796 protein-coding genes, 17 tRNA genes, 1 other RNA gene, 12 pseudogenes, 1 riboswitch and 2 other annotated features (2 of these 829 cut by a window edge) are annotated in these 899,139 nt (G+C 66.5%); of the genes and pseudogenes, 477 read left to right on the plus strand and 349 right to left on the minus strand.

All coding sequences use genetic code 11. From position 1 onward, the window contains the following. The 6 genes from ACFOPH_RS00775 to xseA all read right to left on the minus strand — a co-directional run. Positions 1 to 781, minus strand: partial view of a glycosyltransferase family 2 protein gene (locus ACFOPH_RS00775; protein WP_312550173.1) — the 5' portion only. The gene continues 47 nt to the left of window position 1, outside the view; only the first 781 of its 828 coding nucleotides appear in the window; the start codon lies at positions 779 to 781; its stop codon lies beyond the left edge, outside the window. After that, entirely contained in the window at positions 778 to 1,611 is an 834-nt protein-coding gene (locus ACFOPH_RS00780; protein WP_379732865.1) for a glycosyltransferase family 32 protein, read from the minus strand. The genes ACFOPH_RS00775 and ACFOPH_RS00780 overlap by 4 nt, the downstream gene beginning before the upstream one ends. Then, positions 1,608 to 2,804 carry a glycosyltransferase gene (locus ACFOPH_RS00785; RefSeq protein WP_312550171.1) on the minus strand — a complete coding sequence of 399 codons (1,197 nt, stop codon included), beginning with the start codon at positions 2,802 to 2,804 and terminating at the stop codon, positions 1,608 to 1,610. Before ACFOPH_RS00785 ends, ACFOPH_RS00780 begins: the two co-directional genes overlap by 4 nt. Then, positions 2,801 to 3,925: a glycosyltransferase family 32 protein gene (locus tag ACFOPH_RS00790; protein WP_312550170.1), complete on the minus strand. Its 1,125-nt coding sequence runs from the start codon at positions 3,923 to 3,925 to the stop codon at positions 2,801 to 2,803. The genes ACFOPH_RS00785 and ACFOPH_RS00790 overlap by 4 nt, the downstream gene beginning before the upstream one ends. Before the next feature lie 174 nt (positions 3,926 to 4,099). Beyond that, positions 4,100 to 4,678 carry a superoxide dismutase gene (locus ACFOPH_RS00795; RefSeq protein WP_312550169.1) on the minus strand — a complete coding sequence of 193 codons (579 nt, stop codon included), beginning with the start codon at positions 4,676 to 4,678 and terminating at the stop codon, positions 4,100 to 4,102. Between the two features lie 119 nt (positions 4,679 to 4,797). Then, entirely contained in the window at positions 4,798 to 6,159 is a 1,362-nt protein-coding gene (gene xseA / locus ACFOPH_RS00800) for an exodeoxyribonuclease VII large subunit (RefSeq protein ID WP_379732868.1), read from the minus strand. 1,325 nt (positions 6,160 to 7,484) lie between these two features. Here xseA and ACFOPH_RS00805 point away from each other — a divergent pair. The 7 genes from ACFOPH_RS00805 to ACFOPH_RS00835 all read left to right on the plus strand — a co-directional run bounded on the left by ACFOPH_RS00805 (position 7,485) and on the right by ACFOPH_RS00835 (position 14,029). After that, positions 7,485 to 8,090: a MotA/TolQ/ExbB proton channel family protein gene (locus ACFOPH_RS00805; protein ID WP_312550167.1), complete on the plus strand. Its 606-nt coding sequence runs from the start codon at positions 7,485 to 7,487 to the stop codon at positions 8,088 to 8,090. After that, positions 8,090 to 8,530 (plus strand): ExbD/TolR family protein, encoded by a 441-nt coding sequence (locus ACFOPH_RS00810; protein ID WP_312550176.1) that lies wholly within the window; start codon positions 8,090 to 8,092, stop codon positions 8,528 to 8,530. The genes ACFOPH_RS00805 and ACFOPH_RS00810 overlap by 1 nt, the downstream gene beginning before the upstream one ends. A 73-nt stretch (positions 8,531 to 8,603) precedes the next feature. Beyond that, positions 8,604 to 9,650, plus strand: coding sequence for a tetraacyldisaccharide 4'-kinase (lpxK, locus tag ACFOPH_RS00815; RefSeq protein WP_312550166.1), 1,047 nt, complete (start codon positions 8,604 to 8,606; stop codon positions 9,648 to 9,650). Beyond that, the gene (locus ACFOPH_RS00820) at positions 9,631 to 9,801 is read left to right on the plus strand and encodes a Trm112 family protein (protein WP_312550165.1); all 171 of its coding nucleotides are present in this window, start codon (positions 9,631 to 9,633) and stop codon (positions 9,799 to 9,801) included. The genes lpxK and ACFOPH_RS00820 overlap by 20 nt, the downstream gene beginning before the upstream one ends. Positions 9,802 to 9,809: 8 nt before the next feature. Further along, positions 9,810 to 10,574, plus strand: coding sequence for a 3-deoxy-manno-octulosonate cytidylyltransferase (gene kdsB, locus ACFOPH_RS00825; RefSeq protein WP_312550164.1), 765 nt, complete (start codon positions 9,810 to 9,812; stop codon positions 10,572 to 10,574). Between the two features lie 196 nt (positions 10,575 to 10,770). Further along, positions 10,771 to 11,427, plus strand: a complete 657-nt coding sequence (adk, locus tag ACFOPH_RS00830) for an adenylate kinase (protein WP_312550163.1) — start codon at positions 10,771 to 10,773, stop codon at positions 11,425 to 11,427. 298 nt (positions 11,428 to 11,725) lie between these two features. Next, positions 11,726 to 14,029, plus strand: a complete 2,304-nt coding sequence (locus ACFOPH_RS00835) for a sodium-translocating pyrophosphatase (protein ID WP_379732871.1) — start codon at positions 11,726 to 11,728, stop codon at positions 14,027 to 14,029. 10 nt (positions 14,030 to 14,039) lie between these two features. Here ACFOPH_RS00835 and ACFOPH_RS00840 read toward each other — a convergent pair whose 3' ends face one another. Next, a complete protein-coding gene (locus ACFOPH_RS00840) occupies positions 14,040 to 14,567 on the minus strand; it encodes a DsbA family protein (protein WP_312550161.1) in 528 nt (175 codons plus the stop codon). 120 nt (positions 14,568 to 14,687) lie between these two features. Beyond that, entirely contained in the window at positions 14,688 to 15,986 is a 1,299-nt protein-coding gene (locus ACFOPH_RS00845; RefSeq protein ID WP_312550160.1) for an acetyl-CoA hydrolase/transferase family protein, read from the minus strand. 235 nt (positions 15,987 to 16,221) lie between these two features. Between ACFOPH_RS00845 and ACFOPH_RS00850 the strand changes: the two genes are divergently transcribed. From ACFOPH_RS00850 to ACFOPH_RS00880, 7 genes are all read left to right on the plus strand, one after another. Continuing rightward, a complete protein-coding gene (locus tag ACFOPH_RS00850; protein ID WP_379732873.1) occupies positions 16,222 to 16,914 on the plus strand; it encodes a hypothetical protein in 693 nt (230 codons plus the stop codon). A 105-nt stretch (positions 16,915 to 17,019) separates the two neighbouring features. Continuing rightward, on the plus strand, positions 17,020 to 17,778 hold the full coding sequence (locus ACFOPH_RS00855) for a 3-hydroxyacyl-CoA dehydrogenase (RefSeq protein ID WP_312553973.1): 759 nt from the start codon (positions 17,020 to 17,022) through the stop codon (positions 17,776 to 17,778). A gap of 126 nt (positions 17,779 to 17,904) precedes the next feature. Beyond that, positions 17,905 to 19,722 (plus strand): gamma-glutamyltransferase, encoded by a 1,818-nt coding sequence (ggt, locus tag ACFOPH_RS00860; protein WP_312553975.1) that lies wholly within the window; start codon positions 17,905 to 17,907, stop codon positions 19,720 to 19,722. Positions 19,723 to 19,889: 167 nt separating this feature from the next. Beyond that, positions 19,890 to 24,155, plus strand: a complete 4,266-nt coding sequence (locus ACFOPH_RS00865; protein ID WP_379732876.1) for a two-component regulator propeller domain-containing protein — start codon at positions 19,890 to 19,892, stop codon at positions 24,153 to 24,155. 20 nt (positions 24,156 to 24,175) lie between these two features. After that, on the plus strand, positions 24,176 to 24,898 hold the full coding sequence (locus ACFOPH_RS00870) for a response regulator (protein WP_379732878.1): 723 nt from the start codon (positions 24,176 to 24,178) through the stop codon (positions 24,896 to 24,898). Between the two features lie 89 nt (positions 24,899 to 24,987). After that, complete coding sequence (locus ACFOPH_RS00875) at positions 24,988 to 26,664, plus strand: AMP-binding protein (protein ID WP_312551895.1); 1,677 nt, start codon at positions 24,988 to 24,990, stop codon at positions 26,662 to 26,664. Positions 26,665 to 26,670: 6 nt separating this feature from the next. Continuing rightward, positions 26,671 to 27,180 carry a MarR family winged helix-turn-helix transcriptional regulator gene (locus ACFOPH_RS00880; RefSeq protein WP_312551894.1) on the plus strand — a complete coding sequence of 170 codons (510 nt, stop codon included), beginning with the start codon at positions 26,671 to 26,673 and terminating at the stop codon, positions 27,178 to 27,180. Positions 27,181 to 27,228: 48 nt separating this feature from the next. Here ACFOPH_RS00880 and ACFOPH_RS00885 read toward each other — a convergent pair whose 3' ends face one another. Next, on the minus strand, positions 27,229 to 27,867 hold the full coding sequence (locus ACFOPH_RS00885; RefSeq protein ID WP_312551893.1) for a DedA family protein: 639 nt from the start codon (positions 27,865 to 27,867) through the stop codon (positions 27,229 to 27,231). A 226-nt stretch (positions 27,868 to 28,093) separates the two neighbouring features. Here ACFOPH_RS00885 and ACFOPH_RS00890 point away from each other — a divergent pair, with 226 nt between their 5' ends. Together ACFOPH_RS00890 and ACFOPH_RS00895 are read left to right on the plus strand one after the other, a co-directional pair. Beyond that, positions 28,094 to 28,657, plus strand: a complete 564-nt coding sequence (locus tag ACFOPH_RS00890) for a hypothetical protein (RefSeq protein WP_379732881.1) — start codon at positions 28,094 to 28,096, stop codon at positions 28,655 to 28,657. A gap of 20 nt (positions 28,658 to 28,677) precedes the next feature. Further along, positions 28,678 to 29,142, plus strand: coding sequence for a sugar-transfer associated ATP-grasp domain-containing protein (locus ACFOPH_RS00895; protein ID WP_379732883.1), 465 nt, complete (start codon positions 28,678 to 28,680; stop codon positions 29,140 to 29,142). A gap of 121 nt (positions 29,143 to 29,263) precedes the next feature. Here ACFOPH_RS00895 and ACFOPH_RS00900 read toward each other — a convergent pair. Continuing rightward, positions 29,264 to 29,338, minus strand: a tRNA-Arg gene (locus ACFOPH_RS00900). Positions 29,339 to 29,547: 209 nt separating this feature from the next. Here ACFOPH_RS00900 and ACFOPH_RS00905 point away from each other — a divergent pair. From ACFOPH_RS00905 to ACFOPH_RS01045, 29 genes and pseudogenes are all read left to right on the plus strand, one after another. Then, a complete protein-coding gene (locus ACFOPH_RS00905; protein WP_312551890.1) occupies positions 29,548 to 31,464 on the plus strand; it encodes an ATP-binding cassette domain-containing protein in 1,917 nt (638 codons plus the stop codon). Positions 31,465 to 31,727: 263 nt separating this feature from the next. Continuing rightward, complete coding sequence (gene epsL / locus ACFOPH_RS00910) at positions 31,728 to 32,936, plus strand: XrtB/PEP-CTERM-associated polysaccharide biosynthesis outer membrane protein EpsL (RefSeq protein WP_312551888.1); 1,209 nt, start codon at positions 31,728 to 31,730, stop codon at positions 32,934 to 32,936. 10 nt (positions 32,937 to 32,946) lie between these two features. Further along, positions 32,947 to 34,329, plus strand: a complete 1,383-nt coding sequence (locus ACFOPH_RS00915; RefSeq protein ID WP_312551886.1) for an undecaprenyl-phosphate glucose phosphotransferase — start codon at positions 32,947 to 32,949, stop codon at positions 34,327 to 34,329. A 366-nt stretch (positions 34,330 to 34,695) separates the two neighbouring features. Beyond that, the gene (gene fcl, locus ACFOPH_RS00920) at positions 34,696 to 35,670 is read left to right on the plus strand and encodes a GDP-L-fucose synthase (RefSeq protein ID WP_312551884.1); all 975 of its coding nucleotides are present in this window, start codon (positions 34,696 to 34,698) and stop codon (positions 35,668 to 35,670) included. A 79-nt stretch (positions 35,671 to 35,749) separates the two neighbouring features. Continuing rightward, entirely contained in the window at positions 35,750 to 36,874 is a 1,125-nt protein-coding gene (locus ACFOPH_RS00925; protein ID WP_379732886.1) for an EpsD family peptidyl-prolyl cis-trans isomerase, read from the plus strand. 55 nt (positions 36,875 to 36,929) lie between these two features. Beyond that, positions 36,930 to 37,529, plus strand: a pseudogene (locus ACFOPH_RS00930) (polysaccharide biosynthesis/export family protein); the annotation flags it as partial. 139 nt (positions 37,530 to 37,668) lie between these two features. Next, complete coding sequence (gene epsF / locus ACFOPH_RS00935) at positions 37,669 to 39,078, plus strand: chain length determinant protein EpsF (RefSeq protein WP_379732888.1); 1,410 nt, start codon at positions 37,669 to 37,671, stop codon at positions 39,076 to 39,078. An 8-nt stretch (positions 39,079 to 39,086) separates the two neighbouring features. Continuing rightward, positions 39,087 to 39,980, plus strand: a complete 894-nt coding sequence (epsG, locus tag ACFOPH_RS00940) for a chain length determinant protein tyrosine kinase EpsG (RefSeq protein ID WP_379737838.1) — start codon at positions 39,087 to 39,089, stop codon at positions 39,978 to 39,980. Further along, a complete protein-coding gene (xrtB, locus tag ACFOPH_RS00945) occupies positions 39,981 to 40,916 on the plus strand; it encodes an exosortase B (protein WP_379732890.1) in 936 nt (311 codons plus the stop codon). Then, a complete protein-coding gene (epsI, locus tag ACFOPH_RS00950) occupies positions 40,913 to 41,605 on the plus strand; it encodes an exosortase-associated protein EpsI, B-type (RefSeq protein WP_312554400.1) in 693 nt (230 codons plus the stop codon). The genes xrtB and epsI overlap by 4 nt, the downstream gene beginning before the upstream one ends. Before the next feature lie 13 nt (positions 41,606 to 41,618). Beyond that, complete coding sequence (locus ACFOPH_RS00955; RefSeq protein WP_379732892.1) at positions 41,619 to 43,127, plus strand: O-antigen ligase family protein; 1,509 nt, start codon at positions 41,619 to 41,621, stop codon at positions 43,125 to 43,127. 8 nt (positions 43,128 to 43,135) lie between these two features. Next, complete coding sequence (locus ACFOPH_RS00960) at positions 43,136 to 44,641, plus strand: oligosaccharide flippase family protein (RefSeq protein WP_379732894.1); 1,506 nt, start codon at positions 43,136 to 43,138, stop codon at positions 44,639 to 44,641. After that, the gene (locus ACFOPH_RS00965; protein WP_379732896.1) at positions 44,641 to 45,849 is read left to right on the plus strand and encodes a glycosyltransferase family 4 protein; all 1,209 of its coding nucleotides are present in this window, start codon (positions 44,641 to 44,643) and stop codon (positions 45,847 to 45,849) included. Before ACFOPH_RS00960 ends, ACFOPH_RS00965 begins: the two co-directional genes overlap by 1 nt. Beyond that, positions 45,839 to 46,588, plus strand: a complete 750-nt coding sequence (locus ACFOPH_RS00970; protein ID WP_379732898.1) for a glycosyltransferase — start codon at positions 45,839 to 45,841, stop codon at positions 46,586 to 46,588. The genes ACFOPH_RS00965 and ACFOPH_RS00970 overlap by 11 nt, the downstream gene beginning before the upstream one ends. Before the next feature lie 282 nt (positions 46,589 to 46,870). Then, positions 46,871 to 49,108 carry a DUF4962 domain-containing protein gene (locus ACFOPH_RS00975; RefSeq protein ID WP_379732900.1) on the plus strand — a complete coding sequence of 746 codons (2,238 nt, stop codon included), beginning with the start codon at positions 46,871 to 46,873 and terminating at the stop codon, positions 49,106 to 49,108. A 135-nt stretch (positions 49,109 to 49,243) separates the two neighbouring features. Continuing rightward, positions 49,244 to 50,128, plus strand: a complete 885-nt coding sequence (locus ACFOPH_RS00980; protein WP_312552343.1) for a beta-1,6-N-acetylglucosaminyltransferase — start codon at positions 49,244 to 49,246, stop codon at positions 50,126 to 50,128. A 126-nt stretch (positions 50,129 to 50,254) separates the two neighbouring features. After that, the gene (locus ACFOPH_RS00985; protein ID WP_379732902.1) at positions 50,255 to 51,484 is read left to right on the plus strand and encodes a glycosyltransferase; all 1,230 of its coding nucleotides are present in this window, start codon (positions 50,255 to 50,257) and stop codon (positions 51,482 to 51,484) included. Beyond that, the gene (locus tag ACFOPH_RS00990) at positions 51,481 to 52,749 is read left to right on the plus strand and encodes a phenylacetate--CoA ligase family protein (RefSeq protein ID WP_379732904.1); all 1,269 of its coding nucleotides are present in this window, start codon (positions 51,481 to 51,483) and stop codon (positions 52,747 to 52,749) included. Before ACFOPH_RS00985 ends, ACFOPH_RS00990 begins: the two co-directional genes overlap by 4 nt. Before the next feature lie 124 nt (positions 52,750 to 52,873). Beyond that, positions 52,874 to 53,944, plus strand: a complete 1,071-nt coding sequence (locus tag ACFOPH_RS00995; protein ID WP_379732906.1) for a glycosyltransferase family 4 protein — start codon at positions 52,874 to 52,876, stop codon at positions 53,942 to 53,944. Beyond that, on the plus strand, positions 53,941 to 55,902 hold the full coding sequence (locus ACFOPH_RS01000) for a heparinase II/III family protein (protein WP_379732908.1): 1,962 nt from the start codon (positions 53,941 to 53,943) through the stop codon (positions 55,900 to 55,902). Before ACFOPH_RS00995 ends, ACFOPH_RS01000 begins: the two co-directional genes overlap by 4 nt. Positions 55,903 to 55,941: 39 nt before the next feature. Continuing rightward, a complete protein-coding gene (gene wecB, locus ACFOPH_RS01005) occupies positions 55,942 to 57,075 on the plus strand; it encodes a non-hydrolyzing UDP-N-acetylglucosamine 2-epimerase (protein ID WP_312550127.1) in 1,134 nt (377 codons plus the stop codon). A 6-nt stretch (positions 57,076 to 57,081) separates the two neighbouring features. Continuing rightward, entirely contained in the window at positions 57,082 to 57,825 is a 744-nt protein-coding gene (locus ACFOPH_RS01010) for a WecB/TagA/CpsF family glycosyltransferase (protein WP_312550128.1), read from the plus strand. A 130-nt stretch (positions 57,826 to 57,955) separates the two neighbouring features. After that, the gene (galE, locus tag ACFOPH_RS01015; RefSeq protein ID WP_312550129.1) at positions 57,956 to 58,954 is read left to right on the plus strand and encodes a UDP-glucose 4-epimerase GalE; all 999 of its coding nucleotides are present in this window, start codon (positions 57,956 to 57,958) and stop codon (positions 58,952 to 58,954) included. A gap of 149 nt (positions 58,955 to 59,103) precedes the next feature. Further along, positions 59,104 to 60,273 carry an NDP-sugar synthase gene (locus ACFOPH_RS01020; protein ID WP_312550130.1) on the plus strand — a complete coding sequence of 390 codons (1,170 nt, stop codon included), beginning with the start codon at positions 59,104 to 59,106 and terminating at the stop codon, positions 60,271 to 60,273. After that, positions 60,270 to 61,688 carry a mannose-1-phosphate guanylyltransferase/mannose-6-phosphate isomerase gene (locus ACFOPH_RS01025; RefSeq protein ID WP_312550131.1) on the plus strand — a complete coding sequence of 473 codons (1,419 nt, stop codon included), beginning with the start codon at positions 60,270 to 60,272 and terminating at the stop codon, positions 61,686 to 61,688. The genes ACFOPH_RS01020 and ACFOPH_RS01025 overlap by 4 nt, the downstream gene beginning before the upstream one ends. Positions 61,689 to 62,017: 329 nt before the next feature. Further along, a complete protein-coding gene (locus ACFOPH_RS01030) occupies positions 62,018 to 62,743 on the plus strand; it encodes a PEP_CTERM-anchored TLD domain-containing protein (RefSeq protein WP_379732911.1) in 726 nt (241 codons plus the stop codon). A 9-nt stretch (positions 62,744 to 62,752) separates the two neighbouring features. After that, complete coding sequence (locus ACFOPH_RS01035) at positions 62,753 to 63,847, plus strand: TIGR03790 family protein (protein WP_379732913.1); 1,095 nt, start codon at positions 62,753 to 62,755, stop codon at positions 63,845 to 63,847. 193 nt (positions 63,848 to 64,040) lie between these two features. Further along, positions 64,041 to 67,019, plus strand: coding sequence for an ExeM/NucH family extracellular endonuclease (locus ACFOPH_RS01040; RefSeq protein ID WP_379732915.1), 2,979 nt, complete (start codon positions 64,041 to 64,043; stop codon positions 67,017 to 67,019). 11 nt (positions 67,020 to 67,030) lie between these two features. Continuing rightward, positions 67,031 to 67,624 carry an NF038129 family PEP-CTERM protein gene (locus ACFOPH_RS01045; protein ID WP_312550135.1) on the plus strand — a complete coding sequence of 198 codons (594 nt, stop codon included), beginning with the start codon at positions 67,031 to 67,033 and terminating at the stop codon, positions 67,622 to 67,624. A gap of 92 nt (positions 67,625 to 67,716) precedes the next feature. Here the strand turns inward: ACFOPH_RS01045 and ACFOPH_RS01050 are convergent, their stop codons facing one another. Next, on the minus strand, positions 67,717 to 68,001 hold the full coding sequence (locus ACFOPH_RS01050) for a hypothetical protein (RefSeq protein WP_312550136.1): 285 nt from the start codon (positions 67,999 to 68,001) through the stop codon (positions 67,717 to 67,719). A gap of 318 nt (positions 68,002 to 68,319) precedes the next feature. Between ACFOPH_RS01050 and ACFOPH_RS01055 the strand changes: the two genes are divergently transcribed. From ACFOPH_RS01055 to ACFOPH_RS01120, 14 genes are all read left to right on the plus strand, one after another. After that, positions 68,320 to 68,742 carry a hypothetical protein gene (locus ACFOPH_RS01055; RefSeq protein WP_312550137.1) on the plus strand — a complete coding sequence of 141 codons (423 nt, stop codon included), beginning with the start codon at positions 68,320 to 68,322 and terminating at the stop codon, positions 68,740 to 68,742. 463 nt (positions 68,743 to 69,205) lie between these two features. Continuing rightward, positions 69,206 to 69,949 (plus strand): NF038120 family PEP-CTERM protein, encoded by a 744-nt coding sequence (locus ACFOPH_RS01060; RefSeq protein WP_312550138.1) that lies wholly within the window; start codon positions 69,206 to 69,208, stop codon positions 69,947 to 69,949. 35 nt (positions 69,950 to 69,984) lie between these two features. Beyond that, a complete protein-coding gene (locus ACFOPH_RS01065; RefSeq protein ID WP_312550139.1) occupies positions 69,985 to 73,149 on the plus strand; it encodes a S8 family serine peptidase in 3,165 nt (1,054 codons plus the stop codon). Positions 73,150 to 73,419: 270 nt separating this feature from the next. Continuing rightward, positions 73,420 to 73,863 (plus strand): type II secretion system major pseudopilin GspG, encoded by a 444-nt coding sequence (gene gspG / locus ACFOPH_RS01070; RefSeq protein WP_379732918.1) that lies wholly within the window; start codon positions 73,420 to 73,422, stop codon positions 73,861 to 73,863. A 30-nt stretch (positions 73,864 to 73,893) separates the two neighbouring features. Beyond that, entirely contained in the window at positions 73,894 to 75,093 is a 1,200-nt protein-coding gene (locus ACFOPH_RS01075) for a type II secretion system F family protein (RefSeq protein WP_379732920.1), read from the plus strand. Beyond that, positions 75,090 to 76,769: a GspE/PulE family protein gene (locus tag ACFOPH_RS01080; RefSeq protein ID WP_379732922.1), complete on the plus strand. Its 1,680-nt coding sequence runs from the start codon at positions 75,090 to 75,092 to the stop codon at positions 76,767 to 76,769. The genes ACFOPH_RS01075 and ACFOPH_RS01080 overlap by 4 nt, the downstream gene beginning before the upstream one ends. Continuing rightward, the gene (locus ACFOPH_RS01085; protein WP_379732924.1) at positions 76,762 to 77,613 is read left to right on the plus strand and encodes a hypothetical protein; all 852 of its coding nucleotides are present in this window, start codon (positions 76,762 to 76,764) and stop codon (positions 77,611 to 77,613) included. The genes ACFOPH_RS01080 and ACFOPH_RS01085 overlap by 8 nt, the downstream gene beginning before the upstream one ends. Continuing rightward, complete coding sequence (locus tag ACFOPH_RS01090) at positions 77,610 to 78,155, plus strand: PilN domain-containing protein (protein WP_379732926.1); 546 nt, start codon at positions 77,610 to 77,612, stop codon at positions 78,153 to 78,155. Before ACFOPH_RS01085 ends, ACFOPH_RS01090 begins: the two co-directional genes overlap by 4 nt. Beyond that, a complete protein-coding gene (locus ACFOPH_RS01095; RefSeq protein ID WP_379732928.1) occupies positions 78,152 to 78,721 on the plus strand; it encodes a hypothetical protein in 570 nt (189 codons plus the stop codon). The genes ACFOPH_RS01090 and ACFOPH_RS01095 overlap by 4 nt, the downstream gene beginning before the upstream one ends. Next, the gene (locus ACFOPH_RS01100; RefSeq protein WP_379732930.1) at positions 78,718 to 79,242 is read left to right on the plus strand and encodes a hypothetical protein; all 525 of its coding nucleotides are present in this window, start codon (positions 78,718 to 78,720) and stop codon (positions 79,240 to 79,242) included. The genes ACFOPH_RS01095 and ACFOPH_RS01100 overlap by 4 nt, the downstream gene beginning before the upstream one ends. Before the next feature lie 26 nt (positions 79,243 to 79,268). Beyond that, the gene (locus ACFOPH_RS01105; protein WP_379732932.1) at positions 79,269 to 81,278 is read left to right on the plus strand and encodes a secretin and TonB N-terminal domain-containing protein; all 2,010 of its coding nucleotides are present in this window, start codon (positions 79,269 to 79,271) and stop codon (positions 81,276 to 81,278) included. A 2-nt stretch (positions 81,279 to 81,280) separates the two neighbouring features. After that, entirely contained in the window at positions 81,281 to 81,814 is a 534-nt protein-coding gene (locus ACFOPH_RS01110) for a prepilin-type N-terminal cleavage/methylation domain-containing protein (RefSeq protein WP_379737840.1), read from the plus strand. Positions 81,815 to 81,842: 28 nt separating this feature from the next. Further along, complete coding sequence (locus ACFOPH_RS01115; RefSeq protein WP_312553884.1) at positions 81,843 to 82,220, plus strand: type II secretion system protein; 378 nt, start codon at positions 81,843 to 81,845, stop codon at positions 82,218 to 82,220. Next, positions 82,214 to 83,017 (plus strand): type II secretion system protein, encoded by an 804-nt coding sequence (locus ACFOPH_RS01120; RefSeq protein WP_312553887.1) that lies wholly within the window; start codon positions 82,214 to 82,216, stop codon positions 83,015 to 83,017. The genes ACFOPH_RS01115 and ACFOPH_RS01120 overlap by 7 nt, the downstream gene beginning before the upstream one ends. Here the strand turns inward: ACFOPH_RS01120 and murJ are convergent, their stop codons facing one another. Continuing rightward, positions 83,018 to 84,568 (minus strand): murein biosynthesis integral membrane protein MurJ, encoded by a 1,551-nt coding sequence (murJ, locus tag ACFOPH_RS01125; RefSeq protein ID WP_312553890.1) that lies wholly within the window; start codon positions 84,566 to 84,568, stop codon positions 83,018 to 83,020. It abuts the gene before it with no gap. A gap of 209 nt (positions 84,569 to 84,777) precedes the next feature. On the opposite strand from murJ, the gene rpsT reads away from it, so the two are divergent. Then, on the plus strand, positions 84,778 to 85,044 hold the full coding sequence (gene rpsT / locus ACFOPH_RS01130; RefSeq protein ID WP_036216299.1) for a 30S ribosomal protein S20: 267 nt from the start codon (positions 84,778 to 84,780) through the stop codon (positions 85,042 to 85,044). 952 nt (positions 85,045 to 85,996) lie between these two features. Here the strand turns inward: rpsT and ACFOPH_RS01135 are convergent. Further along, positions 85,997 to 86,815, minus strand: a complete 819-nt coding sequence (locus ACFOPH_RS01135; RefSeq protein WP_379732935.1) for a DUF2243 domain-containing protein — start codon at positions 86,813 to 86,815, stop codon at positions 85,997 to 85,999. A 370-nt stretch (positions 86,816 to 87,185) separates the two neighbouring features. Between ACFOPH_RS01135 and ACFOPH_RS01140 the strand changes: the two genes are divergently transcribed. After that, entirely contained in the window at positions 87,186 to 89,417 is a 2,232-nt protein-coding gene (locus tag ACFOPH_RS01140; RefSeq protein ID WP_379732937.1) for an NADP-dependent isocitrate dehydrogenase, read from the plus strand. A gap of 332 nt (positions 89,418 to 89,749) precedes the next feature. Here the strand turns inward: ACFOPH_RS01140 and ACFOPH_RS01145 are convergent, their stop codons facing one another. Further along, a complete protein-coding gene (locus ACFOPH_RS01145; protein ID WP_312549972.1) occupies positions 89,750 to 90,310 on the minus strand; it encodes a pseudouridine synthase in 561 nt (186 codons plus the stop codon). 183 nt (positions 90,311 to 90,493) lie between these two features. Between ACFOPH_RS01145 and icd the strand changes: the two genes are divergently transcribed. After that, complete coding sequence (gene icd, locus ACFOPH_RS01150; RefSeq protein WP_379732939.1) at positions 90,494 to 91,750, plus strand: NADP-dependent isocitrate dehydrogenase; 1,257 nt, start codon at positions 90,494 to 90,496, stop codon at positions 91,748 to 91,750. 159 nt (positions 91,751 to 91,909) lie between these two features. Here icd and cspE read toward each other — a convergent pair whose 3' ends face one another. Beyond that, positions 91,910 to 92,113 carry a transcription antiterminator/RNA stability regulator CspE gene (gene cspE / locus ACFOPH_RS01155; protein ID WP_020653506.1) on the minus strand — a complete coding sequence of 68 codons (204 nt, stop codon included), beginning with the start codon at positions 92,111 to 92,113 and terminating at the stop codon, positions 91,910 to 91,912. Positions 92,114 to 92,446: 333 nt separating this feature from the next. Between cspE and clpS the strand changes: the two genes are divergently transcribed. The 4 genes from clpS to ACFOPH_RS01175 all read left to right on the plus strand — a co-directional run bounded on the left by clpS (position 92,447) and on the right by ACFOPH_RS01175 (position 100,443). After that, positions 92,447 to 92,749, plus strand: coding sequence for an ATP-dependent Clp protease adapter ClpS (clpS, locus tag ACFOPH_RS01160; RefSeq protein WP_312549969.1), 303 nt, complete (start codon positions 92,447 to 92,449; stop codon positions 92,747 to 92,749). Next, positions 92,746 to 95,046, plus strand: coding sequence for an ATP-dependent Clp protease ATP-binding subunit ClpA (gene clpA, locus ACFOPH_RS01165; RefSeq protein WP_312549968.1), 2,301 nt, complete (start codon positions 92,746 to 92,748; stop codon positions 95,044 to 95,046). Before clpS ends, clpA begins: the two co-directional genes overlap by 4 nt. Before the next feature lie 206 nt (positions 95,047 to 95,252). Beyond that, positions 95,253 to 98,603, plus strand: coding sequence for a S41 family peptidase (locus tag ACFOPH_RS01170; protein ID WP_379732942.1), 3,351 nt, complete (start codon positions 95,253 to 95,255; stop codon positions 98,601 to 98,603). Between the two features lie 223 nt (positions 98,604 to 98,826). Continuing rightward, positions 98,827 to 100,443 carry a methyl-accepting chemotaxis protein gene (locus tag ACFOPH_RS01175; protein ID WP_379732944.1) on the plus strand — a complete coding sequence of 539 codons (1,617 nt, stop codon included), beginning with the start codon at positions 98,827 to 98,829 and terminating at the stop codon, positions 100,441 to 100,443. Between the two features lie 11 nt (positions 100,444 to 100,454). Here ACFOPH_RS01175 and ACFOPH_RS01180 read toward each other — a convergent pair whose 3' ends face one another. Together ACFOPH_RS01180 and ACFOPH_RS01185 are read right to left on the minus strand one after the other, a co-directional pair. Then, on the minus strand, positions 100,455 to 101,645 hold the full coding sequence (locus tag ACFOPH_RS01180; protein ID WP_312549964.1) for a trans-sulfuration enzyme family protein: 1,191 nt from the start codon (positions 101,643 to 101,645) through the stop codon (positions 100,455 to 100,457). Continuing rightward, the gene (locus ACFOPH_RS01185) at positions 101,642 to 103,066 is read right to left on the minus strand and encodes a pyridoxal-phosphate dependent enzyme (protein WP_379732946.1); all 1,425 of its coding nucleotides are present in this window, start codon (positions 103,064 to 103,066) and stop codon (positions 101,642 to 101,644) included. The genes ACFOPH_RS01180 and ACFOPH_RS01185 overlap by 4 nt, the downstream gene beginning before the upstream one ends. A gap of 365 nt (positions 103,067 to 103,431) precedes the next feature. On the opposite strand from ACFOPH_RS01185, the gene ACFOPH_RS01190 reads away from it, so the two are divergent. The 5 genes from ACFOPH_RS01190 to ACFOPH_RS01210 all read left to right on the plus strand — a co-directional run bounded on the left by ACFOPH_RS01190 (position 103,432) and on the right by ACFOPH_RS01210 (position 107,398). After that, entirely contained in the window at positions 103,432 to 104,115 is a 684-nt protein-coding gene (locus tag ACFOPH_RS01190; RefSeq protein WP_379732948.1) for an Lcl domain-containing protein, read from the plus strand. A gap of 90 nt (positions 104,116 to 104,205) precedes the next feature. Then, positions 104,206 to 104,742 carry a YybH family protein gene (locus ACFOPH_RS01195; RefSeq protein ID WP_379732950.1) on the plus strand — a complete coding sequence of 179 codons (537 nt, stop codon included), beginning with the start codon at positions 104,206 to 104,208 and terminating at the stop codon, positions 104,740 to 104,742. 17 nt (positions 104,743 to 104,759) lie between these two features. Further along, positions 104,760 to 105,224, plus strand: coding sequence for a DUF2127 domain-containing protein (locus tag ACFOPH_RS01200; RefSeq protein ID WP_379732952.1), 465 nt, complete (start codon positions 104,760 to 104,762; stop codon positions 105,222 to 105,224). An 88-nt stretch (positions 105,225 to 105,312) separates the two neighbouring features. Further along, positions 105,313 to 106,620: a family 1 glycosylhydrolase gene (locus tag ACFOPH_RS01205; protein ID WP_379732954.1), complete on the plus strand. Its 1,308-nt coding sequence runs from the start codon at positions 105,313 to 105,315 to the stop codon at positions 106,618 to 106,620. 40 nt (positions 106,621 to 106,660) lie between these two features. Continuing rightward, on the plus strand, positions 106,661 to 107,398 hold the full coding sequence (locus ACFOPH_RS01210) for an SDR family NAD(P)-dependent oxidoreductase (RefSeq protein WP_312549958.1): 738 nt from the start codon (positions 106,661 to 106,663) through the stop codon (positions 107,396 to 107,398). 9 nt (positions 107,399 to 107,407) lie between these two features. On the opposite strand, the gene prpR is transcribed toward ACFOPH_RS01210, so the two are convergent. Further along, positions 107,408 to 109,027, minus strand: a complete 1,620-nt coding sequence (prpR, locus tag ACFOPH_RS01215) for a propionate catabolism operon regulatory protein PrpR (protein ID WP_312549957.1) — start codon at positions 109,025 to 109,027, stop codon at positions 107,408 to 107,410. A 199-nt stretch (positions 109,028 to 109,226) separates the two neighbouring features. Between prpR and prpB the strand changes: the two genes are divergently transcribed. The 5 genes from prpB (at position 109,227) to ACFOPH_RS01240 (ending at position 118,266) form a co-directional block, all read left to right on the plus strand. Next, on the plus strand, positions 109,227 to 110,111 hold the full coding sequence (prpB, locus tag ACFOPH_RS01220) for a methylisocitrate lyase (protein ID WP_312549955.1): 885 nt from the start codon (positions 109,227 to 109,229) through the stop codon (positions 110,109 to 110,111). Positions 110,112 to 110,135: 24 nt separating this feature from the next. Next, a complete protein-coding gene (gene prpC / locus ACFOPH_RS01225; protein WP_312549953.1) occupies positions 110,136 to 111,287 on the plus strand; it encodes a bifunctional 2-methylcitrate synthase/citrate synthase in 1,152 nt (383 codons plus the stop codon). An 11-nt stretch (positions 111,288 to 111,298) separates the two neighbouring features. Next, positions 111,299 to 113,899, plus strand: a complete 2,601-nt coding sequence (gene acnD, locus ACFOPH_RS01230; RefSeq protein ID WP_312549951.1) for a Fe/S-dependent 2-methylisocitrate dehydratase AcnD — start codon at positions 111,299 to 111,301, stop codon at positions 113,897 to 113,899. A gap of 151 nt (positions 113,900 to 114,050) precedes the next feature. Next, positions 114,051 to 115,241 (plus strand): 2-methylaconitate cis-trans isomerase PrpF, encoded by a 1,191-nt coding sequence (gene prpF / locus ACFOPH_RS01235; RefSeq protein ID WP_379732957.1) that lies wholly within the window; start codon positions 114,051 to 114,053, stop codon positions 115,239 to 115,241. A gap of 166 nt (positions 115,242 to 115,407) precedes the next feature. Next, the gene (locus ACFOPH_RS01240) at positions 115,408 to 118,266 is read left to right on the plus strand and encodes a sensor domain-containing protein (RefSeq protein WP_379732959.1); all 2,859 of its coding nucleotides are present in this window, start codon (positions 115,408 to 115,410) and stop codon (positions 118,264 to 118,266) included. 258 nt (positions 118,267 to 118,524) lie between these two features. Here the strand turns inward: ACFOPH_RS01240 and xth are convergent, their stop codons facing one another. Continuing rightward, the gene (gene xth, locus ACFOPH_RS01245) at positions 118,525 to 119,289 is read right to left on the minus strand and encodes an exodeoxyribonuclease III (RefSeq protein WP_312552085.1); all 765 of its coding nucleotides are present in this window, start codon (positions 119,287 to 119,289) and stop codon (positions 118,525 to 118,527) included. A gap of 462 nt (positions 119,290 to 119,751) precedes the next feature. Between xth and ACFOPH_RS01250 the strand changes: the two genes are divergently transcribed. Further along, a complete protein-coding gene (locus tag ACFOPH_RS01250; protein WP_379732961.1) occupies positions 119,752 to 120,096 on the plus strand; it encodes a hypothetical protein in 345 nt (114 codons plus the stop codon). After that, positions 120,096 to 120,284: a DUF1653 domain-containing protein gene (locus tag ACFOPH_RS01255; protein WP_379732963.1), complete on the plus strand. Its 189-nt coding sequence runs from the start codon at positions 120,096 to 120,098 to the stop codon at positions 120,282 to 120,284. The genes ACFOPH_RS01250 and ACFOPH_RS01255 overlap by 1 nt, the downstream gene beginning before the upstream one ends. 458 nt (positions 120,285 to 120,742) lie before the next feature. On the opposite strand, the gene ACFOPH_RS01260 is transcribed toward ACFOPH_RS01255, so the two are convergent. Further along, complete coding sequence (locus ACFOPH_RS01260) at positions 120,743 to 122,239, minus strand: leucyl aminopeptidase (protein ID WP_312552088.1); 1,497 nt, start codon at positions 122,237 to 122,239, stop codon at positions 120,743 to 120,745. Positions 122,240 to 122,318: 79 nt separating this feature from the next. On the opposite strand from ACFOPH_RS01260, the gene lptF reads away from it, so the two are divergent. From lptF to ACFOPH_RS01275, 3 genes are read left to right on the plus strand one after another with little or no spacing between them, the layout of a single operon-like run. Beyond that, positions 122,319 to 123,470 (plus strand): LPS export ABC transporter permease LptF, encoded by a 1,152-nt coding sequence (lptF, locus tag ACFOPH_RS01265; protein ID WP_312552089.1) that lies wholly within the window; start codon positions 122,319 to 122,321, stop codon positions 123,468 to 123,470. Then, a complete protein-coding gene (gene lptG / locus ACFOPH_RS01270) occupies positions 123,467 to 124,660 on the plus strand; it encodes an LPS export ABC transporter permease LptG (protein ID WP_379732965.1) in 1,194 nt (397 codons plus the stop codon). Before lptF ends, lptG begins: the two co-directional genes overlap by 4 nt. Next, entirely contained in the window at positions 124,660 to 125,052 is a 393-nt protein-coding gene (locus tag ACFOPH_RS01275; RefSeq protein WP_312552092.1) for a sirohydrochlorin chelatase, read from the plus strand. The genes lptG and ACFOPH_RS01275 overlap by 1 nt, the downstream gene beginning before the upstream one ends. A 21-nt stretch (positions 125,053 to 125,073) precedes the next feature. Here the strand turns inward: ACFOPH_RS01275 and ACFOPH_RS01280 are convergent, their stop codons facing one another. Then, a complete protein-coding gene (locus ACFOPH_RS01280) occupies positions 125,074 to 126,054 on the minus strand; it encodes an alpha/beta hydrolase fold domain-containing protein (RefSeq protein ID WP_379732967.1) in 981 nt (326 codons plus the stop codon). A gap of 265 nt (positions 126,055 to 126,319) precedes the next feature. On the opposite strand from ACFOPH_RS01280, the gene ACFOPH_RS01285 reads away from it, so the two are divergent. Both ACFOPH_RS01285 and ACFOPH_RS01290 read left to right on the plus strand, forming a co-directional pair. Further along, a complete protein-coding gene (locus ACFOPH_RS01285) occupies positions 126,320 to 126,766 on the plus strand; it encodes a hypothetical protein (protein WP_312554457.1) in 447 nt (148 codons plus the stop codon). 91 nt (positions 126,767 to 126,857) lie between these two features. After that, a complete protein-coding gene (locus ACFOPH_RS01290) occupies positions 126,858 to 128,297 on the plus strand; it encodes an App1 family protein (protein ID WP_379732969.1) in 1,440 nt (479 codons plus the stop codon). Positions 128,298 to 128,680: 383 nt separating this feature from the next. Here the strand turns inward: ACFOPH_RS01290 and cobA are convergent, their stop codons facing one another. The 6 genes from cobA to ACFOPH_RS01320 are packed head-to-tail and all read right to left on the minus strand — an operon-like array spanning position 128,681 to position 134,707. Beyond that, positions 128,681 to 129,421, minus strand: a complete 741-nt coding sequence (gene cobA, locus ACFOPH_RS01295) for a uroporphyrinogen-III C-methyltransferase (protein ID WP_379732971.1) — start codon at positions 129,419 to 129,421, stop codon at positions 128,681 to 128,683. Between the two features lie 14 nt (positions 129,422 to 129,435). Then, complete coding sequence (locus ACFOPH_RS01300; protein WP_379732973.1) at positions 129,436 to 130,767, minus strand: sulfate adenylyltransferase subunit 1; 1,332 nt, start codon at positions 130,765 to 130,767, stop codon at positions 129,436 to 129,438. Continuing rightward, positions 130,767 to 131,705, minus strand: a complete 939-nt coding sequence (gene cysD / locus ACFOPH_RS01305; RefSeq protein WP_379732975.1) for a sulfate adenylyltransferase subunit CysD — start codon at positions 131,703 to 131,705, stop codon at positions 130,767 to 130,769. Before cysD ends, ACFOPH_RS01300 begins: the two co-directional genes overlap by 1 nt. 36 nt (positions 131,706 to 131,741) lie before the next feature. Continuing rightward, positions 131,742 to 132,458 (minus strand): phosphoadenylyl-sulfate reductase, encoded by a 717-nt coding sequence (locus ACFOPH_RS01310; protein WP_312550190.1) that lies wholly within the window; start codon positions 132,456 to 132,458, stop codon positions 131,742 to 131,744. Between the two features lie 10 nt (positions 132,459 to 132,468). After that, positions 132,469 to 133,029, minus strand: a complete 561-nt coding sequence (locus ACFOPH_RS01315; RefSeq protein ID WP_312550189.1) for a DUF934 domain-containing protein — start codon at positions 133,027 to 133,029, stop codon at positions 132,469 to 132,471. Beyond that, the gene (locus tag ACFOPH_RS01320) at positions 133,022 to 134,707 is read right to left on the minus strand and encodes a nitrite/sulfite reductase (RefSeq protein ID WP_312550188.1); all 1,686 of its coding nucleotides are present in this window, start codon (positions 134,705 to 134,707) and stop codon (positions 133,022 to 133,024) included. The genes ACFOPH_RS01315 and ACFOPH_RS01320 overlap by 8 nt, the downstream gene beginning before the upstream one ends. A gap of 171 nt (positions 134,708 to 134,878) precedes the next feature. Here ACFOPH_RS01320 and ACFOPH_RS01325 point away from each other — a divergent pair, with 171 nt between their 5' ends. Then, positions 134,879 to 135,817, plus strand: a complete 939-nt coding sequence (locus ACFOPH_RS01325) for a CysB family HTH-type transcriptional regulator (protein ID WP_379732977.1) — start codon at positions 134,879 to 134,881, stop codon at positions 135,815 to 135,817. Between the two features lie 12 nt (positions 135,818 to 135,829). Next, positions 135,830 to 136,480 (plus strand): class I SAM-dependent methyltransferase, encoded by a 651-nt coding sequence (locus ACFOPH_RS01330; RefSeq protein WP_312550186.1) that lies wholly within the window; start codon positions 135,830 to 135,832, stop codon positions 136,478 to 136,480. 269 nt (positions 136,481 to 136,749) lie between these two features. Here the strand turns inward: ACFOPH_RS01330 and ACFOPH_RS01335 are convergent, their stop codons facing one another. From ACFOPH_RS01335 to ACFOPH_RS01350, 4 genes are all read right to left on the minus strand, one after another. After that, positions 136,750 to 137,763: a porin gene (locus tag ACFOPH_RS01335; protein WP_312550185.1), complete on the minus strand. Its 1,014-nt coding sequence runs from the start codon at positions 137,761 to 137,763 to the stop codon at positions 136,750 to 136,752. Positions 137,764 to 137,907: 144 nt separating this feature from the next. After that, positions 137,908 to 139,065, minus strand: coding sequence for a PAS domain-containing sensor histidine kinase (locus ACFOPH_RS01340; protein ID WP_312550184.1), 1,158 nt, complete (start codon positions 139,063 to 139,065; stop codon positions 137,908 to 137,910). 263 nt (positions 139,066 to 139,328) lie between these two features. After that, positions 139,329 to 140,102, minus strand: a complete 774-nt coding sequence (locus ACFOPH_RS01345; protein ID WP_312550183.1) for a LytR/AlgR family response regulator transcription factor — start codon at positions 140,100 to 140,102, stop codon at positions 139,329 to 139,331. A 105-nt stretch (positions 140,103 to 140,207) separates the two neighbouring features. Continuing rightward, positions 140,208 to 141,485, minus strand: a complete 1,278-nt coding sequence (locus tag ACFOPH_RS01350; protein ID WP_379737842.1) for a sensor histidine kinase — start codon at positions 141,483 to 141,485, stop codon at positions 140,208 to 140,210. Positions 141,486 to 141,819: 334 nt separating this feature from the next. Between ACFOPH_RS01350 and ACFOPH_RS01355 the strand changes: the two genes are divergently transcribed. Beyond that, entirely contained in the window at positions 141,820 to 142,758 is a 939-nt protein-coding gene (locus ACFOPH_RS01355) for an exopolyphosphatase (RefSeq protein WP_312550182.1), read from the plus strand. Positions 142,759 to 142,946: 188 nt separating this feature from the next. Here the strand turns inward: ACFOPH_RS01355 and ACFOPH_RS01360 are convergent, their stop codons facing one another. From ACFOPH_RS01360 to ACFOPH_RS01370, 3 genes are all read right to left on the minus strand, one after another. Further along, positions 142,947 to 145,391, minus strand: coding sequence for a sensor domain-containing protein (locus ACFOPH_RS01360; RefSeq protein WP_379732980.1), 2,445 nt, complete (start codon positions 145,389 to 145,391; stop codon positions 142,947 to 142,949). Between the two features lie 166 nt (positions 145,392 to 145,557). Next, positions 145,558 to 146,823: a nitronate monooxygenase gene (locus ACFOPH_RS01365; RefSeq protein ID WP_379732982.1), complete on the minus strand. Its 1,266-nt coding sequence runs from the start codon at positions 146,821 to 146,823 to the stop codon at positions 145,558 to 145,560. A gap of 141 nt (positions 146,824 to 146,964) precedes the next feature. Further along, positions 146,965 to 147,450, minus strand: a complete 486-nt coding sequence (locus ACFOPH_RS01370; RefSeq protein WP_312550179.1) for a YajQ family cyclic di-GMP-binding protein — start codon at positions 147,448 to 147,450, stop codon at positions 146,965 to 146,967. Between the two features lie 145 nt (positions 147,451 to 147,595). On the opposite strand from ACFOPH_RS01370, the gene murB reads away from it, so the two are divergent. After that, positions 147,596 to 148,624 carry a UDP-N-acetylmuramate dehydrogenase gene (gene murB, locus ACFOPH_RS01375; protein WP_379732984.1) on the plus strand — a complete coding sequence of 343 codons (1,029 nt, stop codon included), beginning with the start codon at positions 147,596 to 147,598 and terminating at the stop codon, positions 148,622 to 148,624. Positions 148,625 to 148,924: 300 nt separating this feature from the next. On the opposite strand, the gene ACFOPH_RS01380 is transcribed toward murB, so the two are convergent. Continuing rightward, a complete protein-coding gene (locus ACFOPH_RS01380; protein WP_312550177.1) occupies positions 148,925 to 149,914 on the minus strand; it encodes a diguanylate cyclase domain-containing protein in 990 nt (329 codons plus the stop codon). Positions 149,915 to 150,063: 149 nt separating this feature from the next. Here ACFOPH_RS01380 and ACFOPH_RS01385 point away from each other — a divergent pair, with 149 nt between their 5' ends. After that, the gene (locus tag ACFOPH_RS01385) at positions 150,064 to 150,789 is read left to right on the plus strand and encodes an SDR family oxidoreductase (protein WP_379732987.1); all 726 of its coding nucleotides are present in this window, start codon (positions 150,064 to 150,066) and stop codon (positions 150,787 to 150,789) included. Between the two features lie 233 nt (positions 150,790 to 151,022). On the opposite strand, the gene ACFOPH_RS01390 is transcribed toward ACFOPH_RS01385, so the two are convergent. From ACFOPH_RS01390 to ACFOPH_RS01410, 5 genes are all read right to left on the minus strand, one after another. Then, complete coding sequence (locus tag ACFOPH_RS01390) at positions 151,023 to 152,255, minus strand: argininosuccinate synthase (RefSeq protein ID WP_312551487.1); 1,233 nt, start codon at positions 152,253 to 152,255, stop codon at positions 151,023 to 151,025. A gap of 209 nt (positions 152,256 to 152,464) precedes the next feature. Further along, on the minus strand, positions 152,465 to 153,391 hold the full coding sequence (gene argF, locus ACFOPH_RS01395) for an ornithine carbamoyltransferase (protein WP_379732989.1): 927 nt from the start codon (positions 153,389 to 153,391) through the stop codon (positions 152,465 to 152,467). Between the two features lie 133 nt (positions 153,392 to 153,524). Further along, complete coding sequence (gene rsgA / locus ACFOPH_RS01400; RefSeq protein ID WP_312551483.1) at positions 153,525 to 154,412, minus strand: ribosome small subunit-dependent GTPase A; 888 nt, start codon at positions 154,410 to 154,412, stop codon at positions 153,525 to 153,527. Next, complete coding sequence (locus ACFOPH_RS01405; RefSeq protein ID WP_312551482.1) at positions 154,409 to 154,738, minus strand: 4a-hydroxytetrahydrobiopterin dehydratase; 330 nt, start codon at positions 154,736 to 154,738, stop codon at positions 154,409 to 154,411. The genes rsgA and ACFOPH_RS01405 overlap by 4 nt, the downstream gene beginning before the upstream one ends. Then, positions 154,735 to 156,012 (minus strand): M48 family metallopeptidase, encoded by a 1,278-nt coding sequence (locus ACFOPH_RS01410; RefSeq protein WP_379732992.1) that lies wholly within the window; start codon positions 156,010 to 156,012, stop codon positions 154,735 to 154,737. Before ACFOPH_RS01410 ends, ACFOPH_RS01405 begins: the two co-directional genes overlap by 4 nt. Positions 156,013 to 156,059: 47 nt before the next feature. On the opposite strand from ACFOPH_RS01410, the gene orn reads away from it, so the two are divergent. The 3 genes from orn to ACFOPH_RS01425 are packed head-to-tail and all read left to right on the plus strand — an operon-like array spanning position 156,060 to position 159,184. Then, positions 156,060 to 156,665 (plus strand): oligoribonuclease, encoded by a 606-nt coding sequence (gene orn, locus ACFOPH_RS01415; protein WP_312551480.1) that lies wholly within the window; start codon positions 156,060 to 156,062, stop codon positions 156,663 to 156,665. A 54-nt stretch (positions 156,666 to 156,719) separates the two neighbouring features. After that, positions 156,720 to 158,237 (plus strand): PAS domain-containing protein, encoded by a 1,518-nt coding sequence (locus ACFOPH_RS01420; RefSeq protein ID WP_379732994.1) that lies wholly within the window; start codon positions 156,720 to 156,722, stop codon positions 158,235 to 158,237. Beyond that, positions 158,174 to 159,184 (plus strand): hybrid sensor histidine kinase/response regulator, encoded by a 1,011-nt coding sequence (locus ACFOPH_RS01425; protein ID WP_312551478.1) that lies wholly within the window; start codon positions 158,174 to 158,176, stop codon positions 159,182 to 159,184. The genes ACFOPH_RS01420 and ACFOPH_RS01425 overlap by 64 nt, the downstream gene beginning before the upstream one ends. 917 nt (positions 159,185 to 160,101) lie before the next feature. On the opposite strand, the gene ACFOPH_RS01430 is transcribed toward ACFOPH_RS01425, so the two are convergent. Both ACFOPH_RS01430 and ACFOPH_RS01435 read right to left on the minus strand, forming a co-directional pair. Further along, positions 160,102 to 160,938 (minus strand): MBL fold metallo-hydrolase, encoded by an 837-nt coding sequence (locus ACFOPH_RS01430; RefSeq protein WP_379732997.1) that lies wholly within the window; start codon positions 160,936 to 160,938, stop codon positions 160,102 to 160,104. Then, positions 160,938 to 161,066 (minus strand): hypothetical protein, encoded by a 129-nt coding sequence (locus ACFOPH_RS01435; protein WP_379732999.1) that lies wholly within the window; start codon positions 161,064 to 161,066, stop codon positions 160,938 to 160,940. The genes ACFOPH_RS01430 and ACFOPH_RS01435 overlap by 1 nt, the downstream gene beginning before the upstream one ends. Before the next feature lie 149 nt (positions 161,067 to 161,215). On the opposite strand from ACFOPH_RS01435, the gene ACFOPH_RS01440 reads away from it, so the two are divergent. Further along, positions 161,216 to 162,346, plus strand: a complete 1,131-nt coding sequence (locus tag ACFOPH_RS01440) for an HPP family protein (protein ID WP_312551476.1) — start codon at positions 161,216 to 161,218, stop codon at positions 162,344 to 162,346. Positions 162,347 to 162,444: 98 nt separating this feature from the next. Beyond that, on the plus strand, positions 162,445 to 163,587 hold the full coding sequence (locus tag ACFOPH_RS01445; protein ID WP_312551475.1) for a sensor histidine kinase: 1,143 nt from the start codon (positions 162,445 to 162,447) through the stop codon (positions 163,585 to 163,587). Positions 163,588 to 163,630: 43 nt separating this feature from the next. Here ACFOPH_RS01445 and ACFOPH_RS01450 read toward each other — a convergent pair whose 3' ends face one another. Further along, entirely contained in the window at positions 163,631 to 164,323 is a 693-nt protein-coding gene (locus tag ACFOPH_RS01450) for a UPF0149 family protein (RefSeq protein WP_379733001.1), read from the minus strand. 87 nt (positions 164,324 to 164,410) lie between these two features. Here ACFOPH_RS01450 and ACFOPH_RS01455 point away from each other — a divergent pair, with 87 nt between their 5' ends. After that, entirely contained in the window at positions 164,411 to 165,421 is a 1,011-nt protein-coding gene (locus ACFOPH_RS01455; RefSeq protein ID WP_312551472.1) for a serine/threonine protein kinase, read from the plus strand. Between the two features lie 216 nt (positions 165,422 to 165,637). Beyond that, positions 165,638 to 167,962: a hypothetical protein gene (locus ACFOPH_RS01460; RefSeq protein ID WP_379733003.1), complete on the plus strand. Its 2,325-nt coding sequence runs from the start codon at positions 165,638 to 165,640 to the stop codon at positions 167,960 to 167,962. Positions 167,963 to 168,188: 226 nt separating this feature from the next. Here the strand turns inward: ACFOPH_RS01460 and ACFOPH_RS01465 are convergent, their stop codons facing one another. Together ACFOPH_RS01465 and ACFOPH_RS01470 are read right to left on the minus strand one after the other, a co-directional pair. Further along, positions 168,189 to 168,608 carry a hypothetical protein gene (locus ACFOPH_RS01465; protein WP_379733005.1) on the minus strand — a complete coding sequence of 140 codons (420 nt, stop codon included), beginning with the start codon at positions 168,606 to 168,608 and terminating at the stop codon, positions 168,189 to 168,191. 107 nt (positions 168,609 to 168,715) lie between these two features. Further along, a complete protein-coding gene (locus ACFOPH_RS01470) occupies positions 168,716 to 169,774 on the minus strand; it encodes a DUF475 domain-containing protein (RefSeq protein ID WP_312552643.1) in 1,059 nt (352 codons plus the stop codon). A 212-nt stretch (positions 169,775 to 169,986) separates the two neighbouring features. Between ACFOPH_RS01470 and ACFOPH_RS01475 the strand changes: the two genes are divergently transcribed. The 3 genes from ACFOPH_RS01475 (at position 169,987) to ACFOPH_RS01485 (ending at position 175,113) form a co-directional block, all read left to right on the plus strand. Further along, a complete protein-coding gene (locus tag ACFOPH_RS01475) occupies positions 169,987 to 170,406 on the plus strand; it encodes a divergent PAP2 family protein (RefSeq protein ID WP_312552645.1) in 420 nt (139 codons plus the stop codon). A gap of 255 nt (positions 170,407 to 170,661) precedes the next feature. After that, positions 170,662 to 171,849, plus strand: coding sequence for an efflux RND transporter periplasmic adaptor subunit (locus tag ACFOPH_RS01480; protein WP_379733008.1), 1,188 nt, complete (start codon positions 170,662 to 170,664; stop codon positions 171,847 to 171,849). Between the two features lie 3 nt (positions 171,850 to 171,852). Continuing rightward, complete coding sequence (locus ACFOPH_RS01485; protein WP_379733010.1) at positions 171,853 to 175,113, plus strand: efflux RND transporter permease subunit; 3,261 nt, start codon at positions 171,853 to 171,855, stop codon at positions 175,111 to 175,113. Positions 175,114 to 175,313: 200 nt separating this feature from the next. On the opposite strand, the gene ACFOPH_RS01490 is transcribed toward ACFOPH_RS01485, so the two are convergent. The 6 genes from ACFOPH_RS01490 to ACFOPH_RS01515 form a co-directional block, all read right to left on the minus strand. Then, complete coding sequence (locus ACFOPH_RS01490; RefSeq protein WP_379733012.1) at positions 175,314 to 175,802, minus strand: hypothetical protein; 489 nt, start codon at positions 175,800 to 175,802, stop codon at positions 175,314 to 175,316. A 64-nt stretch (positions 175,803 to 175,866) separates the two neighbouring features. Continuing rightward, positions 175,867 to 176,328, minus strand: coding sequence for a hypothetical protein (locus ACFOPH_RS01495; RefSeq protein WP_379733014.1), 462 nt, complete (start codon positions 176,326 to 176,328; stop codon positions 175,867 to 175,869). Positions 176,329 to 176,741: 413 nt separating this feature from the next. Further along, complete coding sequence (locus ACFOPH_RS01500; RefSeq protein WP_379733016.1) at positions 176,742 to 177,203, minus strand: hypothetical protein; 462 nt, start codon at positions 177,201 to 177,203, stop codon at positions 176,742 to 176,744. 269 nt (positions 177,204 to 177,472) lie between these two features. Then, positions 177,473 to 178,465 (minus strand): NAD(P)H-hydrate dehydratase, encoded by a 993-nt coding sequence (locus tag ACFOPH_RS01505; RefSeq protein ID WP_379733018.1) that lies wholly within the window; start codon positions 178,463 to 178,465, stop codon positions 177,473 to 177,475. A gap of 20 nt (positions 178,466 to 178,485) precedes the next feature. Next, complete coding sequence (locus ACFOPH_RS01510; protein ID WP_379733020.1) at positions 178,486 to 179,250, minus strand: histidine phosphatase family protein; 765 nt, start codon at positions 179,248 to 179,250, stop codon at positions 178,486 to 178,488. A 124-nt stretch (positions 179,251 to 179,374) separates the two neighbouring features. Further along, positions 179,375 to 180,775, minus strand: a complete 1,401-nt coding sequence (locus tag ACFOPH_RS01515; protein ID WP_312552956.1) for an L-cystine transporter — start codon at positions 180,773 to 180,775, stop codon at positions 179,375 to 179,377. A gap of 289 nt (positions 180,776 to 181,064) precedes the next feature. Here ACFOPH_RS01515 and ACFOPH_RS01520 point away from each other — a divergent pair, with 289 nt between their 5' ends. From ACFOPH_RS01520 to ACFOPH_RS01540, 5 genes are all read left to right on the plus strand, one after another. Beyond that, positions 181,065 to 182,765 carry a methyl-accepting chemotaxis protein gene (locus tag ACFOPH_RS01520; protein WP_379733022.1) on the plus strand — a complete coding sequence of 567 codons (1,701 nt, stop codon included), beginning with the start codon at positions 181,065 to 181,067 and terminating at the stop codon, positions 182,763 to 182,765. A 265-nt stretch (positions 182,766 to 183,030) separates the two neighbouring features. After that, the gene (locus tag ACFOPH_RS01525; RefSeq protein ID WP_379733024.1) at positions 183,031 to 188,811 is read left to right on the plus strand and encodes an alpha-2-macroglobulin family protein; all 5,781 of its coding nucleotides are present in this window, start codon (positions 183,031 to 183,033) and stop codon (positions 188,809 to 188,811) included. Next, a complete protein-coding gene (gene pbpC, locus ACFOPH_RS01530) occupies positions 188,811 to 190,925 on the plus strand; it encodes a penicillin-binding protein 1C (RefSeq protein ID WP_379733026.1) in 2,115 nt (704 codons plus the stop codon). The genes ACFOPH_RS01525 and pbpC overlap by 1 nt, the downstream gene beginning before the upstream one ends. A gap of 275 nt (positions 190,926 to 191,200) precedes the next feature. Then, complete coding sequence (locus tag ACFOPH_RS01535) at positions 191,201 to 192,838, plus strand: methyl-accepting chemotaxis protein (RefSeq protein ID WP_312551644.1); 1,638 nt, start codon at positions 191,201 to 191,203, stop codon at positions 192,836 to 192,838. Positions 192,839 to 192,860: 22 nt separating this feature from the next. Continuing rightward, positions 192,861 to 194,594: a bifunctional metallophosphatase/5'-nucleotidase gene (locus ACFOPH_RS01540; RefSeq protein WP_312551642.1), complete on the plus strand. Its 1,734-nt coding sequence runs from the start codon at positions 192,861 to 192,863 to the stop codon at positions 194,592 to 194,594. A gap of 89 nt (positions 194,595 to 194,683) precedes the next feature. Here the strand turns inward: ACFOPH_RS01540 and ACFOPH_RS01545 are convergent, their stop codons facing one another. Beyond that, positions 194,684 to 195,028: a hypothetical protein gene (locus tag ACFOPH_RS01545; protein ID WP_379733028.1), complete on the minus strand. Its 345-nt coding sequence runs from the start codon at positions 195,026 to 195,028 to the stop codon at positions 194,684 to 194,686. 402 nt (positions 195,029 to 195,430) lie between these two features. After that, the gene (locus ACFOPH_RS01550) at positions 195,431 to 196,462 is read right to left on the minus strand and encodes an OmpA family protein (RefSeq protein WP_379733030.1); all 1,032 of its coding nucleotides are present in this window, start codon (positions 196,460 to 196,462) and stop codon (positions 195,431 to 195,433) included. A 581-nt stretch (positions 196,463 to 197,043) separates the two neighbouring features. Between ACFOPH_RS01550 and ACFOPH_RS01555 the strand changes: the two genes are divergently transcribed. Continuing rightward, positions 197,044 to 197,742 (plus strand): hypothetical protein, encoded by a 699-nt coding sequence (locus tag ACFOPH_RS01555; RefSeq protein ID WP_379733032.1) that lies wholly within the window; start codon positions 197,044 to 197,046, stop codon positions 197,740 to 197,742. Positions 197,743 to 197,815: 73 nt separating this feature from the next. Here the strand turns inward: ACFOPH_RS01555 and ACFOPH_RS01560 are convergent. From ACFOPH_RS01560 to ACFOPH_RS01600, 9 genes are all read right to left on the minus strand, one after another. Next, positions 197,816 to 197,891, minus strand: a tRNA-Lys gene (locus ACFOPH_RS01560). 71 nt (positions 197,892 to 197,962) lie between these two features. Beyond that, positions 197,963 to 198,718, minus strand: coding sequence for a tol-pal system protein YbgF (gene ybgF, locus ACFOPH_RS01565; protein WP_379733034.1), 756 nt, complete (start codon positions 198,716 to 198,718; stop codon positions 197,963 to 197,965). Positions 198,719 to 198,836: 118 nt separating this feature from the next. Next, a complete protein-coding gene (gene pal / locus ACFOPH_RS01570) occupies positions 198,837 to 199,361 on the minus strand; it encodes a peptidoglycan-associated lipoprotein Pal (protein ID WP_312551637.1) in 525 nt (174 codons plus the stop codon). A 36-nt stretch (positions 199,362 to 199,397) separates the two neighbouring features. After that, complete coding sequence (tolB, locus tag ACFOPH_RS01575) at positions 199,398 to 200,666, minus strand: Tol-Pal system beta propeller repeat protein TolB (RefSeq protein ID WP_312551635.1); 1,269 nt, start codon at positions 200,664 to 200,666, stop codon at positions 199,398 to 199,400. A gap of 33 nt (positions 200,667 to 200,699) precedes the next feature. Further along, the gene (gene tolA / locus ACFOPH_RS01580) at positions 200,700 to 201,707 is read right to left on the minus strand and encodes a cell envelope integrity protein TolA (RefSeq protein WP_379733036.1); all 1,008 of its coding nucleotides are present in this window, start codon (positions 201,705 to 201,707) and stop codon (positions 200,700 to 200,702) included. Between the two features lie 15 nt (positions 201,708 to 201,722). Then, positions 201,723 to 202,154 carry a biopolymer transporter ExbD gene (locus ACFOPH_RS01585; RefSeq protein WP_312551632.1) on the minus strand — a complete coding sequence of 144 codons (432 nt, stop codon included), beginning with the start codon at positions 202,152 to 202,154 and terminating at the stop codon, positions 201,723 to 201,725. A 17-nt stretch (positions 202,155 to 202,171) separates the two neighbouring features. Then, positions 202,172 to 202,855 (minus strand): protein TolQ, encoded by a 684-nt coding sequence (gene tolQ / locus ACFOPH_RS01590; protein WP_312551630.1) that lies wholly within the window; start codon positions 202,853 to 202,855, stop codon positions 202,172 to 202,174. Positions 202,856 to 202,880: 25 nt separating this feature from the next. Continuing rightward, a complete protein-coding gene (ybgC, locus tag ACFOPH_RS01595) occupies positions 202,881 to 203,285 on the minus strand; it encodes a tol-pal system-associated acyl-CoA thioesterase (protein WP_312551628.1) in 405 nt (134 codons plus the stop codon). Positions 203,286 to 203,539: 254 nt separating this feature from the next. After that, positions 203,540 to 204,286, minus strand: a complete 747-nt coding sequence (locus ACFOPH_RS01600) for an SDR family oxidoreductase (protein ID WP_312553648.1) — start codon at positions 204,284 to 204,286, stop codon at positions 203,540 to 203,542. Between the two features lie 137 nt (positions 204,287 to 204,423). Then, positions 204,424 to 204,530, plus strand: a riboswitch (ZMP/ZTP riboswitch). Between the two features lie 259 nt (positions 204,531 to 204,789). Here ACFOPH_RS01600 and glyA point away from each other — a divergent pair. The 9 genes from glyA (at position 204,790) to ACFOPH_RS01645 (ending at position 211,906) form a co-directional block, all read left to right on the plus strand. Next, positions 204,790 to 206,037, plus strand: a complete 1,248-nt coding sequence (gene glyA, locus ACFOPH_RS01605; protein WP_312553649.1) for a serine hydroxymethyltransferase — start codon at positions 204,790 to 204,792, stop codon at positions 206,035 to 206,037. Positions 206,038 to 206,129: 92 nt separating this feature from the next. Next, positions 206,130 to 206,582, plus strand: a complete 453-nt coding sequence (gene nrdR / locus ACFOPH_RS01610; protein ID WP_312553651.1) for a transcriptional regulator NrdR — start codon at positions 206,130 to 206,132, stop codon at positions 206,580 to 206,582. Positions 206,583 to 206,784: 202 nt separating this feature from the next. Continuing rightward, a complete protein-coding gene (pilV, locus tag ACFOPH_RS01615) occupies positions 206,785 to 207,336 on the plus strand; it encodes a type IV pilus modification protein PilV (protein ID WP_379733040.1) in 552 nt (183 codons plus the stop codon). Next, positions 207,333 to 208,274 (plus strand): PilW family protein, encoded by a 942-nt coding sequence (locus ACFOPH_RS01620; protein WP_379733042.1) that lies wholly within the window; start codon positions 207,333 to 207,335, stop codon positions 208,272 to 208,274. Before pilV ends, ACFOPH_RS01620 begins: the two co-directional genes overlap by 4 nt. 7 nt (positions 208,275 to 208,281) lie before the next feature. Next, on the plus strand, positions 208,282 to 209,055 hold the full coding sequence (locus ACFOPH_RS01625; protein ID WP_379733044.1) for a pilus assembly PilX family protein: 774 nt from the start codon (positions 208,282 to 208,284) through the stop codon (positions 209,053 to 209,055). A gap of 35 nt (positions 209,056 to 209,090) precedes the next feature. Beyond that, positions 209,091 to 209,531 (plus strand): type IV pilin protein, encoded by a 441-nt coding sequence (locus ACFOPH_RS01630; RefSeq protein ID WP_312553659.1) that lies wholly within the window; start codon positions 209,091 to 209,093, stop codon positions 209,529 to 209,531. Continuing rightward, positions 209,519 to 210,121 carry a GspH/FimT family pseudopilin gene (locus ACFOPH_RS01635; RefSeq protein ID WP_379733046.1) on the plus strand — a complete coding sequence of 201 codons (603 nt, stop codon included), beginning with the start codon at positions 209,519 to 209,521 and terminating at the stop codon, positions 210,119 to 210,121. Before ACFOPH_RS01630 ends, ACFOPH_RS01635 begins: the two co-directional genes overlap by 13 nt. A 17-nt stretch (positions 210,122 to 210,138) precedes the next feature. Further along, on the plus strand, positions 210,139 to 211,263 hold the full coding sequence (gene ribD / locus ACFOPH_RS01640) for a bifunctional diaminohydroxyphosphoribosylaminopyrimidine deaminase/5-amino-6-(5-phosphoribosylamino)uracil reductase RibD (protein ID WP_379733048.1): 1,125 nt from the start codon (positions 210,139 to 210,141) through the stop codon (positions 211,261 to 211,263). A gap of 13 nt (positions 211,264 to 211,276) precedes the next feature. Next, positions 211,277 to 211,906: a riboflavin synthase gene (locus ACFOPH_RS01645; RefSeq protein ID WP_312553663.1), complete on the plus strand. Its 630-nt coding sequence runs from the start codon at positions 211,277 to 211,279 to the stop codon at positions 211,904 to 211,906. Between the two features lie 34 nt (positions 211,907 to 211,940). Here the strand turns inward: ACFOPH_RS01645 and ACFOPH_RS01650 are convergent, their stop codons facing one another. After that, positions 211,941 to 212,699 carry a nuclease-related domain-containing protein gene (locus tag ACFOPH_RS01650; RefSeq protein ID WP_312553665.1) on the minus strand — a complete coding sequence of 253 codons (759 nt, stop codon included), beginning with the start codon at positions 212,697 to 212,699 and terminating at the stop codon, positions 211,941 to 211,943. Positions 212,700 to 212,909: 210 nt separating this feature from the next. On the opposite strand from ACFOPH_RS01650, the gene ACFOPH_RS01655 reads away from it, so the two are divergent. Further along, positions 212,910 to 214,850: a S9 family peptidase gene (locus tag ACFOPH_RS01655; RefSeq protein WP_379733050.1), complete on the plus strand. Its 1,941-nt coding sequence runs from the start codon at positions 212,910 to 212,912 to the stop codon at positions 214,848 to 214,850. A gap of 209 nt (positions 214,851 to 215,059) precedes the next feature. Here the strand turns inward: ACFOPH_RS01655 and ACFOPH_RS01660 are convergent, their stop codons facing one another. Continuing rightward, entirely contained in the window at positions 215,060 to 217,909 is a 2,850-nt protein-coding gene (locus ACFOPH_RS01660; RefSeq protein WP_379733052.1) for a M16 family metallopeptidase, read from the minus strand. Between the two features lie 49 nt (positions 217,910 to 217,958). Further along, positions 217,959 to 220,667, minus strand: a complete 2,709-nt coding sequence (locus ACFOPH_RS01665; RefSeq protein WP_379733054.1) for a two-component system response regulator — start codon at positions 220,665 to 220,667, stop codon at positions 217,959 to 217,961. A gap of 364 nt (positions 220,668 to 221,031) precedes the next feature. Here ACFOPH_RS01665 and ribBA point away from each other — a divergent pair, with 364 nt between their 5' ends. The 3 genes from ribBA to nusB all read left to right on the plus strand — a co-directional run bounded on the left by ribBA (position 221,032) and on the right by nusB (position 223,282). Beyond that, positions 221,032 to 222,144 carry a bifunctional 3,4-dihydroxy-2-butanone-4-phosphate synthase/GTP cyclohydrolase II gene (gene ribBA / locus ACFOPH_RS01670; protein ID WP_312552544.1) on the plus strand — a complete coding sequence of 371 codons (1,113 nt, stop codon included), beginning with the start codon at positions 221,032 to 221,034 and terminating at the stop codon, positions 222,142 to 222,144. Positions 222,145 to 222,315: 171 nt separating this feature from the next. After that, on the plus strand, positions 222,316 to 222,798 hold the full coding sequence (ribH, locus tag ACFOPH_RS01675) for a 6,7-dimethyl-8-ribityllumazine synthase (RefSeq protein ID WP_312552543.1): 483 nt from the start codon (positions 222,316 to 222,318) through the stop codon (positions 222,796 to 222,798). Positions 222,799 to 222,811: 13 nt separating this feature from the next. Beyond that, entirely contained in the window at positions 222,812 to 223,282 is a 471-nt protein-coding gene (gene nusB, locus ACFOPH_RS01680) for a transcription antitermination factor NusB (protein WP_312552541.1), read from the plus strand. 376 nt (positions 223,283 to 223,658) lie between these two features. Here the strand turns inward: nusB and ACFOPH_RS01685 are convergent, their stop codons facing one another. Next, entirely contained in the window at positions 223,659 to 224,525 is an 867-nt protein-coding gene (locus ACFOPH_RS01685) for a transglycosylase SLT domain-containing protein (protein ID WP_379737844.1), read from the minus strand. A 529-nt stretch (positions 224,526 to 225,054) separates the two neighbouring features. Here ACFOPH_RS01685 and ubiD point away from each other — a divergent pair. The 9 genes from ubiD to ACFOPH_RS01730 all read left to right on the plus strand — a co-directional run bounded on the left by ubiD (position 225,055) and on the right by ACFOPH_RS01730 (position 234,579). Continuing rightward, positions 225,055 to 226,554 carry a 4-hydroxy-3-polyprenylbenzoate decarboxylase gene (gene ubiD, locus ACFOPH_RS01690; protein WP_312552539.1) on the plus strand — a complete coding sequence of 500 codons (1,500 nt, stop codon included), beginning with the start codon at positions 225,055 to 225,057 and terminating at the stop codon, positions 226,552 to 226,554. Positions 226,555 to 226,646: 92 nt separating this feature from the next. Beyond that, on the plus strand, positions 226,647 to 227,333 hold the full coding sequence (locus tag ACFOPH_RS01695; protein WP_379733056.1) for a type 1 glutamine amidotransferase domain-containing protein: 687 nt from the start codon (positions 226,647 to 226,649) through the stop codon (positions 227,331 to 227,333). A gap of 52 nt (positions 227,334 to 227,385) precedes the next feature. Further along, an RNA gene (gene ffs / locus ACFOPH_RS01700) (signal recognition particle sRNA small type) lies at positions 227,386 to 227,484 on the plus strand. 225 nt (positions 227,485 to 227,709) lie between these two features. Then, on the plus strand, positions 227,710 to 229,167 hold the full coding sequence (locus tag ACFOPH_RS01705; protein ID WP_379733058.1) for a methyl-accepting chemotaxis protein: 1,458 nt from the start codon (positions 227,710 to 227,712) through the stop codon (positions 229,165 to 229,167). Positions 229,168 to 229,284: 117 nt separating this feature from the next. After that, the gene (locus tag ACFOPH_RS01710; protein ID WP_379733060.1) at positions 229,285 to 231,522 is read left to right on the plus strand and encodes a DNA polymerase III subunit gamma/tau; all 2,238 of its coding nucleotides are present in this window, start codon (positions 229,285 to 229,287) and stop codon (positions 231,520 to 231,522) included. Positions 231,523 to 231,567: 45 nt separating this feature from the next. Then, positions 231,568 to 231,894, plus strand: coding sequence for a YbaB/EbfC family nucleoid-associated protein (locus ACFOPH_RS01715; RefSeq protein WP_379733062.1), 327 nt, complete (start codon positions 231,568 to 231,570; stop codon positions 231,892 to 231,894). A 21-nt stretch (positions 231,895 to 231,915) separates the two neighbouring features. Next, positions 231,916 to 232,506, plus strand: a complete 591-nt coding sequence (gene recR, locus ACFOPH_RS01720; protein ID WP_312553755.1) for a recombination mediator RecR — start codon at positions 231,916 to 231,918, stop codon at positions 232,504 to 232,506. Positions 232,507 to 232,619: 113 nt separating this feature from the next. Beyond that, positions 232,620 to 233,756 (plus strand): glycosyltransferase family 4 protein, encoded by a 1,137-nt coding sequence (locus ACFOPH_RS01725; RefSeq protein ID WP_379733064.1) that lies wholly within the window; start codon positions 232,620 to 232,622, stop codon positions 233,754 to 233,756. A gap of 10 nt (positions 233,757 to 233,766) precedes the next feature. After that, positions 233,767 to 234,579 (plus strand): DUF2334 domain-containing protein, encoded by an 813-nt coding sequence (locus tag ACFOPH_RS01730; RefSeq protein WP_379733066.1) that lies wholly within the window; start codon positions 233,767 to 233,769, stop codon positions 234,577 to 234,579. Here the strand turns inward: ACFOPH_RS01730 and ACFOPH_RS01735 are convergent. Beyond that, entirely contained in the window at positions 234,558 to 234,839 is a 282-nt protein-coding gene (locus ACFOPH_RS01735) for a hypothetical protein (protein ID WP_312553746.1), read from the minus strand. The two genes, ACFOPH_RS01730 and ACFOPH_RS01735, sit on opposite strands and share 22 nt — an antisense overlap. A gap of 206 nt (positions 234,840 to 235,045) precedes the next feature. Here ACFOPH_RS01735 and ACFOPH_RS01740 point away from each other — a divergent pair, with 206 nt between their 5' ends. Continuing rightward, positions 235,046 to 237,457 (plus strand): penicillin acylase family protein, encoded by a 2,412-nt coding sequence (locus tag ACFOPH_RS01740; RefSeq protein WP_379733068.1) that lies wholly within the window; start codon positions 235,046 to 235,048, stop codon positions 237,455 to 237,457. A gap of 208 nt (positions 237,458 to 237,665) precedes the next feature. On the opposite strand, the gene ACFOPH_RS01745 is transcribed toward ACFOPH_RS01740, so the two are convergent. The 4 genes from ACFOPH_RS01745 to ACFOPH_RS01760 form a co-directional block, all read right to left on the minus strand. Continuing rightward, a complete protein-coding gene (locus tag ACFOPH_RS01745) occupies positions 237,666 to 239,903 on the minus strand; it encodes a putative bifunctional diguanylate cyclase/phosphodiesterase (protein WP_379733070.1) in 2,238 nt (745 codons plus the stop codon). A 1-nt stretch (position 239,904) separates the two neighbouring features. Continuing rightward, on the minus strand, positions 239,905 to 242,745 hold the full coding sequence (locus tag ACFOPH_RS01750; RefSeq protein WP_379733072.1) for a response regulator: 2,841 nt from the start codon (positions 242,743 to 242,745) through the stop codon (positions 239,905 to 239,907). Positions 242,746 to 243,020: 275 nt separating this feature from the next. Next, positions 243,021 to 243,218, minus strand: a complete 198-nt coding sequence (locus tag ACFOPH_RS01755; protein ID WP_312553521.1) for a YbdD/YjiX family protein — start codon at positions 243,216 to 243,218, stop codon at positions 243,021 to 243,023. Beyond that, positions 243,218 to 245,284, minus strand: coding sequence for a carbon starvation CstA family protein (locus ACFOPH_RS01760; RefSeq protein ID WP_312553519.1), 2,067 nt, complete (start codon positions 245,282 to 245,284; stop codon positions 243,218 to 243,220). The genes ACFOPH_RS01755 and ACFOPH_RS01760 overlap by 1 nt, the downstream gene beginning before the upstream one ends. A gap of 265 nt (positions 245,285 to 245,549) precedes the next feature. Between ACFOPH_RS01760 and ACFOPH_RS01765 the strand changes: the two genes are divergently transcribed. From ACFOPH_RS01765 to ACFOPH_RS01790, 6 genes are all read left to right on the plus strand, one after another. After that, positions 245,550 to 246,731 carry an HDOD domain-containing protein gene (locus tag ACFOPH_RS01765; RefSeq protein WP_379733074.1) on the plus strand — a complete coding sequence of 394 codons (1,182 nt, stop codon included), beginning with the start codon at positions 245,550 to 245,552 and terminating at the stop codon, positions 246,729 to 246,731. Then, positions 246,724 to 248,796, plus strand: coding sequence for a putative bifunctional diguanylate cyclase/phosphodiesterase (locus ACFOPH_RS01770; protein ID WP_379733076.1), 2,073 nt, complete (start codon positions 246,724 to 246,726; stop codon positions 248,794 to 248,796). Before ACFOPH_RS01765 ends, ACFOPH_RS01770 begins: the two co-directional genes overlap by 8 nt. A 68-nt stretch (positions 248,797 to 248,864) precedes the next feature. Next, positions 248,865 to 248,954: transfer RNA gene (locus tag ACFOPH_RS01775), tRNA-Ser, on the plus strand. Positions 248,955 to 249,057: 103 nt separating this feature from the next. Beyond that, positions 249,058 to 250,800 carry a DUF6538 domain-containing protein gene (locus tag ACFOPH_RS01780; RefSeq protein ID WP_379733078.1) on the plus strand — a complete coding sequence of 581 codons (1,743 nt, stop codon included), beginning with the start codon at positions 249,058 to 249,060 and terminating at the stop codon, positions 250,798 to 250,800. Positions 250,801 to 251,217: 417 nt separating this feature from the next. Beyond that, positions 251,218 to 251,847 (plus strand): hypothetical protein, encoded by a 630-nt coding sequence (locus tag ACFOPH_RS01785; RefSeq protein WP_379733080.1) that lies wholly within the window; start codon positions 251,218 to 251,220, stop codon positions 251,845 to 251,847. Further along, entirely contained in the window at positions 251,844 to 252,104 is a 261-nt protein-coding gene (locus ACFOPH_RS01790; protein ID WP_379733082.1) for a hypothetical protein, read from the plus strand. Before ACFOPH_RS01785 ends, ACFOPH_RS01790 begins: the two co-directional genes overlap by 4 nt. A 193-nt stretch (positions 252,105 to 252,297) precedes the next feature. On the opposite strand, the gene ACFOPH_RS01795 is transcribed toward ACFOPH_RS01790, so the two are convergent. Together ACFOPH_RS01795 and ACFOPH_RS01800 are read right to left on the minus strand one after the other, a co-directional pair. Further along, complete coding sequence (locus tag ACFOPH_RS01795) at positions 252,298 to 252,750, minus strand: hypothetical protein (RefSeq protein ID WP_379733084.1); 453 nt, start codon at positions 252,748 to 252,750, stop codon at positions 252,298 to 252,300. 328 nt (positions 252,751 to 253,078) lie between these two features. Continuing rightward, positions 253,079 to 254,302 carry a hypothetical protein gene (locus tag ACFOPH_RS01800; protein ID WP_379733086.1) on the minus strand — a complete coding sequence of 408 codons (1,224 nt, stop codon included), beginning with the start codon at positions 254,300 to 254,302 and terminating at the stop codon, positions 253,079 to 253,081. A 635-nt stretch (positions 254,303 to 254,937) separates the two neighbouring features. Here ACFOPH_RS01800 and ACFOPH_RS01805 point away from each other — a divergent pair. After that, a complete protein-coding gene (locus ACFOPH_RS01805; RefSeq protein WP_379733088.1) occupies positions 254,938 to 256,056 on the plus strand; it encodes a DUF4238 domain-containing protein in 1,119 nt (372 codons plus the stop codon). Positions 256,057 to 257,428: 1,372 nt separating this feature from the next. Here ACFOPH_RS01805 and ACFOPH_RS01810 read toward each other — a convergent pair. Further along, positions 257,429 to 258,319, minus strand: coding sequence for a hypothetical protein (locus tag ACFOPH_RS01810; RefSeq protein ID WP_379733090.1), 891 nt, complete (start codon positions 258,317 to 258,319; stop codon positions 257,429 to 257,431). Between the two features lie 449 nt (positions 258,320 to 258,768). Between ACFOPH_RS01810 and ACFOPH_RS01815 the strand changes: the two genes are divergently transcribed. Next, positions 258,769 to 264,084, plus strand: coding sequence for a hypothetical protein (locus ACFOPH_RS01815; RefSeq protein ID WP_379733092.1), 5,316 nt, complete (start codon positions 258,769 to 258,771; stop codon positions 264,082 to 264,084). A gap of 2,196 nt (positions 264,085 to 266,280) precedes the next feature. Here the strand turns inward: ACFOPH_RS01815 and ACFOPH_RS01820 are convergent. The 4 genes from ACFOPH_RS01820 to ACFOPH_RS01835 all read right to left on the minus strand — a co-directional run bounded on the left by ACFOPH_RS01820 (position 266,281) and on the right by ACFOPH_RS01835 (position 269,650). Further along, positions 266,281 to 266,664: a hypothetical protein gene (locus ACFOPH_RS01820; protein ID WP_379733094.1), complete on the minus strand. Its 384-nt coding sequence runs from the start codon at positions 266,662 to 266,664 to the stop codon at positions 266,281 to 266,283. 73 nt (positions 266,665 to 266,737) lie between these two features. Beyond that, positions 266,738 to 267,960 (minus strand): IS3 family transposase gene (locus ACFOPH_RS01825; RefSeq protein ID WP_379733096.1). Its coding sequence is split into 2 segments (ribosomal slippage): positions 266,738 to 267,672 and positions 267,672 to 267,960, totalling 1,224 coding nucleotides; the frame shifts between segments, so codons are not numbered across the junction. After that, positions 267,566 to 267,682, minus strand: a sequence feature (AL1L pseudoknot). It overlaps the preceding gene by 117 nt. Before the next feature lie 28 nt (positions 267,961 to 267,988). Continuing rightward, positions 267,989 to 268,384, minus strand: a complete 396-nt coding sequence (locus ACFOPH_RS01830; protein WP_379733098.1) for a hypothetical protein — start codon at positions 268,382 to 268,384, stop codon at positions 267,989 to 267,991. A gap of 558 nt (positions 268,385 to 268,942) precedes the next feature. Further along, positions 268,943 to 269,650: an Nmad3 family putative nucleotide modification protein gene (locus tag ACFOPH_RS01835; RefSeq protein ID WP_379733100.1), complete on the minus strand. Its 708-nt coding sequence runs from the start codon at positions 269,648 to 269,650 to the stop codon at positions 268,943 to 268,945. Between the two features lie 1,168 nt (positions 269,651 to 270,818). On the opposite strand from ACFOPH_RS01835, the gene ACFOPH_RS01840 reads away from it, so the two are divergent. Then, the gene (locus ACFOPH_RS01840) at positions 270,819 to 272,030 is read left to right on the plus strand and encodes an ISL3 family transposase (protein ID WP_379733102.1); all 1,212 of its coding nucleotides are present in this window, start codon (positions 270,819 to 270,821) and stop codon (positions 272,028 to 272,030) included. A gap of 912 nt (positions 272,031 to 272,942) precedes the next feature. Here ACFOPH_RS01840 and ACFOPH_RS01845 read toward each other — a convergent pair. From ACFOPH_RS01845 to ACFOPH_RS01870, 6 genes and pseudogenes are all read right to left on the minus strand, one after another. After that, the gene (locus ACFOPH_RS01845) at positions 272,943 to 273,545 is read right to left on the minus strand and encodes a hypothetical protein (protein ID WP_379733104.1); all 603 of its coding nucleotides are present in this window, start codon (positions 273,543 to 273,545) and stop codon (positions 272,943 to 272,945) included. Positions 273,546 to 273,731: 186 nt separating this feature from the next. Beyond that, positions 273,732 to 275,735: pseudogene (locus tag ACFOPH_RS01850) on the minus strand (UvrD-helicase domain-containing protein); the annotation flags it as partial. 15 nt (positions 275,736 to 275,750) lie between these two features. After that, positions 275,751 to 276,901 (minus strand): IS3 family transposase gene (locus ACFOPH_RS01855; RefSeq protein ID WP_379733106.1). Its coding sequence is split into 2 segments (ribosomal slippage): positions 275,751 to 276,661 and positions 276,661 to 276,901, totalling 1,152 coding nucleotides; the frame shifts between segments, so codons are not numbered across the junction. A 61-nt stretch (positions 276,902 to 276,962) separates the two neighbouring features. Continuing rightward, a pseudogene (locus ACFOPH_RS01860) lies at positions 276,963 to 277,876 on the minus strand (IS3 family transposase); the annotation flags it as partial. Next, positions 277,482 to 277,598 (minus strand) — a sequence feature (AL1L pseudoknot). It overlaps the preceding pseudogene by 117 nt. A gap of 419 nt (positions 277,877 to 278,295) precedes the next feature. Next, on the minus strand, positions 278,296 to 278,943 hold the full coding sequence (locus ACFOPH_RS01865) for a PEP-CTERM sorting domain-containing protein (protein WP_379733108.1): 648 nt from the start codon (positions 278,941 to 278,943) through the stop codon (positions 278,296 to 278,298). A 172-nt stretch (positions 278,944 to 279,115) separates the two neighbouring features. Further along, positions 279,116 to 279,730 carry a PEP-CTERM sorting domain-containing protein gene (locus ACFOPH_RS01870; RefSeq protein WP_379733110.1) on the minus strand — a complete coding sequence of 205 codons (615 nt, stop codon included), beginning with the start codon at positions 279,728 to 279,730 and terminating at the stop codon, positions 279,116 to 279,118. A 347-nt stretch (positions 279,731 to 280,077) separates the two neighbouring features. Between ACFOPH_RS01870 and ACFOPH_RS01875 the strand changes: the two genes are divergently transcribed. Both ACFOPH_RS01875 and ACFOPH_RS01880 read left to right on the plus strand, forming a co-directional pair. Further along, positions 280,078 to 281,163: a porin gene (locus tag ACFOPH_RS01875; protein ID WP_379733112.1), complete on the plus strand. Its 1,086-nt coding sequence runs from the start codon at positions 280,078 to 280,080 to the stop codon at positions 281,161 to 281,163. 48 nt (positions 281,164 to 281,211) lie between these two features. Beyond that, complete coding sequence (locus ACFOPH_RS01880) at positions 281,212 to 281,646, plus strand: hypothetical protein (protein ID WP_312551620.1); 435 nt, start codon at positions 281,212 to 281,214, stop codon at positions 281,644 to 281,646. Here ACFOPH_RS01880 and ACFOPH_RS01885 read toward each other — a convergent pair. Both ACFOPH_RS01885 and ACFOPH_RS01890 read right to left on the minus strand, forming a co-directional pair. After that, on the minus strand, positions 281,605 to 282,642 hold the full coding sequence (locus tag ACFOPH_RS01885; RefSeq protein WP_379733114.1) for an SDR family oxidoreductase: 1,038 nt from the start codon (positions 282,640 to 282,642) through the stop codon (positions 281,605 to 281,607). The two genes, ACFOPH_RS01880 and ACFOPH_RS01885, sit on opposite strands and share 42 nt — an antisense overlap. Positions 282,643 to 283,037: 395 nt before the next feature. Then, on the minus strand, positions 283,038 to 283,250 hold the full coding sequence (locus ACFOPH_RS01890; protein ID WP_312551618.1) for a hypothetical protein: 213 nt from the start codon (positions 283,248 to 283,250) through the stop codon (positions 283,038 to 283,040). A gap of 146 nt (positions 283,251 to 283,396) precedes the next feature. Here ACFOPH_RS01890 and ACFOPH_RS01895 point away from each other — a divergent pair, with 146 nt between their 5' ends. From ACFOPH_RS01895 to ACFOPH_RS01905, 3 genes are all read left to right on the plus strand, one after another. Beyond that, the gene (locus ACFOPH_RS01895) at positions 283,397 to 284,146 is read left to right on the plus strand and encodes a phosphatase PAP2 family protein (protein WP_312551617.1); all 750 of its coding nucleotides are present in this window, start codon (positions 283,397 to 283,399) and stop codon (positions 284,144 to 284,146) included. Next, complete coding sequence (locus ACFOPH_RS01900; protein WP_312551616.1) at positions 284,146 to 284,982, plus strand: metallophosphoesterase family protein; 837 nt, start codon at positions 284,146 to 284,148, stop codon at positions 284,980 to 284,982. The genes ACFOPH_RS01895 and ACFOPH_RS01900 overlap by 1 nt, the downstream gene beginning before the upstream one ends. 61 nt (positions 284,983 to 285,043) lie before the next feature. Further along, positions 285,044 to 285,400, plus strand: coding sequence for a translation initiation factor Sui1 (locus ACFOPH_RS01905; RefSeq protein ID WP_379733116.1), 357 nt, complete (start codon positions 285,044 to 285,046; stop codon positions 285,398 to 285,400). A gap of 126 nt (positions 285,401 to 285,526) precedes the next feature. Here ACFOPH_RS01905 and cls read toward each other — a convergent pair whose 3' ends face one another. From cls to ACFOPH_RS01945, 8 genes are all read right to left on the minus strand, one after another. After that, a complete protein-coding gene (gene cls / locus ACFOPH_RS01910; RefSeq protein WP_312551614.1) occupies positions 285,527 to 286,915 on the minus strand; it encodes a cardiolipin synthase in 1,389 nt (462 codons plus the stop codon). Then, a complete protein-coding gene (locus ACFOPH_RS01915) occupies positions 286,912 to 289,077 on the minus strand; it encodes a site-specific recombinase (protein ID WP_379733118.1) in 2,166 nt (721 codons plus the stop codon). Before ACFOPH_RS01915 ends, cls begins: the two co-directional genes overlap by 4 nt. A gap of 165 nt (positions 289,078 to 289,242) precedes the next feature. Then, positions 289,243 to 289,737, minus strand: a complete 495-nt coding sequence (locus tag ACFOPH_RS01920; protein ID WP_379733120.1) for a hypothetical protein — start codon at positions 289,735 to 289,737, stop codon at positions 289,243 to 289,245. 129 nt (positions 289,738 to 289,866) lie between these two features. Beyond that, positions 289,867 to 290,454: an NUDIX domain-containing protein gene (locus tag ACFOPH_RS01925; protein WP_379733122.1), complete on the minus strand. Its 588-nt coding sequence runs from the start codon at positions 290,452 to 290,454 to the stop codon at positions 289,867 to 289,869. 203 nt (positions 290,455 to 290,657) lie between these two features. After that, the gene (locus ACFOPH_RS01930) at positions 290,658 to 291,326 is read right to left on the minus strand and encodes an OmpA family protein (RefSeq protein WP_379733124.1); all 669 of its coding nucleotides are present in this window, start codon (positions 291,324 to 291,326) and stop codon (positions 290,658 to 290,660) included. 143 nt (positions 291,327 to 291,469) lie between these two features. Then, the gene (locus tag ACFOPH_RS01935) at positions 291,470 to 291,616 is read right to left on the minus strand and encodes a lmo0937 family membrane protein (RefSeq protein WP_136223041.1); all 147 of its coding nucleotides are present in this window, start codon (positions 291,614 to 291,616) and stop codon (positions 291,470 to 291,472) included. Between the two features lie 88 nt (positions 291,617 to 291,704). Beyond that, on the minus strand, positions 291,705 to 291,932 hold the full coding sequence (locus ACFOPH_RS01940; protein WP_312552286.1) for a hypothetical protein: 228 nt from the start codon (positions 291,930 to 291,932) through the stop codon (positions 291,705 to 291,707). A 183-nt stretch (positions 291,933 to 292,115) separates the two neighbouring features. Further along, on the minus strand, positions 292,116 to 292,871 hold the full coding sequence (locus ACFOPH_RS01945) for an outer membrane lipoprotein (protein WP_379733126.1): 756 nt from the start codon (positions 292,869 to 292,871) through the stop codon (positions 292,116 to 292,118). 225 nt (positions 292,872 to 293,096) lie between these two features. On the opposite strand from ACFOPH_RS01945, the gene ACFOPH_RS01950 reads away from it, so the two are divergent. Beyond that, the gene (locus tag ACFOPH_RS01950; RefSeq protein WP_379733128.1) at positions 293,097 to 293,828 is read left to right on the plus strand and encodes a Crp/Fnr family transcriptional regulator; all 732 of its coding nucleotides are present in this window, start codon (positions 293,097 to 293,099) and stop codon (positions 293,826 to 293,828) included. A gap of 214 nt (positions 293,829 to 294,042) precedes the next feature. Here ACFOPH_RS01950 and ACFOPH_RS01955 read toward each other — a convergent pair whose 3' ends face one another. From ACFOPH_RS01955 to ACFOPH_RS01965, 3 genes are all read right to left on the minus strand, one after another. Further along, positions 294,043 to 294,264 carry a glycine zipper 2TM domain-containing protein gene (locus ACFOPH_RS01955; RefSeq protein WP_312552280.1) on the minus strand — a complete coding sequence of 74 codons (222 nt, stop codon included), beginning with the start codon at positions 294,262 to 294,264 and terminating at the stop codon, positions 294,043 to 294,045. Between the two features lie 29 nt (positions 294,265 to 294,293). Further along, positions 294,294 to 294,608, minus strand: a complete 315-nt coding sequence (locus tag ACFOPH_RS01960; RefSeq protein ID WP_312552277.1) for a BON domain-containing protein — start codon at positions 294,606 to 294,608, stop codon at positions 294,294 to 294,296. Between the two features lie 152 nt (positions 294,609 to 294,760). After that, entirely contained in the window at positions 294,761 to 296,827 is a 2,067-nt protein-coding gene (locus ACFOPH_RS01965) for an AsmA family protein (RefSeq protein WP_379733130.1), read from the minus strand. A 188-nt stretch (positions 296,828 to 297,015) separates the two neighbouring features. Between ACFOPH_RS01965 and ACFOPH_RS01970 the strand changes: the two genes are divergently transcribed. From ACFOPH_RS01970 to ACFOPH_RS01995, 6 genes are all read left to right on the plus strand, one after another. Further along, complete coding sequence (locus tag ACFOPH_RS01970; RefSeq protein WP_312552271.1) at positions 297,016 to 297,402, plus strand: DUF4398 domain-containing protein; 387 nt, start codon at positions 297,016 to 297,018, stop codon at positions 297,400 to 297,402. A gap of 200 nt (positions 297,403 to 297,602) precedes the next feature. Next, positions 297,603 to 298,505 (plus strand): OmpA family protein, encoded by a 903-nt coding sequence (locus ACFOPH_RS01975; protein WP_379733132.1) that lies wholly within the window; start codon positions 297,603 to 297,605, stop codon positions 298,503 to 298,505. A 65-nt stretch (positions 298,506 to 298,570) separates the two neighbouring features. After that, entirely contained in the window at positions 298,571 to 299,110 is a 540-nt protein-coding gene (locus tag ACFOPH_RS01980; protein WP_379733134.1) for a ferritin-like domain-containing protein, read from the plus strand. A 36-nt stretch (positions 299,111 to 299,146) separates the two neighbouring features. Further along, entirely contained in the window at positions 299,147 to 299,482 is a 336-nt protein-coding gene (locus ACFOPH_RS01985; protein WP_312552267.1) for a DUF883 family protein, read from the plus strand. 17 nt (positions 299,483 to 299,499) lie between these two features. Then, positions 299,500 to 299,886, plus strand: a complete 387-nt coding sequence (locus ACFOPH_RS01990; protein ID WP_312552265.1) for a phage holin family protein — start codon at positions 299,500 to 299,502, stop codon at positions 299,884 to 299,886. A gap of 21 nt (positions 299,887 to 299,907) precedes the next feature. Beyond that, positions 299,908 to 300,300, plus strand: coding sequence for a hypothetical protein (locus ACFOPH_RS01995; RefSeq protein ID WP_312552263.1), 393 nt, complete (start codon positions 299,908 to 299,910; stop codon positions 300,298 to 300,300). Positions 300,301 to 300,861: 561 nt separating this feature from the next. Here the strand turns inward: ACFOPH_RS01995 and ACFOPH_RS02000 are convergent. Next, positions 300,862 to 301,230, minus strand: a complete 369-nt coding sequence (locus ACFOPH_RS02000; RefSeq protein ID WP_379733136.1) for a hypothetical protein — start codon at positions 301,228 to 301,230, stop codon at positions 300,862 to 300,864. Positions 301,231 to 301,338: 108 nt separating this feature from the next. Next, the gene (locus tag ACFOPH_RS02005; RefSeq protein WP_379733138.1) at positions 301,339 to 301,800 is read right to left on the minus strand and encodes an outer membrane lipoprotein; all 462 of its coding nucleotides are present in this window, start codon (positions 301,798 to 301,800) and stop codon (positions 301,339 to 301,341) included. 202 nt (positions 301,801 to 302,002) lie between these two features. On the opposite strand from ACFOPH_RS02005, the gene ACFOPH_RS02010 reads away from it, so the two are divergent. The 3 genes from ACFOPH_RS02010 to ACFOPH_RS02020 all read left to right on the plus strand — a co-directional run bounded on the left by ACFOPH_RS02010 (position 302,003) and on the right by ACFOPH_RS02020 (position 304,293). Further along, the gene (locus ACFOPH_RS02010) at positions 302,003 to 302,605 is read left to right on the plus strand and encodes a hypothetical protein (protein WP_312552531.1); all 603 of its coding nucleotides are present in this window, start codon (positions 302,003 to 302,005) and stop codon (positions 302,603 to 302,605) included. Between the two features lie 79 nt (positions 302,606 to 302,684). Further along, positions 302,685 to 302,999, plus strand: a complete 315-nt coding sequence (locus ACFOPH_RS02015; RefSeq protein ID WP_379733140.1) for a BON domain-containing protein — start codon at positions 302,685 to 302,687, stop codon at positions 302,997 to 302,999. Between the two features lie 49 nt (positions 303,000 to 303,048). Then, entirely contained in the window at positions 303,049 to 304,293 is a 1,245-nt protein-coding gene (locus tag ACFOPH_RS02020; RefSeq protein ID WP_312552529.1) for an AI-2E family transporter, read from the plus strand. A 66-nt stretch (positions 304,294 to 304,359) separates the two neighbouring features. On the opposite strand, the gene ACFOPH_RS02025 is transcribed toward ACFOPH_RS02020, so the two are convergent. Then, a complete protein-coding gene (locus ACFOPH_RS02025; protein ID WP_312552527.1) occupies positions 304,360 to 305,274 on the minus strand; it encodes a YihY/virulence factor BrkB family protein in 915 nt (304 codons plus the stop codon). Between the two features lie 105 nt (positions 305,275 to 305,379). Beyond that, entirely contained in the window at positions 305,380 to 306,420 is a 1,041-nt protein-coding gene (locus ACFOPH_RS02030) for an OmpA family protein (RefSeq protein WP_312552526.1), read from the minus strand. A 462-nt stretch (positions 306,421 to 306,882) separates the two neighbouring features. On the opposite strand from ACFOPH_RS02030, the gene ACFOPH_RS02035 reads away from it, so the two are divergent. From ACFOPH_RS02035 to phbB, 5 genes are all read left to right on the plus strand, one after another. Beyond that, positions 306,883 to 307,497, plus strand: a complete 615-nt coding sequence (locus ACFOPH_RS02035) for a winged helix-turn-helix domain-containing protein (RefSeq protein WP_312552525.1) — start codon at positions 306,883 to 306,885, stop codon at positions 307,495 to 307,497. Positions 307,498 to 307,755: 258 nt separating this feature from the next. Further along, positions 307,756 to 308,511: a glutathione peroxidase gene (locus ACFOPH_RS02040; RefSeq protein ID WP_312552524.1), complete on the plus strand. Its 756-nt coding sequence runs from the start codon at positions 307,756 to 307,758 to the stop codon at positions 308,509 to 308,511. Positions 308,512 to 308,542: 31 nt separating this feature from the next. Then, the gene (locus ACFOPH_RS02045) at positions 308,543 to 309,412 is read left to right on the plus strand and encodes a M90 family metallopeptidase (RefSeq protein ID WP_379733143.1); all 870 of its coding nucleotides are present in this window, start codon (positions 308,543 to 308,545) and stop codon (positions 309,410 to 309,412) included. A 76-nt stretch (positions 309,413 to 309,488) separates the two neighbouring features. Next, positions 309,489 to 310,043 carry a hypothetical protein gene (locus tag ACFOPH_RS02050; protein ID WP_379733145.1) on the plus strand — a complete coding sequence of 185 codons (555 nt, stop codon included), beginning with the start codon at positions 309,489 to 309,491 and terminating at the stop codon, positions 310,041 to 310,043. Between the two features lie 144 nt (positions 310,044 to 310,187). Next, a complete protein-coding gene (phbB, locus tag ACFOPH_RS02055) occupies positions 310,188 to 310,934 on the plus strand; it encodes an acetoacetyl-CoA reductase (RefSeq protein ID WP_379733147.1) in 747 nt (248 codons plus the stop codon). A 129-nt stretch (positions 310,935 to 311,063) separates the two neighbouring features. Here the strand turns inward: phbB and ACFOPH_RS02060 are convergent, their stop codons facing one another. From ACFOPH_RS02060 to ACFOPH_RS02090, 7 genes are all read right to left on the minus strand, one after another. Beyond that, the gene (locus tag ACFOPH_RS02060) at positions 311,064 to 311,438 is read right to left on the minus strand and encodes a TraR/DksA family transcriptional regulator (protein WP_312553558.1); all 375 of its coding nucleotides are present in this window, start codon (positions 311,436 to 311,438) and stop codon (positions 311,064 to 311,066) included. 167 nt (positions 311,439 to 311,605) lie between these two features. Next, positions 311,606 to 312,160 carry a hypothetical protein gene (locus ACFOPH_RS02065; protein WP_312553557.1) on the minus strand — a complete coding sequence of 185 codons (555 nt, stop codon included), beginning with the start codon at positions 312,158 to 312,160 and terminating at the stop codon, positions 311,606 to 311,608. 16 nt (positions 312,161 to 312,176) lie between these two features. After that, positions 312,177 to 313,037 (minus strand): hypothetical protein, encoded by an 861-nt coding sequence (locus tag ACFOPH_RS02070; protein WP_312553554.1) that lies wholly within the window; start codon positions 313,035 to 313,037, stop codon positions 312,177 to 312,179. A gap of 86 nt (positions 313,038 to 313,123) precedes the next feature. Then, positions 313,124 to 313,489, minus strand: coding sequence for a VOC family protein (locus ACFOPH_RS02075; protein ID WP_379733149.1), 366 nt, complete (start codon positions 313,487 to 313,489; stop codon positions 313,124 to 313,126). A 54-nt stretch (positions 313,490 to 313,543) separates the two neighbouring features. Beyond that, positions 313,544 to 314,347 carry a hydroxypyruvate isomerase gene (gene hyi, locus ACFOPH_RS02080; protein ID WP_312553549.1) on the minus strand — a complete coding sequence of 268 codons (804 nt, stop codon included), beginning with the start codon at positions 314,345 to 314,347 and terminating at the stop codon, positions 313,544 to 313,546. A 377-nt stretch (positions 314,348 to 314,724) separates the two neighbouring features. Next, a complete protein-coding gene (locus tag ACFOPH_RS02085) occupies positions 314,725 to 316,131 on the minus strand; it encodes a DEAD/DEAH box helicase (protein ID WP_379733151.1) in 1,407 nt (468 codons plus the stop codon). Between the two features lie 210 nt (positions 316,132 to 316,341). Next, on the minus strand, positions 316,342 to 317,121 hold the full coding sequence (locus tag ACFOPH_RS02090; RefSeq protein ID WP_312552790.1) for an inositol monophosphatase family protein: 780 nt from the start codon (positions 317,119 to 317,121) through the stop codon (positions 316,342 to 316,344). Between the two features lie 176 nt (positions 317,122 to 317,297). Here ACFOPH_RS02090 and ACFOPH_RS02095 point away from each other — a divergent pair, with 176 nt between their 5' ends. Then, entirely contained in the window at positions 317,298 to 318,047 is a 750-nt protein-coding gene (locus ACFOPH_RS02095; RefSeq protein ID WP_379733153.1) for an RNA methyltransferase, read from the plus strand. A gap of 25 nt (positions 318,048 to 318,072) precedes the next feature. Here ACFOPH_RS02095 and ACFOPH_RS02100 read toward each other — a convergent pair whose 3' ends face one another. Continuing rightward, positions 318,073 to 318,552 (minus strand): VOC family protein, encoded by a 480-nt coding sequence (locus ACFOPH_RS02100; protein ID WP_379733155.1) that lies wholly within the window; start codon positions 318,550 to 318,552, stop codon positions 318,073 to 318,075. Between the two features lie 325 nt (positions 318,553 to 318,877). On the opposite strand from ACFOPH_RS02100, the gene yedE reads away from it, so the two are divergent. Together yedE and yedF are read left to right on the plus strand one after the other, a co-directional pair. Then, positions 318,878 to 320,119 carry a selenium metabolism membrane protein YedE/FdhT gene (gene yedE / locus ACFOPH_RS02105; protein WP_312552783.1) on the plus strand — a complete coding sequence of 414 codons (1,242 nt, stop codon included), beginning with the start codon at positions 318,878 to 318,880 and terminating at the stop codon, positions 320,117 to 320,119. Further along, a complete protein-coding gene (gene yedF / locus ACFOPH_RS02110) occupies positions 320,116 to 320,355 on the plus strand; it encodes a sulfurtransferase-like selenium metabolism protein YedF (RefSeq protein WP_312552785.1) in 240 nt (79 codons plus the stop codon). The genes yedE and yedF overlap by 4 nt, the downstream gene beginning before the upstream one ends. A 41-nt stretch (positions 320,356 to 320,396) precedes the next feature. On the opposite strand, the gene ACFOPH_RS02115 is transcribed toward yedF, so the two are convergent. Both ACFOPH_RS02115 and ACFOPH_RS02120 read right to left on the minus strand, forming a co-directional pair. Then, positions 320,397 to 321,308 (minus strand): DUF2145 domain-containing protein, encoded by a 912-nt coding sequence (locus ACFOPH_RS02115; protein ID WP_379733158.1) that lies wholly within the window; start codon positions 321,306 to 321,308, stop codon positions 320,397 to 320,399. Then, positions 321,308 to 321,766: a hypothetical protein gene (locus ACFOPH_RS02120; RefSeq protein WP_312552789.1), complete on the minus strand. Its 459-nt coding sequence runs from the start codon at positions 321,764 to 321,766 to the stop codon at positions 321,308 to 321,310. The genes ACFOPH_RS02115 and ACFOPH_RS02120 overlap by 1 nt, the downstream gene beginning before the upstream one ends. A gap of 333 nt (positions 321,767 to 322,099) precedes the next feature. On the opposite strand from ACFOPH_RS02120, the gene ACFOPH_RS02125 reads away from it, so the two are divergent. From ACFOPH_RS02125 to ACFOPH_RS02155, 7 genes are all read left to right on the plus strand, one after another. Next, positions 322,100 to 322,630 carry a twin-arginine translocation signal domain-containing protein gene (locus tag ACFOPH_RS02125; RefSeq protein WP_379733160.1) on the plus strand — a complete coding sequence of 177 codons (531 nt, stop codon included), beginning with the start codon at positions 322,100 to 322,102 and terminating at the stop codon, positions 322,628 to 322,630. A gap of 10 nt (positions 322,631 to 322,640) precedes the next feature. Further along, positions 322,641 to 324,284, plus strand: coding sequence for a GMC family oxidoreductase N-terminal domain-containing protein (locus ACFOPH_RS02130; RefSeq protein ID WP_379733162.1), 1,644 nt, complete (start codon positions 322,641 to 322,643; stop codon positions 324,282 to 324,284). Positions 324,285 to 324,315: 31 nt separating this feature from the next. Next, positions 324,316 to 325,257: an esterase/lipase family protein gene (locus tag ACFOPH_RS02135; protein WP_379733164.1), complete on the plus strand. Its 942-nt coding sequence runs from the start codon at positions 324,316 to 324,318 to the stop codon at positions 325,255 to 325,257. Between the two features lie 45 nt (positions 325,258 to 325,302). Beyond that, on the plus strand, positions 325,303 to 326,043 hold the full coding sequence (locus tag ACFOPH_RS02140) for a response regulator (protein ID WP_379733166.1): 741 nt from the start codon (positions 325,303 to 325,305) through the stop codon (positions 326,041 to 326,043). Between the two features lie 55 nt (positions 326,044 to 326,098). Continuing rightward, a complete protein-coding gene (locus ACFOPH_RS02145; RefSeq protein ID WP_312553638.1) occupies positions 326,099 to 326,575 on the plus strand; it encodes a phasin family protein in 477 nt (158 codons plus the stop codon). Between the two features lie 76 nt (positions 326,576 to 326,651). Next, positions 326,652 to 327,341, plus strand: coding sequence for a TetR/AcrR family transcriptional regulator (locus ACFOPH_RS02150; protein ID WP_312553640.1), 690 nt, complete (start codon positions 326,652 to 326,654; stop codon positions 327,339 to 327,341). Between the two features lie 98 nt (positions 327,342 to 327,439). Beyond that, positions 327,440 to 327,994: an LOG family protein gene (locus ACFOPH_RS02155; RefSeq protein WP_312553643.1), complete on the plus strand. Its 555-nt coding sequence runs from the start codon at positions 327,440 to 327,442 to the stop codon at positions 327,992 to 327,994. 374 nt (positions 327,995 to 328,368) lie between these two features. Here the strand turns inward: ACFOPH_RS02155 and ACFOPH_RS02160 are convergent, their stop codons facing one another. Genes ACFOPH_RS02160 through ACFOPH_RS02170 form a run of 3 tightly spaced genes read right to left on the minus strand, consistent with a single transcriptional unit; the run spans position 328,369 to position 332,901 of the window. Then, positions 328,369 to 331,179 carry a bifunctional diguanylate cyclase/phosphodiesterase gene (locus tag ACFOPH_RS02160; protein ID WP_379733168.1) on the minus strand — a complete coding sequence of 937 codons (2,811 nt, stop codon included), beginning with the start codon at positions 331,177 to 331,179 and terminating at the stop codon, positions 328,369 to 328,371. A gap of 8 nt (positions 331,180 to 331,187) precedes the next feature. After that, on the minus strand, positions 331,188 to 331,628 hold the full coding sequence (locus ACFOPH_RS02165) for a phosphate ABC transporter substrate-binding protein (protein ID WP_379733170.1): 441 nt from the start codon (positions 331,626 to 331,628) through the stop codon (positions 331,188 to 331,190). Positions 331,629 to 331,635: 7 nt separating this feature from the next. Beyond that, positions 331,636 to 332,901, minus strand: coding sequence for a hypothetical protein (locus ACFOPH_RS02170; RefSeq protein WP_379733172.1), 1,266 nt, complete (start codon positions 332,899 to 332,901; stop codon positions 331,636 to 331,638). A 497-nt stretch (positions 332,902 to 333,398) separates the two neighbouring features. Between ACFOPH_RS02170 and ACFOPH_RS02175 the strand changes: the two genes are divergently transcribed. From ACFOPH_RS02175 to ACFOPH_RS02190, 4 genes are all read left to right on the plus strand, one after another. Further along, on the plus strand, positions 333,399 to 333,752 hold the full coding sequence (locus ACFOPH_RS02175) for a hypothetical protein (RefSeq protein ID WP_379733174.1): 354 nt from the start codon (positions 333,399 to 333,401) through the stop codon (positions 333,750 to 333,752). A gap of 82 nt (positions 333,753 to 333,834) precedes the next feature. After that, positions 333,835 to 335,115, plus strand: a complete 1,281-nt coding sequence (locus ACFOPH_RS02180) for a TolC family protein (protein WP_379733176.1) — start codon at positions 333,835 to 333,837, stop codon at positions 335,113 to 335,115. Positions 335,116 to 335,122: 7 nt separating this feature from the next. Next, positions 335,123 to 336,343 (plus strand): efflux RND transporter periplasmic adaptor subunit, encoded by a 1,221-nt coding sequence (locus ACFOPH_RS02185; RefSeq protein ID WP_379733178.1) that lies wholly within the window; start codon positions 335,123 to 335,125, stop codon positions 336,341 to 336,343. 10 nt (positions 336,344 to 336,353) lie between these two features. After that, the gene (locus ACFOPH_RS02190) at positions 336,354 to 339,488 is read left to right on the plus strand and encodes an efflux RND transporter permease subunit (RefSeq protein ID WP_379733180.1); all 3,135 of its coding nucleotides are present in this window, start codon (positions 336,354 to 336,356) and stop codon (positions 339,486 to 339,488) included. Here the strand turns inward: ACFOPH_RS02190 and ACFOPH_RS02195 are convergent. The 4 genes from ACFOPH_RS02195 to ACFOPH_RS02210 all read right to left on the minus strand — a co-directional run bounded on the left by ACFOPH_RS02195 (position 339,476) and on the right by ACFOPH_RS02210 (position 340,967). Then, positions 339,476 to 339,703 (minus strand): hypothetical protein, encoded by a 228-nt coding sequence (locus ACFOPH_RS02195; RefSeq protein ID WP_379733182.1) that lies wholly within the window; start codon positions 339,701 to 339,703, stop codon positions 339,476 to 339,478. The genes ACFOPH_RS02190 and ACFOPH_RS02195 overlap by 13 nt on opposite strands. Positions 339,704 to 339,841: 138 nt before the next feature. Beyond that, positions 339,842 to 340,018 (minus strand): DUF1289 domain-containing protein, encoded by a 177-nt coding sequence (locus ACFOPH_RS02200; RefSeq protein ID WP_312552829.1) that lies wholly within the window; start codon positions 340,016 to 340,018, stop codon positions 339,842 to 339,844. Between the two features lie 4 nt (positions 340,019 to 340,022). After that, a complete protein-coding gene (locus ACFOPH_RS02205; RefSeq protein WP_312552831.1) occupies positions 340,023 to 340,298 on the minus strand; it encodes a metal/formaldehyde-sensitive transcriptional repressor in 276 nt (91 codons plus the stop codon). Between the two features lie 150 nt (positions 340,299 to 340,448). Next, positions 340,449 to 340,967 carry a YgjP-like metallopeptidase domain-containing protein gene (locus tag ACFOPH_RS02210; RefSeq protein ID WP_312552833.1) on the minus strand — a complete coding sequence of 173 codons (519 nt, stop codon included), beginning with the start codon at positions 340,965 to 340,967 and terminating at the stop codon, positions 340,449 to 340,451. A 146-nt stretch (positions 340,968 to 341,113) separates the two neighbouring features. On the opposite strand from ACFOPH_RS02210, the gene ACFOPH_RS02215 reads away from it, so the two are divergent. Further along, positions 341,114 to 341,452, plus strand: a complete 339-nt coding sequence (locus ACFOPH_RS02215; RefSeq protein ID WP_379733185.1) for a four-helix bundle copper-binding protein — start codon at positions 341,114 to 341,116, stop codon at positions 341,450 to 341,452. Between the two features lie 148 nt (positions 341,453 to 341,600). On the opposite strand, the gene ACFOPH_RS02220 is transcribed toward ACFOPH_RS02215, so the two are convergent. The 4 genes from ACFOPH_RS02220 to ACFOPH_RS02235 all read right to left on the minus strand — a co-directional run bounded on the left by ACFOPH_RS02220 (position 341,601) and on the right by ACFOPH_RS02235 (position 344,366). Continuing rightward, positions 341,601 to 341,960 (minus strand): KGG domain-containing protein, encoded by a 360-nt coding sequence (locus tag ACFOPH_RS02220; RefSeq protein WP_312552835.1) that lies wholly within the window; start codon positions 341,958 to 341,960, stop codon positions 341,601 to 341,603. A gap of 205 nt (positions 341,961 to 342,165) precedes the next feature. Next, positions 342,166 to 342,723: a hemerythrin domain-containing protein gene (locus ACFOPH_RS02225; RefSeq protein WP_379733187.1), complete on the minus strand. Its 558-nt coding sequence runs from the start codon at positions 342,721 to 342,723 to the stop codon at positions 342,166 to 342,168. Between the two features lie 27 nt (positions 342,724 to 342,750). Further along, a complete protein-coding gene (locus ACFOPH_RS02230; RefSeq protein ID WP_379733189.1) occupies positions 342,751 to 343,167 on the minus strand; it encodes a phasin family protein in 417 nt (138 codons plus the stop codon). 173 nt (positions 343,168 to 343,340) lie between these two features. After that, positions 343,341 to 344,366, minus strand: coding sequence for an NADP-dependent oxidoreductase (locus tag ACFOPH_RS02235; protein ID WP_379733191.1), 1,026 nt, complete (start codon positions 344,364 to 344,366; stop codon positions 343,341 to 343,343). Positions 344,367 to 344,508: 142 nt separating this feature from the next. Here ACFOPH_RS02235 and purU point away from each other — a divergent pair, with 142 nt between their 5' ends. Genes purU through ACFOPH_RS02250 form a run of 3 tightly spaced genes read left to right on the plus strand, consistent with a single transcriptional unit; the run spans position 344,509 to position 346,485 of the window. Continuing rightward, positions 344,509 to 345,378 carry a formyltetrahydrofolate deformylase gene (purU, locus tag ACFOPH_RS02240; RefSeq protein WP_379733193.1) on the plus strand — a complete coding sequence of 290 codons (870 nt, stop codon included), beginning with the start codon at positions 344,509 to 344,511 and terminating at the stop codon, positions 345,376 to 345,378. A 29-nt stretch (positions 345,379 to 345,407) separates the two neighbouring features. Next, positions 345,408 to 345,950 (plus strand): YaeQ family protein, encoded by a 543-nt coding sequence (locus ACFOPH_RS02245; RefSeq protein ID WP_379733195.1) that lies wholly within the window; start codon positions 345,408 to 345,410, stop codon positions 345,948 to 345,950. A gap of 49 nt (positions 345,951 to 345,999) precedes the next feature. After that, complete coding sequence (locus tag ACFOPH_RS02250) at positions 346,000 to 346,485, plus strand: copper chaperone PCu(A)C (RefSeq protein WP_379733197.1); 486 nt, start codon at positions 346,000 to 346,002, stop codon at positions 346,483 to 346,485. A 239-nt stretch (positions 346,486 to 346,724) separates the two neighbouring features. On the opposite strand, the gene ACFOPH_RS02255 is transcribed toward ACFOPH_RS02250, so the two are convergent. Together ACFOPH_RS02255 and ACFOPH_RS02260 are read right to left on the minus strand one after the other, a co-directional pair. Next, positions 346,725 to 347,504, minus strand: coding sequence for a head GIN domain-containing protein (locus ACFOPH_RS02255; RefSeq protein WP_379733199.1), 780 nt, complete (start codon positions 347,502 to 347,504; stop codon positions 346,725 to 346,727). Between the two features lie 140 nt (positions 347,505 to 347,644). After that, positions 347,645 to 347,806, minus strand: a complete 162-nt coding sequence (locus ACFOPH_RS02260; RefSeq protein WP_379733201.1) for a hypothetical protein — start codon at positions 347,804 to 347,806, stop codon at positions 347,645 to 347,647. On the opposite strand from ACFOPH_RS02260, the gene ACFOPH_RS02265 reads away from it, so the two are divergent. Together ACFOPH_RS02265 and ACFOPH_RS02270 are read left to right on the plus strand one after the other, a co-directional pair. Continuing rightward, complete coding sequence (locus ACFOPH_RS02265; protein WP_312553814.1) at positions 347,805 to 348,278, plus strand: DMT family transporter; 474 nt, start codon at positions 347,805 to 347,807, stop codon at positions 348,276 to 348,278. The two genes, ACFOPH_RS02260 and ACFOPH_RS02265, sit on opposite strands and share 2 nt — an antisense overlap. A gap of 98 nt (positions 348,279 to 348,376) precedes the next feature. Continuing rightward, positions 348,377 to 349,498: a type IV pilus twitching motility protein PilT gene (locus ACFOPH_RS02270; protein ID WP_312553820.1), complete on the plus strand. Its 1,122-nt coding sequence runs from the start codon at positions 348,377 to 348,379 to the stop codon at positions 349,496 to 349,498. Between the two features lie 53 nt (positions 349,499 to 349,551). Here the strand turns inward: ACFOPH_RS02270 and ACFOPH_RS02275 are convergent, their stop codons facing one another. From ACFOPH_RS02275 to ACFOPH_RS02305, 7 genes are all read right to left on the minus strand, one after another. Continuing rightward, the gene (locus tag ACFOPH_RS02275) at positions 349,552 to 349,959 is read right to left on the minus strand and encodes an OsmC family protein (protein WP_312553816.1); all 408 of its coding nucleotides are present in this window, start codon (positions 349,957 to 349,959) and stop codon (positions 349,552 to 349,554) included. Positions 349,960 to 350,264: 305 nt separating this feature from the next. Further along, a complete protein-coding gene (locus ACFOPH_RS02280) occupies positions 350,265 to 351,530 on the minus strand; it encodes a c-type cytochrome (protein WP_379737847.1) in 1,266 nt (421 codons plus the stop codon). After that, positions 351,530 to 352,246: a c-type cytochrome gene (locus tag ACFOPH_RS02285; RefSeq protein WP_379733204.1), complete on the minus strand. Its 717-nt coding sequence runs from the start codon at positions 352,244 to 352,246 to the stop codon at positions 351,530 to 351,532. Before ACFOPH_RS02285 ends, ACFOPH_RS02280 begins: the two co-directional genes overlap by 1 nt. 121 nt (positions 352,247 to 352,367) lie before the next feature. After that, positions 352,368 to 352,523, minus strand: a complete 156-nt coding sequence (locus ACFOPH_RS02290) for a hypothetical protein (RefSeq protein WP_312552019.1) — start codon at positions 352,521 to 352,523, stop codon at positions 352,368 to 352,370. Positions 352,524 to 352,685: 162 nt separating this feature from the next. Continuing rightward, positions 352,686 to 353,093, minus strand: coding sequence for a glutaredoxin family protein (locus ACFOPH_RS02295; RefSeq protein WP_312552018.1), 408 nt, complete (start codon positions 353,091 to 353,093; stop codon positions 352,686 to 352,688). A gap of 150 nt (positions 353,094 to 353,243) precedes the next feature. Next, complete coding sequence (locus ACFOPH_RS02300) at positions 353,244 to 353,840, minus strand: 3'-5' exonuclease (protein WP_379733206.1); 597 nt, start codon at positions 353,838 to 353,840, stop codon at positions 353,244 to 353,246. Between the two features lie 10 nt (positions 353,841 to 353,850). Continuing rightward, the gene (locus ACFOPH_RS02305; RefSeq protein ID WP_379733208.1) at positions 353,851 to 354,408 is read right to left on the minus strand and encodes a ProQ/FINO family protein; all 558 of its coding nucleotides are present in this window, start codon (positions 354,406 to 354,408) and stop codon (positions 353,851 to 353,853) included. Between the two features lie 615 nt (positions 354,409 to 355,023). On the opposite strand from ACFOPH_RS02305, the gene rpoD reads away from it, so the two are divergent. The 5 genes from rpoD to ACFOPH_RS02330 all read left to right on the plus strand — a co-directional run bounded on the left by rpoD (position 355,024) and on the right by ACFOPH_RS02330 (position 365,426). Then, complete coding sequence (gene rpoD, locus ACFOPH_RS02310) at positions 355,024 to 357,762, plus strand: RNA polymerase sigma factor RpoD (RefSeq protein ID WP_379733210.1); 2,739 nt, start codon at positions 355,024 to 355,026, stop codon at positions 357,760 to 357,762. A 194-nt stretch (positions 357,763 to 357,956) separates the two neighbouring features. Continuing rightward, positions 357,957 to 359,897: a methyl-accepting chemotaxis protein gene (locus ACFOPH_RS02315; protein ID WP_379733212.1), complete on the plus strand. Its 1,941-nt coding sequence runs from the start codon at positions 357,957 to 357,959 to the stop codon at positions 359,895 to 359,897. A gap of 136 nt (positions 359,898 to 360,033) precedes the next feature. Further along, entirely contained in the window at positions 360,034 to 360,870 is an 837-nt protein-coding gene (locus ACFOPH_RS02320) for a transporter (RefSeq protein WP_379733214.1), read from the plus strand. 212 nt (positions 360,871 to 361,082) lie between these two features. Next, positions 361,083 to 363,284 (plus strand): family 10 glycosylhydrolase, encoded by a 2,202-nt coding sequence (locus ACFOPH_RS02325; RefSeq protein ID WP_379733216.1) that lies wholly within the window; start codon positions 361,083 to 361,085, stop codon positions 363,282 to 363,284. A 174-nt stretch (positions 363,285 to 363,458) separates the two neighbouring features. Next, entirely contained in the window at positions 363,459 to 365,426 is a 1,968-nt protein-coding gene (locus ACFOPH_RS02330; protein WP_379733218.1) for a histone H1-like repetitive region-containing protein, read from the plus strand. A 72-nt stretch (positions 365,427 to 365,498) separates the two neighbouring features. Here ACFOPH_RS02330 and ppc read toward each other — a convergent pair whose 3' ends face one another. Then, positions 365,499 to 368,306 carry a phosphoenolpyruvate carboxylase gene (gene ppc / locus ACFOPH_RS02335; RefSeq protein ID WP_379733220.1) on the minus strand — a complete coding sequence of 936 codons (2,808 nt, stop codon included), beginning with the start codon at positions 368,304 to 368,306 and terminating at the stop codon, positions 365,499 to 365,501. A 168-nt stretch (positions 368,307 to 368,474) separates the two neighbouring features. Here ppc and hemC point away from each other — a divergent pair, with 168 nt between their 5' ends. From hemC to ppa, 5 genes are all read left to right on the plus strand, one after another. Beyond that, positions 368,475 to 369,446, plus strand: a complete 972-nt coding sequence (gene hemC / locus ACFOPH_RS02340) for a hydroxymethylbilane synthase (protein WP_312552770.1) — start codon at positions 368,475 to 368,477, stop codon at positions 369,444 to 369,446. Beyond that, positions 369,439 to 370,206: a uroporphyrinogen-III synthase gene (locus ACFOPH_RS02345; RefSeq protein WP_312552767.1), complete on the plus strand. Its 768-nt coding sequence runs from the start codon at positions 369,439 to 369,441 to the stop codon at positions 370,204 to 370,206. The genes hemC and ACFOPH_RS02345 overlap by 8 nt, the downstream gene beginning before the upstream one ends. Further along, a complete protein-coding gene (locus ACFOPH_RS02350) occupies positions 370,203 to 371,360 on the plus strand; it encodes a uroporphyrinogen-III C-methyltransferase (protein ID WP_312552769.1) in 1,158 nt (385 codons plus the stop codon). Before ACFOPH_RS02345 ends, ACFOPH_RS02350 begins: the two co-directional genes overlap by 4 nt. A 3-nt stretch (positions 371,361 to 371,363) precedes the next feature. Next, positions 371,364 to 372,560, plus strand: a complete 1,197-nt coding sequence (locus ACFOPH_RS02355) for a heme biosynthesis HemY N-terminal domain-containing protein (RefSeq protein ID WP_379733222.1) — start codon at positions 371,364 to 371,366, stop codon at positions 372,558 to 372,560. 179 nt (positions 372,561 to 372,739) lie between these two features. Further along, positions 372,740 to 373,279: an inorganic diphosphatase gene (gene ppa / locus ACFOPH_RS02360; RefSeq protein WP_312549487.1), complete on the plus strand. Its 540-nt coding sequence runs from the start codon at positions 372,740 to 372,742 to the stop codon at positions 373,277 to 373,279. Positions 373,280 to 373,389: 110 nt separating this feature from the next. On the opposite strand, the gene ACFOPH_RS02365 is transcribed toward ppa, so the two are convergent. From ACFOPH_RS02365 to ACFOPH_RS02405, 9 genes are all read right to left on the minus strand, one after another. Next, the gene (locus ACFOPH_RS02365) at positions 373,390 to 374,814 is read right to left on the minus strand and encodes a PA domain-containing protein (RefSeq protein ID WP_379733225.1); all 1,425 of its coding nucleotides are present in this window, start codon (positions 374,812 to 374,814) and stop codon (positions 373,390 to 373,392) included. Beyond that, entirely contained in the window at positions 374,801 to 375,229 is a 429-nt protein-coding gene (locus ACFOPH_RS02370; protein WP_312549485.1) for a post-PEP-CTERM-1 domain-containing protein, read from the minus strand. Before ACFOPH_RS02370 ends, ACFOPH_RS02365 begins: the two co-directional genes overlap by 14 nt. A gap of 477 nt (positions 375,230 to 375,706) precedes the next feature. Continuing rightward, positions 375,707 to 376,780, minus strand: coding sequence for a branched-chain amino acid ABC transporter permease (locus ACFOPH_RS02375; protein WP_312549492.1), 1,074 nt, complete (start codon positions 376,778 to 376,780; stop codon positions 375,707 to 375,709). Positions 376,781 to 376,796: 16 nt separating this feature from the next. Next, positions 376,797 to 377,852, minus strand: coding sequence for a branched-chain amino acid ABC transporter permease (locus tag ACFOPH_RS02380; RefSeq protein WP_312549484.1), 1,056 nt, complete (start codon positions 377,850 to 377,852; stop codon positions 376,797 to 376,799). 10 nt (positions 377,853 to 377,862) lie between these two features. Next, the gene (locus ACFOPH_RS02385; RefSeq protein ID WP_379733227.1) at positions 377,863 to 378,633 is read right to left on the minus strand and encodes an ABC transporter ATP-binding protein; all 771 of its coding nucleotides are present in this window, start codon (positions 378,631 to 378,633) and stop codon (positions 377,863 to 377,865) included. Next, on the minus strand, positions 378,593 to 379,387 hold the full coding sequence (locus ACFOPH_RS02390; RefSeq protein ID WP_312549482.1) for an ABC transporter ATP-binding protein: 795 nt from the start codon (positions 379,385 to 379,387) through the stop codon (positions 378,593 to 378,595). The genes ACFOPH_RS02385 and ACFOPH_RS02390 overlap by 41 nt, the downstream gene beginning before the upstream one ends. Before the next feature lies 1 nt (position 379,388). Continuing rightward, on the minus strand, positions 379,389 to 380,612 hold the full coding sequence (locus ACFOPH_RS02395; RefSeq protein ID WP_379733229.1) for a substrate-binding domain-containing protein: 1,224 nt from the start codon (positions 380,610 to 380,612) through the stop codon (positions 379,389 to 379,391). Positions 380,613 to 380,643: 31 nt separating this feature from the next. Next, on the minus strand, positions 380,644 to 381,540 hold the full coding sequence (locus ACFOPH_RS02400) for an alpha/beta fold hydrolase (RefSeq protein ID WP_312549480.1): 897 nt from the start codon (positions 381,538 to 381,540) through the stop codon (positions 380,644 to 380,646). Between the two features lie 115 nt (positions 381,541 to 381,655). Beyond that, complete coding sequence (locus ACFOPH_RS02405) at positions 381,656 to 383,944, minus strand: TonB-dependent receptor (RefSeq protein WP_379733231.1); 2,289 nt, start codon at positions 383,942 to 383,944, stop codon at positions 381,656 to 381,658. A gap of 305 nt (positions 383,945 to 384,249) precedes the next feature. Here ACFOPH_RS02405 and ACFOPH_RS02410 point away from each other — a divergent pair, with 305 nt between their 5' ends. Continuing rightward, complete coding sequence (locus ACFOPH_RS02410; RefSeq protein ID WP_379733233.1) at positions 384,250 to 385,143, plus strand: LysR family transcriptional regulator; 894 nt, start codon at positions 384,250 to 384,252, stop codon at positions 385,141 to 385,143. An 81-nt stretch (positions 385,144 to 385,224) separates the two neighbouring features. On the opposite strand, the gene ACFOPH_RS02415 is transcribed toward ACFOPH_RS02410, so the two are convergent. Continuing rightward, the gene (locus tag ACFOPH_RS02415; RefSeq protein ID WP_379733235.1) at positions 385,225 to 386,388 is read right to left on the minus strand and encodes a GNAT family N-acetyltransferase; all 1,164 of its coding nucleotides are present in this window, start codon (positions 386,386 to 386,388) and stop codon (positions 385,225 to 385,227) included. 62 nt (positions 386,389 to 386,450) lie between these two features. Between ACFOPH_RS02415 and ACFOPH_RS02420 the strand changes: the two genes are divergently transcribed. Both ACFOPH_RS02420 and ACFOPH_RS02425 read left to right on the plus strand, forming a co-directional pair. Next, positions 386,451 to 388,499, plus strand: coding sequence for an NAD(+) synthase (locus tag ACFOPH_RS02420; RefSeq protein ID WP_379733237.1), 2,049 nt, complete (start codon positions 386,451 to 386,453; stop codon positions 388,497 to 388,499). A 26-nt stretch (positions 388,500 to 388,525) separates the two neighbouring features. After that, positions 388,526 to 388,864, plus strand: coding sequence for a P-II family nitrogen regulator (locus ACFOPH_RS02425; RefSeq protein WP_312549471.1), 339 nt, complete (start codon positions 388,526 to 388,528; stop codon positions 388,862 to 388,864). A 171-nt stretch (positions 388,865 to 389,035) separates the two neighbouring features. On the opposite strand, the gene ACFOPH_RS02430 is transcribed toward ACFOPH_RS02425, so the two are convergent. The 4 genes from ACFOPH_RS02430 to trxB all read right to left on the minus strand — a co-directional run bounded on the left by ACFOPH_RS02430 (position 389,036) and on the right by trxB (position 393,682). Continuing rightward, positions 389,036 to 389,644 (minus strand): trimeric intracellular cation channel family protein, encoded by a 609-nt coding sequence (locus ACFOPH_RS02430; RefSeq protein WP_312549489.1) that lies wholly within the window; start codon positions 389,642 to 389,644, stop codon positions 389,036 to 389,038. A gap of 86 nt (positions 389,645 to 389,730) precedes the next feature. Then, positions 389,731 to 391,938 (minus strand): ATP-binding protein, encoded by a 2,208-nt coding sequence (locus tag ACFOPH_RS02435; protein WP_379733239.1) that lies wholly within the window; start codon positions 391,936 to 391,938, stop codon positions 389,731 to 389,733. A 108-nt stretch (positions 391,939 to 392,046) separates the two neighbouring features. Then, on the minus strand, positions 392,047 to 392,715 hold the full coding sequence (locus ACFOPH_RS02440) for a Smr/MutS family protein (protein ID WP_312549467.1): 669 nt from the start codon (positions 392,713 to 392,715) through the stop codon (positions 392,047 to 392,049). Between the two features lie 10 nt (positions 392,716 to 392,725). Further along, on the minus strand, positions 392,726 to 393,682 hold the full coding sequence (gene trxB, locus ACFOPH_RS02445; RefSeq protein ID WP_312549466.1) for a thioredoxin-disulfide reductase: 957 nt from the start codon (positions 393,680 to 393,682) through the stop codon (positions 392,726 to 392,728). Between the two features lie 185 nt (positions 393,683 to 393,867). Here trxB and ACFOPH_RS02450 point away from each other — a divergent pair, with 185 nt between their 5' ends. The 11 genes and pseudogenes from ACFOPH_RS02450 (at position 393,868) to ACFOPH_RS02495 (ending at position 404,621) form a co-directional block, all read left to right on the plus strand. After that, positions 393,868 to 396,402: a DNA translocase FtsK gene (locus ACFOPH_RS02450; protein WP_379733242.1), complete on the plus strand. Its 2,535-nt coding sequence runs from the start codon at positions 393,868 to 393,870 to the stop codon at positions 396,400 to 396,402. 95 nt (positions 396,403 to 396,497) lie between these two features. Further along, complete coding sequence (gene lolA, locus ACFOPH_RS02455) at positions 396,498 to 397,133, plus strand: outer membrane lipoprotein chaperone LolA (protein WP_379733244.1); 636 nt, start codon at positions 396,498 to 396,500, stop codon at positions 397,131 to 397,133. 123 nt (positions 397,134 to 397,256) lie between these two features. Beyond that, positions 397,257 to 398,192, plus strand: a complete 936-nt coding sequence (locus ACFOPH_RS02460) for an NADP-dependent oxidoreductase (RefSeq protein ID WP_312549462.1) — start codon at positions 397,257 to 397,259, stop codon at positions 398,190 to 398,192. Positions 398,193 to 398,363: 171 nt separating this feature from the next. Then, a complete protein-coding gene (locus tag ACFOPH_RS02465) occupies positions 398,364 to 399,677 on the plus strand; it encodes a replication-associated recombination protein A (protein ID WP_312549460.1) in 1,314 nt (437 codons plus the stop codon). A gap of 114 nt (positions 399,678 to 399,791) precedes the next feature. After that, positions 399,792 to 401,087, plus strand: a complete 1,296-nt coding sequence (serS, locus tag ACFOPH_RS02470; protein WP_312549458.1) for a serine--tRNA ligase — start codon at positions 399,792 to 399,794, stop codon at positions 401,085 to 401,087. 107 nt (positions 401,088 to 401,194) lie between these two features. Then, positions 401,195 to 401,284 (plus strand) — tRNA-Ser (locus ACFOPH_RS02475). Between the two features lie 377 nt (positions 401,285 to 401,661). Further along, a tRNA-Ser gene (locus tag ACFOPH_RS02480) sits at positions 401,662 to 401,751 on the plus strand. A gap of 86 nt (positions 401,752 to 401,837) precedes the next feature. After that, on the plus strand, positions 401,838 to 402,644 hold the full coding sequence (locus tag ACFOPH_RS02485) for a sulfite exporter TauE/SafE family protein (RefSeq protein ID WP_379733247.1): 807 nt from the start codon (positions 401,838 to 401,840) through the stop codon (positions 402,642 to 402,644). 52 nt (positions 402,645 to 402,696) lie between these two features. After that, positions 402,697 to 402,864 (plus strand): annotated as a pseudogene (locus tag ACFOPH_RS25525) (IS481 family transposase); the annotation flags it as partial. Between the two features lie 438 nt (positions 402,865 to 403,302). After that, a pseudogene (locus ACFOPH_RS02490) lies at positions 403,303 to 404,453 on the plus strand (IS3 family transposase). 18 nt (positions 404,454 to 404,471) lie between these two features. Beyond that, complete coding sequence (locus ACFOPH_RS02495) at positions 404,472 to 404,621, plus strand: hypothetical protein (protein WP_312550672.1); 150 nt, start codon at positions 404,472 to 404,474, stop codon at positions 404,619 to 404,621. A 66-nt stretch (positions 404,622 to 404,687) separates the two neighbouring features. Here the strand turns inward: ACFOPH_RS02495 and ACFOPH_RS02500 are convergent, their stop codons facing one another. Next, positions 404,688 to 405,629: a class I SAM-dependent methyltransferase gene (locus tag ACFOPH_RS02500; protein ID WP_312550671.1), complete on the minus strand. Its 942-nt coding sequence runs from the start codon at positions 405,627 to 405,629 to the stop codon at positions 404,688 to 404,690. A 186-nt stretch (positions 405,630 to 405,815) separates the two neighbouring features. Between ACFOPH_RS02500 and ACFOPH_RS02505 the strand changes: the two genes are divergently transcribed. The 6 genes from ACFOPH_RS02505 (at position 405,816) to ACFOPH_RS02530 (ending at position 411,645) form a co-directional block, all read left to right on the plus strand. Then, positions 405,816 to 405,992, plus strand: coding sequence for a hypothetical protein (locus ACFOPH_RS02505; RefSeq protein ID WP_312550670.1), 177 nt, complete (start codon positions 405,816 to 405,818; stop codon positions 405,990 to 405,992). Then, a complete protein-coding gene (gene ypfJ, locus ACFOPH_RS02510; RefSeq protein WP_312550669.1) occupies positions 405,989 to 406,873 on the plus strand; it encodes a KPN_02809 family neutral zinc metallopeptidase in 885 nt (294 codons plus the stop codon). Before ACFOPH_RS02505 ends, ypfJ begins: the two co-directional genes overlap by 4 nt. Positions 406,874 to 407,060: 187 nt before the next feature. Continuing rightward, the gene (locus ACFOPH_RS02515) at positions 407,061 to 408,245 is read left to right on the plus strand and encodes a zinc-dependent alcohol dehydrogenase (protein ID WP_312550668.1); all 1,185 of its coding nucleotides are present in this window, start codon (positions 407,061 to 407,063) and stop codon (positions 408,243 to 408,245) included. A gap of 10 nt (positions 408,246 to 408,255) precedes the next feature. Further along, positions 408,256 to 408,858 (plus strand): hypothetical protein, encoded by a 603-nt coding sequence (locus ACFOPH_RS02520; RefSeq protein ID WP_379733250.1) that lies wholly within the window; start codon positions 408,256 to 408,258, stop codon positions 408,856 to 408,858. Between the two features lie 167 nt (positions 408,859 to 409,025). Further along, positions 409,026 to 410,810: a M4 family metallopeptidase gene (locus ACFOPH_RS02525; protein WP_379733253.1), complete on the plus strand. Its 1,785-nt coding sequence runs from the start codon at positions 409,026 to 409,028 to the stop codon at positions 410,808 to 410,810. 250 nt (positions 410,811 to 411,060) lie between these two features. Beyond that, positions 411,061 to 411,645: a hypothetical protein gene (locus tag ACFOPH_RS02530; protein WP_312550665.1), complete on the plus strand. Its 585-nt coding sequence runs from the start codon at positions 411,061 to 411,063 to the stop codon at positions 411,643 to 411,645. Positions 411,646 to 411,740: 95 nt separating this feature from the next. Here the strand turns inward: ACFOPH_RS02530 and ACFOPH_RS02535 are convergent, their stop codons facing one another. Both ACFOPH_RS02535 and ACFOPH_RS02540 read right to left on the minus strand, forming a co-directional pair. After that, the gene (locus ACFOPH_RS02535; RefSeq protein WP_379733256.1) at positions 411,741 to 412,439 is read right to left on the minus strand and encodes a M23 family metallopeptidase; all 699 of its coding nucleotides are present in this window, start codon (positions 412,437 to 412,439) and stop codon (positions 411,741 to 411,743) included. A 33-nt stretch (positions 412,440 to 412,472) separates the two neighbouring features. Next, on the minus strand, positions 412,473 to 413,498 hold the full coding sequence (locus ACFOPH_RS02540; RefSeq protein ID WP_379733259.1) for a L,D-transpeptidase family protein: 1,026 nt from the start codon (positions 413,496 to 413,498) through the stop codon (positions 412,473 to 412,475). A 139-nt stretch (positions 413,499 to 413,637) separates the two neighbouring features. On the opposite strand from ACFOPH_RS02540, the gene ACFOPH_RS02545 reads away from it, so the two are divergent. After that, entirely contained in the window at positions 413,638 to 413,940 is a 303-nt protein-coding gene (locus ACFOPH_RS02545) for a 2Fe-2S iron-sulfur cluster-binding protein (protein WP_312550662.1), read from the plus strand. Here ACFOPH_RS02545 and ACFOPH_RS02550 read toward each other — a convergent pair. Next, on the minus strand, positions 413,906 to 414,817 hold the full coding sequence (locus ACFOPH_RS02550) for an alpha/beta hydrolase (protein WP_379733262.1): 912 nt from the start codon (positions 414,815 to 414,817) through the stop codon (positions 413,906 to 413,908). The genes ACFOPH_RS02545 and ACFOPH_RS02550 overlap by 35 nt on opposite strands. A 147-nt stretch (positions 414,818 to 414,964) precedes the next feature. On the opposite strand from ACFOPH_RS02550, the gene ACFOPH_RS02555 reads away from it, so the two are divergent. Both ACFOPH_RS02555 and ACFOPH_RS02560 read left to right on the plus strand, forming a co-directional pair. Further along, positions 414,965 to 415,147, plus strand: a complete 183-nt coding sequence (locus ACFOPH_RS02555; protein WP_379733265.1) for a hypothetical protein — start codon at positions 414,965 to 414,967, stop codon at positions 415,145 to 415,147. A 105-nt stretch (positions 415,148 to 415,252) separates the two neighbouring features. Further along, entirely contained in the window at positions 415,253 to 415,426 is a 174-nt protein-coding gene (locus ACFOPH_RS02560) for a hypothetical protein (protein WP_312550659.1), read from the plus strand. Between the two features lie 139 nt (positions 415,427 to 415,565). Here the strand turns inward: ACFOPH_RS02560 and ACFOPH_RS02565 are convergent, their stop codons facing one another. Next, positions 415,566 to 415,742 carry a hypothetical protein gene (locus tag ACFOPH_RS02565; RefSeq protein ID WP_312550658.1) on the minus strand — a complete coding sequence of 59 codons (177 nt, stop codon included), beginning with the start codon at positions 415,740 to 415,742 and terminating at the stop codon, positions 415,566 to 415,568. A 188-nt stretch (positions 415,743 to 415,930) separates the two neighbouring features. Between ACFOPH_RS02565 and ACFOPH_RS02570 the strand changes: the two genes are divergently transcribed. Both ACFOPH_RS02570 and ACFOPH_RS02575 read left to right on the plus strand, forming a co-directional pair. Further along, positions 415,931 to 416,068 (plus strand): hypothetical protein, encoded by a 138-nt coding sequence (locus ACFOPH_RS02570; protein WP_312550657.1) that lies wholly within the window; start codon positions 415,931 to 415,933, stop codon positions 416,066 to 416,068. A 126-nt stretch (positions 416,069 to 416,194) separates the two neighbouring features. Further along, on the plus strand, positions 416,195 to 416,566 hold the full coding sequence (locus tag ACFOPH_RS02575; RefSeq protein ID WP_312550656.1) for a hypothetical protein: 372 nt from the start codon (positions 416,195 to 416,197) through the stop codon (positions 416,564 to 416,566). A gap of 70 nt (positions 416,567 to 416,636) precedes the next feature. Here ACFOPH_RS02575 and ACFOPH_RS02580 read toward each other — a convergent pair whose 3' ends face one another. The 3 genes from ACFOPH_RS02580 to ACFOPH_RS02590 form a co-directional block, all read right to left on the minus strand. Continuing rightward, entirely contained in the window at positions 416,637 to 416,846 is a 210-nt protein-coding gene (locus ACFOPH_RS02580; RefSeq protein ID WP_312550655.1) for a hypothetical protein, read from the minus strand. A gap of 90 nt (positions 416,847 to 416,936) precedes the next feature. After that, complete coding sequence (locus ACFOPH_RS02585) at positions 416,937 to 419,786, minus strand: bifunctional diguanylate cyclase/phosphodiesterase (RefSeq protein WP_379733270.1); 2,850 nt, start codon at positions 419,784 to 419,786, stop codon at positions 416,937 to 416,939. 126 nt (positions 419,787 to 419,912) lie between these two features. Then, entirely contained in the window at positions 419,913 to 420,755 is an 843-nt protein-coding gene (locus ACFOPH_RS02590; RefSeq protein ID WP_312550653.1) for a fused MFS/spermidine synthase, read from the minus strand. A 131-nt stretch (positions 420,756 to 420,886) separates the two neighbouring features. Between ACFOPH_RS02590 and ACFOPH_RS02595 the strand changes: the two genes are divergently transcribed. The 4 genes from ACFOPH_RS02595 (at position 420,887) to ACFOPH_RS02610 (ending at position 424,196) form a co-directional block, all read left to right on the plus strand. Next, a complete protein-coding gene (locus tag ACFOPH_RS02595) occupies positions 420,887 to 421,162 on the plus strand; it encodes a hypothetical protein (RefSeq protein ID WP_312550652.1) in 276 nt (91 codons plus the stop codon). A gap of 11 nt (positions 421,163 to 421,173) precedes the next feature. Next, complete coding sequence (locus ACFOPH_RS02600) at positions 421,174 to 422,349, plus strand: GGDEF domain-containing protein (protein WP_379733275.1); 1,176 nt, start codon at positions 421,174 to 421,176, stop codon at positions 422,347 to 422,349. Between the two features lie 78 nt (positions 422,350 to 422,427). Next, the gene (locus ACFOPH_RS02605) at positions 422,428 to 423,405 is read left to right on the plus strand and encodes a Ppx/GppA phosphatase family protein (protein WP_312550650.1); all 978 of its coding nucleotides are present in this window, start codon (positions 422,428 to 422,430) and stop codon (positions 423,403 to 423,405) included. A gap of 41 nt (positions 423,406 to 423,446) precedes the next feature. Continuing rightward, a complete protein-coding gene (locus ACFOPH_RS02610) occupies positions 423,447 to 424,196 on the plus strand; it encodes a hypothetical protein (protein ID WP_379733278.1) in 750 nt (249 codons plus the stop codon). Between the two features lie 73 nt (positions 424,197 to 424,269). Here ACFOPH_RS02610 and ACFOPH_RS02615 read toward each other — a convergent pair whose 3' ends face one another. From ACFOPH_RS02615 to ACFOPH_RS02640, 6 genes and pseudogenes are all read right to left on the minus strand, one after another. Continuing rightward, a complete protein-coding gene (locus ACFOPH_RS02615; RefSeq protein ID WP_312554416.1) occupies positions 424,270 to 424,563 on the minus strand; it encodes a hypothetical protein in 294 nt (97 codons plus the stop codon). Positions 424,564 to 424,887: 324 nt separating this feature from the next. Next, positions 424,888 to 425,442: pseudogene (locus ACFOPH_RS02620) on the minus strand (ABC transporter ATP-binding protein); the annotation flags it as partial. Further along, entirely contained in the window at positions 425,402 to 426,220 is an 819-nt protein-coding gene (phnE, locus tag ACFOPH_RS02625) for a phosphonate ABC transporter, permease protein PhnE (RefSeq protein WP_379733282.1), read from the minus strand. The gene phnE and the pseudogene ACFOPH_RS02620, both read right to left, overlap by 41 nt. Then, entirely contained in the window at positions 426,217 to 427,044 is an 828-nt protein-coding gene (locus tag ACFOPH_RS02630; protein WP_312554423.1) for a PhnE/PtxC family ABC transporter permease, read from the minus strand. Before ACFOPH_RS02630 ends, phnE begins: the two co-directional genes overlap by 4 nt. Positions 427,045 to 427,059: 15 nt before the next feature. Continuing rightward, a complete protein-coding gene (locus tag ACFOPH_RS02635) occupies positions 427,060 to 427,872 on the minus strand; it encodes a phosphonate ABC transporter ATP-binding protein (RefSeq protein WP_379733285.1) in 813 nt (270 codons plus the stop codon). A gap of 28 nt (positions 427,873 to 427,900) precedes the next feature. Then, positions 427,901 to 428,779 (minus strand): putative selenate ABC transporter substrate-binding protein, encoded by an 879-nt coding sequence (locus ACFOPH_RS02640; protein ID WP_312550235.1) that lies wholly within the window; start codon positions 428,777 to 428,779, stop codon positions 427,901 to 427,903. Positions 428,780 to 428,939: 160 nt separating this feature from the next. Here ACFOPH_RS02640 and egtD point away from each other — a divergent pair, with 160 nt between their 5' ends. The 4 genes from egtD to ACFOPH_RS02660 all read left to right on the plus strand — a co-directional run bounded on the left by egtD (position 428,940) and on the right by ACFOPH_RS02660 (position 432,464). Further along, complete coding sequence (gene egtD, locus ACFOPH_RS02645) at positions 428,940 to 429,911, plus strand: L-histidine N(alpha)-methyltransferase (RefSeq protein ID WP_312550234.1); 972 nt, start codon at positions 428,940 to 428,942, stop codon at positions 429,909 to 429,911. Between the two features lie 9 nt (positions 429,912 to 429,920). After that, positions 429,921 to 431,144 carry an ergothioneine biosynthesis protein EgtB gene (egtB, locus tag ACFOPH_RS02650; RefSeq protein WP_312550233.1) on the plus strand — a complete coding sequence of 408 codons (1,224 nt, stop codon included), beginning with the start codon at positions 429,921 to 429,923 and terminating at the stop codon, positions 431,142 to 431,144. Next, complete coding sequence (locus ACFOPH_RS02655) at positions 431,141 to 432,082, plus strand: YihY/virulence factor BrkB family protein (RefSeq protein ID WP_379733289.1); 942 nt, start codon at positions 431,141 to 431,143, stop codon at positions 432,080 to 432,082. The genes egtB and ACFOPH_RS02655 overlap by 4 nt, the downstream gene beginning before the upstream one ends. Positions 432,083 to 432,290: 208 nt before the next feature. Then, positions 432,291 to 432,464 (plus strand): hypothetical protein, encoded by a 174-nt coding sequence (locus tag ACFOPH_RS02660; RefSeq protein ID WP_379733292.1) that lies wholly within the window; start codon positions 432,291 to 432,293, stop codon positions 432,462 to 432,464. A gap of 6 nt (positions 432,465 to 432,470) precedes the next feature. On the opposite strand, the gene ACFOPH_RS02665 is transcribed toward ACFOPH_RS02660, so the two are convergent. The 5 genes from ACFOPH_RS02665 to ACFOPH_RS02685 all read right to left on the minus strand — a co-directional run bounded on the left by ACFOPH_RS02665 (position 432,471) and on the right by ACFOPH_RS02685 (position 439,312). Then, the gene (locus ACFOPH_RS02665; RefSeq protein WP_312550230.1) at positions 432,471 to 433,628 is read right to left on the minus strand and encodes a GGDEF domain-containing protein; all 1,158 of its coding nucleotides are present in this window, start codon (positions 433,626 to 433,628) and stop codon (positions 432,471 to 432,473) included. Positions 433,629 to 433,757: 129 nt separating this feature from the next. Beyond that, positions 433,758 to 434,819 carry a selenide, water dikinase SelD gene (gene selD / locus ACFOPH_RS02670; RefSeq protein WP_379737850.1) on the minus strand — a complete coding sequence of 354 codons (1,062 nt, stop codon included), beginning with the start codon at positions 434,817 to 434,819 and terminating at the stop codon, positions 433,758 to 433,760. A gap of 23 nt (positions 434,820 to 434,842) precedes the next feature. Further along, complete coding sequence (senB, locus tag ACFOPH_RS02675) at positions 434,843 to 435,832, minus strand: selenoneine biosynthesis selenosugar synthase SenB (protein WP_312550229.1); 990 nt, start codon at positions 435,830 to 435,832, stop codon at positions 434,843 to 434,845. A gap of 144 nt (positions 435,833 to 435,976) precedes the next feature. Next, positions 435,977 to 437,566 (minus strand): DEAD/DEAH box helicase, encoded by a 1,590-nt coding sequence (locus ACFOPH_RS02680; protein ID WP_379733295.1) that lies wholly within the window; start codon positions 437,564 to 437,566, stop codon positions 435,977 to 435,979. A 426-nt stretch (positions 437,567 to 437,992) separates the two neighbouring features. Next, a complete protein-coding gene (locus ACFOPH_RS02685; protein WP_379733298.1) occupies positions 437,993 to 439,312 on the minus strand; it encodes a transglycosylase SLT domain-containing protein in 1,320 nt (439 codons plus the stop codon). Positions 439,313 to 439,748: 436 nt separating this feature from the next. Between ACFOPH_RS02685 and ACFOPH_RS02690 the strand changes: the two genes are divergently transcribed. The 4 genes from ACFOPH_RS02690 (at position 439,749) to ACFOPH_RS02705 (ending at position 446,221) form a co-directional block, all read left to right on the plus strand. Then, a complete protein-coding gene (locus ACFOPH_RS02690; protein WP_312550226.1) occupies positions 439,749 to 440,318 on the plus strand; it encodes a DUF1415 domain-containing protein in 570 nt (189 codons plus the stop codon). Then, complete coding sequence (locus ACFOPH_RS02695; RefSeq protein ID WP_379733301.1) at positions 440,299 to 440,529, plus strand: DUF1289 domain-containing protein; 231 nt, start codon at positions 440,299 to 440,301, stop codon at positions 440,527 to 440,529. Before ACFOPH_RS02690 ends, ACFOPH_RS02695 begins: the two co-directional genes overlap by 20 nt. A 255-nt stretch (positions 440,530 to 440,784) precedes the next feature. Next, positions 440,785 to 443,934: an EAL domain-containing protein gene (locus ACFOPH_RS02700; protein ID WP_379733304.1), complete on the plus strand. Its 3,150-nt coding sequence runs from the start codon at positions 440,785 to 440,787 to the stop codon at positions 443,932 to 443,934. Then, positions 443,900 to 446,221 (plus strand): xanthine dehydrogenase family protein molybdopterin-binding subunit, encoded by a 2,322-nt coding sequence (locus tag ACFOPH_RS02705; RefSeq protein ID WP_379733307.1) that lies wholly within the window; start codon positions 443,900 to 443,902, stop codon positions 446,219 to 446,221. The genes ACFOPH_RS02700 and ACFOPH_RS02705 overlap by 35 nt, the downstream gene beginning before the upstream one ends. A gap of 53 nt (positions 446,222 to 446,274) precedes the next feature. Here ACFOPH_RS02705 and ACFOPH_RS02710 read toward each other — a convergent pair whose 3' ends face one another. The 4 genes from ACFOPH_RS02710 to ACFOPH_RS02725 form a co-directional block, all read right to left on the minus strand. Continuing rightward, a complete protein-coding gene (locus ACFOPH_RS02710; RefSeq protein WP_379733310.1) occupies positions 446,275 to 446,832 on the minus strand; it encodes a dihydrofolate reductase family protein in 558 nt (185 codons plus the stop codon). A 129-nt stretch (positions 446,833 to 446,961) separates the two neighbouring features. Further along, complete coding sequence (locus ACFOPH_RS02715; protein ID WP_379733313.1) at positions 446,962 to 447,276, minus strand: hypothetical protein; 315 nt, start codon at positions 447,274 to 447,276, stop codon at positions 446,962 to 446,964. A 121-nt stretch (positions 447,277 to 447,397) separates the two neighbouring features. Next, positions 447,398 to 448,564 (minus strand): putative sulfate/molybdate transporter, encoded by a 1,167-nt coding sequence (locus tag ACFOPH_RS02720; protein ID WP_379733316.1) that lies wholly within the window; start codon positions 448,562 to 448,564, stop codon positions 447,398 to 447,400. Between the two features lie 8 nt (positions 448,565 to 448,572). Next, positions 448,573 to 449,667, minus strand: coding sequence for a substrate-binding domain-containing protein (locus ACFOPH_RS02725; RefSeq protein WP_379733319.1), 1,095 nt, complete (start codon positions 449,665 to 449,667; stop codon positions 448,573 to 448,575). A 133-nt stretch (positions 449,668 to 449,800) separates the two neighbouring features. Here ACFOPH_RS02725 and modA point away from each other — a divergent pair, with 133 nt between their 5' ends. The 5 genes from modA to ACFOPH_RS02750 all read left to right on the plus strand — a co-directional run bounded on the left by modA (position 449,801) and on the right by ACFOPH_RS02750 (position 453,363). Next, the gene (modA, locus tag ACFOPH_RS02730; RefSeq protein WP_379733322.1) at positions 449,801 to 450,604 is read left to right on the plus strand and encodes a molybdate ABC transporter substrate-binding protein; all 804 of its coding nucleotides are present in this window, start codon (positions 449,801 to 449,803) and stop codon (positions 450,602 to 450,604) included. Positions 450,605 to 450,615: 11 nt separating this feature from the next. Beyond that, positions 450,616 to 451,437 (plus strand): extracellular solute-binding protein, encoded by an 822-nt coding sequence (locus ACFOPH_RS02735; protein ID WP_379733325.1) that lies wholly within the window; start codon positions 450,616 to 450,618, stop codon positions 451,435 to 451,437. A 1-nt stretch (position 451,438) separates the two neighbouring features. After that, complete coding sequence (locus tag ACFOPH_RS02740; protein WP_312553410.1) at positions 451,439 to 451,948, plus strand: molybdopterin-dependent oxidoreductase; 510 nt, start codon at positions 451,439 to 451,441, stop codon at positions 451,946 to 451,948. An 87-nt stretch (positions 451,949 to 452,035) separates the two neighbouring features. Further along, complete coding sequence (locus ACFOPH_RS02745) at positions 452,036 to 452,278, plus strand: hypothetical protein (RefSeq protein ID WP_312553408.1); 243 nt, start codon at positions 452,036 to 452,038, stop codon at positions 452,276 to 452,278. 83 nt (positions 452,279 to 452,361) lie between these two features. Next, positions 452,362 to 453,363 (plus strand): HDOD domain-containing protein, encoded by a 1,002-nt coding sequence (locus ACFOPH_RS02750; RefSeq protein ID WP_379733328.1) that lies wholly within the window; start codon positions 452,362 to 452,364, stop codon positions 453,361 to 453,363. Between the two features lie 34 nt (positions 453,364 to 453,397). Here the strand turns inward: ACFOPH_RS02750 and ACFOPH_RS02755 are convergent, their stop codons facing one another. Then, entirely contained in the window at positions 453,398 to 453,823 is a 426-nt protein-coding gene (locus ACFOPH_RS02755; RefSeq protein ID WP_312553403.1) for a thioredoxin family protein, read from the minus strand. A 105-nt stretch (positions 453,824 to 453,928) separates the two neighbouring features. Between ACFOPH_RS02755 and tsaB the strand changes: the two genes are divergently transcribed. From tsaB to ACFOPH_RS02775, 4 genes are read left to right on the plus strand one after another with little or no spacing between them, the layout of a single operon-like run. Next, positions 453,929 to 454,636: a tRNA (adenosine(37)-N6)-threonylcarbamoyltransferase complex dimerization subunit type 1 TsaB gene (gene tsaB, locus ACFOPH_RS02760; protein ID WP_312553400.1), complete on the plus strand. Its 708-nt coding sequence runs from the start codon at positions 453,929 to 453,931 to the stop codon at positions 454,634 to 454,636. Next, positions 454,633 to 455,103 carry a ribosomal protein S18-alanine N-acetyltransferase gene (gene rimI, locus ACFOPH_RS02765; RefSeq protein WP_312553398.1) on the plus strand — a complete coding sequence of 157 codons (471 nt, stop codon included), beginning with the start codon at positions 454,633 to 454,635 and terminating at the stop codon, positions 455,101 to 455,103. Before tsaB ends, rimI begins: the two co-directional genes overlap by 4 nt. Beyond that, entirely contained in the window at positions 455,100 to 456,044 is a 945-nt protein-coding gene (locus tag ACFOPH_RS02770) for a uracil-DNA glycosylase (RefSeq protein WP_379733333.1), read from the plus strand. Before rimI ends, ACFOPH_RS02770 begins: the two co-directional genes overlap by 4 nt. Beyond that, positions 456,025 to 456,993 (plus strand): DUF1853 family protein, encoded by a 969-nt coding sequence (locus ACFOPH_RS02775; protein ID WP_379733336.1) that lies wholly within the window; start codon positions 456,025 to 456,027, stop codon positions 456,991 to 456,993. Before ACFOPH_RS02770 ends, ACFOPH_RS02775 begins: the two co-directional genes overlap by 20 nt. Positions 456,994 to 457,218: 225 nt before the next feature. Here ACFOPH_RS02775 and lplT read toward each other — a convergent pair whose 3' ends face one another. Beyond that, on the minus strand, positions 457,219 to 458,469 hold the full coding sequence (gene lplT, locus ACFOPH_RS02780; protein WP_379733339.1) for a lysophospholipid transporter LplT: 1,251 nt from the start codon (positions 458,467 to 458,469) through the stop codon (positions 457,219 to 457,221). A 171-nt stretch (positions 458,470 to 458,640) separates the two neighbouring features. On the opposite strand from lplT, the gene alr reads away from it, so the two are divergent. The 16 genes from alr (at position 458,641) to ACFOPH_RS02860 (ending at position 476,179) form a co-directional block, all read left to right on the plus strand. Continuing rightward, positions 458,641 to 459,750, plus strand: a complete 1,110-nt coding sequence (alr, locus tag ACFOPH_RS02785) for an alanine racemase (protein WP_379733342.1) — start codon at positions 458,641 to 458,643, stop codon at positions 459,748 to 459,750. Beyond that, on the plus strand, positions 459,743 to 461,122 hold the full coding sequence (gene radA / locus ACFOPH_RS02790; RefSeq protein WP_312547661.1) for a DNA repair protein RadA: 1,380 nt from the start codon (positions 459,743 to 459,745) through the stop codon (positions 461,120 to 461,122). Before alr ends, radA begins: the two co-directional genes overlap by 8 nt. Positions 461,123 to 461,205: 83 nt before the next feature. Next, positions 461,206 to 461,526, plus strand: a complete 321-nt coding sequence (locus tag ACFOPH_RS02795; RefSeq protein ID WP_312547660.1) for a PilZ domain-containing protein — start codon at positions 461,206 to 461,208, stop codon at positions 461,524 to 461,526. A 654-nt stretch (positions 461,527 to 462,180) separates the two neighbouring features. Then, on the plus strand, positions 462,181 to 463,221 hold the full coding sequence (gene pstS, locus ACFOPH_RS02800) for a phosphate ABC transporter substrate-binding protein PstS (RefSeq protein ID WP_379733346.1): 1,041 nt from the start codon (positions 462,181 to 462,183) through the stop codon (positions 463,219 to 463,221). 102 nt (positions 463,222 to 463,323) lie between these two features. Then, entirely contained in the window at positions 463,324 to 464,340 is a 1,017-nt protein-coding gene (gene pstC / locus ACFOPH_RS02805; RefSeq protein WP_312547656.1) for a phosphate ABC transporter permease subunit PstC, read from the plus strand. After that, the gene (gene pstA / locus ACFOPH_RS02810) at positions 464,337 to 465,194 is read left to right on the plus strand and encodes a phosphate ABC transporter permease PstA (RefSeq protein ID WP_312547655.1); all 858 of its coding nucleotides are present in this window, start codon (positions 464,337 to 464,339) and stop codon (positions 465,192 to 465,194) included. Before pstC ends, pstA begins: the two co-directional genes overlap by 4 nt. A gap of 27 nt (positions 465,195 to 465,221) precedes the next feature. Further along, positions 465,222 to 466,013, plus strand: a complete 792-nt coding sequence (gene pstB / locus ACFOPH_RS02815) for a phosphate ABC transporter ATP-binding protein PstB (protein WP_379733350.1) — start codon at positions 465,222 to 465,224, stop codon at positions 466,011 to 466,013. 40 nt (positions 466,014 to 466,053) lie between these two features. Then, positions 466,054 to 466,746, plus strand: a complete 693-nt coding sequence (phoU, locus tag ACFOPH_RS02820; RefSeq protein WP_379733353.1) for a phosphate signaling complex protein PhoU — start codon at positions 466,054 to 466,056, stop codon at positions 466,744 to 466,746. A gap of 4 nt (positions 466,747 to 466,750) precedes the next feature. Continuing rightward, positions 466,751 to 467,434, plus strand: coding sequence for a response regulator (locus ACFOPH_RS02825; RefSeq protein WP_379733356.1), 684 nt, complete (start codon positions 466,751 to 466,753; stop codon positions 467,432 to 467,434). Between the two features lie 15 nt (positions 467,435 to 467,449). Then, positions 467,450 to 468,742: a phosphate regulon sensor histidine kinase PhoR gene (gene phoR, locus ACFOPH_RS02830; protein WP_379733359.1), complete on the plus strand. Its 1,293-nt coding sequence runs from the start codon at positions 467,450 to 467,452 to the stop codon at positions 468,740 to 468,742. Between the two features lie 234 nt (positions 468,743 to 468,976). Beyond that, positions 468,977 to 469,879 carry a patatin-like phospholipase family protein gene (locus tag ACFOPH_RS02835; RefSeq protein WP_312547650.1) on the plus strand — a complete coding sequence of 301 codons (903 nt, stop codon included), beginning with the start codon at positions 468,977 to 468,979 and terminating at the stop codon, positions 469,877 to 469,879. A gap of 27 nt (positions 469,880 to 469,906) precedes the next feature. Next, entirely contained in the window at positions 469,907 to 470,320 is a 414-nt protein-coding gene (locus ACFOPH_RS02840) for a GlcG/HbpS family heme-binding protein (protein WP_379733362.1), read from the plus strand. 388 nt (positions 470,321 to 470,708) lie between these two features. Beyond that, positions 470,709 to 471,872 (plus strand): glutamine-hydrolyzing carbamoyl-phosphate synthase small subunit, encoded by a 1,164-nt coding sequence (carA, locus tag ACFOPH_RS02845; RefSeq protein WP_379733365.1) that lies wholly within the window; start codon positions 470,709 to 470,711, stop codon positions 471,870 to 471,872. Continuing rightward, positions 471,873 to 475,103 (plus strand): carbamoyl-phosphate synthase large subunit, encoded by a 3,231-nt coding sequence (carB, locus tag ACFOPH_RS02850; protein WP_312547644.1) that lies wholly within the window; start codon positions 471,873 to 471,875, stop codon positions 475,101 to 475,103. A 138-nt stretch (positions 475,104 to 475,241) separates the two neighbouring features. After that, complete coding sequence (gene greA / locus ACFOPH_RS02855) at positions 475,242 to 475,721, plus strand: transcription elongation factor GreA (protein ID WP_312547642.1); 480 nt, start codon at positions 475,242 to 475,244, stop codon at positions 475,719 to 475,721. Beyond that, a complete protein-coding gene (locus ACFOPH_RS02860; protein WP_379733370.1) occupies positions 475,721 to 476,179 on the plus strand; it encodes a DUF4149 domain-containing protein in 459 nt (152 codons plus the stop codon). Before greA ends, ACFOPH_RS02860 begins: the two co-directional genes overlap by 1 nt. A 267-nt stretch (positions 476,180 to 476,446) precedes the next feature. On the opposite strand, the gene yhbY is transcribed toward ACFOPH_RS02860, so the two are convergent. Beyond that, positions 476,447 to 476,917, minus strand: a complete 471-nt coding sequence (gene yhbY / locus ACFOPH_RS02865; RefSeq protein WP_312547639.1) for a ribosome assembly RNA-binding protein YhbY — start codon at positions 476,915 to 476,917, stop codon at positions 476,447 to 476,449. A 42-nt stretch (positions 476,918 to 476,959) separates the two neighbouring features. Here yhbY and ACFOPH_RS02870 point away from each other — a divergent pair, with 42 nt between their 5' ends. From ACFOPH_RS02870 to ACFOPH_RS02895, 6 genes are all read left to right on the plus strand, one after another. After that, positions 476,960 to 477,646, plus strand: coding sequence for an RlmE family RNA methyltransferase (locus tag ACFOPH_RS02870; RefSeq protein ID WP_379733374.1), 687 nt, complete (start codon positions 476,960 to 476,962; stop codon positions 477,644 to 477,646). 189 nt (positions 477,647 to 477,835) lie between these two features. Continuing rightward, entirely contained in the window at positions 477,836 to 479,722 is a 1,887-nt protein-coding gene (gene ftsH, locus ACFOPH_RS02875) for an ATP-dependent zinc metalloprotease FtsH (protein ID WP_312547637.1), read from the plus strand. A 103-nt stretch (positions 479,723 to 479,825) separates the two neighbouring features. Next, positions 479,826 to 480,662, plus strand: coding sequence for a dihydropteroate synthase (folP, locus tag ACFOPH_RS02880; protein WP_312547636.1), 837 nt, complete (start codon positions 479,826 to 479,828; stop codon positions 480,660 to 480,662). A gap of 22 nt (positions 480,663 to 480,684) precedes the next feature. Continuing rightward, complete coding sequence (gene glmM / locus ACFOPH_RS02885) at positions 480,685 to 482,034, plus strand: phosphoglucosamine mutase (protein WP_312547635.1); 1,350 nt, start codon at positions 480,685 to 480,687, stop codon at positions 482,032 to 482,034. A 73-nt stretch (positions 482,035 to 482,107) separates the two neighbouring features. Next, positions 482,108 to 482,184, plus strand: a tRNA-Pro gene (locus ACFOPH_RS02890). 80 nt (positions 482,185 to 482,264) lie between these two features. Beyond that, positions 482,265 to 482,341: transfer RNA gene (locus ACFOPH_RS02895), tRNA-Arg, on the plus strand. Between the two features lie 85 nt (positions 482,342 to 482,426). On the opposite strand, the gene ACFOPH_RS02900 is transcribed toward ACFOPH_RS02895, so the two are convergent. The 13 genes from ACFOPH_RS02900 to ACFOPH_RS02960 form a co-directional block, all read right to left on the minus strand. Continuing rightward, positions 482,427 to 483,491 (minus strand): tyrosine-type recombinase/integrase, encoded by a 1,065-nt coding sequence (locus tag ACFOPH_RS02900; protein WP_312547634.1) that lies wholly within the window; start codon positions 483,489 to 483,491, stop codon positions 482,427 to 482,429. After that, entirely contained in the window at positions 483,484 to 483,711 is a 228-nt protein-coding gene (locus tag ACFOPH_RS02905) for a DUF4224 domain-containing protein (protein ID WP_312547633.1), read from the minus strand. The genes ACFOPH_RS02900 and ACFOPH_RS02905 overlap by 8 nt, the downstream gene beginning before the upstream one ends. Before the next feature lie 42 nt (positions 483,712 to 483,753). Continuing rightward, complete coding sequence (locus ACFOPH_RS02910) at positions 483,754 to 484,074, minus strand: hypothetical protein (protein ID WP_312547632.1); 321 nt, start codon at positions 484,072 to 484,074, stop codon at positions 483,754 to 483,756. Positions 484,075 to 484,083: 9 nt separating this feature from the next. Then, positions 484,084 to 484,290 carry a hypothetical protein gene (locus ACFOPH_RS02915; protein ID WP_379733380.1) on the minus strand — a complete coding sequence of 69 codons (207 nt, stop codon included), beginning with the start codon at positions 484,288 to 484,290 and terminating at the stop codon, positions 484,084 to 484,086. Between the two features lies 1 nt (position 484,291). After that, positions 484,292 to 485,491, minus strand: coding sequence for a hypothetical protein (locus ACFOPH_RS02920; RefSeq protein ID WP_379733383.1), 1,200 nt, complete (start codon positions 485,489 to 485,491; stop codon positions 484,292 to 484,294). Between the two features lie 3 nt (positions 485,492 to 485,494). Then, positions 485,495 to 486,040, minus strand: coding sequence for a hypothetical protein (locus tag ACFOPH_RS02925; protein WP_379733386.1), 546 nt, complete (start codon positions 486,038 to 486,040; stop codon positions 485,495 to 485,497). After that, positions 486,037 to 487,092, minus strand: coding sequence for a hypothetical protein (locus ACFOPH_RS02930; RefSeq protein ID WP_379733389.1), 1,056 nt, complete (start codon positions 487,090 to 487,092; stop codon positions 486,037 to 486,039). The genes ACFOPH_RS02925 and ACFOPH_RS02930 overlap by 4 nt, the downstream gene beginning before the upstream one ends. A 26-nt stretch (positions 487,093 to 487,118) precedes the next feature. Beyond that, a complete protein-coding gene (locus ACFOPH_RS02935) occupies positions 487,119 to 487,283 on the minus strand; it encodes a hypothetical protein (protein WP_379733392.1) in 165 nt (54 codons plus the stop codon). A gap of 38 nt (positions 487,284 to 487,321) precedes the next feature. Then, positions 487,322 to 488,218, minus strand: a complete 897-nt coding sequence (locus ACFOPH_RS02940) for a recombination-associated protein RdgC (RefSeq protein ID WP_379733395.1) — start codon at positions 488,216 to 488,218, stop codon at positions 487,322 to 487,324. 136 nt (positions 488,219 to 488,354) lie between these two features. Next, positions 488,355 to 488,489: a hypothetical protein gene (locus tag ACFOPH_RS02945; RefSeq protein ID WP_379733398.1), complete on the minus strand. Its 135-nt coding sequence runs from the start codon at positions 488,487 to 488,489 to the stop codon at positions 488,355 to 488,357. Positions 488,490 to 488,585: 96 nt separating this feature from the next. After that, the gene (locus ACFOPH_RS02950) at positions 488,586 to 489,011 is read right to left on the minus strand and encodes a hypothetical protein (protein WP_379733401.1); all 426 of its coding nucleotides are present in this window, start codon (positions 489,009 to 489,011) and stop codon (positions 488,586 to 488,588) included. 70 nt (positions 489,012 to 489,081) lie between these two features. Further along, positions 489,082 to 489,504 (minus strand): hypothetical protein, encoded by a 423-nt coding sequence (locus ACFOPH_RS02955; RefSeq protein ID WP_379733403.1) that lies wholly within the window; start codon positions 489,502 to 489,504, stop codon positions 489,082 to 489,084. Positions 489,505 to 489,514: 10 nt separating this feature from the next. Beyond that, positions 489,515 to 489,712: a hypothetical protein gene (locus tag ACFOPH_RS02960; RefSeq protein WP_379733406.1), complete on the minus strand. Its 198-nt coding sequence runs from the start codon at positions 489,710 to 489,712 to the stop codon at positions 489,515 to 489,517. Positions 489,713 to 490,347: 635 nt separating this feature from the next. Here ACFOPH_RS02960 and ACFOPH_RS02965 point away from each other — a divergent pair. Further along, positions 490,348 to 490,725 (plus strand): hypothetical protein, encoded by a 378-nt coding sequence (locus ACFOPH_RS02965; protein WP_379733409.1) that lies wholly within the window; start codon positions 490,348 to 490,350, stop codon positions 490,723 to 490,725. A gap of 24 nt (positions 490,726 to 490,749) precedes the next feature. On the opposite strand, the gene ACFOPH_RS02970 is transcribed toward ACFOPH_RS02965, so the two are convergent. The 3 genes from ACFOPH_RS02970 to ACFOPH_RS02980 all read right to left on the minus strand — a co-directional run bounded on the left by ACFOPH_RS02970 (position 490,750) and on the right by ACFOPH_RS02980 (position 494,369). Beyond that, positions 490,750 to 491,610: a DUF3037 domain-containing protein gene (locus tag ACFOPH_RS02970; protein WP_379733412.1), complete on the minus strand. Its 861-nt coding sequence runs from the start codon at positions 491,608 to 491,610 to the stop codon at positions 490,750 to 490,752. After that, entirely contained in the window at positions 491,595 to 492,326 is a 732-nt protein-coding gene (locus tag ACFOPH_RS02975; RefSeq protein ID WP_379733415.1) for a HipA family kinase, read from the minus strand. The genes ACFOPH_RS02970 and ACFOPH_RS02975 overlap by 16 nt, the downstream gene beginning before the upstream one ends. A gap of 1,275 nt (positions 492,327 to 493,601) precedes the next feature. Further along, positions 493,602 to 494,369 (minus strand): LexA family protein, encoded by a 768-nt coding sequence (locus ACFOPH_RS02980; RefSeq protein ID WP_379733418.1) that lies wholly within the window; start codon positions 494,367 to 494,369, stop codon positions 493,602 to 493,604. A 58-nt stretch (positions 494,370 to 494,427) separates the two neighbouring features. Between ACFOPH_RS02980 and ACFOPH_RS02985 the strand changes: the two genes are divergently transcribed. From ACFOPH_RS02985 to ACFOPH_RS03020, 8 genes are all read left to right on the plus strand, one after another. Then, a complete protein-coding gene (locus ACFOPH_RS02985; protein ID WP_379733421.1) occupies positions 494,428 to 494,694 on the plus strand; it encodes a hypothetical protein in 267 nt (88 codons plus the stop codon). Between the two features lie 137 nt (positions 494,695 to 494,831). After that, positions 494,832 to 495,284 (plus strand): phage regulatory CII family protein, encoded by a 453-nt coding sequence (locus ACFOPH_RS02990; RefSeq protein WP_312547607.1) that lies wholly within the window; start codon positions 494,832 to 494,834, stop codon positions 495,282 to 495,284. A gap of 59 nt (positions 495,285 to 495,343) precedes the next feature. Beyond that, positions 495,344 to 495,646 carry a hypothetical protein gene (locus ACFOPH_RS02995; protein ID WP_379733424.1) on the plus strand — a complete coding sequence of 101 codons (303 nt, stop codon included), beginning with the start codon at positions 495,344 to 495,346 and terminating at the stop codon, positions 495,644 to 495,646. A 229-nt stretch (positions 495,647 to 495,875) separates the two neighbouring features. Next, the gene (locus ACFOPH_RS03000) at positions 495,876 to 496,136 is read left to right on the plus strand and encodes a hypothetical protein (RefSeq protein ID WP_379733427.1); all 261 of its coding nucleotides are present in this window, start codon (positions 495,876 to 495,878) and stop codon (positions 496,134 to 496,136) included. Then, positions 496,133 to 496,849: a hypothetical protein gene (locus tag ACFOPH_RS03005; RefSeq protein WP_379733430.1), complete on the plus strand. Its 717-nt coding sequence runs from the start codon at positions 496,133 to 496,135 to the stop codon at positions 496,847 to 496,849. The genes ACFOPH_RS03000 and ACFOPH_RS03005 overlap by 4 nt, the downstream gene beginning before the upstream one ends. Then, a complete protein-coding gene (locus ACFOPH_RS03010) occupies positions 496,846 to 497,322 on the plus strand; it encodes an ArsR family transcriptional regulator (RefSeq protein ID WP_379733433.1) in 477 nt (158 codons plus the stop codon). The genes ACFOPH_RS03005 and ACFOPH_RS03010 overlap by 4 nt, the downstream gene beginning before the upstream one ends. After that, positions 497,319 to 499,607, plus strand: coding sequence for a DNA cytosine methyltransferase (locus ACFOPH_RS03015; RefSeq protein ID WP_379733436.1), 2,289 nt, complete (start codon positions 497,319 to 497,321; stop codon positions 499,605 to 499,607). Before ACFOPH_RS03010 ends, ACFOPH_RS03015 begins: the two co-directional genes overlap by 4 nt. A gap of 109 nt (positions 499,608 to 499,716) precedes the next feature. Beyond that, positions 499,717 to 500,148: a hypothetical protein gene (locus ACFOPH_RS03020; protein ID WP_379733439.1), complete on the plus strand. Its 432-nt coding sequence runs from the start codon at positions 499,717 to 499,719 to the stop codon at positions 500,146 to 500,148. 26 nt (positions 500,149 to 500,174) lie between these two features. Here the strand turns inward: ACFOPH_RS03020 and ACFOPH_RS03025 are convergent, their stop codons facing one another. Then, complete coding sequence (locus ACFOPH_RS03025; RefSeq protein WP_379733442.1) at positions 500,175 to 500,831, minus strand: hypothetical protein; 657 nt, start codon at positions 500,829 to 500,831, stop codon at positions 500,175 to 500,177. Positions 500,832 to 500,845: 14 nt separating this feature from the next. Between ACFOPH_RS03025 and ACFOPH_RS03030 the strand changes: the two genes are divergently transcribed. The 7 genes from ACFOPH_RS03030 to ACFOPH_RS03060 are packed head-to-tail and all read left to right on the plus strand — an operon-like array spanning position 500,846 to position 504,992. Next, positions 500,846 to 501,382 (plus strand): Ref family recombination enhancement nuclease, encoded by a 537-nt coding sequence (locus ACFOPH_RS03030; protein ID WP_379733445.1) that lies wholly within the window; start codon positions 500,846 to 500,848, stop codon positions 501,380 to 501,382. Continuing rightward, on the plus strand, positions 501,367 to 502,623 hold the full coding sequence (locus ACFOPH_RS03035; RefSeq protein ID WP_379733448.1) for a DNA-methyltransferase: 1,257 nt from the start codon (positions 501,367 to 501,369) through the stop codon (positions 502,621 to 502,623). The genes ACFOPH_RS03030 and ACFOPH_RS03035 overlap by 16 nt, the downstream gene beginning before the upstream one ends. Before the next feature lie 29 nt (positions 502,624 to 502,652). Further along, on the plus strand, positions 502,653 to 503,381 hold the full coding sequence (locus ACFOPH_RS03040) for a phage antirepressor KilAC domain-containing protein (protein WP_379733451.1): 729 nt from the start codon (positions 502,653 to 502,655) through the stop codon (positions 503,379 to 503,381). Continuing rightward, on the plus strand, positions 503,374 to 504,054 hold the full coding sequence (locus ACFOPH_RS03045; RefSeq protein WP_379733454.1) for a hypothetical protein: 681 nt from the start codon (positions 503,374 to 503,376) through the stop codon (positions 504,052 to 504,054). Before ACFOPH_RS03040 ends, ACFOPH_RS03045 begins: the two co-directional genes overlap by 8 nt. Then, positions 504,051 to 504,302: a hypothetical protein gene (locus ACFOPH_RS03050; RefSeq protein ID WP_379733457.1), complete on the plus strand. Its 252-nt coding sequence runs from the start codon at positions 504,051 to 504,053 to the stop codon at positions 504,300 to 504,302. The genes ACFOPH_RS03045 and ACFOPH_RS03050 overlap by 4 nt, the downstream gene beginning before the upstream one ends. A gap of 1 nt (position 504,303) precedes the next feature. Beyond that, positions 504,304 to 504,651, plus strand: coding sequence for a hypothetical protein (locus tag ACFOPH_RS03055; protein WP_379733460.1), 348 nt, complete (start codon positions 504,304 to 504,306; stop codon positions 504,649 to 504,651). After that, positions 504,648 to 504,992, plus strand: a complete 345-nt coding sequence (locus tag ACFOPH_RS03060) for a DUF1064 domain-containing protein (protein WP_379733463.1) — start codon at positions 504,648 to 504,650, stop codon at positions 504,990 to 504,992. The genes ACFOPH_RS03055 and ACFOPH_RS03060 overlap by 4 nt, the downstream gene beginning before the upstream one ends. 35 nt (positions 504,993 to 505,027) lie before the next feature. Here the strand turns inward: ACFOPH_RS03060 and ACFOPH_RS03065 are convergent, their stop codons facing one another. Both ACFOPH_RS03065 and ACFOPH_RS03070 read right to left on the minus strand, forming a co-directional pair. Beyond that, positions 505,028 to 505,468, minus strand: a complete 441-nt coding sequence (locus ACFOPH_RS03065) for a hypothetical protein (protein ID WP_379733467.1) — start codon at positions 505,466 to 505,468, stop codon at positions 505,028 to 505,030. Continuing rightward, the gene (locus tag ACFOPH_RS03070; RefSeq protein WP_379733102.1) at positions 505,465 to 506,676 is read right to left on the minus strand and encodes an ISL3 family transposase; all 1,212 of its coding nucleotides are present in this window, start codon (positions 506,674 to 506,676) and stop codon (positions 505,465 to 505,467) included. The genes ACFOPH_RS03065 and ACFOPH_RS03070 overlap by 4 nt, the downstream gene beginning before the upstream one ends. A gap of 532 nt (positions 506,677 to 507,208) precedes the next feature. On the opposite strand from ACFOPH_RS03070, the gene ACFOPH_RS03075 reads away from it, so the two are divergent. From ACFOPH_RS03075 to ACFOPH_RS03270, 40 genes are all read left to right on the plus strand, one after another. Next, positions 507,209 to 507,502 (plus strand): type II toxin-antitoxin system RelE/ParE family toxin, encoded by a 294-nt coding sequence (locus ACFOPH_RS03075; protein WP_379733470.1) that lies wholly within the window; start codon positions 507,209 to 507,211, stop codon positions 507,500 to 507,502. A gap of 98 nt (positions 507,503 to 507,600) precedes the next feature. Further along, complete coding sequence (locus ACFOPH_RS03080; RefSeq protein ID WP_379733473.1) at positions 507,601 to 507,981, plus strand: addiction module antidote protein; 381 nt, start codon at positions 507,601 to 507,603, stop codon at positions 507,979 to 507,981. 174 nt (positions 507,982 to 508,155) lie between these two features. Then, positions 508,156 to 508,584 carry a hypothetical protein gene (locus ACFOPH_RS03085; protein WP_379733475.1) on the plus strand — a complete coding sequence of 143 codons (429 nt, stop codon included), beginning with the start codon at positions 508,156 to 508,158 and terminating at the stop codon, positions 508,582 to 508,584. A 383-nt stretch (positions 508,585 to 508,967) separates the two neighbouring features. Next, positions 508,968 to 509,105 (plus strand): hypothetical protein, encoded by a 138-nt coding sequence (locus ACFOPH_RS03090; RefSeq protein WP_379733477.1) that lies wholly within the window; start codon positions 508,968 to 508,970, stop codon positions 509,103 to 509,105. Between the two features lie 314 nt (positions 509,106 to 509,419). Further along, the gene (locus ACFOPH_RS03095; protein ID WP_379733479.1) at positions 509,420 to 509,731 is read left to right on the plus strand and encodes a hypothetical protein; all 312 of its coding nucleotides are present in this window, start codon (positions 509,420 to 509,422) and stop codon (positions 509,729 to 509,731) included. Between the two features lie 128 nt (positions 509,732 to 509,859). Next, complete coding sequence (locus ACFOPH_RS03100) at positions 509,860 to 510,264, plus strand: hypothetical protein (protein WP_379733481.1); 405 nt, start codon at positions 509,860 to 509,862, stop codon at positions 510,262 to 510,264. Beyond that, positions 510,261 to 510,515: a hypothetical protein gene (locus tag ACFOPH_RS03105; protein WP_379733483.1), complete on the plus strand. Its 255-nt coding sequence runs from the start codon at positions 510,261 to 510,263 to the stop codon at positions 510,513 to 510,515. Before ACFOPH_RS03100 ends, ACFOPH_RS03105 begins: the two co-directional genes overlap by 4 nt. Further along, a complete protein-coding gene (locus ACFOPH_RS03110; protein WP_379733485.1) occupies positions 510,512 to 510,754 on the plus strand; it encodes a hypothetical protein in 243 nt (80 codons plus the stop codon). Before ACFOPH_RS03105 ends, ACFOPH_RS03110 begins: the two co-directional genes overlap by 4 nt. Further along, entirely contained in the window at positions 510,754 to 510,912 is a 159-nt protein-coding gene (locus ACFOPH_RS03115; RefSeq protein WP_379733487.1) for a hypothetical protein, read from the plus strand. Before ACFOPH_RS03110 ends, ACFOPH_RS03115 begins: the two co-directional genes overlap by 1 nt. Then, positions 510,912 to 511,241, plus strand: coding sequence for an HNH endonuclease (locus ACFOPH_RS03120; protein ID WP_379733489.1), 330 nt, complete (start codon positions 510,912 to 510,914; stop codon positions 511,239 to 511,241). The genes ACFOPH_RS03115 and ACFOPH_RS03120 overlap by 1 nt, the downstream gene beginning before the upstream one ends. Before the next feature lie 14 nt (positions 511,242 to 511,255). Next, positions 511,256 to 511,525, plus strand: coding sequence for a hypothetical protein (locus ACFOPH_RS03125; RefSeq protein ID WP_379733491.1), 270 nt, complete (start codon positions 511,256 to 511,258; stop codon positions 511,523 to 511,525). A gap of 102 nt (positions 511,526 to 511,627) precedes the next feature. Then, entirely contained in the window at positions 511,628 to 512,092 is a 465-nt protein-coding gene (locus tag ACFOPH_RS03130; RefSeq protein WP_312547567.1) for a terminase small subunit, read from the plus strand. Then, positions 512,092 to 513,822, plus strand: a complete 1,731-nt coding sequence (locus ACFOPH_RS03135; protein ID WP_312547566.1) for a terminase large subunit — start codon at positions 512,092 to 512,094, stop codon at positions 513,820 to 513,822. The genes ACFOPH_RS03130 and ACFOPH_RS03135 overlap by 1 nt, the downstream gene beginning before the upstream one ends. After that, positions 513,819 to 513,980, plus strand: a complete 162-nt coding sequence (locus tag ACFOPH_RS03140; protein WP_312547565.1) for a hypothetical protein — start codon at positions 513,819 to 513,821, stop codon at positions 513,978 to 513,980. The genes ACFOPH_RS03135 and ACFOPH_RS03140 overlap by 4 nt, the downstream gene beginning before the upstream one ends. A gap of 2 nt (positions 513,981 to 513,982) precedes the next feature. Beyond that, positions 513,983 to 515,245: a phage portal protein gene (locus ACFOPH_RS03145; protein ID WP_312547564.1), complete on the plus strand. Its 1,263-nt coding sequence runs from the start codon at positions 513,983 to 513,985 to the stop codon at positions 515,243 to 515,245. After that, the gene (locus ACFOPH_RS03150) at positions 515,242 to 516,201 is read left to right on the plus strand and encodes a S49 family peptidase (protein WP_379733494.1); all 960 of its coding nucleotides are present in this window, start codon (positions 515,242 to 515,244) and stop codon (positions 516,199 to 516,201) included. Before ACFOPH_RS03145 ends, ACFOPH_RS03150 begins: the two co-directional genes overlap by 4 nt. Before the next feature lie 65 nt (positions 516,202 to 516,266). Continuing rightward, positions 516,267 to 517,598 (plus strand): phage major capsid protein, encoded by a 1,332-nt coding sequence (locus ACFOPH_RS03155; protein WP_312547562.1) that lies wholly within the window; start codon positions 516,267 to 516,269, stop codon positions 517,596 to 517,598. 62 nt (positions 517,599 to 517,660) lie between these two features. Then, complete coding sequence (locus ACFOPH_RS03160; protein WP_312547561.1) at positions 517,661 to 517,807, plus strand: hypothetical protein; 147 nt, start codon at positions 517,661 to 517,663, stop codon at positions 517,805 to 517,807. A gap of 3 nt (positions 517,808 to 517,810) precedes the next feature. Continuing rightward, a complete protein-coding gene (locus tag ACFOPH_RS03165) occupies positions 517,811 to 517,990 on the plus strand; it encodes a hypothetical protein (protein WP_312547560.1) in 180 nt (59 codons plus the stop codon). A gap of 10 nt (positions 517,991 to 518,000) precedes the next feature. Then, complete coding sequence (locus ACFOPH_RS03170; RefSeq protein WP_312547559.1) at positions 518,001 to 518,414, plus strand: hypothetical protein; 414 nt, start codon at positions 518,001 to 518,003, stop codon at positions 518,412 to 518,414. 2 nt (positions 518,415 to 518,416) lie between these two features. After that, complete coding sequence (locus tag ACFOPH_RS03175; RefSeq protein ID WP_312547558.1) at positions 518,417 to 518,842, plus strand: hypothetical protein; 426 nt, start codon at positions 518,417 to 518,419, stop codon at positions 518,840 to 518,842. Continuing rightward, complete coding sequence (locus ACFOPH_RS03180) at positions 518,839 to 519,213, plus strand: hypothetical protein (RefSeq protein ID WP_312547557.1); 375 nt, start codon at positions 518,839 to 518,841, stop codon at positions 519,211 to 519,213. The genes ACFOPH_RS03175 and ACFOPH_RS03180 overlap by 4 nt, the downstream gene beginning before the upstream one ends. Position 519,214: 1 nt before the next feature. After that, positions 519,215 to 520,729 carry a hypothetical protein gene (locus tag ACFOPH_RS03185; RefSeq protein WP_312547556.1) on the plus strand — a complete coding sequence of 505 codons (1,515 nt, stop codon included), beginning with the start codon at positions 519,215 to 519,217 and terminating at the stop codon, positions 520,727 to 520,729. Further along, a complete protein-coding gene (locus ACFOPH_RS03190; protein WP_312547555.1) occupies positions 520,726 to 521,268 on the plus strand; it encodes a head-tail connector protein in 543 nt (180 codons plus the stop codon). Before ACFOPH_RS03185 ends, ACFOPH_RS03190 begins: the two co-directional genes overlap by 4 nt. Further along, complete coding sequence (locus tag ACFOPH_RS03195; protein ID WP_312547553.1) at positions 521,268 to 521,582, plus strand: phage head closure protein; 315 nt, start codon at positions 521,268 to 521,270, stop codon at positions 521,580 to 521,582. The genes ACFOPH_RS03190 and ACFOPH_RS03195 overlap by 1 nt, the downstream gene beginning before the upstream one ends. Next, positions 521,582 to 522,094: an HK97-gp10 family putative phage morphogenesis protein gene (locus ACFOPH_RS03200; protein ID WP_312547552.1), complete on the plus strand. Its 513-nt coding sequence runs from the start codon at positions 521,582 to 521,584 to the stop codon at positions 522,092 to 522,094. Before ACFOPH_RS03195 ends, ACFOPH_RS03200 begins: the two co-directional genes overlap by 1 nt. After that, positions 522,091 to 522,441: a DUF3168 domain-containing protein gene (locus ACFOPH_RS03205; RefSeq protein ID WP_312547551.1), complete on the plus strand. Its 351-nt coding sequence runs from the start codon at positions 522,091 to 522,093 to the stop codon at positions 522,439 to 522,441. Before ACFOPH_RS03200 ends, ACFOPH_RS03205 begins: the two co-directional genes overlap by 4 nt. A gap of 88 nt (positions 522,442 to 522,529) precedes the next feature. Then, complete coding sequence (locus tag ACFOPH_RS03210; RefSeq protein ID WP_312547549.1) at positions 522,530 to 523,162, plus strand: phage tail tube protein; 633 nt, start codon at positions 522,530 to 522,532, stop codon at positions 523,160 to 523,162. A 106-nt stretch (positions 523,163 to 523,268) separates the two neighbouring features. Next, complete coding sequence (locus ACFOPH_RS03215) at positions 523,269 to 523,724, plus strand: phage tail assembly chaperone (RefSeq protein WP_312547548.1); 456 nt, start codon at positions 523,269 to 523,271, stop codon at positions 523,722 to 523,724. Positions 523,725 to 523,774: 50 nt separating this feature from the next. After that, entirely contained in the window at positions 523,775 to 524,041 is a 267-nt protein-coding gene (locus ACFOPH_RS03220) for a DUF1799 domain-containing protein (protein WP_312547546.1), read from the plus strand. A gap of 161 nt (positions 524,042 to 524,202) precedes the next feature. Beyond that, a complete protein-coding gene (locus ACFOPH_RS03225; protein ID WP_312547545.1) occupies positions 524,203 to 530,157 on the plus strand; it encodes a phage tail length tape measure family protein in 5,955 nt (1,984 codons plus the stop codon). Continuing rightward, a complete protein-coding gene (locus ACFOPH_RS03230) occupies positions 530,154 to 531,638 on the plus strand; it encodes a hypothetical protein (protein ID WP_379733499.1) in 1,485 nt (494 codons plus the stop codon). Before ACFOPH_RS03225 ends, ACFOPH_RS03230 begins: the two co-directional genes overlap by 4 nt. Continuing rightward, the gene (locus ACFOPH_RS03235; RefSeq protein ID WP_379733501.1) at positions 531,635 to 535,132 is read left to right on the plus strand and encodes a hypothetical protein; all 3,498 of its coding nucleotides are present in this window, start codon (positions 531,635 to 531,637) and stop codon (positions 535,130 to 535,132) included. Before ACFOPH_RS03230 ends, ACFOPH_RS03235 begins: the two co-directional genes overlap by 4 nt. Continuing rightward, the gene (locus ACFOPH_RS03240) at positions 535,132 to 535,761 is read left to right on the plus strand and encodes a hypothetical protein (protein WP_379733503.1); all 630 of its coding nucleotides are present in this window, start codon (positions 535,132 to 535,134) and stop codon (positions 535,759 to 535,761) included. Before ACFOPH_RS03235 ends, ACFOPH_RS03240 begins: the two co-directional genes overlap by 1 nt. A 1-nt stretch (position 535,762) precedes the next feature. Beyond that, positions 535,763 to 536,584, plus strand: a complete 822-nt coding sequence (locus ACFOPH_RS03245; protein WP_312552412.1) for a hypothetical protein — start codon at positions 535,763 to 535,765, stop codon at positions 536,582 to 536,584. Beyond that, positions 536,584 to 537,072 (plus strand): hypothetical protein, encoded by a 489-nt coding sequence (locus ACFOPH_RS03250; protein WP_312552413.1) that lies wholly within the window; start codon positions 536,584 to 536,586, stop codon positions 537,070 to 537,072. Before ACFOPH_RS03245 ends, ACFOPH_RS03250 begins: the two co-directional genes overlap by 1 nt. 63 nt (positions 537,073 to 537,135) lie before the next feature. Further along, positions 537,136 to 537,387 (plus strand): HP1 family phage holin, encoded by a 252-nt coding sequence (locus tag ACFOPH_RS03255; protein ID WP_312552415.1) that lies wholly within the window; start codon positions 537,136 to 537,138, stop codon positions 537,385 to 537,387. Continuing rightward, positions 537,384 to 537,941, plus strand: a complete 558-nt coding sequence (locus ACFOPH_RS03260; RefSeq protein ID WP_312552417.1) for a lysozyme — start codon at positions 537,384 to 537,386, stop codon at positions 537,939 to 537,941. The genes ACFOPH_RS03255 and ACFOPH_RS03260 overlap by 4 nt, the downstream gene beginning before the upstream one ends. Continuing rightward, positions 537,920 to 538,303, plus strand: a complete 384-nt coding sequence (locus ACFOPH_RS03265) for a hypothetical protein (protein WP_379733506.1) — start codon at positions 537,920 to 537,922, stop codon at positions 538,301 to 538,303. Before ACFOPH_RS03260 ends, ACFOPH_RS03265 begins: the two co-directional genes overlap by 22 nt. Beyond that, positions 538,300 to 538,536, plus strand: a complete 237-nt coding sequence (locus ACFOPH_RS03270) for a hypothetical protein (RefSeq protein ID WP_312552420.1) — start codon at positions 538,300 to 538,302, stop codon at positions 538,534 to 538,536. Before ACFOPH_RS03265 ends, ACFOPH_RS03270 begins: the two co-directional genes overlap by 4 nt. Before the next feature lie 414 nt (positions 538,537 to 538,950). Here ACFOPH_RS03270 and ACFOPH_RS03275 read toward each other — a convergent pair whose 3' ends face one another. After that, a complete protein-coding gene (locus tag ACFOPH_RS03275; protein ID WP_312552422.1) occupies positions 538,951 to 539,199 on the minus strand; it encodes a hypothetical protein in 249 nt (82 codons plus the stop codon). A gap of 136 nt (positions 539,200 to 539,335) precedes the next feature. Between ACFOPH_RS03275 and ACFOPH_RS03280 the strand changes: the two genes are divergently transcribed. Then, positions 539,336 to 539,587 carry a hypothetical protein gene (locus tag ACFOPH_RS03280; RefSeq protein WP_312552423.1) on the plus strand — a complete coding sequence of 84 codons (252 nt, stop codon included), beginning with the start codon at positions 539,336 to 539,338 and terminating at the stop codon, positions 539,585 to 539,587. A 226-nt stretch (positions 539,588 to 539,813) separates the two neighbouring features. Here the strand turns inward: ACFOPH_RS03280 and ACFOPH_RS03285 are convergent, their stop codons facing one another. Beyond that, on the minus strand, positions 539,814 to 540,434 hold the full coding sequence (locus ACFOPH_RS03285) for a hypothetical protein (protein ID WP_379733509.1): 621 nt from the start codon (positions 540,432 to 540,434) through the stop codon (positions 539,814 to 539,816). Positions 540,435 to 540,453: 19 nt separating this feature from the next. Next, on the minus strand, positions 540,454 to 541,539 hold the full coding sequence (locus ACFOPH_RS03290; protein WP_379733511.1) for a M28 family peptidase: 1,086 nt from the start codon (positions 541,537 to 541,539) through the stop codon (positions 540,454 to 540,456). 210 nt (positions 541,540 to 541,749) lie between these two features. Between ACFOPH_RS03290 and ACFOPH_RS03295 the strand changes: the two genes are divergently transcribed. Next, the gene (locus ACFOPH_RS03295) at positions 541,750 to 542,703 is read left to right on the plus strand and encodes an MBL fold metallo-hydrolase (RefSeq protein WP_379733513.1); all 954 of its coding nucleotides are present in this window, start codon (positions 541,750 to 541,752) and stop codon (positions 542,701 to 542,703) included. A 142-nt stretch (positions 542,704 to 542,845) separates the two neighbouring features. On the opposite strand, the gene ACFOPH_RS03300 is transcribed toward ACFOPH_RS03295, so the two are convergent. After that, the gene (locus ACFOPH_RS03300) at positions 542,846 to 544,129 is read right to left on the minus strand and encodes a family 1 glycosylhydrolase (RefSeq protein ID WP_312552430.1); all 1,284 of its coding nucleotides are present in this window, start codon (positions 544,127 to 544,129) and stop codon (positions 542,846 to 542,848) included. Between the two features lie 120 nt (positions 544,130 to 544,249). Between ACFOPH_RS03300 and ACFOPH_RS03305 the strand changes: the two genes are divergently transcribed. The 3 genes from ACFOPH_RS03305 (at position 544,250) to ACFOPH_RS03315 (ending at position 547,632) form a co-directional block, all read left to right on the plus strand. Continuing rightward, complete coding sequence (locus tag ACFOPH_RS03305; RefSeq protein WP_379733515.1) at positions 544,250 to 546,142, plus strand: TonB C-terminal domain-containing protein; 1,893 nt, start codon at positions 544,250 to 544,252, stop codon at positions 546,140 to 546,142. A gap of 208 nt (positions 546,143 to 546,350) precedes the next feature. Beyond that, positions 546,351 to 547,430, plus strand: coding sequence for a polysaccharide biosynthesis/export family protein (locus tag ACFOPH_RS03310; protein WP_379733517.1), 1,080 nt, complete (start codon positions 546,351 to 546,353; stop codon positions 547,428 to 547,430). Between the two features lie 58 nt (positions 547,431 to 547,488). Then, positions 547,489 to 547,632: a hypothetical protein gene (locus ACFOPH_RS03315; protein WP_379733519.1), complete on the plus strand. Its 144-nt coding sequence runs from the start codon at positions 547,489 to 547,491 to the stop codon at positions 547,630 to 547,632. 143 nt (positions 547,633 to 547,775) lie between these two features. Here ACFOPH_RS03315 and ACFOPH_RS03320 read toward each other — a convergent pair whose 3' ends face one another. Both ACFOPH_RS03320 and ACFOPH_RS03325 read right to left on the minus strand, forming a co-directional pair. After that, on the minus strand, positions 547,776 to 549,662 hold the full coding sequence (locus ACFOPH_RS03320; RefSeq protein ID WP_379733521.1) for a polysaccharide biosynthesis protein: 1,887 nt from the start codon (positions 549,660 to 549,662) through the stop codon (positions 547,776 to 547,778). Between the two features lie 609 nt (positions 549,663 to 550,271). Beyond that, the gene (locus ACFOPH_RS03325; protein WP_312548269.1) at positions 550,272 to 551,210 is read right to left on the minus strand and encodes an N-acetylmuramoyl-L-alanine amidase-like domain-containing protein; all 939 of its coding nucleotides are present in this window, start codon (positions 551,208 to 551,210) and stop codon (positions 550,272 to 550,274) included. A gap of 232 nt (positions 551,211 to 551,442) precedes the next feature. Here ACFOPH_RS03325 and ACFOPH_RS03330 point away from each other — a divergent pair, with 232 nt between their 5' ends. From ACFOPH_RS03330 to ACFOPH_RS03365, 8 genes and pseudogenes are all read left to right on the plus strand, one after another. Next, positions 551,443 to 551,808 carry a TonB-dependent receptor plug domain-containing protein gene (locus ACFOPH_RS03330; RefSeq protein ID WP_379733523.1) on the plus strand — a complete coding sequence of 122 codons (366 nt, stop codon included), beginning with the start codon at positions 551,443 to 551,445 and terminating at the stop codon, positions 551,806 to 551,808. 27 nt (positions 551,809 to 551,835) lie between these two features. Further along, positions 551,836 to 554,448 (plus strand): annotated as a pseudogene (locus ACFOPH_RS03335) (TonB-dependent receptor); the annotation flags it as partial. 271 nt (positions 554,449 to 554,719) lie between these two features. Further along, positions 554,720 to 554,884, plus strand: coding sequence for a hypothetical protein (locus ACFOPH_RS03340; RefSeq protein WP_379733525.1), 165 nt, complete (start codon positions 554,720 to 554,722; stop codon positions 554,882 to 554,884). Positions 554,885 to 554,918: 34 nt separating this feature from the next. Then, positions 554,919 to 555,095 carry a hypothetical protein gene (locus tag ACFOPH_RS03345; protein ID WP_312548272.1) on the plus strand — a complete coding sequence of 59 codons (177 nt, stop codon included), beginning with the start codon at positions 554,919 to 554,921 and terminating at the stop codon, positions 555,093 to 555,095. Positions 555,096 to 555,324: 229 nt separating this feature from the next. After that, positions 555,325 to 555,696: a LiaI-LiaF-like domain-containing protein gene (locus tag ACFOPH_RS03350; RefSeq protein ID WP_312548273.1), complete on the plus strand. Its 372-nt coding sequence runs from the start codon at positions 555,325 to 555,327 to the stop codon at positions 555,694 to 555,696. Beyond that, the gene (locus ACFOPH_RS03355) at positions 555,689 to 556,453 is read left to right on the plus strand and encodes a LiaI-LiaF-like domain-containing protein (RefSeq protein WP_312548274.1); all 765 of its coding nucleotides are present in this window, start codon (positions 555,689 to 555,691) and stop codon (positions 556,451 to 556,453) included. Before ACFOPH_RS03350 ends, ACFOPH_RS03355 begins: the two co-directional genes overlap by 8 nt. Then, complete coding sequence (locus tag ACFOPH_RS03360) at positions 556,453 to 557,526, plus strand: sensor histidine kinase (protein WP_379733528.1); 1,074 nt, start codon at positions 556,453 to 556,455, stop codon at positions 557,524 to 557,526. Before ACFOPH_RS03355 ends, ACFOPH_RS03360 begins: the two co-directional genes overlap by 1 nt. Positions 557,527 to 557,535: 9 nt before the next feature. Further along, complete coding sequence (locus ACFOPH_RS03365) at positions 557,536 to 558,264, plus strand: LytR/AlgR family response regulator transcription factor (RefSeq protein WP_379733530.1); 729 nt, start codon at positions 557,536 to 557,538, stop codon at positions 558,262 to 558,264. 16 nt (positions 558,265 to 558,280) lie between these two features. On the opposite strand, the gene ACFOPH_RS03370 is transcribed toward ACFOPH_RS03365, so the two are convergent. The 3 genes from ACFOPH_RS03370 to ACFOPH_RS03380 form a co-directional block, all read right to left on the minus strand. Then, complete coding sequence (locus ACFOPH_RS03370; protein ID WP_379733531.1) at positions 558,281 to 560,548, minus strand: ATP-dependent DNA helicase; 2,268 nt, start codon at positions 560,546 to 560,548, stop codon at positions 558,281 to 558,283. After that, positions 560,545 to 562,191: a VRR-NUC domain-containing protein gene (locus tag ACFOPH_RS03375; RefSeq protein WP_379733533.1), complete on the minus strand. Its 1,647-nt coding sequence runs from the start codon at positions 562,189 to 562,191 to the stop codon at positions 560,545 to 560,547. The genes ACFOPH_RS03370 and ACFOPH_RS03375 overlap by 4 nt, the downstream gene beginning before the upstream one ends. A 102-nt stretch (positions 562,192 to 562,293) precedes the next feature. After that, entirely contained in the window at positions 562,294 to 563,010 is a 717-nt protein-coding gene (locus ACFOPH_RS03380) for a hypothetical protein (RefSeq protein WP_379733535.1), read from the minus strand. 146 nt (positions 563,011 to 563,156) lie between these two features. On the opposite strand from ACFOPH_RS03380, the gene ACFOPH_RS03385 reads away from it, so the two are divergent. From ACFOPH_RS03385 to ACFOPH_RS03400, 4 genes are all read left to right on the plus strand, one after another. Further along, a complete protein-coding gene (locus ACFOPH_RS03385; RefSeq protein ID WP_379733537.1) occupies positions 563,157 to 564,002 on the plus strand; it encodes a M15 family metallopeptidase in 846 nt (281 codons plus the stop codon). A gap of 101 nt (positions 564,003 to 564,103) precedes the next feature. Continuing rightward, complete coding sequence (gene tssM / locus ACFOPH_RS03390; RefSeq protein WP_379733539.1) at positions 564,104 to 567,880, plus strand: type VI secretion system membrane subunit TssM; 3,777 nt, start codon at positions 564,104 to 564,106, stop codon at positions 567,878 to 567,880. Continuing rightward, positions 567,877 to 568,845 (plus strand): type VI secretion system-associated protein TagF, encoded by a 969-nt coding sequence (gene tagF, locus ACFOPH_RS03395; RefSeq protein ID WP_312548282.1) that lies wholly within the window; start codon positions 567,877 to 567,879, stop codon positions 568,843 to 568,845. The genes tssM and tagF overlap by 4 nt, the downstream gene beginning before the upstream one ends. Then, entirely contained in the window at positions 568,842 to 569,642 is an 801-nt protein-coding gene (locus ACFOPH_RS03400; protein WP_379733541.1) for an OmpA family protein, read from the plus strand. The genes tagF and ACFOPH_RS03400 overlap by 4 nt, the downstream gene beginning before the upstream one ends. A gap of 63 nt (positions 569,643 to 569,705) precedes the next feature. On the opposite strand, the gene icmH is transcribed toward ACFOPH_RS03400, so the two are convergent. The 3 genes from icmH to tssJ are packed head-to-tail and all read right to left on the minus strand — an operon-like array spanning position 569,706 to position 572,431. Next, positions 569,706 to 570,470, minus strand: a complete 765-nt coding sequence (gene icmH / locus ACFOPH_RS03405; RefSeq protein ID WP_312548283.1) for a type IVB secretion system protein IcmH/DotU — start codon at positions 570,468 to 570,470, stop codon at positions 569,706 to 569,708. Beyond that, positions 570,467 to 571,813 carry a type VI secretion system baseplate subunit TssK gene (gene tssK, locus ACFOPH_RS03410; protein WP_379733544.1) on the minus strand — a complete coding sequence of 449 codons (1,347 nt, stop codon included), beginning with the start codon at positions 571,811 to 571,813 and terminating at the stop codon, positions 570,467 to 570,469. The genes icmH and tssK overlap by 4 nt, the downstream gene beginning before the upstream one ends. Positions 571,814 to 571,873: 60 nt before the next feature. Continuing rightward, positions 571,874 to 572,431 carry a type VI secretion system lipoprotein TssJ gene (tssJ, locus tag ACFOPH_RS03415; protein ID WP_312548286.1) on the minus strand — a complete coding sequence of 186 codons (558 nt, stop codon included), beginning with the start codon at positions 572,429 to 572,431 and terminating at the stop codon, positions 571,874 to 571,876. Between the two features lie 200 nt (positions 572,432 to 572,631). Between tssJ and ACFOPH_RS03420 the strand changes: the two genes are divergently transcribed. From ACFOPH_RS03420 to tssA, 7 genes are all read left to right on the plus strand, one after another. After that, positions 572,632 to 573,207 (plus strand): tetratricopeptide repeat protein, encoded by a 576-nt coding sequence (locus tag ACFOPH_RS03420; protein ID WP_312548287.1) that lies wholly within the window; start codon positions 572,632 to 572,634, stop codon positions 573,205 to 573,207. 51 nt (positions 573,208 to 573,258) lie between these two features. Then, on the plus strand, positions 573,259 to 573,759 hold the full coding sequence (tssB, locus tag ACFOPH_RS03425) for a type VI secretion system contractile sheath small subunit (RefSeq protein ID WP_312548288.1): 501 nt from the start codon (positions 573,259 to 573,261) through the stop codon (positions 573,757 to 573,759). Beyond that, on the plus strand, positions 573,760 to 575,250 hold the full coding sequence (gene tssC, locus ACFOPH_RS03430; RefSeq protein WP_312548289.1) for a type VI secretion system contractile sheath large subunit: 1,491 nt from the start codon (positions 573,760 to 573,762) through the stop codon (positions 575,248 to 575,250). Between the two features lie 34 nt (positions 575,251 to 575,284). Then, positions 575,285 to 575,776, plus strand: coding sequence for an Hcp family type VI secretion system effector (locus ACFOPH_RS03435; RefSeq protein ID WP_312548290.1), 492 nt, complete (start codon positions 575,285 to 575,287; stop codon positions 575,774 to 575,776). Between the two features lie 102 nt (positions 575,777 to 575,878). Beyond that, entirely contained in the window at positions 575,879 to 576,370 is a 492-nt protein-coding gene (tssE, locus tag ACFOPH_RS03440; RefSeq protein WP_379733548.1) for a type VI secretion system baseplate subunit TssE, read from the plus strand. Positions 576,371 to 576,402: 32 nt separating this feature from the next. Then, positions 576,403 to 579,039, plus strand: coding sequence for a type VI secretion system ATPase TssH (tssH, locus tag ACFOPH_RS03445; protein ID WP_379733550.1), 2,637 nt, complete (start codon positions 576,403 to 576,405; stop codon positions 579,037 to 579,039). Positions 579,040 to 579,048: 9 nt separating this feature from the next. Beyond that, positions 579,049 to 580,068 (plus strand): type VI secretion system protein TssA, encoded by a 1,020-nt coding sequence (tssA, locus tag ACFOPH_RS03450; RefSeq protein ID WP_379733552.1) that lies wholly within the window; start codon positions 579,049 to 579,051, stop codon positions 580,066 to 580,068. A gap of 99 nt (positions 580,069 to 580,167) precedes the next feature. Here the strand turns inward: tssA and phaP are convergent, their stop codons facing one another. After that, on the minus strand, positions 580,168 to 580,740 hold the full coding sequence (gene phaP / locus ACFOPH_RS03455) for a TIGR01841 family phasin (protein WP_312553353.1): 573 nt from the start codon (positions 580,738 to 580,740) through the stop codon (positions 580,168 to 580,170). Between the two features lie 57 nt (positions 580,741 to 580,797). Next, positions 580,798 to 581,016 (minus strand): hypothetical protein, encoded by a 219-nt coding sequence (locus ACFOPH_RS03460; RefSeq protein WP_312553356.1) that lies wholly within the window; start codon positions 581,014 to 581,016, stop codon positions 580,798 to 580,800. A gap of 135 nt (positions 581,017 to 581,151) precedes the next feature. Here ACFOPH_RS03460 and cueR point away from each other — a divergent pair, with 135 nt between their 5' ends. After that, positions 581,152 to 581,541 carry a Cu(I)-responsive transcriptional regulator gene (cueR, locus tag ACFOPH_RS03465; protein WP_312553357.1) on the plus strand — a complete coding sequence of 130 codons (390 nt, stop codon included), beginning with the start codon at positions 581,152 to 581,154 and terminating at the stop codon, positions 581,539 to 581,541. Positions 581,542 to 581,622: 81 nt separating this feature from the next. On the opposite strand, the gene ACFOPH_RS03470 is transcribed toward cueR, so the two are convergent. The 4 genes from ACFOPH_RS03470 to ACFOPH_RS03485 all read right to left on the minus strand — a co-directional run bounded on the left by ACFOPH_RS03470 (position 581,623) and on the right by ACFOPH_RS03485 (position 582,295). Next, a tRNA-Leu gene (locus tag ACFOPH_RS03470) sits at positions 581,623 to 581,707 on the minus strand. A 113-nt stretch (positions 581,708 to 581,820) separates the two neighbouring features. Then, a tRNA-Leu gene (locus ACFOPH_RS03475) sits at positions 581,821 to 581,905 on the minus strand. 110 nt (positions 581,906 to 582,015) lie between these two features. Beyond that, positions 582,016 to 582,100 (minus strand) — tRNA-Leu (locus ACFOPH_RS03480). Positions 582,101 to 582,210: 110 nt separating this feature from the next. Beyond that, a tRNA-Leu gene (locus ACFOPH_RS03485) sits at positions 582,211 to 582,295 on the minus strand. Between the two features lie 364 nt (positions 582,296 to 582,659). On the opposite strand from ACFOPH_RS03485, the pseudogene rnr reads away from it, so the two are divergent. From rnr to ACFOPH_RS03505, 4 genes and pseudogenes are all read left to right on the plus strand, one after another. Further along, positions 582,660 to 585,218, plus strand: a pseudogene (gene rnr, locus ACFOPH_RS03490) (ribonuclease R); the annotation flags it as partial. Between the two features lie 707 nt (positions 585,219 to 585,925). Next, positions 585,926 to 586,666, plus strand: a complete 741-nt coding sequence (gene rlmB / locus ACFOPH_RS03495) for a 23S rRNA (guanosine(2251)-2'-O)-methyltransferase RlmB (protein ID WP_379733554.1) — start codon at positions 585,926 to 585,928, stop codon at positions 586,664 to 586,666. A gap of 260 nt (positions 586,667 to 586,926) precedes the next feature. After that, positions 586,927 to 587,664, plus strand: coding sequence for a serine O-acetyltransferase (cysE, locus tag ACFOPH_RS03500; protein WP_312550545.1), 738 nt, complete (start codon positions 586,927 to 586,929; stop codon positions 587,662 to 587,664). An 8-nt stretch (positions 587,665 to 587,672) separates the two neighbouring features. Continuing rightward, positions 587,673 to 588,359 carry a YceH family protein gene (locus ACFOPH_RS03505; protein ID WP_312550544.1) on the plus strand — a complete coding sequence of 229 codons (687 nt, stop codon included), beginning with the start codon at positions 587,673 to 587,675 and terminating at the stop codon, positions 588,357 to 588,359. An 85-nt stretch (positions 588,360 to 588,444) separates the two neighbouring features. Here ACFOPH_RS03505 and ACFOPH_RS03510 read toward each other — a convergent pair whose 3' ends face one another. The 5 genes from ACFOPH_RS03510 to ACFOPH_RS03530 are packed head-to-tail and all read right to left on the minus strand — an operon-like array spanning position 588,445 to position 591,726. Next, positions 588,445 to 588,681, minus strand: coding sequence for a hypothetical protein (locus tag ACFOPH_RS03510; RefSeq protein WP_379733557.1), 237 nt, complete (start codon positions 588,679 to 588,681; stop codon positions 588,445 to 588,447). 36 nt (positions 588,682 to 588,717) lie between these two features. Continuing rightward, complete coding sequence (locus ACFOPH_RS03515; RefSeq protein ID WP_379733558.1) at positions 588,718 to 589,509, minus strand: hypothetical protein; 792 nt, start codon at positions 589,507 to 589,509, stop codon at positions 588,718 to 588,720. 2 nt (positions 589,510 to 589,511) lie between these two features. After that, positions 589,512 to 590,507, minus strand: coding sequence for a hypothetical protein (locus ACFOPH_RS03520; RefSeq protein ID WP_379733559.1), 996 nt, complete (start codon positions 590,505 to 590,507; stop codon positions 589,512 to 589,514). Next, the gene (locus ACFOPH_RS03525) at positions 590,504 to 591,361 is read right to left on the minus strand and encodes an ABC transporter ATP-binding protein (protein WP_379733561.1); all 858 of its coding nucleotides are present in this window, start codon (positions 591,359 to 591,361) and stop codon (positions 590,504 to 590,506) included. The genes ACFOPH_RS03520 and ACFOPH_RS03525 overlap by 4 nt, the downstream gene beginning before the upstream one ends. Further along, the gene (locus ACFOPH_RS03530) at positions 591,358 to 591,726 is read right to left on the minus strand and encodes a GntR family transcriptional regulator (RefSeq protein ID WP_312550539.1); all 369 of its coding nucleotides are present in this window, start codon (positions 591,724 to 591,726) and stop codon (positions 591,358 to 591,360) included. Before ACFOPH_RS03530 ends, ACFOPH_RS03525 begins: the two co-directional genes overlap by 4 nt. A gap of 580 nt (positions 591,727 to 592,306) precedes the next feature. On the opposite strand from ACFOPH_RS03530, the gene pepA reads away from it, so the two are divergent. After that, complete coding sequence (gene pepA / locus ACFOPH_RS03535) at positions 592,307 to 593,179, plus strand: flocculation-associated PEP-CTERM protein PepA (protein ID WP_312550538.1); 873 nt, start codon at positions 592,307 to 592,309, stop codon at positions 593,177 to 593,179. Positions 593,180 to 593,251: 72 nt separating this feature from the next. Here pepA and ACFOPH_RS03540 read toward each other — a convergent pair whose 3' ends face one another. The 3 genes from ACFOPH_RS03540 to ACFOPH_RS03550 form a co-directional block, all read right to left on the minus strand. Further along, entirely contained in the window at positions 593,252 to 594,010 is a 759-nt protein-coding gene (locus tag ACFOPH_RS03540; protein WP_312550537.1) for a UDP-2,3-diacylglucosamine diphosphatase, read from the minus strand. Positions 594,011 to 594,064: 54 nt separating this feature from the next. After that, positions 594,065 to 594,559 carry a peptidylprolyl isomerase gene (locus ACFOPH_RS03545; RefSeq protein WP_312550536.1) on the minus strand — a complete coding sequence of 165 codons (495 nt, stop codon included), beginning with the start codon at positions 594,557 to 594,559 and terminating at the stop codon, positions 594,065 to 594,067. A 61-nt stretch (positions 594,560 to 594,620) separates the two neighbouring features. Then, a complete protein-coding gene (locus ACFOPH_RS03550) occupies positions 594,621 to 595,199 on the minus strand; it encodes a peptidylprolyl isomerase (RefSeq protein WP_312550547.1) in 579 nt (192 codons plus the stop codon). 293 nt (positions 595,200 to 595,492) lie between these two features. On the opposite strand from ACFOPH_RS03550, the gene cysS reads away from it, so the two are divergent. The 4 genes from cysS (at position 595,493) to tilS (ending at position 600,066) form a co-directional block, all read left to right on the plus strand. Next, positions 595,493 to 596,899, plus strand: coding sequence for a cysteine--tRNA ligase (cysS, locus tag ACFOPH_RS03555; protein ID WP_312550535.1), 1,407 nt, complete (start codon positions 595,493 to 595,495; stop codon positions 596,897 to 596,899). Beyond that, entirely contained in the window at positions 596,899 to 597,579 is a 681-nt protein-coding gene (locus ACFOPH_RS03560; protein ID WP_312550534.1) for a DNA-3-methyladenine glycosylase family protein, read from the plus strand. Before cysS ends, ACFOPH_RS03560 begins: the two co-directional genes overlap by 1 nt. Positions 597,580 to 597,654: 75 nt before the next feature. Next, entirely contained in the window at positions 597,655 to 598,632 is a 978-nt protein-coding gene (locus ACFOPH_RS03565) for an acetyl-CoA carboxylase carboxyltransferase subunit alpha (RefSeq protein ID WP_312550533.1), read from the plus strand. Between the two features lie 24 nt (positions 598,633 to 598,656). Beyond that, positions 598,657 to 600,066, plus strand: coding sequence for a tRNA lysidine(34) synthetase TilS (gene tilS / locus ACFOPH_RS03570; protein WP_379733565.1), 1,410 nt, complete (start codon positions 598,657 to 598,659; stop codon positions 600,064 to 600,066). Positions 600,067 to 600,265: 199 nt separating this feature from the next. Here the strand turns inward: tilS and ACFOPH_RS03575 are convergent. Together ACFOPH_RS03575 and ACFOPH_RS03580 are read right to left on the minus strand one after the other, a co-directional pair. Next, positions 600,266 to 600,532, minus strand: a pseudogene (locus tag ACFOPH_RS03575) (transposase); the annotation flags it as partial. Between the two features lie 102 nt (positions 600,533 to 600,634). Next, on the minus strand, positions 600,635 to 601,609 hold the full coding sequence (locus ACFOPH_RS03580) for an IS1595 family transposase (RefSeq protein WP_379733567.1): 975 nt from the start codon (positions 601,607 to 601,609) through the stop codon (positions 600,635 to 600,637). Between the two features lie 227 nt (positions 601,610 to 601,836). On the opposite strand from ACFOPH_RS03580, the gene ACFOPH_RS03585 reads away from it, so the two are divergent. Together ACFOPH_RS03585 and ACFOPH_RS03590 are read left to right on the plus strand one after the other, a co-directional pair. Then, positions 601,837 to 603,084, plus strand: a complete 1,248-nt coding sequence (locus tag ACFOPH_RS03585; protein ID WP_312550531.1) for an aspartate kinase — start codon at positions 601,837 to 601,839, stop codon at positions 603,082 to 603,084. Positions 603,085 to 603,184: 100 nt separating this feature from the next. Beyond that, positions 603,185 to 603,278: transfer RNA gene (locus ACFOPH_RS03590), tRNA-Ser, on the plus strand. A 137-nt stretch (positions 603,279 to 603,415) separates the two neighbouring features. Here ACFOPH_RS03590 and ACFOPH_RS03595 read toward each other — a convergent pair. The 3 genes from ACFOPH_RS03595 to ACFOPH_RS03605 are packed head-to-tail and all read right to left on the minus strand — an operon-like array spanning position 603,416 to position 605,986. Continuing rightward, positions 603,416 to 603,982, minus strand: coding sequence for a TadE/TadG family type IV pilus assembly protein (locus ACFOPH_RS03595; RefSeq protein ID WP_312550530.1), 567 nt, complete (start codon positions 603,980 to 603,982; stop codon positions 603,416 to 603,418). Between the two features lie 31 nt (positions 603,983 to 604,013). Then, positions 604,014 to 604,517: a TadE/TadG family type IV pilus assembly protein gene (locus ACFOPH_RS03600; RefSeq protein WP_312550529.1), complete on the minus strand. Its 504-nt coding sequence runs from the start codon at positions 604,515 to 604,517 to the stop codon at positions 604,014 to 604,016. Then, positions 604,514 to 605,986, minus strand: coding sequence for a pilus assembly protein TadG-related protein (locus ACFOPH_RS03605; RefSeq protein ID WP_379733570.1), 1,473 nt, complete (start codon positions 605,984 to 605,986; stop codon positions 604,514 to 604,516). The genes ACFOPH_RS03600 and ACFOPH_RS03605 overlap by 4 nt, the downstream gene beginning before the upstream one ends. Before the next feature lie 394 nt (positions 605,987 to 606,380). On the opposite strand from ACFOPH_RS03605, the gene tssF reads away from it, so the two are divergent. Beyond that, positions 606,381 to 608,267: a type VI secretion system baseplate subunit TssF gene (gene tssF, locus ACFOPH_RS03610; RefSeq protein WP_379733572.1), complete on the plus strand. Its 1,887-nt coding sequence runs from the start codon at positions 606,381 to 606,383 to the stop codon at positions 608,265 to 608,267. Continuing rightward, positions 608,231 to 609,400 (plus strand): type VI secretion system baseplate subunit TssG, encoded by a 1,170-nt coding sequence (tssG, locus tag ACFOPH_RS03615; RefSeq protein WP_379733574.1) that lies wholly within the window; start codon positions 608,231 to 608,233, stop codon positions 609,398 to 609,400. The genes tssF and tssG overlap by 37 nt, the downstream gene beginning before the upstream one ends. Before the next feature lie 12 nt (positions 609,401 to 609,412). Here tssG and ACFOPH_RS03620 read toward each other — a convergent pair whose 3' ends face one another. Further along, positions 609,413 to 610,927, minus strand: coding sequence for an aryl-sulfate sulfotransferase (locus tag ACFOPH_RS03620; RefSeq protein WP_379733576.1), 1,515 nt, complete (start codon positions 610,925 to 610,927; stop codon positions 609,413 to 609,415). 208 nt (positions 610,928 to 611,135) lie between these two features. On the opposite strand from ACFOPH_RS03620, the gene ACFOPH_RS03625 reads away from it, so the two are divergent. The 3 genes from ACFOPH_RS03625 (at position 611,136) to ACFOPH_RS03635 (ending at position 615,132) form a co-directional block, all read left to right on the plus strand. Further along, positions 611,136 to 613,634: a heavy metal translocating P-type ATPase gene (locus ACFOPH_RS03625; protein ID WP_379733578.1), complete on the plus strand. Its 2,499-nt coding sequence runs from the start codon at positions 611,136 to 611,138 to the stop codon at positions 613,632 to 613,634. A gap of 124 nt (positions 613,635 to 613,758) precedes the next feature. Continuing rightward, on the plus strand, positions 613,759 to 614,529 hold the full coding sequence (locus ACFOPH_RS03630) for a hypothetical protein (protein ID WP_379733580.1): 771 nt from the start codon (positions 613,759 to 613,761) through the stop codon (positions 614,527 to 614,529). 198 nt (positions 614,530 to 614,727) lie between these two features. Beyond that, positions 614,728 to 615,132 carry a hypothetical protein gene (locus ACFOPH_RS03635; protein WP_379733582.1) on the plus strand — a complete coding sequence of 135 codons (405 nt, stop codon included), beginning with the start codon at positions 614,728 to 614,730 and terminating at the stop codon, positions 615,130 to 615,132. Here the strand turns inward: ACFOPH_RS03635 and ACFOPH_RS03640 are convergent. Beyond that, on the minus strand, positions 615,093 to 616,073 hold the full coding sequence (locus ACFOPH_RS03640; RefSeq protein WP_379733584.1) for a cation diffusion facilitator family transporter: 981 nt from the start codon (positions 616,071 to 616,073) through the stop codon (positions 615,093 to 615,095). The two genes, ACFOPH_RS03635 and ACFOPH_RS03640, sit on opposite strands and share 40 nt — an antisense overlap. Before the next feature lie 151 nt (positions 616,074 to 616,224). Between ACFOPH_RS03640 and ACFOPH_RS03645 the strand changes: the two genes are divergently transcribed. Continuing rightward, positions 616,225 to 618,927, plus strand: a complete 2,703-nt coding sequence (locus tag ACFOPH_RS03645) for a bifunctional acetate--CoA ligase family protein/GNAT family N-acetyltransferase (RefSeq protein WP_312551171.1) — start codon at positions 616,225 to 616,227, stop codon at positions 618,925 to 618,927. A gap of 58 nt (positions 618,928 to 618,985) precedes the next feature. Here the strand turns inward: ACFOPH_RS03645 and ACFOPH_RS03650 are convergent, their stop codons facing one another. The 3 genes from ACFOPH_RS03650 to ACFOPH_RS03660 all read right to left on the minus strand — a co-directional run bounded on the left by ACFOPH_RS03650 (position 618,986) and on the right by ACFOPH_RS03660 (position 621,196). Then, a complete protein-coding gene (locus tag ACFOPH_RS03650) occupies positions 618,986 to 620,233 on the minus strand; it encodes a DEAD/DEAH box helicase (RefSeq protein ID WP_379733586.1) in 1,248 nt (415 codons plus the stop codon). Positions 620,234 to 620,329: 96 nt separating this feature from the next. Beyond that, positions 620,330 to 620,452 carry a hypothetical protein gene (locus ACFOPH_RS03655; protein ID WP_312551173.1) on the minus strand — a complete coding sequence of 41 codons (123 nt, stop codon included), beginning with the start codon at positions 620,450 to 620,452 and terminating at the stop codon, positions 620,330 to 620,332. 60 nt (positions 620,453 to 620,512) lie between these two features. Continuing rightward, positions 620,513 to 621,196 (minus strand): hypothetical protein, encoded by a 684-nt coding sequence (locus ACFOPH_RS03660; protein ID WP_379733588.1) that lies wholly within the window; start codon positions 621,194 to 621,196, stop codon positions 620,513 to 620,515. Between the two features lie 168 nt (positions 621,197 to 621,364). Between ACFOPH_RS03660 and ACFOPH_RS03665 the strand changes: the two genes are divergently transcribed. Beyond that, the gene (locus tag ACFOPH_RS03665) at positions 621,365 to 621,826 is read left to right on the plus strand and encodes a hypothetical protein (RefSeq protein WP_379733590.1); all 462 of its coding nucleotides are present in this window, start codon (positions 621,365 to 621,367) and stop codon (positions 621,824 to 621,826) included. A 113-nt stretch (positions 621,827 to 621,939) separates the two neighbouring features. Continuing rightward, positions 621,940 to 623,244 (plus strand): NAD(P)/FAD-dependent oxidoreductase, encoded by a 1,305-nt coding sequence (locus ACFOPH_RS03670; protein WP_379733591.1) that lies wholly within the window; start codon positions 621,940 to 621,942, stop codon positions 623,242 to 623,244. Between the two features lie 86 nt (positions 623,245 to 623,330). Here ACFOPH_RS03670 and ACFOPH_RS03675 read toward each other — a convergent pair whose 3' ends face one another. Beyond that, positions 623,331 to 624,050 carry a sensor histidine kinase gene (locus ACFOPH_RS03675; protein WP_312551177.1) on the minus strand — a complete coding sequence of 240 codons (720 nt, stop codon included), beginning with the start codon at positions 624,048 to 624,050 and terminating at the stop codon, positions 623,331 to 623,333. Positions 624,051 to 624,209: 159 nt separating this feature from the next. Between ACFOPH_RS03675 and ACFOPH_RS03680 the strand changes: the two genes are divergently transcribed. Next, a complete protein-coding gene (locus ACFOPH_RS03680; protein WP_312551178.1) occupies positions 624,210 to 624,698 on the plus strand; it encodes a hemerythrin domain-containing protein in 489 nt (162 codons plus the stop codon). Between the two features lie 55 nt (positions 624,699 to 624,753). Here the strand turns inward: ACFOPH_RS03680 and ACFOPH_RS03685 are convergent, their stop codons facing one another. After that, on the minus strand, positions 624,754 to 626,391 hold the full coding sequence (locus ACFOPH_RS03685; protein ID WP_379733594.1) for a response regulator: 1,638 nt from the start codon (positions 626,389 to 626,391) through the stop codon (positions 624,754 to 624,756). 299 nt (positions 626,392 to 626,690) lie between these two features. Here ACFOPH_RS03685 and ACFOPH_RS03690 point away from each other — a divergent pair, with 299 nt between their 5' ends. Beyond that, on the plus strand, positions 626,691 to 627,137 hold the full coding sequence (locus ACFOPH_RS03690; protein WP_379733596.1) for a hypothetical protein: 447 nt from the start codon (positions 626,691 to 626,693) through the stop codon (positions 627,135 to 627,137). Positions 627,138 to 627,488: 351 nt separating this feature from the next. Here the strand turns inward: ACFOPH_RS03690 and ACFOPH_RS03695 are convergent, their stop codons facing one another. From ACFOPH_RS03695 to ACFOPH_RS03710, 4 genes are all read right to left on the minus strand, one after another. Further along, on the minus strand, positions 627,489 to 628,484 hold the full coding sequence (locus tag ACFOPH_RS03695) for a GGDEF domain-containing response regulator (RefSeq protein WP_312551182.1): 996 nt from the start codon (positions 628,482 to 628,484) through the stop codon (positions 627,489 to 627,491). A gap of 131 nt (positions 628,485 to 628,615) precedes the next feature. After that, the gene (locus ACFOPH_RS03700; protein ID WP_379733598.1) at positions 628,616 to 631,627 is read right to left on the minus strand and encodes a PAS domain-containing hybrid sensor histidine kinase/response regulator; all 3,012 of its coding nucleotides are present in this window, start codon (positions 631,625 to 631,627) and stop codon (positions 628,616 to 628,618) included. A gap of 230 nt (positions 631,628 to 631,857) precedes the next feature. Then, the gene (locus ACFOPH_RS03705; RefSeq protein ID WP_379733600.1) at positions 631,858 to 632,685 is read right to left on the minus strand and encodes a response regulator; all 828 of its coding nucleotides are present in this window, start codon (positions 632,683 to 632,685) and stop codon (positions 631,858 to 631,860) included. 94 nt (positions 632,686 to 632,779) lie between these two features. Continuing rightward, positions 632,780 to 633,406, minus strand: a complete 627-nt coding sequence (locus tag ACFOPH_RS03710) for a 2-hydroxychromene-2-carboxylate isomerase (protein ID WP_379733602.1) — start codon at positions 633,404 to 633,406, stop codon at positions 632,780 to 632,782. A gap of 356 nt (positions 633,407 to 633,762) precedes the next feature. On the opposite strand from ACFOPH_RS03710, the gene ACFOPH_RS03715 reads away from it, so the two are divergent. The 3 genes from ACFOPH_RS03715 to ACFOPH_RS03725 are packed head-to-tail and all read left to right on the plus strand — an operon-like array spanning position 633,763 to position 638,156. Continuing rightward, positions 633,763 to 635,637: a TonB-dependent receptor plug domain-containing protein gene (locus ACFOPH_RS03715; RefSeq protein ID WP_379733604.1), complete on the plus strand. Its 1,875-nt coding sequence runs from the start codon at positions 633,763 to 633,765 to the stop codon at positions 635,635 to 635,637. 9 nt (positions 635,638 to 635,646) lie between these two features. Beyond that, positions 635,647 to 636,267, plus strand: coding sequence for a YfiR family protein (locus ACFOPH_RS03720; protein ID WP_379733606.1), 621 nt, complete (start codon positions 635,647 to 635,649; stop codon positions 636,265 to 636,267). Further along, positions 636,264 to 638,156, plus strand: coding sequence for a hybrid sensor histidine kinase/response regulator (locus tag ACFOPH_RS03725; RefSeq protein ID WP_379733608.1), 1,893 nt, complete (start codon positions 636,264 to 636,266; stop codon positions 638,154 to 638,156). The genes ACFOPH_RS03720 and ACFOPH_RS03725 overlap by 4 nt, the downstream gene beginning before the upstream one ends. Positions 638,157 to 638,282: 126 nt before the next feature. On the opposite strand, the gene ACFOPH_RS03730 is transcribed toward ACFOPH_RS03725, so the two are convergent. The 5 genes from ACFOPH_RS03730 to ACFOPH_RS03750 all read right to left on the minus strand — a co-directional run bounded on the left by ACFOPH_RS03730 (position 638,283) and on the right by ACFOPH_RS03750 (position 640,221). Continuing rightward, a complete protein-coding gene (locus ACFOPH_RS03730; protein WP_312552668.1) occupies positions 638,283 to 638,828 on the minus strand; it encodes an FxDxF family PEP-CTERM protein in 546 nt (181 codons plus the stop codon). A 421-nt stretch (positions 638,829 to 639,249) separates the two neighbouring features. Further along, a tRNA-Arg gene (locus ACFOPH_RS03735) sits at positions 639,250 to 639,326 on the minus strand. Positions 639,327 to 639,543: 217 nt separating this feature from the next. Further along, a tRNA-Arg gene (locus ACFOPH_RS03740) sits at positions 639,544 to 639,620 on the minus strand. 252 nt (positions 639,621 to 639,872) lie between these two features. After that, positions 639,873 to 639,949, minus strand: a tRNA-Arg gene (locus ACFOPH_RS03745). A 195-nt stretch (positions 639,950 to 640,144) separates the two neighbouring features. Next, positions 640,145 to 640,221 (minus strand) — tRNA-Arg (locus ACFOPH_RS03750). A gap of 290 nt (positions 640,222 to 640,511) precedes the next feature. Between ACFOPH_RS03750 and ACFOPH_RS03755 the strand changes: the two are divergent. From ACFOPH_RS03755 to ACFOPH_RS03765, 3 genes and pseudogenes are all read left to right on the plus strand, one after another. Then, a pseudogene (locus ACFOPH_RS03755) lies at positions 640,512 to 641,966 on the plus strand (ligand-binding sensor domain-containing protein); the annotation flags it as partial. A 502-nt stretch (positions 641,967 to 642,468) separates the two neighbouring features. Then, positions 642,469 to 644,349: an ATP-binding protein gene (locus tag ACFOPH_RS03760; RefSeq protein ID WP_379733610.1), complete on the plus strand. Its 1,881-nt coding sequence runs from the start codon at positions 642,469 to 642,471 to the stop codon at positions 644,347 to 644,349. Then, the gene (locus tag ACFOPH_RS03765) at positions 644,346 to 645,491 is read left to right on the plus strand and encodes an alpha-hydroxy acid oxidase (protein ID WP_312552041.1); all 1,146 of its coding nucleotides are present in this window, start codon (positions 644,346 to 644,348) and stop codon (positions 645,489 to 645,491) included. Before ACFOPH_RS03760 ends, ACFOPH_RS03765 begins: the two co-directional genes overlap by 4 nt. Before the next feature lie 239 nt (positions 645,492 to 645,730). On the opposite strand, the gene ACFOPH_RS03770 is transcribed toward ACFOPH_RS03765, so the two are convergent. Next, on the minus strand, positions 645,731 to 646,678 hold the full coding sequence (locus ACFOPH_RS03770; protein ID WP_312552043.1) for a D-2-hydroxyacid dehydrogenase: 948 nt from the start codon (positions 646,676 to 646,678) through the stop codon (positions 645,731 to 645,733). 166 nt (positions 646,679 to 646,844) lie between these two features. Next, on the minus strand, positions 646,845 to 647,180 hold the full coding sequence (locus ACFOPH_RS03775) for a hypothetical protein (RefSeq protein WP_312552045.1): 336 nt from the start codon (positions 647,178 to 647,180) through the stop codon (positions 646,845 to 646,847). A gap of 221 nt (positions 647,181 to 647,401) precedes the next feature. On the opposite strand from ACFOPH_RS03775, the gene ligD reads away from it, so the two are divergent. Next, positions 647,402 to 650,017 (plus strand): DNA ligase D, encoded by a 2,616-nt coding sequence (gene ligD / locus ACFOPH_RS03780; protein WP_379733613.1) that lies wholly within the window; start codon positions 647,402 to 647,404, stop codon positions 650,015 to 650,017. A gap of 101 nt (positions 650,018 to 650,118) precedes the next feature. Further along, a complete protein-coding gene (locus ACFOPH_RS03785) occupies positions 650,119 to 651,663 on the plus strand; it encodes a catalase (protein WP_379733615.1) in 1,545 nt (514 codons plus the stop codon). A gap of 132 nt (positions 651,664 to 651,795) precedes the next feature. Here the strand turns inward: ACFOPH_RS03785 and ACFOPH_RS03790 are convergent, their stop codons facing one another. From ACFOPH_RS03790 to ACFOPH_RS03840, 11 genes are all read right to left on the minus strand, one after another. Then, on the minus strand, positions 651,796 to 652,236 hold the full coding sequence (locus ACFOPH_RS03790) for an acetyltransferase (protein ID WP_379733617.1): 441 nt from the start codon (positions 652,234 to 652,236) through the stop codon (positions 651,796 to 651,798). Between the two features lie 86 nt (positions 652,237 to 652,322). Continuing rightward, positions 652,323 to 653,078 carry a hypothetical protein gene (locus ACFOPH_RS03795; protein WP_379733618.1) on the minus strand — a complete coding sequence of 252 codons (756 nt, stop codon included), beginning with the start codon at positions 653,076 to 653,078 and terminating at the stop codon, positions 652,323 to 652,325. A gap of 117 nt (positions 653,079 to 653,195) precedes the next feature. Next, positions 653,196 to 654,149: a hypothetical protein gene (locus ACFOPH_RS03800; RefSeq protein ID WP_379733620.1), complete on the minus strand. Its 954-nt coding sequence runs from the start codon at positions 654,147 to 654,149 to the stop codon at positions 653,196 to 653,198. A gap of 9 nt (positions 654,150 to 654,158) precedes the next feature. After that, complete coding sequence (locus tag ACFOPH_RS03805; protein WP_379733622.1) at positions 654,159 to 655,580, minus strand: hypothetical protein; 1,422 nt, start codon at positions 655,578 to 655,580, stop codon at positions 654,159 to 654,161. Between the two features lie 21 nt (positions 655,581 to 655,601). After that, entirely contained in the window at positions 655,602 to 658,436 is a 2,835-nt protein-coding gene (locus ACFOPH_RS03810; RefSeq protein WP_379733624.1) for a type VI secretion system Vgr family protein, read from the minus strand. A gap of 404 nt (positions 658,437 to 658,840) precedes the next feature. Further along, positions 658,841 to 659,392: a hypothetical protein gene (locus tag ACFOPH_RS03815; RefSeq protein WP_379733626.1), complete on the minus strand. Its 552-nt coding sequence runs from the start codon at positions 659,390 to 659,392 to the stop codon at positions 658,841 to 658,843. Positions 659,393 to 659,550: 158 nt separating this feature from the next. Further along, on the minus strand, positions 659,551 to 660,183 hold the full coding sequence (locus ACFOPH_RS03820; RefSeq protein ID WP_379733628.1) for a DUF1294 domain-containing protein: 633 nt from the start codon (positions 660,181 to 660,183) through the stop codon (positions 659,551 to 659,553). 166 nt (positions 660,184 to 660,349) lie between these two features. Further along, positions 660,350 to 661,813, minus strand: coding sequence for a catalase (locus tag ACFOPH_RS03825; RefSeq protein ID WP_379733630.1), 1,464 nt, complete (start codon positions 661,811 to 661,813; stop codon positions 660,350 to 660,352). Between the two features lie 310 nt (positions 661,814 to 662,123). Next, entirely contained in the window at positions 662,124 to 662,441 is a 318-nt protein-coding gene (locus ACFOPH_RS03830; RefSeq protein ID WP_379733632.1) for a hypothetical protein, read from the minus strand. A 6-nt stretch (positions 662,442 to 662,447) separates the two neighbouring features. Beyond that, positions 662,448 to 663,542, minus strand: a complete 1,095-nt coding sequence (gene ku / locus ACFOPH_RS03835) for a non-homologous end joining protein Ku (RefSeq protein WP_379733634.1) — start codon at positions 663,540 to 663,542, stop codon at positions 662,448 to 662,450. 37 nt (positions 663,543 to 663,579) lie between these two features. Continuing rightward, complete coding sequence (locus ACFOPH_RS03840; protein WP_312552112.1) at positions 663,580 to 664,545, minus strand: SDR family oxidoreductase; 966 nt, start codon at positions 664,543 to 664,545, stop codon at positions 663,580 to 663,582. Positions 664,546 to 664,713: 168 nt separating this feature from the next. On the opposite strand from ACFOPH_RS03840, the gene ACFOPH_RS03845 reads away from it, so the two are divergent. The 5 genes from ACFOPH_RS03845 to ACFOPH_RS03865 all read left to right on the plus strand — a co-directional run bounded on the left by ACFOPH_RS03845 (position 664,714) and on the right by ACFOPH_RS03865 (position 670,769). Continuing rightward, entirely contained in the window at positions 664,714 to 666,198 is a 1,485-nt protein-coding gene (locus tag ACFOPH_RS03845; RefSeq protein ID WP_379733636.1) for a GGDEF domain-containing protein, read from the plus strand. A gap of 213 nt (positions 666,199 to 666,411) precedes the next feature. After that, complete coding sequence (locus ACFOPH_RS03850; RefSeq protein WP_379733638.1) at positions 666,412 to 668,055, plus strand: SulP family inorganic anion transporter; 1,644 nt, start codon at positions 666,412 to 666,414, stop codon at positions 668,053 to 668,055. Between the two features lie 69 nt (positions 668,056 to 668,124). After that, a complete protein-coding gene (locus ACFOPH_RS03855; protein WP_312554057.1) occupies positions 668,125 to 668,274 on the plus strand; it encodes a hypothetical protein in 150 nt (49 codons plus the stop codon). A gap of 12 nt (positions 668,275 to 668,286) precedes the next feature. Then, positions 668,287 to 670,101, plus strand: coding sequence for a DUF1302 domain-containing protein (locus ACFOPH_RS03860; RefSeq protein WP_379733640.1), 1,815 nt, complete (start codon positions 668,287 to 668,289; stop codon positions 670,099 to 670,101). A gap of 119 nt (positions 670,102 to 670,220) precedes the next feature. Continuing rightward, positions 670,221 to 670,769 carry a GNAT family N-acetyltransferase gene (locus tag ACFOPH_RS03865; protein WP_379733642.1) on the plus strand — a complete coding sequence of 183 codons (549 nt, stop codon included), beginning with the start codon at positions 670,221 to 670,223 and terminating at the stop codon, positions 670,767 to 670,769. Between the two features lie 26 nt (positions 670,770 to 670,795). Here ACFOPH_RS03865 and ACFOPH_RS03870 read toward each other — a convergent pair whose 3' ends face one another. Further along, positions 670,796 to 671,425 (minus strand): 1-acyl-sn-glycerol-3-phosphate acyltransferase, encoded by a 630-nt coding sequence (locus ACFOPH_RS03870; RefSeq protein WP_379733644.1) that lies wholly within the window; start codon positions 671,423 to 671,425, stop codon positions 670,796 to 670,798. Between the two features lie 233 nt (positions 671,426 to 671,658). Here ACFOPH_RS03870 and arsC point away from each other — a divergent pair. Both arsC and ACFOPH_RS03880 read left to right on the plus strand, forming a co-directional pair. Next, positions 671,659 to 672,003: pseudogene (arsC, locus tag ACFOPH_RS03875) on the plus strand (arsenate reductase (glutaredoxin)); the annotation flags it as partial. A 160-nt stretch (positions 672,004 to 672,163) separates the two neighbouring features. Beyond that, the gene (locus ACFOPH_RS03880) at positions 672,164 to 673,732 is read left to right on the plus strand and encodes a S41 family peptidase (RefSeq protein WP_379733646.1); all 1,569 of its coding nucleotides are present in this window, start codon (positions 672,164 to 672,166) and stop codon (positions 673,730 to 673,732) included. A gap of 52 nt (positions 673,733 to 673,784) precedes the next feature. On the opposite strand, the gene ACFOPH_RS03885 is transcribed toward ACFOPH_RS03880, so the two are convergent. The 3 genes from ACFOPH_RS03885 to ACFOPH_RS03895 form a co-directional block, all read right to left on the minus strand. Further along, complete coding sequence (locus ACFOPH_RS03885) at positions 673,785 to 674,966, minus strand: DUF1565 domain-containing protein (protein WP_379733648.1); 1,182 nt, start codon at positions 674,964 to 674,966, stop codon at positions 673,785 to 673,787. A 282-nt stretch (positions 674,967 to 675,248) separates the two neighbouring features. After that, positions 675,249 to 675,683, minus strand: a complete 435-nt coding sequence (locus ACFOPH_RS03890; RefSeq protein WP_312550942.1) for an acyl-CoA thioesterase — start codon at positions 675,681 to 675,683, stop codon at positions 675,249 to 675,251. Between the two features lie 104 nt (positions 675,684 to 675,787). Next, complete coding sequence (locus tag ACFOPH_RS03895; RefSeq protein WP_379733650.1) at positions 675,788 to 676,642, minus strand: endonuclease/exonuclease/phosphatase family protein; 855 nt, start codon at positions 676,640 to 676,642, stop codon at positions 675,788 to 675,790. Between the two features lie 108 nt (positions 676,643 to 676,750). Between ACFOPH_RS03895 and ACFOPH_RS03900 the strand changes: the two genes are divergently transcribed. Beyond that, the gene (locus ACFOPH_RS03900) at positions 676,751 to 677,080 is read left to right on the plus strand and encodes a hypothetical protein (RefSeq protein ID WP_312550938.1); all 330 of its coding nucleotides are present in this window, start codon (positions 676,751 to 676,753) and stop codon (positions 677,078 to 677,080) included. 59 nt (positions 677,081 to 677,139) lie between these two features. Here ACFOPH_RS03900 and ACFOPH_RS03905 read toward each other — a convergent pair whose 3' ends face one another. The 3 genes from ACFOPH_RS03905 to ACFOPH_RS03915 all read right to left on the minus strand — a co-directional run bounded on the left by ACFOPH_RS03905 (position 677,140) and on the right by ACFOPH_RS03915 (position 681,731). Beyond that, the gene (locus tag ACFOPH_RS03905) at positions 677,140 to 677,805 is read right to left on the minus strand and encodes a hypothetical protein (protein ID WP_379733652.1); all 666 of its coding nucleotides are present in this window, start codon (positions 677,803 to 677,805) and stop codon (positions 677,140 to 677,142) included. A gap of 37 nt (positions 677,806 to 677,842) precedes the next feature. Then, a complete protein-coding gene (pepN, locus tag ACFOPH_RS03910; RefSeq protein ID WP_379733654.1) occupies positions 677,843 to 680,497 on the minus strand; it encodes an aminopeptidase N in 2,655 nt (884 codons plus the stop codon). Between the two features lie 175 nt (positions 680,498 to 680,672). After that, complete coding sequence (locus ACFOPH_RS03915; protein ID WP_312550933.1) at positions 680,673 to 681,731, minus strand: alkene reductase; 1,059 nt, start codon at positions 681,729 to 681,731, stop codon at positions 680,673 to 680,675. A gap of 168 nt (positions 681,732 to 681,899) precedes the next feature. On the opposite strand from ACFOPH_RS03915, the gene sugE reads away from it, so the two are divergent. Continuing rightward, positions 681,900 to 682,217, plus strand: coding sequence for a quaternary ammonium compound efflux SMR transporter SugE (gene sugE / locus ACFOPH_RS03920; RefSeq protein ID WP_312550931.1), 318 nt, complete (start codon positions 681,900 to 681,902; stop codon positions 682,215 to 682,217). Between the two features lie 168 nt (positions 682,218 to 682,385). Here the strand turns inward: sugE and ACFOPH_RS03925 are convergent, their stop codons facing one another. The 3 genes from ACFOPH_RS03925 to mrdA all read right to left on the minus strand — a co-directional run bounded on the left by ACFOPH_RS03925 (position 682,386) and on the right by mrdA (position 686,361). After that, positions 682,386 to 682,634: a DUF3297 family protein gene (locus tag ACFOPH_RS03925; protein WP_312550929.1), complete on the minus strand. Its 249-nt coding sequence runs from the start codon at positions 682,632 to 682,634 to the stop codon at positions 682,386 to 682,388. Positions 682,635 to 682,712: 78 nt separating this feature from the next. Then, positions 682,713 to 684,503 (minus strand): peptidoglycan D,D-transpeptidase FtsI family protein, encoded by a 1,791-nt coding sequence (locus ACFOPH_RS03930; protein ID WP_312550927.1) that lies wholly within the window; start codon positions 684,501 to 684,503, stop codon positions 682,713 to 682,715. 1 nt (position 684,504) lies between these two features. Then, entirely contained in the window at positions 684,505 to 686,361 is a 1,857-nt protein-coding gene (gene mrdA, locus ACFOPH_RS03935; protein WP_379733657.1) for a penicillin-binding protein 2, read from the minus strand. A 175-nt stretch (positions 686,362 to 686,536) separates the two neighbouring features. On the opposite strand from mrdA, the gene ACFOPH_RS03940 reads away from it, so the two are divergent. Next, on the plus strand, positions 686,537 to 687,358 hold the full coding sequence (locus tag ACFOPH_RS03940) for an AraC family transcriptional regulator (RefSeq protein ID WP_379733659.1): 822 nt from the start codon (positions 686,537 to 686,539) through the stop codon (positions 687,356 to 687,358). A gap of 18 nt (positions 687,359 to 687,376) precedes the next feature. Here the strand turns inward: ACFOPH_RS03940 and ACFOPH_RS03945 are convergent, their stop codons facing one another. After that, positions 687,377 to 687,781 (minus strand): RidA family protein, encoded by a 405-nt coding sequence (locus tag ACFOPH_RS03945; RefSeq protein ID WP_312553301.1) that lies wholly within the window; start codon positions 687,779 to 687,781, stop codon positions 687,377 to 687,379. 126 nt (positions 687,782 to 687,907) lie between these two features. Here ACFOPH_RS03945 and ACFOPH_RS03950 point away from each other — a divergent pair, with 126 nt between their 5' ends. From ACFOPH_RS03950 to ACFOPH_RS03965, 4 genes are all read left to right on the plus strand, one after another. Beyond that, positions 687,908 to 688,846 (plus strand): LysR family transcriptional regulator, encoded by a 939-nt coding sequence (locus ACFOPH_RS03950; RefSeq protein WP_379733661.1) that lies wholly within the window; start codon positions 687,908 to 687,910, stop codon positions 688,844 to 688,846. A 56-nt stretch (positions 688,847 to 688,902) separates the two neighbouring features. Beyond that, the gene (locus ACFOPH_RS03955) at positions 688,903 to 689,448 is read left to right on the plus strand and encodes a DUF421 domain-containing protein (RefSeq protein WP_379733663.1); all 546 of its coding nucleotides are present in this window, start codon (positions 688,903 to 688,905) and stop codon (positions 689,446 to 689,448) included. Positions 689,449 to 689,849: 401 nt separating this feature from the next. Then, complete coding sequence (locus tag ACFOPH_RS03960; RefSeq protein WP_379733665.1) at positions 689,850 to 690,296, plus strand: GreA/GreB family elongation factor; 447 nt, start codon at positions 689,850 to 689,852, stop codon at positions 690,294 to 690,296. 107 nt (positions 690,297 to 690,403) lie between these two features. Beyond that, positions 690,404 to 691,360 carry a universal stress protein gene (locus ACFOPH_RS03965; protein ID WP_312553310.1) on the plus strand — a complete coding sequence of 319 codons (957 nt, stop codon included), beginning with the start codon at positions 690,404 to 690,406 and terminating at the stop codon, positions 691,358 to 691,360. Positions 691,361 to 691,378: 18 nt separating this feature from the next. Here the strand turns inward: ACFOPH_RS03965 and ACFOPH_RS03970 are convergent, their stop codons facing one another. Beyond that, a complete protein-coding gene (locus ACFOPH_RS03970) occupies positions 691,379 to 692,005 on the minus strand; it encodes a response regulator transcription factor (protein WP_379733667.1) in 627 nt (208 codons plus the stop codon). Further along, the gene (locus ACFOPH_RS03975) at positions 691,995 to 693,602 is read right to left on the minus strand and encodes an ATP-binding protein (RefSeq protein ID WP_379733669.1); all 1,608 of its coding nucleotides are present in this window, start codon (positions 693,600 to 693,602) and stop codon (positions 691,995 to 691,997) included. The genes ACFOPH_RS03970 and ACFOPH_RS03975 overlap by 11 nt, the downstream gene beginning before the upstream one ends. Before the next feature lie 194 nt (positions 693,603 to 693,796). On the opposite strand from ACFOPH_RS03975, the gene ACFOPH_RS03980 reads away from it, so the two are divergent. From ACFOPH_RS03980 to ACFOPH_RS04005, 6 genes are all read left to right on the plus strand, one after another. Continuing rightward, positions 693,797 to 693,955, plus strand: coding sequence for a hypothetical protein (locus ACFOPH_RS03980; protein ID WP_379733671.1), 159 nt, complete (start codon positions 693,797 to 693,799; stop codon positions 693,953 to 693,955). Between the two features lie 16 nt (positions 693,956 to 693,971). Beyond that, on the plus strand, positions 693,972 to 694,835 hold the full coding sequence (locus ACFOPH_RS03985; RefSeq protein ID WP_379733673.1) for a hypothetical protein: 864 nt from the start codon (positions 693,972 to 693,974) through the stop codon (positions 694,833 to 694,835). Continuing rightward, positions 694,835 to 695,521, plus strand: a complete 687-nt coding sequence (locus ACFOPH_RS03990) for an N-acetyltransferase (protein WP_379737853.1) — start codon at positions 694,835 to 694,837, stop codon at positions 695,519 to 695,521. Before ACFOPH_RS03985 ends, ACFOPH_RS03990 begins: the two co-directional genes overlap by 1 nt. Before the next feature lie 123 nt (positions 695,522 to 695,644). After that, on the plus strand, positions 695,645 to 697,579 hold the full coding sequence (locus ACFOPH_RS03995; protein WP_379733675.1) for a PAS domain-containing hybrid sensor histidine kinase/response regulator: 1,935 nt from the start codon (positions 695,645 to 695,647) through the stop codon (positions 697,577 to 697,579). Positions 697,580 to 697,818: 239 nt separating this feature from the next. After that, positions 697,819 to 700,713, plus strand: a complete 2,895-nt coding sequence (locus ACFOPH_RS04000) for a PAS domain S-box protein (RefSeq protein ID WP_379733677.1) — start codon at positions 697,819 to 697,821, stop codon at positions 700,711 to 700,713. A gap of 85 nt (positions 700,714 to 700,798) precedes the next feature. Next, complete coding sequence (locus ACFOPH_RS04005; RefSeq protein WP_379733679.1) at positions 700,799 to 701,767, plus strand: PEP-CTERM sorting domain-containing protein; 969 nt, start codon at positions 700,799 to 700,801, stop codon at positions 701,765 to 701,767. 51 nt (positions 701,768 to 701,818) lie between these two features. Here the strand turns inward: ACFOPH_RS04005 and yghU are convergent, their stop codons facing one another. The 4 genes from yghU to ACFOPH_RS04025 all read right to left on the minus strand — a co-directional run bounded on the left by yghU (position 701,819) and on the right by ACFOPH_RS04025 (position 705,669). Continuing rightward, positions 701,819 to 702,667 carry a glutathione-dependent disulfide-bond oxidoreductase gene (yghU, locus tag ACFOPH_RS04010; RefSeq protein ID WP_312549775.1) on the minus strand — a complete coding sequence of 283 codons (849 nt, stop codon included), beginning with the start codon at positions 702,665 to 702,667 and terminating at the stop codon, positions 701,819 to 701,821. 97 nt (positions 702,668 to 702,764) lie between these two features. After that, complete coding sequence (locus tag ACFOPH_RS04015) at positions 702,765 to 703,625, minus strand: DMT family transporter (protein ID WP_379733681.1); 861 nt, start codon at positions 703,623 to 703,625, stop codon at positions 702,765 to 702,767. Between the two features lie 94 nt (positions 703,626 to 703,719). After that, positions 703,720 to 704,601, minus strand: coding sequence for a class A beta-lactamase (gene bla, locus ACFOPH_RS04020; protein WP_379733683.1), 882 nt, complete (start codon positions 704,599 to 704,601; stop codon positions 703,720 to 703,722). A gap of 93 nt (positions 704,602 to 704,694) precedes the next feature. Beyond that, complete coding sequence (locus ACFOPH_RS04025; protein ID WP_379733685.1) at positions 704,695 to 705,669, minus strand: succinylglutamate desuccinylase/aspartoacylase family protein; 975 nt, start codon at positions 705,667 to 705,669, stop codon at positions 704,695 to 704,697. A gap of 140 nt (positions 705,670 to 705,809) precedes the next feature. On the opposite strand from ACFOPH_RS04025, the gene ACFOPH_RS04030 reads away from it, so the two are divergent. Next, positions 705,810 to 706,943, plus strand: coding sequence for an acyltransferase family protein (locus ACFOPH_RS04030; RefSeq protein WP_312549782.1), 1,134 nt, complete (start codon positions 705,810 to 705,812; stop codon positions 706,941 to 706,943). 83 nt (positions 706,944 to 707,026) lie between these two features. Continuing rightward, the gene (locus ACFOPH_RS04035) at positions 707,027 to 707,551 is read left to right on the plus strand and encodes a hypothetical protein (protein ID WP_312549784.1); all 525 of its coding nucleotides are present in this window, start codon (positions 707,027 to 707,029) and stop codon (positions 707,549 to 707,551) included. Positions 707,552 to 707,601: 50 nt separating this feature from the next. Here ACFOPH_RS04035 and ACFOPH_RS04040 read toward each other — a convergent pair whose 3' ends face one another. The 3 genes from ACFOPH_RS04040 to ACFOPH_RS04050 form a co-directional block, all read right to left on the minus strand. Then, entirely contained in the window at positions 707,602 to 708,075 is a 474-nt protein-coding gene (locus ACFOPH_RS04040; RefSeq protein WP_312549786.1) for a hypothetical protein, read from the minus strand. Between the two features lie 124 nt (positions 708,076 to 708,199). Continuing rightward, the gene (locus ACFOPH_RS04045; protein WP_312549804.1) at positions 708,200 to 709,069 is read right to left on the minus strand and encodes a pirin family protein; all 870 of its coding nucleotides are present in this window, start codon (positions 709,067 to 709,069) and stop codon (positions 708,200 to 708,202) included. 47 nt (positions 709,070 to 709,116) lie between these two features. Then, a complete protein-coding gene (locus ACFOPH_RS04050; protein ID WP_312549787.1) occupies positions 709,117 to 709,713 on the minus strand; it encodes an FMN-dependent NADH-azoreductase in 597 nt (198 codons plus the stop codon). Positions 709,714 to 709,828: 115 nt separating this feature from the next. On the opposite strand from ACFOPH_RS04050, the gene ACFOPH_RS04055 reads away from it, so the two are divergent. Continuing rightward, on the plus strand, positions 709,829 to 710,746 hold the full coding sequence (locus tag ACFOPH_RS04055; protein WP_312549789.1) for a LysR family transcriptional regulator: 918 nt from the start codon (positions 709,829 to 709,831) through the stop codon (positions 710,744 to 710,746). Between the two features lie 4 nt (positions 710,747 to 710,750). Here ACFOPH_RS04055 and ACFOPH_RS04060 read toward each other — a convergent pair whose 3' ends face one another. Continuing rightward, positions 710,751 to 711,422 carry a cupin domain-containing protein gene (locus ACFOPH_RS04060; protein ID WP_312549790.1) on the minus strand — a complete coding sequence of 224 codons (672 nt, stop codon included), beginning with the start codon at positions 711,420 to 711,422 and terminating at the stop codon, positions 710,751 to 710,753. 190 nt (positions 711,423 to 711,612) lie between these two features. Here ACFOPH_RS04060 and ACFOPH_RS04065 point away from each other — a divergent pair, with 190 nt between their 5' ends. The 4 genes from ACFOPH_RS04065 (at position 711,613) to ACFOPH_RS04080 (ending at position 714,269) form a co-directional block, all read left to right on the plus strand. After that, the gene (locus ACFOPH_RS04065; RefSeq protein ID WP_379733689.1) at positions 711,613 to 712,314 is read left to right on the plus strand and encodes a YjjG family noncanonical pyrimidine nucleotidase; all 702 of its coding nucleotides are present in this window, start codon (positions 711,613 to 711,615) and stop codon (positions 712,312 to 712,314) included. Positions 712,315 to 712,399: 85 nt separating this feature from the next. Then, positions 712,400 to 712,792, plus strand: a complete 393-nt coding sequence (locus ACFOPH_RS04070) for a VOC family protein (protein WP_312549792.1) — start codon at positions 712,400 to 712,402, stop codon at positions 712,790 to 712,792. Positions 712,793 to 712,898: 106 nt separating this feature from the next. Beyond that, the gene (locus ACFOPH_RS04075; protein ID WP_312549793.1) at positions 712,899 to 713,522 is read left to right on the plus strand and encodes an exopolysaccharide biosynthesis protein; all 624 of its coding nucleotides are present in this window, start codon (positions 712,899 to 712,901) and stop codon (positions 713,520 to 713,522) included. Between the two features lie 42 nt (positions 713,523 to 713,564). Beyond that, on the plus strand, positions 713,565 to 714,269 hold the full coding sequence (locus ACFOPH_RS04080; protein WP_379733692.1) for an NAD(P)H-binding protein: 705 nt from the start codon (positions 713,565 to 713,567) through the stop codon (positions 714,267 to 714,269). A gap of 44 nt (positions 714,270 to 714,313) precedes the next feature. On the opposite strand, the gene ACFOPH_RS04085 is transcribed toward ACFOPH_RS04080, so the two are convergent. Continuing rightward, positions 714,314 to 714,811 (minus strand): hypothetical protein, encoded by a 498-nt coding sequence (locus ACFOPH_RS04085; protein WP_379733694.1) that lies wholly within the window; start codon positions 714,809 to 714,811, stop codon positions 714,314 to 714,316. 87 nt (positions 714,812 to 714,898) lie between these two features. Beyond that, a complete protein-coding gene (asd, locus tag ACFOPH_RS04090) occupies positions 714,899 to 715,759 on the minus strand; it encodes an archaetidylserine decarboxylase (RefSeq protein WP_379733696.1) in 861 nt (286 codons plus the stop codon). Positions 715,760 to 715,986: 227 nt separating this feature from the next. Between asd and ACFOPH_RS04095 the strand changes: the two genes are divergently transcribed. Then, on the plus strand, positions 715,987 to 718,194 hold the full coding sequence (locus tag ACFOPH_RS04095; RefSeq protein ID WP_379733698.1) for a TonB-dependent receptor plug domain-containing protein: 2,208 nt from the start codon (positions 715,987 to 715,989) through the stop codon (positions 718,192 to 718,194). A 165-nt stretch (positions 718,195 to 718,359) separates the two neighbouring features. Here ACFOPH_RS04095 and ACFOPH_RS04100 read toward each other — a convergent pair whose 3' ends face one another. The 10 genes from ACFOPH_RS04100 to hcaE form a co-directional block, all read right to left on the minus strand. Next, positions 718,360 to 719,229 carry an alpha/beta fold hydrolase gene (locus tag ACFOPH_RS04100; RefSeq protein WP_379733700.1) on the minus strand — a complete coding sequence of 290 codons (870 nt, stop codon included), beginning with the start codon at positions 719,227 to 719,229 and terminating at the stop codon, positions 718,360 to 718,362. Positions 719,230 to 719,248: 19 nt separating this feature from the next. After that, positions 719,249 to 720,286 (minus strand): 4-hydroxy-2-oxovalerate aldolase, encoded by a 1,038-nt coding sequence (dmpG, locus tag ACFOPH_RS04105; protein ID WP_379733702.1) that lies wholly within the window; start codon positions 720,284 to 720,286, stop codon positions 719,249 to 719,251. 15 nt (positions 720,287 to 720,301) lie between these two features. Next, positions 720,302 to 721,246: an acetaldehyde dehydrogenase (acetylating) gene (locus tag ACFOPH_RS04110; RefSeq protein ID WP_379733704.1), complete on the minus strand. Its 945-nt coding sequence runs from the start codon at positions 721,244 to 721,246 to the stop codon at positions 720,302 to 720,304. Between the two features lie 17 nt (positions 721,247 to 721,263). Beyond that, complete coding sequence (locus ACFOPH_RS04115; RefSeq protein WP_379733706.1) at positions 721,264 to 722,049, minus strand: 2-keto-4-pentenoate hydratase; 786 nt, start codon at positions 722,047 to 722,049, stop codon at positions 721,264 to 721,266. A gap of 18 nt (positions 722,050 to 722,067) precedes the next feature. Then, positions 722,068 to 723,012 carry a 3-carboxyethylcatechol 2,3-dioxygenase gene (locus ACFOPH_RS04120; protein ID WP_379733708.1) on the minus strand — a complete coding sequence of 315 codons (945 nt, stop codon included), beginning with the start codon at positions 723,010 to 723,012 and terminating at the stop codon, positions 722,068 to 722,070. A gap of 87 nt (positions 723,013 to 723,099) precedes the next feature. After that, entirely contained in the window at positions 723,100 to 724,374 is a 1,275-nt protein-coding gene (gene hcaD / locus ACFOPH_RS04125; RefSeq protein ID WP_379733710.1) for a 3-phenylpropionate/cinnamic acid dioxygenase ferredoxin--NAD(+) reductase subunit, read from the minus strand. A 40-nt stretch (positions 724,375 to 724,414) separates the two neighbouring features. Continuing rightward, entirely contained in the window at positions 724,415 to 725,254 is an 840-nt protein-coding gene (gene hcaB / locus ACFOPH_RS04130) for a 3-phenylpropionate-dihydrodiol/cinnamic acid-dihydrodiol dehydrogenase (protein ID WP_379733712.1), read from the minus strand. Continuing rightward, positions 725,251 to 725,571, minus strand: a complete 321-nt coding sequence (hcaC, locus tag ACFOPH_RS04135; protein ID WP_312552497.1) for a 3-phenylpropionate/cinnamic acid dioxygenase ferredoxin subunit — start codon at positions 725,569 to 725,571, stop codon at positions 725,251 to 725,253. Before hcaC ends, hcaB begins: the two co-directional genes overlap by 4 nt. A gap of 5 nt (positions 725,572 to 725,576) precedes the next feature. Next, positions 725,577 to 726,119, minus strand: a complete 543-nt coding sequence (gene hcaF, locus ACFOPH_RS04140) for a 3-phenylpropionate/cinnamic acid dioxygenase subunit beta (RefSeq protein ID WP_312552499.1) — start codon at positions 726,117 to 726,119, stop codon at positions 725,577 to 725,579. Further along, entirely contained in the window at positions 726,112 to 727,476 is a 1,365-nt protein-coding gene (gene hcaE, locus ACFOPH_RS04145; RefSeq protein ID WP_379733714.1) for a 3-phenylpropionate/cinnamic acid dioxygenase subunit alpha, read from the minus strand. The genes hcaF and hcaE overlap by 8 nt, the downstream gene beginning before the upstream one ends. A gap of 204 nt (positions 727,477 to 727,680) precedes the next feature. On the opposite strand from hcaE, the gene hcaR reads away from it, so the two are divergent. Then, positions 727,681 to 728,589 (plus strand): DNA-binding transcriptional regulator HcaR, encoded by a 909-nt coding sequence (gene hcaR, locus ACFOPH_RS04150; protein WP_379733716.1) that lies wholly within the window; start codon positions 727,681 to 727,683, stop codon positions 728,587 to 728,589. A gap of 16 nt (positions 728,590 to 728,605) precedes the next feature. Here the strand turns inward: hcaR and ACFOPH_RS04155 are convergent, their stop codons facing one another. The 4 genes from ACFOPH_RS04155 to ACFOPH_RS04170 form a co-directional block, all read right to left on the minus strand. Continuing rightward, positions 728,606 to 729,463: an EamA family transporter gene (locus ACFOPH_RS04155; RefSeq protein ID WP_379733718.1), complete on the minus strand. Its 858-nt coding sequence runs from the start codon at positions 729,461 to 729,463 to the stop codon at positions 728,606 to 728,608. Then, a complete protein-coding gene (locus ACFOPH_RS04160; protein ID WP_312552504.1) occupies positions 729,460 to 730,695 on the minus strand; it encodes a TCR/Tet family MFS transporter in 1,236 nt (411 codons plus the stop codon). The genes ACFOPH_RS04155 and ACFOPH_RS04160 overlap by 4 nt, the downstream gene beginning before the upstream one ends. Before the next feature lie 62 nt (positions 730,696 to 730,757). After that, positions 730,758 to 731,411, minus strand: a complete 654-nt coding sequence (locus ACFOPH_RS04165; RefSeq protein ID WP_379733720.1) for an HD domain-containing protein — start codon at positions 731,409 to 731,411, stop codon at positions 730,758 to 730,760. Beyond that, entirely contained in the window at positions 731,395 to 732,078 is a 684-nt protein-coding gene (locus ACFOPH_RS04170) for a ribonuclease HI family protein (protein WP_379733722.1), read from the minus strand. The genes ACFOPH_RS04165 and ACFOPH_RS04170 overlap by 17 nt, the downstream gene beginning before the upstream one ends. 156 nt (positions 732,079 to 732,234) lie before the next feature. Between ACFOPH_RS04170 and ACFOPH_RS04175 the strand changes: the two genes are divergently transcribed. Then, positions 732,235 to 734,115 carry a S9 family peptidase gene (locus ACFOPH_RS04175; protein ID WP_379733723.1) on the plus strand — a complete coding sequence of 627 codons (1,881 nt, stop codon included), beginning with the start codon at positions 732,235 to 732,237 and terminating at the stop codon, positions 734,113 to 734,115. Positions 734,116 to 734,288: 173 nt separating this feature from the next. Here the strand turns inward: ACFOPH_RS04175 and ACFOPH_RS04180 are convergent, their stop codons facing one another. Beyond that, complete coding sequence (locus tag ACFOPH_RS04180; RefSeq protein WP_379733725.1) at positions 734,289 to 734,861, minus strand: YXWGXW repeat-containing protein; 573 nt, start codon at positions 734,859 to 734,861, stop codon at positions 734,289 to 734,291. 265 nt (positions 734,862 to 735,126) lie between these two features. Further along, on the minus strand, positions 735,127 to 735,366 hold the full coding sequence (locus ACFOPH_RS04185; RefSeq protein ID WP_312554560.1) for a hypothetical protein: 240 nt from the start codon (positions 735,364 to 735,366) through the stop codon (positions 735,127 to 735,129). A gap of 236 nt (positions 735,367 to 735,602) precedes the next feature. Here ACFOPH_RS04185 and ACFOPH_RS04190 point away from each other — a divergent pair, with 236 nt between their 5' ends. From ACFOPH_RS04190 to ACFOPH_RS04220, 7 genes are all read left to right on the plus strand, one after another. Further along, the gene (locus tag ACFOPH_RS04190) at positions 735,603 to 738,806 is read left to right on the plus strand and encodes a penicillin-binding transpeptidase domain-containing protein (RefSeq protein ID WP_379733727.1); all 3,204 of its coding nucleotides are present in this window, start codon (positions 735,603 to 735,605) and stop codon (positions 738,804 to 738,806) included. A gap of 102 nt (positions 738,807 to 738,908) precedes the next feature. Further along, the gene (locus tag ACFOPH_RS04195; RefSeq protein WP_379733729.1) at positions 738,909 to 740,228 is read left to right on the plus strand and encodes a hypothetical protein; all 1,320 of its coding nucleotides are present in this window, start codon (positions 738,909 to 738,911) and stop codon (positions 740,226 to 740,228) included. Beyond that, positions 740,225 to 740,779 (plus strand): hypothetical protein, encoded by a 555-nt coding sequence (locus ACFOPH_RS04200; protein WP_379733731.1) that lies wholly within the window; start codon positions 740,225 to 740,227, stop codon positions 740,777 to 740,779. The genes ACFOPH_RS04195 and ACFOPH_RS04200 overlap by 4 nt, the downstream gene beginning before the upstream one ends. A gap of 2 nt (positions 740,780 to 740,781) precedes the next feature. Continuing rightward, complete coding sequence (locus ACFOPH_RS04205) at positions 740,782 to 741,885, plus strand: hypothetical protein (RefSeq protein ID WP_379733733.1); 1,104 nt, start codon at positions 740,782 to 740,784, stop codon at positions 741,883 to 741,885. Next, a complete protein-coding gene (locus ACFOPH_RS04210; protein WP_312554273.1) occupies positions 741,882 to 742,898 on the plus strand; it encodes a hypothetical protein in 1,017 nt (338 codons plus the stop codon). The genes ACFOPH_RS04205 and ACFOPH_RS04210 overlap by 4 nt, the downstream gene beginning before the upstream one ends. An 80-nt stretch (positions 742,899 to 742,978) precedes the next feature. After that, a complete protein-coding gene (locus ACFOPH_RS04215) occupies positions 742,979 to 745,180 on the plus strand; it encodes a hypothetical protein (RefSeq protein WP_379733735.1) in 2,202 nt (733 codons plus the stop codon). Between the two features lie 6 nt (positions 745,181 to 745,186). Next, the gene (locus ACFOPH_RS04220; RefSeq protein ID WP_379733737.1) at positions 745,187 to 747,544 is read left to right on the plus strand and encodes an SUMF1/EgtB/PvdO family nonheme iron enzyme; all 2,358 of its coding nucleotides are present in this window, start codon (positions 745,187 to 745,189) and stop codon (positions 747,542 to 747,544) included. Between the two features lie 374 nt (positions 747,545 to 747,918). On the opposite strand, the gene ACFOPH_RS04225 is transcribed toward ACFOPH_RS04220, so the two are convergent. Then, entirely contained in the window at positions 747,919 to 749,388 is a 1,470-nt protein-coding gene (locus ACFOPH_RS04225) for an FHA domain-containing protein (RefSeq protein WP_379733739.1), read from the minus strand. Positions 749,389 to 749,495: 107 nt separating this feature from the next. After that, the gene (locus ACFOPH_RS04230) at positions 749,496 to 750,449 is read right to left on the minus strand and encodes a PP2C family protein-serine/threonine phosphatase (RefSeq protein WP_379733741.1); all 954 of its coding nucleotides are present in this window, start codon (positions 750,447 to 750,449) and stop codon (positions 749,496 to 749,498) included. Between the two features lie 125 nt (positions 750,450 to 750,574). Here ACFOPH_RS04230 and ACFOPH_RS04235 point away from each other — a divergent pair, with 125 nt between their 5' ends. Beyond that, a complete protein-coding gene (locus ACFOPH_RS04235; RefSeq protein ID WP_379733743.1) occupies positions 750,575 to 751,033 on the plus strand; it encodes a GNAT family N-acetyltransferase in 459 nt (152 codons plus the stop codon). A gap of 8 nt (positions 751,034 to 751,041) precedes the next feature. On the opposite strand, the gene ACFOPH_RS04240 is transcribed toward ACFOPH_RS04235, so the two are convergent. From ACFOPH_RS04240 to ACFOPH_RS04260, 5 genes are all read right to left on the minus strand, one after another. Next, a complete protein-coding gene (locus ACFOPH_RS04240; RefSeq protein WP_379733745.1) occupies positions 751,042 to 751,485 on the minus strand; it encodes an SH3 domain-containing protein in 444 nt (147 codons plus the stop codon). 5 nt (positions 751,486 to 751,490) lie between these two features. After that, a complete protein-coding gene (locus tag ACFOPH_RS04245) occupies positions 751,491 to 753,113 on the minus strand; it encodes a hypothetical protein (RefSeq protein ID WP_379733747.1) in 1,623 nt (540 codons plus the stop codon). 2 nt (positions 753,114 to 753,115) lie between these two features. Continuing rightward, entirely contained in the window at positions 753,116 to 755,476 is a 2,361-nt protein-coding gene (locus ACFOPH_RS04250; protein WP_379733749.1) for an FtsW/RodA/SpoVE family cell cycle protein, read from the minus strand. 20 nt (positions 755,477 to 755,496) lie between these two features. Further along, positions 755,497 to 756,486 (minus strand): protein kinase domain-containing protein, encoded by a 990-nt coding sequence (locus tag ACFOPH_RS04255; protein WP_379733751.1) that lies wholly within the window; start codon positions 756,484 to 756,486, stop codon positions 755,497 to 755,499. 263 nt (positions 756,487 to 756,749) lie between these two features. Continuing rightward, complete coding sequence (locus ACFOPH_RS04260) at positions 756,750 to 757,208, minus strand: glycine zipper domain-containing protein (protein ID WP_312553480.1); 459 nt, start codon at positions 757,206 to 757,208, stop codon at positions 756,750 to 756,752. Positions 757,209 to 757,425: 217 nt separating this feature from the next. Between ACFOPH_RS04260 and ACFOPH_RS04265 the strand changes: the two genes are divergently transcribed. Continuing rightward, on the plus strand, positions 757,426 to 758,562 hold the full coding sequence (locus tag ACFOPH_RS04265) for a metallophosphoesterase (protein ID WP_312553477.1): 1,137 nt from the start codon (positions 757,426 to 757,428) through the stop codon (positions 758,560 to 758,562). A gap of 67 nt (positions 758,563 to 758,629) precedes the next feature. Further along, positions 758,630 to 760,063, plus strand: coding sequence for a M20/M25/M40 family metallo-hydrolase (locus ACFOPH_RS04270; RefSeq protein ID WP_379733754.1), 1,434 nt, complete (start codon positions 758,630 to 758,632; stop codon positions 760,061 to 760,063). A gap of 9 nt (positions 760,064 to 760,072) precedes the next feature. Here ACFOPH_RS04270 and ACFOPH_RS04275 read toward each other — a convergent pair whose 3' ends face one another. Continuing rightward, a complete protein-coding gene (locus ACFOPH_RS04275) occupies positions 760,073 to 761,047 on the minus strand; it encodes an IS1595 family transposase (RefSeq protein ID WP_379733756.1) in 975 nt (324 codons plus the stop codon). Between the two features lie 238 nt (positions 761,048 to 761,285). On the opposite strand from ACFOPH_RS04275, the gene ACFOPH_RS04280 reads away from it, so the two are divergent. Beyond that, positions 761,286 to 762,044, plus strand: coding sequence for a type 1 glutamine amidotransferase domain-containing protein (locus tag ACFOPH_RS04280; protein WP_312550587.1), 759 nt, complete (start codon positions 761,286 to 761,288; stop codon positions 762,042 to 762,044). A 179-nt stretch (positions 762,045 to 762,223) separates the two neighbouring features. On the opposite strand, the gene ACFOPH_RS04285 is transcribed toward ACFOPH_RS04280, so the two are convergent. Further along, a complete protein-coding gene (locus tag ACFOPH_RS04285; RefSeq protein WP_379733758.1) occupies positions 762,224 to 762,583 on the minus strand; it encodes a DUF1566 domain-containing protein in 360 nt (119 codons plus the stop codon). 678 nt (positions 762,584 to 763,261) lie between these two features. Between ACFOPH_RS04285 and ACFOPH_RS04290 the strand changes: the two genes are divergently transcribed. Next, the gene (locus ACFOPH_RS04290; protein WP_312550585.1) at positions 763,262 to 763,438 is read left to right on the plus strand and encodes a hypothetical protein; all 177 of its coding nucleotides are present in this window, start codon (positions 763,262 to 763,264) and stop codon (positions 763,436 to 763,438) included. 29 nt (positions 763,439 to 763,467) lie between these two features. On the opposite strand, the gene ACFOPH_RS04295 is transcribed toward ACFOPH_RS04290, so the two are convergent. After that, positions 763,468 to 764,139 (minus strand): SOS response-associated peptidase, encoded by a 672-nt coding sequence (locus ACFOPH_RS04295; protein ID WP_379733760.1) that lies wholly within the window; start codon positions 764,137 to 764,139, stop codon positions 763,468 to 763,470. A 120-nt stretch (positions 764,140 to 764,259) separates the two neighbouring features. On the opposite strand from ACFOPH_RS04295, the gene ACFOPH_RS04300 reads away from it, so the two are divergent. Then, positions 764,260 to 764,676, plus strand: a complete 417-nt coding sequence (locus tag ACFOPH_RS04300) for a hypothetical protein (protein ID WP_312550583.1) — start codon at positions 764,260 to 764,262, stop codon at positions 764,674 to 764,676. Between the two features lie 9 nt (positions 764,677 to 764,685). Next, a complete protein-coding gene (locus ACFOPH_RS04305; RefSeq protein WP_379733762.1) occupies positions 764,686 to 764,883 on the plus strand; it encodes a hypothetical protein in 198 nt (65 codons plus the stop codon). Here the strand turns inward: ACFOPH_RS04305 and ACFOPH_RS04310 are convergent. After that, positions 764,868 to 765,935: a GNAT family N-acetyltransferase gene (locus ACFOPH_RS04310; protein ID WP_312550581.1), complete on the minus strand. Its 1,068-nt coding sequence runs from the start codon at positions 765,933 to 765,935 to the stop codon at positions 764,868 to 764,870. The two genes, ACFOPH_RS04305 and ACFOPH_RS04310, sit on opposite strands and share 16 nt — an antisense overlap. A 299-nt stretch (positions 765,936 to 766,234) precedes the next feature. On the opposite strand from ACFOPH_RS04310, the gene ACFOPH_RS04315 reads away from it, so the two are divergent. The 12 genes from ACFOPH_RS04315 to ACFOPH_RS04370 all read left to right on the plus strand — a co-directional run bounded on the left by ACFOPH_RS04315 (position 766,235) and on the right by ACFOPH_RS04370 (position 778,510). Then, positions 766,235 to 766,321 (plus strand) — tRNA-Leu (locus ACFOPH_RS04315). 280 nt (positions 766,322 to 766,601) lie between these two features. Next, on the plus strand, positions 766,602 to 767,390 hold the full coding sequence (locus tag ACFOPH_RS04320) for a hypothetical protein (protein WP_312550580.1): 789 nt from the start codon (positions 766,602 to 766,604) through the stop codon (positions 767,388 to 767,390). Between the two features lie 31 nt (positions 767,391 to 767,421). Next, positions 767,422 to 769,674: a penicillin acylase family protein gene (locus ACFOPH_RS04325; RefSeq protein ID WP_379733764.1), complete on the plus strand. Its 2,253-nt coding sequence runs from the start codon at positions 767,422 to 767,424 to the stop codon at positions 769,672 to 769,674. Between the two features lie 28 nt (positions 769,675 to 769,702). After that, on the plus strand, positions 769,703 to 770,266 hold the full coding sequence (locus ACFOPH_RS04330) for a sugar O-acetyltransferase (RefSeq protein ID WP_312550578.1): 564 nt from the start codon (positions 769,703 to 769,705) through the stop codon (positions 770,264 to 770,266). A gap of 157 nt (positions 770,267 to 770,423) precedes the next feature. Next, positions 770,424 to 771,047, plus strand: a complete 624-nt coding sequence (locus tag ACFOPH_RS04335; RefSeq protein ID WP_379733766.1) for a PEP-CTERM sorting domain-containing protein — start codon at positions 770,424 to 770,426, stop codon at positions 771,045 to 771,047. Between the two features lie 127 nt (positions 771,048 to 771,174). Next, complete coding sequence (locus tag ACFOPH_RS04340) at positions 771,175 to 771,726, plus strand: thymidine kinase (protein WP_312550576.1); 552 nt, start codon at positions 771,175 to 771,177, stop codon at positions 771,724 to 771,726. Between the two features lie 13 nt (positions 771,727 to 771,739). After that, positions 771,740 to 772,288 (plus strand): hypothetical protein, encoded by a 549-nt coding sequence (locus ACFOPH_RS04345; protein WP_312550575.1) that lies wholly within the window; start codon positions 771,740 to 771,742, stop codon positions 772,286 to 772,288. A 186-nt stretch (positions 772,289 to 772,474) separates the two neighbouring features. Then, the gene (locus ACFOPH_RS04350) at positions 772,475 to 774,712 is read left to right on the plus strand and encodes a carboxy terminal-processing peptidase (protein WP_312550574.1); all 2,238 of its coding nucleotides are present in this window, start codon (positions 772,475 to 772,477) and stop codon (positions 774,710 to 774,712) included. 352 nt (positions 774,713 to 775,064) lie between these two features. Continuing rightward, the gene (locus ACFOPH_RS04355; protein WP_312550573.1) at positions 775,065 to 775,379 is read left to right on the plus strand and encodes a PEP-CTERM sorting domain-containing protein; all 315 of its coding nucleotides are present in this window, start codon (positions 775,065 to 775,067) and stop codon (positions 775,377 to 775,379) included. A gap of 324 nt (positions 775,380 to 775,703) precedes the next feature. Next, the gene (locus ACFOPH_RS04360) at positions 775,704 to 776,894 is read left to right on the plus strand and encodes an acyl-CoA dehydrogenase family protein (protein WP_379733768.1); all 1,191 of its coding nucleotides are present in this window, start codon (positions 775,704 to 775,706) and stop codon (positions 776,892 to 776,894) included. A 9-nt stretch (positions 776,895 to 776,903) separates the two neighbouring features. Continuing rightward, a complete protein-coding gene (locus ACFOPH_RS04365) occupies positions 776,904 to 778,049 on the plus strand; it encodes an acyl-CoA dehydrogenase family protein (RefSeq protein WP_379733770.1) in 1,146 nt (381 codons plus the stop codon). Beyond that, the gene (locus ACFOPH_RS04370) at positions 778,046 to 778,510 is read left to right on the plus strand and encodes a MaoC family dehydratase (RefSeq protein ID WP_312550570.1); all 465 of its coding nucleotides are present in this window, start codon (positions 778,046 to 778,048) and stop codon (positions 778,508 to 778,510) included. Before ACFOPH_RS04365 ends, ACFOPH_RS04370 begins: the two co-directional genes overlap by 4 nt. A gap of 74 nt (positions 778,511 to 778,584) precedes the next feature. Here ACFOPH_RS04370 and ACFOPH_RS04375 read toward each other — a convergent pair whose 3' ends face one another. The 5 genes from ACFOPH_RS04375 to ACFOPH_RS04395 form a co-directional block, all read right to left on the minus strand. Beyond that, on the minus strand, positions 778,585 to 779,508 hold the full coding sequence (locus ACFOPH_RS04375) for a diguanylate cyclase (RefSeq protein ID WP_312550569.1): 924 nt from the start codon (positions 779,506 to 779,508) through the stop codon (positions 778,585 to 778,587). Then, complete coding sequence (locus ACFOPH_RS04380) at positions 779,505 to 784,043, minus strand: response regulator (RefSeq protein ID WP_379733772.1); 4,539 nt, start codon at positions 784,041 to 784,043, stop codon at positions 779,505 to 779,507. The genes ACFOPH_RS04375 and ACFOPH_RS04380 overlap by 4 nt, the downstream gene beginning before the upstream one ends. A gap of 120 nt (positions 784,044 to 784,163) precedes the next feature. Further along, entirely contained in the window at positions 784,164 to 785,381 is a 1,218-nt protein-coding gene (locus ACFOPH_RS04385; protein ID WP_312552312.1) for an acyl-CoA dehydrogenase family protein, read from the minus strand. Between the two features lie 19 nt (positions 785,382 to 785,400). Next, the gene (locus ACFOPH_RS04390; RefSeq protein ID WP_312552314.1) at positions 785,401 to 786,444 is read right to left on the minus strand and encodes a phosphotransferase; all 1,044 of its coding nucleotides are present in this window, start codon (positions 786,442 to 786,444) and stop codon (positions 785,401 to 785,403) included. A 142-nt stretch (positions 786,445 to 786,586) separates the two neighbouring features. Beyond that, entirely contained in the window at positions 786,587 to 787,291 is a 705-nt protein-coding gene (locus ACFOPH_RS04395) for a histidine phosphatase family protein (RefSeq protein ID WP_379733774.1), read from the minus strand. 346 nt (positions 787,292 to 787,637) lie between these two features. Here ACFOPH_RS04395 and ACFOPH_RS04400 point away from each other — a divergent pair, with 346 nt between their 5' ends. The 16 genes from ACFOPH_RS04400 to ACFOPH_RS04475 all read left to right on the plus strand — a co-directional run bounded on the left by ACFOPH_RS04400 (position 787,638) and on the right by ACFOPH_RS04475 (position 804,153). Further along, complete coding sequence (locus ACFOPH_RS04400) at positions 787,638 to 789,341, plus strand: GspE/PulE family protein (protein ID WP_312552308.1); 1,704 nt, start codon at positions 787,638 to 787,640, stop codon at positions 789,339 to 789,341. Next, positions 789,341 to 790,579, plus strand: coding sequence for a type II secretion system F family protein (locus ACFOPH_RS04405; RefSeq protein WP_312552306.1), 1,239 nt, complete (start codon positions 789,341 to 789,343; stop codon positions 790,577 to 790,579). Before ACFOPH_RS04400 ends, ACFOPH_RS04405 begins: the two co-directional genes overlap by 1 nt. Then, positions 790,576 to 791,157: a hypothetical protein gene (locus tag ACFOPH_RS04410; RefSeq protein WP_312552305.1), complete on the plus strand. Its 582-nt coding sequence runs from the start codon at positions 790,576 to 790,578 to the stop codon at positions 791,155 to 791,157. The genes ACFOPH_RS04405 and ACFOPH_RS04410 overlap by 4 nt, the downstream gene beginning before the upstream one ends. Then, a complete protein-coding gene (locus tag ACFOPH_RS04415) occupies positions 791,157 to 791,651 on the plus strand; it encodes a type II secretion system protein (protein ID WP_379733776.1) in 495 nt (164 codons plus the stop codon). Before ACFOPH_RS04410 ends, ACFOPH_RS04415 begins: the two co-directional genes overlap by 1 nt. Positions 791,652 to 791,712: 61 nt before the next feature. Next, complete coding sequence (locus tag ACFOPH_RS04420) at positions 791,713 to 792,228, plus strand: pilus assembly FimT family protein (RefSeq protein ID WP_379733778.1); 516 nt, start codon at positions 791,713 to 791,715, stop codon at positions 792,226 to 792,228. Beyond that, positions 792,218 to 792,817, plus strand: coding sequence for a type II secretion system protein (locus tag ACFOPH_RS04425; protein ID WP_312552299.1), 600 nt, complete (start codon positions 792,218 to 792,220; stop codon positions 792,815 to 792,817). The genes ACFOPH_RS04420 and ACFOPH_RS04425 overlap by 11 nt, the downstream gene beginning before the upstream one ends. Continuing rightward, positions 792,817 to 793,689 (plus strand): type II secretion system protein, encoded by an 873-nt coding sequence (locus ACFOPH_RS04430; RefSeq protein ID WP_379733780.1) that lies wholly within the window; start codon positions 792,817 to 792,819, stop codon positions 793,687 to 793,689. Before ACFOPH_RS04425 ends, ACFOPH_RS04430 begins: the two co-directional genes overlap by 1 nt. Continuing rightward, positions 793,686 to 794,174, plus strand: a complete 489-nt coding sequence (locus ACFOPH_RS04435) for an agglutinin biogenesis protein MshP (protein ID WP_379733782.1) — start codon at positions 793,686 to 793,688, stop codon at positions 794,172 to 794,174. The genes ACFOPH_RS04430 and ACFOPH_RS04435 overlap by 4 nt, the downstream gene beginning before the upstream one ends. Next, positions 794,174 to 797,245, plus strand: coding sequence for a DUF6701 domain-containing protein (locus ACFOPH_RS04440; RefSeq protein WP_379733784.1), 3,072 nt, complete (start codon positions 794,174 to 794,176; stop codon positions 797,243 to 797,245). The genes ACFOPH_RS04435 and ACFOPH_RS04440 overlap by 1 nt, the downstream gene beginning before the upstream one ends. Before the next feature lie 136 nt (positions 797,246 to 797,381). Next, positions 797,382 to 798,323 carry an agglutinin biogenesis protein MshI gene (locus tag ACFOPH_RS04445; protein ID WP_312552938.1) on the plus strand — a complete coding sequence of 314 codons (942 nt, stop codon included), beginning with the start codon at positions 797,382 to 797,384 and terminating at the stop codon, positions 798,321 to 798,323. Further along, entirely contained in the window at positions 798,320 to 798,967 is a 648-nt protein-coding gene (locus ACFOPH_RS04450; RefSeq protein WP_379733786.1) for a PilN domain-containing protein, read from the plus strand. The genes ACFOPH_RS04445 and ACFOPH_RS04450 overlap by 4 nt, the downstream gene beginning before the upstream one ends. Further along, positions 798,964 to 799,683 (plus strand): hypothetical protein, encoded by a 720-nt coding sequence (locus ACFOPH_RS04455; protein ID WP_379733788.1) that lies wholly within the window; start codon positions 798,964 to 798,966, stop codon positions 799,681 to 799,683. Before ACFOPH_RS04450 ends, ACFOPH_RS04455 begins: the two co-directional genes overlap by 4 nt. Next, the gene (locus ACFOPH_RS04460; RefSeq protein ID WP_379733790.1) at positions 799,668 to 800,084 is read left to right on the plus strand and encodes a hypothetical protein; all 417 of its coding nucleotides are present in this window, start codon (positions 799,668 to 799,670) and stop codon (positions 800,082 to 800,084) included. The genes ACFOPH_RS04455 and ACFOPH_RS04460 overlap by 16 nt, the downstream gene beginning before the upstream one ends. 15 nt (positions 800,085 to 800,099) lie before the next feature. Beyond that, the gene (gene mshL, locus ACFOPH_RS04465; protein WP_379733792.1) at positions 800,100 to 801,896 is read left to right on the plus strand and encodes a pilus (MSHA type) biogenesis protein MshL; all 1,797 of its coding nucleotides are present in this window, start codon (positions 800,100 to 800,102) and stop codon (positions 801,894 to 801,896) included. After that, complete coding sequence (locus ACFOPH_RS04470) at positions 801,896 to 802,783, plus strand: ExeA family protein (RefSeq protein ID WP_379733794.1); 888 nt, start codon at positions 801,896 to 801,898, stop codon at positions 802,781 to 802,783. Before mshL ends, ACFOPH_RS04470 begins: the two co-directional genes overlap by 1 nt. Next, positions 802,780 to 804,153, plus strand: a complete 1,374-nt coding sequence (locus ACFOPH_RS04475) for a tetratricopeptide repeat protein (protein ID WP_379733796.1) — start codon at positions 802,780 to 802,782, stop codon at positions 804,151 to 804,153. The genes ACFOPH_RS04470 and ACFOPH_RS04475 overlap by 4 nt, the downstream gene beginning before the upstream one ends. A gap of 86 nt (positions 804,154 to 804,239) precedes the next feature. Here the strand turns inward: ACFOPH_RS04475 and ACFOPH_RS04480 are convergent, their stop codons facing one another. The 3 genes from ACFOPH_RS04480 to ACFOPH_RS04490 all read right to left on the minus strand — a co-directional run bounded on the left by ACFOPH_RS04480 (position 804,240) and on the right by ACFOPH_RS04490 (position 808,030). Continuing rightward, positions 804,240 to 805,862 carry an OmpA family protein gene (locus tag ACFOPH_RS04480; RefSeq protein ID WP_379733798.1) on the minus strand — a complete coding sequence of 541 codons (1,623 nt, stop codon included), beginning with the start codon at positions 805,860 to 805,862 and terminating at the stop codon, positions 804,240 to 804,242. Between the two features lie 94 nt (positions 805,863 to 805,956). Next, positions 805,957 to 807,585 carry an OmpA family protein gene (locus tag ACFOPH_RS04485; protein WP_379733800.1) on the minus strand — a complete coding sequence of 543 codons (1,629 nt, stop codon included), beginning with the start codon at positions 807,583 to 807,585 and terminating at the stop codon, positions 805,957 to 805,959. A 46-nt stretch (positions 807,586 to 807,631) separates the two neighbouring features. Continuing rightward, positions 807,632 to 808,030 (minus strand): hypothetical protein, encoded by a 399-nt coding sequence (locus ACFOPH_RS04490; protein WP_312552191.1) that lies wholly within the window; start codon positions 808,028 to 808,030, stop codon positions 807,632 to 807,634. 618 nt (positions 808,031 to 808,648) lie between these two features. Between ACFOPH_RS04490 and ACFOPH_RS04495 the strand changes: the two genes are divergently transcribed. From ACFOPH_RS04495 to lnt, 17 genes are all read left to right on the plus strand, one after another. Continuing rightward, entirely contained in the window at positions 808,649 to 808,921 is a 273-nt protein-coding gene (locus ACFOPH_RS04495; protein WP_312552190.1) for a Flp family type IVb pilin, read from the plus strand. 94 nt (positions 808,922 to 809,015) lie between these two features. After that, positions 809,016 to 810,392, plus strand: coding sequence for a pilus assembly protein TadG-related protein (locus ACFOPH_RS04500; protein WP_379733803.1), 1,377 nt, complete (start codon positions 809,016 to 809,018; stop codon positions 810,390 to 810,392). Continuing rightward, a complete protein-coding gene (locus ACFOPH_RS04505) occupies positions 810,383 to 811,150 on the plus strand; it encodes a hypothetical protein (protein WP_379733805.1) in 768 nt (255 codons plus the stop codon). Before ACFOPH_RS04500 ends, ACFOPH_RS04505 begins: the two co-directional genes overlap by 10 nt. After that, on the plus strand, positions 811,147 to 811,965 hold the full coding sequence (locus ACFOPH_RS04510; protein WP_379733807.1) for a TadE/TadG family type IV pilus assembly protein: 819 nt from the start codon (positions 811,147 to 811,149) through the stop codon (positions 811,963 to 811,965). Before ACFOPH_RS04505 ends, ACFOPH_RS04510 begins: the two co-directional genes overlap by 4 nt. Next, positions 811,953 to 812,624: a hypothetical protein gene (locus ACFOPH_RS04515; RefSeq protein WP_312552184.1), complete on the plus strand. Its 672-nt coding sequence runs from the start codon at positions 811,953 to 811,955 to the stop codon at positions 812,622 to 812,624. Before ACFOPH_RS04510 ends, ACFOPH_RS04515 begins: the two co-directional genes overlap by 13 nt. A gap of 57 nt (positions 812,625 to 812,681) precedes the next feature. Next, a complete protein-coding gene (locus tag ACFOPH_RS04520; RefSeq protein ID WP_312552182.1) occupies positions 812,682 to 812,831 on the plus strand; it encodes a hypothetical protein in 150 nt (49 codons plus the stop codon). Positions 812,832 to 812,873: 42 nt separating this feature from the next. Beyond that, complete coding sequence (gene cpaB / locus ACFOPH_RS04525) at positions 812,874 to 813,917, plus strand: Flp pilus assembly protein CpaB (protein WP_379733809.1); 1,044 nt, start codon at positions 812,874 to 812,876, stop codon at positions 813,915 to 813,917. A 6-nt stretch (positions 813,918 to 813,923) separates the two neighbouring features. Further along, complete coding sequence (locus tag ACFOPH_RS04530) at positions 813,924 to 815,315, plus strand: type II and III secretion system protein family protein (protein WP_312549162.1); 1,392 nt, start codon at positions 813,924 to 813,926, stop codon at positions 815,313 to 815,315. Positions 815,316 to 815,320: 5 nt separating this feature from the next. Continuing rightward, positions 815,321 to 817,102, plus strand: a complete 1,782-nt coding sequence (locus tag ACFOPH_RS04535; RefSeq protein WP_312549165.1) for an ATPase, T2SS/T4P/T4SS family — start codon at positions 815,321 to 815,323, stop codon at positions 817,100 to 817,102. Then, on the plus strand, positions 817,095 to 817,955 hold the full coding sequence (locus ACFOPH_RS04540) for a type II secretion system F family protein (RefSeq protein ID WP_379733811.1): 861 nt from the start codon (positions 817,095 to 817,097) through the stop codon (positions 817,953 to 817,955). Before ACFOPH_RS04535 ends, ACFOPH_RS04540 begins: the two co-directional genes overlap by 8 nt. 12 nt (positions 817,956 to 817,967) lie before the next feature. Further along, positions 817,968 to 818,849, plus strand: a complete 882-nt coding sequence (locus ACFOPH_RS04545; RefSeq protein ID WP_379733813.1) for a type II secretion system F family protein — start codon at positions 817,968 to 817,970, stop codon at positions 818,847 to 818,849. A gap of 102 nt (positions 818,850 to 818,951) precedes the next feature. After that, positions 818,952 to 819,398, plus strand: coding sequence for a tetratricopeptide repeat protein (locus ACFOPH_RS04550; RefSeq protein WP_312549170.1), 447 nt, complete (start codon positions 818,952 to 818,954; stop codon positions 819,396 to 819,398). Beyond that, on the plus strand, positions 819,395 to 820,075 hold the full coding sequence (locus tag ACFOPH_RS04555) for a TadE family protein (RefSeq protein WP_312549171.1): 681 nt from the start codon (positions 819,395 to 819,397) through the stop codon (positions 820,073 to 820,075). The genes ACFOPH_RS04550 and ACFOPH_RS04555 overlap by 4 nt, the downstream gene beginning before the upstream one ends. Continuing rightward, on the plus strand, positions 820,072 to 820,440 hold the full coding sequence (locus ACFOPH_RS04560) for a DUF192 domain-containing protein (protein ID WP_312549172.1): 369 nt from the start codon (positions 820,072 to 820,074) through the stop codon (positions 820,438 to 820,440). The genes ACFOPH_RS04555 and ACFOPH_RS04560 overlap by 4 nt, the downstream gene beginning before the upstream one ends. Next, positions 820,433 to 820,825, plus strand: coding sequence for a hypothetical protein (locus tag ACFOPH_RS04565; protein ID WP_312549174.1), 393 nt, complete (start codon positions 820,433 to 820,435; stop codon positions 820,823 to 820,825). The genes ACFOPH_RS04560 and ACFOPH_RS04565 overlap by 8 nt, the downstream gene beginning before the upstream one ends. A 250-nt stretch (positions 820,826 to 821,075) precedes the next feature. Further along, positions 821,076 to 822,809: a hypothetical protein gene (locus ACFOPH_RS04570; protein WP_379733815.1), complete on the plus strand. Its 1,734-nt coding sequence runs from the start codon at positions 821,076 to 821,078 to the stop codon at positions 822,807 to 822,809. After that, positions 822,806 to 824,410 (plus strand): apolipoprotein N-acyltransferase, encoded by a 1,605-nt coding sequence (lnt, locus tag ACFOPH_RS04575; protein ID WP_379733817.1) that lies wholly within the window; start codon positions 822,806 to 822,808, stop codon positions 824,408 to 824,410. The genes ACFOPH_RS04570 and lnt overlap by 4 nt, the downstream gene beginning before the upstream one ends. Before the next feature lie 2 nt (positions 824,411 to 824,412). Here lnt and ACFOPH_RS04580 read toward each other — a convergent pair whose 3' ends face one another. Together ACFOPH_RS04580 and ACFOPH_RS04585 are read right to left on the minus strand one after the other, a co-directional pair. After that, positions 824,413 to 825,570, minus strand: coding sequence for a pyridoxal phosphate-dependent aminotransferase (locus tag ACFOPH_RS04580; protein ID WP_379733819.1), 1,158 nt, complete (start codon positions 825,568 to 825,570; stop codon positions 824,413 to 824,415). Positions 825,571 to 825,607: 37 nt separating this feature from the next. Continuing rightward, positions 825,608 to 826,063: a putative toxin-antitoxin system toxin component, PIN family gene (locus tag ACFOPH_RS04585; protein WP_379733821.1), complete on the minus strand. Its 456-nt coding sequence runs from the start codon at positions 826,061 to 826,063 to the stop codon at positions 825,608 to 825,610. A 29-nt stretch (positions 826,064 to 826,092) separates the two neighbouring features. On the opposite strand from ACFOPH_RS04585, the gene yaaA reads away from it, so the two are divergent. Further along, complete coding sequence (gene yaaA / locus ACFOPH_RS04590; protein ID WP_379733823.1) at positions 826,093 to 826,860, plus strand: peroxide stress protein YaaA; 768 nt, start codon at positions 826,093 to 826,095, stop codon at positions 826,858 to 826,860. 144 nt (positions 826,861 to 827,004) lie between these two features. Here the strand turns inward: yaaA and ACFOPH_RS04595 are convergent, their stop codons facing one another. Then, entirely contained in the window at positions 827,005 to 827,850 is an 846-nt protein-coding gene (locus ACFOPH_RS04595) for an outer membrane protein assembly factor BamD (protein ID WP_312549183.1), read from the minus strand. A 64-nt stretch (positions 827,851 to 827,914) separates the two neighbouring features. Here ACFOPH_RS04595 and ACFOPH_RS04600 point away from each other — a divergent pair, with 64 nt between their 5' ends. Continuing rightward, complete coding sequence (locus ACFOPH_RS04600) at positions 827,915 to 828,949, plus strand: RluA family pseudouridine synthase (RefSeq protein WP_312549184.1); 1,035 nt, start codon at positions 827,915 to 827,917, stop codon at positions 828,947 to 828,949. Next, positions 828,949 to 829,725 carry a peptidoglycan editing factor PgeF gene (pgeF, locus tag ACFOPH_RS04605; protein ID WP_379733825.1) on the plus strand — a complete coding sequence of 259 codons (777 nt, stop codon included), beginning with the start codon at positions 828,949 to 828,951 and terminating at the stop codon, positions 829,723 to 829,725. The genes ACFOPH_RS04600 and pgeF overlap by 1 nt, the downstream gene beginning before the upstream one ends. A 25-nt stretch (positions 829,726 to 829,750) precedes the next feature. Here the strand turns inward: pgeF and ACFOPH_RS04610 are convergent, their stop codons facing one another. Beyond that, positions 829,751 to 830,062: a hypothetical protein gene (locus ACFOPH_RS04610; protein ID WP_312549186.1), complete on the minus strand. Its 312-nt coding sequence runs from the start codon at positions 830,060 to 830,062 to the stop codon at positions 829,751 to 829,753. 44 nt (positions 830,063 to 830,106) lie between these two features. On the opposite strand from ACFOPH_RS04610, the gene phaC reads away from it, so the two are divergent. The 4 genes from phaC (at position 830,107) to ACFOPH_RS04630 (ending at position 835,550) form a co-directional block, all read left to right on the plus strand. Next, positions 830,107 to 831,897, plus strand: coding sequence for a class I poly(R)-hydroxyalkanoic acid synthase (gene phaC / locus ACFOPH_RS04615; protein WP_379733827.1), 1,791 nt, complete (start codon positions 830,107 to 830,109; stop codon positions 831,895 to 831,897). 183 nt (positions 831,898 to 832,080) lie between these two features. Beyond that, positions 832,081 to 832,641, plus strand: a complete 561-nt coding sequence (gene phaR, locus ACFOPH_RS04620) for a polyhydroxyalkanoate synthesis repressor PhaR (protein WP_312549189.1) — start codon at positions 832,081 to 832,083, stop codon at positions 832,639 to 832,641. A 206-nt stretch (positions 832,642 to 832,847) separates the two neighbouring features. Then, entirely contained in the window at positions 832,848 to 834,257 is a 1,410-nt protein-coding gene (gene rimO, locus ACFOPH_RS04625) for a 30S ribosomal protein S12 methylthiotransferase RimO (protein WP_312549191.1), read from the plus strand. A 129-nt stretch (positions 834,258 to 834,386) separates the two neighbouring features. Continuing rightward, a complete protein-coding gene (locus ACFOPH_RS04630) occupies positions 834,387 to 835,550 on the plus strand; it encodes a cystathionine beta-lyase (protein ID WP_312549193.1) in 1,164 nt (387 codons plus the stop codon). Between the two features lie 229 nt (positions 835,551 to 835,779). On the opposite strand, the gene ACFOPH_RS04635 is transcribed toward ACFOPH_RS04630, so the two are convergent. The 3 genes from ACFOPH_RS04635 to trxC form a co-directional block, all read right to left on the minus strand. After that, positions 835,780 to 836,748, minus strand: coding sequence for a chemotaxis protein (locus ACFOPH_RS04635; protein WP_379733830.1), 969 nt, complete (start codon positions 836,746 to 836,748; stop codon positions 835,780 to 835,782). 75 nt (positions 836,749 to 836,823) lie between these two features. After that, entirely contained in the window at positions 836,824 to 837,186 is a 363-nt protein-coding gene (locus ACFOPH_RS04640; protein WP_312549197.1) for a DUF4870 family protein, read from the minus strand. 120 nt (positions 837,187 to 837,306) lie between these two features. Continuing rightward, on the minus strand, positions 837,307 to 837,741 hold the full coding sequence (gene trxC, locus ACFOPH_RS04645) for a thioredoxin TrxC (protein WP_379733832.1): 435 nt from the start codon (positions 837,739 to 837,741) through the stop codon (positions 837,307 to 837,309). A gap of 163 nt (positions 837,742 to 837,904) precedes the next feature. Between trxC and ACFOPH_RS04650 the strand changes: the two genes are divergently transcribed. The 5 genes from ACFOPH_RS04650 to ACFOPH_RS04670 all read left to right on the plus strand — a co-directional run bounded on the left by ACFOPH_RS04650 (position 837,905) and on the right by ACFOPH_RS04670 (position 844,776). After that, complete coding sequence (locus ACFOPH_RS04650; protein ID WP_379733834.1) at positions 837,905 to 838,651, plus strand: DUF72 domain-containing protein; 747 nt, start codon at positions 837,905 to 837,907, stop codon at positions 838,649 to 838,651. A 153-nt stretch (positions 838,652 to 838,804) separates the two neighbouring features. Further along, the gene (locus ACFOPH_RS04655) at positions 838,805 to 840,130 is read left to right on the plus strand and encodes a tyrosine-type recombinase/integrase (RefSeq protein ID WP_379733836.1); all 1,326 of its coding nucleotides are present in this window, start codon (positions 838,805 to 838,807) and stop codon (positions 840,128 to 840,130) included. Continuing rightward, complete coding sequence (locus tag ACFOPH_RS04660; protein WP_379733838.1) at positions 840,096 to 842,003, plus strand: hypothetical protein; 1,908 nt, start codon at positions 840,096 to 840,098, stop codon at positions 842,001 to 842,003. Before ACFOPH_RS04655 ends, ACFOPH_RS04660 begins: the two co-directional genes overlap by 35 nt. 360 nt (positions 842,004 to 842,363) lie before the next feature. After that, positions 842,364 to 844,244, plus strand: a complete 1,881-nt coding sequence (locus tag ACFOPH_RS04665; protein ID WP_379733840.1) for a hypothetical protein — start codon at positions 842,364 to 842,366, stop codon at positions 844,242 to 844,244. Beyond that, positions 844,237 to 844,776 (plus strand): hypothetical protein, encoded by a 540-nt coding sequence (locus tag ACFOPH_RS04670; protein WP_379733842.1) that lies wholly within the window; start codon positions 844,237 to 844,239, stop codon positions 844,774 to 844,776. The genes ACFOPH_RS04665 and ACFOPH_RS04670 overlap by 8 nt, the downstream gene beginning before the upstream one ends. Before the next feature lie 87 nt (positions 844,777 to 844,863). Here the strand turns inward: ACFOPH_RS04670 and ACFOPH_RS04675 are convergent, their stop codons facing one another. Then, positions 844,864 to 846,204, minus strand: coding sequence for a hypothetical protein (locus ACFOPH_RS04675; protein WP_379733844.1), 1,341 nt, complete (start codon positions 846,202 to 846,204; stop codon positions 844,864 to 844,866). A gap of 235 nt (positions 846,205 to 846,439) precedes the next feature. After that, on the minus strand, positions 846,440 to 847,378 hold the full coding sequence (locus ACFOPH_RS04680) for a hypothetical protein (RefSeq protein WP_379733846.1): 939 nt from the start codon (positions 847,376 to 847,378) through the stop codon (positions 846,440 to 846,442). Positions 847,379 to 848,112: 734 nt separating this feature from the next. Here ACFOPH_RS04680 and ACFOPH_RS04685 point away from each other — a divergent pair. Next, a complete protein-coding gene (locus ACFOPH_RS04685) occupies positions 848,113 to 848,919 on the plus strand; it encodes a Mut7-C RNAse domain-containing protein (protein ID WP_379733848.1) in 807 nt (268 codons plus the stop codon). A 4-nt stretch (positions 848,920 to 848,923) separates the two neighbouring features. Continuing rightward, positions 848,924 to 849,340, plus strand: coding sequence for a hypothetical protein (locus ACFOPH_RS04690; protein ID WP_379733850.1), 417 nt, complete (start codon positions 848,924 to 848,926; stop codon positions 849,338 to 849,340). Positions 849,341 to 849,357: 17 nt separating this feature from the next. On the opposite strand, the gene ACFOPH_RS04695 is transcribed toward ACFOPH_RS04690, so the two are convergent. The 11 genes from ACFOPH_RS04695 to ACFOPH_RS04745 form a co-directional block, all read right to left on the minus strand. Next, the gene (locus ACFOPH_RS04695; RefSeq protein ID WP_312549205.1) at positions 849,358 to 849,678 is read right to left on the minus strand and encodes a hypothetical protein; all 321 of its coding nucleotides are present in this window, start codon (positions 849,676 to 849,678) and stop codon (positions 849,358 to 849,360) included. 31 nt (positions 849,679 to 849,709) lie between these two features. Beyond that, the gene (locus ACFOPH_RS04700) at positions 849,710 to 850,606 is read right to left on the minus strand and encodes an EamA family transporter (RefSeq protein ID WP_379737855.1); all 897 of its coding nucleotides are present in this window, start codon (positions 850,604 to 850,606) and stop codon (positions 849,710 to 849,712) included. A gap of 40 nt (positions 850,607 to 850,646) precedes the next feature. Beyond that, positions 850,647 to 851,375 (minus strand): ABC transporter ATP-binding protein, encoded by a 729-nt coding sequence (locus ACFOPH_RS04705; protein WP_379733852.1) that lies wholly within the window; start codon positions 851,373 to 851,375, stop codon positions 850,647 to 850,649. Positions 851,376 to 851,383: 8 nt separating this feature from the next. Next, on the minus strand, positions 851,384 to 853,342 hold the full coding sequence (locus tag ACFOPH_RS04710; protein WP_379733854.1) for a branched-chain amino acid ABC transporter ATP-binding protein/permease: 1,959 nt from the start codon (positions 853,340 to 853,342) through the stop codon (positions 851,384 to 851,386). A 2-nt stretch (positions 853,343 to 853,344) separates the two neighbouring features. Further along, the gene (locus ACFOPH_RS04715) at positions 853,345 to 854,235 is read right to left on the minus strand and encodes a branched-chain amino acid ABC transporter permease (protein ID WP_312549208.1); all 891 of its coding nucleotides are present in this window, start codon (positions 854,233 to 854,235) and stop codon (positions 853,345 to 853,347) included. A gap of 167 nt (positions 854,236 to 854,402) precedes the next feature. Beyond that, the gene (locus ACFOPH_RS04720; RefSeq protein WP_379733856.1) at positions 854,403 to 855,560 is read right to left on the minus strand and encodes an ABC transporter substrate-binding protein; all 1,158 of its coding nucleotides are present in this window, start codon (positions 855,558 to 855,560) and stop codon (positions 854,403 to 854,405) included. A gap of 303 nt (positions 855,561 to 855,863) precedes the next feature. After that, entirely contained in the window at positions 855,864 to 856,274 is a 411-nt protein-coding gene (locus ACFOPH_RS04725; RefSeq protein ID WP_379733858.1) for a hypothetical protein, read from the minus strand. 139 nt (positions 856,275 to 856,413) lie between these two features. Then, complete coding sequence (locus ACFOPH_RS04730; protein WP_379733860.1) at positions 856,414 to 857,748, minus strand: SGNH/GDSL hydrolase family protein; 1,335 nt, start codon at positions 857,746 to 857,748, stop codon at positions 856,414 to 856,416. A gap of 346 nt (positions 857,749 to 858,094) precedes the next feature. Continuing rightward, positions 858,095 to 858,943: a phosphoserine phosphatase SerB gene (gene serB / locus ACFOPH_RS04735; RefSeq protein ID WP_312551138.1), complete on the minus strand. Its 849-nt coding sequence runs from the start codon at positions 858,941 to 858,943 to the stop codon at positions 858,095 to 858,097. A 16-nt stretch (positions 858,944 to 858,959) separates the two neighbouring features. Then, entirely contained in the window at positions 858,960 to 862,406 is a 3,447-nt protein-coding gene (gene mfd / locus ACFOPH_RS04740; RefSeq protein ID WP_379733862.1) for a transcription-repair coupling factor, read from the minus strand. Positions 862,407 to 862,499: 93 nt separating this feature from the next. Next, positions 862,500 to 863,435, minus strand: a complete 936-nt coding sequence (locus ACFOPH_RS04745; protein WP_379733864.1) for a DMT family transporter — start codon at positions 863,433 to 863,435, stop codon at positions 862,500 to 862,502. Positions 863,436 to 863,670: 235 nt separating this feature from the next. Here ACFOPH_RS04745 and ACFOPH_RS04750 point away from each other — a divergent pair, with 235 nt between their 5' ends. Next, positions 863,671 to 864,141, plus strand: coding sequence for an Lrp/AsnC family transcriptional regulator (locus ACFOPH_RS04750; RefSeq protein WP_312551144.1), 471 nt, complete (start codon positions 863,671 to 863,673; stop codon positions 864,139 to 864,141). A 202-nt stretch (positions 864,142 to 864,343) separates the two neighbouring features. Here ACFOPH_RS04750 and ACFOPH_RS04755 read toward each other — a convergent pair whose 3' ends face one another. Next, positions 864,344 to 865,429 carry an endonuclease/exonuclease/phosphatase family protein gene (locus ACFOPH_RS04755; protein ID WP_379733866.1) on the minus strand — a complete coding sequence of 362 codons (1,086 nt, stop codon included), beginning with the start codon at positions 865,427 to 865,429 and terminating at the stop codon, positions 864,344 to 864,346. Between the two features lie 95 nt (positions 865,430 to 865,524). On the opposite strand from ACFOPH_RS04755, the gene ACFOPH_RS04760 reads away from it, so the two are divergent. Further along, positions 865,525 to 866,949, plus strand: coding sequence for a serine hydrolase domain-containing protein (locus ACFOPH_RS04760; protein ID WP_379733868.1), 1,425 nt, complete (start codon positions 865,525 to 865,527; stop codon positions 866,947 to 866,949). Here the strand turns inward: ACFOPH_RS04760 and ACFOPH_RS04765 are convergent. From ACFOPH_RS04765 to ACFOPH_RS04785, 5 genes are all read right to left on the minus strand, one after another. Continuing rightward, positions 866,946 to 867,938 carry a 5'-nucleotidase gene (locus tag ACFOPH_RS04765; protein ID WP_379733870.1) on the minus strand — a complete coding sequence of 331 codons (993 nt, stop codon included), beginning with the start codon at positions 867,936 to 867,938 and terminating at the stop codon, positions 866,946 to 866,948. The two genes, ACFOPH_RS04760 and ACFOPH_RS04765, sit on opposite strands and share 4 nt — an antisense overlap. Before the next feature lie 181 nt (positions 867,939 to 868,119). Further along, a complete protein-coding gene (locus ACFOPH_RS04770; protein ID WP_379733872.1) occupies positions 868,120 to 868,449 on the minus strand; it encodes a hypothetical protein in 330 nt (109 codons plus the stop codon). Between the two features lie 162 nt (positions 868,450 to 868,611). Continuing rightward, positions 868,612 to 870,417 carry a putative bifunctional diguanylate cyclase/phosphodiesterase gene (locus ACFOPH_RS04775; RefSeq protein ID WP_379733874.1) on the minus strand — a complete coding sequence of 602 codons (1,806 nt, stop codon included), beginning with the start codon at positions 870,415 to 870,417 and terminating at the stop codon, positions 868,612 to 868,614. Beyond that, on the minus strand, positions 870,380 to 871,777 hold the full coding sequence (locus tag ACFOPH_RS04780; RefSeq protein WP_379733876.1) for a sensor domain-containing diguanylate cyclase: 1,398 nt from the start codon (positions 871,775 to 871,777) through the stop codon (positions 870,380 to 870,382). The genes ACFOPH_RS04775 and ACFOPH_RS04780 overlap by 38 nt, the downstream gene beginning before the upstream one ends. Positions 871,778 to 871,782: 5 nt before the next feature. Further along, positions 871,783 to 872,169 (minus strand): PAS domain-containing protein, encoded by a 387-nt coding sequence (locus ACFOPH_RS04785; protein ID WP_312551158.1) that lies wholly within the window; start codon positions 872,167 to 872,169, stop codon positions 871,783 to 871,785. 191 nt (positions 872,170 to 872,360) lie between these two features. Here ACFOPH_RS04785 and ACFOPH_RS04790 point away from each other — a divergent pair, with 191 nt between their 5' ends. Then, positions 872,361 to 873,587, plus strand: a complete 1,227-nt coding sequence (locus ACFOPH_RS04790) for an AMP-binding enzyme (RefSeq protein ID WP_312551160.1) — start codon at positions 872,361 to 872,363, stop codon at positions 873,585 to 873,587. A gap of 109 nt (positions 873,588 to 873,696) precedes the next feature. On the opposite strand, the gene ACFOPH_RS04795 is transcribed toward ACFOPH_RS04790, so the two are convergent. The 3 genes and pseudogenes from ACFOPH_RS04795 to ACFOPH_RS04805 form a co-directional block, all read right to left on the minus strand. Then, complete coding sequence (locus ACFOPH_RS04795; protein ID WP_312551162.1) at positions 873,697 to 874,368, minus strand: hypothetical protein; 672 nt, start codon at positions 874,366 to 874,368, stop codon at positions 873,697 to 873,699. Positions 874,369 to 874,474: 106 nt separating this feature from the next. After that, positions 874,475 to 875,113, minus strand: a complete 639-nt coding sequence (locus tag ACFOPH_RS04800; protein WP_379733879.1) for a hypothetical protein — start codon at positions 875,111 to 875,113, stop codon at positions 874,475 to 874,477. Between the two features lie 148 nt (positions 875,114 to 875,261). Beyond that, positions 875,262 to 877,646, minus strand: a pseudogene (locus ACFOPH_RS04805) (penicillin-binding protein 1A). Between the two features lie 146 nt (positions 877,647 to 877,792). Between ACFOPH_RS04805 and ACFOPH_RS04810 the strand changes: the two are divergent. Next, positions 877,793 to 880,066, plus strand: coding sequence for an OPT family oligopeptide transporter (locus tag ACFOPH_RS04810; RefSeq protein ID WP_379733880.1), 2,274 nt, complete (start codon positions 877,793 to 877,795; stop codon positions 880,064 to 880,066). Between the two features lie 166 nt (positions 880,067 to 880,232). On the opposite strand, the gene ACFOPH_RS04815 is transcribed toward ACFOPH_RS04810, so the two are convergent. Next, on the minus strand, positions 880,233 to 881,153 hold the full coding sequence (locus ACFOPH_RS04815) for an NAD-dependent epimerase/dehydratase family protein (protein WP_312550589.1): 921 nt from the start codon (positions 881,151 to 881,153) through the stop codon (positions 880,233 to 880,235). 104 nt (positions 881,154 to 881,257) lie between these two features. Here ACFOPH_RS04815 and ACFOPH_RS04820 point away from each other — a divergent pair, with 104 nt between their 5' ends. Then, on the plus strand, positions 881,258 to 882,166 hold the full coding sequence (locus tag ACFOPH_RS04820) for a LysR substrate-binding domain-containing protein (protein WP_312550590.1): 909 nt from the start codon (positions 881,258 to 881,260) through the stop codon (positions 882,164 to 882,166). A gap of 134 nt (positions 882,167 to 882,300) precedes the next feature. Here ACFOPH_RS04820 and ACFOPH_RS04825 read toward each other — a convergent pair whose 3' ends face one another. After that, complete coding sequence (locus ACFOPH_RS04825) at positions 882,301 to 883,806, minus strand: peptide MFS transporter (protein WP_312550591.1); 1,506 nt, start codon at positions 883,804 to 883,806, stop codon at positions 882,301 to 882,303. A 345-nt stretch (positions 883,807 to 884,151) separates the two neighbouring features. On the opposite strand from ACFOPH_RS04825, the gene ppnN reads away from it, so the two are divergent. Continuing rightward, positions 884,152 to 885,522 (plus strand): nucleotide 5'-monophosphate nucleosidase PpnN, encoded by a 1,371-nt coding sequence (gene ppnN, locus ACFOPH_RS04830; protein ID WP_312550592.1) that lies wholly within the window; start codon positions 884,152 to 884,154, stop codon positions 885,520 to 885,522. Between the two features lie 675 nt (positions 885,523 to 886,197). Here the strand turns inward: ppnN and lysS are convergent. The 3 genes from lysS to prfB form a co-directional block, all read right to left on the minus strand. Then, on the minus strand, positions 886,198 to 887,733 hold the full coding sequence (gene lysS, locus ACFOPH_RS04835; RefSeq protein WP_312550593.1) for a lysine--tRNA ligase: 1,536 nt from the start codon (positions 887,731 to 887,733) through the stop codon (positions 886,198 to 886,200). A 26-nt stretch (positions 887,734 to 887,759) separates the two neighbouring features. Then, positions 887,760 to 888,422 (minus strand): HAD family hydrolase, encoded by a 663-nt coding sequence (locus tag ACFOPH_RS04840; protein WP_379733883.1) that lies wholly within the window; start codon positions 888,420 to 888,422, stop codon positions 887,760 to 887,762. Positions 888,423 to 888,425: 3 nt separating this feature from the next. Next, positions 888,426 to 889,530, minus strand: a protein-coding gene (gene prfB, locus ACFOPH_RS04845) for a peptide chain release factor 2 (protein ID WP_312550595.1) whose coding sequence is annotated in 2 segments (ribosomal slippage) — positions 888,426 to 889,448 and positions 889,450 to 889,530 — 1,104 coding nt in all. Because the reading frame shifts where the segments join, the coding sequence is not laid out codon by codon here. A 163-nt stretch (positions 889,531 to 889,693) separates the two neighbouring features. Between prfB and ACFOPH_RS04850 the strand changes: the two genes are divergently transcribed. Next, a complete protein-coding gene (locus ACFOPH_RS04850; RefSeq protein ID WP_379733886.1) occupies positions 889,694 to 891,712 on the plus strand; it encodes a bifunctional 2',3'-cyclic-nucleotide 2'-phosphodiesterase/3'-nucleotidase in 2,019 nt (672 codons plus the stop codon). Then, a complete protein-coding gene (locus ACFOPH_RS04855) occupies positions 891,709 to 892,143 on the plus strand; it encodes a tetratricopeptide repeat protein (RefSeq protein ID WP_379733888.1) in 435 nt (144 codons plus the stop codon). The genes ACFOPH_RS04850 and ACFOPH_RS04855 overlap by 4 nt, the downstream gene beginning before the upstream one ends. A 228-nt stretch (positions 892,144 to 892,371) precedes the next feature. On the opposite strand, the gene ACFOPH_RS04860 is transcribed toward ACFOPH_RS04855, so the two are convergent. Next, positions 892,372 to 893,121 carry a GAF domain-containing protein gene (locus tag ACFOPH_RS04860; RefSeq protein WP_379733890.1) on the minus strand — a complete coding sequence of 250 codons (750 nt, stop codon included), beginning with the start codon at positions 893,119 to 893,121 and terminating at the stop codon, positions 892,372 to 892,374. A gap of 197 nt (positions 893,122 to 893,318) precedes the next feature. Here ACFOPH_RS04860 and ACFOPH_RS04865 point away from each other — a divergent pair, with 197 nt between their 5' ends. Continuing rightward, positions 893,319 to 894,917, plus strand: a complete 1,599-nt coding sequence (locus ACFOPH_RS04865) for a methyl-accepting chemotaxis protein (RefSeq protein WP_379733892.1) — start codon at positions 893,319 to 893,321, stop codon at positions 894,915 to 894,917. 192 nt (positions 894,918 to 895,109) lie between these two features. Here ACFOPH_RS04865 and ACFOPH_RS04870 read toward each other — a convergent pair whose 3' ends face one another. The 4 genes from ACFOPH_RS04870 to ACFOPH_RS04885 all read right to left on the minus strand — a co-directional run bounded on the left by ACFOPH_RS04870 (position 895,110) and on the right by ACFOPH_RS04885 (position 898,478). Next, positions 895,110 to 896,729, minus strand: a complete 1,620-nt coding sequence (locus ACFOPH_RS04870) for a methyl-accepting chemotaxis protein (protein ID WP_379733894.1) — start codon at positions 896,727 to 896,729, stop codon at positions 895,110 to 895,112. Between the two features lie 288 nt (positions 896,730 to 897,017). After that, positions 897,018 to 897,338 (minus strand): DUF2288 domain-containing protein, encoded by a 321-nt coding sequence (locus tag ACFOPH_RS04875; RefSeq protein WP_312552925.1) that lies wholly within the window; start codon positions 897,336 to 897,338, stop codon positions 897,018 to 897,020. Then, complete coding sequence (locus tag ACFOPH_RS04880) at positions 897,322 to 898,038, minus strand: RES family NAD+ phosphorylase (RefSeq protein ID WP_312552923.1); 717 nt, start codon at positions 898,036 to 898,038, stop codon at positions 897,322 to 897,324. Before ACFOPH_RS04880 ends, ACFOPH_RS04875 begins: the two co-directional genes overlap by 17 nt. A 2-nt stretch (positions 898,039 to 898,040) precedes the next feature. Further along, positions 898,041 to 898,478: an antitoxin Xre/MbcA/ParS toxin-binding domain-containing protein gene (locus ACFOPH_RS04885; RefSeq protein WP_312552920.1), complete on the minus strand. Its 438-nt coding sequence runs from the start codon at positions 898,476 to 898,478 to the stop codon at positions 898,041 to 898,043. Positions 898,479 to 898,601: 123 nt separating this feature from the next. Between ACFOPH_RS04885 and ACFOPH_RS04890 the strand changes: the two genes are divergently transcribed. Further along, positions 898,602 to 899,057, plus strand: a complete 456-nt coding sequence (locus ACFOPH_RS04890; protein WP_379733897.1) for a YybH family protein — start codon at positions 898,602 to 898,604, stop codon at positions 899,055 to 899,057. Positions 899,058 to 899,136: 79 nt separating this feature from the next. Here ACFOPH_RS04890 and recJ read toward each other — a convergent pair whose 3' ends face one another. Then, on the minus strand, positions 899,137 to 899,139 hold the final stretch of the coding sequence (gene recJ / locus ACFOPH_RS04895; protein ID WP_312552917.1) for a single-stranded-DNA-specific exonuclease RecJ. It continues 1,695 nt past the right edge of the window; only the last 3 of its 1,698 coding nucleotides appear in the window; the start codon falls outside the window, past its right edge; the stop codon is at positions 899,137 to 899,139.

The following is an 899,139-nucleotide window of genomic DNA, read 5'->3' on the forward strand; positions in this document are numbered from 1 at the left end:
CGAGGGCGGCGAGGGAGGCATCGTAGCGCTGCGGCGGCTCGACCAGGCTGGCCGCGGCCCAGATGGCCTCGAAATGCGTGGCGGTCCAGGTGTTGGCGCCGGTCTGGATGTAGGTATAGAGCCAGGGGGCGTCGAGCAGGGCCACGCGCCCGCGCCCGAGCATGGCGTGCAGCACGGCCGTGTCTTCGCCGCGCGCCAGGGCCGGATACGGCGGCACGCAGGCGCGCCGCGCCAGCATCGATCCCTCCCATTCGCGCGCGCCGGACACGCCGATACGGCGCGCCTGCGGCGACCACAGCATCCAGCGGCTCAGGAACATGGCGTCCGCCCGCATCGATTGCAGCAGCAGCATGCCCAGTTCCAGGCGCTGCGGATGATACAGGTCGTCGTCGTCCCACTGACAGACATACTCGCCGCGCGCGGCGCGCAGCGACAGGTTGCGCAGCTCGCCCAGGCTGGTGGTGGGGCCGTCCGGCGTCACCACGCGGATGCGCGCGTCGCCCAGCGTCCGGCAATACGCCTCGACCGGCGTGCCCGGCGCGTCGCACACCAGCACCAGTTCGCGTTCGGACCAGCTCTGGCGGCGGAAGCAGTCGACGGCGAAACGCGCGGGAAACAGGCGCCCGCGCGTGACCATCAGGCAGGACACCAGCGGGCGGCGCGCCGGAAAGGCCAGCAGTTGCAGGTTGCCTTGCTGTACCAGCACGCCGTCCTCGCCCAGCTTGAAGTCGACGCCGCGTCCCGCGCGCGGCAGGAAATCGAGGAGGCCGGCGTCGTTCATGGCAGGTAGGGACGCGCCAGCATGGCGTAGGTGGTGGCGCCGGCGCGCACATACTCCTCGGTGAGGAGGCCAGCGTGGAAGGCGGTGAAGTCGGTGCGTCCGGCGTCCCACCACAGGTGGCTGCACAGGTGCAGGCTGAACACGTCGCGGGTATCTGGATCGAGCCGCTCGAACAGGTTGCGCATGCCGGCCGGGGTCCAGGGATGGCGATAGAAGTACTGGCGCGGCACCACGTGTACCAGTTCCGGATGCGCTTCCCACAGACGGCTGGCGAGCTGGCACGAGTGGCTGGTCCACCTGCCGTCGAAGGCGTCGCGCGAGCCGTCGAGCCAGCGTTCGACGAAGGCGGAACCGGGCGTTGCCATGATCAGCGCGTTGCACAGGGACGGACGCAGGATGCCGCGCTCGTCGGGCAGGGCGCCCTCGTCGCCGAGCACGCAATCGTACCCGTACAGGTGGTCCGGCAGCGGCGCCACGAACAGGGTGTCGATGTCCGCGTAGACGCCGCCGTGCTCGTGCAGCACCCGCAGGCGGATGAAGTCGGCCTCGTGGGCGTAGCTCCAGCCTTCGGCCGCGATGCGCCGTCCTTCCTCGGAGTCGCCGTAGGCCGCGGCAGGCAGCGCTTCGCGTACGACCGGACGCAGGCTCAGGTGCGGCTTGATGCGCTCCCACAGCGGACCGTAGGGCTCGTTGGCGTAGTGGAACCAGATCGCGTCCGGTCGGTTCAGGCGGCGGCAGGATTCCAGGCAGAGGTAATGGGCCAGGTGGAAGGGCTCGGTCTGCTCCTTGAGCCCGAAGATGAAATGGAACACGCGCGGGACCATGGTCATGCTCCGATGGCTTGCCGGAACTGGCGCATGACGGCGCCCTCGGCATAGCGGTTGGCGATGGTTTCGCTGAGGCGGCGCGCATGCTGGTCCGGTTCGTCCCGGTGCATGAAGCGGTAGCGCATCTTGCTGCGCGCGTCGGCAATGTCGGCAATCGCCCACTGCTGGTCCGGTCCGTAGGAGGTGCCCGGCCAGTCGATCGGCGCGAGCGTGCCGCCGATCAGGCCCGGGTGGTCGTGACCGAGGAAGTCGAGCTGGCCGCTCCAGCCGGTCATCAGGACCGGGCGCCCGAGTGCGGCGGCGTCGAATGCCCCCATGCCCCAGCCTTCGGCGCGGGTGAGCGAGACATAGGTGTCGCCTACCTGGTGCAGGCGGTCGATCCAGGCGCCGCTGACGCCGTCGCCGGCCAGCACCCCGACCGTGGGCAGGTGCGAACGGCCATGCGCGCCGCGAAACGCCGCCATGGTCTCCTGCACCAGTTGCAGCGAGGTCTTGCCCGCTTCGTGCGGCAGCGGGAAGTGCACCGGCTTGCTCGAGGTCTTGATGCACAGTGCGACCGCTTCGTCGTGCCTGAATTCCAGCAGGAAGGCCTCGATGAGGCGCGGCAGGTCCTTGCGCAGCATCCAGGCGCCGATCGTGTAGAAGACGAAGGCGTCGGCGCCGATGCCGAGCTGGCGCCGCACCTCGGCGCGTTCCTGCGGCGTGACGTCGTCGTGCGCATGGCGGCGGATGTGCGGAACCACGTGCAGCGGCACGGTGACGCCGCCGGCGCGGAACACCTCGGCATTGAAGCGCGACGGCACCAGCACGGCGTCGTAGCGGTTCAGGATGGCCGGCCAGTGCGCCGGTATGCGGTCCGACTCCCAGGTGCAGTAGGCGAAGTTGGCCTTGCCCGGTTCCAGGCAGGCCGGCAGGTATTCGGGCACCAGGTGCGCGACCACGATGCGATAGTCGCGCGCGGCGCTGGTGTGCGCCAGGATCGCGGGCAGGTCGCGCAGGCTGGGGTCGTCGGCCGCCGCGCGCACCGCTTCGAGCAGCTGCGGCGCCATCCCGGGCGCCCAGCGCTGCAAGCCTTGCGCGCCCCAGAACACCGGTTGCCACTGGACGTCGAAGCCGAGATTCAGGAGGCCGCGCAGGTAGGCCAGGCCGGACAGGCCGTAGCCGGTGGTGTCGCCGTGAGAGATGTATTTGATCATGTTGCGGTGGTTGCGGTGCCTGCCATGTCGTGCGGAAGGCACTCGACCAGCAGTTCGGCGATGCGCAGGCATGCGCCGTCGCCCGCAAGTATACCGACAAGGACATCCTTGCGGCTCACGGCAAGCTCGAGCGGGAGCGCCAGGGTCACCGGGCCGCCGTCGATGCGGCCGTGCGCTTCGGCGACCGTTTCGCCGCTGCCGTGCAGCGTTGCGCGCAGGGCCAGCGGGCCGATCGAGCCCGCGGCCAGCACCAGCACCAGGCGGTACCTGCCTGCGGAAAATGGGATCGGCAGATGGCACAGGACCTTGCCCGACCCGCCGCGCAGCACCAGCTGCCCGTTCTCGAGCGCGCCGTCGCCGACGCCATGCCGGGCCAGGTAGCCGGCGCCCACGCGCGCCGGATAGTCGGAGGCATACACGAGGCGGGCGTAATAGAAGTCGTTGTAGTTGTTGACGCCTTCGCGCAGGCCCAGCTGGTCCAGTCCCGCGGCCGACTTGGTACGGTAGCCGATCATGCGTCCGTCGGTCGCATCGACGAAGGCCAGCGCCTCGGTACTGTCGCGCTGGGCCACGTTGACGACCTCGCCCAGGTGGATCTGCTCGGGCTCGCAGTGCATGGCGATCGCCTTGCCGAACAGGACCGGGCCGGTCGGGCACAGCGAAGACACGCCGCGATGGCGGCTACGGCAGTTGGCGACGATCATGCGGATCGCCGCTTCGAATGCGGGCAGGCGCGCCGGCGCGGCGATGATCGTGTTGCTGACGATCCAGGGAGCGTGCACGGCGCGGTCGCGAAAGACGACCAGCTTGCCCGAGTCGACCGGCAGGGCCGCGTGGAAAAATACCGACAGGTCGGCATACGCGCCGCCGAATTCGTGCAGCAGGCACAGGCGCGCCAGGTCGGCGCGGTAGGCATAGGGCAGCAGCTCCTCGAACGCCCATGCGACGTCCGCTTCCATGTGGCGGCGCAGGAAATCGCGAATGGTGTCGCGGTCATAGAGACGGTGCGGCAGGCCGGGATGGTGTTCGCGGAAGGAGGCGACATTGCGCGCTGCCGTCGGCGGCAGGTTGGCGGGATCGATTGCCTGCCGGTCCGCGATCAGGATGCTGAACAGATTCATGGGTCGCGCAAGCGCAGGCTTGCCGCATAAAAAGAACGACGGCCCGGGCGAGCCGGGCCGTAAGATCGGAAACGCCGTTCCGATCCGTTCGTCGAGGCGCGTTGTACTGCCACCTCTATCGTTCAGTCTTCATCAAGTCGTGCCGACCTGATCATGACGAAACAAACGCAGGCATCAAGCCATGTTCTGGTTCACGAATTCCCAGTTGACCAGGTTCCAGAACGCTTCCACGAACTTGGCGCGGGCGTTGCGGTAGTCGATGTAGTAGGCGTGTTCCCAGACGTCGCAGGTCAGCAGCGCCTTGTCGTCGGATGCCAGCGGGGTGTGGGCGTTCGAGGTGTTGACGATGTCGACACCGCCGTCGGCCTTCTGCACCAGCCAGGTCCAGCCCGAACCGAAGTTGCCGACTGCCGACTTGGTGAATTCTTCCTTGAACTTGTCGAACGAACCCCACTTGGCGTTGATGGCGTCAGCGACCTTGCCGGTCGGGGCGCCGCCGCCGTTCGGGCTCATGCAGTTCCAGAAGAAGGTGTGGTTCCACACCTGGGCCGAGTTGTTGAACACGCCGCCCGAGGATTTCTTGACGATCTCTTCCAGCGACATGTTTTCGAACTCGGTGCCCTTGATCAGGTTGTTCAGGTTCGTCACGTAGGCCTGGTGGTGCTTGCCGTAGTGGTATTCCAGCGTCTCGGCGGAGATGTGTGGCTGGAGTGCGTCTTTAGCGTACGGCAGCGGCGGCAGAGTATGTTCCATGTCTTATTCCTTGATTGGTTGGAAACGAAGTGGTTCTTCCGAAACGGCATATTCTAAACCGGATGGGCGGACGTTGCATGTTTGCTGCGTAGTCGTCTATCTATCCACCCTAACAATTGTCATTCGAGCACGGACTGCACGCTCGACACCCGCACCTCGGCGCTGCCTTCGGCCAGGCGTACCGTCAACGCCGAGCGCGCCTTGATCTGGCCGGGCGCGCGCAGCGCCTGGCCCTGGGCGTTGCTGACGATGGCATAGCCGCGCTCGAGCGTACGTTGCGGGTTCAGCAATTCGAGCTGGGCCGCCAGCGCCGTCAGGGCGTCGCGCCGCTGTTTGACCTGGCTGCACACGCTGGCGTTCAGGTGGCGTTGCTCGGACATGATCTGGGCCCGCAGGGTGCGCAGGTCGGGACGGTGCCGCGCCCAACGCTGTTGCAGCTGGGCCAGGGTCACGCCGCCGCGGTTGATCGGCACCCGCAACGCATGGGTGAGCGAGGCGGCCATCGCGCGCAGCTTCAGGCGCTGGTGGGCGATCTGGGCGGTCGGGCTGAGCAGGCGCCGGCTGAGGTTGTCCAGGCCCTGGTTGGCCTCGGACAGTTGGCGCCGCATGGCGCGCCGCAGGTCGAGCGCGTCGGCCGACAGCGAGGCCAGCCAGTCCTCGCGTGGCGTGGCGGCCAGTTCCGCCGCGGCCGTCGGCGTGGCGGCGCGCATGTCGGCGGCAAAGTCGGCGATCGTGACGTCGGTCTCGTGACCGACGCCGGCAATGACGGGGATGGCGCAGGCGGCGATCGCGCGCGCCACGCATTCCTCGTTAAAACTCCACAGATCCTCGATCGAACCGCCGCCGCGCACCACCAGCAGCACGTCGACCTCGGCGCGGGTGGATGCCGTCATGATGGCCTCGGCGATCTTGTCGGCGGCAAACTGTCCCTGCACCGGGGCAGGGTAGAGCACGATGTTCACGTGCGGCGCGCGGCGCTTCAGCGCCGTCAGCACGTCGCGCAGGGCGGCCGCCTGCGGGCTGGTGACGATGCCGATGCTGCGCGTGAACAGCGGCAGGGCGCGCTTGCGCTCCTGGTCGAACAGGCCCTGGTTCGCGAGCTTCTCCTTCAGGCGCAGGAAGGCTTCGTAGAGCTGGCCGACGCCGGCGCGGCGGATCGCCTCGACATTGATCTGGTAGTCGCCGCGCGCGCCGTACAGCGTCACCAGCGCGCGCACCTCGACCTTGTCGCCTTCGCGCGGCACGAACCCGGCATACTGCGCGCGGCTGCGGAACATCACGGCGCGCACCTGGGCCGCGTCGTCCTTGAGCGTGAAGTACCAGTGGCCCGAGCTGGCGCGGGTGAAGTTCGAGATTTCCCCGCCGATCCACACCAGCGGAAAGGAACGCTCGAGCAGGCGCGCGACCTGCTGGTTCAGCGCGGTGACGGACAGCACGGGCGGCGCGGCGTAGGCGGTGTCGGAGTCGTTATCGTTGAGCATGGTTGAAGTCCTGATGCATAAGCCGAGAAGCTTATGGCACATCCATGACGGTCCGACAAGAGGTTTTTGAATCGAATCGCGCCGCCTTATTTGCGGGCAGCGGAGGGTGATTTGTTTTAAATCAATGACTTAGATGGGGCGATATGCACTTGGGCACAATGTTATCCACAAAAAATGTGAGGAACTCGGCAGTAAGCGCATGGACCTGCCAAAATTCCGGGCATGCAGAACTATTCCCTTATAAATCAAGTGCTTGGTAGTTATCCACCGGCCTTGCGCACATCTTTTTCCACAGTTTATGTGAAAAGTTCATGCTACGGCCGAGCTGGTGGACAGGGGTTGTGGGAAAAACTTCGTCTCACTCCCCTTCGTCGCGTGGGAGCGATGGGCTGGAATGGTCGTGCTAAAAAATCGTGCAGGAGAATTTTTCTATTTAAAATCAATGGTCTTGCGCTATCGCAAGGCGCTTCCTCACAATTTTGTCCACAGAAAATGTGAAGAAGCGCAAACCTGCTCGGTCTGGGCGCCGGTTGGCCGAGCTACCGGCATCCCGCGCAGCGTCAAGCGTCGGCGGCGGGAGTAGTGCATAACGATCAGGGGGCCGCATGGATTCGTCCATTTTCCCAGCTTAAACCGAGCGCTACAGTATTTCGCACGGCTTAATGTTGTGCTTGCTCAAAAATCAGGCGGTTGGAAAATGCGACGTATATTCAAACACTTAAGCTGTCGTGGAAGGCCTTGCTCACATTCTTTTCCACAGAAAGTGTGCATAGTCCCCAGCTTGCCTTCATCGCGCCAAGTCCGCTAATGCATCGCTTCCCCCAGCGAACGAAGTCGGTGTGGACAAGTCGTACTGCTTACTTTCCTTGCAGAGGCACTTTCTCCTTTGAAATCAATGATGTTGACGTGTATCAATACTCTTGCTCACAATTTTGTCCACAAAAAATGTGGGGAAATGCGTTGGCGCCAGATGACGCGAGCATGGGGAGTGCATGCCGCATTCTTCAGCAGCAAAACATTATTGAGACAAATCAATGGCTTAGCGTGGATGCAGTCTCATTGCGCACATTTTTATCCACAGAAAATGTTCAAAAGTGGGTAAGGCAGTGGCTCCGCTCAGTCTCTCGGCCTGCCGCGAACCCCGAGCTGCCAACCCTGCCGTTTTCTTGCGCAAGGGAAAAATTCCCTTAAGAATCAACGGCATCCCAACATGGGGAGGCGCTTGCGCACAATTTTATCCACAGAACTTGTGCAGAACTGTACTTGCCGCAGCGGCGGCAACTTGTTACATTGCCGAATTCGTTACTGTTCTGTCAGGAGTTCACTTGCTCGCCATTATCCAAGCCGCAGGCTGGCCCATCTGGCCATTGTTGATTGCCTCGATCATTGCCTTGGCCCTCATCATTGAACGCTTGATTTACCTGCGCCGCGAGAAGATCCTTCCGAAGCAGTTGCTGGGCGAAGTCATCAACGTCTACCGCAGCAGGAAAGTAACGCCCGAGATCGTGGCCACGCTGGAAAACAATTCGCCGCTCGGCGCCGTGCTGGCCGCCGCGCTGCGCAATGTCGACGCCCCGCGCGAGGTCATGAAGGAGTCGATCGAGGAGGCAGGTCGCGGCGTCGCCCACGTGCTCGAGCGTTTCCTGACCACGCTCGGCACCATCGCCTCGCTGGCGCCGCTGATGGGCCTGTTCGGCACCGTGGTCGGCATGATCGAGATCTTCGGTTCGCAGAACGCCGCCGGCGCCAATCCGGCCCAACTCGCGCACGGCATCTCGGTGGCCCTGTATAACACCGGCTTCGGCCTGGCGATCGCCATGCCGGCCCTGGTGTTCTACCGCCACTTCCGCGCCCTGGTCGACAGCTTCATCATCGACATGGAGCTGCAGGCCGTGAAATTCGTCGACGTCGTCCACGGTGACCGCAAATGATCGATTTCCGCCGCGGCCGCAAGCGCGAGGACCCGGAGATCAACCTGATCCCCTTCATCGACGTGCTGCTGGTCGTGCTGATCTTCCTGATGGTGTCGACTACCTACAGCAAGTTCACCGAGCTGCAGATCACGCTGCCGACGGCCGACGCCGAGAAGGCGGCGGAGAAGCCGTTCGAGATCAACGTCACCATCGACGCCAAGGGTAACTACACGGTGAACAACACGCCGGTGTCCTTCCACGGCGTGGCCGGCCTGGCCGACGACCTGAAGGCGGCGGCCCGCTCCGGTCCGAACGGCCAGCCGGTGGCGGACCCGGTCGTCATCGTGAATGCCGACCAGTTCGCGATGCACCAGATGGTCATCAACGTGCTGGAGGCGGCGCGCCTGGCCGGCTATGACAAGCTGACCTTCGCCGCCCAGACCGGCGGCAAGAAGTAAACCCGGGCGGTCCCGGCGTCCACGCGATCGCAGCAGGCGGACACCGGCGCCGCTGCTGCGATCCAGGCCTTTCATGTCCAAGAATAATTCCCTCGAATCGACCCTGACCCGCGCCTGGCTGCGCCGCGGCCCGCTGGCCTGCGCGCTGTGGCCGCTGTCGCTGCTGTTCCGTGCGCTTGCCGCGCTGCGCGCCGCCCTGTTCCGCGCAGGCGTCCTGAAGTCCGGGCGCCTGCCGGTGCCGGTCGTCGTGGTCGGCAATATCTTTATCGGCGGTACGGGCAAGACGCCGCTGACCATCTGGCTGGCCGAGGCCCTGCGCCAGGCCGGGATGCGCCCCGGCGTGATCTCGCGCGGCCACGGCAGCGCAGAAGAGGGTGGCGGCGACAGCCCGCGCGCGGTGACGGTCGATTCCGATGCGCGCGCCGTCGGCGACGAGCCGCTCCTGATCGCGCGCCGCGCCAGGGTGCCGGTGTTCGTCGGCCGCAAGCGCTTCGAGGCGGGCAGGGCGCTGCTGGCGGCGCATCCGGAAGTCGATGTCCTCCTGACCGATGACGGCCTGCAGCATTACGCCCTGGCGCGCGACGTCGAGGTGATCCTGTTCGACGGACGCGGCGTCGGCAACGGCTGGCTGCTGCCGGCCGGCCCCTTGCGCGAGCCGCCCGCGCGCCGGCGCGACTTCACGGTGGTCAACGCGCCCGACGTCACGCCGCAGCTGGCGCGCGCCGTCGGCGGACAGCCCTTCCGCATGCAGCTGGCGGGCGACATCGCCGAGCGCCTGCGCGACCCCGCCGAGCGCGTGCCGCTGGCGAGTCTTGCCGGCCGGCGCATCCTGGCCGCGGCCGGGATCGGCAATCCGGGCCGCTTCTTTGCCATGCTGCGCAATGCGGGACTGACCTTCGCGGAGCTGGCGCTGCCCGATCATTACGACTTTCGCGAAGACCCGTTTGCGCGTGTGGATGCCGATGTCATCCTGATCACCGAGAAGGATGCAGTAAAATGTGGGCAACTTGAAAACCTGAAGCACGATCCGCGCCTGTGGGTCGTGCCGGTCAGCGCGCGCATCGATGCCGCGCTGGCCGAACAAATTGTGGAGAAATGTCGTGGACGCTCGACTGCTTGATATCCTGGTCTGCCCGCTGTGCAAGGGACCGCTCGAATACGATAAGAAGGCCCAGGAACTGACCTGCCGCCCGGACCGCCTGGCATACCCGATCCGCGACGGCATTCCGATCATGTGGGCCGACCAGGCGCGCAAGATCGAGGCGCTCTGAGTATCGACATGACGTTCACTGTCATCATTCCGGCGCGGCTCGCGTCGACCCGCCTGCCGAACAAGCCGCTGGCCGACCTCGGCGGCAAGCCGATGGTCGTGCGCGTGGCCGAGCGCGCCCGTGCGTCGGGCGCGACCCGCATCGTGGTCGCCACCGACCATGCCGATATCCTGGCGGCCTGCGCCGCCCACGGCGTCGAGGCCGTGATGACGCGCGCCGACCATCCGTCGGGCACCGACCGCATCGCCGAAGTGGCGCGCGCGCTCGGCCTCGGTCCGGAGGAGGTCGTGGTCAACCTGCAGGGCGACGAGCCGCTGATCGATCCCGCGCTGCTGGCCGCCTGCGCCGCCCGCATCGAGGCCGGGTTGCCGATGGCCACCTGCGCGCATCCGCTGCATGCGGTTGCCGACGTGTTCAACCCGAACGTGGTCAAGGTGGTGCTCGACCGGCAGGGGCGGGCCTTGTATTTTTCGCGCGCCACCATTCCCTGGGCGCGCGACGCCTTTGCCGCCTCGCGCCATACGCTGCCGGCCGCGCTGCCGGTCGATTACGCGCCGCTGCGCCACATCGGCCTCTACGCCTACAGCAACGCCTTCCTGCAGGCCTATCCGGCCCTCGAGGTGTCGCCGCTGGAGCAGGTCGAGGCCCTGGAACAACTGCGCGTGCTGTGGCACGGGCATCCGATCGCGGTCCACGTCACCGACAGCGCGCCCGAAGCGGGCGTCGACACCCCGGAAGACCTGGCGCGCGTGCGCCTGCATTATCCGTCTTGATCTCCGCAGAAATTGATTTGCGGAGCGTCTGCGGCGCCTCAAAAATTTCAGGTTTTCGACCCCGACGCTACCCGCCGGGGTTGGCGTTGACGCTGACTTTTGTGGTAAGTTTCGTGTCAAGCTAGTCAGATATGCATCAATCCCGATTGTTTGCCAACACATTTACAGTTATCAACATCCGTCTTAGGAATTCTTCATGCGTCTCATTCTGTTAGGAGCGCCCGGCGCCGGCAAAGGCACCCAGGCTAACTACATCAAGGAAAAATACAACATCCCGCAGATCTCCACCGGCGACATGCTGCGTGCGGCGATCAAGGCCGGCACCGAGCTGGGCCTGGCGGCGAAAAAGGTCATGGACGCGGGCGGCCTGGTCTCGGACGACATCATGATCGGCCTGGTGAAGAACCGCCTGCAGGAAGCCGATTGCGCCAACGGCTACCTGTTCGACGGCTTCCCGCGCACCATCGCCCAGGCCGACGCCATGAAGGACAACGGCATCAACGTCGACTACGTGCTGGAAATCGACGTGCCCGACGAACTGATCGTCGAGCGCATGAGCGGCCGCCGCACCCACCAGGCGTCGGGCCGCGTGTACCACACCAAGTTCAACCCGCCGAAGGTCGCCGACATCGACGACGTCACCGGCGAGCCGCTGGTCCAGCGCGACGACGACAAGGAAGAAACCGTCAAGAAGCGCCTGTCGGTCTACCACAACCAGACCGAAGTGCTGCTCGGCTACTACAACAAATGGGCCCAGTCGGGCCTGCCCGGCGCCCCGAAGTATCGCAAGATCTCGGGCGTGGGCCCGGTCGAACAAGTCAGAGACGCGGCCTTCGCCGCACTCTCCGAGTAAGACAGAAAGCGGACGCAAGCGTCCGCTTTTTTTTCGGGGTTACGTTCATATCCCATCCCCCCGAGCGTGTAAAAAAGCCTCCAGGGCAAGGCGCACCGCCGCAGCGGCGGACCGCGAAGACAGTACGCTAGTACGGCGAGACGAGTGCAACGCTGCCATGGAGGTTTTTTTACACGCTCGGGAGTACTAATGGTTTGAATCAAAGGATTGCAGTACGCAGTGAGGCAGACTGCTCCGCCAAAGGGCTGGGCATTCTTTCAATGTGTGGTGTTACTTGATCAAAAACTAAGGGGACGATATGGCAGCAAACCTGATCACGTTTGCCGTGGCGTGTGGTGTCATCGCGGTCATCTACGGACTCTGGGCGCGCGCCTGGATCCTGCGCCAGGATGCGGGCAACGCCCGCATGCAGGAAATCTCGCTCGCGATCCAGGAGGGCGCCGCCGCCTACCTGGGACGCCAGTACCGCACCATCGGCATCGTCGGCCTGGTGTTGCTCGTTGCCATCTACTTCCTGCTCGGTGCCTGGACCGCCATCGGCTTCCTGGCCGGCGCGGTGCTGTCCGGCGCCTGCGGCTTCATCGGCATGAACGTCTCGGTGCGCGCCAACGTGCGCACCGCCCAGGCGGCCAGCAAGGGCATGAACGAAGCGCTCGACGTCGCCTTCAAGGGCGGCGCGATCACCGGCATGCTGGTGGTCGGCCTGGGCCTGCTCGGCGTTACCCTGTTCTACTGGGCGCTCACGTCCAACGGCGACAGTGCGCTGTCGCGCCACGACGTGATCAAGCCCCTGATCGGCCTGGCCTTCGGCGCCTCGCTGATCTCCATCTTCGCGCGCCTGGGCGGCGGCATCTTCACCAAGGGCGCCGACGTCGGCGCCGACCTGGTCGGCAAGGTCGAGGCTGGCATTCCCGAGGACGATCCGCGCAATCCGGCCGTGATTGCCGACAATGTCGGCGACAACGTCGGCGACTGCGCCGGCATGGCGGCCGACCTGTTCGAGACCTACGTCGTGACACTGATCGCCACCATGCTGCTGGGCGCGCTGATGATCGACGCCGGCGCCGGCGACGCGGTGCTCTACCCGCTGCTGCTGGGCGCGGTGTCGATCATCGGCTCGATCATCGGCTGCGCGATGGTGCGGGCCCGTCCCGGACGCAAGATCATGTCGGCGCTGTACACCGGCCTGTGGTGGGCGGCGGGGCTGTCGCTGATCGGGTTCGCCGTCGTCACCTGGATGGTCTGGGGGGACCCGGAAATGCGCGCCAGCATGCTCGGCTGCGCGATCGTCGGCATCGTGCTGACCGGGCTCATGGTCTACATCACCGAGTACTACACCGGCACCGAGTTCAAGCCGGTGCGCCACATCGCCGAAGCCTCGACCACCGGGCACGGCACCAACATCATCGCCGGGCTGGGGGTGTCGATGAAGTCGACCGCCTACCCGGTGCTGGTGGTGTGCATCGCGATCCTGGTCGCTTTCCAGCTGGGCGGGCTGTACGGGATCGCGGTGGCGGCCACGGCGATGCTGTCGATGGCCGGCATCATCGTCGCGCTCGACGCCTACGGGCCGATCACCGACAACGCCGGCGGCATCGCCGAGATGAGCGGCATGCCCGATTCGGTGCGCGCGATCACCGACCCGCTCGACGCGGTCGGCAATACCACCAAGGCCGTCACGAAGGGCTATGCGATCGGCTCGGCGGGCCTGGCCGCGCTGGTGCTGTTCGCCGATTACACTCATGCCCTCGATTCGGTCGGCAAGTCGGTGGTGTTCGAACTGTCGAACCCGATGGTGATCGTCGGCCTGTTCATCGGCGGCCTGATTCCCTACCTGTTCGGGGCGATGGCGATGGAAGCGGTGGGGCGCGCGGCCGGCGCGGTGGTGGTCGAGGTGCGGCGCCAGTTCCGCGACATCGTCGGCATCATGGCCGGCACCGGCAAGCCCGAGTATGACAAGGCGGTCGACATGCTGACCGCCTCGGCGATCCGCGAGATGATCCTTCCCTCGCTGCTGCCGGTGGTGGTGCCGATCCTGGTCGGCATGCTGCTCGGACCGGCGGCCCTGGGCGGCATGCTGATGGGCACCATCATCACCGGCCTGTTCGTGGCGATCTCGATGACCACCGGCGGCGGCGCCTGGGACAACGCCAAGAAATACATCGAGGACGGCAACTACGGCGGCAAGGGCTCGGACAGCCACAAGGCGGCGGTGACCGGCGACACCGTGGGCGATCCCTACAAGGACACGGCCGGCCCGGCGGTCAATCCGCTCATCAAGATCATCAATATCGTGGCGCTGCTGCTGGTGCCGCTGCTGCCGGCGGCCGGATGGATGTCGGTCTCGGCGCCGCAGATCGCGGGCATGCGCGACGTGTCGCAGGGAGCGGTGCATACGCCGGCAGCGAGCGCGGCGCACCGGGCGCCGCAAGGGCAGGTAACCGTGCCGATGAGCGTGCCGATGAGCGTGCCGGTGAGTGCGCCGGTGAGTGCGTCCGATGCGGCACCGCTTGCAGCGCCGGGCGCCGCGTCGGCTACCGGCGTCCCCGCCGGGACCGCCGAGGCAAGGCTGGCGCCGGATGCGCGCCCGCCCGGCGGCTGAACGTCCGCGCTCAGGTTGCGGCGAGCGCCTTGTCGACCGCCGCCGACAGCGAGGCGTGATCCGAGTCGCCCAGGTAGCGCTCGCCGTTGATGAAGAAGGTGGGCGTGCCGTGCACGCCGAGCGCGCGCGCCTGTTCGGCGTGGACGTCGACGCGGTCGCGATAGCGTGCGTCTTCGACCTCGTCGTCGAAACGGTCCACGTCCAGGCCCAGGGTGTCGGCGATCGCCGACAGCGCGCCGGCGTCGAGCTTGGCCTGGTTGGCGAACAGCGTGTCGTGCATTTCCCAGAACTTGCCCTGGGCGCCGGCCGCTTCCGCCGCCTGGGCGGCCGCCTCGGCGAACGGATGCTTGTCGGCCAGCGGCAGGTGCCGGAACACCAGGGCCAGGCGTTCGCCATGGCGCGCTTGCAGTTCGCTCAGCGCCGCATGCGCGCGGGCGCAAAACGGACACTGGAAATCGGCGTACTCGATCAGGGTGACGGCCGCATTCCTGCTGCCGCGCAGGTGATCGTCGTCCGAGATGCTCAGTTCTGTGCTCATCCATGCCTCCACGGTGATGCCGGCGATGCCGGCGCGGCAACATGATGGCACGAGGCGTCGGGAGCGCGCCGCAGGTTTCCGCGCGTCACCCCCCTCACGGTCTCAGCGCGCCGCGCCTGGTCAGAACACGCACATCTTGTTTGCCTCCTCGCGCAGCCAGCCGCGGAAATCCGGATGGGCAATCGCGATCAGTTCCTGGGCCCGCTGCTTGGCCGACTTGCCGCGCAGCTGGGCCACGCCGTATTCGGTGACCACGTAGTTGACGTCGTTCTTGCTGGTGGTGGCGTGGGTGCCGGGCGTAAGCGTGGGCACGATGCGCGAGATGGTCCCGTCCTTCGCGGTGGACGGCAACACGATGAAGGACTTGCCGCCGCGCGAGCGATTCGCGGCGCGCACGAAGTCGACCTGGCCGCCGGTGCCGGAATAGGGCAGGTGGGCGATGCTCTCGCTGCCGCACTGTCCCAGCAGGTCCACCTGCAGGCTGGCGTTGATCGAGACCAGCTTGTCGTTCTGCCCGGCGATGTACGGGTCGTTGGTGAAGTTCGACGGGTGCATCTCGAGCATCGGGTTCTGGTGCATGAACTCGTACAGGCGGCGCGAGCCGAGGGCGAAGGTCGCCACCATCTTGCCCGGCAGCAGGGTCTTGCGCCGGTTGGTGACGGCGCCGCACTCGACCAGCTTGAGGATGCCGTCGCCGATCATCTCGGTGTGGATGCCGAGGTCCTGCTTGTGGGTCAGCTGCATCACCACCGCGTCGGGAATGCCGCCGTAGCCGATCTGCAGGGTCGAGCCGTCCTCGATCATGTCGGCGACGTGCTTGCCGATGGCTTCCTGCACCGGGCCGATGGTGGGCAGGCCGACTTCCATGATCGGATCCTCGCTCTCGACCAGCGCCGTGACCTGCGACACGTGCACGTGGCACTGGCCGTGTGCGAACGGCACATTGGGGTTTACCTCCAGCACCACCACGCGCGCCTTGGCCACGGCCGCCATGGTGTAGTCGGTGCCCAGGCTGAGCGAAAAATAGCCCTGCGGGCTCATGCTCGAGGCCATGGCGAACACCACGTCGGCCGGCATCAGGCCGCGCTCGATGAGGGCCGGGATCTCGGAAAAATAATTCGGGATGAAATCGCACCAGCCGCCCTGGCCGCCGCCGCGCGAGGCGCCGCCGAAGAACAGGGCGGCGTGGCGTACGTGACGCGCGGTGTCCTGCTCAAAATAACCGTACTTGCGCATCGCCAGGATCTGGGCCACGCGAATGTCCTGCCAGCGGGTACGCCCCTCGGACAGCGCGGTGAGCAGGGTGGGCGGCTCGCCGACACCGGTCGGCACGATGATCATGTCCTTGTCGCGCAGGTGCGCCAGCGCATCCGCGGCGCTCGTGCGCCGGGCCTGGTAAAGCTCTTGAACCGTCTGCATTGCCGTCTCCATCTTGTGGTTTTTAGGTAACTTCGAGGTAACTTCGAGGTAACCTTCGGGGTCACCTTCGGGGTTGCTTTCGTGGCCGCCGCCGTGCTGCCGCAGGCGTGTCCCTGCCGCCAGCGTAACGCCGGTTCCTGACGTGGACTTGACGGCGGCGCGGAAGCGCGCGCCCCTGTCCACCATGGCGGAAGATAATTGCCTTATCGGTCAAGCTGTCGCATGGAGGTCCACCATGAAACGCGCCAAACACTCGAAACCTTACCGCGCCGCCCAGATCGCCCTGGCCCTGGTGGTGGCCCTGGCGGCCGCCGCGGCCGCGCACGCGGCCCAGCCGCAGGCGGCTCAGTCCCAGGCGGGGACGTCCCAGTCGGGCCAAACCCAGTCGGGCCAAACCCAGTCGGGCCAGCCGCAATCGAGCCAGTCGCCACCGCAGCTGACGCCGGTGCCGGCGGCGACCGGACCGCGCTACGGCCCGGAGCTGCATCCGCAGGCGCCCAGGTCCGAGCCTGGCGCCCAACCCGAGCAGACCCCGCAGGCGCAGGAAGAAAAAGCCGGCGGCATGCCCCAGCAGCCCCGCCACCAGGAGGTCGACCCCTCGGCGCGGCCGGCGCCTCAGCAGACGGATCCGGCCAGGAGCAAGGGCAAACAAGACCCGAACAAGCAGGCCAGGACGGCGCCGCGCCGTTCGGTGCAGGTCAACGTGGCGCGGGTGCCCGAGGTCCAGCCCGCGCCGGGCCTGCCGATGGCCGCGCCGCCGCCCGCGCAGCCGGTGCCCCTGCGCCCCGCTCCAGCCCAGGTCAATTGTGTCGGCAACACCTGCAACGACGCGGCCGGCACCACCTACCAAACCGGCGTGGGCAATGCGGCGCTCACCAGCCAGGGCCGTCTATGCACCCAGCATGGCAGCACGATGCAATGCTTTTAATGCATGGCATTTAATGCGGACGTGGTTTTTCCCGTCAAAAGTTCGCTACAATCTCGCGGGTTGACGTTAACGTAAACGTCAAAAAGAACGCGAAAAGGAAAAACCATGCAAATTCAGAATAATGTGTTCATCGTCACCGGCGGCGCGTCGGGCCTGGGAGCAGCTACTGCGCGCATGATCACCGAAGCCGGCGGCAAGGTCGTCATCGCCGACGTGCAGGCCGAGGCGGGCGCCGCCCTGGCGGCCGAGCTCGGCGGCCAGTTCGTCAAGTGCGACGTCACCCAGGAAGCGGACGGCCAAGCCGTGGTCGCGGCGGCGGTGGCCCTCGGCACCCTGCGCGGCCTGGTCAACTGCGCCGGCGTGGCGCCGGCCGTCAAGACCGTCGGCAAGGATGGTCCGCACCCGCTGGACGTGTTCCAGCGCGCGGTGAACATCAACCTGGTCGGCACCTTCAACATGGCGCGCCTGGCGGCGGAAGCGATGGGCAATACCGAAGCGGCCGAATACGGCGAGCGCGGCATCATCATCAACACGGCCTCGGTCGCGGCCTTCGACGGCCAGATCGGCCAGGCGGCCTATGGCTCGTCGAAAGCGGCCGTGGCCGGCATGACCCTGCCGATGGCGCGCGACCTGGCGCGCAGCGGCATCCGCGTGATGACCATCGCCCCGGGCATCTTCGAGACCCCGATGCTGATGGGCATGCCGCAGGAAGTGCGCGATTCGCTGGGCAAGATGGTCCCGTTCCCGCCGCGCCTCGGCATGCCGAAGGAATACGCGCACCTGGCCAAGGCGATCATCGAGAACGTGATGCTGAATGGCGAGACCATCCGTCTCGACGGTGCCATCCGCATGCAACCGAAATAAGGCAGCTGGACACCTGTCACATTAGAGCGTGGCATGAGCCATCTGACAATTTGATGTAGGATGCCAGACGATGTTGGGCGTGCACGGCCGCTGGCCGGTCACGCCCTTCCTTCTTTTGGAGAACCCATGATCAAGTTGAAGATGCTCGCCAGTGCCGCCGCCCTGGCCATCCTGGCCGGCGCCATGCCGGTCGGCCACGTGTTCGCCCAGGAGGCGGCCCAGGCGACGGCCAACGACAGCGCCCAGCGCGCCCCCGAGATCGCGACCGGCTATACCGAGAAGGCCGGCTGGGCCGCGCGCAAATACATGGTGGCCGCCGCCAATCCGCTGGCGGTCGAAGCCGGTTACGAGATGTTGAAAAAAGGCGGCAGCGCGATCGATGCCGCGATCGCCACCCAGATGGTGCTTACCCTGGTCGAGCCGCAAAGCTCGGGCATCGGCGGCGGCGCCTTCCTGGTGCACTACGACGGCAAGAAGACCCAGGCCTTCGACGGCCGCGAGACCGCGCCCGCCGCCGCCGACGAGCACCTGTTCGAAAAGCCCGACGGCACGCCGCTCTCGCGCACCGCCGGCGTCGTCGGCGGCCGCTCGGTGGGCGCGCCGGGCGTGCTGCGCATGCTCGAACTGGCCCACAAGCAGCACGGCAAGCTGCCCTGGAAAACCCTGTTCGCGCCGGCGATCCGCCTGTCCGAACAGGGCTTCCCGGTCAGCGCCCGCCTGAACGGCATGCTGATGTGGGACGCCCACCTTCGCAAGGACCCGACCGCGGCCAGCTACTTCTACGACAAGGAGGGCCAGCCCTGGCCGGTCGGCCACGTGCTGAAGAACCCGGCGCTGGCGAAGACGCTGCGCGAGATCGCGGCCAAGGGGGCCGATGCCTTCTACCAGGGCCGCATCGCACGCGACATCGCGCACAAGGTCAGGTCGCATCCGACCAACCCGGGCCTGCTCACGACCAGGGACATCGCCGCTTACCGCCCCAAGGTGCGCGAACCGGTCTGCAGCGACTACCGCGTCTACACCGTCTGCGGCATGCCGCCGCCGTCCTCGGGCGGCATCGCGGTGGCCCAGATGCTGGGCATGTTCGAGACGCGCGACATGGCGAAACTGGCGCCGGCCGACGGCGTGCCGGGACCGGATGCGGTGCACCTGTTCTCCGAAGTGGGGCGCCTGGCCTATGCCGACCGCAACCGCTACGCCGCCGATACCGACTTCGTGCCGCTGCCCGGGCGCGGCCTGCCGGCGCTGATCGACAAGGATTATCTCGCACGTCGCGCCGCGCTGATCGGGGAACGCTCGATGGGCGAGGCGCCGGCCGGCAATCCGCCCAGCATGGAAATGGCGTGGAACTGGGGCAGGGACAACGCCATCGAGACCCCCTCCACCTCGCACCTGGTGGTGGTCGACGGCCACGGCGCCGGCCTGTCGATGACCACCACCGTCGAGGATGCCTTCGGCTCGCGCCAGATGGTCGACGGCTTCATCCTGAACAACCAGCTGACCGACTTCTCCTTCGCCGCGCGCGACAAGGACGGTCCGGTGGCGAACCGTGTCCAGCCGGGCAAGCGTCCGAGGAGCGCAATGTCGCCGACCATCGTGTTCGACAAGCAGACCGGCAAGCTGGTGCTGGCGGTCGGCTCGCCCGGCGGACCGGCGATCATCAATTATGTCGCCAAGACCCTGGTCGGCACCCTCGACTGGGGCCTGAACATGCAGCAGGCGATCGCCTTGCCGAATTTCGGCAGCCGCAACGGTCCGACCGAGATCGAGGCGGGACGCTTCCCCCAGGCGACGGTTGACGCCCTCAAGGCGCGCGGCCACAAGGTCCAGCAGACCGAACAGAACTCCGGCCTGCACGGCATCATGCGAATGTCCATCCACGGCGAGCCCTGGTGGTTCGGTGGTGCGGATCCGCGACGCGAAGGCGTTGCAAAGGGTGATTAAGCAACAATAATTTCCCTTTGGCTCCAGATTGTTTGTTACCCTTGTGGGGTGAATACGGAACAGACAAGCGGAGCGATGTTGATCAGGCAAGGTGCGCAGCCAGCGCGCCTTGCCGCATTCCCGTTCGCCCAAGCAGCGGCGGGAGCGGCGGGAGCGGTGACGCGGGCATGAAGGCGCTGCTGTTCGTCCTGCTGCTGGCGCTGGCCGGCGGGTTCGTCATGCCGGCCGGCGCCGCGCCCGCGCCCACGCTGCGCTTCGAGCACCTCAGCGTCGACGATGGCCTGGCCCAGGAGTCGGTGCTGGCCATGGCCCAGGATGCCGACGGCTTCATGTGGTTCGGTACCCAGAACGGCCTGTCGCGCTTCGACGGCTACCGCTTCGTCAACTTCCGCAACGCCGTCGGCGATCCGACCACCCTGGCCAGCAACTGGGTGCGGGTGCTGCACGTCGACCCGCAGCGCCGGCTCTGGATCGGCACCGACGGTGGCCTGGCGCGCTACGATGCCGCGGCCCAGGCTTTCCAGCACTTCCTGCCGGACGAGCCGGCACGGCGCGGCAACGGCAACCGCCACGTGCGCGCCATCGTCGACGACGGCAAGGGCGGCCTGTGGATCGGCACCGGCGACGGCTTGCAGCACTTCGACATCGCCAGCGGCAGCTTCACGACCTGGCACCACGTGCCGGGCGACCCCGACAGCCTGGCCAGCGACGACATCACCTCGCTCGCGCTCGACCGCACGGGCCGGCTGTGGGTCGGCACCGCTGCCGGCGTCGACAGCTTCGCGCCCGCGAGCGGGCGGTTCGCGCATCACCGCAGCGGCCCCCAGGGCCGGCGCGATGCCGTGCAGGCGCTGCTGCTCGATGGCGCCGGCGCGCTGTGGATCGGGTCCCTGGGCGGGCTGGAGCGCATGTCGCTGGCCGGACCGGACGCCGGCCGGCGCCGCTACTTCGGGCCGGACGACGGTATCCCGCGCGCCTGGATCAGCGCGCTCTACGAGGATGCCGTGGGCCAGGTCTGGGTCGGCGCGCACGACGAGGGGCTGTACCGCTGGGACGCCGCGCGCGCGCGCTTCGAGGCCCACCGCCAGGTCATCACCGACAGCCACAGCCTGGCCGACAACCACATCGCCGCCCTGTACCGCGACCGCGTCGGCACCTTCTGGGTCGGCACCTGGTATGCCGGCGTGTCGCGGGTGGACCTGGGCAGCGGCGGCTTCGCGCGCATCGTGCGCGAGCGCGACGGCGCGGTCAGCGCCGACAACCGCGTCAAGGGCATCGAGAACGACGGCAACGGCAAGATCTGGCTTGCCGCCACCACCAGCCTGCAGTTGTACGATCCCGCATCGAGCGCGCCGAACCGCATCTGGCGCCACGAACCGGGCAATCCGAACAGCCTGATCGACGCCGCCGTGAACGCGGTCGTGCGCGACCGCCAGGGCCTGGTGTGGATCGGCGGGCGCACCGGCATCACCAGCTTCGACCCGAAGAGCGGCCGCTTCGTGCGCCAGGTGCTGGTGCCGGGCGAGTCCAATGCGAACACGGTGCGCGCGATGTTCCTGGGGCGCGACGGCATGCTCTGGATCGCCACCCGCGGCGGCCTGCACATGCTGGACCCGGCCACGCGCCGCCTCGTCAGCTACCGCCACGATCCGGCGCGCCAGGCCAGCCTGTCCGACAACACGGTGCGCCCGGTGCTGGAAGACCGGCGCGGCCGGCTGTGGGTCGGCACCTTCCACGGCCTCGACCTGCTCGACCGCGCCAGCGGGCGCTTCCGCCATTTCCGCCACGACCAGTACGATCCGACCAGCATCAGCAACGACGAGGTCCACTACCTGATGGAAGACCGCGTCGGCAACGTCTGGGTCGGCACTGCGGTCGGCCTGAACAAGATGGTGACGGCCGCCGACGGCTCGGTCAGCTTCGTGCGCTACACCATGCGCGATGGCCTGGTCGACGACGCCGTGGCCGCCATGCTCGAGGACGAGGACGGCGCGATCTGGGTCAGCACCACCAACGGCCTGTCGCGCTTCGATCCCGCCAGCGGCACCTGGCGCAGCTACATGGCGGCCGACGGCACCATCGACGGCGCCTACTTCGACGCCTCGGCCGCGCGCGCGCCCGACGGGACCCTGTATTTCGGCGGCTTCAACGGCATCACCGCCTTCGATCCGCGCGCGCTGCGCTACAACCGCATCGCCCCGCGCGCCGTCATCACCGGCTTCCAGATCTTCAACCGCCCGGTGCAGCAGGCCTGGCCGGAGCTGCTCGACGGACCGGTGGAGGAGATGCGCGCGATCACGCTGTCGTCGAAGCACTCGGTGTTCTCGATCGAATTCTCGGCCCTGCATTACGCGGCGCCCAAGCGCAACCGTTTCGCCTACAAGCTGGAGGGCTTCGACCGGCAGTGGGTCAACGCCGACGCCGGCAAGCGCTTCGCCACCTATACCAACCTCGACCCCGGCCAGTACGTGTTCCGGGTGCGCGCGGCGAACAAGGACGGGGTCTGGAGCGAGACCCCGGCCACCTTGACGATCACGATCGAGCCGCCGGTGTGGGGCACCTGGTGGTTCCGCGTCACCGCGCTGGCGTTCCTCGCCAGCGTCGCCATCGGCGGCTACCGCCTGCGCACGCGCCGCCTGCGCCGCCAGCAGCTGCGCCTGGAGCGCCTGGTCAGCAGCCGCACCGAGGAGATCGCGCTGCAGAACCGCCTGCTCGAACGCCAGACCGAGGAACTGCGCGCGCGCGAGCAGGAGGTGCGCCGCAATACCCTCGAGCTGGCCGACGCCAACCAGGCGCTGCACGAGAACGAGCAGCGCCTGCAGCTGGCCGCACGCCGCGCGGAAGACGCGGCGCGCCAGAAGTCCGAGTTCCTGGCCAACATGAGCCACGAGATGCGCACCCCGCTGGCGGGCGTGATCGGCATGCTCGGCTTCGCGCTGCGCGACGGCCGGCTGCGCGAGTCCACCCGCGAGCAGATCGAGCGCGGCCAGGCGAATGCGCAGTCGCTGCTGGCGATCATCAACGACCTGCTCGACTTCTCGAAGATCGAGGCCGGCAAGCTGACGATCGAGAACATCGACTTCGCGCTCGACGCGGCGATCGGCAATGTCGCCGCCCTGTTCGAGGAGCAGGCCGCGGCGCACAGCGTGGGCTTCGCCATCGCGCTGGCGCCGGACCTGCCGCGCTTCGTGGTGGGCGATCCGACCCGCCTGCGCCAGGTGCTGGTCAACCTGGTCGGCAACGCCTTCAAGTTCACGCCGGCCGGACAGGTCAGCCTGCACGTCGAGCGCCGCGACGAGGACCAGCCGCCGGCGACGCGCAAGGGCATGCACATGATCCGTTTTTCGGTGCACGACACCGGCATCGGCATCGCGCCCGACGCGCTGCCGCGCCTGTTCCAGAAATTCGAGCAGGCCGACGCCACCACCACGCGCCGCTACGGCGGCACCGGCCTGGGGCTGGCGATCTGCCGCCAGCTGGTCGAGCTGATGGGCGGCGCCATCGAGGCGCGCAGCGAGCAGGGCAAGGGCAGCACCTTCAGTTTCGTGCTGCCCTTGCCGGAAGGCGCCGAGCCGAGCCGCCCGCAAGTTGCGCCGCGCCTGCCGCACAGCCACCGCCTGCGCGTCCTGTGCGCCGAGGACTTCGCCACCAACCAGATCATCGCCCGCATGCTGGTCGAGGACATGGGCCACGAGATCGAGGTCGTCGAGAACGGCGCGCTGGCGGTGGCGGCCTGCGCCCGCACGCGCTTCGACATCGTGCTGATGGACGGGCGCATGCCCGAGATCGATGGCGCCACCGCCACGCGCCTGATCCGCGCCGGCGGCACGTTCGATGCGCCGGTGCTGGACCCGCAGCTGATGATCGTCGCGCTCACGGCCAATGCCAGCGACGAGGACCGCGACCGCTACCTGGCCTGCGGCATGGACGGCTTCCTGGCCAAGCCGATCGACGAGGCGGCGCTGCACCAGCAACTGAGCCTGGCGATCGAGCGCCAGCTGGGGCGCGGGATCGCGCTGCCGCCGATGCCCGCCGCGCCCCCGCTGGCCGCGCCCATGCCTGCGCCCACGCCGATCTCCACGCCGACCACGGCCGAACTCGATGCCATGTTCGGTGTGGCGCCCACGGCCGCGCCCACGCCGGCGCCGCGCGCCGCCGCCTTCCAGGCGCGCCTGCGCGCCGCCTTTGCCGCCGACCTGCCGCGCCGCCGCGCCGACCTGCGCGCCGCCCTCGACGCCGGCGACGACGATGCCTGCGGCCGCGTGCTACACGGCCTGCGCGGCAGCGCCGCCCACCTGGGCGCCGTCGAACTGGCGGTCCTGTGCGCGCAGCTGGAGAAGGCCGCCGACGCCGGCCGCCGCGACGAGCTGGCCGCCGGCCTGCCGCGTCTGGAAACCTTGCTCGAGGCCTTCGATATCATTTCGCCGGCCTGATTTTTTGCTAACAATGTATAATGTTTATTCAAAGCAATAAATGCCTGGGAGGGGCGATGCAGGTGCTGGTGGTCGACGACGATGTGGTCTCGCGCATGATGCTGATGCACCTGGTGGACAGTTGCGGGCGCTACGACATCCTGGAGGCGGAGGACGGCGCAGACGCCTGGCGCCAGCTCGAGGCCGGCCTGCGGCCGGCGCTGGTGTTCTGCGACCTGCGCATGCCGCACCTGTCGGGCACCGAATTGCTGGGGCGCGTGAAGGCCGATCCGGCATTGCGCGCCACGCCCTTCGTGCTGGTCTCGGCCGCGAACGACGCCGAGACGATGGGCGAGGCCGCCGCGCTCGGCGCCGACGGCTACGTCGTCAAGCCGTTCCGGGTCGAGCAACTGCGCCCGCACCTGGCGGCGCTGGCGCCTGACGAAACCCTGGACGAGAGCGCGCGCCGGCTCGGCATCGACCTGGCGCGCCTGCAGCTCTACCTCGGCGGCCTGGAGCGCCAGCTGCGCGATGCCGCCGCCAGTCTCGGCGCCTGGCTGGTCCCCGGCGATGCCGAGGGCGCGCGGGCACGCCTGGCGCGCCTGGGCGAGGGCTGCAGCACCCTTGGCCTGCACGCCGCGGCGGCATGCCTGGCGCGCGCCCAGGGCATGCTGGCGCCGGAGCCCATCGGCGCGGGGCTGCACGAAGCCGCTACGCTGGTGCGGCGCCAGCTCGAGCGCACCGGAGAACGCGCAAGCACCTGAACGCGGCCCCGACAATTCGCTTGTCGAGCAGATTGTTTAGATTTAAAGTATCTCCCGGATAGTCGGCTGACACCACTTTCGGGACGACCATGACAAGCTCGCACGCCGCAGCATTGAGTCCTTCCTCGCACGTCGACGGGTTCGCCCGCGACCATCTCCCGCCGCCTGACGAGTGGCCGGAATTCCTGTTCGAACTTCCTTCCTTGCACTACCCGCGGCGCATCAATTGCGCTGCCGAGCTGGTGGACGCGGCGCTGGCGCGCGGCTGGGGCGAACGCACCGCCCTGGTCGGCGCCCGCGAGCGCCTCAGTTACGCCGCGCTGGCCGCGCGGGTCGACCGCATCGCCCACGTCCTGCGGCGCGACCTGCAACTGGTTCCCGGCAACCGCGTGCTGCTGCGCGGCGCCAACTGCCCGACCATGGCCGCCGCCATCCTGGCCGTGTTCAAGGCGGGCTGCATCGCGCTGCCCACCATGCCGCTGCTGCGGGCGCGCGAACTCGGTGCGATCGTCGACAAGGCGCGGGTGGACGCGGTGCTGTGCGCCGCCTCGCTGCGCACCGAGATCGACGCGCTGCGCGAAACGCCGGGCGCGGCCTGCCCGCCGGTGACGCTGTTCGATCTGCCCGACCACGCGCATGGCGACCCCGCCGGCCCGGCCGATCCGGCCTCCCTTGAAGCGTTGATGGCGCGTCACGACCAGCCGTTCGAGGCGGTCGACACCGCCGCCGACGACGTCTGCCTGATCAGCTTCACCTCGGGCACCACCGGCATCCCGAAGGGCACCATGCACTTCCACCGCGACGTGCTGGCGATCTGCGACTGCTTCCCGGTGCATACGCTGCGTTCGACCATCGACGACGTCTTCATCGGCACGCCGCCGCTGGCCTTTACCTTCGGCCTGGGCGGATTGCTGCTGTTCCCGCTGCGGGTGGGCGCGGCCGGCGTGGTAATCGAAAAGCTCACGCCCGAGACCCTGCTCGATGCGATTGCGCGGCACCGCGCCACGGTCTGCTTCACCGCGCCCACCTTCTACCGCCAGATGGCCCAGCTGGCTTCCCGCTTCGACCTGTCCAGCCTGAGCCGCAGCGTCTCGGCCGGCGAAGCGCTGCCGCTGGCCACGCGCGACGCCTGGCAGGAGGCGACCGGCCTGGCCATGATCGACGGCATCGGCGCCACCGAAATGCTGCACATCTTTATTTCGGCCGCCGGCGACGCCATCCGGCCCGGCGCCACCGGCAAGCCGGTGCCCGGCTACCGCGCCTGCATCCTCGGCGAGGACGGCGAGCCGCTCGGGCCGGGCGTGATCGGGCGCCTGGCGGTGAAAGGGCCGACCGGTTGCCGCTACCTCGCCGATCCGCGCCAGCGCGACTATGTGCAGGATGGCTGGAACCTTACCGGCGACGCCTACGAAATGGATGGCGACGGTTATTTCTACTATCGTTCGCGCCTCGACGACATGATCATCTCGGCCGGCTACAACATCGCCGGCGTCGAGGTCGAGGAGGCGCTGCTGCGTCATCCGGCAGTGGCCGAATGCGCCGTCATCGGCCGCCCGGACGAGGAGCGCGGGCAGGTGGTCGAGGCCCATGTCGTCGTACGCGGCGGCCACGCGCCGGGCGATGCGCTGGCGGCCGAACTGCAGGCGTTCGCCAAGACCCAGATCGCGCCCTACAAGTATCCGCGCCGGATCGTGTTCCGCGCATCGCTGCCGCGCACCGAAACCGGTAAACTGCAGAGGTTCAAACTACGCGCCGAAGCGCTTTAGACCAGGATGCAGGATTTCGAAGGGGAAGACGACCAGCGCGACGCGCTCGACCTGGCAACGCGCCTGACCGGGGACCACCACCAGTCGCTCAAGCTGTGGCTGCGCATGCTCTCTTGCACCGTGCGCATCGAGAACGAGATTCGTACGCGCCTGCGCGCCGGTTTCGGCATCACCCTGCCGCGTTTCGACCTGATGGCCCAGCTCGAGCGCCATCCGGACGGCTTGCGCATGGGCGAGCTGTCGCGGCGCATGATGGTCACCGGCGGCAACATCACCGGCATCACCGACCAGCTCGAACGCGAGGGCCTGGTCGCGCGCGTGCCCGATCCCCAGGACAAGCGCGCCTTTGCCGTCAGGCTCACCCCGGCCGGCCGCGACGCCTTCGCGGCGATGGCGAAGGTGCACGAAGGCTGGGTCGAGGAATTGCTGGGGCATGTGCCCGCCGAGGACAAGGAGCGCCTGATCGGGCTCCTGGACGGCATGAAGGCGGGCCTGGACGGGCGGGGCAGGGCCTAGCCGCCGGGCCGTATGCCGGGCCGTATCTTTGCTGCGGCTGGCTGCGGCTTAGCCGCGCTCGTGCTCCTTGCGTGGCGTGGATGCTTCCTTGGCCGCTGGCTTGTAGGTGATCACCCGGTAGATGTACCAGGCCAGCAGGATGCCGAAGATCACTTTCGACACCGGATCGATGTACTTCGAGACTTCCTTGTAATTATCCTCGAGCAGATAGCCGGCGGCAGTCAGCAGCCCGGTCCAGGCCAGCGAACCGACGCTCGAGTACAGCAAGAACTGGCCGAGCGACATGTTCGACAGGCCCGCCGGGACCGAGATCAGTGTGCGCACCGCCGGCACCAGGCGCCCGAACAGCACCGCCTTGCGGCCATGCTTGCGGAAGGCATCGAGCGACTTGTCGATGTCTTCCGAGTTGAGCGTCAGCCAGCGTGCCTTGCGGTCGGCCAGTTTCCGCAGCCGCTCGCAACCATACACCTTGGCCGCGTAATACCAGGGCAGGGCGCCCACGACCGAGCCGGCCGTGCCGGCGATCAGCACGCCGACCACGTTCAGGTCGCCGCGCGCGGCAACGAAGCCGGCGAAGGGCATGATCATCTCCGACGGAATCGGCGGAAAGATATTTTCGAGCGCCATCAGCGCGAACACGCCGAGGTAGCCGCTTTTCTCGAGAAATTCAGTGATGAATTCGAACATGGGGCCATCCTGTCTGCCGGTAGTCCGGACATCGTAACCGGGACGGTGGCGCCTTTATGTTCGGCAGGGCACGCTTGACGCTATTTGGTCTGCTATCCGAAGAGTTTATAGGTGACCAAATATATTTCCTGTTCAGTTGGATATTGGTATTCGTATGGACAAAAGTGAATACCTTGGATTAGCATGAATATTTATTAAGAACAGTGCTTTCCGGATCCAGACGAAAATGAAACGACAAATTGAAATGGCGCAACTACGCCGCCCACCCAACCGCCTGACATCGGCCGAATATGCGATGTACAAGTTGGAAGGCTTATCTTGGGAAGAGAAATCCGCGTTTCTCGGGGAAAATTCCGGTACCGCCATCAATACGAATAATGATCTGCGAGCACAATACCTTACCCTAGATAAACTTATTACCTATGGTATTTTGCGGTTTCATCAATTTCCATTTCCGGAAATTAAGGCAATTGGTCACCCAACGCGTAATTTCCCTGGTGCCATTTCTCTGCGCTCGGTGGACGAAGTCGCAGCCTATCTCGCGACGCAGGTTGATTTTCCTATTTTCATGAAGCCGATCGCCGGCAATGCCGGCGCCGGCTCGGTCTGGGTCGAGGCTTTCGAGGATGGCATGCTGCGGCTTCGTAACGGCAAGACGGTGGCGGTCAAGGAGTATTTCGAGCGCTGGCTCGGCAAGGAAGGCATCCTGCTCCAGGTGGCGGCGCGTCCACACCCGAGATCGCCCTGCGCTTCGGTCCGCGGCTGGCCACGGCGCGGGTGGTCGTCCTGATGAGCAATAGCGGACCCATCGTGCACCGCGCCGTCCTGCGCATTCCCGTGGGGCAGAACATGATCGACAACTTCCAGCATGGTGCCTCGGGCAACCTGCTGGGCGCGATCGATATCGACACCGGCATCATCTCGAACGTAATCGGGAAGAAAAACATGGGACTGGAAACCATCCCCGCGCATCCCGATACCGGCGAGCAGATCATCGGTTGCGCCGTGCCCGACTGGCAGCAGGCCAAGGAGATGTGCATCGCGGCTGCGCCATTGTTCCCAGGTATCAAATACCAGTCATGGGACATCGCCTTCACGGACCAAGGGCCGCAAACCATGGAGGTCAATTCCGGCGGCGACGTCGACGTGCTCCAGCTCGCTTCCGGACGCGGCATTGCCGACGCCACCTGGTGGAAACTGATGCGCGAACCGGCACCGCGCAATTTCCTGCGCCGTTTGCTGGTTCGCAATGGGCCTTGGAGTCAAGGTTTCTGAAGCAGGACTTGGCGCCCCGAGGTCGCTCGGGGCGAAGGGCGTTCGCGGGAATGTCGTAGGCGCCCAGGGACCGTACCTGAACCGAGGTGCCGCCCGGCGGCGGCCTGGCAGGAGAAGAGTTTGGTCCCCCCGACTGGAATCGAACCAGTATCCCACGCTTAGGAGGCATGTGCACTATCCATTGTGCTACGGGGAGGACACCTGTGCCGCGCAGGGCGGCACCGTGGTTCGGCGAGCGGACCCTGCGCGCGGCAGGCCGGTATCGTGAACCGAACGCAATTATAGCCGAGGAAAGCGGCATCATTGGAAGTGTATGCGCCGCAGTCGGTACAATGGGTGCTTCGTTCACTCAATTTTCCGCCGCGCCCGGTGTCGACGCGACCCCGGGCGGGCCGCATACAGAATATGGCTGTCATTTCCCTCACGTCCGCGCAACTTGCGTTCGGTCACGTCGCGCTGCTCGATCACGCGGATTTTTCCCTCGAAGCCGGCGAACGCGTCGGCTTGATTGGCCGTAACGGCACCGGCAAGTCTTCCCTGCTCAAGATTATTTCCGGCCGTTCGAAACTGGACGACGGCCTGCTCGTCATGCAGCAGGGCCTCAAGATCGCCTACGTCGAGCAGGAACCGGTGTTCGACCCGGAGTCGACCGTGTTCGACGCCGTGGCCGCCGGCATGGGCGAGCAGCAGGCGATGCTGGCCGAGTACGAGGCGCTGACCGGCCAGTTCGGCCAGGGCAATGACGAGGCGCTGATGGAGCGCATGCACGTGCTGCAGGGCAAGCTCGACGCCACCGATGGCTGGAACCTGGCCAACAAGGTCGACACCACGCTCGACCGCCTGGGCCTGGCGCGCGAAGCGAAGATGGGCACGTTGTCGGGCGGCATGCAGAAGCGCGTCGCGCTGGCGGTGGCCCTGGTTTCGGCGCCGGACGTGCTGCTGCTCGACGAACCGACCAACCACCTCGACTTCAAGTCGATCATGTGGCTGGAAGGCTTGCTGCGCGAGTTCCGCGGTTCGGTGCTGTTCATCACCCACGACCGCAGCTTCCTCGACAACGTGGCCACCCGCATCATCGAGCTCGACCGCGGCAAGCTCTTGTCCTTCCCGGGTAATTTCTCGACCTACCAGGAGCGCAAGCGCGAGCTGCTGGCCAACGAGGAAGTCGAGAACGCGAAGTTCGACAAGTTCCTGGCGCAGGAAGAAGTGTGGATCCGCAAGGGCGTGCAGGCGCGCCGCACCCGCGACGAAGGCCGGGTCCGGCGCCTGGAGGCGCTGCGCCTGCAACGCCAGGCACGCCGCGAGACGCAAGGCCAGATCAAGCTCGACGTGGCGACCGGCGAGCGCTCGGGCAAGATCGTCGCGGAACTCGACAACGTGTCGAAGAGCTTCGGCGAGAAAGTCATCATCAGCAACTTCACCGGCACGATCCTGCGTGGCGACAAGGTCGGCCTGATCGGTCCGAACGGCGCCGGCAAGACCACGCTGCTGAAGATCATCCTGGGCGAGGAAAAGGCCGACAGCGGCACCACCCGCCTCGGCACCAAACTGAACGTGGCCTACTTCGACCAGATGCGCGCCCAGCTCAACGAGGAAGCCAGCCTGGCCGATACCATCGCGCCGGGCAGCGACTGGGTCGAGATCAATGGTCAGCGCAAGCACGTCATGACCTACCTCAGCGACTTCCTGTTCGCGCCCGAGCGCGCCCGCTCGCCGGTCAAGTCGCTCTCCGGCGGCGAACGCAACCGCCTGTTGCTGGCGCGCCTGTTCGCCAAGCCGGCCAACTGCCTGGTGCTGGACGAACCGACCAACGACCTCGACATCGACACCCTGGAACTGCTGGAAGAGCTGCTGGAAGACTACAGCGGCACCGTGTTCCTGGTCAGCCACGACCGTACCTTCCTCGATAACGTGGTAACCCAGGTGATCGTCGCGGAAGGGCAGGGACTGTGGCGCGAATACGTCGGCGGCTACAGCGACTGGGAGCGCGTCAAGGCGAACGAGCCGAAGCAGGCGCCTGCCGCGTCCAAGGCCGCGCCGGTCAAGCCTGCCGAGGCCGCAGTCGAGGCGGCTGCGCCGGCCAAGAAGGTGAAGCTCAGCTACAAGGAGCAGCGCGAGCTGGAAGAGCTGCCCAAGCTCATCGCCTCGCTCGAGGACGAGCAGTCGGCCATCACGGCCCAGCTGAACGCTCCCGACTTCTACAAGACCAATCCGGCCGATGCGCGCCGCATCAACGCCCGCTACAGCGAGATCGAGGACCAGCTGCTCGAGGCGCTCGAGCGCTGGGAACAGATCGAGGCACGCGCCCGCGGCGACGCCTGAGCGCGTCATGGTCCGTAACGCGGCCGGGACAACCCCGGTCGCGTTGATCCAGCACAGATCGAGGCTTGCGGTTTTCGTCAGTATCGGCTTTGGCGTTTCGGATCGCCGCTGCTCCGGTCCGCGCCGGAACCGTGCACCTTGCGTGCATGTTGCGTGCATTTTGCGTAGCGCCCGCGCGCCGTCCCGCACGCGCGCGCCGCCGGCGCTTCGCCCGCAGCGGCGCGGTTCCCCATCGAGCCAGCGCTTTCGATATGACCAAGGACATGTCGCGACTTCGCCTGCATCCGCCGGTGTTCCTGGCCGGCGCGCTCGTCTGCGCTCCCGCACTCGCCGTCCCCGGCACGGCGCTCGACCTCTACGGCCGTATCGGCTGGGCACGCGACGACAACCTGCTGCGCATCCCCGATGACCAGCCGGCCTTCGACAACCAGCGCTCGGACTCGTGGACGACGCTGGAGGCCGGCGCCGTCTACGACCGCACGATCAGCCGCCAGCGCTTCAGTGCCCATGCCAAGCTGTCGAAAGTCGAGTTCGACCATTTCCGCCAGCTCGACTACGACGGCCGCGACATCCAGGGCACCTGGTACTGGCAGGTCGGCAACCGTTTCGAAGGCCGGCTCGGCGGCAGCTATGCGCGCACGCTGGCGCCGTACACCGACTTTCGCAGCGACGAGCGCAACCTGCGCGAGCAACGCCGCGGCTTCTTCGAGGGCGGCTGGAAACTCCACCCGCGCTGGGAAGCACGCCTGGCGCTCTCGCGCGACAAGTTCGAATACGAATTGGCCGCCCAGGCGTACAACGACCGGACCGAAGACGTCGTCGAGCTCGAAGGGCGCTACCTGGCGTCCAGCGGCAGCGCGGTGGGCCTGGTGCTGCGCCGCATCGAGGGCGATTATCCGAACCGGCGTCCGTTTTCGCTTAGCACCCTGACCGACGACTTCACCCAGGACGAACTGAAGGCGCGGGTCGACTGGAAGCTGAGCGGCGCCACCACGCTGCAGGCGCTGGCCGGCTATGCGCGCCGCGAGCAGCCGTCCTATGGCTCCGGGCGCACCAGCGGCGTCAACGGCCGCGCCACGGTGCTGCACGAGCCGACCGGGAAGATCCGCTACCGGGCCTCGGTATGGCGCGACTTCGCGCCGATCGAGAGCTACACCGTCAGCTACACGTTGAACAAGGGCGTCAGCGCCGGCGCGACCTGGGATGCCAGCGCCAAGCTCAGGGTGGAAGCGGACGCCAGCTACGAGAAGCGCGACTACGAGCCGCGTGCCGGCGCCAGCCCGCCGGGCACGCCGGGCGGCACGCTGGACGACGCGCTGCGCAGCGCCAGCCTCAAGGCGACCTGGACGGTGCGGCAGAAAATCACCTTGTCGGCGGCATACATCTACCAGGCCCGCACCGGCTCGCCCGCGCTCGGGATCGGCAAGTTCACGTCCAACATCTTCGCCATCGACGCCAGCGGACAGTTCTGAAGACCCAGCGATGACGGTCAACGACATCCCGATCATCTCGTTTTTCCAGCGCGTGCTTGATCCGCTGATCATCATGGGGTCCCTGTACGTGTCGTCGCTGGCGTTCGGGCAGCCGTTCTCGGGCTACGCGCTGGTCCTGATGATCCTGGCCTTCTTCATCTCGTCGGCCGTCTACCAGCATATCGATCCCTACCGTACCTGGCGCAGCGGGCGCATGCTGGCCTATGCGCGCGACATCGTCTTCGGCTGGTGCCTGACCATCGGGGTACTGTACTTCCTCGGCTCGGCCAGCGGCCTGAAATACTATTACGACGAACGCGTGCTGCTGGCCTGGGCCATCGCCGCGCCCGCGACCCTGCTGGCCAGCCACATCGCGGTACGGCTGGCGGCCGGCAGGCCCGATCGCAGCCGCGAAGTGCGCTCGGTGGTGGTGGTCGGCGCCAACGACGTGGGTCTCAAGTTCGCCACCATCTGCGACCGGCACCCGAACCTCTTCATGCAGGTACGCGGCTTCTTCGACGACCGTGCCGGCGAGCGTCATCCGACCGGGCTGCGCCACCCGATGCTGGGCAAGATGTCCGAGCTGAGCCAGCACGTACGCGCCCACAACATCAAGCTCATCTTCATCAGCCAGCCGTTGTCGGCCCAGCCGCGCATCCGGCGCCTGATCGACGAGCTGCAGGACACCACGGCGTCGATCTACTTCCTGCCCGACGTCTACGTCTTCGACCTGATGCAGGCGCGCTTCGACAACGTCGGCGGCATGCCGGTGATCGCGATCCGCGAGACGCCCTTCATGGGCCTGAACGGCATGATCAAGCGCGCCAGCGACATCGCGCTCGCCAGTGCGATCCTGCTGGCGCTGGCCCCGCTGATGCTGGCTATCGGGCTGACGGTGAAGTGGACCTCGCCCGGCCCGGTCATTTTCAAGCAGCGCCGCTACGGGCTGTATGGCGAGGAAATCTGGGTCTACAAGTTCCGCTCGATGCACGTGCTCGACGACGGCGGCGACATCGTCCAGGCGCGCCGCGACGACGGCCGCGTGACGCCGATCGGCGGCTTCCTGCGCCGCACGTCGCTCGACGAACTGCCGCAGTTCGTCAACGTGCTGCAGGGTCGCATGAGCATCGTCGGGCCGCGGCCACATGCGGTCGCGCACAACGAGCAGTACCGGAAACTGATCAAGGGCTACATGTTGCGCCACAAGGTCAAGCCGGGCATCACCGGCTGGGCCCAGGTGAACGGACTGCGCGGCGAGACGGCGACGCTGGACAAGATGGAAGCGCGCATCGCCTACGACCTCGACTACCTGCGCAACTGGTCGCTCTGGCTGGACCTGTGGATCATTTTAAAGACAGTGAAGGTCGTTTTGACGCGTGAGAACGCCTTCTGAGACGAATCGCTGAAGCCTGGCTTAAACCGACCGTCATGGGCGGGTGAGGGCGCTTGCCAGCCTGGCCGGATTGCGTGAGGCTGAGAACCGGCGTTCGCGCGTGGCGGATGCCCCGGGACAGAAGCGGCCCTGCATAGCGAGAACTGGAGCGTCGGCAAGACCCGCATACCTACTCAGGGCGCGAGACCACGGAAGAGGTTTCAGGTTCGGTTTTTGGCCTGTGCGTGCTTCGATTCTAGTCAAGGAATGTGCTGCGTGTGACAGGTACGCTTGCAACGGCGTTCTGCCCGACCGCACGCGCTTCGCGGTGGTGGGCAATGGCGCCGCCGCATCGATCACGCAGGCGCATCCGCATGGGAGGGAAGCTTGAATAATCCGGATTCTCGCATCTACGTCGCCGGCCACCGCGGCCTGGTCGGCTCGGCCATCGTCCGCGCGCTGCGCGCCCGCGGCTACGCACACATCGTCACCCGCACCCACGACGAGCTGGAGCTGACGGACCAGGCGCAGGTGCGCGCATTCTTCCGCGCCGAACGCATCGACCAGGTCTACCTGGCGGCGGCGCGGGTCGGCGGCATCCATGCGAACAACACCTACCCGGCGGAATTCATCTACGACAATCTGCTGGTGGAAACCAATGTCGTCCACGAAGCCTGGCGCGCCGGCATCAGGAAACTGCTGTTCCTCGGTTCGTCCTGCATCTACCCGCGCCTGGCCCAGCAGCCGATCCGCGAGGACTATCTGATGTCCGGCGCGCTGGAGCCGACCAACGAGCCGTATGCGATCGCCAAGATCGCCGGCATCAAGCTGTGCGAAAGCTACAACCGCCAGTACGGCACGGATTACCGCAGCGTCATGCCGACCAACCTGTATGGGCCGGGCGACAACTATCACCCCGAGAACAGCCACGTGATCCCGGCCATGATCCGGCGCTTTCACGAAGCGAAGACGCAAGGCGTACCGGAGGTGGTCATTTGGGGCAGCGGCAAGCCGATGCGCGAATTCCTCTACGTCGACGACATGGCCGCCGCCAGCGTGCACGTAATGGAGCTGGCGCCCGCGGTGTATGCCGACATCACGGACCCGATGCATTCGCATATCAACGTCGGGGCCGGCGTCGACGTCAGCATCGCCGAACTGGCCCGGCTGGTGGGCGAGGTGGTTGGCTATGGCGGGCGCATCGTCTTCGACAGCAGTCGTCCGGACGGCACGCCGCGCAAGCTGCTCGACGTCTCCAAGCTGCATGCGCTGGGCTGGCGCGCCAGCACGCCCTTGCCGGAAGGCCTGCGGCGCGCCCACGCAGCTTTCCTCCAGGCCGAAACAACCGAGGCGGCGGCCTGAACGGCGGCGCACAGCCTGAACTGCGCATCACCCACAAGGAGCGATCTTGAAGAACGTGTACCAGGTAGGCGCGGGATCGATGAGGGCCGCAACCGTATTGGCAGCGGCGCTGGCGGCGGCGCTGGCCGGATGCGGCGAGGGCGCCAAGGAATCGAAGCCCGGCCAGGCCCTCGCCAGTGTGAACGGCGAGGAAATCACGGTGCTCCAGCTGAACGAGGAAATCCAGCGTGCCGGCGTGCCGGCCTCGCGCCAGCAGGAAGCGAGCAAGCAGCTGCTGCAGGCGCTGATCGACCGCCAGCTGCTCGAGCATGCGGCGGTGCAGGAAAAGCTCGACCGCGACCCCAAGGTGTTGCAGGCGATCGAAAGGGCACGTTCGCTGATCGTCGCCCAGGCCTACATGCAGAGGCGCCTGGCCAACCTCGCGCGTCCCACGCCGGCCGAGGTCGAAGAGTATTTCAACAAGCATCCCGAATTCTTCTCCAACCGCAAGCAGTTCCGGATGGACCAGCTGGTCCTGGCCGCGAAGGACCTGACGCCGGAGGCGCGCGCCGCCGCCGATGCCGCCCGTTCGCTGGAGGAGGTGGCGGTGTGGCTGGACGCCCGCCAGGTCAAGTACGGGCGGGCCGAGGTCACGCGCAGCACGTCCGAGCTCAACCCCGAGCTGTCGAAGAAACTGCTGGGGATGCCGAAGGGCCAGCTGTTCAGCGTGCGCGAGGGCGAGCGGGCCATGCTGCTGGCGGTCGCCGAAGTGCGCGAAGCGCCCGTGTCGCTGGAGGTAGCAGGGCCCCAGATCGAAAAATACCTGATGAACAGCAAGAGCAAGGAACTGGCCGCCGCCGAGGTTGCACGCCTGCGCCAGCAGGCCAGGATCGAATACCTGAACAAGGACCTGGCGCTCGGCGCGCAGGCGGCGCCGGCCAGCATGACGGCACCGGCCGCGGATGCGCCCGGAGAGCCGGGCGGGCCGGCGGCAGGGCAGGGCGCCGGGGCGGCGCACGGACAGCAGGGCGCCGCGGCGGAACCCGGGCAGGAAGGCGCCGGCCTTGCATCGGCTAGCCCCTCAGCCAGCCCCGCGGCCAGCCCCTCGGCCAGCACCCTGGCCAAAGCACCGGCCAACGCACCGGCCAGCACCCAGGCCACCAGCGACGCCGAAGGCGCGCCCGACCATGCCGCGGTCGACCGCGGCGTCGCCGGCCTGAAATGAATCCTTACCATCGATGGCGACAGGAGAACGGACGATGAAACCACTTGCACACTGGATGGCGGCGGCCGTGCTGGCGGTAGGCGCCGGGGTTGCCGGCGCCGCCGAAGTCCTGCTCGGACCGGGCGACGTGGTGCGTTTGTCGGTCTACGGCAGTCCCGACCTGTCGATCGAGACGCGCGTCAGCGAAAGCGGCGCCATCACTTTCCCGCTGCTGGGACAGGTCGGCGTCGGCGGCCTGTCGGTGGCCGCCGCCGAGAAGAAGATCGGCAAGCTGCTGGAGAAGGGCGGCTACCTGAAAAAAGCCGAGGTCAACATGATCATCACGACCCTGGCCAGCCAGCAGGTGTCGGTGCTGGGCCAGGTCAACCGCCCGGGGCGCTACCCGGTCGAAGGGCGGCGCAAGGTGCTCGACCTGCTGGCGATGGCCGGCGGCGTCAACGCCGATGGCGGCGACCTGATCAGCCTGGTGCGCACGCGCGACGGCAAGACCACGCGCGAAACCATCGACGTCGTCGACATGGTGCGCAAGGGCGAGCTGGACAAGGACTACGAGGTGGCCGGCGGCGACATCATCTACGTCGAGCGGGCGCCGCGCGCCTACGTCACCGGCGAAGTGCAGCGGCCCGGCGCCTTCCGCCTCGAGCGCGGCATGACGGTGCAGCAGGCCATTTCGGCAGGCGGAGGACTGACCCCGCGCGGCAGCGCGCGCCAGCGACCCGGTCCAGGTCGACGACGTCATCACGGTGCGCGAGAGCTGGTTCTAGGCAATCGAGCACGACGAACCGGAGCCCGCCATGAACCTGCATCAGTTCTTCCTGCTGCTGCGCGCCCGTCGGAAGCTCATCCTGTCGACGCTGCTGGCCACGATCCTGCTGGCGCTGGGCTGGAGCCTGGTCCAGAGCAAGACCTATACCGCGACCACCTCGGTGCTGTTGAACTACAAGGGCGTCGATCCGCTGACCGGGCTGACCATGCCCGGTCAATTGCTGCCCGGCTACATGGCGACCCAGATCGACATCATCAGCAGCAAGAACGTGGCGCTGCGCGTGGTCGATCGCCTGCGCCTGGCGACCAACCCGACCGTCATCGCCCAGTTCCAGGACGCGACCGAGGGACGCGGCAGCGTGCGCGACTGGCTCGCCGACCTGCTGCTGCGCAAGCTCGACATCAAGCCTTCGCGCGAGTCGAGCGTGGTGGAGATCAGCTTCAAGGGCGCCGACCCGGGCTTCGCGGCGGCGGTGGCGAACGCCTTCGCCGAGGAATACCAGAACGCCAGCGTGCGCCTGAAGACCGACCCGATGAAGAAGGCCTCGGCCTACTTCAACGAACAGACCCGACAGCTGCGCGACAACGTCGAGACGGCGCAGGCGCGCCTCTCGAAGTACCAGCAGGAAAAGGGCATCGTCAGCCTCGACAACAACCGTGTCGACGTCGAGCTGGCGCGCCTGAACGACCTGTCCTCGCAACTGGTGGCGGCCCAGGCGATGGCGCTGGAAGCGACCTCGCGCGAGCGCATGGCCGGGAGCGGCAACGCCCAGTCGCCGGACGTGACCAACAATCCCCTGATCCAGAACCTGCGCGTGGCGTTGTCCGCGGCCGAGGCCAAGCTGGCCGACAGCGCGTCGCGCTACGGCCGCAACCACCCGACCTGGCAGGCCGCCAGCGCCGAAGTGGGCAAGATGCGCGCCGACCTGAACGCGGCGCTGGCCACGGTGTCGCGCAGCGTCGGCGGCAATGCCCAGGTGCTGCGCCAGCGCGAGGAGGAATTGCGGGCGGCGCTGGCGGCGCAGAAGACGCGCGTGCTCGAGCTGAACCGCACCCGCGACGAGCTCGGCGTGCTGCTGAAGGACCTCGACAGCGCCCAGCGCGCTTTCGACGCCGCCAGCCAGCGTTTCTCGCAGACCCGCATCGAGGCCCAGTCCGAACAGTCCGACATCGCCGTACTCAATCCGGCGGTGGCGCCGAGCGAGCCCTCCGGCCCGCGGGTACTGCTCAATACCCTGGTGGCGGTGTTGCTCGGTACCGTGCTCGGGGTCGGTGCGGCGTTGCTGCTCGAACTGCTCAACCGCCCGGTGCGCTCCAGTGCCGATGTCCAGGAGTTGCTCGGTATTCCCGTGCTCGGCACGATTGCCTGGCAAGCGGCGCGTCCGCGCGGCGCCCTGCGTGCGTTGATGGCGCCGCGCCGCCTGCTGCGCCTGAACTAGGAGGCTCCATGAATTCACCGATCCTGTCGTCGCTGCCGGCCGATTCGGCCGAGCTGGCCGAATCGGCCGACGCCGCCGAATCGAACATGGGCACGCTGCTGCAGGGTGCCGGCAAACTCACGCCGGAAGGCGCCGAGCGTGCGCTGCGCATGCAGAAGGACCTCGGGATCCGCTTCGGCGAGGCCGCTGTGCGCCTGGGCCTGGTAAGCGAAGACGACGTCCAGCAGGCGCTGGCGCGCCAGTTCGCCTATCCCTACCTGCCGAAAGGGCAGGCGCAGCTGTCGCCGCGGCTGCTGGCTGCCTACGATCCGTTCTCGCCCCAGGTCGAAGCGCTGCGCGCAATCCGCAGCCAGCTGATGCTGCGCTGGTTCGCGCGTGGCCGGCGCGCGCTCGGCGTGCTCGGCGCCGATCCCGAGGACGGCGCCGCGCTGTTCGCGGCCAACCTGGCCGTGGTGTTTTCCCAGCTCGGCGAACAGACTTTGCTGGTCGACACCAACCTGCGTACGCCGCGCCAGCACGAGGTGTTCGGATTGCGTCCGCGCCAGGGTTTGTCCGACCTGCTGGCCGGGCGTGCCGACCTCGACGTCGTGGTGCGCGTGCCCGGTTTTGTCGACCTGTCGGTGCTGCCGGCCGGGACGTTGCCGCCGAATCCGCAGGAGCTGCTCAGCCGCGACACCTTCCTCGTCCTCGATGCCTCGCTGGCGGGCCGCTACGACGTCGTGCTCTACGACCTGGCGCCGTTCGGCGCCGGCGCCGACGCGCTGGCGGTGGCCGGCCGGGCCGGCGGCGTGCTGCTGGCGGTGCGCAAGGACCACACCCGGGTGGCCCAGCTCGCCCGCATGGCCGAGCAACTGGCCGAAGGCGGCGCCGAGGTCGTCGGCGCCGTCGTGATGGAGTTCTGAATGACGGCCCAGGTGCGCCCCGGTCCTTCGCCGCAGGCCGCATCCGGCGCGGCGGGCGCGCCCCTGCGCTCCGGCCTGCGTGCCGCACTGCGCGCCGCGCTGCCCGAGTGGTGGCCGGTGATGCTCGGGCTGGCCGCGCTGTTCCTGCCCACCATGGTGTCGCTGTTCACCGGCGCGTGGATCGGCGAGGAGCAGGCGCACGGGCCGATGATCTTCGGCCTGGCCTTGTGGCTGATCTACCGCAAGTGGCCGGAAGTGCAGGCCGCGCCGGCCAGGCCAAGCTGGATGGGGTGGCCGCTGCTGGCCCTCGGCCTCGCGCTGCACCTGCTGGGACGTTCGCAGCACATCCTGATGTTCGAGATCGGCTCCATCATCGTGGTGCTGGCGGCGATCGTGCTGGCCAAGCTGGGCAGTCGCGCCTTGCACGTGCTGTGGTTCCCGTTCTTCTTCATGCTGTTCATGGTGCCGCTGCCGAGCGAATTCGTGGCCGTCGTCACCATGCCGATGAAGATGGCGGTGTCCTGGGCCACCGAACACATCCTGTTCGCGGCGGGCTACCCGATCGCGCGCTCCGGCGTGATCCTGCAGATCGGCCAGTACCAGCTGCTGGTGGCGGACGCCTGCGCCGGCCTGCAAACCCTGCTCACGCTCGAAGCGCTCGGCCTGTTCTACCTGAACCTGATGCGCCACCCCTCGGCCTTCCGCAACATCGGCCTCGCCATCCTGATCATCCCGATTTCGCTCTCGGCCAACGTGATCCGCGTGATCGTGCTGACCCTGGTCACCTACTACCTGGGCGACGCCGCCGGCCAGGGCTTCCTGCACGGCTTTGCCGGCATGGTGCTGTTCCTGACCGCCCTGGTCCTGATCCTGGCGGTGGACTCCAGCCTGCAATGGTATGCCGGACGCCGCCGGCCGCCGGGGGAGGCGGCATGAACCGGCGCTTCCTCGCCAGCGTGCTGCTCGGCGCGGCGATGGCCGGCACCTCGGCCCTGACCGGCGCGCTCACGCCCACCGTCAGGGTGGCGCAGGCGCAGGCGCCGTTCCGGCTCGAGACCATGATCCCGCAACGCTTCGGCGCCTGGCGGGTCGATCCCAGCGTGGTGCCGCTCACGCCCGACCCCGAGCAGCAGGGGCTGTTGCGCAAGCTCTACGACCAGACCCTGTCGCGCACCTACATCGACGGCACCGGGCGGCGCGTGATGCTGTCGATCGCCTACGGCGGCGACCAGAGCAAGGCATTGCAGCTGCACCTGCCCGAGGTCTGCTACGTGGCCCAGGGCTTCCAGCTGGTGCGCGACGGCGCCGGCAGCCTGGCCACGCCGTATGGTGCGCTGCCGGTCAAGCGCCTGGTGGCGCGCCAGCAGCAGCGCAACGAGCCGATCACCTACTGGATCACGATCGGCGACAAGGCGACCCGCTCCGGCATCGAGCAAAAACTGCGGCGCCTGGCCTATGGCCTGTCGGGCGAGATCCCGGACGGCATGCTGGTGCGCGTGTCGAGCATCGGCACCGACGAAGCCGGCGCCTACGCGCTGCAGGACCGCTTCGTGACCGAGCTGCTGGACGCGCTTGCCGCCCCCGACCGCGCGCGCCTGATCGGCGCCCAGGACCCCGCGACCTGACCGGTTGGCTGCGATGAGCGATACCCTGCTGCAGTACCTGTTCACCTCGCTGCCCTTCATCGTCGTCGTGCTGCTGGCCGTGCTCGCGGTGCTCGGCATCGGATGCGGGATGGTGTGGCCGCGCCTGCTGGTCTATCCCTACCTGTGCATCTTCTTCTGGATGAACTCGACCAGCTACGGCAGCCTGTCCGTGTTCGCCTCGCCCGGCGTCTACAGCCGCGGTTCCGGCATGCTGTTCTTCCCGCTGGTGCTGTGGTACGTGCTCGGCGCCTGGTGCTGCGCGCGCGTGGCGGCCGGCTTCGGGCAGGCGATGGGGCCGACGACAGGCCAGGCCGGAGGGCAGGGCGGGCGGCGCGACGGGATGCCGGCGGCAGCGCCGCCCTGCAACCTGCGCCCCTGGTTCTGGGGCTGGGCCGTGCTGCTGGCGGCGCACGCCGGCGCCGCCTTCCTCGCCGGCGTCGAGATCAAGGACGCGCTGGCCCCGTCCGGTTTCTCGAACATCGTCTGGATGGGTCCGCTGATCGGGCTGGTGCTGCTGTCCTTTCGTACGCGTGAGCATGCGGTCGAGCTGGCGCGTTTCGTCATGCTTGCCGGGCTGGGGCGCGCGTTGTTCGGCCTGGGGCGTTGGGCGGCCTTTGGCGGTGATCCGAACAATATCTACGCGAATATGAACGCGATCCGGATCCGCCTGACCTTCTTCGACATCAACGACAGCCTGCTGTGCATGCTCGCCTTTGCGATCGCCGCCGTGCAGCTGTTCCAGGCGGCCCAGGTGCGCCGCGCCACGTTCTGGCGCGTGCTCGAGTGGCTGACGCTGGCCGCGACCGCCGCCTGCATCGTCCTGTCCTACCGGCGCAGCGCCTGGTTCGGCTTCATGCTCGGTTTTGCCGTCCTGATGCTGCGCTTTCCGCTGCGGCGCCGGGTGCAGCTGGCGCTGGTCGCGCTGCCGCTGGTCGGCTCGGCGCTCGCCTACGCCGCCCTGCGCCGGCTCGGCCAGACCCGTGGCGGCAGCGGCCTGTTCTACGACATGCAGTCGGGCCGCTTCGGCCCCGAGAGCGAGCGCGTGCTCGAACTCAAGCTGGTGCTGGGCGACATCCTGGCGCGGCCCTTCACCGGGATCGGTTCCTGGGGGCGCTATTCGGGCTACGAGCAGATCACCTGGCAGGCCAACCCGGACGGCGGACTGTTCCTGCACAGCGGCGTCTTGCACGTCGCCCTCAAGTGCGGCCTGCCCGGGATCGCGCTGCTGGCCGGCACCATCTGCGCCTTCGTGGTCGCCGCGCGGCGCGCCCTGCGCACGCTGCCGCCCGAGCTGCTGCCGCTGGGAACGGCCGGCGCCGCCGCGCTGGCCTTCATGATCCCCGACGTACTGATCGGTACGCCCTTTCCCCAGGTGCGCACCACGCAGATGCTGGCCTTCGCCATGGCCTTGCCCTACGTGGCGCTGGCGGCCAGTGCCGCCGCGCAAGCGCCCGTGCGCGCGCCGCGCCGGCGCTTGCGCGCGTATCCGTTGCCGGCTTGAACAGCATCATGGAACTGCGCCTGTTCCGCAATGCCTGGTCGAACCTGCTCGGCGCCGCGGTGCCGGCGCTGGCGGCGCTGGCCACCGTTCCCCTGATCGTGGCCGGCCTGGGCGAAGCCAACTACGGCGTGTATGCGCTGGTCACCGCCATCGTCGGCTACTTCGCCGTCATCGACATCAACGTCACCGCCGGCTCGGTGAAGTACATCGCGGCCCAGCATGCGCGCGCCGAGCCCGAGCGCATCGCCGAAACGCTGTGCTTCGGCAGCGCAATCTACGCGCTGATCGGTGTCGTTGGCGGCCTTGGCCTGTTCTTCGGTGCGCACTTCTTTGTCGCCGACGTGTTTACGGTGCCGCCGCGCCTGACCGGCGAGGCGGTGGCCAGTCTGCAATGGGCGGCGCTCGGCTTCTTCTTCGGCCAGTTGCAAAGCTACCTGAACAGCGTGCCCCAGGCCCTGATGCGCTTCGACGTGTCGGCGCGCCTGGAGATGGTGTTCGGCACGCTGGTGCCCCTGGCCACCGTCGGCGTGCTGATGTTGGGACATGGCCTGGTCGAGGTCATCGCGCTGCGGGTGCTGGCCAGCGCCCTGCATTGCCTGGTGCTGTGGCGCGGCATCCGGCTGCTGTTGCCGCACCTGCGCTGGCGCTGGCCGCAACCGAGCCTGCGCTCCGGCATCCTCGGTTTCTCGGCCTATTCCTTCCTGTCGCGCTTTGCCGCGCTGTCCTATGCGCATGCCGACAAACTGATCATCGGCGCCCTGGTCGGCGTCACCGGGCTGGCCTATTTCACGGTCGCCGCCACGCTCGCCAACCGGGTGCTCGGCCTGACATTTCGCCTGTCGAGCGTGTTCTTTCCGGCGGCAAGCATGCTGGCCGCCGGCGGCGAACTGGCGCGCCTCGACCACGCCTACCTGAAGGCGACCCGCTACGTGGTCTACCTGAACGCGGCCATGCTGGTGCTGCTGGCCGTGTTCGCCTACCCGCTGCTGGCCTACTGGATGGACGAGCAGTTCGCGCGCAACGGCGCCGTCGTGCTGGCGCTGATGGCGCTGTCGCAGTTCGTCGATTCGCTCACCAGCCTGCCGTCGCTGGTCAACGACGGCATGGGGCATCCGCGCGTGACCGGCCTGTTCGCGGTGACGCGGGCGCTGGCCGGCGTCCTGATCGTCTACGTGGGCGTCGCGGGCTGGGGCATCGCCGGCGCGGCCTGGGGCCACCTGGGCGCATCGGTCCTGTTCACGCTGGCTTTCCTGGCCTACGTGCATGGGCGCACGGTGCCGACCTCGCTGCTGCGCCTGTGCACCCGGGCCTACCTGCCCGGCATGATGGGGGCGGCCGGGGTGGCGCTGGCAGCGAGCCTGGCCGAGCACTGGTTCCACCGCGGCGCGCTCGACTTCGCGCTGATCCTCGTATCCACGCTGGCCCTGCTGGGGCTGGCGGGCATGCTGTTCGTGGTCGAGCGCGACGACCGGCGCTGGGCCTGGGCGCGCGTCAAGGCGCTGGGGGGAGGCTAGTGCGTATCCTGCTGGTGTCGGAAGACTTGCCGGGCGAGCAGATCGGCGGCCTGGGCAAGCACGTGGTCACGCTCGGCAACGCGCTGCTGGCGCGCGGGCACGCGGTACGCATCCTCGGCCGCAACGACCGCGGCGCAGGCGCCGCCGGCCAGATCGGCTTCGGGGGCGAATTCGTGCCCGGCTTCGACTATGCCCATCCCGGCTGGAAGGAACGCCAGCTCGGCGTCTTCAATCCGCTCAAGCGGCCCTTCTTTGCGCGCAAGGTCGGCGCCGCCATCGACCGCCATGCCGGCAATGCCGACGTCGTGCATTACCACGGCCACCTGCCCATGGTCGGCCTGCACGTGGCTGCCCGCCTGAATTACGTCCAGACCCGCCACGACCAGGGCAGCGAATGCCTGACCCACCTGCGTTTTCGCGAGGGCGCGGTATGCACCACGGTGGCGCCGCACGACTGCTCGGCCTGCATCTGCGCCAGCGCCGGCACCTTGCGCAGGACGGTGACCGCGATTGCCGTGCACGGCTACCGCCAGGACAGCGCGCGCGCCTTTGCCTTGCACAAGACCGTGTTCGTCTCGCACTTCCTGCAGCGCCAGTTCCTGCGCGCCGTGCCGCATGCCGACCTGTCGCGCTGCCGGGTGATCCCGAACTTCGTCGACTACCCGCGCCTGGCGGCCGTCGCCGCGGCCGCACCGGCGCCCAGGGCAGGGCAGGTGGCGCTGGTCGGCCGTGTCGACGCCGGCAAGGGTTTCGGCGAGTTCTTGCGCGCCTGCGCCGGGCGCCTGCCGGAAGGCGCGCAGGTGGTGGTCGCCGGCGACGGCCCGGAACGCGCCGCGCTGGCGAAACGCTACGCCGGGCGGCAAGTGCGTTTCCTCGGCTGGCAGGATTACCCGGAGGCGCTGGCCCTGGCCGCCGGCGCCCACCTGTGCGTCGTGCCCTCGGTCTGCGAGGAGGCCTGCAGCACCACCGTGCTGGAGGCGCTGGCGCTGGGCCGGCCCTGCCTGGCGCTGGCGCGCGGCGGCACGCCGGAACTGTGCGCCTACGAACTCTATCCGGGCCAGCTGCAGCTGGCCGACACGATGCCGGAACTGGTGGAAAGGCTGCGCGCCCAACTCGCCGTCGCTCCCCGGCGGGCGCAGCTCCCCGCCGCTTTCGGCGCCGACGCCAACCTCATCCTTCCACGCCTGGTCGACCTGTATGCCGAATGAACCGCGCTTCTCGATCGTCACCTGCACCTGGAACAGCGCCGCCCTGCTTCCCGACACGCTGGCCTCGGTGCGCGCCCAATCCTGCCGCGACATCGAGCACGTCTTCGTCGACGGCGGCTCGGTCGACGGCACGCTCGCGCTGGTCGATGCCCATCCGCTGCCGAAACGCGTACTGCGCGACGTCGGCGGCGGCATCAGCCGCGCCATGAACCAGGGCATCCTGGCGGCGCGCGGCGAATTCGTCGCCCACCTGCACTCGGACGACTACTACGCCGCGCCCGACGTGCTGAAACAGGTGGCGCGCTGCTTCGACGAGACCGGCGCCGCCTGGGTGGTCGGCCAGGTACAGGTGCTGAAGGACGGCCACCTGCTGGCGCCGCATCCGATGCATCCGTTCAGCTACCGCGCCTATGCCGCGGGGCGGGCGGCGATCGCGCATCCGGCGGTGTTCCTGCGGCGCGCGGTTTTCGCCCAGGTCGGCATGTTCGACGAGCGCCTGCGCTATGCGATGGACATCGACCTCTGGTTGCGCCTGGGCGAGCGCATGGCGCCGGTGCAGATCGAACGGCCGCTGACGGTGTTCCGGGAACACCCCGGCAGCGCCTCTTCGGCCAACAAGATCCTGGCGCGGCGGGAAGAGTTCGCGGTGCGGCGCCGCTACATGGGCAAGGCGCCGCTGGCGTTCACGATCTATTGCCTGCGCTACCTGAAACGCATGGGCGCGCTGCGCCTTGCTTGACTATGTGGAAACGAACGTAATGGAACGTCTTTGCGAACACAACACGCTTGTTATAGGAGTGAAAATGCAGATAAAACAAGCTTAATGTTTCGGCGTTGGATTTCTGCGGTGCAAACAAAAAAAGGATGTTTTTGGGAAAAAAGTTGCCTCTGTTCAATTTCTTGGTGAGGTAACATCAGTTCATCTCGATCGACACTTGTTCCAAGTGCCTGTCGCATGCAAGACCAGGCCGCTCTCCCGGGCGGCCTCCGGAAAGTCATCCCACGTCTCGGAGCATCATTCATGAAATTCAACCGACAGGGCCTGCTGCAGGCCCTCGCCCTGGCATCCCTGTGTGCGCTGTCGCTGAACGCGCGGGCCGACTGGGCCCAGTCGGCCGATCCGCTGGTTGTCCAGCCCGGGCCGACCAACAATGCCATCCAGGCCCAGAACCCGCCGGGCTTCACGTGGGCGCGCCACCCGACCGGGCCGGCCGCCTACGAAATCGAGATCACGCCCGTCGGCGGAACGCCGATCAAGGCCGTCGTCGAACGCAACTGGTACCTGCCGACGGAGGCCCTGCCATTGGGCAGCTATACCTGGCGCGTGCGCCCGATCAACGGCAGCGAATGGTCGACCGCGCGCAGCTTCCAGCTGGCCGCGCGCTCGACCGTCTTCGAAGTGCCCGACAACGACACCCTGCGCAAGCGCATCGCCGCCAAGCCGCGTCCGCGCGCGCTGCCGCCCTCGTTCACCCCCTACTCGACCTGGAGCGGCGGCAAGAAGGCCGATCTCGACCCCTACGTCAGCCGCATGACCAACGAGATCAAGCTGCAGATCAATGCGCTGCCGGTCCTGAACGACGCCCGCTGGCCGGTCGCGATCGCCACGCCCCTGACCGCCGCCATGGCCGCGCAGCAGACCGACATCCGCCAGCGCATCAACGAAGCGAGCCGCCAGCTCGAGGCCGCCGCGATCATGTGGCGCATGAAGCGCGACCCGATGTTCCTGAACGAAGCGCTGCGCAAGGGCGACCAGCTGGCCAGCCTGAATCCGAAAGGACCGACCAGCTACGCCAACCAGGACCAGGCCACGCGCCAGATCTCGGTGTCCCTGATCAAGGCCATCGACAGCCTGGCAGGCGACCTCGACGCGACCCGCAAGGCCAAGTGGCTCGAGACCGTGCGCGTGCGCACCGAGGAAATCTATAGCAACCTGGCCGGCGACAACGGCCGCCTGGACCAGTATCCGTTCGACTCGCACGGCAATACCAACCTGGTGTTCCTGGTCCTGATCTCCTCGCTGTCGCTGGGCGACATTCCCGAGGCGCAGAAATGGTTCGACTTCTCGTTCCGCGCCTACGCCAACGCGCCGTCGCCCTGGGCCGGCCCGGAAGGCGGTTTCGCCAATGGCACCGCCTATGCCGAATACGCGGCCGGCTACCTGGTGTCGCTGTGGGATCCGCTGACCCAGGCTACGGGCGTGAACTTCTACGCCAAGCCCTGGTCGCTGGGCTTCCTCGATTTCGCGATCCAGTTCACGCCGCCGGGCTCGAAGGTCCACGCCTTCGGCGACGGTTCCGAGACCAAGCCCGACACCCGCGTGTTCCACGCCTTCGGCTCGCGCATGGTCTCGCCGCGCGCCGCCTGGTACGTGGCCAAGCTCGGCGGCACCGAGGACACGCTGTCGCTGTTGCAGGCGCCTTACCCGATGCCGGTGGCCGACACCAAGGTCCAGCTGCCGCCGTCGAGCACGGCCTACTACCCGAGCACCGGCTGGGTCTCGATGCACAGCGATATCGGCTCCACCGCGCGCAGCTCGCTCTACTTCAAGTCCAGCCCCTACGGCTCCTTCAGCCACAGCCACGGCGACCAGAACGGCCTGCTGCTGTCGGTGGCCGGCCAGCCGCTGCTGGTCAAGGCCGGCTGGTACGACTGGTACGGCTCGCCCTACTGGACCGACTGGTACCACCAGACCCGCTCGCAGAACGCGATCACCTTCGACGGCGGCAAGGGGCAGCTGGTGAACGGCTACCGCGAGCAGTTGCAGCGCAACGGCAGGATCACCGCCTACGCGGCCCAGCCGAGCTACGACTATGCCGAAGGCGATGCGACCCCGTCCTACGGCGGCCAGCTGACGATGGCCAAGCGCCAGGTCTGGCACCTGCGCAATGCCGGCAATGCGATCCTGGTGCGCGACAGGCTGGCAGCAAGCGTGCCGCACACCTACGAGTTCAACCTGCACGCGCCGGTGATCATGACGGTGGAAAGCCCGAGCGCGGTGAAGATTGCCGTCAACGGCCAATCGGTCTGCGTGCGTTCGCTGAACGCGGACGCCAAGTTCGCCAAGTGGATCGGCCCCGGCGCCAAGCCGAACGTGGTCGAGGACCATGGCGCCTTCTACCTGCCGAACGACGGCAAGTCGGTCGCCGAGTTCCTGGTGCTGCTCGACGTCGGCTGCCAGCGTCCGGCCGTGCAGGTCGGCGCTTCCGGCACCGTTCGTACCGTCACTGTCGCCGGACAAACTGTCACGCTGAACTGAACGCAGGCCGGCTGCACCCCTGCGCTATATTGGCTGCGCCTTCCGGCGCGGCGGACGTCCCCGCGGCCGCGCGCTCCGGGGACGTTTGTTTTTGCTTGAACGTTTTGGCGCCGGCGCGCCGTCGTGGGGGGCAGCATGAGGCAGGTTTTCCTGATCCACGCGCACAAGGACCTCGAGCAGCTGAACGACCTGGTGGCGCAACTGTGCGACCCTGACTTCGCCGTCTACGTCCACCTCGACCGCAAGTGGCGGCTCGATACCAACCTGGTCCATCCACTGGCGCAGCAGGTCGAACCGCGCATCGACGTGCGCTGGGGCGGCTTCAGCCAGGTCCAGGCCATGCTCGGCTCCTTGCGCCGCGTGCTGGCCGCCGAACCCGACTTCGACAAGCTGGTGTTCCTCTCGGCCCAGGATTTTCCGGTGCTCTCGAACAGCGGTCTCAAGCGCGAGCTGGCCCGCCTCGAAGGGCGCGAGCTGATCGAGGCCGCGCCGGTCGGACCGCATGGCTGGCAGGTCGCTTTCCGCTACCAGTATTTCCACCGCGAGGGTGGCGGCCGCGCGGCGCGCTATGCCTGTGCGCTGCTGAACCGTGCGCTGCGCCTGGCCGGCCGCACGCGCCGCATGCCGGGTGCGCTCGCGCCCTGGGGCGGCTCGGCCTGGTGGAGCCTGTCGCGTGCCTGCATCGCCGAACTGCTGGCCGAATGCGACAGGCGGCCCGCGCTGCCGCGCTTCTTTCGCAGCGTGCTGTGCCCGGACGAGATGTTCTTCCACACCCTGTTGATGAATTCGCGTTTCCGCGACCGGGTGCTCGCCAATCATTTCCGCTACGTGCAGTGGCCGCAGGGCGGAGGGCGCAATCCGGCGGTGCTGACGGAAAGCGATGTCGAGCGGATTCTCGCGTCCGGCGCGCATTTCTGCCGCAAGCTCGACAGCGCCGCCAGCGCCGGACTGCGCGCGCAATTGCTGGCGCACCAGGCGCGCGAGGGCAGCGAAGGGCCGCGCGCTTCGGGTGTTCCGTAGCTTTCCTGTCCCAGCCGACGCCGCGCTTGATCGGGCTCAAACGCGCCGCCCGCGCGCTTGCCCGGCCGGGACGAGCGCCACCCCTGTACGCTAGTATCGATCGGCCACCAACTCGACGCTGACCCCATGCGCTCCACGCCGCTTTCCATCGCCTTTATCGTGCGCGACCCGCTCCCGCCGCGCCGCGCCGACGTGCTGACCCTGTTCGGCGCCGAGATGCAGCGCCACGGCGTGCACACCGAACTGGTGGGGCAGGCCGGCATGGATGCGCCCGTGCCCTGGAACGCAGGCGGCATGCACGTCGTCGGCAACCTGGGCAGCCGCTTTGCCGCCGTCTGCGCGCCGTTCTGGGACCTGCTCGGCCTGCTGCGCGCCTGGCGCCGCGCCCGCCCGGGCTGCATCCAGGTGCGCGACAAGGTCGCCAGCGCGGTCCTGGCCTGGCTGGCGGCGCGCTGCCTGGGCGTGCCCTTCGTCTACTGGATGTCCTTTCCCATCGTCGAAGGCTTCGAGGTGCGGCGCGACGCCCTGGCCGAGGGCGGCAAGAGCCTGCTGTGGCTGGCGCATGCGTTGCGCGCCCGCGCCTCGCGCCTGGCCGTCTACCGCCTGGTGCTGCCCAGGGCCGACCACGTCTTCGTGCAGAGCGAGGCCATGCGCGCCTGGCTGGCGGGGCAGGGCATCGCGCAGCAGCGCATGACGGCGGTGCCGATGGGCGTCGACGTCGACCTGTTCGAGCGCGCCGCGATCGTCCCGAGCGCGGATCCGCGGCTGGACGGGCGCCGCGTGGTCGTCTATCTCGGCAGCGTCGCGCAGTCGCGCCGCTCGGATTTCCTGCTCGAGGTCGCGGACCTGCTGCGTGCGCAGGTGCCCGAGGTGCTGCTGGTGATCGCGGGGGATGCGCCCTCGCCGGACGAAATGGCCTGGATGCGGCGCGAGATCGCCGGCCGCGGCCTGGGCCGGCACGTGCTGCTGACCGGCTGGCTGCCCCAGCGCGCAGCGCTTGGCTACGCGGTGCGCGCCGAGGTCGGGCTTTCGCCGATCCCACGCGGGCCGCTGTTCGACGTGTCCTCGCCGACCAAGCTGGTCGAATACCTGGCGCTCGGCATCCCGGGCGTGGCCAACGACATTCCCGACCAGGCCCAGGTCATCGAGGCGAGCGCGGCGGGGCTGTGCGTGCCGATGCAGGCGCAGGCCTTTGCCGCGGCCACGCTGCGCCTGCTCGCCGCCCCCGCGCTGGCGGCGCGCCTGGGCGAGCGCGGCCCGGGCTGGGTGCGGGCCCATCGCAGCTACGGCATCCTGGCGCGCCGCGTCGCCCGGGCCTACGGCGACATCTGTCCGCCATGTGGACCTATTCGGTGAAATACACGCTGCGTTCCGTCGGCCGCGAACTGCTGCGCGGCTTCTGGGGACGCTACCTGGTCTACCCGCGCCTGGCGGCGCGGGAACGCTCGCCAGGCCTGCTCAACGCCGCCATCGCGCGCCGCGCGCGCCGTATCGGCGTCGCGGTCGATGCCGACGGTACCCGCCTGCGCCGGCTCGACCCCGGCGCGCCCCTGCTCACCAAGGGCGAGCTGCAGCGCCACCCGGAGCGCTTCCTGCGCCCGCGCAGCCTCCAGACCCTGCTGCGCAGCACGATCCGCACCAGCGGCACCTCCGGCACCCCGCTGGCGCTGGTGCAGACGCTCGGCGCCGTGATCCGCGAAGAAGGCTTCGTCCAGCGCCAGCTGAGCTGGATCGGCTACCGCCACGGCCAGCGCCGCGCCTGGATCCGCGGCGACATCGTCTGCCCCGACCGCCCCAGGGATGGGCGCTACTGGTGCCACGACTGGTTCGGCAGGATCCTCATGATGTCCTCCTACCACCTGTCGAACGCCACCATGGGCGCCTACATCGGCGCGCTCGAACGCTACGACCCGGTGGTGATCCATGCATATCCGTCTTCGGTCGGCGCGCTCGCGGCCTGGCTGGTCGCGAACGGCCGGCGCTACCGCGGTGCGACGCTGCGCGGCGTGTTCACATCGTCCGAGACGCTCGAGCCCGACGTGCGCGGCGCCGTCGAGGCCGCCTTCGGCGTGCCCGTCTACGACTGGTACGGGCAGGCCGAGCGGGTGGTGGCGATCGGCACCTGCGAGCGCGGCAACTACCACGTGCTGACCGACTACGGCGGCGTCGAGCTGCTAGACCTGGACGACGGCAGCTGCGAGCTGGTCGGCACGACGCTGAACAACCCGGCCATGCCGCTGTCGCGCTACCGCACCGGAGACCGGGTGATTCCGGGCAGTGGCGCGCCCTGCGCCTGCGGCCGCGTGTTTCCCACGGTGAAGGCCGTGATCGGGCGCCAGGAACAGAGCGTGATCCTGCCGGACGGGCGCATCGTGGCCCGTCTCGACCGGATATTCCAGGGGCATGAACAGAGCCTGCTCGAAGGCCAGGTGTTGTATCGCGGCGACGGCCGCTTCCTGTTGCGCGTGGTCGCCACCGAGGCCTTCGGGGCCGCCGACGAAGCGGCCCTGATCGACAAGTTCCTCCTGCGCGTGCCGGGCGTGGAAGTGCAGGTGGAACGCGTGCCCGCGATTGCCCGCGGACCCAACGGCAAATATGAATTTATTGCATTTGAGATGTGAACCGTGCGCGGCAGGGGAAACAGTTGATGTATGATCGAAATATTGTGCCTTTACTAATAAACGTGAACCGCTTGTCCTTCACCAGATTGGCCAGATTGGCGTTCAAGCCTGCCGGAGCCCGCGCATGAAAGCGCGCGCGCCGCGCATCCTGATGGTCGGCACGGCCCTCGACGGGCACGGCGGGGTGGCGGCGGTGGTATCGGTGCTGCGCGCGAGCGGCCTGTTCGAGCGCGAGGCGGTGCGTTACGTGAGCACCCACCGCGAAGGCGGGGTGCCGGCCAAGCTCGGCCAGGCGGGCGCGGGCCTGTGCGCCACCATCGGCGCCTGCTTGCGGCAGCGGCCGGCCATCGTGCATGCGCACGCGTCCACCGGCGCCAGCTTCCTGCGCAAGTCGCTGGTGTTGCTGGTGGCGCGTGCCAGCGGCTGCAAGACCATCTTCCACCTGCACGGCGGCGCCTTTCGCCAGTACGCGCTGGAGCGCTCGGGCGCCCTGATGCGGCGCTGGATCCGCCACACCCTGGAGCGCAGTTCGCTCGTCATCGCCCTGTCCGACAGCTGGGCCGCCTTCCTGCGCGGTTTCGCGCCGAACGCGCGCGTGGCCGTGGTGCCGAACGCCGTGCCCCTGCCGTTGCTGCGCGAGGGCGCGGAGCCGGGACGCGTGCTCTTCCTCGGGCGCATCGAGGCGGCCAAGGGCATCCATGAGCTGATCGAGTCGGCCGCGCTGCTGGCGCCGCGTTTTCCGCAGCTGCGCCTGGTGCTGGGCGGCAGCGGCGACGTCGGGGCTGTCCGCCAGGCCGCCGCCGCGCGCGGCGTCCTGGATCGCATCGAACTGCCCGGCTGGCTCGACGCGCAGGCGCGCGACGCCGAACTGGCGCGCGCCCGCGTTTTCTGCCTGCCTTCGCATGCCGAGGGCTTGCCGATGGCCCTGCTGGAAGCGATGGCGGCCGGCAAGGCCGTGGTCGCCAGCGCGGTGGGCGGCATTCCCGAGCTGGTGCGGGACGGCGAGAACGGCCTGCTGGTGCCGCCGCACGACGGCGCCGCCCTGGCCGCGGCGCTGGCGCGCCTGCTCGGCGACCAGGGCCTGTGCCGGCAACTGGGCGCGCGCGCCCGCGCAACGGTGGAAACGGGTTATTCGACGCAGTCAGTCTGCGGCCGCCTGGCCGCGATCTACAACGATTTGGCGGGGACGCGATGAACGCAACAGTACGCATGGTTTGGCTGGTCAACCGGCTGCGCTGCATGTCGGTGGCCGAGATCGGATACCGGGTGCGCCAGGCAGCGAGCAGGAGGATGTCCCGCGGCGCGGCCCGACGTGCGGCGCCGGCGCCCTTGCCGCGTGCGCGCAGCTTCGACGTGCACGGCGCTCCCGCGCTCGACCCGCTCCAGATCGATGCCCTGCTGGCCGAGGCCGACCGCGTCTGCGCCGGCCACGTGGTGCTGTTCGCCGACCGCAGCTTCGACGTCGGCGTGCCGACCGTCTGGAACCGCGACCCCGACAGCGGCATCACCGGTCCCGCGGTCTTCGCCGGCGACATCGCCATCGACAACCAGGAGCTGGTGGGCGACATCAAGCACGTCTGGGAACTGAACCGCCACCTGCACCTGGTGCGCCTGGCCCAGGCCTGGAGCGTGTCCGGCGAAGTGCGCTGGCTGCATGCGCTCGAGCAGCAGCTGCGCAGCTGGCTCGACCAGTGTCCGCCGCTGCTCGGCCCGAACTGGACCAGCCCGCTGGAAATGGGCATCCGCCTGGTCAACTGGGCCCTGCTGTGGCAACTGGTCGGCGGCGAGGGCAGCAGCCTGTTCGCCGGCGAATCGGGCCAGCGCCTGCGCGCCGACTGGTTGGACAGCATCCACGCGCACTGCCGCACGATCGCACGCAACCTGTCGCGCCACTCCTCGGCCAACAACCACCTGATCGGGGAACTGACCGGCCTGTTCGTCGGGGCCTCGGTCTGGCCCTGCTGGAAGGAATCCGGCGCCTGGATGGAGCAGGCGCGGCGCGAACTGGAGCAGCAGGCGCGATTGCAGTATTCGCTCGACGGCGTGAACCGCGAGCAGGCCTTCGCCTACCACGTGTTCTCGGCCGAGTTCCTGTTCGTCGCCGGCCTGGCCGGCCAGGCCACCGGCGTGCCATTCTCGCGCAACTACTGGGGCGTGCTGCAGCGCGCGCTGCGCTTCCTGCGCTCGGTGCGCGACGTGGGCGGCCACCTGACCATGGTCGGCGACGCCGACGACGGCATCGTGTTCCGCCTGGACGCCGCCGGCAGCGACCGCGCCGCGCAACTGCTGGCGCTGGGCGACACCGTCTTCGGCGGCGCGCCCGACAAGCACCCCGGCGTACGCTGGCTGCTGCACGCGCTGCCCGGGCGCCGCCCGGACGCCGACACCCACGAGCCCGACACCGCCTGGGCCTTCCCGGACGGCGGCTATTTCCTGTTCGGCTCGCACTTCGGCGCGCCCGACGAGATCAAGGGCATGCTCGATTGCGGTCCGCTCGGCTACCTCGGGATCGCCGCCCACGGCCATGCCGACGCGCTGTCGATGACGCTGTCGGTGGCGGGCGAGGAAGTGCTGGTCGATCCCGGTACCTACTCCTACTGGCAGGACCAGAAGTGGCGCGACTACTTCCGCGGCACCTCGGCCCACAATACGGTGCGCATCGACGGGCGCGACCAGTCGGTCTCGGGCGGGCGCTTCATCTGGCTGCGCAAGGCGCGCGCCAGCATCGAGCGCATGCCGACGTCCCCCCACGAATTCGATTTCCGCGGCTCGCACGACGGCTATGCCCGCCTGTCCGACCCGGTGCGCCACGTGCGCAGCGTGCGCTTCGACGCCGCCAGCTCCACGCTCACGGTGCGCGACGAGGTCGCCGGCAAGAAGCCGCATCCGCTGGAACTGTTCTGGCATTTTGCGCCGGAACTGAACGTGCGCCTGACCAGCACCGGCCTGCACGTGCGCGGCAAGCGCTTCGCCCTGCAGATGCAGGCCAGCGGCGCCGACCTCAAGCTCGAGCTGGTGCGCGGCGCCGAAAATCCGCCGCTGGGCTGGTATTCGCGCTGCTACGAATCGAAGCAGCCATGCGACGTATTGCGTATCACGACCGTATCGTCCGCCGTTCCAGTCGAATGCAGGTTTACAATAACGTTTTTCTAACTAGTTTTAATAATTACTACAGTGCAGGATAGTCCAAACATGCTCATTTACCTGGTCGCGGGCGCAAGGCCCAATTTCATGAAGATCGCCCCGATCGTGCGTGCACTGCAGGCGCAGGACAAGCTGACGTTCAAGATCATCCACACCGGACAGCATTACGACCGCGAGATGAACGACGTGTTCTTCGAAGAACTCGGCATTCCCCAGCCGGACGTGTTCATGGCGGCCGGCGGCGGCAGCCATGCCCAGCAGACCGCGAAGATCATGGTCGGCTTCGAGGAACTGTGCGTGGCCGAGCGTCCGGCGGCCGTGCTGGTGGTCGGCGACGTCAATTCCACACTGGCCTGCTCGATCGTCGCCAAGAAACTCAATATCCCGGTGGCCCACGTCGAGGCCGGCCTGCGCAGCGGCGACATGTCCATGCCGGAAGAAATCAACCGCCTGGTCACCGACAGCATTTCGGACTGGTTCTTCGCCACCGAGCCGGCGGCGGTCGAGCACCTGCGCCGCGAGGGCAAGCCGGATTCGGCGGTACACTACGTCGGCCACGTGATGGTCGACAACGTGCTCTACCAGGCGGACAAACTGACCCGCGCCGACACCTCGGGCTTCGAAACCGCCGCCTTCAAGGCGCGCGTCCAGGAAAGCGGCGGCCGTTACGGCGTGGTCACCATGCACCGTCCGAGCAACGTCGACGAGCCGGAAACCTTTGCCCGCATTGCCGGCGCGCTGAAGGAGATCGCGGACGAATTGCCGCTGATCTTCCCGGTGCACCCGCGCACCCGCGCCAACATCGAGAAATTCGGCATCGACCTGGGCCCGAACGTCACCCTGGCCGGCCCGCAGGCCTACATGGCCTTCCTCAACCTGTGGAAGGACGCGGCCGTGGTGCTGACCGATTCCGGCGGCCTGCAGGAAGAAACGACGGCGCTGGGCGTGCCCTGCGTGACCATCCGCGAGAACACCGAGCGTCCGGTCACGGTGGAAGAGGGCTCGAACGTGCTGGCCGGCACCGATCCGCACAAGATCCTGCAGGAAGCGCGCAAGGTGCTGCGCGGCGAAGGCAAGCAGGGCCGCCGCCCGCAGCTGTGGGACGGCAAGGCGGCGGAACGCATCGTCGCGATCCTCGCTCGCGAACTCGACAAACCCGGCGAACGCGGCGCACTTGGATAAATTCCGATGAACGCTGCCATCACCATGATGGGCTGCAGGATCGACAACCTGTCGATGGGGGAAACCCTCGTTCGCATCGAGGAATTCATCCGCTCCGGCAAGCCCCATCAGCACGTGGTGGTCAACGTCGACAAGCTGGTCAAGGCCAGCCGCGACCCCGAGCTGCGCCGCATCGTCAACGACTGCGCCCTGGTCAACGCCGACGGCATGCCGGTGGTGTGGGCCTCGCGCCTGCTGGGCAAGCCCCTGAAGGAGCGGGTGGCCGGCGTCGACCTGTTCGAGGCCCTGATGCGCCGCGCCGGCGAGAAGGGCTGGCGCGTGTTCCTGCTGGGCGCGCGCGCGGACGTGGTGGCGCTTGTCGCCGACACCTACAGCCGGCGCTATCCGCAGCTGGCGATCGCCGGCTGGCGCGACGGCTACTGGAAGGCCGGCGAGGAAGCCAAGGTCGCCGAGCAGGTGCGCGCCAGCGGCGCCGACCTGCTGTTCGTGGCGATCAGCTCGCCGAAGAAGGAACAATTCCTCGGCCGCTGGCAGGCCGACATGCGGATTCCGTTCGCCATGGGGGTCGGCGGCACCTTCGACGTCGCGATCGGCCGCGTGAAGCGCGCGCCGCGCTGGATGCAGCGCGCGGGCCTGGAATGGTTCTACCGCTTCCTGCAGGAGCCGCGCCGCATGTTCCGGCGCTACTTCATCGACGACATGGCTTTCATCTGGCTGTTCATCAAGGAAGCGGCGGGACGCAAAGTTTAGGTTCTCCCGGAACCAAAAACATAGGGAAGTGCGGCCATAGAATGCCGCGAAAGACACGAGGGGGGACGGCGCTGCGCCGTCCTTGGAGCGCCGAGACAGGCGCGCATCAACAGTAAAGAGAGTAACGACAATGAAGATTCTGGTTACGGGCGGCGTGGGCTATATCGGTTCCCACACCGTCGTCGAGTTGCAAAATGCCGGGTACGACGTGGTCGTGGTCGACAATCTCTCGAATGCCCAGCGTTCCGTGCAGGAGCGCGTGCAGACAATCACCGGCAAGCCGTTCGAGCTGATCGAAGCCGACATCCGCGACCGCGCGGCCATGGAAGCGGCGTTTGCCAAGCACAAGGTGGACGCCGTCGTCCACTTCGCCGGCCTGAAAGCGGTCGGCGAATCGGTGGCCCAGCCGCTGCGCTACTACGACAACAACGTCTCCGGCAGCGTGGTGCTGTTCGAGACCATGGCCAAGTTCGGGGTCAAGACGCTGGTGTTCTCCTCGTCGGCGACCGTCTACGGCGATCCGGCCTCGGTGCCGATCCTGGAGGACTTCCCGCTGTCTGCGACCAATCCCTATGGCCGCAGCAAGCTGATGATCGAGGACATCCTGCGCGACCTGTTCAAGGCCGAGCCGGACTGGCGCATCGCACTGCTGCGCTACTTCAATCCGGTCGGCGCCCATGAAAGCGGCCTGATCGGCGAAGAACCTTCGGGCATTCCGAACAACCTGGTGCCCTACATCGCCCAGGTCGCCACCGGCCAGCGCGAGAAGCTGTCGGTGTTCGGCGGCGACTACCCGACCCCGGACGGCACCGGGATGCGCGACTACATCCACGTGGTCGACCTGTCGATCGGCCACGTCAAGACCCTGGAAAAGCTGGCGCAGGGGCCGGGTCTCCTGACCTACAACCTCGGCACCGGCCGCGGCAACAGCGTGCTGGAAATGGTGCGTGCCTTCGAGCAGGCCAGCGGCCGCGCTATCCCTTACCAGATCGTGGACCGCCGTCCGGGCGACATCGCCAAGTGCTATGCCGACCCGGCGCGTGCGCGCGAGGAACTGGGCTGGGTTGCCACGCGCGACGTCGCCCAGATGTGCGCCGACACTTGGCGCTACCAGAATTCCAATCATTAACGTAAACGTAACAGGGCCTTGAGAAACCGTAGCGAGCGGAAGGGCTGTTGGCCGAGAAGCGCAGTCGTACGAACATGTACGACGAGCATCGCAGGCCGACAGACCGACGCGCAGTAGGTTTATCAAGACCCCCACCAAAGGACGGTTCAATGAAAGCTATGATTCTCGCGGCAGGCAAGGGCACGCGCGTTCGCCCGCTCACGTACGACCTTCCGAAACCGATGATTCCACTTCTCGGCAAACCAGTGATGGCTTACCTGGTCGAACACCTGAAGAAGCACGGGATCACGGAAATCATGGTCAACGTCAGCTGGCTGCACGAAAAGATCGAAGAGTATTTCGGCGAGGGCGAGCAGTTCGGCGTCCAGATCGGCTATTCCTTCGAAGGTTACCTGAGGGATGACGGCACCGTCGTGCCTGAGCCGATCGGTTCGGCCGGCGGCATGAAGAAGATCCAGGAATTCGGCGGATTTTTCGACGACACCACGATCGTGCTGTGCGGCGACGCCCTGATCGACCTCGACCTGAAGGCCGCGTTGCTCGAGCACCGCAAGAAGGGCGCGATGGCATCGGTCATCACCAAGGAAGTCCCGTGGGACAAGGTGTCGTCCTATGGCGTGGTCGTGACCGACGAGGAAGGCCGCATCAAGCAGTTCCAGGAAAAGCCGAGCCAGGAAGAAGCGCTGTCGAACTACATCAGCACCGGCATCTACATCTTCGAGCCGGAAGTGATCGACCTGATTCCGGCCGGTGTGCCGTTCGACATCGGCTCCGAGCTGTTCCCGCTGCTGGCCGAGCGCGGCCTGCCGTTCTATGCCCAGCGCCGCCCGTTCAACTGGCTCGACATCGGCACCATGTCCGACTACTGGGAAGTGCTGCAGACCGTGCTCACGGGCGAGGTCAACCACATGGACGTGCCGGGCACCCAGATCGAGCCGGGCCTGTGGGTCGGGCTGAACACCAGCATCGACTGGAGCGGCGGCACCAGGATCGAAGGACCGGTCTACATCGGCTCCGGCGTGCGCATCGAAGCCGGCGCCCATATCGTCGGCCCGACCTGGATCGGGCACGGCAGCCACATCTGCGAAGGCGCGGAGATCGTGCGCAGCGTATTGTTTGAATATACTCGAGTGTTGCATGATGTAACATTGCATGAAATGATAGTTTTCAAGGAATACAGTGTCGACCGCGCAGGGGAGATGAAGCACGCTTCCGAATACAGCTCCGAAGAATGGCTGAATGCACGCGACCGCCGCCGCAGCAGCCGCAAAGAAATCGCAAGTCAGAAAAGTAACAACCTAGAGAAAGCGAACGCATGAAGATTTACCCAGTGATCCTCTCCGGCGGTGCCGGTACCCGCCTGTGGCCACTCTCGCGCGCGGTGCTGCCCAAGCAGCTGCTGCCGCTGGTGGCCGACAAGACCATGCTGCAGGAAACCGCGCTGCGTGTTTCCGGCCTGCCTGGCCTGATGGCGCCGCTCGTCGTCTGCGGCAACGATCACCGCTTCATGGTGGCCGAGCAGCTGCGCGCGGCCGGCATCACGCCCCTGGGGATCCTGCTCGAGCCGGTCGGCCGCAACACCGCGCCGGCCGTCGCCGCGGCGGCGCACTACCTGAAGTCCGTCGATCCGGAAGCGGTCATGCTGGTGCTGCCGGCCGACCACGTGATCGAGAACCGCGAAGCCTTCAAGGACGCGGTGCTGCGCGCCGCCGAGATGGTGAAGGGCGGCGGCCTGGCGACCTTCGGCATCGTGCCGAAGTCGCCCGAGACCGGCTACGGCTACATCCGCCGCGGCGCGGCGCTGGCGGCCCGTGACGATTGCTACCAGGTCGAGCGCTTCGTCGAGAAGCCGGACCTGGCAACCGCCCAGGCCTTCCTCGCCGACGGCGGCTACTACTGGAACAGCGGCATGTTCATGTTCGCCGCCGAGCGTTATCTCGCGGAGCTGGCCAAGTTTGCTCCGGAAATCGCCGCCGCCGCCGACAAGGCGGTCAACACCGGCTACCGCGACCTCGACTTCTGCCGCCTCGACGAAGCGGCCTTCACGGCCTGCCCGTCGGACTCGATCGACTACGCGGTCATGGAGCACACCCAGGACGCGGTCGTGGTGCCGGCCGACATCGGCTGGAGCGACGTCGGCTCGTGGTCGGCGCTGTGGGAAGTGCAGCAGCACGACGAGAACGGCAACGCCAAGCGCGGCGACGTCTACCTCGACGGCGTCAAGAATTCGCTGGTGCGCGCCGAGAGCCGCATCGTCGCCGTGGTCGGCGTCGAGGACATCGTCGTCGTCGAGACCCAGGACGCGGTGCTGGTCGCCCACAAGGACCAGGTCCAGCGCGTCAAGCAGGTGGTCGATCACCTGAAGTCGAAGGAGCGCACCGAGCACCTGCACCACACCCGCGTCTACCGCCCCTGGGGCCACTACGAGGGCATCGACGCGGGCGACCGCTTCCAGGTCAAGCGCATCACGGTCAAGCCGGGCGAGAAGCTGTCGCTGCAGATGCACCACCACCGTGCCGAGCACTGGGTAGTCGTTTCCGGCACCGCGCGCGTCACCTGCGGCGACAAGGTCAGCCTGCTGTCGGAAAACGAATCGACCTACATCCCGATCGGCATGAACCACCGCCTGGAAAACCCGGGCAAGCTGCCGCTGCACATCATCGAAGTGCAGTCGGGCAGCTACCTCGGCGAGGACGACATCGTCCGCTTCGAGGACATCTACAAGCGTTCGTAAGCACGCGCATTCGCAGGAATGGAAACGGGCCGCAAGGCCCGTTTTTTTGCGACTGCGGCGGGGCTGCTTTTCGTAGGGTGGGTTCTTGAACCCACGCGGTGCAACCGAGCTGTAGTCGTGGCGTGCCGGGTGTCGTTAACCGTGGCTCGACGCGATATCGGTGCCCCGCGAAATTGTGCGAGGCGCCGCCGCCGTACCGCGTGGGTTCAAGAACCCACCCTTCAAAACCCCGTCATCGTTCAGCGCAACATCCTTAAGTCAACAGTGTGAGACCCTCCACGGGCCAGGCATACAATGACCCGGTCAGTGAACCCCATCAGGAGGTGATCATGAAGACGCTCCTTGCAGCCGGCGCGCTGGCGCTGGCCCTTGCCGTTCCACAGGCGTCGGCGCAAACCGGCGACCCGCCCCTGGATCCCGTACTCGAAGGCCAGCTCGAGCGCTGGCTCGGCGCCGGCGACCAGGTCTTCGCCAATCTGTATACCCGCCAGGCGGGCGACACCTCGCTCGACTTCCACGCAGCCGTCGACGAGCGCGGGCCAACCTTCACGCTGATGCGCGTCAGCGACCCCGCGGGAAACAGCTACCTGATCGGCGGCTACAACCCGCAGGATTGGGAATTCGACAGCGGCTGGAACCTGACCCCGCGCGACTTCCAGCGCACCGCCTTCCTGTTCAACTACACGGTGCCCGCCGTCTACCGCCAGGTGCTGACCGGCTTCGAGCTGCCCAGCCAGGGCTCGTTCCAGACCTATAACGCGCCGAACCAGGGACCCTCGTTCGGCGCCGGCCCCGACCTGTTCGTCAACGACCGGCTCGACACGACCCTGTCCTGGCGCTTAAGCTACGGCGACCCTGCCGGCGAGGGTCGCAGCATCATCGACCAGAGCGTCGGCGGACAGCTGTTCAGCATCGATGCGATGGAACTGTATGCGGTGTCGCCGATTCCCGAACCGGCGCACGCGGCCATGCTGGCGGCGGGGCTGGGGCTGGTCGTGCTGGTGCATCGGCGGGGGCTGCGCCGCGGGCGCCCACCACGGCTCGGGCGCGCCTGACGGCCGGTCATGCCCAGGCTCCTGTGCGCGGCGCTGGTGCTGGCCCTGCTGCACGGCGCCGCCGCGGCGCAGGTGCAGCCCCCGCAGTTGCAGCCGAGGTTGCAGCCGCAGTTGCAGCCGAGGTTGCTGCCCCATCGCGCGTTCCAGTTGCAGGAACGGGGCGGCCTGCGTGCGGCGCAGCTGGCCATCGTCATCAACGACGATGACCCGGCCAGCGTCGCCGTCGGCGACTACTACCGGCGCCGGCGCGCCATCCCCGCCGCCAACGTGGTGCACGTGCGCATACCCGGCAAGCCGCGCAGCCTGGAGCCGGAACGCTTTGCGACGCTGAAGGACGAGATCGACCGCCAGCTCGGGCCGGACATCCAGGCCGTGCTGATGGTCTGGACCGCGCCCTATGCCGTGGCCTGCAACTCCATCACCGGCGCCTATACCCTGGGTTTCGATGCCGCGCTGTGCCGCGACACCTGCGCCGCCGGCCGGCCCAGCGCCTACTTCAACGCCGACAGCACGCGACCCCATGCCACTCACGGCATGCGCTTGTCGATGCTGCTGCCGACCGAATCGGTGGCCGCCGCCAGGGCCCTGGTCGACCGCGGCGTCGCCAGCGGCTTCCGGCTGGCGCCGGCCAGCGCCTACTACCTGACCACGCGCGAGACGCCGCGCAACAGCCGCACGGTGTTCTTTCCGCCGGCAGGCCGCATCGAGGCGAAGAAGCTGGCGACCCGCCCGCTGCGCGCCGAGGCGCTGGAGAACGCGCGCGACATCATGATCTACCAGCTCGGCAAGGCCAGTGTCGACAAGCTCGACACCCTGCATTTCCTGCCCGGCGCGCTGGCCGACCACCTGACCTCGCACGGCGGCGATCTGCTCGGCACGCGCCAGATGAGCAGCCTGCGCTGGCTGGAGGCGGGCGCCACCGCCAGCTACGGCACCGTCAGCGAGCCCTGCAACCACTGGCAGAAATTCCCGAACCCGGCCGTGCTCCTGCGCCACTACGTGCAGGGCAACAGCGCCATCGAGGCCTACTGGAAGAGCGTGGCCTGGCCGGCCCAGGGCCTGTTCATCGGCGAGCCGCTGGCGGCACCCTACCGGCGGCGCTGATGGCCAGGTCCGCGCCGCGCCCCGCCGGGGTGCCGTTCACGTGCAGATGTTGTCCGCATACCTCATCGGCCGCACCGAAACGGGGATTGCTCGTCATTATCCTGTCAAATTGTGGATTTATTATCGTTTCCGATAATAAAATGCCTACCTGTAATAACAACTGTTACCTCCAATTCCTTCACTTAGGATGCCCATGAAAATGCACGTTGCAACACAAGCTCCAGCCGGGCGGCTGACTGTCCTGGCCGCACTGCTGGCCGGACTGGCGGCGCCGGCCTTCGCCACCCCGGGCGATGTCGTGATCAGCCAGGTCTACGGCGGCGCCGGCAGCGGCGGCGCGCTGTGGAACCGCGACTTCATCGAGCTGTTCAACCGCAGCGGCGGCCCGGTCAGCCTGAAGGGCTGGAGCGTGCAGTATCAATCGGCAACGGGCACCACCTGGCAGGCCACGGCGCTGCCGGACGTCAGCCTGCAACCGGGGCAATACTTCCTGGTGACGGGGCAGGGCGCCGCCACCGGCAGCGACGTCGGCGTGGCCGACCAGGCCGGCGGCCTGAGCCTGTCGGCCACGACCGGCAAGGTCGCGCTGGCCAGCGTGGCCAAGCCGATGGCCACGCCGGAAGGCGAAGCAGTGGTCGACATGGTGGGTTTCGGCACCGCCAACCGCTACGAGACCGCGGGCGCGCCGGCGCCGTCGATCGTCAACTCGATCCAGCGCGCGGAACTTGGCTGCGTCGATACCGACAACAATGCCCTCGACTTCACGGCCGCGCCGGTCGCCGGCCCACGCCGTTCGACCTCGCCGCTGAACAGCTGCAATGCCGGCCCGGTGGTGCAGCCCATCGTCCTGAACTGCCCGGCCAGCGTGCAGGCCGAGCAAGGCCAGGGCGCCGTGGTAGCACTCTCGGCCAGCGACGCCGACAGCATCGTTAACAGCGCCGCCATCGAATCGGGCGCCGTACCCGGCATAGTGCTGACCGGTTTCGTGCCGGCCGGCGCCACCGGCGGCAGCGCAAATGCGACCCTGTCGGTTGGCGCTTCTGTCGCCGCCGGCAACTATCCGCTGCGCGTCACCTTCGCCAACAACGATGGCCAGAACGCCAGCTGCAACATCGCCGTAAGCGTCGCCGGCCAGCTCACCATCCCGCAGATCCAGGGCAGCGGCCCGACCAGCGCCTACAACAACACCGTGCAGACCACCCAGGGCGTGATCACCGCCAAGGTCGGCAGCGGCTTCTTCCTGCAGGACCGTAACGGCGACGGCGATCCGGCCACCTCGGATGCGATCTTCGTGTTCGGCAGCGCCGGCGCGGCGAATGTCGGCGACCAGGTGCGCATCACCGGCACCGTCACCGAGTACAAGCCGAGCGGCGCCACTCGTACCTATACCGAATTCAAGGACCTGACGAACGTCACGAAACTCGGCAGCGGCTACAGCATCGCCCCGACCAATGTCGAGATGCCGAACGCCGACCTGGCCCGCTTCGAAGGCATGCTGGTACGCTTCACCACGCCGCTCACCGTCAACGGCAACGCTTACCTGGGCGATCGCGGCGAACTGAGCTTGTCGTATGGCCGCCGCGAGATCCCGACCAACCGTTACCCGGCCGGCTCGCCGGAAGCGAAGGCGCTGGCGCAGGAGAACGCCGCCAACATGATCGTGCTGGACGACGGCATTTTTGTTGCGCCGACCACGATTCCCTACCTGGCCGACGACGGCACCGTGCGCACGGGCGACACCGTGACCGACCTCACCGGCGTGCTCGATTTCGGCGCAATCGGCGGCGGCGGCGCGGCCTTCAAGGTGCAGCCGACCGTCACCCCGGTGTTCTCGCGCACCAACGAGCGCCTGCCCGCCCCGCTGCTGGCCGCCGGCAACGTGAAGGTCGCCAGCGCCAATGTGCTCAATTTCTTCACCACCTTCACCAACGGCGACGACGCCTGGGGCCGTACCGGCCAGGGCTGCACCATCGGAGGCACCACCCGCGCCTCGAACTGCCGCGGCGCCGACAACATGGCCGAATTCGTGCGCCAGCGCGACAAGATCGTCGAGTCCCTCAGCGCCGTGAATGCGGACGTGGTCGGCCTGATGGAAATCCAGAACAACGGCGACATCGCCGCTTCCTACCTGGTCGACCAGCTGAATGCGAAGATGGGCGCCGGCACCTATGCCGTCGTGCCGAAACCGGCGGCCACCGGCACCGACGCGATCCGCGTGGCGATGATCTACAAGCCGGCCGCGGTCAGCCTGGCCGGCGCCGCGCTGTCGGACGGCGACGCCGTCAACAACCGTCCGCCCATGGCCCAGACCTTCAAGGCGGCGAACGGCGGCGGCAGGTTCTCGCTGGTCGTGAACCACCTGAAGTCGAAGGGCAGTTGCGGCGGCGCCAGCGGCGGCGACAGCGACAGGGGCGACGGCCAGGGCTGCTGGAACGCCACCCGCGTCGAACAGGCGGCGCGCCTGCGCGACTACTTCCTGCCGCAGGTGGTGGCCGCGGCCAACGACCCGGACGTGCTGGTGGTGGGCGACATGAACGCCTACGGCATGGAAGATCCGATCCGCCTGCTGAACGCCGCCGGTTACGTCAACGAGATCGAGCGCTTCGTGCGTCCGACCGGCATTCCGTATTCCTACGTGTTCGGCGCCGAGAGCGGCTACCTCGACCACGCGCTGGCCAGCACCAGTCTGTCGGCCCAGGTCGCGGGCGTGACCGAGTGGCACAACAACGCCGACGAACCGGATGCGATCGACTACAACCTGAACGACACCGCCGAGGACCCGTACGTGAAGAACGCCTACCGTGCCTCGGACCACGATCCGGTGGTGGTGAGCCTGGCGCTGGCGCCGGCCTTCAGCGACGTGACCGCCTCGGCGAAGATCGCCAAGTCGGGCTTCACCATGAACCGCCTCACGGGCAAGACCAGCGGCACCGTGACCATCACCAACACCAGCGGCGCGACGCTCAACGGCCCGCTGCACCTGGTGCTGCAGGGCCTGACGGCCGGCGTCACGCTCGACGGCAAGAGCGGCGACCAGAACGGCGCGCCTTATCTGACGCTGCCGGGCGGCTCGCTTGCCGCCGGCGCCTCCGTGACCGTCACCACCGTCTTTACCAACCCAGCGAAAACCGGCATTGGCTACACCGCCAAGCTGTTCTCCGGCACCTTCTGAGGAATCGAACCATGTTCAACCTGAAAAACCTGTTCACCCGTGCGCTGCTGGCGCTGATGCTCGCCACCGGCGCCGGGGCCGCCTCGGCCGGCCCGATCTACCACGTGACGATCGATACCCAGGGCATGACCGGCACCGGCTTCCTCGACTTCCTGTTCCTGGGCGACGCCAGCACGGCCGCGCCAGCGACCTTCACGCTGAGCAATTTCACCGGCCTGTACGGCCTGGGCGTGACGGATGGCGATGCCAGCGGCAACGTCGAATCGAACGTTCTCATGGGGAATGCCGAGGGCTACGCCCACCTGCTGCAGGCGGTAACCCTGGGCGGCGTGTTCGGCTTCAACCTGGAGTTTGCCGTCGGTCTCGAGGGCGACGCTTCCGTGCTGGGAATCGCGCTCATCAACGAAGCGATGGATGCGTATCTCGGCATGGACGGTGACCTGGCACAGTTCGAAGTCGCGCCGGGCAGCCTGGCGATTTCGCCGGATAACGCCTTTGTCACGATCTCGACCGTAAGCGAGGTGCCCGAGCCGGCAGCGCTGGCCCTGTTGGCGCTGGGCCTGATGATGGTGGGCTGGACCCTGCGCCAGCGCCGCATGCGCTAAGCGCCAGCGCTCCTGGCGAGGCACACCCGGCTGCGGCCCGGTGTGCCTTTTTCATTCTGGCGCGGCGGACCGGGAAGAGGGGAGTTGCCGGCTCAGGCGCCGGCGCCGCCTTCCTGGGCAGCGCCCCGCATGGCGTCGATGCGGAAGGCTTCGGCATTGCCGTCGATGATGCGCAGTCCGGCGCAGCCCTCGGCGGCGCAGTCCGGCGCCGGTGTCTGGCCGACAGAGGCCGGGTCGACCGACAGGTCAACGACGGTGGTGGTGGCGGCGGTCTCGACCGGCATCGCCGGGGTGTCGAGGTCGGCGCCGCCGCAGGCGCACAGCGCGGCGGCGATCAGCGAAATACCGAGAAGGTTACGAAGGCGTAGCGTGTTCATGATGTTTGAAGCGGGCTCGTCAATGATGCAGGCCATTGTAGCGAGAATTTTTTCCAAGCATCAATTTATTTATGTAAAGATGAGCGAAGTTAAAAGATATTGAACGTTAAATGAATGTAAGATAGGTGAAGTTGAATGCTGATAGTAAGATATATCCTACGAGAAACAAGACATTCTTCAAAGTAACTTGTTGTGACGCCCGTCGCTTTGCAGCCACAGCCGCGCGTAAGCGATCGAGCGCTGCCGGCGCGGCATCGAAAAACTTGCCGCAATGGCTTGCACGCTTGACCACAGGCGCGGCAAGCGTATGATGAGCTGATGCGAAAACTTGTCCTTCTTTCACTGCTGGCCTGCGCGGCCTGCACCACCCGGGCCGATGCTCCGGCCACGCCAGCGGCCCAGCCCGCGCCTCCTTTGGCAACCGCGCCGGCGCCAGCCCAGTCGGACACGCTCGCCCAGATCAAGAGCCTGATCGGCAAGGCGGAATGCTCGTCCGATAGCCAGTGCCAGATCCTGCCCATCGGTGCGCGCCCCTGCGGCGGCCCGGCCGGCTACCTGGCCTGGTCCACCGCCAAGACGCCCGTCAGCGATGTCCAGGCCCTGGCCGACCGCTACCGCGGCGAACAGCAGGAGCGTAATACCCGTTCCGGCATGCTCTCGGACTGCCGCGCCATTGCGCCGCCGGCCGTCAGCTGCCGCGCCGGCAGCTGCCAGCTGGGCGACGCCCTGGATGCCCGTTAAACCCTGGCGCTGACACTGCGGTCCATCTGCGACCCGCGCTTCAGGCGCTGCCAACTTCTTCTCGCATAGCCGGGGCCTGCTTGGCCGCGCGCCTCGACGTGTCGCGCCTTTTTCCCGTGGTGCCCTGCCAGGCCCTGTCGCGGCAGGGCGCGATCCTGCACGTCCGTTTCCCGGTCTGCCGTGTTTTTCCCGGTCGCTTTCCTCCCTCCAGCATCCCCCTGCTGAGCCTGCACGCCCAGAAACGCAGTCGAAAAATCTTACAGATTTTTACAAATAAAAATTTGATCGTAGCAAGTCATTGAAATTCATGAACTAAATTTTCTGGCATGCATCATGCTTCCCGCTTATTGCCGAGTTGCTTGTCAAGCCATCGACGGGGCGACGGGGCGCACGCTGGGCGTCATCCGGTTGCAGGGGGTTCCGGGTATTGCCTAATTTTTGGTTTATCTGAACTGGGGAAATCGTGGCTTACACATCACGGAAGCATGCGCGCAATGCGCAAGGACTCATCAAGAACATCATCGGCGCCGTAGCGCTTGGCACCTGCGGCTTTGCGCAAGCCGGCGTGCTCAACTTCGAAACGGCGCTCGACAGCCCGTTCCTGTTCAGCGGCGGTTACGTCGAGATGGGGAACTACTGGGTGGAAACCTATGGCGGCACCCTGGCCAGCGACCTCGCCGGCGCGATCGTCGACGGCCGCGACCGGGATACCTGCTTCTCGGTGTCCTGCCCGGTCAACAACCCGTCGAATTATCTCTCGATGTTGAACGACGGCTATTTCTACTTCGGCCTGAACAGCGGTTCCACCTTCCGCCTGCAGGGCTTCCAGGCCAGCTTCATCGGCGCCGGCCAGCAAAGCTTCCCGTCCACCAGCGGCCTGCTGGTGCTGCAGGGCTTCGACCAGTATGGTTACGCCGTCGGCGCGGCGACCCAGTACGGCCTGTCCGGCCCCACCGGCGGCGCGTTCAACTTCGCCAGCTACAGCACCGATTACCTGAGCAGCCTGGATGTCGCCTTCGTGCGCGTGCTGGGTTATGCCTGCGACGCCACCGGCAGCTGCAACCGCAACTCGAACCTGGCCAATTTTGCAATCGACAACATCGTGACGGTCTCCGCGGATGACGTCGAGGTGCCGGAACCGGGCAGCCTGGCACTGCTGGGCCTGGGCCTGCTGGGCTTTGCCTATTCCCGCCGCCGCGCCGCCTGACCCGCGCCCCATCCGACCAGACCTGTGAGAACAACATGATGCCAAGCCTACGTCCCATTTCGGTCGCGGTGCTCCTGTTGCTGGCTGCCAGCGCCAGCGCCCAGCAAACCCGTCGCCCTTATATCGTCCAGCTGCAGGACCAGCCGGCCGCCACCTACGTCGGCGGCGTCGCCGGACTGGCGCCGACCCAGCCCGCCCCCGGCGTCGCTTTCGATTACCGCGCCCAGAACGTCCAGGATTACGTGCGCTACCTGGGCGACCGCAAGAACGCCGTGCTCGCCACCATCGGCGGCGCCCAGGTGATCGCCGACTACGACGTCGTCCTGAACGGCTTCGCCGCCCTGCTGACCGACGACGAAGTGCTCGCCCTGCGCAACAACGCCGACGTCGCCGACGTGCAGGCCGACCAGCCGCGCCACCTCGATACCATCTCGACCGCGCGTTTCCTGGGCCTTAGCGCCAGCGGCGGCCTGTGGTCGCAATACGCGGGCGGCTCGCTCGTCAAGGGCGAGAACATGGTCGTCGGCATCGTCGACGGCGGCATCTGGCCGGAGAACCCGTCCTTTGCCGACCGCGTCGACGCCAACGGCAAGCCGACCTTCGACCCGGCCGGTTCGCTCGCCTACACCAGCCCGCCGATCAGCTTCCTCGGCGGCTGCCAGAGCGGGGAGGGCTTCGATCCGGTGATTCATTGCAACAACAAGCTGGTCGGCGCGAAGTATTTCAACGCCGGCTTCCTGGCCTCGGGCCGGACCATGAACTGGACCGACTTCGTCTCGCCGCGCGACTCGAACGTCGGCAGCGACGGCTTCAGCTCGGGCCACGGCGGCCATGGCGACCACACGGCATCGACCGCCGCCGGCAATGCCAATGTCGACCTCGTCATCGACGGCATCACCCTGGGCCAGGCCTCGGGCATCGCTCCGCGCGCCCGCGTCGCTTCCTACAAGGTCTGCTGGACCTACAACGACCCAACCAACGAAGACGGCAGCAACTCGCGCAACAGCTGCTACAACTCGGATTCCGTCAAGGCGATCGACGAGGCGGTGAAGGATGGCGTCAACGTCATCAACTATTCGATCAGCGGTTCCCAGACCTCGGTCGCCGACGCGGTCGAGCAGGCTTTCTACCGCGCCTCGCTGGCCAACGTCTTCGTCGCGGCCTCGGCCGGCAACAGCGGCCCGGCCAACGCCGTGGCCCACATCAGCCCCTGGCTGACCACGGTTGCCGCCTCGACCCACGACCGCAGCTTCCAGGCCGACGTGGTGCTGGGCAATGGTGTGAGGTACACCGGCGCTTCGACCAACCCGGAGCCGCTGCCGCAGACCGCGCTGATCCGCGCGGAAGACGCCGGCCTGGGCGGCGGCAATGCCACCCTGTGCTTCAGCGACCCGGTTGCCGCCGCTGCCGCCGGCCAGGTCCTGCTGGATCCGGCCAAGGTCGCCGGCAAGATCGTGATCTGCACCCGCGGCAATAATGCCCGCGTCGACAAGAGCCTGGCGGTGAAGAATGCCGGCGGCGTCGGCATGATCCAGGTCGACACCGGCGCCGGCCTCGTTGCCGAAACGCACTCGGTGCCGAGCGTGCACGTGAGCGCGGCCGACGGCGCGGCGATCAAAGCCTATGCGGCAGCCCAGCAGCAGGCGGCGACCTCGGCGCTGAGCAAGTTCGTCGTCGGCACCAAGCCGGCGCCGATCATGGCCGGCTTCTCCTCGCGCGGCCCGAACATGGGCGACAGCAACATCCTCAAGCCCGACCTGACCGCGCCCGGCGTCGACATCCTGGCCAGCGTCACGCCGGCCCTGACCCCGGCCCAGCATGCCGCCGTCGTCAGCGGCGAACTGGTGCCGCCGGCCGCCTACGCGTCCTACCAGGGCACCTCGATGTCCAGCCCGCACGTGGCCGGCCTCGCGCTGCTGCTGCGCCAGGCGCATCCGGACTGGTCGCCGGCCGCGATCAAGTCGGCACTGATGACCACCGGCTACAGCACCCTGAACGACAACCTGCCGGGCGCACAGAACGGCCTGTTGCCGTGGGCGCAAGGAGCCGGCCACGTCGACCCGAACAAGGCCGTCAACCCCGGCCTGGTGTACGACGCCGGCAAGGCCGACTTCGTTGCCTACCAGTGCAAGGTGAACAAGGCGGCCGTCTCGCCGGCGTCCGATTGCACCACCTACGGCACCCTAGACGAGACCTATAACCTGAACCTGCCATCGATCACGGTCAGCGGCGTGCAGGGCAACGTCACGGTGCGCCGCACGGTCACCAACGTCGGCGGCGCCAGCGCCACCTATAACGCCGTCGCCTCGGTGCCGGGCTTCACCGCCCAGGTCACCCCGGCCAGCCTGACGCTGGCGCCGGGCGCGCGCGGCAGTTTCACGGTGAAGCTGACCGCGACCACCGCACAGCGCGATGTCTGGCAGTTCGGCAACCTGACCTGGACCGGCGCCGGCAATACGGTGCGCATCCCGGTGCAGGCGAAAGTCGGGCAGGCGATCATCGCCCCAGCCGAGATGACCAGCGAGAAGGTCACGGGCAGCAAACTGTTCCCGGTCAAGACCGGCTTCTCGGGGCGCATGGGCTACATCAAGGGCGGCCTGAAGCCGGTCACCCTGGGTGACATGGCGTCGCTGGTGCCGCAGCCGCTGAGTTCGGCGAACCTGCGCACGGTCTGCGCTGCCGGCGAAAGCACGCCTTCGGTGAAGGTCTACAGCGTCGCGGTCCCGGCCGGGACGATCGTGGCCCGCTTCGCCCTGCGCCAGGCCGACGTCAGCGCGCCGGACGACGACCACGACATGGGCGTGCTGGCGCCGAACGGCAGCTGGGCCTACTCGGGCAACGAGGGCAGCGGCGAGGCGGTCCAGGTGAGCGCGCCCGCAGCCGGTACCTACCGGGTCTGCGTGGTCGCCTACGGTGGCCTGCCGGTGATGACCCACAAGCTGTCCTCGTGGGTGGTGACGCCGTCCGACAGCGGCGGCAAGTTCACCGTCGCCGTGCCGGGTAAAGTGGTAGCCGGCAACAACACGACGGTGGGCATGAGCTGGTCGGGCCTGGCGGAGAACCAGACCTACCTCGGCGGCGCCCAGTTCCTCGATGCGGGCGGCGTGGTGCAGGCAACGACCGTGCTGCGCGTGGCGACCGGCGCAGCCGGGGTGCCGACCGTCGAGGCCCAGCGCGCCACCAGCAAGCTGCAGGACTGAGCCGCGATCGATGCGGCGCCGGCTGGACCGCGGGCATGCGGTCCAGCCACCGCGGTCGTGCCGGCTTGCCGGCGCGGCCGTTTTTTTTGAAAGACGGGAACGAGACACGCGGGGTGCTGTTTCCATTCCTTTCTTGAAAGAGTTATTGTCGAGGCGCGAAGCGGCATGGTAGCCTTGCTGCGTTGAGCATTGTCGTGTTCGCTTGGCGGTGCGCGCGCCTTGGAAGGCGCCCGTATCGCTCCGGATGTCGGTTTTCGAGGAGTTGGTCGGATGCATGCAGTTTTGTCACAACGTCGTTCCTGGCGCACCGGCGCGCGCGGCTTCACGCTGCTCGAACTGCTGGTGGTCATCGTGATCATCGGCCTGCTCGCGGCCTATGTCGGCCCGAAGTATTTTTCCCAGCTCGGCAAGTCGGAAATCACGATCGCCAAGGCCCAGATCGAGGCATTCGAGAAGTCGCTCGACACCTACCGCCTCGACGTCGGCCGCTATCCGACCGGCGAAGAAGGCCTGGCCGCGCTGATGACGGCCCCGGGGAGCGCCGGCGCCAAGTGGAACGGCCCCTACCTGAAGAAGGGCGTGCCGATGGACCCGTGGGGCCATCCGTATCAATACCGTTCGCCTTCCGCCAAGGGAGAATACGAGATCGTCTCGTTCGGCAAGGACGGGCAGCCAGGCGGTACCGGCGACAACGCCGATATCTCCTCGCTCTGATCCACCCCTCATCCACCCGGGCACGTCCACATGCAGTTTGCGGTTCGCACCCTCGCGCCCGATCTCTCGATCACCAGTCTCGTCGTCGACGCGCTCGATGAAGCCGACGCGCGCCGCCAGGTCGAGGCGCGCGGCCTGTTCGTCAGCGCGGTAGAACCGGCGGCGCGTTTCGCACTGGATGCGCGCCTGGCGCGCCAGCGCGGCGGCAAGCTCTCGCTGGTCCTGTTCAGCCAGGAGCTGCTGGCCCTGCTCAACGCGGGCCTGGGCATCGTCGAGGGCCTGGAAGCCCTGCTGGAAAAGGAAGCCAATCCGGCCTCGCGCACGGTGCTCGAACGCCTGCTCGCCGGCCTGCGCGAAGGCAAGCGCTTCTCCAGCGTGCTGGCCGCCCAGCCGTCGCTGTTCCCGCCGCTGTACATCGGCATCGTGCGCGCCGCCGAAGGCACCAGCGACCTGCCGCGCGCCCTGTCGCGCTACATCGAATACCAGCAGCGCGTCGATACCGTGCGCTCGAAAATCGTCAGCGCCTCGATCTATCCGGTGATCCTGCTCGGTGTCGGTGGCGGCGTCAGCGCCTTCCTGATCGGCTACGTGGTGCCGCGTTTCGCCGAGGTCTACCAGGGGGCAGGGCGCAACCTGCCGTGGATGTCGCAACTGCTGCTCGAATGGGGCCAGTTCGCGGCCGGCCACGGCATGGCGATCCTGCTCTGCGCCGCGGCTCTGGTGGCGCTGCTGATTGCCGGCGTGCGCCGCGCGATCAGGAGCGGTGGCATCGCCCGCCTGCTCGCGCGCCTGCCCGGCATCGGCGAGCGCGCCCGCATCTATGAACTCTCGCGCCTGTATCTCACGCTCGGCATGCTGACCGAGGGCGGCATCACCATCGTCAACGCCATCGAGACCGTGCAGCCGATGGTCTCGACCACGCTGCGCCAGTCGTTGGCGGGCGCCCGCGCCGCGATCGAATCGGGCCGCCCGCTGTCAAGCGCCTTCGAGGCCCACGGCCTGACGACCCCGATCTCGCTGCGCATGCTGCGCGTGGGCGAACGCACCGGCGAGATGGGGCCGATGCTGACGCAGTCCGCCGCCTTCTACGACGGCGAGATCAGCCGCTGGATCGACCGCTTCACGCGCACCTTCGAACCGCTCTTGATGGCGGCCATCGGCCTGGTGGTCGGCGCCATCGTGGTGCTGCTGTACATGCCGATCTTTGACCTGGCGGGGGACATGTCGTGAGCGTCATCGATTCCGCGCTCCTGACACGCGCCCGCGCCCAGAGCCGCCAGTCGCAGCGCTCGCTGGTGGCCGAGCTGGAAGCCTTGACCGGCCTCGATCCGCGCCAGCTGGTCGCCGCGCTGGCCGAGCCCTTCGGCCTGACGGTGATGGAAACGGCCGAAATGCTCAGCCAGGAGCCGGCCTTCGACCTCCTGCCGCTGGCCCAGGCCATGTCGCGCCACTGCGTGCTGCTGCGCGGCCCCGGCGGCCAGGTCACGGGCGTGATCGCCGACCCCTTCGATCTCGACCAGCAGACCTGGCTCTCGAGCCAGGCCGGCGCCACGCCGCGCGCGCCGCTGCACCTGCGCCTGGCGCTGCAGTCCGACATCCAGGCCTACCTGTCGCGCCAGGAAGCCTCGGCGCGCGCGGTCGACACCCTGGCCACCAGCAACGGCGAAGCCCGGCGCGACGGCAAGACCGCCGCCGTGCTGTCCTTCGCCTCGGTGTCGGAGGCCGGCAGCCCGGCCGTCAAGCTGGTCAACTCCACGCTCTACGATGCGCTCAAGGCCGGGGCGTCGGACATCCACCTGGAAAGTACGGCGTCCGGCCTGGCAGTGAAATACCGCGTCGACGGCGTGCTCGATCACGCCACCACGGTGGGCGGCATCGAGCTGGCCGAGCACATCATCTCGCGCCTGAAGGTGCTGGCCGAACTCGACATCGCCGAGCGCCGCATTCCGCAGGACGGCAGCTTTCGCGTCGAGGCGGGCGGGCGCGAGATCGACCTGCGCGTCTCGATCATGCCGAGCATCCATGGCGAGGACGCGGTCATCCGTATCCTCGACAAGCGCGCCATGATCGAGGCCTACGGTTCGCTGACGCTGGAAGCGCTCGGCTTCGACGCGCCGTCGCTGGCCACGCTGCGCACCCTGGCCCAGGAAGCCTACGGCATGCTGCTGGTGACCGGGCCCACCGGCTCGGGCAAGACCACGACCCTGTACGCGGCGCTCACGGAAATCCACAACGGCCGCGAGAAGATCATCACCATCGAGGACCCGGTCGAGTACCAGCTGCCCGGCATCCTGCAGATCCCGGTGAACGAGAAGAAGGGCCTGACCTTCGCGAAAGGCTTGCGGTCCATCTTGCGCCACGACCCGGACAAGATCATGGTCGGCGAGATCCGCGACCGCGAGACCGCCGAGATCGCGGTGCAGTCCGCGCTCACCGGCCACCTGGTGCTGACCACGGTCCACGCCAACAACGTGTTCGACGTGTTCGGGCGCTTCACCCACATGGGCATCGATCCCTACGCCTTCGTGTCGGCGCTGAACGGCATCTGGGCCCAGCGCCTGGTGCGCATGAACTGCCCGCACTGCGCGACCCAGTACGTGCCGAGCGACGGGGAACTGCTGGCGGTGCGGCTGGAGCGCGACGCCGTCGAGGACTATGTTTTCATGCGCGGCAAGGGTTGCGGCGACTGCCGCGGCACCGGCTACAAGGGCCGCCGCTCGATCGCCGAGATCCTGACCCTGAACGACGAGATCCGCGAGCTGATCGTCGACAAGCAGCCGATCCGCCGCATCAAGGCCGCGGCCCACGCCAACGGCACGCGCAGCCTGCGCCTGGCCGCGCTCGACCTGGTGCGGCGCGGCGCCACGACGCTCGACGAAATCAAACGGGTGACCCAGCATGCCTAGACCTGGACGACTCAGACTGCCCGGGCAAGCGCTGCGGCTCGGCATCGGCCACGACAGCCTGGCGCTGGTGCGCACCAGCCGCGTGTTCGCGCGCGGCACGGCCGTGCTGGCCGAGGCGCGCTGCGCCGACGCCAACGATCCGCAGGCCCTGGGCGCCGCCCTGCGCGCGCTGCTGGCCGAGGCCGGGGCAGAGGTCGCCGGCTGGCCGGTCAGCGTGGTGCTGGCCGACGAACTGGCGCGCATGTGGCAGGTCGCGCCGCCGCCCGGCGCGGCGCAGCTGGCCGACCTCGAAGCGGCCGCCGCGATGCGCTTCCAATCCCTGTTCGGCGCGCCGCCTGGCGGCTGGAAGATCGCCGCCGACTGGCAGGCCACGCGGCCCTTCCTGGCCGCGGCCCTGCCGGCCGCGCTGCTCGACGTGCTGGAGCAGGCCGCGCGCGAGGCGCGCTGCCACCTGGTCGAGATCGTGCCGCAGTTCGTGGTCGCGATGAACCACTGGCGCAAGCGGCACCGTCCCGGTGCCTGGTTCGGCCTGATGCACGGCCAGGTGCTGACGCTGGCCGCCTACGACGGCGCGGCGCTGGCGGCGCTGCGCACAGCCGTGGTGCCGCCCGGCGCCGACCGCGACTGGCTGGAAAGCCATGTGGCGCGCGAGGCGCTGCGCGTCGGGGTAGGGCGGCCGGAACGGGTGCAGGTGTGCGGCCCGGCGCCGCGCAGCTGGGCGAGCCACGAAGGGCGCCTGAAGTTCGGCTGCACCCTGCTCGAGGACGAGGATGAGGGCGAGCAGGCGGTCGATCAGGTGCGCTCCGCCGCCGTGCGGCTGGCCTGCACCGGGAGCGCGGCATGAAGCGCGTGCGTCTCGATTTTGCCCGCCCCAGCCTGCGCCGCACCCTGTTCCACGCGCCGCGCCCGGCCTGGGGCCTGGTCCTGGGTGCGCTGCCGCTGTGCTTCGCGGTGCTCGTCAACGTGTCGAATTACGACGAAGCGCGGGAAGAGGTCGAGGCGCTGCAGGCGGCCCTGCGCACGCGCGCCGGCGCGCCCGCGGCCCAGCCGGTGGCGCAGCGCCTGCCGCCGGTGGGCGAGCAGCAGGCCGCGGCGGTGAATGCCGCCGTGATGCAGTTGAACCTGCCGTGGCGGGCGCTGCACGACGCCGTGCGCGCGGCGACGCCGCCGTCGGTCGCGCTGCTCTCGCTCGAACCGGACGCGAAGAAGCGCGTGCTGCGCATCACCGCCGAAGCGCGCGGCAGCGACGACATGATCGCCTACGTCGAAGCGCTCCAGAAACAGGAATGGTTCGGTGCCGTCACGCTGGTGCGCCACGAGATCGGCGAGCAGGATCCGAACCGGCCGATCCGCTTCCAGCTCGACGCCTTGTGGGGCGCGCCATGAAGAACGCCGCCCTCGCGCCGCTGGTCTTGCGCCTGCGCCTGGTCCTGGGGCGCCTCAGCCCGCTGCTGTTCCTGGCCGCGCTGCTGTACGCGGCCGCTTTCGCCACCCTGGCCTGGCTGGTGCCGGCGCGCGACGCCCTCGAGCACGAGCGTGCCCTGGCGCGCCGCGCAGCCGCGCAGCCGCCGCCGGCGCCCCAGGCGGCACCGGTGGCCAGCGCCGATGCCAACCTGGCGCTGTTCTACGATTCCCTGGGCCAGAAGCGCTACGTCGAGCAGCAGGTGAAAACCCTGTTCGGCATCGCCGCCAAAACCGGCCTGGTGCTGCGCCAGGGCGAATACAAGAGCGGCTACGACCGCAACGCCAAGCTCTACACCTACCAGGTCAACCTGCCGGTGCAGGGCAGCTACGGCCAGGTGTGGCAGTTCGCGCTGCTCTCGCTGCGCGCGATTCCCTTCGCTTCGCTCGACGACATCAGCTTCCGGCGCGACACCATCGGCCAGGCCAATGTCGAGGCGCGGCTGCGCCTGACGCTGTACGTGCTCGAGACTCCGGGAGTGCCGCGATGAAGCCGCGCCACATCGCGCTGGGCCTGGCGCTGGCGATTGCCGCCGCGCTGGCCGCCTTCGGCGACAAGGCCCCGGAGGCGGAGGTGGCCGAGGCGGTCGAGCGTCCGGCGGCTGTGCCTGTCGCCGCGAATGCGCAACGCCCGTCCTCCGGCGCGCGTGAACCGGTGATTTTGCGCCTGCAGCCGCGCGACGAACTGGTCGGCGACGCCGGCAAGGCGGACGGGGACGCGCTGTTCGCCCGCCAGGACTGGACGCCGCCGCCCCCGCCGCCCCCGCCGCAGGAATCCGGCCCGCCGCCACCGCCGGTCGCCCCGCGCCTGCCCTACAGCTTCATCGGCAAGTCGCTGGAAGAGGGCAAGTGGGAGGTCTACCTGGCCAGCGGCGAGCGCACCCACATCGCGGTCGAGGGCGGCGTGATCGACGGCGCCTGGCGCGTCGAGCGCATCGCGCCGCCGCTCTTGACCCTGACTTACCTGCCGCTGAACCAGGTTCAGCAGCTCAACATTGGAGCATTCGACTAATGGTTCGTTCCCGGATTCGAGCGATCGTGGTAGCCGCGCTGGCCGGCGCACTGCTGGCCGGTTGCGCCGCCCAGCGCGCTTACCAGGAGGGCAATGCGCTGGTCGCCCAGGAGCAGGTCGGCGCCGGCCTGGCCAAGTACCGCGAAGCGGTGGCGGCCGACCCCGGCAATCCGCTCTACCGCGCCGCCTTCCTGCGCGCGCGCGACGCCACCGCCACGCGCCTGGTCGAGCAGGCCGAGCGCGACCTGGCCGAGGGCCGCGCCGACGATGCCGCCGCCGGCTACCTGCGCGTGCTGGAAGTCGATCCGGCCAACGAGCGCGGCCGCGCCGGCATGCGCCAGGTCGAGGCCGACCGCCGCCACAGCGCGATGCTCGATGCCGCCACGGCCGACGTCGAGAAGAAGGACTACGAGGCCGCGCGCCAGAAGCTGTCCGCGATCCTGACCGAGCGCCCGGGCCACGAGCGCGCGCGCCTGATGCTGAACGAGGTCGACGAGAAGGCGGTCGCGCCGACGCCCGACACCGCGCTCGCCGCGTCCTTCAGGAAGCCGATCAGCCTGGAATTTCGCGAGGCGCCGCTGCGCCAGGTCTTCGAAATCATCGCGCGCCATTCGGGCCTGAACTTCGTCTTCGACAAGGACGTGCGCGCGGACCAGCGCACCTCGATCTTCCTGAAGAACAGCACGGTGGAGGCGGCGGTGCACTTCCTGCTGGTGACCAACCAGCTCGAGCGCCAGGTCATGGACGGCAACACCATCCTGATCTACCCGAACGTGGCGGTAAAGCTCAAGGAATACCAGGAGATGACGGTCAAGACCTTCTTTCTCGCCAATGCCGAAGCGAAGAGCATCGCCAACACCTTCAAGACCATCCTGAAGTCGCGCGACGTGGTCGTCGACGAGAAGCTGAACCTGGTGATCCTGCGCGACAGCCCGGAGGCGATCAAGCTTGCCACCCAGCTGGTGGCGCTGCAGGACGTGCCCGAGCCGGAAGTCATGCTCGAGGTCGAGGTGCTGGAGATCAAGCGCAGCCGCCTGATGGACCTGGGCGTGAGCTGGCCGGGCAGCCTGAGCTTCTCGCCGCTGGTCGCGGCGGCGGGCGGTCCGATCTCGATCAACGAGCTGCGCGGCCTGAACAGCGACACCATCGGCGTGAGCGGCATTGGCGCCGTGGTCAACGCCAACAAGACCGACACCGACTCGAACACCCTGGCCAACCCGCGCATCCGCGTGCGCAACAAGGAAAAGGCCAAGGTCGTGATCGGCGACCGGGTGCCGAACATCACCACCACCGTGTCGCCGGGCGCCGGCGGCTTCGCCTCGGAGTCGATCAACTACGTGGACGTGGGCCTGACGCTGAACGTCGAGCCGACCATCTACCTGAACAACGAGGTCGGCATCCGCATCTCGCTCGAGGTGAGCAACCTGATCGACTCGATCAAGACCAATTCCGGCTCGGTCGCCTACCGCATCGGCACCCGTTCGGCCCAGACCCTGCTGCAGCTGAAGGATGGCGAGAACCAGGTGCTGGCCGGCCTGATCAGCAGCGAGGACCGCAGCAGCGGCAGCAAGGTGCCCGGCGTCGGCCAGCTGCCGATCGTGGGCCGCCTGTTCGGCAGCACGCGCGACTCGAACGACAAGACCGAGATCGTGCTGTCGATCACGCCGCACCTGATCCGCACCATCCAGCGTCCGCCGGCCGGGGCCTCCGAATTCGGCGCCGGCACCGAAGCCAGCTTCCGCCGCCGTCCCGACACGGCGGTGCGCCAGCCGGTGGCGATGCCGGCGGTACAGGGCGCCCGTCCGGCGCTCCCGGGCAACGGCGCGCCCGCTGCCCAGCCGCTCAACGGCACGCCGGTCGCGCCGCCGGTTGGCCAGCCGCCAGTCACGCCAACCGTGCCGCCGGTGACCGGCATGCCGCTGTCGCAGCCGATCGGCACCACGGCGCCGGCCGCGCCGCCGCCTGACGCGCCACCCGCGAACGTGCCGAGCGCGCCGCCGCCGGCCGTCCAGGTCACCCCGATCCCGAACCCATGATGCTGACCCGTAGGGTGGGCGGCTCCGCCGCCCACGCGTTCAACCCACGCCTGCGCGCCGCCGACGCGCGCCCCCGCGGCTTCACCCTGATCGAACTCCTGGTCACGCTCGCCATCCTGGCGCTGCTGGCCACCCTGGTGATCCCGGTCGGCCAGACCGTGGTCCAGCGCCGCAACGAACAGCAGTTGCGCCAGTCGCTGCGCGAGATTCGCCTGGCGATCGACGCCTACAAGCGCGCCAGCGACGAAGGCCGCATCAAGAAGAGCGCCGGCGCCACCGGCTATCCGGCCCGACTCGAACTGCTGGTCGAGGGCGTGCCCGACCTGCGCAGCCCGAAGCAGGCCAAGATCTACTTCCTGCGCCGCCTGCCGCGCGATCCCTTCAACCCCGATCCTGAACTGGCGGACGCGCAGACCTGGGGCAAGCGCAGCTATGCCAGCGAAGCCGAGGAGCCGAAAGAGGGCGACGACGTCTACGACGTCCATTCGACCTCGCCAAGGATCGGCCTGAACGGCATTCCCTACAGGCGCTGGTGACACGATGCGAAACTTGGTGAGTACATGGATGCGCAAGCGGCGCGGCTTCACCCTGATCGAACTGCTGGTGGTGCTCGGCATCGTCGCCTTGCTGCTGACGCTGGCGGTGCCGCGCTTTTTCCCGAGCGTCGACAAGACGAAGGAAACCATCCTGCTCGATAACCTGCGCAACACGCGCGCCGTGATCGACCAGTTCCACGCCGACACCGGCCGCTACCCGGATTCGCTGGAGCAGCTGGTCGAGAAAAAATACCTGGCGCGGGTGCCGGTCGACCCGATCACCGAAAGCGAGACCACCTGGGTCCTGGTGCCGCCCGCGGAAGACGGGGCGCCGGGCGCGGTCTACGACATCCGCAGCGGCGCACCGGGAAATGGCCGCGACGGCCGGCCCTACGCCGAATGGTAGCGCGGCGCGTACGCTCGCCCGATGCCGGCTTTACCTACGTCGGCCTGGTGATCTTCGTCGCGATCCTGGGGCTGGTGGGCGCGGCGACGCTGAAGGTCGATTCCCTGCTGCGCCGGGTAGCCGCCGAACAGGAGCTGCTCGAGATCGGCGCGGAGTACAGCGAAGCGCTGCGCAGCTATGCCGCCGCCACGCCGCGCGGTTATCCGACCGCGCCGCCGACCATGCAGGAGCTGCTCAAGGACCCGCGCTTTCCCGGCACGCGCCGCCACCTGCGCAAGATCTACGTCGATCCGCTCACGGGCAAGCAGGAGTGGGGCATCGTGTACCAGGGCGACAACGTGGGTGTGCTGGCGGTGTACAGCCTGTCGCAGGCGCAGCCGCTGAAGCTGGCGAATTTCGACGCCCGCTTCCAGAATTTCGAGAACAAGCAGCACCTGTCGGAATGGAAGTTCACGGCCAGCGGCACCGGCGCCAGCGCCAGCGGGTCGGCGGTGGCGAACGGTCAGCCGCCGGCGCTGCAGCCGAACACGCCGAACACGCCGAATCCGCAGCCGGCGTCCCTGTTCCCCGCGCCGGAAGCGGCGCCGCCGACCGTCCCGCCGGCGCCGGAACCAGCCGAATCACAGGCTAAACCGCAGGATGAAACGGCAGACAAAGCGGAGGACGCGCCGCCGGAGAACGATGCCGAGCCGCCGCGGGAGCCCGAGGAGCCGCCGGCCCGGTCCGAGCCGGCCGAAGCCGAACCGGCGCCGCCCGCCGAGCCGCCGGCGGAGGAAGGGCGGCCGGGCGGTCGCTGATTACTTGGCGCGGCGCTTGAAGTCGCGCGGGCGGAAGCCCAGGGCGCCGAGCACGCCGAAATAGCAGATGCCGCAGACGGCGATGATGCCGAGCAGGGCGCCGCCGCGCAGCAGCGGATGGGCGCGCAGCGCGAGCCAGTCGAACTGGATCTGGCAGAACCAGGCGACCGCGCCCATGACCGACACGGCCACCATCAGCTTCAGGAAGAAGACGCCCCAGCCCGGCTGCGGTACGTAGATATTGCGGCGGCGCAGCCCGCGGTAGAGCAGGGCGGCGTTGAGGCAGGCGGCGACGCCGATCGACAGCGCCAGTCCGGCGACGCCGAACAGCGGTACGAAGACCAGGTTCATCAGCTGCGTCGCGACCAGCACGCCGACCGCGATCTTGACCGGGGTGCGCACTTCCTGGCGCGCGAAGAAGGCCGGGGCCAGGGTCTTGACCAGGATGAAGCCGAGCAGGCCGGCGCTGTAGGCCATCAGCGGCAGCGACGAGGCGTTCACGTCGGCGGCGTCGAAGGCGCCATAGTGGAACAGCGTGGCGATCATCGGCGTGGCCAGCGTCGCCAGGCCGACTGCCGCCGGGATCGACAGCAGGAAGGTCAGGCGCAGGCCCCAGTCCAGCAGGGACGAGTATTCCTGGGTGTCGCCTTCGGTGTTGGCTTTCGCCAGGCCCGGCAGCAAAATCGTACCGAGCGCCACGCCGAGCAGGGCGGTCGGCAGCTCCATCAACCGGTCCGCATACTGCAGCGCCGTGACTGCGCCCGCGGCCAGGCTGGCGGCGATCGTCGTGTTGATCAGCAGGCTGATCTGGGCCGCGGCGACGGCGAACACGGCCGGACCCATCTTGCCCAGCATGCGGCGCACGCCGGCGTCGCGCAGGCCGGTGAACGGGTTGGCCGACAGGCGAGGCAGCATGCCGAGCTTGATCAGCGGCGGCAGCTGCAGCGCCACCTGCAGGATGCCGCCGATGCACACGCCGACCGCCATCGCATAGATCGGCTGGGCAAAATAGTCCGACAGCACGACGGCGGCGAAGATGAAGGACAGGTTCAGCAGCACCGGGGTAAAGGCCGGGATCTTGAACTGGCGCCAGGTATTCAGCACGCCGCTGGCCATGGCCACAAAAGCCATGCAGGCGATGTAGGGGAACATCAGGCGGGTCATGACGACCGCCGCGTCGAACGCCTCCGGCTCGCGCTGCAGGCCGCCGCCGATCCAGTAGATCAGCACCGGCGCGGCCAGGATGCCGACCACGCTGGTCAGCATGGTGGCCCAGATCAGCACGGTCGCCACGTGGTCGACCAGGGTCTTGGTCGCTTCCTGGCCGTGTTTCGTCTTGTATTCGGTCAGGATCGGTACGAAGGCCTGCGAGAAGGCGCCTTCGGCAAACAGGCGCCGCAGCAGGTTCGGCAGGCGGAAGGCGATATTGAAGGCGTCGGTGAAGTTCGAGGCGCCGAAGGTGGCGGCGAACAGACTTTCGCGCAGCAGGCCCGTGATGCGGGACACCATGGTCATGCTGGAGATTGCAGCGAGGGTCTTGAGCAGATTCATGGGGCGTAATTATAGCTGGGCAACACCCTGCACACGGCTCATCTGGCGAGAATAGTGAATTATGAATTGCTAGGCGTGGATTCCTTCGCTATAATCGTGGGCTGTACTGAATTCTGTTAGCAGACACTTATGTTTGGCAGGCACTGGAATGGGCCAGTTTGACTCGCTAATGTTTGCAAACGCAACTTGACCCCGATTTAGGAAATTCCATGGCAAATACCGCACAAGCGCGCAAACGCGCTCGTCAAGCAGTTAAGCAAAACGCACACAACAGCGCTCAGCGTTCGACCCTGCGTACCGCAATCAAGGCCGTCCGCAAAGCCATCCAGGCTGGCGACAAGGCCGCTGCAACCACCATCTTCCAGCAGTCCGTGTCGACCATCGACAGCATCGCTGACAAGAAGATCATCCACAAGAACAAGGCCGCTCGCCACAAGAGCCGCCTGGCTGCTGCTCTGAAAGCCCTGTCGGCCTAATAGACCGGTTGGCGCGCGGCCTTGGCCGCGCAGGCAGTACAGTGGAAGAAAGACCCGCCCGACTTTGGTCCCGGCGGGTTTTTCCGCTTCTGCGCTCGGGTTTGTAGGGTGGGTACTCGTACCCACCGCCTGTTCGCGCGATGAAGATGGTGGGTTCGAGAACCCACCCTACGCCCCTGCGCTCGGGTTTGTAGGGTGGACACCTGTGTCCACGCTGTCGTGCCGCCGCATGCCGCACCGCGTCTATTCAACCGGTGAGACCGCGTGGGCACGGGTGCCCACCCTACGGGAACCGGTTCGTAGGGTGGGTACTCGTACCCACCGCTTGTTCGCACGATGAAGATGGTGGGTTCGAGAACCCACCCTACGCTCCTGCGCTCGGGTTTGTAGGGTGGACACCTGTGCCCACGCTGTCGTGCCGTTGCGTGCCGCACCGCGTCTATTCAACCGGTGAGACCGCGTGGGCACGGGTGCCCACCCTACGGGAACCGGTTCGTAGGGTGGGTACTCGTACCCACCGCTTGTTCGCGCGATGAAGATGGTGGGTTCGAGAACCCACCCTACGCCCCTGCGCTCGGGTTTGTAGGGTGGACACCTGTGTCCACGCTGTCGTGCCGCTGCGTGCCGCACCGCGTCTATTCAACCGGTGAGACCGCGTGGGCACGGGTGCCCACCCTGCGGGAACCGGTTCGTAGGGTGGGTACTCGTACCCACCGCTTGTTCGCGCGATGAAGATGGTGGGTTCGAGAACCCACCCTACGCTCATGCGCTCGGGTTTGTAGGGTGGACACCTGTGCCCACGCTGTCGTGCCGTTGCGTGCCGCACCGCGTCTATTCAACCGGTGAGACCGCGTGGGCACGGGTGCCCACCCTACGGGAACCGGTTCGTAGGGTGGGTACTCGTACCCACCGCTTGTTCGCGCGATGAGGATGGTGGGTTCGAGAACCCACCCTACGACCCCTTCGCCGAGGTCCAGGCCAGGCACCCCACCGCCAGCATCGAATTGCTGACCAGGAAAGCCCCGTGCCGGTAGAGCAGGGGCGTCTTCCCCTGGTCGGCCACGTCCAGCGCCCAGACATCCCCCGACGGCGCCGACCACAGGATGCGCCCGTCCACCGCCTCGATCCCGGCAAACACCTGGTTCGGCGTCGTGCCCGGCTTGAAGAACACCATCACCGTATTCACCCCGGGCGGAGGCAACGCGGCCACAGGGCCGCCGACCAGCACCGCCAGCACCAGCGCCGTGGCGCCGGCCTTGCCGCCGAGCGTGCCCGAGCCGTTCATCGAGCCATTGCTGCGGCGCAGCCACCAGCCCAGCGCGGCCACCGCCACCCCGAACACGACAAACCACAGCAGGTCCCAGAACAGCACGTTGTCGCTGTCGAGGCGGATGCGGTGGATGCCGAGTATCCAGTGCGAGAGCACGCCGTCGATCATGTGCCAGGCGCCGAAACCGATCGCCGCGTTCGCCAGCAGCAGCCGGTCGCCGCCCGGGGCGCCGAAGCTGTGCCGACCCTTCCAGAGTTTCCACAGTCCGGCGAACGCGATCACGTACATCAATAAATGGAACAGGCCGTCGGCCATGATCTGCACCCGGATGTCCTGGAAGGGCGGGCGCGTGACCAGCGACAGCAGGTGATGCCACTGCAGGATCTGGTGCAGCAGGATGCCGTCGAAAAAGCCGCCGAGCGCGAAGCCGAGCAGGAAGCCGGCCCAGCCGAGGGCACGTAGAGCGGGAATGGCGTGGGCGTCGGACTGGCGGACGGTCATGGCGGCTCCTGTCGAATAAACCTGGAAATACAGGCGGATGCCACATGCTAGCGCGTTCGCGCGGCCGGGTGCGCAGGCCTGGAGACAGGCCCCCGGATCGCTAAACCGGTAGCGCAGCGTAAAATACTGGTGCATAATGTGAAACGCGCGTCTTATGTCTTATAGAAGACTTGGGGCGCGGCCGGGAGAATGCCAAGCGCGCCGAGCGGCCGGGAACACCTCTTCGCGCTCTGTCCATCGCGTTCTGGGCGGAGTAGTATCGGAGTAGTATGATCCAGCGAGCGCGCCGCATACCGTGCGGGCGCGGGCAGGCGTTACTTATCAAGTTTTACACATCGCGAGATCTTCGCGATAACCGAGGAAATAGTGCATGAGCAGTGATCCGACCATCATCTACACCCTGACCGACGAGGCGCCGCTGCTGGCGACCCACGCCTTCCTGCCTGTCGTCAGCACCTTCACCAAGGCTGCGGGTATCCGCGTCGAGCAGGCCGATATCTCGGTCGCCGCACGTATCCTGGCCCAGTTCCCGGAACGCCTGACCCCGGAACAGCGCGTCCCCGACGTCCTGAGCGAGCTGGGCAAGAAGACCCTGGAACCGGACGCGAACATCATCAAGCTGCCGAACATCTCCGCATCGGTCGGCCAGCTGGTCGCCGCGATCAAGGAACTGCAGGGCAAGGGCTACGACCTGCCGGACTACCCGGCCGATCCGAAGACCGACGAGGAAAAGGCGATCAAGGCCAAGTATGCCAAGTGCATCGGCTCGTCCGTGAACCCGGTCCTGCGCGAAGGTAACTCGGACCGCCGCGCACCGAAGGCGGTCAAGGAATACGCCCGCAAGAACCCGCACTCGATGGGCGAATGGTCGCCGGCCTCGCGCACCCACGTGTCGCACATGACCCACGGCGACTTCTACCACGGCGAAAAGTCGATGACCCTCGACCGCGCCCGTGAAGTCAAGATGGAACTGGTCACCAAGAGCGGCCAGACCATCGTCCTGAAACCGAAGGTCGCGCTGCAGGACGGCGAGATCATCGACTCGATGTTCATGAGCCGCAAGGCCCTGCTCGAGTTCTACGAAAAGCAGATCGAAGACGCGAAGAACACCGGCGTGCTGTTCTCGCTGCACGTGAAGGCGACGATGATGAAGGTCTCGCATCCGATCGTCTTCGGCCACTGCGTGCGCATGTTCTACAAGGACGCGTTCGCCAAGCACGGCGCGCTGTTCGACAGCCTCGGCATCAACGTCAACAACGGCATGGCCGACCTGTACAACAAGATCGCCGACCTGCCGGCCTCGCAGCGCGAAGAAATCGAGCGCGACCTGCACGCCTGCCAGGAACACCGTCCGGCGCTGGCCATGGTCGACTCGGCCAAGGGCATCACCAACTTCCACTCGCCGAACGACGTCATCGTCGACGCCTCGATGCCTGCGATGATCCGCGCCGGCGGCAAGATGTACGGCGCCGATGGCCGCCTGAAGGAAGTCAAGGCCGTCATCCCTGAATCGACCTTCGCCCGCATCTACCAGGAAGTCATCAACTTCTGCAAGTGGCATGGCGCCTTCGATCCGAAGACCATGGGCACCGTCCCGAACGTGGGCCTGATGGCCCAGCAGGCCGAGGAATACGGTTCGCACGACAAGACCTTCGAGATCAGCGAAGACGGCGTGGCCAACATCACCGACATCGCCACCGGCGAAGTCCTGATGAGCCAGAACGTCGAGCAGGGCGACATCTGGCGCATGTGCCAGGTGAAGGATGCCCCGATCCGCGACTGGGTCAAGCTGGCGGTCACCCGCGCGCGCAACTCGGGCATGCCGGCCGTGTTCTGGCTGGACCCGTACCGTCCGCACGAGAACGAACTGATCAAGAAGGTCAAGACCTACCTGAAGGATCACGACACGACCGGCCTGGACATCCAGATCATGTCGCAGGTGCGCGCGATGCGCTACACCCTGGAGCGCGTCAAGCGCGGCCTGGACACCATCTCGGTGACCGGCAACATCCTGCGCGACTACCTGACCGACCTGTTCCCGATCCTGGAACTGGGCACCAGCGCCAAGATGCTGTCGATCGTTCCGCTGATGGCCGGCGGCGGCATGTACGAAACCGGCGCCGGCGGCTCGGCGCCGAAGCACGTGCAGCAGCTGACGGAAGAGAACCACCTGCGTTGGGACTCGCTGGGCGAATTCCTGGCGCTGGCCGTCTCGCTGGAAGACCTCGGCATCAAGACCGGCAACAACAAGGCCAAGGTCCTGGCCAAGACGCTCGACGCCGCTACCGGCAAGCTGCTGGACAACCGCAAGTCGCCGTCGCCGAAGACCGGCGAGCTCGACAACCGCGGCAGCCAGTTCTACCTGTCGCTGTTCTGGGCCCAGGAACTGGCCGCGCAGACCGAGGACGCCGAACTGGCGGCCCACTTCGCGCCGCTGGCCAAGACCCTGCTTGATAACGAGCAGAAGATCGTCGCCGAACTTCTGGAAGTGCAGGGCAAGCCGGCCGACATCGGCGGCTACTACAAGCTTGAGGACGCCAAGGTGAAAGCCGTGATGCGTCCTAGCGCGACCTTCAACAGCGCGCTGGACACCATCGCCTGATAGTGCCCGTTTGCGCGGCGTTGCCGCGCAGCTTGGAGCAAAAGAAAACCCGCCGGTCCTTACGGACCCGGCGGGTTTTTTATTTCGAATACGAATTCACGAGGCGGGCTCGTAGCGTTGGCGCTGACCGTAGGGTGGGCCGGGCCGCGCTAGGCACCCCGTGCCCACGCGAAACGCCGCGCAGTGTGGCGCATCAAGCACGGTGGAGCATGCGCCGCGGCTACGCATCATGAAGCGCTAACGCAGCGCGTGCTGTATGGTTCACATGCCGCCAAGGCGATGCCGGCGTCCGCGTGGGCACGGGGTGCCCACCCTACGGGAACCGCCGCGTCTTACTTACGCAACTCCGCCACCGGCACCTCCACATATTCCCCCGGCATCAGGGGATGGGTCGCCAGCGAAAACGGCCCGATGCTGCTGCGCACCAGCCGCAGCGTCGGCAGCCCGACCGCCGCCGTCATCCGGCGCACCTGCCGGTTCTTGCCTTCCTCGAGCGTGATCGCGATCCAGCTGGTCGGCTTGTCGGCCCGCGCGCGGATCGGCGGGTTGCGCGGCCACAGCCATTCCGGCTCGGCGATGCGCACCGCGCGGCAGGGCTTGGTGACGAAGTCGCCCAGGTCGAGCGGCGCCTGCAGGCGCGCCAACGCGGCGGCGTCGGCGACGCCGTCCACCTGCACCAGGTAGGTCTTGGCTTCCTTGTGGTCGGGGTGGGCGATCTTGTGCTGCAGCTTGCCGTCGTCGGTGAGGAGCATCAGGCCCTCGCTGTCGGCATCGAGGCGGCCGGCCGGGTAGACGTTGGGAATCTTGACGTAATCGGCGAGCGATTCGCGGCCTTCCTGCGGGCTGAACTGGCATAGCACCTGGAAGGGTTTGTTGAAGAGGATGAGGGCCATGGGAGAGGGTGAGGGAATCGGGACTGGGTGCCGGGCGTGGCGCGGGGCACGATACTGGTGCATAATGCAAGAGACAACATGATGTCTTATACAAGACTTGCAACCACTATTGTAATGTAGTTCGCAGGCGATGCCTGAGGCTGTGGCATTGCAGAGCGCCGTGCGACCATTTTGGAGAACACGATGTACCAGCATATCAACGTACCCGCAGACGGCCAGAAGATCACCGTCAACGCCGACTTCTCGCTGAATGTACCGGACCATCCGATCATTCCCTACATCGAGGGCGACGGCATCGGGATCGACATCAGCCCGGTGATGCTCAAAGTGGTCGACGCGGCGGTGGCCAAGGCCTACGGCGGCCAGCGCAAGATCCATTGGATGGAAATCTATGCCGGCGAGAAGTCGACCAATGTCTATGGTCCGGACGTATGGCTGCCGGCCGAGACCCTGGATGCGGTGAAGGATTACGTGGTCTCGATCAAGGGTCCGCTGACCACGCCGGTCGGCGGCGGCATCCGTTCGCTCAACGTGGCGCTGCGCCAGGAGCTCGACCTCTACGTCTGCCTGCGTCCGGTACGCTATTTCGCCGGCGTTCCCTCGCCGCTGAAGCAGCCGGAAAAGACCGACATGGTCATCTTCCGCGAGAACTCGGAAGACATCTACGCCGGCATCGAATGGGCCGAAGGTTCGGAAGGCGTCAAGAAACTGATCGATTTCCTGACCAATGAAATGGGCGTCAGGAAGATCCGCTTCCCGGAGACCTCCGGCCTGGGCATCAAGCCGGTCTCGCGCGAAGGCACCGAGCGCCTGGTGCGCAAGGCGATCCAGTACGCGATCGACAACGACAAGCCCTCGGTGACGCTGGTTCACAAGGGCAATATCATGAAATACACCGAAGGCGGTTTCCGCGACTGGGGCTATGCCCTGGCGCAGCGCGAATTCGGCGCCGAGCTGATCGACGGCGGTCCATGGTGCAAGTTCAAGAACCCGAAGACCGGACGCGACATCATCATCAAGGATTCGATCGCCGACGCCTTCCTGCAGCAGATCCTGTTGCGTCCGGCCGAATATAGCGTGATTGCCACCCTGAATTTGAATGGCGACTATATCTCAGACGCATTGGCGGCCCAGGTTGGCGGCATCGGCATTGCGCCGGGCGCCAACATGTCGGATTCGGTCGCAATGTTCGAGGCCACCCACGGCACCGCGCCGAAGTATGCCGGCAAGGATTACGTGAATCCGGGTTCGCTGATCCTGTCCGCCGAAATGATGCTGCGCCATATGGGCTGGACCGAGGCAGCCGACCTGATCATTTCGGCGATGGAAAAGGCGATCCAGTCGAAACGCGTCACCTATGACTTTGCGCGCCTGATGGAAGGCGCCACCCAGGTATCGTGCTCGGGCTTTGGCGAAGTGATGATCGAGCAGATGGGGTAATCGCGTATTAATTGCGCCGGATCGAAAGCCCCGCCGTGAAAGGTGGGGCTTTTGTTCTAAAGGGCAGGGCGCATATGCCGGGAGAATGGCCCTATCTAAATGGATAAGCGAAAAAAAACCCCGCCTGGGCGGGGTTCTTAGCGTCTTCCGCGGGGCTGATTACATGCCCTGGATGTTGGAAGCTTGCTTGCCTTTAGGGCCTTGCGTGACTTCGAATTGGACTTTCTGACCTTCTTTGAGGGTCTTAAAACCGTTCATGTTGATTGCGGAGAAGTGTGCAAACAGATCCTCGCCGCCGTCATCTGGAGTGATGAAGCCAAAGCCTTTGGAATCATTGAACCACTTAACAGTACCAGTTGCCATAAAAGAACTTTCAAATTTAAACAAATCACACGAGCCATAAAAGCAAGAAGCTTCTTGCCCCCTCCTCAGCCTGCTCACTTCTTATCAACAAGTACATAAGTACATGTCAATGTTTGCATTGTTGATGGACTAATCTTGTAAGTCAAGCCCTTTGATCGTTGTGTTGCTAAATTCTTCACACGATCTGCAAAGCCAGCTCTTGATTTCTGCAATCGGAACGCCATCTGCGCTTTCAACGGAAAACAAGTAAGATGGAAGCGAGTCGAAGTGAGCGGATCGCGTTGATCTGATCTTTCCGCTTTGCATCATCCTTGAAAGCATTAGAATACGTCCATGGCAACCAAGCACGATACCGAACAGCTGCTGGAGCGGCAGATCGTAAAACCACCGCCCCTGTATCAGGTGGCGTTGCTGAATGACGACTACACGCCGATGGAGTTTGTGGTCGCTATCATTCAGGAGTACTTCAACAAGGATCGCGAGACAGCGACGCAGATCATGCTTTCCGTACACCGTCACGGCAAAGGCGTGTGCGGCGTGTTTTCCAAAGATATAGCGTGTACCAAAGTGGAGTTTGTCTTAACGCATGCGCGTAAGGCAGGGCACCCCCTGCAGTGCGTGATGGAGGAAGTATGATTGCGCAGGAACTTGAAGTATCCCTACACATGGCCTTTGTCGAAGCTCGACAGGCACGGCACGAGTTCATTACCGTGGAGCACCTGCTGCTTGCGCTCCTCGATAATCCCTCGGCCGCTGAAGTCCTGCGTGCATGCGCCGTCAACATCGACGATCTGCGCAAGACCTTGACCAATTTTATCGGTGACAACACCCCGACCGTGCCGGGCACGGGCGAGGTCGACACCCAGCCGACGCTCGGCTTCCAGCGCGTGATCCAGCGTGCGATCATGCATGTGCAGTCGGCGTCGAACGGCAAGAAGGAAGTGACCGGCGCGAACGTGCTGGTGGCGATCTTCGGCGAGAAGGACTCGCATGCCGTTTACTACCTGCACCAGCAGGGCGTGACCCGTCTCGACGTGGTGAACTTCATCTCGCACGGCGTGCGCAAGGACCAGCAGATCGACAGCCAGAAGGCGTCGGAAGGCGTGGAAGAGGCGCAGGTCGAAGGCGCGACGAAGGAAAGCCCGCTCGACCAGTTCACCCAGAACCTGAACAAGTCGGCCGCCGACGGCAAGATCGATCCGCTGATCGGTCGCGAAGAGGAAGTGGACCGCGTGATCCAGATCCTGTGCCGCCGCCGCAAGAACAATCCGCTGCTCGTGGGCGAAGCCGGCGTCGGCAAGACCGCGATCGCGGAAGGCCTGGCATGGCGCATCGTCCAGGAAGACGTGCCCGAGATCCTGCAGAATGCCGTCGTGTATTCGCTGGACATGGGTGCGCTGCTGGCCGGCACCAAGTACCGCGGCGACTTCGAACAGCGCCTGAAGGCCGTCCTCAAGCAATTGAAGGACACGCCGAACGGCATCCTGTTCATCGACGAGATCCACACGATCATCGGCGCCGGTTCCGCATCGGGCGGCACGCTCGACGCGTCGAACCTGCTGAAACCGGCCCTGGCGAACGGCCAGCTCAAGTGCATCGGCGCAACCACGTTCACGGAATTCCGCGGCGTGTTCGAGAAGGACCATGCGCTTTCCCGCCGCTTCCAGAAGGTCGACGTCAACGAGCCGTCGGTCGAGCAGACCGTGCAGATCCTGCGTGGCCTGAAGTCGCGCTTCGAAGAGCACCACGGCGTGAAGTACTCGTCGTCGGCGCTGTCGACCGCGGCCGAACTGGCGGCGCGCTTCATCAATGACCGTCACCTGCCCGACAAGGCGATCGACGTCATCGACGAAGCGGGCGCGGCCCAGCGCATCCTGCCGAAGTCGAAGCAGAAGAAGACCATCGGCAAGACCGAGATCGAGGAAATCATCGCCAAGATCGCGCGTATTCCACCGCAGACCGTCAACCAGGACGACCGCAGCAAGCTGCAGACGATCGACCGCGACCTGCGCAACGTCGTCTTCGGCCAGGACCCGGCGATCGATGCGCTGGCATCGGCGATCAAGATGGCGCGCGCGGGCCTGGGCAAGCAGGACAAGCCGATCGGCTCCTTCCTGTTCTCCGGTCCGACCGGCGTCGGCAAGACCGAGGTCGCCAAGCAGCTGGCCTTTATCCTCGGCATCGAGCTGATCCGCTTCGACATGTCCGAGTACATGGAGCGCCACGCCGTGTCGCGCCTGATCGGTGCGCCGCCGGGCTACGTCGGCTTCGACCAGGGCGGTTTGCTGACCGAAGCCATCACCAAGAAGCCGCACGCGGTGCTGCTGCTGGACGAGATCGAAAAGGCCCACCCGGACATTTTCAACATCCTGCTGCAGGTGATGGACCACGGCACGCTGACCGACAACAACGGACGCAAGGCCGACTTCCGCAACGTGATCATCATCATGACCACGAATGCGGGCGCCGAGAGCCTGACCAAGCGTTCGGTCGGCTTCGTGGATGCGCGTGCGACCGGCGACGAGATGGCCGACATCAAGCGCATGTTCACGCCGGAGTTCCGCAACCGCCTGGATGCGATCATCAGCTTCCGTGCGCTGGACGAGGAAATCATCCTGCGCGTCGTGGACAAGTTCCTGATGCAGCTGGAAGAGCAGCTGCACGAGAAGAAGGTGGAAGCCGTCTTCACCGAGAAGCTGCGCAAGTTCCTCGGCTCGAAGGGCTTCGATCCGCAGATGGGCGCCCGCCCGATGTCGCGCCTGATCCAGGACATGATCCGCAAGGCCCTGGCCGACGAGCTGCTGTTCGGCCGCCTGGTCAACGGCGGCCGCGTGACGGTGGACCTGAACGAGAAGGACGACGTCGTCCTCGAGTTCCCGGAAGGCGACGCACTGCCGCCGCCGGCCCCGGCCGAGACGGTCGAGATCGAGTAAGTTCGGTCTGCCCCAAGAAACCGCGCCTTGTGCGCGGTTTTTTTATGCCCGTGCACCATTAGCGGTCGCGGTCCGTAGGGTGGGCGTGTGGCTTCGGTTGAGGCCCCCAATGTGCGAACGCCGGGCTTTTTTTGCTTGTATGCACGTCAACTCATCCGCGCACTATGGCAAACTCATGCTCTTTTGCAACCCTTGCCCTCGTGTCCATGAACGTCTCCCGCACCATCCTCGCGCTGTCGCTGGCGCTGATCGGCAGCCAGGCTGCCGCTGCCGATCCTTACTTCCGTTTTCCGGCCGTGCGCGGCGACACCGTTGTCTTCACCGCCGAGGGCGACCTGTGGCGCACGACGCTCAGCGGCGGCAAGGTCACGCGTCTGACGACGCACCCGAATGCCGAAACCCACGCCGCGATTTCGCACGACGGCAAGTTCGTGGCCTTCGCCGCCTCCTACGAGGGCGCGCAGGAAGCCTATGTGATGCCGCTCGAGGGCGGCCTGCCCAAGCGCATCACCTTCGAGAACGGCGGGGTCACGGTGCTGGGTTGGACCGCGCAGGGCGAGGTCCTGGTCAGCACCGAGAACTCGGTCGGGCCATCGAAGCACCGCGTCGTGGCCGCACTCGATCCGGCGAAGATGACGCGCCGCGTGCTGCCGCTGGCCGATGCCAACGACGCCGTGCTCGACGATACGGGCCGCACCGTCTACTTCACGCGCATGGGCCTGACGATGACGAACGATAACGTCAAGTCCTACCGCGGCGGCGCGCTCGCCCAGCTGTGGCGCTTCGAGCTCGGCTCGAAGGCGGAAGCCCAGCAGCTGTTCAAGGGAGACAGCGCCAACAACCGCCGCGCCATGTGGTGGCAGGGGCGCCTGTACTTCATCAGCGATGCCGGCGGCGCCGACAACATCTGGTCCGCGCTGCCTGACGGTTCCGACCGCCGCGTCCATACCCAGCACAAGGAATGGGACGTGCGCAACGCTTCGCTGGGCGACGGGCGCATCGCCTACCAGCTCGGCGCCGACCTGCGCGTGTTCGACATCGCCAGCGGCAGCGACACCCGCCTGGACGCCAGCCTGCTGTCGGACTTCGACCAGCAGCGCCTGCGCCGCGTGAAGTCGCCGCTCGATGCGCTGACCGGCATCGAGCTGGCCAACAAGGCCGAGCGCATCGTGATCACCGCGCGCGGCCGGGTGACGATCGCCGGCACCGGCAACTACCGCCGCGTCGAGATCGCGGTGCCGGACGGCGCGCGCGCCCGCAGCGCCGTCTTCAGCCATGATGACAAGTGGGTCTATGCCATCGTCGACGTCAGCGGCGAGAACGAGATCTGGCGCTATGCGGCAGACGGCTCGGGCAAGGGCGAGCGCCTGACCATGGACGGCGCCTCGCACCGCTCGAGCCTGTATCCGTCGCCGGACGGCCGCTGGCTGGCCCACACCGACAAGAAGGGCCGCACCTGGCTGCTCGACCTGGAGAAAAAGACCAACGTCGTCATCGATGACGCCGGCCAGGCGGGCCTGGACCAGCCGGACCAGGTCGTGTGGTCGCCCGACAGCCGCAACCTGGCCTTTGTCCGTGTCGGCAGCATGGAGCAGCGCAACCAGATCGGCATGTTCAATTTGGCGAGCCGCCAGATGAGTTTCGTGACGACCGACCGTTTCGAGTCCAATTCGCCGGCGTTTTCGCCGGACGGGAAGTGGCTCTACTTCCTGTCGGCGCGCCACTTCAACCTTGGGAACAACTCGCCCTGGGGCGACCGCAACATGGGACCGGTGTTCGATAACCGTGTCGGCGTCTATGCGCTGGCGCTGCAGCCGGGGACCCGCTTCCCGTTCAAGCCGGAAGACGAGCTGACCAAGCCGGAAGAGAAGTCGCCCGAGGCCGCGGCGCGCGAAGCGATCAAGACGCCGGGCGCCGACGATGCCGAGAAGAGCGCCGCGGTCGCCGCCGCCGTCGCCGCCAGCGCCAGCGTGGCCGGCAAGGACAAGCCGAAGGCGCCGACCCCGGCGATCGTCTACGCCGGCCTGCGCGAGCGCCTCTACGAAGTGCCGGTCGCGCCGGGCAACTACCGCGCGCTGGCGCTCGACGACAAGCGCCTGTACCTGCTGGACTCGGACGATGGCCAGAAGGGCACGCTCAAGACCCTCGAGATCTCGCGCAACGCGCCCAAGCCCGAGACGTTTGTCGCCAACGTGCGCGAGTTCGGCCTGACCCAGGATCGCAAGCACATCTTCTACCGCACCCACGCCAAGGGCACGCCGGGCGACATGCTGATCGTCGACGCCGGCGCCAAGGCCCCCGCGGATCTTACCCGGGCCAAGATCAAGGTCGACGACTGGGCGGTGAGCTCGAACCCGCGCATGGAATGGGTCCAGATGTTCAACGACGCCTGGCGCATGCACCGCGACTTCCTGTACGACGCCAACATGCGCGGCGTCGACTGGAAAGCCGTGCGCGCCCGCTATGCGCCGCTGGTCGAGCGCGTCACCGACCGCGCCGAGCTGGACGACGTGCTGGGCATGATGGTCGGCGAAGTCGGCGCCCTGCATTCGCAGATCCGTCCGGGCGACGTGCGTCGCGCGCCGAGCGAAGGCACGCCGTCCAGCCTGGGCGCGGTGCTGACCCGCACCGGCGAGGGTTACCGCGTCGACCGCGTCTACCGCAGCGAGCCGGAGCTTCCGCTTGAGGCGGGCCCGCTGTCGGCGCCCGACGTCGACGTCAAGGAAGGCGACGTCATCCTCGCCGTGAACGGCAAGTCGCTGCTCGATGCGCGCGACATCGCCGACCTGCTGCTCGACCAGGCCGACAAGCAGGTGCTGCTGCAGGTGAAGAGCCCCGGTGCCAAGCCGCGTTCCGTGATCGTGACGCCGGTATCGATGACGCGCCACGCCAGTTTGCGCTATTCGGACTGGGAGCAGGGCAGGGCGCAGCAGGCCGACGCCGCCTCGAAAGGCCGGATCGGCTACCTGCACCTGCGCGCGATGGGCGCGCGCGACATCAATGCCTTCGCCCGCGACTTCTACGCCAACATCAACAAGGAAGGCCTGATCATCGACGTGCGCCGCAATAACGGCGGCAACATCGACAGCTGGATCATCGAGAAGCTGCTGCGCCGTTCCTGGGCCTTCTGGGCCTCGAACGGCAAGCAGCCGCAGTCGAACATGCAGAACAGCTTCCGCGGCCACCTGGTCGTGCTGGTGGACGAGCTGACCTATTCCGACGGCGAGACCTTCGCTGCCGGCATCAAGGCCCTGAAGCTCGGGCCCCTGGTGGGCAAGCGCACCGCCGGCGCCGGCGTCTGGCTGAGCGACTCGACCGGCCTCAGCGACAACGGCATGGCGCGCGTGGCCGAGTTCGGCCAGTTCGGCGCGGACGGCGAATGGCTGATCGAAGGCGTGGGCGTCGCGCCCGATGTCGAGGTCGACAACCTGCCGTACGAGACCTTCAACGGGCGCGACCGCCAGCTGGAAGTGGCGATCGAGATCCTTGAGAAGAAAATGAAGGAGCAGCCGGTCAAGCCGTGGAAGCCGGCGGCGATTCCGGCGTTGAAGCGGTAAATCGTCCGATGCATGTTTGCGGCGGTGGCGTCCTGGCGCCGCCGCGAATGTTCGTGACGTGATCCCGCGTGGGTACAAGTACCCACCCTACAAAAGCGGTTCTCGTAGGGTGGGAACTTGTTCCCACGCGGTCTCATCGCCCGATCAAAGGCACACTTACCACTTCATCAAGCCGTCACATTCCCGGCCTACACTGCGCGCATCCTCACTCCCCGTGACCCGCATGCGCTCCTTCAAGCTCCACACCGGCACCAGGATCCTCGGCGCCTTTGCCATCGTCTCCCTGGTCCTGCTCGTCATCGTCGCCAATGCGCTGTGGCGCATGCATGCGGCCGACGCGCTTACCGCCGACCTGGTACACGACAAGCTGGCCAAGCAGCAGCTAGCCTCGGACCTGCTGGGCCTGGAACGCCTGAACGGCTCGCGCACGCTGTCGATCGCGCGCAGCGACAGCCTGGAGCTGGCCGACTACTTCCTGGCGCAACTGGACGAGGGACGCCGGCAGGCGCAGGCCATCGAGTCCAAGTGGACGACACTGCCCGCGAGCGAACGCGAAGCCGCGCTGCTGGCCGACAGCGGCCGTCACAAGGCCAGCCTCGCCGCCGCCCACGCCGAGCTGCTGCGCGCCAAGGAATTCGGCCAGACCCAGCTGGTGGAAGAGATCGTCGCAGGCCGTTGGGAGCCGGCATACCAGGCCCGAGTCGGCGCGCTCGAGGCGCTGCTGGCGCACGAGAGCGCCGAGGCGCATCGCCTGGCGGCGGAATCGGCCGCGGCCTCCCGCTTCAGCAAGGCCCTGCTGCTGGCGCTCGGCGCTGGCGCACTCGTCATCGGCGCGCTGCTGGCCTGGCTGCTGACCCGGAACATCGTCGGCCCGCTGCAGCAGGCCGTCGCCCTGGCCGAGCAGGTCGCGCACGGCGATTTGCGCCCGACCATCGCCCACGACCGCAGCGACGAGATCGGCCGCCTGTTCGACGCCCTGAACGGCATGACGGGCGGCGTATCGCACACCGTGGCCCAGGTGCTGCAGGGCGCGGTCGCGATCGACTGCGCCTCGCACGAGATCGCCGACGGCAACCACGACCTGTCGCAGCGCACCGAGCGCCAGGCCGGCGCCTTGAAGCAGACCGTGAGCGCGATGGCGGCCTTGAGCGATGCGATCGCGGAGAACAATGCCAGCGCCCGGCGCGCGAATGCCCTGGCCCAGGCGGCTTCAAACGTCGCCGGCGAGGGCGCGGCGGCGGTCGAGCAGCTGGTCGCGCGCATGGGGGCGATCAAGGCCTCGGCCGCGCGCATCGTTGACATCACCGGCATGATCGACAGCATCGCCTTCCAGACCAACATCCTGGCCCTGAACGCGGCGGTCGAAGCGGCTCGCGCCGGCGCCGAAGGGCGCGGCTTCGCGGTGGTGGCGGCCGAGGTGCGCAGCCTGGCCCAGCACTCGGCCGGAGCGGCAAAGGAGATCAAGACCCTGGTCGGCCGCTCCGCCGGCGAGATCGAGGCCGGCACCGGCATCGCCAACGCGGCCGGCGCCACCATGCGCGCGATGCTGGAGCACGTGCGCGACGTCGCCGATATCCTGGACGCCATCGATACCGCCAGTGCCGGCCAGGCCGGCGGCGTGGCCCAGCTCGGCCAGGCGATCGCCGAGATGGATTTGTCGACCCAGCAGAACGCGGCCATGGTGGAGCAGGCCGCGGCGGCCGCCGAATCGATGCGCGCGCAGGCCGCCGAACTGGCGCGCCTGGTCGCCACCTTCAGGCTGCGCGACGCGGCGGCCAGCGCGACGAGCGAAGGGGAACCGGTCACGGGACCCCGACTGCTGACCCTCGCCGCCGCCTGACTACCTGGCCATTACACCGCCGCGAGCGCGCGCGCCAGGTCGGCGCGCTGGTCCTCGAGATGCTCGATCCCGACCGACAGGCGGATCAGGCTGTCGCCGATTCCCAGTTCCGCACGCTGGGCCGGCGGAATGGTCGCATGCGTCATCAACGCCGGATGCTCGATCAGGCTCTCCACGCCACCCAGGCTTTCGGCCAGGGTAAACACCGAGCACGTTTCCAGAAAGCGCCGGGCGCCGGCCAGGTCGGTGTCGAGTTCGATCGAGATGATGCCGCCGTAACCGTCCATCTGGCGCCGCGCCAGCGCGTGCTGGGGGTGCGATTCCAGGCCCGGGTAATACACCTTGCGCACCTTCGGTTCGCGTTCCAGCCATTCGGCCAGGGCCAGGGCGTTGGCGCTGCTGCGCTCGACGCGCAGGGCCAGGGTCTTGATCCCGCGTAGCACCAGGAAGCTGTCGAAGGGCCCCTGGATCGCCCCGACCGCGTTCTGGATGAAACCGAGCTGCTCGCGCAAGGCCGCATGGTGCGGCGCGTTGCCGACCACGGCGACGCCGCCGATCACGTCCGAGTGCCCGTTCATGTACTTGGTGGTCGAGTGCACCACGATGTCGATGCCGGACTCCAGCGGGCGCTGGACGATGGGGCTGGCGAAGGTGTTGTCGCAGACGCTGACGATGCCGCGCTCGCGGCACAGCGTCGCGATCGCCGCCAGGTCGGCCAGCTTCAGCATCGGGTTGGTCGGCGTCTCGACCCAGACCATCTTGGTCCCGGGCTTGATGGCGGCCGCCAGCGCCTCCGGATCGGCCAGGTTCACGTAGCTGAAGTCGTGGCCCGCGCTTTTTCTCCGCACGCGTTCGAACAGGCGGTAGGTGCCGCCGTACATGTCGTCGCCGGCGACGATGTGCGAGCCGCTAGGGAGCAGTTCCAGCACCGCCGAGATGGCCGCCAGGCCCGAGGCGAAGGCAAAGGCCGCGCTGCCGCTTTCGATGTCGGCCACGCAGCGTTCGAGCGCCCAGCGCGTCGGGTTGTGCGAGCGCCCGTAGTCCAGGCCCTTGTGCACGCCCGGGCTCTCCTGGACGAAGGTCGAGGTGGCGAAGATCGGCGGCATCACGGCGCCGGTGCCCGGTTCCGGCGACTGGCCGCCGTGAATGACGCGGGTGGCGAGATGCTGCTTGTCGGTGGGTTTGTTGGTGGCGTCGGTCACGATAAGGTCCTGCGCAGATGGTTGAGAAGGTCGAAGCGGGTAATCAGGCCGTAGAAGCGATCGTCTTCGCAGATCACGGCGGTCAGGCCGCGGTCCAGGATCTCGCGCAATTGCATCATGCCGGCCGACGGTTTGAGCGTCTGCAGCTGCGCCGTCATGGTGCTGGACACCGGCGCCTTGAAGCGCCCGGATTCGCTGGTCACGTGCAGCAGCAGGTCGGATTCGTCGATGATGCCGACCAGGCGGCCATTGTCGATCACCGGCAGCTGGGCCAGGTCGCTGCTGCGCATGCGGTTGAAGGCGGTGAGCAGGGTGTCGGTCGGCGCTACGGTGACGACTTCGCCGGCATCGAAGCGGCGCCCGATCAGGTCGCGCAGGTCGCCCAGCTGCGGGCGGTGTAGCAGGCCCTGGTCGACCATCCAGCCGTCGCTGTAGACCTTGGTCAGGTAGCGCGTGCCGGTGTCGCACACGAAGGTGACGACGCGCTTCGGCGTGGTCTGTTCGCGGCAATAGCGCATGGCCGCGGCCAGCAGCGTGCCGCTGGACGAGCCGGCCAGGATGCCTTCGTGCTGGAGCAGGGCGCGCGCCGTGGTGAAGCTTTCCTCGTCGCTGATGGTATAGGCGCCGCGCACGCGCGACAGGTCGGCGATGCCGGGAATGAAGTCTTCGCCGATGCCCTCGACCGCCCAGGAGCCGACCTCGGTCGACAGGTGCCCGGTCTGGACGTACTCGGCCAGGATCGATCCCTGCGGGTCGGCCAGCACGAATTCCAGGTCCGGCTGGACGCGCGCGAAGTAGCGCGACAGGCCGGTCAGCGTGCCGGAGGAGCCGACGCCGACCACGATCGCGTCGAGCGCGTGCCCGGTCTGCTCCCAGATCTCGGGGCCGGTCGTGGTTTCGTGGGCCAGCGGGTTGGCCGGATTGTTGAACTGGTCGGCGAACCAGGCGCCCGGGATCTCGTGCGCCAGCCGCGCGGCGTAGTCCTGGTAGTACTCGGGGTGGCCTTTGCCGACGTCGGAGCGGGTCAGGTGGATCTCGGCGCCGAGGGCCTTCAGGTGCAGGACCTTCTCGGCGGCCATCTTGTCGGGCACGACGAGGACCACGCGGTAGCCCTTGATGCGCGCCACCAGCGCCAGGCCCAGGCCGGTGTTGCCGGCGGTGGCCTCGACCACGGTGCCGCCGGGCTGCAGTCGGCCGTCGCGCTCGGCCGCGGCGATCATCGCCACGCCGATCCGGTCCTTGATCGAGCCGCCGGGATTTTGCGATTCCAGTTTCAGGAAGAGCTGGCAGGGGCCGGTGTCGAGCCGGGTGACCTGGACCAGCGGCGTGTTGCCGATCAGGGAAAAAATTGCTGCCTGCTTGGCTGCCTGCGCCTGCGCCTGCGCCGGTGCTTGGGACGGGTGTTCCAGAATGCGTTGCATGTTGCCTCCAGGAAGGCGCCTTGTGGGCGCCGCGAACGCCAGAAGAGGGCGCGGATATGCGCCGGATCGTGAAGAACAAGACATCTTACGGCGATCGGCAGGCAGGCGTTTGAACTGGCACCAAGCGTGAGCGCGACAGGCCGCGGGGCGTCGAGGAGCCCAAGCTTACCAGCTCATGCATTGTTTATTTAATAAGATAATCTCATATCGGTATGCGATTCATGAGGCGAGCTTCTGGTTCAGACTTGTGCCGGAAGCGCCTTCGACGGGCGCAAACGTGTTACCCGGAATGCATGCGATTTTGTCAATCATTGTTGCCCTCCGGTGCTATACTGCTCCATCTTTTTTGCCCGGACATCCGACCCATGCGCTTCCACCGACTCTCCCTGACCGCGGCCGCCGCGCTGCTCCTGCTTGCCGCCTGCAGCGACAACGGCGTACAGCTCGGCGAATTCCCGCCGATCACCAAGACCGAGGGCGACGAGCCTTTCGACCTGGTGGCGCCGACGTCGGACAGCCCGGCGCCCTTCACCTTCGAAAGCAGCGATAAGGCGGTGGGCGAGATCAACGGCAAGACGGTGACGATCGGCCACGCCGGCGTCGCCACCATCACGGCGCGGCAGGGAGAACGCGGCAGCTACAACCCGACCTGGACCAGCACGACGCTGACCGTGAAAGCGCGCGTCTGCGAAGCGCCTTCGGTCAACGAGAAAGGCGTCTGCGTGGCGCCGGCCACCACCGCCGGCTACGTGTCGCGCGGCGAAGTGATGTGGATGCCGGCCTCCTTCCAGCTGAGCTGGGCCAAGGCCGATGCGTTCTGCAAGAACACGACGATCAAGGGCCAAAAACCCTGGCGCCTGCCGACGAAGAACGAGCTGGCGGAGCTGGTCGCATCGGGCGAACTGGACGGGCGCGGCTGGAAGGGCGGCGACGCCTGGACCAAGAGCGCCGGCGCCACCGCCGATACCTATGCGACCGTCAATCTCCTGAGCGGTGCCGCCAGCGACCTGGCCGCCAGCGACGAAGCCTACGTCACCTGCGTGCGTTAACCGCCACGGGAGGCCCCGTCGCGTGACAATTGGTGAGCCTCCACGCGGGAATGTTGCGTAGACTGATTGTTTTTAAAACAAGGAGATGCGATGAAAGGCTTCCTGGCGGGCAGTCTTGCCCTTGCTTTATGGCTGGCGCCCGGCGCGCCGGCGCACGCCGAAACATCGGCGCAGAGCCGCCAGCGGATCGAAGGCGTGGTCGAGCAATTCCGCATGGCGATCGTCAACAAGGACAAGGACAGCTTCATGAAGCTGTTCCTGCGCGAGGACATCACCTGGTCCGCCGTCTTCGACGACGCCAGCCTGGAGCGCATCAAGGCGCGCCGCAAGGACAAGAACCAGCCCGGCCCGAAGAAAACCTTCAGCGCCTCGCCGCGTGAATTCATCGAAGACATCGCCCAGGCCCAGGTGCCGCTCCACGAGACCTTCGAGAACGTGCGCATCGACACCGACGGCGACGTGGCCCAGGTCTGGTTCGACTACAGTTTCATGGCCGGCGACTACCGCGAAAACTGGGGCAAGGAAGCCTGGCACCTGGTGCGCACGGAAGAGGGCTGGAAGATCGCCTCGGTGATCTGGTCGATGCACCTGAATCCGGAACCGCCGCCCGGCGCCGCCGCGAAGTAGGCATGCCGCAGGGCTCGATGCGCCTGTCCCGGGGCCTGCGCGCCGTCGCCATGCTCGAGGCGGCCAAGGGGTTGGTGGTCCTGTTGACCGGCTTCGGCCTGTTCTCGCTGCTGCACCGGGACGTCCAGCAGCTTGCCGAGATGCTGGTGCGGCACGCCCACCTGAATCCCGCCTCCCACATCCCGCGCATCTTCCTCGCCTATGCGGCCAGGCTCGACGATGTGCACCTGTTGCAGCTGGCCGCGGCGGCGCTCGCCTACGCCGCCGTGCGCATGGTCGAAGCCTATGGCCTGTGGTTCGGCCGCGCCTGGGGCGAGGGCTTTGCCGCCGCCAGCGGCGCCGTCTACCTGCCCTTCGAACTGCACGAGCTGGTCCATCGTCCCGGCTGGCTCCCCGCCTGCCTGGCCGCACTCAACCTGGCCGTGGTCGCCTTCATGATCTACAGCCTGCGCCGGCGCATGGCTGCCGGGCGGCGCGGGTAGGGGAATCCCACCGAGACCGCGTGGTAGAATCGGCTGCCGGTGCAATCGTGCTCGTCTCGAGAGCGTCCCGGCGTGCGCGGGGCGGCATATGGTAGCGAGTCAACCTGGCTTTATCTTTGCAACCGGCATCGAAAACAGCATCCCGACCATCGATGGCGGCCGCGTCCGCATGGACGAGATGGCCAAGTGCGGCCATTACCGGCACTGGCGGCGCGACTTCGACCTGGTCGAGGAAGTCGGCCTGCGCTTCCTGCGCTACGGCCCGCCGCTCCACACCAGCCTGCTCGGCGCCGGGCGCTACGACTGGTCGTTCGCCGACGAGGTCTTTCCCGACCTGCGCCGGCGCAACCTGGTGGCGATCGTCGACCTTTGCCATTTCGGCCTTCCCGATTTCCTCGGCGACTTCCAGAACCCCGACTTTCCCGAGATCTTCGCCGGCTACGCCCGCGCGTTCGCCCAGCGCTATCCCTGGCTCCAGCTCTACACGCCGGTCAACGAGATGTCGATCTGCGCGCTGTTTTCCGCCCTCTACGGCTGGTGGAACGAGCAGCTGCGCAGCGACAGGGCGTTCGTGACGGCCCTGAAACACGTGGTCAAGGCCAACCTGCTGGCCATGCGCGCCATCCTGCAGGTGCGCCCGGATGCGCTGTTCATCCAGAGCGAATCGAGCGAGTATTTCCACGCCGTGAAGCCGGCCGCCATCGGCCCGGCGGAAACCAGGAACGCGCGCCGCTTCCTGTCGCTGGACCTGAACTATGGCCGCCGCGTCGACTCCACCATGTACGAGTACCTGCTCGACAATGGCATGACCCGCGACGAGTACCACTTCTTCCTGAACAACAACCTGAAGCACCACTGCCTCATGGGGAACGATTACTACCAGACCAACGAGCACCATGTGACGGCCGACGGCGCCACCACGGCCTCGGGCGAAATCTTCGGCTATGCCGTGATCACCCACCAGTACTACAACCGCTACCGCCTGCCGGTCATGCATACCGAGACCAATCTCTGCCAGGGACCGGCCGGCGACGAGGCGGTCCGGTGGCTGCGCAAGGAATGGGCGAACGTGCTGCGCGTACGTAACAACGGCGTGCCCATCGTCGGGTTCACCTGGTATTCGCTGACCGACCAGGTCGACTGGGACACCGGCCTGCGCGAAGACAATGGCCGCGTCAACGCCCTCGGCCTGGCCGACCTCGACCGCCAGCTGCGGCCGGTCGGCCTGGCCTACCGCGACCTGATCGCCGACTGGACCGACGTGCTGCCGACCCAGAGCGTCTGCCTGCAGGTGCCGGTCGCCCTCGGCCAGGATTACCCCGGGCTCGCCGGGCCGCCCGCGCCCACGTCCCTGGATGCCGCGAGCGCGACCGGCGCGCCGCGCAATGCGGAGTAAGGCCGGGCAAGGCCGAACAATGCCGAATGGAGGAGGAAGCATGCGATTCTCGAACAAGGTCGTCCTCGTCACCGGCGCCGCCGGCGGGATAGGCCTCAGCACGGCGCTGCGCTTCGCCGCCGAGGACGCCGCCGTGGTGCTGGTCGACCGCGACGCCGCTGCCTTGAGGACGGCCTTCGACCTGCTGCGCGGACATGGCCACGAGCAAGTGATGGAAGCGGCGTGCGACGTCGGCGACGAAGGGCAGGTGGCGGCCGCCGTCGAGCGCGTCATGCAGCGCTACGGCCGGCTCGACGCCGTCGTCAACAATGCCGGGCTGATGATGTTCAAGCCGATCGAAGCCTTGAGCGGGGACGACTGGACCAGGGTGCTGCGGGTCGACCTGCTCGGCGCCTTCCACTTCATCAAGCAGGCCTTCCTGCACATGCGCCCCGGGGGCGCGGTCGTCAACGTCTCGAGCGTCCACGCCCTGGAGACCGAGCCCCGGGTCGCGCCCTATGCCGCGGCCAAGGCCGCCTTGCTGTCGCTGACCCGCTCGGCGGCGCTGGAGGGCATCCCCAAGGGCATCCGCGTCAACGCCATCCTGCCCGGCGCGATCGACACGCCGATGTTGTGGAATAACCCGCAGGTGCATTCCGGCGCGGAACACATCGATCCGGCCGAGGTCGGCAAGCCGGCGGACGTGGCCGCCGCGATCGCCTTTCTCGCGTCGGAAGAAGCCGCCTTCATCCAGGGCGCGTCGCTGCTGGTCGACGGCGGACGCCTGTGCCGCCTTTAGTTTTCTGCGCTATGTACCGGCTTTCAAGCGCCGCCACAGCGTCGTGCGGCTGATCCCGAGATGACGCGCGGCGGCGTCGCGCGCGCCGCCGAAGCGGGCGACGACCTCGTCGGCGGTCTCGGGCGCCGGCGCCGCGATAGCCGGCACGACGTCCGTTGAAACCGGCTGCAAGACAGCTTGCCCCAGCTCCGGCGCCACCGACAGCAGGAAGGCCGGGGTCAGCGCCTGCAGGGGCTCGGCCGCCAGGAACAGGGCCAGGCGCTCCATCAGGTTGCGCAGCTCGCGCACGTTGCCCGGCCAGCCGTAGCGCTCGAGCAGCGGGGCGCAGGCCGCCAGCTCGGCATGCAGGTTCGGATGCGGCCGCGCGCCGAGCGCGGCGAGCGACTGCTTGAGCGACCATTCGGCCAGCGGCGCGATGTCCGGCAGGCGCGCGCGCAGCGGCGGCAGCGCCAGGCGCAGCACCGCCAGCCGGTAGAACAGGTCGGCGCGGAAGCGTCCTTCGCGCACCCGCGCTTCCAGGTCGCAGTGGGTGGCGCTGACCACGCGCACGTCGATCGGCACCGGCCGCGTGCCGCCGACCCGCATCACTTCGCGCTCTTCCAGCACCCGCAACAGGCGCGTCTGCAGCGCCAGCGGCATCTCGCCGATCTCGTCCAGGAACAGGGTGCCGCGGTTGGCCGCCTCGAACAGCCCGGCATGGCCGCCGCGCCGGGCGCCGGTAAAGGCGCCTTCCTCGTGGCCGAAGAGTTCCGATTCCAGCAGCGATTCCGCGATCGCCCCGCAGTTCACCGCCACGAAAGGCCGGTTCGCGCCCAGGCTGCGCGGGCCTTCGCGGTGGATCGCCTGGGCGACGAGCTCCTTGCCGCTGCCGGTCTCGCCCTGGATCAGGACGGTGGCCGGCGAGCGCGCATACAGCACCACCGACTGCCGCAGCCGCTCCATCGCCTCGGACTCGCCGCGCAGGTCGTTCAGCCCGCGCCGGGCGCGGCGCGGTTCGCTGGCCGGCCCGCGCCGGATGCGGTTCGCTTCCAGCTGGGTCAGGCGCGCCACTTCCAGCGCATCGTCGAAGGCCTGGCGGATCGAGGCGGCCGAGTACAGGAACACGCTGCCCAGGCCCGCTTCCTCGGCCAGGTCGGCGATCAGGCCGGCGCCGACGATGACTTCGATGCCGTCCGCCTTCATTTCCTTGATCGCCGCGCGCGCGTCTTCGCGCGTCACATAGGTGCGCTGGGCGATGCGGATGCCGAAGGTCGCGCTGAAGTCGGCCAGCTCGGGCAGGGGCTGCTGGTAGCTGATCACGCCGATACGGCTGGAGGCCTTGCGCGCCCGCGCCAGCGCCTGCATCACGTCGAAGCCGCTGGCTTTGGCCACCACCACTGGCGCCGAGACCCGGCCCTTGAGGTAGGCGCCGTTCGAGCCGGCGGCAATCACCACGTCGCAGCGTTCGCTGGCCATCCGTTCGCGGATGTGGCGCGCGGCCTCGTCGAAGCCCAGGTGGATCGGTTCGATCGTGGCCAGGTGGTCGTACTCGAGGGTGATGTCGCGGAACAGGTCGGACAGGCGCGATACCGAGACGGTCCAGATCACCGGCTTGTCGGCTTCGTGCGGAAGAGGGGAGAGGGGGCGCATGTTGCAATTGTAATGCATTGGTGTTTCAGATGTTTCACGATGAAACGCTGCTGCAACATCGCAGCGCTTGATGCAGCAGGCTGCTTGACGCTAAACGCCTGAACTATCAGGCTTTCAGGGAGCCCAAGCTGTGCCGGCAACGCTGGCACGCTCCTTGCAAAGGAAAATGCATTCATTTGTGAACCACCCAGGAGACACCATGATCCAATCGCCAGGCGCGCTGTTCCGTCGCGCCGTCCAGGAAGAATCGCCGCTGCAGGTCGTCGGCGCCATCAATGCCAACCACGCCCTGCTGGCCAAGCGCGCCGGCTTCAAGGCCATCTACCTGTCGGGTGGCGGCGTCGCCGCCGGCTCGCTGGGCCTGCCGGACCTGGGCATCTCGAACCTGGACGACGTGCTGACCGACGTGCGCCGCATCACCGACGTGTGCGATCTGCCGCTGCTGGTCGACGTCGACACCGGCTTCGGTTCCTCGGCCTTCAACGTCGCCCGCACCGTGAAGTCGATGATCAAGTTCGGCGCAGCCGCGATCCACATCGAAGACCAGGTCGGCGCCAAGCGCTGCGGCCACCGTCCGGGCAAGGAAATCGTCTCCAAGCAGGAAATGGTCGACCGCATCAAGGCGGCGGTGGACGCCCGCACCGACGAGAACTTCGTGATCATGGCGCGTACCGATGCGCTGGCCGTGGAGGGCATCGATGCCGCCATCGAGCGCGCGGTGGCCTGCGTCGAAGCCGGCGCCGACATGATCTTCCCGGAAGCGATGACCGACCTGGCGATGTACTCGCAGTTCGCGAAAGCCGTCGGCGTGCCGATCCTGGCCAACATCACCGAGTTCGGCTCGACCCCGCTGTTCACGGTCGACGAACTGAAGACCGCCGACGTCGGCCTCGTGCTGTACCCGCTGTCGGCCTTCCGCGCCATGAACAAGGCAGCCGAGAACGTCTACACGGCGATCCGCCGCGACGGCAGCCAGCAGGCCGTGGTCGACACCATGCAGACCCGCGCCGAACTCTACGAGCGCATCAATTACCACGATTTCGAGCAGAAACTGGATGCGCTGTTCGCAGCGCAAAAGAAATAATCGGACACTGAACAGGAGACCAACATGAGCGAACAAAATCCAACCTTCAAGCCAAAGAAATCCGTGGCCCTGTCGGGCGTTGCCGCCGGTAATACCGCGCTGTGCTCGGTCGGCAAATCGGGCAACGATTTGCACTACCGCGGCTACGACATCCTGGACGTGGCCAACTCCTGCGAATTCGAAGAGATCGCCTACCTGCTGGTGCACGGCAAGCTGCCGACCGGCGCCGAACTGAAGGGCTATAAAGCCAAGCTCAAGATGCTGCGCGGCCTGCCGCAGGCGGTCAAGCTGGCGCTGGAAGCGCTGCCGGCCGGCAGCCATCCGATGGACGTGATGCGCACCGGTGTCTCGGCCCTGGGCTGCGCGCTGCCCGAGAAGGACGACCACAACATCGCCGGCGCGCGCGACATCGCCGACCGCCTGATGGCATCCTTCGGCTCGATGCTGCTGTACTGGTACCACTACAGCCACAACGGCAAGCGCATCGAGACCGAGACCGACGACGATTCGATCGGCGGCCACTTCCTGCACCTGCTGCACGGCACCAAGCCGCCGGAAGAGTGGGTCCGCGCGATGCACACCTCGCTCATCCTCTACGCCGAACACGAATTCAACGCCTCGACCTTCACCGCGCGCGTGATCGCCGGCACCGGCTCCGACATGCACTCGGCCATCACCGGCGCGATCGGCGCGCTGCGCGGACCGAAGCACGGCGGCGCCAACGAAGTCGCACTCGACATCCAGAAGCGCTACGAGAACGCCGACGAAGCCGAGGCCGACATCCGCAACCGCGTGGCCAACAAGGAAGTCGTGATCGGCTTCGGCCACCCGGTCTACACCATCTCGGACCCGCGCAACGTCGTCATCAAGGAAGTCGCGCGCTCGCTGTCGCAGTCCGCCGGTTCGATGAAGATGTTCGACATCGCCGAGCGCCTGGAATCGGTCATGTGGGAAGTCAAGAAGATGTTCCCGAACCTGGACTGGTTCTCGGCCGTGTCGTACCACATGATGGGCGTGCCGACCGCCATGTTCACCCCGCTGTTCGTGATTTCGCGCACCTCGGGCTGGGCCGCGCACATCATCGAGCAGCGCATCGACAACAAGATCATCCGCCCGAGCGCGAACTATGTCGGTCCGGAAGACCTGCAGTTCGTGCCGATCGCCGATCGAAAGTAATGAGCATCACCATGAACAACGCATACCGCAAACCCCTGCACGGCACCAACCTGCATTACTTCGACGCGCGCGAAGCGGTCGACAGCATCGAAGCCGGCGCCTGGGACAAGCTGCCCTACACCTCGCGTGTGCTGGCCGAGAACCTGGTGCGCCGCTGCGAGCCGATGGCTTTGGTGCCATCGCTGAAGCAACTCATCGAGCGCAAGCGCGACCTCGACTTCCCCTGGTTCCCGGCGCGCGTGGTCTGCCACGACATCCTGGGCCAGACCGCGCTGGTTGACCTGGCCGGCCTGCGTGACGCCATCGCCCTCGAGGGCGGCAACCCGGCCCTGGTCAATCCTGTCGTGCCGACCCAGCTGGTGGTCGACCACTCGCTGGCCGTCGAATGCGGCGGTTTCGATCCGGACGCCTTTGCCAAGAACCGCGCCATCGAGGACCGCCGCAACGAGGACCGCTTCGACTTCATCAACTGGACCAAGAAGGCTTTCCAGAACGTCGACGTGATCCCGCCGGGTAACGGCATCCTGCACCAGATCAACCTGGAGCGCATGAGCCCCGTGATCCAGGTGAAGGACGGCGTCGCCTTCCCGGACACCCTGGTCGGCACCGACTCGCACACCCCGATGGTCGACGCGCTGGGCGTGATCGCCATCGGCGTCGGCGGCCTGGAAGCGGAGAGCGTCATGCTGGGCCGCGCGTCCTACATGCGCCTGCCGGACATCGTCGGCGTCGAACTCACCGGCAAACCGCAGCCGGGCATCACCGCCACCGACGTGGTGCTGGCGCTGACCGAGTTCCTGCGTAAAGAGAAGGTGGTCTCGACCTACCTCGAGTTCTACGGCGAGGGCGCGGCCAAGCTGACCCTGGGCGACCGTGCGACCATCTCGAACATGGCGCCGGAATTCGGGGCGACGGCCGCGATGTTCTACATCGACGAGCAGACCATCAAGTACCTGAAGCTCACCGGCCGCGAAGACGAGACCGTCAAACTGGTCGAGCTCTACGCCAAGGAAACCGGCCTCTGGGCCGACGCCTTGACCACCGCCGAGTACGAGCGCGTGCTGCGCTTCGATTTGTCGACCGTCGTGCGCAACATCGCGGGACCGTCGAACCCGCACAAGCGCGTGCCGACCTCGGAACTGGCCGCGCGCGGCATCGCCGGCACGGTCGAGAACGAACCCGGCCTGATGCCGGATGGCGCCGTCATCATCGCCGCCATCACCAGCTGCACCAACACGAACAACCCGCGCAACATGGTCGCCGCCGGCCTGCTGGCGCGTAACGCCAACAAGGCCGGCCTACTGCGCAAACCCTGGGTCAAGTCCTCGCTGGCGCCAGGCTCGAAAGCGGTCTCGCTCTACCTGGAAGAAGCGGGCCTGCTGCCGGAACTGGAAAAGCTGGGCTTCGGCGTGGTCGCCTTTGCCTGCACCACCTGCAACGGCATGAGCGGCGCGCTCGATCCCGTCATCCAGAAAGAGATCGTCGAGCGCGACCTGTACGCGACCGCCGTCCTCTCGGGCAACCGCAACTTCGACGGCCGCATCCACCCCTACGCGAAGCAGGCCTTCCTGGCGTCGCCGCCGCTGGTGATCGCCTATGCGATTGCCGGCACCATCCGCTTCGACATCGAGAAGGATGTGCTGGGCACGGACGCGCAAGGCAAGCCGGTGACCTTGGCCGACATCTGGCCGAGCGACGAGGAAATCGACGCCGTCATCGAGCAGAGCGTGAAACCCGAGCAGTTCCGCAAGGTCTACACGCCGATGTTCGCGCGCGTGGCCGACGATGGCGAGGCCGTCAGCCCGCTGTACGACTGGCGTCCCCAGAGCACCTACATCCGCCGTCCGCCCTACTGGGAAGGCGCGCTGGCCGGTGCGCGTACGCTGTCGGGCATGCGGCCGCTGGCGGTCCTGGGCGACAACATCACGACCGACCACCTGTCGCCGTCGAACGCGATCATGATGGACTCGGCCGCCGGCGAATACCTGTTCAAGATGGGCCTGCCGGAAGAGGACTTCAACTCGTATGCGACCCACCGCGGCGACCACCTGACGGCCCAGCGCGCGACCTTCGCGAACCCGACGCTGAAGAACGAGATGGTGCGCAATCCAGACGGTAGCGTGCGTGCAGGTTCCCTCGCGCGGATCGAGCCGGAAGGGCAGGTGACCCGCATGTGGGAAGCGATCGAGACCTACATGGAGCGCAAGCAGCCGCTGATCGTGATCGCCGGCGCCGACTACGGCCAGGGTTCTTCGCGCGACTGGGCGGCCAAGGGCGTGCGCCTGGCAGGCGTGGAAGCGATCGTGGCCGAAGGCTTCGAACGCATCCACCGCACCAACCTGGTCGGCATGGGCGTGCTGCCGCTGGAGTTCCAGACGGGCACCAACCGCCTGAGCCTGGGGATCGACGGCACCGAGACCTTCGACGTGGTCGGCGAGCGCACCCCGCGCGCGACGCTCACCCTGGTCATCCACCGCAAGAACGGCGAGCGCGTCGAGGTGCCGGTCACCTGCCGCCTCGACACGGCCGAAGAGGTGTCGATCTACGAAGCCGGCGGCGTGCTGCAACGCTTCGCGCAGGACTTCCTGGCCTCCTCGAAGGTCGCGGCGTAAGCTCTGGACGCGTAATGGTGGGCACCGGGGGCGCCCACCCTACAACATCCGCAAACGTAGGGTGGGCGCCCCGTGCCCACGCGTTACGCACCCAACATCGGGCCACGTACGGCGACATGTCGCCCGCACCATCAAACGGAATCAACGACACATGGCACACCAACCCCAAATCAAAATTCCCGCCACCTACATGCGTGGCGGTACCAGCAAGGGCGTCTTCTTCCGCCTGCAGGACCTGCCGGAAGCCGCCCGTCAACCCGGCCCGGCCCGCGACAAGCTGCTGCTGCGCGTGATCGGCAGCCCCGACCCCTACGGCAAGCAGATCGACGGCATGGGCGGCGCCACGTCGAGCACCAGCAAGACCGTGATCGTGTCGAAAAGCACGCGCGACGGCCACGACGTCGACTACCTGTTCGGCCAGGTCTCGATCGACAAGCCTTTCGTGGACTGGAGCGGCAATTGCGGCAACCTGTCCTCGGCGGTCGGCTCCTTTGCCATTTCAAGCGGCCTGGTCGACCCCGCGCGCCTGCCGCGTGACGGCATGGCGACGGTGCGCATCTGGCAGGCCAACATCGGCAAGACCATCATCGCGCACGTTCCGATGACGAACGGCGAAGTCCAGGAAACCGGCGACTTCGAACTCGACGGCGTGACCTTCCCGGCGGCCGAAGTCCAGCTCGAATTCATGGACCCGGCGGCCGACGAGGAGGGCGCCGGCGGCTCGATGTTCCCGACCGGGAACCTGGTCGACGACCTGGAAGTGCCGGGCCTGGGCACCCTGAAGGCGACCATGATCAACGCCGGCATCCCGACCATCTTTGTCAATGCCTCCGACATCGGCTATACCGGCACCGAGCTGCAGGAAGCCATCAACGGCGACGAGCGCGCGCTGGTGATGTTCGAGACCATCCGCGCCTGCGGCGCCGTGCGCATGGGTCTGATCAAGAACGTCGGCGAGGCCGCAGGGCGCCAGCACACGCCGAAAGTCGCTTTCGTGGCGCCGCCGCGCGACTACACCGCCTCCAGCGGCAAGCCGGTGGCGGCCGCCGACATCGACCTGGTGGTGCGCGCGCTCTCGATGGGCAAGCTGCACCACGCGATGATGGGCACGGCGGCGGTCGCGATCGGCACCGCCGCCGCGGTGCCCGGCACGCTGGTGAACCTGGCCGCCGGCGGCGGCCGCCCAAGCGCGGTGCGCTTCGGCCACCCCTCGGGCACGCTGCGCGTGGGCGCCGAGGCGGTCGAGGCGGACGGCGAGTGGCAGGTCACCAAGGCGGTGATGAGCCGCAGCGCGCGCGTCCTGATGGAAGGCTGGGTACGGGTGCCGGGCGACGCCTTCTAGGCCCCAAGTCTGCGCCTGCCGCGGCCGGCTGTCGTCAATATGGCGACAGTCGGTCGTTTTTGTTTCCAAAATGCTAGTACGTCCATGCAGCGTGGTTTATGATCTGCCAACGCCAAGCGACCCATCGTTAGAGGTCGCGGCCTGGGGATCACCTGAGATGGACAGAATGTCGAGTCAACCCGCCCTCGTGGCCGATGCATTGCGGCTGCTGGGCGCGCCCGCCTGCGCCTGCGATGCCGCAGGCGTCATCGTTGCCGCCAACGAAGCGCTCGTTACGCTGCTCGGCGCGCCGCCCCAGGGCCGCGCGCTGACCGAGCTGCTGCGCGTGGCCAGCGCCAACGACGCCAGCCTGATGGCGGAGGCGATGGCGAAGCCCTGCACCTGGCCTGGGGCGCTGGCCGCCAGCCATGGCATGGTGCCGGTGCAGGTCTGCGTCCAGCCGCTCGGCGCCGGCTACGGCGCGAGCTTCGTCTTCGTCGACGTCGGCCCCTGGCAGAGCGAAAGCCTGCGCACCAGCGCGCTGGAACAGCGCGTGATCCTCGAGAACGCGCCGGTCGGCATCCTGTTGACGCGGGGCGGGCGCATGCTCGACTGTAATCCGCGCCTGGCGGCGATGCTGGACGCGACGCCGGCCGAACTGGTCGGCATGGACCCGGCCCAGGTCTTCGTGACCCACCAGGCCTTCCACGCCTTCATGGAAGACGCCTTCGGCGCGCTGCTGCAGGGCCGCGTGTTCGAGCGCGACGAGCAGCAGTTCCGGCGCCGCGACGGCAGCCTGTTCTGGTGCCGCGTGCGTGCCCATGGCGTCGAGCCCGGCCGGCGCGAGGCCGGCACCATCTGGATCGTCGAGGACGTGACCGAGACCCGCCGCGCCCAGCTCGAGGTCGAGGCGCTGCTGACCAACTCCTCGCTGGCGATCCTCTTCACGCGCTCGCGCCGGATCACCCGCTGCAACGCCGGCTTCCGCGCCATCTTCGGCTATGCCGACGCGTCGCCGCCGGCCCACGTGTGCCAGCTGTACCGCGACCAGGACGAATGCGACACGGTCGGCGCCGCGGCCTACCGCCAGTTCGAGCGTGGCCAGGCCTACCATGGCGAGACCGAGATGGTGCGCGCCGACGGCACGCCGATCTGGGTCCAGCTGATCGGCTACATGGTCAATCCGGACGACCCCGGCCAGGGCAACGTCTGGATCATCGAGGACCGCACCCGCCACAAGCGCGACGAGCAGTCGCTGCGCAATGCGCTGCTGGAGAACCAGGCCATCCTCGACACCGCGGTGCTGGGCATCGCCGTGGTCGAGAAGGGGCGCACGCTGCACTGCAACCGCAAGATGGAAGAGCTGTTCGCCTGCACCCAGGGCAGCGTCACCGGCGCCACCGTGCGCTCGCTGTATCCGGACGCTGACAGCTGGGACGCCGCGCGCGCCGAGACCGCGCGCGACTTCGCCGCCGGGCGCGTGCACGTGTCCGAACACCGCCTGATCCGGCGCGACGGCGAACTGTTCTGGGCGCGCCTGTCGGGGCGGCCGTTCGACCTGAACGACCCGGGCGGGCGCAGCGTCTGGATGGTCGACGACGTCACCGCGCAGCGCGCCGCCGCCGAGGAAGTGCGCCGCGCGCGCGACGAGCTCGAGGTGCGGGTGGCCGAGCGCACCGCCGAACTGGCGGGCGCGAACGCGCTGCTGCAGGAAGAGATCGTCGAGCGGCGCCAGGCCGAGGCGCGCGTGCACCACATGGCCTACCACGACAGCCTGACCGGGCTGCCGAACCGCGCCCTGCTGACCGACCGTCTCGAGCGCGCCATCGTCGCGGCCGGGCGTGCGGGCGGCAAGCTGGCCGTGATGTTCATCGACCTGGACCGCTTCAAGAACATCAACGATTCGCTCGGCCACCTGATCGGCGACTACCTGCTCCAGGAAGTGGCGAACCGCCTGTGCCACGCGGTGCGCGCCAGCGACACGGTCGCGCGCCTGGGCGGCGACGAGTTCGTGGTGCTGGTGCCGGGCGTGGGGGCGGTCGAGGAGTGCCACCACGTGAGCGAGAAGATCATCGAGGCGCTCGCCGTGCCGGTGCCGATCGAGGGCCACCTGCTGCACATCTCGCCCTCGATCGGTATCTGCCTGTATCCGGACGACGGCCTCGACGCCGAGACCCTGATGCGCCATGCCGACGCCGCGATGTACCACGCCAAGGGCGCGGGACGGAACAACTACCAGTTCTTCACCCAGCGCATGAACCAGGCGGCGGCGCGCCACTTCGAACTCGAATCGAACCTGCGCACGGCGCTCGCCAACGGCGAGTTCGAACCCTTCTACCAGCCGATCATGGACATGGCGACGCGCCGCGTGCATGCGCTCGAGGTGCTGCTGCGCTGGCGCCGGCCGGGCATCGGCCTGGCGCTGCCGGACGATTTCATACCGATCCTGGAAGAAAACGGCATGATCGTGCCGGTCGGGGAGTGGGTGATCCGCCGCGCCTGCGAACAGAGCATGGAATGGCAGCGCCAGGGCCTGCCGCCGGTGCCGCTGGCGATCAACCTGTCGGCGCGCCAGTTCATGCACAAGGCGCTGGTGACCTCGATCCGGCGCATCGTCGACGAGACCGGGATCGACCCGGCCCTGGTCGAATTCGAGATCACCGAGTCGGCCCTGATGCAGCACAGCGAGCAGACGCTGGAGATCCTGGGCCAGATCAACCGCATGGGCATGCGCCTGTCGATCGACGACTTCGGCACGGGGTATTCGAGCCTGGCCTACCTGAAGCGCTTCCCGGTCCGCAAGATCAAGATCGACCGCGCCTTCATCCGCGAACTCGAAGCGAGCAGCGAGGACCGCGCGATCGTCGCCGCCGTCATGGCGCTGGCGGGCAGCCTGCAGCTGCAGGTGGTGGCCGAAGGCGTCGAGACCGAGGAGCAGCTGGCGCTGCTGCGCGGCTACGGCTGCCAGTACGTGCAGGGCTGGCTGTTCGCGAAGGCGCTCGACAGCGCGGCGACGCGCCAGCTGCTGGCGGAAGACGCAGCCTGACCCGTAGGGTGGGCACTCCGTGCCCACGCGTTACGTGCGTCTCACTTGCCCACTGCGGTGACACGCCGCTCGCGATGCATGCGTTGGCTACGATCGTCGAAACAGGGTACGTGTAATCGATCGCGGCACGGTGACACGGTGCGATCGACAATCGACGCACGTAACCGAGCATCATGTGCGTAACGCGTGGGCACGTAATTGAGGCCACTGGCCTCAATTACCCCACCCCACGTTCATGCCGACAATCCGACCGGACGCTTAATCCAGCGTCGCCACCACCGGCGTATGATCCGACGGCTGCTCCCACTTGCGCGGTTCGCGGTCGATGATGCAGGCGGTGCAGCGCCTGGCCAGTTCGGTCGACAGCAGGATGTGGTCGATGCGCAGGCCGCGGTTGCGGCGGAAGGCCATCATGCGGTAATCCCACCAGCTGTACTGCTTCTCGGGCTGCTCGAACATGCGGAAGGCGTCGACCATGCCGAGGTCGACCAGGGCCGCCATCGCCGCCTTTTCCTTGTCCGAAAAATGGATCTTGCCTTCCCACTCGGCCGGGTCGTGGACGTCGCGGTCCTCGGGGGCGATGTTGTAGTCGCCCAGCAGGGCCAGTTGCGGATGCTCGCGCATCTCGGCCGCCAGCCACTCGTGCAGGGCTTTCAGCCAGGCCAGCTTGTAGACATATTTGTCCGAATCGACGGCCTGGCCGTTCGGGATATAGGCGCAGACGACACGCACGCCCTCGATGGTGGCGGCGATGATGCGCTGCTGCGCGTCCTCGAAGCGCGGGTTGTTCTTGACCACATCGCGGATCGGATGCTTCGACAGGATCGCCACCCCGTTATAGGTCTTCTGGCCGGTATAGGCGACTTGATAACCAGCAGAATTAATTTCTGCGACCGGGAACTTATCGTCGGTCAGCTTGGTCTCTTGAAGGCAGAGCACGTCAACCGGATTGGCTTCGAGCCATTGCAGCAGGTGCGGCAAGCGCACCTTCAGCGAGTTGACGTTCCATGTTGCTATTTTCATGTATGCGCGCGGTAAGTAAAACGCCGGGCAGACCGTCCGCCCTGGCTCGTGCGCAGTATCGACGCTCGCCGTCATTCCTGCAACGTCGACATCTCGCTGCCCTTATCCGGCAGTGCAGCATTTTATTTGCTTAAAATGCAATTCGAATGATCAAAACATAAGTTTGTGTAATAAAATACTCACATCGCAAAAACTTTTGCTTGGGAATTGTTGCAAGGTGTAACAATTGAAGCATTCCATGTAACAATTCTTTATTGTTACTTTTAAGGAACTTTAAGTTGTATTTGCATAACTCGCGATGTAGTATGCCGTTAAACAGCCTGAACGATATCAGGCATACCCGTTCCGCAGACCGCACGATTCGTGATTCATTCGTGCAAGGGTTTTTGGGACAAAATGGTACTATGGTGAAATATTGCTGTTTCGATAGCGAGTATCCGTACCCATATGAAAAGGACAGAGATGCGCAGTGCATTTGAAGCATGGGCCCAACGCGATGGCCACATTACGCGACGCCGTGAAGACAAGCCCGAGGAATACCTCGTCTACGAAACCCAGCGCCGCTGGGTGATCTGGCAGGCAGCCCTGGCCCATGGCGCGAAGGCGGCGGCCGAGACCCCGTCGAAATTCAATGAGCAGTCAATGCAACAGGCGATGCAGCAGGACGAAGCGGCGGTGCGCAACCGCGTGCTCAACGAAGTGCTCGACGCCTTCAGCGACCTCGACGAGAGCGCCGGCATGGAAGGCGTGCTGAAGGTCATCCAGGGCCTGAAGAAGAAGCAAAAAGCGACGGCCGAACAGGCCTGATGCAATACCGTCACTACAAAGGCGGTCTGTACGAGCTGGTCTGCGAGGCCACGCTCGAGGCGGACCTGACGCCGATGATCATCTACCGCGCGGCCGACGGCTCGATCTGGGCCCGGCCGAGGGCGGTGTTCTTCGAGCTGGTCGAGGTCGACGGGGTGATGACGCCGCGCTTCGCGCTGGTGTCCTGACGCGCGCGTGAAATAAAATTTCACGCTTGGACGGCTGCTGAAATATTCTTTCGTAGGGTGGGCCGGGCCGCGCAGGCACCTGTGTCCACGCTGTCTGACCGTTCGCGTGAACGCGGCTTTCCCAAATTCCATCCGCTTGCGTTATCGCCAATGCTGACGTGACGCAGGCGTCCTGTACCGCGTGGACACAGGTGTCCAGCCTACAACGTCAACAACACAAACCCCGGATCCGTAGGGTGGGTACTTGTACCCACGCGGTCTCACCGTTTGCGTACACGCGGCGCGCTCGCACCAATTTGCGCGCGCATCGACGTGATACCGATGTCGACAGCGCGATGTCGACAGCGCGCCGCCGCGCAATACCGGTGGGTACGCGTACCCACCCTACGAACGTCAACGGCCCCCCTCCATAAAAAAACGGGCCGCATCAGCGGCCCGTCTTCATTCCGTCAAACCGATCACACGCGGTTCATCAGGAAGGTCGTCAGCAGCGGCACCGGACGGCCGGTGGCGCCTTTCTGCGCGCCGCTCTTCCAGGCGGTGCCGGCGATGTCCAGGTGGGCCCAGGTGTAGTTGCGGGTGAAGTTCTCCAGGAAGCAGGCCGCGGTGATCGAGGCGCCGCCCGGGGTGCCGATGTTCGCCAGGTCCGCGAAGTTCGACTTCAGCTGCTCGTTGTACTGCTCGCCGATCGGCAGGCGCCAGGCGCCGTCGCCGGCTTCCTTGCCCGCTTGCAGCAGTTCCTCGGCCAGGGCGTCGTGGGCGGCGTCGTGGCGGGTGAACAGGCCGCTGTTGTGGTGGCCCAGCGAGATCACGCAGGCGCCGGTCAGGGTGGCGATGTCGACCACGGCGGCCGGCTTGAAGCGCTCGGCGTAGGTGAGGGCGTCGCACAGGATCAGGCGGCCTTCGGCGTCGGTGTTCAGGATCTCGATGGTCAGGCCGTTCATCGAGGTGACGATGTCGCCCGGCTTGGTGGCGCGGCCCGACGGCATGTTCTCGCAAGCGGCGACGATGCCGATCACGTTCAGCTTCAGGCCCATCTCGCCGATCGCGCGGAAAGTGCCCAGCACCGAGCCGGCGCCGCACATGTCGTATTTCATCTCGTCCATGCCCGGACCGGCCTTGATCGAGATGCCGCCGGTGTCGAAGGTGATGCCCTTGCCGACCAGGACCGTCGGCGCATCCTTCTTGCCGCCGCCCATGTGCTTCAGGACGATGAACTTCGGCGCTTCCTCGCTGCCCTTGGCGACCGCCAGGAAGGAACCCATCTTCAGCGCTTCGAGCTGCTTGCGCTCCAGGACTTCGATCTCGAAGCCGAAGTCGTCGGCGAGCTTGCGCGCGACGTTGGCGAGGTAGGTCGGGGTGCAGACGTTCGGCGACAGGTTGCCCAGTTCCTTGGTCAGCTTCATGCCGTTGGCGATCGCGATGGCCTGTGCCAGCGAGGCCTTGGTCTGGGTGTTCGCCAGCGGCACGGCGACCGTGATCTTGCGCACGCCGCTATACGCCGGTTCCTTCTTGCTCTTTTGCGCGTCGCTGCGGAATTCAGCTTCGTTGGCGGCGACGACCAGGGTTTGCAGCGCCCATTCTGGCGTGCGCTCTTTCACTTCGGTGGTTGGAAATGCGATAATCGCGTCCGCCGCGCCCAGCGATGCGAAGGCCTTCAGGGTCGCGTTGACCGCGGTGACGAAATTCTTCTCGCTGACCACTTCGTCGGCGCCCATGCCGACCAGCAGGACGCGCGCCGCGGACACGCCCGCCACGCCGCGCAGCAGCAGGGTCGAGCCGGCCTTGCCGGTGATGTCGCCCGACTTCAGTGCCGCGGTGATTTCACCGGTTTGATCGAGGGCTTTCGCAGCCTGCGACAGTTTTTTGTTTTCGAACACCGCCACTGCCACACAGCCGGATTTGGCCGCGGCCAGGGTGTTTTTTGTGTCGAATGCTTTTATGCTAAAGTCCATTTGATTCTCCCGTTTCGTATTGTGCGCAGCATGCGAACAGCAGTGGAAACACTGCTCAACCTGCAATTATAACTATCGAATGATTTTTTCACGCGCCTTGCACCGTGAACTGGCCAGCGCGGCCGGAGCAACCTTCACGGTGCTCTTCTCGGTGTGCATCACCTGGACATTGATCGCCATCCTCGGCAGGGCCGCGGGCGGACGTGTCGCGTCCGGCGACGTGGTCGCACTGATCGCGTTTCAATCCTTGAATTATCTGCCAACTGTCCTGATCCTCACCAGCTTTATTTCCGTGCTGGTCGTGGTCACCCGCACCTACCGCGATTCCGAAATGGTGGTCTGGTTTGCCTCGGGCCAGTCGCTGCTGGCGTGGATCCGGCCGGTGCTCCTCTTCGGCATTCCGCTGGTGCTGCTGGTGGGCGCGCTGTCGCTGTTCGTCGCGCCCTGGGCCAAGATGAAGAGCACCGAATACATCCAGCGCTTCGAGAAGCGCGAAGACCTCAAGCGCGTCGCGCCCGGCCAGTTCCGCGAATCGTCCTCGGCCGACCGCGTGTTCTTCGTGGAAGGCAGCGCCAACGGATCGACCGTGGTGCAGAACGTGTTCGTCAACAGCCTGAACGGCGCCAACAACTCGGTCGTGGTCGCCAAGGAAGGCGTGATCGAAGCCGACGGCAAGGGCGGGCAGTACCTGGTGCTGAAGAACGGCCGCCGCTACCAGGGCGTGCCGGGCCAGGCCGACTACCAGTCGATGGAGTTCGAGCGCTACAGCATGCGCGTGGCGACCCAGGTGCCGGTGCTCGGCACCGACGTGCCGCTCGACGCCCAGCCCCTGGCCATGCTGCTGGCGGTGGACAACCAGTACACGCGCTCGGAGCTGCTGTCGCGTATTTCCTCGCCCATCGTCTGCCTGCTGCTGGTGCTGCTGGCGATCCCGCTCGGCTTCGTCAATCCGCGCGCCGGCAGTTCGGCCAACCTGATCCTCGCGCTCCTGATCTTCTTCACCTATAACAACCTGGTGAAGATGGCCGAGGCCAGCGTCAAGCAGCAAAAGATCGACTTCGGCATGGCCTGGTGGCCGCTGCACCTGATCGTCGCCCTGATCGTGCTGGGCCTGTTCGCCTGGCGCCTGAACGTCAATCACCGCTACCATCCGCTGGTGATCATCAATGCCTGGAAGCGCCGCCGCCTGCTGCGCAAGTCGCCCGAGCTGGCAGGCGTGGAGTCCCGATGAAAGTCCTGCAACGCTATTTTGCGGTGAACATCACGCAGGCCGTCGTCTTCGTGCTGTTCGCCTTCCTCGGCCTGATCGCCTTCATGGACCTGACGGGCGAGCTGCCCTCGGTCGGCAAGGGCAACTACCAGTTCCAGCATGCGCTGCTCTACGTGGCGCTGATGCTGCCCGGGCACGTCTACGAGGTGATGCCGGTGGCCGCGCTGATCGGCACCATCTACGCGATGGCGCAGTTCGCGCAAAGCTCGGAGTTCACCATCATGCGCGCCTCCTCGATGTCGACGCGCATGGCCGGGATGATGCTGTTCAAGATCGGCGTCGTCTTCGTGGTCATCACCTTCATCTTCGGCGAGCTGATCACGCCGCGCACCGCGCCGCTGGCGGAAAAGGTGCGCCTGACCGCCAAGGGCTCCACGCTCGCCTCCGAGTTCCGCTCGGGGATGTGGACCAAGGATAACGTGCACGCGCCCGGCCCGAACGGCGTGCGCGGCGAGATCGTCGGCTCGCGCTTCTTCAATGCGCGCCAGATCCGCCCCGACGGCCAGCTGCTCGACGTGCGCGTGTACGAGTTCGACAAGGCGATGCGCATGCGCGCCATCATCACCGCGGCCAGCGCCAGCTTCAGCGGCAACGGCACCTGGCGCCTGCAGAACGTCACCGAGACCCTGTTCACCAACAGCCGCACGCTGCCCGAGCCGGGCGCGCCGGTGCCGGCCGGGCAGACCATCCAGAGCACCTTCGGCCAGGACACCAGCGCGGTCGCCACGCGCAGGCTCGACAGCCTCGACCTGGTCTCGGAGATCACGCCGAAGATCCTGCAGGTCTCGCGCCGCGACCCCGAGCGCATGTCGGCCAACGAACTGGCGGTGTACTCGCGCCACCTGGTCGAGAACCGCCAGGAGAGCGAGCGCTTCCAGATCGCGTTCTGGAAAAAGCTGATCGATCCGCTGGCGATCTTCGTGCTGATGGCGCTGGCCTTGCCCTTCGCCTACCTGCACACCCGCAGCGGCGGCGTCAGCCTGAAGATCTTCATCGGCATCATGATCGGGGTGAGCTTCATCCTGATCAACTCCCTGTTCTCGCACCTGGGGCTGCTGTCGACCTGGCCGGCCTTTGTCACGGCGGCCGCGCCCAGCCTGCTGTTCCTGGCGCTCGCGGTCGGCGCGCTGCGCTGGGTGGAGCGACACTGATGAACGCGACGACGCAACGGCGTGCCCTGATCCTGTTCGCCCACGGTGCGCGCCTCGCCTCCTGGGCCGCGCCCTTCGAGCGCCTAACCGAGATCACCCAGGCGCGCCTGCCCGATTGCGAGGTCACGCTGGCCTTCCTGGAGTTGATGGAGCCGCGCCTGCCGGCGGTGGTGGACGGCCTGGTCGAGCGCGGCGTGCTCGATGTCACCGTGGTGCCGGTGTTCCTGGGACAGGGCGGGCACCTGCTGCGCGACCTGCCGCTGCTGGCCGAGGGCCTGCGCGCGGCGCATCCGCAACTGACCCTGAACGTGGCCGGCGCGGTCGGCGAAGACCCGGACGTGCTGGCGGCGATGAGCGACTACTGCCTGAAGGCCATCGGGGCGCCGGGCTGAGACGCAGGGTCTCGCTTCTTTCTACATCTTCATCGTCGCCTGCTCGCGGCGCGCCACCTGCGCGTTGATCCAGGCATGGCTGCGCGCCAGCGCCAGGCCGGCCATGCGCGTCGGGAAGTGGATGAAGCCATGCGGCGCCTCGGGCAGCAGGTGCAGCTCGACCTCGTTGACCTGCCGCCAGCGCGCCGCCATCTGCGTGCTGTCGTCGCGCAGCGGGTCGCGTTCGCCGGCGAACATCAGGGCCGGCGGCATGCCGGCGAGGTCGCCGAACAGGGGCGACAGCGGCGGCCGGCGGCGCCCGGCGTCATCCAGGTGCGGCGTCAGCAGGCGCAGCGAGGCGGCCATCGACGGGCCGTGCAGCACCAGGGTCTCGGGTCCGGCCGCGTGCACGAACGGGGTGCCGGCCAGGTCGTAGACGCCGTAGAACAGCACCGCGCCCGCCACCCGTTCCAGCAAGGCAGGCCAGGCTTTCAGGCACAGCAGCGCGCTGGCGGCCAGGTGGGCGCCGGCCGATTCGCCGATCACGAACACGGGCAGGCCGCGGTACTCCGGCAAGCCGCCGTCCAGCAGCCAGCGCGCGGCCACCACGCAATCCTCGATGATGTCGTCGATGCCGGCGCCGGTTGCGAGCCGGTAGTCGACCGAGACCACGGCGGCTGCGCAGGCCTCGACCCGCGCCGCGTTGAAGCGGTCGTCCATGCAGGCGTTGCCGATCACCCAGCCGCCGCCGTGGATGTCGAGCACGACGGCCTGCACCGGGCCGGCCGGGCGCAGGATGCGTACCGGCACGCGCAGCCTGCCGGCGGCGGCAAGGCGGCGCTCGACCCGGATGCCGGCGCGCGCCAGCCTGTGCCCGGCGCCGAGCTGCGAGACGCGCAGCAGCCCCTGGCCCAGCATCGGCATCAAGCGGTTGCGGACACGGAAGCGCGGCGCCCAGGCGAGCTTGCGATTGAAGCGGCGTGCCTCTTCAAGGATGGCGGCGTCGAGCGGAAGGTCGGTCATGGCGGGCTGTCGGCTGGAGCGATGCGGCGATGATAGCAGCGTCGCCGCCTCGCCCGCCCGCCTCGCCCGCCTCGCCCGCCTGGCGATGCTGCCGCTTTGACAAAGGTTTCGATGGCGGCTTGATAAGGGTTGCGGCGAACTTGCCACGGATTGTTCCGAATCATGGCCGCTTGCCGCCTGGCGGTTTGACACTGCTTCGGAATACGCCCACACTGCTCGGGCTATTCCGGATGAGTGCCGGACCACCAACCAACCGACCCGCGCCATGCTTGCACCGCTCCTGAAGGACCTCGTTGCCGCGCTGCTGCGCCCCGTCCAGGCCTTGTTCCGGCGCGTCGCGCGCCTGCCCGCCGCCCTGGTCGTCGAGATGCGCTGCGCCAGGCGGATCGACGCGGCGGCGCACCGCGTCGCGACCATGCGCGCCAAGATCGCGGCCATGTCCTGCCACCTCAGCGCAGGCAACGTCCCGGGCCGGGTCGACGCCGACCGCAAGCTGCGCGCCATGCTGGCCGAGCTGAAGGATGACCTGAACAACATGCGGCGCGACCTGGCGCACTGGCACGTGAAGGAGTGCCGCGGCCGCACCGGCGCACGGCTGGAAGCGGCGATCGCCCAGTTGAACCGGATCGCCGCCGATACCTGGACCGAGGCCGACCGCCTGGTCGTCCAGATCGAGGAATACGACGGCGCGCGGGCGCACTGCCCGGGCTGACAGGTCCGGCCGCCGCCGCTCGCGTGCGTCGGGCCGGCGCCGTGATGCGCGATACTAGGGACTGGTCAACCAATCCCCCAGCCGCCCGCCCATGCAAGCCACCGACATGCCGTTTCTCGTCCTCACCCGCCAGGGCTACGACGATCTCGTCGCGCGCATCCGTCCCGCCGGCGCCCGCCTGCGCCTGAACCCGGGCATCGCTTCCGACGACGAACTGGCCCGCCTGCGCGCCGCCGGCGCCGAGGTCGAGGTGCTGCCCGCGTCGTTGTCGCCGGACCGGTGGGGCGAAGTCGACGCCTTTCTCGATGCGTCCGATGGCGCGCTCTGGGTCGAGCGCGCGGCTTCGCAATCGTCGCCGCCCATACAGGAGGAGGTGCCGGCCGCGCGGGCGCCGGCCGCCGGACGCCGCGAAGCGTTGCGCGAGCGGCTGGCCGACACCGGCGGCAGCTTCGCCCGCCAGGCCCTGCGCCGCCTGCGCGTGCCCGGCCTTGGCCGCCAGCTGATGCTGATTCCCTACCAGGGCTTCGGCAATGCGCGCACCCTGTGGATCAAGGGCCGGGTGCTGGACGAAGCGGCCTTTCGCGAACAGACCCAGGACGACAGCGGCTGGCGCAACCTGGTCGCCCTGTACCGGCGCCTGGAAGCCGACGAGGTGCCCGGCGCGCGCGTGACGGCGCATTTCCAGGGACGCAGCTACGAGGCTATCACCGACGACGGCGGCTATTTCACGTTCGAGATCGCGGCCGATCCGCCGCTGCCCGGCGGCGCGCACCGCGTCGCGCTGGCGCTGCCGGACGCGCGCGCGCCCGGCGGCGGCCCGGTGACCGGCGTCGCCGAGGCGCTCGTCCCCGCGGCCTCGGCCCGTTTCGGCATCATCAGCGACATCGACGACACGGTCCTGTGGACCAACGTCACCAACAAGCTGAACATGGCCCTGATGCTGGCCCGCACCAACGCCCACACGCGCAAGCCCTTCAAGGGCGTGGCCGCCTTCTACCGCGCGCTGCGCGACGGCGCCGGCGGCAACGAGGCCAATCCCGTGTTCTACGTGTCGAGCAGCCCCTGGCACCTGTACGGGCCGCTGGTCGACTTCATGCGCCTCCAGGGCATTCCGCTGGGACCGCTGCTGCTGCGCGAGATCGGCCTGCGCGACGTCTTCAAGCTGACCAAGCACGGCAACCACAAGCTCGAGAAGATCGAACTGATCCTGCGCTTCTATCCGGACATGCAGTTCGTGCTGATCGGCGACAGCGGCGAGCGCGATCCCGAGATCTATGCCGAGATCCTGCGCCGCCATCCCGGCTCGGTACGGATGATCTACATCCGCAACGTCAATCCGGACCCGGCGCGCATCGAGGCGCTCGACCGCCTGATCGAGGAAACCAGCACCAAGGGCGCCCAGCTGATCCTGGCGCCGGACAGCGTGTTCGCCGCCTCGCATGCGGCGGCGGAGGGGCTGATCCAGGTCGACCGCCTTGGGGCGGTGCGCCAGGACAAGCGCGAGGACGAGGGCAAGCCGCCCGCGGGCTGAGCGCGGGCTGGTGGCTGGCCGGGAGCGTACGGCGAGACTACGCGAGGTCGGCCAGGGAAGTGTTTACACGCGCGGCGCGGCTGCGTTGTCGGCATTCGCTTGCGCAGGCGTAGCGGTAGGGTGGGCGCGGCCGGCGTAGGCACGGAGTGCCCACGCGTTACGGGCGTGGCCGGTAGTCACAGGCCGCGATCTATCGCTCGCAAAGTGTGGGCTGGACGCAAACCGGGCAGAGGTTAAGGTTGGCGAGCGATCGGTGTCAGCCAACGTAGAACGGATGCGCAGGTAACGCGTGGGCACGGAGTGCCCACCCTACGACCGCTCCGAGCTCGCCCCGAGCGGGCTTCCGGGCATGACTGAACGGCACGACCGTCAGGGAAGTGGTTTCAGGCGCGAGCCGCGGCTGCGTTGTCGACCTGGTGCTCGCGCAGGCGCAGGGCCTCGCCGATCATCACCAGCACCGGGCCGTGGGCGGCGTCCAGGCCGCGCGCGAGGTCGGCCAGGGTCAGGCGTGCGATGCGCTCGTCAGGCCGGCTGCAATTCTCGACCACCACCACCGGCGTTTCCATGCTGCGCCCCTGGGCCAGCAGGCGCTCGGCGGTGGCCGCGGCTTCGCGGCCGCCCATGTACTGGATCATGGTGTCGGTGTGGGGCAGGGCGGGGTGCTCGGGCTGGTCGGGCGCCGTGCTGGAGGTGAAGAAGGCGACGCTCCTCGCCACGCCGCGCTTGGTGAGCGGCTGCCTGGTGGTGGCGGCGGCGGCCACCGCGGTGGTGATGCCGGGGACGATCTCGACGGCGATGCCGAGCGCTTCGAGCGCGCGCAATTCCTCGTCGGCGCGGCCGAACAGCATCGGGTCGCCGCCCTTCAGGCGCACGACCATCCGGTACTGTTGTGCGCATTCGACCAGCAGGCGGTTGATCGCCTCCTGGGCCGTGGAGCGCTGGCCGGAACGCTTGCCGACCGAGATCAGCTCGGCCTGGCTACACAGTGCCAGCATCTCGGGCGTCACCAGCGCGTCGTAGAGCACCACATCGGCCTGCGCCAGCAAGCGCGCCCCACGCACGGTGATCAGGTCGGCCGCACCCGGGCCGGCGCCGATCAGGTAGACCTTCCCGAGTTCCGTCATCCACTGCTCCTGGTTTATTCGCCGAGACGAATCATACCCGCTGCCACGGTCTGGTGCGTGACTTCGTCGATCAGGATGAAGGCGCCGGTGGCGCGGATGTCGGCGTAGGCGTCGGCCGCCAGCGGCTGCTGGACCGTCAGGTGGATGCGCGCGATGTCGTTCAGCTTCAGGCCCGCGGCCGGGTCGTCGACCGTCTTGCGTTCCTGGGTGTTGACGTCGAGCAGGGTGTCCACCTTCGTGACCTTGGCCGCGGTCTGGCGCGTGCCGTGCTTGATCCAGTACTTGCGGCGCACATCCAGCGGCTCGTCCGACATCCAGCAGACGTCGGCCACGACCTGCTTGAGCAGGGTCGCCGGCGCCTGCGCGTTCGACAGGGTGTCGCCGCGCGAGATGTCCAGGTATTCGTTCAGCAGCAGGGTCACGGACTGGCCGGCGCTGGCCGACTGCAGGGAACCGTCGAAGGTGACGATCTCCTTGACCGTCGCGCTCTGGCCCGAAGGCTGGACCACGAGCTGGTCGCCGACCGCGACCTTGCCCGACTCGATGCGGCCCATGTAGCCGCGGAAGTCGTTGGCTTCGTGACCGTTGTGGCGTGCCACCAACTGCACCGGGAAGCGGAACGGTGCATCGTGTGCTTCGTCGTAGACCGTGAGCGACTCCAGCAGCTCGATCAGGGTCGGGCCCTGGTACCAGGCCATGTGCTCGCTCGCCTCGACCACGTTGTCGCCGGCCAGGGCCGACAGCGGGATCGCGGTCACGTCCTTCAGGCCGAGCGAATCGGCGAAGGTGCGGTAGCTTGCCACGATGCGCTCGTAGACAGCCTGGTCGTAGTCCACCAGGTCCATCTTGTTGACGGCGACGATCACGTGCTCGATCTGCAGCAGCTTGGCGATGGTCGAGTGGCGTTTGGTTTGAATAAGCAAATCGACGCCACCGTCTTCACGGAGTTTGACCTTCGACACGTCGACCAGGATGATCACGGCGTCGGCGGTCGAGGCGCCGGTCACCATGTTGCGGGTGTACTGCTCGTGGCCCGGGGTGTCGGCGATGATGAACTTGCGCTTTGGCGTGGCGAAGTAGCGGTAGGCCACGTCGATCGTGATGCCCTGTTCGCGCTCGGCTTCCAGGCCGTCGGTGAGCAAGGACAGGTCGATCGTGTCGCCCACGGTGCGCTTGTGCTTCGAGCGCGAGACGGCGGCCAGCTGGTCGGCGAAGATGCCCTTGCTGTCGTACAGCAGGCGGCCGATCAGGGTGCTCTTGCCGTCGTCGACGGAACCGGCGGTGATGAAGCGCAGCAGGCTGTGTTGGGTCAACGTGTTAGTAGATGCGTCAGTGAGTGCGTTCATCAGAAATATCCTTGCTTCTTGCGTTTTTCCATCGAGGCTTCCGAGGTCTGGTCGTCCATCCGGGTCGCGCCGCGCTCGGTCACCTGGGTCACGGCGGTCTCGGCGATGATCGCGTCGACGGTCGATGCATCGGACGAGACCGGGCAGGTGCAGGAGATGTCGCCGACGGTGCGGAAGCGCACGGTCTGGGTTTCGACAGTCTCGCCTTCCTTGGCCGGGGTCAGCGGGGTCAGCGGCACCAGCAGGCCGTTACGCGGGATCACTTCACGTTGGTGCGCGAAATAGATCGACGGCAGGGCCAGCTGTTCGCGGGCGATGTATTGCCAGACGTCGAGCTCGGTCCAGTTCGAGATCGGGAACACGCGCATGTTCTCGCCCGGGTGGACGCGGGTGTTATACAGGTCCCACAGTTCCGGACGCTGGGCCTTCGGGTCCCACTGGCCGAATTCGTCGCGGAAGGAGAAAATGCGCTCTTTCGCGCGGGCCTTTTCCTCGTCGCGGCGGGCGCCGCCGATGCAGGCGTCGAAGCCGTGTTCGGCGATGGTTTCCAGCAGGGTCACGGCCTGGGCCGCGTTGCGCGAATCGAGCTGCGGATTGCGCAGGCGCACGGTGCCCTTCTTGATCGACTCCTCGACCGAACCGACGATCAGGCGCTCGCCCAGTTCCGCGACGCGTGCATCGCGGAAGGCGATCACTTCGTCGAAGTTGTGGCCGGTGTCGATGTGCACCAGCGGGAAGGGGAATTTGCCGGGACGGAAGGCCTTTTCGGCCAGGCGCAGCAGCACGACCGAGTCCTTGCCGCCCGAGAACAGCAGGGCAGGGTTGCTGCATTCGGCCGCCACTTCGCGCAGGATGTGGATCGCCTCGGATTCGAGGGCGTCGAGGTGGCGCGCGTTGACGTCGGCCAGCACCTTGTTGGTTTCAGAAAGATTCGTCATGAATGGGGCCTTGTATTCTTGAGTTGGCGTACTGAATCACGCAGCAACGGATTTGATTCGGATGAGCTTGCCGTCGACCACGTGCAGGCCGCACTCCTTCGATTCCGGGTTTTCCCACCACCAGCGGCCGGCGCGCACGTCCTCGCCCGGCTGGATCGCGCGGGTGCAGGGCTCGCAGCCGATCGACGGGTAGCCGCGGTCGTGCAGGGCGTTGTAGGGCACGTCGTTGGCGCGGATGTATTCCCACACTTCCTCTTCGGACCAGTCGGCCAGCGGATTGAACTTGGTCATGAAGTGGGCCGGATCGTCTTCCTCGACGCGCAGGTCGGAACGGGTCGCGGACTGGGCGCGGCGCTGGCCGGTGATCCAGGCCTTGTTGCCGAGCAGGGCGCGGCCGAGCGGCTCGACCTTGCGCACGCGGCAGCACTCGCGCCGCATCTCGATGCTGTCGTAGAAGGCGTTCAGGCCATTCGCGGCAACATACGCATCCACGGCGTCCGTCTGCGGGCGGAACAGCGCGATCTCGTAGCCGTAATGGGCCTTCACCTGTTCCAGCACGGCCAGGGTCTCCTTGTGCAGGCGGCCAGTTTCCAGCGAGAAGATGCCGATTGGCAGCTTGTTCTTCAGGATCAGGTCGGTCAGCACCATGTCTTCAAGCGCCAGGCTGGAGGCGAACACGGCCGGCGTGAATTCGGCCGCGATACGCTCGAGGATGGCGCGGGTGTCCTGCACGCGGGTGGCGAGTTCGCTCATGCCGTGGTCCTCAGATGCCGGCGCCGATGTCGCTGTGCTCGGGTTTCGCGTCGCGCTCGGCGCGGCGGAACAGCGGCAGCGGCTGGTCGATGGATGCCTGGTAGGTTTCCGAGAACACGGTCAGGCCCTTCAGTGCCTCGTGAATCGAGCGGTCCTGGCGGGTCGCGTAGGCGTTGAAGCCGACGCGCGACATCGAGAACAGCTGGTCGCGCAGCACGTCGCCGATCGCGCGCAGCTCGCCGCTGTAGCCCAGGCGCTTGCGCACGTTGTAGGCGATCGAATAGCCGCGGCCGTCGCTGAATTTCGGGAAGTCCACCGCGATGACGGCGAAGCGGTCCGAGTCGCCCTTCAGGCTCTCGAAGCGCTCGTCGGCCGCCAGCCACACGCCGAGTTCGGCACGCTGCGCCAGCGTCTCCTTCTGCGCGAGCCAGACGGCCAGCGGCACGATGACGCGGCCTTCGGGGACGACGACGGCTTCCGGTGCTTCACCTTCTTCGAGGCGCAGCACACGCCAGTCGTCGGCCACCACTTCGCGGCCGCGGATGATGTGTTCGTGGACTACTTCAAGCATGGTCTTCCCCAACCAGTTCGCCCGCCGGGATCGGCGTGGCATACACGTGTTCCTTGAATGGCGTAATGCCCAGGCGCTGCGCGGTCTCGGCGAAGCGCTCGCCTTCGAAGCGGTTCTGCACGTAGACGTTCAGCAGGCGCCCGATCACTTCCGGCATCTGGCCGGCCGAGAACGAGGGGCCGATGATCTTGCCGATGGCCGCGTTGTTGCCCTGCGCGCCGCCGATCGAGACCTGGTACCACTCGCTGCCGTCCTTGTCGACGCCGAGCACGCCGATGGAACCGACGTGGTGGTGGCCGCAGGCATTGATGCAGCCCGAGATGTTCAGTTCGATGTCGCCGATGTCGTGCTGGAAGTCGAGGTCGTCGAAACGCTCGGCAATCGCGGCGGCGATCGGGATCGACTTCGCATTCGCCAGCGAGCAGAAGTCGCCGCCCGGGCAGGAGATGATGTCGGTCAGCAGGCCGATGTTCGGCGTCGCCAGGCCTTTCGATTTCGCCAGTTGCCACAGTTCGAACAGCGCGGACTGCTTCACATCCGCCAGCACCAGGTTCTGCTCGTGGGTCACGCGCAGTTCGCCGAAGCTGAACTTGTCGGCCAGGTCCGCAACAAAATCCATCTGCTCGGCGGTGGCGTCGCCCGGCGGCACGCCGGTTTTCTTCAGCGACAGCACGACGGCGGCATAGCCCGGCACCTTGTGCGGCTTGACGTTGCGGTTCAGCCAGTTGGCGAAGGCGCGGTTGTCCGGATGCGCGGCGCTCGGGTCGGTGTCGTGCAGGGTCTCGTAGGCCGGCGGCTGGAAGTAGGCGGCGACGCGGTCGTATTCCTCGCGGGTCAGGGTTTCCGGACCGTCCTTCAGGTCTTGCCACTCTTCCTCGACCATGCGCGCGAATTCCTCGACGCCCAGGGACTTCAGCAGGATCTTGATGCGGGCCTTGTACTTGTTGTCGCGGCGGCCATGCGAGTTGTACACGCGCATTACGGCTTCGGTATAGGTCAGCAGGTGCTGCCAGGGCAGGAACTCGCGAATCACGCTGCCGATAATCGGGGTGCGGCCCATGCCGCCGCCGGCCATGAACTTGAAGCCGACTTCGCCGGCGTCGTTCCTGACCAGGGTCAGGCCGATGTCGTGGATCGCGATGGCGGCGCGGTCTTCCACGGCGCCGTTGATGGCGACCTTGAATTTACGGGGCAGGGCGATGAATTCGGGGTGGAAGGTGCTCCACTGGCGCAGGATCTCGGCGAAGGGGCGCGGGTCCATGATCTCGTCGGCCGCAACGCCGGCAAACTCATCAGTGGTAATGTTACGGATGCAATTACCCGAGGTCTGGATCGCGTGCATCTCGACGGAAGCCAGGTCGGTCAGGATGTCCGGCGTCTGCTCCAGCTCGATCCAGTTGTACTGGATGTTCTGGCGCGTCGTGAAGTGGCCGTAGCCGCGGTCGTACTTGCGTGCGATGTGGGCGAACATGCGCATCTGGCTTGTGGACAGCAGGCCGTACGGCACGGCGACGCGCAGCATGTAGGCGTGGCGCTGCATGTACAGGCCGTTCTGCAGGCGCAGCGGCAGGAACTCTTCTTCGGTCAGCTCGTCGTTCAGGCGGCGTGCAACCTGGTCGCGGTACTGCGCAATGCGTTCGCGGACGATGAGATGGTCGTATTGGTCGTAGCGGTACATAGATTTTCCTGATGGAATGCGGGCTTCAGAACCCTTTAGGCTGGATGGAATGGTAAGGGCGATGAGCTTTATTCCAAACTACCGACTATTTATTTGCTTATATGCGGTAGGGGCATAAGCATTCGCATAAAATAGCGACTGGCGTTTTCTCAAATCACCATAACAACAGGAATGAACCTTCATCAATTGCGCTTCGTACGCGAAGCCGTGCGCCAGAACTTCAACCTCACGGACGCGGCCAAGGCCCTGTTCACCTCCCAGCCGGGGGTGTCGAAGGCCATCATCGAGCTGGAAGAAGAGCTCGGGGTCGACATCTTCACCCGCCACGGCAAGCGCATCCGCGGGCTGACCGAGCCGGGCAGGCTGGTGCTGGCCTCGGTCGAGCTGATCATGCAGGAAATCGACAGCCTGAAACGCATCGGCAAGGAATACGCGGCCCACGACAGCGGCAGCTTCACCATCGCCACCACCCATACCCAGGCGCGCTACATGCTGCCGAAGGTGGTGCAAGCCTTCATGGGCAAGTTCCCGAAGGTGAGATTGTCCTTATTGCAAGGGAATCCGAAGCAGATCGCCGACATGGTCAAGAACGGCCAGGCGGATCTCGCGATCGCCACCGAGTCGATCGCCGCCGTCGACGGCCTGATCACGCTGCCCTGCTACCAGTGGGAGCACGTGCTGGTGGTGCCGCCGGAACACGAGCTGCTGCGCTCGAAAGCGGTGGCGCTGGACGAAATCGCGCGCTATCCGCTGATCACCTACGACGCCGCCTTCGCGGGGCGCAGCAAGATCGACCATGCCTTCAACCTGCGCGAGCTGAAGCCGGACGTGCTGCTCGAAGCCATCGACGCCGACGTCATCAAGACCTATGTCGAACTGGGCATGGGCGTGGGCATCATTGCCGGCATGGCCTTTGATGCGGAACGCGACCGCAACCTGCGCGCGATTCCGGTCGGCCACCTGTTCGGCATGAACGTCTCGCGCGTGGCGGTCAAGCAGGGCGCCTACCTGCGCAGCTACATCTACACCTTCATCGAGCTGCTGGCGCCGAGCCTGAACCGCAAGATGGTCGAGGCGGCGATGCGCGGTGGCGAGAATTACGAGCTGTAACAAGAGAACATCATGAGCAATCAACAAGTAGCAAAATACTATGCCCAACTGGGCGAAGCCGTCGAAGACATCTACCTCGAGCCGGACATGGACGAGGACATCGACGACATGAGCATCCACCTCGGCAACGTCCTGGCCGGCCACAGCGTGCTGGAGCTGGGCTGCGGCACCGGTTACTGGACCGAAATCGCAGCCGAGTCGGCCGCCTCGGTGCTGGCGGTGGACATCAACGCCAACCTGGTCGACATCGCCCGCGAGCGCGGCATGCCGGAAGGTAAAGTCAGCTTCCGCGTGGCCGACGCCCTCGACCTGCCGGAAGACATCGGAAAATTCTCGGCAGTGCTGGTGAGCTTCCTGTGGTCGCACCTCACCAAGAGCGAGCAGGACAAGCTGCTGGCGGGCCTGAAGAAACGCCTGGGCAAGGACGTGCTGCTGGTCATCCTCGACGAGTCCTTCGTGGAAGGCTTCAGCGAAACCACGGCGCGCACCGATGCTGAGGGCAACACCTGGGAAATCCTGACCACCGAGGATGGCGAGCGCTTCGAGCTGCCGAAGAGCTACCCGGCCGACAGCGCTCTGCGCAAGCGGGTCGGCGCGGTCGGCAAGGAAATCAAGATCGAGCGGATCGAGTTTTTCTGGATTCTGACTTGCCGGTTGAAGTAAGTGGAAACGGCCGAACTGCGGCATGTCCGCTGTTTACGGCCGGTTACGTAACGTTCGCGATGGCGTAGGGTGGGTTCTCGAACCCACGCCGTACCACGGACGCATGTCGAAACGCGTGCCAAGGAAAAGAGGCCGATGATCGTCGCATCGCTGCGAGATCATCGGCCTCGTTGTTTCGGCTGTCGTACAGCGTGGGTTCAAGAACCCACCCTACGCCTTTGCGAAGGTACGCGGCCGAAAAGGGCGCCACATCGAGCGCCCACACTCGCTTAGAACGAGTGCCGCACACCTACCGTGAACGCGCTCGGATCGGCGCCCAGGGCGGCCGCCGGCGGGGTCACGTTGGTCGACGACGAATTGATGCCGAACACGCCGCGCTCGTTGTTGCGCATGGTGCCGTAGGTCGTGTAGAGGTTGGTGCGCTTCGACAGCGCGTAGCTGTAGGCGACGGCCCACAGGTTGCCCTTGGCGCCGTTGTCGATCTCGTTGCGCTGCAGGTTGACGAAGAACTTGTTCGGGCCGGTGGTGTAGGCGCCGCCGACGTTGATCTGCTCGAACTTGTTGTTGCTGCCGGTCTGGTCGGCCACCAGGTAGTTGCCCTTCAGGTCGAAGGCGCCGAAGCTGTAGCCCGCGCCGAAGGCGTATTCCTTGTCGTCGCCAGTCGCCAGGCGCTCGAGCTGGTGGTAGCCGGCGCCCAGGTACAGGGCGCCGTTCTTGTATTCCAGCGCCACGCCGCTCAGGTCGCCCGACGGGTCGGCGCTGCGCTCGCCGGCCGAGTAGGCGGCCAGGACCGAGAAGCCGGCGATCGGGTTGCTCTTGTAGTTGACCGAGTTGCTCAGGCGGCGGGTCAGGCGGTTGCTGGTGAAGGCCGACAGGTTGCTGCCGTAGAAGCCCTGGCCGAACACGTCCGAGGCGGCGGCGACCGAGGCGATCGGGCTGTATTCGCGGCCGACGGTCAGCTGGCCGAAGTTGCCCTGCAGGCCGACCACCGAGCGGCGGCCGAACAGCGAGGAGTCGGCGGCGCCGGTGTCGAGCGACACGCCGGCTTCGATGTTGAAGATCGCTTTCAGGCCGTTGCCCAGGTCTTCGGTGCCGCGAAAGCCGATGCGGCTGCTCGACTGGTTGCCCGAGTTGATGACGGTACGGCGCTTCTCGCCCGGCGCGTCGGTGTCCTCGACGGCGATCGCCGCGTCCATGACGCCGTAGATGGTGACGTTGGTCTGCGCGTGCGCGAACAGCGGGAGGGTCGTGATCAGCGCTGCGGCCAGGGCTTTGTATTGCATGAAGATCTCCAATAAGGTTCGACGAAGGATTGAGTTGGCGTGGGGCAAACTCAAGGTCGAGCGAATCTTATCGAAGCAATATGTCGTCTTGATGACAAGACAGCATGGCCGCGCCGGACACTGCGGCCGCAGGGACGAAACCGGCTAAACGATATGGTCGGCCACCGGCAGCACGATGTCGATGCGGGTGCCCGGCCCCTCGTCCGGGCCGATGCTGATCTCGCCCTTCAGCCCCCAGACCCGCTCGCGCATGCCGACCAGGCCGAGCGACTCGGCCTTTTCCATGTCGGCGTCGTCGATGCCGCGGCCGTCGTCGCGGATCGTGATCAGGAGTTCGCTGTTGCTGCGGTAGAGGGTGAGGGTGACGCGCGTGGCCTGGGCGTGGCGCGCGACGTTGGTCAGCGCTTCCTGGACGATGCGGAAGATGGTGGTGCTGGCCTGGTCGTCCAGGCGCAGCTCGGCCTCGTCGGCCAGCAGCTCGCAGGCGATGCCGTGGCGCTCGACGAAGTCGTCGCGCAGGCCCTGCAGGGCGAAGTACAGGCCGCCTTCGTCGAGCGCGCGCGGGCGCAGGTTGGTGGCGATGCGGCGCAGCGAGGTGATGGCGGTCAGCAGGTTGGCGTCCATGCCGGCGATCAGGCGCTGGGACTCGTCGGGGCCGGCGCAGATCTCGCGCAGCAGGGTCAGGTCCATGCGCAGCGAGGCCAGCAGCTGGCCGAGGTCGTCGTGCAGCTCGCGCGAGATATGGGTGCGCTCCTCTTCGCGGATGGTCTGCAGCGCGGCCGACAACTGGCGCAGCTGGTCGTGCGAGCGCGCCAGCTTCTGCTGCACGCGTTGGCGTTCCGAGATGTCGCGCAGGATGATGGTGTAGAGCGTGACGCCGTCCTGGAAGGCGTCGGTGATCGAGCCCTCGATCGGGAAAAGGTCGCCGCCGGCGCGCATGCCGACCCCGGCGTAGTCGGTGGCGCGGCGCCCGGCGCGGCCGCCGCCCTGGAAGTAGTCGAGCGGACTCCCGCTGGCTTCAACGGGCGCGCGGATGAAGTGCGCCAGCGGCTGCCCGAGCATTTGCGCGACGCTGACGCCGAACATCGCCGCCGCGGCGGGGTTGGCCAGCACCACGCGGCTGAACTCGTCGGCCGAGATGATCGCTTCGCCGGCATTGTCGACGATGCGGCGGCTGTGGCGCGCGGGGCCGTCGCCGTGACCGTCGACGTTCAGGCGCGCGATCAGGTTCCCGCCGAGCAGGCCAAGGGCGAATACCGCCGCGCTGCGCCCGCGCCGGCGCATGGTGCGCTGATGTCTCATGGGTACGTGTGCGATGGAGCCCGCGGCGCGGGCCAGCCGTTACGATACGGCGCGAAGGGCTGAGCGGGGTTGAGGCGGGACAAGCGGGGCGGGCAAGGCCCGTGCCGTTTTCGTAGGGTGGGCTCTCGAGCCCACGCGGACTGACCGGGTGAGCAGAGGCAAAAACGATCGAAGCGCAATTCGCGACGATTGCGCATTGTGCGGCTATTCAGCCCGTAAAACCGCGTGGGCTCAAGAGCCCACCCTACGGAAAACCGCGCTCTTTACATCTGCTTGAACAGATGCAGGAAGCTGCGGCTCACCTCGAGCTTTTCCGGCCGCCCCTTGATCAGGACCAGGTGGCGGCCGCGGATGTCGCGCGTGACGCCTTCGATCGCGTTCACGTTGACCAGGGTGGCGCGGTGGATCTGCCAGAACAGCGAGGGGTCGAGTTCCTCGGCCAGGTCGCGCACCGGCTTCCTGATCAAGGCCTCGAATTTCTCGGTCTGCACGCAGGTGTATTTCTCGTCCGAGCGGAAGAACAGGATTTCCTCGACCGGGATCATGCGCAGGTCCTGGCCGATGCTGGCCTGGATCCATTGCAGGTGCTTCGGTTTCGGCGCCGCGATCTTCTCGGCCAGCTGCGACAGCATGGCGGTGACGCTGTCGTTGACGACCGCGCCCGGCGCCGCCTTGTTCGATTCCAAGCGGGTCTTCAGGCGCTCGACCGTCACCTTCAGGCGCTCCGGCTCGGACGGCTTGAGCACGTAGTCGACCGCGCCGCGCTCGAAGGCCTCGACCGCGTACTGGTCGTAGGCGGTGACGAACACGATCTGGCTGCGCTCGCCGATCTCGCGCGCCGCTTCCATGCCGGTCTTGCCCGGCATGCGGATGTCGAGGAAGGTCAGGTCGGGCTTGTGCTGGCCGACCAGCTCGACGGCTTCGTCGCCGTTCTTCGCTTCGCCCACGATTTCCAGTTCCGGCCACACCTGTTCCAGGCGCATGCGCAGCTGGTCGCGCATCAGTCTTTCGTCGTCGGCAATAATCGCGGTAGGCATGTTGTTATCCGCTCGTGAGAGGAGAGTGACAATTATTCAAGAAAACGGCGTGCAGGGCAAGGCGCCGGCTTGCCGACCGGCCGACTGGCCGGAAACCCGGTACGTTCACCGCGACACCTGGTAAGGCACTTCGACCATGGCGATCACGCCGGTCGGGCTGTTCGCGGCGATGTGCAATTGCCCGGCGTCGCCGTGCAGCAGGCGCAGCCGTTCGCGGATGGTCGGCAGGCCCAGGCCGGTGCCGTTGCTCGGCACCACGCCGAAGCCGACGCCGTCGTCGGTGACGGTGACGCGCAGCTTGCCGTCGGCGACGTCGGCGACGACCTTCAGCGTGCCGCCCTCGGGCTTGCATTCGAGGCCGTGCTTGATCGCGTTCTCGACCATCGATTGCAGCATCATCGGCGGGAAGGCGGCGTTGCGCAGGCCGTCCGGGATCTGCAGGTCGACCGTCAGGCGCTCTTCCATGCGCATCTTGAGCAGGTCCAGGTAGGCCGTCACCATGTCGACCTCGCGCCCGAGGTTGGTCACCAGGGTGTTGTCGCGCATCTGCGGCAGCACCGCGCGCAGGTACAGGATCAGGCTGCGCTGCATGGCCGAGGCGCGCGGCGGATTGGTCTCGATCAGGTGCTCGACCGAGGCCAGGGTATTGAACAGGAAGTGCGGTTCGACCTGGGCCTGCATCATCTGCATCTTCGCTTCCGACAGCTGGCGCTGCATCGATTCGCGCTCGGCGGCGGCGTTCGCCGTACGGGTCTGCAGCTCGGCGCGTTTCTTGCCGCCGACCAGGGCCTTGGTGCCGAACAGGGCCAGCACCAGCAGCCAGACGAAGCTGGTGAACCAGGTCGAGGCCTGCTTGTGGTAACGCGACACTTTCGCTTCGGCCGCATCGTCGACCGCGCCTTCGATCGCCACCGACAGTTCTTCGGCGATCTGCGGCGGCAGCTCGATGTGGACCGAGTCGCCGTTCGGATGCACGCCCTTGGGCAGGCCGGACGCCGGCAGGGACGGTGCGGCGGGGGCGTCGGGAGCATCCGGGGCGTCAGGAACGCCAGGTACGCCAGGGACGCCAGGCGCCCCTGCCGGCGCCTCGGGCGCGGCTGGCGGTTTCGGCTTGTTGCGCGGGCTGAAGCGGATGCCGCTGTCGTCGATCAGGATGCTGGTCTGTTCCTTGCGGCCGCTGCGCTCGGCGCGCGGCAGGTCTTCGTCTGCGCCGGAAAACAATTCCTCCTGCAGGATGGCGCCGGCGATCAGGGTCAGGGCCGCGAACAGGAAAAACTTCCACCACGACAGCTGGGTGACCCAGGTCGCCACCGCATCGAAGGCGCGGTAGAGCCACGACAGGACGCCGGAAAAATAAACCTGGATGGGGCTGCGGGCTTGCATGGTCGGGTGTTTATGAAATGTCATTGCGGGTGCGAGTGTACCGCGGTTGCTGTCATCGGGTGACGAAATATTGGTTTAGGGAATGCATCACTGGCGTGCATCACCTATTGGGATGTCGCAACTTTACGTCACGATCGGGCCACGAAGCACGGTCTTTGCGACAGGGCGCAAAAACAGGCGACCGGGCTGCAGGCGCGGGCGCATACAGGCGCGGCGCAACGTTGTAAGTTGCCCAAGGCACATTTAAAAACTGTCATTAGGAAATTTTGCGCGGTATGATGGGATGACGTCCTGGCCGCGCCAGCCCATCTTCGTTCAATGAAAGGGTATGCCGATGTCTGCCGTTCCTAAAACCTACCGCCTTGTCACCCGCAGCGATTTCGACGGACTGGTCTGCGCAGTCCTGCTCAAGCACCTGGACCTGATCGACGACATCCTCTTCGTCCATCCGAAGGACATGCAGGATGGGAAGATCGCGATCACGAACCGCGATATCACCACCAACCTCCCGTATGTGGCGGGCGCCCACCTGGTGTTCGACCACCACCTGTCCGAAACGATGCGCAACAGCGGCGCGCGCCCCAACCACGTGATCCAGCCCGACGCGCCTTCGGCGGCGCGCGTGGTCTGGGAGCATTACGGCGGGACGCGGGTCTTCCCGCCGGCCTGGAACGAGATGATGGCCGCCGTCGACAAGGCCGACGCCGCCCGTTTCTCGCGCGAGGAAGTGCTCGAGCCGGCCGGCTGGAACCTGCTGAACTTCCTGATGGACGCGCGCACCGGCCTCGGCCGCTTCCACGACTTCCGCATCTCGAACTACCAGCTGATGATGGCCCTGATCGAGGCCTGCCGCACCATGTCGATCGACGAGATCATGGCCTTGCCCGACGTGAAGGAGCGCACCGCGCTGTACTTCGAGCACAGCGCGCGCTGCAAGGAGCAGATCCGGCGCTGTGCCCGGGTCGAGCGCAACCTGGTGGTGCTCGACCTGCGCGGGGAACAGACCATCTTCGCCGGCAACCGCTTCATCATCTATGCGCTGTTCCCGGAAACGAACATCTCGATCCACGTCCTGTGGGGCCTGAAGAACCAGAACACCGTGTTCGCCACCGGCAAGTCGATCCTGAACCGGACATCGAACACCAACATCGGCGCCCTGATGCTCGAGTACGGCGGCGGCGGGCACGAGAATGCCGGCACCTGCCAGGTCTCGAACGAAATCGCGGAAGACGTGCTGGGGGCGCTGGTGCAGCGGATCACGACAGAAGGGTAGGGTGGGCGGCTCCGCTCGGAAAGGCGCCTGCCGCTAGCCGAAGCGCCGCCCACGCGTTCGACGACCGGTCGAAGCTTCGCGGCCGTGCCGGCACCGGTTGAACGCGTGGGCGGCATCGAAGAGGTGGACACGCACGCATTCCGGTGCCGCCGCCCATCCTGCAGGCCTGGCACCCGGCGTTCCGCGGTTCACGCCGGCAGCGGGTTGCGCACCAGCTCGCGCGCCGCGTCCGGCGGCATCGGCTCGCTGAACCAGGCGCCTTGCAGGCCCTCGCAGCCGTGCGCCTTCAGGAATTCCATCTGCGAGCGCGTCTCGATGGCGTCGCCGATGACCGGGATGCGCAGGTTGTGGCCGATGTCGATCAGGGTGCGCGCCATGACGCTGCTGTCGCGCGGCCCGTCCTCGGCGATCGCATGCACGGCCTCCTTCGACAGCTTGAGCTGGCCGACGGCCAGCTCGCGCAGGAAGCCGAGGTCGGTCATGCCCTGGCCGAACTCGTCGACCGACAGCGTCAGGCCCAGCTGGCGCAACTGGCCGGCCAGGTCGCGCACCTGGCCGGGGTTGCGCATCAGGGTTTCCTCGCGCAGCTCGATCTGCAGGCTGTCCGGCGCCAGGCCGTGCAGGGCCAGGCGGGTGGCGATGCCGGCGACGAAATCCTGCTGCATGTATTCGCGCGCCGAGACGTTGACCGAGACCGGCACGCGGGTCACGCCCAGTTCCTTCAGCTCGCGCTGGAACAGGCAGGCCTGGTCCAGCACCCAGGCGCCGAACTGGACGATGCGCCCGCTTTCCTCGGCCTCCGGCAGGAAGGCGGCGGGCAGCAGCACGCCATGCTCGGGATGGCGCCAGCGCAGTAGGGCCTCGAAGCTCTTCACGGTGCCGCTGTGCGCGTCGATGCAGGGCTGGTACAGCATGAACAGTTCGCCGCGCTCGATCGCGTGGGCCATGCCGGCGTCGAGCTTCTGGCGGGCGTCGGTGGTCGACTTCATGTCGCTCGAGAAGAAATGGATTTCGTTGCGCCCGGTCGCCTTGGCGTGGTACATCGCCACGTCCGCCGAGCGCACCAGGTCGGCGGCGCTATGGCCGTCGTGCGGATATACCGCCACCCCGAGACTGGCGCCGACCGCGATTTCCTTGTGTATGAACGCGACCGGCTGGGTCAGGCTCTGGCGCAGGCGCTCGATCATGCGCAGCGTGAAGCGCAGCGACGGCTGGTTCACCAGCACCATCACGAACTCGTCGCCGGACAGGCGCGCCACCGTGTCGCTGTCGCGCACCGAGGCCAGCAGGCGCTTGGCGACCACCTTCAGCACCACGTCGCCGGCCTCGTGGCCATGGGTGTCGTTGATGGCCTTGAAGTTGTTCAGGTCGACCAGCACCACGGCCACCAGCGATTTCTGGCGCTGCGCCAGGTGCAGCGCGTGCTCGAGCCGGTCCCACAGCAGGTTGCGGTTGGCCAGGCCGGTCAGGGCATCGTGGTTGACCTCGTGCTCGAGGTGGGCGGTGCGCTGCTTGGTGGCGGTAACGTCCATGATGACGCCGATGAAGTGGCTGGCCCGGCCGTGCTCGTCGAGCACCGGCGTGATGGTCAGGTCGCTCCAGAAGATGTCGCCGTTCTTGCGCATGTTGCGGAACACCACGTTCACCTCCTGCCGCGCGGCCACCGCCTCGCGCAGGCGGGCGCGCTCGTTGCTGTCCATGCCGGGCGCGGCCATGAAGCGCGAGTCGCGCCCGATCACTTCGTCGGTGCGGTAGCCGGTGATGCGCTCGAAGGCGGGGTTGACGTATTCGATCGGACAGTCGTGGCCGTCGATGCGGGTGATGACGATGCCGTTGCTGGCCGCGTGCAGGGCGCGCTCGCGCAGGCGCAGTGCGCGCTCCTGGGTGCGCAGGCGGGTGATGTCCAGGCCCATGCCGAACAGGTAGTCGTCGCCGTCGCAGGTCACGCGCGCGCCGCACAGCAGCATCGGCGTCTCGCGTCCGTCGCGCGCCTGGACGTCGGCCTCGAGCTCGACCTCCGCGCCTTCCTCGAACACGCGGCGGATGTGCTCGGCGATCATGGGGCGGGTGCGCAGGTCGAACAGCTCGACCGCGCGGGTGGCGGCGGTCTCGTCGCGCGTCAGGCCGGTGAGGCGCTCGTGGTTGCGGTTCCACAGCACGAAGCGGCCGGCGCGGTTGATCGCATAGAAGGTGCCGGGCAACACGTCGACGATGGTCGAGAGCGGCGTGCGGCCGACGATATTCGCCTCCGGGGTATGTTCGTCCTGCACATTGTCGATCGCCGCGATCCAGGCCTGTACCTTGCCTTCGAGGTCGTGCTGGGGCGACAGCGTCAGGTTGGCCCGCAGCGGCCCGGCGCGCGCGCGGCGCAGCAGGACCGTGTTGGTCTGGCCGTGATTGGCGGCCAGCCCGCGCCAGTGCGCGCGGTGGGCGGCGAGGGCGGCGTCGGACGAGGAGGACGGAGCGGGCGCCTCGATCGCCTGTCCCGCCTCCAGCAGATCGATCATCGGCTTGCCGATGGCGGCGTCGGCGGGCAGTTGCAACAGGTGTTCGCAGCCTGCGTTCCAGCTCGCGATCCGGCCGGTGTCGTCGACCAGGAAGGCCGCGTTCTCGGTCACAATGGACGTGTACATGCTGAGCGTCTTTCGGCGGGGACATCCCGCCTCCTTTGGACCAGACTAGGCTACACCTGTTCCCGGCGCCTGTCACAGGAGCACGAAAGCAAAAAGCCACGGCCGGGGCCGTGGCTTTTTTCGTTTACCTCGGGTGGCGTGCGCCGCCAACCCGCCGCGCAACCGCTCAGGCCGCCGCGATTTCCTGCTTCGGCGGCAGGGCGACTTCGTCGTTCACGCTGAACTGGTAGTCCTTGAACACGTGCTCGGCCGACAGGATCTGGTAGCTGCCGTCGGCCAGCTTGTGCGTGGTGTCCTTCAGGCGGTAGGTAAAGTGGCCGCAGGTCCAGCAGTTGTAGTTGCGCATGTGCGTGCACAGGCAGGTCTTGTCCATCACCGACACGGTCTTCAGGTCCGGGTTGGCCTGCACCTCGCGGTTGTACGAGTTGATGTAGGCGCAGTTGCCGGTGGCGTCGAGCAGGTAGCCGTAGGACTCGCAGCCCGGACGGATGCCCGAGCCGATCGCCGGCGTGCTTTTCAGCATGCGCATCGGGTAGCCGGTCGGCGAGATGCCGTTGACGATGATGTCTTCCTCGCTGGCGCGGAAGTATTCCTGCTTGACGCTGTCGGGCATGCCGCACTCGTGGGTGACGGTGAAGCGGGTCGCCACCTGCACGCCGCCCACGCCTTTTTCCAGGAAGCGCACGGCGTCCGAGCCGGTGAACACGCCGCCGGCCGCGATCAGAGGGATGTCGATGTTTTCCGCGCGCATGTAGGCCAGGATCTCGTCGATGATCGTGTGCAGGTCGTATTCCTTCCAGTCGAAGCCGAAGCCCAGGTGGCCGCCGGCGAGCGGGCCCTCGACGATGACGAAGTCGGGCAGGCGGTTCAGCTTCGAGACCTTACGCAGGAACAGTTGCAGCGCGCGCACCGAGGACACGATGATGCCCAGCTTGGCTTCGCGGAAGCGCGGGTGGTCCTTGATCAGTTCGAACGAGCCCAGGTGCAGGCCGGCCGACATGGTGATGCCGTCGATGCCCGCGTCCAGCGCCGCCGACAGGCGGGTGCGCAGGGTTTCCTTCGGCGCGTTCATGGTCAGCTTTTCCATGCAGTTCACGAAGATCAGGCCATCGCCCTGCTTCGCCGCCATGGTGGCGCCCACGTGCAGGCGGGTCGCCTCGGCCAGGCGCTCGAGGTCGAACTGCACCACGGACTTGTCCATGTTGTTGATGTTGAACTTGTAGAGCTTGGTCTTGTCCTTGACGAAGGTGGTGTCGAACTTGCGGTCCGACACGTCCGGCACCATCGCGTCCGAGATATGGCCGATACCGCCCAGGCGCGCCGCTTCCAGCGCGAGCTCGGAGGTCGAAATGTCCACGCCCATCCCGCCGATCATGATGGGAACATATTCCTTGTTGCCCAGACGCAGGCGGAAATCATCAACACGTTTCATTGCTATCCTTAAACTACCGTTTGCTCCCGTCCAACGCGGCGGGGCCGGCATCGAAACGGGTGTAAGCGACCTCCATTCTACTCCAAGCCCATGGCGGGGCGGCGTACGGGCGGGTCGCGGCGCGGTCGCGCTGAGGCAGGCTCAGTCGCGGAAGTTGTTGAATGCCAGGGGCAGGTCCTGGACGTCCTTGCGCAGCAGCGCCATGGCGGCCTGCAGGTCGTCGCGCTTGGCGCCGGTGACGCGCACCGACTCGCCCTGGATGCTGGCCTGCACCTTCATCTTGCTTTCCTTGATGGCCTTGGTGATCTTCTTCGCGTCCTCGGTCTCGATGCCGTTGCGCACCTTGATGACCTGCTTGACCTTGTCGCCGCCGATCTTCTCGACCTTGCCTTCGTCGAGGAAGCGGACATCGACCTTACGCTTGGTCATCTTGCCCACGAGCACGTCACGCACCTGGCCGAGCTGGAAGTCGGAGTCGGCGAACAGGGTCAGTTCGCGTTCCTTTTGCTCGACCTTGGCGGAGCTGCCCTTGAAGTCGAAACGGGTGGTGATTTCCTTGTTCGATTGCTCGACGGCATTCTTCACTTCGACCATGTCTGCTTCGCAGACCACGTCAAACGATGGCATGGTGTTATTCCTTACTAAATAGATGCTGAATTCATGAGTGGCAGTATTTTAACGGACAAGCTTGCCGGACGACCGTGCTTTTTGCCGAAGTGCACCGTCGAGCCTCTATAATCGACCCGTTTCCAGTATCGCGGACCTGTCCTTCATGCACTTCGACCTGCCCATCGAACACGATGTTTCGCTCCAGCGCTTCAACACTTTCGGCCTGCCTGCGCGCGCCCGCCATTACCTGCGGGTGGTCGACGCGGCCCAGCTCGAGCGCCTGCACGGCCACGCGCCGCTGGCCGGCGTGCCGCGCTTCGTGCTCGGCGGCGGCAGCAACGTCCTGCTGGCGCACGACGTCGAGGCGCTGGTGCTGCACATGGCGATTCCCGGCCGCGCCGTTGTCGGCGAGAACGGCGAGTCAGTGCTGGTGCGCGCCGGCGCGGGCGAGAGCTGGCACGACTTCGTCGACTTCACCCTGGCGCAGGGGCTGGGCGGGCTGGAGAACCTGTCGCTGATCCCCGGCACCGTGGGCGCGGCGCCGATCCAGAACATCGGGGCGTATGGCCTGGAAATCAAGGACGTGTTCCACTCGCTCACCGTGCACGACCTGGACAGCGGCGAACGGCGCACCCTGAGCGGGCCGGCGTGCCGCTTCGGCTACCGCGACAGCCTGTTCAAGCACCCGGAAGGCGCCCGGCTGGTGGTGCTCGACGTCACCTTCGCGCTGCCGCGCGCCTGGCAGCCGAACCTGCGCTATGCCGAGCTGGCCAATGCCCTGCGCGAAGCCGGCATATCGGAACCCACCCCACGCCAGGTGAGCGAGGCGGTGATCGCGATCCGCCGCCGCAAGCTGCCCGACCCGGCCGAGATCGGCAATGCCGGCAGCTTCTTCAAGAATCCGGTGGTGAGCCAGGAACAATGCGCGCAACTGCTGGCGCAGTTCCCGCAGCTGGTGCACCACCTGCAGCCGGACGGCACCGCGAAACTGGCGGCCGGCTGGCTGATCGACCAGTGCGGCTGGAAAGGCCGCAGCATGGGCGCGGCGGGCGTCTACCCGAAGCAGGCGCTGGTGCTGGTCAACCATGGCGGCGCCAGCGGGGACGAGGTCATCGCCCTGGCACAGGCGATCCAGGCGGACGTGCTGGCGCGTTTCGGCGTGCGGCTGGAGCCGGAGCCGGTGTTCGTATGAAAGGTGGAGTCGCGCCCGAATACCGTTCAGTTAAGCCGAAATAGCTTGGCCCGGCAGGCGTCGTAGGGTGGGCACGCCGTGCCCACGCGTTACGTGCGCCTCTTTGTGGCTGCGGCCGGAACCTCTCGTCCGCTATCTCAATCCTGGTCTGCTTCCATGGCACACTGTGCGAGCGACGCGTCGGCATACGTGACTGCCGGCCATGCGCGTAACGCGTGGGCACAGGGTGCCCACCCTACGACTGCGCGCCGTCCACGCGTTCAACGAATGTCTGCGCGACCCCGGCGCTCGCTAGAGCAATCAACCCCGTAGCGCCATCACCCGGTTGCGCCCGCGCGCCTTGGCCGCCTGCAGCGCTTCGCCCGCGCGCGCGATCAGGGTCTCGAGCGTATCGTCCTCGCCCGCCGTGCTCGCGGCGACGCCGATCGACAGCGTCACCACGCGCCGCTCGGGCGAGGGGTGCGCCATGCCCAGGTGTTCGAGCGAGTGCCGGCAAGCCTCGGCGACGCGCACCGCGCCGTCCAGGCCGGTGTCGGGCAGCACCACGGCGAAGCGCTTGCCGTCGTAGCGCGCGGCCAGGTCGGTCGGGCGCTTCAACTGGCCGGTCAGCACGCCGGCCAGCTTCTTCAGGCACAGGTCGCCGGCGGGGCGGCCGAGCTGCCGGTTGTAGTCGTCCAGCTGGTCGAGGTCGCACAGCAGCACCGACAGCGGCTGGCCGCTGCGGCGCGCGCGCTGCCATTCGGTCTGGGCCACGTGCTCGAAGCGGCGGCGGCCGGGAATGCCGGTCAGGCCGTCCAGGCCGGCCAGCTGGTCGATCTCGGCGTGGGCACGGGCCAGCGCTTCCTCGCGTTCGCGCAGCAGGCGCAGCGCGACGTCGCATTGCTGGCGCGCGAGGTGGGCGCCGGCATGGTAGCGCAGGCGCGCCAGCAGTTCGATGCGGCCCGGCTGGTAGGCCAGGTAATCGGTGGCGCCGGCGGCGAAGGCCGCCTCGCGTCCGCCGGGGTCGCCCAAGGGCGCGATCACCAGCAACGGCAGTCCCTTGAGCGCCTCTTGCGCGCGGCAGGCACGCAGGAAGCCGCAGCCGTCTTCGCGCGCCCCGAGCGCCTGCACCACGACCGTGGGCTCGAGGGCGGCGATGCGCTCAGGCGCCGCCGGCGCATCGGGCAGGCAGAGCTCGATGTCGTCGAGGCCGGCGAGCGTTTCGCGCAGCGCGGCAAGGACCGGTGCGGCCGTGCCGACCAGCAGCACGCGGCAGGAAATCTGGGAAGGGAACGCGCGGTCGAAGGTCATCGAAGGGACAGGTTGATCAGGAGGCGTCATTTTACCGCGCGGCACTGTCAAATTGCTGCATCCCGGCGGCAGCGTCGGATTGGCCCAACAGTGGGCGTGCCGCCGCCCGATCGATTATCCTTGCACGATCGACAAAACGGGAGAACAGCATGAAAGCCATCGTCACCGGACACACCAAGGGCCTGGGCGCCGCGATCGCCGAGGAGCTGCTGGCGCGCGGCATCCCCGTGCTCGGACTGGCGCGCGGCCGGGCGCCGGGCGGCGCCGAGCGCCATCCGGGCCTGCTGAACGAGATCGAGATCGACCTGTCGGACGGCGCGGCGCTGTCGGCCTGGCTCGGCCGGGGCGAACTGTCGGCCTGGCTGGCCGACAGCGGCACGGCCCTGCTGGTGAACAATGCGGGCGTGGTCTGGCCGGTCGGGCCGCTGGCCGAGCAGGACCCGCTGCAGGCGATCCGCGCCGCGACCCTGAACGTGGCCGCGCCGCTGGCCCTGGCCGGCGCCGTGGTGCGCGCCAGCGTGGGCGCCGAGCGGCGCATCCTGCACGTGTCGAGCGGGGCGGGGCGCTCGGCCTATCCGGGCTGGAGCGTGTACTGCGCCACCAAGGCCGCGCTCGACCGCCATGCCGAAGCGGTGGCGCTCGATGGCGACGCCACCGTGCGCGTGTGCAGCCTGGCGCCGGGCGTGATCGATACCGGCATGCAGGCCGAGATCCGCGCCAGTTCCGAAGACCGTTTCCCGATGCGCGAGCGCTTCGTCCAGCTCAAGGAGCAGGGCGGGCTGACCTCGCCCGAGGACTGCGCGCGCAGGCTGGTGGATTACCTGCTGGCCGACGGCTTCGGCGGCAAGCCGGTGGACGATTTGCGCAGCGCGTAAGCGCGCCCGGGCCGATGCCGTTGTAGGGTGGGTTCTCGAACCCACCGGAATTGCCGCGACCCTGCCGGTGGGTACAAGTACCCACCCTACGAACACCGAGGCGCCCCGGATTTGCGTAGGGTGGGTTCTCGAACCCACCAGTGCTGAAGCGGTCCTGCCAGGTGGGTACAAGTACCCACCCTACGAAAACAAAAAAGCCGCCCGAAGGCGGCTTTCGATGCGAGCGCTAAGCCTTACTGGCCGCGCTTCGCGCGCGCCTTGGCGGCGATGCGCATGCGCAGGGCGTTCAGCTTGATGAAGCCGCCGGCGTCGGCCTGGTTGTAGGCGCCGCCGTCTTCGTCGAAGGTGGCGATGTTCATGTCGAACAGCGAATCGGTCTTCGAGTCGCGCGACACCACGATCACGTTGCCCTTGTAGAGCTTGACGCGCACCCAGCCGTTCACGGTCTGCTGGGTGTGGTCGATCAGGGTCTGCAGCGCGACGCGCTCAGGCGCCCACCAGTAGCCGTTATAGATCAGCGAAGCGTAGCGCGGCATCAGGTCGTCCTTCAGGTGCGCCACTTCGCGGTCCAGCGTGATCGATTCGATCGCGCGGTGGGCGCGCAGCATGATGGTGCCGCCCGGGGTTTCGTAGCAGCCGCGCGACTTCATGCCGACGTAGCGATTCTCGACCAGGTCGAGGCGGCCGATGCCGTGCTTGCCGCCCAGGCGGTTCAGCTCGGTCAGCACCTGGGCCGGGGTCATGCGCGTGCCGTTCAGGCCGACGATGTCGCCCTTCTCGAATTCGATGTCGAGGTACTCGGCTTCGTTCGGCGCCGCTTCAGGCGACACCGTCCAGCGCCACATCGATTCCTCGGCTTCGGCGCTCGGGTTTTCCAGGTGCCGGCCTTCGAAGGAAATGTGCAGCAGGTTGGCGTCCATCGAGTAGGGCGCGCCGCCGTTCTTGTGCTTCATGTCGATCTCGATGCCGGCGTCTTCCGCGTACTTCAGCAGCTTCTCGCGCGACAGCAGGTCCCATTCACGCCACGGAGCGATGATCTTGACGTCCGGCTTGAGCGCATAGGCGCCCAGCTCGAAACGCACCTGGTCGTTGCCCTTGCCGGTCGCGCCGTGCGAGATGGCGTCGGCGCCGGTCTCGTTGGCGATCTCGATCAGGCGCTTGGCGATCAGCGGACGCGCAATCGAGGTGCCGAGCAGGTATTCGCCTTCGTACACGGTGTTGGCGCGGAACATCGGGTAGACGAAGTCGCGCACGAACTCTTCGCGCACGTCGTCGATGTAGATGTTTTCCGGCTTGATGCCGAACTTGATCGCCTTGGCGCGCGCAGGCTCCAGTTCTTCGCCCTGGCCGAGGTCGGCGGTAAAGGTGACGATTTCGCACTTGTAGTTATCCTGCAGCCATTTCAGGATGACCGAGGTATCGAGGCCGCCGGAGTAGGCGAGGACTACTTTTTTAATGTCGCTCATGGATGTTCCAGTGATGGTGTGACGTGAGGAGGGGACTAAATGGTCAGCCGGTCCGCAGTGGCGCTCCCTGTGCGAGCGGGGCGTGGGACCAACGATCAAACATATGATTGTGGGGTTGGTAAAAAAATATCGTGACAGGCCGCGTAAGTAAGACGCCCGTTTTGTGCAGCGCGGTCTTCCGCACTGCACAAAACGTCATTCTACCGCTTTTACTTGTCTTCGATGCGGCCCAGCAGCAGGTACTCGATCAGGGCCTTCTGCACATGCAGGCGGTTTTCGGCTTCGTCCCAGACTACCGACTGCGGACCGTCGATCACCTCGGCCGCGACTTCCTCGCCGCGGTGGGCCGGCAGGCAGTGCATGAACAGGGCGTCGGGCGTGGCGCGCGCCATCTTGGCGGCGTCGACGATGAAGCCGTCGAAGGCCTTCATGCGCTCGGCGTTTTCCTTCTCGTAGCCCATGCTGGTCCACACATCCGTGCTGACCAGGTGCGCGCCTGCGCAGGCGTCCGAGGGGTTGTCGAACAGGGTGTAGCGCTTCGTGGACACCAGGCTCGGGTCCAGCTCGTAGCCCTTCGGGGTCGAGATGTTCAGGTGGAAGCCGAACACCTCGGCCGCCTGCAGCCAGGAGTACAGCATGTTGTTGGCGTCGCCGATCCAGGCCACCGTCTTGCCGGCGATCGGGCCGCGGTGCTCGTAGAAGGTGAAGACGTCGGCCAGCACCTGGCAGGGATGATGTTCGTTGGTCAGGCCGTTGATCACCGGCACGCGCGAGTTGGCGGCGAAGCGCTCGATGATGTCGTGGCCAAAGGTGCGCACCATGATGATGTCGCACATGCGCGACATGACCTGGCCCGCGTCCTCGACCGGCTCGCCGCGGCCGAGCTGGCTGTCGCGCGTGTTCAGGTAGATCGCGGCGCCGCCCAGCTGGTGCATGCCCGCTTCAAAGGATAAGCGGGTCCGGGTCGAGCTCTTCTCGAAGACCATCACCAGGGTGCGGTCGACCAGCGGGTGGTAGACCTCGTAGGCCTTGAACTTGCGCTTGATGACCTTGGCGCGTTCGATCACGTACTCGAACTCGTCGAGCGAGAAGTCGGAGAATTGCAGGAAGTGCTTGATAGGTTGTGAAACTGGCATATCGTATCCGCTTGTCTGTTATCCCTTCGATTATAAGGGCTTTTGCTTGACGCTAGGGAAAGCAGGCGGCGCGCCTATTATTCGCTGCAATTATTCACCGCGTAAATATGCCTGCTCAGCAGTATTTTCCGTATCAATAAAGTGTCTGCGACGACTCGTGCAGCAGCTGCGCGTACAGTTCGTGGCGCATCTTCGCGATCTTCCCGTCCTTCACCGCCTCGAGCACCGCGCACTGCGGCTCGGCCAGGTGGCGGCAGTTGTAGTACTTGCAGCCGCCGAGATAAGGCTTGAACTCCACGAACGCCCGCTCCAGCATCCCTTCCGTCAGGTGGTACAGGCCGAATTCCTGGAAGCCCGGCGAATCGATGATCGCGGCCCCGCCCGGCAGCCAGTACAGGCGCGTGAAGGTCGTGGTGTGCTTGCCGGTGTCGAGCGCCGAGGAGATCTCGCGCACGGCGATGTCGGCGTCCGGCACGAGCAGGTTGATGAGCGAGGACTTGCCCATGCCCGACTGGCCGATGAAGATCGAGTGCTGGCCGGCCAGCAGCGGCTGCAGCACGGACAGGGCGTGCTCCGGATCGGCTTTCGCCGAGACCTCGTGCACCGGGTAGCCGAGCGAACCGTAGACGGCGGCGCGTTCGCGCGCGCGCGGCAGCGGCTCCTTCACGTCGGTCTTGTTCAGGATCAGGTGGGCCTCGATCCCGGCCGCCTCGGCGGCCACCAGGGCGCGCGAGACCAGGTCGTCGGCGAAGCTCGGCTCGGTGGCGACGACGATGAACAGGCGCGAGATGTTCGCCGCCAGCAGTTTCGATTTATATTGGTCGGAGCGGTAGATCAGGGTGGTGCGGTCGGCGATGTCCTCGATCACGGCCTGGTCGTTCGAGGTCTGCTTCAGGTGCACGACGTCGCCCACCGCCACATTGGTCTTCTTGCCGCGCGTGACGCACTGGTATTTCGTGCCCTCGACATCGGCCAGGTAGTGGCGGCCGTGGGCCGCGATGATGGTGCCGCTCATGCTCATGCGCTGCGTTCCTCGTAGATTGCGTCGGCTTTCGCAGCGCAGATAAAGTCGTTCATCGACACGGCATTGCCGGCCGAGTGGGTGGTCCAGGCGACCAGGCAGTGGCGGTAGCGCACGCGCAGTTCGGGATGGTGGTCTTCGCGGTGGATCATGGACGCCAGGGCGTTCACGAAGGCGATGGTCTCGTGGTAGTCCTTGAAGGCGTATTCGCGCTCGAGACGATGATCGTTCCGGCGCCAGCCGGGCAGGGCGGCAAGTTGCGCCGCCAGGGCCGCGTCGTCCAGCGCCGGCGCGCCGTGGGTGCAGTGCTGGTCGGCCAGCTTCATGCGGCCGCCGCGCTTAGGTGGGCCGCATTCAAGTGTGCAATTCGGACCGAGGCCGGCGGATGCGAATCGTAGAAGGCCGAGTGCAGCGGATCCGGCGTCAGGGTCGAGGCGTTATCTTCGTACATCTTGACCAGGGCCGAGACCAGGTCGTCCGCACTGCTGTGCTTTGCGGCAAAGGCGTCGGCCTCGAACTCGTGCTTGCGCGAGGTGATCGCGTTCAGGGGGCCGAGCACAAACGTGAAGATCGGCAGCACCAGCGCGAACAGCAGCAGGGCCATGGCGTCGTTCGGGCCATCGAGCAGTGGCGTCACGCCCAGGCCCGTGTAGAACCAGCTCTGCTCCTTGAGGTAGCCGAGCAGCGCCAGGAAGGCCAGCGACAGCGCGAACATGACGACCATGCGCTTGACGATGTGGCGCAGCTTGAAGTGGCCCAGTTCGTGCGCCAGCACGGCCTCGATTTCCTGGGGCGCCAGGCGCTCGATCAGGGTGTCGAAGAAGACGATGCGCTTGGCCGCGCCGAAGCCGGAGAAATAGGCGTTGCCGTGGGCGCTGCGGCGGCTGCCGTCCATCACGAACAGGCCCTTCGAGGCGAAGCCGACGCGCGCCATCAGGCCTTCGATGCGTGCTTTCAGGCTGTCGTCGGCGAGCGGCGTGAACTTGTTGAACAGCGGCGCGATCACGGTCGGATACAACACCATCATCAGGAGCTGGAAGCCGCTCCAGACGCACCAGACCCACAGCCACCAGAGCGAACCCGTGGTTTCCATCAGCTTGAGGATCACCCACAGCAGCGGCAGGCCGATCGCGGCGCCGAGCAGCGCGCCCTTGGCCATGTCGGCCAGCCACAGGCCGCGCGACATCTTGTTGAAGCCGAAGCGCTCCTCGAGCACGAACTGGCGGTAGTAGTCGAAGGGCAGGTCGAGCACACCGGAGACGACGGCGAACGCGACCACCAGCAGGATCTGATGTAGCATGCCCGGACCGGCGAGCGGCAGCAGGGCGTTCGAGATCGCCTGCAGCCCGCCCAGCAGGGTGAAGCCGATCAGGACCAGGCCGCCCCAGAGCAGGGCGGCGATGCCGAAGCGGGTGCGGGCGACGGTGTAGTCGGCCGCCTTCTGGTGCGTCTCGAGCGCGATCTTCGGCGCGAATTCGGCGGGCACCGCGCCGCGGTTGCGCAGCACGTGGCGGATCTGGCGGTTGGCCAGCCAGAAGCGCAGACCGAGCGTCAGCACGAAGAAAACGACGAACAAGACCGAAAACGCAAGTGAAGACATTCTGTGCCTGTGAGAAAATGCAGGATTGTTTAGGCAAAGAGAGAATTATGTCACAAGCCACCGAATCCGCCGTATCTGCAAACCCGGCAACCGCAACGAGCGCCACGGCGCGCCCCAACGAGTTCAACCTGGTCTGGGTCGACATGGAAATGACCGGACTTGATCCGGACAACGACCGCATCATCGAGGTCGCCGTCGTCGTCACCGATGCCGAACTGAACGTGATCGCCGAAGGACCCGTGTTCGCCATCCACCAGTCCGACGCGACCCTCGACAAGATGGACAACTGGAACAAGGGCACCCATGGCCGCTCGGGCCTGATCGACCGCGTCAAGGCCTCGACCGTCACCGAAGCCGATGCCGAAGCCCAGCTGATCGCCTTCCTGAAGCAGTACGTCCCGGCCAACAAGTCGCCGATGTGCGGCAACTCGATCTGCCAGGACCGCCGCTTCATGGCGCGCGGCATGCCGAAGCTGGAAGCCTTCTTCCACTACCGTAACCTCGACGTCTCGACGCTCAAGGAGCTGTGCCGCCGCTGGAAGCCCGAACTGGCCTCCGGTTTCAAGAAGCACCAGAAGCACACCGCGCTGGCCGACATTACCGAATCGATCGAAGAGCTGAAGTACTACCGCGAGCACTTCATCAAGCTGTAAACACCCTCCCGCATCCGTGCTACGTGTATCCTGCCCTTGTGGGAAAATGACAAGATGCACGGAATACTGCGCGGCGGCCCTGATGCGGCCCCCGCCGGTCTGCGCGCCCTGATCGGCGCGCACGACTGGCGTGACTCTCCCCTTGGACACCCCGACGACTGGCCGCCGCAACTGGCGACCGCGGTCGCGATGGCGCTCGACTCGGCGCTGCCGATGTTCGTCTGCTGGGGGCCGGACCTGCGCATGCTCTACAACGACGCCTACGTGCCCATCCTCGGCGAGCGCCATCCGCAGGCGCTGGGCGAACCCCTGCAGCGCGTCTGGACCGATGCCTGGGCCCAGGTGGTGCCCTTCATCGACCGCGCGCTGTCGGGCAAGTCGGTGCACTTCGAGGATTTGCTGATCGGCGTGGTGCGCGGCGGCAAGCCCGAGCAGGCCTATTTCACCTTCTCGTACGCGCCCCTGCACGACGGCGCCGGCCGCGTGGCCGGCATGTACTGCACCGCGCTCGAAACCACCGAACGCCGGCGCGCCGAGCGCCGCGCCGCGCTCGAGCTGAAGCTGTCCGACGCGTTGCGCCCGCTGCATTCGCCCGACGAAGTGCTCGACACCGCCAGCGCCCTGCTGGGCGAGGAGCTGTCCCTGGCGCGGGTGCTGTACTGCGAGGTCGACGATGGCGCCGAGGGCTTCACGGTCCTGCGCCAGTGGCTGCGTCCGGGCACGGCCGCGCTGTCGCGGGTGCGCTACCGCTTCGACGAGTTCGGCCCGGACATCGGCGCCGCCCTGCGCGCCGGGACCATCGTCGCCATCGAGGACATCGCCGGCGACGTCCGTACCGCGGCCTGGTCGGCGCGCTTTCGCGACGAGGCCATCGGCGCGCTGGTGACGGTGCCGCTGGTGCGCGCCGGGCGCCTGCGGGCTTTCCTGAGCATCAACCACACCGAACCCTGCCGCTGGAACCCGGACGACCTGCGCTTCACGCACGACACCGCCGAACGCACCTGGGCCGCGCTCGACGGCGCACGCGTCCAGGCCGAGCTGCGCGCCGAGCGCGACCGCAGCCGCTACATCTTCGACACCATCGGCGAAGGTTTCGCGCTGCTCGACGACCAGTGGCGCATCCTGGAAATGAACGCCGAGGGCCTGCGCATCTGCCGCCTGACGGCGGCACAGGTGGTGGGGCGCGACCACTGGGCGCTGTTCCCCGACATCGAAGGCAGCGAAGCCGGCGCCATGATGCGCCGCGTGATGCGCGAGCGCAGCGCCGGCCAGGCCGAGTACCAGCTCCCGGGAATCGGCGGGTGCAGCGGCTGGAACGAGATCCGCGCCTTCCCGATGCAGGACGGCGGCATCGCGATCTTCTTCCGCGAGATCACCGACCGCAAAATGGCGGAGGAAAAGCTGGTCGACGCCGACCGCCGCAAGGACGAATTCCTGGCCATGCTGGCGCACGAGCTGCGCAACCCGCTGGCGCCGATCAAGGCCGCCGCGACCCTGCTCGACATGGCGTGCTCAACGAAACCCGGGTGCGCCAGAGCAGCGCCATCATCGGGCGCCAGGTGCGCCACATGACGCGCCTGGTGGACGATTTGCTGGACGTGTCGCGCGTGACGCGCGGCCTGATCGTGCTCGACAAGGCGCTGCTCGACGCGCGCGCCATCGTCGACGAGGCGGTCGAGCAGGTGCGCCCGCAACTGGTGGCGCGCCGCCAGCGCCTCGGCGTGCACCTGCCGGGTGCCCCGGCCGCCGTCGAGGGCGACCGCGCGCGCCTGGTGCAGGTGATGTCCAACCTGCTCGGCAACGCCGTCAAGTACACGCAGGAAGAAGGCACGATCGACATCCACGTGCGCCGCGAGGACGGCATGCTGGTGCTGTCCGTGACCGACGACGGCATCGGCATGGAACCGGAACTGACCGAGAGCGCCTTCGACCTGTTCGCCCAGGGCAAGCGCTCGAGCGACCGCTCGCAGGGGGGGCTCGGCCTTGGCCTGGCGCTGGTGCGCAACCTGGTCGAGCTGCATGGCGGCGCGGTCGGCTGCGCCAGTCCCGGACCGGGACGCGGCAGCACCTTCACCGTGCGCCTGCCGCTGGCGGCGCCGCAGCCGCAGCCGGAAGAGCAGGGCGCCGGGCCGCGTCGCGGCGAGCGCCTGAAGCTGATGGTGGTGGACGACAACGTCGACGCCGCCGACACCCTGGCCATGCTGCTGGAAGCGGCGGGGCACGACGTGGCGGTGGAGCATGGTTCGCGCAGCGCGCTGGAACGCGCGCGCCTGGCGCCGCCCGACGTGTTCTTGCTCGACATCGGCCTGCCCGAGATCGACGGCCGGGAACTGGCGCGCCGCCTGCGCGCTCAGCCCGAAACCGCGGGCTGCGTCCTGATCGCGGTGTCGGGCTACGGCCAGGAACAGGACCGGCGCGCGGCCAAGGAGGCGGGGTTCAGCCACCACCTGGTCAAGCCGGTCGATTTCGATGAACTTGCCGGCCTGCTGGCCGAGGTGCGCGGGACAGCGGTCGCGTAGGTGGGCACTTGTGCCCACGCGGTCTTTCGTGCGGGTGCGTACCCGGACGTTGGGAACGCGACCGGCAAGCCAGCGTGATCGAATCCGGCATTTCGACATGCATGCGCTGCACTGCGTGGGTTCAAGAACCCACCCTACGACTGCTGGCCGAAGTGCGCGGGGCCGCGGTCGCGTAGGGTGGGCACTTGTGACCACGTGGTCTTTCGTGCGGGTGCGTACCCGGACGTTGGGAACGCGACCGGCAAGCCAGAGTGACCGAATCCGGCATCTCGACATGCACACGCTGCACTGCGTGGGTTCAAGAACCCACCCTACGACTGCTGGCCGGGGTGCGCGGGACAGCGGTCGCGTAGGTGGGCACTTGTGCCCACGTGGTCTTTCGTGCGGGTGCGTACCCGGACGTTGGGAACGCGACCGGCAAGCCAGAGTGATCGAATCCGGCATCTCGACATGCATGCGCCGCACTGCGTGGGTTCAAGAACCCACCCTACGACTGCTGGCCGAAGTGCGCGAGGCCGCGGTCGCGTAGGGTGGGCACTTGTGACCATGCGGTCTTTCGTGCGGGTGCGTACCCGGACGTTGGGAACGCGACCGGCAAGCCAGAGTGATCGAATCCGGCATCTCGACATGCATGCGCCGCACTGCGTGGGTTCAAGAACCCACCCTACGACTGCTGGCCGAAGTGCGCGGGGCCGCGGTCGCGTAGGGTGGGCACTTGTGCCCACGCGGTCTTTCGTGCGGGTGCGTACCCGGACGTTGAGAACGCGACCGGCAAGCCAGAGTGATCGAATCCGGCATCTCGACACGCATGCGCCGTACGGCGTGGACTCAGGAGTCCACCCTACGACTGCGGCCATCGCCAACATCGATCATCGTTCGATGGGCGCCCCGTGCCCACCCATCGCCACCGAACCCGCTCAGCGCATCTGCGTGTAATTCACCGGCACGAAGCGATACCCCTTGCCCTCGGTGCGCAGGTGGCCCAGGCCCGGGAACTGCAGGTGGGCGCCGCCGATCAGCGCGCCTTCCTTGGCGGCGAGGCCGAACAGCTTCTTGCGCGCCGCGGCCGCGGCCTTCTGGTCGCCGTCGAAGCCGATGGTCACCGCCGGGTTCTCGAACTGCACCGCGACGACGTGGATCAGGTCGCCGATCACCATCATCTTGCGGCCGCCGCTTTCGACGACGAAGGTGGTGTGGCCCGGCGTGTGGCCATGGCCGCCCAGGGCGCGGATGCCGGGCGAGACCTCGACGTCGCCGTCGAAGGTCTTGAAGCGGCCGGCTTTCACGTACGGGTCGAGCGCGGCCATCGCGTTCCTGAACGAGCCCTTGCCGTCTTCCGGCGCCTTGTCCATGTTCGCCTGGCTCAGCCAGTGGTCGGCCTCGCGCTTGGCCGCGCGCACGACCGCGTTCGGGAACGCGGGCTGGGCCTGCACCACGAGGCCGCCCAGGTGGTCGCTGTGCATGTGGGTCAGGTAGACCTCGTCGACCTGCTCGGGCGCGTAGCCGGCCGCTTTCATGTTGGCCAGCAGCTTGCCCAGCGTCGGCCCGAACAGCGCGCCGGCGCCGGTGTCGATCAGGATCAGCTTCTTGCCGGTGTTGACCAGGAAGGCGTTGTCCGAGGTTTCGAGCGCGCTTTTCAGGAAGGACTTGGCCAGCGTGGCATTGGTTTTGTCGGCCTTGTCGTTCAGCAGCTTGTCGACCGGCAGGTCGACGGTGCCGTCGGACAGCGGGGTGATCTCGAACTCGCCCAGCATCACCCGGTAGTAGCCGGGGCGGGGGTCTTGGCCATCGGGGCGGCGGCGAACGAGGGGGCGGCGATGCAGGTTGCGAGGCAGGCGGCGGCGAGCGCGCGCAGGACGGTCTTGTTGAGTGGGCCGGTCATGGATTCTTCAGTGGTGGTCGCGTCATTACGCTTATGAAAACATGGCGCATCCTACCTCAAGCGGATGAAAGACGTGCGCCTCGGGTAGCGAGCTGCAGCGACGCCCCGCTTATGGTGTAATAACGGTCTTTGCTTCACACCGCTCTTCCATGCAAGGACAATTCATCCAGTGGCTGCACGGCTTCCTGCCGCAGCCGCTCGCCGTCGGGCGCCTCGAACGCGCGCGCGCCGTGCTCGGGGCCTGCGCCGGCCTGTTCGTCACCGCTTTCCTGACCCATCTGCTGGCGCCGGGCCAGGCCGCCTGGCTGATCGCGCCGATGGGCGCGTCCGCCGTGCTGCTGTTCTGCGTGCCGGCCAGTCCCCTGGCCCAGCCCTGGTCCGTCATCGGCGGCAATACCCTGTCGGCCCTGGTCGGCGTCGCCTGCGCCCGCCTGGTGCACGATCCGCTGCTGGCCGCGCCGCTGGCGGGCTGCCTGGCGATCGCCGCCATGTTCGCGCTACGCTGCCTGCATCCGCCCGGCGGCGCCGTCGCCCTGACCACGGTGCTGGGCGGCGCGGCGGTGCACCAGGCCGGCTTCCTGTTCGCCTTCATGCCGGTCGCACTGAATTCGGCGCTGATCGTCGGCGCGGCCATCCTCTACAACAACCTGACCCGGCGCCGCTATCCGCACGTCGCGCACGCGGCCGACCGCAACGTGCACGCGACCGGCGACCCGGCGCCCGCGGCGCGCCTGGGGATCACCGAGCAGGACCTGGAAGCGGCGCTGGCGCGCTACGGCGAAGTGCTCGACGTCAGCCACGACGACCTGCTGGCCATCGTCGACGACGCGCGCCAGCTGGCGCTGCACCGGCGCTTCCGCGAGCGCACCTGCGCCGAGCTGATGTCGAGCCACGTGGTGGCGGTCAGCCCGCGCGACACCCTGGAGCATGCGCGCGAACTGCTGCTGCGCCACCGCCTGCAGTCGGTGCCGGTGCTCGACGAGCGCCGCTACCTGCTCGGCATCCTGGGCGTGGAAGACCTGCTGCGCCACGGCGGCTGGACCGCCCACCTGCGCCGGCTGGTGCCGGGCGCCGCGCCGCGCGTGGCCGACGCCATGCGCCAGCGCGTGGCTGCGCTGCCCGCCGACGCGCCGCTGGCGCAGCTGGTGCCGCTGCTGGCCGACGGCGGCTACCACCAGGTCGCGATCACCGGCAGGGACGGCGCCGTGATCGGCCTGGTGAGCCGCTCCGACCTGATGGCCGCGCTGTGCGAACAGCAGCTGGCGACGGCGGCGGCCTGAGTCGATCGCCGGCAACGACGGGACCGGTGCGGCGCGCCGTGGTTCATCGCATTGCATTAAGATGAATACCCCCGTGCTGCGATGATGAAAGGTGATGCGTGACATTGGCCAGTGACCAGAAAGAAGGCGAGAAGAGTCTGTCCGAGACGTCGCGGCGCATGCTGGCGCTGCGCGATACGGTCTTCGCGGAGTGGGAGCGCAGCGTGCGCGGCGCCGTCGAGCAGGCAGCCGAGCTGCGTCATCCGGTCTTGATCGACACCTTGCCCGTGTTTTACGACAACATCGCCGAAAGCCTCAGCAAGGGCCACATGCGTACCCACGGTGCCGACCATACGACGGTCGCCGCCGAGCACGGCGGCGAGCGCGCCCGCGTCACCAGCTACGACCATGTCGCACTGATCGACGAATACCAGCTGCTGCGCCGCGCCATCCTCGAGGTCCTGCCGCGCGAAGGCGTGGCGCTCGGCGCCGCCGACGTGGTGATCATCGACGCCTCGATCGACGCCGCCATCAAGCAGGCGGTGCACGCCTTCACCCTGGTGCACAACGGCCTGCGCGAACGCCTGGCCGCGGCCCTGACGCACGACCTGCGCGGCCCGCTGCAGGCCGCCGCCACGGCGCTCGACCTGATCGTGCGCATGGAAGACGTGTCGCGCATCCACGACGTGGCCGCGCGCGCCTCGAAAAGCGTGCACCGGATGGGCGGCATGATCGGCGAACTGCTCGATTCGATGGCCTTCCACGGCGGCCAGCGCGTGCCGCTCGACCTGGCCCGTTTCGACGTCCGCGAACTGGCGGCCGAGGTGCAGCGCGACGTCGCCGCCCACGGGCCGGACGTGGAACTGGCCGGGACCAGCGTGCTGGGCTGGTGGGACCGCAAGGCGCTGCGCCGGGCGCTCGAGAACATGCTGTCGAACGCGCGCAAGTACGGCGCGCCCGGCACGCCGATCCGGATCAAGGTCGACGAGGTCCACCAGCGCCTGCTGCTGACCGTGCACAACGAAGGCGAGCCGATCCCGCTCGGCGAGCAGGAAGACATCTTCCAGATGTACCGCCGCGCCGAAGCAGCCGCCAGGGGCGAGAAGCAGGGCTGGGGCATCGGCCTGCCCTACGTGCGCACGGTGGCGGAAAGTCACGGCGGCAGCGTCGGCGTCGACAGTTCGCGCGAGCGCGGCACCACCTTCGTGATCGACATCCCGGTCGATTGCCGGCCTTTCCGCAGCGCGCCGACGCTGGCATGAAAAAACCGGGGACGCGCCCCGGTTCGATCGACACCGATGCCGTTTACGCCTGGTCGGCCCCGCAGCACTTCTTGTACTTCTTGCCGCTGCCGCAAGGGCAGTCGTCGTTGCGGCCGACCTTCGGCGCCTCGTTGCGCACGGTCTCGACGGCGCTCTTGCGCAGCGGCAGCCAGTAGCGGTGGATGGCCGGCAGGTTGGCCTCGATCTCGAGCGCCAGCTGGTGCGCCTTGACCGGGTCTTCGACCAGCGGCAGTTCTTCTTCCTCGATCTCGTCGGCGCCCAGCAGGTAGAGCGGGCGCATCAGGTCGGCGACCTCGGACTCCCAGATCGGGTCCCAGGAACCCGGGCGCAGTTCCATGCCTTCCCAGAAGCCCCAGCACCAGGCTTCGGCGTCGATCAGGGTCTGGCCCTGGTGCTCGTGCTCGCAGTACAGCGGCTCGAATTCCTTGGGCGCGACCTCGAAGGTGACCAGGACTTCGTTCATGAAGCGCATGATCAGGTTGACGACGCGTTCCTCTTCCTTGCCGTTCTTCCATTTTGGCGCCTGCTTGCCGTCCTCGCCCCAGACGCGCGGCAGCCACTCGGCCGGCATGATGGTTTCCGGCCCGATGGCGATCGCCGTCAGGTAGCCGTGCAGGGTGTCCATCGTCATCGCGTCTTCCGGGCTGCGCTCGGAGAGGAGGAACTGGTCGAGTTCGTTGAATTCTTTTTCGGTGAGGGGCTGGTCGAGTTGCATGGGATGCTCTTGTTGCGGTGAAGTCGCCAGTGTAACGCGTGCGGCGGCGAGCGCACGAAAAAAAGCGCGCCGCCTTACAATGGCGCCATGGATCATCTGTCATCTTCGGCGCCGCCTTCGGGCGCGCACCCATTCTCCGGACTCAATCCGGACCACGTGCTCGACGCCCTGCAAAGCGTCGGTATCTACGGCGACGGCCGCCTGCTGGCCCTGAACAGCTACGAGAACCGGGTCTACCAGGTCGGCTGCGAGGACGGCCCGCCGGTGGTGGCCAAGTTCTACCGTCCGGGGCGCTGGAGCAACGAAGCCATCCTCGAGGAACACGCCTTCGTGGCCGAGCTGGCCGAGCGCGAGGTGCCGGTGGTGCCGGCCATGACGATCGAGGGCCGGACCCTGCACGCGTTCGGCGGTTTCCGTTTCGCGGTCTTCCCGCGCCGCGGCGGGCGCGCGCCCGAACTGGGCGACGCCGCCACGCTGGAGTGGATCGGGCGCTTCATCGGCCGCATCCATGCGGTGGGCGCGCTCGCGCCTTACCAGGTGCGCCCGGCGCTGGATCAGCAGACGTTTGGACGCGCCCCGGTCGACTACCTGCTCCAGCACGACTTCCTGCCCCGCGAGCTGCGCGCGACCTGGGCCAGCGTGGCCGAGCAGGCCCTGGCCGGCGTGGCGCGCTGTTACGAGCGCGCCGGCGAACTGCCGCTCTTGCGCCTGCACGGCGATTGCCACGTCGGCAACGTCCTGTGGACCGACGACGGCCCGCACTTCGTCGACTTCGACGACAGCCGCATGGGCCCGGCGGTGCAGGACCTGTGGATGCTGCTCTCGGGCGAGCGTCATGAACAGATCCGCCAGATGAGCGACGTGCTGGCCGGCTACGAGGATTTCTGCGAATTCGACCCCCGCCAGCTGTACCTGGTCGAAGCCCTGCGCACCCTGCGCCTGATCCATTACTCGGCCTGGCTGGCGATGCGCTGGGACGATCCGGCCTTCCCGGCGGCCTTCCCTTGGTTTAATACCCAGCGCTACTGGCAGGACCGGATCCTGGAGCTGCGCGAGCAGGTGGCCTTGATGGATGAGCCGCCGCTGTGGCCGGCGTGAGGCAGGCCTGGCGACGCATCGAACCCGCGTTTGCGCCCACCAGCATGCGCGCAAATGCTTGAAGGCTGGCGCGACCGCTGTACCTGTCGTTGAAAAGCCAGGTTCGGCGAACCCGGGAATTGCGCCGTTTTTGCCACGCAGCTCGGCGTGACACGTTCCGGCGGTATCGCGGATAATGGCCAGGCGCGGCAATCCGCCCGGAACCCGAGAACCAGCATGGAACGAGACCCAGCCTCCCACGACGATACCGACTTCACGATCGACCTGCCGCCGGCAGCGGCCGAGCACGTGCCGCCCGCGGTCGCGCCGGATCGCGGCCAGCTCGAGCAGGCCGCGATCAAGGAAGCGATCGCGCGGGTCGAGGCCGAAGCAAAAGCGAACGTCGCCGCCGAGAGCCGCGCCTCCGCCGAGGCCCATGCGCGCGCGCTGGCCGAGGAGCGCGCGGCGATGGATGCCGCCGCCGCGGCCGCCGCGCTCGACCATGCCCAGGCCTCGGAGCAGGAGATCGAGGCCAACCGCAACCGCCTGGAAACCCTGCGCGCCGCGGCCCAGGCCACGGCCGAGCGCCTGGAAGCGATGCGCCAGGAAACCGCCGAGTTGCGCGCCCGCGTCCAGCACGACACCGAAAGCCGCCTCGCCACCGAGGCGCGTGCCCGTGCCGCCGACCAGGCGCGGCGCCGCGCCGCCGAACAGATCGAAGCCGAAGCGGCGATGGCGCTGGAAGCGGCGCGCGCCGCCGAGGAATTGCTGGCCCAGACCGAACAAGCGCGCCGCCAGGCCGCCGAGCGCGTCGCCGCCGTGCACGCGGCGCGCGAGGAGGTGCTGCACAGCGCCAGCGCCGACGCGCGCGTGGCGGTGCTGGCGCGCGAGCGCGAGCGGGCCGAGAAGGCCGCGCGCCAGACCGCCGAGAAGCTGGCCGAGGCCGAAGCCGAGGCGCTCGAACTGGCCCTGCAGCGCGAGCGCGCCGACCAGATCGCGCTGGCCTCGGCTTTCTCGCGCGCCGCCGCCGAGGCGCGCGCGCTGGAAGAAGCACGGGCCCTGGCCCACGTCGAACACGAACGCGAATCCATCGCCCAGGCCCAGGCCGACTCGCAGCGGGTCGCGGCCGATACCCTGCGCACGCGCCTGCAGCTGGAAAAGGAATTGCGCGACGCCGCCGTGCACCGCGAACGCCTGGAACAGATGGCCGCCGCCACCGCCGAGGCGCGGCGCGAGGCCGAGGCGCGCATCGTCGCCGCGACCGAGGCGCGCATCGAGGCCGACCGCAAGCTGCGCGAAACCGCGCTGGAGCGTGCCCGCGCCGAGGAGGAAGCCGGGCAGCAGGTCGAGGCCCGCCTGCAGGCCGAGGCGCAGGCCGCCCGCGATGCGCAGGAGCGCGCGCAGGCCGAGCGCGCGGCGTTCGACGCCGCCGAACGCCAGGCCGGGGAAGACCGGCGCGCCCGCGCGCTGGCCGAGGAACGGGCTGCCCAGGCCCAGGCCCTGCTCGATGCGCGCGCCGCCGAGAACGCGGCCGAAGAGGCGGCTGCGGCCATGGCGGCCGAGCAGGCGGCGCTGCAGCGCGAAGCGGCCGGCATGGCGGCGCGCCGGCAGGAAGAGGCCGAGCGCCTGGCGGTGGCCGAGCGCGAGCGCGTCCAGGCGGAGGAAGCGGCGCTGGCGGCTTTGCAGGAAAAGCTGGACGCCGAGCGCGAACTGGCCGCGACCGCCCAGGCCCGCATCGACGCCGAGCAGGCGCAGGCCGCACTGCTGCGCGACCAGCTCGACTTCGAGAACCGCGCATTGGCGGCGCAGCGCGCCACCCTGGAAGCCCAGCGCGCCGCGGCGAACCTGGCTTTTGAACAGGCAGCAAACGAAGAAGCCGCAGCCGCTGCGGCACAGGCGCAAGCCCTTGCCGCCGCTGAGCTATCCCGCACCCAGGCCGAGCGCGCGACGGCGGAACAGGCGAAGCTGGCGGCGCTTGATGCCGCGGCCCAGGCCGAACGCGAGGCGGCCGAGACGGCGCGCGAGTCGCTGGCGCTGCTGGAGCAGAAGCTGGCCGCCCAGCGCCAGCAGGCCGAGGCCGAGGCGCGCGCCAATGCGGCAGCGGCGGCGCGCCTGGCCTCCGAGCAGGCCGCGGCGGACAGCGCACGCCAGCGCGCCGAAGCCGAGGAAGAGGCGGCGCGGCTTGCCGCCGAACGCGAAGCGCTGGAAGCCGCGGCGGCGCAGTCGGCGCTGGAAAAGCGCGAGGCCCAGCGCGCGCTGCTCGAGCACGCCCAGGCCCACGCCGAGATGCAGCGCCGCACCGCCGCGACCACCCAGCAGATGGCCGACGCACGCCGCGAACTGCTGGAACTGGAAACGAAGCGCCTCGAAGAGCAGGCCGCCGAGCTGTCGGCGACCGAGGATGCGATCAACGACCGCAAGGCCGAGGCCCGCCAGCGCGCCGCGTCCGAGAACATCACCCGCGAAGTGCTGGGACGGCTGAAGAAGCAGCCGTCGGCGCAGCAGGCCGCGGCGCGGCTGGCGGAGGTGATCATGGCGCAGCGGCGCAGCAACGGGGAATAAGCGAAGGGTTCGCTTTTGTAGGGTGGGTACTCGTACCCACGCGGTTCCACCGGATGCACGTCGAAACGCGTGCAAACGAAAAAGGCGATGATTCATCGCATCGCTGCGAGATCATCGGCCTCGTTATTTCAACCGTCGTACCGCGTGGGCACAAGTGCCAACCCTACGATCAACGGCGCTGATACGCGCCGCGTCTCAATCTGAATTCAGTGATATGTGGAGCGTATCACTGCGCCGTGGCCGGCGCGTCGCTCGGCGCCACCGGATTCTCCAGCCCGGTATTCACCGAGGTCACGAAATACTCGGTCTCGCCGAAGCAGGAGGTCGGCACGCCGCGGTGCTGTTCGTAGCTGATCTCGACGCGCTGGCCCATGGTGGATTGCAGCTTCTGCACCAGGTTCTCTTCGCGCACGGTAAAGGCGAAGCGCTCGGGAATCGCACCCGGCATGCTCGAGAGCAGGATCTCGCCTTCCCAGGTCTTGCACAGCCAGCCCTTCTTCGAGAATTTCTGCAGGTAGCCGGCGCGCGTACCCTCGGAATACGACCAGCTGAGCGTGAACCAGGTATATAGACCGAGCACCACGACCAGGGCGGCGATCACGGTCAGCAGGATGGGAAGGACGCGGCGGGGCAGGGCAGTCGGCATGGTGTGCTTGATAGTCGATGTTAAAGGGACGAAGGCGCGCGATAGCCGCGCGGCGCCCATTCTGCCATGACCGCGCGGATTGTCAAAACGGCAGGCTTAAGCCTTGCTTAGGCCACGCCGATGCTGTCGCGCTCCTCTTCCAACTGCATGCGCTTGCGGTAGCGCACCGAGGACCACAGCGACACCAGGATGAAGGCCAGCCCCGACAGGCCGGTGAACCACTCCGGAATGTGGAAGTGCACGCTGGCGAACATGATCAGGGCCAGGATGCCGATCGCATAGTGCGCGCCATGCTCGAGGAAGACGAACTCCTGCAGCGTGCCCTTGTAGACCAGGAACACCGTCATCGAGCGCACGAACATCGCGCCGATCGCCAGGCCCAGCATGATGATGACGACGTCGTTGGTAATCGCAAACGCGCCGATCACGCCGTCGAAGCTGAACGAAGCGTCCAGCACTTCCAGGTAGAGGAAGCCGCCGATGCTGCCCTGCGAGATCATCTTGCCGACCGTCGGGTCGGCTTCTTCTTCCTCGAGCAGGCCGCTGATCCAGTTGACGCCGATGTAGACCAGCACCCCGACCACGCCGGAAATCAGGACGGCCAGCTTGCGTTCCGCCGGCATCAGGCTCATGGCGAAGAACACGGCGAGCAGGGTGAGCAGCACCGCCAGGCCCTCGGTCCCGTACTTGCCGATCTTTTCCTCGATCCAGCCGAGCCAGTGCAGTTCCTTTTCCTCGTCGAACAGGAAGTTCAGGAAGACCAGCATCAGGAAGGCGCCGCCGAAGGCCGAGACCTCGGCGTGGTGCTCGGTCAGGTGGCGCGAGTATTCCTTTGGCGTCTCGATCGCCATGTTCCAGACATCGACCAGCCCCAGGCCGGTGGCGACCGAGACGATCACCAGCGGGAACAGCAGGCGCATGCCGAACACGGCGACCAGGATGCCGACGGTCAGGAACAGCTTGCGCCAGAATTCGTTCCAGTGCCGCAGCACCGAGGCATTCACCACCGCGTTGTCGAACGACAGCGATACCTCGAGCACGCCCAGCACCGCGGTGATCCACAGCGCCGACAACATGCCCGAGACCCCGCCATGCTCGTAACCCCACCAGCCCGCCAGGGCCATGAGCACGACAGTGACCGCGAACGACAGCCGGAAGTGACGCATGGTGACTCCTTTTTACGGAACCTGGACAATCGCCGCGGCGCTTGTCCAGGTTCCTGGTTATTAGTAATTGGTAATTGGTAATTGGTTATTGGCTGAAATGCCACAGTTTAGAGGCATCTTACCTGTTTCCCAGGGGGAGACGGCGCAGCGCAGGTCGCCCGCGCCCGTGGCTTCTGCCATAATTCCGCCCGGAATTTATTTTTTGGAAAATCATGGACTTCACTTACCTCATCACGCCATTCCTGACCTGGCTCGTCGTCGGTCCGATCAAATTCCTGATCAACAGCGCGCGCCAGCGGCGCTGGGCCTTCAACCTGGTCGGCAACGGCGGCTTCCCGAGCAACCACAGTTCGGTCGTGACCAGCATGGCGACCCTGATCGCGCTGCGCGAGGGGATGGGGCACCCGGCCTTCGGCGTGGCCGTCACCCTGGCCTTCATCGTCATGATCGACGCCAACAGCCTGCGCCAGCACGTCGGCCGCCAGGCCGCCGCCATCAATCGGCTGGCGCTGGACGTCAAGGGCCATCATATCTTGCGCGAACGCATGGGCCACACCCTGGTCGAGATCTGCGGCGGCATCGCCACCGGCATCGGCATGGGCTTCCTGGTCTATCACCTGTTCGTGGTTTAAGGGCAAATTTCCTCACGTCCACAGGATAGCGCGTGGCGGCGACCTGTCCGCCATGTGTCCGCCTGTCCGCGCGATGCGCCGCGTTTCGTCCGCCTGAAATGCAGCTCATCGCGCCAGATCGCAGTTCGTCCATCGAAAACCACAGTGCGCAGGATCGTCAATTGACTGGTGCGTCCGCCTCCCGGATACTGCGCGCTGGCGAAATCCCGCTTTAGAAAAATACATACATATCAGCGTCCATTGGAGAGACTCAACATGCTGCGCAACACTCTACTCGTCCTTGCCATCGCGTCGGCCCTGGCCGCCTGCAGCAAGGAGGCCAAGGATCCGGCCAAGCCGGGTTCGAATGCCACCGCCCAGGCCAAGCAGAACGACGGCAAGCCCAGCCAGTTGCTGGTCGCGCCCGAGGACTTGCTGACGGTGCAGAGCGATGCGCTGGCATCCGGCCCGGTGATCACGGGCTCGATCCAGCCGGAACGCCGCGCCGACCTGCGCGCGGAAGTCTCGGCCGTGGTGCTGCAGGTGTTGAAGGAAAACGGCGAACCGGTCAAGCGCGGCGACCTGCTGGTGAAACTCGACGAGACCGCGATCCGTGATTCGCTGCTGTCGGCCGACGAAGCGGTGCGCGCGGCGAGCCAGGCGCTCGACCAGGCCAACCGCCAGCTCGAGCGCCTGAAGACCCTGCGCGCCTCGGGCATGACCTCGGCCGCGGCCTTCGACGAGGCCGAAGTGCGCCGCAACAGCGCCCAGAGCGAACTGTCGGCCGCGAAGAGCCGCGCCGCGCTCGCGCGCCAGCAGCTGGCGCGCACGTCGGTGCGTGCCCCGTTCGACGGCATCGTCAGCGACCGCAAGGTGTCCGCCGGCGACACCGCGACCGTCGGCAAGGAACTGGTGAAGGTCATCGACCCCAACAGCATGCGCTTCGAAGGACGCGTCTCGACCGACAAGATCAGCACCGTGAAGGTCGGCCAGCCGGTCAAGTTCCACATCAACGGCTACGGCAACCAGCAGTTCGCCGGCACCGTCAAGCGCATCGACCCTTCCGCCAACGGCATCACGCGCCAGGTCGAGGTGCTGGTGGGCCTGACCGGTGAACAACCTCGGGTTGCGGGGCTGTACGCGGAAGGACGGATCGACGCCGAGACCTCGGACGCGCTGATGCTGCCGGAAAGCGCCATCGTGCGCAGCGGCGACGACACCTATACCTGGCGCGTCAAGGATGCCAAGCTGTCGAAAGTGAACCTGCAGGTCGGCATGCGCGACCAGCGCACCGGCAACTTCGAGATCAAGACCGGTCTTGCCGCCGGCGACACCGTGCTGCGCAGCCCGAGCTCGAACCTGAAGGATGGACAAAAGGTCGAGATGGCGGCTGCGAAGATTGCCACCGCCGGTGTCGCGGCGAATGCCGCCACGCCCCTGGTGGCGCAGCCCAAAGGGAAATAAGCCATGTTCCTCTCCAATTTCAGCGTCAGGAAGCCGGTCGCCACGCTCGTGCTGATCCTGGCCATGATGTGCATTGGTTTACTGGCCCTGTCCAAGCTGCGCGTCAACCAGATGCCCGACGTCGACGTCCCGGTGATCGTGGTCAGCATCCCGTATCCGGGCGCCTCGCCCGAAACAGCCGAGCGCGAGATCGTCGACCGCCTGGAAAAGCAGATGCAGAGCGTGCAGGGCGTGACCGAAGTCACGGCCTACGCCAACGAAGGCAGCGCCACCCTGGTGCTCGAATTCGACTTCAAGCGCAACCTGATCGAAGCCTCGGACGACGTGCGCAACGCCATCTCGGCGGTACGCTACAAGCTGCCGCTCGAGATGCGCGAGCCCATCCTGCGCCGCGTCGATCCCTCGGCCCAGCCGATCATGCAACTGGCCCTGTCGTCCAGCAGCCAGAGCCATGCCACGATCTCGCGCCTGGCCGAGGACGTGCTGGCCGACCGTTTCCGCGCCATCGACGGCGTCTCCACCGTCAACGTCAACGGCGCGCTGTGGCGCGAACTGTCGGTGCTGTTGCGCGCTGACAAGCTGCGCGAGTACAACGTTTCGGTGACCGAAGTCACGAATGCGCTGCGCAACCAGAACACGAATGCGCCGGTGGGCAAGGTGCGCGGCGTGCTCGACGAGAAGGGCATCCGCCTGATCGGCCGCATCGAGCGTCCGGAAGACTTCTCGCAGATCGTCGTCAAGCGCAGCGGCGAGACCATCGTGCGCCTGAACCAGGTGGCCGAGATCGCGGACGGCTTCGCCGACATCGACAGCGCCTCGATCCACAGCGGCAGTCCGAACGTCGGCATCTCGATCGTGCGCACCCGCGACGCCTCGACCGTGGCGATCGCCAAGCACGTACACGAGCTGGTCGCCCAGATCAACCAGGAACTGCCGAAGGGCACCAGCCTGAGCGTCACCCGCGACGGCGGCGAGGAAGCCCAGAGCAGCCTGAACAACGTGATCGAGTCGCTGGTCTTCGGCGCCGTGCTGACCGTGTTCGTGGTCTATGCCTTCCTGAATTCCTGGCGCTCGACCCTGATCACCGCGCTGTCGCTGCCGACCTCGGTGCTGGCCGCCTTCATCGCGGTCTGGCTGTGCGGCTTCACCCTGAATTTCATGACCCTGCTCGGGTTGTCGCTGGCGATCGGCGTGCTGATCGACGACGCCATCGTGGTGCGCGAAAACATCGTGCGCCACATGGAAGCGGGCAAGGACCGCCGCACCGCGGCCCTGGTCGGCACCGCCGAGATCGGCATGGCGGTGGCCGCCACCACGTTCTCGATCATGGCCGTGTTCATCCCGGTCGCCTTCATGCCGGGCGTGGCCGGCGAATGGTTCCGTCCCTTCGCCCTGACCGTGACCTGCTCGGTGCTGGTGTCGCTGTTCATTTCCTTCACGCTCGACCCGATGCTGTCGGCCTACTGGGGCGACCCGCCGGGCCACCACCTGGAGCCGAAGAAGGGCCTGTCGAAAGTGCTGGTCCGCTTCAATGCCTGGTTCGACCGCCTGGCCGGCCGCTACGGCAACGTGATTGCCTGGGCCCTGCATCACCGCCGCTGGATGGGCGTGATCGCCGTGCTCAGTTTCGTGGCCGCGGTCGCGATGCAGTGGTTCCTGGGCGGCACCAGCTTCCTGCCGAAAGGCGACGGCAACAAGATCATGATCGAGGTCCGTACCCCGGCCTCCTCGAGCCTGCAGTTCGCCCGCGTCAAGATGGAGCAGGCGGCCCAGCTCGCGCACACGCTGCCCGAAACCCGGGCGACCGACATCGTCGCGCGTCCGAGCGGCGGTTCGATCTACGTCGAGATCGGCAAGCGCAACACGCGCAGCCGCAGCGCCGCCGAGATCGGCGCCGAGCTGCGCCAGAAGGTGGGCCGCCTGGTCGGTGCCGAATACACGGTGATCGACGACCTCTCGGGCGGCGGCAAGCCGGTGCAGATCGAGTTCACCGGCAACGACTCGCGCAAGCTGATGGAATTGACCTCGGCCTACATGGAGAAGCTGCGCCAGGTGCCGGGCGCGGTCGACGTGACCTTGTCGCAGCAGGATCCGAAGGACGAGCTGCAGATCGAGCTCGACCGCGGCCTGGCCAATTCGATGGGCGTGTCGGTCGGCGACGCCGCCACCGCGCTGCGCGTGGCCTTCGCCGGCATCGAGGTCGGCGACTGGGTCGACCCGACCGGCGAGACGCGCGACGTTGCCGTGCGCCTGCATCCCGAGGACCGCGTCAACATCGAGAACATCGAGCGCCTGCCGATCGCGATCGCCGGCACCAACACCATGGTGCCGCTGGAGCAGATCGCCCGCATCAGCATGGGCAAGGGGCCGTCGGAAATCGTGCACAAGAACGGCAAGCGCGTGATCACGGTCTCGGCCAACGCCCAGGGCCGTTCGAACGGCGAAGTGACGGCCGACGCCATGAAACTGGCGAAGAGCTTCGACTTCCCGCCGGGTTATGGCCTGGCGCTGGGCGGCGCCGGCAAGGACCAGGCTGAGCTGTTCCGCGAAATGACGATCGCCCTGTTCGGCGGCATCGGCCTGATGTACCTGATCCTGGTGATGCAGTTCGGTTCCTTCACCGCGCCGATCGGCGTGATGATGTCGCTGCCGCTATCCCTGTTCGGCGTGGTGGTGGCGCTGCTGATCACCGGCGGCACCCTGAACCTGATGAGCTTTATCGGCATCATCATGCTGATGGGCCTGGTCGCGAAGAACGCGATCCTGCTGCTGGAAGCGGCGCGCACCCTCGAGCATGAAGGCTACGGCCGCGAGGAAGCGCTGATGAAGGCCGGCCGCGTGCGCCTGCGCCCGATCCTGATGACGACCTTCGCGCTGATCGCCGGCATGCTGCCGGTGGCGCTGGCCCTCGGCCCGGACGGCAAGTTCTACCAGCCGCTGGCGGTGGCGATCATCGGCGGCACCATCACCTCGACGCTGCTGACCCTGCTCGTGGTGCCGACCTTCTACGACAGCATCGAGATCTCCCGCGAGCGCATGGCGGCCAAATTCGGTCGCCGCGCCGAACGCTGGACCGTGCTGCCGGCCTTCCTGGTCACCTTCGTGGAAGCGATCCTGACCCTGGTGCTGGTGCGCTTCGTGTTCCGCATCATCATGCGCATCGCCTTCTACCTGACGGGCCGCGGCCGCGGTCCGGGTGCGGGCGCCGGCAAGACCGTGCCGCTGACAAAGGTGCCGCCTGCCAAGGTCACCGAAGGCGTCTGAGCCTGGGCCGGCCCGTCGAGACCGAAACACAAAGAGCCCGCGCAATGCGGGCTCTTTGTGTTTTTGCAAGTGCGTTGTCGTAGGGTGGGTTCTCGAACCCACCTCGCACGGCCGCCGCCCTGCGTCTCCGACACACGCCAGCGCGTAGCGGAGCGCCGGACAGCGTGGGTTCGAGAACCCACCCTACATCCTAGGGCCGATCAGCGCGTCCGCTCGGCGTCGCCTTCGCCCTTGCGCGTCGACGCCGGACCGGTGCCCGTGGCGGCGGCATCGGCGGCGCCGGTGGTCTTGGTGCCTTCCTGCGGCGCCGGCGCCATCGGCGCGCCGCCCGGGTTGGCGCCGCCGGTGGTGGACCCGTTCGGGCCGACCGCTTCGCCGCCGCTGAAACCGCTGGCGCCGCCGATGGCGCCAGGCACGTTCTCGCGCGCGCCGCGCTCGTGCTCGCCGACGGTGCGCGGCGTGATGTTGTTGTTGTACTCGACGGCGCCGGTGCCGGCGTTGCCCTGGTTGCCGGTGCCGCCGACCGTGCCCTCGGCGCTGCCCTGGCCGGCGCCTTCGGTGCGGCTGGTGATCTCGGCGCCGTCACCGGCGCCGCCCTGGCCAGCGTCTTCCTTGTTGCAGCCGGCAAGCGCGGCGGCAAGCAGGACGGTACTCAATACGATGGTAGGGAAAGTGCGTGTCGTTTTCATGATGTTTCCTTGTCGTTGACTGGCAGGGGAGGCTGGCCGGGCCAGGCCCGGCCTGTTCTAGTTGTTAATGACCGGTGGTCGTGGTGCCGGTGCCGGTGTCGCGCGTGTTGGCGCCGGTCCCGGTGCCGGTGCCGCTTTCGGTTCCGGTTGCAACGCCGGTGCCGGTGTTACCGCTCGCGGTGGTGCCGCTGCCCGTGCTGCCCTCCATGCCGGCAGTGCCGCTCGAGCTGGTGCTGCCGTTGTCGCCGGCCGCACCCTCGTTGTCGCCCTGCACGCCGACGTTCGAGGTTTCGCCGTTGGTCGGATTCACGCCGGCGTTCTGGCTGGCCGTGACGTTGTCGGTGCCGGCGGCGGTGGTGCCGGCGGCGCCGCTCATGCCGGCGCTGCTGCTGGTGCTGGCGCCCTCGACCGTCGGCGTGGTGCCCGCGGCTTCGGTGGCGGCGTCGTCCTTGCGGCAGCCGCCCAGCAGGGCAGCGACGACGGCAGTGGCGAGGACGATTTTCGGCAATTTGCTTGTGCGGTTCATGGTGTTACTCCTTGTTCAATATGGGGGTGGGGAGTCGCAGCAGTGCCGCGCTTGTTGTCATTTTGGATTGGATTACATGCATGTTCCGTGCGCGGTCCCACGTTCGGGAACAAGTTGCTGCCTGCGGGAAGTCGTCTGCAGGCATGTGCAGGAGCTGCGGGAGTGCGGCAACTACGATGCGGTAGATGTGGCGCGCTGGAGAAAATACCAGGCCATTGGCGCCGGCAATGGACGCGAGGATGCGTCGCTCGGTGTGGAGGAAAGCGCGTAGCGCTAGGTGTTGAGGAAACGGCGCCGCAGAAGCACAGCGTACGCTGTGACACAACACGCCAGCAAGAATGGCGGCGGCGTGGTGCCAGGAAACGGCAGAGCCCGCGAAGACGGGCCCTGCTGATCGGTGGAGCGAGGCCGGGTTAGCGGCCGGTGGTGCTGCCCGACGTGCCGGTGCCGGTGCCCGACGAATCGGTGCTGCCGGTCGTGCCGCTGGAACCGGTGGTGCCGGTGGTGCCCGAGGTGCCGCTGGTGCCGGTGCCGGTGGTGCCGGTGGCGCCAGTGCCAGTGGTGTCGCCGGTGGTGCCGGTGGCGCCCGTGCCAGTGCCGGTTGCGCCGGTGCCGGTGGTATCGCCGGTGGTGCCGGTGGCGCCCGTGCCGGTGCCGGTGGTGTCGCCGGTGGTGCCCGTGGTGCCGGTGCCGGTCGCGCCGGTGCCGGTATCACCCGTGGTGCCGGTGGTGCCGCTGGTGCCCGACGTCGAGCTCGGCGAGGTTGCCGAGGTGTCGCCGGCGCCGCCGGTGCCGGCGGTATCGTTCTTCTTGCATGCGCCCAGCATGGTTGCCAGGAGGGCTGCGGTCAGCAGGATTTTTGGTGCTTTGGTCATTGCGCTCATTGTTTATACTCCTCGTTCACGTCTATCTTGTGCCGTCGTCTCCAGGTGAGGCGCTGGAGGGGTAACGGCGCCAGTTCAGTTCCACCATGAAACCTCGCTGGGCCCATTGGCGAAACAGTCAGGGAACCGACGCAACACGCGGCCCCGTTCGGTGCACGAATTCGACTGTAGAAAATTAGACTGGCATTGCTACCGCCAGTTCGTCGCATTGTGCACATCTTGCTTTATTCCGCGATACCGCTAGCGGAGTTTGATGCCGGTCAAACGGATTCCCGTCCTACCGTTTCCCCCGGCGTGAGCCGGATGGTCCTTGCGTCGCCGGCCTGCGTGCCGGCGACAGATTCGAGCAGGGCGGGGATTTCGTTCGGGATCTCCCGCGCCAGGTAACCCAGGATGCCCATGCGCTCGGCCAGGCGTTCGCCGGCGCGCGCATGCAGCGCGACGCCCCAGCAGGCCGCTTGTTCGAGCGTGGCGCCGCGCGCCGCCAGGCCGGTGATGATGCCGGCCAGCGTGTCGCCCGAGCCCGAGACGCCCAGGCCCGCGTTGCCGCCTTCGTGCTGCCACAGCTCGCCGTTGGGCGAGGCGATGACGGTGCGCGCGCCCTTGAGGGCGACCACCGCGTTCCATTCGGCGGCCGAGGCCAGCGCCCGAGCGTCCGGTCCGGACACGATCTCGGGCTTGGCGATGCCGGTCAGGTGCGCCATCTCGCCGCAGTGCGGCGTGACGATGACGGGCTGCTCGAAGCGGTAGCACTTGTCCGGATCCCAGCCCGGCGGCGCGTGCAGCAGCGTGCCCATGGCGCAGGCGTCGAGCACGACCGCGGTGTCGCTGCCCTGCAGGCGTTCGAGCAGTCCGTGCACCAGCGCGGCGGCGGCGGCCTCGTCCTGCATGCCGGGGCCGATCAGCACCGCGCTGACGCGGTCGGCCAGCGGATCGAGGCGGGCAATTGCTTCGCGCTGGAAGCCGCCGGCCTCGGTCTCGGCCAGGCCGATCACGCGCGCCTCGGGCATCGCCAGCGCCACCAGCTGGGCCACGCTGGCCCCGGTGGCGATCGTCAGCTTGCCGGCGCCGGCGCGCAGCGCGGCGGTGGCGGCCAGGATGACGGCGCCCGGCATCTCGCGCGAGCCGCCCAGCACCAGCACGTGGCCGCGCGCTTCCTTGTCGCTGTCTTCGCCCGGCATCGGCAGTGGCCAGGCGCGCAGCATGTCGGTCGTGACGTCGTGCATGGCGGGTGCGTTGTGAATGGCGTTCATGGTTGGGGGCGGTGGCGGCTTCAGGCCTTGGGCGCCGACGGCACGTCCTTGCCCACCGTGACCGGCGTGCCGCTCGCTTCGAGGGGCGCGACGAAGTTGACGAGGCGTACCACCAGCTTGCCGCGCTTGCCGGCGTGCGGGTCGAAGGCGTAGGAGGTGACCGAGCAGTTCGGCACGTCGCCGGCGCGGTCGAAGGCGAGGATGCTGGCCTCGTCGAGGCGCTCGATCAGGTAGCGGAAGCAGTTGACGATCACCTGGTGGGCGACGATGAGGACCCGTTCGCCGCAGTATTCGCGGGTGATGGTGTCGAGCACGCTGCGCAGGCGCAGGATGACGTCGCACCAGCTCTCGCCGCCGGGCGGGCGGAAATAGAACTTGCCGACGTGCTGGCGCTGGGCGTAGAGCTCGGGATACTTGTGGGCGATGCCGTGCGTGGTAAGGCGGTCGAGGATGCCGAACTCCTTTTCGCGCAGGCGCTCGTCGGCGACCACGGCCAGCAAGGATTCGCGCTCGAGGCGGCGCAGCAGGATGTTCGCGGTTTCCGCGGCGCGCACGTAGGGCGAATGCAGCACCACGCTCGGGCGCTCGTTCGGGGCCAGGGCGGCGAACCAGGAGCCGAGGGCCTGGGACTGGCGGATGCCGAGCTCGGACAGGGGCACGTCGACGTCGCGCTCGGCGATGTCGATCAGGTGGCCGGCCGCGGCTTCGGCCGCGTCACGCGCGACGTTGCCTGCGCTTTGCCCGTGCCTGACCAGCCAGATTTCCTGTGGCCACTTCTGTTCCATGAGCTGTCCGCTAAGATTATTGACATGCCGTCATCTTAGACGGATTCGTCAGCGGGTCAGCGCACGATACTTTTTGCTAACAAATGTGCGTGCAGGCGGCGCGCAAACGCGCCCGGCAAACCGCTCAGGCGGCCTGTTCTTCGCCGTCCAGGTTGGTTTCCTCGTCGCTATTGAAGACCGCCATGTTGCTGGCGCCGAGGGCGCGTGAGGTGAGGGTGCCGGCCGTGATGGAACCGCTCACGTTCAGCGCGGTGCGGCCCATGTCGATCAGCGGTTCGATCGAGATCAGGAGGCCCGCCAGCGCCACCGGCAGGTCGAGCGCGGACAGCACGATCAGGGCCGCGAAGGTGGCGCCGCCGCCGACCCCGGCCACGCCGATCGAGCCGAACACGACGATCGCCACCAGCGGCAGCAGGAAGGCCATGCTCCACGGGTCGATGCCGACCGTGGGCGCGATCATCACCGCCAGCATCGCCGGGTAGATGCCGGCGCAGCCGTTCTGGCCGATGGTGGCGCCGAACGAGGCTGAGAAGTTGGCGATGCCTTCGGGCGTGCCGAGCCGGCGCGTCTGGGTCGCCACGTTCATCGGGATCGAACCGGCGCTGGTCCTGGAAGTAAAGGCAAACACCAGCACCGGCATGATCTTCTTGACGAAGCGCAGCGGGTTGTAGCCGGCCAGGGCGACCAGCAGCAGGTGCACGCCGAACATCAGGAACAGGGCGCTATAGGAGGCCAGCACGAAGTTCAGCAGGTTCAGGATGTCCTGCAGGCTGGAGCCGGCCACCACCTTCGTCATCAGGGCGAACACGCCGAACGGGGTCAGGCGCAGCACCAGCGTCACCATGCGCATCACGATGGTGTGGGCGACGTGCACGAAGTGGCTGAACGAGGCGAACTCGGCCGGCTTCTTGGCGGCGATGCCGGTGGCGGCGATGCCGACGAACACCGAGAACAGCACCACCGCGATGGTCGAGGTCTTGCGCGCGCCGGTCATGTCGAGGAAGGGATTGGCCGGGATGAACGACAGGATCATCGAGGGCAGGGAAATTTCCTTCGCCGTCGAGAGCGAGCCCTGCAGGTATTCGCCGCGCGCCACTTCCGCCGCCGAGGCGGTCAGGCCGACCGCCGTCAGGCCGAACAGCTTGGCCATGGCGATGCCGATCAGGGCCGCCACCGCCGTGGTGGCGATCAGGATGCCGATGGTGAGCGCGCTGATCTTGCCGAGCGAAGCGGCGTCGCGCAGTTTGAGGATGGCGCCGACAATCGAGACCATGATCAGCGGGATCACGATCATCTGCAGCAGCTTCACGTAGCCGCTGCCGACCACATCCAGCCAGGCATTGGTGCCGCTTACTTCGGGCGAGGCGGCGCCGTAGATCGCCTGCAGGGCCGCGCCGAGCAGCACGCCCAGGCCGAGGCCGGTGAACACGCGGCGCGTGAAGGACTGGTGGCTGGCCTGCATGCGGTAGAGCAGGGCGCAGACCGCCAGGGCGACGGCCAGGTTCAGGAGGATGGGAAGGGTCATGCTTGCCTCTTGTTGTCGATCAGCCGGATGAGTGGCTGCAATCCGAATTGTGTAGAAATTGCGTCGCAGCATTCTATAGGCAAACTGGTCTTGCCGCAGTGGCGCGGGCCGGAGCGAGTCATGACGAAGTGGTAATGCCTGTTGTGCCAGGACGACGAGAAACCCATGAAACCAGTAGGGTATTGGTCAGAAAGTTTCCGTACGGATTCACTTCTTTCTATAATCGGGGGAGCCTTGGCGGGTCCTGCCCGCCGCCGACCAACCTGTTTCGCCCCGCGCGGGCCCCACCATGTTCAAGAACCTCACCATCAAGACGCGCCTGATTGCCGTGCTCGCCTTTCTCGTCTTCGAGCTGATCGTTGGTTTCGCCATCGGCATCCTCAACCTGAACAAGGCCAACGGCGCGCTCGAGGAGATGTACAGCGATCGCCTGCTGGCCCTGGCCGACCTCGACGACGTCGGCCGCCTGCTGACGCTGACCCAGCTCGACCTGGTCAGGGCCACCCAGCCGGACGCCCAGAACGTCGGCGCGACGATGGACCGCGTGGAAGCCAACGTCAAGCGCGTTTCGGCGCGCTGGGCCAAATACATGGAGACCGAGATGCCGGCGCAGGAAAGGGCGCTTGCCGAGCGCTTCGGCGCCGAACGCAAGGTCTTCCTGGAGCAGGGCATGGAGCCGGCGATCGCCGCGCTCCGCGCGCAGGACACCGCGCGCGCCGTCCAGATCGTCAACGGCGACATGTGGCGCCTGTTCGAGCCGATGAACCGCACCATCAACGAGCTGGTCGAGATGCAGCAGAAGACCGCCAGGGCCGACTACGAGGAATCCCAGCGGACCTACCACCTGGTGCTGGCGGTGTGCGTCGCCGGCCTGGCGTTCGGCGTGGTGGTGGCCACCGTGCTCGGCTGGCTGCTGGTGCGCGCCATCGTCCTGCCGCTGCAGGCGGCGGTGAAGATCGCCGGCGGCGTGGCCCAGGGCGACCTGACGCAGAAAATCGACGTCCGTTCGAACGACGAGACCGGCCGCCTCATGGCCGCGCTGCGCGACATGAACGATTCGCTGGTCGAGATCGTGACCCGCGTGCGCGCCGGCACCGACAATATCGCCACCGCCTCGAACGAGATCGCCGACGGCAACCTCGACCTGTCCTCGCGCACCGAGCAGCAGGCCGGCGCGCTCGAGGAGACCGCCTCGTCGATGGAAGAACTGACCTCGACCGTCAAGCAGAACGCCGACAACGCGCGCCAGGCCAACGTGCTGGCCGGCTCGGCCTCGGAAGTGGCGGGCAAGGGCGGTGTGGTGGTGTCCCAGGTGGTCGAGACCATGGGCGCGATCAACGCCTCGGCCAGCAGGATCGTCGAGATCATTTCGGTGATCGACGGTATCGCCTTCCAGACCAACATCCTGGCCCTGAACGCGGCCGTCGAGGCGGCGCGCGCCGGCGAGCAGGGCCGCGGCTTCGCGGTCGTGGCCGGCGAAGTGCGCAGCCTGGCCCAGCGCAGCGCCGCCGCGGCCAAGGAAATCAAGATCCTGATCGACGACTCGGTCGACAAGGTGCACCACGGCACGGCCCTGGTCGACCAGGCCGGCGCGACCATGACCGAGATCGTGCAGAGCGTCAGCCGCGTGACCGACATCATGGCCGAGATCACCGCCGCCAGCCAGGAGCAGACCGCCGGCATCGAGCAGGTCAACGCGGCGATCAACCAGATGGACCAGACCACCCAGCAGAACGCGGCCCTGGTCGAAGAGGCCTCGGCGGCGGCGCAATCGCTGCAGCAGGAAGCGGCGACGCTCGCGCGCACCGTCGGCGCCTTCCGCATCGCCGAGGCGCCGCAGCGCGCGAGCGTCCCGGCGCCGAAGGTGACGGCTGTGGCGCAACTGGCCAAGCCGGCGGCGTGCCCGGTGCCGGCGAAGGCGGCTGCCAAGCCCGCGGCGGCCCCGGCCAAGACGGCGGCGACCGCCGGCGACGGCTGGGAAGAGTTCTGATGCGGATGCGTTCGGCATAGCGGGAAGGGCGGCGCGAGCCGCCCTTTTTATTTGCGCGGCCCGCCTGCTGCGCGCATATGTCGCGCGTGCGCAATGACACGTAGGGTGGGCGGAAATCCGCCCACCCTACCGGCCTCATCCGGAATGAGTTGACACGTTCGCACCGTTTTGCAACACTCGGCTGGCTGCTGACTGAAGCCAGGCGCACACCTGCGCGCCGCTCCAGGTTGGCGGTTTTTACATTGCCGGAGAGCCGATGCGCGCCATGTCCCGATTGTTGTTCACCATCGCCCTGAGCTTGTCCGCGAGCGTCGCCGCCGCGCAGACGCAGATCGCGTCGTTTTCGCCTGAGGGCGAGGTGAAGCAGGTGCGCCAGGCGACGGCGCGCTTTTCGAACCCGATGGTGGCCTTCGGCGACCCGCGCGGACAGCAGCCGTTCGCGGTCGACTGCGCCGGCGTGGACAAGATCGGGGGCAAGGGCCGCTGGATCGACGCCAGCACCTGGAGCTACGATTTCGATGCCGACCTGCCGGGCGCCGTCGCCTGCCGCTTTACGCTGCGCGAGGACAGCCGCGACCTGGCCGGCCAGCCGCTCGCGGGCCAACGCGAATTCCGGTTCACCACCGGCGGGCCGGCCGTGCTGCGCTCGCAGCCGCGCGACGGCGCCGACGGCATCGACGAGGCCCAGGTCTTCGTGCTGGCGCTGGACGCCCCGGCGCGCCGCGACAGCATCGAACGCGCCGCCTGGTGCCGCGCCGACGGCGTCAACGAAAAGATCCCGGTGCGGGTGCTGGAGGGCGAGGAGCGCGCGCGCATCGTCGCCACGCGCCGCGACTTCGTCGACCGCCACCTGGGCGCCTGGTCCAGGGCGCGCGGCCAGGCCTGGCGCGCCGGCACGACGCTGGAGACGCCGGGCACCGCCGACCAACTGCCGCTGGCCGTGCTGCAGTGCCGCCGCACCCTGCCGGCCGGGCAGAAGATGGCCCTGGTCTGGGGCAAGGGCATCGCGGCGCCGAACGGCGTGGCGTCCGGCGCCGACCAGCAGCTCGACTTTCGCATCCGTCCCGACTTCACGGTGTCCACCCGCTGCGACCGGGTCAATGCCCGTGCCGGCTGCGTTCCCTTCCTGCCGGTGCGCGTGAACTTCAGCGCGCCGGTGGCGCTGAAGGATGCGCAGGCGCTCGCGCTCGAAGCGCCCGGCGGCAAGCGCTTCGCGCCGACGATCGACAAGGAGGATGCCAAAGGCGGCTTCGTGCAGGACCTGACCTTCGCCGGTCCTTTCCCGGAACGCGCCGAGCTGCGCCTGCTGCTGCCGCCCGGCCTGAAGGACGACGCCGGCCGCGCGCTGGTGCTGCCGGCGAAAGCGAAGCTGGTCCTGCGCACCGACCGCCAGCCGCCGCTGGTGAAGTTCGCCGCGCCCTTTGGCATCATCGAGGCGAAAGGCGACCGCATGCTGCCGGTCACGGTGCGCAACGTCGAGCCGGCGCTGGCCACGGCGGTGCGTTCCAGCGGCACCTCGCTGCGCGTTGGCCGCGAGGAAGACGTGATCGCCTGGATGCGCCGCCTGAACGGCGGGCGCAACGCGGACTGGGAGCCCCGCGCGCAGTGGGGCGACAGCCTCGCCAAGCCGGTGCTGGGCAAGGGCGCCGCCGGCGAGATCGCACGCTTCGCCCTGCCCAGGCCGAACGGACGGCGCGCCTTCGAGGTGATCGGCGTCCCGCTGCGCAAACCGGGCTTCTACGTGGTCGAAGTCGCCAGTCCCCAGCTGGGGGCGGCGCTCGACCGCAAGGGCCGGACCGCCTACGTCCACGCCGGCGCGCTGGTGACCAACCTGGCGGCCCATTTCAAGCACGGCGCCCAGTCCTCGCTGGTGTGGGTGACCTCGCTCGACAAGGGCCGTCCGGTGGCGCGCGCCGAGGTCGCGGTACGCAACTGCGCCGGCAAGCTGCTCTGGAGCGGCCGGACCGACGCCAACGGCGTCGCCCGCATCGGCAGCGAACTGGCGGCAAGCCAGTGCCGCGGCGGCGGCGGCTTTTTCGTCAGCGCGCGCAGCGGCGAGGACTTCACCTTCACCCTGTCGGACTGGCAGCGCGGGATCGAGTCCTGGCGCTTCAACCTGCCCACGTCCGGCGTGGACGAGGACAGCCGCCTGGTGGCGACCGTGTTCGACCGCAGCCTGCTGCGCGCCGGCGAGACCGTCCACATGAAGCACTTCCTGCGCCGCCGCACCACCAAGGGCATCGCGCTGGTGCGCGCGGGCGACAAGCCGCCGCGCAGCGTGCCCGGCTGGCCGGTCGAGGAGGCGGCCGAGGACAAGGCGCCGCTGCCGGCCCAGGGCTGGCTGGTGCACACCGGCAGCGGGGAGAAGACGGTGTTCGCGCTGCAGTGGGACGCCGGCGGCGCCGCCCTGGGCGAGTGGCGGATCCCGGTGGAGGCAAAGCTGGGACAGTACCAGGTCGTGATCGGCGGCCAGGTTGCCGGCGCTTTTCGCGTCGAGCAGTTCCGGGTGCCGACCATGAAGGCGGTGCTGCAGGGCCCGGCCGGGCCGGCGGTGGCGCCGCGCAGCCTGCGCATCGACGCCCAGGTGAACTACCTGTCGGGCGGTCCCGCGGGCCTGGCGCCGGTCAAGCTGCGTACGGTGCTGGACGAGGCCGCCCCGCACTTCGAGGGTTTCAAGGATTTCGTGTTCGGCGCCGGGGACGTGAAGGAAGGCGTCGAACGCGAAGGCACGCATGCCGGGGACGATTGGGACGAAGAGGGCGAGGGTGCCGAACAGGAAGGCGAGGACGCAGGCCACGGCGCCGAGGCCGCGCGCACCCGTAGCCTGACGCTCGACCGCCAGGGCGGCGCGCGCATCGAGGTGGCCGATTTGCCGCGGCTGGACCGTCCGCGCAGCCTGCTGGCCGAACTGAGCTACCCGGACGCGAACGGCGAGATTCTCACCGCTTCGACCCGGGTGGCCTTGTGGCCGGCGTCGCGTGCGGTCGGCATCAGGACCGGCGGCTGGATCGCCGGCCAGGACATCCGCTTCCAGGTCGCGGTGCTGGACCTGCACGGCAAGCCGGCGGCAGGCAGCCAGGTCGAGGTCGACGTCTTCGAGCGGGTCAGTTACTCGCACCGGCGCCGGCTGGTCGGCGGCTTCTATGCCTACGAGAACAGCAGCGAGATCAGGCGCGTCGGCCAGGCCTGCAGCGGCCGCACCGACCCCAAGGGGCAGCTGGCCTGCGCCATGGCCGCGCCGGCCCGCGGCAACCTGATCCTGCGCGCGCGCAGCGTCGACCCCGAGGGCCGCGCCGCCGTCACCCATGCCGACATCTGGGTCGGCGGCGCGGACGACGGCTGGTTCGAGGGCTCGGACAACGACCGCATCGACCTGCTGCCGGCCAAGCCGCGCTTCGAGCCGGGCGAGGACGCGACTTTCCAGGTGCGCGCGCCGTTCCGCTCGGGGACGGTGCTGGTGACGGTCGAGCGCGAGGGCATCCTCGACACCTATGTGCGGCCGTTCTCCGCCAGTGATCCGACCGTCACGATCCCGATGAAGGCGCATTACGCCCCCAACGTCTATGTCTCGGCGATGGTGGTGCGCGGCCGCGTCGCCGGCGTGCAGCCGACCGCCCTGGTCGACCTCGGCAAGCCGGCCTACAAGCTGGGCATCGCCCAGGTGCCGGTCGGCTGGGCGGCGCACGAACTGAAGGTGGTGGTGTCGAGCGACAGGCAGGTCTACAAGGTGCGCGAGCAGGCCCGGGTGCGGGTGAAGGTGACGCGCCCGGACGGCAAGGCGCTGCCGGCGGGGGCGGAAGTGGCGCTGGCGGCGGTCGACGCGGGCCTGCTGGAACTGATGCCGAACGAAAGCTGGAAGCTGCTGGACGCGATGATGCGCCAGCGCAGCCTGCAGGTGGAAACCTCGACCGCCCAGATGCAGGTGGTCGGCAAGCGCCACTTCGGACGCAAGGCGGTGGCGCATGGCGGTGGCGGTGGACGCGGCGCCAGCCGCGAACTGTTCGAGACCCTGCTGCTGTGGCAGGGCAAGGTCAAGCTCGACGCCAACGGCGAAGCCGCGCTGCCCGTGCCGTTGAACGACTCGCTGACGGGTTTCCGGATCGTGGCGGTGGCCAGCGCCGGCGCCGCGCTGTTCGGCACCGGCGCGGTCGATGTGCGCACCACCCAGGACCTGATGCTGGTGTCGGGCCTGCCGCCGCTGGTGCGCGAGGGCGACCGCCTGCGCGCCGGCTTCACCTTGCGCAATGCCTCGGAGCGCAGCCTGCGCGTGGAATTATCCGCCAGCGTGGCCGCCGACGGCGGCGCGGCGACAGCCCTGCCGGCGCAGGCCGTGACCCTGGAGCCGGGCGCGGCGCGCGAAGTCGGCTGGGACTATGCGGTGCCGCAGGCACAGGCGCTGCGCTGGCAGATCGATGCCCGCAGCGAAGGGGCGAACGAACGTGCGAGCGAAGGTGCGCATGACAGCGTGCGCGTGACCCAGAAGGTCGACGCCGCGGTGCCGGTGCGCACCCTGCAGGCGACGCTGGTGCAGCTCGACGCGCCGAAGACCATCGCGGTCGCCCGGCCGGCGGATGCGCTGCCCGAGCGCGGCGGCGTGCGCACCACCTTCAGTCCGCGCCTGGCCGGCAGCATGGCCGCGGTGCGCGACTACATGCGCAGCTACCCCTACACCTGCTTCGAACAGAACACCTCGCGCGCGGTGGCGCTGCGCGACGCGAAGATGTGGCAGGGCCTGGTGGCGACGCTGCCGGCCCACCTGGACGGCGAGGGCCTGGTCAAGTATTTCGCCACGATGGAGCAGGGCAGCGACAGCCTGACGGCCTATGTGCTGTCGGTCACCCAGGAAGCCGGCTATGCGATCGCGCCCGAACTGCGCGCGCGCATGGAGGAGGGCCTGGTCGCCTTCGTCGAAGGACGGGTCGTGCGCGGTTCGGCACTGCGCGCCGGCGAACTCGCGGTGCGCAAGCTGGCGGCGCTCGAGGCGCTCTCGCGCACCCAGGAGGTGCGCGCGGCCTGGCTGCAATCGATCCGCATCGAGCCCGACCTGTGGCCGACCTCGGCCCTCGTCGACTGGTACCTGGTGCTGCGCCGCACGCCGAGCCTGGACGGGCAGGCGGCGAAGCTGGCCCAGGCCGAGCGCATCCTGCGCGCGCGCCTGAACCTGCAGGGCACGACCATGGGCTTTTCGACCGAGCGCAGCGACGACTGGTGGTGGCTGATGGCCACGCCCGACGCGAATGCCAACCGCCTGCTGCTGGCGATGCTCGACAATCCGGCCTGGCAGGCCGACATGGGCCGCCTGGCGCGCGGCGCGCTGGGACGCCAGCAGCGCGGGCGCTGGGACACGACCCTGGCCAATGCCTGGGGCGTGCTGGCGCTGGAAAAATTCTCGGACAAGTTCGAAGCGACGCCGGTGAGCGGCAAGAGCGTTGCGATCCTGTCCGGTGGCGGCCCCGGCGCCACCTGGAGCGCGGATTGGCGCAACGCGGTCCCGGCGACGACCCTGCAGGCCTGGCCGCAGGGCGGCAGCGGCCAGCTGACGCTGCGCCACGACGGCGCCGGCAAGCCCTGGGCCACGGTGCAGAGCCTGGCCGCCGTGCCGCTCAAGGCGCCCCTGGACGCGGGCTTTCGTATCGTGCGCAGCGTGACGCCGGTCGAACAGGCGAAGAAGGGCGCGTGGACGCGCGGCGACGTCTACCGCGTGAAGCTGAGCATCGACGCCCAGGCCGACATGCGTTGGGTCGCGCTGGACGACCCGATTCCGGCCAGCGCCAGCATCCTCGGCACCGGCCTCGGGGGCGATTCGCGCATCGCCGGCAGCGGCGAGCGCCAGCGCGGCTGGGTCTGGCCCGCCTTCGAGGAGCGCACCCAAGGCGCCTTCCGCGCCTATTACGAGTTCGTGCCGAAAGGGCAGTGGAGCATCGAGTACACGGTGCGCCTGAACAACGCCGGTCACTTCAGCCTGCCGCCGACGCGGGTCGAGGCGATGTACAAGCCCGAGATGTTCGGCGAGCTGCCCAACGCGGCCGTCGTCGTGGGACAGTGATGCGCCGGCTGCTGTGCATGTTGGTCCTGCTGCTGGCCTGCGCCACGGGCGCTGCGCCGGCCGCCGTGCCGACGCCGGCCGAGGTGCGCGCGGCCTACCAGCCGTCCAGCGCCCGGCTGCTCGACCGCCACGGCGAGCCGGTCGACTCGGTGCGCGTCGACATGCGCGTGCGGCGCCTGGCCTGGACGCCGCTTGCCGAGATTTCGCCGGCGCTGGGCGCGGCGGTGCTGCAGGCCGAGGACCAGCGCTTCATGGCGCACGGCGGCATCGACCTGCGCGCGGTCGGCCAGGCGGCCTGGGACAACCTGTTTCGCGATCGCGCGCGCGGCGCCTCGACCATCACGATGCAGCTGGCGGGCCTGCTCGACGCCGAGCTGCGCGCCGGCGGCGCCGGACGCAGCTGGAGCCAGAAGTTCAACCAGGCGCTGGCCGCGCGCGAGCTCGAGGCCGGCTGGAGCAAGGCGCAGATCCTGGAAGCCTACCTGAACCTGGCGAGCTTTCGCGGCGAGCTGCAGGGCGTGGCCGCCGCCGCGCGCGCGCTGTTCGGCAAGGCGCCGTCGGGACTGGACAGCGTCGAATCGACGATCCTGGCGGCCCTGCTGCGCGGGCCCGGCGCGGCGCCGAAAGCGGTCGCGCGCCGCGCCTGCGCGCTGGGCCGGGAGTTGAAGCTGCGCGAAGGCTGTCCGGCTATCGAATGGCAGGCCGAGGTCGCGCTCGGCCGTCCGGCCGCGGCGGCGCTGAAGGAGAGCGCGCCCCAGGTCGCGCGCAAGCTGCTCGGCGCCGGCGGTGCCGGCAGCGCGGACGTGCGCAGCACCCTGGATGCGCGCCTGCAGCGTTTCGCGCTCGACTCGTTGCGCCGTCATTTGCGCGAACTGAACGAACGCAACGTGGCCGACGGCGCCGTGGTCGTGATCGACAACGCCAGCGGCGAGCTGCTGGCCTATGTCGGCAATACCGGGCGCAGCGAAGTGGACGGGGTGGCGGCGCTGCGCCAGGCCGGCTCCACGCTGAAACCTTTCCTCTACCAGCTGGCGCTCGAGCGGCGCCTGCTGACGGCCGCTTCGCTGCTGGACGACAGCCCGATCGACGTCGCCGGCGAGGCCGGGCTCTATGTGCCGCAGAACTACGACCGCAGCTACAAGGGCTATGCCAGCGTGCGCACCAGCCTGGCCAGTTCGCTCAACATCCCGGCGGTGCGCACCCTGCTGCTGCTCGGGCCGGAGCGCTTCCACGCGCGCCTGCAGGAGCTCGGCATCAGCTCGCTGCGCGAGGACGCCGCCTTCTACGGCCCCTCGCTGGCGCTCGGCTCGGCCGACGTCTCGCTGCTGGAACTGGCCAACGCCTACCGCACGCTGGCCAACGGCGGCCTGGCCGGCAGCGTCAGCCTGCGCCCGCGTGCGCCGGAGGCGAAGCGGCGCGTGCTCGACGCCGGCAGCGCCTGGATCGTGGGCGACATCCTGTCCGACCGCGGCGCGCGCAGCCCGACGTTCGGCCTGCGCAGCGACCTCGCCACCGCCTACTGGAGCGCGGTCAAGACCGGCACCAGCAAGGACATGCGCGACAACTGGTGCCTTGGCTATTCGGACCGCTACACGGTCGGGGTCTGGGTCGGCAATTTCGATGGCCAGCCGATGTGGGACGTGTCGGGCGTGTCGGGCGCGGCCCCGGTCTGGCGCGACCTGATGGACGAGCTGCACCGCGAGCGCCCAGCGCGCCAGCAGGCGGCGCCGAAGGAGGTGCTGCGGCGTGAAGTGCGCTACGCGCCGGCGATCGAAGCCGCGCGCCAGGAGTGGTTCCTGCGCGGCACCGAGACCGCGCTGGTCGAAGCGGTGGCCTTCGATGCCCGGGTGCCGCGGATCGTCTACCCGGTCGACGGCAGCATCCTGGCCGTCGATCCGGACATCCCGGCCGGGCGCGAACGGGTGCTGTTCCAGGCCCAGGCCGGGGAGGGCCTGCGCTGGCGCCTGGACGATGAAGCTTTGGGCCCGGCCGACGCGGCCGCAGCCTGGCGTCCGACGGTCGGCGCCCACCGTCTCGAGCTGCTCGACGCCGCCGGGCAAGTGCGCGCGACCAGCCGCTTCGAGGTGCGCGGCAACCGCAAGGCCGCGCAGTAGAAGCCTGGCTTATGCATGAGCGCGATTTATCGGTAAAGCCGATGGAAGGCCTCTTTTGTTGCTGGCCGGCGAGCGCTGGCGGCAGGAGCCCGATGGGCCAGCTCGATAGTGGCGAAAATGCCGCATGGACAGCCTGCTTTGCTCGGGCTTTCGTGGAGATTTGGTTCTATACTGGTATACTAGTTTCCACAAGGAAACTGTATTTATCCCAATTTAATCTCCCGCCCTCCCTTCGTAGGCACGAAGCGGCCGCGTTCATTTTCGAAGAGTAGTAGATGAAATTCAATAATCTTAAGATCGGGGCGCGTCTCGGCCTCGGCTTTTCCATTCTGTTGCTGCTGCTGGCGGCGGTTGCCGGCATCGGCATCACGCGCCTGGAGCTTGTCGGCACGACCAACCGGGCGATGGTGGAAGAGGACCTCGCCGCCGCCCGCATCGTGCGCGAATGGGTGGGATTGGCCGACGTGACCGGCGTGCGCAGCGTCGCGGCCCTCGAGGCCGGCAGCGAGGAGGGCACCCGCTTCTTCCTCGATACCATCGCCACCACGACCAAGCGTGGCGTCGAGCTGCAGCGCCAGCTGCAGGAGCGCGTGGCGGACGATCCGCAGGCCAAGGCCTTGTTCGCCGAGACCCAGGCGATCAGGACGCCGTACCGGGCCGCGCTCGATGCCGCCTTCAAGGCCAAGGCGGCCGGCGACACGGCCGAGGCGCACCGCCTGATGGGCGCCGAGGTCAAGCCGCGGCTGGAAGCGCTCGGCGCGGCCCAGCGCAATCTGGCGCAGCACCTGCAGGGGCGTCTCGATGCGCGCGCGGCGAAGGTGGAGGATGCCTTCCTCAGCGGACGCGTCCAGTTGCTGTCGCTGAGCGCCGCGGCGTTCGCGGCCGGCATCGTGATCATGGTGCTGATCGCGCGCTCGATCACGCGTCCGCTGGCGCGCGCGGTCGGCATCGCCGAAGCCGTCGCCGGCGGCGACCTGAGCGTCCAGTCCGACACCAACGGCCGCGACGAGATCGCCCAGCTGCTGCGCGCCCTGCACGACATGACCGGCAAGCTCGCGCGCATCGTGGCCGATGTACGCAACGGCACCGACAGCATCGCGACCGCCTCCGAGCAGATCGCCGCCGGCAACCTCGACCTGTCGGCCCGCACCGAACAGCAGGCCGGCGCGCTCGAGGAGACCGCCTCCTCGATGGAAGAATTGACCAGCACCGTGCGCCAGAATGCCGATAACGCGCGCCAGGCGAACCAGATGGCCTTGACGGCGTCGGAAGTCGCGACCCGCGGCGGCGAGGTGGTGGCGCAGGTGGTCGACACCATGGGCGCCATCAACGAATCGGCCCGGAAAATGTCGGAGATCATCGGCGTCATCGACGGCATCGCCTTCCAGACGAATATCCTCGCGCTGAACGCGGCGGTGGAAGCGGCGCGCGCCGGCGAACAGGGCCGCGGCTTTGCCGTCGTGGCCTCCGAAGTGCGCAACCTGGCGCAGCGCAGCGCCGCCGCCGCCAAGGAAATCAAGGGCCTGATCGAGACTTCGTCCGGCAAGGTCGGGGCCGGCACCGAGCTGGTCGGCCGCGCCGGCGCGACCATGAACGAAGTGGTCGCCAGCGTGCGCCGCGTCAGCGACGTCATTGCCGAGATCACGTCGGCGAGCCAGGAGCAGAGCGCCGGCATCGAGCAGGTCAACGGCGCCATCGCCCAGATGGACCAGGTGACCCAGCAGAATGCGGCCCTGGTCGAGGAAGCGGCGGCCGCGGCCGGCGCGATGCAGGAGCAGGCTGGCGAGCTGGCGCGCTCGGTGAGCGTGTTCCGCCTGCCCGACGGTGCTGGTGCTGGTGCTGGTGTCGGCGCCGATGCCGGCTCGGCGCTCGGACGCCGCGCCGAGCCGATGCTGCTGGGCCACCGTGCCTGATGTTTTTTGTAAGGAGTTTCAAATGAAGTTGCACAAAGTACTCGCGGCGGCCCTTGGCGGCGCCATCTTCGCTGCCTGCGCTCCCGCGCTGGCCGGCAACGGCAGCGGCGAACTGACGCTGATCCACATGGGCGACCTGCACGGCCACCTGGTGCCGCATCCGAGCGTGCGCAGCGATGCCGCCGGCAAGACCGAAGGCGGCGTGGCGCGCATCTACACGCTGGTCGAACAGATCCGCCGCGCCCATCCCGGCAAGACCCTGCTGGTGAACACCGGCGACACGCTGCACGGCGGCGCCGAAGCGATGTTCACCCGCGGCGAAGCGATGATCGAGGTGCTCAATGCCTTCCGCTTCGACGCTTACACGCCGGGCAACTGGGATTACGTGTATGGCGCCGACAAGTTCCTCTCCTACTTCACCGGCGACAAGCCGCTGGCGCGCTGGAACCCGGTCGTGGCCAACCTGTACTACGACAACTATCCGGGCCTGGAAGCGAAGAGCGGCCAGACCGTGGCGCCGCCCTACATCGTCAGGCAGGTCGGCGGCCTGCGCGTCGGCATCATCGGCTTCACCTCGGACCGCGGCCCCCAGGCCGGCGACCCGAAGATCACCGCCGGGCTGCGCTTCACCGACGGCCGCGCCGAATTCGAACAGTACGTGAAGGAAGTGCGTGCCCAGGACGTCGACCTGGTGGTCGTGATCTCGGAACTGGGCCTGCACGGCAACCTGACGCTGGCCGATGCTTTCCCCGGCGTGGACGTGATCCTGTCGTCGGACAAGCATGAACTGACGCCGGAGCCGGTGTTCTCGCGCAACGGCACCCTGATCGTGGAGCAAGGCATGGACGGCCAGATGGTGGGCGAGCTGCGGGTGCGCGTCGAGAAGGGCGTGGTGGCCGACAAGCGCTACGTGTCGCACCGCATCACCGAGCGGCTGGCGGAAGACAAGGGCATCGCCGCCCTGGTCGCGCGGGTGCGCGCGCCGCTGGTCAGCGGCCCGTCGTTCAAGCCAGGCGCCGTCGTCAATCCGTTCAGCGGTGCGCTGCTGCGCCGCCCGATCGACACCGTGGTCGGCCATACCGAGGTGCCGCTGTACCGCAGCAACTTCGGCGACGAACCGATGCCGGCGGTGATCGAGGGCTCCTCGCACGACTTCCTGACCGACGCCTTCCGCAGCCAGGGCGACGCCCAGCTGGGCATCATCACGGGCTTCCGCTACGGCACCGTGGTCGCGCCGGGTCCGATCACCCTGGAAGACCTGTACCACTTCATGCCGGTGGGCGCCCAGATCGCGCGTGGCGAACTGCTCGGCAAGCAGATCAAGAACGCGCTGGAAGGCAAGCCGCAGAACACCCAGGCCCGCGCCGGCGAATGGGTGAACGGCTGGACCGCCGGGATCAGCGGCCTGACGGCCGGCTTCGACCCGCTGGCGGCCCAGGGCGCGCGCGTGACGCACCTGCGTATCGGCGAGAAGGCGCTGGACATGGAAGCGCGCTACAGCGTGGCCGGGTTCTGGTATCCGCAGATCCCGAACCTGATCAACCGCCTGCCGGCCACCGGCGTCACGGTCGTGAAGGACAAGGACGGTACCGTTCTCGACGCCACCGACGTCGTGGCGCGCTACCTCGAGTCGCTGCCGGGCAAGACCGTCACGCGCGCGGGCCTGCAGCTGGACCGCATCCGCCTGCTGAACCCGCTGCCCGCGGCGGCGCACGGCGTGCGCGAGGTGCAGCCGCTGGGCGCGGTCGCGCGTTAAGGTTCGGTCGACGGCGGTAGCCTCGCCGTCGACCAGAAGCCTGGCTTATAAATGAGCGCGATATATCGGTAAAGCCGATGGAAGCCCGCTCACTTGCCCAGCCAGCTGCGTTCGCCCAGCGGCAGGCGCGACGGCAAGCGTTCGTGCCGGATCAGGATGCGCTCGACCGGCCCGTCCGGGAAATACTCCACCGTCACGTTACCGTCGCGCGAGACCAGCAGGTTCTCCTCGACGGGGAGCAGATGTTTGCGGTAACGCCGGTTCAGGTCGAGATACAGCTCATCGTCGATCAGCTGCAGGCGCACGGCCAGGCCCGAGTCGAGCCGGTACTGGCCCACGACGTCGCGCTTCAGGTCCATGGCCGCACCCAGGTCCATCGGCGCGGCCGCGAAGGCGGTGGATGATGCGAAGGCAAGGCAAAGCAGGGCACGCATGGCTGTCTCCTATTCGTGAGTGAGGCGCGAACTGAAGCGCGACTGTTGAACGGTACTGACGAAGGTTGGACAGGGCAGGGTTTTATATTGCTTCGCGTATGTATCAAATTCTCCTAGAGCAGCACGCGTTCCGGACTGCCGCGGCGCACCGGCCACGGCGCGCAAAACAGAAAGGCACCATGATTTTTCATGGTGCCTTTTTTGCTGCTGCGTATTCGTGCTAGGCCGTGCGGGCTTCCATGCTTATCGCAGCATGGCCGAGCGCCGTGACGACCGGGACTCGACTTTCTTGCGGCACGTCGCCTGGGCAGCCTGCAGGCAAGTGTCAATCCGTATTTCGTGTCACTCGTTTATGTGATGGATGGTTCCGCATCGGTGCGGGCCGCCTTGCCTGCCCGCGCCTCAGGTGCGCTTGACCAGCTCGACGCGCCGGTTCTTGGCGCGCCCTTCCTCGTCCTTGTTATCGGCCACCGGCTTGGTATCGCCCAGGCCCACGGTACCGAGGCGCTCCTTGGCGATGCCGGCGGCAAGCAGCGAACCCATCACGGCGTCCGCCCGCTGCTGCGACAAGGCCTTGTTGTGCGCGGGATCGCCAACATTATCGGTATGGCCTTCGATGGTCAGCTTCAGGGAAGAGTCCTTCTCCAGGAGCTTGGCGATCTCGTCCACGGCCGGCCTGCCATCCGGGCGGATGCTGGCCTTGTCGGTATCGAAGTTGATGTACAGCGCGACGTGGCCGGCTGAAGCCAGTTGGGTTTGCATGGCATCGGCCGTGACAAAGGCGACGGTCTGCTTGAATGGCTGTTCCGCCATCACGAACGTGTTGACATAGCTGCTGCCGGCCATGAGCACGATCCATACCAGCTGGTCGGGTTTCCGTACCAGATAGACATCGTAACTCATGCTTCCGTCGGCGTAGCGGGTTTTCCCCTGGTTTGCGATGATCTCGTCGACCGAGTCCGGAGCCAATTCGGTAGGGGTTGCTTCGTTGACCTTCACGCCACCCATCTGCGCAATCAGGTTTTCGTAGTTGCGCCGCGCTTCCACTTCGCTCATCTTCACATCGCTCAGGTAAAACCTGTGCGACTCGAAACGTCCTTCCACTTTCCTGAGTTGCTTCCCGGCGACCACGTAGAGCGAGTCGAAATTCGCCTTCTTCGTAAACATTCCCTCTTCGTTGAGGCCTGGCGGGTATTCAAGATAAGGGAAGGGGGGCAGCACGGCATTATTGACCGGCACTTTTTCGATATCGAACTGCGCCTGGGACGCCGGGGCGGCGCTACTGGTCGGCGTAGTACTCGCTCCGTTCGACCCAGGCGATGGGTCTGTGGTAGCGGCGGCAACGTCAGCGTGTTGTTCGGCAGGTTTGGGCTTGCAGGCGGCGAGGGAAAAGCTCATGACTGCCAAAACGATAGCTACGGAATGTCGGGACATGTTCGTTTTCTTCGAAATGAAATATGCAGGATTTTAGCCGATGATATCAGAAGCCATTCGCGTAATAGTAATAATTCCAGTCGCTTTAAAAATAGTGCACCGAAATATTTGATAAGATGTGTGCCTCTTTTATCCGCATAATAAGGCGCCATGGGCGAAGCTCAGTGCACTCTGGAGTCAGGCGGTGATATTTCGTGATATTTTCTTGAAGGCAGGTTTTCTATTTCTTATCCACGTCGCATACCAAGCGGCGTGAGAGGGCAATATGAGTCTGCGTTGGGATTCCGCTATTCGCCATGCAGGCCCGGCTAGTTGCGGGCTTTGAGAAATGGCATGCCTGCCTGCGCGATACTTTCAATACTCTTGTTTTATTGAGTGTCAACCGGGAGTGGCAAATATTCCACCAGCGGGAATTTTCTTCCGTAAGGAATTCTCCTTAATTCTTTACGCATAATTCTTCCATCAAGACTGGGTTGCAACCGCTGTTGAGGGCTGGCCCCGCCGATCTCTGCTGTTTTTACGAAGGATATATATTCATGATGTCGGGACGAGCAGTAGCTTCCGTGGGCGCTGTCCTTGGGATGTTTGCAGCCCTCCCGGCATGCGACCGGCAGACTGTCGATGCGGCGGCCCAGCCTTACGAAATCGTCACGCAGATGCGGCCGGAATCGCTCGAGGCCTATATGAAGGTGTTTCGCCTGGCCTACGACATGTGCGCACGTGTGCAGGCCATCCAGCACCTTCCACCGCCGCCGCCGCTGGTGGTATTGCCGGCCGACTTCGTGACGAAGCGCAGCACCTATCTCAGCAGCGGGAGCGGCTACCTCATCCGGCATGAGGAGTTTAACGTCGTTATGGAGGAAGCTGGCTGCAAGACCCGACTTGATTCAGTCATTACCGAAGCTGTGGTGCGCGGGGGTGAGGTATACGGGCAGCGGCGTGAAATGGGCGGTGATACTGAGGTGATTCCGCCAGCGCCCTCGGGGTGGGATCCTTCGAAAGCGGCTTCCGACGAAGCTTCCTATGCCGAGAAAAGAACGGTCGGCGGCATTGGCATGCGTTGCTTGTCAGCCTACTTGCGCGGAGGCATAACGCTGGACAAGTGCGCAGCCAACACGAACGCGGGTCTGTTGCGGGATGGAGCAGGTGACCCTATCGTGTTGTACGCATACGAGCTTGTTCCGGGCCGCGACAAGATGGTCGTGCTGACCGAGCCAGTCAGTGTGCAGATCGGCAAGCCCGTCAGTCCAGAGCGCATCGCACTATCGGGAGTCAAATGACTCTTTCAAACAAAAGACAGGCGAGAAAGCAAAAAGCCCACGAACCGAAGTTCGTGGGCTTTCTGTGTATTCGTGGTAGGCCGTGCGGGATTCGAACCTGCGACCAACGGATTAAAAGTCCGCTGCTCTACCAGCTGAGCTAACGACCCGAAAGAAGCAAGATTATAGGGGCAGGACGCTGTGCTGTCAAACGTTCACGCCACAATCTTGCTGCAAAACTTTATTTCAGCACCGCCAGGCGGTCCTTGGCCGATTGCGCGGCCGGGGTGCCGGGGAACTTCGAGACCAGTTGCTGCAGGGTTTTCTTGGCGCGCGCCAGGTCCTTCAGCTCGGCGTAGCTGGTGGCCATGTTCAGCATCGCGTCGGCGGCCTTCGGGCTGCCGGCGTAGGTGGTGGTGACCACTTCCTGGGCGGCGATCGCCTTCTTGTAGTCGCGCTGGGCGTAGTAGGCGTTGCCTAGCCAGTATTGGGCATTGGCGGCGTAGGCCGACTCGGGATAGCGCTTGACGAAGTCCTGCAGGGCGGCGGCCGCGGCCTTGTAGTCGCCCGACTGGAAGGTGGTCATGGCCGCGTCGTAGGCTTGCTTTTCGGACGGCAGGACGGCGACGGACTGGCCGTCGATGGTCGTCTGTTGCGGTTCGAGCTTCTTCATGCGGGCGTCGAGGTCGGCGTACAGGGTGCGCTGGGCGTTCTGCGCCTTGGCCACTTCGTTGGCCAGCACTTCGATCTGGCCGCGCAGCTTGGCGATCTCGGACATCGTCTGCTCGTGCTGGTTCAGCATGTCGAGCGTTGCGCTCTTGTCCGCCTTGTTGTCGAGACGGCCGCTCAGGTCGCGCGCGATGTTGTCGACCTTGGCGCGCAGGTCGAGAATGGCCTTGCGCGCTTCGTCGTCCTCGAGAATGCCGGCGCTGGCCTGCAGCGGCAGCCAGGCGGCGATCAGGAGGCAGGCAAGGCGGGACGGAACCAGTTTCATCATGTCGTCGTTCTTTCTAAACTTATCCGGTGTTGCAAAGGAAAACGGGGCGGGTTGCAGTCTGCACTGCACCCGCCCCGCTGTCAATTAATCCGGTCTTAACCGAACCGATCAGACAATATTACTGGTACACGATGTCCGCACGACGGTTTTCAGCCCAGGCGGCTTCGCCCGAACCGGTTGCCTTCGGCTTTTCTTCGCCCAGCGACACGGCTTCCATCTGGTTCTCGGCAACGCCCAGCGATGCCATCGAACGACGGACGGCTTCGGCGCGCTTCTGGCCCAGGGCCAGGTTGTATTCGGTGCCGCCGCGCTCGTCGGTGTTGCCCTGGATCAGGACCTTGCGTTCCTTGTTCTTGTTCAGGTAAGCCGAGTGGTTCTCGACGACCGGCTTGCCGTCTTCACGGACGACGTAGCTGTCGAAGTCGAAGTAGATGCTGCGGTTGGCCAGCACGCCTTTCGGGTCGTTCAGCGGATCGACGGTCGCGGTTTCGACCGGCTGGATGTCGCGCGCGTCGGCTGGGGCCGCTGCCGGCTCAGGCGACTTCTCGACGACGGCCGGGGCTTCTGCCGGCACTGGGGTTTTGCAAGCTGCGAGCAGGGCAGCGGTGGCGATGATGAAGCCGAGGCTCTTTACATTGCGCATATTTTTTCTCCTGGTCTTGGTTAGTGATTTACTTCTTTACTTCATGAAAGGACCCCAGCTGGGCTCCCGAATGTTTCCCGCTTTGGTGGTCAGGCGTTGCTTGACCCGTCCATCCACCGAAACCACGGCCAGCGAGGTACGCCCGCCGCCTTTGTTCGCATACATGATGTACTTGCCGTTAGGCGAAAAACTCGGTTCGGTGGCCCCATCGGCCAGGCGCAGCTCCTGGCCGCTGGCCAGGTCCATCGCATAAAGGGAGAAACCGCCATCGCGCTGCGAGATCCAGGCCAGGGTCTTGCCGTCTGGAGACACGCGCGGGCTGATGTTATAGCTGCCGTTGAAGGTGACGCGTTGGGCGTTGCCGCCGCTCGCGCTCATTTTGTAGATCTGCGGACCGCCGCTGCGGTCGCTCGTGAAATAGATGCTCTGGCCGTCGGCCGAGAACTGCGGTTCGGTGTCGATGCCGTTGCTGTTGCTCAGGCGGCGCAGGCCCGAACCGTCGGCGTTGACGACGTAGACCTGGTAGCTGCCCGACTTCGACAGGGCGATCGCCAGCTTGCTGCCGTCCGGCGACCACGACGGCGCCGAATTGCTGCCTTTTTCGTTGGCGATCACGCGGCGCTTGCCGGTGACCAGGTCCTGCATGTAGATGACCGGCTTGCGGTCCTCGAAGGAAACGTAGGCGACCTTGCCGCCGTCCGGCGACCAGGACGGCGAGATGATCGGCTCCTTGCCCTGCACGGCGACGATCTCGTTCTCGCCGTCGGCATCGGCCACCGCCAGCGCGTAGTTTCGGCCGGCGCGGTTTTCCTTCACGTAGGCGATGCGGGTCGAGAAGATGCCGCGCACGCCGGTCAGCTTCTCGTAGACGTCGTCGGCGATGCGGTGCGCCTGCAGGCGGGTGTAGCGCGGCTGCACTTCGCCGCCCAGCGAGGACAGCTGGCCGCCCTTGACGGTGTCGAGCAGCTTGTAGCGCACGGCGAAGCGGCCGTCCGGCTGGCGCGTGACGCTGCCGATCACCAGGGCGTCGGCGCCGCGTGCCTTCCAGGTATTCACGTCGACATTGGCGCTGTCGCTGATGACCTGGCCGGCGTCGATCACCTTGAACACGCCGCTGCGCTCGAGGTCGGCGCGGATCACGGCCGACACCTGGGCCGGGGCCACGCCTTCGTCGGCGAAGGCCGCGACGGCGACCGGAATCTGGTTGCTGCCCACGCCGGCGATTTCGACTTGCAGCTGGGCGTTCGCTGCCGACCCGATCAGGAGGGTGGCGCTGAACAGCAGGTAATGAAGTTGTTTTTTCATGCTTTATCTCGGCAAAAAAATGAGTCGGCTTCCTTAGTCGAGGTCTTTCATTGAGAAATTGACCACGAGATTGCGCTCTACCGTACCATCTTTCTTCTTCGGAAGCGGTGACGATTTGTTAATGCCGCGTTCCACGGCGTCATCGAACTGCGGCACGCCGCTGCTCTTGGCCAGGCGCACCGACAGGATCTCGCCGGTCGGCAGCAATTCGACCCGGAAGCTGACCTTCGGGTTGCCCGGCTGGTCGGTGCTGCCCGCATAAGTCGTGTTGCTCTTGATCAGGGCCGTCAGGCGCGCGACGTAGCCGGCGTCGATCTTCGGCGCGCTCGACTTCTCGGCGTTGCCGGCGGTGCCGGCGGCGCCCGTGATGCGCTTGAGTTCGAGGTCGCGCAGCTTGTCGAGCTGGGCTTTCTCGGCGGCGGCGGCCTTGGCCTTCGCGGCTTTCTCGTCGGCGAGTTTCTTCTTCTCGGCGGCGGCTTTCGCCTCGGCCAGCTTCTTCTCTTCTTCCTTCTTCTTCTCGGCCAGCTCTTTCTGTTTCTGTTCCTCGCGCTGTTTTTGCTCGGCCAGTTCCTTGCGCTTCTGTTCTTCGCGCTGCTTCTGCTCGGCGAGTTCCTTGCGCTTGGCTTCTTCGCGTTCCTTCTGCTCGGCCAGCTCGCGCCGCTCGCGTTCCTGTTCCTTCTTCGCCAGCTCGAGCTTGCGCTGCTTCTCACGTTCCAGGGCGATGTCGGGTGCGGCCGGCTTCACCGGCTCGGGCTCGACCACCTTCGGCACCGGCGGCGCCGGCGGTGGCGGGACAGGAGTCGGCTCGGGTTCCGGCTGCGGCTCGGGTTCCGGCGCGGGCGGCGGCGGCGGGGCGGCCGACTCGACCTTCATGTCCCAGACCTCGGCCTCGACCGTGACCGGCGTCTTGCTCTGCCAGCTGATGCCGAAGTACAGGAAGGCCAGCAGCAATGCGTGCACGGCCAGCGCCAGCAGGATCGCTGGCATGCGGCTCGGTTCGGGCGGCACCGTGTACGGGGCGCCGGGGGAAGCTGGCTTCATTGCGGACTGCACTCTTTACTGGGTGGCAAGGCCGACGCGGCCGATGCCCATCTTCTTCGCTTCCGAGATCATGTCGATCACTTCTTCGTACTTGCTCTCGCGGTCGCCGGCGATCAGGACCGGATAGTCCGGATTTTCCGCGTGCAGTTCGCGCAGGCGGGTCAGCAGGGCGGCGCGCGTGTCCATCGTCTGGGCCGGCGTCGAGGCCTTGCCGTGCACGCCGATCGACAGTTCCGCGTTCGGCTTGATCGAGATCTGGATGTAGGTGTCCGGCGGCAGCGTCGACTTCTCGGCGCGCGGCAAATTGACCACGTTCGGCGTCTCGTTGGCCGGCACCGCCATGAAGATGATGAGCAGCACCAGCATCACGTCGATGTACGGGACGACGTTGATCTCGGATTTCAGTTTGCCGCGGCGTCCGCTGCGCAGGCTGCTGGATAAGGCCATGTCGGTTCCTCCGGCGATCAGCGCGACTGGCGCTGCAGGATGTTCGAGAACTCCTCGACGAAGCTTTCGAAGCGGATGGCCAGGCGGTCGATGTCGTGGGTAAAGCGGTTGTAGGCAACCACGGCCGGGATCGCGGCGAACAGGCCGATCGCGGTGGCGATCAGCGCCTCGGCGATGCCGGGGGCGACCACCGCCAGGGTTGCCTGCTGCACGTTGGCCAGGCCGCGGAAGGCGTTCATGATGCCCCAGACGGTGCCGAGCAGGCCGATGTAGGGGGAGACCGAGCCGACCGAGGCCAGGAAGTTCAGGTGCAGGTCGAGGGCGTCGAGTTCGCGTTGGAAGGCGGCGCGCATGGCGCGGCGGGCGCCGTCGAGCACCGAGTTCATGTCGAGGGCGTCGCGCGAGGCCTGCTTGCCCTTGATGAATTCACCCATGCCGGCCTCGAAGATGCGGGCCAGGGCGCCGCTCTGGTCGCGCTGGGCGCTGGCGCTCTGGTGCAGTGTGTGCAGGTTGCCGCCGGCCCAGAAGCTGCGTTCGAACTGCTCGGTCTGGCGGCGCGCCGCGCGGATCGCGAACAGCTTGCGGAAAATATAGGACCACGAGAACACCGACAGGAGCAGCAACAGCAGCATGATGAGCTGCACGAGGATGTGCGCGTTACTGATCAGGGCAACGAAGGAAAGGTCGTGGGTCGGGGTCATCGGTTAGGCAATATTGTTGATGTATTCAGGCGGCACGCATTTTATCAGCGACATGCTCCGGGAGCGAGCGCGGACGGACATTGGCGAGGTCGACGCAGCCGACTTTCACATTCGCCTCGACCAGCAGGGTGTCGCCCTTGTACGCTTTCTGGGCGAACTGCACCGAGGCGCGGCCGAGCTTTTCGATGACGAGCGTCAGGCGCAGCTCGTCGTCGAGGCGGGCGGGAGCGTGGTAATCGATCGTGGCGCTCTTCACCACGAAGCCGGCGTTGTCGCTTGCGATCAGTTCCTGCTGGTTGATGCCGGCGGCGCGCAGCCATTCGGTGCGCGCACGTTCGAAGAACTTCAGGTAATTCGCGTAGAACACGATGCCGCCGGCGTCGGTGTCTTCGTAATAGACCCGGACTGGCCAGGTGAAAACGGAGGGCATGCTACAAGCCATAAATGATAATAGGAAACATTTTACGCTATTCGACTCCGCATATGTACTCTAGCGAACATCCCGGGTGGGAAAGCGCGACCGCGGCGCATGCTGTCAGGCCAAGGTGCGGCCGTAGTAGACGAGAGACTAGCTGTCAAGACAACAACTGTAACACTTTCTCACAATTATCTAAGCAGGGGCGCACGGTGTGCATATGTGTGGTTTTCGTAGGGTGGGCACGAGTGTCCACCCTACAAAATCCCTCAGCCGCGCTTGATATTGAACGGCGAGAACCCCTGGCAAGTCGGCATCAGTTCGATCAGGTTGACGTTCACGTGCGGCGGCAGGGTGGCGATCCAGTAGGCGGTCTCGGCGATGTCCTTGGCGGTCAGCGGCGTCGTGCCTTCGTAGACCTTGGCGGCGGCCGCGTCGTCGCCCTTGAAGCGCACGTTCGAGAACTCGGTGCCGCCGCACAGGCCCGGCGCCAGGTTGGTGGCGCGCACGCCGGTGCCGACCAGGTCGGCGCGCAGGTTCAGCGTAAACTGTTCGACGAAGGCCTTGGTCGCGCCATACACGTTGCCGCCCGGGTAGGGGTAGTGGCCGGCCACCGAGCCCAGGTTGATGATCAGGCCGCTGCCGCGCTCGACCATGGCCGGCAGGATGGTGCGGGTCATCGTCACCAGGCCCTGGCAATTGGTCGCGATCATGGTTTCCCAGTCGTCCAGCGGCGCCTCGTGCGCCGGCGCGGTGCCCAGGGCCAGGCCGGCGTTGTTGATCAGCACGTCGATCTGGCGCCAGGATTGCGGCAGCAGGGCCAGCGCTTCCTCGATCGAGGCCTTGTTCGTCACGTCCATTTCCACCGGCAGCGCCGAATCGCCCAGCTCGGCGGCGAGGCTGTCCAGGCGCTCCTTGCGGCGCGCCGCCATCACGACCTGGTGGCCGTTGCGGACAAAGGTGCGCGCCATTTCGGCGCCGAATCCGGCCGATGCGCCGGTGATGAAAACGATCATGATGGGGTTCCTCGGATTGGACAAGCTCCGTGATTGTAGCCGAATTGATCACGTTGCCCGCCGCTTGACCGCACATGCTGCCACGAGGGAGCTTTCCTTGCCCTAAAGGGACACATCAAATACAATCTGGAGTCCTTTGCATCTCACGTAACTGGCGAAAACCGCGCGCGCTCCGAGCCGCCGGCAAGGTGGTCAACCACCGGGGAACGTGAGATTTCATCCGCCGTTCGCCTGGGCAGCCGACAAGGGTAGGCGTTGTCGTGCGCTTGGGAAGCACTCATTTATTCTGGCGGATGGGATTGGCCATGGAAAAAAGCGGCCGGCAAGGCGCAAACCGCAGCCATACCGTGTGGTATGGCGAGGATTTGCAACGCAGCAGGACGGTTTTTCTCCAGGTCAAGACCGCCGTCATGAATAAATCAGTGCTTCCCTTGGCTGCTTCCTGGCTTCCTGCCGATTCCGCACGCACTTGTCTGGTTCTCTTATCGATTGGAGTTTTGTTCATGTTTGCAAAAGATCACACGCTGGCCAACGTCGACCCGGAACTGTGGGACGCGATTCAGAAGGAAAACACCCGTCAGCAGGATCACATCGAGCTGATCGCCTCGGAAAACTACACCTCGCCGGCCGTGATGCAGGCCCAGGGTTCCCAGCTGACCAACAAGTACGCTGAAGGCTATCCGGGCAAGCGCTACTACGGCGGCTGCGAATACGTCGACGTCGCCGAGCAACTGGCGATCGACCGCGTCAAGCAACTGTTCGGCGCCGAGGCCGCCAACGTGCAGCCGAATTCGGGCTCGCAAGCCAACCAGGGCGTGTTCTTCGCCATGCTCAAGCCCGGCGACACCATCATGGGCATGTCGCTGGCCGAAGGCGGCCACCTGACCCACGGCATGGCCCTGAACATGTCGGGCAAGTGGTTCAACGTCATTTCCTACGGCCTGACCGAGCAGGAAGACATCGACTACGAACAAATGGAACGCCTGGCGCGCGAGCACAAGCCGAAGATGATCATCGCGGGCGCCTCGGCGTTCTCGCTGCGCATCGACTTCGAGCGCTTCGCCAAGGTGGCCAAGGAAGTCGGCGCCTACTTCATGGTCGACATGGCCCACTACGCCGGCCTGATCGCCGCCGGCGAGTACCCGAACCCGGTGCCTTACGCCGACTTCGTCACCTCGACCACCCATAAATCGCTGCGCGGCCCGCGCGGCGGCATCATCCTGATGAAAGCCGAGCACGAGAAAGCCATCAACTCGGCGATCTTCCCGGGCATCCAGGGTGGTCCGCTGATGCACGTGATCGCCGGTAAAGCGGTCGCCTTCAAGGAAGCGCTGTCGCCGGAGTTCAAGCAATACCAGCAGCAAGTCGTGAAGAACGCCAAGGCCCTGGCCGACGCGCTGATCGCACGCGGCCTGCGCATCGTCTCGGGCACCACCCAGTCGCACGTGATGCTGGTCGACCTGCGCTCGAAAGGCCTGACCGGCAAGGAAGCCGAAGCCATCCTGGGCCAGGCCCACATGACCTGCAACAAGAACGGCATCCCGAACGACCCGCAAAAGCCGTTCGTGACTTCGGGCATCCGCCTGGGCAGCCCGGCCTTCACCACCCGCGGCTTCAAGGAAGAGGACGCGACCAAGGTCGGTCACCTGATCGCCGACGTGCTGGACAATCCGCACGACGCCGCCACCATCGAGCGCGTCAAGGCCGAGGTGAAGGTCCTGACCGACAAGTACCCGGTCTACGCGGCGTGAAATAGCAAGTAAGTAGTACAGTAAGAAGTAAGTGAAATCAGGGACGGCAGCTTGAAGTCGGGTTGCCGTCCCTTGTAATATTCCGGCGCCCCATGAAATGTCCGTTCTGCCAGCATGAAGATACCCAGGTCCTCGATACGCGCGTATCCGAGGAAGGCGACGCCATCCGCCGGCGCCGGCGCTGCGTGCAGTGCGACAAACGCTTCACCACCTACGAACGCATCGAACTGTCGATGCCGATCATCGTCAAGAAGAACGGCAGCCGCACCGAATTCTCCTCCGGCAAGCTGCGCGGCAGCCTGATGCTGGCCCTGCGCAAGCGCCCGGTCTCGGCCGAGGCCATCGACGCCGCCGTCGCCTCGATCGAGGAAAAGCTGCTCACCAGCGGACGCCGCGAAGTCGACACCGGCTACGTCGGCGAACTGGTGATGCAGGAGCTCAAGCGCCTCGACGAGATCGCCTACATCCGCTTCGCCTCGGTCTACAAGGACTTCAAGGACCTGGCCGAATTCCAGCAGGCCCTGGCCGAAGTCGGCCGCAAGTAGGGTGGGCGGCTCGGCCGCGCCAGCTGCATGCACGCGGCCTGTGCGCCGCCCACGCGTCCAGCCACACGGTGCACAGCCGCGTCATATCCCGCACCGCTGAACGCAAGCGCGCACGCTTGAGCCAACTCATCGGCGCGCAAGAGTGCGCTGATACCTTCACAGCTCGCGCGAATTCCCGCGCGTTCAACCTGTGGAGGTGGCCGTGCAGCGCTGTGGGTCCAAGGGTTTCACGCTGGTCGAAGTGCTGGTCGCGATGTTCGTGCTGTCCGTCGGCGCCGCCGGTGCGGCGGCCACGCAGTCGCAGCTTGCCCGCCTGCGCGAACAGGCGGCGCTGGAATCCGAGGCCGTGCAGCTGGCGGCCTCGCTGGCGGCGCGCATGCAGGCCAATCCCGCCCAGATGGCGCTGCCCGACGCGGCCAATCCCTACCTCCAGCTCGACTACGACGCCGCCGATGGCGCGCCCGGCGCACCGCCGGCGCACTGCTTCGGCGCCACCGATTGCGATCCGGCGCGCATGGCGCAATTCGACCGCTACGAGACCGAGCACGCCATCCGGACGGCCTTCCCCGGTGGGCGCATCGCGGTCTGCCGCGACGCCACCGTCTGGGACGCCGCACTGCAGGCGCCCGACTGGGAGTGCGTCAGCAGCCCCTCGGCGCCGATCGTGATCAAGCTCGGCTGGCGCCTGCGCGCCGCAGTGGGCCAACCGGCGCCGGATGCGAGCGCCTTCGTCACGATGGTGGTGCCCGGATGAGCGCGCGCCCGCGCCAGCAGGGCATGAGCATCGCCGAACTGCTGGTGGCGATGTCGCTGGGCCTGGGCGTGCTGCTGGCCGGCTCGACGCTGCTCACCGGCGCCAACGCCGCCTACGTCGGCCATGCGGACGCGGCCGGCATCGACGACGGCGGGCGCTATGCGCTCGAGCTCATCGGGCGCGCGGTGCGCCAGGGCGCCTTTGCGGACATCGAGCGGTATGGCGCCGCCGGGCCCGGGCACGGCCAGCCTGCGTCAATCGGCGGGCTCGACAACCACTCGATCGGCAAGACCAGCTTCGGCATCGACAGCCCGCTGCCGGGAGCGGTCAACGGCAGCGACGTGCTGGCGGTGCGCTACGCGGGTGCCGGCGCCGGGCCCGATGGCGACGGCAGCGTGCTCAACTGCGCCGGCTTTCCGGTGCACGACACCGAGGACGGCTGGAGCATCTTCTACGTCGCCCGCAACGGCGACGGCGTGGCCGAACTGCGCTGCAAGTACCGCGGCACCAGCAACTGGAGCGCGGACGCGGTCGTGTCGAACGTCGACGGCTTCCAGGTCCTGTACGGCATCGACAGCGACACCCCGCGCGACGGCGTCGCCAACCGCTACGTGAACGCCGGCGCGCTCGCCGCCCTGGACGCCGCCCTGGTGCTGAGCGGCGCGAACCCCGCCGCCCTGGCCGCCGAGCGCAACGAGAAAACCTGGTGGAAGCGCGTGGTGAGCGTGAAGGTTGCGCTGTTGCTGCACGGCGAACGGCCGCTGACGGGACCGGCGCCGCCCGCGCGCTACGAGCTGTTCGGGACGGAATACGGCAGCGCCCACGGCAGCAGCGATCCGGGCGTCAGCCTGCAGGAAGCCGTGCTGGCGGCACGCGACGGGCCGCGCCCGCGCCGCCTGTTCACGGCCGTGTACGCGGCCGGCGCCGCCTTGCCCTAGGACCGGCATGGACCACTGTTTCCCCTGGCGCTCGCGCCGGCGCGCGCACGGCGCCGCCCTCGTCACCGTGCTGTTCCTGACGCTCGCGGTGCTGATGATGTCGGTGTCAAGCACGCGCGCCGCGCTCGCGGCCGCGAAGTCGGCGCGCCACGAGCGCGACCGGCACGTCGCCCTGCAAGCGGCGCGGGCGGCGCTGTTCGACGCCGAACGCGATATCGCCGGCGCCGCCGGTCCCGCGTCGCCGCGCACCGCCGTTTTCGTCGCGGCGAACGCTGCCGCGTTTGCCCACCGCTGCGCCGGCGCCGGCGAGCACGCGGGCCTGTGCGCCCAGGTAGCGCCGCCCGGCCTGCCGGCATGGCAGGCGGTCGACCTCGAAAGCGATGCCGCCGTCGAGTATGGGCGCTTCACCGGCGCCACGATGCCGTTCGGCGCGGCGCTGCTGCCGGCCCGGACGCCGCGCTACGTCGTGGAACTGCTCGCCGGCACCGGCACTGGCGCCAGCCCCGGCATCGACCCTGGCCCAGGCGCGGGATCCAGCCCCGGCTCTGGCCCTGGCCCCGGAACTGGCCCCGGTCCCGGAATTGGCCCCGGTCCCGGAACTGGCCCCGGTCCCGGCCATGGCCCCGTCTTCCGCATCACCGCCATCGGCTTCGGCGCCAGCGCAGGCACGCGCGTCGTCCTGCAGGCTTATTACCGGCGCGCGCACGCCACCGCGCCGGCCGCGCGCCTGGGCTGGCGCGAGATCGCCAACTGGCCCGAGCTGCATGCCGCCGCCCGGTGAGACCCCTTCGACATCCACCCCTGAGGAGAACGACGATGCGCCGCGGTTCCGGCTTCACCCTGATCGAAATGATGGTCGTGCTCGCGATCCTGTCCGTGCTGGCGGCGCTGGCCTATCCCGGCTATGCCGCTCATGTGGCGAAGATGCGCCGGATCGAAGGCCAGGTGGCCCTGATCGACGCGCTGCAGCAGCAGGAGCGCCATCATGCCCTGCACCACAGCTACGTCGCGTTCTCGGCGGCCGAGCCGGTCGAGGGCCTGCGCTGGTGGTCGGGCAGCCGCGCCCTTGATAGCGCCTACGAACTCGAGGCGCGCGCCTGCGAGGGCGCCGAACTGCGCGACTGCGTCGAGCTCGTGGCACGGCCCGGCACGCCGAACGTCGACGCCAGGTATAGCGACGGCGAATGTGGCACGCTCACGCTGAGCAGCACGGGCGAGCAGGGCGCGAGCGGCGCCTCCACGCAATGCTGGCCGTGATGCGCCGGCGCGCGCAGTGCGCGCAGTCGGCGCAGTGGGCGCAGTGGGGCGTCACGCTGCCCGAACTGGCCGCCGTCACCGCGATCGCGGCGGTCCTGCTGGCGCTCGGCCTGCCGAACCTGCAGGCGCTGCTCCACGCCCAGCAGCTGCGTGCCGCCAGCGGCGACCTGTTCGGCGCCATCAGCCTGGCGCGGGCGCAGGCGATCGCGCGCAACGAGCGCATCAAGCTGATGCCGCGCGACCCCGAGGGCCTGCGCTGGGCGCAGGGCTGGACCGTGTTCGCGGACCGCGACGGCGACGGCGAGCCGGGGCCGGGCGACGAGATCATCGCCGTGCACGGACCCTTGCCGTCCGGCTTCGCCTCGACCTTCGCCTTCACGAGTCCTGCGCCGCCGTATTACATCGCCTACAATGGCGCCGGACGCAGTTGCGGCGACACCAGCAGCGGCGCCGCGCGCTGGGGCACGCTGTCGCTGTTTCACGGCGGCGCGATCCGGCGTATTAAAATCAACATGCTGGGCCGCGCCCGCGTGTGCGACCCGGCCCGCGACGACAACTGCGACGGGGCGCAGGCGCCATCCCAGAATTGAACACATCATCGAAGACAGTGCAGATCAAGACCGATACCGAAGGCATGGCGCTGGCCCTGGAATGGGCCGCCAAGGGCATGTACATCACCGCGCCGAACCCGCGCATCGGCTGCGTGATCGTCAAGGACGGCGAGGTGATCGGCGCCGGCCACACCCAGCCGGCCGGCCAGGCCCATGCCGAGATCCAGGCCCTGCGCGACGCCGCCGCGCGCGGTAACGACGTGCGCGGGGCGACCGCCTACGTCACCCTCGAGCCCTGCAGCCATTACGGCCGCACGCCGCCGTGCTCGAACGCGCTGGTGCAGGCGGGGCTGGGCCGCGTGGTGGCCGCGATGGGCGACCCGAACCCGCTGGTCTCGGGACGCGGCATGGCCCAGCTGGAAGCGGCCGGCATCGCGGTCGAGACCGGCGTGCTGGCGGATCAGGCCCATGAGCTGAACATCGGCTTCTTTGCGCGCATGCGGCGCGGCCGTCCCTGGGTGCGCCTGAAGACAGCGGCCAGCCTGGACGGCTTCACGGCGCTCGACAGCGGGGAAAGCCAGTGGATCACCGGCCCCGAGGCACGGGCCGACGGCCACGCCTGGCGCGCGCGCGCCTGCGCCATCCTGACCGGCATCGGCACGGTCAAGGCGGACGACCCGCAGCTGACCGTGCGCGGCATCGCCACGCCGCGCCAGCCGCGCCGCGTGATCGTCGACAGCCGTCTCGAGATCGCCCTGGATGCGCGCATCCTGCAGGGCGAGCCGTGCTGGATCGTCGCTGCCGCCGTCGACGGCGAAGCGGCCGAGGACAAGGCGGCGCGCCTGCGCGCGGCCGGCCACGAGATCGTCCTGCTGCCCAACGCATCCGGCAAGGTCGATTTGCCGGCCCTGATGCTGGAACTGGGCCGGCGCGAGATCAACGAAGTGCACGTCGAGGCGGGGTCGAAGCTGAACGCCTCGCTGGTGCGCGAAGGCTGCGTCGACGAGCTGCTGGTCTACCTGGCCCCGAGCCTGATCGGCGCCGGGCAGGGCATGTTCGCGCTGGCCGCGCCCGCGCGCCTGGCCGACAAATACGAATTGCGTTTCCACGACTGCCGCCAGGTCGGCGCCGACCTGCGCATCCTGGCGCGCTTTCACTCCAAACACCACGACCAAACCTGAGGAATCACGCTTTATGTTTACTGGAATCGTCGCCGCCGTCGGCAACATCACTTCGGTCTCGCCGCTGGCGGGCGGCCTGGATGCGGGCGTGCGCCTGGAAATCGATGCCGGCGGCCTGCCGCTGGCCGACGTCGCCCTGGGCGACTCGATCGCCATCAACGGCGCCTGCATGACCGTGGTCGAGAAGGGGGGCAACGCGTTCGCGGTCGACGTCTCGCGCGAGAGCCTGAACAAGACCGCCGGCCTGGACGCCGTCGGCGAAGTCAACCTGGAGAAGGCCCTGACCCTGGCCGAACGCCTGGGCGGGCACCTGGTGTCGGGCCACGTCGACGGCCTGGGCACGGTGCACAGTTTCCAGCCGGTCGGCGAATCGCACGAACTCGTGATCGACGCGCCCCAGGAGCTGGCCAAGTTCCTGGCCTATAAAGGCTCGGTGGTGGTCAATGGCGTGTCGCTGACCGTCAACCGGGTCGAGGACCTGGCGCTGGACGGTAACAAAGTGTGCCGCTTCTCGATCAACCTGATCCCGCACACGATCGAGGTCACGACCCTGAAGCACCTGCGCGCCGGATCGAAGGTCAACCTCGAGATCGACCTGATCGCCCGCTACGTCGAGCGCATGCTGTCGGCCACCAAGGCCTGAATCCAGCAATCACATCGACGGCCCGCCGCTGCGCTCAGCTGAAGGTGAGCGGCGCGCCCGCCGATTCGGTTGATTGCGCCGCCTCGCGCCGGATCCCGAAGCGCGCCAGGTAATCGGCCGCCGACGGCCGGTGCAGCTGCACGAGCTTGTTCGCGATCTCGCCGATCGAGTCCGTCGTGCCGGTCTTCAGGAGGCCGCCGAGCGCGCTGACGATGGGCACGGCGTCCAGCGATTTGTGCAGTTTTTCCATGAACTGGTCGGGTTTCAGGATCATGGAAGTATCGAACTTGCGCGGACGCTCGATCCGCGCGTCGGGGGCGACCAGGAGCAGCGCCTCGATCGACGCGTCGCCCTGGCCGATGCGCTCCAGTGCCTGGCGCAAGACCCGGGCGTGGCGTTCGTTCTGCACCAGCGGCGAGCACACGCCCTCGAAACCGCTGTCCGCCCCGTTCCAGCGCACCACGTCGCCGTGCTCGCTGATCCGCATGCCTTCGACGAACAGCCTGGTGTTCAGCAGGGTGTAGCGCCCCATGCGGTGGATCAGGAGATGATCGATTTGCGCCACCTCGCCGTCGTCCGCCACCAGGCGCAGGTCGTGGACCACGGCCGTGCGCGTCGAATCCTTCAGGTAGGCGTCGAGAAGGTGGCTCGATGCGCGCTCGCCCCGGATCCCTGCGCGCATGACGCGCAGCGCGCGTTCGATCTGCGCCTTCTTGTCCGGTCCGGCCATGGCCAGCATTTTCTCGAGCACCCCGAGAAACGGCCCCTTGTTGTCGATTTCCTTATAGATCACGCTTGCCTCCTGCTCGGTCACTCAAAAAGTGTAGCGACGACGACGAGGTCGATCATGATATTTACTTGCTTCACGGCAAAATCTAGCATGCTGGCTGCAATTTGTTGCGCCCCGGTCTCAGCCGAATCCGCGTAGACTGCGCCATATCAATCACACATGAGCCAGCACGTACATCAACCTGTGCCGAGGCGGCCGATCAGGAGGAGACCCATGCGATTCACCGATGCCCTCGGCAGGGCCGCGTTCGCCTGCGCCGTGCTGGGCGCCGGCAGTGCCACGGCCGCGCCGCTGCGCGACTACCGTGCGCCTGCCATCACCGATGGCGGCGCGCGCATTGCCGCCATCGAGGCCGACGCCGCCGCGCCCGGCAAGCCCCATCATGCCCAGGTCGTGGTGCGCGACGGCGTCACCGGCAAGATCCTGGCCGAGTACGACCCCTGCGCCGGCTGTTCCTACGATTTCCCGAGCTGGTCGCCCGACGGTGGCAGCCTGGCCTTCGTCGCCGCCGACGCCGCGGCCGGCAGCGTCACGCTGTGGGTGGTGCGCGGTGGCCAGCCGCGGGCGGCGGCATTGATCCGCGGCGTGGCCAACACCGCGCGCTGGTCGCCCGACGGCGCGCGCATCGCGCTGCTTGCCACGGTCGGCGCCAAGAAGCAGGCCGGCGCGGTCGAGGCCGGAGAGCGGCTGGTGGGCGAGATCGGGGTCAACGAGGATGCCCAGCGCATCGCCGTCGTCCCCGCCGCCGGCGGCGAGGCGCGCATGGTGTCGCCGCCCGACGCCTATGTCTACGAATACGACTGGACGCCCGACGGCCGCGGCTTCGTCGCCACCAGCGCCAAGGGCAACGGCGACAACAACTGGTGGGTGGCGGCGCTCGGCCATGTCGACCTCGCCAGCGGCGCACTGCGCACGATCGCCGCGCCGAGCATGCAGATCAGCCTTCCGCACGTCTCGCCGGACGGGCGCACGGTCGCCTTCGTCGGCGGCCTGATGAGCGACTTCGGCTCGGTCGGCGGCAACCTGTACACGGTGCCGCTGGCGGGAGGCGAACCGGTCGACGTGACGCCGGACTACAGCGGCTCGTTCAACGGCCTGGCATGGAAGGGGACGACCCTGGTGGCGTCGGCCCTGCGCGGCAGCGAGATGGCGGTGGTGGCGGTCGACCCGGCGGCGCGCAGCGCACGGACCCTGTTCGCGCGCGCGGTCGGCGCCAGCGGTTCGCGCGACGGCCGCATCGTGTTCAGCCGCGACGGCGGCGCGGCGGTCTCGGTGTTCGAGACCTTCGAGAAGGCGCCCTACATCGCGGCCGGACGGCTATCCGAACTGGTGCAGGTAACGCGCGACAACGACGGTTTCGCGCCCCAAGTGGCGGCGCGCAGCATCGCCTGGACCAACGAGGGCCTGCGCAGCCAGGGCTGGCTGCTCGGGCCGCGCACTCCCCAGGCCGGACACAGGCATCCGATGGTCGTGATCGTGCACGGCGGCCCGGCTTCGGCGGCGATGCCGCGCTTCGTGGGCGAGGGCGAGTCGGCCAGTCCGCTGGTGCGCGAACTGGTCGAGCGCGGCTACTACGTGTTCCTGCCCAATCCGCGCGGCAGCTTCGGCCAGGGCCTGGCCTTCACGTCAGCGAACCGGCGCGACTTCGGCGGCGGCGACTGGCGCGACATCCTGGCCGGCGTCGATGCGGCGATCGCGCAGGCGCCAATCGACGGCAACCGCCTGGGCCTGATGGGCCACTCCTACGGCGGCTTCATGACGATGTGGGGCGTCACCCACAGCACCCGCTTCCAGGCCGCGGTGGCGGGCGCGGGGATCGCCAACTGGATCAGCTACTACGGCCAGAACGGTATCGACCAGTGGATGGTCCCGTTCTTCGGGGCCACCATGTACGAGGACCCGGCGGTCTACCGCAAGGTCTCGCCGATCGAATCGATCCGCAACGCGAAGACGCCGACCCTGATCTACGTCGGCGAGCGCGACGTCGAGACGCCGGCGGTACAGTCGATGGAGTTCTGGCACGGCCTGAAGGCGATGAAGGTGCCGACCACGCTCGTCATCTACGAGGGGGAGGGGCATGCGATCCGCAAGCCGGAGCACCAGCTCGACCAGCGCAGGCGGACGGTGGCGTGGTTCGACAAATACCTCAAGTAGCGAGCGCAGGGACGTAGGGTGGGCACTCTGTGCCCACGCGTTACGTGCGTTCGATTGATCCGCGGCGGCGATGATCCGCTCGACGGCGTCACCGAAAGCCGCCATTCGTGACGTTCCCAATGCTGGTCCTCGCCGCGTGGTGATGACGGCACGGCCAACGGAAGTGGATGCGTGCGTAACGCGTGGGCACTCCGTGCCCACCCTACGGGTCACTTCGCGGCTGCTTCCTGGGCCCCTTTTTCCGGATACAGCACCACCTGCACGTAATTGTCCGTGTTCAGGTAGCGCCGCGCCGCGTCCTGCACTTCAAGCGGGGTGAGCGCCCCAACGCGCTGCTCGTGGGTCAGGATCGCGGCCGGGTCGGTGCCGTCGACCAGCGCCGATTGCAGGCGGGCCAGCCAGTAGCCGTTCTCGCGCAGGGCCTTGCGGTGGTTCTGGATCCAGTTCTGCTTGACCTTGGCCAGGTCGGCGGCCGTCGGGCCTTCGCGCTTGAGGCGCTCGAATTCCTCGAACGTCGCGGCCAGCACCTTGTCGACGTTTTCCGGGCCGGTCGGCAGGGTCACCGACAGCGAGTAGCTCTGGTAGGGGATGCGGCCGAGCGAGGCGCCGGCGCTGCCGCCGTAGATCAGCGACAGCTTTTCGCGCAGCACCTCGATGATGCGGATGTTGAGCACTTCGACCAGCGCCTGCAGGCGCATCTGTTCAGCTTCCGAGAACGTGGCGTCGCCGGTGAAGGTCAGCGAGACCGTGCTCTTCGGCTCGGTGCCGCTGTAGACCGCGCGCTTGACCACGCCCTTCACCGGGCGCAGGCCGACGTCGCGGTAGTCGGTCGGGATGTCGGGCGTGGGCAGGCTGCCGAGGTAGGTCGCGAGCAGCGGCTTGACGGTCTTCACATCAAAACTGCCGACCATCACGAAGGTCAAGTCCTTGGCGCTGGAGAAGCGTTCGCGGTAGATCGCGATGCTGCGGTCCAGGCTGATCTGCGCGAATTCCTCCGGACGCAGCGGACGCGGCGCGCGCGGATGGTTGTTGTAGAGCGTGGCGACGAGAGTGTCGCCGAAGCGCGCGCCCGGCTGGGCCAGGCGGTTGCGCGCGGCCTCGACCTGCTTGCCGATGAAGGACTTGAACAGGTCCTCGTCGCGGCGCACGCCCTGGAAGCGCAGCCACAGCATCTGCAGCATGGTCTCGATGTCGGTCGCGCCCGAGGACGCGCCCACCACTTCGCTGTAGCCGGACAGGCCCATGGTCACCGCGGCCGCCTTGCCGGCCAGGACCCGCGACAAATCGAGCGGCGAATAATCCTGCAGGCCCATGCTGGCAACGATCGCGTTGGCGTAGCGCGCGTTGAGGATGTCGGCGTCGCCGTACAGGCTCTGGCCGCCGAAGCGCGCCGCGCTCATCACCACCTGGTCGTTTCGGAAGTCGGTGGGTTTCAGGATCACCTTGACGCCGTTCGACAGCGTCAGGCGGGTCAGGCCGAGCGCCTTGTCCTCGGACTCGGCGACGATCGCGCCGGGCTTCGGCGGCGTCTCCATCAGCGTCGTGCCGAGCGCCTTTTCCGTGCGCGGCGCGAGCTCGGCCTTCTCGGCGGCGGCCAGCGCCGCCAGCAGGGCGGGGCCCTCCGGCGGCGGCATGTCGGCGCGCTCGATGCCGCTGTAGATCACCAGCTTGCCCGAGTTGGCGGGAATGGTGCGGCGCGCGTAGGCGTTCATCTCGTCCAGCGTGATCCCGGGCAGCAGCTCGGTGGCGTAGCCGTATTCGGCGGCGATGCCGGGGATCGGTTCCTGCTGCAGGAAGTTGCGCATGTACTCGCCGACGTAGGCGTTGGAGTCGGTCTTCTCGCGTTCGGCGTAGGCGCGCTCGAAGCTGCGCATCATGTCCTTCTTCGCGCGTTCCAGTTCGGCGGCGGAAAAACCGAACCGGCGCGCACGCTCGTTCTCGCGCACCAGGGCGTCGATCGCCCTGGGCGCGCCGCCCGGGCCGACCGCGGCGCTGGCGTTGAAGGATTTATAGAAGGGCGTGAGCTTGGACAGCGCGCTGCCGCCGCGCAGGAAGGGCGGCTCGGCCTGCTGGGCCAGTTCCTGCAGGCGTCCGCCCAGCATGCCGGTGAACAGGCTCTCGACCAGCTGCTCGCGGTAGCCGCGCACGGTGTCGGGCTCGCGCACCGCCTGCACCGGATAGCGGATCAGGATGCTGTTGCCGCCGGCTTCCTTGTCGGTGACGATCACGGCCTCGGTGTCCTCGCGGGCCGGGATCTCGGCATAGGTGCGCGGGCGCGCCGGGCGCGGGTTCTTCAGCTTGCCGAAGTGGGCGCGGATCAGCTTCTCGGCCTGCGCCGGCTCGATGTCGCCGACCGCCACCACGGCCATCAGGTCGGGACGGTACCAGTCGCGGTAGAAGCGGCGCAGCGTGTCGGGCTTGAAGTTGCGCAGCACCTCTTCCTTCCCGATCGGCAGGCGCTCGGCGTAGCGCGAGCCGTTGAAGATCTTCGGCCAGACCTTCTTGCCGATGCGGTCGCCCGCGCCTTTGCCGAGCCGCAGTTCCTCGAGCACGATGCCGCGCTCCTTCTCGATCTCCGCGTCGTCGAAGGCCAGGCCGTGGGCCCAGTCTTCCAGCACCTGGAAGGCGCGTTCGACGTTCTCCGGGCGGTCGGTCGGGATCGGCAGGATGTAGACGGTCTCGTCGAACGAGGTATAGGCGTTCAGGTCCGCGCCGAACTTCACGCCGATCGACTGCAGGTAGTCGATCAGCTCGTGCTTCTTGAAGTTGGCGGTGCCGTTGAAGGCCATGTGCTCGACGAAGTGCGCCAGGCCCTGCTGGTCCTCGTCCTCGAGGATGGAGCCGGCCTTGACCACCAGGCGCAGCTCGAGCCGGCGCTCGGGGCGCGCGTTCTTCTGGATGTAGAAACTCAAGCCATTCGGCAGCTTGCCGACCTTGACCTGCGGGCCGACCGGGATCGGCGCGTCGAGCGCGATGGCGGCGCCGGCCACGCCGGAGAACAGGGGCTGGAACAGGAAGAGGGCGGCAAGGCAGGTATTTCTGGCGAACTGGATGAGCATCGAGGTTCCGTTAAATGGTCGACGAGAGGCCATTGTACGGGCTACCTGCTCAGACCGCGACCCGGCCCGTCTCCAGCAGGGCCTGCATCTCGCGCGCCGGCAGCGGTGGGCTGTACAGGTAACCCTGCTGTACCTCGCAGCCGATGCGTCCCAGGAAGTCGCGCTGGGCGGCTGTCTCCACGCCCTCGGCCACGACGCGCAGCGCCAGGCCCTCGGCCAGGGCCAGCGTGGCCTGGGCAATCGCGGCGCTGCGCGGGTCGGTCGTGATGTTGCGCACGAAGGCCTGGTCGATCTTCAGCTTGTCCAGCGAGAAGCGCGACAGGTAGCCGAGCGAGGAGTAGCCGGTGCCGAAGTCGTCCAGCGACAGCGACACGCCCATCGCGCGCAGCTCGGCCAGCTGGGCCTCGGCGGCGGTGGTATCGCCCAGCATCACGCTTTCGGTCAGCTCGATTTCCAGGTACTGCGGTTCCAGGCCCGATTCGAGCAGCGCCGCGCGCACCACGGCGGGTACGGTGCCGGCCTTGAACTGGTGCGCCGAGACGTTGACAGCAACCGGAACGCGCGCCAGGCCGGCGTCCTGCCAGGCCTTGTTCTGCAGGCAGGCCTGGCGGATCACCCAGTCGCCGATCGGCAGGATCAGGCCGGTGTCCTCGGCCAGGGGGATGAAGTCGGCCGGCGAGATGCGGCCCAGCTCCGGGCTGTGCCAGCGCAGCAGCGCCTCCATGCCGAGCACGCGGCCGTCGCGGCCCGCCACCTGGGGCTGGAAATGCAGCGCCAGCTCGGCGTGCCCGATCGCGCGCCGCAGGCGGGTCTCCAGCGCCAGCCAGCGCAGCGCCTGGGCGTTCATTTCGCCCTTGAAGAAGCGGAAGCCGTTGCGTCCGGCGTCCTTCTGGTGGGCGAGGGCGGCGTCGGCGGCCTTCAGCAGGTCGCCCGGCGCGTCGCCGTCGCGCGGGAACACGCTGATGCCGATGCTGCCGGTGACGACCACGTCGTGCCCGCCCACCGAATGCGGCTGGGCGATGGCGTCGATCAGGCGCCGGGCGGAGAAGATGATGTCCTCGGTGTCCTCGCAGCTTGTCAGCAGCAGCACGAATTCGTCGCCCGACAGGCGCGCCACGGTGTCGAGCGGGCCGGCGATGCCGTTGGCGCGCCTGGCCACTTCGCGCAGCAGGGCGTCGCCGGCGGCGTGGCCGAGGCTGTCGTTGATGCGCGAGAGGCGGTCGACGTTTACCAGCAGCAGGGCCAGCTGGCCGCCGTTGCGGCGCGCGGCGGCGATCGACTGCTGCAGGCGGTCGTGGAACAGCGAGCGGTTCGGCAGCTCGGTGAGCGCGTCGTGGTTCGACAGGAAGTCGAGCTGGTTGTGGGCGGCGATCAGGGCCGACATGTCGGTCGAGACCGAGACGTAGGCGGTGAGCGCGCCCTGTTCGTCGCGTACGGCGCTGATGCTGATGCGTTCGGGGTAGACCTCGCCGTTCTTGCGGCGGTTCCAGATCTCGCCGCGCCACTGGCCGTGCTGCTCCAGGCTGGCCCACAGCGCGCGGTAGAAGCCGGCGTCGTGGCGCCCCGAGCGCAGCAGGCGCGGGTTCATGCCCATCACCTCGGCTTCGCCGTAGCCCGTGATCTTCTCGAAGGCCGGGTTGACCGCCACGATGTTGGCGCAGGCATCGGTCATCACGATGCTTTCCTGGGTGCAGTCGAAGACCTGGCGCGCCAGTTCCAGCCGGTGCTCGCTCTCGCGCAGGGCGGCGTCGGCGCGCGCGCGGGCGGTCGCTTCCAGCTGCAGCTGGGCCGCGTGGCGCTGCACCACGCCGTACAGGTTCAGGTTTTCGTAGGCGACCGCCAGGTGGGCCCCCAGGGCCGCGGCCCAGTGCTCGTCGTCGGCGTCGAACGGCGCCTTGCCGGGCGCGCGCAGGAAGTAGATCCAGCCGTGCAGGTGGTGCAGGTCGCGCACCGCCAGCCCGAGGAAGGCGCCGCACGGCGGATGCCCGCCCGGCAGCGTGGCCAGCAGCGGATTGGACTGCTCCAGGCGCAGCGGCGCGCGCGCGTTCGCCAGCGCGCCGGGCAGGCGCAGGTCGTTGCCGGCGACCGGCGCGAGCAGGGCGGCATCCAGGCCCTGCGCGCTCAGGTGGCGCACGCTGCGCTCGTCGCTCTCGTACAGGCACAGCGCCAGAGCGTCGGCGCCCAGGATGCGCCCGGCCGCCTGCAGGAAGACCGCGACCATGCCTTCGACCTCGCGCTCGCCGGCCAGGTGCAGGCACATGTCCTCGAGCGCGGCCAGGCGCGCCGCCAGCGCGCCACCGGCGTTGTGGGGCCCTGGCGCCGGCGCCGGGGCGATGTCCGGCAGGGCGGACGGCGCGGCGACCGCGGCGGGTGGGTTCGATGCCGCGGCCGACTGGCCCAGTTCGGCGTTGACGGCCTCCATGATGGCGTTGGCGTCGGAGGGCTTGCTCAGCACGCGCTCGACGCCGCAGCTGCGCGCCATGGCCAGGGTCTCGCGCTCGGCGTAGACGGCCGAGTAGAAGATGACGCGGGTCGCGGCCAGTTCGCGGTCGGCGCGCAGGCGCTGCACGAATTCGTAGCCGTCCATCTTCGGCATCAGGATGTCGGTGATGATCAGGTCGGGCCGGTGCTCGCGCACCAGTTCCAGCGCCCGGGCCCCGTCGTCCGCTTCCAGCAGCCGGTGTGCGGTGAAGCCGAGCAGGGCCAGCAAGTAGGCGCGGTTGCTCGGCCGGTCGTCGACGATGAGGATGGTGGCCATCAGTGCTTCACCCGGGCTGCGGCGGTGAGCTGACGGTCGTTTGTCGGTACCAACATTGACTACTCCAAAAATGCGCTCCAAAACTGCGCGGGCGGCAGCACGCCCGAGCGTAAGACCAGATCGCTATCCATCATAATCCAGTCGATGTCGCAAACACCACAAAGTTGCATGCAAAAACATAATCTTTAACAATTACATTTAAACAAATGTAAAATTGTTGCATTGGTGCAACGAGTAGAGGCGACCGAATCGGCGGGCCGATTAAATTGTCGGGCCAGGATGGCCGGCAGAGGCGGCCGGAAGCGGGTAAATCCTTTAAAATAGCGGATTACGCATGACGCGTCACGTATTCGAGGAATTCAAGATGTCTATCTCCAGCACCCAGGAAATCGTTGCCGAACTGCGCGCAGGGCGCATGGTCATTCTGGTCGACGAGGAAGACCGCGAGAACGAGGGCGACCTGGTGCTGGCGGCGGACTTCGTTACGCCCGAAGCGATCAATTTCATGATCCGCCATGCGCGCGGCCTGGTCTGCCTCACCCTGTCGGAAGAAATCTGCGACCGCCTGGCGCTGCCGATGATGACGACCCGTAACGGCACTTCCTTCGGCACCAACTTCACCGTCTCGATCGAGGCGGCCGAGGGTGTCACCACCGGCATCTCGGCGGCCGACCGCGCCCGCACCATCCAGGTGGCGGTGGCGAAGAACGCGAAACCGGACGACCTGGTCCAGCCGGGCCACATCTTCCCGCTGCGCGCGGTGAAGGGCGGCGTCCTGATGCGCGCCGGCCATACCGAAGCCGGCTGCGACCTGACCGAGATGGCGGGCCTGACCCCGGCTTCGGTGATCTGCGAGATCATCAAGGAAGACGGCACCATGGCGCGCCTGCCGGACCTGATCGAGTTCGCGAAAGAGCACAACCTGAAGATCGGCACCATTGCCGACCTGATCCACTACCGCAGCCAGAACGAGAGCCTGGTCGAGCGCGTGGCCGAGCGCACGCTGGCCACCGCCCAGGGCGAATTCAAGCTGATCGCCTGGCGCGACAAGCCGAGCGGCTGCGCCCACCTGGCGATGGTGCACGGCGACATCGACCGCGACGCCGAGACCCTGGTGCGCGTGCACCAGCCGGTGTCGATCCTCGACATCCTGGAACACAAGGCGACCACCCACTCCTGGACCATGGCCTCGGCGATGGAAGCGATCAAGAACAGCGATGCCGGCGTGCTGGTGCTGCTCAACTGCGGCGAGAGCGCCGAGGAGCTGTTCGCCCAGTTCGCCTCGATCGATGCCCCGGGCGCGCGCCCGAGCGGCCGCGCCGCGACGATGGATCTGCGCACCTACGGCATCGGCGCCCAGATCCTGAAGGAACTGGGCGTGGGCAGGATGAAGCTGCTGGCCAATCCGCGCAAGATGCCGTCGATGACCGGTTTCGACCTGGAGGTCACCGGCTACATCGCCAGCCCGGTGGCTTAAGCCTCGGCAAACCTACTGCGCGTCGAACTGTTGGTCTGCGATGCTCGCTGTACAACCGTACAGCTGCGCTTCTCGACCAACATTTCTTCCGCTCGCTACGGTTTGTCGAGGCTTCGATGACGCTGTAGGATTCATATTTATTTAAAACGAACATAGAAGAAGAGGTCAGCCATGACGGTAGGAACTTATGAAAGCAATTTGACAGGCGAAGACCTGCGTATCGGTATCGTGCAGGCGCGTTTCAACGCCGACGTTGGCCACGGCCTGCTGTCGTCCTGCCTGGCCGAGCTCAAGCGCCTGGGCGTGGCCGACGAGGACATCCTGCACGTGACCGTGCCGGGCGCGCTGGAAGTGCCGCTGGCGCTGCAGAAGATGGCCGAGACCCAGCAGTTCGACGCGCTGATCGCGCTGGGCGCCGTGATCCGCGGCGAGACCTACCACTTCGAGCTGGTCTCGAACGAGTCGGGCGCCGGCATCACCCGCATCGGCCTGGACTACGGCATCCCCATCGCCAACGCCATCCTGACCACCGAGAACGATGCCCAGGCCGAAGCACGCATGGCCGAGAAGGGCAGCGACGCGGCGAAAGTCGCGGTCGAGATGGCCAACCTCCTGATGGCGCTCGAAGAGCTGCATCCGGAAGAAGAAGAGTAATAGAAAGATCGACATGAACGACAAGACCACCCACGCCAACCCGAGCAAGAACCGCACCCCGCGCCACCGCGCGCGCGAGTTCGCGCTGCAGGGCCTGTACCAATGGCTGCTGAACAACGAGCCGTCGAGCACGGTGGCCAACAACATCCGTAACGCCCACGGCTTCGACAAGGCCGACGGCGAGTTCTTCTCGGCCCTGCTGAACGGCACCATCAGCACCTCGCTCGAGCTGCGCGAGACGATTTCGCCGCTGATCGACCGCGGCATCGCCGAACTGTCGCCGATCGAGCACGGCGCGCTGCTGCTGGGCGCCTACGAGCTGAAGAACCACCCGGAAATCCCTTACCGCGTCGTCATCAACGAAGCGGTCGAGCTGACCAAGTCCTTCGGCGGCATCGATGGCCACAAGTACGTCAACGGCGTGCTGGACAAGCTGGCCGGCAAGCTGCGCCCGGAAGAGGTCGTGGCCGACGCGCGTCGCTAATATATATTAGTAGTGCCGGCTGACAAGCCACCGTTGCCTCGCGGCGCGGTGGCTTTTTTGTTGGGTTTTCGTAGGGTGGGTTCTTGAACCCACGCGGTACGGCGGGTGCGAACCCGATCCACTGCCGTAGTCTTGTAGGGTGGACACCTGTGTCCACGCGGTCGTGCTGTGACTTGCCACCGTTGCAAACAATAATCGATTACGCTGACGTGCGGACTGTTGACAGCCCCTTCTCATCTCGCCCGCCGTACCGCGTGGACGCAGGTGTCCACCCTACGCCCCCGCCACGGCCGCAGGCCGCAAAACTGCCGCACCAACAAAAAAAGCCACCGCGAGGGTGGCATGGGAGGAGTGCGTTTGAGCTGGCGGTGCGCGCTTACAGGTTCGCCAGCGCTTCGGATTTGGTTTCGGCGACAACCGCGTCGCCGGCCTTGACCGCGGGCGTCGTGGGTGCGCTTTTCTTGACCACCATCTGGGCGGGCGCCGGCGGCGTGCGGGTCGGCACGTACTTGCCGCGGGCAACCTGCTTCAGGCGGTTGTACTCGGCCAGCACCTTGGCGCCGTAGCCGGAGTCGGAGTCGAAATCGGCCGCGCCGACATAGGTCTTCAGGCCGCCTTCGACCGAACCGGTGCGCTTGACGTAGTCCTTCAGGATCTGGGCGCCGACACGGATGTTGGCGACCGGATTCAGCGCCGCCTCGGCGCCGCCGACCTGCTCGAACTTGTCGTGGTGGACCTTGGCCATCACCTGCATCAGGCCCTTGGCGCCCATCGGGCTTTCCGCGAAGGGATTCAGGCCCGATTCGATCGCCATCACGGCCAGGATCAGCAGCGGGTCGAGCTTGATCTCGTGCGCCGTCATGTAGGCGGTCGAGACCAGCATGTTGGCGGCGTCGCCGGCCACGCGATAGCGCTTGGCGAGCCAGGAGGTCACGTTCTGCTGCTGCTTGGCGGTGCCGAGCAGCTTGGCGTCCTTGATGTCCTCGGCCTGGTCGACGGCCACGGCCTGGGCCACGGGTTGCGCCGGCGCCGCCGCGACGACTGGCGCGGGAGTGGCGGCGGGTGCTGCGGCTTCCGGGTGCAGCAGTTCGGAAACTTTTTTCGCCGCATCGGGATTCATGTAGAGCAGGGCCAATACCGCCACTGCCGAAAGACCAAACACGGTCAGGGTGTGCTGCATGGTGGTCAACAGACCACGTGCCGATTTGCTCACGGAATTCCACGTGACTGGCTGGCTGGCCATGGTATGGACGAGCCTTGCGCTCGTACCGAACAAACGATTGATCATCGAAGTCCCCTTTGTCGCGGCAAAAACCGTCCCGTCGCGGCGCTATCGAGCGCTGCGTGGTGGTTACCAATGCCGTGCATCAGAAAAATCGTCAGGCCGCCCATCCTTGGGGCCGGCCAAAACGCCGTCATTGCTTTGCTACAGCTGGACGAGGAACCCAGGGCGGGTGACGTACCAGTGGCTCAACAACTGTCTCGGGGGTTGAAGGCAGACGCCTTGTGAAAACACTCCTCAAAATGTCATGTGGGGCCCCGACCCCGTGAAGTTATGAGAACGGCTACAATCAGCTTAAAAACGTGGCCGCCTCATCAAGTAGGGCAGATTGTAGGAGGTCGCATATACCAAGTCAATACTAGCACGAACGCCCTTTATAACTTTTAAATCTTAACTTTGCAGAGCGAGCTCATCAATACCGTGGCAAATCAAACACTTGGCAGCGGAATTTGATTAACCTCAAGCAATGCAAAAAAACAAGTAAAACTTGATGAAATATTCGGATCTTCGGGATTTTATGTCCCAACTGCAACAAACTGGCGAATTAAAAGAGGTCGCGCTGCCGGTCTCGACGCATCTCGAGATGACGGAGGTGGCCGACCGCACCCTGCGCGCCGCCGGACCGGCGCTGCTGTTCCGGAATCCGACGGATGCGCGGGGCGCCGCCCATGGCATGCCGGTGCTGGCCAACCTGTTCGGCACGCCGCAGCGGGTGGCGCTCGGCATGGGGGCCGACAACGTCAGTGAACTGCGCCGCATCGGCCACGTGCTGGCGCGCCTGAAGGAGCCGGAGCCGCCGCGCGGCTTCAAGGACATCATGGGCATGGGTTCGCTCGTCAAGGCGGTCTGGGACATGGCGCCGAAGGAAGTGAAGGGCGCGCCCTGCCAGGAAATCGTCTGGGAAGGCGACGACGTCGACCTGGCGCGCCTGCCGATCCAGCATTGCTGGCCGGGCGACGTCGCGCCCCTCATCACCTGGGGCCTGGTGATCACCAAGGGACCGAACAAGAAGCGCCAGAACCTGGGCATCTACCGCCAGCAGGTCCTGGGCCGCAACAAGGTCATCATGCGCTGGCTGGCGCACCGCGGCGGCGCGCTGGATTTCCGCGAACACGCGCTCGCCAATCCCGGCCAACCCTATCCGGTGGCGGTGGCGCTGGGCGCCGACCCGGCCACCATCCTGGGCGCGGTGACGCCGGTGCCCGACGCCTTGTCCGAATATCAGTTCGCCGGCCTGCTGCGTGGCCAGCGCACGACGCTGACGAAAGCCATCGGCAGCGAGCTGCGTGTGCCGGCGTCCGCCGAGATCGTGCTGGAAGGGCATATCTACCCGGACGAGAAGCACCCGTCCGGCTTCGAGCATGCGGTCGAAGGTCCCTACGGCGACCACACCGGTTATTACAACGAGCAGGACAGCTTCCCGGTGTTCACGATCGACCGCATCACCATGCGCCGCGACCCGATCTATCACTCGACCTACACCGGCAAGCCGCCCGACGAGCCGGCCGTGCTGGGCGTGGCGCTGAACGAGGTCTTCATCCCGCTGCTGCAGAAGCAGTTCAGCGAGATCACCGACTTCTACCTGCCGCCGGAAGGCTGCAGCTACCGCATGGCCGTGGTGCAGATGAAGAAACAGTACGCCGGCCACGCCAAGCGCGTCATGTTCGGAGTCTGGAGCTTCCTGCGCCAGTTCATGTATACCAAGTTCATCGTGGTGGTCGACGAGGACGTCGACGTGCGCGACTGGAAGGAAGTGATCTGGGCGATCACGACCCGGGTCGACCCGACGCGCGACACAGTATTGGTCGACAACACCCCGATCGACTACCTCGACTTCGCCTCGCCGATCAGCGGCCTCGGCAGCAAGATGGGCATCGACGCCACCAACAAGTGGCCGGGCGAGACCAACCGCGAATGGGGCACGCCGATCGCGATGACGCCGGAGGTCAAGACCCGGATCGACGCCATCTGGCAACAGCTGGGCCTGTAACCGGCGCCTTCGATTCCCACCGGCACCCGTGCGTCGTGCGGGGCCGGGTCGGGCTAGACTCGGGGCTTGACCACGACGCCTACGGAGGCCCGATGAAGATCCTGATGGTGCTGACCTCGCACGACCAGCTCGGCGATACAGGCAAAAAAACCGGCTTCTGGCTGGAAGAGTTCGCCGCACCTTATTATGTGTTCAAGGATGCCGGCGCGCAGCTGACGCTGGCATCGCCCAAGGGCGGCCAGCCGCCGCTCGACCCGAAGAGCGACGAACCGGATGCGCAGACCGAGGCGACGCGCCGTTATCGAGGCGACCCGGCGGCGCAGCAGGCGCTGGCCAATACCGTTCCGCTCGCAGGCGTGAAGGCCGAGGAGTTCGACGCCGTGTTCTATCCCGGCGGCCACGGTCCGCTCTGGGACCTGGCGCAGGACGCCGATTCGATCCGCCTGATCGAGTCCATGTTCGCTGCCGGCAAGCCGGTCGCCGCGGTCTGCCACGCGCCGGGCGTATTGGGTCAGGCGAAAGGCGAGGGCGGCGCGCCCCTGGTCCAGGGCAAGCGCGTGACGGGCTTCACCAATACCGAGGAAGCGGCGGTCGGCCTGACCGAGGTCGTCCCCTTCCTGGTCGAGGACATGCTGGTCAGGAACGGCGGCCAGTACAGCAAGGCCGAGGACTGGGCGCCCTATGTCGTCACCGATGGCCTGCTGGTTACGGGGCAGAATCCGGCCTCGTCGGAACCGGGGGCGCAGGCCTTGCTGGCGCTGCTGGACAAGCGTTCCTGAGCGTCTCGCATTTCCGGCCCCAAAAACAATGGGGTCGGTTATAATGTGGGCTGGCGGGCCCCTGCGCATTGTGGCATGGTTTACCTGGTCAGGTCGGGAACGAAGCAGCCAAAGCCGTTCACCGCAAGTGCCGCAGATCAGGCTCGCCTCCTTCCTCTCTTCTTTCTCCCGTCCTCCTTTTTTCGCTTCTCTCCAGGCGCGCTGTCCTTCCATTGGTCGCAACAATTGTTTGGCTTTAATGAACTATTGTTCATGCCAGTTGAAGTCCGTACAAGAAAATGACGGATTTGCGCAACAGGGCGCTTCAGTAGTGCGCTGAGGAAATTTTTGTTGTTGTATTCTTCCGTTTTCGGTAAATACGTTCAGGCGGAAGAAAATGAGCAATTTGCGTGTGGAGGAGACGCTGCGCCAGCAGTCGCACAAGGCTGACTGCCTGGTGCTTGGCATTCTTTGGGCAATGTTCGTGCTCGCCCTGGCCTTGTCCGGCTTGCACGATACGCTGGGCTGGGCACTGGCCGTGGGTCTCCCGACGGCGTTGGTGCCCACCGTGATGGTGTTCCTGGCTGGCGGCGCCCCCGCCAATCGTTTCGCCAACGCCATTGCCCTGATTGTCATGTGTGCCTTGCACATCCACCAGGGCGCCGGACGCGACGAGCTGCATTTCGGCCTGTTCGTGGTCCTTGCCTTCCTGTTGTGCTACCGCGACTGGAAGGTGATCGCCGTCGCCGCCGCGGTGACGGCGCTGCATCACCTCTCGTTTAATTACCTGCAAGAACTCGGCTATGGCGTGCGCTGCCTGGCGCAGCCGGGCATCGCCATCGTGCTGGTCCACGCCGGCTACGTGGTCGCGGAAACGGTCGTGCTCTGCTACCTGGCAGTGCTGCTGCGGCGCGAAACGGTGCAGGCGGCGGAGTTGCGCGCCAGCGTGGCGGCCTTGCAGGGCGAGGGCGGAGAGATCGACCTGCGTGCCGACGAGGCGGTCCGCAGCGACAGTGCCCGTGCCTTGCGCGACGTGGTGCGCCTGCTGCAGCGCGCCCTGGCCAGCGTCCAGCACAGCGTCGGTGCCACCGGCAGCGCTGCGCGCCAGATCGCCCAGGGCAATGCCGAGCTGTCGCTGCGCACCGGACGCCAGGCCGAGGCGATCCGGGCCACGGTCGCCTCGATGGCCGAACTGACCGCCACCGTGCGCCGCAATGCCGGGCACGCGCGCCACGCCGACGAGCTGGCCGGTTCCGCATCGAGCGTGGCCGCGCGCGGCGGCGAGGTGGTGGGCCAGGTGGTCGGGCGGATGGCGGCGATCGATGCCTCGTCGCGCCGCATCGCCGACATCATCACGGTGATCGACGGCATCGCTTTCCAGACCAATATCCTGGCGCTGAACGCGGCGGTCGAGGCCGCGCGCGCCGGCGAGCAGGGGCGCGGCTTCGCGGTGGTGGCCGGCGAGGTGCGCAACCTGGCCCAGCGCTCGGCGCATGCCGCGCGCGAGATCAAGGCGCTGATCGAAGAGTCCGTGGCCGAGGTCGGCGCCGGCAGCGCGCTGGCCCAGCAGGCCGGCCGTACCATGGACGAGGTGGTCGAGAGCGTGCGCCAGGTGTCCGGCATCATCGGCGAGATCAGCGGCGCCAGCGCGGCCCAGGCCCAGGGCATCGCCGCGATCGGCGCGGCGATGGGCGCGATGGACGAAGACACGCGCGAGAGCGCGGCCATGGTGCGCGAGGCGGCCGCGGCCGCGCAAGCGCTGAAGGGCCAGGCCGACGAGCTGGCGGGCGTGGTCGCGGTATTCCGCCTGGACAACAGCACGACGCCGGCGCGGCCGGCCTTGACGCAAGCCTGAAACAGGAGAATGAGAGAAGGGGGAGAGGGAAGTAGAGAAATCGAACATCTACCGCGAACATTGCCGGCCGGGCCCGGCAATGTTCGCGGCAGCGTCCAACTGCGGTAAAATCGCGGCATGTCCTATCAAGTCCTCGCCCGCAAATACCGTCCCAAGAACTTCGAAACGCTGGTCGGCCAGGAGCACGTGGTGCGCGCGCTGTCCCATGCGCTGCACACGGGCCGCCTGCACCACGCCTACCTGTTCACGGGCACCCGTGGCGTCGGCAAGACCACGCTGTCGCGTATTCTTGCCAAGTCGCTCAACTGCACCGGCCCGGACGGGCAGGGCGGGATCACGGCCGAGCCGTGCGGCGTCTGCGAGGCTTGCCGCGCGATCGATGCCGGCCGCTTTGTCGACTATATAGAGATGGACGCCGCCTCGAACCGCGGCGTCGACGAAATGGCGCAGCTGCTCGAGCAGGCCGTGTACGCGCCCAGCAATGCCCGCTTCAAGGTCTACATGATCGACGAAGTGCACATGCTGACCAATCACGCGTTCAACGCGATGCTGAAGACCCTCGAGGAACCGCCCGAGCACGTCAAGTTCATCCTCGCGACCACCGACCCGCAGAAGATTCCGGTGACGGTGCTGTCGCGCTGCCTGCAGTTCAACCTGAAGCAGATGCCGCCGGGCCACATCGTCGGCCACCTCGAGAACATCCTCGGGCAGGAAGGCGTCAGCTTCGAGCAGCCGGCGCTGCGCCTGCTGGCGCAGGGCGCCCACGGCTCGATGCGCGATGCGCTGTCGCTGACCGACCAGGCGATCGCCTATGCCGCCGGCGCCGTCACGCTCGACGCCGTGCAGGGCATGCTGGGCGCGCTCGACCAGTCCTACCTCGTGCGTCTGCTCGACGCCCTGGCCCAGGAAAACGGCGCCGACTTGCTGTCCGTGGCCGACGAGATGGCCAGCCGCAGCCTGTCCTACAACGGCGCGCTGCAGGATCTCGGCACACTGCTGCACCGCATCGCGCTGGCGCAATCGGTGCCGGGCGCGGTGCCGCAGGACCTGCCGGAACTGGCCGACATCCTGCGCCTGGCCGAGCTGTTCGACCCGCAGGAAGTGCAGCTGTATTACCAGATCGCCGTGCACGGCCGTAACGAGATCGGCCTGGCGCCGGACGAGTACGCCGGCTTCACCATGACGCTGCTGCGCATGCTCGCCTTCCGTCCGGGACAGGGCGGCGCCGAGCGCATCGCCGCGCCGGCAGCGGCCGCGGCGCCGCGCGTGGCTGCGCCGGCGATGAGAGCGGCAAGCACGGCAAGCACGGCGGCTGCGGCCGCGCCGGCGCCGACGAGCGCAGGCGCGCCGCCACGTCCGGCGCCTGCCGCGCCTGCCGCCGCGCCGGCCCCTGCCGCCGCCAATCCGGCGCCGGCCATGAATTCCGCACGCGCCGCGATCAATGCCGCACTCGAGGCGGCGCGCGCCGCCTCCGGCCAGCGCACGGCGCCGAAGCGTCCGGGCGCCGACGCGGCGGGTGTGCCCCCTGCATCGGCTCCGGCCGCGGCGCCGTCTGCGCCAGCGGCAGCCGCGCCGCCGGGCCGTCCGATCAACGTCGGCCCGAGCGGCGCGCCGCCGTCGGCGCCGGGCGCGCGCATGGCGCCGCCCGCACCCGCTGCCCCTGCTGCCCCCGCGGCCGGCATGCCGCCGCCGCAGGCCCGCGCCGGCGCCGCGCCGCCGCCCTGGGACCGTCCGCAAGCCCAAGCCCACGCCCAAGCCCAGGCACAGGCCCGGCCGCAACCGCAGGCGCGCGCCCAGTACGAGGACGCGCCGGGCGAGGACGAGCCGCCATCCTGGGTCACCGAATTTTCCGACGACACGGCGGTTGCCGCCGAAGCGCCCGCCGTGGTGGCGCCGGCCCCGGCCGTGCGTGCCCCGGCCGCGCCGCCGCACGCCTACGTCATCACGCCGGTGCCGGCGATCGACTGGGACGGCAACTGGCCGGCCCTGGCCGCCTCGCTGCCGCTGCGCGGCGTGTCGCAGCAGCTGGCGTTCCAGACCGAACTGGTCGCTTGCCATGCCGACGCCGGCGCGGCGACCTTCCGCCTGCGCGTGCCGGTCGATACCCTGCGCGCCAGCGGCAACAGCGAAAAGCTGCAGGCCGCCTTGCAGGAACGTTTTCCCGCCGTGCGCGTCAATCTGGAGACCGAACTCGGTCCGACCTGGTACACCGCCAGCGCCGAAGCGAAGGCCGCGCGCGAGGAGCGCCAGCGCCAGGCCGAGGCCCTGGTTGCCGGCGACGCTTTCGTGCAGGACATGGAACGCACGTTCAACGCGTTCGTGGTGCCCGGCTCGGTCAAGCCGCCGGTCGCCTGAACCGCACACCCTTTCTCACCATCCGACTTATTGGAGAATCGCATCATGATGAAAAACCAGCTCGCAGGCTTGATGAAACAGGCGCAAGCCATGCAGGACAACATGAAGAAGGCGCAAGAGCAGCTGGCCCTCATCGAAGTCGAAGGCCAGTCCGGCGCCGGCCTGGTGAAGGTCACGATGACCTGCAAGAGCGACGTCAAGCGCGTCCAGATCGATCCGTCGCTGCTGGCCGACGACAAGGACATGCTGGAAGACCTGGTCGCCGCCGCCTTCAACGACGCCGTGCGCAAGGCCGAAGCCACCGCCGCCGAGAAGATGAGCGGCCTGACCGCCGGCATGCCGCTGCCGCCCGGCTTCAAGATGCCGTTCTAAGCCAGGAGCGCCGCGCCCCACATGTCCAAGTCGCTCGACTTCCTGACCGAGGCGCTGCGCCGCCTGCCCGGCGTCGGGCCGAAATCGGCCCAGCGCATGGCTTTCCACCTGCTCCAGCACGACCGCGAGGGCGCCGCCATGCTCTCGCGCGCGCTCTACCAGGCCGTCGATACGGTCCACCACTGCACGATGTGCAATACCTTCGCCGACACCGAGGTCTGCGAGATGTGCGCCGACGAGGCGCGCGACCACGCGCTGCTGTGCGTGGTCGAGACCCCGGCCGACCAGATGATGATCGAGCAGACCCTCACCTACAAGGGCCTGTATTTCGTGCTGATGGGGCGCCTGTCGCCGCTGGACGGCATCGGTCCCAAGGACCTGCACCTGGAAAAGCTGGTCGGCCGCGCGGCCGACGGCGTGGTACAGGAAGTGGTGCTTGCCACCAATTTCACCAACGAGGGCGAAGCCACCGCCCACTACATCAGCGAGATGCTCAAGGCGCGCGGGCTGAAGGTCAGCCGGCTGGCGCGCGGGGTGCCCGTCGGCGGCGAGCTCGAGTATGTCGACGCCGGCACGATAGCGCGCGCCATGCTGGACCGCCGCACCGCATAATGGTCCGCACAACAACCGAGTAGCCCGGAAGCGGGGCCTGCACGTTTGCGTGCGCGCAATCGATGTTCGAGGTCCGCTGCTATCGTAGGCACACTTTGAGCGGACCCCCGAACATGCATCTCGTCGACATCACGATGTTCTACGCCGCCGAAGGCAACGGCGTGAGCACCTACCTGAACGCGAAGGCGCGCTGGCTGGCGCGCCATAGCCGCGTGCGGCATACCATACTCAGTCCCAACGTCGACAGCGGCGGCGAGGCGCCGGCGCTGGTGCGCGTGCCGGCCGTGGCGCTGCCCGGCATCAATGGTTTTCGCATGCCGACCTCGGTGCGGGCGCCCGCGCGCCTGCTGCACCAGGCCCGGCCCGACCTGATCGAGGTCGGCGACGCCGGCCACAGCGCCTGGGCGGCCCTGCGCCTGCGGCGGCGTCTCGGCGTGCCGGCGATCGCCTTCTACCATTCCGACCTGCCGCGCCTGGTGCGCCCGCGCTTCGGCCAGGCGGCCGAAGACGTCACCTGCAAGTACCTGGCCCACCTCTACCGCCAGTTCGACCTGGTGCTCGCACCCAGCCGCGCCATGGTCGAGCAGCTGCACGAGATCGGCGTGCCCGACGCCCGCCACCAGCCGCTGGGCATCGACAGCAGCGTGTTCGATCCCCGGCGCCGGGTCGAGACCCTGCGCGCGCACCTGCGCCTGCCCCCGAACGCGCGCCTGCTGGTGTATGCCGGGCGCTTTACGCCGGAGAAGAAACTGCACCTGCTGATCGACGCGGTGCGCAAGCTCGGCCGGCCCTATCACCTCCTGATGATCGGCGGCGGCGCCGACCTGCCGCGCTACCCCCAGATCACCTACATCCCGTTCAAGCGCAACCAGCGCCAGCTGGCGCGCCTGCTGGCCAGCTGCGACGTGCTGGTGCACCCGGGCGACTGCGAGACCTTCGGCCTGATCGTGCTCGAAGCGATGGCCTGCGGCCTGCCGGTGGTGGCCACCACCGGCGGCGGCGTGGCCGAACTGGTCGACGACCGCACCGGCATCCTGGCGGCGCCGAACAGCATCGACAGCCTGGCCGGCGCGATCGAGGCAGTCTACGCGCGCAAGCTCGCCGAGCTCGGCGCCAACGCGCGCCGCAAGGCCGCCGAGTACTACGACTGGAACGAGATCCTGCCCCAGGTCATGCGGCGCTACCAGGCGGTGCTCGGCACCCGCGAACGCGACGAGCCGGGCGCGGAGCGCATCTGTGTCACCGATTGAGCCGGCCGTAGTGAAGACCCCCTTGCCGCCGTCGTTGCCGCCGTCGCTGCCCGCATCCGCGCCGCCGCTGCTGTGCGTCTCGATCCACGACGTCGCCCCCAGCACCTGGGACGACTGCGCGCGCCTGGCGGCGGCGCTGCGCGAAATGGCGGACCTGCCCTTGAGCTGGCTGGTGGTGCCGCGCTACCACGGCCGCCTCGACGACGATGCCGCGCTGCGCGCCGGCCTCGACGCGGCGCTCGGCCGTGGCGACGAACTGGTGCTGCATGGCTACACCCATCTCGACACCGGGGCGGCCAGCCAGGGCCTGCGCCAGCGCTTCCTGCGCGGCGTCTACACGCAGCGCGAAGGCGAGTTCGCCGCACTGGACGCGCGAGAGGCGCGGCGCCGCATCGCGCTCGGCCTGGACTGGTTCCGCGCACGCGGCTGGCCGGTGAGCGGCTTCGTGGCGCCGGCCTGGCTGATGGGGCAGGGCGCCTGGGAAGCCCTGGGCGATTTTCCTTTCGTCTACACGACGACCTTCACCCGCTTCCACTTGCTGGAACGGGACAAGCGCGGCGGACCGGACCAGGCCCTGTTCGCGCCCTCGCTGGTGTACGCGGCGCGCAACCGCAGCGGGCGCGCGCTGTCGCCGGTGGCGGCGGAACTCGTCGCGCGCTGGCAGGCGCGGGCGCCGCTGGTGCGCTTCAGCTTGCATCCGCCGGACGCGCGCCATCCGCGCCTGCTGGCGCATGCCCAGGACCTGGTCGAGCGGCTGCTGCGCACGCGGCGGGCGGTGACCAAGGAGACCTGCGCGCGGACCTACCAGCCGCGGCCCCAGTAGCCGCCGTACCAGCCCGGGCCCCAGGGACCGCCGTAATACGGCCCATAGTTGGCGGCGCGCTGGACTTCGTCGCGGGTGCTCAGCTGGAGGATGCAGTTACGCCACTGGTCGGATTCGCGGGCGAAGCCGAGGCGGTCGCAGGCGGGGCCGTAGACGACCATCAGTTCCTGCATTTCGGCCTGTTTGCGCGCGGCCCTTTCCTGTGGAGTAGCGCAGGCGCCCAGCACGAGCACCGCCGACAATACAATGAGAGTACGCATGATTGACTCCATGATCGCGGTTGTCCGGAATCCGGATCCGATTCGAGCTTAGCGCAATCGACCGCAAGTCGCTCGATCCGCCCAAATCGCGCGCACACCCGGGGCTGCCAGCTGTCGCTATGGAGCGGGCGTGGCTTTCCTCTTTGTAAATGATGGCTTTTCTGGCAAGATGCCTGAGTTTAATTATAAGTAACAAGAGGACACACATGCGCAAGCGCGGCTGGAAGCTCTGGACTGCACGCATCCTGGCGGGCCTGTCGCTGCTCTTACTGCTGGCGGGACTCGCTGCCTGGCTGTTCCTGCGCGCCAGCCTGGCCCAGCTCGACGGCGAGCGCAGCGTGCCCGGCCTGCAGGCGCAGGTCACGGTCGAACGCGACGAGATGGGCGTGCCGATGCTGCGTGGCGAAGACCGGCTCGACCTGGCGTATGCCACCGGTTTCGTGCATGCCCAGGAACGCTATTTCCAGATGGACCTGCTGCGCCGCACCGCCGCCGGCGAGCTGGCCGAGCTGTTCGGCCCGCGCGCCCTGCCGCTGGACCGAGCGCGCCGCCTGCACCGCTTCCGCGCCCGCGCCCGGCTTGCCCTCGACAACTTCACGGCGCAGGAACGCGCCTTCGTCGAGCGCTACGTCGCCGGCGTCAACGACGGCCTGAACGCCCTCCAGGCGCGTCCCTTCGAATACCTGCTGACGGGCGCGGCGCCGCGCGCCTGGCGCGCCGAGGATTCGCTGCTGGCCGTATGGGCCATGTACATCGACTTGCAGGGCAACCTGGAGGGACGCGAACTGGCCCGCGGTTGGCTGCGCGAGCACTGCGACGCCGCCCAGCTGGCCTTCCTGCTGCCGCAGGCGACCCGCTGGGACACGACGCTCGACGCCGGCGCGCACGCTGCCCCGCTCGAGGCGCCGCTGCCGGCCGGGGCGCCCGCATGGTGGGGCCGCGCCGCCGCGACGCCAGTCACCCTGGCGCAGTCGTCCTCAGCCGATTTCGTCGATTCCGTCGGCAGCAACAACTACGCGATCGCCGGCAGCCGCAGCACCACCGGCGCGGCCATCGTCGCCGACGACATGCACCTGGGCCTGCAACTGCCCAACATCTGGTACCGGCTGGCGATGTCGCTCCCCGACGGCGAGAACGGCCGGCGGCGCCTGGTCGGGGTGACGCTGCCCGGCGCGCCGCCGCTCATCATCGCCGGCAGCAACGGCCAGGTGGCCTGGGGCTTCACCAACAGCTATGGCGACTACCTCGACCTGGTCGAAGTCGCGGGCGACCCGGCGCGCCCTGGCGAAGTACGCACCGCGGCGGGCTGGGAGCGCGTCACCGAGCACGTCGAAACCATCGCCGTGAAGGGCGCGCCGGCCGAGCGCCTGGCGGTGCGCGAGACCTCGCTCGGCCCGCTGCGCACGGTGGGCGGCAGGCAGTTCGCGGTGCACTGGGTCGCGCACCACCCGCAGGCGGTCAACCTGAACCACCTGAAACTGGAAGGCGCGGCCACGCTCGCGCAGGCGCTGGACATCGCGAACACCGACGGCATCCCGGCGCAGAACTTCGTCGGCGGCGACAGCGCGGGCAATATCGGCTGGACCATCGCCGGCAGGCTGCCGCGCCGCGCCCAGGCCGGCGTCGAGACCACGTTCCCGCTGGCGCTGGACGCCGGCGTGCCGACCTGGGAGGGCTTGCTGGCGCCGCAGGAGTATCCGCGCGTGCTCAATCCGCGCGACGGCCAGCTGTCCACGGCCAACAGCCGCCAGCTGCTGGGTCCCGCCTCGGCGCTGCTGGGCGACGGCGGCTTCGATCTGGGCGCGCGCAACAGCCAGCTGGCCGACCGCCTGCACCGGCTGGGGCCGCGCACCGACGTGCCGGCCGCCTTCCAGGTCGCGCTCGACGACCGCGCGCGCTTCATCGCCTTGTGGCGCGAGCGGGCGCTGAACGTGCTCGATCCCGCCGCCACCAATGGGCAGCCGCGCCGCGCCGAGTTCCGGCGCCTGCTGGAAACGAGCTGGAACGGCCGCGCCGACGTCGATTCGAGCGGCTACCGGCTGGCGCGCAACTTCATGTGGGCGCTGCACGACATCGTCTTCGCCGGCGCCAATGAAGAGCTGGCGAAGCTCGACCCGAAGGCCAGCGTCGGCAGCGCCAATCCGCGCTGGCCGGCGGTGCTGGCGCGCCTGCTCGACGCCAAGGCGCCGGGCTGGCTGCCGCCCGGCCACCAGGACTACCGGGCGCTGCAGTTGGCGGCGATCGACCGCGTGATCGCCGACCTCGACCGCGAGGGCGTGCCGCTGGCGAAAGCGACCTGGGGCCAGCGCAACACGGCGGCGATCTCGCATCCGATCGCGCTGGCCGTGCCGGCGCTCGGCCCCTGGCTCGGCGCGCCGCGCGACCGCCTGCCCGGCGACGCCCACATGCCGCGCGTGGCCGGGCCGAAGTTCGGCCAGTCCGAACGCCTGACGGTGTCGCCGGGACGCGAGGAGCAGGGCCTGTACAACATGCCGGGCGGGCAGAGCGGCCATCCGCTGTCGCCCTTCTTCCTGCGCGGCCACGAGCAGTGGGTAAAAGGAACACCGACGCCGCTGCTGCCGGGAGCGGCAAAGCACACGCTGACCTTGAAACCGTAGGGTGGGGTCATTGATGCCGGGGGCATCAATGACGTGCCCACGCGTAAACGATGAGAAGACGCGGCGCTTTATAAACGCCAACACGACGCAAACGTCTACGCCAACACGACGCAAACGTCACGCGTGGGCACGGGGCGCCCACCCTACGCACCTCATGTCCGGTTTGCCGTTGCCCCCGGTGGCGAGGTTCGCGCTGGTCCCGGGGGCGTCAGCGCACCGGCAGCACCAGGCGCAGCTTGCCGAGCATCTGCGTGATCGCCTCGGCCGTCGACGGGTGGCCCAGGAAGTAGCCCTGCACCATGTCGCAACCGTACTCCTCGAGCAGCACCAGCTGTTCGTCGGTCTCGACCCCTTCGGCCACCACCGCCATTTTCAGGCCGTGCGCCATGGCGATGATGGCGCGCGTGATCGCCGCGTTCTCGGAGTCCTGGGGCAGGCCGCAAATGAAACTGCGGTCGATCTTCAGCGCGCGCACGTCGAAGCGCTTCAGGTAGTTCATCGACGAGTAGCCGGTGCCGAAGTCGTCGATCGACAGGTAGACGCCGATGCCGCGCAGGCGCTCGAGCGTGGCCATGGTCGCCTTGGCGTCGTCCATCAGCGTGCCTTCGGTCAGTTCGAGCTCGAGCAGCTTCGGGTCGAGCCCGGTGTCGTCGAGCGCCGAGAGCACGATCTGCGACAGGTTCTCGTCCTTGAACTGCTTGGCCGAGAGGTTCACCGCCATGCGCAGCGCGCGCCGGTCGTGGCGCTGCCAGGCGCGCGCCTGGTTGCAGGCGGTGCGCAGCACCCACTCGCCGATCGGCACGATCAGGCCGGTCTCCTCGGCCAGCGGGATGAACTCGGTCGGCGAAATCACGCCGCGTTCCGGATGGCGCCAGCGCACCAGCGCCTCGACGCCGACGATCTCGGAGGTGCGCACGTCCAACTGAGGCTGGTACAGCAGGTAGAGCTCGTCGTTCTGCAGCGCGCGCCGCAGGCCGACCTCGAGCTTCACGTGGCTCATGATCTGCATCGTCAGCGACGAGCTGTACAGTTTGGCGTTGTTCTTGCCGCAGTTCTTCGCGTGGTACATCGCCGTGTCGGCGTACTTCAGCAGCGAGCTGCTGTCGTCGCCATCCTCCGGGAACAGCGAGATGCCGATGCTGGCGGTAACAAAAATCTCGTTGCCGTCGATCAGGAAGGGGCGCCGCATCGCCTCCTTGACGCGGTGCGCGACGTTGAGCGCGTGCTCGACCCGCTCCAGGTCCGGGATCAGGATCGTGAATTCGTCGCCGCCCAGGCGCGCCAGGTTGCTGGCCGGGTCATGCCCGATATCGTCTCCGCCGGCGTCGCCGCGCGACACCAGATCGCTCGGGCGGATCGTCTCGCGCAGGCGTTCGGAGACGATCTTCAGCAGGTGGTCGCCGACGTTGTGGCCGAGCGTGTCGTTGATGCGCTTGAAGGCGTCCAGGTCCATGAACAGCACCGCGAACTTCTTGTTGCCGATCTTCGAGCGCTGCAGCTCGCGCTCCAGGTTCTCGAGGAAGGCCTGGCGGTTCGGGATGCCGGTCAGGCTGTCGCAATAGGCCAGGCGCCGGATCTGCTCCTCGGTGCGCTTGCGCTCGCTGATGTCGCGCACCAGGCCCAGCACTTCCGAGGGGCCGGTGGCGACCAGGCGCGCCTCGAAATGCTGGACCGTGCCGAAGCGGATCAGCTCGTACTCGACCGAGCGGATCTCCTGGGTGCGCAGCACTTCGCCGAGCTGGTCGAGCATGCGCGCCGCGATCGGCCGCGGCAGCACTTCGGTGATGTGGCGGCCGATGCAGCGTTCGCTCGAGAAGGGGGCGTTGTCCCCGCGGCCGGGGGCGCGTGCCGGGCCATCGAGGCCCGGCACCGACGAACCGGCGCGGTCGAGCACCGTCCTTTCCTGGCCCGGCCGCTCGTGGCCCGGCCGCTCGTGGCCCGGCTCATAATCGAGGTAGAAGCCGTCGCGGTCCATGCGGAAGAAGGTGTCGGGAATCGCCGCCAGCACCGCGCGGTTCTGGGCGTCGGCGATGCGCAGGCGCGCGATGGCGTCGCTGGCACGCAGCACGTAGAGTACGCGGTGCCCGAGGATCGGCCAATTGATCGGCTTCGAGACGAAGTCGGTGGCGCCGGCCTCGTAGGCGCTGGTGACGGCCTCGATGTCGTCGCCGCCGGTGACCATCACGATCGGCACCAGTGCTCCGCCGGCCTGGTCCTGGCGGATCGCGCGGCAGGCGGCGAAGCCGTCCATGTGCGGCATCTCGACGTCCATCAGGATCAGGTCCGGACGCCGTTCGCGCGCGAGCCGCACCGCCTGGCGGCCGTCCTCGGCCTCGATCGCGTCCAGGCCGACCTGCTTGATCATCTCGAGCATCAGCAGCCGCATGACCGGGTCGTCGTCGGCGACAAGCACGACGCCGCGTTGGGAGGAGGGGGTAGCGGGCATGTCAGGTTTCCTTTTCTAGCATGGCGGTCAGCGAATGCCGCACCGCCTGGAATTCGTGTTCCATGTCGTCGAGCAGCAGCTCGGCGCCCTCGACGGTGTCGGCGCGGCCGAGGTGCTCCAGGTCCTTGCACAGCCCGGCCAAGGTCTCGGCGCCGACGTTCGCGCTGGCCGACTTCAGGCTGTGGGCGATGCGCTTGACCGTGCCGGCGTCGTGGCCGCCGATCGCCGCGCGCAGGGTGCGCAGGTGCTGCGGCACGTCGCCGACATAGGCGTCGACCACTTTCTGCACCAGGACGTCGCCGCCGTCGCGGCTGAGCGCCCGGATCTTTTCCAGCGCCGCCCGGTTGATGACCTCGCGCTGGATGACTTCGCGTGCTTCGTCGGACAGCGTGGGCGCGGCGTCGCCATGGTGGACGCTGCCGGCGATCGGCAGCGCGATCCAGCGCCCGATCACGGCGGCCAGCTGCTGCTGGGTGAAGGGCTTCGAGAGGTAGTCGTCCATGCCGGCGGCCAGGCAGGCTTCGCGGTCGCCCTGCAGCGCGTTGGCGGTGATCGCGATGATCGGCAGGGTGTGCGGGCGGCCGCGCATCGCATCCCGCATCGCATTCGATTCGCGTTCGTCGAGCCGGATCGCGCTGGTGGCCGCGAAGCCGTCCATCAGCGGCATCTGGCAATCCATCAGCACCGCCTCGTAGTCGCCGGCGCGCACCGCCTGCAGCGCTTCAAGCCCGTTCCTGGCGACGTGGGCCTGCAGGCCCAGGCTTTCGAGCATGGCCTTGGCCACCTCGACGTTGACCGGATTGTCCTCGGCCAGCAGCACGCGCCGCACCCGCGCCACGCCGGGCGGACGCGGCATGCCGGGCGGCGGCAGGAACTGCGGCGCCGGCGCCGTGCCGCCGCGCGGACGGGTGGCCAGGCAGGCGAACAGGTCGGCCGCGCGCGCCGGCTTGATCAGCTGGTAGGCGACGCCGGCCTCGCGCCGCTGCACCGGGTCGGCCGCCAGGCGCTCGGGACTGAGCAGGACCAGGCGCGTGGCCCGGGTGGCCGGATTGGCCTTGATCGTCGCGGCCAGCAGCAGGCCGCTCGACTGCTTCAGTTCCATGTCGAGCACGGCGGCGTCGAAAGGCTGGCCGGCGTGCGCGGCGGCGCCGAGCTTCTCGAGTGCCTCGTCGGGGCCGGCGGCGCTGTCGCAGACGATGTGCCAGGCCGCCAGGTGGCGCTCCAGGCCGACGCGCCGGTCGTGGTCCTCGTCGGCCACCAGCACGCGCAAGCCGTCGATCGTGTGCTGCTGCTCGCCCGGCAGGTCGGGGTCGACGCGGCGCTTGTCGAAGCCGACCGTGAACCAGAACACCGAGCCGCCCTGCTTGCCGTTCTCGACGCCGATGGCGCCGCCCATCAGTTCCACCAGCTGCTTCGAGATCGCCAGGCCCAGGCCGGTGCCGCCGTACTTGCGGGTGGTCGAATCGTCGGCCTGCGAGAAGGCTTCGAAGATGCGGCTCCTGGCTTCGCGCGAGATGCCGATGCCGGTGTCGCGCACTTCGAAGCGCAGCATTACGGCCTGGCTGTCCTCGCTGGCGATACGGACCAGGGCGTCGATCCGTCCGTGCTCGGTGAACTTGATCGCGTTGCCCAGCAGGTTGGCCATGATCTGGCGCAGCCGGTTCGGGTCGCCGCAGATCGCCACCGGGATGTCGTTGGCGATGTCGAAGTCGAGCGCGATGCCCTTGCCCTGGGCTTGCGGGGTGTAGACGGTGTGGATGTCTTCCAGCAGGTCCCAGAGGTTGAAGTTGATGTACTCGATGGTGAGCTTGCCGGCCTCGATCTTGGAGAAGTCGAGGATGTCGTTGATGATCACCAGCAGGTGTTCGCCCGAGCGCTTGACCAGGCGCGTGTAGTTGCGCTGGGTCTCGGAGAGCTCGGTCCCGAGCAGCATCTCGGCCATGCCCAGCACCCCGTTCATCGGGGTACGGATCTCGTGGCTCATGGTGGCAAGAAAAGCGCTCTTGGCGCGGCTGGCCGCCTCGGCGGCGTTCTTGGCGCGCTCGAGCTGCTCGGTGCGCACCGACACCTGGCGTTCCAGCTCGTCGCGGTGGTTGACCAGGGCGGCGCCGCGGCCCTCGATCTGGGCCAGCATGTCGTTGAAGCTGTCGATCAGCGCGCCCAGCTCGTCGTTGCGCTGGTGCGGCACGCGCAGGGTGTAGTTCTGGCTTTCCGAGACCTTGCGCGCGGCCTGGATCAGCTTCGTCACCGGGTCCGTGATCGAACGCGTGAAGCGGCGCGCCGCCACCTGCGACACCAGCAGTGACACGCACATGGCCGCCCCGATCACGCCCAGGCTGCCGGCGATGTCGCGCCACATCGCGAGCAGGTCGGCCTCGATTACGATCACGCCGACCTGGGTCGAGCCGCTGGCGACGGGCCGGTACAGGCGCATGCGCGGCGACCACAGGCGCGCGCCGGCCAGGTTGGCCTGGGCCAGGGCGGCCGCGTCGAAGGCGGCCAGGTCGGGCGGCGGTGCGTCGGCGGCGTGCGCAGGCGAGCGGTAGGCGGCGAACAGCTTGCCCTTGCGGTCGTACAGGGCGGCACTGGAAATCTCTTCCTTGGACTTGAGGGCGGCAAGCAGGGCGCCGGCCAGGCTGCGGTCGTTGAACACCAGGGCGTCGGCGCTGTTGGTGGCGACCACCCCGGCCAGCGAGGACAGCTGCATGTGTTCGTCGTTGCGGCCGTTGTGGACCGAGGCCAGGGCGAAGGCGACGAAGACGATCAGCAGGGCGCTGCCGGTCGACAGCAGCGACATCGTCGTCAACTTCCGGTTCAGGCTGGAGCGCTCGAGGTTCGCCATGGTCGTCGCAGGGGGCCGGCATTGGAACGCGGACCCGGCGTTTGAGTGCGCGCAAGCCCTCCTTGCAGAAATGCAAATTCCTGCAAGAAAAAATATACGTTGTAGGGAAGGGGGCGGCTTTGCGCGAACGCAAAGGGGCAGGGTGGGGAAAAACGGAAGGGAAGGGGAGCAGGGAAGGGAAAGAAAAGGCGGCAGGGTGACCGGCATGTGCCGGCAATCCTGCCGCCTGGGCTAGCTACATCTTGGTGACCGCGGTCTGATCGATCGGGGTCCTGTCAACAGCAGCCGCCGCTGCGCCCGGAGCCGTAGCGCGCTTCCTGACGCTCGCGGAAAAACTCCTCGTAGGTCATGACCGGCTTGCCCGGATGCTCGCGCTCCATGTGCGCGAGGTAGGTGTCGTACTCCGGCAGGCCGACCATCAGGCGCATGCTTTGCCCGAGGTACTTGCCGGCTTGGGCGAGGGCGGCGAGCATCACTGCACCTGTGCGGTCGGTGCAGCGACGAACGGCGATTCCTTCACCGTCGGCTTGCTGCTGTTGCGCGCGTTCATCACGGTCTTGATGCCGTAGAACAGCACCGCGATCACGACGACCATGAAGAAGCCAGCCAGCGCGGCATCGAGGTAATCGTTGAAGATGATGCGGCGCATTTCGCCGAGCGACTTGGCCGGCGCCAGGATCTGGCCCTGGTCGAGCGCTGCCTGGAACTTCTGCGCGTGGGCGACGAAGCCGACCTTGACGTTCTCGTCGAAGATCTTCTGCCAGCCGGCGGTCAGGGTGCAGATCAGCAGCCAGATGGTCGGCACGATCGTGACCCAGGCGTACTGGCCGCGCTTCATCTTGAACAGCACCACGGTGCCCAGCATCAGCGCGATACCGGCCAGCATCTGGTTGGCGATGCCGAACAGCGGCCACAGGGTGTTGATGCCGCCCAGCGGATCGACCACGCCCTGGTACAGGAAGTAACCCCAGGCGGCGACGCACAGGCCGGTCGCCAGCAGGTTGGCCGGCAGCGAATCGGTGCGCTTCAGGGCCGGGGCAAAAGCGCCCAGCAGGTCCTGCAGCATGAAGCGGCCGGCGCGGGTGCCGGCGTCCACCGCGGTCAGGATGAACAGCGCCTCGAACAGGATCGCGAAGTGGTACCAGAAGGCCATCATCGCCTTGCCGCCGATGACGTTGGACAGGATGTTGGCCATGCCCACCGCCAGGGTCGGGGCGCCGCCGGCGCGCGAGATGATGGTGTGCTCGCCGACGTCCTTGGCCACTTGCGTGAGCGTCTCGGGGGTGACGACGAAGCCCCAGTTCGAGACGGCGGCGGCGGCCGACTGCGCGGTGGTGCCGAGCACGGCGGCCGGCGCGTTCATCGCGAAGTAGATGCCCGGGTCGATGGTCGAGGCGGCCACCAGCGCCATGATGGCGACGAACGACTCCATCAGCATCGCGCCGTAGCCGATGAAGCGGGCGTGGGTTTCGTTCTCGATCATCTTCGGCGTGGTGCCCGAGGAGATCAGCGCGTGGAAGCCGGAGACGGCGCCGCAGGCGATGGTGATGAACAGGAAGGGGAACAGGTTGCCCGACCAGACCGGGCCGGTGCCGTCGATGAAGCGGGTCACGGCCGGCATCTGCATGTGCGGGGCGACCAGCAGGATGCCGATGGCCAGCGCGACGATGGTGCCGATCTTGAGGAAGGTAGACAGGTAGTCGCGCGGGGCCAGCAGCAGCCACACGGGGATGACCGAGGCGACGAAGCCGTAGCCGATCAGCATCCAGGTCAGTTCGACGCCGGTGAAGGTGAACATCGGGCCGAAGGTCGGCGAATCGTGCACCCACTGGCCGCCGACGATGGCCAGCATCAGCAGCACGAAGCCGATCAGCGAAATCTCGCCGATGCGGCCGACGCGGAAGTAGCGCGAATAGAGTCCCATGAAGAGCGCGATCGGGATCGTCGCCATCACGGTGAAGGTGCCCCAGGGCGAGCCGGTCAGCGCCTTGACGACGATGAGGGCCAGCACCGCGAGGATGATCACCATGATCATGAAAGTGCCGAACAGCGCGATGACGCCCGGGATCTCGCCCATTTCGGACTTGATCAGGTCGCCCAGCGAACGGCCGTCGCGGCGCATCGACATGAACAGCACGATGAAGTCCTGGACCGCGCCGGCGAACACGACGCCGGCCAGGATCCACATCATGCCGGGAAGATAGCCCATCTGGGCAGCCAGGACCGGTCCCACGAGCGGTCCTGCGCCTGCGATCGCTGCAAAATGGTGGCCGAACAGCACGTACTGGTTGGTCGGCACGTAGTCGAGGCCGTCGTTGTACTTGTAGGCGGGCGTCTGGCGACGCGCATCCAGCCCCATCACCTTGGTGGCGATGTAGAGGCTGTAGAAACGGTAGGCGATGAGGTAAACGCAGACGGCCGCGGCGACCACCCAGACGGCATTGATCGACTCGCCGCGGCGCAGGGCCACATAAGCGAGCGCGAACGCGCCGAGGAGTGAGATCGCCGCCCAGCCGAGCTTGTTTCCGAGGCTTTTCATGGTGGCTCCTTCAGTTTTTTATTCGTAAAGGCGCGGTGCGTCCGGTGCGTTGCCGCGAGCGGCGGCGCGGCCGGTCGCGTCCGGCCCGTATTGACAAAGCATTCTGCATCTTTATGCAAATTGCAAGCGCATGATTCTACGCGCTTCCCTTGTTAATTTTTCTACGTATTATCACGTAGTCAATGTGTCTCTGAGGAAACAAAATTAGTTGCTTTCAGCACATTGCTCGTCTAATATGCATTGATCGCCTACTCAGAGATTTCCGATGGCCGCATTGGACTTGACCCCGTTCCCGCTGGTGCAGATGCACCCGATCGCCAATGGGCGGAACGAATGGGTGGCACTGAGCCTGGACCTGCGCGCCGGCGCCGGCGCGGAACAAGTTGGCCTGCTGCTGCGCGAAATGGCCGGCCTGCTGGCGGCGATCGCGCCGCTCGACTGCCTGCTGCTGCTCGACACCCCAGCCCAGCTGACGCCGCCCCTGCTGGCGCAACTGCCGGCCGCGCGCGTGGTGCTGGCGATCGGCGCGGCCGCGCTGGCCCTGGACGGCGCCGCGCGCCGGCTGGCGGACCTGCACGACCAGGGCTACCGCATCCTGCTCGACGGCGCCGTGCCCGCAGGCGTCGCCCGTCCGGCCAACCTGCGCGGCGTGGCGCGCGACTGCGGCCCTGCGTCACAGGCGCCCGTGCCCGGCAGCCTGCTGGCGCTGTTCGGACCGCACCTGGCGTATCGCATCGCCGACGCGCAGCGCCTGCGTGCCTGCGCCCAGGCAGGCTTCGACTGGTTCAGCGGCGGCTATCCCTTGCAGGCTGGCGCCTGCGGCGCCGCCCCGGAAGGGCCGTCGCGGCGGCCTCTGCTGGCCCTGCTGGCGCTGCTCGCGAACGACGCCGATTCGCGCGAACTCGAACAACTGCTCAAGCAGGACACGGTGCTGTCCTACCACCTGCTCAAGCTGGTCAACTCGGCCGCCTTCGCGGTCAACACCCGGATCACCAGCTTCGCCCAGGCCATCGCGCTGCTGGGCCGGCGCCAGATGCAGCGCTGGCTGCAGCTGCTGCTCTACGCGCGCCTGGACGCCGACGGTCCGCGCAACCCCTTGCTGCCGCTGGCGGCGCTGCGCGCGGCCCAGCTCGAAATGCTGTGCAAGATCGACGGCGGCGAGCGCGACGAGCAGGACCTGGCCTTCATGACCGGCGCCTTCTCGCTGCTCGAGCCCCTGCTCGGCATGCGGATGGACGAGATCGTCGGCGACCTGCGCCTGCCGCCGCACGTGGAAGATGCGCTGCTGCGCCGCGCGGGCGTGCTGGGCGCGCGCCTGCGCCTGATCGAAGCCGATACCGTACCGAGCCCGCACATGCTGGCGCAGGCCGGGCTCGATGCCGCGTCCTGGTGGCGCAGCCAGCTGCACGCCTTCCATTGGGCGATCCAGGTGGGCCGCAATGTCTGAGCTGCTTGCCTTGCGCAGGCACGACTTCGCGTCCTGCAGCGCCGCGCTGGGCGACGCGGTGATGCGCCTGCGCGGCGAGGCCCTGGCCGAGGAGCTGGGCCGCATCGCGCGCGCCCTGCTGGCCAGTCCGCAGGGTAGCTTCGCCGCCGCCGATCCGCTGGCGCTGGCGATTCCGGCGCCGCGCGCGGCGCCTTCGCACGACGCGCTGTACCAGGATATCCATGTCGACGGCCATTACTACGGCTGCTTCGAGGTTGCCGGGCGCACCGACTACGACAGCGAGGACCGGCGCCAGCTGGCCGGCCTGGCCGCGCTCGCCGGCACGCTGCTGCAGGTGCATTCGCTGGCCCAGCGCGCGACCCACGCCTACGCCCAGGTCGAGGCCCAGCTGGCGCACCAGTCGCAGATCCTCGACCAGATCCACGAATCGGTCCTGACGCTCGACCAGATGGGCTACATCACCAGCTGGAACCAGGGCGCCGAGCGCCTGTTCGGCTATACGGCGCTCGAAGCGGTGGGTCGCAACATCCTGTTCCTGTACGCCGACGAGGGCAAGGACGGGGACGAACGGATGCCCGATGTCTTCGCCGAGCAGGGCGGGCGCATGATGGAAGTCCGGCGCCGCAAGAAGTCGGGCGAGATCTTCTGGGCCAGCCTGTCGCTGTCGCCGCTGCGCGACCTCGAGGAGCGCCCGGTCGGCCTGATCGCTTACCTGACCGACATTACCGAGCGCAAGCTGGCCGAGGAACGCCTGCACCACCTGGCCTATTACAACGAACTGACCGGCCTGCCGAACCGCACCCTGTTCGCGCGCCTGGTCGATCAGGCCCTGATGGTCGCCCAGCGCAACGAGCTGTCGGGCTGCGTCCTGTTCATCGACCTGAACCGCTTCAAGCTGGTCAATGACACCCTGGGCCGCCGCATCGGCGACGAGCTGCTGCGCCAGGTGGCGGCGCGTTTCCGCGCCACGCTGCGCGAGGAAGACGTGGTGGCCCACCTGGCCGGCGACGAATTCGCGGTTGGCCTGTTCGACGTGCGCCAGCACTTCGAGGCCACCACGGTGGCGCAGAAGCTCCAGGGGGCGCTCGACGCGCCCTTCCTGATCGAAGGCCACGACCTGACCGTCGGCGCCAGCGTCGGCATCAGCGTCTATCCCCAGGACGGCATGGACGCCGACACGCTGCTGCGCATGGCCGACATCGCGATGGAACGCGCCAAGGAGGGCCACGCCAACCCGGACCACAGCGTCGCCTTCTACAGCCTCGACATGAACAAGGGCATGCACGAGCGCATGCGCATCGAGTCCGGCCTGCGCCACGCGCTGGGGCAGGGCGAACTGATGCTGTGCTATCAGCCGAAATTCGAAATTGGCACCGACAGGATTGTCGGCGCCGAAGCCTTGGTGCGCTGGGTTCATCCGGAGCGCGGCGTGGTGCCGCCCTCGGAATTCATCCCGCTGGCCGAGAGCACCGGCCTGATCGTCCAGGTCGGCGAGTGGGTGCTGGAGCAGGCCTGCGCCCAGGCGGCAAGCTGGCAGCGCTCGGGCATGCGTCCCTTCCGCCTGGCCGTGAACGTGTCGGCGCGCGAGTTCACCGAGTCGCTGCCGAACCGCGTCGCCGCCACGCTGGCGCGCCACGCTCTGGCGCCCGACTGGCTGGAGCTGGAGATCACCGAAAGCACCCTGATGCACGACATCGACCGCGTGATCGGCATCATGGACCGCATCAACGCCCTCGGCGTCGCGCTCTCGCTCGACGACTTCGGCACCGGCTACTCCAGCCTGTCCTACCTGAAGCGCTTCCCGATCCACACCCTGAAAATCGACCGCTCCTTCACCACCGGCATCCCGAAGGACGCCAGCGACTGCGCGATCGCCAGCACCATCATCAGCATCGGCCGCCAGCTCGGCCACCGCGTGATCGCCGAAGGCGTCGAGACCCTGGAGCAGCTCGCATTCCTGCGCGATAGCGGCTGCGACGAGGTGCAGGGCTACCTGTACGCCGCCCCGCTGCCGGCCGCCCGCTTCGAGCAGGGCTTGCGCGAGAACTGGCTGCTGGTGGGGTAGGGAGTCGTGCCCGGCGCCGCGCTACTGCCCGGGCCGGGATGATTTATGTATAATGCCGGTTCCTCACAGGAAGCGTGGCCGAGTGGTTGAAGGCAGCAGTCTTGAAAACTGCCGACGGGGGAACCCGTTCGTGAGTTCGAATCTCACCGCTTCCGCCACTTCACTCTAAGTGCTTGATTTCCTTTAAAATACACTGTTTTAGCGGTCTCCAAAGGGGATGGTGTGACAAAACGGTGTGACAAAACCAAGGAAACGAGCCTCGTGCCAATCAAGTACCTTGAGCGCCGTGAAGACGGCCGCAGCAAAAATTTTTACGTCCGGATGACTGCCCCACGGGCCATCCAGCATCTCCTCCCCAAAGCCGAATATCGGAAATCTACCGGCACTGCGGACCTGAGGCGGGCGAACGTCATCGGCGCTGAGATGGTTGCTCGGAAACTGGAGGAGTGGCGCGCGCTCGAAGACCAGTTGTTGGAACGACAATCGAAACCGGTGGTCCTATCACAGGCATTGATAGACCAAGTCACCGCGAGTCGCCTGCATTCCTGGGTGTTCTCAGACGACGATGAGCGGTGGTCTGACGATGGGCTAAATGATGAAGAGCTTCGGGCCATCGAAGCTTTCAGTCAGACAACCGATGCCCAGATGCGCAGCATACTCAGCCAAGGCAAGGGCTCTAAGGAGTGGCGTGTGGTTGTCGATACGGTCCTCGAGTGGTGTGAAATTCAGGGCCATAGTGTCTCGGTGACCGACCCGCTGTTTCCGCAGTTGGTACGTGCGTTTGCTCGTGTTGAGCAGCGAGCACAGCAGTTAATCGTGGCGCGCAATCGCGGCGACGAAGTCGAGGTCCCAGTGCCGGTACCTGTAGTGGTAGGCGAAAAGCTCTCGGCAATTGTAGAACCCTTCGTAAAGTATAAAACTCCGACAGTTAATGGGCCGAAGCCGGTTTCGATGGCGGTATCAATTTGGCAAAAATTCATTGAGTTCAAGGGTGACGTCGTGTTCGACGACGTTACCTCAGACGACATATACAACTTTATCGATGCCCGCCTCAACGGAAATGCTAAGCCTAAACCTTGGTCGCAGGGGTACGTCGATGGACACGTGAAGCGGTGTCTGCGGGAGATATTCTCGTTTGCTCGAACTAAGAAATATATGTCTGCGGCCAATCCAGTCACTGAGCTCGAAATCACTCCCAAGATATCGTTAGATGAGAGAGCGAAACGGCAAATGCCGCGTTACCCCTTTTCGTCTGACCAGTTGAACCAACTGTTCAGTTCAGAGTGGTATAAGGTTGGCACGAAAGCACTGCGCGGGAAGGCTCGAGATGACTTGGCGGTGCGATATTTCGCGCCGTTAATCGGACTGCTCCACGGGTCGCGGGTTCGGGAGTACCTTCAGTTGATGACAAATGACGTTGTTGTCGTTGGCGGCGTCGATTGCATTACATTTCAAATTGAGATTGCTCAATCTGCTAGCGAGAAGACGAATCAGCAAGAACTGCCTCGCCGCAGCGTCAAGAAGCCGACCGTCTTGCGGACGATACCCATTCACCCTCGGCTCGTCGAGCTAGGCTTCATGGATTACGTGAAGGAGCGGCGCGCGGAACTTGGCGGCATTGGCCCATTGTTCGCGTCGTCATTACCGGAGCCCGGTGGGAAATCGCCGATGTGGGGGCGGGCGTTCGAGCAAGCCTTCTTGCGCTTCGTACGCGACACACTCGGCTTCGGCAACGGGTACGGCTCTCACTCTTTCCGGCACCTGTTTGAAGACCAGCTGAGAAGTGCGCAAGCCGTGGCGAAATCATGGCCTGCCGGCCTTGCTAATTTCTTGTCCGGACGATTACTTCCCCGCGATGCAGACCAAAAGTTCTTCCGAAGTACCGGCAGCGAACAAGGCTATGGTGCAGGGTATGGGCCAAAAGACGTTCTGCCTTACCTTAGCCAGGTTGATTTCGTGGACGTCACGCTGCCCGTAAAATTCTCGGACTGGCGGAAGTCATAACAACCCGGGCTAGCCGGGCTGTGTGTTACATAGGTGGCCGTTACTCAGCGGGACGGTGCATGTATCGATTGTCGATGCCATAACTTACTGTGAAAGCCACAAGGCCGAGGACACCGCTTGCGGAACCATCGAACACAAAGTAAAGCAGGCTGTCCAGTCGGTCTTCGACTCAGCTCTCCGTCGTCAGGTTGAGAATGAAGTACGAGCAGAGCGCGAGCAAGCGCGCCCGTAACATAAAGCCAGGGGCGGCACCGTCCATTCTGATGAGAGGTAGTCCTAACTAAAGTGCTGCGCTCTGAGCTTCCTTATGTGCATGTAACAAAAAAGCTGAAGTTTGTCAGAGAGGTTGTCAAGGGTGACCACGGTTGTTGCTATACGAAGTGCGCCAATCGGAGCGCACTTTTTATAGAGGACAATATGAACTTCGAATCGGTCGAACTTTACGGGTCGATGGCCAGCTATGGCCGCCTAATGGCGCCATCTGAAGTACAAGAGGCCATCTACCAGCGCAAGGGGATTCCCAGCCTACACCCGGGCTGGTGCCTGTGTGGCGATGTCAAGGCTTCTATGTTCGACGCCATCATCGAACATGGCAATGGTGTAGACATTCGCTTGTCTGGGTTTGTTGGACCTGCCGACGGGGCTTTTGCGACTATCACACAGCAGCTTGGCGGCGCGCAGCATCGGTACCTGCTGCCACTCTACGAGCCTTGTGTCGTCGAGTTCTTGGAAGCCCTTGAGCGGCAACCAATCCAAACTATGCTCGGTCGAGAAGGGCAGACACAAGCGATAGTGCTGCAGAACAAGCTGTCTTGGCGTAACATCGCTCCGCTCGTCGAAATGTGTCAGCAAAACCGGCGCGTCGGTGTCGAAGAGACTTTGGCAGAGGTGATTGAAGCAATCCATGCGGTCAGCCGACCAGAAACGATTCCAAGCGTTTACAAGGGTGTGTCACTAACCGATTTGAGCGTTTCGGTTATCGTGCCAATGCAGCACTGCTTGACCGTCGCAAGAGACGAGAATGTAGCGCCTGGAGAGCAGGAATGATGGCAAGGGAACCGATGTTCGCGCTGACGCCGGACTGTGGGTATTTCATGGTGTCCGACGCGAAGACACATGAGGCTATCGCGGTCGTGGAAGCGGGCGACGAGGTAGAGGCAGGGCAGTTTTTCGGTGCCCTACGCCACATACTGCAAGCGTCATCACAGGTTCACCTATGCGTGCTGGAGAGTGTGACGCTGCCGAACGAGATTCCAGTCTTCCGGCGCCAATACCTGAAAGCCATGCAGGTGAATGCAACATAGGAGGGCAAATGAGCGGTACAGCCGGCACTGACCACGTCGCTTTCAAGCTCCTGTAACTGATTCTGCGGCGACCATACCCCTTAGTACTGGTCGCCGCATTCTATTCTAAGGCTCGTGAGGGGATTCGCTCCATTCCTAGGAATGGAGCGCGCGATGCTGGATTATAGAAACGTAGCGGCTGCCTTCTCTGCAGTCATCTGTCATCTATAACCTTGATACATAAAGGGGCATGAAGCAGGTAGCCGGTGCGGCCTATCTCGATATAACTGAGCATTAAGCCAACTGTACCAGGGTATAGCCGCAATTCCCAAGTTCTGTCATCGAATTCGGATATGGGGACGTCAAAAAGGATGTTTGGTCGCTGGTCACCATGGGTTGTAGAGTCGGCGATGACGTCAACCTTCACCACGCTGCCGCCCCATTCAAAACCTAAGAAAATTCCATAGCGCTCCGCCTGTCCGCGGGCACCCTGTCTGGTGTAGTGAAAATGTGCGGAATTTACAATATCGGTACCATAAATCGCCGCTTCCTTATAAATCGATTGGGCCGATTTCAAATCGGAACAATGGAAGATAGGCTTTTTACCTGCAGCCCTCACAGTGGGCTCAAAATCCTCTGGTGCCTGTCGGGTGGCATTCTTGTTCAACCACGTTTCTGTAAAGGGAGATGGGGAGATGAATGGCAACATTCTACTTGTTGTTGATATTTGTGGGTTGTTTGAACTGGTACTTTACATGTTTTGCGCCAAATAGAAGCTTTCGCTGCAGACAGATACATGAAATTATCTTTAGCGAGGAAGCGCAAGATGCGGAGTCGGACCCGATTTCCGCCTACCGCAGGTGACGAATATCGAAAGGGCGAGACAACCATTTGTAATGGGAGCATCCGATGGCAATGTAGGCCCTCGCCGCGTGTCGCCGCTTCACTATTACTTGCGGAGAACAAAGCGTGTGCAAGACGCGCTGGTTCAGAAATTACCAGAAAACTTTGAAAGGATTTTTGTCCCCGACTGAGTCAACTTCAGGCCATGGAGCTTTAATAAGTGGGTCGAGCCAGTCGGCCATACGTGCCATCAGCTCAAGGCTGCCGGTAAGTTCTGCTGGTGCTGTAGCCTGGTTCGCTGACACATCTTCCATCAAGCGGCGAAGTGACCGCGCACGGTCGAGGTCCTTTGACATCTTTTCGAATTCAGCAAGCTTTGCCAGTAGTGAGTCTTTGTTCGCTTTTGCGGCTTCCCACTCGTCTGCCTTCTTCTGGCGAGCTCGTTCGCGCTCCGCTCGCACTTCGTTCTCGACATTGCGACGAATGGCCGAATCTGCGACGGACTGGAGGGCCTTTTTCACTTTGGTTTCAATCGTCCCACGAGCGGTATCCTCGACTTTGCAGCTCTCGTAGTAGGTCGTAGCGTCTACAATGGAGAGGTTTACTTTCCCTGTTGGGATATAGCGATACTTTGGCGGGCGATATTCCCAAGTTGACTGCCGTGCTACACCGCGCGGTGTCTTCTGCGGTTTTAGTGCGGGTGGCGGTACCAACTCCTGCGCAATTCGTTCTCGTATGTAAATGAAGAAGTGCCGTCCATGCAAAATGAAGCAATTTCGCTTACTGCTTGTGTCGCGGCGCATCCCTCGACGTAAGGGAGATACAGGCGGATGTGAGTTCTCAAATTTCGCGCCCAATACTTCGAGCTGATGCGCGAATCTGTCTACGAGCATAATTGCTCGTTCTTTCTGTTCTTGAGATACAGAAATATCTACCCACGTAACCCCCAGCGAGTTCAATGCGCCTTCTTCAAGTTTGGTACTTTTGAGTGCTCGTCTGACCAGCTTCGCTTGAGGAGAAAAGGCGGTCGATTCAAGGGGTGCCACGTAGTCTGGGCTTTCTGACTTTTCGGAGTTAGTCGCGGTGCTTTGAGCTTCAGCCACACGCTTTTCCAATACACCATCTACCTCGACAACATTGATGATTCGCTCGTACGTTGTGGGAACGGTAGTCTCATGCAGTACCGGTTTAGGAATCGGCTTGCCGGCCGCAAGCTTCGCCCAGTACCCTCTGGGCGGCATCGGAACGTCCAGCGTCATACAGATTTTCCGGAGCCCCACATCGGACAACCCGTAGGTCTTCGCAAGGGTTTTTACTGGCGTAGTCCACACTTCGTCGAAGAGCTTCTGCCGTTCAAAGGACGTCCTTTTCCACATCTGAGTTCTTCCTTTCCTAGTGTTGAGCTTCCCGATGTATCCGGTAAGAGTAGGGCAAATGCGACTTTATAACGTTGCGAAGGCCAGCGAGCTAAGGCCCTGCGGCGAGACTGGCCTTGTGAGGTCGCGTTCCCCCGACCGTACGGTGGCCGTGTTCAGCTCACGTACCTCCTTTCGAAGCCGGCCAGGATTTCAATTAGCTTTGCGCATCAGACGCTCGGACTTCGTCTAGGCTAAAGGTGCCGACGTCTTTGGCAAGCTATTCAGGTTTGGCAGATGCATGACACAGTACGGTACATCGTGCCGTCTGGTTCACGGCGCTCGCTGGGCGTGTCCCGGTCGTCGGTCTTGCGTTTCATTACGGGAACTGTAAGAAGGAAAAGCGGCACCATTGTCGCTCTTCCTGCAGCCGTCGCGTTAGAACCCGATTGCTCACACGGTCGGTGGCCGCTTCAGCCGCTTGACGCCCTTCAGGGCTGAGAGATTGAGCTGTGCGAGAACGGTCGCCAGACATAGCAGGTGCAGATTTAGTGTGTTGGTCTACTGTTAGCATGCGCCGACTCACAGCCAATGAGCCTGGCCAAGGTTCGCTGTGCTTGAGGTATAGTTGGTCAACAGCATTGCGAGTTCCACTTATGTCGACCAGCATCAAACATCACTACGTGCCGCAGTGGTACCAAAAAGGCTTCCTTGCGGAAGGGGAGACCCAGCTCTACGTCCTTGACAAGTGCCCAGAGCGATTTCCACTCCCAAAGGGGGGCTATTCGACGGCCAAATCCGTTTTCAAGAAGGGCCCAGGGGCAGTCTTCTTCGAGAAGCACTTGTACACGGTTGAAGCCTTTGGTAAGCCGAACGACGATATCGAGCGCCTGCTGTTCGGAGAGATTGATACCGAGGGGGCCAAGGCCATCGAGGCTTTCTTGGCCAGCGATTGGAGTCGGATTCACGAGCTCCATCGCTATGTTTTCGAGTTCATGGATGCGTTGCGTCTGCGAACGCCGAAGGGCTTGCGCTGGCTGAAAGAGATGGGCAAAACCAAGACCCAAATGCAGCTCATGTATCTAATGCAAGAGTGGCGGCAAATGCATTGTGTGATGTGGGTCGAGAGCGTATGGGAAATCGTCTCGGCTAAAAACTCGAAGCACAAGTTCATCTTTTCCGACCATCCGGTAACGTTTTTCAATCCACACGTCTTTCCTGTTTCGACATCTGGTCAACAGACGCCAGACCCGCAGCATGGGTGGATTGGAACCCAAACGCTGTTCCCGCTCGACCAAGACCATCTGTTTGTCCTGACACATCTGGAGGCCTCCGAGGGATTCGCTCAAGCCGCCGCATGCAAGCCGCGAACCAATGCTCGCCATTTTGATAGCTCGCTGATGCGATACGATAAGTGCATTCGAGACCGGGAACTGACCGATGCGCAAGTCGCAGAGGTCAACTACATTATTAAACAGCGAGCGGACAAATACATTGGAGCGGGTACGCTTGACGGGCTTTACCCTGAGAAGCACGTCAAAAATCGGATGTGGAATAAGCTAGGGCGGTTCCTGCGTCCGGACCGGATGAGTACATATAAGAGCGGCGGGGAAATCCTTGTCAAGCTGAACGACGGCAGATTCATGTTTCAGGACGCGTACGGGCGACGGCCAGCGACGCAACAGGAATATGCAGCCAAGGTGGCAGAAGCTGAAGCCATGGAGCGACATTTTCACAAATTGCTGGCTGAGCACAAAGCCAAGCAGCGGGAGTAGGCGTGAAGACTTTTCACGTGAAAACTTGGCAGCAGGACGAAAGAAAAGCCCCTACTGAGGAGCTTGCGGGTTACTGGTCTTCGCGCCTCACGCCAGCCCGACAGACCACAGGTAGGCGTTTGTCTTGCCAGCGCCGTATGCGCCCTCGAAAAGGCGCCTGGGCTCCACACGTAGTTTGCGGTGTACTGCAGCAGCTTTTCGGAGGTTCTACGTTCTGGCACCTCCCAATAGTTGCTTCTCTACCAGACAGCGGAGACGCCAGGGTGGGCCAGCAGATAGGCCAGCACTGCATGGATTGAGGGCGAATGACCGCGGCGGTAGCTAGGAGAGTAATGCGTGAAGAGGCCCATCACTTCACTTAATGGGTGCCGTCCGGGCACAGTTCAGTCGTCACATACTTGCCAGCGACCTCCGCGCGCGTTTTAGAGGGCAGGGTTTCTCTCACCAGCGAGGGCAGCGGTGATGTAAATGATGTGGAGAGACCGTCCGATTTCCTCTTCCTCTTCTGCTTGCTTGGCATCGCCTAGGCTTCGCGCTGCGGTCCGGCGTCGAGCCCAGCACTATCCTGAACAAGCACGTCCGCATCCGCCGCATCAAGTCGAGTTGGCGCTGCCGCTCTTGGTCCGGTGGCTCATTTTCCAAGGTCCGGTCCCGTGGTCAGTACGCCCCATCGTAGCCGAAGCCCTGGACTTTGCGCAGCGTTTTCGGACAGAGGATTGGCCATCGATTGTTCAAGGCCTTGTCACTTGGTGCTAATCATCTGCTCAACGTGCAACTACCGGCGGGGCAGCAATGCCTTAAATTTGCCGCGCCGGGTTCTATGCTGATACCTCATCAGAGGATTTGCTACGCCTTTTGGTGGCGCCAGCCTCTTTGGCTGACTGTTCGAAGCATTTGATGGCTTCATAAACCTCCATGTAAGGCTTACGTAGGGAGTCCCACGGCTCCTGTCCACGCGAGCGGCATTCTTCAGCAAGTGTGCGCAGCATCTCACCGGCGGCGGGTAGCAGCTTAGCGACTTGGACGACTGGGTCCTGTTCCGTTTCTGTGTTTGTCCGGAGCCGCTCGAGCAGCGCTCTTTCCACTTTCGCATCTCGTGCCTGTCGCCGTGCCATTGCAATCGGGTCTCCATGTTTCAGTAGCCAACCGCGGATGTAGACCAAATCGTCCACTGTGAACAAATCTTCAATGCTCCGACTGCGGTATTGCTCTGAGATTTCGATATAAGCTTTGACGTCGTCTGGGTCTGCATCCAGTGGGATGCAGCCGTAAGTATCCGTAACGCCTCGCCTCCGCACCTCAGAGTAGGGATAACGTACGAGGGGAACCTTCCTGCTACCTTTGCGCTGTTTGCATTTGATGGGGGGCATTGTCAGTCCTCCTTCAGTACGGCCGGCGCCACCGTCGGGATAGCCGTGACCAGGTCTGCCAAGGTCATAGGCGGGTCATCGAAGACTCGAATGCGAATCATCTTCGGCATGCGCGTTGCTAACAGCTCCCGAACAGGAATTAGGGCCCCGGCGGCCTGCCCGTATTGCTTGACGTAGCCAGAATGGCGGTCGCACCAAAGCTTTTGCCTCGGCTTCCACAGGTCTATCGCCTCGCGGTGCAGTCCCAGCACCTGTGAGCGCACGCCGGAGAAGAGAGGACGTGTCCGCGTCGAGGCTAACAGCCCCCGCAGGCCCCAGACCTTATGCCCATTTCCACCTTCGCTCCCGTACTCCAATTGTTCACAGCAACGCTCGATTCCAAGCTTCAGTTCGCGGACAATTTCACTGCGTAGCTTCCAAGTCCAGGTCGAAGTCTGCTTGTGAAAACCGCGAGATTTCTTCGTTTTCGGGCACTCCAGCTCGCGCCACTCCCGCTTCGTCGCATACAGCAACACGTAGTCGCCGAAGGTGATGTGCCCGTCGGCGGACATCGCATCGCGAGCAACGCGAGCATCTTCGCTTGCCGGGTCGGCGAGGCCCCCTTTGCCGGAATCAGAGAGGAGCCACCAGTGCACTTTTTCGCCTACGGGGTAGGCCACAAAGTGCACGACTGCGACGCCGCGTGTGCGGTCGTAGGTGCGCTGTCGCGTGCTGCGGGCAATGGGGTAACGTACCGCCATTTTCGTGACGAATGCCGCCAGTTTTGCGCGGTCTATGACCCCGCCGCACCACATCCGGTGCCCCTCTCTCCCAGCAAGAAGCTGGAGATGCTGCATTAGGGCAGTCTGGTTTCGCGGTACGGCCAAGCCAAGGGGCTCGAGTTTTGTTGACATCAAGAGGGCTCCTGCTGATTTGTAGACAGATACCTCTCGTATAGTCACTTCGCTTCAGCAGGGGCGGTTTGGAGACAGAGGGCTGCCGGCAGACTATGAACCCATTAAAAAATTTTCAGGAGGATTCGGCTCGAACGAACCCTCCTGAAAATTTTTCGCGATTCGACAGAATCGCCATGCTGTCTCCAAACCTACCGCGCAATCTGTGCGGTCGTACCGGACATGAGGACCGGCATACCGGCGGATTTGCGCGGTTATACGCTCTCAGCGATTATCATTGGCTGCCGACACGATTTTGCGCGGCGTAGCATCCCTTACAATATTGGTGGCGGGCGCAGCCGCACAAACGTCCCCGCCGCGGTAACAGGGAAGGCGGACGTCCGGTTTACAAGCAGCCGACGGCATTGCTCTTAATGGCGCCCACATAGAATTTGACTGCATAGCTGGCAATGACAATAGACCAAATCAGTGACGGTCAGCAGACCTTGGGCACCCAATCAGCACCAAGCGGGACTTCACCCGAACTCACCGGCGGCCAAGGCTTCAGCTTCGAGGATGCTGTTTCTTCGGTATACGCAGCAGCGCTGCTCTGCGAGACAACAGCGCCAGGCCTGCCGGGCCGCGTCGTCAGACATGTCTCCGTCCAGCAAGGTGCGTTCGGGCAGCCGCTGGACGACCTCATCGTTCGGGCAGAAGGTGCCGACGAGGTCTCGATAACCTTCAGCGCCCAGGTCAAGCGCAAGCTGGTAATCAGTGCGGCGAGCACGAACACTGACTTCCGAGAGACGATTGAGCGCGCTTACGAAACGCTCTCGGGCGCGGGATTTCAAGCTTCGTTGGACAGGGTGGGCGTCATCGTCGGCGAAATCTCGGACGCAGCCAAGAGGAGCTTCGAGACGCTTTGTGAATGGGCGCGGGCAGAAAGCTCCTCGGAACAGTTCGTCCGTAAGCTGCAGACCGATGGTGCCGCGGGAGACAAGCTCTCACAGTTCGAGGCGGTTCGCGACATCCTCTCGTCCAAGGTGGTGCCCGGCGAGCTTGATGTAGCCACCCACAAACTGCTGAGTCACTTCGTCCTTATACGCCTGGACTTGCTGACCGAAGGCTCACCGACCGAGGCGCAGACAGTTGCTGGTCTTGCTAACGTCTTGGCTCCAGTGGACCGTCCCCGCGCTGACGACCTGTGGCGCCGGTTGCTGGCGTTGGTGCGCGTTTCGCAAGGGCGCGCTGCAGGGTACGACCGCAAGACGCTCGTCGCTCGCCTGAACGGCGCTTTCCGGCTTGCTGGAGCGCCGAGTGCGCAAGCAGCACTGCAAGCCATACAGCAGGAGAGCCGACTTGCCGCTGCCGAAATCACGAACAGCATCTCTGGCTTGAGTGTGCCGCGCGCCACCAGCGTTAAAGCGGTGGTCGAGGCTGCAAAGTTGCCTGGCTTTTTGCAGATTGGCGGCATGCCCGGTGCGGGCAAGTCGGTTGTTCTCCGCTCGGCGGTCGAACAACTTGCTGCCTCTGGGACTGTCCTCTTCCTAAAGTCCGACCGTCTACGGGGGAGCACGTGGGCGCAGTACGCCGCCGCCGCGGGCATGACGCTCGGCAACTTGGAGGAGCTTCTGGTGGAGGTTTCCGCGTCCGGCTGCAGCGTGCTGTTTGTCGACGGTATTGACCGTGTAGAGGTCGAACACCGTGGCATCCTCCTGGACCTGCTGAACACCATCCACTCCTCGCCGTTGCTGTCAGCATGGTGCGTCGTGGCCACAGTGCGCGACACCGGAATGGAGCCGCTTCGCACTTGGCTGCCTGCGCGTCTGTTCTCAAGAGGAGTGCGGACGCTGAACATCGACTCTTTCGATGACGAGGAAGCTGAGGCACTCGCGCAAGAAAAGCCAGCCCTTCGACCGCTGCTTTTCGGCAGTGATTCTGTTCGCACGGTCGTTCGTCGGCCCTTTTTCGCGGCCGTGCTTGCCAAGGAGTTTGACTCGTCGAACGCGCAGGCTACGTCTGAGGTCGACCTTGCGGCTCTGTGGTGGGAGCGCGGCGGCTACGGCGCTGACCCCACGCGAGTGGGCTACCGGCGAAATGCCCTGGTGCAGCTGGCCAAGACAGGCGCACATCAACTCGGCAGGCGTATCCCCATAGCCGATGTCGATGCTCAGGCGCTCGCCGAACTCGAGGCGGACGGCATCGTTCGACCCGTTAGGCGCGGACACAGCGTGCAGTTCTCCCACGATATCTTCTTTGAATGGGCGTTCCTGCAGCATTTGGTTCGGGCGGAGGACGCCTGGCCGGACGTCATTCGCGAAGTTGGGGAGCCGCCAGCACTTGGGCGGGTCGTCGAACTGCTCTCCCAGGAAGAGCTTGCCCACGGCGAGAACTGGGCCAACCACTTGGCCACCTTGGAGAGGAATCAGGGACTTCGCTCCCAGTGGCTGCGCGCGTGGATGGCCGGGCCGTTCTCCCTCGAGACGTTCTCGCAGTACTCTGCCGCCTTCGACCGAGCGATGCTCGACACTGCCCACTCGCGGGTCCGCAAGGTCGTCGTTTGGTACCAAGCTGAAAAGACGAAGCCTAATACGGCCATTCTCGAGCGCTCAGACGCTCCTGACCTCGACCTCGCCAAACGCATGCTGTACGCGGACATGTGGGGGCATCCTTCGGACGTCGCAGCCTGGGCTCGCTTCTGCACCTGGCTTCTGGACCACGCTTCAGACATTCCAACCAGTGTGATTCCAGACGTGGTCTCGGCGTTCGGGGTCTGGCAGAACATGTTCTCCCACCACCGAAACCCGGTGTCCGAGCGCATCGTTCAGACCTGCCTCGCCTGGCTGTACCACATCCAGCATCAACGCCATCAAAGGGGGTTCTCGATGGACCGCGGGGTCTGGACCGAGATTGATGACTCGCGGGATGGTTTGGACGAACTCGAGTCCGCGCTGCGCATGTTGGTGCTGAACTCTTCGCTTACTCAGGGCTCCTTGGTCACTCAGTACCTCCGCGATTTGCAGCGCCTGGAACGGATGCCACGCCAGGCCGTGCAGTCCGTGTTCACACATGCCCCATTTCTCTCGCGTGCTTGCCCTGCGGAGTTGGTCGATTTCACTCTGTCCGCGGTGCGCAAGAACCTCCCCGTGGTTGTAAAGAAGGACATGCGAGGCCGGGACTACTTGGGGTCACACAGCTTCGGCCACTTCGAATGGGACCATCTTTCCATCGACGACCAATTTTCCTTCTTCCCTGCGGCTCCGACGAGGGAGCCGTTCCACTCGCTGCTGCAGCAAGCACCGGACCAGGGTAGGCGCCTGGTTCGAGAGGTCGCCAACCACGCCATTCGGTCATGGCGGCAACTGCATCGGCTCTCCCACGAGAAAGATGGAACACCTATCCCGCTCGTCATGCAATTCCCGTGGGGCACGCAGGTGTTCTGGGGTGACAGCCGCGTCTACTTGGGTGCACGTGGAAGCTTCGGGCCGTCGACCGTCAACTCAGGCTGGATGGCTCTTGAGGCGTGGGCGTTCCGTGAGCTTGAGAAAGGCACGCCAGTTGACGACGTCCTCAAGGCGGTCTTGGAAGGGCACAAGTCCGTGGGTGCCCTCGCTGTTGCCGCTGCCATCGCCCTGCAGGCGCAACACACCTCCGCAATAACTCTGCCCATCGCGACGAATCAACGGCTTTGGCACTGGGACATTCGGCGCCAGGTGGAGGACATGGCGCAGACAGCGAACCTTATCGGGTTCATCAAGCCCCAGGACAGACCTCACGGCTTGGCGGTGAAGGAAGGCAACGAACGGCCCGTGCGCCGTGCAGATATCCGCTCGCTCGGCACTCTCATGGTGCTCAGGGGGGGAGAGCTAGGGGCGCAAGCGGTTGCGGCCATCCAAGGCTTCTCGAGGGACCTGCCCTTTGATTACGCTGAGCAACGAAAGAACGCTGGAGTGCGTTCGGACCTCGCAAGAACAGCGGAGATATGGGTGGAGCTTGGCAAGCAAGAGAACTATCGCGCAAAGCTCAGTCAGGATGAATCCACGGTGGAAATCTCCCACGAGAATCCTAAGGCAACAGGCGAGGACATTCAGACGATGCAGGCTCGGTACAGCGAGATGGGGCGCTATCTCACTCTTCTGAACTGGGTTCACTCTTACTTTGACAACGGCAAGCTGAAGGAGTCACTGACGCTCGAAGCTGCTGCAACAGCAGCAAAGGAGCTTGACTTCGAAGACCTTTTCGCCACCGGACATGAACACACGGAGCCGGCGCACCAACGGCAATCGGCCGTTGCTGGCGTGGCGGCAATCCTCTTGCTTGAGAAGGCTGAAGCGCACCTGCAATGGGCGGGTGAAGTGTGCGCTCGTGCTGCGCAGACGCCGGAAGTGCCGCAACCGTTTTTCACCCGCAGCATGAAGCTTATGTTCCACCCAGTGCTCTACGCCGCCAAGGGGATGGGGGCATTGTTTGCGGTTGCTGAAGACGACGAGGACGTCAAGCCGCTGCAGTCTTTCCTGACGAAGCTGTGCGCCCATCCCTACGAGGAAATCGCAGTCGCGGCATTCGGGGCCCTGCTGGGTGCCTGGTCGCGGTATCCGGACATTGCGTGGGCAGCGATGCGGTTGGCTACGGCGCTATCGCTCTTCGAGGTGCAGTATGGTCCAGAAGGAGACGCAGAGGAACGAAACTACGCGCGAATCCGGCAGGTAGTCGCCGGAGAACTCCAACGTCTCCAAGATGGAGCGCCTGTGGCCGGCCCCCTGCCCACATGGCCTGAGCCCTGGGTATTGATTACTGACGGCGAGGCTGTTCAGGCTCGCCGGCAACGTGGTCGCACTGTCGATGCCGAGTGGCAGGTCAACCCAGTGCACGTCGACACCTCGCTCCTCGAGAAAGTTCTGCAGGTCATCCCTTTGGAAGCCGCATTGGCGGACCAAGCGCACGCGGCGCTGTTCCTCGACTGGTGCGAGGGCCTGGCCAAGTGGACCGTCGAGCGAATCGCGCCTGCCTGGGCGAGAAGCAGGCGAGACCTTGATAGGACCCACGGTCCGGACTACTTCGAGTGGCGTAGTCATCTCTACCGATTCCTGGCCCAGGTCGCGCTGAAACTTCCCGTAGAGGAGGGTACACGGCGGTTCTTGCAACCTGCCATTGCTACCAATGACGAGACCTTTGCGAGCCTCGGTGAATGGTTCACTGGTTATCTGATTGACCACGTGGCGGACAGTCCAGAGATTCCTCAAAACGCCTTGGAGTTGCTCTCTGTCGTCACGCAGCGCGTTCTGGCCTATCGGGATTGGAGCCACGCCGGTCACGGCGGGCACTCAGAGCAGGACTTCGTCGACATCGTCAAGCATCTGTTCTTCGCCGACCTCGGGTATGCAGGCGGGGCAGTTCGCTTTGCGAACCGAAACTGGGCCGAAGTTGGAGCTGTGGTTCCAATTTTCGAACCGATACTGCGTGCCCACGGTTCTGTCACCTTCGTTGCACGCGCGTGGATGAGCCTTTGCGAAAGCAGCTTCGAACACTATCCAGTTCAACACTTCGTCGACAATCTTGAGCACGTCTTGGTTGGAGAGGGCACCCCTCCGGGATGGCGCAACACGCAGTTGCCGGGGCGGCTGTCGGGGCTGATTCAGCGCTTCAGTGAGCGGCAGCAACCCATGCCCTTGGCGACGGCGCAGAAGCTGCTGAGAGCACTCGACAGGCTCGTGGACATGGGCGACAGGCGGGCAGCCGCTGTACAGCTTAGCGAAGTCTTTCGCTCTGTTCGCGTTACGGGCTGAAGACGCCACTGCTCTCCATGAGGGCGAGCGTCTCCTCGCCCATACATCTTTGACGGTGCCTCTGTTGCTATACAACGTAGGAAAGTTGTGAAATGTGCCAACACTTCGCACGAGGTCCGCGGCGCTGCCAACGCCTGCCATTGCCAACGTTCTTCGTCATGCAGTGAGCAGGTCGGCCGCCAACCGACCTCGCTCACTATCTCGTCATTTCTTCCGGCGTTCATCGGCTAGCCACCGATGCCGCAGCGCGTGATGCGTCTTAAAAGGGCGCCCGTCACGTGCCGGAAGGGGGGCGGGGAGTAATCCCCAACGGGTTTTCCGTTGGGAGTAATCCCCCGCCTCTACTTCATCCTGGAAGTGTCACAGAACCAGTGCGATTCGGAAACGGACGGACTGCATGATTTCGTGCAGCCGGGGCGAATGCCTGTGACCACCGGGCTCATCATCCGGTGCAAGCTCCTGATTTGTTGAAAGCGGTATGGCGTCGCGAATGTGCGATGCTGGAGCCCGCCGTCGGCGTGCTACCTGGCGCTCCTGAAAAGGCCCAGATGCACGACGAAAAGCCCCCACGTAGACAGGCAGGGCAGCGCGAGGCTAGTCAAAGAGATTTGACTGGTCGAAGCCTGCAGGGCCGGACATGAAACCGAGTAGGAATCGGTGGAGGAGTCTGGCACGGGAGTAGAGGATGACCAGGGTCGCATCTGGAAGTCGTCTGCCTCGCCGGGAGCAAAAGCGTGTAATTGCCCGCGAGGGCATGGGGAGAGTAAGAACCAGCTAGGGCCTTCAGTGCCTGGAATTCCTGGAAACTACCCGAGAATGCTGCAATGAGTAACACCCCGCTTAATGGGTTCGGGGGTGTGAAATGGGGAGATGCGCCCTAAAGCGGAACGTGTAGTGAGGGACTGGTGGTCTGCTCGCCAAGCTCAACGTATCTAACGAAAACAAAATGGGCGGCGGTCCGGGGAGCATGGCTACCTCGGAAACCAACGCCTATGAGACAACTGCTCGCGATGAAGGTCGGGCCGCCAGCAATGGTGGGTCAGTCCCGAGATGCAAACTGGAGCGTGCGGTTGAGCGGCCGGCCGTTGGCATACAGCGGTCGAGTCGGAAGAGTCGTGACGAGACTCGTGATGAACGAGAGCCCGGGTGGCACCGGGCTCAAGGGGAACGGGCGTCGATGACAAGACGCCCACCGTCCACAGAAACTGCCTATTACCTCATGTCGGGTGGCACCGAGATGAGGATGGCAATGACTTTGTGGGGTGGAAATCGGGGATGGCACCCCGATGAACCGCCAGTGAAGGCGAGGGAAATGCTCGGTTACCGAGCGCAGGGGCTTCGCACCCTACCTTGATTCATGATTGGATACCGGCGGCTTTCCGCCGCCGGTTCTCTTTCAAGCTTCAAACAAAGCGAAAATCCACGGCCACAAGGAAGCCCACCAACTGGTGGGCTTCCTCTTTTCTAGTTCATCCAACAGTGCCATGACAAAGACGGGGTAGAGCAGCCGCCCGTGCATGTGGCGAGCGTGTGTGGAAGGATGGAGCCACCTATCCAGAGATTTGGGATGGTTGACGTGGATAGCCAGGCCTGAAGGCCTGAAGAGCACAGGGACGCCGCATAGCGGCGGTAAGAGGTTTTAACCCCTGGGAAGCACGCCTGCGATGCGAGCGGTTCCCGCTCGCCCTGGCGGGGTATGGAATCGTTAGGGCCTCCTTTGATTGGCGCACCTCCCTCTGCCAACCACTACAAGTATTTTCCGCTCTCGAAGGCATCGGCATTCTTAGAAAGCGTGAAGGGAGGTCTTTTCCGGGCCGAAAGCTTTGGCATCCCAAATATCAGATGCGGGCTACGATGACATCTCACAACGTGCGAAAGCAGTTTGCCGCGTTCGTGCATTACGGATTGAAGAGCCGCCGGCCAGGCGGCGACAGGGCGAGCGCAAATGCGCGAGCCAGGGATACAGTATTGGGTCCGCTAGAACCCGCATGGATACTAGCTTTGCGGCTACTCGGGTGGAAACTTTCGCCGCCAATGGTAGAAAGTTTCGCCGTTACCGGTAACGTATTTTGCTGAGGGAACGGCAAAAAGGTGGAAACTTTCGCCGTCCGCGCTACCGCTGTCCTAGACGAGTTGGGACGTTCGCGCAAAAAAAATGCCGGCGTGGGCCGGCGGTTCTGGTGAACTGCTTGTACACTAGCTCTTGAAGACCTTTTTCACCGTCAGCTTGCTACGGGCAATTTTAAACTCACGGATGACCTCCACCGCAACTAGGGACTCCAGCGCTATTTTCAGGTGCTTGTTGAAGTCTTTTTGCGTGTAGGTTGAACCAGCCAGCGCGCGCAGCGAACGCAAATCAATCGGGGCATGACAGGCGTCTGCTTTGATGAAGCCGTACATCCAAGCGAGAAGACCATCTTTCATTGCCAAGCGTTTGTCCACTTGTATATAGGTGACTTGGCTATCGAACATCTTGGCCATGCTGTCCGATAGCATGACGCTCCAGCTTTCCTTCTCAAGCATTGCATCGCTGATAAAGGAATAGAGGTACTCGATGCCATCGTCGCGGATGAGGCGCACACGGGCGTCATGCAGGCGTTTTATAGACGCTTTGTGAATCGCCCCGGCTTTCGTGGAGGCCGGTTAGTGTGAGTCAGGCCGGAATGGCTTGACTGCTCAGTTGCTTGTAATAGTTTGCCTCAGCTTCGGCTGGCGGTATATAGCCGAGCGGTGCGAGTAGGCGGTGGTGATTGAACCAGGACACCCATTCGAGCGTGGCCAGTTCGACGGCCTCGCGCGTTTTCCAGGGAGCGCGGCGGTGGATCAGCTCAGCCTTGTAGAGCCCGTTGATCGTCTCAGCCAGGGCATTGTCGTAACTGTCACCCTTGCTGCCCACAGACGGCTCAATGCCGGCTTCCGCCAGACGCTCGCTGTACTTTATCGACACGTATTGCGAGCCCCTGTCGCTATGGTGCACGAGCTCGTTTCGTTCCGGCTGACGCGCATACAGCGCCTGTTCCAGTGCGTCGAGCACGAAGTCGGTCCGCATCGAACTGCTGACTCGCCAGCCGACGATTCGCCGGGCGAAGACGTCGATGACGAAGGCGACGTAGACAAAACCCTGCCAAGTCGAGACGTACGTGAAGTCCGAGACCCACAGCTGGTTCGGTCGCTGCGCCTTGAACTGGCGGTTGACGCGGTCGAGCGGGCATGGCGCCTTCGCATCGGCCACAGTCGTACGCACGACCTTCCCTTGCATGACTCCACGCAGCCCGGCCTTGCGCATCAGGCGCTCCACGGTGCAGCGGGCCACGTCAGTTCCTTCACGCCGCAGTTGGCGCCAAACCTTGTCGGCCCCGTAGACTTGCAGGTTCGCCTGCCAGACACGCTCGATGTCGACGCTCAGCACGTCGTCGCGCTGGACACGGGCACAGCGCAGTGACGGGTTGCGTTGCTGCGCAGCGTGGCGCCAGTAGCCCGACGGCGCGACCTGCATCACCTTGCAGATCGGCTCGACACCGTAGGCATGGCGGTACCGGTCGATGAAAGCCCTCACGGCTTGAAGTGGCGGCCGAGCTCCGCCTGGGCGAAAAACGCACTCGCCAAGCGCAGGATCTCATTTGCCTTGCGTAGCTCGCGCACTTCTCGCTCGAGCGCCTTGACGCGCTCATCTTCGGCGGTAGTGGGTCCGGGACGCTGGCCGGTATCACGCTCCTGCTGGCGTACCCAACGGCGCAGTGTCTCCGGTGTGCAGCCAATCTTGGCAGCGATCGACGTGATTGCGGCCCACTGCGACTCGTACTGGCTGCCGGCTTCGCTGACCATGCGCACGGCGCGCTCGATGACTTCAGGGGAATACTTGGGTTGCTTTTTCATAGCTCCATTCTCTCAAACAATGGAGCCTCTACAAAACCCGGGGCGATTCATTGAGCCTCTTTGTGCTGTCGCTGCTGTCGGCCCAATTCAACGTGTCTTCACATCGACAGAACGTGCGCGGAATGAACGTAATGACATTGGACACAACCTGGCCACTGCGGAGTTTGATGAGCGCCAGCAGCAGTCGCTGGTCATCTTGCCGTAGCTCTTCGCCTTTGTATTCCAGCGTCCAGCCTCCCGTGACGTTCAGCTTGGTGTAGTCGCTAAAGACCACGCGTTTGCCTGAACCGGGACGGAAAAGGTTCGATTTGAGCATGGCGGTGGCTAGAGCAAAGGAATTTGCATACAACTTCGGCAGCGTTTTGTTCGCATAGTACGTGCGCTCCTCGAACGTTTCAGTCTCGTCTACAGTTGTCTTGGCCATGTTGGTGCTCGCTTAAGTTGATGTGGAGCGTATAGGCCGTTGCTTTTATCTGGGCACGCGGAGCCACCAAGGTCGCGGGCTTCGCCGCGCGGTAGATGGACAGGAGCTGTAATTTGAGGTGTTAGGTGTCTCGCCGGCAGTGTGCTGTTCGTTCGTACGGGAGACAGTCTTGCGGCTGCCTGAAGGCCCGGCGCTGGCAACTATACAGGCCGCTGAGCGAGTTTCGGAGGTCTTGGGGATGCGCTCTAGGCCGAGAAGACGCAAGAAATCGCCATCGCGGTACTCCGCCCAGTCGTCGTCCTGCCGTGGCGAAAGCCAAGTGGTGGTCTCGTGGTCTGCGAGAACGCCGGCGATTCGCAGCTCGGCCTCAAACACCGCTGCTTTTAAGGATACGAGCGTTGAATCCAGCGCAAACTACCTCTTTTACCTAGGCTCTGGATTACTCTCATTTTCGTTCTTCTCGTTCACCTGTTGTGGCGACGAGGGCGCGCTGAACATCAAAGTTTTAACGTGGAAACTTGTCAGCTCCGGCCCGGCGTGTATGCTGAAGTCAGGGAGCTAGGGAAGCGACTTGACAAACGCTTGAGCTTGCTCCGCGTGCTGCGAAACCACCCATCGAGGTGGGCTTCGTTGCAGCGAAATGCGTCCCCCAAAGTCGCCAAATATCTTCTGAGCTTCAGGCGAAATCACCTTCAATGGATTACCTGACCGGTCTTTACTGAGACTGCTGATACAGTAGGCCTTTGTAAGAAGCCGACTGCCGGCGCCGCCCTTTACAAGTACGAGGCGGTCGCGCTGCTCTTGATACACCTGCTCGTACTTTACGTGGAAGTTCTCTCCACACTTTCGGATTTGTTCTGCTGGTGCCGCCGCCGCGACGCCGGCCCACTCAACTACAAAATACCCAACGATATACAGGGCCGCAGGAGAGACGTGGTCCCAGCCCTCAAGGCCTGCATAAAACACGAGCATGTCTCCAGGACGAAGGGTCCGCAGGCTCGATTTTGGAGGTGTTGGGTCACCGTAGGTGAAGGTCTCGAACTCCGGGTCCAAATGCATCGACTTGGTGGCCATGAGCGCGCGGCGAGAGGGGGCGAAATACTCGGAAAGCGCGATGCCTTTCTTGCCTCGTGACGCCCCATACGTCGTCCCATGCCCTTTGTTGTCGGGAATTGGAATTAGCTCGAACGACCCATCCGCAAAGAGAGGTCCTTGCATGCCACCCGAACCTGAGTCCACGCCTACCCTCAACAGGACTACATTCATTCTTCGACCCCAAAGATAACGCTTCGCAATCTCGCGAGAGTCCAGTTTTGATAGTCCCGAATAGGTAGAGGACTACGGCGTCCGACAACTGGGCGAGTCCATACGAAAGTGTATTCAGGATTGCCGACCAGTAGGGGCGGCCGCGTGTGGCTGGTGCCATCGTAGAAAATGTCGTTATGCCAGCCCAGCGGGTCGTCTGGCTGACTGTGTACGTGGTCGGCTCTTGGAGGAATGTAATTTTCAGGTTTGAATCGTTCGGCACCAGCCAATGGACGCTTCGGCATAAAAATATCGCCCAGCTGATGGGCACGAGAGTCCTTGGCTGCCAACACGTCCTGCCTGCCTTGTGCCTCAAGTGCTCGAACTAGGTCTGCCTGAGACTCGTGTGCCTGCGCTACCCGCATCAGATAGTAGAAGGGTTGCTGCCCGTGGCGCCAGCGACTCAGTCCTGTCAAGCCGAGCACCCAAACACCAGATGACCAGGAATTGGCTGAATATCGGGAACGCATCTGATGCTTGCAAGTAGCCAGTGTTCCCAGCCCGCCGCTAAAGTTAGGCGCGCTGCCTCGCTGCCCGTACAGACCAGCGCGCTGTATATTGACCGTATCAACCACATATGGTCTGACGGTCTCGCTACCAGGGAACTTATTGAGCACTGCGAGCAGCTCTTCAGCCGAGACATCCCAACGTATTGTCCCTATACGAGCGGTGCCACCGTCTGTAGGCAGCGCCATAATATCAGGTGCGTTGCATGAATTGCGGGGAACGTCACGAGGTAAAACCAAAGGTTGAGTAGACCCACAGCTTCGCTTCGCCTGCGGCGCAGGAGGTTGGGCAGGGGAAGAGGGGACTCGACAGGAGCACATATATGTTCTCTGCAGTAGACAAGATGACAAATCCTACCGCGAACTAATCTGCTTGACTACATTTGCAGTTCACTGCTGACTGACCAGACGAAAGTGACAGGTCTGTCCTAACAAATCAACGGCCGCTTAATCCTGCATTCAAGGACTTAAAGGACGACTCTCCGCCGAGGCCGTCCTTTTCTTTGGTTCTTCGCGGGGAATGGGGGAAGACGGGATTGACGAACTGAGCAGGAGGTGGTGGCGGAGGTCTGATGTTGGTAGATTGATAGTCGCCAAACAAATCAGTCTGTCAAACCACCGCCATGCTCAATGCTATGCCGTCTGTCCCGTTTTGGGAAGGCCATATTGTCGATGCCGTCCACGAACAAGAGGACGGGTCGCTGTTAATCGTTCTCGATACCAGCCCTTCAAGCGAAGCTTTGTGCGGGGCATGCCGCCAGCCTTGCGCTCTGGTTCATGAGTGCCGAAGGCGTAAGGTGCGTGACCGCGACATTCTGGATAGGCGTGTCTGGCTCGATGTGCCGGTGCGGCGACTGGACTGCCATCACTGCGACGCACGGGTAGCCGAGCACATTGTTTGGCTCGACCGCCGGGCGCGCATCACGCACCGCGTGCGCCTCTGGGTGGAGGCGCTGGCACAGCTGCTTCCGATAGCCCATGTGGCCCGGTTGACCGGCCTGCACTGGCATACCATCAAGGACATCGATCATCGGCGCTTGCAGCACCTGCATGGTGGCTTCTCGGCAGAAGGCGTACGGCGCTTGGTCATGGACGAATTCGCCCTGCACAAGGGGCACCGGTACGCCACTGTCGCCCTGGATGCCGAACGAATGCGGGTGCTATGGGTGGGAGAAGGCAATAGCCGGGAAGCGATTCGGCCGTTCTTCGAGTTGCTGGGAGAGGAAGGCTGCCAGCGGATCGAAGCCGTTGCCATGGATATGAACACGGCCATGGACCTCGAAGTTCGCCAGCAATGTCCAAACGCAGAAGTCGTCTACGACCTGTTTCATGTGGTGGCGCGCTTCGGTCGCGAAGTGGTCGACCGGGTTCGTGTCGACCAGGCCAATGCCTTGCGTGCCGAACCAAAAGCCCGCCAGGTCATCAAGCGCAGTCGCTGGCTGTTACTGCGCAATCGTGACAACCTCAAGGCCGAGCAGGCCGTCAAGCTCGAAGAGCTGTTGGCTGCCAACCAGCCCTTGGCAACGGTTTACCTGCTCAAGACCGAGCTGAAGGAAATCTGGTATGCGCCATCAGTCCGGGACGGTGCCCGGCGGTGGAAAGCCTGGCTCAAGCTCGCCTTGCAAAGCCAGATCGCACCGCTGATCCAGTTTGCCAAACGCCTGGCCAAATATCGCCGCGGCATCCTGGCATCAGCCATCTATCCGATGAGCTCATCGATCCTTGAAGGCGTCAACAACCGCATCAAGGTCATCAAGCGCATGGCCTACGGTTTTCGGGACGCATCCTACTTCTTCCTGAAAATCAAGGATGCGTTCCCCGGCAAAGTGCGATGAACCTTTTCTTTACCGCTTCCAGAAGCCTCAAACGCAAAAGGTGGCTGCGCACAAGCGGGGCCAAGCAGCCCGCAGCTTTGATAGTGAGATATATGGTTCGCAAACTAGGGCACCGTCTTCGATTTCTCCAACTGTCTGGCTCGGCTCATGCCACAACGACCGGTCTAATCGGATACGCTCGTAAAGCAGGGCCCAACGTCCTCGAAGAGCTTCTGGTGCGCTGTTGGCCACTTGAACGAAGAGTTCGGCAGTTGCAAGCGACCAAGGGGCTACGGCATCGAGACCGTGTTCAACCATTACATCATCGTCAGCCATCGCGTAGCTGACTCGATGGTCGAGCCATTCCTGCAGACTCAACCCTGATTGCTGTGCTGCTGTAATTGCGGCTGCACAAACAGCAGGAGATAGATGCAAAAGTGTGCGTATTCCTGTGGGCAGTGGCAGTTCCGTTGTTTTCATTGGCATTCTCTTGTCGTTAAGGTAACAAAAGAATGCCTGAGCTGAACTAATGGTGCAGCAACTTTCAATTACGTAATCCCATCTTTGCCTGGTCCCTATACTTAGCACCCCTCAGATTGAGGCGGCTTTCAAACGGAGGACAACGATGGTAGGAAGGCCAGGTATTACCTTGGTTGACGTTGCACGTGCGTGCGTGTCATTGACGTTGCAGCGACGTCGGCTTGGGCCGAGCAATGTTCGGCTTGAGCTTGGACGGGGTAGCATGACAACGATAAGTCGTCATCTGCGACGGCTCGCGTTCCGAAACGTTCGCGACGAGCGAACTCTCTTCTCAGATGCGCCGTATCGTCGAGTAAGACAATCATAGATTCAATCATTCCGACGATGTCCGCGGACGTGCGTTTTTGTCCGAGGGCATCGTTGTCATGGCTTGTTACGCCCGCGCGTGTCGTCTCATGAATGCGCCGAAAAATGAATTTCCGGGCGATATCCGTTCTTCAGTCCTTCAACGGTACTAGCAGGCGTCAGGATAACGAAGCTCCCTGACAGGGTAGAAATATCCTGGGCCCCCAAATACCCACGAAAGGTCCATTGCCTCGCCTTCCCCTCGTTTAATAGATAGAAGAGCCCGCTAACGTTTTCTTTTACCATCACCCCATCCGGAAGATTGCCTAACATGCTGACCGAGGGACGGTGGCCGGATACCCTTTCTCTTTTCAGGACCACATCGACGTCACCAGCTCGTGCACCAAGAGCAGGCCACGCTGCGAGAAAAGCCTTGTACCGCTCGCGCCTGCACTCGGCACACGGTCGGTGTCCAGCTGCCAACGCCGTAGCCTCATCAAGGAAGAAGAGCTCAGTATATTGACCAGGCTGCATCAACTTCCGCTGGCGTTCCTTGAACTTGAGAAGGCAGGTCACCCAGGCATCACGTTTGGTTTTGGCGACAACTCGCTGATTGTCATCGTGCAGGCAACCGCGATTCCCCATCAGGCTTCCTCTTTCTGGCGAAAAGCAAATTTCACCCTCAGGATTCACTCGATTTTGTAATGGCATTCCTCTAGGCTCCAATAATAGGTCTTACGGTATTTCTGCCATATCGCTCGAAACGAGCGCTGTCCTTTTAAACGCATCACAATCGGTACCGCGAGCTTGTCAAATGCCAATGACATCCTTTGGCACATCGCAGTGTCTGCATACTGCCGATTGCGATGCCTCTATTCTGATTGGTGATGCTGCCACTTATGGAATCCGAAGCAGCAGCGCCCCCCGTTTTGCACGAGTCAGCGCGACATACAAAAGCTTGCGTTGCCCCTCAGTCTCTTCGGGAGCCCCGAAATAACTGTTCGGAGCAACAACCGCAACACAATCAAACTCCAAGCCTTTTGCACGATGCATGGTGGCCAGGTGAATGACTCCCCGGGTGCTGGCATGGTTACTCTGTGCCGTAATGGTCACGCATGTCAGTCCAGCGGATTCGAGTTGCTGAGCCAAACCGTCTCGAACCTTCTCACTTTGGCCGACTACACAGATGGTTAAGCCATCCCCATATTCGACTCGCCATTGTTTGATGAAGGCCATAACATCTTCTGCTGCCCGTTCGAGACCATCGACATTCTTGACTTCTGGGACGGGGCCATGGGTTAACGACTTGTATCGCCGCGTTTCATCGTGCCCATCGTCCAGGTCATCGATTTCGCATCCTTCCAGCAAAGCCACTGCCTGCCTGCGAATTTCATCTGTCGTTCGATAGTTGAGATAAAGTTTCCGGGACCGGCCGCGGATATCAATGCCACACCGGCTCATTGCCGCGCGATTTCTACTGTATATACGCTGGTGACCGTCACCAACGAAGAACAAGTCATTCGTCCCCGGAGAGACCATGGACCGCAAGAGCTTTAGCGCTTGTGGCCCGAAATCCTGAGTCTCATCCACGACGATGGCTGCATAATCAGCACTATCGGCTCCGCCAGCGGTAAGCATTTCGACCACTTCGCGATAAGCATCATCGACTTCCTTGAGCTTCCGAGAAGCAAGTTGTCCCCTGTATTCCTCAAAAACGGACCATATTGCGTCGCGTTTGGCTCGGCTTAGCAAAATGCCTCTACCCGTCCGTCGGGCAGTGCGGTACTGGTCCAATGTCGTTATCCCTTGGGCCAGAATGACCTGTTCAAGTTCTTGCTCATAAAACTGGTCGGACAGGTCGAGCGAGGTATCCTTTGCTGCCAAGGCAGACTGCCAGGCCTGTAGGGCACCGTCCTGCTTCCGGTTATAGATGATGCGATGCTCGAATTTCTTAGCACGCATGAAGCCGCTGACCCAGGCATCCAGGTTTTTCACCTCGATTTTTTCCAGGGTTTCTGAACTGCACAGCGTACGAAGGTTGTGCTCGATATCCGTTGCCAGATTCCGGGTAAAGGTTGTGAACAGGACCTTTTTTCCTAAAGGCACCCTATTTTCTGCTAGCCATTTCGCACGATGCATGGCCAGTACGGTCTTGCCTGTGCCCGCTCCGCCTAATACGCGCACCGGGCCGCTGCGGTCATTGATGGCCAACTTCTTCTGTGTGGGGTGCAGAAATACCCGCCATTGCTGGAGAGGGGCACTCATAATGGCTAGCATGGCTTCATCGTTATCGACAACAACGAAGCGCGACTGTGATTCCGCGGTGTTGAGTGCCGAAGCAAAGTCGTTTGTGTCGACAGCCTGGTCCACACGGGTTTCCCTGGCATGGAGTACTTGACTGACAGTGTCGCCAGCAGCCACTAAAAAGAGGCCTTCATAGGCCTCGGCCGGGAGCTTTTCCTGAACGGAATCGAGTGCATCCTCGGAAATTACACCACGAGCCACCGAGAGCAGGTCTTCTGGAACACCTAAGCTCATCAGCTCCTTGTCGGACAGTTCAGCGAATAACCCTGGGGCACTCGGTGACAACATGTCATCGACGCCAGTCGTGGCTTGGAGTCGTGGGGACAACAGCGTCTGTTCGACCGCCTGCTCCAGGACCACCAACTGCATTGCCCCGGTCACCGGATTGATTGTGAGCCTGCGATTCTCTGCCCAACGGTATGCATCGTCGTGGTGGTCGACGTACAGCAAAACATAAACGTCGCCAACTTCCGGTTTGAAGACGATGCCTCGCCAGTCCCTGTCTAGGCGAACCGATTTTAAGTTCGGGTCGCGTGCCCCGTGAATGTTTTCGTAGTTGATGCCAGGGCTTCTAGGGTCGGTTTGAAATTGGATTGAATCGCCACGAGTTTTCTAGACACTCGCGAGCCGCTGGAAATACTGCTTTTCATATTCGACCGGCGACAAGTCATTGCTGAAGCTGTGCCGGCGCTTTGGATTGTAAAACATCTCGATGTAATCGAAGACATCCTGCCTTGCCTCTTCCCGGGTGCCGTAAGTCTTGCGTCGGATTCGTTCCCGTTTTAAGAGCTGGAAAAAGCTCTCGGCGACGGCGTTATCGTGGCAGTTCCCGCGTCGGCTCATGCTTTGCTGCAGATTGTGCTGGTCCAGGAAGTCGCGCCAGTCATAGCTGCTGAACTGACTGCCCTGATCGGAATGCACCATCACTGTATTCTTGGGCTGCCGCCTCCAGACGGCCATCAAGAGCGCATTCATCGCCAGCTCGCGATCGATTCGAGAACTCATCGACCAGCCAACCACCTGGCGCGAAAACAGGTCCAGTACGACAGCCAGATAGAGCCAGCCTTCGTAAGTGCGGATGTACGTAATGTCCGTCACCCAGACCCGATTCGGTTCCTGCACGTCGAACTGGCGCTGTAGATGGTTAGGTGCTACCAGCGAAGGGGCGCCGCCGCGTTTGTATTTCCGTTTGGCGTAGCCTGTTTGCGAACGAATCCCGGCCGACCTCATCAGACGGTGGACGCGATTGATACCGCATTGTTCACCGAGCTCGCGCAAATCGTCGCTGACTTTACGGTAACCGTACACGCTGCCGCTTTCCAGCCACGATTCCTTGATAGGAACCAGAAGGCGCTTGTCTTCCCTGGTGCGCTTACTTTCAGGGTTCAGGCGCCAGGCATAGAAGCCGCTCGGATGCACCTCGAGCACCTTGCACAGCCGGCGCACTGGAAATTGGTCCTGTAACTGAGCAATTAAGGTGTACCTTACCCGGACGTCTTGGCAAAGTACACCGCGGCCTTTTTCAATATGTCACGCTCCTCCGTGACGCGCTTGAGCTCGGCCTTCAGGCGCCGCATCTCCTCGGACTGGGCATCGACAGCCTTGCGCTCTGCCTCAGGCACGCCGTAACGCTTCGTCCAGGCGTACAGGCTATGGATACTTACCCCAAGTCGGGCCGCTACTTCGCTTGCTGGGTGACCGCCCTGCGCCACCTGCTTGGCCGCTGCAATCTTGAATTCCTCTGTGTACCGCTTACCGCTCATATCTTCTCCTTGTGCCCGACATTATGGCTCAGGAGTGTCTACGTTAGTCGTGGCGATTCATGTCGCTATGGTGCACGAGCTCGTTTCGTTCCGGCTGACGCGCATACAGCGCCTGTTCCAGTGCGTCGAGCACGAAGTCGGTCCGCATCGAACTGCTGACTCGCCAGCCGACGATTCGCCGGGCGAAGACGTCGATGACGAAGGCGACGTAGACAAAACCCTGCCAAGTCGAGACGTACGTGAAGTCCGAGACCCACAGCTGGTTCGGTCGCTGCGCCTTGAACTGGCGGTTGACGCGGTCGAGCGGGCATGGCGCCTTCGCATCGGCCACAGTCGTACGCACGACCTTCCCTCGCATGACTCCACGCAGCCCGGCCTTGCGCATCAGGCGCTCCACGGTGCAGCGGGCCACGTCAGTTCCTTCACGCCGCAGTTGGCGCCAAACCTTGTCGGCCCCGTAGACTTGCAGGTTCGCCTGCCAGACACGCTCGATGTCGACGCTCAGCACGTCGTCGCGCTGGACACGGGCACAGCGCAGTGACGGGTTGCGTTGCTGCGCAGCGTGGCGCCAGTAGCCCGACGGCGCGACCTGCATCACCTTGCAGATCGGCTCGACACCGTAGGCATGGCGGTACCGGTCGATGAAAGCCCTCACGGCTTGAAGTGGCGGCCGAGCTCCGCCTGGGCGAAAAACGCACTCGCCAAGCGCAGGATCTCATTTGCCTTGCGTAGCTCGCGCACTTCTCGCTCGAGCGCCTTGACGCGCTCATCTTCGGCGGTAGTGGGTCCGGGACGCTGGCCGGTATCACGCTCCTGCTGGCGTACCCAACGGCGCAGTGTCTCCGGTGTGCAGCCAATCTTGGCAGCGATCGACGTGATTGCGGCCCACTGCGACTCGTACTGGCTGCCGGCTTCGCTGACCATGCGCACGGCGCGCTCGATGACTTCAGGGGAATACTTGGGTTGCTTTTTCATAGCTCCATTCTCTCAAACAATGGAGCCTCTACAAAACCCGGGGCGATTCATAGAGCCCGCCACTATCGCTGTACAGTCCAGGCTTAGTTGTTTGCGTGACCGCGATGGCTTTGAGACGATGAATAGAACGGGACATTTGCTCTTTTATGTTCAACTATCAAAATGACTATCAAAATAGTACCAGATGTTGGTGGACGTCGCATGGAGGTTTGTGGACGACCATGAACATCGAACCTGCGTAAACCCGCATGGCTACTGGATTTCTTCGTTCGCGTGGAACACTAGTGGCTTTTGGTGGACGATGCGAAACCTCGAGTTGGCTGACACCGCTTCCGCCAGAATCGATAGAAGAGCCCTTGCACCGGCAAGGGCTTTTTTGTTTTCGCAGCGCGCCCCAGGCGGTGCGCGCAAGATGCGAATTACCGACCCAAGCTGCGGCGCCGCGTTGCGCCAAGCATCCCGGCAGCGCCCAGGGCCAGCAAGGCGATGTTCGCAGGCTCCGGGACTTCTCCGGGAACCTCATTCGGGCCGATATAGCGCGGCACGATACGCGGCACGCCATATTCGTAGCCATCCATCGAATCCAGGTATTGCGCCAGCAGGGGATCGACGGTGCCGCGGGTGGCGATGCCGGTCAGGGTGCCGGAATAGAACATCGGTGGCTGCTGCTCGAAAAGATCGGCGTCGTAACGCGCTGTGTAGGCAAAGCTGCCCTGGGCATTGCGTGCAAAGCTGACGCTGAAGTTCGTGAAGTGGTCCGCGCCGAAGTAATCAGCGATGGTGAAATTGGTGGGGCCGTCGTTCAGGAAATGGGTGGTGGCGCCGGTCAGCAGCACCTCGCCCTCGCCACCGACCGGATAAAACTGTTGAGCGTAGCCATAGTCGTCGACCGGGTCGTTCAGCCAGAAGTCGAAAAGCGCGATCGACTGGTCGGTGTCGTGTTGAATGAAGTAGCCGGATAAGCCGCTATTTTCGGGTCCGTAATGAAAATCGTACTGGACATATCCAGCGGATGCGTTCAGGGAAAACAGGGCCGTAGCGGCGAGCGCGAAGAGTTTCTTCATCATGGCGTTGATGGAGCAGGTGGTTGAGAAATGATTTCACTCATGGGAGCAACTCCTGTGCCACCAAAAGTTAATTGATGAATATCAACCACTTGCCCTTGCCTGATGCGCCGTGTATGTCGATGTTGTAAAAACTATCGACATGAAATCCGGCTTAGGCCTCCCGGGTCAGGCCTTACCGGGCAGGGCGCCGACGCAGGCGCATGGCCGCCAGCAGCCCGGCTCCCAGCAGGGCCAACGAGCCCGGTTCCGGAATATCGGCGGTCTGGACGGCGGTCGTGCTCACGCGCCGGAGATGACCGCTGGCGCCGCCGCAGGATGGGGTCTCCCAGGTGCAGCCGGCGCCTTCCATTTGCTCGTCGCTGTTCGCATCGATGATCGTGAACGTTTGTCCGGTCGACATCATGTCGATGTGATGGAAGCCGTTGTTGAGGTAGATGCTGCCGCTCAGGTAGCCGTCGACCCCGAATGCGAGCGCCATGTTGACGAACCCCATGCCGGTCGAGAAGCCGCCGCGATTCGCTGCGTACAGCATTTCTTCTCCCACGCCCGGGAAGGTATAGCGCAGATTGAGCAGGCCATTCTGCGGCACCTGGTCATAGCCATAGGGATCGCTGTAGTCGAAGTTGAATGCGCCGCTCGCAACGGTTTGATCGTCGAATTCGAGTTCGAGCGTTATTCCCCAGGGAAGCTCATCGTTCAAAGCCTGCCATTCGTAGATGACGCCGGCTTGGCTCGACAGCGGAAGCAGGCAGAGGCCGATAGCGGCCAGGTAAGAGCGAATGTTCATGGTAAGCCCCTTGTGTTGATGGCTTACCAACAGCAAGTTGTAGGCCAGTAATGTAAGTAATTGAATTGCTTGGGTTATTTATTGACGCCAGGAAGCGAATCGTGAAAATTGTAAATATTTTCGACGGCGCAGGAAATCCGAAGCGACGTTGCCAGTTACTGAGCGCCGAGTAAGGAACCTATGCCGGCATGGTAAGCAGAACATGGGTAGGCAGAAATTGCATCGGGTTAATATCGTCAGAGTCTGCCTACAAAAAGACAAGCAATTTTGGTGAGCCGTATGTGGGTTATTCGACAGATGAAGCCGCTTAAACGGGGGTAAGGTAGAGGCGTGGAGAGGATACGCCGATGCTGAAATCGATTGTCACGATTGCTGTGCTGGGAGGAAGTGCCGCCGCTGCCTGTGCGCAAAGCGGTGTGACGACCTACGGTGTGCTCGATGCCGGCGTGGTCGGCGAGGGCGGCTGCGTCAACGGTTGCACGACACGGGTCGGCAGCGGCATCGCATCGACCTCGCGCATCGGCATCCATGGCAGCGAAGCCGTCGGCCAGAACACCTCGGCGATCTTCGGGCTCGAGACCGAGATGCGGCTCGATACCGGCCGCGCCGCCGGCCGTGAGCAGGAGAAGGACGAGCGCCTCGAGCACCAGGCCTGGGTCGGGCTGTCGGGGGAATTCGGGGCGATCACGATCGGCCGCCAGTACAACCTCCAATACCTGGCGCTGACCGACGTCGCCGACCCGTTCAAGGGCGGCACCGCCGGCAGCGCGTCGAACCTGATCGGCGGGCCACGCCGCACCGACAACGGCGTCCAGTACTACAAGATTTTCCCGAACGGGTTCGAGGGCGGTGTCTCCTGGGCCGCACGCGACCTCGACACCTCGCCCGCCGGACGCGCCTGGGGCATGACGGTCGGCCTGTCCAGCGGCCCGCTGACGGTGCGCGCCGCGCACCGCAACCAGAACGCGGTGCGCGTCAATCTCAACAGCAAGACCAGCAACGACACCAACTCGAAGAATTCGATCGTGGCCGCCAACCTGCGCCTGGGCTGGGGCACGGCCTACGCCGCCTACAGCATGAGCCGGGGCCTGGCCAGTTCGCCGCTGTTCAACCCCGATAACCCCTACGCGGCCGGCATCGCCCGTACGCCGTCGAGCAATAGTCGCGACGTGCTGTTCGGCTTCGCCATCCCGGTCGACCATTCGATCACCTTGCTGACTTCGTACATCCGCAAGAACGACCGCGATCTCGCCAACCAGGACGCCAACCAGATGGCCATCGGCGCGAGTTATTCGGTGTCGCGCCGCACGGACTTCTACGCGGCGTATTCGCATATCCGCAACCGCAATGGCGCCGGCTACACGGTCGGCAATGCCAGCGCACCCGGCAGCGGCAACAAGGCCTTCAACGTCGGCATGCGCCACGCGTTTTAAGAAGCCTGTAGCCTGACACTATCCGCTAACAATCTGTATGGAGGCATCATGACTGGAGCCAGCACCCTTGATCCGGACAACTTTCCGGAACGTCCCGACCGCAGCCTTGGCAAAGGCCACGGCACCGACGCCCTCGGCCCGAGCGACCTGTCCGACACGGGCAGCGACGTGATGGGCGGTCCGGGCCTTGCGTCCAATGTCGACCCTGACCAGCTGGTCCATCTCGACCGCGGCACCAACGAAGAAGAAGAAAGTTCCGCCGGCGGCACGGCCGGACCGGACGTCGGCGACGCCAACTTCTCGTCCGACAGCGATTCCGCCGGCACCGGCGAGCGCGCCAGCGCCGGCCGCGACACGGTGGTCGAGGATGGTGCCGACATCGATACCGATCGCATCGAATCCATCCCCGACCTGCCGCTCACGGAAGAGGATACGGACTTCCTATCGAGCAAACCGCCGGGACAGTCCACGGGCCGCGAATAAGGCCCCGACCAGCGCGCTGCCGCCCAGCAGGGCGGCGGTCAGCGGCTTGGAACGCAAGGCCAGCGCCGTGTAGGCCGAGCTTTCCGCGACGTGGCGCTCGGTCATGCCCTGGCGCTGGCGCAAGGCCTGGCTCGGATCGGGCGCATGCAGTGCGTCGCGGCGGCCCGGCGCCTTGTCGAACTTCGACTTCTGCTGCTTGAACATCGAGGCGTTCATGAAGCGGTCGAGCATGCGCGGCATGTAGGCGTTGCCCGAGGAAATCATCTTCGAGGCGCCGCCGACAAAGATGTCGCGCTTCGGATGCTGGGCGCAGTAGAGGATGGCCTTGGCCACGATCTCCGGCGCATACACCGGCGGCGGCAGGGCCGCTTCCTTGTCCATGTAGTTCTTCGCGTGCAGCGCGAACATGGTATCGATCGCGGCCGGCTTGACCAGGGTCACCGAGATCGGCGCCTCTTCCTTTTCCAGTTCCATGCGCAGCGAATCGGTGAAGGCCTTGACCGCATGCTTGGAGGCCGAGTACATGCCCTGCAGCGGCGCGGCGCGGTCCGAGACCTCGCTGCCGACGTTGATGAGGGCGCCGCCGCCGCGCAGCTTCATGCGCTTGACCGCTTCCAGCGAGCCGTGCACGACGCCCCAGAAATTGGTCTGAAACAGGCGCAGGTGGTCTTCCAGCGCCACTTCCTCGAGGCGGCCGAAGGTGCCGACGCCGGCGTTGTTGACCCAGGTGTCGATGCGCCCGAAGCGTTCCATCGCGGTCTGGCCGATGCGTTCGACATCGGCCTGGTTGCCGACGTCGGCGGCGACGGTGGCCACCTGGCAACCCTGGCGGCGCAGCTCGCTGGCGAGCTGGTCGAGGGCATCGCCGTTGCGCGCGGCCAGCACCAGCTTGGCGCCGGCCTCGGCGGCCATGCGCGCGGTGGTCAGGCCGATGCCGCTGCTGGCGCCGGTAATCACCATCACCTGCTCATTGATGTTGCGAAGTTTTACGGACATGACGTTTTCCTTTCCTCTGCTTGGAGTCGTGGAGTCGGGCGACTTGCACGATGGGATAAACATGTCCCATCGTGCCGGCCGCCGTCGATATCGGTCTTATCGAACTAGACATGGTCGTGCTCATGCCCTGTATTTCAAGCGATTTTTTGCCGGGCTGGCGCGCCGTAGGGTAACGGACAGGGCGGGGACAGGGGAGAACGCAGGACAGTTGTGCGCGAAAGGGCCGCGTTCGCTGATAGGATCGAAGCGACAGCAGGGAGAACGCCGCGGGGCCCGGGATGGAACGCGTGGTGTCGGCGCCCGATGTGCAAACGGCAACCATGATGGCTGCCGCGCCGGTCTTGCCGCGCCCCGGCCAGTGCGCAAGGGCAGCGGCCGAGGGCGAAGGGAATGCTTCAGTGGGCTTTCGAGAGGATCAGCAGCCAGCGGCCGAACAGCAGGACTTCGACGTGACCCGCATCGATGCCGGTATCGCATTCGATGAGGGGGTTGACCGGGTAGAAGCGCTTGCGGAAGTCACGCGTGAGCGAGAGTTCGCGGCGGCCGAAGCGCATCATGAAAGGAGCAGGAGCGTATTCCAGGCCGAAGGAGTTGTTCAGAGTGGTCATTGACGGATCCCTTGTGTTTGTTTGTTGTGTTGGTCAAGTGAGTACAGAATAGCATAACCACTGTATAAATCTACAGGTACTGTACAAATAACCAGTAAAATTTTTTAACCGTGGTTTTTTTGCCATCCAGCCCCATTTGCTTGCGCATGGATAATTCGCTGACTTCCCGCCTGCACCGCTTTGCCGCCGCCCGTGTCTCGCCCGAGGAGCAGTTCGGCCTGCACCTGACGGTCGGCGTGCTGGTGCTGCTGCTGGCGATGGCGGGGTTTGCCCGTATCGCCGGTGCGGTGGTGGCCGGTGCGCCGATCACCCAGCTCGACGTCGAGCTGGCGAACTGGCTGCATGCGCACGCCAACGATAGCCCCGTCCTGCGTCACTTCTTGATGGGCATTACCCATCTGCACAGTACGCCCGGCATGCTGACGCTCACGGCGCTGGCCGCGTGGTGGTTCCACCGCCGCGGCGCGCGCCACTGGATACCCACATTGCTGGCGGCAGTGCCGGGCGGGATGGTGCTGAACGTCCTGATGAAGCACACCTTCGAGCGCGCCCGTCCGCATTTCGACGAGCCGCTGCTCACGCTCTCGACCTACAGTTTCCCCAGCGGGCACGCGTTGGCCGCGACCGTGTTCTACGGCCTGCTGGCCTGCTACCTGGCGCGCCATGCCCACGGCTGGGGCCGGCGCGCCGGCATCGTGCTGCTGGCCTGCCTGATGGTGGCGCTGGTGGCCGGCTCGCGCCTCTACCTGGGCGCCCATTACCTGTCCGACGTGCTGGCGGCCATGGCCGAAGGCTGCGCCTGGCTGTCGATCTGCGTGACCGGCGTGGCCACCCTGCGCCGGCGCCAGGCGGCGCGTGCGCGGGGCGGCGCCGCCAACCTGAACGAGGAAACCTGATGCGTACACTTGTGCATTTGTCCGACCTGCATTTCGGCCGCGTCGACGGCGGCCTGCTGGCGCCCTTGCGCGAACTGATCCACAACGTGGCGCCGGACGTGCTGGTGGTGTCGGGCGACCTGACCCAGCGCGCCCGCAGCGAGGAGTTCGAGCAGGCGCGCGCCTTCCTCGACACGCTGCCGGGGCCGCAGATCGTGGTGCCGGGCAACCACGACATCTCGCTGTACAACGTGTTCCGGCGTTTCGCCAAGCCGCTCGACCGCTACAAGCGCTACATCACGGACGACCTCGACCCCATCTATATCGACGGCGAGGTCGCCGTGGTCGGCGTCAACACGGCGCGCTCGCTGACGATCAAGGACGGGCGCGTCAACCGCGAGCAGGTCGGGCGCATCCGCGAACGGCTCGCCGGGCTCGACCCGCGCATCACGCGCATCGTCGTCACCCACCATCCCTTCGACCTGCCGGAAACCTTCGAGCAGCGCGACCTGGTGAACCGCGCGCCGATGGCGATGGAGGTGTTCGCCGAATGCGGCGTCGACGTACTGCTGGCCGGCCACATGCACGTGAGCCACGCGGCCAGCACGGCGATGCGCTACCAGATCGACGCCTACGCGGCGCTGGTGGTGCAGGCCGGCACCGCGACCTCGACCCGTGGCCGCGGCGAGACCAATTCCTTCAACGTCCTGCGCGTCGAACACGAGCGGGTCGAGGTCGACCGCTATGGCTGGGACGTGCTGGACGGCGTGTACCGGATCGTCGTTACCGAAAAGTTCGTGCGCAGCGGCAGCGTGTGGGCGCCGGCGGCGGAAGGGATGCTGGCGGCCGGCCTGTAATGTGGCCGCCAGGGCTGCTACACTCGCGGCTTTCACAACGCAACAGGGCTTCGAGTACAACATGAAGAGCAGTTCTAACGGCGGCCTCGTCTACTCCACCGATGGCGGGCGCATGTGTCCCGCATGCCGGCGTCCGCTCGGCGAGTGCGCCTGCAAGGCCCAGGCCGCGCCCAGGGGCGATGGCGTGGTGCGGGTGTCGCGCCAGACCAAGGGCCGTGGCGGCAAGTGCGTGACCGTCGTCAAGGGCCTGGCGCTCGACGCCGCCGCGCTGGCGACGCTGGGCAAGGCCTTGCGCACGGCCTGCGGTTCGGGCGGCACCGTCAAGGACGGCGTGATCGAGATCCAGGGCGACCACTGCGACCGGGTGATGGAGGAGCTCGGTAAGCAAGGCCACCAGCCGAAACGGGCCGGCGGCTGACAGAGCGCCTGACGGCGCCCCTAGGGCGGCGTTGCATCGTTTCGCCGTACGCTCGTACTGTCTTCAACGATGCGTCGGGTGGCCGCATCCCTTGCCCCAGGGGTGTCGCCAGGCGCTCTGAAGGCGTTAGATCCAATACTCCGTCAGGCGCGCCGCCCATTCCTTGACCCGGTCCGACCAGGGCCGGTCGCGCCACTCGTCGAGCGTGACTTCCTTCGACGAACGCAGGTCCTCGTTGAAGGCGTTCTCCATGTCGCGCCCGAAGCCCGGGTCGATCACCACCACGTTCAGTTCGTAGTTGTGGATGAAGCTGCGGCGGTCGATGTTGGCCGAGCCGATGGTCGACCAGGCGCCGTCGATCACCGCCGTCTTCGCGTGCAGCACGGCCACCTGCAGCTGGAAGATGCGCACGCCGCCGGCCAGCAGCTGGTCGTAGAAGGCGCGGCCGGCGTGCATCACCAGGCCGTGGTCGGACACGCCCGGCAGCACCAGCTTGACGTCGACGCCGCGTTGCGCAGCCGCGATGAGGGCGTCGACGGTCTGCTGGTCGGGCACGAAATAGGCCGAGGTGATGTGCACCGATTTCTTGGCCTCGTTGATCGCCACCAGCAGCGACTTGTAGATTTCCGAGTGCCGGTTCGGCTCGGTGGCCAGCACCCGCACGAACTTGTCGCCGGCCGGCGCCAGGCGCGGGAAGTACTCGACCGCCGGCAGTTCGCCGGCCTCCTGGCGCACCCAGTTGTCGATGAAGGCCCACTGCAGCGTGGCCACCGCCGGCCCCTCGATCCGGATGTGGGTATCGCGCCAGCCCACCTTGTCCTTGTCGACGTTGTCCGGCTTGCGCTTCGAGCGGAACAGCGAGCTGTTGGCGTAGTCGGCGCTGATGTTGATGCCGCCGGTGAAGCCGACGCTGCCGTCGACCACCAGGATCTTGCGGTGGTCGCGGTTGTTGATCGACCAGTTGCCCTTGGCCTTGGCCGGATTGATCGGATTAAAGGCGAGCATGTTGACGCCGGCGGCGCGCATGTTGTCGAAGAAGGCCTTGGGCGTGCCGATGGTGCCGACGCTGTCGTACATCACGTTCACGACCACGCCCTGGCGCTGCTTTTCCATCAGCAGCTCGGCGAACTGCAGGCCGATCGGGTCCTGGTCGAAGATATAGGTCTCGAGGTTGATCGAGGTTTTCGCATTCCTCACCGCGTCGATCATGGCGCGCAGGGTGGCCGGACCGTCGAACAGCAGCCGGACGTCGTTGCCGGCGATCAGGGGCACGCCGGTGGCCTGCTCCTCGAGCACGGCCAGCTGCTTCAGGTCGGGGCTGGCGTTGGCCCAGCGCCGCGCCAGCAGCTTCGACGCCTGGGCCTGCGGCATCGGGCCCTTGGCGGTGGTGATGGTCGGCGCCGACTTGGCCGGGGTATCGGGCAGTTGTTCGACGTCGGGCAGCGTCTTGCAGGAAGCGACGACGCACAGGAAGGCGAGGGCGGCGGCCCAGAGCGACATGCGATGCTTGTTCATTTGTTCCCCCTGGTAACCTCTGGCGCGGCGTCGATGACGTCCGGGTCCTTCGGGCCGATGAAGAAGTCGAGCGGCGCGCGCAGGAAGCGCCGCCCCAGTGCGCGCAGCAGCAGGATGCCGCGCGTGAAACGGATCCTGCGGGCGCGCAGCGCCACCGACAGCGCCAGGTGGAAGCTGACGATCAGGTTGACGGCGCCGATCAGCGCCACGCCCAGCACGGCATTCGCGACCATTGGCCAGCTCATCTGGTAGTCGAGTCCCACCAGGGCGGTGGCGAAATTCGCGGTCGAGAAGGTGACGTGGCGGATGTCGAGCGGCAGCCCGAGCAGGTAGCCGACGGTGCCGGTGGTGCCGAGCAGGATGCCGAAGAAGAAGTTACCCATCAGGCCGCCCAGGTTGTCCTCGACGTAGACCGACAGGCGCGCGCGCCGCTCGGCGCCCAACAGCCAGCCGAGCCAGCGCAGCTGGCGCACGCGCTGGCCCATGCGGGTATACAGCGCCTTGTTGTCGTAGTAGCCGGAGATCAGGCCGGCGACGAACAGCCAGACCCCGGCGATGGCCGCATAGAACAGCGCCGGCGTGTGGATCGGGTCGATGTCGTGCAGCAGGTGGTGTGCTTTTTCGGGCGTGACCAGGTGGTGGCCAGTCATCTGCTGGTAGGCGATGGCGATCAGGAGCGCGGTCGGGAAGGCGACCGCGACGTTGCCGAGCACCGAGACGATCTGGGTGCGGAATACCTTGTTGACCAGCTCGGCCATGCTGTCGAAGTCGATGTCGCGGCCGTCGCGGCTGTGCAGGCCGGCCGCGATGCGCTGGGCCGTCATCGCCGGCTGCTTGGTGGCGATGGTCCAGTGCAGCATGTGCACGAGCATGAAGCCGAGCGAATAGTTCATGCTGAACAGGAAGGACTCGATCAGGGGCGCGGCCCGCAGGTGGCTCAGCATGATCTTGAACATCGCCATGAAGCCGACGATGAAACCGGCGCCGGCCGAGGCGCCGAACATGCGGCGCAGGCCGCCGCGGCTTTCGGCGATGTAGTGCTCGCCGGTGCGGCTGGCGTTCTCCGTCACGTTGCGCGCCAGCAGGTCGATGTTGTCGCGGAACAGCCCGCTGACCTGGTACTTGGTGTTGTGTCCCTCGACCAGTTCCTGGGCCAGGGCCACGGCGGCGGCGCGGCGCTTGCTGTCGTGCGCCGGTGCGCCCTGCGCGGTGGTCGCCGGCAGCAGGGTGCCGCCGTAGTTGTTGAGGTACTCGCCGAGTTCGATGCTGTCCTGCTCCGAGGTCTCGATCGAGAGCGCTGCGGGAGCGGGCAGGGCGCGCGGCCGCGCCACCTCGCTGACGTCGACCAGGAACAGCAGCTTGCGCAGGCGGCCGATGCTCTGGGTGATCGCCACCAGTACATAGGTCAGGGCGACGCTGGTGCCGAAGCTGAGCGAATTGCGGCGGATCTTCGCCACCACGCCTTCGCACTGGTCCAGCATCACCAGCAGGTGGCGGGCGTCGTCCGGACGCTCGACGGTGCCGTCGAGATAGCGCCCGTAGGCGTCGAGGTAGGTGTTGACCTCGATGTTCTGCATCAGGAAGGGCGAGTCGAATTCCTCGATCTGGCTGTAGCTGTGCACCAGGCGCGGTTCCAGGCCCAGCGCGCAGATGCGGCACGACAGGGTGCGGATCGCGTCCAGCATGCCGCTGACGGTCACGTAATGGGCGCGGTCGGGCGCCGCGCCCTGCGGCGTCGGGGCGTTGGCGAGGACGTCGAACAGGGCCAGCCAGTCCTCGTCCGGCACGGCGCGGATCCACTCGTGGTCGTCCTCGGCGTACAGCACGCGGTCGAGGGCATCGGACAGGTAGATGTCGTCCAGCGCCGGCGGCAGCACGCGGTAGGCGATGCGGCGCTTCAGTTCGGTGAAGAAGCCGTCGTTGGAGAGGATGCCGACGTCGCTGTACAGGCTGGTATGGCGGCGCTTCTCGAGCAGGGTGACGATGTAGCTGCGCAGCGCCCAGGCCTGCTGCGGGTTGCCCTTCAACAGTTGCGTCAAGGTGCGCACGGCGGCGCGCGCATGGGGGCGGTCGCGGCGGCGCGGGCGCAGGCAGCAGACCAGTTCGACCAGCAGGTCGATGCGGTCGCTATGCGGGTCGATGCGTTCGAGAATGGCGAGCATAAGTGGTCCGGTCTCCGGGATAGACAGTGTACGCGTGAGGCCGCTGGAATATTGGTACGGCAACGAACAGATGGGCAGTGATGACGAGAAATACCGCGGCGCGCAGGCGCGCCGCCGGCCGGCACTATAACCGATCGCGGCAGGCGCCGTGCTGATGAGGAAGGTTCAGGTGAAGGAGAGCAGGAAGGCGGTTGCCAGGAAGCCGGCCGCCCAGCAGGCCGCGCCGCAAGCCACCGCCAGGCCGAGGGCGCCGTTCCAGCCGCGGCGCGGATAGCGCCGGCCATAGCGGCGGCGCACCGCGGCCCATTGCGGCCAGGCCGCACCCAGCAGCCACAGCGCCAGCCAGGCCAGCGCCAGCCACTGGAACAGGGGAGAATCGCCGTTCAGGCGGCGGTTGACGGCGCCGGCCAGCAGTTGCAGCGCCAGCATGGCCAGGCTGGCGCCCAACCAGCGCCGCGCGCCGGCCGCCGCCCGTTCGTCGCCGAGGATGCGCCAGTTGTGCATCAGGAGCCAGGAGCCGAAGGCGGGGGTGAACACCAGGCTCCAGGCGGCGACGGCCGAGGGACGCCATAAGGCACCCCGGTCGTCCTGGGCCGGGGCGAGCGCAGGGGTGGGATCGATGGCGTGCTCGGGATCGGCGGTGTGGCAGGCGTCGCGCATGATGACGAAAGGAAATGTTGCTCAGTTGAAGCAACACTATCGCGCGCCTGCCGGGCGCCGTCTTGCGCGGCGTCGAAGCCGCGCACGCGCTGGATCAAGGAGCGCGGGAGCGCGGCATGGACCGTGGGGTCAGGCCCCGCGCGCCATCAGCTGCAGTTGCAGGTACTGCAGCAGCACGACGGTCTTGACGTCCTCGATCTCGCCGCGCGCCAGCCGCGCGAACACGTCGTCGTAGCCGAGTTCGAGCACCTCGATGTCCTCGCCTTCCTCCTGCTTGCCGCCGCCGCCGTCGCGGCGCTTGTCCGGCGTGTAGCGGGCCACGAAGTAGTGCACGCGCTCGGTGCTCACGCCGGGACTGGCGAACAGCGTCATCACGTGCTCCACCGCGTCGACCTGGTAGCCGGTCTCTTCGCGGATCTCGGCGCGCACCCGCTCGGCCGGGTCGGCGCCGTCGAGGACCCCGGCCGCGGTCTCGAGCAGGTAGCCGTGGTGGCCCGCCACGTGGGCGCCGATGCGGAACTGGCGTGTCAGCAGCACGGTGCGGCGCACCGGGTCGTAGAGCAGGGCGGTGGCGCCGTCGGCGCTGGCGTACACCTCGCGCGCTTCGTGCTGCACGGCGCCGTCGCGGCGGCGCTGTTCGTAGGCGATTTTCTTGAGGGAAAAATAGTCGTCGGACAGCAGCTGCTCGCCGACGATGCGGACGGAATCCTGGTGCATGGGCGCTCCTTGGGTTCGGGCCAGCATACACGAGGGCGTCCCGGCGCCGCGCATGCGACACTGCGCAGGGCAGGGAGCAAAAAAACGCCCGGCGGTGAAGCCGGGCGTTGTTTGCGTCAAGCGTGAGTTCCGGTCAGAACTTGTCGCTTGCGCTCGGGCGGAAGGCAGGACCCATGCCGTTGTGCAGCTGGGCCCAGGAACGCTTAGCCGCGTGCCGGTTCCGCGACGTAGATCTCGACGCGGCGGTTGCGTGCGCGGCCTGCCGGGTCGGTGTTCGAGGCGATCGGCTCGCGGTCGGCGCGGCCTTCGATCGTGATGCGGCTCGGGTTCACGCCGCGGCCAGCCAGGTAGTCGCGGGTGCGGGCGGCGCGGTCGACCGACAGCGGCTGGTTGATCGCGGCGCTGCCGGTGTTGTCGGTATGGCCGATGATCACGACGTTGGTCGCCGGGTTCTCGTTCAGGGTGGCGGCGAAGCGCTGCAGGATCGGCTGGAAGTTCGACTTGATGTCCGAGCGGCCGGTGTCGAACGAGATGTCGCTCGGGATTTCCAGCTTCAGGCGGTTGTCCGAGGTCTGCGAGACCTGGACGCCGGTGCCCTGGGTTGCCTGTTCCATGGCCTGCTTCTGCTGTTCCATGCGCTTGGACCAGATGTTGCCGACGATGGCGCCGGCGGCGCCGCCGATCACCGCGCCCTTGGCGGCGCGGCTGCCGCCGCCGCCGCCGGTGGTGCCGCCGATCAGGGCGCCCAGTGCGGCGCCGGCGCCGGCGCCGGTGGCGGTGCCGCGCTGGGTGGCGCTCATGTCGGCGCAGCCGCTGACGCCGAGGGCGAGGATGGTTGCTGCGATCGCGGATTTGGTCAGGTTGGTATGCATTTACGCTCTCCTAGAAAAAATCCGTTTCGTAGGCGCACCCTGCGGGCGCGTCCGCGAAACGGATTGGTCAAACAACTTCAAATGGTGAAACAATTTTTTTTTCGCTCAAGATGGCGCATCACTGCGTCATTATAGCGGACTGGCTATATGCCTCGTCCGCTGATCAGACGCACCAGGATCATGATCACGGCAACCACCAGCAGGATGTGGATGAAGCCGCCGATCGTGTAGGAGGTGACCAGGCCGAGCAGCCAGAGAACGATCAGAACGATGGCAATGGTATAGAGCATGATGTGTCTCCTCATTCAAAGCGCCTGGAGTAGCGCGGTAGAGTCAGTATGACGAGGTCTGCTCTGCATCACCGTTCGATGGCGTACATTATGCGCGAGAGTTTTGTTCGGAACGCAATCCCGGGATCCAGCCCATGAAACCGAGCAGGCCGACGATGCCGATCAGGCAGGTCAGCAGGCCCCCGACGACCAGGAACATGACGTCGTGCGGCGCCAGTTCTTGCCCCAGCTCGGCCGGTGGGCCCGCCGAGACCAGGCCGAAGGCAGTCACAACCAATCCCCAAACGATGATGCCGATCCATGCAAGGCTGTTCATGTGATCCCCCTTATCGACGATATGTAGTGTTCGCACGCTCTTGAGGCGCAAAAGCATTCTCGGGCGAGCTCATCAGTACTTCCGTGCGCTGGCGCACATTGCGCTTGAGAAAATGTGCATTGAGGAAAAATAAAGGCCGGCGTCCGATGGACAGCCGGCCTCCGAGGCAGGGGCGGGAAAGGCTTATGCGGCGCGCAGGCGGCCCTTGACGATGCGGACGCGGTCGCCGCTGCGCCATTGCGGTTCGCTGTTTTGGTGGAAGGTACGCAGGGTGCCGTCGTCCAGGCGCACCCGGATCTCGTAGCTGGTGGTGGCCTTCATGTTGCCTTCGACCTGGTTGCCGACCACGGCGCCGCCGATGGCGCCGGCGACGGTGGCCAGCTGGCGGCCGCTGCCGCCGCCGACCTGGTTGCCGAGCAGACCACCGACCACGGCGCCGCCGGCCGCGCCCAGGCCGCTGCCCTGGGCGCGCTGCTTGATCGCGCGCACCGATTCGATGTTGCCGCAGTTCGAGCACCATTTCGGCGTGTCGGCGGCGGCCACCTGCACTGGTTTCGGCTTGGCCGCGCTGCGCACCGGTTCCGGTTCGGGAGCGGAGACGGGAGCGGGAGCGGCGACAGGGGCCGGAGCGGGGGCATAGCCCTGGACGGCCTGCTGCGCCGGATAGGCGGGAGCGAGGCCGGCGGCGCCCTGCTGGGCGAGCGGATCGGCGCCGACGACCGGCGCCACGGGTGCGGTTTGTGCCGGCGGCAGGCTGGCGGCGAGCGCGGCGCGGTCGGCCTCGCTGAGCTGGCGGCTCGCGTTGCCGCCGCTCGAAGACGGGATCCAGCCCAGGATGGCTGCGGTACCGACCAGGCAGAACAGCACGACGGCGAGGGCTGCGATCAGCAGCAGGGGATGGTGTTGGGCACGCGCCGGTGGAGTCGGAATATTGTTCATGGCTTGTCCTTGGCGGGTTGCAGGCACGCACGCGCGGCCCGCGCCGGCCAGGCGGGCTCGCCCGGTCGACGTCAGAATTGTCCCTAGGAACAACAAGGTATTCCGTGCGTCACCGAACATACTTCTCCCTATCGGACGCTTTACCCTGATCGAAATTGTTTGCAAATGTATCCGCCGCGCGTCCAGCCCGTTTTCGGGCGCCGCGCGGCTCACTGCGAGGGTCCGATGAATTACGCCGCTTCCCCCGACGTCGCCGAGCACAATGCCAACCTGTTGCTGGCCGCGCTCCCGCCGCAGGAGCTGGCCCAGGTATTGCCGATGCTCGACCAGGTGAAGGTCGAGGCCGGCGAGGTGCTGTCCGAGGCAGGTGAGCCTTTTCACCACATCTATTTTCCGCACGACTGCCTGATTTCCCTGCTCGGCGTCGCCGGCGGCCGCATGACGCTCGAGGTCGGGCTCGTCGGGCGCGAAGGCATGCTCGGCGCCACCGTGGCGCTGGGCCACCAGACCGCCCAGGTGCGCGCCGTGGTGCAGCGTCCCGGCAGCGCCAGCCGCATGACGAGCAGCGACTTCCGCGCCGAGTTCGCGCGCAATCCGGCGCTGCAGCGGGTGCTGTACCGCTACACCGACACCTTGCTCGCGCAGGCGATCCAGATCGCCGTCTGCAGCCGCTTCCACGTGCTCGAGGCGCGCCTGGCGCGTTCGCTCCTGATCACGCGCGACCGCCTGCAATCCGACAAGTTCCACCTGACCCACGAATTCCTGGCCCACGCGCTGGGCGTGCGCCGGGTCGGCGTGACCAAGGCGGCCAGCGCGCTGCAGCAGCAGGGGCTGATCATCTATAGCCGCGGCAATATCGAGATCCTCGATGCCGTCGGGCTGGGGGCGGCGGCCTGCACCTGCTACGAGATCGTCAAGGATGCGTCGGTAGGGGCCTTGTCGAGCGCCTTCGTTTGACCGCGTCGGGCGCTATTCGTGGCGCTTCTTGCAGGCGTAGGGTGGGCACCCCTGTGCCCACGCGTGACATTCGCATGGCGTTGGCGCATCAAGGCGGGCCAACAATGCTCATCGTTCACGCGTGGGCACGGGGTGCCCACCCTACGGGATCATCGTGCGGCATAAATAAAAAACGCCCCGCAAGCGGGGCGTTCTCTCATCCGATGAAGAGAACTTAGTTCGTCTTGCCGGTCTGGTTGCCGATCACGCCGCCGACGGCTGCGCCGCCGACCGTGCCGACTGCGCTGCCACCGGTCAGGACGCCGCCGACCACCGCGCCGGCGCCGGCGCCGATGGCGGTGTTCTTGTCCTGCTGCGACATGCCGGAGCAGCCGGTCAGGCCCAGGGCCAGGGTTGCGATGGTTGCGCTCACTGCCAGTTGTTTGATGTTTTTCATGATGATCTCCTATGGTGGGTTTTACAGCCTTACTTCAAGCGCAGGTCGTTGCGTACCGACTTGACGCCTTTCACGGTGCGCGCAACCGACGCTGCGGTTGCCACGTTATCCGCCGAGCTGACGAAACCGCTCAGCTGGACGATGCCTTCCCTGGTCGCGACGTCGATGTCCGCCGCCTGCAGCTCCGGCGCCTGGCCGATCGCTGCCTTCACGCCGCTGGTAATCGCGGCGTCGTCCACGCGCCGGGCTTGTTCTTCCACTGCGCCGGACGAGGCGCAGCCGCTCGCTGTCACCGCCAGGGTCAGGGCCGCGAGCAGTGCCGCGGCCGGTTTCCAATGCCTCATGCGTGTTCCTCATGTGCCGACGTGCTGTCCGGCGATGTTGTCAGGATAGACAAGCGCGACAGGGAAGTCTGTTCGACAACACACACTGCGGCTGGCCTCGATCGGGGGCGCCCGGCGGCAGCGCGCGTGCCGCGCCGGACGGCTGCCTGGGCTCAGCGCGTCTTGGTCTTGCCTGGCGGCGGCGCCGTGGGCTTGGTCTTCGCCAGCGCCACCAGGCGGCCGCAGTCGCTGTCCTCGCCCGGTCCGGTATTGATCAGCGGGATCAGGGCCGCCACCGGCGCCGCGATCGTAGCGAGCGCGACCGCGCCGCCGGCCTTCAACGCCAGCACGCCCTTGTCGACCGCGACGTCGGGCTTGCTGAAGGGGCCGCGCACGTACAGCGGCGAGCGCAGCGTGAACAGGCGCAGCGCCTTGGTCTCGGGATGGATGGTCAGGTCCAGCGCCTCGTTGCCGAGGTTGTCCGTGCCGTCGACCCGGATGATCGCCTCCTTGGTGTCGATTACGAAGACCTGGGACTGCATCACGCCCTTCTTGACGTCGAAGTCGGCCGCCAGGCAGTTCAGCTGCACCGGCTTGTCGCCGAACAGCTTGGTGACGATGATGTTGCCGACGTTCAGGCCCATCATCTCGAGCAGCATCTTGCTGATCGTGCCCTGGTTCACCAGCGCCTTGACTTCGCCGTTCGAGGAGCCGAGCAGGGCTGCGACCGAGGTGCCGGTGGCCGACAGCTGGGCGTCGCCGTTGACCTGGCCGACCGTCGCCTGCATCTGCTCGATGGTCGGGAACAGCTGCTTGATCTGGATGTGGCGCGCCTGCACCTTGGCGGTGGCGGCGATCGTGTTGCCCGCCTTGCCGCTGCCGTCCATGCGGATGGTCGAGCGCAGGGTGCCGCCGGCCACGCCGAAGTCGAGCGGCGCCAGGGTGATCACGCCGTCCTTCATGATCAGGTGGGCCGACAGCTTGCTGATCGGGAGCGTCTTTTCGCGGACAATCCTGTCCGCCGCGTAGCGCACGTCGGCGTCGATCGCTTTCCATCGTTCGGTACGGAACTCCTCGACCGGCAGCACCTTGCCGCCCGGCTGCACGGCTTCCACGCCGCGCGCCTTCTTGCTCGCGTTCGAGTCGGCGCCGACCAGCGGACCGAGGTCTTCGAACACCAGCTTGTTCGAGGCGACGTTGCCCGACAGCTTGCCGCGCGGCTTGCCGCCTTCGTAGACCAGCTTGCCGTGGATGTCGCTCGAGCCGACCTTGCCCTTGAAGTTCTCGTAGGTCCAGCGGCCGTACTCGCGGTCGAGCTCGCCGCGCAGGCGGCCCGAGGTCGAGAAGGCAGGGGTTTCGGGCAGCGTGATGCCGGTGAAGTTGTACAGGCGCGCCATGCTGCGTCCGGCCAGCTCGAGCTGGAGGTCGACCGCCTTCAGCTTGGCCGGCGCGGTGACCGTGCCCTCGATCGCAATGCGGCTCGGGCCGCTGCGCATGTCGGCCTGCACCGGATAGGGCGTGTCCTGGTCCTTCAGCGACAGCACCTGGCCGACCTTGCCGCCGCCGGTGACCGGGGCGCCGTTATAGCTGCCGCCGATCTCGAAGCCGATCCCGTACTTCGGGTCCTTGTCCAGGGTACGCACATGGGCCGTGACGTTGGCCTTGGTGACGGCGTCGACGAAGTGCACCACGCCGTCGGTCAGCACGATGCGCTCGAGGTCGAGCTTCCACTTCGATTCCTCTTCCTTCTTCTTGTAGACCCAGTTGTAGTGCTCGTCGTCGGTGCGCACCAGGTCGACGCGCGGCGCGTCGAAGCGCAGCACCGGAATGCCGATCGTCCGGTGCAGCAGGCCGAACGGGTTGAGCGAAAACGAGAACTGGCGCACCGAGGCCATGTCGGCCTGCTGCATGTTGGCCGGATTGCCGACGTGGACGTCGTTGGCGATCAGGTGCGGCCAGGGCAGCCAGTCGCGCAGGTGGCGGTCGCCCGGCGCCATGTTGCGCGCCGGGATTTCCCATTGCACGGCGAGGTTGCCGCGGATGGCGAACGGGCGCTCGATCGCTTCGCTTACCTTGGCGTTGAGCCAGGGCCGCGCCTTGTTCCAATCGAAAGTCAGGATGAAAATGACGGCGATCACCGGAATGGCGATCAGGACGCCGATTACGCTGAGCAGTATTTTCTTGCGGCGGCCGTTGTGTGGCTTGACGGCACTGCGCTCGGGGGTAGTAGTGTCGGGCATGACGATCCTTCGCTGGGAGTCAGTCTGGAGCCCAGCTTAGCGCAAAGCGCCGGAGGCTCGATGTGCGGTGTCGCACGCTGCCAATGGATGAGCGCTGCGAAGTGCGGTCAGTGTGCGCTAGCGAACCGAACTCTGCCGATAACAGGCTTATAACGTTAACAACTTCTTCACATAAACAGGAGAGCAGGATGGATACCCGATCCTTGAATACACGATTCCTTGGCGGCGCACTGTGCGCCGCGCTGCTGGCGCTGGCCGGCTGCGCCAGCCAGAAGGCCCCCGCCACCGCCGATGTCGCGGTGTCGCGCAACGCGGTCCAGAACGCGGTGCAGGCCGGCGCGGCCGAGCTGGCCCCGGCCGAGATCACCGCGGCGCGCGCCAAGATGATGCGCGCCAACGAGGCGCTGGCCGCCAGGGATTACCGACTGGCGCGCGAACTGGCGATGCAGGCCCAGGCCGACGCCCAGCTGGCGCAGAGCAAGGCCAACTCGGCCAAGGCCACCGCTGCCTCGGATGCGCTCAACGAGGACCTGCGCGTGCTGCGCCAGGAAGTCGAGCGCGCCAACTCGCAGTAAACAAAGGTACCGGGCGGGAGGCGCCCGCGCCTCTCCGCCAGGCGGCGCCCCGTGCGCCGCGCAGTTCGCCCATCGGGCGCCAATGTGCGCCGGCGCGTGCGCAGCTTCGATCCGCGCCGCTCGTCACAGCTTGGCACCGCACGGCGTCTTCACGAATCACATGCGCCGCCTGGCGCCAAAAAATAACGGAGGGCAAGATCATGAAAGCACGTTTCCTGAAACCGGCCGTTCTCGCCAGCGCCATCCTGCTGGCTGCCTGCAGCAGCACGCCGACCACCACCGCGACGCTGGACCAGGCGCGGTCGGATTTCGTCACCGCGAATAACAATCCGCAGGTGTCGACCTATGCGCCGCTCGAATTCAAGCAGGCCAGCGACGCCCTGAACGCCGCCAACGAGGCGGCCGCCAAGAACGAAAGCCTGAACGACATCGATCGCCTGGCCTACGTGGCCAAGCAGAAGATCGCCACCGCCCAGGAAGTGGCGCGCGCCAAAGCCGCCGAGGCGAACATCGCCAACGCCTCGCTCGAGCGCAACGCGGTCCGCCTGGAGGCGCGCACCGCCGAGGCCGAACGCGCCAAGCGCGAGGCCGAAGCGGCGCAGGCCGCCGCCATGACTGCCCAGCAGCAGGCGCAGGCGGCCCAGGCCCAGAACCAGGCGCTGGCCCAGCGCGCCGCCCAGCTCGAATCCCAGCTGGCCGAGCTGCACGCCACCAAGACCGAGCGCGGCATGGTCGTGACCATCGGCGACGTGCTGTTCGCCACCAACCAGGCCGACCTGACCCCGAACGGAATGTCGACCCTGCGCAAGCTGGCCGAGGTGATGAAACAGAACCCTGAGCGCACTGTGCTGGTCGAAGGGTTTACCGACAGCACCGGCAGCTCGAGCTACAACCAGGACCTGTCGCAGCGCCGCGCCAACGCCGTCGCCACCGCACTGGGCAGCATGGGCATCGAGCGCCAGCGCATCGCGACCCGCGCCTATGGCGAAGCGTTCCCGGTGGCCGGCAACGACAGCGCCGCGAACCGCCAGATGAACCGCCGCGTCGAGATCGTGCTGTCGAACGATAACGCGCCGATTCCGCAGCGTACCGCGGGCCGCTGATTCAAGCGTCAAGCGAGGGCGCCGAGCGGGGCGCCCACTGTTTTAACGGAAGCAAAGGAAACATCATGGAACAAGCTCGACATTCCCTGGCGCATGGCTTCGACATCGAAGCGATCCGCCGCGCCGCCGCCAACCTCGACGACGGTCCCGTCACCATCGGCTACGCGGCCGACCGCGAAGCGGTCATCGCCATGCTCAACGACGCCCTGGCCACCGAGCTGTTGTGCGTGCTGCGCTACAAGCGCCACTACTACACGGTCAGCGGCCCGAACAACGGCCAGCTGAAGGCCGAATTCCTCGAGCACGCCCAGCAGGAACAGGAGCACGCCGACCGCATCGCCGAGCGCATCGTCCAGCTGAACGGCTCGCCGAACTTCAACCCGGCCACGCTGACCGCGCGCAGCCACGCCGAATACGACGAATCCGACGACGTCCAGGCCATGGTGCGCGCCGACCTGATCGCCGAGCGCGTGGCGATCGAGTCCTACCGCCAGATGATCCAGGCGATCGGCGACAAGGACCCGACCACGCGCCAGATGCTGGTCGAGATCCTCGCCGTCGAGGAAGAGCACGCCGACGACATGCGCGATTTCCTCGTGCCCTGATTTTCAATACACACACAACCACAACAGGAGTTCATCATGCTAGACACCACCACCCGCGCCAATGCCCGTTCGCTCGACAGCAGCCTCAACAACGCCAGCGCCGACATGAAAGTCCTGGTCAAGGACGCCCAGTCGCTGCTGACGGCCGCGGCCGCCATGACCGGCGAAAAGGCCGACGAACTGCGCAGCCGCGGCATGGAAATGCTGGACCGCGCGATGGGCAAGGCCAGCCAGTACCAGGGTCAAGCCGTCGTCAAGAGCAAGGAACTGGCGCACACGGCCGATGTCTACGTGAAGGACAACCCATGGCGCACCGTCGTTGCCGCCGCCAGCGTCGGCCTGCTGGTCGGCATCGTCCTGGGCCGTAAATAATTTCGCCGGAGAACGCCATGGAAAAGACCGATACCGTCGTGCATGGCCCCGGACTCATGGGCGGCATCTCCGGCCTGGCGAAGAACCTGTTCGGCCTCGTGGTGTCGCGCGTGGAGCTGGCGGCGCTCGAGCTGTCGGAGGTACGCAACCACGTGATCGAACTGGTGGCGATCTTCGCCTGCGCAGTGCTCGCGGTCTGGTTCGCACTGGCCTATGGCACCGCGATGATCGTGGCGCTGGCCTGGGACGCCATGGGCTGGAAGATCCTGCTGGTGATGTTCCTCGTATTCGCGGTCATCACGGCCGTACTCGTCGCCAAGGGATTGGCCATGCTCAAGCAGGGCAAGCTCGCCTTCCCGGAAACGATGAACGAACTGCGCGCAGACCGCGACGCGCTGATGTAAGCGCCAACCAGGGGAGGGAACATGGACAAGCATCATCACAACGACGAACCGACCGGCCTGGCCGGTCACAAGCACAGCCGCGACCCGGCGCTGCGCAAGGCCGAGCTGCTGCGCGAGGGCGAGTTCTACCGTGCGGGGGTGGCCTACGCGCGAGCGCAGGTAAAACACGGCGCGCGGCCCGAAGTCATGCTACATTCTGTATTCGACCATGCCACATGGGCGCTGCGCACCCGGGCTGATGCTCTGCTGAAACCTACGGGCACGAGCGTCTCGGTCATCGCCCCGTATGCACTAGCCGCCTTCAACTTCGTGCGCCAGCGGCGCATGGGCAAGCAGGCGCTCGCTGGAGCGGTATTGCTGGGCGTAGCGGGCTGGTTCATGAACAAGCGGCGCGCATCGCGCGAGGTCGCGTAAGTGTTTGCCGGGCCTGGGCCCGGCGCGTGGAGGCGGTGCATATAATGCACCGCGACACACGCAGGCGTCGTGACTGGCGCCGGTTGAAAGAATATGGTGGGGCTTGAGCGGCGTCGCAATCCTTGATTGGGCGCCGTCTTTTTTTGTGGGAACGCTGGTTGTGTCCCGGGTTCCGAGCATAGGGACCTAGCGCGTGTAAAAAAACTCCAGGGCAAGACGATGCAACGCAGCCATGGAGGATTTTTTCACACGCTCTTAGGGTGGGCGGGTCTCCCGCCCACGCGTTCAACGAACGGCGCGATATCGCAGGCGTTCGTCGCTATCCGGTACGTGATGCGGCGCTTCGAGCAAAGCGACGCGTCGGTTTGACGGTCACGTCAGGAACCCCTCGCGACCATGGACGCTTCGCGAACTCAATGGCCTCGTGCAAACGCTCGCGACAGCACGCATCGCTTGAACGCGTGGACGGCGAAGCCGTCCACCCTACGTCCCTTCGAGAAACGTCACGCCGGTCACGCCACGTCAATCCTGCAAGCAGGGTAGTAGGGGCCAACAAGGCGCTCAGCGCCCCGCGTCCCCCGTGCTGGCCTGCACCGGCGCTTCGTTGCGCAAGGCCGCCATTTCCTTGCGCCAGGTGTCCTGCGCGGCCTTCTGGCAGCTCGCGCGCTCGGCCACCGGCCCCTGCTTGCAGGCGTTTTTCGCTTCGTCGAGCGCGGCGCCGATTTCCTTGCGGCGTGTGCGCATCTGCTCCTGGCGTGTCGTGTCTTCGCGGTACCAGCGCACCGGGTCGCCGCGCGCGATCTCACGCGCCTGCTGGCTGGCCGCGGCCGGCGCCACGTTGGCATCGCTGCTCTGGGCCAGCGCCAGCGGCGCGGCCGCGGCCAGCAGGCCGCCGAGCAGGATCCGTTTGCACATCGATCGAGGGTTCATTTGCACCTCCGGAATGGAAGCGGGCCGGCATGGGCCGGCCCAGGGGGCGGCGCGACGGCGCGCCGTCGTGCATGTCGTTGCCTATTGCCGTCTATTCGCCGGCGTCGATCAGTAGCGGTAGACGCGGCCGTCGACCAGGCGCACGCGGTTACCCACGCGCAGGTCGTAGGCGCTGTCCTGGACCACGGTGCGGTATTCGCCGTTGTCCATGCGCACATTGATCTGATACATCTCCTGGCCGCCGGTGGTGTTGCGGTTGCGTTCGACGTTGTTGCCGATCGCTGCGCCGGCGACGCCGCCGGCCACGGTGGCTGCGGTGCGGCCGCTGCCGCTGCCGACCTGGTTGCCGGCCAGCGCGCCGACCAGGCCGCCCACGATGGCGCCGGCGCCGCTGGTGCGGTTCTCGGCCTGGGTCACCTGGATCGATTCGATGGTGCCGTAGCCCATCGAGGCGGTGTTGTTGTAGCCGCTGTTGTAGCCATTGTTATACGACGGCGTATTGCTGGCGCAGCCGGTCAGGATCGCAGTGGCCGCGACGACGGCGGCGGCAAGCTTACGGGTAGTCTTCATGTTGTTCTCCTGGCAAAAGATGTGCGTCAAGAATATGCAGCGCTTGCCGAAGGGTCTGTGCGCTCACGCACCCTTATTTGCCTCTTTGATATGTCAAAAAAACATCTTGCTGTTGTGTTCGACACCGTACAGAAGCCCGTCCATAAACGGCGTAAAACGTCTCTTGCGTGTTGAAAAAGGAGTAAGGAACATGACAACAAGAATGAGAAATGCGCAAGCGCTGCTGGTCCTCGGCGCCGCCCTGTTGTGGCTGGGTCATGCCCGCGCCCAGGCCGTGACCACCCCGGCCCCGGCGGCAACGGCCGTGCCGGCGCAGCAACCCGTCGCGGTACCGGATGCCAAGACCGCCTACGAACGTTCGCGCGACATGGCGGCAGCGAATTACAAGGCGGCGCGTGTCCGCTGCGACAGCCTCAGCGGCAATCCGCACGACGTGTGCGAGGCCGAGGCCAAGGCCGAGCGCGTGCGCACCGAGGAAGAGGCGGCGGCCGCCTACAAGAACACCCTGAAGGCTTATACCCAGGCCCGCATGCGCATCGCGGACGCCAATTTCGCGCGCGACAAGGCGCGTTGCGGCGCCCTGGCGGGCAATGACCGCGACGTGTGCCTGAAGCAGGCCAAGGCGGCCCAGGTCGCTGCCCAGGCCGACGCCACCGCGGACCGCAAGATGATCGAAGCGCGCAACAACGCGCGCGAAGACAAACTGACGGCGCAATACCGGGTCGCGCTGCAGAAGTGCGACGCGTTTGCCGGCGCGGCGAAGGACCAGTGCGTCCAGGCCGCAAAAACCGCGTACGGCAAATGACGTACCGGTCCCGCTCTTAGTGAGCAATCCAATGTTTTACCACGCTGTAACTTTGACCAACGATAGAAAGGGATACATCATGAAAATCACCCAACGTCTCGCTACCGCCGTCTTCACTGGCGCCCTCGCATTCACCATGGCCGGTTGCGCTTCGAACCCGCAACGCGAAAGCGCCGGCGAATACATCGACGACAGCGTCATCACCGCCAAGGTGAAGGCCGCCTTTGCCGCCGACTCGACCGTGAAGGCAACCGAAATCAACGTCGAGACCTTCAAGGGCGACGTCCAGCTGTCGGGCTTCGTGGCCCAGCCGAGCGACGCCCAGCGCGCCGTCGAGGTCGCACGCGGCGTGAAGGGTGTAACATCGGTCAAGAACGACATCCGCGTGAAGTAATCCCCGCCGCCGGGGCGGCGCGGACCGGCAAACTCATATCGGCAAACACATGCAACTCGCCAGTCCTGGCTCGGCTCCCGCCGAGCCGCAGAAACCCGCCGCCCCTGGGGCAACACCGGCAATCACGGCCGAGGCCGTGAAGCCGGAAGCCGTCGCCGGCTCGCCCGACGACCTGGCGCTCCATGCCGGAGGCCTGCGCCTCCCGATCCACGTCAACGCCCGCGGCCTGTCGCTGGGCATCCTGGCCACCGTCGCCTTCGTCTTCGCGCTGCAATGGGCGCAAAAATTCTTCGTGCCGCTACTGCTCGGCATTTTCATCGCTTATACCCTGAGTCCGGTCGTGCGCTGGCTCGAGCGCGTGCGGATTCCGCGCCTGATCGGCGCGACCATCGTCACCGCCGCCTTGCTCGGCGGCCTGGGCGCGACCATGCTCCGGCTCCAGGACGAATTCATCAACATCCTCGACGAGCTGCCGACGCTGACCCAGAAAGTCAGCAAGCTGGTCGCCAGTGCCGCCGGCGGCGAGGGCTCGACCATCCAGCGGGTGCAGAAGGCGGCCGCCGAGCTCGAACAGGCCACCGCCAATGTCGGCGCCAATCCGCGCCTGATCCAGCGCCGCCCGACGCTGGCCCAGCAGTCGTCGAGCTTCCGGCTCACCGACTGGTTGCTGGCCGGCTCGGTCGGCCTGGCTGCCTTCGTCACCCAGGCCACCATGGTGGTGTTCCTGGTGTTCTTCCTGCTGCTCGCGGGCGATACCTTCAAGCGCAAGCTGGTCAAGCTGACCGGCCCCTCGCTGACGCGGAAAAAAGTGACCGTGCATATCCTGGACGACATCAATACCTCGATCCAGAACTACATGTTCATGCTGTTGGTGACGAACGTCCTGCTGGCGCTCCTGATGTGGGTGGCGCTGCGCGCGATCGGGCTGAATAACGCCGGCGCCTGGGCCATCTTTGCCGGCGTGGCCCACATCATGCCTTACTTCGGCCCCTTGCTGATCACCTCGGCCACCGGGCTGGTCGCTTTCATGCAGTTCGAGTCGCTGCGCATGGTGATCCTGGTGGCGGGTGCCTCGATGGGCATCGCCACCCTGGTTGGCATGGTCGTGACGACCTGGATGACCGGCAAGATCGCAAAGATGAACCCGGCCGCCGTTTTTGTGAGCCTGCTGTTCTGGGGCTGGCTGTGGGGCATGTGGGGCTTGTTGCTCGGTGTGCCCGTGGTGGTGGTGCTGAAGGTGGTGGCCGAGCGGGTCGAGGGAATGGAAGCGCTGGCCGAACTGCTGGGAGAATAGCCGCCGGCCAGCGGAGCAGGGAAGGCATCCTGCGCCAGGCGCCTTCCCGCCGCAGGACTTGGTTTCTCAGGCCATGCGCTTGACGTTCCTGGCGCCGGTTTCGTGGTCCGGCTTGTGGCGCAGGCTGCCCAGCTGCAGCGCATACTGGCGGGCGAACTCGGCGCCGAGGAAGAAGATCTGGGCCGAATAATATACCCACAGCAGCAGGGCGATCAGGGAACCTGCTGCACCGAAGCTGCTGGCCGCGCCGCTGTTGCCGATATACAGTCCAATGCCGAATTTCCCCAGAGTGAACATGGCCGCGGTGCCGAGGGCGCCGATGGTCACGTCATGCCAGGACAGCTTGATGCGCGGCAGCAGCTTGTAGATCACGCCGAACAGGGTGGCAATGACGAGGAAGCTGATGCACGAGGAAATCCAGCCGACGATGACCGAGGCTTCCTTGTACATGCCGCCGAAGTAGTTCTCGACCACCGCCATCGCCGCGCTCACCACCAGCGACACCATCAGCAGGAAGCCCAGCACCAGGATCAGGCCGAAGGAGAGCAGGCGCGTGCGCACCGTGTCCCACCAGCTCGCATCCTTCGGCGCCGGCACGCCCCAGATCTCGTCCAGGCTGTCCTTCAGCTCGGCAAACACGGTGGTGGCGCCGACCAGCAGCAGGATGGTCGCGACGATAGTTGCCAGGCGTCCGGACTCCTTGTTCTGCGCACCGGCGAGCACGGTCTGGATGGTGTCGGCGCCCTGGGCCCCGACCAGGCCGCGCAATTCGTTGAACAATTGCCCGCGTGCCGCATCGGCGCCATAGAAGAAGCCGGCGACCGCAATGACCAGCACCAGGATGGGCGCGAGCGAAAACAGGGTATAGAAAGCCAGGGCGGCACCCTTGCTGGACGCGCGGTGGGCCAGCCATTCGGTGACCGCGCAACGCATCACGTGGATGATCTGGCGTGAGAATGGAAGCCATTTTTTTACAGCCATACCGGATCCTCCAGAAAAGAAAAAAGGGGCACGAGGCCCCTTGTGGTGTGGGCGGCCAGCGAACGCCCGTTGGAACAGGCCGATGCCTCGCTGGCCGGGGTCACATTACTGCACGCGCTTCTCGATCGTGATCTGCTCGACTTCGACGCGGCGGTTCGGTTCCAGGCAAGCGATCAGCTCGGCACGCTTCTTCTGGTTGCACTCGACGACCGGGTTTGCTTCGCCCTTGCCGACGGCGTTCAGGCGGCCGGCGTCGACGCCCTTGCTGACCAGGTAGTCACGCACGGCGTTGGCACGGCGCTCCGACAGCTTCTGGTTGTACTTTTCCGAACCCAGGCGGTCGGTGTAGCCAGTGATGTCGACGTTGGTGATGCTGGTGTCGGCTTGCAGGGCAGCGGCGATCTCGTCCAGGCGCGGCGCCGGCATGCGCAGTTCGGCCTTGTCGAAGTCAAACATCTTCGAGGCTTCCAGCGTGACCTTCTCGAAGCGTGCCGGCGGCGGCGGCGGCGGAGCGACCGGAGCCGGTGCTGGCGGCGGGGCCTCGACGACCGGGGCTGGAGCCGGTGCCGGCGGTGCTGGCGGCGGGTTGAAGGCGTAGTTCAGGCCGACGGTGACGTACTTGTTGTTGCTCTGCTTGAAGCCGTACAGCTCGTCGTCGCGCAGGAAGCCGCGCACCGAGCGGATGTCTGCCTGCAGGCTCCACTGCGGGCTCAGGTCGGCCTGGAAGCCGATACCGGCGGTGGCGTAAGGGGAGTTCTTGCTGACACGGCGCAGCGGATTGTCAACCTTGTCGCGCTCGGCGCCGACGCCGAACAGGACGAATGGGCGGAAGCGCTCACGCGACAGCATCAGCAGCGCATCGACGCCCAGCAGGGTCTGGCGATACTCCGCAGGGCCGTCTTCGGAACGGGCATGGGTGGCGCCGATCTGGATGTCCCAGTAGCGGTGCACTGCCTTACCGAACTTCAGGCCGCCGCCCCAGTCCTTGTGGTCGGTGCCGAAATCGGCGTCGGGCTTGATGCCGACGACGCTTGGCTGGATGTACCAGGACGGGTTGATGGTCGCGCTCGGCGCTTCTTGAGCCAGCGTGGTGCCGGCGGCGCAGAACATGGCGACGGCCAGGGCGATCTTCTTCGAATTATTCACAGGAAACTCCCATAAGTTGAAAGGTAGGGTGACATCGCATGCCTTGACAGTGATGTTGGAGTGAAGAGTACGAGGCCGAGTTCCGATGGGTCCGTGCGCTAGCGCACCTATAGGAACTGCTGAGTGACAAAACCGCAACATTGTTATCTTCTTCAGGGCGTCCCTATATATAGAGGGAAGACTCGACGCGAAAATTGGAGGAATGTTTCTAATTTTCTACACTTCTGTCGTCATTCTACAACAAGCCGGAAATTTGCCTGCGAACTCTTGATTTTGAGCAGGAAAAAAATTGTCGAAATGCCTGGTGGAATTTTGCCAATGTGGGCTGGCGCACAGACCGGCCGGGCTGACGCAGGCAATCTTGTGGCCAGTTAAGCGGAACCCGAGGTGTTGTCAGGGTGTCAGACGACACACAGCGACCCGGACCACACAGTCTCTCTCTATCTAACGGAGTACACCAACATGCATGCAACGACTCATCACAACGCGGTGCAAGGCGAACACGGCGCAGTGCACACTTCCAGCAACTCAGCGCTGATCGAACGCGTGCCGCCCCAGCCGACCGAACGTGCGCCGATCTCGCTGGCGCCGATCGAGCGTGTGCGGTCGACCTCTGCCACCCAGCGTCGGATCGAGAACATGCAAAAGCTCATCAACGAACTGTCGACCCATGAAATGCTCGCCGACGAGATTGCATGGTTCCTCAAATTCTCGCCGTCCGGCGCACGCAAGTACATCCGCGACCTGCGTGAAGCCGGCGTCATCGAACTGGCCCGCTACATCGAAGGCACCGCCACCTACCTGGGCAAGGCCGTCTACCAGATCTGCCCGGACCAGGAGCGCGTCAAGGCCTTCCTGGCCGCGATCTGCCAGCCGAAGCGCGAAGGCGCCGCCCCGCGCAAGGAGCGTCCGGGCCTGCGCGAGCAGAGCATGGCCGGCAGCGGCCGCCACTTCCACATCCTGGCCGACGACACCCACTACGCGATCCGCGTGAACCGCAGCCCGGTCACCCGCGATCCGCTGGTCGCCGCGCTGTTCGGCCCAGCCCCGAACCAGGTCGCCAAAGAGCGCACCTAAGCCGTACACACGCCTGCCGGAAGGGCGCGGTGGTGGAGACCCGCGGCGCCCTCCTGATTCGACGATCGCTGTCGTCACGCACACGCCGCGCACTGCGCGGCGTGTGCCGTTAACGCGTCGCGTCATCCCGGTCGCGTCACCCGGGCCACGCACCCCGGACGCAGCCGGTCATTTCCTGCCGTTGAAATCCCGTCAACAGGCCCCAAGTTCGGCGGGTGCGGCGCTCTGCCGCGTCCCGCTAACGGAAAAGGAAACCCCATGCTGCCGAGTGCCGAATCGCTGGAAGGCAAACCAGTACCGCGTGTCGTCTTCAAGACGCGTCCCGATGACCAATGGCAGGACCTGAAGAGCGAGGACCTGTTCCAGGGCAAAACTGTCGTCGTGTTCGCGCTGCCCGGCGCCTACACGCCGACCTGTTCCTCGACCCACCTGCCGCGTTTCAACGAACTGGCGCCTGTGCTGCGCGATAACGGCGTCGACGAGATCGTCTGCATTGCCGTCAACGACGCCTTCGTCATGAACGAATGGAAGCATGGCCAGGACGCGGACGCGATCACCTTCATTCCCGACGGCAATGGCGACTTCGCGCGCGCGATGGGCATGCTGGTCGACAAACGCGACCTCGGCTTCGGCCAGCGTTCCTGGCGCTATTCGATGCTGGTGCGCGACGGCATCATCGAGAAGATGTTCATCGAGGCCGAGGGCGACGACGATCCCTTCGAGGTCTCGGATGCCGACACCATGCTCGCCTACATCAACCCCGAGGCCGAGGCCCCCGAGCCGATCGTGATGTTTTCGCGCCCCGGCTGCCCGTTCTGCGCCCGCGCCAAGGCGGCACTGGCGAAGCACCGCCTGCGCTACACTGACATTTCCCAGAGCCAGAAGATCAACACGGGCGTGCTGCGCGCCGTCAGCGGGCGCATGACCTGGCCCCAGGTCTTCATTGGCGGCCAGCTGATCGGCGGCGCCGACGAGCTGGAATCGCACCTGGCCGCGCGTTCGGCGGCCGCGTGAACATCCTGTCGATGTCGAAAGGGGCGGGGCGATGGAAGCCTTGGTGACGGTGTCCCTGATCGTGGCGGCCCTGCTGCTGGCCTGGGCGGTGCCGCGCTGGCGCCTGCGCCGTGCGCTGTCGCGCCCGCTTCCTCCCGGCGCCCTGGCTACCATCGAGCGTAACGTCACGCAATACCGCGGCATGGACGGCGCCCAGCGCACCCGCCTCGAACGCCTGGTGCGCCGCTTCCTCCACGAAAAGACGTTTGTCGGCTGCGCCGGACTCGAGGTCACGGACGAGATGCGGGTGACGATCGCGGCCCAGGCCTGCCTGCTGCTGCTGGGCACCCGCGGCGACGCAGTCTACCCGACGCTGCATTCGGTGCTGGTGTATCCGGGCGCCTTCCTGGTGCCGCGGCGCCAGGTCGACGAGGCCGGCGTCGTGACCGAGGAGCGCCAGGACCTGCTGGGCGAATCCTGGGGCGACGGCCGCGTGATCCTGTCCTGGGACCATGTCCAGCGCGCCGACAACGAGGAGCCGCCGAGCCACAACGTCGTATTGCACGAGTTCGCGCACCAGCTCGACAGCGAATCGGGCAGCACCAACGGCGCGCCCTACCTGGGCAGCGCCGAGCGTTACCGCAGCTGGTCGGAAGTGCTCTCGCGCGACTTCGCGGCGCTGCGCCACGATGCCTGGTTCGGCCAGCAGGGCGTGCTCGACCATTACGGCGCCACCAATCCGGCCGAGTTCTTCGCGGTCGCGACCGAGGCCTTCTTCGAGCAGCCGCACCGGCTGGCCGAGCGTCACGGCGCGTTGTACGAGGAATTCCTGAAGTATTACCGGGTCGATCCGCGCGCCTGGAGCACGCCGCCGGCGCCCGAGCCCGCGTTCCACGGCATGGCTTACGGGCAGTGGCAATGAACTGCGTGCGTTTGCGTACAGAATCAGCAGCCCAGCAGGAGCATGCTTCGGTCATCTATCGATGCAGGAGAATTCCATGTCCACCATCATTGCAGGGCACTTCCAGCTCCAGGACGAGGTCGACGTGGCGCGCCGCGCCCTGGCCGACGCCGGTTTCGCGCCGGAGCGCATCAGCAGCTTCTACCTGAGCCAGGCGGGCCAGCACGACCTGACCCCGATCGGCGGCGACAACCTGCACTCGCCCGGCGCCAAGGAGACACCGATCGGCGTGGTGCAGGGCTCGGCCACCGGCGGCGCCGTCGGCGCGGTGGTCGGCGCCGCCACGGCGCCGCTGACGGGCCCGGCCGGCCCGATCGTCGGCGGCCTGGTCGGCGCCCACGTCGGCTCGCTGTTCAGCTTTTCGAAAATGAAGGAAGCCGGCGAGGCCGAAGAGGGCGGCCGCGCCCCGGTCGAGCAGCGCATGGCCGGGATGCTGGTCGCCGTCGCCTTCGACGACGCCAACCAGGAAGGGCGCGCCGTCGAGGTGCTGCGCAAGCTCGGCGCGCGCCAGATCGAACGGGCGCGCGGCAATATCGTCGACGGCGACTGGGCCGATTTCGACGCCTCGATCGCTCCCGACGTCATCACCTGACGTGAACACCTGACGACGCGCAGCGCGCGTGGCACGGCGGCCACGCGTGCTTGCTGCCTTTGATCCAGCTCAATATTCCCGGGTGTCCTGCTTCTAGACTTGTCGTTTCCGGCCGCGTGGCCGTGTTTGACAAGGGGAAAAGACATGAAAGAAAAACGGGTAGCGCTGGTGACGGGCGGCATGGGCGGCCTGGGCACGGCCCTGTGCCGCCGCTTGCATGACGCAGGCTTCGTGGCCGCATTGACCTATTCGCCGAGCAACACCACCCCCGAGGCCTGGTTGGCGGCCCAGCGCGACGAGGGTTACCGTTTCAGTGCCTGGAAACTCGACGTCACCGACCACGACGCCTGCGCGGCCATGGTGGCCCAGGTGGTGGCCGAGCTCGGCCGCATCGACGTGCTGGTCAACAATGCCGGCATCACGCGCGACCGCAGCCTGCGCAAGATGACGCAGGACGACTGGCGCGCGGTGCTGTCCACCAACCTCGACAGCGTCTTCAACATGAGCCGCGCCGTGGTCGAGCCGATGATTGCCCAGCGCTGGGGCCGCATCGTGAACATTTCCTCGGTCAACGCGAACGCCGGCGCCTTCGGCCAGGCCAATTATTCCGCGGCCAAGGCCGGCATGCACGGCTTCACCAAGGCGCTCGCGCTGGAAACGGCACGCCACGGCGTCACGGTCAACACGGTATCGCCGGGCTACCTGAACACGAAGATGGTCAGCGCGGTGCCGGCAGAGATCATGCAGGCCAAGATCCTGCCGCAGATCCCGGTGGGCCGCCTGGGCGAGCCCGACGAGGTGGCGGCCCTGGTCGCTTACCTGGCATCGGATGACGCCGGCTTCGTGACCGGCGCCGACATCGCCATCAACGGCGGCCAGCACATGCGCTAGCCCTGGCGTCTAAAGAGCGCCTAACAAAACCTTCAGGGCAAGGGGTGCGGCCACCCAACGCAGCGTCGAAGACAGTACGCCTGTACGGCGAGACGATGCAACGCAGCCATGGAGGTTTTGTTAGGCGCTCTAACGCTTTTCGGCGCGCGTCTGGCAGCCGATGCACAGGCGCGCCTCGGGGCGCGCCTGCAGCCGCGAGTAGCCGATGTCGTTGCCGCATTCCTCGCACAGCCCGTAGCTGCCGTCCTCGAACTTGGCCAGGGCGTGGCGCAGCACCTGCATCTGGGCTGCGTTGTGGCCGGCGGCCTCGAGCGCGAGATCGTTCAGCAGGCGCACCGTGGCCTTGTCGGCCGGCGAGGTCTCGATTTCGGAAACGGGAAGGTCGCGTCCACCGTCGGTCTGGACGGCGGCGACGCCGCTGAGCGCGGCAAGGCGCGCCTCGAGCGTGGCGCGCAACTGCGCCAGTTGGCCTTGATCCAGGGCGGCCATGGCAATGGCAGGCATCAGGCCTGGCGCGCGCCGCCAGCCGGCGCGCTTGCCGCACACGCGTGCAACGAAGGAAAGCGGTCCATCGCACACTCCCCATTTGAATGCTTTATGAGTCCAGTGTAGCGCGATGCGCGCCCGATGAACATGGGCGCACGCGTGTGCCGCGCGCGGCGGTCTCGGGGTTAGGTGGTCTCGGCCGCGGAAGGGGCGACACCCGGCGGCCTGGTCGCCTCGACCGCTTGTGCGTGGGCGCGGATCTTGTCGAGCGCGGCCAGGATCGAGGCCGGCTGGCCGGTGGCGGCCGCGCCCGCCAGGTGCAGCAGGCCGGCAACGAGGCCGCTGACCTCGGCGATCCGGGTGATCTTGCGGATCTTCTCGGCCGCCTCGGCAGTCAGGGCGATCACGACCTTCTGCGACTTGCCGAGCGACTTCACGGTGTAGGTGGCGGCGTCGGCGTACAGGCTATTGGCACGCTGGCGCAGGATGACTTCGTCGTCGAAAAGGGCGCGTGCGGCGGCCTGCACGTGTTCGGGCACGGTCGCGCCCTCGTAGGCGCGGATTTCGCCCATGATGCGCTCGTGCAGCTGGTCGGCGCAGGCCGAAAGCTGGTCGGCCAGTTCCACCACCTGGGTGACGCTGGCCAGGCCGCCCTGGCCGGCGGTGCCGGCTGCCGCCGCGTTGGTGACTGTTTCATTATATGGGGCCTGTGCGCCCGCTGTCTTCGTTTCGCTTGCCATACCGCCTCCGCAGAAATCAGTCGCCGGACAGGCTCTCGCGGATCATCCGCAGGTCCCGCCCGTAATTGCCGAGCATGCGCCGCACGTCGGCCTCGGACAGCCGGTGCAGGTTCTCGCGCAGCTTCTGGTGCCCGAGCGCGACTTTCGTCAGGCCCTGCAGCGCCAGGTCGTAGCGGCGGTCGATCAGCTTGTATTCGCTCGACTTGTTCATGTAGTGGACCTTGGCCAGGGTGACGAGCATGCGGTCGCTGCTCTTGTTGTTGAACGGCAGCTCGACGTCGAAGATCCCCAGCACGGTCTTCTTCTCATTTTCGTTGGTCTTGTAGTAGAGGCGGGTGAGCGAGATCATGGCTTCCAGCAGGGTCTGCACATCGGCGTCGCCGTCGCGCACCATGGTCTCCACGCTGCGGTTCTGGTAGCCCGAGGCGATCGCGCGCGTGAGCAGGCGCGTCAGCCCCGTGTAGGCGGCGATATGGCGCTGCTGCAGTCCGGAATCGGTATTCGCCTTCAGGCCGTTGCCGAGGTCGTCGATGCGCTCGGACAGGTCGTAGCGGGTATCGCCGGCCAGCAGGCTCAGCGTCTGCATGTAAAGCACGACCGCTTTCTGCACGCTGACGAAGTCGTCGTAGACGGCGCGCCGCTTGGCATCGTTCTCGCGCGCCAGCTTGTCGGCGCCGGCGGGCAGGTAGGGCTGCTCGCGCTCGTAGGTGTCGCGGTAGCGCCGCGACAGTTCGGCATAGCCGCCCAGGCGCGCCGAGGCGTCGGCGAACTCGCGCACTTCGCTCAGGCTGACCGGGCCGCCCGTGCTTGCGCAGCCGCCCAGCAGCAGGCCGGCGCCCAGCAGGGCAAGCGCGGCAAGGTGACGAAACATCTTCATGGGGTCTCCTCTGGGCGGCGAAGATGCCAGCCGGAAAGTCCCCATTCTGGCAAACGCCGCAGGACGCGGCGTTGCAGTTGGTCAATTCAAGCGAGCTTCCCGAGGTCGAAGTGCGGGTTTTCGATGATGCCGAACAGGTTGCCGTAGGGATCGCGCACGGTCGCGACCTTGATACCCCCGCCGACGTCCTCGACCGGCGACTCGACGCTCGCGCCCAGCTCGACCAGGCGCGCCAGCTCGGCCTGGACGTCCTCGGTGCCCCAGTAGGCGGTCGCGCCGGCCGTGCCGGGCACGCCGTCGGGCACCAGGCCGAGTTCGAAGCCGCCGACCTCGAAGCCGACGTAGAAGGGCTGGTCGAAATACGGCGCCCTGTCGAGCACGCGGCGATACCATTCGGTCGCTTCGCCGAGCGCGGTGACGGGGTAGATGACGGTGCGCAGTCCCTGGATCATGGCAGTCTCCTTATTGTTGAGGAAGCAATGGTGCCACCAGGGACCGGACCCTGTCTAGCGCTGCGCTGCGGCCGCCGCCGGGCTCGCCAGCGCGCTGCGCCAGGCCAGGCCTTGCAGGGTGTCGCCGCGCGGGTTGTACTCGCAGCCGACCCAGCCGTCGTAACCGAGTTCGTCGAGCAGGCGGAACAGGTAAGGGTAGTTGATCTCGCCCGTGCCCGGCTCGTGGCGTCCCGGCACGTCGGCCAGCTGGACATGGCGGATCAGGGGCAGCAAGGCGCGCAGGCTGTTGGCCAGGTCGCCCTCCATGCGCTGCATGTGGTAGATGTCGAACTGCAGGAAGAGGTTGTCGGCGCCGCATTCGGCGATGATGGCCTGGGCCTGGCGCGAGCCCGTCAGGAAGTAGCCGGGCACGTCGCGGTCGTTGATCGGTTCGATCAGCAGGTCGATATCCTGCTCCTTGAGCTTGCCGGCGGCGAACCGCAGATTGGCGACATAGGTCGCGTGGGCGCGTTCCCGGGGCACGTTCGGGGGGATCTTGCCGGCCATGCAGTGCAAGCGTTTGACGCCGAGTTCGTCCGCGTAATCGAGGGCAAGTTCGACGCTGTCCTGGAATTCGCCGATGCGGCGCGGATCGCAGGCCATGCCGCGGTCGCCGGCCGCCCAGTCGCCGGCCGGGAAGTTGTGCAGGACGAGCTGCAGGTTGTAGCGCGCCAGGCGTCCGGCGATCCATTCCGGTTCGCAGGCGTAGGGAAACTGGAACTCGACCGCGTCGAAGCCCGCGTCGCGCGCCGCCGCGAAACGGTCGAGGAAGCTGAGCTCGGGGAACAGCGTGCTCAGGTTGGCGGCGAATTTCGGCATGGGACGTCCCGGATGTTGACAGCCCGCTATCGTAACATTCGCGTGGCAAAGCTGCCGGAGGCGGTCAATCGTGCGTGGGCGTGGCGCGGAATGAGCCGATGCGCTGACAGTAGGGTGGGCACGCTGTGCCCACGCGGAAAGCAGCGTGGCGTTGGTGTCCTTAGGACCCGGAGGGCCGCGTGTCGCCAGCGTAACCCCGGAGTATTCCGCGAACGCCGGAGGGGTAACGCATACCGTGTACCGCGTCCATGAGATAACGTAGCGCTGCGTTTCGCGTGGGCACGGGGTGCCCACCCTACGGTCCTTGATGCCAACAATAAAAAAGGACAGGCCGGCATTGCCAGTCCTGTCCTTTGCTTGTGCAGCGTCAGCGCCGCTTAGCGGTCGCGCCCGCCCTGGCGTGGCGCGGCGCCGCTGCGCGGACCGCGGTTGCCGTTGGCCGAGCGGTTGCCGCCGCCGTTGCCGGCAGGACGCGCGCCATTGCCGCCACCCGCCGGACGGCCGCCCGCACCGGCAGCAGCGCTGCGCTGGCCCTGGCCCTGGCCGCCGCGGTTGCCGCCTGGACGGCCGCCGCGGTTGGCGTGGCCTGGCGCGCCGCTGCGCAGCTGGATCGGCTGCGGCTTGGCGTTCATGTCCGGCTCGAAGCCCGGGATCACGTGACGCGGCAGGGTCTGCTTGATCAGCTTCTCGATGTCCTTCAGCATCTGGTGCTCGTCGACGCAGACCAGCGAAACGGCTTCGCCGGTGGCGCCGGCGCGGCCGGTGCGGCCGATGCGGTGCACGTAGTCTTCCGGTACGTTCGGCAGGTCATAGTTGACCACGTGCGGCAGCTGGTCGATGTCGATACCGCGCGCCGCGATGTCGGTCGCGACCAGCACCTGCAGGCTGCCGTCCTTGAACTCGGACAGGGCCTTGGTGCGTGCCGACTGGCTCTTGTTGCCGTGGATCGCCATCGCGCCGATGCCGTCCTTGCCCAGCTGTTCGACCAGTTTGTTCGCGCCGTGCTTGGTGCGGGTGAAGACCAGCACCTGGTGCCAGCTGTTTTCCTTGATCAGGTGCGACAGCATCGGGTGCTTCTTGTCGCGGTCGACCGGGTGGATCTTCTGCGCGATCACTTCCACCGTCGAATTGCGGCGCGCGACTTCGATCGAGGCCGGGTTGTCCAGCAGGCGGTCGGCGAGGGCCTTGATGTCGTCCGAGAAGGTGGCCGAGAACAGCAGGTTCTGGCGCTTCGGCGGCAGCAGGGCCAGCACCTTGCGGATGTCGTGGATGAAGCCCATGTCGAGCATGCGGTCGGCTTCGTCCAGCACCAGGATCTCGATCTTCGAGAGGTCGACCGTACCCTGGCCCGCGTGGTCGAGCAGGCGGCCCGGGGTGGCGACCAGGATGTCGACGCCCTGCTTGAGCAGCTTGATCTGCGGGTTGATGCCGACGCCGCCGAAGATCACGGCCGAGTTCAGGTTGGTGTACTGGCCGTACAGGCGCACGCTTTCTTCGACCTGGGCCGCCAGTTCGCGGGTCGGGGCCAGGATCAGGGCGCGGATCGCGCGCGGCGCGCTCTTGTTGCGCAGGCTGGCGCCGACCTTGTCGGTCGACAGGCGCTGCAGCAGCGGCAGGGTGAAGCCGGCGGTCTTGCCGGTGCCGGTCTGGGCGCCGGCGAGCAGGTCGCCGCCGCCGAGCACCGCGGGGATGGCCTGGGCCTGGATCGGCGTCGGCGTGGTATAGCCCTGTTCGCTCACGGCGCGCACAATGGCTTCGGACAAGCCGAGGGTAGCAAATGACATAGATTCTTCTGGTAAGGTTGATTCCGCCGCCGGCGCAAGCGGCGCCAGGATCGGATGGGACAGTCGATGCCGACGGCGCGCGTCGAGCGCATACCGTCAGGGATCACGACTGATTATAGTGAATTTGTTGCGTTGTGGAAACGCCAATGCGAAAGGCCGCCGACATGCAGCCCGGCGGCCGGCAATCCGCTATTTTACGCGAAGTCGCAATTACGCGAACGGCACCATCAGCGGCACCATCTGCGCGAACACTTTCGGGCCGGCGGCAATGATGTCGCCCTTGTTCAGGTATTCCGACTCGCCGTTGAACTCGCCGACGATGCCGCCGGCTTCGGTCACCAGCAGCGAACCTGCGGCGATATCCCAGATTTTCAAGCCCTTTTCGAAATAACCGTCGACGCGGCCGGCGGCCACGTTGGCCAGTTCCAGCGCGGCCGAGCCGGCGCTGCGCACGCCGTGGCAGCGCGAGGCGACCACCTCGTACATGCGCAGGTATTCGGCCAGCGCGCGCGGGTCCGGACCATGGCCGGCCGACAGCAGGGCCTTGCCGATGCGGTCGTGGTTGCGCACGCGGATGCGCTTGTCGTTCAGGTAGGCGCCGGCGCCCTTGGTGGCGGTGAACAGGTCGTTGCGGACCGGGTCGTAGACCAGGGCCTGGGTGATCACGCCGCGCTGCTGCAGCGCGATCGAGATGCAGTAGTTCGGGTAGCCGTGCAGGAAGTTGGTGGTGCCGTCGAGCGGATCGATGATCCAGACGTACTCGCTTTCGTCGTTCAGGTTGCGCGAGGCGCCCGACTCTTCGGCCAGGATGGCGTGGTCAGGGTAGGCCTTCAGCAGGGTTTCGACGATGGCCTGCTCGGAAGCCTGGTCGACGTCGGTGACGAAATCGTTATGTTGTTTTTCCGAGACGGTGATACGGTCGAGGTCGAAGGACGCGCGGTTGATGACGGTGGCGGCGCGGCGTGCGGCCTTGATGGCCGTATTGAGCATTGGGTGCATGGAGGCTTTTTCCGTAATTAAATGCTGACGCCCACGCGCAATGGCGCCGTGAACCGTCGGAGTACAAGAGTGAATTATAAAGAGCAAAGCGGCGCCGAACCCGTTAGAATTCCGGCCCTTGATGCCGAAAACCCAATGTTCGTCGCCGCGCGATGACGCTATTTTAAATGAACCCGCCTGATTCCGACATCTCTCTTTTCAAACGCCTGCGTTTCGTGCTGGTCGAGACCAGCCGCGCCGGCAACATCGGCTCGGTGGCCCGGGCCATGAAGACGATGGGATTTTCCAACCTGGTGCTGGTCGCACCGCGTTGCGCAGATCCCCTGAACGACGCGGAAGCGGTGGCCTTCGCCAGCGGCGCGACCGATGTCCTGCAGGGCGCGCGCATCGTCGGCAGCATCGGCGAAGCACTGGAGGGCTGCAATTTCGCGGCCGCGGTGTCTGCCCGCCTGCGCGAATTCTCGCCGCCGGTGTGGACGCCGCGCGCCTTTTCCACGCACGTGGCCGGGCAGGGCGAGCTGCGCCCGGCCCTGATCCTCGGTAACGAGCGGGTCGGCCTGCCGAACGAGATCGTCGAGCAGTGCAACGTCCTGATCAACATCCCCGCGAATCCCGCTTACTCTTCGCTGAACCTGTCGCAGGCGGCCCAGGTGCTGGCCTACGAGTGCCGCATGGCGGCCGTCGGCGACGAGGTCGACAGCCGCGGCGTCGGCTTCCAGGGCGATGCCGCCAGCCTGGCCCAGATCGAGGGCATGTACGCCCACCTCGAAGAAGCCCTGGTCGCGATCGGCTTCCTGAACGCGAACAACCCGAAGAAGCTGATGCCGCGCCTGAAACGGCTGTTTTCGCGCACCGGGCTCGAGACCGAGGAAGTCAACATCCTGCGCGGGATCGCGAGCCAGATCCTGAAGCGCTGACCGACGCCCGACGCCCGCCGCCGCTTCAGCCGCGCCTTGCCGCTTCGATGGCCGCGATGTCGATCTTGCGCATCCCCATCATCGCCTCGAAGGCGCGTTTCGCCGCCGCCCTGTCGGGATCGGCAATGGCCTCGGTGAGGGCGCGCGGCGTGATCTGCCAGGACAGGCCCCATTTGTCCTTGCACCAGCCGCAGGCGCTTTCCTGGCCGCCGTTGTCGACGATGGCGTTCCACAGGCGGTCGGTTTCAGCCTGGTCGTCGGTCGCCACCTGGAAGGAAAAGGCCTCGCTGTGGCGGAAGGCCAGGCCGCCGTTCAGGCCCAGGCAGGGGATGCCCATCACCGTGAACTCGACCGTCAGCACCGCGCCCTCCTTGCCGGAAGGGTAGTCGCCCGGTGCGTGATGTACCGCCTTCACTGCGCTGTCCGGGAAGGTCGCGGCGTAGAAGCGGGCGGCGTCTTGCGCCGTACCGTCGAACCACAGGCAAATCGTGTTCTTGCTGACCATGGCATCCTCCGAACGTGGGGAAGCGATAGATTAACGCATCAGGCAGCGAAAGCCCATTGGGCGGTTCCGGCACGGGGCCCTGGTGCCGGCGATCGCGCACCGGGTTCGAGACCGGGGAAGTCAACATCCTGCGCGGGAGCGCTCACCAGGGTCCTCGACCTCAAGCGCTGATCGGGCGGCGGATTTGTTGCCAGTTGCACATATTTTTTGTGCTTAATGGCGTTGGCCTCTGGATGTTGAATGCCGTGGGCGGTATGCTGTCGCCCCTCGCCGGGGCGCGGCAGGCGCCGCATGCCCGGCTCGTTCAGCAAGGAGTCCGTTGCACATGCATTGGCAAAATTTCAAACAACAATACCTGGTCCGCTTCTGGTCGCCGTTCTCGGCGGTGATCGCCGCGGGCATCCTCTCCACCTATTACTTCGGCATCACCGGCACCTTCTGGGCCGTGACCGGCGAATTCACGCGCTGGGGCGGCCATCTGCTGCAGTTCGCCGGCATGCACCCGGAGACCTGGGCCTATTTCAAGGTCATTGGCCTGCAGGGCACGCCGCTCGACCGCGTCGACGGCGTGATGATCCTCGGGATGTTCGCCGGCTGCCTGTCGGCCGCGCTCTGGGCAAACAACATCAAGCTGCGCATGCCGCAGCACCGGGTGCGCATCTTCCAGGCCGTGCTCGGCGGGATCATCGCCGGCTTCGGCGCGCGCATGGCGATGGGTTGCAACCTGGCCGCCTTCTTCACGGGCATCCCCCAGTTCTCCCTGCACGCCTGGTTCTTCGCGCTGGCCACCGCGGCCGGGTCCTGGTTCGGCGCCCGCTTCAGCATGCTGCCGGTATTTCGCGTGCCGGTGAAGCTGCAGCGCGTGCATGCCGTCCAGCCCCTGCGTCAGCAGGAAGGCCAGGCGCGGCGCCGCTTCCGGCTGGGCATGCTGATCTTCGTCGCCTTCGTATGCTGGGCCCTGGCCCTGACCTTCGACGCGCCGAAGCTGGGCATCGCGGCGCTGTTCGGCGTCGGCTTCGGGCTGATCATCGAGCGCGCCCAGGTCTGCTTCACCTCGGCCTTCCGCGATCTCTGGCTGACCGGACGCACCCAGATGGCGAAAGCGATCATCGTCGGCATGGCCGTCAGCACCATCGGCATCTACAGCTACGTCCAGCTGGGCGTGGCGCCGAAGATCCTGTGGGCGGGCCCGAACGCCGTCATCGGCGGCCTGCTGTTCGGCTTCGGCATCGTCCTGGCCGGCGGCTGCGAGACCGGCTGGATGTACCGCGCGGTCGAGGGCCAGGTGCATTACTGGTGGGTGGGGCTGGGCAACATCGTCGGCGCGACCCTGCTTGCGGCCTGGTGGGAAGACCTGACGCCCTTCCTCGTCGACGACTTCGAGAAGGTCAACCTGCTGGCGCGCCTGGGACCCCAGGGCGGCCTGATGGCCACCTACGCCGGGCTGGCGCTGTCGATGCTGGCCGTGCTCTGGTGGGAAAAGCGCTTCTTCGCGCGCAAGCAAGCGCAGCAGGAAGCAAACCAACAAGCGGATCAACGACCCGCACTGGCAAAGGAAACCGCATGAACAAGCCTGTCTACACGCCCACCTACCGCCTCGACATGATGGGCGAGCCCTGCCCGTATCCGGCGATCGCCACGCTGGAGGCCTTGCCCCAGCTGCAGCCGGGCGAGATCCTCGAGGTGGTGTCGGATTGCCCGCAGTCGATCAACAATATTCCACTCGACGCCCGCAACCACGGTTACGAAGTGCTGGAGATCGAGCAGGACGGCCCGACGATCCGCTACCTGATCCGCCGCTAGGGAATCCATGCCGCCCCAGGCTCATGGCGGGGCGGCCAGGTTTATCGATCGAGCGCGATCACCTCGTCGCCCGGCGCCGGCCTGCAGTCCGCGCCCAGCGGCTCCCATCCCCGCCGCACGACGATGCGCTCGCGGTCGTGGCACAGTTCCACGCGCTGCGTTGCCGGCGCCTCGCGGCGCACGAAGTCGGCGATCGCGTCCGGCACGCTCACGTGCAGGGCAAGCGCATGCAGGTCCTCGACCGGGTGGTCGTTCAGGTGCACCAGCGGCACGAACTGGCCGGCGAACATCAGCAGGTGGGAAGGAATCCTGACCGGACCGGCCGTGTAGCCCTGGGCGCGCAGCCAGTCCTGGGCCGCCTTGCGCGTCTCCGCACCGGCGCTTGCGTGGGCGCCGAGGGCACCCCAGGCGCCGGCCAGCAGTTCGGCCACCCAGCCGTTGCAGTTCTGGTAGCGGGTGCCGAAGGCATAGGCGTTGGCGCTGTACTGGCCGGCCAGCAGCGACAGCGCCAGCGGCTTGTCCAGCGCCGCCCGGGCCAGCGGCGCGCTTTTTTCATCGGGCAGGAACAGCAGCGCGATGTGGCCGCGCTCGGGCGCATCGGCGCCCAGCGCAAAGCCGGCCACGCCCTGGTCGAACAGGCGCGGACGCGATTCGTCGCAGGCGTAATACAGCTGGCGTACCGCCCAGACGCCGCCGGGGCTGTCCTTCACGGCGATGCCGGCGTGCGAGTACAGCAGGCCGAAACGGGACAGGTCGACGCCGGCGCGCGCGACCAGGGCAACCCGCTGGCCCGAGCGTTCGAGCTCGGACTTCACCGCGCCGGCGAAGCGCAGCACGCGGTCCTGGTCGGCCGCGGTGACTTCGCGCGGCCGCTCGCAGAAGGTGGGCAGGCCGGCCCAGGCACTGCCGGCAGCGCACAGGCCAAGCGCGGCGGCCGCGGCGCGCAGGAACATCAGATCGCGACTTTATGCGAGCCCAGTTCGCGGTACCAGTCGTCCTGCAGGGCCAGGAAGAAGGGACGCCCGTCGTCGGCGTGGGCGAATTCGTAGCCGTAGACGCGCTCGTTGACGCGCACCAGTTCGCCCGCGTTCACGCGGCGTTCGGCCAGCGCGCGGTTCGGCACGTCGAGGTAGAACTCGCGGGTCGGGCCGGCGGCGGTGGCGCGCAGGGTCATGCGGGTCGTGTCGGGCTTGGCCGGCGCCTGGGCGATGTCGATGACGCGGTAGTCGCCGGCGGCCACGCGGTCGTCGCCGCTCGAGCTGTTGCTCGACGCACCGATCGAATCGGAAATGCTGGCCGAGGACGCCGAGCCCGCGCTCGAGGCGGCGGAAGAGGTGCTGTCGGCGTGGGCCGGCAGGGCGCAGGCGGCGGCGAAGAGGGCCAGGCTAATGGCGCGGGAGAGGGTGGTCATGGTCATGTGCGTCTTTCGTGGTCGAGCTGAATGCGCGTATGGTACAAGGGCCGGACGCTGCTGAGAAGGCGAACCTGCGCCGCTTGTCTGATTGTTCAGACGGTGTGCCATGTGCATGTGCGATGGTTTGGCGATCACGCCGCGTGTGCGCCGCGCATGCGTCCAATCACGCCTGTTGTCATGCAAATAATATTTGCATCCCGAGCCTCCGATGCAAACGGTATTTGCGTCGTTGCCATCCATGCCATCTTTTCGACGACGCCCTCTAGTGCCCGGGCGTCTTGCCTTCCTTGCTTTGTCGTACACTAGGAAAATAACAACAAGGATGTAACGATGGAGACTAGCCGCAGATCCTTCCTGAAGGCGGGCGCACTGGCCGCGCTCGTCCTGGCCGCCGGCGGCGGCATCTACCGCGCCAGCCAGGCGCCCAGCCCGCAGCGCTTCGTGCTCGACGGCGAGGCCCGCGCGGCGCTGGGCGCCATCGTGCCCGCGATCCTGGCCGGCGCCTTGCCGGCCGATCCGGCCAGTGCGGCCGAACGCACGTCCGCGCTCGCCGCCAGCATCGAGGGCGTGCACGCCGCCATCGCCAACCTGCCGCTGGCCGTGCAGCAGGAAGTGCAGGACCTGTTCGGGCTGCTCGCGCTGGCGCCTGCGCGGCGCCTGCTGACCGGCATTTCCGGCGGCTGGAGCGAGGCCCGCGAGAGCGAGGTCGCGGCCTTCCTGCAGGACTGGCGCACCCATCGTTTCGCCCTGCTGCGCACCGCCTACTCGGCGCTGCACGACCTGGTGCTGGGCGCCTGGTATGCCCAGCCGGCCAGCTGGGCCGCGATCGGCTATCCCGGCCCTTTGAGAGAACTGTCCTGAGGAACCGGCCATGAAAGAACAAACCATGCACGCCGGCGCCGGCATCATCCCCGACCCGGTCAGGGAGGGCACCGCGCGCGGCTGGCACATCGTCGACGCCGCGGCGCTGGAAACGGACCGCACGCTGGAGGCCGACGTCGTCATCGTCGGCAGCGGCGCCGGCGGCGGCGTGACGGCCGAGATCCTGGCGCTGGCGGGCCTGAAGGTGCTGATCGTGGAGGAGGGCGCGCTGCGTTCCTCGAGCGACTTCAAGATGCGCGAGGCCGACGCCTACCCTGCGCTCTACCAGGAATCGGCCGCGCGCCAGACGCTCGACAAGGGCGTCAAGATCCTGCAGGGCCGCACCGTGGGCGGCTCGACCACCGTCAACTGGACCTCGAGCTTCCGCACGCCCACGGCCACGCTCGACTACTGGCGCACCAACTTCGCGCTGGCCGGCTACGACATCGAAACCATGTCGCGCTGGTTCGCCGTGATGGAAGGCCGCCTGAACGTGGGCGACTGGCAGGCGGCGCCGAACGAGAACAACGACCTGCTCAAGCGCGGCGCCGACAAGCTCGGGATCCCGTCCGGCTACATCCGCCGCAACGTGCGCGGCTGCTGGAACCTCGGCTATTGCGGCATGGGCTGCCCGACCAACGCCAAGCAGTCGATGCTGGTCACCACCATTCCCTCGGCCCTCGACCATGGCGCGGTGCTGGTCACGCGCGCCCGCGCCGAACGCTTCGTGTTCCAGGGCGAGCGCGCCGACGAGCTGCTGTGCACCGCCCTGCAGGCCGATGGCGTGGCGCCCAGCGGCCGCCTGCTCCGCCTGCGCGCGAAGCATTTCGTCGTCGCCGGCGGCGCCATCAATTCGCCGGCGCTGCTGATGCGCTCGAACGCGCCCGATCCCCGGGGCCTGCTCGGCAAGCGCACCTTCCTGCATCCCACCCTGATCTCGGCCGGCATCTTCCCGCAGCGGGTGGACGCCTGGGCCGGCGCGCCGCAGACCGTGTATTCCGACCACTTCCTGCACACCGCGCCGATCGACGGCCCGATCGGCTACAAGCTCGAAGCGCCGCCGCTGCACCCGGTGCTGCTGTCGACCACCATGAACGGCTTCGGCCAGGATCACGCCGCCATGATGCGTCAGTTCCCGCACATCCAGGGCATGCTGGCGCTGCTGCGCGACGGCTTCCACGCCGACTCGCCGGGCGGCACGGTCCAGCTCAAGGACGGCGCCGCCGTGCTCGACTACCCGCTGAACGGCTTCCTGTGGGACGGCGCGCGGCGCGCGCTGCTCACCATGGCCGAGATCCAGTTCGCCGCCGGCGCCGCCGGCGTGCGTCCGGCGCACGAGAGCGCGCGCGTCTACGCCAGCTGGGCCGAGGCGAAGCGCGAGATCGCCGCACTGCCGCAGCGGCTGCACCTGACGCGCGTGGCCTCGGCCCACGTGATGGGCGGCTGCACCATGTCGGGCGACGAGCGCCTGGGCGTGACCACGCCCGACGGCCGCTACCGCGGCATCGCCAACCTGTCGGTGCACGACGGCTCGCTGTTCCCGACTTCCATCGGCGCCAACCCGCAGCTGTCGATCTACGGCATGAGCGCGCGCCTGGCCAGCGGCCTGGCGCTGGAACTGACAGGGCGGCCGGCGCCGCGCCTGCCGGGCTGACACGCCCGGCCGACACGCTGGGGATGAGACGATGAGCGCGCGGCAGATGACCCGGCTGGTGCTGCTGGTCCAGGCGCTGGCCGCGCTGGCGATCGCCCTGGCCAGCTGGCGCTGGGGCGGGGCGGCGCCCTGGCAGGCGGCGGCGCTGGGCCTGGGCAGCGTGGTGCTGGTGCGCCTCCTGATCAACATGAACAACTTCCTGCTCAGCGCCATCTTCGCCAGTCCGACGCCGGCCGAGTACCGCGTGAAGCCCGGCGCCTTCCTGCGCATGCTGGGCGCCGAGTTCCGCGCCAGCATGCTCGCCACCTCCTGGTTCATGCCGCGCGCCACCTCCTGCCTGCGCGTCCATCCGGATGCGCGCGCGGTGCCGGTCCTGCTGGTGCACGGCTACGGCTGCAACGGCGGCTACTGGGCCCGGTTCGGCCAGCGCCTGGAGCGCGAGCGCATCAGCCATGCGACCGTCGACCTGCTGCCGCTGGCCGGCGACATCGACGGCTACGTGCCGCTGGTCGAGCGCGCGGTCGAGGAGCTGCGCGCGGCCACCGGCGCCGGGCGGGTGGCGATCGTGGCGCACAGCATGGGCGGCCTGGTGGCGCGCGCCTGGATGCGCAAGCACGGCACGGCACGGCTGGCGCGCCTGCTGACGCTCGGCACGCCGCATTTCGGCACCGGGCTGGCGCGTTTCGGCCTGGGCGTGAACGCGCGCCAGATGGCACGCCGCGGCGAGGCCGCCAGCGCCTGGCTGCGCGCGCTGGCCGACAGCGAGGGGCCGGAACAGCGGGCCCTGGTCACCTCGATCTTTTCGCACCACGACAACATCGTCTCGCCCCAGACCTCGAGCCACTTGCCGGGCGCGCGCAACATCGCCTTCGGCGGCGTCGGCCACGTCGCGCTGGGCCTGGACGCGCGCGTGCTGGATGCCGTCGTCGGCGAGCTGGCCGCGCTTACCGCCGGCGATCCGCAACAGGCATAATACGCAGTCCTGTTACGGCCAGTAACGACAACCCCCGGAGCCCAGGTGGCGGCACGCATCCACATCATCGACGACGATCCCGGCGCCTTCGCCGCCATAACGCGCCTGCTGCGCGAACGCGGCCACACGGTCGCCACCGGCGCGCACGACCCCGTGCCGCCCGACCTGGTGCTGTGCGCCGCCCGCCACGCCGGCGCCTGGCTGGCGGAAAGCGGACGCGAAGGCGGGGGCACGGCGCCGCACGTGCTGCTGGTCGTCCTGGTCGAGCGCGCCGACAGCGCCCGGCGCGACGCCTTGCTCGGCGCCGGCGCCGACGGCTACATCGCGCTGCCGTTCGAACCCGCCAGCTTCGCCGACGAGGTCGAGGCCTTCCTGGCGCCGGCCGCGCCCGCTCCCGAGCCCGCGCCGGCCGTGCTGCTGGTCGACGACGACGCCTTCATGCTCGACGTACTGGCCGACCTGGTCGAGCAGCAGGGCTGGCGCGTGCTGGCCGCGTCCTCGGGCGAACAGGCGCTGGCGATCCTCGCGCGCACGCCGGTGGCGCTGGTCGTGAGCGACCATTTCATGCCGGGCATGCACGGCGCGGCGCTGCTGGCGCAGGTACAGCGCCTGTACCCGGACACGGTGCGCATCCTGCTGTCGGGCCAGGAGGACGAGGCCGAGATCGCCGCGGCGCTGCGCAGCGGCGCCGCCCACCGCTTCCATGCCAAGCCCTGGCGTGGCGACGTCCTGATGGCGGCGCTACGGGAAGCGGTCGCGCTGCAGCGCACGCGCACCGGCGTTTAGAATCCGCTTTCTAGCGTGCGCTCCTAGAATAGGGGGACACGGAAACGAGGAAGCAATGAACAAGAAGATCGAGGACCTGGAGCAGGAAGAGGAAGCACTGGCGCGCGCGGTGCGCAGCTCGGCGCAGCAGATCTGGCAGGCGGGCCTGGGCGCGTTTGCCAAGGCCCAGCAGGAAGGCGGGCGCGAATTCACGCGCCTGGTGCGCGACGGCACCGAACTGCAGAAGCGCGCGCGCAAGGTCGAGGACGCGACCGACACGGTGGCGCGCAAGGCCGAGCGTGCGAGCCGCCGCTCGTCCGGCACCTGGGGCAAGCTGGAACAGGTGTTCGAGGAACGCGTGGCGCGCGCCCTGGCCGCGATCGACGTGCCGGCACGCAGCGAGATCGAGGCGCTGAACCACCGCATCGACGAACTGGAACGCATGCTGGCCGAGCTCAGCGTCGCCAGGCCGAAGGCGACGCCGAAAAAGCCGGCGGCGAAGAAGGCGGCAAGCCGGACCAGGCCACGCGCGGCGGGCGGCGATGCGGCGTGACCGGCCCGGGCCGGCAGTGTCGCCGGGGTGGCGTTCGATGTTATGCTTGCGGGTGACACCATAAAGACCGCCTTCCATGCTACAAAAAGCTCCACGTCGCACCCGTGAACGCATCCTCGAGCTCTCGCTCAGGCTGTTCAACGAGTTCGGCGAGCCGAACATCACGACCACCGTCATTGCCGAGGAGATGAATATCTCGCCCGGCAACCTGTACTACCACTTCCGCAACAAGGACGACATCGTCAACTCGATCTTCGTCCAGTTCGAGGCCGAGATCGAGCGTATCCTCACTGTGCCGGCGGGACGGCGCTCGAACATGGAAGACGTGTGGCTTTACCTGCACCTGATGTTCGAGCTGATCTGGCGCTACCGCTTCTTCTACCGCGACCTGAACGACCTGCTGTCGCGCAATCGCAAGCTCGAACTGCACTTCAAGGCCATCCTCGCGCACAAGATCAAGGTCGCGCGCCAGCTCTGCGAAGACCTGCGCAGCGAAGGCTCGCTCGACGCCGGCGACCAGCAGATCGGCGCGATGGCGACCAACATGGTGGTGGTCGCCACCTACTGGCTGTCCTACGAATACGTGCGCAATCCGCGCAAGTACAGCGAGCAGCAGGCGATCGCCGACGCGCTCGCGCGCGGCTGCTACCAGGTGCTGTCGATGCTCGGCCCCTACCTGCGCGGCGACACCCGGCTGCTGTTCGAGAAGCTGGCCGAGGAATACTTGAAAAAACTTCCCGAAGAAGGCCGCGACCCCAGCGCCTGAGTCGACCCCGCATGGCGGCGTTGCGCCGTCTCGCCGTACTTACCCACTGTCTTCGGCGGCGCGCCTTGCTCAAGCGCTGAATTACGATCGGAATACATATGAAATCAATTGCCGTCTACTGCGGCGCCTCGAACGGCGCCAAGCCCATCTACGCCGACGCGGCGCGCCTCTTGGCGCGGGCGCTGGTCGAACACAACATCGCCCTGGTCTACGGCGGCGGCAAGGTCGGCCTGATGGGCGTGATCGCCGACGAAGTGCTGCGCCTGGGCGGCGAAGCGACCGGCGTGATCCCGCGCGCCCTGGTCGAGCGCGAGGTCGGCCACGCCGGCCTGACGCGCCTGTTCGTGGTCAAGGACATGCACGAGCGCAAAGCCATGATGGCCGACCTGGCCGAGGGCTTCATCGCCATGCCGGGCGGCTTCGGCACGCTGGAGGAACTGTTCGAGATGGTGACCTGGGCCCAGCTCGGCATCCACGCCAAGCCGATCGGCCTGTTGAACACCGAAGGCTTCTACGACGGCCTGGCGGCCTTTGCGCGCCACCAGGAGCAGGAAGGCTTCGTGCGCACTGCGCACGTGGACCTGATGCAGATCGACGCGGATGCCGAGGCGCTGGTAAAGCGCCTGCGTTCGCTGGCAGGCCCCGCGGTATGACGTAGGGTGGGCACCCCGTGCCCACGCGTGACGGACGCTTCCGCGGTACGCTGCGGCGACCTGTCGCTCGCAAGCTGTGCGCCGGCCAAACACGTCGAATCAACGGGTTGGATCCTTCTCGCTGCCGGAAAGCGACGGCACGGCCGCGGATCATCGATACGCGTGACGGGTGGCTCCGGAGTACGCTGCGGCGACCTGTCGCTCGCCAGCTTTGAGCCGGCCAGGAACGTCGAATCGACGGGCTGGATCTTGCACGCTCCCGGAAAGCGGCGGCACGGCCGCCAGTCATCGATACGCACGTAACGCGTGGGCACAGGGTGCCCACCCTACGGCTTGTATTCCGGTTCGATTCCAGCCGGGGGAATGCCCGCCGTTCAGGCGTGCAAGGCGAGCGGAACGGCAGCCGCCTGCCGTTCCGGCGCCACCGCCAGGCTCCCGCAATACCCCGGCTGCGGCACGTGCAGCGCAACCATCCGTGCGATGTCGGCGGCCGGCACCGGCCGGCTGAACAGGTAGCCCTGCATCTCGTCGCACGCGTTCTCGCGCAGGAACCGGCACTGCTGCTCGGTCTCGACGCCTTCGGCGATCACCTTCAGGTTCAGCTTGTGGCCGAGCGAGATCACCGCCAGCGCGATCGCCTGGTCGTCCGGGTTGTCGGCCAGTTCGCTCACAAAGCTCTTGTCGATCTTCAGGCGGCTGATCGGGAAACTCTTCAGCGCCGACAGGCTCGAGTAGCCGGTGCCGAAGTCGTCGATCGACAGCGACACGCCCATCGCCTTCAGCTCGCGCATGGTGGCGACCGACTTGTGCAGGTCGCGCATGAGCAGGCTTTCGGTCACTTCGAGTTCCAACAGCGCCGGCGGCAGGCCTGAATCGACCAGCGCGGCGGCAACCCGGTCGGCCAGGCGCGCTTCCTCGAACTGGCGCGCCGAGACGTTGACCGACACCGCGATCGGTCCCAGCCCGGCTTCGCGCCAGGCCTGGGCCTGGCGGCAGGCGCTGCGCACCACCCACTCGCCGATCGGCACGATCAGGCCGCTTTCCTCGGCCAGGGCGATGAAGCGCTGCGGCGGCACCATGCCGTGTTCCGGATGGCGCCAGCGGATCAGCGCCTCGGCGCCGAAGATGCGGCCGCTCTTCAGGTCGACCTTCGGCTGGTACAGCAGGTGGAAGCCATTGTCGGCCGCGCCGCCGCCGTCGCCGAGCGTGGCCTGCACCGCCTGGCGCAGGCCGTCGAGCAGCACCAGTTTTTCCTCGACGCTGGCGTTCATCTCGCGCGCGTAGAACTGGAAATTGTTGCTGCCCAGGTCCTTGGCGCGGTACATCGCGGCGTCGGCGTTCATCAAGAGGGCGCTGGCGTCCATCCCGTCGCGCGGGTACATCACCACGCCCATGCTGCAGCTGACCTGCACCGCCTGGCCGGCCACCTGCACCGGCTCGGTGACGGCGACCCGGATCTTCTCCAGCAGCGGCGCCAGCGCCGCCGGGTCGGTACCCTGGTCGGGCAGCAGGATGACGAATTCGTCGCCGCCGAAGCGCGCCAGGGTGTCGCTGCGGCGCAGGCAGGCGCCCATGCGGCGGCTGACCACCTTCAGCAGTTCGTCGCCGGCCTTGTGGCCGAGGCCGTCGTTGACCAGCTTGAAGCCGTCGAGGTCGACAAAGGCGAGGGCGACGCCTTCGCCGTTGCGCGCGGCCTTCCTGATCGCCTGGTCGATCCGGTCGTGCATCAGGTTGCGGTTCGGCAGGCCGGTCAGCTCGTCGTGGTGCGCCATGTGGAAGATGCGTTCCTCGGCCAGCTTGCGCTCGGTGATGTCGCGCACGATCGCCACCACGCCGTCCTCGACCGCCACGACCTGGCGGTGCAGCCAGCGGCCCTGGGCGGACGGCGCGTGCGCCTGCCACTCGCCTTCGCGCGGCTGGCCGGTGGTCGTCACCAGCGCCAGGTCCGCGAAGATGCCGTTGTTGCGGAAGTGGGGCAGCAGCTCGCACAGGCGCTGGCCGCACAGCACCTCGTTGCCCATGCCGAAGATGGCTTCGGTCGCCGAGTTGGCGGCCTCGATCTCGAAGTCGAGCACCGCGCCGCGCAGGTCGCGCACGCTGCGCATCACCACGAAGGCATCCAGGCTGCCCTCGGAGGCGGCGGCGTAGGTTTCCTGGGCGCGGCGCGCGCGGCGGCGCGCCTTGGCCAGTTGCCAGGACCACGCCGAGACCACCGCGGCCACCGCCAGCAGCAGGGCGCTGGCCGCGGCTGCCCCCAGCAGCCGGTTGCGGCGCTGGCGCTCGAAAGGCGCGAACTGTTCGTCCCGCGCCAGGCCGACCACGACCGCCAGCGGAAAGCCGTGCAGGCGGCGCACGCCGGTATGGCGCGCCAGCCCGTCGGGCGCGCCGCGGCGCAGCATGACCGCGTCCCGCCCCGCCTGGCCGAGCTCGATGCGCTGGCCCCAGCTGACCTGGTCGCCGATGCGCAGCGCGCGCATCACGCCGTCGGTGCCGGCCAGGCCCAGCAGCCCGTGCTCGCCGTCGCGCGCATGCTCGTAGGCGCTGGTGAAATAGTCCGGCTCGACCTCGACGATGGCGATGCCCGCGAAGCGGCCGGCGTCGTCGTCGATGCGGCGCGTGAAGTGCAGGTGCGGCGCAGGCTTGACGGCGTCGCCGACGGTCGTGCCGACGAAGGGCTGGCCGTCGTCGTTGTCGCGGTGGTAGAGGAAATAGGCGGCGTTCGAGACGTCGAGCGCGCCTTCTGCCGCGCCGTCGTCGGGATTCCTCGCGACCACGCGCCCCCGGCTGTCGGCGATCGCGACCACGAACACCAGGCCGGGCGGCAGCAGGCCCTGTTCGCGCAGGGCCGGCAGGGCGCCCTGCGCGCCCTTCAGCTCGACCGCGTACTTGAGCACCTTCAGGGTCTGGTCGATGCCGTTCAGGCTGCGCGCCATCTGCGCCTCGTAGGTGTCGAGGCGTTCGCGCGTGGCGGCTTCGGCGGCGATGCCCGCGGCGCGCCGTTCCGCGTCGATGAACTGCAGCGTCAGTGGCCACAGGATGGCGACCAGCAGCAGCGCGAACAGGGGCAGGGCGACGTGGGTCTCGAGTCCGCGCCCGAGCCAGCGCAGCAGGCGGCTTCGGCGTGCCGGGCGCGCTTCCGGCGACGGGGCCGCTGTCTTCATGGCGTCCTTCATGGAGTCGTTCATGGCGTCGTTCATGGCACCAGCAGCACCGGGCGCACGCTGGGGTCGAGCGCATCGCGCTCGATATAGCCGATCAGTTCGGGGTCCTCGGCGACGGCGCGGCGCACGGCGGCGTTGCCCTGCAGTTCGCGCGGCGGCTGGCCGCGGCCGGTGAACACCATCTTCGACCAGTGCGCCTTGAGCAGGGCCGGGGTCTTGCCGGCGACGCGCAGGTAGAACTGCCGGCGTTCCTCGGAATCGAGCGGCTGGTCGACGGCGGTGGCGATCGCGCCGCCGGGAAAGCGCGCGCTCTGGCCGAGGAAGATCGCGGCCACCTGCGCCGGAGCGAGCGCCTCGACGGCGCTGCGGGCGGAGACGATCACCACCAGGTCGGCGCCCTGGCATGCGGTGCAGGCCAGGGCGAGCAGCGCGGCGGCGAGCAGCCGTGGACGGGAAATGCGGAAAATGGGCATGGCCGCCTCAGAACACGACGTCGAGCGTGGCGCTGGTGACCTGTGCCGTGCGGCCGGAGCGGAACCCCGGTCCAAGGTTCATCATCGTGCCGCGCGAGCCGGCGCGTGGCGTCACCCGGTCGTACTGCAGCTTGAGGGCGAGGTTCTGGCCGGCGTCCCAGCGCAGGCCGAGGGTCGCGGTCGATTGCGAGGGAATCGCGCGCAGCATGGTGTCGACGCTGGCGTTCAGGACGGCGCCGGCCTGGGCGTAGGCCGGCGGCAGGCCGTCCAGCGCCAGCGCGTGCGGACCAACGGGCCGCTTGCCCCAGATGCGGGCATAGCCGAGGTAGGGCGTCAACGCGCCGTGGCGGTAGCCGGCGCTCGCGTAGGCCGAATCGGAGGTGCCGAGGTAGGCGTCGACGGCGTAGTGGCCGGCTTCGGCCAGCACGAACCATTGCCCCGGATCGTAGTTCAGGCCGATGCTGGTGCCGGTGGCGCGCTTGCGCTCCACGGCCAGCCTGCCGGCAAGCGCCTTGCCCTGCGCGCCGTAGCTGCGCAGGCCGTCGAACAGCTCGGGGAACAGCGTGATCGTCAGGCGCGTGGTGATGAAGGAGGCGCGCACGCTGAAGTCGCCGCGCTCGATCGTCTGCGACAGGCCGGCGATGCCGCTGCCGCGCAGGCGCGCGCCGGCGTAGAGCGGCACGTCGGTGTGGCCGGCAAAGACCTGGGTGGTGCTGCGGACGGCGTCGCCGTTCCAGCGCCAGGTGAGGTCGGCGCCGTCGCTGTTCGACAGCGGAATCGCGCCGTAGATTTCGACCGGGGTGCGCGCCCAGGGATAGGCGTAGCCCACCTTGCGGTAGTCGGCGGCGACGAACATCGGCAGCGCGATGCGGCCGAAGCGCAGCGCCAGCTCGGGCGTGGCCTGGTACTTGATGTTGGCCCATTCGACCCGCGGCCGGTAGCTGTAGTCGAGGTGTTGTTCGCTCACCACCTGCAGCACCGCCGACCAGCGCGGTGCGAGCCGCAGGTCGGCCTGGAGCCCGAGCTTGCTGTCGACCTGGGGGCTCCATGCGTTCGAACGGCCGGCACCGCTGGCCTTCATCGCCGACGAGCTGTAGTCGGCATGGCGCTCGCTGGAATGGGCGAGGCCGAGGGTGCCAAAGCCGGACAGCTTCCAGCCCGGCGTGGCGTCGCCGGCGGCGGCGCCGCTCGTGCCCAGGACCAGCAACAGGGCCGGCAGACGCGCGCGCAGGGCAGCGCGCGCCGCTTTGCCGGAAATAGGGTAGGAAACCATGGTGTCAAAATCGTCAGGAGGTGCCCGCGGCCGCGCGGGCGGCGGAGGAAGCGGTGTGTCATTGCCGGCCGACCGAGGTCGTGCGCCAGGCGCGGCAGCGACTTTAGCGAACGGCGCATTGAAAGTCGATGAATTTACGTGAGGAAATTAAGAGGCCTTCCTCTAGCGTTGCGTCGTGGCAACGAGCGTTATCTGCATGGCATCTTCGCGCCTGGCGCCGGGATCTGCAGGATGCGGCCCGCTACCCGCCCTACATCGCCAGCTCGGGCTAGGGAAGCACTGATTTATTCATGGCGGCGGCCTCGACCACGAGAAAACGCGTCCTGCTGCGTTGTAAATCCTCGCGATACCCCGGTATCGCTCCGGTTTACGCCTTGCCGGACACATTTTTCGTGTCCGATTCCTGCGCCAGAATAGATCAGTGCTTCCTTAGCGGGTATGATGGCGGGATTGGCTGTCATCCCGACAAGCTTCTTTCCGATTCCGATCACGAACCGATGCGCCGCTGGATCCTCATCATGCTGCTGGTGGTCTATCCCTTCCAGGTTGCCCTGGCAGTGGCCGACCGCTGCTGCGTGACGACGCCGGCCGGCGTCACCCACCACGTCGCCGCCGGCCAGGACGCGTTTGCCGCCCAGCCGGCATTCGTGGTCGACGACGGCGTCTCCCTGCTGGCCGATCCGCATTGCGCCGCCTGCACCCTCGGGCACAGCGTCGGCCTTCCTTCCGAAGCGCCGGCTTTCCCGGGCAGCGAGCGCCAGTCCGGCGCCGTCGCAACCCCATCCACCATCCTGGCGCCGCCTCCGCTGGCGCGTCCCGAACGTCCGAAATGGCCTGCCGCGCTTGACTAGCGCGCGCAGTCCTTCCGTTTGCGGGCCGACGCGGCCCGCTTCCCACCTGCGCGCCTGAACCACATTTCATTCAGGAGCAAACATGAGCACTTACCACAGGCGGCTGTCCGTCCTGCTGGTCGTGTCGGCATTGGCGTTCGGCGGCAGTTCAGCCGCTGCGCCCCTGCACGGCGCGGCGGCCGGCACAGCCCAGGCCCTCGACCTGCAGTCGGCGATCCGGCTCGCGCTGGCGCAGCCGCGCCTGCGCGCCGCCGGCCACGAGGCGGCGGCATCCGAGGCCGCCATCGACCAGGCGGGACGCTATCCGAACCCGACCCTGGAATACCTGCGCGAAGGCGAACAGGCCGGCACCAGGACCACCACCATCCAGATCAACCAGCCGATCGAACTGGGCGGCAAGCGCCGCGCCAGGGTCGCGCTGGCCGAGGGCGAGGCCGCGCTCGCGCGCAGCGACCTGGCCGCCCTGCGCCAGGAGGTGCGCGCCGAGGTCATCGCCGCCTTCTACGGCGTGCTGGCGGCGCGCGAGCGCCAGGAGCTGGCGTCCCAGCTCGCCGCGCTGGCCGAGCGCAGCGTCGACGTCGCCGCGCGCCAGGTGGCGGCCGGCAAGGTGCCGCCGATCGACGCCACCCGCGCGCGCCTGGCGGCGCTGGAGGCCAGGACCGAACTGAACACGGCCGGCGCCGAACTGGCCCTGGCCCGCACCCGGCTCGGCGCCCTGGTCGGCAGGCCGGGCGATGCGCTGGAACTTGCGACGCAGTCGGACGAGGCGCTGCCCCGGCTGGCGCCCTTGCCGGTGCTGTTGGCGAGGGCCGCCGAGGCGGCGCCGGTGCGGCGCGCACGCGCCGCCCTGGCCGCCCAGGACGCCCAGGCCCAGGTCGAGCGCGCGGCGCGGGTTCCCGATGTGACGCTGTCGGTCGGCAGCCAGCGCGCGGACGAGGTCGGGCGGCGCCAGGCCGTGCTCGGACTGTCGGTGCCGCTGCCGCTGTTCGACCGCAACAGCGGCCGCCTGGGCGCCGCCCTGCGCCGCACCGACAAGGCGCGCGAGGAGCTGGCCGCGGCCGAGACCGCGGCGGCGGCGGAACTCGGCGCCGCCCATGTCCGCTTCCAGGTCGCGAGCCAGGAAGCCGCGCTGCTGCGCGAGGAAGCGATTCCCGACGCCAGGTCCAGCCATGCGCTGACCCTGAAGGGTTTCGAACACGGCAAGTTCGGCTTGCTGGACGTGCTCGACGCCCAGCGCACCCTGGCCCAGGTCCAGGCCCGCCAGTGGAATGCGCAGCTGGCCGCCTGGCAGGCCTATGCCGACATTGCGCGCCTGGCCGGCGCCGCCACCGACAACGAGCAGACGAACAAGACAGAAGATTGAGAAGACCATGAACAGGAAACAGATGATCTGGATTGCGCTGATGTGCGCGATCGCCGCCATCCTTGCCGCGCTGCTGCTGTGGCGCCAGCCGGCCGCGCCGGCAGGCGGGGAGAAAGAGGGCCGAGCCAACCACTCCGCCCACCAGGATTCGCACGGCCACGACGACCGCCACCCCGAACCGCAGGCGGGGGCGGGCGAGGACGAGGACATCGCGATGAGCGCGGCCCAGCTGCGCGCCAACGGCATCGCGCTCGACCAGGCCGGGCCCGCGCGCATCCGCGAACACCTGCACCTGCCGGCCCAGGTCAAGGTGAATGCCGAACGCAGCGTGGCGCTGGCCGCGCCGGCGCCGGGCATCGTGGAGTCGGTGCCGGTGTCGGTCGGCAGCGCGGTGAAGAAGGGCCAGGCCCTGGCCGTGGTGCGCAGCCCGGCGGTCGCCGGTTGGCGCGCCGACCATGCCGGCGCACGTTCGCGGCTGGCGCTGGCGCGCAGCGTCTACGAGCGCGAGCGCAGCCTGTGGGAGCAGGGGATCTCGGCGCGCCAGGACATGGAGGCCGCCCAGGCCGCGCTGAAGGAGGCCGAGATCGCCACCGGCGCGGCGGCCCAGCGCCTCGCGGCCCTCGGCATCGCCGCGCACGACGGGGTATCAAGCAGCGTCGCCGTACGCGCTCCCTTCGACGGCGTGGTGGTGGACAAGCCGGCCGTCGCCGGCCAGGCGGTCGCCGAGACCGCGTCGTTGCTGACGGTGGCGGACCTGTCCCAGGTCTGGATCGAGGCCGCGGTGCCGGGCGCCAGCCTGGCCCAGGTCATGCCGGGGATGCCGGCCCAGGTCAGCATCGCGGCCCAGCCCGGCGAGCTGGCCGGCAGCGTCTCGTTTGTCGGACCGGTGCTGGGCGAAGCCACGCGCATGGCCACGGCGAGGGTGACGCTGCCGAATCCCGGCCTGCGCCTGCGCCCCGGCATGCTGGCCACGGTCGACATCCTGGGCGAGGAGGCCCAGGTGCCGGTGACGGTCGCGAGCGACGCCATCCAGCTGGTCCACGAACGCAGCGTGGTGTTCGTGCGCACGGCACACGGCTTCCAGGCCCGGCAGGTCACGCCCGGACGCACGGACGGCAAGCGCACCGAGATCCTGAAAGGCCTGGAGGCCGGAACGGCGTACGCGAGCAGCGGCGGATTCCTCTTGAAGGCGGAGCTCGGCAAGGGCGAAGCCGAGCACGCGCACTGAAGGAGCCGCCATGTTCGACCGACTCATTGGCTTTGTCATCGCCCGCCGCTGGCTGGTGATCTTCGCCGTGCTCTGCCTGGGCGGCCTGGGCGTCTACAGCTATGGACGCCTGCCGATCGACGCCGTGCCCGACATCACCAACGTCCAGGTGCAGGTCAACACCGCCGCACCGGGCTATTCGCCGCTCGAAGTCGAGCAGCGCATCACCTTCCCGATCGAGACCGTGATGAACGGCCTGCCGGGCCTGGAGCAGACCCGCTCGCTGTCGAAGTACGGGCTGTCCCAGGTCACCGTGGTGTTCGAGGACGGCACCGACATCTGGTTCGCGCGCCAGCTGGTGAGCGAACGCCTGCAGGGCGCGCGCGCCGCGCTGCCCGCGAACGTGGAGCCGGCCATGGGGCCGACCGCCACCGGCCTGGGCGAAATCTTCTACTGGACCGTGGAAGCGAAGGAGGGCGCACGCAAGCCCGACGGCACGCCCTACACGCCGATGGACCTGCGCGAGATCCAGGACTGGATCGTGGCGCCCCAGCTGCGCGGCGTGCCGGGCGTGACCGAGGTGAACACCATCGGCGGCTACCTGAAGGAATACCTGGTGGCGCCTGACATGGACCGGCTGGCGGCGCACGGCCTGTCGCTGGAGGTCCTGGTCAAGGCGATCGACCGCAACAACGCCAACGCCGGCGCCGGCTACATCGAGCGCGGCGGCGAGCAGTTCGTGGTGCGCACGCCCGGCCAGGTGAAGTCGCTGGACGAGATCCGCAACATCGTGCTCGACGTGGCCGGCGGCGCCCCGGTCCGGGTGCGCGACGTCGCCGACGTCGAGTTCGGGCGCGAGCTGCGCACCGGCGCGGCCACCGAGAACGGCCGCGAAGTCGTGCTCGGCGCGGTCTTCATGCTGATCGGCGAGAACAGCCGCGCGGTGGCGGAAAGCGCGCGCCGCAAGCTGGAGCAGGTGAACCGTTCGCTGCCGCCCGGCGTGCAGGCGCTGCCGGTCTACGACCGCTCGGTGCTGGTCAACAAGGCGATCGCCACCGTGCGCACCAACCTGGTCGAGGGCGCGCTGCTGGTGGTGGCGATTCTCTTCCTCTTCCTCGGCAACCTGCGCGCCGCCCTGATCACGGCGCTGGTGATCCCTTTGAGCATGCTGATGGTCTTTACCGGCATGGTCGAGGCCGGGGTCAGCGCCAACCTGATGAGCCTGGGCGCGCTCGACTTCGGCATCATCGTCGACGGCGCCGTGGTCATCGTCGAGAACTGCATCCGCCGCCTCGGGCTGGCCCAGGCCGCGGCCGGCCGTTCGCTCACGCGCGAGGAGCGCTTCGCCGAGGTGGCGCTGGCGGCGGCCGAGGCGCGCCGGCCGCTGCTGTTCGGCCAGCTGATCATCATGACGGTCTACCTGCCGATCTTCGCGCTGTCGGGCATCGAGGGCCGCATGTTCCACCCGATGGCGATCACGGTGGTGCTGGCGCTGGCGGCGGCGACGATCCTGTCGGTGACCTTCGTGCCGGCGGCGGTGGCGCTGTTCGTCACGAAAGCCGTGCCGGAGCACGAAAATCGGCTGATGGACAGGGCGCGCGCCGGATACCGGCGCCTGCTCGACGGGGTGCTGCGCAACCGCCCGGTGGCGCTCGGCTTTGCCTTGCTGAGCGTGCTGCTGAGCCTCCTGCTCGCAACCCGGCTGGGAACGGAGTTCGCGCCGAACCTGGACGAGGGCGACATCGCGGTGCTGACCGTGCGTATCCCCGGCACCAGCCTGTCGCAGTCGGTGGCGATGCAGCAGCGCCTGGAAGCCGCGCTATTGAAGGAGTTCCCCGAGATCGAGCGCATGTTCGCCCGCGTCGGCACCTCCGAGGTGGCGACCGACCCGATGCCGCCGAACGCGGCCGACAGCTACATCATGCTGCGCCCGCGCAGCGCGTGGCCGAAGCCGCGCAAAACGCATGCCGAGCTGGTGCAGGCGATCACCGAGGCGGCCGGGCGCGTCCCGGGCAACAGCTACGAGTTCTCGCAGCCGATCCAGCTGCGCTTTAACGAGCTGATCTCGGGCGTGCGCAGCGACGTCGCGGTCAAGGTGTTCGGCGACGACACCGAAGCGATGATGGCCACCGCCCAGCAGGTCGCGCGCGTGCTGGGCAAGGTCGCGGGTGCGGCGGAGGTGAAGGTCGAGCAGGTGGAGGGCCTGCCGGCGCTGACCCTGGACGTCGACCGGATCAAGGCCGCGCGCTACGGCCTGAACGTGGCCGACGTGCAGGAAGCCTTCGGCACCCTGGTCGGCGGGCGCGACGTCGGCATGGTGTTCGAGGGCGACCGCCGCTTCGCGATCACGGTGCGCCTGCCCGAGGGCCTGCGCAACGACGTCGACAGCCTGCGCCAGCTGCCGATCGCCCTGCCGGCCGTGGACGGACGCGCGGCCAGCATCCCGCTGTCGGAAATCGCGACCTTGCGCTTCGTGCCGGAGGCGAACCAGATCAGCCGCGAGAACGGCAAGCGGCGCGTGGTGGTCACCGCCAACGTGCGCGGGCGCGACCTCGGCTCCTTTGTCGGCGACCTGGAACGCGAGCTGGCGGCGGTGAAGCTGCCGGCCGGGACCTGGCTGAGCCTGGGCGGACAGTTCGAGAACCTGCAGGCGGCAAGCAAGCGCCTGGGGCTGGTGATCCCGGCCGCGCTGGCCCTGGTGTTCGCGCTGCTCTACCTGATGTTCAACAGCCTGAAGGACGGGCTGCTGGTGTTCAGCGGCATCCCCTTCGCCATGACCGGCGGCGTGCTGGCCCTGTGGCTGCGCGGCCTGCCGCTGTCGATCTCGGCGGCGGTCGGCTTCATCGCGCTCTCGGGCGTGGCCGTGCTCAACGGGCTGGTGATGATGTCCTTCGTGCGCGCGCTGCGCGAGCAGGGAATGGGGGCCGAGCAGGCCATGCGCGAAGGCGCCGAGGCGCGCCTGCGCGCGGTCCTGATGACGGCGCTGGTGGCCTCGCTCGGCTTCCTGCCGATGGCGCTGGCGACCAGCACCGGGGCCGAGGTGCAAAGGCCGCTGGCGACGGTGGTCATCGGCGGCATCCTGTCGTCGACGGCGCTGACGCTGTTGATCCTGCCGGCGCTGTACACCTGGGCGCACGGCGCGGGCCGGCGGCTTTATCCGCGCTGATGGACCTCGATGGTCGCATGCACGATCTCATCATGCACCGCGCGCCGCTCGCGGATCCGGCCAGCGCCGAGAGTGGGGTCGCTCGTGACCACGCCCAGGGCATAGGCATAGGACGCGCGGCCAACGCGCCAGACGTGCAGGTCGACGATGCGGGTGGCGCCATCCGCGTCGTCTTCCACGACTTCGCGGATCTCGGCCACGACCGGCGCGTCCATTCGCGGTCGAGCCAGGCCCAGCCGAAGAACAGGCCGCCGAACAGCGCGGCAATGGCCAGCACCGAGGTGGCGGCATCGGCGATCACGTGCACGTGAGCCGCTTCAGGTTCAGGTCGTGATGATGGTGGGGTGGGGCGTTTATTTGCCGGCCAGCTTCTTCTCGCGGCGCGTGCGTTCGTTGATGACCTGGTGGCGCCGGTGGTCGGTCATCTTCTTCCATTCGCGCGCTTCGAGCCGGGTGCGCAGGCAGCCGGTGCAAAAGCCGGTGCGGCCGTCGAAGCTGCACAGCGCGATGCAGGGGGACTTGGCTGCCATCGCGCTATTTGAGGTAGCTGCGCACGACCTCGACCAGCTCCTCGGCGCCGCGCGTACGTTCGTCGTCGGCCAGCGCCGGGCTGGCCACGTGCTCGCGGATGTGGTCCTCGATGACGCCGGCCATCAGGCCGTTCATGCCGCCCCGGGCGGCCGCCAGCAGATGCAGGATCTCGGCGCAGTCGTGTTCGCCCTCGAGGGCGCGCTCGACGGCTTCCAGCTGGCCGCGGATGCGGCGTACCCGGTTCAGCAATTTCGTTTTTTCGCGTGCGGTGTGGCCCATGTTCTCTCCTGTACGGCCATCACAGCATAGGGGGTAGAGTATATGCGGGGGGCTGGGCACCTGCATGTTCCCTGAGGTGGAATGTGAACGCGGCCCGGACGCTGTCGACCGGGCTTCAGCGCGCCTGGGGGACGCGGTTCCTGGCGCCGCTCAGGCCTCGACCGCCCACAGCCGCTCGCCGGTGTGCTCCATGTGCGTCAGGTAGAGCCGCAGGTCGAGCTCGAACTGGTGGTAGTGCGGCTCCATCCAGCAGCACAGCTTGTAGAAGGCCTTGTCGTGCTGCTTTTCCTTCAGGTGGGCCAGCTCGTGCACGGCGATCATGCGCAGGAATTCGAGGGGCGCGTCGCGGAACACGCTGGCGATGCGGATCTCGTGCTTGGCCTTGAGCTTGCTGCCCTGGACGCGGGAGATCGCCGTGTGCAGGCCGAGCGCGTGCTGGACCACGTGGATCTTGCTGTCGTAGGCGACCTTCGAGACCGGCTCGGCGTTGCGCAGGTAGTCATCCTTCAGGTCCTGCACGTAATCGTAGAGCGCGCGGTCGGTGCGCAGGCCGTGGGCGCGCGGGTAGCGCGCGCGCAGCAGTGCGCCCAGGCGGTTTTCGCCGAGCAGGTCGGCGGCCTGGCGGCGCAGCTGTTCGGGATAGGCGGTCAAGTACTTGAGCTCTTGCATAAGGCCGGGAATGTACCACAGGCGCCCCGGTCTTGCCCCCGTCGCCTCCGCGCCGCATGGGCGAATCGTTGCCCCATGCGTGCGCCGCCCTGCGCGGGCCGGCCCTATCCTGTTTTCTTCGACCAGCCGACATGAGGAGAACAAGGATGAAACTCGATGACTTCCAAAGCTGTATCGACGCTTGCAACGCCTGCGCCATGGCCTGCGACAACTGTGCGGCGTCCTGCCTGCGGGAGGAGGACGTGAAGATGATGGCGCGCTGCATCGCCCTCGACATGGATTGCAGCCAGGTGTGCCGGCTGGCGGCCGGCGTGATGGCGCGCGCCAGCGAGAACGCGGCCGCGGTGTGCCGCCTGTGCGCCGTGCTCTGCCGCGCCTGCGCCGAGGAATGCGGGAAACACCAGATGGACCATTGCCAGCAGTGCGCCGCCGCTTGCCGCCGCTGTGCCGAGGAATGCGAACGGATGGCGAGCGCGTCGCAATGACGTCGTGCGCCGCCGGCGCGTAGGCTCCGCGGCCACCGGGCCGCGCAGGAAGGAACAAGAGGGAAGGATGGGGCTGAGACATGCAACCCGGCCGGATGCGCCTGGGCGGTCCAGGCCGGGTCGGCGGTGCAGGCCGTAGGGCCTGCGCCTACTGCTCCTTGCCCCCCTGGCGGTTGCCTGCCGCCGTCTTGGCAGCTGCGGCCGCGCGGTTTGCAGACTGCCGGCTTTCGCCGCCCTTGCGGCCGATGTCGGCCATGTGTGCACGGTTGCGGCTCACCGCCTCACCGCCTTTCTGGCCGGCGCGGCGCGCTTCTTCGGAATCGAATTCATGCGCCGTGCCCTTCTGGTGGGCGGCCTGGCCGCCCTTGCTGGCGATTTCGCGCTGCTGGTTCTGGTCCATCGCCGCGAAGCCGCGTTTGGCGGGACCGCTGCCACTGCCGCTGCCGCTCTTCTGCGCGCTGCCGCCGGAGCTGCCCGCGCTCTTGCCGCTCTCCTTACTCGTCGCCATGTCGCTCTCCTGGTTGCCCTGCACGTAAGTGGAAAGGAGGAGCCCCGTCCGGCAGGCTCCAAGCGCAGCATTGCCGCGCTCGTGCGGTTAGAGACACGGCCGGTATGTTAGTTCCTTCAGCTTGCTGCACGCGGTGCGCACGGGATGCGCGCGATGGTGCGCGACGGCGCATCGCATCGCGCGCGGGATCAAACGGCACGCGCTCTCAGTCGGGCGCGCGCGGCGGCAGGCGCATGCCCTCGTGCGGCTCCATCGCGTCGATCGCGCCGGGCGGGCTGTCGTCGAGGTCCTCGTCGAGCTCGCGGCGCCTGGCCTCGATCCGCCGCGCCAGCGCCGCCAGGTCGATGCCGGAGGCGCGCGCCGCCTCGAAGATCTCGCCTTCCTCGCGCGCCATGTGGTGCTCCACTTCCTCGGCCAGCACGGCGACGGTGGCCTCGAAGTGCTCGTCGCCGGGGTACAGGGTCTCGAGCTGGCTGACCAGCTCGCGCACGCCGGCATGCTCGACCTCGGCCTCGTCGATCATCTCGTCGTCGTCCTCGCCCGCCGCGCGCAGCAGCGGGTAGAACAGTTCTTCCTCGACGATCGCGTGCAGCGTCAGTTCGTAGCAGATGTCGTCGACCAGGTCGGCTACGTGTTCCTCTTCTTCCTCGATGCCGCGCACGCGCTCGAATTCCAGGAACAGCTGGCGGACCCTGTCGTGTTCGCGGCGCAGCAGCGCAAGCGCGTCTGCCGCCCCGTCCTGGCGTTTGCCTGGGGATGCCATCGGAACCTCCGTTCGGTCGGGAGCCGCTCAGGCGGGAGCGTGCACGGCCTGGCCGCCGGCGCCGCCGGCGCCGCCCGCGCCGCCGCGCATGAAGTCGCCGGCGCCGCGCGCGGCCTGCCAGCTGCCGTTGTTGGCGTCGCGCGCCAGGGCCGCGCCGCCCGAGCTGAGCACCTGCATCAGAGCGCTCTGCCAGGCGCGCCAGTGTTCGGCGGCCGGCTGCGATTCGCGCATCGCCACCGCGCCCATCTGGAAGGGGTCCTGGCAGGCGGCCAGGGCGCGGCCGAGCTTGACGCTGTCGTCCATCAGCTGGCGCATCATGCGCAGGTTCAGTTCGCCGAGCTGGCCCAGGGCTTCGGTGGCGTGGCGCTGCATCTGGGTGATGAGGTCGACCTGGGCTGCGAGCTGGGCGTGCATGGCGGGGTCGGTGTTGGGGAAGGCTTGCATGGTGTCCTCGGCGTGAGCGGTGGATGGTGGAAGAATTGGAAAAATCCCTTCGATCCCTCCCGGCAGCTTGCCGGCAGGGGTCGAAGGTGCATCGCAAGTAGACGCTCTCCAACCGCGCAAGTTCAAGGAAAATGCACCCGCCTCGAAACGAATCAAGGCAGGTGCGGATGGACTCAGGCGTCGGCTACTTTCAACACCAGCTTGCCGAGGTTCTTGCCCTCGAACAGCATGTTCAGGGCGGACGGGAAGTTCTCGAAGCCTTCGACGACGTGTTCCTTGGCCTTGAAGCTGCCTTCCTTCATCCAGCGTGCGATGCTCGCCACGCCTTCCGGGTAGCGCGCGGCATAGTCGGTGACCAGCATGCCTTCCATGCGCGCGCGGTTGACCAGCAGCGACATGTAGTTGGACGGGCCCTTGACCGCGCCCGTCGCGTTGTACTGCGAGATGGCGCCGCAGATGACGATGCGCGCCTTCATGTTGATGCGGGTGAGGACGGCATCGAGGATCTCGCCGCCGACGTTGTCGAAATAGACGTCCACGCCCTGCGGGCAGTGTTCCTTCAGCGCCGCGTTCACGGGGCCGGCCTTATAGTCGATGCAGGCGTCGAAGCCGAGTTCCTCGACCACGAAGCGGCATTTGTCGGCGCCGCCGGCGATGCCGACCACGCGGCAACCCATGTTGCGCGCGACCTGGCCGACCGTCATGCCGACCGCGCCGGCCGCACCCGACACCACCACCGTCTCGCCCGGCTTCGGCTGGCCGACGTCGAGCAGGCCGAAATAGGCGGTCATGCCCGGCATGCCGAGCGCGTTGAGCCAGGTCGGCAGCGGGGCGAGCGCCGGGTCGACCTTCGCCAGCATGGCGCCGCGGTCGTCGGCCGGGCCGCTCCAGTAGCGCTGCACGCCCATCACGCCCATCACGGTGTCGCCGGCGGCGAACTTCGGCGACTTCGATTCCTCGACGATGCCGATGCCGCCGGCGCGCATCACTTCGCCGATGGCCACCGGACGCACGTAGGATTTGCCTTCGTTCATCCAGCCGCGCATGGCCGGGTCGAGCGAGAGGTAGAGCAGCTTGACGCGTACGTCGCCCTCGTTCAGGTCGGGCAGTGCCGGCGCGGCGCGCTGCCAGTCGCTCTCCTTGGGCAGGCCGACGGGGCGGGCGGCGAGCAGGAACTGGTCGTTCGTGGCTTGGGTCATCGTGTGTCTCCGTTCAGGTTGTGGGGTTGGGTCAGGCCTGGATACTATACAGAAAAAACACGGTCGTGCGTTTTCTCGCGTGGCTGTTTTTGCGAGCGCATGCGACAATGATCCGCCCCGAAACTACGACGAGTTGGCCGCCATGACGCACCCGGAATACATCCTCACCCTGTCCTGCCATGACCAGCGCGGCATCGTGCTGCGCGTGGCGGGTTTCCTGGCCGAGCACGGCTGCAACATCATCGACTCGGCCCAGTTCGGCGATCCGGAGTCGCAACTGTTCTTCATGCGCGTGCACTTCGCGGCCGAGGACCCGGGCGTGAGCGACGCCGACCTGCGCGGCGCGTTTGCCGCCTTCTGCGAAACCGGCGCCATGCGCGGCCAGCTGCACGACGCCCATGCCAAGCCGCGCGTGCTGATCATGGTGTCGAAGATCGGCCACTGCCTGAACGATTTGCTGTTCCGCTACAAGAGCGGGCTGCTGCCGGTCGAGATTCCGGCGATCGTCTCGAACCACATGGACTTCTACCAGCTCGCGGCAAGTTACAATATCCCGTTTCACCACCTGCCGCTGGCCACCGGGGCGGGCGACGAAGCCAAGCTGGCGCAGGAAGCGCGCATCGTCGAGCTGCTCGACATGCACAAGGTGGACCTGGTGGTGCTGGCGCGCTACATGCAGATCCTGTCGCCGGGGCTGTGCGATGCCTTGCAGGGCAGGGCGATCAACATCCACCATTCCTTCCTGCCGAGCTTCAAGGGCGCGCGCCCGTATGCCCAGGCACACCGGCGCGGCGTCAAGCTGATCGGGGCCACCGCCCACTTCGTCACGGGCGACCTCGACGAAGGCCCGATCATCGAGCAGGACGTCGAGCGGGTGGACCACGCGATGACGGTCGAGGAACTGACCGCCATCGGGCGCGACGTCGAATGCGTGGTGCTGGCGCGGGCGGTGAAGTGGTTCGTGGAACACCGCATTTTGCAGAATGGCGACCGTACGGTGGTCTTTAAATAACAATTCAGAAATCAAGGCAACAAGCATCAATGGCGCTGAAAGCAACCATCTACAAGGCAGACCTGCAGATCGCGGACATGGACCGCAACTATTACGCGGAGCACGGGCTCACCATCGCCCGCCATCCTTCCGAGACCGACGAGCGCGTGATGATCCGCGTGCTCGCCTTTGCGCTGCACGCGTCCGATTCGCTGGCCTTTACCAAGGGCCTGTTCGACACCGACGAGCCCGACCTGTGGCAGAAGGACCTGACCGGCGCCATCCATACCTGGATCGAAGTCGGCCAGCCGGACGAGAAGCGCCTCCTGAAGGCCTGCGGCCGCGCCGAGCACGTCTACGTGTACAGCTACAGCGCCACCAGCCACATCTGGTGGAATGGCATCGCCAACAAGCTCGAGCGCGCGCGCAACCTCACCGTGATCAACATCCCTGCCGAGGCCAGCGCCCAGCTCGAAAAGCTGGCCAAGCGCTCGATGCAGCTGCAGTGCACGATCCAGGACGGCCAGCTGTGGCTGACCGACAGCGTCGACACCGTGCTGGTCGAGCGCGAGACGGTCAAGGCCGCGGCCTGAGCCGCAGTTTCGCTATAATCCTCTGTCATCCATTTCGCGTTTGCCGACCATGAAGCCTACCCTGTTTGCCTTGCTGGCCGCCGGCCTGTTTTCCACCGGCGCGCTGGCGCAAGTGACTGTCACCGACCCCTGGGTACGCGCCACGGTGCCGGCGGCGAAAAGCGCCGGCGCCTTCATGCAGCTGAAGTCGGCCAGCGCCACGCGCCTGGTCGGCGTGAGCACCCCGGTCGCGGGGCGCGCCGAAATCCACGAGATGGCGATGGAAAACAACACCATGCGCATGCGCGCCGTCGACGGCATCGACCTGCCGGCCGGCCAACCGGTGAACCTCGCCTCGGGCGGCTATCACCTGATGTTCTTCGACCTGAAGCGCCAGCTGAAGGAAGGCGAGACCGTGCCGGTCACGTTGGTCGTGCAGGACGCGGCGAAGAAGCGCAGCAGCGTGACGGTCGAGGCCCAGGTCAAGCCGCTGACCTATGTGGCGCCGGCCGCGCAGGGGCATGGCAGCGGCCACGGCCAGCATCAAGGGCATTGAGCGCCCGTCATAGCGAAGCTCTGAGGCGGCCTGAACTGTAGGGTGGGCACTCCGTGCCCACACGGACGCATGACTAGCGATACCGGTACGCGTTGAGACGGGAGCCGCGTTAAGGGCTGTGCGTCTCAAAGCGCCTCGCCCGCGCCGCCTCTCATGTTTGCGCCGCGGAGTGAATTGGCTCGGCTGCGAACTCCGGATGAACACGTACCGCGTGGGCACGGAGTGCCCACGCTACGTCATTAGCGCGGCGACGCGCCGATGCGCTTGACCTCGCCCGAACCCACCGTCGACTTGCTGACTTGCGGATCGCCGTAGTAATGCACGTCGCCCGAACCGGCGAGCGAGACGCTCAGACGCTCGCGCGGCCAGACCGTGGCGTCGCCCGAGCCGGCCAGCGACACGCTGGCGGTGGTGGCCTGGACCCGGCCCATGTCGACGTCGCCCGAGCCGCCGATCGAGACCGACACCTTGCCCACCGTGCCGCCCGCGACCTGGACGTCGCCGCTGCCGCCGAGCGAGACCGAGACCGTCTCGGCGTCGACGCCTTTCAGGTTGATCTTGCCCGAGCCGCCCAGGTCGAGGTCGAGGCGCCGTGCGCGCAGCGGGTCGGCGTCGATGCTGCCCGAGCCGCCGAGCGAGAGGCGCTCGATCGAGCGCGCCTGCACCACGACGCGGATCGCTTTCGACTGCAGGTTCAGGTTGCGCTTCGCTGGTCGGATGCGCAGCGTGCCACCGTCGACCACGGTTTCCAGCAGCGGCAGCAGGTTGTCGTCGGCTTCGATGGTCACGCCTTCGCTGTCGCCGATGCGCAGCTCGACGCGGGCCGGCACCGCCAGCGACAGGCCGGTGAAGCCGGACACCTGGCGCGCCTGCTTGACGATGCGGCCGCTGCCTTGTACCTGCTCGCTGCCCCAGGACCAGGTCGCGGCGCCGGCCTGGACGGCGACGCCCAGGCTGGCGGCGATGCAGGCGGCCAGCAGGGTGCGGCGGGCGATGGAATAGAAAGTGGGCTTGTTCATGTTCTTGTCCTCACGGTTGTCGATGGTGAGACTGTAGCGAAGCGCAGCCGCGCCTGCGCCCGCTTTGCGACGAACTGCAGGGAAACGGAACTGGAATGCAGTTGGAAAGGATGACACGCCGCCAGGCCCGACCGGCCTGGTCATCCGGGGCCATCGTCCAAAATGGTGCGTGGCAGCAACGCAAAGGCGCCGAAAACGGCTTCATCCGCCCCAAATTGGTGCGTTGCGGTGCACGGTGCTGCCACATCCACTACAATCTTGCCCTTTTTGTCTCCGGCCAGCCCGGAAAGGATGTGGATCATGAATGCGGCCCTGTTCGTACTGGCCTTTTGCGTAGGCCTCTTTATCTCGGTGCAGGCAGCCGTCAACAGCCAGCTGGCAAACGCCCTGCACGCCAATTCGGTGGTGGCGGCCTTTATTTCGTTCAGCGTCGGCACGATCGTGCTCGGAATCGCGGCCTTTGCCCGTGGCGGCGTCGGCGAAGCCTTCGGCGCGCTGGCCCAGCAGCCCCTGTGGAAGCTGACCGGCGGCCTGCTCGGCGCAGCCTTCGTCTTCGGCACGGTATTCCTGGCGCCCCGTATCGGCTTGCTGAACCTGGTGGTGCTGGTGATCGCCGGCCAGCTCATGATGTCGATGGCGATCGACAACTTCGGCCTGGTCCACATGGCGGTGCGCAAGGTCTCCAGCATCCGCATGGCCGGCGCCCTGGTGGTGGTGGCGGGCGTGGCGCTGACCCTGTTTGGCGACAGGATCGTTGCCGCCTTGGGACGCTGAATAATTTCTATCCAGCAGATGCAATTTCTGGCGAGCATGGTTTTATAATGGTCGGCATTGTCTGAACGACACTTCGATTGATCAAAGAGCCACGCCAGATGGAATACCACCAGTCCTCGCAAATCCCCACGCTGTCGTATATCGAGAACGAAGACCACCCGGTCTTCGGCACGCTGGTCGAGCAGATCCTGCATCTGCTCAATTCGCGCCTGGTGTTCTCGGACATCATCATCCACCAGAACAGCCCGCTGATGCTGCGCCAGCCGAAGGGCCTGGTGGCGGTGACGGATTCGCCGATCACGAAGGAAGAGCTGGAAGAATTCTTCGACGTCATCGAGCCGAACTGGGCCGAGCGCATCGCCGACCGCGCTTTCGACCGCTCGATCGACCTGCACACGGCGCGCATCCGCGCCAACTGCTTCAGCTTCCAGGGCAAGAAGCGCCTGGGCTGCGTGATTCGCCGTTTCCCGAAGGAGCCGCTGCCGCTGGCCGAACTCGGCCTGTCGAGCGACGCCCAGGAATTCGCGCAGCTCTCCAGCGGCCTGGTCTTGATCATCGGCGACACCTGCCAGGGCAAGTCGACCACCATCGCCTCGATGATCGACGAGATCAACAAGCGCCGCTCTGGCCACATCATCACCATCGAAGACCCGGTCGAGACCCTGATCCCGCAGCGCAAGTGCATCATCACCCAGCGCGAAGTCGGCAAGGACGGCGACGTCGAGAGCTATTACCTCGGTGCGCTCGACGCGCTGCGCGAGCGCCCCGACGTGATCGTGATCGGCGAGATCCGCGACGCCCAGACCGCCCAGGAAGCGCTGGCCCTGGCCGAATCCGGTCCGCTGGTGCTGGCCTCGCTGCACGCGCGCTCGACCGAGATGGGCCTGCAGAAGATGCAGCGCCTGCTCGGCAACAGCGAATCCCAGGCCCAGGCCCTGGCGCACGCGCTGCGCGGCGTGCTGTGCCAGGCCCTGTTGCCTTCGCTCGACGCCAACCGCTACCACCTGGCCACCGAATGCCTGACCGTGAGCCCGGCGGTGGCGCGCCTGATCGAAGCCGGCGACCTGGGCGCGCTGCGCGAACACATGAACAGCGGCCGCGACCCGGGCAGCCACACGATGAACGCCTCGCTCGAACGCCTGCTGGCCGGCCACAAGGTCAGCGTCGAGGATGCGCGCAACGCGACCACGGATCGGGTCGGGTTCGCCGAGCTGGTTTGATGGCGGCGTAGGGCGAACGGCCCGGCAGCTCCGGCGCGACTGAACGCCCAGGCCTAGGCTTGACGCCTTACCAACTCGACCGGCACGCCGGCCCGCACTGTGTTGTGTACTTCGGCCACTGCGTCGGTTTCGCACAGCAGCCGCGCCAGCACGGAATGCGCGGCAGGGGAGGACACGCTTGCCCGGTAGGTAATGTTGGTGGCGGCGAGGCCGACCCCCGGAAACTCGGCGCTTGCTTCCACTTCGACGCCGTCGATCGGTACGCCGAGACGCTCGGCCTCGCGATACAGGTCATTGCAGTAGCAGGTTGCCAACGCGAGCATGAGAAACTCGCCGCCATTGATGGCAGAGCCTTTGCCCGCGCTCTTGGGCGGCACACGCAAGGGCTGGACCGAGTTGCCAGTCCGAACAGTCACGTCGTGTCCGGCGGCTGAGTTTGTGACAATCGCGGTGATCTGCATGGGTTCTCCATGGCGTCTTGCGCGGCCTGGCGTGGGGCAAAGCGGCCGGCCGCGGCGGGATTGAAAAGGATTTGCGCCGCTTGCGCGTCACATCAGGGGGCGCCTTGCCTTGTAATAAACCGCTGGAATTCACGCAAGTACCCATATTACGCCAGCGGTGAAGCAGGCGCCGCCGATGGTTGCAACGGCCAATGGCGCGATCGCAGTGCCTTTTGCCACGACCTTTCTTACGCGTTCGAAGTATTGTTGTCTAGGCGATTGAAATTCGTATCGGTCGGAGGTGATCTCCATTTCCCTGAACGCCGCTAATCCAGCGGCACCGCCCGATACCGGTTCACCTGCGCACTGGACACTGGCGCCGCCGCATTGCCCCAGCTCGCGCGCAGGTAGGTGATCAGGATCGCGGCCTGGGTGTCGTCCAGCACATGGCTGAAGGGAGGCATGCCATAGGGGCGTGGGTTGCCGGCCGTGCCGGGCGGGAAGCCGCCATTCAGTACGACGCGGATCGCGTTCACCGGTTCCTCGAGCGTCAGGGCCCGGTTGCCGGCCAGCGCGGGGTAGGGGCCGAGGCCTTCGCCGCGCTCGCCGTGGCAGGCGGCGCAGTGCTGGCCGTACAGGCGCGATCCTTCCTGCAGCACCTGTTCCTCGGGCCGCGGGGCGGGCGTACGTTCGCGCGGGGCGGCGCCGGGGAGGGACTTCAGGTAGGCCGCCATCGCCCCCAGGTCGGCGGGAGTCAGGTGCTGCAGGCTTTGCGCCACCACCTCGGCCATCGGCCCGGTGACGCTGGCGCCCGGCGCCACGCCGGTGCCCAGCAGCTGCACGATGTGCTCTTCCTTCCAGTTGCCCAGGCCCGCTTCGGCGTCCGAGGTCAGCGAAGGCGCATACCAGCCGATGGTCGGAATCAGGCCGCCTTCCAGTCCTTCGCTCGACGCGCCGAAGCGGTTGCGCGTGCTGTGGCAGGCGGCGCAGTGGCCGAGGCCCTCGACCAGGTAGGCGCCGCGGTTCCAGCGCGCGTCGCGTGCCGGCTCGGGCTCGAACACGCCGGGCTTGAAGTAGAGCAGGCGCCAGCCGGCCAGGGCGAGCTGGCTGTCGTAGGGGAAGCGCAGCGCATGCGGGCGGTTCTGGACCTGGCGCGGCGGCAGGCTGCGCAGGTAGGCGAACAGGGCGTCGGCGTCGGCGCGCGACACCTTGGTGTAGCTGGTGTAGGGAAAGGCCGGGTAGAGCAGGCGGCCGCCTTTCGATTTGCCGTCGTGCAGGGCGCGCCAGAAGTCGTCGGCGCTCCAGGTGCCGATGCCGGTGGCGCGGTCGGGCGTGATGTTCGGCGCGTACAGGGTGCCGAAGGGCGTGTCCAGCGCCCGTCCGCCGGCATACGGCGCGCCGCCGCGTGCGGTGTGGCAGGCCATGCAGTCGCCGGCGCGCGCCAGGTAGGCGCCGCGCGCGATGTTGGTCGAGGTGGCGGCCCAGGCCTCGGGCGAGGCGCTCGGTGCGAACTGCTCGCGCGGCCAGGCGATCGCCGCCGCGACCGCGAGCGCGGCCACGATGGCGGCAACGAGCAGGGCCAGGCGCCGCATCATGGCGCGCTCCCGCAGGCCAGCGGCAGGGGCTTGCTGGCGCGCGCGGCGGGGAGGGCGTCGGCCGGCGTCGGCTGGCTGGCCAGCCAGGCGGAGATCGCCGACACGTCGGACGGCGCCAGGCGCGCGGCGATGGTCGCCATGCAGTCGGGCTGGTGGGCCTGGCGCACGCCGTTGCGCCAGGCGCCGAACTGGGCGTTCACGTAGTCGCGCGGCAGGTTCAGCAGGCCCGGGATGGCCGGGGCCACGCCCAGCAGGCGCTCGCCGTGGCAGGCGACGCAGGCCGGCACCTTCAGCGCCGTGTCGCCGCGGCGCACCAGTTGCTCGCCGCGCGCGAGCACGGCGGCGCTCTCGCGCGCCGGCGGCGGTGCCGGCACGGGCGGATGCTGGCCGGCGAAGTAGTCGGCGATCTCGTGCAGGTAGGGATCGGGCAGGTGGTTGACCATCCAGGTCATCAAGGGATACTGGCGCCGGCCTTCGCGGAAGTTGACCAGCTGGTTGTAGAGGTAGCCGGCCGGCTTGCCGGCGATGCGCGGGAAGTAGACGCCGCCGGCGTTCGTGCCTTGCGTGTCCTTCGGCGCGTGGCAGGCAATGCAGGCGGCCAGCCGCTGTTCGAGCGTGTCGGGTATGGGCTGCCGGTCGGGCTGCCGGGTGGGCTGGGCGGGTTGGGCGTGCGCGGGGAGGGCACAGGAGAACAGGGCCAGCGCGGTGGCCATGGCACGCGCCGCGGATGCGTGAAAATCGGAGAAGCGAAGCCGGCTGGTCGTCAAATCGGTGTTCCTGTCGTTGCGCGGCCGGCTTGCGCCGGCCCGGGTGTCACGTCGAAGCTGGGGGCTGTCAGCTGTTCAGGCAGATCTCGTACTGCTCCCAGCAGTCGTACAGGAAGGGATCGCAGACCTGGTAGAACTTCCAGCAGCGGTCTGGATCTCCGGCGTGGGCCGCCGATATGCCGAGACCGAGGGCGAACAGGAATAGTGCAAATTTGCGCTTCATTTCATCTCTCCGGTTAGGGCAGACGTGATGACAGAATGATACCACGCCGTCTGTTCACGCGGCATCATTGTTGCGAAAAAAAGAAGAGCAGGCGAGCGTGCGCTGCCGCGGCCTGTTGCGGGAAATGGGAAAGGCGCGGGGACGATACCCCGCGCGGTGCGCTCAGCGCGCCTGGGCGACCGTCTGCGGGACGATGCCGGCGTTCTTCAGGGCGTCGTCGTAGACCGGCGCCATGAAGCCGTCGATGCGGCGGTTGCCGATCAGGATCAGCGGCACGCCTTTGCCGTCGAGCTTGCCGAAGGCTTCGCGCGCCGCCGGCGACTTCTGGACATCGTAGTCGGCAAACGCGATGCCGCGTTCGCGCAGGTAGTCGCGCGCCTTGGCGCAGTACGGGCAGGTCTCGGTGCCGTACATGACCACCTTGATGTTCGGGTTGGGGAAATAGGCAGCGTAGTTGCCTTCGGTGTAGTCACCCTTCAGCCATTGCGGCACGCGCGGCGCCAGGGTGCCGATGGCGATGCCGGCGGCAATGATGAGAAGGTAGGAAAAAACGGTTTTCAGGTGCTTCATTGCGGTCTCCCGGTGGTGACTGTGTCACTTGTCTTTGTATGGTTGGCGTTGCCGCCACAGAAAGTGTACCGCGTGAATTGTGAAACAGAAGCAATCAATAATGATAGGTTTCTGCTAGGTTTTCCATGCCTGGTGCATGAAAAGAGGGGCTCAGGCTGCGTCCTGGGTGGCGCGCCAGCGGCGGTAGACGCGCAGGGCCGCATGGGCATCGTCGGCCGCGTACAGGATCTGCTTGTCGCTCAGGCGCGGCAGCGCCCAGTTGGTGGTGGTGATGCGCTTGGACTTTTGCATTTCCTGGCCGAAGAAACGCGCCACGGCGGTCTTGGCGCCGAGCGGATTGCGTTCGCCGCGGCGGCGCAGGGCGGTGGACAGGTCGAGCACGTTCTGCGGCTCGATGCCGAGCTTGGCGCGGACCCGGCGCAGGTCGTCGCCCAGGCCGAAGCCGACCTTCAGGATGGCGTCGGACTCGAGCACGGTGCGCAGCAGCGCGACCACTTGCGGAGGCGGCGCTGCGCCGATCTGGAACAGGTAGGCGCTGTCGTCGGTGGCCAGTTGCACCAGGTGCGGGCCGGTCGATTCCTCGCCCTTGGCAAAGGTCGGCTTGGACTCGGTGTCGAAGCCGATGACGTCCGCTGCGGCAAGCGCCTGCAAGGCGCTGGCCGCATCGGATGCGGACTTCACCACCAGGACCCCGGACAGCGCGAGGCCCTGGTAGGGCGGCAGGATATCGTCAGGCGTCGCGCTCATGCCCGCGCAATCAGTTGCGCGAGAACTTGGAGGCGAGCTGCTGCAGCTTTTCCTGGCGCAGGCGGGCCGCTTCCGCCTCGGCGGCGGCGGCTTTCTCAGCCTTCTTGCGCTCGGCTTCCTTCTTGAAGCGCAGCTGCAGCTGTTCCTTGGCGTGGCTGCGATGGGTGTCGGTCACTTCCGCGCCGGCCACGCCGTCGAGGTCGTAACGCACGGTCGCCTTTTCCATCGCGCGCAGGTAGCGCATCGAGCCGGTGTGGATGCCGAGCGCGGCGCGCATGGTCTTGCGGTCCAGGCCGGGCATGCGCGCCAGCAGCTGCCTGTCGATGCCGATCGCCAGCGGCAGGCAGTCGCGGAAAGCAGGGAATTGCTGCTGCAGTTGCTTGAGCAGGGCACGCGCCGACAGCGCGGGCGCGGCGGCAGGCGCCGGGTTGCCGGCCGGCGCGCCGTCCGACGAGGTTTCCGGCGCGGCGGTCGATGCGGTCGATTCCGTGCTGGTGTTCTCGGCGGGAGTAGTGGTATTGACGTCGGCGGTTTCGGCGGCGGGACTAATGGTGTTCATTGACTTCATGGTAATAGCGGGAAAGCGAAGGATAGCATGCTGGCTGCGACAAGTGCGCTGCAAATCGTGTGAGGTCGTCGTGATGGCGGTGTCAAATTGGCGTAAAGTTCGTGTGAGTGTTGCTATTAGGTAAGCTAGTTGCCTGGACAAGGTGGCAAGCCGGCGCCGCGCTCCGCGAAATCGTGTATGATCCCCCTCTTGCCTTGCGCACGGCTTGCGCCGGCGCAGAGGGACGGAAGAGTCGTCCGTGGATGGTCATGCAGCACTATGTGATCTGGTTATATCCATTATCGGATATTTCAATTATCACCAATTCTTGCTTTAAGGCATAATGTTGTCTGTCTCCTCTATTCTTCCTAACCGAGATTAGAACCAAGCCCGTTTCATCCGACGGGCTTTTTTTCGTTCCGCCATGCACACCGCAATCTTGATCACTGCTCATCGACTCCCTGCTACCCGCGCATCCGGCCAGGCCGCCTGCCGCCGCAGGGGAAGGCGTGCTTGATTTGTGGCCTGTGCGCCCTTAATTAGGGCCATTCCCGATTCCTTTCCCCCGGCCCCAGCGGGCCATGGTGAATTATTGACCTCGCAGGCGCGCATCCGCCTCGACAGGAGAGTTTTTTTATGAAGAACACCGCCAAGACCCTGACCCTGACAGCGAAGAAGGCGCCGTCCAAGACCACCACGGCACAGCTGGCAGTGCCGAAAACCGCGACCTCCTACTTCCTCGAGACGGAAGCGGCGGCCAAGGTGACGGTGGTGAAGACCCGTTCGCGCCTGGCATCGCTGAAGGCCCAGGCCGAGGCGGTAAGCAACGACGCGGCCGCTGCGGCGCCCGAGGCCGTCGAGGCGGCGTCCGCCGCCGTGGAGACTGCAGCGGCGCCTGCGGTCGTTGAAGCGGCAGCGGCGCCTGCCGCCGTTGATACTGCAGCCGCGCCTGCGCCTGCGCCTGCCGCTGCCGCGCCGGTGGCCGAGCTTGCGCCGGAAGCGCCTGCCGCCCCGAGCGCTGCGGCCGACGCCGACGCCGAGCCGTATTTCACGGCCCCGGCCACGCCGGCGGTGGCGCCGGTCATCGTGCGCAAGCGCACCTCGAAGCTGGCTGCACTGAAGGCGGCCGAAGCGCCGGCACCGGCGCCCGTGGCGGCGCCTGTCGTCGCGCCTGCGCCCGCCGCCGAAGAGGCGCCGAAGGTCGTGCGTACCCGCACCCGCCGCCTCGAACCGGCAGCCACCGGGGCCGCCAAGGCCGCCACCGGCAGCGTCAGCAAGACCACCGACGCCGCCGCGCTGGCCGCGATCGATACCTCGGGCTACCTGCTGCCGCAGGTGAAGGTCCCTGGCCGCCGCGGCCGCAAGCCGAGCGAATTCATGCCGGAAAACGACGAAGTCGCCGCGCTGAACGCGGTCGAGCGCGCCGAACTGAAGGCGGTGTCGAAGGCGCGCGAGCGCAAGGCCAAGGGCCTGGCCGGCCTGAGCGAGGAAGGCTTCTCGGGCGAGGAGCTGGAAAAGCGCCGCCAGCAGCTGCGCAACCTGATCAACATGGGCAAGGAGCGCGGCTACCTGACCCATGCCGAGGTCAACGACCACCTGCCGGAAAACATCATCGATCCGGAAGCGATCGAAGGCATCATCGCGACCTTCAACGACATGGGCATCGCCGTCTACGAGCGCGCGCCGGAAGCGGAAATGATGCTGTTGTCGGACAACGCCGTGACCCCGACCAGCGAAGACGAAGTGGAAGCGGCCGCCGCGACCGCGCTGTCGACCGTCGACTCCGATTTCGGCCGCACCACCGACCCGGTGCGCATGTACATGCGCGAAATGGGCGCGGTGTCGCTGCTGACCCGCGAAGGCGAGATCGAGATCGCCAAGCGCATCGAGGAAGGCCTGAAGGACATGGTCCAGGCGATCTCGGCCTGCCCGATCACGATCTCGGAAATCATCGCGCTGTCGCACAAGATCGCCAGCGACGAGCTGAAGATCGACGAAGTGGTGGACGGCTTCGTCGACCTGAACGAGTCCTCGTCGACTCCGGCCCCGAGCACCAGCGCGGCTGCGTCGGATGACGAGGAAGAGGAAGAGGAAGAAGAGGTCGAGGAAGAAGAAGGCGCAGCCGGCGGTGGCGCGGCCGGCTACTCGGCCGAGCAGCTGACGCAGCTGCGCAAGAGCGCGCTGGAAAAGTTTGCCCTGATTGAAGAGCAGTTCGACCGCATGGGCCATGCCTTCAAGAGCAGCGGCTACGGTTCGGCCGCCTACGTCAAGGCGCAGGAAATCATCTCGCACGAGCTGCTGGGCATCCGCTTCACCGCGAAGGTGGTCGAGAAGCTGTGCGACACCCTGCGCGGCCAGATGGACGAAGTGCGCTCGATCGAGCGCGCCGTGCTGGACATCTGCGTGAACCGCTGCGGCATGCCGCGCGCCCACTTCATCAAGGTCTTCCCGGGCAACGAGACCGACCTGGAATGGGGCGACCGCGAAGTCGACTGCGCCTATCCGTACAGCGCGGTGCTGAGCCGTAACCTGCCGGCGATCAAGGAGCTGCAGCAGCGCATGATCGACCTGCAGGCGCGCGTGGCGCTGCCGCTGGCCGACCTGCGCAAGATAAACAAGCAGATGGCCGCCGGCGAAAAGCGCGCGCGTACCGCGAAGCGCGAAATGACGGTCGCGAACTTGCGTCTGGTGATCTCCATTGCTAAAAAATATATCAACCGCGGCCTGCAGTTCCTCGACCTGATCCAGGAAGGCAACATCGGCCTGCTGAAGGCGGTCGACAAGTTCGAATACCGCCGCGGCTACAAGTTCTCGACCTACGCGACCTGGTGGATCCGCCAGGCGATCACGCGTTCGATCGCGGACATGGCCCGTACCATCCGCGTGCCGGTGCACATGATCGAGACCATCAACAAGATGAACCGCATCTCGCGCCAGATCATGCAGGAAACCGGCAGCGAGCCGGACCTGGCCACCCTGGCCGAGAAGATGGAAATGCCAGAGAACAAGGTCCGCGAGATCATGAAGATCGCCAAGGAGCCGATTTCGATGGAAACCCCGATGGGCGAGGACGGCGATTCGCAGCTGGGCGACTTCATCGAGGACAACGCCACCCTGGCGCCGCTCGACGCCGCGCTGCACGCCTCGATGCGCAACGTGATCAAGGAAGTGCTGGACTCGCTGACCCCGCGCGAAGCCAAGGTGCTGCGCATGCGCTACGGCGTCGAGATGTCGAACGACCACACGCTGGAAGAAGTGGGCAAGCAGTTCGACGTGACCCGCGAGCGCATCCGCCAGATCGAAGCCAAGGCGATGAGCAAGCTGCGCCAGCCTTCGCGTTCGGACAAGCTGAAGACTTTCTTGCACGATAAGTAAGCCATTTCCGGTACCATGCACAAGCCGCCCCGTCGTCATCGACCGGGCGGCTTTTTTCATGGCGCTGTTGCAGCGCCTGCGCAACGTTCCTTGTCACGGTGAAAACACTTGCGCTGAAATTCGTTGACGCATGTTGAAGGATCGCGAGACCATGCCAGAAGGAAACAAATCCACCCTTTCTCACATCCATTCTCATGCTCGCCCAACTCTTCCGCCGCTGGTCCATCAAGACCAAGCTCATCCTCAGCATGAGCGCCTGCCTGCTGTTGTTCGTCCTCATTTCCACTGGCCTGAATGTAATGCTGACGGGAAAGGGCCTGCGCGAACGCGTGGTGACGCAGGAACTGCCGGCCGTGGTCGGCGAGATCCGCAATGACGTGCTGCGCCAGATCAGCGCGCCGCTGACCGCTTCGCTGGGTATCGCCGGCAACACCTACCTGCATGCCTGGGAGCGCTCCGGACTGGACGAGCAGGGGCTGGAGGCCTGGCGCGCCTACGCGGCCCGAGCCAAGGCCGACAACAAGGCGGCGAGCGTTTTCTGGGCCTCGCAGTCGACCTTGAAGTTCATGGATGACAAGGGCTTCGGCTACATGCTCGAAAAAGGCAAGGCGCGCGATGCATGGATGGACCAGTTCCTGGCCAGCGGCCGCCCTTATGAACTGAACATGAATGCCGATCCCCAGAACGGCGAGCTGAGGCTCTTCATCAACACGCGCGCCGACGCCGGCGACGGCAAGCTGGCCGTGGCCGGCATCGGCCTGTCGATCAGCGCGCTCGGCGAGGCGGTGCGCGCCTACACGATCGGCAAGTCCGGCTACGTCTACCTGGTGCGCGAGGATGGCACCATCCTGTTGCACCGCGACGCCAAGCTGGCCGACGGCACGCACAACATGAAGGACCTGCCGGGCTTCACGCCCGAGCTGGCCGCCAGCCTGCTGGGAAAGGCGAAGTTCGCGCACGCCGAGCATGCCTCGTCGCTGGGCCCGATGATCGTCGCCTCCTCCCACATTCCCGAGCTCGGCCTGTACATCGTGGCCGAGATGCCCGAAAGCGAAGTCCTGGGCAGCCTGACCCGCTCGATGATGACCGCCGCCCTGGTTGCAGCCCTGATCGGCGGCGGCATCGGCCTGGTCGTGATCTTCCTGATCAGCCGCGCGATCGCCGCGCCGGTCGCGCGCGCCGGGGCGATGCTGGGCGAGATTGCCGAGGGCAAGGGCGACCTGACGCGCCGCATGCCGGTCGAGAGCGAAGACGAGGTCGGCCTGCTGGCCGATGCCTTCAACCGGTTCGTCTCTTCGCTGAACCGCACCATGAGCGAGGTGCGCGCCAGCACCCACGCGATCGCCGGCGCCTCGGCCGAGATCGCCGCCGGCAACATGAACCTGTCGAGCCGCACCGAGGCCCAGGCCTCCAGCCTGGAAGAGACCGCGGCCGCGATGGAAGAGCTGACCTCGACCGTGCGCCAGAACGCCGACAACGCGCGCCAGGCCAACCAACTGGTGATGTCGGCCAGCGGCCAGGCGCAGCAGGGCGGCGAGGTGGTGGGCGAGGTGGTCGCCACCATGGGCTCGATCACGGCCAGCTCGCGCAAGATCGCCGACATCATCGGCGTCATCGACGGCATCGCTTTCCAGACGAATATCCTGGCGCTGAATGCCGCGGTCGAGGCGGCGCGCGCGGGCGAGCAGGGCCGCGGCTTCGCGGTGGTGGCGAGCGAGGTGCGCAACCTGGCGCAGCGCTCGGCCGCCGCGGCCAAGGAAATCAAGCTGCTCATCAACGCGTCGGTCGAGCAGGTCGATGCCGGTGCGCGCCTGGTCGATACCGCCGGCGCCACCATGACCGGCATCGTGCAGGCGGTGCGGCGCGTGGCCGACCTGATGAACGAGATCGATGCCGCCAGCAGCGAGCAGAGCCAGGGCATCGGCCAGGTCAACGGGTCGATCGCCACGATGGACGACGTGACCCAGCAGAACGCCGCCCTGGTCGAGGAAGCGGCCGCCGCGGCCGGCGCGCTCGAGGAGCAGGCCGCCCGGCTGGCGCAGGTGGTCGGCGCTTTCAAGCTCGACGAGACGGAAAGTAACGGCCCCGCCGCGCAGGTCGCCGCGCCGGCGCGCCGGCCCCTGCTCGCCGCCTGAGGCGGCCGGCAGCAGCGGCCGACAGCAGCGGCCGACAGCAGCGGCCATCCAAGCGGGCCGCCCTGTCCGGCCCGGCGGTTGTAAGATCGGTCGTGGCCGGCGTACCAGCGCCGGCGCCGCCATCATGGAGCCGCGCATGACCCGATCCCTTCTTTGCCGTTCCCCGCAAGGCCTGTCCGCACGCAGCCTCGTCATGCTGCTGGCGCTCGGCTGCGCCGGCGCGGCGGCCCAGGAGCAGGGCGCGCAGGACGAGCCGATCGCATCCGGCCGTCCCGACTTCGTCGAATCCAGCGAAGGCATCGGCAAGGGCCGGGTGCAGCTCGAGACCGGTCTCCTGAGCGAACGTGCGCGCGGCGACGCGGGGCGCGAGCATACGCTGAGCACGCCGACCACGCTGCGCGTCGGCGTCAGCGAGACGCTGGAGCTGCGGGTCGAGAGCGATGGCCGCAGCGTGCTGCACAGCCGGGATGCGGCCAGCGGCGCGCGCACCACGCAGGCAGGCTATGCCGACAGCACGATCGGCCTGCTGTGGCACGTCGCCGACGCCCGCGGCAGCCTGCCGTCGACCGGCGTGCTGGTCGACGCCACCCTGCCGACCGGGTCGCGGCTGCTGCGCGGCGAGGGCGTGCGGCCGTCGCTGCGTGTCGTCGGCAGCTGGGATTTGCCGGGCGACATGCAATTGAGCGTGATGCCCGGCCTGGCCGTCGAACACGAGGACGAAGGCGGCCGCTACACCCATGGCCTGTTCGGCATCGGCCTGGAAAAGCGTTTCGACGCGCGCTTGCGCGGGGTTGCCGAACTGGCGCTGCCGCAGATCGCTTCCAGCCGCCATGGCGGCACCCAGGCCAGCGCCGGCATCGGGCTGGGCTGGCTCCTGACGCACGACTGCGAAATCGACACCATGTTCTCGCGCGGCCTGAACCACAACACCCCCTACGCCAGCTTCACCGTCGGCCTGTCGATCCGGCGCTGACTTCCCTCCGGGCGCACCGATCGGTCCGTCCGCCGCCTCATGTGTCCGGGTTATGCGACACAGCCGCAAATTCATTGGTGAGCCTATTTTCCCACGCGTAATCTCTTAAGAAGATGGCAATGCTTTGGCGTGGGAGACGCCGGGCGCCATCCAGCGCAGCCCGTGCGCCAGCCGTGCGGGCACGTTCACCTCAACCCGCAAAAAACGACAACATGAAAAAACTTTTGCTTGCCGCGGCAGCCAGCCTGCTGGCCGCGTCCCTCGGTGCGTCCCTGGCGCACGCCGATACCGCCTCCGTCACGCCCAAGCGCGAGCTGCGCGGCGTCTGGATCAGCACTCACCTGAGCCTGGATTGGCCGAACCGTCTTCATACGCCCGAGCAGCAGCGCGCGGCCCTGGTCGGCATCCTCGACCACAACAAGGCGACCGGCATGAACGCCGCCTTCTTCCAGGTGCGAAGCCAGTCCGACGCCATGTATCCGAGCACGCTCGAACCCTGGTCCTACTACCTGACCAACAACCAGGGCAGCGCGCCGGCGCCGAGCTGGGATCCGCTGCAGTTCGCGATCGACGAGTCGAGGAAGCGCGGCCTGGAATTCCACGCCTGGATCAACCCCTACCGCGCGGTGGCGAACACCGCCAGCGAACGCAATCCGGCCCAGTACGCGGCGAACCACATTTCGCGCACCCATCCGGAGTGGCTGCTGACGGTGGGCACGGTGAAGATCCTGAACCCCGGCCTGCCCGAGGTGCGCGACTACGTCACCACGGTCATCATGGACATCGTCGAGCGCTACGACGTCGATGGCCTCCACTTCGACGATTACTTCTACCCGAGCGGCACGATCGCCGACGACGCGGCCTATGCGGCGGACCCGCGCGGTTTCCCGGCCACGGCGGCGGGACGCGCCGACTGGCGCCGCGACAACGTCAACCTGCTGATTGCCCAGGTGGGCGAGCGCATCCGCGCGGCGAAGCCCTGGGTCAAGTTCGGCGTCTCGCCCTCGGGCATCTACCGCAGTAGCCCTGACCCGGCCATCGGCTCGCCGACGTCGAGCGGCGCCAACCAGCACTTCGTGCACAACTTCGCCGACAGCCGCACCTGGCTGCAGCAGGGCTGGGTCGACTACCTGGCGCCCCAGGTCTACTGGTACATCGGCCAGACCGGCTCGGACTACAAGCTCCTGGTGCCGTGGTGGAACGAGAACGCCTTCGGCCGCCACGTCTACGTCGGCATCGCCGACTACAAGATGAACACGGCCGGCTGGCTGGACCCGAAGCAGGTGGCCAACCAGATCGCCCTGAACCGCACCCAGGGCAACATCGCCGGGCAGGTCCACTTCCGCCACGCCTTTTTGGCCGCCAACCCGCTCGGCTACCGCAGCGACCTGATGCAGAACACCTACGCCCGACCGGCGCTGGTGCCGGCCATGCCCTGGAAGGACACGCTGCAGCCTTCCGCCCCGTCCGCCCTGAGCGCCGCGCCGGGCCAGGACAACGCGGTGCAGCTCTCCTGGAGTCCGGCGATCGGCAGCCGCGACGAGATGGACAAGGTGCGCCGCTACGCCGTCTACCGCTCCAGCGAGGGCGCGCTGGACACCGAGCGCGGCGACAACCTGCTGGCCGTGGTCGAGTCGGATGCCGCCGGCTTCGTCGACACCCGGGCCGAGCCGGGCCAGTATTACTACTACACCGTCACCGCCCTGAACCGCCTGAGCCACGAAAGCGCGCCGGCCAACCTGGTCAGCAACGACTTCGAGGCGCCCGGCGTGCGCACGCGTGACGTGTCGCTGACGCTGGCCAACGGCACTGCCAGCCTGCAACCGGCCGACCTGGACGGCGGCACGACGGACAACTGGGGCGTTGCATCGCTGAGCGCCTCGCGCACGGCGTTCGGCTGCGCCGACATCGGCGCGCAGCAGGTCTCGTTGACGGCCATCGACAAGGCGGGCTTGAGCGCTTCCGCGCCGGCCACGGTGAACGTGATCGGGCACGTACCGCAGCCGATCGTCGAGGTCAGCCGTCCGGACACCACGCCGACCGGACAGCCGGCCGGCACCATCGTGCTGGGCTATGGCGCGCAAAGCGTCAGCCTGCGCGCCTACGATGCGGACCCGGGCACCGGCTTCGCCTGGAACCCGGCGCCGGGCCTGGCCGCCGACGGCGCCGCCGCGACCTTCGCGCCGAGCGGTGCCGGGACGTTCGCGCTCACCGCCCAGGCGGTCAGCGCGAACGGCTGCCCGGCGCCGGCGACGGTGACGGTCTCGGTGATCGACGCGCGCTGCGGCAACGGCAAGGTGGCGGTCTGCCACAAGCCGGGCAGCGCCGGCCGTGGTGTCGACATCTGCGTGTCGCCGAACGCCGTCCCGGCCAAGCTGCGCCAGGGCGACAGCCTGGGCCGCTGCACGCCGTAAGCGAGCGAAGCCGCCCTTGTCGCGATGCCGCCCGGGCCGCTGGCCCCGGGGCATTTTTCATTGATGGTCGAGGCCGGGCCCGCGCACGGGAGATTCCAGCGGGAATCGGAAATATTTCCTTTGTGATAGCATCGCCGGGTTCCTTGCCTCATTGGCATCCTTGCAGTCCTCACCATGGTCAAGTCACCCCATCTCGCAGCGGTCAACAATGAAAGCGCTTTCGTGCAGGCCGCAGCGCTGCCCGCGCACGGATTCGCCGACGCGGGCGCCGGGGTCTACGCGCAGGGCAATCCCTGGCGGATGCGCAGCGCGCTCATCGTCTCGCTGGCGGTACATGGCCTGCTGCTGAGCATTTCGCTGGGCGGCGAAGCCTTCGGATTGCCTCGATTGCAGTTCCCCTGGGAAGAGCGACGGCTGGGCGCGAACGATTTGCGCATCACCCTGGCTGCGGCGCCTGCCGCGGCCCCTGCGCCCGCGCCCGCGCAGCCCGCGGCGGCCGCGCCACGCAGGACGACACCTGCCGCTGCGGCCCGGCGTCCCGCTACCGCTCCATCGAAACCGGTTCCGACGCCGCCCGCGGCCGTCGCCGAGCCGGTGCCTGCCCCGGTCCCGCCGCCGGCAGCGCCTGCGCCGAGTCCGGAACCTGCGCCGCGCCCGGCACCCGCGCCGGCGCCGGAACCGGTGCTTGCGGCGGCGGAGCGGTCGGGTGCGCAGCTCGTCAGCGTGCCGGAGCCAGCGCCGGCAGCCGAGCCTGCGGCAAGCGAGGCGCCGCAACAGGAACGCAGCGATACGCCGGCACGCAAGCAGGCCGCAGAGGAAGCGCAGGAAGAAGCGCTCGCCCTGGCCAGGGCCGAGCAGGCACAGGCCGAGGAAAAGGCCGCCCAGGCAGCCGCGCGCGAAGCTGCACAGCGGCGCGAAGCGGAACTGATCGCCCTGGCGCAGCGCGAGGCCACGCGGCAGGAAACGGAGCGCCAGCTCCTGGCCCGGCAAGCGCAACAGGCCCAGGAGGCCTTGCGCCAGGAGCAGGCCCGCGAGGACGCCGCGCGCCGCGACCGCGAGCGCGCGGAGGAGGCGCGCCTGGAGGCCGCACGCATGGAAACGGCGCGGCGCGAACAGGAACAGCAGGCGCAGCGCGAGCAGGCGCGGCAGGAAGCCGCGCGTGCCGAGGAAGCGGCCAGGAACGAAGCCGCGCGCCGCGCAGCGGAACGCGAGGCGCTCGACCGGGAAGAAGCGCTGCGCCGCGAAGCCTTGCGGCAGGAGCAGGCGCGGCGCGATGCGCTGGCCCGGGAGGAGCTCGCGCGTCAGGAAGCAGCGCGCCAGGAGGTCGCACGCCAGGAAGCAGCGCGCCAGGAGGCGGCACGTCAGGAAGCCGCGCGTCAGGAAGCGGCACGCCAGGAGGCGGCACGTCAGGAAGCCGCACGTCAGGAAGCCGCTCGTCAGGAGGCAGCACGTCAGGAAGCAGCCCGTCAGGAAGCCGCTCGTCAGGAAGCAGCCCGTCAGGAAGCAGCGCGCCAGGAAGCCGCTCGTCAGGACGTAACACGTCAGGAAGCGGCGCGTCAGGAAGCGGCGCGTCAGGAAGCCGCTCGTCAGGAGGCGGCCCGTCAGGAAGCCGCACGCCAGGAAGCGGGGCGTCAGGAGGCAGCACGCCAGGCAGCAGCGCAGCGTGAGAAGGCCGAACAGGAGGCGGCGCGCGAAGAGCGGCTGCGCGCGATCGGCCGGCAGCTCGACAAGGAAGCGGCCGAGCGTGAGGCTGCGTCGAAACCGCAGGACACGCTACCGGCGGCAAGCAGCCTGCGCCGCGGCTGGATGTACGGCCGCGCCGACCCGAATGCCGACCTGGTCGTCTACGCCCAGGCCATGAGCCGCAAGATCGAGATGAACATGACCTTCGACATGGTGCGCGAAGCGGTGAAGCAGCCGCACAGGCAGCCGGTCGTGACGATCGCGGTGCGCGCCGACGGTTCGGTCGAGAAGGTGACGTTCGTGCTGTCCAGCGGCGTGCCCGCCATCGACGACGCGATCCGCCAGGTGGTGGAGAGCCAGGCGCCGTATGGGCCGTTCCCGCCGGCGCTGGCGCGCCAGTACGACGTGGTCGAGATCCGGCGGACCTGGATCTTCGACATGGCGATCAGGCTGGAGTGATGGGGAGCGCAAGATCAGCGCGTGTGGCTGATCTTGCTGTAACTATCGACGCGTGGAGTCATCCACTCTACGTCAGCCCGTGTTGCGCAGGCCGGCCGCCACCCCGTTGATCGACAAATGAATACCGCGGTGCACGCGCGGGTCCATCTCTCCGGGTTCGCGCGACATCGCCCGGTGGCGGTGGATCAGCTCGACCTGCAGGTGGTTCAGCGGGTCGAGGTAGGCGAAGCGGTTCTGGATCGAACGCGCCAGCAGCGGGTTGCCGGCCAGGCGCTCGCTGGTGCCGGTGATCGCTTCCAGGCGGCGGATGGTCTCGCCGTGCTCGGCCGCGATGCGCTTGAAGATGCGCTCGCGCAGCGCGGCGTCCGGTACCAGGCCGGCGTAGCGCGAGGCGATCGCGAGATCGGTCTTGGCCAGCACCATGTCCATGTTCGACAGCAGGGTGGCGAAGAAGGGCCACTCGCGGAACATCTCCTGCAGCGTCGCCAGGCGTTCCTCCTGCGGTCCTTCATGCAGCCACTCGGACACGGCGGAGCCGAAGCCGTACCAGCCCGGCAGCAGCAGGCGGCACTGGCCCCAGGAGAAGCCCCAGGGAATGGCGCGCAGGTCCTCGATGCGGCGCGTCGACTTGCGCGAGGCCGGGCGCGAACCGAGGTTCAGTTCGGCGATCTCGGCGATCGGCGTGGCGGCGAAGAAGTAGTCGGTAAAGCCGGGCGTCTCGTAGACCAGGTCGCGGTAGGCCTTGTAGGCGCGCGCGGACAGTTCCGCCATCACGGCTTCGAAGCGCGCCAGGCGCTCGGCCTTTGCTCCTTCCGCCGCATGCGGGGTCAGGCTCGCTTCCAGCGTGGCCGCCACCAGCAGCTCGAGGTTGCGGCGCCCGATCTCGGGATTCGAGAACTTCGAAGCGATGATCTCGCCCTGTTCGGTCAGGCGGATCTGGCCGTTCACGGTGCCCGGCGGCTGCGCCAGGATCGCCTGGTAGCTCGGGCCGCCGCCGCGGCCGACGGTGCCGCCGCGGCCGTGGAACAGGCGCAACTTGACGCCCGCGCGTTCGAACACCTCGACCAGCTTCAGCTCGGCCTGGTAGAGCTCCCAGTTCGAGGTCAGGAAGCCGCCGTCCTTGTTCGAGTCCGAGTAGCCGAGCATGACTTCCTGCAGCCGGCCCTGATGCTCGATGATGCGCGCCACCGGCGGCATGGCCATCCAGGTTTCCATGATGCTCGCCGCGCGCTGCAGGTCGGGGATGGTCTCGAACAGCGGGATCACCATCACTTCCGACATGCCCTGCGAGACCTTCAGCAGGCCGCCTTCCTTTTGCAGCAGCAGCACTTCGAGCAGGTCCGAGACTGCCTCGGTGTGCGAGATGATGTAGTTGCGGATCGCCCGTGCGCCGTAGCGCTGGCGGATCTCGCGCGCGGCGCGCACGATGGCCAGCTCGGATTCGGTCTCTTCGGAATACGATTCGTAGGGCGTGTACAGCAGCCGCGGCTGGGCCAGTTCGGCCAGCAGCAGCGCCACCTTGCCGTCCTCGGACAGCGCCGCGTAGTCGGCCTCGACGCCGGCCTTTTCGAACAGTTCGGCCAGCACGCGTTCGTGCACGTCCGAGGTCTGGCGCATGTCGAGCGAGGCCAGGTGGAAGCCGAAGATGCGCGCCGCGCGCATCAGGCCGGCCAGGCGCGGCAGGATCAGCATGGCGCCGTGGTTGGCCGCCAGCGATTCGGCCACGATCTCGAGGTCGGCCGCGAATGCGTTGGCATCGCGGTAGGGCGCGGCGTGGCCGACTTCCTTGCGCAGGATGTTGGTGGCGCCGAGTTCGCGCGCGCTGGCGGCCAGGCGCGCGTAGATGCCGATCAGGGCGCGGCGGTAGGGTTCGTCCTCGCGGTGCGGCGACTGGTCGGTCGAGCGCTCGGCCAGCGACTGCATGGCTGGCGTGATGTCGACCATCAGGGTCGAGGTCGACAGCTCGGCGCCGAGCGCGTGCACTTCGTCCAGGTACCAGTCGAGGATGGTGGTGGCGTGGCGCATCACGGCGTGGCGCATGGTGTCGGCGTTGACGTTCGGGTTGCCGTCGCGGTCGCCGCCGATCCAGCTGCCCATCTGCACGTAGGCCGCGTCGCCCAGTTGCGCCGGCTTGCCGTGGTACTGGACGCCGATCTCGTCCTCGATGTCGTCGTACAGGGCCGGCAGCTCGCGCAGGAAAGTGATGCGGTAGTAGGACAGGGCGTTCTCGATCTCGTCGGCCACGGTCAGCTTGGTGTAGCGCAGCATGCGCGTCTGCCACAGGGTGGCGATGCGGGCGTGCATCAGCTGCAGGTTGCGCACCTGCTCCTTCGGCGTGAGCGGAGCATCGCGCTCGGCCAGCAGGCGCGCGATGTCGTGCTCGGCGTCGAGGATGCTCTTGCGCTGGACCTCGGTCGGGTGGGCGGTGAGCACCGGCGCGATCAGGGCGTTGCGGAAGAAGTTCTCGACGGTGGGCTGGTCCACGCCGGCGGCGCGCAGCTTGCCCAGGGCGTAGCCGACGCTGCCTTCGCGCGGCGGCGAGCCGTTCAGCAGGTGGGCGCGGCGGCGCCGGTTGTGGTGCTGGTCCTCGGCGATGTTGGCCAGGTGCGAGAAATAGGAAAAGGCGCGCACCACCGAGATCGTCTGGTTGCGGGTGAGCTTGTGCAGCAGGCTGGTGAGTTCCTGGCCGGCTTCCGGATCGGCATCGCGCCGGAAGCGCACGGCGGTCTGGCGGATCGTCTCGACGACGTCGAAGACGGCGTCGCCTTCCTGGTCGCGCAGCACGTCGCCGAGCAGGCGGCCGAGCAGGCGGATGTCTTCTTTCAGCGGGGCGTCCTTGTCGGCGCCGGCGGAGGTGTCGGGTGCAACGTGTTTGTCCATATCGACCACTGATTCTCTAATGTTGGAAACGCCGGGTTGTGCATGGCGGTGGGCCACGATCTGTATTCAAGCCCCATGCTAAAATTTGTGATCCTATGCAAGGGCCTTTACTGGCATCGGCCGGTGAGCGCAACGACAGTGAAAGAATTCGTTTTGAAAGCATCCGAAATGACGCAGCAGGTGCAAGTGCCGTCGCAATTGATTATCGCATCGCGCGAGAGCCGCCTGGCCATGTGGCAGGCGGAACATGTACGCGACCGTCTGGCCGCATTATATCCAGATTGCCAAATTAGCATTCTCGGCATGACGACGCGCGGCGACCAGATCCTCGACCGCACCCTGTCGAAGGTGGGCGGCAAGGGCCTGTTCGTGAAAGAGCTGGAAGTGGCGATGGCCGAGGGCCGCGCCGACCTGGCCGTCCATTCGCTGAAGGACGTGCCGATGGACTTGCCGGAAGGCTTCGAGCTGGCCGCCGTGCTCGAGCGCGAAGATCCGCGCGATGCGTTCGTGTCGAACGACTACGCCAGCCTCGACGCGTTGCCGGCCGGCGCCGTGGTCGGCACCAGCAGCCTGCGCCGCCAGGCGCTGATCGCGGCCCGTTATCCGCACCTGGTGATCCAGCCGCTGCGCGGCAACCTCGACACCCGCCTGGGTAAACTCGACCGCGGCGACTACGCGGCGATCATCCTGGCCGCCGCCGGCCTGAAGCGCCTGGGCCTGCCGCAGCGCATCCGCAGCGTGCTGGCGCCCGAGCTGAGCCTGCCGGCCGCCGGTCAGGGCGCGATGGCGATCGAGATCGCCAGCGGCGAGCGCCTGGACGGCGCCGACCTGCGCGCCTTGCTGGCGCCGCTGAACCACCTGGACACCGCGCGCGCCGTGATGGCCGAGCGCAAGGTCTCGAAGATCTTCGGCGGCAGCTGCCAGATCCCGCTGGCCGCGCATGCCACTGTCGAGGGCGACACCATGCACCTGCGCGCGATGGTCGCCACGCCCGACGGCAAGCGCAGCGCGCACGCCGAACTGACGGGCGCGGCCGGCCAGCCGGAACTGCTGGGCGAGCGCGTCTCGGAACTGCTGGGGCAACAGGATGCGCACGCGATCCTGGAAGCGATCCGGCAGGACGCCAGCCCCGATGCCTGAGTCCGTCGTCATCACCCGTCCGCGCGCCCAGGCCGACGGCCTGGTGCGCGCCGTGGCCGCCATCGGACGCACGCCGGTGCTGTTGCCGCTGCTGGAGATCGCGCCTTTGGCCGACCAGTCGGCCCTGCGCGCGGCGCTGCGCGAGCTCGACAGCTACGCCCTGGTCGCCTTCGTGTCGCCGAACGCAATCGATGCCGCGATGGCGCTGGTGCCGGCCTGGCCGCGCCAGGTGGCGCTGGCCGTGCTCGGCGAAGGCAGCCGCGCCGCGCTGGCGCAGCACGGCCTGACCGAGGCCAACGCCACCATCCTCGGCCCCCAGGACCCGACCCGCAGCGATTCCGAGAACCTGCTGCAGACGCTGGACCTGGCCGCCCTGCGCGGCAAGCGCGTGCTGATCGTGCGCGGCGAGACCGGGCGCGAGCTGATGGCCGAGGGTTTCCGCGCCGCCGGCGCCGCGCTCACGATCGTGCCCGCCTACCGGCGCAGCGTGCCGGCGCTGACGCCGGAACTGGGTGCGACCCTGCGCGCCTTGCTGGCCTCGCCGAACGACTGGATAATCACCAGTTCGGAAGCGCTGCGCGGCCTGTTCGGGCTGCTGGGCCAGCTCGACCATGAGCTCGTGGCGAAAATGCAACAGCAGCACGTCATCGTCCCCCATGCGCGCATCGCGGACGCCGCCCGCGCGCTGGGCCTGGCGCGTGTCACGCTCACCGGCTCGGGCGACGAGCGACTTATTGCCGCGTTACAATCTCGAACATGAACGAATTGCCGAACAATCCAGAGCTGCCGCCGACGCAGCCTTCCGCCGCGCCCCAGGCGCCGGTCCCCGAAGCCTATGCGGGCGCGCGCCCGCCCATGGGAGGGCCGAGCCTGGCCGACAGGCTGACGCGCCCGCTGCCGCTGGCGGTGATCGTGCTGTCGGTACTGCTGGCCGCCCAGACCTGGTCGAGCCACAGCCGCATCAACACGCTGCGCAAGGAAATGGCGATCAGCCTGCAGAAGGGCAACCAGATGAATGCCGAAACGGCCGCGCTGGCGCGCGACGTCGCGGACCAGTCGAAAGCCCTGCAGGTGAAGGTCGGCGTGCTCGAAAGCCGCCAGCTGGAAAGCCAGAGCCAGCAGCTGGCCCTCGAGCAGCTCTACCAGGACCTGTCGAAGAGCCGCGACGAATGGGCGCTGTCGGAAGTCGAGCAGGTGCTCTCGACCGCCAGCCAGCAGCTGCAGCTGGCCGGCAACGTGCAGGGCGCCCTGATCGCGCTGCAGAACGCCGACCGTTCGCTGTCGCGTTCGGACAAGCCGCAGTTCATCACCGTGCGCCGCGCGATCGCCAGCGACATGGAAAAACTCAGGGCGCTGCCGGCGGTGGACCTGGCCGGCGTCGCCGTGCGCCTGGACAGCGTCATCGGCCAGGTCGACACCTTGCCGCTGCTGTCGGACGAGAAGCCGCTGCTGCCGGCCGCGCCGGTGCGCGCCGCACGCACGCAAGGCGTGCAGGGTGCGGACAAGGGCACGGCGCCCGCGGCGCCGCTGTCGGTCGGCGAGCGCATGGTGCAGACCTGGCGCAACTGGACCGAGGAGATGTGGGACGACGTGCGCCAGCTGATCCGGGTGCGCAGCGTGAACACCCCGGACGCGCTGATGCTCTCGCCGGAGCAGCGCTACTTCGTGCGCGAAAGCCTGAAGCTGCGCCTGCTGAACGCGCGCATGGCGCTGCTCTCGCGTAACGAGTCCACCTTCGCCGACGACCTGGTCGCCGCCCAGGACACGCTGGTGCGCTACTTCGACACGCGCGCCCGCACGACCCAGCAGGCGCAGGCGGTGCTGCGCCAGGTCCAGGCGAACAACCTGTCGATCGAGATGCCGACCCTGGCCGACAGCCTGAACGCCGTGCGCAACTACAAGACGAAGCCTTAATCCATGCGTTTACTCCTCTGGTTAGTCGCCCTGATGGCCGCCGCCATCGGCATCGCCGTGACGGCCCGCTTCAATCCGGGCAACGTGGTGCTGTTCTATCCGCCGCACCGGATCGACATGTCGCTGAACCTGTTCGTGGTGCTGCTGGCGTTGCTCTTCCTGATGCTCTACGGCCTGGTGCGCGCGGTGAATGCGACCCGGCGCATGCCCGAGCGCGTGGCCGCCTACCGCCAGCGCAAGCGCGAGCGCGAGGGCAACAAGGGCCTGCGCGACGCGCTCAAGGCGCTGTTCGAGGGCCGCTTCGGCCATGCCGAGAAGGCCGCGATGCGCGCCGCCGAGCTGCCCGAGAACGCCGGCGTCGCGGCCCTGATCGGCGCGCGCGCGGCGCACCGCATGCGCGAGCCGGCGCGGCGCGACGCCTGGCTGGCCGGCATCGCCGCCGACAACGGCATGAAGACGGCGCGCCTGATGACCGTCATCGAGCTGCTGGTCGACGACCACCAGCCGGAGGCGGCCCTGGCGGCCGTGGACGAACTGAACGCCAGCGGCCAGCGCCACATCTACGCGCTGCAATGGTCGATGAAGGCGCACCAGCAGGCGCGCAACTGGCCCGAAGTGCTGCGCCTGGTGCGCATCCTGGACAAGCGCAATGCGCTGCACCCGGCGCTGGCGGCGCGCCTGCGCGAGATGGCCTACGAGGCCCTGCTGTCGGAAGAAGGCCAGGATCCGGAAGCGATCCGGCGTTTCTGGGCCGGCGTGCCCGCCGCCGACCGCCTCCAGCCCGCCGTCGCGGCGCGCGCGGCCGCTGCCTTCAATGCCGGCGGCCTGCACGACGAGGCGCGCGTGATCGCGGAAGACGCCCTCAAGGCCGGATGGGACGAGCGCGTGATCCGCGCCTACCGCGACGCCGCGGGACCGGCCGGCTCGGCCAGCCTGCTGGCGCAGATCGAGAACTGCGAAACCTGGCTGCGCGAGCGCCCGAACGACGCGGAACTCGCGTTCACCCTCGGTTCGCTCTGCCTGCGCCAGAAACTCTGGGGCAAGGCCCAGCGCTACCTGGAGCAGGCGCTGTCGGATGCGGTCGACGCCGCCATGGTGCGCGACATCCACCTGAAGCTGGCCCAGCTGCACGAGGCGCTGGGGCAGGACGAGCGCGCGGCGGGGCATTACCGGCACAGCGCGCTGGCGAACATCCTGTGAGCGCGGCGGGCGGCGACCCAGCCTGCCGTCGCATGGTCGAACGCTGTGCAGCGCCATCATCCGGATGGCCCGCCGGCTGTGTAATTGCCGCACCGCATAGCCTGCTGCGCCGCACAAGCTGATGCCTATTCGATATAATGCTCCCCTTTATTGAATCTTCAGCAACCAAGGAATAACCCATGAGCCTGAACAACGTTCCAGCCGGCCGCGATGTGCCGAACGACTTCAACGTCATCATCGAAATCCCGATGAACGCCGATCCGATCAAGTACGAAGTGGACAAGGACACCGGCGCGATCTTCGTTGACCGCTTCATGGGCACCGCGATGCACTATCCGTGCAACTACGGCTACGTGCCGCAGACCCTGGCTGCCGACGGCGATCCGTGCGACGTGCTGGTGATCACCCCGTTCCCGCTGATCCCGGGCGTGGTCGTGCGTTGCCGCGCGATCGGCGTGCTGAAGATGAGCGACGAGGGTGGTGGCGACGCCAAGGTGCTGGCTGTGCCGGTCGACAAGATCCTGCCGATCTACAGCCACTGGCAAAAGCCGGAAGACCTGCAAGACCTGCGCCTGCAGCAGATCCAGCACTTCTTCGAGCACTACAAGGACCTGGAAAAGGGCAAGTGGGTCAAGGTCGAGGGCTGGGCCGGTCCGGAAGAAGCGAAGGAAGAAATCGTCAACGGTGTTGCCGCCTACAAGGCCGCGCAGCAGCAGTAATTCCGTGTAAATGAAGGAAAAAGGCCGGCGCCCTCGGGGGCGCCGGCCTTTTTCTTTTTTATTTTTCTGCTCTATCGCGCGCTACCTGCCGCGGCAGGTCCGGCCTTCGCTTACCAGCCGATATCCTGCAGCAGCGGGTAGGTAAGATCGTTCGGCAGGCCGACGGTGTGCGACAGGTCGGAATTGATCGACGGCTCCATCAGCCGGTTCGGCTTGGCCTCGGTGGTGAAGTGCGAGACCGAGGAGCCGGGTTCGTTGGTGGTCGGCGTGTACATCAGGATGCGGCGTCGCGCGTCGGTGCCGGACAGGCGGGTCGGATCGATGCCGAGCGATGCGACCACGCCGGAAGCGGTGGGCGACCTGGCCTGCAGTGCGGCGCGCAGGGCGGCGCCGGCTTCCTGGGTGATGCGCACCGACGGAATCGTGATGCCGGGATCGTCGCCGCTCATGCCGGTCGGCTCGCCGGGCGCGTTGTCGGCAACGATCATGCCGATCGCGCCCGCGGCCTGCACGTTGCGCGCCTTGGAAACGAAGTCGCAGCTGCCGCGCGAGACCAGGGCGATGTTGCCGCGCACGGCGAGCGCGTTCGGCTCGTTCAGGGGATTGCATGCCAGGCCGGTGCCGTCGGCCTGCTCGGCCACCGGCATCAGCTGCCCGCTGACCGCGTTCGCGCCGAGCGGCGGACCGAAGGAGGCGTCGCCGACGGCGTAGTCGCCGGCCGCGTTGCCGGCGGCGCTGCCGCTGACCGTCAGCCGCGAGCGCGGATCGAGCAGTTGCGGCACCGCGGCCGTGACGTTCGGGCCGTTCCAGGACAGGCCGTTGCCGCTGATCGCCGAGGCGACGCGTTCGGCCTCGCTCATGCCGGCCCAGGGCCGTTCGGTACGGTTGTCGACCAGGAAGTGGTCCCAGACCGACGGCATGCCGTTGATCTGGGCGCCGGTCTCGTCGTCGGTGAAGGTCTGGAAGCCCAGGCCGTGGGCCATTTCGTGTAGCAGCACCGTGACCAGGTCGATCTGGCCCCCGGTATTGTTGTCGACGCCCAGGTAGAAGCCCGAGCCCGGCATGCAGTCGGGGAACAGGCCGAGGCGCGAATTGAAGCGCGAAATGATGTGCGGCTCGCCCGGCGTGGCGAGGTCGGTGCCGGCAAGCTTGCTGGCCAGCGCACTGGGATACCAGGTGTTCGGGCGCGGCACGTTGGTGAAGTCGGACCAGATCTCGTTCGCCCCCGCCGAGCCAAGCACGGCGCTGTTCGCGGTGCACGACAGCGGCACGAAGGACGCGCCGATCCGGATCGGCACGCCGCTCGTGAGGGTGGATGCCCAGACGTTGGCGGCGTGCTGGAAGGCGTACAGGCGCTGGGCGCCGAGCGTGGTGCCGGGATTGCCGCCCACCGGCGTCACCGGGGTGGGATCGTTGAAGCCGATGCCGGGCGCGTTCTGGTTGACGATGGTGACGGTGGCGGCCTGGACGGCGAGGGCGGCGCTGGACAATGCGAGGGCTGCGGCTATACGCAGTGGAAATTTACTGGCTTTCATGGCGACCCTCCTTGTCGTGTCCGGCGTGGCTGTTTCCCTGGCCATCCTGGTGGACGGCCTGGTCGGCGGCGTCCGCGCCGTGCACGCACTGGCCGGCGAGCTTGCCGTCGGCATCGCGGGTAACGACCGAATACACCAGGCCGCGTTCGCCCAGGCGCACCTGGCGTGCACCGCTGGCGTGGGTGATTACGGAAGGCTTGCCTGGCGCCGTGATCGCGCCCGTCGCCTGCGCTGCGCCCGTCGCCTGCGCTGCGAGCGCGCGGGCTTCGGCGGGCGTCGGCGCACGCAGCTGGCCGGTCTGGGCGTCGCGCACGACGACCATGCCCTGTTGCGTTTCCTGGGCGGCGCCGTGACGCGGCATGAAGAGGCAAATGGCGGCGAGGGGGAGCGCGGCGAAGAGTTTATTGGGTGACATGGCAGGCCTCCGGACGCTTCAGTGCAGTGTCGGTCGGGTAACCGGCGCCGGCCGCGGTGTACGACTTCAGTAGTTTCATGGAATTGTGCTTTCATGCGGAGCCAGAAAAGATGGCTGTTCCACTCGCGCTGGCTGACACGAGGCCATGGCTGAGTTCATCATATGAGCTGAACGATGGCCAACCTTGATCTCTGTTCAAGCGGAGACAAACTCAGCGGTTATTGGGGCTGCGGCGTGGTGCGCACGGTGGGGCGGGCTCGTGAACGATGCCGGATGGAGATCGGCGTTGCGTAGGGTGGGCACTTGTGCCCACGCGGGATGGTGCTCACGCAGACCACCTTCATATCCGGCGCCGGCGACCTTGGCGCTGTTGTGACGTGCGAAGGGTGAGACCGCGTGGGCTCGAGAGCACACCCTACCAAAAGCGGCGGAAAGGAGCGGCGCGGACGATGGACGCCCGCGCCAGGGAGGGAAGGATCAGCGCGCCGCCAGCCAGCTGCGCACGCGCAGCTTGCCCACGATCCCGATCGGGAAGAAGTAGATCGACAATACGAACAGCACGCCCAGCCACAGCATCCAGCGGTCCGGATGCAGGGCGGCGGCCAGCAGCGGCACGCCTTCCAGGGCGTTCGAGCCGTGCGCCATCAGCTCCTTCAGGTAGTTCTGCGCCAGGATGAACAGCGCCGCGCCGACCACCGCGCCGTACATCGTGCCCATGCCGCCGATGACGACGATCAGCAGGATGTCGGTCATGACCTCGAAGCCGAGCGAGGTCTTGGGGCCGACGTAGCGCAGCCACAGGGCCATCAGCGCGCCCGCGAGGGCCGCCACCAGGGCCGCCAGGCAGTTGGCCCAGATGCGGTAGACCACGGTGCGGTAGCCCAGCGCCTCGGCGCGGAACTCGTTTTCGCGGATCGCCTGCAGCACCCGCCCGAAGGGCGAATTCACCAGGCGCAGCAAGAACAGGAACAGCAGCAGGCAGCCGAAGAACACCAGGTAATAGGTCAGCAGCTTGCCGTCGATGGCGCGTCCGAAGACCTCGTTCTCGACCAGCGTGAAGCCGGGCGTGAGCACCTCCGGCACGCTGAAGGTCTTGCCGTCCTCGCCGCCGGTGAAATCCGACAGCTGCGAGGCCAGCACGGCAAAGGACGAGGCGACGGCCAGCGTGATCATGGCGTAGAAGATGGCGCGCACGCGCAGGGCAAACAGGCCGACGACAAAGGCGAGGGCGAGCGCCAGCAGCAGCGCCAGGCCCAGGCCCTTCATCGCCACGCCCCAGGTCGGCTCATCCACCGATGCCAGGGCCAGGCCGATGCCGTAGGCGCCGATCCCGTAGAACATCGTGTGGGCGAAGGAGACGATGCCGGTGTAACCCAGCAGCAGGTCGTAGGAAGCGACCAGCACGATGTAGACGCAGATCGTGGCGGCCATGTTGAGCGGACGCGCACCGCTGGTGAGGAAGGGCGCGAACGCCAGTCCCAGCAGGATCAGGATCAGCGCCGCGGACAGGATGCGGCTGCGCGGCAGGTCGCCGGACAGGAGTCGGGTCATCGGATTCATCGCCATCTCAGCCTCGCATCTTCGAATACAGCCCGGCCGGGCGCCACAGCAGGATCGCGATCATCAGGATGATGTTCGAGACCAGCGCGATCTTCGGCGCCAGGAAGCCGGCATAGTTGGCCACCAGGGCCATCAGCAGGGCGCCGATGAAGCAGCCGCCGACCGAGCCCAGGCCGCCGATGATGATGACGATGAAGATCATGATCATGATCTCGCCGCCCATCGCGGCCGACAGGGTTTCCTTGTACAGGCCCCACATCACGCCGCCCAGGCCGGCCAGCGCCGAGCCGGCCGCGAACACGCCGACGAACAGGCGGCGGATGCGGTAGCCCAGGCTCTCGACCATCTCGCCGTTCTCGACGCCGGCGCGGATCAGCAGGCCGATCTTGGTGCGGTTAAGAAGCAGGAACATGCCCACAAAAACAACCAGGCCGACAATCACCGCCACCAGGCGGTATTTTTCGATGGCGGCGTCGCCCAGGAAGATGGCGCCGCGCAGGCTGGTCGGCAGCGGCAGGGCGATGGTCTCGGCGCCCCAGATCACGTTGATCAGCTGTTCGGCGACGATCATGCCGCCCATCGTGATCAGAATCTGCTTCAGGTGCTGGCCATACACCGGCATGATGATCACGCGCTCGAAGGCCCAGCCCAGCAGGGCCGTGACCAGCATGGCGACCGTGACCGCCAGGCCCAGCACGCCGAGATTGACCAGCAGCGAATCCATCTCGAGCCAGCCGCGCATCGGCAGCAAGACCATGGTGGCGGCAAAGGCGCCGACGGACACGAAGGCGCCGTGGCCGAAGTTCAGCACGTTCATCAGGCCGAACACCAGGGTCAGGCCGCTGGCCATGATGAAGATCATCATGCCCATGGCGAGGCCGGCGACGGTCAGGGTGACCCAGGTCGGGAAGCTGCCGACCAGCGGCAGCACCAGCAGGGCGATGGCGGGCACCAGCAGTAGCGGCGCGATGTCGCGCGGCGCCGCCGGGAGGGGCGTGTCCGCCTGGGGCGGCGGCGCGTCCGCCTTGGGCAGGGCGGCGGCACGGGGAAGGGTAGCACTCATCGTGTGGTTCCTATTGGTGGGAGTCGAGCGACAGGCCCAGCAGGCGCTGTTGCAGCTCGTCGTCGTTGGCCAGCGCGGCCATGCCGCCGGCATGGGCCACGCGGCCGTCGTCCATCACGCTCACGGTATCGCCGAGGGAGCGCACGAAATTGAAGTTCTGCTCGACCAACAGGACCGTGGTCTCCAGCTCCTTGAGCTCGCGGAAGGCCGCGATCAGGCTCTGCACGATGGCCGGGGCCAGTCCCTTGGTCGGCTCGTCCACCAGCAGCAGCTTCCTCGGCTCGACGATCGCGCGGGCGATCGCCACCATCTGCTTCTGGCCGCCCGAGAGGTTCCCGGCCGGGTAGTTCCAGAATTTCTTCAGGGCCGGGAAGAAGCCGAAGATCCAGTCGAGCCGGGCCTGATCCATCGGGCCGCTGCGCGCCGCCAGGTGCAGGTTCTCGCGCACGGTGAGGTCCGAGAACACGGCCATGCTTTCCGGGACGTAAGCGATGCCGAGGCGGGCGATGTCGGGCGTGGCCAGCTTCGTGATGTCGCGGCCGTCGAAGACGATCGCGCCGGCGCTGGCCTTCCACAGGCCCATGATGGTGCGCAGGGTGGTGGTCTTGCCGGCGCCGTTACGGCCCAGCAGGACCGACAGACCGCCGCGCGGCACGACCAGGTCCACGCCCTGCAGGATGTGGTACTGGCCGATGTGGGTGTGCACGCCGGAGAGCGTGAGCAGCGGTGCGCCGGCCTGCTCAGGCGATGGCGGCTGCGGGTTCGGTTTCGGGTGTTCCAAGATAGGCTTCCTGTACGATCTTCGATTGCATCACTTCGGCGGGCATGCCGTCCGCGACCAGGGTGCCGTTGTGCAGCACGATGATGCGGTCGGCCAGCTGGCGCACCACGTCCATCTTGTGTTCGACCAGCAGCACGGTCTTGTTCGCGTCGCGTTTGACGGCCTGGATCAGGTCGAGCACGACCGGCACCTCGTCCACGCTCATGCCGGCGGTCGGCTCGTCGAACATCAGGATCGACGGCTCCAGCGCCAGCAGGATCGCCACCTCCAGCTTGCGCTGGTCGCCGTGCGACAGGGCGCCGACGCGGGCGTCGCGCTTAGGCGACATCGCCACGCGCTCCAGGTAATGCTCGGCGCGCTCGATCAGCTCCTTGTGGCCGAACCAGACCGAGAACATGTTCATCCCCAGGCCGGCGCGGCTCTGCACGGCCAGGCGCACGTTCTCCATCACCGTCAGGTTGGGGAACAGGTTGGTGAGCTGGAAGGCGCGCCCGATGCCGAGGCGGGTGCGGCGCGCGGCGCCATGGCGAGTGACGTCCTGGCCGTTCACCAGCACCTGGCCGGAGGTGGCCGGGAGCTGGCCCGAGACCAGGTTGAAGTAGGTGGTCTTGCCGGCCCCGTTGGGGCCGACGATCACCGTCAGCGTCCCCGGGAAGAAGTCCGCCGTCACCGCGTTGACCGCGACGTGGCCGCCGAAGCGGATCGTCAGGTCGCGCGTCGACAGCGAAGGCTGCTGTGCGTTGGTGGCCGCCATGTCAGCGCTTGTTCTTGACCGGCAGCGGCATCTCGCTGGCCGGGATCTCGCGCACCAGTTCCAGCAGGTCCCACTCGTTGGCCTGGTTCTTCTTGATGCGGAAGTGGTACATCGACTGGATCGCCTGGTGGTCTTCCTTGCGGAAGCTCATCGTGCCCTTCGGCGTGTCGAAGCTCATGCCTTCCATCGCGGCGACCAGCTTTTCGCTGTCAATTTTCCCACTGCGGTCCGGGACCTTCGAGAGCGCGTTGAAGACGGCGCTGGCGGCGGCGAAGCCGCCGGCGGTAAACATGTCGGGCGGGGATTTGAAGCGCTTCTGGTGCTCGGCGACCAGCCAGTCGTTCATCTTGTTCTTCGGGAAGGCGTAGTAGTAGTAGATCGTGCCTTCGGTGCCGGCGTAGCTCTTCCAGGTCTTCATCACCGGCAGGATGTTGCCGCCGGGGGCCAGCGCGATGCCGTAGCGCTCGGGCTTCATGTCGGCGATCTTGTTCATCGGGTTCGGGCCGGCCCAGACGATGCCCAGCACGCGCGGCTGCGGCTTGTCCTTCAGGGCGTCGAACAGGCGCTGGGTCGAGGCGGTGAAGTCGGTGGTGGTGGCCGGCGCGTATTCCTCGTGCACCACCCTGGCCTTGCTGCCGGTGGCGCTGAGTGCTTCCTTGCCGGCCTTGATGGCGTCGCGCCCGAAGGCGTAGTCCTGGGCCAGGAAGGCGACGCTGCCGCCCTTCAATGTGCTCGCTGCCGCGAGCGCATCCTGCATGGAACTGCGCGCGGTGCGGAAGACGTACTTGTTCCACTTCTCGCCGGTGATGGCGTCGGCCACGGCCGGCTCGATGATCAGCACCTTCTTGTATTCCTTGGCCACCGGCAGCATCGCGATCGCCGAACCCGAGGAGGTGGTGCCCACCGCGATGTCGGCCTTGTCGTCGCCGTAGGCTTCGGCCAGCAGGGTGCGGCCCAGGTCCGGCTTGCTCTGGTCGTCCTTGACGATGACCTTCAGCTTGCGGCCGTTGATTTCCATCTTGCCGCCGGTGAGATACTCCAGGCCCATCATGAAGCCGGTCTCGGTCTCCTTCGCATAGGCTTCGAGCGCCCCGGTCTTGCCCGCGATGAGGGCGACCTTCAGGTCGGGGCCGGCGGCCAGCGCGACTGGCGCGGCGCCGGCGGCAAAGGCGGCCAGCATGGCTGCGCCGAGGGGCTTGATGAGAGGCTTGATCAGGTGGTTCATGGTTGTCTCCTAAGATTCTGATTCTGTTTTTTTAAGGAAGCCGCGACAGGAACTGGCGGATCGCGCCCAGCGCTTCCGGTTCGGTGAGCATCGGCGCATGGCCGACGTTCGGCACTTCGGTGTAGTCCATGGTGGGCGCGGCCTGCCGCATCCACGCGGCCTGCTGCGGTTCCACCAGGTCCGACAATGCACCCCTGACCAGCAGGGTGGGGCGACGGTGCGCCAGACGCCGGAAGGCCATGCGCGATGCCAGCGATGTCGGCCGCAGTTTACCCGTTTGCAATGCCAGCGCAATATTCGGGTCGTAGCGCAGGGCCAGCTTGCCGGCGGCGTCGGGCGCGAAGGCGCGCCGCGCCCACTTGTCCCATTCCTCGTCCGGGCTGTCGGGGAAGGCGCAGGCGTTGATGTCCTTCAGGTAGCCGGCCGCGTCCTGCCAGGACGAGAGGGTGTTGCAGCGCCCGGCGTAGCCGGCGATGCGCGCCAGGCCGCGGGTCGAGAGCACGGGGCCGACGTCGTTCAGGACGGCGCCGGCGATCAGGTCGATATGGCGCATGGCCAGCGTCATGGTGATCAGGCCGCCCATCGAGGTGCCCACGAAGACGGCGCGCGCGATGCCCAGGTCGTGCAGCAGCTTGACGACGTCGCCGGCGTAGACGTTCGGGTTGTAGTTGTCGGGATCGGCGTCGTGCGCCGAGTGGCCGCGGCCGCGCACGTCGGGCGCGATCACGCGCCGGCCCATGCGCGCAATGGCCGGCGCCAGCTCGTCGAAGTCGGCCGAGTTGCGGGTCAGGCCGTGCAGGCAAACCACGGGCAGACGCGCCGGCAAGGGTGCCGGCGGGCGGGTGTCGTCGGCCTGGGCGGCGTAGTCGCGTGCATACAACGCCAGTCCGTCGCTGCTCTGAAAACTGATTGGAGTGAAGTTAAGCACGCTGGGGAAATCCTGTTCGGGTCTTCCGCGATGGAAGGGAAGAGGGGCGCGCCGCCGCCCATGCGGAAGGCGGCGCGCTGTCCTGGTTAGTGGTACTGGAACTTGGAAGCGACGCTTAGAAGCGGTACTCGAGCGTGGCCGAGACCGTGCGCGGGTTGCCGTAGAAGGCCGTCAGCGTGCCCTCGTTGCCCAGGGTCGGGAAGAAGTAGCCGGCGGTCTTGTAGCGCTTGTCGCTCAGGTTCTTGCCGTGGATGCCGGCGCGGATCTTGCCGTCGGCACGGGTCCAGACGACGCTCGCGTCGTACAGAGTGTAGGACTCCTCGTCCAGCACCGAGGCGTACTCGAACTGATGGATGGCGCCCTTGTACGAAGCGCTGCCGATCAGCGACAGCTTGCCGTTGCGGCCCAGCAGCGGCAGCGCGATGTCGTAGTTGGCGCGCAGGTTGGCCGAGCTCCTCGGGGTGTTCTGGAAGAAGCGCTGGTCGGCCACGTTCAGGCCGTTGACGATGTACTCCTTGTACTCGGCATCGATGTAGCTGTACATGCCGGCGATCATGAAGTCGCGCGTCAGGTTGGCGATCGCCTCCAATTCCAGGCCCTTGATCTTGGCCTTGCCGGCGTTGGTGGTCACGCCGGCGAAGCTGTCGTCGCGGCCGTCGCCGTTGGTGTCGATGGCGACCGAGCCCGGGATCTGCACGTCCTGGTAGTCGCTGTAGAACACGGCGGCGTTGGTCGTGATGCGGCCGCCGTCGAAGGCCGACTTCAGGCCCAGCTCGTAGGTCTCGATGGTTTCGGGCTCGTAGCCGGCGCGTGCCTGGGCGTCGGTCAGGCGGGTGCCGACCATGTTCAGGCGCGGATCGAAGCCGCCGCCCTTGAAGCCTTCCGAGTAGGAGGCGTAGACGTTGTGGTCGCTGCTCAGCTTGTAGTTCACGGCGACGCGCGGAGTGAATTTCTTGTCCTTGCGCTTGAGGGTGCCGTTGCGGAAGTCGGTGTCGGTGCGGAACAGGATCGCGCCCGGGTTGCCCATCTCCGGCGAGCCGGCCAGGCCCAGGAAGATCTGGCGGTAGATCGAGGCGGTGCGCTCGTCGACCGTGTAGCGCCCGCCCAGCGAGACCGACAGCGCGTCGTTGACGTTGTAGCTGCCGTCGAAGTAGGCGGCCCAGGCCTTGGTGTCGATGTCGCCGCTGGTGAAGGTCGAGCTCGGGAAGGCACCGGCCAGGATGGTGTCGAACTTGTTGTAGGCGTTGGCGTCCATGTAGTAGACGCCGGCGATGCCCTGCAGGCGCTCGCTCGTGTAGCTCAGCTGGAACTCCTGGCTGAACTGCTTGTTGGTGTACAGGGCCGGCACTTCCATGTCGACGGTCGGCAGGGCGTCGAAGTCGATCGGCGCCCACGACTTATCCTTGCGGCTGGCCGTGATCGACTTGACGCTGAGCTGGTCGTCGATCTGGTATTCGACCAGCGCCGAGACGCCGTGCGCCTTGACTTCCTGCTCGTGGCCGAGGGCGCGGGTCAGGTTGGCGCGGGTGTCGAATTCGTTGTCCAGGATCGGCGCGCCGCTGGTGCGGCCCACCGTCAGGCGGTGGCCGTTCTTCGGGTTCGACTCGTCGCGGGTGGCGTCGCCGGCGATGCGGATGAACAGGTCCGGGGTCGGGGTGAATTCGGCCGACAGACGCAGCGCGGTGACGTCCTTGTCGTAGTTCTCGGCGCCGGTGTACAGGTTGGTGCCGAAGCCGTCGCGCTTGAAGCGGGCCACCGTGCCGCCGACGCGGACGGTGTCGGAGACCGGGGTGCTGGCCGTGGCCACGCCTTCGATCTGGCCGTAGGTGCCGGCGGTGGCGCGCAGGCGCAGGTCGGGTTTCGGGCCGAGCTTGCGGGTCACGTACTTGACCGCGCCGCCGATCGTGTTGCGGCCGTACAGGGTGCCCTGCGGACCGCGCAGCACTTCGATGCGTTCGACGTCGTAGATGTCGGCCACGGCGGCCTGCGGACGCGCCAGGTAGATGTCGTCGATGTAGATGCCGACGCCCGACTCGAAGCCGGCCAGCGGGTCGGCCTGGCCGACGCCGCGGATGAAGGCGGTCAGCGTGGAGTTGGTGGCGCGCGAGGCTTTCAGCGTGGTGTTCGGCAGCGATAGCGCGAGCGCGGTCACGTCCGGCGTGGCCTGCTTGGACAGCTGGTCGGCGGAAAAGGCCGTGACCGATACCGGCACGTCCTGCAAGGACTCTTCGCGGCGGCGCGCGGTGACGACCACTTTCTGGACTTCGGCGGCTGCTTCTCCGTCAGGCGCCGGGGCGCCGCTCGCCTCCTGGGCGTGGGCGGCGCCCATCGCGCTGCTGGACAGGGCCAGCAGGGCCGCGGCGGAACGGTTGAGCAGCTTCATTTTTTTCTTTGTCAGACGCATCGTTGTCTCCTGATTTTGGAATGGCGGACATGCTCGCGAACAGCTCGCGCTTTCGGCTCCCGATTTAGCTCGATCCTGCACGCCCAGCAGTTTGCCTCGCCTGGTTCTGGCTGAAAAGATAACAATCCGCCCACCGACTGTGCGAATTTGCACAAGCCGATGCGCGGTCGTGGTGCATTTCTCGCCGAGGGAAAATGCTGCGGCTGCACAATTTGCGCGTCCGCGGTGCATGGGATGGGTTTTGATTGCAGGAGGAATGTGCACTAGTGCACAATATGTCATCTTGATATTAAACAAGTGCGCCGATGAATACGCTGCCTGAGTGGACCGACCTCCGATTCTTCCTCGAACTGGCGCGCGCGGGCACGCTGTCGGGCGCCTCGCGCCGTCTCGACGTCGAGCACACGACAGTGGCGCGGCGCATCGACCGCCTGGAAAAGGAACTCGGCTCGACCCTGTTCGACCGCTCGCGCGAGGGCTACGAACTGACCGAGATGGGCCACGCGCTGCTGCCGCATGCGGAAGCGATGGAGGGCGCCGCGCTGGCCGCGGCCGAGCAGCTCGGCGGGGCGGAAGTGGCGGCGCACGGCGTGGTGCGCCTGGGCGTGCCCGAAGTGTTCGGGGTGAAGGTGGTGGCGCCGCTGCTGGCCGACCTGATCGAGACCAATCCCGACCTGTCGATCGACCTGCTGGCGCTGCCGAGCTTCGCGAATCTCGCCAACCGTGAGGCCGACCTGGGCGTGATGCTCGATCCGCCGACGACCGGCCGCTACATGGTCACGCGCCTGGCCTCGTTCCGCTTCTACCTGTACGCCTCGCCCGGCTACCTGGCCAGGCATCCGCCGATCCACGAGCAGGCCGACCTGGCCCGGCATTACTTCGTCGACTATGTGCAGGACCGCCTGGCCAGCCGCGAGCTGTCCTACATGGGCGAACTGGGCTTCACGCCGCGCCGGCGCCTGTGCTGCTCGGGCATGACGGCGCAGATCGAAGCGGCCTCGCTCGGCATGGGGCTGATGATGGCGCCGCCCTACGCGGTGCCCGACGACGGCCGCCTGGTCAAGGTGCTGCCCGATTTCTTCGCCGAGCGCTCGTTCTGGCTGGCCGCCCCGACCGACCTCTACCGCCTGCGCCGGGTGAAGGTGGTGTGGAACCTGCTGCGCGACTACGCCGACAGCCAGCCGGGGCTGTTCGTGTAGGGTGGGCGGCTCGACCTCGGCAGGCGCGTGGGCGGCCAGTGCGCCGCCCACGCGTTCAAGCGGCGGGCGAGGCGGGCACGCTCAGCCCCGGCTACGGAAGGGACTGCGCTCGTTCAGCTCGTCCACGTAATCGTCGATCCCGCCCGCTTCCCGTTCCAGGAAGCGCTCGATCGCATCCGCGAACGCGGGATGGGCCAGCCAGTGCGCCGAATACGTGCGCGTCGGCAGGAAGCCGCGCGCCATCTTGTGTTCGCCCTGGGCGCCGCCCTCGAAGGTCTGGATGCCCTGCTCGATGCAGAACTCCAGCGGCTGGTAATAGGCGGCCTCGAAATGCAGGCAGGGCACGTGCTCGATCTCTCCCCAGTAGCGTCCGTACAGGGTCTCCTTAGTGTGGATCACGAGCGAGGACGCGATCGGCCGCCCGTCGCGCTCGGCGATCACGAGCAGGATATTCTCGGGCATCGTCCGGCCGATGCGCAGGAAGAAATCGAGGTTCAGGTAGGGCGTCGAATAATGCGCGGCATAGGTGTGGCGGTAGCAGCGGTTGAAGAAGCGCCAGTCCGACTCCAGCGCGTCCACGCCACGTACGCGGCGCAGCGTCACGCCGGCTTCCCGCACCTTGCGCCGCTCGGCGCGGATGTTCTTGCGCTTCTTCTGCTCCAGCGTCGCCAGGAAATCCTCGAAATCGGCATAGCCCGCGTTCAGCCAGTGGAACTGCACGCCGCTGCGCAGCAGGAAGCCGGCGTCCTGCAGCTGGCGTGCATGTTCCTCGGGCGGGAACAGGACGTGGGTGGACGACACGTCCGTCGCCTGCTGGGTGGCGACCAGCACCTCGATCAGGGCTGCGCGCGCAGCGGCATCGCGCGCCAGCAGGCGCGGCCCCGCTACCGGCGTGAAGGGGACCGCGCTCAGCAGCTTGGGGTAGTACTCGAGGCCGTGGCGCCGGTAGGCATCGGCCCAGGCCCAGTCGAACACGTATTCGCCGTAGGAATGGCCCTTGACGTAGAGGGGCAGGGCGGCGGCCAGCGCGTCGCCGTCGTAGAGCGCGATGTACTGCGGCTGCCAGCCGGTTTCCGGGCACGCGCTGCCGGACTCGTGCAGCGCGTGCAGGAAGGCGTAGGACAGGAAAGGGTTCTGCTCATCCTGGAGCGCGAGCAGTCCATCCCAGGCGGCCTGCCCGATCTCGGACAAGGAAGAAACGATATGCGTGCGATAATGATTAATTGCGTTCAAAATTGCTTCCATAACTAGAAGAGTGCGGTGAGCAGGTCCGCTCCCGCACTGCCTGCTATGCGAAAGACGTCGAGATGAACAACCGATTCTTTAACCTGTATTCACACCAGTTCGCGCGCGTGGCGGTGGCCATTCCACGCTGCCGCATCGCCGACCCGGCCTACAACGTCGAGCAGACCATTGCACTGGCGCGCCAGGCCGCGGACCAGGGCGCGGCCCTGGTCGCCTTCCCGGAACTGGGCCTGTCGGCCTACAGCTGCGATGACCTGTTCCACCAGCGCGCCCTGCTGGACGCCTGCGAGGAGGGCCTGGCCGCCGTGGTCGAGGCCTCGCGCGAACTGCCTGTGGCGATGGTAGTGGGCCTGCCACTACGGGTCAATCACCAGCTGTTCAATTGTGCGGCCGTGGTCGCGGGCGGACGCGTGCACGGCCTGGTGCCGAAGAGCTTCCTGCCGAACTACGGCGAGTTCTACGAGTCGCGCCAATTCAGCGCCGCCGACAGTGCGAATGTCGACAGCGTCGAGCTGTTCGGCGAACTTGTCCCCTTCGGCCCGAACCAGGTGTTCGAGGTCGAGAACTTCCCGCTGCTGCGCTTCCACGTCGAGATCTGCGAAGACGTCTGGGTGCCGGTGCCGCCGTCCTCGTTCGCGGCGATGGCGGGCGCCACGGTGCTGGTCAACCTGTCGGCCTCGAACGTGCTGGTCGGGAAGAGCACCTACCGCCACCAGCTGGTCAGCCAGCAGTCGGCGCGCTGCATGGCGGCCTACCTCTACACTTCGGCCGGACGCGGCGAATCGACCACCGACATGGCCTGGGACGGCCAGTCCATCATCTACGAGAAGGGCGAGCTGCTGGCAGAGTCGCAGCGCTTCCTCGACGAGTCGCACATCATCTTCGCCGACGTCGACCTGGAGCGCCTGTCGCAGGAGCGCATGCGCGCCACCACCTTCGCGCAGTCGGCGCGCCGCCATGCGGACGAGGTGAAGAAGTTCCGCGTGCAGCGCTTCACCCTGGCGCTGCCGCTGGACCGCACGCTGCCTCTGGACCGCGAGATCGAGCGCTTCCCCTACGTGCCGGCCGACCGCGCCTTGCGCGACGAGCGCTGCACCGAGGTCTACAACATCCAGGTTCAGGCCCTGATCCAGCGCCTGTCTTCCAGCGGCATCGAGAAGGTCGTGATCGGCGTCTCCGGTGGCCTGGATTCGACCCACGCGCTGCTGGTCTGCGCCGCGGCGATGGACCGCCTCGGCCTGCCGCGTACGAACATACTGGCTTATACGATGCCGGGCTTCGCCACCAGCGGCCGCACGCTGAAGCAGGCGCACGACCTGATGCGCGTGGTCGGCTGCACGGCCCAGGAAATCGACATCCGCCCGAGCTGCCTGCAGATGCTGAAGGACCTGAACCACCCCTTCGCCGAAGGCAAGGAGCAGTACGACGTCACCTTCGAGAACGTGCAGGCGGGCGAACGCACGAATCACCTGTTCCGGCTCGCGAACCACCTGGGCGCGATCGTGATCGGTACCGGGGATTTGTCCGAACTGGCGCTGGGCTGGTGCACCTATGGCGTGGGCGACCACATGTCGCACTACAACGTGAACGCCAGCGTGCCGAAGACCCTGATCACGCACCTGGTGCGCTGGGTGGCCGAGACCGGATCGGTGGTGGCCGGCGGCGCCGAGGTGCTGCTGAACATCCTCGGCACCGAGATCAGCCCCGAGCTGGTGCCGGGAAAAGAAGGCGACGACAAGCCGGCCCAGATCACCGAAAGCGTGATCGGCCCCTACGAGCTGCAGGACTTCAACCTCTACTACACGCTGCGCTACGGCTTCGCGCCGTCGAAGGTCGCCTTCCTGTCCTACAGCGCTTGGCATTCGCGCCTGGCGGGCCGCTGGCCCGACGAGAACGGCGCGCGCAACGAATACGACCTGGGCGCGATCAAGCGCAACCTCGGCATCTTCCTGTGGCGCTTCTTCAAGACCAGCCAGTTCAAGCGCAGCTGCGTGCCGAACGGGCCGAAGGTCGGCAACGGCGGCTCGCTGTCGCCGCGCGGCGACTGGCGCGCCCCGAGCGACTCGGAAGCGACCGTGTGGCTCGACGAGCTGGCGAAGATCCCCGACTGAACACCATTATTAGAAAAGGAGCAGACATGAAACAGATTACCTGCGTGATCAAACCTTTCAAGCTGGACGAAGTGCGCGAGGCCCTGGCCGACGTCAACGTCACCGGTTTGACGGTCACGGAAGTGAAGGGCTTTGGCCGCCAGAAGGGCCACACCGAGCTGTATCGCGGCGCGGAATACGTGGTCGACTTCCTGCCGAAGGTGAAGATCGAGGTGGTGGTCGACGACGGCATCGTCGACCAGGTGGTCGACGCCATCATCAAGGCCGCGCGCACCGGCAAGATCGGCGACGGCAAGATTTTTGTCCAGGATGTGCAGCAGGTGATCCGCATCCGTACCGGCGAGACCGGGCCGGACGCGGTGTAAGGTCGTTTGGTTTGTCGCTTTTGTAGGGTGGGCTCTTGAGCCCACGCGGTCGAACCGTGAGGGGTCGAAATGCAGTCCGGTAGGCCGATGCATGCGGCGTTCCAGTTGGCGCCGCGTCAGATCGTCGGGTGAAGCCGCGTGGGCACAAGTGCCCACCCTACGAAAACCCGCTCAGCGCCCCATCTGGATATCGAACTTCCAGGTAATCAAGCGCAGCACGCTGATGAACAGCGCGCTGCTCCACAGCGCGAAATCGTGCGACACGCTGGTATACAGCCCCATCAGCAGGAACATCCAGTTCCCGAGAAACGCGCAGATCGCATACGGCTTGCCGTCCCTGAACACCATCGGCACCTCGTTGCAGACGATGTCGCGCAGCACGCCGCCGAAGATCCCCGTGATCACGCCCATCATCGAAGCAATAAACAAGGGCATGTTCGCGTCCAGCGCGGCCGAGACGCCGGCGATCGAGAACAGGCCGAGGCCGACCGCGTCGGCGATCACGATCAGGCGTTCCGAGACGATGTGGCGCAGGGTGCGGATCAGGGGCGATGCAATCAGGGCCAGCACGAAGATGGCGATCGCGTACTCCTGGTGCGTGACCCAGAACAGCGGACGGCGGTCGAGCAGGATGTCGCGCAGGGTGCCGCCGCCGAAGGCCGCGATGAAGGCGACCGTAAACACGCCCACCAGGTCCATGCGTTTGCGACGCGCTTCGATGAATCCGGAAAACGCGCCGACGAGGATCGCCACGATCTCGATGAACTTGATGAGGGTCATGCAGGGCAGGGTGCTGTTGGCATGATGCAAGCCTAACATGCCAACAGCATCGCGCGAAAGTGCGGCGCGTGCTTAGCGCCTATCCCTTAGGTCGGGCCGGCGCGCTCCATCTCCGCCAGCGGCAGGCGCACCGTGAACACGACCTGGCCGTTCTCGTGGCGATAGGCGATTTCGCCCTGGTGCTCGCGCACGATCTGGGCCGCGATATACAGCCCCAGGCCCATGCCGGTGCGGTTGCGCGGGTTGTGCAGCGAGCTGCGCTTGAAGGGGTTGAACAGCGAGGCCGCCACGTCCGGTGGGATCGGGGCGCCGGCGTTCGCCACTTCCAGCACCGCCCAGCCGTGTTCCTGTGTCAGCGTGGTCGCGATCGGACGGCCGACCTCGCCGTGGTGGCGCGCATTGCTGAGCAGGTTCGACAGCACCTGGGCCAGGCGGCTGCCGTCGGCGCGCACGCAGATCGAGCCCGGCTTGGCGAACGAATACGCGATGGTCGGGTAGGCCATGCGCGATTCGTCGATCAGGTCCTCGACCAGGGTCGAGAGGTCGACCGGTTCGAGCACCATGCCCAGCCCCAGGCCGCCGTCGATGCGGCTCATGTCGAGCACCTGGCCGATCAGGCGCTGCATGCGGTTGCTCGAGGACTGGATGCGCCGGCCCAGGGTCGGCTGGGTACTGCCGCGTTCGAGCAGGGTGCCGGCCATGTTGATCGAGTGCAGCGGGTCGCGCAGGTCGTGGCCGAGCATCGCCAGCAGCTGGGCGCGCGTCGATTCCGTCTGCGCGCGGCGCGCGTTCGAGGCGCGCAGCAGTTCGGACTGGGTCAGGCGCGCGTTGGCCAGCACCGTGGCTTCCCACGGATGGGCGTGGCCGCGCACCGTTTCGTGCCAGGCGTCGAAGGAGCCGCGCGGCGTCAGGCGTTCGCCCAGCGGGCCGACCTGTTTCAGCTTTTCAGGACGGCCGCCCCAGGAGATATGCTCGATCTGCTCGGTGCGCAGTAGCAGGCACCAGCCGCCGCCGGGTGGGTCGAAGGGCAGGCCCAGCAGGCCGGCCCATTTGCCCAGCGTGGCCCGCAACTCGGCCGGCCACTCGTCGAGCTTGTCGCGCACCAGGATGTCGCTGGCGTCTTCGGGCAGGGCGCGCACGATCGCCTCGGCGATCCCGCGTTCGATCGGGCCACGGCTGATGATCTTGCCGTTGTGGACGCTCACCAGGGCTTGCGAGCGGGTCGCCGCCAGCAGGGCGTCGCCATGGCGCGCCAGCGCATCGAGCGGTTCCTCGTCGATCAGCAGGGATTCGACCAGCGCGGTGCGCACATTCGCCGACTGCTCGACCAGCTCGGCGTCCAGGCGCGCCTCGATGCTCTGCACGGTCGAGGCCATGACCTGGGCCAGCACGTCGGCCGCCATGCGGATCGCGTGCGGCACCCGCTTGGGGGCCATGTGGTGGCAGGCGATCAGTCCCCAGAGGCGGCCGTTGATGACGATCGACACGCTCATCGAGGCGCACACGCCCATGTTCTGCAGGTATTCGACGTGCACCGGCGACACGCTGCGCAGCACGCCGAAGCTCATGTCGAGCGGCGCCGCGCCCGGCGCGCCCAGCAGGGGTACCGGGGTATAGCCGATGTCGGCGATCATGCGCAGGGTGTTCAGGACGTACAGGCGACGCGCCTGGGCCGGAATGTCGCCGGCCGGATAGCGCTGGCCGAGGTAGGGCACCAGGTCGTCGCGGCGCGCCTCGGCTACCACGTCGCCGCTGTCGTCCGCGCGGAAGCGGTAAGCCATGACGCGGTCGAAATCGGTGAACTCGCGCACCTGGCGCACCGCGGTTTCCAGCAGGCCCTCGATATTGCGCTGGCGGCGCACGCGTTCGATCGAGCTGTGCGCCTTGACCGCGAACAGCGCCACCGTATCGGCCGGGACGTCGCGGCTTTCGAATTCGGCAATGACGCGGCCGTGGCTGCCGTGGACGATGGCGTCGTAGTCGTGATCGTCGAAGGACACCGCCGCCACGGCCGGGGCGCATTCGCCTTCGGCCAGCGCGTCGACGCATTCGGCGATCAGTTCGAGGCAGGCGGCGGGCAGGGGCAGGGCGGCGTAGTCCTGGCCCAGCTGCAGCACGGCCGCGAGCGGCGCGGGGACATTCTGGCTCCAGCCCTCGATGACGCCGCGCGCGTCCATGAACAGCAGGAAGCCGTGCGGCTGGATCGATCCAGGAATGTGGATGGGTTCGTCGGCGCATGACGCCAGGTCGACCTGGCTGGGCGCGGGCATCGGGATGGCCGGAAGCGACTTCAAAGAGTTTCCCTTATGTGAGGGGTTGGCCGAACGAACGGCTACAGTCGCATTCTACAACGCGAATCGGCCCGGGCACTTGGCAGTTTGTTTCAGATAGTTATCTGTAATTTACAAATCCAGCGCCGGCTTGAGCAGCACGATCAGGGCGCCGTTGCCGCCGTCGTTGCGATTGGCCACGCAGAAGGCCACGACCTCGTCCTTCTGCACCAGCCAGCTGTGCACGATCGAGCGCAGCACCGGCTCGCCGCCCGGCGAGCCATAGCCGACGCCGTGGATGATGCGCACGCAGCGCACGCCGCGGCGGGTCGAGCGGCGCAGGAAATCGCCGAGCTGGCCGCGTGCCACGTCGCGCGTCATGCCATGCAGGTCGAGTTCGTCCTGCACCGGCCAGTGGCGCTTGCGCAGCTTTTTCACCACATCGGGACCGACGCCCTCGCGGGCGTAGCTCAGGGTCGGATCGTCGTCGAGCAGGCCGTCGACGTCGAACAGGTCGGACAGGGACTCCTGCAGCACCAGGGCGTCGTCTTCCTCCTGGCTCAGCCTGCGCTGTTCCGGCGTGGCGCGCAGCAGGGCTTCCTGTACCGGGCGGTAGACGTAGCGGTCCGATTCCGGCATCTTGGTGACGCCTTCCATGGCGCCGCGGAACTCGACCGCGCGCTCGCGCGCGATCCTTTCCTGCCGCTCGCGCCTGGCTTGTTCGATGGCGCGCAGGCGCTCCTCTTCCTTGAGCTTGTCGCGCAGGGATTTCAGGTCGCCGAAGTCCTTCATGCCCGCCATCGTGCTTCCTTTATTCCCCCAGGGCTTCCAGGTAGCGCTGGGCGTCCAGCGCGGCCATGCAGCCGCTGCCCGAGCTGGTAATCGCCTGGCGGTAGATGTGGTCCTGCACGTCGCCGGCCGCGAACACGCCCGGTACGCTGGTGGCGGTCGCCATGCCCTCGGTGCCGCTGCGGGTCTTGATGTAGCCGTTGTGCATGTCGAGCTGGCCTTCGAAGATCATGGTGTTCGGCTTGTGGCCGATCGCCACGAACAGGCCGTGCACGGTCAGGTCCTTGGCGGCGCCGTCGACGGTCGACTTCAGCTTCAGGCCGGTCACGCCGCTGTCGTCGCCGACGACCTGGTCCAGGGTGTGGTTCAGTTCCAGCGCAATCTTGCCTTCGGCAACCTTGGCCATCAGGCGGTCGACCAGGATCGGCTCGGCGCGGAACTTGTCGCGGCGGTGGATCAAAGTGACCTTCGAGGCGATGCCGGCCAGGTACAGGGCTTCCTCGACCGCGGTGTTGCCGCCGCCGATGACCGCCACTTCCTGGTTACGGTAGAAGAAGCCGTCGCAGGTGGCGCAGGCCGACACGCCGCGGCCCATGAAGGCCTGTTCCGATTCCAGGCCGAGGTACTGGGCCGAGGCGCCGGTGGCGATGATCAGGGCGTCGCAGGTGAATTCGTGCGAGTCGCCGAGCAGGCGGATCGGTTTTTCGTTCAGGAAGGTCGTGTGGATGTGGTCGAACACGATCTCGGTGTTGAAACGCTCCGCATGCTGCAGCAGGCGCTGCATCAGCTCCGGGCCCTGTACGCCCAGCGGATCGCCCGGCCAGTTTTCCACGTCGGTAGTGGTCATCAGCTGGCCGCCCTGCTCGACGCCGGTGACCAGCATCGGGCTCAGATTGGCGCGGGCGGCGTAGACGGCGGCGCTGTAGCCGGCCGGACCGGAACCGAGGATCAGGACTTTGGCGTGTTTCTTAGTGGTCATGGGGAGCGAAGTAATGATGTGGAAAATGGGAAACTGGGGGCGCGGCGACCAGAATCAAGGTCGCCGGAAACAACAACGATTATAGACGATGATGCGCACGAGCATGAATGATGAGGCCGTCTCGGCAATATATGCCTTAGAATGGATGGATTCCGCATTCCGCGAACAGAACAGCATCACCCAGCATGAGCAAGAAGAGTTCCGCCCCTCCCTCGAACGTCCCCCGCAATCCGGCACGCGCGCCGCTGCCGGGCAGGCTCGCGCGTCTGCTGCTCGAGGCGCGCTGGATCGCCACGGCGGTCGCGTTCCTGTATTTCGTCCTGATCCTGTTGAGTTACAACAAGGGCGACCCGGGCTGGTCGCACGCCAACACGGTGCCGGCGATCGCCAACCTCGGCGGCAGCGCCGGCGCCTGGCTGGCCGACCTGCTGCTGTTCATCTTCGGCTTTTCCGCCTGGTGGTGGGGCGTGCTGTTCCTGCGCGTCGTCTGGCGCGGCTACCGCCGCCTGACCGACAAGAATCCGCAACCGCGCGAGCCGGAACACCAGGACGAGTTCATCATCCGCTGGATCGGTTTCGCCCTGATGTTCGCCGGCAGCGTCGGCCTGGAATACCTGCGCATGTGGTCCTGGGACGTCGACCTGCCGCGCGCGCCCGGCGGCGTGCTCGGCCAGCTGCTCGGCCACGCCTCGCAGGCGGCCTTCGGCTCCACCGGCGCGACCCTGCTGTTGCTGCTGTTGTTCGGCCTGGGCTTTTCGTTGTTCTTCCAGGTGTCCTGGCTGGCGGTGGCCGAGCGCATCGGCGAAACGCTCGAGCTGACGCTGGACTGGTTCCGCCTGCGCATGGAGGACCGCGAAGACCGCCGCCAGGGCGAGGCCGCGGCCGTCAAGCGCGACGAAACCGTCGTCAACGAACGTGCAAGACAGGGCGAGAAGCAGGTCGAGAAGCAGGTCGAGAAGGCGCCGCCGGCACCGGCGCTGCGCGCCGAGCCGCAGCTTGACGCCACGCCGCCGCGCCCGCTTGCGGCGCCGAAGGAACCGCGTTTCGACGTGGACGAGGACTTCGACGTGAAGCCGCTGCCGGCCGCCGCGGCCGCCAGGACGGTGTCGGCTGCCGGTGCCGAGCCGGGCCTGCCTCCGATCAAGATCGAGCCGGCGATGCTGTCGGTGCCGAAGGGCGAACGCGCCCAGAAGGAACAGCAGACGCCGCTGTTCCGCGACCTGCCGGGCGACTCGACCCTGCCGCCGCTGGCCCTGCTGGACGAACCGCCGGCGGCCCAGGAAGTCGTCGGCAACGACACCCTGGAGTACACCAGCCGCCTGATCGAGAAGAAGCTGTCCGACTTCGGCGTCGAAGCCAAGGTCGTGGCCGCCTATCCGGGCCCGGTCGTCACCCGCTACGAAATCGAGCCGGCCACCGGCGTGAAGGGCAGCCAGATCGTGAACCTGGCGCGCGACCTGGCGCGTTCGCTGTCGCTGACCTCGATCCGCGTGGTCGAGACCATCCCGGGCAAGAACTACATGGCGCTCGAGCTGCCGAACCCGAAGCGCCAGATCGTGCGCCTGACGGAAATCGTCGGCTCCAAGGTCTATAACGACAGCGTCTCGAACCTGACCGTGGCGCTGGGCAAGGACATCGCCGGCAAACCCGTGGTGGCGGACCTGGCCAAGATGCCGCACCTGCTGGTGGCGGGTACCACCGGTTCCGGTAAATCGGTGGGCATCAACGCGACCATCCTGTCGCTGCTCTATAAAGCCGACCCGGCCGACGTGCGCCTGATCCTGATCGACCCGAAGATGCTGGAAATGTCGGTCTACGAAGGCATTCCGCACCTGCTGGCGCCGGTCGTGACCGACATGCGCCAGGCCGGCCACGCCCTGAACTGGGCGGTGAACGAGATGGAGCGCCGCTACAAACTGATGTCGAAGCTGGGCGTGCGCAATTTGGCCGGCTACAACGCCAAGATCCTGGACGCGCAAAAGCGCGAAGAGCACATCCCGAATCCGTTCTCGATTTCGCCGGACAATCCCGAGCCGCTCGAGAAGCTGCCGACCATCGTCATCATCATCGACGAATTGGCCGACCTGATGATGGTCGTGGGTAAAAAGGTCGAGGAACTGATCGCCCGTATCGCCCAGAAGGCGCGCGCGGCCGGGATCCACCTGATTCTCGCAACCCAGCGTCCGTCGGTCGACGTGATCACCGGCCTGATCAAGGCCAACATCCCGACCCGCATCGCGTTCCAGGTGAGCTCGAAGATCGACTCGCGCACGATTCTCGACCAGATGGGCGCCGAAACCCTGCTCGGCATGGGCGACATGCTCTACATGCCGCCGGGTACCGGCCTGCCGGTCCGCGTGCACGGCGCCTTTGTCTCGGACGACGAAGTGCATCGAGTTGTAAAACATCTTCAATCGATGGGCGAGCCGAATTACATTGAAGGCATTCTCGAAGGCGGCACGCTGGAAGAGGGCGGTGCCGGCGGCGACGGCGCCATGGCCGGCGAAGGCGGCGGCGAGTCCGACGCCATGTACGACCAGGCCGTGGCCGTGGTGCTGAAGCACCGCCGCGCCTCGATCTCGCTGGTCCAGCGCCACCTGCGCATCGGCTACAACCGCGCCGCGCGCCTGCTCGAACAGATGGAGCAGAGCGGCGTGGTGTCGACGATGCAGTCGAACGGCAACCGCGACATCCTGGTGCCAGCCGCCAGCGCCGAGTAATCGGGGTGCAACGGGTTTCGTAGGGTGGGCTCTTGAGCCCACGCGGTCGTACCTTCGAACACCCCACCGTAAAAAGGATCACGATGAACAAGAACATGAAAACGTCTCTCGCCGCATTGCTCACCGCCACCCTGGCCGCCTCTGTCTTCGTCAGCGGCGCCGCCCACGCCGCCGCCCTCGACCAGTTCAAGGCCTTCGTCTCCGGCACCAAGTCCGCCAAGGGCGAATTCACCCAGCAGCAAGTGCGCAAGTCCGCCAACAGCAAGGCCACCCCGGCCTCGAGCGGCAGCTTCGTCTTCGCCCGTCCCGGCAAATTCATCTGGAACTACCAGAAGCCCTACGAGCAGCTGCTGCAGGCCGACGGCGACCAGCTCTACATCTACGACAAGGACCTGAACCAGGTCACGATCAAGAAGCTGGGCAATGCGCTGGGTTCCTCGCCGGCAGCGATCCTGTTCGGCAGCAATGACCTGGAAAAGAACTTCACCCTGTCCGAGGCCGGCACCCGCGACGGCCTCGAATGGCTGAACGCCGTGCCGAAGGCGCGCGACACCACCTTCGAACAGATCAGCATCGGCCTGCGCGACGGCACGCCGCAGGCGATGGAACTGAAGGACACCTTCGGCCAGACCTCGGTGCTGAAGTTCACCAACTTCCAGCGCAACCCGTCGCTGGGCGCCCAGCAGTTCAAGTTCGAGATCCCGAAGGGCGCGGACGTCATCAATAACTAAACATTTGTTCTCGCGCGCTCAACAATTGTTGGGTGTCGCTTTGACTCCACCTCATGCGGAACAGGGCTCCTTCGGGCAGGCCGTAGAATCGGTCCACGATCAACGGCTACGCGAGGAATCCCCATGAAGGCAGTCCGCATCCATCAGTATGGAGGACGCGAGGTCCTCTCCATCGACGATATCCCGGTCCCGACCATCGCCCCGGACGAGGTGCTGGTGCGGGTCGTGGCCGCCTCCATCAACCCGGTCGACTGGAAAGTGCGCGAGGGCTACCTGGCGCAGATGATCCCGCACGCGCTGCCGCTGACCCTCGGCTGGGACGTGTCCGGCGTGGTCGAGCAGGTCGGCGCCCAGGTCACGGATTGGCAGGTCGGCGACGCCGTCTTTTCGCGCCCCGATCTCGCCCGCAACGGCACTTACGCCGAGTACGTCGCGATCCGCGCGGGCGAATGCGCGCGCAAGCCGCGCACCATCTCGCACGTGGAAGCGGCCTCGCTGCCTCTGGCCGGCATCACGGCCTGGGAAGCGATGATGGACGCCGCCAAGGTAGGGCCGGGCCAGCGCGTGCTGGTCCAGGCCGGCTCCGGCGGCGTCGGCTCGCTCGCGATTCAGCTGCTGAAAGCCGCCGGCGCCACCGTCATCGCCACCGCGTCAAGCCGCAACCGCGCGCTGGTGGAGTCGCTCGGCGTGGACCAGTTCGTGGACTACACGGCGACGAAAGTGGCCGATGCGGTGGCGCCGGTCGACGCCGTGTTCGACACCATCGGCGGCGAGGTGCAGGAAGCGGCCTGGGACATCCTGAAGCCGGGTGGCATCCAGGTCTCGATCATCAGCCCGCCCAGCGAGGAAAAAGCGGCACGGCTGGGCGTGCGCGCCGGCTTCGTCTTCATCGGGCCGAACGCGCCGGTGCTCGAGCGGCTGGCGGACATGGTCGACGGCGGCCGGTTGCGTCCGATCGTGGGCGCCGAGTTCGCGCTGGAAGACATCGCCGCCGCGCATGCGCTCAGCGAAAGCGGACGGGCGGTGGGCAAGATCGTGCTCTACGTGGGCAAGCCCTGAGCCTGGTGTCATGAAGGTTGCGCTGCCGCTTGCGCCTGCGTCTGCATCAAGTGTGCGCGCCGTCACGCGGGCGTAGCGCCCTCGCGGCGGCTGCGCGCATCGGCTACACTAGCCGCATGCACAACACTTTGCACCCGAACCATGCTGTTGCGCGGCGCGCCGGAGGCCGCCGTGGATGATCTTTTCAAGAACGAGCCCGCGCCCCCGCTGGCCGAGGCGCTGCGCCCGCGCACCATCGGCGAAGTCATCGGCCAGAGCCACCTGCTGGGCGAGGGCAAGCCGCTGAACCTGGTGTTCAAGTCGGGCAAGCCGCATTCGATGATCCTGTGGGGGCCGCCGGGCGTCGGCAAGACCACGCTGGCGCGCCTGACGGCCTACGCCTTCGATTGCGAATTCATCGCCTTGTCCGCCGTGCTGTCGGGCGTGAAGGATATCCGTGCCGCCGTCGAGCAGGCCGAGCAATACCTGGCGCGCGGCAAGCACACGATTCTCTTCATCGACGAGATCCACCGCTTCAACAAGTCGCAGCAGGACGCCTTGCTGCCTTTCGTCGAGTCGGGCCTGGTCACGCTGATCGGCGCCACCACCGAGAACCCGTCGTTCGAGGTCAACTCCGCGCTGCTGTCGCGTTCCCAGGTCTACGTGCTGAAAGCACTGAACGAGGACGAGATGCGCCAGCTCCTCAAGCGCGCCCAGGAGCGGGTGCTGAAGCACCTCAGTTTTGATGAAGTGGCGGTGAACACCCTGGTCGGCTATGCCGACGGCGATGCGCGCCGCTTCCTGAACCTGCTCGAGCAGACCAAGACCTCGGCCGAGACCTCGGGCATCACGACGATTACCGGCGACTTCGTCGACAACGCGCTCACGCTCAATTCGCGCCGCTTCGACAAGGGCGGCGACAATTTCTACGACCAGATCTCGGCCCTGCACAAGTCGGTGCGCGGCTCGCATCCGGACGCGGCCCTGTACTGGCTGTGCCGCATGCTCGATGGCGGCGCCGACGCCAAGTACCTGTCGCGCCGCATCGTGCGCATGGCCTGGGAAGACATCGGTCTCGCCGATCCGCGCGCCCTGCAGATCGCCAACGACGCCGCCACCACCTACGAGCGCCTGGGCTCGCCCGAAGGCGAACTGGCGCTGGGACAGGCCGTGGTGTACCTCGCGATCGCGGCCAAGAGCAATGCCGGCTACAACGCCTTCAATGCCGCCATGGCGTTTGTCCGTAAGGACAGGTCACGCGAGGTGCCGGTGCACCTGCGCAATGCGCCGACCAAGCTCATGAAAGAGCTCGGCTACGGCCACGCGTACCGCTACGCCCACGACGAGCCGCATGCCTATGCGGCCGGCGAAACCTACCTGCCCGAGGGCATGCCCGAGCCGGGCTGGTACCAGCCGGTGCCGCGCGGGGTGGAAGCGAAGATCGCGGACAAGCTGGCTTTCCTGCGCCAGCTCGACGCCGATGCACAGGACGATGTGCAGGGGTGAAGTGGGCAGGGCGGGCTTCCTGTGCATGCACCGCAAATCGATGACCGAATCATCCAAATAAATCGGGTCGGCTTGGTACAATTGTGGTTTCGACATAGCCAAGTCCAACCCGACATGATTGACATCCAACTTCTCCGCAAAGACATCGACAACGTCGCCACCCGCCTGGCGGCCCGCAAGTTCCAGCTCGACGTGAACGCCTTCAACGCGCTGGAAGCGGAGCGCAAGGCGATCCAGACCCGCACCGAGGAACTGCAGGGCAAGCGCAACTCGCTGTCCAAGCAGATCGGCATGCTCAAGGGCAAAGGCGAGGACACCACTAGCGTGATGGCGGAAGTGGCCGGCCTGGGCGACGAACTGAAGGCCAACGAAGTCGCGCTGGGCGAGGTGCAGCGCAAGATGGCCGAGTTCATGGCGTCGATCCCGAACCTGCCGCACGAATCCGTGCCGGCCGGCCAGGACGAAACCGGCAACGTCGAGGTGCGCAAGTTCGGCACCCCGCCAAGCTTCGATTTCGAAGTGAAGGACCACGTCGACATCGGCGAGAAGCTGGGCCTGGACTTCGACACCGCGACCAAGCTGACCGGCTCGCGCTTCTCGGTCATGAAGGGCGGCATCGCGCGCCTGCACCGCGCGCTGGCCCAGTACATGCTCGACACCCACACCGAAAAGCACGGCTACACCGAGTGCTACACCCCTTACATGGTCAACGCCGACTCGCTGCGCGGCACCGGCCAGCTGCCGAAGTTCGAAGCCGACCTGTTCTCGGTGAAGAAAGGCGGCGCGGAAGGCGAGGGCGAGAACTTCTACCTGATCCCGACCTCCGAGGTGACGCTGACCAACGTGGTGCGCGACGAGATCGTCCCGCTCGACACGCTGCCGATCCGCATGACCGCCCACACCCCGTGCTTCCGCTCGGAAGCGGGCAGCTACGGCCGCGACACCCGCGGCATGATCCGCCAGCACCAGTTCGACAAGGTCGAGCTGGTGCAGATCGCCCATCCGGAGCATTCCTACGCTGCGCTGGAAGAGATGGTCGGCCAGGCCGAGTTCATCCTGCAAAGCCTGGGCCTGCCTTACCGCGTGATGTCGCTGTGCACCGGCGACATGGGCTTTGGCGCCGCCAAGACCTACGACCTGGAAGTCTGGCTGCCGGCCCAGAACACCTACCGCGAGATTTCCTCGCTGTCGAACATGGAGGCCTTCCAGGCCCGCCGCATGGCCGCGCGCTTCCGCAATGCCCAGAACAAGCCCGAGCTGCTGCACACGCTCAACGGCTCGGGCCTGGCGGTCGGCCGCACCCTGGTGGCGGTGCTGGAGAACTTCCAGCAGGCCGATGGCAGCGTGATCGTTCCGGAAGTGCTGCGTCCCTACATGGGTGGCCTGGAGCGCCTGGCGCCGGCGGCCTGAGGCCGTTGTGACGGACGGAGTCGATTCGACGCGAATTGGCTCTTCCGTTTTTGCAAGAGCATCGCTATAATGCGTGTCTCTTGCAGCGACCGCGCCGCACCGAATTAGGAGAGGTGGCAGAGTGGTCGAATGTACCTGACTCGAAATCAGGCGTACGGGTGACCGTACCGTGGGTTCGAATCCCACCCTCTCCGCCAGTAAATGAAAAAGGCCCCAATCGGGGCCTTTTTTATTTTCTGGCGGAGAGGAGCAGAGCCCCTGCGGGCTCTGCGTGTGGGATTCGAAGGGTTGCGCGTACTCGCGCAACCGCGGCCCGCGGCACGTGGGCGAATCCCACCCCCATGCGACCGCAGGGAGCCTAAATTGCTTTTCGGCTTTTCGGCTTTTCGCAGTTCGCTTTGGGTTGCGCAGTTCGCTTTCGAATTTGGGCAGTTGAGCCAGCCATCTCCGACTTCCGGCACCCCGCAGCCATCCCCAAAAAAATTTACACCCAGAACATCTTTCCCCTTCCCACAACCACCAAACCTTCGCTATAATGCGGCCTCGCTTGCAACGACCGCAACGCACCGAATAAGGAGAGGTGGCAGAGTGGTCGAATGTACCTGACTCGAAATCAGGCGTACGGGTGACCGTACCGTGGGTTCGAATCCCACCCTCTCCGCCAGTAGTAAGAAAAAGGCTCCCGACCGGGAGCCTTTTTTGTTTTCGGACGCCGCGCGATTGCGCCAACCAGCAGGGCCGTCCCCCCATATGCAACTCGCCATCCCCGCCATCCTCCTCAACACCGCCCTCGGCGCCGGCCTGGGCTTTGCCGGCGGCCTGCTCGGCATCGGCGGCGGCCTGATCGCCATCCCGATGCTGGCCTGGCTGTACGGCATGGACCAGCACCTGGCCCAGGGCACGGCCCTGGTCATGATCGCGCCAAACGTCCTGATCGGCTTTTACCGCTACCACCAGAAGCACCGCATCGACCTGCGCGCGGTGGCCGCGATCAGCGTGTTCTCGATGATCGCCGCCTACGTGTCCGGGCGGCTGGCGAGCGGCATCGATGCCGCGCTCCTGCGCATCGCCTTCGCCCTGTTCCTGCTCGCGCTGGGCCTGTACTTCGGCCTCGACCTGCTGCGCAGGCGCCTGGCAGGCAAGGGCGCCGCGGCATCGCCGTCACCGCCGGCACCGCGCGCACCGCGCGAGCTCTCGTCCGCTTCCTTGCCCATGCTGGGCATCGCCAGCGGCGCCATGTCGGGCATCTTCACCATCGGCGGCGGCCTGGTGGTGGTGCCGGCCCTGGTCGGCCTGTTCCGCATGGAGCAGACCCGCGCCCAAGGCATGGCGCTGGCCCTGGTCGTGCCCAGTTCGCTGATCGCCCTGTTCGCCTATGCTCAGGGCCAGCACGTGGCCTGGGCCATCGGCCTGCCGATGGCCGTGGGCGGCATTGCCAGCGTCTCGGCCGGCGTGGCCCTGGCCCACCGCTTCCCGCCGGCGCGCCTGCGCCTGCTGTTTTGCGCGGTGCTGGTCGGGACCGCTGTAACGATGCTGGTCGAGGCGCGGCCGTTCTAGATTGCCGGGTCAAGCAGTCCAGGCAGTCAATCGCACCAGGAGCAGCGACACGATCGGTTGGCGCATTCATCCGCAATCCGGTATCACCCCGAAAATTCGGCAGGAACTCAACGATTCGGGCCTGTCGGATCGGCAGGCTACGACGGTCTTCGGCGTCGCGCAGGCCACGGCGGCGAAGTGGTTCAAGCCGGACAACGCGCACGACCGAGCATGCCAAGCTTGCATACGACCTTTGAGCGTAGCCTAAGTATGGCGGCTCGGCAGGAATCGAAGACGGCATTCTGCCATTCGGACGCTAATCGGGATCGGTCGACGATTAAGAGCGCCTAACAAAACGTCCATGGCTGCGTTGCATCGTCTCGCCGTACGCTCGTACTGTCTTCGACGCTGCGCCTTGCCCTGGACGTTTTGTTAGGTGCTCTAAATCAGCGCTTCCCTAAAATCTTGGATTTACCCGAATGGAATTGCTCAAAATCAAGGCTCTCGTTAGTATGATTGCTCATCTAGTAATCGGGGTGTCTGAATGATTCGCCGTCTTGCAATCACGTGCATATTTTTTTGCCAAGCTGTCGAGCTCGTATCCGACGGGTGTCCGCAGTGAATCGCCACGACTAACGTAGACACTCCTGAGCCATAATGTCGGGCACAAGGAGAAGATATGAGCGGTAAGCGGTACACAGAGGAATTCAAGATTGCAGCGGCCAAGCAGGTGGCGCAGGGCGGTCACCCAGCAAGCGAAGTAGCGGCCCGACTTGGGGTAAGTATCCATAGCCTGTACGCCTGGACGAAGCGTTACGGCGTGCCTGAGGCAGAGCGCAAGGCTGTCGATGCCCAGTCCGAGGAGATGCGGCGCCTGAAGGCCGAGCTCAAGCGCGTCACGGAGGAGCGTGACATATTGAAAAAGGCCGCGGTGTACTTTGCCAAGACGTCCGGGTAAGGTACACCTTAATTGTTGAGTTGCAGGACTAATTTCCGGTGCGCCGGCTGTGCAAAGTGCTCGAGGTGCATCCGAGTGGCTTTTATGCCTGGCGCCTGAACCCTGAAAGTAAGCGCACCAGGGAAGACAAGCGCCTTCTGGTTCCTATCAAGGAATCGTGGCTGGAAAGCGGCAGCGTGTACGGTTACCGTAAAGTCAGCGACGATCTGCGCGAGCTCGGTGAACAATGCGGTATCAATCGCGTCCACCGTCTGATGAGGTCGGCCGGGATTCGTTCGCAAACAGGCTACGCCAAACGGAAATACAAACGCGGCGGCGCCCCTTCGCTGGTAGCACCTAACCATCTACAGCGCCAGTTCGACGTGCAGGAACCGAATCGGGTCTGGGTGACGGACATTACGTACATCCGCACTTACGAAGGCTGGCTCTATCTGGCTGTCGTACTGGACCTGTTTTCGCGCCAGGTGGTTGGCTGGTCGATGAGTTCTCGAATCGATCGCGAGCTGGCGATGAATGCGCTCTTGATGGCCGTCTGGAGGCGGCAGCCCAAGAATACAGTGATGGTGCATTCCGATCAGGGCAGTCAGTTCAGCAGCTATGACTGGCGCGACTTCCTGGACCAGCACAATCTGCAGCAAAGCATGAGCCGACGCGGGAACTGCCACGATAACGCCGTCGCCGAGAGCTTTTTCCAGCTCTTAAAACGGGAACGAATCCGACGCAAGACTTACGGCACCCGGGAAGAGGCAAGGCAGGATGTCTTCGATTACATCGAGATGTTTTACAATCCAAAGCGCCGGCACAGCTTCAGCAATGACTTGTCGCCGGTCGAATATGAAAAGCAGTATTTCCAGCGGCTCGCGAGTGTCTAGAAAACTCGTGGCGATTCAATGCTCGCCATCCTGGAGCAGCAAAAAAATCAGACCGATCCGCAAAAGCTGAAAGCGCTCAAGGAGGAAGAGGAAAATGAAATGAGCCGCCATCAAGACGCGGTGGCCGGGGTGTGCAGGAAAATTTGCTCGGGTAACCCCGACAATTGAGTTATCTCGCCGGCGCAACCTGACTGCTGCGCCGGCGATTCCTGCACTGCCGGTGTAGCGTCGCACCTACCCCCGCACTGTCGCCCGCACCCACACCGCCGCAATGCGCTCGACGTCCTCGTAGCCCTCGCAACCGAGCTGCCCGCCGAAGATGTCCGGATCGAGTTCCTCGTACGTCCAGCTGGCGCAGCGCGCGTCCAGCGTCGGCCGCACCGTCTCCAGGAACGCGTCGCGCCCGTCGACGATCGCGATGCCGGTGTAGAGCAGCAGGCTGCCGCCGGGGTTCAGGCGCGCCAGGGCGGCGTCGACGATGGAGACCGACAGCCCGGCGCCGTGCATGTCGCCGCCATGGCGGTAGCGCAGCTTCGCGGGGTCGAGGATGTAGGGCGGGTTCGACAGCGCCAGGTCGAAGCCGCCGTCCAGGTCGTTCAATAGATCGGAGTGCGCCGTCGGCACGTTGGCCGCGCCCGCCAGGCGCGCATTCACGGCAGTCAGTTCGAGCGCGTAGTCGTTGATGTCGGCGCCAACCGCTTCGCAGCCGGGGAAGCGGCAGGCCACCTCGATCGCGCCGGCGCCGCTGCCGGCGCCGATGTCGACCGCGCGTTGCGGCGGCGCCAGCGTTTCCATGGAACGCTTCAGGGCGGCGATGTAGCGGTAGGTGTCCGGTCCGAAGAAGACCGCGTCGTCCGCGTGCGTCGGGAAGGCCGAATGAAAGTAGAGGCGCTCGCCGATGGTCGAGGCGCGCACGGTGGCGCACAGGCCGTTTTTGGTTTCGCGCAGCGCGCCGGCGCGCCGCATCAGGTCCAGGATCGCGGCCGGGACCGCGTCTTCGCGGAACGGGCGGCTCCAGCCGAACACGCCGCGCAGGTCGTTGGCATGGGCGTTGCCTGGGCGGTCGTTCACGCGCCGGTGGGTGGCGGGGGTGACGGTGACGAAGCGGTAGCCTGCGCCTTGCAGGGCCTGGCCCAGCGCGAGCAGGGCATCGGGGTCGTGGATGGTCGAAGTCATCCCGCGAGCATCCGGGATCGCCGGATTGCGCTCCGTACGCTGACGCACATAATGAACGCCGGCCCGGCAGTCGTGTCTTATGTGAATGCCCGAACATACCTTTGCGCTGGGCGCGTCCATACTGGCTGCACGCCGCGGGCCGGCATAAGGGGTGCCGGTCGAGCGCGCTGTCAGCCAAGGACCATCATGAAGCCATTGCTCCCGGACCAGGAACACCTGCGCATCGACCGTGAAGTCGAGCGCGAACGCCACGAGCGCCAGTTGCACGACGAGGCGCGCGCCCACCTCGACCTCGACGGCGAATTCCGCCTGAAGGATGCCCGCGAAAGCATGAACGCCATCAACCTGCGGCGGTCGCGATGAAGTGGGAAGGAGACCGCGAGAGCGAGAACGTCGAGGACCGCCGCGGCGGCGGTGGCGGCGGCTTCGGGGGCTTCGGCCTGGGCGGGCGTTCGATCGGCCTGGGCACGGTGGCGATCGCGCTGGTGGCGTCGTTCTTCTTCGGCGTCGACCCGCGCGTGGTGCTGGGCCTGCTGGGCGGTGGCGGCGGGCCGGCGCCCCAGGTGGTGCAGCAGCGCGACCCGAACGCGCCCCAGGCCACCGACCGCGAATCGCGCTTCGTGCGCACCGTGCTCGGCTACACCGAGGATGTCTGGACGCCGCTGTTCCGCGCGCAGGGTGCGTCCTACCGGCCGCCGACGCTGGTGCTGTTCGAGGGCCGCACGGATACCGCCTGCGGCGCCGGCAACAGCGCCACCGGACCCTTCTATTGCCCGGCCGACCAGAACGTCTATATCGACCTGAGCTTCTTCCGCCTGATGCAGCAGCGCTTCAACGTCAGCGGCGAATTCGCCCAGGCCTACGTCATCGCGCACGAGGTCGGTCACCATGTGCAGAACCTGCTCGGCATTTCAAACCAGGTCCACAACGCCCAGCAGGGAGCGTCGGAAACCGAAGGCAATGCGCTGTCGGTGCGGCTGGAGCTGCAGGCCGACTGCCTGGCCGGGGTCTGGGCCTATCACGCCAACCAGAAGGAAGCCATCCTCGAGAGCGGCGACATCGAAACGGCGCTGGCGGCGGCCACCGCGATCGGCGACGACGCCCTGCAGAAACAGTCGCGCGGCGTGGTGGTGCCCGATTCCTTCACCCACGGCAGTTCGGCGCAGCGGGTGCGCTGGTTCCGGCGCGGCATCGACAGCGGCGATGTGCAGCAATGCAATACCTTCGACACGCGCCAGTTGTGACGTCCGCTGCCAGCAGGAATCAGCGATTTCCTGAGGTGAATAAAATGCGATAAAAGCGGGAATAGTCCAACAAAAATTTGCATTTATTGCCGTGCGCGTATCGTAATCGATAGCGTTTTGACATAAGTTTGGAATACTCACGCGCCCGCCGCTGTGGCGGGCTGCGCAAACCATCGAGGAGGATTCTATGCTGGCAATGAACTACCGCGGGCCGTACCGCGTTCGCGCCCAACACAAGCCCGACCCCGTGATCGAACACCCGGGCGACGCCATCGTGCGCGTGACGCGCTCCTGCATTTGCGGTTCCGACCTGCACCTGTACCACGGCATGGTGCCGGACACCCGGGTCGGCCATACCTTCGGCCACGAATTCATCGGCATCGTCGAGGACGTGGGCGCGGGCGTGCAGAACCTGAAGGTGGGCGACCGCGTGCTGGTGCCGTTCAACATCTTCTGCGGCTCCTGCTTCTTCTGCCAGAAAGAACTCTACGGTAACTGCCACAATGTGAACGCCGAGGCCACCGCCGTCGGCGCCATCTACGGCTACTCGCACACGGCCGGCGGCTACGACGGCGGCCAGGCCGAATACGTGCGCGTGCCGATGGCCGACGTCGGCCCGCTGGTGATCCCCGACGACATCGTCGACGACGACGCCGTGCTGCTGACCGACGCGCTGCCGACCGGCTACCAGGCCGCCGAGATGGGCTCGATCAAGGAAGGCGACACCGTGGTCGTGTTCGGCGCCGGCCCGGTCGGCATCTTCGCCGCCAAGTCGGCCTGGCTGTTCGGCGCGGGCCGCGTGATCGTGGTCGACGAGGTCGAGTACCGCCTCGAATTCGTCAAGAACTATGCCCAGTGCGAAGTGGTCAACTTCAAGGACGTGGGCGACATGGCGCTGCACATCAAGAAGATGACCGACTGGCTGGGCGCCGACGTCTGCATCGACGCGGTCGGGGGCGACGCCGCCGGCAGCATGGCCCAGACCCTCACCGGGCGCCTGATGAAGATGCAGGCCGGCGCCGCCACCGTGCTGCACTGGTGCATCAACTCGGTGCGCAAGGGCGGCAACGTGTCGATCGTCGGCGTCTACGGCCCGACCTTCAACATGGTCCCGATGGGCAATGCGCTGAACAAGGGCATCACCATGCGCATGAACCAGGCCAGCGTGAAGCGCCACCTGCCGCGCCTGATCGAGCACATCCGCGCCGGCCACATCGATCCCAAGCAGATCATCACCCACCGCGTGCCGCTGGAAGAGGTGGCCGACGCCTACCACATCTTCTCGAGCAAGCTCGACAACTGCATCAAGCCCATCCTGATCCCGCCGCGCGCCCATGAGATCCGCGCGGTGAAGGCCAGTGCAACGATTTGAGGAGGCACGCATGGACCATCGCACCGACGTGAAACAGCACGACCATCACCATCATCACGAACACGACCTCGACCACCCGGAACACCACGGCCACACCCATGAGGTGCAGCCGCAGCTGCGGGCGCAGCGTCCGACGCGCGAGCAGCTCAGCCACATCAAGGGCTGGGGCGCCGACCTCGACCGCGCCAACCGTCCCGGCGTGCCGATGGAGCGCACCCCGCCGCGCTACACCCCGGCCGACATCGCCGAGCCGGTGCCGCAGGCGCAGAAGGTCGAGGTGCTGGTCTCGACCGAGCGGCCCGGCATCACCCAGGTGTTCGGCACCGTGCAGCCGCCTTCGGGCCTGTCCGGCATGCTGCGGCGCGCCGCCTTCGCCATGACCGAGAACGACATCCGCCGCTGGCTGGTGCTGCTGCTGGCCGACCGCGTGAACGTGGTCGAAGGCGTCGTCGAGGACCTGGCCCACGGCCACGTGCCCAACATCCTGGGCGAGATGGGCATCAAGTCCGAATGGCAGCACAACAAGCAGGGCCTGGTGAAGAAGGCGGCGATCGCCGGCGCCATCGGCGCCGCCGCCTGGTACCTGATGAAGCGGCGCGACGAACGCTACTAAGCACCCGTCTTCTCCGCCGCAGCCACATGAAGGAGCCCCATCCGTTGCGCCCACGCGCCGCGGATGGGGCTTTTTGCGCTTGAGCAAAAACGCCGATGCACGGCTCGTCCACACTGCTGGAGTTACCGGTCTACGCCTGAGGCCGGCATCTTCCGACTGGAGACGAGATGAACCTGCGTGCAACCCTGCTGTCCGTAGCGCTTGGCGCCCTGTTCGCAACCGACGCGGCCGCCGCACCCATGATGAGCGCGCCGAAGATGGCGACCGCCCAATCGAATGCGGCGCTGGTGGCCAAGCTGGCCGCGCAGCGCACCACGCGCGGCCTCGACAAGAACCACGGCTTCCTGGTCTCGAAGCAGCACCCCGGGCTGCAGGGTACCCAGGTGGTGCGCGCGGCCCACACCTACAAGGGCCTGCGCGTGTTCGGCTCCGAATCGGTGGTGGTGGTCGATGCGGCCGGCGCGATCCAGTCCGAAGCGGCGTCGAACCGCCGGGTCCACCTCGGGCGCGGCAGCGCCAACCGGCTCGCGCCGGCCACGGCCGACTTCAGCGTCAAGCCGAGCATCCCGGCCAAGGCCGCGATCGACGCCGCGGTGGCCGCCGCGACCGCCGGTTCCGGCGCCGCGCCGGGCCCGAAGGCGACCCACGTGGTGCCGCCCAAGGCCGAGCTGCTGATCTATCCGGTGATGAAGATCGAGCGCGTGCCGGAAGCGGCCGGCAAGCAGGAGTCCGAGCTGAACGCGCTCGACGTGGTGGAAGTCGTCGACCACTACGAACTGGCCTACCACGTGCGCACGCGCATGCAGCGCGCCAACAAGCCGCTGTACTTCGACACCATCGTCAGCGCCAAGGACGCCCACATCATCGACCGCTGGAGCATGCTGCAGACCGTGATCGGCGTCGGCAAGAGCCAGTACAACGGCGAGGTGCCGATCAGCACGACGCAGGTGGGCGATACCTTCCAGATGCGCGACCCCGAGCGCGGCACCGGCGGCGCCTATGGCGCGATGGCGATCACCAACGCCAACAACACCAGCAACGCGGGCAAGATGTACACCCACACCACCAACACCTGGGGCGACGGCAAGCAGTACGTGCGCGGCGGCAGCACCACGGACGCCAACGGCCAGACCGCGGCCGTGAACGCGATGTGGGGCCTGATGAACACCTACGACTCGCTCAAGAACGTGCTCGGCTGGCAGTCGCTCGACGGCCACAACACCGCCAGCTATATCGCGGTGCACGTCAACACCGCCTACGACAACGCCTACTACAGCGACACCTGCCGCTGCATGTTCATCGGCGACGGCTCGACCTTCACCAGCCTGGGCGCGATCGACGTGATCGGCCACGAGATGGGCCACGGCGTGACGGCGGCCACGTCGAACCTGGTGTACTCGGGCGAATCGGGCGGCCTGAACGAATCGAGCTCGGACATCGGCGGCGAGATCGCCGAAGCCTACGCGCGCGCGGGCGGCAAGGGCGAGGCCATCCCGAACGGCGGCAACGACTGGATGCTGGGCAGCGAGATCGGCCGCAACGGCACGCCGCTGCGCTGGATGTACAAGCCGAGCAAGGACGGCAGCAGCCCGGACGCCTGGAGCACTGCGCTGCGCCGCCTTGACGTCCACTACAGCAGCGGGCCGAACAACCGCATGTTCTATTTCCTGGCCCAGGGCTCGAAGGCGGACAAGGATGGCGACTACTACAGCAAGTACCTGGTCAAGTCGCCGGCCGCGATGACGGGCATCGGCACCGACAAGGCCTTCCGGATCTGGTTCAAGGCGAATACGACCAAGTTCACCTCGAGCACGAATTACGCCGAAGCGCGGGCGAAGATGATCGAGGCGGCCCAGGAACTGTATGGCGCCGGCAGCGCCGAGGCAATTGCGGTGCAGCGGGCATATGCGGCGATCAATGTGGGGGCGGATGTGGATGAGGTGGGGTCGTAACGGAATGGTGGAAGATTATTTCATCGTGGTGGCTTGGGTGAAATAATCTTCCATCCCATGCAGGGCAATGAGCGCTGGCAGAACGGCATGGAAGTCAATCATTGCAGCAGCACTCAACTATAATCGCGTGCGGCCGGCGCCAGGGCCGGTCAGGCCAGCTCTTTCAGCCTGCCGTCGTTGAAGAAACCAGCAGATGAAAGAGATGGCATCGCAACACATGCAATTATTCGAGTAAAAAGATTTCCATTCAATGAGTACAGTAACAGGCAGTCATATTCGCTGGCGCGATCCAATCACGGTCAAGTTCGGCTTTACAGGTCTTGAACCCGCTGAAGCGGTCACCTTGGTAAGAAGTCGATTGAATGGGCAGTTTCCTGCCCTGGACAAGCCCGGCCAGTGTGTCTATGTGGTGCGTCTGAAAGGAAGTGTTGCGGTGGCTTACGGCGGTGATTTTTCGCCTGTGATTTATATAGGCGAGGGAAATGCGGCCACGCGTTTGTATAACCACGCGAACTGGATTGCCGAACTACTGGTTGCTGTACCAAACGCTGAAATCGAAGTGCGGGTAGCCGATTGCGTGAGGAAGAACGATCCCAATTTGTGCCAGTATGTCGAAGCGGACCTGATTGCAAATTTCATCGAAAACTATCACTGTCTCCCATGGTTCAACCGTCAGCGGGAAACATCGTGCGCCGGCAGGCGAGAGTATAACGACGAAGTCGTAAAAGAGTTCAGGCAGAGGATAGGCAAGGTGCAGGGCAGCAGGTATCTCTGGGCCATTCGCCCCACTGATAACAATGAACAGTACAACCACTACAACACCGGCTGGTACTGAATGAACCTGGCGTCATGGACGACGTCCCGCAGTTCGACAATAGAGGGACGCCGGCGTGACGGCCAGCGTTCCCCATCTCGACCCCTGTCATCGATTCAATCGCCGAGCATCGGATACGGATTGACCGGCGTGCCTTTCCACCACTGCTTCTCGGGCGTGAGGGCGAAAATGGCGAAGTGCAGGTGCGGGGCGCTCGGGTCGGCGTTGCCGGTGGCGCCGACGTAGCCGATCAGGTCGCCGCGCTTGAGCTGCATGCCTTCCTTGATGCCGTCGGCGTAGCGGTCCAGGTGGGCGTAGTAATAGGCGTACTTCTCGGCCGGGTCGAACTGGTAGAGCGTGATGCCGCCCGGTTTGCTGTTGAAGAGCTTGGCGACCTTGCCGTCGCCGGCGGCGCGTACCGGCGTGCCGCTTGCTGCCATGATGTCGAGCGCTTCGTGGTGGCGCTCCTGGCCGCGCGGCTGGTCGAAGGTGTCGCTCAGCTGGCTGTAGGCGACGCCTTCGACCGGGACCAGGAGCTTGGCCGGCATGCTGCCGCCGGCCGTCAGTTCCGGTGCGGCCGAGGTGGCGGTCGAGGCCTGCGGCGCCGGGCGGATCGGCAAATCGGCGTCCGACAGGTCGGTCTGCACGAGCGGGCTATCCGCGGGACTCGCCGTTGGCGGATCCGCGGGAGGCGCGGGCAGGGCGCCGCCATCGGTGACGATCGGATCGGGCGCGTCGGCGAACTCGCGCAGGTAGACGAACAGTCCGCCGGCGCCCACCAGCACGCCCAGCAGGAACGAAACCAGCCATCTCATGCAAGCCTCCGTTTTTTCAGTGACGGTAAGGGATTACTCCTGAAGCACCACGTTCGTCCCCGCTCCGACCACCTGCGCCACTTCCGCGGCGCTCCAGTTGGTCAGGCGGATGCAGCCGTGCGACTCGGTCTTGCCGATGAACTTCGGCACCGGCGTGCCGTGGATGCCGTAGTGCGGCTTGGACAGGTCGATCCAGGCCACGCCGACCGGATTGTTGGGGCCGGCGGCAATCGTGGTCTTCTTGTCGCCCGGCGACGCGTCCCAGAACAGTTTCGGGTTGTAGTGGTAGGTCGGGTTCGGGTGCACGCCTTCGATCTTCCAGTTGCCGACCGGGAGTGGGTCGTGCTCGCTGCCGGTCGAAGCCGGATACTGGGCGATCAGGCGGTCGCTCGCGTCGTACAGCATCAGCACCTTGCGGCTGTCGCTGACCACGACCTTGGACGCCTGCGGCAGCGGCGCACCGCCGTGCACGCTCGGCACCACGATCTGCTCGCCGGCGCGGCTGAAGTCCTTGCCGGGATTCAGGCGCGTCAGCAGGTCGGGGCTGGCGTGGAATTTTTCGCCCAGGCCTTCGAGCGGCGAGGCATAGCCGAGCTTGTCCAGCTTGGCCTTTTCCATCATGTCTTCGGGGATCTTCTGGAAGGGGCCGGCCACGTCCTCGTTCGTCAGCACGTAGGTGGTGAGGGTGGGCGTGGTGTCCTGGTTCAGCGCGTTCCAGGTGGCGTCGTCGAGCTTGCCGGTCGCTTCCAGGTTACGCGTCTGCTGGAAGGTTGACAGGGCCTGGCGCATGTTCGAGCCGTAGGCGCCGTCGATCTCGCCGGGCGAGAAGTGCAGGCGGTCGAGCAGGACTTGCGCACGCAGCAGGCGTTCGAATTCGGCGCGCTCGACGGCGGCAGGGTCGGCCGCCTGGTTGGCCGAACCCGGCTGCTGCACCGACTGCAGCGGGGCTGCGTTCGGCAGGCCAGGCTGGACGGCGGGAGCATTCCGGGCGGGCGCAACCTGGGCAGATGCGAACGGAAGGGCGCCGGCAAGGGCGGCGATGACGAGGGGGGTAATCATTTTCTGCATTTGGCACCTGCGATACTTACTGAGGGAAACCTCAGCCTAGGCGTGCGCCGCAGTTCGGTCTGTGCGGAAACGTACTGAGGTGCCGTGCCGCCAGTGTCGGCGGTGTCCGGCAGCGCGCTACAATCGCGCCATGAGCCACGATGCCACAAACTACGCGATCACGCTGCAGCCGCTGGACTGCAGCTTCCCCAGCGGCGGCGCGACCATCCTCGAAGCCGCCGAGGCGGCCGGCTTCGACCTGCCGAATTCCTGCCGCAACGGCACCTGCCGCACCTGCATCTGCCGCCTCGAGGGCGGCACGGTGCGCTACCTGGTCGAATGGCCCGGCCTGTCGATCGAGGAAAAGCGCGAGAATTACTTGCTGCCCTGTGTCGCCGTGCCGACCGCGGACGTGGTGGTCAACGCGCCGCTGGCGAAGCGGCTGGCGTGGTAGCGCTGGCCAGCGCCTTGTCGATGGCAGCCGCGACCAGCGGCCAGGCAAAGGACGTGGCCGCCACCTCGTCGTAGTGGCTGGCGCCCGGCAGGATCACCACCTCGGCGCGGTCGCCGGCCGCTTTTGCGCGCGCCGCATAGTCGTGGGCGACGCGCGGCGGCGAGATCGTGTCCAGCTCCCCCGTCACCAGGATCGTATGCGTACCGTTGGGCATCAGCTCGGCGGCATTCGTGTCGGCATACACGTCCGGCCGGTGCGGACCGGGCTGCCCGGCCAGTTCCGGCGTGTCGCGTCCGCAGCTGGCCTTGATCAGCTCGCGCTCGCGACGCAGGTCGGCCAGGCCGCCCAGGCTCACCACCGCGCGCACCGGCAGCATGCGCTCGCGGTACAGCGGGCTGGTTTTCGGCAGGCGCGCGCGGCCGGCGATCCACTGCACCAGCTGGCCGCCGGCCGAGTGGCCGACCGCCACCACACGCTCCAGATCGAGGCGATGGGCGCCGGCCTGGTCCCGCAAGAGGTCGAGCGCCGCGTGCATGTCCTCGTACATCCCGGGATAACCGCCGCCGGCCTCGTCGACGCGCCGGTATTCCACGTTCCACACCGCAAAGCCGCGCTCGCGCAGGGCGCCGGCCATGTTGCGCAGCTGGGTGATGCCGCCGAACTTCTCGGTCCAGCAGCCGCCGTGGACCAGCACCGCGACCGGGAAGGGGCCGGCGCCTTGCGGCACGAACAGCTCGGCATATTGCGAGGGTGCGGCGCCATAGGCGATGCGCGCGTCGGGGGCAGGGCCGCTCAGGGCCATGTAGTCGTCGAGCTTCATCGGGGCGGCGTCGGCGTTGGCCATCAGGGCGGCCGGGAGCAGGGCGGCAAGGATCATGGAGCGCAGCTTCATCGAGGGAAAATGTTGAGGAAAAGCTGCACTATACCGGGGCTTTCCCGGATGCGCACGATTGAAAACCTTTCCCGTTCTTCCATGCTAGGCTGCGCAAAACGTCAATGTTTTCACAACCATGGGAGGACGAAGATGAACCAGTCGAAATCGGGCGGCAGCCCGCAAAACAAGCAGTCGGACAACCTGTCGGAAGAACACCTGGCCAAGCAGCGCGCCGGCAAGGAAGACAAGAGCAGCCATGACGCCAAGTCGCGCGTAAAGGCCGGCACCGGCGAGGGCGCCGGCGGCGGCGCCAAGCAGAAGCAGAACCACTGAAACAGAGGTGGCAAAGGTAGGCAAGAAGTAGGCAAGAAATAGGCAAGATGCGTCGCAGCCGGCCCGGGGCCGGCTGCGGCGTGCGCATTCACAGAAAGGACGACGATGGAAACCAATGACCCGCGCGAAGAACACGGCGCGCTGCACGCCCATTCTACGCCCGACCCGGAGCAGACCCCGACTCCGCCCACCATTCCGGTCCCCGACGACGTGCCCGACCCGGCGCACGCACCCGTCGAGGAACCCGTGATTCCCGAGCCGCCGATCCGGGCGCAATAAAAAAGGCGCGCAGCCTGCGCGCCGATCCTGCCCAGCCGCGGTCGGCCGCGATCGAAGCTCGATACCTTGGCCCATAGCCTGTCGGACCGCCCCTTGGGCGGTCCACAGGCTATTTTCTATTTTAAACTTACCGCACCCTTCAGGCCTTGCCCTCTCCCTGCTCCTTCTTCTCGCCCGACGGCAGCGGCGGGATCTGGCGGATCATTTCTTCCGTTTCCTTTTGCGCTGGCGTCTTTTCGCCGCTGCCGATGTCGTCCTCGTGCAGGATGGCGCCGCCCCGGGCTGCCGGGTCCGAACTCTGTCGTGGATTGCTCATGGTGTACTCCTTGCGTTGACAATGTTGGAACAATCCTAACAGCCAGGGTGCGCAATCGGCGCGCAATACACACGCCACCGATGTTGTAATTCACACAAAGTTACAATTATGTTCGGTGTCGAACGTTCCTTGTTTGTGAGTTTTTTTATAATATTCATTTACATCGGTTCAGTTACGGAGACGCACAGATGGGCAATTCGCTGCACAACAAGATTTATCTCGGCCGCAACCACGGCTTCACCTCGCGCCGCTTCCAGGGCGTGCTGGCGGTGGCCGGCATCATCGGCGCGGGCCTGGTGTGGATTGCCCTGCGCACCTTGCGCTAAGCAGGTTCGAGCAGCGGCGTCGATTGGCGCCGGGTGGGATGCCAGGCCGCCGCAAGTGCCTGTGATGGTTGTCGCCATGGCTTGCGGCGGTTACCATGTTGGCCGCACCGAACCATGAAAGCGGCAATGAAGAACGAAAAACTGACGACTGACGAATACAACGCGCTCGAATTCATTCGCGGCGGCGCGCGCAGCGACCGGGTCAACGCCTGTGTCGGACGCAACGCGAAGCGCCTCGCGGGCCTGAAGATGATCCAGTATGGCCGCAATGGCAGCCTGGCCCTGACCGACAAGGGCCAGGAAGTGCTGTTCCTGCGCAGCTGCATCGAAGCCCTGCAGGCCTTGTCGCAGGACCCGGCCGCGCCGGTCGCCGGCGACGTCGTCCAGTTCCTCAGCCGCAAATCGCACATCGCGCCGCGCGCCGAGGGCGGCTTCGAGGTCACGGCCAAGGGCCAGGAGTCGCTGGCCGACATCCTGGCGCAGCAGCCGCGCAAATAAGCGCCTGCGGATACTCGTAGGGTGGGCACGGGGTGCCCACCCTACGACAACCGGCGCTGCGCACCTTTTTTCAGCCGCGCCGGCGCCGATGCGGATACACGAGCGTGCGCACGGCGATCTCCGCCGGGATGTTCATCGCCGCCAGGAATTCGGCCGCGCGCTGCAGGCCGAGGGTGGGAATCGAGGCCACCGCCTGGTTGACCAGGTCGCGCGTGCGCAGGTCGGTCCGGGTGACGCGCGGCCTGGCCGCGGGCGCCGGGTGCCCCTGTACTTCGTCCATCTTCACATCAGCTCCCTCAGTTGCAATAGAGACATGCCATTCTAGAGGAATGATGTAGAAATTACTACAAAGAATTACCCATCAACATAGTCAGGCGGTAGCCGGCTCGGGCTCGGGCGCGGCGATCTCGTCCGGGGCCAGGCCGCGTCCTTCCACCAGCAGCTGTTCGAACTCGCGCGCCGGCAGCGGACGGCTGAAGTAATAGCCCTGGATTTCGTCGCAGCCATGGCGGCGCAGGTAGTCGAGCTGCTCGCCGGTTTCCACGCCCTCGGCGATCACGGCCAGCTTCAGGTTGTGGGCCAGCGCGATGATCGAGGTGACGATCGCTTCGTCGTTGGCGTCGCGCGTGATGTCGGCCACGAACGAGCGGTCGATCTTCAGGACGTCGATCGGGAAGCGCGACAGGTAGGACAGGCTCGAATAACCGGTGCCGAAGTCGTCGATCGACAGGTTCACGCCCAGCGCCTTCATCCGGTGCAGCAGGTCCACCGCCGGCGTGACGTCGCTCATGAACAGGCTCTCGGTGAGCTCGATCTCCAGGTACTGCGGCGCCAGTCCGGTGTCCTGCAGGATTTGCTCGATGCTCTCGATCAGGCCGGCGGCGGCGAACTGGCGCGCCGACAGGTTCACGGCCACGCGCAGCTTGTCGAAGCCGGCGTCCTGCCAGGCCTTGTTCTGGGCGCAGGCGGTGCGCATCACCCAGGCGCCGATCGGCACGATCAGCCCGGTTTCCTCGGCAATGCTGACGAAGCGGCTCGGCGGCACCATGCCCAGTTCCGGATGCTGCCAGCGGATCAGGGCTTCCATGCCGACGATCTTGCCGCTCTTCATGTCGAGCTGGGGCTGGTAGTACAGCACGAATTCGTCGCGTTCGAGGGCATTGCGCAGCGCGCCTTCGATGCGCACGCGTTCCAGCGATTCCTCGTTCATCGCCGGGGTGTAGAACTGGAAGTTGTTGCGGCCCAGCTTCTTGGCGCGGTACATCGCGATGTCGGCGTGCTCGATCAGGGCGTCGGCCGGCGTGCTCTCGCTCGGGTAGACGGCCACGCCGATGCTGCAGGTGACGAAGAATTCCTTGGTGCCGAGCATCACCGGCTGGGCCACCGCATCCATCACGCGCTGCACGATGTCGGCCGTCAGGCGCTGCTCGCCGTGCTCGGACAGGATCACCACGAATTCGTCGCCCGACAGGCGCGCCACCGTGTCGGAATCGCGCAGCGACGAGCGCAGGCGCGCCGCCACCGTCATCAGGAGCACGTCGCCGGCCTTGTGGCCCATGCTGTCGTTGACGAACTTGAAGCGGTCGAGGTCGATCAGCATGACCCAGACCGGATTCGCGCTGCGGGTGGCGTAGGCGACGGCCTGGCTCAGCCGGTCCTGCAGCAGCGAACGGTTGGGCAGGCCGGTCAGCACGTCGTGCTGGGCCACGTGGTGCACGCGCTGCTCGGTGAGCTTGCGCGCGGTGATGTCGGAGCCGGTGCCGCGGTAGCCCTGGAAGTTGCCGTGCTCGTCGAACACCGGCTGGCCGCTGACCAGGAACCAGCGGGTGTCGCCGTTGTCGTCCTGGACCTGGTATTCGAGGTCGCTAAAGGCTTCGTGGGCCTTGACCTGGGCGATATGGGCGCGGCCGGCTTCGGTGTCGGCCAGTCCTTCCATGTATTCCCAGCGCGTCTTGCCGAGCACGCGCTCGACCGTCACGCCGGCCTTTTCGGCAAAGCCGCCGGTGATCATCGTGAAGCGGTAGTTGCGGTCCTGCTCCCAGTACCAGTCCGAGGACATCGCCACCAGCTGGCGGAAGCGCTGTTCGCTCTGCTGCAAGGCCTTTTCGGTGCGCTCGCGCGCGATCATGTCGTCGACCAGGCGCCGGTTGGTGCGCTTCAGGTCGGCGGTGCGCTTGCGCACCAGCTGCTGGACGCGCCGGGTACGCATGCTGGATGCCTGGACCCGGGCCGCCGTCAGCAGGCTGAGCAGGATGCCGCCGCCCAGGGTCGCCAGCGAGGCCAGATGGTCGGCCGCGAACGGGCGCGGCAGGGCGATCACTTCCACCAGCCAGGGGCGGCCGGCGGCCTCGATCGTGCGCACCAGGCTGGAGCGGTGTTCGGGCGCGATCCAGGCGCCCATGGTGTCGCGCGGCACCGGGGTGTCCCCGGCGCGGGTGCTGAAGATCAGGTTGGCCGGATCGGGCTTGTCGGAGGCGTAGACCGACATCACGATCTGCCTGTCGCCCAGCAGGTTGGCGCTGGCCAGGGCGTTCTGCACCAGGTCGCGCGCGCGCACGATGATGGTGGTGTCGCCGGCCAGCTTGCCGCTGCGGTCGCTCAGCGGCATGACCAGCTGGAAGCTCGGCTGCGGGTGGGTGTCCTGGACCAGCGGGAACAGCTCGCTGGCGATGGCACGGCCTTCGGCGCGGGCGCGCGCCACCGCCGCGCGGATCTGGGGACGGGTGCCGGAATCGAAGCCGAAGGCCGGCTCGTTGCCGGCCATCGGCTCGAGGTAGTAGACGACGTGGTATTGCGCGCGCCGTTCGGCCGGCACGCTCACGCTGTCGCGCACCTGGGTGATCGTCGTGCCCGGCAACACCTGTTGCAGCTCGGCCTCGACCGCGGCGCGCTGGCTGTCATCGACCGTGCGGTGGAAGTTGAAGGCCTTGATGTAGGGATGGCGCTGCAGCAGGGGCGAGGTGAAATCGTGGAACTGTTGGCGCGTCACCGGCGCGCCCAGGCTGAACAGCTGGTTGGTCACCGTCACCACCTCGACCGCATCGTGCAGCCCCTGGCGCACCGTGGCCACGCGCTGGTCGGCGCGCTGGCCGAAGGAAAGGGCCAGGTTGTCGTATTCGAGATGGCTCACGCCGACGAACAGCGCGCACGACGCGGCCAGGCCGGCCCCGAAAGTGAGGACGGCCGCGCGGGTGAAGGAAAACAGCAGGCGACGCTCCATGGTCTGTTCCAGAAGAATAATTTGCTTGCCCAAAAGCACCAAAGCCCCGAAGTGTGTCATACAACGGCGGCTTTCGGCAAACACTTCCGCGCCCCTACCCGCGCGGGGCCGCCGCTGTCGTCCGGATCAGACAGGACGCCACGCCAGCCAGGCGACCACGAGGCGGGCCAACAGGCGATTCAGCAGGCGCACCGGCAGAAGAATCGGGCGCGGCGGATGAATGGCGCCCCAGCGCGCCAGTCGGGCGTAACGAGCGTAACGGACGTAACGGGCGGCTGCGGCCGCCGACGCAGGCCCGGACCCGGACGCCGGTCCGGGCCGGGCCGGGGCGCGCAGGGCGAACAGGATGTGGTTGTTGCCGGCGATGCCCTCGAACTGGCAGACGCGTCCGCCGAATGCCGCGTGGATGCGCTCCTGCAGCGCCGCGTAGTGCGGATCGTAGCTGAGCAGGTTGGCCACCAGCACGCCGCCGTCGCGCAGCGCGCGCCGGCAGGCGGCATAGAAGGCGGCGCTGCCGAGCGCCGCGGGCATGCCGGCGGCGTCGAAGCCGTCGACCAGGATCACGTCGGCGCTGGCGGGCATGGCGGCGATGTAGTCGGCGGCGTCGGCGTGCACGATGCGCAGGCGCGCGTCGTCGGGCGGAATGTGGAACTGGTCGCGCAGGGCGATCACCTCGGCGCTGATCTCGAGCACCGTGATGCGCGTGTGCGGCAGGTGGCGGTGGCAGAACTTCACCAGCGAGCCGCCGCCCAGGCCGACCATCAGGATGTGGCGCGGCTGCGGGACGAACAGGACGAAGCACATCATCGCGCGCGCATACTCGAGCACCAGGGCGTCGGGCCGGGACAGCAGCATCTCGCTCTGGATGTCGCCGGGCTGGAACTCCAGCGTGCGGCGGTTGCCGCGCGTGCGCACCAGCGGTGCGCATTGGCGTTCCTGTGGGCGGGCGGCGTCGGACTCGTGGGGCATGGCGCAAGTATATCGATCAGTTCGACCAGGTGCGCGATCGGCAGCGCCGCCGGTGGGTGCGGGGCGGCTCTGCCTTGTTCGCAGGCATTAAATTCTGATAAGCTGGCCGTTGCCGCCACACGGAGTTCTTCATGTTCCTGGATCACCCATCGATCACCGCCACCAACAGCCTGACCGAGCCCGACCGCATCGAGCGGCTCAACCGCGTCTATGGGTATGCGATGGCGCTGGCCGACAGTGCCGGCAACGCCGGTTTCGTCGAGCGGGTGACGCAGCTGCACGACCACAAGGGGACCCTGATCGTGTTCTGGAACGAGGCGCCGGGCGAACTCGACCGCGAATGCTGGGCGCGCGCCTGGGCCAGCCGGGTGGGCGACGGCACCACGAGCGTCGAACACGAATTCTAAGGCGCCCGCAGATGCTGAACCTCGATTCCACGACGATGGTGCTGGTGCTGGCACTGGGCAACCTGGCCTTGTGCAGCCTCCTGTCCTTTTCCGACCATGGCGCGCCGCGCGCCCCGGCCATGGCTGCCTGGAGCCTGTCGCGCCAGGTGCAGGCGGCGGCCTGGATACTGCTGGCGCTGGGCGGGGCCGGCGTGGTGCCCGAGCCGCTGGCGCTGCCCGCCGGCTGGGCGCTGCTGGTCGGCGGCGTGGCGCTCGAATCGGGCGCGCTGTGGGAAGCGGCCGGCAAGGCCGGCTGGCGCCGCGCGATGCTGCCGCTGGCCGTGCTGGCCGTCGCCGTGTTCCTGGTCTGCTACCTGATCGACGACATCGGCCTGCGCAACCTGGCCGCGCTGCTGCTGCTGGGCGGCTTCTACCTGCTGGCCGGCGCCGCCCTGGCGCAGGGCTGGCGCACCGCCACCATGCTGCAGCGCACGCTGGCAATCGTCACGGCGCTGCTGGCCCTGGTGGTGGCTGCGCGCGGGATCCTGGTGCTGGTCACCCCGGACGGCTGGCGCTGGCTCTCGCACGAGCTGCTGCGCCAGCTCTCCAGCGCCGCCCTGTACCTCCTGATGCTGGTCGGCGGCTTCGGTTGCCTGCTGCTGGCGCGCCAACGCCTGCAGGCCGAGCTCGAACGTCTGGAAGTCGTCGACACCGTCACCGATGCCCCGAACCGGCGCGGTTTCTTCAACACGCTGGCGCCCTGGATGGCGCTGGCGCGCCGCCCGGGGCTGCCGACCGCGCTGGTCGTGCTCGACCTGGACGGTTTCAAGCGCGTCAACGACAGCTACGGCCACCCGGCCGGCGACGTCCTGCTGCGCCACGTGGCCGCGCTGTGCAAGCGCCAGCTGCGCGACAGCGACCAGCTGGCGCGCCTGGTGGGCGGCGAGTTCGCGGTGCTGCTGCCGCGCACCGGCCTCGAGGAAGCCATGATCGTGGCCGAGCGCATGCGCGGCGCGATCGAGACCACGCCGGTGAAGACCGAGCGCGCCATGATCTCGATGACCGCCAGCTTCGGCGTCACCACCATCCGTGCCGACGACAGCAAGGTCGCGTTGCTGCAGCGCGCCGGCGAAGCCATGCGCGCCGCCAAGGATGCTGGCCGCAACCGCATCCACGTCGCGCCGCGGGCGCCGGCGCCGGACGCCTGAAGGATCCGCACTACGCGGTCATCGCGGCGTCACAAAGCCCCGCCATACTGCGTGCACCTTCGATCACGACGCACGCCGATGACCACGCCATCCGATACGGAACCCTTGTACGCCGCCGTCGAACTCGGCTCGGGCAGCTTCCGCCTGCATGTGGCGAGCTGCACCGACGGCGCGGTGCGGGTGCTCGCCACCCTGAGCGAGCCGATCCGCCTGGGCGCCGAGCTCGATGCCGACGGCGGCTTCAGGGCCGATGCGATGCGCCGCGCGCTCGACTGCCTGCGCCGCTTCCGGACGACGCTCGCACCGTGGCAGCCGCGCGCGGTGCGCGTGGTGGCCAGTTCCGCGCTGCGCCTGGCGCGCAATGCGCCGACCTTCTTCCCGGCCGCGCAGGCGGCGATCGGCCATCCGGTCGACCTGATCGGGCCCGAGGAAGAGGGGCGGCTGGTCTACCTCGGCGTCGCCGCCGCCCTTGGCGGGACGCAGGAACGCCGGCTGGTGCTCGACATCGGCAGCGGCTCGACCGGGCTGGCGGTCGGGTGCGGCGAGCGCATCGAGCGCGTGCAATCCTATGGCGTGGGGGCGCTGCGCCACGGGCTGGCCTTCTTCGGCGACGGTATCGCCCCGAGCGCCTTCGAAGCCGCCCTGGAATCCTCGCGCAGCCGCTTCGCCGACGCCGGCGCCATGCCCGGCATGCGCGGCTGGGAGCGCGTCTACGGCGCCTGCGGCAGCGTGCGCATGCTGGCCGAGCTGGCGGGCGAACTGCTGCCGGCAGCCCGGCCGCTCTATGCCGGCCGCCTGTACGCCCTGCGCCGCGTGCTGATCGAGAACGGCGAACTGGCGCGGATCGCGGCGCGCTGGCCCCAGCCGGGACGCGCGGCCCAGGTCGCGGGCGGGCTGGCGATGCTGCTGGCGCTGGTCGAGGAGCTCGGCATCGACGCGGTGCTGCCGTCGCAGGCGGGGCTGCGCGCCGGCGTCATCCGCGAGCTCCATCTGCGGTCGCAAGCGGACGCGCACGCCGGAACAAACTGCGGGACGCACTACCGGGAATGGGCGTGATCGACTATATTGTTTACCTTGTTTAAGCAGTGGAATACCTCATGACCAGGAAATCGGTTCCCGACCTCGCGCCCGCAAGCGGCGCGGCGCCCGCAAAGAAGGGCGCGCGCGCGTCCGCCAGCGCTGCCGCCAAGGCGGCGCCGCCAGCATTGAAAGCAAGCCCGGCAGCCTCGGCAGCCGCCAAGAAAGCCAGTGCGAAAGGTGGAGCGAAAGCGGCCGCCAAGGCGCCGGCGCCCGCCAGGGCGGCGAAAACCACGGCAGCGAAAGCGGCCGTCGTCAAGGCGCCAGCCAGGAAAGCCGCGTCCACGCCGCGCGTAGCCAAGGCCGCAGCCAAGCCTGCAGCCAAACCCGTAACCAAGCCGGCCGTCAAGGCAGCCGCCAAAGCCGCAGCCAAGCCCGCCAGCAAGCCCGCCGCCGGCGCGGTCGCCAAACCCGCGGCACGCAGCGTGGCGGCGAAGCAGCCGTCGGCCGCCGCCAAGGCGGCAGCCAAGGCCCTGGCCAAGGCCGCGGGCAAGGACGGCGTGCGCACCCGCGCGCAGGCAGCGGCGCCGGCGCCCGATGCGGCGTCGCGCCCGGCCCTGGTGCGCGACAGCTTTACCATGCCCGAGCAGGAATACGCGGTCCTGGCCGAGGTGAAGCAGGCCTGCTTGAAGGCCGGCTTCGAGGTCAAGAAGAGCGAGCTGCTGCGCATCGGCGTCGCGCTCGTCGGCCGCCTCGACATGGCGACCCTGCGCCAGGTGCTCGACGGTTTGCCGCAACTGAAGACCGGCCGGCCGCCAGGCGCCGGCTGAATCGCGGCCGGGCATCGACACGAGAAAAAAGACACGTCAAGGCGGTCGCCAGAGGTGACCGGTTTGACCGTGTTCAATGCACCGAAGTCGAGGCCGAGGTGAGTTCCTTCAGCTCGCGGATCGGGATGTTCGACTTCTCGTGCATGCGCAGCAGGATCGTGGCGCCGACATTGAGCTTGCGGTGACGGATCTTGCTGATGATCGGGGGCTGCACTTCCAGCACCCGGCACAGCTCGGCGTCATTCTTGAGGTGCAATTTTTCGATCAAGGTGTCGAGCAGCTTGTTGGGGACGAAGCTCGACGGCTCGAGGGCGCGCGCTCGGTGCATCGCGGCCAGCATTTCCTGTTTTTTTTGGCGTACGCTCATGTACTCCTCCAAATACACAATCTGGTTGAGGGGACAGGACCGTTCTGGAAGCGCCCGATGTTGTGATTGCTTATGCGTGCGGGTCGTTGTGATAGTACTACGGCTATGCTGCGTGCCGCGCACTATTCAAACAACAACTGTGCGGAAAGCAGGGCTAACGTCGCTCTTTCCGTCAGGAATTTACGCTAATTGCAAACCGGAACGCGTGAGGAGCAGCACTTGATCGGCCATCTCGGCCGCGGCGTGGGAGTGGGTGACCATGATGGCGCCAGCGCCGTTGGCCTTGATCTCGGCGCGCAGCAGGCGCAGGATGCCGCCGGCGGTGTCGGGGTCGAGGTTGCCGGTCGGTTCGTCCGCCAGCAGCAGGGCCGGGCGGTGCACCAGGGCGCGTGCGATCGCCACGCGCTGCAGTTCGCCGCCCGACAACTGGCGCGGGAAGTCGCGCCCGCGCCCGGCCAGGCCGACGGCCGCCAGCATCTCGTCGGCGCGCACGGTGGCGTCGCGGTTCAGCAGCAGCGGCAGCGCCACGTTCTGCTGCAGCGTCAGGTGCGGCAGCACATGGAAGGCCTGGAAGATGAAGCCCATGCGCGTGCGGCGCAGGCGCGTGGCAGCGTCGTCGTCGAGCGCCGACATCGGCGTGCCGTCGACCAGCACCTGGCCGCTGGTGGGCGCGTCGAGCCCCGCGATCAGGTTCAGCAGGGTCGACTTGCCCACCCCCGACTCGCCCATGATGGCGATGAAGCTGCCCGGCTCGAAGCGGTGCGACAGCTGCGACAGCACGGTGCGTCCGCCGTAGGTCTTGGTGAGCTCGCGCAGTTCCAGCATGGGCGTGTCGTCCTTATCGGGTGAGGGCGCGCCGCAGCGCGAAACTGATCGCATCGACCAGGGCCACCAGCAGCAGCATTGCGATCACCACGGTGGCCGCGCTCTGCATCTGGAACAGCGACAGGTGGTACTTCAGCATCTGGCCCAGGCCGCCGGCGCCGACCACCCCCAGCACGGCGGCGGCGCGGATGTTGTTCTCCCAGCGGTACAGCGTGTACGAGAGCATCTGCGGCAGGGTCTGGGGCAGGGTCGCGTAGAAGAAGGCGGCCAGCGCCGGCGCGCCGTTGGTGCGCAGGCTGGCCTCGGGCAGCGGCTCGGCGTTCTCCAGCGCGTCGGCGAACAGGCGGCCCAGCACGCCGGACGTGTGCGCCGCCAGCGCCAGCGTGCCGGCGAAGGGCCCGAGGCCGGCGGCGACCAGCAGCAGTGCCGCCCAGACCAGTTCGGGAATCGAGCGCAGCACGTTCAGCACCAGGCGCACCGCGGCGCGTGGGGCCGCGCCCCAGCGCCCGGCCGCCGGCAGCGCCAGCACCAGGCCGGCGACCACGGCCAGCAGGGTGCCCAGGGCCGACATCGACAGGGTTTCGATGGCCGCGTTCAGGGTCTTCAGCAGGAAGGGCGTGGCGGTCTCGGGCGGCGCGAAGCCGGCCAGGAATTCCAGCGTGGTCGTCACCGCCTCGGGCGCGAAGAAGGCGCCCAGCTCCAGCTGCAGGGTGGCGAAGCTGGCCACCACCAGCGCGGCCAGCGCCAGCAGGATCAGCGGCGTGCCCAGGCTGCGGCGCGGCGGCGTGGGCAGGGTGCCCGGGTTGCGCTGGGTGCGTGCCGGTTCGCTCATCCCAGCCTCCGGCGCAGCAGCTTCGAGACCAGGTCGGCGGCGGCCACCAGCAGCACGAACATCAGCAGCATGGTCGACACTTCGCCGCCGGCCATCATCTTGGTCGATTCATCCATGCGCTGGCCCAGGCCGCCGGCGCCGACGAAGCCCATCACGGCCGAGCCGCGGATCGCGCATTCCCAGCGGTAGACGGTATAGGAAACCAGTTCGGCGGCCGAATCGGGCAGGGCGCCGTAGAGCAGCGCCGAAAGGCGGCCGCTGCCGTTGGCGAGCAGGGCCTCGGTGGCGTGGGCGTCGCCCGACTCCAGGATCTCGGCATAGACTTTCGCCAGCATGCCGCAGTAGGTGAGGGCGATCGCCAGCACGCCGGCGGTCGGGCCCAGGCCCACCACGCGCACGAACAGCAGCGCCCACACCAGTTCGGGCACGCTGCGCAGCAGCACCAGCACCCAGCGCACGGCCTGGCGCACGGCCGCGCTGGCGCGGCGCATGCGGCCCGTGCCCAGGCGCGAGACCGACAGGCGCTCGCTCACCAGCAGGGTCGCGGGAATCGCGCCCAGCAGCGCCAGGAACAGGCCGCAGGTGGCGATCGCCACCGTGATCCAGGTCTCGCGCAGCACCATCGCGAGGAATTCGGCGGAATGCGCGGGACGCAGGAAGTCGGACAGGAAGTTGCCGGCCGCGGCCAGGCTTTGCAGGTCGAACAGCAGCCAGGGCTTGAACTCGCTGTAGACCAGCATCGGCCAGAGCAGGGCGGCGCCGAGCGCGCAGGCGAGCAGGCGGCCGCGCCAGGCCGGGTCCGGATGCAGGGGAAGGGAAGGCATCGATCAGGGGCGGGGTCAGAAGCAGGCGCCGACGGCGATGCGCTCGGGCGTGTCGTGCGGATGCTCCGGATGCGGCGCGATCGTTTCGTTCTGGTAGAGGGCGGCGATCATGGCGTCGCTGACCTGCTCGCGCGGCAGGTCGAACACGATGCGGCCCGCGCGCAGGCCGACGATGCGGGCGAAGTGGGCGCGCGCCATCTCGACCTGGTGCAGGCTGCACACCAGCGTGGCCTGGCGCGCGGCCGCTTCCTGCTGCAGGGTCGCCAGCGTGAGCTGGGCCAGCGCCGGGTCGAGGGCCGAGATCGGCTCGTCGACCAGGAAGGCTTCGGCCTTCGACAACAGCAGCCGCGCCAGGCTGCAGCGCTGGCGCTCGCCGCCGGACAGGCGGTCGACCCGTGCATAGAGTTTCTCGCCCAGGCCGAAGCGCGCCAGCGCGTCGTAGGCGGCGTCCGGGTCGGCCGGCCTGAACAGCGAGGCCAGGGCCTGGCCCAGGCTCCACTGCGGCAGGCGCGCGGCCAGCACCGCCGTGACCACGCGCTGGCGCGGCGGCAGCGGCGGCGTCTGCGGGGCCAGGAACAGGCGCGCGCGCAGGGCATGGCGCGCGCGTTGCGGCAGGGCCCACGGGTCCTGGCCGAAGATGGTGAAGCCGCCTTCGGCCGGCTGGTGCGCGCAGGCAAGGGTCGACAGCAGCGTCGTCTTGCCCGCGCCCGACGGACCGATGAGGGCCAGCTGCTCGCCCGGCGCGATCGCCAGGTCGAGCTCCTGCAGCGCGGGAGCGCGGCTGCCGTTGAGGTGGCGCACTGTCAGCCTGTCGAGCTTGAAACTCATCTGCACATTCCTTGTCTTACCGGATGCCTTACTTCAGCAGGCCGGCGTTGCGCGCGGCCGCTTCGATCGCCTTGTAGTTCTCGGCTTTCGTCGGCACGAACTTGGTGGCGCGCTGCAGTTCCAGGATTTCCTTGCCCTGCGGGGTGGACGCGTCCAGCGCCAGGAAGGCGTCGCGGATCTTCTTCTGCAGCGCCGGGTTCATGTCCGAACGCACCGACCAGTTGTAGTCGTAGTAGCCAGGGGTGGTGTAGAACACGCGCACGGTTTTCGGATCGACCTTGTTCGCTTCGACCAGTTTTTCCCAGACCGAGATGTTCAGCGCGCCGGCATCGACCTTGCCGCCCGCGACGGCGGCGACGGTGGCGTCGTGCGCGCCCGAGAAGGAAACGCGTTTCAGGTCGGTATCCGGATTGATCTTCGCGCCCAGCAGGAAGGAGCGCGGCATCAGGTGGCCCGAGGTCGACGATTCCGAGCCGAACGACAGGGTCTTGCCGCGCAGGTCTTCGAGCTTCTGGATGGCCGGGTTGGTGGTGACGAACACCGAGCGGAATTTCTCGTCCTCGGCGCGCTGCACCAGCGGCGTCACCTGCCCCTTGCTGCGCACGTTGGCCTGTACGAAGGTGAAGCCGCCGAACCAGACCATGTCGAGCTTCTTGTTGATCAGGCCCTCGACCGAGGCGGCGTAGTCGGTCACCGGGGTGAACTCGACCTTCAGGCCGGTGGCCTTGGCCAGGTAGTCGCCCAGCGGCTTGAACTTGCGCTGCAGTTCGGTCGGCGCTTCGTCGGGAATCGCCGAGACCTTCAGCACGCCGGGCGTGTTCTGGGCCGAGGCGCCGGGAGCGGCAAACAGCAGGGCGGCGGCCGTGGACGCGGCCAACAAGGATTTCAAAGTCGACAGTGGGGACATATTGGCTTTCTTATTGATCGAAGCAAGGTAAACGGACGGCCTGCACGCTTGGCGGCAGGCGAACGCGGAAGATTTGGACGTTCCGCTATGATAGCAAAAACGGCAACACCTCCCAGGCCAGGGCGCATGGTGCGCCGCGGCGGCACGAATGATAAACCTTATGATGACGTCTTGCACGACCGAGAAGCTTGAAACCGTTGCCAGCGCCCATGTCCCCGCCGAACTGTACGACGGCCTGAATGCCCGCGAAGCGACCATTTCGCCCAAGTTCCTGTACGACGCGCTCGGCTCGAAACTGTTCGAGGCGATCTGCGAGCTGCCGGAATACTATCCGACCCGCACCGAGGCCGGCATCTTCGCCCGCCACGGCGCCGAGATCGCGCGCGTGGCCGGCCAGGGCGCCACCCTGATCGACCTGGGCGCGGGCAACTGCGCCAAGGCGGCCTCGCTGTTCCCGCTGCTGCGCCCGCGCCAGTACGTCGCGGTGGACATCTCCAGCGAGTTCGTCAGCGACGCCCTGGCGCGCCTGCGCCAGCGTTTCCCCGCCATCGAGATGCAGGCCCTGGGGCTGGATTTTTCCAACCGGCTCGACCTGCCCGCCAGCGTGCACGCGGAGCGCCGCCTGTTCTTCTATCCCGGCTCTTCGCTGGGCAACTTCACGCCGCCCGAGGCGCGCGCCTTCCTGCGCCGCCTGCGCCGCCAGTGCGGGCCGGACGGCGGCCTCCTGATCGGCATCGACCTGGCCAAGGACAAGGCCGTGCTCGACGCCGCCTACGACGACGCGCTCGGGGTGACGGCCGCCTTCAACCTGAACGTGCTGCGCCACGTGAATACCTTGCTCGGCGCCGACTTCGACATCCGCGCCTGGCGCCACGTCGGCTTCTACAACGAAGCGCTGGGACGGGTCGAGATGCACCTGGAAGCGCGCAGCGCCCAAAGCGTGCGCTGGCCGGGCGGCGGGCGCGACTTCGCCGCCGGCGAGCGCATCCACACGGAAAACAGCTACAAGTACCGCCAGGCCGACGCCATTGGCCTGCTGGAACAGGCCGGCTTCGAGGCCAGCCGCGTGTGGACCGACCCGCAGCGCTGGTTTGCCGTCATTCACGCCCAGGCGGCGGCCGCGGCCGAGTAAGGAGGCGCGATGGAGCAGCTCGATCATCCCGCAGTACGTTTCCCTCAAGTGCGCCAGCGTTCGCTGCACCTGGCCGAACCCCTGTCGAGCGAGGACTGCTGCGCCCAGTCGATGCCCGACGCCAGCCCGATCAAGTGGCACCTGGCCCACACCACCTGGTTCTTCGAGACCTTTATCCTGGAACAGTACGAGGAGAGTTTCGCGCCTTTCCACCAGGCTTTCCGGGTGCTGTTCAACTCCTATTACAACGGCGTCGGCGCGAAGCACCCGCGGCCCCAACGCGGCCTGTTGACCCGTCCTTCGCTGAGCGAGGTGCGGGCCTACCGGCAGGACGTCGACCGGCGCATGGGCCGTCTGCTGGCGCAGCGCGGCAATGAGGCGAAGCTAGGGGCACTGGTCGAGCTCGGCCTGCAGCATGAGCAACAGCACCAGGAGCTGATGCTGACCGACCTCAAGCACCTGTTGGCCCAGAATCCCCTGTCTCCGGCCTATGTCGACGAGCCGCTCGCCGCCGCGCCCGCACCCGGGCCGCTGGCATGGATCCGCTGCGAGGGCGGCCTGGCCGAGATCGGCCACGACGGCCGCGGCTTCTGCTTCGACAACGAGCTGCCGCGCCACCGCGCCTATCTTGCCCCGTTCGAGATCGCGTCGCGCCTGGCGACCAATGGCGAATACCTCGAATTCATCGAGGCCGGCGGCTACCGCGACCCGAACCTGTGGCTGGCCGAAGGCTGGGACAAGGTCGTGGCCGGCGAACTCGCCCATCCGCTCTACTGGCGCCAGGACGATGACGGCGCCTGGCGCGAGTTCACCCTGCATGGCCTCTTGCCGCTGGATGCGGCGCGGCCGGTGACCCACCTGTCGCTGTACGAAGCCGATGCCTATGCGCGCTGGCGCGGCGCGCGCCTGCCGACCGAGGCCGAGTGGGAATTCGCGGCGCGCCAGGCCAGCATCGAGGCCGGGCGCTTCCATCCCGCGGCGGCGGCGGGGGCAGGCCTGGCCCAGATGTTCGGCGCCTGCTGGCAATGGACCAGCAGCAGCTATGCACCTTACCCCGGCTTTGCGCCGGCGCCGGGTGCGATCGGCGAATACAACGGCAAGTTCATGGTCAACCAGTACGTGCTGCGCGGCTCGTCCTGCGCCACCCCGGGCGGCCATGCGCGCGCCAGCTACCGTAATTTCTTTCCGGCCGGAGCGCGCTGGCAGTTCACCGGGATCAGGCTGGCGCGATGATGCGCCTGCGCTGGCAGTCGGTCCGGCGCGCCCGCATCCGGATCCTGAACCGGCGCGCCAACGCCTACATCCTGACGCATCCGCTCGCCTTCACGCTCGCCGTGCTGCGCGGCTTCCGGGCCAACCAGGGCCTGCTGCTGGCGGGCGCCGTCGCCTACTACGCGCTGCTGTCGATCGTGCCCTTCCTGATGCTGGTGGTGGTGGCGCTGTCGCACTTCATCGACCAGGCCGAACTGCTGGAAACCCTGCGCCGCTACCTCGAGCTGCTGGTGCCGGGCCAGTCGGCCTCGATCGTTGCCGAGGTCGCCAATTTCCTCGACAACCGCGACCTGATCACCTGGCTGCTGGGCGTGACCATGCTGTTCTTCAGTTCGCTCGCCTTTACGGTGCTGGAAAACGCCATGAGCGTGATCTTCGTGCACCGGGTCGCGATCCGGCGCCGCCATTTCCTGGTGTCGGCGGTGCTGCCTTACTGCTACATCCTGGCGCTGGGCTTCGGCGTGATGCTGGTGACCCTGGTGGCGGGGACGCTGCAGGTGATGGGACAGGAGCACGTCGAGCTGCTCGGCTACAGCTGGTCGCTGGGCGGCGTGTCGGGCGCCTTGCTCTACCTGCTGGGCCTGCTCGGCGAGATCCTGGTGCTGACCTCGATCTACCTGGTGATGCCGGTCGGGCGCCTGTCGCTGTCGCACGCGCTGGTCGGCGGCGTCACCGCGGCGCTGCTGTGGGAACTCGCGCGCCACGTGCTGGTCTGGTATTTCTCCACGCTGTCGCAGGTGAACGTGGTCTATGGGTCGATGACGACGGCGATCGTGGTCATGTTCAGCCTCGAGATCGGCGCCACGCTGCTGTTGTTCGGCGCCCAGGTGATCGCCGAGTACGAACGCGTCGGGCGCGGCAAGCCGGAGCGGACGCGGCCGATGTCGACCGCGCCGTGATGCGCTACCGCGAGCCGCCTGCCTGATTCGAAGGGAAGTAGGGTGGACGGGTTTCCCGGCCACCCTACGGGTCTCGGACAAGTGTAGCGGCGCCGCAATCCTTGATGGACCCCTTGCGTTGGGTCAATTTCCAGCAGGAATAGAAGTGGCACATTACGTTCTTGCGCCAGGTAAATACACGGCGATTTTCCAGGGAACGGGAGGTGTCATGGATCAGGGCGAATTGTTCGGACTGCCGCTGTCGGTCATGCTGGCCTTTATCGCGCTGTTGCTGAGACTGGTGCTGGTGGCGCGCCTGCTGCACGACCTGCGCCGTCCGGCCGTGGTGCGCCGCGGCGACCGCCACGACGGGATCCGCCGCCGCTCGCGCGAGCGGGAATAGGTTCTTCTACAGGACCACGCTGCGGTTGCGCCCGGCCGACTTGGCCGCATACAGGGCGCGGTCGGCACGCTCGATCGCCTGGTCGATCGGTTCGCCATCCTCATAGCGCGCAAAGCCGGCCGAGAAGCGCACGCGCAGTTCGGGCAGCGCAGGACTGGCCGGCATCGATGCCAGCGCATCGCGCAGGCGCGCCACGCCCAGCGCCGGGTCGCCCGGCGGGGACTCAGGCAGCAGCAGCAGGAATTCCTCGCCGCCCCAGCGGCCGATCATGTCGGTGGTGCGCAGGATCTGCTGGGCCTGGGTCGCAAAGGCGCGCAGCACGGCATCGCCCGCGGCATGGCCATAGGTATCGTTGATGCTCTTGAAGTGGTCGAGGTCGATGATGCAGACGTAGAAGCGCGGGCCGCCGCGTGCGTGGCGGATGGCGTGCTCCTGCAGCAGGGTCATCATGCGGCGCCGGTTCGGCAAGCCGGTCAATTCATCCTTCGCCGCCATTTCCTTGATATGGGCCAGGGCCTGCTCCAGCGCGATCTTTTGCGTCTTGACGCGGGTGCGCATGTTCATCAGCTGGCCGGAGAGCTGGGAAATGGCGATCATGACGATCGCCATCAGCGCGAAGTTGAACAGCTCGAGCTGCGCCGGATACAGCGCGCTCTGGTGACGCGCGCACCAGTACATCACCGCGCCCATCACCGTCACCGTGTACAGGCTGGCCACGCGCAGCGCCACCGGGCGCAGGCTGAACATGCCGAACACCATCACCAGGCAGAGCATGATCACGGTGGCGCCGTGCACCGGGCCGGTCATCGCGTAGCCGGCGGCGATCAGGGTCTGGGCCGAGATCACCTGGGGCAGGGCCAGGGTCGGGTCGCGGAAGCGCCGGTTGTAGCCGCTGCGGATCGCGGCATAGAAACCGAGGATGAAGACGCCGAACAGTGCCGCCAGCCAGGCGACATGCTCGAGCTTGGCCACGCCGAGGAGGGCGGCGTAGACCAGCAGCGGCATGACGGTCATCGACACCAGGGCGGCCAGCAGCAGCAGGCCCAGGGTGCGGCGCTGGCGGCTGTCGGTGCTGAGGACGACATTGCCCAGCCGGGTCAACCAGTCGGGGGTATTGTCGGGTAAGGAGTCGAAAGGCGCTTGTGCGGCCACGGGCGTCGGCATTGTCTCTCTGGAGTCGTCGGATTGCGAGGCCGGTCTGCGCCGGCCTCGTCATTATACAACCGACAATTCTCAGGAAAGCAACTATGTTGCCTCATGGATGCAAAATATTCCTGTTGACATCCAGAAATCTCAGGTCAGGGTGCAGCCGCGCACCACGACGCGCGACGCGCCTTGCGCCATGCGGCCGATGACTTTCGCTTCGCCGAAACCCTCGCGCGCGAACAGGGCCAGGACCTCGTCGGCCGCCTCCGGCGCGCAGGACACCAGCAGGCCGCCCGAGGTCTGCGGGTCGGTCAGCAGGGCGCGCTGGGCCGGCGTGATGGCGTCGAACAGGGCGACGTCCTTGCCGTAGGCATCCCAGTTGCGGCCCGAGGCGCCGGTGAAATAGCCGTCGTGGGCCAGCTGCAGCACGCCGGGCAGCAGCGGAATCGCATCCATGTCGAGCTCGGCCTGCAGTTGGGCGCCGCGCGCCAGCTCCAGCAGGTGGCCCAGCAGTCCGAAGCCGGTGACGTCGGTCAGCGCGTGCACGCCGTCCATGTCGGCCAGGGCCTTGCCCGGCTTGTTCAGCTTGGTCGTGTTGGCGATCATGGCGGCGTAGCCGTCCGCGCCCAGCACGTCCTTCTTCAGCGCGGCCGACAGCACGCCCACGCCGAGCGGCTTGCCGAGGATGAGCACGTCGCCGGCGCGGGCGTCGGCGTTGCGCTTCACCTTGTCCGGGTGGACCAGGCCCATCACCACCAGGCCGTAGATCGGCTCGACCGAATCGATGGTGTGGCCGCCGGCGATCGGGATGCCGGCTTCGGCGCAGACCGATTCGCCGCCGCGGATGATGTCGCCGATCGTCTCGAGCGGCAGCTTGTTGATCGGCATGCCGACCAGGGCCAGCGCCATGATCGGCGTGCCGCCCATCGCGTACACGTCGGAGATCGCATTGGTGGCGGCGATGCGGCCGAAGTCGAAGGGATCGTCGACGATCGGCATGAAGAAGTCGGTGGTGGCGATCAGCGCCTGCTCGTCGTTGAGCTTGTAGACGGCGGCGTCGTCCGCGGTCTCGATGCCGACCATCAGCTGCGGCGGCACCGGAAAGCCGCTCGACTTCTTCAGGATCTCGGCCAGTACGCCGGGGGCGATCTTGCAGCCGCAGCCGCCGCCGTGGGAGAAGGAAGTCAGTTTGATGGTCTGCTCGGTCATGTTCGGTTCCATTTCGTAGTTGTTCAAGGCGCTCGCGCGCGCAGGAGATTATCCACCAAGTCGGCCAGCGCCGCTTGCTCCGCGGCCGGGGCGAACAGCGGCGCACGCGCCGCGCACTGGCGGCGCAGCAGGGCGTCGAAGGCCGCATCGCGCGCGAGGCGTTCGACCAGGGCGGCCAGCGCGGCGGCGTCGCCCAACGGGAAAAAGCCGGCGTAGTCCGCCCCCAGCATGCCGCGGTTGCCCTCGATGTTCGAGGCCAGCACCGGCACCCCGCTGGTCACCGCTTCGATGATCACGTTGGCGCCGCCTTCCATGCGCGATGCGATCACCATCGCATGGCAGGCGGCCAGGCGCGCGCGTGCTTCGTCATGCGGCAGGGCGCCGAGCCAGCGGTAGCGCGGCGTCGCGCGTTCGGTGTCGCGCGCGGCCGCCTCCAGCACCGGGTCGAGCGCGCCGCCGATGTGCAGCAGGCGCAGGCGCGGGTCCGTTACCAGCACGGCGGCGCGCATGAAGGTCAGCGGATCTTTCTCGGGCCGCAGGTGGCCGATCATGCAGATCTCGACGTGTCCGGCGCGGGAGAGCGCGGCTGGGACCGTGACCAGGCCGGGTGCGGATTGGTAGATCACGCGGGCCTTGCCGCGCAGTCCGGGCGGCAGGCGTTCGAGGGCGGCTTCCTGCAACACGACCAGGGCATGTGCGCGCTCGAGCGAGGCGCGGGCCTCGGGATCGGCGTCGATGTCGCGGTACAGGTCGGTGCCGGTCAGGGCCAGCACGGCCGGGCGTTCGGGAAAGGCCGCGCGGAAGGCGGCCAGCGCGGCGGCCGAACGGCGCGCGTGCAGGGCGATCAGCAGGTCGGGCGCATCCGGCGCGCCGGGCGCGGGCCAGCCGCCGACGACCTCGACCTGGTAACGCTGGCCCAGCATCCGCGCCCAGCGGCTGGCGGTCTGCCAGTTGCCGTTGTTGTCGCTGGCGGCGGCCGGGCTGACGATGGCGATGCGGGGACGGCTGGTCACGGGGCGTGCGGGTTCGAGAGAGAGGTGCGCGATTATACGGTGCGCGGCGGCGCCATGCCGTACGGATTGCAGCCGCGGGCGCCCGCAAGGGACGAAAAAAACGGCTGCCGAAGCAGCCGTTTTTCGATGTCGCGCCGACAGCGATCAGTTGTCGCCGAAGGTGCGGCGTGCGTTGTCGAAGGAACGCGGGTGCGCGTTGCCGCGGTAGCCGCCTTCGCGACGGGCGCCGCCTTCGCGCGGCGCCGCATCGCGGTTGTAGCCGCGGTCGCGGTTATAGCCGCCCTCGCGCGGGGCCGATTCGCGGTTGTAGCCACCTTCGCGCGGGGCGGAAGTGCGGTTGTAGCCTTCGCGCGGTGCCGCGTCGCGGTTATAACCACCTTCGCGCGGCGCCGCGTCGCGGTTGTAGCCGCCTTGCGCGCCATCGCGCTGGCCGTAAGGCTTGCTGAAGCTGCGCTGGCCCGGCTTGGCGGCGCTGCGGCCGTCGCCCGGTTTCCAGCCCGGACGCGCGCCCGAGCGGGCCGGCGCCGAACGCTTCGGCTCGTAGCCTTCCACCACGTTGACCGGGATGGTCTGCTTGGTGAAACGCTCGATGCGCTTGATGTTGATGCCTTCGGCATGGTTCACCAGCGAGATCGCCACGCCGTTGCGGCCGGCGCGGCCGGTACGGCCGATACGGTGCACGTAGTCCTCGGGGAACTTCGGCAGGTCGTAGTTCACCACGTGGGTGATGTTCGGTACGTCGATGCCGCGGGCGGCGACGTCGGTCGCCACCAGCACGCGCACCTGGCCGCGGCGCAGGCTGTCCAGGGTGCGGTTGCGCGCGCCCTGGTGCATGTCGCCGTGCAGGGCGGCGGCCGCGAAGCCGGCGATGTTCAGGCGGTCGGCGATGGTGTCGGCGTCGCGCTTGGTCGCGGTGAACACCACGGCCTGGTCCAGCGTCTCGTCGCGCAGCAGGTGGTCGAGCAGGCGGTTCTTGTGCGACAGGTCGTCGACGAAGTGCACGCGCTGCACGATGTTCTCGTGGCGGTTGGTGGCGCTGGCGATCTGGATCACCAGCGGGTTCTTGGTGATGCGGCGCGCCATGCTGCCGACCACGCCGTCTAGGGTGGCCGAGAACAGCATCGTCTGGCGGGTTTCCGGGGTCGCTTCGACGATCTTCTCGATGTCCTCGATGAAGCCCATGTCGAGCATGCGGTCGGCTTCGTCCAGCACCAGGATTTCCAGCTGCGAGAAATCGATCTTGCCCGACTCCATGTGGTCGATCAGGCGGCCAGGGGTCGCCACCAGGATTTCAGGATTGCGCGACAGCAGCTGCATCTGCTTCGGGTAGGGCATGCCACCCAGGATCGAGACGGCGCGGATGCGGCGCATCGAGGTCGTGTATTGTTCGGTCGCGGTGGTGACCTGCAGGGCCAGCTCGCGGGTAGGGGTCAGCACCAGCATCTTCGGCTGGGCTGGCTTGAAACGGACGCGTTCGCCACGGGCCTTGGCAGCCTGCGCTTCCTGCGCAGGGGTGCGGCCCATCGGCGCCGGCTCGGTATTGGCAAACTTGTTCAGCGACGGCAGCATGAATGCCGCGGTCTTGCCCGAACCGGTTTGCGACGAGACCAGCAGGTCGCGGCCGCCGATGGCGGCGGGGATAGCCTGTTCCTGGACTGCGGTCGGCTTCAGGTAGCCGGCTTCGGTGACAGCCTTGACGAGCGACGCGTGGAGACCTAGTGCTTCAAAACTCATTGTTTTCTTTACTTTCGGTAGTGATCAGCGCTCGTCAATTGTTTGCGAGCGCAAAATAGCAACGCGAACCAACACAACGAAATGACTCAGAAATGAAAGAAATTTCGGCACAAAAGCTTTGCGCCGGGACGGTGTCAAGGTGCGACACACAGGGCGGGAGGGCTTTATGGGAGGGTATCTGAACGATACGCCTGGCTTGCGAAGCTGCTAGTTGTTACAGTGGATACTGCTGCGTGCGGTGCTGGCGACAGGTTGAGCGGATTGTTCGGCCGCGTGTCGCAAAGTGTTTTTTGCAGCGCACAAACCACACTATACAGCACTTTCGAAGTGCTTGCACAGTGTGGTCCATTTGATGTGGCGCAAAGAGCGGACTGATGAAAATCCAGCTCAAGCGCGATTGGGCGTTGCCGGCCGGCGGCCCTGGCTTTAGCGGTGCTTGCGGCTGCTGTTGGTGTTGCGCGACACGCGGTTCTTCGACGACGCCACGGCCTTGTTCTTGAAGCGCTGGGTACGCGCGCCGCTGCGCTTTTCGCCGCGGTCCGCTTCCAGCGCCACCACGGCGCTCTCGATGATGTTTTCGGCGATGTCGCTGTGCATGCTGGCCGAGGTCTTCGGCACCAGGATGGTCGAACCTGCCTTCAGGCGGGTCTGGGCCGGGATGTTGTTGGCCTGGCGGATGACTTCCGGGGTGGTGCCGAACTTCGATGCGAGCGAGCCGATGCTTTCCTTGGCGCTAGTGATGCGGTGCGTGGTCCAGTTCGACAGCGCCTGGCCCCACTGCGCCAGGTTCAGGTGGAACTTCTCGGCGTTTTCCTTCGGCAGCAGGATCTTGGTCTTCTCGCCGGTGATGACCGGACGCTTGAACTGCGGGTTCAGGGCCTTGAATTCGTCGAGCGACATCTCGGCCAGCTGGGCGGCGACGGCCACGTCGATGTCGCTGGTCTTGTCGACCGCGGTGAAGTAGGGCTGGTTGTCGATCACCGGCAGGGTGACGTTGAACTGGGTCGGATTGGCGACGATGTTCTTCACCGCCTGCAGCTTCGGCACGTAGTTGCGCGTCTCGGCCGGCATCAGATCGGCCAGGCTTTCGAAGTCGGTCGGCTTGCCCAGCGACTGGTTGGTCTTGATCGCCTTCAGGACGTTGCCTTCGCCCCAGTTATACGCAGCCAGGGCCAGCTGCCAGTCGCCGAACATGGTGTACAGGCGCTGCAGGTAGGTCAGGGCGGCGTCGGTCGAGGCCAGCACGCCGCGGCGCTCGTCCTTGAACATGTTCTGCTTCAGGTTGAAGTCCTTGCCGGTGCCCGGCATGAACTGCCAGATGCCGGCGGCGCTGGCGGTCGACAGGGCCTGCGGATTGAAGGCGGATTCGATCACCGGCAGCAGCGCCAGTTCGGTCGGCATGCCGCGCTTTTCCAGTTCCTGCACCACGTGGTACAGGTAGAGCGAGGCGCGGCCGGAGATGCGGGCCATGTAGTCCGGCTTGCTGGCGTAGGACTTGACGTGGCGCTCGACCAGGTTGTTGTTAATGTCGGGAATCGCGTAGCCGCTGCGGATGCGGCCCCAGACGTCGGTTTCCTTGTATTCGTCGACCTTCAGCATGGCGGCGCCCGCAGGCAGGCCCGGACGGCTGACGGCGGCGCCCTGGGTGGCGCTGCTGGGGGCGTTATCGATGGCCTGGGCGAACGGTGCGGAGAAGAGAAGCACCAGCGCGGCGGCGACGGAGGTAAGGCGGGTCGTGTCGTACATAGCTTTCCAGTGTTGCGTCCAGGAACGGCAGGACTGACGATCAAGGGGGGAGTGTAAGGATCAGCTCTCGGGGCAGTCAAGCAATATGTCAGCGCGGTTACAAAATTTTCTGTCTACTCATTCTGCTAACACGCAATACTTTATGGCATTTTTTGAGGGGGTATCGGATGTTTATTCCGCATTTCCCCGGTATGGCTTCGCAATAATGCCAAGTACTCCCTCCAGGTATCCGAAAAATTGCCCGTCAGAATGAGTTCTCTACGGAAATCTTTACAGCCGTGGCAGCCTGGCCGGTCCGGCAAGGCGGGTGTCTTTACCGATGTGCCCGCGTGTTTTCAACGTTACCCGCCGCGCATTGGTGGACCTATGAGCACACGCAAACTGTGCGTACAATCGCGCTTTCGCCTCAGGCATTTTTTATTATCGAAAGCATCACATGAGTACTGCCAACCCGAACGCCGACGACGACGTCATCGTCGCCGCCACCCGCCGCTGGCTGGAAAAGGCCGTCATCGGCCTGAACCTCTGCCCCTTCGCCAAGTCGGTCTATGTGAAGGAGCAGGTGCGCTACGTCGTGTCGCCGGCGCGCACGCCCGAGGCATTGCTGGAACAACTGATGGACGAACTGCAGCGCCTGTCGGACACCCCGGCCGAGGAAGTCGACACCACGCTCCTGATCCATCCTTTCGTACTCAACGATTTCCTGGATTACAACGAGTTCCTGGACGTGGCCGACGCCGCCGTCGAGGACATGCATCTCGACGGCGAACTGCAGGTGGCCAGCTTCCACCCGGATTACCAGTTCGCCGACAGCGATCCGAACGACATCGCGAACTACACCAACCGCGCGCCTTACCCGATCCTGCACCTGCTGCGCGAGGACAGCATCGCGCGCGCCGTCGAGGCCTTCCCCGACGCCGCCGAGATCTTCGAGAAGAACATCGACACCATGGAACAACTGGGCCACGAAGGCTGGGACAAGCTCGATGTCGGACCCGCGCGATAAGCCGGCGCCGGCGCAAGCCGCTGCCGGGACCGCTCCGCAGCGACCGGACACACCCTGCGTCGCAGTCTGCTCGACCACCTTCGACGACGTCTGCCGCGGCTGCGGACGCACCGTCGCGGAAGTGGCGAACTGGGTCTCGATGACGGCCGAGCAGAAGGAGCTCGTATGGGAGCGCATCCTAGCGCAAGGTTATCCGCGCCGGAATACCTGAGCCGCCTGCGCCCGGAGCACCCGAGCACGGTTGAAACGCGGCGGCCCGGCGCGCGCACGCCTTGTGCGATCATGAGACCGTAACCGCTGGTCGATCTCCATGCATCCACCGGTGGTTGCGGGATGCCGGTGGCTGTCGCGAATGATGACTCAGAGCAATTTGCTGTGCATAATCGTGCGCATTGATGATTGCATCCGACGACTGCCCGGCCGCGCCGGCCCAACCATTGCTGCCACGACAATGTTCCGGATTGATTTGCGCGCCCTCGTTTCGCGACTAAGCCGCTTCCACGGCCGTTCGGTCTATGGAGCGCTCCTGATCGTCCTCGTCGTCGGCCTGGTGGTCCCGGCCCTGGCCGGCTACCTGCTGGTGTCGTCGCAGGAGCGCCGCGCCACCGCCGCCGAACTCGACGCCACCCTGCAGCGCAACGCCGAGATCCTCGCGCTCGGCATGCAGGAGTCGCTCTGGAACATGAACCCCGAAGCGGCCCGCCCGCTGGTCGACGCGGTCATGCGCGACCCGTCGGTGGTACGGGTCCAGGTGCGCGGCGCCGCCGACGGTCCGATCGAGGCCGGATTCATCGACGTTCGTGCGCCGGCCCGTCCGCTGGGACGGGTGCTGCGCGCCGAACGCGAGATCGTGGTGCACGGCCAGCCGATCGGCCGGCTCACGATCGAAATGGACGACCGGCGCAGCGCGCAGGCGCTTCACCGCAAGCAGGACAACTACGCGCTGGTGCTGGCGCTGCAGGTGGCGCTGTCGATGGCGCTGATCGTGGCCTACCTGCAGACCCGCCTGCACCAGCCGCTGCGCGCGCTGGCCGCGTTTTCCGAGCGCCTGTCGCGCGGCGACTTCGACACCCCGCTGGCGCTCCAGGCGAAAGGCGAACTGGGCCTGCTTGGGCGCCAGATGGAGCGGATGCGCGGCGCCATCCGCGAGCTGTTCGTCGACGTCGCGCGGCGCGAGGAACAGTTCCGCACCATCGTCAACCAGGTGCCGGGCGCCGTGTTCCGCGCCCAGCCGGGCGGCGCGCTCGAGTTCGTGAGCGACGCCATCGAGGACATTTCCGGCTACCCGGCGGCAACGCTGATGCGCGGCACCACCGAGGACTGGTCGAACCTGGTCTGCCCGGAAGACCGGCGCATGCGGCGCCGCATCACGCGCGACGCCATCCTTTCAGGCCGCAGCTACGAGATCGAATACCGCATCGTCGACGCCCATGGCCTGGAGCGCTGGGTGCTCGAGAGCGGCCAGCCGCAGGGCCGGCCGGGCGAGCCGGGGTTCCGGGTCGACGGCATCATCTCCGACATCGGCGAACGCAAGCACAACGAGATGCGCATCGAGGCCCTGCTGGTGGAGCAGGGCGCGATCCTGGACAACGTGATGTTCGGCGTGGTCTTTACGCGCGAGCGCCGCATCGTCTCGACCAACCGCCGCGCCGACGAGCTGTTCGGCTATCCCGAAGGCAGCCTGGTCGGCCAGCCGGCCGCGGTCCTGTTCGCCAGCAGCGACGAGCACGCGCGCGCCGAGGACGAATTCTTCCCGCGCATGGCGCGCGGCGAGGACCCGCGCCACGAACGCCGCTTCCGCCGCCGCGACGGCAGCCTGCTGTGGTGCCTGGTCAGCGGCAGTTCGCTGGTGCCGGGCCACCCGGAATCCGGCAACGTCTGGGTGTTCGCCGACATCTCCGAGCGCAAGGAGGCCGAGGAAAGGCTGCGCCTGTCGGCCACCGTGATCGACCATATTGCCGACGGCGTGACCGTGGTCGATGCCCAGGGCACGGTCGTCGCCGTCAATCCGGCCTTCACCGCGATCACCGGCTACGAAGCGGCCGAGGTGGTGGGCCAGCCCTGGCACGTGCGGCGCTCGCCGCGCCACGACACGGCGTTCTACGAGGCGCTGGCCCGGGAGATCGAGGAACGCGACTTCTGGCGCGGCGAGTTCTGGGCCGTGCGCAAGAACGGCGACACCTATCTCGAGTGGCTCACGGTGTCGACCGTGCGCGACGACGCCGGCACGCTGACCCATTACGTGGGCGTCTTCAGCGACATCACGCGCCTGAAGGAGTCGCAGGAGCAGCTCGACTTCCTGGCCCACCACGATCCGCTGACGCGCCTGCCGAACCGCCTGCTGTTCCAGGACCGCCTGCTGCACGCGACCGGGCGCGCGCTGCGCGAGCACCAGGAGCTGGCCGTGATGTTCATCGACCTGGACCGCTTCAAGAACGTCAACGACACCCTCGGCCACCAGGTCGGCGACCAGCTGCTGGAGCAGGTGGCGGCCACGCTGGGCGCGCGCCTGCGCGAAGGCGACACCCTGGCGCGCCTGGGCGGCGACGAATTCGTCGTCCTGCTCGAGCACGTGGACGGCCACTTCGGCGCGGCCCAGGTGGCGCAGAAGCTGGTGGCGCTGTTCGAGCAGCCCTTCGTGGTGTCCGGCCACGAGCTGTTCGTCACCGGCAGCATCGGCGTCAGCCTGTTCCCGCGCGACGCGCACGACCCGAACATGTTGATCCGCAACGCCGACGTCGCCATGTACCAGGCCAAGGCGCGCGGGCGCAACGGCTACCAGTTCTACGCGCCCGAGATGGACGGCGAAGGCACCCTGCGCCTGCGCATGGAAGCGCTGCTGCGGCGCGCGATCGAGCGCGGCGAGATCTTCCTGCACTACCAGCCCCAGGTCGAGATCGAGAGCCGACGCCTGATCGGGGTCGAGGCCCTGGTTCGCTGGCATAATGCCGAGCTCGGCGCGGTCAGCCCCGAGCGCTTCATCCCGATCGCCGAGGACACCGGCTTCATCAACCAGCTCGGCGAGTGGGTGCTGTTCGAGGCCTGCCGCCAGATGGCGCGCTGGGATGCGGCCGGGCTGGCGGTGCCGAAGATGGCGGTGAACCTGTCGGTGCGCCAGGTCGAGCGCGGCGCGATGGCGCCGCTGGTCCGCGCGGCGCTGGCCGCGACCGGCCTGACGCCGCAGCGGCTGCAGCTGGAAGTGACCGAGTCGATCATCATGCACGCCGACGACGCCGCCGCTTTCATCGGCGAGCTGCACGGGCTCGGCGTGGGACTGGCGATCGACGACTTCGGCACCGGATATTCGTCGCTGGCCTACCTGAAGCAGTTGCCGGTGGACGTGCTGAAGATCGACCGCAGCTTTATCAAGGATATCTCGACGGACGCCAACGACGAGGCGATCGCGATCGCGATCATCCAGCTGGGCAAGAGCATGAACCTCTCGGTGATCGCCGAAGGGGTGGAAAACAAGGACCAGGCGGCCTTCCTGCTGCGCCATGGGTGCGGCCGTGCACAGGGTTACCTGTACGGCCGGCCTGCGGGACCGGAGGAGCTGCTGGCGGAATGGGGATCGAAGGACAATGAGAGACGACGCAGACGGGAAACCAGTAGTTGAGAAGCGCGGCAGGCCTGATGCCGCACCGTCGCGCACGCGGCGCCGCTTCCTGCTCGGCGGCCTGCTCGGCAGCGGCGCGCTGCTGGTGGGCTGGGGCGTGCAGCCGCCGCGCCAGCGCCTGCACACGGCCGAACCGCTGCCGGTGGAGCAGGGCGCCGTGGCCCTGAATGGCTGGGTGGCGCTCAATCCCGACGGCAGCGTTTCCGTGGTGGTGCCGCGCAGCGAGATGGGACAGGGCGTGCACACCGCGCTGCCGATGCTGGTGGCCGAGGAACTGGACATGCCGCTGGAAGCCGTGCGCATCGCCGCGGCGCCGATCGACAAGATCTTCGGCAACCTGACCGTGCTGCGCGAGAACCTGCCTTTCCACCCGGACCAGCGCGGCAACGTCAAGGATGGCGCCCAGTGGATGCTGTCGAAGATCGGGCGCGAGCTGGGCATCATGTTCACCGGCGGCTCGACCAGCGTGAAGGACGCCTGGCTGCCGATGCGCGAGGCCGGCGCGGTCGCGCGGGCGATGCTGGTGGAGGCTGCGGCCACGGACTGGAAGCTGCCGGCCGCGCAACTGCGCACCGAGGACGGCTTCGTGATCGGCCGCGACGGACGCCGTGCCAGCTACGCAAGCCTGGCCGCGCGCGCCGCCGAAGTCGGGGCCGGCATCGATGCCTCCGATGTGAAGCTCAAGGAGCCGCGCGCCTTCCGCCTGATCGGCAAGGCCGCGCCGCGACGCGACACGCCGGCCAAGGTCGACGGCAGCGCGCTGTTCGGTATCGACGCGCGCGTGCCCGGCATGCTGTATGCGGCGCTGAAGATGTCCCCGACCATCGGCGGAACCGTCGCTTCCTTCGACGCCGCCAGCGTCAAGGCCATGCCGGGTGTGACCGGCGTCGTCGATATCTCTTCCGCGCTGGGCGCACGTGCCGGCGCCGGCGCGGGCGTGGCCGTGGTGGCGCGCAGCTGGTGGCAGGCGAAGAGCGCCGCGGCCGCGCTGCCGGTCGCCTGGAACGCAGGCGAAGGCGCCACGCTGTCCTCGGAAGCGATCTTCGCCGGCTTCGCCGCCGCCCTCGACAAGGAGTCCGGCTACACCTATTTCGAAGCCGGCACCCAGGACGTCGCCAACGTGGCCAAGACCGTGAGCGCCGAATACCGCGCGCCCTTCCTGGCGCATGCGGCCATGGAGCCGGTCAACTGCACCGCCCAGGTCGCGGACGGCAAGGTGCGGCTGTGGGCCTCGACCCAGGTGCCGAGCATCGCGGTGGACGTGGCGGCCAAGGTCGCCGGCGTGGCGCGCGAGGATGTGGCGATCGAGGTCATGCTGCTGGGCGGCGGCTTCGGGCGCCGCCTGGAGGGCGACATGGTGGCCCAGGCGGTCGCGGTCGCGATGCAGACCGCTGGCCGCCCGGTGCAGCTGGTCTGGACCCGCGAGGACGACACCACCCACGACGTCTACCGCCCGGCGGCGCTGGCGCGCTTCACCGCGCGGCTCGACGCCTCCGGCAGCATCCTCGCCTGGGACAACAAGTCCGCCAGCGGGGCGATTGGCCACCAGTACTTCCCGCGCAACCTCGGCCTGCCCGGCATCGGTCCGGACAAGACCACGGCCGAGGGCGAGTACGACATGCAGTACGAGATCGCCAACCAGCGCATCGCCCACGTGATCGTCGACAGCGCCGTGCCGCTCGGCTACTGGCGCTCGGTAGGACACTCGCACAATGCCTTCTTCAAGGAAGCCTTCCTCGACGAGGTGGCGCACGCGGCCGGGCAGGACCCGGTCAGCTACCGGCGCGCGCTGCTGGCCGAGCATCCGCGCCACCTGGCGGTATTGGACAAGGCAGTCGCGGCGGCCGGCCCCGTGCCTGCGGGCCGCGCCCATGGCGTCGCGCTGCACCAGTCCTTCGGGAGCATCGTGGCCCAGGTGGCCGAGGTCTCGGTCGAGGGCACGGACATCCGCGTGCACCGCGTGGTCTGCGCGATCGACTGCGGCATCGTGGTCAACCCGAACATCGTGGCCCAGCAGATGGAAGGCGCGGTGGTATTCGGCCTGTCGGCGGCGCTGGCCGGCGAGATCACGATCGCGGACGGGCGCGTGCAGCAGACGAATTACGGCGACTACCCGGTGCTGCGCATGGACCGCGCGCCGACGGTCGAAACCATCATCGTACCGAGCGCCGAGCCGCCCGAAGGCGTGGGCGAGCCGGGCGTGCCGCCGATTGCGCCGGCGGTGGCGTCGGCCGTGTTTCAGTTGACGGGACAGCGGCTGCGCAGTTTGCCGCTGCGGCTGGCGTAAGCGAGGCCCGCCCGGGTGCGGCAGGCTGCCTGGCGCGCCGGCTCGTCTCCGGGTCAGCGCGCCTTCCGGTAGTGCATGGCGACCGCGCCGTTTCGCAGCGGCTGCGCCGAGATCAACGCGAGCCGTCGCGTGGCGGGCAGACCGGTCTCGTACAGGGTCGGGCCGTGGCCGGCGATCCTGGGGTGGACGAGGAACCTGTATTCGTCGATCAGGTCCAGCCGGTCCAGCTCGGCCGCCAGGTTGGCGCTGCCGAGCAGCACCCCGTTCGGGATCGCGTCCTTGAGCTGCTGCACGCTCGCGCGCAGGTCGCCGGCGAGATGGTGGCTGTTAGTCCAGGGGAAGTCCGTGCGCGTCGAGGACACCACGTACTTCGGCTTGGCCTCCAGCTTGACCGCCCATTCGCGCAGCGCCGGCGGCGCTTCCACGGCGCCGCGGGCGACCGCCGGCCAGGAGCTTTCCATCATCTCGTAGGTGACGCGGCCCCACAGCATTGCGCCGGCGTCGTCCATGAGGCCGGTGAAAAAGGCGTGGGTCTCGTCGTCGGCGATGCCTTCCTGGTGGTCGATGCAGCCGTCCAGGGTCAGGTTGATACTGAAGGTTAATAATCCCACGATGTTCTCCGTTCAAGATACCCGAAGAGCGGCTCGGCATCTGTTTTAAGAGCACGCATGGCTGCTCCTGCCAGCGGTAGTCTGGCAAGCTCGGCTGCTTACGACTCGAAGCAAACATTCGTCTACCAGTTACTTCAACTGCTCAATTGACGTCGTGGCGCGGCGGATAACAAGCTCCCCAAAGTCGCCTTCGAGAGTCAATACGTGGTTCACCATAGATACGCTTTCAAGCTCGCCAAACGTATGATGGTTGCTTAAGTCCGTACGATGCCCTAGCAAATTGAGGGCACCGAAGTTGACGTCCAGAGAAGCGCCGACTGCGCTCCAGGCTGATAGCTTGTATCTGGCCCCGTCATCGGTACAGAGCACCATCTCAAAGTGGAGGTGATTTTGATCTAGCGTGATCGACAGGATTTCGGATTCTTCAAGATCGCAGAGGTTCATGGAATGGCAGGTGTTGTTGAAACCGCTATATTTCTCTCTCAGCCCGATAGCGGACGATCAATATGGCCCAGTGTACAACGTTGTTTTCGGGAGAAGATAAACGCTTCTGCCAGGCGCGCTTTCAAGTGCGCCGCCATACGACCCAATGCACACCCACACCCACCAGCAACGCCAGCCCCACGTTCCACAACGCCACCGCCGCCGTCACCAGCACCGGCACCAGCACCCGCCAGTCGCGCGTGCGCGGCGCATTCCCCGCGACCAGGCGCGCGCCGGCAAGGGCGAGGATGACGCCCAGCACGGCCGCCGGGATGGCATGCAGCAGGAAGGCGATCGCGCCGCTGAAGCACAGCGCCAGCACCAGCAGCACCGCGCCGAAGATGACCGGCGCGCCGCCGCCGCGCGCGCCGAACGCGGCGTAGGCCGCCATGCCGCCGGCGCCGTGGCACATCGGCGCGCCGCCGACCATGCCGCCGAAGAGGTTCATCAGGCCGGTGGATAGCGACAGCTTCTTCACGCTGGCCGGCCGGTCGGGGAACAGGCGGTTGTTCTCTTCGCTGGTGCCGATCACCGCGTTCCCCAAGGTGAGCGGCAACTGCGGCAGGGCCAGCAGCAGGGTGCCGGCGACGAGGTCGTCCCAGCGCAAGTCGCCTGGCGCGAAGGCGGGCAGGCGCAGGGCAAAGGCAAAGCTGGCTTCGCGCCACAAGTCCGGATTGCGCGCCACGCCATAGGCCAGGCCGCCGAGCAGCAGCACCAGCATCGCCGGGAATAGCCGGCTCTTGCGCAGCAGCAGCGCCAGCGCGAGCGCGGCCAACGCCGCCGGCCAATCCCCATCCATCATGCGCAGCCCCTGCAGCACGAAGCTCAGGCCCAGGCCCAGCATGACGCCCAGCACTGCCGTGCGCGGGACCAGGCGCGCCAGGCGGGTGGCCAGGCCGCTCATGCCCAGCAGCAGCCACAGCGCGCCGCTCACCAGGCTGGCGGCGACGACCGCATTCGCCGTCACCATGCCGGCCTGGGCCACGGCAAGGGCGCCGACGGCCTTCATCGGCTGCACCGGGACCGGCGTGCGGTAGGCCAGGCCGCAGCAAACCAGGGCCGCGCCAAAGGCGAGCAGGATGCCGACCGGGTCCATGCCGAGCACGGCGACGTAGGCGACGACGTAGGGAACGAAGGTGCCGAGGTCGGCGAAAGCGGCGGCCCATTCGCGGCCGTCAAAGCGCAGGCCGGCGCGCGGGCCTTGCTCCTCGCCTGCCAACGCGCCTCCATGCCTCAGCTGTTCGTCCATGGCCGTCCTCACTTCGGCTTGCGGAAGGAATACCAAGGCAGGGCGCGGCTGAGCGGAATCACCTGGCCCGCGCCGGCGGTGTCGTAGCCGGGCAGGTCGCGAATCCCGTCCTGCCAGGCGCTACGCCCGAGCAGTTCGCGCAGGGTGCTGATCGGCGCCACGTCGACCGTCTCCTTCAGGCAGACAAAATAATACTGCTCGCGCATGACCGGGATGAAGTCGAGCCCGAACTCGGCGGCAGCGGCCTGGATGCCGAAGCCGGCGTCGGCCAGGTTCGACGCCACCGCCGCGGCCACCGCCAGGTGGGTGGGCTCGGCGCTGTCGAAACCCTGCACGCGGGCGGGGTCGATCTGCGCCTGGGCCAGCAGCTGCTCGACCGCGAGCCGGGTGCCGGACTGGGGCTGGCGGTTGACGAAGCGCACCTCGGGCCGCGCCAGGTCCTGCACGTTCAGTATGCGCTTCGGGTTGCCGCGCGCGACCATCAGGCCCTGCTGCCTGCCGACGAAGTTGATCAGCTTGTGGCGCCCGGGTTTCAGCAGCGCCTTGAATGCCTTCTGGGTCATGCTGCCGGGGGCGCGGTCTTCGCTGACGTGGAAGCCCGCCAGCAGGCATTCGCCGCGGCTGAGGGCTTCGATGCATTCCATGCTGCCGCGGAACTGCAGGTCGAGGTAGAGCTTGGCGTCGCGCGCCAGGCTGTCCTTCAGGCGCGGCAGGGCCAGGTCGTGGCTGGCAACCATCGGGATCACGTGCACGTTCGGATCGAAGGCCAGCGCGAATTCGCGCTCCATCTCGGCGATCAAATTCTCGACCTGGGGCATGACCCGCATCCGCGCGCGCTGCTCGGCGAACAGCAGCTTCTCGCCGAAAGGCGAGAGGCGGGCGCGCTTGCCGCGTTCCCAGACGATCAGGCTGGACGCGAGCGCCGTTTCCCATTTCTTCAGTTCGCCCCAGACGTGGCGGTAGGACAGTTGCAGGCGCGCGGCAGCCTGGCCGACCGAGCCGGACGCATGGATGGCGGACAGGATGTCGAACAGGGGATTGTCGAGCTGGGTCCGCATGCCGGCGCATCGGTCGAAGGTATACGCGAGCTTAACGTGCAGCATATTCAGGGTGCAACATATGCAATGATGTTCATATTGAAAGTTTTTAAAGGCGGCTTACCATAGCACATCGATAACAATGACACAGGGGATGTGCATGGAGATGCACTCGAACAAAGGGGCGCGGAGGGCGAGCATGGCCGCGAACTGCTTCGCCACCTTGCTGGCGGCCTGTGTTCCCGGCGCCGCATGCGCGCAGGACGCCGCCCAGGCCGCTCAGGTCACCGTCGCGCCCGTGCTGCTGGCGGCCGGCAGCCTGCGCCCGGCCTTCGGCGAGATCCTGGCGGCCTGGCGCGCAGCCGGCGGCAAGGAGTTCGCGGCCCAGTATGGCCCCTCGGGCAAGCTGCGCAAGGAGATCGAGGGCGGTCGCGCCGTCGACCTGTTCGCCTCGGCCTCGCCCGAGCATACCGAGGCGCTGGCGCGCCAGGGCCTGCTCGGCGAGTCGCGCATCTTCGCCCGCAACGCCTTGTGCGTGGTGTCCACGCCCGAGGTCGGCCTGCGCGCCGACAGGCTGCTCGATACCCTGGCCCGCCCGAGTCTGCGGCTGGCCACCTCGACCCCGGGCAGCGACCCGATGGGCGACTACACCTGGCAGTTCTTCCGCAAGGCCGATGCGCACAAGCCCGGCCTGTACGCCGTGTTCGACGCCAAGGCGCTCAAGCTGTCGGGCGCCGCCAATCTCGACCCGAACAGTACCTTGCCCTACATCGCGGCCTTCGCGGACGACAAGGCCGACGCCTACATCATGTACTGCACCAACGCGGTGATCGTGCGCGAAGCGCTACCGCGCCTGGACATGCTGCGCATCCCCGACAGCCTGAACGTGCCGAGCAGCTACGGCATCGCCGCGCGCAAGGGTTCCGCCGAGGGTGAAAGCCTGCTGCGCTTCGTGCTCAGCCCACCCGCGCAGGACATCCTGCGCAAATACGGATTTCAATGAAAGGAAAGAGCATGACCCTACTGAAGAAACACCTTGCCCTGCTGGGCTTCCTGATGGCCGCGGCCACGGCCGCCCCGGCATTTGCCCAGCAGGTGATCCGCCTGTCGACCACCACCAGCACCGAGAATTCAGGCTTGCTGCAATACCTGCTGCCGAAGTTCGAGGCCAAGACCAATTCCAAGGTCAACGTGATCTCGGTCGGCACCGGCAAGGCGCTGGAACTGGCGAAGAACGGCGACGTCGACGTGACCCTGGTCCACGCGCGCGCCAGCGAAGACAAGTTCGTGGCGGAAGGCCATGGCGTGAACCGGCACGACGTGATGTACAACGACTTCATCATCGTCGGCCCCGAGAACGACCCGGCCGGGATCAAGGGCAGCAAGGACGTGCTGGGCGCGATGAAGAAGATCGTCGACAGCAAGTCGAAATTCATCTCGCGCGGCGACAATTCCGGCACCGACCAGATGGAGAAGGGCTACTGGAAGCAGGTCGGCAGCCAGCCCCAGGGCCCGGCCTACGTCTCGGCCGGCCTGGGCATGGGCGAGGTGCTGAACATGGCGGCCGAACTGCGCGCCTACACCCTGACCGACCGCGCCACCTACATCGCCTACCGCGCCAAGACCGGCCTGCAGATCGCGGTCGAGGGCGATCCGAAAATGTTCAACCCCTACGGCATCATCGCGGTCAATCCGCAGAAGCACAAGGAAGCCAACTACAAGGGCGCGATGCAGCTGGTCGAGTGGATCACCTCGCCCGAGGGCCAGGGCCTGATCGGGTCGTTCAAGGTCGAGGGCCAGCAGGTGTTCTTCCCGTCGTACAAAGGCGAGAAGTAAGATGCGCTCCGCCGCGCATGCGCTGTTGTTGCCGCTGCTGCTGGCCGCCGGCCTCGCGGCGGCCCAGGAGGCGGTGCTGGAGGTCAAGGTCGGCTCCGGCGCGCCGCGGCGCCTGGGCCAGGCCGAGCTGGCCGCGCTGCCGCAGACCGAACTGGTCGAGGCGCGCAGCGTCGGCAGCGGGGCGAGGGCAGAGAAGGCCGAGGTGCGCTGGCGCGGCGTGCTGTTGCGCGACGTGCTCGATGCCGCCGGCATCCAGGACCTCGACCGCTACGCGCTGCGCCACTCGGGCGTGGTGGCGCGCGCCACCGACAACTACGCGGCGCTGTTCTCCTGGGGCGAGCTGTATAACGCCGGGGGCGGCGACAACGTGCTCGTCATCACCGCCATGAACGGCAAGCCGCTGCCCGCCAGCGAAGGGCCGTATGCGCTGCGTTCGCTGGGCGACACCCGCTCCGGGCCGCGCCACGTGAAGTGGCTGAACCGGGTCGAGGTGTTCACCGTTCCGAAGTAGCGGCTTTTCCTGCCGGCTAGCCGACGCCGCGCGCCGGCGGGCTGTGTCACACTGGCATGCCATTGAACGACACGCAGGAGGAACATCATGGCTAACCAGAACCAGCCGGGCCAGCACGCCCATCCCGACATGCAGCAGGCGGGCCAGCCGCAGCAACAGGATCAGCAGCAACAGCAGCAGCAACAGGAACGCGACGCCGCCCAGGCCCAGGGCGAGGCGCGCGGCGAGGAGAACTTCGACGGCCTGAAGGACAAGAAGCCCGAGGACCTGACGCCGGAAGAGCTGCGCCTGATGGCCGACACCATGCCGGGCGAAGGTCCCGGCGACTGATCCCGCCCGCCGTTTTTCGGCCGGGCCTGCCGCCGCATCATGTAAAATCCCCGGCGACTGTATTTTCATAGGTGGCACGCGACATGGGTTGGATCGGCAAGCTGTTCGGCGGCGAAGCAGAAAAACCGGCGGCGCAGGCGGTCGAGACGGCGGATGCGCCGCCGCTGGCCGACACGCACGCGCCGGCCAGTCCTGCCGAAGTCGACGCCGCCTGGTACCGCTGGCTGGTCAGCGCGAACTGGCCGGCCGCCTCGCCCGACACCGAACACCGCATCCTGGCCGAGCTGGCGCGCCTGGCGCAGTCGCCGGCATCCGGCGCCGCCCTGGTGCCGCGCGTCCCTGAAATCATCCCGCAACTGCTGCGCACCTTGCGCGACGAGAACATGAACGCGGCCGATTTGTCGCGCCAGATGGGCAAGGACGTGGTGCTGGTCGCCGAGGTCTACCGCGAGGCGAACCTGCCGCGCTACCGCCCGCGCTATCACTCCGGCCCGCCGGTCGACAGCATGGAAGCGGCCATCATGCTGCTCGGCCAGAACGGCATGCGCATGCTGCTGGCGCGCGTGGCCCTGCGTCCGGTGCTGAGCGTGCAGACCGGCGCGCTGGCGAAACGCGCGGCGCCGCTGGTCTGGACCCAGTCCGAGAAATGCGCGCTCGGCGCCAGCATCCTGGCGCCGCATGCGCGCGCCAGTCCCTTCGAGGCCTACCTGGCCGGCCTGATCGAGAACGTCGGCCTGGTGGTGGCGCTGCGCCTGGTCGACATGGCCTGCAAGGACGGCGCGCTGCCGCAGTCCGACGATTTCGTCGCCGGGCTGTTCGCCGGCGCACGCCTGCTGTCCTCGCGCATCGCCCGGCTGTGGGAATTCCCCGAGACCGTGGCCGAGGCGATCGCGCGCGCCGGCCGCTCCGAGGCGCCGCCCCTGGCCCGGACGCTGGCGCTGGCCGACCGCCTCGCCAAGCTGCGCATGCTGGTCGACGCGGCGCGCGTCGGGGCCGACGATCCTTTCGTGATTGCCGGCCTGGACCGGGCGGCGCTGGCCTGCTTCGAGCGGCTGCGGGACGAGGAAGACGAAGACGAAGACTAGGCGCGGCGCGAACGCCGCGCGGCTCAGGTAATGCTCAGGCGGCGTTCTGCAGCAGCGTGCGCAGGTTACAGTCGCGCTGCCAGTCGCGCCGCTCGGCGCTGGACTGGGCCAGGCGCGCCAGTTCCTCGGGCGCCAGCTCGGCCTGGGCCTGGACCAGGCGGTCGGCCACGGCGGGGTCGGGCAGCATGGTGCCGAAGAAGGCCACGGTGTCCTCGCGCTGCACCAGCAGGGTAGGGAAGTTCTCGACATCGAGGTCGCCGACCACGTCGGCCTGGTCTTCGATGTCGATCCAGACGAAGACCTTGTCCGGGTGGCGCGCGGCCAGGCCGTCGAAGGCGGCGCGGTAGCCGCCGCAGGTGCCGCACCAGGCCGCGCACAGGCAGGCGACGACCCAGCGGTCGCCTTCGATGGCGGCGGCGATCGTGTCGCGGTTGTCGAGCTCGAGTGTCAGGCTATGCATGGGCGCATTCTACCTCGGGCGCAGCAATCCAGCTGAACATCGCAGCAGCAGGGTGTCTGGCCGGCGGCCATGGCCGGGTCCCGCTCCGGCGGGTTAAAATAACGCATGCCTATCATCCTTGCTATCGAAACCTCGTCGGAACTCGCCTCGTGCGCGCTGCTGTCCGGCGCCCAAGTACTTTCTCGCGAATCCGGCGGCGTGCGCACCCACTCCCAGGCCGTGCTGCCGATGGTGCAGGAACTGCTCCTCGAGGCCGGCGTGAAGCTGGCCGACGTCGACGCGGTCGCCTTTGGCGCCGGTCCCGGTTCCTTCACCGGCGTGCGTACCGCCTGCGGCGTGGCCCAGGGCCTGGCCTACGGCGCCGACCTGCCGGTGGTCCCCCTGGTTACCCTGGAAGCGATGGCCGAAGCCTGCCGCGCGCGTACCGGCGCGACCGAGGTGCTGACGGTGCTCGACGCGCGCATGGGCGAAGTCTACTGGGCGCAGTACCGCTACGACGGCGGCTGGCAGGTCGTCGCCGAACCGGTGCTGGCGGCGCCCGAGGCCGTGCAGCCGCTGCCGGCCGCTGGCCTGGTCGCCTGCGGCAATGGCCTGGCGGCCTATCCGGACGCCTATGCCGGCAAGGATTTTGCGACGCAAGGCATCGGCGACATCATCCCGCATGCGCGCGAGCTGGCGCTGCTGGCCGTGCCGGCGCTGGCGGCCGGGCAGGGTGTCCAGGCGAGCCAGGCCCAGCCGCTCTACCTGCGCAACAAGGTGGCCTACACCAGCGCCGAGCGCCAGGCGATCAACGCGGCCAAGGCCGGCGCATGACCGGCGTGCCTGTCCCGCCAGGACTGGCGCTGCGCCCGATGCTGCCGGCCGATATCGACGAAGTCCATGCGCTCGAGTGCAGCGTGTTCCCGCACCCATGGAGCCGCGCGAACTTCGACGACTGCCTGGTCAGCGGCTACGACGCCTGGGTCGTGCGCGAGGAGGAAGGCAAGCTGGCCGGCTATTTTCTGCTGATGTATGCGCTCGACGAAGCCCACCTGCTCGACGTGGCGGTGGCCGGCGAGCGCCACGGCACTGGCCTCGGGCGCTGGCTGCTCGACAGCCTGTGCGCGCGTGCCCGCGAGATGGGCGCGACCTCGGTGCTGCTGGAAGTGCGTCCGTCGAACGAGCGCGCGCTGCACGTGTACCGGCGCTACGGTTTCGCGGAGATCGGCCGGCGCAAGGGGTATTATCCGGCGCATGAGGGCAAGCGCGAGGAAGCGATCGTGATGAGGTTGGACGTATGAAGGTGAGCGAACGCGACGAGGTCTTCCTGCAGGAGATGGGCATCGCGCCGCTGTGGCGCCTGCGCCATGCGCCACAGGAGGCGGCACGGGAGGAAGCAGGGCAGACCGAGGCGGCGGCGGAGGCATCCGCGCCCGTGGCCGATGCCGAAGCACCGGCTGCGCCGGCGCCTGCCGCTCCTGCACCTGCGCGTGCGCCTGCACCTGCTCGGTCGCCCGCACCCGCACCCGTGCGTCCGCCCGAGCGCGACCCGGCCTGGGGCCCGATCCCGGTCACGGCCGCCCCGCCGCCGCCTGCCTGGACACCGCCGCCTCCGCCCGAGCCGGAGCCCGACCCGTTCGCCGTCGACGAAGCGGCGATCGCCGTCATGGATTGGGACGAGCTGCGCACCGCGATCGCCAACTGCAAGCGCTGCGGCGCCTGCGCGGGCGGCGCGAAACCGGTGTACGGCGCCGGCGCCCGCGAGGCGCGCTGGTTCGTCGCCGCCGGCGCCAGTTCCGCGGCCGACGAAAAGGCCGGCGCGCCCCTGTCGGGCGAGGCCGGCAAGCTGCTCGACAACATGCTGGCCGCGGTCGACCTGTCGCGCGAACGCGATGTCTACGTCACCAACCTGGTCAAGTGCCGCCCGACCACCGCGAACGGCGGCGACCGCGCGCCCACTCACGACGAAGCCGCCGCCTGCCGTCCCTTCCTGGAGCGCGAACTGGCGCTGACAAAGGCGTCGACCGTGCTGACCCTGGGCCAGATCGCCGCCAACGGCCTGCTCGGTAAACCCTTGCAGGAGCCGCTGGCCGGGTCGCGCGGCGCGGTCCACGCCTTTGGCGCGGCCAGCCTGGTGGCGACCCTGCATCCGGGCGAACTGCTGCGGCGCGGCCTCGACAAGGCCCAGGCCTGGGCCGACCTGTGCCGCGCGCGAGCTGCCCATGCGCGACGGGACCGATAGCTACCAGGCGTCTTTCCATCGCCGCTGGGGCCACCTGCGGCGCGCGCGGGTGCGTGCGCTGGCCTGGCTCCTCGATTCTCCCGACCTGCTCGACGCCCAAGCCCCGCACTGGCAAGGGCGCATCGCCTCGCTGGGACCGGTAACGGAGGAAGCCGCGCGCTGGCTGGCCGAACTCGACCGCGACCCGGCGCCGCTCGACGCCGCCCTCGGCGCGCGCGTCTACACCCGCCTCGGCCTGTACGCGGAAAAGCTGATGGCCTTTTATTTCCAGCACCAGGGCCGCCTGATCGCGCACGGCCTGCAGGTGCGCGCCAGCCGCAACGACACCGTCGGCGAATTCGACTTCCTGCTCGAGGCCGGGCCGGATGCGGCCGAACACATCGAGTTCGCCACCAAGTTCTACCTCCTGCAGGGGGACGCGGACAAGGAATTCGACGCCCTGGTCGGCCCCAACCTGGCCGACAGCCTGGGCGCCAAGATGCGCAAGATCTTCGAGCGCCAGCTCGAGCTGGGCGCGCATCCGGCGGCCCAGCCCTTGCTGCCCAGGCCGGTGGCGCAGGCGCGCGCGCTGGTGAAGGGCTGGCTGTTCTATCCGGCCGGCAGCTGGCCGGCGATGAGCGGCATCACGGCCGGGCACTGCCGCGGGTTCTGGTGCGCGCTGGACGAGCTGGATGCGACCGGGGCGGATGCCTTCCTGATCCTGCCGCGCCTGCAGTGGCTGGCGCCGTTTCGCGCGATGTCGGCCGCCTCGTTGATGAACCGCGCGCAGCTGCACGCGGAGCTGGAAGCGCAGTTCGAGGAATCGCCCTCGCCGGTGCTGGTGGCCGTGGTGCGCGAGACGCCGGGCTGCGTGGAAGAGATCGAGCGCGGCTTCATCGTGCCGAACGACTGGCGCGAACGCGCCGCAGCCCGCCGTGCCGGCGATGCGACGCGAAATATTGTCTGGTAAGTATTAGTTAATTGCAAATATTATTTGCAGGCTTGTAGGGTGGGCACGGCGTACCCACGCGTTACGCACGTGTCCTATATTGTTGACAGGGCTGCAGCGCTACGCGGCGTCGACAGAACCGCTTGCGGCAGAGTGACACGTTATCGAGCGATGATTCCGAACACGTAGCCGGGTGAAACGCACGAAACGCGTGGGCACGGCGTGCCCACCCTACGAATGCGGCGCTTAATGCTTGTGCTCGCCAATCAAGGCCAGCGAATCGTGCTGCGCCTGGTTGCGCTGGTGGCGCCTGAGGATCAGGTAAGTGATGCCCGCGATCGACAGGCCGAAGATCACGATGATCACGTTCAGGTCGAGGTTCAGGGTGATCATGATGGCGTACATCGCCAGCATGGTCAGGATCGACAGGTTCTCGTTGAAGTTCTGCACGGCGATCGAGTGGCCGGCGCTCATCAGGACGTGGCCGCGGTGCTGCAGCAGGGCGTTCATCGGCACCACGAAGTAGCCCGACAGGAAGCCGATCAGCGCCAGCAGCGGGTAGGCGACGGCGACGTCGTAGACGAACACCATCACGGTGACGACCAGGCCCATGAGGATGCCCATCGGGATCACGGTCAGCGATTTCTTCAGCGGCACGATCTTCGCCGCCAGCGCCGCGCCGACCGCGACGCCGATCGCGACCACGCCGATCAGGTTGGTGGCCTTGTCGAGCGGCATGTCCAGCGAGCGCTCGGCCCACTTCAGCACGATGAACTGCAAGGTCGCGCCCGCGCCCCAGAACAGGGTGGTGATGGCCAGCGAGATCTGGCCCAGCTTGTCCTTCCACAGCGTGGCCGAGCAGTTGGCGAAATCGGCGATCAGCTTCATCGGATTGCGTTCCTGGTGCTCGTAGCGGGCGCCGGTGTCGGGAATGCGCAGGTTGAACAGCGCGGCAAGGATATAGATGCCGACCACGACCGCCATCGCGGCCTCGCTGGTGGTGTCGATGCCCGGAACGTGCAAGCCGACCAGGAAGGCGGAGCCGGCCTGGCTCACCAGCGCGCCGCCCAGCACGGTGCCGAAGATGATCGACATCACGGTCAGGCCCTCGATCCAGCCGTTGGCGGCGACGAGTTTTTCCGGCGGCAGCAGTTCGGTCAGGATGCCGTACTTGGCCGGCGAATACACGGCCGCGCCGAAGCCGACCACGGCGTAGGAGAGCAGGGGGTGCACCTCCATGAACATCAGGGCGCAGCCGAAGATCTTGATCAGGTTCGCGATGAACATCACGCGGCCCTTCAGCATGGCGTCGGCGAAGGCGCCCACGAAAGCGGCCAGCAGGACGTAGAACAGGACGAATGACAGCTTCAGCAGTGGAGTCAGCGAAGCCGGGGCATTCATCGTCACCAGTATGTCAATGGCTACGAACAGCAGCGCATTGTCTGCCAGCGACGAGAAGAACTGCGCCGCCATAATGGTGTAGAAACCACGGTTCATCGAGAGTATCTGAAAACGAGTGTGGGTTGCTTTATACCATGAAAGGTCGGCTCGCCAAAGAAAACAGCCGGGCAGGACCCCGTCCGGTCCGGTAAAATAGAACCCTTCACCTAATTTGCGATTCGCCCGGTTTCCGGTCTTTTTTCGTCATTTTTTTCCTGTCCGCCTGCCATGCCACGCCCGCTTTGCGCCACTATCCACCTCGATTCGATGCAGCATAACCTGGCGCGCGCACGCGCCTGCGCCCCCCAGTCCAGGCTCTGGGCCGTGGTCAAGGCGAACGCCTACGGCCATGGGCTCGAGCGCGGCATGAAAGGCTTCGCCCAGGCCGACGGCCTGGCCCTGATCGAGACCGAGAACGCCCTGCGCCTGCGCGAACTCGGCTGGATCAAGCCGGTCCTGCTGCTGGAAGGGATCTTCGACGTTTCCGACGTGCCGCTGCTGGCCGAGCACAACATCAACAGCACGGTCCACTGCCTGGAGCAGATCAAGATGCTCGAGTACACCCAGCTGTACCGCCCGATCGATGTGCACCTGAAGATGAACACCGGCATGAACCGTCTCGGCTTCAAGCCTGAAGAATACGCCGCCGCCTACAAACGCCTGCGCGCGATTCCAGGCGTGCGCAACATCACCCACATGACCCACTTCGCCAACGCCGACGAACTCGAGCACCCGCGCCTGACGATCGCCGAGCAGGTGCGCCGCTTCTGCAGCGGCGTCGAGGGCCTGGAGGGCGAGCGCAGCCTGTCGAACTCGGCCGGCGTGCTGCACCAGGAGGCCCTGGCCAACGAACTGCAGAACGACTGGGTCCGCCCCGGCATCATGCTCTATGGCGGCACCCCGGGCGGCGGGCGCACCGCGCACGACTTTGGCCTGCGCCCGACCATGACCCTGTCCTCCGAGATCATCGCGATCCAGGACCTGGTGGCCGGCGACACGGTCGGTTACGGCAGCCGTTTCGAAGCGACCGGCCCGATGCAGGTCGGCGTGGTGGCCTGCGGCTATGCCGACGGCTATCCGCGCCACGCGCCGCACGGCACCCCGGTGATCGTCGACGGCATCCGCACCACCGTGGTCGGCCGGGTGTCGATGGACATGATGACGGTGGACCTGACGCCGATCGCCAACGCGCGCGTCGGCAGCAAGGTCACGCTCTGGGGCGACGGCCTGCCGATCGACGAGGTGGCGAGCGCTTCCGGCACCATCGGCTATGAATTGATGTGCGCACTCGCGCCGCGCGTGCGCGTGAGCGAAGGACGGATGGGAACCCATGGCTAAGGCAAAAACCCAGTACGTGTGCAGCGAGTGCGGCAGCGTAGCGAGCCGCTGGATGGGCCAGTGCCCGGACTGCAAGGCCTGGAACACCATGGTCGAGACGGTGGCGGAAAGCGCCGGCGTGAACCGCATGTCGCAGACCCAGCACCACAAGGCGCTGGCGCAGACCGCGCCGGTGCTGTCCCTGGCCGACATCGAGGCGATCGACGTGCCGCGCTTCGGCACCGGGATCGAGGAATTCGACCGCGTGCTGGGCGGCGGCCTGGTTGCCGGCGGCGTGGTGCTGATCGGCGGCGACCCCGGCATCGGCAAGTCGACCCTGCTGCTGCAGGCGCTGGCGAACCTGGCCTCGGTGCGCAGTACTTTATATGTGAGCGGCGAGGAATCCGGCGCCCAGATCGCGCTGCGCGCCAAGCGCCTGGCGGTCGACGCCAAGGACCTCAAACTGCAGGCCGAGATCCAGCTCGAGAAGATCCTCGGCACGCTGGCCGACCTGAAGCCGGAAGTGGCCGTGATCGACTCGATCCAGACCCTGTACTCCGACGCGCTGACGGCGGCGCCGGGTTCGGTGTCGCAGGTGCGCGAGTGCGCGGCGCAACTGACGCGCGTGGCGAAGCAGACCGGCGTGACCATCATCCTGGTCGGCCACGTCACGAAAGAGGGCGCGCTGGCCGGTCCGCGCGTGCTCGAGCACATCGTCGACACCGTGCTCTATTTTGAAGGCGACACCCAGTCGAGCTTCCGCCTGGTGCGCGCGATCAAGAACCGCTTCGGCGCCGTCAACGAACTGGGCGTGTTCGCCATGACGGAAAAGGGGCTGAAAGGGGTGTCGAACCCCTCGGCGCTGTTCCTGTCCCAGCACGACAGCCAGGTGCCGGGTTCCTGCGTCATGGTGACGCAGGAGGGCACGCGGCCGCTGCTGGTCGAGATCCAGGCCCTGGTCGACGCCAGCCACCTGCCGAATGCGCGCCGGCTCTCCGTCGGCCTGGAACAGAACCGCCTGGCGATGCTGCTGGCCGTGCTGCACCGCCACGCCGGCATCGCCGCTTTCGACCAGGACGTGTTCATCAACGCGGTCGGCGGGGTGAAGATCGCCGAGCCGGCGGCCGACCTCGCGGTGCTGCTGGCGATCAACTCGTCAATGCGCAACAAGCCGCTGCCGCGGGGCCTGGTCGTGTTCGGCGAAGTCGGCCTGGCCGGCGAAATCCGCCCGGCCCCGCGCGGCCAGGAGCGCCTGAAGGAAGCGGCCAAGCTGGGTTTCTCGACGGCGATCATCCCGAAGGCGAACGTGCCCAAGCAGAAAATCGAGGGCATGAACATCATCTCGGTCGAGCGCATCGACCAGGCATTCAGCAAGCTGCGCGAACTGGATTGACCAGGCCGAAACCGGGCCGGGCTCAGCGGGGGCATGCGTTTTTGCCTATAATTGGGCCCGTTCCAAAGTTTCAGCGGTAAATCGTGCAGACAGATAACAGGCAGTCCCCACGCAAGGTATTCAAGACCCGCGCCATGCTGGCCGTCGAAGGCGCGGCGCCGGTGCTGGGCCGCACCTCCGACATCGGCGCCAACGGCGTCAGCGTCAGCGTGCCGCACCCGGTCGGTGTCGGCCAGTCGGCCCAGTTGCGCTTCGACCTCCTGGTCGACGGCAATATCGTTCCGGTGAACACGCGCGCCAAGGCCCAGTACTGCATCCTCAGCGGCGGCGATTTCAAGGTCGGCTTCCAGTTCCTCAACCTGGAGCTGGCTGCCATGACCGCGCTCTCGCGTTTCCTGCGCTGACGATCGGGTGCAAAAAGCAAAGCGGCGAGTGCCCATCGGGCCTCGCCGCTTTTTTACGTGTTGACGCGGCCCGCGCAGCAGGCTATTCGCTATTCGTGATAGCGGTCGTGCAGGGTTTCCGAGCTGCCTCCGATTTCCTGGAAGATTTCGTAGGCAATCAGGCCAACCATGCCACTCAGGATTGCAAAAACAAACATATTCCACATACGACTCAAACGCTCTTCAGCATCCCCTCCGTGTCAAGATGACACTTGGAGCATAGCAGCCGGCGATGTATTTACAAGAGTGGGGCCCGCCTATATTTGCAGCCGGCTTCGCTCGACCGTGGCGGCAATCCGCGCCGGGCCGGGCGGCCGCGCACCCAGTGAAAACTAGCCGTCATCAATTGTGTGACGGCCATCCGCGCTTCGCGGCACCATGACGCCGGAACCCACGTCATGGGCGTGCACGCGGTCGTCATCGGGCCGACACAGTGCTGAAACACACGTGTGACACGCCCGGCCGCCATGTCATCGATTCGATGACATGGTCATGCGCCCTGGCAGGCGGCAGGGCCGTGTCATCAACTTGTCATATTCGGGCAGTAGACTTCGCGCTAATTGAACCGGGGCAGCCCGGGGCGCAGTCCGCGCCACTTTCTGAAAGGATATCGATATGCGTATGAAGCACTTGCTCCTCTCCGTCGCGGTGGCCGCCGCCACCCTGGCGGCAGGCGCTGCCCAGGCGGTCAACATCACCGGCGCCGGCGCGACCTTCCCCTATCCGATCTACGCGAAGTGGGCGGAAATGTACAAGAAGGCCAGCGGCAACGGCATGAACTACCAGTCGGTGGGCTCGGGCGCCGGCATCAAGCAGATCAAGGCGAAGACCGTCGACTTCGGCGCGTCCGACATGCCGCTGCCGGCACAGGACCTGGAGGCCGCCGGGCTGTTCCAGTTCCCCGCCGTCATGGGCGGCGTGGTCCCGGTCGTGAACATCGCGGGCGTGGCCCCGGGCCAGGTCAGGCTGACCGGCCCGGTGCTGGCCGACATCTTCATGGGCAAGATCACCAAGTGGAACGCGCAGCCGATCGCCGCCCTGAACCCGGGCGTCAAGCTGCCGGCCGATAACATCACGGTCGTGCGCCGCGCCGACAGCTCGGGCACCTCCTTCCTGTTCACCGACTACCTGGCCAAGGCCAGCCCGGACTGGAAGCTGAAGATCGGCGCCGGCACCTCGGTCAAATGGCCGACCGGCGTGGGCGGCAAGGGCAACGAGGGCGTGGCCGCCAACGTGCAGCGCATCAAGGGTTCGATCGGCTACGTCGAATGGGCCTACGCCAAGAAGAACCGCATGGCGCACACCCAGCTGCAGAACCGCGAAGGCGCCTTCCTCCAGCCGGACGACGCCGCCTTCAAGGCTGCCGCCGCCAGCGCCGACTGGGCCAAGGCGCCGGGCTTCGGCGTGGTGCTGACCGACCAGCCGGGCAAGGCCAGCTGGCCGATCACCGGTGCCTCGTACATCATCATGTACAAGGCCCAGGCCGACGCTGCGAAGGGCAAGGAAGTGCTGAAGTTCTTCGACTGGGCCTATCGCGAAGGCGACGCCGCCGCCGCCGACCTGGACTACGTGCCGATGCCCGACGCCGTCACCAAGCTGGTGCAGGATGCCTGGCGCGCGAACGTGAAGGACGCCGCCGGCAAGGCACTCTGGTAATCACGCGATAACGAAGCACTAAACGAAGCACCAAGCGAAGCACCGAGCCAAGCCGCCGGGCCAGCCCGGCGGCGATCATCGCGGCACACACAAGAACATCACATGAGCGCACATCCTTCCGTCGCAATCGAGGACGAGGCCCGCCTGGCCGCGGCCGACCACGAACATGCCGCCCTGCGCAAGACCATGCGCAACCAGCGCATCCAGGACTTCCTGTTCCACAAAATTACCCTGCTGTTCGCCGCCAGCGTGCTGCTGGCCCTGCTCGGCATCATCGTCTCGCTGGCGATCGGCGCCGCGCCCGCCTTCAAGGAATTCGGCGCCGCCTTCATCACCACCGTCGAGTGGGACCCGGTCGAAGACCGCTACGGCGCCCTGATCGCCATCTGGGGCACGGTCGCCACCTCGCTGATCGCGCTCCTGATCGCCTTCCCGATCAGCTTCGGCATCGCCCTGTTCCTCACCGAGATCTGCCCCGCCTGGCTGCGCCGTCCGATGGGCACCGCCGTCGAGCTGCTGGCCGGCGTGCCGTCGATCATCTACGGCATGTGGGGCCTGTTCGTGTTCGCGCCCCTGTTCGCCGACTACGTGCAGCCGCTGCTCCAGAACACCCTCGGCCAGCTGCCGGTCATCGGCCAGCTGTTCCAGGGCCCGATGATGGGCATGGGCATCCTGACCGCCGGCCTGATCCTGGCCGTGATGATCATCCCCTTCATCTCCTCGGTGATGCGCGACGTGTTCGAGATCGTCCCCGCCGTGCTGAAGGAATCGGCCTACGGGCTGGGCTGCACCAAGTGGGAAGTGGTGCGCAAGGTCGTGCTGCCCTACACCCGCAACGGCGTGGTCGGCGGCGTGATGCTGGGCCTGGGCCGGGCGCTGGGCGAAACCATGGCCGTCACTTTTGTCATCGGCAATGCGCACGAACTCTCGGCCTCGCTCTTCATGCCTGGTAACTCGATTTCCTCGACCCTGGCCAACGAATTCGCCGAAGCGACGCCGGGCCTGCACGTGTCCTCGCTGTTCGCCCTCGGCCTGATCCTGTTCGCGATCACCTTCGTCGTGCTCGCCGCTGCAAAACTGATGTTGGTGGGGATGTCCCGCAAGGAAGGTGTGAAATGAACGGCATCGTCAAGAACCCCGTGTACCGCCGGCGCCTGCTGGCGCACCGCATCGGCATCGCCCTGTCGGTGCTGGCGATGGCGATCGGCCTGGCCTTCCTGGCCTGGATCCTGGCCACGCTGCTGATCCAGGGCTTCGGCGCGCTCTCCGGCCCGATGTTCAGCCTCGACACCCCGGCCCCCGGCAGCGAAGGCGGCCTGCGCAACGCCATCGTCGGCAGCCTGATGATGGTCGGCCTGTCGACCCTGGTATCGACCCCGGTCGGCATCCTGGCCGGCATCTACCTGGCCGAGTACGGCGAGACCAACCGCTTCGGCCAGGTCACCCGTTTTGTGACCGACATCATGCTGTCGGCGCCGTCGATCGTGATCGGCCTGTTCGTCTACGCCCTGTACGTGGCCAACGTGAAGCATTTCTCGGGCTATGCCGGCTCGATCGCGCTGGCGCTGATCGCCATCCCCGTGGTCGTACGCACCACCGACAACATGCTGCGCCTGGTGCCGAACAGCCTGCTCGAGGCGGCCTTTGCCCTCGGCGCCCCGCGCTGGAAGGTGGCGATGCTGGTGCGCCTGCGCGCCGTCAAGGCCGGCGTGATCACCGGCGTGCTGCTGGCCCTGGCCCGCATCTCGGGCGAAACCGCGCCGCTGCTGTTCACCGCGCTCAACAACCAGTTCTTCAGCACCGACATGGACGCGCCGCTGGCCAACCTGCCGGTCGTGATCTACACCTACGCGATGAGCCCCTACGACGACTGGCGCTCGCTGGCCTGGGGCGGCGCGCTGCTGGTGACCTTCACCGTGCTGTTCCTGAACATCCTGTCGCGCACCCTGTTCACGCAGAAGACCCCGCGTTAATTTATCCTGATAACCATGACCCAAGCTATGGCAACCCCGACCCCGACGCCGACGCCGTCGGCCAAGACCAAGACGATCGAGATCTCGAACCTGGATTTCTTCTACGGCAAGAGCCAGAGCCTGAAGAACGTCTCGCTCGACATCCACGAGAAGCAGGTGACCGCCTTTATCGGCCCTTCCGGCTGCGGCAAGTCGACCCTGCTGCGCACCCTGAACCGCATGTACGATTTGTATCCGGGGCAGCGCGCCGAAGGGTCGATCATGTACCGCGGCCGCAACATCCTCGCACCGGGCGTGGACGTGAACATGCTGCGCGCCAAGATCGGCATGGTGTTCCAGAAGCCGACCCCGTTCCCGATGTCGATCTACGACAATATCGCCTTCGGCGTGCGCCTCTACGAGAACCTGTCGAAGGGCGAGATGGACGAGCGCGTCGAGTGGGCGCTGAAGAAGGCGGCGCTGTGGGAAGAGGCGAAGGACAAGCTGAGCAAGAGCGGCCTGTCGCTGTCCGGCGGCCAGCAGCAGCGCCTGTGCATCGCGCGCGGCGTGGCGGTGAAGCCGGACGTGCTGCTGCTCGATGAGCCGACCTCGGCGCTCGATCCGATCTCGACCGCGAAGATCGAGGAACTGATCAGCGAGCTGAAGCAGGACTACACGATCACGATCGTGACCCACAACATGCAGCAGGCGGCGCGCTGCTCCGATTACACTGCATACATGTACCTGGGCGAACTGGTGGAATTCGGCGAGACCGACCAGCTGTTCATGAACCCGAGCAAGAAAGAGACGCAAGACTACATCACGGGTCGTTTCGGTTGATCGACGGTCCGGACAATAACGCATACCAGGGAGAGCAGTAATGATTGGCGAGCATTCTTCAAAGCAGTACGACCAGGAACTGGAATCGATCCGCTCCAAGGTCCTGCTGATGGGCGGCATGGTGGAAACCCAGTTCGAGGAAGCGCTGAACTGCTTCCGCGTCGACGACCCGGCCAAGGCCGACAAGGTGATGGCCGACGACCATGCGGTGAACCAGCTCGAAGTGCAGCTCGACGACGCCTGCAGCCACCTGATCGTGCGCCGCCAGCCGACCGCCAACGACCTGCGCACCGTGATGGCGACCATCAAGGTGATCACCGACCTGGAACGCATCGGCGACGAGTCCTCGAAGATCGCGCGCACCGCCAAGAACCTGCACGCGCGCGGCAACGCCGGCTTCGCCCACTTCGACATGATCCGCAGCATCGGCAAGGCCACCTCCGACCTGCTGCACGACGCCCTCGACGCCTTCGCCCGCCTCGACGGCAAGCAGGCGCTGCAGATCATCGCGGCCGACGAAGTCGTCGACCACGAATTCCGCACCATCCTGCGCAACCTGATCACCTTCATGATGGAAGATCCGCGCACGATCTCCTCGGCGCTCGACACGTTGTGGGTGGCGAAAGCCATCGAGCGCATCGGCGACCATGCCAAGAACATCGCCGAGTACGTGATCTACGTGGTCGAAGGGCGCGACATCCGCCACAGCAAACCCGCGGCGCACGAGGGCTGACCGGATGAGCAATACGACCGTACTGGTAGTGGAGGACGAGCCGGCGATCGTCGAGCTGGTGAGCTACTCGCTGCGCGAGGCCGGCTGGACGATCAGGTCGGTCGGCACCACCGCCGCGGCCTGGGACAGTATCGCCCACGGCAAGCCCGACCTGCTGCTGCTCGACTGGATGCTGCCCGACCAGAGCGGCCTGCGCCTGCTGGCGCGCCTGCGCGCCGACCGCGACTTCCAGGACATCCCGGTCATCATGCTGACCGCAAAGAGCATGGAAGAGGACAAGCTGGCCGGCCTGAACACCGGCGCCGACGACTATGTCACCAAGCCGTTCTCGCCGCGCGAACTGCTGGCGCGCGCGCGCGCGCTGCTGCGCCGGAAAAGCCCGCACCTGGCCGAGGCCCCGCTGCGCGCCGGCGCCGTGGTGCTCGATCCGGCCAGCTGCACGGTCTCGATCGAGGGCAGCCAGATCGACATCGGCAACGCCGAATACAAGCTGCTGAAGTTCCTGCTGGCGCACCGCGAGCGCGTATTCTCGCGCGCCCAGCTGCTCGACAAGGTGTGGGGCGACCACGCCGTGATCGAGGAACGCACGGTCGACGTGCACGTGCTGCGGCTGAGGAAAGCCCTGAAGGGCGCCGAGGGCCTGATCCGCACCGTGCGCAGCGTCGGGTATATGCTCTCGGAAAAATAATCCATACAAGGTCCGATGAACCCCAAACTGCTGTTCTGGGTGCCGGCGCTGCTGCGCCTGGCTTCCATCTTCGTGGCCGCCGGCGTGGTCTGGTGGCTGGGCGGGCTGGTCGCGGCCCTGGCGGCGGCGCTGGCCGGCGCCCTGGTGGCGCTGGTGGTGCAGCTGCGCTACCTGCAGGAGCTGGGCCAGTGGCTGGACGACCCGCATTCCGGCAGGCTGCCCGACGGCTGGGGCGCCTGGACCGACGTCTTCGCGCGCCTGTACCGCCTGCGCCGCGAGGACGAGCGCAACCAGGAGGAGCTGGCCGAATGGCTGGCGCGCTTCCGCCAGGCCATGCGCCTGCTGCCGGAAGGCGTGGCCATCATGGACGACGTGCTCTTCCTCGAATGGTGCAACCCGGCGGCCGAGCGCCACCTGGGCCTGACGCTGGAGCGCGACAAGGGCCTGCGCGTGACCAACCTGGTGCGCCATCCCGACTTCATCGACTACATCATCCTCGGCCGCTACGAGCAGCCGCTGACCCTGTCCTTCCGCGGCCGCAAGATCGAATGCCGCATCATCCCGTTCGAGAACCGGCGCCAGATCCTGGTCACCCACGACGCCACCGATGCCGAGCGCATCGAGGCGATGCGGCGCGACTTCATCGCCAACGCCTCGCACGAGCTGCGCACGCCGCTGACCGTGATCGTCGGCTTCCTGGAAATCGCGATGTCGGACCCCTGCATGGACGCCGCCACCCGCGAAGCGCACCTGAAGCTGATGACCGAGCAGGGCCAGCGCATGCAGCGCCTGATCGAGGACATGCTGACGCTCTCGCGCCTGGAGTCGGACGAATTCCCGCTGCGCCGCGAACGGGTCGACGTCAAGTCGCTGGTCGAGTCGGTGGCGAGCGAGGCGCGGGCGCTGTCGAACGGGCGCCACGAGATCGCGGTGTCGGTCGAGGGCCCGGACGTGATGGGCAGCGTCGAAGAGCTGCGCAGCGCGTTTGCCAACCTGGCCTCGAACGCGGTGCGCTATTCGCCCGACGGCGGCCGCATCGCCCTGTCCTGGCGCCGCGCCGAGGGCGAGCTGCAGTTCGCGGTGAGCGACACCGGCATCGGCATCGACCCCCAGCACATCGCGCGCCTGACCGAACGCTTCTACCGCGTCGACAAGAGCCGCTCGCGCGACACGCAAGGCACGGGCCTCGGGCTGGCGATCGTCAAGCACGTGCTGCTGCGCCATGGCGGCAGGCTGAAGATCAGCTCGGTGGCGGGGGAGGGAAGTACGTTTACCGCGTCGTTGCCGGATACCTCGCTGCAGGGATGAGTTGACGCCGGCGTGCGCCGGTTCTCGTAGGGTGGGTTCTTGAACCCACGCCGTACGGCGGTCGCATTAACGCGGCTCTTGCGACCGAGCGATTGTCGATGGCGGTCTCCGGATGACCTTGCGGTAAGCATCGGTACAACCGCGTGGGTTCAAGAACCCACCCTACAAGAACCCGCCTCATCCATCCCGTCACATTGCGCGGTACAATCGGGAATTGTCTTTCTCGACCCGCACATGTTCTCTCGACGTACCTCCATCATCGCGCTCGGCGCGCTCGTCCTGGCCGGCTGCGGCAGCACCCCGCCAGCCCCTCCGACCCCGGTAGCCGTACAACCGCCTCCACCGAAGAAGGTCCGCATCGGCCTGGCCCTGGGCGGCGGCGCGGCGCGCGGCTTTGCCCACATCGGCGTGATCAAGGCCCTGGAAGCCCAGGGCATCGTGCCCGAGATCGTGGTCGGCACCAGCGCCGGTTCGGTGGTCGGCGCGCTGTACGCCTCCGGCTACGACGGCTTCGCGCTGCAAAAGACCGCCATGACGATGGACGAGGCCACGATTTCCGACTGGGCGCTGCCGCTGTTCTCGAAATCCCCGGGCGTGCTCAAGGGCGAGGCCCTGCAGAACTACGTCAACAAGGCGGTCGCCAACGTCCCGATGGAACGCTTCCCGAAACGCTTCGGCGCGGTGGCGACCGACCTCAAGACCGGCGAATCGATCCTCTTCAACAAGGGCAATGCCGGCCTGGCCGTGCGCGCCTCGTCCTCGGTGCCGAGCGTGTTCCAGCCGGTGAAGATCGGGACCAAGACCTATGTCGACGGCGGCCTGGTGGCGCCGGTGCCGGTGAAGTTCACGCGCGAAATGGGCGCCGACTTCATCATCGCGGTGAACATCTCGACCCAGGCCGACACCCAGGCCACCGCCAGCTCGCTCGACGTCCTGATGCAGACCTTTTCGATCATGGGCCAGCGCATCAACCATTTCGAGCTGAAGGAAGCCGACATCGTCATCACCCCGGCGCTGGGCAAGATGGGCAGCGCCGACTTTGCCGGACGCAACCTGGCAATCCTCGCCGGCGAGCAGGCCGCGGCGGCGGTCATGCCGCAGATCAAGGCCAAGCTCAAGGCGAAGCAGCAACAATAACTATTCAGACCTCAATAAGGAAAACTCATGCAGACCAAACCGATGCTGACCCTGGACGACGTGAAGACCATCGCCGCCGCGGCCGAAGCCGAAGCCGTCAAGAACAACTGGCCCGTGACGATCGCGATCGTCGACGACGGCGGCCACCTGCTGTGGCTGCAGCGCCTGGACGGCGTGGCGCCGATCTCGGCCCACATCGCCCCGCAAAAGGCGAAGACCGCCGCACTGGGCCGCCGCGAATCGAAGATCTACGAAGACATCATCAACAACGGCCGCGTGTCCTTCCTGTCGGCGCCCGAGATCGAGGGCATGCTGGAAGGCGGCGTGCCGGTCGTGGTCGACGGCCACGTGATCGGCGCGGTCGGCGTGTCGGGCGTGAAGTCGACCGAGGATGCGCAGATCGCCAAGTCGGGCATTGCCGCGCTGGTCGCTACTTCGTAATATCGGAGGCTGCCGTAGGGTGGGCACTCCGTGCCCACCCTACTTGATTGACCTGTCGAATCCGCCGCCCACGCGTTCAGGCGACGGTCGGGGCGCCGCACCGCGTTCACCGTCGCATCATCCCATCAAGTCCGTTGAATCCCGGAAAATCCCAGCTCTGCAGTAAGTAAAAACCCCGATTTTGCCCCGTTTCGATCCGTCGGTACATTGCCGACATACTCGATACGCGCTATAATTTGGGGGTTTAGCCATTCACTTACTTGCCGTAGCGCCTACCTCCCATTCCTCATTCCAAACGACCTCCAACTCGGACCAGCGACGCGCGTCCGTGGGCCTTGGATGTCGGTCTGACGTGGCGCAGCTACGGTAACTTTATTGGGAGTTACCCTTGCCGCCATTTTTTTCTGGCCCAGCCGTCCCAGCCATCCTGGCCCTTGCAGACGGAACGATTTTCCGAGGTTATTCCATTGGTGCCGCCGGTCACACGACCGGTGAAGTGGTATTCAATACCGCGATCACGGGCTACCAGGAAATCCTTACCGACCCCAGCTACTCGCGTCAGATCGTCACGCTGACGTACCCGCACATCGGCAACTACGGCGTGAACAGCGCCGACGTCGAAGCCGGTAAAGTCCACGCCGCAGGCCTGATCATCCGCGACCTGCCGCTGATGGCGTCGAATTTCCGTTCCACCCAGTCGCTGTCGGATTACCTGAAAGCCGAAAATGTCGTGGCAATCGCCGGCATCGATACCCGCAAGCTGACCCGCCTGCTGCGCGAGAAGGGCGCCCAGGCCGGCGCCATCCTGACCGGCACCCAGGGCAACCAGCCTTCGGAAAGCCAGGCACTGGAATTGGCCCGCTCCTTCCCCGGCCTGGCCGGCATGGACCTGGCGAAAGTCGTCTCGGTCAAGGAGCCTTATGTCTTCACCGAAACCGAGTGGAAGCTCGGCCAGGGCTTCGGCAAGCAGGAAAACCCGCAATACCACGTGGTCGCCTTCGACTACGGCGTCAAGCGCAACATCCTGCGCATGCTGGCCGAGCGCGGCTGCAAGGTCACCGTCCTGCCGGCGGAATCGACCGCGGAAGACGCACTCAAGCTCAACCCTGACGGCATCTTCCTGGCCAACGGTCCGGGCGACCCGGAACCCTGCGACTACGCCATCAAGGCCACGGCCGAGCTGATCGAGAAGGGCATCCCGACCTTCGGCATCTGCCTGGGCCACCAGATCATGGCGCTCGCGTCCGGTGCGAAGACGATGAAGATGAAGTTCGGCCACCACGGCGCCAACCACCCGGTGCAGGACCTGGATTCGAAGAAGGTCCTGATCACCTCGCAGAACCACGGCTTCGCGGTCGATCCGGACACGCTGCCGAAGAATTGCCGCGTGACCCACGTCTCGCTGTTCGACGGCTCGCTGCAGGGCTTCGCCCGCACCGACAAGCCAGCCTTCTGCTTCCAGGGCCACCCGGAAGCGTCGCCCGGCCCGACCGACGTTGCCTACTTGTTTGACCGCTTCATCAGCCTGATGCAAGCCCAGGAGAAGAATTAAATGCCAAAGCGTAGTGATATCAAAAGCATCCTGATCATCGGCGCCGGCCCGATCGTCATCGGCCAGGCCGCGGAGTTCGACTATTCCGGCGCACAAGCGTGCAAGGCCCTGCGCGACGAAGGCTACAAGGTCATCCTGGTAAACAGCAATCCGGCGACGATCATGACCGACCCGGAAATGGCCGACGTCACCTACATCGAGCCGATCACCTGGAAGGTCGTCGAGCGCATCATCGCCAAGGAAAAGCCGGACGCGATCCTGCCGACCATGGGCGGCCAGACCGCGCTGAACTGCGCGCTCGACCTGCACCGCCACGGCATCCTGGAAAAATACAACGTCGAACTGATCGGCGCCTCGCCGGAAGCCATCGACAAGGCCGAGGACCGCTCCAAGTTCAAGGACGCGATGACCAAGATCGGCCTGGGTTCGGCACGCTCGGGCGTGGCGCACTCGATGGACGAAGCGCGCGCCGTGCAGCGCGAACTGGGCTTCCCGACCATCATCCGTCCGTCCTTCACGATGGGCGGTTCGGGCGGTGGCATCGCCTACAACGAGGAAGAATTCGAATCGATCTGCAAGCGCGGCCTGGAAGCCTCGCCGACCTCGGAACTGCTGATCGAAGAGTCGCTGCTGGGCTGGAAAGAGTACGAGATGGAAGTCGTGCGCGACAAGGCCGACAACTGCATCATCATCTGCTCGATCGAAAACCTGGATCCGATGGGCGTGCACACCGGCGACTCGATCACGGTCGCACCGGCGCAGACGCTGACCGACAAGGAATACCAGATCATGCGTAACGCGTCGATCAACGTCCTGCGCGAGATCGGCGTCGACACCGGCGGCTCGAACGTGCAGTTCGCGATCAACCCGAACGACGGCCGCATGATCGTCATCGAGATGAACCCGCGCGTGTCGCGTTCCTCGGCGCTGGCGTCGAAGGCGACTGGCTTCCCGATCGCGAAAGTCGCGGCGAAACTGGCTGTTGGTTTTACCCTTGATGAACTGCGCAACGAGATCACCGGCGGCGCGACCCCGGCCTCGTTCGAGCCGTCGATCGACTACGTCGTCACCAAGATCCCGCGCTTCGCCTTCGAAAAATTCCCGGCGGCCGACAAGCACCTGACCACTCAGATGAAGTCGGTCGGCGAAGTCATGGCCATGGGCCGCACCTTCCAGGAGTCCTTCCAGAAGGCCCTGCGCGGCCTGGAAGTCGGCGTTGACGGCCTGAACGAGAAGACGCGCGACCGCGAAGTCATCGAAGAGGAACTGGGCGAGCCGGGTCCTGAGCGCATCTGGTACGTGGGCGACGCCTTTGCCCAGGGCTTCACGCTGGAAGAAGTGCACGCGCTGACCAAGATCGATCCGTGGTTCCTCATCCAGATCAAGGAAATCGTCGACATCGAACTGTGGCTGGACCACCAGACGCTGGAGTCGCTCGACAAGCCGACCCTGTACAAGCTCAAGCAAAAGGGCTTCTCGGATGCGCGCCTGGCCTTCCTGATGCACACCACGCAGGCCGAGGTGCGCAAGCGCCGCCATGAGCTGGGCATCCGTCCGGTCTACAAGCGCGTCGACACCTGCGCCGCCGAATTCTCGACCGACACCGCCTACATGTACTCGACCTACGACGAGGAATGCGAAGCGGCGCCGACCGACAAGAAAAAGATCATGGTGCTGGGCGGTGGTCCGAACCGCATCGGCCAGGGCATCGAGTTCGACTACTGCTGCGTCCACGCGGCCCTCGCGATGCGCGAAGACGGCTACGAGACCATCATGGTCAACTGCAATCCGGAGACCGTGTCGACCGACTACGACACCTCGGACCGCCTCTACTTCGAATCGCTGACCCTGGAAGACGTGCTCGAAATCGTCGACCTGGAAAAGCCGGTCGGCGTGATCGTGCAGTACGGCGGCCAGACCCCGCTGAAACTCGCGCTGGACCTCGAGGCGAACGGCGTGCCGATCGTCGGCACCAGCCCGGACATGATCGACGCGGCCGAAGATCGCGAGCGCTTCCAGCAACTGCTGCAGAAGCTGAACCTGCGCCAGCCGCCGAACCGCACCGCGCGCACCGAAACCGAGGCCCTGGCACTGGCCCAGGAAATCGGCTACCCGCTGGTGGTGCGTCCTTCGTACGTGCTGGGCGGCCGCGCGATGGAGATCGTCCACGAGCAGCGCGACCTCGAGCGCTACATGCGCGAAGCGGTCAAGGTCTCGAACGATTCGCCGGTGCTGCTGGACCGATTCCTGAACGACGCCATCGAAGTCGACGTCGACTGCATCTCGGACGGCGAGACCACCTTCATCGGCGGCGTGATGGAACACATCGAACAGGCCGGCGTGCACTCGGGCGACTCGGCCTGCTCGCTGCCGCCGTACTCGCTCTCGACGGAGACCATCGACGAACTGAAGCGCCAGACCGCGCTGATGGCGAAGGGCCTGAACGTGGTCGGCCTGATGAACGTGCAGTTCGCGATCCAGCAATCGGAAGTCGACGGCAAGACGGTCGACACCGTGTTCGTGCTGGAAGTGAACCCGCGCGCTTCGCGTACCGTGCCGTTCGTGTCGAAAGCCACCGGCATCCAGTTGGCGAAAGTCGCGGCGCGCTGCATGGTCGGCCAGAAGCTGGCGGAGCAGGGCATCACGGAGGAAGTGACGCCGCCGTTCTACAGCGTCAAGGAAGCCGTGTTCCCGTTCGTGAAGTTCCCGGGCGTCGACACCATCCTCGGCCCGGAAATGAAGTCGACCGGCGAAGTGATGGGCGTGGGCGAGACCTTCGGCGAAGCTTTCGTGAAGTCGCAGCTGGGCGCCGGCATCAAGCTGCCGGAGTCGGGCAAGGTCTTCCTGTCGGTGAAGGGCTCGGACAAGCCGCGCGCCGTGAAAGTGGCGCGCGACCTGGTCGCACTGGGCTTCTCGCTGGTGGCGACGAAGGGCACCGCGGCCGTGATCGAGGCCGCCGGCCTGCCGGTCACCGCGGTGAACAAGGTGATCGAGGGCCGTCCGCACGTGGTCGACATGATCAAGAACCACGAGATCGAGATGGTCATCAACACGGTCGAGGAAAAGCGCAGTGCGATCGCCGACTCGCGCACCATCCGCACCTCGGCCCTGGCCGCGCGCGCGGTGACCTACACCACGATCGCCGGCGCCGAGGCCGCGATCCAGGGCATGCGTCACCTGAACGAACTGAAGGTCTACGATTTACAAGGCCTGCATAACACCTTAAACTAAGCATCAAGAAGTAGTACTGCGAGTACCCGTCAAACCACAGAGCTCGCGCGGCTTGCGTCGCGCGCCTCTGTGGTTTTCACTTGTACGTCCACAAACAACCGGAAAACCCTGGTTTTCAGTCAGCAGAAACGAATTGATATGAACACTTCCGTACCGCTCACCAAATACGGCGCCGAACTCCTGAAGGAGGAACTGCATCAGCTCAAGACCAAGGAACGCCGCATCGTCATCGACGCGATCGCCGAAGCGCGCTCGCACGGCGACCTGTCGGAGAACGCCGAGTACGACGCCGCCAAGGAGCGCCAGGCTTTCGTCGAAGGCCGCATCGCCGAACTCGAAGGCAAGCTGAGCGCCGCCCAGATCATCGACCCGGCGACCCTGGACGCCGAAGGCCGCGTGGTCTTTGCCGCGACCGTCGACCTGGAAGACCTGGAAAACGGCCAGAAGGTGAGCTACCAGATCGTCGGCATCGACGAAGCCGACCTGAAGTTGAACAAGATCTCGGTCACCTCGCCGATCGCGCGCGCCCTCATCGGCAAGTACGCCGGCGACGTGGTCGAAGTGCAGGCCCCGTCCGGCCCGCGCGAATACGAAATCCTGGAAGTGCGCTACGTCTGATGACAGCGATCGCTGCCCGCTTGCCAGCTGCGCGCCTGCTTGTGGCGGCGCTGTGGGCCGGCGCCCTGTGGGTGCTGGGCTACGTGGCCGCGCCGGCGGTGTTTTCCATCGCCTCGGGCACGAACGCCGGCGACATCGTCGGCGCTTTCCTGCATCGCCTGGCCTGGATCAGCTTTGCCTGCGCGGCGCTGATGCTGGTGCTGGTCCGGTTTTCGCCGGATCTCGCAGCAGGGCGCAAGCGCTTCCTGAACCTGCTGGTGCTGGCGATGCTGGCCTGTGCGCTGGTGATGTATGTGGGCCTGCAGCCGGCGATGGCCGCGATGCGCGAAGCCGCTGGCCCTGAAGGAATCCGTGCCTCGCCGCTGTGGACGAAGTTCGCCATCATGCATGGGGTGTCGCAGCTGTTTCACCTGATCGAGAGTATTCTCGCGGCGGTGCTGCTGGTGAAGAGCCGTTGAACGCGCATTGCCCGTAATGTCGACCGTAGGGTGGGCACCCCGTGCCCACGCGCGACGTGCGTCTCCTTGCACTATTGGCCTCAACGATTCGCCCGCAAACGTCGAGCAAAGCCGTGCCGCATGGGGCGCCGGTTTTCGGATGCGTCGCGGGCGACAGGCAAATGCCAACGAGGATGGATACGTGCGTAACGCGTGGGCACGGAGTGCCCACCCTACATTGCGGACAGATCGCCGACGAAAAAAAACCGGGGAGACCCCGGTTTCTTTTTACTTGTTCAGCGCCGATTTCTTGGTGCTGGCTTGGCGCGGCTTGGCGCGCTTGATGTTGCCGCCCGCGGTGACGCGCTCGTTGCCCTTGAGCATAACCTTGGTCACGCTCGGCTTCTTGGTGCCGCTGGCGCTGGCCTTGACGATGGTGACTTCGCGCATGCCCTTGCCGGCCTTGCTGCTCCGTTCCTTGACGGCTTCCTTCTTCGGGCGGTACAGCACCAGCAGCTTGCCGATGTGCTGGACCGGCGCCGCGTCGAGCTCTGCGCAGATCTGCTCGTACATGGCGACGCGTGCTTCGCGATCGTCGCCGAACACGCGGACCTTGATCAGGCCATGGGCGTCGAGACTGGTCGCGATTTCCTTCATGACGGACTCGGTCAGGCCGGCTTCGCCGATCATGACAACAGGATTGAGCCCATGGGCTTCGGCGCGCAGCGCGCTGCGCTCGGCCGGAGTGAGTTTAAGCATAATAATTTTTGGATGTACCTATAAAAGCAGTATTCTACGCGAATGGCCAAGAACAAATTAAACAAAAACTGGTTGCACGACCATATTAACGATCCGTACGTCAAGCTGGCGCAGAAAGAAGGCTACCGTGCCCGCGCCGCCTTCAAGCTCAAGGAAATCGACGAAAGCGAGAAACTCATCAAGCCGGGGCAGGTCATCGTCGACCTCGGCTGCACCCCGGGCAGCTGGGCGCAGTACACCCGGCGCAAGCTGGCCGGCAAGGAAGGCGGGGGCATCAACGGCACCATCATCGGCCTGGACCTCCTGCCGATGGAGCCGATTGCCGACGTCCATTACATCCAGGGCGACTTCCGCGAGGACGAGGTGCTCGACCAGCTGGCTGTTGTTCTGGAGGGACACCGCGCCGATCTGGTGTTGTCCGACATGGCCCCGAATCTGTCCGGGATTCCGACGGCGGACGCTGCCCGGATGGAACACCTGATCGATCTCGCGATTGAGTTTTCTCAAATGCATCTGAAGCCGGGCGGCGCATTGTTGGTGAAGTGCTTCAAGGATATGGGGTTCACCCAGATCGTCGAGAAGTTCCGCACGGAGTTCAAGACGGTCAAGCAGATCAAGCCGAAGGCAAGTCGCGACAAGTCGTCGGAAATCTTCCTGCTCGGACGTGGTCTGAAGAATCCAGTGGAATATAAATCGTTGGTTTCAGGCGATCCGACCCTTGATATTTGAGATCGCAACCGCACATGCACGCCGTGAAGCTCCGTTCGGTACGCGCGAACCGCGTAGTCGTGCCGCATGGAACTGTAAAAGGTGGCAATATGGCATCATGGGGCCTGTGCGTAGCACGGCCTGCTTATTGCAGGTAAAATCGGCAAATCTCACATTGCAATTGGTGCGATTCGCATCGAAGGAGTTTTCGTGAATAATATGTTTTCCAAATCTGCCATCTGGGTGGTGGTCGCGCTGCTGTTGTTCATGCTGTTCAAGCAGTTCGACAACCATAGCCCTGCTGGCGGCAGCAAGACCATCGCTTATTCCGAGCTGCTCGACGATGTGAAGGCGCGCCGCGTGAAGGATGTCGTGATCGAAGGGGCGAACATCACCGCTACCCGTACCGACGACACCAAGGTCCGCGCCACCGCGACCATGCTCGACCGCGGCCTGATCGGCGACCTGCGCGAGAACGGCGTGCGCTTCGACGTGAAGCCGCCCGAGGAGCCTTCCTTCCTCCAGCAGGTCTTCATCTCCTGGTTCCCGATGCTGCTCCTGATCGGCGTCTGGGTCTTCTTCATGCGCCAGATGCAGGGCGGCGGCAAGGGCGGGGCTTTCTCGTTTGGCAAGTCGAAAGCCCGCATGCTCGATGAAACGAACAACAGCGTTACCTTCGCCGACGTCGCCGGTTGCGACGAAGCGAAGGAGGAAGTCAGCGAGATCGTCGACTTCCTGAAAGACCCGACCAAGTTCCAGAAGCTGGGCGGCCGCATCCCGCGCGGCGTGCTGATGGTCGGTCCTCCGGGTACCGGTAAGACCCTGCTGGCGCGTGCGATTGCCGGCGAAGCGAAAGTGCCGTTCTTCTCGATCTCGGGCTCCGACTTCGTCGAGATGTTCGTCGGCGTCGGCGCATCCCGCGTGCGCGACATGTTCGAGAACGCGAAGAAGCACTCGCCGTGCATCATCTTCATCGACGAGATCGACGCGGTCGGCCGTCACCGCGGCGCCGGCATGGGCGGCGGCAACGACGAGCGCGAACAGACCCTGAACCAGCTGCTGGTCGAGATGGACGGCTTCGAAGCCACCTCGGGCGTGATCGTGATCGCCGCGACCAACCGCGCCGACGTGCTGGACAAGGCCCTGCTGCGTCCGGGCCGTTTCGACCGCCAGGTGATGGTGGGCCTGCCGGACATCCGCGGCCGCGAACAGATCCTGAACGTGCACATGCGCAAGGTGCCGATCGGCGCCGACGTCAAGGCCGACATCCTGGCGCGCGGTACCCCGGGCTTCTCGGGCGCCGACCTCGCCAACCTGGTCAACGAAGCCGCACTGTTCGCCGCGCGCCGCAACAAGCGCCTGGTCGAGATGGGCGACTTCGAGGACGCGAAGGACAAGATCTACATGGGTCCGGAGCGCAAGTCGATGGTCATGCGCGAAGAGGAACGCCGCAACACGGCTTACCACGAGTCCGGCCACGCAGTGGTGGCCAAGCTCCTGCCGAAGGCAGACCCGGTGCACAAGGTCACCATCATGCCGCGTGGCTATGCGCTGGGCCTGACCTGGCAGCTGCCTGAGCACGACAACCTGTCGGGCTACAAGGACAAGATGCTGGAAGAAATCTCCATCCTGTTCGGTGGCCGTATCGCCGAAGAGATCTTCGTCGGCCAGATGTCGACCGGCGCCTCGAACGACTTCGCCCGCGCCACCAAGCTGGCCCGTTCGATGGTGACCCGCTTCGGCATGTCCGAGAGCATGGGCGTGATGGTCTACGAGGACAGCGAGAACGAAGGCTTCTTCGGCGGCGCCACCAAGACCATCTCGGAAGCGACGCAGCAGAAGGTCGACGCCGAGATCCGCGCGATCCTCGACACCCAGTACGCGCTCTCGCGCCGCCTGCTGGAAGAGAACCGCGACAAGGTCGAAATGATGACCAAGGCGCTGCTCGACTGGGAAACCATCGATGCCGAGCAGATCAACGACATCATGGCCGGCCGCGAGCCGCGCCCGCCGAAGGCCGGCCTGCTGACCAAGCGCACGCCGCCTGGCGACAGCGGTTCGGGCGGCGTCGCCACCAACGCGACGGCGCCGGCTTGATCGCTTGGTATATCGATCAGCTTAAATTGATCATCTAGTAACAACCTGCGCAAAAGGCATCCCCTTGGATGCCTTTTGCGCGTTAACGACCTCTACTTTCCCTATGCGTCAATTCCTGCAATGTGGCCGCTTCCGTTTCGAGCTGGGGCGCCGTCCTCTCGTCATGGGCATCCTGAACGTCACCCCTGACTCATTCTCCGATGGCGGGCGTTATCAATCGCTCGAGTTCGCTGTCTCGCGTGCCGAGGATATGGTCGCCAGCGGCGTCGACCTGATCGACATCGGCGGCGAATCGACCCGGCCCGGTTCTCCCAGCGTGTCCGTCGAAGACGAGCTGGCGCGTGTGATGCCGGCGCTGTACGCGCTGCAGGAAGTCGGCAAGCCGCTGTCGGTCGACACCTGCAAGCCGGAGGTGATGCGCGAGGCGATCATCGCCGGCGCCGACATGATCAACGACATCAACGGGTTCCGCGCTCCCGGCGCGATCGAGGCCGTCGTCGACAGCGACTGCGGCCTGTGCGTGATGCACATGCAGGGCACGCCCCAGGACATGCAGGCCCAGCCTGTCTACACGGACGTGGTGCGCGAAGTGATCGACTTCCTGCGCGAGCGCGTCGACGCACTGGTCGCCGCTGGCGTCGACCGTGAACGCATCTGCGTCGACCCTGGCCTGGGCTTCGGCAAGACCGTCGAGCACAACTATGTGCTGCTGCGCAGTACCCAGCGTATTGCCGACGAGCTCGGCCTGCCGGTGCTGATCGGCCTGTCGCGCAAGTCGATGATCGGCACGGTCACCGGACGCCCGGTCGAGGAGCGCATGGCCGGCAGCCTGGCAGGCGCGTTGGCTGCTTTTGCGCATGGCGCTAAAATTGTACGAGTGCATGATGTTGCAGAAACCGTCGACGCGCTGAAGGTATGGCGCGCGGCGACCATCGATTGACCCCACAAGAAAGAGAAGAAGCATGGCACGCAAATATTTTGGTACCGATGGCGTTCGTGGCGAAGTCGGCGTGGCGCCGATCACGCCCGATTTCGTGATGCGCCTCGGCTACGCCGCCGGCAAGGTGCTGGCCAAGGATTACGCCGCCGGTACCCGCCCGACTGTCCTGATCGGCAAGGACACCCGTATTTCCGGCTACATGCTGGAAGCCGCGCTCGAAGCCGGTTTCTCGGCTGCCGGCGTCGACGTGATGCTGGCCGGCCCGATGCCGACCCCGGCGATCGCCTACCTGACCCGCGCCCTGCGCCTGCAGGCCGGCGTGGTGATCTCGGCCTCGCACAATCCCTTCCAGGACAACGGCATCAAGTTCTTCTCGGAACATGGCACCAAGCTGCCGGACAGCGTCGAGCTGTCCATCGAGGAAGCGATCGACCAGCCGATGGACTGCGTTTCTTCGGACAAACTGGGCCGCGCGACCCGCCTGCGCGATGCCCAGGGCCGCTACATTGAATTCTGCAAGAGCACCTTCCCGAACGAACTGGACCTGCGCGGCCTGAAGATCGTCGTCGACAGCGCCCACGGCGCCGCCTACAACATCGCGCCGCACGTGTTCCACGAACTGGGCGCCGAAGTGGTCTCGATCGGCGCGACCCCGGACGGCTTCAACATCAACGCCGGATTCGGCGCCACCTCGCCGAAGGCGCTGTCGCAGGCCGTGGTCGAGCACAAGGCCGACCTCGGCATCGCGCTCGACGGCGACGCCGACCGCCTGATCATGGTCGACGCCACTGGCCGCGTCTACAACGGCGACGAGCTGCTCTACCTGATGGTGCGCGACCGCATGGCCACCGGCGAAGTGGCCGGCGCCGTCGGCACCCTGATGACCAACATGGCGCTGGAAGTGGCGCTCAAGGAAATGGGCGTGGGCTTTGCGCGCGCCAAGGTCGGCGACCGCTACGTGCTCGAAGTGATGCAGGAGCGTGGCTGGATCCTGGGCGGCGAAGGCTCGGGCCACCTGCTGGCGCTCGACAAGCACAGCACCGGCGACGGCATCGTCTCGGCGCTGCAGGTCCTGTCCGCGCTGAAGCGCAGCAACAAGTCGCTGCAGGAATGCTGCGGCGAACTGAAGCTGTATCCGCAAACCCTGATCAACAAGCGCGTGCCGGCAGGCTTCGACTGGACCCAGGATCAGGGCCTGGTGGCCGAGAAGGAAGCCGTCGAGCGCGAGCTGGGCGACGCCGGCCGTGTCCTGATCCGCGCTTCGGGCACCGAACCCCTGATCCGCGTGATGGTCGAGGCCAAGGAAGCGGAACTGGCCGAGCGCATGGCACGCAGGATCGCCGACAAGCTGGCCGACAAGCTGGCTGCATAAGGCAATCAGCAGGGTGCAGGGCCTCGTCCTTGCATTGACGCGCCACGTCCGGAGGGGTATGATCGGTCCCAATCGGAGTGTGGCGCAGCCCGGTAGCGCACCTGGTTTGGGACCAGGGGGTCCAAGGTTCGAATCCTTGTACTCCGACCACAGGCTTTACAGGCGGGCCGTCTTTGTCGACGGCCCGCTTTCGTTCCGTCATTCCGCCCGGCTGTTCGGCCAGGCACATACTGCCCATAGCTCAGTTGGATAGAGCATCAGCCTTCTAAGCTGAGGGTCGCTGGTTCGAACCCAGCTGGGCAGGCCAAAAATAGCAACCTATTCAACAGCTTGTAAACGCCTAGCTTTGCCAAAAAACTAGGCGCTGCGTTACTCAAACAGGGTTGCGTTATTCAAACGCGGATTTTTCCCGGCTGGACCCGCTCCGGCAGGCGGCGATAAACCCGCTGGGTGACCTGGCTGTCGGCGTGAGCGAGCAGGGCGCGTGCATGCTCTAGGGTCTCTGCGTCGCTGGCGCACTTGGCACGTAGGTCGTGCTCTGTGAAGCGCTCCTTTACCTTCGTTTCTTTGAGTACGCGCTCCATGAAGCGCTGCCACATTGAATCCCAGCCGCTGGCCGTGCCTTTGGCCTCGTCGTAGTAGCACTCGCCCTTGCGGGTGCAGAAGAGCCAGGGCGCGATGTCGACCGGGCGCACGTCCTTTGCGACCTCGACCGCCTGGCGCAGCTCGGGTGACCACTCGTAGATGATCCGCTTTCCGCTGCTGTGCTCGGTCTTGCGTGGCGTTACATGGATTCCATCCTCCTGCAGGTCGGCACTGGTCAGCCGCAGGATGTCGCCGCGGCGCAGCCCGGTCAAAAGCTTGAGGCGGATATAAGCCTGGAGCACGAGCACGCTTCCCTTCTTCCGCTTGCTCTCCAGTGCCAGGCACTCCACGACTTCCCAGTCCTCGATGTAGCGATCGCGCGGCTTCTCGCCGGCGAGCCGCACCTCTCCCTTGAATGGGTGGCGGTCGATATATCCCCATTCGACCGCCTTGGTGAACGCGTGCGACAACACGTCGATTGCCCGGTTCGCCGCGACCGGTGTCGCGCGCCGCTTGTCGGCATACTGGTAGACGTGCTGGGGCTTCATCCAGGTCAACGGCGCCTCTCCGAAAACAGCCTTCAGGTTCCGCAGGGCGCGATTGTTCTCCACCTGGGTGCGCGCGTTCTTCGTAGGGACCACCTCGAGGGCGTAGCGGTCGAGGAGGGCGCCGATGGTCTTGGCGCCGTCGACCTGGCCCAGCCGCCGGGCCCACTCGGCATACGCCTCCGGCAGGCTGGCACCGAGCCGGAACTTGCGCTTTCCATCCCACTGATCCTCCAGGCCGCGCGGCACCTGGTAGTAGTAGGCGCCATGTTCCGCCACCCAGCGCGCCGGCAGCCCGACATTTTCTTTTCTGCGTTTCCTAGGCATTCAGGCTATTCCAGTTCGGTGTAAATTCGCGGGTCTTCTTGTGTTTGTCGGCGGCACAGCCGAACATCTTCTCGACATGTGCTCGGGCGATCGCCAGGCTGCCGTCGGGCCGCTGCCGAAATTCTATTCCCATCGAACGCAGGACTTTGGCTTGCGCCGCGCGCTGCACGCGTTCCGTCATACTCGAAATCTCATCTGCGCTGAGAAACATATCGCTCATCTCTCATTCCTCCATGCTCTAGCCGCCTATGCGGCCGGTCATCTATTTCGAATTCTCGTCCGTTGCCGCTGACCGCCGCCTCAGCAATTCCGCGGCTTCTTCAGGACGATAGCGATCCATCTTCAGTTCCATTTCGATGTGCTTCGGTGCGCCCGGCCTTGCAGCCGACTTCTTCACCTCGTCGCACGCTCGCGCAACCGCCGCCTCATAGTCATCGATTCCGAACCATGCGACGTTCGCCCAGCCGATGCTGACTACCCACAGCTTGACCCACCCCGACTCTTGGATCTTCTTCTGGCGAGCGCGGGCGCGTTCGATGAGGACTTCAAGCTGATCTTCGTCCAACTGCTCGATGTCGGTCATGCTGCCTCCTTAGTGGAGCGTGGCCATGCGAAGGCCGCGCTTTTGCATTTCCAGCCCGCAGATCATCAGGCCCGCGAAGCATTCGCTATGGCGCTCGGAATCAGGCGCCTCGCGCGCCGCCTGCGCCATATCGGCTTGCGCCTCCTTCGCGGCAGCGATCAGTGCATCGTCGCTCAGTGCCGCCAAGTGCGCGGCGATGTCGAATTCTTGGTTCATATCAGTCTTTCCCGCCTACCGGCGAATTAGGGGAATCCGAGGGCAATAACACTTCATCGGCTGCGCCGGGCGTGGGAAACGTGCCGCCGAGGTGCCAACGCCAGCCGCGTGATGTCTTTTGCCAGAATCCGCCGCCCGCCCAGCTTTCGCGCGCCTTCGTGCCTTCCAGGTAATCGGTCCACGGACGATTGCGGCGGTGCCATTCGTTGCGCAGCGGCGGATCTGCTTCCACTGGCGCGCTCTCGGCCTGGGTGCCTTGGGCGGCAAGGATGGCTTTGAACACGTCGGCAAGCGCGCCGGGCGTTTCGATGACCAGCACCTGTGCGCCGCGCTCTTCGATTGCGCCATTCTCTGCAACAGCCGCGTCCCACATCTGAAACGGCGTCAGTTCCTTAGCCGGTGCTGGTGCAGTGGATTGAGCGGCGCTGCGAGCGGCGCGTTTGAGCCAGCCGTCCCAAGCGGCGGCGGTCTCGTCGCTCCAGTAATACCAGCCATCTTTGCCAGGACCGGCGTATTCGCCACCCATGTTCTCGTAGTCGTCCTTGCACTCCGCCTCGAACTCCCGGCGCTCGGCCTCTACGTCCAGCTCGCGTGCGGCGACAGGTGACCAGATCGGCACAAGCGGCACTGCCTCGGCTTCAACCCACATGGCAGCGCATGCGGCAGTGCGCTCTATACCTTCCTGCTTGCCGTTGCGCACCATGCCCCCAGCAGCACGGCGGGATGCGGCGATAGCGTCGCGCAGTTGCAGTGCGTAGGCGCGCCATTGGCGTTTGTTGCATTCGGCAATCTGCAAATTCCGCCAGGTGGCGCGATAGTCGGCGTCCCAATCCTCGGGCGTATCCAGCACCGCGCCCATGTCAGCAGCGCCCAGCATTTCAGGCAGAGGCGGCAGTTCCACCTTCTCCGCTATCTGCGGGGATGGGGCGACAGGCTGGAGCACTTCAACATTTTTGTGATTGCTGAAGCCCGACAGGACGCACTTGGTGATGAAGTAGAAGTTGCGGCCCTTGTCGTAGATGACTTCCTCGTCTTCCTTTCCGGCATGCAGGATCAGCTTGGCTCGCTGGCTATAGTGTTTGTCGCCGATAGTGAAGCGCAGCTTGTCGCCGACTCGGACTTGGCCCGGCTTTGTCACCGGTGTCCATGCCATTACGGCTGCGCCTGCGGTGATCTGGTCGTTCGTGAGGGTGGTGTTCATGGGTCAGTCCCCGAATTTGATTTTGCCGTCGAGCAGCCCGGCGATAATGGTGTTGAATTCCCAGCAGTAGACTTGCGCCTCGACGTAGATGCGCAGGCCATCGCGGTAGTCATGCTTCTTCCGTCGAATGAATGCCTCGGCCGCCTCCTTCGTGAGGTGCGAGTTCACGATCTCCCAGCGCTCGTCCCAGCCGGACACGGTGTGCTCTGGCAGTTCGGCCAGGATGTCCCACTGATCCTGTTCGCTGAGTGCCAGGAAGCCGCAGCTGCTTTGCTCTTGGGCCAGCCGGTGCAGGCGTGCACGCTGCTCTTCACTCTGATCGCCCCAGTAGTCCAGCACGCTGAAGTACATGCTTTCGTCGACGTAGACGGCCCATTTGTCCGTGTAGTCGCGGTCAATGCCGAACGTGATGCGGCGGGCCTGGACGGTGAACAGTGCGTCAGCCGTGCTGTGCCAGTCCACACCTTCGCCGCGCACGTGATGCCGCAGGCGCTGCACGAAATCGTCGAACGTTTCAGCGGTCAGTGCCGCTCCGGTTGCAAGGTTCACTTTGCACCTCCGCTCTTCTCCTGTTCGGCAGTCTGTGCCGCTCCAATAGTGGAGGCGGCAGGAGCAGCGGCGAGCATCGCGCGGTAGACCTTGCCGAACATGCGCGGCGCGGGCAAATCCTCGGCTGCGTGAACCATTGCTTCGGTCGGCTCGACCGGCACCAGCTTCCAGCCTTCCGGCACTGCCGGCGCTGCTGCTGGCTTGGTGGCGATATCCGACAATCGATAGACCGGCTCGGCGGCAGGTAACTCGGCGGCGAGAAACGCCTGTGCGGCTGGCTTGGTGGCGAGAAGGGATTGAACGTCCGACAAGCGCACCATGTACGATTGGTCGTCGGCGTTCTTGAACACTTCGAGTCCGCTCAGGTCGGCGGTCGGCTTGGTGGCGACAGATACTGCGGCGCGGACCCATTCTTCGATCTTGCGCTTCGCTTCCTGGCGCGCGGCGCCGCTCGGAATGTATTCGAGCAGGTAGTCGAGATTGTCCGGCAGTTCATCGCCCGATGCGGTAGCAGGAGAGGCGGCAAGAGCCTCGGTGGTGTCGCCACACGCAGGGCAGAGCGGGCCGACGCTGCCGCACATGCGGTCGGTTTCGCCTTCCCACTCGCAGGAGGTGCAGCCTCGGCGTTCGGTCGGTGCAGGAGCTGCGGCGCGCTCGATGCGGGCGACCACGGATTTCAGGTCGATGCGGCGGATCTCGTGCTTCGGGTCTGCTTCGTGCGCAGCGGACAGGCACTCGTTGCGCACCGCTTCAGCGATCAACATGTCGCGGGCGTGGGTCGGGGCATCGCCCGAGGTAGCGGCATCGTCGGCGCCGGCGAGGTACAGCTTCTCGCCAGGCTGGACCTTGCCCAACAGCTTGAACACCGGGGCGAGCGTGTCGCCGTCATAGCCCTCGAACACCGCTACGGCAGCGCCGGCGTTGGCTGGCTTGGTGCGGCCGGCGTCGACCGGAACTGCAGGCGCGCCCGGCGCCTCCCAGTTTATGGTCTCGTTCGGCTTGCGGTCTTCGGCGCGCCGCTGTTTGTTCTCGCTGTTGTTCGTGGTGTCCATGTTCTCTCGCCTGGTTGTGTGAATGTTTATTTGTTCTTGTCGGGATCCGGGCTCTTGGGCGCCGGTGCTGCGCTGCTGATGTCGGCCATGTCCTGGCGGTAGAGCCGGCCGCGAGGGACAGCCGCGGCGGCGGCGATGTCCTTCCGGTCCTGGGCCGTGTTGCCGCCGAGTTGGCGCTCGAGTCGCGTCATGCCCATACCGCTCCAGCCGCGGCGCTTGCGCCGCGCGATCATGCCTTCGCCTCGCCGCCCAGGGCCTCGACCAGGTCGCCCAGCAGCTTGGCCAGCTCGCCGGTCATTAGCATGATGTCGTTGTCGAAACGCTCGTCATCGCTGTAGGTGATGGCCTCGCCTTCCTTGATGACATCCAGCGGCTTGACGCCCTTGATCGCCAGCGATTCGGTGAGCACAAACGAGACGCGGCTGTTCCACGTCATCGCCAGGCGCGTCGACTGCTTGCCGGCCGCGATGTGGCGGCGGATGTCTTCCGGGTCCAGCGAGTGCTTCACATAACGCACGGCGGCACGGCTTTCCCCGGTGGCGCGCAGCTCGGCGTCCTGGTCGATCGTGAAGTTGTACGGCGCTTCGTCCGACTCGAGCCAGCCGGTCATCACGGCCACCGGCGAACGTTGCACGCGCAGCGATTCCAGCGGCAGCTTGTCGACGGCCTTGAGCAGCAGCTTGATGACGTCGTCGGCCTTCGAAGGGCTGGCGGCATCGACCACCAGCCAGCCGTTTACCGGGTCGATCCAGGTCCAGACATTGCTGCGGATCGAGAATGCGCGCGGCAGCAGTTCGTCGGCCACGCGTTCCTTCAATTCCTTCATCGCCTTTTTGCCCGGCGGGAAGCCCTGCTGCTCTTCCAGTTCGGCCGCCTTGGCCTTCGCCACTTGGTTGATGACCGAGCTCGGCAGTAGTTTCTTTTCCGTGCCCAGCATCATCAGCATCTGCTTGTTGACCACGTGGACCAGCTTGCCGTTGCCGCGCGGCGAATCCCAGCCCTGGCGCAGCAGTTCATTGCTGCTGGCCGGCGTGAAAGCCTGCGACTGCAGCGCGTCTTCCATTTGTTCAGGGGTGAACGCCCAGTTCTGGGGCAGGCGGTAAATCTGAAGATTCTTGAACCACATAGTTGATGTCCTTGAATTTGTTGTCGCCGCGCTTACTGTGCGAGCGCTTGGGTGTAGAGGATCACGAGGACCAGCAAGACCGCTGCGGCGCACTCGATTGCGTAGGAGACTAGCCGGGCCCGGATCTGCCGCTGGCTCATGCGAGCACCATCACGGTCACGCCCATGGCGCCGGCGTCGTAAGCTGCAGCCTCCAGCGCGGCTGGATCGCCGATGGCGGTGTAGGTCTCGGGGCGGTCGTTTTCATCGCGGACCGTGATTCGAAAGCGCATGTCGTTCTCCCTAGTTGGTGGTCGGGGCCGATGTGACCCTCTCAGTGCTGAAGCCCCGTCATGCGGGGCGTGTTCGGGCCGGTGAAGCCGCGCGCTTCAACCAGGCAGGTCCGCCAGCGCAAAGATGATGCCGCGGCAGTACGGCTCACCGTCCTCGACGATCTCAAAGGTCTCGTGTGTGATGTCGGTGCTGATAACCCAGCTATAGCCCGGTTCGCCTTCCCAGGCAGCGCGGATGACGGCGCCGCTGTTCTCGCGCTTGAAGTAGTCGCGCATCTCGTCTTTATCGTCGCGGTCGATGTCTTCGAAATCCGGCAGCAGGCCCTTCTGGTCGACAGTTGCGGTACCTCCGCCGTAACAACCGACCTCGTCGTAGATCGCGCCACGGAACTCCAGCAGGTCGTCACTGGCGCCAAAGGCCACGACCAGGCCAGCGGCTTTGGCTTGGCGCTCCTCGGTGCGGGCGATCTCTTGGCCGTATTCGCGGCCAGTCAGCAGCATGGCCAGTTCCTTTGCGTTCATCGTGTCGGTCTCCGGTTTCGTTCGGTTGTGCACTGGCGCCGTGCCGGCGGCCCGGTAGGGCGAAATTCGGTTAGAAGCCGTTGCGCGCCTCGTTCATGGCCTGGATCGCAGCGCGGACAATCGCCGCCACGACCGCTTCGTCTTTGCCTGGGTGGTCGGCATAGGCCTCGCTCACGTTGCGGCGCCGGCCACCGACGCCCACCGACACCACACCCTCGTCGTCGTCCGCGTGCACGCTCAGGCCCAGCAGGCCAATCAGCGGGCCGGCTGCGTTCCAGCTGCGGCGCCATTTGTCGAGCGGCATGGAGCTCGAGGTGCGCGGGTGGTTGCGGCTGCTGAAGTACGTCCGGCTCGGCCTGGTGGCCTGCAGCTCGGTGATGGTCGTGATATAGGCTGGGCGGACCACCTTCATCCCGTGCATCGCGTCAGCCAGGGCGATCTCGTCATCGATCGCTTCCTCGACGTATTGCTGGGACCAGAGAATCAAGTTCATCGTCAGCTCCTCACGCCACCAGGGCCGGGTATTTACCGCGGCGCTCTTCCATAAACAGGTCGAACTCGACGTCACCCATGTCCGTGCAGTCAGTCCAGTCCGGGCAGCGAGTTGCGATCTCGGCCGGGTGGGCCCAGTCAGCTTTCTGGCCACTCGGGCTCACCATGAAGCGCGCGCCGGGGAATGGGGTGGGTTGTTTGGTGCTCATCGTTTGCTCCTGTTCGTCATGCCTCGCTCTGCCTCTGCCAGCTGCCACCCAAGCTCCCTCCGGATCTGCTCCGGGGAGGGCGGCGGCGTCCTCTCTGCCTGGCGCTGCCGCATCCAATTGCGCACTTGCTCATTGCTCGGCTTGCTGGTCTGCGTCATCGCTGGCTCCTGGTGAGTTCGCTGCGTCGATGAACTAACTTTACCAAAACGATAAAGCGAACTCAAGAAGTATTTATCAAAAAGATTAAGTTGGTGTTAGAATTGGTTCCGTCGCTGTTGTTGAGCGACCGCAAGCCTGGAGCAGGGAGGGGAAACCGCCGACGTCCAGGCCCAAGAGCCAAGGACGTCCGGGAGGGGCAACGCGTGGGTGGATCGTAGAGCGCGCCGGGGGATCAGGTGGAAGCACCTGAGAAGTCTGCGAACAAGCGAAAGTGTCCGAAGTGCGAAAGCAAGGGATGCAGTAGCCCGACACGAAAGCCGGCGTTTTTTCGTCGGCCTCTAGGGAGGGTTACGCTCTGGAACCGAGGCTCTGCTGGGATAAATCAAAACCGATAACCCAAGAACACCTGGTTGATCAGCCAAGAACAAGAACCTCAACAGTACCTATAGAGGGTGCGCAGAAAAAAAGGCCCGAAAATGCCCGAAAAATTGACCCTTGCGGTCTACCTCGAACGCCGCGGCGTCGTGAAGGCCTTGACCCGCATCGAGGCGGAAGTATTCGGAGTCCAGTATCCGCTGGTGAAGGGCTGGGCGCACAGACATGGCACCGACGAGATCACGCAGGCCATGCTGGATCAGCTGCAGGAGAAAATCGGCCGAGCGCGCTCGTCGACGGCGGAGAAGGCCCGGCGCGGCCTGAACGGTGTAGAGGGTGTGAAGCCGACGCAGGCCACTAAGAGGCGCCTTGGTTCCAAAGCCTCGCAAGCTCTGGCTGAGCCGATTCAAAAGCTATCGCCGATCTGTGGGTTTGTACTGCGACGCGCGAATCGCTACCGCGTACGCAGTCATACTTAGTTAGAGCAGTACCACCGAGCCACCTTAAAACCGGTGGAATAAATGATGGTCATCTGTCGCAAAGTCTATAATTTCATTCTCTGCTTGTGCTGGAATCGTAATAACGTCTAACGCTTCTAGGTCTTGTTTAATTTCTTCAAATGCAGAATAGCGCTTCGATTCCTCTGGCGGAGGAGACTCAATCGCAAACATTAAAGCTTTGGGCAGCGTGCGACGTCGGCGCATTCTACTAATCCTATCCACCCACAGACCGCCGTGCGCGATGATTTTGGATGGTTCTGGTTGCGCTAGATAGAACGGCTTGATTGCTTTAATTGGCACATGCCTATCTTCTTGAACGAGCGGGAACTGTGCAGAGGCGAACTCATCACCCAACTCTGCCGCTCGAAACGGTTTTGGCAAATTTAGTGATTGCACTAAATTACGAATCCGACGTTCTAATATTGTCTCTTTATATTCTACAGTGACGAAATTTCGCTCTACGTAGTAACCGAAGAGTTTGTCGAGAACTTTGACAGGATCGTCAGCCATGCGAGCACGAGGGCTGCTGAATCTGATTAAAGCTTCTCGCGGGTGAACGAGAGCATCAAATAACTTTCGAATTTCGACGGGCGAACCCTTTAAATCTGAGTGAGCGATGTATTGGACCCGCGAAAGCTCACGCGAGAACATTTCAATAGCTTCCTTATAGGATTCCTTGCCGATGTCTGGAAAGAAATTGGTAACCCTTCCATGTCGCTTTCGCTGCTGCAATCTAAATCCAAAGTAGCCTTGCGCGGGACAGGCCAATATGATGCCGATATTTACAAACTCTTCGGTTTCGGGAAAAGGCATGAATCGCACTATCGCGTACCGGCAGGCATGCCTCATTACGCTAGAGTCCATAAGCCATTCCCTTTACATCCTTCGAGTATCGATAATGCGGCGGCATAATCGAGCAATTCATCATCGGTGCCTGTTTTAACTTTCCATTCCTGTGGTGCAGTATTGCATGCATCGTCCCAGCGCTCCAATGCATCTTGCATCTTTGTGCTGTACACCGCTTGGAGCGCTGGATCATTTTTGATTGAATCCCATTCTTCGCGGAACACATGATACTGCAGAAAAACTGTGGGCCAAAAATCATCATCGAACGCAAAAGCGTGATCGATGACTACTAGCTCTTTAGACCCTGGAGACCACAGTAAATTCGGGTTATCATAAATTCGATCCGAGTTTCTGATCCACCAGTCGAATACGATCACTGCTCTCCGTAGGTCCATAGGCACTTCGGATATGAAGCTATTTTCGAACCATTGTGCCTGGGTTCGCGCAAGCGAGGCAAACGCGATTCCTGACCCTAAGGCCTGGTAGGAAGCTGGACTCTCGTCCAATAACTCCTGTGAAACTCGCACCTGCCTAAACGGAGGGACGGGCAGCCCAAATGATTCTGCGAGATGGGCGACAACCCATTCGCAAAACTGCCCGCGCACGCCTGCAGTCTTACCTTTCACATAGTATAGCTGTTCGTCTTCCGCACGACACAGAAACGGCATGGTTCGCCCTTGTTCAGCCGGCCGCAATATCTCAATGATCTCTAGTGGGGCAATATTTGAAGTCATATTTGTTAGTTCTTATGCACAGCCGTCGAGTGCTCCACTGCGCGACAGTGCTCTTCCATCATGTGTGAAGAGCAGCGGCTGCAAGTGAGATGCGTCAAAGCGTGCCGTGTTGCCCTATTGATTGGCGAGCAAGAAGTGCGTAGCCAGAAGCAGTACCAGCACTCCGGCCGCTACCGCAGATGCTCGCACGTTCAGCTCACGTGGTCGGTGCCCACACTGCTGGCACGTGGTCACGCGGGTGGTAACAAACCCACAGTCCGGGCAAGTTCGAAGGAGCATGGTCGACCTGATGGAGCGGCAGCTGCGCGTGCCGTATCGCCTGCTGAGTATATCCTGCTAGCAATGCCAAAAATCTAACCAATTGTCGCGCTAGGGCGTCAATGGCCGAGTGGACTCCTTCGCTGCGCGCGCCGCCAACTCTAGTTCATTGGCCGCATGAGTTGCTGCCGAGGTGAATTTTGCAGTACACCCGATATCCCAAGAACACAGCAGCTGAATTTGCGCCTCGGGCCGTACCCATTCGGCTGATCTGATTTGGGCCCCAGGCCTTGACTCTCTTTGCGGTCGCCCGAACCGGCCGCTGATCGACTTCGAAATCTCAGCGAAGTCATCGGCTTGGGACGTGCTGGCGTCGAAGGAGCTTAGCGTCCCATCTTTCTTAATCGTCGCCCGGTAGGCGCCGCCCGCGGCCCAGCGAGGCCGCTGGTCGGATCCGGGAACCTTTAATGATCCCCAGAGATAGCCTCCAGGCAATCGATTTGGACGATCGACCCAACATAGGGAGCGCACATCAGTGCCGAGCTCAACGAGTGAGCACTGTCGAATAGGCATCTTGAGCTTGCCACCCAAGGGGAGGCCAAGGACCGTCACCGTTTCCGCAGCGCCGGCGGCAGCGCATGCGGCAGACAGCGCCAAGGCAGCGAGAAGTGGAACGAGTTTCATGATGCTCCAGGTCGGCATCAAGGCGTGCCGTAGCGCCTAAAACGGTAGCGGTTCAGTGGCCTCAGCCGGCGGGATTGACAGGTCGACCTCATGCAGCGACAGCTCTTCGAGTTGCAGCAGTGCGAGCAGCTCATGAGTCTGAAACGGGGCGTACGCGGTAAAACCATTCCGTTTCACAGCAACAAGCATTATCGGCTCTGACCTAAAGTGACACTGCAGCTGAGCGAGCAAGCTGTCGCCGCGTCCTGGCTGCGCCCAGGCCACATCGACGATTGCCACGCGCACGGGCGCGCCATGCGGAGAAAATACCGCAGTCCGAACCTTCATCCTCTATTACCCGCCCCGGCGGAAACGCTTGCGGTGTTCGGTCATTACGCCGATCACGATGAGGTGGTCGATGTCGCTGCGCAAGGTTGGAAAGTCATCGTTCAGAGGAACTAGCTCAAAAACCATGTTCCCGTTCGCATCCATCCCGCGAGGGCGATACTTCTTAAACGTTGCCTGGTTGCTTCCGTTCCTCGCGACTACGAAGTCGCCAGGATTTGGCGACAGCTCGGGGTCGATAATCACTCGGTCGCCTGGTCGGAAGTCCGGCATCATCGAGAGCCCTTCGATATCCAGGGCGAACGCCCAGCGGGACAATTTCTCGTCTGTGTACTCCACTGCAAATCCAGATCCCACCGGGTAAGGGTTCTCCATGTCTTTTAGTGCGCCCGCCTGCACTGCTGAGATTACCGGCACTGGGCGCACGCCGATGAGTGCGGGCGATACGTTCGAATCGAATGACGCAGGGGCGCCCTCCGACTTAGGAAGTTGCGGCTCACCGTCCGCCGTTGCCTCCATCTCTGGATGAGGAGCGTCGAGCCAGTTTGCTGGCAGTTCGAAAGCTTGTTCGATCCGTCTTGCGATCGAGTTCCCTATGTTCTTAGTTGGGTTTGGCCCTATTAACTGGCTGACTTGGGACGGGTCCATCTTCACCAGACGACCGAGCGCCGCCTTGCCGCCGCAGCTGGCTGCCAGTTTGCGGGCGTTCTCACGCCGAATCTCTTCTCTTGTCATCGGTAAATGATCGCTGTTTTTATCATTGAGATAAACGACCAAAAAGATAAACTAATGCTTGTGTCTGCTTTATCTTTTTGGTAAAGTCGTCCGCATGGACATGAGAACTTACCTGCAGCAGGCCACGCCAGAACAGCGTGAAGCCTTAGCGGTCGCCGTGAAGTCTTCGGTCGGCTACTTCTACCTGATCGGCGGTGGGCATCGACGCGCGTCACCGCGTCTGGCCAAGCGCTTGGTCGAGGCGGAGCCAAAGCTGACGCTTTCGGGGCTTCGTCCGGACATTTGGAGCCCGGCGCCCGCCACTGCTCCTGAGAGCCCAATGCGCCGAGCCACCGACGGCGTAGCCGCCGACGAGCGTAAGGCATAAAGACCCAGGGCGCTTTGTAGGGCGCGGCTAACAAGTAACAGGGCTGTAGGCATTTGGCTCTTAAGTTTCCAAGTTTCAACAGATGCATTGTGGCATCGACAAGTTACCAAAACATCATTCTCTTACAGGTCAACAGCATGAACGCCAAAGACGCCTTCCATCAAACCGTCCACAACGCCCCAGGTGGTTGCGTCGCACTGGCTGCCCGCATGGACATGTCGCCGACCATCCTGCGCAACAAGGCGAACCCGAACAACAACGTCAACGTCGTGACGATCGACGACATCGAGCGCGTGATGTCGCTGACGGGGGATTACTCGGTGCTGTACGCCCTGGCCGAGGCGCATGGCTTCGTGCTGACCAAGCTCGAAGAGCAGCCGGCGTCTGACATGGGCGTTCTCGAGAACGTCACGGACATCTGGCAGCGCCTGGGCGACGTCGCCAACGAGGTGCACAAGACGCTCGAAGACGGCCGCGTCGAGCCACACGAGGTGGTGGCAGTGCGCAAGTCGGTGTTTCGCGCCTTCCGGCCAATGATGCAGCTGATCGAGCGCCTGAATGGGATGTCCGAGAAGCCGGTTTCGAAGTGAGCAGGGCCCAGGCGGCGGGGCATGCCGTCACCAATACAACCAGAGCAGGGAGTCAACGAATGAGTACCGCAACCGCTGCAGCCGCAGCAACTGAACTGACCGAGGCATTCAACCCGAGCGCGCTGTTGGACGTGCTGATCGGCCGCCTGCAGCTGAAGAACGACGCAGCACTGTCGCGCGCCCTGGAGGTGCCGCCGCCCGTGATCAGCAAAATCCGCCACCGCCGCCTGCCGGTGGGCGCGACGCTCCTGATCCGCATGAATGAGGTGACGGGCATCCCCATCCAGGACTTGCGCGCACTGATGGGCGACCGCCGCGCGAAGTTCCGCCCAGCCCACGGCATCGGCGCTCAGGACGAGTAGTCCGTTCCCCACCGATACCACGATAACCCGGCCCCAGTCCTCAAGACTGAGCCACGTCAGCGAAAGGAAGTAGATGGATCAAAAGGAAGAAGAGCAGCCGCCGGCGCCGATCGAGCCCGGTCATGTGATGAGCCGCGAGGCGTACAGGCGTCTGGTGGAAGAGCAGCAGAAATAACAAAGCCCGGCGGCAACCGGGCTTCTTGAAACAAGTACAACTACGGAGAACCGCATGTTAGCAGAAAAAGAGAAAGCACCGGCGCAAACCGGTGAAGAGCAGTCTTCGCCCGGCGCAGCGCCCGCACAGCACTGGTTCATCAATCGGCCGGAAAGCGATGCGACCTCGCTTACCGATCTGGTGATTGCCGAGAACCGCAAGAACGACTGGTTGCGCGCTGGCGACGTGGTCTACGTTGCTGAGATCCGCCGCCACACGCTCACCGATGCCGACCTGGACACCGCGGCGCGCGCCGTGATCGGCGGTGCAGCATGAGCAAACACGCCAATCTGCGCCTGACCGCGAAGCTGCTGCCGATCATCGCACCATTCATCGCAAAAAACGACATCCGCTACTACCTGAACGCAATCAACGTCCGTCCGCACAAGGATGGAGGCGCCGTTATCTGCGCAACGAATGGCCACGCCTTGGGCGCCATCCACGATCGTGATGCCGTCTGCGAGCACGAGGTGATCCTCCGCTTCGACGCACGCATGCAGCAGGCCTGCGCTGGCGGCCCAAAGGACGAGCGCGCTGTGGTAATGATCGGCGATCGCTTGGCAGTGGTCGATGAAGGCGGTACTGACGTTTATATCCAAGCAGGCCGTCCGGACGTCGAGGCAACGTTTCCGAGCTACGCCCGAGTGATTCCTAAGATGGAAGAGCTGCGCCCGGGATTGGTCGGCATGTTCGGCGCGAACTTGATTACGCTGTGCGAAAAAGCAGCAGCTGCTGCAGCAAAGGCCAGCGGGAAGAAGCTGCAACATGACACTGCTATGCAGTTTTTCAGCGTCAAAGGTGATCCGAACCTTAGTGCAGTGGTGCGTCTGTGGGCGGCACCGGAATTTATCGGCGTGTTGATGCCGATGCGCGCCGCGACGATGGCTGTGATGCCGTCCTGGGCTATGAGCCTGCCTCCTGTTGATGATCTGGCCAGTATGACGAAGACCGCTGCAGCTCCAGCAGCGACCGAAGAGGTGCCAGCATGACCCGCATCCGCCACGTCACCCCACGCCAAACGGCCCTCCGCCTCGAGCGCATCTGCAACTTGGTCACCACGCTGCTCGAGCGCGACCTGGCGCGCGATGAAGTCGCCAGCCTGCTGAAGGTCACGCCCTCGGGCGCCCGCAAGTACGTCGGTGACCTGCGCGCAGCAGGCGTCATCGAATCGGCCCGCTATGTCGGTGGCACGAAGACCGCACTCGGCGAGCCGGTGTACACGCTGACCATGACCGCGGAGAAGGCGCGGGAATACCTGGAGAGCCTGACGACGAACGCACCGGCGCGCGCCGCCAAGCAGTCGAAGTCGGCGATGGGCATCGCCTCGCGCGACCCGAGCCGCCGCTTTCACATCATGCATGACGACGCTCCGTTCTCGATCCGCGTCAACCGCGCGCCGGTCGCCCGGGACTGGCTGGTGACTGCGTTCTTCGGCGCTGGCCGTCATGAGGTGCGTGTATGAAGCGCGACCTGATGACCATGGCGCTCGACTTGGGCAACGAGCTGATCATCGACAACTTCGCCGGCGGCGGCGGCACCAGCACTGGCCTGGAGGCGGCATTCGGCCGGCCGGTCGACATCGCGATCAACCACGATCCGGAAGCGCTGGCCATGCACGCCATTAACCACCCGCACACGAAGCACCTGTGCGAGAGCGTGTGGGACGTCGACCCGATCGAGGTGACCGGCAACCAGCCTGTTGGCTTGGTGTGGCTGTCGCCGGACTGCAAGCACTTCAGCAAGGCGAAGGGCGGCAAGCCGGTCGAGAAGAAGATTCGCGGCCTCGCCTGGGTGACCATGCGTTGGGCGGCGAAGTGCAAGCCGCGCGTGATCATGCTCGAGAACGTCGAGGAGTTCCAGACCTGGGGCCCGCTAAAGCAGCTGGATGACGGCACCTGGCGACCGGACCCGGCGAAGCGCGGCGTCACCTTCCGCAGCTTCGTCCGCCAGCTGGAGCAGCACGGCTACAAGGTCGAGCACCGCGAGCTGCGAGCGAGCGACCACGCGACCCCGACGATCCGCAAACGATTCTTCCTGGTGGCGCGCCGCGACGGCCTGCCGATCCGCTGGCCAACGGCGACCCACGGCGCCCCGAACTCGCCAGGCGTCCTCGCTGGCAAGCTGCAGCCACACCGCACCGCGGCGGAGTGCATCGACTGGTCGCTGCCGTGCCCGAGCATCTTCGGTCGCAAGCGCCCGCTGGCCGACGCCACGTTGCGCCGCATCGCGAAGGGCATCATGCGCTATGTGGTCGACGCGGCAGATCCATTCATCGTCGGCCAGGGTGGCCCGCTCTACGCCGGCAAGCCGGTGACGGCGAACCAGCCGATCGGCACCCTGACCACGGAGAACCACCGCGCCGTAGTCGTGCCGAGTATCGTCCCGGTTACGCACCAGGGCAGCGACCGCAGCGAGTCCGTGCACGAGCCGTTCCGCACGATCACTGGCGCGCAGCGCGGCGAGAAGGCGCTGGCCACCGCAACGATGGTGCAGGTCGGGTATGGCGAGCGTCCGGGTGTCTATCACTGCGCAGAGTGCGCGCTCGACTTCGAAGACAAGCACGCCACCGGCGCTGGTGGACTTGCGCCGGCCGAGTGCCCGCAGTGCGGCGAAGAAGAGCGTATCTCGGTGGTGCGCGCCCCCCAGGAGCCACGCGCCCTCGATATTGATCGGCCCCTCGGCACGATTGTCGGCTCTACTAAGGCCGCTCTGGTCACCGCATTCCTCAATGAGCACGCGAACGCGAGCAACCAGCGCGTGATGCCGGCGGACGAGCCGCTGCGCACCCTCTGCGCTCAGGTCAAAGGCGGCCACTTCAGCATGGTCTCGGCCGCCCTGGTCGGCGTAGGTGGGCGTGCCGGTGACAGCCGCCCACGCGGCGCCGACGAGCCGACCGCGACGATCACTGCCAAGGGCGATACCGCGGTGGCTACGGCGTTCCTGGCGAAGCACTACACCGGCGTCGTTGGTTCTGAGATGGAGCAGCCAATCGGCACTGTGACCGGCACTGACCACCACAGCCTGGTTACGGCCCATCTGACCAAGTTCCGCACTGGGTCGACCGGCAGTGACCTGGCCGAGCCTGTGCCGACGATCACGGCAGGGCCGAAAGAGAACCCGGCCGGCGCTCCTCATGCGCTGGGCTTGGTCACCGCCCACATCCAGCGCGACATGGGACAGAGCATCGGCCACGCTGCTGACGCCCCGCTTGGCACCGTCACCGCCGGCGGCGGAGGCAAGTCGGCCCTCGTGTCGAGTCATCTGGTAAAGCTGCGCGGCACCAGCACTGCGGCCGGCGCCGACGAGCCACTGCACACGATTAGTGCCGGCGGCCAGCATCACGCCGAGGTGCGCGCCTTCCTACTGGCTTACTACGGCACCGATCAGGACCAGAGCCCGGACTCGCCGCTGGCGACGGTCACCAGCCGCGATCGCTTCGGCTTGGTGACCATCAAGGGCGTGGACTACCAGATCGTGGACATCGGTCTGCGCATGCTGGCGCCGCACGAGCTGTATCGGGCCCAGGGCTTCCCGGCCCACTACATCATCGACGAGATTCCGGATCCGGCGCTGCTGTTCGTCGATGGCGAGCAGGTTGCTGCCGACCCGCTGTCGCTGCCCCGCGTGCGCCTGACCAAGTCGGCCCAGGTGCGCATGTGCGGCAACAGCGTCTGTCCGCCGCTGTCGGAGGCGCTGATCCGCGCGAACTTCGCGCACGAACGCCAGATCCTCGGGAGGGCCGCATGACCTGCATCACCCGCTCGGCGCCTCGCTGCGTCGCATGCCGGCAGCCCGAGGGCGCACAGCACGTGCCCGGCTGCCAATTCGCAAAATTCGTTATTCGGAGGGCTCAGTAATGGGCAAGCGTGACCAGAAACCCCGTGTCGCCAGCAAGCACACGTTCCCTTACACCGCTGGGCAGTACATGTACCGGCACGGCCCTCAAACCGAGGACGCTTTGTTCAAGGCGATGGGCGACAGCGTTCCCGCCGCTGGCCGGGGCGATCTCATTCAGCGCTGCCTGAGCAGCGGCTGGTTCGCGCTGGCGAATAACGACATGATCACCTGCAGCGAGTTCGCCCGCGCGCACTACGACAAGGCCGAGGGCATCGTGAAGGTCGAGTACGTCGGCCAGATCGCTGTATCGCGCGAGGCGACTGCGTACAAGCAGCCGCCGCTGAGCCGGAAGTACATGATCAACTCGCGCGGCATCCGCCAGGACATCCCAGCCTGGTCGGTGCGCCCGGCCGGCTTCGGCTTCAAGAGCATTGGCGGAGGGGAGGCGTGACGATTTTTACAAAATGGGTTGCTCGGCTAAGAGTCGCGGGGGCGCTTAGCGAACTCCGGGCGATGTTGCTTAAGCCCGGCAACGCAGCGCTTAACGTTGGTCACGCACAGCTCGATGGGTACTGGACTCCAGTTGTGCCAGTTTGCAATCGCTCCGGTTTCAAGATTTCTTTGACTCTGCAAATGCTGTTCGATTCGAGCCATATTGTCGCGGAAATCTTGCAAAGCCTTTCTAAGCGTGGTCAGAGCAAGGATCGCATTATACGAGCCGAGTTCATGAGCCGAAACTGCCTTCAAGGAATCAAGCAAGCTTTCCGTTATGGCTTCGTCATATTTATGGCGCAATACCAAATAATCAAATCCGCCGTCGTGAAAGATCGTGCTCATGCTTTCGGTGAATTTTTCGACCGATTCAGCCAGCGCTACGATTTGATCGTATGTTCGTGCACTGGACAGTTGCTCCGCTTCGCGCATCGTGTCAACGGCGGCTTGCGCTTGTCGCTCTCCCAAGAAGTAAGCGATGAGGATAGCTGCGATCGAACCTACAGCCTGAACCCAAGAGGCCCATTCACCAGCATTGAGCCCGTAGCCTCGACCTATCGATACCAGCGCAGCTCCGGCACTAATAACAAGAAGTGTCGTACGTACGGGCGAGCTGCTACGCGGAGAGCGAATGGTTGTCATCTGGGAATCTTATCATGATGCGCCGCTCATCCCTCATCCAGGGCAAGCCGCTCAAGCCCGGCAAGCCCCTGCAGCGCAAGACGGCGATGTCGCGCAGCACCGGGCTCAAGACTCCGACCGCCGGCGCAGGCCTGCTGCGCGTCGCTGCGGTCCAGGTGAAAGCCCGCGCTGACAAGAAGGCCCGCGAGCGCAAGCTGCCAAAGCCGATGAAGTCGCGCGGCATGAAGGGCCGCCCGCCGACCGCCGAAGAAAAGCGCTTCATGGACCAGATGGGTGCACTGCCGTGCATCGCCTGCTTGAAGGACGGGTGGCTGATCCACACAGTCAGCCTCCATCACATCGACGGCCGCACGAAGCCGGGCGCGCACTTCCTGGTGCTCCCGCTCTGCGCACCGCACCACCAGCAGGACGACACGGATCCGCGCCAGCGCATCAGCCTGCACGGCAGGAAGGCGACGTTCCAGGCGCGGTACGGCACCGAGCGCGAGCTGCTGGCGGAGTGCTTGGCGGAATTGAAAGCACAGGGAGAGGCGGAATGCGAGATGCCGTAACGAATGACGCAGTTGACGTCGCCGCGCCATTCGTACTGCATCTGGGCGATTGCATTGCGGTGATGCGGACGCTGCCTGATAGCAGCGTTGACGCGATTGTGACTGACCCGCCTTACGAACTCGGCTTCATGGGCAAGAGCTGGGACGCGAGCGGCATTGCCAACCGCGTCGAGCTGTGGAGCGAGGCGCTGCGCGTGCTAAAGCCCGGCGGTCACCTCCTGGCGTTCAGCGGTTCGCGCACCTACCACCGGATGGCTGTAGCAATCGAAGATGCAGGATTCGAAATCCGCGACCAAGTAATGTGGGTATATGGATCAGGATTTCCGAAATCCCGAAACATCGCTGAGCAAGACATGGGCGGCGAAGACGCCGCGCGCTGGGAAGGGTGGGGCACGGCGCTCAAGCCGGCGCACGAACCAATCTGCGTCGCTCGCAAACCTCTGGTTGGAACTGTAGCGGCAAACGTGCTGCAGTTCGGGCCAGGGGCGCTGAATATTGATGCCTGTCGCGTCCATGGCGACGATGCTCAAGGCGGGACTTACACCGTCAAGCGGCTGAAGCCTGGCGCTACCCTCAACGCCACCGGTGGCAACTGGCGGCCGGAAGGGAGTGACGCCGCTGTGTTTCATGGCGAGATGAAGCCGGGCCGCTGGCCCGCCAACATTATTCACGACGGCAGTGAGGAGGTTGTAGCGTTGTTTCCGACTGAAGCCGGGCAGCAGGCGGCGCTCAAGACGCGCAACAGCGACAAGACGCGCAACACGTTCGGCGACTTCGCCGGCACCGCGAATGCCGAATTTACGCCGCACGACGCTCGCGGCAGCGCTGCTCGCTTCTTTTACTGCGCTAAGGCCAGCCGCAAGGATCGCAATGAAGGCTTGGCCAGTTCCGACGCCCCGGCCGTAGCTAACGAGGCCACCATGCGCGAGCGCGAAGACGCGAACTGGCCTGCCCGCAACGGCAACTACCACCCGACGGTGAAACCGACTGATCTCATGGCTTACTTGGCGCGCTTGGTGACGCCCCGCGGCGGCTTAGTGCTGGACCCCTTCATGGGCAGTGGTTCGACAGGGAAGGCGTGCATCCGGGAGGGATTCCGCTTTATCGGCATCGACATGACGCCGGAGTATGTCGCGATCGCGCGGGCTCGGATTGAACACGAGCTGGGGTGCGTAACTGCCGCCGCTGAGGCTGCCGCCATTCCGGCGCCGCAGAGAGACCTATTCGAGGATGCCGCCTGACGCGGCTCCAATATTGGAAAGGAAACGACATGGGAAGCATGCTGACTTTGCACCACGCCGGCGCCGCCGAGCAGACGATGTCGAGCCGCGAGATCGCCGATATCTGCGAGGCGCGCCACAACGACGTCATCGCCACGATCGAGCGCCTGATCAACGAGGGGGTTTTACGACTTGGTCGTAATACTGCCCGGCCGCACCTGCCCGACGGCGGCGGCCGCCCGACGATGGTATATGACCTGTGCCGCCGCGACTGCCTGGTGGTGGTCTCGGGCTACAACGCCGCGCTGCGCGCGCGGATCATCGACCGCTGGATGGAGCTGGAAGCCACCGCGCCGGCGCCGGCCCTGCCGCAATCGTTCGCCGATGCGCTGCGCCTGGCAGCCGACCAGCAGGACATCATCACCGCCCAGGCCGCGCAGTTGCAGGCCGCGGCGCCGGCCGTGGAGTTCGTAGAGCGCTACGCCGACTCGACCGGCACGAAGGGTTTCCGCCAGGTGGCCAAGCTGCTGGGCGCCAACGAAAACCAGTTCCGCGAGTTCCTGCTCGACGAGAAGATCCTGTACCGGCTCGGGCGCGAGCTGACGCCGCATGCCCAGCACATCACCGCGGGCCGGTTCTGCGTCAAGGCCGGCACCGCCCAGAACAGCGGCCACGCCTACAACGCCGCGCGCTTTACGCCTAAGGGTGTCACCTGGGTGGCGGGCGAGTGGGGCAAGTGGAAGGTCCGCCAGCAGGCGGGGGAGGTGGGCCATGCTTAGCCGCGAAGCCCTCCGCCAAGCGGCCGAAACACTGCCGGCCGTGACCGTCGATTCTGCAACCCTGCTCGAGCTGCTGGACGCCGCCGAGCGGACCCCAAAGGCCAAGGCTCCGCGCGCGCCGCGCCAGGTCAACGACGATGACGAGAAGTGCGCACGCTGGCTGTACGGCGCCATCCTCAATACCGCGCCAAAGTTTAAGGAGCCGAACTTCAAGGCCTGGGCCAACGAGGTGCGCCTAATGCGCGAGCGCGACGGCTGCACGCACCGTGAAATCTGCGAACTGTTTCAGTGGGCGCACACCATCCCCTTCTGGCGCGGGAACATCCTCAGCCCGGCGAAGCTGCGCGAGCACTGGGACCGCCTGACGATCCAGCGCGACGCCGCGGCCGCACCGAAGCCGGCCGCCACTGCGCCATGGTGGACGAGCGAGGCGGCAAAGCTGGCCAAGGCGAACGAGGTGGGGGTCGGGCCCGCGCGTATCGGTGAATCGACGGCAGCCTGGGAGATGCGCATTCGCGAGGCGATCGACAACGGCGGCAAGCCGCCGGCGCCACAGGTGCGCATCCGGCCCACGGCCGACGCGGCGAACACGCAGGAGCAGCGCGGCACGATGCCGGCAGGACTCAACCTCAAGGCCCTGATCCGTTCGGCGCCACCGCCGAGGGCTGCATGACCACTCTGGCAGGCGACATCTGCGCCCAGTGCACGCACTTCAAGATGAAGGAGTACCCGGACCACGCCAAGGTAGGGTTGGGCCGGTGCATGGGCTACGACGGCACGTTCACGCCGCTGGCCAACCCATTCCGCGCCTGGAGCACGAAAGCATGCTCGCGCTTCAGGCAGGACTGGACGAACCGGGCGGCGCGCCAGGAGTGGATCGACAAACAAACGGCGAAGGCCGAACAACCGATGCAAGGGTGATATGAGCAAACAAGGAATGGCGGCAAACCGGCGCTTGGCCGTGCTGTTGGGCTGGACGGAGCTGTTTGAAGTGCCAGGCGCCATACTCGGCGCGCCGCCGGCTGGGCAGCCTGCTGGGCGCGGTCAGGCGAGGGTGCCAGACTGGACGGGCGACTGGCGCGACTGTGGGCCGCTGCTGGCCCAGCACCGGATGTCGCTCGACGGGACGGCTCTTGATGCGGTAGCGCGATGCCGCCCATATGAGGCGCCGGTCGGCACTGCCGCATATGTGGATTTCGCCACAGAGGATGCCGCAGTACGTGCGGCAATCGTGGCGGCCGTTGTGGCCCACCTGGAGGCGCGCCAATGAAGCGAGGGCTCCAAGCACTCGGCCGCCTCAAGACCGGCGCCATGAACAAAACCGAGGCAGCCTACGCCGCGACGCTAGAACATCGGCGCCACGCCGGCGAGGTCGCCTGGTTCAAGTTCGAAGGGATCAAGTTGCGCCTGGCGGACAACACCTTTTACTCGCCGGACTTCGCCGTCATGCTCGCCGACGGCCAGCTGGAGATGCACGAGGTGAAGGGCTATTGGCTCGACGACGCGCGGGCGAAGATCAAGATCGCCGCCGACCTGTACCCCATGCGCTTCCTGGCGATCCAGGCGAAGCCGAAGAAGGAGGGCGGCGGCTGGGCGGTGGAAGAGTTTTGATGGGGCAGATATCCCGCTTCCCCTCTCGGCATCGATCAATGCTCGTTCATCGGGCCGTAATCGTCGTGCGTCCCGCGAGTGACCCGGTCTAGTAAGCGGACTGCTTCGTGAACGTCTCGAATCGTGGTCAGGAGTAGGCTCCGCATCTGGACACGGAACGACGCAAGTATTTTCTCCTTTTCAGACAACTCTGGTCCGAGGCCTTCAACACGGTCCACGCAGTATCGTCTCAGCAGAGTGTTGTATTCTTTGATTAGATCATTGTTCAATATCGCGACCTCCATTACACCATTTAAGCCTGAGTAAGCCTGAATGATGCTGTGGCGGACGGTCGCGTCTTCAATCTCTGTAAGCCGTCCCACCATAGCTCGGTAAATCGGAAACCGGTCGGTGGCGATAGGGATAAGAAGATTGAAAATCTCACCTGGCGCATCGCGTTTCAGCTCGATAACGTTTGCCCCATTAAAAAGGTTCATCGCACTTTGCCGGGGAACGCATCCTTGATTTTCAGGAAGAAGTAGGATGCGTCCCGAAAACCGTAGGCCATGCGCTTGATGACCTTGATGCGGTTGTTGACGCCTTCAAGGATCGATGAGCTCATCGGATAGATGGCTGATGCCAGGATGCCGCGGCGATATTTGGCCAGGCGTTTGGCAAACTGGATCAGCGGTGCGATCTGGCTTTGCAAGGCGAGCTTGAGCCAGGCTTTCCACCGCCGGGCACCGTCCCGGACTGATGGCGCATACCAGATTTCCTTCAGCTCGGTCTTGAGCAGGTAAACCGTTGCCAAGGGCTGGTTGGCAGCCAACAGCTCTTCGAGCTTGACGGCCTGCTCGGCCTTGAGGTTGTCACGATTGCGCAGTAACAGCCAGCGACTGCGCTTGATGACCTGGCGGGCTTTTGGTTCGGCACGCAAGGCATTGGCCTGGTCGACACGAACCCGGTCGACCACTTCGCGACCGAAGCGCGCCACCACATGAAACAGGTCGTAGACGACTTCTGCGTTTGGACATTGCTGGCGAACTTCGAGGTCCATGGCCGTGTTCATATCCATGGCAACGGCTTCGATCCGCTGGCAGCCTTCCTCTCCCAGCAACTCGAAGAACGGCCGAATCGCTTCCCGGCTATTGCCTTCTCCCACCCATAGCACCCGCATTCGTTCGGCATCCAGGGCGACAGTGGCGTACCGGTGCCCCTTGTGCAGGGCGAATTCGTCCATGACCAAGCGCCGTACGCCTTCTGCCGAGAAGCCACCATGCAGGTGCTGCAAGCGCCGATGATCGATGTCCTTGATGGTATGCCAGTGCAGGCCGGTCAACCGGGCCACATGGGCTATCGGAAGCAGCTGTGCCAGCGCCTCCACCCAGAGGCGCACGCGGTGCGTGATGCGCGCCCGGCGGTCGAGCCAAACAATGTGCTCGGCTACCCGTGCGTCGCAGTGATGGCAGTCCAGTCGCCGCACCGGCACATCGAGCCAGACACGCCTATCCAGAATGTCGCGGTCACGCACCTTACGCCTTCGGCACTCATGAACCAGAGCGCAAGGCTGGCGGCATGCCCCGCACAAAGCTTCGCTTGAAGGGCTGGTATCGAGAACGATTAACAGCGACCCGTCCTCTTGTTCGTGGACGGCATCGACAATATGGCCTTCCCAAAACGGGACAGACGGCATAGCATTGAGCATGGCGGTGGTTTGACAGACTGATTTGTTTGGCGACTATCAATCTACCAACATCAGACCTCCGCCACCACCTCCTGCTCAGTTCGTCAATCCCGTCTTCCCCCATTCCCCGCGAAGAACCATTAAAAAGGCCGGCTGCGAAGATTAGTTCGTCACGCAGAGCGAGCGTGACCGCCATAGCGTTATCCTTTTGTTGCTTAACGGCTGCAGCAGCAGCGTCCTGCTTTTGGCGCCAAGGAACATAGATCGCGATCCCAATGCCGATGGTGGAGCCAACAGCTTGAAGCCATCCCGCCACCTCGTTCGACCCAAGACCGTTCTTTAGGGCTGCATACGTGAGGCCCCCAGTCAGCAACGCGCATATGAGCGCGCCAACGGCAAGCCCACTTAGGTGCACAATATTTTTCATTCCTACAGAGTAACATGCATCGAGAAAAATGTAATCACTCGATCACAAGATGCTTGACCTTCTGTAATCATTCGATTACAATGTCTTCACTGGTTCAGCAAGCCAGGTTGAGTAGAAAGGAGGTAAATGGACATTAGGCAGCATCCAAGATTTCTGAAGTTCTTCGGTGAAGTCAAGGATGCAGTAACAAAGGCCAAGCTTCTGGCGAGTATCAAGAGGCTGGCAGCTGGGAACCCTGGGAAAGCAAAATCAGTAGGCGAAGGGGTTTGGGAGTTGAAGATTGATTACGGACCGGGATGGCGGATTTATTACACAAAGGTCGGTAGCGAAATCATGATACTTCTAACCGGCGGAACGAAGAACGGGCAGCAACAGGACATCGAAACTGCCAAGCAAATGGCCCGAGAGATCGGGCAGTAGTAGAGGCCGGGGAGTGATCCCCGGCTATTAAGCGAAGCAGTTAGTAAGTCAGTAGTGACTTGGGTAGGTAGTACTACATAGAGGAAGCGAGAGCGATTATGACAACAGTAAAAGACACTGAGGTGACTGCTGACGACACTAGTGGTTCGAAAATCGAACCATTGGCGAAGTTTGATGTAGCAGAGCATCTGGATTCGCCCGAAGTCCTCGCTGCGTACCTAAGTGAGTTCTTTGAGGAAGGCGACCCGGCAATGATTGCGGAAGCCTTGGGCGATGCGTCGCGCGCGAAGGGAATGGCGGGAGTTGCCAGCCGGGCCGGCTTAGCTCGGGAGTCCCTATACAAGGCGCTTCGCCCTGGGAGTCAACCAAGGTTGGAGACCATTTTGCGAGTGTTGAAAGCCTTGGGGATGCGGCTAGTAGTACAACCAAGTTCTGACGTTGGCAGCGATTCAGATAGTGACGACCAAAAGTATAATTAGTGCTATAAAAACAGCAGTATCCTTTCTACTCAACCAAATTTGCTACTTGGCCCCCACTTGTTGGGGGCTTTTTTTGTCCATAGATTGCCACAGGTTGTCATTTGGAAAAGTTCGGGCAGGGCAAGAAAATACGCCTGTCGTGCTACGCTGCTGAGGTCTTAATGGAGAGAAATCATGAACCTCGCTGCGACCCTCGGAATGGCTCCTACCTCGACCCTGCGCCGTGCTCCCAAGGCGACCGCGCCAGCGCCTGCATTCAATAAGCCCGACCCCTACGGCATCCTGATGGCGTGTTGGGTTGACTTCATGCACACGAACGACCGCGACCTGGGTTCGCGTGGCATGAAGCTCGAGGGCGATTCGGGGACGGACGTTGGAGTGCACGAGGCGCAGCGCCTCGCCGACATCAAGGCTGGCGAGGCCGTCAATGCAATGGTCGACAGCCTATCCATCCAACACCGCTGGGCGATCTACCGCAGCCAAGGTATCTCGACCGCGTGGCGCTTCCAGAACGCGAACTACGCCGAGGTGCTGGAGGCCGCCCGCAACGATCTCGAACAGAAGCTGCAAAAGAACGTTGCAACTCGGCTGTACTTCTCGTAAACTAGCGGCATAGGGCGACTTCGCACGCCCAAAGAAAAGCTCGAACCGTCAAACGTTCGGGCTTTTTTCGTTTACGGCCCACTTGGCAGATAGCCCTGGGGCTCGTCCTGGCCTGCCTCATCCGAGGTAGGCAACCTACCTAGCGAGGTGACACATGAAGCACTAGCCCAACCTGAGCCTGGTCTTCACGTGTAAGCGCGACGAAACGCGCACGGGGTCACAGTTGCCCGATGAGTGCCGGAGCACCCGCCCGGCGATACTCAAGAGACGGCGCCGACGCACACTCGAATATGACCTGGCATTGGCCAGAACAGACGGCGCTACCCCAGGCGCGCCACGTCGCCGGACGCTGTAACCGGCAACCTAACAACGAAAGGAAGCGCATGCGCTACCAAGCACGCTGGAGCAACGGCTCCTGGAAGACCTTCGACCGCGAGCGCTTCGCCGACGTCGAGACGCACGCCACCAAGAAGATCGCTGAAGAGAAGACCGCGCTGGCGAACGACGCACGCCGCAAGTAAGTCGGCTACTGGCGTAAGCCAGTGACCACACTGCTGCTGATTGCTGCGAGCGCATGGAAGCTCTGGGTTATCAAGGCCGGCTCAGTCGGCAGCAGTGTGGTGAATGCGCATTAGCTGATGCGCGGCGCTCCTCCCTGGGCGCTTTCGAGCAGGATGTATAAGCCTGCCGGCCGGATCGCCAGCACCGGCCGCCGCAACATGTCTCCGTCCGGCTCTCTCGCCGGGCTTCGCCGCCGTAGCGTTCGCGCTGCTGGCGGCTTTTTTATTCCTGCGCGGGCTGGATAACGGGCCGCCTACCAACGACCGAGGTCAATATGAATACGCCTAACACCCAGCCGCAACAGTCCATCGGAGCTGCGCTGCAGATCGATCAGGCAACCGGCTCGCTGCGCGCAGCGATTGACGCCAACGCTGCCGCGGTTCGTGAACTGATCGAGCGAATCACGCCTCTCCTGGCCCCTAAGGCAATCCTCACCGGCAGCATTTCTGCTGGCGGCATCCAGACTGCGACGCTCACCATCACGCTGGGGAAGGCGCCTCTTGCATCGGCCTTGGAGTCGGATCGCGACGATATCGCCGCCCTCACCAAAGAAGTGCAGGAAGCAATCTCTGCGCTGCAGATTTAACACCTTACCGAGACGAGGCGCACCATGCGCATGACCGTAGAGGCCGAGATCGTCTGGTTGCGCCTGATGGTGCAGATCAACCGTGAGCAAGCCCTGCTCGATCAGGCTGCGGATAGTCGAGGTGTCAATTGAAGCCCATTCTTGGACATGAGATCGGACAAGCGCTTTGTGATGCCCTCGGCCTGCCGAAGCGTACAGTGGCGTTCACGCTGCGCTGCCGGGCGATGGAGGCTGTCCGGGTCAAATGTGAGTACTACCCGGAAGACGCTGGCGCGATCCGCAGCGCGCTGATGGAGTATGAGCTGGTGCCGCACCGGGCAGCCTGGGGCGAGCCGCCTACCGAATCCAGTCCGGGGGGCCTGGCCCCATGTGTCGAAACCATGGGCTACGACGCCTGGTTGAAGGCGCGCACGGACGCAGCGCATGCCGAGTACATGAGGCGCACCTCGGTGCCGCCCTCGTGCGATTGGCGCACGTTCCCACCGGAAGAGATCTCGCGCTACTTCGGTATCCCACTTGAGGAGCTGGCATGAGGCCACTTGCCGAACAGTTCCGCGACCGGATCATCCGCATGGTGGTTCCCGATCGCCCGGCCTCCACGGTCATCGTGCACCAGGCTCCCGCGCTGGATGACGCCTGCAACCTGCTCGCCGACTGCACAGACGCGAAGCAGCTGCTGCGCGCGAAGGGCTACGGCCAGGTCGGCATGAGCGTGCTGGAGATCGTGCAGCTACTGCCGCTGGCGCCGCAGCGGCCGGCGCGGATCCGAAAGAAGAGACGATGAATCGAATTCAGCACCCTACGAACAATGCTGTTCTGGGCGCGCCAGCCGGGTGGGATCAGCTGGAGCTGCCGTGCGGCGCGCTACCTGTGACCCGCACGCAGATCGATGGCCTGCCTGCCGTGGTGTCGTTCTGGCGCCCGACAGCCGCGGAGCTGGCCGCGCTGAACGCTGGCGGCTCCATCGAGCTGTCTGTACTCGGTCACACAATGCCGCCCGTTTCGCTCGGGGTGGACCACTGATGGCCACGACAACGCTGACCGTCAAGTTGAAGGTGCGCTGGTGGCTCAAGTTCTACTTAGTCGGCGTGCTGCTCACCTCGCGCTTGACGCACTGCCCGCCGAGCTGGGAGCGAGTCCGCTACTGGATCGACAAGGGCATCAAGATCGAGGTCCACTGATGCCGAAGCTGCGCACCTTACAGCCGCGACTCCAGCCCGCCAAGGTCACGCGCCTGGCACCAGCGCCCGCCGCCACGGTCGAGCGTAAGCGCGGCAGCGCCGGGGTTGCTGATCGTGAGCGCATCCGGCGTCGCGACGGCGGGCTATGCCAAGCGTGTCTGGCCAAAGGCATCACCTCGCTGGGCCACGCGGTCGACCACAAGGTGCCGCTGTGGGCCGGCGGCAGTGACGACGACGCAAACAAATGGTTGCTCTGCACGCCCTGCCACGACACCAAGACGGCGGCGGAGGCGCGGCAGCGTGCCGCCGGCGGCTTGGTCGCAGGCTGAATCACGGAGGCTCTATGCTCATCAAGAAGATTAACCAAGGCGACCTGCTGCCTCGCTTCTATGGCGTGGCGTGGGTTGACTGGTATCGAGACCAGGCCATCTGCCTGCCGCTGGGCCTGAACGTGGCAGCGGCCTGTGCTCGCAATGTGTACTACAGCATCAAGAACGCCGGGCGCCTGGTCCGTGCGAACCCTCGCGACGCCTACCAGCAAGGTCTGAGGGATGGTCGCGCCGAGGCGAGCCGGTCGCTCGACATCCAGCCGACCAGGCCCTGGCCCCGCTGACGGCGCCCCGGGGAGGGGGGAGTCAAAGTCTGGGGTGCCTGACCCTCGGACACCACCTTGTCTCTCACGCGCAGAAAAAAGTCCCCTTGGAGGAAATTGTTAATGGCTTTAACAGGCAAAAAGCGAGCCTTCGCCGATGCCGTTTTGGCCGGGTTCTCGAATAAGGAAGCGGCAATTCGTGCCGGGTACAGCGAGGCGACAGCGTCGGCTGCAGGCTCTCGGCTTGTTAAAGACAAGGATGTTAAAGCCCGCCTGGATCAGGCGCGCCAGGAGCAGGTCGGGAGCGGTCGGGCATCAGCACCGCCAGCCGGCGGGCCGCCAGTCGACCCGATCGAAATCCCGCCGACTGCCGACCCTGTGGAATTTCTCACCAAGGTGATGAACGAGCCGGGGGCTGACCTCCGGCTTCGCATCGATGCCGCGAAGGCCATGCTGCCGTTTAAGCACAAGAAGCTGGGCGAGGGCGGCAAGAAAGAGCAGGTGGACGAGAAGGCGAAGGGCGTCGCAAGCCGCTTCGGTCAAGCTGCAGCCCCGCGCTTGGCCGCCGCCGGCGGTAAGAAAGTCTGATGATGGGCGCAACTCCAGCATGGACGACGGCCTGCCTCGATTGGGTGCAGCGTCTGGTTAATGGTAAATCCATCATCCCGGCGCCGATCTTCCCCGACCAGGCCGAACAGGCGCTCGCGATCTTCAAGCAGCTGCAGGTTACCGACCTGCCAAAGACGGTTTGGGATGAGGTCTTAAGCGAGTATCGAAGCCCCAATTTCGGCGAATGCAGTGAACAGTGGGTGTTCGACTTCGTTGCTGCCATCTTCGGCGGCTACGACGCTGAGACCGGCAATCAGCTGATCCGCGAGTATTACCTGCTGATCAGCAAAAAGAACACGAAGTCGACGATTGCGGCCGGCATCATGCTGACAGCGGTCATCCTGTGCTGGCGTGAGGGTGAAGAGCACTTGATTCTGGCCCCGACCAAGGAAGTCGCGGACAATAGTTTCAAGCCGGCGGCCGCCATGGTGCGCGCAGATCCCGAGCTGCTAGACCTGTTCCACGTCCAGGACCATGTCCGAACGATCACCCACCGCGTGTCGAAAGCCTCGCTGAAGGTCGTTGCGGCCGACACTGACACCGTCTCGGGTAAGAAATCCGGCCGCGTGCTGATCGATGAGCACTGGCTGTTCGGCAAACGCTCGAACGCCGAAGCGATGTTCATGGAAGCGCTTGGCGGCCAGGTTTCGCGAAACGAAGGCTGGGTCATCTACCTGACGACGCAGAGCGACGAGCCGCCGGCTGGAGTGTTCAAGGACAAGCTGAACTATTTCCGCGATGTCCGCGACGGCAAGATTGACGATCCGCGCTCGCTGGGCGTGCTCTACGAGTACCCACCAGAAATGGTGAAGAAGAAGGCATACCTCGATCCGGCGACCTTCTACATCACGAACCCGAACATGGGCCGCTCGGTCAGCGCTGCGTGGCTGGAAGATCAGCTCAAGAAATTCCAGGCTAGAACAGACGGCGCCTTCCAGCAGTTCCTGGCGAAGCACCTGAACATCGAAATCGGCCTGAACCTGCGGTCCGACCGATGGGCCGGCGCCGACTTCTGGGAAGAGGCTGGGGCGGACGAGGTCACGCTCGACTATCTGTTGGAACACAGCGAGGTTGTGGTCGCCGGCATCGACGGTGGCGGCCTGGATGACTTGCTGGGGCTGACGCTGGTCGGTCGCGAGCGCGGTATCGGCCGCTGGTTGACCTGGTCGCACGCCTGGTGCCACAAAATCGCGCTCGAGCGCCGCAAGGAAATCGCGCCGATGCTGCTGGACTTCCAGCAGCAGGGCGATCTGACGATTGTCGACCGCCCAGGCGAAGACGTCGCTGGCGTGGCCGATTACATCTGCCGTGTGCGCGATGCTGGCCTGCTGCCAGAGAAGAACGCTCTCGGCGTAGACGCCGCTGGCATCAACGACATCGTTGACGAGCTGGTGTCGCCGGGCCGCGATATCGCAATCGAGCAGATCGTGGCGATTCAGCAGGGCTGGAAGCTCAACGGCGCAATCAAGACCACCGAACGGAAGGTCGCCGGTGGCGAGCTGGTGCACGGCGCGCGGCCGATGATGGCCTGGTGCGTCAGCAACGCTCGCATCGAGGACCGCGGCAACGCGATCTCGGTGACGAAGCAGGCATCCGGCAAGGCCAAGATCGACCCACTGATGGCGCTGTACAACGCGGTGTCCCTGATGGCACTGAATCCCGTCGCCATGGCGGTGGGATCAATTTACGACGAAGGCATAACGATATGACCCCACTGGACTGGATCACGCTGCTGGCCGGCGTGCTGGGCCTGGGCCTGCTCACCGCCGGCGCCGCGCTGATCTACGAGCCGGCCGGTTTCATCGTGCCTGGCGTGGCTCTGCTCGCCTGGTCATACATGGTCGCGCGCCGCGGCAGCAAAGGCTAAGAATGTTCGCACGACAGTTTTTCTCGGGCCAGCCCGTCAGTGCTGGCGGCGGGTGGCTGTCCGGACTCGGTGGCGCGCGCTCCGACGCGGGGCCGGTGGTCACGCCAGAAAGCGCGCTCGCACTTACGGCTCTGCAGGCCTGCAACACGATCCTGGCCGAAAGCGTCGCGCAGTTGCCGGTCGAGCTTTTCCGCCGGACCGGGAATGGCGGCCGGGAGCCAGCTCGCGAGCACAAGGTCTACCGGCTCATCGCCTGGGAGCCGAACGAGTGGCAGACGCCTTTTGAATACCGCGAGCAAAAGCAGCTGAAGGTCGGCCTGCGCGGCAACTCGTACAGTAAGATCATCCGCGAATCGGACGGTACCCCGCAGGCGCTGCACCCGATCGATGGCATCGTCACGGTGTACAAGGGCAGCGACCTACGCCCGTACTACAGCATCGACGGCGGAGAGCTGCTGCCGCAGCGGATGATCCACCATGTCCGCTGGACTGGCCTGAACAACTACGTCGGCATGTCGCCAGTCATGCTCCACGCGAACGCGATCGGGCACGCGCAGGCGATCCAGGAATACGCCGGCAAATCGTTCCTGAACGGCACGGCGCTCTCCGGCGTCATCGAGCGGCCACGCGAGAGCGGAGCGATCAAGGATCAGGGCGTCATCGATCGCCTGGTCGAGCAGTGGGCGCAGCGATACGGCGGCAGTAGCAACGCCAAGAAGGTGGCGATGCTGCAGGAAGGGATGACCTTCAAGGCCCTGTCGATGACGAACGTCGACGCAGAGCTGATCCCGGCGCTGAAGCTATGCTCGCTCGACATCGCGCGGATTTACAAGATGCCGCCGCACATGATTGGCGAGCTGGACAAGGCCACGTTCTCGAACATCGAGCACCAGGGCATTCAGTTCGTCATCTATACCCTGCTGCCGTGGATTAAGCGGCACGAGCAGGCCATGATGCGCGACCTGCTGCTGCCGAGCGAGCGGGCTGAGTATTACATCGAGTTCAACGTCTCCGGGTTGCTGCGCGGCGATCAGAAGTCGCGCTACGAAGCCTATGCGGTGGCGCGCAATTGGGGCTGGCTGTCGGTCAACGACATCCGGCGCCTGGAGAATCTGCCGCCGGTAGCTGGTGGCGATGTCTACCTGCAGCCCCTGAACATGGTCGACGCAGCGAACTCGCAGGCCGGCGCGCAGGCGCAGGTCCCGCCACCTGATACGAAGGCCAAGCCTGAGCAGGTGAAAGAAATCGAAGGAATCCTCTCATGAAGAACCGCTTCCGCATCGCCAGCATGATCTTCAACCAGCCGTTGATGGTCACCGAGTCGATGCTCGACCAGGCCGCGGCCTGGGCAAACCAGCAGATGAGCCTGAACATCGTCAACCTGAGCGTCAACGGCGGCCAGCCGCAGATGATGGAAGACGACGGCCCGTACGAAAGCTCTGCGGCGCGAGCCGATGAGGCGCGGCGCCAGGCTACTGCCGAGACTGGAGTGGCGGTCATTCCGATCCACGGCGTGCTGGTCAGCCGCACCACTCAGCTGAACGTATGCGAGACCATGACCAGCTACGAGCAGATCCGTGCGCAAGTAGGCGCGGCGCTGGCCGATCCGGCGGTGGAGCACATCGCTTTCGACATCGACAGTCCTGGTGGTAGCACCACCGGCGCTTTCGAGCTGGCCGACTTCCTGTTCGAAGCCCGCGCTGTCAAGCCTATGAGCGCGATCGTGAACTTCAACGCCTTCTCTGCCGCCTACCTGATGGCGGCGGCCATCGGCAATGTGTCAATGTCCCGCACCTCGGGCGTGGGCTCCATCGGCGTGATCGCAAAGCACCTGGACCAATCGGCCCGCAACGAGCAGATGGGCGTGAAGGTGACGACGGTGTACGCCGGCGCGCACAAGAACGACTTGACCCCGCACGAGCCGCTGAGCGAGCAATCGCTTCAGTTCCTGACCGACATGGTGCAGGGCTATTACACGCAGTTCACCGAAGCCGTCGCGAACTACCGCGGCATGACCGTCGAGGCTGTTCGCGGCACCGAGGCCGGTGTGCTGTTCGGGCAGAAGGGCGTCGACATCGGCCTGGCTGACCGCATCGAAACGCCGCAGGCCGCAGCGGACCGCATCGCCGGTGAGGCGCGCCAGGCGCGCGCCGCCCGCACCGGCAAGCAAACGTCCATCGGCGCTCGCGCGAAAGCGATGGCGATCCAGAACCAGATTTGACCGCGTTCGCGGGACAAGCAACCGACCGCCCTTGAGGCGGTTTTTTCATTTCTAGGAAGGGCAATATGCCAACCATTAACGAACTCCGCAGCGAACGCGCCAAGGTCAACGCCAGCGTCCAGGCGCTGGCACTGATCGAAGCCGGCGGTACCGCGCTGAGCGCCGAGCAGGTGCAAGAATTCACCGATCTGCAGGCCCGCTTCGGCGAGCTGACCGCGCAGATCACCCGTATGGAGGCGGCCGAAACCATCGCCGCAGCAGCGGCGGTGCCGGTCGACCGCGCGCTGAACGCCGCGCATCAGCCAGCCGCGCCGCCGGCAGCCGGTGCTTCGGCCAGCATGCCTGCGCGTCCGCGCACCCCGGAACTGCCGGGCTCCGGCATGTCCCGCATGGTCCGCGCGCTCGTCGTCGCCGGCGGTAACCAGCAAGTCGCAGCCAAATTCGCCATGGACAACCAGTTCGGCGAGGACGTGGCAATGGCACTGAACACCCTGACCCCGGGCGCGGGTGGCGTCCTGGTGCCGGCGAATATGGCCCGCGAAGTGATCGAGCTGTGGCGCCCGCAATCAGTCGTGCGCCGCCTGGGCGCGCGCTCCCTGCCGCTCACCAACGGCAACATCACCTTGCCGCGCCTGAAGGGCGGCGCCGTGGTCGGCTACGTCGGCAGCGATACCGATATCCCGACGACTGGCCAGAACTTCGACAACCTGAAGCTGTCGGCCAAAAAGCTGACCGGCCTGGTCCCGATCTCGAACGATCTGCTGGCCTACTCCGGCACCAGCCCGAACGTCGACAAGCTCGTGGTGGATGATCTGACCGGCGCGATGAGCTCGCGCGAAGACAAGGCATTCATTCGCGACGACGGTACCCTCGACACCCCGAAAGGACTGCTGGCCTGGGCGCTGGCCGGCTTCAAGATCGTCGCGTCGAACGGCGACACGCTGCAGAAGGTCGAGAACGACCTGAACAAGCTGATCCTGTGCCTGGAAGCTGTCAACGCCAACATGGGCGCACCGGGCTGGATCATGTCGCCGCGCACCTTCCGCTACCTGGAAGGCCTGCGCGATGGCAACGGCAACAAGGTCTATCCGGAAATGAAGGACGGCAACCTGAAGGGCTACCCGATCGGCAAGACCACCCAAGTGCCGAACAACCTGGGCGCCGGCTCGAACGCGTCGGAGATCTACTTCGTCGACTTCAACGACTGCTTCATCGGCGAAGACGAAACGCTGCTGATCGACTACTCGAAGGAGGCCACCTATAAGGACGACGGCGGCAACGTCGTCAGCGCCTTCCAGCGTGACCAGACCCTGGTCCGCGTGATCGCGAAGCACGACTTCGGCCCGCGCCACCAGGAATCGATCGCGATCCTGACCGGCGTGACCTGGGGCGCGTAACAGCGCCTGACCGCCGGCCTCCACTATGAGGCCGGCGCCACTTCCTACCATCTGGAGTATCAATGAAATCGGTCGAATTCCTCAAGCCGTGGAACATCTACGCCCCAGGCGACGTCGCCGGCTTCGAGGCTGAGCAAGCCCAGAAGCTGATCGACGGCAAAGTCGCCAAGTCCTACGAGCCCGACGCCAAGGCGAAAGCCGCCAAGTAAGCGATGAAGCCCGCCACCGTCGCCTGGCTCGCCAACCTGCGCGCCCAGGCGGCGGAGCCGGAAATCATCTACGTTGCCGTGCGCGGGCCGCGCGGCAGCATCCCCGTCTTCCCTGAAGACGTAACGAATAAATCAGACGAGCAGCTGCTGGCATTCATTTGCGAGCGGCTCAACGAAAGATAACGAGGACCACATGCCCGCATTTACCAAGTTCCAGAAGTTCATCGAGGCTGTGGCCCATGGCAAGCACAACCTGAGCACAGCGCAGATCAAGGTCGCGCTGACGAACACGCCGCCGGTAGTCGGCACGGCCGGCGTGCTGGCCGACATCGCCGAGGTCTCGTACGCGAACTGCTCGAGCCGCAACGTGACCACGTCGGCATCGGCGCAGACGGGCGGCGTCTACAAGCTTACTTGTGCCGATCTTACGCTAACGGCAGCTGGCGGCTCGGTGGGGCCTTTCCGCTATGTCGTGGCGTACAACGACAGCGCCGCCGGTAAGGACCTGATCAGCTGCTGGGACCGTGGCGACAGCATCACGCTGCTCGACGGCGAGAGCATCCTGATCGACTTCGATCAGGCGGCCGGCGTTTTCACGATCGGCTGACCATGACCCCGGACCAACAAGCCGCGCTGCGTGCCGCCGCGCGAGCCAACCCATTTTGCGCCGCGCCGCTGGCCGCCAAGGATTGCGGCACCCTGGCGCTATTCCTCTCTGCCGGCCGCACGCGCGCGAGCGCGACCGAGATTGGCTACGGCACGATCCTCGAGGTGATCGGTATCGCGGCAGGCAACCAGCTGATCGACTTCATCAAGGGCAATCCGGATCTGCGCCACGTCGTACCGCTGCTCGAGCAAGGTCGCCTGCGGATCGGCTCGCCCGTCGCGCAAGCCGCCGTGCAGTCCTTCGTCGACGCCGGCGTAGTGAGCCAGGCGGATGCCGACACGCTCTGCGCCCTGGGCCGCGAGCCTGCCCCGCTGACGCTGCTGGAAGTAGCCGATGCCCTGTACAACCCTGACGGAAGCGAGAAATGACAGCACCAACGCGACAGACCGTTGAAATCCTGGCGGCCACGCTGATGACCGCCGGCACCACAGAGGCGGCCCCGTTTGTCGTTGGCCCATGGGTGTCGGTTGCCGCCTTGAACGGTGGACAACTCGCCGCATTCCTCACCAACACTTCTGCCCCGGGCGTGGCCGGCCAGTTCATCTGGCAGGGCTCGGACAAGAACGACGGCACCAACATCGTCGAGATCTGGCGCGGCGCCGGCAACACGAACGCCAACAGCACGTCGACGCCGATTCCAATCGACCTGCCAAAGGAAATCTCGTACGTGCGCCTGGTCGGCTACGGCAATACGCTGCAGCCGGTGACCCTGCGCGGCGTGCTATTCGCGAAGGGTTGATATGGCCGGCATGCGCTACCAGCCGCAGGGCAAACTGCAGCTGAACCGCCAGCACCCGCTGGCGTCGGCGGTGCGCCTGCTGTCTCTTCCTGGGGTGCAGCGCGGCTTCGACGCCGTAGCGCAGCAGGCGGCAACCACTATCGGAGTGAAGATGCTCAGCACGCCGGACGGCGTGGTCGGCGGCTTTGGCGCGGCGGTCGGCACCGGCAGCACGGACCGGGTAACGACCGGGCTGGCCGGCGACTTCCCGCTGAGCGGTCGCTCGTACATCTTCCGATTCCGGCGCAACGGTTCCGGCGGGGGAGGCCTTGGCAGGCTGTTCGATAAAACATCGGGTGGCTCGGGGCAGTTCGCGATGTGGTACGCATCGCGAGCATCGATTTGCTACGGCTTTTATACCGGCAGTACCGAACGCAACATCGACATCCCCGGAACGGCAACGACAGCAGCACCTGGACAGGATTGCATCCTGATCGTGACGCACGCCTACGACGGCGCGACCAGCACGATCAACGGCTACACCGGCGGCCAGCGTGTCTTGACCGACAGCGTTGTCGCCGGCGCGCTGCGCGACGCCCCGAACACGCCGTTCACGATCGGCAACCGCGCCAGCGATAGCGCCAGGGGATGGGACGGTTCGATCGAACTCGCGGGAGTGATCGACCTGGTGTTGTCTCCGGACCAAGCTACCGCGCTGTCCGGTGGCATCTACCAGGTGCTGGCGAACCCCTATGCAGACGACGAAGACGAAGCCCAGCCGAGAAGCTACACCCTGACAGCTGCGGCTGGCGCTTTCGCTGTTGCCGGCAGCCCGGCCGGCCTCCGGGTCGCTCGCCGAATTGTGGCTGCGCCAGCGGCATTCTCGCTGGCCGGCGCCGCCGCGGCGTTGCGCGCCGTTCGCCGCCTGCCAGTCGAGCCGGGGGCATTCGCTCTCGCTGGCTCAGTTGCCGGGCTGCGGGCTGCCCGCAAGTTCGCGGCTGGTTCTGGCGTGTTCAGCCTGACGGGCAGCGTGGCCACCCTGGTCGCGGCTCGTCGGTTGTCTGCGGCAGCTGGCTCATTCGCTGTCGTCGGCCAGGCTGCCACGCTGGTGCACACCGCGGCGCCGGCGCCGGGCGGCCCGACCTACGTTCTCACAGCGGCACCCGGCAGCTTCGCGCTGGCCGGCGCGCCAGCGATGCTCATCGCGGCGCGCCGGATAGCTGGCGGCCCGGGCACTTTTGTAGTCGGATCGGCGCCTGCTGGGATGACGATTCTGCGGCGCCTGGCCGCTGCGCCAGGGGCATTCGAAGTCGCCGGCTCCGCTGTCCTGTTGCGCGTCGGGCGCCGGCTTCTGGCTGCTCCCGGCGTCTTCATGGTCGCTGGCAGCGACGTCGTGTTCAGGCAGAGCACCCAGATTGAATACGCCCGCGCGCCGGCAGGATCCGGCTACGCGCCACGGTGCCAGGAATATCAATCGCGGCCTGCCCAGGTGTCTACCGGCGGCCGCCCAGCAGCAACACAGAAAGCATACCGATGACCCCAAAAGTGATCGTCCCGCCGGCCGAACTGGCGGTTTCGCTCGAATCCGCCATCACGGCGGCGCGCGCCGCCGGCGCCGGCTTGGACGCAGAGGTCGAGCAGGCCGTCAAGACCGCCACCGCGGAGGCCGAGTTCGAAACGCAGCGCGCCATCATCGAGCAGACCCTGCGCTTGACGCTCGACCGGTTACCAGAGGCGATCAAGTTGCCGCGTCCGCGGCTGGTGTCTGTCGTGCACGTGAAATTCATCGATCCGACTGGCCAGCAGCAGACCCTTGACCCGACGGACTACGAGGTCGACTCGGTGAGCGAGCCCGGCTACATTGTCCCGGCGCCCGGCAAGGCCTGGCCAGCGACTGCCAGTCGGATCAACGCCGTCGAAGTGCAGTACGTCGCCGGCTACGGCCCCGATCACACCAGCGTGCCGGATTCGGTAAAGGGCTTCATCTTGCGCCGCGTGGCCGAGCATTTCGGCCAGCTGTCTGCATCGATGGCTGCCAACGCGGTGCGCTTGCTGGACGGGGAGGTGGTGTACTGATGTTCAATGACCGCCTAACTTTCCTTAAGCCGCAGCAGGGTCAGGACGCCGCTGGCCAGCGAAATCCAAAGCGGGAGTGGCTGCCGATCGAGCCGGGCGCATGGGGCGACGTTCGTCATTTGCGAGGGCTGGAGACATTGCGCGCCGACACCGAGATCTCGGTGCTGCGCGCGTCGATCCGCACGTGGTACCGGGCTGACGTCGATGAAACGATGCGCGTAGCGCATAACGGCCGGGTCTACGATATCAAGTCGCCGCCTCTGCGCAACACAGATCGCCGCTTCATGGATCTAGTCTGCGAGGCGGTGAAATAATGCGGTTCGATACGTCATCCCTCGTAGAGGTCGCGCAGCAAACCGCTGATCAAGTAGTCGAATCGATCGATGAGTCCGTCCTGCGTGCCGTTGGTTACGCCGGCGCCGACCTGTTCCGAGACCAGGCGAAACAGAATGCGTTAGCCAACAAGAAGACCGGCATGTTGTTCGACAGCATCATCGTGAAGCGGATCGAAGAAGAGTCGGACGGCGGCAAGATTCAGGTCTATCTGGTTACGGTGCGAAAGGGCAGCGCGGTCGGGGATGGCGCCTATTACTGGCGCTGGGTCGAGAAAGGTCATAAATTCGTTCCGAGAAACAAGAACATCAGCCCGAGGACGGGTCGTAAGGTTGGCTGGGCGGCGCACCGCCGCGCGGCCGAACTCGAATATGGAAACGCCCGAGTCCGGGCCTATCCATTCATGCGGCCGGCGTACGAGAGCAGGAAGAACGATGCGGTCGACCTGATGACGCGCACGCTGTCCGAACAATTGGCAAGGAATGCAACATGACGCCGCATGAGCGACTTTTTTCGGTGCTGGGCGGGCTGTCCGGCGGCCGGGTGTTTCCGGGAATTGCCGAGCCCGACACGCCGACCCCGTACATCACCTTCCAGGTGATCGGCGGCCCGCCTATCCACTTCGTCACCGGTGAGGCGCCGGCCAAGCGGCTGGCGCGGGTTCAGATCAACGTTTGGTCCGCCACATCGATCGAGGCGTTCGAAGTGATCGCGCAGGTTGAAGATTCCCTGCGCGCGGAGACAGCGCTGCAGCTCGAAGTGCTGACCAACGCCGGCGATACATACGACGAGCTGACCACGTACCGCGGAGCGATGCAGGAGTTCCAGCTTCTCCTCTGATTCACTCTTACCCCTTCCAAGCCGCCTCGAGCAATCCGGGCGGCTTTTTCTTTGCCCGGATCCCGGGCTCTTTACTTGAAAGGCCCATATGCAACTGCCAAACAATATCGCGTTCGCCGTGGCGAGCGTGTTCGCCACTGCCGTGTCGCTCTCCGCCGTGACGAACGCCGCTGAAGCTGTGGCAACCGCAACCAACACTTTCGCCGTCGGCGACTATGTCGAGTACACCGGTGGCTGGAGCAAGGCGAACGGCCGCGTCTTCCGCGTCAAGACCGCTACCGCCTCCAACTTCACCTTTGAAGGCCTCGACACCACCGACGTTTCCCTGTTTCCGGCTGGCGCCGGGGTGGGCAGTGTGCGCAAGGTCACCACCTGGGTGCCGATCACCGGCGTGACCGCGGCGGAAGTTTCCGGCGGCGACGGGAAATTCGTCGAGGTTCCGCTGCTCGATACCGAAATGCCGGTCAGCCTGCCGGACGGCTTCAGCGCAACGACTGTTGCACTGACGATCGCTGACGAGAAGGGCGCGCCGCACCACGCTGCGCTGAAGGCGGTGTCCGATGGCCTGAAGCTGACCTGCCTGCGCGGCATCCTGCCGGGTGGTGCGGTGTTGCTGTACGCGGGCTACTGCTCGTTCAACGAGTCGCCGAGCCTGGCCAAGGGCAGCGTGATGGCTGTGAAGGCCACGTTCTCGCTGCAGAACAAGGTCGTCCGCTACTAATCCAGTTTGCCAGCCGGTGCTGAATGGTCGGCGCTGGCCTTTACGCCGCGAGGTCATTCCTCGCGGTCTTTTTCTTCCGTTTCACCTCACCTGAAAGACAAAAATCATGGCAAAAGCTATCAAAATCGTCCTGGGCAAGCGCCCGCAGCACTTCACCAAGGAAGTGCAGTGCACCATGCTGGATGGTGCCCTGGGCTGCATGGAAGTCAACTACGTGTACCGCAGCCGTACCGAACTGGCGGAGCTCACCGACGAGCTGCAGGCCAAACTGAAGAACGAAGCGAACGCCGAGATCGAGCGCTTCAACGCCGCCGTTACCAAGGCCAAGGAAACCGGCGAAGCGATCCCGGAATTCTCGCTGACGCAGACCGAGATCGTGAAGCGTCAGTCGGCGATCAACGTCGACTACATCATGAAAATCGTCAAGGGCTGGAACCTGGATGCCGACTTCGACAAGGACGGCGTGGCCGAGCTGGTCGACACGCTGCCGGCCATGGCCGAGGCGATCAAATCCGACTATCGCGCCGCGATCAACGAAGGCCGCCTGGGAAACTCCGTCTAATCGCCGAGGCGATGTACACGCCGGGTCCGACGAAAAAGGACCTGGCTGAGATGGAACTCGCCGGCCTCAGACCCGACGACTTCAGCGACGACGTGGTCGAGATCTGGCCTGAGCACTGGGATGCCTATGTGCTATTCGCCTACATGCGCACGCAGTGGCGCGCCGGCGCCATGGGCGTCATCGGTCTCGATTACGGGGTTTTGCATCGGAAGATGGACAGGATGGACCTGGGCGCACTGCAGTACGACGAGCTCGAGGCAGATATCCAGGTCATGGAGTTCGCTGCTCTCAACCTCATGAATAGCCGGGATGAGTAGTGCGCCGGTGAGCAGTGCTGGCACCGGTGCGATTGTTCGCCGGTTCAGGGCGTAGCCTGCAGCGAACGAGATACTCCAGTCGCCTGGCGGGATATAGCCAGCGCTGAACCAGCAATACACCACTAAGCCGCCTACGGGCGGCTTTTCTATTTGGGCATGCCATGACCGATATCGTCAACAACGCAACAATTCGAGTGGTGGCAGACGCTTCGGGCGTGGAAGCAGGCTTGCGCCCGGCCATCAACGCGGCAAACCGCGCCGGCCAGGCAATTACGCAAACCGGGGAGCGCTCCGCTGCGGCGGCGCGCTCGGTAGAACATTCGCAGCGCAACATCATAGCCTCGATCCAGCGCACGACAGTGGCTATGGAGGCCGGCGGCCGCAGCACTGCAAGCTATTACGAGTTGTTGGCCCGCAACCGCGGGGTTGACCCGACATCGCTCACCCCGTATCTGAACCAGTTGCGCGCCGTCGAGGCGGCCCAAACGGAAGCTACTAAAGCAACGCAGGCCCAGGCAGCGGCCGCGCGTGAACTTTCCCAGGCTCAGGGGGCGAAAGAATCGTTCTTGGCGGGTCTGCGCGAGCAGATTGCTTTGTTCGGTAAGTCGGCTGAGGAGGTTCAGCGCTACCGCGCGGCACAAGCCGGCGCCGCGCAGGAATCTTCAATGCTGATCCTGCAGCTGCAGAACATGAAGGCAGCGCACGAGCAATCCGAGGCTGCTGCGCGTGCGCAGGCCGCGGCCCAACGCGAAGCGGCCCAGGCCGAGGCGAGCAAAGCCACGTTCCTCGACGGCTTGCGCGAACAGATCGTCCTGTTCGGTAAGTCGACGGAAGGCATCCTGGAATACCGTGCGGCCCAGGCTGGCGCAGCAAACGAGGCTGCGCCACTGATCGCCCAACTGCGCTCGCTCCGCGAGGCCCACGAACAGGCCGCCGCTGCCGCGCGCCAGACCGCACAGGCGCAGCGTGACAGCGCCCAGGCGCAGAGTGCGCGCGACAACTTCCTGGCTGGTCTGCGTGAGCAAATCGCTCTGTTCGGTAAATCGACTGAGGAAGTGCTGCGCTACCGCGCCGCGCAGGCAGGGGCCGCCAATGCTGCCGATCCACTGATCGCTCAGCTTCGCACCCTGCAGCAAACCCAGGACCAGGTTGCCGCCAGCGCGCGCGCCGCCGCACAGGCGCAGCAGGACGCCGCACAGGCGCAGTCGCGTCGCGACACGTTCTTGGAGGGGCTGCGTGAGCAGATCGCCCTGTATGGTCGCTCGACCGAGGAAGTGCAGCGGCACCATGCCGCCCAACTTGGCCTGACGGCCGTGGCCGAGCCGCTGATCGCACAGTTGCACGCGATGCGGACGGCGCAAGAGCAGGTTGCGGCTGCAGCGCGCGCCGCCGACCAGGCGCAGCGCGAGGCATTGCGGGTCCAGGCGGGGAAGGACAGTTTCATCGCTGGCCTGCGTGAGCAGATCGCCGTCTTCGGCCTGTCTACCGAGGAAGTGTTGCGCTATCGCGCTGCCCAACTCGGGCTGACCTCATCCACCGAGCCGCTGATCGCTCAACTGCGAGACCTGCGCCTGGCGCAAGAGCAGCAGACCTATGCGACCCGGATGGAGGCACAAGCGCAGCGTGAGCTGGCCCAGGCCCAGGCATCGCGGACCTCATTCCTCAAGGGCTTGGAGCAGCAGGTCGCCGCTATCGGCAAGACGCGGACGGAACTGCTGGAGATGCAGGCCGCGCAGTTGGGCGTAACCACCCAGGCGAAGCCGATGCTCGACCAGTTGCGCGCCCAGGACCAGGCATTCCGGAATGGAGGGATGTCCGCGGCGGCGATGAACGCGGCGCTGCGCGGTGTGCCAGCGCAGATGACCGACATTATTGTCAGTCTGCAGGGCGGCCAGGCGCCGCTGACGGTCCTTCTGCAGCAGGGCGGTCAGTTGCGCGACATGTTTGGCGGCGTGGGCGCGGCGGCGCGTGCACTGGGTGGCGCAGTCCTCGGTCTGATTAACCCCTACACCGTCACCGTTGCTGTCCTCGGCACACTGGCCTATGCCTACAAGGCTGGCCACGAGGAAGCGGTGCGGTATTCTCGCGCCCTCATCATGACCGGCAACTTCGCCGGCACCACCGCCGGCCAGATGGCTGACATGGCGGCCAGCATGGAGGAGATCAACGGTTCGCAAGGGACGTCCGCCAAAGCACTGACGACCCTGGCCAGCACCGGCGCCATCGCTGGCGCTAATCTGGAGAAGTTCGGCACTGTGGCCGTCGACGCGCAGCGGGTGCTGAGCAAGAGCGTCGAGGACACGGCCAAGGAATTTGCTGCACTCGGGAAGGATCCGCTTACCGCACTCCGCGCAATGGGCGACCAGTATGGCTTCGTCACGACCGAGACCTATCTTGCCGTGAAGGCAGCGCAGGAACAGGGGCGAATGATCGATGCCGCCCGCATTGCGCAGAGCGCCTACGCCGACGGCGTCGCCAACCAGAAAGAAAAGGTGCTGGAAGTTCTCTCGGCCTGGGAGCGTGGCTGGATCAACATCAAGACAGCGGCGGGTAGCGCATGGGATGCAGTGGTCGACTTTGCTGGTGGTCGGCAGGAGGGGCCTCAGCAGCAGCTTGCTGCGCTGGCCGTGCAGCGCAAGGCGCTTGAGGAGCGGATCGAGCGTCTGAAACGGATCGGCAAGGCGCGCGATGATAAGTACAACCCGAAGACGGATCGGGACGTGCTGGCGGTTGAAGCTCAGGTGGCGGCAAACGAGCGGGCAGTCAAATCCATCAACGACAAAGCTGCCGCCGACAGAAAGGCCGGCGAAGACGCAGGTTTGAAGGTGCAGCGTGAGGCAGTGGAAAGGGAGTGGGCGGACAAGCAGAAAATCCTCCTCACGCGTGCGGAGCTGCGAGACAAAGCGCTGGCCGCTGCCCAAACCCGCGGTGCCGAGCTTGGCATTCCCCAAGTGGATATTGACAAGCAGCTATTGGCCATCCGTCGCGAATACAACGACGTCTACGTGGCCGGAATCGACGCCAGTATCACGTCGCTGCGCAAGCGCGGCGAGCTGCAGGACGAGCTCTCCCGGCGCGAACTCGCACAGATCCAGGCGAAACGGGATGCTGGACTGATTACGGAAGACGAATCTCTGCGTCAAATCGCAAACGTCGACTTGGCTGGTTTTGATCGTCAAAAGCAGGGGCTTCAAGAGCAGCTGGCGCTGACAAAGCAAAAGATCAACAGCGACGCTGCCCAGCGTGATCTTGCTGGGCAAATTGCAAAGATCGACGAGCAGCGAATCAGCCGCCAGCAGCAGCTGGAGAACGATCTGGCCGCCGCCCAGCGAAACCGTTCGCAAGCGAGCATGGACCTCTACATGCAGGGCGTCAAGGCGGCCGCCGCTGAGCTGACCGGGCTGGAAGACCAGGTCAAGGCGCAGCAACTAGCCAATGAAGAAATCGGCTTGAGCAGGGAGGCGGTAGCGGCTCTCCAGGCCGAGCGCATGCTGGCGACTGCGGCGCTGAAAGAGGAAACGGCTGCACAGATGGAGGCGCTGGAGCCTGGCAGCGTGACCGCTGCGCTCTACCGACAGCAGGCCGAAGAACTGCGCAAGCTCGCCGCGCTCAGGCAACAGGGGGCAGTTAACGCTGGAATAGCTGAGGACAACAAGAAGGCCCAGGACAGCCTGAATGAATTCCTCGACCCTGCCAGGGCTCAAACGTTCGGAGAGGCCCTGCGCGAAGCGTTCGGCACCGCTGGCGACTCGATCACGAAGATGACCAGTGCGCTGGATGCGTTCGGCAAGCGTCAGGCAAAAATCGCGGAAGAACGCGGCAATGCCGACCTGCTGCTCCGGAATGGGAAGATCGACGAGGTCAAGCACCTGGAGTATGTCGATAAGCTCAATCAGGAGGGCGCGAAAAACCGCCTGGCCGGCTACGGCGCCATGACGAGTGCGGCCGCCGGCTTCTTTGGCGAGCAAAGCAAGGGCTACAAGGCCCTGCAGGCTGCCTCGCAAGTGTTCCATGCGGCCGAGCTCGCTATGACGCTGGCTGAGCTGGTGCCGAAGGGTATCTCGGCAGTGCTGAATCAGGGCAGTGGCGACCCGTACACCGCCTTTGGGCGGATGGCTGCTATGGCCGCGATCGTCGCGGGCCTCGGCGTTGCCATCGGCGGCATCGGTAGCGGCGGCGTGAGTTTGTCCGAATCGCGCCAGAAGAAGCAGGGTACCGGCTCGGTGCTGGGCTCGGAGGAGAAATCCGAATCGATTGCCAAGTCGCTCGACATTATGGAATCACTGGCCTCGAAGGAGTTGGGGATCAGCGCCGGCATGTTGAAATCGTTGCGCAACATTGAGGCGGGAATCAGCAGCTTCTCCTCGCTGCTTGTTCGCACGACGGACATTGCGAATCCAGATGTGGGGACCCTCAATACTAGCAACGGGTTTGGCAAAAGTGTTGCGTCCTGGGGTCTTGGGGGTGTGATCGTCGGCTCTGTCTTGGCGAAGATTCCCGCTCTTGGAAAAGCTTTCGACAAGGTGGGGACGAGCATTTTCGGGGGCAAACAGAGCGTCGAAGATTCCGGATTCACGATGGGCCGCGCGAACCTGGGTAGCATCCTGGCCGGCGGCGTCAACGCATTGCAGTACGCCGATATCAAGAAGGATGGCGGGTGGTTCCACAGTGACAAGCGCTCGACGAAGCTGGAAGGCATCGGTGCGGAAGGTAATCGTCAGATCAGCACGATTCTGACCTCGCTCTACGATACCGTGTTCGAGGCCGGCAAGCTCCTACAGATCAATGGTGACGAATTTTCGGCGCGCCTGAACAGCTTCGTTGTCGACATCGGCAAGATCAGCTTGAAAGGCAAAACCGGGGAGGAGATCCAGAAGGAACTGTCGGCCGTGTTTTCGAAGATCGGCGACGATCTTGCCAGCTTCGGCGTGGCCGGAATCACCCAGTTCCAGCAGGTTGGAGAGGGGGCGCTTGAAGCCTTGGCGCGCGTGGCTTCGAACTACGCGGGCCTGGACGCGGTCTTGGCCAGCATCGGCAAGTCGTTCGGGACGACCGGGATTGCTAGCATCGCTGCACGCGAAGAGCTGTTATCCATGGCTGGCGGTATCGACGAGCTAGCAAGTCAAGCATCTTCCTTTGCCGAGAATTACCTCACCGAGGCAGAGCGCTTGGCGCCGGTGCAGAAGTTCGTCACCGAGCAGCTGGCGGCGCTGGGCAAGTCAGACCTGCGCTCGCGCGAGTCGTTCAAACAGTACGTGCTCGGCCTGGACCTGACCAGCGAAGCCCAGCGTGAGCAGTACGTTCAGCTGATGGCGTTGCAGGAAGCGTTTGCCAAGGTGTATCCGGCAATCGAGGACACCACCTTGTCGCTGGCCGATGCCAAGGATGCGCTGACCGAGGCCTACAACACAGAGCGTGACGCGATCGATGCGACCATCAACAAAATGTCGTCGTTCGCATCGAGCTTGAAGAGTCTGCGGGACAACGCGCTGCTCGGCGGTCTGTCGCCACTTTCTCCTTCGCAGAAGTATGCGGAAGCCAAGGCTCAGTACGAGGCTGTGCTGGCGGCGGCGCGCGGCGGTGATGAGGCTGCTCAGTCGCAGTACCAGGGCGCATTCAACGCGTTCCTGACTGCGTCCCGAGCGGTGTTCGCCAGCAGTGCGAACTACACGCGGGACTTCGAGTATGCGCAGGCGGCGACCGAAGAGGCGGCCAAATGGGCGGAGAGGGAGATCAACGTCTACAAGGCGCAGCTTGATGTGCTGAAGTTGCAGGTCTCCGGGATCATCGAGGTCAACAAATCGGTGCTGTCGGTTCGCGATGCGCTGCTGCAGTACAACACGGCCGCAGGCAAGAACACGGGCCCGCTGACTGGCTACGCGCCGGTTTCTCCGGGGCCGGTTATCGCAACGCCGACCCGTCAGTCCACCATGGACGCAGTGGTGAATGCGACCAAGGCAATGGGCAGTGAAGTTGCCAAGCTGCGCGCAGAGCAAGCTCAGCACACAGCCGCTCTCATCGCTGCGCAGAACCGCGCGTCAAACGAGTCCTCGAGCGCAATTGTCGGCGCCGTTAGGTCGACCGCATCTACTGAATATAGGGTTCTTCCTGAATGACTGATGCTCAGTTTACGGACTGGCTGAAAAGCCAGTCCGCCTATCGTTGCGTCCTCATCGAGGTGATGGCGCAGGTGGGCGGCACGGAAACCATGGTCTACATGGCGACCAGGCCGTTCACCACGTCGCCGGTGGACACGCCGGCGAATACCACCTATCAGGCCATCGCCATCGTGGGCACGCTGTTCACCGAACGGCTGTCCCTGGAAGGCGATGGCGCACTGTCGGCCGGCGAGCTCGAGATCGACAACACAGCCGGCGTGCGCGATGCCTGGGCCGGCGCCGGATACGTGTGGAAGAACCGTGAGATCCGGGCGTATATCGGCGACATCCGCTGGCCGCGCTCCGAGTTCCGGATGATCTTCAACGGCATCGTGGCCGACATCGCGCCGAGCGGCAGGAGCAAGCTGCTCCTGAAGCTGCGCGACAAGCTGCAGCGTCTAAATACGGCGATCACCGAGGCGAAGCTGGGCGGCGAGACCGAGCAGAAGGACGCGCTGGTCCCGTTCGCCATCGGCCAGGTGTCGAATATCACGCCGCTCCCGGTCGACCCGGTCACGCTGACTTATCGCTACCACTGCGCCTCGGCGGAGGGTGTGATCGGCAACGAGGCCAGGGACAACGCTGCACCGGTCGGCATGACGTCCAACCCTTTGGCCGGCACGGTGACGCTCGAATCCATGCCCGCCGGCGCCGTCACGCTGTCCGTGAAGGGTGACAACGGCGCGGGCTACTGTGACACCGCGGCCATGATGGTCAAGCGCATGGTCACTGCCTACGGCAAGGTGGCCGATCGCTTCACCGATGCGGATCTCGACCTGGACAACATCGCTGCGTTCGACGCTGCGCAGCCTCAGCCGATGGGGTTATACGCGACCGAGCGTCTGAACGTGCTGACCGGTTGCCAGATGCTGCTCGGCAGCATTGGCGCTCAGCTGGTGATGTCGCGCATGGGCAAGCTGCGGCTGATTCAGCTCGCCCTGCCTGGCGCCGGCGCCCCGTTCGCGATCAGGCCAGAGCACATGGTCGACGGCACCCTGCAGCCCACCGGCCGCACCGACGTCGTCGGCGCCGTGAAGCTGGGATTCGCCAAGAGCTGGACCGTGCAGGACGGCGGCACGCTGGCCAACCTGCCCGAGGTGCACAAGCCGCTCTTCACCGAGGAGTGGTTGACCACCACGAAGACCGACGCGGCGACGCTGGCGACCTACCGCCTGAACGCCGAGCCGGTCCAGGTCGACACGATGCTGCTGACCCGGGCCGATGCCGACGCGGAGGCGCAGCGCCGCCTCGACCTGTGGAAGATCCCGCGCACCACCTACGAATTCGAAGGCGTGCCTGAGCTGCTGCAGCTCGAGCTGGGTCAGGCGGTGACTGTCTACAGTCCACGCTTCGGCATGGCGGCCGGCGTTTCCGGCATCGTTATTTCACTTGCGCCCGACTGGAACACCGGGCGTGTCAAGGTAGGGTTTCTCGTATGAGCGCAGTGCTGAACGACCGTGACGCCATCCTGCAGGCGGCCGCCACGCGGATTGTCAATCCGAAGAACGCCGACATCATGCTCACCCAGAGTGCATCGGGTTTCCACGTGAACGCCGCTGGTGCCGCTGATGTTGCGTCGATCACGGTGTCGGCTACGCTGGTCGGCCTGGAGGGCGCCGTATCCTGGTCCGTGCAAGGAGCCACTCTGTCGAACGTGACCGATCGCGAGGCGACCGTCACCTACGCGAACATGCAGGGCAGCACGGCAATCGTCTCCGCCAGCATTATGAGCAGCGGCGAGCGCTTCGCCAAGAGCGTCGTTCTGGCCACCATTCAGGATGGTGCACCTGGCAGCAGTGCGAAGACGGTCAAGCTGACTCCTTCGGAGCAGGTGTTCAAGATCAGCAAGGCAGGCGCGAACTCGCCGGTGAGCATCACGTTGACGGCCACGGGCCAGAACACGGCCGGCACGCCCAGCTTCACGATCCCTGTTGGGACCGCCACGTTGACCGCCGGCTCGAGCTCGGCTCAGAAGGTGCTGACGTTCGCGAACATGGCGACTGACCAGGTGACGGTCGAGGTCACGCTCGACGGCCAGAAGGATCGGGTCACGATCTATAAGGTCAGGGAAGGGCAGGACGGCCAGCCCGGCGCCGACGGCGTTGTCGGGCTGCTTAATAACGAGAGCGTCAATCTGCCAGCGACTGATGCGGGCGTGGTTACTAGTGTCGCCGGTGCCGTGTGCACCATGAAGGTGTACCGCGGCGCGGCCGATGACAGCGCAAATTGGACGTACGCCTACTCCCCAGCATCCGTGGCAGGCGGCCTGCAGTACACCACCAGTGGCGGCACGCTGACCGTCACCGGTCTGGCCGCGGGCGTTGACTCGGCGTTCGTCGACATCACCGCCTCGCGTACCGGCTATGCCAGCATCACGAAGCGGTTCAGCGTGGCGAAGGCCAAGTCTGGCGCTGGCGGCACCCCGGGTGTGGATGCTCGGAACCTCACGCTTGTAGCGTCCTCCCAAGTGGTGCAGGTCGCCAAGAACGGCACGGCCAGCCCGGCAAGTGTCACGCTCACGTCGACCGCGCAGAACTTGGCGGGCACGCCGACGTTCGCCATCACATCCGGCACGGCTACTTTGACCGGTGCCGGCAGCGCTCGCAGCTTCACCTATGCTTCGATGACGTCCGACAGCGTGACCGTCCGAGTAACCCAGGATGGCCTGACCGACACGGTCACGATCGTCAAGCTGCGCGAAGGCGCCGACGGCGCGGCTGCGATCACCGGCATGCTCAGCAACGAAATCGTCACGCTGCCGGCGTCGAGCGCGGGCGTAGTTTCCAGCTTCAGCGGCGCCGTGTGCTCGATGAAGGTCTACAACGGCACGGCCGACGACACGGCAAACTGGGGCTTCGCTTACGCGCCGGCCTCGTCGACCGCGAGCCTGCAGTACACCACGACCACGAGCGGCACGGTGACCGTGACCGGCATGAACAACGGCGTCGATTCGGCTTACGTCGACATCACCGCCAGCCGCACCGGCTACGCCGCGATTACGAAGCGCTTCACTGTCACCAAGAGCAAAGCGGGTGCCAGCGTCACAGGCGCCCGCGGCGCTGGCCAGTACTACGTCGTCGGCTCAGCCTGGTCAGATGTTGTTGCGCAGGCCGCATGCCCGGGTGGCCCGGTTATCAACGACCAGGTCAACATCAGCAATGGCACGGTCACCTACACGAAGCGCTGGGATGGTGCGGCGTGGAACGTGCCGGGCGCGTACTTGAGCGATGAGTTGTTCGTCGAGAAGGGTATTCGCGCGTCGAAGGTCGATACCAACGGCCTGATTGTGCGCGCCCCTGATGGCACCGTACTACTGGACATGGGTGGCCTGCGCAAAGGTTACGAGGCGCCAGGCACTAAGAACAGCGAGCAGCAGTGGGTCGATGTTCAGGGTATCCCCTACGAGAGCATCCTTAACAATGACGACTCCGTGGCAATGGGCTTCAACCCGACGTTTGCGGATTGGCCGAGCGGACAGGCGCGCCCGACGGGCTGGAGCGGCAGCAGCCCGGTGCGCGAGACAGCTATCAGGCGCCTCGGGCAATGGGCCATCCGTTTTAACACGCCGGGCGGCACGCAAATTGGCATGAATCGAAGGGTCGCGTTGCCAACGCCGCTGCCGCTCGGGACGTTCATTGCTGGCACCTACGATGTGTACGTCGCCCGTATCGACCCGACCAATACGACCGGCAAGCCGGGCCTCATGGTGCGTCTGTGGTGGGGCACCGCCAACGGTGAATATACCGATCGTCATTTCCCGGCTTCGCAGACCACTGGCGGGTGGCAGCGCATCAACTTCACGGCGCGCCCGGCCGCAGGCAAGCAAATCCTGCAAGTCGAGTTCTACCTGTTCGGGTCGTTCAGCAACTCGGCGTACGGCGGGCATTTCTTCGGCGATGTGGTTTTCGACAACTTCCGCTTCGCCCTGTTCGACAATAGCCTGGACAACACCGCTATCAGCATTGGCGCGGACGGCACGCTCGGCGGCGCTGGCGGCGGCCAGGTCACGATCACCGGCCTTGGCTACACCGGCGCCCTTGACGCCACAAAGGGTGCGCCGTCGGGCACAACCGTTGGCGGCACTGAGGCCGGTCTTGTGGCATCCCGCGCGCTCAACGGTGACTCTGCCTACAACGCGGTGAACAACGCCAGTAGCGGACTGGCCTCGAAGCTGTCTGCCGCTGGCAATCAGAACCTGTCCGGTCCGGTCTCACTGACCTCGGCGGGCGCCATTGTCGTGGGCACCCTCAACGACGGCGTGCGCATCAACACGACCGGCATCATTGGTCGCAAGGCTGGATACACCACGTTTTCCGTAGCTGCTGACGGAACTGCTCTGTTCGGCGGGAATCTGGTTGCGGCAAGTGGCACGCTCGGCTCGCTGCACATGGCCGCAGACGGTGCAATCCATGGCGGCGTGTTCAACTCATGGGCGCAATGGCTAGCGGGAGGCGGTGCGGGGTTTTACTTCGACTCGACCGTGCTCGCGCTGGGAGATTACGCTGCCGGCAAGTACGTCATCCTGTATGCGGACGGCCGTTGCTACATGCCGGGTTTCCGCATGGAGAGCGGTCAGCTGACGCTGGATAACACCATCATCATCAACCCGAAATTGCAAACCTCGTTCAGCGCAAACATGACCAACATGACGCTGAATAGTCAAGTCAACACCAGCACCTACGCCAGCTACTCCAAGTCACCCACGCTATCGAATGGCGTCGGACCCTATCGTCACAGGTATTCGCTGACGGTGGAGGAAGGCGACATGATACTCGGGAGTGACCCGACAGCCGACACCGCGCTCATCAGGGCTCGCGGAAGTAATAGGGTCTGCTCCGGCTACCTAGTGGACGAGGTAACCGACGCATCCGGCGCGCGCGCGGTTGCCAGTTGTCGCATTTACATTCAATTCGGAACAGGGGTGCCAAACTAATGGAGCAGATTCGATACCTGATTGTTCGGAGCGAGGATTCGCTCGTGCTGGGCGCGCAGCATTTCGATGACGCGGGGCCGCTGCCGGCGCCTCCAGAGTGCCCGCTTCACGGAGCCTCGCTCGTGCAGTTCGACGGCGATTTCTCACGTGCCGGTCGCCGCCACACCGAAATGGCCTACCTGCTCGAGGATGGGGCAATCGAGTGGCGCGACACAGCGGTGCTTGACGATGAGCGCGAGGCTGCAATCGAGACAATCGACTCTGCCTGCGAGGACCTGCGCCTGGCCGTCATCAGCAAGATGACCCAGACCGAGGAGTACAAGCTCGCCGAGCAGCACGCGCGCGAGTACCGCGCTGCCGGATATACCGGCGAGGCCGGGCGGGGAGTCACCGGCTGGACGCGTGCCAAGCACCGCCAAGGATGGACGGACCGGGATGCGGCCGACGACATCTTGGCTACAGCCGACCGCTGGTACGGGCTGCTGTTCGACATCCGCGACGCCCGGCTTGCCGCCAAAGAGGACGTGCGCCACGAGACCGAGGTCGCGGCCATCGGCGCCATCGTGGCCGGCGTGCAGGCCCACATGGAATCCCTCGCCCTGCAGATGAACACCACCACCACGGAATAACATGCCAAACCTGAGAATCGTCAGCGACAACGCCGTCAGCCGCGCGGCGACGCTTGTCGCCTCCACCACCGCTGGCGGGCTCGCCGCCGCCAACCTGGCCAGGGATACGAAGTCCAATGTGCACCGCGCCACCGGCACGAGCGTCACCTACACGCTGACCTGGGTGGCCGCTGAACCGATCGGCTGCGTCGCGCTCCCGTTCTGCAACCTGTCGCCGACGGCGACGATGCGCGTGCGCGCCTACGCTAGCAATGGCACGACGGTCCTGTACGACAGCGGCGCTGGGTTGGCCTGCCCGGCGCCGGCGCTGCGCCCCCTGGGGTTCACCGCGGCTCAGGCTGCGAGCGCGTACGCGTACGGAGGCGGGGCCTGTGCCCGGCGCTGGTTCAGCCAGGTCAACGCCTTCAAGTTGGTGATCGACATCGTCGATACGAACAACCTGCAGGGCTACGTCGAGGCGGCGTGTCTGGTAGTGGGGGCGACCTGGTCCCCAAAGTACAACGCCTCGGCGACGTCGGTTTCGGTGATTGACCGCACGGAGATCTCGCGCAGCGCCGCCGGCGACCAGTTGGCCGACCCGGGAACGATCAGCCGCAAGGTTCCTGTCGACCTGCGCGCAATGCCGGAGGCGGACCGCGCCCGCTTCCTCGACATGGTGCGCAACAGCCGAGCATACCCGGTCCTGCTGTCGGTATTTCCTGAGGACGCCGACCTGGCGCTCGAGCGGGACTTCACGATCTATGGCCGGCGCACGAAAGATTCTGACATCGCGTACCAATTCCTGGGCGCCTACGCAACCACCCTTGAAATCGAGGAGATCTGATGGAACAACCGAAACGCCCCGGTATTGTCACGGTCCGGCTCACCAGTCGCTGGCCGTATAACCCGATCAGCCTGGCGGTCGGCGTCGCCGCCGGCTCGCGCCAGTTCAGCCACTCGATCACGGTCATTGGCGAGCGCGCTTACGAAGCGTCGATGACGCACGGTTGCCGCGCCGGTGCGGTCGACCAGCTGATGAGGGGCATCGTCATCTATCGGGACATGCCGGTGGTGGTGCCCGATATCGACGCTGCGCTGGCCTTCGCCGAGGCCCAGATGGGGAAGGGCTACGACTTCGCCGGCGCCGTCGGTATTCCGCTGACCTACTCGGAGGATTGGACCGACGACAGCAAGTGGTGGTGCTCGGATCTGACCTTCGCAATTCTGCTGGCCGGCGGCCTGCGCATCTTCGACCCGGCCGTGATGAAGCGCGTCCGCCCCATCGACCTGCACATGGCCGACTACCCGAAATCCCAACTGATGCGCGCCTGATCGGCGTGCACGCCATCCAGGCCGCGCGATGCGGCTTTTTTTACGCCCAACAAAAAGGCACACATGAAAGTAACTCCACTTGATGCGACCAGCTACGCCGGCGGCATCGTCTCCATCGGCAGCGCCGTCACCCTCACGCAATGGGGCGTGATCGCCGGCATCCTGACCGCGTTGCTGACCCTGCTGCTGAACGTCTGGTACACGCAACAGAAGAACGCGCGCGAGCAGCGCCTGGCTGACCAGCAGGCGCACCTGGCCGACCTGGCTGAGCGCGAAGCAAAAGCGCGGCTCGCTGCCCTCGGGGTGAAGCTGTGAGCGGTCGTATCGGGCCGGGTGGCCTGGCGAGCATCGTCGGCGCAGCGGCGGCCACCGCGCTGCTGGTCTTCACGCCGGACTTCGAAGGCACCGAGCTGACCACCTACCGCGACCTGGGCGGCGTGCTGACCTATTGCACCGGCGCCACCGAGAATGCGATGTGGGGCAAGACGTACACGCCGGACCAGTGTCGCGCCCAGCTCGACCGCGACCTGGAACGGCACGCCGCCGGCATTGCTCGTTGCGTGCCCATGGATCGCTTGACGAACGGCCAGAAGGTGGCCTTCGTCGACGTGGCCTACAACATCGGCGTGTCGGCCTTCTGCGGCTCGAGCATGGCGCGCCGTGCCAATGCTGGCGACATCGTCGGCGCCTGCAATGCGCTGCTCGCGTGGAACAAGATCACCGTCATGCGACCAGTCCTAGGGGAGGATGGCAAGCCGGTCAAGGATCTGTACGGCAGGGTTGTGATGCGCAAGGTGATCGAGGAAGTGCGCGGGCTGACGCGCCGGCGCCAGGCCGAGCGCGAACTGTGTCTGAAAGGATTGTCATGATCGACGTCACCCTGACAAAGTTCCGGCTGACCGCTGGCGCCGCCGTGCTTTCCCTGGCCCTCGCCGGGGCCGCGACGGCCGGCGCCGTCATCAACGGCTGGCGGCTTGATACCGCGAACCAGCGCGCGCTGGCCAGCGAGAAGGACAAGCGCGTCGCCGTCGAGAAGCTGCTGGTCGAGCAAAGCGTCGCGGTCGACAAGCTGGGCGCCGAGAAGCGCGCCGCCGACGAGCGCCGCCAGGTGGCTGAGAAGTTCGCCGCCTCCGCCATCGCGCGGACAAAGGATCGAGGCGCCGCCGTCGCCGCCAGCCAGGCGCCGGACTGCGACGGCGTGATGCGCGAGGCCTGGGAGGGCTGGCGGTGAGGGCGCTGATCCTGTTCCTGCTGTTGGCGGGCTGCGCGGCCGAGCCGCAGAAAATCCCGGTACCGGTCACGGTCGGCTGTGTCGGCGAGGTGCCGGCGCGCCCGGTCCAGACCTTCGGCGCTGGTGCCTACCCGGGCAACAAGGCGGCCGCGCAGGCTGCGCTGATCGACAGTGCTGCCTGGGAGGGCTACGCGTTGAAGCTTGAGGTAGTCATCGCTGGATGCACCCGATAGCTATCGCGCAGTGGACAGCTTTCTAAAGCGAGGAGGTCTAGCTATGTGTGGATAAAGTTCCGCCAGTACGCCCCAGGCAACTGCCCATCGGCCGGCCTTGTGTCGTTCCGCTTTCGTCTCGACGGAGTACCACCTTTCCTGCGCGCGCGACATTCGGCGGCGCGCGTAGTCCTTGGCGTCAAGCGAGGGAGTTGAGTGTGAAAAGTGTTCGGCCATTTCATTCGCCCTTGTAGTGGATAATGAAACGCGAAACAGAAATACGCGCGTATGCAGCCCATGCGCGCGCCCATCTTATTGCAAGACGGCGTGTTTCGTCATCCTCGGCGAAGATAAATCGGTCCAGTGCCAGCGACGACCTGTAGCGCGCGTAAGCGCTGGCAGTGAGAAAGAGCGGGCGCGGCACGGTGTCGAGCGCTAATGAAGCGTCTCATCCGACCAGGTCACCGCAAGGGCCTGTTCGACAACCACATCATCCGCCATGGACTGGAGTGGGAGCTCCGCATCCGGGGCGAAGGCGATGATCTGGCAATGATCAGGGTCGGCCTGGTTGAGACGCAGCCATTCCTCTCGGGATACAGTCTGACCAGTAGGCTTTGGCAACGTAATCCAAAACCCAGTCTCCCGCTCCGCGATAACCTGGTACAGGTCGAGCATCGTATCCATGTGGGCACCCCTCGCATCCTCATGATGGAGAAAGATTACGACTGCCAAACGTAGGTGTCACGTGTTGCCGTGCGCGAACATGCAGGAAGCATACCGTGCGCTGCTATACTGTATAAATGCACAGTACTGGTGAAGTATGGGACTCAAGCCGCCATTGACGAGAGAAACACTGGTCGAAATTCAGGAGCGCAATCCTGGGTCCGCCGACGTGCGTGCTTTACTGTGGGAGGTGAAGCGGCTGCGCGCCCTGGCACTGTACGCTGACCAACTGCAGCGCATGCTCTCTACACTGCCTGGACCGCAGGGCGCGATCCTCGACACGCTGCGCGAAAAGCTCAAAGACGAGCCGTGCGTGCACGAATTTCCCCGGCTGCCGCCGGAAGCGTAATCCCTGAATCCTGCGTTATTCAACAAAGTGCGATTGAATGAAAACAAGGGCTTACAACGGCTGGTCAGCCAAACCAATAACGCAGCGGGCCAACCCTAAGCTGTTGAGAAAAAAGAAATTTTAAGGTAGCGAGCACCTGACTTCTAAGCTGAGGGTCGCTGGTTCGAACCCAGCTGGGCAGGCCAATCGTCGCGTTTCGCGACGCGTCCTTGCCCGCCGCGATACGTCAGCCCATGCTTCCCCATGCCCTCAGCAGCGTAGCCAATCCTTTTTGCGAACCTGCGACGGCGTAAGTCTTCCCGCTCACGTCTTCGACGTACAGTTCCTCCGCCTGCAGCGCTTCCGCGCCATGCGTAAAGATGAATTCGGCGCAGTCCTCGTCGGTAGGCCGAAACACCAACTCGAGGGTCTGTCCTTCCGCCAGCTTGACGACGACGCGATGGGCCAACAGCTTGCTCTGGAGTTCCTGCAGCCGCTCCTGCGTCAGCTCGCCGTCGAGTTGGGGCGTCTGCAGGGTGCGCCACCACTTTTCTTTTCCGGCATGCTTGACCAGGTTCAGGATCATGACAGGACGGCGTCCCAGGTTCGTGATCCGGATGAACATCGCGGGAGTAGGGGAAGGCCCTGCTTGGTTCTCCCACATGATGGTGCTGCTCGCCTGCAACTTGCTTCGATCGCGCAGATAGTTGAGTAGCGCAACAGCGAAGCTTGCCGCTGCCACGAGGAGCGCAAGCGTGGATATGACGATAGCTGTTTCCAAATGCTTCTGCCCGATGAGTGAGAGATCCGCCCGGATCGCGCCGTCGTGGGAACCCGGCCCGTGATCGCCGGCGGCGTGCCTGGACACGCTTCGGCGCCATCACGCTTTACTTGAGACTGCGCTGTTCCTGCACGCCGAGATACTTCGCCGCCTTCGCGTTCGCCCGGCTCCACTTCGGCGCTTCCGCACTGTTGGCGATGTTCCAGATCGCCAGCGCCACGGCGCGGCTCACCGCCGCCATGTTTTCGTAGTCGATCTTGTCCCAGTGATCGCCGGCGCCGTGGTAGTCGGGGAAGGCGTAGGCCACGCTGACGGTGTGCGCCGGAATGCCCTGGTCGGCCAGCGCCTGGTTGTCGCTGTGCGCGAAATACTTGTCGCTGTTGACCGGATGCTTCCAGACCTTGATGCCGGTCTGGTCGCCGGCCTGCTTCAGGATCGCGCCCACGTCCGAGAAATCGTAGCCGGTCACGGCAAAAGCCAGTTTCTGCGGGCCTTCGCTGTCGTCGGTGCGGCCGACCTGTTCCAGGTTGATGCCGGCCACGGTTTTCTCGATCGGCACCAGCGGATTGGCGCCGTAGTAGCGCGAGCCGACCAGGCCGTGTTCTTCGCCGAACACCGTCATGAAGACGATGCTGCGCTTCGGACGTTCCTTCTGCGCGCCGAAGGCCTTGGCCAGTTCGATCACCGACACCGTGCCGCTGCCGTCGTCGTTGGCGCCGTTGAAGATGCCGTCGCCTTCGCCGGGCTTCAGGCCGACGTGGTCGTAGTGCGCCGTCACCAGGATGTAGCTGTCCTTCAGCGCCGGGTCGGAACCGCGCAGGATGCCGACCACGTTGCGCACTTTCGCGGGCGCGGCCGGCGCCGCGTTCTTGTCGCGGCGCGGATTGATCTTGTTCCAGTCGGCGGTCTGGAAGTAGGGCTCGTCGCCCAGCGGTTCCAGGCCCGCGGCGCGGAATTGCGAGGCGATGAATTCGGCGGCGATGTCCAGTCCGCGCGACGGCGTGCCGCGTCCCTCCAGCGCGTCCGACGCCAGGAAGGCCAGGTTGCCGCGCATGGCCGTGGCGGAGATCCGGTCGAGGAGCGGCGCGGCCTCGACGGCGGGCGCGGCAGGGCCGGCGGCGGCGAGCGGTGCGGCGATCAGCAGTGCCGCGTGCAGCACGGCGCGGGAAAGAAGGCGGCGGGTGATTGGCATATGTATGTCGGGGCAGCGGTGTCGTTCGGGTTGGTGAAGTGGCAAAACTCGTCAAGTATAGCGCCGGATCGCCGGGCGGGCGAGCCTCGGGCCGGGCAGCAATATTCCCGGCGTCTTGTATGTTTGCAAACGGACGCCGTGCGGCAGGGCTTCATGGTAGCGTTGCCACGTTGTGGGCCCGATGCCGGGTCCGATCACCAGGGAGCCTTTATGCCTGTCAGTCGCCTGTTGGGAAGCGCGGTCTTGTCCGTCGCGCTGAGCTGCACCTTTGCCACCGCCGCCTTCGCCCAGGCGCCGGCGGACACCGTCGATACCTTCACGCTCAAGCTCCCGGCCGGCGACCCGGCGGCGGCCAGCGCCGAGAGCGGCACGGTGCAGTTCATCGGCACGGCCACCGTCATCATCCGCTACCAGGGCTTCACCATCCTCACCGACCCGAATTTCCTGCACAAGGGCGACCACGTGCACCTCGGCTATGGCCTGACGTCCCAGCGCCAGACCAATCCCGCCATCGCGTTCGACCAGCTGCCGCCGATCGACCTCGTGATCCTGTCGCACATGCATGGCGACCACTTCGACCAGCTGGTGCAGGAAAAACTGCCGCGCAACACCCCGATCGTCACCAACAAGGAGGCAGGCGAGGCGCTCAAGAAGATGGGCTTCACCCAGCGTTTCGCGCTGAGCGAATGGGACCGGCTGGAAGTGAGCAAGGGCGACGCGCGCCTGCGCATCACCGCGGCGCCGGGACGCCACGGCGCGGCTGGCGTATCGATCCTGCTGCCAAAGGTGACGGGCAGCGTGCTCGACTTCGGCGCCAATCCCGATACGCCCGATTACCGCATGTACATCAGTGGCGACACCCTGGTCTACGACGACATCCGGGCCATTCCGCAGCGCTTCCCGGGCATTGACCTGGCGCTGCTGCACCTGGGCGGCACCCGCATCCTGGGCGTATTCAAGGTGACGATGGATGGCAAGGACGGCGTCGAGATGCTGCAGATCATCCGGCCGAAGAAGGCGATCCCGATTCACTACAACGACTACGACGTCTTCAAGTCGCCGCTTGCCGATTTCGCGCGCGAGGTCAAGGCGGCCGGGCTGGAGGAGGGTGTGGTCTACCTTGCACATGGCGAGAGCTACACCTTCACGCCGCGCAAGCGCTAGAGCGCCTGACAAAACCTCGATGGCGGCGTTGCATCGTCTCGCCATACATTCGGTACTGTCTTCCGCCGCGGCGGCGATGCCTCGGGTGGCCGCACCCCTTGCCCTGGAGGCTTTGTCAGGCGCTCTTTGGCGAGGTGCCGCGCTACTGGCCGAGCAGACTGCCGCCCACGGGCGACTCGGGATGGATGGTCGAGAGCTCGCTGTCGAATTCGTGCGGCATCACCACTGGCACCTGCAGGCAGATGCTCTTGGTCGGCAGCACGGTTTCCCACGCACGCACGAGCTCGCGATAAGCGACGCCCACCGGCCGGATCTTGCGGTCGAGGTCGAACAGCCCGAGCGCATTCACGTTGCCGTTGTTTTCCCTTAGCGCACTGTCCCAGTCGACCTGGTCGGTGAGCGAATACCAGGTAAAGCCGATCAGCGGCACCCCATTGTTACGCACCCGCAGCACGTTCGCCCATTCCTTCTTGAGCCAGTACACGGCTTCGTCGCCCGTCGGGCCCTGGCACAGGTTCGTTTCGGTGTGCATCACGGGCAGCCGATAGCGGTTGTAGTACTGGTGCGTGATGACCGCGTAGCCGAAGATCTCGCCGGCGGCGCGCGTCAGGCCGTCGGCCGACACATAGTGTTCGTTGGTCTGGTAATAGTCGTTCCCCATGATGCAATGGTGCTTCAGGTTGTGCTGGAGAAAAAAGTGGTATTCCCCGCGCGTCATCCCGTTGTCCAGCAGGTATTCGTACATTTCCGAATCGACGCGCCGTCCATAGTTCAGGTCGAGCGCGAGGAAACGCAGCGCATTCTTGATCTCGGCCGGACCGATGGCGTCCGGCGACTCCGCATGGAAATACTCGGTTGATTCGCTCTGCACGAACAGCGCATCGGGACGGATCTTGAGGATCTCGTGCATTGCCAGGATGTTGGCCTTTACCAAATGCTTGATCGCGGTGACGAAGGCGACGTCGGTGCGCAACTGTTCGTTCCACCAGCCGTAGAGCGTCGAGAACACGGCGCAGATCCACATTTCGTTGATCGGCGTGTACATTTGCACCCAGGGATAGCGCCGGGCGAAGGCGCCGGCGTAGCTGGCGAAGAGTTCGGGGAAATCGGGATTCTGGAAGTTGCCGATCCAGTCAGGTACGCCGAAGTGGCAGAGGTCGACGATGGGCGCGATGTTACGGCGCCGCAGGTCGGTGAAGGCGAGATCGGAAAATTCCCAGTCGTAGCGTTCGGGTCCGACAAGGGTGCGGTGCAGGGGCGGGCCGTAGCGCAGCACGCGCAGCCCCAGTTCCTGCACCAGGTCGAAGTCGAGCGACCAGTGGGTGTAGTGACCGCATTTTTCCAGCTCGTCCATCCGTGTGCGGCCGCCGTCGATGGTCGGGTTGCTGTTCTCGATCCCCGTCGCGAAAATGAAACCTGGATGCATCGGCCCCTCCCTTCGTCGGTATTGCCTTCAGTATTGTCCACGCATGGGCCGATTGCTAGCGTGCGCAAGCGTGCTTAAGTAAACGTTAAGCTATGAGCTCAACCATTCCGTCAGCAGCGCATGAGCCACGCCGCCTCCGCTTCGCCGCACGCAAGCAAGGTCGCCAACGTCGCCAACCGGCGCCTGCTGGCCGGCCTGCTGCTGTCGCTGCTCGTGCATGCCGTGATCTTGTCGATCCAGTTCGGCGTGCCTGGCATGCTGGCCGGCAGCGCCGAGCCGATCACCGTCACCCTGGCGCCCGCGCCGGCGGCTGCCGACTTGCCGCCGCCGCTCGTGGAGGAAGTGCCGCAGGCCGCAGCTGACCCGGCGCCGCCTCCGTCATCGCCACCGCAGGCCCCGCCGCGGGCCCCAACATCCGGCTTCCAGTTGCGTGACCCGGTGCCGCTGGCGCCGCCGCCGGCGCCAGCCAGTGTCCCGGCGCGCCAGCTGGCCAGGCGTCGCCGCCCGCCGCCCCGCCTGCCGCCCCTGGAGGAGACGCTGGAGACGCCGGTCATCGCTCAGCTGGACAATCCCGATGCCGCTTTCAGCCTGCCCCTGCCCGAACTGAAGCCCGGGCCGGAGCCGGCAGCTGCGGACGAGCCGGAGCTGGCCGCGTTGGACCAAGCGCCGGACGCACCGGGGCCGCCCGATGCCGCGCAGGAGACCGCCGAAGCGCTGGCGCGGGAGCAGGAACGGGAACAGGAACGCGCGCAGGAACGCGCGCGTGCCGCCGCCGTGCAGGCGGAGCGCCTGGCGCAAGAGGAGCGGGAGCGGGAAAAGCGCGTTGCCGCGGCGCGCGACGACGAAGAGCGGCGCGCCCGCGAGCAGCGGCTGGAGGACGAACGGACCAGGATCGCCGAGCAGCAGCGCATCGCCGACGAACGCCGCGATGAAGAACAGCGCCGGCGCGCAGACGAGGAGGCGCGCCTGGCGATGCTGCGCCAGGCCGAGGAAAGCGAGCGGATCGCCGCGGCCCGGCGCCAGGCCGAGGCGCAACTGGAACAGGCGCGGCGACAGGAGCAGGCGCAGCGGCAGGAGCGGCGGCAGGAGCAGGCGCGCGAACGCGGGCTTGCCCGCCAGCGCGAGCAGGAGGCCGCCGCGCTGGCCTTGGCCGATCGGCAGCGGGCCATCGAGCGCGAACAGGAGGAGGCGCGGCAGCGCGAGCTTGCCCTGGCCCGGCAGCGGCTCGACGAGGAGCGGCGCGCGCTGGAAGCGGCCGCGTTGGCCGAGGCGCAGCGCGCCGCCGAGGAACAGGCGCAGCGCATTGCCGTGGCGCGCCAGCGCGAAGCGGAAGCGGCGGCGCAGCGCCTGGCCGAGCAGGCGGCGCGCCAGCGTGAGGAGGAAGAGCGCCGCCGCGCCGGGGAACTTGCGCAGCGCGAGGCCGAACGGGCCCGGGCCGGGCACGCGCCCCGGGGCGCCCCGGGCGGATTGGGGCGTTCCGGCGAAGCCGGCCTGGCCGCCGGGCCGGGGCAGGGCGCCGGCGGCGGCAACGGCGCGGTCCCGCGCGGCATGCTCGGCAGCGACCTGGCGCTGCGTGCGCGCGAACTGATGCGGGGCATCGATATTCCGGCCGACCCGTCGGCGGCCTTGCGTCCGGCCCACCAGGCGGCCAACCCGCGCCGCGTCACGGTGGCGTCGAACGAGCGCGATGTGCCCCTGCGCATGTACGTCGACAGTTTTCGCCAGAAAATCGAACACAATGCGGCCCAGATCCAGCTGCGTCTGTCCGCCATTCCCGCGCGCACGGACCCGATCGTCAGCGTGGCCGTGCGCAGCGACGGCAGCGTCGACGAGGTCACGATCCTGCGTTCCAGCGGGCGCGCCGACACCGACGACGCCGTGCGGCGCATCATCCACCTGAACGCGCGCTACGCCGCCTTCCCGCCAAACGTCGCCGCACGTTTCGACGTGATCGAGATCCGCCGTATCTGGATCTTTACCGAGACGCTGAAGCTGCTCGAAGAGGTGCGCTGAGCGCGTCGTTTCGTCATGCGCAATGGATGGCGCGCTTGTCCTGCGCTTGCGGGCGCACCTGAGCCTGCCGTTTGATGTGCAGCAAAGCTGCCAGGAATGGACGCCTTACGCTGACTTGGTCAGCCTGACAAGGCGGTTCATTTTCATAGGCAAGCCCATGAATTTTCAGAAAGAAATTTTGCACCTGCGCTTGTTCGTCGTAGTAAGTATGCTCGCGCTAGCCGGCTGTGCGGGCGGCCCGCAATTCCATTCCGGCGACGGCACGACCGCGGCCGAGCCGCCGCCGCCCACCGAATTGATTACCGAGAAATTGATCGCAGCCGAGAAGGAGGCCAGCGCCATGCGCGGCGAGCAGGACCTGTCCCAGCTGCTGGTGCCGCATCCGCCGCCCTATACGATCGGCCGCGGCGACATCCTCTCGATCGTGGTCTGGGATCACCCGGAACTGGCGGCCGGCGGCATGACCGCCGCCGCCGCGTCGAGCGACGCCGCGGTCGCCGCAGCCGGCGCCACCGCCAATATCGCCCAGCCGGGGTTCGCGGTCGACCACCAGGGCCGCATCCAGTTCCCGTTCGCCGGCCTGCTGCCGGTCGAGGGCCTGACCGAGGAGCAGGCGCGCGCGCTGCTGACGCAAAAGCTGGCCAAGTACATCGCCAACCCGAACATCACCCTGCGCGTGCAGGCCTATCGCAGCAAGCGGGTCTATATCGACGGCGAGGTCAAGGCGCCCGGGCTGCAGGCGATCAACGACATCCCGATGACCCTGGTCGAAGCGCTCAACCGTGCCGGCGGCCTGTTGCCCTCTGCCGACCAGAGCCGCATCGCGCTCGAGCGCGGCGACACCCGCTACAGCATCAACCTGCGCGAGCTGGTCCAGAAAGGCATCAACCCCGGGAACGTGATGCTGGCGCCGGGCGATGTGGTGCGCGTCCACTCGCGCGACGAAAGCAAGGTATTCGTCTCGGGCGAAGTCGTCACGCCGCGTGCGCTGACGATGCACAACGGACGCCTGACGCTGAACGAGGCCCTGGGCGAGACCGGCGGCATCAGCCCCCTGAGCGGCGACGCGCGCCAGATCTACGTGGTGCGCAAGACGCCCGAGCGCACCCGCGTGTTCCAGCTCGACGCCCGCCTGACCGGTTCGCTGGCCATGGCCGAGGCATTCGAGCTGCGCCCGAAGGATGTGGTCTATGTTGCAGCGTCGCCGCTGGCTAACTGGAACCGGCACCTGAGCCTGTTGTTCCCCGGCGCGCTGACGAACGCGGTCGGCGTCACCACCCGTCCGTGATGCGCCCCTGCGCCACCGGCCTTTCGCGCCCCACCGTCCGTAACGAACCGAGACGATCATGACCAAGCCCGCCGACAACCATTCCCTGGCCCACGTCGTGCACAGCCCGCAGATCCTGAGCGTGCCCTTCGACCCGCGGCCCTCGCTGAGCGCGACGGACGAGCCGGCTGTCGACCTGAAAGGGCACTTCAACACCCTGTAGCCGAGTCCGATGATGCCGATGACCGCCGTGCGGTCGCGCAGTTTGGCTACGAGCTGCTGCAGGTGGGCCGATTGGTGTTCGTCGCGCATGTGTATCCTCGCCAACAGTAGGGATAAGGTGGAGTAAGTGCTTCAGGCGGCCGCTTAGATGCGGAACGGCACGAATTTGTTGATCAGGCTGAGTCGGGCAGGCTCGGGCTCGGGCACCTGCGCCGGCGTGATGTCGGGAAGCTGGGGCGTGTATTCGCTGACGATGGCCTTGACCATCGATTCGATCATGCCGCGCTCATGGGTTTCGCAGGCCATCATCAGGCAGGTGATGCAGGTCTCCAGCACGCTCGGGCGCAAGGCGTTCTCTTTCATGCGCATGATGCGGGGATGTTCGCTGGGGAAGACGGTGCCGTCGGTCAGCAGCTCTTCATGCAGTTTTTCTCCAGGGAACAAGCCGACGAACTTGACTTCGATGTCGCCGTCCGGGTTCTGCGGCGTCTTTTCGGTCAGGCCCGACATGGCCAGCAGCGTGCGCGCCAGCTCGACGATGCGCACCGGCTCGCCCATGTCGAGCACGAAGACGTCGCCGCCCTTGGCCATGGCGCCGGCCTGGATCACCAGCTGCGCTGCTTCGGGAATGAGCATGAAATAGCGCGACACTTCAGGATGGGTGATCGTCAGCGGCCCCCCGCGTGCGATCTGGCGCTGGAACAGCGGGATCACCGAACCGGAGGAACCGAGCACGTTGCCGAAGCGGACCATGCAGAACGTCGTCTTGGCCCCAGGCCTGGCCGCCGCGGCCTGGAAGATGAGTTCGGCGATGCGCTTGCTCGCGCCCATGATGTTGGTCGGGCGTACCGCCTTGTCGCTGGAGATGAGGACGCAGGTTTCGACGTGGTGGGCGGCACAGGCGCTTGCCACGGCCTGGGCGCCAAGCACGTTGTTGCGCAGGCCTTCGACGATGTTCGACTCGACCAGCGGCACGTGCTTGTAGGCGGCAGCGTGGTAGACGGTATCGACATGGTCGCCGGCCAGGACACGCTCGAGCAGCTCGACGTTGCAGACCGAACCGAGATGGGCGTCGATGCGCAGGTCGGGAAAGCGCGTGACCAGTTCCTGGCGAATCGTGTAGAGCGCGTATTCGGAGTGATCCAGCAGGTGCAGCCGGGATGGTCCCAGCGTGACGATCTGACGGCACAGTTCGCTGCCGATGGAGCCGCCGGCACCGGTCACGAGCACGGTCTTGCCGCGTACGCAGCGCGCAAACAGGTCGAGGCGCGGCGGCACTGGCGGCCGCCCGAGCAGGTCCTCGAATTTCAGCTCGCGGATCGAGTCGCGCGGGCGGACACGGTCGTCCGCCAGGTCGACCAGCCGGCTCAGGATCTTGGTGGTCACGCCGGCGCCGGCCAGGCGCTGCATGATCTCGCGCAGGCGCTCGGCGGGCATGTCCGGAACGGCGACGACGACGGTGCGGATGCCGTGCGCGGCGACCAGGTCGGCCAGCCGCTCGGTCGGGAACACGCGCAGGCCGGCGATGGTGCGGTCGATCAGGACACGTTTGTCGTCGAAGAAGCACACGGGGCGGAACTCGTCGCTGTTGCGCATGGTTTGCGCCAGCTGGGCCCCGGCTTCGCCGGCGCCGTAGATGGCGACCGCATCGGAGGTGGGACGGCGGACGCCGTGGCTGCGCAGGAAATTGCGGATGCCGATACGCGAAGCCACGACATACGAGAAAGCGACAAACCAGTAAATCGCCAGCGCACTGCGTGGAAACATCCCGTCATTGATCGCAAACGACACCACATAAGCAAACAGGATCGCGATGCCGAGTGCGAATCCGGTCGTACTTAATAGCCGGCCGTCGATAAACCGGATGACGGCGCGATACAGGTCGGACATGGAAAATGCGGCAATTGTCACCAGCGCCACCACAATATAAGAGGCGGGCGCGTAATTCGACGCGAGTTTCATGTCGCCGCCCCTTAATAGCATGGCGATCAGAAAACACAGCGGCAGGGCGAGCAGGTCGATCGCGATCATCAGCGCTATCTTCGTAGTGCGATGCAGCGATACCATTCCTGCGCAGAACTGGCTTAATACATGGGCGGATAAATTGGACATGGCAATCGCGTGAATCGTCAGAGGGTTGCAGAAGGAGCGGCAAGACAATGCGCAATTCGATCAAATAGTGAAGAAAGTGAAATTGGGTTCTGCTGGAAATATTTGAACGCTAAATAAAATCGGGGCGACGATTAGACTGGCCGTTGCTGAGTAAGTTTATTATCGTGGGCCGCCCGAATGATGAGTTTGACCCCGCTCAACCGGAAATTCCGAATTAAAACGAAAGCGGGAATTCATTTAATTTCAGAAATGAAAATCGGAAATAAATGGAGTGGGGCGGAGCGATAGATTTCCGAACAACAAATAAATGATTTGTGCTGAGAAATTAAATGCCTGCGCAATCCGTTTTCGCGCGAGCGGGCCGACATAATGGCGGCGCGGGTGTGGCGAATCGGCGACGGCCGGCAGGAAAAGGCCTGGATCGGCGTTGCGCGGACCTGTGGCTGGAAGGGGGAGGAGCAGGAGGAGCGGGCGGATGCCCGCGGCAGGAAGGTCGGGGCGCCGCTGCGGTGCGCCCCGAAGGCCGGGTCAGGTCCCCGGACGTGGCTGCGGCGCCATCGGCGGCACCACGATGTTCTCGTTCAGGCGCAGGAACTTGAAGCCGGCCAGGCGCTGGCCGTTCCTGCCTTCGCGTGCGTTCTTCGCCTCGCGCTCGGCCGCCCGCGCCATGAAGGATTCGAACGTCTCCTCGCGCACCTTCGGCTCGGCCGAATGCAGGAAGTGGCGCTCGCCGTTCGGTCCCAGCACCACCAGTCCGACGTGCGAAGCCCAGTGTTCGCCGTCCCTGGTCGAGATCACGTTCACGAAGTCGCCTTCTTGCAGCTGGCTGGCGATGGCGGCGACCTGCTCCTTCGGCACGAAGGCCTGGCGGCTGGTCTCGATTGGAATGTCGCGCACCGTGTTGTGGCGCGTCTTCAGGAAGCGGGCGCGGTCGACGCGCATGTCGTAGGCCGGGCCGTTGGCGCCTGCCAGCTCGGCGCTGATGTCGGTGACCAGCCAGCGGTTCGACACGTTCCAGTCCAGTTCCGTGTAGTGGTTGCGGGTGGCCACGCCGATCACGCCATCCTTGTAGCGAATCCGCTGCAGCATCCAGAAGAACTCTTCCCACGAGCGCGAGAGCGCCATCGCGTAAGTGTGTTCCGCAAACACGACGCAATCGCTGTGATCCAGGCTGAACAGCGGCAGGTTGTCGTGCACCTCAAACGGGAATTCGCCCAGCAGGTTCAGGATGTAGGGCTGGCCGATGTTCTTGCGGCCGATGGCGGCGATGCGCTTGCGCAGGTCCGGCTCGGCTTCGTGGACCCAGGCCACGTAGCGTCCCGCCTCGACCGGGGTCATCTGGTAGATCTGCTTTTGCAGGATGGTCTCGATCGGCGCCGGGGCGGGAACCGTTTGCGCGGTCTTCGGTGGCGGGGAAGCGCAGCCGGCGAGGGCGGCGCCGGCGAGAAGCAGGCAGGCAAGGCGCATAGGGGTGTCTCCAGAATCCAAAATCAGGACGCTAACGTGGACCGAGCCATTTTGACAATGAATATTCATCATGCGGCCATAACCCCTTGTTGCCGGCCATATACATTCCTTCAAGTTATGACCAGAGGATGACAAGTGATTGTCCAAAATATTTGCTTATAGATAATACTAATAGTATGGCAGCGAACCGACTGCCGAGCAGTAAGCCAATATCTATACCAGGAGAGAGATCATGTTCAAGCAGAAGCCGCTGGCGGCCGCCGTTTCGATGGCGATGTTCAGCCTGACCGCCTTGCCGGTCATGGCGCAAACCGCCGACGCGCAGGCCCAGATGCAGACTGTCGAGGTGACGGGTATCCGTGCCTCGATGGCCAAGTCGCTCAGCGTCAAGAAGAACGCAACCGCCAACGTCGAGGTCATCACGGCGGAAGACGTGGGCAAGATGCCCGACAAAAACCTGGCCGATTCGCTGCAGCGCCTGGCCGGCGTTGCCGTGCGTACCGACTACGACGAAGCCGAGAAGGTGTCGATGCGCGGCACCAATCCGGACATGTCGCTGATCCTGTTCAACGGCCATACCGTCTCCGGCGGCGACTGATACGTCGGCGACCAGGGCTCGAGCTCGCGCTCGACCAGCCTGTCGCTGATGCCGTCCTCGGTCCTGAACCAGGCCCTGGTCTACAAGACCTCGCAGGCCAACATCGTCGACGGCGGCCTGGCCGGCACCATCAACGTCACCACCCGCAAGCCGCTGTCGCAGAAGGAACGCCTGTCGGGCGTGGTCAGCCTCGGCGCCAGCTATGCGCAGCTGCCGGACAAGTCGGCGCCCGACCTGAACGCCTCGGTCAACTGGAAAAACGAAGCCGGCACCTTCGGCATCATCGCCCAAGGCTTCGCCGAGAAGCGCTACGTGCGCCGCGACTCGGTCTCGCGCTTCGCCTACGGCGCCAGCAGCGGCTGGGACGTGATCAACACCTCGACCATGCTCGGCATCACCGACGCCTCGCTTGCCGGCACCGGCTACACGGCCGCCGACCTGAACGGCGTGCGCATGCCGGGCTCGATGAGCTCGGAATTCGTGGAATCCGTCCGCGACCGCAAAGGCGGCATGATCTCGATGCAGTTCAAGCCGAACGCCGACTTCGACGTGACGATGACCGGCTTCCATTCGTCGATGAAGGCCAACAACAATGGCCGCCTGACCTCGGGCGCCATGTACTCGATGCTGCTCGGTAAGGGCGAGACGCTGGGCGGCATTACCGCCACTTCGCCAAACACTTCGTCGAACGGCCAGCGCGTCTATGCCCAGATCCGCAACCCGGTGATCGTCACCGAGCGCACCATGTACGGCCACGATCTGAAGGTACTGAAGGCCGCCGACATCGTGTTCCCGGACGGCACCACGCCCCAGTACGTCGGCAACTCGGAAGGCTTCTACCGCGACGGCGCGCAGGCAACCAGTTCCTTCCTTGACCTGGACGCCAAGTACCGTGTGAACCAGGACCTGACCCTGAAGGGCCTGTTCTCGACCACCCGTGGCGTCGGCAAGACCGACCTCGACCAGGGTACCACCTTCGCCCGCTTCGGCACCGGCGTCTCGTATGCAATGGGCGGCCTGCACGAAGCGCCATACGTCAAGTACCACGGCGCCGGCCTGAACCAGCCGGGCATCAACCCGGACGGCAGCGGCTACATGATCGTCGGCCGCACCGCCTCGGGCATCCGCACCACCGACAAGGAAATGAGCGGCCAGCTCGACGCCGAGTACAAGCTGGACAACGCCTGGGTGCAGTCGCTGGAGATGGGCGTGCGCCACGCCGACCACAAGCGAAAGAGCGGCCGCTGGGGCCCGGCCTTCCGCAGCCCGCTGAGCGTCACCTATGACGCCACCGGCAAGATCATCCAGTCGACCGTCACCCCGACCGAGGGCTGGCAGCCGTATCCTGGCGATTTCGGCAACGGCCTGGACGGCGGCTGGTGGGACAACACCGGCTTTACCTATACCCCGGAAGCGCTGAAGGCCTATATCGCTGCGACCACCAAGGAAACCAGCCCCGAATGGGAACGCCGCGTCAGCTCGGAGATCGACATGCGCGAGCGCCAGAGCTCGGGCTACCTGATGGCCAACCTGGAAAATGGTCCGTGGTCGGGTAACGTCGGCGTACGCTACGTGCGCACCGTGGTCGACGCCCAGATCGCGACCCCGATCCCGAACCCGCGCACCTGCCTGCGTGCCGAGCCGGGCCAGCCGGCCACCGTCTGCGCCGCCTACCCGGGCGCGATCACGACTGCCGGCGACGCCAGCGCTTATTACGACGGCGTGCCGTTCAATCCGCTGGCGGGCACGATGTACTACAAGACCCCGACGCACAAGGTCTTCAAGAACTTCCTGCCGAGCGTCAACCTGCGCTACGAGATCAATCCGGACATGATCGCCCGCTTCGGCGCCAGCCGCACCATCGGCCGCCAGAACTACAACGTGCTGGGCAGCGGCTTCGGCACCCCGGGCTGCGACGCCAGCGGCTGCAAGGTGACCGGCCCGAACCCGGACCTGCGTCCGCTGACCTCGGATAACGTCGACCTGTCGTGGTCCTGGTTCTTCGCGAAGCGTTCGGCCGTGACGGCCAGCGTGTTCCACTCGAAGATCGACGGCTACGTGAAGACCGGCACCGTCGGCACCTCGACCATCGAGCTGACCGACCCGCGCGACCAGGTGGTGAAGACCTTCTTCATCAACACCTCGTCGCAGCAGGGCGCGAAGATCACCGGCATCGAGCTGGCCTACGAGCAGCCGTTCGGCGACAGCCCGTTCGGCTTCACCTCGAACGTCAGCCGCGCCAAGACCAAGGTCGACGACGGCCGTCCGATGGTGGGCGCCTCCGAGTGGGCCGGCAACCTGGGCCTGTACTTCGAGAACGACAAGGCCTCGGCGCGCCTGGTGGCGAACTACCGCGGCGAATACGTGAACAGCACCACCGCGCCGTCGCCGACCGCCAACAGCCAGGGCATGTCGACCATCAACGGCGTGCTAATGCCGACCGCCCCGACCATGGCTGCACCGGTGACCACGCTGGCCTTCAACGCCAGCTACAACATCACCCCGCAGCTGGTGCTGTCGTTCGACGCGACCAACCTGACCAACGTCAAGCGCGCCTACTACCGCTACAGCGAGGAAGAGCAGCAGAAGCTGGACGTCAGCGGCCGCCAGTTCTACCTGAACCTGAAGTACAAGTTCTGATAGCCGCGCGTGCAGCATGAAAAGGGGAGCTTCGGCTCCCCTTTTTTCGTTCGGAACGACCGAAACGGCTGGGTTATCGCACACAGTGTGCGGCACTTAACGGTCGGCCGGCCGGGGCGCCGCTATCATGAAGCCGTGTGAGTGAGACGCCCGCGATTCAATCCGGCGGACGTCAACTATCTCAACAGGTTAGCCGGTCGCCTCGAGGATCGGCACCAGATTCCATGCCGTCGCCAACGGGCGGCGGCAGTCCAGCGCAAGCGGAGGCTCCATGGCTGCCACCATCAAGAATCCACCGAAGCACCTGGTTCGCGAATACCTCGAACGGCGTTCGCGCGATCCGAAACCGCCACCCACGCCGGAGGAAATCCGGCGCCAGCTCGGGTGGGGGATGCTGATGCAGGCGGATTTGAAGATGGCCACCAACCGCTCCTGAGCGCAAGGTACACGTTTCACCAAAGGAGAAGGTCATGACCAAGAAAATCGGTAACAAGCACATTGCCCAACATCGCGGCAAGCAGGAACGCCAGGAAATCCGCCGCGCCAACATCGCGCGCGAAGCCGTCAAGCAGGCCGCGGCACGCGCCAAGTACCGCAACCAGGTCAAGAACCAGCCGCCGATGAACCTGTCGGCCTCCGCCGCGTAAGCGGCGCTCGCGAGCGCATCCGGCCCGCCCATGAGGCGGGCTTTTTTTCGCCCATTTTCTTTTCTTCTCCGGCGGCCCTGACTGCTGCGTCGCCGTTCACCGGGTCCTTCGCCGAATCTTTCGCCGAATCCTTCGCCGTTCACCGATTGCCTGCCGCCATTCGCCGAAAGACGCTTTCCTCTTGCCGCCGGTCCCGTTATCGTGTTTACATCACAACACGGAGGATGCAATGAGCAGCGAAAACAGCTACCGGCAACGCAAGCAGATGATGTGGGGACTGGTCCTGATCCTGGTCGGCCTAATATTCCTGCTCGACCGCATGGACGTTCTCGATGCCAGCGAGTTCTGGCACTACTGGCCGCTGCTGCTGGTCGTGGCCGGCATCAACCAGACCATCGGCTACCCGAGCGCGAAGGAATTCACGAACGGCTTGTGGCTGGTCTTCATCGGCCTCTGGCTGTTCGCGGTGTCCGAGGGTTTCCTGGGCCTGACTTTCCGTAACAGCTGGCCGCTGTTCATCCTGATGTGGGGGCTGCAGCTGGTGCTCGGGCCCGTGATCGCGCGCCGCTTTCCGTCGACCAGGGAGAAGGATCATGCTTAAGGACAGCATCGAAGAACGGCGCGCCCGCCGTGCAAGCCGCAGCGATCGCACCATGACCAGCCAGGTGCTGATGGGCGTGCTCGTGATCGCCATCGGCCTGCTGTTCCTGCTCGATAATCTCGACATCATCGAAGTCCACGAGGCGCTGGCCTTCTGGCCGCTGGTGTTCATCTTCGCCGGCGTCGCCAAGCTGCTCGATACCACGACCCCGCACGGCTACCTGGTCGGTCTGGCCGGGATCGGCGTCGGCACCGTCATGATCCTGAACCGGCTCGGCATCGTCGACATCAGCTGGCGCATGGCCTGGCCGCTGGTCCTGATCGGCGCCGGCGCCTTCGTGGTGTACCGGGCGATGAGCGGGCCGCGCGCGGGCAGCAGCCACGCCGTGGCGCTCGACAATCCCGGCGCCGCCATGGCGGGCGAGGATGCGCAGCAGCTGGACGTGACGGCCATCCTCGGCGGCTTCGAGCGTCGCGTGCACACCCAGGACTTCCGCGGCGGCGAAGTCACCGCCGTGATGGGCGGCTGCTCGCTCGACATGCGCGGCGCCTCGATCGCCTCCGGCGAAGCGGTGATCCACGTATTCGCGTTCTGGGGCGGGGTGACGATCAAGTGCCCGCCCGACTGGACGGTCATCCTCGAGGGCACGCCGATCCTGGGCGGCTTCGAGGAGAAGACCGTAACCCCGCCCGACAGCCGCAAGCGCCTGGTCATCCGCGGCTACGCGATCATGGGCGGCGTCGAGGTGCGCAACTGATGCGTCCGCGCCGCAGCGTCATGCTGTACCTGGCGGCCTGGCTGCTGCTCGGGCTGATGCTGGCGGGCTTGCTCGATGCCGTCACCGGCGCGCCATGGAGCGCGGCCCTGCTGTTCGCGCTGCCGCTGGCGCTACTGTACGGCTGCGCCAGTGGTTTTTCGTCCTATTACCTGTGCCGTGCCTACCCGCTGGCGAGCAAGCCCTGGTACGCGGTGCTCGGCATCTTCGCCTGCACCGCGCTGTGCGCGGGCGCGCTGTGGACCGCGGCCGGCAGCGGCTGGAGCGAGCTGTTGCGCGGCGGTGCGCCGGGGCCGCTCGCGGTGACGCGCCCGTTTGCCGCGCTGATGTTCGGCCTGGGCGTGATCCTCTACGGCATGACGGCGGTGGGCCAGTACCTGGCGCTGGAGTTCGAGCGCGCGCGCCACCTCGAGCGGCGCGAGCTGGAGATGAAGCTGGCCGCCAGGGAAGCGGAACTGCGCATGCTGCGCGCCCAGGTCGATCCGCACTTCCTGTTCAACAGCCTGAATTCGATCAGTGCGCTGACCTCGATCGACCCGGCGGCGGCACGCGGCATGACCTTGCAGCTGTCAGACTTCTTCCGGCGCAGTCTCGGCATGGACGCCCACCGCCACGTGCCCCTGGTGCAGGAAATCGCGCTGGTGCGCGCCTTCCTCGCGGTCGAACAGGTGCGCTTCGGCCCGCGCCTGCGTTTCGAGGAGACGCTGGACGAGGAGGCGGGTGCCTGCCTGGTGCCGCCGATGATCCTGCAGCCGCTGGTCGAGAACGCGGTCAAGCACGGCATCGGCAACCGGCTCGACGGCGGCGCCGTGCGCATCGCGGCCGAACGCGCCGGTTCGCTATTGCGCATCCGGGTCGAGAACGACGCCGACGAGGAAGACGATGCGGCCGCGCCGGCGGCCGGCTGCGGCATCGGCCTGGACAACGTGCGGCGGCGCCTGGCGGCCGCGTTCGCGCACGAGGCCAGCATCCACTGGACGCGCGAACCGCAGCGCTTTCGCGTCGACCTGACGCTGCCGGCATCGTGCCTGCCGGAGCCGGCGCCGGCGACCTGAGGAGAAACCATGCGTGTCATCATCGTGGACGACGAACACCTGGCGCGCGCGCTGCTGCGCGAGTACCTGGCCGGGCATCCGGAGGTCGAGATCGTCGCCGAATGCGCGAACGGTTTCGAGGCGGTCAAGGCGATCGGCGAGCTGCAGCCGGACCTGGTTTTCCTCGACATCCAGATGCCGAAACTCGATGGCTTCGAAGTGGTGGAACTGGCCGGCGCCCGCACCCGCTACGTGTTCGTCACCGCCTACGACCAGTTCGCGCTGAAGGCGTTCGAGGTGCGGGCGATCGATTATCTGCTCAAGCCCTTCAGCCGCGAGCGCCTGGCCCAGGCACTCGAGAGCGCGCGCGGGCGCGCGGTGCCGCAGGAGGCGGTGGAAGCGGTGGCGCTGGAAGCGGCGCGCCGCGACGGATTCCTGACGCGCATCCTGGTGCGCGAGGGCGCGCGGGTGCACGTGGTGCCGGCCGAAAGCATCGCCTGGATCGAGGCCCAGGACGATTACGTCGAGATCCATGCAGGCGGCAGGGCGCACCTGAAGAACGGACGCATGGCCGAACTCGAACAGGGCCTGGATCCGGCCATGTTCCTGCGCGCGCACCGTTCCTACATCGTGAACGTGGGCGCGATCGAACGCATCGAGGCCGCGAGCAAGGACAGCTGGTGCGCTGTGCTGAAGGACGGCAAGCGCATTCCCGTCTCGCGCAGCGGCTACCAGAAACTCAGGGAGATGATGCGCTGACGCGGCCAGGGTGCGGTCACTGCTGCCACCAGCGCGGCAGCAGCGCGCGCACGTCAGGCGTATCGAAGCGGTCGTCGATCAGGTAGACCACGCCCTGGTCCTGCTCGGTGCGGATCACGCGCCCGGCCGCCTGCACCACCTTTTGCAGGCCGGGATACAGGTAGGTGTAGTCGTAGCCGGCGCCGAACATGGCCTGCATGCGCGCGCGCAGCTGCTCGTTGACCGGGTTCAGCTGGGGCAGGCCGAGGGTGGCGACAAAGGCGCCGATCAGGCGCGCGCCCGGCAGGTCGACGCCTTCGCCGAAGGCGCCGCCCAGCACCGCGAAGCCGATGCCGCGCCCATTCGGCTCGAAGCGGTCGAGGAATGCGGCGCGTTCGCGCTCGCTCATGCGCCGCTCCTGGCGCCAGACCGGCACCTCGGGGTGCTGCCGGGCGAACAGGTCGGCGGCCTGCGCCAGGTAATCGAAGCTGCTGAAGAAGGCCAGGTAGTTGCCGGGCTGGCGCGCATACTGGTCCGCCATCAGCCGGGCGATCGGCGCCAGCGAAGCCGCGCGGTGCTGGTAGCGCGTCGAGATATCGGCGGCTATCGTTACCTGCAGCTGGCCGGCGGTGAACGGCGATTCGACGTCGACCCAGCCGGTGTCTGGCGGCAGCCCGAGCAGGTCGGCAAAATAATGCCAGGGACTGAGCGTGGCCGAGAACAGCGTCACCGAATGCGCGTCGTCGAAACGGGACTTCAGGAAAGGCGCGGGCACCACGTTGCGGATGCTGAGCGTGGTGTCCTTGCCTTGATCCTGACGCGCGACGTCGCACAGCGAATGCTCGCCGAAGGATTCGGCCAGGCGCCCGAAGGCCAGGGCGTCGAACAGGAACTCCTGCAGCGCCGGGTCGAGCGGCACGGCCTGCTCGGCGAGGTGGTCGTTGATCGCGCTGGTCGCGCCCTGCAGCGCGCTCAGGAATTTTTCCGGCGGCGCCGGCAGGACCTGGTAGGGGTGGGGCGCGTGCGCGTCGATCTCGCCCCAGGCGCGGGCCAGCTTGGTGAGCGTCTTCTTGACCGGCGCCGGCGCGGCGGCGCGGGCCAGGCGCAGGGCCGCGCGGTCGATCCGGCTCGAGTACATCGCGCGGGCGCGCGCCACCATGTTGTGCGCCTCGTCGACCAGCACGCTGGCGCGCCAGCCGTTGGCCTGGGCCAGGGCGTACAGCATGGCGCCGCCGTCGAAATAATAATTGTAGTCGCCGACCACGACGTCGCTCCAGCGCGCCATCTCGCTGCCCAGGTAATACGGGCAGACATCGTGCGCCAGGCCGACTGCGCGCAGCGCCGCGCGGTCCAGCACCGGCACGTCCAGCGCGGCGGCGCGCGCGGCCGGCAGGCGGTCGTAGAAGCCCTTCGCCAGCGGGCAGGAGGTGCCCTGGCAGGCCTTGTCCGGATGCTCGCAGGCCTTGTCGCGCGCGGCCAGTTCCAGCACCCGCAGCGGTAGGGAAGGGCTGGCGCCGCGGATGGTGGCGGCAGCGTCGAGCGCGAGCTGGCGGCCCGGTGTCTTCGCGGCCAGGAAGAAGATCTTGTCGATGCGCTGGTTCGGTGCGGCTTTCAGCACCGGGAACAGGCTGCCGACGGTCTTGCCGATGCCGGTCGGCGCCTGCGCCAGCAGGCAGCGCCCGGCGCTGTTGGCCTTGAAGACGGTCTCGGCGAGCTGGCGCTGGCCGGGACGGAAGGCCGCATGGGGAAAGGGCAGCGCGGCCAGGGCGGCGTCGCGCGCCTCGCGGTGGCGCAGCTCCTGTTCGGCCCAGGCGATGAAGCGGCCGCACTGCTCCTCGAACAGCGCGCGCAATTCGGGCGCACTGCGGGTCTCGCGCAACACGGTTTCGTGGCCGCTGCCGATCTCGTAGTAGACCAGGGCCAGGTTGACCTGCTCGAGCCCGAGCTCGGCGCACAGCAGGTGGCCGTAGACGCGCAGCTGCGCCCAGTGCAGGTGGCGGTGATTGTCCGGCATCGATGCCAGCTGGCCGCGGTAGGTTTTGATCTCTTCCAGCAGGTTCTCGCGCGCGTCGTAGCCGTCGGCGCGGCCGCGCACATGCAGGGCCCCGTGGTCGCCGGACAGCGAGACTTCGGTGCGGTAGCCGTCGCCGCGGCGCGCCGTCACCACCGCATGCCCGGCGATGCCTTCCTGGGCGGTCGGCGAGGGCGTGAAGCGCAGGTCGAGGTCGCCCTGCTTGGCGGTGAACTCGCACAGGGCGCGCACGGCAACCGTGTATCTCGTGCTGGAATCCGCGGGCTCGCTCAAGCCGCCTGCTCCCACTGCAGGTAGCAGACCGACACCGGCATCCCGTGGGTGGCGCAGTAGTCGATCCAGCGCAGCTGGTTGTCCTGCAGGCGGTCGCCCGGTCCCTTCACCTCGATCATGTGGTAGCGCTTTTCATCCGGCCAGAACTGGATCAGGTCGGGGAAGCCGGTGCGGTTTTCCTTGACGTCGGCCAGGATGCGTTCGCACCACTTCTTCAGGTGGGCGGCCGGGATGCAGTCCAGCGCCAGTTCGATCAGGCCGGCGTCGAGGTAGTCCCAGGCCACGAAGGGCGAGGCGATGCCGGCCTTCTCGACGAAGTGGGCCATGACGGTGGCGCGGTAGCGGCCGTCGTCGAGCTGGGCCAGGCAATCGGCGAATTCAGCGGCGCGGCGCTGGGCGAAGTCGGGACTGTACAGGTCGGCCGGACCGCGATGGAAGGGGTGGAAGAATGCCCCCGGGATGGCGGCGAACACCGCGCGCCAGCACAAGAGTCCAAACAAGGCATTCGCCAGCATGTTCTCGACGTAGAAGACGGGCGCGCCCTCATCGGCCAGGTATTCGCGCACCACACCTTCGACCCACCAGTCGCCCTGGGGCATCGGCAGGCAGACGTCGATCCGGACCGGCTCGATGCGGCGCGCGATGGTCTTCGGATGGCCGAGGCGGCGCGCCAGGCGCGGCCCGATGCGCAGCAGGTGCTGGCGCTCGGCGTCGCTTTCCGGCGCCGCCTGGGCAACGCCCAGAAGCTCCCAGGCTTCGAGATAGCGTTCGGCCTTTTCCAGCACCCGGATCGCACGGCCGCGCGCGCCCGGGAAGCGGCAGCGCGCATACAGCGCGTGGGCCCGGTCCCAGTCCTTCTGCTTCTCGTAGTGCTGGCCGATCTGGAACAGCAGCTTCTCGCGCCGGCTCTCCAGCCAGTCGTTGTGGAAGGCATGCTCGGGCAGGTCGCGCACGATGTCGTCGGCCGGCTCGATGCCTTCGGCAAAGCGTTCCTTGCAGGCGTGCAGGAGCAGGTAGTGGTCGATGTCGGCGCGGTCGCGGAAACCGCGCGAGGCGTTTGAAAACTCGACCTGCTCGTAGCGGAACAGGCCGAGGTCGGACAGCACGAACTCGGTCCAGTCCTGGCGCAGGTTGCCGAAGAAGATCAGGCGCAGGCGGTCGCACAGCGGCTTGACGTGGATGCGCAGGGCGAGGTCGTCGCAATCGCGGTACCAGGCGGAGAACGTCCGCTCCTCGCCGAAGCTTTCGCGCAGGGCCGCGAGCTGCTCGGCCTTGCGCGCGGATTTATGCTGCAGGTGGGCGCCGAAGGCGGCGGCGATCTCGGGCTTGGAGAGCAGATCGAACAGCTCGTCGAGCGAGACGACGGGGTCATGCTCGACCCAGCCGGTGCCGAGCAGCTGCCGCGCTGCTTCGACCGGACAGCCGATTTCGGCGTAGCGCAGCTTGGACGCGCGAAACAGCGTGCCCTTGCGCATGACCATGCGCACGAAAAGGGCGCGCGCCGGCTGCGGCAGCGCCGGAAAGGCTGCGATGAAAGTCCGTTCCTCGTCAGTCAGCAGGTCGTCGTAGCGCTGGCCGATCCAGTCCAGGACGCCCTGGAAGTTGTCCAGGTAATAAAACTCGTTTTCCAGAACCCTGTTCATTGCGAGATGCGACACTGTGCTTATGTACAGTATAGCGCCGCAGCGCGCAATCGGCCCAGCAGTTTCGGCCGCGCAGGAGCGCGGCCGTGGTTTTTTGCCACATCAGCGCTTGGCCGGCGCCGGGCACTTCGCGCCTGTGCATGGCGGCGCCTGCTCGCGTTCGCTACGGTGGCGCTCGGACTGGGCGATGATGGCGGAGATCAGTGCGACGTCGCTGTCGACCGCGGAATCGGCAGCCTTACCCGGCGTCGCCTTGCGCCTGGGCGCATCGGCGGGGCGGGGCGCCTTCGCCGCGTTTTCGGCCTTGGCGGCTTTCTCGGCCCTGGTGGCTTTGTCCGCCTTGGCGGTTTTCTCGGGCGTGCGCGTCTTGTCCGCATTGTCCGTCTTCTCCGGTGTCTTGATGGCAGGCGCCGGCTGCGGCGCTGCTGGCGCTGCTTTCTTCGGCGCCTCTGGCGGAGCCCCTGGCGCTGGCGGCCTGGCTGTGCTGGCCTCATCGGGCGGCAGCATCACCAGCGGCGGCGGGTTGGCCGGCCGATCCTGGGGCTGGGGTTGATCGACGATGACGGCGGCCTGCGGCGCTTCGGACAGCTGTAGCGGCGCGGACTCGGGCGGCGGCGCGGGCGCGGCCGCCGGCGCCGTGTTCTCGTCGACGCGCTCGACTTGCGCCTGGAGGGTCGTCGCGGTGGTGTGGTTGTCGTAGGCGAGCCAGGCGACCACGCCCACGAGGATGCCGGTGAACGCGGCGGCCGCGCAATACCAGGCCAGGCGCGGGCTCGAGATGCGTCCGCCGGCACGGCGGGCCGAATCGCGCTCCAGCATTGCAAGAATGTTTTCCTCTCCGGCTGCACGGCGCGACGACATCAGGTTCGGTCGCGTCGAGGCTGCTTGATTTTCGTCTGTAGGCCGCACGGCATTACTCCTAAGATTGCGTTTTCAGTCCGATTAGAAACAATCTGGGGAAAGCCATGCTGATCTTTCTCGCGTTTCTGTACTTTTGCGTCGCCTGCACTGCGATCTGGCTGGCGATCTTTCCGACTGGCAGGGCAATGCTGGGCCAGCTCGTGTTCAACCTGCGCAGCCGCCTGCGCCTGGGACGCCAGGCGGCAGGCTGGCGCGCCGGGCGCCCGTCCCGGCCGGCGGCGCTGGGACACGACCTGGCGGCGCTCGGCAGGAAGGTGCTGAAGTTGGCGCGGCGCAACTGGATCGTGCTGGCCATCGGCGTGCCGGTGGTGGCGATCCCTTCCTTGCTGGCCCTGGTGATGCGTTCGCCCGACATGCTGCCCGACTACCAGCCGGTCGAGGCCTTGCCCGACGCCCAGATCGCCGCACTGCTGCAGGGCGAGCAGCTGGTGCCGCCGGTGGCGCCGCCGCCCCTGGCCTTCAGCACCCAGGAAGTGGTGCTGGTGCGGCCGATGCTGGTCAATGCCAGCCGCAACTGGGGCCTGATGCATCCGGACTTCAGCCAGCGCCTGCTGCTGGCATTCAAGATCATGAAGGAAAAGCACGGCTACGAGATGGCCTTGCTCGAGGGTTACCGCAGCCCGGCGCGCCAGGACCAGCTGGCGCAGATGGGCGGCGCCGTCACCAATGCGCGCGCCTTCCAGAGCTGGCACCAGTACGGCCTGGCGGCCGACTGTGCATTCTGGCGCGACGGCAAGCTGGTGATTTCGGAGAAGGATCCCTGGGCCATGCGCGGTTACCAGCTCTACGGCGAAGTGGCCGAGCAGCTCGGCCTGACCTGGGGCGGACGCTGGAAGATGATGGACCTGGGACATACCGAACTGCGCCTGCGCGGAGTGATGCGCCGCTAGCACAGTGGCCGCTGGAGCTTGAGACGTGTCAACTTTTGCCACCGGGAATGGTGCGAGCATTGCCTGTCTGACTCATTTCCCAACTCACACACGCTCCCGCCATGGCCCGTCTCTGGAAGTTCCTCACCGACAGCCGCGTGCTCGTCGTGATCGGCATCACCGCACTGCTCGGTTTCCTCTTGCTGGGCGCCGAGACCTTCGAAATCGGCCTGATCTGGTCGCTGATCGCGGCGCTGGCGCTCTTGGCCCTGTGGGGCTTGTACTGGGGCGCGCGGCGCCTGTGGCGAAAGCGCCTTGCCCAACGCCTGACGGCCAGCCTGGCGGCCGGCGCCGACAAGGACGCGCAGGGCGACGGTCCCAGGAGCGAAGTCGCGGTGTTGCGCAAGAACATGCTGGAGGCGATCACGACCATCAAGACCTCGAAACTCGGTCTGACCCGCGGCGCCGAGGCCTTGTACGAGCTGCCCTGGTACATGATCATCGGTAACCCGGCGGCGGGCAAGAGCAGCGCCATCGCCCACTCCGGCCTGACCTTCCCGATCCCGGGCAGCAAGGCGGTCCAGGGCGTGGGCGGGACCCGCAACTGCGACTGGTTCTTCACCACCGACGGCATCCTGCTCGACACCGCCGGCCGCTATTCGGTGCAGGACGGCGACCGCGCCGAGTGGTTCAGCTTCCTCGACCTGCTGAAGAAGCACCGGCGGCGCGCGCCGATCAACGGCATCATCATCGCGGTCAGCGTGGCCGAGCTGACCGCGGGGCCGGCCAGCAGCACGATGGAGCTGGCCAAGAGCCTGCGCACCCGGGTGCAGGAACTGACCGAACGCCTCGGCGTCTATGCGCCGGTGTACGTCGTCTTCACCAAGGCCGACCTGATCGCCGGCTTCTCCGACTTCTTCCACGACAGCGAGCGCGCCGAGCGCGACCGCATCTGGGGCGCGACGCTGCGCTACAACCGGCGCAGCACGCCGCAGGACGTGCTGGCCTTTTTCGACCAGCACTTCGACGAGCTGCACGACGGCCTGAAGGAGATGAGCCTGGCCAACATGGCGGGCAACCGCAGCGCGCAGATGCGGCCCGGCGTGTTCACCTTCCCGCTCGAATTCGCCGCGATCAGGACCCCGCTGCGTGCTTTTCTGTCGACCCTGTTCGAGGAAAACACCTACCAGTTCAAGCCAGTGTTCCGCGGCTTTTACTTCACCAGCGCGCTGCAGGAAGGCGCGGTGCAGGACCTGGCCTCGAAGCGCGTGGCCAGCCGCTTCGACCTCGAACTGCGCGACGCATGTGGACAAGGCGGGGCCGGCGAGAACGACGGGGCCGGGGAGGACGGCGGCTACTTCCTGCTCGACCTGTTCAGGAAGGTCATTTTCGCCGACCGCGAGCTGGTCAAGCGCTACACCAACCCGGCCAGCGCGCGCCTGAAGTACGCCGCGTTCTTCGCCGCGACGATCGCGCTCGGCGCCGCGCTCGGCGGCTGGAGCTGGTCCTACATGGGCAACCTGCAGCTGGTCGCCAACGTCCAGGCCGACCTCGACAAGGTGATGCGCATGCAGGACAAGCGCATCGACCTGCAGTCGCGCCTGGAGGCGCTCGACATCCTGCAGGACCGCATCGCCCAGCTCGACAAGTACAAGGAAGACCAGCCCCTGGCCCTGTCCTTCGGGCTGTACCAGGGCGAGAAGCTCGAGCGCAAGCTGCGCGACGAGTACTTCGCCGGGGTGCGCGCGGTGATGGTCGAGCCGGTCGCCGCCGCCCTGGAGACCATGCTGGCCGAGGTGAACGCGAATGCCGCCGCGCTCGATCCGAATGCGGATGCGGCGCCGGCCGCCTCGACCGTGCGTCCGGGCCAGCCCTACCAGGACGTCTCGCCGACGAATGTCGCCGATGCCTATAACGCGCTGAAGACCTACCTGATGCTGGGCGATAAAAGCCACGCCGAGCCGGGCCACCTGAACGACCAATTGACGCGCTACTGGCGCACCTGGCTGGAAGCGAACCGCGGCGCGATGCCGCGCGAGCAGATGATCCGCAGCGCCGAGCGCCTGCTGAGCTTTCACCTGGCGCAGATCAACGACCAGGCCTGGCCGCAGGTGACGCTGAAGCTTGGCTTGCTGGACGGCGTGCGCGAGAACCTGCGGCGCGTGGTGCGCGGTACGCCGGCGCGCGAACGCGTCTACGCCGACATCAAGACCCGCGCCGCTACCCGCTTCCCGGCGGTGACGGTGGCGCGCATCGTCGGCGATCAGGACCAAGGCCTGCTCGCGGGCAGCCATGCGGTCAGCGGCGCCTTCACCCGCGACGCCTGGGATAAATACGTGCAGGGCGCAATCCGCGATGCCTCGAACCGCGAGCTGCAAAGCACCGACTGGGTCCTGAAGACCGTCGCCAAGGACGACCTGACGCTGGAAGGCAGCCCCGAACAGATCCAGAAGACCCTGGTCGACATGTACAAGGCCGAGTACGCGAAAGAATGGGGCAAGTTCGTACAGGGCGTGACGGTGACCGACCTGAAGGGCTTCGAGGCCAGCGTGCAGGCCATGAACCGCCTGGGCGACCCGCAGAACTCGCCGCTGGCGCGCCTGCTCAAGACCATCTACGACGAGACCTCCTGGGACAACCCGGGCGCCGCACGGATCAACCTGGGCAAGACCGAACGCGGCATGCTGGCCTGGTTCAAGGAAGTGGTGCTGCGCCGCGCGCCGTCGGATGCGCGCAGCCTGGCCGATGCGGTCGGGCCGTTGGCGGCAGGCGCAAATGGCTTGACTGGCGCGATGGGCCCGATCGGGCGCGAGTTCGCCGGCGTGGCGCGCCTGGTCGGACCGCGCGAGAAGGAAGCATCGCTGATGAGCGGCTACCTCGATGCGCTGTCGCGCCTGCGCACCCGCCTGAACCAGTTGAAGAACCAGGGCGACCCCGGTCCCGGCGCCAAGCAGTTCATGCAGCAGACGCTGGAAGGCAGCGGCTCGGAGCTGGCCGACGCGCTCAAGTACGTCGACGAGCAGATGCTGACCGGGATGACCGAACCGCAGAAGGCGGCCCTGCGCCCGCTGCTGGTGCGCCCGCTGGTGCAGACCTTTGCGATGGTCGTGCAGCCGTCCGAGTCGGAGATCAACAAGACCTGGCAGGCCCAGGTGGTCGAGCCCTTCCAGAAGACCCTGGCCGACAAGTACCCGTTCGCGCCCGGCAGCAAGATCGAAGCCACCGGCGCCGAGATCGGCCAGGTGTTCGGCCCGGAAGGGGCGGTCGCCAAGTTCGTCAACACGGCGATGGGGCCGCTGGTGGTGCGGCGCGGCGACGCGCTCTCGCCGCGCACCTGGGCCGACATCGGCATCACGCTGGCGCCGCAGGCGGTGCAGGCATTCCCGGGCTGGGTCGCGCCGCTATCGAGCAACGGCGTCGCGACCGCGACCTCGGCGGGGCCGCAAACGGTGTTCCAGCTGCTGGCCACGCCGGCGCCCGGGACGCTTGAGTACACCATCGAGATCGACGGCCAGCAGCTGCGCTACCGGAACACGCCGCCGGTCTGGACCAACATGGTCCATCCGGGGCCGCAGGGCATGTCGGGCGCGCGGATTGCCGCCGTCACCTTCGACGGCCGCACCGTGGAACTGTTCAACGAGCCCGGGCAGTTCGGACTGAAGCGTATGATCGAAGCGGCGGCGAAGAAGAAGAAGAAGGACGGCGGCATCCACGAGCTGCGCTGGAGCGCGGGCAGCGTGACGGTCGCGGTCGACCTGAAGATCACCAGCAGCGCCGAGTCCGGCGCCAGCAGCGGGACGGCGAGCAGCCAGGGCTTTCGCGGCATGCGCCTGCCGCTGACCATCGTCGGCCAGCCCGCCGAGACGCCGGCCATGGCCGCCACCGGAGGTGCCCAATGATGCGCCTGGCGCAACTGGACCGGATCGGCTACTTCGGCAAGATCCCGGCGCGCAGCGACTTCGTGAAGGTGGCGTACGACGCGCCGGCGATGGGGATGCTCGACGACTGGCTGGCGGCCGTGATGCAGCGCCTGCCTTCGAGTGCGCGCTGGAAGATCGACTACGACGCGATGGCGCCGGTGAGCTTCGTCTTTGCCGGGCCGGCGCGCAAACTCGCGGTGGCCGGCCACCTGATTGCCAGCCATGACGCCCCGGGCCGGCGCTTCCCCTTCCTGATGATGCGCACGCTCGACGTGGCCGATCCGCCGGCCTTTGTCTCGCGCTGCCCGCTGGCCTTCGCGCCGCTCTGGGCCTTCCTGGAGACGATGGCGCCGCGCGTGGTGGCCGATGCGGACCCGGCGCCGCACCTGCAGGAAATCAGCGAAGCGGCCGTGACGCTCGGCGAAACCGACGACGCGCTGGCTGGCTTCCTGGCCACGGGCACCATCAGTTCGCTCTCGCGCCTGCTTGGCGACCTCGAGGCCAGCCGCATCGTGCTCGCGCTCGGGCTGCTGCTGCAGCCGGTCATGCACAGCAAGCCGACCCAGGTCGACAAGAGCCTGGTGCTACCGTTGCCCGAGGACGAGGCCTTGCGCGCGCCGGTCGCGGCGTTCTGGCTGGAGCTGGTGGCGCCCTTCGTGCGCCGCACGGGCTTCGACCTGGCGCTGTTCTTCACCCTCCAGGAGGGCCGTGCGGTGCTGGTGATCGGCTTTTGCGGCGCCGCCGCCCAGACCCTGCGCGGCATCATCGACCCGCTGGTAGCCATCGAGCAGCAGGTGCGTTTCGACGACACCGGCTGGATCGACGAGCAGCTTGGGCTGGACGTCGACGTGCGCGCCCTGGCCAGCTACCTCGACCAGCCGCAGCTGCCCCTGAAGCTTGCGCGCGAGCTGTTCATCAAGACTTTCATCGGAGGCGCAGCGTGAACAAACCCCTTTCCGCAATTGCGGCCCTGCTGGTCGCTGGCGCCGTCCAGGCCCAGGCGCCGGCGCCGGTGCCAGTGCCAGTGCATGCGCCGGCCGCCACGCCCGGCGCGCCGATCGTGGTCGCCGGCACGGTCGCCGACGAAGCCAGCAAGGCGGCCCTGCTGGGACGCCTGCGCGCGGTCTACGGTGTCGATCGCGTGGTCGACCAGCTGTCGGTCGGCACGGTCAGCACTCCGGCCAACTGGAACGACTACGTGGGCCGCCTGATCGGCCCCAACCTGAAACTGATCAGCCGCGGCCAGCTGAAAGTCGACGGCAACAACGTCAGCCTGCGCGGCGACGTCGCCAGCGAAGCACAGCGCCAGCAGATCGCCGGCGACATCGCCGCCAGCCTGAACCCGACCTATACCGTCAACAACGGCCTGCGCGTGGCGGCCTCGGAGCAGGGCGTGCTCGACGCGGCGCTGGCCAACCGCATCATCGAGTTCGAGTCGGGCAAGGCGGCGCTCACGCCATCAGGCATGGCGATCCTCGACCAGATGAGCGAAGCGCTGAAAAAACTCAACGGCATCAAGGTCGAGGTCATCGGCCACACCGACAACGCCGGCTCGCGCGCCGGCAACCTGTCGCTGAGCCAGGCGCGTGCCGAAGCCGTGAAGACCTACGTGACCGGGCGCGGCATCCATCCGGACTCGATCGCGGTGTCGGGCGAAGGACCGGACCGGCCGGTGGCGGATAACCGTACAACCGAGGGCCGCGCGCGCAATCGTCGCATCGAGTTCAAGGTTGTCCAGTAAGCGTCCTCAACGTCCAAAAAAATCGCCGCCGGCAGCAATGCCGGCGGCGATGTCGTTTCTGGCTTAGGGCAGGGTAATCGTCACGTTCGCCGCGCGCGGCGGCAGCTTCACCAGGTCGTTGTAGGCGGCCAGCGTGCTCTCGGTGTCGTGCGAGAGCTTGGCGCGAAAACCCACAAAGGCGGTCAGGCCGGCGAGGGCGAACACGGCCGACAGCACCCACAGCGACAGGTCGCTGCGCAGGGTGTTGGTGATCTGGTCGGGGCGCTCGGCGTGGGGCGCGAAGCCGCGGTTCTTGCCGCGCATGCGGGCGATCTCGTCGCCCAGGCGCGCCACCAGGTAGTTCAGCTTGTCCTGGCCGTCGAGCGCGTAGCGGCCCTGGAAGCCGAGCAGCAGGCACATGTGGAAGACCTCGAGCGCCTGCAGGTGCACGCTGCCCTTGGCGCGCAGGTCCTCGAGCCGGTGGAAGAAGTGTTCGCCGGCCAGCTGGTCGCCGAACACGCGCAGCTGCAGCGGGCGCGTTTCCCAGGCTTCGCGCACTTCGTAGTTCGAGCGCAGGATGATCTCGTCGACCGCCGAGCAGAAGGCGTACTTGGCGGCGGTGACATCCTCGGCGGCGACGCCGAGCGCCCTGGCGTTGCGGTCGACGTCGCCCAGGAAGGCGGTCATGTGGTCGGCGAACGCGGTCTTGTCGTGCGGGCCGCAGCCGTTCTTCAGCAGGAACAGGGCGTAGAAACCTTCGTACATCAGGTCGACCAGGTTCTGCGGGGCGTTGCCGGCGGCGCCGCGGCCGGCCTGGGACGCTGCGCGGCGTTCGACGTGGGCGCTCATGCGACCACCGCGATCAGGTCGAGCTGCAGGTCGCGGATCCCGTTCGGCACATAGATCGAGATCGCCTGGGCCTTGAGCATGTTCTCGTAGAGGGTGCCCTTATTCTCCAGCATGAAGTAATAGGTGTCGGGCCGCACCGGCAGCGCCGCCGGCACCTGGGGCGCGTGCAGCAGGCGCACGCCGGGCATGGCCGAGAGCACGAACCTGTCGACGTCCTGCTGCGCGCCGAGCTTGAAGCGCAGCGGCACGATGTCGATCAGCTGCAGCGCTGGCATGTCGGCCGCTACCGCGAGATACAGCGTGGTCTGGGCGTTGATCTTGCCGGAGTCGAGCGCGCCCAGGTGATAGGACGGACGCTCGTTCGACAGCGGGACCGAGAAGTATTTCGAGGACACGACGGTGTCGAGCAGGTCGCGCAGGATGTCGACCAGGCGCGCGAACGCCGGTCCCGGATCGAGGTGCGAATAGGCCGGCAGGTCTTCCAGCTTGTGGCTGCGCGAATAGGCCATCAGGCCACCCGCCAACGCCAGCAGGTCGCCGAACAGGCGCTCGGGATGCAGCTCGGGATGGTTCAGGTAGTGCGAGAGGGCCGCGTAGCCGGTGCTGGCGGTGTGCAGCAGCCAGAACGAGGACATGTCGCCGCCGCGGATCTCGACCACGTTGCGGCTCGGCTCGCGCATGTGGCCGTACAGGGTGTTGACCTTGGCCAGCAGCTTTTCCATGAGCCGCGCCACCGCGTTGTGCAGGCCGGGCGCGCCCTCGATCGACACGCTCGGCGGGATGAAGCCGGGATCGACCTCGAAGCCGCCGGTCGCGACCCGGCGCAGCCGCACCAGCGGAAAGCTGTCGAAGGCTTCCAGGGCGTCCAGGTCCGACACCAGGCGCACAGTCTTACGCAGGTAGACCACCGGCGCGTCGGCGGCGCGGGTGAACAGATCCTGGGTCTCGCGTTCGTGCTGGACGTAGCGCGCCTCGCCGTGCTCCTCGTCGGGTTCGGCGCAGTTCTCGCCGTGCGGCTTGAGCGCGGGCAGGGCGGCGTGGAAGGTGATGCTCTGGGTGCTCGGCGGCAGCTCGCCCAGGCGCACCTGCAGGGGCAGGGGGTCGAGTTCGGGCGCGCGGTACAGCTCGCCGTCCGGGAACACCAGCGACAGCGCGTCGATGCGCAGCGTGTCGGACTTGAGGGCTTCATGGTCGATGGCCAGGCGCCGCACGCCCCAGCAATACGGGTGCAGGGCGCGCGCGGTCTGGTTCAGGCGCGCCTCGTGGTAGCGGTCCTGCTGCTGGAAATGTTGGGGGCGCAGGAACAACCCTTCGCCCCACAGTAATTTCGATGGCATGGTCACAGCGTACCTCTCGGAAATTGTTCTCGGAAAATGTTGAGCTTGATCGAAAGCCGTACCGGCTTATTGACAGCGCGCAGAGCCGAGCATCTTGACTTCCGGCGTTGTCGGTTTCGCGCCCAGTCCGGCCGACAGCGCGCAGGCGTGCAAGCCGACCGTCAGCCCGGCCTTTTCGGCCTCGGCCGCGGCAAACGTCAGGCGCCAGCGCTGCGGCGCCGGCGAGTGAAAGAGCGCGACGATGCCCACGAAGCCGGCCTCGCGCGCCACCTTCTCGAGCGACTCGTAGCGCTGGCCCGGCACCAGGGTCACGTCCTTGACCTCCACCACGTCGGCGCCGAAGGCTTCCTTTTCCGCGGCCGGGTTGAGGAAGGCGGAATAAGGCGCCGCTTCGAAGGCTGCGTTCTGGCGCAGCTTGTAGACGCGCGCCACCAGGGCCAGCGGCCGGCCCTGGGCGTCGGCGTTGAGCTTGGTCGCGGCATGCAGGCGGACCGGCACGGCGCGCGGCGGCTTTTGCGATTCCGGCAGCTCGGGCGCCTTGCCGGCGATGGCCTGCAGGCCGCTCCCGCATCCGGCCAGCGCCGCGGCCACGACAAGAACGCTCAGGCAGGGAAGGGCTTTCATCGGATTCTTGCCTTTCGTAAATTACGCCAACGCTCATTTAACAGCACTGCCGTGTTCGCTGGCTGAGCCTGCGCAAGCTCTGCACGCGTCATGCGCCAGATCGCCAATCCGGGCAGATACGCGCTGTTGTTGACTGTGCGCAATTCTTCTCGGAACGCTTCCCGAATAATGGCGTCTGGTTTAACGCACTGGAGACCGAGATGATGTTGAAACGTCTGATACCGGCCGTCGCCTGCGCCGCACTGCTCGCGGCCTGCGGCACCACCGGCGGAGGGGCCGGCGCCGCGGCGAAGGTGGCATCCGTTGCCACCACCATGGCCGACGCCGACGCGGCCGTTGCCGCCGGCCAGGCCGACAAGGCCTACACCTTGCTCAAGGGTGCGGCCCAGGCCTTCCCGACCGACAAGACCCCTTGGGTGCGCATGGCGCAGATGCGCTTTGATGCCAAGGATTACGGCGAAGCGATCGTCAATGCGCAGGAAGCGCTGGAACGCGATCCCGACGACACGCTGGCCCACAGCATCGCCGCGGTCAGCGGCCTGCGCGTGACGAGCAAGGCGCTGAACGACCTGACGCGCAAGAACAAGCTCGATGGCGACGTGAAGACGGAAGCGCAGGGCCTGGCCAAGCTGTTGCGGAGCAGCCTGGGCGAGGACGCGCTGGTGCCGACCAAGTCCAAGCCGCCAGCGAGGACACGGTCGTCGGCCTCGACGGCACAGCAGCCACCCGCCAAGAACACCGTATCCTCCAGCGACCCGTTCGGCGACCTCAAGTAAATCCCCGTGGACCGGCACGCGCCGGTCCGTCTTCCCCACCCTGGAGTCGACATGGCAAAAAGTGAAAGCGTGCAGAAACGCCTGCAGAAAGTGCGTGCGCCGCGCGTGCAGATGACCTACGACGTCGAGATCGGCGACGCCATCGAAAACAAGGAGCTGCCCTTCGTGGTCGGCGTGATCGGCGATTTCGGCGCCGACCCGAACGCCGAGAAGAAGCGCATCAAGGACCGCAAGTTCGTCAATGTCGACGCCTCCAACTTCGACGAGGTGCTGGGCGGGATCGCCCCCGCCACCCAGTTCCGCGTCGAGAACCACCTGACGGAAGAGGGCGGGCAGTTCGGCGTGCAGCTGCAGTTCCGCGAGATGGCCGACTTCCGGCCCGAGGCCGTGGTGCAGCAGGTCGCGCCGCTCAAGGGCCTGCTGGACGCGCGCACCAAGCTGGCCGACCTGCGCAACAAGCTGGCCGGCAACGACAAGCTCGACGACATCCTCAGCGAAGTCCTTGGCAATACCGAAAAACTCGACAGCCTGCGCAAGACGGAGGACAAATAAATGGCGGCGATCCTCGAACAGGCAGCCAAACCGGCGCAGGCAGTGGAACTGGACACGTCCCTGCTCGACCAGATCGTCGAGCAAAGCCGCGTGGCCACCTCGAGCAGCGAACACGAGCGCGCACGCGACCTGATCTCGGAACTGGTGACCCAGGTGATGTCGGGCACGATGGTGGTCTCGAACAACCTGTCGGCGATGATCGACGCGCGCCTGGCGGAACTGGACCGCATGATCTCGACCCAGCTCTCGGCCATCATGCACGCGCCCGAGTTCCAGAAGCTCGAGCGCAGCTGGACCGGCCTGCAATACCTGGTCAAGAATTCGTCGACCGGCGCCGGCCTGCAGATCCGCATGCTCAACGCCAGCAAGCGCGAGCTGGTAAAAGACTTCCAGGGCGCGCTCGAATTCGACCAGAGCTCGCTCTTCAAGAAGATCTATGAAGAGGAATTCGGCACCTTCGGCGGCGCGCCCTACGGCGCCCTGATCGGCGACTTCGAGATGAGCCGCCAGCCCGAGGACATGTACTTCCTCGAGCAGATGTCGCACGTGGCCGCCGCCAGCCACGCGCCTTTCATCACGTCAAGCGCGCCGGAACTGTTCGGCATCGACAGCTTCGGCGACCTCGGCAAGCCGCGCGACCTGGCGAAAGTCTTCGACACCGTCGAATACGCGAAGTGGAAGGCGTTCCGCGAATCGGAAGACGCGCGCTACGTCGGCCTGACCCTGCCGCGCTTCCTCGGGCGCCTGCCGTTCAACCCGGTCGACGGCCAGACCACCGAAGGCTTCAACTACGTCGAGGACGTGGACGGCACCGACCACAACAAGTACCTGTGGTGTAACGCCGCCTACGCCTTCGCATCGAAGCTGACGCGCGCCTTCGAGGACTATGGCTGGTGCGCGGCGATCCGTGGCGTGGAAGGCGGCGGCCTGGTCGAGAACCTGCCGACCCACACCTTCAAGACCGACGAAGGCGAGGTGGCGCTGAAGTGCCCGACCGAGGTCGCGATCACCGACCGCCGCGAAAAGGAACTGTCGGACCTGGGCTTCATCTCCCTGGTCCATTGCAAGAACACCTCGTACGCCGCCTTCTTCGGCGCCCAGTCGGCGCAGAAGGCGAAAAAGTACAACAACGAGGCGGCCAACGCCAACGCCATGCTGTCCTCGCAGCTGCAGTACATCTTCGCGGTCTCGCGCATCGCCCACTACATGAAGGCCATGATGCGCGACAAGATCGGCAGCTTCGCCGCCGCATCCAACGTCGAGGATTACCTGAACCGCTGGCTGACCCAGTACGTGCTCCTCGACGACAACGCCAGCCAGGAACAGAAGGCCCAGTTCCCGCTGCGCGAGGCGAGCGTGCAGGTGTCCGAAGTGCCGGGCCGCCCGGGTTGCTACCGCGCGGTGTCCTTCCTGCGCCCGCACTTCCAGCTCGATGAATTGTCCGTTTCGCTCCGACTGGTCGCGGAGTTGCCGCAGTCGACCAAAAGCTGATCCACCATTAACCTGAAAACTGGAGTAAACAAAAATGGCAATTGACGTGTACCTGCAGATCGACGGCATCAAGGGCGAATCGATGGACGACAAGCACAAGGACTGGATCGAGTGCACCTCCGTCACCTGGGGCGTGAAGCAACCCCGCTCGGCCACCGCGTCGACCGGCGGCGGCCACACCGCCGAGCGCTGCGAGCACGAGGAAGTCGTGATCGACAAGCTGGCCGACCTGTCCTCGCCGGTCCTGCTGCAGACCTGCTCGGCCGGCAAGACCATCCCGAAAGCCAAGCTGGAATTCATGCGCGCGGACGGCCAGGGCGAGCGCATCAAGTACTTCGAGATCGAACTGGAGAACGTCCTGATCGGCGCCATCAAGCCGAAGGTCGAGGAAGGCGCGATCATCCAGGAAAAGGTCGGCCTGAAATTCTCGAAGATCAAATGGAAGTACACCCAGCAGAAGGTGACCGGCGGCGCCGGCGGCAACACCTCGGGCGGCTGGGACCTGGCCGCCAACAAGATCGTCTAAGCCCAGGACGACGCAAGCCCCATCGTAGAAGAACCGGCGGACCGTGCGGCGCTGTCGCATGGTCCGCCTTACGTAGCACGACTCTCCTTCCAGGACCGACCCATGAACGGCTTCATACCCGGGGTGCTCGACCGCCTGATGGACGAGCGCCGGGAAGTGGGCGCCGCCAACCCGCGCCTGACGATCGAGCAGATCAAGGACCTGGTGGCGCGCGACCTCGAAGCGCTGCTCAATACGCGCATCGCGCTGGCGCCGGGGATCTTCGACGACCACCCGCAGGCACGCGCATCGATCCTCAACTACGGCCTGGCCGACTTTGCCGCCTTCTGCCTGAGCAGCGCGGAAGACCGCGCCGCGATCTGCGCCAGCATCAAGACCGCCATCGAAACCCACGAACCGCGCCTGAAGGACGTCAGCGCCACCCTGGTGCCGGTGCCCGGCAGCGTCAACCGGCTCGATTTCGTCATCAACGCGCGCCTGGCCCTGTTCGACAGCGGCGACACGGTCAACTTCAGCGCCGTGCTCCAGCCCTCGTCGCTGCACTACGCGGTGGGGCACGCGGCGCGCCCGCGCGGGCCGGACGGCAAGCGCTAGCGCCATCTACCGACACAAAGGATGCGACACGAATGGACATCAACCTCAAGACCCTGATCGGCAAACTGAACGACGCCTCGCGCATGGCGGCCACGCGCGCCGCCAACATCTGCGTCGGGCTGGGCCAATACGAAGTCGACATCGAGCACGTGTTCCTGGCCCTGCTGGAGCAGCCGGACTGCGACGTCGTCGTGGCCGCGCGCGCCTGCGACATCAGTCTGTCCGCCCTGGAGGACGACTTGCGGCGCGAAGTCGCGCGCTTCGCCACCGGCAGCGCGCGCACGCCGGTGTTCTCGAAGCACCTGCCGCTGCTGTTCGAACATGCCTGGCTGATCGCCTCGCTCGGCAACGGCCAGCCGAACATGATCCGCAGCGGCCACCTGCTGCTGGCGCTGCTCACCGAACCGGGCCTGGCCCAGCTGGCCCAGCGTGGCTCGCGTCTGTTCGCCGAGTTCCCGCTGGAGCGCCTGAAGCACGACTTCGACCGGCTTACGCGCGGTTCGAAGGAAGCCGTCGCGGCAGCGGCCGCACCGGCGCAGGGGACGGGCGACCCGGTCGGCGAACTCGAAGCCAAGGCGGACGGCAGGACGCCGGCGCTGGACCAGTTCACCACCTGCCTGACCGAGCGCGCGCGCCAGGGCAAGGTCGACCCGGTGATCGGGCGCGACCCCGAGATCCGCCAGGCCATCGACATCCTGATGCGGCGCCGCCAGAACAACCCGATCCTGACCGGCGAGGCCGGCGTCGGCAAGACCGCCGTGGTCGAAGGCCTGGCGCTGCGCATCGCGCAAGGCGACGTGCCCGAGGTGCTGCGCGGGGTCGAGATCCACACGCTGGACATGGGCCTGCTGCAGGCCGGCGCCAGCGTCAAGGGCGAATTCGAGAATCGCCTGAAGAACGTGATCGACGAGGTGAAGAAAAGCCCGCACGCGATCATCCTCTTCATCGACGAAGCCCACACGATGATCGGCGCCGGCGGCACGGCCGGCCAGAACGACGCCGCCAACCTGCTCAAACCCGCGCTGGCGCGCGGCGAGCTGCGCACCATCGCCGCCACCACCTGGGGCGAGTACAAGAAATACTTCGAGAAGGACGCGGCGCTGGCGCGGCGCTTCCAGGTGATCAAGGTCGAGGAACCCGACGAGGAAACCGCCTGCGCCATGCTGCGCGCGATGGCGCCGCTGATGGAAAAGCACTTCGGGGTGCGGGTCTACGACGAAGCCATCACCGAGGCGGTGCGGCTGTCGCATCGCTACATCAGCGGCCGCCAGCTGCCGGACAAGGCGATCAGCGTGCTCGATACCGCCTGCGCCAAGGTGGCGCTGGGGCAGAGCGCCACGCCGGCGTTGCTGGAAACCTGCACCCGCGCCATCGAGCAGCTCGACGCCCGGGCCGCGGCGCTGGCGCGCGAACAGAGCGCCGGCATGGATCATGGCGCGACACTGGCGCAGTTGCGCGACGAACGCGCCGTGCAGGTGGCCGAGCAGGATCGCCTGCAGGCGCGCTGGCAGAAGGAGCATGCGCTGACCGCCGAGATCGCGGCGCTGCGCGCCGAACTGGAGGCGGGCAGGGGCGACAGCGCACCGATGCGCGCGTTGCTGGAAGAACTGCGCACGCTGCAGGGCGAGGCGCCGCTGGTACCGGTGCAGGTCGACGGCCACACGGTGGCCGCCATCGTCGCCAGCTGGACCGGCATTCCGCTGGGGCGCATGGTCAAGGACGAGATCAAGACCGTGCTGCAGCTGCAGTCGCTGCTGGACGAGCGCATCCTCGGCCAGGCGCATGCGACGGCCGTGGTCGCGCAGCGCGTGCGCACCGCGCGCGCCAACCTGGACGATCCGAACAAGCCGAAGGGCGTGTTCCTGTTCGTCGGCACCTCGGGCGTGGGCAAGACCGAGACCGCGCTGGCCCTGGCCGACCTGCTGTACGGCGGCGAGCGCAAGCTGGTGACGATCAACATGAGCGAATACCAGGAAGCGCACAGCGTGTCCGGCCTGAAGGGCTCGCCCCCGGGCTACGTCGGCTACGGCGAAGGCGGCGTGCTGACCGAGGCGGTGCGGCGCAATCCCTACAGCGTGGTGCTGCTGGACGAGGTCGAGAAGGCGCATCCGGACGTGCTGGAACTCTTCTTCCAGGTGTTCGACAAGGGTGTGCTGGACGACGCCGAAGGACGCCAGATCGACTTTCGCAACACGATCATCATCCTGACCTCGAACACGGCGTCGAGCACGATGATGCAGGCCTGCCTGAACAAGAGCGGGGCCGAGCTGCCGAAACCCGACCAGCTGGCCGAGCTGATCCGCCCGCAGCTGATGAAGCAGTTCAAGCCGGCCTTCCTGGGGCGGCTGGCGGTGGTGCCGTTCTACCCGATCAACGACGAGGTGCTGGCGAATATCATCCGGCTCAAGCTGAACCGGATCGCCAAGCGCGTGCGCGACAACCACCAGGCCAGCTTCGAGTACGACGACGCCCTGGTGAACGCGGTGCTGTCGCGCTGCACCGAGGTCGACTCCGGCGCGCGCAACGTCGACACCATCCTGAACGGCACGCTGCTGCCCGAGATCGCCGACACCGTGCTGGCGCGCATGGCCGAGGGCGGCGCCATCGCGCGCATCAAGGTCGGCGCGACCAAGGCCGGCCGCTTCAGGTACGCGATCGAGCCGGCATAAGGAGGCGTCATGAGCACGCTCGAACAACTGTTGAAGCCGATCAGCGAGGCGGCGCCCTGCGGCGAGGACATGGCGTTCTCGCCCGAGCTCGACGCCATCGCCCAGGCGAGGAAGGCCGACGACCCGTCGCTGGAGCAGGGCGCCTGGGTTACCACCTTGAAGGAGGCGGACTGGAAGTTCGTCGCCAAGCGTTGCGCGGCCCTGATCGAGACGCGCAGCAAGGACCTGCAGCTGGCGGTCTGGCTGGCCGAGGCGAATGCGAAAACGGCCGGGCTGCGCGGCTTGGGCGAGGCGCTGGAACTGATTGCCGCGCTGTGCGAACGCTACTGGGACGGGCTGTATCCGCTGCCCGACGAAGACGGGTTCGAGCGGCGCATCGGCAACCTGAGCTGGATCGCGGCGCGCGTGCCGCAGCTGGCCGCCGAGTGTCCGGTCACCGAAGGCGCGGCCTTCTCGATGCGCGACATCGAAACGGCGCGCACGCATGGCGCGGACGCCATCGCCGACATCGAAGCCGCGCGCAAGCGCACCTCGAAGGCCTTCTACGCGGCCCTGGTGGCCGACGGCACGTACTGCCTGGACGTTCTCGTCGCGCTGGAACAGGCGGTCGATGCGCGCCTCGGCGCGGATGGGCCGAGCTTCGGCAACGCGCGATCGGCGCTGCAGAACCTGGTGCACTTCGCGACGCCGGCGGCGGGCGGCGGCGCGGCGGTGGCCGTTGCGCCGGCGGCGGAGCAGCACGCCGGTACGACGTTGACGGCGGCGCCGGACGCCCACGCGACCCTGCCGGCACTGCCCTCCGGCCCGCTGCAGACGCGGGCCCAGGCCCTGGCCCAGCTGCGCGCGGTGGCCGAGTTCTTCCGCCGCACCGAGCCGCATAGTCCGGTTGCCTACCTGGCCGACAAGGCGGCGAGCTGGGGCGAGCAGCCATTGCACGTGTGGCTCAAAACGGTGCTCAAGGACGCGGGCGCGCTGGCCCACGTGGACGAACTGCTGGGGATCGAGCGGGAAGGGCAAAAGGAGGGATGAAATATTCTTTCACCGAGAGCGTCTCGGTGAAAGAATATTACAGGGCGGTCGATGGGGCCGCCCTGTTGTCGCTTGTTTCCTGTTGTCGCTTGTTTCCTTTTACTCGGCCTGCTTGCCGGCTGCCGGTGCCGCCTTGTCCATGCCCGGATTGACGAGCGAAGATGCCTTTGCAATCTGGGCCTCGACGGTCTGCACCGCCTGGCGTGTCGCCTGGGTCACCTGTTCGTAGCCCTTGAAGGCATTGTCGATGGCGGCCTTGATGATCTCGACCGCGTTTTCCGAACCCGGCTTGACGTTCTGGGTGACGTCGTAGATCAGCGCCGACAGCGTGCTTTTCGCTTCGGCGACGTGCACGTCGGCGGCGCGCCGGAATTCGCTCTGCATGTCCTCGATGATGGTCTTCAGCTGGGCGCGGTACTCGGCGCTGTCGGAGGCGCCCGGGGTCATCCGCGCCGACAGGGCGTCGAAGGCGGCGCGGGCGTCGCGCGCCTGGGTGAGGTCGCGGCTGGCGGCGAGCGTCTGGTCCATCGTGTTGCGGGCGGTTGCCATGTTCAGGGCGACGACTTGTTCCAGGCCCTTGACCGTCTTGCTGGTGAGCGCCTCGAAAGTCTGCATTTGCAGGTCAAACAGGGTTTTGGTGGCGTTTGCGAACTGCTCCGGACTCGTGAACATCAATGTCTCCTCGGTGTTGTGGAAAACGACGGACGACCTGCCGAACTACCCGGCCTATTATTTAGCAACGATAGGCTTTTCGCAACGTGCGTCCTGATAGGGGCCGGTGGCGCGCTCCCAGCCGGGGCCGAGCGGTGTCTGCGAACAGGCCAGCTGTCCGTCGGCCTTGCTGCGCCACTGGTACCAGGGCGCGGGCTTGGCGATGGCGCCGGCGGCGAGGGCGGCCAGCACTGCGCCGCAGACGCAGGTGGAAAGGCGGGCGATGGAAATCTTCATGGCAGCCCGAGCATAACCGGTCCAGGTTTCCAGTCAAGCGTTTCCGGCTTGTGCTTCCCATGATGGGAAGGTGTATCCTTGCGGCTGAATCAACGAAAGGACAGCATGGACAGCTCCGCTTTTGAAGCGACCGCGATGAATATCGGCGAAGCCGCCAGCGCATCGGGCGTGTCGGCCAAGATGATCCGCCATTACGAATCGATTGGCCTGATTGGCGCGGCGCGGCGCACCGGCGCGGGCTACCGCGTCTATGGGCAACAGGACGTGCAGGTGCTGCAGTTCATCCACCGCGCCCGCGCGCTCGGTTTTTCGCTCGACCAGATCCGCGAATTGCTGGCGCTGTGGCAGGACAAGGGGCGTGCCAGCGCCGACGTGCGGGCGCTCGCGCGCGCGCATATCGAAGAACTGAACCGCAAGATCGCGGAAATGGAAGCGATGCGGCGCACCCTGGAACGGCTGGCCGCGTCCTGCCATGGCGACAGCCGCTCGGACTGCCCGATCCTCGACGACCTGGCCGCGCAATAAAAAGGCGCCCGACAACGCAAAACGCCGCAAACCTTGTTCAAGGATTGCGGCGTTTTGCGCCGGCTGTCGCCAGAAAACTGTTGGTGCCCACGGAGGGACTCGAACCCCCACACCTCGCGGCACATGGACCTGAACCATGCGCGTCTACCAATTCCGCCACGTGGGCACTGCTGATACTGCTTTTTACTGCCAACACTGATCTTGCTTTACGCGTGGGTTCGAGAACCCACCCTACATCAATGGTACTGCTTGCTACTGCGGATCACACTTCCGGTAGAGTGGTGCCCACGGAGGGACTCGAACCCCCACACCTCGCGGCACATGGACCTGAACCATGCGCGTCTACCAATTCCGCCACGTGGGCACTGATGCTGCTCTTACTGCCAACGCTGATCTTGCTTTACGCGTGGGTTCGAGAACCCACCCTACGATCAACGGTACTGCTTGCTACTACGGATTACATTTCCGGTAGAGTGGTGCCCACGGAGGGACTCGAACCCCCACACCTCGCGGCACATGGACCTGAACCATGCGCGTCTACCAATTCCGCCACGTGGGCACTGATACTGCTCTTACTGCCAACGCTGATCTTGCTTTACGCGTGGGTTCGAGAACCCACCCTACGATCAACGGTACTGCTTGCTACTGCGGATTACACTTCCGGTAGAGTGGTGCCCACGGAGGGACTCGAACCCCCACACCTCGCGGCACATGGACCTGAACCATGCGCGTCTACCAATTCCGCCACGTGGGCACTGTTACTGCGTTTGCTGCTGAAGCTGATACAATATCAGGCTTTGTCGTTTTTCGCTAGATCAACTTTCGTTGTTCTCGCTACCAAACTGCCTCATACCGTGCTTCTTTTTCCTTCGCTTCACATGCTGTCGTTGCGAAAGAGCCGAGATTATAGCGGAAGGATGGCAAAAGTCAAAAACCCTCTGCAGGGACCGCAATCGCGCCTTTTTCGCCCCGCCCTCCGTCCGCCGGACCGCGTTTCATCGAGCACGCTTCGTTAGGCGAATTCCGTGGTCCTCCGTTACACTACGCCTGTCAAGGTGTCAATCCAACCACGGTGCCGGCCGGTCCGGCATCTATATAGAAGAATTCAAGAAAACGATTTGAAGCAACCAACTCATACCATTCCTAGCCGCGAGGAAATCCTCGGCGTCTTTCGCGACGCCGGTACGCCGCTCGACGCAGCCGCCCTCGCACGAGCACTGAAGGTGAAGCCCGCCGCCCAGGAAGTCCTGGGCCGCCGCCTGAACGCCATGGAACGCGACGGCCAGATCCGCGCCGATCGCGACGGCGTCTACGCCCTGGCCGACCAGTCCGGCTTCATCGCCGGCCGCATCAGCGCGCACCGCGACGGCTTCGGCTTCGTGATTCCCGAAGAGCCCGGCCCCGACCTGTTCCTGAACGATAAGGAAATGCAGAAGGTGCTGCATGGCGACCGCGTGCAGGCGAAAATCGTCGGCACCGATCGCCGCGGCCGTCCGGAAGGCATGATCGTCGAAGTCGTCGAGCGCGCCAATACCCACGTCATCGGCCGCCTGCTCAACGAAGGCGGCGTCTGGATCGTCTCGCCCGAGGACCAGCGCATCAGCCAGGACATCCTGGTCGCCGGCTCGCCAGGCAAGGCGCGTGCGGGGCAGGTCGTCAGCGTCGAGCTGATCGAGCAGCCTGCGCGCTTCCAGCAGCCGACCGGCCGCATCGTCGAAGTGCTCGGCGAACTGGACGATCCGGGCATGGAAATCGAGATCGCGGTGCGCAAGTTCGGCGTGCCGCACGTGTTCTCCGCCGCCGCGCTCAAGCAGGCCAACAAGCTGCCGAACGAAGTGGTCGATGCCGACCTGTCCAACCGCGTCGACCTGCGCGACGTGCCGCTGGTGACGATCGACGGCGAAGACGCCCGCGACTTCGACGACGCCGTGTATTGCGAACCGGTAAAGATCGGCCGCACCAAGGGCTTCCGCCTGCTGGTCGCGATCGCCGACGTCAGCCATTACGTAAAACCGAACGACGGCCTGGATGGCGACGCCATCGAGCGCAGCACCTCGGTGTATTTCCCGCGCCGCGTGATCCCGATGCTGCCCGAGAAGCTCTCGAACGGGCTGTGCTCGCTGAACCCGGCCGTCGACCGCCTGTGCCTGGTGTGCGACATGGTCGTCACCAGCAAGGGCGAGGTCACCGCCTACCAGTTCTACCCGGCCGTGATGCACTCGGCCGCGCGCCTGACCTACAACCAGGTGGCCGAAGTGCTGGCCGATCCGCAGGGCGAGGAAGCCGCGCGCCGTCCGGCCATCGTGCCGCACCTGCTGAACCTGAACGCGGTATTCCATGCGCTGCTCGGCGCGCGCCAGGAACGCGGCGCGATCGACTTCGAGACCACCGAGACCTACATCGTCTGCAATGCGATGGGCAAGATCGAGAAGATCATCCCGCGCACCCGCAACGACGCGCACCGCCTGATCGAGGAATGCATGCTGGCCGCGAACGTGTGCGCCGCCGACCTGCTGATCCGTCACAAGCACCCCGGCACCTTCCGCATCCACGCCGTGCCGACCGAGGAAAAGCTGAACCAGCTGCGCACCTTCCTCAAGCAGACCGGCCTGAACCTGGGCGGCGGCACCAAGCCGACCGCCTCGGACTATGCCGCGCTGATGCGCGAGATCAAGGAGCGTCCGGACGCGGCCCTGCTGCAGACCATGCTGCTGCGCTCGATGCAGCAGGCGGTCTACAGCCCGGACAACGTCGGCCACTTCGGCCTGGCCTACGAGGCCTATGCCCACTTCACCAGCCCGATCCGCCGCTATCCCGACCTGCTGACGCACCGCGCCATCAAGGCCATCCTGCAGGGCAAGCGCTACGAGCCGAAGGGCATCGACCTGTCGAAGCTGAACACGACGGTCTCGAACGCCGCGCGCAAGCAGGCCGCCAAGGACAAGGCGGAAGGCAAGGCGAAGATTGAAAAAGACCTGACGATCTGGGACGCCCTCGGCGTGCACTGCTCGGCCAACGAGCGCCGCGCCGACGAAGCCTCGCGCGACGTCGAAGCCTGGCTCAAGTGCTTCTACATGCAGGACAAGCTGGGCGAAGCCTTTACTGGTACCGTGGCCGGCGTGACCACCTTCGGCATCTTCGTGCAGCTCGATGAGCTCTTCGTCGAGGGCCTGGTCCACGTCACGGAACTGGGCCAGGATTACTTCCAGTACGACGAAGCGCGCCACCAGCTGCGCGGCGAGCGCACCGGCAAGAGCTTCGGCCTGACCGACCGCGTGGTCGTGCAGGTGGCCAAGGTCGACCTCGAGTCGCGCAAGATCGACCTGGTGCTGGCCGACGAGTCGCGCCTGGGCGAGGCGCCCGAGCAGGCGCCGGCCCAAGCGCGCCAGCCGGCGCGCGGCAACGAAGGCAAGGGCAAGGGCAGGCAGGAGCGCGGCGACAGGCCGGCAGCGGCGAACGGCGGCGCAGCGCGCGCCGAGTTCGCTCCCGCTCCGGAAGCCAAGCCCGCGGGCAAGTCGAAACGTTCGCGCCGCGCCCGCAAGGAAGCGGCGGAACTCGCGCGCCAGCAGGCCAATGGCGGCCGCACGGAAGCGCGCGACAACCAGGCGCGCGACAACGAAGCCGGCACCGTGAGTGCCGAAGGCGGCGGCAAGTCCAAGCGTTCGCGCAGCGCGCGCAGGAAGGCTGCGGCCGAGCTGGCCCGCCAGGCCGCGAATGGCCAGGGCGACCAAGGCGTCCAGGCGCTGGAAGTCGACGCGGTCGACGCGGTCCAGGTGGTAGAGGCGCCGCAAGCGCCGGCACTGCCGCAAGCATCGGAAGGGGCACCAGTCCAGCGACAGCCTCAGCCCGACCAGGACATCGTCGACGAGGCTGCTGCGCCAGCCAAGCCAGCCAAGCCAAGTCGCAAGCGCAAGGTAGCCGTTGCCGAGGCGCCCGAGGCGCAGCCCGAAGCGGTGCGCGAAGCGGCGCCTGAAGCGGCCGCCGCGCCCGCAGCGCAGCCGGCGCAAGCGCCAGCGGCGCCGGCGCCGAAGCGCACCCGTGCAGCCAAGGCAGCCAAGGCAGCCAAGCCCGTGCCGGAGACGCCGTCGCAGGCACCGCAGGCCGAGGCCGCCGTCGAGGCCAAGGTCGAGGCCGCACCGGTCGCCGCCAAGCGCGTACGCCGCAGCAAGGCCGCCGAGCCGGCAGCCGTGACCGCACCAGAACCCGCAGAGGCGATCGCCGCCGCAGTCGACACGCCGGCCAAACCGAAGCGCACGCGCGCTGCGAAAACGGCCGCCGTGGCAGAACCAGAGAGCGTTGCCGCCAAGAGCAGCGCCAGGAAGAAGCCGGCCGTCAAGGCCGACAGCACCACATCCAAAACGAGTTCCAGGAAAAGAAGTAAAGAATGAAGAATAAAATGATTTTCGGTTTCCACGCGGTGACCTCGCGGCTGCGCCACGAGGCCCAATCGGTGGAAGAGATCTTCGTCGACGCCGAGCGCAACGACGCCCGCATGAAGGCGCTGATCGCCAGCGCCAAGGACGCCGGCGTGCGCGTCATGCCGGTCGACGCCGCCCGTCTCGACAAGATCGTCGGCACCCGCCGTCACCAGGGCGTGATCGCCTTCGCCAGCCAGCTGGCGCTGGCGCGCAACCTCGACGAGCTGCTCGATGCCATCGAAGGCCCGCCGCTGCTGCTGATCCTCGACGGCATCACCGACCCGCACAACCTGGGCGCCTGCCTGCGCGTGGCCGACGGCGTCGGCGCACACGCGGTCATCGTGCCGAAGGACCGCGCGGTCGGCCTGAACGCCACCGCCGCCAAGGTCGCCAGCGGCGCGGCCGAGACCGTCCCCTACATCACGGTGACGAACCTGGCGCGCACCATGCGCGAGCTGAAGGAACGCGGCATCTGGCTGATCGGCACCTCGGACGACGCCGACAAGGGCCTGTACGAAGCCGACTTCACCGGCCCGACCGCGCTGGTGATGGGTTCGGAAGGCGAGGGCATGCGCCGCCTGACCCGCGAGACCTGCGACCTGCTGGTATCCATCCCCATGTTCGGCTCGGTCGAGAGCCTGAACGTCTCGGTCGCCTCCGGCGTCTGCCTGTACGAAGCGCGCCGCCAGCGCGGCGTGTCGCTCTGATCGGCTGAAACACGTGGGCGGATAATCCCGCCCACCTTGCGTTTTCCTGCATCAGCCGACGGCTCCCGCGGCTTCATCCGTAGGGTGGGCACCCGTGCCCACGCGGATTCGACCTACCATGAGCGTGGCAGGCAACAGCCCCACCCACGTTCGCATTCGCCCCTCGACGGCAATCGCACCGGCCCAAACTGACCCCCTCCCAAGCAACAAGTGGCCGTATAAGCTACCATTTGCCTCTGCATTCCTCCTGTACTGACTTTATGTTTTCCTCGTTGCGCGAAGATATCAAGAGCATCATCGAACGCGACCCGGCCGCCCGTAACGGCTGGGAAGTGCTCACGTGCTATCCCGGCCTGCATGCCATCGTCCTCCACCGCTGGGCGCATGGCTGCTGGCGCATGAACCTGAAGTGGCTCGGCCGCTTCATCTCCCACATCGCGCGCATATTCACCGGCATCGAGATCCATCCGGGCGCCACCATCGGCCGCCGGGTGTTCATCGACCACGGCTTCGGCGTGGTGATCGGCGAAACCGCCGTGGTCGGCGACGACTGCACCATCTACCAGGGCGTGACCTTGGGCGGCACCACGCTGGTGGCCGGCACCAAGCGCCACCCGACGCTCGAGCGCGGCGTGATCGTCGGCGCCGGCGCCCAGGTGCTGGGCGCGTTCACGGTCGGCGAGTTCGCCAAGATCGGCTCGAACGCGGTCGTGGTCAAGCCGGTCCCGGCCGGCGCCACCGCGGTCGGCAATCCGGCCCACATCATGCGCAAGGAAGAGCAGTCGAGGAGCGCCCGCATGTTCGCCGCCTATGGCGTCACGCCGAACGGCGACGACCCGCTCTCGAAGGCCCTGCGCGGCCTGATCGACCACGTGGCGCGCCAGGACGAGCAGATCGAATGCCTGACCGCGACCATCAAGGCGGCCGGCATTGCCTGTCCGAACGTGCGCGAGGGTGATAAACTCGACTCGGCCGAACTGAACCGGCTGGTCGACTGAGGAAACCCATGACTGATGAAGTGAAGGACGGAGCGGACTCCGTGTTGGATCCCGTATTGGATCCCTTCGAAATCCGCGTGCTCGCGGTGCTCGCCGAGAAAGAAGCGCTCACCCCCGATAACTACCCGATGTCGCTGAATGCGATCGTCACCGGCTGCAACCAATTGTCCAGCCGCGATCCGGTGATGCAGCTGTCCGACGACACCGTCCACGACACCCTGCAGCGCCTGATCGAACGGCGCCTGGTGAACGGCATCACCCAGGCCGGCGCGCGCGTCACCAAGTACGAACACCGCATGCGCATCAAGTGGACGCTCGAGCAGGACAAGGTGGCCGTGCTGACCGTGCTGATGCTGCGCGGCCTGCAGACCGCCGGCGAGATCCGCACCCGTACCGGGCGCCTGCACGAGTTCAGGAGCGTGGCCGAGGTCGAGGCCGTGCTGCAGTTCCTGATCGATAAATACCCGCCGATCGTCGCCCGTCTCGAGCGCGCGCCCGGCACCAAGGAGCCGCGGTACGGCCAGCTGCTCGGCGGCGAGATCTCGGTGGCGCGCGAGGACTCCGCCTTCGGCGCCACGGCCGCGCCTGCGCCATCGAGCCGCATCGGCCAACTGGAAGGCGAAGTGGCCGCGCTGCGCGCCGAGGTCGCCGAGCTGAAGGCGCAGTTCGAAGCCTTCCGCGAGCAGTTCCAGTAAGCGGCGACAGCCGACTCAGGCAGCGCCCGAGGCCGTGCCGTTCCAGGTGCGTCCTTGGGCGTTTTTCTTGCCAGCCTTTGCCGCCTCAGCGGCTGGCCTGCGCCGCCTTCGCGTCCGCCTCTGCGATCACCTTGCGTACGGCTTCGATCACCAGTTTCGGCTCCTCGAGCTGGATGTTGTGACCGCTCCTGGTCGTCACCACCTGCGTGCCCGCGCTGAACCCGCGCACGACGTCCGCATGCAGGTCGCGCTTGATCGCCAGCGCCTGCGGCGTCTCGAGGAAGAATCCCGGCTTGTCGGCCTGGCGTATTGAGGTCGGCACGACCGTCGGCACGTCGGGCAGCCGGAACGGTCAGGCTCAGGGCGCCGCGGCAGGGGGCGGCGACGCGGCTGCGACTGCCGGCGGCGCGCCGAATTCCAGCTCGACCAACGCGTCGTCGCTCCAGGAGGCGTCGCTGAGCACCACGTCGAAGCTGGTCTTCCCGGTGTCCAGCGCCTGGCGGCGTTCGCCTTCGCGCAGCGTCGCCGCGAGGAGCGGCGCGCCGGCGTCGAAGCCCCATTTCGGCCGCTCCTCGAGCGTGAAGGCGCACCAGTCGCGGGTGCGCAGGATGCCGTTGATCGCCACGACCCAGAGCAGTGAAATCTCTTCCTTGGCAATGGCCACCATCACCCGGCATTCGAGCCGCAGGTCACCCAGGCGCCGCACGTTCGCCGGCAGCCCCGGGGTGCGTACGTCCGGCTCGACCCGGTAGAACTTGCGCTTCTGGTTCAGCGCCAGTTCGCCGTCGGCGTCGAGTGCCGCTTCGCTGCGCGGCACCGTGAAGCGGTTGGCGGCGTCGAGCGCGAGCGGCAGCACGAAGCCGTCCTCGCCCTCGATGCGCACGCGCGCCTGGTCCGGCATCTCGGCCCCGCGCAGCGCCCTGATCCGGAACCGGAGTTCGGGCACGTCCGGCGCCAGCGCATGGTGCTTGTCGAAGCTGTCCAGGCCGGCGACGATGGCCTTGTACTTGTGGACTTCGGGCTTGCGGATGCCGTTCACCTGGATGGTGTCGGGCTCGTCGACGCCCGGCACCGCGGCGGCGCTGCCGCACAGGAGCAGGGAGCCGAGAGCGCAGGCGAGGGTGAGGACGAGCAGCGGTGCGCGGCGCATGCTCAGCCCTCGTCGCGCCAGCGGCGCAGACGGATGGCGGCGACGATCATCGCGACGCCGGCCGCGGCGCCGACCCACAGTTCCGGCCGCGCCAGGCTGCCCCAGGAGGCGCTCAGCACCGACAGCATGTCGACGCCGTGCTGGTCGCGAAACGGCAGGGAGGTGCCGCCGTCCATGAACCAGGCGCCGGGCACCAGGCCGAGCAGCAGGGTTTCGAGCACGTTGTTGATGATCCAGTCGGCGTTGATGGTCGTGCCGTACAGGGCCAGCAGGTAGTCCATCCACTTCAGCAGGACGGCGGCGATCAGCGGCAGGCCGACGGCCCACAGGAAGACCTTCGATTTCGCCCAGCTCGACACCAGCAGCAGCCAGCCGGCGCAGGGCAGCGCCCACAGGATGTAGACCGGGATCATGGCCAGCAGGTAGACCGGCGACAGGTACAGGTTGACGTTGCTGAGCACCGGGCCGAACAGGTTCAGGCCCTGGTGGCTGGCGGCCACGCCGCCCAGCATCAGGATCAGGAAGGCGGCGGCGCTGGCGATGACGACCGTGATCGCCGGCGCCAGCACCAGCGCGGTCACCAGCTTCGACAGCACGGTCGTGGCGTCGGAGATCGGTAGCGACTTCCAGAACAGGATGCTGCGGTCGCGCCGGTCGTCGTAGAGCGCGCCCAGGCAGTAGAAGAAGGCGACGACGGGCAGCACGATGAAGATCGGCGCGCCGGTCGCGATGTAGTTGTTGGCGGCGACGTCGGCGATCTGGTTGCGGGTATGGCGGTCGGCCAGGCTGGCGATCTTCGCGCTGCCGGCGCGGTGCACTTCCTCGCCGCCGATCGTGATGGTGACGCTGTCGCCGTCGAGCTTGCCGGTCGAGATGCCGTAGCCGATCATGCCGCCCACCAGCACCACCATCAGCGCGGCCGCGATCAGCGGCGCCCAGACGAAGCCGCCCTTGTGCTCCCAGAACTCGCGGCGCAGCAGCCATTTCATCGTATTCATGCGTAGGTTCCTTTCATGGTTGCCACGAACAGGTCGGCGACGCTCGGGTTGCGCGTTTCGCCGAGGGCGGACAGCTGGGCGCGCGAAACGCCGTCGAACAGCATCACCGACTTCCCGAACACGGTGCGCTGGTCGATCGGCTGCAGCGCGTTGGCGGCATTGACCTTGTCGGCCGGGACCATCACTTCGATGTAGCGCTCGCCGACTTCGTCCATCGAGGCGGCCAGCACGATCTTGCCGTCGCGGATGAACATCAGGTCGGTCAGGATGTGCTCGACTTCCTCGACCTGGTGGGTGGTGATGACGATGGTCTTGTTTTCGTCGAAGTAGTCTTCCAGCAGGTTCTGGTAGAACTGCTTGCGGTAGATGATGTCCAGGCCCAGCGTCGGCTCGTCCAGCACGAGAAGACGGGCGTCGATCGCCATCACCAGCGCCAGGTGCAGCTGGGCGATCATGCCTTTCGACATTTCCTTCACCTTCATCGCCGGTTTCAGCTTGGTGTTGGCGATGTAGCGTTCGGCGCGGGCGCGGTCGAAGCGCGGGTGGATGCCGGCCACGAAGTCGACCGCGTCGCGCACCCGCAGCCAGCGCGGCAGGATCGCGACGTCGGCGATGAAGCAGACGTCCTGCATCAGGGCGTCGCGCTGGGTGCGCGGATCGAAGCCCATGACGGTGAGCTGGCCCTCGAACGGGATCAGGCCCAGCGCGGCTTTGAGGGTAGTGGTCTTGCCGGAGCCGTTGGGACCGATCAGGCCGACGATGCGGCCGGCCGGGATGTCGAAGTCGATGCCGTCGATCGCCGTCTGCTTGCCGTAGCGCTTGGTCAGGCCGCGGGCCGAGATCACGGCGCTCATGCCGCACCTCCCGGCTCTGCGGTGCGCAGCAATTGCTCGACGTTCAGGCCCAGCAGGCGGATGCGCTCCACCATCGCCGGCCATTCCTCGCTCAGGAAGCGTTCGCGTTCGCTCGCAAGCAGCTTCTCGCTTGCTCCTTCAGTGACATACATGCCAATTCCCCTTCTTTTTTCTACTAGGTTTTCGTCGACCAGCTCCTGGTAGGCCTTGGAGACGGTGATCGGGTTCAGCTGATATTCGGAAGCTACTTGTCGTACCGAAGGAAGGGGATCACCTGCCTTCAATACACCGTCGAGCATCATGCCGATCACCCGGTCCTTGAGCTGGCGGTAAATCGGTGCATTGTCGTTCCAGCCGATGTTCATGCTCGGCCTCCCTGTCGTTCCGGCGCTGGCACATGATCCTGCATGTCTGGCTCCCTGTTGATGAATGCGTTGGTGTTGTAGTGAAGTATGACACCAGCATTCCTGGCAACCAGGGGAATGCGACAAGCTGCAAAAAAGCGGGACCGGACGGTAAAAAATGCGCTCCGGAGCGGGCGCGGCGCTTGTCGCCGCTGCGCCGGCCGCACGACCCGCCGGCCACGATCCAACGCGCATAATAGAGGATTTTGCTAGTCGGAAAACTAACGAAATATTGCGCAGCGCAATATCACTTTCGCCGTCGGACGACGGGAGGCAGCGTCTTCTCGCCGCGGCACGAAGTCACAAATGCGGAACGATTTTTCCTGGAATGGGAAGAAATTGATGGGTTTTCTCTGCCATTCGGCACGCGGCGAGCAGAATTCTACTGTCCAGGTCGGAATTTCTTACACTATCGATGCCGGAATTAACAATCTCCGCCTTAAGTCCTTGATTCGCAAGGGCGTCAATACGCGGGTATGGCGCTTGCTTCCAGTGCGATGCGGTGTGGATGGCCGCCTAATCACTGACGAGGATCTTCATCATGAAATTTCTGAAGAAAATGGCTTGTGCTGCAGCTGTGGCAATGTCGATGGGCGCCGCCCAGGCGGCGCCGGTCCTGAACGACTGGGTATTCAACCCGACCGGCGATGGTTACGAAAGCGGGCAGGTGATCAACGAATACCTGGACGTGAACGGCAATGCCTTCATCAACCTCACCCCCACCGGCGACACCAGCTTTACGTTCACCGAGCATGCCGTGTTCAACATTTCGCAGGCCGATTCGAACGGCATCCTGTTCCCCATTGCCTACCCAGGCGGAAATATCAGCGCGGTATTCGAAGCGACCGGCACCGGCAACTTCAGCGGGTCCTTTACCTTCACTGGCGGCACGATCCGCATGTACCAGAACCCGACGGATGGCCAGTACGGCAGCACGAACGGCGTCTACGGGGCTAACCTGGGCAACCTGATTGCGAGCTTCGACGTGTTGGCCGGCGGCGGCGGCTTGGTCGATGCCAGCGGCAGCCCGACCACCAACGGCCAGGTGAGCGTGTTCGCCCGGGCTGAAGCAGGGGCGCTGGAGCCGGGCTACTTCTTCCTCGACGGCGGCGAAGACCTGTCGGGATCGGCGGTGCTGGCATTCGCCTTTACGAACGCGAACACCGTCGGTGAGCCGACCAGCCGCCTGGTCGATGAAGTCGCTTGCGAATATGCCGGCTTTACTGGTCCGGGCTGCGACGGCACTGCTTACGAGAACGCACCGGGCGACTATTTCTTCCTGTCGACCAATGGCCAGTTCAAGCTGAACGAGGTCGAAGGTGGGGAAGTGCCGGAGCCGGGCTCGCTGGCCCTGTTCGGCATCGCCATGCTGGGCGCCGGCATCGTGATGCGGCGCCGCGCCGGCAAGGTTTGACGATCAGGATGCGGATGCGTGGAAGCTGGAAACGACAAGAGCGGGCTTGCCCGCTCTTTTTTCATCGAATCCTTACGCGATAACGCCGTCGAGCCCGTAACGCCGGATCGCGCCGTCTTCGGCGATGGCGATCCAGCCGCCGCGCGGCGGTGCGGCATCGAGTTCCCAGTCGGGCAGCACGTAGCGCAGGCGCTCGCCGTGGCGGTGCAGGGCGGGGCGGTGGGTGTGGCCGTGGATCAGGATCGCGGCGCCGGTGGCATCGAAGAGCGCCTCGATCGCGTCAGGCGTGACGTCCATGATCGCGTAGGACTTGGTGGTGTGGGCCTCGCGGCTGCCTTCGCGCAGGCCGGCGATGATGGCCTTGCGCTTTTCCAGCGGCATGGCCAGGAATTGCTGCTGCCAGGCGGGATTGCGCACCATGGCGCGAAACTCCATATATTTCGTGTCGAGCGTGCATTCGGCGTCGCCATGCACGAGGGCGATGCGTTGCCCGCCGATATCCGTCACGTAGGGTTCGGCCAGCAAAGTCAGGCCGGCCGCATCGGCAAAGCCTTGCCCGACCAGGAAGTCGCGGTTGCCGGCCATCCAGAACAGGGCGACGCCGCTGTCCGCGAGCAGGCGCAGGGCGCTCGTGACGCGGGCATGGAAGGGCGTGCCGAGGTCGTCGTCGCCGGCCCAGTATTCGAAGATGTCGCCGAGCAGGTAAAGCGCGCGCGTGTGCGTGGCGTGTTCTTCCAGGAAGCGGAAGAAGGCCTCGGCGGTGCGCGGGTGGGATTCCTGCAGGTGCAGGTCGGAAATGAAAAGCGCGAGCGTGCGCGCGGGAGTGGCCATCGTAGTGCTGTGGTAGGTGATCCCGCGCGCCTTTCTATTGACTGATTCGCCGGATTACTGGGCGACTTCGACTTTTTCGATGATGACCGGCTCGACCGGCACGTCCGAGTGCATGCCCGAGCGCGAGGTGGCCACGCCGTTGATCGCGTCGACGATGTCCATGCCCGAGGTGACCTTGCCGAACACGGCATAGCCCCAGCCGTCCTGGCCCGGGTAGTTCAGGAAGTCGTTGTTCTTGGTGTTGATGAAGAACTGGGCCGATGCCGAGTGCGGCGCCGAGGTGCGGGCCATGGCGATGGTGTACTTGTCGTTCTTCAGGCCGTTCTTGGCTTCGTTCTCGACGGTGGCGTCGGTGGCTTTCTGCTTCATGCCCGGCTCGAAACCGCCGCCCTGGATCATGAAGTCCTTGATGACGCGGTGGAAGATCGTGTTGGTGAAGTGACCCTTGTTCACGTAGTCCAGGAAGTTGGCAACGGTCTTCGGCGCCTTGTCGGCGTCCAGTTCGACGGTGATGTTGCCCTTGTTGGTGGTCATGATTACGGAGGTCATGTGATGTCCTTTTTGTTTGAATACGTGTTTGAGTACGTGCGGGATGCGAAACGTGCAACCGTTATTTTACAAGCTTATCGCCAGAGAGGAGGGTCGCGTTCTGGATCACGACCGGCACCACCGGTACGTTCTGCATGCCGCGCACGTCGTCGACGACCACGTTCTTGATCTTGTCGACCGTCTCGAAGCCCTTCACCACGCGCCCGAACACGGTGTAGCCGTGGCCGTCTTCGCCCGGGTAGTCGAGGCCGGCATTGTCGTTGGTGTTGATGAAGAACTGCGAAGTCGCCGAGTTCGGATTGGCGGTGCGCGCCATCGCCACCGTGTAGGGCTTGTTCGACAGGCCGTTCTGGGATTCGAGCGGAATCGGTTTCCTGACGCCCGGCTTGTCGACCAGTTTCTCGGTATAGCCGCCGGCCTGGATCATGAAATCGCTGATGACGCGGTGAAAGACCGTGCCTTTGTAGAAGCCGGATTTTACATATTGCAGGAAATTGGCGGTGCTCTTCGGCGCCTTCTCCTGGTCGAGTTCGATGACGATCTCGCCCATGGTGGTCTTCAGCGCGACCTGGGGATTGTCCGCAGCCAACGCTGCGCCCGAGATCAACAAGGCCAGGCTGGCGGCAGCGGCGCGCGCCATCAGCGGGGTGGCAAATCGTGCGAATGGGGTCTTCAAGGCTTCTCCTCGGTGGACGTGGCGCAATGCCGTGTCAAGTCTTTTACAGAAAAATAAACCTGAGCCGTAGGCGGCCAGTCGGGATTTTATCAATGCTATACTTTGCGCAGAACGTCCCATTCTATCAAGAAGAACAACAACGAGGGCCCTGACGGTCTCGACGCAAAGCACCATCTCCCGGCGCGCGCCTCCTTGGCAGCCGTGCCCGGCATTTGCATTGCTCGGGTGTCCCGTCCCCTCTCGAATCACCACCACCAATGAGCCAATTAAAGATCTATAACACGCTGGCGCGCGAAAAACAGGTATTCGTTCCGATGGAGGCCGGCAAGGTCGGCATGTACGTCTGCGGCATGACCGTCTACGACTACTGCCACGTCGGGCACGCGCGCATGATGATGGCGTTCGACGTCATCTATCGCTGGCTCATGGCTTCCGGTTACGACGTCAAGTACGTGCGCAACATCACGGACATCGACGACAAGATCATCAAGCGCGCGGTCGAGAACGGCGAAACGCTGTCTTCGCTGGTCACGCGCTTCACCCACTACATGGACGAAGACACGCAGGCGCTTGGCATCCTGCCGCCGAACGTCGTCCCGCGCGCCACCGAATACGTGCCGCAGATGCTCTCGATCATCGAGAAGCTCGAAGAAAAGGGGCTGGCGTACAAGAGCGAGGACGGCGACGTCAACTACGCGGTGCGCGGCTTCGACGGCTACGGCAAGCTCTCCGGCAAGTCGCTCGACGACCTGCGCGCCGGCGAGCGCGTCGACGTCAATACCGGCAAGCGCGATCCGCTCGACTTCGTACTCTGGAAGGCCGCCAAGGAATCCGAACCGGCCGAAGCCAAGTGGGATTCGAAGTGGGGCCGCGGTCGTCCGGGCTGGCACATCGAGTGCTCGGCCATGTCCTGCGCCACGCTCGGCGAGCGCTTCGATATCCACGGCGGCGGCCAGGACCTGCAGTTCCCGCACCACGAGAACGAGATCGCCCAGAGCGAAGGCGCCTTCGGCGGTCCGATGGTGAACTACTGGATCCACAACGGTTTCGTGCGCGTCGACAACGAGAAGATGTCCAAGTCGCTCGGCAACTTCTTCACGATCCGCGACGTGCTCAAGAAATACGACGCCGAGGTGGTGCGCTTCTTCATCCTGCGCGCCCACTACCGCAGCCCGCTGAACTACTCGGACGTGCACATCGACGACGCCAAGGGCGCGCTGACGCGCCTGTACACGGCGCTGGCGGATTTCGACCTGGGCGATGCAAGCCCGGAAGTCGACTGGAACGAGGAACACGCCGTGCGCTTGCGCGAAGCGATGGACGACGACTTCAACACGCCGCTGGCCGTGGCCGAGCTGTTCGACCTGGCAAGCGAAGCGAACCGCACGAAATCGATCGCGACCGCGCGCCAGCTGAAGGCCCTGGCCGGCGTGCTGGGCCTGCTGCAGCGCGCGCCGCAGGACTACCTGCGCGGCGGCGTCGGCAGCGAGGCGGGCGAGGGCGGCCTGGACGAGGCCCGCATCGCCGGCCTGATCGCCGAGCGCGCCGCCGCCAAGAAGGCGCGCAATTTCGCGGATGCCGACCGCATCCGCACCGAACTGACTGCTGCCGGGATCATCCTCGAAGACAAGCCGGACGGGACGACGAACTGGCGTCGCGCATAATGGCAGCAGAACAGGACAAGGTCGGCCTGGACACGCCGGAACTCGAGGTTCCGGCGTACTGGGCGGAGGCAAAAGCGGAACTGATGCGGCGCGACCGCATCATGAAGCGTCTCATCCCGCAGTTCGGGGACATGCACCTGAAGGGCCATCCCGATCCCTTCACCACGCTGGCGCGCTCGATCGTCGGCCAGCAGGTCACGCCGAAAGCCGCCGACGCTGCCTGGACCAAGCTCGGCCAGGCCTGCCCGAAGATGACGCCAAGCCAGATCATCAAGCTCGGCGCCGAGCAGCTCGGCGCCTGCGGCCTGTCCAAGCGCAAGACCGAATACATCCTCGACCTGGCCGACCATTTCAAGGCCAAGCGCGTGCACGCCAACCTGTGGTCGCAGATGGACGACGAGGCGGTGATCGCCGAATTGGTCCGGATCCGCGGCATCAGCCGCTGGACAGCGGAGATGTTTCTGATATTTAATTTGCTCCGGCCGAACGTCCTGCCCCTGGACGACGCCGGCCTGATCCAGGGCATCAGCCAGAACTATTTCTCCGGCGAGCCGGTGTCGCGCAGCGATGCGCGCGAAGTCGCGGCGAACTGGGAGCCCTGGCGCACGGTGGCCACCTGGTACCTGTGGCGCAGTCTCGACCCTGTCATCGGGGCCGATGCCGCGTCCGATACGGTCTAGGGTACGGTAGAATAGCGCCAAAATGCCGCCGCCAGCCCAGCGCAGGCGAGGCCAAAGAACAACCCCGGAGGTACAATGACTAAAACAACTTTCCTCAGTTTTGAGCAGCCGATCGCCGAGCTCGATTCGAAAATCGAAGAGCTCCGCTTCGTCCAGGACGATTCGGCCGTCGACATCTCGGAAGAGATCGACCGCCTGGCCAAGAAGAGCCAGCAACTGACGAAGGATATCTACGCCAAGCTCACGCCGTGGCAGGTGTCCCAGATCGCGCGTCATCCGCAGCGCCCGTACACCATGGACTACGTGAACGCGATCTTCACCGACTTCCACGAGCTGCACGGCGACCGCAGCTTCGCCGACGACCAGTCGATCATCGGCGGCCTGGCGCGCTTCAACGGCCAGGCTTGCATGGTCATCGGCCACCAGAAGGGCCGCGACACGAAGGAGCGCGCGATGCGCAACTTCGGCATGCCGAAACCCGAAGGCTACCGCAAGGCCATGCGCCTGATGAAGCTGGCGGAAAAGTTCAACCTGCCGATCTTCACTTTCGTGGACACCCCGGGCGCCTTCCCCGGCATCGACGCCGAAGAGCGCGGCCAGTCCGAAGCGATCGGCCATAACCTGTACGTCATGGCCGAGCTGAAAGTGCCGCTGATCGCCACCATCATCGGCGAAGGCGGTTCCGGCGGCGCGCTGGCGATCGCGGTCGGCGACGCGGTGCTGATGCTGCAATACGCGACCTATTCGGTGATCTCGCCGGAAGGCTGCGCCTCGATTCTGTGGAAGACCTCGGAGCGCGCCTCCGACGCGGCCGACGCCCTGGGCCTGACCGCGCACCGCCTGAAGGCGATGGGCCTGATCGACAAGATCATCAACGAGCCGCTGGGCGGCGCCCACCGCGACCCGAAAGGCATGGCGCAGATGCTCAAGCGCGCGCTGGCCGACACCCTGCGCCAGTTCCAGGGCATGAAGACCAAGGACCTGCTCGAAGCCCGTCACCAGAAGCTGATGGCCTACGGCAAGTTCAAGGAAACCACGCCCAGCGAAGAGTGAGTCGTACTGAGTGATTGGTACTTTGTGAGTCAGTCTGAAGCCGGGCACGTCCCGGCCACTTTCGCGCGCGCGCTCAATGCGCTGCGCGCACAGTCTTCCCCTTCCTCCATCGCCATTGCCTGCAGCGGCGGCCTCGACTCGATGGTCCTGCTGCACCTGGCGTCGAACTGGTGCCGTGCGCACGGCGTCAACCTGTTCGCCTTCCACGTCCATCACGGCCTCAGCCCGAATGCCGATGCCTGGCTCGCGCACGTCGAGGCGGGCGCTGCGGCGCTCGGCGTCACGGTCGACCACCGCCGCGTCGCCGTCGACAAGCGCGGTTCCGGCACGGAGGCGGCAGCACGCAAGCTGCGCTACCGGGCGCTAGGCGAGATGTGCCGCGCGCATGGCGCCACGCTGCTGCTGACCGCCCACCATCTCGACGACCAGGCCGAAACCGTGCTGCTGCAACTGCTGCGCGGTTCCGGTCCCGCCGGCCTGTCGGGCATGGATGCGGCCAACAGCGCGCCCGAGCTGCTGGGCAACCCAGAGCTGGTGATGGCGCGGCCCTTGCTGCCGCTGGCGCGCGCCGAGCTGGAAGCGTATGCCGCCGAACACGCGCTGGCCTGGGTCGAGGACGAATCGAACCTGGATCCGCGTTACGCCCGCAACGCGTTGCGCCACCAGGTGATGCCGGCCCTGGCGCAAGCCTTCCCCGGCTTCCAGCAGCGCTTCGCGCGCAGCGCTGCCCATGCGCAGTCGGCCCAGCGTTTGCTCGACGAGCTGGCCGAACAGGACCTGGCGGCCAGCCTGGCCGACGATGCCGTCGACGTCGCCCGCCTGCGGTCGATGAGCCTCGACCGCGTCTACAACATGCTGCGCCACTGGTTCCGCGTACGCGGCCTGGCCATGCCCTCGACCGCCTGGCTAATCGAGATGGTGGCGCAGTTGCTGGAAGCGCGCCACGACGCCCAGCTGCTGGTCACGCACCCGGCCTGCCACATCCGGCGCCATCGCGACCGCCTGTACATCACGCCGAAGCTGGCGATTCTCTCCGGCATGCGCGACCCCGACGACGAAGGCGTGATCGAGAAGTTCGGCGAAAGCTTCGCCTGGCGTGGGGAAGGGCAGCTGGCTTTCCCCGCCTATGGCGGGGTGCTGCACTTCGAGCCGGCCGAGACGGGTTTCGACGCCGCCTGGCTGCGCGCCCAGCCGCTGTTGATCGACTTCCGCAAGGGCGGCGAGCGCCTGAAGCTGGCGCCGAACCGCCCGACGCGCAGCCTGAAGGTGCACTACCAGGCGGCCGACGTGCCGGCCTGGGAGCGCACGCGCCTGCCGATCGTCAGCGCCAACGGCGAACTCCTGTACGCCGCCGGCCTGGGCATGGATTGCCGCCACTTCGGCACCGCTCCGGCCGCGCTGGTCGCGCTGCGCTGGCAGCCCGCGAACGCCTGAGCGAGCTGCGCTGACTGTTTGCATCGCCCACCGGTAGGCCCGTGCCGGTGGCGCCGCCGCGCCCCGCACCCCTCGGGCAACGCCCGCCCCACCTGCCGGGCGGAATAATTGGTGCTGTCACCGTTCGCTGTGGATGAGCCCGATGGCAAGGCTGAACAATTGATCGGCAGAAGTGATCTTTCCGCCATCGAGCATCCGGCGCCATCCCAGTGCCGGTCAAATCATTGAAGGTGCGCCGGCACGCGCGGCAGCGGTAGCGCTGCAGGTCGTTCGCATAGCCATGCCGATGCAAGCGTTCACACCGGCAATGGGGGCAGCAGCGTCCCGCCGACCTGACTTGTCCGATCAGCGCGAGCACCTGGTGCAGCCCGGCAGCCGGTCGCAAGGCGTCGAGAACGCGCAGCCGCTGGGGCCCGTTCAGTGCGGGCAAGGCCGCAAACCACTTCGTGAAGCGAGGCGCTTTCATGACGGACCCGTATCGATGGCGATACGGGTTGGACCGTGAATGAGCTCGACAGTTCACTGCTCATCCATAGCGAACGGTGACAGCGCCGAATAATTGGCGCTGTCACCGTTCGCTGTGGATGAGCCCGATCGCGAGGCGAAACAACTGATCGGCAGAAGTGACCTTGCCACCATCGAGCATCCGGCGCCATCCCAGGTAGTTCGGCAAGTAGCGCGACGCGACACCATGGAAAGGCGCCAGCCATGCCCGCAGGCGCTGGTGATAGGCGTTCACGTTCTGTACGTGGATGGCGCCCCTTGGGCCTGGCCGGACACGCTCGCCGGCGCTGAGATTGACGGCCTGGTGCGCAATACCGTGGGCACGGGCGAAAGCCCGATAGGCCGCGTTCGCGTCCGTCACGAGCAAGACATCTTTGTCCAGGAAAGGCAGCAGGTGGCGCTCGAGCTGGATCTTGCTGACGGGGCCGCGGCCGACGACGGCATCGATGGTCTGCCTGTTGCGGTCACGCGCCACGAGGATGCAGTCGAGTTCGCGTGAAATGCCGCGCCTGCTGGCCGCGCCACCCCGCTTGCGCGCCGGCCGATCGAGCGTGCGCGAACCTTTTTGGGATTCCAGGATGAACATTTCGTCGGCCTCGGCGATACCGTTCAGGGATTCCGGCCGGTCCGCCTTCACCCGATCCAGGAAGCGATGCCGCCAGCGAAAAGCGGTGTTACGGTGCACCTTGACGCCGTCGGCCGCCGCCCGCACCGGGCGGGATGCCCGCAGCGCATCGAGATAAGCCAGCCATTTCCCACGCAGGCGCAAGCCTGCCAACGGCGTGCCGGTCAAGTCGTTGAAAGTACGCCGGCACGCGCGGCAGCGGTAGCGCTGCAGGTCGTTGGCATGGCCATGCCGGTGCCACCGTTCGCACCGGCAATGGGGGCAGCAGCGTGCGGTCGACCTGACTTGTGCGATCAGCGCAAGCACCTGGTGTAGCCCGGCAGCCGGGCGCAAGGCGTCGAGAACGCGCAGCCGCTGGGGCCCGTTCAGTGCGGGCAAGGCCACAAACCACTTTGTGAAGCGAGGCGCTTTCATGACGGACCCGTATCGATGGCGATACGGGTTGGACCACGAATGAGCTCGACAGTTCACTGCTCATCCATAGCGAACGGTGACAGCGCCGAATAATTTCTATTCGAAAACCGTATTACTTTATTTGTATTCCGTATAGCTTTTCGGACTTAGTCCCTTGTGATTTTGCGCTGCAACATGCTAGAGTAAGTATCCCCTTTGATCCTTCACAAGCTGGAAAGCTTACAGTTATGGCTTTAATTGTCCACAAATACGGTGGTACGTCGATGGGCTCGACGGACCGTATCAAGAACGTTGCGGCCCGCGTCGCCAAGTGGCATGACGCCGGGCACAAAATCGTCGTGGTGCCGTCGGCGATGTCGGGCGAGACCAACCGCCTGATCGGTCTTGCCAAGGAAATCATGCCGCAGCCGGATCCGCGCGAACTGGACATGATCGCCTCGACCGGCGAACAGGTGTCGGTCGGCCTGCTGGCGATGGCGCTGCTGGCGATCGGCAAGGACGCCGTGTCCTACACCGGCTGGCAGGCCGGCATCCGCACCGACTCCGCCTTCACCAAGGCGCGCATCCAGTCGATCGACGACTCGCGCGTGCGTGCCGACCTCGACGCGGGTAAGATCGTCATCATCACCGGCTTCCAGGGCGTGGACGAAGAGGGCAATATCTCGACCCTGGGCCGCGGCGGCTCGGACACCTCGGCCGTGGCGATCGCCGCGGCGCTGAAGGCCGACGAATGCCTGATCTACACCGACGTCGACGGCGTCTACACCACCGACCCGCGCGTGGTGGACGAGGCGCGCCGCCTGGAGAAGATTACGTTCGAGGAAATGCTGGAACTGGCCTCGCTCGGCTCGAAGGTGCTGCAGACGCGCTCGGTCGAGTTCGCCGGTAACTACCAGGTCCCGACGCGCGTGCTGTCGTCGCTGACCGACCCCCTGATGCCGCTGGCCGAGGAAGCCAGTTCGGGCACCCTGATTTCGTTTGAGGAAGAAACCAACATGGAACAAGCCGTCATCTCCGGTATCGCATTCACCCGTGATGAAGCCAAGATCACTGTCCTGGGCGTGCAGGACAGGCCCGGCGTCGCATTCCACATCCTGGGCCCGATCTCGGACGCCAACATCGAAGTGGATATGATCATCCAGAACCAGTCGGTGGACGGCAAGACCGACTTCACCTTCACCGTCTCGCGCAACGACTACCAGCGTGCCCTGGCCGTGCTGGAAGGCGAACGCGAAGCGCTCGGCTACACCCGCATCCTGGGCGACGCCAAGGTGTCGAAGGTGTCGGCGGTGGGCGTGGGCATGCGCAGCCACGTCGGCGTCGCCTCGCAGATGTTCCGCACGCTGGCGGACGAGGGCATCAACATCATGATGATCTCGACCTCCGAGATCAAGATTTCCGTCCTGATCGACGAGAAATACATGGAGCTGGCCGTCCGTGCCCTCCATAAAGCTTTTGATCTGGAGCAAGCTTAACTTTTTTCAAAAATTTGGCCGCGCTTCCTTGACCAAATGAGGTGTGGCCATTAATATGCGTGCACTCAGCGACAACGAGCAACATTGTTAAGAGCTGACTGGAGGCGTGGCCGAGTGGCCGAAGGCACTTCCCTGCTAAGGAAGCATACGGGCTTAAACCTGTATCGTGGGTTCGAATCCCACCGCCTCCGCCAAGTTACAAAAGAGAAAGCCACCGAAAGGTGGCTTTCTCTTTTGTAAGCGCAGCCCGCGGTAGGTGGGCGAATCCCTGTTCGATCTTGCGTGAAGCCACCGAAAGGTGGCTTTTTTGTACTCCATCCCGAAACCTGCATCACAGCGCCGGCGTCTCTCCACCCCTGTACCCCAGGCTTTGCGCCGGAACCACCGTCTGCGCGCGAGGCAAGCCGAGCAGCCGGAGATCGATCAGCGGGAACAGCGTCTCGTAGGGCACCCGGTTGCAGTTTGCCGATGCGCCGGGCTGGCAGACCTGCACGCGGATGAAGCGGATACAGTTTCCGGCGTGCGGGTTTGCGAGGCAGTTGAGGCGGTTCGTTGCCGGATCCGCGGGCAGCGCGGTCACCGGCTGAAGGTCGAGCGTGTTTCCCGTGCCAGGCGAGACCGACAGGTATTCCAGCCTCAGGTGTTCGAAGGTGATCGGTGCGCCAAGGACGAGGTTGCCGTTCCTGTCCTGGAACAGCGCCTGTTTTCGGATCGTATCGCGCGAGGTCTGGTCGAAAGGAAAGTCCATGGCCAGGACGGCCGCCCGTCTGGTGACTTCCTGCAGCGTATTGCACAGGTAGATAAGGCGCGCTATCTCGAGTACGCCGAATATCAGGCTGAAGAAGACGAGAACGAGAAGAGCAAACTCGACAGCGGCCACGCCGCCCTGTTTCTTCATCCATGCGCCGCGCGCGCATGACGGCCGGCGATCAGCGTCCCACATAGCGCATCGACACCTGGGTAATGATGGGAAGGCCGTCGAGGCCCGCGACGGGGCCGGTGAACGGGGCAAGGAAGGGATCGCTGACGGTCATGACCAAGCTCGCCCTGACGTCGACAGGCGTCAAGGTGGCGTTGTTGCAGCTCAATCTGGTCAAGGTGGTCGCGCTGGCAGGGAATCTGTACCAGCAGTCCACCGCAGGCGCGAGTGTCGCCCGCGTCATTTCATCGAAATCTTCCGTTTCCCAGCCGATGATGCGTTCCGCGAGATCTTCCGCGCCGCCCGCCCTGATATGCGCGAGCGGCAGCGTCGCCATGGCGAGTGAAGCGTCATGCACGGCTTTCTGGGCAACGGTGTAGTACCAGAAATACCTTCCGAAAAAAAGAATGAAGGCCAGCAGCGGCACCAGGATCAGGGTAATGATGATTGCCGCCTCCACGGCAACGGAGCCGTCCTGACGGCGGACGCTGATCGAGCGATAAAGACCTGTCATTGGTATAGCTCCACTTGTCCAACAAGCGCTTCTTCCTTGGCGAGGCCGGCAAACTCCGCAAACAGACTGTCCTCGCTGGCCTTGACCGTCATATAGAACTTGCCGATAGCCAGGGCCTCCGCCGTTGCCGGCGCGCCTGCGTCGACCGGGCAGCGCAGCAGGGGAATGTTCAGGATCCGGCGGTCGGCCACGCCTTTGAGTCCCCCGGACGGGGACAGACTGAAACTGCTGGTCTTGGCAGGGACCGACGAGGGATAGGTGTTCTTCGGTTTCGGCGTGCCGGGCTTGTACAGCTTTTGCCAGTCCGTGGTCGTGGCGTTGAAGGTGGAATACGGTTCCGCAGCCGAATACTTGGCTGCCCTGGTGTTGATCCACAGCGGGCCCCACTTGTCCGCTGTCGTTCCGGTATCGGCCGAGTCCAGCTCGGCGATGGTGAACAGCTTGGTGCTGGTTGTCGCCTCGGCCGCTCCCTGTCCCGCCGGCTTGTCCTCCATCCAGGTGATGGCGTTCGTGGCGGTCGAGACCGTGTATTCCATCACATTGGTGTCGGGCGGGGCACCGGTCGAGGTGCACGGCGCGGTGTAGCTACCGAAGCGGGAATTGAGCTGGGCAAACAGGCCTGCGAGGGGGAAGTCATGTTCGACCGTGAGATTTCCGCCGGTTACCCGCGACATGGCCATCGTGCCGGTACAGACGAAGGGCCGGAGGACATCCAGCCTCGTTTTCACTGAGCCGCCCGGCTTTCCTGGCGGCGCCATCGGATTGACGAGGAAATGCGCCCCTTTCACATTGCTGTCGTGATTCAGCCGCATCAGGTTATAGCTGACGCCGCGACGAAATCCATATTCGACCAGTTCCGTATCCCGCTCCTTGATCGCCGTATCGGACATGGCGCAAATCGCCAACGGGGTGACATTGATCGTCGAACGGCCGGCAACCGCGCGGGCGCCGGTCCGGGCAGTGGCGCTGGCGGATGGGAGTACCTGGAGCAGCGCCATGTGCACGAGGCCATGGTCGTCCGCGAGGCGGCCGGTGTCGACTTCGACATAGAACAGGTTCCGCGCCTGTCCTTGTGCTTCTGCGCCGTCGAGCCATGCCTCGCCATCGGGGTCGGCGCCGAACCTGAGCGCATTCGGCAACCAGACGACGCCGGCGGTGTTGTAGTCATACAGGGCGTTCCTGGCAGCCGACTGGGCCGCGGCATTCGCGGCCCGCTGGATGCCGGCCGCAGTGCCGTCGAGTTCGGCTGCTGCGGAAAGCGCCACGGCGTCCGCCAGCGCCTGCAACTCGACCTTGCGGTTATAGACCCTGCCGAGATCGATCGCCAGGCCGCAAAAGCCGAGCATGACGAGAATCAGCGCCGCCGTCATCACGGCAAAGGCGCCGCGCTGACGCCGGAGCGGCATGCTGGCCGGCCGGGAGCGGATGCCTGCAGGACGCGTCCTCATGTGATGGCCTAGCTTGAACATTGCTGCCTCTCCCCAAAAATGCCCGCAAAACCTTGCATCGAAACAATTTTATGGTTGAGTTGTCGCTCAAAATTGAGATTGCGCAATCAAATGAGGCACAAGTGGTCAATCGTCGAATTGAGCCACAGCCAAAAGGAGAGGTTTAAGGAAAATCAGTTCAATCGTGATTATTTCCTGATCGCTCAGATCTCGATGGGGATGTTCGTCATCTTCACGAACAGCAGCCGCCGCGACAGGATGTCGTCGACGGGCTACCGCCGCCGCGAACGAAGCGGAGGCGCTCGCGTGCACGGCCGGAGTACACGCGAGCGGGCTGTTTGGCGCCTGTCAATGTCTGCAAAGGAGCGCGATGGGAGCATACATCTTGGTCTTCAGCAATTTTTGCGGAGAACGTATGGATGAGCTTCTGCGGTATTTCGAGGAAGAGCTGGGTTTGTTCGGTCAGTTCGCGCGCGAGTTCCGCAGCCGTTTTCCGAAGCCGGCGGGCGCGCTCCATATCGCCGGCGACAGCATCGACGATCCGGGCGTCGCGCGCCTGATCCAGTCGGTGGCGCTGATGAGCGCACGCATCCACAAGCGCCTCGACGACGACTATCCGAAGTTCACCGAGGCCCTGCTGGAAAGCCTGTATCCGCACTACCTGCGGCCCTTGCCCTCGTATGCGATCGCCCAGCTGGCACAGGACGGCTTCGATGGCGCCGGCCCCGGTGTCGGCGAGTTCGCGCTGCTGCCGCGCGGGACGGCCCTGCGCAGTGCCGCCGTGCAGGGCACCATCTGCCACTTTCGCACGGTCTATCCGGCGGTCGCCGCGCCGCTGCGGATCGTGCGCGCCGCCTTCTCGGCGCCGCTCGCCGCGGGACGCGGGCCGCGCCCGGCGCGCGGCGTGGTCGCCAGCGTCGCCATCGAGTTCGAGACCCGCGGTTCGTTCGCCGCGCTGTGGGCGCGCGGCATGGGGCGGGTCAGGATCTTCGTCGACGGCGAGGCGTCGCTGCGCGCGGCGCTGCTCGACGCGCTGTTCCTGCACGGGGCGGGCGCCTGGGTCCGGGCGGGAGCGCAGGGCGAAGCGCAGGCCGGGGTGCAGGCAAACGCCGCACCCTGGCAGGCGCTCGAGGCATCGCCGCTGCGGCTGGCCGGCTTCGGCGACGACGACGCCGTCCTGCCCGATGCGCCGCGTTCGCATCCGGCCTTCCGGCTGCTGACCGAGTACTTCAGCTATCCCGAGAAATTCGGTTTCCTCGAGCTCGACCTGGCGCCGGTGCTGCGCCTGCTGCCGTCAGCCTGCGCGCGTTTTACCCTGCACCTGCCGCTGCGCGCGCCGAGCGCCGACGCGCTGGAAGCGCGCCTGCTGGCGCCGCTCTCGGCCAGCAACCTGCTGCTCGGCTGCACGCCAGTGGTCAACCTGTTCCGCAAGGGCGGCGACCCGATCCAGCTGTCGCACACCCGCGCCGATTATCCGCTGGCGGCCGATGCGGCGCATGCCGCCTCTTACGAGATCCACAGCATCGACCGGGTGCGGGTGCTGCGCGAAGCGCGCGGCGCCACGAGCGTGACCGAGTTCGCGCCCCTGTACGCGGTGCGGCACGAAGAGGCGGGCGCCGCGCCGGCCCGGCATTTCTGGGTCGCCCGGCGCGACGAAACGCTGGCCGCGGTCAGCCCCGGCCACGAGGTGCGCCTGGCCCTGGTCGACGCCGATTTCCGGCCCAGCGAGGTCGCGGGCGCCACGGTATCGACCGAGCTGACCTGCACCAACCGCGACCTGCCGGCCCGGCTCAAGGCCGGCAACCCCGAAGGCGACCTGGTCGCCGAAATGGGGGCCAGCAGTGCGCCCTGGCGCCTGCTGCGCAAACCCACGCCGAGCTACCGCTTCGACGCCAAGGGCGCGCACTGGCGGCTGATTTCCCATCTCGCACTGAACCACGCGGGACTGACCGATGCCGGCCTGGCCGACCTGCAGAAGATGCTCACCCTGTACGACCTGCCGCGCTCGAGCAGCGCGCGGCGCCAGATCGCCGGCATCGTCGGCCTCGAGCACGGCGCCATGCGCGCCTGGATCAGGACGCGCCCGGTGTCGACCCTGATGCCGGGCGTCGGCATCCGCATGACGGTCGACGAAGAGGCATTCGCAGGCGCCAGCCTGTACGTGTTCGCGCAGGTGATGGATCGCTACTTTGCCCTGAACAGCCAGCTCAACTGCTTTACCTGGCTCGAGATCGTATCGAGCCGCACCGGCCAGGAGATCCACGCATGCGCCCCTCGCAGCACCGCCACGGCACGAGCGTGATCGAGCGCCTGCTCGCGGCGCCGCAAAGTTTCGAATTCGTCCAGGCCGTCACCATCCTGCTGCGCTGGCTGGAAGAGCGGGGCGTGGCGCCGGAGCGCGCGCTGCGCGAGTCCCTGCGCTTCGAGAACAGCCTGCACCTGGGCTTCCCCGCCAGCGAGATCGAGACGCTGCAGGCGGTGCGCGCGGTTCCCGGCATGGCGGCCGCCGCGCCGCAGGAGCTGCAGGACGAGGCGGGCGCTCGGGAAGAGCCGGCCGGCCCGCGCTTTAGCATGACCGCGACCTTCATGGGGCTGCTCGGCGCCCACGGTACGCTGCCGGCCCATTACACCGAACGGATCGCGCAGTGGCAGCATGATTGCCAGGACGAAGCGCCGCGCGCCTTCCTGGACATGCTTTCCGGCCGCATGCTGGCGCTGTACTACGCGGCCTGGCGCAAGTACCGGGTCGAGTATGCAGTCGCAGGCCCCGGCGACGATTTCCGCGCGCGCCTGCTGGCCCTGGCCGGGAGCACGGGGGGGCAGGAGCGCGGGCAAGATGATGGGCAGGAGCGCGGACAGGAACGCGAACACGGGTCCGGCCCCGGCGTGCCGCAGGCACTGATCGCCTGTTTTGCCGGCATGCTGCAGCAGCGGCCGCGCTCGGCGGCCGCGCTGCAGCGGCTGCTGGCGGGGTATTTCGGCCTGCCGGTGGCGCTGGACGAGGCGGTCGGCCACTGGAGCAGGATGGCGCCGGACGAACAATCCGCGCTCGGCGCCGGCGCCCGCCTCGGCGAAAACACCCTGCTCGGCGCACGCTGCTGGCGGCCGGACTTGCGTGCCCGCCTGCGCATCGGCCCGCTGGACCGCGAGACATTCGAACGCTTCCTGCCCAGCGGCGACATGGCGGCGGCCCTGCGCCGCATCCTGGCCCGGTTCGGCGTACCGGGCGTGGATTTCGAAGTGCAATTGCTGCTACGGGCGAGCGAGGTCGGGCCGACCCGGCTCGAGGGCAGGCTGGCGGCGAGCTCGCGCCTTGGCCGCGACAGTTTCCTGGTGACCGCCGCGGCCGTCACCGATCGCGCCGACATGCGCTACCTGATCAGCCCGATGGCGCCGCTGCCGCCCCTGCGCGCGCGCCAGCGTAGCCCAGGATGAGCTGCTGCGGCGCTAGTCGAACACCAGGCCGGTGAATGCGATGGGCTCGGCGATGAAGACCGTCGCGCAGTTCAGCGAGGGGTACTCGACATCGAATGCGACTTCGAAGGCGCTGTCGATGCCCAGGAAGCGGGCGCGGGTGCGCGCCCCCGCGGCCGCGTACACCACCAGGTAGTTCCCTGGCGTGGTCTCGTAGGTGCTGGAGCAGATGTCGGAAAGGACCGGCGGTTCGGCCGCATAGGTCCAGACCTCGGCGGCAGTGCCGGCCTGCTCGTCGATGACATAGCGCGAGGGCGTGCTGAAGTCGCGGCTGAGGCCGGGCGCGGTGCCAGGCGCCGGGTTGAGGTTGCCGAGCCCGTTATTGAAGAGCAGGAGTTCGCCGTTCGAAGCGATCGACAGGGTGTGCTGGCCGATCGGCGCCTTGCCGGCCGTGAGCTCCAGCGCCAGCGCGCGCAGCGAGGGATAGTCGACATACCAGTGCTTGGTCGTGTCGCCGAACAGCCACTTGATGCGCCCCGTCTGGTAATCGAGCTTGACGACGAAGTTCTCGCGGCTGGAGATCAGGAGCGTGTCGTCGGCCGGCACGTAAATGGCGGAATTCATGTGGAACCAGTCGACGCCGTCGCGCACGAAGTTCGACGGATCGTCGCCCCCGGCCCGCATCGCGGCGCGGAAGATCTGCGCCAGGTCCCATTCCTTCAGGATTTCTCCCCCGGTCCCGATCTCGACCAGGATCGATTCGATTTTCTGCACCCCGGCGTCGACGGCGTCGAGCTCGGCCAGCAGGCCCTGTTTGCCGCGGGTGAGGTCGTGGTGAAAGTTGGTGTAGCGGGTCGAGGCCAGCGGGATGGTGGTGTAGGCGCCGGTAAGGTCGAAGCGGTACAGGTCCGGCGTGGTCGAACTGCCGACATAGAAGGCGTCGCCGCTGAAGTGGGTAGTGGCGGAAGACGGCACGTTGTCGCCGATCCAGCGTAGATTGCCGTCGCTGTCGAGCACGGCCGGCGCGGTGAAATTGTTTTTGATGAGCATGTAATCGATACCCGGCGCCGCTGCGGCGCTGCGCGGCGTCCGCACCTCCGGCGTGTTATAGACGGACCCCGGGCCGGCATAGGCCGGCGCGACCACCGTCAGCGCCGCTTCGTGGCGCGACTCGTCCTCGAAGGTGGCGCTGATGGCGAGCTGGTTGGCGTAGCCGGCGTACAGGCCGAAGACCGGGACCACCAGTTGCTTATCGCCCGGGCGCCAGGCGCCGCTGCGCTCGAGCCAGGCGCGCGAGTAGGTCGCGGCCATCGGTTTCGAAAAAGTGCCGGGCTTGGCGGCGATGGCGAAGGAAACGCTCGCCAGGTGCGCGAATTCTTCCAGCGACAGGGTCAGGTTCGCCACGAAAGGCGTGCCGCCGGGCGCCTGGCCGACCACGCCCAGGCGCGCGGCCTCGGCCTGGCCCTGCGGTGCGTCGTCGGAATTGCCGCACGCCGCAATCAGCAGGCAAAGCAGCAATGGGAGCAGACTGCGCAGCGCGATCTTCATGCATCCTCCGATGTGGACACCGACGAGTTCCAGTTCGACGGCGCCGCCGCGGTTTAGTTCTGGCGGCGAGCACGCCACCGGTCGCCTCGATCGGAGCGAATCTGCCGCGAAGTGCAGCGAATCGGCCGCGAATCTGCCGCGACTTCGGCACACTTGACCTTCCCACGATGGGAAGGCATATGCTATCGGTATCGGAAGGAGAACAAGCATGGATGACAGGCTCGAACCACATGCCGGCAGCGGCGAAACCAGCGTTGATATTTCTGGCATGACCTGCGCCTCGTGCGTCGCCCGGGTCGAGAAGGCGCTGCGCGCCGTGCCCGGCGTCGAGGACGCCAGCGTCAACCTGGCCCTTGAACGGGCCAGCGTGCGCGGCAGCGCGGCCGCCGACGACCTGCTCGCGGCGGTGCGCCGGGCCGGCTATGAAGCCGCCCTGACGCAGGCCGGCCAGCCGCGCGCGGCGGCGCCGGAGACGGGCCTGCCGGGATGGTGGCCGGTGGCGGCGGCCGCGCTGTTCAGCATTCCCCTGATGCTGCCGATGCTGGGCGGCCTGGTCGGCGCCGACTGGGCGCTGCCCGGCTGGCTGCAATGGCTGCTGGCCACGCCGGTCCAGTTCTGGCTCGGCGCGCGCTTCTACCGCGCCGGCTGGAAGGCGCTGCGCGCCGGCGCCGGCAACATGGACCTGCTGGTCGCGATCGGCACCAGCGCCGCCTACGGCCTGTCGGTCTGGCTGCTGCTGTCCGGCGGCGACCATGGCGGCGGCCACGATGGCGCGCATCTCTATTTCGAATCGTCGGCGGTGGTCATCACCCTGGTCCTGCTCGGCAAATGGCTGGAGGCGCGCGCCAGGCGCCAGACCGTGGAGGCGATTAGTGCGCTCGAAACGCTGCGCCCGACCGAGGCGCTGGTGCGGCGCGCGGGCGGCGACGTGCCGGTCCCGGTCGACGAGGTGAAAGTCGGCGACCTGCTGGTGGTGCGTCCCGGCGCGCGCGTCGCCGCCGACGGCCGGGTGGAAGAAGGCCGCAGCCACCAGGACGAGTCGCTGCTGACCGGCGAGAGCCTGCCGGTGGCGAAGGAGCCGGGCGACCGCGTCACCGGCGGCGCCGTGAATGCCGACGGCCTGCTGCTGGTGCGCGTGACCGCGGTCGGCGCGGCCACGCTGCTGTCGCAGATCATCCGCCAGGTCGAGGACGCGCAGGCGGTCAAGGCGCCGATCCAGCGCCTGGTCGACCGCGTCAGCGCCGTGTTCGTGCCGGTGGTGCTGCTGATCTCGCTGCTCACCTTCGTCGGCTGGGTGCTGGCCACCGGCGACTGGCAGGCCGCACTGCTGAACGCGGTGGCGGTGCAGGTGATCGCCTGTCCCTGCGCGCTGGGGCTGGCAACGCCGACCGCGATCATGGTCGGTACCGGCGTGGCGGCGCGCCAGGGCATCCTGATCCGCGACGCCGAAGCGCTCGAGACCGCGCATGCGCTCGATACCGTGATGTTCGACAAGACCGGCACGCTGACCGAAGGGCGGCCCACCGTGGCCGCGGTCGAGGGCGCGGATCCGGCCCTGGTGCTGGCGCTTGCCGCCGCCGTGCAGCAGGCCAGCGAACATCCGCTGGCGCGCGCCGTGCTCGATCATGCGCGCGAGCGCCGGGTCGCGCTGCGCGCCGCCGCCGATGCCCGCGCGCTGCCGGGCCGCGGCGTCCAGGCCGAGGTCGACGGCACCACGGTTTACCTCGGCAATGCGCGCCTGATGGAAGAACTCGGCGCCGCCGCGGACGCGCTGCACGACAGCGCCGCGCGCCACGAGCGCGACGGCCGGACGGTCTCGTGGCTGGCGCGCGGCGCCGCGGGCCGGGTCGAGGTGCTGGGCCTGCTCGCCTTTGGCGACCGCGTGCGTCCCGGCGCCGCCGCCGCGGTGGCGCGCCTGCGGGCGATGGGCGTGACGCCGGCCATGCTGACCGGCGATAATGCCGGGGCGGCGCAGGCCGTCGCGGCGGCGCTCGGCATCGAACGCTATGCCGCCCAGGTGCTGCCGGGCGAGAAGGCCGAGCACGTGCGGCGCGAGGCCCAGGCCGGGCGCATCGTGGCGATGGTCGGCGACGGCATCAACGACGCGCCGGCCCTGGCCGCCGCCAGCGTCGGCATCGCGATGGCGGGCGGTACCGACGTCGCCATGCATACGGCCGGCATCACGCTGATGCGCGGCGAACCGGGGCTGGTGGCGGACGCCATCGAGGTCTCGCACCGCACTTACCGGAAGATCCGCCAGAACCTCGGCTGGGCCTTCGTCTACAACGTGGTCGGCATTCCGCTGGCCGCCTTCGGCCTGCTCAATCCTGTCCTGGCCGGGGCCGCGATGGCGCTCAGCTCGGTCAGCGTGGTCGGCAATGCATTGCTGCTGCGGCGCTGGCGGCCGGAGGCCGGCGCAGCGGCGCACGCTGCAACCGAATCTGCACCCGATATATCAACCCACGGGGCGATCGTGCCCCCATCCAAAGGAGAAAACACCATGTATGAATTGACTGTCGAAGGCATGAGCTGCGGCCACTGCGTCGGCCGCGTGACCAAGTCGGTGCAGGGCGTCGACGCCGCGGCGAAGGTCGAGATCGACCTGCCGACCAAGAAGGTGCGCATCGACAGCGGCGCCGACCTCGAACGCATCGCGGCCGCGATCGACGAGGCCGGCTATCCGGTAACGGCACGCGCCGTGGCGTAATACGGGGGCGGCGAGACATTACACCCAACGCTGCATGCGGATCGGATGACGCGAGCACGATTGACAGGACATGCTTTTATTAATATATCTCTGCCATTGATCAGCGCAGAGAAAAGGCCTGAAAGTGATTCGATTCCGATCCCGCCCCCCGGCCTGCCTGCCGATCGCGGCTGCCTTGTTCTTCCATGCGGCCTGTGCCTGCGCCGCGCCCCAGCACTTGCCGCCGCCCGGCCTGTACCGGGTCGACACCGACACCCGGGTGCGGGAACAGGTCGGCCCGCACGAGGCGACGCTGGAGTACCGCACCGACGGCCGCAGCGGCGACCAGGCCAGCCGCGCGACCATCGCCGGACAAAGCGACGGCGGCCGGGTGAGCAAGGGCAGCGGCCCGGTCACCCAGTGCATCAGGGGCGGAGCGCCGGTCATGCTGCCGCCGGACGCCAAAGGCGTTTGCAAGACCCTGTCGAGCACCCACGGCGTCACCGGTTTCGTGCAGGTGGCGGCCTGCCCGGCCGGGAAGATGACCTTGACGATGCGCCGCCTCGACGACACGACCTGGGAGACGATCGAGGAGCTGGACATGTCGAGCGGCACCCGGCCCGACCTCGGCGGCACGCACACCCTGCTCGAGATGGCTGCACGCCATGGCGAAACCGCGCGCGACCGCGCCGAAGCGGCCGAGGCGCTGGCCAAGCTGCCCCAGATGGAAGCGGCAATGACGAGCGGCCAGGCCCGTGCCGACGCCATGCTGCAGGACGCGCTCGCCAAGGCGAAGACGCCGCAGGAGCAGGCCATGGTCCGGCAGGCGATCGCGCGCATGAACGGCCAGGTGCCGGTCCGGTCGCGCACCCGCAGCACGATGACCCGCATCGCCGAGCGCTGTCCAGCGCGTTGACCGGCAGCGCCCGGGTTCCCGCCGCTGGCCCGGCCCGGCTGTTTCTCCTGACTTGGCTCCTGCAGGCCCCGCGGCGCCGATGAAGGTGGCATGGCGTGGCGCGAACAACCCGCCGTAAGCGCCGGCATGCATGTTGATTGCCAGCATAAATACGGGCTGGTAAAATTTTGTACTTTAGTCAATCCAAGGACCAGGCCGATGGCATGGATCGCCCAGCTCTTCGTTCCGCGCCGCCGCAAGAACCGGCGCGAGCTCGCCGACCGTGCCGCCGAGGTGGTCCAGCATGTGCTCTTCGACGTCGGCGTCGACCGCTTCCTGAACGGGACCCTGCTGGTCGACCGCCGCTACCGCGTCCGTTTCTTCAGCGGTAACGTGCCCGGCGGCGGCGCCCTGGCGGCGGTGCCGGTGGCCGTGCTGGCGCGGGCGCGGACCCTGCGCGCGCACGCGGCCCAGCTGCCGCTGTCGGCGGGACTGCCGCAGGGCGTGGTCGCGCCCCTGGTCGAGGAACTGATGGCCGCGCTGCTGGCCCAGTCCGCGCTGCTGCGCGCCTTGCCCGAGCGCCGTTACCGCATCGCCGAGCGCAGGGCCGCGGCCTCGAAATAGACGCGCCGGATCGCCGGATCGAATTCGCGCACCGCGCTTTCCAGGCGCGCAATCGCCAGGTCCACTTCGTCGATGCGCATGCCGCGCCGGAAACGCACCGCCGCCGTCAGCAGGATGTCGTCCGGACCGAGCTGCATCGTCATCAGGCGGCCCACGTCTTCCAGTGCCGGATCCTGGCGGAAGATGTCCTTCAGCCGCCCGGTCTGCTCGACGCCGACGCTTTCCCCGACCAGCAGGGCGCCGGTTTCGCGCGCCAGCGTGACGGCGGCGCCCACCAGCAGCAGGCCGATCAGGATCGAGGCGGCCGGATCGATATAGGGATTGTCGAGCAGGTGACCGAGCCAGATGCCGGCGGCGGCGATGACGATGCCGAGCAGGGCGGCACTGTCTTCGATGAACACGGTAAACACGGATGCGTCCTTGCTGGCCTTCACGGTTTGCCAAAGCGTGGCGTCGGGCCGACGTTTGCTGTTCAGTGCGCGCCGCGAGACGTTCCAGCTGTATCCTTCGAACAGGAAGGCGACGCCGAGCACCACGTAGTTCCAGAACGGATCGGTCAGCGGCGCCGGCTCCTGCAGGCTGTGGATGCCATGGTAGATCGACAGGCCGCCGCCCAGCGAGAACACCGACAGCGCGACGATCAGGGCCCAGAAATACACCGCCTTGCCGTAGCCGAAGGGGTGGCGCGCATCGGGCTTGCGGCTCGAGATCTTTTCGCCGACGAGCAGCAGCAGTTCGTTGCCGGTGTCGACCGCCGAGTGGATGCCTTCGGCCAGCATGGCCGCGCTGCCGGTGACTGCGGCGACGGCGAACTTGGCCGCCGCGATGCCGAGGTTGGCGACGATGGCGGCGTAGATGACCTTGCGGCTGTCGCCGGCGCCGGGCTTGTCCTGTTGCGCGCTGTCAGGCTGGTTCTCGGGATTGTTCTTGTTCTCGTTCATGGGGAAAGGAGTGGTGGGTCGTGAAGCCAAGTCTAGCCAGTTCGCCGATTTTGCCGGGCACGGCTGAAACCCGGCCGTCATACCTGTCGCTACCTCGGCCGCTACCTCGGCCGCAACCTCGGCCGCAACCCGCCGTGCCGGCGGAGCGCCCATGAGCACCCGCAACCTGCGCCCGCTGTTCGCGCCGCGCTCGCTCGCCCTGGTCGGGGCGTCGGACCGTCCGGGCAGCCTCGGGGCCACGCTGCTGGCCAACCTGGCCTCGAGCGGTTTCAAGGGCACCGTGTACCCGGTCAACCCGAACCGCACCGAACTGGCCGGCCAGCCGGTCTATCCCAGTGTGGCGGCGCTGCCGGCCACGCCCGACCTGGCGATCGTCTGCACCCCGGCCGCCACCATCCCCACGATCATCCGCCAGCTCGGCGAAAAGGGCACGCGCGCCGCGATCGTGCTCAGCGCCGGCCTGCACGAAGCGCGCGACGAGCGCGGGCGCACGCTGAAGCAGGCCATGCTCGACGCCGCCCATCCCTACCTGTTGCGCATCCTCGGGCCGAACAGCGCCGGCATGCTCGCGCCCGCGCTCGGCCTGAACGCGAGCGTGGCCAGCAGCGGGGCGCTGCCCGGCCGCATCGCCTTCGTCTCGCAGTCGGGCGGGCTGATGATGGGCATGCTCGACCGCGCCCGCGCGCGCGGCATCGGCTTCTCCCACGTCGTCGCGCTGGGCGACTCGGGCGACGTCGACCTCGGCGACGTGCTCGACTACCTGGCCAGCGACGGCGCCACCGCGGCGATCCTGCTCTACGTGGACGAGCTGCGCTATGCGCGCAAGTTCATGTCGGCGGCGCGCGCGGCGGCGCGCAGCAAGCCGACCCTGGTCCTGAAGGCCGGCCGCCACCTGGACGGCGCCGGCGCGGCGGCACCTGGGGCGGCACCGGCGGCGGCCACCGAAAGCGGAACCCTGGCCAGCGCCGACGCCGTGTTCGACGCGGCGATCCGGCGCGCCGGCATGCTGCGCGTGTCGACCACCGAGGAACTGTTCGCCGCCGCCGAAACGCTGGCGCGCGCCAAGCCGATGCACGGGCAATGCCTGGCGATCCTGTCGAACGGCGCCGGCCCGGGACTGCTGGCGGCCGACGCCCTGGACGGCAGCGCGGGCAGGCTGGCGCCGCTGGCGCCGGAGACGGTCGAGCGCCTGGGAAGCCTAGTGCCGCCGGGCGGCTCGCGCGCCAATCCGGTCAACCTGCTGGGCGACGCCGAACCGGAGCGCTACCGCCAGGCGCTCGAGATCCTGTTGCAGGACAAGGGCGTCGACGCCGTGCTGGTCATTCACTCGCCCACCGCCACCGTCGACAGCGCCGAGATAGCCCGGGCGATCGCGCCGCTGGCGCGCGGCAGCGCCCGCAACGTGCTCTCGTGCTGGCTGGGCGGCGACTCGGTGGCGCCGGCGCGCGAGTTCGCCTCGGACGCCGGCATGCCGACCTTCGACACGCCCGAGGACGCGGTCGCCAGCTTCCTGCAGATCGTGCATTACCGGCGCAACCAGAACCTCCTGATGCAGGTGCCGCCCTCGATCACCGGCACGCTGGCAACGGGGCGGGCCACGGCGCGCGCGCTGGTGCGCGAAGCCCTGCAGGCCGGGCGCACGCTGCTGACCGACCCCGAGACCAAGGCGATCTTGCGCGCCTACGGCATGGCGCTGGTCGAGACGCGCAGGGCAAGCAACGTCGAGGAGGCGGTGGCGGCGGCGAGGAGCATCGGCTTTCCGGTGGCGGTCAAGATCCTGTCGCCGGACGTGATGCACAAGTCGGACGTCGGCGGCGTCGCGCTCGACCTCGATTCCGAGGAGGCGGTGCGCTCGGCGGCCGAGCGCGTGCGGCGCCACCTGGCGCAGCTGCGCCCCGACGCCCGCTTCGAGGGTTACGCGGTGCAGGCGATGGCGCGCCGCCCGGAAGGGCGCGAGCTGATCCTGGGCGCGGCGACCGACCGCGTGTTCGGCCCGGTGATCCTGTTCGGCCAGGGCGGCATCTCGGTCGAGGTCACGGACGACCACGCGGTGGCGCTGCCGCCCCTGAACGCGGTGCTGGCGCGCGACCTGGTCGAGCGCACGCGGGTGGCGCGCCTGCTGGCCGGCTACCGCAACCGCGCGCCGGCCGACATGGACGCCATCCTCGCGACCCTGGTGCAGGTCTCGCGCCTGGTGTGCGACATTCCCGAGGTGGTGGAACTGGACATCAACCCGCTGCTGGCCGACGCCGGCGGCGCCGTGGTGCTGGACGCCCGCGTGCGCCTGGCGCTGCCCGACCGCGCCGGCTCGGCGCTCGACCGGCTGGCGATCCGGCCCTATCCGCGCGAGCTGGAAGACACCATCGAATGGAACGGCGGCACGCTGCTGCTGCGCCCGGTGCGCCCGGAAGACGGCAGCGCCCACCTGAAGTTCTTCGCCGCGCTCACGCCCGACGACATCCGCTACCGCATGTTCGTGCGCATCCGCGAGCTGCAGCCATCCCAGCTGGCGCGCTTCACCCAGATCGACTACGACCGCGAGATGGCCTTCATCGCCACCCGCACCGGCGAGGACGGCGAACCCGAGACGCTCGGCGTCGGGCGCGTGGTGGCCGATCCCGACAATACCTCGGCCGAGTTCGCGGTGACGGTGCGCTCGGACCTGAAGGGCCACGGGCTGGGCAGGATCCTGATGGGCAAGCTCATCGATTACTGCCGCAGCCGCGGCACGCGCGAGATCGTCGGCGAGGTACTGCCGCAGAACAGCCGCATGATCGCGCTGGTGAAAAAGCTCGGCTTCGAGGTCACGACCGGGGAGGAGGGCGTGCGCAAGCTGCGGCTGGTATTGCAGTGAAATATTATTTCAGGCTGCGAGCGCAAATGAAATAATATTTCACGAACACGTGGGACGCTCAGCGCCGGAAGCGCACGTCTTCCTGCACCACCTTCGCCTCGCCCTTCGGTTTTTTCGGTTTCTTCGGCTTCTTGATGACCTGGCCGCTGGCATTCGTCTCGGGCACGCGGTGATCCGGCTCGAAACCGGCTTCCTCGATGCGCTTGAGCGTCTGTTTCGTCAGCAGCTCGATCGCGGCCAGCTGCTCGACCTCGTCGGCGCAGACCAGCGAGATGGCTTCGCCCGAGGCGCCGGCGCGGCCGGTGCGGCCGCTGCGGTGTACGTAGTCCTCGGCCACGATCGGCAGGTCGAGGTTGACCACGACCGGCAGGTCGTCGATGTCGAGGCCGCGCGCGGCGACATCGGTGGCCACCAGCACCTGCACTTCGCCCGCCTTGAAGCGCTCCAGGGCGCGCAGGCGCGCCGGCTGCGGCTTGTCGCCGTGGATCGCGTCGGCGGCGATGCGCTTGGCCTCGAGCAGGCCGACCAGCTCGTCCACGCCCTTGCGGGTCTTGGCGAAGACCAGCACCTGGGCCCAGCCGTGCTTCTTCAGCAGGTGCAGGAACAGTTCGGGCTTGCGTTTCTTGTCGACCGGCACCACCCACTGCTTGATCGCGCTTGCGGTGGTGTTGCGCGGCGTCGCCTCGATGCGCACCGGTTCGCGCAGCAGGCGGTTGGCCATGGCGCGGATCTGGTCGGAGAAGGTGGCCGAGAACAGCAGGGTCTGGCGCTTCTTCGGCAGGGCGGCGAACACCTGGTCGAGCTCTTTCGAAAAGCCGAGGTCCAGCATGCGGTCGGCCTCGTCCAGCACCAGGGTCTGCACCTCGTTGAACTTCACCGCGTTCTGGCGGTGCAGGTCGAGCAGGCGACCGGGCGTGGCCACGATCACGTCCACGCCCTTGCGCAGGCTCATCATCTGCGGGTTGATGCTGACCCCGCCGTAGGCCACCATGGTGCGCAGTTCCAGGCCGGCGCCGTAGGCGCGGAAGCTCTCGTGCACCTGTTCGGCCAGCTCGCGGGTCGGCACCAGCACCAGGGCGCGCGCCGAATTCGGGCTGACCTTCGAGGTCTTCTTGAACAGGCGTTGCAGCAGGGGCAGGGCGAAGCCGGCGGTCTTACCGGTGCCGGTCTGGGCCGCGGCCATGACGTCGCGTCCAGCCAGGACGGCGGGAATCGCCTGGCTCTGGACGGCGGTCGGGTTCTCGTAATCGAGCGATTCTAGGGTGTGGACGATCTGGTCGATCAGGCCGAGCGAGGCAAACGACATGGAAACCTTGGGCAAAAATGAACAGCCGCTAGTTTACCCTGCCGCGCGCCGGCGGGCACGACCAAACGACACCAGGCCAGCATCGGCGCGCCGGCATCAGCGGTCGACGAACATCCCCGAGGGTGCGGGCACGGTCGGCTTGACCGGCTCGTGGCGGTCCTTGCAAGCGCTGGCCAGGACGCAGGCCAGGGCGAGGGTGGACAGGCGCAGCAGTTTCATGGCGAACCTCCTTGGCGCCGATGATAGCCAAAACCGCGTCCGGGGCGCGCGCCGTATGACTTAAAAACTGTAGGAAAGGCTGGCGCGCAGCACCGGATAAAACTTGTAGTCCGAGGCTTCCTCGGCCAGGCGCGCTTCCTCGGCCGCCAGGTCGCCGGCAAGCTGGCCGCACAGCCCGGCCTGCACGGTGCAGTTGACGCTGCGCAGGCTGACGCGCGCCTCGTCCTGGTAGAACACGCCGAGGTCGGCGCCGAAGCGCCAGCCGCGCGTCGTGGCGAAGGCATTGCCCCAGCCGATGCCGAGGTAGGGCGCGGTCTTTTTGAAATCGACCTTGCCGACCAGTCGGCCGACCTGGGCGGCGTCGTAGGTGGTGCCGTTCACGCGGAAGCTGCCGCTGCGGTCCGGCCTGCCCACCGCGTCGAACCGGGTGTCGTTGTAGAAGACGCCGCCCGAGATGCGGAAATTGCCCCCGGCGCGCGGATACCAGTCGAGCAGCGCGTTGAAGGTCTGCAGCTTGCCGTCGAGCTCGTAATCGACGTCGTCGGTACTTTTGCTGAAGTCATGCTTGAAGTAGTTCAGGCCGAGGCGGGCGTTCAGGCTGGGGCTCAGTCCAAAAACCAGGTGGGCGCCGGCGCCGGTGGTGCCGAGGTCGACGCCGGCGCCGACCTGGGTCTGGGCCTGGGCCGTGCCCGCGCCGGCGGCCAGCAGGCCGGCCAGCGCGACGGAAATGCGGTGACGGGACATGAAAGACTCCTTGCAGTGCGTTGGGGCCGATTGTAGCGAGGAGCCCGTCTGATTCTTGCCACAGTGGCCATTGGCGCGCGACAAGTTGTAAATGTGTGTTGCAGCATACTGAAAAGTAACCTTTCGCCTGATAAAGTTCACCTAAGACAAGATATCAAGAGGACCACGATGAGATCTCCCTTCAAGCTGCTGTTCGCCAGTGTCGCCCTGGCCGCCTGCGCGGCGCCCGCCCTGGCCCAGACCAACGTCAGCATCAGCGTCGGCCAACCCGGCTTCTACGGCCGCCTCGACATCGGCGACTATGGCCGTCCGCCGGTGATCTACGAACGCCCGGTGATCGTGCGCGAGGTGCGCCACGTGCGCGTCGAGCCGGTCTACCTGCGCGTGCCGCCGGGTCACCGCAAGAAGTGGAAGCAGTACTGCGGCCGCTACGACGCCTGCGGCCGTCCGGTGATGTTCGTGCGCGACGACTGGTACACCAACACCTACGCGCCGCGCTACCGCGAGCGCCACCACCGCGTTGTCGAACGCCATCACGACCGCCACGACCGTCATGACCGCCACGACGACCGCGGCCATGGCAAGGGCCACGGGCATGGCAATGGACACGGGCACGGCCGCGGTCACTGAGCCAGGGCCGGGTCGCTGTCCGGGGCTCCTTTTCAGGTACGTGTTCCACGCGGATGCCGCCGCCGGTGTAGACTGGTGGCGGTGTCATGTGGCACGACATTTGGAGGTAGGCTTTGCAGAGTGAAATCGTGATCGTTGGTGGTGGGGCAGGCGGCCTGGAGCTGGCCTGCAAACTGGGGCGCAAACTCGGGCCTTCGAAGGTGATGCTGGTCGATTGCCGCCTCTACCACATCTGGAAGCCCTCGCTGCACGAGGTGGCGGCCGGCACGCTCGACATCCACCAGGAAGGCCTGTCTTACCAGATGCTGGCCCACGATAACGGCTTCACCTTCGTCTACGGCCCGATGACCCATCTCGACGCCGCGCAGCGCCGCATCACGGTCGGCGCCGTGCGCGCCGCCGACGGCGAAGACATCCTGCACGAGCGCCAGATCAGCTACAGCTCGCTGGTGATGGCGGTCGGCAGCACCGCCAACTACTTCGGCGTGCCGGGCGCGCGCGAACACACGATTTCCCTGAACGTCACCGAGGACGCCGAGCGTTTCCGCCTGCGCCTGCTGCGCCTGATGGCGGTGGCCGAGCAGGCGCGCGAGGAGCGCGCCGATGCCGTCCCCGCCCTCGACGTGGTGATCATCGGCGGCGGCGCCACCGGCGTCGAGCTGGCGGCCGAGCTGCGCGAGGCATCCGGCGTGTACGCCACCTATGGCTTCTCGCGCCTGCAGGTCAAGCGTGACGTGCGCATCACCCTGCTCGAGGGCGCGCCCCGCATCCTGGCGCCGCTGCCGGAACGGGTCTCGGCGGCGGCCCTCAAGTTGCTCGGCGAGCGCGGCATCCAGGTCGTCACCGACTGCCGCGTGACGAAGATCGATCCCGACAAGGTGCTCGACAACGACGGCAACGTGTATCCGGCCAACCTGGTCGTATGGGCGGCCGGCATCCGCGCGCCCGAATTCCTGGGCACGCTTGGCCTGCCGGTGAACAAGGGCGGCCAGGTCGAGGTCGACAGCAACCTGCGCGTGAAAGGCGTGCCCGGCGTGTACGCGCTGGGCGACTGCGCCGCCTGCATCGACGCGGCCGGCAAGCCCGTGCCGCCGCGCGCCCAGGCCGCGCACCAGCAGGCCGACTACCTGCTCAGGCAATTCGTGCGCATGGCGGCCGGCAAGCCGTTCGACGAAAAGCCCTACCGCTACCGCGATTATGGTTCCCTGGTTTCGGTGGGCAAGACGACCAGCGTCGGCAACCTGATGGGTTCGCTACGCGGGACCAGCTGGTTCGTCGAGGGGATGCTGGCGCGCTTCATGTACACCAGCCTGCACCTGATGCACCACCAGGCGGTGCTCGGCTCGATGCGCACCGGCCTGCTGGCGCTGGCGCGCTTCCTGATCCGGCGCACCACGCCGCTGGTGAAGCTGCACTGAGGAACGTGAGCATCAAATAAACCCGTAGGGTGGGCGCCCCGTGCCCACCCTACAGCCGCATCTCAAACGCGCTTGGACCGGATGGCTCAGCCCGGCAGCTGGCGCGGCAACACGATGGTCAGCGCGGTGCCGCGCTCCGGCGCCGGCGCCAGGCTCAAGGTGCCGCCGAGCGCGCGCGCGCGTTCGCGCAGCAGGCGCAGGCCATGGCAGTTGAGCGACTCCGAAGGCAGGGCGCCGCCGCCCAGGCCGATGCCGTCGTCGCGCACGGTCAGCATCAACTGGTCGCCGTCGTCGTCCAGGATCACCTCGACCTTGCTCGCCTGCGCATGCCGCACCACGTTGCGCAAGCCTTCTTCGGCGCAGCGCAGTAGCGCCACGCCCTGGGCGCGCGGATAGGCGTCGTCGTCGTCCGGCAGGCTGGCGCGCGCCTGGATGCCGTGCTCGGCGCCGAAGTCAGCAACCAGTTCGAGCAGCGCGGCCTTGATCCCGAGGAACTCGAGCTTGTCGTTCCACAACGACAGCTGCACCTTGCGGTTGGTCTCGATGATGTTGTTGAGCAAGCCTTTCATCTGGTTGGCGCGCTCGACGGCTTTACTGTCGGTCAAATTCTTGGACAGCAAGCCCAGGTGCATGGTGAGCGCGGTCATCGACGAGCCGAGGCTGTCGTGCAGCTTGCGCGCAAGCAGGCGCCGCTCTTCATCCCAGCAATTCATCAGGTGGCCGACCAGCTCGGTCAGCTCGGCGTTGCGTTCGGCAAGCTGCCGATCCAGTTCCGGGTTGGTGTGGTGCGGGTCCGGTGCGGTCATCGTAGGCTCGGTTAAATGTTTCCAGAATCATACAACAGCTTCGTACAGGAAGCGCGCACTGGGACCCAAGGTGCGTTGCCGAACGGTAGGCGCGGGCGTTTCGGATCACGCTTGAGCTTCAGGAACTTGTTGAATACACAAACCATTCAGGGAGCGCACATGCCTAGCAATAAGACCAGCAATGCCACTGCCGCCGTCGATGCCGTCGACCTGCTGACGCAGCAACACCGCGAGGTCGAGGACCTGTTCGAGCAATTCGAAAAGCTTACCGACCGCGCCAAGGCCAGCAAGAAGAAGATCGCCGACCAGATCTGCAACGCCCTGATCATGCACACCACGATCGAGGAAGAAATCTTCTACCCGGCCACCCGCGAAGCCAGCAAGGGCGAGGAGGAAACCGAGGACATGGTCGACGAAGCCGTGGTCGAGCACGCTTCCGCCAAGGACCTGATCGCCCAGATCCAGGAAATGGACCCGGGCGACGAACTCTACGATGCGAAGGTCAAGGTGCTGTCGGAAATGATCGAGCACCACGTCGAGGAAGAAGAGAAGGAAATGTTCCCGAAGACGCGCAAGCTGAAGCTGGACATGGAAGCGCTGGGGCAGGAGATGAAGGCGCGCCAGGAAGAAATCGAAGCGTCGCAATAAAGCCTGACGGTGGGCACGTCGTGCCCACCTTGCGCCAGCAATCGAAACGGGATCTTCAGCCGACCGCGGCCCTCAGCGGCGCCGGTTCCCCCAGCGCGCCCAGCAACTGGGCGATGTCGACCGGCTTCACCAGGTGCATGTCGAAGCCGGCTTCGAGCACGCGGCGCTGGTCGTCGGCCAGGCCGTAGCCGGTCAGGGCGATCAGGCGCATTGCGCGCGTGTCCGGATTCGCGCGCAAGCGGCGCGCCACTTCGTAGCCGTCGATGCCCGGCAGGCCGATGTCGACCAGGGCCACCTTCGGCAAGCGGGCCATGGCCAGGGCCACGCCGTCGAGCCCGTCGGCCGACTGCAGCACCGGGTAGCCATAGACGTCGAGCATGGTGGCCATCATCTCGCGCCCATCTTCATTGTCTTCGATCAGCAGCACCGCCGGCCGGCCGGCGTCGCCCTCGGACGCCGCCTCGGCCGGCGCTTTCTCCTGCCCCGTCTCCTGTGCCGGTTCGGCGCGCGGCAGGCGGATCGTGAAGGAGCTGCCCGCGCCGCCGCCGCCGCTGGTGGCGGACACGCTGCCGCCGTGCAGTTCGACCAGGCGGCGCACCAGCGACAGCCCGATCCCGAGCCCGCCCTGGGCGCGGTCCAGGCTGATCGACCCCTGCACGAAGACGTCGAACACGTGCGGCAGCAGGTCGGGCGCGATGCCGACACCGGAGTCGCTGACGGTCAGCAGGACCTCGTGGTCCTCGGCCGCCAGCCCGATGTCGATGGTGCCGCCGGCAGGCGTGTACTTGAGCGCATTGTCGATCAGGTTGGTGGCGATCTGCTCGAGGCGGGTCGGGTCGCCGTCGACCCAGGTCGGCGCCAGGTCGACGTTGATGCGGTAGCCGGCGGTGCGTCCGGTGGCGCGGAAGGTGTCGAGGCAGGCGCCAACCAGGCTGGCCATGTCGAGCGGCCGGCGCGCCAGCAGGATCTTGCCCGACATCGCGCGCGACAGGTCGAGCAGGTCGTCGACGATGCGCGACAGGTGCTGGCTCTGGCGGCCGATGATCTGGCGCGCGCGGCCCGCCATCTCGGGGCCCGCGCCGGGCATGTCGATCAGGGCCGCGGCGCTGCTGATGGCCGACAGCGGATTGCGCAGCTCGTGGCCGAGCATGGCGAGGAACTCGTCCTTGGCGTGGCTCTTGCGCTCGGCCGCCTGGCGGTCCTCGATCTCGCGCATCAGCCGCTCGTTGGTGGCGGTGAGTTCCAGCGTGTGCTGGGACAGCTTCTCGGCCTGGCGCCGCAGTTGCTCGTTCTTGTTGGCCAGTGCCACGAACACCGACACCTTGGCGTGCAGGATCTGCGGGATCACCGGGGTGAACAGGAAGTCGGCGGCGCCGCGCTGGTAGGCTTTCAGGCGGTCGATCTCGTCGGCCAGGAAGGCGGTCACGAAGATGATCGGGATGTCGGCCGAGCGGGCGCGCTGGTGGATCGCCTCGGCGGTTTCGAAGCCGTCCATGCCGGGCATGTTAACGTCGAGGATGATGACCGCGAAATCGTGCAGCAGGACCTGGCGCAGCGCTTCCTGCCCGGAGCGCGCCGAGAGGACCGTGTACCCGGTTTCCCTGGCCCACTGGTCGAGCAGGCTGGTCAATGCCAGCAGGCTGGCTGCGTCGTCGTTGACGACCAGAATTTTCGGTTTGTCAGTGGTTGGCACGTCGTTCCTGCTGCGTTGTCTGGGGCAATGGCCGAGGGCGCTGTATTTCTCTTTGTCTGTATCCAGCAAGGATAGCAGAGTGTGTCCGCTTTCCGTAAGTAAAGACACGCTCGTGCGGCGTCGAATGATAGCACGGCAATATGCAATGTTTGCCAGCAATCGTGCGCCTGTTTGTGCTGGCCGGTGCGCGGCATGTACGGCACCGCACATACGTGTTTGGAGGGCCTGTGCGATAGTGGAACCGTGTCCAGTTCAACCGTGTCAATGGAGGACAGGCGCGCCCACTTGAAAGGACAAATATGAATATCACCACGATCGTCAATGAAGCGTTCCGCGGCAAGTCGCCGCGCGAACTGATGGATTGTCCGCTGACCGCCTTGGGCGGCGTCGGCGAGAAAGAGGCCAAGGCATTGCAGGACGCGTTCGGCGTCACCACCGTCGGCCAGCTGGCGCGGCTGGAGGTCGTCGCGAATGCGGTTGCGATCAACATGATTGCCGGCGCCGGTGGCGGCCAGCCGCAGGGCGAAGCGGCCAAGGAAACCCTGCTCGACGACGCCGTCGAGATGACCTTCCCGGCCAGCGACCCGATCTCGGTCGATTCCGGCATCACGCGCATCGAAGTCGCGCCGGACAAGGTCGACGCTGCCCGCGACCACCAGAACGCCGACGCGATCGCCGCGCACAACGAAGAAGCGGTGGGCAAGCCCTGCGTCGGCACCGAGGGCAAGCAGCCCGGCAGCGCGTAAGCGCTGGCATGTCATGCCGGCGGCCATGCGCCGTCGGCACGGCATATGACGTTGACGGCGCCCGTCGCCCGCATCGAGCGGGCGGCGGGCGCCGTTGTCGTCGATAAACTCATATAGTCCGTAGGGTGGGCGCCCCTGTGCCCACGCGTGAACGATGAGCAGAGGCTGCGCTTCATGAGCGTCAACACGACGCAGGCGTCACGCGTGGGCACGGGGCGCCCACCCTACAGGATCGTGACGATTTAGCCCCAATAACCGACGTCCCGGGTGCCGGTCCACGAATGAAAACGGCGCCGGGCTGGTGGGCCGGCGCCGATGAAAGGGCAGGGCCGCCCGCGGGCGGCTGGCGGGTCAGCGGTGCTGGGCCAGCTCAGCCACCTGCTTTGGGGGCGTGGTTTTCACCGCGACTTGGCGCGTGCCGCCGGCGGTCGAGCAGTAACGGTTCTTGCCGGCGCGTTTGGCTTCGTAGAGCGCGTAGTCGGCGATGCTGATCAGGGCGTCGACCGATTCGGCGTCGTCCGGGTAGATGCTGATGCCGATCGAGGTCGACAGGCGCAGCGTCAGGTCGTTGATGAAGAAGGGCTCGGACAGGGCCTCGACCAGCTTGGCCGCCGGGCCCTGGGCATCGGCCAGGCAATGGATGTCGCCCAGCACCACCATGAATTCGTCGCCACCGAGGCGCGCCACCGTATCTTCCTTGCGCGAGGAAGCCAGCAGGCGCTGCGACACCATCTTCAGGATCTCGTCGCCGTAGGCGTGGCCATAGGTGTCGTTGATCGCCTTGAAGCCGTCCAGGTCGAGGTACATGATCGCGGCCTTGGCGTGGCTGCGGTTGGCGTGCTGCAGCGCGGTCTCGATGCGGTCTTCCAGCAGGCGCCGGTTCGGCAGGCCGGTGAGGGCGTCGTGCAGGGCCAGTTCCTGCTGGGCGCGGCTGTACTGGGCCAGCTCCTTGTAGAGCAGGCGCACCTCCAGCATGTTGTGGATGCGCTTGTGCACCTCCAGCAGGTCGAACGGCTTGCTGATGAAGTCGCGCGCGCCCGCTTCCAGGGCAGCGATCTTGAAACTCGGCTGGGCCGTCAGGGCCAGGACAGGCAGGTAGCCGCCTTTTTCGATTTCCTTCAGGCTCTTCATGACCTGGAAACCGTTCAGGCCGGGCATTTGCAAGTCCAGCAGGATCAGGTCGTAGTTGTGCTCGCGGTGCAGCGGGCATACCTGTTCAGGCTCCATGGTCGAGCTGACGTTGGTGTAGCCCTCTTCGCGCAATATCTCTTCCATCAGCTCGATATTGTCTGGCGAATCGTCCACGACCAAAATTTTGGCGTTCAAAATGTCTTGTCTGCTCGGCATGCTTCTTCTCGTCTAAATTGGTACTGGAAGGAAACAAATTTCACTCAGGAATCCGACTTTCCCATCTATCTTAGTCTAGCAAATGCCCCGAAATTTCTTGTAGGACAGCGCCGCGTGCGCGGGTAGGAACATCACAACCGTGTGCGGGCCGCCGGCGGCCGCACCAGCGAGGCTACCGCAGCGATGAGCTCGCTCGGCTCGACCGGCTTCGAAATGTGGGCGTTGAAGCCCGCTTCGAGCGCGCGCAGGCGGTCTTCCGAACGCGCAAATGCGGTCAGGGCGACGGCCGGCAGCAGGCCGCCGCGGTCGCGTCCCAGGCCACGCACCCAGGACAGCAGTTCCAGGCCATCGACCTCGGGCATGCCCAGGTCGCTGATCAACAGGTCGGGCAAGTCCGCCCGCAACACGTCGAAGGCCTCGCGCGCGCTGGCGGCAATGCGCACCTTGGCATTGCAGTCGGTCAGGATGCGCGCGATCAGCTCGCGCGCGTCGCGGTCGTCGTCGACCACCAGCACCGAGGCGCCTTTCAGGTCGCGCAGCGTCAGTTCCGGCGTCGGCGGGGGCGGCGCGCCGACCAGGCCGGCGCGCGAACGCGCGGTCTGCGGCGCTGCCTTGGCCAGCGGCAGCTCGATCGAGAAGCTCGCGCCCAGGCCTTCGCCGGGGCTTTCGGCGCGCACCGTGCCGCCGTGCTGCTCGATCAGGTGCTTGACGATCGACAGCCCCAGGCCCAGCCCGCCGTGGCGCCGCGTCATCGAGGCGTCGGCCTGGCGGAAGCGCTCGAACACGTGGGTGATGAATTCGGGGCGGATGCCGGCGCCGGTGTCGCGCACGGTGATCAATACGGAGCCGTCGCGCTGGGTCAGCTCGACCGTCACCTGGCCGTCGCGCGGCGTGAACTTGATCGCGTTCGACAGCAGGTTCCACACCACCTGCTGCAGGCGCGCCGGGTCGCCGGCGATCATGCCCAGGCCGGTGTCGTAGCGCCGCTCCAGGCGGATGTTCTTGGCGTCGGCCGCAGGGCGCACGGTCTCGACGGCGGCATCGACAAAGCTGGCCGGCGACAGCGTCTGCATGTCGAGCAGCACCTTGCCCGAGGTGATGCGGCTCATGTCGAGCAGGTCCTCGATCAGCTGGGCCTGCGAGCGGGCGTTGCGTTCGATGGTCTGCAGGCCGCGCTGCAGGTCGGCCTCGTCCTTGCCGCCGCGGCGCAGCACCTGGGCCCAGCCGAGGATGGCCGAGAGCGGGGTGCGCAGCTCGTGCGACAGGGTGGCCAGGAACTCGTCCTTCATCTGGCTGGAGCGCTCGGCCTCGGCGCGCGCCTCGCGTTCGCTCTCGAGCAGCACCTTGCGCTCCTCGGCGGCCTGCTGGGCGGCTTCGTACAGGCGGGTGTTGTCGAGCGCGACCGCGGCCTGGGCGGCGATACCGCGCACGATGCGCTCGGTGCGCTCGGTGAACACGCCGCGTTCCGGGTGGCCGAAGAACATCGTGCCCATCGCCTCGCCGCTGGCGGCCACCACCGGCACCGACAGGTAGCTGCGCACGATCGGCTTGTCCGAAAACATGCCGAACTGCGGCGAGGCCGGGCCGTGCTGGTGGTCGGCGCCGATGTCGTTCGAACGCACCAGGCCGGCGCCGCGGAAGCTCGGCCCGAACAGGGCGGTGGCATGCGGTTCGCCGAAATTCTGGAATTCGGTGGCGCTGCCGCCGGTCAGGGTGTAGAGCGAGAAGGTCGGCTTCTCGCCTTCCTTGCCGTGGTAGAAGAACGCGCCGAAGCGGGCGCCGGCGATGCCGCTGGCGGCGTCGGTCGCCACCTGCAGCAGCGAGCGCAGGTCGCGCGTCGAGGCCAGGGCGCTGCCGGTACTGTTCAGCAGTTCCAGCACTTTCGACTCTTCGCGCAGGGCCTGCTCGGCGCGCTTGACCTGGTCGACGTCGGTATTCGTGCCGAACCAGCGCACCACCATGCCGCGCCGGTCGCGCACCGCGTTCAGGCGGGTCAGGAACCAGCGGTACTGGCCGTCGGCGCCGCGGATCGGGTATTCCATCTCGAACGGTTCGCCGGTGCGGATCGAGGTGCGCCAGTGCTCCTGCATCGCCGGCAGCACTTCCGGATCGACCGTGTCTTGCCAGCCCCAGCCGGTGGCGCTGTCGGGCGTGGTGCCAGTGTATTCGTACCAGCGCTCGTTGAACCAGACGATGGCGCCGTCGGCCTGGGCCATCCAGGCCAGCTGCGGGATGGTGTTGGCCAGGGCGCGCAGCACTTCCTCGCTCTGGCGCAGGCTGTCCTCGGCGTTCTTGCGCGCCGAGATGTCCTGCACCACGCCGGTCATGCCCACCACGCTGTCGCGCTGGGCCACGTTGGCGTAGTCGGCGCGGCCGACCAGGGCGACCCAGCGCGCCTGGCCGCCGTCCGACAGCAGCCGGCATTCGATGTTCAGGTCGGAATGGGTGGCGAAGGCATGCAGCACGGCGCGCCGCACCGCTTCGCGGTCGCCTTCGTCCAGGCGCGCGCGCAGCGCCGGCCAGGCTAGGGGGACTTCCGCTTCCAGTCCGAGGATGCCGGCGGCGCGCTCGCCCACGGTCACGCGGTCGCTGGCCGCGTCCCAGCGCCAGTCGCCGAGGCGTCCCGCGGCCAGCGCCACCTGCAGCCGGCTGTTGCCGTCGATCAGGGCCTGCTGGTCGGCGCGGCGCTGGGTGATGTCCTGGAAGTAGAGCGTCAGGCCGTCGGGGGACGGGTAGAGGCGGGCCTCGATCCAGATCTGGAGGCGAGGGTAGAAGAACTCGCGGCTGCCCATCTGGCGCGATTCCATCGCACGGCGCAGCTCGTTGGCCAGGTTGCTGCCCTGCAGTTCCTCGAATTCCTCCCACAGGCTCTTGCCGAGCAGGCCTTCGCGGGTCTTGTTCAGGGGCGCGAGCATCGACAGCGCACGGCCGTTGATATAGGTGATGCGCCAGTCGAAGTCGACCGCGCAGAAGGCGTCGGTCAGGCTCTCGAGCATGTTCTCCATGCGCTCGTTGGCCTGGCGCAGCGCTTCCTTGGCGGCCATCAGCTCGGCTTCGGCGCGCTGGCGCGCGGCCAGCACGCTGGTGGCGTTGCGAAGGGTGGCCGAGCGCATGATCTCGAGATCGTCGCGGTTGTCGCTCATGGGTGCATTCCCGCCGCGATCTCCACGGCGCGGACGCACGCGTATTCCCTGTCGCCCGGGATGGGTGGGCGCGTACGCCTGCCGATGGTTTCAGTGGACATCATGGTTCCTTGCTCGGTGCGGCGCCGGGCGTGCGCAAGCGCACGCGGCGGCGGGCATGCGCGCACGGGCGCGGCCCTTGGCCATTCTAGCCCAGCCGGGATGGCCGCCAGCACACGTTTGGGCGGCACTCAGGCGCCCACCCGCGGTTGGCTGGACACCTTGTTCAGCGCATCCTGGAGCTGGTCGAGTTCATAGGGCTTCTGCAGCGACTGGTAGGGGAACTCGAGGTGGCGCAGCAGCATGTCGCCGTAGCCCGAGGCGAAGATCACCTTCAGGTGCGGGTGGCGCCTGAGCGATTCGCGCGCCAGGTCGACGCCGGACATGCCGGGCAGGCTGACGTCGGTGAACAGCACCTGGTAGCGCTTGCCCGCCAGGCGCGCCAGCGCGTCGTCCGGATGGGCCACGCCGTCGGCCTCGTAGCCGAAGGCCTTGAGCATCTCGCACACCATGTATTGCGAATCGAGGTTGTCCTCGACCACCAGGATCTGCAAGGCGCCGCCCTCATCGGGCGCGCCGGCCGTCTCGACGGCGCTGGCGGGGCCGAGCGCGCACAGCACGCCGCCAACCTCGCCGTCCGCCGCCACCGGCGTGAAATGCAGGTCGTAGCGGACCGGTCCGGCAGCACCGAAGCCGACCGCGGCATCCGCGACCACGGCCGCTTCGCCGCGCCAGGCGCGCGCCAGGCCTTCGTGACCGGCGGACAGCGGCGGCGGCATCACGGCCGGCACCGAGCCGCCGGGCACCCGGCCGAAGCCCGGCCCGGCCAACGCGCCATACGCTTCGTTGCACAGGAGGATGGACTGCGGCCCCCATTGCAGCAGCATCGGGAGCGGCGTATTGAACATCAGATCCGCGGCCAGGCGCAGCGGCTGCGGCCAGCCGGCCGGGTCGCCCAGCGTGCTGGTGCTCCAGTCATATGCGGAAACAGTGAGGGCGGACTTACCGGAAGGGTGCATGGGAAACAGCCTGTTGTGTATTCGAAAACATGGCCGAATCCTACACTAAATAGCGGCGCACCGTCGGCGCGCTTGCGTTGCCGGTGCGCACGTCTCAGCGTCGTCCGGAGGCCGCCCAGGCGATCGCATCCTCGAGGCGGTCGTTACCCCAGAACATTTCGTCGCCGGCAAACATGGTCGGCCCGCCGAACACGCCGCGCGCCTGCGCTTCCTCGGTGCTGGCGCGCAGGCGCGCCTTGTTCGGCTCCAGCAGGGCCGCCGCGACGACGCCCCGCGGGTCGTCCACCAGGCCGTCGAGCGCGCGCAGGACGTTGGCAGGGGCGTCGATGTCCAGGTCCTCGACCCAGTTCTGCCGCATCACGCGGCGGCAGAATGCGCCCATCCAGGCTTCCTGCGCGCCGAGCGCCGCCACGCGCATCGGCAGCACCGCCTTGCGCGGGAAGACCGAGGGCCGCACGAACGGCAAGCCGTATTTGCGCGCCTCGCGTTCCATGTCGCGCCACATGTAGCGGCCCTTGGCTTCCTGCAGGACAAACGGGGAGGTGCTCCAGCCGAGCTGGCGGAAGACCGGGCCGAGCAGGAAGGGACGCCAGCGCAGGACGACGCCGTTGCGGGCGGCCAGCGCCTCGACGCGCATCAGCGCCAGGTAGCTGTAGTTGCTGCCGAACTCGAACCAGAACTCGAGTTCTGGAGGATGCGCGGCGCTGGGCAGGTCTTCCACGGCAGTCTCCCGATGAGGCAAGACCACCGATGATAGCGCCGGCCCCGCCGTTCAGGCAAAAAAAAGCCCGCTCGATGAGGAGCGGGCTGAATCTATTTCCTAAGGGGAATAGAGGAGACAGGTAGGATTATGCTGCTGTGCAACAGAAATCTCCAATTTTTATTCGTAATGACGGTTATAGCCTGGCTATATGGCTCGGCCATATGGCTGGGTTGTATGGCTGGGCTGTATTAAGCGCGTGATGGCTGTTGGACAGTCGCGCCAGGCCGCGCACGGCTGGGTGCACGCGCTTGGTACATGTTACAAAATGTTTTACCATGGCAAATATGCTAAAAAAACGTCTGCCGAGTCGTGTCTTGCTGGGCTTGCTTACAGTCTGTTCGGAGGTCGGGGCCCAGGAGGGCGGGACGCTGGCCGACTATTCGCTCGAGCAATTGGCCGATATCGTCGTCACTTCTGTGGCGCGCCAGGAAACCCGGCTGTCCGCCGCGCCGGCCTCGGTGTATGTGATCGGCGGCGCCGAGATCCGCCGCTCCGGGGCGGCCACCTTGCCCGAGGCGCTGCGCCTGGCGCCGAACCTGCTGGTGGCGCGCGCCGATGCCCATGATTACGCGATCAGCGCGCGCGGTTTCGGCTCGACCCTGTCCAACAAGCTGCTGGTCCTGATCGACGGGCGCAGCGTGTATTCGCCGCTGTTCTCGGGGGTGTTCTGGGATACCCAGGACGTGGTCATGGCCGACATCGAGCGCATCGAGGTCATCAGCGGCCCGGGCGCGACCATCTGGGGCGCCAACGCGGTCAACGGCGTCATCAACATCATCACCCGCGCCGCCGGCGATACCCAGGGCAACCAGCTGGTCGTGCGCGGCGGCCAGGGCGGCGCCAGCGGTTCGCTGCGCCACGGCGGCACCCTCGGCGCCGGCGGCCATTACCGGGTCTACGCCAAGGCCGTGCATCGCGACGACGTCGCCAGCGAGGGCGGGCAGGGGCAAGGCACCGGCTGGCGCCGCCGCCAGGCGGGCTTTCGCGCCGACTGGGAGCAGGGCGGCGACAGCGTCACCGTCAGCGGCGACCTCTACGAGGGCACGCTGGGCGAATCCAGCCAGCCGTCCACCACGATCAGCGGCGCCAACCTGCTGGCGCGCAGCGTGCGCAGCCTGGGTGCGGGCTCGACCCTGCGCATCCAGGCCTATCTCGACCATAGCCGGCGCCACCAACCCGTCGGCAGCCAGCGCCTGGACACCGCCGACATCGAGGTCCAGCACGACCTGCGCATCGGCGCGCGCCAGCGCCTGGCCTGGGGCGGGGGCTACCGGATCAGCCATGACCGCATCCGCAGCAGTCCGTGGCTGCGCGTGGTCCCGGAAAACAAGAACCTGCGCTGGGCCAACCTGTTCGTGCAGGACGAGATCCGCCTGGCCGACACGCTGCGCTTCACGGCCGGGGCCAAGGCCGAGCACAACGTGTATACCGGACTCGAATGGTTGCCGAGCGCGCGCCTGGCCTGGAACGCGGCGCCGGACACCTTGCTGTGGGCCGCCGCCTCGCGCACGGTGCGCGCGCCTTCGCGCCTGGACCGCGACCTGCGCGTGGTCGCCGGCGCCAATTCCGACGGCAGGCCGCGCTATGCCATCGATGGCGGGCCGGATTTCCAGGCCGAGACGGCGCGGGTGATCGAGCTGGGTTACCGTGCCCAGCCGGCATCTTCGCTGTCGCTGTCGGCCACCCTGTTCTACAGCGACTACGACCGCCTGCGCACGCTGGAGCTGCGCCCGGGCCTGCCGGCGCGTTTCGAGAACCGCGCCGACGGCCTAGCGCGCGGCCTGGAAGCCTGGGCCAGCTGGCAGCCGATGCGCGGCTGGCGCCTGTCCGGCGGCGCGGTGGTTCAGGACATCGACATCGGCGCCAATGCCGACAGCCGCGACCGTTCGGGCGTCGCCGGGCTGGCGGCGAACGACCCGAAACACACCTGGAGCCTGCGTTCGGCCCATGAGCTGGCGCCCGGCCTGCAGCTCGATTTGTCGCTGCGGCACATCGGCGGCCTGCCGGAACCGGCCGTGCCGGGATATCATGAGCTCGACGCAAGGATCGCCTGGCAGGCCAGGCCCAATCTCGAACTCGCCCTCGTCGGGCGCAACCTGTTGCACGACAAACACGCCGAATTCGGCGTGCCCGGCCTGCGCCAGACCTTCGAGCGCAGCCTGACGGCGAGCGCGATCCTGCAATTCTGAACGCGGCCCATGATTCGACACCGACTTTTATTTTCCCCCGTGCCGGGCAGGCGCCGCCCCTGGCGCCTGGCCGGCTGGACGCTGGCCTGCGCCGCGGCCCTGTTCGCGGCCGTTGCCGTCGTGCCGCCGCCGGCGCTGGCCCAGAACGGCGGCGCCGGCCACGCGCTCGAACGCCGCGTGAAGGCCGCCTTCCTCTATAAATTCCTGGGTTACGCCGAGTTCCCGGCCGCTTCCTTCCCCGACGCCGGCTCGCCGGTGACGATCGGGGTGATCGGTTCCGACGAGATGGCGGCCGAGCTGGCGCGCGTGGTCGCCGGACGCAACGTGGCCGGCCGTCCGGTCGTGGTGCGCGCGCTGCGCGAAGGCGAGGGCGGCTCCGTGCACCTGCTGTTCGTCGCCGGCAGCGACAGTGCCCGCGCCGGCCGCGTGCTCAGGAGCGGCCCGGCGGCGCTGCTGCCGGTGACCGAGTGCGATCTCGGCCTGCAGCAGGGCAGCGTCATCAATTTCAGGATCGTCGACGAGCGCGTGCGCTTCGACGTCTCGCTCGACTCCGCAGAGAGGAACAACGTGAAACTCAGTTCGCGACTGCTCACCGTCGCCAACCGCGTCGTGAAGGGAGCGTCGTCATGAACGCACACGATAGCGGCTCCGTCCGCAGCAAGCTGGTCAAGATGGCGGTGTTCACCACGCTGGCGGCCCTGCTGTCGGCCTCGATCGCCATGCTGGTGCTCGACCTGCGCACCTTCCAGCGCCTGTGGATCGACGACCTCTCGACCCAGGCCGAGATCATGGCCAGCGTCACCGCGCCGGCGCTGGCGTTTTCCGACGCCAGGACCGCCCAGCAGCAGCTGGCGGTATTGCGCGCGCGTCCGCAGATCCTGGCCGGCGCCGTCTTCACCGCCTCCGGTTCGCGCTTCGCCAGCTACGTCAAGGCCGGCGCCGAGCAGGCGCTGCCGGCGCGTCCGCGCGCGGCCGGCTACCGCATCGACAGCGGCGGGCTCGAGGTCTGGCACAACATCGTCGAAAACGGCGAACTGGTCGGCACCGTCTACCTGCGCTCGCGCTACGGCCTGGTCGACCGCCTGCTCAACTACGGCGCGATCCTGGGCGGCGTGATGCTGGGCGCGCTGGTGATCGCGGCCCTGGTCGCCTCGCGCCTGCAGGCCGCCATCACCCGTCCGCTGGAGGCGGTGACCAACGTCGCGCGCCAGGTGATGCAGCGGCGCGACTTCACGCTGCGCGTGCCGGGCCACGACAGCGGCGAGATCGGGGTGCTGGTCGAGGCCTTCAACGACATGCTGGCCGAGATCGGGCGCCGCGCCGAGGCCCTGCAGAACGCCAACCGCACGCTCGAGCACGAAATGGACGTGCGCCAGAAGGCCGAGCAGGCGCTGATCGTGGCCGACCGCAGGAAGGACGAATTCCTGGCCACGCTGGCGCACGAGCTGCGCAATCCGCTGGCGCCGATCCGCACCGGCCTGGACATCCTGCGCATCCGCAGCGGCGACGCCCAGGCCACCCAGCGCGCCACCGACATCATGGAACGCCAGCTGCGCCAGATGGTGCGCCTGGTGGACGACCTGCTGGACGTCTCGCGCATCAACACCGGCAAGTTCGCGATCAAGATGGGCCGGGTTGAGCTGAAGGCGGTGGTCAACGACGCCCTCGAGGTGGTGCGCTCCTACATCGAGCTGCACGGCCACGAACTGGTGCTGGACCTGCCGGACCGCCCGGTGTTCCTGCACGGCGACGCCACGCGCCTGGCGCAGATCCTCTCGAACCTGCTGAACAACGCCGCCAAGTACACCAACCGCGGCGGGCGCGTCACGCTCGCCGGCCGCGTGGAGGAGAAGACCCTGGTGCTGGAGGTATCGGACACCGGCATCGGCATCGCCCCGGAGATGCTGGACTCGGTGTTCGAGATGTTCGTCCAGGTCGACTCGACCCTGGAGCGCACCAATGCCGGCCTGGGCGTCGGCCTGTCGCTGGCGCGCAAGCTGGTCGAGCTGCACGGCGGGACCATCACCGCGCGCAGCGAAGGACTGGGCAGCGGCAGCTGCTTCACGGTGCGCCTGCCGATCGTGGTCGAGCCGGAACTGCCGACCAAGCCGACCCCGGCCGCCTTCATCAGCACCGAGACCTACCGCATCCTGCTGGCCGACGACAACGTCGACTTCGTCAACAGCATCGGCGCGCTGCTGACGGCCATGGGCCACAGCGTGGTCATCACCCACAACGGCCCGGACGCCCTGGCGGCGGCGGCGCGCTTCTGCCCGGACTACGCCTTCCTCGACATCGGCCTGCCGCAGATGTCGGGCTACGACCTGGCGCGCGGCATCCGCAAGCTGTCCTGCGGCGCCATGACCGCCCTGATCGCGGTCACCGGCTGGGGCCAGGAAAAGGACCGCCAGCTGGCCTTCGAGGCCGGCTTCGACCATCACATGGTCAAGCCGGTGCGCTTCGAGCAGATCGAGGAGATCCTGGGCAACCGCAGCATCATCAAGAAGCTGCGCACCTGAACCGGAAGCGCGCAGGAAGAAGGAAAAAAACGGAGACGCTGGCGCGGCTCCGTTTTTTTTGCGCCATCGGACGGGCGCCGAAGGTTGGCAAAACGCGTTGCACAACGCGCGGCACAACGCGCGCCGCTACCCCTGCTTGGTCTTGCGGCGGCGCGCCAGGTAGCCCAGCACGCCCAGGCCGCCCAGCATCATGCCGTAGGTCTCGGGCTCGGGGACCGGCATCAGCATCACGGCGCCGCCGAACGAGGCTGCATCGTTCGAGACCATGGTGCCGTTTACCCGCAGGTAGTAGTCGCCCGAACTCAGGTTGCCGCCGGCGACCCGCCACACATCGGCCGCGCCCGACTGCAGCGCGCTACCCTGGCTGAGCAGGTTGTCGTTGCCGTCGAACAGCCACAGGCCCGTGATGTCGAGCCCGACGTCGGGGCTGCGGCTGACCGAACCGACGATGGCGTCGACATTGATGCCCACGGTCGAGTCGATGGTGAAGGTGAAGCGGTCCGCAAAGGTACTGCCGCTGTTGCCTTCGCCCAGGGTGTCGCCGAAATAGGCGGCGGTGTCGTCGACCAGGTCGAGCGCCTGTGGCGAGTCGCCGATGACCTGGGCCTGCACCGCCGTCGATCCGAACGACGCGCCTGCCAACACGATTGCTGCGATTAACGATTTTTTCATGGCTACCTCACGCTGGAAGCCGGCCGCGTCATGCGGCCGGTATGGCAATCGGGGTCTTTTATGCTAGCAAACGGGCGTGGAGTGCGCGCAACCCATGCTGAGATGTGACGCGCAGGCGACAACTTTGTCGTGCAGGAACAAATGCCTTGCGGCGACAGAAAACGCGGCGCGCTAGAGGGAAGGGTAGCTTGATGAGTTTATTGAGAAAAAGACCACAGGCATTGCTCAGATAGCGTCAGCGCCATCCTACAAAAATGCGGGTGGATTTCCGGCGCAGAGCTAAGCCTCGTTTAAGCGAATCGCTTGACTGGAGCGGGGTGGACTGGACCAATCTCGCCAAGCGCCGGGCGGGAAAGCAAAACAGGCGAGGCGGAAAGAAAAAAGGCTCAGAATTTCTTCTGAGCCTTTTCCTTGAAACGGTTGGTGCGGCTGGCAGGAATCGAACCCACGACCCCTTGGTTCGTAGCCAAGTACTCTATCCAGCTGAGCTACAGCCGCCCGAGGCACGCATTATAGCGGGCTCGGGCCGATTATGGAAGCGCCAATTGCGACTGTGGCAAAACAGGCTGCGCCGCGGGTTCGGGACGGCCCGGCGTGCGTGAGCGGCGCGCCGGCACCGGGCGCCATGAAAGAACGGAAGGAATCGATGCAGTGTGCGGGGTGGCGCGGAAAAACGAAAAAGGCCAGATCTTGCGATCTGGCCTTCCGTGTTGGTTGGTGCGGCTGGCAGGAATCGAACCCACGACCCCTTGGTTCGTAGCCAAGTACTCTATCCAGCTGAGCTACAGCCGCCCGAGGCACGCATTATAGCGGGGCCGATCCGATTATGGAAGCGCTAATTGCGATGGTGTCAAAAACCGTGCGAAGCGGCTTCCGGCCACCGTCGCGCGCGGCGCAAGCGCTGCTGCGCAGCAGGCCAGGAAGCGGGCGCGGCAAGTTGACGGTGCAAAGGCAAACGGAGGCGGGGAGGGTGGCGCCGCACCGAGGACGGCGGGCCGGAAAACGAAAAAGGCCAGATCTTGCGATCTGGCCTTCCGTGTTGGTTGGTGCGGCTGGCAGGAATCGAACCCACGACCCCTTGGTTCGTAGCCAAGTACTCTATCCAGCTGAGCTACAGCCGCCCGAGGCACGCATTATAGCGGCACTTGTTGTTTTTTGGAAGTCTTGATTGGAATGATGACAAAATCGCTGTGGCAGGAGAGTACGTCCCCGGCGTGGCGCCATCGAATTGCCTGGTGGTGGACCCCGCATTGCGCCCTTGCCGGGCCCGGAAAACGAAAAAGGCCAGATCTTGCGATCTGGCCTTCCGTGTTTCTTGGTGCGGCTGGCAGGAATCGAACCCACGACCCCTTGGTTCGTAGCCAAGTACTCTATCCAGCTGAGCTACAGCCGCCCGATGCACGCATTATAGCAGCCGCATGTTATTCGGGGAAGTCTTAATTTATTACAACTCTTTGTGGCCTTCTGGTAGATTAAACGCATCTCTTCGAATCGGATGCGAACCGGATGATCATGCTGGGGTTTACCAGGCGCGCGCGCGGCCGTGCGGCGCGCACCGTGCTGTGCGTGCTGGCCGGCGTATTGTTCAACGCGCTGCTCGCCGCGGCGCTGGGCGCGCCGGGCGCCGCCAACGCCACCTCGGCGCGCAGCCTGCGCTTCGAGCGCCTGTCGATCGAGAATGGCATGACCCAGGAATCGGTGCTCGCCATCCTGCAGGACCGCCAGGGCTTCATGTGGTTCGGCACCCAGGCCGGCCTGAACCGCTATGACGGCTACCGCCTGACTGTCTACCGCAACGATCCGCACGATCCGGCCTCCCTGCCGGACGGTTTCATCAACGCCGCCTTCGAGGACGCCGAGGGCCGCCTCTGGTTCGGCACCAAGGGCGGCCTGGCGCGCTTCGACCCCGCCAGCGGCAAGTTCGTCCGCTACTCCCTGCTCGCGCCCGGCGCCGGACAGGAGGCCAACCGCAGCGTGAACGCGATCGCGGCCGACCGCCAGGGCGTCCTCTGGCTCGGTACCAGCGACGGCCTGAAACGCTTCGATCCGCGCTCCGGCGCCTTTGCCGCGTTGCGCTACCCCGACAGCCAGCCGGGGGAGGCGGGCGACGGCATCGTCAACGCCCTGGCCTTCGACACCGAGGGCAGCCTCTGGGTCGGCACGGCCGGCGGCCTGGCGCGCCTCGCCCCGGGCGCGGACAGTCTCGTACGGGTGCCTTCCGGCGCGCAAGATCCACGCCGCGCGCGCATCCTGTCGCTGTCGATGGGGCCGCGCGAGACGCTGTGGGTCGGCACCGAGGGCGGGCTGGAGGAGTGGCGGCTCGGTGCGGGCCAGCCGCGGCGGCGCAAGGTGGAGGCGGGCGAGGGCGTCGGCGACCTGCGCATCCAGGCCTTGTACCACGACGCCGGCGGTACGCTGTGGGTCGGCACCGAGTTCGATGGCCTGAAGTGGCGCGATCCCGCCAGCGGCCGTTTCGTCTCCTACCGCAACCATCCCCTCGACCAGCACAGCCTGTCGGACAACCAGGTGGCGGCGGTGCGCATCGACCGCACCGGTACGCTCTGGGTCGGCACCCGTTTCGGCGGCGTGAGCCGCACCGACCTGGCCAGCGGCGGCTTTTCGCGGTTCAGCTACGCCCCCGAGTTCGGCTACCAGCGCGGCGACCAGCACGGCGACCAGCACGGCGGCCAGACCGGCTTCCGGAAGGTGCGCGATGTCGTCGCCCGCGCCGACGGCCAGCTGTGGATGGGCACGTCCGGCGCCGGCCTGCTGCTGCTCGACCCGGCCAGCGAACGTACGCGGCAGCTGCGGCACGACCCGCAGCGCGCCGGCTCGCTGCCGAGCGACGTGGTGCACAGCGTGTCGCTGGTCGACGGCCGCTTGTGGGTGGGCACCGGCGCCGGCCTCGCCTGGTGCGACGAGGACGGCGGGGATTTCCATCGCGTCGACCTCGGTCCCGACGGGAACGCCGCCCAGGTCCAGGCGGTGATGAAGACGCGCGACGGCGCCCTCTGGGTGGTCTCGCGCGCCGGTCTCTACCTGCTCGGCGCGGACCTGAAGGTTGGCGCCTCCTGGCGCCACGATCCCGGCAATCCGGCCGGCCTCGGCGAAAACCGCCTGTTCGCCATGGCCGAGGACCACGACGGCATCCTCTGGATCGGCACCGACAATGGACTGGACCGCTTCGACCGCGCCAGCGGCGTGTTCACCCATTACCGCCACGAGGAGGGCAAGCCCGCCAGCCTGCGCCACAACCGCGTCCACGACGTGCTGGTCTCCACCAGCGGCGAACTCTGGGTCGGCACGGCGGGCGGGCTGCACCGCATGGAGCGCGGCGCGGACGGCGAGCCGGCCTTCCGCTACTACACGATCACCGATACCCGCGAGGCGGTGCCGATCGGCGCCATCCTCGAGGACGGCCAGGGCCGGCTGTGGGCCAGCACCACGGTCGGCATCAGCCGGCTCGACCCGGCCAGCGGCCGCTACAAGCACTACACGGCCAAGGACGGCCTGCTCGACGGCAGCTACTTCGTCGATTTCGGCGGCGCGCGGGCCGGACGGCCAGCTGCACTTCGGCGGCGCCAACGGCCTGAGCTCCTTCCAGCCCGATGCGATCCGCGACAATCCCTTTCCGCCGGTGGTGCGCATCACGAACTTCCTGGTCTACAACAAGCCGCGCCCCCTGCCGCAGGCGGGGGCGCTCACGCTGTCGCACCGCGACGCCGTGATTTCGCTCGAATTCGCGGCGCTGCACTACGCGGATCCCGGCAGCAACCGCTATGCCTACCGGCTCGACGGCTTCGACGAGGACTGGGTCGAGACCGATGCCGGCAAGCGCTTCGCCAGCTATACCAACCTCGATCCCGGCAGTTATGTGTTCCGCGTCCGCGCGAGCAACAAGGATGGGCTGTGGGGCGAGGCGCCGGCCACGCTGTCGATCACGATCCTGCCGCCGTGGTGGAAGACCTGGTGGTTCCGCCTGCTGGCGCTGGCGCTGGCCGGCGCGGCGGCCTTCGGCGTCTATTGGCTGCGGGTGCGCGCGCTGGTGCAGCAGAAGGAACTGCTGGAGCGCGAGGTCAACACCCGCACCGCCGAACTGCTGCTGCAGAAGGACGCCGCCGAGCGGCGCAAGCGCGAAGCCGAGCAGCAGCAGGAGGCGGCCGACCAGGCGCGGCGCAATATCGCGCTGCTGTCGGACATCGGGCGCCGCCTGACGGCCAACCTCGACATGGACGCCATCATGGATACCCTCCACGAGCACGTCCAGGTGCTGATGGAGGCCCAGGTGTTCGGGGTGGCGGTGGCGCGCGCCGGCGACGATGCGCTCGACATCCCGTACGCCGTGGTCGACGGCAAGCGCTGCGCGCCCGACCGGCGCGCGTGGCGCGACCCGCACTCGCTGGCCGCCTGGTGCGTCGAGCACGGGCGCGAGGTCTTCATCAACGACCTGGCCACCGAAGCGGTGCGCTACCTGCCGGCGTCCACCCCGGCCCAGGTGGCGGCCACCGTGCTGCCGGGGGCCGCCGACGGCCGCACGCCGCGCGCGCTGCTCTACGTGCCGGTGTTGGCCGGCAAGCGCGTGCTGGGCGCCCTGGCGGTGCAGAGCTACACGCGCGGCGCCTACCAGCGCGTGCACCTGGACATGCTGCGCACCCTGGCCGCGTATGTCGGCGTCGCGCTCGACAATGCCCAGGCCTACCGCCAGCTGAAGGACGTCCAGACCCAGCTCGCGGCCCAGGAAAAGCTCGCCGGGCTCGGTTCGCTGGTGGCGGGCGTCGCCCACGAACTGAATACGCCGATCGGCAACAGCCTGCTGATGGCCAGCACCCTGCACGAGAAGACGCTCGCGCTCGACCATGCTTTCGAAGCGGCGGCGCTGCGCCGCTCCGAGCTGGCCGGCTACATCGGCGCGTCGCGCGAAGCGCTCGCGCTGATCCAGCGCAGCCTGCACCAGGCCGCCGAGCTGGTGAACAGCTTCCGCCAGGTCTCGGTCGACCAGGGCAGCGCCCAGCGCCGCCGCTTCGACCTGGCGCGCGCCTGCCAGGAAATCGCGGCGACGATGATGAACAAGGTGCGCCTGGCCGGCCACAGCCTGGAGGTCGAGGTGCCGGAGGGGATCGCGATGGACAGCTATCCGGGACCCTTCGGCCAAGTCTTGATCAACTTCGTGAACAACGCGCTGCTGCATGCCTTCGAGGCGCCGGGCGGCCACATGCGGCTGTCGGCGCACCAGGTCGGCGCCGGCTGGGTCCAGCTGCGCTTCGCCGACGACGGCGGCGGCATCGCGCCGGAACACCTGGCGCGCGTGTTCGACCCCTTCTTCACCACGCGCATGGGGCAGGGCGGCACCGGCCTGGGCCTGAGCATCGCGCACACCATCGCCACTTCGCTGCTGGGCGGCGCAATCCGGATCGACAGCGCGCCCGGTGCGGGCACCGTCTTCATCCTCGACCTGCCCCTGGTGGCGGCCGAGGCGAGGACCAACGGACTATCCAACGACGAGAGGAAACTGCACGCATGAGCATCATCACGACCATCGAGGACCTGCGCGTACTGGCCAGGCGGCGCGTGCCGCGCATGTTCTACGACTATGCCGACGCCGGTTCGTGGACCGAGTCGACCTACCGCGCCAACGAGAGCGACTTCGCCGCCATCAAGTTCCGGCAGCGGGTGGCGGTGAACCTGGTCGACCGCAGCCTGAAGAGCACGATGGTGGGGCAGGAAGTGGCGATGCCGGTGGCGCTGGCGCCGACCGGGCTGACCGGCATGCAGCATGCCGACGGCGAGATCCTGGCGGCGCGTGCGGCCGAGAAGATCGGGGTGCCGTTCACGCTCTCGACGATGAGCATCTGCTCGATCGAGGACGTGGCCGCGCGCACCACCAAGCCGTTCTGGTTCCAGCTCTACGTGATGAAGGACCGCGACTTCATCAACCGCCTGATCGACCGCGCCAAGGCCGCCAACTGCTCGGCGCTGGTGCTCACGCTGGACCTGCAGGTGCTGGGCCAGCGCCACAAGGACGTCCGCAACGGCATGACGGCGCCGCCGAAGCTGACCATCCCGAACCTGATGAACCTGGCCACCAAGCCGCGCTGGTGCATGAACATGCTGCGCACGCCGCGCCGCCACTTCGGCAACATCGTCGGCCATGCGAAGAGCGTCTCGGACATGAGTTCGCTGTCGTCCTGGACCTCGCAGCAGTTCGACCCGGCGCTGTCGTGGAAGGATGTGGAATGGATCAAGGAGCGCTGGGGCGGCAAGCTGATCATCAAGGGCATCATGGATGCCGAGGACGCGCGCCTGTGCGTCGAAAGCGGCGCCGACGCGCTGATCGTCTCGAACCACGGCGGCCGCCAGCTGGACGGCGCGCCCTCGAGCATCCGCGCCTTGCCCGGGATCGTCGACGCCGTCGGCAGCCGGATCGAGGTGCACATGGATGGCGGCATCCGCTCGGGCCAGGACGTGATCCGCGCGCTGGCGCTGGGCGCGAGAGGCGTCTACATCGGCCGGCCCTTCCTCTACGGCCTGGGCGCGATGGGCGAGGCGGGCGTCGCGCGCTGCCTCGAGATCATCCGCAACGAGCTCGATCTGACCATGGCCTTCTGCGGCCTGCGCGACGTGCGCCACGTGGACCGGAACATCCTGTTGCCGGGGACGTATTGAGGTATTGGGCGGTGGGTTCGAGAACCCACCCTACAACCCGGCCAAAGAACGTAGGGTGGGTTCTCGAACCCACTGAGGTTGGTGGTTCGGACGCGCCGGGGGCGCAAACGTTGTATTGGTGGGTTCAAGAACCCACCCTACGACGCCGGTAGGGTGGGTTCTCGAACCCACTACAACCCGGCCAAAGAACGTAGGGTGGGTTCTCGAACCCACCGCTGTACGGCCTGATCAGCGGGGAACTACAACACTACGTTCGTCGGCCGACCGCTTTCCCAGGCCTCGATATTCTCGACCAGCATGTCCGCCAGCGTCTGCATCGCCCCCGCGCTGGCCCAGGCCACGTGCGGCGTGAGGATGAAGTTCGGCAGGCGCAGCCCGAGCAGGGGATTGTCCGGCCCCGGCGGCTCCTGGCTCAGGACGTCGAAGCCGGCGCCGCCGATGGTGCGCCGCATCAGCGCCTCGGCCAGCGCCGCTTCGTCCACCAGCCCGCCGCGCGCGGTGTTGATCAGCAGGCCGGTCGGCTTCATCAAGCCCAGTTCGCGCGCGCCGATCATGTGGCGCGTCTGCTGCGAGAGCGGCAGGTGCAGGCTGATCACGTCCGAGGTCGCCAGCAGTTCGTCGAGCGCCAGCTCGGTGATGCCGGGCTCGTTCACGGGCGAGCGCGAGGTGGTGCAGACCTGCATCCCGAAGGCTTGCCCGATCTGCGCCACGCGCCGGCCCAGCGCGCCGAAGCCGACGATGCCCAGGCGGGTGCCGGCCAGGTCGCCGATCGGATGATCGAGCAGGCAGAAGCGGTTCGAATGCTCCCAGCGCCCGGCCTCGACGTCGGCGACGTAGGCGCGCAGGTTGCGGCGCAGGGCCAGCATCAGGGTGAAGCAGTGCTCGGGCACCGACACCAGGGAGTAATTGCGGATGTTCGCCACCGCGATGCCGCGCGCGCGGCAGGCCGCCAGGTCGACGTTGTCGGTGCCGGTGGCGGCCACCGCGACCATCTTCAGGTCGGGCAGCCGGTCGATGACGTCGGCCCGCAGCACCACCTTGTTGGTCACGGCGATGCTGGCGCCGCGCAGGCGTTCGAGCACCTGGTCGGGGGCGGTGGCGGGATAGTCCTGCCAGTCGTGCGCAAAGGCGGGCGGGCGCAGCGTCGCGATCAGGCTGTCGCGGTCGAGGAAGACGATCTTGTGCATGGCGCTTCTTTCGTCATGTGAAGTCGAACAATTGTAGAGCATGCGTGGCGCATGAGCGCAAAAACGCCATCGACGCCGTGATAAAGCGGGTAGAAAAATGGATGGCGAAAAAAAGACAGGGCAGGCCCTGTCTTTTTTGGGTATATGGAGGGGAGCTCGAGCGGCTTTACTTGGTGGAGGCGGCGGTGGTGGTGTTGTGATCCGCCGCGTCGTGCTTGGCTTCGGCCTTCTGTTCGGCGGCATCGGCCTTGGCTTCCGCCTTTTCCTTGGTGGCTTTCTTCTCGGCCTTGGCCTTCTTCTTGGCGGCATCGGCCTTGGCCTCGGCGACGTCGGCTTTCGCCTCGGCCTGGGCCTTCTCTACCTTGGCATCGGCCTTCGCGACATCCTTGGCTTCCTTGGCCTCGGCCTTGGCAGCCGGCGTGGCGCTGTGGGTTGCGCTGGTCTGGGCAAATGCCGAGGTGGCGAACAGGCCTGCAATCAGGGTAGCGACGATTTTGCTCATGGTGTCTTTCCTTCATTAGTTGGAAAAATGGGGACGTCCCGTTCTGGGGAATTCCGGTGCTACTGAGCCGATAACGCGGGCCGTTTTGCCAACGTTGACGCTTATTACATCCCGTTACAATCGACGGCGCCGGCGCATTGGGCGCCGATCGTTAGCTGCCGTACAGTCGGGCCGGGCAGGGCGCTCTAGACTGGGTACATCGAAGTTCGCAGGAGCCCGCCATGCCAGACGCCCTGAAGGAATACAAAGCCAAGCGGGATTTCTCGATCACCTCCGAGCCTGCCGAAGGCGGCGACCCCGGCAAGGACGCCTTGAGTTTCGTGATCCAGAAGCACTGGGCCAGCCGCCTGCACTACGATTTCCGGCTCGAGCTCGACGGCGTGATGAAGAGCTGGGCCGTGCCCAAGGGCCCCAGCTACGATACCCACGACAAGCGCATGGCCGTGCACGTCGAGGACCACCCGATCTCGTATTCCGACTTCGAGGGCACCATCCCCGAGAAACAGTATGGCGCGGGCAAGGTCATCATCTGGGACAAGGGCACCTGGGAGCCGCTGGACGACCCGCACAAGGGCTACCGCAGCGGCAACCTGAAGTTCCGCATCCATGGACACAAGATGCACGGCAACTGGGTGCTGGTGCGCATGAAGGGGCGCGGCGACGAGCGCCAGGAATCCTGGCTCCTGATCAAGGAAAAAGACGACTACGCCCGTCCGGCAGCCGAGTTCTCGGTGGTCGACGAGATGCCCGACAGCGTCAAGAGCCTGCCGATGCCGCACACCTCGGCCAAGGCGCCGGCAAAAGCCAGGGCGACCAAGTCCGGGCGCACCACCAAGGCAAAAGCGGACGCGGCGGCGGCAAAGGCGGTGGCGAAGCTGGCCGCGAAGGATGCCGATACGACGCCCGGCCTGCCCGAGGGCGCTGTCGAAGCGAAGCTGCCGAAGGAATTCGCGCCCGAACTGGCCACGCTGGTCGACGGCGCGCCGCCCGACCCGGAAGAATGGGTATTCGAGGTCAAGTTCGACGGCTACCGCATGCTGGCCCGCATCGAAAACGGCGAGGCGCGCCTCATCACCCGCAACAACAACGACTGGACCGACAAGCTTGGCCCGCTGAAAGAAGAGCTCGAGCGCATGAAGCTGCCCGACGGCTGGTACGACGGCGAGATCGTCGTCCACGACGCCAACGGCCGGCCCAACTTCGGCATGCTGCAGCTCGCCTTCGACGGCAGCCATGCGACCGACATCCTGTACTTCCTGTTCGACGTGCCTTACCTCGGCGGCTACGACCTGCGCGAGGTGGCCCTGGTCGAGCGCCGCGCCCTGCTCGAAGGCGCGCTGGCCCAGGCGGAGGCGTCCGACAAGGTGCGTTTTTCGGGCGAGTTCGGCAACGATCCGGAAGGCCTGGTCGTCGCCGCCTGCAAGATCGGGCTGGAAGGCGTGATCGGCAAGCGGCGCGATTCGCACTACGTCTCGCGCCGCTCGCCCGAGTGGATCAAGCTCAAGTGCGGCCTGCGCCAGGAATTCGTGATCGGCGGCTATACCGATCCGAAGGGCTCGCGCCAGGGCGTCGGTTCGCTCCTGCTCGGCACCTACGACAAGGACGGCGTGCTGCGCTATTGCGGCAACGTCGGCAGCGGCTTCAATGCCGAGAGCCTGCGCGAGATCACGAAGAAGCTGAAGGCGCTCGATACAGACGAGAGTCCGTTCCCGCCGCGCTCGGTCCCGGGACGCCAACACCATTGGGTCAAGCCGAAGCTGATCGCCGAGGTCAGTTTCTCGGAGTGGACGAATACCGGTTCGATCCGCCACCCGGTGTTCCAGGGCCTGCGCAGCGACAAGCCGGCCAAGGGCATCACGCGCGAGGTCGCCAGGCCGATCGAGGAAGTCGCGCCCGCCGCCGCGGACGATGTGGTCGATCCTGCGGCCGATCCGGTCGCGCCACCGGGCAAGCTGCCGGCCACGATGAAGGTCACCCACGGCGAGCGCGTCATCGACGCGAAGACCGGCACCACCAAGCTGGACCTGATCCGCTACTACGCCCTGGTCGGCGAACTGATGATGGAACACCTGAAGGGGCGGCCGGTATCGCTGGTGCGTGCGCCGGCCGGCGTCGGCGGCGAGCTGTTCTTCCAGAAGCATGCGGACGTGAGCAAGATGCCGGGCGTAAAGCACATGGACGAGGCGCTCGATCCCGGCCATCCGCCGATGCTCACCATTGCCGGCGTCGAAGGCATCCTCTCGGCCGCGCAATGGAACGTGGTCGAGATCCACACCCAGAACGCGACGGCCAAGGCCTACGACAAGCCGGACCGCATGGTGTTCGACCTCGACCCGGGCGAGGGCGTCGAGTGGCATACGATGCAGGAAGCGGCCCAGCTGATGCATGCTTTCCTGGACGAACTCGGCCTGCCGAACTTCCTCAAGACCAGCGGCGGCAAGGGCCTGCACGTGGTGGTGCCGATCAAGGGCGGCAAGGACTGGGACACGGTCAAGGCCTTCTCGCAGGCCATCGTCAAGCACCTGGCGTCGACGCTGCCGGAACGCTTCGCTTTCAAGAGCGGCGCCAAGAACCGGGTCGGCAAGATCTTCATCGACTACCTGAGGAACGGGCAGGGCGCCACCACGGTCTGCGCCTGGGCGGCCCGGGTGCGTCCTGGCCTGGGCATCTCGGTGCCGGTCGCATGGGACGAATTGACGTCCCTGACATCGGGCGACCAGTGGAACGTGACCAATGTGCATACGCGGCTGGACCGCGGCAACGTGCCCTGGGCGGGCTACGCCAAGGCGGCGAAGACGCTGACCGCCGCGATGAAACAGTTGGGATTCAAGGCATGAAAGGGTGTTGCCTATCGGTGGCATAGGAATAATTGATTTCCTCAATGCCACACTTGCTGCTAGGATAACTATTCCTTATGCAAAACTGATAGGTAACATCTATGGCACTCTCTTCCTCCGCAGGGCGTTTCGCTGTTTGCGCACTGACGCTGGCTTCGGGCGTCATCGCCCTGAGCCAGGGCGCTCACGCCCAGACCCTCACCAAGGACAACGGCGCCCCGGTCGGCGACAACCAGAACAGCCAGACCGCGGGTCCCGGCGGCCCGACCCTGCTGCAGGACGTGCACCTGGTGCAGAAGCTGCAGCGCTTCGACCGCGAGCGCATCCCCGAGCGCGTGGTGCACGCGACCGGCACTGGCGCCCACGGCGTCTTCACCGCGACCGACGACCTGTCGGACATCAGCAAGGCCAGGCTGTTTGCGAAGAACACCAAGACCCCGGTCTTCGTGCGCTTCTCGACCGTGATCCCGAGCCGCTCCGGCGCCGAAACCACGCGCGACCCGCGCGGCTTCGCCACCAAGTTCTATACCCAGGAAGGCAACTGGGACCTGGTCGGCAACAACCTGCCGATCTTCTTCATCCGCGACGCGATCAAGTTCCCGGACATGATTCACGCGCTGAAGCCCTCGCCGATCTCGAACGTGCAGGAGCCGGAGCGCGTCTTCGACTTCTTCTCGCACGTGCCGGAAGCGACCCACATGCTGACCCGCGTCTACTCGAACTTCGGCACCCCGGCCAGCTACCGCGAAATGAACGGCAGCAGCGTGCACGCGCTGAAGCTGGTGAACGCGCGCGGCGAGTACGTCTACGCCAAGTTCGCCTGGAAGTCGAAGCAGGGCGAGCGCAACCTGCGTCCGCAGGAGATTCCTGTCGTGCAGGGCAAGAGCACCAGCCACGCCACCGTCGACCTGTATGGCGCGATCAACGCCGGCAAGTTCCCTGAGTGGGACCTGACGGTGCAGGTATTGAAGCCGGAAGAACTGAACAAGTTCGACTTCGACCCGCTGGACGCCACCAAGATCTGGCCGGGCGTGCCGGAGCGTAAGGTCGGCACCATGGTGCTGAACAAGGTTCCGGAGAACTTCTTCGAAGCGACCGAGCAGGTCGCCATGGCCCCGGGCAACCTGGTGCCGGGCATCGAAGCCTCGGAAGACCGCATGCTGCAGGGCCGCCTGTTCTCGTACATCGACACCCAGCACCACCGCCTGGGCGCGAACTTCCAGTCGCTGCCGATCAACAAGCCGCTGGTCGCCGTGAACAACAACCACATCGACGGCGCCGGCAACATGGGCAACCGCAAGGGTAACGTCAACTACGAGCCGAGCCGCCTGGCGCCGCTGAAGGAAGACGCGAACGCCCGCAGCAGCAACCTGCCGTTGGTAGGCACGACCCAACAGCAGCGCATTGCGAAGACGCTGAACTTCCGCCAGGCCGGCGAGTTCTACCGCTCGCTGAGCACCCAGGACCGCGACGACCTGATCGCCAACCTGTCCGGCGACCTGAAGATGGTCAAGAATGCCGATAGCCTGAACACCATGCTGTCGCACTTCTGGAAAGCCGATGCGGACTACGGCAAGCGCCTGGTGAAGGCCGTGGGTGCCGACGCAGGCAAGATCGCGGCGATGGCTGCGGCGTTGAAGGAGTAAGCAGGAAGCTGGCGGCGCTGTGCCGCCAGTAGTAAAGCGCTGTCCGGAGCATTCGCTGGACGGCGCGAGGCCGGGCCATTGCGCCCGGTTTTTTTCGACCGTCCCTTGTCCGCTGCGAAATCGACCGACCCTTCAGGGGCCGGTGTATTCCAGGTGAATGATCGGATAAGGCCGTCCTTGCCCGTCGAGCGGAGAACGGCCCGTACGCTGGAAGCCCATCTTTTCGTAGAAGCCCAATGCCTGGGCATTTTGCTCGTTGACGTCGGTGGTCATCGCTGGGTGAAGCGACAGTCCATGACGAACGAGTGCGGCGCCAACGCCCGACCCGCAATGGGCCGGGTCGACGAACAAGGCCTCCATATGGCCGCCGTCGATGAACATGAACGCCAAGGGTTCATCATCGGCATCCACTGCGAACCAGAGCGGCACCTTCGGCAGAAAGTCGCACACCATGGCATCGATGGCCTGGCGATCTTCCCGCGACAGAAAGTCATGGGTAGCATCGACCGCACGCCGCCAGATGTCAATTGCACGCTCGCCCTCGTTGGCGCGGGAATGTCGAATAGTGATCATTTGTTGATTATAGGGCTACGGGGTGCACCGTCCCAGCGAGAAGGCTGCAGCCGTGCCCCGGATTGCGCCAGGATCAGGGCTGATCGTTATCCCATTGCCGGCGTTGGCGTGAGTGGACCTTGTAGCAAGTCTGTAGAGCGCTCGACGAGATACCAGACGCAGTCGCGTTTCTCCACAATCTTCTGTTGGCCGATCTTCTCGCCGGTCAATGGATGGTTGACATCCTCCATGCCGACCAGCACTCGTGCGAGAGACGTCTTCTTGTAACGGGTGCTGAGGAACTGGGCGCCACTATTGTCGACATCCGGTACGTATATCCCGCTTTGCCTCAGTGTTTCGCCGGAAGCGACGGAAATGGCCCGGTTGATGCGATACCTTGGCCATCGCGCCGGAGGCTCGAGCGGCCCCCGTTCCGCGTTATAGTCGATCAATGAGCGGGGGTCCCAGTAGGCGCCTTCGGTAGTGGTGATGTTCGAGGCGAGGGTTAGCGCGTGGTTGAGGAGCGTGCTGTACAAGTTTTCGTCTGCTTCGTCCATCCAGCCGGACCAGTAGTCCATTTGGCCTTTGAAGTCATTGCAAGGTCCCCAAGCGAAGGAGAGGCCCTTGACGTCCCCATGGATAAGCAGGATGTAACCTGTATTAAGACCTTGCAGCGTATTGCGGAAATTGGGTAAAACCCGATTTCCCCAGACGATATCGGGCTGTTCCGGCAAGGGGCGGGATCGGTAATTCCCTGGGAAATTCCGGCTGAAGGCATTCAGACAGGCCTCGACATGCGTGACCATCCGAGCCCATATGTCGCGCAGGTCGGCGAAGTATTCGACGGAAGTGTAGCGTTCCAAGAGGTAAATCTCTTGAGAGTGTATTTGAGGGGTCATAATCGTCGGGTTCTCTAATAGCCATTACGCCAAATGCAGACGCAGACTTGCTCATGGCAGCGGCGCCATGGTTCGTCAGGATCAGGACTGATCGCTATCCCATTGCCAGATCGTCGCTCCATATGCCGATTCGAAGGCAGGCATGACGTCGCCAACTTTGAACCGCCTGCGCGATCCCGGCGATGCGGGCGTGAAATAGAATCCGCGCTCGGGACAAGTTTCGCCGGCAGCGAGACGGCGGCGTTGTGGTTCGGCCGGCGAGGGTGCGGGCGCATCTTGTGGCGCGTCTGTAGAGCGCTCGACCAGGTACCAGACGCAGTCGCGTTTCTCCACAATCTTCTGCTGGCCGGTTTTCTCACCAGTCAGCGGATGCTTGACATCCTTCATACCTATTAGCACCCACGCGGGGGGCGCCTCGTTGTAGCGCGTGCTGAGAAACTGGGCGCAGCTATTGTCGACGTCCGGCATGTAGATCCCGCTTTGCTGCAGCCTTTCGCCAGAAGCCACGGAGATGGCCCGGTTGATGCGATAACTTGGCCATTGCGCCGGCGGATCGAGCGGCCCCCGCTGCGCAGAATAGTCAATCAATGAGCCCGGGTCCCAGTCCGCGCTTTCCGTAGTCGCAATGTTAATGGCTAGGGTCAGCGCGTGGTTGAGAAGCGTGCTGTACAGATCTTCATCTCTCTCGTCCATCCAGCCGGACCAGTAGTCCATCTGGCCCTTGAAGTCACTGCGTGGCCCCCAGGCGGAAGACAGGCCCTTGACGTCTCCATGAGTAAGCAGGATGTAGCCTGTATTCAGGCTTTGCAGCGTGCTGTGGAAATTGGGCAAGACCCTGTTTCCCCAGACGATATCGGGCTGTTCCGGCAAGGGCCGGGAACGATAATTTCCTGGGAGATTCCGATTAAATGCATTAAGACAGGCCTCGACATGCGTGACCATATTGCCCCAAGCGTCACGCAGGTCGGCGAAATACTCGGCGGATGTGTATCGTTCCAATAGGTAGATCTCTTGAGGGGTGAGACGCAGGTCCAAGTCATCCTCCTATTTTTTCGTGAACCAGTGGTTTCGCTGGACGGGCACGCCGACCATCGTATTGGTGACGCCCAGTTCATCGTAGCTCCAGCCTGTTTTCTGGCGGGGGCTCATATGGGAACTGTCGAGATGTGCCGGATCGATGACGATCTGGCGCGCTCCACCTTCGAGAACGTAATCTGTATCTTTCAATCTCTGGGATGCCGTTACGCCTTCCCACACGTGCAGCGGCTTCCCCGCAGGAACGGTATAGGACACGAATTCTCCATTGCTGTTCCAGTTCGCCCAGACAGCGAACCGCCGGCGCCACTGGTCCTTTGATTTCAGCTTCTTGAATTCCGCCTCACTCATCCAGCAGATGCTGTTGTCGGCCGACGTTGGATCGACTATGCGATAAAGCTTCGTCCCGGATGGGATGATGATGGCTTCCATTGTGTGAAACGTTTCGTGAGCGTTATCCAGAGGATGTCTTCCTCGTGCTGGGCTCTTCACCGTACTGGTCCAGCCCGGCTTTAGGACAGGAGCGTCTTTGAGCGGTCGATTTGCAAGCTTGCCTGTGTTGTCAACCCAGCCAGGTTTTGCTTTCTCGAACGCTGCAGCTTCTTCAGCCTCGGAAACCTTGCGAAACGCGTGCGGATTCACAGTATTCAAATGCGCCCTGTGCGCCATGTCCGCATCGATTTCCAGCCGCCGCGCCAATTGTGTGAGGTAGTCCTGTACCGGCCTGATCGCCTGGCCCAGCTTGCGTTCGGCGCCGCTTCGAACCTTGTTCACCGTTTCCAGCAGCGCGCCCGCTTTCTTCGCCAGCCCCGTAGCGCCCCATTTCTCGACCAGGCCCAGCAGGCTTTGCGCCGCCTTCGCCGCGTCGGCAAAGGCTGTAGCAAGCTTGCTGGCGCTGAGCTTTCCTGCAAGCGAACGAAGCTCCTTCGCCAGCGTCTTGTACGGGTTGTCCCATTTCAGCGCTTTCAAGGCCGCGACGACCTCCGGCCGCGCCAGGAAGCGGTTCAGCTGGATCACGGCGTCGTCGACGGCGAGCGAAAGCCGAGGCGTCACGCCGCTGACGGCGCCGGCCTTGCGCATCGATGCGAATGCGACTTTCAGGCAGCCTTTGAGCAGCGACCCGACCAGCGGCAGCAGGCCGATCAGGGTCAGGGAAAGCGAGATCCAATGCCAGGGCGTATCGGGTTCTTCGTCGATCTTCTTGCAGTTCGCCACGACGTCGCGCACGTCGCAGATCTGGTCGACGAAGGGAATCATCGAAATGACCGTGCCGGTCACGACCTGGGCGGTGCTGGCGTTGTCGTTGAAATCGCCCTGCAGGACTTCCCAGATCCATTCGGCGCCTGCCGCCAGATTCTTCTTGCCGCTGTCGATCCACGCCGCGGGTGCGGAGCGAAACCAGGCCAAAGCGTTCTCGAACTCGTCGGTCATATCCTGCGCCCCCGTTGCGGTCTAGCTGCTCAACATGCCCTTCGCCCTGGCGACCATGGCAGCCAATGGATCCCATGGTTCGTCCGGCATGGGCGTGCGTTCCTCGTATTCCGCGCTGACCGGCTTTTCGGGAACGTTTTCGTGCCGCGCACTGCCGTTCTGGTCGAGTTTGCCGTTGATGACGACCCCGTCGGCAAACCTGATCTTGTAGCCCACCCCGGCCATCGGTTCGCCACCGGCGTCGCGGTAGTTGAGTGCGATGAAATTCGAGAACTCGCTCACGCCGTTCGGTAAATGCGGCAGTTCCGCCTGTGTTTTTGCGCCTTTGTCGAACAGGTGCTTGCCGCCTTTGACCGTGAATTTGCCGGGGCAGGCGAAGGTGATATCGCCACCTTCGAGGGTGATGGCGGACTGGCCGGCCTGGAGCACGATCTTTTCCTTGGCCTTGATCTCGATACAGTCGTTCACGGAGATCACGGTGATCTCCTTGTCCGCGAGTATGTCGAGCTGATCGGTATGGGCATGCAGCGAGATCGGGCCGTTGGCGGCGATCGCCTGGATTCCTCCGGCATGGCTAAACAGGCCCGCAGCGTTCCCGGCCACGGTCGACGCCGTGTGCGCTGCCGCCAGGTGCAGGTCCGATTGCGTACTCCAGTGCAGGTGCCGGCCGGCGTGGATCACGGTCGAGGCCGGTGTAGCCCAGTTGATGCCGGCGGCAGCGTCCATCAACACGACTGCCGAGCCGAACTTTTCGACCGGCTGCTCGCTGTCCAGCTCGCGGGACCCGTTCTTCGTCTTGAGGGCAGGCTGGCCGTTGACCGCGCCGTCGTATTTGCCGTGCGAGCGCGCGTCGACCTGGTCGATGAAGCCGGCTTGTGCCCTGGCAGACTCCCCGCTGAAGAGCGCCTGTTGCTGGGCGGCGGCATCGCCCAGCGTGTCGCTCAAGGCTTTCGCAGCTTTCAGGGCCGACACCGCTTCGGCAGCGTCCATCTGCGTCGAGGTCACGCCGCTTCCCAGCCTCGGCCGGGCGGAGGTCGACAACAGCACCCCTTCGCCGCCGCGGATCACGGCCCAGGCATCGGTCCGCAATTCGAAGCCGCTGCCGCGGCAGGCGCCCCGGTGCGAAGTCCCGGGAGACTGGTGGATCAGGTACCCGAGATTGAGCTGGGTCGCCGCGGTGCTGGTCGCCAGGCGCGTACGGACCTGGCCACGGGTATCGTCCAGTTGCCACTGGTTGAAGCCGCTGCCATCGAAGTTCCGGCTGTGGATGCCGGACAGGACACCGCCATGGTTGGCGTTCGATTCGACGCCGGCGGAGAACGGCGGCAGGTCCGAGCCGTTGTAGAGCTGGGCCACGATGACGGGACGGTCGATGTCGTTGTCGATAAAGTCGACCAGCACCTCGGTGCCGATGCGCGGGGTGAATTGCGTGCCCCAGTTGGGCCCGGCCAAGGCCTCGGCGACGCGCACCCACGTTCCCGAGCTGTCGTCACCCGGTGCATTGCCGAGCGCATCGGTGTCGTGCGCAAGTCCGCCCCGGTTGGGATTGCGGCCGCGCTGCCAGGCGAACTGGATTTTTACCTGATGATCGCGGTTGGTCGTCGCGACGGCATCGCCGAGCCCGACGACGAGTGCGGTCTGCGGGCCGTGCGCAGTGCCGGTCCGCGGGGCCGCGATCGAGGCCGGCACCAGAGGAACGACGTCGCGCACGCAGCCGAAGGTGTTCCGGTACGTGCCGTTCTCGATGCCGGAAAGCGTGGTGCCGCCGATGCCGGTGTCGAAGTTGTTACGCGCTTCGTGCGCGACCCACAGCACCGTGAATCGATCCTTGGACGTGCGGTAACGATCGTGCTGGGTAAGCCGGAAAGCGTGGCCCGCAGCCAGGCGCCGCACGGCGCCGGCGCCCTCGAAGACCTTGTAGTTCATTTCCAGCGCTTGCAGCATCAGTTCGCCATGCCGGTATGCCGCACGGCGCTCGCTGACGATACGTTCGCCGCTTCCGTCGTAGATCGGCAGCGAAGGCAAGGCGCCTGTGTCGAGGTTCGTTTGCAGTTCCGCCCCCGCTGCGACCAGATGGGCCGGATCCCAGCTGCTGATGCTCACGCCATTCGCTTCCACTGTCCTGCGTGCGCGGAAGTCGTCGATGGCATCGTCGTGTTCGGTGGCGCGCACGCCATGGAAGCGCACCGCTTCTTTTCCCGCAACAGCCGGCACGGTCGCGCGACGGTCGAAGATCACGAGCCGATGGCGCGCATGCCCGGTGTCGTCGTCGTTCTCGGACTGGTCGTGTTCGAAACGCCAGTTCAGGCCCTCGGACGCGAGCAGGCGCAGGAGGAATTCGAGATCGCTTTCGCGGTATTGGGTGCAGACAGGGCGGGGCGCGAGTTCCTGGGTGAGATCGAATTCGAAGCGCACCTGCGGATAGTCGGCCAGCAGTTCGGTGACGATATCGCGGACGTTCTTGTCCTGGAAGATGTAGCAGTCGCGGCGGAGTGCCAGTAGCGCCAGCGCCGGCTCAAGCCGCAGCCGATAGCGCGCGACTCCGCCATCGGCGCCGAGCCAGGATGCATGCGTACACAAGCCATGCCACGCACGCCGGCTGCCATCCGGCTGCAGCAAGCGCAGCGTCAATTCTTCGCCGAGGAAGCCGGACAGATCCGGATCGGTCGACGTGCTTAATGCGTCGATATCGAACCAGTACAGCGTATTGATCGCTTCGCGACCGGAGAACTGTTCGGCGGCGAGCGATTGCGGCAAACCGGCCTGTCGTGGGCATGTCAGCGTGAACAGACGGGCATGCTGGCTCAGTCCGGGGCCAAACATGCGCAACGATGCGAAGTCCGGAAGCGCTTTCATGGGAAGCGGCACATGGACGGGTTTGTCATCTGGACGACTCCATTGGTGAGCACGAACGGAATACACACAGACTGCACAACGAGACGGGGCGTCCTGGCGAACTTCCCGATACAGGACGTGCCAAGTCCTTGAGCTTACCCGAGTGGACCAGGCTAGTGCTCAATGGAAAGATGATTCAGATCAATGCAACCGATGAATGCGTTTTGCCGACACGCCGGGCCGATGGCGGCCGAGCCGAAGGAGGAATCAGGAGTGAAGCGAGGCGCCCGGATGACGGCGGGCGCCGCCGCATACTTGCGCCGACGTGTGGCGGAGCAGGGAGCCGGCACGTGCGTCGCGCTCCCTTGTTTGTTGATGCGAGGGCGGTGTTGGCGTCGGCGATCGACCCTGCCCGGGGCGACTGGTCAACGCTTCTCGTTGCTAATCGCTTGCAGCAGCTTGAACGCTTCACGCTGGAACATCGGTTCCGCATCCGCCAGTTCCTTGCTGGCCGTGACATATGCGGCGCGCTTGCGTTCTTTCTTTTCTTCCGGCGGCACCGTCGCCCGCGCGCCCGGCATCATGATTTGCGCGCTGCTGTTGTACTTGCTGTGGATGACCTTCTTGCCGTAGGACGTGCCGTAAAAACGGGTCATTTCGATCGCGGTATCGGCGGAGGCGAAGCGCGTCAGCGCCGGCGCCAGGCGGCGGTGGATCTCGGCCGGCGGCATCTTGTCGAGCCTGGCGAACACGGCCTGGCGCTGTGCTTCGCTCGGGTAGCGGGTGCGCGCCGCCACGCCGCGCATGGCGAATTCGAACTGCATCGCGCCGAGCAGGTCCTGCACGGCTTTCACGTGTGCGGGACTGATTGCGCCGGTCTGCATCGTGGGCGCCGGGCTGGCGGCAAAGGCGGGGACTGCGGCGGGGACTGCGGCAAGCAGCGACAGGCCGAATGCGGTCTGGACGACGAATTTCATAGGTGTTCCTTCTGGTGGCAGGGCATTGCCGTTTGTTTCGCACGGGAAAGGCACGAAAATTGATTCCATCTCGCGCGAAAGCCGGGCAAGGGCGGTGTCTGGCATGTCGGCACGCCGTATCGCGAGCTGGAGTATATCTCCTTGGCAATGCCTAGAATCTAACCAATTATCGCAAGCGCAGGATTGCGCACGCTCGCGGGCAACATGGCCCACCCCAGCACGCCGCAATTGAGGAGTACGGTAGCCCAGAACACCACCTGGAATTCCCGCTTTTTCGACTTGTGCCGGTACACGCGCTGGGCCAGCAGGGCGCCCGGCCAACCGCCGACCAGGGCCAGCATGTGCAGCGTGCTTTCCTTGGTGCGCCAGCGGCCGTTGCGGGCCGCGGACTTGTCCAAGCCATAGGCGATGAAGGCGACCAGGCTGGCGCCGGTATACAGGCCGAGTGCCAGGGCAGGGAGCTTGCCGAGCAGGACGGCAATCCCGAGCATGGCGAAAAAGCCGAAGGCGATCAGCGGCGAGCCGGAACGGCTGGCGGAAGATTCGCGAGCAGGCGCGGTCCGGTCGCGCACGAAGGCGACGCGTTCCGCGCGCGGCTGCCCCTTGTCGTTGACGTGCAGTTCATAGGTGACGAGGTCGCCCGGCGCCGGCCGGATGCCGCGCTCGGTAAAGGCCTTGATGTGAAAGAAGACGCTCGGCCCGCCGCCGTTCTGCGCGATGAAGCCGAAGCCCTGTTCATCCTTCCAGCTGCTGACCCTTCCCTGGTAACGCGGCGTTTTCGTCTGGCGCATCGGCTTTCCTGTCGTTCGAACAGGAGCGAGTGTAACGGTGGACATTCCTGGAGGCAATGCACAGTGCACGGCCCATGCGGACGGCATAAAAAAGGCGCCAGGCTTCGAGCCATGGCGCCAAGGAGGAGGAGAGAGGAGGCCGGCAGTGCCGGCGGTTCAGTACTGCTTAGTCGACGTTGCGGCCGCGCGCCTTCAGTGCCGCGCGCACGCCGCGGCCGTAGTCCGGATCGGCCAGGTCGAACTGGCGCAGCTGGCGCTGCAGGACTTCGTCGGTTACCTGGCTCAGCGGGCCGGCCAGGTTGTCGAACAGGTTCTGCTTCTCGTCAAGCGGCATCAGGCGGAACAGGTTGCCTGGCTGGGTATAGTCGTCTTCCTGGCCGCGGAAGTCGAAGCGGCCGGCGTTGCCGACCAGCGGCAGCTCCTGTTCGCCGTGGCCCATGCCGAGCGCACCCTTGCCGACCGGGTCGACCGGATCGTAGATCTGGGCCGCGCCGCCGTTGACGATCGCCATCGCGCCGTCGCGCTGCTGGTTATGGAAGGGGCAGCGCGGCGCGTTCACCGGCAGGTGCTGGTGGTTGGTGCCGACGCGGTAGAGCTGGGCGTCGTGGTAGGCGAACAGGCGGCCCTGCAGCATCTTGTCCGGCGAATAACCCATGCCCGGCACCACGTTCGCCGGCGAGAAGGCGGCCTGCTCGACTTCGGCGTGGTAGTTCAAGGGATTGCGGTTCAGTTCCAGCACGCCCACCGGCAGCAGCGGGAAGTCGCCCTGCGGCCAGACCTTGGTCAGGTCGAACGGGTTCCAGCCGGTGCGCGCTTCCCACTCAAGCAGCTGCTGCGGCGTGGCGACCTGCACCTTGACGTCCCACTGCGGGAAGTTGCCCGAGGCGATGGCGTCGAACAAATCGCGCTGTGCGTGGTCCGGGTCGGCGCCGCCGAGGCGCACCGCCTCCGCATTCGACAGGTTCCTGATGCCCTGGCGCGTCTTGAAGTGCCACTTCACGTAGACGCGCTCGCCGGCATCGTTGATCAGGCTGTAGGTATGGCTGCCGAAGCCGTGCATGTGGCGGTAGCCGTCCGGGGTGCCGCGGCTGGAGAACAGGATCGTCACCTGGTGCAGGCTTTCCGGGGCGCGGCTCCAGAAGTCGAACATCATGTTCGCCGACTTCAGGTTGCTGTCCGGGCAGCGCTTCTGGGTGTGGATGAAATCCGGGAACTTGATCGGGTCCTTGATGAAGAACACCGGCGTGTTGTTGCCCACCAGGTCCCAGTTGCCTTCCTCGGTGTAGAAGCGCAGGGCGAAGCCGCGCGGGTCGCGCTCGGTATCGGCGCTGCCTTTTTCCCCGCCGACGGTCGAGAAGCGCAGGAAGGTCTCGGTCTTCTTGCCGATCCCGGAGAACAGCTTGGCCTTGGTGAAATGGCTGATGTCGTGGGTGACGGTGAAGGTGCCGTAGGCGCCCGAGCCCTTGGCGTGGACGACGCGCTCGGGAATGCGCTCGCGGTTGAAGTGCTGGAGCTTTTCGATCAGGTGGAAGTCCTGCAGCAGCAGGGGGCCGCGCGGGCCGGCGCTTAGGGAATTCTGGTTATCGGCGACCGGGATGCCGGAAGCGGTGGTCAGGCGGGGCTGGGTCATGCTCTCTCCTCTTCGAAATGACGAATTTGATGAGGAGGATTCTAACTAGTGCTGAGCGAAAGATAAATTTGATTGATTTGATTGAATCGATAGATAATTCCTAAAGGCAAGAGGAGCAGGGGCGGTGCGTTCTGCGCCCGCCCTGCAAACACTGTTCGCTACGGTCAGTAGCGGCGTACCGATCCGCTGGTCTGGCCGTTCATCTTGGCCTGGATTTTTTTCCAGATAAAACCGGCAATTGCCATCATGATCATCTTGCGCATGTGAGCCTCCTTGAAGTAATCAAATTGTGTCGCGTGGATGGATGTGTTCAGCGCCCGCTGACGGAACGCCGGCCTTCGCCGGCGGCCGGCGCGTCCGCCGTCCGGGGCGATTGTTGCGTGTCCTGCGCGTCGTGCGAATCGTTCTTCCAGATGCCGCGGATGTTCATCGCCATCAGCGCCACCTGCAGCGCGATCAGGGCCCAGGCTTCGTCGTGCACGCCCCAGACGATCCACAGCAAATTGCTGAGGATGAACATCCAGAAGCCGAACACCCGCCGGCCGGCGCGTTGCGAGCCGATCAGGTAGGCGGCGTACAGGCTGACCGCCATCGCGGGCCATTGGAGGAAGTCGAGGAATTCGTCCATACGCCGTCACGCCGCCTTCTTGCGGCGCGCCGGCGCCTTGCTTGCGGCCGCAGTGGCGCGGGTGGTCTTTGCCGCCGCCTTTTTTGCGGCGGGCTTGGCGGACGCCTTGGCGGCCGGTTTTGCAGCCGCCTTGGCCGAGGTGCGCTTCGCACTTGCCGTTGCGGGCTCGCGGCTGCTGGCCGTCCTGCGCGTGCGCGGCGGCGGCGCTTCGTCCTCGTCCTCGTCTTCGACCGGCTTCGGCGCGCGCTTCGGCGGCGGCGGTTCGTCGTCGTCGTCCTCGTCCACCGCGACCTTGCCCTTGCCCGGCTTCTTGCCCAGGCTGGCCTGCAACAGCGCGACCAGGTCGATCACGTTGGTCGACTTGGCCGGCTTCTCGTCGGGGTCGGGCATCGTGATGGTCTTGGTCTGCTTGGCCTTGATCTTCTTTTCCACCAGGGCCAGCAGGTCCTCGCGGTAGTCGTCGTGGTACTGGCCCGGGTCCCAGTCCTCGCTCATGCCCTCGACCAGGGCCATCGCCATCTTCAGTTCCTTGTCGCTGACCGCGGCGCTCTTCGCCTTTGCCGACGGAATCTTCAGCTCGCCGGCGTCGCGGATCTCGTCCGGGTAGCGCAGGGTGTTCAGCACGATGGTGTCGCCCTCGCACACCAGCGCCGCCAGGTGCTGCTTGACGCGGATGACGACGTGGGCGATGCCGATCTTGCCGACCTTCTTCAGCGTCTCGCGCAGCAGGGCGTAGACCTTGTCGCCGCCCTTGCCGGGCGCGAGGTAGTAGGGATGGTCGTAGTAGAGCAGGGGCACGTCGCCGGCGTCGACGAATGCAAGGATGTCGATGGTGGCGGTGGCCTCGGGATTAGCGCGGCGCAGGTCCTCGTCGGACAGCACCACGTATTCGCCCGACTCGTATTCGTAGCCCTTGACGATGTCGTCCCAGGAGACTTCCTTCTGGGTGGTCTTGTTGTAGCGCTTGAAGCCGATCGGGGAGAAGTCGCGGCGGTCGAGCATGGTGAGGTCGAGCGCATTGTTGCTCACCGCTGGGTACATCTCGACCGGGATGTGGACCAGCCCGAAGCTGATCGCACCCTTCCACATGCTGCGCGCCATATCTTCTCCTCCCTCGTTGTCGTTGTGGTTGTGGTTGTTATTCGCCGACGCTGCCGGTGACCGGCAGCACGATGCCCGTGATGTAGCTCGAGCAGGCGTTCGAGGCCAGGAACACGTAGGCCGGCGACAGTTCCTCGGGCTGGGCCGCGCGGCCGTAGGTGGTGCTCTCGCCGAAGTGGACGATCTTGTCCGGCGCCTGGTCGGCCGGATTGAGCGGCGTCCAGACCGGGCCCGGCGCCACGCAGTTCACGCGGATGCCCTTGTCGAGCAGGTTCGCCGCCAGCGACATCGTGAAGGCGTGGATCGCGCCCTTGGTCGAGGAATAGTCGAGCAGCATCTTCGAGCCCTTCAGGCCGGTGACCGAGCCGGTATTCACGATCGCGGCGCCGCGCTTCATGTAGGGCAGGGCGGCCTTGGCCATGTGGAAGTAGCCGTAGATGTTGGTGCGCATGGTTTCGTCGAAGCGCTCCTCGGTGATGTCCATCAGGCTGCTGGCGTGTTCCTGGAAGGCGGCGTTGTTCACCAGCACATCCAGGCGGCCCCATTCGGCGACCACGCGGTCCACCGCCTGCTGGCAGAATTCCATGTCCTTGACGTCGCCGGCGATGGTCACGCAGCGCCGGCCCTCGGCCTCGATGCAGCGCTGGGTCTCGGCCGCGTCCTCGTGTTCATTCAGGTAGAGGACGGCGACGTCGGCGCCTTCGCGCGCGAACAGCACCGCCACCGCGCGCCCGATGCCCGAGTCGCCGCCGGTGACGATCGCCACCTGGCCCTCGAGCTTGCCGCTGCCCTTGTAGTGTTCGGCCATGAAGCGCGGCTTGACCTCCATCTGCGCTTCCAGCCCCGGCTTGGCCAGGTGCTGTTCCGGCATCGGCGGCACCGGCTGCTGGGCGCCGATCTGGACCGGCTTTTCGCCTTCCTGCTCCTGCTGGCTCGCATCGAGCTGGTCCTGGCGGTTCTGGATCGCCTTCTGGTGGTTCGCTACATCGTCCTGGTTGGCCATCGCAAGCTTCCTTTCGCATCCTGGTTCTCGATCGGGCCAGTATCGGCCGCGCACGGATGCGCGACGGTGCGCTCCCACACACAAGACCGGGCTTGCCTGTTCGTCAGCTGCCGAATATGTCAAAATTCATACTGTTTCGTAACAAATATGCATGACAAGGAGAAAACCATGCCTCAGCAGGCCGAGCCGCAAGGCCAACGCGCCGGGTTGTTCGTCAACCCGGCAGCCCAGCGGCGCCGAGAGTTCCAGGCCGGCTGCGGCGGCCAGTTCGCGCGCCTGGCGCTGGCCGACGGCGCCGATGCGGCGCTCGATGCCTTGCAGCGCGAACCGGTCGACCTCCTCGTCATCGATCTCGAGCGCTTCGATCCCGAACTCGACCTGGCCGGCCTGGCCCGGCTGGTGTCGGCGCGCGCCGGCGCCCCGACCCTGGTGCTGTGCCCGTTCGCCAACGCGCGCTGGCTGCCGGCCCTGATGGCCTGCGGTCCGGTCGAGTATGCGATCGCGCCGCTCGCGCCCCAGGCCTTGCGCGAGCTGGTCGCGGCGCGGTTGGCGGCCGGCCCCACCCCGGTGCGGGCGCCGACCCCGCGCGAAAGCGAGCTGGAGGAACTGGCGGCCCTGCGCGCCAGGGTGCAAGCGGCGCTCGGCCAGGGCGAGGACCCGGTGGCGCTGTCCGAACGCCTGTGCGAGGCGCTGTGCAGCTGGCCCGGCGTGGTGCATGCGGCCCTGTTCTACCTGCAGCCCGGCGGCGACCTGCGGCTGCAGGCGCAGCATGGCACGCGGCGCGGCCTGAACCTGGCCGCCGTCCTGCAGCGCGGCGAGCGCCTGCTGCAATCGCCCTTGCGCCATGCCTTCCCGGGCCTGCTGGCGGTGGCCGCGAATACCGTCGCCCTGCTCGACGCCCCGGAAAAGGCAGGCGAACCGGAACTGGCGCAGGCGCTGCGCACGCACGGGGTCGAAATGGCGCTCGCGCTGCCGATTCCGGCGGGCGGTCCCGGCAGCGGCTTGAACAGCGCGCGCGGCTCGCTGTGCCTGTTGTTCGACCACGCCCGCGCGTTTTCGCGCGACCAGCTCGATGCGCTGGAAGAACTGGCGGCGCTGGCGGAGGTCGGCCTGCGCATGGCCGACATGGGACGCGAGGGCGAAGAACTGCTGGCGCGCCTGACCCATGTCTCGACGGTCGACGCGCTCACCGGCGTGGCCAACCGCCGCCACGGCGAAGCCTTGCTGGAGATGGAAATCAAGCGCGCGCGGCGTTACCGCCTGCCGCTGGCCCTGATCGCCTTCGACATCGACCGCTTCCGCGAAGTCAACGAGCGCTACGGCCACCCGGTCGGCGACGTCGCGCTGCGCGCGGTGGCCGAGGCCGCCCACAAGCTGCTGCGTTCCAGCGACATCGTGGTGCGCGCCGGCGGCGAGGAATTCCAGGTGATCGCGCCGCACACCAGCGCGATCGACGGCCTGAAGATCGCCGAGAAGCTGCGCGCGGCGATCGCGGCGACCGCGATTCCCGGCTGCGACCAGGTCACCGTCAGCCTTGGCGTGGCCCAGCTGGGCGAGCAGGAGAGCGCCGACTCGCTGATGGTGCGGGTGAACGCGGCGCTGGCGCGGGCCAAGCGGGCAGGGCGCAACTGCGTCGAGCTGGCGATGCAATGATCGGGTTTGGTAGGGTGGGTTCTTGAACCCACGCTGTCTGACCTGGTGCTCGGAGACAGCGCTGTTAAAGCCGCCGGCTTCGGACGCTCCGGTGGTTCGCAGCAGTACCATTGCGCGTGGGCTCGAGAGCCCACCCTACATAGGCCGACCACCGCCAGCGTCCGGCATGCTACCCTTGCGCCTTCGAAACACACGCATGAAACGAAGAACACGATGTTGCACTGGTTGAGGCACTACCGGCGCGCCATGCTGCCGGGCGACATCAGCGCCGGACTGGTGGTGGCGATGATGATGATCCCGCAAGGCATGGCCTACGCGCTGGTGGCGGGCCTGCCGCCGGTGGTCGGGATCTACGCCAGCATCGTGCCGCCGGTCCTGTATGCGCTGTTCGGCACCAGCACCACCCAGTCGGTCGGGCCGATGGCGATCATCTCGCTGATGACCGCGTCCGCGCTGGCGCCGCTGGCGCCGGCCGGCAGCTCGCTGTACGCCACGCTGGCGGCGCAGCTGGCGCTGATCACGGGCGCGGTACTGCTGTTGTGCGGCCTGCTGCGCATCGGCTTCATCGCCAACTTCTTCTCGCGTCCGGTGATGAGCGGTTTCACCATCGGCTCCTCGATCGTGATCGCGCTCGGCCAGCTGCCGGCGCTGCTCGGCGCCAAGCTCCCCGACGTGCACCTGCCCAGCGCGATGCTGGGCCTTGGTTCACTGCTTCTGCTGCTGTTCGCGCGCAGCCGCCTGGCGCCGCTGCTGCGCCGCCTTGGCCTGCCCGCCACCGCCGCCGACATCGGCGCCAAGCTCGCGCCCATGGTGGTGGTGCTCGGCTCCACCGCGCTGGTGCCCCTGCTCGGCCTGCAGGCGCTGGGCGTGCACACCACCGGCAGCGTGCCGACCGGCCTGCCGATCCTGGCGCTGGATGTATCGTCCAGCCACTGGCAGGCGCTGCTCCAGCCGGCGCTCCTGATCGGCTTCATGGTGTTCCTGATCAGCATGTCGGGGGCGCAGGCGCTGGCGCTCAAGCGCGCCGAGAAGCTGCACAGCAACCGCGAACTGGTCGGCCTGGGTGCGGCCAACCTCGGCAGCGCACTGACGGGCGGCTTCCCGGTCACCGGCAGCATGTCGCGTTCGGCCGTGAATTTCGCCGCCGGCGCCAATTCCCAGCTGGCCAGCCTGATCACCGCCGCGCTGCTGGCCCTGGCGCTGGTGGCGCCCACCGGCTGGCTGGCCCTGATGCCGTTGCCGACGCTGGCGGCGACCATCATCGTCGCCGTGCTGGGCATGCTCGATACGACGACGCTGCGCACCGCCTGGCGCTTCGACCGCCTCGATGCCGCGGCCCTGGTTGCCACCGCCGGCGGCGTGCTGGCGCTGGGTGTCGAGGCCGGCGTGGTGATCGGCGTGGCGCTGTCGATGGGCGCCCTGATCTGGCGCGCCAGCCGCCCGCATATCGCGGTGCTCGGCCGCATCCCGGGCACCGAGCATTTCCGTAACATCGCCCGCCACGCGGCCGAGACCGCGCCGGGCCTCCTGATGCTGCGGGTCGATGCCGGCCTGTTCTTCGGCAACGTCGACGCGGTGAACGAACGCGTCGAGGACGAGCTGGCGGCGCATCCGGGCACGCGCGACCTGGTGCTGGTGCTGTCGGCGGTGAACGAGGTCGACACCACGGCGCTGTTCGCGCTGAACGAACTGAATGCCAGCCTGGCCTCGCGCGCGATCGTGCTGCACCTGGCCGAGGTCAAGGGGCCGGTGATGGACAGGCTCAAGCAAAGCGACTTGCTGGCGCGGCTGAACGGGCAAGTGTTCCTGAGCACGGCGATGGCCTGGGATGCGTTGGCTAACAACAAAAATGCCTGATGGTTATTGCGGTGCGTTAAGTGCTATGGCAGTATTTACCTGCAGCTAACAAACCTGAGGAGGCTGGCAATGCACCGTACCATCACCGTCGGCTGCGCGATCGCCGCCACGAGCCTGTGGATTGCAGGGCAGGCAGAAAATTCCATGGCGCTGTTCGCGGCCGCCGGCCTGTTCGAGCTGGTGTTCTGGAAGCGCATGCTGGCACGCGTTACCCCCTGAGCCGGGGCCTGCATGGCACCGCGCTTAGCGTCGGGACCGGGCGCGGGACCCGGCACCAGCATCGGCTTTTCCTCCCATCTGACACGCGGCGCGGCCGTCCTTGGCCTGGCGCTGGCCGGCCTGCCGCCGGCCCACGCCATCGAGACCAAGGTCAGCGGACGCGTGAACTTCGGCGCCGTCGCGCGCGTCGAGTCCCAGGATCCGCGGCTGCTGACCGGCCTGAACGCCGCCGCGATCGGCCTGACGGGCTACGGCGCCGGCGGCAACGCCGACGACGCCAACCTGAACTACCGCCGCGGCGACCTCGCCTCGGTGGCCCTGAAGGCCTACGTCGACCTCAGCCTGCGCGAAGGAGCCTGGTCGGCGCTGGTGCGGGTCAAGGCCTGGCGCGACGAGGCGCTGGAGGACCGCGGCCGGCCCTGGGGCAACGCCGCCAACGGCTATGCGGCCGCCGCGCCGCTCTCGGACGCCGGCGCCGCGCGCCTGTCGCGCTTTTCCGGCGTGGCGCTGGGCGAGGCCTGGCTGCAGTATGCCGGCCAGGCCGACAAGCTGCGTTACAGCGCCCGCCTCGGGCAGCAATCGCTGAACTGGGGCGAGCGTTCCATCACGCCCGGCGGGCTGGAGGCGCTCAACCCAAAGGATTTGCCGGCCCTGCGTAGGGCCGGCGCCGTTCCCCAGGAAATGCGCGTGGCCGTGCCGATGCTGTCCGGCCGCATCGAATTGACGCCTGCCTTCGGCGTCGAGGCGTACTACCAGACCCGCCACAAGCCGACCGCGCTCGACATGTGCGGCACGCTTTGGGCCCTCAGCGACTACCTGGCCGAAGGCTGCGATGTCGTGATGTCGGGTCAGCCGATGGTGAGCGACCGTGCCCGCATCCCGCTCGGCGCCTACCAGAAGCGCCTGCCCACGCCGGAGGTGAACGGACCCGAATACGGCCTTGGACTAAGCTGGAAGTCGCAGGCGCTGGGCCTGGACGTCGGCCTGTATCACGCGCGCTACAACGCGCGCACGGCCCTGCCCAGCCTGCGGCGCAGCACCCGCCCCAACGGCCCGGCCCTGGTCGCCGGCGACCCGGACGGGCGCAACATGGCCTATTTCACCGAGTACCCGCAGGACCTGGCGATCACCGCGCTCACCGTCCAGCACCAGCGCGGGCGCGCCAGCTTCTACGGCGAAGCCTCGTACCGGCCGCGCCAGCCCTTCATGCTGGCCCCGGGCGACGTGCTGCCGCCCTTCCTGAACGCCACCATGCCGGCCCTGCTGCGCGCGGACGCCAACGCGGTGCCGCCGGGCGGCATCTTCCACGGCTACGACCTGTATGCGATGTCGCAGCTGCAGCTGGGCACGCGCCACGAGTGGCAATGGGGCAGGGTGGCGCTGGCCGGCGCCGCCGAGGTGGTGGGCAAGCATGCGGCGGATTTGCCGGACCGGGCGTTGCGTCGCTACGGCCGCGCCGACATCTTCGGCGCCGGCCCGGTGAACGGCGCCTGCGCCGTCACCACCGGCGACGCGGCGCGCCAGTGCAGCCTGCGCGGCTACGCCACGGCGAATGCCTGGGGCTACCGGCTGCGGCTGGACGCGCGCCTGCCGGCGCTGGCGCAAGGCCTGGCGGCGAGCGCCAGCCTGAGCTTCGCGCACGACGTGAAAGGCTGGTCCGGCGACTTCCTGCTCAACGAGGGACGCAAGACGGCCAACCTGGCGCTGCGCTTCGAGTACCGCCAGCGCTACCTGCTCGAGCTGCAGTACCTGCCGGGCTGGGGCGGCGACTACAACCAGGTTGCCGACCGCGACGTCGCGGCGCTCGCTGCCGGGGTCCGTTTCTAGTGCATGCACGATAGCGTTGCACCAGAACGGTGCATGCTGGCGGCCGATAGTGCCTTGCCGCTGCTGGACAGGCAGGCACGAATCCTGCACGCTCTCCGTCGTCAACAACGGAGGAAACGATGATGCAGATCCGAATGCTCGACGCCGCCGGCGCGGCGGCGCACGCGGCCCCGCTGCGCGCACTGCTGCTCGACGCGGTCGCGCATGGCGCATCGGTGGGATTCATAGCCACGATCGACGAGGCGGCGGCGGATGCCTACTGGAACGAGGTGCGCGCGGCGCTGGACCAGGGTTCGCGCGTGCTGCTGGTGGCCTGGCGCGACCACGTGCTGGTCGGCACCGTCCAGCTCGACCTGTGCCAGAAGCCGAACGGCCTGAACCGCGCGGAAGTGCAGAAGCTGCTGGTGCACAGCGGCGCGCGCCGCGGCGGCGCGGCGACGGCGCTGATGGAGGCGCTCGAGGTGCAGGCGCTGGCGCTGGGGCGCGGCCTGCTGTTCCTGGACACCGAGGCGGGGTCAGGCGCCGAGGCGCTCTACCAGCGCCTGGGCTACACCCGGGTCGGCGAATTGCCGGAGTATTGCGCGACGCCCGACGGCCATTGGCGCGCGACGGCGATCTACTACAAGACCTTGTTCGTGCGCGAGCGCAAGGGCGCGCTCGCGGCCTGAGATCGCAAGCTGGGGGTGTGAGGCGCCTATACGCTCTTCCTGCGTTCCGGGCCGGTATGCGGCGGCGCCAGCTTGATCGGTGCGGCCAGCTCCGGGTAGAGCGCCTGCTTGCCGGCGTAGACCGCGGCGATCGCGGCCATGTCGGCGTCCTGGTCGCCGGAGAGGCGCACGGTGTCGACCACGCTCAGCACTTTGTCGCGGTAGTCCATGTAGACCAGCAGCACCGGCACGTCGGCGGCCACCGCCAGGTGGTAGAAGCCGCTCTTCCAGTGCGGGCGGTAGCCGCGCGTGCCTTCCGGCGTGATCGCGACCCAGCACCATTCTTCGCGCAGCATGTTCTGCGCCAGCGAGCGCGTGGCGCCCATCGGCGCGCGGCGGTCGACCGCGATGCCGCCCCAGTAGCGCATGAGCGCGCCGATCGGCGGTTTGAACAGCGAGTCCTTGGCCAGCCAGCGGAACTGCAGGCCCAGCGCCCACTTGCCCAGCAGACCGACGAGGAAATCCCAGTTCGAGGTGTGCGGATAGACGACCGCAATGCCGTGCGGACCGGGCAGCGGCTTGTAGTGCAGCTTCCAGCCGATCAGGTTCAGCAGGCGCAGGGCAGTGCGCTGGCACCAGGTGGGCAGTGCCGCGGGACGCAGCAGATGGTCGCTCATGTTCTCTCCGTCGCGCCGTGCATCAGCTGAAAGGCTGGCCGGCCGTCATCTTGTATTTTGCTGTTCTTGTAAGGAAGTAAGCTTACTTCCCGGAAAACCAAGCGGAGGATTCTATAGCGGCGGCGGGAGGGCGACAAGCAAAAAGACCACGTCTGTTGTAAGACGGCGGCGTAGTATCATGCCGGCTTCATTGACTGATCATTGCCGGCTTTCGGCAGGACCGAATCGACACCATGGACATCACGATCTACCACAACCCGCGTTGCGGCACCTCGCGCAATACCCTGGCGGCCATCCGCGACGCCGGCCACGAGCCGCGCGTCGTCGAGTACCTGAGCCACCCGCCCAGCCGGGAGGAACTGCAGGCCATGCTGGCCGCCGCCGGCCTGACGCCGCGCGCAGCGATCCGCAGCAAGGAAAGCCTGTACGCCGAGCTGGGGCTGGACGCCCCGGGCACCACGGACGAGGCCCTGCTGGACGCGATGCTGGCCCATCCGGTGCTGATCAACCGGCCCTTCGTGGTGACGCCCAAGGGCGTGCGGCTGTGCCGGCCGTTCGAGCTGGTGCAGGAAATCCTGTAAGGCCGCCGCCACGCTCGCCCGGCTGTGACAAAAGGTGAGAAAGTAGCAACACTGTTTCGGGTATCGTTGCAGGGATAAGGTCGTGCTCACCGGGGCGTACGGGTTGCCGTGACGTCACGGTTCGAGGACGACGACAACCCCGCCCCGAAGGTGCCCGATGAAACGTTTGCTGTTGAGCCTGACGCTCGCCTGGACTTCCCTTGCGCCGCCGCCCGCCGCTGCTACTGCTACCGCCACTGCTACCGCCACTGCTGCTGCTGCTGCTGCTGCTGCTGCGCCCGCCGAATCCGCGCCAGCCCTGCCGGCGACACCCGCCCAGTGGCGCGCCGCCGCCTTGCGCGACGTCGAGGCGGCTTACCGGGTCACGCTGGCGAACCACGCCGGCGCGCGCGATCCGCACAATCCCGCCTTCCTCGACCATCTCGCGGCCGCCAGGGCCCACGGGCTGGGCCTGGCAAGCCGGGTCGGCGACGGCCCGGGCTATGTCGCCACGCTGCTGGCTTTTTCGAACCGCATCCGCGACGGCCACGCCGGCGCCTACCCCACGTTCAGCTTCGGCGCGGTCCGGCCGACGCAGTGGCCCGGCTTCGTCGCCGCCTGGCGCAACGACCTGTTCGTCCACACGGCGCAGGATGGCGCGGCGCGCGAGGGCGAACGCATCGTCTCCTGCGACGGCAAGCCTGTGCGGCGGCTGCTGGAAGAAACGGTCTTCGGCTACTTCGGCCGCATCGCCGAGGAAGGGCAGTGGTGGAGCGAATCGGCCAACCTCTTCCTCGACTTCGGCAATCCCTTCGTGCCAAGGCCGCGGCGCTGCCTGTTCGAGCTGGACGGCCGTCGGACCGAGCGCGACCTGCACTGGCGTCCGATGCCGGATGCCGCCTCCGCCTGGATCGAAGCAAGCGTGACCGGCGACACCTTGCCGGTCGGCCTGACCGAGCTGCGCAAGAACCTGTTCTGGGTCGCCATGCCGACCTTCAAGCCTTCCGCGCAGGAGCGCGAGACTTACCGGGCGATGTATGGGCAGGTGCGGGCCGAGCGCGCGCGCTTCCTGGACGCCGATGCGGTCATTATCGACCTGCGCCTGAACAGCGGCGGCAACTCGCAATGGAGCCGGGATTTCGCCGCCGCGCTCTGGGGCGACGGGCGGGTGACGCGGCGCGCGGATGCGTCCGACGCCAGGGAAGCCGTCTGGTACCGCGCTTCGCCCGGCAACATCGCCCATTTCCAGGGTCTGCTGGAAAAAAGCGCGGCGCAGGGAGAAACGTCGTTCGAACGCCGCCTCAAGACCCTGGTAAGCGACCTGCGGGCGGCCGAGGCGGCCCGGCAGCCCTACCATGTACTGGACACCGGGGCGCGCGAGGCGCCGGCCGATCCGCAGGCCGACCGGCCGGACGATCCGCCGCCGTTCACGCGCCCGGTCTATGTCATCGTACCGGGCAACTGCGCCAGCGCTTGCCTCGACGCCATCGACGTCTTCAAGCTCTTCCCGAACACCAGGCTGATCGGCGCGCCCAGTTCGGCCGATTCGACCTACATGGAGGTGCGCAGCGAGAAGCTGCCCGGCGGGCTGGCGCGCGTGGTCGTGCCGACCAAGCTCTACGTGAACCGCCCACGCGGCAACGGCGAGTTCTACCGGCCGGACATCCCCGTGACCGCCCTGCGCTGGACCATGGAGGCTTTCCTGGACGCCGTCGAGCGGGACCTGGCGCGCGGGACACGCCCGTAAGCGATCGCATCCTGAGGCTCGCCCCAAGCAGGCGCGGTGTTCGCGTTGTAGCCTAGTGCTGGTAGGCTCCGATGTCATACCCGGTCGCCTTGCTGCGCGGCTTGCCCTGGTAATCCTGCTCGGGCGCGTCGTCGCCGGCGCCGCGGCCGATCGCCGGCGAACGCGGCGTCAGGCGGAAGTCCGGGGTGCCGGTGCGGGTGTATTCGACAAAGGCCGGCTCGGCGGCGACGGTGCCGACGTGCGTGCGGCCCGGCGGCAGCAGCCAGTCGGCCACCGCGTTCTGGAACACCAGGTTGTTGCGGTAGCTGTTGTTCTCGCCGGTCTGGCCCTGTTCCAGGATGCCGTGCAAGTTGTCGAACACGATGTTGTTCGCCACCACCGTGTGGTCGTTCGGCCCCTGGGTATGGCGGTAGTCGCCGCCGCCCACCACGATGCCCGAGCCCGAGGTGGAGATCGTGTTGCCGCTGACTTCGACCCGGTGCGCGTCATGCCAGAGCAGGATGCCGGCGCCGGAGACGCGGTAGACCAGGTTGCTCTTCACGCGCGCCTCGGTGCCGATGAGCAGGCCGTGGTGGCTGCGGCAGTTGGCCGGGCCGATGTCGTGCACGTTGTTGGCGACCAGGTCGGATTCGCTGCCCTTGTACAGGCTGTCGACCACGATGCCGGCGCCGCCGACAACCTCGCAGGGCACGTCGAGGCCGAGGTGGTGGACGTGGTTGTGGCGGATCACGTTGTGCGAACCGCCGTTGTGGATGCCGCTCAGCCATTTGTTGCCGCTCTGGTACTGGGTGCCGTCGATGTCGAAGCCGACGATGTCGACGTGGCTGCCGCGGTTGTCCCAGGCGCTGGTGGTGCGCGAGTCGAGCGGCGGCACGATGCGGGCGCCCCAGCGCTCGACGGAATGGAAGATGATGCGGGCCTCGGCGCTGCCGCTGACCTCGGTGCGGAAGCCCCCGGTGTACTGGCCCGGAGCGACGTAGACGGTAGTGCCGGGCGTGACCACCTGGGCCGCGCGGCTGATGGTGCGGAAGGGCTCGGCTTCGGTGCCCGGATTGGCGTCCGAGCCGTTCGGCGCGACGTACAGGTTGGTGCGCACCACCTCGGGCACCACGAGCTGCTCGGACGAGCCCTCGCCCCAGCGGCAGCCGCCGAGCGCGAGCAGGATCACGCAACACGGCAGGGCGGCGAGCGGATGGGCGCGGCGAAAGGGGGCTCGGTTGGCGGGGCCGGTCATGGCGTTCCTTGTAACAGGGTGCACCTGGGGAAGCACTGATCTATTCATGACGGCGGTCTTGGCGTGGAGAAAAAACGTCCTGCTGCGTTGCAAACCACAGCCATACCACGCGGTATGGCTGTGGTTTGCGCCTTGCCGGCCGCTTTTTTCCATGCCGATCCCATCCGTCAGAATAGATCAGTGCTTCCCAAAGTGTCACCCGGCGCTCCCGCTGCCCGGCCCGGTTTGATCAAGGTTTCTTTTGAGCAAACGCAAGGTAGCTTACGCGTGCCCATGCATGGCTCAGGCTGGCACGACCTGGGGCATGTAGGCCGCCAGGAACTCCGGCGGCATGCGGCGCGGGCGGCCGCCGCTGATGTCGATGCAGACCAGTTCCCAGCGTCCGCGCAGGACGGTCGCGCCGTCGCTGTTCCTGATCAGCTGGAACCGGCGCTCCATCGACAGCTTGCCGTCGCCGCCGACCAGCCAGGTGCCCAAGGTCAGTTCCTCGCCCAGCAGCGTGGGCAGGAGGTAGTCGTAGGCGCCGTGACGGATCGCCATCGCGCGGTCGAGGCGCCGGTAGTCCTCCAGGCTCAAGCCCAGCGACTCCGAGTGGGCCCAGCCGACCTGCTCGCACCAGCGGACGTAGACGGCGTTGTTCGTGTGGTTCAGCCCGTCGATGTCCTCAGGACGCGGCACGAGCGGCAGGGTGTACGGTTGCGGATAGTCCCAGTTCAAGTCGGTTCCCTTCAGGCGTCAGCCGTGGGCCTGCGCGCGCTGCTGCGACGCCCGGGCCCGCCGGCAAAGCGCCATTCTAACCGCCGGGCCGGCCGCACGCAGGCTCAGGCCAGTTCGAGCAGCAGCGCCTGGTGGTCCGATCCGGTCTCGGCGGCGTCCACCCGCACCCGGCCGACGCGCTCGGCCAGGCCCGCGCTGACGAACGCGAAATCGAAGGTGAAGGGCGCGTCCGCGTCCGGATTGTCGTCGTGCAGGCCGACCGTCGGCGCGTGGCGCCGGCCCGGCTGGGTCAGGCTCCAGGCATCGCGCAGCGCCGGCGTGCCGTCGGCGAAGGGCGCCAGCAGGCGCGCATATTCGGGCGAGCCGGGCAGCATGTTGAAGTCGCCCAGCAGGATCGCGTGGGCGGCGCGCGGCAGCGCCTCGAAGGGGCCGGCTTCGGGTTCGCCCGGCCGCGGCGTGCGCGCGTGCAGCACGGCTTCGCGGTGCAGCTCGCGCAGGCGCTCGACCTGGGCCATGCGCTGGACCAGCGAGAAGTACTCGAGGTGCACCGACAGCACGCGCAGCAGGCCGCAAGGCGTCTGCAGCGTCACTTCCAGCGCGCTGCGCGGCATGCTCATCACTTCGGGATCGGGCGGCCAGGGCAGGGAATGGCGCAAGACCTGCAGGATCCGGTAGCGCGAGAAGATCATGGTGCCGATGCGGCGCCGGCTGCCCTCGGGCGCCAGGGTGTCGAGCGTGGTGCAGGTGGCCAGGTTGTAGCCGGGCAGGCGCAGGGCCAGGCCCTTGAACTGGTCGCCGAGCGGGCTGCCGTCGCGCGCCTCGTAACCGCAGGCTACTTCCTGCAGGCATAGAACATCGAAGTGGGAAAAGCGCGAGAGTGTGGCGACGACGCGATCGAGGTCGGCGCCGCCTTGCGCGGTGCGGGCCGACTGCATATTCCAGGTGATAAGCTTGGGCATTGCTGTCCTCTTTTGTTCGAAGCGCACAGCCTAAGCTTCTACGGCCGAGCCGGCCTGATCCAGCTCAGGCTTGGTGAGCGAACCCGGCTGTACTGTCGCGGAGGTCCCATGTACACGATCGTCCTGCTGCTCTACCTGCAGCAGAACCTGGAAGTGACGCTGGAAGGCAGCAGCCTGCGCGGCGCCTACGAGACGAAACAGGAATGCGAGGCCGCGGCCGTGCGACTGCGCGGTCCGTTGCCGGCCCCGGCCGGCGTCGCCGCCGCCTGGCACGACGCGGTCTGCCTGCCGATCCAGCGCGAGGTGCGCGTCAAGGAGATGGCGCCGCTGCACATCGAGGACCTGCTGCGCCAGGGGCCGCTGCCCGGCTGCGTCGCCAGCGGCGACTGGCGTCGGGTGGCCGAGCTGTGCCGGCCGTCGGGCAATCCGGCGCCCTGAGCTTTGATGGCAGGCCAAGGAAGCACTGATTTATTCTTCATGAATAAATCAGTGCTTCCCTAAAGCCGCGTCCAGCGCACACCGGTCGGGCAGGCGATGTTGCCGGCCGAGTGTCCGTCCGCCGTACCGCTGCTGCCAACGATGCCGCCGACGCTGCCGCTCCTGTAGCAGCGCACGCGGTTGCCCACGGTCTTGCGGTAGACCGTCACGCCGTCCGGCGCGACGTAGCTGTCCAGGCTCACGCCGCTGCCGGTGTCGATGCGGGCGCTGGCCACCGTGTCCGCGAAGCGTTCCCACTTGCGCTCCGGTGCGGCGCCGAGCGCGCTCGCGCCATTGCCCAGTTCGCGGTCGACCCGGCCGGCCATGCGGCGCGCGGAGGCGAGCAGCGCGCCCGGCGACGGGCCCGCTGCGGCGTCCGGTGTGGCGTCCATTGCCGCCTCCGTCACGGCGTCGACGGGCGCAGGGATCGGCTGCGCTTCGCTGGTGTCGGCGGCACGCGCCTGCGTGGGAGTGGTCGGCGTGCGCACGCGTGGTGCGCGCCGTGGAGGAAGGGTAGGCCTGGGCACGACGGCGGGCGCCGGTCGTGGCGGCGGCGCGAGCATCACCAGCGTGGTTTGCCGCTCGCCAGGCGCAGGTTGCGGGGCCTGCACGCCGGGCCGCAGCAGCCAGGCCAGCACCAGCAGCAGGTGCAGGCCCAGCGTCAGGACGAGTGGTGCCCACGACACGGTCGCAGGACTTGCCGGGACGCCGCCGCGCATGGGCTTACTTCGGCGCCGTCATCGCCTGCCGGATGGCGACACAGCGCTGGTCTTCCTGCAGCGCGTCGAGCAGGGCGCGGCGGGTGCCGGCCGACAGGTCCCGGTACTTGTCGGCGGCCGCGCTCAGGCGCTTCACGCTGTGCGGGGTGCAGGTCGCCGGGATCAGCGTGCCGCCGTAGGAGCGCATGTAGACCGGGCCGGCCGCCTTGTCGATCGCCGGCAGTTTCGCCAGGCGCGCGCTCGCGGTCTGCTCGGACAGCGCATTCTGCTCGCTCGGGTAGAGGCTGCCCATGGCGGTGCGGATCTTCGAGAACGGCAGCTTGGTTTGCAGGTCTTCGATGGTGCCCAGCCACTGCGTCTTTACCTGCGCATCCGGACGCACGACCGTGGCGGCCAGCGCCGCGGCCTGGCCGGTGTCGGACTTGTCGCGCTGGGCTTCCTGCTGGGCCAGGCTTGCCGCGCCTTCGACGTCGTAGCGGTTCAGGTGCTTGATGATGGCCCAGCGCAGGTCCTGGTCGACGGTCAAGCCTTCGACGCCGGTGCTGCCGGCCAGGATCGACTTCAGGCGATCGAGCGCGGCGGGCGTGCTCGCCAGGCCCAGCCAGGCGGAGAACCAGCGGCGCTGGAAGTTCTCGTTGCCCTTGTTCGCCAGCACGCCGTTCCACGCCATCGCTTCCAGCGCGGCGCGGGTCTGCTGTGCCCACGGCGTGTTCAGGTTCATCGCGTCCAGGTATTCCTTCGATGCGGCGACCTTGCCCAGCACGTCGCCCAGCAGGGTGTAGTCCTTCTCCAGCGGCGCATTCGCCAGCGCGGTCTCGATGAATTCATTGAGCGGCAGCTTGGCGTCGCGCACGCCATCCCACAGGCTTTGCCACAGCATGGTGCGCAGCAGCGGGTCCTCGACCCCGGACAGGCTGGCGCGCGCGGTGGCAAACGAGCGCCCATCGAGCTGCACCTTGACGAAGCCCCAGTCCTGGTAGTTCGGGTAGACCAGGTCCGGGCAGGCGGTGCCGACCAGGCCCGCTACTTTCGTGGTCGCGCCGGAGTAGGTGACGGCCACGTTCTGCGCCAGCGCCACCTTGCCGCCATCGACCTTGAAAGTCGCGACCTGGACGCGCTGCTCGCGCAGGGTCGGGAACTGGGGGCTCGCGCTCTGCTTCAGGCTGAAGGAGGCGATCTTGCCGGCCTTGCAGCTGAAATCGGCGGCGATCGTGTTCACGCCCGGCTCGTACAGCCACTGGCGGGTCCAGCCGGACAGGTCGCGGCCGGCGGCCTGGCCCAGGCTGCCGATGAAGTCGTCCAGCTTCGCGTTTTCGTACGAATACTTGACCAGGTAGTTGTGCACGCCCTTGCGGAAGGTTTCCGCGCCCAGCAGGTGGCGCAGCTGCGCCAGGGTCGAGGCGCCCTTCGAGTAGGTGATGGCGTCGATGTTGTCGAAAGCGTTGGCGGTCGACGGCACCGGCACCTCGATCGGGTGGGTCGTGACCTTCTGGTCCATGGCATAAGCGGCCTGCTTGCCGCCCGAGTAGAAGGCCTGCCAGGCGTCCTTGAACTCGGTCGCTTCGGCGGTGGCGAGGGTGCCCATGAAGGCGGCGAAGCTCTCGTTCAGCCACAGGCCGTTCCACCACTGCATGGTGACCAGGTCGCCGAACCACTGGTGCGCCATCTCGTGCATGATCACCGAGGCCAGCGACTGGCGCTGGGCGTCGGTCATCTTCGCCTTGTGCAGGAAGCGCCCCTCGGCGAAGGTGATCGCGCCGGCGTTTTCCATGGCGCCGTACAGGAAGTCCGGCACCAGCAGCTGGTCGTACTTCTCGAACTGGTAGGGGATGCCGAAGTAGTTGTCGAAGAAGGCCAGGCCTTCTTTCGTGTAGCGGAACCAGTCCTGCGGCGTCACCTGGGCCGCCACCGACTGGCGCGCGAACAGGCGCATCGGGTACTTGCCGCTGTTGTCTTCCCAGACTTTATAGGGGCCGGCGTGCAGCGAGAAGTTGTAGGGGCTCAGCTTCTTGGTCGCCGGGAAGGTCCAGCGGCGCATCTCGCCCACCTGCTCGATCTTCGATTCGCGGGTGGTCGAGACCACGTGCCAGTCGGCCGGCGCGGTGGCGGTCACCTGGTAGGTCGCCTTCAGGTCGGGCTGGTCGAACACCGCGAACATCTGGTGCGCGGCGGCCGGCTCGAAGTGCGAGTAGGTGTAGACGCGGCCGTCGACCGGGTCGACCATGCGGTGCAGGCCTTCGCCGTTGGTGCTGTGCAGGCGCTCGTAAACGATGACGACGGTATTGCGGCCCTTGACCAGGTCGGCGGCGGCAATGGTGAGGAACCAGTTGTTGTACTTCGCGTCCACCGTTTTGCCGTTCACCGTCACCTGTTTCACGGTGGCCTTGTCGAGGTCGATCGTCAGCGGCGCCGCATTGTCCTTCAGGTCGAAGCTGGCGCTGGTGACGCCGCTGAAGCTCTCCTTGCCGGTCAGCGTGAATGCGAGCGCGTAGGCGACGTTCGATACGCGCGCCGAACGGGCGGCGGCGTCCTGTTGCGACAGGAAGGCGTTTTCGGCGCGCACTGGCGCCCCCACTTGAACCGGCGCGGCATGGGCGGCGCCGAAGGCGAGGGTGGAAGCGATGGCCAGCGCCATGGCGCGGGGAGCGAAAATAGTCAAAGCGATTCCTTGTGAAGGCGCTCCCGCCGGGAGCGCACATTGCGAATCGCGCAAGAATATCACGGGCGCAACGGGCGTTGCGCAGGCGTTGCGTATGCATGCGGCGTCCGTATTGACGGGCGCGCCTTGAAACGGCAGGGGGGAGCAGGGCGGCCCCGCGGCCGCCCGCAAGACCTTACGCCGACAGCGCCGGGTAATCGGTATAGCCTTCGCCGGTCTGGCCGTAGATCACCTCCGGACGCAGCGGATTGAGCGCGGCGCCCTGCTTCAGGCGCTGCGGCAGGTCCGGGTTGGCGATGAACCACAAACCGAAGGCGATGGCGTCGGCCTTGCCCTCGCTCAGCAGCTGCTCGGCGGTCTCGACCGACATCTTCTCGTTGGCGATGTAGGGGCCGCCGAACTCCTGCTTCAGGAGCGGGCCCAGGCTGTCTTCGCCCACCGCTTCGCGCGCGAAGATGAAGGCGATGCCGCGCTTGCCCAGCTCGCGGGCGACGTAGCCGAAAGTCTGCGCCGGGGTGGAGTCGCCCATGTCGTGCGAATCGCGGCGCGGCGCCAGGTGCATGCCGACGCGGTCGGCGCCCCAGACGTCGATGCAGGCATCGAGCACCTCCAGCATCAGGCGCGCGCGGTTTTCGATCGGGCCGCCGTACCGGTCGGTACGCTGGTTGGTGCTGTCTTGCAGGAACTGGTCGAGCAGGTAGCCGTTGGCGCCATGGACCTCGACGCCGTCGAAGCCGGCCTTCTTTGCGTTCTCGGCGCCCTGGCGGTAGGCGGCGACGATGCCGGCGATCTCATCGGTCTCGAGCGCGCGCGGCGTGGCGTACTCGCGCTTCGGGCGCAGCAGGCTCACGGTGCCGGCCGGCTTGATCGCGCTCGGCGCGACCGGGGCGGCGCCGTCCAGGAACACCGGATCCGAGATGCGGCCGACGTGCCATAGTTGCATCACGATGCGTCCGCCGGCGGCGTGCACGGCTTCGGTCACCTGCTTCCAGCCGGCGATTTGCTCGTCGGACCAGATGCCCGGGGTGTCGGCGTAGCCGACGCCCATCGGCGTCACCGAAGTCGCCTCGGACAGGATCAGGCCGGCGCTGGCGCGCTGGGCGTAGTACTCGGCCATCAGCGCGTTCGGGACGCGGCCTGCGCCGACGGCGCGGGCGCGGGTCAGCGGCGCCATGACGATGCGGTTCGGCAGCTCGAAGGCGCCGATCTTGATCGGGTCGAACAGGGTGGTCATGCATGCTCCTCGAATAATTTGCTGGCGGCCATCTTAAGGGAAGCGCGCAATTCCTGCCGGGGACGCTTCATTTGGCGCGGGCGCGGTCCGGCCGGGGCCGTCTTGGGTGCGCAGCGGTATACTGCGCCGGTTTTTTTGACAGGCGGCAGGGTCCGCGAAAGGCGAGCGATGAGCTGGATTTACCTGGTGGTGGCGGGGCTGCTGGAAGTGGCCTGGGCGGTCGGGCTGAAGTACACGGAAGGCTTCACGCGGCTCTGGCCCTCGGCGTTTACCCTGGCCACGATGGCGGGCAGCGTCGCCATGCTGGGGCTGGCCCTGCGCCACCTGCCGCTGGGCACGGCCTATGCGGTGTGGACCGGCATCGGCACCATCGGCACGGCGGTGTTCGGGATGCTGGTGCTGGGCGAGCCGGCCGGCGCCCTGCGGATCGCGTCGATCGGGCTGATCGCGCTCGGGATTGCGGGCTTGAAGCTGCTGACGCCGTGAGGTAGGGTGGGTTCTTGAACCCACCAATTCGGCGCTCGACTATTCCCTGGCGATTTTATTTGCGGTGCGGCTATGCATGACGGGAGACCGCGTGGGCTCAAGAGCCTTGCGCGGCCCGGCCCACCCTACGAAAAGCAAAAAGGCGCCATCGAGGCGCCTGGTTGAACATCAGCGGTAAAACGCCTCGACCTTGCCCTTCAGCTTGATCAGCATCGGCTTGCCCTTGCGGTCGAGCACCTTGCCGGCGGCGACCTTGATCCAGCCTTCGCTGATGCAGTATTCCTCGACGTCGTGGCGGTCCTTGTCGTTGAAGCGGATGCCGATGTCGCGCTGGAACACGTCGCGGTTATGGAAAGGGCTGCTCGGGTCGATCGAGAGCCGGTCTGGGAGCGGGGGGAGGGTGGCGGTATCGTTCATGGGTGCGAATTATCCACCAGAACCGCGCCGCGTACAACGGCGCGCACGCATGGCGCCTCGCCGACCCGTGAATTGCGCTCAGTCGAGCACCTCGTCCGGATCGATCGGCGCGGGCGCGATCAGGTCGGCCACGCCGCCGTCCGGCGCCACGTTGGCCACGCGCAGCACCTGCGAGGCGATGCCGACAAAGGCCGGTGCCGCCACCTGGCCGCCGTAGTGGTAGCGCCCGCCCGGCTCGTCGATCACGATGGCGACGATGAAGCGCGGCGCCGACATCGGCACGATCCCCACAAAAGAGGCAATGTACTTGCGCGGCAGCGTGTACCTGCCGTTGATGGCCTTGTACGCCGTCCCGGTCTTGCCGCCGACCCGGTAGCCGGGGATGGCGCCGCGCTTCGCTGTGCCGTGCACGACCGTGTTCTCGAGCATGGCGCGCAGCGTGCGCGCGGTGGCCGGCGAGAACACCCGGGTGCCGGCCGGCCGCGCGGCGCTCTTCATCAGGCTCAGCGGGATCACCTCGCCGTCGTTGGTGAAGGCGGTATAGGCGCGCGCCAGCTGGACCAGCGACACCGCAATGCCGTTCCCGTAGCTCATGGTGGCCTGCTCGATCGGTCGCCAGGCGGCCCAGGGACGCACCCGGCCGGCCGCCGCGCCCGGAAAGCCGAGCTGCGGCTGCTGGCCGAAGCCGAGCTTCATGTACATCTCCCACATCGCGCGCGGCGGCATGTCGAGCGCGAGCTTGGCGGTGCCGATGTTCGAGGAATAGCGCAGCACGTCGGCGACGCTGATCAGGCCGTGCGCGCTGGTGTCGGAGATCGGCGCCCCGCGGATCACCAGGCGCCCGGCGCCGGTATCGACCAGGGTATCGGCGCGCACCTGCCCGCGCTCGAGCGCGAGCGCGACCGTGAACGGCTTCATCACCGAGCCGGGCTCGTAGCTGTCGGTGATCGCCTTGTTGCGCAGCGCCGCGCCGGGCGTTGCCGCGGCGCCGTTGGGGTCGTAGCTGGGGTAGTTGGCCAGGGCCAGGATCTCGCCGCTGTGGGCGTCGACCACGATCGCGCTGCCGGCCTTGGCCTCGAAGGTCTCGACCGCCGCGCGCAGCTCCTTCCAGGTCACGTACTGCATGGCGCTGCTGATTGACAGCACCGCGTCGGTCCCCGACGTGGGCGGCAGCAGGGCGCCGCCGTCCTCGACGATGTTGCCGAGCCGGTCGCGGATCACGCGCCGGTAGCCGTCCTTGCCGCTCAGGACGGCGTCGCGGGCCAGCTCGACCCCTTCCAGCCCGCGCCCCTCGCGCCCGACGAAGCCGACCAGCTGGCTGGCCACCGGCCCTTGCGGATACACGCGGCGGAACTCGTCGCTGAAGCCGAGTCCGCGCACCTTCAGGGCCGCGAGCCGGCGCGCGACGTCCGGCTCGACCTGGCGCTTCAGGTAGACGAAGTGGCGCGCGCGGTCGATGCGCCGGCGCAGGGCCACCACGTCCGTATCCAGAAGCCGCGCGATGTCCGCGATGGCCGCGGCAGGCGCCGCGCGCAGGTCCTCGGGGATCGCCCAGACCGCCACCGCACGCACGGACGCAGCCAGCAGCTGGCCGTCGCGGTCGCGGATCTGGCCGCGTGTGCCGGGCAGGTCGAGGGTGCGGGCATAGCGGCTGGCGCCCTGCTTTTGCAGGAAATCGACGCTCACCAGCTGCAGCCAGGCGGCGCGTCCGGCCAGCGCGGCAAAAGCGCACAGCAGCAGCAACTGCAGCAGCCGCGAACGCCACGGCGGCAGCGGCCGCGCCAGCAGCGGATTGGCGGCAAAGGCGTGGCCGGCGCGTCCCGCCACGCGCTGGCGGCGCGCCGGCTTCGTCAGGTTCGGTCGGTGCATGTCAGTCGCGCTCCGCCAGGTAGTAGTCGAGCGCCTTGCGCACGATCGGGCCGGCCACCGCCGAACCCCAGCCGGCGTTCTCGACCACGACCGCGATCGCGATGCGCGGCCGTTCGGCCGGCGCATAGGCGGTGAACAGGGCGTTGTCGCGCAGGTGTTCCGGCGTGCCGTGGTGGTCGTACTTGCCGCCGTTCAGGCCGACGACCTGGGCGGTGCCGCTCTTGCCGCCGGCCGTGTAGGCGGCGCCGCGGAAGACCTTGTAGCCGGTGCCGTCGCGTTCTGTGGTAACGCCGACCATCGCGCGCTTGACCAGGTCCAGGTGTGCCTGGCGCAGCGTGAGCCGGTTCGCCGCGCCGGGGTCGAAGGGCCGGCGCGCGTGCGTCACGCCATCCTCGAGCGCGCGCAGCAGGTGCGGCCTGGGCGACAGGCCGTCGTTCGCCAGCAGGGCCACCGCGTGCGCCAGCTGCAGCATGGTGTAGCTGTTGTAGCCCTGGCCGATGCTGATCGAGATGGTGTCGCCGCCGTTCCACCGGCCGCCGCGGGCAAAGCGCCTGCGCTTCCAGTCCTGCGAGGGCAGTACCCCGGCGCGCTCGTGGTCGAGGTCGATCCCGGTCGGCGCGCCGAAGCCGAAGCGCGCCATGAAGGCGCTGATGGCGTCGATCCCGAGCTCGTTGCCGAGCTGGTAGCACCAGGTGTCGCAGGAGACCAGGATCGAGCGGTACAGGTCGACCTCGCCGTGCCCGCCCGGCTTGTCGTCGTTGAAGCGGTGCCCGCCGAGCATGAAGTAGCCGGCGTCGTGCATGCTTTGCGCCGGATTGCGCTTGCCCAGTTCGAGCGCGGCCAGCGCCATGAAGGGCTTGAAGGTCGATCCCGGCGCATAGGTGCCGGCCAGCGGCCGGTTCAGCAGCGGCCGGTCGGGCGAAGTGTTCAAGGCGCGCCAGCTCTGCGGGTCGATGCCCCCGACGAACAGGTTGGGGTCGTAGCCGGGGCGCGAGACGAAGGCCAGCACTTCGCCGCTGGCCGGCTCGATCGCCACCAGGGCGCCGCGCGCGTCGCCGAAAGCCTCCTCGACCACGCGCTGCAGGCCGATGTCGAGCGAGAGCACCAGGTTGGCGCCAGGTACCGGCTCGACCCGCGACAGGGTGCGCACCGGACGTCCGGCGGCGGTGCGTTCGACCTGTTCGTAGCCGGTGCGACCGTGCAGCAGGCGCTCGTAGCTTTTCTCCAGGCCTTCCTTGCCGATATAGTCGGTGCCGCGGTAGTTGGCCGCCACCCCCGGGTCGGGGGCGGCTTCAAGGGCGCGCGCCGCGGCGGCGTCGATGCGGCCGACGTAGCCGACCGCGTGCGCGGCGAGCTCGCCCAGCGGGTAGTCGCGCAGCAGGCGCGCGCGCAGCTCGACCCCGGGAAAGCGGAAGCGCTGGGCCGTGAAGCGCGCCACCTCTTCGTCGGTCAGTCCGCTTCTGAGCAGGCTGGCCGCGAACGGCGGATTGTCGGCGACCTGGCGCCGCAGGCGGCGCCGGTCGCGCGCGTCGATCGCGACCAGCTTGGCCAGCTCGTCGAGCACCGAGCCGAGGCGCGCGCGCAGCTTGGAGGGCGTTACTTCCAGCGTGTGCACCGGCTGGTTGCGCGCCAGGACCACGCCGTTGCGGTCGAGGATCAGGCCGCGCGTCGGCACGACCGGCAGCAGGGCGATGCGGTTGCCGTCGGATTGCGCCATGTAGTGTTCGTGGCGCGCCACCTGCAGCCAGGCCAGGCGCGCGGCCAGCAGGCCGAAGCACAGCAGGACGAAGGCAAACAGGGCCAGCAGGCGCCGGCGGAAACGGCGCAGCTCGCCGTGGCGGTCTTGGAAATCGATCATGTCGGGACAGGTTGAGGCGGCGCCCAGGCCAGGGGGGCAACGAGGGCAATACCGGCATGCGGGCGAGGTGGGCGGACGCGGCACGGGCCGGCGCCACGCCCTGGCGGGCGCCGCTTGCCCGGAGGCGGGGCGTACTGTACCGTAGCGCGATGAAGAGCTTTATCGTGAATCGCCCATGAAACGTCGGCAAACGGACATTCCCGGCGCCGGCATCGAAGCACTGGCAGCGCTACCCAGGCTGCCGCGCCCGGTCTACGGCCACGTCCTCGGCCTGTCGAACCGCGCGATCGGACGCCGCCACCGCCATCCCTGGGTCCAGCTGTCGTATGCGGCGAAAGGGGTGGTCGAGGTGATCACCGACGGCGGCCGCTACGTGGCGCCGCCGCGGCACGCGGTGTGGGTGCCGCCGGGCTTGCCGCACGCCGTGCGCTGCGTCGAGGGGACCGAGATCCGCAGCCTGTACATCGATCCGGCGGCGCTGGCGACGTCCGATGCGTCCGATGTGCCCGACCGCACTTGCCGGGTGCTGGTGGTGGCGCCCCTGCTGCGCGAACTGATCCGCGGCTTCAGCGAGTTCCCGGTCGAGTACGAGGAAGAGGGCGCGCAGGGCCGCCTGGCGACGGTCCTGCTCGACCAGCTGGCGGCGGCCCCCGAGGCCGGCCTGGCGCTGCCGCTGCCGGTCGACGCGCGCCTGCGCCGCATTTGCCGCGAGCTGCAGGCGCGGCCCGACAGCGCGCGCACGCTGGCCGAGCACGCGCTGCGGCTGGCGGTGTCGGAAAAGACCCTGAGCCGGCTGTTCCAGCAGCAGACCGGATTGACCTTCCGCGCCTGGCGCCAGCGCCTGCGCATCCTGTCGGCCCTGCCGCTGCTCGAACGGGGCGAGCGCGTCACCGACGTCGCGATCGCCTGCGGCTACGACAGCATGTCGGCCTTCATCGCCGCCTTCCGCTGGTTCGCCGGGGTCACGCCGGGCGAGTTCTTCGCCGGCCAGCGCTGAAGGGGCGCGGACCCCGCGTCAGGCCGGCACGGGCGCCGGGATCTTCGCGACCACCTTGATCTCGAACTGGAAGCCGTACAGCCAGGTCACGCCAACGGCGGTCACGGTCGGGTAGGGCGCTTCGCCCCAGTATTCCTGGGCCACGCTCCAGATGCGCTCGAAGCGCGCTTCCGGATCGACGATGAAGACCGTGACGTCGATCACGTCGCCAAAACTGCCGCCGGCCGCCGCCAGGATCGCGTTCAGGTTGTCGAAGGCGCGCCTGACCTGGGCGTCGAGTTCGGGTTCGGGCGAGCCGTCTTCGCGGCTGCCGACCTGGCCCGAGACGAACAGCAGGTCGCCGCAGCGCACGGCGGGCGAGTAGCGGTTTTTTTGATACAGGGCCTGGCGTCCGGGCGGGAACACCACCTCGCGGATTGTCATCGATATCTCCTCAAATGGATGCCGCCGGTTGACGGTGACGGCACTCTATCAAGGCGGGACACCCTGATAAACGGGCAAGTTGCGTCAGCATTGTTTGTATAATCCAAACAATCATTAGGGAGGGACATGGACAGGTTCGACGCGATGCGCGCTTTCGTGCGCGTGGCAGAGGCGGGCAGCTTCACGAAGGCGGCCGAGACGCTGCACATGAGCCGCACGACCGTGACCCAGCTGGTGCAGCAGCTCGAGGCCCGCCTGCGCCTGAAGCTCCTGAACCGCACCACGCGCCGCGTGCACCTCACGGCCGACGGCGCGCTCTACTACGAGCGCATCGTGCGCGTGCTGGCCGACATCGACGACATCGAGACCAGCCTGCCGAGCGCGGCGGCCGCGCCGCGCGGCAAGCTGCGCGTCGACGTGCCCAGTCCGTTCGCCGCGCTGGTCCTGGTGCCGGCGCTGCCGCAGTTTCACGCGCGGTTTCCCGACATCGAGTTCGACATGGGCGTCAGCGACCGCAATGTCGACCTGATCGGGGAGAACGTCGACTGCGTGGTGCGGGGCGGCGTCATCGCCGACGCGTCGCTGGTGGCGCGCACGATCGGACAGCTGCGCCTCGGCGTGTATGCCGCACCGAGCTACCTGGCGCGCGCCGGCGCGCCGCCGCATCCCGAAGCGCTGGACGATGGGGTGCACCGCATCGTGCGCTTTCGCGGACTGCGCGGCGCCGGCTCGCCCTACCGCATGCGGCGTGGCGACGAGAACGTGACGATCCAGGGGCGCCACCTGCTGGCCATCGACGACGGCAATGCCTACCTGGCGGCCGGACTGGCGGGACTCGGCGTGCTCTGGCTGCCGGACTACATGGCGCGGCCCCACGTCGCCCAGGGCGGCCTGCTGCCGCTGTTCGAGGACTGGGAGCTCGACCCGTTGCCGATGACGATTGCGTATCCGGCCAATCGCCATCCCGGCAAGAAGCTGCGCGTCTTCATCGACTGGGTGGTTGCGCTGATGGCGCAGCATGGCGCCGGCTTGCCCGGCGCCGACCACGAGGCGCAAGTGATGTGAGGGAGAGCCACGCGTCGCGAAACCGCGCGGGGCTGTAGAGTAAGGGCGCCGGTGCGATGCTGCCGCCCCGGCGCATCCACGACCTGCGCAGCGAAGAGGTGACGATGAACTGGCTTCCCGACGCGTGGTCCGACCTGTTCGTGGTCGAGACCCCGGTACTCGAACTGGCCGCGCGCGGCACGATCCTGTATTTTGCGATCCTGGTCCTGCTGCGCTTCATGCCGCGCCGGATCGGCGGCGAACTGGCGACGATGGACCTGATCTTCGTGGTCCTGATCGCCGAGGCGGCGTCGAACGGCTTCGGCCTGTATACCTCGGTGTCCGAGGGCCTGATCCTGGTGGTGGTGCTGATCGGCTGGGATTACCTCATCAATGCCGCCAGCTACCGCTTTCGCATCATCGAGAACCTGGTGTCCTCGCCGCCGATCCAGGTGATCCGCGACGGCCGCCTGCTGAGGCGCAACATGCGGCGCGAATTCCTGACCGAAGAAGAACTCATGAGTTCGCTGCGGCAGCAGAGCATCGCTTGCGTCAGCGAGGTCAAGGCCGCCTTCATCGAGGGCGAAGGCGCCGTCAGCATCATCAAGTACGAGGACGGCTGAGCCGCGCCACGGCCGCGCGGTGTTGAAAAAAATACCAGATGCGCTATACTCGACCACGTTTCGATCACACCACCATCGCCCCGACGTGAACACCCATCGCATCCGCCGCCACGCCGCACACGCTTGCCCCCGCCGGGCAGGGCGCCGCGTCGCGCACGGCCGCGCACGTCCCGCCACCAGCCTTTCCTCGTACGAGTGCGGCGCGCGCTTCGCCCGCCTCGTGCACCTCTCCACGCGAGATATCGCCGGCCTCACGTAAGCTCGGCGAGCGTCGGGCGCCCAGGCGGCGCCCGGCCTCCCGAGCCACCTCACGATCCGTTCGAGCAGCCGGCGCATGCGCGCCGGCGTCCACGTCGTTTTGGCGGCCGCGCATGCAGCGCCGGCCGCGGGAGGCTATTCCAATGTCCACACCACGCTACCTGCAACAACAAGATGCCGCCGTGCTGAGCCGGCTGGCCGCTGCCTGGCTGCGCGCCGGCGGCGAGCGCGCACGCGCCGGCACCCGCCTGGCCGAGGTCCTGGCCAGCGCCATCCTGCTGCCCGAATCCGTGCGGCCGCCGCCCTATGCCGCGCTGTATTCCCACGTCAGCTGCCGCCACCTGTGCAGCGGCGAGCGCGAAGGCGTCTTTATCGCCTGCCCGCAGGATGCCAACCTGGCCCTGGCCCAGGTATCGCTCCTGAGCCCGCTGGCGCTGGCCGTGCTCGGGCGCGCCAGTGGCAGCGTGGTCGACCTCGAGGACGGGGCCGACGGCGCCTGCCGCTTCGAGATCCTGGACGTGACGCCGCCGGTGCGGGCGGACTGGCCGCCGCACCGCTCCCGCTCGGTGCAGTACGCGTATAGCGCCTAGGTAGTTGCGGCGCTGCCGCAGGACGCGGCGCGTTTTTTCGTAGACCGTTTTTTTCACGATCGGCGCCCGCCCGAGGCGCGGCGCTGGCCATGGCAAAGGAGAACCGTATGCACGACATCAAGAAAATCTTGTTGGCCACGAGTCAAACCCAGCAGTCGCGCAATGCCGAACTGCGCGCGGCGCTGCTCAGCGCCCAGCTCGACGTCGGCGCCTTCGACATGATCGCGCTCAAGCACAGCAGGCGCGGCATCGGCGCTCCCGCCACCACCTTCAGCCATCTCGAAGTCGGCAGCGGCAGCCTGCGCGCCTGGATCGCCGGGCAGCGCCGCCCCTTCGCCATGCCCGATCACCCGGACGCGATCGACAGCCTGTGGAGCGTCCAGCCGAAGTCGGCGGCGGCGGTCGTGGTCGGCCGTGCCGAGCAGATGGGGGCCGACCTGACCATCCTGGCGCCGCACCGGCGCAACGCCTTCCTCAAGATGCTGGCCCATTCCGACAGCGACGAGATCGTCCGGCACAGCCGCAATGCGGTGCTGGTGGTGCACCGGGAGCCCTGCGACGTCTACCAGCGGGTGCTGGTGGCGGTCGATTTCTCCGACGATGCGCTGGCCGCCGCGCGCATGGCGCTGGCGCTCGCGCCCGGCGCCCACTTCACCTTCCTGCACGCCTACCGCCTGCCCGACGAGGGGCTGATGCGCGAGTTCGAGGTGCCGGCCAGCGTCATCGATGCCTACGTGGTGCGCGGCATCGACAAGGCGCGCGAGCGGCTTTCAAGCTGGATCGATACCCTGAAGCCGATGCGCCAGCCGCGCGCGCGCGCCGTACACTCGGGCTTCCCGGTGCCGGTGATCCGCGCCTGCGCGCGCCGCATCGGGGCCGACCTGATCGTGCTGGGGCGCCAGGGGACGGCACGCTGCGGACGCGACGCCCTGGGCGAGGTCGGGCGCCGCATCGGGCGCGACGCCGACTGCGACGTCCTGATCGGACCCGCGACCTCGCTGCTCAAGCCCAGGGCACGCACCCACGGCGCGGCACCGGGGCTGGCGGTCACCCAGGAGGCTTGACCCCGGCAGGCGCCGGCATCAGCCGGCGTCGCCAGGTCCGTCGCCGTACTGGAGGTGGCGCCGCACCAGGTCGGCCACGGTCGGGGCGCCCAGCTTGTCCATCATGCGCGCCTTGTGCACCTCGACCGTGCGCACGCTGATGCCCAGCGCCTGCGCCAGCTCGCGGTTGTGGCGCCCGGCCACCACCTGCAGCATGACCTCGCGTTCGCGCGGGGTCAGGCTGGCGTGGCGCCGCAGCCAGTCGGCGCGCGCCGCGTCTTCGCCCGCGCTGCCGGCCTGGCGCGCGCAGGCTTCCTCGATCGCGCGCACCAGCGCTGCCTCCTGCAGCGGCTTTTCCAGGAAGTCGACGGCGTCGGCGCGAAATGCCTCGCGCGCCGATTCGACGTCGCCGTGGCCGGTGATGATCAGGACCGGCAGCAGCGAACCGCGCTCGCGCAGCGCCTTCTGCAGGCGTAGGCCGTCCATGCCAGGCATGCGGATGTCGATCAGCACGCAGCCGCGCATGCCCGCGTGCCAGGCGCCGAGGAAGGCGGCGGCGTCGGCGTAGAAGGCGGTGCGGTAGCCGTGCAGGCTCAATAGCAGGCCGAGCGCGTCGCGCACGGCGGCATCGTCGTCGACGATGAAGACGGTGTCGTCAGGGTTCATCGGTTTCCTCTTTCTCTTCGTCCGGCGTGGATGCCGGCAGCACGATCCTCATGACCGCATGGCGGCCGGCCTCGGCGGCCAGGGTGCCGCCGTGGGCCTCGACGATTGCGCGGCTGATCGCCAGCCCCAGTCCCAGGCCGCTCGACTTGAGCGACACGAAGGGTTCGAACAGGCGCGGACGGATCGAGGCCGGGATGCCGGGGCCATTGTCGGCGATCCTGATCCAGACCGTGCCGCCGTCCTGGCCGCTGTCCTGGCCGGCATCGACCGCGACCCGCTTGTCGCTACCTTCCGGCATGCCGGCCAGCGCCTGGATCGCGTTGGCCAACAGGTTGCGCAGCACGATCTCGAGCTGCACGCCGTCGCCGCGCAGGCGGGCCGGCGGCAGCGCGCCGACCGCGACCTCGACCCCGGCCTCGCGCGCCTGCGCCGCCAGCGAATCGACGCTGCCCTGGACCAGGGCCGGCAGCGACAGCGGCTCCAGGCGCACGCTACCGGTGCGGAAGAAATCGCGCAGGCGCTTGAGGACGTCGGAGGCGCGCTGCGACTCGGCCACCATCGACCCGATCGTCTTCTGCAGCAGCGGGTCGCCGCCGTCGCGCGCCGCCAGGCGCTGGCAGGCGCTGCCGTAGACCGAGAGCGCGGTCAGCGGCTGGTTCAGCTCGTGCGCCAGGGCCGCCGCCATCTCGCCGGCCGCCGCCAGGCGCAGCGACTGGCGCAGCTCGTCGCTGGCGCGGCGCGCCAGGTCGACCGCGATCCCGATCAGGAAGCCGGACAGGGTCAGGGTCAGCACCAGCATCTGGACGTCGGGCATGTGCGCGGCGTAGGCCAGCGGGCGCAGGGCGGCGACGGTGACGCCGGCTTCCAGCACGATGGCGGCGGTCATGGCGCCGGCCATGCCCTGGCGCGCCGCGGCCCAGGCCAGCGGCAGGATCAGCAGGTGGTAGGCGAAGGAATCCAGCGCCGGCCCCTGCAGCGCGATCGACAGCACCAGCGCGATCAGGGCGGCGTAGGCGGCCGTCTCGGGCGAGCGCACGCGCTGCAGCGCCTCGGCGCGCAGGGCGGGGTCGAGCAGGCACCAGGCGGCCGGCACCACGACCAGCATGCCCGCGGTCTCGGCCACCGCATAGCGCAGCACCGCCTCGACCCAGGCTTCGCCGGCCAGCGCGCCGGGACCGAGCAGCATGCCGGCATACAGCACGGCGCCGGCGATGCTGGCCAGGGTCACGATGCCGGCCCAGGACAGCAGGCCGCGGTGGGTGGCGAAAAAGGCGCTGCCCGGCAGCAGGCGGCGCGTGAGCCAGCCCGCCACGACCAGCACCGGCAGCGGCATCAGGCCGACCAGCAGCGAAAAGCCGGGCCGCGCGGGCAGGGCCGGCGTGATCGCGGCGGCGACCAGGGCCGCCACGACCAGCGGCAGCACCGCATGGCGGCCGTGGCGCAACAGCGCGTACAGGGCCAGCCCGGCGGCCGGATGCCAGACCGGGGCGATCACCTGCAGCCGCGCTTCCGGGCCGCTGAGGATGTCGAAGGCCACGTAGGCCAGGACGAAGGCGAGGCCGCGCCCGGCGGCGCGGACTGCACGCGTGTCGTTCATGATGAAAGCGGCATCGGCGCCGCGCGAGGAGGACAAAGGCGGGAGTATACGGAATTCCCCGGCTGCCGACATAAGGGAAACCCTTAGGGGCTTGGGCGAATAGGCAAGCCGAGCCCGATGGCCGATACTTGCTGACGAGCTGGCGGGGCCGTGACGGCCTTCGCCCTTGCTCCGTCATGAAGGAGAAACGAAGAATGGAAGAACTCGTGTTGGCGCTGGCGATCATCGGCGCCTGCCTGTTCTGGACCGCCTGGCGCGAGCACAGGCAGGACAACCGGCGCGACAGCGCGCTGATGACCGGGATCGGCCTGGTCCTGGCCGCCGGCAGCGCCGCCGCGGCCCTGGTCGCTTAGTGCCCTGATTAAGCAAATGGAACTCACCAAGACTTTCGTGAAAGCGAAGCGTCCCTGCGCGGACGGCTTCCGCTGGTTCCTGCGCCATCACCACGATGGCGCAGGCTATCAGCAACTGCTCGACGCGCTGGTGGCCGACGGCAGGGTCGACGACGCCTGCTGGCTGCTGGCCCAGTTCGGGCCGACCGACGCCGTGCTGGAACTCGACGCGCTCGAGGCGGATGCACTGGTCTTCGCCGGCACGCTCGAGGTGCGCGGCAGCATCAACCTTGGTTCGGTGCTGCGCACCGGCGGCGGCATCCGCTGCGGCGGCGGCATGCGCGCCGGCAGGCTCATCGCCTGCGGCGGCGACCTGCGCTGCGAAGGCGCGGTGGTCAGCGGCGGCGCCATCGAGACCGGCGCCGGCCTGCATGCGCGCTGGGGCGTCGCGGCCCAGGAAGGCATCCGCGTGGCCGGCGAACTGCGCGCCGGCTGGGACATCGCCTGCGAACGCGACCTGGCGGTCGGCGCCAACTGCATCGCCGGCGGCGCCATCGAAGCCGGCGCCGCCATCGACTGCGGCAAGGGGCTGCGCGCCGGCGGCGCAATCCGCGCCCACGGCCGCATCCGCACCGGCCACGGCATCGACGCCGGCGCCGGCATCGACTGCGCCAGCCACATGGAAGCCGACTGGGGCATCAAGGCCGGCGAGGCCATCGTCGCCCTCGGCGCGATCAAGGCCGGCGAAAGCCTGCAGGCCGGCGACGAGATCGAGGCCGGCGCCGGCTACGGCGTGTATGCCGGACTGCAGGTCCATGCCGAAGCCTGGGAGTCGAGCGGGCGCGTGCATGCGCGCCTGCGTCCCGCGCGCCTGCTCAGCGGCTGGTGGGCGGGGGCGTGATGGGCCTCGTGCATGCCGCGCCTGCCGAGCAGGCGTGGTTCCAGGCGCGGTTCCCGGGCGCCCTGGCGCGCCCGTTCGCCGTCCTGGCGCGGCGCGGCGGGCCGGCCGAGCTGCGCATCGACGTCGAGCGTCCGGCGGAAGACCTCGAACGCGAGCTCGACGAACTGCAGCGGCGCATCGGCCTGCGCGGCGACGCCCTGTACGGCCTGCCCCTGCTGGGGATCGCGCTGCCCGGGTTCGTGTTCCGGCACCGCGAGGCCGGCGGCGAGCACTACGTCTACGTCGAGGATGCCGTGACCGGCTGCCTGGCCGGCTACACGGTGTTCAACCACGTGCCCGAGGCCGGGCGCAGCGCCGCGCGCCACCTGCGCGCGCCGCACTCGAAGTACCGGGCCGCCTACCAGCGGCGCGGCATCGCGACCGCGGTCTACCGCTGGTGGCTGGAGAGCGGGCGCTGCCTGCTCAGCGGCGCGCGCCAGTCGAGCGGAGCGCATGCGCTGTGGCGCGCGCTGGCCCAGCGCCACCCGCTGCTGTACGTCGACCTGCACGACAAGTCGCTGCGCTGCCTGGGCCGCGAGGTCGACCCCGGCCTGCGCGAGGCGCTGTTCACGCGCATGATCCTGCTCGGCCGTGGCTGGGACCCGGCGCTGCTGGCCAACCGCACGGGGATGCAGGACCTGGCCTGAGGCGAACGCCGGGAGGCGCGCTCGACCCGGCACGGCTGACCGCGCACGCTTGATCTGGAGGCAACACCTCTCTTACACTGTGGCGCTTTGTCGAAGTTTGATTAGCCTGGCGAAGGAGGCCGGATGCTAGCCGCAGCCCTGTTCGAGTCGGTATTCAACAGCTCTCCCGTGGGCAACTATCTACTGTCGCCCACCCCGGAAGCAATCATTCTCGCGGTCAACGACACTTTTCTGCGCGCCTCGTCGCGCACCCGTGAAGAGCTGGTCGGCATCAGCCTGTTCGCGGCGTTTCCCAGCAATCCGGACGATCCGCTCGACACCAGCGAAGAAGAACTGCGGCGTTCGTTTGCGCGCGTGATCGAGACCGGCCAGCCGGACAACCTGCCGGCGCAGCGCTATCCCATTCCCGTTACCCTGCCCGATGGCCAGGTGCGCTTCGAGGAGCGCTTCTGGAGCGCCTATAGCAGCCCGATCTTCGATGCCGATGGCCGTATCGTCTGCATTTCGCACACGAATCGCGACGTCACCGAGCAGATCCGGGCGGAAAACGCGCTGCGCGAAAACGAGAAGCGCTTCCGCGCCCTGACCTTGGCCTCGTCCGACGTGGTCTACCGCATGAATCCGGACTGGACCGAGATCCGCTCGCTCGAGGGCCGCGGGCGCATCAAGGACACCGTGGAAGCGCGCCCGTTCTGGCACGACGAATACATTCCGCCCGAAGACCAGCCGCGGCTGCATGCAGCGATCGCCGAAGCGATCCGCACCCACAGCGTGTTCGAGCTCGAACACCGGGTGCGGCGCCTGGACGGCAGCATTGGCTGGATGGACGCACGCGCGGTGCCGATGCTCGACGCCGACGGCGAACTCTACGAATGGATCGGCGCATCCAGCGACGTCACCGAACGCCGCGAAGCCGAGGAAAAGCTGAAGCAGGCCGACCGCCACAAGGACGAGTTCCTGGCCATGCTGGCCCACGAACTGCGCAATCCGCTGGCGCCGCTCGGGGTGGCGGCGCAATTGCTGCAGCAGGGCCGGCTCGACGAGGCGCGCGTGCGCCAGACCAGCCAGATCATCGGCCGCCAGGTGCTGCACATGACCCACCTGATCGACGACCTGCTCGACGTCTCGCGCGTTACCAACGGCCTGGTCACGCTGGACCAGGCGCCGGCCGCCATCGACGCGGTGCTGCTGGAAGCGGTGGAGCAGGTCATGCCGCTGATGAAGGCGCGCGGCCACCGCCTCAGCTACAGCCTGGCGCCCGGCGCGCCGCTGGTCCTCGGCGACAAGAAGCGCCTGGTCCAGGTGGTCGTCAATATCCTGAACAATGCGGCCAAGTACACCCGCGACGGCGGCGCCATCGAACTGGAGGCGCAGGTCGACGGACCGCAGGTGCGCATCACGGTGGTCGACAACGGCATCGGCATGGCGCCCGAGATGGCAGCACGCGCCTTCGACCTGTTCACCCAGGCCGAGCGCACCCCGGACCGCTCCTCGGGCGGACTGGGACTGGGCCTGGCGCTGGTAAAAAGCCTGGTCGAGCTGCACGGCGGCACGGTGTCCTGCGACAGCCCGGGCGTCGGCCAGGGTAGCCGTTTTACGGTGTGCCTGCCGCGCATGCAGGATTCGGGTGAGAAGCGGTCCACCCATCCTGGCGGCGGCGACGTGGCGCCGGCCGCGGCGCCGTTGCAGGTCCTCGTGGTCGACGACAACGTCGATGCGGCGCTGACGCTGGCGATGCTGCTGGAAATGGGCGGCCACGCGGTCACGGTCGAGCACCGCTCGCAGGACGCGCTGGCGCGGGTGCGTGCGGCGCCGCCCCAGGTCTGCCTGCTCGACATCGGATTGCCCGACATGGACGGCAAGGAGCTGGCGCGGCGCCTGCGCGCCGATCCCGCCAGCGCCGGCGCCATGCTGGTGGCGATCACCGGCTATGGCCAGGACAGCGACCGCGACAGCGCGCTGGCGGCGGGCTTCGACCATTACCTGGTCAAGCCGATCGACACCGGTGCGCTGCAGGGCATCCTGGCGCAGGCCGGCGAGTCGCGGGCAGGAGCGTAGCGGGCAGGGGAGCGGGCAGGGGGGCGCGGGCAGGGTCGCGGGATTTGCCAACGACGCCGTAGAAGCAGCCAGGACCTAGCCCGAACATGCTCGTCAAACAAACCCGGCTCGGCAGCGGTGCGGGCATCCTCGCGCATCCGGTCCTTCGACCGCGGAACCGCCCGATGACTATGTGGCGTCGAGCGGGGCTAACCGCGTGTTACGATTCTGGGATGTAACGATGAATGTGTTTTCCGCCCATGCCCCTCAAGCATCGCTCCAACCCGCTTCGCTTCGATCTGCTGCGTTTCGACCATATCGCGCTGGCGCCGTCGCTGGGCATTGCCATGGCAGCCGCCGTGCTGCTGCTCACCTTCGTGGCGCTGCAGCTGGTCGGCCATACCGCCAGCGAACAGGCGGAACGCGATGCCGGGCGCAGCCTGGCCGAACTGGCATTCCAGACCACCGACAAGCTCGACCGCGGCATGTACGAGCGCTACCGCGAAGTGATGCTGATGGCCGAGCGCCACGAGATCATCGACGGCGACGTGCCGGCCGCCGCCAAGCGCGCCGTGCTCGACAGCATGCAGGCGACCTATCCGTATTACGCCTGGATCGGCCTGACCGACAAGGCAGGGCGGGTGCAGGCGGCCACCAGGGGCCTGCTGGAAAACGCCGACGTGTCGGAGCGCCCCTGGTTCGCGGCCGCCCACCAGGGCGAGCACCTGCACGACGTGCACGAGGCGGTGCTGCTGGCGAAGCTGCTGCCGGACCCGGGCGGCGAACCCTGGCGCTTCTTCGACATCGCCTTTCCCTTCCGCGACAAGAACGGCGCGATCGCGGGGGTGCTCGGCGCCCACCTGAGCTGGCGGTGGGCGGCCGACATCGAACGCTCGGTGCTGCGCCCGCTGGCCGATCGCAAGGCCGTCGACACCCTGATCCTGAGCCGCACCGGCGCGGTCCTGCTGGGACCGAAGGCCTTCGCCGGCAAGGTGCTGGACCAGGACAGCGTGCGCCTGTCCCGGCAGGGCGGCACCGGTTCGGTGATCGAGACCTGGCCGAACGGCCGGCGCTACCTGGTGGGCTACAGCCCGAGCCGCGCCTACGGCCCCTATCCGGGATTGGGCTGGGTGGTCGTAGTGCGCCAGCCGCTGGAGGAGGCCTACCGTCCGATCGCATCCCTCGAGGACAAGCTGCTCTGGGGCGGCCTGGCCGCCTCGCTGCTGGGCGGCTTGGCGGTGTGGGCGCTGGCGCGCAGCATCACCCGGCCGCTGCAGACCATTACCGAGCACGCCGACCGGCTGCGCGAAGGCGAGGTCCAGGCCATCCCGCCGGTGCGCAGCCGGCTGGCGGAAGTGCGGATCCTGCAGGACGCCCTGGACGCCTTGCTGGCCAAGCTGCGAGGAAACGAGCAGGGGCTGCGCGAGCTGAACGCCAGGCTCGAGTCGCGCGTGCAGGAGCGCACGCTCGCACTGGAGGCGGCGGTCGCCACCAGCCGCGCCGGCAAGCGGCGCACCCGCGCCATCATCGACACCGCCCTCGACGCCTTTGTCGGTGTCGACGCGGCCGGCAACATCATCGACTGGAATCCGCGCGCCGAGGAGATCTTCGGCTGGACCCGCGACGAGGCGCTGGGCCGCAGCGTGTCGAGCCTGATGATCCCGCAGCGCTACCGCGACGCCCACGACCGCGGCATCGAGCGCTTCTCGATCGCCGGCAGCACCGGCGTGGTCGGCAAGCGCCTGCAACTGGTGGCGCGGCGCCGCAACGGCAAGGAGTTCCCGGTCGAGATGACGATCGGCCTGGTGAACGAGGGCGAGAGCCACTTCTTCGGCGCCTTCATGCAGGACATCTCGGAACGCAAGCGCATCGAGGACGAGCTGGCGCGCGAGCGCGAACTGCTGAACGCGGTGCTCAAATCGATCGACGTCGGCGTGGTGGTCTGTTCGCGCGAAGGCAAGGTCACCCTGTTCAACCGCGCGGCGCGCGAGATCAACGGGCTGCCGCTGGGGGCCGCCGCGTTCGAAGAACGCGAACGCCATTACCAGCTGCTGGCGGCCGACGGCGAGACCCCGATCCCGGGCCCGCAGACGCCGCTGAACCGGGCGCTGGCGGGCGAGCTGGTCGAGAACGCCGAGGTCGTGGTCAGGCGCCTGAACGGCGCGCCGCGCACCGTGTTCGCGAGCGGGCGTGCGCTGCACGCGCTTGATGGCACTAATATCGGCGCGGTGATCGCCCTGAAGGACGTGACCGAGCTGCGCGAATCGGCGCGCCGCCTGGAGGCCAGCGAACGCACGCTGCGCACGATCACCGACAATCTGCCGGTGCTGATCGCCTACATCGACCGCGAGGAACGCTACCGCTTCGTGAACGCGACCTACGAGAAATGGTACGGCGTGCCGGTGACGGACATCGTCGGCAAGACCGTGCGCGAAGCCCTCGGCGACGAGCTGTACGCGCGCGACGCCGACTTCCTGCGCCGCGGCCTGGCGGGCGAAGCGGTGCGTTTCGAGGCGCGCATGCCGGGCCCGGACGGCCCCAGGACGGTCGAGGTCACCGCGCTTCCCGACGTCCAGGACGGCGTCTGCCGCGGCGTGTATGCCTTGAGCGCCGACGTCTCGGCGGCCAAGCGCCACGAGGAAGAACTGAACCGGCTGGCGCGCATCGACCTGCTGACCGGCCTGCCGAACCGGCGCAGCTACGGCGAGCGGCTCGAGGAGGCGCTGCGCCGCGCGCGCCGCGGCGGCCTGCCGATCGCCCTGATGTACCTCGACGTCGACCATTTCAAGCAGGTCAACGACACCCTGGGCCACGCCGCCGGCGACGCCGTGCTGCACGAATTCGCGCAGCGCGTAAAGGCCGCGGTGCGCGCCACCGATACCGTCTGCCGCCTGGCGGGCGACGAGTTCACGGTGATCCTGGAAGGCCTGAAGTCGGCCGAGGAGGCGGCCCTGGTGGCGGCCAAGATCCTGCAGGCCTTCGCGCGGCCGATGCTGCTCGAGCAGGGCGAATGGAAGGTCTCGACCAGCATCGGCCTGGCCTACAGCGGCGGCGCCGACATCGGGGCCGAGGGCCTGGGCGCCGCGGCCGACGCGGCGCTCTACCATGCGAAGAAGGAGGGGCGCGGGCGCTACGCGTTGAGGCAGGTCGATTGAGACCTGCGGGAAGCGCGGGCGGTCGATCAGGAGCGCCTGAGAATACCCTTCTGTTGCCTTGATGGTAATGGATAGGTGCGTCGATATGCAGGCGACGCTGGCTGCCGGCTTAGTGATCATTCGCGCAGGCGCGGCGCATGACGGCGAGGAATATTTACTAGCTCAAATATTGTTGAAATGTCATAATGTTTGTGTAATGACATCACTGACATTTGGAGCACACATGCATCTTCGTTTCGCGCTGGCTGCGGCAGCTCTTTCCCTCGCTGGTAGCCAGGCAATGGCCGCACCGGTCACGATCGGTTTTTCCGGTACGCTCGTTTTGCCCTATACGCCCCATCCAGGGGATACCGTCAACGGCGATTACGCCGGCAAACCCTTCGCGGGAACGCTGACCTTCGCTGCCGGGCAGCCCCACAGGTACGAAAACAATGCCGGCAGCGTCCGCGACGAAGTGCACACTTATAGCGGTTGCAGCGTCTTTCGCGATGGCACATGCACAAACTACGCGCCTGTTCTCGGTTCGCCCGTGATCCTCCAGGCCAGCTTCTCCGGCGAGTTCGGGGCGTACAGTCTCATCCCCGACGCCACGGGCGGCGGGACGCAGTCCGGACTGGTCCGCAACCAGTCCTCCTACTTTGACTCGACGGGAGCGGACTATTTCCTGGTAAATGACACGGGCCGCTTCGTGACGAGCGCAGACGGAGAGCGGCTGGAACGCGCCTACAGCGCTGTTTACCTGTATATCTCGGCAACGGGAACGCCCCTCTTCAACGACGTTCACGATTTCGACGAACTGCCAAAGCTCAACAGTTCAACTTCCACTTTCTTCCGCTTCGAGCGCTACACGGGCCTGGCCGAATGCAGCCGGCAGAATGGCGGCTCGTGCAACTACACGCGCTTGCCCGGCGCATTCGAGTATGTGGGCCAGATCGCGGAGATGCACTTCGTCCTCCCCGATGCGCCCGCCGACGTTCCGGAACCGGCGTCGCTGGCACTGCTCGCGGCCGGCATGACCGCCATCGGCGCCGCCCGCCGCCGCACGCGCGCCTGAACATGGGTCCTTGTCAGGCGCTCCAAACCCCGCCGCGAAGGGCGGGGCGGATCAGCCCAGGTCGGACGCGTCGTGGCGTTCCGGCACCTGGTCTTCCGGCTTGCCGAACACGCGGTTGACCTTGCGCCCGCGGATCACGGCCGGACGCGCCGCGATCTCGTCGGCCCAGCGGCGCACGTGCTTGTACTCGTGCACCGACAGGAATTCGCCGGCGTTGTAGAGATGGCCCTGCACCAGCTGGCCGTACCAGGGCCAGATCGCCATGTCGGCGATGGTGTACTCGTCGCCGGCCACGTAGCGGTGTTCGGCCAGCTGGCGGTCGAGCACGTCGAGCTGGCGCTTGGTTTCCATCGCATAGCGGTTGATCGGGTACTCGTACTTTTCGGGCGCGTAGGCATAGAAATGGCCGAAGCCGCCGCCCACGAAAGGCGCCGAGCCCATCTGCCAGAACAGCCAGTTCATGGTCTCGGTGCGCGCCGCGATGTGCTTCGGCAGGAAGGCGCCGAACTTCTCGGCCAGGTACACCAGGATCGAGCCCGATTCGAACACGCGCAGGGGCTTGTCGCCGCTGCGGTCGACCAGGGCCGGGATCTTCGAGTTCGGGTTGGCGGCGACGAAGCCGCTCGAGAACTGGGCGCCTTCGTTGATCTTGATGAGCCAGGCGTCGTATTCGGCGCCGCTGTGGCCGAGGGCCAGCAGCTCCTCGAGCAGGATGGTGACTTTCACGCCGTTCGGTGTGGCGAGCGAATACAGCTGCAGCGGATGCTTGCCGACCGGCAGCTCCTGCTCGTGGGTGGCGCCGGCGACCGGGCGGTTGATGTTGGCGAAGTTGCCGCCGGACGCGGTCGGGGTCCAGACTTTCGGCGGTTCGTACACGTCGTGCTTCTGCTGGTCGGTCATCGATTTCTCCTTGGTATTCGGTTTGGCTTGCATGCCTGACCAGATTCTAGCCGCACTGGCCGGACGGCGCTGGCAGGTGCTCCAGGTGACAGGCGCTCTAGGTAAAACGCTTGGCCCCGGCAACGCACGCGACGACGACCAGCGTCGAGGCGATCATGCCCCACGAGATCGCTTCGCCCAGGAATGCCGCCGCCAGGACCAGGCCGAAGAAGGGTTGCAGGAGCTGCAATTGGCCAACCCTGGCGATGCCGCCCAGCGCAAGGCCGCGATACCAGAAGATGAAGCCGACCAGCATGCTGAAGACCGACACGTAGGCGAGGCTGATCCAGGCCGGCGCGCCGACCGAATTCCACACGATGGGTGCGGTTAACATGGCGATGATGGCCATCGCCGGCAGCGACAACAGCAGGGCCCAGGAAATGACCTGCCATCCGCCCAGGCGGCGCGACAGCGTGGCGCCTTCCGCATAACCCAGCCCGCAAAGGAGAATGGCGGCCACCATCAGCGCATTGCCAAGCATGGAGCCGCCGCCGCTCGTGAAGAGCGCGAAGCCAGCCACCGCTGCCGCACCCAGGATGGAAAATGCCCAGAATGCCGGCTTGGGACGCTCGCTGCCGCGCAGGACGCCGAAGAGGGCGGTCGCCAGGGGCAGCAGGCCGATGAAGACGATCGAATGGCCGGCGGTGATGTGCTGGAGCGCGAGTCCGGTCAGGAGCGGAAAGCCAAGGACCACGCCGAGGGAAACAACCAGCAGCGGGACGAGCTCCTTCTTCGACGGCAGCGTCTGTCGAAGTCCGATCAGGAACATCGCCCCGAGCAGGCCGGCAATCACGGCGCGCGCCGAGGTGAGGAACATCGGGGAGAAATCGACGACGGCAACCCGGGTCGCGGGGAGTGACCCGCTGAAGATGATGACCCCGATCAGGCCGCTGCCCCATCCGGCTGACGAACGTTCCATTTCCCCTCGCTTTCGGATTCCCTGTCGTGCGACCTGTGATGACTGCGTCCGCACGCAGGGTCCGGATTGCCGAGGAGCTTATGCAAGGGACTTATTACGCGCAGGCGCTGACGGCGATCTTTGCTGCTTCGGCAATAATATCATTGCGCGCGTCGGCGTTTTTCTCCGACTGTCGGGTGTAAATGGCCAGCACGATCGGTGCTTTGCCCGACGGATAGATCACCGCGATATCGCTGGCGCTGCCGTAGCTGCCGGTGCCGGTCTTGTCGGCGACTGGCCAGCCGGCCGGCACGCCGGCGCGGATGCGCGCGGCGCCCGTTGTGTTGCCCAGCATCCAGTCACGCAAGGCGTGTCGCCCGGCCAGCGGCAAGCCGTCCAGCAGCAACAGCTTCTGCAGCGTGCGCGCCATTGCCAGCGGCGTCGTGGTATCCCGTTCGTCGCCGGGCGTTGCCGTGTTCAGCTCGGTTTCCCAGCGGTCCAGCCGGAAGTGCTGGTCGCCGATTGCGCGCGCGTAGCGCGTCAATCCCGCCGGACCGCCCACTTCGCGCAGCAGCATATTGCCGGCGGTGTTGTCGCTGTATTGCAAGGTCGCAGCGCATAACTGCGCCACGCTCAATTCGCCGTCGACGTGCTTGCCGGTGATCGGCGACCAGTCGACAAAGACCGACCTCGGCAGGGACACGCGCCGGTCGAGCAAGCCGGGCTCCCTGGCTTCGCGTGCCAGCACGGCCGCCGCCAGCACGACCTTGAACGTGCTGCACATCGGGAAGCGCTGCTCCTGGCGATACCCGATCGTGCGCCCGGTGCCGGTGTCGATGGCGGCCACGCCGAGCTCGCCGCCCAGGGCGGCTTCGGCGGCGGCGAAATCGGCGCTGACAGTCGTCGGCGCCGCGGCTGCGGCAAGCGGCAGGGAGGCAAGCGCAAGCATGAGGTGACGGCGTTGCATCGAGAGCGGGAAGCGTCGAGGTGGGCGCATGGGCGTATCGCAGCAGGGATGGTTGGACTCCGAAGAGCCTGTTGGCCGCTCGAAGGCGCGGGCCGACGCCGCCTTCGAGCGGGAGGAAGATGCTTAGCCGCGGCCGAATTCCGGATTCGGGCGGGTCAGGTAGTACCACTCCGAGTTCGCGCCGGCCTTTGCGTCCGGGAACAGGATGCGGCCGCTGAACTCCGCCAAGACCGGGGTGCCGTCGGCGCGGGTGCCGATCTGCTCGCCCTCGATCACCGGGTCGAAGCTGGCCCAGGCGCGGCTGAACCCGTCGCCGGCGTCGAGCTTGTCGTACACCGCGACCATGTGCAGCGCTTCCATCTCGTCGAAGGGAACCGGTTCGGGGTCCGGCGCCTCGATCAGCTGCAGGTGGGCCAGGGTGTTGACGATGGCGCGGTAGGCCACTTCCGGCGCTTTCGGGTCGAGGTGCTGGCCGCATTCCAGGGTCAGCGCATAGCCGCCCGTGGTGCGCATGTATTCGGTGGTGCCGACGCCGTAGCGCAGCACGGTTTCCAGTTCCGCCGCGTTGCCGCGCATGCGGCGCTGGACGCCGCCGCCATAGGCCGCCATCCAGCCGGTCACGAAGCGGCGCACGCCCAGGCGGCGCGCCAGCGCGCGTTCTTTCTCGGCGTGCCGGAAGGGTTCCAGTTCGCCGTCGTTGTCGACCGGGCCGACCATCACGAAGGGCTCGCCGTGGGCGGCATTGAAGGAATGCAGGTCGAGCAGCACGTCGTGCTGGGCCAGCAGCGGGCACAGCCAGTTGGCGACCTGGTCCTCGAAGTCCTGCGGGTCGTCTTTCGGGAACAGGTTGCGGTTCAGGTTGCGGTCGCCGTTGCGCTCGTTCTTGGCGTAGGCGAGGGGATTGACGACCGGCACGAAGGTGACGCTGCCTGCCGCGATGCGCAGCGCGCCGCTGTCGAGTTCCGCCATCACCCGCTTGATCGCCTCGGTGCCGCAGATTTCGTTGCCGTGCGTCGCACCCATGATGATGACGCGCGGACCCTGGCCGAGGCCGGTATAGTTGACGGATTTGAACTGGAAGTTGCGGGCGGTGCTCATGCGAATGGTGATCCAAGGAAATATCGGTGGCCACATTTTATCGGGAATCCTTGGCCCGCGTGCGTGTCGCGTGGCATCATTCGCAACCCTGGCAACCCCGGCAACCTGTCCACGCAATGACACCTTCCCGCAGTACGCGCGTGCACGGTCTCGACACCCTGCGCGCCCTGGCCGTGACCCTGGTGGTGCTGCACCACTACACGCTCTTCGTCTCGAACGACGACTACACGTTCGGCTGGATCGGGCGCATTGGCTGGACCGGGGTCGACCTGTTCTTCGCGCTGTCGGGCTACCTGATCGGCAACCAGATCTTCGCCGCGCTAGCCAGCCGCGAGGGCCTGTCGCTGAAGCATTTCTATGCGCGCCGCCTGCTGCGCACGCTGCCGAATTTTTGGGTGGTGCTGGCGGTCTACTTCCTGTGGCCAGCTTTCCGTGAAAATGCGCCCTTGCTGCCGCTGTGGCGCTACCTGAGCTTCACCCAGAATCTCGGCCTCGAACCGGGCACCGCCTTTTCGCACAGCTGGTCGCTGGCCATCGAGGAGCAGTTTTACCTGCTGCTGCCCGCGCTGGCGATGCTGGGCGCGGCGCTGCGCCTGCGCATCTCGATGGCCTGGATCGTCATCGGGGCTGTCATGATCGGCGGCATGCTGTTGCGCGCCTGGCTCTGGAGCGCCCAGGTCGACCCCCACAAGTATGGGATTTACTTCTATTACAAGCTCATTTATTACTCGAGCTTATGCCGCCTCGACGAACTGGTGGCCGGCGTCGCCCTCGCGCTGGTGAAGAACCGCCATCCGCACGCCTGGACCGCACTGACGCGTCACGGCAGGCTGTGGCTGCTCGCCGGCCTGGCCGTGACGGGATTCGTCTTCTGGCGCTTTCTCGACGACCGCTACGGCTTCGCGCCGACGGTGTTCGGCTATCCGCTGCTGGGCCTGGGCTTCGGCCTGCTGATCCTGGCCGCGCTGTCGGACAAGTCGGGATTGCGCGAACTGCGCATCCCCGGCGCCGCCAGCCTGGCCTTGTGGTCCTACGCGATTTACCTGAGCCACCGCGGCGTGAGCGCGCTCGGGGCGCAGTTCCTGAGCACGCTCGGCTATGGACCGCAGACGAAGGAGGCGATCGTCTGCCTGCTGGCGCTGTCGGTGCTGGCGGGCTGGCTCCTGTATTGGCTGGTCGAGACGCCCTTCATGCGCCTGCGCGAGCGCTACGTGCCGAGCAACCTGGCGCGGCCGCCGTACCGGCTTCATCGAGAGTCCTCATCCGATATCTAGCTTTCCACAATATCTCTCCAGGGAAGAAGTTTTAGATGCCAGGGTGTGGCAATATGTGTTGCCATAACTTCGCATGAGGAGAAATGATGAGAGTTGCAAGCTACGCCGCCGTGCTCGCCGCCAGTCTGGCTGTTTCCATGCCTCAGTCGACCTTCGCTCAGGACTCAGTGTCGAACAGGGAGCAGATCGAAGGCGTGATCGACCGCTTCGGAAAAGCGATCGTCGACAAGGACGTTGCCGGCTTCATGGGGCTGTTCCTGCACGAGGACATCGCCTGGAACGTGGTCTATACCGACGGCAGTGTCGACAGGTATAACCGGGCGCTGAAGGACCCGAAGATGCCCCGGGCCACCAAGGTCCAGCGCGCCAGTCCGCGCGCCTTTATCGAAAGCATCGCCAGGTCCAGGCAAGTCAAATCCGAAACCTTCTCCAACGTGCGCATCGACACCGACGGCGAGGTCGCGCAGGTCTGGTTCGACTACGCCTTCATGAGCGGCGACTACAAGAATGCCTGGGGCAAGGAGGGCTGGCAGCTGGTCCGCACCGAGGCGGGCTGGAAGATCGCCGCGGTCACCTGGTCGGCGGAAGAAAACCCGGTCCCGCGCTGACGTGGTCCCCCGTGAGGTCCCGCCGTGGTCCCCGGCGTCGCGACAGGCGCTCAGTCGCGCGCCTCGATGACGTCGAAGGCCGCCGGCATCGCGCCCAGGAAGGCCAGGGTCGCGTGCACGCGCTCGCGCATGTCCATGCCGTTCGTCGCCTCGATGGCGGCGCGCAGGCCGGGCCGTGCTTCCAGCGTGTGCGGGCTGCGGTAGGCCTCGATCAGCAGGGCGACCAGGTCGGTCGGCGCGCTGCAGGAGCGGCGCAGGCGGGTGTCGATCACGCCGAGCAGGGTGCGCTGCATGGCCGGGGTCGGATTCACGATGTGGGCGAACACCGACGGCGTGTTGGCGATCGACTCGCACAGCGAACGCTCGATGGCGTCGGGCTTGAGGTCGGAGGCGATGTCGAAATAGCCGCGGTCCCAGCGCGTGCGCGCGTAGGCGTGGCCGGCGGGGAAGCGGTCGATGGTCTCGAAGCCCAGCGCGTGGCTGGCTTTCGAGAGCAGGTCGAGCACGGTGTCCATCAGGGGCATGGCAGGGAAGGGTGGGCAGTGCACATGACGGAAGTGTAACGCAAGCGCGGCCGGGCGATGCAAGGACCGCCCGGCCGCGTTTCGGCAAATCGGCTCAAGCGCCATGGGAGCGTTCTTCGGCGCGCTAAGCGAAGCGCCCCGAACGGAAATCCTCGACGGCCTGGTGCAACTCGGCCTGGGTATTCATCACGAAGGGCCCGTACTGCGCGATCGGTTCCTTCAGAGGACGGCCCGCGATCAACAGCAGGCGGGTTGGCTGGACCGCCTTGATCGCCACGCCGTCCGATCCTTCGGCGTTGTCGAAGATCGCCATGCGCGTCTGCGGCACGCCGCGGCCACCCACCACCGCCTCGCCGCGGAACACGTAGATGAAGGCATTGTGCCCGGCCGGCAGCGGCTGCTCGAAGGTCGCGCCTTCCGGCAGCGCGATGTCGAGGTAGAGCGGCTCGGTACCGTCGCGCTGCACGGCGCCGGCCACGCCGTGGCTGCTGCCGGCGATGACCTGCACGGTGGCGCCGGATTCCAGCGTGAAGCGCGGCACTTCCTCGTTCGGGATGTCGCGGTACCAGGGCGCGCTCATCTTGTCCTTCGCGGGCAGGTTCAACCACAGCTGGAAGCCTTCCATCAGGCCCTCGTTCTGCTCGGGCATCTCGGAGTGGATCACGCCGCGCCCGGCCGTCATCCACTGCACGCCACCGTCGGTCACGAGACCTTCGTTGCCGGCGCTGTCGCGGTGGCGCATGCGGCCGGCCAGCATGTAGGTGACGGTCTCGAAGCCGCGGTGCGGGTGCTCCGGGAAGCCGGCGATGTAGTCGCCGGCCTTGTCGCTGCCGAACGCGTCCAGCATCAGGAAGGGATCGAGGCGGCGCTGCAGGGTTCCGGTGAGGACGCGGTTGATCTTCACGCCGGCGCCGTCCATCACGTACTGTCCGGCGATCACGCGTTCGACGCCACGCGGCTTCGTCACGGATTGGGTGTTCACTACCTGGGTCATCATCTTCTCCTGTTCTGCGCCGCCGGAGCGGCTGTTGCGTAAGGTGTTTAAGCCAGGGCCGCGTCGACCGCAGCGTCCGCTTCCGCCTGGCCCTTGGCCGCGGCGTCAGGACCCATGGACTGGCCGGCCGAGTACACGAAGGTATGGTCGGTCATGCCCAGGAAGTTCAGCAGCATGCGCACGAAAGGCACTTGCGGATCGGCCTCGACCGGGTAGACGCCGCCGCGCGAGGTGGTAACGAACACCTTCTTGTTCTTCAGCAGGCCTTCCGGACCGTTCTCGGTGTAGCGGAAGGTCACGCCGGCACGGGCGATGGCGTCGAACCAGCTCTTCAGCTGCACCGGGATGCCGAAGTTGTACATCGGCGCGCCGATCACGACCACGTCGGCGGCCTGCACCTGGGCGATCAGCGCGTCGTCCAGTGCCACGCGGGCGGCCTGCTCGGCAGTGCGCTGGTCCGCCGGGGTGAACAGGGCGCCCAGGGCGGCTTCGTCCAGCGTCGGGTGCGGATCGCGCGCCAGGTCGCGGGTTACGACAGTCGCGTCCGGGTTGGCGGCGACCAGCTTGGCGACGATGCTGTTGGCGACGCGGGTCGATTCGGACTGGGCGCCGCGCAGGCTGGAGGTGATCTGCAGGATGTTCATGGTGGCTTCCTTTTTCGTGAAGGGTTGTCGTTCGATAAGCGCTACTTTAGCAGTTCCAAAATCGAGCCAGAAGCCGCTAGAATGGATAACATTATTCAGTCAGTGGAACAATCTCATGGAAGTCGAACCGAATGACCTGCTGCTGTTCGCACGCATCGTGGAGGCCGGCAGCTTCAGCAAGGCCGCCGTCCGGGTGAACCTGCCCAAGTCGACCGTCTCGCGCCGCATCTCGCTGCTCGAGGCGCGCCTGGGCGAACGCCTGCTGCAGCGCACGACGCGCAAGCTGGTGCTGACCGAGTTCGGCGCCAGCCTGCTCGAGCACGCGCGCAAGGTGGCGGAAGAGGCCGAAGCGGCCGGCGCGCTGGCCCAGCACCGCCAGGCCGCGCCCAGCGGGCGCCTGCGCATCTCGCTGCCGGCCGACTTCGCCAACCTCGGCATGAGCGCGATGATCGGGCGCTTCCTGGAGCGCTACCCGGCGGTGAGCGTCGAGCTGGACCTGTCGCCGCGCCGGGTCGACCTGGTGGCCGAGAACTTCGACATCGCGATCCGCATGGGCGACCTGCCGGACGACGCTTCCCTGAATGCGCGCCGCGTCACGTTGCAGCGCTTCGGCCTGTATGCCTCGCCGTGCTACACGGCGGTGCGCGGCCTGCCGGAACATCCGGACGACCTGCTCGGCCACGACCTGCTGTGCCTGCTCAGCCGCAGCGGCGGCGCCGTGCCCTGGGTCCTCACGCGCGGCAAGGTGCGCTGGGAACGCGAATTGCCGGCGCGCCTGACCGCGAATTCGCCCGACCTGCTGGCGCGCATCGCCTGCAGCGGCGCCGGCATCGCGGCCAGCTCCGAACTGTTCGCCGCGCCGCTGCTGCGCAAGGGGGAACTGGTACGGGTGCTGCCCGAGTGGGACATGCCGACCGCCACCGGCTGGGCCGTGTTCCCGGGGCGGCGCCTGATGCCGGCCAAGACCCGGGCCTTCCTCGACATGATGGAAACGATGTTCTGCAGCGAAGCGGGGACGGAGGAGGGGAGTTAAGACGTCACTGCTCCCCGTCCGGCAGCGCCGCCGGAGCCCCGATGCGCAGGTAGACACTGGCCCCCTGCGCGCCGGCGCGGTAGTCCGGATAGGCGCCGGCCGGCAGGCGGATCCAGGCGCCGGCCGCGTACCGCTCCACGCCCGTGACGATCTCGCCGGCCAGCACCAGCAGCTCGGCGCCAGCCACCGGTGCGGCAAGAAGCGCTGCGCCCGCATCGACGCGCTGCAGCGAGACCTGTTCGGCGTCCGAGGCAAACAGCGGGCAGACTGCCCGCTCGCCCTGCCGGCGCCAGGACGCGGGCGCACGGGTGTCGATGCGCACGCGGCTGCGTTCGTCGGCCGCCATCTGGCGCAGCTTGACGAAGATGGTGGCGCCGCCCAGGCTGGACGGCGCGTGGGCCGAACCGGGCGGATTGCGCAGGTACCAGCCTTCAGGATAATCGCCGTCCTCGTCCGAGAACACGCCGGACAAAACCAGGATTTCTTCGCCGGCCGGATGCGCGTGGCGGGGAAAGCGCGAGCCGGGGGCATAGCGCACGATGCTGGTGGCGCGCGCTTTCTCGAACCCGATCCGGTCCAGCATGACCCGCTCGACGCCGCTTTCCGGCGAAGCGACCCATTCGTACTGGTCGGGCGCGACGACGGCGCGGCGCGAGAAATCGGCATTGACGAGCATGGTGGACCTCATGGTGGTGTCTGATACGGCGATTGTGGACGAGAGTGGACGCCGCGGCAAACGGGCGCATCGCTGCGCGATCGGAAAAAATCCTGCTCGCCATGGCGTCCGTCGGGCGGCATGAGACGCCCGGATGCCATGGCCGGGCATGCTATGATGCGCTCCAGACCGACCCATCCGCAGCCCGCATTTGAAACACACGCTCTTCCTCTTCGACCTGGACGACACGCTGCTCGACTTCCGCGCGTCCGAACACCTCTCTTTCGAACGCACCTTGCGCGCGCTCGGCCTGCAAGGCGACATCGACGACTTGTTCCGGCACTACCAGGCGATCAACGTGGCGCTCTGGCGCAGCTTCGAAGCCGGCACCGTGACCAAGGATTTCCTGAAGGTCGAGCGCTTCCGCCAGACCTTCGCCTTTGGTGCGCTGGCGCTCGATCCGCAGGCCGCGAGCAGCCTGTATCTCGAGTCGCTGCCGCAGACCGTGGTGCTGGTCGACGGCGCGCGCGAGCTGTGCGCGAGCCTGGCCGCGATGGGCGAACTGGGCATCATCACCAACGGCGTCGACCACATCCAGAAGCGGCGCATCGCCAGCTCGGGGCTCGGTGAATACATCTCGTTCGTCGCGACCTCGGAAGCCTGCGGCCACGCCAAGCCGGACACCCGTTTCTTCGACTACGCCGCCGGCATGGCGCGCGCCTTCCGGCGCGAACAGACGGTCATCGTCGGCGACCGCCTGGACGCGGACATCCTCGGCGCCAACCGCTTCGGCATCGACAGCTGCTGGTTCAATCCGGCGCGCCTCGAGAACACTTCGCTCGCCATCCCGAGCGTCGAAGCGGCCAGCCTGCGCGACGTGATTCCCGCGCTCGAAGCGCTGGCCCTTGCCTGAAACGCGAACCGTCAATCCAGCCGCCAGTTCATCTATACTGTTTCTCCAGGCCGGCGCTGGGCCGGCACACAAGGAGACAACAACGATGCTAAATCACGTCATGCTGGGTTCGAACGATATCGAGCGCTCGAAGCGCTTCTACGACGCGGTGCTGGGCACGCTCGGGGCAGGAGAACCGGTGCGCAACCAGGCGCCGTCCGGCCACGTCCGCTATTTCTACCGTCACGACGGCAACAACTTTGCCATCACCGAGCCGATCGACGGCGCAGCGGCGGCGCCCGGCAACGGCGCGACCATCGGCTTCAAGTGCCATTCGCCCGAGCAGGTCCACCAGTTCCACGACACCGCGCTGGCGCATGGCGGCACCTCGATCGAGAACCCGCCGGGCCTGCGCGAAGGCAGCATGGGCGCACTCTACCTTGCATATGTGCGCGATCCGGACGGCAACAAGCTGTGCGCGATCTACCGTCCCCGTTAAGGATCGCGCGGCGCACACCGGGCGCAATCGAACTTGGGTTAGCGACTTGGCAATTTATAATGTCGCTCCGAATGCCCATCCACGATAGAAGACCCAAAGGACAGCCATGCACGGCGAACAGCTTTCCCACCGAATCCGCGCGCTGATCCGTTCGCTGCCCCGTACCGGGATCACGCTGAGCGAACTGATCCAGCGGGTCGGCAACGATGGCCTGCTGATCCTGGCCGCCTTGCTCACCCTGGTGTTCCTGATCCCGATATCGATTCCCGGCGTCAGCACGGTGTTCGGCGCCGCCATCCTCCTGATCGGCCTGGCCCGCCTGCTCGGGCGCGAACTGTGGATCCCTTCGCGCCTGAAGCACAAGACGCTCGCGACCAGGAAGCTGCGCCCGGTGTTGCGCAAGGCGCTGCCGCTGCTGCACCGGCTCGAGCGCGTGAGCCGTCCGAACCGCATCGCGTGGCTGGTGGCCGGCGGCCCGGTGCGGCGCCTGAACGACGCCGCGCTGATCCTGGGCGCCGTGCTGCTGATGATGCCCTTCGGCCTGATCCCGTTCAGCAATACCTTCCCGGCCGTGGCCTTGCTGTTCCTGGCCATCGGCCTGCTGCAGCGCGACGGCGTCTGCGTACTGCTGGGCTATGTCAGCAATGTCGCAACCATCGCGTATTTCGGCGTGCTGATCGGTGGCGGCGGCCTGGCCGCGCGCGAAATGTTCGGGCGTCTGGTCGGCTGAAGCGGCGCAGGCGCCCGCCGGCGCCTTGCTACAATGGCGCCCATGTCCACGACCGACTCCTCCATCCCGGCCGCCCCTGGCCGCAAGGTGATCCTCGCCGGCGCCACCGGGCTGGTGGGCGGCCACATCCTCGACCGCTTGCTGGCCGACGACAGCGTCGGCGCGGTGCACGTGCTCGGCCGCCGCGCCCCAGTGCGCGCGCATCCCAAGCTGCGGGCGCATGTCGTCGATTTCGCGGAGTTGCCTGCGCTGCCGGCCTTGCCGCAGGCCGACGAGGTCTACCTGGCGCTCGGCACCACGATCCGGCAGGCCGGCAGCCGCGCCGCTTTCCGCGCCGTCGACCTGGACGCCAACCTTGCGGTGGCGACCGCCGCCTTCGAAGCGGGCGCGCGGCGCATCGGCCTGGTCAGCGCGATGGGCGCGGACCCGGGCTCGCGCATCTTCTACAACCGGGTGAAGGGCGAGCTCGAACATGCGCTGTCCAGGCTGCCCTGGTCGGCGCTGGTGATCGCCCGGCCGTCGCTCCTGCTCGGCGACCGCGCAGCGCTCGGTCAACCGGCCCGTTTCGGCGAAGGACTGGGGGCGCGCATCGGCGCCGCCCTGCGCCCGCTGATCCCGATGAACCTGCGGCCGATCGCGGCGGAGCGCGTGGCCCAGGCGCTGCTGACCCTGGTCCCGAGCGCCGTCGGCAAGCACGTGCTGTTTTCCGGGGCCATGCAGCCCGGGATGGCCGAAGCATCGCCTTGACAGGTAGCGAGCCGTCGTCGCGACGGCTGGTTTTCAGCGCCGGCTCAGCGCCGCCGGCCAGAAAGGAAGGCGATGCGTTCCCGGTCGCGGATGGCGCCGATGGCGGGAATCGGGTGACTGAAGCCCGATGCGCGCAAATCCTTCAAAGAACAGTGGAAGCCGGCATCCCACGCGACCCGGATCCGGTAATACAGCTCATGCTCGTCCCTGAATAACTCCGCGCGCCCGGCGTGCTCCTGTTCGTCCCAGCTCTCCTGCACGATGCCGGCGGCGACATAGCCCGCGCCGGTCATGCTCTCGTATGCATAGATGACGTCACCTTTTTTCATCTGGCGCAGATGATCCGCATACGCATTGTGCATGTCCTGCTGCACGCCATCGCCGGGTGGGGTACCGGGAACCGGTTTCGGAGTGAGGTAGGCATAGCCTTCCCTCAGCCAGAAGTGGATCGGATTGTCGACGACCGCGCTCGGATGATGGCGTTTATACCACTTGAGATCGGTGTTCACGAAAAAATGGGAGGAGCTGGTCGAGGTCGGCATGGTGTCTTTCAGGATGGACTGTGAAAGATTATGCGTCGTGCCGCTCGGCAATTCAATGGCGCTGACGCCCTGGCCGCGGCCTGTTCGTCAGGCAGCGGGCGCCGGCCGGTTCCCCATCAACTCGCCCAGGCGCACCGAACGCTCCGGCGCCCACTGCTCGTTGAAGCGGATGGTGTTTTCCTTGAACAGCATCACGACCGTCGAGCCGAGCAGGAAGCGGCCCATCTCTTCGCCTTTCTTCAGCACCACCGGCTGGGTGTCGTAGGTCCAGTCGCAGATGCGCGCCATGCGCGGCGGATTGACCACGCCATGCCAGGCGGTGGCCATGCTGCCGACGATGGTGGCGCCCACCAGCACCATGACGAAGGTGCCGAATTCCTCGGACTCGAACACGCACACCACGCGCTCGTTGCGCGCGAACAGGCCGGGCACGCCGCGTGCCGTGGTCGGGTTCACCGAGAACAGGGCGCCGGGGACGTAGATCATGCGCGTCAGGCGGCCGTCGCAGGGCATGTGGATGCGGTGGTAGTCCTTCGGGCTCAGGTAGAGATTCGCGAAGCTGCCGTGCTGGAAGTGCGAGGCCAGCTGGGCGTCGCCGCCGACCAGTTCGGCGGTGGTGAACTTGTGGCCCTTGGCCTGCAGGATGCGGTGGTCGTCGATCGCGCCGAACTGGCTGATCGCGCCGTCGACCGGGCAGACGAAGTCCGCTTGCGCCAGCGGACGCACGCCATCCTTCAGCGGCCGGGTGAAGAATTCGTTGAAGCTGGCGTAGCTGGCGATGTCGGGATTGGCCGCCTCGGCCATGTCGACGCCATACTTGCCGACGAACCAGCGGATCAGGCGGGTCGTCATTGCGCCGCCTCTGGCGCCGGCGACGCGTCCGGCAAACGAGGTCAGCGCCTGCTTCGGCAGGACGTATTGTGGCAGTACTTTAAAGCGGTCGGACACGGTTCGAGGCCCCAGACAATAAGGATTGCGAATTATAAATAAGGGACGCGCCGGTGCATATCATTGTTTTATGCAGCGGCCGTGGCTGCCCAGTGTAGCGCATCGGCCCGTTAGCGGGCGTCCGCTGCTTGTCGGGCCGGGCATGCATATCAAAAAAATATTCTCCATGGCAACGCAAATGGCCAAAACTGAACGACAATACGCGCTTCCTTCATTGTCTGTACGATATGCACCCCGCTTTTTCCCCGATCCGCCTGACGCTGCTGGCCGCGGCACTCGCTTCCACCTTTCCGCTGCACGCCCAGGAAACCCCGCAACCAGGCACCACCAAGGCTGAACATGTCACGCCCGCGCCCGCGCAGAAGATGCAGACGGTCGAGGTCAAGGGCAGCGCCGAGGCCTACGACCCGCGCCGCGACGACACGGCGACCAAGATCGTGGTCAGCCAGGAAGAGATCGTCAAGTACGGCGACACCAGCGTGACCGACGTGCTCAAGCGCGTGCCCGGCATCACCGTCAACAGCAGCAACGGCCGCGGCGGCGAGATCCGCATGCGCGGCCTGGGCGCCGGCTACACCCAGATCCTGATCAACGGCGAACGCGCGCCGGCCGGCTTCTCGATCGACCAGCTCGCGCCCGACGTGATCGAGCGCATCGAGGTGCTGCGCGCGGCCAGCGCCGAGTTCTCGACCCAGTCGGTGGCCGGCACCATCAACATCGTGCTCAAGCGAGCGGTCCGCAGCGCCCAGCGCGAACTGAAGGTCGGCATGCGCCGCTCCAGCAGCGGCGCGCGCGGGCCAAACCTGAACCTGCAGCTGTCCGACAAGCTGGGGAAGATGTCGTATTCGATCTCGGGCGCCGCCGCCCACGAAAGCTTCGGACGCACGGCCACCGTCACCGAGGACGCGTTTGCCGACAGCGGCCTGCAGACCCAGGCGCGCAGCACGGTCGGCGTCGAGGACGGCTCCTTCACCTACGCCAGCCTGGCGCCGCGCCTGAACTGGAACCTGGAGAACGGCGACACCCTCACGTCCCAGACCTTCCTCAATGCCGGCAAGTTCAGGACGCGCACGGACGAAGCCGCGCGCACCGCCATCGGCGCGCCGGCGCCGTATCCGAACCTGAACCTGGCGAACGAGTCGAAGAACAGCTACTTCCGCACCGAGTTGAACTGGGTGCACAAGATGGCCGACGGCGCCAAGCTCGACACCAAGCTGGGCGTGCAGCGCGGCGAGAGCGACAACGAGCAGCGCCGCGCCACGCCCGCCGGCGCGCTGCGCCCGCTGGATAACCTCGTCGCCTCGAACAGCGAGGACCGCGGCGTGACCAGCACCGGTAAATTTTCGAAGACGATGTTCGAAGGCCATGCACTGGGCATGGGCTGGGACGGCGGCTACAACACGCGCGAGGACGAACGCGTCGAGCTGGAAGCCGGCCGCCTGGTGTTGCCAGGCCTGCCGGAGGGCGAACAGTTCGAGGCCCAGGTCGCGCGCCTGGCGCTGTATGCGCAGGACGAGTGGAGCCTCAGCCCGCGCCTGTCGGTCTATCTCGGCGCGCGCTGGGAGGGCATCCGCACCCGCACCTCGGGCAATACCTTCGACACCGGCCGCTCGCGCTCGAGCGTCTGGAGCCCGGTGCTGCAAACCCTGTGGAAGATCCCTGAGACCAAGGGCGACCAGGTGCGCTTTGCCGTCACCCGTACCTACAAGGCGCCGAACGTGTCGAGCCTGATCCCGCGCCGCCAGACCTCGGTCGACAACCGCTCGACCGATCCCGACTACCAGGGCAATCCGGACCTGCAGCCGGAACTGGCGCTGGGCTTCGACCTCTCGTACGAGCACTACTGGGCGGAAGGCGCGCTGCTGTCGGCCAGCGTCTCCTCGCGCCGCATCGACGGCTATACCCGCAACCTGGTCGACTTCGACGGCGCGCGCTGGGTCGCGATGCCGATGAACGCCGGTCGCGCCGAGACGCGCGGGCTGGAGCTGGAAGCGAAATTCCCGCTGAAGGCGGTCATGGAAGGCGCGCCGGCGATCGACCTGTGCGCCAGCCTGAGCCGCAACTGGTCGGAGGTGGACGGCGTGCCCGGACCGGACAACCGCCTGGACGGCCAGACGCCGCTGTCGGCCAACCTCGGCGCCGACTACAAGAAGGGCAGCTTCAGCACCGGCGCCAGCTTCGCCTACAAGCAGGGCGGGCAGGTCCGCCTGTCCGAGCGCCAGACCTCCTATATCGAGGCGCGGCGCGACCTGGAAGCCTATGTGCTCTACAAGTTCACGCCCAAGCTGCAGCTGCGCGTGGCGGGCCAGAACCTGCTGGACCAGGACTTCACGCACCGCAGCAGCTATCTCGAGGATGGGCGCGGGCTGGTGGTGCGGCGTGGGGTGTATCCGGTCGGGGTGTCGCTGCGGGCGACGGTCGAGGCGAAGTTCTGATCGCAGGCGGGCGCCGTGCGCGCGGGCCAGGGTGTATCTGGCTGAACGCGCAAAAGGCGCCCGTCCACTCTGCATGCAGAGCCAAAACGGCTTGAATTCAGTCAGACAGACCCTGGGTGCGGGCGGCCGCGCCGCCCCTGGGTCGGGCGACGGGCCGGGGTTTCTTCAGTGGGCAAGAAAGTCCAGGACCATGCGATTGAATGCATCGGCATGTTCCCACTGTACCCAGTGGCCGCAACGGTTGAAGACGTGCAGCTGTGCGTTCGGGATTCCCGCGATCAGCTTGAGGCCGGTGTCCATGGCCACGAAGCGGTCGTCGCGGCCCCAGACCACCAGCGTCTGCGCGGCGATCTCGCCCAGGCGCGGCCCGTAATCGGTGAACTGTTTCGGATTGGCCGCGAGGCTCTTCAGGAAGCTCTCCAGGTGGTCGCGCCGCGCCAGGATGTTGGCCAGGCGCTGCTCCATCAGTGCGTCGGTGATCGCGGTGGCATCGTACACGAAGACGTTCATCAGGCGCTTCAGGTTCTCGATGGTCGGCTCGCGATAGACGCCGTTGAGCAGCTTGATGCCCTCGGTCGGCATCGGCGCATACAGGCTCGGTCCGCCGGTGCCGCCGCCCATCAGGATCAGCTTGCCGATGCGCTCCGGATTGGCCAGCGTGAACGCCACCGCACTATGCCCGCCCATCGAATTGCCGACGATGTGCACCCGGTCGATCGCCAGCGCATCGATCAATGCCTTCAGGATGGCCGCGTTCAGCTCCGAGCGCGATCCGGTGTTGACGATCGTGTCGCTCTTGCCCCAGCCCGGGCAATCCATCAGGATCACGCGGTAGCCAGCGGCGACCAGCGGTTCGATGTTGCGGTGGAAGTTCGCCCAGCCGGTCGCGCCGGGGCCGGAGCCGTGCAGCATCACGACCGTTTCCGCGCCGCTGCCGACGTCGTTGTAGTGGATGTTCAGGTCCAGTTCGCCGTGTCTGATCCGTACGAACCTGCTCGTCGCTGCTTCGTCCAGCGTGGATGCGTTGTTGGTCATCTCGTGTCTCCTTTGCTTGTCAATGGTTCTGCTGTGCCGCGCCGCGCTTGAGCATGTCGAGCGCGACGTCGACGATCATGTCTTCCTGCCCGCCGACCATGCGGCGCTTGTCCAGTTCGACCAGGATGTCGAAGGCCGGCAGGCCGTACTTCTGCGCCGCGCTTTCCGAGTGGCGCAGGAAGCTGCTGTAGACGCCGGCATAACCGAGGGCCAGGGTTTCGCGGTCCACGCGCACCGGACGCTCCTGCATGGGGCGTACGATGTCTTCGGCGGCGTCGATCAGCTTCCTGACGTCGCAGCCGTGGTTCAGTCCCATGCGGTCGACGGCCGCGATGAACACTTCGAGCGGCGCATTGCCCGCGCCCGCGCCCATGCCGGTCAGGCTGGCGTCGATGCGGTCGCAGCCGTGTTCCAGCGCCACGATCGAGTTGGCCACGCCCAGCGACAGGTTGTGGTGGGCGTGCATGCCGGTCTGCGTTTGCGGCTCGAGCACGTCCTTGAGCGCCTTGAAGCGGTCGGCGATGTCGTACATGTTCATCGCGCCGCCCGAGTCCACCACGTAGATGGTCGTGGCGCCGTAGCTTTCCATCTTCTTCGCTTCCTGGGCCAGCTGCTGCGGCGTGGTCATGTGGCTCATCATGAGGAAGCCCACCGTGTCCATGCCCAGTTCGCGGGCATATTCGATGTGCTGGCGCGAGATGTCGGCTTCGGTGCAGTGGGTTGCCACGCGCACGATGCGCGCGCCGGCATCATGGGCGTTCTTCAGGTCGTGGATGGTGCCGATGCCCGGCAACAGCAGCGTGGCCACTTTCGCGTGCTTTACGACGCCGGCGACCGCCGCGATCCACTCCAGGTCCGTGTGGGCGCCGAAGCCGTAGTTGAAACTCGCGCCCTGCAGGCCGTCGCCGTGGGCGACTTCGATGGAATCGACCTTCGCTGCGTCGAGCGCCTTTGCGATCGCGACGGCCTGCTCCAGGCTGTACTGGTGGCGCACCGCGTGCATGCCGTCGCGCAGGGTGACGTCGGAGACATAGATTTTCCGGGTCTTGTCGAACATGTGCATTCCTTCCGCTTACGCCGCGACTGCGGACAGTTGACGCTCCGCCATGCGTTCGGCCGTCTTCAGCGCCGCGCTGGTCATGATGTCGAGGTTGCCGGCATAGGCCGGGAGATAGTGGGCCGCGCCTTCGACTTCCAGGAAGACGGACACTTTCAGGCCGGCCGTCCTGCCGATGCCGGGCAGGTTGACGCCCTGTTCCAGCCGGTCGAACTGCACCTCCTGCTTCAGGCGGTAGCCGGGCACGTATTCCTGCACGGCGGCCGCCATCTCCTGGACCGAGCGGCGGATCGCTTCCTGGTCGGCATCGAGCTCGGTCATGCAGTAGACCGTGTCGCGCATCATCAGCGGCGGCTCGGCCGGGTTCAGCACGATGATGGCCTTGCCCTTTTGCGCGCCGCCGACCTGTTCGATCGCCTGGGACGTCGTTTCCGTGAACTCGTCGATGTTGGCGCGGGTGCCGGGGCCGGCCGACTTGCTGGAGATCGAGGCCACGATTTCGCCATAGAAGACCTTGGCCACGCGCGCGACCGCCGCCACCATCGGGATCGTGGCCTGGCCGCCGCAGGTGACCATGTTCACGTTCGGCGCGTCGAGATGGGCGTCGCCGTTCACCACGGGAATGCAGTAGGGGCCGATGGCGGCCGGGGTCAGGTCGACCATGCGGATGCCAGGTTTGAGCTGGCGCAGGAAGGCGTCGTTCCTGACGTGCGCCGACGCCGAGGTGGCGTCGAACACGAGGTCGATGTCGGCAAACGCCGGCAGCCGCGCCAGGCCTTCCACGCCTTCGTGCGTGACCGCCACGCCCATGCGCGCCGCACGCGCCAGGCCGTCCGAGTTGGGATCGATGCCGACCATCGCCGCCATCTCGATGTGCTTGCCGTGCCGCAGGATCTTGATCATCAGATCCGTGCCGATGTTGCCCGATCCGATGATCGCGGCCTTGAGTTTCTTGCTCATCGCTTGAGTCCTTGTCCTTATTCGCTGAATACCGCGCGTACGCTGCCCAGGCCGTCGAGCTGCGCCGTGAATGTTCCCGGCTGCGTCACGGCCGCCATCGGCCCGAGCGCGCCGGTCAGTACCACATCGCCGGCACGCAAAGGCGTGCCCAGCTTCACCATCGTGTCGGCCAGCCACGCTGCCGCGTTCAAGGGGTTGCCGAGGCAGGCGGCGCCGATGCCCTTCGACACCTGTTCGCCGGCGCGGTCCATCGTCATCCGGCAGGCGGCGAGGTCCAGCTTGCGCAGCGGCACCGGACGCGAGCCGAGGACGAACAGTGCGCTCGACGCGTTGTCGGCGACGGTGTCGACAAACCGGATGTTCCAGTCCTGGATGCGGCTGTCGACCACTTCGATGGCGGCCACCGCATATGCCGTGGCCGACATGATGTCGGCGAAGCTGTGCTTCTCGTGCGTGAGGTCGCGCTCGAGCACGAGGGCGATCTCGGCTTCGACTTTCGGCTGGATCAGGCGCGACAGCGGCATCGGTTCGCCGTCGCCGTAGGCCATGTTCGCAAACAGCGCGCCGAAGTCGGGCCGGTCCACGCCCAGCTGCTGTTGCACGGCGAGCGAGGTCAGGCCGATCTTGCGCCCGACGATGCGCTCGCCCTGCGCCAGGCGGGCGTCGACGTTCGCCTGCTGGACGGCGTACGTCAGCGCCATGTCGCCGGGCGCGATTTCCCGCCGCACCGGCGCCACCGGCCGGCGCGCGTGCTCGGCCTCGCGCAGCCTGCCGGCAAGGGTGTGTATGAGTTGTTCGGACATCTTGGCCTCCTCCTTGGTTTATGCCGCCGCCACGGGGACGGCGTGCATGGCCCCGAAACCCGCAATCCATTCGGGAATCGGGCGGTAAAAGTCGATCGACGCACGGTAGGGCCCGCAGGCGGACAGGGCGCCGAAGGCGGCGACCCAGGTGCGGATCTCGTGGGCGGACTTGCCGCCGTCGCGCGTGATCGCCGCGTCCGTCATGCCGTCCACGGCCGGCAGCTCGGTGGCCAGCCGTTCGAGGAAGGCCAGGTCCCATTCCGGGTTCAGCGGTCGCATGCTGCTGGTGCCCGCCGTGAACGCCCTGGCGGCGGCAACGGTGCGTTCCTGGCGCGCAGCGCGCGCCTCGGGCGACGGATTGCGGCCGGCGATGAGGCGCTCGGCCACTTCCGTGCTGGCGCCCGCCAGTTCCGGCACCGGCGGCTCGTGCGAGATGCCGCCCGAGCCGATGACCAGCACCCGCTTGCCGGTGCGCGCCAGGTAGCGTCCGATGGCCTCGCCCAGCAGGCGCGCGCGGCGCAGCGACGCCATCGGCGGCGCCACCGAATTGATGAACACCGGGATCACGGGGTAGCGGTCGAGCGCGCCCGTCAGCACTTCCAGCGCCTGCGCGCAGCCGTGGTCGACCTGCATGCGCCAGGACAGCGCGACGTCGATGTCGGCGGCCAGCACGCTTTGCGCCAGTTCGCTGGCGAGCGCGCCCGGCACGTCCAGCGGCCCGGCCAGGCTCTTGTAGTCGCCGATCGAGTCGGCCGCCGCACCGATGCAGAAGGGCGGCATCACGTCGTAGAAGAAGCCGTTGTAATGGTCGGGCGAGAACACGACGACCAGCTCCGGGTCGTAGGCAAGCACGCGCTCGCGTGCCGCCGCCTGCACGCGCTCGACGTCGGCCAGCACTTCCGGGGCCGGATCGAAGTAGCCGTGGAGGGGCGTATGGGAAAGGCATTCAAGATGAATTGGCATTGGCAAGCTCCAGCCGTCGGTCGACGGATCGGTCAAAAAGAGGAATCGGCACCGGCCCGGCGGTGCCGGGCACGGGGCGTTCCGGGCTCAGGCGGCCGCGCAGTCCAGCGCGCTGCCCGGCTGGGGCGCGCTCGCCGCCTTGGCCAGGGCGCGCAGCGGCTGCTGCGGGTCGAGCAGGACGTCGCGCGCGAGCCTTGCGCGCCGCTCCACGAGTTCGCGTGCGCTGCGCATCTCGCGCCCAAGGTTGACGGTCACGGCGCCCACCAGCGCGCCTTCGCCATCGAGGCCGAACAGGACGCATGGGGGCGCGGCCAGTTCGCCGCGGACGATCCACTCGGGCGCGGCCATGTCGCCGACAAACTGGACATTCAGGCCGCACTGGTCGGTCCAGAACCAGGGCGCGCTCTCGGGCTCCGGCGCCAGGCCGAGCATGGCGCGCGCGGCGGCGATTCCCTGTTGCTGTGCGTTTTCCCAGGTTTCGCGCCGTTGATGGCGGCCGCTGGCGGCGTCGAAGCGGCTGGCGACGTCGCCGGCTGCGTAGATATGCGGATCGGACGTGCGGCACTGGGCGTCGATCACGACCCCGTTGTCGATCGCCAGGCCCGCCGCTTGCGCCAGCGCGGTGTCGGGTTCCACGCCGATGCCGTAGATGACGGCGTCGCCGGCGATGCGCGTGCCGTCCTCCAAGGTCAGGACGATCTCGTCCTGTTCGCCCTGTTCACGCACCGCGCTCGCGATCCCCGCGCCGAAACGCAGGGTCACGCCGCGCCCGCGGTGGACGTCGCACAGGAAGGCGCCCAGCAGCGGCGGTGCACAGCGCCCCATGGCCGCGGGCGTGGCTTCGATCACGGTCACCTGTGCACCGAGATCGACCGCGCTGGACGCCAGTTCCAGGCCGATGACGCCGGCGCCGACCAGCACGATCCGGCGGCCCGGCTGCAGTTCTCCTGCCAGTTGCCGCGCGTCGTCGAGCGTGCGCAGCGTATGCACGTTGGGGCCGAGCGCATCGAGCAGCGGCAGGCGGCGCGCGCGGGCGCCGGTCGCGATCAGCAGCTTGTCGTAGGCGATGGTTTCGCCATCCCCGAGCGTCAGCGTGCGCGCCCCGGCATCGGGCACGGCGCCGGCCACGCCGAGCTTGAGTTCGATGTCCTGGTCGTCGTAGAACCGGTCGGGATGCACCGCGCAGCGCGTCTCCTGCGGACGCAGCAGCACGTCCTTGGACAGCGGCGGACGCTCGTACGGCGGGTGCGCTTCGTCGCCCACCAGGAGCACGCGGCCCGCGAAACCTTGCCTGCGCAGTTCGGCGGCGGCATTCGCACCGGCCTGGCCGGCACCGACGATGACATAAACGGGTCGTTTCATATTTTCTATCTCGACATGGATGGCCGGGATGCCGCCTGCATCAGAGATGCAGGCCGCCCGCGACGTGGCGGATGCCGCGGATTCCCAGGCCGGCATCGGCGTTGATCATCACGCCGCTTAGCACGCGGTTGTTGGCGCGCGAGGCGAGCATCACGTAGGGGCCGGTGAAGTCGGCCGGTTCGGGGAAGAACTGCAAGGGCAGGATGCCGGCGATCGCCTCGGGCGAGCGCGAATCCATGATGCGCTTGCCTTCCTGGCCGAGCGCCGCCGGTCCGCGCAGGTCGCTCGCCATGCCGCAGGGGCCGACGCCGTTGACGCGCACCTTGGGCGCCAGTTCGTAGGCCAGCTGGCGGATCAGGCCGACCGCCGCGTGCTTGCTGGCGGTATAGAGCGGTCCGCCGCCGCCCGGGTAGAACGAGGAGTTCGACAGCGTGAAGATCATGCTGCCCTCGCTCTCGACCAGGGCCGCAGCGGCGGCCTTGGCGCCGAGCAGGTAGCCCTTCACGTTGATCGGGAACAGCTCGTCGAAACCCTGGTCCAGCTGCTCGGGGCTCAGGTCCATCAGGCAGGAGGCATGGTCCCAGATCGCCGCGTTGCCGATGAAGGTGTCGAGTCGGTCGAAGCGCTCCAGCGTGGCCGCCACGGCGCGCGCATTGTCCTGGTGCGAGCGCACGTCGCCCTGCACGGCCACCACGTCGGCGCCGAAGCGGGCGTTCAATGCGGCCACCTTGTCCGGCGCGCGCTCCAACACGCCGACCCGGCAACCCTCGCGCAGGAAGCGCTCGACCAGCGCCAGCCCGAGTCCCGATCCGCCGCCGGTGATCAAGGCCACCTGGCCTTGCAGCCAGCCCGGGTGTTGCGTTTCCTGCGCGGCGCTCATGCGGCCTCCGGCACGTCGACGTAGATGTTGCCGTCCACCACTGCGACCGGGAAGGTGCGCAACGGCTCGGTGGCCGGCTGGCACAGGGCGGCGCCGGTCTTCAGGCAAAAGCGCGCCGCATGCAGCGGGCACTCGACCGTGCCGTCGTCCTCCACATAGCCCTCGGACATCGAGGCATTGCCGTGGCTGCAGCGGTCGGCCAGGGCAAACACCTCGCCGTTCGAACGGAACACCGCGACCGCGTCGCCGGGACCGTCGACCTTGATTGCCTCGCCATCCTGCAAGGCCTTGTCTTCGCAAACGAGAATACGTGTCATGATTGTCAGAAAAGTACGCTAAGGTTGTGGGTCGTCAGGGTTGCCTGGTCGAGCACGATCTCGCGGCGGCAGATCTGCCATCCCGCGGCCGTGTCCGCACGGCGTACCCGGTCCATGCGCTTGCCGGCATAGATGGCCTGGTCGCGTTCTTTCTGGGTGCGATACAGGAGGTAGTTCAGCCGGATGTCGAATTCGTCCGGACGATCCGTGGCCTTGACCACGATGTTGGTGACCAGGTGCCGGGTGCGCGAGGGCGGTTCCTCGGCCCAGGCCATGCCGGTTTCCAGCCGTGCGATGCGGCGTTCGAGCTGGGCGTGCGTATCGTTGAAGATCCAGGTCGTCGGCGGCTGCACGCCGCGGCGGCGGTCGCGCGTCTGCGCATTCGAGACGGTGCGCATCGTGTACTCCACGTCCTGGGCCAGCAGGTCCAGCCAGTCGCGGAAACGCCAGTCGTCCAGCAGTTCGGCCTCGTGGTACAGGAACTGCGCGAGTTCGTGGTGCAGTTCGAGCGGGACGGTCCGCGCACGCTCGACAGTGGTATCAGCCATGCTTGAGCACCTCCTCTTCGTACGCCTTGCTGCGTTCCAGCACTTGTGCCCATGTGTCGCAGGCCAGCAGGTCGGCCCAGCGGCGGTACATCGCACGGGCCGCCGTTTCCGAGAAAATGTAGTTCGTCACGCCCGGGATGCCGTCCTCGCGCAGTTTCTCGTTGCCGATGCCCATCTCGACGATCAGCTTGGTCTGGCGCGCGCGTTTGCCGCGCAGCACCTTCTGGATCTCGACCCAGTTCTCGGAGTCGTCCTGCTCGAGGAAGCCGGCCGGGCCGAAGGCGCGCGTCGCACTGCGCTCGAACGCCTGCTTGACGTCTTCGGGCGCGTCCTTGTCGGCGATGCAGAAGGCCCACACTTCGACCTGGTTCGGCCCGCGCGGGTGCCACACGCGCAGCGTGGCGGTGCCGTTCAGCCAGGACATGGTGGGGAACATGTTGTTGTGACCGGCCAGGCGCAGGGCGCGCACCTTGCCCAGGCGCTCTGCGGCCTCGGGATAGGTGTCGCGGTAGTACTGGGACACCATGCCGTCCACCCAGACGTTCGCATCCGGTTTTTCGGTGAAGAAGAAGCCGCTGCCGTGTCCGGCCTGGCCGTACTGCAGCGCGTCCTTGGCCGTTTCCCACACGGGGCGCGCGGTCTGGCCGGCGCCCAGCGCCTTGTCGGCGTCGTCGGCTTTCGCACCCAGGACCTGGACGGCCGAGGCGTGCGAGAACAGGGCGTGGTACTGGTCGCTGGCGAACTGTTCGGCAGGCAGCTTCCAGTTACAGTCGATCACCCACTTCTGCACGCCGCCGACGATTTCGGTGCCGCCCGGGCGGCGGTCGAGCACGCCGTCGAGGTACCAGGCGATATCGCCCATGTATTCCTCGAGGCTGGGCGCCGCGGGGTCCCAGTTGCCGAAGATCAGGCCCTTGTACTCGGCTACGCGCGTCACTTCCTGCAAGCCGAGTTTTTCATTGCACAGGCCGTGCGGATAGGCGCGCTGTTCCAGCGGGACGTCGACCAGGCTGCCGTCGGTGCCGTACGACCATCCGTGGTAGGGGCAGGTAAAGGCACGGGTATTGCCGCAATCGGCATGGCTCACGCGCATCGAGCGATGGCGGCACTGGTTCAGGAATGCCTTGATCGAGCCATCCTTCTGGCGGACCACGATGATCGGGTCTTCTCCCATGTAGGTATTGAAGAAATGGCCCGCCTTCGGGATCTGGCTGACGTGCGCCAGGAACAGCCAGCAGCGGCCGAAAATGCGGTCCAGTTCCAGGTCGTACAGTTCGGGGTCGGTATAGATCGATGATGCAACCCGGCCGGTTCGTGCGTCCACCAGCGCGTCGAAGTCGATGACTTTTTCAGACATTATGCGTCTCCTCTACGAGCTTCATATGATTAATGAATTCCACATATATTCGTTCGAACAGGAGCGCTTGTATAATATTTTGTTTGTAGTAATTAAGACGTTTCAGCGATAAGACGATCGAGGCGCCGCGAGACTGCCGTGCGGCAGGCCGCACGATCTCCCGTCCGCCGCGACGTCCATCGGTAATCGATCACAAGGAAGACCATGGAACTCCGACATCTGCGTTATTTCGTCGCCGTCGCTGAAGAACTCAGCTTCACGCGCGCAGCCGAACGCCTGCGCACGGCCCAGCCCTCGCTGAGCCAGCAGATCCGCGATCTCGAGGAGCAGGTCGGCACGCTGCTGCTCGCGCGTACCCGCCGCAAGGTGGAGTTGACCGAAGCGGGCCAGGTCTTCCTGACCGAAGCCCGCCTGACGCTGGCCCAGGCCGACCGTGCGCTGGTGCGGGCGCGCCAGGTTGGACGGAAAGACACGTCGACGATCACGATCGGTTTCGTTCCTGCCGCCGAGGTCCGGATATTCCCGAGCATCCTGCCGCGCCTGCGCATGCGTTTGCCCGAGCTGAGCGTCGAGTTACGCAGCATTCCCACGTTCGAACAGGAGCAGAAGCTGCTCGACCATGAAATCGATATCGCCTTCCTGCGCAAGCCGATCCGCTCGCCCGAGGTCGTGAGCGAAGTGGTGTTGCGCGAATCGCTGGTCGCCGTCCTGCCTGTCGGGCACCCGCTCGCGCAATACGAGGAGATCGACCCGCTGCAACTCGACGACGCAGCCTTCATCCAGCCGCATCCGCTGTATTCGGGCGACCTGCACAATGTCGTCGAGAGCTATTTCGCGCAGCACGGCGTGCGGCCGAGCGTCACCCAGGTCGCGACCAATACCTTGCTCTACCTGAACCTGATCGGTATGAAGCTTGGCATCGGCATCCTGCCGGCCTACGCCGCGTCGCTGACCAATCCCGCCATCTGCACCAGGCCGCTCGCAGCCCCCGCACCGGAGATCGAATTGTTGATGGCATGGCGCTCCGGCGACCAGTCGCCCCAACTGGGTGTGCTGCGCGAGCTGGTGGCGCAGCACGCGGCCGGAGAGAAGCGGCGGACGAAGGAGGCGTGACGCCGGAACCTGGCGTTCAGTTCAGGCGCATCGCCACCGCCCCGCAGGCGATCAGCGCCGCCGCGGCCAGCCGTCCCGGCCCGATGCGCTCGCGCAGGAACAGGAAGGCGATCACGGTCGCGAACAGGATCGAGGTCTCGCGCAGCGCCGCCACGGCGGCCACCGGCGCCTGCGTCATCGCCCACAGCGCCACGCCATACGAGCCGACCGACATCGCGCCGCCGCCCAGCAGCAGGGCCGGATGGCGGCGCGCGAAGGGCAGCAGCTCGCGCCGGCGGCGCAGGCCCAGGGCGGCGACGCCGAGCGCGGTGAAGACGAAGATCCACATGGTGTAGGCGGCCGGCGCGCCCGAGCGGCGCACGCCGGCGCCGTCGATCAGGGTGTAGGTGGCGATCACGCAGGCGGTGCACAGGGCCAGCAGGGTGGTGCGGCGCGCGGCTGTCCCGATGCCGCGCGCGCTGGCGAACATCGCCAGCACGCCGCCGCAGATCAGGCCGACCGCCAGCCACTGGCCGCCGGCCAGCCGCTCGCCCATGAAGAGCAGCCCGAGCACCGCCACGATCAGCGGCGCGCAGCCGCGCATCAGCGGATAGGCGTGGCTGATGTCGCCCTCGCGGTAGGTCTCCATCAGCAGCGCGTAGTACAGCACCTGGGTGATGCTCGAGGCGGCGACGAAGGGCCAGCTGGCGGGCGCCGGCTGCGGCAGGAAGGGCAGGGCCAGCAGGCAGAGCAGGCCGGCGCTGGCCGTGACCAGCACGGTCGAGAGGAAGGCGTCGCCTTTTGCCTTGACCAGCGCGTTCCAGCCGGCGTGCATCAGCGCCGCGCACAGCACGGCGGCCATCACGGGGCCGGAGATGCCGGCCGCCGGCGTCATGCTTTTAACCGGTGCTGGCGGAAAAATCGGATCGCCACGGGCACCGCGATCGCCTGCATCGCCGCCGACAGGAAGAAGCTGCTGCCGATGCGCCAGTCGTTGGGGGGAAGGTGGCTGACCGCGCCCAGGATGCCGGTGCCGATCAGCGGCGTGATCACGACCGCCAGGCTGCTGATCGATTGCAGGGAGCCCATCAGCTCGCCCTGTTCGCCGGGGCCGGCCTCGCGCGAGATGATGCCCTGCAGGGCCGGCCCGGCGGCGAAGGCCAGCAGGTTGCAGCAGATGAAGACGTACATCATCCAGCCCTGGGTCGCCAGACCATAGAGCACGAAGGTGATCGCGCCCGACGTCAGGCCCATGACGGCCAGGCGGGTCTCGCCGAAGCGCCGGATCAGCAGCGACAGCAGGCCGGCCTGGACCACGGCGGCGGCCAGGCCCACGCAGAACATGGCGATGCCGTTGTCGCGCGGGGTCCAGTCGAAGCGGAAGGTGGTGTACAGGACCCAGGTGGCCTGGGTCATCATCTGGCCGAAGGTGGTCAACGCGAACACGATCACCAGGCCGCGGATGTCGCGCCGCCCCACGAGCCTGCGCAGCGCGAAGAAGGGGTTCACGCGGCGCCAGCTGAAGGGTTCGCGGGTGGCGGCGGGCAGCGATTCGGGCACGAAGAAATAACCGTAGGCGAGGTTCACCGCGCACAGCGCGGCGGCCACGTAGAAGGGCAGGGCCAGGTTGTATTCGCCCAGCAGGCCGCCCAGCACCGGGCCGCAGATGAAGCCGAGGCCGAAGGCGGCGCCGATCTTGCCGAAGCTTTTGGCGCGGGTGTCGGGTGACGAGACATCGGAAGCATAGGCCATCGCCACCGACATGCTGGCCGCCGACAGGCCGCCGATCGCGCGCCCGAGGAACAGCCACGCCAGGCTCGGCGCCCAGGCGGTGACGAGGAAGTTCAGGCACATTCCGCCCATCGAGTACAGCAGCACCGGACGGCGCCCGACGCGGTCGCTGATCGCGCCCAGCATCGGCATGAAGATGAACTGCAGCAGGCCGAACACGGTGGCCAGGATGCCGTACCACAGCGCCTGCTCGTCGCGCCCGGCGACGAACTGCCCGACCAGCAACGGCATCACCGGCACGATCAGGCCGATGCCGAGCACGTCGATGAAGACGCTGACCAGGACGAAGTTCAGGTTGCCGGCGGAAGCCTGGTTCGGAGTCACCTTGCGCAGCATGGATGGTCCTGCCAAAAAGGAACCATCTTAGCATCGTACATATTAAAAAAGCATCGGCTGCCCTACGTCCCCAGCCACTCCTGCGCAAATTCCTTGCGGAACACCAGCAGCTTGCCCAGCCGCTCGTTGGCCATGTCGCGCCCGGCTTCGGTCTGCATCATCTCCGGCAGCCTGGCCAGCTTGACCACGATGTGATCGAGCGTCCAGGCGCGGTCGTCCGGTTCGCGGGCCTCGGCCAGCGGATCGCCCGGGTGGGCGAGGGCGCGGCCCAGGCGGCCGGCGACGTAGAACATGCGTGCCAGCCCGATCGCGCCGAGGGCGTCGAGGCGGTCCGCGTCCTGCACGATCTTCGCCTCGATCGTGGTGGCGGGAATCGCCGCCGAGTAGCTGTGCGCCTCGATCGCATGCGCCACGGCGTCTAGCCGGTCGGACGGAAAGCCGAGTTGCGCCAGCCGCTCGCGCGCCAGCGCGGCCGAGCGGCGCGAGGCCTGGGCGCGATCGGGATCGTCCTTCGGCAGGTTGACCAGGTCGTGCAGGTAGCTGGCCGCCATCACGACCAGGGCGTCGGCCTCGGGATGGTGGGCGAGCAGGGCTTCGGCGCTGCGCCAGACCCGTTCCAGGTGGCTGGCGTCGTGGGCGCCATCGTTGCCCGAGGCGCCCGCTGCCATGTCGGCGAAGCGCAGCCGCCAGGCGGCAAGGTCATGTTGTGAGGTCATCGGTTTCGTCGGCAAGGGAAGCGCGGGCGCGCTGCGACAAGGCGTCCGCTTCCAGGTTCTTGTGGCGCGGCACCCAGCGCAGGGTGACCGCGGGCAGTTGGGCCAGCAGCGCGTGCACGCGCGCACGCAAGGGCCGCAGCACGGGCGCGCTGTCCTCGGCGCTGCCGTTGACGTCGTCGACCACGACCCGGCTGTCGCCGTAGACCGTCAGCGCGCCAGCGCCGTGGGCGAGCGCGGTTTCCAGCACCAGGATCAGGGCGCGGTACTCGGCTTCGCTGCTGTTGCCCCAGCCGGCCGGCTGCGACAGCTCGACCAGTTCGCCGTTCGGCCCGGCCAGGCGCGCGCCGATTCCGCAGCGGCCCGGATTCGGCTTGGCGGAGCCGTCGAACCAGGCGCGCCAGGCGGTCGGCGCGCCTTCGTGGCGGGCGCGGCGCATGGCCAGCGCCGCGTCGCGCGCCGCGCGCTTCGCCAGCGCGCGGGCGGCTTCGGCCGCGCGCAGGGCCGCGCGTTCGGCCAGCAGGTGCGGCAGGCCGTGGGCCCCGGCGCTCGATTCGAGCGTGGCGCGCAGGGCGGCTTCGAATGGGATGCCGGTCTGCCGCACGAGTTTGCGGCTGGCGGCGAGTTCGGTCTTGTTGGCGGCGCCTTCGAGGCGGACGAGGTCGGTCATGACGTGAGCATAACCGCTTTCGGCGGCGTTGACATGGCGTGTAAAGCTTGCAACACTTGCCTGGCGTCATTTCGTGATGTATTCCGCCGTCGTTCAACAGGAGAACCCATGCGTTTGCTGCACAATGTCGTAAGAGCTTCCGCCTTGGCCGTCTGCATGGCCACCGCATTTTCGCCTTCGCACGCCGCTGCGCCAGCGCCTGCAAAGCAGACCCAGAAGGCACAGAAGGAACACAAGCGCTACACCATCGAGCAGTTCATGGCGACGACCTCGGTCAGCGGCGCCTCGTTCAGCCGCGACGAGAAGCAGATCCTGTTCAACAGCAACGCCTCGGGCATCTTCAATGCCTATGTGCTGCCGGTGGGCGGCGGCACGCCGCGCGCGCTCACCAATTCGACCACCGACAGCACTTACGCCGTGGGCTTCTTCTACAACGACGACCGCATCCTGTTCACGCGCGACCAGGGCGGCAACGAGCAGAACCACCTGTTCGTGCGCGAACTCGACGGCAGCGAGCGCGACCTGACGCCGGGCGCCAAGCTGAAGGCGGGCTTCGCCGGCTGGCAGCCGGACGGCAATGCCTTCTACGTGGTCACCAACGAGCGCGATCCGAAGTACTTCGATCTCTACAAGTACGACGCGAAGACCTATGCACGCAGCATGGTCTACCAGAACGAGACCGGCCAGACCGTGTCGGCGATCAGCCGCGACGGCCGCTGGCTGGCGCTGGGCAAGCCGAACACCACGGCCGACAGCGACATCTACCTGTACGACGTCGAGACGCGCGCGATCAAGCACATCTCGCCGCACCAGGGCACGGCCAGCTACAGCGCCCAGGATTTCGATCCGGAGTCGAAGCGCCTGCTGTTCACCACCAACGACGGCGGCGAATTCACGCGCGTGCGCGCCTACGAGCTGGCGACCGGCGCCGTGACGGACGTCGAGAAGGCCGACTGGGACATCCTCGGCACCGGCTACTCGCGCAACGGCCGCCACCGCATCAGCTACGTCAACGAGGACGGCAGCATCCGCCTGCGCGTGCTCGATGCGGCCGGCGACAAGCCGGTGGCGCTGCCGAAGACCAGCGGCGGCGAGATCCGCGGCGCGGTGTTCTCGCCGAGCGCCAGCCTGATGGCCTTCTACGTCAACGGCGACCGTTCGCCGAACAACCTCTACGTGCACGACTTCCGCACGAAGAAGACGACCCAGCTGACGCGCAGCCTGAGCCCCGAGATCGACCCGAACGACCTGGTCGAGGCCGAGGTGGTGCGCTTCAAGTCTTTCGACGGCACCGTGATCCCGTCGATCTTCTACAAGCCGAAGGGCGCCTCGAACCTGAACAAGGTGCCGGCGATGGTCTACGTGCACGGCGGGCCGGGCGGCCAGACCATGCGCGGCTACAGCGCCCAGATCCAGTACCTGGTCAACCATGGCTATGCGGTGTTGGGCATCAATAACCGTGGCAGCTCGGGCTACGGCAAGACCTTCTTCACCGCCGACGACCGCAAGCACGGCATGGAGCCGCTGTGGGACTGCGTCGAGGCCAAGACCTGGCTGGCCAGCCTGGGCTGGGTCGACCCGGAACGCATCGGCATCATGGGCGGCAGCTACGGCGGCTACATGACGCTGGCGGCCATGGCCTTCCGTCCGGAAGCCTTCAAGGTCGGCATCGACATCTTTGGCGTCAGCAACTGGATCCGCACGCTCGAAAGCATCCCGCCGTATTGGGAAGCCCAGCGCAAGGCCCTGTACGACGAGATCGGCGACCCGGTCAAGGACAAGGAATTCCTGACCGCGACCTCGCCGCTGTTCCACGCCGCGAATATCCGCAAGCCGCTGATGGTGATCCAGGGCGCCAACGACCCGCGCGTGATCAAACCGGAAAGCGACGAGATCGTCGAGGCGGTCAGGAAGAACAAGGTCGAGGTCGAGTACGTCGTCTTCCCGGACGAGGGACATGGTTTCTCGAAGAAGAAGAACCAGGCGGTGGCGAGCGCGAAGATCCGGGAGTTTTTGGACAAGCACCTGAAGCAGTAATGACGCGCCCTGTTTCGGCTGATCAAGCGCTGTACCGCGTGGACTCGGGAGTCCACCCTACCGTAGGGTGGGCACTTGTGCCCACGCGGTTTCACCCTCCGATTATCCGCGAAACCCAACAAAAAAAAGCGCCCCATGCGAGGCGCTTTTTCCTTATCCGCTCCGGTACGCGATCAACGGCGATACGGATTGTCCGGCCGGCTGTCGTAGCGGTTGCGAACCCCGTCGCCATCGCGGTCGCGGTCGTAGCGGTTGGGGACGCCGTCGTTGTCGCGGTCGCGGTCGTAACGGTTCGGCACGCCGTCGCGGTCGTAGTCGCGGCGGCCCTCGGTGCGCGGCGGCGGGCCGCGGCGGTCGCGGTCGTGCCAGCCGCGGTCGCCATAGTAACGGTCGCCGCGGTCGTAGTAGCGGTCGTTGCCCGCATAGTGGCGGTCGCGCGGGCTCCAGTAGCCCTGGGTCATGATCCAGCGGCCGCCGTTCTGGCGCCAGGCCGGCGGCGCATACACATAGCCGGGACGCTCGACGATGTAGGTGCCGGGGTTCCAGTGGTGGCGGTGGCCGCGCCACTCCCAGTAGCCGGGGCTCCAGACGTAGCCGCGGCGCACGCTCGGCGCGCGTTCGTACAGCGGGGCCGGCGGGGCGCTGCCGATATACACTTCCAGGTTGGCCTGGGCCATCGAGGGCAGCGGGGCGAAAGCCATGGCGCCGACGGCGAGCAGGGTAGCGAGAGGGAGGCTGGGTTTCATGTTCGTTCTCCAATTCCAAAGCGGATGATTCACTATATCAATCGCTTAGGCGCAACGGGGCGTTTGACGCATGTGCTTACAACTGAAACGATTTGCATCAGCGCGGCGACAACAGCTGAGGAGAAACGAGGGGAGAGAGGGAAGCGGAAGGGACGAGAAAAGCCGGGCGGGAAAATCGCTGCCGGGCGCGTTTAGTGCCTGTCCCGGCGGCGCTGGGTGCCGCGTAGGACAGGCGTTCGGCGCAGGGCCCGGCAGGCGCGGGCGATCAAATCCGGCTCCCGCTTGCGCGACGATCGGCCAGCAGCATTTGCTGTTTCTCGGCGTCGCTCAGGCGCTTGCCCTTGACGACCACGACGGCCATCTTGGTGTTGGTCGCGATGCTCGAATCCTGGATCAGCGCAGGGCGGGCCTGGGCTTCGGGAATGGCATCGGCGACGTAGCTGGCGGAGCCGGCGGCGGCGAGGGCAATGACGAAAACGGCTTCCATGTGCTTGGCGATGTTCACGGTGTTCTCCTTGCGGGTGGGTTTGCGATGGATGCACTGTAGCCAAGGCCGTCCCAAGGCTCCACCGGATTGCGACGAGCCGCATGAAAAGCGGGATGGCCTGCACAAAAACGGCGGCCAAGGTGCATCGACCCGGTACGCCTGCTCGGCCGTATCCGCATGCTTTTCACCATCCCCCGGCTAGGCCTGCGCGAGACGCGGCGCCTGGATGCCGCCAGGGAGGCTCGATGCAGGGAATGATCGCGACAGTAATCGATGGCCTGGCCGCCAGCGGCCGGGCGCGGCGGCGCGCGCGCAACCTGCGCGCCGGCGCCGCCCGGACCTCGGTATCGGTGCCGGCGCCGAGCCGGGCCGCCGTGCGTGCGCCTACGCCTGGCGCGGCCCCCTGGCTGGGCCTGGGTGCGCTGGCGCTCATACTCGGCGGCGCGATCCTGATCGTCCACCATGCGCGCACGCTCGGGGCGCAGGCGCTGCCGGAGGGCACCGCTACCGGCCTGGTGCGCGACCTGCCCGCCTTCCAGTCGGCGCTGCCGGGCGTGTCCTTCCGGGTGCCGGACCAGCCCGGCGTCTCGCTCGGCAGCCATGGCGGCGGGGCGCTGCTGGTGCTGGCGAACATGCGGCCCGAGCGGGCGGTCGCGATCGACCTCTGCGAGCAGATGCTCGACCGTGGCAGCGGCCGGCTGTCGCCGGTGCGCATCGGTTACCGCTTCGAGGACGTGGCGCGCTGGGCCAGGCGCAACGAGACGGCGAGCAGTCCGGTCACCCTGCGCAACGTGGTGCTGGCCGGCCAGCCCATGCCCCAACTCGACATCGGCGGCCATGCGCGCGCCGGCGCGCCGCTCGCCGTGAGCTGGAGCGGCGCGCCGGCCGCGCGCTGGATCGGCGACGCCAGCAAGGGCAGCATCGGCAAAGGCGAATGCGGGGAGGGCTTGCTCGGCCGCCAGGGCTGGCTGGTGTGGGGCGAGCGCGGGGCGCTGCGGGTGACGCGCCGCACCAAGGCCGCCTGCGCGGCCGGCGAACTCGTGCTGCAGCGCTACCTGCCGGCGCCGGCCGGCACGCAGACGGCGCTGGTAGCGGCCTTTCCCGTGCACGGCGAGGTACGCAGTGCGACGCTGGCGCCGGGCGAATACCGGGTGCCATACGAGGCCGCGCCGCGGCTCGAGGACGGCGCCCTGTTCGACAGCCTGCGCGAGCACGGCCTGGTCCGGCTTTCTCCTTCCGGCCTGGTCGAGGTGGCGCCGCGCGACCTGGCCCGCTGGCGCGCCGCCGATCCCGCCCAGCGCGCCGGCGACCTGCGCAGCTGGGGCGGCGTCGTACTCGACGCCGCCGGGTTGAAGCTGCTCGAGCGTTTGCACCACCGCGCCGACGGCGCCTACGTGCAGGAACAGATCCGGGTCTACAACAGCGAGCGGCGCCTGCTGGCCTGGCGCCTGCGCCCGAACGGGCTGGGCGTGGCGGTGCAGGCCGGTGTGGTGACAAGCGCTGGCGCCGTGGCCGCCGCCGCCAGCGCCGCCATGCCGCTGGCGGCGGCGCGCCTGTTTGACCGCTTGCCGCAGGGCTGGGAGCCATGGACCCGCGTCGCCGACTGGCCGGCGCATGCCGGCACGGCGCGCCTGGCGCTGGTGCTGCCCAGCACGATGAAGCCGGCGCGCGGCGGCGAGCGCATCGCGCTCATGCTGGCGGGACGCGTGGGCGCGATCGAGGGCGCCCGGCTGGTGCAGGCGCGCCCGGCGTGCGGCGGACGGGCCTGCATGCGGCCGGACGACGTACGCGAGTTGGAACTGGCGCTGGAACCCGGCGCGCGCCGCGTGCTGCTGGAAGCCGCGCCGCTCGACATGGCGGCGGTCGGCACGGCCGGCGACGCGGCCTATCGCCACCTGGTACTGCGCCAGGGCGGGCTGCGCTGGCAGGCGTTGCCCGACGTGGGGCGACCCGGGCCGGGTGCGCCGACGCCGGTGATGCTGGCGGACCGCGACGGCGCCGCGCTGTGGCGGGGCGGCCGTCCAAGCGACAGCGCGGCCGCGGCCGGGCTCGACACGCTGCTTGGCCTGCGCGCGGACCATGCGAACAGCGTCGCCGGCATGCTGGGCCGGCTGCCGGCGCCGGGCGGCCGGCCGCATCACGCACAACTCACGCTCGACCTGGCGCTGCAAACGGCCGCCCAGGGCGCGCTCGATTGCGTCGGCCTGCGCCGCGGCACCTGGGACGGGGCGCGCTGCCACGGCGGCGCGGCGCCGCCGCCCGGTCGCCAGGCGGGCCTGGTGCTGCTCGACACCGGCAGCGGCGACATCCTCGCCGCCGCAAGCGCGTCGAGCGGGGGCGCACCAACGGCCGCGGCCTGGAACGAGCTGCGCGACTTCGACCGCGTCGACCCGGCGCGCAGCCCCCTGCGCCAGGCCGCGCTGCAGCACGACGGCGGCGCCGAGCGCAGCCCCGGCTCGACCTTCAAGATCGTCAGCGCGCTCGGGCTGGAGTTGGCGGCGAAACAGGATCCGCGCCTCGATGCGCTGCTCGACGGCATGCCCCTGTCCGGCATCAACGCGATGGCGGCGGCCGGCGGCCATGCCTTCCGCACCGACGCCGCCAGCTATCCGCTGGGGGCCGGCGCCCGCATCACCAACTTCCGCGACCAGCACCTCGACCGCCGTGCCCAGGACGGCAGGCTGGGCCTGTCGCAAGCGCTGACCTACAGCCTGAACACCTGGTTCGCCTGGACCGCCGAGCTGGCCGACCGCAGCCTGCTCGGCAAGCCCCAGGGCGGGGCGCCCAGCCTGCGCGCGCTCGATCCCGGCGCGCTCGATGGTGTGCGGCCGGTGGCCGACATGGCGCGCCGGCTCGGCTTCGAGCGTCCCCTGCGCCTGGACGGCGGCCTGCTGCCCGCCGACTACCGCTGGCGCGACTGGGACGCGCTGCAGGCCAGCATCGCGGGCAGCGACCCGATCGGCTCGCGCCACGAGCTGCGCCAGATGGCGATCGGGCTGCGCATGCAGGCGACGCCGCTGCACATGGCGCTGGCGGCCGGCGCCGTCGGCGAAGGCCGGGCGATCGCGCCGCGCCTGCTGCTCGCCCTCGACGGCCGCGCAGCCGCCGCCGGGGCGGGCGAGCCGCTCGGCGTGCGCCTGGACCGCATCCGCGCCGGCCTGCGCGGCGTGGTCGCCCACGGCACGGCGGCCGGCGCCTTCCGCGCGCCCGAGTTCGACGGCCTGCGCGCTGGGCTGTACGGCAAGACCGGCACCGCCCCGGTCGGCGACGACGGCCTGGCCACGGTCTGGTTCACCGGCTGGCTCGAGCCGGGCAGCATCCCGGGGCAGGACCGGCGCCTCGCCTTTGCCGTGTTCGTCAGCCGCTCGACCGAGACGGGTGGCGCGCATGCGGCGCCGGTCGCGGCCGCGCTGCTGCGCTCGATGCTGGTCCAAAAGCAGGAACAGACGGGAAAGTGAGCCTCTCCAGCGCGCCTTGTTTTTGTGTTTCTGTGGCATGATTTGCAAAGTCCGTTATCTGGCGGACATGTTACGAATTTGCCATTCGCTCAAGAGGAAGGTATGCGTTTGCCGGGAACCCGGTACCAGGAGCCTGGTTGGGAACAGGTGCGCAAGCTGCTGGGCGCCTGCTCGCTGGAGGTCTTCGCGCAGTGCGATCCGGCCGAGCTGATCGCGCCGGCGCCATCTGCCGGGAGCCTCGCCCTGTACGTCGACCTGCTGGCCGAGCGCCTGCATGCGGCCGCACGCACGCTGCGTTTCCAGGCCGGCGGCAACGCCTATGGCGACACGGTGGGCGAACTGGCCCTGATGCTGGTCTACGAACTGGCCGCGCGGCCGGGCGACTGGGAGGCCTTGCGCACGGCGCTGGCCGCCGAGCATGTGCGCGCGCCGCTGTTCTGGCGCCAGGGCGGCGGCGAAGCGCTGCTGCGCAAGAAGGTGAACGACATGTTCGCCGTCCTGCGCGACAAGGTCGATGCCGACAACTACCAGGCGGCCTGCGGCCGGCCCTGCAGCCCGAACCGCATCTATGCCTACCGCATGCTCGATACCGCCTACGGCGAGCTGGCGCGCCTGTTCGCCGGCTGGCGCGAACACGCGGCCCAGGTCGGGGCGATCCTGGGGCGGCCGGTCGAGGCCACGATCCCGATCGAGGTGCGCCAGATGCGATCGATCGCCGGCTGCCGTCCCGAGTGGATCATGCGCTGGAGCGAGACCCTGGAGCGCTTCACCGGTGCGCCGGGGCCGCTGCATACCCGCTCCAAGCGCTTCGAGAGCCTGAAGAACAGCCCGCAGAAGATCGGCGAGATGCTGGCCGAGATCGGCGAATACGAGACGCTCTCGAGCAACCGCGACCAGGACTGGCTGCATGACCAGGATGCCGCCGGCGCCTGGCTGGAAGACTACTGGCGCGTGCTCGACGAGTCCGCGCAGGGCGCGACGCCGGGGCCTGACCTGATCCTGGAAGCGCGCCAGGACGAACTCGATGCCGCCTCCGATGCCGCCTCCGATGCGGCATCGGAGGCGCCGCCGGACGGGGCGCCGCCGGCCGGGGACGACCCCGTGCAGGCGCAGCGGGCGGCGGCGGTTTCACTGCCCCCCGGCTTCATGCAGGCGGCGCGCGCCGAAGAAGACCCGGGCGGGCCGGTCGGTCGCCTGCTTGCGCAGGACTCGCTGCCGGTGCGGCTGGCGGTTTACCTGAAGCTGCTCGGCGGCGAAGACGACAGCTATCCCGATGCCTGGCGCGACCCCGGCACCGGGGCGCTGCCGACCATGCAGCAGCTGGCCGGATTGGACGGGGTCTCGCTGCCGACGCTGCGCAAGCGGCGCGACGCGGCGATCGCGCGCCTCGAAGGCGGCACCATGAACGGGAGGATGATGTGAAGACGACGAGCGATATCGGGCGCAGGCTGCAGGAGCGCCTGGTGCTGGGCCGGCGCGTGGAGGGCGACCGCCTGGTGCTGGCCGACGACGTGCTGCTGGCCGCGCTGGACGGCAGCCGTCCGCTGACCGCGGGCGAACGCGCGGCGCTGCAGGCTTCGCCGCTGACGGCGCGCCGCCTGCGCACGCTGGCGCTGGCGCGGCGCGGCGCGGCCAATGACGAACAGTGGCGGGCCAGCGGCGGCATGCTGCGCGCGGCCGATAGCGGCGCCCGGCTGGCGCAGCTGGTCACCGACGACGGTTGCTGGCGCCTGCATTTCCTCGATGGCGCCGGCGGGTCGCGCGTGATCCTGCAACTCGCACCCGAGGCGCCGTTCGCGGCGCGCCTGCTGCGCGAGGGGACGCTGCTGCGCGTGCTCGACGGCGCCGGCAACGAGGTGCTGCAAGGCCGGCTGGATCCGGACGGCGAATGCGAAGGCGCCTGGCCGTTTGCGGATGCGCCGTTCGAACACTTCCAGCGCCAGGGCGCGGCCTTTTCGGTGCTGCGGGGCTGACGATGTTCGAGCTGTTCAAGCGCATGGCGCGCGCGCCCGCCTTCGACGCGGCAGGGCTGGGCCAGGACGTGCTGGCGCGGCCGATCGGCGCCGGCTGCGTGCTGCCGCCGTCCACCGTGGGCCTCGCGGTCGACCGCGCCGGCCACACGCGCCGCATCAGCGCCGGCGGGCGGCTGAGCCTGATCGAAGGCGAGCAGGGCTGGTGCTTCCATCCCGGCCCTTACGGCTGCGACCTGCTGCCCTTCGCCCAGGCGCCCGAGATCGGCCTGCGCGTGCATTTCGCCATCGACAGCCTCGATCCGCGCCTGACCCAGCAACGTTTCGACCTGTTCCTTGCCAGCGAAGGGGAGGGCGAACTGCGTTTGAGCGAGCTCGCCGCGCGCGTCGAGGATGCGCTGCAGCGCGAACTGGCCCAGGGCAACCTCGAGCTGCCGCCCTGCACCACGCTGGACGAGTGGAACGCCTTCCGCGCCGGCTTCAACCAGCTGCTCTACACCCGCTTCGGGCTGACAGTGGACGACTGCGTGCCGGTCGACCTGGGCGGCAGCCGCGATTACGCGGCTGCGCTGCGCGCACGCGTGCCGGCCACGGACGAGCCGTATATCGGGACGGCAGCGGCCATACCGACCATCTCGGCCATATCGACCATATCGGCCGCTCGGGCGCCTGCTGCTGGCGGAACAGCGCCTGCCGCCTTCGACCCCGCCGGCGCGGATGCGCGCGCGCTGCGCCGCCTTTTCCTCGAACTGCCCTGCGCAATGTGCCGGTTGCGCCTCGCCGCGCTGCCGAGCGGGCAGGCGCTGTTCCGCCAGCAGCAGGCGCTGCTGCAACGGCTCGACCTGGCCTGCCTGGCGGCGGCCAGCATGCCGGCATTGGCACTGGCTGCGCCGGGCCAGCCGCTGGCCGTCGACCAGCAGGTGCGGCGCGCCCGCCACAGCCTGCGCGCGGCCGCCGCCCTGGACGAGGCCTGGGCCCTGCTGGCGCGGCTGGAGCGCGCCGAAGACGAAGGCCTGGCGTGCCTGCTCGACGAAGCCGACCGCATCGTCGCCAACCTCGAACGCGAACTCGCGGACCGCAAGCTGGTCGTGCCCGGGGAGGAGCCATGAGCGCGGGTACCGGCAAGCTGCTTGACGCGGCCAGCTGCCGCAGCCTGCTGGCCGACGGCAGCGTGGTGACCGTCACCGCCACGCGCCGGCCGCGCGGCGGACGCGCCGAGGTCAAGTGCAGCGCGCCCGGCGCGCCCGCCATCGCGGCGCGCATGCAGCAGGTGGCGCGCCTGGCCCGCCACACCGAAGCGCGCTACGACAGCCGCGACCAGGTGGTGATCAGCATGGACCGCGCCCCCGGCGCGCACGAGCGCGACTGGGAACTGGCGGTGGTACTGGCCGACCGCATGGTGCGCGGCCTGCTGGCGTTCGGCGCGCCGCCGCTGGCGCTGGGCTGGTCGGAACAATGGCAAAGCGGACGCATCGACGGCCACGACAATCGCAACCCGCCGCTGGAGGCGCTGCTGGGCGGTGCGCAGCAGCTGCGGCACCTGGGCGCATTGTCGGGCCAGCCCGATGCGGCGGGCGCGGTGTCGAGCGCGCGCGCCTGGTTTCCGCTGCACAGCGGCGGCATCAACGACAGCCTGTGCTGGGTCGAGGTCAGCGTGTATCCATTGGACCCGGATGTTCCTCCGGACGAGGACGCGGTCGCCGCGCCCGGCCTGGACAGCGCCGGCCAGCTGGCGCTGCGCCAGGCCCTGGCCGGTGCCCGCCATTTCGACGCCGAGGCCCGTCCGCGCTGGCGCACCACGGTGCGCTTCGGCCAGGATCATTTGCACGGCAACTCCTGGGAGTTGGCCCTGGTGCTGGCCGACCGCCTGGCGCGCGGGCGCGAGTTCGTGCCGCGCGGGCGCATCATCGCCAGCGGGGCATCGCGCGCCTGGCATGCAGGCCAGGTCGAGGCGGTGGAAGGCCTGGGGCCGAAGTGCGCGCTGATCGAACGCGAGGCCGGGCCCGGCGACCGCGTGCTGCTGCCGCGCGCCTGGGAAGGCGGGTTGCCGCCCGGCCTGCGCGATGCGCTGCGGGCGAAGGGCGCGAGCCTGGCCCTGGTCGAGCGGATCGGCATCATTTGAATACCTTGCCTGCGCAAGGTCCACATGCCCGCGGCTGCTAGAATCGCCGGGGCGGTTTTACCTGAGGATGGAGTCGGATCATGGTCCAGATGTTCGGTTTTGGCGGCAGCCGCTGCCCGCGCTGCGAGCACAAGAATGCGGGCGGCGCCGGCTATTGCGCGGCCTGCGGGATCACCCTCGGCGCGCCGCGCAGCAAACCGATGCTGGTCGAGAACCGCTGGGTCGCCGGACCCGACGAGCTGGCCGTGTTCTTCGGGGTGAACGCGCTGTCCGGCCTGTTCGTGAAGACCCTGCGCGTGCCGGCCACCGCGCGCGCCTACATCCTGCAGGGCGACCAGGCCACCGAGGTGCCGCAAGGCGAATACGAGATCGAAGGCTTCTTCACGCGCCTGAACCACCTGCTGCGCGACCAGCACGCCGAAATTTTGATCACCCGCACCGCCGCGTTGCCGGTCGAATTCGCTTTCGACGACCTGGAGACGGTCGAGCACCTGGTGGTGGCGGCGCGTTTTGCCGTCAGCCTGCGCGTCGAGAACGTGCCGGCCTTTGCGCGCCACTTCATGACCATGCCCGGGGTCGTGGGCAGCGCCCAGCTGCGCGAACTCCTGGCGCCGGCGGTGCGCCAGCTGGCGGCGGAATTCGTCGGTGCGCAATCGCTGCGCGAGATGGCCGCCAACCGCGAACTGCGCGCCGAGTTCGACGAGCGCCTGCAGGGCGCGCTGCGCCTGCTGCTGGCCGGTTATGGCCTGGGCGTGGCCGGGGTCGAGACCCTGGCCCTGCGCCACGACAAGTTCGACGCCAACCGCGCGCGCATCGGCACGCTGTGGCTGGCGGCCGACGAGCGCCGGGTGCAGATGGAGCATGCGCGCCAGCTCGACGAGCTCTACGACGAACAGGAATGGCAGCGCATCCGGCGCGAGGAACACGAGGCCCGGCTGCGCTTGCGCCGGCTCGAGCTGCGCCAGGGCGAGGCCCTGGACCGTGCCGAGCTGACTCTCGGTAATGCCGAGCGCGCCCATGCGATCCGCGCGCGCGAGATCGACCTGTATGCGCGGGTGGCGGAAGCGAAGTCGCGCCGCGAGGCGATCGCGCGCGGCGCCGGCGAAGTGCTGGCCGAGCTGGAACACGATTTTGCGAAGAAGCGCGGCGAACGCGCCGGCGAAGAAGCCGAGTGGAAGCAGCTCCAGGCCCTGGCCAATATCCGCATGCGCGGCGCGCTCGAGGTGGCGCAGCAGGAAGCGCTGGGCGCGCGCCAGCTGGCGCAGCAGCGCCTGTCCCAGCAACTGCTGCTGCAGCAGATCCGCAACAAGGTCGAACAGGCCAGGGAGATCGAGGATGCCTCGCGCCAGCGCGCGGAGCTGGCGCGCCTGCGCGCCGCCGAGGAGCTGGCCGCGCGGCGCGCCCTGGCGCTTGACGAGGAAGAACAAGCGGCGCAGCTGGCGCTGCTGGGGCTGGCGAATGCGGCGCGCCGCCGCGCCCTCGAGCGCGAACAGGACTGGGAAGCGCTGGCCGGGCAGCAGCGCCTGCGCGAACTGCAGCGCGCCGAAAGCATGGAAGCCGAGCGCGTGCAGCAGAAGATCGATGCCTTGAAGCGCGAGGGCGGCCAGCAGGAGTCGCTTGCCCAACACGAGAAGCTGCTGCGCACGATCGAGGCCGAGCACCGCCAGGCGCAGCGGGCGAAGGAAGTCGAGCTGATGGCCGAGGAGCGCCAGCATGCGCTGCGCCGCGCCGAGCAGGAAGCGCAGTGGCAGCAGGAGCTGCGCCGCCTCGGCCACGAGCGCGCCGAGCGCGCGGCCCAGCTGGAGCACGCGCTGGAACTGGCGCGCGTCGAGATCGCGCGCGCCGAAGCGATCGGCCGCCTGGACGACAGCGCCAAGCTGGCCGTGGCCGCCGCGCCGAATGCGGCGGCGCTGGCCGACTACATGAAGACCAGGGTGCACGCGACCATGGACGCCGGCCAGCTGGCGGCGCTGGCCGGCGTGGTGGCCGCCGGCGGCGCGCTCAGTGCGCAGGAAGCGGCGCGCCTGGCGCAGGAGGCGGCCGAGCGCGAGCGGATGCGCCGCGACCTGGAAGTCGACAAGGACCGGCGCCACCAGGTCGACCTGCTCACCCTGCAGAACGAGGTGAACGCGGCTGCCCTCGGCGCCCAGGCCCGGGTCGCGGGCAGCATCGCTGCGGCCGTGGCGGGCGTGGCGGTCGAGGAGAAACGCTGCGTCCAGGGGCATCCGGCGCGCGCGGGCGACCGTTTCTGCGCCAGTTGCGGCGCAGCCCTGCAGGACTGAGCGGCGATGCAGACTGCCATCGACAAGATCCGCGAGCTGCGCGCGCTGCACGATGACGGCATCCTGAGCCGCCAGGAATTCGACCAGCGCAAGAACGCGATCCTCGATGCCGCGTATGCCTTGCCGCCGGATGCCGCTGCGCCCGCGCGCGGCACCGAGCTGGGCCTGATGCAGGGCCAGCTCGTCGGCCCGGCCAACCGGCGCTACCGCCTGGAGCGCCTGATCGGGCACGGCGGCATGGGCCAGGTCTGGCAGGCGACCGACCTGGCCACCCATGCGGAACTGGGCCACAGCGCCCAGGTCGCGCTGAAGATCCTGTCGCCGGAGCTGACCGCGGGCGCCAGCCACGCCAAACTGCTGGTGCAGGAAGCGACGCGTGCGCGGCGCCTGGCGCACGAACACATCGTGCGCGTCTACGACTGGGCGCAGGACCCGGCCACGTCCAGCTATTTCGTGATCATGGAGCACCTGGAGGGCGAAGACCTCGACGCCCTGCTGGCGCGCGAAGGCACGCTGCCGCTGGCGCGCGCCCTGGCCCTGCTGGCGCCAGTCGGCGCGGCGCTCGACTATGCCTGGGAGCGGCACCGCCTGGTGCACCGCGACATCAAGCCGGCCAACGTCTTCGTCACGCAGCGCGGCGACGTCAAGCTGCTCGACTTCGGCATCGCGGCGCGCGCACGCAAGGGCACCGCTTCGCCGCTCGAAGCGCCGGGCGCGTCGGGCACGCCGGGTTACCGGGCGCCGGAAACGCTGGCGGCCGACCTGGTGCCGGCGCGCACGCTCGACGTGTACGCGGTGGCGGCGATGATCCACCGGATGGTGGCGGGAAGCCTGCCGCCGCTTGAACCCGCGACGGCAGCGCGGCCCGCCGTGCTGGACGATGCACAATGGCAGGTCTTGTGCGGCGCGCTGGCGCGGGACCCGGCGCTGCGGCCGGACAGCGTGCCGGCGTTGCTGGCGCGGCTGGAAGCTGCCCAGGATCGCCCGGCTGCGGTGGCCGCCGAGGCGCTCGTCCAGGACGCAGGACCGGAGGCGGCGCGCATCGAGCCCGCGCCGTCCGTGCTGCAGGCCGTCGCGGTGGAGGAGACGGTGGCGGTGGATGCCGCCACATCCGCCGTCGCGGACCAGGCATCGGAACCGCCACCGCCGGCGCAGCCCCCACGCGAACCGGGCGAACCGAGCGAACGTGCACGTGCCGAGGCCGCCGCCGCGGTGGCGGCCCAGGCCCAGGCCGAGGCCGAGCGCCAGCGCCGCGAACGCCAGCGGCGCGAACGCCGAGAGCTTGAAGAAGCGCGGCGCCTGCGCCGCGAAGCCTTGCGCGAACAACTGCGCGTGCGCCAGGCGGACGAGGTCGCGAAGGCGCGCCAGGCCCAGGAGGAAGCCCAGCGCAAGGTGCTACAGGCCAGGGCCGCGGCGGCCTACCTGGCCGAGCAGGAGCGCGCGCGGACGAAGGCGGCGGCGCCCGTTGCAGCGGATGCGGATGCGGCCGCGGCCGCGCCGGCCGCCGAGTCCAGACCCGCGATCGCACCGATCCTGCTGCGCGACCGCTTCCTCGACGGCAGCGCCGAAGGACCCGAACTGGTGGTGCTGCGCGCCGGGCGCTTCCAGATGGGATCGCCCGAGCACGAGCGCCGGATCGCGATGGCGGCCGGGGCGCAGAAGAACTGGCTGGCGCGCGAGACGCCGCAGCATTGGGTCGGTATCGCGCGCCCATTCGCACTGGGCCGCTATCCGGTCACGGTCGGCGAATGGCGCCGCTTCGTGGAAGCGACCGGCTGGCAGCCGGACGGCGAGGTCGACTGGGCGGCGCCCGGCTTTCCGCAGACCGACGCCCATCCGGTGGTCGGCGTCAGCTGGTGCGATGCCCAGCGCTACCTGGCCTGGTTGTCGGCATCCACCGGCCAGCGCTACCGCTTGCCGAGCGAAGCCGAGTGGGAGTACGCCTGCCGCGCCGGCACCAAGACTGCCTTCAGCTTCGGCGACGGCATCCACACCGACCTGGCCAACTACGATGGCAATTTCACATACAACGGCGGCGCGCGCGGCGAATACCGGCGCGGCACGACGCCGGTCACGCAATTCCCGCCGAATCCCTGGGGCCTGCACGACATGCACGGCAACGTCTGGGAGTGGGTGCAGGACGTGATGCACGACAGCTACGAAGGCGCGCCGCTCGACGGCAGCGCCTGGGAAGAAGGCGGCGAGCGCGCGCGCCGCATCCTGCGCGGCGGCTCCTGGCTGTACAACCCGCGCTACCTGCGCTCGGCGCTGCGCAACGGTTTCTCGGCCGTGATGTCGAACGACATCGTCGGTTTTCGCGTCGCGCGCGAGCTGCCGACGGGCGAGCCGGAAGAACTTTCCTGAGGACGATAGCCTGTGGGCTAGCGTGCGCCGTGCGGCAGCGCCTGGAGTAGCCTAGGCCTTTCGAAACGGGTTTTTCATTCCGTACGAAAGGACACGTCATGAACGTTCCGGAACATCTGCGGATCCCGCTGATCGTCTTCGGACTGCAGGCGGCGCTGCTGGCCGGGATCGGACTGATTTTCCTGGTCTTGCTGCCCCTCGGACACTAGTAGGGTGGGCGGCTCCAGCTGTTGGTTCGCGTCGCCGCGGCCGCTGCGCCGCCCACGCGTTCAGGCGGCGGTCGCACAGCCGTCGCGTGGTGATCGAACGTGGTTTGGACGCGTGGGCGGCGTTACCGCATCGGTTCGTCGCCGGTGCGGGTGGAGCCGCCCACCCTACGTGAGCTGGCCATGAGCTGGGCTCGCTACCGGTGCCGCTTGCCCATCGCGCTCTTCGGGATACGCCCGCGCAGAAAAGCGCGCCCCGCGCGGCCAGCCGGGCAGGCGCTCGAGGGCGGAGGCCGGCGTCAGCGGCGTTTCCAGCCCGCTGGCCGGGTCGGCATGCCAGAAGCCGCCGTCGCGGTGGAACAGCAGCGGCAGGCCGAGCGCGGCCATGCGCGGCGCGAACGCGGCGTCGCGCTCGGGATCGAGGATGTAGAAGGCCTCGTGCCCCATGCCGGCGTCGAGGCGGTGCAGCAGGACGGCGTTCGGCAGCACCGCCGTCACTTCCAGCACGGCGATGCCGGGAATGCTGGCCGTCAGTTCGATGCGCATGCCCGGGCGCAGCGGGACGTCCACGTGCTTGCCGGGCCAGGCGCCGTCCACCAGCAAGCCGTAGCGCGAGACGTCCTCGATCTCGAATCCGGCGCGGCCGCGCCGGACCAGGGCGTGGCGTGCCGACAGGCGCCGCGTCAGGCCATCCGGCGTGGGGCCGGAGTCCAGGTGGTGCATCAGGCGGATGTCGGCCTCGCCGTCGTGGCGGCCGAGCACGCATTCGTCGAGTGCGAACAGACGCAGCCGGCGCGCGGGTGCGTCGGCCGCGTTCGACCCCGCGGCGAATTCCAGGCAGGCGCTGCTCGCCGGGCAGGGGTGGGCGACCGCCTGCGCGGGCAGGTCGACCTCGAGCAGGTCCTCGTCCCAGGCGATGCTGGAAAAGCCGAGGTCGATCTTGCCGCCGCGGCCATCGAGATCGAGGTGGGCGATGCCGGCATTGCTGGCGGACACGTCGATGTCGACCCGGCCGCCGCCAGGGATGGCATCGACCCGGGCATTGACCCGCGCGATCGACGCGTCGTCGGCGCTGACGCGCACGTTCTTGTGGGTGGCGAGGAAGGTCTGGTGGATCTCGTGCAGGCTGGCGTCGAGGCGCGGCACCAGGATCAGCAGCGTCGCCCGCCAGGAGCGTGCCGGCCGGGCGCGGCTGTGCAGTTCCAGCTCGATGCGGTACTGGCCGTGTTCCAGGCCGCGCGAGGAAAATTCGAGGAACGCCGGCAGCCAGTCGCCGCGCAGGGTGCGGGTAAAAGAAAGCGGCCCACCATGCCGCTCGCCCTGCAGGCGCAGGCGCGAGCTCGCCAGCAGCGTCACCTGGGGCGCGCAGTCGGCCGGCATGCCGCGCAGTTCGAGCTTGAGCACCTGGCGCCCGCCGGCGGCGCGTGGGTCGAAACCGCTGACGTGCAGGCGGGGACGCTGCAACGCCGGCGCAGCGATCGGGGGCGACAGGGGTGCCGGGGCCGTGAGCGCTGCGGTCGCAGGCTCGGCCACGGCAGGCGTGGGCGTCGGTTGCGGGTGCCCGTGCGCGCAGGTCTCGTCCCCTGGCATCACCCAGACGGTGCAATGCGGATGCTCGGGATTGGCGCAACGGTTCATGGCAAGGACGGGCTCGGGGAACTGGGCAAGCTTACGCGTTTCGGCCCGGCCGTGGCGCGCGCATGGCAGGGTTAAAGTTGATTTAACGCACTATTTCCTATTCTAAATCAATTGCTTTCCGGCAGAGCGGTTTCGTCGCGGCGGGGTGTGCGCAGGCGCAGCACGATGGCGGTCAGGTTGTCCGGCTGCAGGCCGACCGGCGGGCGCGCTTCCATCTCGTCGAACAGCGCGTCGATGCCGGCGGCGGCATCGCCCCGGGCGAACAGGCGCGGCCAGCGCGCCACGAATTCGCGCGGATCGGCGCAGGACCAGAAGCCGTCGGTCGCCAGCAGGTAGGTCGCGCCCGGGCGCAGCGCGAGGGCGCGGCGGTCGGGCAGGGCGCGCAGCCAGGGCGGCAGGTTGTCGCCCGTGAGCGCGTACAGGCCGTCGTCCAGGCGCAGCGGATCGGCAAAGGTATTGCCCAGGATGAAGGCCTGGGCGATCTGCGGCCAGTGCTCGCCGTGCACCTGGCGCCGCCAGTCGGCCTCGCCGAGCAGGCCGCTTATGGCGTAGGCGGTGGCGGGAACGTGGTCGACCGTGAGCGGGTGCACCTGGCCGGCGCTGACCTCGACCAGGCGCGAATCGCCGGTGTGCCACAGCAGGGCCTGGCCGCCGGGCGCGATCTCGAGCAGGCTCAAGGTGGTGCCGGGGCGCGGCCCGGCTTCGCCAAGGGCGTCGAAGCGGCGCTGCAGGACGCCGTGCAGCGCTTCCAGGTGCTGCGAGAGGCTGGCGACGTCGGTACAGGCCGGGATCGCGAGCAGGCCGGCGGCGGCGGCTTCGGCCGCTTCGCGCCCGTGGCCGTGGCCGCCCATGCCGTCGAGGACGGCCAGGCGCACGTGACCGGGCGGCCAGCCGGGAATCCGGGTGTGTCGCGGCGCGCCGTCGACCAGCCAGGCGCCATTGCCGTGCGCATCGACGAGGACGCAGTTGTCCTGGTTCTCGGCGCGCTGCAGCGCGCCGGCGCCGATGCTGCTGCGCGCCGCGACGTCGAGGCCGGGGCCGAAATCGAGTCCTTCGAACATGCCGCGTGTCCCGTCCAGGCAAAGAGGTTGATCGAGGGGCCGAGGGGCCCGCTGCAAGCTGCTCATGGTGTGGCAACCATGGTAACTATGGTAACTTAGGGCTTTGGCAAAGTCCCGCACCCGTCATGCTGATCCGACCGCTCGAAGAAGCCGATCTCCCTGCCTGCGCCCGCCTGCTGCGCGATTGCGCCATCGAATTCATCGTCCACGAATCCACGCCGGAGGGAGCCGCGACCTTCTTGCGCGAGAACGACGAGGCGGGGCTGCGCGCCTACGTCCAGGGCGGCCACGTCTACCATGTGGCGCAGGACGGCGCCGCGCTGGCCGGTTTCGTCGCGGTGCGCACCGACAGCCACCTGTTCCACCTGTTCGTCGACAAGCGCTGGCACGGCCGCGGCCTGGCGCGCCAGTTGTGGAACGTCGCGCGCCGTGCGGCGATCGTGCGCGGCGGGCCGGGCAGTTTCACGGTCAATTCCTCGAACTATGCGGTGCCGGTCTACGAGGCCTTCGGCTTCGTGCGCATCGCGCCGACGCAGTGCGTGAAGGGCCTGTACTTCAACCCGATGCGCTATACGCCGATGTAAGTCCCGCATCAGCGCCTGGGCTCGTCCGCGCGGCGTAGCCACAGGCTGCTGGCCCAGCCTGTGTGGAGCGCGGCGCCGCTCTCGGCCTTGACTTCCCACCAGTCGCCGTCCTGGGCGCCGGTCGCGGTGACGACGGCGCCGGGCGGCAGGACCGCCAGGCGCGCGGCGTCGACGCCGGCCGCCGCGCGCAGGTTCAGCGCGTCGGCCACACGGTAGCTGACGCCCGCACGCGGGGCATCAGGCTGCGCGGCCAGCGGCGGCTGGGCGATGGCCGCCGGCGCCGTCCCCCACCAGAATGCCGTGCCGATGGCGCCGGTGCCGGCCACCAGCACGGCGAGGGCGCGCGCGTTCGGCCGGCGCCACCAGGTGCGCGGCGTCAGCCAGGCGGCCAGCGCCAGCGTCAGCACGAGTGCGGCGCCGTAGCAGGCCAGGACGATGAAGGCGTCCGACATGCCGTTCAGACCTCGATCCGCAGCACGCGCAGCACGTAATGGCCGGCGACCAGGTGCTGCCCGGCCGGGACCAGGTAGGGCGCCTCGGGCGTGGCGCCGTCGAGCGTTGCGACAAAGCCGAGCCGCTCGTCGAGGTGGTACAGGGCCTGGGTCGGCGACAGGCGCCCCACGCGCCAACCCTCGGGTCCGGCCTCGAAGCTGAAGGCATTGCGCGACAGGCCGAGCCGGTCGGGGCTGCCGGCATCCGCGCCGTCGGCGCCGCTCAGGCTGGCGGCCTCGAACACGCGCAGCGCGGCCAGGGCCGGCGTGCCGCGTCCGAACGCGATGCGCGCGCCGCCGGGCACCGGCAGCGCGGGCGCCTGCGGCAGGCAGACTAGGGCGCTGTAGCGGTCCGCCAGCTCGCTGGCGGGCGCCAGCACGCGCAGCTCGACGCCGTCCAGCGGCGCGAAGCGGTTCGGCACGGCGATGCGCTGGCGGCCGCCGGCGCCGACCGCGTACACCTCGTCGGCCTCGTCGACCGCGAAGCCGATCAGGCTCTCGGCGCCGGGCGCGCCGACCGCGAGCTGGCGGTCCAGTGCGAATTCGAGCAGGCGGGCGCCGGTCTCGCGGTAGCGGCTCATGCGCGGCAGGGCCAGCGCGGCCAGGCTCACGCGCTGGCGCGCCACCGGGGCGAAGGTCGCCTCGCTCGCGCTCTGGGGACGGGCGCGCGACAGGGCGGGCGTGGCGGTCAGCTCGGCATCGTCCAGCGTGCGTGCGCGCGATTTCCAGACGGCGGGGGCGCGGCCTGGCGCCGGGGCGGCGCTCGGCTGGTGCGGCGCCGGAGCTGGAGCCGGAGCTGGAGCCAGAGCTGGAGCCGAAATCGGCGCCGGTGCGACATGCTGTGCGGGCGCCGTCGCCGCGCCCTGGCGCGTGATTCTCAGCAGCAGGCGCGCGGTGCTGCCCGACGCGTCGCCGCGCCGGGAGCGGATGGCGTAGTAGCCGCCGGCGGCGTCGAAGCTGCACTCGAAGGCGTCTTTCGGCCGCACCTGCACTTCCATCGGCGCGTCCGGGCCGTCGTTGATCAGGAGGATGGCGCCGTCCAGCGCGAAGGGCCAGCCCGGCACGGCGTGGGTACTGCTCGCCGCGTCGTGGCCGAGGACGGTGAGGCGCTGGCCCGGATAGACCGGGCACACGGTTTCCCAGATAGCGCTGTCGCGCGACACGCTGACCGAGTACAGCAGCTGTTCGCCGGGCGCCGGCAGGTAGAGCGCATGGCCGAACTTGACTTCGACCTGGCCCGCTTCGAGCTGCTCGGAGCCGACCACGTGGTAGCGCACCTCGTCGGCGCCGAGCAGGTCGCCGAAGTCCTTCTGGTGCAGCGACTGCAGGGTTTGCGCCAGGTCGCGCACGCGCGCGCCGCGGGTCAGGTGGCGGTCGTCGTCGACCTCGTCCTGGGGCAGCACCAGGGTCACGTGCGAGAAACAGCGGGTGGCGGCGCGGCCGCGCTGCTCGCGCGGCGCGCGTTCGAGCAGGTCGCGCAGCAGCGGGCGGCGTGCGAACAGCGCCAGGCCGGGCGCCTGCCACAGCGCTTCGGCATCGAAGACATCGCTCACCTTGCCTAGGGATTCGTGTTGGACATAGACCGGCATGATTAACTCTCCTCTAAAGATTGGGCATCCGCGGCGCCGAACGCTAGCAGGGGGAAGATGAAAAACAGGAGGTGCGAGCCGCCCGCCGACAGGAAGCTCATCGGCTGGCCCATGATCGGGAAGAACGCGAGATTCGTGCCCCAGGACAGCAGGAAGTGGCCGGCGACGAAGGCCGCGCCGCCGATCAGCACGAAGCAGCGCAGGCGGGCGCGCCAGGCGTGGCGGAAGTCGCGCGCCGTGCCTGCCGCGCGCCAGGCGCGCAGCGCCATGTGCAGCAGGGCGCACAGGAACAGTGCCTGCAGCGTCCACAGGCCGAGCGCCGCGGCCAGGCCGTGGCGGTTCAGGAAGAACGCGGGCGCAAAGTCGTCCTGGACCGCGGGAATCGCCAGCGCATCGCCTGCGCCTTGCCCCAGCGCCGCCAGGCCGAACACGCCGTCGGCGCCGAGCCAGCCGCCCTGGGCGATCGCGTGCGCGCCCAGCAGCAGTTGCTGGCCGGTGTGCGGATGGGTGCCTGGGTCGAGCCAGACCAGGAAGCGCTCGCCGTAGAAATTCCAGTGCGCGATATCGGCGGGACTCGTGCCGCGCAGCAGGGCGATGGCGGCCACCGCGCCGCAGCCGAGCAGCAGCAGGGCCAGGCTGACGCCGCGGCGCCGCGCGGCCAGCGACCAGGCCAGCAGCATGCCGCCGCCCCAGACCAGCAGCAGGATCAGGGGCGAGTAATCGTCGACCTGGACCAGCGCCACCGCCAGCAGCAGCACGAACAGCAGCGCCGGCGATGCCAGGCGCAGCCAGCGCAGCAGGGCGCCCTGGCGCGACTCTGCGGCACCCAGACCGAGGGCGATGCAGTGCGCCGCGAGCAGGGTCAGCGCGAGCTTGGCGAATTCGACCGGCTGCAGGTCGAACACGCCGGTCTCGTCGCCCCAGCCGACCTGGGCCAGCAGGGCCAGCACCGCACAGCCGGCCAGGGCCAGCAGCAGCCACTCGACCCGGGCCTGTGCGAGCGCACGCCCCCGGTACAGCGACGCCAGCCCCGCCAGCCCCAACCCGAGCGTGGTGGCGGCGGCGGTCTTCTGGAAGTGGCGCATCCAGGACGTGTCGGCGGCCGCCGCGCCCAGTTCCAGCTGCAGCAGCAGGCCCGCTGCCAGCAGCAGCACGCCGCTGGCCAGCACCGCGTTCGGGCGGCGCGGCGCGAGGGCATACCAGAACGCGGCCCAGGCCGGCAGCAGGGTCCAGAAGGCGCCGGGCGCCTGGCCGGCACGCTGGAACACCAGCATCGCCAGCCCGAGCAGGGCGAGCGCGAAGCCGGCGCCCAGGCGCGCCGCCTGCCGCGGCTGGCGCCGGTACGCCGTGCGCCAGGCGCCGAGCGCGGCGAGCAGGCCGCAGCACAGGGCGATGCCGGCCGCCCAGGGCAGCCAGGCGGGAAGCAGCCAGGGCCGGCGTGCTTCCCACTGCCAGTGCACGGCCTCGGGCAGTTCGGTGCGTGCCTCGGGAAACAGGGCCACGCGGCTGACCGGGCGCAGGCGCAGCAGGTCGCCGTCGATCCCGACCAGCATCCGCGTGCGGCCGACCGTCAGGGCGTCGGCGCCGTCGAGCGCCTGCTCGCGCAGCGCCAGGTCGACCGGCACGCCGTCGAACGCGGCCAGCAGCGGCGTGCGCTGCGCGCCGGTGGCAGCGTGCAGGACCGGCACGCCGTCGGCGAAGTCGATGCCGGCGCTGCCGGGCCCGAGGTCGGGGTTGCCGATCGTGGTCGCGCAGGACAGGTTGCCGCCCAAGCGCAAGGGGCGCCGGAAGCCGAGGAAGGCCGGCATCCAGCGGTTCCAGGCGTGCGCCAGCCGGGCGCCCAGCGCGGCTTGCGGGCAGGCCGCCAGCGGCTCGTCGTCGCGGCGCAGGACGGCACCGTCGTAGTCCCAGCGCTGCCGGGCGTCGCTGAAACGCAGTGCGCCGCCGCCGGCCCGCTCCACGGTATAGGCCACGGCGCCGAGCGCGAAGCGCTGGCCAGGGGACAGCGCCAGCGTGCCGCTGCGGCTGCGCGCGCCCAGGCGCTCGACGCCGAAGCCCTGCATGCCGCCGGCGCTGGCGATCCACCAGCGCCCGGCCGTGTCGCGGCGCAGGCGCAGGTGGCGCGGTTCGGCCTGGGGCGCCGCCAGTTCCGCGCGGCCCAGTTCGATGGCGGCGCCGGGCGCCAGCCGGAGCGTGACCTGGGCGGGACTGAAGGCCGGCGCCATGCGCAGCAGGGCCAGCGCCTGCAGCGCGCACAGGAGCAGCAGCGCGGCCGTGGCCAGCGTGCGGATACCGAAGCCGCCGAAGCTGCCGGCGCTGCTGGATCCGCCGGATCGGCCGGTGCCCACGATGCAGCCCGTCATATGGCCCCGCATGTTCCTCATCATGCGGCCCTCCGCGCCAACGCCGGATCACCCTGGGCGGCGGCGATCAGGCGGCTGATCTCGAGCGCGTGGCGCGGGCGGTCCTGGGGACGCGCGGCCAGCAGGGCGCGCAGCAACGCCAGCGCCGCCGCCGGCCGGCCGGGGCCGTCCGCGGCGTGCGCGCAGTCCAGGAAGTGCGCGGCCTCGTCCTCGGCCAGCAGCGGCGGCAGGGCGCCGTTCCAGGCGGCGCGCAGCCGGGCGCCGGCCTGGGCGCCGTGCTCGCGGTAGGCCTGGGCGCAGGCGCCGTGGTAGCGTAGCGTGGCGCCATCGGTGACCAGGTAGAAGAGAATCGCGCCCAGCGCGAAGTAGTCGCTGCGCGCATCGGTCAGGTAGCCGGCGGATGCGTGCGCGGAATCGAGGGGGAAGAACTGTTCCGGCGCCTGCCAGCTGGCGGTGCCGAGATAGGAGTGCAGGCCGGCGTCGACCAGGCTGCGGTTGGTGCCGAAGTCGGCCAGCTTGACGGTGCCGGCGCCGGCATCGACCAGCAGGTTGCCCGGCTTCAGGTCGAGGTAGCGCCAGCCGTGCTGGTGGACCTTGGCCAGGGCCGCGTTGACCTGGCCCAGCCAGGCCAGCGAGCGCACCAGGCCGATACGGCGGCCGGCGCCGTTCTGCTCCGCCATGTAGCTCGCCAGGTCGCCGTCGAGCAGTTCCAGCGCCAGCGCCGGCAGGCCTGCGTGCTCGCCATGGTCGAGCAGGCGCACGATGTGGCGCGCGTCCCAGGGCGCGAGGCTGGAAAGGAAGCCGATCTCGCGCGCCGCGCATTCGCGCCAGCGCGCGCGCACATCGAGCGGCGCACGCTCCATCTGTTCGCGGTTGACCAGCTTGAGCGCGACCGCACCGCCGCTTGCGGCCTCGGCGCGCCAGACCAGGCCATAGGCCGAGCCGGCCAGCTGTTCGCACAGCCGGTACTGGCCGTGCGCGAGTGTCACGATGTCGCCGCTGTCGTACATGCATCCCTCCGTCGAAGCGGCAGGCGCCGCCGTCCAGGCCTAGCGGAGGGAAGGGGAAACTAGGATGGGCGGAGCTTTTCCGCCCACGTGGTGATCGTCGAGGGCCAGTCAGTCGGGTGCCTTCCCGTCGAGCCGCGACAACGGCGCGGAGCCGTTACATGCCGGTAACGGTGCAGCAAGCTGTTCCGCCCAGCGCAGGGACGAAAAAAAGCCGCGTCGACGACGCGGCTTTCCGAAGTGCGGATTGCGCGATGCAGCCTGGATCAGCGGCGGCCGTCGCGGTCCCAGCCGCGGCCGCCGCGGTCATGGTCGCGGCCCCAGTCGCGCCGGTCATGGTCGCGGTCCCAGCCGCGGTCGTTGTGGCGGTGACGCGGTTCGGTGTAGACCACGGTTGGCGGCCGGTAGTAACGCGGCGCCTCGTAGTAGACCGGACGCGGCTGGGCGTATACCGGGGCCGGGCCGTAGTGGACCGAACCGTAGCCGCGGCCGCCGCGGTTGTCGTAATAGCCGCGGCGATCGTCGCGGGTGCTGATCGAGTTGCCGACCGCCGCGCCGAGGACGCCGCCGACCAGGGCGCCGGTGCCGCCGCCCGCACTGCCGCCAATTGCTGCGCCGAGCACCGCGCCGACCGCCGTATTGGTGCCGCGGTCGCCAGCGAATGCCGAGGGCGAGACGGCAACCGCGGCCAGGATCACCGCACCAAAGCATTTTTTGTTCAACATGGCTTTTCCTTTTTCCCTGGCATGGATCGGAATGATCGCAGTAATGCCGGGCATGGACTCACTATAGTTCGGCCCGCCGGGCTTCTCATCGACTAATACAGACTTTTACAAGTCGTGCTGGTCCCGTAACATTCTTTTGACAAGGCGAGTGCCTGGCCTTGCAGACCGCCGCGCCCGCCCCATCTAATCCAGATCCTGTCTATTCATTGCGCAATCCATGTCAGCTCCCCGCCGCAACCTGTTCACCGTCCTGGCCCTGCTCATCCTCCTGCACGTCTATATCGGCGCGCGCCTGATGCCCGACATGGGGCTCGGCCTGGGCGGCATGCTGGTGGGCATCGTGCTGCTGGGGCTGTCGACGGCATTGGTGCCGCTCGGGCTGCTCTCTTCCTCGCTGCGCCGGCGCCGCTGGTCGGAACGGCTGGCCTGGCTGGGCCTGCTGTCGATGGGGCTGTTCTCCTCGCTGATCGTGCTGACCTTCCTGCGCGATATCGTCCTGCTGGTGCTGCGGCTGGCCGGATTCGGCGATCCCGGCTTCAGTCACTGGAGCGCGGTCGGGGTGCCGCTGCTGGCGCTGGCGGTCACCGTGATCGGCTTCGTGAATGCACGCCGCCTGGCCCGGGTGAAGAAGGTCGACGTGCCGATCGCCGGCCTGCCGGACGAGCTGCACGGCTATTCGATCGCGCAGATCTCGGACATCCACGTCGGCCCGACCATCCGCCGGCCCTACCTGAACGCGATCGTCAACCGCGTGAATGCCCTGAAAGCCGATGCGATCGCGGTCACCGGCGACCTGGTCGACGGCAGCGTGCAGCGCCTGGCCCTGCATACCCAGCCGCTGGCGCGGCTGTCGGCGCCCGACGGCACCTTCTTCGTGACCGGCAACCACGAGTATTACTCGGGCGCCGAGGAGTGGATCGCCGAGCTGCGCCGCCTGGGCCTGACCGTGCTGCTGAACCAGCACGTGGTGCGCGAGCGCGGCAAGGCGAAGCTGATGATCGCCGGGGTGCCGGACTTCACCGCCCACCACTTCGTGCCCAGCCACCGCAGCGACCCGCAGCTGGCCGCCGCCGGCGCGCAGGAGGTCGACGTCAGGATCCTGCTGGCGCACCAGCCGCGCAGCGCGCCTGCCGCCGCCGAGGCCGGCTTCGACCTGCAATTGTCGGGCCATACCCATGGCGGGCAGTTCTTCCCGTGGAACCTGTTCGTGCCGCTGCAGCAGCCTTTCGTCGCCGGCCTGCACCGGGTGCGCGCGCTGTGGGTCTACACCAGCCGCGGCACCGGCTACTGGGGACCGCCCAAGCGTTTCGGTGCGCCATCCGAAATCACCCTGGTGCGCCTGGTGCCTGCGTAAAGACAGCGAAAAGTTGCCACATGCGCTAACCTGCGTGTCTCGAAAACGTGACCGAAGGAATTAACGCATGAACCGCCGCATCCGCATTCCCGCCCTCGGCCTGCTGGCCGCGTCCCTGCTCGCTGTCTCGGCCCAGGCCGCCAGTCCCGGCAACCATCCGGCCGCCCTGGGCAAGATCCGCGACACCGCGATGGCGAGCGATTACGCGTGGGAACGCACGGCGGACATGACCGACCTGATCGGCCCGCGCCTGTCGGGCTCGGCGGGCGCGGCGGCGGCCGTCAACCAGGTCGCCGATGCAATGCGTAAACTCGGCGCCAGGGTGACCTTGCAGCCGGTCAAGGTGCCGCACTGGGTGCGCGGCGAGGAAAAAGGCGAGCTGGTCGAGTACCGCGGCAGGCCAAGCGGCATCACCCAGCGCGTGGTGCTCAGCGCGCTCGGCGGCTCGGGCGCGACCCCGGCCGACGGCATCAAGGCCGAGGTGATCGTGGTCTCCAGCTTCGACGAGCTGAAGGCGCGCGCGGCCGAGGTCAAGGGCCGCATCGTCCTGTTCGACGTGCCCTTCGACCAGCACATGGCCGAGCGCGGCCTGGCCGGCCAGGCCTATGGACAGGGTTCGACCTACCGCGTCAACGGTCCGCGCCTGGCGGCCGAGATAGGCGCGGCGGCGGCGCTGGTGCGCTCGGTCGGCGGCGCCAACTACCGCCTGCCGCATACCGGCAACTCGGGCCTGCAGGACGGCGCCCGCATCCCGGCGGCGGCCGTCACGGTCGAGGACGCCATGCTGATGAGCCGCCTGGCCAAGCGTGGCCCCCTGAGCATGCGCCTGGTGCTGACGCCGCAGATCCTGCCCGACGCCGACAGCTACAACGTGATCGCCGACCTGCCGGGTACCGACAAGCCGGACGAAGTCGTGATCGTTTCCGGCCACCTCGATTCCTGGGACCTGGCGACCGGCGCCCACGACGACGCGGCCGGCGTGGCCAGCGCGATGGCGGTGTTCGACACCCTGAAGAAACTCGACTACCGGCCGCGCCGCACGATCCGCATGATCGCCTGGATGAACGAGGAGAACGGCACCCGCGGCGCGCGCACCTACCTGGAAGCCCAGCAGGCGAACGCCGGCAAGCACATCGGTGCGATCGAGAGCGACAACGGGGCAGGGCGCCCGTTCGGCCTGCGCGCCAGCGTACCGGCGGCCTCGGCGAAACTGTTCGCGCCGCTGCAGGCGGCACTGCAGCCGATCGGCGCCGGCGTGTTCCAGCGCCAGGATGCGCTCGCGACCGGCGACCTGTCGGGCCTGGAGCGCGCCGGCGTGCCGAGCTTCGCGCCGCTGCTCGACACCTCGACCTATTTCGACTACCACCATACCGCCGCCGACACCCTGGACAAGGTCGACCCGGACAACCTGCGGCGCCACGTCGCCGTCATGACAGCGACCGCCTGGTTCCTGGCCAACGTCGAGGAGCCGGTCGGCCGCGCCAACGTGCCGGTGAAATAAGAGGCGCTGTCACCGTTCGCTGTGGATGAGTCCGATGGCAAGCCGGAACAATTGATCGGCAGAAGTGATCTTCCCGCCATCGAGCATCCGGCGCCATCCCAGGTAGTTCGGCAAGTAGCGCGACGCGACACCATGGAAAGGCGCCAGCCATGCCCGCAAGCGCTGGTGATAGGCGTTCACGTTCTGTACGTGGATGGCGCCCCTTGGGCCTGGCCGGACACGCTCGCCGGCGCTGAGATTGACGGCCTGGTGCGCAATACCGTGGGCACGGGCGAAAACACGATAGGCCGCGTTCGCGTCCGTCACAAGCAAGACGTCCCTGTCCAGGAAGGGCAGCAGGTGGCGCTCGAGCTGGATCTTGCTGACCGGGCCGCGGCCGGTGACGGCATCGATAGTCTGCTTGTTGCGGTCACGCGCCACGAGAATGCAGTCGAGTTCGCGTGAAATGCCGCGCCTGCTGGCCGCGCCACCCCGCTTGCGCGCCGGCCGATCGAGCGTGCGCGAACCTTTCTGGGATTCCAGGATGAACATTTCGTCGGCCTCGGCGATACCGTTCAGTCGGGCCGGACGGTCCGCCTTCACCCGGTCCAGGAAGCGGTGACGCCAGCGGAAAGCGGTGTTACGGTGTACCTTGACGCCGTCGGCCGCCGCCCGCACCGGGCGCGATGCCCGCAGCGCATCGAGATAATCTAGCCATTTTCCACGCAGCCGCAAACCTGCCAATGGCGTGCCGGTCAAATCATTGAAAGTACGCCGGCACGCGCGGCAGCGGTAGCGCTGCAGGTCGTTGGCGTGGCCATGCCGGTGCCAGCGTTCACACCGGCAATGGGGGCAGCAGCGTCCGGCCGACCTGACTTGTGCGATCAGCGCGAGCACCTGGTGCAGCCCGGCAGCCGGTCGCAAGGCGTCGAGAACGCGCAGCCGCTGGGGCCCGTTCAGTGCGGGCAAGGCCGCAAACCACTTCGTAAAGCGAGGCGCTTTCATGATTGACCCGTATCGATGGCGATGCGGGTTGGACCGTGAATGAACTCGACAGTTCACTGCTCATCCATAGCTAACGGTGACAGCGCCAAATAAGAAGGTGGAGGGTGCAACAAGGTGGAGGGCTTTTCTTTCACTCCCGCAATAGCGAATGCTGCGCCGCAGCGCGCGCGCCCGACCGTACGCGGCCAATCCGGCCGTTCAGGTAGACTCCCCCGCACATATCTCAACGGAGGACACCATGACTGGACGGAAGAAACTGGTTGGACAGCGTATCGCCGTGCTTGCTGCGGACGGCTTCGAGAAAGTGGAATTGACGGCGCCGGTGGCGGCGCTGCGCGCGGCGGGCGCCGAGGTGGACATCGTCTCCCTGAAATCGGGCAAGATCCGCGGCATGAACCTGCACCAGCCGGCCGACCTGGTCCCGGTCGACTGGACCGTGGACGAAGTCAGCGCCCGCGACTACGATGGCCTGCTGATCCCGGGCGGCTTCATGAATCCCGATGCGCTGCGTCAATCGAGCGAGGCCCGCGATTTCGTGCGCGCCTTCGACCTGCTCGACAAGCCGATCGCCACGCTCTGCCATGGCCCCTGGGTGCTGGCCTCGGCCGGCCTGCTGTCGGGCCGCACGCTGACCTCGTGGCCGGGCGTGCGCGACGACATGGTCCATGCCGGCGCGACCTGGCTCGACCAGGAAGTGGTGCGCGACGGTAACCTGGTGACCAGCCGCGGCCCGCAGGACATGGTGCCGTTCGTGCGCGAAATGGTGCAGCTCTACGCCGGCGGCCCGGCGAGCAACGGCGCGCTGCGCCGCCGCCATTCCGATCCGCAGCGCGAAAGCCCGAGCGCCGTCACCGGCGCCGCCATGCGCTGGATGCCGCGCTCCCCGATCGGCGCAATGCTCGGCCTGGCCCTCTTGGGGGCGGGCGTGCTGGCGGTCAGCCGTGCCAACAATGGCGAACGCATCTCGGCGACCGAGGCCCGCGGGGCATCGGAATAAAGCGGCGAAGCAGATCGGCGTCGCCGGTCGGCGACGCAGGGCAGGTATGAGCAGGCACGGACAGGCACGGATGAAAGCATCCGTCCACGCCCGCCAGTGCCCGCTCCTTGCCCGGGGTGCGGCGTCGGCCCGGCTGTGCCAGCCGGCCACGCCGACCACGATTGCCGGCCGTGAGGCGCCTATTCGATCAGCACCCGCCGGACGGCCCGCGCGTGGCCGCGAAAGGGCCGCCCGTAGACCGTCTGGATGCCGCTTGCGAAGTTCTCGCCCCAGACCAGCTGGGCGCGTGTCTCGTGCGGCTCGGACGACCAGTACCATTCGCGGGAGAATTGCTCGCGCAGGTTGGCGAAAAGCAGCGACAGTTCGCGCCGGTTCGGCAGTTCCCCGCCTTGCGAGCCCGCCCAGTCGAGCGCGCCCGGCCAGCTGACGTCGCCCACGTCGCCGGGAAGCAGGATCAGGTGATGGTCGGGTTGCCCCTCCTTGCCGAGGATGACCCCGGCGTAGTGCTCGCCTTCCTTCAACGTCTCTCGTAATTGCATATAGATGCCCATCGTGTCCTCGTGCGTCGGTGTGTGCGGCCATGTATGACACCGGCCTCGTCGCTTTAGTTGCCGCTCCGGACACGACCTGGATCAGACCTTTAGGCGATTGCAGAGGAATCGAGGCGATATGTCGTTGATGTACAAGAGGATTTTCTTTGGCAGCAACAGGGTGGATGCGCAATAAACCGCAGAAAAAAACGGACTTACCACAGAAGCGCTGATCTGGCGCAGATGGTCCCCAGGCGTGTATTGATTTGACAAGCTGTTCGTGTAGAATCAGATGTTTCATGTGGTCGGTGTTCCGCTTGTTGCGGCGCGCCGATGGTGGTTCGAATACGGTACAGGCATGTCACGCTTCCAGCACGATCAGTCGTTCAATCTGGCGTCCCGTCACACGGCGGCGCCTGTTCGCGCATGTTTCCGCGCCGCTTTCTGCGCCGCTTTCTGTGCCCTATTCCACGCGCTTCCCCATCTTCGCCTCCAGCACGCGCGCGCCGGCATTCCGGCCAGTGCCGCCTGTGCCCGCATTTCCGAGCATCTCGCCCGGCTTGGTTGAGCTCGGCCGACAGCTTGCTGTCGTGCGCCGAGCATGCCCAACCTCCCGCCGCCGGCTGCGGCCGGCATTCACAAGCTCAGGCAGTTTTTACCAAGAGGCCGCCAATGGAAACCCTAGAGATGAACACGGAACAGAAATCGCAACCAATCAAACATAGCGCCGAGGCCACTTCGCGCCGTCCGCGCCGCCGCATCGCGCGGCAACTGGTCGAACGCGGACAACGCCTGCGCAACCGCGCCGGCGTGCTCGTCGGCGTGGCGCTGGGCTTGCTGGCCCTGGTCAGCGCCCTTGAATAAGGGCTGAGCAGGCAGGCCCGTGCCTGGCGCTATTCCGGCAGCGGAAGCGCCATCTGCGGGCTGTTGACGCCGGCGCGGTTGACGGCCGGCGTCACCTTGAACCACTCGAAGGCGTCCGGTGGCAAGGCCGCGTTGCGCGCCAGTTCCACCGCCGCCTCGGGCGCGAGCGCCGGGTCCAGCCACAGCGCCGCGTCGGCGGCATCGAGCACGACCGGACGGCGATCGTGGATGTCGAGCATCCCTTCGGCGGCATCGTCGGTCACCAGCACGAAGCCGGCTTCGGCCCGGTCCTCGGTGAAAGTGCCGAAGTTCGCCAGCGCCAGCATGAACAGCGGCGCGCGGTCCTTGCGGTGGATGTGCCAGGGCTGCCGCTTGCCCTTTTCGCCGGTCCACTCGTACCAGCCTTCGGCCGGCACCAGCGCGCGTCCATTCTTGAGCAGGCGGCTCCAGTAGCGGTTGGTCAGCTTGTCGAGGCGGGCATTGATGGCGATCGGTATCTTGCCCTCCGCCCATTTCGCGCGGTAACTCCAGAACACGTCGTCGATACGGCGCTCGCCGTCCTGCACATGCATGACGGGGCGGTAGCTGCCCGGCGACACGTTATAGGCCGGGGTCGATTCGCTGTCGTACAGCGCGTCGGCCCAGCCGAAGACGCTCGCGTAATAGCGTGCAGTTTGGCTTTGGTCAAATCGTCCACACATGGGGAAATGGTACTGCAAATCCGGCAGCTGCACGATTGCGCGGAATCCGGGCCGTTCGGCCCGGCTGCAAGGTGCTATCCTGCGCGTAGACAGCGCTTGATATATATGAAAGGAAATAACATGGCCGTAGGCTGGCTGAAAGTATTGAAGGCGGTTCCGTGGAGCGACGTGATCGCGGCCGCGCCGCAGGTGGCAAACGGTGCGCGCAAGCTGTGGGACACGGTCGGCCGCAAGCAGGCAGCGCCGGGCGCGATGGGCGCGATGGGCGAGGACGCGATCATGCCGGCCCAGGCCATGGGCGAGGACGGTGTCGCGCTGCTGGCGGCGCACATCGAACAGCAGGACGTGGCGATCGCCCAGATGCACAGCCAGTTGCGCGAGGCCTCGAAGCTGATTACCGAGCTGGCCGACCAGAACGCCCAGCTGATCGCCAAGATGGAAGCGGCGCGCGGCCGCCTGCAGGTGGTCGGCGTGGTCGCGGCGGCCGGCCTGGTGGTGTCCTTCGTGTCGCTGGTGCTGGTCCTGGTGCGTACCTAAGGACGTTCGATGAAGTTTGTCCTGATCTTCTTTTTCCTGTTTATCTTCGTGTCGATGCTGCTCAATTCGAGCCGCAAGCGCGGCATGCTGGGCGAGGACGCGAACAAGGCAGTCGCCGGCCTGGCCACCGCGATGCGCTGGTTCCTGTATGGCCTGCTGCTGCTGGGCGCCGCCGTCTGCGCGGTGATGATCTACCAGGGCGCATGAAGCGTTGCGCCGGGTAACGGCGTCCCTGTCGGTCTGGAAGGGACCGGCGCCGCGGCGCGCACCTGCGCGTCCATGCGCTCGAGCAGCCAGTGCAGTTCGCTCACTACGCGCCGCCGTGCCTGGGCCGGGCCGCGGCGGTAGAACAGCTGGTTGCAGTCCTCGCCGGCTCCGCGTATGTCCAGGTCGGCAAAACCCATCTTCTCCAGTCCACGGCGCGAACGCGCGTTGTAGTCGAAGGACTTGGCGTAGCAGCAGCGCAACCCGTAGGCCCGGCGCGCCAGCGACAGCAGCAGGGCGCCGGCACGCGGACCGAAGCCCCGGCCCTGGAAGTCGCGGCCCAGCCAGTAGTAGAAGAAACCCACGTCGCGGTACACCGCCAGGCTGACGCAGCCGATGAAACCCCATTCCCGGTGCAGCACCGCGTGCGGCAGGCGGTCGCCGGCGCGCCAGACGTCGGCCAGCCAGTAATGCCAGTCGAGCTCGTCGACGAAGGCCGGCAGGCAGCACAGCGCGGCGATCGCCGGGTCGTACTGCCAGGCGAAGTCCCGTGCGTGGTGGTGGGCCAGCGGTTCGAGCGCGAGGTCGTCGCGGCCGGACTGGAACCGGCCGGCGGACGGGAAACGCGCGCGCCAGTCGCGCCAGGAGCGCAACTCCTCGACCAGGCGGGCATGGCGCGCCTCGGCCGGTTCTCGCGACTGCAGACCGCGCGCCAGGTCGAGCGCGCGCTCGGCCTTGCCGAGGGCGCGGCAGGCGTCGATCAGGTGCAGGGTTGCTCCGGTGTCGAGCCGGTCCATGCCCTGCAGGCGCACGGCAGCCGCCTCGGCCTGCGGCCAGTCGCGCCAGTCGGCGGCCAGCCCGAGCAGCGCACGCAGGTCGGCGAGCGACAGGTGTGCACCGTGCTCGGACCAGTGTGCATGCAAACGTTCGAGCAGCGCGGTACGCTGCGCCGGTTCCGGCGCCGCGCCAAGCGCCAACAGGCGCGGCAGGGTGGTGGACAGGGGCCCCGTTGCAGCGCCTGCACAAGTATCGAACAGCCCGGCCAGCTCGCTCATCCCTTCGCTCCTCTCGCCGGCGCTTGCCGGACATTGCGAAGAGGAAATAATAGCTGCGTTGAAGTGTGTGCGACTGCGCCTACGTAAAGACAGGAAGAAATTTACCTGAAATTTACCGCTGCGGGCCTTGAGACCGAGCCTACCGCCCATACGATAAGAAATGTCTCCAACTCAGACCAACTGAGCGTTTGCCGCTGTCGCACCTGCTGCGACGGCGGCATTTTTTTAACGCCGTCACCTGACGAGAATGTTGCTACTCTGACCCTAGCCTGCGTGTCTGTGCTACAATCCTGCGCTCTGCCCGGATGGTGAAACTGGTAGACACCCGGGACTTAAAATCCCGTGCTCGAAAGGGCGTGCCGGTTCGATCCCGGCTCCGGGCACCACTATTCATGCGGCTTTCGTCGCGGACGCCACAGCATGGCGCTTCCGCAAAAGCGCCATGGTTCCGCAATCTTCCCGCAATTCTTCCGCAGTCCTCCCGCAATTCTCCTAGCGCGGTCCTGGCCTTGTTTCCCCGGCCTTCCTACATGGTTCGCGACGCCAGGCGAAATTTGCATGCAGACGCGGTCCGGCAACCCGCACCGGTCCTTTAGCTCAGCCATCGAATAGTCTAGAATGCACCCCGGCGCCATGACGGCGCAACAAGAAGTGCAAGGACCTACATTGAACATCACGATACACGACGATCTGCGTGCCTTCGTCGACCCGCTGACCGACATCGAATACGCCGCACTGGAGCGCAGCCTGCTTGCCGAAGGCTGCCGCGACGCGCTGGTGCTGTGGGGCGACGTCCTCATCGACGGCCACAACCGCTACGAGATCTGCCGCAAGCACGGCATCGAATTCCGCACCGTCCAGAACGACAAGTTCTCGTCCATCGAGGACGTCATGCTCTGGATGATCGACAACCACCTGGCGCGCCGCAGCGTGTCCGATTTCCAGCGCGGCCTGCTGGCGCTGCGCAAGAAGGAAATCGTCACCGCGCGCATGGCCCAGAAGATGGCCGAGGAGCCGCCCGCGCCGACGCCGGACGACATGGATTCGCGCCCGCCGCCGCCATGGAACACCCGCGAGGAGGTGGCCAAGGCCGCGCGCGTCTCGAGCAACACCATCAGCCAGATCGAACGCATCCAGAAGGCGGCCGCGCCCCAGCTGGTCGAGGCCGTGCGCGCCGGCACCATTTCGCTGAGCGCCGCGGCCAACGTGGCCCAGCTGCCGCAGGAAGCCCAGATCGCGGCCGTGGCCGGCGGCAAGAAGGAACTCCAGCAGGCCGCGCGCCAAGTGCGCGAGCAGAAGCTGGCGGCCAAGCCGCGCAAGCAGGGGCCGGACGGCGAGCCGATCGATGAGAAGGCGGCCTTGAAGGCCGAGATCGCGTCGCTCAAGGACCGCATGGCGACCCTGTTGACCGAGAACGAGATCCTCAAGCAGAAGCTGGCCAACGCCGGCCTTTGATTCAAGAAGAGATAACAACAAGGAGACCCGCATGATCCTGTCCCGCCTCGCCACACCGGCCTTGGCCCTGGCGCTGTCTGGCGCCGCCTTCGTGGCCGCCGGCCCAACTGCCGTGGCGGCGACTGGCGCGCCAGCCGTGGCCAAGGCAGCCCCTGAGCTTGCGCGCTGGCAGCAGACCGCGCAACGCGTGACGATCATGCGCGACAAGTGGGGCATTCCCCACGTGTTCGGCAAGAGCGATGCCGATGCGGTGTTCGGGATGATCTATGCCCAGGCCGAGGACGACTTCAACCGCGTCGAACTGAACTACATCAACGCGATGGGGCGCCTGGCCGAGGTCGAAGGCGAGAAGGAGATCTGGCGCGACCTGCGCATGAAGCTGTATCTCAGCCCAAGCGACATGCAGGCCAAGTATGCGGCGAGCCCGGCCTGGCTGAAGGAATTGATGGTGGCCTTCGCCGATGGCCTGAACTTCTACCTGCATACGCATCCGGAAGTGAAGCCGAAGCTGATCACGCGCTTCGAGCCCTGGATGGCGCTGTCCTTCAGCGAAGGCAGCATCGGCGGCGACATCGAGTCGATCGACCTGAAGGAGCTCGAAGCCTTCTACGGCAAACGCCCGCAAGCCGCATCCGCCGACCGCGTGGCCGACCGCGTGGCCGACAACCGCAACCTGCTCGACGCCGAGCCGCGCGGCTCGAACGGCTTCGCCATCGCGCCGAAGCTGACCAGGGCAGGGCATCCGCTCCTGATGATCAACCCGCATACGTCGTTCTACTTCCGGCCCGAGATCCACATGGTCAGCGAAGCGGGCCTGAACGCCTATGGCGCCGTGACCTGGGGCCAGTTCTTCATCTACCAGGGCTTCAACGAGCGGGCCGGCTGGATGCATACCTCGGGCGGCGGCGACGTCATCGACGAATACCTGGAAACCGTGGTCGAACGCGGCGGCAAGTTCTTCTACAAGTACGGCAAGGAGGAGCGGGCGCTGCGCGCCGTGCCGATCACGCTGCCTTACAAGACCGCCGACGGCAGGATGGCCAGCCGCAGCGTCACCGCCTGGTTCAGCCACCACGGCCCGATCGTGCGCAGCGAGGACGGCAAATGGGTGGCGGTGAAGATGATGGACGAGCCGGTCAAGGCGCTGACCCAGTCCTATACCCGCACCAAGGCGAAGAACTACCGCGCATTCTACGAGGCGATGCAGCTGCGTACGAATTCCTCGAACAATACCGTGTACGCCGACGCCGACGGCAACATCGCTTATTTCCACGGCAATTTCATTCCGAAGCGCGATCCGCGTTTCGACTGGAACAAGCCGGTCGACGGCAGCAACCCGGCCACCGAATGGCAGGGCCTGCACGAGATCGAGGACACGATCACGCTGTTCAACCCGGCCAGCGGCTATATCTCGAACACGAACAACTGGCCGTTCAGCGCCGCGGGCGCGGACAGTCCCAAGCGCAAGGACTATCCCGACTACATGTGGTCGCTGCCGGAAAACGCGCGTGGCGTGCATGCCGAGCGCGTGCTGAAGGGGGCGAAGGATTTCACCATCGACAGCCTGATCGCGGCTTCCTACGACAGTTACCTGACCGCTTTCGAGCCGCTGGTGCCGCAACTGGCGAAGGACTACGATGCCTTGCCGGCCAGCGATGCGCGCAAGGCCCAGCTTTCCGCCCAGGTCGCGGCGCTGCGCGGCTGGGACCTGCGCTTCGCGACGAACTCGGTGCCGACCTCGCTGGCCGTGTACTGGGGCCAGGAAATGGTCGCCCAAGCCGCGCCGAAAGCGCGTGCGGCCGGGGTGCCCTCGGTCGACTACATCACGACCAGCCTGGCGCCCGAGGAACGGCTGGCCGCGCTGCAGCGCGCCTCGGACAAGTTGACGCGGGACTTCGGCAGCTGGCAGACGCCCTGGGGCGAAATCAACCGCTTCCAGCGCATCAGCGGCGACGTCGACCAGCAGTACGACGACAGCAAGCCGAGCTATCCGGTGGCCTTCACCTCGGCGCACTGGGGCTCGCTGGCCTCGTTCGGCATGGTGGCCAAGCAAAAGACCAAGCGCATCTACGGCGACCGCGGCAACAGCTTCGTCGCCGCCGTCGAGTTCGGCCCGAAAGTGCGCGCCAAGAGTATCCTGGCCGGCGGCCAGAGCGGCAACCCGGCGTCCCCGCATTTCGCCGACCAGGCCGCGATGTACAGCCGCGGCGAGTTCAAGGACGTGCTGTTCTACAAGGAAGACATCGAGAAAGCCCTGGAGCGCAAGTACAGGCCGGGCGAATAAGGGAAAGAGAGACGGGAAAGGAGCCGCGATGGTGCGCAGCGAGAAAGACAAGATGCTGGCCGGGGAGCCGTATCACCCCGATGCGCCCGAGTTGCTGGCCGAGCTGTCGGCCTGCGCGGCCTGGCTGGCGCGTTACAACGCGGCCCTCGGCAGGCCCGGCGAATGGCAGGACCTGCTCGGCGAGCGCCTGGGCGCGGTGGGCGAGGGCGTCATCCTGCGTCCACCGTTCTACTGCGACTACGGCTTCCAGATCCACCTCGGCGCCCGGGTCTTCATCAACTTCAACTGCGTGATCCTCGATACCGCGCGCGTCACCATCGGCGACGACACCCGCATCGGCCCGGCGGTGCAGATCTATGCCGCCGACCACCCGCGCGATCCGCAATTGCGCCGCAGCGGCATCGAAAGCGGCAAGCCGGTGATGATCGGCGCCAATGTCTGGATCGGCGGCGGCGCCATCATCTTGCCCGGCGTTAGCATCGGTGACGATGCGATCGTCGGCGCGGGCAGCGTGGTGACCCGCGATGTGCCGGCTGGCGCGACGGTAGCCGGCAATCCGGCGCGAATTGTCGCTAATGCGCAGCAGAGTTGAGGTCTAACTCGGCCTCGGCGGCGCAACCTGCCGCACAACTGAGCAGTATCAAACTGTCAAGATAACAACATTATTTGGATTGCTACATTTGCGGGGATGGGTTGTACTGGCCGCGGCAGAGCGCCGACCCTCTCATCCCTTTGCAAGGAGCGCAACCATGAAACGCCACCCCTTTCCCCTGAAAAGCCTCGCCGCGGCCGCATTGCTGTGCGTGGCATCGGGCGCCCAGGCGCAAATCGACGTCTATACCGACCGCGCCGCCTTCCTGGCTGCCGTTGGCGGCTATGGGGTCGACACCTACGACGACCTGACCGTCCAGCTTTACGAGAGCCCGTTCGCACGCAGCGCCGGCAGCTACGGCTACACGGCTACGGCAGAGAGCGGGCTCTACGGCGCAGGCAGCGGCGGCGACGGCTGGCTGACGCCGAACGTCGACAACGAAGCCGTCACCTTCTCGAACTTTGCGCCGGGCATCGTCGGGTTCGGCGGGTACTTCTTCGGCTCCGACATCAACGGCGCCTTCTACCCGAGCGGGACCCTGCAGTTCACGGCCATGGACGGCACGACCCTCGACTACACCCTGACCGGCGCGACCACCACCAGCTTCGCCGGTTTCGTGTCGAATTCGCCGCTTGCCTCGGTCAGCATGATTTCAGGCGGCGAATACTGGGCCACCGCCAACGACCTGACCCTGGCCATGCCCATCCCCGAACCGGAAACCTACGCGATGCTGATGCTTGGCCTGGGGGCAGTCGGCTGGATGCGCCGGCGCCGCAGCTGAGCGCCGCGTCCATGGACGATTGACAGGCCGCGGCGCAAGCGCTTCTTCGCGCAGGACCGCTGGCGCCGCCACATGCCCGCTTGCTATAATTGCCGCCACTTCCAAATCCGGGCATGCAGGCAGGGCTGTGGCAAAACTCTATTTCAGGTATTCGGCGATGAACGCCGGCAAATCGACGGCGCTGCTGCAGGTGGCTCACAACTATGAAGAGCAGGGCCAGCAGGTCGCGCTCTACACCGCCGCCATCGACGACCGCTACGGCGTCGGCCTGATCACCTCGCGCCTGGGGCCGCAGCGCCAGGTCGACGTGTTCGACAAGAACACCGACTTCCTTGCCGAAGCGCCCAGCGTGGGCTGCGTGCTGGTCGACGAAGCCCAGTTCCTCAGCACCGCCCAGGTCCAGCAGCTGCACCAGCTGGCGCAGGTGCGCGGCGTGCCGGTGATCTGCTACGGACTGCGCAGCGATTTCCGCGGCGCGCCTTTCCCGGGCTCGGCCTACCTGCTGGCGCTGGCCGACGACATCGAGGAAATCAAGAACATCTGCACCTGCGGCAAGAAGGCGACGATGAACATCCGCGTCGACGAAGCCGGGCGCCGCATCAAGGAAGGCGAGCAGGTCAGCATCGGCGGCAACGAAAGCTACCGCCAGGCTTGCGGCCGCTGCTTCTACGCCGGCTGAGAAGACACTCCCCATGAGCCTGCTGCCCGCCTGCGCCGCGGTCGCGCCGGCCTTCCTGTGCAGCCTGGGCGACATCCTGCTCTACCTGCTGCCTTCGCTGGCGCTGGCCTTCCTGTTCTGGATGCTCTCCAGCGCCCATCCGGGCTTTTTCGTGCTGACCGCAGCCGGTACCCTGTGCCATGAACTGGCCCACTTCGGCGTCGGCCTGCTGACGAACGCCGAGCCGGTCGGCCTGAACCTGATCCCGCGCCGCAAGGGCCGCGTCTGGGAACTCGGCTCGGTCACCTTCGCCAACCTGCGCTGGTACAACGCGGCCCCGGCCGCGCTGGCGCCGCTGCTGGTGCTGCTGGTGCCGTTGACGGTGGCCGCCTGGCGCACCCGGCCGGGATGGCACTTCGAACCGCTCGACCTGCTGCTGGCGCCGTTCCTGGCGCCGCAGTTCCTCTCGTTCTGGCCGTCGCCGGTGGACTGGCGGCTGGCGCTGCGCTCCTGGCCCTGGCTGCTGGTGCTGGCGCTGGGCGGCGGCGCGTACGGCTGGCAGGCGGGAATGTTCAGGATCTGAGCTTGTCGTCCTCGCATTGGACAAGCTGACCACCACCGCTTAAGCCAACCTTAAACATGCTGTGCCTGTCCTCACCCGGCTCTGCATCTTTGCGCTATCCTGTAGAATGGTCTGCACGGCCCGGATACCGGCAGTACCCGCGTGCGTCGCGGCAGACACCACAGTACACGTTCGGAGAACGCATAAATGAAGAAGCAGATGTTGATGATTGCGCTGGCTTTCGCCATGTCCACGCATGCGGTGACCGCACAGCCCGAGAAAGTCGCCTCCACCCAGATGAAGCCGGTCGCGGCCCAGACCCAGGCCGCGCTGTGGGCCTCGCGCGTGCTGGCACGCTACCACTACAAGGCGATGCCGCTGGACGACGCGATGTCGGAGAAGATCTTCGACAACTACTTCGAGTCGCTCGACAGCGAAAAGCTGTACTTCACCCAGGCCGACCTCGACCGCTTCGCGCCGATGCGCACCAAGTTCGATGACGCGATCAACAACGAAGACCTGACGGTGCCGTTCCAGATCTACAACCTCTACCAGCAGCGCTTCAGCGACCGCATGGCGTATGCGCGCAACCTGCTCAAGACCAAGTTCGACTTCACCGTCGACGAGACCCTGCAGCTGGACCGCGAAAAGGCGCCCTGGGCCAAGAACGAGGACGAAGTGCGCGACCTCTGGCGCAAGCGCGTGAAGAACGACTGGCTGCGCCTGAAGCTGGCGGGCAAGGACGAGAAGGCGATCCGCGAAACGCTCGACAAGCGCTACGCGGGCTACATCGCGCGCCTGCAGAAGCTGAACAACGAAGACGTGTTCCAGATGTTCATGAACGCGTACGCCACCGCGATCGAGCCGCACACCAACTACCTCGGTCCGCGCTCGGCCGACAACTTCGACATCGCCATGCGCCTGTCGCTGGAAGGCATCGGCGCCGTGCTGCAGACCCGTGACGACTACACCGTCATCCGCGAGATCGTGCCGGGCAGCCCGGCCGACAAGTCGGGCAAGCTGAAGGTTGGCGACCGCGTGGTCGGCGTGGCACAGGGCAACGGCCCGTTCACCGACGTGCTCGGCTGGCGTATCGACGACGTGGTGCAACTGATCCGCGGCGAGAAGGGTTCGACCGTGCGCCTGGACGTGATTCCGGGCGACGGCGGCGTCGACGCCAAGCACGTCACCGTCTCGATGGTGCGCAAGAAGATCAGCATGGAAGAGCAGGCCGCCAAGAAATCGATCATCGAGGTCAAGGACAACGGCGTCACGCGCCGCATCGGCGTGATCTCGCTGCCGACCTTCTACCAGGACTTCGAGGCGCGCCGCAAGGGCGACAAGGACTTCAAGAGCGCCACCCGCGACGTCGAGCGCATCCTGGGCGAACTGAAGAAGGACCGCGTCGACAACGTCCTGATCGACCTGCGCAACAACGGCGGCGGCTCGCTGATCGAGGCGGTCGAGCTGACCGGCCTGTTCATCGACAAGGGCCCGGTGGTGCAGCAGCGCACCGCGGAAGGCCGTGTCGAGGTCGAGTCCGATACCAAGGCGGGCCTGGCCTGGGACGGCCCGATGGGCGTCCTGATCAACCGCGGCTCGGCCTCGGCTTCCGAGATCTTCGCCGCCGCGATCCAGGATTACGGCCGCGGCCTCGTGATCGGCGAACCGAGCTTCGGCAAGGGCACGGTGCAGACCCTGCTCGACCTGGACCGCTTCTCGCAGTCCGAGAAGGTGCGCTATGGCGAGCTGAAGATGACGATCGCCCAGTTCTTCCGCATCAATGGCGGCACCACCCAGCTGCGCGGCGTCACGCCCGACATCAAGCTGCCGGTGCTGTCGGATGCCGACAATTTCGGCGAGTCCTCGTTCAGCAATGCGCTGCCCTGGGTCGCGATCAAGCCGGCCACCTACGTCCCGCTGGGTAACCTGAAGGAACTGGTCGATCCGCTGCAGAAGCGCCACGAAGCCCGCATCGCCAAGGACAAGGACTTCATCGACCTGCGCGAGGACATCGCCGAGGTCATGCGCATTCGCAAGGAAAACGCGATCTCGCTGAACGAGACGGTGCGCCGCAAGGAGCGCGACGCCCAGGACGCCCGCGCCAAGGCGCGCGAGGCGCGCCTGGCCGGCGGCAAGGACACCAACGGTGACGAGCCGGCGGCAGCGCCGGGCGGCAAGGAAGCGCGCAGCAAGGTGCCGACTCCGACCAAGCCGGTCAAGACCGTGGTTGTCTCGCGCAACAGCCCGCAGCAGGACGACGGCCTGCAGGCGGACGAGCGCGCGCTGTCGGCCGAGCTGGCCGCCGAGAAGGCTGCCAAGGATGCCAAGGACGTGCTGCTGCAGGAAGCCGCCCATATCCTGGCCGACGAGGCCGGCATGCTCAAGACCGACACCCGCATGGCCTCGCGCGTGATGCCGTACATGGGGGCGGCCAAGCCCTGAGCATCCGTGCTGGCGGCATCCGGAACGGGTCCGCCAGCCGTTTCGACAAGATAGGTTACGAAAAGAGCTTCCAATCGGAAGCTCTTTTTTTAGGGCGTGCGTCAACGCTCGGGGCAGGTTGGCATGCACAGGGCGCTGTGCTGACAAACGTGTCTTGCGCCGGCTAAGAATGTACGCTAACGAACATTCCAAAAAGAAAGAAATTCCAATAGGAAAGCTTCTTGTAGGAAGTTTTCTTTCCTTTTGGAATTAGATTCAATTGGAACAGCCCCTTTTTATAGTTGTGATAGCATGAACTTGCTGTTGACATATTTATCACAGTTAAAGCCACTCTCATTAAGAAGGAGCAATCATGTCAGTACGTCACCTCGTCATTGCCGCCCTGCTCGTCACCGCTGGCGCAGCACAAGCACAAACCGCCCGTATTCACCCGGGTACCCTGACTGGCTGGGCTGCTACCGGTGTCGCCGGTGTCGCTGCATCGGCCACCGCCGCTGGTCCGGGCAATGTCGTGCAGGCTCCGGCTCCAGCCGTGATCCCGCCGATCGCTGCCGAGCCGGGCGTTACCGCACCAGAAGCAGCCGAAGTTCCTGAGCCGTCGAGCATCGCTCTGCTGCTGGCTGGCGCAATGGGCGTTGGCGCACTGCGTCGCCGTCGCGCGAAGTAATACGGCGTTTTGCCCTCGGGGTGGCATGGCCTGCACAGGCCTGCCACCCTTTTTTATTTGGCGCTGTCACCGTTAGCTATGGATGAGTAGTGAACCGTCGAGTTCATTCACGGTCCAAGCCGCATCGTTATCGATGCGGGTCCCTCATGAAAACGCCTCGCTTCACGAAGTGGTTTGCGGCCTTTCCCGCACTGAACGGGCCACTGATCCAAAGCGAACGGTGACAGCGCCTTTTATTTGCTAAGTAAGCAAAGTTTTCGGGTACAATCCTTGTGAACGGTCGTGCTTTTTTGGCGAGCCGCGCGACAATAACAAGGAGACAGCATGGACCTGAACTATACGGACGAAGACCTCGCCTTTCGCGACGAGGTGCGGGCCTTCCTGGCGGCGAACCTGCCGCCGGACCTGCAGCGCAAGGTGCGCAGCCACCTGCGCCTGAGCAAGGAAGACAGCGTGCGCTGGCACAAGATCCTGGCCGCCAAAGGCTGGGTGGCGCCGGGCTGGCCGGTCGAGTTCGGCGGCCCCGGCTGGACACCGGTCCAGCGCCACATCTTCGAGGACGAGTGTGCCCTGGCCGGCACGCCGCAGATCATGCCTTTCGGCGTGAGCATGGTGGCGCCGGTGATCATGGCCTTCGGCAGCCCCGAACAGAAAGCCTATTATTTGCCGCGCATCCTGTCCTGCGAGGACTGGTGGTGCCAGGGGTATTCCGAGCCGGGCGCCGGTTCCGACCTGGCCTCGCTGAAGACCACCGCCATCAGGGATGGCGACCACTACATCGTCAACGGCCAGAAGACCTGGACCACCCTGGCCCAGCACGCCGACATGATCTTCTGCCTGGTGCGCACCGACACCGGCGTGCGCAAGCAGGAAGGCATTTCCTTCCTCCTGATCGACATGCATTCGCCCGGCATTACCGTGCGTCCGATCATCATGCTCGACGAAGACCACGAGGTGAACGAAGTCTTCTTCGACAACGTGCGGGTGCCGGTGGCGAACCTGGTCGGCCAGGAAAACCGCGGCTGGACCTATGCCAAGTACCTGCTCGGCCACGAGCGCACCGGCATCGCCGCGGTCGGGCGCTCGAAGCGCGAACTGGCCTTCCTGAAGGGGCTGGCGCAGCGCGAGCGCAAGAACGGCAAGCCCCTGATCGAGGACCCGCTGTTCGCGGCGAAACTGGCGAGCCTCGAGATCGAACTCATGGCGCTGGAGATGACGGTGCTGCGCGTGCTGGCCAAGGCCGACAAGGCGCCGGGGCCGGAAGCCTCGGTGCTGAAGGTGCGCGGCACCGATATCCAGCAGGCGCTGACCGAACTGATGGTGGAGGCGGTGGGGCCGATGGCGCTGCCTTTCGACCCGGCCTACCTCGAAGGCAAGGCCGAGCACAGCGTGTTCGACGACGACGACGCGGCGCCGCTGGCCTCGTACTACTTCAACTATCGCAAGACCTCCATCTACGGCGGCTCGAACGAGATTCAACGCAACATCATCACCCAGATGATCCTGGGTCTGTGAGGAGAAGGCATGGACTTCAATTTCACCCCTGAGCAGCGCCAGTTCGCCGACGCGCTCAAGCGCTGGATCGACCGCGACTACGGCTTCGAGGCGCGCCGCGCCATCGTCCATTCCGAAGCGGGCGTGTCGGGCGACGCCTGGGCCACCCTGGTGGAACTGGGCATGACGGCGCTGCCGGTGCCGGAAGAGCAGGGCGGCTTCTCGGGCACGGCGGTCGACATGTTCGTGGTGATGCGCGAGCTGGGCCGCGGCCTGGTGGTCGAGCCGTATTTCGCGACCGTGCTGGGCGCCGAATTCCTGCGCCTGGGCGGGCTGCATCCGCAACTGCTCGAACGCGTCGCCGCGGGCAGCCTGACCCTGGCCTGCGCGCTGGGCGAACGCCAGTCGCGCCACGACATGCGCGACATCGCCACCCGCGCCACGCCCGATGGCGATGGCCATGTCCTGCGCGGCGAAAAGAAAGTGGTGCTGCACGGCGCCCAGGCCGGCATGCTGGTGGTCTCGGCGCGCACCGGCGGCGAGCAGCGCGCCGAGGACGGCATCGGGCTGTTCCTGGTGGCGGCCGACGCACCCGGCGTGCGTATCACCGGCTACCGCACCCTCGACGGCCTGCGCGCCGCCGACGTCGTGTTCGACGACGTGCGCGTGGACGCCGCCGCCGCGATCGGGGCGCCAGGCGCGGGCTGGCCATTGCTCGACGCCGCGCTCGACTACGGCGCCGGCCTGCTGTGCGCGGAAGCCCTGGGCGCGATGGAAGCGATCTTCGAAGCCACCCTGGAATACCTGAAGACGCGCCAGCAGTTCGGCGCGCCGATCGGCAAGTTCCAGGCCCTGCAGCACCGCATGGCCGATATGGTGATCCACCTCGAGCAGGCGCGCTCGATGGCGATGCTGGCGGCGGTCAAGCTCGGGTCGCACGATGCCGGCGAGCGCCGCCGCGCAGTGTCGGCTGCGAAGTACCGTATCAACCAGGCGGCGCGCTTCATCGGCCAGCAGGCGGTGCAGCTGCACGGCGGCATGGGCGTGACCGACGAACTGCCGGCTGCGCACTACTTCAAGCGCCTGGCGACGATCGAACTGACGCTGGGCGACGCCGACCATCACCTGGCGCGCTTCATCGCCCAGCCGGGATTCAGGGAAGGAGCCACGGCATGAGCCGCGACTGGTATTTCGAGGACTTCGTGCCCGGCCAGGAGTTCGACCTGGGCAAGCGCACCGTGAACGAGGACGAGATCATCGCCTTTGCCACCCAGTTCGACCCGCAGCCCTTCCACATCGACAAGGAAGCCGCCGCGCAGTCGATCTACGGCGGCGTGATCGCCAGCGGCTGGCACACCTGCGCGATGATCATGCGGATGGTCGTGGACGGCATGCCCTGCGCGAACTCGAGCATGGGCTCGCCCGGCCTGGACGGTGTGCGCTGGCTGCAGCCGGTACGCGCCGGCGACACCCTGTCGCTGCGCCACCTGACCAAGGAGGTCAAGGCCTCGACCTCGAAGCCGGACCGCGGCGTGGTCTGGTCGAAGTGGATCGCCACCAACCAGCGCGGCGAAGAGGTCTGCACGATCGACGGCATGGCGATGTTCCGGCGCCGGCCGCAGGGTGTGTCCGCGTAAATCGTTGACGGGTGTTTGCAAAGGCACGCCGATCGCAGGGTAGGCCCGGCCCACCCTGCGGGCGACCTTGCGTTTCAGTTTTCCGCCGCCACCCGATAGCGATTACGCCCATCCGCCTTGGCCTGGTACAGCAGGGCGTCGGCGGCGCGGATCAGCTGGGCGCTGGGCTGGCCGTTGACCGGGACGATCGAGGCGATGCCCATGCTGACCGACAGCACCGGGGCCGTGGGCGAAGCGGCGTGCGGGATCGCCAGCCGGGCCAGTTCGGCCAGCAGGCGCCGCGCCACGCATTCGGCGCCGGCGGCGTCGAGCTGGGGCAGCAGGATGGCGAATTCCTCGCCGCCGTAGCGCGCCACCATGTCCCCGGCGCGGCCGGCGGTGCGCTGCATCGCGCGCGCCACCTGTTCCAGGGAGGCGTCGCCGGCCTGGTGGCCGTAGTAGTCGTTGTACATCTTGAAGTGGTCGATGTCGGCCAGGATCAGCGCCAGCGGCACCTGGGCGCGCGCGCAGCGCCGCCATTCGGCCTCGATGCGCTCGCTGAAGGCGCGCCGGTTGGCCGCGCCGGTCAGGCTGTCGGTCAGGGTCATCGCGCGCAGCGCGTCGGCCTGGCGCTTCACCGTCAGCTGGGTGCGCACGCGGGCGCGCACCACGGCCGCGTTGACCGGCTTGCCGAGGAAGTCGGCGGCGCCGGCGTCCAGCGCGCGCGTCTCGTCTTCAGGGCTCTTCAGGGCGGTCACGAAGATGACCGGGATGTCCGCGGTGGACGCTTCCGCGCGCAGCGCCGCCAGCACGGCGTAGCCGTCCATGCCGGGCATCACGGCGTCGAGCAGGATGAGGTCGGGACGCTGGGCGCGCGCCAGCGCGAGGGCCTTCGCGCCGTCGAGCGCGAACAAGACCTCGTGTTCGTCCTGCAGGGCGCCGTGCAGGATCTGGATGTTTTCCATCGCGTCGTCGACGACCAGGATGCGGCCGTTCAGGGCCAAATCGGTCCAGCTCATGAATCTCCCTTCGCTACCAGTATAGCCCGCACCTGCCGCGCCGCCTGTTCGAATCGCAGTGTGCCGACCGCCTCCTGCAGCGCCGCCGACTCGGCCGGCGCAAGCATGCCGGCCAGGGCCGGACGCAAGGCGTCATAGGCGCTCATCGCCTTCATGTTGTTATTCTGGAGCAATTCTAGCAGCTCCGCCAAGGCGGCCGCGCGCACGCTGTCCGGGAGCGCTTGCGTTTCGGGTCCGGGCTCGGGTGCGGCAGGCGCCAGCTCCCGCGCAATCTCCGCCACCTGGACCATGGCCGCCTCCAGGTCCGCCAGGCGCAGGGCCAGCTGGGCGTCGTCGGCACCGCGCAACGCCTGTTCCAGCTGCAGTGCCCGCGCCGCCACGTCGTCGGCGCCCAGGTTGGCGGCGACGCCGCGCAAGCGGTGCGCGACTCGGGTGGCGCCCTGGCGGTCGCCCTGGGCCAGCTGGGCGCTGATCTCGTTCACGGCTTCGCCCTGGGTCAGCGCGAAGCGCCGGAACACGGCGGCAAAGGCGGCGTAGCTGCCGCCGAAGCGCGGCAGGGTGGCTTTCAGGTCGATGCCGGGCAGGAGCGGCACGGCCGGCACGCCGGCAAGCAACGCGGGCGCCGCACGGTGCTCGCCGCTGCTGCCACTGCTGCCGCTGGCGCGGCTGCCGCCGCGGCTGCCGCCGGTCACCCGTTCCAGCGTGGCGACCAGTTCGTCGACGTCGATCGGCTTGGCCAGGTGTTCGTCCATGCCGGCGGCGAGCGCGCGCCGGCGGTCTTCCTCCATCGCGTTGGCGCTCATGGCGACGATCGGCAGGGCGGCGCCGCCCGCGTCCGTCGCCCCCATCGCCCGTATTGCGGCGCTGGCCTCGAAGCCGTTCATCACCGGCATTTGCAGGTCCATCAGCACGGCGTCGTAGCGCGCGCCCGGCTCGGCCAGCATGCTCAGGGCGATGCGGCCATTCGCGGCCAGGTCGACCGTGGCGCCGGCATGCACCAGCACGTAGTTGGCCACCTCCTGGTTGATCGGGTTGTCCTCGACCACCAGCACGCGCAGGCCGGCCAGGCGCGCCGCCAGGGGCGTAGCCGGGGCCGCGACCTGGTTGACGCCGCCGCGCAGCTCGGCCACGGTCTCGCGCAGGGCCGCGCGGGTGAAGGGCTTGCCGAGCACGGCGTCGAGCGCCAGGTCGCCGGACAGCGCCGCCAGCCTTTCCTTTTCCGGATCGGCGGCCAGCAGGGCCGCCGGCGGCAGGTCGATCGCGGCGTCGGCGCGGGCATAGGCCAGCAGCGTGATCCCGTCCAGTTCCGGCATGGCGGCGTCGAAGAAGGCCAGGTCGAAGCGCGGCCCTGCACGCAGCAGCGCCAGCGCTTCGAGGCCGCCGGCGGCGCAGGCGACTTCCCAGCCGAAGCCGGCCAGCGCACAGCGCAGGGCCGCGCTAGCGCTCGGGTTGTCGTCCACGACCAGCACCCGCAGCCGTTCGGCGCCGGCCGGCGCGGCGGCTTCGGCCACGCCGAACGCGAGCTCGACGTGGAAACTGGCGCCGGCGCCCGGCCGGCTCTCGACGCCCAGCTCGCCGCCCATCAGCCCGGCCAGGCGGCGCGCGATCGACAGCCCCAGGCCGGCGCCGCCGTACTTGCGGCTGGTCGAGCTGTCGCCCTGCGAGAAGGGCTCGAACATGCGTTGCTGCACCTCGGGCGCGATGCCGATGCCGGTGTCGCGCACCGCGAAACGCAGGCGTACCGTGCTGTCCGTGCGTTCCGCGAGCTCGACCGCGAGCACCACTTCGCCGCGCTCGGTGAACTTGACCGCGTTGCCGACCAGGTTGAGCAGGACCTGCTCCAGGCGCATCGGGTCGCCCAGCAGCTGCTCGGGCACGCCGGGATCGACCGCGAACACCGGTTCCAGGCCCTTGGCCCAGGCGCCCGGGGCGCTCAGATTGGCGATGCTCTGCAGGACGCCGTCGAGGCGGAAGGCGACGTGTTCGAGGGCCAGCTGGCCGGACTCGATCCTGGAGTAGTCGAGCAGGTCGTTGAGCAGGCCCAGCAGGGACGTAGCCGCGGTCTTCATGTGGGCCACGTGGCCGCGTTCGCGCCGGCCCAGCGGCGCCTCCTCGAGCAGGCGCGCCAGGCCCATGATCGCATTCATCGGCGTGCGGATTTCGTGGCTCATGTTGCCGAGGAATTCATTCTTGGCGCGGCTGGCCTGCTCGGCTTCGCGCAGGGCCTGCACCAGGCGGCCTTCGGTGCGCTTCAGGTCGGTCACGTTCATGTGCAGCTTGTAGGCGCCGCGCACCCGGCCCTGGCGGTCGACGTCGGGCAGGTAGCTGCCCCAGACGTGGACGGGTTCGCCCTCCGGCGCGCCCGCGGGCGCCTTTTCCTTCGGCGGCAGCTCGCATTCGAAGCGCTGGGGAACGCCGGTGAGCACGCCCGCGAAGTAGGGCGCGAAGCGTTCGTTGTAGGCGGGCGGGATCAGCTCTTCGGCAAGACGGCCGATCGCGTCCCGTTCGCGCAGTCCGATCCAGGCCAGGCAGGGGCGGTTGGCGAAGCGCAGCCGGCCGTCGGCGTCCCAGTAGCTCACCAGCGCCGGCAGGTTGTCGGTGACGGTACGGATGAAGCGTTCGCGCTGGCGCAGCTGGGCGCCGCTGGCGCGCAGGGCGGCGTCGGCCGCGACCCGCGCGCTGATGTCGCGGATGGTGGCCTGCATCATGCCGCGTCCGCCGATGTCGAGGCGGGTGAGCTTGATGTCGGCGTGGAAGTTGCTGCCGTCGCGACGGCGGTGCACCCATTCGAACTGGGTGCCGCCGAGGTCGAGCGCCTCGCGCATCTTCTCGGTCGCCATCTCCGCGGAAGGCCGTCCGTTCGGCTGGAACTCGGGCGAAACGCCGGCCGGCGTCAGCGTCAGGAGATCGTCGGTGTCGTCGAAGCCGAACAGCGTCGCCGCGGCCGGATTCGCGTTGACGAAATTGGCGTTGTAGGCGATCAGGGTCTGAGCGTCGCCCGAGGCTTCGAACAGCACCCGGAACATCTCTTCGTTGTCGCGGTTCTGCTGCTCCAGCAGCTTGCGCTCGGTAATGTCGATCACGACCGCGTTGATGCCGACCAGTTCGCGCGCCGGGCCGAACACCGGATAGTAGCTCGCCAGCCACGAGCGCATCACGCCGGGCCGGGCCGGGACCGCGCCGGTGGACTCGATGTCGCGCAGCGGGCGTCTGGTGTCGCGTACGCGGCGGTAGGCTTCTTCGAAGGCCACGCCGACCTCGCCCAGCAGCTCGGGCAGGGTATGGCCGATGTGGTCCTCGGCCGGCACCGCGTTGATCGCCGCCAGGTAGTCGTTGATCATCACGAAGCGCAGGTCGCGGTCGACGAAGCACAGGCCGACCGGCGCGGTGGCGTAGACGGTTTCGACGCGCGCGTGCAGGCGTTCCAGCTCGGCGGTGCGGTCGGCCACCAGCGATTCCAGGTGCGAGCGGTAGCGCAGCAGCTCGCCCTCGACCTGGCGCAGGGCGTCGGCCACCACGGCCGTTTCGCGGATGGTCGGCGGCGCCAGGCGCAGCGGCTCGCCGCGGCCGAGCGCGGCCGCCGGTTCGCCCAACTGCTGGACCGAGCGCGCAATGGTGCCGCCGATGCCCCAGGCCAGCAACAGGCCCAGACCGAGCAGGGCGGCGGAGCCGGCGACGGTGGCGGGCAGGGTGTTGCCGAGCAGTTCGCGCGCGGCGTCCTCGGGATAGGTGACGGCGACGGTCCAGCCGTGCTTGCCCGAGCGCGAATACACCGAATACCAGTCAGGCTCGCCCGGCTGGCCGGCGAGCCTGACCGCACCCTCGGGACTGGTTTCCAGTGCGGCCCGCAGCGCGGCATTCATGCGCCCGCCCAGGTGGCGCGACTGGTCGAGGTTGCGCGCGACCACCAGGCCGTGGTTGTCGAACACTTCCGCCACCCAGCCCGGCGGCAGCTGCTGGGCGCCGAGCAGGTCGCCGATGCGGCGCGGACGCAGCTCGGCCGACAATACATAAGCCACCTTGCCGCCGCGCCAGACCGGCACGTCGGCCGAGACCACCCGCGCCTGGCCGGGGCCGGGCGAATACAGGCCGGAGGTGACGGCGTCGCCGCGTTCGAACACCTTGCGCACCGAAGCGCCGTTGCCCCCGGGCGGCAACGGGCTGCCGAAGGGGATCCGGGTGCTCAGCAGCGGCTCGCCGTCGGGACCGGAGAGGACGAAGGCATGGGCCGGGAACTCGGGGCGCAGCAGTTCGCGCGCGTGGGCATGGAACTCGCCGAGGCTGCGCGCATCGAGGGTCGGCCAAGCGGCGGCCACGCGGGCGGCCGACTCGGCGCTTTCGAGTTCGCGGTCGAGGGCGGCGACCAGGGCGCGCGCCACGGTCGCGGCGTCGCGCGCGACGTGCTCGCGTTCGCGCTGGCCGGCGTCGCGCACGAAGGCGATGTAGCCGAACACGATCGGCAGCACGCTGGCGAAGACGAGGACGAACAGCTTCGAGCGGATCGAAGGGAGGGAAGTGCGGCGAAACAGGGGCAAGAAGGAATCCGGGTCGGCGCGGCCACGATCTGCCGCAACCCCTCATGGTAGCCGACCACGGCGGCGGGGAATAGCGCTAGCGCGATTCACCCGTCCTGGCTGTAGATGCCGAGCAACAGCTTATATGTATTTGGCAAGTTCCAGCTTGGCGATCGCGTTGCGGTGCACCTCGTCCGGGCCGTCGGCCAGGCGCAGGGTACGGTTGCCGGCCCACTGGTAGGCCAGCGGGAAGTCGTCCGACACGCCGCCGGCGCCGTGGGCCTGGATCGCCCAGTCCAGCACCTGCTGGGTCACCGTGGGCGCCAGCACCTTGATCATCGCGATCTCGGCCTGGGCCTGCTTGTTGCCGACGGTGTCCATCATGTAGGCGGTCTTCAGGGTCAGCAGGCGCGCGGTGTCGATCCGGATACGCGCTTCGGCGATGCGCTCGCGCCAGACGCCCTGTTCGGAAATCTTGCGGCCAAAGGCGACCCGGCTGTCGAGGCGCCTGCACATCAGCTCCAGCGCGCGCTCGGCCACGCCGATCGACCGCATGCAGTGGTGGATGCGGCCCGGCCCGAGGCGGCCCTGGGCGATCTCGAAGCCGCGTCCTTCGCCGAGCAGCATGTTGGCGCCTGGGACGCGCACGTTCTCGAACAGGATCTCGCAGTGGCCGTGCGGGGCGTCGTCGTAGCCGAACACCGGCAGCGGGCGCTTGATGGTGATGCCCGGGGTGCCGGCCGGCACCAGGATCATCGACTGCTGCTGGTGGCGCGCGGCGTTCGGGTCGGTCTTGCCCATCACGATGAAGATCTGGCAGCGCGGATCGCCGGCGCCCGAGATCCACCACTTGTGGCCGTTGATGACATAGTCGTCCCCGTCGCGTTCGATGCGGGTGGCGATATTGGTCGCGTCCGACGAGGCGACGTCGGGCTCGGTCATGGCGAAGGCCGAGCGGATCTCGCCGCGCAGCAGCGGTTCGAGCCAGCGCGTCTTGTGTTCCTCGGCGGCGTAGCGCTCCAGGGTTTCCATGTTGCCGGTGTCCGGCGCCGAGCAGTTGAACACTTCCGGCGCCCAGGAGACGCGGCCCATGATCTCGCACAGCGGCGCATAGTCGAGGTTCGACAGGCCCTCGGGAGCGCGCGCGGACTTCGGCAGGAACAGGTTCCACAGGCCCTGTTCGCGCGCCAGCGGCTTCAGGCGTTCGATCAGTTCGGTCGGCACCCAGCGGTCGCCGGCGGCGCCGTTGCGGTCGACTTCTTCCTTGAATGCCTTTTCGTTCGGATAAATGTGCTCGTCCATGAAGGCGATCAGGCGCGCCTGCAGTTCCTTGCAGCGGTCGGAATACTCGAAATCCATTACATGTCTCCTTGGGTCCTTAGCGGTTCGCGAATTGCCAGGCCATCTCGGCCATGGGGCGGGCGGCCTTGCCGTTCTGCAGCGCCTGCGCGCTGGAAGCGGTGCCGTCGACATAGCGCTTCATGATGCCCTGCATGATCCCGGCCAGGCGGAACATGTTGTAGGCAAGATAAAAATTGAAATCCTCGGCGCGGATGGTCTTGCCCGTGCGCTCGCAGTAGCGGCGCACGTATTCTTCCTGGTCGGGAATGCCCAGCTCCGCCAGGTCCAGGCCGGCGATGCCGCGGAACTTGCCCGGCGGGATGTGCCAGGACATGCAGTGATAGGAGAAATCGGCGAGCGGGTGGCCCAGGGTCGACAGTTCCCAGTCGAGCACGGCGAGGATGCGGGGCTCGGTCGGGTGGAAGATGATGTTGTCCAGGCGGAAGTCACCGTGCACGATGGACGTGTCCTCGCCCGGCGGGATATTCTGCGGCAGCCATTCGATCAGGCGGTCCATGGCCTCGATCGTCTCGGTCGCCGAGGCTTGATACTGCTTGGTCCAGCGCTCGATCTGGCGCGCGAAATAGTTGCCAGGCTTGCCGTAGTCGGCCAGGCCAATGGCGGCGTAGTCGATCGTGTGCAGCTGGGCGATGACGCGGTTCATCTCGTCGTAGATGGCGCCGCGCTCGCTCGGCGTCATGCCGGGCAGCGACTGCTCCCACAGCACCCGGCCCTCGACGCATTCCATCAGGAAGAAGGCGCGGCCGATCACCGATTCGTCGGTGCACAGCACGATCTGGCGCGGCACCGGGAAGCCGGCGCCGTGCAGGGCCTGCATCACGCGGAACTCGCGGTCGATCGCGTGCGCCGAGGGCAGCAGCTTGGCCGCCGGGCCCGGCTTGGTGCGCAGAACATACTGCTGGCCCCCGGCGCGCAGCTTGAAGGTGGGATTGGATTGCCCGCCCTTGAATTGTTCCACCTCCAGCGGGCCGGCCGGGAAGCCGGGAGCATGTTCCCGCAGCCAGGCGGCAAGCGCCTCGACATCGAATTTCTGGCCTTCGGACACCGGCTTGGTGCCCATCATTTCCTCGTACACTGGCGTCTCCTCCTGTGTTGTTGTCGGCTGATTGTAGCCGATGAAATGCACGACCGTGCTATTTGTCTTTAGTATTTTTTCAAGCGTTTTGCCAGGCGAATCGAGGGGGGGGGCTTCGGCGGCGCCGTCAGCGCGAGCGTTTGTACTGCTCGAACAACTGTTCCATGGTGGTGCTGCGCGCACCGGGCTGCAGCGGGGCAGGGGGCACGTAGTTCACGAAGCGCACCACCCAGTCGGCCGGATCCTCGCCGACGTCGAGCGCGTTGATGCAGCCGGCGGTCTGGGCCAGGCCGCCCAGGAAGAGCCGCTGGCCGGTCAGCGCCAGCGACAGGATGGCGCAGTTGACGCCGCCGTGCAGCACCAGCAGCACCGTGTCCCAATCCGGGGCGGCGCGCAGTTTCTGGATCGCCGGATGCACGCGGTCCATCATCTCGCCGACCGATTCGCCGCCGAGGAAGCGCTGCTCCGGACTGACCAGGCCCTCGAAGGCGCCGGTGAAGGCGCGCTTCAGTTCGGCGGTGGGGATGGTGGACAGGCGCCCGCCGCGGATTTCGTGGAGTTCGGGCCAGGTGTCGAGGTCGATCCGCTGGCCGCTGGCGGCGAGCACCCGGGTGGCGGTCTCGACGGTGCGCGGCAGGCCGGAGACGATCACGCGGTCGAAGCGGATGCCGGCCGCGGCAAAGGCGGCGCCGGCGGCATCGGCCTGGGCGCGGCCTTCCTCGTTGAGGGGGACCTGCTCGGGCAGGACCGGTTTGCCGGCGGCGTCGAAGTAGGTGACGCTGCCGTGGCGCATCAGGAAGATGCGGCGGCGCGTATTCGTTGGTTCTGGCATGAAGTCTCCTGTAGGGTGGGCACGGCGTGCCCACCCGTTACGTGTCGATCCGTTCACCGTTAGCCGTTATTACTCGCTCGCGGGGCAAAGCGGAGTCAATTCCGGATTCATATTCCTTGCATGCATGTCGAGCGACACTTTGCCGCAGCGGACTACGGACTTGTCCGTAACGCGTGGGCACGGAGTGCCCACCCTACGACAGCGTCGCCCTCAGCTCTTATTTATCTTACACGCAGCCACTGCCCAGCGGGGCATTACGGCCACAGAAATAAATTCCAACGGTAAATATTCATTGTTTCTGCCTTAAAATAACTCCCCGTTTCCAGAACAATGTGCAAGGGGTGTCATGGCTAGGCCAGAAAAAGTCCGACTCGGGGAAATCCTGGTCCAACAAAAGCTCTTGTCCGAAGAGCAGCTGAACCAGGCGCTAGCCGACCAGAAGCGCACCGGACGCAAGCTCGGCCGGGTCTTCGTCGAGAACGGCTTCGTCACCGAGGAGCAGATCTCGGGCGCGCTGGCGCGCCAGCTGGACATCCCCTACATCAACCTCAAGTTCTACAACATCAGCGACCAGCTGGTGCGCCTGCTGCCGGAAACGGCCGCGCGGCGCTTTCGCGCGCTGGTGCTGGAAGACCGCCGCGAGACGGTGCTGGTCGGCGTGTCCGATCCGACCGATCTGTTCGCCTATGACGAGATCGCGCGCCTGCTGAAGAAGGGCGTCGAGCTGGCGGTGGTCAACGAGACCGAGGTGCTGCACACCATCGACCGCATCTACCGCCGCACCGACGAGATCACCGATTTCGCGCGCGAGGTCGAGGCCGACGTGGCGGACGCTTTCGTCGACTTCGGCGCCATGACCGCCAATCCGGGGCTGGAAGAAGCGCCCGTGGTCAAGCTGCTGCAGTCGGTGTTCGACGACGCTGCCCAGGTGCGCGCCTCCGACATCCACATCGAGCCCCAGGAAGGGCGGCTGCAGATCCGCTTCCGCATCGACGGCGTGCTGCACCTGCAGACCGAGGCCGACATCAAGGTCGCCACGCCGCTGGCGCTGCGCCTGAAGCTCATGGCCGACCTCGACATCTCTGAGAAGCGCCTGCCGCAGGACGGCCGTTTCGCGGTCAAGGTCAGGAACCAGCGCATCGACGTGCGACTCTCGACCATGCCGACCCAGTACGGCGAGTCGGTGGTCATGCGTCTCCTGAACCAGGCCGGCAATACCCTGCGCCTGGAATCGATCGGCATGCCGCGCAAGATGCTCGAGCGCTTCCGCGCCATCGTCCGCCGCCCGAACGGCCTGGTGCTGGTCACCGGCCCCACCGGTTCCGGCAAGACCACCACCCTGTACAGCGCCCTGGCCGAACTCAATTCGGTCGAGAAGAAGCTGATCACGGTCGAGGACCCGGTCGAATACCGCCTGCAGGGCATCAACCAGGTGCAGGTCAACGAGAAGATCGAGCTCTCTTTTGCCCGGGTGCTGCGCTCGGCGCTGCGTCAGGATCCGGACATCGTGCTGGTCGGCGAAATGCGCGACCAGGAGACCGCCCAGATCGGCCTGCGCGCCGCGATGACCGGCCACCTGGTGCTGTCGACCCTGCACACCAACGACGCCGCCTCGACGCCGCTGCGCCTGATGGACATGGGCGTGCCGCGCTACATGGTGGGCGGCTCGCTGCAGGCCGTGCTGGCCCAGCGCCTGGTGCGCGTGATCTGCGAAAGCTGCAGCACGACCTACGCGCCGACGCCGCCCGAGCGCAGCTGGCTGCGTGCGGAACTGGGCGACTTCGCCGAGCAGGCCCAGTTCTTCCACGGGAAGGGCTGCTCGCACTGCAACGGCACCGGCTACCGCGGCCGCACCGGCGTCTACGAGCTGCTGGAGATGACGCGCGCGGTGACCGATGCCGCCAACCACCCCGACCCGGCCCATTTCCTGAAGGTGGCGCAGGCCGAGATGGCCGGCGAAACCCTGCGCCGCCACAGCGTGCAGCTGGCCGTGCAGGGCCGCACGACCATCGCCGAAGCGATGCGCATCAGTAACCAGGTCGACGACTGATGCCTTTCTTCGCCTACAAGGGCCGCAATGCGCGCGGCGAACTGATGCAGGGCGTGCTCGAGGGACTCGACGCCGGCGCCGTCGCCGACCAGCTGTTCGGCACCGGCGTCACGCCGGTCGAGATCGTGCCGACCACGCGCAAGACGGCCGGCCCCGGCCAGGCCCAGGGCTGGTGGGAGCGCCTGCGCGAAAAACCGGTCAAGTCGATGGACGTGCAGCTGTTCAGCCGCCAGATGCACACGCTGCTCAAGTCCGGCGTGCCGATCATGCGCGGCCTGGCCGGCCTGCAGGAATCAAGCACCAGCCCGTCCTTCGGGCGCGTGATCAAGGACCTGCGCGAGTCGCTCGATTCCGGCCGCGAACTGTCGGCCGCGATGCGGCGGCACCCGGAAGCCTTCTCGACCTTCTACCTGTCGATGGTGCGCGTGGGGGAAATGACCGGCCGCCTGGAAGAGATCTTCCTGCGCCTGTTCGACCACCTCGAATTCGACCGCGACATGCGCGACCGCGTCAAGGCGGCGCTGCGCTACCCGAGCTTCGTCGTGATCGCCATGGTGGTGGCGATGGTGGTGGTGAACATGTTCGTCATCCCGCAGTTCGCCAAGGTGTTCGAAAGCCTGCACACCGAGCTGCCGATCATGACGCGCATCCTGATGGCGACCTCGCGCTTCACCATCGATTACTGGCCCCTGCTGCTGGCGCTGACGGTCGGCGGCTTCCTCGGTTTTCGCTCCTGGGTGGGCTCGAGCAAGGGACGCTACGACTGGGACCGCTACAAGCTGCGCCTGCCGATCGCCGGCAAGATCCTGCACAAGTCGACCATGGCGCGCTTCGCGCGCAGCTTCGCGCTGTCGATGAGGAGCGGGGTGCCCGTGGTGCAGGCGCTGACCGTGGTCTCGCAGACCGCCGACAACGCCTACCTGGCCGCCCGCATCGAGCAGATGCGCGACGGCGTCGAGCGCGGCGAAAGCATCCTGCGCACCTCGACCGCCGCCAACGTGTTCACGCCCATCGTGCTGCAGATGATCGCGGTGGGCGAGGAGACCGGTTCGCTCGACGACCTGCTCGACGAGATCGCGCTGATGTACGAGCGCGAGGTCGACTACGAGCTCAAGACCCTGTCGGCCCAGATCGAGCCAATCCTGATCGTCTTCCTCGGCCTGATGGTGCTGGTGATGGCGCTCGGTATCTTCCTGCCGATCTGGGACCTTGGCCAGGCGGCCCTGCACCGGCAATGAGCAAGCGCTTCGGCCCTGCTGGCCTTCGCATGGCGCGCGGCTTCGCCCTGTTCGAACTGGCGGTGGCCGCCGTCGTGGTTGCCCTGCTCGCCGGAACCTTGCTCCATCGCCTGGCGCCGTATGCCGGACAGTCGGAGGTCGTTGCGGCCAAACAACTCATCCATACGCTGCGCACTGCCCTGGCGCTGCGCTCGGCGCGGGCGGTGGCCAGCGGCGGCCAGGATGCCTTGCTGGCCATTTCGCGTGAGAATCCCATCGAATGGTTGGTCCGGCGCCCGGAAAACTATCTCGGCGAATACTATTCCCCCGACGAGACCAAACTTCATAAGGGTAACTGGTATTTCGATAAAGCCAGCCGGACCCTGGTTTACCTGATGGCCGCACCTAAAAGTTTTTCTGCCGAGACACCGAAATTTCTTAGGTTCAAGGTAGAATTGCTGCGCGTCCCCGGGCCGGTCGAACCAGATGGACGGAACAGGGTCACCGAAGGCCTGGTACTGGCAGAAATCGAAGGCCAGGCGGTTGCCACCACGAACACAGCGGGTCTGATCCGCGCCATTCAAACGGAGAAAAAGTAATGAACAAGAGCATCAAATCGGCCCAAGGCGGCTTCACCCTGATCGAACTGATCGTCGTGATCGTCATCCTCGGCATCCTGGCTGCAACCGCACTGCCGCGCTTCACCAACCTGAGCGGCGAAGCCCGCGTCGCCAGCCTGAACGCCGCGCGCGGCGCCCTGAATGCGACCGCCGCCATGACCCATGGCCGCTGGCTGATCGATCGCACCACCACGCAGAACGTCGAAGGCGTGAACGTCGTCATGGACGCAGCAGGCTACCCGGCAATCGGCACCGCAGCCGATACCACCAACACCGATGCGCTGATGCGCGCTGCCGGCCTGAACGGCGACTACACCGCGACCGTGCAGAACGGCGCGATGCGCGTGGTCCCGAACGGCATCCCGGCCGCCACCGCCGCAAACTGCTTCCTGACCTACACCCCGGCAAACGGCGCCAACACGGCTCCGGCCGTCGCGCTGGCCGGCACCGCCACCGCTGCGAACTGCCAGTAATACCCCGCAGGGCGAGGTGGCTGGCTTGCATTTCCATTCGCAGCGCGCAGCCAGCCACCGCATGGGCCTTCGCCACCGCGGCTTCACCGCGGTGGAACTCATCCTCGTCATCGTCCTCGTCGGCATCGTCTCGGCGCTGGCGATGACGCGCTTTTTCGACCGCAGGGTCTACGATGCCGAGACCGCGACCGAGCAACTGCGCAGCATCCTGCGCTACGGCCAGAAGATCGCCATCGCCCGCCACCGCGACGTTTTCGTCCAGCTTGCACCCAACCGGGTCGCACTGTGCCTGCGCGACCAGGAACCCTGCGCTCCCGAGAACCAGGTGCGCGCGCCCGGCAACGAGAACAGCTGGTCCGACGCCACCCGCGCCGCCTGCGGCGTGCGCACCTGGATGTGCGAGGGCCGTCCGGCCAACGTCACCGCTAATGCCAATGTCGCCACGATCCGCTTCGACGCCCTCGGCCAGCCGCTGCAGCCGGCCGCCGACGGGGCAGTCAACCTGAGCGTGACCATTACCGCCGGCAGTAACACCCGCACCGTCAACGTCGCCGCGGAGACCGGCTATGTATTCTGAGGCCGCCGGGCGCGCGCGCCGCCAGCGCGGCCTGACCATGATCGAGCTGATCATGTTCATCGTGATCGTGGCGATCGCGCTGGCCGGCATCGTCGCGGTGATGCGCCTGGCCACCGCCAACAGCGCCGATCCGCTGCGCCGCAAGCAGGCGCTGATGATCGCCGAGGGGCTGCTCGAGGAAGTGCGTGCGAGCGGCTTCACCCTGTGCGACCCGAGCTCGCCCGACTTCGATACCCAGACTGACCCGACGCAGTGCGCGATCCCCGAGAACTGGGGCCAGGCGGCGCCGGAACCGGTCCATCCTCGGCCCTTCGACAACATCAACGACTACGTGGCGCAGCCGAACGTGGCAACGGCTGCGTTCAACAACGCGGCCGGCGTGCTGACCGACGTCACCGGCACGCCGATCGGCGTCGACGGCTACAGCGCCACGCTGATGGTCTCCCCGGTCCAGCTCAATGGCGTCGGCGCCGCCGGCACGGCTGCCAACACCGACGTACTGCGCATCCGCGTGCGCGTCGCCTTCGACGGCGGCGCCGTCGAGCTCGACGCCTACCGCATGCGCTACGCGCGCCCGGGATTCCAGTGATGCGGCGCGCGCTTCCACACGCTGCGCGCACCGCGCACGGCTTCACCCTGATCGAAACGATCATGGTGATCGTCATCATCGGGATCCTCGGCGCCATCGTCGCGGTCTTCATCCGTGCGCCGGTCCAGGCCTACGCCGACACCGTCGCGCGCGCCGAAGCCACCGACGAGGCCGACCTCGCGCTGCGCCGCATGGCGCGCGACATCCGCCTGGCCCTGCCCAACAGCGTGCGCGTGAACGCCGACGGCAGCGCCATCGAATTCCTGCTCACGACGACCGGCGGACGCTATCTCGCGGTCGAGGACGAGGCGGCGGCGGGCGTGCCGCTGTCGTTCACCGACGCCACGCAGCTGCGCTTCTCGGTGGTCGGCCCGCTGCGCGCGCCGGTGTTCCCGGGCGACCTGGTTGCCGTCTCCAACCTCGGCCTGCCCGGCGCCGATGCCTACGAAGGCACGACCGTTTCTCTCGTGCAGGATGTGGAAGGCGCGGGGACCGGCATGCCGACCATCACCCTGGCGGCCAACCGCTTCGCCCAGCAGCCGCTGCCGATGCCGTCGCCGGACGCGCGTTTCCAGGTCGTGCGCGGGGCGCTGTCCTACCAGTGCGAACCCGCGCCCGGCGGCGGTTTCCAGCTGCGCCGCTACGCCAACCACGACCTGCGGCCGGCGCTGCCGGTGCCGCCCTCGGGCGCGCGCATGACGGCTTCGGTGCTGGCTGCGCGCGTCGCCGCCTGCGCCGGCATCTTCCGCAGCGAGCACCTCGCCGCGCGGCGCGGGGGACTGGTCGTGCTGGCGCTGTCGCTGCGCACGCGCAACCTGGCCGACCCGGCGGTGCGCCTCGTCCACCAGGTCCACCTCGACAATACGCCATGAAGCAGCGCCCATCGATCCCTTCCCATCCACGGCGCGGCGCCGGCGCCGGCCTGGTCACGGCCATCTTCCTGCTGGTGGTGCTGGCCGGACTGGCGGTGGCGCTGGTGGCGGTCTTCGGCGCCCAGCGCCAGTCGGCTGCCCTCGACGAGCAGGGCGCGCGCGCCTACCAGGCCGCGCGCGCCGGCATCGAATGGGGCCTGTTCCAGCGCGCGACGGACGGAGCGGACTGCTCGACCGCCTTCGCGCTGCCCGGCAACTCGCCGCTGGCGGGCTTTTCGGTGAGGGTCGAGTGCGAACCGGTGGACGTCAGCGCCTTCGGGAACACGACGGTGAACCTGGGCCGCTGGATCATCCGCGCCACCGCATGCAGCGGAGCGGCGCCGTGTCCGGCCAACTCGCCAGCCAACTCGCCTGCCAACGCGCCGGCCAACCCGCCGGCCGAGCGTGCCGACTACGTCGAGCGCGTGATCGAGGTGCAGATCTGATGGCGCGGTTCCGTCTCCTGTCGTTCCTGGCCTTGTGCGGCCTGCTGCTGGCGCTGTGCGCGCCGGCGCGCGCCGACACCGCGATCCGCCTGTACAAGAGCTTCAATGGCAGCGTGAACTTCACCGGCACCCAGGTCACGCTGCGCGACTCGAGCAACAGCAGCAACGCCTGTTCGGTCGCCTCGTCCAGCGCCAACCGCAAGGCCGACCTGGTCGTGCCGGCCGGCGCCACCATCCTCTCGGCCCAGCTTTACTGGGCCGGCTCCGGCCCGGCCGACAACACCGTCACCTTCCAGGGCAAATCCATCAGTGCCGAGCGCAAGTACACCTCGGCCACGGCCGGCAACGGCATGAACTACTTCAGCGGCGTGGCCGACGTCACCGACTACGTGAAGGGTTCCGGCACCTATACCTTCTCCGGCCTGACCGTCGCCAACGGCAATCCCTGGTGCGCCTCGCAGGCGGTGCTGGGCGGCTTTTCGCTGCTGGTGGTGTATGCCCACCCGAGCGAGCCCGAGCGCGTGCTGAACCTCTATGAAGGCTTCCGCTACGTCCAGAACGGCGAGATCAGCTTCACCGCCAACAACTTCCGCTGGCCGCGTCCCTGGTGGCCGGTCGTCGAGAAGGCCCGCATCGGCCACATCACCTGGGAGGGCGACGCCACGCTGGCGGGCGGGGGCGAGCGCCTCATTTTCGACGGCAAGGAAATGACCGATGACATGAACCCGGCCGGCAACCAGTTCAATTCGCGCAGCAACATCAACCGCGACTACAACTCCTACGGGATCGACTTCGACGCCTACGACACCGAAGTGGTGCAGTGGATACTCTTCGCGCCCAGCGTGACCACCATCTACCGCACCGGCCAGGACCTGGTCCTGCTGAGCGCCGAGATCCTGGTGGTGCCGACCCTGCCGGTCTCGGACTTGTCGATCCAGATGACGCGTGGCGGCGCGATGCAGGTCGGCCAGCGCGCCACCTACACGATGGTGGTGACCAACAACGGACCCTACACCGAGGCCGGTCCGATCACCGTCACCAACACGCTGCCCGCAGGGATGAGCTACGTCTCGGGCAGCGGCGTGAACTGGACCTGCGGCGCCAGCGGCCAGCTCGTGACCTGCACCTACAAGCCTGCGCTCGCCCCGAACCTGAGCGCGCCGGCGCTGACGATCACGGCCAGCATCGACCAGTCGGGCAAGATGCTCAACACCGCCAGGGTCGACGGCACGTCGGACAACAACGAGGCCAACGACACCGCCAGCGACGAAGCGACCGCGCTCGCCCCGCCGGTCGTCTCCGGCACCGGCTACGTGTTCACCGACCGCGCCTGCGCACCGAAGGTCGCGTATCCGTCGAGCGCCTGCCTGCCGTACAGCGCCACCGTGAACGGCGGCAGCGCCGCGACGATCTACGTGACCGCCGTGCGCGACAAGATGACGGTGGCCCTCAGCGGCACCGAGGAAAAGACCGTGTCGATGCAGTTCGGCCTGGCCTGCCAGGACCCGGCGTCGGCGCCGCCCACGGGTGCCGTCAAGGCCACCTATGCCGGCGCCACGCTGCCCTTCTGCATGAGCAACGGCAGCGTGCCGTCGGCCGGCACCCCCTGGTCGCCGGCGGTGTCGATGAAATTCCCGGCCAACCAGGCCTCGGTTGCCGCGAACTTCGTCTATGCCGACGTCGGCACGGTGCAACTATACCTGCTGGCGAACGGCAACGTTTCGCCGTCCGTCACCTTTACCTCGGTTCCCAAACAGCTGGAATTCCGCAGCATCGTCAGCGCGGGCGGCATGGCCAATCCCGGCGCGGTCGACTATGCCGGCGGCGGCTTCGTGGCGGCCGGCAATGCGTTCTACGGCGTGGTCGGTGCCAGGCTGTTCGACGGCAGCTTTGCCCCGAACTTCGGCCGGGAAACCGGCAACCCGGACGGGGTCGCCGTGGCGTTGTCCGTGCCGCCCGTGGAAAACGTGGAGCAGGTGGCGGGCGCCCTGACGCAGACCCGCACCAGCGCCGTAGGCGGTGTCGGCGTGACAATGCAGTACAGCGAAGTCGGCGTCGTCGTCCTGACGCCTGGGCTGTCGAGCTACCTCGCCACCGGAAGGCAGATCGGCGGCCTGCGCCAGAACGTCGGCCGCTTCTTCCCGGCTTACTACCGGACCAGCATCGAGACCACGCCGTTCGGGTGCGCCGATGCGATGCGCTGCGACCCGGGCTTGAGCGGCGCCGCCTATTCGCGCCAGCCCTTCGAGGTCACGGTCGAGGCCTACAATGCCGAGGACAACGAGCTGAAGAATTTCAAGGGCAAATGGCGTCAGGCGGTGAAACTGGTGGCTGCCGCGGGGCAGGGCGGCGCTGCGCTGCCGGCGGCGGCGGGCAGCCTCGCGCCCGGGACCCTCGCTCCCGGGGCGGGCGCCGACGCCTTCATCCGCGGCACGGCGGAGTTCGAACTGCCGGTCGGCTATGGGCCCGACGACCTGGCAGGCAAGCGCTACACCGATCCGACCGCCGTCTACCTACGGGCCAGTTCGACCGAAACCCTGGCCAGCGGCACGGTCGAAGTCAGCTCGCGCCGCACCAATCCCGAGGATTCGGTGGAAGCCGGGATCATGATCGTCAACGGGCGCCTGAACGTCCCCGGCGCCCAGGGCGTGAACACGCTGCCGACCCCGCTGCGTTTGCAGGCCCAGTACTGGAACGGCAATGCCTGGCTCAACCATGCCGAGGCGCCGGCCGAAGCTTTCATGCCGCTCGACGCGGTCTACAGCTCCTGCGGCGGCGCCCTGGTGCGCGCCGGCCTGGCGCCTGCGCCCGTGGGCAACACCGGCCTGGACAACTGCAATACCGCCCTGGTGCGGGCGGCGTCGAACGACGCCATCACCCTGGCTGGCGGGGCCGGCGTGTTCCGGCTGGCGCCGCCGGGCGCAGGGGCCGGCGGCAGCGTCTGGGTCCGTATGCGCCGGCCCGGGATGGTCAAGGATGGCAAGGAGCGCGACTGGCTCCCGAGCACCCGTGGCCGCGTCCACTTCGGCGCCGGGCGCAGTCCGCTGATCTACCTGCGCGAAGTCTATTGACGAGCCGGCAAGGAAAATCTGCCCAGCAGCCGTGCAAAGTGACAACTTTTTTTGTTCGCTTTGACGCCGTACTTGAATATAATCAAGCCTTTATCGTAAAGACCTGATAGCCGCACCACCACCGAACCGGACCTGCATGCGTTTTTTTAGAAGAGCCAAGAAAAGAGAAGGATGGCTGGCGATCAGCCTGCTGCGCGACGGCATCGCCGCCGTCAGCATGCAGACCGCGCCCGACATCCGTCCCCAGGTCCGTCAGGCGGTGTTTTATCCGGGCAAGGTTGGACCGGAACTGCTGGAGAAACTGGGACGCGAACTGCATGCGAACGCCTACCGCTGCAGCACGGTCCTGGCCGGCGGCGAATACCAGATCCTGTCGGTCGACGCGCCCAACGTCGAGGCGAGCGAGCTGAAGACGGCGGTGCGCTGGCGCCTGAAGGACATGCTCGACTTTCACATCGACGACGCCACCATCGACGTGCTCGACCTGCCGGTCGACAGCGCGGCGGCCGGGCGCGCCCAGCACTCGATGTTCGCGATCGCGGCGCGCAACAGCACCATCGAGGCGCGCCAGAAGCTGTTCGCCGGCGCGAAGGTCGAGCTGTCGGTGATCGACATTCCCGAGATGGCGCAGCGGAACATCGCGGCCATGATCGAGCCCGAGGGCCGCGGCCTGGCCATGCTCTCCTTCGGCGACGAAGGCGGCCTGCTGACCGTCTCCTACAAGGGCGAGCTGTACCTGGCGCGGCGCATCGACATCGCGCCCGAGCAGCTGCTCGACCCCGACCTCGAACGCCGGCACCACAGCTTCGACCGCGTCACGCTCGAGCTGCAGCGTTCGCTCGACAACTTCGAGCGCCAGTATTCCTTCGTCAGCGTGGCCAAGCTGGTGCTGGCGCCGTCGACCATCGCCGGGCTCGAGGACTACCTGTCGAGCAACCTCTACATGCCGGTCGACACGCTCGACCTGGCCACGCTGTTCGACTTCGGCCGCGCGCCGGAACTGGCCGACCAGGCCCTGCAGCAACGCTTCCTGGTGCCGCTCGGTGCGGCCCTGCGCCACGAGGAGACGGTGCTGTGAGCCAGCAGATCAACCTGTTCAATCCGATCTTCCTGCAGCAGAAGAAGATATTCTCCAGCAAGACGATGGCCCAGGCGCTCGGCGTGCTGACGCTGGGCGTGGCCGCCATGGCGGTCTACGGCAACGTGCGCGTGACGGCGCTCCAGCGCCAGGCCGACGCCGGCGCGGCCCAGCTCCAGCAGCGCGAGGCGCGGCTGGCGGCAGTCACGGCCGAGTTCGCGCCGCGCCAGAAGGATCCGCTGCTCGCCGCCGAGGTGCAGGAGGCCGAACGCCAGCTCGGCGCCCTGCGCGAGGTGTCCGGCGTGCTGCAGCGCGGAGAGCTGGGCAATACCCGTGGCTATGCCGAGTACTTCCGCGCGCTGGCGCGCCAGCATGTCGACGGCCTGTGGCTGACCGGTCTCACGATCAATGGCGCCGGCAGCGAGATCGGCGTGCGCGGCCGCGCCCTCGATCCGGCCGCGGTGCCGGGCTACCTGACGCGCCTGACGCGCGAACCCATCCTGCAAGGCAAGGGCTTCGGCAGCCTCTCGATCTCGGAAGGAGCGAAGGAAGGCGCTGCGGGCATGCCGGCAGCGGCGCAGCCGCCCTCGTCACCATTCATCGAATTCAGCCTGCAATCGAACAGCGAGGCGCCGCGCCCATGAAACAAGCCTGGATAAAATTCGCGGCGCGCATCGACGCCTTGACGCTGCGCGAACGGATCATGGTGTTCGCGGCCAGCGCCGCCGCCATCGTGTTCCTGCTGCACTTCTTCGCGCTCGGACCCCAGCTGCGCCGGCAGGATGCGCTGAAGGCGCAGATCGGCCAGCAGAGCAACAACATCGAAGGCATCGACAACGAGATCCGCGCGCGCGTCGAGGCGGCGCAGCGCGATCCGGACGCGCCGGCGCGCGAACGCCTGGCCGCGGTGCGCAAGGAAACCGAGGCGCTGAGCCTGCAGCTGCGCGCAATGCAGAATGGCCTGGTCGCGCCCGAGCGCATGGCGCCGCTGCTCGACAGCATCCTGCGCGCCAACGGGCGCCTCAGCCTGGTGTCGGTGCGCACGCTGCCGGCCGAGTCGGTGCTGGAAGCGGGGCGTCGCGCGATGGCAGAAAGCGTCGCCCCGGCGCCGGGTGCAGCGGCCCCGGCGGGTGCGCCGGGCACCGAGTCCAGCCCTGCCGAGCTGCTCTACCGCCACGGCGTCGAGATCACGGTGCGCGGCAACTACCTCGACATGGTCGACTACATGGCCGCGCTGGAAAGCCTGCCGACCCAGCTGTTCTGGGGCCGCGCCGAGCTCGCGGCCGAAACCTGGCCGGCGTCGCGCCTGAGCCTGACGCTCTACACCCTCAGCCTGGACCGCAAATGGATGAAGCTGTGAACCGCCTGCGCCCGATGGTCCTGTGCCACGTCGGCCTGTTGATCGCCGCCTGTGCGCTGCCGGCGGCGGCCCAGGCGCTGCGCGACCCGACCCGGCCGCCGGCATCGATGATGAGCGGTTCGGCCGCCGCACCCGCAGCCGCGGCCGCGGCTGCGGGCCCGCAACTCCAATCGATCCTGATCGCGCGCGAACCGGGCGGGCGCCACGTCGCCGTGATCGACGGCGACACCGTGCGCCTGGGCGAACTGTACAAGGGCGCGCGCGTGACGCGCATGAGCGCGAACGAGGTCGAGCTGGTGCGCGGCCGCGAGCGGCGCGTGCTGAAACTGAACCCCAACGCCGCGCCGACGCCCACGCCCACGCGGTCTGGCAGCGCAAGCGTGCGAGCAAGCAGGGACTGACGGGAACCAATGACGATGCGAAAACACCTACTCTCAACGAGCGTCCTGTCGGGCGCCGCACTGCTCGCCGGCTGCCAGGGCACGCCGCCCCATGCGACCTACGACAAGATCAAGCGCGAAGTCGCCACCGCCAGTGCCGCCAGCAGCGGGCCCGCAGGTCACGGCGCGCCGGCCAACGACGCCGTGGCCGATGCGCTGCTGCCGCCGGCGGCAAAGCTGGCGCAGGAGCTGCCGAAGGCCAGGCCGGCGCTGGAGGAGCGCTTCAACGTCGCTTTCAACAACGTCCCCGCCCAGCAGTTCTTCCGCTCGATCGTCGCCGGCACGCGCTACAACATGCTGGTGCATCCGGAGGTGTCCGGCACCATCAGCGCCAACCTGAAGGACGTGACCCTGCAGGAGACGCTGGAGGCGATCCGCGAGATGTACGGCTACGACTACAAGATCGAGGGCAACCGGGTGACGATCCGTCCGCTGACCATGCAGACCCGCATGTTCCGCGTGAACTACCTGGTCGGCAGCCGCCGCGGCACGTCGAACCTGCGCGTGACCTCGACCTCGGTGCAGAACGCCGGCACCAACAACAACGGCAGCGGCAGCCAGGGCCTGGGCGTGGGCAACCAGGGCAACAACCAGAATAACCAGAACAACCCGAACAATCCTAACGGCCAGGGCAATACCCAGCTCGAGAGCACCGACGTCAACACCTCGTCCGAGAACGACTTCTGGACCGACCTGCGCGAATCGATCGCGGCCATCGTCGGCTCGAAGGAGGGCGGGCGCAGCGTGGTGGTCAGCCCGCAGTCGGGCGTGCTGGTGATCCGCGCCATGCCTGAGGAGCTGCGCAACGTCGACGCCTACCTGAAGGCGACCCAGCTGGCGGTCGACCGCCAGGTGATCCTGGAAGCGAAGATCCTCGAGGTCGAGCTGAACGAGCAGTTCCAGAGCGGCATCAACTGGGCCTCGTTCGCCTCGATCAAGAGCTCGCACCCGAACCGCGTCTCGACCGGCATGATCTCGCCGGGCACCGGCTTGGCGCCCTTGCCCTACACCGGCGGCCAGCCGCCGGTGATCAGCAACGGCACCGGCCTCTCGGCCAGCACCGGTTTTTCGCTGTCGAACGCGGCCAACGCGGCCGGCTCGCTGTTCGGCCTGGCGGTCCAGACCAACAACTTCGCGGCCCTGATTTCCTTCCTCGAATCGCAGGGCACCGTGCACGTGCTGTCGAGCCCGCGCATCGCCGCCGTCAACAACCAGAAGGCGGTGCTGAAGATCGGCACCGACGAGTTCTACGTGACCGGCGTTACCACCACCATCAACAGCAACACCACCGGCGACACCGTCACCCCGAGCGTGACCCTGCAGCCCTTCTTCTCCGGCGTGGTGCTGGACGTGACGCCGCAGATCGACGACAGCGGCAACATCCTGCTGCACGTGCATCCCTCGGTGAGCCAGGTCAGTACCGTGACCAAGGGCGTGAACCTGGGCTCGGCCGGTTCGCTCACGCTGCCGCTGGCGGCCTCGAGCACCTCCGAACTCGACAGCATCGTGCGCGGCCAGGATGGCCAGGTGGTGGCGATCGGCGGCCTGATGCGCCAGGCCGCGACCGACGACACCGGCCAGCTGCCGGGCGCCGGCCGGGTGCCGGTGCTGGGTGCGCTGTTCCGCAACAAGAACAAGATCAGCCAGAAGCGCGAGCTGGTGGTGCTGATCAAGCCGACCATCGTCGACAGCGCCAACAGCTGGAACCGCGACCTGCTCGACGCCACGCGCCGCATCGAGCAGCTCGACCCGCGCACCCTGGAGCGCCGGTAATGTATCAAGCGCATTTCGGCCTGCGTGAGCTGCCGTTCGGCATTACGCCGGACACGAGTTTCTTTTTCGGCAGCGCGCGCTCGCAGGAAGCGCTGAACACCTTGCTGATTGCCGCCCGCAGCGGCGAAGGCTTCATCAAGATCACGGGCGAGGTCGGCACCGGCAAGACCCTGCTGTGCCGCAAGTTCATGGCGACCCTGGGCGCGGATTTCATCACCGCCTGGCTCCCCAACCCTTTCCTGGAGCCGCGCACGCTGATGCTGGCCCTGGCCGACGAGCTGGAGCTAATGCTCGACCGCGAGGTCGACCAGCACCAGCTGCTGCGCACGATCACCCACCACCTCCTGATGCTGGCCGGGCAGGGCAAGCGCGTGCTGCTGTGCATCGACGAGGCCCAGGCGCTGCCGCTCGAGACGATGGAGGCGCTGCGCCTCTTGACCAACCTCGAGACGGAAAAGCGCAAGCTGCTGCAGATCGTCCTGTTCGGCCAGCCCGAGCTGAACCGCAAGCTGGAGCACGAGTCGATCCGCCAGCTGGCCCAGCGCATCACTTTTCACTACCACCTCGGCCCGCTGAGCCGGGATGACCTCGACTACTACATCGCGCACCGCCTGCGGGTGGCGGGCCACGACGGCGCGCGCCTGTTCTCGCGCCGCGCCGTGGCGCGCCTGTACCGCGCCAGCGGCGGTATTCCGCGCCTGGTGAACATCCTGGCGCACAAGGCGCTGATGCTGTGCTATGGCCAGGGCCGGCACGAGGTGAGCGCGGCCCACGTGGCGGCCGCGGCGCGCGACACGATGGCGGCGCGGCCGCGCCGCTGGCCCTGGGTCGCCGGCGCCGGGGTGCTTGCCGGCATGGCGGGACTTGCCTGGACCTTTGTACGATGAGCCTGATAAATAAAATGTTGCAGGACCTCGATGCGCGCGGCAACGCGCGCAGCGCGGACATCCCGCTGGACGTCAAGCCGGTGCCGCAGCCCGCCGCCAGGCCGCCGCTGCGCCGCATCGCGGCGATCACCGCCGCGCTGCTGGCCGTGGCCCTGGGTACGGCGGCCTGGATCATGTTGCCGATCAAGGGCAAGACCTTCGATCCGCGTCCGCCGGCGCCGAGCGCGCAAGCGGCGCCGGCTCCCGTGCCGGCCCCGGCCCCGGTCGAAGAGGCGCCGGTCACCGTGGCCGAGGTCGCGCCAGCGCCTGCGCCGGCCGCAGCCGCGCCGCAGGAGGCGGAAGAACCGGCCCCGGCAGCGGCTCCCGTCCCCGCAAAGGAAGCGGCGCCGGCGCGCGCCAGGCCGACCGCTGCGCCGAGCGCGGCCCGGCCGCCCGTCGAGGCCCCGCGTCTGGCGCGCGAAACGCCCGCGGCCCCGGCTGTCGTACCAGCTGCATCGGCCGCATCGACCACCACCTGGGCCGTCGCCAGCGCCCGCGCCCGCGCCGAGGAAGAACGCCTGGCGCGGCGCTGGGCCGCCGAGGAACGCAGGATCGCCGCGCTGCCCGCGGGCGAACGCGCTGCCGCAGCGCGCCGCCTGCGCGCCGAGCAGGACAGCGCGGCGCGCAAGGCGCGCACGGAAGCGGCCTGGATCGCAGCGCTCAAGCGCAAGGAAAGCGCCGCCGGCACCCTGGCGGGCGAAGCGGAAGGGGGCGAGGCGCGTCCCGGCGCCGGCCGGGCCGCGCCTGCGGGCCGCAGCGAAACGGCGCTGCAGCGCGCCGACAACGGCTACCGCCGCGCGCTGGCCAGCCTGCAGGAAGGCCGCGTGACGGACGCCATTGCCGGCCTGCAGGCGGCGCTGCGCATCAATCCAAGACACGAGGCCGCGCGCCAGACCCTGGTCGGCCTGTTGATCGAGAATAAACGCATCGACGAGGCGATGGGCGAGCTGCAGCAAGCGTTGACGCTGGACGCGCGCCAGCCGGCGCTGGCGATGCTGCTGGCGCGCCTGCAGATCGAGCGCGGCGGCAGCGGCATCGAGGTCCTGCTGCGCACCCTGCCTTACGCGGCGGGCGACGCCGACTATCACGGCTTCCTGGCCGGTGCCCTGCAGCGCCAGGGACGCCACCGCGAAGCGGCCGAGCAATACCAGACGGCGTTGCGCGGCGTGCCGGGCAAGGCGGTGTGGTGGATGGGCCTGGGCATCTCGCTGCAGGCCGAGAAACGCAATGCCGAGGCCCTGGACGCCTTCCGGCGGGCCCAGGGCAGCGGCGCGCTGTCGCAGGAACTGCAGGGCTTCGTCGAGCGCAAGATCGCCCAGCTGGGGCACTAAAGCGCCACTACCTCGAAAAAAGCCCGTCGTTCCCGCAGAAGCGGTCGCGACGGGCTGGTTCGTTGCAGCCCCTGCTGGGATACGCTTCAGATCCGGACCAGCTCGACCCGGCGGTTCCTGGCCCGGCCGGCCTCGTCCTTGTTGTCGGCCAGCGGGCGGCTGGCGCCGTGGCCGGCGACGCGCAGGCGGCCGGCGTCGATCCCATCCTTGACCAGCTGCTGCACTACCGCCTCGGCGCGCTGGTGCGACAAGGCCTGGTTGCGCGCCGCGTTGCCGCTGTCGTCGGTATGCCCCTCGATTGCCAGCTTCAGGCCGCTGTCGTTCTTCAGCAGCCTGGCGATTTCCTCGACCGTCGGCTTGCCGTCGGGACGGATCGTGGCCTTGTCGGTGTCGAAGTTGATGTAGAGCGCGATCTTGCCCTTGTCGGCCAGTTCCTTGCGCATCGTGTCCGCAGTGACCAGGGACACCCGCTGCTGCATCGTCTTTTCCTCCACCGCCATGAGGCTGGTCTCGCTTTCGTTGAGCATCAGCACCAGCCAGATGTTTTTTTCCGGCGTGCGCACCAGGTAGCTGTCGTAGGACATGTTCTGGTCTCGTACACGCATCTTTTCGTGGCGTAGCTTGTATTCGTCCACGTTCTGGTTGGTGTTGGCAGCGATCAGGGCCTTGTCGTCCGGGCCCACCGCGTTGACCTTCACGCCGCCCATGCCCTTGATGGCGGCCTCGTAGTTGCGCCGCACGGCCATCTGCGACATGCCGGCGTTCCGGTTCCGGAAGCTGCGCTGCTCGACCTTGCCTTCGACGGCACTCAAGGTTTTGCCCACGATGACGTGGACGGCGTCGAAGTTGGCTTTATCGGTGTTCTGGAAACCCGCGTGCAGTCCTGGCGGATAGGCCAGGTAGGGGAAGGGCGGCAGGGAAGCGGTCGTGACCGGCAGGGCGTCGATGTCCAGCGGTTGCGCGGCCGTTGGTGGCGCGCCGGTGGCCGTGACGGCATTGGCGGCGCCACCCTCGTAGCCGATCGTCTGGGTGAACGGTTTTTCCTCGACCGCGAGCAGGCTGGTGCTGCTGTCGTTGGTCATGATCGCGATCCAGTGCCGTGCCGCGCCCTTGCGCACCAGGTAGACGTCATAGGACATCCGGAGGTCCGGTACCAGCAACATCTTCTTGCGCAGGACATAATCGTCGCCGCCGGCGGCCGCAATGATGTTCTTGTCCTCCGGCCCCACGGTATTCACCTTGACCGCACCCATCTCGCGCATCGCGTTCTCGTAATTGCGGCGCACTTCCAGTTCGGACATTTCGGCATTGCGGTGATTGAAGGTGCGCGTCGCGACCCGCCCTTCGAGCGGATGCAGCTGGTCGCCGAGGATGACGTAGACCCGGTCCATCGGCACGTCGGTGGTCGATTGGAAGGCTTCGTGCAGCTTGTCCGGATAGTTCACGTAGGGGAAGGGTGGGATGGTGCCGCTTGCCTCGGGCACGGTGCCGAAGTCGAAGGGCTTTGCCGGCGGCGCTGGCTTCGCCCCGGTCGCGTCCGGCGCCTGCTTGGGTGATGCCGGCGCGGCGGCAGCGTCGACGCTGCTGCTGGCGCCCGCGGCGGCCTGGGTATCACCGGCCGGTAAGTCCGGCGCCTCCTTCTTGCAGGCGGCGAGCGGAAGCGACAGCGAAACGAGGACGGCAAGGAGGCGTAGCGAAATTGTTTTCATTCGGTCGTGTAGTAAAGATGCAGGCTGGGCGGCCTTGCTGCTGGGTTGGGGAACGGCGGTTTGGCTGAGCCGCACGCCACGGGGGCGGCGCAGCCTATATCTTGATCAATTCGACGCGGCGGTTCTTCGCCCGGCCGGCCTCGTCCTTGTTGTCGGCGAGCGGGCGGGCGGCGCCGTGGCCGGCGGCACGCAGCCGGCCGGCGTCGATGCCCCCCTTGACCAGGTATTGCACCACTGCCTCGGCGCGCTGGCGCGACAGCACCTGGTTGCGCGCGGCGTTGCCGCTGTCGTCGGTGTGGCCTTCGATCGCCAGCTTCAGGCCGCTGTCGTTCTTGAGCAGCGTGGCGATTTCTTCGACGGCCGGCCTGGCATCGTCCCGGATGTCGGCCTTGTCGGTATCGAAATTGATGTAGAGCGCAACCTTGCCCTTGTCGGCCAGTTCCTTGCGCATGGTGTCGGCCGTGACCAGCGAGACGCTCTGGTTCATCGCTTTTTCCCTGACGGCGAGCAGGCGGGTCTTGCCGTCGCCGAACATCAGGACCAGCCACACGTTCGCCTCCGGCGTGCGGACAAGGTAGCTGTCATACGACATCAGGAAATTTGGGACGCGCAGTTTCTCGTCCCGCAAGGTCGACGCCTTCATCCCTGCGGACGTATTGGCGGCAAGGAAGGCCGGGTCGTCGTGACTGACGGCATTGACCTTCACGCCTCCCAGACCCTTGATGGCCGCCTCGTAATTGCGGCGCAGCGCCAGCTCGGACATGTCGGCGGCGCTATTGGCGAAGCTGCGCGTCTCGACCTCGCCCTCGACCATGCGCAATTCCTTGCCGACGATGATGCCGACGGCATCGAAGTTGACATGGCTGGTCTTACGGGAGGTTTCATGCAAGCCCGGGGGATAGTCCAGGTAGGGGAAGGGCGGCAGCGTTGCGGTCGTCACGGCAAGCGCATTGACGTCGACCGGCTGCGGAGCGGCCGGCGGTGCGCCGCTGGCGCTGACCGGCGTCGTCGCGCCGCTGGCGCCGACGTAGCCGATCGTCTGAATGAATGGCTTTTCCTCGATCGCCAACAAGCGTGTCGTATCCCTGTTGCTCATCACCACGATCCAGTGGCGTGTGTCCCCTTTGCGTACAAGGTAGACGTCATACGACATGCCGATATCCGGGATCCACATCTTTTCGCGTTGCACCTTCCGCCGCTCGGCATCAGGGATCAAGCTGGGCTCGTCCGGCGCGACGCTGTTGACTTTCACGGCGCCCAGTTCGCGCATGGCGTTTTCATAATTGCGGCGCACTTCGAGCGCGGACATCTTTGCATGCATGTGGTCGAAAGTGCGTGTCGCGACACGGCCCTCCACCGGATGCAAGCGCTTGCCGAGGATGACGAGGACGCTGTCGAGCGGAACGTCCCGGGTTGCGCGGTTTCCAGCAGGGAGCGTCGACGGGTAGTCGACGTAGGGGAAGGGCGCAATGGCGCCGCTCGCCTCGGGCACGCTGCCGAAATCGAAGGCCTGTTCGGCCGGCGCGGGCGCTGAACCGGTGGTCGCGCCGGGATTGCCTGCGGCAGCCGCCGGGTCGGTTGCAGCGTGCGTGCCGCGGCTTGAGGTATCCACCGATGCGGGGGCGGTGGTGGCCTGCGTGGCGGCGGCCTCCTTCTTGCAGGCGGCGAGCGGAAGGCAGAGGGTGACAAGGAGAGGCAGAAGGCGCAGTGGGGTCGTTTTCATTGGTTCGAACAGGACGGGCGACCGGCGGATCGCCGCGTTTATCGGATTAGTGGTTCAAGGACTTGATCGTGCATTGTTCCGCCAGGACGGCGGATTTCAGCTCCGGGAACAGTGGACTGGAACCCAGCCGAATGCGCTTGCACCGCGCCGATCCCTTGAGCCGACCTTGGAAATTCGCCAGTTGGAACAATCGTTCCTCGGGCACCGATTCGTCGAACACGATGTAGGCCGGAACCGGCCCGTCCGGGAAATCGCTGGTGGTGCCTGCGATGCTGTCGAGCGCATCCTTGTCGATCACGGCGGCAACGGCGCCGCGATCGAAATTCACCAGCGCATTCTTCTTTTCCAGCTTGGCATGGACTTCGAATTCGGGAACGGTACGCGATGATCCCGCATATGCCGAGGAACTGGCGGCAAGCAAACAGAGGAGTGCGCGAATAAACATGGAATCTCTTTCGAAAACACGTGAATGACGAGGAAACGACAGCCTCGATAATAGAAAGGGTTTGCCGGCGCCGGAATGCCTTTCGGATTGCCGGACGGGGGAGGTGCCGGCAAGCATTTTAAGCGGATATCTGCCCGAGGGTAAATAGAACACGTATCGGTACTGGCACGGCAGGGCGTCACGCCCGATCAAACTGTTTGCCAATATATCTTGCAAATAACATCTATTTCTTTCGATGCAATATTTGTGCACAGATGGAAAATAGAAGTGCTGATGTGCCAATTCACCATGGGTAAGCCGTCGAGCGTTTGCAACGCAAGCTGCAAATTATTCGTCTTGCATAAATGCCGGCCAAATCTATCCGATATTCACCCCGCACTCCTTGTTGCTAAGGCATGCATCCAATATGCATGACGGGCGCGATATATTTCACCTACCCTGGATACATTGAATCTCACGCATTCTCACTTTTTCTTCTCTTTTCTCTTGTCGGATATATTACTTTCTTAAAATAAACACAAATTTATATTGCAATTGAATTTAATCGTTGTTTATCATTTAAATGCACTGCAGGTTATCTTGTACCACTACCCAACTTTCGCAAATTCAGGAGAAGTTATGAAACCGTTTAATCTTCGTCGCCAGCTCGGCCAGGGCATGACCGAGTACATCATTATCGTGGCATTGATCGCCGTTGCCGCCATCGGCGTCTACAAGGCGTTCGGCGACGTCGTCCGCGGCCAGACTTCGGTCGCCGCCTCGACGCTGGCCGGCAAGGATAGCGGCGGCGCACGCACGCGTGTGGAGGAAGCCGGTGACGAATCCAACGAGCGCGGCCAGGGCAAGAAAGACCTGACCAACTTCGAACTGGACACCAAAGGCGGCAAGTAATCATCACAGGTAGCCGGTCAGGAGGTAATGGCGCCGCCCCGCTCGGGGCGGCGCCCCCAACCGGAACAAATACAGGATAAATTTGGAGAAAACCATGCAAGGCAAGCTGACACGACGCGGAAAGGGGCAGGCCCTGGTCCTGTTTCTTGGTTTTGCCGCGGCGATGATCGGCATCCTGCTGGTGTCGTTCAATTCCGGACAAGTTACGAACGCAAAGATGCGCGCAATGAATGCCGCCGATGCCGCCGCATACAGCGGTGCAGTCTGGCAGGCGCGTACTCTGAATTTTCAGGCGTACATGAACCGGGCGATGGTCGTGAATGAAGTCACGATTGCGCAATCGGTCAGCCTGCGCTCCTGGATCGATTATCTGGCGCGCTTCGTCAGTAATATCGAAACACTCGGCAAATATATTCCCTGGGTCGGACCCTTCATTACCGCGGTGTCAAAAGGCCTGGATGCCGTCGAAACCGGGGTGGACAGATTGATGCCCAACTTCGAAAGGGCCGCCCGGGCGGCAAGCCATGCCGAGCACGAAGTACAGAATATTTTCAATGGTTATGGCGACATCGGCGCGCTGGATATCGCAATCGACGTCGCGAAGAAAAACGGCGCCGCCATCTCGACCGGCGGTTATGCCTTGATCAAGCGTAACCACGACGAATGGGGAAATTTTACCGATGAGTATACGCGAACGCATCGTCCAGCCGGCACCAGCGGCGACGGACGCAAGCGCTTTCGCGCGGTCACGCTCGATTCCCGCGACGGATTCAGCGAAAACCGTAAATGGAATCAGAGCCTGTTCGGCATCCTTGGCGAATTCGACAAGCAGGGCGGAACCGATCTTGTCAATTACGACGCCTGGAAAGGTCTCGATTCGGCGGCGTATTGCACCGTCGGCAGGTTCGGGAAATGTCCATGGATACCGCTCGGCTGGGGCGGCGCCCAAGCCTCGTTCCCCAAGGCCAACGGCATTGGACAGCACGGAAGCGGGGACTGGAACCGGACCGATGGCCGCCTGGCGCGTACCGAGGCGAACCGTAACAGCCAGGTCACGACCCTGCCCAGGCGATTCCCGGATTACCGCGACCTGAAAGTGCTCGATACGAGCAAGACGGCGCAGCAGAAAGTCTCGTTTGCCGTCGAGGTGGTGGTAGCGGACAAGGAGATCCCGACGGCACGCACGGCAATGAGTGCGCAGGCCGCGCTCGTGAATGGCGCCAAGATCGAGCACGATCCGCAGTATGCGGCGGACGCGGGCGTGTTCGGACTATCGGAGGGTTGCGTGGCGTTCGAACGTCCTGTGGGCGAAGAGCGCGCGGACGGCGGCGTTGAGCGGCCGAGCCTGTTCAATCCCTACTGGCGCGCGTCCCTCGCCACCCCGAGCAAGGACACGCGCAAGATCGTTGGCGGAGCCAAGTTGCTGCCGCCGATAGAAGCATTTTTTGGAGGAATTGGTTCATGCGAGTAGGTTTGGCCTGGCAACTGGGGGGCTACGCACTGTGCGGCGCGGTAATGGTCGTGGGTCTTGCCGGCTGCGGTAAAGGTAATGCAGCAGGAGGGGCGGACAGCACGGCGCCTGCGCGGAAGCCGGGTGCGGGCAAGGGCAGTTATGTCCTGGTGACGCAATTGCGGCCCGAGTCGCCGGAGAAATTTTTCCCGATGGAGCGCCGTGCCTACGCGCTATGCGCAGGACTAGCGCAGGGAAAGAATCTGCCGGTCAAGCCCTTCCCGCCGATGCCGTCCGATTTCGCCTGGGAACGCAGCACCTATGCCAGCGACGGCGAACGCAGCGTGAACCGCAAGCTCGTCCATAGTCTCGACCTGCGCAAGATGAAGCCGGAAAGCGGCTGCGAAGTCAGCCTCGACAGCCAGTTGACCGTTGCCCTGACCAGCGAGGGACAGGAGCGCATGGCCAACCAGGACGAAGACGGCAATATGCTGTTGTCCGATCCGGAACCGGCGAGCGAGGAAGCCGTGCGTCCGTCCCTGCTGGCGTCGTTCACCCAGCCCAGGCGCATCAATGGCGTGCCCCTGAAATGCGACGCCGCCAATGCCTGCATCGTCGACCCGACCGTCGCGCTCGTCGCGAACGGGGTGCGCCCGGTGCAGGCTTCCTATCGCACCGACGACCCCAAGACCTATGGCAGCGCGCTGGTCCAGGAGCCGGTATCGCTGAGCGTGGGCAAGCCCGTCAGCCAGGAACTGTTCTCGCTGGAGGCGAAGTGAAGCGCCGCCGTGAAGACGGCCAGGCCATGTTCGAGGCGGCTGTCATGCTTGGCATTGTCGCGCTGCTGTTTCTCGGGATTTTCTATCTCGGCAAATTCCACGACGTCCAGGCCAGCACCATCCAGGCGGCGCGCTACGCCGCATGGGAGCGCACCGTCCATTCCCCGGCCGCGATGAGCGACGCGCGGATCCAGGAGAAGGTGCGCACCCGTCTGTTCACGTGGAACCAGGATCCGTTCAAGAACACTGACGGGCTGGCCAATGGCCGCGCGTGGACGACCCAGACGGCCGTCTGGTACGACCATGCCGGTCGCCGGCGCCTGATCGAGCAGCCGGATGATGTCACGGTGGGAACCGGAAACGGGCCCATGCCGGGGAGGGCGGGCGAAGCCGTGACCAGGGTTTTCGGCATGGTCACGGGCGCGCTGGACCGCCTCACCGGGGGCGAAGCCCTCCCCGAGGGCGGGCTGGTCAGCGGCAGCGCCGCCGTCAAGCTCGCGAACATCGCCGCCTTGCCGGCACCGCTGAACAAGCTGGACCTGACGCTGAGCGAGACTTCCTCGCTGGCCGTCAACAGCTGGGATGCCAGCGGACCGAAGCAGGCGGCATTGCGTAGCCGGACCTTCACGGTGGCCGGGCCGTTGACCGAGCTGGACGGCTTGCTGGGCCCCCTCCAGTGGGCGCTGAGTCCGCTCGAGCCGGCGTTCAAGGACCTCCATTTTGGCCAGGTGTGCCCGGACATCGTGCCGGCCGACCGGGTGCAGAGTGTCAGCGTGCGGCCGGCCTACAGGGGAGGTGGCGCGTGCGTGCGCTGATCGCTTGCGCGCTTGTCGCCCTTGCCCTTGCCCTGGCCCTGGGCGCGTCGCCGGCACGGGCCGCCGATCGCTGGCAAGACCTGCCGCCGTCGCTCCAGCTCGAGGCGGTGGGCGACAGTTTGCGGATGAACGGGACCCCGATGACGATCCGGGCGTTTCGCAGCCGGGAATCGGCCGAGACCCTGCTGCGCGAAGTGCAGGCTGCGTGGGAGCGCGATCCGGGAAAGCAGCCGGTACGGCGCGCCAGCATCCCGAACTGGACAGTGCTGAACCAGACGATCGGCGATCGGCACCGCAGCTTCCAGGTGCGCGAGCGCAATGGGATTGCCGACGGCTTCGTCGCCGTGACCTCGCCCCGCGAGGCGCGCGAACCGCAGCTCGCGCTGCGCATGCCGGCGCTGGTATTGCCGATGCAGGTCATCGATTCGGTCGACCAGGGAAAAGTCTCGCAACAGGTGCTCGCCGTTTCCCGGCGTTCGGTCGAAGCCACTGCCCATGCGCTCGATGAAGCCCTGAAATCGCAACGCTGGGAACGCCGCCCGATCATGAAGAGGGGACCGGTCGCACGATTGTCGGCAAACCGCGGTGCGGAACAGTTCGACGCCTTCGTGAGTGCGCAGAAGAGCGGCTCGCTGGTGATGATCAACACCGTCAAGTAAGGAGGATTTTTGTTCATTTGCGATAGAAGACCGATCAGGCACAGCAGCGGGCAGGGAATGATCGAGTACCTGCTCGCCACCGTCATGGTGGCGCTGCTGCTGTTCATTCCCACGCCGCTGACAAACAACATGTCGCTCGCCGAATATCTCGCGCGGGCCGTGCGGTCGTTTTTTCGTGGCTACTCGTTCGTGATGTCCGTGACCTGACCTTTGCTGGATGATATGCGTCTAAAAGTTTCTAAAAATGTGATGTTGCTGGGTGGGGCGATCGCGCTCGGCACCCTGTGCTTTGTCGGCGCAAGTTACTACATGCGCGACTATCTGAGCCAGGCGGAAAGCCGGCTGGCCCGCTCCTACGAGACCCGGAAGGTGATGGTCGCCAAGGTCGAGGTGCCTGCAGGCACCATGCTGAGCGAGGAAAACCTCGCGGTGCGGGCGATCCCGGAGCGCTACCTGGCAAGCACGGCGCTTGGTCCGGACGAACTCGACATGGTGCGTGGCCAGAAGCTCGTCGTTGCGCTCAAGCCGGGCGATCCACTCGACCGCGCCGCGATCGAGCGCGGCGGCGATGCGGCGCTGTCGACCACCGTCGCCATCGGCGAAAGGGCGATCACGTTCCCTGTCGACGAAATCAGTTCCATCTCTGGAATGCTGGTTCCCGGGGACATCATCGACCTGGTCTTCACCGGCAGCGGCACGACCGCCAATTCCTATCGCCAGCCACGCTCCGAAAATGGCGTCCCCAAGGAGCTGGTGCACGTACGCCCGATCCTGCAGGCGGTGCCCGTGATCGCTACCGGCAAGACCACCCAGAAGCGCGTGGTCAATACCGAGAACGGCGGGCAGCGCGAAGTCGACGTCGCCTTCAGTACCGTCACCCTGACCGTGACTCCCCAGCAGGCCGAGCAGGTGCTGCTGGCGCAAAAACTGGGCGCCCTGACCGCCGTGCTGCGCAACCCGGACGACAAGCAGGTGCTGGCCAGGTCGGTCCTGGACGAAGCCACCTTCAAGCAGGTGGCCGCGCGGCCCGAAGGCGGTCGCGGCGGCTACCGGGGCCGTTATATCGAAATGATCGTTGGCGGCCTCGGCACGCCGGGCGGCAGCCGTACGCTGGCGCCGCAAGGCGCCGACAATCCGCTCGTCGCGCTGCTGGGCGGCCTTGGCGCGGGTGCTGCGGCCCGCCCGGCGGCGCCGCAAGCGCCGGAGCCGTCCGCCGGCGACGTGCGCGCCCGCCTCGGCGTGGCGCCGGATCCGGTCCGCACCGTCGCTGCCCCTTTTTCTCCAACCAAGTAGGAACGCATGACTAATCCGATAAAGCCGACCGCAGGCATGCCGGCATCGACTCCGCACGCCCTCTTCGCCGGCACGCTGTTGCTGGCCCTGTTCCTGATGCTCGCACTGTTCGCCCTTCCAACGCCGGCGGGGGCGGCTGCCGCGCCCGACCTGGAACTGTACGCCGGCGAGGCCAAGGTGCTGGCCCTGGCGCCGGCCCGCATCGCCATCGGCAACGGCAAGGTGGTTTCGGCGTCCAGCCTGTCCTCCAAGCAGCTGCTGGTCCTGGCCGAAGCCCCGGGGACGACCACCTTGCACTTGTGGTTCAAGAATGGTTCGGAACGCATCATGACGGTGCTGGTACGAGAGGGCAATGTCCAGGCGATACTGGAAGACGTCAAGCGCCTCCTCGCCGGGATGGAGAACGTCACGGCCCGGGTGGCAGGATCGAAGGTCGTGCTCGAAGGCGAAATGGTGAGCGACGACAACCAGGCGCGGGTCCAGGCGATTCAGAAGATGTTCCCTGAACAGGTCGTGAATTTCGTCGGCAAGGTTGGCTGGGAAAAAATGATTTATATGGATGTCAAAGTGCTTGAACTGAGCACCCGCGGTTCGCGTGAACTCGGCATCCGCTGGGATTCGTCGATCAATGGCCCGCATGGCGGCCTGGTGGCCGATTTCTATACCAATACGTCGTTCCGCTACGTGCCGGACCAGAGCGCTAGCGGACTCGACCTGACAGGCGTGCCCTTGCCCGGGAAGGTCTGGCCGCCGAAGGGATTTCTCAATCTCACGACCCTGATCACGTCGCGCATCAATCTGCTGGTGCAGAACGGCGACGCGGAAGTGCTGGCGGCGCCCAGCCTGACCACGCGCAGCGGTTCGAAGGCCCGTTTCGTGGCGGGTGGAGAGATTCCCTTGCCGGTCGCGACGGCCTTCGGCCAGACCCAGGTCGACATGAAGGAATACGGTGTGATCCTGGAGGTCACGCCCGTTACCGACAAGTCGGGGGCGATCTACGCCAAGGTCGACGTCGAAGTCAGCAGCATCGACCGCTCGGTCACGGTGCTGGGCATCCCGGGTTTCCTGAAGCGCAAGACTACGGCCGAATTCAATTCGCGCGACGGCGAATCGGTGGTGTTGAACGGCATGTATCAATACGAAAGCGCCGGCGACACCCAGGACCTGCCGGGCCTGGCCAAGCTGCCGCTGGTGGGCGGCCTGTTCCGCAACAAGGCGAAGACGACCGCGACGCGCGAGGTGGCGATCGTGATCACGCCGCGCGTAGTGACGGCCACGCCGGAAGCCCCATCCGGCCCTGCCGACCTGAACCGGGAGAAATTGGATGAGTTCGACAAAACCATGCGCGACCGCCAGCTACTGCCCAGCAAGTCCGCGCCATTGACGATTACGGAGTAAGAAACATGGTAACCATCGAGGCCAGGGACAAGGATGGCCGGCTGGTCGACTATATCGTCCAGGCGACCGCGGTGCTGGGCGCCGAGGCTGGCTCGCCGATACCGCTGCCTGCGGCGGCGGGGCGCAAGGCGCTGCGCCTGCTGGTCGACGCAGAAGGCGGCGCCAGCGTGATCGACCTGGCATCGCTGTCGGGCGTATTCGTCAATGGCGAACGCATCGTGCGCTATGGACCGCTGCGCGTGGATGACGCGATCAGTGTCGCTGGCATGCAGCTGCGCGTGAAGGCGCTCGGCACTGCCCGGCCGCCCGAACCGTCTCGGCCCAGGATGCACGAGAGCGCGCCCGCTCTCGCTCCCGCTCCCGCCATGGCGCCGCCGCGCCCGGCCCTGACGGTGGCGCCCGCACCGGCACCTGCCCCGGCGTCGGCGACCGCCGCGCGCGAGCCGGCGCCCGTGCAGGTCGTCGAACCGCCCGATCGCTCGCACCAGCAGGCGCTGGCCCGGAACGCCGAATTCCTCCACGCGGAACTGATCAAGGCGCTCGATTTGCGGCGCCAGGACGTCACCCGGATGGGCGACGACGAGCTGCGCGTCGTTGCCAGCAAGCTCATCGACGAACTGATGGCCAAGCTGACATTCCCGGCCATCACCGATCCGGACGAGTTGAAGCGCTTCGTCCTGGACGAGGCGGTCGGCCTCGGCGTACTGGAAAGCCTGATGGCGGACGATTCGGTGACCGAGGTCATGGTCAACGGCGCGGAAGAAATCTTCGTCGAGCGCGACGGGCAGACCGGACGCTCGGACATCGCCTTCTCCAGCGAAAAAGCACTGATGGGTGTGATCGAGCGGATCGTCTCGCCGATCGGACGCCGGGTCGACGAATCGTCGCCCTTGTGTGACGCGCGGTTGAAGGACGGCTCGCGCGTCAACATCGTGATCCGCCCGATCGCCCTCAAGGGGCCGACGATCTCGATTCGTAAGTTTGCCAAGAAGCGCCTCATGGTCGACGACCTGGTGCGATTCGGTTCGGTCGACGCGGCCATGGTTGCCTTCCTGAAGATCTGCGTCGAGCAGAAGAAGAACATCGTCATTTCCGGCGGTACCGGCTCCGGCAAGACGACGCTGCTGAACATCATCTCGAACCTGATCCCGCCGCGCGAGCGGATCGTCACGATCGAGGACGCCGCCGAGCTGAAGCTCTACCACGACAACCTGATCACGCTGGAAGCCCGTCCCGCCAACGTCGAGGGACGCGGGGCGGTCACGATTCGCGACCTGGTCCGCAACGCCCTGCGGATGCGTCCGGACCGCATTGTCGTCGGCGAGTGCCGCGGCGGTGAAGCACTCGACATGCTGCAGGCGATGAACACCGGCCACGACGGCTCGCTGACCACGGCCCACGCGAACTCGCCGCGCGACATGCTGTCGCGCCTCGAGGTGATGGTGATGATGGGCGGCATGGATCTGCCGGTCATGGCGATCCGCGAACAGGTCGCTTCCGCGGTCCAGATCATCGTGCAGCAGACGCGGTTTGCCTGCGGCACCCGCAAGGTCACCAGCATCACCGAGATCACCGGCATGGAGCGCGGCGTGATCCAGATGCAGGAAATCTTCCGCTTCCAGCGCCTGGGCTTTTACGACAACGGCAAGATCCGTGGGCAGTTCGTTCCGACCGGCTACGTGCCGACCTTCTACGAGGAACTGCGCGATTACGGTGTCGAGCTCGACCTGGGCATCTTTGGCGCCGAGCGCGCGGATTTGCAGATGGGGCATGCAAGCAATGGCTGACAGCGTACTGCCACACCTGATCGCGCTTGGCTTCGCCATCACCGTGGTGCTGGGCGTAATGGCCCTATGGGCTGCCGGTCGGCGCTTCGCGGCCTATTACCAGAGCACCGTGCTCGAGACAACGAACGTCAAGCTGTCGGACATGTTCATCTTCATGGACCGCCGCCAGCTGAGCCGTATCAGCCTGGTCGCTACCGTGCTGGTGCCGATCCTGTTGCTGCTAGCGACGGGCAATCCCTTGCTGGCGATCGGCGGCGCGGTGGTATGCCTGTTCGGCCCGAAGCTGGCCCACAAGCGCCTGCGCGACAAGCGCCGCAAGATGCTGATCCGCCAGCTGCCCGACACCCTCGACGCCCTGGTCGGGGGCCTGCGCTCGGGGCTGTCGCTGCCGCAGGCGCTCGGCCTGTTGGCCGAGCAGCTGCCGAAGCCGTCGAACCAGGAGTTCTCGCTGGTGGTGCGCAAGTTGCGCATTGGCGTCGGGCTCGATGTGGTCCTCGACGAGCTCGAATCCCGCGTGCAGTCGAGCGAATACACGATGTTCACCACCAGCATGCTGATCGCGCGTGAGGTGGGGGGCAACCTGACCGAATCGCTGGAACGGCTGGCGGACACGATGCGCAGGAAGCTGACCATGGAAGACAAGATCGATGCGCTGACTTCCCAGGGCAAGCTGCAGGGACTGATTGTCGGCGCGCTGCCGCTGTTCCTGATGTGGGTACTGACCGAAATGGAACCGGAGGCCATGGCGCCGCTGTACTCCACCTGGCTCGGCTACGGCGTGCTGGCCGTGATCTTCGTGCTCGAGCTGATCGGCTATGTGCTGATCCGCAAGATCGTCAACATCAACGTCTGAAGAGGAACGCCCATGCAACCCTACCTGTTCGCGCTGGTGTTCGGGCTGATGTTCGCGCTGACCGTGGTCGCCATCCTGGTCGTCGTCTATAGGGTCGTGACAGCCGTGCCGGATGAAGACCGCACCTATGCCGACAAGCCGCCGAAGCCGCTGGCGATGGTGTGGCCGTTGATCGACGTCGCCACTTTCTACTGCGGGCCGTGGCTGTCGGTCGAGTACCGCGAAAGGACGATCCGCCGCCTGCGCAAGGTCGAGCTGGACTACGCCTTGTCGCCCCAGCAGTGGTTTGGCGCGAAGCTCGTCTACGGCATCCTGATCGGTTTGATTGTCACGCTGCTGACCCTGTGGCTGGGCGTCCAGAGCCTGATCATCCCGGTGATGGGCTTCGTGTTCGGCTTCTACTACCTCGAGATCTGGATGCGCGACCAGGTCAAGCGGGTGGAGACCGAAGTCCTCAAGAACCTGCCGAACCTCCTCGACATGCTCACCATGGCGATCGAATCGGGCTGTAACTTGACCGTCGGCATCAACATCGCTGTCGACAAAACCCCGGACAACGCCTTGCGGCGCGCCTTCGCCCGGGTGCTGCGGGAAATCCGCTCGGGACGCAACCGCATCGATGCCCTGCGCATGATGGACGAGCGTCTCGACATCGGCGCCGTGACCTCGCTGGTGAGCACCCTGGTGCAGGCCGAAAAGACCGGTGCCAGTCTCGGCGCGGTGCTGCGCGCCCAGTCGGCCCAGCGCACCAACGAGCGCTTCGCACGCGCCGAGAAACTGGCGATGGAAGCGCCGGTCAAGATGCTGGGCCCGTTGATCCTGTGTATTTTCCCTTGCACCTTTGTCGTCATCGGCTTCCCGATCGGGATCAAGATGATGAACGCGCTTAACTGAAAGAGATTGATGGTGTCCAGAATTCCCGATACGCCAAGGACGATGACAGGGGCCGTGCTGCTGGCGGCGGTCTTGCTCCTGTGCGGATGCGCGACGGCGCCGGTGCAGCCCGTCGCTGTCGAGCCGGAGATCCACACGATGACGCGCGACGATGCGCTGCGGCTCGCCGGCGAGGCCGAGCGCGTGCTGGCGGCCGGGCGGCTGGCCGACGCCGGCGCCGCCTATATCCGCATCGTCACCGCGTTCCCGGACGATGCCCGGGCCTGGTTCAGGCTCGGCACCATCTACCTGCGTACCGGCCAGTACGGCGCCGCGCAAATGGCGTGCGAACGCGCCTTGCGCCTCGAGCCCGGCATGGCGAAGGCACAGGCCAACCTGGCGCTGGCGCACCTGCGCCAGTTCCGCGCCGCCGCGGAACGCGCCGCGGCCAGTGCCGAGGTGCCCGAGGATAACCGCAAGGCGCTGGCCGTCTTGATGCGCGATGTCGACCGTGCGGTGGGGCCGCCTGTCGTGGCGTACGGCGTGGCGCAGGCAGGAGTGGCGCAGTGAGACCGCAGCGTCGGCCATCATGGCGCCAGTCCGGCCAGGGAACGATCGAATTCCAGATCATGTCCGTGCTGGTCTTGATACCGCTGCTGCTGGGCGTCTTGCAGATGGGCTTGCTCGTAGTGGCAAAGAACACCCTGAACGTCGCCACCCTCGGCGCGGCGCGCGCAGGGGCCGCCTCGGGCGGCAGCCATGCGGCGATGAACGACGCGCTGGCGCTCGGCCTTGCAGCCTTGCACGTGGCCAAGGTCAAGCAAGCCACCGGTGTCGGCATGACGGACATCTCCGCCGGCAATTACACGCAAGTGGCGGTCGGGGCGATAGGCGCTTCGAAAGTCGACAACCTCGTCTACACCAAGATCCGGGTGATCAATCCGGTCAGGGCGTCGTTCGAGGATTTCGGGATCGACAAGGCCGGCGACAAGCTGATCCCCGTGACCAAGGTGTACGACAACATGAAAGTCGGCGCCAAGTCCGGCCAGACGCATGCCGACGCCCTGTTGCTGAAGATCGAAGTGCGCTATTGCGCCGAGCTGGTCGTGCCCTTCATCAGCCAGATCATTCTCGGGTTTAACAGGGACCCGGCTTGCCTGTCGGTGGGTACGCCACGCATTCCCATGGTCAGCCAGGCGCTGGTGCGCATGACGGTGCCGCCGAGCCGGAATACGCTGCTCAAATGAAGGCGCCTTCGATCGAGTTCGGCACCCTGCGCGTCGACCTGGCCCGCAGCTTCGCCTCGCGCCTGGTCGGCCTGCTGGGACGGCGCGGACTCGCACCCGACCGGGCGCTGCTGCTGGCACCGTGCAATAACGTGCATACCTTTTTCATGCGCTTTGCGATCGACGTCGTCTTCCTCGACCGCGACGGTGTCGTGCTGGCGGTCGTCCCGCACCTGGCTCCCTGGCGCCTGGCGGCGGCGCGGCGGGCCTACGCCTGCCTGGAACTGGCGGCCGGCAGTGCCGGTCAACATGGACTGGCGCCGGGCCGGCGCATCGCGCAGTTCGCCGCCGCGCACCTGGGCCGACCGGAGAACGGCCATGCGTAAGGCGTGCGCGAGCCTGGCGCTGAGCGCCTCCGTGCTGGCTGGCGCGCCGGGGCCGGCGTGCGCCGGCGTCCATGCGCACGTCGATCCGGTCAGCGGCATGGTTGTGCTGAGCAATATCGCACCGACCGGGCGCACGGCCGCACCGGCGCCAAGGCGGGGGCAGGCGGGCGAGGCAGGGGCGCCGATTGCATTTCCGCGGGTCAGCGCACAACGCCAGCGCGAGATGGACGGCGATCGCCGCGCCATCCTGCAGGAGGAATTGACTCACGAGCGACGCGCCCTGGCCGCCGCTTCCGCCGCGCGTGCGGCCAGCGATGTGCTGGTGCGTCACGCGGCCAATGTCGCGGCCCTCCAGCGTGAGCTGGCTGCCGTGACGGGCAAATAGAATAATCAACCGTGACCATAGGGATACCATGAAGTCGAAACACAGCAGTCATTTGCCTGAGGCATCGCATGTGCGTGCAACCGTCCTGGACAGGGGCGCGTTGCGCGTTGCGGCGTGTGCGCTGGCCATTCTCGCCGCGGGTTGCGGCGGCGGCGGCGATACGGCGCCGGGAGCGATCCCGCCGATCAATTCGGCTGGGCCGAGCGGAAGTACGCCAGGCAATCCTGGCACCCCGACTGCAGGCATCGGCGTGACGTTGACGCTGCAGGCGGCCGACGGCGCGGCAACCCCGACCACGATCGCGCTCGGCAAGCCGCTCGGCGTGACTGCCACGGTGCTCGACCAGGCCGGCAAGCCGGTCGCGAACGCCTTGCTGACTGTCGCAGTCGACCCGGAAATGCTTTCGATGACGCCGGCCCGCGGCCAGGTTGCTACCGATGCGGGCGGCAAGGCCACGCTCACGCTCGCTCCCGCCGGCGTCGCCAGCAGCGGTCCCACCGTGGTCAAAGTCCTGGCCCAGCAGGGAAGCAACAGCGCCAGCGCGGAAAGCGTGGTCACGGTCGCGCAGCCCGCGCTGTCGGTGCGCCGTGTATCGCCATTGGCCAGCCCGGCCCCGCTGGCCGCGTATGGCGCGGCCCTGGTGACCCTGGACGTGCTCAATGACGGCGCAGTGCTCAGCAGCATGCCGGTGACGCTCAGCCTGCGCTCGAACTGCGCCGATGCCGGCCGCGCGGCGCTGCCGGCCAGCGTGACGACGGTACAGGGCAGGGCCCAGTTCACCTACCAGGACAAGGGCTGCGCTCAGGGCGACAGCATCGTCGCGACCGTGGAGGGCAGCAGCGCCGGGATCAGCGTCGCCATGGCGCCGGCCAGTCCGGATGCCGCCTCGGTCGTCGTCGGCGACATCACGCCGGCCGACAAATCCATCGTCATCCAGGGCACCGGCGGCAACGGGCGCACCGAGACCGCCCTGGTCGGCTTCCGCGTGCTGGACAAGACCGGCGCGCCGGTGGCCAACCAGACCGTGGCGTTCTCGACCATCTCGACCAGGGCGGTCGGGCTGAGCCGCAACAGCGGCCTCACCGACGCCAATGGCGACGTGTATGTGAACCTGATCTCCGGTGTCGAGCCGACCGCGGTCCGGGTCGTGGCAAGGCTGGCCAATGGCGTGAGTACGGTGTCGGACACGATCACGGTGACCACCGGCCTGCCGACCCAGCTCTCGTTCTCGCTCAGCGCGGAAAAGTTCAACATCGAGGGCTACGACTACGACGACGTGGAGAACGAGATCAAGCTGCTGCTGGCGGACCAGTTCAGCAATCCGGTGGCCGACGGGGTGCCGGTGGTGGTGCAGACCGACAGCGGCGCCATCGGCAGCGCCGATCGCGGCGGCTGCCTGACCGCCAACGGCCGCTGCGTCGTCAACCTGCGCAGCCAGAATCCGCGTTACGGCAGCGATGCGGCGGCGCCGCGCGGGCGTGCCGGCCTGGCCACGATTACCGTGACCACGCTGGCGGGCTCCAACGCGGCGCTGAGCGGCGAGATCGCGGTGTTCCTGAGCGGCAGCCATGTCCGTCACTTCACCCTCGACGGCACGCCTGCGGGCGTCGCCTTGACCAGCAGCGGGATGACGGTGACCACGACGAACTGTGCCGCAGTCAATGTCCCGCTGCGAATCAGCGACGCCCGGCGCAATCCGATGCCGGCCGAGACCGCGGTGGCCTTCGACAGTACGGTGTCGATGACGGGCAAGGTGTACCCGGCCGAGGTGCCGAGCGCCGCCCCGATGTATACCGGCGGCGTGGCGACGGGGGACCAGGGCACGGTCCACACCCTGTCGCTGCTGCCGGAGAGCGGGACCTGCCAGCAGGGCGGCACGAAGCAGATGACGGCATCGGCCAACCTGGTCGTGACGACGCCGTTCGGTAATGCCACCCTGTTGCCGATCGTGATCCGCTACCCGGGCAAGGCCGACGCGCCGTGACGCGCGTGGCGCCAGCCGGCGCCAGGTCGCTGGGCCGGCCGGCGAAGCTGTTCATGGCCGCCCTGTTCGGGACGGTCATGATGCTGTCGTTTGCACCAGGCGACGCCTGGTGGCTGACGCCGTTCTGCCTTGCCGGCCTGTTCATGCTGGCGCCGGGGGAGGGGGCGCTTGGTGCCGGCTGGCTCGGCCTGGTGTTCGGCCTGGGCTGGCTGGGCAGCGGCGTCTGGTGGCTGTACCCGGGGCTGGCGGGACACACCGACGCCGGGCCGGCACTGGCCCTGGCGCTGACGCTCGTGCTGGCCTGCTACCAGGCGCTGTTTCCCGCGCTGGCGCTGGCCGCCTTTGCCGCGCTTGCGCGGCGCTGCCCGCAACGAATCGGCGCCGGGGCGTGGCGCTGGAGCGCCGGCGCGTCGCTCTGGATGCTGGCGGAATGGATACGCGCCACCCTGTTCGGCGGCTTTCCCTGGCTGCTGAGCGGCACCGCGCACGCCGCCGCGCCGCTCGGCGCCCTGGCGCCCTGGGTCGGCGTGATGGGTGTCGGATGGATCAATGCCTTCGTGGCGCTGGCGCTGGCCGACGCTTCGCTGCGCGTGCATGAGGGGCTGTTGGCGCGCAAGCGGGCCGCCTGGGCGGAAGCGGCGCTGCAGCTGGGGGTGACCCTGGGGCTGGTCGCATTGGCCTGCGCCCTGCTTCCCTTGCAGCGCTGGACCGCGCCTACCGGCCAGCGCCTGGCGGTGCGCCTGATCCAGGGCGACATGGCGCAGCGGTCCATGGCGACCCCCGCCGGCCTGGCGCAGGCGGCCGGCCGTTATGCCGCCATGGCCGGGAGCACGTCCGCCGACCTGACCGTGATGCCGGAGACGGCCTTGCCGTTGGCCTGGAGTGCGATGCCGCCGCCGGTCCTGGCGCAGTGGCGCGCCCTTGCCGGCGCGCGCCGCACCGCCCTGGTGGTAGGCGCCTTCGGCGCGGACGGCGCCAGGCGCATGGCCACCAACAGTGCGCTGGCACTGCTGCCGGGGGGCGCAGGCCCGTACGACTATCGTTACGACAAGGTGCACCTGGTGCCGTTCGGCGAGCAGACCTGGCCGTGGTCCGCGTGGCTGACCGGCCTCATCTATCGGGAGTTCGACTCGCTGGAGCCGGGTGCGCCCGGCCAGGCGCCATTGATCCTGGAGAAGGGGCGGGTGGCGCTCGGCATCTGCTTCGAGTCCCTGTTCGATGTCGCGACCGCAAACAAGGCCGCCGCCGCCGGCGTGCTCGTCAATCTTACCAATTTCGGCTGGTTCGACGGCAGCTACGCCGCCGCGCAGCACCTCCAGGCAGGCCAAATGCGCGCCCGCGAGACCGGACGGCCCTTCGTCCAGGTGGGGAATACGGGTGGCACAGCCATTGCCGGTCCCGACGGCGAGCTGCGCGCGACGCTCCCGGCCGAGGTGACGGCCGTGCTCGACGCCGAGGTGGAGCTGATGCAAGGAATGACGCCGTTCATGCGCTTCGGTAACGGGCCTCTGCTCGGCGCCAGCCTGATCCTGTTGCTGCTGGCTGCGCGCCGCCCGGCCGCCTCAGACGTCGAGGTGGCGCCCACCGCCGTGCGTACATAGATCTACAGCCTGGCCAGGCGCGCCAGCGCCTGGCGCAAGGTCTCGTCCTGCTTGGCGAAGCAGAAGCGCACGATGCCCGACTCCGTGGGCTGGCTGTAGAAAGGCGAGACGGGAATCGCGGCGACCTGGAACTCGGCGGTCAGCCACTTGGCGAATTCGGTTTCCGGCAGGTTCGATACGGCGTCGTAGCGCACGCACTGGAAATAGGTGCCGTCGGCCGGCAGCAGCTCGAAGCGGGTGTTCGCCAGTCCCGCGCGGAACAGGTCGCGCTTCTCCTGGTAGAAGGCCGGCAGCTCGAGGTAAGGCGCGGGGTCGGCCATGTAGCGCGCGATGCCGTGCTGCATCGGCGTGTTCACGGTGAACACGTTGTACTGGTGCACCTTGCGGAACTCGGCGGTGAGCGCCGCGGGCGCCGCCATGTAGCCGACCTTCCAGCCGGTGACGTGGTAGGTCTTGCCGAAGCTCGAGACCACGAAGGCGCGCTCGGCCAGCACCGGGTGGGTGGCCACCGACGCGTGGCGCTGGCCGTCGTAGACCATGTGCTCGTAGACCTCGTCGGACAGGACCAGGATATCGGTGCCGTCGACGATCGCCGCCAGGCGCTCGAGGTCGGCGCGGCGCAGGATGGTGCCGGTCGGGTTGTGTGGCGAATTGATGACGATGAGGCGGGTGCGCGGGCCGACCGCCGCCGCCACCTTATCCCAGGGCAGGGTGTAGCCCCCGGGGCCCACGTCCATCGCCACCGGGACCGCCACGCCGCCGGCCAGCGCGATTGCCGGCGCATAGCTGTCGTAGGCCGGTTCGATGACGATCGCCTCCTCGCCCGGGCGCACGCAGCAGAGGATGGCCGTGCTCAGGGCCTGGGTGGCGCCAGCGGTGACCGTGATTTCCAGGTTGGGGTCGTAGGCGCGGCCGTAGAGGCGGCCGATCTTGCCGGCGATCGCCTCGCGCAGGGCCGGCACGCCGCTCATCAGCGGGTACTGGTTGTGGCCGGCGCGCATGGCCTCGTTCACGTAGTCGAGCAGCAGCGGGTCGCAGCCGAAGTCGGGGAAGCCCTGGCCGAGATTGACGGCGCCATGCTCGGCGGCGAGGGCCGACATCGTGGAGAAGACGGTGGTGCCGACGGTCGGCAGGCGCGATTGCAGTGCTGGGGTGCTCATGGTCGAAAGCGTGGTTTTAAGCGTGGTTTTGGTCCGCTCATTCTACCGCGAGGGCGAGTTGTGCCTTGGTCCACGCTTCCGGCAGCATGATGCGGAACAGGCCGGCCTGCGCGGTCTTGCGGCCGAGTTTCAGCAAGGCCTTGTCCTTGGTGACCAGGACCCCGGCGCCGGCGTCGCGCGCGATCTCGAGGAATTTCTGGTCGTCGCGGTCGGTGCAGACCGGCAGGCGGACCGGTTTGCTGTCCGGCGCCACCACGACGATCAGGTCGTCGAAACGCTGCGCGGCCTGGCGCCGCGATTGCTCGTCGAGCGGCAGGTGCGGGTAATGCAGCACGACCAGGTATTCGTCGCGGCAGTCGGCGCGGGTGATCGCCTGGACCTCGCCGGCCTCGAGCGCGCGCAGCAGCCGTTCCCAGCGCGGGTCGCGAAAGACGAACAGGTCCAGGCAGACGTTGGTGTCGAGAACAATGCGTTGTTCGGAAGCAGGTATCATATAGGGACTTAATTGCTTTTACGTTTACGATGCTGATTGTTTTATCGCCTGCCAAGTCGCTCGACCTCGACACCCCATCCCCGACCCAGGACCACACGCTGCCCGACTTCATCGACCGTGCCGGCCAATTGATTGGCGTGCTGCGCGACCTGTCCCCTGGGCAGGTCGGCGACCTGATGCACATTTCCGACAGCCTGTCGGTCCTCAACGTGGCGCGCTACGCCAGCTGGACCGCGGACCACGGCGAAGGCTACCAGGCGGTGATGGCCTTTAACGGCGACGTGTATGCCGGGCTCGATGCGCGCAGCCTGGACGCAAAGGCGATCGCCTTTGCCCAGGCCCGCCTGCGCATCCTGTCGGGCCTGTATGGCCTGCTGCGGCCGCTCGACCTGATCCACCCGTATCGCCTGGAAATGGGCACGAAACTGGCCAACCCCGGCGGCAAGGACCTCTACACCTTCTGGGGCGAGACCATCACCCGCGCGCTGAATGCCGAGCTGGCGAAGACCGGCTCCTCGGCGCTGGTCAACCTGGCGTCGGAAGAGTACTTCAAGTCGGTGAAGCCGAAGCTGCTCGACGTGCCCGTCGTTACGCCGGTGTTCGAGGACTGGAAGAACGGAAAATACAAGATCATCTCCTTCTTCGCCAAGCGCGCGCGCGGCATGATGGCGCGCTACGCGATCGAGAAGGGCATCACCGATCCGGAGCAGCTCAAGGAATTCGACGTCGACGGCTATGCCTATATTCCGTCGGAGTCGGGGGAGCGCAATTGGGTGTTCCGCCGCAAAGAGGTGTGATGTAGGGTGGGCACTGCGTGCCCACGCGTTCAAACGGTGTTGGCTTCGAGGGGCGATAACAATATGCCGCCGGAACGGCCAACAATATTCATCGTTCACGCGTGGGCACGGGGTGCCTACGCCGGCCGCGCCCACCCTACGCCGTCACCGCGTAGCGGTGACGTCCTTCGGCGCCGGCTTGGCGCCCGACTTCGACCAGAACTTCCACCACGGCGCGTCGCCGCTGCCCTTGCCGCCCATGAAGCGGCTGTCCGGGTAGTTCAACTGGAATACGCGCTGGGTGTCGTCGCGCAGGTCGAACATGCCGAGCTTGTCGTAGGCGCGGATCATGATGAACAGCGCTTCCTCGCGCGACGGCGATTCGCTGTAGTCCGACACCGCGTTCTGGGCGCGGTTGACGGCGGCCAGGTAGGCGCCGCGGCGATAATAGTAGTTCGCGACGTGGACCTCGTAGGCCGCCATCGCGTTGATCAGGTAGTTCATGCGCGCGATCGAGTCCGGCGCGTATTTGCTGTTCGGGAAGCGGTCGACCAGGGCCTTGAAGGCGGCAAAGGCTTCGCGGGTCGCGCGCGGATCACGCTCGGACGGATCTTGCGAGTACAGCACGCTCATGAAGCCGATCTGGTCGTTGAAGTTGACCAAGCCGCGCAGGTAGTACATGTAGTCGACCTGAGGGTGGTTCGGGTGCAGCTTGATGAAGCGTTCGACCGCGGCCAGGGCCTCGGCCTGGTCCTGCGCCTTGTAGTGCGCGTAGGCGATTTCCATCTGGGCCTGGGCGGCATAGGTGCCGAAGGGGTAGTTCGCTTCCAGGCGCCGGAACAGCTGGATTGCTGCTTCGTAGTGGCCGCCCGCCATCTCTTCGCGTGCCTCAGCGTATAATTTCTCCGCTGACTGATTTTGGGTGGCGTCTGTCTTCTTCGGCAACATGCCGCAGCCCGACAGGCCCAACAAGGCACTCGTAGCAAGCACCACCAACAATTTTTTTTGCATAGCTTTTTGCAGAAAAGTTTTACCGAGATTCAACGAACGGCTGATTATAGCCGATGGGACTGACGTGATATTAACTCCTGCGCCGAATTCGGCGGATTTACCCCTGGACTCCGATTTCGACGACGATATCGTCGCCGAGTTTCCTCTTGCCGGCGGCATCGACCTGACGCCGATCACCCTGCACCTGGATGCCCAGGCCTGCGGTCAGCGCCTCGACAAGGTCGTGGCCGGCCTGGTGCCGCAGTTTTCGCGCAGCCGCCTGCAGCTGTGGTTCGAGCAGGGCCACGTGCTGGTCGACGGCAAGCCGGCGCGCGGCAAGGACACCGCCTACGGCGACGAGACCGTGGTCGTCGAACCGCAGCCGGCGCCGGAAGACACCGCCTTCGCCCCGGAAGCGATCGCCCTGAACATCGTCCACGAGGACGAGCACATCCTGGTGATCAACAAGCCGGCCGGCCTGGTCGTGCATCCGGGCGCCGGCAACTGGTCGGGCACGCTGCTCAACGGCCTGCTGCACCATGCGCCGCAACTGGCGTCGGTGCCGCGCGCCGGCATCGTGCACCGCCTGGACAAGGACACCAGCGGCCTGATGGTGGTCGGCAAGACCCTGGCGGCCCAGACCGACCTGGTGCGCCAGCTGCAGGCGCGCAGCGTCAAGCGCGAATACTTCGCCCTGGTGTGGGGCACGCCGAGCCTGTCGGGCACCATCAATGCGTCGATGGGACGGCACCCGAAGGACCGCGTCAAGATGGCGGTCTCGACCGGCCTGGGCGCCAAGCCCGCGATCACCCACTACGAGCGCGTCGCCAGCGGCATGCTCGACCGCCGCCCGGTCAGCCTGGTGCGCTGCTCGCTCGAAACCGGCCGCACCCACCAGATCCGCGTGCACATGCTGTCGATCGGCTTCGGCCTGGTCGGCGATTCGGTGTACGGCAAGACCCACCTGAGTCCAGTGTTCCACCGCCAGGCCCTGCAGGCGCGCCGCCTCGGCCTGGTGCATCCGGCCACGGGCGAGGCCTGCGAATGGGTGGTGCCGCTGGCCGAGGACTTCGCCGAGCTGATCGCGCGCGCCGGCATCCCGGAACCGGAAGCCGCGTGATGGAAGCCGCCGACCTGGTCATCCCCGACTGGCCCGGGCTGCCCGAGAACATCGGCGCCCTGGCCACGACGCGCGCCGGCGGCGTCTCCGTCGGTCCCTACGACGATGGTCGCGGCGGCGGCGGACTGAACCTCGGCCTGCACGTCGGCGACGATCCGGCCCGGGTGGCCGAGAACCGCGCGCGCCTGCAGGTCCTGCTGCCGGGACGCCCGGCCTGGATCGCCCAGGTGCACGGCAACGGCGTGGTCGATGCGGCCACCGTCGGGCCTGGCCAGCCGGTGCGCGAGGGCGATGCCAGCATCGCTACCGGGCGCGGCGTGGTCTGCGCCATCCTCACCGCCGACTGCCTGCCGGTGCTGTTCGCCGACCTCGACGGGCGGGTGGTGGGCGCGGCCCACGCCGGCTGGCGTGGGCTGGCCGGCGGCGTGCTGCAGGCAAGCGTGCGCGCCATGCGCCGCGCCGGGGCAGGGGAGATCAGCGCCTGGCTGGGGCCGGCGATCGGGCCGATGGCCTTCGAGGTGGGGCAGGACGTGTTCGACAGCTTCGCGCTGGCGCTGCCGGGCGTCGACATCGGCTTTGCCTTCCGGCGCCACCCCGAACAGGCGTCGAAATACCTTGCCGACATGTTCGCGCTGGCGCGCCTGATGCTCGAACGCGAAGGCGTGACCGGGATTGCCGGCGGCATCCATTGCACCGCCACCGAGCGCGACCGTTTCTATTCGTACCGCCGCGACGGCGTGACTGGCCGCCAGGCGAGTTTGATCTGGCTCAAGTAGTAAACTGCAGCGGCATCGACACTGGCTAGTCTGCGCCGCCACAGCCGCCGTCGGCGCCAGTAGCGCAGCCGGAGGAGCCGCCGCCGTCGCCCATCGACGTGTAGGCGGGAACAGTGCGCAGCGGCAACGGCGCGTCCGTGACGGCAGCGCCCTCAGGGTGCCGTGCCGATGCGTCGGCGCGACGCCGGCGCCGTCTTCCCGCCCCGGCGAGGTAAAAAAGTATAGACAAGGGCAACACGCCGTAGCCGAAAAAAGTCATAATTCCGGCGATCACCGAGGTTTCGGTCGCCGCCATCAGGATGACGACGTAGGCCCAGCCGATTGCAACGATCCACATGCTTTTCTCCAGTTGACAACCCGATTTTACCAACGGAAGCCGACATGAACATGCCCGACCCGCAAGCCTTCGCCGCAACCTGGATGACGCAGCTGACCGACCCATCTGCCTGGCAGGGCTGGCTCAAGCTGCCCGGCGCGAATTTCGGCGCGAATCCTGGCGCACATTTCGGCGCAAACGTGGGTACAGGCGCGGCCCATCCGCTGGCCGGCATCCTCAAGGATTTCAAGGTCGGCATCGACCCGGCGCGCCTGGACGCCCTGCGCCAGGACTACCTGCAAAAAGCGGGCAAGCTGTGGCAGGACTTCATGATGGCCAAGACGCCGGAACTGCACGACCGCCGTTTCTCGGGCTCGGAATGGACCGCCAATCCCTTCTCCGCCTTCTCCGCCGCGTCCTACCTGCTCAATGCCGACTTCATGCTGGCCCTGGCCGACGCCGTCGAGGCGCCGCCGCGCGAGCGCCAGAAGATCCGTTTTGCTGTCCAGCAAATGGTCGACGCGATGTCGCCGGCGAACTTCCTCGCGACCAATCCGGAAGCGCAGAAGAAGATGCTCGAGACCAAGGGCGAAAGCCTGACCCAGGGCCTGCAGAACATGCTGGCCGACATGCAGAAAGGGCGCATCTCGCAGTCCGACGAGTCGGCCTTCGAGGTCGGCAGGAATGTCGCCACCACGCCGGGCGAGGTGGTCTACGAGAACGAGCTGTTCCAGCTGATCCAGTACCGCCCGTCCACCCCGCAAGTGCGCGAGGTGCCGCTGCTGATGATCCCGCCCTGCATCAACAAGTTCTACATCCTCGACCTGCAGCCGGAAAATTCGGTCGTGCGCTACGTGGTCGAGCAGGGCAACACGGTGTTCATGGTGTCCTGGCGCAACCCGGACCCGAGCATGGGCGCGCTGACCTGGGACGACTACGTCGAACGCGGCGCCATCGAGGCCCTCGACGTGGTGCGCGCGATCAGCGGCCAGCCGAAGGTCCACATGTTCGGCTTCTGCGTCGGCGGCACCATCGCCGCCACCGCGCTGTCGGTGCTGGCGGCGCGCGGCCAGCAGCCGGCGGCCAGCCTGAGCCTGCTCACGACCCTGCTCGATTTCAGCGATACCGGCGTGCTCGAGGTCTTCGTCGACGAAGCCCAGGTCGCCATGCGCGAACAGAACCTGGCCAAGGGCGGCATCATGCCGGGACGCGACCTGGCCACCACCTTCTCGGCGCTGCGTCCGAACGACCTGGTGTGGAACTATGTCCAGCAGAACTACCTGAAGGGCAAGACCCCGCCGGCCTTCGACCTGCTGTACTGGAATGCCGACAGCACCAACCTGCCGGGTCCCATGTTCTGCTGGTATCTGCGCAACACCTACCTCGAGAACAAGCTCAAGCAGCCGGGCAAGCTGACGGTCTGCGGCGTGCCGGTCGACCTGGGCCGGATCGACTGCCCGGTCTTCATCTACGGCTCGAAGGAAGACCACATCGTGCCCTGGCCGGCCGCCTTCGCCTCGATGAATTTGCTGAACCCGAAGAAAGCCAAGGCCAACCGCTTCGTGCTGGGCGCCTCGGGCCACATCGCCGGCGTAATCAACCCGGCGTCCAAGGGCAAGCGCAGCTACTGGGTGAATGGAAAAGGCGGCGAAAAGAACGGCCGCGCCCGCGCGCGCACGGCGCAAGAGTGGTTCGCCGGCGCCACCGAGCACAAGGGCAGCTGGTGGCCGGAATGGGCACGCTTCCTGGCGGAAAATGGCGGCAAGGAAGTGCCGGCCCCTAGCCAGGCCGGCAATGAGCAGTACCGGCCGTCCGAGCCGGCGCCGGGACGCTACGTGAAGGCGCGCGCCGATTGAAGGCGTGTGGGTATTGCTTATAAATAAATTGAATGGTAAAACCTTCAATTGCTGCACCTGCACCCGAATTCCCGGATTCGGGTCCTGCAAGCAACACGGAGACAGCAGGAGCTACCCACCACCGCTGTATGGTCATGATTAAAGCGCGGCCCATGAAGCCAAGCGCAACCAATGGAACTTGAGATGAGTAGTGCAAAAAACAGTACTGAACGCCTGATCAAGAAATACCCGAACCGTCGCCTTTACGACACCCAGACCAGTTCCTACATCACCCTGACGGACGTGAAGCAACTGGTGCTCGACGCCGACGAGTTCACGGTGGTCGACGCCAAGACGAACGAGGACCTGACCCGCAGCATCCTGCTGCAGATCATCCTGGAAGAAGAAGCGAATGGCGTGCCGATGTTCTCGAGCTCCGTGCTGGCCCAGATCATTCGCTACTACGGCCATGCGATGCAGGGCATGATGGGCTCCTACCTGGAAAAGAACGTCCAGGCCTTCACTGACATCCAGAACAAGTTCACCAGCAACGCCGCCGGTGCCCTGGAGGGCAAGCCCTTCAGCCCGGAAATGTGGACCCAGTTCATGAACGTCCAGGGTCCGATGATGCAGGGCATGATGAACAATTACATCGACCAGAGCAAGAACCTGTTCATGCAGATGCAGGAACAGATGCAGAACCAGAGCAAGGCGATGTTCGCGGCGTTTCCGTTCCCGGGCATGAATCCGCCGGACAAGAAGTAAGCGCGGCAACGTCGGCGGCGACCCATGTGCGATGTTGGGTTGCGTAGGGTGGGCTCTCGAGCCCACGCTGTCTCACCGCCGGCTACCCGGCGCCTGCGAACAACACCATCAACGCGCGAAGGATGGCAAAAGAGGTCTCGCGGTTCTCCACGAGCCCCGCTTCGGGTACAATCGCGGATTGCCCAGAATTTTTTGCCGTCCTCTCCATGACTGAACTCCGTCGCAATCCTCTTCCCACCAGTATCGATGCCGTCACCGGCGCCCAAGTGGCCCCGAAGGTCGGCTTCGTCTCGCTCGGCTGCCCGAAGGCGCTGGTCGATTCCGAGCAGATCCTGACCCAGCTGCGCGCGGAGGGTTACCAGACCGCCAAGTCCTACGACGGCGCGGACCTCGTGATCGTCAACACCTGCGGCTTCATCGACGCCGCGGTGCAGGAGTCGCTCGACGCGATCGGCGAGGCGCTGGCCGAGAACGGCAAGGTCATCGTCACCGGCTGCCTGGGCGCGAAGAAGGACGCCTCGGGCGAGGACATCATCACCAAGGTGCACCCGAAGGTGCTGGCCGTGACCGGCCCGCATGCCGTGGCCGAGGTCATGAATTCGGTCCACACCCACCTGCCCAAGCCGCACGATCCTTTCGTCGACCTGGTGCCGGACCACGGCGTCAAGCTGACCCCGAAGCACTACGCCTACCTGAAGATTTCCGAAGGCTGCAACCACCGCTGCAGCTTCTGCATCATCCCGTCGATGCGCGGCGACCTGGTCTCGCGCCCGATCCACGAGGTGCTGACCGAGGCCGAGAACCTGTTCAAGGCCGGCGTCAAGGAACTGCTGGTGATTTCGCAGGACACCTCGGCCTATGGCGTGGACGTGAAGTTCCGCACCGGCTTCTGGAACGGCCGCCCGATCAAGACTCACATGACCCAGCTGGTCGAAGCGCTGGGCGTGCTGGCGCGCCAGTATGACGCCTGGGTGCGCCTGCACTACGTTTATCCTTACCCGCACGTCGACCAGGCGATCCCGCTGATGGGCGACGGCCACGTCCTGCCTTACCTCGACATCCCGATGCAGCACGCGCATCCGGACGTCCTCAAGCGCATGAAGCGTCCGGCCAGCGGCGAAAAGAACCTGGACCGCATCCTGGCCTGGCGCAAGATGAACCCGGACCTGACGATCCGCTCGACCTTCATCGCCGGCTTCCCGGGCGAAACCGAGGCCGAGTTCGAATACCTGCTGGACTTCCTGCGGGAAGCGCAGATCGACCGCCTCGGCTGCTTCGCCTACTCGCCGGTGGAAGGCGCCAGCGCCAATGAATTGGATAACCCGGTGCCGGAAGAAGTGCGCGAAGAACGCCGCGCGCGCGTCATGCTGCTGCAGGAAGAAATCTCGGCCAAGCGCCTGCAGGCCAAGGTCGGCAAGACCATCCGCGTGCTGGTCGACGAAGTCAATGCCCGCGAAGCGATCGGCCGCTCGGCCGCCGACGCTCCGGAAATCGACGGCGTCGTCCACATCAAGCGCTCGCTGGTGCCGGGCAAGGCCAAGCTGGCCGTCGGCCAGTTCGCCGACGTGGTCGTGACGAAAGCCGACGCCCACGACCTGTGGGCAACCGTGGCGTAAAATGGTTCCGTAGGGTGGGTACTTGTACCCACCGATCTGGCACCGTCACATTGCCGGCCGCTGTTCGCACCAACAGCGCCGGCATTGTCATTTCAGGATACTGAACTCTTATCGCAAGAAAGGGCCCCCATGACCAAGAAGTCCCTCCAGACCACCCTGATCCACACCGACTATGCACCCCCGGCAGGCTTCGACGCCTACCCGCCCGGCATCCACCGCGCCTCGACCGTGCTGTTCGAGAACGTCGCCGCCCTGCGATCGGGGGACTGGAAGAACAAGACCGCCTATACCTACGGCCTGCACGGCACCCCGACCACCTTCACGCTCGAAGCGCGCCTGGCCGAGATCGAAGGCGGCAAGCACTGCCTGCTGGCGCCTTCCGGGCTGTCGGCGATCTCGATGGTCGATTTCGCCTTCCTGACGAGCGGCGACGACGTCCTACTGCCGGATAACGTCTACAACCCGAACCGCGAACTGGGCCGCTGGCTGTCGCAGGACTTCGGCATCAGCGCGCGCTACTACGACCCGCTGGTCGGCGCCGGCATCGCCGAACTGATCCAGCCGAACACGAAGCTGGTCTGGACCGAGGCGCCGGGGTCGGTGTCGATGGAAGTGCCGGACCTGCGCGCGATCTGCGACGCCGCCCACGCGCGCGGCGTGCTGGTGGCGCTCGACAACACCTGGGCCGCAGGCCTGGCGCTGCGCGGCTTCGACGTCGGCGTCGACATCGTCATGCACGCGCTGACCAAGTACCAGTCGGGCGGCTCGGACCTGCTGATGGGAGCGGTGATCACGCGCGAACGCGCCGTCCACGACAAGCTGGCCACGGCCCACATGCGCCTCGGCCTGGGCGTGAGCCCGGACGACGCCTATCTCGTGATGCGCGGCCTGCCGACCATGAAGCTGCGCTTCGAGGCCCACGACCGCGCCGCGCGCGAGGTGGCGGCCTGGCTCAAGGCCCGTCCCGAGATTGTACGCGTGCTGCATCCGGCCTTCGAGGACTGCCCGGGGCACGCACACTGGCAGCGCGATTTCACCGGGGCCGGCGGGCTGTTCTCGGTGATCTTCGACGAGCGCTACACGGAGGCGCAGACCGACCGTTTCGTCGATTCGCTGGAACTGTTCGGCCTCGGCTACAGCTGGGGCGGCGCCAACAGCCTGGCGGTGCCGTACCGGATGGGGGCGATCCGCCGCGACTGGCAGGAGCAGGGCACGCTGGTGCGCTTCAATATCGGGCTGGAGGACCCGCGCGACCTGATTGCGGATATCGAGCAGGCGCTTGCCACGCTGTGAGGGATGGTGTGGCGCCGCCTGTGGCTTCGGCGGCGCCAACTTTGGGGTCAAGGGGCGTCCGCGTGGGCACAAGTGCCCACCCTACAAGGTCAAAAACATGCGGCACTTCGATTGATCGCGTGTCCTACGTATATGTGCCTTTCGTAGGGTGGGCTCTCGAGCCCACGCGGTACGACGCTCGAATGATCGAAACGCAAACGGGACGCACCGCGGCGCGCCGACCTCCAACTTACTGCTTCAACACCCGCCGCAGCGTATTGGACAGGTCTTCCAACGAAAACTTCGCCACGTAGGCGTCGGCGCCGACGTTCTTGACGTGCTCCTCGTTGGTCGTGCCCGTCAGCGAGGAGTGGATCACCACCGGAATGTTCGCGAGGCGGGCGCTTTTCTTGATGTTGCGGGTCAGGGTGAAGCCGTCCATTTCCGGCATCTCGAGGTCGGTCAGCACCAGGGCGACCTTGTCGGAAACGGTCTTGCCCTCGGCTTCGGCGGCATTCGCGATGCTGTTCAACTGGTCCCAGGCTTCCTTGCCGCTCTTGGTCATGACGTAGGGCAGGCCCATCGCGTCCAGGCCCTGCTCGATGAGGGCGCGCGCGACCACCGAGTCGTCCGCCGCCAGCACGACCGAGCCCGGCTTGATCTGGATCCTGGCGCCGACCGCCTGCTGGCTGATCTCGGGGCCGGAATCCGGATTCAGGTTGCGCAGGATGGTCTCGACGTCGAGCACCTGGGCCAGGCGACCACCGTGACCGTTCGCGCCGTCCTCGCCTTCGAGGCGGGCGATGCTGGTGACCATGCCGCTGCCGGCGCTCTTTTCGGCCGACATCACCTGGCTCCAGTCCAGGCGCACGATCTCTTCGACGCTCTCGACCGCGAAGGCCTGGGTGGTGCGGGCGAATTCGGTGACCAGCATGATGTTCAGGCCGGTTTTCGGCTTGACGCCGGCGATCGCCGGCAGGTCGAGTACCTGGATGATCTGGCCGCGCAGGTTGACCACGCCAAGCACGTGCGCCGGCGAACCGGCGACCGCGGTAATCGCCGGCATGGCGACGATCTCGCGGATCTTGAATACGTTGATGCCGAACAGCTCGTTGTGCTCGCCCTGGTCGTCGCCACCGAGGCGGAACAGCAGCAACTCGAACTTGTTGGTGCCGGTAAGATTGCTGCGCTCGTCGACTTCCTGCTGAACCGATTTCATATATCGCCCTGAAAATTAGTGATGCCGTAGGGAAAGCATTCTAGCTGCGAAAAGGACGAAACTGTAAAGACCGGCTCAAACAGGCATGGATTTGTTGCTGTTCAGATCCAAAAAACCACGAATCAGGCGGTAGGCCTTCCAGACCCAGGCGATACCCCATACCAACAATGCAACAGGCAGGCCGACGATGGTCGCGAACAGGATGCCGCCGACCACCATCCACAGCACGTAGAACCAGAACGAGCGCAGCATCCAGGTATGGTGGCTGTAGACCATGGTGCCTGCGGTGTCGGGCCGCTTGATGTAATTGACGATCACCGGCAGGATCGACAGCATCCCCAGCGAAAAGAAGAAAGTGGCGGCATGGACCAGGTAGAGAATGCGCGCCAGTTGCTTGGCGTCTTCGATTCCGCGGTCCAGGACGAGTTCTTGCGACATGATCAGGCTCCTTCGGGACGACCCCGCTTGTTTCGATGCTTGTCTCTATTGTAACAGTCCGGCATGGTGATTTCGTTAAGCTTGCGTGGAGGCGGGCGCCGGGCTGCCACGGCTGCGCTGCTAAAGCTGGGATTCGACCCAGGCCGCGATCCGTCCCGCATCCATGGCGCCGGCCTGGCGCGCGATCTCGCGGCCGCCGCGAAACAGCGCCAGGGTCGGGATGCTGCGGATCGCGAAGCGCGCCGAGACATCCTGGGCACGTTCGGTGTCCACCTTCAGCAGGCGCACGCGCGGTTCGAGCCGCTGCGCCGCCTGCGCATAATGGGGCGCCATCATCTTGCAGGGGCCGCACCAGTCGGCCCAGAAGTCCACCAGCACCGGGATGTCGTTGCGCGAAATGTGGCGGGCGAACTGTGCGGACGAAACGTCCAGCGGCCGGCCAGTAAACAATGCTTGCGCGCACTTGCCGCACACCGGCTGGTCGGCAAGGCGTTCAGGCGCGAGACGGTTGACGGCCTCGCATTGCGGGCACACGATGTGGATTGGATCGCTCACGGTGTCATCTCCTCGGACAATGGATGTTGGCGCTATTGTAAGCCGGCCGTCGCCGGCGCGTGGTTTCCGGGCTGGCGCCGGCAAGTCGCGCCGCGGCCCAACCATGCGCCGCAGCAAGGGCGCCGGACGTAGAATCGCTTCATCAGCAATTGCAATAAAACCAATGACGAATCCGACCCAGGCTTGCACCCAACTGATCGGCTGCGCCGGCTGGAGCCTGCGCAGCGAACACGCCGCGCACTTCCCAAGCGCGGGCAGCCACCTCGAGCGCTACGCCGCCGTCTTTCCGATGGTCGAGATCAACTCGTCCTTCTACCGCCCGCACCAGCCCAAGACCTATGCGCGCTGGGCCGAGAGCGTGCCGGATGCGTTCCGCTTCGCGGTCAAGGTGCCGCGTTCGATCACCCACGACGCCGGCCTGCGCGACATCGACGCGCTGTTGGACCGCTTCGCAAGCGAGGCCGGCACCCTGGGCAAGAAGCTCGGCTGCCTGCTGGTGCAGCTGCCGCCGAAGTTCGGCTTCCACGACGAGACCGTGCGCGGCTTCTTCCTGCGCCTGCAGGCGCGTTTCGACTGCATGATCGCCTGCGAAGGGCGGCACCCGAGCTGGTTCAGCGACACCGCCACCGAGGTGCTGCGCGAGCGCGGCGTGACGCGCGTGATCGCCGATCCGCCGGCCGGCCAGCCGGGGCCGCACGTGCCGACCACGGAGGACATCTACGTGCGCCTGCATGGCGCGCCGCGCATTTATTACTCCTCGTATTCGCAGGAGTACCTGGCGGCGCTGGCGCGCGACCTGGCCGTGCACAGTGCGGCCGGCCGCACCGTCTGGTGCATCTTCGATAACACGTTATCCGGCACTCATACTGTTCAGGCTCGGTTTCTTCTCGATCTGCTTCAACGCCATTAATCTCCAGGGCGGGCAGGCATGGTGAGTCAAGCTGAGGCATGAGACCGACACCTGCGCCGGCCTCTATCCTCTGTGCAAAAAAAGTGTTTATAAACTGAAAGAAATGCCGTAAAATCAACAGCTTAAGCTAACGAGCGTGTCGCCAGAAAAGTGGTGGCAAAATACTTCTTGCACATCACAATTTATCGCGCAGAACCCCTGCCAAAAAGTCTCTCTTGTAGGCCTGAGTACGCACACCAACTTCCTCCCGGCTTTTGGTTCTTGGTAGATGACGACAATCAGGTAGTTGTCGAGCCAGCCCTTCTTTTCCTTATTGATCGGTTCATCAAGCAAGGGAGGTACAAAGGCAAGCACACGCATAAAGCAATGGCCTATGACCTTGCCGATTGGTGGCAATACCTCGTTGAGCGGGGGATTTCCTGGGCTGATGCTGAGACTGACCTCCTCGTTGAATATCGCGAAAGCCGTTTGGCCACGATTAGCCGGCAGACGCATGAGACATTAAAGGCTAGTACGGTTAATCGAAGACTAAGTGCAGTTCTAGCGTTTTACCGGTGGGCTCACGGTCGAAATCTGTTCTATCACTCCACTTTAGACGAGCTCGAAGTTCGCACTAGAATGAGGGAAATCGATTCCGATCCGTTGAGCCACACAAGGTCGGGAGTATTTCACCAGACGGTATCGACATTAATGGCGGAAGACGATGCTGACGGACGCGTCAGTGTTCGTGTGATAAATGCGAATGGTCATTGGAAGCTGTTGCAGAGCGAGCTTGGGCCACTTCCGACGGAACAATCGGCGGACGACCCCAGGCCCTCAAGGGATCGCTTGGCCGCTGAACTCTCATTTTGGACAGGGCTTCGCGTAGATGAGGTGGCGAAGCTTAGCACACTACAAATTCTTAACTTACTGCCGGCCGACGATGCGTTGCCTCATGAAATGTTAGCTGTGGTAGTCACAAAGACAAAGCGACTCAAGGCGCGGACGGTTTTTGTGCCGGTATATTTAATCCGCGAATTATTGCACTACATCGAGCATGAGCGAAAAGAAGGTTTAACAGCGGGCGCAAAACATCGAGTTAAAAAGCACAACCTCTTGTTTGTAAATAGTGCATCTGCTAATCACCACGCAGGCAAACCTGTACATCCCGACACGTTTGATCGAAAATTTCGTGCCGCAGTATTGCGCGCGGGACTAGTTCAGCATGTCGAAAAAACTGATCCAGATACAAGGCAAATGTATCTGACCAGAGACGTTCGCTATACCTTTCATGATCTGAGGCACTCATTCGCAATATATCTATATTTGTCCTTGGAGGCAGCAGGAAATGCTGCGCCATGGCTTGAGGTCTCGCAGCGCCTCGGCCATTCCTATTTAAAGACGACGACCGATATTTATCTAGCCCATCTGGAGGTGAACAGGCGCGCAATTAATGCCGAGGTGTATGCTGCTACAAGGAGTCGCTGGAGTGGGGACTAAAAAGATTAAAGCTGCGGCCAGATTCGAAGTTCTTGAAATTCTTCCCCCAGTTGCCGCAGTTGTTCCTCTCAGCAGTGCGCGGGCGAAAATCCCATTTTTCCGTATTAAGCACAGTAGTACGGATCAGGAAGCAAGTATTGTTTATCCTGCCGTGACGGAAAACGGGGTCCCCTGGGAACTGAATATCTCTGCGCTTATGCCGGCGCCTAACCTATGCAGGCCATTAGCCGAGGCGATTATTCAAGCATATGGGCCAACTCCTAATCGAAAAACCCTTCGCGGGATCATCGGTGCTTTGACCTCAGGAATGATTGCATTTCTTGTCGATACAGAACGGTGCTACATAGACCTGTCTGGCATAAATAAGGGCCTCTTAGAGACTTTCATGGATTGGCTCGATCATAAAGCGATATGGGCGGAATCAGCTCGGCCGAAGCTCTACCGAAACTTTGCTGGGCTTTTGCGCAGGCTAAAAACAATGGAGCCTTGGCGAAATTCTTTTGGCCCTGATTTTCATATCCCTTCCGGGCACTGGGTCGGTGCCGATCGTCGACGAAATCCTGTAAATGTTATCGATCAAGATCTTATGACGCGGATACGACGCGCGTGCATATCAGAGGTTACGGAAATAATGAGCCTCTTTAATGAGACGATGGAGATATGCGCGAGCTCTCGAGAAAATTTGGTGCCATTAGATTCTTTGCCGCCAATGAAAAAGGGGCCGAAGCGTCCCGGAGAAAAGGGAGGGTGGTCAGTGGATCTGTTTATTGCCTACGCAGATCAGACCTCAAAAGGGGGCCCAGTTCTTACAGCGACCCAGGTTGCTCAGCAATACTCAAATGGGGCCGCGCTCGCGCGAGCAATGGTGCGCCGGAACGTGAGCATGGTCCGCGATATCGCACCAAGATTCCATGCAACCAGTCGCACGATCGTGCCGTTCGTTCTACTGATGACGATTGCACTTGCATATAATCCGGATACTATCAGAAATAGTAAGGTCGATGATTACTATTATGATCATGAATTGGGTGAATTTTTCATCGCCAATGCATATAAGGGGCGATCCGGCGCACGTCAGCCCGTATATATTCCCATCGACGATAATGCTGATAACCCATCTGTATTATTTCAATTCCTTCTGCAGTGGACGGCTCGACTTAGAGCTTCGATCGATGCACAATTAAGAAGTCATCTATTCGTATTCGCTAGCGCCGATGACCTGACGGTGAGTGCTTTTTACTCGGGCGACAGCCAGATCTGGAAAAGGCAGCTTGAGAATTTCAGGAGCGCACATGATCTGGAGTACTTTACCCTTGAGATGATCCGGAAGACGGTCCTCGACCTCGCATACGACATCTTTGGTGGCGACATAAAGGCCGTCCAGATTCAGGCATCCCATCGCTCTGCGGAGACCACCAATATTTATTCTTCGGCCGGGGAGCAGCAGCGGCGTTACCAGAAGCTAGGCAGAGTAATGGAGCAACGACAGCGGCACCGCGAAACGAATGGGTTGATCGATCCGCGGGACCGTAGCAAGAGTGAGGATCTGAGCTGCGCTACGCCCGGATGGCAGTGTGGCGATCCGTATGACAGCCCGTTCTCTGAGAAAGGAAAGCTTTGCGTTAAGTACGGATGGTGCCCGGTTTGTCCGCTTGGTCTAATCGACCTCTCTGTACCGCTCACATTTGCATACGCTATAGGCCTGCTAGATGCGGTAAATCGTGCTCAAAGCGCAATGAGTCCGGAGACTTGGCTTCAGCGCCTCGGCCCAATCAAAAGGAAGCTCGAGGAATATTGGCTGCCTTTATTTAACCCAGACATTGTAGAGGCAGCGCGAACAATCCAAATCCCAATATTGCCAATGCCGGAGTAGCATGTGCGTGGAAATCAGATAAAAGTTTTAACAACACCAGAAGTTGTCGGTCGACGAAGTGAGTGCCAATTTCATTTGTTGCCCAACCCGAGTTCCTGTCGCATTTCGAGCACAAGTTGCTGGAGTGATTCAATTTGGCGGCTAGATCGTGACATTGGGCTACGATCCCATGAATCTACAATCAACTGGGAATTCCCGCTGGAGGACGGGTCGCATTTTACCGATGCACGCCATGCTCTTCTGCTAGATACATTCAAGCGCTTCATTTGGTCTGCGGTCGTGGACTCGCGTGGGGGAGGAGCGTGGAGCTATCATTCATTCGCCACTAGAGCCTCCACAATCAAACGAATCGTGCGGTGGATGGTGAAATATAACTACTTCACTCTGGCGATGATTGACCCCAATGCGGTAAGTCAGTTCACGGATGATCTAGTTGAAGAGCTTCAAAGCGACGGCACTCTATTGGATGACGCCGCGTTGCTGGAGGGTAATTCTGAAAGCGATTTGCCAGACGAAGCGATCTTTGAGAACGACGATCAATATGGCGAGGAAAGTGACGAAGAGATCGGGTTTGCCAGCCTAGTATGTAAATGCCTTGTAGTTTGGCAGAAGCTCTGGTATCAGTCGCCAGCTCTAAAAAGTGCTGGTTTGCCAGGCATCGAAGAAGATCCTTTACGCGGCCAAAGTGCAAGGAGTCTGACCCTGCAATTGACAACTTGGGTCATAAAAAGGATCCCGCCACTACCTGACGAGGTTGCGATCCCTGTCATGAACGAGGCACACCGCTGGCTGGGGTGTCGTGCTGATGACGTTATTCGATTGCACAATATGTATATGGATGCTTTGGCTATGCGGGACATTGTGTCGAAGCAGACAGTTCGTCTACATGTTGTAAGAAATATTCCATCCTTTACTTTCTCCGTAGAGCATGATGAGAGCGAGCCCTGGCATCCAGAGATTTCGCCGAGCTCAACTTTTAGCGTCGACGGAAATGTCCAGCTTCAGGTGCCGACCGACGCGGTTCGAGACCTGGTGGAGAAAGTGGCTGCAGCTTGTTCAATCGTAATTCAGTCAGAGACAGGGATGCGGGTCAGCGAATTAGCGGCCATTGAAAGCGGAGTGGATGAGAACTCCGGACTTCCTAAAGCTCTTGCTACTCAGTTGTCGAAAACGGGGCTGAACCAACTTTTCTTTATTCGTTCCACGCTCATTAAGACTGTCAAGTCACCCAAATTGGAAGAGTGGCTAGCTGGTTCTTGTCCTGTTGGGTCGAGCTTTACTCCTGGCCCGATTCGGGCCATTCAAATTCTGGAGGCGTTGTTCGAGCCATGGCGACGAATAAGCGAGGATGCTCGCACGAAGAAAGCCCTTTTCATAGTTGCAAGAGGAAGCGGTCTGTCTGTGAACCCAGGAGTGTTTGCGGCAGCGAGAACGTATTCCCTGAGGATCAAACAGAAATGGTTTATTCAAGAATGCGTGGACCTCGCTCAATTACCTGATCAGAGTCGGCTAGGGGAAGATCTTGCGCTCTATCGTGAAACTGCTGGGCATTGCATCCAAACTCACCAGTGGCGCAAAACTTTTGCAATGTATGTCGTGCGCACCGATCCAAGAATGGTCCCGGCAATCGCTCTCCAGTTCAAGCACTTATCCGTTGCTATGACGGAGAGCGCATACATCAGCAAGGACCCCAGTTTGATGCGCGAGTATAGCGCACAGCAGGCACGGGCAGCGGCGACGTTCTTCTATCGTGCAATTACCGGAAAGGATACGGTGGCAGGACGAATGGCAAGACTGATAGACGAGTGGCGTGCAACTTTGCTTGAAAGGATCGGCGCCAAAAGTGCGACAGGCGCGATCGACATTTTGCAGGAACTGTGTGAGAGCCGGAATATCCGGGCGTTCACCTCGCCACATGGAAAATGCTTTATCCGGGTTCGTCCTTCGGAGGCGAGATGTCATCAGCAAGCAGGGAGTCACCATTGGGCGAACAAGAAACCAAACTACGATCACCGGGAACCTGACGTCTGTAATGGATGTGCCTGCTTTGGTGTGGATCCAGACCATATTCCGTATTGGGAGCAGCGATTTACGGAGAACCAGACTACATGGTTAAAGTCGCAAGCGCAAGGTCTGCAGCAGGGATTCCGCGTTGTGCAGGAGCGGGCATTACAGTCCGCAAATATGTTACGTGCCCTTGGCGTCGAACTTCCCGATATTAAAATTAAGACTCATGCCTAAGAAAATACCTGAGGCGCCCATCACTGGAATCGAAAAGGAACTGATGGACGCCCTGGCCCGCTTGAAGAGTGGGCAGCCTAAGAACGCGATCCTTTCTAAAAAAGCTAAGCTTGGGAAACTCCGTATCAACGCGGCGACCGTGGCCCGGGAGGCTAATCGCTCCCGTACTTTGATTGGCCATGATGGATGTGCATATCCTCGAGTCAGAGCGGCTGTGAAAGCAGCGGCGGAGCCGGAAGTGCCGCCTACCTCTTTCGAAGACGTGAATCGAAGGCTCCGGGAAGATAACCAAGAATTGCGCAAGACCGTGAAGTTGGCAATGTCTCAAGTCGCCGCCATGATCAAGCGGATGGATCACCTGGAGCGGGAAGCGACCCGCCGCATTAAGACCGCAGAAAGAGCAGTTGCAGGCAGTACTGGTGCAACAGGTCACAATAGTATTGCTGGGGCGAACTTACTTAGAAATCACCTCGCCCCGGTCGTTCCATTGCCGAGGCGGAGCGACCCCAGCGGCGCAGCGGAGGAGCGGTAAGGCGGAAGTGAATTGCTCCTTAACTTAGGACCAAAATGGCGCGATCACAGGCGCTGGAAGCGGCTTGATGCACAAAATTGCCCAGTTTCAGTCGTCATCTGAAGGAAGAATGTCAAAGTCATCCTCGGGGTTTTGAGAGGGTAGCGGAATCTCATCCATCACCTGCTCAGGATCACAGTTGTCGATGAAAAAGTACAATGTTGAATCGACTACTTTTACCCGGCGGGTTCCTGGATCAAAATCGAAAAGGGGTGGAACTATTTTCGCGCTCGCCTGGAGTGCAGCAAGTCTCTTTAGCATGCCGGATACATCCGATGTCCGGACGTTAGCCGGTGCCGGGTGCCTTTCTTTAATCAGCGTTTGCAGATCTTTTCGCTCAATTCCTTCGCTTAGCTCCCGATATGTCTGATGTACCATAACTAATACGAAGTAATAAGGGAGATATAGGGCTACAAACTCCTCAGTTGATCTACGCGACCGTGAGCCAGCAGCTATTGATTCAAGGCTTCGGATATGACGCGCTGAGTACTCTTGGACCTTCTCTTCGATAGCATCTTTCACATGGTCGAGCGAATCAATCTGAACGGGAACCGGACTAGTCTCGTTTACACCTGCCTTTTCGCACGTTTTTCGCAGAAGCTCTTGAACAATGGCTACGCTACCATGAGCCTCTTCGAATATTACAGCCTTTACTAAATCAGAGAACTGTACATTTAGAACGGGCTCTCCAGCTTTTACAATCCGTTCAAAGTCACTTTGATGCCACGGTTCAACCGGTACCTCAGCGATGCGATCTTGTAAATCACCGTTGTACTGCACCAGACGGTTGCGTTCTCGCCAAACGCCCAAAATCACAAACCGCAATCCCATTTCTTCAAAGGTCCGGAGGTCAAATGCAAGCTGCCGTTGTACTTCTTCCGTCAAGTAGTGAAAGTTTTCGAGAACGTAAAATTTTGACTGACCATTCACCTGAAGAAGCAACTCGCCAATGTCTTGAGCCACCCCTAGGTCAAACTCAACACATTTTCGATTGTCTGTTCGCGATGCGCCTGCTTTCTGTTCTCCCTTAGTTTCCGCCTCCCCTCCGCCAACCCAAGGCAGCATTGCAGTAAACTTAGCGGAAATAGAGGCCGAAGATTCGCGGTTTGTCTCAGTCGACTTATCAGTGACGATTTCGACCTTCTGTTGGCGTAAGATGGATCGGTATAAGCTTTCTGCGGTATGTGTTGGACCGCAATGTACCGTGACCCGGTTTCCCTCGGGTAGATGGCGTTGCATAAGCGCCGTTTTACCTTGCTTGGACGATCCATAAATGATGATTTGCCTAGATTGACTAAGCGCAACTGCTAACGCATCGTCTACGGCTGCTCTCTCAATATAACTAAGAACAGGGTCCTTGGATACGCCGAAGACTTCCTCTATTTTCATATCGTTTAAAATTTCAAATGGTTAGTCGAATGGTTCGCAATGTATCTCTTTGAGAAAATCATCGCACTAGGCTTCTTTAGATTCAGTCGAAGACTGGTCGATTGCTAGAATTCTTTTCTCGACCAATGTGGGCGGTGCAACCTTAAAAATGGAAACTCCTTTCGCACGGATTTGGTCTTGGAAAGCTTAGGGCAGATCTCCCCTAGTTGAAGAAGTTCCGTCGTTCAAGGCGCAGCTAAACCGCTTTCAGATCCCGCATCAACTCTGGCTCACGTAAGCTATGTCTGATGAGGGCCTTTACTATGCAAATCAGAAAGTTTAATGCTTTCTCATAACTACCTAGAGCATTTAGGCTTTTTTCGAAATCTGGCTCGCCGCCATGTGCGATAGCGCTTCGGAATTCGTATAGCAAGCTCCAGACTTCGTCTGGCTTTGCGGCAAATGTCTTAGTGATATCTATTGGGCGGTGAAAACGACGATTTATTAATGGCATTTTATTCCGGATCTGTCTTGTTATAGAATCCCCGGGATCTTTTGCGTCTGGCTTGTGAGTAAGCAACATTTCGATAATCGAAAATAGAGCCAGACACTGTGCATCCTGATGATGAATTAAAAGATTAGAAGCATCAAACATGGAGAGTGCTTTGGCAGCATCTGAAAGATCCAAGCCGCCATCCGATGTATCGTCTGCCGCTTCAACAAGTCCAATCAACATGCGTAGGTCGTCAAGCATTTCGCTGGTCACGACGATGGGTTGAGGGCTCTCAGGCGCAACAAGATAGCGCATAACCTTTGCAGGAGTGTGCCCCCAGTTGCAGTACGGCTCGAGCAGGGTTAATGCTTCCAAGTCTAGAGGCACTTCAGAGATAGCAGCTAACCGGTGAAGAATTGTATTCGTGTAACCATCAGCTGGGGAAGAAACCACATAGTACCGCCACTGATCCTCAGGGAGATGTACCATGATCTCGCCATTTCCGTCCTCGCAAGGCTTAGGATCATATTCGTACCGCAGATATGGGTCGGCCGTAAAGGTTAGCTTTTCAAGATGTTCCTTTATATGCTTTCGCTGATCAGCCGTCGCTTTTGAAAGCCAACATTTGTTTGCTAACTCAAAAGGAAGCGGTGCATCGATACGGATTTTATTAAATACAAACGCAGTAATTTGTGATGACATGCTAGGTATTTTTCAGAGCGATCCTGTATCTTTTCTTGCTGACTGGTCTCGGTTGTTGACCTCTCGGCCATAAACCCTATAAGTAAGCTTTAAAGAACGACGTTGCGAGGCTCCTACGGTGCTATACGAGCGCACGAACAAAACTTTGTCTGCGTATGGGCGCGATAGCGGAAGGATTGAATGCCCCAGTGTACGAGCTTGTTGCAATGAGAGCAAGCTGGAGTTTTTGTTAGGTGTTCCATTACGTGACGACGGACTGAGTAGCTCAAATTACGCAGTTGACCCCGAAGAGCCGTTACGCGCGACTGAAATACCAGCAACCCTATAGAAATGGCCAGAACGCTGGCTTACCTGCATGCGGTCGTCTTGGCCCGCACTCTCCTGTGGTGGCCGCTTCAAGCTTAGTGAGGAATCGTTGTGGTAAGAGGAACGGGCTATCTCGGCAGGTTGCGAAATTGATCCCTGTGGCTTGTAGTGCTTCAAGCCTTGATCACGCCACAGAATTTTTTGGTTTTCTTAGTGCTTCCGGGCGCACACGTCTACATCATGAACACATTTTCTTATCCTAACTCTGCTCATATCGATATTCACCTCTACCGGCGTCATCGCTTGCTGAGACAGTGAACACATCAGTTCTGGATAACACGCTGCGGCCGGCGAAGCGGTGCCGAACGCGCTCGAGGTCTTGCGTGCGTGCCGGGACGGCGCCGCGCCAGGCGTGTGATACTGCGGCCATGGTCACGGCGAGTTTCCGTTTCTACGAGCAACTGAACGACTTCCTGCCGCGCGCGCGGCGCGGGCGCGAATTCGCGACTCCTTGCGCGCGCGCCGCCACCGTCAAGCACATGATCGAGGCCCTGGGCGTGCCGCACACGGAAGTCGAGCTGGTCCTGGTGAACGGCGAGTCCAGCGGCTTCGACCGCTTGCTGGCAGAGGGCGACCGGGTCGCGGTCTACCCGAAGTGCGAGACTGCCGACATCGCGCCACCTCTGCGCGTGCGCGCGCGTCCACTGGTCGAGTCGCCCGCGCGTCCGCGCTTCGTGGCCGACGCCCATCTCGGCGGCCTGGCGCGCCTGCTGCGCATGGCCGGCTTCGACACGCTCTACGACAACCGTTACCACGACGACGAAATCGTCGCCATCGCCCTGGACGAGGACCGGGTGGTGCTGACGCGCGACCGCGAGCTGCTCAAGCGGCGCACCCTCACGCATGGCTGCTACCTGCACGCGCTCAAGCCCGCGCAGCAGTTCCAGGAACTGTTCGACCGCCTCGACCTGGCCGCGAGCGCGCGGCCGTTCACGATCTGCCTGCACTGCAACCTGCCGCTGCGCAGCGTCGCCAAGGCCGACGTGCTGGACCGGCTGCCGCCCTCGGTGCGCGAACTGCACGACGAATTCAATACCTGCGATTGCTGCGGCCGGGTGTTCTGGAGGGGCTCGCATCACAAGCGCATGACGGAACTGCTGGCCGGCGTGACGGATGCTGCGCGCCGGCTCCCGGCCGCGGTAGAATCGGCGGCGAATCCGGCCCTTGGACCCTAGCCGCGTGAACCAACCCGCCGTCAGCCTGCCGTTCCCGATCCGTACCGAGTGCCCGCCCGGGGCCTGCGTGTGCGGGTACGAGCGCGTCCTGGCCGACCCGCAGGCCGACCACCGCCCGCTGGCGATCGACCGCCGCCAGGAGCAGATGCTGGTCGCGCGCATCGAGCGCGTGACCGACTATGCCGACCTGCAGCATGTGCAGGCCCTGATCCGCAAGAACGTCGGCGCCGAGCTGCGCATCGCGCCCGGCCCGAACGAGGTGCGGACCGTGCGCGGCATCATCATCGTCCTCGAGGACAAGCCGGGCCTGTGCAGGAAAGTGAGGCAATCGGTGCCGGCGGCGGTGCGCCGCCTGCTGCAGGAAAAGCCCGAGATCGCCTATGCGATCCTCGACGCCCACGACCTGTTCGGGTCACCGTAGTCCGGTAGTGCTGCCGCTCAGGTCTTGACGATGTACTTCAGTACGAAGCCGACCAGCAGGCATGCCGCCATCACCAGCGACAGGCCGCCGTGGAACATGTCGCTGCCGACGGAGACCTCGCGCGACATCTCTTCCTTGCTCATCTTGCCTGCGCGCGTCAGCACCACCGGGCGCAGCAGGCCCTGGATGCCGAGCAGGACCAGGCCGATGCCGATCAGGGTCTCGCCGGTGAGGCCGCGCTCGATGCCGGTCGACAGGCCCATGCCGCCCAGGCCGACACCGAACAGGAACCAGAAGGCGCGCGAACCCGGGTAACGCTTGAATTTGGAAGTGTCCATGCTTTTTCTTTCGACAGCGTAAAGCCCGGCATTATAGCGGGGCTCCCGCGCGCAGCCGCGGTTTGAAGACCACCAGCGCCAGCGACAGCACGACCAGGACGATGCCGGCCCATTGCCAGGGCGTGATGACGTCGCCCAGGGCGAGCATGCCGGCGGCGATCCCGACCGGCGGCACCGCCAGGCTGAAGGGCGCGACGCGGTTGGCCGGATGGCGCTTGAGCAGGCCGGTCCACAGCGCATAGCCGAGGATGGTCGCGAACCAGCCCAGGTAGGCGAGCGAGGCCCAGCCGGTAAGCGACAGGGCGCGCCAGTCCCAGCGTGTTTCGGCCGGGTCGAAGGCCAGCGACAGCAGCACGAAGGGGACGATCGGCACCAGGCTGGTCCAGACCATGAAGGGCAGCACCTCGAACGCCGGCGCGGCCTGGCGCGCGCGCCGCACAACGATGTTCGACGCCGCCCACATCGCCGCCGAGGCGACCGTCAACAGGAAGCCGGCCAGGGGCAGCTCCGAAGCGCCGTGTCCGAGGACATCGACGCCGAGGCAGGCCAGCCCGAGCGCCGCGATCGCCATCGCGGCCTTCAGGCGCGATTCCACCCGTTCGCCCAGCAACGCGAAGCCGAACAGGGCGGTGAAGAAGACCTGCATCTGCAGCATGACGGCGGCCAGCGAAGCGGACATGCCGGCGCGCAGGGCCAGGAACAGCAGTCCGAACTGGCCCACGCCCTGGAACAGCCCGTACAGCAGCACCCAGCGCGCGGCCAGGCGCGGCGGGCGCACGAACAGGGCCAGCGGCAGGAAGGCGAACAGGTAGCGTCCCGCGCCCAGCTGGAAGGGCGTCAGTTCGCGCAGGCCCAGCTTCATGGCGACGAAGTTGGTGCCCCAGACCAGCACCACGCACAGCGCGGCGGCGTAGTCGCGCCCGCCCAGCGCGCCCGCCTCCTGCGCGGGCGCGCCGTCCGCGTCAACCTTAATGCGCCTGCCCGCCGCCAAGGTAGGCCGCCACCACCTTCGGGTCGTGCTTCAGGCTCTCGGCCGGGCCGTGCACCGAAATGCGGCCGTTCTCCAGCACATAGCCGTAGTCGGCCACGTTCAGGGCGGCGGCGGCGAACTGCTCGACCAGCAGCATGGTCACGCCCTCGGACTTCAGGCGCGTGATGATGCGGAACACCTCCTCGACCAGGATCGGCGCCAGCCCCATCGAGGGTTCGTCGAGCAGCACCACGTCGGGGTTGAGCATGACGGCGCGCGCCATGGCCAGCATCTGCTGTTCGCCGCCGGACAGGGTGCCGGCCAGCTGCTCGCGGCGCTCCTTCAGGCGCGGGAACAGCTCCATCGCCCGTTCCAGGTCGTGCGCCACGTCGCCTTTCGGCCGCGCCCGGGTAAAGCGCGGGAAGGCGCCCAGCAGCAGGTTGTCGGTCACGCTCATGGTGGCGAACACGCGCCGTCCTTCGGGCGAGTGGGCCAGGCCGCTCCTGGCGATGCGGTGCGAGTCGAGGCCGGTGATGTCCTTCCCGGCCAGCGTCACCTTGCCGGCGCGCGGCTTGATCATGCCCGAGATGGCGCGCATGGTGGTGGTCTTGCCGGCGCCGTTCGAGCCGATCAGGGTCACCAGGCTGCCTTTCGGGACGTCGAGCGAAATGCCGTGCAGGACCTGCACCTTGCCGTAGGCCGCTTCCAGATTCTGTATCGTCAGCATGATGTCTCCTAGATGGCGGCCGCGGTCGGCGGCGTGGTGTCGGCGGCGCCGCCGAGGTAGGCCTCGATGACGCGCGGGTCGGCCTGCACGCTGGCCGGGCTGCCTTCGGCGATCTTCTGGCCGAAGTCGAGCACGGTCACGGTGTCGGAAATCGACATCACCACGTCCATGTGGTGCTCGATCAGGATGATGGTGATGCCGTGGTCGCGGATCTTGCGGATGATCGCCATCAGCTCGCGGATGTCGGGCGCGGTCAAGCCGGCGGCCGGCTCGTCGAGCAGCAGCAGGCGCGGGTCGAGCGCCAGCGCGCGGCCGATCTCGAGCAGGCGCTGCTTGCCGTAGGGGAGGTTGCGCGCCTCCTCGTCGGCGAGGCTGGACAGGCCGACGAACTCCAGGATCGCCGCCGCGCGCTTGCGCGCCGCCGCTTCTTCGCGGCGCACGCGCGGGGTCTTCACCATGGCGTCGAACACGTTCGAGCGGAAGCTGTGGTGCAGGCCGACCAGCACGTTCTCGGTGGCCGTCATCTCGCCGAACAGCTGCACGTTCTGGAAGGTGCGGGCCACGCCGCCGAGCGCGATCTGGGACGGCGAACGCCCCGTGATGCGCTCGCCCGCGAACACCACGTTGCCGGCGGTCGGCTTGTAGATGCCGGTCAGGACGTTCATCATCGTGCTCTTGCCCGAACCGTTCGGCCCGATCAGGCCGTGCACGGAACCGCGCGCCACGGCCAGGTCGACCTGGTTCAGCGCCTTCAGGCCGCCGAACTGCATCAGGATCTGCTCGGCGCGCAGCAGGTCGCCGCTGCCGGCCTCCAGTGGTGCATCCCGGCGCAAGCCGGCGAACGGGTCCGCGGCGCCGTCGGCGTCGACCGCGCGCGTGTGCGCCGCGCGGCGCCCGAGCAGCTGGCGCAGGAAGCCGACGATCCCTTCCTGCAGGTAGTAGACCACGAACAGCGTCATCAGGCCGAAGATGGTCAGGCGCCAGTCGACCATGTTCTCGATGCGGTAGGCCCAGACCGCCAGGCCGACCGTGGCGACCAGCGGCACCAGCACCCGGCGCGGCGTGGTGCGGCGGCGCGCCAGCGCGACCGCCGAGCCGAGCACGCCGAGGACGGCGGCGACCAGCGCGATCTGGCGGAACAGCGCGATGTCGGCCAGCAGGCTGGGCAGCATGACGACGATGATGGCCCCGATGATCGACCCCGTGCGGGTCTTGCGCCCGCCCATGATCACCGCCAGCAGGAACAGGATGGTCAGCTCGAAGTTGTAGGTGTTCGGCGAGACATACTGCTCGGAGTAGGCATACAGGCTGCCGGCCAGGCCGGCCAGGGCGGCGCTGATCACGAAGGCATACACCTTGTAGCGGTAGACCGAGACGCCCATGCAGTCGGAGGCGATCGGGCTGTCGCGCAGGGCCTCGAAGGCGCGCCCGAAGTGCGACTTGAGCAGGAAGTGCACCACCGCGAGCGCGGCCACCATGAAGACCGCGACCATGTAGAAGTATTCGGTCTCGTGCAGCTCGCGCCCGAACACGCTCGGCTTGGTCAGGGTAATGCCCATCGGCCCTTGCGTAATGAAGGACATCTCGTTGATCAGGATCTGGATGATGGTGCCGAAGGCCAGGGTCACCATCGCGAGATAGGGACCGGTGACGCGCAGCGCCGGCAGCGCCAGCACGGCGCCGAACAGGGCGGTGACGAGGATGCTGGCCGGGACCGCCAGGAACCAGGGCGTCCCGAAGTGCATGATCAGCACCGCCGTGACATAGGAGCCGATGCCGAACAGGCCGGCGTGGCCGAGCGAGACCTGGCCGGTGTAGCCGACCACGATGTCGAGCCCGAACAGCAGGATCGCGTAGATCAGGATGGTCTCGACCAGGTGGACGTAGTAGGGATTGGTGACGACCAGCGGAAAGGCCGCCAGGGCGACGATGCCGACGAGCGAGGCAAGGAGCGTCTTCTTGTTCATGGTCAGACCTTCTTGATCGCGGCCTTGCCGAACAGGCCGGACGGCTTCACGGCGAGCACCAGCAGCAGGAGCAGCAGGGCCGGCACGTCCTTGTAGCCGGTCGAGATATAGTAGCCGGCCAGGGTCTCGGAGATACCCATGATCAGGCCGCCGACGATGGCGCCCATGCCCGAGGTCAGGCCGCCGATGATCGCCACCGCGAAGGCCTTCAGGCCGAGCGAGGCGCCCATGGTGGCGCCGGTCAGCGTCACGGGCGCCACCAGCACGCCGGCAAAGGCGGCGGTGGCCGAGGACAGCGCGTAGGAAAAGGTGATCACGCGGCCGGTGTTGATGCCCATCAGCCCGGCGGCGTCGCGGTCGTTCGAGGTGGCGACCACGGCCTTGCCGTAGATCGACTTGCGGTTGAAGAGTTCGACCGCCAGCATGATGAGGAGGGCGCCGACGATCACCGCCACCTGCATCGGCTGCACGTTCGCGCCCATCACCTGGAACGGCGTCGAGTCGAGCGGCGAGGGGAAGGGCATGTCTTCCTTGCCCCAGATGTTTTCGGCGATGTTCTTGAAGATGATGGCGAGCGCGATGGTCGACATGATCCAGCCGAACTCGCTTTTCAGCTTGATCGCGGGACGCACGCCGATCCACTCGACGAAGGCGCCCTGGAAGGCGCCGAACAGGATCACCAGCGGGATCATGATCCAGTAGCTCATGTAGGGGCCGCCGTGGATGTTGCCCACCAGGCTGAGGCCCACCAGCGCGCCCAGCATCAGGGCCTCGCCCTGGCCGAAATTCAGGGTGCCGGAGGTGGCGAAGGTTAATTGGTAGCCGAATGCGATGACGGCATAGATCATGCCGAGCGCGATCCCGCTGAAGACCAGCTGAAGAAGAATTTCCATGATGTTCACCCGTGGGGCGGCGCGCACGCCGCCGGTCGACAAAAAGTGAGGCAGAAACCGAAAGCCGGACGGCGATGGAGTCGGCGCGTCCCCGGCCGGCCCCGGAACCGGGGCCGGCCGTGCTACCTTACCGTGAGGATGCGGCGCTTACTTGGCCTTACTTGGCCTTACTTGGCCAGGACCACGCGTCCGCCGCGCACTTCGCCGAAGCGGGTGTTCTCGAAGTTGATCGCTTCGTGATCAAGCTTGCTGTAGGGCTTGTTGTAGGTGGTGACCACGCCTTCGACCTTCTCGTTCAGGTTTTCCAGCGCGGCCTTCACTTTCGGGCCTTCGGTGCTGCCGGCCTGCTTCATGGCGGCGGCCAGCAGGTAGATCGAGTCGTAGCCCTGGGCGGCCGAGACGGCCGACGGCATGCGCCCGCCCGGCGGATTGTAGGCCTTGACGTAGGCGTCGATGAAGGCCTTGCGGCGCGCGGTGTCGCCGTCCTGGATGAAGGTCTGCGGCATGCGCGTGCCTTCCGAGTTCTTGCCGGCGTTGTCGATGAAGTTGGCCATGGCCAGGGTCCAGCTGCCGATCATCGGCACTTTCCAGTTCAGCTTTTCCATGCCGTTGGCGATCTGGGCCAGCTCGGGGCCGATGCCGTAGGTGAGCACGACTTCGGCGCCGGCCTGCTTGGCCTTCAGCAGCTGGGGCGTCATGTCGACGTCCTTCAGGTTGTATTTTTCGACGGCGACGGGCTTGATGCCTTTTTGCTCCAGGGTCTTTTCCAGGTCTTCGCGGCCGAGCTGGCCGTAGCTGGTGGAGTCGGCCAGGATGGCGACCTTCTTGAAGCCGCGGCGGGTGATGGCTTCCTCGACGATCATCGCGGACTGGATGGTGTCGCTGGCGGAGTTACGGAAGATGTAGTTCTCCGGCTGGTTGGCGAACTGCTTGGTGATGACGGAGCCGGTGGCGACGTTGTTCATCACCGGGATTTTCGCGTTCTGGTAGAAGCGCTGCGAGGCCAGGGCCACGGTGGTGTTGATGTAGCCGACGGTGGCGGCGACGCGCTCCTTGTTGATCAGCTCCTGGGCGATCTGCACGCCGCGTTCCGGCTTGGCCTCGTCGTCGCGCTCGACCATCTGCAGTTGCCGGCCCAGCACGCCGCCCTTGGCATTGATCTCCTGGACCGCCAGCTTGACGCCGTCGCGCATCGATACGCCCATCGGCGCCGAACCGCCTGTGAACGGTCCGGTCACGCCGATCTTGATCGGCTCGGCGGCCATGCCCGACATCGAGAAACCCAGTGCTACCCCTGCAACCAATGCTTTCATGCTGAAATTCATTTGCTGTCTCCGTAGTGGTTTTTAGTCTTGCCGTACGCCGGGCCGCGAGGCGGAAAAGCACCGCCGAGGCGCCATCGACAAATCATTGTAGGTTAGCAATTGGCCAACAGCAATCGATTGATGTGACGCGTCGCACCATGCAAACGAAATATTTATTTGTAAGAAAAAAGAGGGGGAGCAGTAAGAAAACGGTAAGCAAACAGGCGTATTTTCCGGCGAAAAACCAAAAAAAAGGCCGCACAGACTGTGCGGCCTCGCTGTTTCGGTGCAGGCGCAGGGCGGCGAAGCCACCCGCGGCCGCCACTAGCGACGATGGTAACGCGGGCGCGGATGGTAGTGGTGGCGATGGCCACCCCAGCTGCGGCCGAAGCTGAGGCCGAGCCCGATCGAGACCGGCGGATACCAGTACGGGTCCTGCACGACGACCGGCGCCGGCGCCGCATATACCGGGTAGGTCGAATACCCCGGCTGCGTCACGACCACCGGGTTGCTCGGCGCCGGGTTGACGACCACCGGTGAGCTGGTCACGACACCGGCGTCGCCGGCACGCGCGCCCGTGCCCAGCGGCACCGGCGTGACCGAGGCGACTTGCCAGCCGTCTGCATTGGGGGCCTGGGCATAGCCGCGGGTGCCATAGTTGGCCGGGCCGGGATACTGCGTGGCGCAACCCGTGAGCGCCGCCAATGTGGCGGTAATGACGATGAGTTTTTTCATGGCGGTCCTCCTGATGCCGCCATGATAGTTTATGGTTGTCCATTTTGGTGTGGAATTACAGCTTGTTACAGGTCCCTGGCGTATCGTTGCTCGTTATGGCTCGTTGTGGCTCGCTGTCGCTCATCGTGGTTCATTGGGCTTAGCGGTAGCTGAACTCGAGCGGCGCCGCGGCGGCCGAGACGAAGGGCGCCAGCGGGAAGGCGTTGGCGATCGCCTGGTAGCCGGCGTCGTTCGGATGCAGGTAGTCGCCCTCGCTGCCGTCCGGCTTGAGGTTGTAGGTGGGAAGAGTGCGGGTCGGACGCGCCGGATCGCGCAGGGCCAGTTCGACGTCGGCCACGGCGTCGAATTCGCCGCTGCCGCGGATCCAGTCGTTGGCCGCGCGGCGCACCGCATCGCGTGCGGCCGTGTAGTACTTGAACCCTTCCATCGGCGGCAAGGTGGCGCCGATCACGGCGATCTCGCGGGCGCGGGCGCGGGCGATCAGCTGGCGGTAGCCGGCGACCAGGTCGGCCACCGGAATCGGGTTCGCGCCTGGACTGTAGCAGATGTCGTTGATGCCGATGAGCACAGCCAGGTAGCGCACGCCGCAGGTCGCCAGCACGTCGCGGTCGAAGCGCTCGAGCGTGTCGCGTCCGGCCGTCAGGGCGGTGGCATAGTCGCTGAGCATCAGGTTGGCGCTCAGGCCGCGGTTGACGATGCCGATGCGTCCGCCGGCGCCCAAGTCCGCCTGCAGGCGCCGCGCCAGGTAGTCGGGCCAGCGGCGGTTGCCGTTGCCGGTGCTGCCGACGCCGTCGGTCAGCGAGTCGCCGAGCGCGACCAGCGCCGGGGTGGCGGCGGCGACGTCGACTTCGGTCAGGAAGGGCCAGTACGAGACCGTGCGCGAGACCGGCATGGCCACGGTGGAGGTATAGTCGCCGGCCGGCGACAGGTAGCCGGTCTGCAGCGCGGTGTTGTGGATGGTGGTGGCCTCGGAACTGCCCGGCAGGTAGAGGCTGATCGCCAGGTCGGCCTGGGCCGGGAGGGCGAAGTCGACCGGGTCGGACAGCGCCGGTGCGCCGGCCGGGATGGTGATCGCCGACTGGCCGCCGAAGCTGAGCTGGCGCTGGGTCGACTGGATCACGCCCGCGCCCGAGGCGCGCAGGGCGATGCTGGCGGCGCCGATGCGCAAGGTGGCGCTGCCCATTTCGTTGGAGAGGCGGATCCGTACCCGCGCGCCGCCGATGCTGGTGCGCACCACCAGGCGCAGGGTCTGGCTGGTGTAGGCCGGCACGCTGCCCGATGGCGGCGGGCCGGCCGGGGCCGTGCCCCAGGTGGCGCACCAGCGTTCGCCGGGGCCGGCGGCGCTCTGGGCTGCGGCCGGCAGCGCAGGAGCGGCCAGGCTGGCCGCGATCAGGGGACCGGCGCGCAGGAACTGGCGCCGGGCGGGACGGACGCGGCCGTGGTCGGCGGACGGGACAGGCAGAGGGGCGTGCATACCTTGGCTCCATCAAAAAGTGGACGCGACCGGGACCGCGAAAGGCGGGCAGTGGCCACGGGTCCAATCTAATTCGCCGCCGCAGGCGACTCAAGAGAAGCGCCGCAAGGCGTTTGCGCTGGCGCAGGAATTGATGAGATTGAGCTTGTGTTAAGGCATTTCATTGCTGAATGCAAAGAAGCAGAGCCCATGGCGGGCCTGGGACGCGGCCCGCGCTAGCACAACCAAATGAAATAAAATTTCACCAAAGCGAAGTTAATGAAATTTTATTTCAGGGAGGTGTTGGTGTCGGCGACTGTCCCGCCGCGCCCGGCCCGCCTCACGCACGGGCCACGGTGCGCCGTGATCAGGCCAGCACCGCCAGCACGCCGTCCAGCCCGCAGTAGTTGAGGGCGACGTCGGCCTGGGCGCGCACCACCGGCTTGGCGCGGAACGCGACCGACAGGCCGGCGATGCCCATCATCTTCAGGTCGTTGGCGCCGTCGCCCATGACGATGGCCTGGCGGGTATCGATGCCGATGTCGCCGCAGACGCGCTGCACGGTGCGCATCTTCTCGTCGGCGTCGACGATGCCGCCCACCACGCGCCCCGTCAGGCGGCCGTCCTCGATCTCGAGCACGTTGGCGTGCGCATAGTCCAGTCCCAGGCGCCGCTGCAGGCGCTCGGTAAAGAAGGTGAAGCCGCCCGACACCAGCAGCGTCTTCAGGCCGGCCGCCCGCACCGCGGCCAGCATGCTTTCCGCGCCCGGCGACAAGCGCAGGCGCTCCTCGTAGACGCGCTCCAGCGCAGCCGCTTCCAGCCCTTCGAGCAGGGCCACGCGGCGCGTCAGGCTGGCCGCGAAATCGAGTTCGCCGCGCATCGCGGCCTCGGTGATCTCGGCGACCTGGGGCTTCAGGCCCTGCATGTCGGCGATCTCGTCGATGCATTCGATCGTGATCAGGGTCGAGTCCATGTCCATCGCGACCAGGCCGAAGTCGCGCAGCGTGCGGCCGGCCTCGATGAAGGTGGCGTCCACGCCCAGCACCATGGCCTGGGTCTGCACCTGTTTCACCACCTCGGGCGTGGCCTGCACGCCTTCGCAGCGCACCGCGTGCGGCGACATTGCCACCACCTGCGTCGGCCGCGCCTGCGCGCCGAGCGCGGCCAAGTGTCCCAGCGCCGCGTTCGGCCCCTGCAATACCAGATTCGTCGTCACGCTTTCCAGTTCCTTCTCATGCCAGCAGTTGTTTGATGGTTTGCTTCACCTGCGTCACGCGCGTCGCCAGGTCCGGCATGGCCGCGGTGATGCGCAGCTTGTCCTGGCCGGCCAGCTTGATGTGGCGGTTCTTCTGGATCAGCGTGATGATCCTGATCGGGTCGATCGGCGGCTGTTCCATGAATTGCAGGCTGGCCGCTTCGCCGTGGGCGTCGATCTTGACGATGCCGACCTGCTTCGCCGCGACGCGCAGGCGGTGGGTCTCGATCAGCGCCTTGACCGGCTCGGGGAGCTTGCCGAAGCGGTCGATCAGCTCTTCCTGCATGTCGTCGATGCGGGCCTGGGTCTCGCAGTTGGCCAGGCGCTTGTAGATCGACAGGCGCTCGTGGACGTCGCCGCAGAAGTCGGCCGGCAGCAGGGCCGGGCAGTGCAGGTTGATCTCGGTGGTCGACGACAGCGGCGCGGCCAGGTCCGGCTCCTTGCCGGCCTTGAGCGCGCGCACCGCCTCGTTCAGCATGTCCGAATACAGCTGGAAGCCGACTTCGAGCATCTCGCCGGACTGGTTCTCGCCCAGCACCTCGCCGGCGCCGCGGATTTCCAGGTCGTGCATGGCCAGGTAGAAGCCGCTGCCCAGTTCCTCCATCGCCTGGATCGCGTCCAGGCGGCGCTGCGCCTGCTTGGTCAGGTTCGAGACGTCGTTCACCAGCAAATAGGCATAGGCCTGGTGGTGCGAACGGCCGACGCGCCCGCGCAGCTGGTGCAGCTGGGCGAGACCGAATTTGTCGGCGCGGTGCATGATGATGGTGTTCGCGGTCGGCACGTCGATGCCGGTCTCGATGATGGTCGTGCACAGCAGGATGTTGAAGCGCTGGGCCACGAAGTCGCGCATCACCTTTTCCAGGTCGCGCTCGTGCATCTGGCCGTGGGCGATGCCGATGCGCGCCTCGGGCAGGAGTTCCCTCAGCATCGCGTGGCGGTTCTCGATGGTCTCGACCTCGTTGTGCAGGAAGTAGATCTGGCCGCCGCGCTTCAGTTCGCGCAGGCAGGCTTCGCGGATGACGGAGCCGTCCTCGCTGCGCACAAACGTCTTGATCGCCAGGCGCTTCTGGGGCGCGGTGGCGATGATGGAAAAGTCGCGCAGGCCCTCCAGGGCCATGCCGAGCGTGCGCGGGATCGGCGTGGCGGTCAGGGTCAGCACGTCGACTTCCGCGCGCAAGGCCTTCAGGGCCTCCTTCTGGCGCACGCCGAAGCGATGCTCCTCGTCGATGATTACCAGGCCCAGGCGGTCGAACTTCACGTCTGGCGAGAGCAGCTTGTGGGTGCCGATCACGATGTCGAGCGTGCCGTCGGCCATGCCCTTGATCGCATTGTTGATCTCTTTTCCCGTCCGGAAGCGCGACAGCTCGGCGATCCGCACCGGCCAGTCGGCGAAGCGGTCGGCGAAGGTCTGGGCATGCTGTTCGGCCAGCAGCGTGGTCGGCGCCAGGATCGCCACCTGCTTGCCGCCCATGACGGCAATGAAGGCGGCGCGCAGCGCGACTTCGGTCTTGCCGAAGCCGACGTCGCCGCAGACCAGGCGGTCCATCGGCCGGCCCGAGGTCATGTCGCGGATCACGTTGTTGATGGCCTCGGCCTGGTCCGGGGTCTCGTCGAAGCCGAAACTCTGGGCGAAGTTCTCGTAGTCGGTGGCGGAAAACTCGAAGGAATGTCCGGTGCGCGCGGCGCGGCGCGCGTACAGGTTCAGCAGCTCGGCGGCGGTGTCGCGCACCTGCTCGGCGGCTTTTCGCTTGGCCTTGTCCCACTGGCCGGAACCGAGGGCGTGCAAGGGGGCGTCCTCCGGGGACGTCCCCGAATAGCGCGAGATCACGTGCAGCTGCGAGACCGGCACATACAGCTTCGATTCCTTGGCGTATTCCAGGTGCAGGAACTCGGTCTCGCCTTCGCCGAGATCCATGCTCATCAGGCCCATGTAGCGGCCGATGCCGTGGTTGATGTGCACCACCGGGTCGCCGATCTTCACCTCCGACAGGTCGCGCACCATCGATTCGACCTGGCTGGTCGCTTCCTGCTTCTTCTTGCCGGCGCGCCGGCCCGAGCCCGCATACAGCTCGGTCTCGGTGACGAAGGCCAGGCAGCCGCTCGCCTCCTCGAACAGTTCGAAACCCGCCTGCAGCGGCGCCACGCCCAGCACGACTTTCGCATCGCTGGCGCGCAGGCCCTCGAAGCCCTCGACCGGCGCGACCTCGAGCTTGTATTCGTTGAAGTACTGCTGCAGGGTCTCGCGGCGGCCGTTGGAGTCGGCGCAGATCATCACGCGGCAACCCGTTCGCGCGAGGTAGGCGCGCAGGTTGGCCAACGGGTCGTCCAGGCGGCGGTTGACGGCGATGTCCGGGACCGGCGCCGACAGTTCGGACGCGGCCGGGTTGGCCTCGCGCCCGATGTTCCAGCGCCCGTGCGGCTTGGCGCAGGTGAAGAACTGCTCGGCGCCGAGGAAGAGTTCGGCCGGCTCGAGGATCGGGCGTTCGCGGTCGCTCTTCAGGAAGCGGTAGCGCGATTCGGTGTCGAACCAGAAGCGTTGAATGGCGGCCTCGATGTCGCCGACCATCGCCAGCGGGCTGTCCTTCGGCAGGTAGTCGAACAGCGTGGCCGTCGCATCAAAAAACAGCGGCAGGTAGTATTCGATGCCGGCCGAGGCGATGCCGTTGCCGATGTCGCGGTAGATCGGCGAGCGCGAGGGATCGCCCTCGAAGCGCTCGCGCCAACGGCCACGGAAGCTTGTTCGCGCCTGTTCGTCCATCGGGAATTCGCGCCCCGGCAGCAGCCGCACTTCCTTGACCGGATACAGCGAACGCTGGGTGTCGGCGTCAAACGTGCGGATGGTCTCGATCTCGTCGCCGAACAGGTCGAGGCGATACGGCAGGCTTGATCCCATCGGGAACAAATCGATCAGGCCGCCGCGCACCGAGTATTCGCCGGGCGACATCACCTGCGACACGTGGGTGTAGCCGGCCAGGGTCAGCTGGGCCTTGAGTTTCGCTTCGTCGAGGCGTTCGCCCTGGCGGAAGAAGAAGGTATAGGCGGCGAGAAAGAAAGGCGGCGCCAGGCGCACCAGCGCGGTCGAGGCCGGCACCACCAGCACGTCGCACTGGCCGTTCTGGATCTCGTGCAGGGTCGCCAGGCGCTCGGAGACCAGGTCCTGGTGCGGCGAAAAGGCGTCGTAGGGCAGGGTTTCCCAGTCCGGCAGCAGGTGGCAGGCCAGCTTGCCGTCGGCGAACCAGGCGATCTCGTCCTGCAGGCGCTGGCCGTCGCTGGCATTCGCCACGATGACGGTGAGCATCTGCTTGTTGGCCTTGAACGCGAGGCCGGCAAGGGCGAGCGCATAGGCGTCGGAGGAGCCGGCGAGGGCCGGCAGGACGAAACGTTGACCCGGTTTGGGGAGGTGCTTGTTGAGATCGAAAGGCATTCAGGCGCGCAGTGCAATCGGGGCGATGGGTCGTTCATTATAGACGAAGGGACCCGTTTTCGCCCCGCGCACCGATGCGGCCCGGCGAAGCTTTTACCGCCTGCGCATGCTCGAGGCCACCACTCCGGCCAGGATGAAGCCGAAGCCCGCCGCGTGGTAGAGCTGCGGCGCTTCTCCCAGTAGCGGCCAGGCGGCCAGGGTGGCGAACAGCGGGATCAGGTAGAGCGACATGCTGGCGCGCGCCGGGCCGGCGATCGACACCAGGCGGTCGAAGCAGAAGTAGGCGCCCAGGCTCGGCACCACGGCCAGGAAGGCCAGGGCCGCGTACAGGCGCGGGTCGCCGAAGTCCGGCACCGTGCCGGCGAAGGCTTCCAGCGCCGCGAACGGGGCCAGCACCAGGGCGCCGCCCGCGATCAGGCTGGCCAGCTTGACGGTGGCCGGCAGCGGCGGCAGCGGCATGCGCCGTCCGAGCACGGCGTACAGGGCCCAGCCGCAGGCGGCCGCGATGACCCAGGGGTCGCCTTCGCCGAACTGCAGGCCGCCGAGGGCCGCCAGGTCGCCTTTCGAGAGCACCAGCAGGGCGCCGGCGATCGCCAGCAGCATGCCGCCGGCCTGGCGCTTGTGCAGGGGCGCCTTCCACACCAGGGTTTCGATCAGGGTCACCAGGGCCGGGCAGGCCGCGAAGATGATCGCGATGTTGGCCGTGCTGGTATGGCGCGCGCCGATGTACTGCGGCGCGACCGCCATGCCCATGCCGAGACCGGCCAGCAGCAGGATGCGCGGCCAGTGCGCCAGCAGGACGCCGCGCAGCCCCCACAGGCGCGGGCCGACGGTGGGCAGCAGGATGGCGAAGGCCAGGGCCCAGCGGCCGAAGGCGAGGAACACGGGCGGAATGCCGGCGCTTTCGGCCCAGCGCGCGACGACCAGGTTGGCGGCGAACAGGGCCGGGGCGGCGAACATGAGCGGCAGCTCGGCTGCGAAAGGATCGTCGCGATACGCACTACCGCCGCGGGATACTGCTTCTGACACGAAAACTCCAAAAAACGGGAATGCTGCGCCGCCGTAAAGCGGGGCCATGATCGGCCCGCGCTTGCGGTGCAGTGCTGTGCTTGACAGGGGAGCATGGATTTTACTGCGCCGCACAAAAAATATTCTTTCGTATGCATGGCGCATTTGCCCGGCTGGCTGAAGACGCTTCTATTGTTGAGCTAAAATGAAAAAGAATTATCTATTGGCTTACTTATTTTGCAAAGGAAGACGTGCGATGAAGGATGGCGTGCTCGACGAGATCGACCGCAGGATATTGCGCACCCTGGCGCGCGACGGGCGCATCAGCAACCAGAAGCTGGCGGAGACCGTGAATCTTTCGCCCACGCCCTGCTGGCACCGGGTCAAGGCGCTCGAGGAATCGGGGCACATCAGCAACTATGTCGCCGTGCTCGACCAACGCACGCTCGGCCTGCCGGACACGGTGATCATCGAGGTCACGGTCGACCGCCACGACGACGAGATCTTCCAGGCTTTCTCGGACGCGCTGGCCGAGCTGCCCGAAGTGATGGAGGCTTACCTGCTGTCGGGGGAATACGATTACCTGATCAAGGTGGCGGTGTCGGGCACCGAGGGCTATGAACGCTTCCTGCGCCAGAAGCTGTACCGGTTGCCGGGGGTGAAGCATACGCGCTCGACCTTCACGCTGCGCTGCCTGAAGCGGACGGCGTCGGTGGTGCCGACCTGACCGAGGTTTTGTAGGGTGGGCTCTCGAGCCCACGCGGTCGAACCTGTGCACACCGACATGTGATCCCTCAGGTCCGGAACGCGGGCGCCGCGGCGATGGACGGCGACGTTTCGATTGACCACATGTCGCACCGCGTGGGCACAAGTGCCCACCCTACGAAAAGCATGATGCGCCACCGGTCCCCATCACCACAGGGCCATCATCACGCCTGCGGCTCGTGCACGTCCGACACTTTCACCGGCTCGGCCGCGATCTTCTCGCGCGCCAGCGCCTCGTCATCGGCGTCGGCCTGCAGACCCCCCTGGTCGGCGCCGTGCTTGCGGTCATAGGCCAGCTCGACCAGCATCGGGAAGTGGTCGGAGCCGAACTTGGGCAGGCGCTGGATGAAGGAGAGGGTGAAGTGCTTGCTGTGGAACAGGTGGTCGAGCGGCCAGCGCAGGAGCGGAATGCCGGCGTGGAAGGTGTTGAACATGCCGCGTCCGATGCGCGGGTCGAGCAGGCCGCTGATCTTGCGGAACAGGCGGGTGGTGACCGACCACGCGACGTCGTTCAGGTCGCCCGCGACCACCACCGGCGTCTCGAGGCCGGCCACGCTCTTGGCCACCACCAGCAGTTCGGCGTCGCGCTCGGTCGACTCGTCGTGCTCGGTGGGGCTGGGCGGGGCCGGGTGCAGGAAGTGCATGCGCACCTTGCGCCCGGATTCCAGCACCACCAGCGCATGCATCGAGGGGATGTCGTCCTCGACCAGGAACTGGATCGCCGTGTCCTCCAGCGGCAGGCGCGAATACACGTGCATGCCGTAGAGGTTGTCGAGCGGGCACTTCAGCGCATGCGGATAGTCGGCTGCGAGCGTGTCGAGGCGCGCCTGCCACCAGCCGTCCGATTCCAGGGTCACGAAGACGTCCGGCCGGTGCTGGCGGATCAGGGCGATCAGGCCGTCGGCATTGCGGTTCGGCGTCAGCACGTTGGCGGTCAGGATGCGCAGGCGCTCGGCTTCGTCGACCCCGAGCGCGGCCTTGACCTCGTTCGGGTAGACCCGCGTGTAGGGGAAGATCCACCAGGCCTGGTAGAGCAGGCAGGCGGCGGTGACGACGGCCAGGGCCAGGCTGGCGGGTTCGTCCAGGTCGAGCAGGGTGAACTGCGCCACCAGCGTGGCCAGCGCGATGAAGGCGATTTGCAGGCGTGGAAAGTCGAGGTCGCGGATCACCCATTCGGCGCGGCGCGAGAGCGGCAACAGCGTGGCAAGCAGGATCAATCCAACCAGGGCAGCGATGATGGTGAAGCGCATGACGGGACCTTGGACTTATTATTCTTGGCAAGTTTGCCTAGTATGCCTTGAGTCTGTAAATTCACGTGTTCGCAAACGAACACAAGCCTGCACCCATGACCGTCCTGCGCACCATGCTGATCCTTTCCATCCTTGCCGGCCCGGCCGCCGCCGCCGCGCCTGCTGTTGCCTCCTTATTGCCGCCGCCGCGGGCCGAGGCGCTGACGCGGCAGTTGCAGGCCGTCGTCGACGACCCCGCCATGCCGCTGCCGGGGCTGGCCGTAGTGGCCGTGCGCGGCGGCGCAGTCGTCTACAGCCACCAGTTCGGCAACAGGCGCCTGGCGGCGAACGGCAGGCCGGCCGCGCCGCTCACACCCGACACCCTGTTTCGCATCGCCTCGATCTCGAAGTTCGTCACCACCCTGGGCGCGATGAAGATGGTCGAGCAGGGCCGCCTCGACCTCGACCGCGACCTGGGCGACTACCTCGGCTACCGCCTGCGCAATCCGCATTTCCCGGACCGGGCGATCACCCTGCGCATGCTGCTGACCCACACCTCCTCGCTGCGCGACGAGGGCGGCTTCAAGTGGGCGCCGGAGGTCGACCTGCGCGAGGTGCTGCTGCCGGGCGGGCGTCATTACGGCCAGGGCGCGGCCTGGGCGAAAGACCACGCGCCCGGCGCCTGGTTCGAGTACGTAAACTTCAACTACGGCCTGGTGGCCACCGTCATGGAACGCGCCGGCGGCCAGCGCTTCGACCGCCTGATGCGTGAGCTGATCTTCGACCCGATGGGACTGAAGGCCGGCTTCTATCTTGCCGACTTCGCCCCGGCGCGGGTCGACGACGTCGCCACGCTCTACCGCAAGCGCGAAAAGGACGGAGATGAGGCTTGGGACCCGAGCGGGCCCTGGGTCGCCCAGGCCGACGATTTCGGCGTCGAGGCGCCCAGCGCCCCGCCCGGCCTGGAGCGCTACGTCATCGGCAGCAACGGCACCCTGTTCGGACCGCAGGGCAGCCTGCGCATCTCGGCCAATGAGCTGGGCGCGATCATGCTGATGCTGATGCACGAGGGGCGCCACGGCGGCCGGCACATCCTGGCGCCGAAGACGATCGCGGCGATGCTGTCGCGCCAGTGGACGGCCAGCCGGGACGGCGGCAACGGCAATGGCGACAGCGACAACTTCCGCGGCCTGTACCACGCCTGGGGCCTGGGCAACCAGCATTTCGTCGATGCCAGCAGCCCGGGGCCGGGACGGCCGCGCGGCGACCGGCTGGTCGAGGGCGGCGGCTTCACGGGTGTCGGCCACCTGGGCTGGTCCTGGGGCCTGAACGCGCTGTTCGCGTTCGACCCGCTCACGAAGAACGGCATGATCTACGTCGCCACCGGCGTCGGCGCCGATCCCGACCTGCAGCCGGGCCGCTTCTCGTCGGAGTCGCGCTTCCAGGAACGCATCACGGATGCGCTCTATCGCGGCGCGATCGCGGCGCCGGCGGAAGAGGACAAGGCGGGCAAGGCCGGCAAGGCGGCAACTAAGAACTAGGCGGCGCGCGCGGGCGGCTCCGCCGTACCGGCTGCCTCGTCCGCCTTGGCGGTGGCCGGCCGGCGGTTGGCGATCCCGAACGGCACGTGCACCATCGGGATGGTGCCGCCCGGCGAGGCGCGCAGGTGGGCCATCTGGTCGTCGAAGAAGATGTGCGGCTTGAACACCGCCAGCACGCGCGACTTGTCCATCCCGCCCAGGAAAAAGGTTTCGTCGGCCGACACGCCCCAGCTCTTCAGGGTGGTGACGACGCGCTCGTGCGAGGGCGCGTTGCGCGCGGTGATGATGGCGATGCGCACGATGCGCCGGTAGCCGGGTTCGCGGCGCTGGGCGCGTTCTTCCAGGCGCTGCAGGATCGCCAACTGGCGGAACATGGCGGCCAGCGGGCCGGGGCTGTGCGGGCGCGCCACGTGCAGGGTCTCGTGGGCGTGGAATTCGTCGAGGTCGTTGTTGCGCTTGAAGACGGTTTCCGACTCGTCGTCGGCCAGCACGCCGTCGAAGTCGAAGGCCACGCGCAGTTCCAGGTCGTCGTCCTCGTCGGCGATCTTCGAGGGCAGCACCAGGCCGGCCGGATAATCGACGGCGATCGCGCGCTTGACGTCCTCCTCGTTCGCGCTGAGGAAGAGCGAGGCGTTAAAGGCCGGCAGGTAGGGGTAGGGCGACTTGCCGTTCATGAAGGCCGCGCGCGAGATGTCCAGGCCATAGTGGGCGATCGAGCGCATGACGCGCAATCCGGTCTCCGGCGAATTCCGTGAAAACAGCACCACCTCGACCGGCGACTGCCGTGGGAAGCACTTGTTGATGTTCAAGAAGCGCCGGATGAAGGAAAAGGCCACGCCCTTGCCGAGGATGGTGTCGAGGTGGCGTTCCTGGTAATCGCGGTATTCGTCGGCGCCGCGTTCGAGGTAGACCTGGTGCGACTCGGCCAGGTCGAACAGCGCGCTCGAGGCAACGCCGATGACGAGTTTTTGTTCGATCGGGAATGGCATGCGTCTTCCTTCGCTTGGGCTGGACGAAGGCGATCATAGCAGGAGTGCGGGCGGGTGAGGCGACGGCGCGCAACCACGGCTCGTCGTGCCGGGCACGGCGGCAATTAGTGGAAGGATCGGTGCAAGGACCGGCGCAGAGCCGGAATGCGGCACGCCGCAGGGCGTGCCGCGGCGATGATGCTTAGCGGCCGGTGCCGCTGCCGGTGGTGGTGGTGCCGGTCGTGCCGGTGGTACCGGTCGTGCCGGTGGTGCCAGTGGTACCGGTGGTCCCCGAGCTGCCGCCCGACGTGCCCCAGTTGCCCGAGGTGCCCGAGGTCGAGCCGGAATCGGTGGACGAGCCCGAAGTGCCCGAGCCGCTGGCGCCGGACATGCCCGAGCCGCTGGTCGTGCCGCTGCTCATGGTGCCCGACGAGCTCGCGCCCGTCGAGGTGTCGGTACCGGTGGAGCTGCAGGCCGCCAGGCCCAGGCCCATCAGGCCGGCCAGCATGACACTCAGATAAGTGCGCTTCATAGGTTGTTCCTCCGTGATTGTGAGAGGACTTCATCATGCGAGCGCCTTGCCCGGTCCGCTATAGGATGAGAACGAGAGCGTTTGTAGGAGATACCGGACAGTCAAGGTCCGGTCATTTCCTTACGTTATGCAATATTTCCGCGCCAGCAGGGCGGCGGCCGCCTAGCCGCGGGCCGCGCCGGCCTTTTCCCTGATCCAGGCCACCAGTGCCTCGGTCGGCAGCGGCCGGCTGTAGAAGTAGCCCTGGCCCTTGGCGCAATGCTGGGCGCGCACCGCCGCGGCCTGGGCCTCGGTCTCGATGCCTTCGGCCACCGTGTTCATGCCCAGGCTGCTGGCCACCTTCACCGTCGCCTCGATCAGCACCTGGTGGTGGTGGCTGGTGTCGGCCTTGCACACGAAGGAGCGGTCGATCTTCACCGTGTCGACCGGCAGCAGGTGCAGGCTCGACAGCGAGGAATAGCCGGTGCCGAAGTCGTCGAGCGCGAGCCTGACGCCGAGCGCCTTCAGTTCGTGCAGGCGCAACTGGGTGTTCTCGTCCTGGGCCGCCAGGCTTTCCGTGACTTCCAGCTGCAGGCTGGAGGCGGGCATGCCAGTCTGGTCCAGGATGGCGCGCACGGTGGCGGTCCAGTCGGGCTGGGCAAGCTGGGCGCGCGACAGGTTGACCGCCATCAGGCGCGGCGCCGCATCGCCGAGCTGTTCGCGCCAGCGCATGAAGTCGCGGCAGGCGCGCGCCAGCACGAAGTCGCCGATCTGGTCGATCAGGCCGCACTCCTCGGCCACGCCGATGAAGTCGAAGGGCGGCACCAGGCCGCGCACCGGATGCTGCCAGCGCACCAGCGCCTCGACCCCGGCGGCGTAGTCGGTGCTGCCGTCCGGACGCAGGCCGACCACCGGCTGGTAGACCACGAACAGCTGTTCTTCCGCCAGCGCGGTGCGCAGCTGGGCCTCGATGTCGGCGCGGCGCGCGGCGCGTTCGCGCATGCTGGCGTCGAACAGCACGTGGCGGGCGCCGCCGCTGCGCTTGGCTTCGATCATGGCGATGCTGGCGTCGCGCATGGCGGCATCGGCGTCGCCGTCGGCGCCGGCGCCCCAGAACACGCCGACGCTGGCGCGGCAGGGCACGTCGCGCCCGTCGATGCGGTGCGGGCGCGACAGCACGTCCAGCAGGCGCAGCGCCGTGCGTTCGGCCTCGTCGGGATGGCGCAGGCCGTCGAGCAGGACCACGAATTCGTCGCCGCCGACGCGCGCCACCAGGTGATTGGTGCCGGCGGCGGCGTCGATGCGGCGCGCGCCGGGATTGCCGCCCCAGCTGCGCTCGGCCATGGTCCCGAGCAGGGCATCGGCGATGGCCACCAGCAGCTGGTCGCCGGCCGTCTGGCCCAGGGTATCGTTGATCTGGCGGAAGCGGTCGAAATTCAGGAACAGCAGCGCGAACTCGCCGCCGCCCTCGGGCCGCGCGAGCAGGGACTGCAGCTGCTCGCGCACGGCGGCGCGGTTCGGCAGGCGCGTCAGGGCGTCGGTGCGGGCGGCGCTGCGCAGGCGCCGGCGCAGGGTGTCCTGCTCGCGCTGGATCTCGAGGGTGGCGTCGGTGATCGCCGCCATCAGGCGCTCGGGGTCGAGCTTGAGCAGGCTGAGCGACAGCACCTGGGGCGCGCCCGGCGCGCTGTGGGCCGCGCCGAGGGGTACGCGCAGGGCGTCGCAGACCACGCCCGAGGGCTGCTCGAAGGCGGCCGCCATCTGCCTGACCTGGGGCGCAACCGCATCGAGCACCGTGAACAGGTTGTCCAGCCCGTCCTCGGCCGCGAGCGGCATCAGGAGGTTCGAGGCCATCGGGTTGAGCATGTCGACCGTGCCGTCGAGGCAGGTCTGGACCAGGCCGATCGGCGCGCGGTAGAGGAACTGGACGAGCGCCTCGTAGGCGTCGATGCTCTCAACCTGCATCGCGGCTTCGCTTTGGAATGTCTTCATGGGCAGGGAGGTCAGGTGTCCAGCAGGCCACGCGGTTGCGGCCGCGGCCCTTGGCAAGATAAAGCGCCTGGTCGGCGCGCTTGATGAGGGCGTCGATGCCGCCGCGAACGCCATCTTGGCCATCCTCGCCCTCCTGGCCGTCCAGCACGGCGACGCCCGCGCTGACGGTGTAGGCGATCTCGCCCTGGTCGCTGGCGACCAGGCGCGTGGCGACCAAGGCGCGCACGCGCTCGGCGCCGGCCAGCGCTTCCTGCGCGCCGGTGGAAGGCAGCAGTACGGCGAATTCCTCGCCGCCCAGGCGCGCCACGGTGTCGACGATGCGGAAGCTGTCGCGCAGGGCCTCGGCCAGGTCGCACAACACGCGGTCGCCCGCCGGGTGGCCGTAGCGGTCGTTGATGTTCTTGAACAGGTCGGCGTCGAACAGGATCATGGCGAGCGGGCGCGGGGTATGCGCGGCGCGGTCCAGTTCCAGCTCGGCCGCCTCGAAGAAGGCGCGGCGGTTGGCCAGGCCGGTCAGGTGGTCGCAGAAGGCGGCCTGGCGCCGCCGCTCGCTGGCGGCGCGCTTGTCGCTGATGTCGCGCAGGATCAGGCAGTAATAGGGCTCGTAACCCGGCGCTTCCGGATCGTCCAGGCCGAAGGCTTCGCGGTCGGGCAGGGGCGCGATCAGCACGCTGCCCCAGAACTGGCTGCCGTCGGCGCGCAGGCGCAGGCCCTCGTCCAGGCTCCAGCCGTTGCGCTCGGCCTCGCGCAGGCGGTCGCACAGGTGCTCGTGCGTCATCGCATCCTGTGGATAGAAGATCGAATAGGGCGAGCCGATCACGTGCTCGCCGAAGCCGGTCACGCGGCCGATGCTCTCGTTCCAGTCGCAGATGCGCCCCGAGCGGTCGAGCGAGACCAGGGCGTAGTCGCTGATGCGGGTCAGGATCGCGTTCAGCCAGGCGTCGCTCTGGCGCAGCTGGCGCTCGCGCCGCACTTCGGCGGTGACGTCCTGGATCACGGCCATGATGCGGGCCTGGTCCAGCTTCAGCAGCGTGAGCGACAGGATCTGCGGGGCCTGCTTGCCGGCGCGCTGCTGCTCGGCGCTGCGCAAATGGATGTGCAGGCCCTCGAACACCATGCCGTTGGCGCGCGGGTAGTGCTGGCACTGGAAGCGCAGGTCGGGCGCGACGCCTTCCAGCGCGGTGAACAGGTTGCTTAAGCAGCCGTCGGACGAGAGCGGCATCAGCAGCTGCGCCGAAATCGGATTGATCATCGCGATCTCGCCGTCGATCCCGGCCTGGACCAGGCCGACCGGGGCCAGGTAGAGGAACTGGATGAGCGCCTCGTGCTCGGCGCGCAGCTGTTCGACGCTGTCGTCCATCGGCATCACCGGCGCTGGACCAGGACGTAACGGGTAGTGCCGGCGGCACTTGCCAGCAGGCGCAGCTTGACCTTGATCGGGCGCATGCGCAGGGTCAGCACGTAGTCGATGGTGTCGTCCAGTTCGCTGGCCTCGACGGCGGCATCCTCGAAGCGCTGGGCCACCATGAAGTTGTTCAGGCAGGGCGCGACGTTGGTGAACAGCGGCTCGCCGATCACGCGCTGCGGCGACAGGCCGGCGGCCTGCGATTCGGCCGCGTTGTAGCGTTGCACATTGGTGTCGGCGTCGAAGCCGATCACGCCGAAGTCGAGCGCATCGAGCTGCTCCTGGCTGCTGGCGTCCAGCAGGTCGGCGAGCCCGCGGCTGTCGAAGGTGATGGTGGCATTGGTCATGGGGCGGGTTCCAGTGAGATCGGGGGCTGTTGGGAGTTGACGGTGGGAAACGGATGTTGGCATGCACCCAGCGTGCGTGTCAATCGTGCGCGCTACCGGTCTTGCCAATCCTGATGCGGTGTTGACACAGTCGTTGTCCGGCTGGCACCATCGCCAGCCCTTCACTCACCTTTCCTTGTCGGGATATATACATGGAACAGTCTGCGCCGCGCCCGGCCTGGTGGCAAGATACAAGTGCAGTCGAGCGCGTGGTGCGCGACCTGGTTGCCGCCGAACTGGCGCTGGCGCGACCCGGCCGCACGCTGCCGGCCCAGCCCTGGCCGCCCGGGATCGACCTGGCGCGCGACCTCGGCGCCGACTCGCTCGACCTGATGGGCGCCGCCACCGCGCTCGGCGACCTGCTGGGGTTCGGACGCGCCGGCATGGAGGATGCGCTGCTGGCGCGGCCGCGCCTGTCGGAATGGATCGATGCCGCGCGCGCCAGCCTGGCCCGCTTCGACGCCGAGCTGACCTTCCGCACCTCGGGCAGCGCGGGCGTGCCGAAGCGCTGCGCGCACCGCCTTTCCGGGCTGTGGCGCGAGGTGGATGCGCTGGCGCGCCTGTTGCCGGGGCGGCGCCGAGTACTCAGCGCGGTGCCTGCCCATCATATCTATGGCTTCCTGTTCACGGTGCTGTTGCCGCAGGCCGGCGGCCGTACCTTGCCGGTGCTCGACCTGCGCGGCGCCTCGCCGGCGGCGCTGGCGGGGCAGTTGCGGCCGGGCGACCTGGTCGTGGCCCATCCCGACTATTGGCGCCAGGTGGCGGCGCTGGGCCTGGCCTTCGCGCCGGAGGTCGTCGGTGTCAGTTCGACCGCGCCTTGCCCGGATGCCGTCGCGCGCACGCTGGCGGAGGCCGGCCTGCGCCTGCTGCAGGTCTACGGCAGCTCGGAAACCGCGGGCGTCGGCTGGCGCGAGGCGGCGGGCGAACCCTATCGCCTGTTCCCGTACTGGCGCGCGGCGGGCGAGGATGCGATCGAACGCGACGGCGAGGGCGGCCAGCCCGAACGTTTCGCGCTGCAGGACCGGCTGGCGTGGTCCGGGCCGGACCGCTTCCTGCCGGCCGGGCGCGTCGATCATGCGGTGCAGGTGGGCGGCACCAACGTGTTTCCGGCCTATGTCGGCGAGGTACTGGCGATGCATCCGGCGGTGGCCGCATGCCACGTGCGCCTGATGCGGCTGGACGAGGGGACGCGGCTGAAGGCCTTCGTGGTGCCGCGTGCGGCTGCCGGCGATGCGGCGGCCTTGCGTACGGAGCTGGCGGGCTGGATCGCCGAACGGCTGACGCCGCCCGAGCGGCCGGCCGCGTTCTCGTTCGGACCGGATCTGCCGCGCCAGCCGAATGGGAAGCTGGCGGACTGGATCATCGACGCGTGGGAGTGAACGCGTGGGAGTGGGAGCGGGGGTGGGACAAGGCGGGCGGCGATGCATGCTGGTCCGGCCTGCGCATCACCGTGTGGCGGTCTAGCGCCTGGTGGGAAATCGAAGCCTGTCAGTTTTCGATAATGACGCCATCCTCGGTCTGGTAATAGCGGATGGCATGCTGTTTAAAGGCTTTCATCGTCGCCAGGTTGAAGCCGCCGCCAACCAGGGCGCCTACCCCGAACGGCACCAGGCGTCCAACCGCGATTCCGCCGCGCTTGGTGCCGTATTTCGCGACAATCGTGGTTCCGACTTTTTGATTAATGCGTTGGAAAACTTTTGCCGGGATTTTCTTGAATTGTGCGATGGCGACTTTCTCGGCGATCCGTACAGCACCTTGCCTGGTCAGGCTAAGTACGCCACACCACAAGCCGAGTACCCGGACGAGATCCTGGTTGAAGCTTGCTTCGACATCACGTTGATAGATTTGTCCGACGCCAATGACCATGCCGCCCATGCAGCGGAGCATATATGCAAGGTCAGCAGAAATTGCGCCTGCTTCGATGGCCACCTGGGTTGCGGTACCCAAGCCCGGAATTGCGCTCGGCAATGCGGTCACCGCCCCCTGCGAGGCATAGCGCCAACAGATTTGATCGGCCCATTTTTCGGCGAGCTGATCCGTCGATAATGAAGGATGGGCTTTGCGCAGATCCGCGATATGCCGCGCGACGTCTTCGTTATCCGGCTGTACTGTTTCGATCACGCCCATCACGAATTTCGTAAGGCCGGTTGGTTCTTTCATGGAGGTCATTTCTGTCGACGTCATCGTGGGCCTGAGGCGATTGATTTTTTATGCGGATGCAAGCGCAGGCGCCGCGCAGGCTGCCTGCGCAAGAATTAAACGGAAATTAATGTAACGCGGCAGGGTAGAGGCGGTCGCCATCGGTGTGCGCAGACAAGGCGCTGAATCCCAGGGAGCGGGCAGTCTGCTCGTACATCTCGAAGAACTTGTTGGCGTTATGGTTGATGCGCCCGGCACGGCCATCGGTCTTTCCATGCTGAGGCGCAAAGATGCTGGTCGCAAGCATCAGGTCGAGGAAGGTGCTCGGCAGCCAATCCACCTGTTTGGTGTAGCCCGACACCCAGATCGCGTTGCATGCCTCTCGAATCAAACGATGACATTCGCGGCGGCGTCCCGGTACCACCATTTCGCAGGAGCCGAAATGCACGAACGAGATGGCACCCGACGGTGCTTTTTTCAGCGCATCGGCCACTTCCGACAGCGGAATGACGGTATCGCCCGAAGGCCGCAATACGCCCTGGTCGCCATGGCATGCGATATACAGCATTACCCCTGCATTTTTGGGAATCTCCGCAACGTAAAAGGCAATATCTTCCTTTGTTCGGAAGGTACGGTGCGTGATTTCCAATTCTTTCTGATGGGTGACAGCGAGCGCCTGGAAATAAGGCAAAATCTGCGGCACCTCGTGTTCATCCCACCAGGAGCCTTCCAGAATAACAATTCTTGCTTTTGAACGTGATGGCACTGCGCACCCAATATATTAACTTGTAGAAACATTTTAAATGCTCCTACTTGCCCTGTCTATCTGGGTGTCGCATTTTAATAACTTGATGTCGGGCGATAGCCGGCGCAGCGCGTTCGCCCCGGATACGGAAACAAGTCCTTATCTGCGGCTAGCGGACAGGATCCGCCAGCGGATGCGCATTATCCACCGTCGGCTCGGCAGGCACAGGCATCACTTCCTCCCCCTCGGACAAGCCGTCCGGATCCTCCTCGGGCGCCGCCGCCATCACGTCGATCCCGTGCAGCTGCGGGTTCTCCGCCAGCTCCGCATACACCCAGTCGTCGTTCTCGCGCACCATGCCTTCCGGCTGCGGACGCTCCACGGCCGGATGCTTGGCCAACGCCACCTGCATGTAGTCGAGCCAGATCGGCAGCGCCAGCGTGGCGCCGAATTCGCGGCCGCCCAGCGAGCGCGGTTCGTCGTAGCCCATCCAGGCCACCGCCACCACGTTGCCGCCATACCCGGCGAACCAGCCGTCGATGGCGTCGCTGGTGGTGCCGGTCTTGCCGGCGAGGTCAGGGCGGCCGAGGCGTTTGGTGGCCGCGGCGCCGGTGCCGTAGCGGGTGACGTCGCGCAGCATGCTGTCGGTGATCCAGGCGTTGCGGGCGTCGAGCACGCGCGCGCTTTCCTGGCGCGGCGCGGGCGGCGTGGTTTCCTGGATCACGGTGCCGTCGCCGTCGACGATGCGCGCGATCAGGTAGGGCTTCACTGAGAAGCCGCCGTTGGCGAAGACGGCATAGGCGCCGGCCATCTGCTGCGGCGTGACGGCGCCGGTGCCCAGCGCAAGCGTCAGGTTCTTCGGGTGGCGCGCCAAATCGAAGCCGAACTTGCCGAGGAAGTCGTGGGCGTAGGGGACGTCGATCGCGCGCAGCAGGCGCACGGTCGGCACGTTCTTCGAGTGCGCCAGCGAATAGCGCATCGTGATCGGGCCGTCGAAGACGCCGTCGTCGTTCTGCGGCGACCAGGTGGCGCCGGCGTTCTCGCCCGGCATGTCGAGCGCCTCGTCGAGGATCAGGGTGCCCGGCGAATAGCCCTTGTCGATGGCCGCCGCGTAGACGAAGGGCTTGATCGCGGAACCCGGCTGGCGCCAGGCCTGGGTCACGTGGTTGAACTACTGCAGGTTGTAGTCGAAGCCGCCGACCAGGGCCTGGTAGGCGCCGGTGTCGGCGTCGATCGCGACAAAGGCGGCGGCCACCTGCGGCACCTGGCTGATGCCCCAGCCGTCCTTCGGCAATTTGCTGATGCGGACGATGGCGCCCGGCGCAATGCGCACCGAATCCTTGGCCTTGCCGGACAAGCCGGCGGCGGCGAATTTCAGGCCGGCGCCTTCGATGTCGATCACGTCGCCGTCGATGGTCTCGACTTTCACGCGCCTGGGCGAGGCTTCGAGCACGACCGCCGGCTCCAGGCCGTCGCTGGACGGGCGCTTCTGCAGGGCCTCGACGATCGCTTCCTCGCGTTCGTCGTCAATCGAAGGCAATTCGATCCGCGCTTCCGGACCGCGGTAGCCGTGGCGCGCATCGTAGGCCAGCACGTTGCGGCGCACCGATTCGTAGGCCGCCTTCTGGTCCGCCTCGCGGATGGTGGTGATCACGCGCAATCCCCGCGTGTAGGCTTCTTCCTTGAACCGGGCGTAGACCGCCTGGCGCGCCAGTTCCGCCACGTACTCCGCATGGGCGCCGAATTCCTGGGGACGCGAATGCACGCGCATTGGCTCGGCCACGGCCTTGGCGTACTGGGCGTCGTCGATCTGGCCGAGTTCGCGCAGGCGGCTCAGCACCTGCTCCTGGCGCAGCTTGGCGCGCTTCGGGTTCACGGCCGGGTTGTTGCGCGCCGGGTTCTGGGGCAGGCCGGCCAGCATCGCGGTCTCCGCGATGGAGAGCTTGTCCAGGTCCTTGCCGAAGTAGGCGCGCGCCGCGCTGGCAAAACCATAGGAGCGCTGGCCCAGGTAGATCTGGTTCATGTAGAGCTCGAGGATCTGGTCCTTGGTCAGGGCGTCCTCGATCTTCCAGGCGAGGGCGATCTCGTTGATCTTCCTCGACAGCTTCTTCTCCTTCGACAGGAAGAAGTTGCGCGCCACCTGCATCGTGATGGTCGAGGCGCCGCCGGAACCGAAACCGCTGCGCAGGTTGGAGCCGACCGCGCGCATCGCGCCCATCCAGTCGATGCCGCCATGTTCATAGAAACGCGCGTCCTCGATCGCCAGCACCGCGTTCTTCATCATCGGCGGGATCTGGGCGATCGGGACGAAGTCGCGGTGCTCCTCGCCGAATTCGCCGATCAGGACGTTATCGGCGGTGTAGATGCGCAGCGGGATCTTCGGCTTGTAATCGAGGACGGCGTCGATCGGCGGCACCTTCGGCACGATGGCGGCGAACACGTAGATCAGGGCGCCGGCGACGAACAGCACGATGGCGGCGAGGATGAAGAAAATGAAACCGCGTTCGCGGCGTAGCGGCCGGAAGGCGGGGGCCGGGCGGGTGGACTTGGTCAAGACGTTCTCTCGTGCTGTGGGACCGCAAGGGTCAGCGGCCCGGATCGGCTCATTATAATGCGCTTTTCTTCCATTCCAGCATGTGCCATAGTCACGCCTTCACCTCCGTCGAAGACGGACAGCATCCCCAAGAATCAAGGAAACCGATGCCCTACGATCCCGCACCGCCCGCCGTCAAACCCTACATCCCGGCGTCGGCGAACCTGCCCGAGATGACCGTCCGCGCCCTCGTCATGGGCGTCGTGCTGGGCATGGTCTTCGGCGCTTCCTCGCTGTACCTGGTATTGAAAGTCGGCCTGACCGTCAGCGCCTCGATCCCGGTGGCGGTGATCGCGATCACCCTGTTCGGCATGTTCCGCAAGATGGGCGGGCGCGAATCGTCGATCCTCGAGAACAGCATCACCCAGACCGCCGGTTCGGCCGGCGAGTCGCTCGCCTTCGGGCTGGGCGCGACCATGCCGGCGATCATGATCCTCGGCTTCGATCTCGAGATCTCGCGCGTCATGCTGGTCGGTATCCTCGGCGGCCTGCTCGGCATCCTGATGATGATCCCGATGCGCCGCACCATGATCGTCGACGCCCACCGCGAACTGAAATACCCGGAAGGCACGGCCTGCGCCGAGGTGCTGAAGGCCGCGGCTACCGAGACCTCGCGCGCCGCCGCGGGCGAGCAGCGCGAAGCCGGCTCGGACGCGGAAAAGGACGCCAAGCGCCGCGCCGCCATCATCTTCGGCGGCTTCGGCCTGGGCTTGCTGTACAAGGTGGCCAACGTCTCGTTCCGAGGCTGGAAGGACGTCGCCAACTTCGAGTTCGGCGCGCCCCTGAAGGCCGGTTCGGCCGGCGCGGAAGTATCGCCGGAACTGGTCGGCGTCGGCTACATCATCGGCCCGCGCATCGCCTTCACCATGGCGGCGGGCGGCGTACTGTCCTACCTGCTCCTGATCCCGATGATCAAGTTCTTCGGCGAGCTGCTGACGGTGCCGCTGGCGCCGGCGACCACGCTGATCAAGGATATGTCGCCGGACGACATCCGCGACGCCTATGTGCTCTACATCGGCGCGGGCGCGGTGGCGGCCGGCGGCCTGATCTCGCTGGTGCGCTCGCTGCCCGCGATCTGGGGTGGCCTGAAGGGCGGCCTGGCCGGCATGGGCAAAGCGCAAGCGCAAGGGAGGTCCAGCGCCGGCAAGGCCGCGCTGCGCACCGACCAGGACATCCCGATCAAGTGGGTGGCGATCGGCTGCCTGGCGATCATCGCCATCATCACCTTCGCCACGCCGCTGCACATGAACGTGCTGGGCGCGCTGCTGATCCTGGTGTTCGGCTTCCTGTTCGCCACCGTTTCCTCGCGCCTGACCGGCGAGATCGGCTCGTCCTCGAACCCGATCTCGGGCATGGCGGTGGCGACCTTGCTGTTCACCTGCCTGATCTTCCTGGTGATGGGCTGGACCGGCGGACGCTACTACGTCACCGCCCTGTCGGTTGGCGCCATCGTCTGCATCGCCGCCAGCAACGCCGGCACCACCTCGCAGGATTTGAAGACCGGCTTCCTGGTCGGCTCGACGCCGCGCCTGCAGCAGTACGCGATCCTGTGCGGCGCCTTTGCCTCGGCGCTGGTCCTGGGCCCGATCCTGCTGAAGCTGAACGAGGCCGGCACCGTCTACGTGCCGGCGGCCCAGGTGGCGCCGGCGATCACGGTCGACGCCTCGAAGTTGACGGAGACCGAGCGCCTGCAAGGCCCGCAGGCCGAAAGCGACGACAAGACCTATAAGGTCTGGCGCAAGCTTGACACGGTCGGCGGCCCGGCCGGCAAGTACCTGGTCGCGGATGACGGCAAGCTGGCCTACCTGGTCGACCCGGGCATCAACGGCCGCTACCACCAGCGCCCGGACGGCAGCGAGGTGAAGAAATACGGTGCGCCCAAGGCTGTGCTGATGTCCTACATCATCAAGGGCATCCTCGACCAGCAGCTGCCCTGGACCCTGGTGCTGTTCGGCGTGATGATCGCCGTGGTGCTGGAGATGGCCGGCATCCAGGCGCTGGCGTTCTCGGTCGGCGTGTATCTGCCGCTGGTGTCGACGCTACCGATCGCGGTCGGCGGCGCGGTGCGCTGGTTCGCAGACCGCCGCAACAACAAGCTGCCGCAGTACGACAAGCTGAACGAGGAAGAGCGCCAGGCCGCGGGCGACCGCAGCTCGGGCACGCTGCTGGCCTCGGGCTACATCGCGGGCGGCGCGCTGGCGGGCATCGTAATCGCTATCACGGCGGGCGTGATGACCAACTTCGACAACATGATGGCGAAGTGGGCCGAGTCCTCGAACCCCTTCGTGTCGGGACCCCACGCGGACCTGCTGTCGCTGATTCCGTATGCGGCGATCGTGCTGCTGCTGTACTGGGTGGCCCGGGAGAAGCCGCAGAAGTAAAGTGAAACGGGCGCCTAGGCGCCCGTTTTCATTTGGTGGTGTGTGTGACGCGCCGCGTGGTCATGGATGGTCGGACCGCGTGGGTTCAAGAACCCACCCTACAAAACCGCCGTGGTAGGGTGGGTTCTCGAACCCACCGTCTCATCGCGTGAATACCCGAGGCGCCTCAGACAAACGCCAGGTCATGCTGCCGAATCACGTCGTCCAGCCACTCGTCCGACTGGCCGAAGCGATACCCGAGCCCCGCCGCACGCGCCGTATCGAGCACCATCGGCTGCGCGAAATCGAAAGGCGAGAGCTGCCCCGGGGCCGTGGCGCCATCCACGCGCCGGAAGCGCGCCGGCGCGTCGAGCACCTGGGCCACGCGCCCGTACAGGCCGTGCGCCGACAGCGGCCCGTTTGACGCGGCGTTGACCGGCCCGGTGAAGCCCTGGCCGCCGGCCCAGTCGAGGAAGGCGGCGGCCTGCTGGGGACCGAGGAAGGAGACCTCGGCCGCCGCGTTCGCATACGGCAGCGGCGCGCCGCGGCGCAGCAGGTCGACGTACCAGGCCAGGCGCCCGGTGAATTCCTCCGGCCCGCCCAGCACGTGGGCCAGGCGCGCGGTCACCAGCGGCAGCGTGCCGTCGCGGTACAGGTAGGCCTCGGCCTGGATCTTGCCGGCGACGTAGCTTTGCACCGCAAGCGTCGGGTCATGCCAGGGATAGCCGGTGTCGATCGGCTGGGCCAGCACGGCCAGGTCGTCTTCCATCAGTGCGCCGGCGCGCCCCAGGCCGCGGTAGACGTCGATGGTCGAGGTCATCACGTAGCGCCCGACCTTGCCGGCGAAGCTGCGCACGGCGATCGCCGCGTCGAGCGGGCTGTAGCACATCTGGTCGAACACCAGGTCGTAATGCCTGCCGGCGAAGGCGCTGCGCATCGCCGTTTCATTGCGGCGGTCGACGCGGACGCGCTCAATGCGGCTGCCGAAAGGATCGGGCGCATAGCCGCGGGTGGCGATCGTCACGCGGTGGCCCGCCCGCACCAGGCGCTGCACCAGCAGCTTGCCGAAGTAACGGGTTCCGCCGATCACCAACGTATTCTTGTGCATGGCTTCTCCTTGACGAATCGCGTATATTTTCGGCTCGGCAGTAAAAACCGGCAAACGAGAAAAAACGCAGCTATGAATAAGAATAATTTACGCATGGCGGGTGCATGAAGCCGCTGCGCAGCCTTTCCGGCCTGATCGATTTCGAGTGCGCCGCGCGCTGGGGCAGCTTCAAGCTGGCCGCGCGCGAGTTGCACAAGACGCCGGCCGCGGTCAGCCTGCAGGTCAAGCAGCTCGAGGAAACCGTCGGCTTCGCGCTGTTCGTGCGCCATCCGCGCCACATTTCCCTCACCGAGAAGGGCGAGGAGCTGGCGATCGCGATCGGCCGCATGCTGGCCGACCTGCGCGCCAAGGTCGGGGCGCTGCAGCGCGGCGACGAGGAGTCCGTGCTGCGCATCTCGACCACGCATTCCTTCGCCATCAAGTGGCTGGTGCCGCGCATGCACCGCTTCACCAAGCTGTACCCGGAACTCGACATCCGCATCGATTCGAACGACGCACCGGTCGACCTGGAAGCCGACACCACCGACGTGGCGATCCGCTACGGCCCGGTGCGCGACGGCGACCCGGCGCTGCTGTTTCGCGAACGCCTGGTGCCGGTCTACAGCCCGGAGCTGCTGGCGCCCGGCCAGCCCGACCTGGGCCTGGCCGATCTGGCGCAGCAGCCGCTGCTGTGCGAAAAGTCGCCCGAGTCCTGGCTGCAGCTCTTGAACGAGAACCGCGCCCTGAAGGGCAGGTACGATTTCTCGCGCGGCTACAGCCATTGGGGCGTGCTGGTGCAGGCGGCGGTGGCGGGGCAGGGCGTGGCGCTGGTGCCCTACGGGATCGCCTGCCAGGACATCGCCTCGGGCGCGCTGCGCCAGATACCCTGCCGCAGCGCGCGCTTCGACATGGGCTACCGCTTCCTCGCCAATCCGCACAAGGAAAACATGAGCAAGGTCCAGCGCTTCCGGGCCTGGATGGTGGAGGAGATGGATGCCATGCGGCGCGCGCTGGATGGGGAGTCGAGCGGCTGACCCGTAGGTGGGCGCCCCTGTGCCCACGCGTAAACGATGAACACCAGTTGCGCGGCGGGCAACCCGCCGACCAACGGATGAAACAAAAAAACGGCAGCCGAAGCTGCCGTTTCTTATTCGAGCGAAGCGACGTATTACTTCACGCCGTGCATCAGCTTCTGGATCAGCGGTGCGATCAGGAACAGCAGCACGCCGCCGCCCACCAGCGACCAGAAGCCGAAGGTGTAGCCGCCCAGGGCCGAGCCGATCGACATGCCCGATTCGCCCGAGACGTGCGACGCGAAGATGCCCGACAGGTTGTTGCCGATGCCGGTCGAGAGGAACCAGCCGCCCATCCCCAGGCCGACCAGGCGCACCGGCGCCAGCTTGGTGACCATCGACAGGCCGATCGGCGACAGGCACAGCTCGCCTACCGACTGGATGAAGTAGACCGTGAACAGGGTCCAGAACGGGATCTTGCCGGCGTCGTCGACCAGGGTCGACAGCGCGTACATCAGGAGGCCGAAGGCCAGGCCGTTGAAGATCAGGCCCAGGCCGAACTTGCGCGGGATCGACGGGTTGGCGTTGCGGCGGCCCAGCATCACCCAGATCGCGGCGATGATCGGTGCGAAAGCGATGATGGCGACCGAGTTCACGCTCTGGAACCAGGCGACCGGGAAGGTCCAGTCGCCGAACTGGCGGTCGACGATCTGGTCGGCCAGGAAGGTGAACGAGGAACCGGCCTGTTCGAAGAACATCCAGAACAGGATGTTGAAGGCGAAGATGATCATCATGGCGATGGTCTTGTCGCGCGCGACCTTGCCGTTGCGGATGCCTTCGACCATCAGCATCAGCGCCAGGGCGATGAACAGGACGGTCAGGATCACCTGCAGGGTGTTGGCGCCGAGCTTGAGCAGGAAGTAGACGCCCGGGATGACGATCACGCTGCCGATGATGACGGCCAGCGGACGGCCCATGCCTTGCGCCTGCGGTTCCGGTGCGCCGATGCCGGCCAGGGTCTTGCGGCCGATGTAGAACCACACCAGGCTGATCAGCATGCCGACGCCGGAGGCGAAGAACACGACCTTGTAGGCCGGGGTGGTGCCGTCGCCCATGTTCTGGGCCATGATCTGGGTCAGGATCGGGGCGATGAAGGCGCCCGCGTTGATGCCCATGTAGAAGATGGTGAAGCCCGAGTCGCGGCGGGTGTCGTTCAGCGAATACAGCTTGCCGACCATGGTCGAGATGTTCGGCTTGAACATGCCGTTGCCGACGATGATGGTGGCCAGGCCGAGCTTGAACACGTCCTGGCTCGGGATCGTGATCATGAACAGGCCGGCCGCCATGAACACGGCGCCGATCAGGATCGAGCGCTGGTAGCCGATGACGCGGTCGGCGATCAGGCCGCCGAAGACGGCGCCGGCGTAGACCAGCGCGAGGTAGGAACCGTAGGTGAGGTTGGCGTCGGCCTGGCCGACGGCGTCGCCGCCGTAGAACTGGGCGACGATGTAGAGCACGAGGGCCCAACGGATGCCGTAGAAGGCGAAGCGTTCCCAGAATTCGGTCATGAACAGCATCCACAGCGGCGCTGGGTGGCCCATGATCTGTTTGAACTCTGGAATGACGACCTTGTCGGCGGGTGTAGCAGCTGCACCGCTCATGCGGTTCCTCCCGAAATAGTGTTTTAAGAATAGCTGTTTTTGTTCGAAAGCCGGCTTGCCCGGCATTCAATCCGCACGCATTTTAGAGGAAATTGCTGACCTCAAGAAAAATATTTGCCATTGTGGTAAACACGCGCGCGGATGGTGCAGCGCGGCACAAACGGTGCGCGGATTGGGCACGCATGTCCCCGCCAGTTGTCGTATATTGGTGAAACAGCCATTTTCGTTTCCGGGCAACGCGAGAAGCCCGCTGCGCATCGGCATGCGCACCCGCTGCGAAGACGTGATCCTTTGCTGCGGTTTCTCGAGCTGTCCTAACAAGAACGTCAGAAAAGGAAGACCTGCATGAAATACGACGTCGTCGATACCCTGATTTCGCCGGAAGGCCGGCTGGAAGTCCTGTCCAAGGCCGAAGTGGCCAAGCTCCTCGATACCAGCCAGGGTGGCCTGTATTCCGTATTCCGCAAATGTTCGCTCGCCGTCCTCAACTCGGGCAGCTCGATCGACGACGGCAAGGAACTGCTGGAACGCTACAGCAGTTTCGATATCAGCATCATCCAGCGCGAGCGCGGCATCAAGCTCGATATCCGCGGCGCGCCCTCCATGGCCTTCGTCGACGGCAAGATGATCAAGGGCATCCACGAGCACCTGTTCTCGGTGCTGCGCGATATCGTCTTCGTGAATTTCGAAGTCACCGATAATCCGCGTTTCAACCTGTCGCGCCCGGAAGGCATTACCGACGCGGTATTCCACATCCTGCGCAACGCCAACCTGTTGCAGCCGCAGCGCAATCCGAATCTGGTGGTGTGCTGGGGCGGCCATTCGATCAACCGCGTCGAATACAATTATTCGAAAGAGGTCGGCTATGCGCTCGGTTTGCGCGAACTCGACATCTGCACCGGCTGCGGCCCGGGCGCGATGAAAGGCCCGATGAAAGGCGCCACCATCGGCCACGCCAAGCAGCGCTTGCAGGGCGGGCGCTATATCGGCATTTCGGAACCCGGCATCATCGCCGCCGAATCGCCGAATCCGATCGTGAACGACCTGATCATCATGCCGGACATCGAAAAGCGCCTGGAAGCGTTCGTGCGCGTCGGCCACGGCATCTGCGTGTTCCCGGGCGGCGCCGGCACGGCCGAAGAGATTCTCTACATCCTCGGCATCCTGCTCCATCCCGATAATGCCGAGATGCCTTTCCCGCTGATCTTCACCGGCCCGGCCACCGCGCGCGAATACTTCGAGCAGATCGACAGCTTCATCGGGCAAACCCTGGGCGACAAGGCGCGCGCGCGCTACAAGATCATCATCGACGATCCGGACGCGGTCGCGCGCGAAATGCACGCCGGGATCAAGCAGGTGCGCGAATTCCGCAAGGCGCACAGCGATGCCTATTATTTCAACTGGCTGTTGAAGATCGACCAGGAATTCCAGCGCCCGTTCAAGCCGACCCACGAAAACATGCGCAACCTGTCGCTGCACAAGAACCAGGAAACGCACCTGCTGGCGGCAAACCTGCGCCGCGCGTTCTCGGGCGTGGTGGCTGGCAACGTCAAGGAAGAGGGCATCCGCGCGATCGAGGAGCACGGCAAGTACGAGATCCACGGCGAAAGCGCGATCATGGAGCCGATGGATGCGCTATTGACCTCGTTCGTGGAGCAGAGCCGGATGAAATTGCCGGGCAAGGCGTACGTGCCTTGCTATACGATCGTGAAGTAGGGTGGGTTCTTGAACCCACGCGGCGATCGTTGGCGGCTTCGATTTCCCGCGGGATGATCTCGCCGATAACGATCACCGCGTGGGGACGAGTCCCCACCCTACGCCACGTTCGAAGCCAACGTTGAAAAGCCGGGGCCGCGCCCGGCGCTTTCGTAGGGTGGGTTCTTGAACCCACGCGGCGATCGTTGGCGGCTCCGATTTCCCGCCGGATGATCTCGCCGATAACGATCACCGCGTGGGGACGAGTCCCCACCCTACGCCACGTTCGAAGCCAACGTTGAAAAGCCGGGGCCGCGCCCGGCGCTTTCGTAGGGTGGGTTCTTGAACCCACGCGGCGATCGTTGGCGGCTCCGATTTCCCGCCGGATGATCTCGCCGATAACGATCACCGCGTGGGGACAAGTCCCCACCCTACGCCACTATACGATCGTGAAGTAAGGCGGGTTGTTGTTTTTCGTAGGGTGGACACCTGTGTCCACGCGGTGCAGCAGCGCCGGATCGGGAACGTTCGCCGTAGGCTCGTTGAGGCCGCACCACCGGATTCGGGTTGGTGGTACGCGCATACTGTACAGCGTGGACTCAGGAGTCCACCCTACAAAAACAGCGCCATCATCACAGCAGACAATAAAAACCGGGGCGCATGCAGCGCCCCGTTTCTATTCGCGATCGAACGCGATCAGTCTTCCTTGCGCAGGTGCGGGAACAGCAGCACGTCGCGGATGTTCGGCGAGTCGGTGATCAGCATCATCAGGCGGTCGATGCCGATGCCGCAGCCGCCGGCCGGCGGCATGCCGTATTCCAGCGCGCGGATGTAGTCGGCGTCGTAGAACATCGCCTCGTCGTCGCCCGCGTCCTTGGCGGCCACTTGCGACAGGAAGCGCGCGGCCTGGTCTTCCGGATCGTTCAGCTCCGAGAAGCCGTTGGCGATCTCGCGGCCGACCATGAACAGCTCGAAGCGCTCGGTGATGCCTTCGCGGGTGTCGGAAGCGCGCGCCAGCGGCGACACTTCGACCGGGTAGTCGATGATGAAGGTCGGTTCCCACAGCAGGGCTTCGGCGGTCTCTTCGAACAGCGCCAGTTGCAGCGCGCCCAGGCCGGCGGTGGCGAAGGGCTTGACGCCGAACTTCAGCAGTTCCTGCTTCAGGAAATCCATCGAGTTCAGCTGCTCCGGGGTGTAGCCCGGCGCATACTTGTCGATCGCTTCGACGATGGTCAGGCGCTGGAAGGGCTTGGACAGGTCCAGCTCGCGGCCGCCGTAGGTCAGCACGGCGCTGCCGTTCGAATCGATCGCGGCCTGGCGGATCACCTGCTCGGTGAAGTCCATGATCCACTTGTAGTCGGTGTAGGCCGCATAGAATTCCATCATCGTGAATTCCGGGTTGTGACGGACCGACACGCCTTCGTTGCGGAAGTTGCGGTTGATCTCGAACACGCGGTCGAAACCGCCGACCACCAGGCGCTTCAGGTAGAGCTCGGGCGCGATGCGCAGGTACATTTCCATGTCCAGCGCATTGTGGTGGGTGACGAAAGGCTTGGCCGCGGCGCCGCCCGGGATCGGGTGCAGCATCGGGGTCTCGACTTCCATGAAGCCGTGCTCTTCCATGAAGCGGCGCATCGACGACATCGCGGCGGTACGCGCCTTGAAGGTGCGGCGCGTCTCTTCGTTCATGATCAGGTCGACGTAGCGCTGGCGGTACTTGGTCTCCTGGTCGGCCAGGCCGTGGAACTTGTCCGGCAGCGGGCGCAGGGCCTTGGCGATCAGGCGCAGCTTGCTGACCTTGACGGTCAGTTCGTCGACCTTGGTCTTGAACAGCGTGCCTTCGATGCCCAGGATGTCGCCCAGGTCGTAGCTGCGCAGGGCTTCCATGGCTTCTTCGCCGGCGGAATCGAGGGTGATGTAGATCTGGATCCGGCCACTGGCCGCCGGGCCCGAGCTGTCCTGCAGGGTCGCGAACGCGGCCTTCTTGCCGGCTTCGCGGCGCAGCATCATGCGGCCGGCCAGCGTCACGTTCACGGGTTCGGCTTCCAGCTCTTCGCGGGTCTTGCCGCCGTAGGTCTCGACCAGGTCCGCGGCCTTGTCCTGGGGGACGAAGTCGTTCGGGAAGGGATTGCCCTGCTGGCGCAGCGCGGCCAGCTTGGCGCGGCGCTCGGCCATGATCTTGTTTTCGTCGAGCGCCACTACCGGCGTCTGGTCTTGGTTTTCCGTAGTCATGATGGGATAACAGTGTTTGTTAAGTTTCAGGCGAACAGCAGTTCGGCCTTCAGTTCGGTGAAGTCGCGCACGATGGCGATGACGTTGTCGTAGCCGGCGAAGCTGGACGCGGGCAGGGTGGTGGTCAGGACGACGCAGCGCATGCCGGCACGGCGCGCCGCTTCCACGCCCAGCGGCGCATCCTCGAACACGATGCAGTGCTCGGGCGCCACGCCGCACAGTTCGGCCGCCTTCAGGAACACGTCGGGATGCGGCTTACCCCGCGCAACATCCGTCGCGCCGACGATCGCATCGAAATGGCGGCGCAGGTCCAGGCCGTCGAGGGTGAACGCGACGTTCGCCGGCGGCGCCGCGGTGCCGACCGCCAGCTTCACGCCGTGCTGCTGCGCCTGGTCGAGCAGCGCCTCGAAGCCGGCGACCGGCTTCAGGTGCGGCGCGTACAGCTCGCGGTAGACCGATTCCTTTTCGTGGTTGAGCGCCGCGACTTCTTCATCGGTGAGGTGCTCGCCCAGGTAGCTGCGAATGATCTCGCCGCCCTGGCGGCCGGCCGTCGCGCGGAAGAATTCGTCCGCGTCGATGGCCCGGCCGCGGCGCGCGAAGAAGGCGATCCACGAGTCCGTGTGGAAGGCCATGTTGTCGACGATGGTGCCGTCCATGTCGAACACGAAGGCCCGTTTTGCCATGGTCATCGCTTACACGCCCTGCTTGAGCGAGGCGGAGATGAAGTCGTCCAGGTCGCCGTCCAGCACGTTCTTGGTGTTGCCGGTCTCGAAGCCCGTGCGCAGGTCCTTGATGCGCGACTGGTCCAGCACGTAGGAACGGATCTGGTGGCCCCAGCCGACGTCGGTCTTCGAGTCTTCCAGCTTCTGCTGCTCGGCCATGCGCTTGCGCAGCTCGAGCTCGAACAGCTTGGCGCGCAGCATGTCCCAGGCCTCGGCCTTGTTGCGGTGCTGCGAGCGGTCGTTCTGGCACTGGACCACGATGCCCGACGGCCCGTGCGTCAGGCGCACCGCGGAGTCGGTCTTGTTGATGTGCTGGCCGCCCGCGCCCGATGCGCGGTAGGTGTCGATGCGCACGTCGGCCGGATTGATCTCGATCTCGAAGGATTCGTCGACTTCCGGATATACGAACAGCGAGGTGAACGAGGTGTGGCGGCCGTTGGCCGAGTCGAACGGCGACTTGCGCACCAGGCGGTGCACGCCGGTCTCGGTGCGCAGGTGGCCGTAGGCGTACTCGCCCTCGACCTTGATGGTGGCGGTCTTGATGCCGGCGACCTCGCCCTCGGACATTTCCATGACCTCGGCCTTGAAGCCCTTGCGTTCGCAGTAGCGCAGGTACTGGCGCAGCAGCATCGAGGCCCAGTCCTGGGCTTCGGTGCCGCCGGCGCCGGCCTGGATGTCGATGAAGCAGTTGGCGTGGTCCATCGGGTTGCTGAACATGCGGCGGAATTCCATCGACTCGATGGTCTTCTGGATCTCCTCGGCGTCGCCGCCGATCGATTCCAGGGTGCCGTGGTCGCCTTCTTCCTTTGCCATCTCGAACAGGTCGGTGGCATCCGTGAGGTCGTTGCGCGCTTTCTCGAGCGTCAGCACGACGCCTTCCAGCGCCTTCTTTTCCTTGCCGAGGTCCTGGGCCCGTTTCTGGTCATTCCAGACGGCCGGGTCCTCGAGTTCCTGGTTGACCTGTTCTAGTTTCTCTGACTTGCGATCGAAGTCAAAGATACCTCCGAAGTTCGGCTTCACGGCTGGTCAGGTCGTTCAGCAGGGCGGAGATGGCGTTGATGCGTTCAGCTTCCATGATCTTGGCGTTTTATGAGTTGAATCGAACCTTCGATTATACCGCAGACGGCCCGCGCGGCGCGGCGCCCCGGGGTTCGTTCTTGCTCCCGTTCTTGCTCCCGTTCTTGCTCGGTGCTGCGCCGCTGCCGTATCATCCAGCGCATCCTACCTAAGAATTACTCATGCGACACTCAATCCCTTATCAAATCGCTCACGGGCTACTGCCTGCGCTGTTGGCCATGTCGGCGCCGGCGCTCGCCGCCAAGCCTGCCCCGAAAGGCGCGACCGCCGTGCTGGCCGTGCTGGAAACGACCGACCTGCACTCGAACGTGGTCGGTTACGACTACTTCAAGCTGGCCGCCGAGCCGTCGATCGGCCTGGACCGTACTGCCAGCCTGATCGCCCAGGCACGCGGCGACTACGCCAACACGGTGCTGTTCGATAACGGCGACACGATCCAGGGCAATGCGCTGGCCGACTACCAGGCGTTGGTCGCACCGGTGCGCTGCGAGCAGACGCTGGGCATCTACAAGGTGATGAACGCGCTGAAGTACGACGGCGCCTCGATCGGCAACCACGAATTCAACTACGGGCTGGCTTACCTGTCGCAGGTGACCGGCAACCGCTTCAAGGTCGACGGCGTCGAACAGCCGAAGCGCTGCGCCGGCCCGGCCTTCCCGCAGGTGCTGGCCAACGTCTACAGCGCGAAAACGAAGCAGCCGCTGTTCGAGCCCTACCGGATCGTCGAGAAGAAGATCGGCGGCACGGATGCGCAGGGTAGGAAGATCACGGCCACCGTCAAGGTCGGCATCATCGGCTTCACGCCGCCGACCATCATGTCCTGGGACAAGCGCTGGCTCGAAGGGAAGGTCTACACCACCGGCGTGGTCGAGGCGGCCGAGAAGTACGTGCCCGAGATGCGCCGCAAGGGTGCCGACATCGTCGTCGCGATCGCCCACGGCGGCCTGGATGCCAGTCCCTACACGCCGCAGATGGAAAACGCCGGCTACTACCTGGCGCGGGTAGAAGGCGTGGACGCGATGCTGCTCGGTCACTCGCACCAATTGTTCCCGAACGCGGCCAGCACTGCGCCGCAGTTCAACCTGCCGGGCGTGGACAAGGCGAAAGGCCTGGTGCATGGCGTGCCGACGGTGATGGCCAACCTCTGGGGCAAGCACCTGGGCCTGATCGCCTTCCACCTGCGCGCCGACGGCAAGCGCTGGACAATCGAGAAGGACAAGACCCTGGTCGAGGCGCGCGCCGCCCAGAACGCCGACAAGTCGTTTGTCGCGCCCGACCCGCAGGTCCTGGCCCTGATCAAGGAAGAGCACGACGCCACCATCGCCTACGTGAAGACGCCGGTCGGCAGCAGCGAGTTCCGCATGACGACCTATTTCGCCGACGTGGGCGACCCGTCGGCGCTGCAGGTGGTGAACCAGGCCCAGACCGCCTACGTGAAGCAGTACATCGCGGCCAACCTGCCGCAGTGCGCGAAGCTGCCGGTGCTGTCGATGTCGGCGGCGTTCAAGAGCGGCAATGCGGGCGCCTTCGATTTCACCGACGTCCCGGCCGGGAACCTGGCGCTGAATAACGCGGCCGACCTCTACCTCTATCCGAACGCGCTGTATGCGGTGAAGGTCGACGGCGCAGGGCTGAAGGCCTGGCTGGAAACGTCGGCGCGCCGCTTCAACACCATCGATCCATCGAACACCGCGCCGCAGGAACTGATCAACGCCAGCTTCCCGAGCTATAACTTCGATACCGTCACCGACAGCGCGATCGGCTACGAGATCGACGTGACCCAGCCGCCGGGGCAGCGCATCGGCAAGCTGACGCTGCACGGCGCGCCGGTCGATCCGGCGCAGGAATTCATCGTCGCCACCAACAACTACCGCGCCAGCGGCGGCGGCAACTTCCCGGGCCTGGACGGCAGCAAGACCGTGTTGGCCTCGCCGGATACCAGCCGCGACGTGCTGATCGCCTATGTCCGCGACGTGAAGAAGCTGACGCGCGCGGCCAACGGCGCCGCCCGCAGCTGGCGTTTCGCGCCGGTGAAGACCGCCGGTCCGGTGGTGTTCCACTCGGCGCCGGGCATGCTGGGGCTGGCCCAGGAGGCAGGGCTGGGCAACGTACGCCAGCTGCGCGCCGACGATGGCCAGGGCAAGGGGTTCGCCTTGTACGCGGTCGACCTGGCGCAATGAAGCGGCTTGGCTTGCCGGGACTGATCTTGGCCCTGGCGCTTGCCGCCGGCGCCGCCGCCGCCGCAGACGTGACGCCGGCCGCGCCCCAGGGGCGGGCCGAGGCCGGTGACGCCGGGGCGGCCTACCGGCTGGCACTCAAGGTGCGCAATGGCGACGGCATGCCGGCGGACCCGGCGCGCGCGGTGAGGTTGCTCACGACGGCCGCCGAAGGCGGCGTGCCGGCGGCGATGTTCGTGCTGGCGAACATGCTGGCGGCGGGCGAGGGTGGGCCGCGCGACGAGGCGGCGGCGCGCCGCTGGCTGGAGATGGCGGCGGCGCTCGAATATCCCGAGGCGCTGCAGCAGCTGGCGCTGACCGAACCGGATCCGCGCAAGGCGGAGCTGTTGATGCGCCAGGCGGCGCATGCGATGACGCACCGGGCGCGGGATTGATGGCGCGCCCCGCGGCGGGCGCGTGGATGCACACCGACGGGTACGGAAACCGACCGTAGGGTGGGGTCATTGAGGCCGGGGGCCTCGATGACGAACGTGCCCACGCGTAAACGTTGAGCAGACGCTGCGCTTTATAGGCGCCAACACGATGCAGGCGTCACGCGTGGGCACGGGGCGCCCACCCTACGGGAATGAGCAGCCGCCGTCGTTCAAGTGCGGACGCGCGGTTTATTTGTCGCTGCGTGCGATTTCGGTCGCCGCGATCTCGGCCAGGTCGAGCAGGGCCTGCAGCTCGGACGAACGGAGTTTACGCGGCTCGCGGTCGATCACGCACAGGGTGCCCATCGCCTGGCCGCCCGGCTCGCGCAGCGGAACGCCGGCGTAGAAGCGGATGTGGGGATCGGCCAGCACCAGCGGGTTGCCGCTGAAACGTTCGTCGGCGGCCGCGTCCTCGATCACGAAGGGCTGGTCCTGCAGGATCGCATGCGAGCAGAAGGCCCACTCGCGCGGGGTCTGCTGCGGCCCCAGGCCGACGCGGGCCTTGAACCACTGGCGGCGCGAGGTCAGCAGCGAGATCAGGGCGATCGGGGAATCGGTCGCCATCGAGGCCAGCCGCACGATGCGGTCGAAACGCTCTTCGGCCGGGCTGTCGATCAGGCCGGATCCCGCCAGCGCGGCCAGGCGCGCAGCCTCGTCCGGGCCGACCGGGAATGCGGCATCGGGTGTCGGCAGGAACTCGGGGTCGAGCGGAGCGCTCAGCACGCGGCGGCCGCCGGCGCCGGCATCGTGTCCGCCGACCTTGTTCATCAGGGCGCGAATATGGCTTTCGCGGGTGCGCCTGTGTCCGCCCGGTGTCTTCCACGAATCGATCGCGCCGCTTTCCATCCATAACTGGACCGTGCTGGTGGCAACACCGAGCATGCGCGCGGCCGCGCTCGTCGTGAGAATCGGGTCTTCTTCTCTTAAATTGCTGTTCATCAATATTCCTACGCTTTATAGCAGTATAGCTGATTTGATGAAACTACCTAAGCACTCCGTCCTTTCAACGAGAAGTTACGCCAGAAATCGTGAATCCGGCGAATTCGGTTGATTTAAAGCAATTATTGATTCACAATCTCACGCAATTTCGTCAATCCGGCGCACGGCGCCGCTCTTCTCCCCATCCAGGAGCAATAATGAAGTTTTCTGAAGCCCGCGTGTCGGTGCGACTGTTTGCGGCGTTTGCGCTGGTCCTGCTCGTGACCTTGACGCTGGCCGCCTTTGCGCTGTCGCGCGTCAACAGCATCGAGACCGCGCTGGTCGAAGCGGAAGCCTTCCACAATGTCCAGCTCGAACCATTGTACGCGGCGCGCGAGGCGCTCGGCCAGACCGGCATCGCAGCGCGCAATGCCTACATCTTCCAGGATGCACAGGCGGCGCAGCGGGAACTGGACCTGGTCGACGCGCGCAAGGCCGACTATCTGGCGGCGCTGGCCCGGCTCGATCCGGTGCTGGGCGCGAATGCCCAGTACGCGCGGGTCAAGGAAGGCCTGCTGGCGATGGCGCGCGAACTCGAACGTCCGCGGCGCTTCCGCGCGGCCGGCGAGATGGATGCCTACGGCAGCTTCCTGGTGCAGGAGTGCAGCCCGCTGCGGCGCCAGATCGTGGCCGATATCGACGTGCTGGTAAAGGAGCTGCAGGTGCGCACCCGCAGCGCCGGCGAGGCTGCGGCGGCCGAGGCCGCGGGCGCGCGCTACTGGATCGCCAGCCTGGCCGTGCTGTGCGCACTGCTGTGCGTGGTGATCGGCCTGGCGATCTCGCGCAACCTGCTCGGCCAGCTGGGCGGCGAGCCGGCCTATGCGGCCGACGTGGCGCGCGCGATCGCCCAGGGCGAACTGCACCGCGAGGTCGATACCCGGCGCGCCCGTCCCGCCAGCCTGCTGGCGGCGATGCGCAGCATGCGCGACAGCCTGGGCGCGATCGTGTCCAAGGTGCGCGGCGGGACCGAGGCGATCGCCGCCGCCTCGAACGAGATCGCGGCCGGCAACCTCGACCTCTCGAGCCGCACCGAGACCCAGGCCGCCGCCCTGGCCCAGATCGCCGGGTCGATGAAGCAGCTGATCGGCTCGGTGCGCCAGAATGCCGAGTACGCGGCGCAGGCCAGCGTCCTGGCCGACCAGGCGGCGACGGTATCGGCGCAGGGCGGGGCGGCGGTCGAGGGCGTGGTTGCGACCATGAACCTGATCCAGGACTCCTCGCGCCGGATCGAGGAAATCATCACGGTGATCGACTCGATCGCCTTCCAGACCAATATCCTGGCGCTGAACGCGGCCGTGGAGGCGGCGCGCGCCGGTGAGCAGGGGCGCGGCTTCGCGGTGGTCGCGAGCGAAGTGCGCAACCTGGCCGGCCGTTCGGCGGCGGCGGCCAGGGAGATCAAGGCGCTGATCGAGGATTCGGTCGGCAAGGTCGGCGCCGGCGCCGCGCTGGTCGGCGAGGCCGGCGCGACCATGCGCGAGGTGGTCGCCGGGGTGCAGCGCGTGAACCAGATCATGGGCAGCATCTCGGGCGCGACGCGCACCCAGCGCGAGGACATCGAGCAGGTCGACGCCGCCATCGTGCGCCTCGATGAGATGACGCTGCAGAATGCGGCCCTGGTCGAGGAAGCCTCGGCCGCGGCCCAGGCGCTGCGCCAGCAGGCGGGCGAACTGGCCGCCGTGGTCAACACCTTCCAGCTGGAAGCCGGCGACGCCGCGCGCGGACCGGCGCCGCGCCGGGCGCCGGCGCTGGCCGGGTAAGCACGCCTGGCCGGGGTGACGCGGAGGCGCCGCCGATGCGCTGACGGTGACAGGTGCGGCGGGGCCGGAAGGCGCCTGCCATTGACCTATGCCGGGCGGTCCGCGACTGGCGAGCTCGGGGGCGGCGGGGGGCCGGCGAACGGCGGTGGGTTCAAGAACCCACCCTACGTGAAGGTGCCGCGTGGCGGCCGTTTACGCCGGTGTCGCCAGCGCCAGGCGCGGTTCGGCGCGTTGGGCGCGGGATGCGGGAGCCGCGTGAGGTGCCGCGCCGTCGGTGTCGAGGCGGAAGGTGCTGACCAGCCGGGCCAGCGTGTCGGCCTGGTCCTGCATCGATTCGGCGGCGGCCGAGGCTTGCTCGACCAGGGCGGCGTTCTGCTGGGTCACGCGGTCCATTTCGGTGATTGCCACGTTGACCTGCTCGATGCCGGCGCTCTGCTCTTCGCTGGCGGCGGCGATGTCGGCCATGATGGTGGTGACGTGCTCGATGCTGCGCACGATCTCGGTCATGGTGGCGCCGGCGCGGTCGACCTGGCCGGTGCCGGCCGCGACCTTGCTGACGGAATCGTCGATCAGCTGCTTGATCTCCTTGGCGGCGGTGGCCGAGCGCTGGGCCAGGTTGCGCACTTCGCCGGCGACGACCGCGAAGCCGCGGCCCTGTTCGCCCGCGCGCGCCGCTTCGACGGCCGCGTTCAACGCCAGGATGTTGGTCTGGAAGGCGATGCCGTCGATGACGCCGATGATCTCGACGATCTTGCGCGAGGACGCGTTGATCGACCCCATGGTGCCGACCACTTCGGCGACCACCGCGCCGCCGTCGCCGGCGATCGCCGCGGCATTGCGCGCCAGGCGGTTCGCTTCGCGGGCGTTGTCCGCATTCTGCTTCACGGTCGAGGTCAGTTCTTCCATCGAGGAGGCGGTTTCCTCGAGCGAGCCGGCCTGCTGTTCGGTGCGGCTCGACAGGTCGAGGTTGCCGGCGGCGATCTCGTTCGAGGCGGTGGCGATGGCGCCGGTGCCGCTGCGCACGCGGCCGACGATCTCGGCCAGCGAGGCGGTCATGCTGCCGAGGGCGCGCATCAGCTGGCCGGTCTCGTCGCGGCCCTGGGCGACGGCGCGGCTGCTCAGGTCGCCGCCGGCGACCTGTTCGGCCACCGCCACGGCTGCGCGGATCGGCACGGTGATCGAGCGCGTGATCAGGACGGCGCAGGCGATGCCCAGACCGAGCGCGGCGACGCTCAGGCTGATCAGGATCACGCGGGTGCTCTGGTAGGAATCGAGGATGCCGGTCGCGACGGCATCGGCGGCGGCGATCTGCATGGTGGCCAGCTTGTTCATCGCGGCCAGGAAGGCGGCGGTGCGCGGCACCATCTGCTCGGCATGGATCTTCGCGGCGAGCGCGTCGTCGCCGTCGAGCTTGGCCTTGAACAGCGCGGCGCGCGCTTCCAGGTAGCCGGTGCGCAGGTCCTTGACGATGGCGAACTGCGCCTTCACGCCCTCGTTGCGCAGCGAGCTTTCGATGTCCTGCTGCAGCTGGGTCGAGCGCGCCGACACGGCTTTCATGCGCTCGGCGATGTCGAGGACCAGGGCGCGGTCGGTGGCGACGAAGGCGGTCTCGATCATCGCGCTGTTGACCTCGATGTGCTTGCCCCATTCGGCGACGTTGCGCTGGTTCTTGATGCTGGTATGGACCAGGCGGTTGGTCATGTCTCCCGCCGACTGCATGCGGGTGAGGGCGGTGACGGCCAACGCCACCAGCAGGGCGAGCACGATCGCAAAGCCGATGCCGAGGCGGGCGCCGATCTTGAGGTTCTTCACGGTTGGGTTCCTGGATAAACGGTGGACTGCGGATGGACGGGCCGCGCATTGCGGCGAATTGTGGAAGTGCGCAGGACGCGCCGGCGGATGCCGCATCGCCGGCAGGCACAGCTGCGCTGCTGCGACGAGTATAGCAGCGGTCTCAGGCAAATTGATGCTGTGCGGCAAAATTGCAACATGCCGGGTTGGCGATGTTGCAATTATCGAGAAAGGAAGGCGGGCGGGCGGCGCAAGGGCGCGCCCGCGGCAGGGGAAGGAAGCCTGGTGCGGCTACTTAGTACAGCTACGTTAGTGCAGCTGCTTCTTTTCCGGCTGGACCAGGATAAAGGGATGGACCACGGTGCCCCAGAGCACGATCTCACCGGCCGCCCAGCTCTGGGCCTGCACGTCCGAGACCTTGGCGATCCTGCCCTCAGCCATCCAGCGCGCGATATTCTCCTTGTCGTCGTGCGAGATGCGCATGGCGACGTCGATCAGGTCGAGGCTCTCGCTGACGTAGATCACGTTGCCCTGGGCGAAATGGCGCTCCAGCTCGTCCCATTTGACGCGGGCGGTTTCGCGGTTGATCTTGTCGTGCAGCTCGGTGTCGTTTTCAGGCTTGGTTTTCATAAGTGTTGCGATGGTTCGGGATGATCTCGATCCGCGGCTGCGGCGAGCCCGCCCATGTTAACCGATAGGCCACGCCCTTGCGCGCATTGCCCACCAGTGCGGGACGGAAGCAGGCCAGGTTGGTGCCCTCGGGCCGGCGCACGCTCGGGTAGACGATGCCCATCGAACCCTGTTCCAGCAGCTCGGCGGCGAGGAGCTGCGAGGCGACGTAGCTGCGCGGATCGAGGCAGGCGTCGAAGCTCTTCACGCCGCGGATGTCGTGGAAGCTGGCGCTGAAGTCGGCCAGCATCGCCTGGTAGGTGACGCTGTCGTCGAAGCGCCCGATTTCCGCATACTCGACGGTCTTGTGGAAGCTGACCTCGGCCAGCGCGGTCTCGGCCTCGAAAGCGCAATACCAGGCGCCGCGCTCGCCGTCGTTGAAGCGGCTGCCTTCGGGACGGGCGTAGGTGTAGGCCGCATTGATGATGCGGAAATTCGGCACCCCGAACACCAGTTCGTCGACGCCGATGCCGGGCAGCAGGCCGGCTTCGCCGCGCAGCCGTTCGTTGGTGGCGTTGTCGAGGTCGAACAGGTCGCGCAGGACGGCGTCGTTTTCGGCCAGCGGCGCCAGCACCGAATCCTCGGCCTCGGCGAAGCGCGAGGGGATCAGGCGGCAGGTGTCGATCAGGCGCAGGGCGGTGAGTTTGGGGACGACCGGCAAGATCAGAGACCTCCGCGGCGCGCGTCGAGCAGCTTGCGTACCGTCTGCATGGCCAGCAGGCCGCCGCCCAGCATGGTGGCGAGCGGGGTGCGGCCGCCGAAGATGATGTTGGTGTTCGGCAGGGCGACCCATTCGTCGGCGAGCTTGTCGCCGTACAGGATGTGCAGGGCCTTGTAGATGCCCAGCAGGTAGGAGATGCGGGTGATGCGGTCGACCTCGAGCAGCCGGTCGGGGTTCTTTTTCCAGTCGTAGAAGCTGGACGCGGACAGCCCGCCGAGCAGCTCGCGCGCATCTTCGTCGCGCAGCTGCCAGGCGGCGGCCAGCTTGAAGAAGCCCTTCAGCGCGGACTGCGACAGGCGCTCGCGCTCGGCGCGCGAATTCAGGTCGACGAGGACCGCCGGCTCGAAGCGGCTGGTGGGGTAGGCATAGGCGAGGCTCATGGATTTCCTCCGTTTCTGGAGTCTTTATACTCCGATTTCGAAACCCATGCAACTGCTAGTTGTCAAGGGAATGGCGCCATGACAGAATTGGCGCCGACTTGTCAAAAGGAAAAGGATATTTCCATGGGTTGGCGATCGGCAGGCATACTCCTGGGCGCGCTGGTGGCGGTGGTCATCGGTGCCTGCATGGCGCGCGGCTCGCGCGGCACGCAGGAAGAACTCAGGCAACAGGTAATGGAGACGGAGCGCGCCTTCGCGGCGACGATGGCGGCGCGCGATTTCGAGGCATTCGGCAGCTTCCTCTCGAAGGAGGCCGTGTTCATGGCGCCGGGCGGCGCCCAGCGCGGCCGCGACGCCGTGGCCTCGGCCTGGCGCGCCTATTTCGACGGCGCCGCCTCGCCCTTCGCCTGGGCGCCGGACGAGGTCGAGGTGCTGGCCTCGGGCACGCTGGCCTACAGCAGCGGGCCGGTCACAGGCCCGGACGGCAAGCAGGTCGGGCGCTTCAATTCGGTCTGGCGGCTGGAAGGGCCGGGGACGTGGAAGATCGTGTTCGATCGCGGCTGCGATTGCGGACGGTAGGGTGGACACCTGTGTCCACCCTACAAAACCGAAGGTGAGTCAGGGCGTGGGGTGGGTGCAAGAACCCAACCCACGAAAATCA

Source organism: Massilia haematophila, assembly GCF_042647645.1.
In the GTDB taxonomy this organism is placed as follows: domain Bacteria; phylum Pseudomonadota; class Gammaproteobacteria; order Burkholderiales; family Burkholderiaceae_D; genus Telluria; species Telluria haematophila.

Excerpts from the sequence above, each read along its gene's own strand:
- ACFOPH_RS00780 (WP_379732865.1), bottom strand. The coding sequence starts at position 1,611 with ATGACCATGGTCCCGCGCGTGTTCCATTTCATCTTCGGGCTCAAGGAG.
- ACFOPH_RS00785 (WP_312550171.1), bottom strand. The coding sequence starts at position 2,804 with ATGATCAAATACATCTCTCACGGCGACACCACCGGCTACGGCCTGTCC.
- ACFOPH_RS00790 (WP_312550170.1), bottom strand. The coding sequence starts at position 3,925 with ATGAATCTGTTCAGCATCCTGATCGCGGACCGGCAGGCAATCGATCCC.
- ACFOPH_RS00795 (WP_312550169.1), bottom strand. The coding sequence starts at position 4,678 with ATGGAACATACTCTGCCGCCGCTGCCGTACGCTAAAGACGCACTCCAG.
- xseA (WP_379732868.1), bottom strand. The coding sequence starts at position 6,159 with ATGCTCAACGATAACGACTCCGACACCGCCTACGCCGCGCCGCCCGTG.
- lpxK (WP_312550166.1), top strand. The coding sequence starts at position 8,604 with ATGTCCAAGAATAATTCCCTCGAATCGACCCTGACCCGCGCCTGGCTG.
- kdsB (WP_312550164.1), top strand. The coding sequence starts at position 9,810 with ATGACGTTCACTGTCATCATTCCGGCGCGGCTCGCGTCGACCCGCCTG.
- adk (WP_312550163.1), top strand. The coding sequence starts at position 10,771 with ATGCGTCTCATTCTGTTAGGAGCGCCCGGCGCCGGCAAAGGCACCCAG.
- ACFOPH_RS00835 (WP_379732871.1), top strand. The coding sequence starts at position 11,726 with ATGGCAGCAAACCTGATCACGTTTGCCGTGGCGTGTGGTGTCATCGCG.
- ACFOPH_RS00840 (WP_312550161.1), bottom strand. The coding sequence starts at position 14,567 with ATGAGCACAGAACTGAGCATCTCGGACGACGATCACCTGCGCGGCAGC.
- ACFOPH_RS00845 (WP_312550160.1), bottom strand. The coding sequence starts at position 15,986 with ATGCAGACGGTTCAAGAGCTTTACCAGGCCCGGCGCACGAGCGCCGCG.
- ACFOPH_RS00850 (WP_379732873.1), top strand. The coding sequence starts at position 16,222 with ATGAAACGCGCCAAACACTCGAAACCTTACCGCGCCGCCCAGATCGCC.
- ACFOPH_RS00855 (WP_312553973.1), top strand. The coding sequence starts at position 17,020 with ATGCAAATTCAGAATAATGTGTTCATCGTCACCGGCGGCGCGTCGGGC.
- ggt (WP_312553975.1), top strand. The coding sequence starts at position 17,905 with ATGATCAAGTTGAAGATGCTCGCCAGTGCCGCCGCCCTGGCCATCCTG.
- ACFOPH_RS00865 (WP_379732876.1), top strand. The coding sequence starts at position 19,890 with ATGAAGGCGCTGCTGTTCGTCCTGCTGCTGGCGCTGGCCGGCGGGTTC.
- ACFOPH_RS00870 (WP_379732878.1), top strand. The coding sequence starts at position 24,176 with ATGTTTATTCAAAGCAATAAATGCCTGGGAGGGGCGATGCAGGTGCTG.
- ACFOPH_RS00875 (WP_312551895.1), top strand. The coding sequence starts at position 24,988 with ATGACAAGCTCGCACGCCGCAGCATTGAGTCCTTCCTCGCACGTCGAC.
- ACFOPH_RS00880 (WP_312551894.1), top strand. The coding sequence starts at position 26,671 with ATGCAGGATTTCGAAGGGGAAGACGACCAGCGCGACGCGCTCGACCTG.
- ACFOPH_RS00885 (WP_312551893.1), bottom strand. The coding sequence starts at position 27,867 with ATGTTCGAATTCATCACTGAATTTCTCGAGAAAAGCGGCTACCTCGGC.
- ACFOPH_RS00890 (WP_379732881.1), top strand. The coding sequence starts at position 28,094 with ATGAAACGACAAATTGAAATGGCGCAACTACGCCGCCCACCCAACCGC.
- ACFOPH_RS00905 (WP_312551890.1), top strand. The coding sequence starts at position 29,548 with ATGGCTGTCATTTCCCTCACGTCCGCGCAACTTGCGTTCGGTCACGTC.
- epsL (WP_312551888.1), top strand. The coding sequence starts at position 31,728 with ATGTCGCGACTTCGCCTGCATCCGCCGGTGTTCCTGGCCGGCGCGCTC.
- ACFOPH_RS00915 (WP_312551886.1), top strand. The coding sequence starts at position 32,947 with ATGACGGTCAACGACATCCCGATCATCTCGTTTTTCCAGCGCGTGCTT.
- ACFOPH_RS00925 (WP_379732886.1), top strand. The coding sequence starts at position 35,750 with ATGAGGGCCGCAACCGTATTGGCAGCGGCGCTGGCGGCGGCGCTGGCC.
- epsF (WP_379732888.1), top strand. The coding sequence starts at position 37,669 with ATGAACCTGCATCAGTTCTTCCTGCTGCTGCGCGCCCGTCGGAAGCTC.
- epsG (WP_379737838.1), top strand. The coding sequence starts at position 39,087 with ATGAATTCACCGATCCTGTCGTCGCTGCCGGCCGATTCGGCCGAGCTG.
- xrtB (WP_379732890.1), top strand. The coding sequence starts at position 39,981 with ATGACGGCCCAGGTGCGCCCCGGTCCTTCGCCGCAGGCCGCATCCGGC.
- epsI (WP_312554400.1), top strand. The coding sequence starts at position 40,913 with ATGAACCGGCGCTTCCTCGCCAGCGTGCTGCTCGGCGCGGCGATGGCC.
- ACFOPH_RS00955 (WP_379732892.1), top strand. The coding sequence starts at position 41,619 with ATGAGCGATACCCTGCTGCAGTACCTGTTCACCTCGCTGCCCTTCATC.
- ACFOPH_RS00960 (WP_379732894.1), top strand. The coding sequence starts at position 43,136 with ATGGAACTGCGCCTGTTCCGCAATGCCTGGTCGAACCTGCTCGGCGCC.
- ACFOPH_RS00970 (WP_379732898.1), top strand. The coding sequence starts at position 45,839 with ATGCCGAATGAACCGCGCTTCTCGATCGTCACCTGCACCTGGAACAGC.
- ACFOPH_RS00975 (WP_379732900.1), top strand. The coding sequence starts at position 46,871 with ATGAAATTCAACCGACAGGGCCTGCTGCAGGCCCTCGCCCTGGCATCC.
- ACFOPH_RS00980 (WP_312552343.1), top strand. The coding sequence starts at position 49,244 with ATGAGGCAGGTTTTCCTGATCCACGCGCACAAGGACCTCGAGCAGCTG.
- ACFOPH_RS00985 (WP_379732902.1), top strand. The coding sequence starts at position 50,255 with ATGCGCTCCACGCCGCTTTCCATCGCCTTTATCGTGCGCGACCCGCTC.
- ACFOPH_RS00995 (WP_379732906.1), top strand. The coding sequence starts at position 52,874 with ATGAAAGCGCGCGCGCCGCGCATCCTGATGGTCGGCACGGCCCTCGAC.
- ACFOPH_RS01000 (WP_379732908.1), top strand. The coding sequence starts at position 53,941 with ATGAACGCAACAGTACGCATGGTTTGGCTGGTCAACCGGCTGCGCTGC.
- wecB (WP_312550127.1), top strand. The coding sequence starts at position 55,942 with ATGCTCATTTACCTGGTCGCGGGCGCAAGGCCCAATTTCATGAAGATC.
- ACFOPH_RS01010 (WP_312550128.1), top strand. The coding sequence starts at position 57,082 with ATGAACGCTGCCATCACCATGATGGGCTGCAGGATCGACAACCTGTCG.
- galE (WP_312550129.1), top strand. The coding sequence starts at position 57,956 with ATGAAGATTCTGGTTACGGGCGGCGTGGGCTATATCGGTTCCCACACC.
- ACFOPH_RS01020 (WP_312550130.1), top strand. The coding sequence starts at position 59,104 with ATGAAAGCTATGATTCTCGCGGCAGGCAAGGGCACGCGCGTTCGCCCG.
- ACFOPH_RS01025 (WP_312550131.1), top strand. The coding sequence starts at position 60,270 with ATGAAGATTTACCCAGTGATCCTCTCCGGCGGTGCCGGTACCCGCCTG.
- ACFOPH_RS01030 (WP_379732911.1), top strand. The coding sequence starts at position 62,018 with ATGAAGACGCTCCTTGCAGCCGGCGCGCTGGCGCTGGCCCTTGCCGTT.
- ACFOPH_RS01035 (WP_379732913.1), top strand. The coding sequence starts at position 62,753 with ATGCCCAGGCTCCTGTGCGCGGCGCTGGTGCTGGCCCTGCTGCACGGC.
- ACFOPH_RS01040 (WP_379732915.1), top strand. The coding sequence starts at position 64,041 with ATGAAAATGCACGTTGCAACACAAGCTCCAGCCGGGCGGCTGACTGTC.
- ACFOPH_RS01045 (WP_312550135.1), top strand. The coding sequence starts at position 67,031 with ATGTTCAACCTGAAAAACCTGTTCACCCGTGCGCTGCTGGCGCTGATG.
- ACFOPH_RS01050 (WP_312550136.1), bottom strand. The coding sequence starts at position 68,001 with ATGAACACGCTACGCCTTCGTAACCTTCTCGGTATTTCGCTGATCGCC.
- ACFOPH_RS01055 (WP_312550137.1), top strand. The coding sequence starts at position 68,320 with ATGCGAAAACTTGTCCTTCTTTCACTGCTGGCCTGCGCGGCCTGCACC.
- ACFOPH_RS01065 (WP_312550139.1), top strand. The coding sequence starts at position 69,985 with ATGATGCCAAGCCTACGTCCCATTTCGGTCGCGGTGCTCCTGTTGCTG.
- gspG (WP_379732918.1), top strand. The coding sequence starts at position 73,420 with ATGCATGCAGTTTTGTCACAACGTCGTTCCTGGCGCACCGGCGCGCGC.
- ACFOPH_RS01075 (WP_379732920.1), top strand. The coding sequence starts at position 73,894 with ATGCAGTTTGCGGTTCGCACCCTCGCGCCCGATCTCTCGATCACCAGT.
- ACFOPH_RS01085 (WP_379732924.1), top strand. The coding sequence starts at position 76,762 with ATGCCTAGACCTGGACGACTCAGACTGCCCGGGCAAGCGCTGCGGCTC.
- ACFOPH_RS01090 (WP_379732926.1), top strand. The coding sequence starts at position 77,610 with ATGAAGCGCGTGCGTCTCGATTTTGCCCGCCCCAGCCTGCGCCGCACC.
- ACFOPH_RS01095 (WP_379732928.1), top strand. The coding sequence starts at position 78,152 with ATGAAGAACGCCGCCCTCGCGCCGCTGGTCTTGCGCCTGCGCCTGGTC.
- ACFOPH_RS01100 (WP_379732930.1), top strand. The coding sequence starts at position 78,718 with ATGAAGCCGCGCCACATCGCGCTGGGCCTGGCGCTGGCGATTGCCGCC.
- ACFOPH_RS01115 (WP_312553884.1), top strand. The coding sequence starts at position 81,843 with ATGCGCAAGCGGCGCGGCTTCACCCTGATCGAACTGCTGGTGGTGCTC.
- ACFOPH_RS01120 (WP_312553887.1), top strand. The coding sequence starts at position 82,214 with ATGGTAGCGCGGCGCGTACGCTCGCCCGATGCCGGCTTTACCTACGTC.
- murJ (WP_312553890.1), bottom strand. The coding sequence starts at position 84,568 with ATGAATCTGCTCAAGACCCTCGCTGCAATCTCCAGCATGACCATGGTG.
- rpsT (WP_036216299.1), top strand. The coding sequence starts at position 84,778 with ATGGCAAATACCGCACAAGCGCGCAAACGCGCTCGTCAAGCAGTTAAG.
- ACFOPH_RS01135 (WP_379732935.1), bottom strand. The coding sequence starts at position 86,815 with ATGACCGTCCGCCAGTCCGACGCCCACGCCATTCCCGCTCTACGTGCC.
- ACFOPH_RS01140 (WP_379732937.1), top strand. The coding sequence starts at position 87,186 with ATGAGCAGTGATCCGACCATCATCTACACCCTGACCGACGAGGCGCCG.
- ACFOPH_RS01145 (WP_312549972.1), bottom strand. The coding sequence starts at position 90,310 with ATGGCCCTCATCCTCTTCAACAAACCCTTCCAGGTGCTATGCCAGTTC.
- icd (WP_379732939.1), top strand. The coding sequence starts at position 90,494 with ATGTACCAGCATATCAACGTACCCGCAGACGGCCAGAAGATCACCGTC.
- cspE (WP_020653506.1), bottom strand. The coding sequence starts at position 92,113 with ATGGCAACTGGTACTGTTAAGTGGTTCAATGATTCCAAAGGCTTTGGC.
- clpS (WP_312549969.1), top strand. The coding sequence starts at position 92,447 with ATGGCAACCAAGCACGATACCGAACAGCTGCTGGAGCGGCAGATCGTA.
- clpA (WP_312549968.1), top strand. The coding sequence starts at position 92,746 with ATGATTGCGCAGGAACTTGAAGTATCCCTACACATGGCCTTTGTCGAA.
- ACFOPH_RS01170 (WP_379732942.1), top strand. The coding sequence starts at position 95,253 with ATGAACGTCTCCCGCACCATCCTCGCGCTGTCGCTGGCGCTGATCGGC.
- ACFOPH_RS01175 (WP_379732944.1), top strand. The coding sequence starts at position 98,827 with ATGCGCTCCTTCAAGCTCCACACCGGCACCAGGATCCTCGGCGCCTTT.
- ACFOPH_RS01185 (WP_379732946.1), bottom strand. The coding sequence starts at position 103,066 with ATGCAACGCATTCTGGAACACCCGTCCCAAGCACCGGCGCAGGCGCAG.
- ACFOPH_RS01190 (WP_379732948.1), top strand. The coding sequence starts at position 103,432 with ATGCGCTTCCACCGACTCTCCCTGACCGCGGCCGCCGCGCTGCTCCTG.
- ACFOPH_RS01195 (WP_379732950.1), top strand. The coding sequence starts at position 104,206 with ATGAAAGGCTTCCTGGCGGGCAGTCTTGCCCTTGCTTTATGGCTGGCG.
- ACFOPH_RS01200 (WP_379732952.1), top strand. The coding sequence starts at position 104,760 with ATGCGCCTGTCCCGGGGCCTGCGCGCCGTCGCCATGCTCGAGGCGGCC.
- ACFOPH_RS01205 (WP_379732954.1), top strand. The coding sequence starts at position 105,313 with ATGGTAGCGAGTCAACCTGGCTTTATCTTTGCAACCGGCATCGAAAAC.
- ACFOPH_RS01210 (WP_312549958.1), top strand. The coding sequence starts at position 106,661 with ATGCGATTCTCGAACAAGGTCGTCCTCGTCACCGGCGCCGCCGGCGGG.
- prpR (WP_312549957.1), bottom strand. The coding sequence starts at position 109,027 with ATGCGCCCCCTCTCCCCTCTTCCGCACGAAGCCGACAAGCCGGTGATC.
- prpB (WP_312549955.1), top strand. The coding sequence starts at position 109,227 with ATGATCCAATCGCCAGGCGCGCTGTTCCGTCGCGCCGTCCAGGAAGAA.
- prpC (WP_312549953.1), top strand. The coding sequence starts at position 110,136 with ATGAGCGAACAAAATCCAACCTTCAAGCCAAAGAAATCCGTGGCCCTG.
- acnD (WP_312549951.1), top strand. The coding sequence starts at position 111,299 with ATGAACAACGCATACCGCAAACCCCTGCACGGCACCAACCTGCATTAC.
- prpF (WP_379732957.1), top strand. The coding sequence starts at position 114,051 with ATGGCACACCAACCCCAAATCAAAATTCCCGCCACCTACATGCGTGGC.
- ACFOPH_RS01240 (WP_379732959.1), top strand. The coding sequence starts at position 115,408 with ATGTCGAGTCAACCCGCCCTCGTGGCCGATGCATTGCGGCTGCTGGGC.
- xth (WP_312552085.1), bottom strand. The coding sequence starts at position 119,289 with ATGAAAATAGCAACATGGAACGTCAACTCGCTGAAGGTGCGCTTGCCG.
- ACFOPH_RS01250 (WP_379732961.1), top strand. The coding sequence starts at position 119,752 with ATGCGCAGTGCATTTGAAGCATGGGCCCAACGCGATGGCCACATTACG.
- ACFOPH_RS01255 (WP_379732963.1), top strand. The coding sequence starts at position 120,096 with ATGCAATACCGTCACTACAAAGGCGGTCTGTACGAGCTGGTCTGCGAG.
- ACFOPH_RS01260 (WP_312552088.1), bottom strand. The coding sequence starts at position 122,239 with ATGGACTTTAGCATAAAAGCATTCGACACAAAAAACACCCTGGCCGCG.
- lptF (WP_312552089.1), top strand. The coding sequence starts at position 122,319 with ATGATTTTTTCACGCGCCTTGCACCGTGAACTGGCCAGCGCGGCCGGA.
- lptG (WP_379732965.1), top strand. The coding sequence starts at position 123,467 with ATGAAAGTCCTGCAACGCTATTTTGCGGTGAACATCACGCAGGCCGTC.
- ACFOPH_RS01275 (WP_312552092.1), top strand. The coding sequence starts at position 124,660 with ATGAACGCGACGACGCAACGGCGTGCCCTGATCCTGTTCGCCCACGGT.
- ACFOPH_RS01280 (WP_379732967.1), bottom strand. The coding sequence starts at position 126,054 with ATGACCGACCTTCCGCTCGACGCCGCCATCCTTGAAGAGGCACGCCGC.
- ACFOPH_RS01285 (WP_312554457.1), top strand. The coding sequence starts at position 126,320 with ATGCTTGCACCGCTCCTGAAGGACCTCGTTGCCGCGCTGCTGCGCCCC.
- ACFOPH_RS01290 (WP_379732969.1), top strand. The coding sequence starts at position 126,858 with ATGCAAGCCACCGACATGCCGTTTCTCGTCCTCACCCGCCAGGGCTAC.
- cobA (WP_379732971.1), bottom strand. The coding sequence starts at position 129,421 with ATGACGGAACTCGGGAAGGTCTACCTGATCGGCGCCGGCCCGGGTGCG.
- ACFOPH_RS01300 (WP_379732973.1), bottom strand. The coding sequence starts at position 130,767 with ATGAACGCACTCACTGACGCATCTACTAACACGTTGACCCAACACAGC.
- cysD (WP_379732975.1), bottom strand. The coding sequence starts at position 131,705 with ATGACGAATCTTTCTGAAACCAACAAGGTGCTGGCCGACGTCAACGCG.
- ACFOPH_RS01310 (WP_312550190.1), bottom strand. The coding sequence starts at position 132,458 with ATGAGCGAACTCGCCACCCGCGTGCAGGACACCCGCGCCATCCTCGAG.
- ACFOPH_RS01315 (WP_312550189.1), bottom strand. The coding sequence starts at position 133,029 with ATGCTTGAAGTAGTCCACGAACACATCATCCGCGGCCGCGAAGTGGTG.
- ACFOPH_RS01320 (WP_312550188.1), bottom strand. The coding sequence starts at position 134,707 with ATGTACCGCTACGACCAATACGACCATCTCATCGTCCGCGAACGCATT.
- ACFOPH_RS01325 (WP_379732977.1), top strand. The coding sequence starts at position 134,879 with ATGAACCTTCATCAATTGCGCTTCGTACGCGAAGCCGTGCGCCAGAAC.
- ACFOPH_RS01330 (WP_312550186.1), top strand. The coding sequence starts at position 135,830 with ATGAGCAATCAACAAGTAGCAAAATACTATGCCCAACTGGGCGAAGCC.
- ACFOPH_RS01335 (WP_312550185.1), bottom strand. The coding sequence starts at position 137,763 with ATGCAATACAAAGCCCTGGCCGCAGCGCTGATCACGACCCTCCCGCTG.
- ACFOPH_RS01340 (WP_312550184.1), bottom strand. The coding sequence starts at position 139,065 with ATGAGACATCAGCGCACCATGCGCCGGCGCGGGCGCAGCGCGGCGGTA.
- ACFOPH_RS01345 (WP_312550183.1), bottom strand. The coding sequence starts at position 140,102 with ATGCCTACCGCGATTATTGCCGACGACGAAAGACTGATGCGCGACCAG.
- ACFOPH_RS01350 (WP_379737842.1), bottom strand. The coding sequence starts at position 141,485 with ATGCAAGCCCGCAGCCCCATCCAGGTTTATTTTTCCGGCGTCCTGTCG.
- ACFOPH_RS01355 (WP_312550182.1), top strand. The coding sequence starts at position 141,820 with ATGTCTGCCGTTCCTAAAACCTACCGCCTTGTCACCCGCAGCGATTTC.
- ACFOPH_RS01360 (WP_379732980.1), bottom strand. The coding sequence starts at position 145,391 with ATGTACACGTCCATTGTGACCGAGAACGCGGCCTTCCTGGTCGACGAC.
- ACFOPH_RS01365 (WP_379732982.1), bottom strand. The coding sequence starts at position 146,823 with ATGAAACGTGTTGATGATTTCCGCCTGCGTCTGGGCAACAAGGAATAT.
- ACFOPH_RS01370 (WP_312550179.1), bottom strand. The coding sequence starts at position 147,450 with ATGCCATCGTTTGACGTGGTCTGCGAAGCAGACATGGTCGAAGTGAAG.
- murB (WP_379732984.1), top strand. The coding sequence starts at position 147,596 with ATGCACTTCGACCTGCCCATCGAACACGATGTTTCGCTCCAGCGCTTC.
- ACFOPH_RS01380 (WP_312550177.1), bottom strand. The coding sequence starts at position 149,914 with ATGACCTTCGACCGCGCGTTCCCTTCCCAGATTTCCTGCCGCGTGCTG.
- ACFOPH_RS01385 (WP_379732987.1), top strand. The coding sequence starts at position 150,064 with ATGAAAGCCATCGTCACCGGACACACCAAGGGCCTGGGCGCCGCGATC.
- ACFOPH_RS01390 (WP_312551487.1), bottom strand. The coding sequence starts at position 152,255 with ATGAGCGACATTAAAAAAGTAGTCCTCGCCTACTCCGGCGGCCTCGAT.
- argF (WP_379732989.1), bottom strand. The coding sequence starts at position 153,391 with ATGCCAGTTTCACAACCTATCAAGCACTTCCTGCAATTCTCCGACTTC.
- rsgA (WP_312551483.1), bottom strand. The coding sequence starts at position 154,412 with ATGAGCATGAGCGGCACCATCATCGCGGCCCACGGCCGCCACTACCTG.
- ACFOPH_RS01405 (WP_312551482.1), bottom strand. The coding sequence starts at position 154,738 with ATGAAGCTGGCCGACCAGCACTGCACCCACGGCGCGCCGGCGCTGGAC.
- ACFOPH_RS01410 (WP_379732992.1), bottom strand. The coding sequence starts at position 156,012 with ATGTCTTCACTTGCGTTTTCGGTCTTGTTCGTCGTTTTCTTCGTGCTG.
- orn (WP_312551480.1), top strand. The coding sequence starts at position 156,060 with ATGTCACAAGCCACCGAATCCGCCGTATCTGCAAACCCGGCAACCGCA.
- ACFOPH_RS01420 (WP_379732994.1), top strand. The coding sequence starts at position 156,720 with ATGCACGGAATACTGCGCGGCGGCCCTGATGCGGCCCCCGCCGGTCTG.
- ACFOPH_RS01430 (WP_379732997.1), bottom strand. The coding sequence starts at position 160,938 with ATGCTGGGCGAGTTCGAGATCACCCCGCTGTCCGACGGCACCGTCGAC.
- ACFOPH_RS01435 (WP_379732999.1), bottom strand. The coding sequence starts at position 161,066 with ATGACCGGCCCACTCAACAAGACCGTCCTGCGCGCGCTCGCCGCCGCC.
- ACFOPH_RS01440 (WP_312551476.1), top strand. The coding sequence starts at position 161,216 with ATGCAAGGACAATTCATCCAGTGGCTGCACGGCTTCCTGCCGCAGCCG.
- ACFOPH_RS01450 (WP_379733001.1), bottom strand. The coding sequence starts at position 164,323 with ATGCAACTCGACCAGCCCCTCACCGAAAAAGAATTCAACGAACTCGAC.
- ACFOPH_RS01455 (WP_312551472.1), top strand. The coding sequence starts at position 164,411 with ATGGATCATCTGTCATCTTCGGCGCCGCCTTCGGGCGCGCACCCATTC.
- ACFOPH_RS01460 (WP_379733003.1), top strand. The coding sequence starts at position 165,638 with ATGGAACGAGACCCAGCCTCCCACGACGATACCGACTTCACGATCGAC.
- ACFOPH_RS01465 (WP_379733005.1), bottom strand. The coding sequence starts at position 168,608 with ATGCCGACTGCCCTGCCCCGCCGCGTCCTTCCCATCCTGCTGACCGTG.
- ACFOPH_RS01470 (WP_312552643.1), bottom strand. The coding sequence starts at position 169,774 with ATGCGTCACTTCCGGCTGTCGTTCGCGGTCACTGTCGTGCTCATGGCC.
- ACFOPH_RS01475 (WP_312552645.1), top strand. The coding sequence starts at position 169,987 with ATGGACTTCACTTACCTCATCACGCCATTCCTGACCTGGCTCGTCGTC.
- ACFOPH_RS01480 (WP_379733008.1), top strand. The coding sequence starts at position 170,662 with ATGCTGCGCAACACTCTACTCGTCCTTGCCATCGCGTCGGCCCTGGCC.
- ACFOPH_RS01485 (WP_379733010.1), top strand. The coding sequence starts at position 171,853 with ATGTTCCTCTCCAATTTCAGCGTCAGGAAGCCGGTCGCCACGCTCGTG.
- ACFOPH_RS01490 (WP_379733012.1), bottom strand. The coding sequence starts at position 175,802 with ATGAAAACGACACGCACTTTCCCTACCATCGTATTGAGTACCGTCCTG.
- ACFOPH_RS01495 (WP_379733014.1), bottom strand. The coding sequence starts at position 176,328 with ATGAACCGCACAAGCAAATTGCCGAAAATCGTCCTCGCCACTGCCGTC.
- ACFOPH_RS01500 (WP_379733016.1), bottom strand. The coding sequence starts at position 177,203 with ATGACCAAAGCACCAAAAATCCTGCTGACCGCAGCCCTCCTGGCAACC.
- ACFOPH_RS01505 (WP_379733018.1), bottom strand. The coding sequence starts at position 178,465 with ATGAACGCCATTCACAACGCACCCGCCATGCACGACGTCACGACCGAC.
- ACFOPH_RS01510 (WP_379733020.1), bottom strand. The coding sequence starts at position 179,250 with ATGGAACAGAAGTGGCCACAGGAAATCTGGCTGGTCAGGCACGGGCAA.
- ACFOPH_RS01515 (WP_312552956.1), bottom strand. The coding sequence starts at position 180,775 with ATGACCCTTCCCATCCTCCTGAACCTGGCCGTCGCCCTGGCGGTCTGC.
- ACFOPH_RS01520 (WP_379733022.1), top strand. The coding sequence starts at position 181,065 with ATGTTCAAGAACCTCACCATCAAGACGCGCCTGATTGCCGTGCTCGCC.
- ACFOPH_RS01525 (WP_379733024.1), top strand. The coding sequence starts at position 183,031 with ATGTCCCGATTGTTGTTCACCATCGCCCTGAGCTTGTCCGCGAGCGTC.
- pbpC (WP_379733026.1), top strand. The coding sequence starts at position 188,811 with ATGCGCCGGCTGCTGTGCATGTTGGTCCTGCTGCTGGCCTGCGCCACG.
- ACFOPH_RS01535 (WP_312551644.1), top strand. The coding sequence starts at position 191,201 with ATGAAATTCAATAATCTTAAGATCGGGGCGCGTCTCGGCCTCGGCTTT.
- ACFOPH_RS01540 (WP_312551642.1), top strand. The coding sequence starts at position 192,861 with ATGAAGTTGCACAAAGTACTCGCGGCGGCCCTTGGCGGCGCCATCTTC.
- ACFOPH_RS01545 (WP_379733028.1), bottom strand. The coding sequence starts at position 195,028 with ATGCGTGCCCTGCTTTGCCTTGCCTTCGCATCATCCACCGCCTTCGCG.
- ACFOPH_RS01550 (WP_379733030.1), bottom strand. The coding sequence starts at position 196,462 with ATGTCCCGACATTCCGTAGCTATCGTTTTGGCAGTCATGAGCTTTTCC.
- ACFOPH_RS01555 (WP_379733032.1), top strand. The coding sequence starts at position 197,044 with ATGTTTGCAGCCCTCCCGGCATGCGACCGGCAGACTGTCGATGCGGCG.
- ybgF (WP_379733034.1), bottom strand. The coding sequence starts at position 198,718 with ATGATGAAACTGGTTCCGTCCCGCCTTGCCTGCCTCCTGATCGCCGCC.
- pal (WP_312551637.1), bottom strand. The coding sequence starts at position 199,361 with ATGCGCAATGTAAAGAGCCTCGGCTTCATCATCGCCACCGCTGCCCTG.
- tolB (WP_312551635.1), bottom strand. The coding sequence starts at position 200,666 with ATGAAAAAACAACTTCATTACCTGCTGTTCAGCGCCACCCTCCTGATC.
- tolA (WP_379733036.1), bottom strand. The coding sequence starts at position 201,707 with ATGAAGCCAGCTTCCCCCGGCGCCCCGTACACGGTGCCGCCCGAACCG.
- ACFOPH_RS01585 (WP_312551632.1), bottom strand. The coding sequence starts at position 202,154 with ATGGCCTTATCCAGCAGCCTGCGCAGCGGACGCCGCGGCAAACTGAAA.
- tolQ (WP_312551630.1), bottom strand. The coding sequence starts at position 202,855 with ATGACCCCGACCCACGACCTTTCCTTCGTTGCCCTGATCAGTAACGCG.
- ybgC (WP_312551628.1), bottom strand. The coding sequence starts at position 203,285 with ATGCCCTCCGTTTTCACCTGGCCAGTCCGGGTCTATTACGAAGACACC.
- ACFOPH_RS01600 (WP_312553648.1), bottom strand. The coding sequence starts at position 204,286 with ATGATCGTTTTCATCACCGGCGCATCGGCCGGATTCGGCGCCGAAATG.
- glyA (WP_312553649.1), top strand. The coding sequence starts at position 204,790 with ATGTTTGCAAAAGATCACACGCTGGCCAACGTCGACCCGGAACTGTGG.
- nrdR (WP_312553651.1), top strand. The coding sequence starts at position 206,130 with ATGAAATGTCCGTTCTGCCAGCATGAAGATACCCAGGTCCTCGATACG.
- ACFOPH_RS01620 (WP_379733042.1), top strand. The coding sequence starts at position 207,333 with ATGAGCGCGCGCCCGCGCCAGCAGGGCATGAGCATCGCCGAACTGCTG.
- ACFOPH_RS01625 (WP_379733044.1), top strand. The coding sequence starts at position 208,282 with ATGGACCACTGTTTCCCCTGGCGCTCGCGCCGGCGCGCGCACGGCGCC.
- ACFOPH_RS01630 (WP_312553659.1), top strand. The coding sequence starts at position 209,091 with ATGCGCCGCGGTTCCGGCTTCACCCTGATCGAAATGATGGTCGTGCTC.
- ACFOPH_RS01635 (WP_379733046.1), top strand. The coding sequence starts at position 209,519 with ATGCTGGCCGTGATGCGCCGGCGCGCGCAGTGCGCGCAGTCGGCGCAG.
- ACFOPH_RS01645 (WP_312553663.1), top strand. The coding sequence starts at position 211,277 with ATGTTTACTGGAATCGTCGCCGCCGTCGGCAACATCACTTCGGTCTCG.
- ACFOPH_RS01655 (WP_379733050.1), top strand. The coding sequence starts at position 212,910 with ATGCGATTCACCGATGCCCTCGGCAGGGCCGCGTTCGCCTGCGCCGTG.
- ACFOPH_RS01660 (WP_379733052.1), bottom strand. The coding sequence starts at position 217,909 with ATGCTCATCCAGTTCGCCAGAAATACCTGCCTTGCCGCCCTCTTCCTG.
- ACFOPH_RS01665 (WP_379733054.1), bottom strand. The coding sequence starts at position 220,667 with ATGGCCACCATCCTCATCGTCGACGACCGGCCGAGCAACCGCGCCTAC.
- ribBA (WP_312552544.1), top strand. The coding sequence starts at position 221,032 with ATGTCTATCTCCAGCACCCAGGAAATCGTTGCCGAACTGCGCGCAGGG.
- ribH (WP_312552543.1), top strand. The coding sequence starts at position 222,316 with ATGACGGTAGGAACTTATGAAAGCAATTTGACAGGCGAAGACCTGCGT.
- nusB (WP_312552541.1), top strand. The coding sequence starts at position 222,812 with ATGAACGACAAGACCACCCACGCCAACCCGAGCAAGAACCGCACCCCG.
- ACFOPH_RS01685 (WP_379737844.1), bottom strand. The coding sequence starts at position 224,525 with ATGGCCAGCCAGCCAGTCACGTGGAATTCCGTGAGCAAATCGGCACGT.
- ubiD (WP_312552539.1), top strand. The coding sequence starts at position 225,055 with ATGAAATATTCGGATCTTCGGGATTTTATGTCCCAACTGCAACAAACT.
- ACFOPH_RS01695 (WP_379733056.1), top strand. The coding sequence starts at position 226,647 with ATGAAGATCCTGATGGTGCTGACCTCGCACGACCAGCTCGGCGATACA.
- ACFOPH_RS01705 (WP_379733058.1), top strand. The coding sequence starts at position 227,710 with ATGAGCAATTTGCGTGTGGAGGAGACGCTGCGCCAGCAGTCGCACAAG.
- ACFOPH_RS01710 (WP_379733060.1), top strand. The coding sequence starts at position 229,285 with ATGTCCTATCAAGTCCTCGCCCGCAAATACCGTCCCAAGAACTTCGAA.
- ACFOPH_RS01715 (WP_379733062.1), top strand. The coding sequence starts at position 231,568 with ATGATGAAAAACCAGCTCGCAGGCTTGATGAAACAGGCGCAAGCCATG.
- recR (WP_312553755.1), top strand. The coding sequence starts at position 231,916 with ATGTCCAAGTCGCTCGACTTCCTGACCGAGGCGCTGCGCCGCCTGCCC.
- ACFOPH_RS01725 (WP_379733064.1), top strand. The coding sequence starts at position 232,620 with ATGCATCTCGTCGACATCACGATGTTCTACGCCGCCGAAGGCAACGGC.
- ACFOPH_RS01735 (WP_312553746.1), bottom strand. The coding sequence starts at position 234,839 with ATGCGTACTCTCATTGTATTGTCGGCGGTGCTCGTGCTGGGCGCCTGC.
- ACFOPH_RS01740 (WP_379733068.1), top strand. The coding sequence starts at position 235,046 with ATGCGCAAGCGCGGCTGGAAGCTCTGGACTGCACGCATCCTGGCGGGC.
- ACFOPH_RS01745 (WP_379733070.1), bottom strand. The coding sequence starts at position 239,903 with ATGCCCGCTACCCCCTCCTCCCAACGCGGCGTCGTGCTTGTCGCCGAC.
- ACFOPH_RS01750 (WP_379733072.1), bottom strand. The coding sequence starts at position 242,745 with ATGGCGAACCTCGAGCGCTCCAGCCTGAACCGGAAGTTGACGACGATG.
- ACFOPH_RS01755 (WP_312553521.1), bottom strand. The coding sequence starts at position 243,218 with ATGCTCGCCGCCCTCGCCCAAGCCGGCAAGTACCTCGGGCAAAGCATG.
- ACFOPH_RS01760 (WP_312553519.1), bottom strand. The coding sequence starts at position 245,284 with ATGAAAAGCCTCGGAAACAAGCTCGGCTGGGCGGCGATCTCACTCCTC.
- ACFOPH_RS01765 (WP_379733074.1), top strand. The coding sequence starts at position 245,550 with ATGGCCGCATTGGACTTGACCCCGTTCCCGCTGGTGCAGATGCACCCG.
- ACFOPH_RS01770 (WP_379733076.1), top strand. The coding sequence starts at position 246,724 with ATGTCTGAGCTGCTTGCCTTGCGCAGGCACGACTTCGCGTCCTGCAGC.
- ACFOPH_RS01785 (WP_379733080.1), top strand. The coding sequence starts at position 251,218 with ATGAACTTCGAATCGGTCGAACTTTACGGGTCGATGGCCAGCTATGGC.
- ACFOPH_RS01790 (WP_379733082.1), top strand. The coding sequence starts at position 251,844 with ATGATGGCAAGGGAACCGATGTTCGCGCTGACGCCGGACTGTGGGTAT.
- ACFOPH_RS01800 (WP_379733086.1), bottom strand. The coding sequence starts at position 254,302 with ATGTGGAAAAGGACGTCCTTTGAACGGCAGAAGCTCTTCGACGAAGTG.
- ACFOPH_RS01805 (WP_379733088.1), top strand. The coding sequence starts at position 254,938 with ATGTCGACCAGCATCAAACATCACTACGTGCCGCAGTGGTACCAAAAA.
- ACFOPH_RS01810 (WP_379733090.1), bottom strand. The coding sequence starts at position 258,319 with ATGTCAACAAAACTCGAGCCCCTTGGCTTGGCCGTACCGCGAAACCAG.
- ACFOPH_RS01815 (WP_379733092.1), top strand. The coding sequence starts at position 258,769 with ATGACAATAGACCAAATCAGTGACGGTCAGCAGACCTTGGGCACCCAA.
- ACFOPH_RS01830 (WP_379733098.1), bottom strand. The coding sequence starts at position 268,384 with ATGGCCAAGACAACTGTAGACGAGACTGAAACGTTCGAGGAGCGCACG.
- ACFOPH_RS01835 (WP_379733100.1), bottom strand. The coding sequence starts at position 269,650 with ATGAATGTAGTCCTGTTGAGGGTAGGCGTGGACTCAGGTTCGGGTGGC.
- ACFOPH_RS01840 (WP_379733102.1), top strand. The coding sequence starts at position 270,819 with ATGCTCAATGCTATGCCGTCTGTCCCGTTTTGGGAAGGCCATATTGTC.
- ACFOPH_RS01845 (WP_379733104.1), bottom strand. The coding sequence starts at position 273,545 with ATGCCATTACAAAATCGAGTGAATCCTGAGGGTGAAATTTGCTTTTCG.
- ACFOPH_RS01865 (WP_379733108.1), bottom strand. The coding sequence starts at position 278,943 with ATGATGAAGAAACTCTTCGCGCTCGCCGCTACGGCCCTGTTTTCCCTG.
- ACFOPH_RS01870 (WP_379733110.1), bottom strand. The coding sequence starts at position 279,730 with ATGAACATTCGCTCTTACCTGGCCGCTATCGGCCTCTGCCTGCTTCCG.
- ACFOPH_RS01875 (WP_379733112.1), top strand. The coding sequence starts at position 280,078 with ATGCTGAAATCGATTGTCACGATTGCTGTGCTGGGAGGAAGTGCCGCC.
- ACFOPH_RS01880 (WP_312551620.1), top strand. The coding sequence starts at position 281,212 with ATGACTGGAGCCAGCACCCTTGATCCGGACAACTTTCCGGAACGTCCC.
- ACFOPH_RS01885 (WP_379733114.1), bottom strand. The coding sequence starts at position 282,642 with ATGTCCGTAAAACTTCGCAACATCAATGAGCAGGTGATGGTGATTACC.
- ACFOPH_RS01890 (WP_312551618.1), bottom strand. The coding sequence starts at position 283,250 with ATGACCACTCTGAACAACTCCTTCGGCCTGGAATACGCTCCTGCTCCT.
- ACFOPH_RS01895 (WP_312551617.1), top strand. The coding sequence starts at position 283,397 with ATGGATAATTCGCTGACTTCCCGCCTGCACCGCTTTGCCGCCGCCCGT.
- ACFOPH_RS01900 (WP_312551616.1), top strand. The coding sequence starts at position 284,146 with ATGCGTACACTTGTGCATTTGTCCGACCTGCATTTCGGCCGCGTCGAC.
- ACFOPH_RS01905 (WP_379733116.1), top strand. The coding sequence starts at position 285,044 with ATGAAGAGCAGTTCTAACGGCGGCCTCGTCTACTCCACCGATGGCGGG.
- cls (WP_312551614.1), bottom strand. The coding sequence starts at position 286,915 with ATGAACAAGCATCGCATGTCGCTCTGGGCCGCCGCCCTCGCCTTCCTG.
- ACFOPH_RS01915 (WP_379733118.1), bottom strand. The coding sequence starts at position 289,077 with ATGCTCGCCATTCTCGAACGCATCGACCCGCATAGCGACCGCATCGAC.
- ACFOPH_RS01920 (WP_379733120.1), bottom strand. The coding sequence starts at position 289,737 with ATGCGCGACGCCTGCCACACCGCCGATCCCGAGCACGCCATCGATCCC.
- ACFOPH_RS01925 (WP_379733122.1), bottom strand. The coding sequence starts at position 290,454 with ATGCACCAGGATTCCGTCCGCATCGTCGGCGAGCAGCTGCTGTCCGAC.
- ACFOPH_RS01930 (WP_379733124.1), bottom strand. The coding sequence starts at position 291,326 with ATGCATACCAACCTGACCAAATCCGCGATCGCAGCAACCATCCTCGCC.
- ACFOPH_RS01935 (WP_136223041.1), bottom strand. The coding sequence starts at position 291,616 with ATGCTCTATACCATTGCCATCGTTCTGATCGTTCTCTGGCTGCTCGGC.
- ACFOPH_RS01940 (WP_312552286.1), bottom strand. The coding sequence starts at position 291,932 with ATGAACAGCCTTGCATGGATCGGCATCATCGTTTGGGGATTGGTTGTG.
- ACFOPH_RS01945 (WP_379733126.1), bottom strand. The coding sequence starts at position 292,871 with ATGAACAATATTCCGACTCCACCGGCGCGTGCCCAACACCATCCCCTG.
- ACFOPH_RS01950 (WP_379733128.1), top strand. The coding sequence starts at position 293,097 with ATGAATTACGCCGCTTCCCCCGACGTCGCCGAGCACAATGCCAACCTG.
- ACFOPH_RS01955 (WP_312552280.1), bottom strand. The coding sequence starts at position 294,264 with ATGAAAAACATCAAACAACTGGCAGTGAGCGCAACCATCGCAACCCTG.
- ACFOPH_RS01960 (WP_312552277.1), bottom strand. The coding sequence starts at position 294,608 with ATGAGGCATTGGAAACCGGCCGCGGCACTGCTCGCGGCCCTGACCCTG.
- ACFOPH_RS01965 (WP_379733130.1), bottom strand. The coding sequence starts at position 296,827 with ATGCCCGACACTACTACCCCCGAGCGCAGTGCCGTCAAGCCACACAAC.
- ACFOPH_RS01970 (WP_312552271.1), top strand. The coding sequence starts at position 297,016 with ATGGATACCCGATCCTTGAATACACGATTCCTTGGCGGCGCACTGTGC.
- ACFOPH_RS01975 (WP_379733132.1), top strand. The coding sequence starts at position 297,603 with ATGAAAGCACGTTTCCTGAAACCGGCCGTTCTCGCCAGCGCCATCCTG.
- ACFOPH_RS01980 (WP_379733134.1), top strand. The coding sequence starts at position 298,571 with ATGGAACAAGCTCGACATTCCCTGGCGCATGGCTTCGACATCGAAGCG.
- ACFOPH_RS01985 (WP_312552267.1), top strand. The coding sequence starts at position 299,147 with ATGCTAGACACCACCACCCGCGCCAATGCCCGTTCGCTCGACAGCAGC.
- ACFOPH_RS01990 (WP_312552265.1), top strand. The coding sequence starts at position 299,500 with ATGGAAAAGACCGATACCGTCGTGCATGGCCCCGGACTCATGGGCGGC.
- ACFOPH_RS01995 (WP_312552263.1), top strand. The coding sequence starts at position 299,908 with ATGGACAAGCATCATCACAACGACGAACCGACCGGCCTGGCCGGTCAC.
- ACFOPH_RS02000 (WP_379733136.1), bottom strand. The coding sequence starts at position 301,230 with ATGAACCCTCGATCGATGTGCAAACGGATCCTGCTCGGCGGCCTGCTG.
- ACFOPH_RS02005 (WP_379733138.1), bottom strand. The coding sequence starts at position 301,800 with ATGAAGACTACCCGTAAGCTTGCCGCCGCCGTCGTCGCGGCCACTGCG.
- ACFOPH_RS02010 (WP_312552531.1), top strand. The coding sequence starts at position 302,003 with ATGAGAAATGCGCAAGCGCTGCTGGTCCTCGGCGCCGCCCTGTTGTGG.
- ACFOPH_RS02015 (WP_379733140.1), top strand. The coding sequence starts at position 302,685 with ATGAAAATCACCCAACGTCTCGCTACCGCCGTCTTCACTGGCGCCCTC.
- ACFOPH_RS02020 (WP_312552529.1), top strand. The coding sequence starts at position 303,049 with ATGCAACTCGCCAGTCCTGGCTCGGCTCCCGCCGAGCCGCAGAAACCC.
- ACFOPH_RS02025 (WP_312552527.1), bottom strand. The coding sequence starts at position 305,274 with ATGGCTGTAAAAAAATGGCTTCCATTCTCACGCCAGATCATCCACGTG.
- ACFOPH_RS02035 (WP_312552525.1), top strand. The coding sequence starts at position 306,883 with ATGCATGCAACGACTCATCACAACGCGGTGCAAGGCGAACACGGCGCA.
- ACFOPH_RS02040 (WP_312552524.1), top strand. The coding sequence starts at position 307,756 with ATGCTGCCGAGTGCCGAATCGCTGGAAGGCAAACCAGTACCGCGTGTC.
- ACFOPH_RS02045 (WP_379733143.1), top strand. The coding sequence starts at position 308,543 with ATGGAAGCCTTGGTGACGGTGTCCCTGATCGTGGCGGCCCTGCTGCTG.
- ACFOPH_RS02050 (WP_379733145.1), top strand. The coding sequence starts at position 309,489 with ATGTCCACCATCATTGCAGGGCACTTCCAGCTCCAGGACGAGGTCGAC.
- phbB (WP_379733147.1), top strand. The coding sequence starts at position 310,188 with ATGAAAGAAAAACGGGTAGCGCTGGTGACGGGCGGCATGGGCGGCCTG.
- ACFOPH_RS02060 (WP_312553558.1), bottom strand. The coding sequence starts at position 311,438 with ATGCCTGCCATTGCCATGGCCGCCCTGGATCAAGGCCAACTGGCGCAG.
- ACFOPH_RS02065 (WP_312553557.1), bottom strand. The coding sequence starts at position 312,160 with ATGGCAAGCGAAACGAAGACAGCGGGCGCACAGGCCCCATATAATGAA.
- ACFOPH_RS02070 (WP_312553554.1), bottom strand. The coding sequence starts at position 313,037 with ATGAAGATGTTTCGTCACCTTGCCGCGCTTGCCCTGCTGGGCGCCGGC.
- ACFOPH_RS02075 (WP_379733149.1), bottom strand. The coding sequence starts at position 313,489 with ATGATCCAGGGACTGCGCACCGTCATCTACCCCGTCACCGCGCTCGGC.
- hyi (WP_312553549.1), bottom strand. The coding sequence starts at position 314,347 with ATGCCGAAATTCGCCGCCAACCTGAGCACGCTGTTCCCCGAGCTCAGC.
- ACFOPH_RS02085 (WP_379733151.1), bottom strand. The coding sequence starts at position 316,131 with ATGTCATTTGCTACCCTCGGCTTGTCCGAAGCCATTGTGCGCGCCGTG.
- ACFOPH_RS02090 (WP_312552790.1), bottom strand. The coding sequence starts at position 317,121 with ATGCTCAATACGGCCATCAAGGCCGCACGCCGCGCCGCCACCGTCATC.
- ACFOPH_RS02095 (WP_379733153.1), top strand. The coding sequence starts at position 317,298 with ATGAACCCGCCTGATTCCGACATCTCTCTTTTCAAACGCCTGCGTTTC.
- ACFOPH_RS02100 (WP_379733155.1), bottom strand. The coding sequence starts at position 318,552 with ATGGTCAGCAAGAACACGATTTGCCTGTGGTTCGACGGTACGGCGCAA.
- yedE (WP_312552783.1), top strand. The coding sequence starts at position 318,878 with ATGCATTGGCAAAATTTCAAACAACAATACCTGGTCCGCTTCTGGTCG.
- yedF (WP_312552785.1), top strand. The coding sequence starts at position 320,116 with ATGAACAAGCCTGTCTACACGCCCACCTACCGCCTCGACATGATGGGC.
- ACFOPH_RS02115 (WP_379733158.1), bottom strand. The coding sequence starts at position 321,308 with ATGTTCCTGCGCGCCGCGGCCGCCGCGCTTGGCCTGTGCGCTGCCGGC.
- ACFOPH_RS02120 (WP_312552789.1), bottom strand. The coding sequence starts at position 321,766 with ATGACCACCCTCTCCCGCGCCATTAGCCTGGCCCTCTTCGCCGCCGCC.
- ACFOPH_RS02125 (WP_379733160.1), top strand. The coding sequence starts at position 322,100 with ATGGAGACTAGCCGCAGATCCTTCCTGAAGGCGGGCGCACTGGCCGCG.
- ACFOPH_RS02130 (WP_379733162.1), top strand. The coding sequence starts at position 322,641 with ATGAAAGAACAAACCATGCACGCCGGCGCCGGCATCATCCCCGACCCG.
- ACFOPH_RS02135 (WP_379733164.1), top strand. The coding sequence starts at position 324,316 with ATGAGCGCGCGGCAGATGACCCGGCTGGTGCTGCTGGTCCAGGCGCTG.
- ACFOPH_RS02145 (WP_312553638.1), top strand. The coding sequence starts at position 326,099 with ATGAACAAGAAGATCGAGGACCTGGAGCAGGAAGAGGAAGCACTGGCG.
- ACFOPH_RS02150 (WP_312553640.1), top strand. The coding sequence starts at position 326,652 with ATGCTACAAAAAGCTCCACGTCGCACCCGTGAACGCATCCTCGAGCTC.
- ACFOPH_RS02155 (WP_312553643.1), top strand. The coding sequence starts at position 327,440 with ATGAAATCAATTGCCGTCTACTGCGGCGCCTCGAACGGCGCCAAGCCC.
- ACFOPH_RS02160 (WP_379733168.1), bottom strand. The coding sequence starts at position 331,179 with ATGAACGACTCCATGAAGGACGCCATGAAGACAGCGGCCCCGTCGCCG.
- ACFOPH_RS02165 (WP_379733170.1), bottom strand. The coding sequence starts at position 331,628 with ATGCCCATTTTCCGCATTTCCCGTCCACGGCTGCTCGCCGCCGCGCTG.
- ACFOPH_RS02170 (WP_379733172.1), bottom strand. The coding sequence starts at position 332,901 with ATGGTTTCCTACCCTATTTCCGGCAAAGCGGCGCGCGCTGCCCTGCGC.
- ACFOPH_RS02175 (WP_379733174.1), top strand. The coding sequence starts at position 333,399 with ATGCGCCGCTGGATCCTCATCATGCTGCTGGTGGTCTATCCCTTCCAG.
- ACFOPH_RS02180 (WP_379733176.1), top strand. The coding sequence starts at position 333,835 with ATGAGCACTTACCACAGGCGGCTGTCCGTCCTGCTGGTCGTGTCGGCA.
- ACFOPH_RS02185 (WP_379733178.1), top strand. The coding sequence starts at position 335,123 with ATGAACAGGAAACAGATGATCTGGATTGCGCTGATGTGCGCGATCGCC.
- ACFOPH_RS02190 (WP_379733180.1), top strand. The coding sequence starts at position 336,354 with ATGTTCGACCGACTCATTGGCTTTGTCATCGCCCGCCGCTGGCTGGTG.
- ACFOPH_RS02195 (WP_379733182.1), bottom strand. The coding sequence starts at position 339,703 with ATGGACGCGCCGGTCGTGGCCGAGATCCGCGAAGTCGTGGAAGACGAC.
- ACFOPH_RS02200 (WP_312552829.1), bottom strand. The coding sequence starts at position 340,018 with ATGGCAGCCAAGTCCCCCTGCATCGCGCTGTGCAGCTTCGACGGCCGC.
- ACFOPH_RS02205 (WP_312552831.1), bottom strand. The coding sequence starts at position 340,298 with ATGGGCCACACCGCACGCGAAAAAACGAAATTGCTGAACCGGGTACGC.
- ACFOPH_RS02210 (WP_312552833.1), bottom strand. The coding sequence starts at position 340,967 with ATGCAAGAGCTCAAGTACTTGACCGCCTATCCCGAACAGCTGCGCCGC.
- ACFOPH_RS02215 (WP_379733185.1), top strand. The coding sequence starts at position 341,114 with ATGAAACTCGATGACTTCCAAAGCTGTATCGACGCTTGCAACGCCTGC.
- ACFOPH_RS02220 (WP_312552835.1), bottom strand. The coding sequence starts at position 341,960 with ATGGCGACGAGTAAGGAGAGCGGCAAGAGCGCGGGCAGCTCCGGCGGC.
- ACFOPH_RS02225 (WP_379733187.1), bottom strand. The coding sequence starts at position 342,723 with ATGGCATCCCCAGGCAAACGCCAGGACGGGGCGGCAGACGCGCTTGCG.
- ACFOPH_RS02230 (WP_379733189.1), bottom strand. The coding sequence starts at position 343,167 with ATGCAAGCCTTCCCCAACACCGACCCCGCCATGCACGCCCAGCTCGCA.
- ACFOPH_RS02235 (WP_379733191.1), bottom strand. The coding sequence starts at position 344,366 with ATGACCCAAGCCACGAACGACCAGTTCCTGCTCGCCGCCCGCCCCGTC.
- purU (WP_379733193.1), top strand. The coding sequence starts at position 344,509 with ATGACGCACCCGGAATACATCCTCACCCTGTCCTGCCATGACCAGCGC.
- ACFOPH_RS02245 (WP_379733195.1), top strand. The coding sequence starts at position 345,408 with ATGGCGCTGAAAGCAACCATCTACAAGGCAGACCTGCAGATCGCGGAC.
- ACFOPH_RS02250 (WP_379733197.1), top strand. The coding sequence starts at position 346,000 with ATGAAGCCTACCCTGTTTGCCTTGCTGGCCGCCGGCCTGTTTTCCACC.
- ACFOPH_RS02255 (WP_379733199.1), bottom strand. The coding sequence starts at position 347,504 with ATGAACAAGCCCACTTTCTATTCCATCGCCCGCCGCACCCTGCTGGCC.
- ACFOPH_RS02265 (WP_312553814.1), top strand. The coding sequence starts at position 347,805 with ATGAATGCGGCCCTGTTCGTACTGGCCTTTTGCGTAGGCCTCTTTATC.
- ACFOPH_RS02260 (WP_379733201.1), bottom strand. The coding sequence starts at position 347,806 with ATGATCCACATCCTTTCCGGGCTGGCCGGAGACAAAAAGGGCAAGATT.
- ACFOPH_RS02270 (WP_312553820.1), top strand. The coding sequence starts at position 348,377 with ATGGAATACCACCAGTCCTCGCAAATCCCCACGCTGTCGTATATCGAG.
- ACFOPH_RS02275 (WP_312553816.1), bottom strand. The coding sequence starts at position 349,959 with ATGCAGATCACCGCGATTGTCACAAACTCAGCCGCCGGACACGACGTG.
- ACFOPH_RS02280 (WP_379737847.1), bottom strand. The coding sequence starts at position 351,530 with ATGCGGCGCCTGGCCCTGCTCGTTGCCGCCATCGTGGCCGCGCTCGCG.
- ACFOPH_RS02285 (WP_379733204.1), bottom strand. The coding sequence starts at position 352,246 with ATGGCCACCGCGCTGGCCCTGTTCTCCTGTGCCCTCCCCGCGCACGCC.
- ACFOPH_RS02290 (WP_312552019.1), bottom strand. The coding sequence starts at position 352,523 with ATGAAGCGCAAATTTGCACTATTCCTGTTCGCCCTCGGTCTCGGCATA.
- ACFOPH_RS02295 (WP_312552018.1), bottom strand. The coding sequence starts at position 353,093 with ATGAAGCACCTGAAAACCGTTTTTTCCTACCTTCTCATCATTGCCGCC.
- ACFOPH_RS02300 (WP_379733206.1), bottom strand. The coding sequence starts at position 353,840 with ATGAGCGCGACGCCTGACGATATCCTGCCGCCCTACCAGGGCCTCGCG.
- ACFOPH_RS02305 (WP_379733208.1), bottom strand. The coding sequence starts at position 354,408 with ATGAAGTCAATGAACACCATTAGTCCCGCCGCCGAAACCGCCGACGTC.
- rpoD (WP_379733210.1), top strand. The coding sequence starts at position 355,024 with ATGAAGAACACCGCCAAGACCCTGACCCTGACAGCGAAGAAGGCGCCG.
- ACFOPH_RS02315 (WP_379733212.1), top strand. The coding sequence starts at position 357,957 with ATGCTCGCCCAACTCTTCCGCCGCTGGTCCATCAAGACCAAGCTCATC.
- ACFOPH_RS02320 (WP_379733214.1), top strand. The coding sequence starts at position 360,034 with ATGACCCGATCCCTTCTTTGCCGTTCCCCGCAAGGCCTGTCCGCACGC.
- ACFOPH_RS02325 (WP_379733216.1), top strand. The coding sequence starts at position 361,083 with ATGAAAAAACTTTTGCTTGCCGCGGCAGCCAGCCTGCTGGCCGCGTCC.
- ACFOPH_RS02330 (WP_379733218.1), top strand. The coding sequence starts at position 363,459 with ATGGTCAAGTCACCCCATCTCGCAGCGGTCAACAATGAAAGCGCTTTC.
- ppc (WP_379733220.1), bottom strand. The coding sequence starts at position 368,306 with ATGGACAAACACGTTGCACCCGACACCTCCGCCGGCGCCGACAAGGAC.
- hemC (WP_312552770.1), top strand. The coding sequence starts at position 368,475 with ATGACGCAGCAGGTGCAAGTGCCGTCGCAATTGATTATCGCATCGCGC.
- ACFOPH_RS02345 (WP_312552767.1), top strand. The coding sequence starts at position 369,439 with ATGCCTGAGTCCGTCGTCATCACCCGTCCGCGCGCCCAGGCCGACGGC.
- ACFOPH_RS02350 (WP_312552769.1), top strand. The coding sequence starts at position 370,203 with ATGAACGAATTGCCGAACAATCCAGAGCTGCCGCCGACGCAGCCTTCC.
- ACFOPH_RS02355 (WP_379733222.1), top strand. The coding sequence starts at position 371,364 with ATGCGTTTACTCCTCTGGTTAGTCGCCCTGATGGCCGCCGCCATCGGC.
- ppa (WP_312549487.1), top strand. The coding sequence starts at position 372,740 with ATGAGCCTGAACAACGTTCCAGCCGGCCGCGATGTGCCGAACGACTTC.
- ACFOPH_RS02365 (WP_379733225.1), bottom strand. The coding sequence starts at position 374,814 with ATGAAAGCCAGTAAATTTCCACTGCGTATAGCCGCAGCCCTCGCATTG.
- ACFOPH_RS02370 (WP_312549485.1), bottom strand. The coding sequence starts at position 375,229 with ATGTCACCCAATAAACTCTTCGCCGCGCTCCCCCTCGCCGCCATTTGC.
- ACFOPH_RS02375 (WP_312549492.1), bottom strand. The coding sequence starts at position 376,780 with ATGACCCGACTCCTGTCCGGCGACCTGCCGCGCAGCCGCATCCTGTCC.
- ACFOPH_RS02380 (WP_312549484.1), bottom strand. The coding sequence starts at position 377,852 with ATGAGTGCTACCCTTCCCCGTGCCGCCGCCCTGCCCAAGGCGGACGCG.
- ACFOPH_RS02390 (WP_312549482.1), bottom strand. The coding sequence starts at position 379,387 with ATGGCGGCCACCAACGCACAGCAGCCTTCGCTGTCGACGCGCGACCTG.
- ACFOPH_RS02395 (WP_379733229.1), bottom strand. The coding sequence starts at position 380,612 with ATGAACCACCTGATCAAGCCTCTCATCAAGCCCCTCGGCGCAGCCATG.
- ACFOPH_RS02405 (WP_379733231.1), bottom strand. The coding sequence starts at position 383,944 with ATGCGTCTGACAAAGAAAAAAATGAAGCTGCTCAACCGTTCCGCCGCG.
- ACFOPH_RS02410 (WP_379733233.1), top strand. The coding sequence starts at position 384,250 with ATGAATACGCTGCCTGAGTGGACCGACCTCCGATTCTTCCTCGAACTG.
- ACFOPH_RS02415 (WP_379733235.1), bottom strand. The coding sequence starts at position 386,388 with ATGGAAGCAATTTTGAACGCAATTAATCATTATCGCACGCATATCGTT.
- ACFOPH_RS02420 (WP_379733237.1), top strand. The coding sequence starts at position 386,451 with ATGAACAACCGATTCTTTAACCTGTATTCACACCAGTTCGCGCGCGTG.
- ACFOPH_RS02425 (WP_312549471.1), top strand. The coding sequence starts at position 388,526 with ATGAAACAGATTACCTGCGTGATCAAACCTTTCAAGCTGGACGAAGTG.
- ACFOPH_RS02430 (WP_312549489.1), bottom strand. The coding sequence starts at position 389,644 with ATGACCCTCATCAAGTTCATCGAGATCGTGGCGATCCTCGTCGGCGCG.
- ACFOPH_RS02440 (WP_312549467.1), bottom strand. The coding sequence starts at position 392,715 with ATGGCGGGCATGAAGGACTTCGGCGACCTGAAATCCCTGCGCGACAAG.
- trxB (WP_312549466.1), bottom strand. The coding sequence starts at position 393,682 with ATGACCACTAAGAAACACGCCAAAGTCCTGATCCTCGGTTCCGGTCCG.
- ACFOPH_RS02450 (WP_379733242.1), top strand. The coding sequence starts at position 393,868 with ATGAGCAAGAAGAGTTCCGCCCCTCCCTCGAACGTCCCCCGCAATCCG.
- lolA (WP_379733244.1), top strand. The coding sequence starts at position 396,498 with ATGAAAACGTCTCTCGCCGCATTGCTCACCGCCACCCTGGCCGCCTCT.
- ACFOPH_RS02460 (WP_312549462.1), top strand. The coding sequence starts at position 397,257 with ATGAAGGCAGTCCGCATCCATCAGTATGGAGGACGCGAGGTCCTCTCC.
- serS (WP_312549458.1), top strand. The coding sequence starts at position 399,792 with ATGATTGACATCCAACTTCTCCGCAAAGACATCGACAACGTCGCCACC.
- ACFOPH_RS02485 (WP_379733247.1), top strand. The coding sequence starts at position 401,838 with ATGCAACTCGCCATCCCCGCCATCCTCCTCAACACCGCCCTCGGCGCC.
- ACFOPH_RS02495 (WP_312550672.1), top strand. The coding sequence starts at position 404,472 with ATGCTCGCCATCCTGGAGCAGCAAAAAAATCAGACCGATCCGCAAAAG.
- ACFOPH_RS02500 (WP_312550671.1), bottom strand. The coding sequence starts at position 405,629 with ATGACTTCGACCATCCACGACCCCGATGCCCTGCTCGCGCTGGGCCAG.
- ACFOPH_RS02505 (WP_312550670.1), top strand. The coding sequence starts at position 405,816 with ATGAAGCCATTGCTCCCGGACCAGGAACACCTGCGCATCGACCGTGAA.
- ypfJ (WP_312550669.1), top strand. The coding sequence starts at position 405,989 with ATGAAGTGGGAAGGAGACCGCGAGAGCGAGAACGTCGAGGACCGCCGC.
- ACFOPH_RS02515 (WP_312550668.1), top strand. The coding sequence starts at position 407,061 with ATGCTGGCAATGAACTACCGCGGGCCGTACCGCGTTCGCGCCCAACAC.
- ACFOPH_RS02520 (WP_379733250.1), top strand. The coding sequence starts at position 408,256 with ATGGACCATCGCACCGACGTGAAACAGCACGACCATCACCATCATCAC.
- ACFOPH_RS02525 (WP_379733253.1), top strand. The coding sequence starts at position 409,026 with ATGAACCTGCGTGCAACCCTGCTGTCCGTAGCGCTTGGCGCCCTGTTC.
- ACFOPH_RS02530 (WP_312550665.1), top strand. The coding sequence starts at position 411,061 with ATGAGTACAGTAACAGGCAGTCATATTCGCTGGCGCGATCCAATCACG.
- ACFOPH_RS02535 (WP_379733256.1), bottom strand. The coding sequence starts at position 412,439 with ATGAGATGGCTGGTTTCGTTCCTGCTGGGCGTGCTGGTGGGCGCCGGC.
- ACFOPH_RS02540 (WP_379733259.1), bottom strand. The coding sequence starts at position 413,498 with ATGATTACCCCCCTCGTCATCGCCGCCCTTGCCGGCGCCCTTCCGTTC.
- ACFOPH_RS02545 (WP_312550662.1), top strand. The coding sequence starts at position 413,638 with ATGAGCCACGATGCCACAAACTACGCGATCACGCTGCAGCCGCTGGAC.
- ACFOPH_RS02550 (WP_379733262.1), bottom strand. The coding sequence starts at position 414,817 with ATGATCCTTGCCGCCCTGCTCCCGGCCGCCCTGATGGCCAACGCCGAC.
- ACFOPH_RS02555 (WP_379733265.1), top strand. The coding sequence starts at position 414,965 with ATGAACCAGTCGAAATCGGGCGGCAGCCCGCAAAACAAGCAGTCGGAC.
- ACFOPH_RS02560 (WP_312550659.1), top strand. The coding sequence starts at position 415,253 with ATGGAAACCAATGACCCGCGCGAAGAACACGGCGCGCTGCACGCCCAT.
- ACFOPH_RS02565 (WP_312550658.1), bottom strand. The coding sequence starts at position 415,742 with ATGAGCAATCCACGACAGAGTTCGGACCCGGCAGCCCGGGGCGGCGCC.
- ACFOPH_RS02570 (WP_312550657.1), top strand. The coding sequence starts at position 415,931 with ATGGGCAATTCGCTGCACAACAAGATTTATCTCGGCCGCAACCACGGC.
- ACFOPH_RS02575 (WP_312550656.1), top strand. The coding sequence starts at position 416,195 with ATGAAGAACGAAAAACTGACGACTGACGAATACAACGCGCTCGAATTC.
- ACFOPH_RS02580 (WP_312550655.1), bottom strand. The coding sequence starts at position 416,846 with ATGGACGAAGTACAGGGGCACCCGGCGCCCGCGGCCAGGCCGCGCGTC.
- ACFOPH_RS02585 (WP_379733270.1), bottom strand. The coding sequence starts at position 419,786 with ATGGAGCGTCGCCTGCTGTTTTCCTTCACCCGCGCGGCCGTCCTCACT.
- ACFOPH_RS02590 (WP_312550653.1), bottom strand. The coding sequence starts at position 420,755 with ATGCCCCACGAGTCCGACGCCGCCCGCCCACAGGAACGCCAATGCGCA.
- ACFOPH_RS02595 (WP_312550652.1), top strand. The coding sequence starts at position 420,887 with ATGTTCCTGGATCACCCATCGATCACCGCCACCAACAGCCTGACCGAG.
- ACFOPH_RS02600 (WP_379733275.1), top strand. The coding sequence starts at position 421,174 with ATGCTGAACCTCGATTCCACGACGATGGTGCTGGTGCTGGCACTGGGC.
- ACFOPH_RS02605 (WP_312550650.1), top strand. The coding sequence starts at position 422,428 with ATGACCACGCCATCCGATACGGAACCCTTGTACGCCGCCGTCGAACTC.
- ACFOPH_RS02610 (WP_379733278.1), top strand. The coding sequence starts at position 423,447 with ATGACCAGGAAATCGGTTCCCGACCTCGCGCCCGCAAGCGGCGCGGCG.
- ACFOPH_RS02615 (WP_312554416.1), bottom strand. The coding sequence starts at position 424,563 with ATGAGCGTACGCCAAAAAAAACAGGAAATGCTGGCCGCGATGCACCGA.
- phnE (WP_379733282.1), bottom strand. The coding sequence starts at position 426,220 with ATGAGCGAACCGGCACGCACCCAGCGCAACCCGGGCACCCTGCCCACG.
- ACFOPH_RS02630 (WP_312554423.1), bottom strand. The coding sequence starts at position 427,044 with ATGCCTTCCCTTCCCCTGCATCCGGACCCGGCCTGGCGCGGCCGCCTG.
- ACFOPH_RS02635 (WP_379733285.1), bottom strand. The coding sequence starts at position 427,872 with ATGAGTTTCAAGCTCGACAGGCTGACAGTGCGCCACCTCAACGGCAGC.
- ACFOPH_RS02640 (WP_312550235.1), bottom strand. The coding sequence starts at position 428,779 with ATGTCCCCACTGTCGACTTTGAAATCCTTGTTGGCCGCGTCCACGGCC.
- egtD (WP_312550234.1), top strand. The coding sequence starts at position 428,940 with ATGATGACGTCTTGCACGACCGAGAAGCTTGAAACCGTTGCCAGCGCC.
- egtB (WP_312550233.1), top strand. The coding sequence starts at position 429,921 with ATGGAGCAGCTCGATCATCCCGCAGTACGTTTCCCTCAAGTGCGCCAG.
- ACFOPH_RS02655 (WP_379733289.1), top strand. The coding sequence starts at position 431,141 with ATGATGCGCCTGCGCTGGCAGTCGGTCCGGCGCGCCCGCATCCGGATC.
- ACFOPH_RS02660 (WP_379733292.1), top strand. The coding sequence starts at position 432,291 with ATGGATCAGGGCGAATTGTTCGGACTGCCGCTGTCGGTCATGCTGGCC.
- ACFOPH_RS02665 (WP_312550230.1), bottom strand. The coding sequence starts at position 433,628 with ATGCCGACGCCCGTGGCCGCACAAGCGCCTTTCGACTCCTTACCCGAC.
- selD (WP_379737850.1), bottom strand. The coding sequence starts at position 434,819 with ATGACCGAGCAGACCATCAAACTGACTTCCTTCTCCCACGGCGGCGGC.
- ACFOPH_RS02680 (WP_379733295.1), bottom strand. The coding sequence starts at position 437,566 with ATGAGTTTTGAAGCACTAGGTCTCCACGCGTCGCTCGTCAAGGCTGTC.
- ACFOPH_RS02685 (WP_379733298.1), bottom strand. The coding sequence starts at position 439,312 with ATGTACGACACGACCCGCCTTACCTCCGTCGCCGCCGCGCTGGTGCTT.
- ACFOPH_RS02690 (WP_312550226.1), top strand. The coding sequence starts at position 439,749 with ATGAGTACTGCCAACCCGAACGCCGACGACGACGTCATCGTCGCCGCC.
- ACFOPH_RS02695 (WP_379733301.1), top strand. The coding sequence starts at position 440,299 with ATGTCGGACCCGCGCGATAAGCCGGCGCCGGCGCAAGCCGCTGCCGGG.
- ACFOPH_RS02705 (WP_379733307.1), top strand. The coding sequence starts at position 443,900 with ATGAGAGACGACGCAGACGGGAAACCAGTAGTTGAGAAGCGCGGCAGG.
- ACFOPH_RS02715 (WP_379733313.1), bottom strand. The coding sequence starts at position 447,276 with ATGAACCTCTGCGATCTTGAAGAATCCGAAATCCTGTCGATCACGCTA.
- ACFOPH_RS02720 (WP_379733316.1), bottom strand. The coding sequence starts at position 448,564 with ATGGACGAACAGCTGAGGCATGGAGGCGCGTTGGCAGGCGAGGAGCAA.
- ACFOPH_RS02725 (WP_379733319.1), bottom strand. The coding sequence starts at position 449,667 with ATGCTGCACGTTAAGCTCGCGTATACCTTCGACCGATGCGCCGGCATG.
- modA (WP_379733322.1), top strand. The coding sequence starts at position 449,801 with ATGGCCGCGAACTGCTTCGCCACCTTGCTGGCGGCCTGTGTTCCCGGC.
- ACFOPH_RS02735 (WP_379733325.1), top strand. The coding sequence starts at position 450,616 with ATGACCCTACTGAAGAAACACCTTGCCCTGCTGGGCTTCCTGATGGCC.
- ACFOPH_RS02740 (WP_312553410.1), top strand. The coding sequence starts at position 451,439 with ATGCGCTCCGCCGCGCATGCGCTGTTGTTGCCGCTGCTGCTGGCCGCC.
- ACFOPH_RS02745 (WP_312553408.1), top strand. The coding sequence starts at position 452,036 with ATGGCTAACCAGAACCAGCCGGGCCAGCACGCCCATCCCGACATGCAG.
- ACFOPH_RS02750 (WP_379733328.1), top strand. The coding sequence starts at position 452,362 with ATGGGTTGGATCGGCAAGCTGTTCGGCGGCGAAGCAGAAAAACCGGCG.
- ACFOPH_RS02755 (WP_312553403.1), bottom strand. The coding sequence starts at position 453,823 with ATGCATAGCCTGACACTCGAGCTCGACAACCGCGACACGATCGCCGCC.
- tsaB (WP_312553400.1), top strand. The coding sequence starts at position 453,929 with ATGCCTATCATCCTTGCTATCGAAACCTCGTCGGAACTCGCCTCGTGC.
- rimI (WP_312553398.1), top strand. The coding sequence starts at position 454,633 with ATGACCGGCGTGCCTGTCCCGCCAGGACTGGCGCTGCGCCCGATGCTG.
- ACFOPH_RS02770 (WP_379733333.1), top strand. The coding sequence starts at position 455,100 with ATGAAGGTGAGCGAACGCGACGAGGTCTTCCTGCAGGAGATGGGCATC.
- ACFOPH_RS02775 (WP_379733336.1), top strand. The coding sequence starts at position 456,025 with ATGCGCGACGGGACCGATAGCTACCAGGCGTCTTTCCATCGCCGCTGG.
- lplT (WP_379733339.1), bottom strand. The coding sequence starts at position 458,469 with ATGAACCGTGGTTTCTACACCATTATGGCGGCGCAGTTCTTCTCGTCG.
- alr (WP_379733342.1), top strand. The coding sequence starts at position 458,641 with ATGCCACGCCCGCTTTGCGCCACTATCCACCTCGATTCGATGCAGCAT.
- radA (WP_312547661.1), top strand. The coding sequence starts at position 459,743 with ATGGCTAAGGCAAAAACCCAGTACGTGTGCAGCGAGTGCGGCAGCGTA.
- pstS (WP_379733346.1), top strand. The coding sequence starts at position 462,181 with ATGCGTATGAAGCACTTGCTCCTCTCCGTCGCGGTGGCCGCCGCCACC.
- pstC (WP_312547656.1), top strand. The coding sequence starts at position 463,324 with ATGAGCGCACATCCTTCCGTCGCAATCGAGGACGAGGCCCGCCTGGCC.
- pstA (WP_312547655.1), top strand. The coding sequence starts at position 464,337 with ATGAACGGCATCGTCAAGAACCCCGTGTACCGCCGGCGCCTGCTGGCG.
- pstB (WP_379733350.1), top strand. The coding sequence starts at position 465,222 with ATGGCAACCCCGACCCCGACGCCGACGCCGTCGGCCAAGACCAAGACG.
- phoU (WP_379733353.1), top strand. The coding sequence starts at position 466,054 with ATGATTGGCGAGCATTCTTCAAAGCAGTACGACCAGGAACTGGAATCG.
- ACFOPH_RS02825 (WP_379733356.1), top strand. The coding sequence starts at position 466,751 with ATGAGCAATACGACCGTACTGGTAGTGGAGGACGAGCCGGCGATCGTC.
- phoR (WP_379733359.1), top strand. The coding sequence starts at position 467,450 with ATGAACCCCAAACTGCTGTTCTGGGTGCCGGCGCTGCTGCGCCTGGCT.
- ACFOPH_RS02835 (WP_312547650.1), top strand. The coding sequence starts at position 468,977 with ATGTTCTCTCGACGTACCTCCATCATCGCGCTCGGCGCGCTCGTCCTG.
- ACFOPH_RS02840 (WP_379733362.1), top strand. The coding sequence starts at position 469,907 with ATGCAGACCAAACCGATGCTGACCCTGGACGACGTGAAGACCATCGCC.
- carB (WP_312547644.1), top strand. The coding sequence starts at position 471,873 with ATGCCAAAGCGTAGTGATATCAAAAGCATCCTGATCATCGGCGCCGGC.
- greA (WP_312547642.1), top strand. The coding sequence starts at position 475,242 with ATGAACACTTCCGTACCGCTCACCAAATACGGCGCCGAACTCCTGAAG.
- ACFOPH_RS02860 (WP_379733370.1), top strand. The coding sequence starts at position 475,721 with ATGACAGCGATCGCTGCCCGCTTGCCAGCTGCGCGCCTGCTTGTGGCG.
- yhbY (WP_312547639.1), bottom strand. The coding sequence starts at position 476,917 with ATGCTTAAACTCACTCCGGCCGAGCGCAGCGCGCTGCGCGCCGAAGCC.
- ACFOPH_RS02870 (WP_379733374.1), top strand. The coding sequence starts at position 476,960 with ATGGCCAAGAACAAATTAAACAAAAACTGGTTGCACGACCATATTAAC.
- folP (WP_312547636.1), top strand. The coding sequence starts at position 479,826 with ATGCGTCAATTCCTGCAATGTGGCCGCTTCCGTTTCGAGCTGGGGCGC.
- glmM (WP_312547635.1), top strand. The coding sequence starts at position 480,685 with ATGGCACGCAAATATTTTGGTACCGATGGCGTTCGTGGCGAAGTCGGC.
- ACFOPH_RS02900 (WP_312547634.1), bottom strand. The coding sequence starts at position 483,491 with ATGCCTAGGAAACGCAGAAAAGAAAATGTCGGGCTGCCGGCGCGCTGG.
- ACFOPH_RS02905 (WP_312547633.1), bottom strand. The coding sequence starts at position 483,711 with ATGAGCGATATGTTTCTCAGCGCAGATGAGATTTCGAGTATGACGGAA.
- ACFOPH_RS02910 (WP_312547632.1), bottom strand. The coding sequence starts at position 484,074 with ATGACCGACATCGAGCAGTTGGACGAAGATCAGCTTGAAGTCCTCATC.
- ACFOPH_RS02915 (WP_379733380.1), bottom strand. The coding sequence starts at position 484,290 with ATGAACCAAGAATTCGACATCGCCGCGCACTTGGCGGCACTGAGCGAC.
- ACFOPH_RS02920 (WP_379733383.1), bottom strand. The coding sequence starts at position 485,491 with ATGAACACCACCCTCACGAACGACCAGATCACCGCAGGCGCAGCCGTA.
- ACFOPH_RS02930 (WP_379733389.1), bottom strand. The coding sequence starts at position 487,092 with ATGGACACCACGAACAACAGCGAGAACAAACAGCGGCGCGCCGAAGAC.
- ACFOPH_RS02935 (WP_379733392.1), bottom strand. The coding sequence starts at position 487,283 with ATGACGCGACTCGAGCGCCAACTCGGCGGCAACACGGCCCAGGACCGG.
- ACFOPH_RS02940 (WP_379733395.1), bottom strand. The coding sequence starts at position 488,218 with ATGTGGTTCAAGAATCTTCAGATTTACCGCCTGCCCCAGAACTGGGCG.
- ACFOPH_RS02945 (WP_379733398.1), bottom strand. The coding sequence starts at position 488,489 with ATGCGCTTTCGAATCACGGTCCGCGATGAAAACGACCGCCCCGAGACC.
- ACFOPH_RS02950 (WP_379733401.1), bottom strand. The coding sequence starts at position 489,011 with ATGAACGCAAAGGAACTGGCCATGCTGCTGACTGGCCGCGAATACGGC.
- ACFOPH_RS02955 (WP_379733403.1), bottom strand. The coding sequence starts at position 489,504 with ATGAACTTGATTCTCTGGTCCCAGCAATACGTCGAGGAAGCGATCGAT.
- ACFOPH_RS02960 (WP_379733406.1), bottom strand. The coding sequence starts at position 489,712 with ATGAGCACCAAACAACCCACCCCATTCCCCGGCGCGCGCTTCATGGTG.
- ACFOPH_RS02965 (WP_379733409.1), top strand. The coding sequence starts at position 490,348 with ATGCCCGAAAAATTGACCCTTGCGGTCTACCTCGAACGCCGCGGCGTC.
- ACFOPH_RS02970 (WP_379733412.1), bottom strand. The coding sequence starts at position 491,610 with ATGGACTCTAGCGTAATGAGGCATGCCTGCCGGTACGCGATAGTGCGA.
- ACFOPH_RS02975 (WP_379733415.1), bottom strand. The coding sequence starts at position 492,326 with ATGACTTCAAATATTGCCCCACTAGAGATCATTGAGATATTGCGGCCG.
- ACFOPH_RS02985 (WP_379733421.1), top strand. The coding sequence starts at position 494,428 with ATGAGAACTTACCTGCAGCAGGCCACGCCAGAACAGCGTGAAGCCTTA.
- ACFOPH_RS02990 (WP_312547607.1), top strand. The coding sequence starts at position 494,832 with ATGAACGCCAAAGACGCCTTCCATCAAACCGTCCACAACGCCCCAGGT.
- ACFOPH_RS02995 (WP_379733424.1), top strand. The coding sequence starts at position 495,344 with ATGAGTACCGCAACCGCTGCAGCCGCAGCAACTGAACTGACCGAGGCA.
- ACFOPH_RS03000 (WP_379733427.1), top strand. The coding sequence starts at position 495,876 with ATGTTAGCAGAAAAAGAGAAAGCACCGGCGCAAACCGGTGAAGAGCAG.
- ACFOPH_RS03005 (WP_379733430.1), top strand. The coding sequence starts at position 496,133 with ATGAGCAAACACGCCAATCTGCGCCTGACCGCGAAGCTGCTGCCGATC.
- ACFOPH_RS03010 (WP_379733433.1), top strand. The coding sequence starts at position 496,846 with ATGACCCGCATCCGCCACGTCACCCCACGCCAAACGGCCCTCCGCCTC.
- ACFOPH_RS03015 (WP_379733436.1), top strand. The coding sequence starts at position 497,319 with ATGAAGCGCGACCTGATGACCATGGCGCTCGACTTGGGCAACGAGCTG.
- ACFOPH_RS03020 (WP_379733439.1), top strand. The coding sequence starts at position 499,717 with ATGGGCAAGCGTGACCAGAAACCCCGTGTCGCCAGCAAGCACACGTTC.
- ACFOPH_RS03025 (WP_379733442.1), bottom strand. The coding sequence starts at position 500,831 with ATGACAACCATTCGCTCTCCGCGTAGCAGCTCGCCCGTACGTACGACA.
- ACFOPH_RS03030 (WP_379733445.1), top strand. The coding sequence starts at position 500,846 with ATGATGCGCCGCTCATCCCTCATCCAGGGCAAGCCGCTCAAGCCCGGC.
- ACFOPH_RS03035 (WP_379733448.1), top strand. The coding sequence starts at position 501,367 with ATGCGAGATGCCGTAACGAATGACGCAGTTGACGTCGCCGCGCCATTC.
- ACFOPH_RS03040 (WP_379733451.1), top strand. The coding sequence starts at position 502,653 with ATGGGAAGCATGCTGACTTTGCACCACGCCGGCGCCGCCGAGCAGACG.
- ACFOPH_RS03045 (WP_379733454.1), top strand. The coding sequence starts at position 503,374 with ATGCTTAGCCGCGAAGCCCTCCGCCAAGCGGCCGAAACACTGCCGGCC.
- ACFOPH_RS03050 (WP_379733457.1), top strand. The coding sequence starts at position 504,051 with ATGACCACTCTGGCAGGCGACATCTGCGCCCAGTGCACGCACTTCAAG.
- ACFOPH_RS03055 (WP_379733460.1), top strand. The coding sequence starts at position 504,304 with ATGAGCAAACAAGGAATGGCGGCAAACCGGCGCTTGGCCGTGCTGTTG.
- ACFOPH_RS03060 (WP_379733463.1), top strand. The coding sequence starts at position 504,648 with ATGAAGCGAGGGCTCCAAGCACTCGGCCGCCTCAAGACCGGCGCCATG.
- ACFOPH_RS03065 (WP_379733467.1), bottom strand. The coding sequence starts at position 505,468 with ATGAACCTTTTTAATGGGGCAAACGTTATCGAGCTGAAACGCGATGCG.
- ACFOPH_RS03070 (WP_379733102.1), bottom strand. The coding sequence starts at position 506,676 with ATGCTCAATGCTATGCCGTCTGTCCCGTTTTGGGAAGGCCATATTGTC.
- ACFOPH_RS03075 (WP_379733470.1), top strand. The coding sequence starts at position 507,209 with ATGGACATTAGGCAGCATCCAAGATTTCTGAAGTTCTTCGGTGAAGTC.
- ACFOPH_RS03080 (WP_379733473.1), top strand. The coding sequence starts at position 507,601 with ATGACAACAGTAAAAGACACTGAGGTGACTGCTGACGACACTAGTGGT.
- ACFOPH_RS03085 (WP_379733475.1), top strand. The coding sequence starts at position 508,156 with ATGAACCTCGCTGCGACCCTCGGAATGGCTCCTACCTCGACCCTGCGC.
- ACFOPH_RS03090 (WP_379733477.1), top strand. The coding sequence starts at position 508,968 with ATGCGCTACCAAGCACGCTGGAGCAACGGCTCCTGGAAGACCTTCGAC.
- ACFOPH_RS03095 (WP_379733479.1), top strand. The coding sequence starts at position 509,420 with ATGAATACGCCTAACACCCAGCCGCAACAGTCCATCGGAGCTGCGCTG.
- ACFOPH_RS03105 (WP_379733483.1), top strand. The coding sequence starts at position 510,261 with ATGAGGCCACTTGCCGAACAGTTCCGCGACCGGATCATCCGCATGGTG.
- ACFOPH_RS03110 (WP_379733485.1), top strand. The coding sequence starts at position 510,512 with ATGAATCGAATTCAGCACCCTACGAACAATGCTGTTCTGGGCGCGCCA.
- ACFOPH_RS03115 (WP_379733487.1), top strand. The coding sequence starts at position 510,754 with ATGGCCACGACAACGCTGACCGTCAAGTTGAAGGTGCGCTGGTGGCTC.
- ACFOPH_RS03120 (WP_379733489.1), top strand. The coding sequence starts at position 510,912 with ATGCCGAAGCTGCGCACCTTACAGCCGCGACTCCAGCCCGCCAAGGTC.
- ACFOPH_RS03125 (WP_379733491.1), top strand. The coding sequence starts at position 511,256 with ATGCTCATCAAGAAGATTAACCAAGGCGACCTGCTGCCTCGCTTCTAT.
- ACFOPH_RS03130 (WP_312547567.1), top strand. The coding sequence starts at position 511,628 with ATGGCTTTAACAGGCAAAAAGCGAGCCTTCGCCGATGCCGTTTTGGCC.
- ACFOPH_RS03135 (WP_312547566.1), top strand. The coding sequence starts at position 512,092 with ATGATGGGCGCAACTCCAGCATGGACGACGGCCTGCCTCGATTGGGTG.
- ACFOPH_RS03140 (WP_312547565.1), top strand. The coding sequence starts at position 513,819 with ATGACCCCACTGGACTGGATCACGCTGCTGGCCGGCGTGCTGGGCCTG.
- ACFOPH_RS03145 (WP_312547564.1), top strand. The coding sequence starts at position 513,983 with ATGTTCGCACGACAGTTTTTCTCGGGCCAGCCCGTCAGTGCTGGCGGC.
- ACFOPH_RS03150 (WP_379733494.1), top strand. The coding sequence starts at position 515,242 with ATGAAGAACCGCTTCCGCATCGCCAGCATGATCTTCAACCAGCCGTTG.
- ACFOPH_RS03155 (WP_312547562.1), top strand. The coding sequence starts at position 516,267 with ATGCCAACCATTAACGAACTCCGCAGCGAACGCGCCAAGGTCAACGCC.
- ACFOPH_RS03160 (WP_312547561.1), top strand. The coding sequence starts at position 517,661 with ATGAAATCGGTCGAATTCCTCAAGCCGTGGAACATCTACGCCCCAGGC.
- ACFOPH_RS03165 (WP_312547560.1), top strand. The coding sequence starts at position 517,811 with ATGAAGCCCGCCACCGTCGCCTGGCTCGCCAACCTGCGCGCCCAGGCG.
- ACFOPH_RS03170 (WP_312547559.1), top strand. The coding sequence starts at position 518,001 with ATGCCCGCATTTACCAAGTTCCAGAAGTTCATCGAGGCTGTGGCCCAT.
- ACFOPH_RS03175 (WP_312547558.1), top strand. The coding sequence starts at position 518,417 with ATGACCCCGGACCAACAAGCCGCGCTGCGTGCCGCCGCGCGAGCCAAC.
- ACFOPH_RS03180 (WP_312547557.1), top strand. The coding sequence starts at position 518,839 with ATGACAGCACCAACGCGACAGACCGTTGAAATCCTGGCGGCCACGCTG.
- ACFOPH_RS03185 (WP_312547556.1), top strand. The coding sequence starts at position 519,215 with ATGGCCGGCATGCGCTACCAGCCGCAGGGCAAACTGCAGCTGAACCGC.
- ACFOPH_RS03190 (WP_312547555.1), top strand. The coding sequence starts at position 520,726 with ATGACCCCAAAAGTGATCGTCCCGCCGGCCGAACTGGCGGTTTCGCTC.
- ACFOPH_RS03195 (WP_312547553.1), top strand. The coding sequence starts at position 521,268 with ATGTTCAATGACCGCCTAACTTTCCTTAAGCCGCAGCAGGGTCAGGAC.
- ACFOPH_RS03200 (WP_312547552.1), top strand. The coding sequence starts at position 521,582 with ATGCGGTTCGATACGTCATCCCTCGTAGAGGTCGCGCAGCAAACCGCT.
- ACFOPH_RS03205 (WP_312547551.1), top strand. The coding sequence starts at position 522,091 with ATGACGCCGCATGAGCGACTTTTTTCGGTGCTGGGCGGGCTGTCCGGC.
- ACFOPH_RS03210 (WP_312547549.1), top strand. The coding sequence starts at position 522,530 with ATGCAACTGCCAAACAATATCGCGTTCGCCGTGGCGAGCGTGTTCGCC.
- ACFOPH_RS03215 (WP_312547548.1), top strand. The coding sequence starts at position 523,269 with ATGGCAAAAGCTATCAAAATCGTCCTGGGCAAGCGCCCGCAGCACTTC.
- ACFOPH_RS03220 (WP_312547546.1), top strand. The coding sequence starts at position 523,775 with ATGGAACTCGCCGGCCTCAGACCCGACGACTTCAGCGACGACGTGGTC.
- ACFOPH_RS03225 (WP_312547545.1), top strand. The coding sequence starts at position 524,203 with ATGACCGATATCGTCAACAACGCAACAATTCGAGTGGTGGCAGACGCT.
- ACFOPH_RS03230 (WP_379733499.1), top strand. The coding sequence starts at position 530,154 with ATGACTGATGCTCAGTTTACGGACTGGCTGAAAAGCCAGTCCGCCTAT.
- ACFOPH_RS03235 (WP_379733501.1), top strand. The coding sequence starts at position 531,635 with ATGAGCGCAGTGCTGAACGACCGTGACGCCATCCTGCAGGCGGCCGCC.
- ACFOPH_RS03240 (WP_379733503.1), top strand. The coding sequence starts at position 535,132 with ATGGAGCAGATTCGATACCTGATTGTTCGGAGCGAGGATTCGCTCGTG.
- ACFOPH_RS03245 (WP_312552412.1), top strand. The coding sequence starts at position 535,763 with ATGCCAAACCTGAGAATCGTCAGCGACAACGCCGTCAGCCGCGCGGCG.
- ACFOPH_RS03250 (WP_312552413.1), top strand. The coding sequence starts at position 536,584 with ATGGAACAACCGAAACGCCCCGGTATTGTCACGGTCCGGCTCACCAGT.
- ACFOPH_RS03255 (WP_312552415.1), top strand. The coding sequence starts at position 537,136 with ATGAAAGTAACTCCACTTGATGCGACCAGCTACGCCGGCGGCATCGTC.
- ACFOPH_RS03275 (WP_312552422.1), bottom strand. The coding sequence starts at position 539,199 with ATGGATACGATGCTCGACCTGTACCAGGTTATCGCGGAGCGGGAGACT.
- ACFOPH_RS03280 (WP_312552423.1), top strand. The coding sequence starts at position 539,336 with ATGGGACTCAAGCCGCCATTGACGAGAGAAACACTGGTCGAAATTCAG.
- ACFOPH_RS03290 (WP_379733511.1), bottom strand. The coding sequence starts at position 541,539 with ATGCCAATCACCCGCCGCCTTCTTTCCCGCGCCGTGCTGCACGCGGCA.
- ACFOPH_RS03295 (WP_379733513.1), top strand. The coding sequence starts at position 541,750 with ATGCCTGTCAGTCGCCTGTTGGGAAGCGCGGTCTTGTCCGTCGCGCTG.
- ACFOPH_RS03300 (WP_312552430.1), bottom strand. The coding sequence starts at position 544,129 with ATGCATCCAGGTTTCATTTTCGCGACGGGGATCGAGAACAGCAACCCG.
- ACFOPH_RS03305 (WP_379733515.1), top strand. The coding sequence starts at position 544,250 with ATGAGCCACGCCGCCTCCGCTTCGCCGCACGCAAGCAAGGTCGCCAAC.
- ACFOPH_RS03310 (WP_379733517.1), top strand. The coding sequence starts at position 546,351 with ATGCTCGCGCTAGCCGGCTGTGCGGGCGGCCCGCAATTCCATTCCGGC.
- ACFOPH_RS03315 (WP_379733519.1), top strand. The coding sequence starts at position 547,489 with ATGACCAAGCCCGCCGACAACCATTCCCTGGCCCACGTCGTGCACAGC.
- ACFOPH_RS03320 (WP_379733521.1), bottom strand. The coding sequence starts at position 549,662 with ATGATCGCGATCGACCTGCTCGCCCTGCCGCTGTGTTTTCTGATCGCC.
- ACFOPH_RS03325 (WP_312548269.1), bottom strand. The coding sequence starts at position 551,210 with ATGCGCCTTGCCTGCCTGCTTCTCGCCGGCGCCGCCCTCGCCGGCTGC.
- ACFOPH_RS03330 (WP_379733523.1), top strand. The coding sequence starts at position 551,443 with ATGTTCAAGCAGAAGCCGCTGGCGGCCGCCGTTTCGATGGCGATGTTC.
- ACFOPH_RS03340 (WP_379733525.1), top strand. The coding sequence starts at position 554,720 with ATGGCTGCCACCATCAAGAATCCACCGAAGCACCTGGTTCGCGAATAC.
- ACFOPH_RS03345 (WP_312548272.1), top strand. The coding sequence starts at position 554,919 with ATGACCAAGAAAATCGGTAACAAGCACATTGCCCAACATCGCGGCAAG.
- ACFOPH_RS03350 (WP_312548273.1), top strand. The coding sequence starts at position 555,325 with ATGAGCAGCGAAAACAGCTACCGGCAACGCAAGCAGATGATGTGGGGA.
- ACFOPH_RS03355 (WP_312548274.1), top strand. The coding sequence starts at position 555,689 with ATGCTTAAGGACAGCATCGAAGAACGGCGCGCCCGCCGTGCAAGCCGC.
- ACFOPH_RS03360 (WP_379733528.1), top strand. The coding sequence starts at position 556,453 with ATGCGTCCGCGCCGCAGCGTCATGCTGTACCTGGCGGCCTGGCTGCTG.
- ACFOPH_RS03365 (WP_379733530.1), top strand. The coding sequence starts at position 557,536 with ATGCGTGTCATCATCGTGGACGACGAACACCTGGCGCGCGCGCTGCTG.
- ACFOPH_RS03375 (WP_379733533.1), bottom strand. The coding sequence starts at position 562,191 with ATGAACAGGGTTCTGGAAAACGAGTTTTATTACCTGGACAACTTCCAG.
- ACFOPH_RS03380 (WP_379733535.1), bottom strand. The coding sequence starts at position 563,010 with ATGCTGGAGCGCGATTCGGCCCGCCGTGCCGGCGGACGCATCTCGAGC.
- ACFOPH_RS03385 (WP_379733537.1), top strand. The coding sequence starts at position 563,157 with ATGCTGATCTTTCTCGCGTTTCTGTACTTTTGCGTCGCCTGCACTGCG.
- tssM (WP_379733539.1), top strand. The coding sequence starts at position 564,104 with ATGGCCCGTCTCTGGAAGTTCCTCACCGACAGCCGCGTGCTCGTCGTG.
- tagF (WP_312548282.1), top strand. The coding sequence starts at position 567,877 with ATGATGCGCCTGGCGCAACTGGACCGGATCGGCTACTTCGGCAAGATC.
- icmH (WP_312548283.1), bottom strand. The coding sequence starts at position 570,470 with ATGAGCGCCCACGTCGAACGCCGCGCAGCGTCCCAGGCCGGCCGCGGC.
- tssJ (WP_312548286.1), bottom strand. The coding sequence starts at position 572,431 with ATGAAAGCCCTTCCCTGCCTGAGCGTTCTTGTCGTGGCCGCGGCGCTG.
- ACFOPH_RS03420 (WP_312548287.1), top strand. The coding sequence starts at position 572,632 with ATGATGTTGAAACGTCTGATACCGGCCGTCGCCTGCGCCGCACTGCTC.
- tssB (WP_312548288.1), top strand. The coding sequence starts at position 573,259 with ATGGCAAAAAGTGAAAGCGTGCAGAAACGCCTGCAGAAAGTGCGTGCG.
- tssC (WP_312548289.1), top strand. The coding sequence starts at position 573,760 with ATGGCGGCGATCCTCGAACAGGCAGCCAAACCGGCGCAGGCAGTGGAA.
- ACFOPH_RS03435 (WP_312548290.1), top strand. The coding sequence starts at position 575,285 with ATGGCAATTGACGTGTACCTGCAGATCGACGGCATCAAGGGCGAATCG.
- tssE (WP_379733548.1), top strand. The coding sequence starts at position 575,879 with ATGAACGGCTTCATACCCGGGGTGCTCGACCGCCTGATGGACGAGCGC.
- tssH (WP_379733550.1), top strand. The coding sequence starts at position 576,403 with ATGGACATCAACCTCAAGACCCTGATCGGCAAACTGAACGACGCCTCG.
- tssA (WP_379733552.1), top strand. The coding sequence starts at position 579,049 with ATGAGCACGCTCGAACAACTGTTGAAGCCGATCAGCGAGGCGGCGCCC.
- phaP (WP_312553353.1), bottom strand. The coding sequence starts at position 580,740 with ATGTTCACGAGTCCGGAGCAGTTCGCAAACGCCACCAAAACCCTGTTT.
- ACFOPH_RS03460 (WP_312553356.1), bottom strand. The coding sequence starts at position 581,016 with ATGAAGATTTCCATCGCCCGCCTTTCCACCTGCGTCTGCGGCGCAGTG.
- cueR (WP_312553357.1), top strand. The coding sequence starts at position 581,152 with ATGAATATCGGCGAAGCCGCCAGCGCATCGGGCGTGTCGGCCAAGATG.
- rlmB (WP_379733554.1), top strand. The coding sequence starts at position 585,926 with ATGAAGAATAAAATGATTTTCGGTTTCCACGCGGTGACCTCGCGGCTG.
- cysE (WP_312550545.1), top strand. The coding sequence starts at position 586,927 with ATGTTTTCCTCGTTGCGCGAAGATATCAAGAGCATCATCGAACGCGAC.
- ACFOPH_RS03505 (WP_312550544.1), top strand. The coding sequence starts at position 587,673 with ATGACTGATGAAGTGAAGGACGGAGCGGACTCCGTGTTGGATCCCGTA.
- ACFOPH_RS03515 (WP_379733558.1), bottom strand. The coding sequence starts at position 589,509 with ATGCGCCGCGCACCGCTGCTCGTCCTCACCCTCGCCTGCGCTCTCGGC.
- ACFOPH_RS03520 (WP_379733559.1), bottom strand. The coding sequence starts at position 590,507 with ATGAATACGATGAAATGGCTGCTGCGCCGCGAGTTCTGGGAGCACAAG.
- ACFOPH_RS03525 (WP_379733561.1), bottom strand. The coding sequence starts at position 591,361 with ATGAGCGCCGTGATCTCGGCCCGCGGCCTGACCAAGCGCTACGGCAAG.
- ACFOPH_RS03530 (WP_312550539.1), bottom strand. The coding sequence starts at position 591,726 with ATGAACATCGGCTGGAACGACAATGCACCGATTTACCGCCAGCTCAAG.
- pepA (WP_312550538.1), top strand. The coding sequence starts at position 592,307 with ATGAAATTTCTGAAGAAAATGGCTTGTGCTGCAGCTGTGGCAATGTCG.
- ACFOPH_RS03540 (WP_312550537.1), bottom strand. The coding sequence starts at position 594,010 with ATGGCCACTCCCGCGCGCACGCTCGCGCTTTTCATTTCCGACCTGCAC.
- ACFOPH_RS03545 (WP_312550536.1), bottom strand. The coding sequence starts at position 594,559 with ATGACCTCCGTAATCATGACCACCAACAAGGGCAACATCACCGTCGAA.
- ACFOPH_RS03550 (WP_312550547.1), bottom strand. The coding sequence starts at position 595,199 with ATGGCGCGCGCCGCTGCCGCCAGCCTGGCCTTGTTGATCTCGGGCGCA.
- cysS (WP_312550535.1), top strand. The coding sequence starts at position 595,493 with ATGAGCCAATTAAAGATCTATAACACGCTGGCGCGCGAAAAACAGGTA.
- ACFOPH_RS03560 (WP_312550534.1), top strand. The coding sequence starts at position 596,899 with ATGGCAGCAGAACAGGACAAGGTCGGCCTGGACACGCCGGAACTCGAG.
- ACFOPH_RS03565 (WP_312550533.1), top strand. The coding sequence starts at position 597,655 with ATGACTAAAACAACTTTCCTCAGTTTTGAGCAGCCGATCGCCGAGCTC.
- ACFOPH_RS03580 (WP_379733567.1), bottom strand. The coding sequence starts at position 601,609 with ATGAAAGCGCCTCGCTTCACAAAGTGGTTTGTGGCCTTGCCCGCACTG.
- ACFOPH_RS03585 (WP_312550531.1), top strand. The coding sequence starts at position 601,837 with ATGGCTTTAATTGTCCACAAATACGGTGGTACGTCGATGGGCTCGACG.
- ACFOPH_RS03595 (WP_312550530.1), bottom strand. The coding sequence starts at position 603,982 with ATGAAGAAACAGGGCGGCGTGGCCGCTGTCGAGTTTGCTCTTCTCGTT.
- ACFOPH_RS03600 (WP_312550529.1), bottom strand. The coding sequence starts at position 604,517 with ATGACAGGTCTTTATCGCTCGATCAGCGTCCGCCGTCAGGACGGCTCC.
- ACFOPH_RS03605 (WP_379733570.1), bottom strand. The coding sequence starts at position 605,986 with ATGTTCAAGCTAGGCCATCACATGAGGACGCGTCCTGCAGGCATCCGC.
- tssF (WP_379733572.1), top strand. The coding sequence starts at position 606,381 with ATGGATGAGCTTCTGCGGTATTTCGAGGAAGAGCTGGGTTTGTTCGGT.
- tssG (WP_379733574.1), top strand. The coding sequence starts at position 608,231 with ATGCGCCCCTCGCAGCACCGCCACGGCACGAGCGTGATCGAGCGCCTG.
- ACFOPH_RS03620 (WP_379733576.1), bottom strand. The coding sequence starts at position 610,927 with ATGAAGATCGCGCTGCGCAGTCTGCTCCCATTGCTGCTTTGCCTGCTG.
- ACFOPH_RS03625 (WP_379733578.1), top strand. The coding sequence starts at position 611,136 with ATGGATGACAGGCTCGAACCACATGCCGGCAGCGGCGAAACCAGCGTT.
- ACFOPH_RS03635 (WP_379733582.1), top strand. The coding sequence starts at position 614,728 with ATGGCATGGATCGCCCAGCTCTTCGTTCCGCGCCGCCGCAAGAACCGG.
- ACFOPH_RS03640 (WP_379733584.1), bottom strand. The coding sequence starts at position 616,073 with ATGAACGAGAACAAGAACAATCCCGAGAACCAGCCTGACAGCGCGCAA.
- ACFOPH_RS03645 (WP_312551171.1), top strand. The coding sequence starts at position 616,225 with ATGAGCACCCGCAACCTGCGCCCGCTGTTCGCGCCGCGCTCGCTCGCC.
- ACFOPH_RS03650 (WP_379733586.1), bottom strand. The coding sequence starts at position 620,233 with ATGTCGTTTGCCTCGCTCGGCCTGATCGACCAGATCGTCCACACCCTA.
- ACFOPH_RS03655 (WP_312551173.1), bottom strand. The coding sequence starts at position 620,452 with ATGAAACTGCTGCGCCTGTCCACCCTCGCCCTGGCCTGCGTCCTGGCC.
- ACFOPH_RS03660 (WP_379733588.1), bottom strand. The coding sequence starts at position 621,196 with ATGTCCCGTCACCGCATTTCCGTCGCGCTGGCCGGCCTGCTGGCCGCC.
- ACFOPH_RS03665 (WP_379733590.1), top strand. The coding sequence starts at position 621,365 with ATGAGATCTCCCTTCAAGCTGCTGTTCGCCAGTGTCGCCCTGGCCGCC.
- ACFOPH_RS03675 (WP_312551177.1), bottom strand. The coding sequence starts at position 624,050 with ATGACCGCACCGGACCCGCACCACACCAACCCGGAACTGGATCGGCAG.
- ACFOPH_RS03680 (WP_312551178.1), top strand. The coding sequence starts at position 624,210 with ATGCCTAGCAATAAGACCAGCAATGCCACTGCCGCCGTCGATGCCGTC.
- ACFOPH_RS03690 (WP_379733596.1), top strand. The coding sequence starts at position 626,691 with ATGAATATCACCACGATCGTCAATGAAGCGTTCCGCGGCAAGTCGCCG.
- ACFOPH_RS03695 (WP_312551182.1), bottom strand. The coding sequence starts at position 628,484 with ATGCCGAGCAGACAAGACATTTTGAACGCCAAAATTTTGGTCGTGGAC.
- ACFOPH_RS03700 (WP_379733598.1), bottom strand. The coding sequence starts at position 631,627 with ATGAGCGACAACCGCGACGATCTCGAGATCATGCGCTCGGCCACCCTT.
- ACFOPH_RS03705 (WP_379733600.1), bottom strand. The coding sequence starts at position 632,685 with ATGCACCCTTCCGGTAAGTCCGCCCTCACTGTTTCCGCATATGACTGG.
- ACFOPH_RS03720 (WP_379733606.1), top strand. The coding sequence starts at position 635,647 with ATGATTCGACACCGACTTTTATTTTCCCCCGTGCCGGGCAGGCGCCGC.
- ACFOPH_RS03725 (WP_379733608.1), top strand. The coding sequence starts at position 636,264 with ATGAACGCACACGATAGCGGCTCCGTCCGCAGCAAGCTGGTCAAGATG.
- ACFOPH_RS03730 (WP_312552668.1), bottom strand. The coding sequence starts at position 638,828 with ATGAAAAAATCGTTAATCGCAGCAATCGTGTTGGCAGGCGCGTCGTTC.
- ACFOPH_RS03765 (WP_312552041.1), top strand. The coding sequence starts at position 644,346 with ATGAGCATCATCACGACCATCGAGGACCTGCGCGTACTGGCCAGGCGG.
- ACFOPH_RS03770 (WP_312552043.1), bottom strand. The coding sequence starts at position 646,678 with ATGCACAAGATCGTCTTCCTCGACCGCGACAGCCTGATCGCGACGCTG.
- ACFOPH_RS03775 (WP_312552045.1), bottom strand. The coding sequence starts at position 647,180 with ATGAGCAAAATCGTCGCTACCCTGATTGCAGGCCTGTTCGCCACCTCG.
- ligD (WP_379733613.1), top strand. The coding sequence starts at position 647,402 with ATGCCAGACGCCCTGAAGGAATACAAAGCCAAGCGGGATTTCTCGATC.
- ACFOPH_RS03785 (WP_379733615.1), top strand. The coding sequence starts at position 650,119 with ATGGCACTCTCTTCCTCCGCAGGGCGTTTCGCTGTTTGCGCACTGACG.
- ACFOPH_RS03790 (WP_379733617.1), bottom strand. The coding sequence starts at position 652,236 with ATGATCACTATTCGACATTCCCGCGCCAACGAGGGCGAGCGTGCAATT.
- ACFOPH_RS03805 (WP_379733622.1), bottom strand. The coding sequence starts at position 655,580 with ATGACCGACGAGTTCGAGAACGCTTTGGCCTGGTTTCGCTCCGCACCC.
- ACFOPH_RS03810 (WP_379733624.1), bottom strand. The coding sequence starts at position 658,436 with ATGAAAGCGCTTCCGGACTTCGCATCGTTGCGCATGTTTGGCCCCGGA.
- ACFOPH_RS03815 (WP_379733626.1), bottom strand. The coding sequence starts at position 659,392 with ATGAAATTCGTCGTCCAGACCGCATTCGGCCTGTCGCTGCTTGCCGCA.
- ACFOPH_RS03820 (WP_379733628.1), bottom strand. The coding sequence starts at position 660,183 with ATGCGCCAGACGAAAACGCCGCGTTACCAGGGAAGGGTCAGCAGCTGG.
- ACFOPH_RS03825 (WP_379733630.1), bottom strand. The coding sequence starts at position 661,813 with ATGACCCAGCCCCGCCTGACCACCGCTTCCGGCATCCCGGTCGCCGAT.
- ACFOPH_RS03830 (WP_379733632.1), bottom strand. The coding sequence starts at position 662,441 with ATGGACGAATTCCTCGACTTCCTCCAATGGCCCGCGATGGCGGTCAGC.
- ku (WP_379733634.1), bottom strand. The coding sequence starts at position 663,542 with ATGGCGCGCAGCATGTGGAAGGGTGCGATCAGCTTCGGGCTGGTCCAC.
- ACFOPH_RS03840 (WP_312552112.1), bottom strand. The coding sequence starts at position 664,545 with ATGGCCAACCAGGACGATGTAGCGAACCACCAGAAGGCGATCCAGAAC.
- ACFOPH_RS03845 (WP_379733636.1), top strand. The coding sequence starts at position 664,714 with ATGCCTCAGCAGGCCGAGCCGCAAGGCCAACGCGCCGGGTTGTTCGTC.
- ACFOPH_RS03850 (WP_379733638.1), top strand. The coding sequence starts at position 666,412 with ATGTTGCACTGGTTGAGGCACTACCGGCGCGCCATGCTGCCGGGCGAC.
- ACFOPH_RS03855 (WP_312554057.1), top strand. The coding sequence starts at position 668,125 with ATGCACCGTACCATCACCGTCGGCTGCGCGATCGCCGCCACGAGCCTG.
- ACFOPH_RS03860 (WP_379733640.1), top strand. The coding sequence starts at position 668,287 with ATGGCACCGCGCTTAGCGTCGGGACCGGGCGCGGGACCCGGCACCAGC.
- ACFOPH_RS03865 (WP_379733642.1), top strand. The coding sequence starts at position 670,221 with ATGATGCAGATCCGAATGCTCGACGCCGCCGGCGCGGCGGCGCACGCG.
- ACFOPH_RS03870 (WP_379733644.1), bottom strand. The coding sequence starts at position 671,425 with ATGAGCGACCATCTGCTGCGTCCCGCGGCACTGCCCACCTGGTGCCAG.
- ACFOPH_RS03880 (WP_379733646.1), top strand. The coding sequence starts at position 672,164 with ATGAAACGTTTGCTGTTGAGCCTGACGCTCGCCTGGACTTCCCTTGCG.
- ACFOPH_RS03885 (WP_379733648.1), bottom strand. The coding sequence starts at position 674,966 with ATGACCGGCCCCGCCAACCGAGCCCCCTTTCGCCGCGCCCATCCGCTC.
- ACFOPH_RS03895 (WP_379733650.1), bottom strand. The coding sequence starts at position 676,642 with ATGCCCAAGCTTATCACCTGGAATATGCAGTCGGCCCGCACCGCGCAA.
- ACFOPH_RS03900 (WP_312550938.1), top strand. The coding sequence starts at position 676,751 with ATGTACACGATCGTCCTGCTGCTCTACCTGCAGCAGAACCTGGAAGTG.
- ACFOPH_RS03915 (WP_312550933.1), bottom strand. The coding sequence starts at position 681,731 with ATGACCACCCTGTTCGACCCGATCAAGATCGGCGCCTTCGAGCTGCCG.
- sugE (WP_312550931.1), top strand. The coding sequence starts at position 681,900 with ATGAGCTGGATTTACCTGGTGGTGGCGGGGCTGCTGGAAGTGGCCTGG.
- ACFOPH_RS03925 (WP_312550929.1), bottom strand. The coding sequence starts at position 682,634 with ATGAACGATACCGCCACCCTCCCCCCGCTCCCAGACCGGCTCTCGATC.
- ACFOPH_RS03930 (WP_312550927.1), bottom strand. The coding sequence starts at position 684,503 with ATGCACCGACCGAACCTGACGAAGCCGGCGCGCCGCCAGCGCGTGGCG.
- mrdA (WP_379733657.1), bottom strand. The coding sequence starts at position 686,361 with ATGATCGATTTCCAAGACCGCCACGGCGAGCTGCGCCGTTTCCGCCGG.
- ACFOPH_RS03940 (WP_379733659.1), top strand. The coding sequence starts at position 686,537 with ATGAAACGTCGGCAAACGGACATTCCCGGCGCCGGCATCGAAGCACTG.
- ACFOPH_RS03945 (WP_312553301.1), bottom strand. The coding sequence starts at position 687,781 with ATGACAATCCGCGAGGTGGTGTTCCCGCCCGGACGCCAGGCCCTGTAT.
- ACFOPH_RS03950 (WP_379733661.1), top strand. The coding sequence starts at position 687,908 with ATGGACAGGTTCGACGCGATGCGCGCTTTCGTGCGCGTGGCAGAGGCG.
- ACFOPH_RS03955 (WP_379733663.1), top strand. The coding sequence starts at position 688,903 with ATGCTGCCGCCCCGGCGCATCCACGACCTGCGCAGCGAAGAGGTGACG.
- ACFOPH_RS03960 (WP_379733665.1), top strand. The coding sequence starts at position 689,850 with ATGTCCACACCACGCTACCTGCAACAACAAGATGCCGCCGTGCTGAGC.
- ACFOPH_RS03965 (WP_312553310.1), top strand. The coding sequence starts at position 690,404 with ATGCACGACATCAAGAAAATCTTGTTGGCCACGAGTCAAACCCAGCAG.
- ACFOPH_RS03970 (WP_379733667.1), bottom strand. The coding sequence starts at position 692,005 with ATGAACCCTGACGACACCGTCTTCATCGTCGACGACGATGCCGCCGTG.
- ACFOPH_RS03975 (WP_379733669.1), bottom strand. The coding sequence starts at position 693,602 with ATGAACGACACGCGTGCAGTCCGCGCCGCCGGGCGCGGCCTCGCCTTC.
- ACFOPH_RS03980 (WP_379733671.1), top strand. The coding sequence starts at position 693,797 with ATGGAAGAACTCGTGTTGGCGCTGGCGATCATCGGCGCCTGCCTGTTC.
- ACFOPH_RS03985 (WP_379733673.1), top strand. The coding sequence starts at position 693,972 with ATGGAACTCACCAAGACTTTCGTGAAAGCGAAGCGTCCCTGCGCGGAC.
- ACFOPH_RS03990 (WP_379737853.1), top strand. The coding sequence starts at position 694,835 with ATGGGCCTCGTGCATGCCGCGCCTGCCGAGCAGGCGTGGTTCCAGGCG.
- ACFOPH_RS03995 (WP_379733675.1), top strand. The coding sequence starts at position 695,645 with ATGCTAGCCGCAGCCCTGTTCGAGTCGGTATTCAACAGCTCTCCCGTG.
- ACFOPH_RS04000 (WP_379733677.1), top strand. The coding sequence starts at position 697,819 with ATGCCCCTCAAGCATCGCTCCAACCCGCTTCGCTTCGATCTGCTGCGT.
- ACFOPH_RS04005 (WP_379733679.1), top strand. The coding sequence starts at position 700,799 with ATGCAGGCGACGCTGGCTGCCGGCTTAGTGATCATTCGCGCAGGCGCG.
- yghU (WP_312549775.1), bottom strand. The coding sequence starts at position 702,667 with ATGACCGACCAGCAGAAGCACGACGTGTACGAACCGCCGAAAGTCTGG.
- ACFOPH_RS04015 (WP_379733681.1), bottom strand. The coding sequence starts at position 703,625 with ATGGAACGTTCGTCAGCCGGATGGGGCAGCGGCCTGATCGGGGTCATC.
- bla (WP_379733683.1), bottom strand. The coding sequence starts at position 704,601 with ATGCGCCCACCTCGACGCTTCCCGCTCTCGATGCAACGCCGTCACCTC.
- ACFOPH_RS04025 (WP_379733685.1), bottom strand. The coding sequence starts at position 705,669 with ATGAGCACCGCCCGCAACTTCCAGTTCAAATCCGTCAACTATACCGGC.
- ACFOPH_RS04035 (WP_312549784.1), top strand. The coding sequence starts at position 707,027 with ATGATGAGAGTTGCAAGCTACGCCGCCGTGCTCGCCGCCAGTCTGGCT.
- ACFOPH_RS04040 (WP_312549786.1), bottom strand. The coding sequence starts at position 708,075 with ATGCCCCTGATGGACACCGTGCTCGACCTGCTCTCGAAAGCCAGCCAC.
- ACFOPH_RS04045 (WP_312549804.1), bottom strand. The coding sequence starts at position 709,069 with ATGACCCAGGTAGTGAACACCCAATCCGTGACGAAGCCGCGTGGCGTC.
- ACFOPH_RS04050 (WP_312549787.1), bottom strand. The coding sequence starts at position 709,713 with ATGAACATCCTGCAGATCACCTCCAGCCTGCGCGGCGCCCAGTCCGAA.
- ACFOPH_RS04055 (WP_312549789.1), top strand. The coding sequence starts at position 709,829 with ATGGAAGTCGAACCGAATGACCTGCTGCTGTTCGCACGCATCGTGGAG.
- ACFOPH_RS04060 (WP_312549790.1), bottom strand. The coding sequence starts at position 711,422 with ATGCTCGTCAATGCCGATTTCTCGCGCCGCGCCGTCGTCGCGCCCGAC.
- ACFOPH_RS04070 (WP_312549792.1), top strand. The coding sequence starts at position 712,400 with ATGCTAAATCACGTCATGCTGGGTTCGAACGATATCGAGCGCTCGAAG.
- ACFOPH_RS04075 (WP_312549793.1), top strand. The coding sequence starts at position 712,899 with ATGCACGGCGAACAGCTTTCCCACCGAATCCGCGCGCTGATCCGTTCG.
- ACFOPH_RS04080 (WP_379733692.1), top strand. The coding sequence starts at position 713,565 with ATGTCCACGACCGACTCCTCCATCCCGGCCGCCCCTGGCCGCAAGGTG.
- ACFOPH_RS04085 (WP_379733694.1), bottom strand. The coding sequence starts at position 714,811 with ATGCCGACCTCGACCAGCTCCTCCCATTTTTTCGTGAACACCGATCTC.
- ACFOPH_RS04095 (WP_379733698.1), top strand. The coding sequence starts at position 715,987 with ATGCACCCCGCTTTTTCCCCGATCCGCCTGACGCTGCTGGCCGCGGCA.
- ACFOPH_RS04100 (WP_379733700.1), bottom strand. The coding sequence starts at position 719,229 with ATGACCAACAACGCATCCACGCTGGACGAAGCAGCGACGAGCAGGTTC.
- dmpG (WP_379733702.1), bottom strand. The coding sequence starts at position 720,286 with ATGTTCGACAAGACCCGGAAAATCTATGTCTCCGACGTCACCCTGCGC.
- ACFOPH_RS04110 (WP_379733704.1), bottom strand. The coding sequence starts at position 721,246 with ATGAGCAAGAAACTCAAGGCCGCGATCATCGGATCGGGCAACATCGGC.
- ACFOPH_RS04115 (WP_379733706.1), bottom strand. The coding sequence starts at position 722,049 with ATGTCCGAACAACTCATACACACCCTTGCCGGCAGGCTGCGCGAGGCC.
- ACFOPH_RS04120 (WP_379733708.1), bottom strand. The coding sequence starts at position 723,012 with ATGCCAATTCATCTTGAATGCCTTTCCCATACGCCCCTCCACGGCTAC.
- hcaD (WP_379733710.1), bottom strand. The coding sequence starts at position 724,374 with ATGAAACGACCCGTTTATGTCATCGTCGGTGCCGGCCAGGCCGGTGCG.
- hcaB (WP_379733712.1), bottom strand. The coding sequence starts at position 725,254 with ATGAGCGCCGCGCAGGAAACGCAACACCCGGGCTGGCTGCAAGGCCAG.
- hcaC (WP_312552497.1), bottom strand. The coding sequence starts at position 725,571 with ATGACACGTATTCTCGTTTGCGAAGACAAGGCCTTGCAGGATGGCGAG.
- hcaF (WP_312552499.1), bottom strand. The coding sequence starts at position 726,119 with ATGGCTGATACCACTGTCGAGCGTGCGCGGACCGTCCCGCTCGAACTG.
- hcaE (WP_379733714.1), bottom strand. The coding sequence starts at position 727,476 with ATGTCTGAAAAAGTCATCGACTTCGACGCGCTGGTGGACGCACGAACC.
- hcaR (WP_379733716.1), top strand. The coding sequence starts at position 727,681 with ATGGAACTCCGACATCTGCGTTATTTCGTCGCCGTCGCTGAAGAACTC.
- ACFOPH_RS04155 (WP_379733718.1), bottom strand. The coding sequence starts at position 729,463 with ATGACGCCGGCGGCCGGCATCTCCGGCCCCGTGATGGCCGCCGTGCTG.
- ACFOPH_RS04160 (WP_312552504.1), bottom strand. The coding sequence starts at position 730,695 with ATGCTGCGCAAGGTGACTCCGAACCAGGCTTCCGCCGGCAACCTGAAC.
- ACFOPH_RS04165 (WP_379733720.1), bottom strand. The coding sequence starts at position 731,411 with ATGACCTCACAACATGACCTTGCCGCCTGGCGGCTGCGCTTCGCCGAC.
- ACFOPH_RS04170 (WP_379733722.1), bottom strand. The coding sequence starts at position 732,078 with ATGACCGACCTCGTCCGCCTCGAAGGCGCCGCCAACAAGACCGAACTC.
- ACFOPH_RS04175 (WP_379733723.1), top strand. The coding sequence starts at position 732,235 with ATGGCCACCGCATTTTCGCCTTCGCACGCCGCTGCGCCAGCGCCTGCA.
- ACFOPH_RS04180 (WP_379733725.1), bottom strand. The coding sequence starts at position 734,861 with ATGAAACCCAGCCTCCCTCTCGCTACCCTGCTCGCCGTCGGCGCCATG.
- ACFOPH_RS04190 (WP_379733727.1), top strand. The coding sequence starts at position 735,603 with ATGATCGCGACAGTAATCGATGGCCTGGCCGCCAGCGGCCGGGCGCGG.
- ACFOPH_RS04195 (WP_379733729.1), top strand. The coding sequence starts at position 738,909 with ATGCGTTTGCCGGGAACCCGGTACCAGGAGCCTGGTTGGGAACAGGTG.
- ACFOPH_RS04205 (WP_379733733.1), top strand. The coding sequence starts at position 740,782 with ATGTTCGAGCTGTTCAAGCGCATGGCGCGCGCGCCCGCCTTCGACGCG.
- ACFOPH_RS04210 (WP_312554273.1), top strand. The coding sequence starts at position 741,882 with ATGAGCGCGGGTACCGGCAAGCTGCTTGACGCGGCCAGCTGCCGCAGC.
- ACFOPH_RS04215 (WP_379733735.1), top strand. The coding sequence starts at position 742,979 with ATGGTCCAGATGTTCGGTTTTGGCGGCAGCCGCTGCCCGCGCTGCGAG.
- ACFOPH_RS04220 (WP_379733737.1), top strand. The coding sequence starts at position 745,187 with ATGCAGACTGCCATCGACAAGATCCGCGAGCTGCGCGCGCTGCACGAT.
- ACFOPH_RS04225 (WP_379733739.1), bottom strand. The coding sequence starts at position 749,388 with ATGAACCGTTGCGCCAATCCCGAGCATCCGCATTGCACCGTCTGGGTG.
- ACFOPH_RS04230 (WP_379733741.1), bottom strand. The coding sequence starts at position 750,449 with ATGTTCGAAGGACTCGATTTCGGCCCCGGCCTCGACGTCGCGGCGCGC.
- ACFOPH_RS04235 (WP_379733743.1), top strand. The coding sequence starts at position 750,575 with ATGCTGATCCGACCGCTCGAAGAAGCCGATCTCCCTGCCTGCGCCCGC.
- ACFOPH_RS04240 (WP_379733745.1), bottom strand. The coding sequence starts at position 751,485 with ATGTCGGACGCCTTCATCGTCCTGGCCTGCTACGGCGCCGCACTCGTG.
- ACFOPH_RS04245 (WP_379733747.1), bottom strand. The coding sequence starts at position 753,113 with ATGCCGGTCTATGTCCAACACGAATCCCTAGGCAAGGTGAGCGATGTC.
- ACFOPH_RS04250 (WP_379733749.1), bottom strand. The coding sequence starts at position 755,476 with ATGACGGGCTGCATCGTGGGCACCGGCCGATCCGGCGGATCCAGCAGC.
- ACFOPH_RS04255 (WP_379733751.1), bottom strand. The coding sequence starts at position 756,486 with ATGTACGACAGCGGCGACATCGTGACACTCGCGCACGGCCAGTACCGG.
- ACFOPH_RS04260 (WP_312553480.1), bottom strand. The coding sequence starts at position 757,208 with ATGTTGAACAAAAAATGCTTTGGTGCGGTGATCCTGGCCGCGGTTGCC.
- ACFOPH_RS04265 (WP_312553477.1), top strand. The coding sequence starts at position 757,426 with ATGTCAGCTCCCCGCCGCAACCTGTTCACCGTCCTGGCCCTGCTCATC.
- ACFOPH_RS04270 (WP_379733754.1), top strand. The coding sequence starts at position 758,630 with ATGAACCGCCGCATCCGCATTCCCGCCCTCGGCCTGCTGGCCGCGTCC.
- ACFOPH_RS04275 (WP_379733756.1), bottom strand. The coding sequence starts at position 761,047 with ATGAAAGCGCCTCGCTTTACGAAGTGGTTTGCGGCCTTGCCCGCACTG.
- ACFOPH_RS04280 (WP_312550587.1), top strand. The coding sequence starts at position 761,286 with ATGACTGGACGGAAGAAACTGGTTGGACAGCGTATCGCCGTGCTTGCT.
- ACFOPH_RS04285 (WP_379733758.1), bottom strand. The coding sequence starts at position 762,583 with ATGCAATTACGAGAGACGTTGAAGGAAGGCGAGCACTACGCCGGGGTC.
- ACFOPH_RS04290 (WP_312550585.1), top strand. The coding sequence starts at position 763,262 with ATGAACACGGAACAGAAATCGCAACCAATCAAACATAGCGCCGAGGCC.
- ACFOPH_RS04295 (WP_379733760.1), bottom strand. The coding sequence starts at position 764,139 with ATGTGTGGACGATTTGACCAAAGCCAAACTGCACGCTATTACGCGAGC.
- ACFOPH_RS04300 (WP_312550583.1), top strand. The coding sequence starts at position 764,260 with ATGGCCGTAGGCTGGCTGAAAGTATTGAAGGCGGTTCCGTGGAGCGAC.
- ACFOPH_RS04305 (WP_379733762.1), top strand. The coding sequence starts at position 764,686 with ATGAAGTTTGTCCTGATCTTCTTTTTCCTGTTTATCTTCGTGTCGATG.
- ACFOPH_RS04310 (WP_312550581.1), bottom strand. The coding sequence starts at position 765,935 with ATGAGCGAGCTGGCCGGGCTGTTCGATACTTGTGCAGGCGCTGCAACG.
- ACFOPH_RS04325 (WP_379733764.1), top strand. The coding sequence starts at position 767,422 with ATGATCCTGTCCCGCCTCGCCACACCGGCCTTGGCCCTGGCGCTGTCT.
- ACFOPH_RS04330 (WP_312550578.1), top strand. The coding sequence starts at position 769,703 with ATGGTGCGCAGCGAGAAAGACAAGATGCTGGCCGGGGAGCCGTATCAC.
- ACFOPH_RS04335 (WP_379733766.1), top strand. The coding sequence starts at position 770,424 with ATGAAACGCCACCCCTTTCCCCTGAAAAGCCTCGCCGCGGCCGCATTG.
- ACFOPH_RS04345 (WP_312550575.1), top strand. The coding sequence starts at position 771,740 with ATGAGCCTGCTGCCCGCCTGCGCCGCGGTCGCGCCGGCCTTCCTGTGC.
- ACFOPH_RS04350 (WP_312550574.1), top strand. The coding sequence starts at position 772,475 with ATGAAGAAGCAGATGTTGATGATTGCGCTGGCTTTCGCCATGTCCACG.
- ACFOPH_RS04355 (WP_312550573.1), top strand. The coding sequence starts at position 775,065 with ATGTCAGTACGTCACCTCGTCATTGCCGCCCTGCTCGTCACCGCTGGC.
- ACFOPH_RS04360 (WP_379733768.1), top strand. The coding sequence starts at position 775,704 with ATGGACCTGAACTATACGGACGAAGACCTCGCCTTTCGCGACGAGGTG.
- ACFOPH_RS04365 (WP_379733770.1), top strand. The coding sequence starts at position 776,904 with ATGGACTTCAATTTCACCCCTGAGCAGCGCCAGTTCGCCGACGCGCTC.
- ACFOPH_RS04370 (WP_312550570.1), top strand. The coding sequence starts at position 778,046 with ATGAGCCGCGACTGGTATTTCGAGGACTTCGTGCCCGGCCAGGAGTTC.
- ACFOPH_RS04375 (WP_312550569.1), bottom strand. The coding sequence starts at position 779,508 with ATGAGCTGGACCGATTTGGCCCTGAACGGCCGCATCCTGGTCGTCGAC.
- ACFOPH_RS04385 (WP_312552312.1), bottom strand. The coding sequence starts at position 785,381 with ATGGATTTCGAGTATTCCGACCGCTGCAAGGAACTGCAGGCGCGCCTG.
- ACFOPH_RS04390 (WP_312552314.1), bottom strand. The coding sequence starts at position 786,444 with ATGGGCACCAAGCCGGTGTCCGAAGGCCAGAAATTCGATGTCGAGGCG.
- ACFOPH_RS04395 (WP_379733774.1), bottom strand. The coding sequence starts at position 787,291 with ATGCCAGAACCAACGAATACGCGCCGCCGCATCTTCCTGATGCGCCAC.
- ACFOPH_RS04400 (WP_312552308.1), top strand. The coding sequence starts at position 787,638 with ATGGCTAGGCCAGAAAAAGTCCGACTCGGGGAAATCCTGGTCCAACAA.
- ACFOPH_RS04405 (WP_312552306.1), top strand. The coding sequence starts at position 789,341 with ATGCCTTTCTTCGCCTACAAGGGCCGCAATGCGCGCGGCGAACTGATG.
- ACFOPH_RS04410 (WP_312552305.1), top strand. The coding sequence starts at position 790,576 with ATGAGCAAGCGCTTCGGCCCTGCTGGCCTTCGCATGGCGCGCGGCTTC.
- ACFOPH_RS04415 (WP_379733776.1), top strand. The coding sequence starts at position 791,157 with ATGAACAAGAGCATCAAATCGGCCCAAGGCGGCTTCACCCTGATCGAA.
- ACFOPH_RS04420 (WP_379733778.1), top strand. The coding sequence starts at position 791,713 with ATGGGCCTTCGCCACCGCGGCTTCACCGCGGTGGAACTCATCCTCGTC.
- ACFOPH_RS04425 (WP_312552299.1), top strand. The coding sequence starts at position 792,218 with ATGTATTCTGAGGCCGCCGGGCGCGCGCGCCGCCAGCGCGGCCTGACC.
- ACFOPH_RS04430 (WP_379733780.1), top strand. The coding sequence starts at position 792,817 with ATGCGGCGCGCGCTTCCACACGCTGCGCGCACCGCGCACGGCTTCACC.
- ACFOPH_RS04435 (WP_379733782.1), top strand. The coding sequence starts at position 793,686 with ATGAAGCAGCGCCCATCGATCCCTTCCCATCCACGGCGCGGCGCCGGC.
- ACFOPH_RS04440 (WP_379733784.1), top strand. The coding sequence starts at position 794,174 with ATGGCGCGGTTCCGTCTCCTGTCGTTCCTGGCCTTGTGCGGCCTGCTG.
- ACFOPH_RS04445 (WP_312552938.1), top strand. The coding sequence starts at position 797,382 with ATGCGTTTTTTTAGAAGAGCCAAGAAAAGAGAAGGATGGCTGGCGATC.
- ACFOPH_RS04455 (WP_379733788.1), top strand. The coding sequence starts at position 798,964 with ATGAAACAAGCCTGGATAAAATTCGCGGCGCGCATCGACGCCTTGACG.
- ACFOPH_RS04460 (WP_379733790.1), top strand. The coding sequence starts at position 799,668 with ATGGATGAAGCTGTGAACCGCCTGCGCCCGATGGTCCTGTGCCACGTC.
- mshL (WP_379733792.1), top strand. The coding sequence starts at position 800,100 with ATGCGAAAACACCTACTCTCAACGAGCGTCCTGTCGGGCGCCGCACTG.
- ACFOPH_RS04470 (WP_379733794.1), top strand. The coding sequence starts at position 801,896 with ATGTATCAAGCGCATTTCGGCCTGCGTGAGCTGCCGTTCGGCATTACG.
- ACFOPH_RS04475 (WP_379733796.1), top strand. The coding sequence starts at position 802,780 with ATGAGCCTGATAAATAAAATGTTGCAGGACCTCGATGCGCGCGGCAAC.
- ACFOPH_RS04480 (WP_379733798.1), bottom strand. The coding sequence starts at position 805,862 with ATGAAAACAATTTCGCTACGCCTCCTTGCCGTCCTCGTTTCGCTGTCG.
- ACFOPH_RS04485 (WP_379733800.1), bottom strand. The coding sequence starts at position 807,585 with ATGAAAACGACCCCACTGCGCCTTCTGCCTCTCCTTGTCACCCTCTGC.
- ACFOPH_RS04490 (WP_312552191.1), bottom strand. The coding sequence starts at position 808,030 with ATGTTTATTCGCGCACTCCTCTGTTTGCTTGCCGCCAGTTCCTCGGCA.
- ACFOPH_RS04495 (WP_312552190.1), top strand. The coding sequence starts at position 808,649 with ATGAAACCGTTTAATCTTCGTCGCCAGCTCGGCCAGGGCATGACCGAG.
- ACFOPH_RS04500 (WP_379733803.1), top strand. The coding sequence starts at position 809,016 with ATGCAAGGCAAGCTGACACGACGCGGAAAGGGGCAGGCCCTGGTCCTG.
- ACFOPH_RS04505 (WP_379733805.1), top strand. The coding sequence starts at position 810,383 with ATGCGAGTAGGTTTGGCCTGGCAACTGGGGGGCTACGCACTGTGCGGC.
- ACFOPH_RS04520 (WP_312552182.1), top strand. The coding sequence starts at position 812,682 with ATGATCGAGTACCTGCTCGCCACCGTCATGGTGGCGCTGCTGCTGTTC.
- cpaB (WP_379733809.1), top strand. The coding sequence starts at position 812,874 with ATGTTGCTGGGTGGGGCGATCGCGCTCGGCACCCTGTGCTTTGTCGGC.
- ACFOPH_RS04530 (WP_312549162.1), top strand. The coding sequence starts at position 813,924 with ATGACTAATCCGATAAAGCCGACCGCAGGCATGCCGGCATCGACTCCG.
- ACFOPH_RS04535 (WP_312549165.1), top strand. The coding sequence starts at position 815,321 with ATGGTAACCATCGAGGCCAGGGACAAGGATGGCCGGCTGGTCGACTAT.
- ACFOPH_RS04540 (WP_379733811.1), top strand. The coding sequence starts at position 817,095 with ATGGCTGACAGCGTACTGCCACACCTGATCGCGCTTGGCTTCGCCATC.
- ACFOPH_RS04545 (WP_379733813.1), top strand. The coding sequence starts at position 817,968 with ATGCAACCCTACCTGTTCGCGCTGGTGTTCGGGCTGATGTTCGCGCTG.
- ACFOPH_RS04560 (WP_312549172.1), top strand. The coding sequence starts at position 820,072 with ATGAAGGCGCCTTCGATCGAGTTCGGCACCCTGCGCGTCGACCTGGCC.
- ACFOPH_RS04565 (WP_312549174.1), top strand. The coding sequence starts at position 820,433 with ATGCGTAAGGCGTGCGCGAGCCTGGCGCTGAGCGCCTCCGTGCTGGCT.
- ACFOPH_RS04580 (WP_379733819.1), bottom strand. The coding sequence starts at position 825,570 with ATGAGCACCCCAGCACTGCAATCGCGCCTGCCGACCGTCGGCACCACC.
- ACFOPH_RS04585 (WP_379733821.1), bottom strand. The coding sequence starts at position 826,063 with ATGATACCTGCTTCCGAACAACGCATTGTTCTCGACACCAACGTCTGC.
- yaaA (WP_379733823.1), top strand. The coding sequence starts at position 826,093 with ATGCTGATTGTTTTATCGCCTGCCAAGTCGCTCGACCTCGACACCCCA.
- ACFOPH_RS04595 (WP_312549183.1), bottom strand. The coding sequence starts at position 827,850 with ATGCAAAAAAAATTGTTGGTGGTGCTTGCTACGAGTGCCTTGTTGGGC.
- pgeF (WP_379733825.1), top strand. The coding sequence starts at position 828,949 with ATGGAAGCCGCCGACCTGGTCATCCCCGACTGGCCCGGGCTGCCCGAG.
- ACFOPH_RS04610 (WP_312549186.1), bottom strand. The coding sequence starts at position 830,062 with ATGTGGATCGTTGCAATCGGCTGGGCCTACGTCGTCATCCTGATGGCG.
- phaC (WP_379733827.1), top strand. The coding sequence starts at position 830,107 with ATGAACATGCCCGACCCGCAAGCCTTCGCCGCAACCTGGATGACGCAG.
- phaR (WP_312549189.1), top strand. The coding sequence starts at position 832,081 with ATGAGTAGTGCAAAAAACAGTACTGAACGCCTGATCAAGAAATACCCG.
- rimO (WP_312549191.1), top strand. The coding sequence starts at position 832,848 with ATGACTGAACTCCGTCGCAATCCTCTTCCCACCAGTATCGATGCCGTC.
- ACFOPH_RS04630 (WP_312549193.1), top strand. The coding sequence starts at position 834,387 with ATGACCAAGAAGTCCCTCCAGACCACCCTGATCCACACCGACTATGCA.
- ACFOPH_RS04635 (WP_379733830.1), bottom strand. The coding sequence starts at position 836,748 with ATGAAATCGGTTCAGCAGGAAGTCGACGAGCGCAGCAATCTTACCGGC.
- ACFOPH_RS04640 (WP_312549197.1), bottom strand. The coding sequence starts at position 837,186 with ATGTCGCAAGAACTCGTCCTGGACCGCGGAATCGAAGACGCCAAGCAA.
- ACFOPH_RS04650 (WP_379733834.1), top strand. The coding sequence starts at position 837,905 with ATGACGAATCCGACCCAGGCTTGCACCCAACTGATCGGCTGCGCCGGC.
- ACFOPH_RS04660 (WP_379733838.1), top strand. The coding sequence starts at position 840,096 with ATGCTGCTACAAGGAGTCGCTGGAGTGGGGACTAAAAAGATTAAAGCT.
- ACFOPH_RS04665 (WP_379733840.1), top strand. The coding sequence starts at position 842,364 with ATGGTGAAATATAACTACTTCACTCTGGCGATGATTGACCCCAATGCG.
- ACFOPH_RS04670 (WP_379733842.1), top strand. The coding sequence starts at position 844,237 with ATGCCTAAGAAAATACCTGAGGCGCCCATCACTGGAATCGAAAAGGAA.
- ACFOPH_RS04675 (WP_379733844.1), bottom strand. The coding sequence starts at position 846,204 with ATGAAAATAGAGGAAGTCTTCGGCGTATCCAAGGACCCTGTTCTTAGT.
- ACFOPH_RS04680 (WP_379733846.1), bottom strand. The coding sequence starts at position 847,378 with ATGTCATCACAAATTACTGCGTTTGTATTTAATAAAATCCGTATCGAT.
- ACFOPH_RS04685 (WP_379733848.1), top strand. The coding sequence starts at position 848,113 with ATGGTCACGGCGAGTTTCCGTTTCTACGAGCAACTGAACGACTTCCTG.
- ACFOPH_RS04695 (WP_312549205.1), bottom strand. The coding sequence starts at position 849,678 with ATGGACACTTCCAAATTCAAGCGTTACCCGGGTTCGCGCGCCTTCTGG.
- ACFOPH_RS04705 (WP_379733852.1), bottom strand. The coding sequence starts at position 851,375 with ATGCTGACGATACAGAATCTGGAAGCGGCCTACGGCAAGGTGCAGGTC.
- ACFOPH_RS04710 (WP_379733854.1), bottom strand. The coding sequence starts at position 853,342 with ATGAACAAGAAGACGCTCCTTGCCTCGCTCGTCGGCATCGTCGCCCTG.
- ACFOPH_RS04715 (WP_312549208.1), bottom strand. The coding sequence starts at position 854,235 with ATGGAAATTCTTCTTCAGCTGGTCTTCAGCGGGATCGCGCTCGGCATG.
- ACFOPH_RS04720 (WP_379733856.1), bottom strand. The coding sequence starts at position 855,560 with ATGAATTTCAGCATGAAAGCATTGGTTGCAGGGGTAGCACTGGGTTTC.
- ACFOPH_RS04725 (WP_379733858.1), bottom strand. The coding sequence starts at position 856,274 with ATGAAAAAACTCATCGTCATTACCGCCACATTGGCGGCGCTCACGGGT.
- ACFOPH_RS04730 (WP_379733860.1), bottom strand. The coding sequence starts at position 857,748 with ATGCACGCCCCTCTGCCTGTCCCGTCCGCCGACCACGGCCGCGTCCGT.
- mfd (WP_379733862.1), bottom strand. The coding sequence starts at position 862,406 with ATGCCTTTCGATCTCAACAAGCACCTCCCCAAACCGGGTCAACGTTTC.
- ACFOPH_RS04750 (WP_312551144.1), top strand. The coding sequence starts at position 863,671 with ATGAAGGATGGCGTGCTCGACGAGATCGACCGCAGGATATTGCGCACC.
- ACFOPH_RS04755 (WP_379733866.1), bottom strand. The coding sequence starts at position 865,429 with ATGCGCTTCACCATCATCGCTGCCCTGGTTGGATTGATCCTGCTTGCC.
- ACFOPH_RS04760 (WP_379733868.1), top strand. The coding sequence starts at position 865,525 with ATGACCGTCCTGCGCACCATGCTGATCCTTTCCATCCTTGCCGGCCCG.
- ACFOPH_RS04765 (WP_379733870.1), bottom strand. The coding sequence starts at position 867,938 with ATGCCATTCCCGATCGAACAAAAACTCGTCATCGGCGTTGCCTCGAGC.
- ACFOPH_RS04770 (WP_379733872.1), bottom strand. The coding sequence starts at position 868,449 with ATGAAGCGCACTTATCTGAGTGTCATGCTGGCCGGCCTGATGGGCCTG.
- ACFOPH_RS04775 (WP_379733874.1), bottom strand. The coding sequence starts at position 870,417 with ATGAAGACATTCCAAAGCGAAGCCGCGATGCAGGTTGAGAGCATCGAC.
- ACFOPH_RS04780 (WP_379733876.1), bottom strand. The coding sequence starts at position 871,777 with ATGGACGACAGCGTCGAACAGCTGCGCGCCGAGCACGAGGCGCTCATC.
- ACFOPH_RS04785 (WP_312551158.1), bottom strand. The coding sequence starts at position 872,169 with ATGACCAATGCCACCATCACCTTCGACAGCCGCGGGCTCGCCGACCTG.
- ACFOPH_RS04790 (WP_312551160.1), top strand. The coding sequence starts at position 872,361 with ATGGAACAGTCTGCGCCGCGCCCGGCCTGGTGGCAAGATACAAGTGCA.
- ACFOPH_RS04795 (WP_312551162.1), bottom strand. The coding sequence starts at position 874,368 with ATGAAAGAACCAACCGGCCTTACGAAATTCGTGATGGGCGTGATCGAA.
- ACFOPH_RS04810 (WP_379733880.1), top strand. The coding sequence starts at position 877,793 with ATGCCCTACGATCCCGCACCGCCCGCCGTCAAACCCTACATCCCGGCG.
- ACFOPH_RS04815 (WP_312550589.1), bottom strand. The coding sequence starts at position 881,153 with ATGCACAAGAATACGTTGGTGATCGGCGGAACCCGTTACTTCGGCAAG.
- ACFOPH_RS04820 (WP_312550590.1), top strand. The coding sequence starts at position 881,258 with ATGAAGCCGCTGCGCAGCCTTTCCGGCCTGATCGATTTCGAGTGCGCC.
- ACFOPH_RS04825 (WP_312550591.1), bottom strand. The coding sequence starts at position 883,806 with ATGAGCGGTGCAGCTGCTACACCCGCCGACAAGGTCGTCATTCCAGAG.
- ppnN (WP_312550592.1), top strand. The coding sequence starts at position 884,152 with ATGAAATACGACGTCGTCGATACCCTGATTTCGCCGGAAGGCCGGCTG.
- lysS (WP_312550593.1), bottom strand. The coding sequence starts at position 887,733 with ATGACTACGGAAAACCAAGACCAGACGCCGGTAGTGGCGCTCGACGAA.
- ACFOPH_RS04840 (WP_379733883.1), bottom strand. The coding sequence starts at position 888,422 with ATGACCATGGCAAAACGGGCCTTCGTGTTCGACATGGACGGCACCATC.
- ACFOPH_RS04850 (WP_379733886.1), top strand. The coding sequence starts at position 889,694 with ATGCGACACTCAATCCCTTATCAAATCGCTCACGGGCTACTGCCTGCG.
- ACFOPH_RS04855 (WP_379733888.1), top strand. The coding sequence starts at position 891,709 with ATGAAGCGGCTTGGCTTGCCGGGACTGATCTTGGCCCTGGCGCTTGCC.
- ACFOPH_RS04860 (WP_379733890.1), bottom strand. The coding sequence starts at position 893,121 with ATGAACAGCAATTTAAGAGAAGAAGACCCGATTCTCACGACGAGCGCG.
- ACFOPH_RS04865 (WP_379733892.1), top strand. The coding sequence starts at position 893,319 with ATGAAGTTTTCTGAAGCCCGCGTGTCGGTGCGACTGTTTGCGGCGTTT.
- ACFOPH_RS04875 (WP_312552925.1), bottom strand. The coding sequence starts at position 897,338 with ATGAAAACCAAGCCTGAAAACGACACCGAGCTGCACGACAAGATCAAC.
- ACFOPH_RS04885 (WP_312552920.1), bottom strand. The coding sequence starts at position 898,478 with ATGAGCCTCGCCTATGCCTACCCCACCAGCCGCTTCGAGCCGGCGGTC.
- ACFOPH_RS04890 (WP_379733897.1), top strand. The coding sequence starts at position 898,602 with ATGGGTTGGCGATCGGCAGGCATACTCCTGGGCGCGCTGGTGGCGGTG.